This is a genomic window from Halopseudomonas sp. SMJS2 (assembly GCF_029866945.1).
In the GTDB taxonomy this organism is placed as follows: Bacteria; Pseudomonadota; Gammaproteobacteria; order Pseudomonadales; family Pseudomonadaceae; genus Halopseudomonas; species Halopseudomonas bauzanensis.
Window position 1 is genome coordinate 1,140,412 of the sequence record NZ_CP123445.1, and the last position, 922,746, is coordinate 2,063,157.

The 922,746-nt window shown below is 60.3% G+C and carries 789 protein-coding genes, 20 tRNA genes, 3 rRNA genes, 1 other RNA gene, 25 pseudogenes and 1 riboswitch (2 of these 839 cut by a window edge); of the genes and pseudogenes, 443 read left to right on the plus strand and 395 right to left on the minus strand.

Annotation, left to right across the window (positions count from 1 at the left end; translation table 11 throughout):
- On the minus strand, positions 1-791 hold the beginning of the coding sequence (treZ, locus tag QAO71_RS05440) for a malto-oligosyltrehalose trehalohydrolase (protein ID WP_136869308.1). It extends 973 nt beyond the left edge of the window; 791 of the gene's 1,764 nt are visible here — the first part of the coding sequence; the start codon lies at positions 789-791; its stop codon lies off the left edge, out of view.
- Positions 779-2,350: a glycogen synthase GlgA gene (glgA, locus tag QAO71_RS05445; protein ID WP_280165460.1), complete on the minus strand. Its 1,572-nt coding sequence runs from the start codon at positions 2,348-2,350 to the stop codon at positions 779-781. Before glgA ends, treZ begins: the two co-directional genes overlap by 13 nt.
- A gap of 386 nt (positions 2,351-2,736) precedes the next feature.
- On the opposite strand from glgA, the gene QAO71_RS05450 reads away from it, so the two are divergent.
- On the plus strand, positions 2,737-3,234 hold the full coding sequence (locus QAO71_RS05450; RefSeq protein WP_280165461.1) for a CinA family protein: 498 nt from the start codon (positions 2,737-2,739) through the stop codon (positions 3,232-3,234).
- Positions 3,235-3,239: 5 nt separating this feature from the next.
- Here the strand turns inward: QAO71_RS05450 and QAO71_RS05455 are convergent, their stop codons facing one another.
- Positions 3,240-3,647, minus strand: a complete 408-nt coding sequence (locus QAO71_RS05455; protein WP_280165462.1) for a hypothetical protein — start codon at positions 3,645-3,647, stop codon at positions 3,240-3,242.
- A 234-nt stretch (positions 3,648-3,881) separates the two neighbouring features.
- Here QAO71_RS05455 and QAO71_RS05460 point away from each other — a divergent pair, with 234 nt between their 5' ends.
- Positions 3,882-4,046, plus strand: coding sequence for a general stress protein (locus QAO71_RS05460; RefSeq protein WP_036990560.1), 165 nt, complete (start codon positions 3,882-3,884; stop codon positions 4,044-4,046).
- Between the two features lie 150 nt (positions 4,047-4,196).
- A complete protein-coding gene (locus QAO71_RS05465) occupies positions 4,197-4,898 on the plus strand; it encodes an FKBP-type peptidyl-prolyl cis-trans isomerase (RefSeq protein ID WP_136869311.1) in 702 nt (233 codons plus the stop codon).
- Between the two features lie 496 nt (positions 4,899-5,394).
- Here QAO71_RS05465 and QAO71_RS05470 read toward each other — a convergent pair whose 3' ends face one another.
- On the minus strand, positions 5,395-7,515 hold the full coding sequence (locus QAO71_RS05470; protein ID WP_036990558.1) for a carboxy terminal-processing peptidase: 2,121 nt from the start codon (positions 7,513-7,515) through the stop codon (positions 5,395-5,397).
- A gap of 111 nt (positions 7,516-7,626) precedes the next feature.
- Between QAO71_RS05470 and QAO71_RS05475 the strand changes: the two genes are divergently transcribed.
- Complete coding sequence (locus tag QAO71_RS05475) at positions 7,627-8,574, plus strand: NAD(P)H-quinone oxidoreductase (RefSeq protein WP_280165661.1); 948 nt, start codon at positions 7,627-7,629, stop codon at positions 8,572-8,574.
- Positions 8,575-8,667: 93 nt separating this feature from the next.
- Here the strand turns inward: QAO71_RS05475 and QAO71_RS05480 are convergent, their stop codons facing one another.
- The 5 genes from QAO71_RS05480 to minC all read right to left on the minus strand — a co-directional run bounded on the left by QAO71_RS05480 (position 8,668) and on the right by minC (position 12,629).
- Positions 8,668-9,960, minus strand: a complete 1,293-nt coding sequence (locus QAO71_RS05480) for a M18 family aminopeptidase (protein WP_280165463.1) — start codon at positions 9,958-9,960, stop codon at positions 8,668-8,670.
- Between the two features lie 15 nt (positions 9,961-9,975).
- Positions 9,976-10,611 (minus strand): pseudouridine synthase, encoded by a 636-nt coding sequence (locus QAO71_RS05485; protein ID WP_280165464.1) that lies wholly within the window; start codon positions 10,609-10,611, stop codon positions 9,976-9,978.
- A gap of 39 nt (positions 10,612-10,650) precedes the next feature.
- Positions 10,651-10,908: a cell division topological specificity factor MinE gene (gene minE / locus QAO71_RS05490; RefSeq protein ID WP_036990554.1), complete on the minus strand. Its 258-nt coding sequence runs from the start codon at positions 10,906-10,908 to the stop codon at positions 10,651-10,653.
- A 1-nt stretch (position 10,909) separates the two neighbouring features.
- Complete coding sequence (gene minD / locus QAO71_RS05495; RefSeq protein ID WP_036990553.1) at positions 10,910-11,716, minus strand: septum site-determining protein MinD; 807 nt, start codon at positions 11,714-11,716, stop codon at positions 10,910-10,912.
- Positions 11,717-11,864: 148 nt separating this feature from the next.
- Positions 11,865-12,629: a septum site-determining protein MinC gene (gene minC / locus QAO71_RS05500; protein WP_036990552.1), complete on the minus strand. Its 765-nt coding sequence runs from the start codon at positions 12,627-12,629 to the stop codon at positions 11,865-11,867.
- A gap of 160 nt (positions 12,630-12,789) precedes the next feature.
- On the opposite strand from minC, the gene QAO71_RS05505 reads away from it, so the two are divergent.
- On the plus strand, positions 12,790-13,752 hold the full coding sequence (locus QAO71_RS05505; protein WP_280165465.1) for a lipid A biosynthesis lauroyl acyltransferase: 963 nt from the start codon (positions 12,790-12,792) through the stop codon (positions 13,750-13,752).
- Positions 13,752-14,954, plus strand: a complete 1,203-nt coding sequence (locus QAO71_RS05510; RefSeq protein ID WP_280165466.1) for a patatin-like phospholipase family protein — start codon at positions 13,752-13,754, stop codon at positions 14,952-14,954. Before QAO71_RS05505 ends, QAO71_RS05510 begins: the two co-directional genes overlap by 1 nt.
- A gap of 102 nt (positions 14,955-15,056) precedes the next feature.
- Here QAO71_RS05510 and rapA read toward each other — a convergent pair whose 3' ends face one another.
- A complete protein-coding gene (gene rapA / locus QAO71_RS05515) occupies positions 15,057-17,900 on the minus strand; it encodes an RNA polymerase-associated protein RapA (protein ID WP_036990550.1) in 2,844 nt (947 codons plus the stop codon).
- Positions 17,901-17,954: 54 nt separating this feature from the next.
- The gene (locus QAO71_RS05520) at positions 17,955-18,080 is read right to left on the minus strand and encodes a hypothetical protein (RefSeq protein WP_280165467.1); all 126 of its coding nucleotides are present in this window, start codon (positions 18,078-18,080) and stop codon (positions 17,955-17,957) included.
- Positions 18,081-18,122: 42 nt separating this feature from the next.
- Between QAO71_RS05520 and QAO71_RS05525 the strand changes: the two genes are divergently transcribed.
- The 18 genes from QAO71_RS05525 (at position 18,123) to QAO71_RS05610 (ending at position 34,903) form a co-directional block, all read left to right on the plus strand.
- Positions 18,123-18,401: a hypothetical protein gene (locus tag QAO71_RS05525; protein WP_036990549.1), complete on the plus strand. Its 279-nt coding sequence runs from the start codon at positions 18,123-18,125 to the stop codon at positions 18,399-18,401.
- Positions 18,402-18,438: 37 nt separating this feature from the next.
- Entirely contained in the window at positions 18,439-18,621 is a 183-nt protein-coding gene (locus QAO71_RS05530) for a hypothetical protein (protein ID WP_036990548.1), read from the plus strand.
- Positions 18,622-18,717: 96 nt separating this feature from the next.
- Positions 18,718-18,840: a cytochrome c oxidase subunit CcoM gene (gene ccoM, locus QAO71_RS05535; RefSeq protein ID WP_036991130.1), complete on the plus strand. Its 123-nt coding sequence runs from the start codon at positions 18,718-18,720 to the stop codon at positions 18,838-18,840.
- 195 nt (positions 18,841-19,035) lie between these two features.
- On the plus strand, positions 19,036-19,674 hold the full coding sequence (locus QAO71_RS05540) for a DTW domain-containing protein (RefSeq protein ID WP_280165468.1): 639 nt from the start codon (positions 19,036-19,038) through the stop codon (positions 19,672-19,674).
- A gap of 134 nt (positions 19,675-19,808) precedes the next feature.
- Positions 19,809-20,627, plus strand: a complete 819-nt coding sequence (locus tag QAO71_RS05545; protein ID WP_280165469.1) for an SDR family oxidoreductase — start codon at positions 19,809-19,811, stop codon at positions 20,625-20,627.
- A gap of 171 nt (positions 20,628-20,798) precedes the next feature.
- On the plus strand, positions 20,799-21,785 hold the full coding sequence (locus tag QAO71_RS05550; RefSeq protein WP_036990545.1) for a GlxA family transcriptional regulator: 987 nt from the start codon (positions 20,799-20,801) through the stop codon (positions 21,783-21,785).
- A 51-nt stretch (positions 21,786-21,836) separates the two neighbouring features.
- Positions 21,837-23,051: an aspartate aminotransferase family protein gene (locus tag QAO71_RS05555; RefSeq protein WP_036990544.1), complete on the plus strand. Its 1,215-nt coding sequence runs from the start codon at positions 21,837-21,839 to the stop codon at positions 23,049-23,051.
- Positions 23,052-23,065: 14 nt separating this feature from the next.
- Positions 23,066-24,088: an arginine N-succinyltransferase gene (locus tag QAO71_RS05560; RefSeq protein ID WP_036990543.1), complete on the plus strand. Its 1,023-nt coding sequence runs from the start codon at positions 23,066-23,068 to the stop codon at positions 24,086-24,088.
- Position 24,089: 1 nt separating this feature from the next.
- Positions 24,090-25,139 (plus strand): arginine N-succinyltransferase, encoded by a 1,050-nt coding sequence (gene astA / locus QAO71_RS05565; RefSeq protein ID WP_036990542.1) that lies wholly within the window; start codon positions 24,090-24,092, stop codon positions 25,137-25,139.
- 136 nt (positions 25,140-25,275) lie between these two features.
- Positions 25,276-27,897 carry an alanine--tRNA ligase gene (gene alaS / locus QAO71_RS05570; RefSeq protein ID WP_280165470.1) on the plus strand — a complete coding sequence of 874 codons (2,622 nt, stop codon included), beginning with the start codon at positions 25,276-25,278 and terminating at the stop codon, positions 27,895-27,897.
- An 81-nt stretch (positions 27,898-27,978) separates the two neighbouring features.
- Complete coding sequence (locus QAO71_RS05575; RefSeq protein ID WP_280165471.1) at positions 27,979-29,214, plus strand: aspartate kinase; 1,236 nt, start codon at positions 27,979-27,981, stop codon at positions 29,212-29,214.
- Positions 29,215-29,425: 211 nt separating this feature from the next.
- Positions 29,426-29,611 carry a carbon storage regulator CsrA gene (gene csrA, locus QAO71_RS05580; RefSeq protein ID WP_036990539.1) on the plus strand — a complete coding sequence of 62 codons (186 nt, stop codon included), beginning with the start codon at positions 29,426-29,428 and terminating at the stop codon, positions 29,609-29,611.
- A gap of 60 nt (positions 29,612-29,671) precedes the next feature.
- A tRNA-Ser gene (locus QAO71_RS05585) sits at positions 29,672-29,762 on the plus strand.
- 98 nt (positions 29,763-29,860) lie between these two features.
- Positions 29,861-29,937 (plus strand) — tRNA-Arg (locus QAO71_RS05590).
- Positions 29,938-30,082: 145 nt separating this feature from the next.
- The gene (gene mgtE, locus QAO71_RS05595) at positions 30,083-31,513 is read left to right on the plus strand and encodes a magnesium transporter (protein WP_036990538.1); all 1,431 of its coding nucleotides are present in this window, start codon (positions 30,083-30,085) and stop codon (positions 31,511-31,513) included.
- Positions 31,514-31,670: 157 nt separating this feature from the next.
- Positions 31,671-31,928 carry an OadG family protein gene (locus QAO71_RS05600; RefSeq protein ID WP_036990537.1) on the plus strand — a complete coding sequence of 86 codons (258 nt, stop codon included), beginning with the start codon at positions 31,671-31,673 and terminating at the stop codon, positions 31,926-31,928.
- Positions 31,929-31,971: 43 nt separating this feature from the next.
- Positions 31,972-33,756, plus strand: coding sequence for a sodium-extruding oxaloacetate decarboxylase subunit alpha (gene oadA / locus QAO71_RS05605; RefSeq protein WP_136869316.1), 1,785 nt, complete (start codon positions 31,972-31,974; stop codon positions 33,754-33,756).
- Positions 33,757-33,766: 10 nt separating this feature from the next.
- The gene (locus tag QAO71_RS05610) at positions 33,767-34,903 is read left to right on the plus strand and encodes a sodium ion-translocating decarboxylase subunit beta (protein WP_036990535.1); all 1,137 of its coding nucleotides are present in this window, start codon (positions 33,767-33,769) and stop codon (positions 34,901-34,903) included.
- A gap of 105 nt (positions 34,904-35,008) precedes the next feature.
- On the opposite strand, the gene QAO71_RS05615 is transcribed toward QAO71_RS05610, so the two are convergent.
- The gene (locus tag QAO71_RS05615) at positions 35,009-35,326 is read right to left on the minus strand and encodes an Arc family DNA-binding protein (protein ID WP_036990534.1); all 318 of its coding nucleotides are present in this window, start codon (positions 35,324-35,326) and stop codon (positions 35,009-35,011) included.
- Between the two features lie 318 nt (positions 35,327-35,644).
- On the opposite strand from QAO71_RS05615, the gene QAO71_RS05620 reads away from it, so the two are divergent.
- A tRNA-Arg gene (locus QAO71_RS05620) sits at positions 35,645-35,721 on the plus strand.
- Between the two features lie 194 nt (positions 35,722-35,915).
- Positions 35,916-37,229, plus strand: coding sequence for an MFS transporter (locus QAO71_RS05625; RefSeq protein ID WP_036991129.1), 1,314 nt, complete (start codon positions 35,916-35,918; stop codon positions 37,227-37,229).
- 19 nt (positions 37,230-37,248) lie between these two features.
- On the opposite strand, the gene QAO71_RS05630 is transcribed toward QAO71_RS05625, so the two are convergent.
- The 4 genes from QAO71_RS05630 to flgA all read right to left on the minus strand — a co-directional run bounded on the left by QAO71_RS05630 (position 37,249) and on the right by flgA (position 39,746).
- On the minus strand, positions 37,249-37,992 hold the full coding sequence (locus tag QAO71_RS05630; protein ID WP_280165472.1) for a flagellar brake protein: 744 nt from the start codon (positions 37,990-37,992) through the stop codon (positions 37,249-37,251).
- A 67-nt stretch (positions 37,993-38,059) separates the two neighbouring features.
- On the minus strand, positions 38,060-38,521 hold the full coding sequence (locus QAO71_RS05635; RefSeq protein WP_074780435.1) for a flagellar protein FlgN: 462 nt from the start codon (positions 38,519-38,521) through the stop codon (positions 38,060-38,062).
- A gap of 37 nt (positions 38,522-38,558) precedes the next feature.
- Positions 38,559-38,876 (minus strand): flagellar biosynthesis anti-sigma factor FlgM, encoded by a 318-nt coding sequence (gene flgM, locus QAO71_RS05640; protein ID WP_036990532.1) that lies wholly within the window; start codon positions 38,874-38,876, stop codon positions 38,559-38,561.
- Positions 38,877-39,023: 147 nt separating this feature from the next.
- The gene (gene flgA / locus QAO71_RS05645) at positions 39,024-39,746 is read right to left on the minus strand and encodes a flagellar basal body P-ring formation chaperone FlgA (protein ID WP_036990531.1); all 723 of its coding nucleotides are present in this window, start codon (positions 39,744-39,746) and stop codon (positions 39,024-39,026) included.
- A 110-nt stretch (positions 39,747-39,856) separates the two neighbouring features.
- Between flgA and QAO71_RS05650 the strand changes: the two genes are divergently transcribed.
- The 13 genes from QAO71_RS05650 (at position 39,857) to flgL (ending at position 52,745) form a co-directional block, all read left to right on the plus strand.
- The gene (locus QAO71_RS05650; protein ID WP_136869319.1) at positions 39,857-40,792 is read left to right on the plus strand and encodes a chemotaxis protein CheV; all 936 of its coding nucleotides are present in this window, start codon (positions 39,857-39,859) and stop codon (positions 40,790-40,792) included.
- Positions 40,793-40,835: 43 nt separating this feature from the next.
- The gene (locus QAO71_RS05655; RefSeq protein ID WP_036990529.1) at positions 40,836-41,663 is read left to right on the plus strand and encodes a protein-glutamate O-methyltransferase CheR; all 828 of its coding nucleotides are present in this window, start codon (positions 40,836-40,838) and stop codon (positions 41,661-41,663) included.
- Positions 41,664-41,846: 183 nt separating this feature from the next.
- Positions 41,847-42,251, plus strand: a complete 405-nt coding sequence (gene flgB / locus QAO71_RS05660) for a flagellar basal body rod protein FlgB (RefSeq protein ID WP_036990528.1) — start codon at positions 41,847-41,849, stop codon at positions 42,249-42,251.
- A 2-nt stretch (positions 42,252-42,253) separates the two neighbouring features.
- A complete protein-coding gene (gene flgC / locus QAO71_RS05665; protein ID WP_036990527.1) occupies positions 42,254-42,706 on the plus strand; it encodes a flagellar basal body rod protein FlgC in 453 nt (150 codons plus the stop codon).
- Between the two features lie 12 nt (positions 42,707-42,718).
- A complete protein-coding gene (flgD, locus tag QAO71_RS05670; RefSeq protein ID WP_280165473.1) occupies positions 42,719-43,396 on the plus strand; it encodes a flagellar hook assembly protein FlgD in 678 nt (225 codons plus the stop codon).
- A 35-nt stretch (positions 43,397-43,431) separates the two neighbouring features.
- Complete coding sequence (locus tag QAO71_RS05675) at positions 43,432-44,859, plus strand: flagellar hook protein FlgE (protein ID WP_036990525.1); 1,428 nt, start codon at positions 43,432-43,434, stop codon at positions 44,857-44,859.
- A 198-nt stretch (positions 44,860-45,057) separates the two neighbouring features.
- Entirely contained in the window at positions 45,058-45,798 is a 741-nt protein-coding gene (flgF, locus tag QAO71_RS05680) for a flagellar basal-body rod protein FlgF (protein ID WP_036990524.1), read from the plus strand.
- Positions 45,799-45,826: 28 nt separating this feature from the next.
- The gene (gene flgG / locus QAO71_RS05685) at positions 45,827-46,612 is read left to right on the plus strand and encodes a flagellar basal-body rod protein FlgG (protein WP_036990523.1); all 786 of its coding nucleotides are present in this window, start codon (positions 45,827-45,829) and stop codon (positions 46,610-46,612) included.
- 22 nt (positions 46,613-46,634) lie between these two features.
- A complete protein-coding gene (flgH, locus tag QAO71_RS05690) occupies positions 46,635-47,309 on the plus strand; it encodes a flagellar basal body L-ring protein FlgH (protein WP_036991125.1) in 675 nt (224 codons plus the stop codon).
- 17 nt (positions 47,310-47,326) lie between these two features.
- Positions 47,327-48,424 carry a flagellar basal body P-ring protein FlgI gene (locus QAO71_RS05695; RefSeq protein WP_036990522.1) on the plus strand — a complete coding sequence of 366 codons (1,098 nt, stop codon included), beginning with the start codon at positions 47,327-47,329 and terminating at the stop codon, positions 48,422-48,424.
- Between the two features lie 10 nt (positions 48,425-48,434).
- Positions 48,435-49,505, plus strand: coding sequence for a flagellar assembly peptidoglycan hydrolase FlgJ (flgJ, locus tag QAO71_RS05700; RefSeq protein WP_280165474.1), 1,071 nt, complete (start codon positions 48,435-48,437; stop codon positions 49,503-49,505).
- Between the two features lie 3 nt (positions 49,506-49,508).
- Positions 49,509-51,479 carry a flagellar hook-associated protein FlgK gene (flgK, locus tag QAO71_RS05705; protein WP_280165475.1) on the plus strand — a complete coding sequence of 657 codons (1,971 nt, stop codon included), beginning with the start codon at positions 49,509-49,511 and terminating at the stop codon, positions 51,477-51,479.
- 15 nt (positions 51,480-51,494) lie between these two features.
- On the plus strand, positions 51,495-52,745 hold the full coding sequence (gene flgL / locus QAO71_RS05710) for a flagellar hook-associated protein FlgL (protein WP_036990519.1): 1,251 nt from the start codon (positions 51,495-51,497) through the stop codon (positions 52,743-52,745).
- 122 nt (positions 52,746-52,867) lie between these two features.
- On the opposite strand, the gene cueR is transcribed toward flgL, so the two are convergent.
- The 3 genes from cueR to QAO71_RS05725 are packed head-to-tail and all read right to left on the minus strand — an operon-like array spanning position 52,868 to position 57,496.
- A complete protein-coding gene (gene cueR / locus QAO71_RS05715; protein ID WP_083392513.1) occupies positions 52,868-53,299 on the minus strand; it encodes a Cu(I)-responsive transcriptional regulator in 432 nt (143 codons plus the stop codon).
- Between the two features lie 2 nt (positions 53,300-53,301).
- On the minus strand, positions 53,302-55,692 hold the full coding sequence (locus tag QAO71_RS05720) for a heavy metal translocating P-type ATPase (protein WP_280165476.1): 2,391 nt from the start codon (positions 55,690-55,692) through the stop codon (positions 53,302-53,304).
- A 52-nt stretch (positions 55,693-55,744) separates the two neighbouring features.
- The gene (locus tag QAO71_RS05725; protein ID WP_136869324.1) at positions 55,745-57,496 is read right to left on the minus strand and encodes a potassium/proton antiporter; all 1,752 of its coding nucleotides are present in this window, start codon (positions 57,494-57,496) and stop codon (positions 55,745-55,747) included.
- 163 nt (positions 57,497-57,659) lie between these two features.
- Here QAO71_RS05725 and QAO71_RS05730 point away from each other — a divergent pair, with 163 nt between their 5' ends.
- Positions 57,660-58,583 (plus strand): AEC family transporter, encoded by a 924-nt coding sequence (locus QAO71_RS05730; protein ID WP_036990517.1) that lies wholly within the window; start codon positions 57,660-57,662, stop codon positions 58,581-58,583.
- Here the strand turns inward: QAO71_RS05730 and QAO71_RS05735 are convergent.
- Positions 58,570-58,800 (minus strand): DUF3820 family protein, encoded by a 231-nt coding sequence (locus QAO71_RS05735; RefSeq protein ID WP_136869325.1) that lies wholly within the window; start codon positions 58,798-58,800, stop codon positions 58,570-58,572. The genes QAO71_RS05730 and QAO71_RS05735 overlap by 14 nt on opposite strands.
- Before the next feature lie 173 nt (positions 58,801-58,973).
- On the opposite strand from QAO71_RS05735, the gene ffs reads away from it, so the two are divergent.
- The 5 genes from ffs (at position 58,974) to recR (ending at position 63,897) form a co-directional block, all read left to right on the plus strand.
- An RNA gene (ffs, locus tag QAO71_RS05740) (signal recognition particle sRNA small type) lies at positions 58,974-59,070 on the plus strand.
- 198 nt (positions 59,071-59,268) lie between these two features.
- A complete protein-coding gene (locus tag QAO71_RS05745; protein WP_280165477.1) occupies positions 59,269-60,672 on the plus strand; it encodes an alpha/beta fold hydrolase in 1,404 nt (467 codons plus the stop codon).
- A gap of 251 nt (positions 60,673-60,923) precedes the next feature.
- Positions 60,924-62,930 (plus strand): DNA polymerase III subunit gamma/tau, encoded by a 2,007-nt coding sequence (gene dnaX, locus QAO71_RS05750; RefSeq protein ID WP_280165478.1) that lies wholly within the window; start codon positions 60,924-60,926, stop codon positions 62,928-62,930.
- 21 nt (positions 62,931-62,951) lie between these two features.
- Positions 62,952-63,278, plus strand: a complete 327-nt coding sequence (locus QAO71_RS05755; RefSeq protein WP_036990514.1) for a YbaB/EbfC family nucleoid-associated protein — start codon at positions 62,952-62,954, stop codon at positions 63,276-63,278.
- A 19-nt stretch (positions 63,279-63,297) separates the two neighbouring features.
- Positions 63,298-63,897 carry a recombination mediator RecR gene (recR, locus tag QAO71_RS05760; protein WP_280165479.1) on the plus strand — a complete coding sequence of 200 codons (600 nt, stop codon included), beginning with the start codon at positions 63,298-63,300 and terminating at the stop codon, positions 63,895-63,897.
- A 148-nt stretch (positions 63,898-64,045) separates the two neighbouring features.
- On the opposite strand, the gene QAO71_RS05765 is transcribed toward recR, so the two are convergent.
- Both QAO71_RS05765 and QAO71_RS05770 read right to left on the minus strand, forming a co-directional pair.
- The gene (locus QAO71_RS05765; protein WP_036990512.1) at positions 64,046-64,330 is read right to left on the minus strand and encodes a hypothetical protein; all 285 of its coding nucleotides are present in this window, start codon (positions 64,328-64,330) and stop codon (positions 64,046-64,048) included.
- A 111-nt stretch (positions 64,331-64,441) separates the two neighbouring features.
- Positions 64,442-64,684: a YheU family protein gene (locus QAO71_RS05770; RefSeq protein WP_036990511.1), complete on the minus strand. Its 243-nt coding sequence runs from the start codon at positions 64,682-64,684 to the stop codon at positions 64,442-64,444.
- 77 nt (positions 64,685-64,761) lie between these two features.
- Between QAO71_RS05770 and QAO71_RS05775 the strand changes: the two genes are divergently transcribed.
- Positions 64,762-65,517 (plus strand): sulfite exporter TauE/SafE family protein, encoded by a 756-nt coding sequence (locus tag QAO71_RS05775; protein WP_036990510.1) that lies wholly within the window; start codon positions 64,762-64,764, stop codon positions 65,515-65,517.
- A gap of 3 nt (positions 65,518-65,520) precedes the next feature.
- Here the strand turns inward: QAO71_RS05775 and mnmC are convergent, their stop codons facing one another.
- Complete coding sequence (gene mnmC / locus QAO71_RS05780) at positions 65,521-67,503, minus strand: bifunctional tRNA (5-methylaminomethyl-2-thiouridine)(34)-methyltransferase MnmD/FAD-dependent 5-carboxymethylaminomethyl-2-thiouridine(34) oxidoreductase MnmC (protein ID WP_280165480.1); 1,983 nt, start codon at positions 67,501-67,503, stop codon at positions 65,521-65,523.
- A gap of 433 nt (positions 67,504-67,936) precedes the next feature.
- Between mnmC and QAO71_RS05785 the strand changes: the two genes are divergently transcribed.
- Positions 67,937-68,911, plus strand: coding sequence for a DMT family transporter (locus tag QAO71_RS05785; protein ID WP_036991117.1), 975 nt, complete (start codon positions 67,937-67,939; stop codon positions 68,909-68,911).
- 124 nt (positions 68,912-69,035) lie between these two features.
- On the opposite strand, the gene fumC is transcribed toward QAO71_RS05785, so the two are convergent.
- Positions 69,036-70,436 carry a class II fumarate hydratase gene (gene fumC / locus QAO71_RS05790; RefSeq protein ID WP_036990509.1) on the minus strand — a complete coding sequence of 467 codons (1,401 nt, stop codon included), beginning with the start codon at positions 70,434-70,436 and terminating at the stop codon, positions 69,036-69,038.
- 75 nt (positions 70,437-70,511) lie between these two features.
- Here fumC and QAO71_RS05795 point away from each other — a divergent pair, with 75 nt between their 5' ends.
- From QAO71_RS05795 to QAO71_RS05815, 5 genes are all read left to right on the plus strand, one after another.
- Positions 70,512-71,018 (plus strand): DUF2059 domain-containing protein, encoded by a 507-nt coding sequence (locus tag QAO71_RS05795; RefSeq protein ID WP_063608004.1) that lies wholly within the window; start codon positions 70,512-70,514, stop codon positions 71,016-71,018.
- 111 nt (positions 71,019-71,129) lie between these two features.
- On the plus strand, positions 71,130-71,444 hold the full coding sequence (locus QAO71_RS05800; RefSeq protein WP_036990507.1) for a BolA family protein: 315 nt from the start codon (positions 71,130-71,132) through the stop codon (positions 71,442-71,444).
- Positions 71,445-71,556: 112 nt separating this feature from the next.
- Entirely contained in the window at positions 71,557-72,498 is a 942-nt protein-coding gene (locus QAO71_RS05805; protein ID WP_036990506.1) for a rhodanese-related sulfurtransferase, read from the plus strand.
- 12 nt (positions 72,499-72,510) lie between these two features.
- The gene (locus tag QAO71_RS05810) at positions 72,511-73,146 is read left to right on the plus strand and encodes a DsbA family protein (protein WP_074780504.1); all 636 of its coding nucleotides are present in this window, start codon (positions 72,511-72,513) and stop codon (positions 73,144-73,146) included.
- A 131-nt stretch (positions 73,147-73,277) separates the two neighbouring features.
- Entirely contained in the window at positions 73,278-74,222 is a 945-nt protein-coding gene (locus tag QAO71_RS05815; protein WP_280165481.1) for a DMT family transporter, read from the plus strand.
- 53 nt (positions 74,223-74,275) lie between these two features.
- Here QAO71_RS05815 and QAO71_RS05820 read toward each other — a convergent pair whose 3' ends face one another.
- Positions 74,276-74,866, minus strand: coding sequence for a UPF0149 family protein (locus QAO71_RS05820; protein ID WP_036990504.1), 591 nt, complete (start codon positions 74,864-74,866; stop codon positions 74,276-74,278).
- A 170-nt stretch (positions 74,867-75,036) separates the two neighbouring features.
- Between QAO71_RS05820 and recQ the strand changes: the two genes are divergently transcribed.
- Positions 75,037-77,166 (plus strand): DNA helicase RecQ, encoded by a 2,130-nt coding sequence (recQ, locus tag QAO71_RS05825; RefSeq protein ID WP_280165482.1) that lies wholly within the window; start codon positions 75,037-75,039, stop codon positions 77,164-77,166.
- 77 nt (positions 77,167-77,243) lie between these two features.
- On the opposite strand, the gene QAO71_RS05830 is transcribed toward recQ, so the two are convergent.
- Positions 77,244-79,439, minus strand: coding sequence for a patatin-like phospholipase family protein (locus QAO71_RS05830; protein ID WP_036990502.1), 2,196 nt, complete (start codon positions 79,437-79,439; stop codon positions 77,244-77,246).
- Between the two features lie 158 nt (positions 79,440-79,597).
- Here QAO71_RS05830 and QAO71_RS05835 point away from each other — a divergent pair, with 158 nt between their 5' ends.
- A complete protein-coding gene (locus QAO71_RS05835) occupies positions 79,598-80,434 on the plus strand; it encodes a UDP-2,3-diacylglucosamine diphosphatase (protein WP_036990501.1) in 837 nt (278 codons plus the stop codon).
- Here the strand turns inward: QAO71_RS05835 and QAO71_RS05840 are convergent.
- From QAO71_RS05840 to QAO71_RS05850, 3 genes are all read right to left on the minus strand, one after another.
- Positions 80,427-81,806, minus strand: coding sequence for an adenylate/guanylate cyclase domain-containing protein (locus QAO71_RS05840; protein ID WP_036991114.1), 1,380 nt, complete (start codon positions 81,804-81,806; stop codon positions 80,427-80,429). The two genes, QAO71_RS05835 and QAO71_RS05840, sit on opposite strands and share 8 nt — an antisense overlap.
- A 68-nt stretch (positions 81,807-81,874) precedes the next feature.
- A complete protein-coding gene (locus QAO71_RS05845) occupies positions 81,875-82,441 on the minus strand; it encodes an HD domain-containing protein (protein ID WP_036990500.1) in 567 nt (188 codons plus the stop codon).
- 89 nt (positions 82,442-82,530) lie between these two features.
- Positions 82,531-82,860, minus strand: coding sequence for a DUF962 domain-containing protein (locus QAO71_RS05850; RefSeq protein WP_036990499.1), 330 nt, complete (start codon positions 82,858-82,860; stop codon positions 82,531-82,533).
- Between the two features lie 56 nt (positions 82,861-82,916).
- Here QAO71_RS05850 and QAO71_RS05855 point away from each other — a divergent pair, with 56 nt between their 5' ends.
- Positions 82,917-83,480, plus strand: coding sequence for a nitroreductase (locus QAO71_RS05855; RefSeq protein WP_036991113.1), 564 nt, complete (start codon positions 82,917-82,919; stop codon positions 83,478-83,480).
- Here the strand turns inward: QAO71_RS05855 and QAO71_RS05860 are convergent.
- The 5 genes from QAO71_RS05860 to QAO71_RS05880 form a co-directional block, all read right to left on the minus strand.
- The gene (locus QAO71_RS05860) at positions 83,405-84,787 is read right to left on the minus strand and encodes a HAMP domain-containing sensor histidine kinase (RefSeq protein ID WP_051610985.1); all 1,383 of its coding nucleotides are present in this window, start codon (positions 84,785-84,787) and stop codon (positions 83,405-83,407) included. The two genes, QAO71_RS05855 and QAO71_RS05860, sit on opposite strands and share 76 nt — an antisense overlap.
- A gap of 5 nt (positions 84,788-84,792) precedes the next feature.
- On the minus strand, positions 84,793-85,164 hold the full coding sequence (locus QAO71_RS05865; RefSeq protein WP_051610983.1) for a hypothetical protein: 372 nt from the start codon (positions 85,162-85,164) through the stop codon (positions 84,793-84,795).
- A gap of 121 nt (positions 85,165-85,285) precedes the next feature.
- Complete coding sequence (locus QAO71_RS05870) at positions 85,286-85,942, minus strand: response regulator transcription factor (protein ID WP_036991106.1); 657 nt, start codon at positions 85,940-85,942, stop codon at positions 85,286-85,288.
- A 14-nt stretch (positions 85,943-85,956) separates the two neighbouring features.
- A complete protein-coding gene (locus QAO71_RS05875; protein WP_036990498.1) occupies positions 85,957-86,361 on the minus strand; it encodes a hypothetical protein in 405 nt (134 codons plus the stop codon).
- A gap of 14 nt (positions 86,362-86,375) precedes the next feature.
- On the minus strand, positions 86,376-86,678 hold the full coding sequence (locus tag QAO71_RS05880; protein ID WP_036990497.1) for a YciI family protein: 303 nt from the start codon (positions 86,676-86,678) through the stop codon (positions 86,376-86,378).
- A gap of 134 nt (positions 86,679-86,812) precedes the next feature.
- Between QAO71_RS05880 and QAO71_RS05885 the strand changes: the two genes are divergently transcribed.
- From QAO71_RS05885 to rluB, 6 genes are all read left to right on the plus strand, one after another.
- Positions 86,813-87,679, plus strand: coding sequence for a PHP domain-containing protein (locus QAO71_RS05885; RefSeq protein ID WP_280165483.1), 867 nt, complete (start codon positions 86,813-86,815; stop codon positions 87,677-87,679).
- A 64-nt stretch (positions 87,680-87,743) separates the two neighbouring features.
- Entirely contained in the window at positions 87,744-88,376 is a 633-nt protein-coding gene (locus QAO71_RS05890) for an L-threonylcarbamoyladenylate synthase (protein WP_036990495.1), read from the plus strand.
- Between the two features lie 97 nt (positions 88,377-88,473).
- On the plus strand, positions 88,474-89,694 hold the full coding sequence (locus QAO71_RS05895; RefSeq protein ID WP_074780533.1) for a tryptophan--tRNA ligase: 1,221 nt from the start codon (positions 88,474-88,476) through the stop codon (positions 89,692-89,694).
- Positions 89,694-90,578: a ScpA family protein gene (locus tag QAO71_RS05900; RefSeq protein ID WP_136869333.1), complete on the plus strand. Its 885-nt coding sequence runs from the start codon at positions 89,694-89,696 to the stop codon at positions 90,576-90,578. The genes QAO71_RS05895 and QAO71_RS05900 overlap by 1 nt, the downstream gene beginning before the upstream one ends.
- Positions 90,559-91,305 (plus strand): SMC-Scp complex subunit ScpB, encoded by a 747-nt coding sequence (gene scpB, locus QAO71_RS05905; RefSeq protein ID WP_036990494.1) that lies wholly within the window; start codon positions 90,559-90,561, stop codon positions 91,303-91,305. The genes QAO71_RS05900 and scpB overlap by 20 nt, the downstream gene beginning before the upstream one ends.
- Before the next feature lie 74 nt (positions 91,306-91,379).
- Positions 91,380-92,291 (plus strand): 23S rRNA pseudouridine(2605) synthase RluB, encoded by a 912-nt coding sequence (gene rluB, locus QAO71_RS05910; RefSeq protein ID WP_083392508.1) that lies wholly within the window; start codon positions 91,380-91,382, stop codon positions 92,289-92,291.
- Positions 92,292-92,296: 5 nt separating this feature from the next.
- On the opposite strand, the gene QAO71_RS05915 is transcribed toward rluB, so the two are convergent.
- Positions 92,297-92,587: an EscU/YscU/HrcU family type III secretion system export apparatus switch protein gene (locus QAO71_RS05915; protein WP_280165484.1), complete on the minus strand. Its 291-nt coding sequence runs from the start codon at positions 92,585-92,587 to the stop codon at positions 92,297-92,299.
- Positions 92,587-94,236 carry a flagellar hook-length control protein FliK gene (locus QAO71_RS05920; protein WP_036990491.1) on the minus strand — a complete coding sequence of 550 codons (1,650 nt, stop codon included), beginning with the start codon at positions 94,234-94,236 and terminating at the stop codon, positions 92,587-92,589. The genes QAO71_RS05915 and QAO71_RS05920 overlap by 1 nt, the downstream gene beginning before the upstream one ends.
- Before the next feature lie 156 nt (positions 94,237-94,392).
- Between QAO71_RS05920 and ccmA the strand changes: the two genes are divergently transcribed.
- From ccmA to ccmI, 9 genes are read left to right on the plus strand one after another with little or no spacing between them, the layout of a single operon-like run.
- Positions 94,393-95,028, plus strand: coding sequence for a cytochrome c biogenesis heme-transporting ATPase CcmA (gene ccmA, locus QAO71_RS05925; protein WP_036990490.1), 636 nt, complete (start codon positions 94,393-94,395; stop codon positions 95,026-95,028).
- Positions 95,028-95,699, plus strand: a complete 672-nt coding sequence (gene ccmB, locus QAO71_RS05930) for a heme exporter protein CcmB (RefSeq protein ID WP_074780542.1) — start codon at positions 95,028-95,030, stop codon at positions 95,697-95,699. Before ccmA ends, ccmB begins: the two co-directional genes overlap by 1 nt.
- On the plus strand, positions 95,696-96,439 hold the full coding sequence (locus QAO71_RS05935) for a heme ABC transporter permease (protein ID WP_036990488.1): 744 nt from the start codon (positions 95,696-95,698) through the stop codon (positions 96,437-96,439). Before ccmB ends, QAO71_RS05935 begins: the two co-directional genes overlap by 4 nt.
- The gene (gene ccmD / locus QAO71_RS05940) at positions 96,436-96,603 is read left to right on the plus strand and encodes a heme exporter protein CcmD (protein WP_074780545.1); all 168 of its coding nucleotides are present in this window, start codon (positions 96,436-96,438) and stop codon (positions 96,601-96,603) included. Before QAO71_RS05935 ends, ccmD begins: the two co-directional genes overlap by 4 nt.
- Positions 96,603-97,064 (plus strand): cytochrome c maturation protein CcmE, encoded by a 462-nt coding sequence (ccmE, locus tag QAO71_RS05945; RefSeq protein ID WP_036990486.1) that lies wholly within the window; start codon positions 96,603-96,605, stop codon positions 97,062-97,064. Before ccmD ends, ccmE begins: the two co-directional genes overlap by 1 nt.
- A gap of 12 nt (positions 97,065-97,076) precedes the next feature.
- Entirely contained in the window at positions 97,077-99,050 is a 1,974-nt protein-coding gene (locus tag QAO71_RS05950) for a heme lyase CcmF/NrfE family subunit (protein ID WP_280165485.1), read from the plus strand.
- Positions 99,050-99,619, plus strand: coding sequence for a DsbE family thiol:disulfide interchange protein (locus QAO71_RS05955; protein WP_036990485.1), 570 nt, complete (start codon positions 99,050-99,052; stop codon positions 99,617-99,619). Before QAO71_RS05950 ends, QAO71_RS05955 begins: the two co-directional genes overlap by 1 nt.
- Entirely contained in the window at positions 99,616-100,089 is a 474-nt protein-coding gene (locus QAO71_RS05960) for a cytochrome c-type biogenesis protein (RefSeq protein ID WP_036990484.1), read from the plus strand. Before QAO71_RS05955 ends, QAO71_RS05960 begins: the two co-directional genes overlap by 4 nt.
- On the plus strand, positions 100,089-101,306 hold the full coding sequence (gene ccmI / locus QAO71_RS05965) for a c-type cytochrome biogenesis protein CcmI (protein WP_280165486.1): 1,218 nt from the start codon (positions 100,089-100,091) through the stop codon (positions 101,304-101,306). The genes QAO71_RS05960 and ccmI overlap by 1 nt, the downstream gene beginning before the upstream one ends.
- Before the next feature lie 303 nt (positions 101,307-101,609).
- On the opposite strand, the gene QAO71_RS05970 is transcribed toward ccmI, so the two are convergent.
- Positions 101,610-103,070: a DASS family sodium-coupled anion symporter gene (locus QAO71_RS05970; RefSeq protein ID WP_280165487.1), complete on the minus strand. Its 1,461-nt coding sequence runs from the start codon at positions 103,068-103,070 to the stop codon at positions 101,610-101,612.
- Between the two features lie 264 nt (positions 103,071-103,334).
- Between QAO71_RS05970 and smc the strand changes: the two are divergent.
- The 7 genes and pseudogenes from smc (at position 103,335) to QAO71_RS06005 (ending at position 116,272) form a co-directional block, all read left to right on the plus strand.
- Positions 103,335-106,915 (plus strand): annotated as a pseudogene (gene smc, locus QAO71_RS05975) (chromosome segregation protein SMC).
- Positions 106,916-107,127: 212 nt separating this feature from the next.
- The gene (zipA, locus tag QAO71_RS05980) at positions 107,128-108,003 is read left to right on the plus strand and encodes a cell division protein ZipA (RefSeq protein ID WP_280165488.1); all 876 of its coding nucleotides are present in this window, start codon (positions 107,128-107,130) and stop codon (positions 108,001-108,003) included.
- 284 nt (positions 108,004-108,287) lie between these two features.
- Complete coding sequence (gene ligA, locus QAO71_RS05985) at positions 108,288-110,660, plus strand: NAD-dependent DNA ligase LigA (RefSeq protein ID WP_280165489.1); 2,373 nt, start codon at positions 108,288-108,290, stop codon at positions 110,658-110,660.
- Entirely contained in the window at positions 110,657-111,622 is a 966-nt protein-coding gene (locus tag QAO71_RS05990) for a tRNA-dihydrouridine synthase family protein (RefSeq protein WP_036990474.1), read from the plus strand. Before ligA ends, QAO71_RS05990 begins: the two co-directional genes overlap by 4 nt.
- Positions 111,623-111,761: 139 nt before the next feature.
- Positions 111,762-113,102, plus strand: a complete 1,341-nt coding sequence (locus QAO71_RS05995) for an MFS transporter (protein ID WP_280165490.1) — start codon at positions 111,762-111,764, stop codon at positions 113,100-113,102.
- Positions 113,103-113,161: 59 nt separating this feature from the next.
- A complete protein-coding gene (locus tag QAO71_RS06000) occupies positions 113,162-114,346 on the plus strand; it encodes an acetyl-CoA C-acyltransferase (RefSeq protein WP_036990471.1) in 1,185 nt (394 codons plus the stop codon).
- 126 nt (positions 114,347-114,472) lie between these two features.
- On the plus strand, positions 114,473-116,272 hold the full coding sequence (locus QAO71_RS06005) for an acyl-CoA dehydrogenase (RefSeq protein ID WP_280165491.1): 1,800 nt from the start codon (positions 114,473-114,475) through the stop codon (positions 116,270-116,272).
- 168 nt (positions 116,273-116,440) lie between these two features.
- On the opposite strand, the gene QAO71_RS06010 is transcribed toward QAO71_RS06005, so the two are convergent.
- The 5 genes from QAO71_RS06010 to QAO71_RS06030 all read right to left on the minus strand — a co-directional run bounded on the left by QAO71_RS06010 (position 116,441) and on the right by QAO71_RS06030 (position 121,359).
- On the minus strand, positions 116,441-116,965 hold the full coding sequence (locus tag QAO71_RS06010) for a methylated-DNA--[protein]-cysteine S-methyltransferase (protein ID WP_074780574.1): 525 nt from the start codon (positions 116,963-116,965) through the stop codon (positions 116,441-116,443).
- 138 nt (positions 116,966-117,103) lie between these two features.
- Positions 117,104-117,895 carry a 5'/3'-nucleotidase SurE gene (surE, locus tag QAO71_RS06015; RefSeq protein WP_036990465.1) on the minus strand — a complete coding sequence of 264 codons (792 nt, stop codon included), beginning with the start codon at positions 117,893-117,895 and terminating at the stop codon, positions 117,104-117,106.
- Positions 117,896-118,028: 133 nt separating this feature from the next.
- Entirely contained in the window at positions 118,029-119,078 is a 1,050-nt protein-coding gene (locus tag QAO71_RS06020; RefSeq protein WP_036990463.1) for a phosphotransferase, read from the minus strand.
- Between the two features lie 95 nt (positions 119,079-119,173).
- On the minus strand, positions 119,174-119,938 hold the full coding sequence (locus tag QAO71_RS06025) for an SDR family oxidoreductase (RefSeq protein WP_280165492.1): 765 nt from the start codon (positions 119,936-119,938) through the stop codon (positions 119,174-119,176).
- A gap of 224 nt (positions 119,939-120,162) precedes the next feature.
- Complete coding sequence (locus tag QAO71_RS06030) at positions 120,163-121,359, minus strand: acyl-CoA dehydrogenase family protein (RefSeq protein ID WP_280165493.1); 1,197 nt, start codon at positions 121,357-121,359, stop codon at positions 120,163-120,165.
- A gap of 179 nt (positions 121,360-121,538) precedes the next feature.
- Between QAO71_RS06030 and QAO71_RS06035 the strand changes: the two genes are divergently transcribed.
- Positions 121,539-122,381, plus strand: coding sequence for a methyltransferase (locus QAO71_RS06035; protein ID WP_280165494.1), 843 nt, complete (start codon positions 121,539-121,541; stop codon positions 122,379-122,381).
- Between the two features lie 56 nt (positions 122,382-122,437).
- Here QAO71_RS06035 and QAO71_RS06040 read toward each other — a convergent pair whose 3' ends face one another.
- Together QAO71_RS06040 and QAO71_RS06045 are read right to left on the minus strand one after the other, a co-directional pair.
- Positions 122,438-123,835: a DcaP family trimeric outer membrane transporter gene (locus tag QAO71_RS06040; RefSeq protein WP_136869347.1), complete on the minus strand. Its 1,398-nt coding sequence runs from the start codon at positions 123,833-123,835 to the stop codon at positions 122,438-122,440.
- Between the two features lie 74 nt (positions 123,836-123,909).
- Complete coding sequence (locus QAO71_RS06045) at positions 123,910-125,574, minus strand: long-chain fatty acid--CoA ligase (protein WP_136869348.1); 1,665 nt, start codon at positions 125,572-125,574, stop codon at positions 123,910-123,912.
- A gap of 441 nt (positions 125,575-126,015) precedes the next feature.
- Between QAO71_RS06045 and dctP the strand changes: the two genes are divergently transcribed.
- The 3 genes from dctP to QAO71_RS06060 all read left to right on the plus strand — a co-directional run bounded on the left by dctP (position 126,016) and on the right by QAO71_RS06060 (position 128,989).
- Positions 126,016-127,059, plus strand: a complete 1,044-nt coding sequence (dctP, locus tag QAO71_RS06050; RefSeq protein ID WP_136869349.1) for a TRAP transporter substrate-binding protein DctP — start codon at positions 126,016-126,018, stop codon at positions 127,057-127,059.
- 74 nt (positions 127,060-127,133) lie between these two features.
- Complete coding sequence (locus QAO71_RS06055) at positions 127,134-127,679, plus strand: TRAP transporter small permease subunit (RefSeq protein WP_136869350.1); 546 nt, start codon at positions 127,134-127,136, stop codon at positions 127,677-127,679.
- Positions 127,676-128,989, plus strand: a complete 1,314-nt coding sequence (locus QAO71_RS06060) for a TRAP transporter large permease subunit (RefSeq protein ID WP_136869351.1) — start codon at positions 127,676-127,678, stop codon at positions 128,987-128,989. The genes QAO71_RS06055 and QAO71_RS06060 overlap by 4 nt, the downstream gene beginning before the upstream one ends.
- Before the next feature lie 119 nt (positions 128,990-129,108).
- Here QAO71_RS06060 and QAO71_RS06065 read toward each other — a convergent pair whose 3' ends face one another.
- A complete protein-coding gene (locus tag QAO71_RS06065; RefSeq protein ID WP_051610970.1) occupies positions 129,109-130,146 on the minus strand; it encodes an AraC family transcriptional regulator in 1,038 nt (345 codons plus the stop codon).
- Between the two features lie 494 nt (positions 130,147-130,640).
- On the opposite strand from QAO71_RS06065, the gene QAO71_RS06070 reads away from it, so the two are divergent.
- The gene (locus QAO71_RS06070) at positions 130,641-132,425 is read left to right on the plus strand and encodes a DUF1302 domain-containing protein (RefSeq protein WP_136869352.1); all 1,785 of its coding nucleotides are present in this window, start codon (positions 130,641-130,643) and stop codon (positions 132,423-132,425) included.
- A 25-nt stretch (positions 132,426-132,450) separates the two neighbouring features.
- Positions 132,451-133,815 (plus strand): DUF1329 domain-containing protein, encoded by a 1,365-nt coding sequence (locus QAO71_RS06075; protein ID WP_136869402.1) that lies wholly within the window; start codon positions 132,451-132,453, stop codon positions 133,813-133,815.
- 309 nt (positions 133,816-134,124) lie between these two features.
- Here the strand turns inward: QAO71_RS06075 and QAO71_RS06080 are convergent, their stop codons facing one another.
- From QAO71_RS06080 to QAO71_RS06180, 21 genes are all read right to left on the minus strand, one after another.
- Positions 134,125-135,123, minus strand: coding sequence for a serine/threonine-protein kinase (locus QAO71_RS06080; RefSeq protein WP_280165495.1), 999 nt, complete (start codon positions 135,121-135,123; stop codon positions 134,125-134,127).
- 15 nt (positions 135,124-135,138) lie between these two features.
- Positions 135,139-135,870 (minus strand): protein phosphatase 2C domain-containing protein, encoded by a 732-nt coding sequence (locus QAO71_RS06085; protein ID WP_136869354.1) that lies wholly within the window; start codon positions 135,868-135,870, stop codon positions 135,139-135,141.
- Positions 135,870-139,343, minus strand: coding sequence for a type VI secretion system membrane subunit TssM (gene tssM / locus QAO71_RS06090; protein ID WP_280165496.1), 3,474 nt, complete (start codon positions 139,341-139,343; stop codon positions 135,870-135,872). Before tssM ends, QAO71_RS06085 begins: the two co-directional genes overlap by 1 nt.
- Positions 139,340-140,227 carry a type IVB secretion system protein IcmH/DotU gene (icmH, locus tag QAO71_RS06095; protein ID WP_280165497.1) on the minus strand — a complete coding sequence of 296 codons (888 nt, stop codon included), beginning with the start codon at positions 140,225-140,227 and terminating at the stop codon, positions 139,340-139,342. Before icmH ends, tssM begins: the two co-directional genes overlap by 4 nt.
- A gap of 1 nt (position 140,228) precedes the next feature.
- Positions 140,229-141,560 (minus strand): type VI secretion system baseplate subunit TssK, encoded by a 1,332-nt coding sequence (gene tssK / locus QAO71_RS06100; RefSeq protein WP_280165498.1) that lies wholly within the window; start codon positions 141,558-141,560, stop codon positions 140,229-140,231.
- Positions 141,561-141,562: 2 nt separating this feature from the next.
- Entirely contained in the window at positions 141,563-142,030 is a 468-nt protein-coding gene (gene tssJ / locus QAO71_RS06105) for a type VI secretion system lipoprotein TssJ (RefSeq protein ID WP_036991085.1), read from the minus strand.
- Positions 142,031-142,035: 5 nt separating this feature from the next.
- Positions 142,036-143,226, minus strand: a complete 1,191-nt coding sequence (tagH, locus tag QAO71_RS06110; protein ID WP_074780603.1) for a type VI secretion system-associated FHA domain protein TagH — start codon at positions 143,224-143,226, stop codon at positions 142,036-142,038.
- Between the two features lie 18 nt (positions 143,227-143,244).
- Positions 143,245-143,343: a hypothetical protein gene (locus tag QAO71_RS06115; protein WP_235818281.1), complete on the minus strand. Its 99-nt coding sequence runs from the start codon at positions 143,341-143,343 to the stop codon at positions 143,245-143,247.
- A gap of 117 nt (positions 143,344-143,460) precedes the next feature.
- Positions 143,461-144,996: a sigma 54-interacting transcriptional regulator gene (locus tag QAO71_RS06120; protein WP_136869404.1), complete on the minus strand. Its 1,536-nt coding sequence runs from the start codon at positions 144,994-144,996 to the stop codon at positions 143,461-143,463.
- Positions 144,997-145,006: 10 nt separating this feature from the next.
- A complete protein-coding gene (gene tssH / locus QAO71_RS06125; RefSeq protein WP_136869358.1) occupies positions 145,007-147,613 on the minus strand; it encodes a type VI secretion system ATPase TssH in 2,607 nt (868 codons plus the stop codon).
- 22 nt (positions 147,614-147,635) lie between these two features.
- Positions 147,636-148,652: a type VI secretion system baseplate subunit TssG gene (gene tssG, locus QAO71_RS06130; RefSeq protein ID WP_036990440.1), complete on the minus strand. Its 1,017-nt coding sequence runs from the start codon at positions 148,650-148,652 to the stop codon at positions 147,636-147,638.
- Positions 148,616-150,406, minus strand: coding sequence for a type VI secretion system baseplate subunit TssF (gene tssF, locus QAO71_RS06135; protein WP_036990439.1), 1,791 nt, complete (start codon positions 150,404-150,406; stop codon positions 148,616-148,618). The genes tssG and tssF overlap by 37 nt, the downstream gene beginning before the upstream one ends.
- A gap of 44 nt (positions 150,407-150,450) precedes the next feature.
- Positions 150,451-150,855 carry a type VI secretion system baseplate subunit TssE gene (gene tssE / locus QAO71_RS06140; protein ID WP_036990437.1) on the minus strand — a complete coding sequence of 135 codons (405 nt, stop codon included), beginning with the start codon at positions 150,853-150,855 and terminating at the stop codon, positions 150,451-150,453.
- A gap of 6 nt (positions 150,856-150,861) precedes the next feature.
- Positions 150,862-152,340 carry a type VI secretion system contractile sheath large subunit gene (gene tssC, locus QAO71_RS06145; protein WP_280165499.1) on the minus strand — a complete coding sequence of 493 codons (1,479 nt, stop codon included), beginning with the start codon at positions 152,338-152,340 and terminating at the stop codon, positions 150,862-150,864.
- Between the two features lie 18 nt (positions 152,341-152,358).
- On the minus strand, positions 152,359-152,859 hold the full coding sequence (gene tssB, locus QAO71_RS06150; protein ID WP_280165500.1) for a type VI secretion system contractile sheath small subunit: 501 nt from the start codon (positions 152,857-152,859) through the stop codon (positions 152,359-152,361).
- Positions 152,860-152,871: 12 nt separating this feature from the next.
- Positions 152,872-154,443, minus strand: coding sequence for a type VI secretion system protein TssA (tssA, locus tag QAO71_RS06155; protein ID WP_280165501.1), 1,572 nt, complete (start codon positions 154,441-154,443; stop codon positions 152,872-152,874).
- 407 nt (positions 154,444-154,850) lie between these two features.
- Positions 154,851-155,699, minus strand: a complete 849-nt coding sequence (locus QAO71_RS06160) for a PA2778 family cysteine peptidase (RefSeq protein ID WP_074780624.1) — start codon at positions 155,697-155,699, stop codon at positions 154,851-154,853.
- A 78-nt stretch (positions 155,700-155,777) separates the two neighbouring features.
- Complete coding sequence (locus QAO71_RS06165) at positions 155,778-156,143, minus strand: PA2779 family protein (RefSeq protein ID WP_235818282.1); 366 nt, start codon at positions 156,141-156,143, stop codon at positions 155,778-155,780.
- Positions 156,144-156,273: 130 nt separating this feature from the next.
- Positions 156,274-157,557, minus strand: a complete 1,284-nt coding sequence (locus QAO71_RS06170) for an FAD-binding oxidoreductase (protein ID WP_280165502.1) — start codon at positions 157,555-157,557, stop codon at positions 156,274-156,276.
- 162 nt (positions 157,558-157,719) lie between these two features.
- The gene (locus tag QAO71_RS06175; protein WP_280165503.1) at positions 157,720-159,261 is read right to left on the minus strand and encodes a DHA2 family efflux MFS transporter permease subunit; all 1,542 of its coding nucleotides are present in this window, start codon (positions 159,259-159,261) and stop codon (positions 157,720-157,722) included.
- The gene (locus QAO71_RS06180; RefSeq protein WP_280165504.1) at positions 159,254-160,285 is read right to left on the minus strand and encodes an HlyD family secretion protein; all 1,032 of its coding nucleotides are present in this window, start codon (positions 160,283-160,285) and stop codon (positions 159,254-159,256) included. Before QAO71_RS06180 ends, QAO71_RS06175 begins: the two co-directional genes overlap by 8 nt.
- Before the next feature lie 102 nt (positions 160,286-160,387).
- On the opposite strand from QAO71_RS06180, the gene QAO71_RS06185 reads away from it, so the two are divergent.
- The 7 genes and pseudogenes from QAO71_RS06185 (at position 160,388) to QAO71_RS06215 (ending at position 164,004) form a co-directional block, all read left to right on the plus strand.
- Positions 160,388-161,317, plus strand: coding sequence for a LysR family transcriptional regulator (locus QAO71_RS06185; protein WP_136869364.1), 930 nt, complete (start codon positions 160,388-160,390; stop codon positions 161,315-161,317).
- Positions 161,318-161,370: 53 nt separating this feature from the next.
- Positions 161,371-162,858, plus strand: a complete 1,488-nt coding sequence (gltX, locus tag QAO71_RS06190; RefSeq protein WP_280165505.1) for a glutamate--tRNA ligase — start codon at positions 161,371-161,373, stop codon at positions 162,856-162,858.
- 93 nt (positions 162,859-162,951) lie between these two features.
- Positions 162,952-163,027: transfer RNA gene (locus QAO71_RS06195), tRNA-Ala, on the plus strand.
- 103 nt (positions 163,028-163,130) lie between these two features.
- Positions 163,131-163,205, plus strand: a tRNA-Glu gene (locus tag QAO71_RS06200).
- A gap of 40 nt (positions 163,206-163,245) precedes the next feature.
- Positions 163,246-163,321: transfer RNA gene (locus QAO71_RS06205), tRNA-Ala, on the plus strand.
- Position 163,322: 1 nt separating this feature from the next.
- A tRNA-Ala gene (locus QAO71_RS06210) sits at positions 163,323-163,398 on the plus strand.
- Between the two features lie 238 nt (positions 163,399-163,636).
- Positions 163,637-164,004 (plus strand): annotated as a pseudogene (locus tag QAO71_RS06215) (GFA family protein).
- Positions 164,005-164,019: 15 nt separating this feature from the next.
- On the opposite strand, the gene QAO71_RS06220 reads toward QAO71_RS06215, so the two are convergent.
- The gene (locus tag QAO71_RS06220; RefSeq protein WP_280165506.1) at positions 164,020-165,999 is read right to left on the minus strand and encodes an alkaline phosphatase D family protein; all 1,980 of its coding nucleotides are present in this window, start codon (positions 165,997-165,999) and stop codon (positions 164,020-164,022) included.
- A 229-nt stretch (positions 166,000-166,228) separates the two neighbouring features.
- Here QAO71_RS06220 and QAO71_RS06225 point away from each other — a divergent pair, with 229 nt between their 5' ends.
- From QAO71_RS06225 to QAO71_RS06270, 10 genes are all read left to right on the plus strand, one after another.
- Positions 166,229-167,050, plus strand: coding sequence for an alpha/beta hydrolase (locus QAO71_RS06225; protein WP_280165507.1), 822 nt, complete (start codon positions 166,229-166,231; stop codon positions 167,048-167,050).
- 171 nt (positions 167,051-167,221) lie between these two features.
- Positions 167,222-167,875: a hydrolase gene (locus QAO71_RS06230; protein WP_280165508.1), complete on the plus strand. Its 654-nt coding sequence runs from the start codon at positions 167,222-167,224 to the stop codon at positions 167,873-167,875.
- A gap of 93 nt (positions 167,876-167,968) precedes the next feature.
- Entirely contained in the window at positions 167,969-168,868 is a 900-nt protein-coding gene (locus tag QAO71_RS06235; protein WP_280165509.1) for a pirin family protein, read from the plus strand.
- Positions 168,865-170,511 (plus strand): acetolactate synthase large subunit, encoded by a 1,647-nt coding sequence (locus QAO71_RS06240; RefSeq protein ID WP_280165510.1) that lies wholly within the window; start codon positions 168,865-168,867, stop codon positions 170,509-170,511. Before QAO71_RS06235 ends, QAO71_RS06240 begins: the two co-directional genes overlap by 4 nt.
- Before the next feature lie 28 nt (positions 170,512-170,539).
- On the plus strand, positions 170,540-171,973 hold the full coding sequence (locus QAO71_RS06245) for an aldehyde dehydrogenase family protein (RefSeq protein WP_036990419.1): 1,434 nt from the start codon (positions 170,540-170,542) through the stop codon (positions 171,971-171,973).
- Between the two features lie 197 nt (positions 171,974-172,170).
- Positions 172,171-173,160 (plus strand): zinc-dependent alcohol dehydrogenase family protein, encoded by a 990-nt coding sequence (locus QAO71_RS06250; protein WP_280165511.1) that lies wholly within the window; start codon positions 172,171-172,173, stop codon positions 173,158-173,160.
- Positions 173,161-173,217: 57 nt separating this feature from the next.
- Positions 173,218-174,231, plus strand: coding sequence for a zinc-binding alcohol dehydrogenase family protein (locus QAO71_RS06255; protein WP_280165512.1), 1,014 nt, complete (start codon positions 173,218-173,220; stop codon positions 174,229-174,231).
- Positions 174,232-174,706: 475 nt separating this feature from the next.
- Positions 174,707-177,589, plus strand: a complete 2,883-nt coding sequence (locus QAO71_RS06260; protein ID WP_280165513.1) for a winged helix-turn-helix domain-containing protein — start codon at positions 174,707-174,709, stop codon at positions 177,587-177,589.
- Positions 177,590-177,726: 137 nt separating this feature from the next.
- Positions 177,727-178,116, plus strand: coding sequence for a nuclear transport factor 2 family protein (locus QAO71_RS06265; protein WP_036992568.1), 390 nt, complete (start codon positions 177,727-177,729; stop codon positions 178,114-178,116).
- Between the two features lie 150 nt (positions 178,117-178,266).
- Positions 178,267-178,854 (plus strand): AraC family transcriptional regulator, encoded by a 588-nt coding sequence (locus QAO71_RS06270; RefSeq protein ID WP_280165514.1) that lies wholly within the window; start codon positions 178,267-178,269, stop codon positions 178,852-178,854.
- A 170-nt stretch (positions 178,855-179,024) separates the two neighbouring features.
- On the opposite strand, the gene QAO71_RS06275 is transcribed toward QAO71_RS06270, so the two are convergent.
- The gene (locus QAO71_RS06275; RefSeq protein ID WP_136870173.1) at positions 179,025-179,984 is read right to left on the minus strand and encodes a LysR family transcriptional regulator; all 960 of its coding nucleotides are present in this window, start codon (positions 179,982-179,984) and stop codon (positions 179,025-179,027) included.
- A gap of 119 nt (positions 179,985-180,103) precedes the next feature.
- Between QAO71_RS06275 and QAO71_RS18000 the strand changes: the two are divergent.
- From QAO71_RS18000 to QAO71_RS06300, 5 genes and pseudogenes are all read left to right on the plus strand, one after another.
- Positions 180,104-180,286 (plus strand): annotated as a pseudogene (locus QAO71_RS18000) (zinc-binding dehydrogenase); the annotation flags it as partial.
- A 185-nt stretch (positions 180,287-180,471) separates the two neighbouring features.
- Positions 180,472-181,461 carry a zinc-dependent alcohol dehydrogenase family protein gene (locus QAO71_RS06285; protein ID WP_280165662.1) on the plus strand — a complete coding sequence of 330 codons (990 nt, stop codon included), beginning with the start codon at positions 180,472-180,474 and terminating at the stop codon, positions 181,459-181,461.
- Between the two features lie 29 nt (positions 181,462-181,490).
- The gene (locus QAO71_RS06290; protein ID WP_036992566.1) at positions 181,491-181,817 is read left to right on the plus strand and encodes an antibiotic biosynthesis monooxygenase; all 327 of its coding nucleotides are present in this window, start codon (positions 181,491-181,493) and stop codon (positions 181,815-181,817) included.
- Positions 181,818-182,153: 336 nt separating this feature from the next.
- On the plus strand, positions 182,154-182,423 hold the full coding sequence (locus QAO71_RS06295) for a DUF2790 domain-containing protein (protein ID WP_280165515.1): 270 nt from the start codon (positions 182,154-182,156) through the stop codon (positions 182,421-182,423).
- Positions 182,424-182,519: 96 nt separating this feature from the next.
- Entirely contained in the window at positions 182,520-183,503 is a 984-nt protein-coding gene (locus QAO71_RS06300) for an AraC family transcriptional regulator (RefSeq protein WP_136869796.1), read from the plus strand.
- A 228-nt stretch (positions 183,504-183,731) separates the two neighbouring features.
- Here QAO71_RS06300 and QAO71_RS06305 read toward each other — a convergent pair whose 3' ends face one another.
- Positions 183,732-184,013: a hypothetical protein gene (locus QAO71_RS06305; RefSeq protein WP_136869797.1), complete on the minus strand. Its 282-nt coding sequence runs from the start codon at positions 184,011-184,013 to the stop codon at positions 183,732-183,734.
- A gap of 737 nt (positions 184,014-184,750) precedes the next feature.
- Here QAO71_RS06305 and QAO71_RS06310 point away from each other — a divergent pair.
- Entirely contained in the window at positions 184,751-185,149 is a 399-nt protein-coding gene (locus QAO71_RS06310; RefSeq protein WP_280165516.1) for a pirin-like C-terminal cupin domain-containing protein, read from the plus strand.
- 6 nt (positions 185,150-185,155) lie between these two features.
- On the opposite strand, the gene QAO71_RS06315 is transcribed toward QAO71_RS06310, so the two are convergent.
- On the minus strand, positions 185,156-186,100 hold the full coding sequence (locus QAO71_RS06315; protein WP_036992562.1) for a LysR family transcriptional regulator: 945 nt from the start codon (positions 186,098-186,100) through the stop codon (positions 185,156-185,158).
- 193 nt (positions 186,101-186,293) lie between these two features.
- Between QAO71_RS06315 and QAO71_RS06320 the strand changes: the two genes are divergently transcribed.
- From QAO71_RS06320 to QAO71_RS06385, 14 genes are all read left to right on the plus strand, one after another.
- Complete coding sequence (locus QAO71_RS06320; RefSeq protein ID WP_036992560.1) at positions 186,294-186,695, plus strand: RidA family protein; 402 nt, start codon at positions 186,294-186,296, stop codon at positions 186,693-186,695.
- 401 nt (positions 186,696-187,096) lie between these two features.
- A complete protein-coding gene (locus QAO71_RS06325) occupies positions 187,097-188,236 on the plus strand; it encodes an NAD(P)-dependent oxidoreductase (protein WP_280165517.1) in 1,140 nt (379 codons plus the stop codon).
- Positions 188,237-188,268: 32 nt separating this feature from the next.
- Positions 188,269-189,654, plus strand: a complete 1,386-nt coding sequence (locus QAO71_RS06330) for an alginate export family protein (RefSeq protein WP_036992557.1) — start codon at positions 188,269-188,271, stop codon at positions 189,652-189,654.
- Positions 189,655-189,787: 133 nt separating this feature from the next.
- Positions 189,788-190,474, plus strand: a complete 687-nt coding sequence (locus QAO71_RS06335) for a hydrolase (protein WP_036992555.1) — start codon at positions 189,788-189,790, stop codon at positions 190,472-190,474.
- Positions 190,475-190,520: 46 nt separating this feature from the next.
- The gene (locus QAO71_RS06340) at positions 190,521-191,096 is read left to right on the plus strand and encodes an antibiotic biosynthesis monooxygenase (RefSeq protein ID WP_280165518.1); all 576 of its coding nucleotides are present in this window, start codon (positions 190,521-190,523) and stop codon (positions 191,094-191,096) included.
- Entirely contained in the window at positions 191,093-191,875 is a 783-nt protein-coding gene (locus tag QAO71_RS06345; protein WP_280165519.1) for an SDR family oxidoreductase, read from the plus strand. The genes QAO71_RS06340 and QAO71_RS06345 overlap by 4 nt, the downstream gene beginning before the upstream one ends.
- A gap of 32 nt (positions 191,876-191,907) precedes the next feature.
- The gene (locus tag QAO71_RS06350; RefSeq protein ID WP_280165520.1) at positions 191,908-193,887 is read left to right on the plus strand and encodes an amidohydrolase; all 1,980 of its coding nucleotides are present in this window, start codon (positions 191,908-191,910) and stop codon (positions 193,885-193,887) included.
- Between the two features lie 104 nt (positions 193,888-193,991).
- Positions 193,992-194,414 carry a DoxX family protein gene (locus tag QAO71_RS06355; RefSeq protein WP_136869799.1) on the plus strand — a complete coding sequence of 141 codons (423 nt, stop codon included), beginning with the start codon at positions 193,992-193,994 and terminating at the stop codon, positions 194,412-194,414.
- A gap of 50 nt (positions 194,415-194,464) precedes the next feature.
- The gene (locus QAO71_RS06360; RefSeq protein ID WP_280165521.1) at positions 194,465-195,958 is read left to right on the plus strand and encodes an MFS transporter; all 1,494 of its coding nucleotides are present in this window, start codon (positions 194,465-194,467) and stop codon (positions 195,956-195,958) included.
- Between the two features lie 230 nt (positions 195,959-196,188).
- Positions 196,189-196,968 (plus strand): alpha/beta fold hydrolase, encoded by a 780-nt coding sequence (locus QAO71_RS06365; RefSeq protein ID WP_136869801.1) that lies wholly within the window; start codon positions 196,189-196,191, stop codon positions 196,966-196,968.
- Positions 196,969-197,216: 248 nt separating this feature from the next.
- On the plus strand, positions 197,217-200,054 hold the full coding sequence (locus QAO71_RS06370; RefSeq protein ID WP_169304617.1) for a sensor histidine kinase: 2,838 nt from the start codon (positions 197,217-197,219) through the stop codon (positions 200,052-200,054).
- Positions 200,055-200,058: 4 nt separating this feature from the next.
- The gene (locus QAO71_RS06375; protein ID WP_036992547.1) at positions 200,059-200,697 is read left to right on the plus strand and encodes a response regulator transcription factor; all 639 of its coding nucleotides are present in this window, start codon (positions 200,059-200,061) and stop codon (positions 200,695-200,697) included.
- A gap of 147 nt (positions 200,698-200,844) precedes the next feature.
- A complete protein-coding gene (locus QAO71_RS06380; protein ID WP_051611330.1) occupies positions 200,845-201,402 on the plus strand; it encodes an AraC family transcriptional regulator in 558 nt (185 codons plus the stop codon).
- Positions 201,399-202,517, plus strand: coding sequence for an MFS transporter (locus QAO71_RS06385; protein ID WP_036992545.1), 1,119 nt, complete (start codon positions 201,399-201,401; stop codon positions 202,515-202,517). The genes QAO71_RS06380 and QAO71_RS06385 overlap by 4 nt, the downstream gene beginning before the upstream one ends.
- Here QAO71_RS06385 and QAO71_RS06390 read toward each other — a convergent pair.
- The 4 genes from QAO71_RS06390 to QAO71_RS06405 all read right to left on the minus strand — a co-directional run bounded on the left by QAO71_RS06390 (position 202,508) and on the right by QAO71_RS06405 (position 204,900).
- Complete coding sequence (locus QAO71_RS06390) at positions 202,508-202,915, minus strand: OsmC family protein (protein ID WP_051611328.1); 408 nt, start codon at positions 202,913-202,915, stop codon at positions 202,508-202,510. The two genes, QAO71_RS06385 and QAO71_RS06390, sit on opposite strands and share 10 nt — an antisense overlap.
- A gap of 61 nt (positions 202,916-202,976) precedes the next feature.
- A complete protein-coding gene (gene ycaC / locus QAO71_RS06395) occupies positions 202,977-203,597 on the minus strand; it encodes an isochorismate family cysteine hydrolase YcaC (RefSeq protein WP_036992544.1) in 621 nt (206 codons plus the stop codon).
- A gap of 245 nt (positions 203,598-203,842) precedes the next feature.
- Positions 203,843-204,256, minus strand: coding sequence for a VOC family protein (locus QAO71_RS06400; RefSeq protein ID WP_036992542.1), 414 nt, complete (start codon positions 204,254-204,256; stop codon positions 203,843-203,845).
- 29 nt (positions 204,257-204,285) lie between these two features.
- Positions 204,286-204,900: a glutathione S-transferase gene (locus QAO71_RS06405; RefSeq protein ID WP_136869963.1), complete on the minus strand. Its 615-nt coding sequence runs from the start codon at positions 204,898-204,900 to the stop codon at positions 204,286-204,288.
- A gap of 119 nt (positions 204,901-205,019) precedes the next feature.
- Between QAO71_RS06405 and QAO71_RS06410 the strand changes: the two genes are divergently transcribed.
- Positions 205,020-205,907 (plus strand): LysR family transcriptional regulator, encoded by an 888-nt coding sequence (locus tag QAO71_RS06410; protein WP_036992539.1) that lies wholly within the window; start codon positions 205,020-205,022, stop codon positions 205,905-205,907.
- A gap of 50 nt (positions 205,908-205,957) precedes the next feature.
- Positions 205,958-206,278 (plus strand): tetratricopeptide repeat protein, encoded by a 321-nt coding sequence (locus QAO71_RS06415; RefSeq protein WP_036992537.1) that lies wholly within the window; start codon positions 205,958-205,960, stop codon positions 206,276-206,278.
- A 50-nt stretch (positions 206,279-206,328) separates the two neighbouring features.
- Here the strand turns inward: QAO71_RS06415 and QAO71_RS06420 are convergent, their stop codons facing one another.
- A complete protein-coding gene (locus tag QAO71_RS06420; protein WP_036992536.1) occupies positions 206,329-206,742 on the minus strand; it encodes a DoxX family protein in 414 nt (137 codons plus the stop codon).
- A 191-nt stretch (positions 206,743-206,933) separates the two neighbouring features.
- Entirely contained in the window at positions 206,934-209,189 is a 2,256-nt protein-coding gene (locus tag QAO71_RS06425; RefSeq protein WP_136869804.1) for an Orn/Lys/Arg decarboxylase N-terminal domain-containing protein, read from the minus strand.
- Positions 209,190-209,334: 145 nt separating this feature from the next.
- On the opposite strand from QAO71_RS06425, the gene QAO71_RS06430 reads away from it, so the two are divergent.
- A complete protein-coding gene (locus tag QAO71_RS06430) occupies positions 209,335-209,769 on the plus strand; it encodes a thioesterase family protein (RefSeq protein WP_136869805.1) in 435 nt (144 codons plus the stop codon).
- A gap of 46 nt (positions 209,770-209,815) precedes the next feature.
- Here the strand turns inward: QAO71_RS06430 and QAO71_RS06435 are convergent, their stop codons facing one another.
- Positions 209,816-210,097: a pyrimidine/purine nucleoside phosphorylase gene (locus QAO71_RS06435; RefSeq protein ID WP_036992531.1), complete on the minus strand. Its 282-nt coding sequence runs from the start codon at positions 210,095-210,097 to the stop codon at positions 209,816-209,818.
- Positions 210,098-210,308: 211 nt separating this feature from the next.
- On the opposite strand from QAO71_RS06435, the gene QAO71_RS06440 reads away from it, so the two are divergent.
- Both QAO71_RS06440 and QAO71_RS06445 read left to right on the plus strand, forming a co-directional pair.
- Positions 210,309-211,181 (plus strand): NAD(P)-dependent oxidoreductase, encoded by an 873-nt coding sequence (locus QAO71_RS06440; protein ID WP_036992529.1) that lies wholly within the window; start codon positions 210,309-210,311, stop codon positions 211,179-211,181.
- 59 nt (positions 211,182-211,240) lie between these two features.
- Entirely contained in the window at positions 211,241-211,495 is a 255-nt protein-coding gene (locus QAO71_RS06445; RefSeq protein WP_136869806.1) for a YkgJ family cysteine cluster protein, read from the plus strand.
- Positions 211,496-211,556: 61 nt separating this feature from the next.
- Here QAO71_RS06445 and gltA read toward each other — a convergent pair whose 3' ends face one another.
- Positions 211,557-212,831 carry a citrate synthase gene (gene gltA, locus QAO71_RS06450; protein WP_136869807.1) on the minus strand — a complete coding sequence of 425 codons (1,275 nt, stop codon included), beginning with the start codon at positions 212,829-212,831 and terminating at the stop codon, positions 211,557-211,559.
- Positions 212,832-213,182: 351 nt separating this feature from the next.
- Between gltA and sdhC the strand changes: the two genes are divergently transcribed.
- The 11 genes and pseudogenes from sdhC (at position 213,183) to QAO71_RS06505 (ending at position 226,875) form a co-directional block, all read left to right on the plus strand.
- Positions 213,183-213,569: a succinate dehydrogenase, cytochrome b556 subunit gene (gene sdhC, locus QAO71_RS06455; RefSeq protein ID WP_136869964.1), complete on the plus strand. Its 387-nt coding sequence runs from the start codon at positions 213,183-213,185 to the stop codon at positions 213,567-213,569.
- Positions 213,563-213,931, plus strand: coding sequence for a succinate dehydrogenase, hydrophobic membrane anchor protein (gene sdhD / locus QAO71_RS06460; RefSeq protein WP_136869808.1), 369 nt, complete (start codon positions 213,563-213,565; stop codon positions 213,929-213,931). Before sdhC ends, sdhD begins: the two co-directional genes overlap by 7 nt.
- A gap of 3 nt (positions 213,932-213,934) precedes the next feature.
- A pseudogene (sdhA, locus tag QAO71_RS06465) lies at positions 213,935-215,706 on the plus strand (succinate dehydrogenase flavoprotein subunit).
- Between the two features lie 11 nt (positions 215,707-215,717).
- Complete coding sequence (locus QAO71_RS06470; protein WP_036992524.1) at positions 215,718-216,422, plus strand: succinate dehydrogenase iron-sulfur subunit; 705 nt, start codon at positions 215,718-215,720, stop codon at positions 216,420-216,422.
- Between the two features lie 290 nt (positions 216,423-216,712).
- Positions 216,713-219,550, plus strand: coding sequence for a 2-oxoglutarate dehydrogenase E1 component (locus tag QAO71_RS06475; RefSeq protein ID WP_280165522.1), 2,838 nt, complete (start codon positions 216,713-216,715; stop codon positions 219,548-219,550).
- 35 nt (positions 219,551-219,585) lie between these two features.
- The gene (gene odhB, locus QAO71_RS06480) at positions 219,586-220,833 is read left to right on the plus strand and encodes a 2-oxoglutarate dehydrogenase complex dihydrolipoyllysine-residue succinyltransferase (RefSeq protein ID WP_074780102.1); all 1,248 of its coding nucleotides are present in this window, start codon (positions 219,586-219,588) and stop codon (positions 220,831-220,833) included.
- A gap of 101 nt (positions 220,834-220,934) precedes the next feature.
- Entirely contained in the window at positions 220,935-222,371 is a 1,437-nt protein-coding gene (lpdA, locus tag QAO71_RS06485) for a dihydrolipoyl dehydrogenase (RefSeq protein ID WP_074780099.1), read from the plus strand.
- A 204-nt stretch (positions 222,372-222,575) separates the two neighbouring features.
- Positions 222,576-223,742 (plus strand): ADP-forming succinate--CoA ligase subunit beta, encoded by a 1,167-nt coding sequence (sucC, locus tag QAO71_RS06490; protein WP_036992520.1) that lies wholly within the window; start codon positions 222,576-222,578, stop codon positions 223,740-223,742.
- Positions 223,742-224,623 carry a succinate--CoA ligase subunit alpha gene (gene sucD, locus QAO71_RS06495; RefSeq protein ID WP_036992518.1) on the plus strand — a complete coding sequence of 294 codons (882 nt, stop codon included), beginning with the start codon at positions 223,742-223,744 and terminating at the stop codon, positions 224,621-224,623. The genes sucC and sucD overlap by 1 nt, the downstream gene beginning before the upstream one ends.
- Positions 224,624-224,786: 163 nt before the next feature.
- Complete coding sequence (gene brnQ, locus QAO71_RS06500) at positions 224,787-226,097, plus strand: branched-chain amino acid transport system II carrier protein (protein ID WP_036992516.1); 1,311 nt, start codon at positions 224,787-224,789, stop codon at positions 226,095-226,097.
- A 22-nt stretch (positions 226,098-226,119) separates the two neighbouring features.
- Positions 226,120-226,875: a DUF599 family protein gene (locus tag QAO71_RS06505; RefSeq protein WP_051611327.1), complete on the plus strand. Its 756-nt coding sequence runs from the start codon at positions 226,120-226,122 to the stop codon at positions 226,873-226,875.
- 67 nt (positions 226,876-226,942) lie between these two features.
- Here QAO71_RS06505 and QAO71_RS06510 read toward each other — a convergent pair whose 3' ends face one another.
- A complete protein-coding gene (locus tag QAO71_RS06510) occupies positions 226,943-227,263 on the minus strand; it encodes a hypothetical protein (RefSeq protein ID WP_036992515.1) in 321 nt (106 codons plus the stop codon).
- A 160-nt stretch (positions 227,264-227,423) separates the two neighbouring features.
- On the opposite strand from QAO71_RS06510, the gene QAO71_RS06515 reads away from it, so the two are divergent.
- The 7 genes from QAO71_RS06515 to QAO71_RS06545 all read left to right on the plus strand — a co-directional run bounded on the left by QAO71_RS06515 (position 227,424) and on the right by QAO71_RS06545 (position 235,677).
- Complete coding sequence (locus QAO71_RS06515; protein ID WP_036992514.1) at positions 227,424-227,888, plus strand: PaaI family thioesterase; 465 nt, start codon at positions 227,424-227,426, stop codon at positions 227,886-227,888.
- Positions 227,885-228,322 carry a PaaI family thioesterase gene (locus tag QAO71_RS06520; protein ID WP_036992513.1) on the plus strand — a complete coding sequence of 146 codons (438 nt, stop codon included), beginning with the start codon at positions 227,885-227,887 and terminating at the stop codon, positions 228,320-228,322. The genes QAO71_RS06515 and QAO71_RS06520 overlap by 4 nt, the downstream gene beginning before the upstream one ends.
- A 36-nt stretch (positions 228,323-228,358) precedes the next feature.
- Positions 228,359-229,363 carry a hypothetical protein gene (locus tag QAO71_RS06525; RefSeq protein WP_036992512.1) on the plus strand — a complete coding sequence of 335 codons (1,005 nt, stop codon included), beginning with the start codon at positions 228,359-228,361 and terminating at the stop codon, positions 229,361-229,363.
- 88 nt (positions 229,364-229,451) lie between these two features.
- Positions 229,452-231,356 (plus strand): molecular chaperone HtpG, encoded by a 1,905-nt coding sequence (gene htpG / locus QAO71_RS06530; RefSeq protein WP_136869813.1) that lies wholly within the window; start codon positions 229,452-229,454, stop codon positions 231,354-231,356.
- A gap of 104 nt (positions 231,357-231,460) precedes the next feature.
- Complete coding sequence (locus QAO71_RS06535; protein ID WP_074780087.1) at positions 231,461-232,246, plus strand: dienelactone hydrolase family protein; 786 nt, start codon at positions 231,461-231,463, stop codon at positions 232,244-232,246.
- Between the two features lie 181 nt (positions 232,247-232,427).
- Positions 232,428-233,816 (plus strand): hypothetical protein, encoded by a 1,389-nt coding sequence (locus QAO71_RS06540; RefSeq protein WP_051611324.1) that lies wholly within the window; start codon positions 232,428-232,430, stop codon positions 233,814-233,816.
- 64 nt (positions 233,817-233,880) lie between these two features.
- A complete protein-coding gene (locus QAO71_RS06545; protein WP_280165523.1) occupies positions 233,881-235,677 on the plus strand; it encodes an ABC transporter ATP-binding protein/permease in 1,797 nt (598 codons plus the stop codon).
- 66 nt (positions 235,678-235,743) lie between these two features.
- On the opposite strand, the gene QAO71_RS06550 is transcribed toward QAO71_RS06545, so the two are convergent.
- The gene (locus QAO71_RS06550) at positions 235,744-238,173 is read right to left on the minus strand and encodes an acyl-CoA dehydrogenase (RefSeq protein WP_136869965.1); all 2,430 of its coding nucleotides are present in this window, start codon (positions 238,171-238,173) and stop codon (positions 235,744-235,746) included.
- A gap of 34 nt (positions 238,174-238,207) precedes the next feature.
- A complete protein-coding gene (locus QAO71_RS06555) occupies positions 238,208-238,531 on the minus strand; it encodes a hypothetical protein (protein ID WP_280165524.1) in 324 nt (107 codons plus the stop codon).
- A 71-nt stretch (positions 238,532-238,602) separates the two neighbouring features.
- Here QAO71_RS06555 and QAO71_RS06560 point away from each other — a divergent pair, with 71 nt between their 5' ends.
- Genes QAO71_RS06560 through queF form a run of 3 tightly spaced genes read left to right on the plus strand, consistent with a single transcriptional unit; the run spans position 238,603 to position 241,193 of the window.
- Positions 238,603-239,538, plus strand: coding sequence for an ABC transporter ATP-binding protein (locus QAO71_RS06560; protein ID WP_036992505.1), 936 nt, complete (start codon positions 238,603-238,605; stop codon positions 239,536-239,538).
- Positions 239,539-239,540: 2 nt separating this feature from the next.
- A complete protein-coding gene (locus QAO71_RS06565) occupies positions 239,541-240,317 on the plus strand; it encodes an ABC transporter permease (RefSeq protein ID WP_036992504.1) in 777 nt (258 codons plus the stop codon).
- A gap of 42 nt (positions 240,318-240,359) precedes the next feature.
- Positions 240,360-241,193, plus strand: coding sequence for an NADPH-dependent 7-cyano-7-deazaguanine reductase QueF (gene queF / locus QAO71_RS06570; protein WP_036992503.1), 834 nt, complete (start codon positions 240,360-240,362; stop codon positions 241,191-241,193).
- Between the two features lie 41 nt (positions 241,194-241,234).
- Here queF and QAO71_RS06575 read toward each other — a convergent pair whose 3' ends face one another.
- On the minus strand, positions 241,235-241,513 hold the full coding sequence (locus tag QAO71_RS06575; protein WP_074780074.1) for a DUF4404 family protein: 279 nt from the start codon (positions 241,511-241,513) through the stop codon (positions 241,235-241,237).
- Positions 241,514-241,719: 206 nt separating this feature from the next.
- Here QAO71_RS06575 and QAO71_RS06580 point away from each other — a divergent pair, with 206 nt between their 5' ends.
- The 3 genes from QAO71_RS06580 (at position 241,720) to rssC (ending at position 244,285) form a co-directional block, all read left to right on the plus strand.
- Complete coding sequence (locus QAO71_RS06580) at positions 241,720-242,451, plus strand: VacJ family lipoprotein (RefSeq protein WP_280165525.1); 732 nt, start codon at positions 241,720-241,722, stop codon at positions 242,449-242,451.
- A gap of 158 nt (positions 242,452-242,609) precedes the next feature.
- Complete coding sequence (locus QAO71_RS06585; RefSeq protein WP_036992499.1) at positions 242,610-243,800, plus strand: SpoIIE family protein phosphatase; 1,191 nt, start codon at positions 242,610-242,612, stop codon at positions 243,798-243,800.
- On the plus strand, positions 243,800-244,285 hold the full coding sequence (gene rssC, locus QAO71_RS06590; protein ID WP_036992638.1) for an anti-sigma factor antagonist RssC: 486 nt from the start codon (positions 243,800-243,802) through the stop codon (positions 244,283-244,285). Before QAO71_RS06585 ends, rssC begins: the two co-directional genes overlap by 1 nt.
- On the opposite strand, the gene tal is transcribed toward rssC, so the two are convergent.
- Together tal and dusA are read right to left on the minus strand one after the other, a co-directional pair.
- Positions 244,274-245,224, minus strand: coding sequence for a transaldolase (tal, locus tag QAO71_RS06595; RefSeq protein ID WP_280165526.1), 951 nt, complete (start codon positions 245,222-245,224; stop codon positions 244,274-244,276). The two genes, rssC and tal, sit on opposite strands and share 12 nt — an antisense overlap.
- Before the next feature lie 53 nt (positions 245,225-245,277).
- Positions 245,278-246,303 carry a tRNA dihydrouridine(20/20a) synthase DusA gene (gene dusA, locus QAO71_RS06600; RefSeq protein WP_280165527.1) on the minus strand — a complete coding sequence of 342 codons (1,026 nt, stop codon included), beginning with the start codon at positions 246,301-246,303 and terminating at the stop codon, positions 245,278-245,280.
- A 216-nt stretch (positions 246,304-246,519) separates the two neighbouring features.
- On the opposite strand from dusA, the gene QAO71_RS06605 reads away from it, so the two are divergent.
- Positions 246,520-247,839 (plus strand): DEAD/DEAH box helicase, encoded by a 1,320-nt coding sequence (locus QAO71_RS06605; protein WP_036992635.1) that lies wholly within the window; start codon positions 246,520-246,522, stop codon positions 247,837-247,839.
- Positions 247,840-247,953: 114 nt separating this feature from the next.
- Here QAO71_RS06605 and QAO71_RS06610 read toward each other — a convergent pair whose 3' ends face one another.
- The 5 genes from QAO71_RS06610 to pyrC form a co-directional block, all read right to left on the minus strand.
- Positions 247,954-248,382 (minus strand): universal stress protein, encoded by a 429-nt coding sequence (locus QAO71_RS06610; RefSeq protein WP_074780062.1) that lies wholly within the window; start codon positions 248,380-248,382, stop codon positions 247,954-247,956.
- 11 nt (positions 248,383-248,393) lie between these two features.
- Positions 248,394-250,982 (minus strand): TRAP transporter permease, encoded by a 2,589-nt coding sequence (locus QAO71_RS06615; protein WP_136869818.1) that lies wholly within the window; start codon positions 250,980-250,982, stop codon positions 248,394-248,396.
- A 64-nt stretch (positions 250,983-251,046) separates the two neighbouring features.
- The gene (locus QAO71_RS06620) at positions 251,047-252,021 is read right to left on the minus strand and encodes a TAXI family TRAP transporter solute-binding subunit (protein ID WP_036992494.1); all 975 of its coding nucleotides are present in this window, start codon (positions 252,019-252,021) and stop codon (positions 251,047-251,049) included.
- Positions 252,022-252,158: 137 nt separating this feature from the next.
- The gene (gene rnt, locus QAO71_RS06625) at positions 252,159-252,836 is read right to left on the minus strand and encodes a ribonuclease T (RefSeq protein ID WP_036992493.1); all 678 of its coding nucleotides are present in this window, start codon (positions 252,834-252,836) and stop codon (positions 252,159-252,161) included.
- 24 nt (positions 252,837-252,860) lie between these two features.
- Positions 252,861-253,895 carry a dihydroorotase gene (gene pyrC / locus QAO71_RS06630; RefSeq protein ID WP_074780051.1) on the minus strand — a complete coding sequence of 345 codons (1,035 nt, stop codon included), beginning with the start codon at positions 253,893-253,895 and terminating at the stop codon, positions 252,861-252,863.
- 236 nt (positions 253,896-254,131) lie between these two features.
- Here pyrC and galU point away from each other — a divergent pair, with 236 nt between their 5' ends.
- From galU to QAO71_RS06665, 7 genes are all read left to right on the plus strand, one after another.
- A complete protein-coding gene (gene galU, locus QAO71_RS06635; RefSeq protein ID WP_136869819.1) occupies positions 254,132-255,016 on the plus strand; it encodes a UTP--glucose-1-phosphate uridylyltransferase GalU in 885 nt (294 codons plus the stop codon).
- A gap of 3 nt (positions 255,017-255,019) precedes the next feature.
- Complete coding sequence (locus QAO71_RS06640) at positions 255,020-256,315, plus strand: nucleotide sugar dehydrogenase (RefSeq protein ID WP_074780046.1); 1,296 nt, start codon at positions 255,020-255,022, stop codon at positions 256,313-256,315.
- Positions 256,316-256,341: 26 nt separating this feature from the next.
- Positions 256,342-257,955 (plus strand): glucose-6-phosphate isomerase, encoded by a 1,614-nt coding sequence (gene pgi, locus QAO71_RS06645; protein ID WP_136869820.1) that lies wholly within the window; start codon positions 256,342-256,344, stop codon positions 257,953-257,955.
- Positions 257,956-257,996: 41 nt separating this feature from the next.
- Positions 257,997-259,409 carry a phosphomannomutase CpsG gene (locus tag QAO71_RS06650; RefSeq protein ID WP_136869821.1) on the plus strand — a complete coding sequence of 471 codons (1,413 nt, stop codon included), beginning with the start codon at positions 257,997-257,999 and terminating at the stop codon, positions 259,407-259,409.
- A complete protein-coding gene (galE, locus tag QAO71_RS06655; RefSeq protein WP_074780038.1) occupies positions 259,406-260,422 on the plus strand; it encodes a UDP-glucose 4-epimerase GalE in 1,017 nt (338 codons plus the stop codon). Before QAO71_RS06650 ends, galE begins: the two co-directional genes overlap by 4 nt.
- 101 nt (positions 260,423-260,523) lie before the next feature.
- Positions 260,524-262,524, plus strand: a complete 2,001-nt coding sequence (locus QAO71_RS06660; protein WP_280165528.1) for a nucleoside-diphosphate sugar epimerase/dehydratase — start codon at positions 260,524-260,526, stop codon at positions 262,522-262,524.
- A 160-nt stretch (positions 262,525-262,684) separates the two neighbouring features.
- Positions 262,685-264,484: a DUF1302 domain-containing protein gene (locus QAO71_RS06665; protein WP_280165529.1), complete on the plus strand. Its 1,800-nt coding sequence runs from the start codon at positions 262,685-262,687 to the stop codon at positions 264,482-264,484.
- Between the two features lie 56 nt (positions 264,485-264,540).
- Here QAO71_RS06665 and QAO71_RS06670 read toward each other — a convergent pair whose 3' ends face one another.
- Positions 264,541-265,593, minus strand: coding sequence for an AraC family transcriptional regulator (locus tag QAO71_RS06670; protein ID WP_083392497.1), 1,053 nt, complete (start codon positions 265,591-265,593; stop codon positions 264,541-264,543).
- Positions 265,594-265,856: 263 nt separating this feature from the next.
- Between QAO71_RS06670 and QAO71_RS06675 the strand changes: the two genes are divergently transcribed.
- The 3 genes from QAO71_RS06675 (at position 265,857) to dsdA (ending at position 270,593) form a co-directional block, all read left to right on the plus strand.
- Entirely contained in the window at positions 265,857-267,668 is a 1,812-nt protein-coding gene (locus tag QAO71_RS06675; protein ID WP_036992483.1) for a DUF1302 domain-containing protein, read from the plus strand.
- A gap of 24 nt (positions 267,669-267,692) precedes the next feature.
- The gene (locus tag QAO71_RS06680; protein WP_036992633.1) at positions 267,693-269,063 is read left to right on the plus strand and encodes a DUF1329 domain-containing protein; all 1,371 of its coding nucleotides are present in this window, start codon (positions 267,693-267,695) and stop codon (positions 269,061-269,063) included.
- Between the two features lie 171 nt (positions 269,064-269,234).
- The gene (gene dsdA, locus QAO71_RS06685) at positions 269,235-270,593 is read left to right on the plus strand and encodes a D-serine ammonia-lyase (protein ID WP_074780025.1); all 1,359 of its coding nucleotides are present in this window, start codon (positions 269,235-269,237) and stop codon (positions 270,591-270,593) included.
- Between the two features lie 14 nt (positions 270,594-270,607).
- Here the strand turns inward: dsdA and QAO71_RS06690 are convergent, their stop codons facing one another.
- The 13 genes from QAO71_RS06690 to QAO71_RS06750 all read right to left on the minus strand — a co-directional run bounded on the left by QAO71_RS06690 (position 270,608) and on the right by QAO71_RS06750 (position 288,515).
- Positions 270,608-272,023: an undecaprenyl-phosphate glucose phosphotransferase gene (locus QAO71_RS06690; RefSeq protein WP_280165530.1), complete on the minus strand. Its 1,416-nt coding sequence runs from the start codon at positions 272,021-272,023 to the stop codon at positions 270,608-270,610.
- Between the two features lie 111 nt (positions 272,024-272,134).
- On the minus strand, positions 272,135-273,139 hold the full coding sequence (locus tag QAO71_RS06695) for a hypothetical protein (RefSeq protein ID WP_074780019.1): 1,005 nt from the start codon (positions 273,137-273,139) through the stop codon (positions 272,135-272,137).
- Positions 273,140-273,266: 127 nt separating this feature from the next.
- On the minus strand, positions 273,267-274,643 hold the full coding sequence (locus QAO71_RS06700; protein ID WP_280165531.1) for a Coenzyme F420 hydrogenase/dehydrogenase, beta subunit C-terminal domain: 1,377 nt from the start codon (positions 274,641-274,643) through the stop codon (positions 273,267-273,269).
- Complete coding sequence (locus QAO71_RS06705; RefSeq protein ID WP_280165532.1) at positions 274,630-275,880, minus strand: polysaccharide pyruvyl transferase family protein; 1,251 nt, start codon at positions 275,878-275,880, stop codon at positions 274,630-274,632. The genes QAO71_RS06700 and QAO71_RS06705 overlap by 14 nt, the downstream gene beginning before the upstream one ends.
- 28 nt (positions 275,881-275,908) lie before the next feature.
- Positions 275,909-277,399 (minus strand): lipopolysaccharide biosynthesis protein, encoded by a 1,491-nt coding sequence (locus QAO71_RS06710; RefSeq protein ID WP_280165533.1) that lies wholly within the window; start codon positions 277,397-277,399, stop codon positions 275,909-275,911.
- Positions 277,396-278,847, minus strand: coding sequence for a mannose-1-phosphate guanylyltransferase/mannose-6-phosphate isomerase (locus QAO71_RS06715; protein ID WP_074780011.1), 1,452 nt, complete (start codon positions 278,845-278,847; stop codon positions 277,396-277,398). Before QAO71_RS06715 ends, QAO71_RS06710 begins: the two co-directional genes overlap by 4 nt.
- A gap of 2 nt (positions 278,848-278,849) precedes the next feature.
- Positions 278,850-279,995, minus strand: coding sequence for a glycosyltransferase family 4 protein (locus tag QAO71_RS06720; protein WP_074780009.1), 1,146 nt, complete (start codon positions 279,993-279,995; stop codon positions 278,850-278,852).
- Positions 279,996-280,032: 37 nt separating this feature from the next.
- Entirely contained in the window at positions 280,033-281,034 is a 1,002-nt protein-coding gene (locus tag QAO71_RS06725) for a glycosyltransferase family 1 protein (RefSeq protein ID WP_036992474.1), read from the minus strand.
- Positions 281,009-282,319 (minus strand): O-antigen ligase family protein, encoded by a 1,311-nt coding sequence (locus tag QAO71_RS06730; RefSeq protein WP_074780007.1) that lies wholly within the window; start codon positions 282,317-282,319, stop codon positions 281,009-281,011. The genes QAO71_RS06725 and QAO71_RS06730 overlap by 26 nt, the downstream gene beginning before the upstream one ends.
- A gap of 55 nt (positions 282,320-282,374) precedes the next feature.
- Positions 282,375-283,586 (minus strand): glycosyltransferase family 4 protein, encoded by a 1,212-nt coding sequence (locus tag QAO71_RS06735; RefSeq protein ID WP_280165534.1) that lies wholly within the window; start codon positions 283,584-283,586, stop codon positions 282,375-282,377.
- A 1-nt stretch (position 283,587) separates the two neighbouring features.
- Positions 283,588-284,910: a UDP-glucose/GDP-mannose dehydrogenase family protein gene (locus QAO71_RS06740; RefSeq protein WP_280165535.1), complete on the minus strand. Its 1,323-nt coding sequence runs from the start codon at positions 284,908-284,910 to the stop codon at positions 283,588-283,590.
- Positions 284,911-284,965: 55 nt separating this feature from the next.
- The gene (locus tag QAO71_RS06745) at positions 284,966-287,191 is read right to left on the minus strand and encodes a polysaccharide biosynthesis tyrosine autokinase (protein ID WP_136869831.1); all 2,226 of its coding nucleotides are present in this window, start codon (positions 287,189-287,191) and stop codon (positions 284,966-284,968) included.
- Between the two features lie 211 nt (positions 287,192-287,402).
- Positions 287,403-288,515 (minus strand): winged helix-turn-helix domain-containing protein, encoded by a 1,113-nt coding sequence (locus QAO71_RS06750; RefSeq protein WP_280165536.1) that lies wholly within the window; start codon positions 288,513-288,515, stop codon positions 287,403-287,405.
- A 225-nt stretch (positions 288,516-288,740) separates the two neighbouring features.
- Here QAO71_RS06750 and QAO71_RS06755 point away from each other — a divergent pair, with 225 nt between their 5' ends.
- Positions 288,741-289,727 (plus strand): ATP-grasp fold amidoligase family protein, encoded by a 987-nt coding sequence (locus tag QAO71_RS06755; protein WP_074779996.1) that lies wholly within the window; start codon positions 288,741-288,743, stop codon positions 289,725-289,727.
- A 3-nt stretch (positions 289,728-289,730) separates the two neighbouring features.
- Complete coding sequence (locus QAO71_RS06760) at positions 289,731-291,785, plus strand: acyltransferase family protein (RefSeq protein WP_280165537.1); 2,055 nt, start codon at positions 289,731-289,733, stop codon at positions 291,783-291,785.
- 6 nt (positions 291,786-291,791) lie between these two features.
- Here QAO71_RS06760 and cadR read toward each other — a convergent pair whose 3' ends face one another.
- Positions 291,792-292,202, minus strand: a complete 411-nt coding sequence (gene cadR, locus QAO71_RS06765; protein WP_036992467.1) for a Cd(II)/Pb(II)-responsive transcriptional regulator — start codon at positions 292,200-292,202, stop codon at positions 291,792-291,794.
- Between the two features lie 75 nt (positions 292,203-292,277).
- On the opposite strand from cadR, the gene QAO71_RS06770 reads away from it, so the two are divergent.
- Positions 292,278-294,461 (plus strand): heavy metal translocating P-type ATPase, encoded by a 2,184-nt coding sequence (locus tag QAO71_RS06770; protein WP_280165538.1) that lies wholly within the window; start codon positions 292,278-292,280, stop codon positions 294,459-294,461.
- Between the two features lie 61 nt (positions 294,462-294,522).
- Here the strand turns inward: QAO71_RS06770 and glmS are convergent, their stop codons facing one another.
- The gene (gene glmS, locus QAO71_RS06775) at positions 294,523-296,349 is read right to left on the minus strand and encodes a glutamine--fructose-6-phosphate transaminase (isomerizing) (protein ID WP_280165539.1); all 1,827 of its coding nucleotides are present in this window, start codon (positions 296,347-296,349) and stop codon (positions 294,523-294,525) included.
- 181 nt (positions 296,350-296,530) lie between these two features.
- Between glmS and acnA the strand changes: the two are divergent.
- A pseudogene (gene acnA / locus QAO71_RS06780) lies at positions 296,531-299,271 on the plus strand (aconitate hydratase AcnA).
- Positions 299,272-299,458: 187 nt separating this feature from the next.
- Here the strand turns inward: acnA and QAO71_RS06785 are convergent.
- Positions 299,459-301,291 carry an ABC transporter ATP-binding protein gene (locus QAO71_RS06785; protein WP_280165540.1) on the minus strand — a complete coding sequence of 611 codons (1,833 nt, stop codon included), beginning with the start codon at positions 301,289-301,291 and terminating at the stop codon, positions 299,459-299,461.
- A 213-nt stretch (positions 301,292-301,504) separates the two neighbouring features.
- Here QAO71_RS06785 and QAO71_RS06790 point away from each other — a divergent pair, with 213 nt between their 5' ends.
- On the plus strand, positions 301,505-302,296 hold the full coding sequence (locus QAO71_RS06790; RefSeq protein ID WP_280165541.1) for a spermidine synthase: 792 nt from the start codon (positions 301,505-301,507) through the stop codon (positions 302,294-302,296).
- A gap of 6 nt (positions 302,297-302,302) precedes the next feature.
- Here the strand turns inward: QAO71_RS06790 and QAO71_RS06795 are convergent, their stop codons facing one another.
- Positions 302,303-302,794 (minus strand): SprT family zinc-dependent metalloprotease, encoded by a 492-nt coding sequence (locus QAO71_RS06795; protein WP_036992458.1) that lies wholly within the window; start codon positions 302,792-302,794, stop codon positions 302,303-302,305.
- 3 nt (positions 302,795-302,797) lie between these two features.
- On the minus strand, positions 302,798-303,265 hold the full coding sequence (locus tag QAO71_RS06800) for an NAD(P)H-dependent oxidoreductase (RefSeq protein WP_280165542.1): 468 nt from the start codon (positions 303,263-303,265) through the stop codon (positions 302,798-302,800).
- A gap of 136 nt (positions 303,266-303,401) precedes the next feature.
- Here QAO71_RS06800 and QAO71_RS06805 point away from each other — a divergent pair, with 136 nt between their 5' ends.
- Complete coding sequence (locus tag QAO71_RS06805) at positions 303,402-304,682, plus strand: MFS transporter (protein ID WP_063608031.1); 1,281 nt, start codon at positions 303,402-303,404, stop codon at positions 304,680-304,682.
- A gap of 6 nt (positions 304,683-304,688) precedes the next feature.
- Here the strand turns inward: QAO71_RS06805 and QAO71_RS06810 are convergent, their stop codons facing one another.
- On the minus strand, positions 304,689-306,590 hold the full coding sequence (locus QAO71_RS06810; protein WP_280165543.1) for a choice-of-anchor I family protein: 1,902 nt from the start codon (positions 306,588-306,590) through the stop codon (positions 304,689-304,691).
- A 109-nt stretch (positions 306,591-306,699) separates the two neighbouring features.
- Between QAO71_RS06810 and QAO71_RS06815 the strand changes: the two genes are divergently transcribed.
- The 5 genes from QAO71_RS06815 to QAO71_RS06835 all read left to right on the plus strand — a co-directional run bounded on the left by QAO71_RS06815 (position 306,700) and on the right by QAO71_RS06835 (position 310,323).
- On the plus strand, positions 306,700-307,323 hold the full coding sequence (locus QAO71_RS06815; protein ID WP_136869839.1) for a DNA-J related domain-containing protein: 624 nt from the start codon (positions 306,700-306,702) through the stop codon (positions 307,321-307,323).
- Positions 307,324-307,464: 141 nt separating this feature from the next.
- Positions 307,465-308,064, plus strand: coding sequence for a Yip1 family protein (locus tag QAO71_RS06820; protein WP_036992452.1), 600 nt, complete (start codon positions 307,465-307,467; stop codon positions 308,062-308,064).
- 155 nt (positions 308,065-308,219) lie between these two features.
- Positions 308,220-309,044, plus strand: coding sequence for a tRNA 2-thiocytidine(32) synthetase TtcA (ttcA, locus tag QAO71_RS06825; protein WP_036992618.1), 825 nt, complete (start codon positions 308,220-308,222; stop codon positions 309,042-309,044).
- Between the two features lie 12 nt (positions 309,045-309,056).
- Positions 309,057-309,731: a DNA-3-methyladenine glycosylase I gene (locus QAO71_RS06830; RefSeq protein WP_036992451.1), complete on the plus strand. Its 675-nt coding sequence runs from the start codon at positions 309,057-309,059 to the stop codon at positions 309,729-309,731.
- Positions 309,732-309,822: 91 nt separating this feature from the next.
- A complete protein-coding gene (locus QAO71_RS06835; RefSeq protein WP_280165544.1) occupies positions 309,823-310,323 on the plus strand; it encodes a C40 family peptidase in 501 nt (166 codons plus the stop codon).
- Positions 310,324-310,424: 101 nt separating this feature from the next.
- Here QAO71_RS06835 and QAO71_RS06840 read toward each other — a convergent pair whose 3' ends face one another.
- Positions 310,425-311,504, minus strand: a complete 1,080-nt coding sequence (locus QAO71_RS06840; RefSeq protein ID WP_280165545.1) for a patatin-like phospholipase family protein — start codon at positions 311,502-311,504, stop codon at positions 310,425-310,427.
- Between the two features lie 102 nt (positions 311,505-311,606).
- Here QAO71_RS06840 and QAO71_RS06845 point away from each other — a divergent pair, with 102 nt between their 5' ends.
- Genes QAO71_RS06845 through QAO71_RS06860 form a run of 4 tightly spaced genes read left to right on the plus strand, consistent with a single transcriptional unit; the run spans position 311,607 to position 314,215 of the window.
- Positions 311,607-311,915: a PepSY domain-containing protein gene (locus tag QAO71_RS06845; protein WP_036992445.1), complete on the plus strand. Its 309-nt coding sequence runs from the start codon at positions 311,607-311,609 to the stop codon at positions 311,913-311,915.
- Positions 311,908-312,240 (plus strand): PepSY domain-containing protein, encoded by a 333-nt coding sequence (locus QAO71_RS06850; protein ID WP_051611302.1) that lies wholly within the window; start codon positions 311,908-311,910, stop codon positions 312,238-312,240. Before QAO71_RS06845 ends, QAO71_RS06850 begins: the two co-directional genes overlap by 8 nt.
- Positions 312,240-312,911, plus strand: coding sequence for a response regulator transcription factor (locus QAO71_RS06855; protein ID WP_036992444.1), 672 nt, complete (start codon positions 312,240-312,242; stop codon positions 312,909-312,911). The genes QAO71_RS06850 and QAO71_RS06855 overlap by 1 nt, the downstream gene beginning before the upstream one ends.
- Complete coding sequence (locus QAO71_RS06860) at positions 312,908-314,215, plus strand: sensor histidine kinase (protein WP_280165546.1); 1,308 nt, start codon at positions 312,908-312,910, stop codon at positions 314,213-314,215. Before QAO71_RS06855 ends, QAO71_RS06860 begins: the two co-directional genes overlap by 4 nt.
- 161 nt (positions 314,216-314,376) lie before the next feature.
- Here QAO71_RS06860 and QAO71_RS06865 read toward each other — a convergent pair whose 3' ends face one another.
- The gene (locus QAO71_RS06865) at positions 314,377-315,696 is read right to left on the minus strand and encodes a Na+/H+ antiporter NhaC family protein (protein WP_074779978.1); all 1,320 of its coding nucleotides are present in this window, start codon (positions 315,694-315,696) and stop codon (positions 314,377-314,379) included.
- A 163-nt stretch (positions 315,697-315,859) separates the two neighbouring features.
- Positions 315,860-317,470 (minus strand): methyl-accepting chemotaxis protein, encoded by a 1,611-nt coding sequence (locus tag QAO71_RS06870; RefSeq protein WP_051611300.1) that lies wholly within the window; start codon positions 317,468-317,470, stop codon positions 315,860-315,862.
- A gap of 328 nt (positions 317,471-317,798) precedes the next feature.
- Between QAO71_RS06870 and QAO71_RS06875 the strand changes: the two genes are divergently transcribed.
- Positions 317,799-318,491 (plus strand): RimK/LysX family protein, encoded by a 693-nt coding sequence (locus QAO71_RS06875; RefSeq protein ID WP_074779976.1) that lies wholly within the window; start codon positions 317,799-317,801, stop codon positions 318,489-318,491.
- A 14-nt stretch (positions 318,492-318,505) separates the two neighbouring features.
- Here QAO71_RS06875 and chrA read toward each other — a convergent pair whose 3' ends face one another.
- Genes chrA through QAO71_RS06890 form a run of 3 tightly spaced genes read right to left on the minus strand, consistent with a single transcriptional unit; the run spans position 318,506 to position 320,504 of the window.
- Positions 318,506-319,714, minus strand: a complete 1,209-nt coding sequence (gene chrA / locus QAO71_RS06880; RefSeq protein WP_074779974.1) for a chromate efflux transporter — start codon at positions 319,712-319,714, stop codon at positions 318,506-318,508.
- A gap of 30 nt (positions 319,715-319,744) precedes the next feature.
- Positions 319,745-320,275 (minus strand): DUF2058 domain-containing protein, encoded by a 531-nt coding sequence (locus tag QAO71_RS06885; RefSeq protein ID WP_036992435.1) that lies wholly within the window; start codon positions 320,273-320,275, stop codon positions 319,745-319,747.
- 52 nt (positions 320,276-320,327) lie between these two features.
- Complete coding sequence (locus tag QAO71_RS06890) at positions 320,328-320,504, minus strand: DUF2897 family protein (RefSeq protein WP_074779972.1); 177 nt, start codon at positions 320,502-320,504, stop codon at positions 320,328-320,330.
- Between the two features lie 166 nt (positions 320,505-320,670).
- Here QAO71_RS06890 and QAO71_RS06895 point away from each other — a divergent pair.
- Positions 320,671-320,747, plus strand: a tRNA-Asp gene (locus QAO71_RS06895).
- Positions 320,748-320,820: 73 nt separating this feature from the next.
- Here QAO71_RS06895 and QAO71_RS06900 read toward each other — a convergent pair.
- Together QAO71_RS06900 and QAO71_RS06905 are read right to left on the minus strand one after the other, a co-directional pair.
- Complete coding sequence (locus QAO71_RS06900; protein WP_036992431.1) at positions 320,821-321,267, minus strand: DUF411 domain-containing protein; 447 nt, start codon at positions 321,265-321,267, stop codon at positions 320,821-320,823.
- Between the two features lie 30 nt (positions 321,268-321,297).
- Positions 321,298-321,543, minus strand: a complete 246-nt coding sequence (locus tag QAO71_RS06905; RefSeq protein WP_074779970.1) for a heavy metal-associated domain-containing protein — start codon at positions 321,541-321,543, stop codon at positions 321,298-321,300.
- Between the two features lie 215 nt (positions 321,544-321,758).
- Positions 321,759-321,999: riboswitch (cobalamin riboswitch) on the plus strand.
- Between the two features lie 118 nt (positions 322,000-322,117).
- Here QAO71_RS06905 and btuB point away from each other — a divergent pair.
- From btuB to QAO71_RS06965, 12 genes are read left to right on the plus strand one after another with little or no spacing between them, the layout of a single operon-like run.
- A complete protein-coding gene (gene btuB, locus QAO71_RS06910; protein WP_280165547.1) occupies positions 322,118-323,932 on the plus strand; it encodes a TonB-dependent vitamin B12 receptor in 1,815 nt (604 codons plus the stop codon).
- A gap of 31 nt (positions 323,933-323,963) precedes the next feature.
- A complete protein-coding gene (locus QAO71_RS06915; RefSeq protein ID WP_036992428.1) occupies positions 323,964-324,539 on the plus strand; it encodes a hypothetical protein in 576 nt (191 codons plus the stop codon).
- A complete protein-coding gene (gene cobO, locus QAO71_RS06920) occupies positions 324,536-325,147 on the plus strand; it encodes a cob(I)yrinic acid a,c-diamide adenosyltransferase (RefSeq protein ID WP_280165548.1) in 612 nt (203 codons plus the stop codon). Before QAO71_RS06915 ends, cobO begins: the two co-directional genes overlap by 4 nt.
- The gene (locus tag QAO71_RS06925; protein WP_280165663.1) at positions 325,144-326,436 is read left to right on the plus strand and encodes a cobyrinate a,c-diamide synthase; all 1,293 of its coding nucleotides are present in this window, start codon (positions 325,144-325,146) and stop codon (positions 326,434-326,436) included. Before cobO ends, QAO71_RS06925 begins: the two co-directional genes overlap by 4 nt.
- Positions 326,433-327,086 carry a 5,6-dimethylbenzimidazole synthase gene (gene bluB, locus QAO71_RS06930; protein ID WP_280165549.1) on the plus strand — a complete coding sequence of 218 codons (654 nt, stop codon included), beginning with the start codon at positions 326,433-326,435 and terminating at the stop codon, positions 327,084-327,086. The genes QAO71_RS06925 and bluB overlap by 4 nt, the downstream gene beginning before the upstream one ends.
- A 21-nt stretch (positions 327,087-327,107) precedes the next feature.
- Positions 327,108-328,016 (plus strand): adenosylcobinamide-phosphate synthase CbiB, encoded by a 909-nt coding sequence (cbiB, locus tag QAO71_RS06935; protein WP_280165550.1) that lies wholly within the window; start codon positions 327,108-327,110, stop codon positions 328,014-328,016.
- Positions 328,009-329,028, plus strand: coding sequence for a threonine-phosphate decarboxylase CobD (gene cobD / locus QAO71_RS06940; protein ID WP_280165551.1), 1,020 nt, complete (start codon positions 328,009-328,011; stop codon positions 329,026-329,028). The genes cbiB and cobD overlap by 8 nt, the downstream gene beginning before the upstream one ends.
- Positions 329,025-330,482, plus strand: coding sequence for a cobyric acid synthase (locus QAO71_RS06945; protein WP_280165552.1), 1,458 nt, complete (start codon positions 329,025-329,027; stop codon positions 330,480-330,482). The genes cobD and QAO71_RS06945 overlap by 4 nt, the downstream gene beginning before the upstream one ends.
- Complete coding sequence (gene cobU, locus QAO71_RS06950; RefSeq protein ID WP_280165553.1) at positions 330,479-330,994, plus strand: bifunctional adenosylcobinamide kinase/adenosylcobinamide-phosphate guanylyltransferase; 516 nt, start codon at positions 330,479-330,481, stop codon at positions 330,992-330,994. Before QAO71_RS06945 ends, cobU begins: the two co-directional genes overlap by 4 nt.
- Positions 330,995-331,012: 18 nt before the next feature.
- The gene (gene cobT, locus QAO71_RS06955) at positions 331,013-332,071 is read left to right on the plus strand and encodes a nicotinate-nucleotide--dimethylbenzimidazole phosphoribosyltransferase (protein WP_280165554.1); all 1,059 of its coding nucleotides are present in this window, start codon (positions 331,013-331,015) and stop codon (positions 332,069-332,071) included.
- Positions 332,065-332,640: an alpha-ribazole phosphatase family protein gene (cobC, locus tag QAO71_RS06960; protein WP_036992415.1), complete on the plus strand. Its 576-nt coding sequence runs from the start codon at positions 332,065-332,067 to the stop codon at positions 332,638-332,640. Before cobT ends, cobC begins: the two co-directional genes overlap by 7 nt.
- Complete coding sequence (locus QAO71_RS06965; RefSeq protein WP_036992412.1) at positions 332,628-333,353, plus strand: adenosylcobinamide-GDP ribazoletransferase; 726 nt, start codon at positions 332,628-332,630, stop codon at positions 333,351-333,353. Before cobC ends, QAO71_RS06965 begins: the two co-directional genes overlap by 13 nt.
- A gap of 326 nt (positions 333,354-333,679) precedes the next feature.
- On the opposite strand, the gene QAO71_RS06970 is transcribed toward QAO71_RS06965, so the two are convergent.
- Positions 333,680-334,708 (minus strand): AraC family transcriptional regulator, encoded by a 1,029-nt coding sequence (locus QAO71_RS06970; RefSeq protein ID WP_074779953.1) that lies wholly within the window; start codon positions 334,706-334,708, stop codon positions 333,680-333,682.
- Positions 334,709-334,865: 157 nt separating this feature from the next.
- On the opposite strand from QAO71_RS06970, the gene QAO71_RS06975 reads away from it, so the two are divergent.
- The 11 genes from QAO71_RS06975 to QAO71_RS07025 all read left to right on the plus strand — a co-directional run bounded on the left by QAO71_RS06975 (position 334,866) and on the right by QAO71_RS07025 (position 351,079).
- A complete protein-coding gene (locus QAO71_RS06975) occupies positions 334,866-336,896 on the plus strand; it encodes an NADPH-dependent 2,4-dienoyl-CoA reductase (protein ID WP_074779951.1) in 2,031 nt (676 codons plus the stop codon).
- A 172-nt stretch (positions 336,897-337,068) separates the two neighbouring features.
- Positions 337,069-337,872, plus strand: a complete 804-nt coding sequence (locus QAO71_RS06980) for a hypothetical protein (RefSeq protein WP_143063064.1) — start codon at positions 337,069-337,071, stop codon at positions 337,870-337,872.
- 194 nt (positions 337,873-338,066) lie between these two features.
- Positions 338,067-338,951: an NAD(+) kinase gene (locus QAO71_RS06985; RefSeq protein WP_036992406.1), complete on the plus strand. Its 885-nt coding sequence runs from the start codon at positions 338,067-338,069 to the stop codon at positions 338,949-338,951.
- Positions 338,952-338,953: 2 nt separating this feature from the next.
- Positions 338,954-339,910 (plus strand): metallophosphoesterase, encoded by a 957-nt coding sequence (locus QAO71_RS06990; protein ID WP_280165555.1) that lies wholly within the window; start codon positions 338,954-338,956, stop codon positions 339,908-339,910.
- Positions 339,907-340,749, plus strand: coding sequence for a rhomboid family intramembrane serine protease (locus tag QAO71_RS06995; RefSeq protein WP_074779945.1), 843 nt, complete (start codon positions 339,907-339,909; stop codon positions 340,747-340,749). Before QAO71_RS06990 ends, QAO71_RS06995 begins: the two co-directional genes overlap by 4 nt.
- Positions 340,750-340,792: 43 nt before the next feature.
- Entirely contained in the window at positions 340,793-341,065 is a 273-nt protein-coding gene (locus QAO71_RS07000) for a DUF1315 family protein (RefSeq protein ID WP_036992404.1), read from the plus strand.
- On the plus strand, positions 341,065-341,898 hold the full coding sequence (locus tag QAO71_RS07005) for a DUF2797 domain-containing protein (RefSeq protein ID WP_074779943.1): 834 nt from the start codon (positions 341,065-341,067) through the stop codon (positions 341,896-341,898). The genes QAO71_RS07000 and QAO71_RS07005 overlap by 1 nt, the downstream gene beginning before the upstream one ends.
- A 10-nt stretch (positions 341,899-341,908) precedes the next feature.
- Entirely contained in the window at positions 341,909-344,563 is a 2,655-nt protein-coding gene (pepN, locus tag QAO71_RS07010; RefSeq protein ID WP_280165556.1) for an aminopeptidase N, read from the plus strand.
- A gap of 436 nt (positions 344,564-344,999) precedes the next feature.
- The gene (locus QAO71_RS07015) at positions 345,000-347,378 is read left to right on the plus strand and encodes an MMPL family transporter (RefSeq protein WP_036992398.1); all 2,379 of its coding nucleotides are present in this window, start codon (positions 345,000-345,002) and stop codon (positions 347,376-347,378) included.
- 181 nt (positions 347,379-347,559) lie between these two features.
- Positions 347,560-348,672, plus strand: a complete 1,113-nt coding sequence (locus QAO71_RS07020; RefSeq protein ID WP_083392493.1) for a YCF48-related protein — start codon at positions 347,560-347,562, stop codon at positions 348,670-348,672.
- A 55-nt stretch (positions 348,673-348,727) separates the two neighbouring features.
- Positions 348,728-351,079 (plus strand): MMPL family transporter, encoded by a 2,352-nt coding sequence (locus QAO71_RS07025; RefSeq protein ID WP_036992397.1) that lies wholly within the window; start codon positions 348,728-348,730, stop codon positions 351,077-351,079.
- A gap of 202 nt (positions 351,080-351,281) precedes the next feature.
- On the opposite strand, the gene QAO71_RS07030 is transcribed toward QAO71_RS07025, so the two are convergent.
- From QAO71_RS07030 to QAO71_RS07055, 6 genes are read right to left on the minus strand one after another with little or no spacing between them, the layout of a single operon-like run.
- Entirely contained in the window at positions 351,282-352,940 is a 1,659-nt protein-coding gene (locus QAO71_RS07030) for a BatD family protein (protein ID WP_074779937.1), read from the minus strand.
- The gene (locus QAO71_RS07035; protein ID WP_280165557.1) at positions 352,937-354,742 is read right to left on the minus strand and encodes a VWA domain-containing protein; all 1,806 of its coding nucleotides are present in this window, start codon (positions 354,740-354,742) and stop codon (positions 352,937-352,939) included. The genes QAO71_RS07030 and QAO71_RS07035 overlap by 4 nt, the downstream gene beginning before the upstream one ends.
- The gene (locus QAO71_RS07040) at positions 354,735-355,736 is read right to left on the minus strand and encodes a VWA domain-containing protein (RefSeq protein WP_235818270.1); all 1,002 of its coding nucleotides are present in this window, start codon (positions 355,734-355,736) and stop codon (positions 354,735-354,737) included. The genes QAO71_RS07035 and QAO71_RS07040 overlap by 8 nt, the downstream gene beginning before the upstream one ends.
- Entirely contained in the window at positions 355,726-356,190 is a 465-nt protein-coding gene (locus QAO71_RS07045; RefSeq protein ID WP_280165558.1) for a DUF4381 family protein, read from the minus strand. Before QAO71_RS07045 ends, QAO71_RS07040 begins: the two co-directional genes overlap by 11 nt.
- Positions 356,190-357,119 (minus strand): DUF58 domain-containing protein, encoded by a 930-nt coding sequence (locus QAO71_RS07050; protein ID WP_136869850.1) that lies wholly within the window; start codon positions 357,117-357,119, stop codon positions 356,190-356,192. Before QAO71_RS07050 ends, QAO71_RS07045 begins: the two co-directional genes overlap by 1 nt.
- 6 nt (positions 357,120-357,125) lie before the next feature.
- Positions 357,126-358,085, minus strand: coding sequence for a MoxR family ATPase (locus tag QAO71_RS07055; RefSeq protein ID WP_036992391.1), 960 nt, complete (start codon positions 358,083-358,085; stop codon positions 357,126-357,128).
- 149 nt (positions 358,086-358,234) lie between these two features.
- Here QAO71_RS07055 and QAO71_RS07060 point away from each other — a divergent pair, with 149 nt between their 5' ends.
- The 3 genes from QAO71_RS07060 (at position 358,235) to QAO71_RS07070 (ending at position 364,484) form a co-directional block, all read left to right on the plus strand.
- Positions 358,235-363,151 (plus strand): NAD-glutamate dehydrogenase, encoded by a 4,917-nt coding sequence (locus tag QAO71_RS07060; protein WP_280165559.1) that lies wholly within the window; start codon positions 358,235-358,237, stop codon positions 363,149-363,151.
- Entirely contained in the window at positions 363,132-363,353 is a 222-nt protein-coding gene (locus QAO71_RS07065; RefSeq protein WP_036992390.1) for a DUF2835 domain-containing protein, read from the plus strand. The genes QAO71_RS07060 and QAO71_RS07065 overlap by 20 nt, the downstream gene beginning before the upstream one ends.
- A gap of 84 nt (positions 363,354-363,437) precedes the next feature.
- Entirely contained in the window at positions 363,438-364,484 is a 1,047-nt protein-coding gene (locus tag QAO71_RS07070; RefSeq protein ID WP_280165560.1) for a quinone-dependent dihydroorotate dehydrogenase, read from the plus strand.
- Positions 364,485-364,573: 89 nt separating this feature from the next.
- Here the strand turns inward: QAO71_RS07070 and rmf are convergent, their stop codons facing one another.
- Positions 364,574-364,789 (minus strand): ribosome modulation factor, encoded by a 216-nt coding sequence (rmf, locus tag QAO71_RS07075; protein WP_074779925.1) that lies wholly within the window; start codon positions 364,787-364,789, stop codon positions 364,574-364,576.
- 260 nt (positions 364,790-365,049) lie between these two features.
- Between rmf and rlmKL the strand changes: the two genes are divergently transcribed.
- The gene (rlmKL, locus tag QAO71_RS07080; RefSeq protein ID WP_280165664.1) at positions 365,050-367,236 is read left to right on the plus strand and encodes a bifunctional 23S rRNA (guanine(2069)-N(7))-methyltransferase RlmK/23S rRNA (guanine(2445)-N(2))-methyltransferase RlmL; all 2,187 of its coding nucleotides are present in this window, start codon (positions 365,050-365,052) and stop codon (positions 367,234-367,236) included.
- 65 nt (positions 367,237-367,301) lie between these two features.
- Here the strand turns inward: rlmKL and dacB are convergent, their stop codons facing one another.
- From dacB to QAO71_RS07095, 3 genes are all read right to left on the minus strand, one after another.
- The gene (gene dacB / locus QAO71_RS07085; protein ID WP_280165561.1) at positions 367,302-368,774 is read right to left on the minus strand and encodes a D-alanyl-D-alanine carboxypeptidase/D-alanyl-D-alanine-endopeptidase; all 1,473 of its coding nucleotides are present in this window, start codon (positions 368,772-368,774) and stop codon (positions 367,302-367,304) included.
- A 150-nt stretch (positions 368,775-368,924) separates the two neighbouring features.
- Positions 368,925-369,713, minus strand: coding sequence for a TatD family hydrolase (locus QAO71_RS07090; protein WP_280165562.1), 789 nt, complete (start codon positions 369,711-369,713; stop codon positions 368,925-368,927).
- Between the two features lie 14 nt (positions 369,714-369,727).
- Positions 369,728-371,434, minus strand: a complete 1,707-nt coding sequence (locus QAO71_RS07095) for a DEAD/DEAH box helicase (RefSeq protein ID WP_036992383.1) — start codon at positions 371,432-371,434, stop codon at positions 369,728-369,730.
- Positions 371,435-371,554: 120 nt separating this feature from the next.
- Here QAO71_RS07095 and QAO71_RS07100 point away from each other — a divergent pair, with 120 nt between their 5' ends.
- Complete coding sequence (locus QAO71_RS07100; protein ID WP_280165563.1) at positions 371,555-372,514, plus strand: glutathione S-transferase family protein; 960 nt, start codon at positions 371,555-371,557, stop codon at positions 372,512-372,514.
- A 14-nt stretch (positions 372,515-372,528) separates the two neighbouring features.
- Here QAO71_RS07100 and greB read toward each other — a convergent pair whose 3' ends face one another.
- From greB to QAO71_RS07115, 3 genes are read right to left on the minus strand one after another with little or no spacing between them, the layout of a single operon-like run.
- Entirely contained in the window at positions 372,529-373,023 is a 495-nt protein-coding gene (gene greB / locus QAO71_RS07105) for a transcription elongation factor GreB (RefSeq protein WP_280165564.1), read from the minus strand.
- A 2-nt stretch (positions 373,024-373,025) separates the two neighbouring features.
- Entirely contained in the window at positions 373,026-375,527 is a 2,502-nt protein-coding gene (locus QAO71_RS07110) for an FtsX-like permease family protein (RefSeq protein WP_280165565.1), read from the minus strand.
- Positions 375,524-376,204, minus strand: a complete 681-nt coding sequence (locus QAO71_RS07115; protein ID WP_074779906.1) for an ATP-binding cassette domain-containing protein — start codon at positions 376,202-376,204, stop codon at positions 375,524-375,526. The genes QAO71_RS07110 and QAO71_RS07115 overlap by 4 nt, the downstream gene beginning before the upstream one ends.
- Positions 376,205-376,269: 65 nt before the next feature.
- Between QAO71_RS07115 and QAO71_RS07120 the strand changes: the two genes are divergently transcribed.
- From QAO71_RS07120 to QAO71_RS07130, 3 genes are read left to right on the plus strand one after another with little or no spacing between them, the layout of a single operon-like run.
- Entirely contained in the window at positions 376,270-376,836 is a 567-nt protein-coding gene (locus QAO71_RS07120; protein ID WP_235818273.1) for an arylesterase, read from the plus strand.
- Positions 376,837-376,857: 21 nt separating this feature from the next.
- Positions 376,858-377,190: a hypothetical protein gene (locus QAO71_RS07125; protein WP_136869855.1), complete on the plus strand. Its 333-nt coding sequence runs from the start codon at positions 376,858-376,860 to the stop codon at positions 377,188-377,190.
- A 4-nt stretch (positions 377,191-377,194) separates the two neighbouring features.
- Positions 377,195-378,127 carry a L,D-transpeptidase family protein gene (locus QAO71_RS07130; protein WP_136869856.1) on the plus strand — a complete coding sequence of 311 codons (933 nt, stop codon included), beginning with the start codon at positions 377,195-377,197 and terminating at the stop codon, positions 378,125-378,127.
- 46 nt (positions 378,128-378,173) lie between these two features.
- On the opposite strand, the gene QAO71_RS07135 is transcribed toward QAO71_RS07130, so the two are convergent.
- A complete protein-coding gene (locus QAO71_RS07135; protein WP_036992373.1) occupies positions 378,174-378,431 on the minus strand; it encodes an Lpp/OprI family alanine-zipper lipoprotein in 258 nt (85 codons plus the stop codon).
- Positions 378,432-378,640: 209 nt separating this feature from the next.
- On the opposite strand from QAO71_RS07135, the gene QAO71_RS07140 reads away from it, so the two are divergent.
- Together QAO71_RS07140 and QAO71_RS07145 are read left to right on the plus strand one after the other, a co-directional pair.
- Entirely contained in the window at positions 378,641-380,041 is a 1,401-nt protein-coding gene (locus QAO71_RS07140; protein WP_074779899.1) for a GntP family permease, read from the plus strand.
- 84 nt (positions 380,042-380,125) lie between these two features.
- Complete coding sequence (locus QAO71_RS07145; protein ID WP_036992372.1) at positions 380,126-380,392, plus strand: GNAT family N-acetyltransferase; 267 nt, start codon at positions 380,126-380,128, stop codon at positions 380,390-380,392.
- A gap of 47 nt (positions 380,393-380,439) precedes the next feature.
- On the opposite strand, the gene QAO71_RS07150 is transcribed toward QAO71_RS07145, so the two are convergent.
- Positions 380,440-381,519, minus strand: a complete 1,080-nt coding sequence (locus QAO71_RS07150) for a 3-deoxy-7-phosphoheptulonate synthase (protein ID WP_280165566.1) — start codon at positions 381,517-381,519, stop codon at positions 380,440-380,442.
- A gap of 249 nt (positions 381,520-381,768) precedes the next feature.
- Between QAO71_RS07150 and QAO71_RS07155 the strand changes: the two genes are divergently transcribed.
- Both QAO71_RS07155 and cysB read left to right on the plus strand, forming a co-directional pair.
- Positions 381,769-382,722, plus strand: a complete 954-nt coding sequence (locus QAO71_RS07155) for a putative 2-dehydropantoate 2-reductase (RefSeq protein ID WP_280165567.1) — start codon at positions 381,769-381,771, stop codon at positions 382,720-382,722.
- Positions 382,723-382,901: 179 nt separating this feature from the next.
- Complete coding sequence (gene cysB, locus QAO71_RS07160; protein ID WP_280165568.1) at positions 382,902-383,876, plus strand: HTH-type transcriptional regulator CysB; 975 nt, start codon at positions 382,902-382,904, stop codon at positions 383,874-383,876.
- 56 nt (positions 383,877-383,932) lie between these two features.
- On the opposite strand, the gene QAO71_RS07165 is transcribed toward cysB, so the two are convergent.
- A complete protein-coding gene (locus tag QAO71_RS07165; RefSeq protein WP_136869859.1) occupies positions 383,933-384,667 on the minus strand; it encodes a phosphoadenylyl-sulfate reductase in 735 nt (244 codons plus the stop codon).
- Positions 384,668-384,875: 208 nt separating this feature from the next.
- Between QAO71_RS07165 and thrH the strand changes: the two genes are divergently transcribed.
- Positions 384,876-385,493, plus strand: coding sequence for a bifunctional phosphoserine phosphatase/homoserine phosphotransferase ThrH (gene thrH, locus QAO71_RS07170; protein WP_136869860.1), 618 nt, complete (start codon positions 384,876-384,878; stop codon positions 385,491-385,493).
- Between the two features lie 167 nt (positions 385,494-385,660).
- Here the strand turns inward: thrH and pabB are convergent, their stop codons facing one another.
- From pabB to QAO71_RS07185, 3 genes are read right to left on the minus strand one after another with little or no spacing between them, the layout of a single operon-like run.
- Positions 385,661-387,001, minus strand: coding sequence for an aminodeoxychorismate synthase component I (pabB, locus tag QAO71_RS07175; RefSeq protein WP_280165569.1), 1,341 nt, complete (start codon positions 386,999-387,001; stop codon positions 385,661-385,663).
- Positions 386,998-388,011, minus strand: coding sequence for an alpha-L-glutamate ligase-like protein (locus QAO71_RS07180; RefSeq protein WP_280165570.1), 1,014 nt, complete (start codon positions 388,009-388,011; stop codon positions 386,998-387,000). The genes pabB and QAO71_RS07180 overlap by 4 nt, the downstream gene beginning before the upstream one ends.
- 9 nt (positions 388,012-388,020) lie before the next feature.
- The gene (locus QAO71_RS07185; RefSeq protein WP_036992360.1) at positions 388,021-389,550 is read right to left on the minus strand and encodes an inactive transglutaminase family protein; all 1,530 of its coding nucleotides are present in this window, start codon (positions 389,548-389,550) and stop codon (positions 388,021-388,023) included.
- 242 nt (positions 389,551-389,792) lie between these two features.
- Here QAO71_RS07185 and QAO71_RS07190 point away from each other — a divergent pair, with 242 nt between their 5' ends.
- From QAO71_RS07190 to QAO71_RS07215, 6 genes are all read left to right on the plus strand, one after another.
- Entirely contained in the window at positions 389,793-390,503 is a 711-nt protein-coding gene (locus tag QAO71_RS07190) for a GntR family transcriptional regulator (RefSeq protein WP_036992358.1), read from the plus strand.
- A complete protein-coding gene (gene prpB / locus QAO71_RS07195) occupies positions 390,500-391,384 on the plus strand; it encodes a methylisocitrate lyase (RefSeq protein WP_280165571.1) in 885 nt (294 codons plus the stop codon). The genes QAO71_RS07190 and prpB overlap by 4 nt, the downstream gene beginning before the upstream one ends.
- 51 nt (positions 391,385-391,435) lie before the next feature.
- Positions 391,436-392,596, plus strand: a complete 1,161-nt coding sequence (gene prpC / locus QAO71_RS07200) for a 2-methylcitrate synthase (RefSeq protein ID WP_074779886.1) — start codon at positions 391,436-391,438, stop codon at positions 392,594-392,596.
- Positions 392,596-395,205, plus strand: coding sequence for a Fe/S-dependent 2-methylisocitrate dehydratase AcnD (acnD, locus tag QAO71_RS07205; protein WP_280165572.1), 2,610 nt, complete (start codon positions 392,596-392,598; stop codon positions 395,203-395,205). The genes prpC and acnD overlap by 1 nt, the downstream gene beginning before the upstream one ends.
- A 56-nt stretch (positions 395,206-395,261) precedes the next feature.
- On the plus strand, positions 395,262-396,449 hold the full coding sequence (gene prpF, locus QAO71_RS07210; protein WP_280165573.1) for a 2-methylaconitate cis-trans isomerase PrpF: 1,188 nt from the start codon (positions 395,262-395,264) through the stop codon (positions 396,447-396,449).
- Between the two features lie 82 nt (positions 396,450-396,531).
- On the plus strand, positions 396,532-397,320 hold the full coding sequence (locus QAO71_RS07215) for an SDR family oxidoreductase (protein WP_280165574.1): 789 nt from the start codon (positions 396,532-396,534) through the stop codon (positions 397,318-397,320).
- A 27-nt stretch (positions 397,321-397,347) separates the two neighbouring features.
- On the opposite strand, the gene folD is transcribed toward QAO71_RS07215, so the two are convergent.
- Entirely contained in the window at positions 397,348-398,202 is an 855-nt protein-coding gene (gene folD, locus QAO71_RS07220) for a bifunctional methylenetetrahydrofolate dehydrogenase/methenyltetrahydrofolate cyclohydrolase FolD (RefSeq protein ID WP_280165575.1), read from the minus strand.
- A gap of 240 nt (positions 398,203-398,442) precedes the next feature.
- Between folD and QAO71_RS07225 the strand changes: the two genes are divergently transcribed.
- The 3 genes from QAO71_RS07225 to QAO71_RS07235 all read left to right on the plus strand — a co-directional run bounded on the left by QAO71_RS07225 (position 398,443) and on the right by QAO71_RS07235 (position 398,787).
- Positions 398,443-398,519: transfer RNA gene (locus QAO71_RS07225), tRNA-Arg, on the plus strand.
- 51 nt (positions 398,520-398,570) lie between these two features.
- A tRNA-His gene (locus QAO71_RS07230) sits at positions 398,571-398,646 on the plus strand.
- 56 nt (positions 398,647-398,702) lie between these two features.
- Positions 398,703-398,787, plus strand: a tRNA-Leu gene (locus QAO71_RS07235).
- A 13-nt stretch (positions 398,788-398,800) separates the two neighbouring features.
- Here QAO71_RS07235 and QAO71_RS07240 read toward each other — a convergent pair.
- On the minus strand, positions 398,801-399,175 hold the full coding sequence (locus tag QAO71_RS07240) for a low affinity iron permease family protein (protein WP_036992344.1): 375 nt from the start codon (positions 399,173-399,175) through the stop codon (positions 398,801-398,803).
- A 212-nt stretch (positions 399,176-399,387) separates the two neighbouring features.
- Here QAO71_RS07240 and QAO71_RS07245 point away from each other — a divergent pair, with 212 nt between their 5' ends.
- The 3 genes from QAO71_RS07245 (at position 399,388) to QAO71_RS07255 (ending at position 401,531) form a co-directional block, all read left to right on the plus strand.
- Positions 399,388-399,825 (plus strand): YqaA family protein, encoded by a 438-nt coding sequence (locus tag QAO71_RS07245; RefSeq protein ID WP_036992343.1) that lies wholly within the window; start codon positions 399,388-399,390, stop codon positions 399,823-399,825.
- A gap of 142 nt (positions 399,826-399,967) precedes the next feature.
- Positions 399,968-400,600: a c-type cytochrome gene (locus QAO71_RS07250; RefSeq protein WP_280165576.1), complete on the plus strand. Its 633-nt coding sequence runs from the start codon at positions 399,968-399,970 to the stop codon at positions 400,598-400,600.
- Positions 400,601-400,610: 10 nt separating this feature from the next.
- Positions 400,611-401,531 carry a c-type cytochrome gene (locus QAO71_RS07255; protein WP_280165577.1) on the plus strand — a complete coding sequence of 307 codons (921 nt, stop codon included), beginning with the start codon at positions 400,611-400,613 and terminating at the stop codon, positions 401,529-401,531.
- A 40-nt stretch (positions 401,532-401,571) separates the two neighbouring features.
- Here the strand turns inward: QAO71_RS07255 and QAO71_RS07260 are convergent, their stop codons facing one another.
- The gene (locus tag QAO71_RS07260; RefSeq protein WP_280165578.1) at positions 401,572-402,957 is read right to left on the minus strand and encodes an iron-containing redox enzyme family protein; all 1,386 of its coding nucleotides are present in this window, start codon (positions 402,955-402,957) and stop codon (positions 401,572-401,574) included.
- 365 nt (positions 402,958-403,322) lie between these two features.
- On the opposite strand from QAO71_RS07260, the pseudogene tig reads away from it, so the two are divergent.
- The 11 genes and pseudogenes from tig to QAO71_RS07315 all read left to right on the plus strand — a co-directional run.
- Positions 403,323-404,665, plus strand: a pseudogene (gene tig / locus QAO71_RS07265) (trigger factor).
- Positions 404,666-404,798: 133 nt separating this feature from the next.
- Positions 404,799-405,440 (plus strand): ATP-dependent Clp endopeptidase proteolytic subunit ClpP, encoded by a 642-nt coding sequence (gene clpP, locus QAO71_RS07270; protein WP_036992338.1) that lies wholly within the window; start codon positions 404,799-404,801, stop codon positions 405,438-405,440.
- A gap of 160 nt (positions 405,441-405,600) precedes the next feature.
- Entirely contained in the window at positions 405,601-406,884 is a 1,284-nt protein-coding gene (clpX, locus tag QAO71_RS07275) for an ATP-dependent Clp protease ATP-binding subunit ClpX (protein ID WP_036992337.1), read from the plus strand.
- A 185-nt stretch (positions 406,885-407,069) separates the two neighbouring features.
- Positions 407,070-409,469 carry an endopeptidase La gene (gene lon / locus QAO71_RS07280; protein ID WP_280165579.1) on the plus strand — a complete coding sequence of 800 codons (2,400 nt, stop codon included), beginning with the start codon at positions 407,070-407,072 and terminating at the stop codon, positions 409,467-409,469.
- A 211-nt stretch (positions 409,470-409,680) separates the two neighbouring features.
- The gene (hupB, locus tag QAO71_RS07285; RefSeq protein ID WP_036992334.1) at positions 409,681-409,953 is read left to right on the plus strand and encodes a nucleoid-associated protein HU-beta; all 273 of its coding nucleotides are present in this window, start codon (positions 409,681-409,683) and stop codon (positions 409,951-409,953) included.
- A gap of 225 nt (positions 409,954-410,178) precedes the next feature.
- Positions 410,179-412,062, plus strand: coding sequence for a SurA N-terminal domain-containing protein (locus QAO71_RS07290; RefSeq protein WP_051611291.1), 1,884 nt, complete (start codon positions 410,179-410,181; stop codon positions 412,060-412,062).
- 222 nt (positions 412,063-412,284) lie between these two features.
- Positions 412,285-413,448: an efflux RND transporter periplasmic adaptor subunit gene (locus tag QAO71_RS07295; protein WP_280165580.1), complete on the plus strand. Its 1,164-nt coding sequence runs from the start codon at positions 412,285-412,287 to the stop codon at positions 413,446-413,448.
- Positions 413,449-413,500: 52 nt separating this feature from the next.
- Complete coding sequence (locus QAO71_RS07300; RefSeq protein ID WP_280165581.1) at positions 413,501-416,590, plus strand: multidrug efflux RND transporter permease subunit; 3,090 nt, start codon at positions 413,501-413,503, stop codon at positions 416,588-416,590.
- Positions 416,590-419,688 carry an efflux RND transporter permease subunit gene (locus QAO71_RS07305; RefSeq protein WP_136869874.1) on the plus strand — a complete coding sequence of 1,033 codons (3,099 nt, stop codon included), beginning with the start codon at positions 416,590-416,592 and terminating at the stop codon, positions 419,686-419,688. Before QAO71_RS07300 ends, QAO71_RS07305 begins: the two co-directional genes overlap by 1 nt.
- Positions 419,685-421,112, plus strand: a complete 1,428-nt coding sequence (locus tag QAO71_RS07310) for an efflux transporter outer membrane subunit (protein WP_051611288.1) — start codon at positions 419,685-419,687, stop codon at positions 421,110-421,112. The genes QAO71_RS07305 and QAO71_RS07310 overlap by 4 nt, the downstream gene beginning before the upstream one ends.
- An 80-nt stretch (positions 421,113-421,192) precedes the next feature.
- Positions 421,193-421,315: pseudogene (locus tag QAO71_RS07315) on the plus strand (NAD(P)-dependent alcohol dehydrogenase); the annotation flags it as partial.
- 51 nt (positions 421,316-421,366) lie between these two features.
- Here the strand turns inward: QAO71_RS07315 and fabI are convergent.
- From fabI to gloB, 8 genes are all read right to left on the minus strand, one after another.
- Positions 421,367-422,167: an enoyl-ACP reductase FabI gene (gene fabI / locus QAO71_RS07320; protein ID WP_036992326.1), complete on the minus strand. Its 801-nt coding sequence runs from the start codon at positions 422,165-422,167 to the stop codon at positions 421,367-421,369.
- Positions 422,168-422,193: 26 nt separating this feature from the next.
- Positions 422,194-423,819, minus strand: coding sequence for an ABC transporter ATP-binding protein (locus tag QAO71_RS07325; protein ID WP_036992325.1), 1,626 nt, complete (start codon positions 423,817-423,819; stop codon positions 422,194-422,196).
- 1 nt (position 423,820) lies between these two features.
- Complete coding sequence (locus QAO71_RS07330) at positions 423,821-424,849, minus strand: ABC transporter permease (RefSeq protein WP_036992324.1); 1,029 nt, start codon at positions 424,847-424,849, stop codon at positions 423,821-423,823.
- A 4-nt stretch (positions 424,850-424,853) separates the two neighbouring features.
- A complete protein-coding gene (locus tag QAO71_RS07335; RefSeq protein ID WP_036992322.1) occupies positions 424,854-425,927 on the minus strand; it encodes a microcin C ABC transporter permease YejB in 1,074 nt (357 codons plus the stop codon).
- A 2-nt stretch (positions 425,928-425,929) separates the two neighbouring features.
- Entirely contained in the window at positions 425,930-427,762 is a 1,833-nt protein-coding gene (locus QAO71_RS07340; protein ID WP_280165582.1) for an extracellular solute-binding protein, read from the minus strand.
- A gap of 17 nt (positions 427,763-427,779) precedes the next feature.
- A complete protein-coding gene (locus tag QAO71_RS07345; protein WP_280165583.1) occupies positions 427,780-429,615 on the minus strand; it encodes an extracellular solute-binding protein in 1,836 nt (611 codons plus the stop codon).
- 65 nt (positions 429,616-429,680) lie between these two features.
- Complete coding sequence (locus QAO71_RS07350; protein WP_136869878.1) at positions 429,681-431,030, minus strand: LysM peptidoglycan-binding domain-containing protein; 1,350 nt, start codon at positions 431,028-431,030, stop codon at positions 429,681-429,683.
- A 144-nt stretch (positions 431,031-431,174) separates the two neighbouring features.
- Positions 431,175-431,954 (minus strand): hydroxyacylglutathione hydrolase, encoded by a 780-nt coding sequence (gene gloB / locus QAO71_RS07355; RefSeq protein ID WP_074779862.1) that lies wholly within the window; start codon positions 431,952-431,954, stop codon positions 431,175-431,177.
- A gap of 75 nt (positions 431,955-432,029) precedes the next feature.
- On the opposite strand from gloB, the gene QAO71_RS07360 reads away from it, so the two are divergent.
- From QAO71_RS07360 to QAO71_RS07390, 7 genes and pseudogenes are all read left to right on the plus strand, one after another.
- Positions 432,030-432,800 (plus strand): methyltransferase domain-containing protein, encoded by a 771-nt coding sequence (locus QAO71_RS07360; RefSeq protein ID WP_136869880.1) that lies wholly within the window; start codon positions 432,030-432,032, stop codon positions 432,798-432,800.
- The gene (rnhA, locus tag QAO71_RS07365) at positions 432,800-433,261 is read left to right on the plus strand and encodes a ribonuclease HI (protein WP_036992316.1); all 462 of its coding nucleotides are present in this window, start codon (positions 432,800-432,802) and stop codon (positions 433,259-433,261) included. The genes QAO71_RS07360 and rnhA overlap by 1 nt, the downstream gene beginning before the upstream one ends.
- The gene (dnaQ, locus tag QAO71_RS07370; RefSeq protein ID WP_036992314.1) at positions 433,254-433,982 is read left to right on the plus strand and encodes a DNA polymerase III subunit epsilon; all 729 of its coding nucleotides are present in this window, start codon (positions 433,254-433,256) and stop codon (positions 433,980-433,982) included. The genes rnhA and dnaQ overlap by 8 nt, the downstream gene beginning before the upstream one ends.
- 103 nt (positions 433,983-434,085) lie before the next feature.
- A pseudogene (locus QAO71_RS07375) lies at positions 434,086-434,897 on the plus strand (crotonase/enoyl-CoA hydratase family protein).
- 40 nt (positions 434,898-434,937) lie between these two features.
- A complete protein-coding gene (locus tag QAO71_RS07380) occupies positions 434,938-436,587 on the plus strand; it encodes a ferrous iron transporter B (protein ID WP_280165584.1) in 1,650 nt (549 codons plus the stop codon).
- A gap of 5 nt (positions 436,588-436,592) precedes the next feature.
- Positions 436,593-437,426: an NAD(+) diphosphatase gene (nudC, locus tag QAO71_RS07385; RefSeq protein WP_074779853.1), complete on the plus strand. Its 834-nt coding sequence runs from the start codon at positions 436,593-436,595 to the stop codon at positions 437,424-437,426.
- Between the two features lie 18 nt (positions 437,427-437,444).
- Positions 437,445-438,086, plus strand: coding sequence for a hypothetical protein (locus QAO71_RS07390; protein ID WP_036992308.1), 642 nt, complete (start codon positions 437,445-437,447; stop codon positions 438,084-438,086).
- A gap of 29 nt (positions 438,087-438,115) precedes the next feature.
- Here the strand turns inward: QAO71_RS07390 and QAO71_RS07395 are convergent, their stop codons facing one another.
- Complete coding sequence (locus QAO71_RS07395; RefSeq protein ID WP_036992307.1) at positions 438,116-438,883, minus strand: SDR family oxidoreductase; 768 nt, start codon at positions 438,881-438,883, stop codon at positions 438,116-438,118.
- A gap of 236 nt (positions 438,884-439,119) precedes the next feature.
- The gene (locus QAO71_RS07400; protein ID WP_074779849.1) at positions 439,120-439,434 is read right to left on the minus strand and encodes an SCP2 sterol-binding domain-containing protein; all 315 of its coding nucleotides are present in this window, start codon (positions 439,432-439,434) and stop codon (positions 439,120-439,122) included.
- 209 nt (positions 439,435-439,643) lie between these two features.
- On the opposite strand from QAO71_RS07400, the gene sohB reads away from it, so the two are divergent.
- The 7 genes from sohB to QAO71_RS07435 all read left to right on the plus strand — a co-directional run bounded on the left by sohB (position 439,644) and on the right by QAO71_RS07435 (position 446,064).
- Positions 439,644-440,663, plus strand: coding sequence for a protease SohB (gene sohB, locus QAO71_RS07405; protein WP_036992300.1), 1,020 nt, complete (start codon positions 439,644-439,646; stop codon positions 440,661-440,663).
- 9 nt (positions 440,664-440,672) lie between these two features.
- Entirely contained in the window at positions 440,673-441,659 is a 987-nt protein-coding gene (locus QAO71_RS07410; protein WP_136869887.1) for a YhdH/YhfP family quinone oxidoreductase, read from the plus strand.
- 6 nt (positions 441,660-441,665) lie between these two features.
- Positions 441,666-442,316: a DNA oxidative demethylase AlkB gene (gene alkB, locus QAO71_RS07415; RefSeq protein ID WP_280165585.1), complete on the plus strand. Its 651-nt coding sequence runs from the start codon at positions 441,666-441,668 to the stop codon at positions 442,314-442,316.
- 470 nt (positions 442,317-442,786) lie between these two features.
- The gene (locus QAO71_RS07420; RefSeq protein WP_036992297.1) at positions 442,787-443,263 is read left to right on the plus strand and encodes an AAC(3)-I family aminoglycoside N-acetyltransferase; all 477 of its coding nucleotides are present in this window, start codon (positions 442,787-442,789) and stop codon (positions 443,261-443,263) included.
- Positions 443,264-443,947: 684 nt separating this feature from the next.
- A complete protein-coding gene (locus tag QAO71_RS07425) occupies positions 443,948-444,538 on the plus strand; it encodes a GNAT family N-acetyltransferase (RefSeq protein WP_136869889.1) in 591 nt (196 codons plus the stop codon).
- An 18-nt stretch (positions 444,539-444,556) separates the two neighbouring features.
- Positions 444,557-445,090 carry an AAA family ATPase gene (locus tag QAO71_RS07430; protein WP_280165586.1) on the plus strand — a complete coding sequence of 178 codons (534 nt, stop codon included), beginning with the start codon at positions 444,557-444,559 and terminating at the stop codon, positions 445,088-445,090.
- 122 nt (positions 445,091-445,212) lie between these two features.
- A complete protein-coding gene (locus QAO71_RS07435; RefSeq protein WP_280165587.1) occupies positions 445,213-446,064 on the plus strand; it encodes a PhzF family phenazine biosynthesis protein in 852 nt (283 codons plus the stop codon).
- A 245-nt stretch (positions 446,065-446,309) separates the two neighbouring features.
- On the opposite strand, the gene QAO71_RS07440 is transcribed toward QAO71_RS07435, so the two are convergent.
- The 5 genes from QAO71_RS07440 to metH all read right to left on the minus strand — a co-directional run bounded on the left by QAO71_RS07440 (position 446,310) and on the right by metH (position 454,107).
- On the minus strand, positions 446,310-446,804 hold the full coding sequence (locus QAO71_RS07440) for a DUF934 domain-containing protein (RefSeq protein WP_280165588.1): 495 nt from the start codon (positions 446,802-446,804) through the stop codon (positions 446,310-446,312).
- Complete coding sequence (locus tag QAO71_RS07445) at positions 446,788-448,446, minus strand: nitrite/sulfite reductase (RefSeq protein WP_280165589.1); 1,659 nt, start codon at positions 448,444-448,446, stop codon at positions 446,788-446,790. The genes QAO71_RS07440 and QAO71_RS07445 overlap by 17 nt, the downstream gene beginning before the upstream one ends.
- Positions 448,447-448,809: 363 nt before the next feature.
- Positions 448,810-449,043 carry a DUF2970 domain-containing protein gene (locus QAO71_RS07450; protein ID WP_036992292.1) on the minus strand — a complete coding sequence of 78 codons (234 nt, stop codon included), beginning with the start codon at positions 449,041-449,043 and terminating at the stop codon, positions 448,810-448,812.
- 19 nt (positions 449,044-449,062) lie between these two features.
- Positions 449,063-450,412 carry an MATE family efflux transporter gene (locus QAO71_RS07455; RefSeq protein ID WP_235833949.1) on the minus strand — a complete coding sequence of 450 codons (1,350 nt, stop codon included), beginning with the start codon at positions 450,410-450,412 and terminating at the stop codon, positions 449,063-449,065.
- A 2-nt stretch (positions 450,413-450,414) separates the two neighbouring features.
- Positions 450,415-454,107: a methionine synthase gene (gene metH, locus QAO71_RS07460; protein WP_036992290.1), complete on the minus strand. Its 3,693-nt coding sequence runs from the start codon at positions 454,105-454,107 to the stop codon at positions 450,415-450,417.
- A 250-nt stretch (positions 454,108-454,357) separates the two neighbouring features.
- Between metH and nfuA the strand changes: the two genes are divergently transcribed.
- Positions 454,358-454,942, plus strand: coding sequence for a Fe-S biogenesis protein NfuA (gene nfuA / locus QAO71_RS07465; RefSeq protein WP_036992289.1), 585 nt, complete (start codon positions 454,358-454,360; stop codon positions 454,940-454,942).
- 66 nt (positions 454,943-455,008) lie between these two features.
- Here the strand turns inward: nfuA and QAO71_RS07470 are convergent, their stop codons facing one another.
- A complete protein-coding gene (locus QAO71_RS07470; RefSeq protein WP_074779819.1) occupies positions 455,009-456,955 on the minus strand; it encodes a transglycosylase SLT domain-containing protein in 1,947 nt (648 codons plus the stop codon).
- Positions 456,956-457,128: 173 nt separating this feature from the next.
- Here QAO71_RS07470 and QAO71_RS07475 point away from each other — a divergent pair, with 173 nt between their 5' ends.
- On the plus strand, positions 457,129-459,048 hold the full coding sequence (locus tag QAO71_RS07475) for an ATP-binding cassette domain-containing protein (protein WP_036992288.1): 1,920 nt from the start codon (positions 457,129-457,131) through the stop codon (positions 459,046-459,048).
- A gap of 60 nt (positions 459,049-459,108) precedes the next feature.
- On the opposite strand, the gene QAO71_RS07480 is transcribed toward QAO71_RS07475, so the two are convergent.
- Positions 459,109-459,552 carry a universal stress protein gene (locus QAO71_RS07480; RefSeq protein ID WP_036992287.1) on the minus strand — a complete coding sequence of 148 codons (444 nt, stop codon included), beginning with the start codon at positions 459,550-459,552 and terminating at the stop codon, positions 459,109-459,111.
- A gap of 115 nt (positions 459,553-459,667) precedes the next feature.
- On the opposite strand from QAO71_RS07480, the gene QAO71_RS07485 reads away from it, so the two are divergent.
- The 3 genes from QAO71_RS07485 (at position 459,668) to fadA (ending at position 463,707) form a co-directional block, all read left to right on the plus strand.
- Positions 459,668-460,114 carry a hypothetical protein gene (locus QAO71_RS07485; RefSeq protein WP_036992286.1) on the plus strand — a complete coding sequence of 149 codons (447 nt, stop codon included), beginning with the start codon at positions 459,668-459,670 and terminating at the stop codon, positions 460,112-460,114.
- Between the two features lie 239 nt (positions 460,115-460,353).
- Positions 460,354-462,501, plus strand: coding sequence for a fatty acid oxidation complex subunit alpha FadB (fadB, locus tag QAO71_RS07490; RefSeq protein WP_280165590.1), 2,148 nt, complete (start codon positions 460,354-460,356; stop codon positions 462,499-462,501).
- Positions 462,502-462,531: 30 nt separating this feature from the next.
- Positions 462,532-463,707: an acetyl-CoA C-acyltransferase FadA gene (fadA, locus tag QAO71_RS07495; RefSeq protein WP_036992284.1), complete on the plus strand. Its 1,176-nt coding sequence runs from the start codon at positions 462,532-462,534 to the stop codon at positions 463,705-463,707.
- Positions 463,708-463,776: 69 nt separating this feature from the next.
- On the opposite strand, the gene QAO71_RS07500 is transcribed toward fadA, so the two are convergent.
- Complete coding sequence (locus QAO71_RS07500; protein WP_036992283.1) at positions 463,777-464,382, minus strand: TetR/AcrR family transcriptional regulator; 606 nt, start codon at positions 464,380-464,382, stop codon at positions 463,777-463,779.
- Between the two features lie 76 nt (positions 464,383-464,458).
- On the opposite strand from QAO71_RS07500, the gene QAO71_RS07505 reads away from it, so the two are divergent.
- From QAO71_RS07505 to QAO71_RS07515, 3 genes are read left to right on the plus strand one after another with little or no spacing between them, the layout of a single operon-like run.
- Complete coding sequence (locus QAO71_RS07505) at positions 464,459-465,934, plus strand: NAD(P)/FAD-dependent oxidoreductase (protein ID WP_280165591.1); 1,476 nt, start codon at positions 464,459-464,461, stop codon at positions 465,932-465,934.
- 20 nt (positions 465,935-465,954) lie between these two features.
- Entirely contained in the window at positions 465,955-466,770 is an 816-nt protein-coding gene (locus tag QAO71_RS07510; protein ID WP_280165592.1) for an SDR family oxidoreductase, read from the plus strand.
- A 34-nt stretch (positions 466,771-466,804) separates the two neighbouring features.
- On the plus strand, positions 466,805-467,761 hold the full coding sequence (locus QAO71_RS07515) for an alpha/beta hydrolase (protein WP_280165593.1): 957 nt from the start codon (positions 466,805-466,807) through the stop codon (positions 467,759-467,761).
- A gap of 56 nt (positions 467,762-467,817) precedes the next feature.
- On the opposite strand, the gene QAO71_RS07520 is transcribed toward QAO71_RS07515, so the two are convergent.
- The gene (locus QAO71_RS07520) at positions 467,818-468,972 is read right to left on the minus strand and encodes an acyl-CoA dehydrogenase family protein (RefSeq protein WP_036992279.1); all 1,155 of its coding nucleotides are present in this window, start codon (positions 468,970-468,972) and stop codon (positions 467,818-467,820) included.
- A gap of 63 nt (positions 468,973-469,035) precedes the next feature.
- Entirely contained in the window at positions 469,036-469,899 is an 864-nt protein-coding gene (locus QAO71_RS07525) for an IclR family transcriptional regulator (protein WP_136869898.1), read from the minus strand.
- A 391-nt stretch (positions 469,900-470,290) separates the two neighbouring features.
- Here QAO71_RS07525 and QAO71_RS07530 point away from each other — a divergent pair, with 391 nt between their 5' ends.
- Positions 470,291-471,523 (plus strand): CaiB/BaiF CoA-transferase family protein, encoded by a 1,233-nt coding sequence (locus tag QAO71_RS07530; protein WP_036992277.1) that lies wholly within the window; start codon positions 470,291-470,293, stop codon positions 471,521-471,523.
- A 49-nt stretch (positions 471,524-471,572) separates the two neighbouring features.
- On the opposite strand, the gene QAO71_RS07535 is transcribed toward QAO71_RS07530, so the two are convergent.
- On the minus strand, positions 471,573-472,064 hold the full coding sequence (locus QAO71_RS07535) for an Lrp/AsnC ligand binding domain-containing protein (RefSeq protein WP_036992276.1): 492 nt from the start codon (positions 472,062-472,064) through the stop codon (positions 471,573-471,575).
- A gap of 140 nt (positions 472,065-472,204) precedes the next feature.
- Here QAO71_RS07535 and QAO71_RS07540 point away from each other — a divergent pair, with 140 nt between their 5' ends.
- Genes QAO71_RS07540 through QAO71_RS07550 form a run of 3 tightly spaced genes read left to right on the plus strand, consistent with a single transcriptional unit; the run spans position 472,205 to position 474,986 of the window.
- Entirely contained in the window at positions 472,205-473,503 is a 1,299-nt protein-coding gene (locus tag QAO71_RS07540; RefSeq protein ID WP_036992586.1) for a D-amino acid dehydrogenase, read from the plus strand.
- A complete protein-coding gene (locus QAO71_RS07545; RefSeq protein WP_036992274.1) occupies positions 473,478-473,855 on the plus strand; it encodes a RidA family protein in 378 nt (125 codons plus the stop codon). Before QAO71_RS07540 ends, QAO71_RS07545 begins: the two co-directional genes overlap by 26 nt.
- Before the next feature lie 24 nt (positions 473,856-473,879).
- Positions 473,880-474,986 (plus strand): membrane protein, encoded by a 1,107-nt coding sequence (locus QAO71_RS07550; RefSeq protein WP_036992272.1) that lies wholly within the window; start codon positions 473,880-473,882, stop codon positions 474,984-474,986.
- A 68-nt stretch (positions 474,987-475,054) separates the two neighbouring features.
- Here the strand turns inward: QAO71_RS07550 and QAO71_RS07555 are convergent, their stop codons facing one another.
- Complete coding sequence (locus QAO71_RS07555; RefSeq protein WP_136869899.1) at positions 475,055-475,522, minus strand: MaoC/PaaZ C-terminal domain-containing protein; 468 nt, start codon at positions 475,520-475,522, stop codon at positions 475,055-475,057.
- 167 nt (positions 475,523-475,689) lie between these two features.
- Here QAO71_RS07555 and QAO71_RS07560 point away from each other — a divergent pair, with 167 nt between their 5' ends.
- The 9 genes and pseudogenes from QAO71_RS07560 to QAO71_RS07600 all read left to right on the plus strand — a co-directional run bounded on the left by QAO71_RS07560 (position 475,690) and on the right by QAO71_RS07600 (position 488,959).
- A complete protein-coding gene (locus tag QAO71_RS07560) occupies positions 475,690-477,375 on the plus strand; it encodes a long-chain-fatty-acid--CoA ligase (RefSeq protein ID WP_036992269.1) in 1,686 nt (561 codons plus the stop codon).
- A gap of 308 nt (positions 477,376-477,683) precedes the next feature.
- A pseudogene (locus QAO71_RS07565) lies at positions 477,684-478,879 on the plus strand (AMP-binding protein); the annotation flags it as partial.
- A gap of 225 nt (positions 478,880-479,104) precedes the next feature.
- Complete coding sequence (locus tag QAO71_RS07570; RefSeq protein ID WP_280165665.1) at positions 479,105-479,371, plus strand: hypothetical protein; 267 nt, start codon at positions 479,105-479,107, stop codon at positions 479,369-479,371.
- A gap of 108 nt (positions 479,372-479,479) precedes the next feature.
- Complete coding sequence (hrpA, locus tag QAO71_RS07575; protein ID WP_280165594.1) at positions 479,480-483,373, plus strand: ATP-dependent RNA helicase HrpA; 3,894 nt, start codon at positions 479,480-479,482, stop codon at positions 483,371-483,373.
- Between the two features lie 50 nt (positions 483,374-483,423).
- Positions 483,424-484,332 (plus strand): alpha/beta fold hydrolase, encoded by a 909-nt coding sequence (locus QAO71_RS07580; RefSeq protein ID WP_280165595.1) that lies wholly within the window; start codon positions 483,424-483,426, stop codon positions 484,330-484,332.
- Positions 484,333-484,407: 75 nt separating this feature from the next.
- Positions 484,408-485,532 carry a beta-ketoacyl-ACP synthase III gene (locus QAO71_RS07585; RefSeq protein ID WP_280165596.1) on the plus strand — a complete coding sequence of 375 codons (1,125 nt, stop codon included), beginning with the start codon at positions 484,408-484,410 and terminating at the stop codon, positions 485,530-485,532.
- Between the two features lie 227 nt (positions 485,533-485,759).
- Positions 485,760-486,839 carry a porin gene (locus tag QAO71_RS07590; RefSeq protein ID WP_036992584.1) on the plus strand — a complete coding sequence of 360 codons (1,080 nt, stop codon included), beginning with the start codon at positions 485,760-485,762 and terminating at the stop codon, positions 486,837-486,839.
- A 205-nt stretch (positions 486,840-487,044) separates the two neighbouring features.
- Positions 487,045-487,764 (plus strand): DUF2057 family protein, encoded by a 720-nt coding sequence (locus QAO71_RS07595; protein ID WP_074779788.1) that lies wholly within the window; start codon positions 487,045-487,047, stop codon positions 487,762-487,764.
- Between the two features lie 64 nt (positions 487,765-487,828).
- A complete protein-coding gene (locus tag QAO71_RS07600; RefSeq protein ID WP_280165597.1) occupies positions 487,829-488,959 on the plus strand; it encodes a GNAT family N-acetyltransferase in 1,131 nt (376 codons plus the stop codon).
- Between the two features lie 36 nt (positions 488,960-488,995).
- Here QAO71_RS07600 and QAO71_RS07605 read toward each other — a convergent pair whose 3' ends face one another.
- Positions 488,996-489,559 (minus strand): peptidylprolyl isomerase, encoded by a 564-nt coding sequence (locus QAO71_RS07605; RefSeq protein WP_036992575.1) that lies wholly within the window; start codon positions 489,557-489,559, stop codon positions 488,996-488,998.
- Positions 489,560-489,665: 106 nt separating this feature from the next.
- On the minus strand, positions 489,666-490,553 hold the full coding sequence (locus tag QAO71_RS07610; protein ID WP_074779784.1) for a LysR family transcriptional regulator: 888 nt from the start codon (positions 490,551-490,553) through the stop codon (positions 489,666-489,668).
- A gap of 56 nt (positions 490,554-490,609) precedes the next feature.
- Here QAO71_RS07610 and QAO71_RS07615 point away from each other — a divergent pair, with 56 nt between their 5' ends.
- Complete coding sequence (locus tag QAO71_RS07615) at positions 490,610-490,927, plus strand: hypothetical protein (protein WP_036992264.1); 318 nt, start codon at positions 490,610-490,612, stop codon at positions 490,925-490,927.
- Between the two features lie 53 nt (positions 490,928-490,980).
- Here QAO71_RS07615 and QAO71_RS07620 read toward each other — a convergent pair.
- Positions 490,981-491,056: transfer RNA gene (locus QAO71_RS07620), tRNA-Asn, on the minus strand.
- A gap of 80 nt (positions 491,057-491,136) precedes the next feature.
- Positions 491,137-492,342, minus strand: a complete 1,206-nt coding sequence (locus QAO71_RS07625) for an amino acid aminotransferase (RefSeq protein ID WP_036992263.1) — start codon at positions 492,340-492,342, stop codon at positions 491,137-491,139.
- Positions 492,343-492,534: 192 nt separating this feature from the next.
- Here QAO71_RS07625 and uvrB point away from each other — a divergent pair, with 192 nt between their 5' ends.
- From uvrB to QAO71_RS07720, 19 genes are all read left to right on the plus strand, one after another.
- Entirely contained in the window at positions 492,535-494,550 is a 2,016-nt protein-coding gene (gene uvrB / locus QAO71_RS07630; protein WP_036992262.1) for an excinuclease ABC subunit UvrB, read from the plus strand.
- An 83-nt stretch (positions 494,551-494,633) separates the two neighbouring features.
- Positions 494,634-494,710, plus strand: a tRNA-Val gene (locus tag QAO71_RS07635).
- Positions 494,711-494,839: 129 nt separating this feature from the next.
- The gene (gene thrS / locus QAO71_RS07640; protein ID WP_280165598.1) at positions 494,840-496,765 is read left to right on the plus strand and encodes a threonine--tRNA ligase; all 1,926 of its coding nucleotides are present in this window, start codon (positions 494,840-494,842) and stop codon (positions 496,763-496,765) included.
- The gene (gene infC / locus QAO71_RS07645; RefSeq protein WP_177173401.1) at positions 496,762-497,313 is read left to right on the plus strand and encodes a translation initiation factor IF-3; all 552 of its coding nucleotides are present in this window, start codon (positions 496,762-496,764) and stop codon (positions 497,311-497,313) included. The genes thrS and infC overlap by 4 nt, the downstream gene beginning before the upstream one ends.
- Before the next feature lie 60 nt (positions 497,314-497,373).
- Positions 497,374-497,568, plus strand: coding sequence for a 50S ribosomal protein L35 (gene rpmI / locus QAO71_RS07650; RefSeq protein ID WP_036992255.1), 195 nt, complete (start codon positions 497,374-497,376; stop codon positions 497,566-497,568).
- A gap of 21 nt (positions 497,569-497,589) precedes the next feature.
- Positions 497,590-497,946 (plus strand): 50S ribosomal protein L20, encoded by a 357-nt coding sequence (gene rplT / locus QAO71_RS07655; RefSeq protein ID WP_036992253.1) that lies wholly within the window; start codon positions 497,590-497,592, stop codon positions 497,944-497,946.
- 105 nt (positions 497,947-498,051) lie between these two features.
- A complete protein-coding gene (gene pheS / locus QAO71_RS07660) occupies positions 498,052-499,068 on the plus strand; it encodes a phenylalanine--tRNA ligase subunit alpha (protein WP_036992251.1) in 1,017 nt (338 codons plus the stop codon).
- A gap of 36 nt (positions 499,069-499,104) precedes the next feature.
- Positions 499,105-501,486, plus strand: coding sequence for a phenylalanine--tRNA ligase subunit beta (gene pheT / locus QAO71_RS07665; protein ID WP_280165599.1), 2,382 nt, complete (start codon positions 499,105-499,107; stop codon positions 501,484-501,486).
- Between the two features lie 7 nt (positions 501,487-501,493).
- Positions 501,494-501,796, plus strand: coding sequence for an integration host factor subunit alpha (ihfA, locus tag QAO71_RS07670; RefSeq protein WP_036992243.1), 303 nt, complete (start codon positions 501,494-501,496; stop codon positions 501,794-501,796).
- Positions 501,777-502,136 carry a MerR family transcriptional regulator gene (locus QAO71_RS07675; protein ID WP_036992242.1) on the plus strand — a complete coding sequence of 120 codons (360 nt, stop codon included), beginning with the start codon at positions 501,777-501,779 and terminating at the stop codon, positions 502,134-502,136. Before ihfA ends, QAO71_RS07675 begins: the two co-directional genes overlap by 20 nt.
- A gap of 83 nt (positions 502,137-502,219) precedes the next feature.
- Positions 502,220-502,296, plus strand: a tRNA-Pro gene (locus QAO71_RS07680).
- Between the two features lie 235 nt (positions 502,297-502,531).
- Positions 502,532-503,314: an exodeoxyribonuclease III gene (locus tag QAO71_RS07685; protein WP_280165600.1), complete on the plus strand. Its 783-nt coding sequence runs from the start codon at positions 502,532-502,534 to the stop codon at positions 503,312-503,314.
- Between the two features lie 429 nt (positions 503,315-503,743).
- Positions 503,744-505,280 (plus strand): 16S ribosomal RNA (locus QAO71_RS07690).
- A gap of 108 nt (positions 505,281-505,388) precedes the next feature.
- A tRNA-Ile gene (locus QAO71_RS07695) sits at positions 505,389-505,465 on the plus strand.
- Between the two features lie 24 nt (positions 505,466-505,489).
- Positions 505,490-505,565, plus strand: a tRNA-Ala gene (locus tag QAO71_RS07700).
- Between the two features lie 274 nt (positions 505,566-505,839).
- A 23S ribosomal RNA gene (locus QAO71_RS07705) occupies positions 505,840-508,730 on the plus strand.
- A gap of 152 nt (positions 508,731-508,882) precedes the next feature.
- Positions 508,883-508,998, plus strand: a 5S ribosomal RNA gene (rrf, locus tag QAO71_RS07710).
- Together the 16S, 23S and 5S rRNA genes with 2 tRNA genes alongside form the textbook arrangement of a ribosomal RNA operon.
- A 164-nt stretch (positions 508,999-509,162) precedes the next feature.
- Positions 509,163-509,651, plus strand: a complete 489-nt coding sequence (locus QAO71_RS07715) for a hypothetical protein (protein WP_036990386.1) — start codon at positions 509,163-509,165, stop codon at positions 509,649-509,651.
- 105 nt (positions 509,652-509,756) lie between these two features.
- Positions 509,757-510,083 carry a four-helix bundle copper-binding protein gene (locus QAO71_RS07720; protein ID WP_074781228.1) on the plus strand — a complete coding sequence of 109 codons (327 nt, stop codon included), beginning with the start codon at positions 509,757-509,759 and terminating at the stop codon, positions 510,081-510,083.
- 6 nt (positions 510,084-510,089) lie between these two features.
- Here the strand turns inward: QAO71_RS07720 and cls are convergent, their stop codons facing one another.
- From cls to QAO71_RS07750, 6 genes are all read right to left on the minus strand, one after another.
- A complete protein-coding gene (cls, locus tag QAO71_RS07725; RefSeq protein ID WP_051610900.1) occupies positions 510,090-511,538 on the minus strand; it encodes a cardiolipin synthase in 1,449 nt (482 codons plus the stop codon).
- A complete protein-coding gene (locus QAO71_RS07730) occupies positions 511,535-511,870 on the minus strand; it encodes a TusE/DsrC/DsvC family sulfur relay protein (protein ID WP_136869406.1) in 336 nt (111 codons plus the stop codon). The genes cls and QAO71_RS07730 overlap by 4 nt, the downstream gene beginning before the upstream one ends.
- Entirely contained in the window at positions 511,864-512,163 is a 300-nt protein-coding gene (tusB, locus tag QAO71_RS07735; protein WP_036989978.1) for a sulfurtransferase complex subunit TusB, read from the minus strand. Before tusB ends, QAO71_RS07730 begins: the two co-directional genes overlap by 7 nt.
- A gap of 20 nt (positions 512,164-512,183) precedes the next feature.
- Positions 512,184-512,537, minus strand: coding sequence for a sulfurtransferase complex subunit TusC (tusC, locus tag QAO71_RS07740; protein ID WP_036989977.1), 354 nt, complete (start codon positions 512,535-512,537; stop codon positions 512,184-512,186).
- A gap of 1 nt (position 512,538) precedes the next feature.
- The gene (gene tusD / locus QAO71_RS07745; protein ID WP_036990383.1) at positions 512,539-512,928 is read right to left on the minus strand and encodes a sulfurtransferase complex subunit TusD; all 390 of its coding nucleotides are present in this window, start codon (positions 512,926-512,928) and stop codon (positions 512,539-512,541) included.
- A gap of 72 nt (positions 512,929-513,000) precedes the next feature.
- Complete coding sequence (locus QAO71_RS07750) at positions 513,001-513,663, minus strand: Bax inhibitor-1/YccA family protein (RefSeq protein ID WP_036989975.1); 663 nt, start codon at positions 513,661-513,663, stop codon at positions 513,001-513,003.
- Positions 513,664-513,823: 160 nt separating this feature from the next.
- On the opposite strand from QAO71_RS07750, the gene QAO71_RS07755 reads away from it, so the two are divergent.
- Positions 513,824-513,913 (plus strand) — tRNA-Ser (locus QAO71_RS07755).
- Between the two features lie 117 nt (positions 513,914-514,030).
- On the opposite strand, the gene QAO71_RS07760 is transcribed toward QAO71_RS07755, so the two are convergent.
- From QAO71_RS07760 to QAO71_RS07770, 3 genes are read right to left on the minus strand one after another with little or no spacing between them, the layout of a single operon-like run.
- Positions 514,031-514,396 carry a response regulator gene (locus tag QAO71_RS07760; protein WP_036989973.1) on the minus strand — a complete coding sequence of 122 codons (366 nt, stop codon included), beginning with the start codon at positions 514,394-514,396 and terminating at the stop codon, positions 514,031-514,033.
- 58 nt (positions 514,397-514,454) lie between these two features.
- The gene (locus QAO71_RS07765; protein ID WP_036989971.1) at positions 514,455-514,970 is read right to left on the minus strand and encodes a hypothetical protein; all 516 of its coding nucleotides are present in this window, start codon (positions 514,968-514,970) and stop codon (positions 514,455-514,457) included.
- A gap of 10 nt (positions 514,971-514,980) precedes the next feature.
- Positions 514,981-515,757 (minus strand): methyl-accepting chemotaxis protein, encoded by a 777-nt coding sequence (locus QAO71_RS07770; RefSeq protein WP_280165601.1) that lies wholly within the window; start codon positions 515,755-515,757, stop codon positions 514,981-514,983.
- Positions 515,758-515,948: 191 nt separating this feature from the next.
- Between QAO71_RS07770 and QAO71_RS07775 the strand changes: the two genes are divergently transcribed.
- The 6 genes from QAO71_RS07775 to QAO71_RS07800 all read left to right on the plus strand — a co-directional run bounded on the left by QAO71_RS07775 (position 515,949) and on the right by QAO71_RS07800 (position 523,653).
- Positions 515,949-518,015 carry an ATP-binding protein gene (locus tag QAO71_RS07775; protein ID WP_074781149.1) on the plus strand — a complete coding sequence of 689 codons (2,067 nt, stop codon included), beginning with the start codon at positions 515,949-515,951 and terminating at the stop codon, positions 518,013-518,015.
- A gap of 184 nt (positions 518,016-518,199) precedes the next feature.
- Positions 518,200-518,391 (plus strand): hypothetical protein, encoded by a 192-nt coding sequence (locus QAO71_RS07780; protein ID WP_074781151.1) that lies wholly within the window; start codon positions 518,200-518,202, stop codon positions 518,389-518,391.
- A 106-nt stretch (positions 518,392-518,497) separates the two neighbouring features.
- The gene (locus QAO71_RS07785) at positions 518,498-519,202 is read left to right on the plus strand and encodes a cache domain-containing protein (protein WP_136869407.1); all 705 of its coding nucleotides are present in this window, start codon (positions 518,498-518,500) and stop codon (positions 519,200-519,202) included.
- On the plus strand, positions 519,145-521,487 hold the full coding sequence (locus tag QAO71_RS07790; protein ID WP_280165602.1) for a diguanylate cyclase: 2,343 nt from the start codon (positions 519,145-519,147) through the stop codon (positions 521,485-521,487). Before QAO71_RS07785 ends, QAO71_RS07790 begins: the two co-directional genes overlap by 58 nt.
- 111 nt (positions 521,488-521,598) lie before the next feature.
- The gene (locus QAO71_RS07795; RefSeq protein ID WP_036989967.1) at positions 521,599-521,865 is read left to right on the plus strand and encodes a DUF4212 domain-containing protein; all 267 of its coding nucleotides are present in this window, start codon (positions 521,599-521,601) and stop codon (positions 521,863-521,865) included.
- A gap of 18 nt (positions 521,866-521,883) precedes the next feature.
- Positions 521,884-523,653, plus strand: a complete 1,770-nt coding sequence (locus QAO71_RS07800) for a sodium:solute symporter family protein (protein ID WP_074781156.1) — start codon at positions 521,884-521,886, stop codon at positions 523,651-523,653.
- A gap of 71 nt (positions 523,654-523,724) precedes the next feature.
- Here QAO71_RS07800 and QAO71_RS07805 read toward each other — a convergent pair whose 3' ends face one another.
- The 3 genes from QAO71_RS07805 to QAO71_RS07815 all read right to left on the minus strand — a co-directional run bounded on the left by QAO71_RS07805 (position 523,725) and on the right by QAO71_RS07815 (position 527,841).
- Entirely contained in the window at positions 523,725-524,999 is a 1,275-nt protein-coding gene (locus QAO71_RS07805; RefSeq protein WP_036990381.1) for an outer membrane protein transport protein, read from the minus strand.
- Positions 525,000-525,193: 194 nt separating this feature from the next.
- The gene (locus QAO71_RS07810; protein ID WP_036989964.1) at positions 525,194-525,910 is read right to left on the minus strand and encodes a 3'-5' exonuclease; all 717 of its coding nucleotides are present in this window, start codon (positions 525,908-525,910) and stop codon (positions 525,194-525,196) included.
- Positions 525,907-527,841, minus strand: coding sequence for a putative nucleotidyltransferase substrate binding domain-containing protein (locus tag QAO71_RS07815; RefSeq protein ID WP_280165603.1), 1,935 nt, complete (start codon positions 527,839-527,841; stop codon positions 525,907-525,909). The genes QAO71_RS07810 and QAO71_RS07815 overlap by 4 nt, the downstream gene beginning before the upstream one ends.
- Positions 527,842-527,960: 119 nt before the next feature.
- Here QAO71_RS07815 and QAO71_RS07820 point away from each other — a divergent pair, with 119 nt between their 5' ends.
- The 6 genes from QAO71_RS07820 (at position 527,961) to QAO71_RS07845 (ending at position 533,305) form a co-directional block, all read left to right on the plus strand.
- A complete protein-coding gene (locus QAO71_RS07820) occupies positions 527,961-529,886 on the plus strand; it encodes an AMP-binding protein (RefSeq protein ID WP_280165604.1) in 1,926 nt (641 codons plus the stop codon).
- Between the two features lie 84 nt (positions 529,887-529,970).
- Positions 529,971-530,621: a UvrY/SirA/GacA family response regulator transcription factor gene (gene uvrY, locus QAO71_RS07825; RefSeq protein WP_036989962.1), complete on the plus strand. Its 651-nt coding sequence runs from the start codon at positions 529,971-529,973 to the stop codon at positions 530,619-530,621.
- A complete protein-coding gene (uvrC, locus tag QAO71_RS07830) occupies positions 530,618-532,447 on the plus strand; it encodes an excinuclease ABC subunit UvrC (RefSeq protein WP_036989960.1) in 1,830 nt (609 codons plus the stop codon). Before uvrY ends, uvrC begins: the two co-directional genes overlap by 4 nt.
- A gap of 31 nt (positions 532,448-532,478) precedes the next feature.
- Positions 532,479-533,051 carry a CDP-diacylglycerol--glycerol-3-phosphate 3-phosphatidyltransferase gene (pgsA, locus tag QAO71_RS07835; protein ID WP_036989959.1) on the plus strand — a complete coding sequence of 191 codons (573 nt, stop codon included), beginning with the start codon at positions 532,479-532,481 and terminating at the stop codon, positions 533,049-533,051.
- Between the two features lie 62 nt (positions 533,052-533,113).
- Positions 533,114-533,189 (plus strand) — tRNA-Gly (locus tag QAO71_RS07840).
- 42 nt (positions 533,190-533,231) lie between these two features.
- Positions 533,232-533,305 (plus strand) — tRNA-Cys (locus QAO71_RS07845).
- A gap of 110 nt (positions 533,306-533,415) precedes the next feature.
- Here the strand turns inward: QAO71_RS07845 and QAO71_RS07850 are convergent.
- From QAO71_RS07850 to QAO71_RS07860, 3 genes are all read right to left on the minus strand, one after another.
- Entirely contained in the window at positions 533,416-534,108 is a 693-nt protein-coding gene (locus tag QAO71_RS07850; RefSeq protein WP_235818291.1) for an RES family NAD+ phosphorylase, read from the minus strand.
- Positions 534,105-534,506 (minus strand): antitoxin Xre-like helix-turn-helix domain-containing protein, encoded by a 402-nt coding sequence (locus tag QAO71_RS07855; RefSeq protein ID WP_074781164.1) that lies wholly within the window; start codon positions 534,504-534,506, stop codon positions 534,105-534,107. The genes QAO71_RS07850 and QAO71_RS07855 overlap by 4 nt, the downstream gene beginning before the upstream one ends.
- 90 nt (positions 534,507-534,596) lie before the next feature.
- A complete protein-coding gene (locus QAO71_RS07860; protein WP_074781166.1) occupies positions 534,597-534,980 on the minus strand; it encodes a hypothetical protein in 384 nt (127 codons plus the stop codon).
- Positions 534,981-535,628: 648 nt separating this feature from the next.
- Here QAO71_RS07860 and QAO71_RS07865 point away from each other — a divergent pair.
- Positions 535,629-535,715 (plus strand) — tRNA-Leu (locus tag QAO71_RS07865).
- Positions 535,716-535,851: 136 nt separating this feature from the next.
- On the opposite strand, the gene QAO71_RS07870 is transcribed toward QAO71_RS07865, so the two are convergent.
- The 15 genes from QAO71_RS07870 to QAO71_RS07940 all read right to left on the minus strand — a co-directional run bounded on the left by QAO71_RS07870 (position 535,852) and on the right by QAO71_RS07940 (position 553,159).
- Positions 535,852-537,807, minus strand: a complete 1,956-nt coding sequence (locus QAO71_RS07870) for a DUF4105 domain-containing protein (RefSeq protein WP_348273402.1) — start codon at positions 537,805-537,807, stop codon at positions 535,852-535,854.
- A gap of 49 nt (positions 537,808-537,856) precedes the next feature.
- The gene (locus QAO71_RS07875; RefSeq protein WP_036989857.1) at positions 537,857-538,171 is read right to left on the minus strand and encodes a DUF2388 domain-containing protein; all 315 of its coding nucleotides are present in this window, start codon (positions 538,169-538,171) and stop codon (positions 537,857-537,859) included.
- Between the two features lie 149 nt (positions 538,172-538,320).
- Positions 538,321-539,778, minus strand: a complete 1,458-nt coding sequence (gene nuoN / locus QAO71_RS07880; RefSeq protein ID WP_280165605.1) for an NADH-quinone oxidoreductase subunit NuoN — start codon at positions 539,776-539,778, stop codon at positions 538,321-538,323.
- A 22-nt stretch (positions 539,779-539,800) separates the two neighbouring features.
- Complete coding sequence (gene nuoM / locus QAO71_RS07885; protein ID WP_280165606.1) at positions 539,801-541,330, minus strand: NADH-quinone oxidoreductase subunit M; 1,530 nt, start codon at positions 541,328-541,330, stop codon at positions 539,801-539,803.
- Positions 541,331-541,361: 31 nt separating this feature from the next.
- Positions 541,362-543,215 (minus strand): NADH-quinone oxidoreductase subunit L, encoded by a 1,854-nt coding sequence (gene nuoL, locus QAO71_RS07890; RefSeq protein ID WP_036989852.1) that lies wholly within the window; start codon positions 543,213-543,215, stop codon positions 541,362-541,364.
- Positions 543,212-543,520: an NADH-quinone oxidoreductase subunit NuoK gene (gene nuoK, locus QAO71_RS07895; RefSeq protein WP_036989851.1), complete on the minus strand. Its 309-nt coding sequence runs from the start codon at positions 543,518-543,520 to the stop codon at positions 543,212-543,214. Before nuoK ends, nuoL begins: the two co-directional genes overlap by 4 nt.
- Entirely contained in the window at positions 543,517-544,023 is a 507-nt protein-coding gene (gene nuoJ / locus QAO71_RS07900) for an NADH-quinone oxidoreductase subunit J (protein ID WP_036989850.1), read from the minus strand. Before nuoJ ends, nuoK begins: the two co-directional genes overlap by 4 nt.
- A 19-nt stretch (positions 544,024-544,042) precedes the next feature.
- Positions 544,043-544,591 (minus strand): NADH-quinone oxidoreductase subunit NuoI, encoded by a 549-nt coding sequence (gene nuoI / locus QAO71_RS07905; RefSeq protein ID WP_036989849.1) that lies wholly within the window; start codon positions 544,589-544,591, stop codon positions 544,043-544,045.
- A gap of 10 nt (positions 544,592-544,601) precedes the next feature.
- Entirely contained in the window at positions 544,602-545,591 is a 990-nt protein-coding gene (gene nuoH / locus QAO71_RS07910; protein WP_036989848.1) for an NADH-quinone oxidoreductase subunit NuoH, read from the minus strand.
- Positions 545,588-548,317 carry an NADH-quinone oxidoreductase subunit NuoG gene (gene nuoG / locus QAO71_RS07915; protein ID WP_280165607.1) on the minus strand — a complete coding sequence of 910 codons (2,730 nt, stop codon included), beginning with the start codon at positions 548,315-548,317 and terminating at the stop codon, positions 545,588-545,590. Before nuoG ends, nuoH begins: the two co-directional genes overlap by 4 nt.
- Before the next feature lie 57 nt (positions 548,318-548,374).
- A complete protein-coding gene (nuoF, locus tag QAO71_RS07920; protein WP_280165608.1) occupies positions 548,375-549,727 on the minus strand; it encodes an NADH-quinone oxidoreductase subunit NuoF in 1,353 nt (450 codons plus the stop codon).
- Entirely contained in the window at positions 549,724-550,224 is a 501-nt protein-coding gene (nuoE, locus tag QAO71_RS07925; RefSeq protein ID WP_177173413.1) for an NADH-quinone oxidoreductase subunit NuoE, read from the minus strand. The genes nuoF and nuoE overlap by 4 nt, the downstream gene beginning before the upstream one ends.
- A complete protein-coding gene (gene nuoC / locus QAO71_RS07930) occupies positions 550,221-552,005 on the minus strand; it encodes an NADH-quinone oxidoreductase subunit C/D (RefSeq protein ID WP_280165609.1) in 1,785 nt (594 codons plus the stop codon). The genes nuoE and nuoC overlap by 4 nt, the downstream gene beginning before the upstream one ends.
- Before the next feature lie 55 nt (positions 552,006-552,060).
- Positions 552,061-552,738 carry an NADH-quinone oxidoreductase subunit B gene (locus QAO71_RS07935; RefSeq protein ID WP_036989843.1) on the minus strand — a complete coding sequence of 226 codons (678 nt, stop codon included), beginning with the start codon at positions 552,736-552,738 and terminating at the stop codon, positions 552,061-552,063.
- A 10-nt stretch (positions 552,739-552,748) separates the two neighbouring features.
- Positions 552,749-553,159 (minus strand): NADH-quinone oxidoreductase subunit A, encoded by a 411-nt coding sequence (locus tag QAO71_RS07940; RefSeq protein ID WP_036989842.1) that lies wholly within the window; start codon positions 553,157-553,159, stop codon positions 552,749-552,751.
- Between the two features lie 216 nt (positions 553,160-553,375).
- Between QAO71_RS07940 and QAO71_RS07945 the strand changes: the two genes are divergently transcribed.
- Positions 553,376-553,819 carry a hemerythrin domain-containing protein gene (locus tag QAO71_RS07945; protein ID WP_036989841.1) on the plus strand — a complete coding sequence of 148 codons (444 nt, stop codon included), beginning with the start codon at positions 553,376-553,378 and terminating at the stop codon, positions 553,817-553,819.
- A 134-nt stretch (positions 553,820-553,953) separates the two neighbouring features.
- Positions 553,954-555,318, plus strand: a complete 1,365-nt coding sequence (gene gorA, locus QAO71_RS07950) for a glutathione-disulfide reductase (protein WP_036989840.1) — start codon at positions 553,954-553,956, stop codon at positions 555,316-555,318.
- Positions 555,319-555,342: 24 nt separating this feature from the next.
- Here gorA and QAO71_RS07955 read toward each other — a convergent pair whose 3' ends face one another.
- Entirely contained in the window at positions 555,343-555,828 is a 486-nt protein-coding gene (locus QAO71_RS07955; RefSeq protein WP_280165610.1) for a copper chaperone PCu(A)C, read from the minus strand.
- Between the two features lie 214 nt (positions 555,829-556,042).
- Between QAO71_RS07955 and QAO71_RS07960 the strand changes: the two genes are divergently transcribed.
- Positions 556,043-556,375, plus strand: a complete 333-nt coding sequence (locus QAO71_RS07960; protein WP_051610865.1) for a PilZ domain-containing protein — start codon at positions 556,043-556,045, stop codon at positions 556,373-556,375.
- A 15-nt stretch (positions 556,376-556,390) separates the two neighbouring features.
- On the opposite strand, the gene QAO71_RS07965 is transcribed toward QAO71_RS07960, so the two are convergent.
- The 4 genes from QAO71_RS07965 to QAO71_RS07980 are packed head-to-tail and all read right to left on the minus strand — an operon-like array spanning position 556,391 to position 561,397.
- The gene (locus QAO71_RS07965; RefSeq protein ID WP_280165611.1) at positions 556,391-557,491 is read right to left on the minus strand and encodes a DUF1513 domain-containing protein; all 1,101 of its coding nucleotides are present in this window, start codon (positions 557,489-557,491) and stop codon (positions 556,391-556,393) included.
- Position 557,492: 1 nt separating this feature from the next.
- Entirely contained in the window at positions 557,493-558,536 is a 1,044-nt protein-coding gene (locus QAO71_RS07970) for an imelysin family protein (RefSeq protein WP_074781181.1), read from the minus strand.
- Between the two features lie 10 nt (positions 558,537-558,546).
- A complete protein-coding gene (locus QAO71_RS07975; RefSeq protein ID WP_218144733.1) occupies positions 558,547-559,980 on the minus strand; it encodes a di-heme oxidoredictase family protein in 1,434 nt (477 codons plus the stop codon).
- 52 nt (positions 559,981-560,032) lie between these two features.
- On the minus strand, positions 560,033-561,397 hold the full coding sequence (locus tag QAO71_RS07980) for an imelysin family protein (RefSeq protein ID WP_280165612.1): 1,365 nt from the start codon (positions 561,395-561,397) through the stop codon (positions 560,033-560,035).
- Between the two features lie 393 nt (positions 561,398-561,790).
- On the opposite strand from QAO71_RS07980, the gene QAO71_RS07985 reads away from it, so the two are divergent.
- From QAO71_RS07985 to QAO71_RS08005, 5 genes and pseudogenes are all read left to right on the plus strand, one after another.
- Positions 561,791-562,006, plus strand: coding sequence for a dodecin (locus tag QAO71_RS07985; protein ID WP_036989835.1), 216 nt, complete (start codon positions 561,791-561,793; stop codon positions 562,004-562,006).
- 180 nt (positions 562,007-562,186) lie between these two features.
- Positions 562,187-563,646 (plus strand): annotated as a pseudogene (locus QAO71_RS07990) (NAD-dependent succinate-semialdehyde dehydrogenase).
- A gap of 2 nt (positions 563,647-563,648) precedes the next feature.
- Positions 563,649-564,515 (plus strand): D-hexose-6-phosphate mutarotase, encoded by an 867-nt coding sequence (locus QAO71_RS07995; RefSeq protein ID WP_177173411.1) that lies wholly within the window; start codon positions 563,649-563,651, stop codon positions 564,513-564,515.
- 145 nt (positions 564,516-564,660) lie between these two features.
- The gene (locus tag QAO71_RS08000) at positions 564,661-566,181 is read left to right on the plus strand and encodes an aldehyde dehydrogenase family protein (RefSeq protein WP_074781183.1); all 1,521 of its coding nucleotides are present in this window, start codon (positions 564,661-564,663) and stop codon (positions 566,179-566,181) included.
- A 180-nt stretch (positions 566,182-566,361) separates the two neighbouring features.
- Entirely contained in the window at positions 566,362-568,452 is a 2,091-nt protein-coding gene (locus QAO71_RS08005) for a TonB-dependent receptor (RefSeq protein ID WP_074781184.1), read from the plus strand.
- A gap of 13 nt (positions 568,453-568,465) precedes the next feature.
- Here the strand turns inward: QAO71_RS08005 and QAO71_RS08010 are convergent, their stop codons facing one another.
- Positions 568,466-570,613 (minus strand): 4Fe-4S binding protein, encoded by a 2,148-nt coding sequence (locus QAO71_RS08010; RefSeq protein ID WP_280165613.1) that lies wholly within the window; start codon positions 570,611-570,613, stop codon positions 568,466-568,468.
- Positions 570,614-570,763: 150 nt separating this feature from the next.
- Between QAO71_RS08010 and ercA the strand changes: the two genes are divergently transcribed.
- The 5 genes from ercA (at position 570,764) to QAO71_RS08035 (ending at position 579,004) form a co-directional block, all read left to right on the plus strand.
- Positions 570,764-571,927, plus strand: a complete 1,164-nt coding sequence (gene ercA / locus QAO71_RS08015; protein ID WP_036989830.1) for an alcohol dehydrogenase-like regulatory protein ErcA — start codon at positions 570,764-570,766, stop codon at positions 571,925-571,927.
- Positions 571,911-573,638 (plus strand): ATP-binding protein, encoded by a 1,728-nt coding sequence (locus QAO71_RS08020; protein ID WP_036989828.1) that lies wholly within the window; start codon positions 571,911-571,913, stop codon positions 573,636-573,638. The genes ercA and QAO71_RS08020 overlap by 17 nt, the downstream gene beginning before the upstream one ends.
- A gap of 346 nt (positions 573,639-573,984) precedes the next feature.
- A complete protein-coding gene (locus tag QAO71_RS08025; RefSeq protein ID WP_074781188.1) occupies positions 573,985-575,160 on the plus strand; it encodes a porin in 1,176 nt (391 codons plus the stop codon).
- A 114-nt stretch (positions 575,161-575,274) separates the two neighbouring features.
- Positions 575,275-576,423: a nitric oxide-sensing protein NosP gene (gene nosP, locus QAO71_RS08030; protein ID WP_074781189.1), complete on the plus strand. Its 1,149-nt coding sequence runs from the start codon at positions 575,275-575,277 to the stop codon at positions 576,421-576,423.
- A complete protein-coding gene (locus tag QAO71_RS08035; RefSeq protein ID WP_074781190.1) occupies positions 576,368-579,004 on the plus strand; it encodes a NahK/ErcS family hybrid sensor histidine kinase/response regulator in 2,637 nt (878 codons plus the stop codon). Before nosP ends, QAO71_RS08035 begins: the two co-directional genes overlap by 56 nt.
- Before the next feature lie 4 nt (positions 579,005-579,008).
- On the opposite strand, the gene QAO71_RS08040 is transcribed toward QAO71_RS08035, so the two are convergent.
- Positions 579,009-579,671, minus strand: coding sequence for a response regulator transcription factor (locus QAO71_RS08040; protein ID WP_036989822.1), 663 nt, complete (start codon positions 579,669-579,671; stop codon positions 579,009-579,011).
- Between the two features lie 276 nt (positions 579,672-579,947).
- On the opposite strand from QAO71_RS08040, the gene QAO71_RS08045 reads away from it, so the two are divergent.
- Positions 579,948-580,607, plus strand: coding sequence for a response regulator transcription factor (locus QAO71_RS08045; RefSeq protein WP_136869432.1), 660 nt, complete (start codon positions 579,948-579,950; stop codon positions 580,605-580,607).
- Between the two features lie 13 nt (positions 580,608-580,620).
- Here the strand turns inward: QAO71_RS08045 and QAO71_RS08050 are convergent, their stop codons facing one another.
- Complete coding sequence (locus QAO71_RS08050) at positions 580,621-581,316, minus strand: pentapeptide repeat-containing protein (RefSeq protein ID WP_074781192.1); 696 nt, start codon at positions 581,314-581,316, stop codon at positions 580,621-580,623.
- Between the two features lie 76 nt (positions 581,317-581,392).
- The gene (exaA, locus tag QAO71_RS08055) at positions 581,393-583,264 is read right to left on the minus strand and encodes a quinoprotein ethanol dehydrogenase (protein ID WP_280165614.1); all 1,872 of its coding nucleotides are present in this window, start codon (positions 583,262-583,264) and stop codon (positions 581,393-581,395) included.
- 381 nt (positions 583,265-583,645) lie between these two features.
- Between exaA and pedF the strand changes: the two genes are divergently transcribed.
- From pedF to QAO71_RS08100, 9 genes and pseudogenes are all read left to right on the plus strand, one after another.
- Complete coding sequence (gene pedF, locus QAO71_RS08060) at positions 583,646-584,083, plus strand: cytochrome c-550 PedF (RefSeq protein ID WP_280165615.1); 438 nt, start codon at positions 583,646-583,648, stop codon at positions 584,081-584,083.
- A 157-nt stretch (positions 584,084-584,240) separates the two neighbouring features.
- Positions 584,241-584,312, plus strand: a complete 72-nt coding sequence (pqqA, locus tag QAO71_RS08065) for a pyrroloquinoline quinone precursor peptide PqqA (protein ID WP_063607997.1) — start codon at positions 584,241-584,243, stop codon at positions 584,310-584,312.
- Positions 584,313-584,379: 67 nt separating this feature from the next.
- Entirely contained in the window at positions 584,380-585,291 is a 912-nt protein-coding gene (gene pqqB, locus QAO71_RS08070) for a pyrroloquinoline quinone biosynthesis protein PqqB (protein ID WP_280165616.1), read from the plus strand.
- 39 nt (positions 585,292-585,330) lie between these two features.
- Positions 585,331-586,053, plus strand: a pseudogene (pqqC, locus tag QAO71_RS08075) (pyrroloquinoline-quinone synthase PqqC); the annotation flags it as partial.
- Positions 586,050-586,328 (plus strand): pyrroloquinoline quinone biosynthesis peptide chaperone PqqD, encoded by a 279-nt coding sequence (gene pqqD / locus QAO71_RS08080; protein ID WP_280165618.1) that lies wholly within the window; start codon positions 586,050-586,052, stop codon positions 586,326-586,328. The pseudogene pqqC and the gene pqqD, both read left to right, overlap by 4 nt.
- 1 nt (position 586,329) lies before the next feature.
- Entirely contained in the window at positions 586,330-587,460 is a 1,131-nt protein-coding gene (gene pqqE, locus QAO71_RS08085) for a pyrroloquinoline quinone biosynthesis protein PqqE (RefSeq protein WP_280165667.1), read from the plus strand.
- Positions 587,426-589,303 carry a S9 family peptidase gene (locus QAO71_RS08090; RefSeq protein WP_280165619.1) on the plus strand — a complete coding sequence of 626 codons (1,878 nt, stop codon included), beginning with the start codon at positions 587,426-587,428 and terminating at the stop codon, positions 589,301-589,303. Before pqqE ends, QAO71_RS08090 begins: the two co-directional genes overlap by 35 nt.
- Positions 589,304-589,394: 91 nt before the next feature.
- Entirely contained in the window at positions 589,395-590,279 is an 885-nt protein-coding gene (locus QAO71_RS08095; protein WP_280165620.1) for an insulinase family protein, read from the plus strand.
- The gene (locus QAO71_RS08100; RefSeq protein WP_280165621.1) at positions 590,246-592,000 is read left to right on the plus strand and encodes a hypothetical protein; all 1,755 of its coding nucleotides are present in this window, start codon (positions 590,246-590,248) and stop codon (positions 591,998-592,000) included. The genes QAO71_RS08095 and QAO71_RS08100 overlap by 34 nt, the downstream gene beginning before the upstream one ends.
- A gap of 5 nt (positions 592,001-592,005) precedes the next feature.
- On the opposite strand, the gene QAO71_RS08105 is transcribed toward QAO71_RS08100, so the two are convergent.
- The 3 genes from QAO71_RS08105 to QAO71_RS08115 form a co-directional block, all read right to left on the minus strand.
- The gene (locus QAO71_RS08105) at positions 592,006-592,422 is read right to left on the minus strand and encodes a group II truncated hemoglobin (RefSeq protein WP_280165622.1); all 417 of its coding nucleotides are present in this window, start codon (positions 592,420-592,422) and stop codon (positions 592,006-592,008) included.
- Positions 592,423-592,539: 117 nt separating this feature from the next.
- The gene (locus tag QAO71_RS08110; RefSeq protein ID WP_280165623.1) at positions 592,540-593,466 is read right to left on the minus strand and encodes a lysine exporter LysO family protein; all 927 of its coding nucleotides are present in this window, start codon (positions 593,464-593,466) and stop codon (positions 592,540-592,542) included.
- Between the two features lie 352 nt (positions 593,467-593,818).
- A complete protein-coding gene (locus QAO71_RS08115) occupies positions 593,819-595,582 on the minus strand; it encodes an alkaline phosphatase D family protein (RefSeq protein ID WP_280165624.1) in 1,764 nt (587 codons plus the stop codon).
- A 395-nt stretch (positions 595,583-595,977) separates the two neighbouring features.
- Between QAO71_RS08115 and QAO71_RS08120 the strand changes: the two genes are divergently transcribed.
- On the plus strand, positions 595,978-597,267 hold the full coding sequence (locus QAO71_RS08120; RefSeq protein WP_280165625.1) for a site-specific integrase: 1,290 nt from the start codon (positions 595,978-595,980) through the stop codon (positions 597,265-597,267).
- A 66-nt stretch (positions 597,268-597,333) separates the two neighbouring features.
- Here the strand turns inward: QAO71_RS08120 and tpx are convergent, their stop codons facing one another.
- Genes tpx through QAO71_RS08135 form a run of 3 tightly spaced genes read right to left on the minus strand, consistent with a single transcriptional unit; the run spans position 597,334 to position 603,289 of the window.
- Complete coding sequence (gene tpx, locus QAO71_RS08125; protein ID WP_280165626.1) at positions 597,334-597,834, minus strand: thiol peroxidase; 501 nt, start codon at positions 597,832-597,834, stop codon at positions 597,334-597,336.
- A 29-nt stretch (positions 597,835-597,863) separates the two neighbouring features.
- Positions 597,864-601,586 carry a translocation/assembly module TamB domain-containing protein gene (locus tag QAO71_RS08130; protein ID WP_280165627.1) on the minus strand — a complete coding sequence of 1,241 codons (3,723 nt, stop codon included), beginning with the start codon at positions 601,584-601,586 and terminating at the stop codon, positions 597,864-597,866.
- Entirely contained in the window at positions 601,583-603,289 is a 1,707-nt protein-coding gene (locus QAO71_RS08135; protein ID WP_280165628.1) for an autotransporter assembly complex family protein, read from the minus strand. Before QAO71_RS08135 ends, QAO71_RS08130 begins: the two co-directional genes overlap by 4 nt.
- Before the next feature lie 158 nt (positions 603,290-603,447).
- Here QAO71_RS08135 and xthA point away from each other — a divergent pair, with 158 nt between their 5' ends.
- Positions 603,448-604,263 (plus strand): exodeoxyribonuclease III, encoded by an 816-nt coding sequence (xthA, locus tag QAO71_RS08140; RefSeq protein ID WP_074781204.1) that lies wholly within the window; start codon positions 603,448-603,450, stop codon positions 604,261-604,263.
- Between the two features lie 45 nt (positions 604,264-604,308).
- Here the strand turns inward: xthA and clpA are convergent, their stop codons facing one another.
- Positions 604,309-606,576, minus strand: coding sequence for an ATP-dependent Clp protease ATP-binding subunit ClpA (gene clpA, locus QAO71_RS08145; protein WP_036989805.1), 2,268 nt, complete (start codon positions 606,574-606,576; stop codon positions 604,309-604,311).
- Between the two features lie 34 nt (positions 606,577-606,610).
- A complete protein-coding gene (gene clpS, locus QAO71_RS08150) occupies positions 606,611-606,961 on the minus strand; it encodes an ATP-dependent Clp protease adapter ClpS (protein WP_280165629.1) in 351 nt (116 codons plus the stop codon).
- A 215-nt stretch (positions 606,962-607,176) separates the two neighbouring features.
- Here clpS and cspD point away from each other — a divergent pair, with 215 nt between their 5' ends.
- Positions 607,177-607,440, plus strand: coding sequence for a cold shock domain-containing protein CspD (cspD, locus tag QAO71_RS08155; protein WP_036989802.1), 264 nt, complete (start codon positions 607,177-607,179; stop codon positions 607,438-607,440).
- A gap of 100 nt (positions 607,441-607,540) precedes the next feature.
- Here the strand turns inward: cspD and icd are convergent, their stop codons facing one another.
- Positions 607,541-608,797, minus strand: coding sequence for an NADP-dependent isocitrate dehydrogenase (icd, locus tag QAO71_RS08160; protein WP_036989800.1), 1,257 nt, complete (start codon positions 608,795-608,797; stop codon positions 607,541-607,543).
- Positions 608,798-609,154: 357 nt separating this feature from the next.
- Here icd and QAO71_RS08165 point away from each other — a divergent pair, with 357 nt between their 5' ends.
- The 9 genes from QAO71_RS08165 to QAO71_RS08205 all read left to right on the plus strand — a co-directional run bounded on the left by QAO71_RS08165 (position 609,155) and on the right by QAO71_RS08205 (position 618,042).
- Complete coding sequence (locus QAO71_RS08165; RefSeq protein ID WP_074781205.1) at positions 609,155-609,589, plus strand: NUDIX hydrolase; 435 nt, start codon at positions 609,155-609,157, stop codon at positions 609,587-609,589.
- A 1-nt stretch (position 609,590) separates the two neighbouring features.
- Positions 609,591-610,715: a tRNA 2-thiouridine(34) synthase MnmA gene (mnmA, locus tag QAO71_RS08170; RefSeq protein WP_074781206.1), complete on the plus strand. Its 1,125-nt coding sequence runs from the start codon at positions 609,591-609,593 to the stop codon at positions 610,713-610,715.
- A complete protein-coding gene (gene hflD / locus QAO71_RS08175) occupies positions 610,712-611,332 on the plus strand; it encodes a high frequency lysogenization protein HflD (protein ID WP_074781207.1) in 621 nt (206 codons plus the stop codon). Before mnmA ends, hflD begins: the two co-directional genes overlap by 4 nt.
- Before the next feature lie 97 nt (positions 611,333-611,429).
- Positions 611,430-612,800: an adenylosuccinate lyase gene (purB, locus tag QAO71_RS08180; RefSeq protein ID WP_036989795.1), complete on the plus strand. Its 1,371-nt coding sequence runs from the start codon at positions 611,430-611,432 to the stop codon at positions 612,798-612,800.
- A gap of 80 nt (positions 612,801-612,880) precedes the next feature.
- The gene (locus QAO71_RS08185) at positions 612,881-614,056 is read left to right on the plus strand and encodes a cupin domain-containing protein (RefSeq protein WP_280165630.1); all 1,176 of its coding nucleotides are present in this window, start codon (positions 612,881-612,883) and stop codon (positions 614,054-614,056) included.
- The gene (locus QAO71_RS08190) at positions 614,049-614,480 is read left to right on the plus strand and encodes a GNAT family N-acetyltransferase (RefSeq protein ID WP_074781210.1); all 432 of its coding nucleotides are present in this window, start codon (positions 614,049-614,051) and stop codon (positions 614,478-614,480) included. The genes QAO71_RS08185 and QAO71_RS08190 overlap by 8 nt, the downstream gene beginning before the upstream one ends.
- Positions 614,481-614,550: 70 nt before the next feature.
- Positions 614,551-615,372 carry a secretin N-terminal domain-containing protein gene (locus tag QAO71_RS08195; RefSeq protein ID WP_280165631.1) on the plus strand — a complete coding sequence of 274 codons (822 nt, stop codon included), beginning with the start codon at positions 614,551-614,553 and terminating at the stop codon, positions 615,370-615,372.
- A 453-nt stretch (positions 615,373-615,825) separates the two neighbouring features.
- Positions 615,826-617,421, plus strand: a complete 1,596-nt coding sequence (locus QAO71_RS08200) for an isocitrate lyase (protein WP_280165632.1) — start codon at positions 615,826-615,828, stop codon at positions 617,419-617,421.
- 174 nt (positions 617,422-617,595) lie between these two features.
- Positions 617,596-618,042 (plus strand): thioesterase family protein, encoded by a 447-nt coding sequence (locus QAO71_RS08205; RefSeq protein WP_036989790.1) that lies wholly within the window; start codon positions 617,596-617,598, stop codon positions 618,040-618,042.
- 128 nt (positions 618,043-618,170) lie between these two features.
- Here the strand turns inward: QAO71_RS08205 and QAO71_RS08210 are convergent, their stop codons facing one another.
- From QAO71_RS08210 to ppsA, 6 genes and pseudogenes are all read right to left on the minus strand, one after another.
- Positions 618,171-619,139, minus strand: coding sequence for an OmpA family protein (locus QAO71_RS08210; RefSeq protein ID WP_036989789.1), 969 nt, complete (start codon positions 619,137-619,139; stop codon positions 618,171-618,173).
- Positions 619,140-619,233: 94 nt separating this feature from the next.
- The gene (gene sigX, locus QAO71_RS08215) at positions 619,234-619,815 is read right to left on the minus strand and encodes an RNA polymerase sigma factor SigX (protein WP_036989788.1); all 582 of its coding nucleotides are present in this window, start codon (positions 619,813-619,815) and stop codon (positions 619,234-619,236) included.
- Positions 619,816-619,853: 38 nt separating this feature from the next.
- Positions 619,854-620,675, minus strand: a complete 822-nt coding sequence (locus QAO71_RS08220) for a mechanosensitive ion channel domain-containing protein (protein WP_280165633.1) — start codon at positions 620,673-620,675, stop codon at positions 619,854-619,856.
- Positions 620,676-620,687: 12 nt separating this feature from the next.
- Positions 620,688-620,939 (minus strand): hypothetical protein, encoded by a 252-nt coding sequence (locus tag QAO71_RS08225; RefSeq protein WP_036989786.1) that lies wholly within the window; start codon positions 620,937-620,939, stop codon positions 620,688-620,690.
- Between the two features lie 92 nt (positions 620,940-621,031).
- Complete coding sequence (gene rraA / locus QAO71_RS08230) at positions 621,032-621,520, minus strand: ribonuclease E activity regulator RraA (protein ID WP_036989785.1); 489 nt, start codon at positions 621,518-621,520, stop codon at positions 621,032-621,034.
- A 13-nt stretch (positions 621,521-621,533) separates the two neighbouring features.
- A pseudogene (ppsA, locus tag QAO71_RS08235) lies at positions 621,534-623,902 on the minus strand (phosphoenolpyruvate synthase).
- A gap of 151 nt (positions 623,903-624,053) precedes the next feature.
- On the opposite strand from ppsA, the gene QAO71_RS08240 reads away from it, so the two are divergent.
- The 8 genes from QAO71_RS08240 (at position 624,054) to QAO71_RS08275 (ending at position 633,583) form a co-directional block, all read left to right on the plus strand.
- Positions 624,054-624,872: a pyruvate, water dikinase regulatory protein gene (locus QAO71_RS08240; RefSeq protein WP_036989783.1), complete on the plus strand. Its 819-nt coding sequence runs from the start codon at positions 624,054-624,056 to the stop codon at positions 624,870-624,872.
- 229 nt (positions 624,873-625,101) lie between these two features.
- A complete protein-coding gene (locus tag QAO71_RS08245) occupies positions 625,102-627,291 on the plus strand; it encodes a TonB-dependent receptor (RefSeq protein WP_280165634.1) in 2,190 nt (729 codons plus the stop codon).
- A gap of 255 nt (positions 627,292-627,546) precedes the next feature.
- The gene (locus QAO71_RS08250; RefSeq protein WP_136869450.1) at positions 627,547-629,901 is read left to right on the plus strand and encodes a TonB-dependent receptor; all 2,355 of its coding nucleotides are present in this window, start codon (positions 627,547-627,549) and stop codon (positions 629,899-629,901) included.
- 50 nt (positions 629,902-629,951) lie between these two features.
- Positions 629,952-630,548, plus strand: coding sequence for a PepSY-associated TM helix domain-containing protein (locus tag QAO71_RS08255; RefSeq protein ID WP_280165635.1), 597 nt, complete (start codon positions 629,952-629,954; stop codon positions 630,546-630,548).
- Positions 630,549-630,571: 23 nt separating this feature from the next.
- Positions 630,572-631,078: a DUF2271 domain-containing protein gene (locus QAO71_RS08260; RefSeq protein ID WP_280165636.1), complete on the plus strand. Its 507-nt coding sequence runs from the start codon at positions 630,572-630,574 to the stop codon at positions 631,076-631,078.
- Between the two features lie 37 nt (positions 631,079-631,115).
- Positions 631,116-631,988, plus strand: coding sequence for a DUF4198 domain-containing protein (locus QAO71_RS08265; protein ID WP_074781217.1), 873 nt, complete (start codon positions 631,116-631,118; stop codon positions 631,986-631,988).
- Entirely contained in the window at positions 631,988-633,328 is a 1,341-nt protein-coding gene (locus QAO71_RS08270) for a sulfite reductase subunit alpha (RefSeq protein WP_280165637.1), read from the plus strand. The genes QAO71_RS08265 and QAO71_RS08270 overlap by 1 nt, the downstream gene beginning before the upstream one ends.
- 96 nt (positions 633,329-633,424) lie before the next feature.
- Positions 633,425-633,583, plus strand: a complete 159-nt coding sequence (locus QAO71_RS08275; protein WP_036989777.1) for a YqaE/Pmp3 family membrane protein — start codon at positions 633,425-633,427, stop codon at positions 633,581-633,583.
- 79 nt (positions 633,584-633,662) lie between these two features.
- Here the strand turns inward: QAO71_RS08275 and QAO71_RS08280 are convergent, their stop codons facing one another.
- The 8 genes from QAO71_RS08280 to iscR all read right to left on the minus strand — a co-directional run bounded on the left by QAO71_RS08280 (position 633,663) and on the right by iscR (position 640,389).
- Positions 633,663-634,082, minus strand: a complete 420-nt coding sequence (locus tag QAO71_RS08280; RefSeq protein ID WP_036989775.1) for a SufE family protein — start codon at positions 634,080-634,082, stop codon at positions 633,663-633,665.
- A 21-nt stretch (positions 634,083-634,103) separates the two neighbouring features.
- A complete protein-coding gene (gene sufT / locus QAO71_RS08285; RefSeq protein ID WP_280165638.1) occupies positions 634,104-634,637 on the minus strand; it encodes a putative Fe-S cluster assembly protein SufT in 534 nt (177 codons plus the stop codon).
- 1 nt (position 634,638) lies between these two features.
- Positions 634,639-634,995 carry an iron-sulfur cluster assembly accessory protein gene (locus QAO71_RS08290; RefSeq protein WP_036989771.1) on the minus strand — a complete coding sequence of 119 codons (357 nt, stop codon included), beginning with the start codon at positions 634,993-634,995 and terminating at the stop codon, positions 634,639-634,641.
- Between the two features lie 3 nt (positions 634,996-634,998).
- Positions 634,999-636,252, minus strand: a complete 1,254-nt coding sequence (locus tag QAO71_RS08295) for a cysteine desulfurase (RefSeq protein ID WP_280165639.1) — start codon at positions 636,250-636,252, stop codon at positions 634,999-635,001.
- Positions 636,245-637,558, minus strand: coding sequence for a Fe-S cluster assembly protein SufD (gene sufD / locus QAO71_RS08300; RefSeq protein WP_036989768.1), 1,314 nt, complete (start codon positions 637,556-637,558; stop codon positions 636,245-636,247). The genes QAO71_RS08295 and sufD overlap by 8 nt, the downstream gene beginning before the upstream one ends.
- 2 nt (positions 637,559-637,560) lie before the next feature.
- Complete coding sequence (gene sufC, locus QAO71_RS08305; RefSeq protein ID WP_036989767.1) at positions 637,561-638,310, minus strand: Fe-S cluster assembly ATPase SufC; 750 nt, start codon at positions 638,308-638,310, stop codon at positions 637,561-637,563.
- 50 nt (positions 638,311-638,360) lie between these two features.
- A complete protein-coding gene (gene sufB / locus QAO71_RS08310) occupies positions 638,361-639,797 on the minus strand; it encodes a Fe-S cluster assembly protein SufB (RefSeq protein ID WP_036989766.1) in 1,437 nt (478 codons plus the stop codon).
- Positions 639,798-639,903: 106 nt separating this feature from the next.
- Positions 639,904-640,389 carry a Fe-S cluster assembly transcriptional regulator IscR gene (gene iscR / locus QAO71_RS08315; protein ID WP_036989765.1) on the minus strand — a complete coding sequence of 162 codons (486 nt, stop codon included), beginning with the start codon at positions 640,387-640,389 and terminating at the stop codon, positions 639,904-639,906.
- A 291-nt stretch (positions 640,390-640,680) separates the two neighbouring features.
- On the opposite strand from iscR, the gene QAO71_RS08320 reads away from it, so the two are divergent.
- Both QAO71_RS08320 and QAO71_RS08325 read left to right on the plus strand, forming a co-directional pair.
- Positions 640,681-642,117 (plus strand): aldehyde dehydrogenase family protein, encoded by a 1,437-nt coding sequence (locus QAO71_RS08320; protein WP_280165640.1) that lies wholly within the window; start codon positions 640,681-640,683, stop codon positions 642,115-642,117.
- A gap of 259 nt (positions 642,118-642,376) precedes the next feature.
- The gene (locus tag QAO71_RS08325) at positions 642,377-644,416 is read left to right on the plus strand and encodes an AsmA family protein (protein WP_280165641.1); all 2,040 of its coding nucleotides are present in this window, start codon (positions 642,377-642,379) and stop codon (positions 644,414-644,416) included.
- A 197-nt stretch (positions 644,417-644,613) separates the two neighbouring features.
- Here the strand turns inward: QAO71_RS08325 and QAO71_RS08330 are convergent, their stop codons facing one another.
- From QAO71_RS08330 to QAO71_RS08345, 4 genes are all read right to left on the minus strand, one after another.
- Positions 644,614-646,944: a xylulose 5-phosphate 3-epimerase gene (locus QAO71_RS08330; RefSeq protein ID WP_280165642.1), complete on the minus strand. Its 2,331-nt coding sequence runs from the start codon at positions 646,942-646,944 to the stop codon at positions 644,614-644,616.
- Positions 646,945-647,105: 161 nt separating this feature from the next.
- On the minus strand, positions 647,106-648,236 hold the full coding sequence (locus QAO71_RS08335; RefSeq protein ID WP_348273403.1) for an ABC transporter permease: 1,131 nt from the start codon (positions 648,234-648,236) through the stop codon (positions 647,106-647,108).
- Position 648,237: 1 nt separating this feature from the next.
- On the minus strand, positions 648,238-650,973 hold the full coding sequence (gene rbbA, locus QAO71_RS08340; RefSeq protein WP_280165643.1) for a ribosome-associated ATPase/putative transporter RbbA: 2,736 nt from the start codon (positions 650,971-650,973) through the stop codon (positions 648,238-648,240).
- The gene (locus QAO71_RS08345) at positions 650,960-652,060 is read right to left on the minus strand and encodes an efflux RND transporter periplasmic adaptor subunit (protein ID WP_280165644.1); all 1,101 of its coding nucleotides are present in this window, start codon (positions 652,058-652,060) and stop codon (positions 650,960-650,962) included. The genes rbbA and QAO71_RS08345 overlap by 14 nt, the downstream gene beginning before the upstream one ends.
- Positions 652,061-652,355: 295 nt before the next feature.
- Between QAO71_RS08345 and QAO71_RS08350 the strand changes: the two genes are divergently transcribed.
- Positions 652,356-653,453, plus strand: a complete 1,098-nt coding sequence (locus QAO71_RS08350) for an NAD(P)-dependent alcohol dehydrogenase (RefSeq protein WP_036989760.1) — start codon at positions 652,356-652,358, stop codon at positions 653,451-653,453.
- Positions 653,454-653,512: 59 nt separating this feature from the next.
- Here QAO71_RS08350 and arcC read toward each other — a convergent pair whose 3' ends face one another.
- Genes arcC through QAO71_RS08370 form a run of 4 tightly spaced genes read right to left on the minus strand, consistent with a single transcriptional unit; the run spans position 653,513 to position 658,157 of the window.
- Complete coding sequence (gene arcC / locus QAO71_RS08355) at positions 653,513-654,427, minus strand: carbamate kinase (RefSeq protein WP_280165645.1); 915 nt, start codon at positions 654,425-654,427, stop codon at positions 653,513-653,515.
- 2 nt (positions 654,428-654,429) lie between these two features.
- On the minus strand, positions 654,430-655,431 hold the full coding sequence (locus tag QAO71_RS08360) for an ornithine carbamoyltransferase (protein ID WP_188635221.1): 1,002 nt from the start codon (positions 655,429-655,431) through the stop codon (positions 654,430-654,432).
- 19 nt (positions 655,432-655,450) lie between these two features.
- Entirely contained in the window at positions 655,451-656,680 is a 1,230-nt protein-coding gene (locus QAO71_RS08365) for an arginine deiminase (protein ID WP_036989757.1), read from the minus strand.
- Between the two features lie 25 nt (positions 656,681-656,705).
- The gene (locus QAO71_RS08370; RefSeq protein ID WP_348273404.1) at positions 656,706-658,157 is read right to left on the minus strand and encodes a YfcC family protein; all 1,452 of its coding nucleotides are present in this window, start codon (positions 658,155-658,157) and stop codon (positions 656,706-656,708) included.
- A 237-nt stretch (positions 658,158-658,394) separates the two neighbouring features.
- On the opposite strand from QAO71_RS08370, the pseudogene QAO71_RS08375 reads away from it, so the two are divergent.
- Positions 658,395-661,207, plus strand: a pseudogene (locus QAO71_RS08375) (cation-transporting P-type ATPase).
- A 160-nt stretch (positions 661,208-661,367) separates the two neighbouring features.
- Here the strand turns inward: QAO71_RS08375 and QAO71_RS08380 are convergent.
- From QAO71_RS08380 to QAO71_RS08395, 4 genes are all read right to left on the minus strand, one after another.
- A complete protein-coding gene (locus QAO71_RS08380; RefSeq protein ID WP_074781223.1) occupies positions 661,368-662,786 on the minus strand; it encodes an NAD(P)(+) transhydrogenase (Re/Si-specific) subunit beta in 1,419 nt (472 codons plus the stop codon).
- A 6-nt stretch (positions 662,787-662,792) separates the two neighbouring features.
- Positions 662,793-663,116 carry an NAD(P) transhydrogenase subunit alpha gene (locus tag QAO71_RS08385; RefSeq protein ID WP_036990338.1) on the minus strand — a complete coding sequence of 108 codons (324 nt, stop codon included), beginning with the start codon at positions 663,114-663,116 and terminating at the stop codon, positions 662,793-662,795.
- A 2-nt stretch (positions 663,117-663,118) separates the two neighbouring features.
- On the minus strand, positions 663,119-664,246 hold the full coding sequence (locus QAO71_RS08390; protein ID WP_036989752.1) for an NAD(P) transhydrogenase subunit alpha: 1,128 nt from the start codon (positions 664,244-664,246) through the stop codon (positions 663,119-663,121).
- Between the two features lie 202 nt (positions 664,247-664,448).
- On the minus strand, positions 664,449-665,357 hold the full coding sequence (locus QAO71_RS08395; RefSeq protein WP_036989751.1) for an AEC family transporter: 909 nt from the start codon (positions 665,355-665,357) through the stop codon (positions 664,449-664,451).
- Positions 665,358-665,511: 154 nt separating this feature from the next.
- Between QAO71_RS08395 and QAO71_RS08400 the strand changes: the two genes are divergently transcribed.
- Entirely contained in the window at positions 665,512-666,924 is a 1,413-nt protein-coding gene (locus tag QAO71_RS08400) for a sodium:alanine symporter family protein (RefSeq protein WP_280164168.1), read from the plus strand.
- Between the two features lie 54 nt (positions 666,925-666,978).
- On the opposite strand, the gene cysS is transcribed toward QAO71_RS08400, so the two are convergent.
- Both cysS and QAO71_RS08410 read right to left on the minus strand, forming a co-directional pair.
- Positions 666,979-668,364: a cysteine--tRNA ligase gene (gene cysS / locus QAO71_RS08405; protein ID WP_280164169.1), complete on the minus strand. Its 1,386-nt coding sequence runs from the start codon at positions 668,362-668,364 to the stop codon at positions 666,979-666,981.
- Positions 668,365-668,367: 3 nt separating this feature from the next.
- Positions 668,368-670,035, minus strand: a complete 1,668-nt coding sequence (locus QAO71_RS08410) for a glutamine--tRNA ligase/YqeY domain fusion protein (RefSeq protein ID WP_280164170.1) — start codon at positions 670,033-670,035, stop codon at positions 668,368-668,370.
- A 231-nt stretch (positions 670,036-670,266) separates the two neighbouring features.
- Between QAO71_RS08410 and QAO71_RS08415 the strand changes: the two genes are divergently transcribed.
- Entirely contained in the window at positions 670,267-670,761 is a 495-nt protein-coding gene (locus tag QAO71_RS08415) for a peptidylprolyl isomerase (protein ID WP_036989747.1), read from the plus strand.
- 9 nt (positions 670,762-670,770) lie between these two features.
- On the plus strand, positions 670,771-671,493 hold the full coding sequence (locus QAO71_RS08420) for a UDP-2,3-diacylglucosamine diphosphatase (RefSeq protein ID WP_280164171.1): 723 nt from the start codon (positions 670,771-670,773) through the stop codon (positions 671,491-671,493).
- Positions 671,494-671,591: 98 nt separating this feature from the next.
- On the opposite strand, the gene QAO71_RS08425 is transcribed toward QAO71_RS08420, so the two are convergent.
- Positions 671,592-672,521 (minus strand): FAD-binding protein, encoded by a 930-nt coding sequence (locus QAO71_RS08425; protein WP_280164172.1) that lies wholly within the window; start codon positions 672,519-672,521, stop codon positions 671,592-671,594.
- A 1-nt stretch (position 672,522) separates the two neighbouring features.
- Entirely contained in the window at positions 672,523-673,272 is a 750-nt protein-coding gene (locus QAO71_RS08430; RefSeq protein WP_036989743.1) for an electron transfer flavoprotein subunit beta/FixA family protein, read from the minus strand.
- A 307-nt stretch (positions 673,273-673,579) separates the two neighbouring features.
- On the opposite strand from QAO71_RS08430, the gene QAO71_RS08435 reads away from it, so the two are divergent.
- Entirely contained in the window at positions 673,580-675,244 is a 1,665-nt protein-coding gene (locus QAO71_RS08435; RefSeq protein ID WP_280164173.1) for an electron transfer flavoprotein-ubiquinone oxidoreductase, read from the plus strand.
- Positions 675,245-675,339: 95 nt separating this feature from the next.
- Here QAO71_RS08435 and QAO71_RS08440 read toward each other — a convergent pair whose 3' ends face one another.
- Positions 675,340-675,717 (minus strand): YkgJ family cysteine cluster protein, encoded by a 378-nt coding sequence (locus QAO71_RS08440; RefSeq protein WP_136869462.1) that lies wholly within the window; start codon positions 675,715-675,717, stop codon positions 675,340-675,342.
- A 171-nt stretch (positions 675,718-675,888) separates the two neighbouring features.
- Between QAO71_RS08440 and QAO71_RS08445 the strand changes: the two genes are divergently transcribed.
- Positions 675,889-677,106, plus strand: coding sequence for a serine hydrolase domain-containing protein (locus tag QAO71_RS08445; RefSeq protein ID WP_074778648.1), 1,218 nt, complete (start codon positions 675,889-675,891; stop codon positions 677,104-677,106).
- A 62-nt stretch (positions 677,107-677,168) separates the two neighbouring features.
- A complete protein-coding gene (locus tag QAO71_RS08450; protein WP_074778647.1) occupies positions 677,169-678,023 on the plus strand; it encodes a PA4780 family RIO1-like protein kinase in 855 nt (284 codons plus the stop codon).
- Positions 678,024-678,028: 5 nt separating this feature from the next.
- On the opposite strand, the gene arfB is transcribed toward QAO71_RS08450, so the two are convergent.
- From arfB to QAO71_RS08505, 11 genes are all read right to left on the minus strand, one after another.
- Positions 678,029-678,442 carry an alternative ribosome rescue aminoacyl-tRNA hydrolase ArfB gene (gene arfB, locus QAO71_RS08455; protein WP_036989739.1) on the minus strand — a complete coding sequence of 138 codons (414 nt, stop codon included), beginning with the start codon at positions 678,440-678,442 and terminating at the stop codon, positions 678,029-678,031.
- Positions 678,439-679,194, minus strand: a complete 756-nt coding sequence (locus tag QAO71_RS08460; protein ID WP_280164174.1) for a gamma-glutamyl-gamma-aminobutyrate hydrolase family protein — start codon at positions 679,192-679,194, stop codon at positions 678,439-678,441. Before QAO71_RS08460 ends, arfB begins: the two co-directional genes overlap by 4 nt.
- 76 nt (positions 679,195-679,270) lie before the next feature.
- Complete coding sequence (locus QAO71_RS08465; protein WP_280164175.1) at positions 679,271-680,266, minus strand: DUF4105 domain-containing protein; 996 nt, start codon at positions 680,264-680,266, stop codon at positions 679,271-679,273.
- Between the two features lie 68 nt (positions 680,267-680,334).
- Positions 680,335-681,846 (minus strand): phospholipase D family protein, encoded by a 1,512-nt coding sequence (locus QAO71_RS08470; protein ID WP_051610845.1) that lies wholly within the window; start codon positions 681,844-681,846, stop codon positions 680,335-680,337.
- 110 nt (positions 681,847-681,956) lie between these two features.
- Positions 681,957-684,509, minus strand: coding sequence for an ankyrin repeat domain-containing protein (locus QAO71_RS08475; RefSeq protein ID WP_280164176.1), 2,553 nt, complete (start codon positions 684,507-684,509; stop codon positions 681,957-681,959).
- A 26-nt stretch (positions 684,510-684,535) separates the two neighbouring features.
- Complete coding sequence (locus tag QAO71_RS08480; protein WP_280164177.1) at positions 684,536-685,294, minus strand: TonB family protein; 759 nt, start codon at positions 685,292-685,294, stop codon at positions 684,536-684,538.
- Positions 685,294-685,728 carry a TonB system transport protein ExbD gene (gene exbD / locus QAO71_RS08485; RefSeq protein ID WP_074778638.1) on the minus strand — a complete coding sequence of 145 codons (435 nt, stop codon included), beginning with the start codon at positions 685,726-685,728 and terminating at the stop codon, positions 685,294-685,296. The genes QAO71_RS08480 and exbD overlap by 1 nt, the downstream gene beginning before the upstream one ends.
- Positions 685,729-685,730: 2 nt before the next feature.
- Positions 685,731-686,618: a MotA/TolQ/ExbB proton channel family protein gene (locus QAO71_RS08490; protein WP_280164178.1), complete on the minus strand. Its 888-nt coding sequence runs from the start codon at positions 686,616-686,618 to the stop codon at positions 685,731-685,733.
- Positions 686,619-686,635: 17 nt separating this feature from the next.
- On the minus strand, positions 686,636-686,962 hold the full coding sequence (locus QAO71_RS08495; RefSeq protein WP_136869467.1) for a transcriptional regulator: 327 nt from the start codon (positions 686,960-686,962) through the stop codon (positions 686,636-686,638).
- Positions 686,962-687,510, minus strand: coding sequence for a hypothetical protein (locus QAO71_RS08500; RefSeq protein WP_074778633.1), 549 nt, complete (start codon positions 687,508-687,510; stop codon positions 686,962-686,964). Before QAO71_RS08500 ends, QAO71_RS08495 begins: the two co-directional genes overlap by 1 nt.
- 406 nt (positions 687,511-687,916) lie before the next feature.
- Entirely contained in the window at positions 687,917-688,585 is a 669-nt protein-coding gene (locus QAO71_RS08505) for a murein L,D-transpeptidase catalytic domain family protein (protein WP_280165669.1), read from the minus strand.
- A gap of 344 nt (positions 688,586-688,929) precedes the next feature.
- On the opposite strand from QAO71_RS08505, the gene QAO71_RS08510 reads away from it, so the two are divergent.
- Positions 688,930-690,456 (plus strand): L,D-transpeptidase family protein, encoded by a 1,527-nt coding sequence (locus tag QAO71_RS08510; protein ID WP_280164179.1) that lies wholly within the window; start codon positions 688,930-688,932, stop codon positions 690,454-690,456.
- Between the two features lie 2 nt (positions 690,457-690,458).
- Here QAO71_RS08510 and QAO71_RS08515 read toward each other — a convergent pair whose 3' ends face one another.
- The 10 genes from QAO71_RS08515 to QAO71_RS08560 form a co-directional block, all read right to left on the minus strand.
- Positions 690,459-691,466: an ArsA family ATPase gene (locus QAO71_RS08515; RefSeq protein ID WP_193075092.1), complete on the minus strand. Its 1,008-nt coding sequence runs from the start codon at positions 691,464-691,466 to the stop codon at positions 690,459-690,461.
- Between the two features lie 9 nt (positions 691,467-691,475).
- Positions 691,476-691,700: a cory-CC-star protein gene (locus QAO71_RS08520; RefSeq protein WP_211242654.1), complete on the minus strand. Its 225-nt coding sequence runs from the start codon at positions 691,698-691,700 to the stop codon at positions 691,476-691,478.
- 53 nt (positions 691,701-691,753) lie between these two features.
- Positions 691,754-693,430, minus strand: coding sequence for a carbon starvation protein A (locus QAO71_RS08525; RefSeq protein WP_280164180.1), 1,677 nt, complete (start codon positions 693,428-693,430; stop codon positions 691,754-691,756).
- 122 nt (positions 693,431-693,552) lie between these two features.
- The gene (gene corA / locus QAO71_RS08530) at positions 693,553-694,617 is read right to left on the minus strand and encodes a magnesium/cobalt transporter CorA (protein ID WP_074778625.1); all 1,065 of its coding nucleotides are present in this window, start codon (positions 694,615-694,617) and stop codon (positions 693,553-693,555) included.
- Positions 694,618-694,629: 12 nt separating this feature from the next.
- Positions 694,630-696,024, minus strand: a complete 1,395-nt coding sequence (gene cysG, locus QAO71_RS08535) for a siroheme synthase CysG (RefSeq protein ID WP_074778623.1) — start codon at positions 696,022-696,024, stop codon at positions 694,630-694,632.
- 80 nt (positions 696,025-696,104) lie between these two features.
- A complete protein-coding gene (gene serS, locus QAO71_RS08540; RefSeq protein WP_136869471.1) occupies positions 696,105-697,388 on the minus strand; it encodes a serine--tRNA ligase in 1,284 nt (427 codons plus the stop codon).
- A gap of 38 nt (positions 697,389-697,426) precedes the next feature.
- Positions 697,427-697,798, minus strand: a complete 372-nt coding sequence (gene crcB / locus QAO71_RS08545) for a fluoride efflux transporter CrcB (protein WP_136869472.1) — start codon at positions 697,796-697,798, stop codon at positions 697,427-697,429.
- Positions 697,795-699,126 (minus strand): replication-associated recombination protein A, encoded by a 1,332-nt coding sequence (locus QAO71_RS08550; protein WP_074778617.1) that lies wholly within the window; start codon positions 699,124-699,126, stop codon positions 697,795-697,797. Before QAO71_RS08550 ends, crcB begins: the two co-directional genes overlap by 4 nt.
- A gap of 1 nt (position 699,127) precedes the next feature.
- Positions 699,128-699,766: an outer membrane lipoprotein chaperone LolA gene (gene lolA / locus QAO71_RS08555; RefSeq protein WP_074778615.1), complete on the minus strand. Its 639-nt coding sequence runs from the start codon at positions 699,764-699,766 to the stop codon at positions 699,128-699,130.
- A 24-nt stretch (positions 699,767-699,790) separates the two neighbouring features.
- Positions 699,791-702,199 (minus strand): DNA translocase FtsK, encoded by a 2,409-nt coding sequence (locus QAO71_RS08560; protein ID WP_280164181.1) that lies wholly within the window; start codon positions 702,197-702,199, stop codon positions 699,791-699,793.
- 176 nt (positions 702,200-702,375) lie between these two features.
- On the opposite strand from QAO71_RS08560, the gene aat reads away from it, so the two are divergent.
- From aat to infA, 3 genes are all read left to right on the plus strand, one after another.
- Positions 702,376-703,083, plus strand: a complete 708-nt coding sequence (aat, locus tag QAO71_RS08565; protein ID WP_074778611.1) for a leucyl/phenylalanyl-tRNA--protein transferase — start codon at positions 702,376-702,378, stop codon at positions 703,081-703,083.
- Between the two features lie 60 nt (positions 703,084-703,143).
- The gene (locus QAO71_RS08570) at positions 703,144-703,851 is read left to right on the plus strand and encodes an arginyltransferase (RefSeq protein WP_074778609.1); all 708 of its coding nucleotides are present in this window, start codon (positions 703,144-703,146) and stop codon (positions 703,849-703,851) included.
- 128 nt (positions 703,852-703,979) lie between these two features.
- Entirely contained in the window at positions 703,980-704,198 is a 219-nt protein-coding gene (gene infA / locus QAO71_RS08575; RefSeq protein WP_036989719.1) for a translation initiation factor IF-1, read from the plus strand.
- A 145-nt stretch (positions 704,199-704,343) separates the two neighbouring features.
- On the opposite strand, the gene QAO71_RS08580 is transcribed toward infA, so the two are convergent.
- The gene (locus tag QAO71_RS08580) at positions 704,344-705,552 is read right to left on the minus strand and encodes an acyl-CoA dehydrogenase (protein WP_136869476.1); all 1,209 of its coding nucleotides are present in this window, start codon (positions 705,550-705,552) and stop codon (positions 704,344-704,346) included.
- Positions 705,553-705,729: 177 nt separating this feature from the next.
- Here QAO71_RS08580 and QAO71_RS08585 point away from each other — a divergent pair, with 177 nt between their 5' ends.
- Positions 705,730-706,677: a LysR family transcriptional regulator gene (locus QAO71_RS08585; RefSeq protein ID WP_074778605.1), complete on the plus strand. Its 948-nt coding sequence runs from the start codon at positions 705,730-705,732 to the stop codon at positions 706,675-706,677.
- A 6-nt stretch (positions 706,678-706,683) separates the two neighbouring features.
- On the opposite strand, the gene QAO71_RS08590 is transcribed toward QAO71_RS08585, so the two are convergent.
- Positions 706,684-707,535 carry a transporter substrate-binding domain-containing protein gene (locus QAO71_RS08590; protein ID WP_074778603.1) on the minus strand — a complete coding sequence of 284 codons (852 nt, stop codon included), beginning with the start codon at positions 707,533-707,535 and terminating at the stop codon, positions 706,684-706,686.
- Between the two features lie 45 nt (positions 707,536-707,580).
- Positions 707,581-708,192 carry a tRNA-(ms[2]io[6]A)-hydroxylase gene (locus tag QAO71_RS08595; protein WP_074778601.1) on the minus strand — a complete coding sequence of 204 codons (612 nt, stop codon included), beginning with the start codon at positions 708,190-708,192 and terminating at the stop codon, positions 707,581-707,583.
- Between the two features lie 171 nt (positions 708,193-708,363).
- Here QAO71_RS08595 and QAO71_RS08600 point away from each other — a divergent pair, with 171 nt between their 5' ends.
- The 3 genes and pseudogenes from QAO71_RS08600 to QAO71_RS08610 all read left to right on the plus strand — a co-directional run bounded on the left by QAO71_RS08600 (position 708,364) and on the right by QAO71_RS08610 (position 712,472).
- Positions 708,364-709,224, plus strand: coding sequence for a universal stress protein (locus tag QAO71_RS08600; protein WP_074778599.1), 861 nt, complete (start codon positions 708,364-708,366; stop codon positions 709,222-709,224).
- Between the two features lie 293 nt (positions 709,225-709,517).
- Positions 709,518-712,111 (plus strand): annotated as a pseudogene (acnB, locus tag QAO71_RS08605) (bifunctional aconitate hydratase 2/2-methylisocitrate dehydratase).
- A 142-nt stretch (positions 712,112-712,253) separates the two neighbouring features.
- Entirely contained in the window at positions 712,254-712,472 is a 219-nt protein-coding gene (locus QAO71_RS08610; protein WP_036990325.1) for a YgdI/YgdR family lipoprotein, read from the plus strand.
- Between the two features lie 315 nt (positions 712,473-712,787).
- Here QAO71_RS08610 and QAO71_RS08615 read toward each other — a convergent pair whose 3' ends face one another.
- Complete coding sequence (locus QAO71_RS08615; protein ID WP_280164182.1) at positions 712,788-713,171, minus strand: hypothetical protein; 384 nt, start codon at positions 713,169-713,171, stop codon at positions 712,788-712,790.
- Positions 713,172-713,333: 162 nt separating this feature from the next.
- Here QAO71_RS08615 and rimO point away from each other — a divergent pair, with 162 nt between their 5' ends.
- The 3 genes from rimO to QAO71_RS08630 all read left to right on the plus strand — a co-directional run bounded on the left by rimO (position 713,334) and on the right by QAO71_RS08630 (position 715,747).
- Positions 713,334-714,680, plus strand: coding sequence for a 30S ribosomal protein S12 methylthiotransferase RimO (gene rimO / locus QAO71_RS08620; protein ID WP_036990323.1), 1,347 nt, complete (start codon positions 713,334-713,336; stop codon positions 714,678-714,680).
- A 126-nt stretch (positions 714,681-714,806) separates the two neighbouring features.
- Entirely contained in the window at positions 714,807-715,133 is a 327-nt protein-coding gene (locus QAO71_RS08625; RefSeq protein WP_036989711.1) for a thioredoxin family protein, read from the plus strand.
- 119 nt (positions 715,134-715,252) lie between these two features.
- The gene (locus tag QAO71_RS08630; protein ID WP_036990322.1) at positions 715,253-715,747 is read left to right on the plus strand and encodes a PaaI family thioesterase; all 495 of its coding nucleotides are present in this window, start codon (positions 715,253-715,255) and stop codon (positions 715,745-715,747) included.
- A 9-nt stretch (positions 715,748-715,756) separates the two neighbouring features.
- On the opposite strand, the gene QAO71_RS08635 is transcribed toward QAO71_RS08630, so the two are convergent.
- Both QAO71_RS08635 and QAO71_RS08640 read right to left on the minus strand, forming a co-directional pair.
- Complete coding sequence (locus tag QAO71_RS08635; protein ID WP_036989710.1) at positions 715,757-716,644, minus strand: AEC family transporter; 888 nt, start codon at positions 716,642-716,644, stop codon at positions 715,757-715,759.
- An 8-nt stretch (positions 716,645-716,652) separates the two neighbouring features.
- Complete coding sequence (locus QAO71_RS08640) at positions 716,653-716,934, minus strand: hypothetical protein (protein ID WP_036989708.1); 282 nt, start codon at positions 716,932-716,934, stop codon at positions 716,653-716,655.
- A 142-nt stretch (positions 716,935-717,076) separates the two neighbouring features.
- Here QAO71_RS08640 and QAO71_RS08645 point away from each other — a divergent pair, with 142 nt between their 5' ends.
- Positions 717,077-717,796 (plus strand): extensin family protein, encoded by a 720-nt coding sequence (locus tag QAO71_RS08645; protein WP_280164183.1) that lies wholly within the window; start codon positions 717,077-717,079, stop codon positions 717,794-717,796.
- A gap of 67 nt (positions 717,797-717,863) precedes the next feature.
- On the opposite strand, the gene QAO71_RS08650 is transcribed toward QAO71_RS08645, so the two are convergent.
- Positions 717,864-718,772, minus strand: a complete 909-nt coding sequence (locus tag QAO71_RS08650; RefSeq protein WP_036989706.1) for a dienelactone hydrolase family protein — start codon at positions 718,770-718,772, stop codon at positions 717,864-717,866.
- 489 nt (positions 718,773-719,261) lie between these two features.
- Between QAO71_RS08650 and QAO71_RS08655 the strand changes: the two genes are divergently transcribed.
- The 4 genes from QAO71_RS08655 (at position 719,262) to QAO71_RS08670 (ending at position 723,405) form a co-directional block, all read left to right on the plus strand.
- Positions 719,262-719,660: a lysozyme inhibitor LprI family protein gene (locus QAO71_RS08655; RefSeq protein ID WP_036989705.1), complete on the plus strand. Its 399-nt coding sequence runs from the start codon at positions 719,262-719,264 to the stop codon at positions 719,658-719,660.
- Between the two features lie 81 nt (positions 719,661-719,741).
- Complete coding sequence (locus tag QAO71_RS08660; protein WP_051610826.1) at positions 719,742-720,632, plus strand: mechanosensitive ion channel domain-containing protein; 891 nt, start codon at positions 719,742-719,744, stop codon at positions 720,630-720,632.
- A gap of 37 nt (positions 720,633-720,669) precedes the next feature.
- Positions 720,670-721,113: a CopD family protein gene (locus tag QAO71_RS08665; RefSeq protein WP_036989703.1), complete on the plus strand. Its 444-nt coding sequence runs from the start codon at positions 720,670-720,672 to the stop codon at positions 721,111-721,113.
- A 105-nt stretch (positions 721,114-721,218) separates the two neighbouring features.
- Positions 721,219-723,405 (plus strand): FUSC family membrane protein, encoded by a 2,187-nt coding sequence (locus tag QAO71_RS08670; RefSeq protein WP_280164184.1) that lies wholly within the window; start codon positions 721,219-721,221, stop codon positions 723,403-723,405.
- Positions 723,406-723,414: 9 nt separating this feature from the next.
- Here the strand turns inward: QAO71_RS08670 and QAO71_RS08675 are convergent, their stop codons facing one another.
- Together QAO71_RS08675 and QAO71_RS08680 are read right to left on the minus strand one after the other, a co-directional pair.
- Positions 723,415-723,546, minus strand: coding sequence for a putative transporter small subunit (locus QAO71_RS08675; RefSeq protein ID WP_211242646.1), 132 nt, complete (start codon positions 723,544-723,546; stop codon positions 723,415-723,417).
- A gap of 59 nt (positions 723,547-723,605) precedes the next feature.
- On the minus strand, positions 723,606-725,276 hold the full coding sequence (locus tag QAO71_RS08680; protein ID WP_280164185.1) for a sodium:solute symporter family protein: 1,671 nt from the start codon (positions 725,274-725,276) through the stop codon (positions 723,606-723,608).
- 771 nt (positions 725,277-726,047) lie between these two features.
- Between QAO71_RS08680 and QAO71_RS08685 the strand changes: the two genes are divergently transcribed.
- Positions 726,048-726,389: a zinc ribbon domain-containing protein YjdM gene (locus tag QAO71_RS08685; protein ID WP_036989701.1), complete on the plus strand. Its 342-nt coding sequence runs from the start codon at positions 726,048-726,050 to the stop codon at positions 726,387-726,389.
- On the opposite strand, the gene QAO71_RS08690 is transcribed toward QAO71_RS08685, so the two are convergent.
- From QAO71_RS08690 to QAO71_RS08710, 5 genes are all read right to left on the minus strand, one after another.
- Complete coding sequence (locus tag QAO71_RS08690; protein ID WP_036989699.1) at positions 726,390-726,857, minus strand: DUF3429 domain-containing protein; 468 nt, start codon at positions 726,855-726,857, stop codon at positions 726,390-726,392.
- 50 nt (positions 726,858-726,907) lie between these two features.
- On the minus strand, positions 726,908-728,938 hold the full coding sequence (locus QAO71_RS08695) for a transglutaminaseTgpA domain-containing protein (RefSeq protein WP_280164186.1): 2,031 nt from the start codon (positions 728,936-728,938) through the stop codon (positions 726,908-726,910).
- Positions 728,935-729,897 carry a DUF58 domain-containing protein gene (locus QAO71_RS08700; protein WP_235818237.1) on the minus strand — a complete coding sequence of 321 codons (963 nt, stop codon included), beginning with the start codon at positions 729,895-729,897 and terminating at the stop codon, positions 728,935-728,937. The genes QAO71_RS08695 and QAO71_RS08700 overlap by 4 nt, the downstream gene beginning before the upstream one ends.
- Complete coding sequence (locus QAO71_RS08705; protein WP_036989696.1) at positions 729,894-730,811, minus strand: MoxR family ATPase; 918 nt, start codon at positions 730,809-730,811, stop codon at positions 729,894-729,896. Before QAO71_RS08705 ends, QAO71_RS08700 begins: the two co-directional genes overlap by 4 nt.
- Positions 730,812-730,884: 73 nt before the next feature.
- The gene (locus tag QAO71_RS08710) at positions 730,885-732,243 is read right to left on the minus strand and encodes a TAXI family TRAP transporter solute-binding subunit (RefSeq protein ID WP_280164187.1); all 1,359 of its coding nucleotides are present in this window, start codon (positions 732,241-732,243) and stop codon (positions 730,885-730,887) included.
- A gap of 187 nt (positions 732,244-732,430) precedes the next feature.
- Between QAO71_RS08710 and rnk the strand changes: the two genes are divergently transcribed.
- On the plus strand, positions 732,431-732,838 hold the full coding sequence (rnk, locus tag QAO71_RS08715; protein WP_036990314.1) for a nucleoside diphosphate kinase regulator: 408 nt from the start codon (positions 732,431-732,433) through the stop codon (positions 732,836-732,838).
- Positions 732,839-732,879: 41 nt separating this feature from the next.
- Here rnk and rmuC read toward each other — a convergent pair whose 3' ends face one another.
- The 6 genes from rmuC to QAO71_RS08745 all read right to left on the minus strand — a co-directional run bounded on the left by rmuC (position 732,880) and on the right by QAO71_RS08745 (position 739,906).
- Positions 732,880-734,439 (minus strand): DNA recombination protein RmuC, encoded by a 1,560-nt coding sequence (gene rmuC / locus QAO71_RS08720; RefSeq protein WP_280164188.1) that lies wholly within the window; start codon positions 734,437-734,439, stop codon positions 732,880-732,882.
- Between the two features lie 232 nt (positions 734,440-734,671).
- Positions 734,672-735,367: an NrdJb gene (locus tag QAO71_RS08725; RefSeq protein ID WP_036989692.1), complete on the minus strand. Its 696-nt coding sequence runs from the start codon at positions 735,365-735,367 to the stop codon at positions 734,672-734,674.
- Between the two features lie 74 nt (positions 735,368-735,441).
- Positions 735,442-737,595: an adenosylcobalamin-dependent ribonucleoside-diphosphate reductase gene (locus QAO71_RS08730; protein ID WP_280165670.1), complete on the minus strand. Its 2,154-nt coding sequence runs from the start codon at positions 737,593-737,595 to the stop codon at positions 735,442-735,444.
- A gap of 186 nt (positions 737,596-737,781) precedes the next feature.
- Positions 737,782-738,372 carry a DUF1285 domain-containing protein gene (locus tag QAO71_RS08735; RefSeq protein WP_036989690.1) on the minus strand — a complete coding sequence of 197 codons (591 nt, stop codon included), beginning with the start codon at positions 738,370-738,372 and terminating at the stop codon, positions 737,782-737,784.
- A 23-nt stretch (positions 738,373-738,395) separates the two neighbouring features.
- The gene (locus QAO71_RS08740; protein ID WP_036989688.1) at positions 738,396-739,010 is read right to left on the minus strand and encodes a DUF4823 domain-containing protein; all 615 of its coding nucleotides are present in this window, start codon (positions 739,008-739,010) and stop codon (positions 738,396-738,398) included.
- Positions 739,007-739,906: a radical SAM protein gene (locus tag QAO71_RS08745; protein ID WP_036989686.1), complete on the minus strand. Its 900-nt coding sequence runs from the start codon at positions 739,904-739,906 to the stop codon at positions 739,007-739,009. Before QAO71_RS08745 ends, QAO71_RS08740 begins: the two co-directional genes overlap by 4 nt.
- A gap of 178 nt (positions 739,907-740,084) precedes the next feature.
- On the opposite strand from QAO71_RS08745, the gene QAO71_RS08750 reads away from it, so the two are divergent.
- Positions 740,085-741,770: a carboxylesterase family protein gene (locus QAO71_RS08750; RefSeq protein WP_280164189.1), complete on the plus strand. Its 1,686-nt coding sequence runs from the start codon at positions 740,085-740,087 to the stop codon at positions 741,768-741,770.
- A 42-nt stretch (positions 741,771-741,812) separates the two neighbouring features.
- Here QAO71_RS08750 and QAO71_RS08755 read toward each other — a convergent pair whose 3' ends face one another.
- Together QAO71_RS08755 and QAO71_RS08760 are read right to left on the minus strand one after the other, a co-directional pair.
- Positions 741,813-742,826, minus strand: a complete 1,014-nt coding sequence (locus tag QAO71_RS08755; RefSeq protein ID WP_036989685.1) for an amidohydrolase family protein — start codon at positions 742,824-742,826, stop codon at positions 741,813-741,815.
- 68 nt (positions 742,827-742,894) lie between these two features.
- A complete protein-coding gene (locus QAO71_RS08760; RefSeq protein WP_036989683.1) occupies positions 742,895-743,533 on the minus strand; it encodes a TetR/AcrR family transcriptional regulator in 639 nt (212 codons plus the stop codon).
- A gap of 174 nt (positions 743,534-743,707) precedes the next feature.
- On the opposite strand from QAO71_RS08760, the gene QAO71_RS08765 reads away from it, so the two are divergent.
- From QAO71_RS08765 to wrbA, 3 genes are all read left to right on the plus strand, one after another.
- Positions 743,708-744,859: an aminotransferase class V-fold PLP-dependent enzyme gene (locus tag QAO71_RS08765; RefSeq protein WP_036990310.1), complete on the plus strand. Its 1,152-nt coding sequence runs from the start codon at positions 743,708-743,710 to the stop codon at positions 744,857-744,859.
- 354 nt (positions 744,860-745,213) lie between these two features.
- Positions 745,214-745,912 (plus strand): pirin family protein, encoded by a 699-nt coding sequence (locus QAO71_RS08770; RefSeq protein WP_036989682.1) that lies wholly within the window; start codon positions 745,214-745,216, stop codon positions 745,910-745,912.
- Between the two features lie 88 nt (positions 745,913-746,000).
- Entirely contained in the window at positions 746,001-746,600 is a 600-nt protein-coding gene (gene wrbA, locus QAO71_RS08775) for an NAD(P)H:quinone oxidoreductase (protein WP_036989681.1), read from the plus strand.
- A 1-nt stretch (position 746,601) separates the two neighbouring features.
- Here wrbA and QAO71_RS08780 read toward each other — a convergent pair whose 3' ends face one another.
- From QAO71_RS08780 to QAO71_RS08840, 13 genes and pseudogenes are all read right to left on the minus strand, one after another.
- The gene (locus QAO71_RS08780) at positions 746,602-747,381 is read right to left on the minus strand and encodes a TatD family hydrolase (RefSeq protein ID WP_036989680.1); all 780 of its coding nucleotides are present in this window, start codon (positions 747,379-747,381) and stop codon (positions 746,602-746,604) included.
- A 2-nt stretch (positions 747,382-747,383) separates the two neighbouring features.
- Positions 747,384-747,738, minus strand: a pseudogene (locus QAO71_RS08785) (PilZ domain-containing protein).
- Positions 747,739-747,781: 43 nt separating this feature from the next.
- On the minus strand, positions 747,782-748,777 hold the full coding sequence (locus QAO71_RS08790; RefSeq protein WP_280164190.1) for a DNA polymerase III subunit delta': 996 nt from the start codon (positions 748,775-748,777) through the stop codon (positions 747,782-747,784).
- Complete coding sequence (gene tmk, locus QAO71_RS08795; RefSeq protein ID WP_036989679.1) at positions 748,774-749,400, minus strand: dTMP kinase; 627 nt, start codon at positions 749,398-749,400, stop codon at positions 748,774-748,776. Before tmk ends, QAO71_RS08790 begins: the two co-directional genes overlap by 4 nt.
- Positions 749,397-750,455: an endolytic transglycosylase MltG gene (gene mltG / locus QAO71_RS08800; RefSeq protein ID WP_036989678.1), complete on the minus strand. Its 1,059-nt coding sequence runs from the start codon at positions 750,453-750,455 to the stop codon at positions 749,397-749,399. Before mltG ends, tmk begins: the two co-directional genes overlap by 4 nt.
- Positions 750,456-750,475: 20 nt before the next feature.
- Positions 750,476-751,306, minus strand: a complete 831-nt coding sequence (pabC, locus tag QAO71_RS08805; RefSeq protein WP_036990304.1) for an aminodeoxychorismate lyase — start codon at positions 751,304-751,306, stop codon at positions 750,476-750,478.
- 14 nt (positions 751,307-751,320) lie between these two features.
- The gene (gene fabF / locus QAO71_RS08810) at positions 751,321-752,559 is read right to left on the minus strand and encodes a beta-ketoacyl-ACP synthase II (protein WP_036989677.1); all 1,239 of its coding nucleotides are present in this window, start codon (positions 752,557-752,559) and stop codon (positions 751,321-751,323) included.
- A 193-nt stretch (positions 752,560-752,752) separates the two neighbouring features.
- The gene (gene acpP / locus QAO71_RS08815; protein ID WP_036989676.1) at positions 752,753-752,989 is read right to left on the minus strand and encodes an acyl carrier protein; all 237 of its coding nucleotides are present in this window, start codon (positions 752,987-752,989) and stop codon (positions 752,753-752,755) included.
- 170 nt (positions 752,990-753,159) lie between these two features.
- The gene (gene fabG, locus QAO71_RS08820; RefSeq protein ID WP_036989675.1) at positions 753,160-753,903 is read right to left on the minus strand and encodes a 3-oxoacyl-ACP reductase FabG; all 744 of its coding nucleotides are present in this window, start codon (positions 753,901-753,903) and stop codon (positions 753,160-753,162) included.
- A 1-nt stretch (position 753,904) separates the two neighbouring features.
- Positions 753,905-754,852: an ACP S-malonyltransferase gene (gene fabD, locus QAO71_RS08825; protein ID WP_036990302.1), complete on the minus strand. Its 948-nt coding sequence runs from the start codon at positions 754,850-754,852 to the stop codon at positions 753,905-753,907.
- 69 nt (positions 754,853-754,921) lie between these two features.
- Positions 754,922-755,944 carry a phosphate acyltransferase PlsX gene (gene plsX / locus QAO71_RS08830; protein WP_280164191.1) on the minus strand — a complete coding sequence of 341 codons (1,023 nt, stop codon included), beginning with the start codon at positions 755,942-755,944 and terminating at the stop codon, positions 754,922-754,924.
- Between the two features lie 3 nt (positions 755,945-755,947).
- On the minus strand, positions 755,948-756,130 hold the full coding sequence (gene rpmF / locus QAO71_RS08835) for a 50S ribosomal protein L32 (RefSeq protein ID WP_074778555.1): 183 nt from the start codon (positions 756,128-756,130) through the stop codon (positions 755,948-755,950).
- Between the two features lie 19 nt (positions 756,131-756,149).
- Positions 756,150-756,536: a YceD family protein gene (locus tag QAO71_RS08840; protein WP_280164192.1), complete on the minus strand. Its 387-nt coding sequence runs from the start codon at positions 756,534-756,536 to the stop codon at positions 756,150-756,152.
- A gap of 259 nt (positions 756,537-756,795) precedes the next feature.
- Between QAO71_RS08840 and QAO71_RS08845 the strand changes: the two are divergent.
- Positions 756,796-757,373 (plus strand): annotated as a pseudogene (locus QAO71_RS08845) (Maf family nucleotide pyrophosphatase).
- Positions 757,374-757,444: 71 nt separating this feature from the next.
- Here the strand turns inward: QAO71_RS08845 and sppA are convergent.
- The 3 genes from sppA to rluC are packed head-to-tail and all read right to left on the minus strand — an operon-like array spanning position 757,445 to position 760,097.
- Entirely contained in the window at positions 757,445-758,416 is a 972-nt protein-coding gene (gene sppA, locus QAO71_RS08850; RefSeq protein ID WP_036989670.1) for a signal peptide peptidase SppA, read from the minus strand.
- Between the two features lie 33 nt (positions 758,417-758,449).
- Positions 758,450-759,124, minus strand: coding sequence for an HAD-IA family hydrolase (locus tag QAO71_RS08855; RefSeq protein ID WP_051610821.1), 675 nt, complete (start codon positions 759,122-759,124; stop codon positions 758,450-758,452).
- A 1-nt stretch (position 759,125) separates the two neighbouring features.
- A complete protein-coding gene (rluC, locus tag QAO71_RS08860) occupies positions 759,126-760,097 on the minus strand; it encodes a 23S rRNA pseudouridine(955/2504/2580) synthase RluC (protein WP_036990299.1) in 972 nt (323 codons plus the stop codon).
- 533 nt (positions 760,098-760,630) lie between these two features.
- Here rluC and rne point away from each other — a divergent pair.
- Positions 760,631-763,933 (plus strand): ribonuclease E, encoded by a 3,303-nt coding sequence (gene rne, locus QAO71_RS08865; protein WP_280164193.1) that lies wholly within the window; start codon positions 760,631-760,633, stop codon positions 763,931-763,933.
- Between the two features lie 93 nt (positions 763,934-764,026).
- On the opposite strand, the gene murB is transcribed toward rne, so the two are convergent.
- Genes murB through QAO71_RS08900 form a run of 7 tightly spaced genes read right to left on the minus strand, consistent with a single transcriptional unit; the run spans position 764,027 to position 770,489 of the window.
- Entirely contained in the window at positions 764,027-765,052 is a 1,026-nt protein-coding gene (gene murB, locus QAO71_RS08870; RefSeq protein WP_036989669.1) for a UDP-N-acetylmuramate dehydrogenase, read from the minus strand.
- Positions 765,049-765,813 carry a 3-deoxy-manno-octulosonate cytidylyltransferase gene (kdsB, locus tag QAO71_RS08875; RefSeq protein ID WP_036989668.1) on the minus strand — a complete coding sequence of 255 codons (765 nt, stop codon included), beginning with the start codon at positions 765,811-765,813 and terminating at the stop codon, positions 765,049-765,051. The genes murB and kdsB overlap by 4 nt, the downstream gene beginning before the upstream one ends.
- A gap of 2 nt (positions 765,814-765,815) precedes the next feature.
- Positions 765,816-766,001: a Trm112 family protein gene (locus QAO71_RS08880; protein WP_036989667.1), complete on the minus strand. Its 186-nt coding sequence runs from the start codon at positions 765,999-766,001 to the stop codon at positions 765,816-765,818.
- Between the two features lie 13 nt (positions 766,002-766,014).
- Positions 766,015-767,019: a tetraacyldisaccharide 4'-kinase gene (gene lpxK / locus QAO71_RS08885; RefSeq protein ID WP_036990297.1), complete on the minus strand. Its 1,005-nt coding sequence runs from the start codon at positions 767,017-767,019 to the stop codon at positions 766,015-766,017.
- A gap of 23 nt (positions 767,020-767,042) precedes the next feature.
- The gene (locus QAO71_RS08890; protein WP_036989666.1) at positions 767,043-767,474 is read right to left on the minus strand and encodes a biopolymer transporter ExbD; all 432 of its coding nucleotides are present in this window, start codon (positions 767,472-767,474) and stop codon (positions 767,043-767,045) included.
- A gap of 3 nt (positions 767,475-767,477) precedes the next feature.
- A complete protein-coding gene (locus tag QAO71_RS08895) occupies positions 767,478-768,158 on the minus strand; it encodes a MotA/TolQ/ExbB proton channel family protein (protein WP_036989665.1) in 681 nt (226 codons plus the stop codon).
- Positions 768,159-768,182: 24 nt separating this feature from the next.
- The gene (locus tag QAO71_RS08900; RefSeq protein ID WP_051610820.1) at positions 768,183-770,489 is read right to left on the minus strand and encodes a DNA internalization-related competence protein ComEC/Rec2; all 2,307 of its coding nucleotides are present in this window, start codon (positions 770,487-770,489) and stop codon (positions 768,183-768,185) included.
- A 103-nt stretch (positions 770,490-770,592) separates the two neighbouring features.
- On the opposite strand from QAO71_RS08900, the gene QAO71_RS08905 reads away from it, so the two are divergent.
- Positions 770,593-771,117 (plus strand): DUF2062 domain-containing protein, encoded by a 525-nt coding sequence (locus QAO71_RS08905; RefSeq protein ID WP_036989664.1) that lies wholly within the window; start codon positions 770,593-770,595, stop codon positions 771,115-771,117.
- A gap of 1 nt (position 771,118) precedes the next feature.
- Here the strand turns inward: QAO71_RS08905 and lolD are convergent, their stop codons facing one another.
- Both lolD and QAO71_RS08915 read right to left on the minus strand, forming a co-directional pair.
- Positions 771,119-771,808, minus strand: coding sequence for a lipoprotein-releasing ABC transporter ATP-binding protein LolD (lolD, locus tag QAO71_RS08910; RefSeq protein WP_036989663.1), 690 nt, complete (start codon positions 771,806-771,808; stop codon positions 771,119-771,121).
- Positions 771,801-773,044: pseudogene (locus QAO71_RS08915) on the minus strand (lipoprotein-releasing ABC transporter permease subunit). The gene lolD and the pseudogene QAO71_RS08915 overlap by 8 nt, the downstream one beginning before the upstream one ends.
- A 93-nt stretch (positions 773,045-773,137) precedes the next feature.
- On the opposite strand from QAO71_RS08915, the gene QAO71_RS08920 reads away from it, so the two are divergent.
- Genes QAO71_RS08920 through QAO71_RS08930 form a run of 3 tightly spaced genes read left to right on the plus strand, consistent with a single transcriptional unit; the run spans position 773,138 to position 774,758 of the window.
- Positions 773,138-773,725, plus strand: coding sequence for a PilZ domain-containing protein (locus QAO71_RS08920; protein WP_074778535.1), 588 nt, complete (start codon positions 773,138-773,140; stop codon positions 773,723-773,725).
- Positions 773,722-774,015 carry a hypothetical protein gene (locus tag QAO71_RS08925; RefSeq protein ID WP_036989660.1) on the plus strand — a complete coding sequence of 98 codons (294 nt, stop codon included), beginning with the start codon at positions 773,722-773,724 and terminating at the stop codon, positions 774,013-774,015. Before QAO71_RS08920 ends, QAO71_RS08925 begins: the two co-directional genes overlap by 4 nt.
- A gap of 8 nt (positions 774,016-774,023) precedes the next feature.
- Positions 774,024-774,758, plus strand: coding sequence for a glycerophosphodiester phosphodiesterase (locus QAO71_RS08930; protein WP_036989659.1), 735 nt, complete (start codon positions 774,024-774,026; stop codon positions 774,756-774,758).
- A 21-nt stretch (positions 774,759-774,779) separates the two neighbouring features.
- Here the strand turns inward: QAO71_RS08930 and sthA are convergent, their stop codons facing one another.
- From sthA to QAO71_RS08985, 11 genes and pseudogenes are all read right to left on the minus strand, one after another.
- The gene (gene sthA / locus QAO71_RS08935; protein ID WP_036989658.1) at positions 774,780-776,177 is read right to left on the minus strand and encodes a Si-specific NAD(P)(+) transhydrogenase; all 1,398 of its coding nucleotides are present in this window, start codon (positions 776,175-776,177) and stop codon (positions 774,780-774,782) included.
- A gap of 47 nt (positions 776,178-776,224) precedes the next feature.
- Entirely contained in the window at positions 776,225-776,458 is a 234-nt protein-coding gene (gene nqrM, locus QAO71_RS08940) for a (Na+)-NQR maturation NqrM (RefSeq protein WP_036989657.1), read from the minus strand.
- 3 nt (positions 776,459-776,461) lie between these two features.
- Entirely contained in the window at positions 776,462-777,481 is a 1,020-nt protein-coding gene (locus tag QAO71_RS08945) for an FAD:protein FMN transferase (protein WP_280164194.1), read from the minus strand.
- Position 777,482: 1 nt separating this feature from the next.
- Positions 777,483-778,706, minus strand: a complete 1,224-nt coding sequence (gene nqrF, locus QAO71_RS08950) for an NADH:ubiquinone reductase (Na(+)-transporting) subunit F (RefSeq protein WP_036989656.1) — start codon at positions 778,704-778,706, stop codon at positions 777,483-777,485.
- A gap of 15 nt (positions 778,707-778,721) precedes the next feature.
- Positions 778,722-779,330 carry an NADH:ubiquinone reductase (Na(+)-transporting) subunit E gene (gene nqrE, locus QAO71_RS08955; protein WP_036989655.1) on the minus strand — a complete coding sequence of 203 codons (609 nt, stop codon included), beginning with the start codon at positions 779,328-779,330 and terminating at the stop codon, positions 778,722-778,724.
- Positions 779,330-780,004 (minus strand): NADH:ubiquinone reductase (Na(+)-transporting) subunit D, encoded by a 675-nt coding sequence (locus tag QAO71_RS08960; RefSeq protein WP_211242647.1) that lies wholly within the window; start codon positions 780,002-780,004, stop codon positions 779,330-779,332. The genes nqrE and QAO71_RS08960 overlap by 1 nt, the downstream gene beginning before the upstream one ends.
- Positions 780,001-780,791, minus strand: a pseudogene (locus QAO71_RS08965) (Na(+)-translocating NADH-quinone reductase subunit C). Before QAO71_RS08965 ends, QAO71_RS08960 begins: the two are co-directional and overlap by 4 nt.
- Positions 780,784-781,995 carry an NADH:ubiquinone reductase (Na(+)-transporting) subunit B gene (locus tag QAO71_RS08970; protein ID WP_036989652.1) on the minus strand — a complete coding sequence of 404 codons (1,212 nt, stop codon included), beginning with the start codon at positions 781,993-781,995 and terminating at the stop codon, positions 780,784-780,786. Before QAO71_RS08970 ends, QAO71_RS08965 begins: the two are co-directional and overlap by 8 nt.
- A gap of 3 nt (positions 781,996-781,998) precedes the next feature.
- Positions 781,999-783,336: a Na(+)-translocating NADH-quinone reductase subunit A gene (locus tag QAO71_RS08975; RefSeq protein WP_280164195.1), complete on the minus strand. Its 1,338-nt coding sequence runs from the start codon at positions 783,334-783,336 to the stop codon at positions 781,999-782,001.
- Positions 783,337-783,652: 316 nt separating this feature from the next.
- Positions 783,653-785,092, minus strand: coding sequence for a glyceraldehyde-3-phosphate dehydrogenase (locus QAO71_RS08980; RefSeq protein ID WP_136869508.1), 1,440 nt, complete (start codon positions 785,090-785,092; stop codon positions 783,653-783,655).
- A 125-nt stretch (positions 785,093-785,217) separates the two neighbouring features.
- Positions 785,218-786,198, minus strand: coding sequence for a TerC family protein (locus QAO71_RS08985; RefSeq protein ID WP_280164196.1), 981 nt, complete (start codon positions 786,196-786,198; stop codon positions 785,218-785,220).
- Positions 786,199-786,408: 210 nt separating this feature from the next.
- On the opposite strand from QAO71_RS08985, the pseudogene mfd reads away from it, so the two are divergent.
- Positions 786,409-789,899: pseudogene (mfd, locus tag QAO71_RS08990) on the plus strand (transcription-repair coupling factor).
- Between the two features lie 59 nt (positions 789,900-789,958).
- Here mfd and nagZ read toward each other — a convergent pair.
- The 3 genes and pseudogenes from nagZ to QAO71_RS09005 form a co-directional block, all read right to left on the minus strand.
- Entirely contained in the window at positions 789,959-790,945 is a 987-nt protein-coding gene (nagZ, locus tag QAO71_RS08995) for a beta-N-acetylhexosaminidase (RefSeq protein ID WP_280165671.1), read from the minus strand.
- Positions 790,946-790,993: 48 nt separating this feature from the next.
- A complete protein-coding gene (locus tag QAO71_RS09000; RefSeq protein ID WP_280164197.1) occupies positions 790,994-791,476 on the minus strand; it encodes a L,D-transpeptidase in 483 nt (160 codons plus the stop codon).
- A 59-nt stretch (positions 791,477-791,535) separates the two neighbouring features.
- Positions 791,536-792,224, minus strand: a pseudogene (locus QAO71_RS09005) (TetR/AcrR family transcriptional regulator).
- A 168-nt stretch (positions 792,225-792,392) separates the two neighbouring features.
- On the opposite strand from QAO71_RS09005, the gene lexA reads away from it, so the two are divergent.
- Both lexA and sulA read left to right on the plus strand, forming a co-directional pair.
- Positions 792,393-793,004 (plus strand): transcriptional repressor LexA, encoded by a 612-nt coding sequence (gene lexA / locus QAO71_RS09010; RefSeq protein WP_036989643.1) that lies wholly within the window; start codon positions 792,393-792,395, stop codon positions 793,002-793,004.
- An 11-nt stretch (positions 793,005-793,015) separates the two neighbouring features.
- The gene (gene sulA / locus QAO71_RS09015) at positions 793,016-793,510 is read left to right on the plus strand and encodes an SOS-induced cell division inhibitor SulA (RefSeq protein ID WP_051610818.1); all 495 of its coding nucleotides are present in this window, start codon (positions 793,016-793,018) and stop codon (positions 793,508-793,510) included.
- 35 nt (positions 793,511-793,545) lie between these two features.
- Here sulA and QAO71_RS09020 read toward each other — a convergent pair whose 3' ends face one another.
- The 7 genes from QAO71_RS09020 to QAO71_RS09050 all read right to left on the minus strand — a co-directional run bounded on the left by QAO71_RS09020 (position 793,546) and on the right by QAO71_RS09050 (position 801,281).
- Positions 793,546-793,785 (minus strand): hypothetical protein, encoded by a 240-nt coding sequence (locus QAO71_RS09020; protein WP_036989642.1) that lies wholly within the window; start codon positions 793,783-793,785, stop codon positions 793,546-793,548.
- Positions 793,786-793,846: 61 nt separating this feature from the next.
- Entirely contained in the window at positions 793,847-794,353 is a 507-nt protein-coding gene (locus QAO71_RS09025; protein WP_280164198.1) for a DUF6586 family protein, read from the minus strand.
- Positions 794,354-794,364: 11 nt separating this feature from the next.
- Positions 794,365-796,983: a type I DNA topoisomerase gene (topA, locus tag QAO71_RS09030; RefSeq protein WP_280164199.1), complete on the minus strand. Its 2,619-nt coding sequence runs from the start codon at positions 796,981-796,983 to the stop codon at positions 794,365-794,367.
- A 98-nt stretch (positions 796,984-797,081) separates the two neighbouring features.
- Entirely contained in the window at positions 797,082-797,300 is a 219-nt protein-coding gene (locus tag QAO71_RS09035) for a DUF1653 domain-containing protein (RefSeq protein ID WP_036989640.1), read from the minus strand.
- 572 nt (positions 797,301-797,872) lie between these two features.
- Positions 797,873-799,051, minus strand: a complete 1,179-nt coding sequence (locus QAO71_RS09040; protein ID WP_036989639.1) for a VWA domain-containing protein — start codon at positions 799,049-799,051, stop codon at positions 797,873-797,875.
- A 74-nt stretch (positions 799,052-799,125) separates the two neighbouring features.
- The gene (locus QAO71_RS09045; protein ID WP_036989637.1) at positions 799,126-799,971 is read right to left on the minus strand and encodes a MoxR family ATPase; all 846 of its coding nucleotides are present in this window, start codon (positions 799,969-799,971) and stop codon (positions 799,126-799,128) included.
- Between the two features lie 242 nt (positions 799,972-800,213).
- The gene (locus QAO71_RS09050) at positions 800,214-801,281 is read right to left on the minus strand and encodes a DUF748 domain-containing protein (protein WP_280164200.1); all 1,068 of its coding nucleotides are present in this window, start codon (positions 801,279-801,281) and stop codon (positions 800,214-800,216) included.
- 100 nt (positions 801,282-801,381) lie between these two features.
- On the opposite strand from QAO71_RS09050, the gene cysK reads away from it, so the two are divergent.
- The 4 genes from cysK (at position 801,382) to QAO71_RS09070 (ending at position 805,461) form a co-directional block, all read left to right on the plus strand.
- Positions 801,382-802,356 (plus strand): cysteine synthase A, encoded by a 975-nt coding sequence (gene cysK / locus QAO71_RS09055; protein WP_036989633.1) that lies wholly within the window; start codon positions 801,382-801,384, stop codon positions 802,354-802,356.
- Between the two features lie 119 nt (positions 802,357-802,475).
- On the plus strand, positions 802,476-804,215 hold the full coding sequence (gene aceK, locus QAO71_RS09060; protein ID WP_036989631.1) for a bifunctional isocitrate dehydrogenase kinase/phosphatase: 1,740 nt from the start codon (positions 802,476-802,478) through the stop codon (positions 804,213-804,215).
- Between the two features lie 260 nt (positions 804,216-804,475).
- On the plus strand, positions 804,476-804,682 hold the full coding sequence (locus QAO71_RS09065) for a cold-shock protein (protein WP_036989629.1): 207 nt from the start codon (positions 804,476-804,478) through the stop codon (positions 804,680-804,682).
- Between the two features lie 200 nt (positions 804,683-804,882).
- Positions 804,883-805,461, plus strand: a complete 579-nt coding sequence (locus tag QAO71_RS09070; protein ID WP_036989626.1) for a TetR/AcrR family transcriptional regulator — start codon at positions 804,883-804,885, stop codon at positions 805,459-805,461.
- A 3-nt stretch (positions 805,462-805,464) separates the two neighbouring features.
- Here QAO71_RS09070 and QAO71_RS09075 read toward each other — a convergent pair whose 3' ends face one another.
- Positions 805,465-805,830: a hypothetical protein gene (locus QAO71_RS09075; protein WP_036990291.1), complete on the minus strand. Its 366-nt coding sequence runs from the start codon at positions 805,828-805,830 to the stop codon at positions 805,465-805,467.
- Between the two features lie 67 nt (positions 805,831-805,897).
- Here QAO71_RS09075 and QAO71_RS09080 point away from each other — a divergent pair, with 67 nt between their 5' ends.
- Positions 805,898-807,901, plus strand: coding sequence for a S9 family peptidase (locus QAO71_RS09080; protein ID WP_036989624.1), 2,004 nt, complete (start codon positions 805,898-805,900; stop codon positions 807,899-807,901).
- Here the strand turns inward: QAO71_RS09080 and putA are convergent.
- Positions 807,894-811,054, minus strand: a pseudogene (gene putA, locus QAO71_RS09085) (bifunctional proline dehydrogenase/L-glutamate gamma-semialdehyde dehydrogenase PutA). The gene QAO71_RS09080 and the pseudogene putA sit on opposite strands and share 8 nt — an antisense overlap.
- Before the next feature lie 136 nt (positions 811,055-811,190).
- Between putA and lon (QAO71_RS09090) the strand changes: the two are divergent.
- Positions 811,191-813,589 (plus strand): annotated as a pseudogene (gene lon / locus QAO71_RS09090) (endopeptidase La).
- A 30-nt stretch (positions 813,590-813,619) separates the two neighbouring features.
- Here lon (QAO71_RS09090) and QAO71_RS09095 read toward each other — a convergent pair.
- Positions 813,620-815,392: a FimV/HubP family polar landmark protein gene (locus QAO71_RS09095; RefSeq protein ID WP_280164201.1), complete on the minus strand. Its 1,773-nt coding sequence runs from the start codon at positions 815,390-815,392 to the stop codon at positions 813,620-813,622.
- Positions 815,393-815,644: 252 nt separating this feature from the next.
- Here QAO71_RS09095 and cmoA point away from each other — a divergent pair, with 252 nt between their 5' ends.
- Both cmoA and cmoB read left to right on the plus strand, forming a co-directional pair.
- Positions 815,645-816,385 (plus strand): carboxy-S-adenosyl-L-methionine synthase CmoA, encoded by a 741-nt coding sequence (cmoA, locus tag QAO71_RS09100; RefSeq protein WP_036989618.1) that lies wholly within the window; start codon positions 815,645-815,647, stop codon positions 816,383-816,385.
- Positions 816,382-817,356 (plus strand): tRNA 5-methoxyuridine(34)/uridine 5-oxyacetic acid(34) synthase CmoB, encoded by a 975-nt coding sequence (gene cmoB, locus QAO71_RS09105; protein ID WP_280164202.1) that lies wholly within the window; start codon positions 816,382-816,384, stop codon positions 817,354-817,356. Before cmoA ends, cmoB begins: the two co-directional genes overlap by 4 nt.
- A 177-nt stretch (positions 817,357-817,533) precedes the next feature.
- Here cmoB and QAO71_RS09110 read toward each other — a convergent pair whose 3' ends face one another.
- Genes QAO71_RS09110 through QAO71_RS09120 form a run of 3 tightly spaced genes read right to left on the minus strand, consistent with a single transcriptional unit; the run spans position 817,534 to position 820,590 of the window.
- On the minus strand, positions 817,534-818,220 hold the full coding sequence (locus QAO71_RS09110; RefSeq protein WP_036989615.1) for a hypothetical protein: 687 nt from the start codon (positions 818,218-818,220) through the stop codon (positions 817,534-817,536).
- On the minus strand, positions 818,207-819,235 hold the full coding sequence (locus QAO71_RS09115; RefSeq protein WP_280164203.1) for a TIGR01620 family protein: 1,029 nt from the start codon (positions 819,233-819,235) through the stop codon (positions 818,207-818,209). Before QAO71_RS09115 ends, QAO71_RS09110 begins: the two co-directional genes overlap by 14 nt.
- Positions 819,232-820,590, minus strand: a complete 1,359-nt coding sequence (locus tag QAO71_RS09120) for a YcjX family protein (protein WP_051610815.1) — start codon at positions 820,588-820,590, stop codon at positions 819,232-819,234. Before QAO71_RS09120 ends, QAO71_RS09115 begins: the two co-directional genes overlap by 4 nt.
- A 67-nt stretch (positions 820,591-820,657) precedes the next feature.
- On the opposite strand from QAO71_RS09120, the gene QAO71_RS09125 reads away from it, so the two are divergent.
- Positions 820,658-821,059: a TM2 domain-containing protein gene (locus QAO71_RS09125; RefSeq protein WP_036989612.1), complete on the plus strand. Its 402-nt coding sequence runs from the start codon at positions 820,658-820,660 to the stop codon at positions 821,057-821,059.
- Here QAO71_RS09125 and QAO71_RS09130 read toward each other — a convergent pair whose 3' ends face one another.
- A complete protein-coding gene (locus QAO71_RS09130; RefSeq protein ID WP_074778477.1) occupies positions 821,060-821,353 on the minus strand; it encodes a YcgL domain-containing protein in 294 nt (97 codons plus the stop codon).
- Positions 821,350-822,477: a ribonuclease D gene (rnd, locus tag QAO71_RS09135; RefSeq protein ID WP_280165672.1), complete on the minus strand. Its 1,128-nt coding sequence runs from the start codon at positions 822,475-822,477 to the stop codon at positions 821,350-821,352. Before rnd ends, QAO71_RS09130 begins: the two co-directional genes overlap by 4 nt.
- 235 nt (positions 822,478-822,712) lie before the next feature.
- Between rnd and QAO71_RS09140 the strand changes: the two genes are divergently transcribed.
- Positions 822,713-824,152, plus strand: coding sequence for a methyl-accepting chemotaxis protein (locus tag QAO71_RS09140; protein ID WP_036989607.1), 1,440 nt, complete (start codon positions 822,713-822,715; stop codon positions 824,150-824,152).
- Positions 824,153-824,195: 43 nt separating this feature from the next.
- On the opposite strand, the gene QAO71_RS09145 is transcribed toward QAO71_RS09140, so the two are convergent.
- On the minus strand, positions 824,196-824,480 hold the full coding sequence (locus QAO71_RS09145; protein WP_036989606.1) for a ComEA family DNA-binding protein: 285 nt from the start codon (positions 824,478-824,480) through the stop codon (positions 824,196-824,198).
- Between the two features lie 252 nt (positions 824,481-824,732).
- Between QAO71_RS09145 and QAO71_RS09150 the strand changes: the two genes are divergently transcribed.
- Both QAO71_RS09150 and QAO71_RS09155 read left to right on the plus strand, forming a co-directional pair.
- Positions 824,733-825,737, plus strand: coding sequence for a response regulator (locus QAO71_RS09150; RefSeq protein WP_036989605.1), 1,005 nt, complete (start codon positions 824,733-824,735; stop codon positions 825,735-825,737).
- Positions 825,738-825,762: 25 nt separating this feature from the next.
- Positions 825,763-826,737, plus strand: a complete 975-nt coding sequence (locus QAO71_RS09155; protein ID WP_280164204.1) for a diguanylate cyclase — start codon at positions 825,763-825,765, stop codon at positions 826,735-826,737.
- 23 nt (positions 826,738-826,760) lie between these two features.
- Here QAO71_RS09155 and QAO71_RS09160 read toward each other — a convergent pair whose 3' ends face one another.
- The 16 genes from QAO71_RS09160 to leuC form a co-directional block, all read right to left on the minus strand.
- Positions 826,761-827,978: an O-succinylhomoserine sulfhydrylase gene (locus QAO71_RS09160; protein WP_280164205.1), complete on the minus strand. Its 1,218-nt coding sequence runs from the start codon at positions 827,976-827,978 to the stop codon at positions 826,761-826,763.
- 18 nt (positions 827,979-827,996) lie between these two features.
- Positions 827,997-829,502 (minus strand): amidophosphoribosyltransferase, encoded by a 1,506-nt coding sequence (gene purF / locus QAO71_RS09165; RefSeq protein WP_036989601.1) that lies wholly within the window; start codon positions 829,500-829,502, stop codon positions 827,997-827,999.
- Positions 829,503-829,558: 56 nt separating this feature from the next.
- Complete coding sequence (locus QAO71_RS09170; protein WP_074778469.1) at positions 829,559-830,041, minus strand: CvpA family protein; 483 nt, start codon at positions 830,039-830,041, stop codon at positions 829,559-829,561.
- A 135-nt stretch (positions 830,042-830,176) separates the two neighbouring features.
- The gene (locus tag QAO71_RS09175) at positions 830,177-830,794 is read right to left on the minus strand and encodes an SPOR domain-containing protein (protein ID WP_036989598.1); all 618 of its coding nucleotides are present in this window, start codon (positions 830,792-830,794) and stop codon (positions 830,177-830,179) included.
- Positions 830,794-832,077, minus strand: a complete 1,284-nt coding sequence (gene folC / locus QAO71_RS09180; protein WP_280164206.1) for a bifunctional tetrahydrofolate synthase/dihydrofolate synthase — start codon at positions 832,075-832,077, stop codon at positions 830,794-830,796. The genes QAO71_RS09175 and folC overlap by 1 nt, the downstream gene beginning before the upstream one ends.
- Positions 832,077-832,991 carry an acetyl-CoA carboxylase, carboxyltransferase subunit beta gene (gene accD / locus QAO71_RS09185; RefSeq protein ID WP_280164207.1) on the minus strand — a complete coding sequence of 305 codons (915 nt, stop codon included), beginning with the start codon at positions 832,989-832,991 and terminating at the stop codon, positions 832,077-832,079. Before accD ends, folC begins: the two co-directional genes overlap by 1 nt.
- Positions 832,992-833,044: 53 nt before the next feature.
- A complete protein-coding gene (gene trpA / locus QAO71_RS09190) occupies positions 833,045-833,848 on the minus strand; it encodes a tryptophan synthase subunit alpha (protein WP_036989596.1) in 804 nt (267 codons plus the stop codon).
- Between the two features lie 10 nt (positions 833,849-833,858).
- Complete coding sequence (trpB, locus tag QAO71_RS09195) at positions 833,859-835,076, minus strand: tryptophan synthase subunit beta (RefSeq protein WP_280164208.1); 1,218 nt, start codon at positions 835,074-835,076, stop codon at positions 833,859-833,861.
- A complete protein-coding gene (locus QAO71_RS09200) occupies positions 835,069-835,689 on the minus strand; it encodes a phosphoribosylanthranilate isomerase (protein ID WP_136869526.1) in 621 nt (206 codons plus the stop codon). The genes trpB and QAO71_RS09200 overlap by 8 nt, the downstream gene beginning before the upstream one ends.
- Positions 835,690-835,743: 54 nt before the next feature.
- Positions 835,744-836,601, minus strand: coding sequence for a tRNA pseudouridine(38-40) synthase TruA (truA, locus tag QAO71_RS09205; protein ID WP_036989592.1), 858 nt, complete (start codon positions 836,599-836,601; stop codon positions 835,744-835,746).
- Positions 836,602-836,604: 3 nt separating this feature from the next.
- Positions 836,605-839,412, minus strand: a complete 2,808-nt coding sequence (locus QAO71_RS09210) for a FimV/HubP family polar landmark protein (protein ID WP_280164209.1) — start codon at positions 839,410-839,412, stop codon at positions 836,605-836,607.
- A gap of 223 nt (positions 839,413-839,635) precedes the next feature.
- Entirely contained in the window at positions 839,636-840,655 is a 1,020-nt protein-coding gene (locus tag QAO71_RS09215) for an aspartate-semialdehyde dehydrogenase (protein ID WP_036989590.1), read from the minus strand.
- An 88-nt stretch (positions 840,656-840,743) separates the two neighbouring features.
- Positions 840,744-841,856: an aspartate-semialdehyde dehydrogenase gene (gene asd / locus QAO71_RS09220; RefSeq protein WP_280164210.1), complete on the minus strand. Its 1,113-nt coding sequence runs from the start codon at positions 841,854-841,856 to the stop codon at positions 840,744-840,746.
- 79 nt (positions 841,857-841,935) lie between these two features.
- Positions 841,936-843,018 carry a 3-isopropylmalate dehydrogenase gene (gene leuB, locus QAO71_RS09225; protein WP_280164211.1) on the minus strand — a complete coding sequence of 361 codons (1,083 nt, stop codon included), beginning with the start codon at positions 843,016-843,018 and terminating at the stop codon, positions 841,936-841,938.
- Positions 843,019-843,058: 40 nt separating this feature from the next.
- Positions 843,059-843,706: a 3-isopropylmalate dehydratase small subunit gene (gene leuD, locus QAO71_RS09230; RefSeq protein ID WP_074778456.1), complete on the minus strand. Its 648-nt coding sequence runs from the start codon at positions 843,704-843,706 to the stop codon at positions 843,059-843,061.
- Positions 843,703-845,136, minus strand: a complete 1,434-nt coding sequence (gene leuC, locus QAO71_RS09235) for a 3-isopropylmalate dehydratase large subunit (RefSeq protein WP_280164212.1) — start codon at positions 845,134-845,136, stop codon at positions 843,703-843,705. Before leuC ends, leuD begins: the two co-directional genes overlap by 4 nt.
- 140 nt (positions 845,137-845,276) lie before the next feature.
- Between leuC and QAO71_RS09240 the strand changes: the two genes are divergently transcribed.
- Together QAO71_RS09240 and QAO71_RS09245 are read left to right on the plus strand one after the other, a co-directional pair.
- Positions 845,277-846,164 (plus strand): LysR family transcriptional regulator, encoded by an 888-nt coding sequence (locus QAO71_RS09240; RefSeq protein ID WP_074778452.1) that lies wholly within the window; start codon positions 845,277-845,279, stop codon positions 846,162-846,164.
- 82 nt (positions 846,165-846,246) lie between these two features.
- Entirely contained in the window at positions 846,247-846,783 is a 537-nt protein-coding gene (locus tag QAO71_RS09245) for a glycine zipper 2TM domain-containing protein (protein WP_036989583.1), read from the plus strand.
- Positions 846,784-846,821: 38 nt separating this feature from the next.
- Here the strand turns inward: QAO71_RS09245 and QAO71_RS09250 are convergent, their stop codons facing one another.
- A complete protein-coding gene (locus tag QAO71_RS09250; RefSeq protein WP_036989581.1) occupies positions 846,822-847,706 on the minus strand; it encodes a LysR family transcriptional regulator in 885 nt (294 codons plus the stop codon).
- Between the two features lie 108 nt (positions 847,707-847,814).
- Here QAO71_RS09250 and QAO71_RS09255 point away from each other — a divergent pair, with 108 nt between their 5' ends.
- Positions 847,815-848,588, plus strand: coding sequence for a ferredoxin--NADP reductase (locus QAO71_RS09255; protein ID WP_036989580.1), 774 nt, complete (start codon positions 847,815-847,817; stop codon positions 848,586-848,588).
- A 69-nt stretch (positions 848,589-848,657) separates the two neighbouring features.
- On the opposite strand, the gene QAO71_RS09260 is transcribed toward QAO71_RS09255, so the two are convergent.
- From QAO71_RS09260 to aroC, 4 genes are read right to left on the minus strand one after another with little or no spacing between them, the layout of a single operon-like run.
- Complete coding sequence (locus QAO71_RS09260) at positions 848,658-849,422, minus strand: SDR family oxidoreductase (protein ID WP_074778450.1); 765 nt, start codon at positions 849,420-849,422, stop codon at positions 848,658-848,660.
- The gene (locus tag QAO71_RS09265; RefSeq protein ID WP_074778448.1) at positions 849,419-849,604 is read right to left on the minus strand and encodes a PLDc N-terminal domain-containing protein; all 186 of its coding nucleotides are present in this window, start codon (positions 849,602-849,604) and stop codon (positions 849,419-849,421) included. Before QAO71_RS09265 ends, QAO71_RS09260 begins: the two co-directional genes overlap by 4 nt.
- A 34-nt stretch (positions 849,605-849,638) precedes the next feature.
- Positions 849,639-850,790, minus strand: coding sequence for an MFS transporter (locus QAO71_RS09270; RefSeq protein WP_280165673.1), 1,152 nt, complete (start codon positions 850,788-850,790; stop codon positions 849,639-849,641).
- Between the two features lie 27 nt (positions 850,791-850,817).
- Entirely contained in the window at positions 850,818-851,909 is a 1,092-nt protein-coding gene (aroC, locus tag QAO71_RS09275) for a chorismate synthase (RefSeq protein ID WP_036990286.1), read from the minus strand.
- Between the two features lie 121 nt (positions 851,910-852,030).
- On the opposite strand from aroC, the gene QAO71_RS09280 reads away from it, so the two are divergent.
- From QAO71_RS09280 to QAO71_RS09290, 3 genes are all read left to right on the plus strand, one after another.
- Positions 852,031-852,795 (plus strand): TSUP family transporter, encoded by a 765-nt coding sequence (locus QAO71_RS09280; RefSeq protein WP_280164213.1) that lies wholly within the window; start codon positions 852,031-852,033, stop codon positions 852,793-852,795.
- A gap of 72 nt (positions 852,796-852,867) precedes the next feature.
- Positions 852,868-853,641, plus strand: coding sequence for a hypothetical protein (locus tag QAO71_RS09285; protein ID WP_280164214.1), 774 nt, complete (start codon positions 852,868-852,870; stop codon positions 853,639-853,641).
- A 65-nt stretch (positions 853,642-853,706) separates the two neighbouring features.
- Positions 853,707-854,279, plus strand: a complete 573-nt coding sequence (locus QAO71_RS09290) for a Smr/MutS family protein (protein ID WP_036989573.1) — start codon at positions 853,707-853,709, stop codon at positions 854,277-854,279.
- A gap of 96 nt (positions 854,280-854,375) precedes the next feature.
- Here QAO71_RS09290 and mnmH read toward each other — a convergent pair whose 3' ends face one another.
- Genes mnmH through QAO71_RS09305 form a run of 3 tightly spaced genes read right to left on the minus strand, consistent with a single transcriptional unit; the run spans position 854,376 to position 857,576 of the window.
- The gene (gene mnmH / locus QAO71_RS09295; protein ID WP_280164215.1) at positions 854,376-855,479 is read right to left on the minus strand and encodes a tRNA 2-selenouridine(34) synthase MnmH; all 1,104 of its coding nucleotides are present in this window, start codon (positions 855,477-855,479) and stop codon (positions 854,376-854,378) included.
- The gene (gene selD, locus QAO71_RS09300; protein WP_280164216.1) at positions 855,479-856,516 is read right to left on the minus strand and encodes a selenide, water dikinase SelD; all 1,038 of its coding nucleotides are present in this window, start codon (positions 856,514-856,516) and stop codon (positions 855,479-855,481) included. The genes mnmH and selD overlap by 1 nt, the downstream gene beginning before the upstream one ends.
- Before the next feature lie 58 nt (positions 856,517-856,574).
- A complete protein-coding gene (locus QAO71_RS09305; protein ID WP_280164217.1) occupies positions 856,575-857,576 on the minus strand; it encodes a patatin-like phospholipase family protein in 1,002 nt (333 codons plus the stop codon).
- A 95-nt stretch (positions 857,577-857,671) separates the two neighbouring features.
- On the opposite strand from QAO71_RS09305, the gene QAO71_RS09310 reads away from it, so the two are divergent.
- The 5 genes from QAO71_RS09310 to QAO71_RS09330 all read left to right on the plus strand — a co-directional run bounded on the left by QAO71_RS09310 (position 857,672) and on the right by QAO71_RS09330 (position 865,392).
- Positions 857,672-860,107 carry a penicillin acylase family protein gene (locus QAO71_RS09310; protein ID WP_280164218.1) on the plus strand — a complete coding sequence of 812 codons (2,436 nt, stop codon included), beginning with the start codon at positions 857,672-857,674 and terminating at the stop codon, positions 860,105-860,107.
- A gap of 150 nt (positions 860,108-860,257) precedes the next feature.
- A complete protein-coding gene (locus QAO71_RS09315; protein WP_280164220.1) occupies positions 860,258-862,300 on the plus strand; it encodes a type VI secretion system tip protein VgrG in 2,043 nt (680 codons plus the stop codon).
- A gap of 2 nt (positions 862,301-862,302) precedes the next feature.
- Positions 862,303-863,103, plus strand: a complete 801-nt coding sequence (locus tag QAO71_RS09320; RefSeq protein WP_280164221.1) for a DUF4123 domain-containing protein — start codon at positions 862,303-862,305, stop codon at positions 863,101-863,103.
- Positions 863,100-863,588 carry a DUF3304 domain-containing protein gene (locus QAO71_RS09325; protein WP_074778434.1) on the plus strand — a complete coding sequence of 163 codons (489 nt, stop codon included), beginning with the start codon at positions 863,100-863,102 and terminating at the stop codon, positions 863,586-863,588. Before QAO71_RS09320 ends, QAO71_RS09325 begins: the two co-directional genes overlap by 4 nt.
- The gene (locus QAO71_RS09330) at positions 863,575-865,392 is read left to right on the plus strand and encodes a DUF2235 domain-containing protein (RefSeq protein ID WP_083392407.1); all 1,818 of its coding nucleotides are present in this window, start codon (positions 863,575-863,577) and stop codon (positions 865,390-865,392) included. Before QAO71_RS09325 ends, QAO71_RS09330 begins: the two co-directional genes overlap by 14 nt.
- 135 nt (positions 865,393-865,527) lie before the next feature.
- Here QAO71_RS09330 and QAO71_RS09335 read toward each other — a convergent pair whose 3' ends face one another.
- The 6 genes from QAO71_RS09335 to QAO71_RS09360 all read right to left on the minus strand — a co-directional run bounded on the left by QAO71_RS09335 (position 865,528) and on the right by QAO71_RS09360 (position 871,254).
- On the minus strand, positions 865,528-866,361 hold the full coding sequence (locus QAO71_RS09335) for a DUF4892 domain-containing protein (RefSeq protein ID WP_280164222.1): 834 nt from the start codon (positions 866,359-866,361) through the stop codon (positions 865,528-865,530).
- Between the two features lie 114 nt (positions 866,362-866,475).
- Positions 866,476-867,336: an alpha/beta fold hydrolase gene (locus QAO71_RS09340; protein WP_074778430.1), complete on the minus strand. Its 861-nt coding sequence runs from the start codon at positions 867,334-867,336 to the stop codon at positions 866,476-866,478.
- Between the two features lie 106 nt (positions 867,337-867,442).
- A complete protein-coding gene (locus QAO71_RS09345; protein ID WP_280164223.1) occupies positions 867,443-869,113 on the minus strand; it encodes an AMP-binding protein in 1,671 nt (556 codons plus the stop codon).
- A gap of 67 nt (positions 869,114-869,180) precedes the next feature.
- Complete coding sequence (gene sixA, locus QAO71_RS09350; protein ID WP_036989565.1) at positions 869,181-869,657, minus strand: phosphohistidine phosphatase SixA; 477 nt, start codon at positions 869,655-869,657, stop codon at positions 869,181-869,183.
- The gene (locus tag QAO71_RS09355) at positions 869,654-870,208 is read right to left on the minus strand and encodes a DUF4389 domain-containing protein (protein ID WP_280164224.1); all 555 of its coding nucleotides are present in this window, start codon (positions 870,206-870,208) and stop codon (positions 869,654-869,656) included. Before QAO71_RS09355 ends, sixA begins: the two co-directional genes overlap by 4 nt.
- Positions 870,205-871,254 (minus strand): NAD(P)H-dependent glycerol-3-phosphate dehydrogenase, encoded by a 1,050-nt coding sequence (locus tag QAO71_RS09360; RefSeq protein WP_051610806.1) that lies wholly within the window; start codon positions 871,252-871,254, stop codon positions 870,205-870,207. Before QAO71_RS09360 ends, QAO71_RS09355 begins: the two co-directional genes overlap by 4 nt.
- 279 nt (positions 871,255-871,533) lie before the next feature.
- Here QAO71_RS09360 and QAO71_RS09365 point away from each other — a divergent pair, with 279 nt between their 5' ends.
- The 4 genes from QAO71_RS09365 to fabB all read left to right on the plus strand — a co-directional run bounded on the left by QAO71_RS09365 (position 871,534) and on the right by fabB (position 877,077).
- The gene (locus QAO71_RS09365) at positions 871,534-873,435 is read left to right on the plus strand and encodes an ATP-binding protein (RefSeq protein WP_280164225.1); all 1,902 of its coding nucleotides are present in this window, start codon (positions 871,534-871,536) and stop codon (positions 873,433-873,435) included.
- Positions 873,436-873,553: 118 nt separating this feature from the next.
- On the plus strand, positions 873,554-875,122 hold the full coding sequence (locus QAO71_RS09370; protein WP_280164226.1) for a class I adenylate-forming enzyme family protein: 1,569 nt from the start codon (positions 873,554-873,556) through the stop codon (positions 875,120-875,122).
- Positions 875,123-875,332: 210 nt separating this feature from the next.
- Complete coding sequence (gene fabA / locus QAO71_RS09375; protein WP_036989562.1) at positions 875,333-875,848, plus strand: 3-hydroxyacyl-[acyl-carrier-protein] dehydratase FabA; 516 nt, start codon at positions 875,333-875,335, stop codon at positions 875,846-875,848.
- A gap of 11 nt (positions 875,849-875,859) precedes the next feature.
- A complete protein-coding gene (fabB, locus tag QAO71_RS09380) occupies positions 875,860-877,077 on the plus strand; it encodes a beta-ketoacyl-ACP synthase I (protein WP_036989561.1) in 1,218 nt (405 codons plus the stop codon).
- Between the two features lie 35 nt (positions 877,078-877,112).
- Here fabB and QAO71_RS09385 read toward each other — a convergent pair whose 3' ends face one another.
- Together QAO71_RS09385 and QAO71_RS09390 are read right to left on the minus strand one after the other, a co-directional pair.
- Positions 877,113-878,315, minus strand: coding sequence for a Bcr/CflA family multidrug efflux MFS transporter (locus QAO71_RS09385; protein WP_036989560.1), 1,203 nt, complete (start codon positions 878,313-878,315; stop codon positions 877,113-877,115).
- A gap of 179 nt (positions 878,316-878,494) precedes the next feature.
- A complete protein-coding gene (locus tag QAO71_RS09390) occupies positions 878,495-878,728 on the minus strand; it encodes a DUF2789 domain-containing protein (protein WP_136869558.1) in 234 nt (77 codons plus the stop codon).
- A 147-nt stretch (positions 878,729-878,875) separates the two neighbouring features.
- On the opposite strand from QAO71_RS09390, the pseudogene QAO71_RS09395 reads away from it, so the two are divergent.
- From QAO71_RS09395 to QAO71_RS09405, 3 genes and pseudogenes are all read left to right on the plus strand, one after another.
- Positions 878,876-879,381, plus strand: a pseudogene (locus QAO71_RS09395) (ankyrin repeat domain-containing protein).
- 62 nt (positions 879,382-879,443) lie between these two features.
- Positions 879,444-881,108 (plus strand): VRR-NUC domain-containing protein, encoded by a 1,665-nt coding sequence (locus QAO71_RS09400; RefSeq protein WP_136869560.1) that lies wholly within the window; start codon positions 879,444-879,446, stop codon positions 881,106-881,108.
- Positions 881,105-883,414, plus strand: coding sequence for an ATP-dependent DNA helicase (locus tag QAO71_RS09405; RefSeq protein ID WP_280164227.1), 2,310 nt, complete (start codon positions 881,105-881,107; stop codon positions 883,412-883,414). The genes QAO71_RS09400 and QAO71_RS09405 overlap by 4 nt, the downstream gene beginning before the upstream one ends.
- A gap of 66 nt (positions 883,415-883,480) precedes the next feature.
- Here QAO71_RS09405 and QAO71_RS09410 read toward each other — a convergent pair whose 3' ends face one another.
- Positions 883,481-885,178, minus strand: coding sequence for a metallophosphoesterase family protein (locus tag QAO71_RS09410; RefSeq protein ID WP_280164228.1), 1,698 nt, complete (start codon positions 885,176-885,178; stop codon positions 883,481-883,483).
- 331 nt (positions 885,179-885,509) lie between these two features.
- Between QAO71_RS09410 and QAO71_RS09415 the strand changes: the two genes are divergently transcribed.
- From QAO71_RS09415 to QAO71_RS09430, 4 genes are all read left to right on the plus strand, one after another.
- A complete protein-coding gene (locus tag QAO71_RS09415; protein WP_136869563.1) occupies positions 885,510-886,628 on the plus strand; it encodes a mechanosensitive ion channel family protein in 1,119 nt (372 codons plus the stop codon).
- A gap of 65 nt (positions 886,629-886,693) precedes the next feature.
- Entirely contained in the window at positions 886,694-887,158 is a 465-nt protein-coding gene (locus tag QAO71_RS09420) for an META domain-containing protein (RefSeq protein WP_169304606.1), read from the plus strand.
- A 124-nt stretch (positions 887,159-887,282) separates the two neighbouring features.
- Complete coding sequence (locus QAO71_RS09425; RefSeq protein WP_136869565.1) at positions 887,283-887,909, plus strand: DUF4142 domain-containing protein; 627 nt, start codon at positions 887,283-887,285, stop codon at positions 887,907-887,909.
- Positions 887,910-887,925: 16 nt separating this feature from the next.
- Positions 887,926-888,375: a VOC family protein gene (locus QAO71_RS09430; RefSeq protein ID WP_136869566.1), complete on the plus strand. Its 450-nt coding sequence runs from the start codon at positions 887,926-887,928 to the stop codon at positions 888,373-888,375.
- Positions 888,376-888,391: 16 nt separating this feature from the next.
- Here the strand turns inward: QAO71_RS09430 and QAO71_RS09435 are convergent.
- Positions 888,392-889,008: pseudogene (locus QAO71_RS09435) on the minus strand (LysE family transporter).
- Between the two features lie 164 nt (positions 889,009-889,172).
- On the opposite strand from QAO71_RS09435, the gene QAO71_RS09440 reads away from it, so the two are divergent.
- The 5 genes from QAO71_RS09440 to QAO71_RS09460 all read left to right on the plus strand — a co-directional run bounded on the left by QAO71_RS09440 (position 889,173) and on the right by QAO71_RS09460 (position 894,746).
- Positions 889,173-889,433 carry a YebG family protein gene (locus tag QAO71_RS09440; protein ID WP_136869567.1) on the plus strand — a complete coding sequence of 87 codons (261 nt, stop codon included), beginning with the start codon at positions 889,173-889,175 and terminating at the stop codon, positions 889,431-889,433.
- Positions 889,434-889,577: 144 nt separating this feature from the next.
- Positions 889,578-890,951: a hemolysin family protein gene (locus QAO71_RS09445; RefSeq protein WP_136869568.1), complete on the plus strand. Its 1,374-nt coding sequence runs from the start codon at positions 889,578-889,580 to the stop codon at positions 890,949-890,951.
- A complete protein-coding gene (locus QAO71_RS09450) occupies positions 890,948-891,967 on the plus strand; it encodes a CNNM domain-containing protein (protein WP_136869569.1) in 1,020 nt (339 codons plus the stop codon). The genes QAO71_RS09445 and QAO71_RS09450 overlap by 4 nt, the downstream gene beginning before the upstream one ends.
- Positions 891,968-892,400: 433 nt before the next feature.
- Positions 892,401-892,940 (plus strand): anti-virulence regulator CigR family protein, encoded by a 540-nt coding sequence (locus QAO71_RS09455; protein ID WP_136869570.1) that lies wholly within the window; start codon positions 892,401-892,403, stop codon positions 892,938-892,940.
- 654 nt (positions 892,941-893,594) lie between these two features.
- Entirely contained in the window at positions 893,595-894,746 is a 1,152-nt protein-coding gene (locus QAO71_RS09460) for an NnrS family protein (RefSeq protein ID WP_136869571.1), read from the plus strand.
- Between the two features lie 6 nt (positions 894,747-894,752).
- On the opposite strand, the gene QAO71_RS09465 is transcribed toward QAO71_RS09460, so the two are convergent.
- From QAO71_RS09465 to QAO71_RS09485, 5 genes are all read right to left on the minus strand, one after another.
- Positions 894,753-895,214, minus strand: coding sequence for a DUF2147 domain-containing protein (locus QAO71_RS09465; RefSeq protein WP_280164229.1), 462 nt, complete (start codon positions 895,212-895,214; stop codon positions 894,753-894,755).
- A gap of 30 nt (positions 895,215-895,244) precedes the next feature.
- On the minus strand, positions 895,245-895,862 hold the full coding sequence (locus QAO71_RS09470; RefSeq protein ID WP_280164230.1) for a TPM domain-containing protein: 618 nt from the start codon (positions 895,860-895,862) through the stop codon (positions 895,245-895,247).
- A 19-nt stretch (positions 895,863-895,881) separates the two neighbouring features.
- Positions 895,882-896,628, minus strand: coding sequence for a TPM domain-containing protein (locus QAO71_RS09475; protein WP_036989537.1), 747 nt, complete (start codon positions 896,626-896,628; stop codon positions 895,882-895,884).
- Positions 896,625-897,233, minus strand: coding sequence for a LemA family protein (locus QAO71_RS09480; RefSeq protein WP_136869573.1), 609 nt, complete (start codon positions 897,231-897,233; stop codon positions 896,625-896,627). The genes QAO71_RS09475 and QAO71_RS09480 overlap by 4 nt, the downstream gene beginning before the upstream one ends.
- Before the next feature lie 64 nt (positions 897,234-897,297).
- Positions 897,298-897,606, minus strand: coding sequence for an antibiotic biosynthesis monooxygenase (locus QAO71_RS09485; protein WP_036989535.1), 309 nt, complete (start codon positions 897,604-897,606; stop codon positions 897,298-897,300).
- A gap of 135 nt (positions 897,607-897,741) precedes the next feature.
- Between QAO71_RS09485 and QAO71_RS09490 the strand changes: the two genes are divergently transcribed.
- From QAO71_RS09490 to QAO71_RS09550, 13 genes and pseudogenes are all read left to right on the plus strand, one after another.
- On the plus strand, positions 897,742-897,996 hold the full coding sequence (locus tag QAO71_RS09490) for a GlsB/YeaQ/YmgE family stress response membrane protein (protein WP_036989534.1): 255 nt from the start codon (positions 897,742-897,744) through the stop codon (positions 897,994-897,996).
- A 194-nt stretch (positions 897,997-898,190) separates the two neighbouring features.
- Complete coding sequence (gene metG / locus QAO71_RS09495) at positions 898,191-900,248, plus strand: methionine--tRNA ligase (protein ID WP_036989533.1); 2,058 nt, start codon at positions 898,191-898,193, stop codon at positions 900,246-900,248.
- Between the two features lie 12 nt (positions 900,249-900,260).
- Entirely contained in the window at positions 900,261-900,845 is a 585-nt protein-coding gene (gene rsxA, locus QAO71_RS09500; RefSeq protein ID WP_280164231.1) for an electron transport complex subunit RsxA, read from the plus strand.
- A 2-nt stretch (positions 900,846-900,847) separates the two neighbouring features.
- Positions 900,848-901,429, plus strand: coding sequence for an electron transport complex subunit RsxB (rsxB, locus tag QAO71_RS09505; protein WP_280164232.1), 582 nt, complete (start codon positions 900,848-900,850; stop codon positions 901,427-901,429).
- Positions 901,429-903,111: pseudogene (gene rsxC / locus QAO71_RS09510) on the plus strand (electron transport complex subunit RsxC); the annotation flags it as partial. The gene rsxB and the pseudogene rsxC, both read left to right, overlap by 1 nt.
- A gap of 74 nt (positions 903,112-903,185) precedes the next feature.
- Positions 903,186-904,253 carry an electron transport complex subunit RsxD gene (gene rsxD, locus QAO71_RS09515; RefSeq protein WP_280164233.1) on the plus strand — a complete coding sequence of 356 codons (1,068 nt, stop codon included), beginning with the start codon at positions 903,186-903,188 and terminating at the stop codon, positions 904,251-904,253.
- A 1-nt stretch (position 904,254) separates the two neighbouring features.
- On the plus strand, positions 904,255-904,908 hold the full coding sequence (gene rsxG / locus QAO71_RS09520) for an electron transport complex subunit RsxG (protein ID WP_280164234.1): 654 nt from the start codon (positions 904,255-904,257) through the stop codon (positions 904,906-904,908).
- Complete coding sequence (locus QAO71_RS09525) at positions 904,901-905,617, plus strand: electron transport complex subunit E (protein WP_036989528.1); 717 nt, start codon at positions 904,901-904,903, stop codon at positions 905,615-905,617. The genes rsxG and QAO71_RS09525 overlap by 8 nt, the downstream gene beginning before the upstream one ends.
- A gap of 2 nt (positions 905,618-905,619) precedes the next feature.
- A complete protein-coding gene (gene nth / locus QAO71_RS09530; protein WP_036989526.1) occupies positions 905,620-906,255 on the plus strand; it encodes an endonuclease III in 636 nt (211 codons plus the stop codon).
- 105 nt (positions 906,256-906,360) lie between these two features.
- Complete coding sequence (locus QAO71_RS09535; protein ID WP_136869577.1) at positions 906,361-906,546, plus strand: hypothetical protein; 186 nt, start codon at positions 906,361-906,363, stop codon at positions 906,544-906,546.
- A gap of 106 nt (positions 906,547-906,652) precedes the next feature.
- Positions 906,653-906,871: a DUF2061 domain-containing protein gene (locus QAO71_RS09540; RefSeq protein WP_136869578.1), complete on the plus strand. Its 219-nt coding sequence runs from the start codon at positions 906,653-906,655 to the stop codon at positions 906,869-906,871.
- A 168-nt stretch (positions 906,872-907,039) separates the two neighbouring features.
- A complete protein-coding gene (locus QAO71_RS09545) occupies positions 907,040-908,332 on the plus strand; it encodes a serine/threonine protein kinase (RefSeq protein ID WP_280164235.1) in 1,293 nt (430 codons plus the stop codon).
- Positions 908,329-909,168, plus strand: coding sequence for a VacJ family lipoprotein (locus QAO71_RS09550; RefSeq protein ID WP_280164236.1), 840 nt, complete (start codon positions 908,329-908,331; stop codon positions 909,166-909,168). The genes QAO71_RS09545 and QAO71_RS09550 overlap by 4 nt, the downstream gene beginning before the upstream one ends.
- 187 nt (positions 909,169-909,355) lie before the next feature.
- On the opposite strand, the gene QAO71_RS09555 is transcribed toward QAO71_RS09550, so the two are convergent.
- Together QAO71_RS09555 and QAO71_RS09560 are read right to left on the minus strand one after the other, a co-directional pair.
- Entirely contained in the window at positions 909,356-909,805 is a 450-nt protein-coding gene (locus tag QAO71_RS09555) for a YcgN family cysteine cluster protein (RefSeq protein WP_280164237.1), read from the minus strand.
- A gap of 2 nt (positions 909,806-909,807) precedes the next feature.
- Positions 909,808-910,062, minus strand: a complete 255-nt coding sequence (locus tag QAO71_RS09560) for a glutaredoxin family protein (protein WP_280164238.1) — start codon at positions 910,060-910,062, stop codon at positions 909,808-909,810.
- 125 nt (positions 910,063-910,187) lie between these two features.
- Between QAO71_RS09560 and QAO71_RS09565 the strand changes: the two genes are divergently transcribed.
- Positions 910,188-911,516 carry a deoxyguanosinetriphosphate triphosphohydrolase gene (locus QAO71_RS09565; protein WP_280164239.1) on the plus strand — a complete coding sequence of 443 codons (1,329 nt, stop codon included), beginning with the start codon at positions 910,188-910,190 and terminating at the stop codon, positions 911,514-911,516.
- Between the two features lie 711 nt (positions 911,517-912,227).
- On the opposite strand, the gene gloA is transcribed toward QAO71_RS09565, so the two are convergent.
- From gloA to QAO71_RS09580, 3 genes are all read right to left on the minus strand, one after another.
- Complete coding sequence (gene gloA, locus QAO71_RS09570; RefSeq protein WP_280164240.1) at positions 912,228-912,620, minus strand: lactoylglutathione lyase; 393 nt, start codon at positions 912,618-912,620, stop codon at positions 912,228-912,230.
- Between the two features lie 98 nt (positions 912,621-912,718).
- Complete coding sequence (locus QAO71_RS09575; protein WP_036989517.1) at positions 912,719-913,936, minus strand: argininosuccinate synthase; 1,218 nt, start codon at positions 913,934-913,936, stop codon at positions 912,719-912,721.
- Positions 913,937-914,121: 185 nt separating this feature from the next.
- Entirely contained in the window at positions 914,122-914,970 is an 849-nt protein-coding gene (locus QAO71_RS09580) for an OmpA family protein (protein WP_280164241.1), read from the minus strand.
- Between the two features lie 192 nt (positions 914,971-915,162).
- Here QAO71_RS09580 and QAO71_RS09585 point away from each other — a divergent pair, with 192 nt between their 5' ends.
- Complete coding sequence (locus QAO71_RS09585) at positions 915,163-916,440, plus strand: DUF2235 domain-containing protein (RefSeq protein ID WP_280164242.1); 1,278 nt, start codon at positions 915,163-915,165, stop codon at positions 916,438-916,440.
- Between the two features lie 64 nt (positions 916,441-916,504).
- Here the strand turns inward: QAO71_RS09585 and QAO71_RS09590 are convergent, their stop codons facing one another.
- The 8 genes from QAO71_RS09590 to QAO71_RS09625 form a co-directional block, all read right to left on the minus strand.
- On the minus strand, positions 916,505-916,951 hold the full coding sequence (locus tag QAO71_RS09590) for a helix-turn-helix transcriptional regulator (RefSeq protein WP_280164243.1): 447 nt from the start codon (positions 916,949-916,951) through the stop codon (positions 916,505-916,507).
- Complete coding sequence (locus QAO71_RS09595; RefSeq protein WP_280164244.1) at positions 916,948-918,264, minus strand: HipA domain-containing protein; 1,317 nt, start codon at positions 918,262-918,264, stop codon at positions 916,948-916,950. The genes QAO71_RS09590 and QAO71_RS09595 overlap by 4 nt, the downstream gene beginning before the upstream one ends.
- 286 nt (positions 918,265-918,550) lie before the next feature.
- Positions 918,551-919,474: a DUF4351 domain-containing protein gene (locus tag QAO71_RS09600; RefSeq protein ID WP_280164245.1), complete on the minus strand. Its 924-nt coding sequence runs from the start codon at positions 919,472-919,474 to the stop codon at positions 918,551-918,553.
- A gap of 141 nt (positions 919,475-919,615) precedes the next feature.
- Positions 919,616-920,233 (minus strand): hypothetical protein, encoded by a 618-nt coding sequence (locus QAO71_RS09605; protein ID WP_280164246.1) that lies wholly within the window; start codon positions 920,231-920,233, stop codon positions 919,616-919,618.
- Entirely contained in the window at positions 920,221-920,568 is a 348-nt protein-coding gene (locus QAO71_RS09610) for a hypothetical protein (RefSeq protein WP_280164247.1), read from the minus strand. Before QAO71_RS09610 ends, QAO71_RS09605 begins: the two co-directional genes overlap by 13 nt.
- 201 nt (positions 920,569-920,769) lie before the next feature.
- A complete protein-coding gene (locus QAO71_RS09615; protein WP_280164248.1) occupies positions 920,770-921,345 on the minus strand; it encodes an acetyltransferase in 576 nt (191 codons plus the stop codon).
- Positions 921,342-922,358 carry a glycosyltransferase family 4 protein gene (locus QAO71_RS09620; protein WP_280164249.1) on the minus strand — a complete coding sequence of 339 codons (1,017 nt, stop codon included), beginning with the start codon at positions 922,356-922,358 and terminating at the stop codon, positions 921,342-921,344. The genes QAO71_RS09615 and QAO71_RS09620 overlap by 4 nt, the downstream gene beginning before the upstream one ends.
- Before the next feature lie 4 nt (positions 922,359-922,362).
- Positions 922,363-922,746 carry the end of an SDR family oxidoreductase gene (locus QAO71_RS09625; protein WP_280164250.1) on the minus strand. It continues 570 nt past the right edge of the window, so only the last 384 of its 954 coding nucleotides appear in the window; the start codon falls outside the window, past its right edge; its stop codon occupies positions 922,363-922,365.

Sequence of the window (922,746 nt, forward strand, 5' to 3'; positions counted from 1 at the left end):
ATGTCGTTGATGGCATGCACGGCGTCCAAGCGCAGGCCGTCGACGCGGTAATCGAGGACCCACATCAGCGCGTTCTCACAGAAGAAATCGCAAACCTGGCTGTTGCGAAAGTCGATGGCCGGCCCCCACGGCGTGTCGATATCCTCGCGGAAGAAGCTCCTGGCATATTTCCCCAGGTAATTGCCGTGCGGCCCGAAATGGTTGTAGACCACGTCCATGAACACCATCAGACCACTGGCATGGGCGGCATCGATCAGCCGTCGGAGATCATCCGGTGTACCGCAGCTGGATTGCGGAGCAAAGGGAAACACGCCGTCATAGCCCCAATTCTGCTTGCCGGGGCACTCGTTGACTGGCATCAGCTCAATGGCGGTGATGCCCAGGTCGAGCAGCTCCGGGAGTCTGGCCTGGATGCCGGCGAACCCGCCGAAGGCCCCGGGATGCAGCTCATAGATGACGGTTTCATGCCAGGGGCGGCCTTGCCACTCGTTGATCTGCCAGGCGAAGGCGTCCGGGTCCAGCACGCAACTCGGGCCATCGACGCCCTGGGGCTGATGGCGCGACGCCGGGTCCGGCACCGAAAGCTGGCCATTGATCAGAAAACGGTAGGCAGTGCCGGGCCCGCAATTGACGCGGGCGCTGTACCAGCCGCTGGCCTGATGATGCAGCGTATGCACGCTGCCATCCCCAAGCTTGACCGCGACGGTATCGGCATCGGGGGCCCACAGCGAGAAGCAGGTGGCGCCATCGCTTTGCACGGTGGCGCCGTGCAGGCGGGTTATTTCGAACATGCGCGTGATCTCCTGCCGGGCAAGGCAAAAGAATCATAGGTACGCTCAATCAGTCTGCGATAGAGACGGTCGTAAGGGCGCACCGACTGGTGCCAGTAGAGCGGCGCGGCCATGGCTTTGCAACGCATGGCATTGAGCAGGACCGGGTGGCGGTGCACATTCAGCGCACGGCGGATTGCCTGCAGGTAATGCTCCAGGGTGGGCTCGCGGAACAGGAAACCGGACACGCCATCTTCGATGGTGTCGGCCAGGCCACCGGTACGGCGCGCAATGGGCAGCGAGCCGTAACACTGGGCATAGATCTGGCTGAGACCGCAGGGCTCATAGCGTGAGGGCATGAGCAGAAAGTCACTGCCGGCGATGATGCGGCGGGCTTCGGTTTCACAGAAGTTCAGGTTTGCCCCGATCCGCCCAGGATGTCGCTGGGCCAGTGCCTGTACCCGCTGCTCCAGCTCGCGCTCGCCCTGGCCAATGATGGCGATGCGCCCGCCATGGGCGACGATGGTTTCGGCCGCGGCGATGGTCAGGTCGACACCTTTCTGGTGGACCAGCCGCGACACCACGGCAAACAGCGGTCCGTCTTCCCGGGCAAAGCCGAAGGATTGCTCCACGTAGCGGGTATTGGCCTGCTTGCCCACCCAGTCGTTGGGCGAAAAGCCCTGGATCAGGCGCGGGTCGGTCTTCGGTTGCCAGCTGGTATCGATGCCGTTGACGATACCGGTCAGCAGGCCTTCGTCAGCCTTGCGCCTGAGCAGCCCCTCCAGCCCGCAACCAAAGGCTGGGGAAGTGATTTCGTGAGCATAGGTGCGGCTGACGGTAGTGATCCGCGATGCATAGTTGATGCCGGCCTTGAGGAAGGACAGCTTGCCGTAGTATTCCATGCCCTCGGTACGCAAGGCTTCTTCCGGCAGGCCGAGTTCGACCCGGCACTCGACCGGGCACAGGCCCTGATAGGCAAGGTTGTGAATGGTGAAGATGCAGGGCGTCTGCTGCCCGCGCCAGGCCATGTAGGCGGGTGTCAGGCCGGATGGCCAGTCATTGGCATGCACCAGGTCCGGACGCCAGTCGCGTATACCCAGACCATCGGCGATCTTGCTGGCGGCCAGGGCCAGCCGGGCGAAGCGGATATGGTTGTCGGGCCAGTCGATACCGTCGGCGTCGCCATAAGGGTTGCCTTCCCGGTAATAGAGTTCCTGGCAGATCACCACGTGCACGATGAGGCCGTCATCCATGGTCATCTGACCAATCAGGCAGGGCGGAATGGCGGCATGGCCAGGCAACTTGCCTACTACTCGCAGCGGTCGCCCGCTATTGATGACCTGCCGGTAACCCGGGATGAGTACCCGTACCGAATGATGTTGGTTCAGGGCGCGGGGCAGGGCAGCTGACACATCGCCCAACCCGCCGACCTTGACGAGGTCGGTGATCTCGGAAGTAACGAAAAGTATGTTGTGGCCGGTTTCAGCAGGCGGTGTGGGGCGTAATTGAACCCCCTTTGATGCGCGTGATGCGCTCTTGAATAGCTCATCCGGCATGACCGCCGCTGCAGCATTTCCCATGACACCCTCCTAATCGTTAACTGATTTCTGGGAGAGCGTTGGTGTGTTAAGGATATCTGAGGTAAACGATCATGCTGCGCCGAAATCGAGCCCGGAGATGCAGGGGTGGTCTGTCGTGACCACAGGGTCTTCCCGTCATCCGGTGTCGTTATGCCAGGCCAGCTGCGCTTTCCAGGACTCCTTATTCACACAGACGCTTTTGCCGGCACCCCCGCCGTAACAGATCAGAAGACTTGTTATCCATCCCTCAAAATAGTGACCGGTTGGTTTTGCAGAAGTTTAGACTTTTTTTGCCGCTGATCCTGGGGCTGAAAGGGGAACTGAACCGCTCTGTTGTCGACTCTAAATACGTATCGTAAAACGACCGAAGCAGACCGGAGCCAGCCATGCAGAACCTGCAACAGGTAGTGGAGTTTCTCAAAGGCAACAACCTCATTCTGGCGACAGCCGAGTCCTGTACAGCCGGGCTGATGGCGTCGTTGGTGGCGGACATACCCGGCAGTGGGGCGGTCATGGAGTGCGGCTATGTGGTCTATGCCGTGCGCGCCAAGCGCGAGATGCTGGGTGTGAGTCTGGAAACCATCGATCGCTTCGGACTCACCAGCGAAGAGGTGGCGCGGGAGATGGCATTAGGTGCCTTGCAGCGCTGCGGTGCTGGCGTCACCCTGGCCAACACCGGTCTGGCAGAGGCAGAAGGCCCGATGGATGGGGTGGTGTGCTTCGCCTGCGCCATGATCATTGGTGGCGAGCAGCGTGTGCTCAGTGAAACCTGCAAATTCGATGGTGAACGCAACGCGGTGCGCGAGCAGGCTGCCCGTCACGCCTTGCTGGCATTGGACAGGTATGTCAATGACCTGCGCAACCCCGCTATGACGCAGGGTTGAAGTCCTCACCAGAAGCCTGCCGGATGGCGCGCGGAGACTGCCGGCAGGGTCAGCGCGAAGCCGTCCCGGAACAAGCTGGCCAGTTGGGTATCGATGACCATGGCGTTGATCGAATCGAGTCCACCGTCGAGCGCCTGGGTGGTGCCATCGGCGACGAAATACAGCATGTGATGTACGCATTGGCGTGCGGTATCGGCCTCAATGCGGTAGTGGCTGGCGTAGGGCTGATCGGTCGTCCTCACTTCCAGACAGAGTTCAGGTGGGCTGCCCGCCGTGTGCACCATGGCATCGAGGCCAGCCTGGCGGGCATTCAACGCCGCTTGCTCAAAGAGCGGCGCGGCTCGGGCCAGTAGTGTTTCGCCATAGCGACGCAGGAACAGCTCGGTGGACAGCGGCGTAGCGGGGTCGGACATGGGGTATCTCCATGGTGGCCTGGCAGGGTTGTAAGAAGTTGGACCGGGAAATGGGTCGGGAGTTGTGACGGTTGGGATCGCGTGTTTCGTCGCTGGCAGAAAGGGGGCGATGCGGATGGGGGAACACCGTCCGCCTGGTGATTGGAAAATAAGGCGAACCTACGGGCCGGGGAGCCCTCCAACGACATAGGTGCAGCGCACCTGTATTTATAACCCTAACTGGAGGCCAGTCACATGACTCAACGTAAAGGTGGTAAAGGCAATTTTGCCGAAAATCCGCAACGTGCATCGGAAGCCGGCAGAAAGGGCGGTCAAGCCAGCGGTGGCAATTTCAAGAACAATCCGCAACGTGCTGCGGAAGCAGGACGCAAGGGTGGCCAGCAGAGCCGGCGCACCTGAGCGGTGTTGTGTTGAAGCGGGGGCTCCGGCCCCCGTTTTCTTTGGGCGGATGAAAAAAACAGCCCAATCTGGGCGGTAGCCGGACCAGGACTGCGCTGTTATGCTTCTTGCTTTATTTTCGCCCCGAGTGGGCAAGTCGAAGAGGTAAGCATGAAGCGGAATCTGCTGGCAGCCAGTGTTGCACTCAGCGTTATCACTTTGGTGGGTTGCAGTGAAAAGGAACCCGAACTCACCACGTCCATTCAGCAGGCGTCCTATGGCATCGGTCTGAACATGGGTCAGAGCCTGCTGCAGGATGGTCTGGAGGACATCGACACCCAGGCGCTCGCGCTGGGCATGGAAGATGCTCTGGCCGGGACCGAAGCCCGGGTCGGCGAGGAGGAACTGATGGCTGCCTTCGCCGAGTTGCAATCGCAAGCCGAAGAGCGTGCCACCAATCTGAGTACCGAGCAGCTCGAATCCAACACCAGCTTCCTGGCGGAGAATGCCAAGCGCGAAGGGGTGATCACCACGGAGTCGGGCCTGCAGTATGAAGTGATCGAATCCGGCGCAGCCGACGGTGCTCAGCCGCAGGCCAGCGATGTGGTCTCGGTCCACTACGAAGGCAAGCTCACCGATGGTACCGTGTTCGACAGCTCCATCAGCCGTGGCGAGCCGGTCGATCTGCCGGTCAGCGGTGTTATTCCGGGTTGGGTCGAGGCACTGCAGCTGATGCGGGTCGGCGACAAGTGGAAGGTCACCATTCCCAGCGATCTGGCCTACGGTCCCGGCAGCCCCAGCCCGGTGATTCCGCCGAACTCCATTCTGGTTTTCGAAATGGAACTGCTGGGTATCCAGCAAGACGACGAGTAAGTCATAGGGTAACACCTGCCGAGGCTCGGAACAGAGATTGCGGGCCTCGGAGTGTTACCGTTATGCACATTCCAGCGGTAACAGGCAAGCGACAATTTGCCTCCTTCCAGCATCTTTAACTGCTCCCGCAAGTACCTGTTTTTCAAGGTTTTTGTGGTTGGTTAAAAAACGTCCAGAGTGAGTCGAGGCGCATCTAACCGGGCATTTGCCCGCTTTGCTCAAGCCTTGTTCACAGACTTATCCACAGTAACTGTGGGTAACCTCGAATAAGCAGATCCTTAGCTGCGCCGAGCTGCCTTGGCACATCCCATTTCTTTTCAGTTCTACCTGGAGCTGCCCGTTCAACTAGATGAACATGCGCTCGGGCAGAGGCTGCGCGTGGTTGGGGATGGAGCTATATGGTGGGGCTCTATGTCAGCTGCCTTGCCCGGCGGGGAGCCGGGTAAGGCAACTGAATGACCAGTCAGCGAGATGGCAGGAATATAAACGCGTTCCCTTAGCTGGCGCTGGCGACCTGTCGTTTGAGTTCCAGCAGATCAATCAGGATATGGCCGGTTTCCGCCAGGAAGGGATCGTTCTCATCGGTGCTCTCTTCCTCGGCCATGGGCGAGGGAATACCGGTGCCGTCCATCAGCGGATCTTCCTTGTCCAGCGCAGCCAGAGGCTCTTCGCCCAGCGCCTTGCGTCGGGTGTTTTCCATGGCCAGCAATTTGTCCTCGAACTCCTTCTGTTCGGTCCGGCGACGCTCTTCGTTCAGCGGCAGGTACTCGCGCTCCTGCATGGCGCGGTTCAGCTCGATGCGCGCCAGCGTATAAGCGAACTCAGGGTCATTGGCGGCCCGTGCCTTGTGTTTGTCGGTCAGCAGCGGAATGAACTGTTCCAGCCGGCTGTCGGCCTGGTAACGGGCTGCGGGAATGGTGTCCCAGGGCAGGGCGCGGGGCAGGCTGCTTTCGCCGATCTCCACGGTATCCAGCAGCGACGGGTAAGTAATGTCTGGCACCACGCCGCGATTCTGGGTGCTCTGGCCGGAGACCCGATAGAACTTGGCCAGGGTGAATTTCAGCTCGCCGTGATTCAGCGGCTGGATCGACTGTACCGTACCCTTGCCGAAGGTCGGTTCACCAATCACCAGCGCCCGCCCGTAATCCTGCATGGCGCCGGCGAAGATCTCCGACGCTGAAGCCGACAGCCGGTTGACGATGACTGCCATCGGCCCGCCGTAGGTGATACCGGCTTCGGGGTCGTCCAGCACCTGCACGTCGCCTTTGCTGTCACGTACCAGTACGGTTGGCCCCTTATCGATGAACAGGCCGGTCAGCTCGGTGGCTTCCTGCAGGGAGCCACCACCATTGTTGCGCAGGTCGAGCACGATGCCGTCGACTTCCTGTTCCTGCAGGTCGCTGAGCAGATGGCGCACATCGCGAGTGGTACTGCGGTAGTCCGGGTCGCCGCGTCGGTAGGCCTTGAAATCGATATAGAAACCGGGGACTTCGATCACACCGATGCGGTAATCGTTACCCTGTTCGTTGAACTCCAGTACCGACGACTTGGCGGCCTGATCTTCGAGTTTTACCGCCTCGCGCACCAAGGCCACTTCGCGGCTGGTCATGTCACTGGGCGGGTTGCTGGCGGGAATCACTTCCAGGCGTACCGAGGAGCCTTTCGGACCGCGGATCAGCTTGACCACCTCGTCCAGGCGCCAACCAACCACATCGACCATTTCACCCTGGTCCTGGGCAACACCGATGATGCGGTCGGCGGGGGCGAGCTGCTTGCTCTTCTCCGCAGGGCCGGCCGGCACCAGGCGGACGATCTTGGTATGGTCATTGTCGCTCTGCAGGACCGCACCGATACCTTCCAGCGACAGGCTCATATTGATGTCGAAATTTTCCGCATTGTCCGGAGACAGATACTGGGTATGCGGATCGTAGACCTGGGCCAGGGCATTGATGTAGTTCTGAAAGATGTCCTCGCTGCGGGTCTGGTACAGGCGTTTCTGAGCATTGAGATAACGCTTCTCCAGGAGCTCCTGAATGGAGTCCTGCTCGCGTCCGGCCAGTTTCAGGCGCAGCACTTCATCCTTGATCTGCTGCCGCCAGAGCACATGGAGTGCCTGTTGATCAGCAGGCCATTCGGCCTTCTCGCGGTCAATCAGGATGTTCTGGTCGCTGCTGAAATCCAGCTGGCCAATACCTTCGCGCAGCAATTGCAGGGCGTAGACCATACGCTGGTCGGCGCGCTGGATCTGCCGGGTATGCATGGCGAAACCGACGCTCAAATCACCGGCCAGCAGTAGATCGTCGAGCTTGTGGCGGTACTCTTCGAATGTGCTGATGTCGGCAGCGGTGAACAAGCTGCGCTGGGGGTCGAGCTGGCGCAGATAAGTGTCGAAGATCTCGCTGGACAGGGCGTCGTCCAGACTGATGCGGTTGTAGTGGTGACGGCGCAGCAGCTCAACGGTATTGAGGCTGGCAATCATCTGCTCGCGGGTCGGTTGCAGACTCTCCAGATCGAATATCGGCATTGCGCTGTCGGCTGTTTCTGCGGCGAAAGCGCTGGTGCCAAGGCTGAGCAGAGCAATCAGGCAGGATTTGCGCAAGATGTTGGAAACTGTCATCAAAGGTATCGTGTCCGGAGAGGTGAGGATATGCTTTAGTGCTCGACAGGGGCCCTAGGGTTCCCTTTTCAAACCGATTCGACTGATAACTATGGGGGCACCGTGAGAGGATTGCAAGCTGAAGCCGGGGTACTGAGCTGGCGTACGGAGGCGGCTGTAGCACTGGCGCCGGGGCAGGTTCGGGTGCGTATTCGGGCCGCGGGAATCAATCGCGCGGACCTGTTGCAGAAGGCCGGAAACTATCCGCCGCCGCCCGGCGCTACGGACATTCTGGGCCTGGAATGTGCCGGTGAGGTGGTCGAGATCTGTGGCGATAGCCGCTGGTCCGTGGGCGACCGGGTCTGTGCCCTGTTGGCCGGTGGTGGCATGGCCGATGAAGTGGTGATCGACGGACGGCATCTGCTGCCGGTTCCCCAGGGTATGGGCTGGGAAGATGCGGCCGCGATTCCCGAGGTGTTCAGTACCGCCTGGTTGAACGTATTCGAGTTGGGCGCGGCGCAACCCGGTGAGAAGGTGCTGATCCACGCCGGCGCCAGTGGCGTGGGCACCGCCGCCATTCAGTTATGCAAGGCCTTCGACAATCCCTGCTGGGTCACCCTGGGTAGCCAGGAAAAACTGGACACCTGCAAGGCGCTGGGCGCCCAGGGCGGCGTGCTGCGCCATGAAGGCATCAGCGGGCTCAAGGCGGATGGGCCGTTTGATGTGGTCTTGGACCCGGTGGGTGCCAATTACGCCTCGGATCATCTCGATCTGCTGGCGCTGGACGGTCGCTGGGTGATGATTGGTCTGATGGGTGGACGCCAGGCTGAGCTGGATCTGGCCAAGGTGCTGGTCAAGCGCCTGCAGCTCACCGGCTCGACCCTGCGTACCCGCAGCGCCGACTTCAAGGCCGGATTGCTGGCGCGGATGGAAGAGCGTCTGTGGCCGTTGTTCGAGACGGGGCAATTGAAGCCGTTGGTGGCCAAGACCTACTCATTCGATCAGGCTGAGGAAGCCTTTGCCGAGCTGGCCAAGGATCAGATTGTTGGCAAGATCGTGTTGGTGAACGGGCAAGTCTAGCGCCGCACCCAGACGCCATGCTCCCGAGGGGCATGGTGTTGGGAGGGTCGAGGAATTCGGTCCTCCCGCATTAAAGGCGCAATAAAGTGGATGTTATACCTGCTCGCAACCCATAAACGCGGTCAGCACCTTCTGCAAATACGCCACATCCCTGACCCCCGCCAGTTCACGAATCGAATGCATGGCGAAGGTCGGTGCGCCGATATCCACGGTGCGCACACCGAGGCGGCTGGAGGTGATCGGGCCGATGGTGCTGCCACAGCCCATGTCGCTGCGTACCACGAAGCTCTGCACCGGAACATCCACCTGCTGGCACAGGTGGCGGAACAGGGCAGCGGTTTCGCTGGTAGTGGCGTAGCGCTGGTTGCTGTTGATCTTGATCACCGGCCCGGCGTTGAGTTGCGGGCCGTGGTTGCCATCGTGGCGGTCGGCGTAATTGGGGTGGATGGCGTGGGCGTTGTCCGCCGAGACCAGTACCGAGCGCTGGATAGTGCGGATGCGCTCGCTTTCATCCGGCAGCAACCGTGCCAGTACATCTTCCAGGAACGGCCCATCGGCACCGCAGGCGGAACTGGAGCCCACCTCTTCATGGTCAGTGCAGACCAGCAGGCAGGCCTGCTTGCCATCACTGCCCAGCAGGGCTTCGAGGCCGGCGTGACAGGACAATAGATTATCCAGGCGCGCAGCGGCCAGGAAGTCGCCGTCCAGCCCGATCACCCCTGGGGGCTGGGCGTCATAGAAGCTGAGCTCGTAATCCAGCACCTGCAATGGCTCCCGCTCGGGATATTGCTGGGTCAGTTCATTGGCGAGCAGGGCACGCAGATCGCGATTGGGTTCGATGCCATGGGCCAGTACCGGCGGCAGATCGGTCTGCGCATTGACCGCGAAACCGCCGTTGACGTCCCGGTTCAGGTGAATCGCCAGGTTGGGGATGACGGCGATGGGGCGCTGGAAGTCGAGCAGCAGATTATGCAGTTGGCCGCCACTATCCCGGCAAGTCACCCGGCCGGCCAGCGACAGGTCACGGTCGAACCACGGCGCCAGCAGCGCACCGCCATAGACTTCTACGCCCAATTGCCACAAACCGTGGCGAGTCAACTCCGGCTGCGGCTTGACCCGCAGACAGGGGCTGTCAGTGTGTGCGCCGATCATTCTGATGCCGTTGCGCAGGGCATTGGACTGCCCCAGGCTGAAAGCGATCAGCGATGACTGGTTGCGCAGCACGAAATAGCGCCCGCCGTCGGCCAGCGTCCATTCATCCCGTTCATCCAGTTCCTGATAACCGGCAGCTTGCAGGCGCTCGGCCAGGCTGCGGGCGGCATGAAAAGGGGTGGGAGAGGACTGGATGAAGTCCGCGAGGGACTGACTGGCATTATCGGGCGTCATGGATACTCCTGTACGTCAGAATGGGGCAGGGCAATCGAAGGTCAGGCGCTCGCCACTCTGCGGATGATTTATTTCCAGGCGGGCCGCATGCAGTGCCAGGCGCGGGCAGGCAGCCAGTGCCGCCTCATGGGCGTACAAACGATCGCCCAACAGCGGATGGCCGATGTTCAGCATGTGCACCCGCAGCTGGTGCGAGCGACCGGTGATGGGCGTCAGTTCCACCCGGCAATGCTCGGCATGGCGCTCCAGTACCCGCCAAAAGGTCTGCGCCGGCTTGCCTTGCTCATGGTCGACGATGTGCCGTGGCTTGTTGGGCGGATCATAGCGCAAAGGCAAGTCGATGTGCCCGGCGTCCGCTTCGGGCTGGCCCCAGCACAGGGCGATATAGGTCTTGCCGGTCTCGCGATCCTGGAACTGACGCGACAGTTCGCGGTGGCTGTCCGGGTCGCGGGCAATCACCAGGATACCGGAGGTTTCCCAGTCCAGTCGGTGCACGATGCGGGCTTCAGGGTAGCCGTTTTCCTGCAGGCGGGTAATCAGGCAGTCCTTGTTATCTTCGGCGCGGCCGGGGACGGACAACAGCAGGGTAGGTTTGTTGACGATCAGAAAAGCCGGATCCTCATGGAGGATACCGATATGGGTCAGGGGCATGGGGTAACCACGGTGCCGCCTGGCGGCGGCACCTGTCTGTTAACGTTCGGGCAGGGTGATGTTGAGTTCCAGGATCGAGCAGTCATCCTGGTTATCCAGAGCGACATGCACCTGATCACGGTCGATCGGTACGTACTTGCTGATCACGTCGATGATTTCCTGCTGCAGCTGCGGCAGGTAATCGGGTTGACTGCGCTGGCCACGCTCATGGGCAACGATGATCTGCAGGCGCTCCTTGGCCATGGAGGCGGGGGAGTCCTGCTTCTTCTTACGGCTGAAGTAATCAAAAAGACTCATCTCATCCTCCGAACAGGCGCTTGAGCAGCCCTTTCTTCTGGGCTTCGAGGAAGCGGTGGGGCACTTCCTTGCCAAGCAGACGTTCGACGGCATCGCTGTAGGCCTGCCCGGCATCGCTCTTGTCATCCATGATCACCGGGATACCCTGGTTGGACGCCTTGAGTACGGCCTGGGATTCGGGAATCACCCCCAACAGCGGGATCGACAGAATGTCCTCGACATCGCTGACCGAAAGCATTTCGCCATTCTCGACGCGCTCCGGGCTGTAGCGGGTCAGCAGCAAGTGTTCCTTGATCTTCTCGCCCTGTTCGGAGCGGCGCGACTTGCTCGACAGCAGGCCGAGCATGCGGTCGGAGTCGCGCACGGAAGAGACTTCCGGGTTGGTCACGACAATGGCCTCATCGGCGAAGTACATCGCCAGGTGGGCGCCTTTCTCGATGCCGGCAGGGGAATCGCAGACGATGAAATCGAAGGTTTCCTTGAGCTGGTCGAGCACACCCTGCACCCCTTCCTGGGTCAGTGCGTCCTTGTCCCGGGTCTGGGAAGCAGGAAGGATGTACAGATTGTCGGAGCGCTTGTCCTTGATCAGCGTCTGATTGAGGTTCGAGTCGCCGTTGATCAGGTTGACGAAGTCATAGACTACGCGACGCTCGCAACCCATGATCAGGTCGAGGTTACGCAAACCTACGTCGAAATCGACGATGACTGTCTTGTATCCACGCAGAGCGAGTCCGGTACCGATGGCAGCGCTGGTAGTGGTTTTACCAACGCCCCCCTTGCCTGAGGTAATGACTAGGATCTTTGCCAAAATGACCTTCCTGACTGATCTTGAATTTGATTGTTAGGGTGCACCGGACAACCGGTGTTGCGTGCCATGTGTCCCGGCCTGCCTGGGACGCTCGCGATCGGCGTTGAGCCGCGGCTCATGGGCGTCCCGAATGGCTGAACAGTATCTGTCAAAGGGCTGCTATCTTCAAGATGTCACCTTCGAGTGATATCTGTACCGCCTCTTTCCATTGTTGCCGCCGCAGGTCCTCGGCCACCTTGTATTGCCCTGCCACTGACACCAGTTCGGCCTCCAGCGACTGGCAGAAAATGCGTGCCCTGGTGTCGCCTCTTACTCCCGCCAGGGCTCTGCCACGCAGCGGGCCATAGACGTGGATGTGCCCATCGGCAAGCAGCTCCGAGCCGGCACTGACCGGTGCCAGCACGACAAGGTCGCCGCCGCGGGCATAGACCTGCTGCCCGGAGCGCACCGGCTCGGTTATCACCCGGGTCGGAGTGGTATCTGCCGGCTGAGGTGCGGACACCGGAGCGGCCTCCGCTTGTTGGGCAACAGGTTGCGGCGCAGGTTCCGGCGCTTCGATTATTTTGTCACGGTTGCGCCCGGGAGGCAGCAGCACCAGGCTAGCCTGCTGCGCGAGCGGGCGAAACTGTTCGGCGCCACGCAGGGCTACCGGTTGCAGGCCATGATCCCGACAGATCCGCAGCAGCGCGATCAGCCCGGAGATATCCAGGTTATCGTCCAGTTTTTCCAGACTGATCAACACCGGCGTGTCCTGGAAGAAATTCGGCGCCTGTTCGACCTTCTCCGCCAGCTGTATGGCGAAGCGTTGTGGGGCCAGGTGAACCAGCTCCAACACTGTCATGGTCAGCATGCCGCCCTTCAGTTGGAAAACAGGGTCGGTATCGAGCAGGTCCAGATTTGTTTCAGAAGTCATGGCAGATCCATAGAGCGTTTGGTGGGCACACTTATATAGCCTGACATGTCCGACGGCAAGCCGAAACCGGTAACGGATCAGCCCGGCGCTTTGAGCCTGCGGTTTCCCATCTGGCAGGCGGCTTGGGTAGAATGGCTTTTTTTCAAACTATGGTTGTCTGATGACTCGTCCCGGTTTCAAAGCGGCATTGCTGCATCCACGTTATTGGCCCATGTGGCTTGGGCTGGGCCTGTTGTGGCTGGTGATCCACCTGCCGTTTGCCGTATTGCTGAAGCTGGGGCGCCTGCTCGGCTGGGGCATGTATCATCTGATGCGTGAGCGTCGGGAAATCGCCCGCATCAACCTGGAACTGTGCTTTCCGCAGTGGAGCGCGGAACAGCGTAACCGGGTGCTGCGCGAGAACTTCGCATCCAACGGCATCGCCCTGTTCGAGATGGCCATCGCCTGGTGGTGGCCGCCGCGGCGATTGGCGAAGCTGGCGCAGATCGAGGGGTTGGAGCATCTGCAGCAGGCCGCCGCGGCCGGGCAGGGTGTGGTGCTGATGTCGCTGCATTTCACCACCCTGGAAATCGGTGCGGCACTGCTCGGCCAGCGGGCGACGATCGACGGGATGTACCGCGAGCACCGCAACGCCGCGTTCGATTATGTCCAGCGGCGCGGGCGCGAGCGGCACAATGCCGATGCCATCGCCGTGGAGCGCGAGGATGTGCGCAGCATGCTCAAGTCGCTGCGCAAGGGTCGGGGGATCTGGTATGCACCGGATCAGGATTACGGTCGCAAGGCCAGTGTGTTCGTACCGCTGTTCGGTATTCCGGCCGCGACCGTCACCGCCACTGCTACCTTCGCCCGGCTGGGCAAGGCTCGGGTGGTGCCTTTTACCCAGACCCGGCTGCCCGGGGCCCAGGGCTATCGGCTGACCGTGCATCCGCCGCTGGCGAACTTCCCTCAGGGTGATGAAGAAGCCGATGCGCTGCGCATCAATCAATGGGTGGAGCAGGAGATTCTGCGCCAGCCCGAGCAGTACATGTGGGTGCACCGACGCTTCAAGACCCGCCCGGAAGGCGAAGCGCGTCCCTATCCCAAGCGCCAGCGCAGGCGGCGCAAGCGCAAGAGTCGCAACTGATGCTGCAGGCCGGACCGGGCAGGGATGATTGTCTGGCGCTGATCCTTTCCGGCGGCGGTGCCCGGGCAGCCTATCAGGTCGGTGTGATGGCAGCGATTGCCGAGCTGACGCCGCAGCACACGCCGAACCCGTTCCCGATCATCTGCGGTACCTCGGCCGGGGCAATCAACGCCCTGGCGTTGGCGACCCATGCCGGTAATCTGCACTCGGCAGTAGAGAGCATGTTGGAGGTCTGGTCGGAGTTTCGCAGTCATCATGTGATGCGGACCGACTGGCCGGGGCTGTTGGCACAGGCCTGGCGCTGGAGCCGCACCAACCTGCTCGGCAGCTCTGCCGGAGAGGCGACTACCGCGCTGTTGGACAATCGGCCGCTGCGGCGCCTGCTGGAGGCGCGCATGCGTTTCGGCTGCATCGAAGAGGCGTTGCAGGCGGGCCAGTTGCGGGCAATTTCAGTCAGCGCCTTCGATTACCGCAGCTCGCAGTCGGTGTACTTCTATCAGGGGCGTGAGCGGATCACGCCGTGGCGGCGACACCGGCGCATCGGTGTACAGACCCGGCTGGGGTTGGATCATCTGATGGCCTCCACGGCGATCCCGCTGCTGTTTCCGCCGGTCCTGCTCAACCGCGCCTGGTACGGCGATGGTGCGGTGCGCCAGCAGTCGCCATTGAGCCCGGCTCTGCATCTGGGGGCGAACAAGGTCCTCGTGATCGGCGTGACCCATCATGGTCAGACACCGGCGGCTGGTCAGCCCGGCCCGGTGCTACAGACACCGGCGCCGCCCAGCCTGGCACAGCTGGGCGGGCATCTTCTGCACAGTACCTTTATCGATAATCTGGAAACCGATCTGGAGCAGCTGGAGCGGATGAATCGCCTGGCCGCCTACCAGCCGTTCGCCATGCGCAGCGGCGACCATGGCGTGCGGCATGTGGATGTGCTGGTGATCTCACCCAGCGAGCCAGTGGACCTGATTGCCGCCCGCCACCGGGCCGCATTGCCGGCCGGGCTGCGCCTGTTCCTGCGCGGCAGTGGCGCGACCCGCTCCTCAGGCAGTGACCTGTTGAGTTATCTGCTGTTCGAGGCGGAATACTGCAATGAGTTGATCGCCCTGGGGCGCCGCGATGCGCTGGCGCAGGCGGATGATCTGCGGCGGTTTCTGGGGTTTGCGGAGACCGGAGCAGGCGCGACGCACGGCCAGCTGTAGACGCCCCGAGGCGGGAGTGGTGTTGGTGGGAGCGGCTTTGGCCGCGAAGCTGTTCCGCCAGCCTGCTCGCGGGCACGCCCCGCTCCCACATATTGTGGGCGGTTAGCCCACTACCAGAATGCGCAGCGCATCCAATCGGATTTTCGCTTGGTGCAGGACTTCCACGCCGCGTTGACGCTGTTGCTCGAGGGCGTCGATCTCGCTCTGGCGCACCAGCGGGTTGACCTGCTGCAGCGCCTTGAGGCGATTGATCTCCTCGTCCAGGTCGGTAGTGAAGCGGGTCGAGGCCTGTTCCACCAGCTCGGCATGCTGCATATCGGCGAGCGCCTCGGCGCGATCCAGCAGGCGTTCGACCTCGTCGCGCTGGGTCTTGGCAATCTTGCTGGCCAGGTGCTTGGGCAAGCCGTCGATCTGCGCTTCCAGGGTTTCGAAGGCAACCTTGGATGCCAGGTCATTGCCACTGATATCCAGCAGGCAGCGTACCGGGGTCGGTGGCAGATAGCGCTGCAGTTGCAGCGCACGCGGACCAATCGCTTCGCTGACGAACAGGCATTCCAGCAGCATGGTGCCGGGTTTCAAGGCCTTGTTCTTCAGCAGCGCTACCGAGCTGTTGCCCATACTGCCGGACAGCACCAGATCCATGCCGCCCTGCAGCATGGGATGTTCCCAGGTGATGAACTGCATGTCCTCGCGAGACAGCGCAGTGTCGCGATCATAGGTAATGGTCACGCCTTCGTCGTCACCCAGCGGGAAGCCGGCATCAAGCATGCGCTCGCCGGGGCGCAGCACCAGAGCGTTGTCCGAGTGGTCTTCGCTATCGATACCGAACACGTCGAACAGCCGTTCCATGTAGATCGGCAGCTGGATATCCCGGTCCTGCTTCTCAATGGTGTCGATCAGGCGCTGGGCCTCGCCGGTATGACCGCGCGAATGCAACTCCAGCAGGCGGTCGCGGCCGTTGTGCAGTTCCGCTTCGAGTGCGGCGCGTGCTTGCTGTGCGCTGGTGATCAGCGCCTGCCATTGCTCGTCCTGCGGTTGTTCCAGCTGTTGCTGGAGCGCTGCGCCGTATTCCTGCTGGAGCGCGTTGCCAGTCGGGCAGGTGGCGCGGAAGGCGTTGAGCGCCTGATCGTACCACTGGAACAGCCGCTGCTGGGCGGTGCCTTCCAGATAGGGCACATGCAGTTGGATGACATTCTTCTGGCCGATCCGATCGAGGCGACCAATGCGCTGTTCCAGCAGATCGGGGTGCGCCGGCAGGTCGAACATGACCAGATGATGAGCGAACTGGAAGTTGCGTCCCTCGCTGCCGATTTCCGAGCAGATCATTACCTGGGCGCCGAATTCCTCGTCGGCAAAGAAGGCGGCGGCGCGGTCGCGCTCGATGATGCTCATGCCCTGGTGGAACACGGTGGCGGGGATGCCGCTGCGGATACGCAGGGCATCGTTCACGTCCAGCGCCGTTTCGGCGTGGGCGCAGATCACCAGTACCTTGGCATGCTTGAGCATCTTCAGGGTATCGATCAGCCAGTCGACACGGGGGTCGTCCTGCCACCAGGCGGTTTCCGCCGGCTCGAACTCATCCTGCAGGCCGACTTCCGGATACAGCGTGTCGCACCCGGCAAGATCCTGGTAGAGCGCCGGGCAGGGCAGCGGATAGGCGTGCAACTCGCGCTCGGGGAAGCCGCTGATCACCGCACGGGTGTTGCGGTAGAGCACGCGGCCGGTGCCGTGGCGGTCGAGCAACTGGCGGACCAGGCTGCGGCGCGCCTCGGCTGCGGCCTCTCCACCGGCCTGCACTGCATCGAGCAGGGACTCGGCGCTGTCACCCAGCCATTGGCTGATGACCTGGCGGTTGGCCGCGGCCAGTTCCTCGGTATCCAGTAATTGTTGCACGGCTTCGGCTACCGGCTGATAACGGGCGGTCTCGTCGCGGAAGGCCTGCAGGTCGTGGAAACGGTCCGGATCAAGCAGGCGCAGGCGGGCAAAGTGGCTGGCCTGGCCGAGCTGTTCCGGCGTGGCGGTCAACAACAGTACAGCGGGGATCTGGCCGGCCAGTTGCTCCACCAGATTGTATTCGGGGCTGGCCGCCTCTTCATGCCAGACCAGGTGGTGGGCTTCGTCCACTACCAGCAGATCCCAGTCACTGGCCTGCAGCCACTGAGCGGCCTTGTCGTCTTCCAGCAGGAATTCCAGTGACACCAGGGCCAGCTGTTCTTCCTCGAAGGGGTTTTCTTCGGCACCCGCACAGCGGTCGCTGTTGAACAGGGCGAAACGCAGGTTGAAGCGGCGCAGCATCTCGACCAGCCACTGATGCTGCAGGTTTTCCGGTACCACGATCAGCACCCGGCGCACCCGGCCAGTCTGGATCTGGCGATGAATGACCAGGCCGGCCTCGATGGTCTTGCCCAGGCCTACTTCGTCGGCCAGCAGTACGCGTGGGGCGACGCGGTCGGCAACATCCCGGGCGATATGCAGCTGATGAGCGATCGGCTGGGTGCGAACCCCGGCCAGGCCCAGCAGTGCCGAGCGCTGGATGCGGCAATAATGGCGCAGGCTCTCATAGCGCAGGCCGAACCAGGGCAGGGGGTCGATCTGGCTGGCGAACAGGCGGTCGCTGGCCAGCCGGAACTGAATGAAGTTGTCCAGCATGGTTTCGGCGAATTCGGCGCTGCTGCCGTCGTCGCGCAATCCGCGATAATGCAACAGGCCGTCTTTCTCGGTCACGTCGCTGACCGTCAGGCTCCAACCCTCATGATGGGTGATGCTGTCGCCAGGGCTGAATCGCACACGGGTCAGCGGAGCATTGCGCATGGCATAGTGGCGGGTCTCGCCGCTGGCAGTGAAGAGCATGACTACCAACCGGCCATCCTGTGATAACACCGTACCCAGTCCCAGTTCCGATTCGCTGTCACTGACCCAGCGTTGCCCCGGGGTAAATACTGTCATGCCTCACTCCTGCCCATGCGTAAAGGGCGCATATGGTACCCGATACCGGAGTGCTCACAAACCGTTGATGGCATGGTTTATTTCCGCACCGATCGGCGTCGGGCTGATAGCAGAAATATCGTTCTGTGATGTGCTGCGCATTGCATGCAGTAAAAAACCGCCTTTGACGGCCGATAACATCAGTACCATCCTTGGTATGTACGACACGCACAGGTAAGACCCATGCTCATCCCGAACCTTCCGCCAGCCGGCGCCCAGCAAGATGCATTCAAGCCTGATCGCAAGATCAGGCCGGGTGCGATCGAGGGTGTGCCTGGAGATCCGTTATCGGAGCTGCCGGTGGATGACAGCGGCTCAAAGGGTGGCCACCAGCAGTCAGCCGGCGAGCAACCGAGTCCAGCTCCCGAACTCGAGAGCGAACAGCCGCCTGCTGTGAAAGCTGCGCCGGGCGGCGCAGCGGACCTGCCGCGCAAGGGCCTGCTGGTTGACATCCGGGCGTGAGACGGTGGTAGGCTTGCTGCTGTCCTGAGGAGTGCGCATGTCCGACCAGCCCGAGTCAGCCCCGGTTATCGATCTTGCCGAAGCGCGGCGCAGCCGGCTGCACGATATCCACGAAGCGCGCCTACTCAAGGTGCGCGCCGCCTTTGAAAAAGCCCTGCCGCTACCCGCTCCGCCCAAGCCTACCCGTAAGAAAAAAGCCAGAAAGCCGAAAAAGCGCTGAAATATTGCGATTAATTGATCCCGGTCAATCAACCGGATGAAGCTCATGGGTATTCTGCAACCATACACGGACATACATGGAAGCGGAGATGCCCTCATGTTTATCGATGATGCAGTGATTGCCGGTTTGTTGACTGTGGGTCTGATGGTCATTTTCCTGGCCGGGGTGGGCGTTTTCATCTACCAGGATGCGCGCAAGAGCAGCAAGAAGAATCCCTGATTCCACTGATTTCGAGAGTTCCGACCAGCGGTGCACGATCTCGGAACCTGCAAATGAGCATGGCTCGCAAGGCCTTTGGCGGTTACCTTCTGGTGACCGCCTTTTTTATTTTCCTGGCTGCATCGGGCGCTCCAGCCTGGGCTTGGGTTGGTTGCCAGGCTAGACTTGTCCGGTCCTGATCACCTGAGCCGGTTCATGTCTGATCCTTCCTGTCCTCCTGTTGTGGCCGCACGGCGGCGATGCGCCCGATGCCTGCGGCCGGCAGGATATTGCCTGTGTCATCTGCTGCCGCACATTGCGGCGCGTACGCAGATTCTGGTCATCCAGCATCCGGATGAGCAGCGTCATGCACTGAATACTGCTCGTCTGTTGGTCGCGGGGCTGGCCGACGCCGAGCTGCTGGTAGCCGAGCGGCTTTCCGAACAGCGGTGTGAGCAACTGCTCGATGCCGCCTGGCGTACCGAGTTGCTGTTTCCTGGGCACGGCGCATCGCCGCTGCAGCCGACCACCGTCGATGAGCGTCCCCGCCGGTTGGTCCTGCTGGACGGCACCTGGCGCAAGGCGCGCAAGCTGCTGTATTTGAATCCGGTGCTGCAACAGTTGCCACAGGTTGCGCTGCCGGAAGGGTTGCGTAGTCGCTATCGGTTACGCAAGGCCCCCTCCGCTGGGGCGTTGTCGACCATCGAAGCGGGCATGCAGGCGTTGCAGATGCTCGAGCCGGACGTGGACTTCAGCCCGCTGCTGGCGCCTTTCGATGCCCTGATCGAAGGGCAGATCCGCGCCATGGGCGAGGCGGTCTACCAGCGTAATCATGAAAAACCACGGCCCGACTGAACCCGCCCCATTCGTGACAGTGATTTTGGTGTTTTCCGCTCCTCTCCGGTTCGCGACCCCGCTAGACTGAAAAAATGAACGGCTTGATACAAAAACAATAATTGACTCGCTGGTGTGTGGTTAACGGAGGCGGTATGCGAAAGACAGGTATGCGGGTAGTGATTACGGGCGCGGGCAGTGGGTTGGGGCGTGAGCTGGCGTTGCGTTATGCGCGGGAAGGCGCGCGCCTGGCGTTGGCCGATATCCAGGAAGAGGGGCTCGGCGAGACGTTGCGCCTGGCCGAGGAGGCCGGCGGCAGCGGTTTTACCCGTCGCTGTGATGTGCGTGACTACAGTCAGTTGGCGGCCCTGGCCCAGAGCTGTGAAGAAGTAATGCAGGGTGTGGACGTGCTGATCAACAACGCGGGCGTGGCCTCGGGTGGCTGGTTCGAGGAGTTGTCGCTGGAAGATTGGGAATGGCAGATCAGCATCAACCTGATGGGTGTGGTCAAGGGGTGCAAGGCCTTCGTCCCCATGCTGTTGTCCCAGGGCAGCGGCCGCATCATCAATATCGCTTCCATGGCCGCGCTGATGCAGGCGCCGGGCATGAGCAATTACAACGTCGCCAAAGCCGGTGTGGTGGCGTTGTCGGAAAGCCTGTTATGTGAGCTGCAGCCCAAGGATGTGCAGGTCAACGTAGTCTGCCCGTCGTTCTTCCAGACCAACCTGCTGAGTTCCTTTCGTGGGCCGGACAGCGAGTCCCGGGACGATATCGCCAAGCTGCTGGAAAGCTCGCCCATTTCGGCGGCGGAGATCGCTGACATCATCTACCGGGAAAGTAGTGCGGGTACCTTCATGATCCTGCCCCATGACAAGGGTCGTGAAGCCTGGGCTATCAAGCAGGCCCAGCCGCAGGTTATCTACGATGAGATGGCGCGCCTGGCGGTGAAGAAGATGTCCGCATCGGGCAACTGAACAGCTCGAGGCAACAGCAAGGGAGGCATTCAGGTATGCCTCCCTTTTTTTGTTGTTCCTGTTTCGTCCTGCGGTGTCAAGACCCGCGGCATGTGGCACAATGCAGTCCTGAATTTGAATCGGGATCAGGCGAAACATGGGGCGTTTCCACTGCCACAAGCGGGTCGACGAATGACAGCTGAAGTGCGCCGTATGGCGTTCCTGCTGTGGCCTGGCTGTCATCCGGCGATTCTCATGCCGGCGCTGGCGGTGCTGCGTTCGGCCAACCGCATGGCGGAAACCACCCTTTACCAGATCGAATGCTTCACGCTGGATGACGAGCCCATTGTCTCGCCGGAAGGCTGGGAGCTGCCGGCGCGGCGTTGGGACACGGCGGAGCGTGACGTGTCGCAGCTGTGGTTGGTTGCTGATGCCGACCGCCTGCCCACCTCGGTGAGCCCGACGCTGGTATTGCAGCTGCGTTCGCTGTCCCGCGAGGGCGTGGTGCTGGGGGCGCTGGAGGAGGGGGTCTTTCCCCTGGCCATGGCTGGGCTGCTGGACGGCCATCGCTGCGCCGTGCACTGGCGGCTGCTTGAGGACTTTCGCGAACGCTTTCCCGCAGTGCAGGCCGGTACCCGGCTGTTCGAACAGGATGAAGGGCGACTGAGCAGCAGTGGCTGCGCCATCACCGATCTGTTTCTAACCCTGGTCAACGAACATCACGGCGCGGATCTGGCGGCGCTGGCCGCTGAGGATCTCAATGTCGAGCGCATCCGTGATGGCAGTGAGCAGCAGCGGGTACCCCTGCGCAACCGGCTGGGCAGTACCCATCCGAAGCTCACCCAGGCAGTGATCCTGATGGAGTCGAATATCGAGGAGCCGCTTACCACCGATGAGATTGCCCGGCATGTCTGTGTGTCCCGGCGGCAACTGGAGCGGATCTTCAAGCAGTATTTGAACAGCGTACCCTCGCAGTATTATCTGGAGCTGCGCTTGAACCGGGCACGGCAGATGCTGCAGCAGACCAGCAAGTCGATCATCCAGATCGGGCTGTCCTGCGGCTTCTCCTCGGGACCGCATTTTTCCAGCGCCTACCGCAACTGTTTTGGTGTCACTCCACGTGAGGACAGAAACCAATACCGTGCCCAGCAGGCGCAGGATGGCCGGGTCAGCCTATAACCGACCGTATCATTACCCGCCGCCATGGCGAATACAGGAGAGTGAGAGGAAATGTCGCAGTCAATGCAGGTCAGTCGCGCCGATTTCGATCGGTTGATGGTACCCAACTATGCCCCCGTGGACATGCTCCCGGTGCGTGGCGACGGGTCGCGACTGTGGGATCAGCAGGGCCGCGATTACATCGACCTGGCCGGTGGTATTGCGGTCAATGCGCTGGGACATGCCCATCCGCAGCTGGTCGAGGCGCTGACCGAACAGGCGCAGAAGCTCTGGCATGTGTCCAACATCATGACCAACGAGCCGGCGTTGCGTCTGGCCGGCAAGCTGGTGGCGGCGACTTTTGCCGACAAGGTGTTGTTCGTCAACTCCGGTGCCGAGGCCAACGAGGCGGCATTCAAGCTGGCGCGGCGCTGGGCGCATGAGCAGGTTGGGCCGGACAAGCACGAGATCATCGCCTGCAGCAACAGTTTCCATGGCCGGACCCTGTTCACCGTCAGCGTCGGGGGCCAGCCCAAGTATTCCCAGGGTTTCGGCCCGGCGATCACCGGTATCAGCCACGTGCCCTACAACGATATCGCCGCCCTCGAAGCGCAGATTTCCGCGCGCACCTGTGCCGTGGTGATCGAGCCGGTGCAGGGTGAAGGCGGGGTGATTCCGGCGACGGCCGAGTATCTTCAGGCTGTGCGCGCACTGTGCGACAAGCACAATGCGCTGCTGATCTTTGATGAAGTGCAAAGCGGCATGGGTCGTACCGGCAAGCTGTATGCCTATATGCACAGTGGTGTCGCGCCAGACATTCTGACCAGCGCCAAGGGCATCGGCGGAGGCTTCCCGATTGCCGCGATGTTGACCACCGACCGGGTGGCCCCGGCGCTGTCCGTCGGCAGCCACGGCAGCACCTACGGCGGCAATCCACTGGGTTGTGCGGTGGCCGAGAAGGTACTGGATATCATCAATACGCCCCAGGTACTGGATGGTGTTGGCGAACGTCAGGCGCAACTGACTGCGGGCCTGCGTCAGTTGTCGGACGAACTCGGTGTGTTTTCCGACATCCGCGGCCAGGGATTGCTGATCGGTGCCGTACTGGCCGAGCGCTGGCGCGGCCAGGCGGGCCAGGTAATGAAGTTGGCCCAGGAAGAAGGCCTGCTGGTATTGCAGGCGGGCGCCGATGTTGTTCGCTTCGCCCCCAGCCTGATCATTCCCGAAGCGGATATCCGTGAGGGGTTGGGGCGGTTGCGGTCCGCGCTGCTGCGCCTGGTCGGATAAACCGGAGGCTTGCCATGCTCATCCAGCGCCTGTGTACCTTGGCCGATCTGCCCGAAATAGAACGCCTGGCCATTGCCAGTCCGGTGGGGATTACCTCCCTGCCGGCGAACAGCGAGCAGCTGGCGGTGATCATCGAGGGCAGCGAGGCAGCGACGGATGAGACGGTTACCTTCACTGGTGAAGAACGCTATTTCTTCGTCCTTGAAGACCTGGAGACCGGCCGTCTTGCCGGTTGCAGCAGCATCATGTCGGCGGCTGGGTTCAGTCAGCCGTTCCACACCTTCCGCAACGATATCTTCATGCATGCGTCCCGCGAGCTGGGCTTGCACAACCGCATGCATGTCCTGTCGCTGTGTCATGACCTGACCGGCCACAGCCTGCTCACCGGTTTCTATCTGGATACGCCCTGGAAGGGCGACTATGCGACGCTCAAGCTCAATGCCTGCGGGCGGCTGCTGTTCATGGCCTCGCACCCGCAACGTTTTGCCGAATCCACTGCGGTGGAGATTTCCGGGGTCTGCGATGAGCAGGGCAATTCGCCGTTCTGGGACGGTCTGGGTCGGCACTTCTTCGATGTCGACTACCGCGAGGCCGAGCGCCTGAGCGGCAGCCACGGCCGGGGTCTGTTGGCGGAGCTGATGCCGGGCTATCCGATCTACGTGTCCATGCTGCCGGACGCGACCCAGGAAGTGATCGGGCAGGTACGCCCGGCGTCGCAGGTGGTCTACGACATCCTCATGCAGGAAGGGTTCGAGACCGACAATTACGTGGATATCTTCGATGGCGGCCCGGTCGTGCAGGCCAAGAGCGCCGAGCTGACCTCGGTACGTGGCAGCGAAGTGGCAACGGTGCACATCGGCCAGCCGGCTGCGGCTACCGGCACCTGGCTGGTGGCCAACGAGAAGATACGCGATTTCCGCTCCTGCCTGTGCGAGCTGGCCTGGCAACCGGGCGAGCCCGTGACCTTGGATGCCCGTCTGGCCGAGCTGCTGAAAGTGACCGAAGGTGACACGATCCGTTTGATTGGAGGTGCCTGACATGCTGGTGCGTGCAGCGCGAATGGACGATCTGCCGGCTTTGCTGGAGCTGGCCTCGGGCGTGGGGTCGGGCTTGACCAGCCTGCCGGCCAGCGAGGAGCGGCTGAGCCGACGGCTACAGACGGTAACGGCGAGCTTTGCCGGCGAGCTGCCAAATGCGGATGCCGATTACCTGTTCGTGCTCGAGGATGGTGATGGTCAGGTGGTGGGCACCAGCGGCATGGTCGCCGCCGCGGGTTTGCGCGAGCCCTGGTACAGCTACCGGGTGGGCCTGACGGTGACCGCCAATCGGGAGCTGGATGTCTATCGTCAACAACCGACACTGTTCCTGAATAACGATCTGACCGGCGCGACGGCGCTGTGCTCCCTGTATCTGAGCGTGCCCCACCGGCATAGCCTGAATGGGCGTCTGCTGTCCAAGGCACGCTTCATTCATATGGCGGAATTCGGCAATGACTTCTCGCCGCGCATCATCGCGGAAATCCGCGGGCTGTCGGACCGGCAGGGGCGTTCGCCGTTCTGGGACAGCCTGGGCCGGCATTTCTTTCGCATGGATTTTGCCCGAGCCGATTACCTGACCGGGACCGGCAGCAAGACATTCATTGCCGAGATGATGCCGAAATTCCCGCTGTATACCTGCTTCCTCAGTCAGGAGGCGCGGGACGCCATTGCGCGAGTGCATCCGGATTCGGAGCCGGCGCTGGCCATGCTCACCGAGGAAGGGCTGAATTATCAGGGGTATATCGATATCTTTGATGGCGGGATCACCATCGAGGCGCCGCGCAACCAGGTGCGCAGCATCCATGAAAGCCAACAGCTGATATTGGCCACCGGCACGCCGGGGGATGATGCCCAGACGTACCTGGTGCATAACCGGGAGCGCGACAAGTGCCGTATCACCGCAGCGGCTGGCCGCATCGCTGCGGGCAGCCTGGTGGTGGCGCCGGAAACCGCCGAGCTGCTGCGTCTGCGTGCCGGCGCGCCGGTACGTGCCGTGGCGCTGGTCGGTGCGGCGGATGGGGTGGCCGATCCTTACGCGGGCATGTCCTGACCGCGCGACGCAACATTAATCGCTCCGATAGATACAAACGAACTGACCGCAGGATGCATGCTATCTTGCGATGCCTATATAATGACGAGTCCTGCCCGGCGATAGCCCGGCCGACCTGATCCGTGATAAGGGACCTATGAAAAGCGCTGAGATCCGTGAAGCTTTCCTTCGCTTCTTTGAAGAAAAAGGCCATACCCGCGTCGCCTCCAGTTCACTGGTGCCGGCCAACGACCCGACGCTGCTGTTTACCAATGCCGGGATGAACCAGTTCAAGGACTGTTTCCTGGGTCTGGAAAAACGTGCCTATACCCGCGCCACCAGCAGCCAGAAGTGCGTGCGCGCCGGCGGCAAGCACAACGACCTGGAAAACGTCGGTTATACGGCCCGTCACCATACCTTCTTTGAAATGCTGGGCAATTTCAGCTTCGGTGACTATTTCAAGCGGGACGCGATTCTCTACGCCTGGGAATTCCTCACCTCGGACAAGTGGCTCAATCTGCCCGCCGAGAAGCTCTGGGTCACCGTCTACGCCAGTGACGATGAAGCCTACGATATCTGGACCCAGGAAGTGGGAGTGCCCGCCGAGCGTATGGTGCGCATCGGCGACAACAAGGGTGCGCCCTATGCCTCCGACAATTTCTGGGCCATGGGTGATACCGGCCCGTGCGGTCCGTGCAGCGAAATCTTCTTCGACCACGGCGACCATATCTGGGGCGGCCCGCCCGGCAGCCCGGAAGAGGACGGCGATCGCTACATCGAGATCTGGAACAACGTCTTCATGCAGTTCAACCGCACGGCCGACGGCGTGATGCATCCGCTGCCGGCGCCGAGCGTGGATACAGGCATGGGGCTGGAGCGCATCAGCGCCGTGCTGCAGCATGTCAATTCGAACTACGAGATCGACCTGTTTCAGAATCTGCTCAATGCAGCGGCCAAAGCTATCGGCTGTGCCAACGAAGGCCAGGCATCCCTGAAAGTCGTCGCCGACCATATCCGCTCTTGTGGCTTCCTGATCGCCGATGGCGTGCTGCCTTCCAACGAAGGGCGTGGCTATGTATTGCGGCGCATCATCCGGCGCGCCTGCCGGCATGGCAACAAGCTGGGCGCGACCGGGACTTTTTTCCATCGTATCGTCGCTGCGCTGGCGGCAGAAATGGGGGACGCCTTCCCCGAGCTGAAGGCTCAGCAGGCGCATATCGAGCGGGTGCTGCAGACTGAAGAAGAGCAGTTCGCCAAGACCCTGGAGCAGGGGCTGCGCATCCTCGAACAGGATCTGGCCGAGCTCAAGGGCAGCGAGATCCCCGGCGACGTAGTGTTCAAACTGTATGACACCTACGGCTTTCCGATGGATCTGACCGGTGATATCGCCCGTGAGCGCGATCTGACCATCGATGAGGCCGGCTTCGAAAGTGCCATGGCCGCCCAGCGTGAGCGCGCGCGTTCGGCCAGCCAGTTCGGTCTCGACTATAACCAGCTGGTACAGGTGGATAGTGAAACCCGGTTCGACGGCTACACTGCGACTGTCGGCTCCGCCCAGATAATTGCCCTGTACCGTGATGGCGAGCAGGTTTCCAGCCTGAACGAGGGCGAGGCAGGCGTGGTGGTGCTGGACCAGACTCCTTTTTATGCCGAATCCGGTGGCCAGGTGGGTGATACCGGCTATCTTGAAGGTGCCGGCGTGCGCTTCGATGTGCGCGATACCACCAAGGCTGGCGGTGCCCACCTGCACCATGGCGTGGTGAGCAGCGGTAGCCTGAACGCCGGCACCTCGCTCCGCGCCGTGGTGGATGACAGCGTGCGTGACGCCACCAAGGGTAACCATTCAGCTACTCACCTGCTGCATGCGGCGCTGCGCCAGGTGCTGGGCGAGCATGTCCAGCAGAAGGGATCGTTGGTCGATAGCCAGCGCCTGCGTTTCGACTTCAGTCATTTCGAGGCCATTCGCCCCGAGCAGTTGCGTGAACTGGAGCGTCTGGTCAACGAGCAGATCCGCCACAACTCGGCAGTGGAGATCGAGGTCACTGACATCGAGACCGCCAAAGCCAAGGGCGCGATGGCGCTGTTCGGTGAGAAGTACGGCGATCAGGTACGGGTGCTGACCATGGGCGGCGGTTTCTCCGTCGAGTTGTGCGGTGGCACGCATGTCGAGCGTACCGGTGATATCGGGCTGTTCCGCATCACTGCGGAAAGCGGCATCGCCTCCGGTGTGCGGCGTATCGAAGCCATTACCGGTCAGGCGGCGCTGGACTGGATCAATCAGTCGGAAGAGCAACTGCGCCAGGCGGCCCAGCTGGTCAAGGGCTCCCGTGACAACCTGCTGGACAAGCTGGCCGCGGTCATCGATCGCAACCGCCAGCTGGAAAAGGATCTGGAACAGCTCAAGGCCAAGGCTGCCAGCGCTGCTGGTAATGACCTGGCCGGTGAAGCACAGCAGCTGGGCGGCATGAACGTCCTGGTCAAGCGTCTCGACGGGTTGGACGGCAAGGCGCTGCTAGCGCTGATCGATCAGTTGAAGAACAAGTTGGGTTCGGCAGTGGTGCTGCTGGGCGGCGAGCTGGACGGCAAGGTAGTGCTGGTGGCCGGCGTCACCAAGGACCTGACCGCCAGGGTCAAGGCCGGTGACCTGATCCGCAATACCGCGCAGGCGGTGGGCGGCAAGGGTGGTGGCCGGCCGGACATGGCCCAGGGCGGCGGCACCGAAGTGGCCGCGCTGGATGATGCATTGGCCGGCGCTGCCGAATGGATCGCACAGCAGTAAATGAATAGGGGTCGGTCCGCTTCAGGCGGATCGACACAACGGTCGGGATAACCGATTTCGCATTGGGAGTTGGTGCAACAGATGGCACTTATTGTCCAGAAGTTTGGGGGTACCTCGGTCGGCAGTGTGGAGCGCATTGCCCAGGTGGCTGAGAAAATCAAAGGGTTCAAGGCTCAGGGCCATGATCTGGTCATCGTGGTATCCGCAATGAGTGGCGAAACCAATCGCCTCATTGGGCTGGCCAGGGACATCTGTGCAGATCCGGACCAGCGGGAAATGGATGTGATCCTGTCCACTGGCGAACAGGTCACCATTGGCTTGTTGGCCATGAAGCTCAAGTCCATCGGTGTACCCGCCATCTCCTATACCGGTGCCCAGGTGCGCATCGAAACCGATAGCTCTTTCGGTAAGGCCCGCATTCAGCATATAGATGAAGCGAAACTGCGCGCCGAATTGGATGCCGGCAAGGTAGTGATTGTCGCCGGTTTCCAGGGCGTGGACGGGCAGGGCAACATCACGACCCTGGGTCGTGGTGGTTCGGATACTACCGGCGTGGCACTGGCAGCGGCGCTGAAAGCCGATGAATGTCAGATTTACACTGATGTGGACGGCGTCTATACCACGGACCCGCGGGTAGTGGAGAGCGCCCGCCGCCTGGAGAAGGTCACCTTCGAGGAAATGCTCGAAATGGCCAGCCTCGGCTCCAAGGTACTGCAGATCCGCGCGTCGAATTCGCCGGCAAATACAACGTGCCACTGCGTGTGTTGCACAGTTTCAAGAGGTCCGGACCTGATTACCCTTGAGGAAGATCTTTCAATGGAACAGCCCGTCATCTCCGGCATTGCGTTCAATCGTGACGAAGCCAAACTGACTATCCGCGGCGTGCCGGATACCCCCGGCGTGGCATACAAGATCCTGGGGCCGGTCAGCGCCGCCAATATCGAAATCGACATGATCGTGCAGAACGTGTCCAAGGATCAGACCACCGACTTCACCTTCACCGTCAATCGCAATGACCAGCGGCGCACCGAAGAAATCCTGCGCAAGGTTGCGACCGATATCGGTGCTCGTGAAGTGGCGGGCGACAGTGCCATCGCCAAGGTGTCCATTGTTGGCGTAGGTATGCGTTCTCACGCTGGTGTGGCCAGCAAGATGTTCGAGGCGTTATCGCGCCACGGCATCAACATCCTGATGATCTCCACCTCGGAGATTAAGATTTCCGTCGTCATTGATGAGAAATACCTGGAGCTGGCCGTGCGTACTTTGCATTCCGCCTTTGAGCTGGATGCACCCGAGCAGGATTCTGACCATATCTGACGGCATGAATAACGGGGCGGCGCGCGGTCATCTCGGTGGGCACGGTTTCTGGCTGTCGTGCCCGCGTGTTGGTCTCGATCAGCATGAAATGGCCATGGCATCGAACGCTCGGTGCCGGTTGTGGTCACATTCATGCAAGCTTGACGGCTGACAGGCAACAAGCCGGTTTATTGCAGAGCTGTGTCCTGATTATTGAGCAAGGAGAAATGGAATGCTTATTTTGACGAGACGGGTTGGTGAGACCCTGATGGTAGGTGATGAAGTTACGGTAACGGTACTGGGCGTGAAGGGGAATCAGGTGCGTATCGGCGTCAACGCCCCGAAAGAAGTGGCTGTTCATCGCGAAGAAATCTACCAGCGCATTCAAAAGGAAAAAGACGAAGCATCAAATGATTAATTTTCTTAAATTTTTCATTGCATTAGCGCAGCCGCGCAGTTAATATTCTGCGCGTGTTACGGAGAGGTGGCCGAGAGGCCGAAGGCGCTCCCCTGCTAAGGGAGTACACCTCAAAAGGGTGTCGAGGGTTCGAATCCCTCCCTCTCCGCCACTTTTGTATTTATAGGTTGTCAATTGTTAAGTTCTTGAATTTAAAAGAAAAAAACATTTGACAGGGAATTAAAAGCCTATATAATACGCACCAACAACGCACTCGTAGCTCAGCTGGATAGAGTACTCGGCTACGAACCGAGCGGTCGGAGGTTCGAATCCTCCCGAGTGCGCCAAACGAGAAAACCCACTGGACATCCAGTGGGTTTTTTTTCGTCCTGCGAATGCAGTCATCATGGCTGTGTAAAAGCCTGCCAGACTGATCATAGCCGCCATGTCATTGCGGCTGCGCAGAGCCTTGTCTTGTCGGAGGACGCACCGATGTCGGAGCTGAACAGAAAATCCCCAGAGCGGCTGCAGGACCGGGTCGATCAGGTGGTGCAGTTGCTGGAACGGCACGGGCTGGCTGATGCCTTGGTGCGCGGCCATGGCGGTCCCGGGTTGATCAATCCCCTCCAGCAGCAGGACCAGATCGAGCTGCAGCATCGGCTGGATGAACTGCATTCAGCGGATGTCGCCTATATTCTCGAATCCCTGCCGTTGGCCGAACGCCTGGCGGTCTGGCAATTGGTCAAATATGACCGCGATGGCGAGATCCTGCTGGAAGTCTCGGACGCGGTGCGCGAAATCCTGATTGCCGACATGGACAATCAGGAAATCATCGCTGCGGCCAATATGCTGGATGCTGATGAGCTGGCGGACCTGGCGCCGGATCTGCCGCGGGACGTGGTTCGCGAGCTGATGGACATGCTGGACGCCCAGCAGCGAGAGCGGCTCAGGTCGGCTTTGTCCTACGACGAGGACGAAGTCGGCGCGCTGATGGATTTCGATATGGTGACCATCCGTGATGATGTCACCCTGGAAGTGGTCAGTCGCTATCTGCGCCGTTTCGATATCCTGCCTGACCACACCGACAAGCTGTTCGTTGTCGATAATGATGGACGGCTTCAGGGCGTACTGCCGATCAAGAAACTGCTGGTCAGCTCGCCGGATGCACTGGTGGCCGAGGTAATGGTTACGGACCCGGTGATTTTCGATCCCCAGGCCCATGCCAGCGAGGCGGCACAGGCATTCGAACGCTATGACCTGGTAACGGCTCCGGTAGTGGATGCCGGTGGGGTGCTATGTGGTCGCCTGACCGTTGATGAAGTGCTTGATTACATCCGTCAGGAAAGCGAGACGGAAGCGCTCAATTCTGCCGGTCTGCGCGAAGAAGAGGACATCTTCGCCTCGGTCTGGAAATCCGTGCGCAACCGTTGGGCCTGGTTGGCAATCAACCTCTGTACCGCGCTGATAGCTTCCCGGGTAATCGGTCTGTTCGAAGGAGCCATTGAGCAACTGGTGGCGCTGGCGGCCTTGATGCCCATCGTCGCCGGCATTGGTGGCAACTCCGGTAATCAGACCATCACCATGATTGTCCGCGGTATCGCCACCGGTCAGGTGCAGGTCGCTCACGGTCAGCGGCTGCTGCGCAAGGAGGCGGGGGTGGCGATGATCAACGGTCTGTTCTGGGGTTTGATGCTGGCTATCATTGCCTACATTCTCTATGGCAACGTCGCGCTGTCAGTCGTGTTGATGGCAGCCATGTTGCTGAACATGCTGCTGGCGGCGCTGATGGGTGTGGTAATCCCTCTGGCCAGACTGCGCACCGGCGGCGACCCGGCATTGGGCTCCAGTGTGCTGATTACCGCGATCACCGACAGTGGCGGATTTTTCATTTTTCTCGGGCTGGCTACCCTGTTTCTGCTATAGGCGCGGCGCCTTTTCCAGTGTCGCATTGATTGCCAAGGATGTCACATCAGGATACATTACCCCGGCTTTGTAGTGACGGAATGGTGTCTCGTTCCGTCTGTCCTCAAGAAGCGCGTCCACGTAAGTGGTGCGCTTTTTTAATGGAGATAGAAAAATAATGACCTCTTCCGAACTGGTGATGGAAGGCGTTGATTTGATGTTCATGGGGCTGGGAACGGTATTTGTCTTTCTGGTGCTGCTGGTTGGCTTGATCAACCTGATGTCCTTCATCATCAGCCGTTTCTTTCCTGACGCCGCACCCACCATTGCTGCACCGAAACGTGCGGCTGCCGCCATCGCGCAGCCGGTCGACTCCGAAATGCTCGCCGTAATAGGAGCGGCTGTCAGCCAGCACCGCGCACGCCGCCGTAGCTGAAAAGCTCATCCAGAAAAAATTACAAAATAAAGGCCATATCATTATGACCGACCTGAAAAACCAGCCATTAGGTATTACCGACGTCATTCTGCGCGACGCGCACCAATCCATCCTCGCTACCCGTATGCGTCTTGAAGACATGCTGCCGATTGCCGGCAAGCTGGATCAGGTCGGCTTCTGGTCGGTCGAATCCTGGGGTGGCGCGACCTTCGATGCCTGTATCCGTTACCTGGGAGAAGACCCCTGGGAGCGTATCCGCGAGTTGAAGAAAGCCATGCCCAACACCCGCCAGCAGATGCTGCTGCGCGGCCAGAACCTGCTGGGTTACCGCCATTACGCTGATGATGTGGTGGAAAAGTTCGTTGAGCGCGCGGCGATCAATGGCGTGGATGTATTCCGCGTGTTCGACGCAATGAATGATCCGCGCAATCTGGAAACTGCGCTCAAGGCGGTGCGGCGGGTCGGCAAGCATGCCCAAGGTACCATTTCCTATACCACCAGCCCGGTGCACACGCTGGAGATGTGGGTCGACCTGGCCAAGCAGATCGAGGACATGGGCGCCGAGTCCCTGGCCATCAAGGACATGGCTGGCATTCTCAACCCCTATGTGGCATTCGAGCTGGTAACACGGCTCAAGCAGACGCTGAGCATTCCCGTGCACATGCAATGTCACGCGACCGCCGGTCTCTCCACTGCCGCTATTCTCAAGGCGGCGGAAGCGGGTATCGATAATGTCGATACGGCCATTTCCTCCATGTCGATGACGTATGGCCATTCGCCGACTGAGTCGGTCGTGGCGATTTTCCAGAACACGCCGCGGGATACCGGCTTGAATCTGGAGTTGCTGGAGGAGGTCGCTGCCTATTTCCGTGAGATACGCAAGAAATACGCAAAATTCGAGGGCAACCTCAAAGGTGTGGATTCGCGCATTCTGGTGGCGCAGGTGCCCGGCGGCATGCTGACCAACATGGAAAGCCAGCTCAAGGAGCAGGGCGCTGGTGAGAAATTCGATGAAGTGTTGGCGGAAATTCCGCGGGTGCGTGAAGACCTGGGCTTCATCCCTCTGGTTACCCCCACCTCGCAGATCGTTGGCACCCAGGCGGTCATCAACGTACTGACCGGTGAGCGTTACAAGTCCATCACCAAGGAAACTGCCGGTGTGCTCAAGGGTGAATACGGCGCGGCGCCGTCCCCTTTCAATAGCGAACTGCAGGCGCGGGTGCTCGACGGTGCGGAGGCGATTACCTGTCGCCCGGCGGATCTGCTTGAGCCGGAAATGGACAAGCTGACCATCGAGTTGCGCAATCTGGCAGCAGAGAAGGGCATCAAGCTCGCAGCGAACGAGATCGATGATGTGCTGACCTACGCCCTGTTCCCGCAGATCGGATTGAAGTTCCTGGAGAACCGCGGTAACCCGGCAGCCTTCGAGCCGGCACCCACCGGCCAGGAATTGGCGGCTGCCAGCACCAAGCCGGGTGAGCCGGAAGTGTATACCGTCACGGTCAATGGCAAGGAGTTCGTGGTTCAAGTAGCTGATGGCGGTGATATCACTGGCATCAAGCAGGTCGGTGACGCGGCACCAGCTCCGGTTACAGCTGTCCCCGCAGCGGGCGGAGGCGATCCGCAAGTGGCTTCGCTGGCTGGTAATATCTTCAAGGTGCTGGTGCAGCCGGGTGAGCAGGTGGATGAAGGCGAACTGGTCATGATCCTGGAAGCCATGAAAATGGAAACCGAGATTCGCGCCTTCAAGGCGGGCGTCGTCGGTACGGTCAACGTCAAGGTGGGCGATGCGGTATCGGTCGGTGACACCTTGTTGACCATCGGCTGAGGAGACCACCATGGAAAAGCTATCCGTGCTCTGGCACACCACCGGGCTGTATCAGATCGCGCCCGGCCAGGCGTTCATGATCCTGGTGTGTCTGATGCTCATTTACCTGGCGATTAGCAAGGGCTTCGAGCCGCTGCTGCTGATTCCGATCGGCTTCGGTGGCATCCTGGCCAACCTGCCGGTGGCGGGCATGGCGGAAGTCGGCGGTCTGCTCCGGCTTATCTATGATGTCGGTATTCCCACCAGTGTATTTCCGCTGCTGATCTTCATGGGTGTGGGCGCGATGACTGACTTCGGCCCCATGCTGGCAAACCCGCGCACACTGTTGCTCGGCGCTGCCGCCCAGGTCGGGATCTTCGGTACGCTGCTGGGTGCCCTGGTGCTGACCGCTTGGGGCGTTCCCGGCTTCGAGTTCACTATGCGCGAGGCGGCTTCCATCGCCATCATCGGCGGTGCCGATGGTCCCACCTCGATCTTCGTGACCTCCAAACTGGCGCCGGATCTGTTGGGACCCATCGCGGTCGCAGCCTATTCCTATATGGCGCTGGTGCCGCTGATTCAGCCGCCCATCATGCGGGCACTGACCACGGAGAAGGAGCGCGCCATTGTCATGACGCAGTTGCGGCCCGTCAGCAAGACCGAGAAGATCGTGTTCCCATTGGTTCTGTTGCTGCTGATCTCCCTGCTGTTGCCGGATGCGGCGCCGCTGGTAGGTATGTTCTGCTTCGGTAACCTGATGCGTGAGTGCGGTGTGGTCGAGCGTCTGGCCGACACCAGCCGTAATGCGCTGATCAACATCGTGACCATCGGTCTCGGGTTGGCGGTGGGTTCCAAGTTGTCCTCGGATTCATTTCTTCAGCTCAAGACGCTGGGTATTCTGGTGCTCGGTATGGTTGCCTTCTGCGTAGGTACGGCGGGTGGTGTACTGATGGCCAAGCTGATGAATCTGGTCAGCAAGCACCCCATCAATCCGCTGATCGGCTCGGCCGGTGTCTCGGCGGTGCCGATGGCTGCGCGGGTATCCAACCGGGTCGGCCTTGAGGCGAATCCGCAGAACTTCCTGCTGATGCACGCCATGGGACCGAACGTGGCGGGTGTCATTGGCTCTGCGGTGGCGGCGGGTATCCTGTTGACCTTCGTCAGCTGACCGATATCCCGATAGAAAAAACCCCGTTCAGTTGCCTGGACGGGGTTTTTTTATAGCTGAGGAATAGGGCGGCAGAGCGGTTTGCCATGCCTGCCGTAGCGTACTTCAGCCTTGTTCGCTGGCCAGCAGAGCCAGTAGCGCATTCTGCTGACGACGGCTCATTTCCCGGAAGCGCAGCAGCAATTCCCGCTCCGGATGGTTCAGGTCTTCCAGGCGCTGTTCATCGAGAGTCTGGCGCGAAGGATGCTCGGGTAAGCTCGGCAGATCCAGCAGGCTGTGCTCCAGCCGGGCGATGATCTCCGAATTCATGCTGCGATGATGTTGCTTGGCAACTTCGGCAATGCGGTCACGCATGCCCTCGGGAAGACGAACAACGAATTTGTCAGCTGTCCGGCTGGTGTAATGCTGAAGTGCTGTTTTCATGGGCAAAAATAATCACTTTGGCTAATGAATCGATCCCGGCCAGTTGGAATCCGCATGGCTTCCTGCCATCCAAACCGCCATCTCGTCAGGATTTGGAAAAATCCCTGACACATTGACAATGGATAAAAGCATTTTGCTCAACTCTAATACCCATTTTTTTCAATGGCTTACAAAGTGTCGGAATTACGTCTCTTTTTTGCGACATCTTTCCGGCGCTGGCCATTTGAGATCGAACTTTCGCACCATTTGTCAAGGTGGTCAAGCCCGTCTGCGATCGGTTATCATGCGCAGCACAAAGTCGAGCATTTACAATCATTTGCGCTTGTAGCTCAGCTGGATAGAGCAACCGCCTCCTAAGCGGTAGGTCCCCGGTTCGAATCCGGGCTCGCGCACCAGATGACCGAGCCTGACAGTCCGCACTGTCAGGCCTTTGACGTGCCGGTCCATGCAATTCTCTTTTCCTGGTCCCGCTCCTTGAGTACCGATGTGTCCGATCCTGACGCTGCGTCCGGCTGCGTCCTTCATGCAGCTGCTATCCTGTGTAGCGAAGCAGTTTTTATCCGGTATCCAGCTTAACGGGAGTTTTTCATTGCCCAGTACCTTTGCCTCCTTCTCATCCCTGTACTTCTCCACTCTTCTGATGCTGCTGGGCAGTGGTCTGCTCAGTACCTACCTCGGCCTGCGCCTGTCTGCTGCCAATGTCAGTGAAATCTGGATCGGTGTGCTCATGACGGCCTATTACGTCGGTCTGGTGATGGGGGCGTCGGTGGGGCATCGGTTGATTGCCCAGGTCGGGCATATCCGGGCCTTTGTTGCCAGCGCCGGGATAGTGACGGCTTCGGTGCTCGGCCACGCGCTGACATCCAGCGTGGAAGTCTGGTTGGTCCTGCGCTGGCTGGTGGGTGTGGCGATGATGTGTCAGTACATGGTGCTGGAGAGCTGGCTGAACGAGCAGGCGGAATCCCACCAGCGGGGGCGGGTCTTCGCCGGCTATATGCTGGTGACCTTCCTCGGCCTGGGGCTGGGGCAGCTGGTGCTGACGCTGATGCCCGAGTTGAGCATGCGCCATATCATTCTCGTGGCGATGTGCTTTGCCCTGTGCCTGGTGCCGGTGGCGGTCACCCGCCGGTTGCACCCGGCACCCTTGCATCCGGCGCCGCTGGAAGTCCGTCTGTTCGTCAAGCGTATTCCCCAGGCGCTGAGTACCATCGGCGTGGCCGGATTGCTGTTGGGCGCCTTCTACGGGCTGGCGCCGGCGTATGCCAGTTCGGTTGGTCTGGACACCGAGCATGTCGGCGTGTTCATGGCGGTCACCATTGGCGCGGGGCTATTAGCCCAGTGGCCTGCGGGCTGGCTGTCTGATCGCCTGGACCGTAGCCGGATGATCCAGGTAAACGCCATCGTCCTCACCACCGTCTCGCTGCTCATTGCTCTGGTGGCCTGGCCGCAGTTACTGTTATTGCTGACCGGCATCTTTGGGCTGCTGGCGTTCACGCTCTATCCGCTGGCAGTGGCGCTGGCCAACGACCACGTTGAGCAGGAGGAGCGCGTGCTGCTGTCGGCGATGCTGTTGGTCACCTTTGGCCTGGGTGCCAGTGCCGGGCCATTGCTCGGGTCCGTGCTGATGAAGTTTGGCGGCGCGCCGATGTTGTACGTCTTCATGGCTTGTAGCAGTTTGCTGCTGGTGATCTTCGTGCGGCCGGAACGGGTTACCGGAGAACATCTCGTCGAAGAGGCGCCGATCCAGTTCATGCCTGCTGCCGGTAACCTGGCCTCGTCACCGCTGGCCGCGGCCATCGACCCCCGAGTCGACGAGCAGGTGGTGATCGATCAGATGCAAGAAGAGACGGACCCTCAGGAGCAGCCGGTCGCCGAAGAGGATGATGAGCACCGGCCGGGCTAGGCTGGTAAACGAAAGCACCTCAGAACAGGTCTTCCTTCTCCAGCCGGCGTGCTTCGCGTTGCAGATAATGTACGAAGCGGTCGATTGGCCGTTGGGCCTGTGGGCTGGGCTGATGAAAGCGCAGCCCGACATGCGTGGTGCCGCTGTCCTGGTGATATTCGCGGTGGCGTATCTCCAGATTGATATCGAACTCGGCGGTATCCGGTAACAGCAGTCGGCTCAGCTCATAACGCTCTCCCGGCTGCAGCCCTTGCACGTGATTACCCAACAGGCGGGCCTTGCAGCCGGTCGCGGAAATGTCCAGCAGCTCTCCCTCGAAGCGTCGTTGATGCTTGGCGTGAATCAGCTCCACCCGGGTATCGATACTGCGTTGCACGGTGGCGCGGAACGCGCCGCGACGTTGATGGTAGATCATGCTGTGGGGCAGCGGCACGCTGAAGGCGGGGGCATCCTCGAGCATCACCCGCTGTGCATCAGCTCCCACCCAGCGCATGTGCACACCGTCCAGCCAGGCATCTATCCGAAAGCTTTCTCCCTGGCTGGCCCACTTGTCACCGATGTGCGGAATCATTTCGTCGATGAGCAGGGCCCCGTTCTGGGTATCCAGATCAACGATATAGCTCTGGAAGGTCTGGCTGCGACCATCGAAGGTGATGTTCAGAGGAATGTGAAATTGCTGCAGGTTCTTCAGCAGAATGTGAATTTCGATGCTGGCGGTAACTTCCCGGGGCGGCTGCGGGCTGCCCTCTTGTTCGAATAACATTGACACGACGGTTTCTCGCTGGCGATGGAGTCAATGTGGCTGGCTAGGCAGGCCAGCGACATCCTTGTCAGGCACGGCTTATCGGGCGCCCGGATGCGGAGCGACTGGCGTTCCCCTGACGATCGTACACATTCTGGCTGGCTTCGCCCTGGTTGCGCAGCAGGTCCAGCAATCGGGAGTTGATATGCTGGCTGTGGCGAATCAGTCTGGCATTGCGCAGGTTGGCATTCTGGCAGCGTTCGGCAGCAGTGAGGAAGTCGGTGTGCTGGGCGGCCAACGCGGGGTTATCCAGGCTGCCGATAAAGTCGGTCAGGCTTTGTGAAGCCGGTTTGCTGAGTGTTTCGCACTGGGCGGACAGGGCTTGCTCGTCAGCGACCAGAACTGCGATCAGCGGTGTCTTGGTCTTGGTCAGGGCGTCGAGAGCGTCCATATCCTGATCGAGCAGAACCTGGCGTTCCTGATCAAGCAATTCGGCGAACTGCTCGCAATGTTGTGTGGCCTGGGCAAAAAGTGCGCTGAGATCCTGCATCCTTCATTCTCCGCTGGGCTGCACGGCCACCATCAGATCACTGCTCGAGAGCGATCAGTTTGTCGGCGATCCGCGTACTGTCTATCTGATAGCTACCGTCGGCGATGGCCTGCTTGATCTGCTCGACGCGTGCGCTGTCCACTTCCGGCAGTTCCCGCAGGCGTTCTTCGATAGCCTGCAGTTGCTGCGCCTGATTGCTCAACTTGACCCCGGAGTCGGCGGCTGCCGGTTTGCCGGCGGTCGGTGCGTCGTCGCTCGGGCGTTCCGCCGCCACATCGCGCTTGCCACTGGCTGCGCCGGTCTGGCTGCTGCGGGCGGCGTTATTGGTGCCGCCGGTATTGAAATCTATGACCATGGGTGTGTCCTCAGAACCTGAATGCCTTCTGCTGTAACGGCAGCCACGGCAGAAACTTTAGGGCTGGGAGAAATAATTGTGTGACCTGCTGCACAGTTTGCATGCCTGATTGGATGGCGACAAGTATAGTCGATTCGGGATGCCACATCACATTGCCACTTCGACCTGACCGGGGCCGATGATGCGGGCCCGAATCACACGGTCCGAGCGAGTATTGCGCACCCTGATCTGGCTGCCGGTACTGCCGCTTTCCAGCGCCTCGCCCGGCATGCGCACCGAGACCCGGCTGTTGGCCGCGCTGATCACCACCTTGTCACCGCGCTTTACCGTTTCGTCCTGCTCCAGCTGGTTGGCGCCCAGTACGCTGTCAGCGGCAACCGGACGCCGGGTGCGCAGACCGATGGCTTGCTCCGGGCGTGTCAGATAGCTGCCGCTGAGGTTGCCGACGTTGCGTTCAAGCAGGGTGACATCACCGGCGCTGATGACGCCATGGCGTGGTAGCGGGCGGGTAGTCACCACCACCGGCTGGAACAGGTCGACAGTCGCCGGCACGAACAGCCGCCATTGCACCTCACTATCACAACTGATGCGTACAGTGACGCGCCCGATTGGTACTTCCGGGCTTTCCAGATTGGCCTGGATCGCGTCGGCCGGGCACAATGGCAGCCGCAGCCGCGGATCGAGTCGGCTGACCGTGATCTCGAAACGCGCCTCGGCGGTACTGCTGGCAAGATGTGCGGCAACTTTCTGTTCAAGATAGTCGGTGGTCGTGCCGATAAGCTGATCAATAAGCGGACTGGCATTCAGACTGCTGGAACTCAGCAGCGCAATAGCCGCGATCAGTTTGATGAGAAATGCCGGTAACTGCATGGAATCCGAAGCCCTGACTCAAGTGACGCCGTCAAAATGCCGGCGTCGAATGTGTGCTGATGAAAGTGGTGCAAGGACCATGCCTGGTTTGTATCTGAGAGGAGCTATTCATGGCTGGCATAATGGATTCGGTAGACAAGCGCACCCAATTGGTCGGACAGAATCGGCTCGAGCTGCTGCTCTTCCGGCTGGGCGGTCGGCAGCTGTACGGCATTAACGTATTCAAGGTCAAGGAGGTGCTCCAGTGCCCCCGGCTGACCTCGTTGCCCAAGCTGAATCCAATGGTGCGGGGCGTGGCACATATCCGCGGTGGAACCTTGCCGATCATTGATCTGGGCAAGGCCACGGGTGGTCGGGAGCTGGAGGACCTGTCCTCCGCGTTTGTCATCATCACCGAGTACAACAGCCGGGTACAGGGCTTTCTGGTGCGAGCCGTGGAACGCATCGTCAATCTGAACTGGTCCGACGTGCATGCGCCGCCCAAGGGCGCCGGCCGGGAGCACTACCTGACCGCAGTAACGCGGGTCGATGAGCAAATGGTGGAAATCATCGACGTGGAGAAGGTGCTGGCCGAAGTGCTCGCCGGTGAGCGGACCGTGCCGCAGCAGGCACAGACTGAGGAAGTACAGACGCTGGCGGCCACCACCAGTCGCAAGGTGTTGGTGGTCGATGACTCGACGGTGGCGCGCAAGCAGGTCATCCGCTGCCTGGAGACTTTGGGCATCGAGGTGATTGCGCTGAACGATGGTCGCCAGGCGCTGGACTGGCTGAAGGCCGAAGCCGATGCCGGCGTTCAGGTGAGCGATTCGCTGTTGATGCTGATTTCGGATATCGAAATGCCGGAGATGGACGGTTACACTCTCACGGCCGAGGTCAGAAGTGATCCGCGAATGGAGGGCCTGCATGTCATGCTGCACACCTCGCTTTCCGGCGTATTCAACCAGGCCATGGTGCGCAAGGTTGGCGCGGATGCCTTTCTGGCGAAATTCAACCCTGACGATCTGGCTGACCGGGTTATCCAGCGTCTGCAGGCGACCGACACATGAAGCCTGATAGCATCTGCCATGCATCTGGCCTGGAGCGAACTGCGTGAGCATTGCTGATCAGAGTTTCAACCTGTTCCGGGATTATCTCGAAAGAACCTGCGGTATCGTCCTGGGCGACAACAAGCAGTATCTTGTGGCCAGCCGGCTCAATCGACTGCTGGAGCAGCGCGGTATCCGTGATCTGGGCGAGCTGATGCGGCATATCCAGCAGCAGCCGCGCTCGGGGTTGCGCGAGCTGGTGGTGGACGCCATGACCACCAACGAGACCTTGTGGTTTCGTGACAACTATCCCTTCGAAATTCTCAAGGACCGGCTGATTCCGGAGTTCATCGGCAATCAACCGGGGCAGCGCTTGCGCATCTGGTCGGCGGCGTGCTCCTCAGGGCAGGAACCCTATTCGCTGAGTATGACCATAGACGAGTACGAGCGGGCCAATCCCGGCCAGCTGCGTGGTGGGGCGCAGATCGTCGCCACCGAGATATCCAGCAACATGCTGGCAGCAGCCCGCGCCGCCCAGTACGACAGCCTGGCGATCGCCCGAGGCCTGTCGCAGGACCGACTGACGCGCTATTTCGATCAGCAGGAGCCAGGCCGCTGGACAGTGAAGGTGCCGGTACGTAGCCGAGTCGAATTTCGCCAGCTCAATCTGCTCGACAGCTACGCGGTGCTCGGCCGGTTCGATATCGTCTTCTGCCGCAACGTGTTGATCTATTTCTCCGCCGAGGTGAAGAAGGACATCCTGCGACGTATCCATGCCACCCTCAAACCGGGCGGCTACCTGTTGCTCGGTGCCTCCGAGGCATTGAATGGCCTGCCCGAACTGTACCGCATGGTGCAATGCAATCCGGGGATCATCTACCAGGCTCGTTGAGCCTGCGCCGCTTTTGCCGTTTTACCACGACAGTCTTGCCATCAGGCGGAAGGATATTGCCGCCTGATGCGCTTCTTATTTCTCAACTAGTTGATATGTAAGAAATTTATGTAATAGGCACGGCTATTGCTTATAACCTGGCATCAGAACTCTGGCCATCGGGCCACAGTGAGGAATGTCATTATGAGTTTGAGCTTCGATCGCGCACTGGGGCTGCATGAGCAGGCACTGAACTTTCGTGCCGACCGTGCTGCGGTGCTGGCGAACAATATCGCCAATGCCGATACCCCCAACTATCAGGCCCGCGACCTGGATTTCGCCAGTGTGCTGGAAGCCCAGCAGACTGGCGCGGATCGCCCGTTCCAGGCGACTCGCACCCATGCCCGGCACCTGGATGTCGAAGGTTTCATCGATCAGGCAGCGGGCCTGCGTTATCGCATCCCCAGCCAGCCATCGGTGGATGGCAATACCGTTGAAGTCCAGGCCGAGCAGGCTCGCTACGCGGAAAACGCCATCGATTTCCAGGCCAGCTTCACCTTTCTCAACAGCAAATTCAAAGGGCTGATGACAGCCCTGCGCGGAGACTGATCATGTCGCTCAATCAGGTATTCGATATTGCCGGTTCCGGCATGAACGCCCAATCCCTAAGGCTCAATACCGTGGCCAGCAACATGGCCAATGCCGAGACCGTATCCAGCAGCATTGATCAGACCTACCGCGCCCGGCAGGCCGTATTTGCCACGGTGTTCAACGAGCAGCAGGCGATGGACGGTGCCCTGGGTGGCTCGTTGTTCGCGCCCACCGACCAGGCGGGGCAGGGCGTGCAGGTGCTGGGCGTAGTTGAGTCGGATGCGGAGCTGCAGTCGCGCTACGAGCCCGATCACCCCATGGCCAACGAGGAGGGCTACGTGTTCTATCCGAACGTCAACGTGGTGGAGGAAATGGCCAACATGATGGCTGCCTCGCGGGCCTATCAAACTAACGTGGAAATCATGAATACCGCCAAGACCATGCTGCAGCGCGTGCTGACGCTGGGCCAATAAGGGAGTGGGCAGATGAGCAATATCAGCGTCGGCAACAGCCTGCTGGATCAATATAAGGTTGATCAAAACCGCTTTGCCAAGGGCGATGAGCTGGGCAAGAACGAGTTTCTTGAGCTGCTGGTCGCGCAATTGAACAACCAGGATCCGCTGGCGCCCCAGGAAAATGGCGAGTTTATCGCGCAACTGGCGCAGTTCAGCACCGTCGAAGGCATCGAGAAGATGAACAGCACCATGGAGGCCATGGCCAGCAGCTTCCAGTCTTCCCAGGCGTTGCAGGCCTCGTCTCTGGTGGGCCGGACTGTGGTGGTACCGACGGATAAGGCAATGGTTGATCCCGAGGCCGGCTTTACCGGTCAGTTGGCGTTGCCGCAGGCCAGCGGTGCGGTGAGGGTGAACGTTTACGACGAGGCCGGCAGTGTGGTCTCCACCATCAATCTGGGCGCTCAGGAAGGTGGTATTCACGAGTTTACCTGGGACGGTACCGACGCCAGCGGCAATGTCTTGCCGGCCGGCAAATACCGTTTCGAGGCGCAGGCCAGCGTCAATGGCGAGACCGTCCAGCTGGCTACGCTGTTGCCGGCGAATGTGGACAGCGTCTCCCTCGGTGTCGGTCATGGCGGTGAAATGGTTCTCAACCTGGCTGGGCTGGGCAGTATCGGCCTGTCAGAAGTTTTCTCAATCGGTAAATAACGTCGTCCGACGAGCGTAAAAAGCAGGAGTCAATCATGTCTTTCAATATCGGTCTCAGTGGTATCCGGGCGGCATCTTCCGATCTGAATATCACCGGTAATAACATCGCCAATGCCAGTACCGTGGGTTTCAAGAGCTCCCGTGCGGAGTTCGCCGATGTCTATTCGGCGTCCATTCTCGGTACCGGCAGCAATGCCCAGGGCAGCGGGGTGGTGCTCGACAACGTCGCGCAGATATTCACCCAGGGCAATATCAACTACACCGAGAACAGCCTGGATCTGGCAATCAACGGCAACGGTTTCTTCGTTACCAGTAACAACGGCGCGCTGAGCTACACCCGTGCCGGCTACTTTGGTACTAACCAGGAAGGCTTCATCATTAACAACAATGGTGAGCGGCTGCAGGGCTATGGGGTCAATGCGGTGACTGGCAGGATCAATGAAGGTGTGCCGACCGACCTGCGGGTGGATACCCGGGCGGCTAACCCCAACCGCACCAGCAAGGTGGAATCGACGCTGAACCTGAACTCCACCAGTGTGCGGCCAACTGCGGCGCAGAATGCCTATGACACCACCTTTGCCACGGAATACAGCGCTCATATCACCGCTAATGCGGTTGACCCGGAAGCGCCGACCGAGGACGAAATAGCCGCGGCCCGGGCTGCGGCCGAGCCGGCAGCATTGACTGCCGCACGGGATCAAGCGCGTACCGGCTTTGATCCGAGCGACTCCTCCACCTACAACAGCTCCACCTCGGTCAACGTCTATGACAGCCTGGGCAATGCCCACGTGATGACCAAGTACTTCGTCAAGACCGACGCCAATACCTGGGATATGCACGTATTGATCGATGGCCGCGATCTGAGCGGTACGCTGGCAACCGATCCGGCTTTTTCCAGCGACCCTGAAGTGCTGACGTTCAACAGTAGCGGTGCGTTGATTGGCGGGCAGATCACCAATATCGGCGGCGCAGCCGGGTGGCAGCCCCTGGATGCCAATGGCGAGCCGGCGGGTGCCGAGGTCCAGAACCTGAGTCTGGACCTGACCGGCTCATCCCAGTACGCCTCCAGCTTCGGCGTCACCTCGGTGGTGCAGGACGGCTTCACTACCGGCGAGCTGGCGGGCCTGAGTATCGATGACAACGGCATGTTGATTGCCCGTTACACTAACGGTCAGACCAAGACCCAGGGCCAGCTGGTGCTGGCGACCTTCGCCAACCAGCAGGGCCTGAAACCGCTGGGTGACACTGCCTGGGCCCAGTCCAGTGCGTCCGGTGAGCCGGTCATCGGTGTGCCGGGTAGCGGAACCCAGGGTCTTATCCAATCGGGAGCGCTGGAGCAATCCAACGTGGATCTGTCGGAAATGCTGATCAACCTGATCGTTGCCCAGCGCAACTATCAGGCCAACGCGAAAACCATCCAGACCGAAGACGCGGTAACCCAGACCATCATCAACCTTCGGTAAGATCTTCGGCTCGGCACAGCGGCAACGGCGGCAATTTGTATTGCCGCCGTTGCCGCTTTTTTATGTGTTGATATTTTAAACTATTGATTTACAAAGGATATACCCCTGTCTTTTCTGTTGGCACGATACCTGCTTTGTTCTGTGTAGAGATCATTCAATGCGGCAATTTTCCGTCGCCTTGTCGAAGCGGAGCAGCGTGTGGACAAATCCCTCTTTCTTTCCATGAGCGGCGCCAGCCAGAACATGCTGGCCCAGCGCGCCCATGCCAATAACCTGGCCAACGTCAGCACCACTGGCTTTCGGCGGGATTTCGAGCAGGCCCGTTCGATGCCGGTGTTCGGCGAGGGACTGCCGACGCGCGCCTATGCCATGACCGAACGCCCCGGCACCGATATGTCCGCTGGCGTACTGCAGGAAACCGGGCGTGATCTGGACGTCGCCGTTGAAGGTGAAGGCTGGATCGCGGTGCAGGCACCTGATGGCGGTGAGGCTTATACCCGCGCCGGCAATCTGAAGATCGATGTATTCGGCATCCTGCGTACCAGCGGTGGCTTGCCGGTACTCGGCAATGCAGGGCCGATCGCCTTGCCGCCGGCTGACAAGGTCGAGATCGGCACCGACGGTACCATCAGCTTCCGTGCCCAGGGCGAAGCACCCAACGTGCTGGCCGAGGTGGATCGCATCAAGCTGGTCAAGCCAGATCAGGTCGCCATGCACAAGGGCGAGGATGGCCTGATGCGCATGAATGACGGTCAGGAACAACCAGCCGATGGCGCCGTGACCCTGGTTACCGGCTTTCTCGAAGGCAGCAACGTCAACGCGGTGGAAGAGATGACCGCCATGCTATCCCTGGCCCGGCAGTTCGAGCTGCATATCAAAATGATGCGCACCGCCGAAGAGAACGCCCAGGCCACCAACAAACTTCTGCAGATCAGCTGATCACACCTGACCAGCGAGGAGCCAAGACATGCACGCAGCACTATGGGTAAGCAAGACCGGTCTGTCCGCCCAGGACACCATGCTCAGCACCATTTCCAATAACCTGGCCAACGTCTCGACCACTGGTTTCAAGCGCGACCGCCCGGAATTCGAGGATCTGTTGTATCAGATCAAGCGTCAGCCTGGCGCTCAGAGCACCCAGGACACCCAGCTGCCCTCCGGCCTGCAACTGGGCACCGGCGTGCGCGTGGCCGGCACCCAGAAAATCTTCACCACCGGCACACTGCAGACCACCGAGCAGCCGCTGGACATGGCGGTCAACGGCCGCGGCTTCTTCCAGATCCTGATGCCCGACGGCAACATCGGTTACACCCGCGACGGCAGCTTCCACCTGGATGCCGATGGCCGCGTCGTTACCTCCAACGGCTACCCGCTGGAGCCGGGCATCGAGCTGCCGCCGGAAGTGCAGACCTTCACCGTCGGGGAAGACGGCACTGTGTCCATTTCCCTGTTCGGTGACGCCGGTGTGCAGGAGCTGGGGGTGATTCAGACCGCTGACTTCATCAACCCGGCAGGGCTGCAGGCGATTGGCGGCAATTTGTTCCTGGAAACCGCCTCCAGCGGCGCGCCGCAGGTCGGCAACCCCGGTGAGAACGGGCTGGGTACCGTGCTGCAGAACACCCTGGAAAATTCCAACGTCAGTGTGGTGGAGGAGCTGGTGAACATGATCACCACTCAGCGCGCCTACGAAATGAACTCCAAGGTCATTTCCACCGCAGATCAGATGCTGCAATACATCAGTCAGAACCTGTAACGGGTTCCTGGAGCGAATGAAGATGAAAGCCCTGCGTGTAACCTTGCTGGTGCTCTGCGTGGCGTCGCTGGCCGCCTGCGTGCAGACGCCGCCCAAGCCTGATGATCCGGCCTACGCGCCGGTCTTGCCACGCACCCCCATGCCCCAGGAGCTGAACAACGGTGCAATCTATCAGCCCGGGTTCGAGATCAGCCTGTACGAGGATCGCAAGGCCCACCGGATTGGCGACGTGATTACCGTGGTGCTGACCGAGCGCATGGCAGCCCAGAAGAAAGCCGAGAACGAGATCAGCAAGGACAGCAGTGTCAGCATCGCCAACCCGATGCTGTTCGGGCGCAGCGGTATTGCCGGTATCAACACCGGCGTCGAGCTGAGCGGCGGCCGTGACTTCAGTGGCGAGGCCGATGCCAATCAGAGCAACAGCCTGAGCGGCTCGATCACGGTCACCGTGGCCGATGTGCTGCCCAACGGGTTGCTGGCGGTGCGTGGCGAGAAGTGGATCACGCTGAACAACGGCGATGAGCTGATCCGTATTTCCGGATTGATTCGCCCGGATGATGTTGGCTCCGACAACACCGTGCAGTCGACCCGCATCGCTGATGCGCGCATCACCTATTCCGGCACCGGCGCGTTCGCCAACGCCAGCAAACCCGGCTGGTTGAGCCAGTTCTTCATGAGCCCGGTATGGCCATTCTGATCTCTCGGGAGAAACCCATGCGTACACTGCTGATCTGTCTGTGCCTGGCCCTGGTCAGCCCGCTGGCCCAGGCCGAGCGCATCAAGGATATCGCCAGCATCGCCGGTATCCGCAGCAACCAGTTGATCGGCTACGGACTGGTGGTCGGCCTGGATGGCTCCGGTGACCAGACCACCCAGACGCCGTTTACTGTGCAGACCTTCAACAATATGTTGACCGAGTTCGGCATCACGGTGCCGCAGGGTACTCGCATCCAGATGAAGAACGTCGCCGCAGTGGCCATCCATGCCGACCTGCCGCCGTTTGCCAGCCCGGGGCAGACCATCGATATCACCGTCTCCTCGATCGGCAATGCCAAGAGCCTGCGCGGCGGTAGCCTGCTGATGTCCCCACTCAAGGGGCTGGATGGGCAGGTCTATGCCATCGCCCAGGGCAACCTGGTGGTTGGTGGTTTCGGCGCCGAAGGTGCCGATGGCTCGCGCATCACCGTGAATGTACCCAGTGTCGGCCGGATTCCCGGCGGCGCTACCGTCGAGCGCGCGGTTGCCAGCCCCTTCGCCAGCAGCGATCACCTGGTGTTCAACCTGAACCGGCCGGATTTCACTACCGCCAAGCGGGTGGTCGACCAGATCAACGATACCTTCGGCCCGGGTGTGGCGCAGGCACTCAATGGCGGCTCCATCCGTGTGCGGGCGCCGCTCGACCCCAACCAGCGGGTCGACTACATGGCGATGGTCGAGAACCTGCAAGTGAAGCAGGGTAACGCCGCAGCCAAGGTCGTCATCAACTCCCGGACCGGCACCATCGTCATCGGTCAGGATGTGCGAGTGCAGCCGGCGGCGGTAACCCACGGCGGCCTGACTGTCACCATCAGCGAGAACTATCAGGTCAGCCAGCCGGAGCCGTTCAGCGGTGGCCAGACCGTGGTCACGCCGAGCTCGCAGATCAGTATCGAAGAGGGTGACAGCCGCATGTTCGTGTTCAATCCCGGCGTCTCGCTGGATGAGATCGTGCGGGCGGTGAACCAGGTCGGTGCCGCGCCGGGCGACCTGATGGCCATTCTTGAAGCCCTGAAGCAGGCCGGCGCCCTGAACGCCGACCTGGTTGTCATCTGAGGAACTTTCCATGCACAGCAGCAGCATCAGCTATACCGATCTGAATGCCATGGCCCAGCTCAAGGTCGGCAGCAAGGCCGACAGTGCAGAGAACCTGCAGCAGGTGGCCAGCCAGTTCGAATCGCTGTTTCTGAATGTGATGGTCAAGAGCATGCGCGACGCCAACCAGGCGTTCGCCGAAGGTAACCCGCTCAATACACCGCAGACCCGTTTCTACCAGGACATGTACGACAGCCAGCTGTCGGTGCACCTGGCGGAAAAGCAGGGCATGGGGCTGGCGGATGTGATGTTACGCCAGCTGTCGCCGGAAAAGGCCGCATCAGCAGTCTCCGCCAGCGCTGGCACGGCGGCCGCTGGCGCTGAGCGGCCTGACCATTCGGCACTGCTGGCACGGCGGCGTCTGGCTGTCAGCGCTGGGTGGGGCGAAGTTACCCTCGGTCAGAACCCGGCGGCGGACAAACCGGCCAATCCGGCGGCCTCGCCGGAGCCGTCGCGTAACTGGTTGCCGCTGCGTGCTCAACAGGCAGCGGAGGCCAGCCCGGCCATGGTCGCGACCACCAATGCCAAGACCCGGTTCGACAGCCCGGCGGAGTTTACGCGCGCCATGTTGCCGATGGCCGAAAAGGCTGCCGCGCGGCTGGGTGTGGACCCCCATTATCTGGTGGCCCAGGCCGCACTGGAGACGGGCTGGGGCAAGTCGATCATTCGCCAGCAGGATGGCACCAGCAGCCACAATCTGTTCGGTATCAAGACCCATGGTCAGTGGCAGGGCGAATCGGCCAATGTGTTGACCAGCGAATATCGCGGTGGCGTGAAGCAGCAGGAACGGGCGAGCTTTCGCAGCTACGATTCCTACGAGCAGAGCTTCAATGACTATGTGGCCTTTCTCGAGAGCAATGGCCGTTATGAACAGGCCCTGACGCGCACCGCTGATGCCGATGCCTTCTTCCGCGAGCTGCAGCAAGCGGGCTATGCAACCGACCCGCGGTATGCCGCCAAGGTTTCGCAGATCGCTCGCAAGCTGATCAGCGAAGATGCCATGGCCGCCGTGAACACCAACGCCAATGAAGGCAGAGCATAAACCATGGCAGATCTGTTCAATATCGGTCTCAGCGGGCTGCGTGCCGCGCAAACCAACCTGTCGGTCACCGGGCAGAACATCACCAACGTCAATACCCCCGGTTATAGCCGCCAGACCGCGATCCAGACTGCCAACCCGCCGGGTTATAGCGGTGCTGGCTATATGGGTACCGGCACCAAGGTGGTGGATGTCCAGCGCATCTACAATCAGTTTCTGACCAATCAGGTGCGCACTACCACGTCGGCAGCGGCGGCGAACCACGCCTACAACATCCAGATTGAAGAGCTCAACAGCACCCTGTCGAGCACCGCGTCCGGTATCACCACTGGCCTGAAGAGCTACTTCGCAGCGCTGCAGACGTCCATCGAGGACCCGGCCAGCCTGCCAGGCCGCCAACTGTTCCTGTCCGAAGCCCAGGGTCTGGCCGGGCGGCTCAACTCGGTGCATCAGCAACTGGCCACCCAGAACCAGTTTCTCAACCAGCAAATGACCACGGTAGCAGAGCAGGTGAGTCGTCTGGCCGTGTCGGTGGCGGGTTACAACGATGCGATTTCCAAGGCCGCGGCCAATGGGGCTGCGCCCAACGACCTGCTGGATGCGCGCGACGAGGCCATCCGCCAACTGAGCGAATACGTCAGCGTTACCGTGGTGGATCAGGGCGATAACAGCATCAACCTGTTCATCGGCTCCGGGCAGCCACTGGTGGTCGGCAAGGAAGCCTCGGTATTGCAGACCAAGCCCGGCCTGTCGGACCCTGGGCGGCTGGATATCCAACTGGTCAGCGGCAACTCGGCGCAGGATGTTTCCGACCTGATCAGTGGTGGCGAGCTGGGCGGCCTGCTGCGCTATCGCGACGATGTGCTGGATCAGGCGTTCAATGCGCTGGGACGCATCTCGCTGGCGATCGCCAGTGAGTTCAATCAGCAGTTGGGCAAGGGGCTGGACCTGAACGGGCAGGTGGGTAGCGACCTGTTCGGCGACATCAACAGCGATGCCTATATGGACCTGCGCAGCCGTGGCCGCGAGGGCAATCGCTCGGACGCAGCGCTGGATGTGCGCATCGCCGATACCTCGACGCTGAGCACCTCGGATTATGAACTGACCTTCACCAGTGACACTGAATTTACCGTGCGCCGGGTGAACGACAATCGGGTGCTCGGGCCCTTCGATGTGAATGCCGCTGAAGGTGAACCTGGCTACGCTGCTTTCGATGGCCTCGACTTAAGTGGTCAGACTGGCAACTATATGGAAGGCGATCGCTATCTGCTGACGCCGACCCGCAATGCCGCCCAGAGTCTGTCAGTGGTGATGACCGAGCCGCAGCAACTGGCCTTTGCTTCGCCCATGACTGCGCAGGCCAGCCTCGACAATCGCGGTACCGGCAATGTCAACCAACCGCTGCTCACCAGCGGGCCGCAGCCGCTGGACCTGGACCGGCTGAAGGCGCTGGGGGTCGAATTCAGCTATGCCGATAATGGTGATGGCACTGGCGTACTGACCAGCACCAATCCGCCGCTGAGCATCGATGTGACCCTGGGCCAGCCGTTCAGCTGGGAAGTCGACGGCCATGAGTTCAGCATGACGCTATCTGGCAAGCCGCTGGATGGCGATAGTTTTTCGGTGGACTTCAACAGCGGGGGTGTGGCGGATAACCGCAACGCACTGGCGCTGGCCGGCCTGCAAACCCAGCAGGTGCTGGGCAAGGGCGAGGGGGCTCGGGGTTTCTCGTTGCTCGACGGCTATGGTGATCTGGTGCAGAAAGTCGCTACCTTCACTGCCCAGTCGCGCACCGAAACCGAGGCCAACATGGCGATGCTGGCCCAGGCGACCAACAATCGCAACTCGGTCTCGGCGGTGAACCTCGACGAGGAAGCAGCCAGCCTGATCCAGTTCGAGCAATACTACAACGCCTCGGCGCAGATCATTCAAGTTGCGCGCACCGTGTTCGATACATTGATCAGCAGCATGCGCTGACGGGGACTGACGACAATGCGTATTTCCACCATTCAGGCGTTCAACACCGGGATCCGCGGAATCCAGGACAACTATTCGGCCGTCACCCGCACCCAGGAACAGATTACCTCCGGCAAGCGGATTCTCTCACCGGCGGATGATCCGGTGGCCTCGGTGCGGCTGCTGCAATTGGGTCAGGAAGCCAGCAAGCTGGCGCAGTACAAGGACAACCTGACGGCGGCAACCAACAGCCTGACGCAGGAAGAAGCCGTTCTCAATTCGGTGAACAATATCCTGCAGCGCGTCCGTGAGATTGCGCTTGAAGCGGGGAACGGCGCGTTGGATGCCAGTGGGCGGGAGGCTCTGGCACAGGAGCTGGCCGAGCGCGAGAACGAGCTTTACGGATTGCTCAATAGCCAGAACGCCCGCGGCGAATACCTGTTCGGTGGTTACCAGAGTGATACCCAGCCCTTTGTAAAGAACCCCGACGGCAGCTACAGCTATGCCGGTGATGAGGGGCAGCGTTCGATCCAGATCGGCAGCGCCAAGATGGTCGCGATCAATGACAACGGCAAGGAACTGTTTGTCGATGTGGGGAACGTCAATCGGGTGGATACCGCCGCTGGTGCCGGCAATGCCGGCAGCGGGCGTATTTCCCTGGGCGTGGTGGAAAACAAGGGCCGCTACGACAGTGAATTCTACCCGCAGGGCAGCGTCAGCATCGTCATCTCGGATGATGCAGCGGGCTACGAAATCCGCGACGCAGCCGGTGCTCCGCTGGACCCGCCGGTTACCGGCACCCTGGAGCCCAATGCCGCTGGTGGCCATGAAATCCGTTATGGTGGTGTGGTAGTGACGCTGGATGGTGAGCCGGCGGCGGGCGATGAGTTCACGATCAGCGTCGGCACCGCCGACAACAGCGAGAAACGTGGCGTGCTGGACACGGTACGCCTGCTGCGCGACACGCTGGAGAACACTGACGATAGCCCCGAAGGCAAGCTACAGCGCCGCGACATGCTGGCGATCAGCGTCCAGAATCTCGACAATGCGATGAATCAGGTGCTCGGCGTGCAGACCAGCCTCGGCGCGCGTCTCAATGTGATCGAGTCCGCCCAGTTGGAGAATGACGAGGCGACCTTGATCAATACCACGGTGCAATCGGGGCTTGAGGATCTGGATTATGCTGAAGCGCTCAGCCGCCTGAGCATGGAAAGCATCGTCCTGCAGGCAGCGCAACAGAGCTTCGTCAAGGTCAGCGGCCTGAGCCTGTTCAACTTCCTGCGCTAGGGCGGTTTCTCGCAGCCAAGGCCCAGTCAGCCACTCCGGGAGAGGCTGACTGGGCCGCTGCCGGAGTTTATTGCGGGAGCGGGTTTGCCCGCGAACAGGTCTCAGGTTATACGAGCCGCCAACTAATTATCTGCGCTGACCTGGCGGCCTCCCAGGTCGGGAATGGGGGTATCGGCCAGGCGATCCAGGATGGGGCAATCCGGGCGCTCATCGCCCAGACAGCAGCTGGCCAGCTCTGACAGGCTGTCGTGCATGGACTGCAGCCCGGCGATCTTGTCCTCCAATTCCTTCAGATGCTCTCGGGCCAGTGCCTTGACCACGGCGCTGCTGCGCTCGCGATCTTGCCACAGCGCCAGCAACTGGCTGATCTGTTCGATGGAAAACCCCAGGCTGCGGGCTCGCTGGATGAAACGCAGGGTGTGCAGATCCTGCTCGCTGAACAGCCGGTAGCCGGCGGCGGTACGCGCCGTTCCGGTGAGCAGCCCGATATTCTCGTAGTGTCTGATCATGCGCGGCGTCAGGCCGGTGGTCTTGGCTGCCTGGCTGATATTGATGTTCATTGCGCCTCCGGTTTCCAGCGTTTCAACAGCAGCGCGTTGGCCACCACGCTGACGCTGCTGGCGGCCATCATGGCGCCGGCGAGCATGGGATTGAGCAGGCCGACCGCGGCCAGGGGGATGCCCAGACTATTGTAGACAAAGGCCCAGAACAGGTTCTGCCGGATCTTGCGCCAGGTGTGGCGGGAGATGTCCAGCGCCGCCGGGACCAGCAGCGGGTCGCCACGCATCAAGGTAATGCCCGCGCTGTGCATGGCGACGTCGGTGCCCGTGGCCATGGCCATGCCGACATCAGCGGCGCTCAATGCCGGCGCATCATTGATACCATCACCGATCATGGCCACCACCCGGTCCTGGCTACGCAGTGTCTGTACATGGCGCGCCTTGTCTTCAGGCAACACCTGCGCTTCGACCCGACTGATGCCCAGTTCGCGACCCACGGCGCCGGCAGCCGCCTGGCTGTCCCCGCTTATCAGCCAGCTCTCGATACCCAGCCGGTCCAGCTGGCGGATGGTCTGCGCAGCCTCCGGCTTGATGGTGTCAGCGAAGGCCATCAGTGCCACCAGCTGCGGCTGACCTGCATCCTCGATGGCGAGCCAGGACAGGGTCCGACCCTGCGCCTCGTGCTGCTCGGCCTCGGTCTGCCACGCGGCCATGTCGATACCCTGTTCCACCATCAACAGGTCGTTGCCCAACCAGGCTTTGCGACCGTCCACCACGCCGCTGGCACCGCGGCCGGCCTGTACGCGGAAATCCGCAGCCGGTTCAGCCTGAATATCCCGATCATTGGCGTAGGTGCGCAGGGCACCGGCCAGCGGATGCTCGGCGTGGGTCTGGATTGCCACCGCCCACGCCAGCGTCTGCTCATGGTCACTACCGTTCAATGCCTCGAAGGCTTGCAGCGTCGGCTTGCCCAGGGTCAGCGTACCGGTCTTGTCGAAAATCACCGTGTCGACCTTGTGCGCCTGTTCCAGCGCTTCGGCATCGCGGATCAAGATGCCCCGCCGCGCTGCCACGCCGGTACCGACCATGATCGCCGTTGGCGTGGCCAGACCCAGGGCGCAGGGGCAGGCGATGACCAGCACCGCGATGGCGTTGAGCAGCGCCTGTTCGCTACCCACCAGCAGGCTGCCGATGGCGAAGGTAAGGAAGGCGATGACCAGGACCACGGGCACGAATACCGAACTGACCCGGTCTACCAGTCGCTGAATCGGCGCCTTGGACGCCTGGGCGCTTTCGACCAGGCGGACGATCTGTGACAGCAGGGTGTCATGGCCGACGGCGGTGGTCTCGATCACCAGCAGGCCGTCCTGGTTCATGGAGCCGCCGCTCACCGGGTCGCCCGGCTGACGGCTGACCGGCAGGCTTTCGCCGGTGAGCATGGACTCATCTACATGGCTGCCGCCCTCGCGCACATCGCCGTCGACGGGGATGCGTTCGCCCGGCTGCACCACCAGCAGGTCACCCACACGGATCTGCTCCAGTGGCACCAGTTGATCGCCTTCGGCGCTGCGCCGGCGAGCGGTATCCGGGCGCAAGGCGGTCAGTGCACGAATCGCCTCCAGGGTCTGCCCCTTGGCCCGGCTTTCCAGGTATTTGCCCAGCAGGATGAAACTGATGATGACTGCCGAGGCTTCGTAATACAGCACCGGCATCTGTCCGGCCGGAGTGGTGAATACGTGCCAGGTGCTCAACGCCCAACCGGCGCTGGTGCCGATGGCGACCAGCAGGTCCATGTTGCCGGTTCGGTTGCGCACCGCATGCCACGCGCCGCGATAGAAGCGGGCACCGAAACCGAACTGCACGATGGAGGCCAGCACCAGTTGCACCAGCGGCGGCAGCATCAGGTCGGGGCGGCCGAACAGTTCGGGAAACATGCCCAGCGCCAAGGGTGTGCTGAGCAAGGCGGCGATGATCAGGTGGCGGCGTTCGCGCTGCAGTTTGCCGGCCTGGCGCTCATGGTCGCTGCCGGTCTGCTGGTCGAGCCATTGGCCGGTATAGCCGGCCTGTTCCAGGACCTGCAGCAGTTGTTCTTGGGCAGTACCTTCGGTCATGGTCACGAGGGCTTGCTCGCTGGCCAGGTTGACTTGCACATCGAGCACGCCCGGTACTTTCTGCAGGGCGGTCTCAACGCGGCGCACGCAGCTGGCGCAGGTCATGTTGGCGATGGCGAGCTGGCGGTGGCGGGTTGCGACCGGATAGCCGGCGCGCTTGACGGCCTCGCTGACTGCCGGCAATTGCTGCGGGTCCCGCAATTGGATGCGGGCCGTCTCAGCGGCCAGGTTGACTTCCGCCGAGTCGACCCCGGGAGCGGCCAGCAGCGCCTGTTCCACTCGCCGCACGCAACTGGCGCAGGTCATGCCGGAGATATGTAAGGTGATATGGCTCATGGTTGATTCTCCTCTGATGGCAGCCATCATCAACCTTTACATCATGTGAGGGTCAAGCCGTCGGCTCCGGGGGCTGATCATCCTTTTCATTTCCCCATTTCAGACCGACCTTGCGGATCTCATCATCAACGACCTCAGCGACGACCCAGCACATCCCTTGCCACTCGGTCTGGTCACCCACGACCGGCCGGCCGCCCAGCTGCCGGGTACAGAACTGCGCCAGGGTCAGTCCCGACAACTCTGCAGGTACCTCGAAGCCATAGAAGGTGCCGACCTCGTCCAACAGTGCCGAGCCTTCAAGCACGAAATTGCCAAAGAACTGGCGGCTGTTGAGGTGACGCGGAACGCTGGTAGTACTGAAGATTTTCGACAGCGCCGGCAGGTCCCGGGCGTGGCCGATGACGCATAACACATCATTCAGCTCCAGGCGGGTGCTGCCGGAGGGGTGCAGCAATTTGCGGCCGCGAAACAGCGCGGCGATGCGGGTGTCCTTGGGCATGTTCAAATCGCGCAGGGCCACACCAACGCACCAGTTGGCATCGCTCAGTTGATAGACCATCAGCTCGTAGTCGCTCTCGACCACCACATCCAGGCTGGTACGGTGCAGCGGCTCCGGAATGGGCGGGATCTCGACCCGGCACAGCCTTGCCGCAATCGGCAGGCTCGCCCCTTGCAGCAGCAGGGAAACCAAGACCACAACGAAGGCCAGGTTAAACAGCAATTGGGCCTGTTCCAGCCCGGCTACCAGCGGGAAGATCGCCAGCATCACCGGCACCGCGCCGCGCAGGCCAACCCAGCTGATGAACAGGCGCTCGCGCCAGGAGAACACGAAAGGGGCCAGACAGATCAGCACAGCAATTGGGCGTGCGACCAGGATGAGAAAGACGGCAACGGCCAGTGCTGGCAAGGCGATGTCGAGCATCTCCGAGGGCGTGACCAGCAAGCCGAGCATGAGGAACAGGCCGATCTGGCTGAGCCAGGCCATGCCGTCCTGCATGTGCAGGATGTTCTGCAGACTGCGCAGGCGGCTGTTGCCCAGTACCAGGCCGGTGATGAAGATCGCCAGGAAGCCGCTGCCGCCGAGTACATTGGTGACCGCGAAGGTCAGAATGGCACCACTGGTGATGAGCAGGGGATACAAGCCGGTATCCAGGCTCACCCGGTTGACCAGCCAGGTCAGGAAGAAGCCGCCCGCCAGCCCGCAGACCCCGCCGATGCCGAATTGCTGCAACAACATGGCCAGAAACGACCAACTGAAGGACGTCTGCCCGTTGGCCAGCATCTCCACGATGGTGATGGTCAGGAAGATCGCCATGGGGTCGTTCGATGCAGACTCGATTTCCAGGGTGGCGCTGACCCGGCGCTTGAGGTTCAGCCCTTTGCCCTGCAGCAACGAGAATACCGCGGCCGCATCGGTCGAGCCGACGATCGAGCCCAGCAGCAAGCCCTGCAGCCAGTGCAGGTCCAGCAACCAGGCGGTGGCCAGACCGGTGACCAGAGCGCTGATCAGTACGCCGAAGCTGGCCAGTGACAGGGATGGCCAAAGGGCGACCTTAAAGTTCTCCGCCCGTGTGCGCATGCCGCCATCCAGCAGGATGATCGCCAGGGCCAGGCTGCCGATGACATACACCGTACCTATACTGTCGAACACAATGCCGCCCGGACCATCTTCGCCGGCGAGCATGCCGACGATCAGAAATACCAGCAACAGGGGAATGCCCAATCGGGAGGACATTGAACTTGCCAGAATGCTGACGCATAGCAGGCCGGCACAGATTACAAACAGGGTATTCATGACTTCCATTCGGGGACAATCCTGCGAACGCGAAAGAAATGGAACCCGGATCTTACCATCCCCAACGCCAGGCAGACGGATGTAGCTGATTTTTCAGAAAGAATCATTGCATCGGTGGTGATGACCGGAGCGGATCGTTAGACTGACCGGATTCAGTTCGGTGGGGAATACCATGACGGCGGCACTGGCCTTGCTGTACAAACTGTTGCCACTCTACGTGACGGTTGCGCTGGGGTGGGTTGCCGGGCGTTTCCTGCAGGCCAGCGGTAGTCATATTGCCGGCATCATGATGTATATCATCACACCCTCGGTGGTTTTCTCCGGCGTAATGAACGCGCCGCTGTCGCCGGAGGTGATTCTGCTGCCCTTTCTTACCCTGGGGCTGTGTACGCTGATCGGTTACGGACATCTGCTGATAGCCCGACGCTGGGTGGGAGACGCCAGCGCCAGTGTCATTCCGCTGGCCGTGGGCACCGGCAATACCGGCTATCTTGGGGTGCCAGTGGCTTTGCTGCTGTTCGGCGAGCAAGGCCTGAGCATCTATATTCTCTGCATGCTCGGTACCACCCTGTATGAGAATTCGGTGGGTTTCTATCTCGCAGCGCGGGGCCGTTACCAGGTGCGCGACTGCCTGATCAAGGTCGCGCGCCTGCCATCGCTGTACGCCTTCTTTCTTGCGGTCGCGCTCAATCTCACAGGCATTGGTATTCCGGTGATCGCCGAGCCGCTGTTCGATAACCTGCGTGGCGCTTACAGCGTGTTCGGGATGATGATAATCGGTATGAGCATCCTCAGTTTTCGCGGGCTGGCGGGCAACCTGCGTTTTACTGCGCTGGCGTTCTTCGGCAAATTCGTGGTCTGGCCGGCGGTGGCGCTGCTGTTCTGGTGGCTGGACAGCCATGGGCCGCAGATCTACAGCACTGCGGTGTATCAGGCGCTGTTTCTGGTTTCCATCACACCGATTGCCGCCAACACCGTGGTCATCGCCACGCTGCTGGATCTGGCGCCCAGCCAGGTAGCCGGGACCGCACTGTTGAGTACCGTGGTGGCATTGTTCTCCATCCCGTTGATGATCGCCCTGTTCATGGGCGCCTGACTGGCGGCCGATTGCGCAGTGGGTCGAGCAGGGCGGACAGACCGTTGTGATCGATTTCCTGCATCAGTTCCAGCAGGCGGCCGATTTCCCCCTTGGGGAAGCCTTCACGGGCGAACCAGTTGAGGTAATGGCCGGGCAGGTCGGCGATCAGGCGGCCCTGATACTTGCCGAAGGGCATTTCACGGGTGACCAGCAGTTGCAGGTCTTCAGGTTGCATGGTCGGGTCTCCGGCAGTCGAATCGGCCCTCATTATACGCGAGGAGCGCACGCCGTCAGGTATGGCGCATTCGCGTCTTGGCTCCGCATCCCAGACACGATTGTGGGTTGTAACTTGCGCGCAAGTCGTTACAATAGCGCGGCCCTCATCTGCAGGGCACGCTATGGTGACCCTGTCGGTCCCCTCGCAATGATTCGCCGTGAACCCGGTCAGGCCCGGAAGGGAGCAGCCGCAGCGGTTATATCGTGTGCCGGGGTGCGGCTGGCAGGGTTGCCACCCATAGCCTTCTCGTTTCCGTTATCCCCCCCATTCTTATTCCGCGTCTCATACGCCCTTGTCTTGCCGACTTCCGGTCTATTCGTCTGCCTGTCCTTTGCCGATACGTTAGCTCTTGCAGTGGCGAAGCGAGCTGATATCTACTAATGTCTCATCGTGTCTGACTGATAACAACAATAAGGGTAATCGAACATGGATATGGCATTTCCCAGGGCCCGCGTGCCCGCGCTCGGCGTGTTTTTTCTGCTTCTCTGTGGTGTGTTGACCGGTTGTCTCGGCGGCTCCGGCTCGGATCGGGTTTCCTGGCCTGGCTCCCCGGATATGCCGGATATCGATGAGGATCGGATCCTGCCGGTCATCTTCGTACACGGCACCGCTGGCTCGGCCTCCCAGTACCAGACCCAGGCGATGCGCTTTGCCAGCAACGGCTACCCCGAAGACCATGTGGTGGCCTACGAATACAGCACGGCAGGGGCGGTAGAGATCAACAGGGCCCTTACCGGCGGCCTGAGTGAAGACCTGGACGGGTTCGTCGATAACGTGCTGGCGGAGTTCGGGGCGGATCAGGTCTATCTGGCTTGCCACTCCCTGGGTACGGCGGTTTGCGGCTACTACGTGGCCAATCCGGACCGGGAAGCCAAGGTGGCTGGCTATGTTGCCATCGACGGCGCGACAGGCGAGAGTTGCCCGGGCGACTCCAACTGCATGGGGCTGTTTGTCGATGAAACCCGGCGGCTCGGTGAAGTGAACGCCTACGTGCCTGATGAGACTCATGTCCAGGCGGCCACCTCGGAAGCCTCTTTCGCCGCCCAGTTCGAATTCTTCACAGGTGTCGAGCCGGTGCGCACCGAGATTCTGCCGCAGCGGGATGAGGTGGAAATTGCCGGTCGCGCGGTTTATTTCCCAGCCAATACCGGTGCCGCCGGGACCACGCTGCAGGTTTGGGAAATAGACCCCGATACCGGTGAGCGTCTCGAAGCGGCGCCATTGGATACCTTCAGCATCACGGCCAACGGCAACTGGGGTCCGGTGACGCTCGATCCGACCGCCTACTACGAATTCCAGCTGTTGCGACCGGGTCGTTCCGAGCATCACTTCTATCGTCAGCCGCTGATCCGCAACAGCGCGCTGGTGCGCTTGAACACCTCGCAGGCCGGCTCCGTGATCGAGGAAAATACCAACGCCAGTGATGATCACGCCTCCCTGGTGATCTCCCGGGACATGGAATGGTGGGGCGACCGCGGCACCGATAACGATCTGCTGGAGATTTCCACCACCAGCCTGCTGTGGGGCGATCAGCCGGCAGTGAATATCATTGACCCGGCCATCGGTAGCAGGAATATCGGCATTCACGTACATGACGATGAAGCCACTCCAGCGGTGACGACTGGCGATCCGCTACCGTATTTCCCGGAGCAGCCGTTCCAGTGGGGCGTGGATGTGTACATGCCTGCCAGCACACCGGCGGATGGGGTTATCTCCGTGGTCAGCACCCCGCGCGGTGACACCGACAACAAGCAAACGCTGAACGTACCGAACCTGCCTTCGTCGCAACATCGTATCTCGTTGACTTTCAACGACTACGTTCAAGACTGAAGCGCCCGAGGCCGAAAGGAACTCGTCCGGGTCACGTTGACCGAGTCACGTTGACCCCTCTTTGTGGGAGCGGGCTTGGCCGCGAAGCAATTGGCAGATCAGCTTCGCGGGCAAGCCCGCTTTTCCATCACCAGTATCGGTTCCCGATCAGCCCCTCCCACAGGGCGAGCCGACAGGCGCGAATCTCGCATTGATTAGGCGCTTTAAGGTACAGTAGCTGCTTGCCAATGACACCGGATAGCAGCCCCTCGATGAGTTACCAGGTATTAGCCCGCAAATGGCGTCCGCGCCTGTTCCGTGAGATGGTCGGCCAGACCCACGTGCTGCAGGCGCTGATCAATGCGCTGGATCACAATCGCCTGCACCATGCCTATCTATTCACCGGCACCCGCGGGGTCGGCAAGACCACCATCGCGCGCATTCTGGCCAAGTGTCTGAACTGCGAGGCGGGTGTCAGTTCGGAGCCCTGCGGCGTCTGTTCGGCCTGTCGGGAAATCGACGAAGGGCGTTTCGTCGATCTGATCGAAGTCGACGCGGCCAGCCGAACCAAGGTCGAGGACACCCGCGAGCTGTTGGACAATGTGCAGTACGCACCCACGCGCGGGCGCTTCAAGGTCTATCTCATCGACGAAGTGCACATGCTCTCCAGCCACAGCTTCAACGCCTTGTTGAAGACTCTGGAAGAGCCGCCGGCTCACGTCAAATTCCTGTTGGCGACCACCGATCCGCAGAAACTGCCGGTCACCATCCTGTCCCGCTGCCTGCAGTTCTCGTTGAAGAACATGTTGCCGGAAAAGGTGGTCGAGCACCTGCGCCATGTGCTGGCCGAAGAGCAGGTACCCTTCGATGATGAGTCGCTGTGGCTGCTCGGCCGCGCCGCCGATGGCTCCATGCGCGACGGCCTGAGCCTCACCGATCAGGCCATCGCCTTCGGGAATGGCCAGCTGCAGGCCGCCGAGGTGCGCAGCATGCTCGGCACCATCGATCACGGTCAGGTATTCGGCCTTCTGCAGGCACTGGCCACCGGGGATGCGCGCGCGCTCCTCGCCGCTGTTGCCGAGCTGGCCGAGCAGGGCGCTGATTTTGCGGGCGTGCTGGCCGAGCTGATATCCACCCTGCAGCGAGTGGCCATCGCCCAGGTATTGCCGGAGGCGGCGGATAACAGCCTGGGTGACCAGGCGCGGGTTCTGGAGCTGGCCGGGCAGGTCAGTGCCGAGGATGTACAGCTGTTCTATCAACTGGCCCTGCACGGTCGCCGTGACCTGCCACTGGCACCGGACCCGCGTGGCGGTTTCGAGATGGCGCTGCTGCGTATGTTGGCGTTTCGCCCCGGCACGCTACAACACACCGGCAACGCGGCACCAGCCGGGCTCGTGCAAACGCCGCCAACGACGCAGCCGAGTCCCGTACCGGCTGCGGCTGGCGACCCGGGAAAGCCCCCGGGGATCAGCCAGGCCGCAGCTGATTCCGTAATCGCCAGGCCGACCACGCAGGCCGCGCCGGTTACGACGCCGGCTGCCGTGCAGGCACCGCCGAAACCCGCTTCACCGATCACGCCGGTTGTGGAGCCAACGGTCGAACCGACTGTCGAGCCGTCAGCTCCGGCCACTCCCGCGCCGCAGTCCGCTGCCAGCCCCGTGGCGGCACCTGCACCGGTGGTCGAGGAGCCGACAACGCCAAGCGAGCCGAACCCGCCAGCAGCGGACGCTCCCCCCGAGTGGTTGCAGGATGCACCGCCCGATGACAGTTTCAGCCCCGACAGTGATGATGAACTGGATGTCAGCGATTATCTGAGCGACTGGGAGCCGGCGGCGGACAGCGCTCCGGTCGAGGCCGCCGAAGAGGATGTCAGCGATCTGCCTCCGGCCACCGGCCTTGCCGCCCAATGGCTGGAGCTGTATCCGCGCCTGGGTGTGGCTGGCCTAACCCAGAGCATTGCCGCCCATTGCCAACTGGTCGCTGTCGAGGGCGCCGTCTGGCAGTTGCATCTGGACCCAGGTCACAGCGCGCTGTACAACGAAAATCATCGCCAGCGTCTGGAAAAGGCCATTACCGAGCAGCAAGGCCAACCAGTAACTTTGACCGTTACGGTCCAGGCGCCCACGCAGGAAACCCCTGCGGTAGCGGCAGCCCGGCGGCGGGTGGCCCGGCAGAAGGAAGCCGAGGCGAACATACAGAGCGACCCGCTGGTGCAGGCGCTGATCAACGATTTTGCGGCGCAGATCTGTGATGACAGTATCCGCCCGCTCGATGCTTGAACCCCTTATGAGGAAACGACCATGATGAAAGGTGGCATGTCAGGCCTGATGAAGCAGGCCCAGCAGATGCAGGAAAAAATGCAGAAGATGCAGGAAGAGCTGGCCAACGCCGAGGTGACCGGGCAATCCGGTGCCGGGCTGGTTTCCGTCGTCATGACCGGGCGGCACGACGTGCGCCGCGTCAATATTGATGACAGCCTGATGACCGAAGACAAGGAAGTGCTCGAAGATCTGATTGCCGCGGCATTCAATGATGCGGTGCGCAAGCTGGAACAGCAGAACCAGGAGAAAATGGCCGGCCTGACCGCGGGCATGAATCTGCCTGACGGCTTCAAGATGCCCTTCTGAACGAGAGAGCCATATCGGTATGAGTTTCAGTCCCCTGATTCGCCAATTGATCGATGCATTGCGCGGGCTGCCCGGCGTTGGGCCGAAAACCGCGCAGCGCATGGCGCTGAACCTGCTGGAGCGCGATCGTGAAGCGGGGCGGCACCTGGCCCATGCGCTGGAGTCGGCGATGGAAGGCGTGGGTTACTGCCGCCGTTGTCGGACGCTGAGCGAGACCGAAATATGTGATATGTGTGATGACCCGCGCCGGGATGATGGGTTGCTGTGTGTGTTGCAGAGCCCGGCGGATGTGTGGGCAGTGGAAATGGCGGGCAGCTTTCGAGGGCGCTATTTCGTGCTCAAGGGCCACCTGTCACCGATTGATGGCCTGGGGCCGGAAGAGATTGGTATACCGGCGTTGCTGGAGCGCGTCGAAGGCAGTGCGGTGACCGAGGTGATTCTGGCGACCAACCCGACGGTGGAAGGTGAGGCGACGGCGCATTATATCGCCGGGCTGCTCAAACCGCAGGGGATCAAGGTATCGCGCATTGCCCACGGGGTGCCACTGGGAGGTGAGCTGGAATTCATCGATGGCGGGACGCTGGCCCATGCGTTGGCTGGGCGAACGGCGATTGGCTGATTCCGATTTCTTGTGGGAGCGGCCTTGGCCGCGAGGAGTTCTGTCAGGCCTGTTCGCGGGCAAGCCCGCTCCCACAAGACAGACCTAACTCCGAACAGGTCGTGCGGCGGGCTGAGGTGTCTGCAACATAGCCAGCCCTCATGACTACTCAGTTGCCGCTGGCGTCTTGCTGCTCCAGTTCCTTGATGATGCGGTCATAGGCTTCACAGGCGCCATGGTGGCTCTGGGTGGGGTCGCGCTCCTGGAGGGCCTTGAGTTGTTCATGCATACGCTCCGCCTTGTCCGGCTTGCCGGCAGCGATGCGGTTGATGGTGACCGCGGTTTCTTCAGCTTTCTTCAGGGCTGCTTCCGGGGTGCACACAACGGTCTGGGCCGATGCGGTGGCAGCAAAACCCAGCAGGGCAGCAATAATCAGGGGGGAGCGCAATTTCATCGTTTACCTCGTCAAACCCGCATGGGGGTGTAAAGACCTCTATCTTAGTCCTTCGCTTGGCATCCTCCAAGCGCCATGGTGGCCCTGCGTCACCCTGAAGCAGGGTGGTTCTCAATCCTCGGCGGCATCCCGCAGCAATTCGGCGGGAACATCCCGGCGGTGGCTCAGGCTGGTATCGCCGGTGTCAGGATGGAATACGATCAGCACTTCGCCACGTTCGATCAGCCGGCGCAAACGCTCCACGCGCTGGCTCAGGGTGTCGTCATAGCCGTTATCGGTGCCATCGCGGGTGACGAAGTCCTCCAGCATGCGCTGGAATACGTCGGGGTCGAGCAGGGTGTGGGGTATCAGCATAAGGTCTACTTCCTGGATGACTGTGCCGTGTTGCGTCAATGATACACTGAGCGCCTTTGTTGATATGACTGGTTCCAATGATTACCGATCCGCTGTTCTATCTGGCCGCCATCCCCGCCGTGTTGTTGTACGGCATCGCCAAGGGTGGCTTTGGCGGCAACATCGCTATTCTCTCCGTCCCGCTGATGTCCCTGGTCATGCCGCCGCAGGAGGCCGCCGCCATCCTGTTGCCGATCCTCTGTACCATGGATCTGGTGGCACTACGCACCTTCCGCGGTCGCTGGAGCATCCCCAATCTGAAGATCATCATTCCGGCGGCGCTGGTCGGTACGCTGTTGGCCTGGTTGAGTTTTCGCTGGATGAGTGACGCCCATATTCGACTGATGGTCGGTATCATCGCCGTGGTGTTTACCCTGAACATCTGGTTGCGCAAGGGCGAGCCGCCGGTACGTGGGGTAAGCAACTGGCGGGGCGGGTTCTGGGGCGCGGTCGCCGGCTTCACCAGTTTCGGCATCCACGCCGGCGGGCCGCCGATCAATATCTACCTGTTACCACAGAAACTCGACAAGACCGTGCTGATGGGCACCATCGCGGTATTCTTTGCCGTGGTGAATCTGGCCAAGGTACCGGCCTATATCCAGCTCGGACAATTCGACACCAGCAAGCTGCTGACTGCTCTGGTGCTGCTGCCGCTGGCGCCGATCGGCATCCGCATGGGCTTCTGGCTGCTGCAGCGCAGCAACCAGGAGCTGATCTACCGATTGTGCTACCTCTTCCTGTTCTTTACCGGTTGCAAGTTGCTCTGGGATGGCATCCGCATGCTGCTGTTCTGAGCTTCAGGCCTGGCCGCGGATCAATTGACGCAACAGAAAGCGGCTTGGATGCACGGCCTCGGCCAGGTCGCGGGGCAAAGGCAGCGGCTCCCCCTCGACCCAGGCGGCGATCAGCTCGCCACTCAGCGGGCAGGTAACCAGACCGCGGGAGCCATGGGCGGTATTCAGATACAGGCCGGGGTACCAACTGGCCGGCGTCTGTGGCTGGCGCGATGCATCCTTGGCCAGCGCGGCGTAATCCGCACGAAAGGCATCGGCATCGGTCAGCGGGCCGATCAGCGGCAGGTAGTCCGGTGAGGTGCAGCGCAGCGCAGCGCGAGCGATCAGCTGCGCCGGATCGTACTGCTCCGGCTGCAGGGCGGTGCTGAGGGCTGGCGACAGGCTGGTCAGGATCTCCAGGTTCGACAGGTTCTCCTCGGGGCTGGGCTCGGTATCCAGCCGATCGAAGCGGAAGCTGGCGCCCAGGTGATGCTCGCCCTGGCGCGCGGGGGAAATATAGCCCTCGGCGCACAGCACCGTTTTCAATCCTAGACTCGCGTCGGTAGCCGGTAAATGGGTGATCTGCCCGCGAATGGACTTGAGCGGCAGATGGCTGCTCTGCTGGAAACGGCGACTGTCGGCGGCGCTGCAGATGACCGCGATGCTGCCGCTGGCAATACACTGGCCGTCGGCGTCCAATGCCTGCCATTGCCCATCACCTTGTTCCAACTGTGCCACTGCGCTGCCGGTCAGCAAGCGGATATTGGCGTGCCGCAACAGCGCTTGACAGAAAATCGGCGGGCTGGCCCAGCCGGCGCCCGGAAAGAACAGTCCGTCGCGCTGAACGCCGAAGCCGGCGAGGGCGCTGGCCTGTTCCGCATCAACGCTGTGCAGAAAACTCGGCGGGTAGCCCTGTTCACCCAGCTGGCGATGGCGCGCAGCCTCCTTGTCATCGGTACTCAGCTGCAGCACACCGCAGGCCGACCAGCTGTCTTCCCCCGGTTCCAGCACCTCATTCAGCAGGCGCAAGCTGTAGGCATAGCTGGTCTGCACGAAGCGCGACAGCGGGGTCTGGTGCGGTGACAGCTTGGTGTAGAGGATGCCCTGCGGGTTGCCGGAGGCTTCCGCTGCGGGAGTGGCGTGGCGCTCGATTACGGTGACCTGCCAGCCGCGGCGGGCGAGGGCGAAGGCGGTACTGCAACCGGCCAGTCCGGCACCGATCACCAGTGCTGTGCGTGCCCGGTCGGCCAGTGGCGCCGGGCGTTGATACCAGGGCGCGCTCCATTGCTGCCCTGACGGCTGTTGCAGCACCCCGGCCAGCATCTCGCGCTTGCGGCCATAACCCTTGACCTTGCGCATGGCAAAACCGACCGCCTGCAATCCGCGGCGCACATCGCCGACACTGGTAAAGGTCGCCATCGTGGTGTGCTGATGCGACAAGCGCGCCATCTGCTCATAGAGAGCCGGCTGCCACATGTCCGGGTTCTTCGCCGGCGCGAAGCCATCGAGAAACCAGGCATCCACCGAGGCGTCCAACTGCGGCAGACTGTCCAGCAGGTCACCCACCAACAGGGTCAGGGTGACGCGGCCATCGGCCAAGGAAAACTGCTGCCAGCCGGGTGCGAGGTCGCTGTAATGGGCGAGTAACTGCTCGGCCCAGGGCTGCAACTCCGGCCATAACGCCAGGGCGCGATGGAGGTCGTCGGTGCTCAGCGGAAACTTTTCGGTGCTGACGAAATGCAGGCGGGCGTCGGCGGGAGCGACCCGGTCCCATAGCTGCCAGGCGCAGAGAAAATTCAGGCCGGTGCCAAAACCGGTTTCGCCGATGCAGAAGCGGGAGCCAGGTTGGAGAGTCGCCCAGCGCTGCGGCAGATCGTTGTGTTGCAGGAACACATGGCGCGTTTCCTCCAGTCCCGAGTCGCGGGAGAAGTACACATCGCCGAACTGGGTGGAAAACGGCTGTCCGTCAGCGGACCAGCTCAGATCTGCAAAGGATGGTGATTTCACGAGGGCTCCGGCACAAACTGAAGCCGCTGATTGTATCGTGAAAAGCCATCACCCCATATTGGGTAGAATCAACAACAGCCAAGTGGCGAGAAAAACCAGAGCGACGCTGGGCAATTTACCCTGAATATCAAGTTTCATAAGTGACACCTTTTATTTTTGTGTGCCGGGCGTCCTCGTAGGTTGCCCTGCTGTCTGCGCCGGATAAGGCGACAGCACCAGTGTATGGATGCGGCCGGTCTGCCGCAATGATCTGACCAGAAATAGCGGATCTGTATTTCATGGTAGAACAGCTGAGACGCGCCGTTAGACGAATTGGCTACATGCAAATTGCTGCCAATTGCGCTGAGTCTCTGTTTTGACGATGCGTGGCTATCCATTCGGTCGCGCCGGGCTCTACAATAGCCGTCTCTTCCCTTTTTCTCCGAGAAACATCATGCACGTCGCATCCGGTCGCTGGCTGTACGGATTTCTATTGGCATTGACCACCACCACCCTCTGGGGTGTGCTGCCGATCATGCTCAAGGAGGTGCTCAACGGCATGGATGCCTTTACCGTTTCCTGGTACCGCATGCTGTCATCCGGCCTGGTGCTGTTGCTATGGCTGGCAGCCCGCCGGCGGTTGCCCTCGATCCGCGCGTTGTCCACACGCAACCGCTGGCTGCTCCTGGTCGCGGTGCTCGGCCTGGCCTGCAACTATGTGTTGTACGTGTTGGCACTGGATCGGCTGACGCCCGGCACCATGCAACTGATGATCCAGATCGCCCCGATCATGCTGATGCTGGGCAGCATGCTGGTATTCAAGGAGCGTTTCGGTATCGGTCAGTTGTTGGGTCTGGCGGTACTGTTGCTTGGCTTCGGGCTGTTCTTCAATCAACGCCTGGTGGAGCTGTTTACTCAACTGAGCGACTACACGCTGGGCATCCTGATCACCCTGGCCGCAGCTTTCGCCTGGGCCTTGTATGGGTTGGCCCAGAAGCAGTTGCTGACCATCTGGTCGTCGGTCACCATCATGATGGTGATCTACCTGGCCTGCGCGGTGCTGTTGGCACCCCTCGCCACGCCGAGCCAGATCACGCAGTTGAACCAACTGCAGCTGTGGCTGCTGCTCGGCTGCTGCCTGAATACCCTGGTGGCCTATGGCGCCTTCGCTGAGGCGTTGGTGCACTGGGAAGCATCCCGGGTCAGCGCCACCGTGGCCACCACGCCGTTGTTCACCTTTGCCCTGGTCGCGCTGGGCTCGATGCTGTGGCCTGCGGTGATCAAGCCCGAACTCTTGAACAGCCTCGCCTATCTGGGAGCGCTGCTGGTGGTGTCCGGCTCGGCGCTGATCGCCCTCGCGCCCAGCCTGCTGCAGAAACTGGAGAACCGTCGGCTGCGGCGACTGACAGTCACGCCGCCGCTGGAGTAGCGATTGTGGGGCCAGGTTTCTGACCGGGCCCCGATGGTTTCTATGTGGGAGCGGCCTTCGCGAGGCTTTTCTGCCAGGTTCATTCGCGGGCAAGCCACTCCCATCACTGCCATAGCCGGGGACTTCAGGCCCTGGTCGTCCGGTCCCCCAGCATCGCCTGCGGCTGCACTGCCTGGTCGAAGGCCTGCTCATCCAGATAGCCCAGTGCCAGCGCCGCATGACGCAACGATGTTCCCTCGGCGTAGGCTTTCTTGGCGATTTCGGCGGCCTTGTCATAGCCGATGACCGGATTCAATGCGGTGACCAGCATCAAGCTGTTGTCCAGATGCTCGCGCATGCGCTCGGTGTCAGGTTGCATGCCTTCCACACAGTGCTCGCGGAAACTGTCGCAGCCGTCGGTCAGCAGGCGCACTGACTGCAGCAGGGCATGGATGATCACCGGTTTGAACACGTTCAGCTGCAACTGGCCGTAGCTCGCCGCCATGCCCAGGGTCACGTCATTGCCCATGACCTGGCAGGCAATCATTGACAGCGCCTCGCACTGGGTCGGGTTGACCTTGCCGGGCATGATCGAGCTGCCCGGTTCGTTGGCCGGCAACCTGACCTCGGCCAGCCCGGCCCGCGGCCCGCTGCCCAGCAGGCGCAGGTCATTGGCCAATTTCATCAGTGTTACCGCCAGTTGCTTGCAGGCAGCGTGCAGTTGTACCAGCGGTTCATGCCCGCTCAGGGCGGCGAACTTGTTGGCGGCGCTGGTGAAGGGCAGGCCGCTGAGGCTTGCCACCTCGGCGGCAAGCATTCCGGCAAAGCGCGGTGGTGCATTCAGGCCGGTGCCCACCGCCGTGCCGCCCTGGGCCAGAGCGTAGACCTCCGGCAATGCTTGCTCCACGGCCCTGATCCCCATATCCAGCTGTACAACGAAGGCGGAGAGCTCCTGGCCGAAGGTCACCGGGGTGGCGTCCATCAGGTGGGTGCGGCCGATCTTGATCAGGTCCGCGTGGCGGCGGGCCTGTTCATCCAGGCTGTCGCGCAGAGCCTGTACCGCGGGCAGCAGTTGCTGGCGGACCTGGGTGGCGGCCGCCACGTGCATGGCGCTGGGGAAGGTATCATTGGAGCTTTGCGAGCGGTTGACGTGATCGTTCGGGTGTACCGGTGTTTTGCCGCCACGGGGCTGGCCAGCCAGCTCGTTGGCGCGGTTGGCGAGGACCTCGTTGATATTCATGTTGCTCTGGGTGCCGCTGCCGGTCTGCCAGACGGAGAGGGGGAAATGCTCATCCAGCTGGCCGGTAATGACCTCATCCGCGGCCTGGCTGATCAACTCCGCCAGCGGCGCATCCAGATTGCCCAACTGCAGATTGGTGCGCGCGGCGGCCTTTTTGATCAGCGCCAGGGCATGCACCACCGTCAGGGGGATGCGCTCCTCGCCGATGGCGAAGTTGTGCAGTGAGCGTTGGGTCTGCGCACCCCAGTAGCGGTCTGCCGGCACCTCGATGCCGCCCATGCTGTCGGTCTCGGTACGTGTGTTCATATGCGCCCCCTCGTTGCTGATGGATATGTGACCTGCCAGTATAGGCGCCCGTTCAACCCACCGGAGCTGCCATCCATGCGTTTACTACCTAGCCTGATGGTCTGTTGTCTTTTCCTGGGGCAGTTGGCCCAGGCTGACGAGGCGTCACACCGGAGCAGTGCCGAGCGCTTTCTCAAGCTGGCCAATGCCGAGGATATGACGGCGCCGGTCTATACCCAGGTCGAACAGTTGCTGACGGCCCGTTTTACCCAGATGGGTGGCTCGATGCAGTATGAATCGGTGCTGCGTGATTACCAGCGGCAGGCCCGGGACATTCTGAACGCCCAGTTGAGCTGGGATGCCATCCGTGATGACCTGATTGATCTGTATCTGCCGGTCTTCAGCGAAGAGGAGTTCGAGCAACTGGCTGCGTTCTACCGCTCTCCGGCGGGCAGCAAGCTGATGGAGCATCTGCCTGAACTGACCCGTGATTCCATGGCCATCACCCGCGAACGCCTCGAGCAACACATTTCGCCACAATTGGAGCAGTTGGTGCAGGCGATGGAAGCCGAGGTCGAGGGGCGGCAGGCGGGGTTGCGGTAGCGCTGCTGCGCGGTGTGAATGCGCTATTGGTCTGCCATTAACCAAAGCCGGTGCGGCTGACCGGGACAGATGAGCCGGATACAATGCATTGATCAATCAAGGAGACAAGCCATGAGCACCACCCAGGCAGCACTGGAACAGGCTCTGCAAAGCCTGGCGCCCAGCCATCTCGAACTGCTCAATGAGAGCCACATGCACGCCGTACCGCCGGGCTCGGAGTCGCATTTCAAGCTGGTGATCGTCAGCGACGAGTTCGAAGGTCTGAATGCCGTGAAGCGGCATCAGGCGGTCTATCGCACACTGGGCGACCTGATGCAGCAGATCCACGCGCTGGCATTGCATACCTATTCGCCCGCCGAGTGGCAGGCCAGTGGCCTGGCACCGGATTCGCCCAACTGCATGGGCGGCAGCAAGGCGGACCACTGAAGCGGATGCGCCCCGGCCGATAATCCGCATGCCGGCTGGCTCTCAACTTTGTTAAACTTGCCGCCCCCAAAGTACGCCCTTTACGCGGGCGATTACCGAAAAGAGGAATGGCATGTCCAATATCGTCGTGGTGGCGCTGTACAAGTTCGTCACCCTGGAAGACTTCGAAGACCTGCGCCAGCCGCTGCTGGATACCATGATCGCCAACGGCGTCAAGGGCACCCTGTTGCTGGCGCTGGAAGGCATCAACGGTACCGTGGCCGGGAGCCGCGCAGGCACCGCAGCGCTGCTTGAATGGCTGCGCCGGGACCCGCGCCTGAGTGATCTGGACTGGAAGGAATCCCTCTGCGAGGAAATGCCTTTCTACCGCACCAAGGTCAAGCTGAAGAAGGAAATCGTCACCATTGGCATTCCCGGCATCAGTCCCAATGAAAAAGTGGGGGCCTATGTCGAGCCGAAGGACTGGAATGATCTGATCAGCGACCCGGAAGTGCTGTTGATCGACACCCGCAACGATTACGAAGTGTCGATCGGTACCTTCGAAGGTGCCATCGATCCGCAGACCAAATCCTTCCGCGAGTTTCCTGATTACGTTCGTCAGCAGTTCGATCCGCAGAAACACAAGAAAGTCGCCATGTTCTGCACCGGCGGCATTCGCTGCGAGAAGGCCTCGAGCTTTATGCTCAAGGAAGGCTTCGATGAGGTCTATCATCTCAAGGGTGGCATCCTGAAGTATTTCGAAGAGGTGCCGGCGGAGCAGAGCAAGTGGGACGGCGAGTGTTTCGTGTTCGATAACCGCGTCACGGTACGCCACGATCTGGCGCCGGGTTCGTTCGACCAATGCCACGCCTGCCGCCATCCGGTATCGGCTGAAGACATGGCCTCGGTGCAGTACGAGGAAGGTATCAGCTGTCCGCATTGTTATGACAGTCTGCCGGAGAAAACCCGGCGGCGTGCCGAGGAACGACAGCGCCAGGTCAAGTTGGCCAAGCTGCGCCAACAGCCGCATCCCATCGGCCTGCAGCCGGAACTGGCCAGCCCTAACGCAAAGTAATCGGAGTACTGCATGTCCCAGCGCCTGATCTATGTGATGGACCCCATGTGTTCCTGGTGCTGGGGCTTCGCTCCGGTGATCGATGCTATCCAGGCAGCGTTTCCCCAGCTGGATCTGCATCTGGTACCCGGCGGGCTGCGCCCTGGCGTGACCGATCCCATGCAGGACTCGACGCGCCTGGCGCTGGCGGAACACTGGCAGGCCGTGCACGCGGCGACCGGCCAGCCGGTGCTGACGCCTGATGACCTGCCCGCGGCCTTTGTCTATAACACCGAGCCCGCCTGCCGGGCGCTGGTGGTGGGGCGGGAACTCGATGCCGGAAAACTGTGGGCGCTGGTCAAAGCCATCCAGAGTGCCTTCTATACCCAGGCTATTGATGTCACTCAGGCTGGCGTGCTGACCGATCTGGCCGAAGGGGCCGGATACAGCCGCAACGACTTCATCGAGGCCTTTGATGCCCCGGAGACACGGGTGATGCTGGCTGCGGATTTTGCCTGGGTGGGCGATCTGGGTATCAGCGGCTTCCCGACCCTGTTGGCCGAACGCAACGGGCAGTTGGCGTTGTTGGGTAATGGTTATCAGCCGGCAGCCTCGTTGCTGCCCTTGTTGCGGCGTTGGGTCGAGGCGGGCGACAGGCTCCCGGACTGAGCTTGCGGACGGGCGAAGCGCGCTGGGCGTCCAACTGGCCGTGTGAGCTGCACGCCCGCTTGCGGGCATCGAGCCGGCGCTGCGCTGATGCGGTGAACATCCTTTCTTTTGAATGCTAGCCAGAGGCGGTCATGTCAGGAAAAACAGTCAGCAGCGCCATTCTATTGCTGGTTGTCGGCAACGCCATTGCTGTGATCTCGGATGTCTTCGTCAAGTTTCTCGAGGAAGGCGTCCCGGTGTTCCAGTACGCCTTCCTGCGCTGCGTGATCACCTTGCTGTTGCTGGCGCCATTCTGGAAACACCTGGATACCGGCCATTTCTTTGAAGGTGGGGTCCTGCATTTTATCCGCGGGCATGTTCATCTGGTCGGGATGATCTGCATGGTCTACGCCTTGATTGCTCTGCCACTGGCTACCGCCAATGCGGTATTCATGGTGGCGCCGATCATGGTGATGATCCTTTCAGTCATGTTCTTTGGCGAAAGGTTATCGACGCTCAGTCTGGTCGCCGTTATCAGTGGGTTCGCTGGGATCCTGGTGATATTGCGGCCCGTCGAGATCGGTTGGGCGGCCCTGGCTGCCCTGGGTACCGCAGCTGCGCTGGCCATCAACGCGGTGTTGGTGCGCCGGCTGCCGCGCGATCAGTCCACGGTACAGAAGCTGTTTCTCAACTACCTGATGATCACGCCGCTGTGTCTGGCTTTGGCGTGGTGGGAAGGTGCAGCCTGGAGCCGCGAGGTGCTGATCAGCGCGTTCGGCTCGGCACTGTTCATCCTTGGCTACAACGTATGTGTATTGCTTGCCTACAAACACGTGGATGCCAACCAGATCACCAGTGCGGAATACACTGCGCTGGTCTGGGCGGTGATCATTGGCTGGGTGTTTTTTGCCGAAGTACCGGACCTGTGGTTCGTGGTTGGCAGCGCGATGATAGTGGTGCCATTGTTGCTGATTGGCCTGCAGCAGCGGCGTATCCGTCCACGCCCCAGCCATCATGAGCTGGCTGACACGCGCTATCACACCGCGCCCGCTACAGATGACGAGGGCATCACACAGGACGCTGGATACAAGCAGTGAGGTGGTGTGAGTCCCCCGCCAGGGCGGGGGATTCAGACGTCCGAGCAGAACGCTCAGTGACGGGGATCGAGCAGTGCCGGGCGGGCTTTCTCTTCCGGTGCCTGGAACAGCAGGTAGAGCTGGGTCAGCACGTCGGGGATATGGTCGAGCATGTCCTGAACCATCTCTTCGTCCCGGGCTATCTCGGCGAACTCGGGCTGGTCTTCGAACAGGCCGGAACCGACCATGATCGGCAGCAGCAGCTCGCTGACGGTTTCCTCGTCCTGGGCGAACCAGTCTTCCTCACGGATGAACACGCCTTCCAGGAAGCCCACACACCAGCTGCGCAGATCGGACAGGTCCGGCTCGTCACCGAGAGTCAATTCGCACGGCGGTTCCAGCTCTTCGTCGCTGGCCAGAATGCGTTCGATCAGGGACTTGAGTTCGCGCAGGGTGTTCTCGATGTCGGCCTTCTGGGCTTCGTCGGTGTACTGCGGCTCTTCGGCGAACAGTTCGAACATCCATTCCTGTTCAGGAACGTCCACGGGGCTGATGGACAGGGCGGTCAGGTAACCATGCCCGGCAAGATAATCGAGAGCTTCATCGTGCAGATCGTCAGCATCCAGAAACTGCTGCAGGCGCTCGAGTTGGTCGGCGAAGGACATGGCACACCTCATCATGGATAATGGTCAGCATTGTACGCACGTGGCCGGATTATTGCCAAAGCATTGGCAATACCAGCACCTCATCACAGCGAATCTCAACCGGGCTGATATAATCGGCCCTTTCTGCCGGCCGACATCGGCCGCCCGACTGCAATCATGCAAGGAGAATCATGCGCGAGCAAGCCTTACAGCGGCTGCGGGATATTTTCGGCTACGGAGAGTTTCGCGGGCATCAGGCGGACATCATCGATCAGGTCGCCACCGGCGGCGACGCCCTGGTCCTGATGCCGACCGGTGGCGGCAAATCACTCTGCTATCAGATTCCCGGTCTGCTGCGTGAGGGCCTCACCGTGGTGGTGTCGCCGTTGATCGCGCTGATGGATGACCAGGTCGCCACCCTCAATGAGCTGGGGCTGCGTGCGGCGGCACTGAACTCCACGCTGGATGAGATTGAGCGCCGGGATATCGCCGAGCGGCTGCGCCGGGGTGAGATGGATTTTCTCTATCTGGCGCCCGAGCGCCTGCTCAAGCCGCGCACCCTGCAGTTCCTGCAAAGCCTGGATATTGCCCTGTTCGCCATCGACGAAGCCCACTGCGTATCGCAATGGGGTCACGACTTCCGCCCCGAATACCTGCAGATGGGGCAGTTGGCCGAGCTGTTCCCGGGCGTGCCGCGCATGGCGCTGACCGCCACCGCCGATGAACGCACCCGCGAGGAGATCGCCCAGCGCCTGCGGCTGGAGGATGCCAAGCGCTTCGTGTCCGGCTTCGACCGGCCGAACATCTTCTACCGCATCGTGCCCAAGGATCGGCCCCGTCAGCAGTTGCTGGGCTTTCTCAAGGACCAGCGCGGCAATGCCGGTATCGTCTATTGCCTGTCGCGCAAGAAGGTCGAGGACACGGCGCAGTGGCTCAGCGACCAGGGTTGGCCGGCGCTGCCTTATCACGCGGGGCTGCCACCGGAGTTGCGCGCCTATCACCAGAAGCGCTTCCTCAACGAGGAAGGCTTGATCATGGTGGCGACCATTGCCTTCGGCATGGGCATCGACAAGTCCAACGTGCGCTTCGTCGCCCACCTGGACCTGCCCAAGAGCATCGAAGCCTATTATCAGGAAACCGGTCGCGCCGGTCGTGATGGATTGCCCGCCGATGCCTGGATGGCCTACGGCCTGCAGGATGTGCTGATGCTCAACCAGTTCATGGCCAACTCCGACGGTGATGAGCGGCACAAGCGCATCGAGCGGCACAAGCTCGACGCCATGTTGGCGCTGTGCGAAATCACCACCTGCCGCCGTCAGTCCCTGCTTGGCTATTTTGGCGATGTTCTCGAGGAGCCCTGCGGCAACTGCGATAATTGCCGGGAGCCGGCTGCTACCTGGGACGGCAGCGAGGCGGCGCGGATGGCGCTGTCCACCGTCTATCGCAGCGGCCAGCGTTACGGCGTCGGCCATCTGGTGGATATCCTGCTGGGCCGGGACAACGAGAAGATTCGTACCGCCGGGCATCAACACCTGTCGACCTACGGTATCGGCAAGCAGTGGAGCGAGCAGGACTGGCGCTCGGTGTTTCGCCAACTGATCGCCCGCGGGCTGGCGGAAATCGACCTGGATGGGTTCGGCAGTCTGCGGCTGTCCGACACTTGTCGCCCGCTGCTGCGCGGCGAGGAGTCCTTGGCCCTGCGCAAGGATGTATCCCGTACAGCCAGCGTGCCCAGCCGCTCCAGCGACAAGCCAGTGATCGCCGAGGCCGACAAGGCGTTGTGGGAAAACCTGCGGGCGCTACGCAAACGCCTGGCCGAGGCCCATGGCGTGCCGCCCTATGTAGTATTCGCCGACTCGACCCTGGTCGATATGCTGCGTCAGCGCCCGACCACATTGCAGGACATGGCGCTGGTCAGTGGTATTGGCGCGCACAAGCTGGAGCGTTACGGTGCGGACTTCCTGCAGGTGCTGCTGGAAGAGGGTGGCGCGGAGACCGCTGCGCCCGCACATCAGGCCCATGAGGTGCAGGCACTGGCCCAGGCCGGCATGGAAGCGCAGCAGATTGCCCGGCAGACCGGGTTGCCGATCCGGCAGGTCTACCAAAAGCTGGCCCAGGCCATCAGCATCGGTCAACTGGACCTGCACCAGGCCATCGACCTGCCACCGGGTCAGCTGGAGCGAATCCAGGATCTGTTTCTCAATGAAGCGGAAGAAGACCTGCCCGGCGTACGCGCCGTTGCGCAGGAACTGGACGAGCCGGTGGAGGAGGGCGTGCTGCACTGTATCCGCGCCGCGCTGGTACTGGAAATCAGCGGCTGAGAGCGTTGTCGAGATGACAATCGGCCGGGGTCCATCCCGGCCTGGGCGCAGCAAGCTGTACTGAATGTCGGGGCGTCCTAGAATGTCTGCCCCAGGTTCATATATAACGCCCGCTCGCCCTCCTGGTTGGCACCGATGCCGAAGAACAGCGGACCGAGGAAGGTGTCCATGCCCAGTAGTAGGCTGCCGGCGCCCATGTAGCCGGTATCCAGGGCCTCTTCGCCCTTGTTGTAGACCCGGCCGTACTCCAGGCTGCCGCCCAGGTAGAAGGGCATGGTCAACGGCGTGCTGCCGGGGTTCAGCTGGCGATAGTAGACCACCCGCGCCAGGTTGTAGTTCTGTCCGGCCAGGCCGTTCTGACGAAAGCCCGAGAACTTGCCAATGCCACCGAGCAGGAAGCTGCTCTGGGCCACATCGACATCGCTGTCGGTGCGGCCAAGGGATGCGCCGATTTGAAAGCTGTGGGGCCCCGAGGCGAAGGCCTTGTTGGCCCGCACTTCCAATTGCTGGTAACGCTCGTCCGCCCCCAGATCGGGTTCCGATTGGCGCCAGAGTATGCGTGCGGCGTCTCCGGAGCGGGGGAAGTTGACGTTATCCAGGGTGTCGCGATCGACCTGCAGTGAGTAGAAGGCTTCATCGAACTCAAGGGTGGGTTGCTCGGGGTCACCCACGCGGATTTCGGATTCGCCCCAATAGCGCGACAGTCCGAAGCGGACTTCACCATTGTTGGCGATCTGGCGGCCGAAATTGATGCCGGCGCCGTAGCGCTGCTGGCGATAGTCGGCGACGGGATCGTTGTCCAGAATCACTTCGACGTTGCGTGCTTCGGCATCGATGAAGGGCGCGATGAAATAGCGTGAACCGTAATCCAGTGGCTGGTAGAACTCGCTGTACAACTGCTGATGCTCGCCCAGTTGCAGGCGCGTCAGCCATTCAGCGCCCAGCGGGTTGACGCCATTGACACGGAAGCTGGCTCCCATGGTGAACTGGCTGCCGCCCTCGAAATCATCCACCAGGTTCAGCCCCAGGCGCAGATAATCCGTACCGGTCTCCCGGCCGCTGGTGCGGATCAGCAGGGTGTTGCGATCGCCCTCGTGGAGAATCTCGTAGTTGACCTGGCTGAAATAATCGGTGCCGTAAATGGTGCCCATGTCCTTGGCCAGGTGATCGGTATTCAGCGGTTCGCCGAGCTGCTGACGGACCATGCTGCGCACTACTTCATCGGCGACCTTGCCGCTGTTGACCACCCGGATTTCATGGATGATCGGCTGGCGATGGGGACGGTTGCTGGCAAGGTTGCCGCCAGGCTGTTGCACGTTGGCCGGATGAGCGAACGCCTGCAGGTGCGGTGATTGCAACAGGCTCTGGGCGCCGGCGTCGATGGCTTCATCGGCTTCGGCGAAACTGCTGAAGGCGATGCTGCCCAGTTCAGGTTGCAGCAGCAGGTCCTGTTCGGTCAGCGTGGCCAGTTGCTCCTGGGTGTTGTTGCGAGTCAGCAGGGTGGTGGTCTGGTCCATGATGTCGAGGATGGTGTGCATGTCCTCGGCCGGTTTCAGCGGGGTGGCGATATCCACCACGATGACCCGATCCACACCCATTTCCCGGGCAACATCCACCGGCAGGTTCTTCGACAACACGCCGTCTACCAGCATGCGGCCATCGACCATTACCGGCGCGAAGAATCCGGGCAGGCCGATGCTGGCGCGGATGGCCTGGGGCAAATGACCACTCTTGAACACCACGGCATCGCCGGTGGCGATATCGGTGGCCACGGCGCGGAAGGGGATCGGCAGGCGGTCAAAATCATCGATATCGTTGGTATGCACCAGCAGGCTTTCCAGGACCAGGCCCAGGTTCTGGCCCTGCAGGAGGCCGAGCGGGAAGCTGAGCTTGCCACCCTTGAAGGTCAGGCGCTGCTTGACCAGAAAATCACGATCATCCTGCTTGCGGCGGTAGGGAATATCCTCACGCAACGGCGAATCGCTGAGCGCCGCCGGCCAATCCATCTCCAGTGCAATCTGCTCCAGTTCATCGGCGCTGTAGCCCGCCGCATACAGACCACCGATCACCGCGCCCATGCTGGTGCCGGCAATGGCGTGGATTGGAATGTTCTGTTCCTCGATCTGCTTGAGCACGCCGATATGTGCCAGACCGCGGGCGCCGCCGCCGGAAAGCACCAGGCCGGTGCGTATTTCGGTGGAGGGTGGGTTGTTCTGGGCCACGGCCAGGGCCGGGAGCAGCACCAACAGTAGCAGGATAACGGGTCTGAACATGGTGAAGCCTGATTTTGAGCGAGGTGACCGAATCGACGGCACATTGTATACGACACTGTGGTTGTTTTGCGTGGCTGTCATCTTTTGGTCATGTGAGCGTCATCATCCGGTCACCCAGTGACACTAGTTTGACCGCAGAGATGGAAGGGGGATGACAGATGACTCATGTGGAAGATTTCTCGGCGGTTGGCAAACAGCGGGTGCGCACCATCTGGATTTCCGATGTGCATCTGGGCACACGCGACTGTCAGGCCGAGAAGCTGGCAGGGTTTCTCAAGGAGTACGAATGCGACCAGCTATATCTGGTCGGCGATATCATTGATGGCTGGCGGCTGCGCAAGAGCATGTATTGGCCGCAATCACACACTAATGTCATTCGCCGCATCCTGACCATGAGCAAGCGCGGCACCCGGGTGACCTATGTCACTGGCAATCATGATGAATTCCTGCGCCGTTATGCGACCCTCAATATCGGCAACATCCGGTTGGTGGACGAGGCTGAGCACGTTACCGCTGATGGCCGAAAACTGCTGGTCATTCATGGTGACCAGTTCGATGTCATTACCCGCTGTCACCGTTGGCTGGCCTTCCTCGGAGACTACGCCTACGAATTCAGTCTGCGCCTGAATCGCTGGCTCAACTACTGGCGCAGCCGCTACGGCTATGGTTACTGGTCATTGTCCGGCTACCTCAAGCACCGCGTGAAGAAGGCGGTGAATTTCATCAGCGAATTCGAAGAGGCGTTGGCCCATGAATGTCGCAAGCGCGATCTGCAGGGTGTGGTGTGCGGGCATATCCACCATGCGGAGATCCGCGAGGTCAATGGTATCAGCTACCACAATTGCGGTGACTGGGTAGAATCCTGCACCGCGTTGATCGAGCAGTGGGATGGCAGCATAGCGCAGTATAACTGGGCCGAGAGCGAAGCTTTGGGCGAAGTCGAGGTCGAGGCGACAGAAGAGGTGTTGCCACTGCCCGTTACGCTGATCAAATGATTACCTTGTCCCGCAGTTTACGCGCTGCCAATTCCAGCGCCTTGACGATGTCGTCCTTGTCATAGTTGCGAATGCCATTGGTATCCAGATACATGGAAAAGCCAGGCAACTCGTGCTCGACGAAAGTGGGCGCTGCGCCCAGATCCCGGCGCAGCCCCACCACCTGATAGATCTGCACCGGCCGGCTGAAACCCTTGACCTCGATCCGGCCCTTGTCGCGGCACATGATCAGATCCTTGATCAGCGACCAGGTCTCATGGGGAATGAGGATCTCGCCGGCCTCGGCGGCATTTTCCAGGCGGCTGGCGAGATTCACTTCACGGCCAATGATGGTGTAGTCCATGCGCATATCTGCACCGAAATTGCCCACCGTACAATAGCCCGTACTCAACCCCATGCGGATTTCCAGTGGCCGGGTGATGCCCTGGCTGCGCCATTGCTGACGCAGTACTTTCATATGCTTGCGCATGGCGATGGCCATGGACACGGCAGCTTCGGCGTCCTGCTTGGCGCCGCGGCTGACCGGGTCGCCAAAGAACACCATGACGCTGTCGCCGATGAACTTGTCGATGGTGCCGCCATATTGCAGGGCGATGCGGGCCATTTCGTTGAGATAGTTATTGAGCAGATCGGTCAGCGCCTCGGCTTCCATTTCTTCGGCCAGCTCGGTGAAGCCGCGAATATCGGAGAAGAATACGGTCAGCTTCTTGCGATGGGTTTCCAGAGTGACCCGCTGATTGCCGGAAAAGATCGATTCCCAGACCTGAGGCGAGAGGTACTTGGCCAGGTTGCTGGCCAGCTCAGCGGTTTTTGCCTGCTCGGCGCTAATGAGTTGCTGTGCCTGCTCCAGACGCCGCCCCTGGCGGTAGACGAAGGCGGCGATGGTTACCGTGAAGGTGCCACCGCTGGCCAGACTGCAGAAGGCCAGCAACTGGCTGCTCACCAGTTGTGGCTCGGGGGTGAGAATGGCGGCCGACAGCATGCAACCCGCCAGGGTCAGCAGGCTGGCGGCGAACAAATACAGCGGCCCGCCGATAATGATGCTGGCGAAGCTGATCAGCAGTAGAAAAACCAGGCTCGGAATCAGGCTGAACTGGCATAGGGTGATGAACACGCCGGTGTGCAGCGCATCCAGAGCCAGCAAGGCCAGGCGCAGGTTGCGCGCGCCGGACTGGCGGCGAAACTCGGTCAACAGGCGGATGGCATGGGGATACAGCAGCGAGTAGATGATGACCCCGCCGGTCAGGGTGGTCAGCCCCTGCTCGTAGGCTATGGCGGTGAAGATGATAGCGACGCAGAAATAGGCCATGACCCGGGAGTAGTAGCCCTCGAGTGGAGGGCGTACCGGTTGTATGCGGGTTTGCAATGTCATGATCAGTCTTTCCCTGGCCTGATGGTGTGCCAGACCGATCATAGTATGCAAGGCAGGCGGTGGAAAGCTCAGGCGTACATGGACTGGCGCGGGCGGGCAAATACGCGGCGCAACATGGGCTCGAAAAAGCTCAGTGGCTCTGTCGGATAATCCGGGTCGAAGGCCGGTGCGTCATATAGTGCGCAGAACTCGGCGGTGCGCTGGTATAGGGGGTGATCCTTGAACTGTTCGCGCAGATGGCGATCCATGCCCAGATGATGGAAGAAGTAGTAGCCCTGGAAGACACCGTGCTTTTCCACCATCCATAGATTTTCCGCCGAAACGAAAGGCTTGAGCATGGCGGCAGCGATGTCAGGGTGGTTGTAACTGCCGAGGGTGTCGCCAATGTCATGCAACAGAGCGCAGATGACATATTCTTCATCCCGCCCGTCGCGGTGGGCGCGCGTGGCGGTCTGCAAGGAATGTTGCAGTCGATCGATGGGGAAGCCGCCGAAGTCGCCATCAAGTAGCTTCAGGTGAGTGAGGATGCGATCAGGCAGCTGTTGGGCAAAGGGACGGAAGTGACTGGCGATAAGGCTCCAGTCTTCGGCGGTGCCTTCCTGCATGGCGCGGAAGGTGGCGCGTTGCTCGCTCATGGCATATCTCCGGTTCTTGTCGTTGTATGCCGATGCTACAGGGTGGCCGACGTGACAACTGTCGGCCGTTCGACAATTTGTCGCTGGGGTCAGAAGCGGATACGTCCGGTAAGCATGTCCTTGAGCATCACCCAGTCACCCATGAAACTGTAGAGCGGGTATTTGAACGTGGCGGGGCGGTTCTTTTCGAAGAAGAAGTGTCCCACCCAGGCGAAGCCGTAGCCGGCCACCGGCAAGGCCAGCAACCACCAGACATTGCCACTGACAATAGCCCACAGCAGGATCAACAGCACCAGCGTGCTGCCCACATAATGCAGGCGCCGACTGGTGTCGTTGCTGTGTTCACTGAGATAGAACGGATAAAATTCGGCGAAGGAGTGGAACTCCCTGGTCCGGTTGGTGGTGTCGCTATCAGACATGATGTTCTCCCTGGTTTTGTTATGATCCGGCAATCATGTATCTGGAGCTGATGATAATGGACGCACTGACCGCATTGCACAACCGGGTTTCCGAACCGCGCCTGACTGGCCCGGCGCCCAGCGCCGAGCAACAGGAGGCGCTGTTTCAGGCGGCGTTGCGGGCGCCGGATCATGCCCGGCTGCGGCCTTGGCGGTTTTTGGTGCTGGAAGGGCAGGGGCTGGAGCGCCTGGGTGAGTTGTTTGCCGAGGCTGCGTTGGCCCGAGTTGGCGACCCGCAGGCGCCGGAGGTGCTGCGGGCGCCTTCATTGCCGCAGCGCGCACCGATGGTGGTGATTGCCATCAGCAGTCCGAAAGCCCATCCCAAGGTGCCGGAAATAGAGCAGGAGATGTCCTGCGCCGTCGCCGTCGGCAATATGCTGTTGGCGGCCCACGCACTGGGTCTGGGGGCAGTATGGCGTACCGGTGAACCCGCCTATGATCCGCTGATTCATGAAGGTCTGGGGCTGCAGGCCCACGAGAAAATTGTTGCCTACCTGTATCTGGGTCAGTCGACGGGAGCCCCGAGATCGGTTCCGGTGTTGGACTCACGGGACTTTTTTCGCCGCTGGCCGGACAGTTGAGGACGGGTGGGCAGGTGAATGCGTGCGCATAGCCCGCCCGATGCAGCCTGACTGAAACTCAGGGTGCCGCCATGGCGGATGATTGCGCGGCGGGCAATGGCCAGGCCCAACCCGTGACCACTATCTGCCGGCTGGCCCGGGACCCGGGCGAAGGGTTCGCCGAGGCGCTCGAGCCATTCCTGCGGCACGCCCGGCCCTTGGTCAATCACGCGGATGTCGCAACCCTCGGGGCTGGCTGACAGCACTACGCTGATCAACCCATCGTTGGGCGAGAAGCGCAGGGCATTGCGCAGCAAGTTATCCAGCGCGCTGGCCAGTTGCTCGGGCCAGCCCTGGATCGCACGGCCGGTGCTACCCTGAATTTCCAGGCGCTGATGGGCGGCGGCGAAGCGCGCATCCTCTACGGCATTGGCCACCAACGCATCCACATCGACCCGCTCCAGCGGTACGTTCTGCGCATCCAGCCGGCTCAGGGTGAGAATGTCGCCGATCAGGCTGTCCAGCCGGCTGCACTCGCGGTCCAGGCGCGTCCATAACGGATCGCCCGCTACCAGGCCCTGTTTGCTACCAAGAGCCAGACCGATGCGCAGGCGAGCCAGCGGCGAGCGCAGCTCATGGGAGATATCCCGCATCAGTTGATTCTGACTGTCGAGCAGGCTCTGCACACGGTTGCCCATGCTCTGGAAGCGCCGGGACAACTCGCCGATCTCGTCCCGACGCCGACCGATGTTACCCAGGGTCTGATCATCGAACCGCCCGTGGGCCAGGTCCTGGGCGGCGACGCCGAGCTTGCGCAGCGGTCCGGTCAGATAGCGGCTGAGCAATAGGCTGAGGAGCGCCAGCAGCAGCAGGGCCATGCTGATATTGGTGAACATGGCGAACGGGGTATGTTGCCAGCGGAATAGCTCTGGTGCCGGCACGTGCAACAGCAATTGATAGTGCGCCTGTGGGGAATCCCAGCCGAGCTGGAACAGCCGGCCATGGCGGGTACGTTCCGGGCCGCTGGGCACTGGCAGATCGAAACGGGGTAGCGTGGGCAGGGTGCCTTCAATCAGGCGCTGCCCCTGGGCATCGAACAGCTGCGCCCGCAGCCGATGTTGCCGGCGTTGAGCTTCGAGCCAGGATTGGGCAGACGCGGGGTCCTGTTCATACAGGGTGACCAGCTGTTCGCTGAAGTCCCGCAATTTGGGGTGAAATTGCAGCAGGAGCCAGTCCTGTTGCAAGGCGCGGCTGATCAGAAAGCCCGAACCGCCCACCAGCAGCGTGGCGAGCCAGAGAACGGCGAAGACCTTCCAGAACAGCCGCATGCGGATCAGCTCGCGTCAGAGCGCGTGTCGTCGCGCTTGTCGCTTCTACGCTCCTTGCGCTCTTCCATGTGCTTCTTCATCTTTTCGCGCTTTTCTTCGCGCATCTGCTGCATCTTCTGGCGCTGTTCGTCGGTGAGAATGGCATCCATTTTTTCCTTTTTCTCTTCGTGCAGCGCTTTCATTTTCTCGAACTGCTCTTCGTGCACGGCGCGCAGCTGTTCCTGCTGCTCGGTCGTCAGCTCCAGTTCGGTCGCGATCCGTTCCATGTGCCGCTCATGGTATCGACCCTTGTCCCCATCCATGCCGGGCATGGCCAGAGCTACACAGGATGCGGCGGTAGTGAGAGCGAACAGACCTGCCATCAGTGTCTTTTTCATGGGTATCTCCTGGTTTGCAGATGACCGGCGTGTCCGGCCATTGGTATCCAGTCTAGTCATGGGGATGTCAAGCAGGGCTGGCGGGCGGTAAAGGCTGTGTAAAGATCCGTCTGTTCCCGTTTCAACTGTACAGATAGCCCCGGCCGCGGATGGACTGGATGCGCGGGCGACCGTCCTCGTGGGGGCCGAGTTTGCGCCTGAGATTGCTCATGTGCATGTCCAGGCTGCGGTCATGGGGGCCGAGCGGCTTGCCCAGGGCCTGGCGCGACAGACTCTGACGGTCGATCAACTGGCCCGGCCGCTCCAGCAGTTCGCGCAGGATCAATACTTCGGTCTGGGTCAGTGGCAGCAGTTCGTCGTTCTGCCAGACCATCAGGCTGGCACTGTCGAGCCGCAGGTCACCGACCTGCAGCAACTGTTCATCGGCTATCGGCATGGCGCGGCGCAGCAGGGCGCGCAGGCGGGCCACCAGTTCCCGCGGATCGCAGGGTTTGGCCAGGTAATCATCGGCACCCAGTTCCAGACCGAGAATGCGGTCAACCGGCTCGCCCCGGGCGCTGAGCATCAATAGCGGGGTATTGCAGTGCGGACGCAGAGCGCGCAGCACTTCCAGGCCGTTCATGCCTGGCAGCATCATGTCCAGCACGATGGCGCCATAACTGCCGGTGCGGGCAGCTTCGAGGCCGGCAGGACCGTCGTGTACGCTGGTGAGGGTGAAGCCTTCGGCGGCCAACCAGGAACCCAGCAGTTCGCAGAGTTCCTGATCGTCGTCGATCATCAATACCGACTGGTTCAATTCAGCCACTCGCTGCGTTTGCGACGACCGCCGAGCTGCGCCAGTATCCAGCCCAGCAGCAGGCTGCCGGCGACGGTGGCACCGCCGACGATGAACCACTTGCGCTGCTGCTCTTGCTGATTGCGCGCGGCGACTTCTTCCATGGCGACCAGTCGGTCGCGCAGGGCAAGGTTCTGCCTGCCCAACCGCTCCACCTCGGTATGGTCGGCGGCGTTGGCCAGTTCGTCAGCCAGGCGCTGGCGCTCGGCCTCGACCTTGGCCAGTTCGGCCTGCAGCGTGCCGACATCCTGCTCGGCGGTGGGCATCTGCGGATCGACCGGGGCGTCGGCCTGCTGTGCATGCAGTGGCAGTGGCAGCAGCAAGGCGGCCAGCAGCGGCAGCAGGGATGGGCGAAGGGACATTCGGGTGCTCCTCATCAGGCCGGCAGAACACGCTTGAAGGGTTTGACCAGTACCTGGTCATAGACGCCGGCGGCAATGTAGGGGTCCTGATCGGCCCATTCCCGGGCCTGCTCCAGGGAGTCGAACTCGGCCACCACCAGGCTGCCGGTAAAGCCGGCGCTGCCGGGATCATTCGAATCGATGGCCGGATGCGGGCCAGCGAGCACCAGGCGGCCGGCGTCCTGCAGTTGATGCAGACGGGCAAGATGGTCGGGGCGGGCAGCCATTCGTGCATCGAGGGTGCCGGGGGCATCGCTGGCCATGATGGCGTATAACATGTCGGATCCTTGGGGTGGGTAGGTGATAGTGCAGTAACTTATGCCATTCAGTTGGGCATTGTCAGCGCCCAGACGGCATAATAGCCAAATTCTTTCCCTGAATGGCCTGGTTTGATGATGGCCCTGGAGCAAATTTGTTAGCGGACCTGCATATGCACAGCACGGCTTCGGATGGCGCCCTGGCGCCCGCCGAGTTGATGGCGCGTGCGGCCGCGGCCGGTATCGACCTGGTGGCGTTGACCGACCATGACACGCTCGATGGTCTGCCGGAGGCCCAGGCGGCCGCCGCAGCGCATGGCATGGACTGGGTGAGCGGCGTCGAACTGTCGGCGCAGTGGCAGGGCCATACCGTGCACATTCTGGGTTACGGCTTCGACATGCAGTCTCCGGCCCTGCGGGAGGCGCTGGCTGGCGTGCGCGATGGCCGCTGGCAGCGGGCCGAGCAGATCGCCGATCGGCTGGCTGCCAGGCGTATGCCCGGCGCGCTGGAAGGGGCGCTGGCGGTACAGCAGGCAACCGGCAGCGACCCGGATAGCCCACCGGCGCGGCCGCACTTCGCTGACTGGATGGTGCAGGCCGGATACGTGCGTGATCGCGGTGAAGCCTTCCGCAAGTGGCTGGGGGCGGGCAAGCTGGGTGATATCAAACAGCACTGGCCGGCGCTGGAAACGGCGGTGGCACAGTTGCGCGAGGCGGGCGGGCTGGCCGTCGTGGCGCACCCCTGGCATTACGGCTTCACCCGGGCGCGTATCCGCCGTCTATTGCGCGATTTCGCCCAGGCCGGTGGGCGTGGCGTCGAAGTGTCCAACGGCAAGCAGGCACCGGAACAGGTGGCGGTACTGGCGCGCATGAGCATCGAATTCGGTTTTCTCGCCAGTTGCGGCAGTGATTTTCATCATCCGGATTCGCCGTGGATGGCGCTGGGCCAGATGACGCCCTTACCGGCCGATTGCGCGCCGGTATGGCAGGATGCGCGGTTCCCCGATAATGTCATGCCATGAGCGGCCGCTCGACGGAAAAGGCGCAGTTCCCTAAACTGCGGGAAAACATAGCGAGAATGCAGCCGTGAGCCAATATTTCCAAATCCACCCCGACAATCCGCAGGCGCGTCTGATTCGCCAGGCCGTGGAAATCGTGCGTGACGGTGGGGTTATTGCCTATCCGACTGATTCTGCCTATGCCCTGGGCTGCCACCTGGGCGACAAGAACGCGCTGGAACGTATCCGCCGTCTGCGCCAGTTGGATGACAAGCACAATTTCACCCTGGTCTGCCGCGACCTGTCGGAGCTGGGCACCTATGCCAAGGTGGATAACGCCACCTTCCGGTTGTTGAAGAACAACACCCCTGGCCCCTACACCTTCATCCTGCACGCTACTACCGAAGTACCGCGGCGCCTGCTGCATCCCAAGCGGCGCACCATCGGTCTGCGCATTCCTGACCATCAGTTGACCCTGGCGCTGCTCGAAGCCCTGGGCGAGCCCTTGATGAGCGTGACTCTGCAACTGCCGGGCGAGAGTCTGCCGCTGACTGATGCCGAGGATATCCGCGAGCGTCTGGACAAGCAGGTCGATCTGATTATCGACGGCGGCGCCTGTACTATCGAGCCCACCACCGTGGTGGCCTTGCTCAACGGGGAAACCGAAGTGCGCCGCATTGGCCGAGGCGACCCCGAACCCTTCGGCGTCAGCCGTGAATGATTGGTCAACCGGCGCCCCATGCAGGCGCCGGGGCCGAAGAGTATGATAAGCAGCACAATGCCAACACCATGTATCACCAGACAATCAGGAGTTTCCCTTGAGTTCCGTTGAATCCCAGCGCCGGGTCGTGTCCGGCATGCGCCCCACCGGGCGCCTGCATCTAGGTCATTATCATGGCGTGCTCAAGAACTGGGTAAAGCTGCAGCATGAGTACGAGTGCTTTTTCTTCGCTGCCGACTGGCACGCGCTGACCACGCTGTACGAAACCCCGCAGGATATCGAACAGAACGTCTGGGACATGATGATCGACTGGCTGGCGGCGGGCGTCAGTGGTACGTCCGCGACCATGTTCATCCAGTCTCAGGTACCGGAACATGCCGAGCTGAACCTGCTGCTGTCCATGTCCACGCCGCTGAGCTGGCTGGAGCGGGTGCCGACCTACAAGGATCAACAGGAAAGGCTGCGTGATCTGGACCTGGCTACCTACGGTTTCCTGGGCTATCCGTTGCTGATGAGTGCGGACATCCTCGTTTATCGTGCCGGCCTGGTGCCAGTTGGTGCTGACCAACTGTCCCATGTGGAAATCACCCGGGAACTGGCGCGGCGCTTCAATCATCTGTACGGCAAGGAGGCTGGCTTCGAGGACAAGGCGCGGGCTGCCGTGTCGAAGATGGGCAAGAAAGCGGCCAAGCTGTACAACAACCTGCGCACCGCCTATCAGGAGCAGGGTGACAGCGAGGCGCTGGATACCGCACGGGCGCTGTTGCAGGAACAGCAGAACATCACCCTCGGTGACAAGGAGCGCCTGTTCGGCTACCTCGAAGGTGGCGGCAAGGTGATTCTGCCCGAACCCCAGGCGCTGTTGACGCCGGCCTCGAAGATGCCTGGTCTCGACGGGCAGAAGATGTCCAAGTCCTATGGCAACACCATTACCCTGCGCGATACCACCGACGAGGTCAGCGAGAAGATCCGCCGCATGCCTACCGATCCGGCGCGGGTACGGCGTACCGATCCGGGCGATCCAGACAAGTGCCCGGTCTATCAGTTGCACCTGGTATACACCGACCAGGCGACCCATGACTGGGTCAACCAGGGTTGCCGCAGCGCTGGGATCGGTTGTCTGGACTGCAAGAAGCCGGTGATCGATGCGATCTGCACCGAGCTGGCGCCCATGCAGCAGCGGGCCGTGGAGTATGAAGAGAATCCGGACGCAGTACGCCTGATCCTCAGCGAAGGAGCCGAGCGTGCCCGCGACGCGGCTCGCGACACTCTGGTTGAAGTGCGCCAGGCCATCGGCCTGAACTACCGTCGCGGCTGATGAGCGCCCGGGAACCTGCACAACTGGCCGCTGCACCCATTGCGGTGAGCGGCGAGCCGATTGCAGAGCTGCCGGGCCCGATTCAGCATGAGCTGCCGCTGGCCGTCATCAACGGCCAGCCACTCACCGAGCTGCCCCAGGATCTGTACATCCCCCCCGAGGCGCTCGAAGTTTTTCTTGATGCGTTCGAAGGGCCGCTGGATCTGCTGTTGTACCTGATCCGCCGCCAGAACCTCGACATCCTCGATATTCCCGTTGCCGAAATTACCCGCCAGTACATGGGTTATGTCGAGCTGATGAAGACGGTGCGACTGGAGCTGGCGGCCGAATACCTGGTGATGGCCGCGATGCTGGCCGAGATCAAGTCGCGCATGCTGTTGCCGCGTCAGGAAGAGGATCACGATGTTGACTTTGACGACGATCCTCGCGCTGAGCTGATTCGTCGGTTGCAGGAATATGAGCGGTTCCGCCAGGCGGCGGAGGATCTCGACGCGCTGCCGCGGGTCGGGCGGGATATCGCCCTGGCGGCTGCCGCACCGCCGCCATTGGAAACGCGCAAGGCCCATCCGGATATCAGCATGGAAGAGCTGTTGTTGTCGCTCAGCGAGGTCCTGCGCCGCGCCGACATGTTCGAAAGTCATCAGATCAGTCGCGAGACGCTGTCGACCCGCGAGCGCATGGCTGATGTGCTGGATCGCCTGCGGGGCGGCCAGTTCGTACCTTTCATCAGTCTCTACCAGCCGAGCGAGGGCAAGCTGGGCGTGGTGGTGACCTTCATGGCGGTGTTGGAACTGGTCAAGGAGCAATTGGTCGACCTGGTGCAGAGCGAGCCCTTTTCGCCCATTCACGTCAAGGCAAGGAACGATGACTCAACCACCGCTTGAACGGATTCTGGAGGCGGCGCTACAGGCTGCCGGCAAGCCGCTATCGCTGGAGCGAATGCGCGAGCTTTTCGACGAGCACACAGCACCTTCGTTGGAGGAGTTGCGCCAGGCGCTGGCCCAATTGGCCAAGGATCTGGCGGAGCGCTCGGTGGAGTTGCGCGAGGTGGCCAGCGGCTGGCGTTTGCAGGTGCGCGATGGATACGCGCCCTGGGTCTCGCGCCTGTGGGAAGAGCGGCCCCAGCGCTACTCCCGGGCGCTGCTGGAAACCCTGTCGCTGATCGCCTACCGACAACCCATCACCCGCGGCGAGATCGAGGACGTGCGTGGGGTGGCCGTCAGCAGTCAGATCATCCGTACACTGCTCGAGCGCGAGTGGGTGCGGGTGGTGGGGCATCGCGAGGTGCCAGGCCGCCCGGCGATGTACGCTACCACGCGGCAATTCCTTGATTATTTCAACCTGCGCAACCTGGCGGAGCTACCGCCGCTGGCCGACCTGCGGGAAAGCACGGAAGAGTCGGTATCGCCATTGGTCGGCATGTCGGATACCGGTGACAGCACGCCGGGCTGGGACCCTGTAGTTCCATTGGTGGCGGACGGCAGCGTCGGTACGGGTGATTTCGGTGCGTTGCTGGCGGAGCTGGAGGCAATGGAAACCGATCTGAAAACGGACTTCGATGACCTGCTGCCGCCAGTCGAGAATGACAGCGAGCCCGACCCCGCTGGCTGAGCCGGCAGGTCGATGCTATTCTGCGCGACCGGATTCCCCGGAAATTGTCCCCATCACACCGGGAGGTGCCACGCATGACTGACCAACCTATCAATCCAGAAACCGAAGAAACACCGGTTTCCGGAGAAAAACTCCAGAAAGTACTGGCCCGTATGGGCCTTGGCTCGCGTCGCGAGATCGAAGGCTGGATCGGCGCCGGCCGCGTCACCGTCAACGGCGAGCCTGCGCAACTTGGTTGCCGGGTCGACAGCCTGGACCAGATCATGGTCGATGGCCGTCCCCTCAAGCGTGACCTCAACACCGAGGTGGTACGCCGCGTACTGATCTACAACAAGCCCGAAGGCGAAGTCTGCACCCGCGATGACCCGGAAGGGCGGCCGACGGTATTTGAACAGCTGCCACGCCTGAAGCAGGGGCGCTGGATCAATATCGGGCGACTGGACATCAATACCTCCGGCCTGCTGCTGTTCACCACTGACGGCGAGCTGGCCAACCGGCTGATGCATCCATCCTCGCAGATGGACCGTGAATATGCGGTGCGGGTGATGGGCGAAGTCGACGAAGCCATGGTCGAGCGGCTACTGACCGGCGTCATGCTGGATGACGGTCCCGCCAAGTTCACCGATGTGGTCAGCTCTGGCGGCGAAGGTATCAACCGCTGGTTCCACGTCTGCCTGATGGAAGGCCGCAACCGGGAAGTCAGACGGCTGTGGGAATCCCAGGGCGTTCGGGTCAATCGCCTCAAGCGGGTCCGCTTCGGGCCGGTCTTCCTCGGTCCGGAACTGCCGGTCGGTCGCTGGCGTGAAATGAAGCAGAACGAACTCGATGTGCTCAGTGAAGAGGTTGGCCTGAAGCCAGTGCGCCTGCCGGAGTCTACTGTCGCCGAAAAGGAAAAGCAGAAGCGCCAGGCCCGCAAGCCCTCCATGCACCAGGCGCGTGTCGTGCGTCAGAACAAGTTCAAAGGCAGCGATCGTACGCGCAAGTAACGCGACTAACTCTCCTCGTCCGGCGGTACAAACCCCGCCGGCATCTTGCCCTGTAGATGCCAGGCGAAAGCGATGATCTCGGCGATGGTGCGGTACAGCGCTTCAGGGATCTGGTCGCCCAGTTCCATGCGCGTCAGCATGCTTGCCAGGTCGGCGTTTTCATAGATAGGCACTTCATGATCCATGGCCAATTCAATGATCCGTTCGGCCAGTTCGCCCTCGCCCTTGGCGGTGATGGTGGGAGCCTGTTCGCCGCCCTCGTAGAGCAGCGCAATGGCTTCGCGATGTTCGCTCATCAGGTTACCTCGTCGATCCAGCGTTGTTGTACCGCTTGCTGTGGTGCTGGTGGGCTGCCCCGGTGGGCGCTGAGTTCACCAACTTCCAATCCGCGGGTCAGCAGACGGTCGCGCAGTCGGCCCATCTCGGCATTGATACGCTGCAGGGTATCGCTCTGTTCGGCCCAGAATTCGCTGCTGACGCGGCCCTTGTACAGTCGGGCGATGCTCTGCATGGGACCGAGGCTTTCCAGATTGAAGGCCAGGCGTATTTCCCATTGGGGCGTTTGCTCGGTCTGGCGACTGTCCGGCGCCGATTGATCGCGCTGAATGCGCATCTGCACCTGGGTGAACTGCTGACCTTCACGCAACGGAATCTCCAGCTGCCAGACAGTCTGGGTACTGCCGTCGGTGAAGGTCTGGGTCTGACCGAGGCCCTGGAACTGATGGTGCTGAATGCGTGCCAGCAGGGCGGCGGTCAAGCGCAGCAGGCTGCCGAGATCGGGCGCATCGCTGAGGGTCTGCAGCGCTCGCGAGGGCAGTGGAAACAGGCCCGGCCTGGCTGTTAACGCGGCGGCCTGCCACGGACCGGGGGGCAGGGCAGTGAATTTGCTGGTATCCGGCGGTAATTGATGTTGCAGAGTGACCAGCAGGTTGAGCAGGCTGGCCTTGAAATCCGCGCCGGGTAAAGGTTCGGCGCCGGGCGGTGTGGCCAGACTGGAGAGCAGGGGCAGCAGTCGTGCCAGGGGTGGCAACAGGTTTTGCTGCATCGACTCGGTGGGTGCTTGGTTGGCGGTCGATGCGCTGCCGGTCTGCAGTGCCTGACTCAACTGGGCGAGCCCGGCTTCCAGGAATATACCGCTCTGACGCACCGCCTGGGCGACCCCGGCGGGGGTGCTCAAATATTCAGGGGTGGTGACATGGGTCAGCACCTGGCGTATGCCGGCCTGTAACAGCGGTGGCAGGTCCGGTAGCGCCGCCAGTTTATCCAGCATACGCAACAGGGGTTCGGCGGACGCCTGGGTTTGCAAGGTGGTACGCATGCCTTGCAGCAGGTCGAGCTGGCGGACCTGCTCGGTGACGGAGGTGACGCGCAGCTCGCCCTGGCTGCCCACCTGGGCTGTCAGCAGACTGCCGGGTGTAGCGGCGCGGCTGCTGTCCAGGCTCAGGACCGCGCCGGCTGCCGGCCCCTGCAGAATCTTCGCCAGGATGGCGAAGCGGGCCTGCTCGCTGGCCGCGGGTAATGCCTGGCTGTTGATGATGCGCGCCTGCACCAGGCTGCCCTGGGGAAACAGCTGCGGGTCCAGTTTGGTCAGTGGTGCCTGGCCAGCGCCCTGTGTGGCCAGGCTGTCGAGCACTGCCAGCAGGCGGGTGGGGCTGACCGCCTGCACCGTCAGGCCGGTGCCCGCTTCCAGTGGTTGGCGGCTGAGCACGCTTACATCGGTCGGCGGCAGGCCCGCCTTGGCCAGGCGCAGCAGCACTTCGAACTGGCCGGATCGGGGCTGGCTGGCGACCACCTCGGCTTGGGCACTTTCGCCTGGTGCCAAGGTCGCTGCGGCAATCGGACGCAGCAGCTCCAAAGCCACCGCCGAGGCCGTCGTGGTGGGGGCTGGAGCCCCGGTTCCAGGGCGGTTGGCGGTGATGGGCGGCAGGTTCAGATCCGGCGTCATGTGTGTCACATATTGATGTAAATCAGGCACCTCAGGGTAGGGGCGCTATGTATAATGGCGCCAGTCACCAAGGTGCCTGTCGCCTATGCAGTATAGCGGCAGCGCACAGGTAAACATGAGTGAACGATATTCGCTTCCCGATGGTTTGGAGTAAAAGTGAAGCCACTGCCTGTTGAGTTGGACAGTCTGGCCTGTGAGCGGGATCAGCGTGAGCTGTTTGCTTCGCTGTCGCTGCGACTCGAACCCGGGGAGATACTACAGGTGGCCGGCCCCAACGGGTCCGGCAAGACCAGTCTACTGCGCATTATGGCCGGGCTGCTGCCGGCGTCGGCGGGCGAGATCCATTATGGCGGTCGGTCGGTCTTTCATGGTGCCGGTCAGGAAGACTGGCGTCGCCATCGGCTGTTCATCGGGCACGCTCCGGCGGTCAAGGGCGCGCTGACTGCCGAGGAAAATCTGAGCTGGCTCTGTGCTCTGAGCGAGCCGGTAGCGGTCGAGGCCATCTGGCAGGCGCTGGAGCAGGTTGGCCTGCGGGGCTTCGAGGATATTCCCTGCCATAACCTGTCCGCCGGACAGCATCGCCGTGTGGCGCTGGCGCGGCTGTATCTTGAGCGGCATCCCGTGTGGATTCTGGATGAGCCTTTCACGGCCATCGACAAGGCCGGCGTAGCTGCGTTGGAAAAGCATATTGTGAAGCACGCGGCCTTGGGTGGAATGGTGATCATGACCACTCACCACGGTCTGGAGCACCTGCCAGGTGTGCGTCAACTGGATATGGGGCAGCTCAACTGATGCGCAGGGTCGTGTGGTTGTTGTTCTGCCGCGAGTGGCGGTTGGCCTGGCGGCGTCCGGGCGATCTGCTCAATCCGCTGGTGTTCTTCGCCCTGGTCGTGAGTCTGTTTCCGCTGGCCGTCGGGCCGGAGCCCACCATGCTGCGCAGCATGGCACCCGGGGTCATCTGGGTAGCGGCGTTGCTGGCCACGCTGCTGTCGCTCGATGGCCTGTTTCGCAGCGATTACGACGACGGCTCGCTGGAACAATGGGTATTGTCACCGCACCCGCTGGCCCTCATGGTGCTGGTCAAGGTGCTGCACCACTGGTTGCTTTCCGGCCTGGCGATGGTGCTGTTGGCGCCGCTGTTCGGGTTGATGCTGGCCCTGCCGCTATCATCCCTGCCAGTGCTGGTGCTGACGCTGTTGTTGGGCACGCCGGTACTGAGCCTGTTGGGCGCGGTTGGTGCGGCGTTGACGGTGGGCCTCAAGAGCGGTGGCGTGCTGCTGGCATTGCTGATCCTGCCGCTCTATATCCCGGTATTGATTCTCGGAACCGGGGCGATGGATGCGGCATTGCAGGGCATGCCGGTGACCGGTTATGCATTGTGGCTCGGCTGTCTGGCGATGCTGGCGCTGAGTCTGGCCCCCATCGCCATTGCCGCCGGATTGCGTATTGGAGTGAGTGAATGAACTGGAGTTTCTTCCACAAACTGGGTTCGCCCAAATGGTTTCATGACATCAGTGGCCGCTGGCTGCCCTGGTTTGCCGTGGCCGGTGTGCTGTTGCTGTCGGTCGGCAGCGTCTGGGGGCTGTTCTTTGCCCCGGAGGACTACCAGCAGGGCAACAGCTTCCGGATCATCTACATTCATGTGCCGGCGGCTTTCGTCGCCCAGTCCTGCTACATGATGCTGGCGGTGGCGGGGATAGTCAGTCTGGTTTGGCGTATGAAGCTGGCGGACGTGGCGCTCAAGTGCGCTGCGCCCATCGGCGCCTGGATGACCTTCGTCGCGCTGCTGACCGGCGCCATCTGGGGCAAGCCGACCTGGGGCACCTACTGGGTCTGGGACGCGCGACTGACGTCCATGCTCATCCTGCTGTTCCTTTATTTCGGCATCATTGCGCTGGGGCAGGCGATCAGCAATCGTGAAACCTCGGCCAAGGCTACCGCTGTGCTGGCGATCGTCGGCGTAGTGAATATTCCCATCATCAAATACTCGGTGGATTGGTGGAATACCTTGCACCAGCCGGCCACTTTCAAGATCACCGAGAAGCCGGCCATGCCGGTGGAGATGTGGTTGCCGCTGCTGCTGATGGTGCTGGGCTTCTATGCCTTGTTCACCGTCAGCCTGTTGATGCGGATGCGGCTCGAGGTGTTGCGTCGTGAGCACAAGACGCGCTGGGTGCGCGAGGTGCTGGAGAAATCATCATGAACAATCTGGCAGACATGCTGGCGATGGACGGGCACGGTGTTTATGTCTGGTCGTCCTATGCCATAACTCTGGTCGTATTGGCGTTGAACGTGGTGCAGCCCTGGCTGGCCCGTCGTCGTCTGGTCAATGAAGAGGCGCGTCGCCGCCGTCGGGAGGTTAAATAATGCATCCGCAGCGCAAGAAACGCCTGTTGCTGATCCTGTTGGTCGTGGTTGGAGTCTGTGTCGCGGTGGCCCTGGCGCTGGGCGCGTTGAAGCAGAACATCAACCTGTTCTATACCCCCACGGAGATTGCCACTGGAACGGCGCCACTGGATGCCCGCATCCGTGCCGGCGGCATGGTGGTGAACGGCAGCGTGAAACGCGCGCCCGACAGCCTGCAAGTAACATTCGACGTGAGTGACGGTGCCGAGCAGGTAACCATCGCCTACAGCGGCATCCTGCCTGACCTGTTCCGCGAGGGGCAAGGCATCGTCGCCATGGGGCGTCTGAATGAGGACCGCGTGCTGATGGCCGATGAAGTGTTGGCCAAGCACGATGAAGAATACATGCCGCCGGAAGTGGCCGAGGCCCTGAAAAGGGTCGAACACATGAAAGTGGACGGCTATACGCCGTCCGTCAACTGATTCGGAGGCTGCATGATTCCCGAACTTGGCCAGATTGCCCTGATTATCGCCCTGGTACTGGCGGTGTTGCAGGCCACCATTCCTCTGTATGGCGCCTGGCGCGGCGATACCCTGGCGATGGGCTTTGCCCAGCCGGCGGCCCTGGCCCAGTGCCTGTTCGTATTGTTCGCCTTCGTTTGTCTGGTATACGCATTTGTCAGCAATGACTTCAGCGTGACCTACGTGGCACTCAACTCCAACTCCGCGCTGCCCTGGTATTACCGGGTCAGTGCCGTGTGGGGCGGTCACGAAGGCTCGCTGTTGCTGTGGGCCCTGATTCTGGCGGCCTGGACCTTCGCCGTGGCGGTCTTTTCCCGCGACCTGCCGGAAGAAATGCTCGCCCGGGTGCTCGCGGTCATGGGCATGATCAGTATCGGCTTCCTGCTGTTCATGTTGATGACATCCAACCCCTTCGATCGCCAGTTGCCGTTCTTTCCCGCCGATGGCAACGACCTGAACCCGCTGTTGCAGGACTTTGGCCTGATTGTGCACCCGCCGATGCTGTACATGGGTTATGTCGGTTTCTCGGTGGCTTTTGCCTTCGCCATTGCTGCGCTGTTGGGTGGACGCCTGGATGCGGCCTGGGCGCGCTGGTCGCGGCCCTGGACCATCGTCGCCTGGGCCTTCCTCGGACTGGGTATCGTGCTGGGCTCCTGGTGGGCCTATTACGAGCTGGGCTGGGGCGGCTGGTGGTTCTGGGACCCGGTGGAAAATGCTTCCTTCATGCCCTGGCTGGTCGGTACCGCGCTGATTCACTCGCTGGCGGTGACCGAAAAGCGCGGTGTGTTCAAGAGTTGGACCGTGTTGCTGGCCATCGCCGCCTTCTCCCTCAGTCTGCTGGGCACCTTCCTGGTACGCTCGGGCGTGCTGACCTCGGTTCATGCCTTCGCCACTGACCCGGAGCGGGGCGTCTTCATTCTCGGCTTCCTGTTGATCGTGGTCGGCGGTTCGCTGGCGCTTTACGCCCTGCGTGCCCCGGTGGTCAAGAGCCAGATTGGCTTCGCCCTGTGGTCCCGGGAAACCCTCTTGCTGGTCAATAACGTCATCCTGGTGGTGGCGACCCTGATGGTGCTGTTGGGTACGTTGTACCCCATGGCCCTGGATGCGCTGACCGGCACCATGGTGTCGGTGGGGCCGCCGTACTTCAATGCGCTGTTCGTACCGCTGATGGCCGCGCTCATGTTGGCAATGGGCGTCGGTGTGCTGAGCCGCTGGAAAGACACGCCGGTGAAATGGCTGGTTGGCCAGCTGAAGTGGGTGCTGGTGCTGTCGGCTATCGCCGCGGTCGGCTTGGCGGTGTGGATTGGCGATCATCACGTGGCGGTGGCCAGCATGCTGTTCCTGGTGCTCTGGGTGGCGGGTGCCAGCCTGCGTGACGTTCTCGACAAGTCGCGAAACAAAGGGCTGGTCCGCGGCGTACGCGCCTTGACCCGCAGTTACTGGGGCATGACCCTGGCCCACCTGGGCATCGCCATCTGCGCCGTGGGCGTGGTAGGGGCCAGTCTGTTCGACAGTCAGCGCGACCTGCGCATGGCGCCGGGTGACGCGCTGGAACTGGGCGGTTACCGCTTCGTGTTCCAGGGCGCGGACCACCGCGAAGGACCGAACTGGATCTCTGATGAGGGCATTATCGAGGTATACCGCAACGAGCGCCGTATCACTACGCTGACGCCGGAGAAACGCCTCTACACCGTGCAGAACATGCCGATGACCGAGGCCGGTATTCATCCGGGCTTCACCCGCGACCTGTTCGTTGCCATGGGTGAGCCGCTGGAGAATGGTGCCTGGGCGATTCGCGTGCACATCAAACCGTTCGTGCGCTGGATTTGGGGCGGCGGTCTGTTGATGACCATCGGTGGCCTGCTGGCGGCCAGTGACAAACGCTATCGCCTGAAGGTGCGCCAGCGTCGCACCGTGCCCCAGACGGCGACACGGGAGGCTGTCTGATGCGCAGACCCTGGATGCTGATTCCGTTGGTATTGTTCATCCTGCTGTTGGTGCTGTTTCTCAAGGCGCTGAACGACAAGAAGACCCAGCAGGATTTGGCTATCGATCCCAGCACCTTGCCGTCAGCGCTGATCGACAAGCCGTTCCCTGACTTTTCCCTGCCATCGGTGGAAGAGGGCGGGCCGTTGCTCACTCAGGCGGACCTGCTGGGTCAGCCGGCGCTGGTCAACGTCTGGGGCACCTGGTGTGTCGCCTGCCGGGTCGAGCACCCGGTGCTGAACCGGCTGGCGGACCAGGGCGTGATCATCCATGGGGTGAACTACAAGGACAACACCGAGGACGCCCGGCAATGGTTAAAGGAGTTTCATGACCCCTACCAGTTGAACATCAGCGATGCTGACGGGCGATTGGGCCTGGACCTGGGTGTTTACGGTGCGCCGGAAACCTTCCTGATCGATGCTGAAGGTGTCATTCGCTACAAGTTTGTCGGCGTGGTCGACGAGCGTGTATGGGAAACGCAGCTGGGCCCGCGTTACCAGGCCCTGGTCGATGAAGGAGGTGCGCCATGATCCGCTGGTTGGGTTTCCTGCTGGCTTTGAGTCTGGCACCGCTGACATTGGCGGCCATCGATACCTACGAGTTCGAGACCGAAGCGCAGCGTGAGCAGTTCTACAAGGTGAGTTCAGAACTGCGCTGCCCCAAATGTCAGAACCAGAATATCGCCGACTCCGATGCGCCGATCGCGATGGACCTGCGCCGCGAGGTGTACCGCATGGTCACCGAGGGCAAGGGCGATGAGCAGATCGTCGATTTCATGGTCAGCCGCTACGGCGACTTCGTGCGTTACAAGCCCGCATTGACGCCGGCCACCCTGGTGCTCTGGTTCGCGCCGGCCGTGTTGCTGCTGGGTGGCTTCCTGTTCCTGGTGGTCCTGTTGCGTCGTCGTCAGCGCGCGCTGCGTGATAGCGAAACGCAACATTTGAATCAGGATGAACAACGACGCCTGCAATCCCTGCTGGAAAGAGAAGAAGACAGCTGATGACTGATTTCTGGTTGTATAGTGCGCTGCTGATCCTGGCAGGCATGCTCGTAATAGTCTGGCCGATGTGGAAACTGCGTAGCCGCAGCAAGGCCGACCGCACCGCCCTCAACGTGGCGCTGTATGAAGAACGCGTGGCCGAACTGGCTAACCAGCTGGCGGCCGGCGAGGTGAGCGCAGAGCAGCATGACTCGGCGCTGGAGGAAGCGGGTAAGTTGCTGCTGGAAGATACCGCTCGGGCGGAGGACCAGCGGCAGCCATTACACCGTGGCCGCGCCTGGCCGCTGCTGTTGTCCGCTGGCGCCCTGCCGCTGGTAGTGATTGCCCTGTACCTGAGCTGGGGCAACCCGGCGGGTGTGCAGCTGGCGCGGGAAATGGCGAATAACCCGGTCCCCGAAGACCTTGATGGCTATATCGACCGCATGGAGCGTATCACCGAGATCCAGCCGGAGAATGGAGAGGCCTGGTACATGCTCGGCCGCGCCTATCTGTCTGATCAGCGACCGCAGGAGTCGGCAGATGCCTTTTCCGCCAGCCTGCAGCGCCTTGGCGAGCGGCCGGAAGTGCTGGCTCAACTGGCCCAGGCGCGCTTCTTCGCCAATGGCAACAAGCTCGACACCGACTCCGTGGCTGCACTGGATCGGGCCTTGGAGCTGAATCCCCATGAGCCGACGGCATTGGGGCTGCTGGGGATCGCGGCTTTCGAGTCCGGCGAATATGCCGGTGCAATCAGTTACTGGGAGCGCTTGCTCGCCGGTATGCCGCCGGGCAGCGAGGGTGCTCGGGCAATCCAGGGCGGCATCGAGCGGGCGCGCCAACGCATTCAGGAAGCCGGCGCAACAGCAAATGGAGTGGAGGCGCCAGCGGCGCAGCAACTGCAGATCAGCGTGCGGGTGGAATTGGCTGATGAGCTGGCCGCCGAGTTCGGTGATGACGCGGTGGTCTTCGTCTCCGCCCGCGACCCACAGGGTCCGCCCATGCCGTTGCTCGCCCAGCGTCTGGGCAAGGGCGAGCTGCCTACCGAGGTGGTACTGGATGCCAGCGATGCGCTGATGCCCGGTGTGCAGCTGCAGCAGGGGCAAGCCTTGCAGTTGAGTGCACGCATCTCGACTTCCAGTGATGTCATGCAGGCCAGCCATGCGGCCGAAGCTATCGACATCACCGTCAGCGAAGAGCTGGAACAGCCCACCGTACTGCGAATCGACCGCGCCCTCTGATCTATCCCTCCTCGTGGGTTGGCCTGACGGCCAGCCCGCAGCCTCTTCGCGGCCAAGGCCGCTCCCGCACAAACGATAAGTACCGCGAGATCGCGCTCCCATAGCCTATGGTGGATGTGTAGAAGAAGGCTTGCCCGCGTACTGGGTGGCCCTTGAACCGCTGCGTTCTATGGAGTGCGGGCGTGCTGAGCGGCCGGGCCGTGATCGTATGGAGTATGACGGAATGAGCTTTGTGCCCGATGCCGGGGCATAAAAAAACCGCCGTCACGAGGACGGCGGTTGGTCATGCGGGGATGTATCGGATCAGATGCCGAATACCCAGAACATGAGGTAGTAGGCCAGCAGGCCGACAATGATGACCCCGGCGATATTCAGCTTGAAGCCAGCGGAGATCATATCGGTGATCTTCATATGGCCGGTACCGAACACAATGGCGTTTGGCGGCGTGGCCACCGGCATCATGAAGGCACAGCTGGCGGCAACCGCGGCCGGTACCGCGTACAGGATCGGCGATACACCCTGAGCCATGGCCAGGGCGCCCATCAGCGGCAGGAAGGCGGCGGCCGTGGCGGTATTGCTGGTGATCTCGGTCAGGAAGATAATCACCGCCGCAATGACCAGCACAATAGCCAGTGTCGGCAGCGTACCGATCACGGACAGGGATTCGGCAATCCAGACTGCCAGGCCGGAGGAGGTAATCACCGCCGCCAGCGACAGGCCACCGCCGAACAGCAGCAGCACGCCCCAGGGCATCTTCGAAGCGGTTTCCCAGTCCATCAGATTGCCTTTTTCACGGTTGACCGGAATCAGGAACATGATGATGGCCGAGGCAATGGCGATGATGGTGTCGTTCAGCCAGGGGATGAGCGAACTGGATAACAGAGGCTGGAAGATCCAGGCGGCAGCGGTCAGCAGGAATACGACACCTACCAGTTTCTCGCCACGGCTCATCGGCCCCAGATCGGTAAGCTGCTTCTGTAGCAATTCTCGGCTGTTATTCTCGGCGTTGAGGCCAAAATTCTTGCGCGTCAGCATGAACCACACGGTGGCCAGCATCATTACCGAGATTGGTACCCCGATCAACATCCACTGGCCGAAGCCGATATGAATGTCATGGTTGTCAGCCAGATAGGCTACCAACAGCGCATTCGGCGGTGTGCCGATGATGGTACCTATGCCGCCGATGCTGGCCGCATAGGCGATGGCCAGGAGCAGGGCGGTCGCATACTTGCGCACCGCTGCCGGATCATCATTTTCGAACATGCTGACGACGGACAGGCCGATCGGCAGCATCATGATAGCGGTGGCGGTGTTGCTCACCCACATGCTGAGGAAGCCTGTGGCAATCATGAAACCACCGATCTGATGGCTGGGCTTGGTGCCTACGGCCAGCAGCGTCATCAGGGCGATGCGCTTGTGCAGATTCCAGCGTTGCATCGCCAGCCCCAGCACAAAGCCACCCATGAACAGGAAGATGGTCGGATTGGCATAGGGAGCAGTGGCCTGACTTACGGTGCCGATGCCCAATGCGGGAATCAACACGATGGGCGCCAGCGAGGTGGCCGGGATCGGAATCGCCTCGGTGGCCCACCAGGCGGCCAGCAGCATCATCAGGCCGGCAGCTTTCCAGGCGGCGTCGCTCATGCCCTCGGGTGCGGGCAACAACAGGGTCATGACCAGCAGCGCAACGCCGGCGAGCAAGCCCACGAGTCGGCTAGTGGTCCAGCCATCGGGTAGTGATTGGTTTGTTGTCGTGGCAGACATTCTCTTTTTCCAGATCGAATTTTTGTCTTTGCTTCACCTTTGCAGCAGCGCACTTGCCAGGGCGCTGCCAACCATCAGTAAAGCCTATTGCTTATCTACCTGCCCAACCGAATAGCTTTTCCCATGCAGTGGATGCCACTGCTTGGTGATGGGGCTTCTATTCGGGGAGTAATACAGGTAAAAAGGGGACGTTTTCCACTTCTGCAAATATCCGCCGGATGGCTGCCAGACACTCACCGAACGGCAAGGGACAGACATTTTTCAATGCGACTCAAGTGCATCAAACTGGCGGGTTTCAAGTCCTTCGTGGATCCTACCACAGTTTTCTTTCCCACCAATATGGGCGCGGTTGTTGGGCCGAACGGCTGTGGCAAGTCGAACATAATCGATGCAGTGCGCTGGGTGATGGGCGAAAGCTCGGCCAAGAACCTGCGGGGCGAGTCGATGACGGATGTCATTTTCAACGGCTCGAACAGCCGCAAGCCCGTAGGACAGGCGTCTATCGAGCTGGTCTTCGATAACAGTGATGGCACTCTGCAGGGTGAGTACGCCGGCTACAATGAGATATCGATTCGTCGCAAAGTTACCCGTGAAGCACAAAATCAGTATTTTCTCAATGGGACCAAATGCCGACGCCGGGATATTACCGATATATTCCTCGGCACAGGGTTAGGGCCGCGCAGTTATTCCATTATTGAACAGGGCATGATTTCCAAGCTCATCGAGGCCAAGCCCGATGAGCTGCGTTTGTTCATAGAAGAGGCGGCCGGTATCTCCAAATACAAGGAGCGCCGTCGGGAGACTGAAAATCGTATCCGTCGTACCCATGAGAATCTGGCACGCCTGACCGACCTGCGCGAGGAGCTGGAGCGGCAGTTATCCCGCCTGCATAGCCAGGCCCAGGCGGCGGAGAAGTACAAGACGCTCAAGGCTGATGAGCGTCAGCTCAAGGCGCAGCTGCAAGCGTTGCGTTGGCAGACGCTGGATGGTCAGACGCTGGAACGTGAACAGCAGGTGCGCGGCCTCGAAGTAGCGCTGGAAGGGGTAATTGCCGAGCAGCGCAATGCCGATAGCGAAATCGAGAAGCAGCGCGATCAGCATAGTGAGCTGAACGACAGCTTCAACCAGGCGCAGGCGCGCTACTACAGTATTGGCGCGGATATCAGTCGCATCGAACAGGTGTTGCAGTTCAACCGCGACCGCCAGCGCCAGGTGCGCGATGACCTGGAGCAGACCGAGCAGGCCTGGCAGGAGGCGCAGAGCCATCTGACGCAGGATCAGGCCTTGCTGGGCGACCTGCGCAGCGAACTTGAGCGCACCGAGCCTGAGCTGGAGCTGGCCGCGGCGGCGGATGAGGATGATGCCGCGCGGATGGCCGAAGCCGAAGCGGCAATGCAGGGTTGGCAGACCGCCTGGGATGTGTTCAACCAGCAAGCTTCGGCGCCGCGGCAGCAGGCCGAGGTCGAGCAATTGCGGATCCGACATCTGGAGCAGAGCGTGGAGCGTTTCGGTGAACGCATCCAGCGGTTAGAGGAAGAGCGCGCCGGTCTGTCTGCCGATTCACTGGATGACGAGCTCGATACGCTGAATGAACAGCTGGCCGAACTGGACATGCGCAGTGAGAGCGACCAACTGACCCTGGATGATTTGACCGACACCCTGCAGCAGCAACGTGAGGTGCTTGCGGCCCTGGTTCAGGAACAGGACGGTCGCCGTGGCGAATACCAGCGTCAGGGGGGGCGGCTGGCATCCCTGGAGGCATTGCAGCAGGCCGCGTTGGATCAGGGCGTCGGGGTGCAGCAATGGTTACAGACGCAGGGGCTGGATAACGCTGCGGTACTGGCCGGCCAGCTGCGTGTCGAGCCCGGTTGGGAGCAAGCGGTGGAAATGGTGCTGGGGGCGGATCTGCACGCGATCAGCCTGCCTTCGCTGGATGCCCTGCAGGCCCAGCTCGATAGTTTCGAACAGGGCGATCTGCGGCTGGTGGAGCAGTCGACATCGGGGGGCGCCGGACCCGTCAGGGCGGCGTCGTTGCTGGATAAGGTCGACTCGGCCGTGGATCTGTCGCCCTGGCTGGGCGGCATTCATACTGCCGCTGACTTGCAACAGGCGCTGGCATTGCGCGCCTCGCTCGCCAGCCATGAGTCCGTGGTGACCCCCGCAGGGCATTGGCTGGGGCCAAACTGGCTACGCTTTCGGCGGGGCGACGATCAGGAAGCCGGCGTGCTTGCCCGGCAACAGGAAATGGAGGCGCTGCACGCCACTCTCGAACAACAGCAGGCGCAGCTGGATGCGAACGAGGAACGCATGGCGGAGCTGCGTGAGCAGGTTCGGCAGCTGGAGTTGCGTCGTGACGGTCTGCAGCAGGGCTTGGCACAACTGGGGCGCGAGCAGGGCGAGCTGAAGGCCCAGCGTTCCGCTCGCCAGGTCAGGTTGGAGCAGGTGACCGCCCGGCGCGAACGCATCCGGGCTGATCTGCAGGATATTCAGGCCCAGCGCGCAGAGGAACTGGAGGAGCTGGGCGAGGCGCGGATGGTGCTGCAGGAAGCACTGGATCGTATGGCTGACGACACCGGTCGGCGTGAAGCTCTGCAACAGCAGCGCGAACAACATCGAGAGCACCTGGAGCAGGTCCGGCAGCAATCACGAACCCAGCGTGACCGCTCGCATCAATTGGCCCTGCGCACCCAGTCATTGCGCGCGCAGCTGGAGTCCACTCGTCAAGGTCTCGAGCGATTGCAGACCCAGGTCGAACGGCTGGCCGAGCGCCGCGAGCAATTGCAGATGTCGTTGGAGGAGACGCAGGGGCCGGAGGAGGACCAGCGTATCGAGCTGGAATCCCTGCTGGAGCGTCGGCTGCAGGCCGAACAGGAGTTGGGTACCGCCCGGCAGGCACTCAGCGTATCGAGCTGGAATCCCTGCTGGAGCGTCGGCTGCAGGCCGAACAGGAGTTGGGTACCGCCCGGCAGGCACTGGAGTTGGTCGACCAGCAGATGCGTGAGCAGGAGCGCCGTCGGCAGCAGGCCGAACAACAGGCCCAGTTGCTGCGCAGCCAGTTGGATGAACAAAGGTTGCTCGCGCGCGACATGCAGACCCGGCGGCAAGGCTTGCAGGAGCAATTGCTGGAGGCCGGCTACGACTTGCAGGGCGTCATTGCCACGCTGCCTGCTGGTGCCACTGAGGCCGAGTGGGAACAGCAGTTGATACGACTGGATGGGCAGGTCCAGCGGCTGGGTGCGATCAACCTGGCGGCAATCGAGGAATATGAGCTGCAGTCCCAGCGCAAGCAGTATCTGGATGCCCAGAATGCGGATCTGGAGGAGGCACTCGATACCCTGGAACAGGTCATCCGCAAGATCGACCGGGAAACCCGCAGCCGTTTCAAGGAAACCTTCGATAAGGTCAATGCTGGCCTGCAGAATCTGTTTCCAAAAGTGTTCGGCGGCGGCAATGCCTGGCTGGAGCTGACCGGTGATGATCTGCTGGATACCGGCGTGACCATCATGGCGCGGCCGCCCGGCAAGAAGAACAGCACCATCCATCTGCTGTCCGGCGGCGAGAAAGCATTGACCGCCATTGCCCTGGTGTTCTCCATTTTCCAGCTCAATCCCGCACCGTTCTGCATGCTTGACGAGGTGGATGCACCGCTGGACGACGCCAACGTCGGCCGCTACGCTCGGATGGTCAAGGAGATGTCGAGCAGGGTGCAGTTCATCTACATCACCCACAACAAGATCGCCATGGAAATGGCCGATCAACTGATGGGGGTGACCATGCATGAACCTGGCTGCTCTCGACTTGTCACAGTCAATGTCGAAGAGGCGGTGGCATTGGCAGAGGTTTAGGGTCTGTTGACGTTTCATCACGACCGCGCCGCCCAAAAACAGGTCCGGCCCTGCGGTTCGCGATGAAACGTCAACAGACCCTAGCACCTGCACAACATTGCTCGGGCGTGTTACTGTCTCGCATGTATTGGGGTGTGGCGTGAAAATGCCATACGCCGGGAGTCCCGCTCGGGGACTCTTCAACGGTATGGCATAACGGGAACTGCATATTCATGGATTTTGGTTTGCGAGAGTGGCTAATCATTATCGGCCTTCTGGTCATTGCGGGGATTCTTTTCGATGGGTGGCGACGCATGGGCGGCCGCTCACGCATCCGCTTCAAACTGGAACGCGATTTCAAGGACTTGCCTGAGGGCGCGGCCGGCGACGAGCTGCTCGGCCCGGCGCGTGTTATCGCGCGCGGCGAACGGGAAGAACCTACCTTCGGCGATGACCAGGTGACTGCTGACACCATCGATAGTCTGGAGGTTGACGAGATACGTCAGCCGGAGCAGGCCGGACTGGATCTGGATGAGCCCGAGCGTGCTCCGGAGCCTGCGCCGCGCGCGCAGTCGAGCCGTACGCCGCGGCCTCGGCGTGAGCCGATTGCTGAATCAGAGCCGGTTACTGCCCAGGCTACCCAGGCACCCGCATCGCCGGCCAGTGAGCCCGTGGCGCCGGAAGAAGTGCTGGTCATTCTGGTGGTGGCTCGCAGCGAGGAAGGTTTCCCTGGGGCCGCCATGATGCAGAGCATCATGGAAAGCGGACTGCGCTACGGCGACATGAACATCTTCCACCGTCACGAAAGCATGACCGGCAACGGCGATGTGCTGTTCTCCATGGCCAATGCATTGAAACCCGGTACTTTCGATCTCGACGAGCTGGAGCACAATCATGTGCGTGCGGTGACCTTCTTCATGGGACTGCCCGGCCCGCGGCACCCGAAGCAGGCCCTGGATCTGATGATTGCCTCGGCACGTAAGCTGTCACAGGAACTGGGTGGCGATCTGAAAGACGAGAATCGCAGCGTGCTGACCGCTCAGACCATCGAGCATTATCGCCAACGCATCGCCGAATTCGAACGCAAGCGCTTCGGGCTGCGTCGCTGATCTATCTGCGTACGCCTTTCTGTGGGGGCGGGCTGGCCGCGAAGGTTTTCTCGCAAGTCTGTGCCCGCTCCCACATTCGGATTCTTGGAAAGGGTGAACGCCACCTCGACCATCGGAGTCCCGGAGCAGCCACTCTCCATTGGGCTATGTAGCTCGAAAGGCCAGCGAAACCTCGCTGGCCAGTATTGATCCGGCGACAACCTCAAGCCCCGTCAGCTCAGCCTCCCGCCCCCTTATCCTGCTACAATCACACCCTCGTTCCACCTCCGATGATTTGACCGACCATGACCGTAATCCCCGACCCGGCCCTGCGTGCGAAAGAGCTGCGCGAAACGATCGACCAGCATAATTACAGCTACTACGTACTCGACGAACCCACGGTGCCCGATGCGGAATACGATCGCCTGTTCACCGAGCTGCGGGCGCTGGAAGAGGCCAACCCGGATATCATCACGCCCGACTCGCCCACCCAGCGGGTCGGCGGCATGGCTTCATCGGCCTTCGGCCAGGTGCGCCATGACGTACCCATGCTCAGCCTCGGCAATGCGTTTCAAGAAGCCGATATGCGCGATTTCGACCGCCGCGTACGACGCTCGCTGGATCTGCCGGAAGGTGATCTGTTGGACCAGGGCACCGCTGTCGCCTATTGCTGCGAGCCCAAACTCGATGGCTTGGCGCTCAGCCTGCTGTACGAGAATGGCGTGCTGACCCGCGGTGCCACGCGGGGCGATGGCACTACCGGCGAAGACATCACCGCCAACGTGCGTACCGTGCGCAATATCCCCTTGAAGCTGCGCGGTGAAGGCTGGCCGGCGGTGCTTGAAGTGCGCGGTGAGGTCTACATGACCAAGGCCGGTTTCGAGCGTCTGAACGAGAGCGCCCGCGAAACCGGCGGCAAGACCTTTGCCAACCCGCGCAACGCTGCTGCCGGTTCGCTACGGCAACTGGACTCCGGCATCACCGCCCAGCGGCCGCTGGAATTCTGTTGTTATGGCGTCGGCCGCTTTGAGGGCGAGTTGCCGAATACCCAGGTTGGCATTCTGCATCGGCTGCGTGACTGGGGGTTGCGGATCAGCCGTGAACTGAAGCTGGTTGAAGGCATCGATGGGTGTCTGGATTATTACCGTGATATTGGTGAGCGTCGCAACAGTCTGCCCTACGAGATCGACGGCGTGGTGTTCAAGGTCAATGACCTGGGTTGGCAGCGGGAGCTGGGCTTTCGCGCTCGGGAGCCGCGCTGGGCGATTGCCCACAAATTCCCCGCCAGCGAGGAAATGACCGAGTTGTTGGATGTGGAATTCCAGGTTGGACGCACCGGTGCGGTTACCCCGGTGGCACGACTGAAGCCGGTGCAGGTCGCTGGTGTCACCGTTTCGAATGCCACCTTGCACAATATGGACGAGGTGCAGCGGCTGGGCGTGATGATCGGCGACACCGTGATCATTCGCCGGGCCGGTGATGTCATTCCCCAGGTCATGCAGGTGGTGACCGATCTACGACCGGCCGATGCACGGCCGGTGCTGGTACCCGAGCACTGTCCGGTATGCGGCTCGGCGGTCGAGCGCACTCAGTTGATCAAGCGCGGACGGGGCAAGCAGACGGTGACCGAGGGCGCGGCTTATCGCTGTGTCGGCCGGCTGGCCTGCAAGGCGCAGTTGAAGCAGGCGATCATCCACTTCGTCTCCCGGCGGGCGTTGGATATTGATGGCCTCGGTGACAAGATCGTTGAGCAATTGATCGAGCGGGAGATGATTGCCTCACCCGCCGACCTCTATGCGCTGACCTACGACCAGGTGATTACGCTGGAAGGCTTCGCTGAAATATCGACCAACAATCTGCTGTTGGCCATCCAGCAGAGCAAGCAGGTCAGTCTGGCGCGCTTTATCTATGCGCTGGGTATCCCCGATGTGGGCGAAGAAACCGCCAAGTTGTTGGCCCGGGCTCTGGGCACGCTGGAGCGGATTAGCCAGGCGCGGGAGGAGGTGTTGCAGTTCCTGCCGGAAATCGGTGCCGAGGTTGCCCATGAAATCACAGCGTTCTTCGAGGATGAGCACAACCGAACGGTGATCAGCAAGTTGCTCGAGCGGGGAGTGCAATTGCAGGATGAGGGGCAACTGGCTGCGGAGTTCGCTGCCAGCGTCGGCCTTGATGAGTTCCTCGCCCGGCTGGAAATTCCCTCGGTCGCGCGCACCAGTGCCCAGCGACTGGCGGAGCGGTTTGGCAGTCTGACCGCCATCATCGAGGCAGACTGGTTGGACCTCAAGCAGGTGGAACGGCTCAATGAAAAAGCCATCAAGAGCCTGCGCGAATACTTCCAGCAACCCGAGCAACGCCAGCAGGTACTGGCTATCGAGCAGCAATTGCGGGACTTCGGCATGCACTGGGACAGCCCGAAGGCCCGGGGGGCGGAACTGCCCCTGAGCGGTCAGACCTGGGTGCTGACCGGAACCCTGGAAGCTTTCTCCCGGGATATCGCCAAGGATCATCTGGAAAGCCTCGGTGCCAAGGTTGCCGGCAGCGTATCGGCCAAGACCCACTGTGTGGTGGCTGGCCCCGGCGCCGGTAGCAAACTGGCCAAGGCTGAGCAACTGGGCGTGGCGGTGATGGACGAGGCCGGACTGCTAGAGCTGCTCGCTGGTCACGGCCTCAAGCCATGAAGCACGGCATCATTCTTGCGCCAATGGAGGGGCTGGTGGATGCGCCGCTGCGCGATATCCTGACCCGTATCGGCGGTATCGACCGCTGTGTCAGCGAATTTATCCGGGTGACCGAGGGGCCGCTGAATGTCGGCAGCATCCGCCGCATCGTGCCGGAAAGCCTGCATGGCTGGAAGACCGCAGCGGGAGTGCCGGTGCATCCACAACTGCTTGGCTCCGACCCCGACTGGCTGGGGCACAATGCTGCGCTGCTGGCTGAGTTGGGTGCGCCGGCGGTGGACCTGAATTTCGGCTGTCCGGCCAAGACCGTCAATCGCCATCGGGGTGGCGCCACCTTGCTGCGCGAGCCGGACACGCTGCACCGGATCGTTGCTGCCGTGCGGGCGGCAGTGCCGGCAGACATACCGGTCACCGCCAAGATGCGCCTGGGTTACAGCGATACCAGTCTGACCCTCGAATGCGCCAGCGCTCTGGCTACCGCCGGTGCGGCGGAAATCGCCGTGCATGCTCGCACCAAAGTGGAAGGGTATAAACCTCCGGCGCATTGGGAATGGCTGGCGCGGGTGCGTGAATCAGTGAGCGTGGCGGTGATCGCCAATGGCGACGTGAACGATGTGGCCGACTACCAGCGCATCCGGGAAATCAGTGGCTGCGAACAGGTGATGATAGGCCGTGGCCTGGTTGCCTGTCCGGATCTGGGCCAAGGCATCCGCGCGATGCACCGGAGCGCACCGCCTGTGTTGATGAGCTGGAGCGATCTGCGGCCCTGGTTGATCGATTTCTACCGCCAGGTACGCCTGCGTACGGCTGATCGTCATGCTCCGGGGCGGCTCAAGCAATGGCTGGGGTTTCTGGCGCGTAACTATCCGGAGGCGCAGCTGTTGTTCGACCAGGTTCGTCGCCAGACCTGCGCCGATACTCTGCAGACATTGCTGGAAACAGGCGGACGAGAGGCGGCGTGATGTCATTTTTTGAGGCGGTTATAGCTCCAGATGATAGTTCCGCATCGTATTTGCTGATGTAGTATTTTCGAAATCGACTTTCGCACTGCGAACTTGGTAGTCTTCGATAAGGTTTTCGTCGACGCCACGGAGTGCGCTAGTGATAGATAAGAATAGCTACCCAACTACAGCTCGTGCCTGGATCACTGTGGCCATTCTGTTGATGGCTTATGTGTTGTCGTTTATCGACCGCCAGATACTGAATCTGCTGGTCGGGCCTATCCGGGCGGACCTGGGTATTTCCGATACGCAGATGAGCCTGTTGATGGGCTTGTCCTTCGCTATCTTCTATACCATTGCCGGTATCCCCCTGGGGCGGGTGGCTGACAGCCGCAGTCGTCGCGGGCTGATCGCCTGGGGCATCCTGTTCTGGAGTTTGATGACCGCTGCTTGCGGCCTGGCCAAACAGTACTGGCACTTCGTGGTGTTCCGTATCGGCGTGGGTGCCGGCGAGGCGGCGTTGTCGCCGGCGGCCTATTCCCTCATGGCTGACAGCTTCCCACCGGAAAAGCGCGCCACCGCTATCAGCGTCTACTCCATGGGTATCTATCTTGGTGCCGGTCTGGCGTTTCTGCTGGGCGGGATTGTCATTACCTGGGCCAATGCGCACGGTGACATGGTGCTGCCGCTATTGGGCACGGTGCGACCCTGGCAGATAATCTTCCTGGTGCTGGGCGCTGCGGGCGTACTCTTCTGCCTGGTGTTGCTGGCCATTCGGGAGCCGACCCGCAAGGGTGTGGGCGCTGGTGTGGCAGTGCCGCTGAAAGAAGTGGGCGCGTATCTGCTGAGCATCCGCAAGGCCGTGATCTGCCACAACTTCGGCTTCGCCTGCCTTTCGTTCGCCTCCTACGGCGCCTCGGCATGGATTCCCACCTTCTTCATCCGCAACCATGGGCTGACTCCGGGTGAGGTAGGTATCTATTATGGCTCGCTGGTGATGGTGGCTGGTTCACTGGGGATCGTCTTTGGTGGGCGTCTGTCCGATTACCTGTCACGCCGTGGCTACAAGGATTCGAACATGCGGGTAGGGGTGCTTGCTGCCTCGCTGACACTGCTCTGCAATGTGGTCTATCTGGTCGATAACATGACCCTGCTGTGGATCATCATGTTCTTCAATGTCTTCACCGTGGCGATGCCGTTCGGTGTCGCGCCGGCAGCGATCCAGGAAGTGATGCCCAACGCCATGCGTGGTCAGGCATCGGCCATCTATCTGTTCATCATCACCCTGATCGGCCTGGGTATTGGCCCGACTGCCGTGGCACTGGTGACCGACTATGTATTCCAGGATGATTACGCCATCCGTTATTCGATTTTCTGGGTAGCCAGCATCATTACCCTCGGGTCCGTGGTGCTGCTATGGATGGGGATCAAGCCCTACCGGGAGGCGCGCGAGACGCTCGCCGCCTGGGGCGCCCGGCAGGAACAGGAACAGGCGGGCTGAGCCGCCATCATTCGACTTGCGCGCCTGCGGGCGCAGTGTTTGAAAATAGGAGCTGAACCATGACTGATGCAGTAATCGTATCCACGGCCCGTACCGGCCTGGGCAAATCCTACCGCGGTGCGCTGAATGACACTCACAGTGTCGACCTGGCCGGCTTCGTTATCGAGGAAGCGGTAAAGCGTGCCGGCATCGATCCTGCGCTGGTTGAGGACGTGATCCTCGGTGCCACCTTCCATGAAGGTGCCCAGGGCAAGAACATGGCCCGCCTGGCGGCCATCCGTGGCGGCCTGCCGGTAACCACCGCCGGTATGTCGATCAACCGTTTCTGCAGCTCGGGCCTGCAGTCCATCGCGATTGCCGCCCAGCGTGTGATCAGCGAGAAGGTTCCTGCCATCGTTGCCGGTGGTGTTGAATCGATCAGCCTGTGCCAGAACGACAAGCTCAATATGTTCCGCGGCACCAACGAGTGGATCAAGCGCAATAAGCCTGAGCTGTACCTGTCCATGATCGAAACCGCCGATATCGTGGCTGCCCGCTACAATGTCAGCCGTGAGTCTCAGGACGAGTACTCGCTGATCAGCCAGCAGCGTGTGGCTGCCGGTCAGGAGTCGGGCAAGTTCGATGACGAAATCGTACCGTTCACCACCAGCATGAAAGTGCAGAACAAGGAAACCGGCGAAGTCACCGACCAGCAGGTTACCCTGACCCGTGACGAGTGCAACCGTCCGCAGACCACGCTGGAAGGTCTGGCCGGCTTGAACCCGGTGCGTGGCCCCGAGCATTTCGTGACTGCCGGTAACGCCAGTCAGCTGTCCGACGGTGCCTCGGTCTGCACCGTGATGAACGGCAAGGTCGCCGAGCAACTGAACATCGAACCCATGGGTATCTTCCGCGGCTTCGCGGTTGCCGGTTGCGAGCCGGACGAAATGGGTATCGGTCCGGTCTTCGCGATTCCGCGCCTGCTCGAGCGCAACGGTCTGAAGATGGACGATATCGGTCTGTGGGAGCTGAACGAAGCTTTCGCTTCCCAGGTGGTGTACTGCCGCGATCGTCTGGGTATCCCGATGGAAAACCTGAACGTCAACGGTGGTTCCATTGCCATTGGTCACCCCTATGGCGTCACCGGCTCGCGTCTGACCGGCCACGCATTGATCGAAGGCAAGCGCCGTGGCGTCAAGTACGTGGTCGTGACCATGTGCATCGGCGGCGGTCAGGGTGCTGCTGGTCTGTTCGAGATCGTATAAGGCAGCTGCAAGCGTTAAGTTGTCGCTGCAAGCAAACCCGGGCCTAGGCTCGGGTTTTGCTTTTGGATTTGTTTTTGAGCTTTTTCTGCATCTTGCCGCTTGAGGCTCAATGCCGGAGGATTTGCCATGTCACAGAAGATCATCAATACCGACGATCTCGCCTTTCTGTTGTACGAGCTGCTGGACGTCGAGCGTTTTACCGAATTCCCCCGTTATGCTGATCATAGCCGCGATACCTTCGACGCGGCGATCGAGCTGGCGCTGAAAGTCGGTGCTGAGACCTTTGCCCCGCATAACCACCTGTGCGATGGCGATGAGCCGCGTTTCGAGAACGGCAAGGTGGTGATTCGCCCGGAGGTCTCCGAAGCATTGGCGGTACTACGTGATACCGGGCTGATGGCAGCTTCGCAGGATTATGAGCGTGGTGGCATGCAGTTGCCGTCGGTGATTGCCCAGACCTGTATTGGTCTGATCAAGGGCGCCAACGTCAGCACCCAGGCCTATGCCGGGCTGACTATCGCTGCCTGCAACCTGATCATGGCCCACGGCAGTGAGGAATATAAACAGCGCTTCGCCGAGCCGATGATGGCCGGACGCTTCTTCGGCACCATGTGCCTGACCGAGCCTCAGGCCGGTTCCTCGCTGGCGGACATCAAGACCCGGGCGGTACCGGCGGGTGATGGCAGCTATCGCATCACTGGCAACAAGATCTTCATTTCCGCCGGTGATCATGAACTGAGCGAGAATATCGTGCATCTGGTACTGGCCAAGCTGCCAGACGCTCCGCCTGGGGTAAAGGGTATTTCGCTGTTCATCGTGCCCAAGTTCATGGTCAACGAGGACGGCAGTCTGGGCGGGCGCAATGATGTAACCCTCGCTGGCCTGATCCACAAGATGGGCTATCGCGGTACCACCTCGACCATGCTCAACTTTGGCGAGCAGGGCGGGGCGGTGGGGTATCTGGTTGGCGAGCCGCACCAAGGGCTGGCGCAGATGTTCCACATGATGAACGAGGCGCGCATCGGGGTCGGGCTGGGATCGGCAATGCTGGGCTATACCGGTTATCTGCACGCCCTGGAATATGCCCGTGAACGGCGCCAGGGTCGACCGCTCAAGGAGCGCGACCCGCAGAGCCCGATGATCCCGCTGATCCAGCATGCCGATATTCGTCGCATGTTGCTGGCGCAGAAATCCTTCGTCGAAGGCGGTCTGGCGCTCTGTCTGTATGCAGCAACGCTATCCGATCAGAAGAAATATGCGGAAGATCAGCAGGTGCGTGAGGAGTCCGCCGGCCTGCTGGATCTGCTGATTCCCATCGTCAAGTCCTGGCCATCGCAGTTTTGTGTCGAGGCCAACAGCCTGGCGATTCAGGTGCATGGCGGTTATGGCTACACCCGGGAGTATCCGGTTGAGCAGTTCTACCGCGACAATCGCCTGAACCCGATCCACGAAGGCACCCACGGTATCCAGGGCCAGGATCTGTTGGGGCGCAAGGTGGCGATGCAGGATGGCCGTTTCTATCGGGCGCTGGTCCAGAATATCAGCAATACCCTGAGTGAATGCGCCGGCCATGCGCAACTGGAAAGCTCGCGGGCGCTGCTGGCCGAGGCGTTGGATACGCTGCAGGCGGTGACCGAGTCGCTGCAGGCCTTGCGCCGGGAAGATCCGGAGCGCGCCCTGGCCAATGCCTATCTGTACATGGAGTGCTTTGGCCATGTGGTGGTGGGCTGGATATGGCTGCGCCAGGCCCAGACCGCGCTACGCGGGCTGGAGCAGGGTGGGCCGCGTACAGCGGCGTTCTACGAGGGTAAGCTCAGAGCCTGCGAATATTTCCTGCGCTACGAACTTCCCAAGCCGCTGGCGCTGGCCAAGGTGCTGGGCGCGGCGGACCGCACCACGCTGGATATGCCCGAAGGCTGTTTCTGAGGGTGCCCCTTGAATTCTCGGCGAAGGCCGAGAATTCAGTCTGGTGCGGGGTTCGGAGTTGTCGATGGATCTTTCGCCCTCGTTGGCGTCCTGCCTCGCCCTAACTCCTGCATCCATGCAAGACCGCAGTGAGAGAGCCAGCGCAGCAGGGCAGCCGTATATTGGATATCAGCCTGCCAGCTGGCGCTCCAGCTCGATGAGTTGCTGTTTGCGCTCTACACCCCAGCGGTAGCCGGAGATGCCGCCGTCGCTACGCAGCACACGATGGCAGGGCACGACAATCGCCAGCGGGTTGGCTGCACAGGCGCCGGCTACGGCGCGCACTGCAGCTGGTTTGCCAAGCCGTCGGGCCAGCTCGGTATAGCTGATGGTCTGCCCGGCCGGGACCTTGGCCAGTTCGCCCCAGACCTGCTGCTGAAAGTCGCTGCCGAAGGCGTTGAGCGGCTGCTGCATCTGCAACCGCCCCAGGGGTTGATCCACATAGCGCAGTAACGCCTGCAGGTCAGCGCCGAGCGCGGCATCATCCTGGGTCAATGTCGCGCGAGGAAAGCGGCGCTGCAGGTCAGCCATCATGGTCTGCTCATCATCACCCAGCAGAATCGCGCAGATACCGGTTTCGCAGCCCGCCAGCAACAGGCTGCCGAGCTTGCATTGGCCGAGGCTGTAACGAATATGATCGGGAAGGCTGTGCATGGCTTGCTCCTGGGTTGGATGACAAGACCATCTTATTACCGGCTGGAAGGTTAAGGAACCTCCGCAGGCGCGGAGGTGGATCAGCGGTCGGTCGCCCTGCAGGTAGCAATTGCTGCAGGTGCGACCCAGGGCGTTGGCTCAGGTATCGATACCCATCTCGCGTGCCATGTCGTTGGTATCGATTTGCCAGTCGGCGGCAATATCCCGCTCCAGCCGCAAGGGCGACATGCCGATCAGGCCTTCCCGCAGGGCGCAGACATCGCTTTCCGGCGCTTCGACCCGTTCGGTCTGGCGGCGGAAGCCCATCCAGTAGTACGGGATGTCACGGGTATCACGTCGTGCTTCGATATTGACACCGCCGATGCTGCCGCGGCGCGGTCGGCAAATGGCAACACCTTTCACCTGTTGGGGCGTCATTGCTGGAAAGTTGACGTTCATCGCGCAATCTTCTGGCCAGCCACGTTGCAGCAATTGGCGCACCACCACGGGCCCAAACTGGCGAGCGGTATCCCAGTGTGCCGGGACGCCGCGGTGATACGCCTGACTCAGGGCAATGGCCGGTATGTTCAGCAAAGTGGCAGTAAGCGCGCCACCAATGGTGCCCGAGAACGCCACCGAGTCGCTGAAATTGGCGCCGTGGTTAACACCTGACAACACCAGGTCCGGCGGCTCGGGCATCAGTTCGGACACGCCTAGCAGCACACAATCACTGGGTGTGCCGCTGACGCTGAATCGGCGTTCGCCAAAGGTATGCAGGCGCAGCGGATGATGCAGGGTGACGGACATGGAGACGCCGCTCTGATCCAGGTCGGGTGAGACGATCCAGACTTCCTCGGCAATTTGCGCGGCAATTTCCTCCATGACCTTGAGACCGGGCCCGCGCCAGCCATCATCATTGGTGAGCAGAACGCGCTTTACGGGTTTGGACATGAAAGTACCTTTTGGAATTTTGTTGTGGCGTATGGAGGGTTATACCTGCAGGTAGCAGCTGTTAATGTGTGAAAGCTTTTGTGGGAGCGGCCTTGGCCGCTCCCACAAAGCAAAGCAGCTGTCACATGGACATCTACTTCCGCTGGGCGATTTCCCAGCCGGTATCGGCCAGCAGGCTGGCACGCTTACCGACCTCAAGAGCGTCAGCGTTGCTGGCGTTGCCCTGCAATGCCCGGTGGTACACGCCCTGGACAATCGCGGCCAGGCGGAACAGCGAGAAGGCAAGGAAGAAATTCCAGTTGGGGATTTCCGTGCGCCCGGTGAACTCGCAGTACCAATCCAGCACCTGCTGTTCCTCCGGCACGTTGTAATCCTTCAGATTCAACCCCTTCAGGCCACGCATCCCTTCAAAGCCGGTGTTCTGGTGATAGGGCAGGCAGCAGTAAGCCAGATCGGACAGCGGATGGCCCAGGGTGGCGAGCTCCCAGTCAAGAATGGCGACCACTTCTGGGCGCTCGGGATGCAGGATCAGGTTGCCGATCCGGAAGTCGCCGTGGGCGATAGTCGTTACATCATCCTGCGGCGCGTTCTCCGGCAGCCAGGCCATCAGTGCATCCATGGAGGGCATGTCACCCGTGCGGCTGGCCTCGAACTGGCCGCTCCAGCGCTTGATCTGGCGCGCAACGTAGCCTTCATGTCTGCCGTAGCTTTCCAGGCCGACCGCTTTCCAGTCAACATTGTGCAGCTTGGCCATGGTCTCGATCATCGAGCGATGGATCGGCATGCGCTGTTCAGCGGATACCTTTTCCAGCAGTGGATGGGAGTGCACCCGGCCTTCAACGTGATCCATGATATAGAAGGGTGTGCCGATCACGTCGGGATCTTCACACAGCAGGCGGGCGGTGGGCACGGGTACATCGGTGCTGCCCAGTGCGCTGATGACCTGGTACTCGCGCTCAACCATGTGTGCGGATGGCAGCAACTTGCCCGGCGGCTTCTTGCGCAGCACGTAGCGGTTCTCGCCGATGCTCAGCAGGAAGGTCGGGTTGGACTGTCCACCCTGAAACTGTTGAATGGTCATGCCGTGCTCGGCGCCCGGTATGCGTCCTTGCAGGTAGGCGGCCAGTTTCGCTTCATCGAAACGGTGGGCCGACAGTACATCGATCAGGGTGGCTTCGCTCATGTAGAAGATCCGTGGTATCTGTTTTTTGATTGGATGTAAAGCCTGCCACCCCGGCGGCAAATATGCCAGGGGGCAGACTGGTTACCGTAGGCAGCTCAGGTAATGGTATCGCCGCCATCGGCGACGATGGTCTGGCCGGTGACATAGGCGCCGGCCGAGGAGGCCAGGAACAGCGCCACGCCAGCGATATCCACGGGCTCACCGACACGGCGCAGCGGCAGAGACTGCTCGACGCGGGTCAGGCGATCCGGATCGTCCAGCAGCGCCTGGGCAAAATCGGTACGGATCAAGCCGGGAGCGATGGAGTTGACGCGGATGTTCTGCGGGCCATACTCCAGCGCCAGATTGCGTGCCAGTCCGGCTTCGGCCGCTTTGGACATGCCATATACACCGATATTGGCGCTGGCACGGATACCGGCGATGCTCGACAACAGCACGATGGAACCACCGCCCAGTCGCGTCATCTGCGGGATGACCATGTTGCACAGCCAGAAGGTGCCCTTGACGTTGGTCGCCATGATCTTGTCGAAGGCTTCATCGCTGACGTCGGCAGTCGGTCCGTAGACCGGGTTGGTGGCAGCGTTGCAGACCAGAATATCAATCTTGCCCCAGGTGTTGATGGTGGTGTCGACCAGATTCTGCAACTGAGCCTTGTCACCCACATGGCAGGGGATCGGCATGGCTTCCAGGCCCTGGGCCTGCAGTTCACCGGCGACTTTCTCGCAGGCGTCGGCCTTGCGGCTGGAAATGACGACACGGGCACCAGCCCTGGCGAATTCTTCGGCGATCGAACGGCCGATACCCTTGGTGGAACCGGTGATGACGGCGACTTTGCCGGTCAGGTCAAAAAGAGTGCTCATGGGCAGCTCCTGTTCGGAAGTAAATGGATTCGGTGCTGGCCGCATTGGCTGGCCTGGCGGCCGGCATCGCGGCGAGGGCGCCCTCTCAGCTACTCTCACTCACTCACTCACTTGCTTGCTTGCACTTGCCGTGGGAGCAGTCTTACGGTGGGGCGGTCTTGACTGCATGTTTACTGCCAGTCCATTCGCGATCAAGACCGCTCCCACGGGGCTCGCCGTGCTGGTTACAGATACTGCCCCATCTCCAGCTTGGCGATGGTGTTCAGGTGCACTTCATCCGGGCCGTCGGCCAGGCGCAGGGTGCGGGCCTTGGCGTAGGCCGAGGCGAGGAAGGAATCCTGGCAGACACCCTTGGCGCCATGAACCTGAATGGCACGATCGATGACGTTGCACAACATGGTCGGTGCCACTGCTTTGATCATGGCGATCTGTTGGCGGGCGACCTTGTTGCCGTGCTTGTCCATGCTGCGTGCGGCATGCAGGGTCAGCAGGCGAGCCTGGTCGATCTCGCAGCGGGAGCGAGCGATCATTTCCGGCACGCTGCCCAGCTTGTACATCGGCTTGCCGAAGGCAACGCGCTCGGCGGCGCGGCGGCACATGGCTTCCAGCGCGCGCTCGGCCTGACCGATGGCGCGCATGCAGTGGTGAATCCGGCCCGGCCCGAGGCGCCCCTGGGCAATCTCGAAACCGCGACCTTCGCCCAGCAGGATGTTGGATACCGGTACGCGGACATTCTCGTAGCGAATTTCGGCGTGGCCGTGGGGCGCATGGTCGTAGCCGAATACATGCAGGTCACGAACAATAGTCACGCCCGGAGCATCCAGCGGTACCAGAATCATGCTTTGTTGCAGGTGCTTGGGTGCATTCGGGTCGGTTTTGCCCATGACGATAGCAATCTTGCAATGCTCGTTCATGGCTCCAGAGGACCACCACTTGGTGCCGTTGATCACATACTCGTCGCCCTCACGGCGGATTTCGCATTCGATGTTGGTGGCATCGGAAGAAGCGACGTCCGGTTCGGTCATGGAGAAGCAGGACCGGATTTCACCAGCCAGCAGCGGCTTCAGCCACTGTTCTTTCTGCGCATCGTTACCGTAACGCTCGATGGTTTCCATGTTGCCGGTATCCGGCGCGTTGCAGTTGAATACCTCACCGGCAAAGGACACGCGGCCCATGATTTCGCACAGGTGGGCGTATTCTTCGTTGGTCAGGCCGGCGCCGCGCTCGGACTCAGGCAGAAACAAATTCCATAGGCCCTGGGCTTTTGCCTTCTGCTTCAATTCCTCCAGAATGGCCGGGTGGGACCACTTGCTCTGCTTGACCTGCTCATAGAAGAGCGCTTCGTTGGGGTAGATGTGCTCGTCCATGAAGGCTTCGAGCTGTTGTTTCAGTTCCTGAATTCGCGGGCTGAGATCGAACATAATGGGTCCTTGGGCAGTCGGAGTAGTTTGAACCATAACGTGTGTAGGTTGATGCCGACCTTATACAGGGACAAGCATTGGGAGAAGCATGTCCCTTGGTTGGAATGGAGGTGCATAAGCAAGTCTGATAGGCCTGTCGTCATGCGCACGAGCTAATTTTTTCTCCCATGGAGTTGATGATGTTGAAGATAGTAATTGGCGGCATCCTGGTGCTTTTGGCCAGCCTCGTCAGTGCGCAGGAAAACACTACCGCGCCGAGACTGGATGCAGAGCAACAGGGGGTGATAAAGCAAGCGGTTGGGAGTAGCGTGAGGTCAATCAGTAATGTGATGCGCGATGCAGCCAGAAATCCTGAGCAGACTCTGACCTTCTTCGCAATCGAACCCCAGCACAGCGTTGTCGAGATCTGGCCGGGCGGTGGCTGGTATACCGAGATTCTTGCTCCCCTCCTGCGCGATGAGGGGTTATATATTGCCGCGCATTTCGACCCTGACAGCGAACTGGAGTTTTTCCGCAAGTCCCGGGCGGAATTCCAGGCAAAGCTGGACAAATCGCCTGAGGTATACGGTAATGTTGAGCTGACCGTGCTGAATTACGATCCACAAACACCTATCGCGCCGCCAGCTTCGGTGGATCGTGTCCTGACCTTCCGTAATGTCCATAATTGGTTGGCGCAGGGAAGAGATGAGGCCTTGTTGGTATTCAAGAAAATGCATGCGGCGCTGAAACCGGGCGGCATGCTGGGGCTGGTGGAGCACCGTGCGCGTATTGGTACCGACCTGGAAACGATGATCCGGACTGGCTATGTGACTGAAGAGCTGATTGTGGAGTTGGCAGAGGAGGCAGGCTTTGAGCTGTTGTCCCGCAGCCCCGTCAACCAGAATACACGGGATACCACCACACACCCGGAAGGGGTATGGACTCTGCCACCGACATTGCGTCTTGGTGATAAAGATCGGGCGCAATATTTGTCGATCGGCGAGAGTGACAGAATGACGCTACTGTTTATCAAGAATGAATAAGATCGATGGTTGGTAAGAAGCAGCCCCGGCAATGGGGCTGCGTTATTGGTGCCGATTCAGAAATCAACCTTGGCTGACGCCATCACCTGCTCATATTGATATGACGTGGACTGCTCAATGGCAGCGAAGTCCCAATATGCGTATTCCAATCCCAGCGTGATGCGGTCTGTGGCGGCATACAGCAGGTTCAGATGGGCGGAAGAGAAGCGATCAAAATAGCGGCCCAGTTCCTGCGGGTCGGTATCGGTCACCATTTCCACTTGCGACAGGCTCAGGTTGGAACGCCATTTCGGTGACCAGTGTCTCTGATAGGCGGCGGTTGCGCCGTAGGAGACAGCAGGCTTGAGGTCGCCGTAAACAGTATCCCCATTAACATCCGTACCGTCGGTATTCAGAATATCCTGGAACGTTCTCAGCCCCGCATAGCGGCCCAAGGCACCGTAACTGTACTGTAGCCGCAGGTTATCCTTGCCAATAGTGGGGATGCGTGCCGACAGGGATGTTGCGCCTTGCAACGAGCGATCGCCGGTGCTTCCTTTTTCGAGGGTGCGTGCCATGACCGCAAGGGCGTAGGTGCCGTAATCGTTGCGCACCTGATAGCGCAGGACCGCATCAGGGAAGGCCTGATCGTGATCGCCGTCTTCCGGGTTTTCCAAGGCGGCAAAGAGACGGCCGCCCGGTGCATTCATGCTGTATCGCAGCAGCGGTTGGCGAGCATAAATGAAAGCTGCCATCTTGCCTTGATTGAGAATTTCCGGGATCGCTGCGACTTCGGAAAACGTGGTTACATCCTGGCCTACAGTCCAGTCCCCCCAAGAAGCGTACGCCAGACGTACGCGGGGATTGTAGCTATTGGAAACGAATTCATTGGCGCCATCTTCGGAGCCATGAAAGTCAAACTCGAAATAAGTGGTCAGATCACGGCCATTCACATCCGGGGTGACTGTGCGCAGGCCCAAGCGGCTTTCCCGAATGCTGGAACCCAGGCGCCACCGATCAGCATTGTCCGAACGGGCGAATTCGGCAAAATTGGCTGCTTGGCCCAGGGTACGGTTATTCTTGCTGCCGTCACCCCCGGAAGCGTAGACCGCGTCCGCTTTGATGAAACCGCTCACGGTGACTGTGGTATCGCCGATCTTGATGCCTTTGCCATCTCGCACGATCAGATCGGACTTGGCGATTGCTTCCCGGGTCTCCATGTTGTTTTTTTGTTGCGAGGCCAACTCGCTTCGTACTTCCTGTGCATCGTTGCGAGCGGCTGCCGCTTCGGCTTCAATGCGAGCGGTAGCTTCGTCAAGCTTCTGTTCAAGAGCTCTAAGCTGTTGCCGCAACGCTTCTATCTCTCCATTCTGAGCAGCTGCGGACCCGGCGCCCATCAACATGATGGGCAACCCCAGACAGGCGATGGTAGTTGCAAGTGGGCGCTTTCTAAAAAAAACGGTTGGTCTGATCATTGAAATCTCTTTTTTATTAAATGAGTCAGGCTCTAGGCCAAACGGATGGATTTCCTACCTCCTTGTGGGGGCACTTAGTGCCCGATCTTGCGGTGTTCCTGCTCTTGGAGTTCGCGCCACATGATTTTTCCGGATGAGGATTTGGGCAGCGCGGATACGAATTCGAAGACCTGGGGAGTCTTGTAGGCAGCCATGTTGCTTTTGCACCAGGAGCTGATTTCCTGCTCGGCCGTTTGCGGGTCTGCATCAGCCGATAGCACAACGCAGGCTTTTACTGTTTCGCCGCGTTTGGTATCCGGTGATGAAATGATGCATACCTCCTGAACGAGGGGGTTTTGATACATCATGCTTTCCACCTCAGATGGCCAGACCTTGAATCCCGAGGCATTGATCATTCGCTTGATGCGATCGACCATGTAGAAGTAACCATTGTCGTCATAGCGGGCCAGGTCGCCGGTGCGGAAAAATCGCTTGCCTTCCAGCTCAATGAATGCCGCCGCGGTTTCATCCGGACGGTTCCAGTAACCTTGGGCAACTTGCGGTCCGTGGCTGATGATCTCACCTACTTCCCCCGGCCCCAGCAGCTCCAGGGTATCGGGGTTGATGATCCGTGAGTCAACATCAAACATAGGGATACCCAGGCATTGGGGCTTGGGCGCGTCCGGCGGGTTGGTATGCGTTGCGGCGATTGTTTCCGAGAGGCCATAACCTTCTATGTAATGGAGCCCTGTGAGGCGGTAGAGTTTGGCAGCCACCGCTTCCGGCATGGCTGCCCCGCCGCCGCCTATATGAGTCAGAGAGGAGACGTCGTACCTGTCGAGCTCCGGATTGAGCAAGAAATCCACCGCCATGGTGACAATGTTGGCCCAGCCGGTAACGTGGTAACGCTCAATCAGCTGTGCGGCTACGGTGCGATTCCAGCGCGTCATGATCACACTGGTCCCGCCGATATAAATCGGGCCGTTCATGGACGCTTGCATGCCGGTCACATGGAAAAAGGGGAGAGTTGCCAGTTGCACGGAATTGACCGTTGCGCTGTTCCAGACCACACGTTGTACCGTTGTTGTCATGACCGAGCGGTGGGTGTGCATGCAACCCTTGGGAGCACCGGTAGTGCCCGAGCTGTAGGGAATAAGTGCCAGGTCGTCAGGGCCCGCAGTGTAGGGGGTGGGCTTGTGCCCGGACTGCAGCGCTTCATCCCAATTGGTACAGCCTTCATCGAAGCGGCCTGGGGAGGTCGCTACCTCTTCTGGCAGCTCAAGGTCAGTGGGGGCGCGCAAGCGAGTGCCGTAGGCGGACACAACGATATGCTTGAGGCTGGTCTTGCCGAGTAGCGGCGAAACATGACTCATCAGCTCATAACCGGCGAGACAGAACTCTGCACCAGTATCGGAAGCGTAATGCTCCAACTCAGTTGTGCGGTTCATCGGGTTTACCGGTACCACAATGCCATCGCAACGCAGAATGGCGTAATAACCTATGACGTATTGGGGGGAGTTCTGCATGTAAAGCAGTGCTCGATCACCCTTTTTCAGACCTTTTTTCTGCAGCCAGCCTGCCAGGGATTCCACTTCGCTCAGGAGTTCCGCATAGCTGATCGTAGTATCGTAGAAAATGATGGCTGGCCTGGCCGGATAACGCCGGGCAGATATCTCCAAGTTGGTTACAAGGCTGGTTTCGGGTAACGGCAGGCTTTTAGGAAGATGTTTCGGCCAGACAGCGTAGTGATGAGTGAACATTGATTTATATTCCGCCTTGAGTCTTTTTTCTGTTATGTCTCTAACCGGTGTTTTTACTTGTTTTGTTCTGTTATTACTGTGGCTTATTCATGGGCAATGAATTGGACAGTTGTTGGGATAGCAAGTCAATGGCAATGAAACCTGATATCACTAGGCGAAATAGGTCTTATCATCAAACTGAATATGCATTTTTACCCGACGACTGGTCTTTTGAGATCTGTCTTACTATCTTGTTAAGCTCTGCCGTTTGGAAAAGACTGATATAGAGAGGGTGCGTCACAGCGTAACGGGCCCGAACGGGATGCCAACCCTACTTTAGGAGGGTGGAAAAAGGGATGTTGCGATCACCTTTTTGTGTGCTATGGTTTGATTTTCTGTGTCGCCATGTGGAGCAGTATTTCGCACAGCGAAACTAATAATAAATAATGAAATGAGGCCGCCATGTTGTTTAGAACTCTTCGTTACAAGTTAGGTGTTGTCGCCGCGTCCTTGGCTCTGGCTGCGGCTACAACCATCACTTCCACTGCAGCACTTTCTGACGATTCCATAACGTGGCGTGTGCAGTCGCACTGGCCTGGATCAAGTTCATCCTATGAAGATAGCCTTGTCAGAATAAAGAATATTATCGAAGAGCGTTCTGATGGGCGCCTGAAACTTCAGTTGTTTGAAGCGGGGTCGCTATTCAGTGCGCAAGAAACATTCAATGCTGTTAGTCGCGGCATTATCGATATGGGAACAATCTCGCCCTCATATGCCCAGAATCGTATCAGTCTCGCTGGTATTGCTTCTGGCTTGCCTTTTGCGTTTCGTAATGTCTGGGAAGCGACCTATTTTCATAAGGTCATGGGCTTTGAGGATATGTTGAAGGAAGAGGCCGCTGCTCATAACGTGTATTGGTCTACAGACAAAATCTATCCCACCGAGATGGTCCTGAAGCGCCCGGTCAATAATCTTGCAGATTTTCAGGGGCTCAAGATCCGCTCCTCCGGCGCACTGCAGAGTTTTCTGACAGCGGGTGGCGCAGCAGCATCCTATATCCCGGGCGGTGAACTCTATTCTGCGCTGGATGGGGGGATCGTGGACGGTGCGCACTGGGGCGGTTCGCAAGGTGCTGATAGCATGGCGTTGTACGAGATTGCGAAGTATCACGTACAGCCTGCCCTGAACATTGCCGGTACAGACGTGAATATCGTGAGCCAGCGTTCTCTCGACAAGCTGCCAGAGGACCTGCAAGAGATCGTCAAGCAGGCGCTGGAAGAGCAGTTCTGGTTCCGCACTAATGAGTACCTCTACCAGGAACGTGTTGCTTTGGCCAACGCGATTGCCGGGCAGGGCGTGCAAGTCAACACTCTGCCCGAGCCGGTAATGGAGCATTTGATGGGTGTGGCAGAAGGGCAGTGGGAGAAGGAAGGTCAGCGCAGCGACAATACCAAAAAGGCATTAAGCATGCTTAAAGAATTCCTGGGCGAACTGGGTTACCTTTAATCGATCCATATCCCCGGGGGTGCATAGCCTCCGGGGAGTCTTAATAGGCCATACATATATCCGGGGAGGGTATAATGCGTGCAATTTCTGCATTCATGAATGGCGTGACGAAAGTCAATGAGTGGGTCGGTCGTATTCTTGCCTACCTCGTTATTCCTATCTTTGTTTTTATTTTAATAGAAGTTTTTCTTCGCTATCTGTTTAATGCGCCGACTGTCTGGACGAATGAGCTTACCCAGATGCTCTTTGGTCTTTATGCAGTGTTGTCCGGCGGTTACATTCTGGCGCACCGCGGACATGTAAATGTGGATATTTTCCATGCCACATTGCCCCGGCGAGTCCAGGCGACAGTCGATATCCTCACTTCCGTTCTCTTCTTTATATTTGTTATGGCATTCGGCTGGTTTGGGTACGAGATGGCCAAAGAATCAATCGCTACATGGGAAACGTCCTATTCCGCATGGAACCCTCCTATCTGGCCGATCAAACTGGCAATCCCTATCGGTGCAGGCCTTTTGCTGCTGCAGGGTATTGTTAAACTTATTCAGGATATTGCCATTGCCTTGGGTGTTAAGTGTCCCAATGCAGATGAAACAGGTGAAGCAGGGGATACACTGTGAGCGTTGAAGTTCTTACCCTACTTTTTTTCGGTGCCTTGGTATTATTTATTCTCTTAGGGCTCCCCCTGGTCTTCGTACTTGGCGGTGTCTCCGTCGTATTTCTTTACTTTACCTGGGGGATCGAGTCTTTTTACATGGTGTCGTCGCAGATCTACGGCAGCATGGGCAGTTTTACATTGGTTGCGATCCCGCTATATGTTTTCATGGCGATGATCCTCGAACGTACCGGCGTGGCACGCGATCTATACCATATGATGCATTTATGGTTTGGCGGTATGCGTGGCGGGCTGGCCGTGGGTACGCTCGGCATTTGTGCAATATTTGCCGCAATGGTCGGGGTCAGCGGCGCTGCCGTCGTGGCAATGGGTACGATCGCTCTGCCGGCGATGCTCCAGCGCGGATACGACAAGCGTATGGCGTTGGGCGTGATCAATACGGGCGGTGGTTGGGGGATTCTGATACCACCGAGTATCATGATGATCCTCTATGCCCTCATTTCCGGTGTCTCTGTTGGCAAGATGTTTGCCGCAGGTATCCTGCCGGGCCTGCTGCTGATCGTAATTACCGTGCTGTATGTCATTATCCGAAGCTTTCTCCAGCCTGAGCTGGCACCTGCGTTGCCAGCAAGCGAGAGGGCAAGCTGGCCGGAAAAGTTCCGTGCTGTGAGGTCGGTCGTTCTGCCTGTCCTGGTCGTGGTAATGGTCATGGGTTCCATTATCGGCGGTCTGACCACGCCTACTGAGGCAGCTGCAATGGGGGTGCTGGGGGCGCTGATATCTGCCGCCGTTTACCGCCAGTTGAGCTTTTCCATGGTGCATGAAGCAAGCATCCGGACGCTCAAGCTGACAGGGATGATTGCCTGGATCCTGTTTGCTGCGCATGCCTTCAGTGCAGCCTATCAAAGCATGGGCGCGCAACAGCTGATTGAAGGCCTGATGCAACTGATCCCCGGTGGCCCCTGGGGTATCATCATCGCGATGATGATCATCGTCTTCCTGCTGGGAATGGTCCTCGATCCACTGGGTATCATGCTGATCACCCTGCCGGTATTTCTGCCGATTGTGGATGCGTTGGGTTTTGACCCGATCTGGTTCGGTATCCTGTTCGTGATCAACATGGAAATCGGTTACATGACGCCCCCGCTGGGCTTCAACCTGTTTTATTTGAAAGCGATAGTGCCGCCTGGCATAACGATGAAAGACATTTATGCGTCTGTCATTCCATTTGTTCTTCTGGAAATCCTCGCCATCATTATCATGATGATCTTTCCCCAGATTGTGACCTACCTGCCGAATCTACTATTTCAATAATAGGATCGGACGAAACAACAAATCCCGGATTTCCGGGATTTGTTGTTTCAAGAGCAAGCGAGTACATCAGGGGGGAGGAATATGGGAGACAAAGCGCTATTGCCGCTCGGTGGCCCCACTCAGCGTCCAGTCGACGACTCGGTAACCCGTTGCCGAAAGTTGGTGGGACTCATGTCTGTCCAGCGGCGAAAGGCTCGAGTGAAGCTGCTTGGATCGAGAAAACCCAGCTCGTAGGCAATACTGGTCAGTGAAAGCTGACCCTCACCAATCATGCGCATGGCGGTTTCTCGGCGTACTTCATCTACCAGCTGCTCGTAAGACGTTCCTTCCTGGCTCAATTTGCGCCGCAGATGGCGTGGGCTGATATTCATCGGGCCGGCGATGCGCTCTACCGAGATATCACCGGAACCCAGCAGCAGCTGAACCCGGCGTTTGACCTGTTCGGCCAGATCAGGAGAGGGCAGATTGGCAAGCATATCTTGCAGGGTTTCGGTCAAACGGGTGGCGATAAAAGGATCGGCACTGGGCAGAGGTTTTTCCAGTAGCGCCTGGGGCATGGCCAGGCCGTATACCTCACTGTTATGAATCTCTTCGCAACCCAGCAGACGCCGGCAATGGTCGAGATCCAGGTTCGGCCGGTATAAGCTGGCGCCTTTGAGCAGACCGTCGCTGCCGGGATCGAGCTGCTGCAACAGATGGCCGAGATAACCGAGCATGGCTTCGAGTTGTTGGGTATGGGGTTTACCAACCGGAAGGATCAGCAGCCAGGATTCGTCGGCGTCGCGTTGCAGCTCCAGGCGCACCTGGCTACTGATGATTGGAAAGAATCGAATCAGATGCCCCAGGGCCGCAGCGACACTGCCGCACGCGCTGGCTGACAGGTTGAGCAAGTTGAATACGGTGGGAGTGAACAATCGCTGGAGCCGCAGGCCGAACAGGTCATCATCAGCTAGACGGCTGGCTTCTGCCCACACCAGGTTGCAGCTGGCCTGCTCAATGAAGGGGGTATCGGGCCGACTGCCATTGGTCAGGTTGTACGCAAGACTCGATTGTGCCAACCCCACGCCATAATGCCCCAGCGCGCGTTCGATCACGGAGACCCAGAAACCATGCTCCCGGACACGTGGTTTCGACTGCTCATTCAGGCTTCCCGGCATACTACTCCCTCTAATGCTTGGGATGTGAACACATCAATACTCTGTCTCATTGATGTTAAACTGCAACGCTGCTGACAACCCGTTTTCGACTGAAATCGTATTTCGCGTGGCGAAACTTGAAAATGAATAGCATGGCAAAGGGCTATGAGCGATCACCTGTTAGGGTGAAGAGCGCTTTTTGGCTCCTTTGCGAAAACCCGCCTTGTATTCATTTCCTGCCGCGATGCCGGTATGGCTGCTGAACTCCTTGTCCAGAGCTCTCTTTCTATCAAACATTCGTTTGACTTGCAATTTTGTTGCGTGGGGATGCTCCATTGGAGTCAAGCTGGTTTGAAATGGCTGATTGGTCAGATTTGTTTGATGAATGGCCGCTTAGGACAAATGATTTGGCCATCCAAGACAGGTTCTTTCTGTGGTGCTCGTGACAGACTCGGAAATGTCCTGAACGTGTCTCTTTGATACACAGGTTCATGTCACCCAAACGGAGCAGCACAATGACAAAAAAAATGCATGCTTGGTCGCTCGCGGCCTTGCCCCTGGCTATCGGATTGGCCAGTTTTTCAGGTTCTGCAAACGCAGTCAGTTTCAACATCGGGGAAGTCGAGGCTCAGCTGGATTCGCAGCTGTCGATCGGGGCGAGCATGTCTACCGCTGGCCGGGACAAGCGCCTGTATTATCTGCGCAGTGAAGGTGGTGAAGCTGCAGCACGTACCTCCGATGATGGTCGCCTGAACTACGACAAAGGCGATGTTTTCTCCAAAATTTTCAAGGGCTCCCATGATCTCGAGCTGCGCTACGGGGACTCGGGTGCCTTCATTCGTGGCAATTACTGGTACGACTTTGAAACCAAAGACGGCAGCCAGGATTTCTACGATATCGATGATTCCGGCCGTCATCCGCTGCAGAAAGGCGCGGGTATCCAACTGCTGGACGCGTTCGTTTATCACAACTACGCCATTGGCAATAACCCTGGCAACGTCCGTCTGGGCCGTCAGGTGGTCAGCTGGGGTGAAGGTGTCTTCATCCAGAACGGTATCAACGCCATCAACCCCATCGATGCCTCCGCTTTCCGCCGTCCCGGCGCCGAGCTGAAGGAAGGTCTGCTGCCGGTCGAGATGCTGTACATTTCCCAGGGCCTGACTGAAAACCTGAGCATGGAAGCCTTCTACCAGCTCAAGTGGCATGGCACTGTTGCGGATAACTGCGGTACGTTCTTCTCCACTACTGACGTGGCGGCGCGTGGTTGCACCGACCGGTTGATCTTTAATGGTGTAGATTTCCCACAGGGGGAGGCTCAAGCTCCTTTCTATATCGCCCGTACCCAGAAAGATAAAGACGCCAGTGATAGCGGCCAGTTCGGGGTGGCGTTCCGCTGGTTTGTGCCAGAGTTGAACAACACTGAGTTCGGCTTCTACGCAATGAATTACCATAGCCGAGGCCCCGTATACTCAAACGAGGTAGGTGGTCTGTTGGCTGGCCAAGCCCCAACACCAGGTTATGATGGCGGCGCCGGCGGTGCTGGCTATTTCTTTGAATATCCGGAAGACATTCGTCTGTATGGCATCAGCTTTGGTACCGACATTGGCGGTATGTCTGTAGCTGGTGAGATCAGCTATCGTCCGAATATGCCGCTGCAGATCAATACTGGAGACATGAGTCGCGCTGCATTGTATTTAGGGGCTGGCGCTGCTGATAATACGCACCGCTACCAGCCCGGCGAGGTTCAGGTCGGCGATTATCTCCAAGGCTATGAGCGCAAGGAGTTCTGGCAGGCGTCCATGAGCGCGGTCCATTTTATTGATCGCGTTATGGGTGCGAGCCGCCTGGCATTGATCGGTGAGGTCGGTGCGAACTATATCAGTGGCATCGGTAGCGGCAACGGGGAAACCAAGTTCGGTCGCGACTCGCTGTTTGGTCAAAGCCCCTACGCCGATGGTAGCTGCGATTCCAATGTTGCAGATAACCCGCACGGTGCGAGCTGGTGCGAGAACGATGGTTTCTATACCGACTTCTCCTGGGGCTACCGTCTGCGTGCCTCCCTGGACTACAGCAACGTGATTGCCGGTATCAACCTGAGCCCGAACATCGCCTGGTCGCACGACGTTGAGGGTTACAGCCCGAACTTCGTGGAGAACGCCAAGTCGGTCAGCCTCGGGGTGAATGCCGACTATGCCAACAAGTACAACGCCAGCCTGAGCTACACCAACTTCTTTGATGGCAAGTACAACACTCTGGTCGACCGCGACTTCGCCGCAGTCAGCTTCGGCGTAAGCTTCTAAGGTTTTGGAGAAAAATAATATGCGTATGCAAAAAGCAGTATTGGGTGCATGTGGTCTTGCCTTGAGCATGATCGCCACTGGCGTGATGGCTCAGAGCCTGACCCAGGCAGAAATCGATCAGTTGGGTAACACCCTGACGCCAGTCGGTGCGGAAAAGGCCGGTAACGCGGCAGGCACCATTCCCGAGTGGACCGGCGGCCTGGCCAAAGATGCTGGCAAGCAGATCGAGCGCGGCTTCTGGGAAAACCCCTATGAGAACGAGCAGCCCGAGTTTGTCATCACCGCCCAGAACTACCAGGAGCACAAGGACAACCTGACCCCCGGTCAGATCGCCATGTTCGAGCGCTACCCGGAAACCTTCCGCATGCCGGTATACCAGAGCCATCGTAGCGTTGGCCTGCCGCAGTCAGTGTATGACCAGATCAAGCAGACCGCTGGTCAGGCCAAGCTGGTTAATGGCGGTGACGGTATCGACAACTTTACCCATGGCAGCTTTGCTTTCCCGATCCCTAAGGCCGGCGGCGAAGTGGTATGGAACCATCTGACCCGCTATCGCAAGAACGTTCACCGTTCCTACGTACAGGCGATGCCGCAGACCAATGGCTCCTATACCTTGATCAAGTTCGAGGAAGATGTTGCCTATCCGCAGTTCATGCCTGACGTGGATCTGGAAAAGGCCGCCAACGTCCTGGTCTATTTCAAGCAGCGGGTGAACGCTCCAGCGCGTCTGGCCGGTAACGTGCTGCTGGTTCACGACACTCTGGATCAGTTGAAAGAGCCGCGCATGGCGTGGGTCTACAACGCCGGTCAACGTCGTGTGCGCCGTGCTCCCCAGGTAGCCTATGACGGCCCGGGTACCGCTTCTGACGGTATGCGTACCACCGACAACTTCTCCATGTTCAGTGGCGCGCCGGATCGCTACAACTGGGAGCTGGTCGGCAAGAAGGAAATCTACGTACCGTATAACAGCTACAAGCTGTCTGATCCGAAGCTGAAGTACAGTGACATCCTGCAGGCCGGTCACATCAACCCGGAACACACCCGCTTCGAGCTGCACCGTGTGTGGGAAGTTCAGGGCAACGTGAAAGACGGTCAGCGTCACATCTACGCCCAGCGTAACTTCTTCTTCGATGAAGACTCCTGGATGCTGAACCTGGCTGACCATTACGATGGTCGCGGCACTCTGTGGCGTGTAGCCGAAGGCCATCTGGCCCACGCTTACAGCGAACAGCTGCCGGGTTACAGCACCGAGACCCTGTACGACCTGCTGGCAGGCCGTTATATCGCTCTGGGCATGTACAACGAAGAGTCCTCCGCACCCAAGTTCGGTATGACGCCTTCGTATAACGAATTCACTCCGGCAGCCCTGCGCTCCTCGGGTGTTCGTTAATAACTGATCACTTTCGGTGATTGAAAAAGGGAGCCCTCGGGCTCCCTTTTTTCATGCAAGTCCCAACGGGAATTTGCACCAAACTTTTCCGGAAACGGTGCTGTCCAAAACCACAGCGGGAGGGGTTTTTGGCAAGCAGAAGCCTCTTCGTTACGTTGGGACCGCGGAACATTGTGGTTCAGCTCTTCACCAACAAGAGGTAATCCCATGAATAATATCGTTTACATCGTCGGCGCTGTGGTAATTGTCTTGGCTATCCTGTCGTTCCTCGGGTTCCGCTAACCCTCGAAGCGCCGGTGCGCGCCGGATCTATCCACGGCTGCGGACAGGCAGGCAGGTCCGCAGCATGGTTACGAACCGGTTCGGGCTCGCGGCGCTGAATACCTCAAGCAAACCTGCAGCATCCATGGTGCGCAGCTGCCGGTCGAAGGACAGGGCGTTGCGCAGGGCGGGCCAGCAGTGGGCGGGCAGATTGGCTGGCCGTTGCAATGACTGGTCCTGCTGCATGTCTTTGGCCTGCTGCGCGGTCAGCCGGCTGAACGGGTGCAGCCCGCCACTCAATTCATAGAGTATGCATGCCATGGCGTAGACGTCCGCCGAGGCGGTCAGTGGTTCGCCATTGATCAGCTCCAGTGCCGCGTAGCGAGGGGTCCAGGCGGCGATACGCTTGCGGCTGAGGCGCGGTAACCCTGGCAGCAACCCGTCCATGGCCTGTCCCAGGCCAAAATCGAACAGGCGCACCCCATCTTCCGTGAGAATGACGTTGCTCGGCTTGAGATCGCCATGCAGCACCCCATGGCTGTGGGAACAGACCAGCGCCTGTAACAGAGGGATGGCGATGTCCTGCAATTCTTGCCAGGGCAGGCCAGCGGGGTGTGCCTCGATCAATTGATCCAGCGTCGGGCCCTTGAGCAATTCCATGGTGATGAAGGCGCGCTGGCTCGGACGGTCGATGGCGAAGTCATGCAGCCGTACGATATTGGCGTGGTGCAGGCGGTTGGTCAGGGCGTACTCGCTGTAGAGCAGGGCGTTGGCGTCGGGATATTCCAGAAAGCTTTCATTCAGCGCCTTCAACGCCACCCAGGGTTCGGGATCGCCGAAATGGGCGCGCAGCAGGTCCTTGGCTCTATAGACGGCCCCCATGCCACCCACACCCAGCAGGCGTTCGATACGATAGCGTTTGCACAATACCTGGGGCAGCACATCGGCGTTGCCACCTGCGGCTTTCGGCGGCGTTGGCGATTCAACCTCGGCGCGGGCGAGACGGGTGAGTTTGGAAGAGGGTATTTCGTTCTCTGTAGTCGTCATCTCGGAATCCATGTCTCAGCGGCGAATTACCACGGCACTGATGTTGTCCCGCGCCGGCCCGGCCAGGCACTGGTTGAACAGTCTCTGGAGCGCCAATGAGGGGGAGGGAAGGTCCATGGCTGCACCGATGGCGTCGGGCAGCAGGCTCTGGTAAAGCCCATCGCTGCACAGCAGCAGGGTGTCGCCCGGATAGACGGTGAAGCGGATCATGTCCAGATCGAGTTTTTCATGGGCGCCAATAGCTCGGGTCAGCGCACGCGCTGACGGGTGTCGCGCCGCCTCGGCTGGGCTCATCCGCTGATCGCGGATGAGCTCCTCCATGAACGAGTGATCGTGGGAAAGCTGAAACAGCCGCCCACCACGCCACATATAGCAACGGCTGTCGCCCGCCCAGAGACAGCAGGCCTGATCGCCACGGGCTAGCAGCGCAACCACGGTGCTGCCGACGATGGTCTCGGGTTGATCAGCATGTACTGTCAGGTCCAGGGCCAGATGCCGGTTCAAACTATGCAGCGTCGAGCGTAGCCAGTCGACCTGCTGATCCAGGTCGAGGAAATCCGGCAGCTCGGCCAGTCGCTCGACGATCAGGCGGCTGGCCAGGTCGCCGTTCTGGTGGCCACCCATGCCATCAGCGACAATCCACAGACCCAGCTCGGGGAGGGCGAGAAAGGCATCCTCGTTGCGCGCCCGCACCTTGCCGGTATCGGTGCGGGCGGCGCAGCGCCAGCTGCCTGACGTCGCTGCCATTACAGTTTCGCCGGCAGACTGAAGCCGCGCATCAGACTGATATCGAATGGGTTGGGTGAGCGCTGGCTGTGCAGCAGGTAGTTCGCTCGCATGCCGCCCAGACTGGCCTTGACCAGCAATACATCGCGGTCATTGTGATGGGCGACTTCCATCTGATCCAGCAGGCGGAACAGCGACCAGGCGCCGGAGTTCTGTTCGATACTGGTGCGCTTGCCACCCAGATCCTCCACGGTCAGCGTGATGCGACCATCTTCCGCCGTTGCCGGCCAACGGAACGGGGTCTGCACGATGGGGCCATGGCGATACTCCATATTCTGGTCGCCGAAGCGGAAACTCGCGCGACCGAGGCTGGAATCCAGCGAGTAAGGTTCCAGTTTGAACAGGATCTGCGGCTCGTCGGGGCTTTCACTGAAGAAGCTTTTGCGAATGGTTTGAATACGGCTCATCTGCGCCAGGAACTGACTGGACAACGGCAGGCCGCGCCCATCGACCCGGCGCAGGTGGTAGCGGTTGGCGCTGCCACTGACGAAGGGACGCAAGTAGTTATCGAAGAAGTTGTCCGCCACGCCATGGACCTTGAAAAATTCACGGAAATCGGTCAGAGCCACTTCGCTTTCAGTGTTGGCGAGGAAGGGGTAGCGCTGGTGCAGGGAGGCCCGGTAGGGCGCATAGAACTCGCTGCGATAGCGCTCGGCGATGTACCGGTAAGCATCATCCAGCACCAGCATCCAGCTTTCTGCCGCCATGCTGCTGAACCAGTTGCCGATCGGCTGGGGCAACAGATCGGCATTGGCGCGTACCTGGTTGATTGCATCCTGGCGACCGGTCATGCGTACCTTGGCCATCTCGAAGGCGGCCTGCTGCGGTGAGCTGGCATGGGCCAATCCGGACAATTGCTGCTGCAGACCGTTGAGGGCCTGCATGGCGGTGGCCAGTTCGGGGCTGGCGGCACCCTGCTCGTTGAGCAGGCGATGCAGCGGCTCAAAGCGGCGCTCCAATAGTTGCCGAGCATTGTTGGTCGCGGGGCCGACTACCGACAGACTATCCGTATCCGGCAGGCCATCGACGGGTGGCTCGACCATTGTGAACCGGGTGTTATCACGCACCTCGGTAAGCAAGCGCAGCAACGGAGAGCTGGAGGTGGTAAGGCCGGCCAGTTGCTGCGCTGCTTGATTGGCATTGATCAGCGGTTCGGATTTCAGCAGTGACAACGCCTCGGACCAGTAGTTGGCATAATCCTGAAAATACAGCTGTTCCATTTCCGCCTGCAGCCGCTCCATGTCCTTGCTGCTGAGTTTGTCATTCTCGCCGAGTACCCAGTTGTCCTTGAGAATATTGCCCACCAATCCTGCGCCACGGTCGGCGAACATCTTCTGGTAGCCCTTGCGGGTGTAGAAACCGGGAATGCCGTAGTTGCTGCCGGTGACCAGTGTGGCGTTGGGACCCAGATGGTGGGCCAGACGGTACTCCGGCAGACTCTCGGCCTGTTCGCCCAGGCTGCGGTACAGAATGCTGGCCAGGGATTCGCTACGCAGTTGCAGTCGCGCTTCGGCAACCAGACGGCCATTGAGCCGGTAGGGCGAGAACGACTCGTCCAGCAGGCGGCGGAAGTGGTTATTCAGCCCTTCCTGGACGCGATTGTTGCCGGGGTACAAACGTGACCAGTCGGCGGCCATCCAGTTCTGCAACCAAGTGGCATCCCGGCGCCTTTCCAGGTTGAGCATCAGATAGGCACGCAGGTTATCCAGCAGGCGTTCGCGGTTGTTCATGCTGTAGCGAATCTGCCGTTCCAGCTGCTGGCCGACCCGCGGCAGCAGTAAGGTTTCCAGATCCCGGCGGTAGGCCTGGTACAGCGTCGATTCTACCTTCTCACCCTGATACAGCCCGCCGCGATGGCGCCAGGCAACCTGGTCCGCCGGTGGGAACAACTGACTGGCCGCATAGCTGGCATCGAGCACGCCGAGAATATCCCGCGCGTCATCCCGTGACTCGATACCGTGGCGTTCCTGGCCGAGTTCGCGGCCCATTTCCCGCAGCCGTTCGAGGCGGTCATGGTTGTTGGAGAAGCCGCTGGTCCAGGTAATGCCCAGCGCCATCAGACAGACGACGGCGCAGGCATACATGCTACGCTGACGCCAGTTGATGCGTTTCACCTCGCGCTGATCCAGCCCGGCCAGCTCGGATTCAGGAAACACCACCCGACTGAGCAGATGCTGAATGAAGCGCGCCTGGCCGCTGCGCAACGACGGCAACTCGCTGGCCAATGGCGACAGGTTCTGACCGATGCTGGCAGTCAGCGGGTCGACCTGGCTCTGCAGGTGCGGTGCGCTGGTCAGATAGAACCCGCGCAGCTGCGTTGCCTGCTGGTAGCGATTGCCGGAGAAGGCCAGTTCGATGAACAGACCGAGACGCTCGCCGATCTGGCCCAACTGATGGGGAAAGTCCAGGATGCGGCCGCGGCGCTGGGTGTCGCGCTCTTGATGCAGGCGGGAGATGACCTGGCTGTTGAGTCGGCGCAACAGTTCCTCGAACTCCTCGCGAACAACCTGAATACTGGTGCTGTCCTGGCCCTCCCCGAAGGTCGCGCCCAGTACCTGATCGGCTTCATCGCGCGCCAGCTGATCGAAGTACTCATCGAAGCCGAGCAGTTCATCGGCCTTGCTCAGCACCAGATAAACAGGCACGTCCATGCCCAGCTTCTGGTTGATCTCCAGCAGCCGTTGGCGGGTCTGCCGGGCCAGGGTTTCCAGACCCAGCTCGTTCTGGCCAAGTAGCTGATCCATGGGCACGTTCACCAGCACGCCATTGAGCGGGCGCGGCCGGCGGCGACGCAGCAGGGTCAACAGGGTCTGCCAGGCCAGGCCGTCGATCTGGTTGTCCGGCTGGGTGAGATAACGGCCAGCGGTATCGATCAGCACCGCATGCTCGGCGAAATACCAGTCGGCATGGCGAGTCGGGGAAATATCCCGGGTCATGCGTCCCTTTTCGCTCTTGTTCAGCGGGAACTCGATGCCGGAAAAATCCAGCAGGCTGGTCTTGCCGCTGCCCTGGGGGCCGATCAACAGGTACCAGGGCAGCTCACTGCGCCAGCGCTCGCTGCGTCCGCGGTAGAAACTGGAGCGGCGCAGGGTGCGGACGGCGTTGCGATAGCGGTTGTGCAGCTCGTACTGCTCTTCGACGATGATGCCTTCGCGGCGCAGACGTTCCTGCGCCTGTTCGTCGTCCTCCTCGGCCTTCTTCTGCTTGCCGTTGCGCCAATGGACGAAAGCCATGCACAAGCCCCAGATGAGGACGATGAGGCTGATAAGCAGCAGGCGGTTGGCGACCGGGGCGAGGATCTTGCGGTCATTGATGGCCAGCAACGGGCCGCTGAACCAGACCAGCACAGCCAATGCCAGCACGACGCACAGGCTCAAGGCCCAGCCCTGGCGAAACAATGCGAGAGCGCGATACAAAACAGATCTGATATTCATTGGCCGTCTTCCCTGGATGACAATGAGCTTTCAACCGGAGCCTGGCTGATCCAGGGCTGCAGTACGCTGGCGCGCTGTTCACTGAGGACCCAACTGAATCCGCCGTACATCACTGCCAGGCAGATTGCCGTGGACAACGCCACCAGCCAGCCGGGGATGATCCGGATCAACTGGCCACCCTTGTGCTGCAAACCTTCCCAGTGGGGAGAAATGTCTCGCGGGATGTCGCCCCGCAGCTGGCGGATCTGGCGGAACAGGCTGTCGCGGATCAATTCCAGTTCCTGCATGCCGCGCGGCAGCACGCGATACTTGCCTTCGAAGCCCAGGGACAGGCACAGGTACATCAACTCCAGCATGGCCAGGTGTTTCACCGGATTGCGTGACAGACGCTCGAGTAGCAGGAAGAACTTCTCGCCACCGAAGGTCTCGTTATGGAAGCTGCTGAGCAGGCTCATCTGTGACCATTCGCTTTCATTGCCCCAGGGGGTGGTGACCACCGCCTCGTCAAGGGTGGTGCAGATAACGTAGCGAGCAGCCATTACCTGGCTGCTTTCCATGCCTTCCTGCAGGGTGCGGTGCTCGAACAGCTTGATCTCGGTAATCAGCCGCTCGCGCAGGTGCGGCAGGTCCTCGGTGGTATGGCTGTGCTTGAGCCGCACCACTTCGGACAGCAGCGTCGCCGCTGCACCAGTGAGCGGGTTCAGGCTGAGATTGAAGCTTTCGGCGGGGCGTACCCGCGCCGCATAGATCATGCGCTCATCCAGTTGCTCGAACTTCGCCGGTGGGGTGAAGTCGGTCAGCGCAGTCTGTGCCGGCGCTTCGTTGCCGCGGTGGAGGATGACGGTCTGGTCATCCTGGCCGTGATGTAGTTCCCTGATTGTCATGTCAGCTCCTGATGGCCCAGAACATCATTTCCAACCCGGGGAATTCGCCGGAAACGTGGAAGGCGAAACCGCCTGAACGTTCCAGCTGTGCCAGGTCTTCGGAGCTGAGTTCCAGCGCGAAATAGGTTTTGCCCGAATGGAAGGGGATCTGCCGTGGCGCTACTGGCATGGGCCGAATGCGGATGCCGGGCAGATGCAGGTTGACCAATTGACGGATGCGTTCCACCGGACCGATCTTGAGGTGGGCGGGCAGGCGTTGGCGCAGTTCCTCTGAGTCGCAATGGGCACTGGCGGCGAGTACGAAGGAGGCATTGCCGAGCAGCTTGTGATCATTCAACGGCGACACCTGGATACCGTACTGGCGCTGCTGCAGGGCCATCTCGATGGCGTGCTGCTCCAGCACCATGGACAGCACCTGGCGGATGGCGGTCATCAACTTGCGGAAGCTGGTGCCCTGATCGCTGTGCTGATAGCGGCCTTCCAGCCGCGGCCGGCGGGCCTCACCGGAGTAGCTCGACAGCTCGCCGAGCATTGCCAGCAGATCGCGATAGATCTGCTCGGGATGGATTTGTTCCTGGGTCAGATAGTGACGCAGCACCGGCTCCACACGGTTGATCAATTGCAGCATCAGAAAGTCGCCCACTTCCGCGGCACCGGTCTTGCCGGTTGCCCGCACACGCTCGGCCAGGATGTCACCTCGATGGGCGAGCATGCCGACAACTTCCTTGACGCAGGACTGGAGGAAGGGGCTGGTCTGAAAGTGCAGATGGGTGGCGATGTAATCCTGATCCAGGCTCACCACACCGTCGGGGGTGGTATCCAATACCTGGCACAGTTTGAGTTGCACACAGGCCTGACTCTCTTCACCATCTGCCAGCTGCAGCCGGAAATCCGGCTGGCCGCAGCTGACCTGAGCCGAGCTGCTGTCGCCTGCATTGGAGTCGGCTACCTCGGCCTGGCGCGCAACGTAACGGGCGAGCACGTCTTTCTGCTCCGGTCGCCGGGCCTCGATGTGATTGCCACTGACCAGGGGCAGGGTGAGATAGACCGGTGTGTTGCTGGTGTTGGGTGGAATATCCAGCGCCAGGGGCTCCTGCTCGGTACCCAGTTCGAACAGGGTACCGTCGGGCAGGATCCCGCTGGCCTGGTTGATCACCAGCTTGCCGGTGGTGAGAAACTGGTGATCGATCTCCAGCTGGAAGAATCCCCAGCTGCAACTGGTCTGCCGCTGGGTCCGGGCCTTCAACTGGTAATCGTAGTAGCGGTCGTTCTGCTGGAAGTGCTGCGGACGCAGCAGCATGCCTTCCTGCCATATGACTTTACGTGTGGCCATGATCAGTCTTCCCTGGCGGATGCAGGCGTGCTGATGCCCCGCGCGTCGAGATACAGCTCGGCCTGGTTGTGGCTCTTCTGCTTGAGCGGGATCACGTAGCGCCAATTGGCCTCGGGCAGGTTGCGATAGGCAGCGAGCACGCCGATATAGCGGCTCTCGGGTTGCGTCGACAGTTTGTAGCTGCGCTTATCACCAGGGCGCAGTTCGAGCTCTTCCTGGCTTACCAGGTCGGGCGTGAGCACTTCCCGGGGGCGTTGATACAGCGAGAAAAATTCGGTGTTCTCGAAGGCCACTGGATTGCGCAGTTCGATCAGTCGGACCACGATCGGTGAAGGGCGGTCATTGATGTCCGGGTTCAACCGGGGACTGCCTTCGAGGGTCAAGTCCAGCTTGGTGGTGCTGGAAAAGGGCGAGCAGCCGCTCAGGGCGAGCAGGGTGCACAGAGCAAGCAAAAGCATGGGACGCGGCATGGCAGTCATCCTTGAAAGTCATTGTTGAGGGTGGCGATAAGGCGAATCTGTTCTTCGTAGGCGGTGGCAAAGTCCCGGGCGAACAGGCGTTCGCTCCATTCATTGTTTTCTTCCAGCGCGTTGTACAGCCGCATATAAGCGCGCCAGCGACCGCCTGCAGTGCTGATCAGCGACTTGTTCTCCCGCTCGAAACGCAGCGTCAGCTGCTCGGGGGACAGGTGCTCCAGCATGCCCTTGACGGCGGCACGGCTGGCCGCGATCAGCGCCACCTGATGAGCCTGTAGATCCCGGAACGCACGGCTTACCGCCTGTTCCGCGGGCAACTGGCCGGGCTCGCTGTCGCGCAGCAGGATGGTCAGCGCGGCGGTGGCATCGCTGCTGTGCTTGAGTGGATTATTGCCAGCGGTCTGCACAGTGGTCTGGGCCAGGCGCATCTCGCTTTTCAGGTCGCTGCGGGTACGCAGGCTCTGCTGCAGATTGCCCACACTGATCTTCAGCAGCCGGGCGACACGCAGCGCCAGCGCTTCGCGCTGCGTATCATCCAGCTGTTCCAGATCCATCCCCAGTTCGCTGCCGAAACGCTCCCAGAAACGCGGCGGCTGGCGTTCCTGCTCGGGGGCCGGCGCCGGGGCGGAGGGCGCCGGTGGGGCGACCAGCTCGGGCACCGCCAGGCTTTCCATATCGACACGTGCATAGTCCTGCTGGGCCTGCCGTTGAGGGGCCAGGCCGGGCATCGCCAGCTCATCGGTCTCGTTGTACAGTCGCTCCTGCTGATCCAGCGCATTCAGCGGGTCCAGGTCGAGAAAGGCATCGTCGGGGATGATATTGTCCGCGCCGGGGGAGCCGCTGGCGTGGTCGAGGAACACCGACGGGTCCTGAATCAGCCGTGCCCGGATCTCCACCTCGCCAAGGCGGTACACATTGCCATGTTCGATGCGCTGGGGCTCGCCCTTGTTCAGTCGCTCGCCGCTGCCCGTCAGCTCGATGCCATTGCTGCTGGTGTCGGTCAGATAAAAATGACCGTCATGATGACTGATACGTGCGTGCTGGCCGGAGATGACCCGCCGCGTGTCGGGGATCACCCAGTCACAGCTGTCGGCGCGGCCGATGATGCCGCCGGCCTGCTTGAAGCTCTTGCTGATGGCCAGACCGGGCATCTGCTGCGGGGCGCTGACCACATCGAATACCAATTCCATGGTGAGGTACTCCTGGCGCTACGGGCGGCGCTCGGCCGCGGTGGGGTCTCCCAGCGGACGGTAGTCGCCGTCGCTGAGCTTGTAATTGGCACCACAGCCGGCCAGACACAGAGTCATGGCCAGTAGCAGCAGGCTACGCCGGCGGCGTCGGGACTGTTGCACGCATGTCGAAATGGAAGATCCGAACATCATCTATTGCTACTCCTTGGGTTATCCGGGCAATTCAAGCGGCGGTCATTGACGGGCATCGGCTTTCTCCCGCGATCTGATGTCCGCCGCACAGATATTCAGGCGCTGCATGCGGTAAAGCAGCGTGCGGCGGGGCAATCCCAGTTCGGTGGCGGCACTGGTCTGGTTGCCCTGGTTGCGGCGCAGTGATTCGATCAGCAGGTTGCGTTCAACCTGTTCCAGGCGCTCGCGCAGGTTGCGACTGGTATCCGCGGCGTCTTCCAGCGAGAAGTGCTCGGGTAGCAGCTCATTGCCGTCGCACAGCAGAATGGCTCGCTCGACTACCCCCTTGAGTTCCCGCACGTTGCCGGGAAAGGGGTAGCCGAGCAGCTGCGACTCGGCGGCCTGCGACCAGCGACAGAGCGGACGCTGGAGAAAGGCGCAGGCCTGTTCGGCAAAATGCCGGGCCAGCTGCAGGATGTCCTGGCCACGTTCCTGCAGTGGCGGCAGCTCGATGGGGAAGTGCGCCAGCCGGTAGTAGAGGTCTTCACGGAAGGTGCCGGCTTCCACCAGCAGCTTCAGGTCACGGTGGGTCGCAGCGATGATGCGGACATCAACCTTGTGTGTGTCGGTGCTGCCCAGTGGCCGCACTTCGCCTTCCTGCAGCACCCGCAGCAACTTGGCCTGCAGGCTCAACGGCATGTCGCCAATTTCATCGAGGAACAGGGTGCCGGTGTCGGCAGCGTCGAGCAGGCCGGTATGATCCCGGTCGGCGCCGCTGAAGGCGCCCTTGCGGTAGCCGAACATCTCGCTTTCCAGCAGATTCTCCGGCAGCGAAGCGCAGTTCTGTACCACGAAGGGGCGGGTACGCCGGAAACCGTAATCATGGATCGCGCGGGCCACCAGCTCCTTGCCGGTGCCGGTTTCGCCGGTCAGCAGCACATTCACGGGGTTGTGCAGTACCTTGCCGAGCAACTGATAGAGCGTGCGCATGGCCGGGCTGTTACCGATCAGTCCGTAGCCGCTGGGGCAGGGGCGATCCGGTGCCGGCTCTGCCGTGGCCGGGGCGGGCACGGTATCGACCCGCTGCAGCAGACCGAGCTGGCTCACCGTGAAGTTGCCTAGCAACCCCAGGGAGTCGGCAAAGTTGCCCAGGCGCAGTGACTGGGTGCTGGCGGTGAGCAATACACCGAGTACATGCCGGGCTTCGGAGAGCAGCGGCAGGCACAGCAGGGTGCGCCACGGCGTGGCACTATCCGGCAGGAAAGCGGTGTCATGCAGGCTGCTGTCGAGCGTATCGATGGCCAATATCTGGTTCTGGCACAAGCAGTACTGCAGCAACTGTTCGCGGTGATAGTCGCTGGGCAAGCCGGCCTGTTCCCGGATCTGCCAGTTGTTCTCATGCCATTCGGCCGCCAGGGTCAGTTGGGTATGGGTGTCATCCAACAGGTACAGCTGACTCAGTTCGCAGCCGGTCAACTGACTGGCCGACTCAACCAGGCCCTGGCACAGGCGGCGGCTGTCGGTCAGCCCTGCCAGCCGGGAGAAGTGTTCGAGCAGTGCCTGGGCATAGCGCAATGGCTGCGGCAACTGGCTGAACATCAGCGGTGCTTCAGGCGAATTCACAGATAACCCGCCCTTCGTCAGTGACTGTGGCCTGTACCTGCCGCAGGGTCTCGCCAGTGGCCATCGCATCCAGCAGACGATCGACGGTCATGGCTTGCAGATGCCGGTCGATCAGTTGATCGATCAGGCGGGCGCCCATCTCACTGTCGCCGCAGAGGTCGGCGAAATGGGCGGCCAGCTCCGGTGTATGACTGAAGCTCAAGCGGCGACGCTGCAGCCGCTCGGCGAAGCGCTCCAGCTTCAGCGCAACCAGTTCCTGCAGGACTTCGCCAGCGACGGGGTAATAAGGCACCACCTTCATGCGGGCTAGCAGCGCCGGCTTGAAATGGCGGCTCAGCGTCGGCCGGATGGCCTGTTCCAGCTGTTCGGCGGTGGGACGTTCGCCGCTGCGGCACAGCTCGACGATAACCTCCGACGCCAGATTGGAGGTGAGCAGAATCAGGGTATTGCGGAAGTTGATCTCCCGGCCTTCGCCGTCATTGGCTACGCCCTTATCGAAAATCTGGTAGAAGATGTTGAGCACATCCGGGTCGGCCTTCTCCACCTCGTCGAGCAGAATCACCGAATAGGGCTTCTGCCGAACCGCCTCGGTCAGCATGCCCCCTTCGCCGTAGCCAACGTAGCCGGGCGGAGCGCCGATCAGCCGGGACACACTGTGCTTTTCCTGGAATTCGGACATGTTGATAGTGGTGAGAAAACGCTCGCCGCCGTACAGCAGGTCGGCCAGTGCCAGCGCCGTCTCGGTCTTGCCGACGCCACTGGGGCCGGCGAGCAGGAAGACACCGGTGGGCGCATCCACTGGTGTCATGCCGGCGGCGGCGGCGCGGATGGCGCGGTTCACCGCCTGGACGGCCTGCTCTTGACCGCGCAGTCGTTGACGCAGATCGTCGCTGAAAGTCGCCACCTTGGCGTTATGCTGGCGCGCCAGTTGGGCCAGCGGAATGCCAGTCCAGTGGCTGATGACCTCGGCGACCAGGCGCGGGCAGACTTCATGGCTGACCAGCACGCCATCAGCCTGTGCAGCATGAAGTTCAGCCTGGGTCGCGCGCAGCCGAGATTCGAGGTCGGCGCTTTCTGTCTCCGCTTCCGGCAAATCTGCGCTTGTTGCCTCGTTGGCCTGGCGCGCGGCGGCGCATTGCTTGCGCAGTTCGAGCAGGCGCAGCGCCAGATCCCGTTGCGCTTCCCAGTGTTGCTGCATATCGATCAGTTCGCTGCGGGCGCTGAGCAGCCGGTTCTCCAGATGATCCAGGGCCTCGGTATCGATTGCCAGACCGGCCTGTTGATCGCGGCGCATGGCGTCGCATTGGCGGTCGCCCTCGGCCAGCTCCTGACGCAGGCTTTCGATGGCTTCAGGTGCCGCCGCCAGATTGATACGCACCCGCGCGCAGGCAGTGTCCAGCACATCCACCGCCTTGTCGGGCAATTGGCGGCCGGCCAGATAGCGGGCCGACAGTTCTGCTGCCGCGACCACCGCATCATCGCGTAGATAGACCCCATGACTCTGCTCGTAGACCGGTGCCAGTCCGCGCAGGATGGTGATCGCCTCGCTGACCGTCGGCTCGTGCAACTGCACCGGCTGGAATCGTCTGGCCAGCGCCGGGTCCTTCTCGAAGTATTTCTTGTACTCGCTCCAGGTGGTGGCGGCGATGGTGCGCAGCTCGCCACGGGCGAGGGCGGGTTTGAGCAGGTTGGCCGCATCCGAGCCACCCGCCTGCCCCCCAGCGCCGATCAGGGTGTGGGCCTCGTCGATGAACAGGATGATCGGCTGCTCCGATGCCTTGACCTCGTCAATCACCGCCTGCAGCCGCCGCTCGAACTCGCCCTTGATGCTGGCGCCGGCTTGCAGCAGCCCCAGATCCAGGCACAGCAGTTCGGTATCCTGCAGTACTGGCGGCACCTCGCCTTCGGCGATGCGCAGTGCCAACCCCTCGACAATGGCGGTCTTGCCGACGCCGGCCTCGCCGACCACGATGGGGTTGTTCTTGCGGCGGCGAGCCAGGATATCGATCATCTGGCGGATGGCTGCATCGCGGCAGAGGACCGGATCGAGCCGACCCTCGCGGGCCTGGCGGGTGAAGTTATGGGTGAAGCGTTGCAGAGCTGATTCGCCGTTCCCGGTGCCACCTGGCGCTGGGGTAGCGGGTTGTTGTGAGCGAGCGAACTCACCCAGGCGCTCGGCGTTCAGGGTGCCGAGGATCGCCATGTAAGCGGTTCCGGCATAACGCAGCGGGTTGCGCAGCAGAGCGAGAATCAGCGCCGCCTGGTCGATCTGGCTTTGCTTGAGTTCCAGCGAGGCCGTCAGCAGTGCATCCTGCAGCCACTGCACCAACTCGGTGGAGAACACCGGATTGTTGGTTGCGCCCGATTCCGGACGGGGCTGCAGTACTGCCGCGAGTTCATCGGCGCTGCTGCCGGCATCCTGCAATGCGCGTACCAGCAGGCTGTCGGAACGGTTCAGCAGGCCATCGAGCAGGTCTTCGATCAGTACCTTGGAGCCACCCCGGCTGACGCAGCGTTCGGCGGCGGCTTCCAGGTCGCGGCGGCTGTCAGCGTCGAGTGCCTGTACCAGTTGTTGCAAATCCAGATTGATCATTATCCGTCCTTAGTTTTGAATCTCAGAGCGCCTGATGCGGCTGGCTGCCGAGGGTGACCATGGCATCGGCGTGCTCGCAGCCCAGCCAGCTGGTCCAGCCCAGGCGACAGGTGTTGCCGGCGCCCAGGCGCAGCTCACGAATTTCATCCGGTCGCAGGTGCAGGCGCACGTCATAGTCCAGCGGGGTGCGCAGCACGAACCGGATCAGCACGCGCAACGGCTGGTTGTCGCAGCCGGGTGGCAGAAAGTCATGAAAGCGCGCCCAATCCAGATTGAGGATGTGGATGCGGAACTTGCCGCTGCGATCACGCACCCGCTCGCCGAGCACCAGGCTATCGCCAAGGGTGCTGTTGCCCAGGCCCAGCTGGCAGCGCTGATCGCCGGGAATATCCACCTCGCGCTCCAGGCACTGTTCGATATGCAACTGCTCATGCTTGAAGTAGTAGCGCAGTACCGATTCGACCATTGCCGCCGATTGCGCCCGCAGACTGAGCAGGCCCAGGTAGGGCAGCAGGCGTTTCCAGTTCAGCTCCGTGGAGTGGCGAATGGTGTTGCCACTCAGGCCGATCAGCGAAAACAGCAGGGCGGACACCGGGTCGCGCCCGCCGGGCTTGAAGCGGGCGTGATAGCGGTACTTCTGCCACACCGGCAACAGCAGCCGCTGGAGTCTGTTATTGAACAGATCCATGAACATGCGGGTGGGATTGCCATCGACCCCGTCACCCAACGCCTGTTCGCCATAGAAGGCCGGCAGGGGTGAGCCGGCGCCGAACAGGCTGACCAGGTTCACCCGCAGGCGGGCCCGCAGTTCGCCGCGTTCCTCGAAATACTCCACCGATTCGATCTCGCTGCCGGGAAACCCCATGCTCGGGTTTGCCTGCAATTCCAGTCGCTCATACAGCGCCTCATCATCCAGCTCGGGATGGGCCTGACGCAGGCGCTCCTGCACCAGTTGCACACCCTGAAACAGGCTGTACTCGCGGATGCTGCGCACGATCGGACTCAAAGCAGGGGCTGTTGCCCCATGCGTGGCGGCCATTGATATATCTCTCCCTTGGAACTCTTGACCCGCAACTCGTGGTAGGAGTTGAGGCTGGCGTAGAGCGCAAAAAACTCATTGAGTACAGAGGCGAACAGGAACAGATCGCCTTCGCCCAGATAGCCATCGGCATCCATGCTCAACTCGGTGCGGATGCCGCGTACGGGCAGGCCGCGGTGCAGACGGTCAACATGGGTGTGGTTGATGTGCTTGAGGCCGCCGAGCAGGCGCTTGCTGACCTTGGCAGCATGCTGGTCGGTATGCCGGGGCAGGTCGTAGGTCTCGAGGATGACCTTGAGCGCCTCGACATTCGACAGCGACAGATAATTCAGCGACATGTTGCTGATCAGCTTCCACAGGAAGTCGCGATGCAGCGGCGGCGCGTGACAGGGCGTGACGGCGCTGATATTGCGAAACCCGAGAAATTCCGGGGTGCCTTCGCAGGGCTGGCAGATATCGCCCAGCGCCAGCTTCTGCGGCAGGTTCTGATTGGTACAGGTCAGCTCCACTGACAGCGTCTCGTGATGCTCCAGCGTATACAGGCCGAAACTGAGAAAGGTCTCCAGCCCATCGCCGACCGGCGAGGCATGCTGGCGCATGCTGTAGTACGGCCGGGATGTATCGGCGCCGAAGCTGGTGTCGTGCTCGAAGGACTCGAAGGGCACATATTCCTCATAGCCCTGGCCACCGGGCTTCCAGCCGGTGACCCGGTCGATGGAGAACACGCCGCAGTGGCGGTTGCCGTAGGTAGCTGGGCGCAGCAGATACTGATCCTGACGACCATCGAGCCGAATGGGTGTGGCGTCGTGGGTGAACAGATTGACGATGGGCGTGCAGTACAGCCGCACGTTGTCCACCGAGGGTCTGATGCGCTGCTCCCCGGTCTTGGCGATATGGCAGCGCAACTCCAGCCCCCGTGCCTGCTTCAGCAGTGCCGCCGGCAGCCGCTGCAGGACATTCAGGCCAAGGATATCAACGAACAGGAACTTGTCCTGAAAGGCGAAATATTCCTGTATGTAGCGGTAGCCGCGAAAGGTATTGAGCGGGTAGGGGATCATCGCCTCTTCATCGGCGAAGCCCACTTGCTGTATCTGCTCCTGGCCCAGCTGCAGCATCTGCGCCGACACCTCGGCGGGCAGCTCCAGCGGAGCGCCGTGACGGTCTAGCAAGACCAGCTCGAGGCTCTGCAGATTGCGCACCAGGCCGAGCAACAGCATCTGGCTGATATAGCGCTCGCCGGCGAAATGCAGGCGTAACTGCCGCAGATTGATATCTGCCAGACTGCCGGGTGCGCTCATCATCAACTGCAGATTGAGCAGCGCACCGTTGCCCTTGACCGAATAATCCAGAGCATGCATCGCCAGCGGCAGCACTTCGGTATCGTAGTTGGTGCGAAAGCGGCAGCTGACGCCATCCACCGGTCGTGATTCCACCGGTGTATTGCGCGGCACGGTCAGCGCCTCGCCGGCATGGCGCAGAGGTTCGAACTGCAGAATGCTCATGGCCGGTAGCGGGCGCATGTAGTTCGGCCACAGCAGATGCATCAGGGAATGGGTGAGTTCCGGTAGCTCGTCATCCAGCTTCTGCCGCAGCCGGCCGGTAAGAAACGCGAAGCCTTCGAGCAGTCGCTCGACGTCCGGGTCCTTGCCGCTCTGGCCGAGGAAGGGCGCCAGCGCCGGGCTGCGTTCGGCAAAACGCTTGCCGAGTTGCCGCAAGGCGGTGAGCTCACTCTGATAGTAATGATTGAACGACACTATGCATCCCTGTGTAGTGTTGCAGCCGTTCCGTAGAACAGCTTTTAGGCGACCTGGACCTTGCCGCTGCCATCCAGGCGGGCGGAAAAGTTGACGTTGCACTTGAGATCCTGCACTTCCAGTCGGCCTTCGATGGCGAAAGCCAGACTCAAGGGATCATGGTCCCGGGGCAGGGCAATTACCCGTACCTGGGACAGTCGTGGCTCATGGGCCTCGATGAATCGTTCGATAGCGAGCCGCGCCTGCTGCAGCGAATCGTGCAGCGACAGGCGCATGTCATTGAGATCCGGCAGTCCGTAATCCGGCAGGGTCAGCACACTGCCGGCGCGGGTGCTGAGCATCTTGGACAGGTGACTGGCCACCGAGTCCATTGCCGCCCGCTGCAGTTCCCAACCGGCGCGGCTGGCGGTTTCGCCGCCCAGACGCTCGAACAGACTGCCGTAGCCCATGTGCTGTTACTCCTTGTCCAGCTTGCCCACCAGCGACAGGGTGAAATCCGCCCCCATGTACTTGAAGTGCGGACGCACGCTGAGGGTGACCCGGTACCAACCCGGCTCGCCTTCCACATCGGCCACGCTGATCTGCGCCGCGCGCAACGGGCGTCGGCCACGGACTTCCGGGTTGGGATTGTCCTGATCAGCCACGTACTGGCGAATCCAACGGTTCAGCTCCAGCTCCAGGTCGGTGCGTTCCTTCCAGGAGCCGATCTGCTCGCGCTGCAGCACCTTGAGGTAATGGGCCAGGCGGTTGACGACGAACAGGTAGGGCAACTGGGTACCGAGCCGGTAGTTGAGTTCCGCCGCCTTGCCTTCTTCGGAGTTGCCGAAGAACTTGGCTTTCTGCGTCGAGTTGGCGGAGAAGAAGGCGGCGTTGTCGCTGCCCTTGCGCATGGTCAGGGCAATGAAACCTTCATCGGCCAGTTCGTATTCGCGGCGATCGGACACCAACACCTCGGTGGGGATCTTGGTTTCGATCTCGCCCATGCTCTCGAAATGATGCAGCGGCAGGTCATCGACCGCCCCGCCGCTCTGCGGGCCGATGATGTTCGGGCACCAGCGGAACTTGGCGAAGCTCTCGGTCAGGCGGGTAGCGAAGGTGAACGCGGTGTTGCCCCACAGGTAATGCTCGTGGCTGTTGGCGACGTTCTCCTTGTAGACGAAGCTCTTCACCGGATTGTCTTCCGGGTCGTAGGGATTGCGCAGCAGAAAGCGTGGCAGTGTCAGGCCGACGTAGCGTGCATCCTCGCGCTCGCGGAAGCCCTGCCACTTGGCAAACTGCGGACCTTCGAAATGATCCTTGAGATCCTTGATGTCCGGCAGGCCGGTGAAGCTTTCCAGACCGAAGAAACGCGGACCAGCGGAAGCGATGAATGGCGCGTGGGACATACTGGCGACGCTGGCGACGTGCTGCAGGGTCTTGATGTCCTGGGAGCTGGGATCGAAATAGTAGTTGGCGATCAGGGCGCCGACCGGCTGGCCGCCGAACTGGCCGTATTCAGCGGTATAGACATGTTTGTACAGGCCGGACTGGACAATCTCCGGGCTATCCTCGAAGTCCTCGAGCAGATCCTGCTTGGAGGCATTGATCATCTCGAACTTGATGTTCTCGCGGAAGTCGGTGCGGTCGACCAGCAGTTTCAGGCCGCGCCAGGAGGATTCCAGTGCCTGGAAGCGCTCATGGTGCAGAATCTCGTCCATCTGCTGGCTGAGCTTGGCGTCGATCTCAGCGATCATGCGATCGACCATGGCCTTCTTGACCGGCTCCTTGTCGTTATGGGGTTTCAGCAGCTCTTCGATGAAAGCGGAGACGCCGCGGCGGGCGATGCCGTAGGCTTCATCGTCCGGGGTCAGGCGGGTTTCGGCGATGATACGGTCGAGAATGCTGGCATCGTCGCTGGCGCTGGGTGTGCTGATGGCGGTTGTCTGAGTGCTCATGCTTGCGTCCTTGTGTGATCAGGCGTCCGGTTGTTGGGTCAGGCCCAGTTCGGCGAGTACGCGCTCCCGGGAATCATCGTCGCTGAGCACGCTTTCAATCGCCTTGCGGAAGGCCGGGGCGTTGCCCAGGGGGCCCTTCAGTGCCACCAGCGCGTCGCGCAGTTCCATGAGTTTGCGCAGCTCGGGTACCTGATCGACCAGGCTGGCAGGGTTGAAGTCCTTCATGGAGTTGATCTGCAGATTGACGGCGAGGTCTTCCCGGGCCGCGTCGTCCTGCAGCCGGTTGGGCACGCTGAAGCTCAGGTTCAGTTCCTGCTTGGCGAGCACCTCGTCGAAGGTGGCCTTGTCGATGGCGATCGGCTTGCGATCCTCGATCTTGCGCTCGTCCTCGCGCTGGGTGAAATCACCCAATACCATCAATTTCAGCGGCAGCTCGACCTCCTCCGCCGCGCCATTGGTATCGGGAGTGAAGGTGACGTTGATCCGTTCCTTTGGTGCTACTGTGCCTTCTTTGGCCATGGTGTTTCTCCGCTACTTGGATGGCCCGAGGGCCTTGTTCAGCACCACTTCAAGGTCGAAGTGGCACAGCCGGTGGAAGATCTCTTCCCTGCGATCACGCACAAGCTGGCTCTGCGGCAGCAATTCACAGCAGGCATGCAACAGACGCAGTACTTCCAGATTCAGGTTGGGTTCCCAGCGATCCAGCCCCGCGGACTGCAGGGTTTGCTGCAGCGCATCGAGCCGGGCGTAGGCGATATCGTGCTGGCGCGCGTGATAGCACAGGCGCGCCTCCGCCAACTGCCAATGAAAACGGGCCCGCTCGCCATGGCTTTGCCGGGTGCCTTGCAGCAGCAACTGCATGGCTGCACGCAGGCCGTCCTTTTTCAACAGCGCCAGGGCATCCTGCAGCGCGAGCTCCCAGGGCGCGCCGGCCTCGCTGGTGGCCTCGCATGTGGTGGTCTGTGGGTGGCTGCTGACCGCCATGACGCGGCTGCCAATCCATTGCCGGGTATCGGTGTCGGCGAAGGGTTCGCCATCATGAAAGCGCAGTTCCTCCAGCCCCGGCAGACGGCTCAGCAAGTGACGAAGCTGGTTTTCGACTTCCTGCATGGCCGGCTGGGCACCCAACGCTTCCAGACAGCGCCAGGCAAGATACTGACCACTCAACCAGAAGGGGGCACGATTGAGGCTGGCTTCAACTTCGCTGAACAGGCTTTGATACTGCCCCTGGTTGAAGCGCTCCTGAAAGGCCTTGAGACGATCGGCTGGCAGGTTGCGCAGGCTGGTGACATGGTCGGCATCATGCTCCGGCAGGCCGTCGATGGGCAGCCACAACAGTGTGCGGGCAAGTCGTACCGCGCGGACGTCGCCGGGGTTCTGGTGCTGCCACCAACTGGTCAGGGAACGAGCCTGGTCCTGCAGAGCGCGCAGGCTGCGGTGGGCATCGCGGCTATCGACAATGGGCGCGTCAGTGGTTGCGGAAGCGTGTGTGGCCGGAGGCAGTGGCTGGCTAGCTGGCGGTACCGACGCTGGCGTCGCCGCGGCGGGCTGTGGGTTCGCTTCGACGCGTTTCAGCAATTCTTCGACCCGACGATAAAGCGGCGCGAGTGAGGGTGCATCCTGAAGATGCGCAGCAAACAAGGTATCGAGTTCGCGCAGATCACCCGCGATGCTGCTGAACAATGCCATCTGCGCGGCGTCGGGTGTCTGCTCGCCGAGCACCTGCTCCAGGCGCGTGCACAGCCAGCTTATGGCTGCGGTTCGGGTGCGGGTGCGCTGCGGGTGCAACGTTTGCCAATGCTCGGTGCAGGCATGGCGCAGCATGCCCAGGCCGGCTGCCAGGCCGGCGATGCTTTCGGTGTGATACAGGCTCCAGATCAGCCAGCAGGCGACGCGCAGATCCTTGGACTGGGTCTGCAGCAACTGCTCGGCGCGTTCCCGGACGATTGCCCAGTCGGTACCCGTGGTGCGATGGACGGACGTGTCCTTGGCCAGCTCCTCTTCCAGACTGTCGAATTCGGACGTATAGCGAGCGTCCTCACCGGCGAAATTGTCCGCGGCGATCGGCGTCTCCATTAAATTGATGTAATTTTCATCCAGCATGTTTCACATCAATCCCTGATAAATAGATGAGTTCCGTCGCCAGCCAGAAAGAGTGTTCAGGCAGATATACAAAGTGCGCAATAAGTTGCGCAGGTGAGTTGTGCAGTAAGTTGCGCACCCCCTCGAAATACGGCTCGTATCCTATTGATCGGCAGGCTGTGGTTCAAGGCGGATAATGTGACCTGATCTACTTTATAGGCAATTAAGTCGCCTCATGCATCACAGTGTGAACCGCGTCGTAGACGGGTGTATGCAGGCATTGCTGCGCAAGAGTCAGTCAGGATTTACTACGAATGGGTTATTGAATTAGCCGCCGTTTAAGTGGCGGCTATTCAATTTGCGATAGTGTTTTCAGGTTTTTAGTTAGTTGTGGGTGTGTTGTTTTGAAATGGCTCACAAGTTTCGGATTAATTGCTTGCTGCGCACTTCAAGTTGGTGCATGACGCGGGCTTGTCAAGTTGCTCGCTGCACTGGCGGGCTTGTTTGGCCTGGCTCGTACAGCCCAGGGTTTCGAGGCCCGTGGCCAGATTATTCCAGCCGGGCTGAAAGTCGGGGAAGTCATTCACCAGGCGCTGGAACTGCTCCAAGGCAACTTGCCTGTCGTTGAGAGCCCAATGGGTATTACCCAGACCCAGGCGCGCAGCCGGTTGCTCTGGCCACTCAGCCACGGCTCGCTGATAGGAACGCAGCGCGCTCTGTAGGCGACCAGTCTGTTCCAGGTCACTGGCGGCCTTCAGGTAAGTGAGCGGTTTGGCCGTGGCGGGTAATTCACCGGGCGGGAGCATTACCCTGGCCCAGCGGTCGGCCCGATCCCAGGTGCGCATGAACACCTGGAAGGGTTCCCTCTGGGCAGCGTTCAGGCCGCTGTGCACGATCATCTCTTCGGCAGCAAGGTCGTAGCCGATGACAACAGCGTAATGCCACTGCGGATACCAGTTGAAGGCCAGATTCTGCATGACCAATACGGGGTTGCCCGCATTCAATTCGCTGAGAATAGCCTCGAGCTGCTTTTCCAGCGGGTAGACCAGCAGGTCCCGGTCACGGGCGGCGGAGACCATTTCCACTTGCAATGTCCCATTGCGCTCGGGCAGGTAAACGCGGTCTTTCAACTCGTCCGGGGTGGCAGCGATATCACGGTAGTTCAATACCATCGCCAGGGAGGCTGGTCCGCATTGGTAGGCGTCTTGGGCGTGGAAAGGCACGTTGTCCAATACCACTCGGTTAGGGAATTCAGCCAGGTCGGCGGGGTCAGGCATGACGGGAGCGCGCCCGGCGCAGGCTGACAGCAGTGCTGTCAGCCAGAGCAGAGCGGCAATGCGTAGGAAACGCACCGGTTAACGGTTGATGCAGTTGACGAAGCGGAAGACGTTGGTGGCGCAGAGCATGTCGGTGATGATGAAGATGACCAGGAACAGAACGATCACTCCCAGCACACCGGCACCGGCAGGTGCTTCATCCAGCTGGGTATTGAAATAGGCCAGCTCTTCGGCGGTCAGGCTGTTGATGCGCTGTTCGACCTGATCGGGAGAAACCCCCATGCTGGCAAGCTTGTCTTGCACGGCTTCATCATCGAGCATGGACTTGAGCTGGTCGCGATCGACACTGAGCTGTTCGGAGGCAATCACCTCATGGGTACCGACCATGGAGGCCTGGGCGTGGATGCTGGCCATGCTGGTGAACATGAACAGGGCGGCCATCATGATGGACAGATAGCGTCGGGTGGCGGAAGTATGCTTCATGGGGGACTACTCCTTGGATTGGCTCTTGGTTTTTCTTGGTAAACCCTTGCAACACCTCTATGACCGCCATAATACCCTGCGGGTTCCGACCTCAACCACCGAAGCGATCCCGCAATTGGTAATACCAGGCGCCCAGTGCGGTGAACGGCACCCGGAACAGGCGGCCGCCAGGGAAGGGGTAATGGGGCAATGCGGCGAAGGCATCGAAGCGTTCGGCCTGGCCGCGAATCGCCTCGGCCAGTACCTTGCCGGCAACATGGGTGTAGGTCACACCGTGGCCGCTGCAACCCTGGGAATAGTAGATGTTATCTCCCAACCGACCCACTTGCGGTAGCCGCGACAGGGTCAGCAGGAAATTGCCGGTCCAGGCATAATCGATCTTCACATCGCGCAAGGCGGGGAAGGTACGCAGCAGGTTGGGCCGGATCAGCGCCTCGATATTGGCCGGATCGCGCGCACCGTAGACCACGCCGCCGCCAAAAATCAGACGCCGGTCAGCGGACAGGCGATAGTAGTCCAGCAGGTAATTGCAGTCCTCCACACAGTAGTCCTGGGGCAATAGCCGACGTGCCATCTCCTCGCCCAGGGGTTCGGTGGCGATCACCTGGCTGCCGCAGGGCATGGATTTGGCCGCCAGCGGCGGCAGCAGGTCGCCGAGGTAGGCATTGCCGGCGACCACGACGAAGCGGGCGCGGACCTGGCCCTGTGCCGTAAAAACCACAGGCATCGCCCCTTGCTGCACCTTCACCACCGGCGATTGTTCATGGATGATGCCGCCCAGCGATTCCACCGCCGCGGCTTCGCCGAGCACCAGATTCAGTGGGTGGATGTGTCCACCGCTGCGGTCCAGCATACCGCCCACGTAACGCTCGGTGCCGACCACGCTGCGGATCCCCCGGTCATCGAGCAACTCCAGCTGGGTGTGACCATAGCGCTCCCACAGCGCTTTCTGCTGCTCCAGGTGGCGCAGCTGTTTGGCGTTGATGGCGGCAAATACACCACCCTCCTTGAGATCGCAATCGATGGCGTAACGCTGGACCCGCTCGCGGATGATACGTCCACCCTCGAAGGCCATTTCGCCCAACAGTCTGGCCTGCTGCGGGCCAACCTGCTTTTCGATCACATCCAGATCGCGACTATAACTATTGACGATCTGACCGCCATTGCGCCCCGAAGCACCGAATCCGACTCGCGCAGCTTCCAATACCGTGACCCGAAAACCCTGTTCCAGCAGGAACAGCGCCGTGGAAATGCCGGTATAGCCCGCGCCGATCACGCATACATCGGTCTCATGGTCGCCCTGCAGGGCAGGCCGGTCGGGCGCGGGATTGGCGGAAGCGGCGTAATAGGAATCCGGATAAGGCGTATGGCTCATGCTGCGCACCTTGTGTGATATTTTTTACATGCCTTGCATGCTACCGATCCGGTTGAGCGAATGCCAGAGAGGAGGGTGAGCGTCTGCAGCGAACAAGGTTTTTATTGTGGGAGCGGCCAAGGCCGCTCCCACACAGGAATCTCGCAAGGGCGCCTGAGGCTTTCAGGGTTTGCCCGGCGCCTTCGGCAACGCCTTGGTCAACATGATGCACAGCACCGAGCAGGCCAGCATGATGCCGATCAGATGGAAGGCGTCGTTATAGGCCATGATCTGCGCCTGTTCGCGCACCTGCGCATCTACCATGCGCAGCGCCGCCTCGGAGCTGCCCAGCTGCTCACCGAGCAGCGCCAGGCGCTCGGCTGCTGCCGGATTGCCGAGGCTGACGTGACTGCGCAGAATCTCGAAATAATGTGCAGCCCGGCTATCGAGAATGGTAGCCAGCGCCGCAATACCGATGGCACCGCCGAGATTGCGCAGAATGTTGTACAGGCTGGAAGCCGAGCCGGCCTGGGACGGCGGCAACATCGCCGTGGCAATGATCGACAGCGGCACCAGCACCATGGGCTGCCCGCAGGCGCGGATGATCTGGATGGCAATGAACTGATCCCCGGCAAAGTCCAGATTGAGCGAGCCGCTGAGAAAGCTGCCGATGCCGAACAGTGCCAGGCCGAGCGCGCAGATCAACCGCGGATCGATATAGCGCATCATGACCGGCACCAGGGGAATCAGCAGCAGTTGCGGCAGCCCCATCCACATGATCACCTGGCCGATTTGCAAGGCGTTGTAATCCTGAATCTGCGCCAGGTACAGCGGCAGAATGAACACGGTGCCGTACAACCCCACCCCGAGGCCGATGTTGGCCAGGCTGCCAAGTAGGAAGTTGCGCTCCTTGAACAGCCGCAGGTTGACCAGGTGATTGTCGCGCGACAGCTGCAGAATGATGAAAATCACCAGGCTGACGAAAGCGATGCTGGCCAGCCAGGTGATCTCGGCCGACTCGAACCAGTCCTCACGCTGGCCCTCTTCCAGAAAGACCTGCAGGCAGCCCAGGCCGATGGCCATGCTCAGGATGCCGGCATAGTCGCCTTTTTTCAGCAACTCCCAGCGCGGTTCGCTCTTGTCCAGCCCGTACAGCAGGCCGAGGGTCATCAACACGCCGGGGACGATGTTGATGTAGAAGATGAATTCCCAACCGTAATTTTCTGTCAGCCAGCCGCCGATGGTCGGGCCGATGGAAGGGGCGAAGGTGGCGGTGATGGCGAACAGTGCCATGCCCTTGGGGCGCACATCCAGCGGCAGCTTGGTGAGTACCAGGGAGAATGCGAAGGGAATCAGCGCGCCGCCTGCCAATCCCTGCAACACCCGAAACACGATCATGCTTTCCAGGTTCCAGGCCATCGAACACAGCAGCGAAGCGATCACGAAGGTAATGGAAATGGCCACGGCAAAGCGCCGCGGTGACATGACCATGGCCAGCCAGGCCGCCAGCGGAATGATGATGATCTCGGCAACCAGATAGGAGGTCGAGATCCACGAGCCTTCTTCAATGGTGGCCGATAGCGCGCCCTGGATGTCCTTGAGCGACGAGTTGATGATCTGGATATCCAGAATAGCCATGAAGGCGCCAAGGATGGCGCTGAGAATGGCGATCCAGTCGCGTCGCGTCGGTGGTGGAATCTGCTGCGTCTGGGCCGTTTCAGTCACGCAGATCGACCTTGACGCTGACCGACATACCCGGACGTATCACCTGGCTCAGTGCATGGTCCTGGTCGAGGCGGACTTTTACCGGAATGCGCTGCACCACCTTGGTGAAATTGCCGGTGGCGTTGTCCGGCGGCAGCAGGCTGAACTGTGCGCCGGAGGCGGGGAACAGGCTGTCGATGGTGCCCTGCATCGGTTGGTCATCGAACGCATCGAAGGTCAGGGTGACGCGCTGATCCTTGCGCATGCGCTTGATCTGGGTTTCCTTGAAGTTGGCCTGCACCCACAGATCCTGGCTCGGTACCAGGGCCAGCAGATGATCACCGGGCTGCACGTTCTGGCCAATGCGCACGGTGCGTTGGCCGACCCGCCCGGGCACCGGTGCATGAATCTCGCTGCGTGACAGGTCCAGCTCGGCCCGGTCCACCTCGCTCTGCGCGGCCTGGATCAGCGCCGCCAGCCGATCAATGTCGGCACCGAGGGTATCCTTGCTGAGAATCTGGGTCTGCAGTTCGGCTTCGGCGCCCCGCACCTGCGCTCTCGCCACATCCAGCTGAGCACGAAAGTTGCTCAATTGTTCCTCGGAGGCATAGCCGGACTGGCGCAGGGGCAGGATGCGCTTGATATCCAGTTCGATGCGCCGCTGCTCCGCCTTGCGTGCTTCAACGGCGGCGCGAGCGGCTGCGATCAGGCTGTCCTGGCGCAGCAGCTGCGCGCGGGCCTGCAGGTGCTCGGCTTCGCGGGTGGCAAGATTGGCCTGGGCCTGGGCCAGTGCGTTGGTGAAGTCCCGGGCATCGAGGCGTACCAGCAGATCGCCGGTCTCGACGGTCTGGTTATCAGTGACCAGCACCTCGGTGACCTGGGCGGCAAGCTGACTGCTGATGCGGGTAATATCGCCATGTACATAGGCGTTGTCGGTCGTTTCATAATGCCGGCTGATGAACCACCAGTTGGCGAAAAAAGCAGCTGCGGCAAGGGCGATCAGTAACAGGAAGATGAACAGACGAGTGCGAACCCGGGACGGCATGTTTTATTTCCTTGTTTATTGTGTGAGTCACTCTACCACTGTTGCACACCGGCCTAATGGCGCTAGAATCCGGAAACTTTGTTGCATTACAGGAACAGTGGGATGGGATTGGATGACGCCTTGATCTTCACCCGGGTGGTGGAGTGCCACAGTTTTACCAGCGCGGCGACGACCTTGGGCATGCAGAAGTCCACCGTCAGTCGCCGTATCGCACAATTGGAAGAGCGCCTGAGCGTGCGGCTGCTCAATCGCACCACGCGCAAGCTGCGTCTGACCGAAGTGGGTCAGGCCTACTACGAGCGGTGCCGGCAGATCATGCAGGAGTTTGCCGAAGCCGAGCAGGCCATCATGCAGTTGCAGCGCGAGCCTACCGGCTTACTGCGCATCAGCTCTCCCATCGAGTTCGGGCAGCTGTTTCTCGGCGGTGTGGTGGGGGATTTCATGCGCCGCTACCCGGCGATCCAGGTCGAGGTCGAGCTGACCTCGCGGATGGTCGACCCGGTTGAAGAGGGCGTGGACATCGTCATCCACCGTGGCCGGCCGCAGGATTCGAGCCTGGTGGCGCGGTCGATGATGCACAGCCCTCGCCAGCTGTTCGCCAGCCCGGCCTATCTGGCCGAACATGGTACGCCGCAGAAGCCGGAAGACCTGGCCAACCATCGCTGTATCCATACGCTGATGGATGACGGCCGTAAATGGCACTTTCTGGAGCCGGCAGTGAGCGTGGCGATTAATCCGGTGCTGACCATCAACAACATCACCTTCGCCCGCGAGGCAGCGCTGGCTGGCGCCGGGGTGATCAATGTGCCGGCCTTCATCGCCGAGGCCCAGGTCGCGGAGGGTACCCTGTGCCGGGTGCTGGAGCATTGCGTGTTACCTTCGACCGAGCTGTATGCCCTGTATCCCTCCCGCCGTTTCCAGGCGATGAAGGTGAAAGCCTTCATCGATTATGTGATTGAGCAGTTGCGGGAGCGGCTGAATGTCGGGGTAGAGCAGGACGAGGGACCGCTGGTAACATTGCCCCCAACCTGAGGCGCTGCTTCACACTATCTGGCCCGCTGCGGCCGCTGTAATCGAGATATTCCATGACCGTCCGTACCCGTATTGCTCCGTCGCCCACTGGAGATCCCCATGTAGGCACCGCCTATATCGCGCTGTTCAATCAGTGCTTCGCCCGCCAGCATGGTGGTCAGTTCATCCTGCGCATCGAGGATACCGATCAGGTGCGCTCCAGTGCCGAGTCGGAGCAGCAGATTCTCGACTCCCTGCGCTGGCTGGGGCTGGAGTGGGACGAAGGTCCGGATGTCGGCGGCGCCCATGGCCCGTACCGCCAGAGCGAGCGCAGCGCCATCTACCATGAGCACAGCGAACAGCTGATTGCCAAAGGGCACGCGTTCCGCTGCTTCTGTACCTCCGAGCGCCTCGATACGCTGCGCGCCGAACAGATGGCCAACAAGCAGACTCCCGGCTATGACGGCCACTGCCTGCATCTGTCCGAGCAGGAAGTGACCCAGCGAGTCGCCGCCGGCGAGCCCCACGTGGTGCGCATGAAGGTACCCGCGAGCGGCATCTGCAAGGTGCAGGACATGCTGCGCGGCGAAATCGAGATCCCTTGGGAACAGGTCGACATGCAGGTGCTGATGAAAGCCGATGGCCTGCCTACCTACCACCTGGCCAACGTGGTCGACGATCACCTGATGCAGATCACCCATGTGCTGCGGGGCGAGGAGTGGATCAACTCGGCGCCCAAGCACATCCTGCTGTATCAGTATTTCGGCTGGGACATGCCGCAGCTGTGCCACATGCCGTTGCTGCGCAACCCGGACAAGAGCAAGCTGTCCAAGCGCAAGAACCCGACCAGCATCATCTTCTATCAGCGCATGGGCTATCTGCCCCAGGCGCTGCTCAACTATCTGGGCCGCATGGGCTGGTCCATGCCGGATGAACGCGAGAAATTCTCCCTGGAAGAGATGGTCGAGCATTTCGATATCCAGCGGGTCTCCCTCGGCGGGCCGATCTTCGATGTCGAGAAGCTCGCCTGGCTGAACGGGCAGTGGATTCGCGATCTGTCCGAGCAGGATTTCGTGGACGCCGTACAGAAGTGGGCGCTCAACAGCGATTATCTGCGCCCCATCGTGCCGCTGGTGCAGAGCCGCGTGGAAACCTTCAGCGACCTGATACCGCTGGCTGGCTTCTTCATGACCGGCAAGCTGGAACTGGACCCGGCCCAGTTCGCCCACAAGAAGCTCTCCCAGGATGAAGTGCGCCAGACCCTGCAGCTGCTGCTGTGGAAGCTCGAAGCGCTGCGTCAGTGGGACAAGGACGGCATTACCGCCAGCATCCAGCAGGTCGCCGAGGGGCTGCAGCTCAAGCTGCGGGACCTGATGCCGCTGCTGTTCGTGGCCATCACCGGCCAGGCCAGCTCGGTCTCGGTACTCGATGCCATGGCCCACCTGGGGCCGGATCTGACCCGCTTCCGCCTGCGTCAGGCGCTGGAGCTGCTCGGCGGTGCGTCGAAGAAGGAAGTGAAGGCTTGGGAAAAGCTGTTGGCGGACTTTGCCAGCGCCCAGTGATTTCGGGCTAATTGGCTATAAGTTGCTGTTTTGCGTAATTTTCTGTTGACAGTTTTTGGTGAGAGACCTAATATGCGCCCCGTCCAGAACGACGGGGCTATAGCTCAGCTGGGAGAGCGCCTGCATGGCATGCAGGAGGTCTGCGGTTCGATCCCGCATAGCTCCACCAATTTTTGGGTCATTGCTTTGTGATGACCTGTTTTACACTAGCCGATATGCTTTACTGCATATCTGGTGATGAAACGACAAACATCGTTTCGAGAAGGGTTTGCGTCCCCTTCGTCTAGTGGCCTAGGACACCGCCCTTTCACGGCGGTAACAGGGGTTCGAGTCCCTAGGGGACGCCATTTTTTTACCGACACTTCGGTGTCGGGGTCGAAAGACCACGGGGCTATAGCTCAGCTGGGAGAGCGCCTGCATGGCATGCAGGAGGTCTGCGGTTCGATCCCGCATAGCTCCACCACGGGGCTATAGCTCAGCTGGGAGAGCGCCTGCATGGCATGCAGGAGGTCTGCGGTTCGATCCCGCATAGCTCCACCATTTTTTTAAAGGGCCGACACTTGTTGTCGGTCCTTTTTTTTTGCCCTTTTTTCCTTTGTTGCTTTGCTCCGAGCCGCAGAAACGGCTGCCGCTTTTTTTCGGTTGTCGAGCGCCTCAGCCGCGATCGCACCCGACGGCAGGCCGTCGGTCGGTGAGGCCAGAAAGACTATTGCCGCTGCCGTTCGAAAAGGCGTTTGATTAGTAGGTTGATAACGCTTCCTGTCTTAGAGAACGCAACATGACCCACTTCACCGGCAGTTGCCTCTGTGGCAACGTTCGTCTCACCGCAACCGGGCAGCCAGACCGCGTCGGCATCTGTCACTGCCTGGACTGCCGCAAGCATCACGGCGCGCTCTTCCATAGCTCAGCCATCTTTCTCCAGGACGCCGTCACCGTGACCGGCGAGACGCACGAGTATCAGGGCGCCATTTTTGCCCCCGCTGCGGATCGTCAGTCTTTGGGCACACCGCAGATGAAATAGAAGTGAACCTGGGCTCGCTGGACGCCATTGATCAGCTCAAGCCAACCTACGAGCTGTGGACCATCCGGCGCGAGGCCTGGTTGCCGGCGTTTCCGCTGACCGACCGCTATGAGCGTGACCGATAGTCGCTGCCAGAGCAGCTACGCACCGGAGCCCCGCTGTTCAACAGTCACGTCAGCGGCGGTGGAAGCGCCCGGTGTCAGAAACTGAGTGGAAGGCCGACCATCGGCGTTGTGCTGGAGGATGCGGGTAGGCCGGCCCTGTGCATCAAGGAGTACCTGTCCGATCCCGGCACCGTTCCAGACCCGTTCGCCACGGTGGCGCTGATCAGGCAGGCGAGGGCGTATCTTCAGGTCGCGGCGCTGGGTGAACCAGTTCAGTGGCGAGCGCGGCGAGTAGAGCCAGCGGTTGAGCCGGTCCAGCCAATCGAGCAGGCGCCGCGGAAACTCATTCTTGATGCCACTGCTGGTGATCTGCCAGATGTGTGGTGCGCGCTCTCGATCACGCACCTGCACATCGTAGGCGAAGGAGTAATGCACATCGCCCGACAGGACCACGTAATTGCCCGGCGTGCGGGAATGCCGAAATATATTGAGCATGACATTGGCCGCGCCACGATGAGCCATCCAGTTCTCGGCATCGACAGTCAGGGCATGGCCGGCGAAGGCACAGATTCGTTGGATGACCTCGATCAGCTTGACCCCGAACATCGGCGTTGGCGACACGATCACCGCCGCGGTTTCATCCAGCAATTCATGCTGCAGCTCGACCAGCGACTCCCAGTTCATCAAGCCCGAGGGGCGGCTGGGTAAGCGCCGGCTACGCCAGCGCCGCGTACGGGTATCGAGCACGATGACAGTAGGGTGCGTGCGTAGCACATAATCCCATTGATTAAACGCCAGCAACTGACCGATGAGCGCGTCCTGGGCGGCAGCATCAAGCCGGGCCTGACTATCGAGCGCCGCGGTCAGCGCCTCCGTCTCGTCGAGCAGCCCGGCAAACACATCGGGACGGTTACCCCAGCCCTGGCACAGCATATAGGCCAGCAGGGCATTGCCCATGATGCGCCGCGAGAAAGGATGACCATAGGCGGTGCTTTCCCACTTCGCCGAGAGGTTCCAGTCGTCGGTGATGTCATGGTCATCAAAGATCATCAGCGTCTGGATGTGGGCGAACAGGCGGGCGGCCTGTGGCAGATCGCGGCAGAAGCCTCGTATAGCATCGGCCTCGTCTTGCCAGCGGACCATATGCTCTGCATCCAGCGCGGGCATCTGTGACTCTGATACGAGCTGCCAGGGCACCGGCGACCACACCAACAGATACATGGCCATCACCTCGGCCAGCGTCACCAGGTGGTTGTGCGCATTGGCGGTGGTGAAGATCGGCTTTTCCACACCGCCAAAAAACCGCTCACGCAGCGCCTCGTTGGACTTGAAAGCGGGCAGCAACTCCTCGCGGCGGTAATAACCGGCGGGGTGGGCATACAGCGCTTCACTGTCGGCGACGACCGCGCCCTCCAGGGCTTCGCCATAGAGACCAAGGCGCCGGATCAACGCATGGACCGCCGCGAGCATGGGGCCCGCCACATCATCGGCATACACCTGGTCGCCGCACAGCATGAGCATGGCAGGGCGCGCGTCCGCCAGCCCGATGTGTTCGGCTAACAGGCTGTCGGCCCGCGCAAGCCCGTCTCGCGCGGGATGATGCGGTTTGCGACAGGAACCATAGAGAATGTCATCCGCGCGGCTGCTCAACACCAGACTCGGGCGCGTCGCGCCCTCATGCAGCAGATGTGGCGCCCATTGCGCGATGTTGGCTTCAACACCGTTCTCCAGTGCGACGATCAAGTCGTAATGAATCAGCGTGTCCTGCGGCAGCGGCTCTGGCAGGCTCACATCGACCAAATGCAGGTACGCATGACGGCCGATGGGAAGAACGCGGCAGCAGCTAGCGTCAAGATCCACCCGCCTGACCGTCCCACCGTCGGGCTCAAGTTCCAGCATCAAGTGCAGCGGCGTACTGCCGACCAGCCATAACACCAGGCGGCCCGGTTCAAGGCGGCGCAGGATAGGGCCGGCAAGCACGGGAGGAAGGGCATCGGGTATTGGGACTTGGGTCATTGGGAATAGGGTAGTCGAATGTGAAGAGGCCGGAACAGCGTAGCAGAGCCTTATCAAAGACTTTAGCCGCCATATTTAGTTCAGAGCCGACGGTGACTCGCATCGATGAGTTGCCTTACCAATCCCGCCAACCAACCTCACATTCATCCCAACGCGACATCCTTGTTCTATCATCACTCTGGTTACTCGCTATACCGTCCTTGAGGCATCCACCTGCAGGAGCCATATCATGACTACCTTCACCACTAGCGATAACGTCACTCTTTTCTACAAAGATTGGGGCTCAGGCCAGCCGATCTTTTTCTCCCACGGCTGGCCGCTGTCATCTGATGCCTGGGATAACCAGATGTTGTTCTTCGGTCAGCAGGGCTATCGGGTCATTGCCCATGATCGCCGGGGCCATGGCCGGTCGGAGCAGACCTGGGATGGTAACAATATGGATCGTTATGCTGACGATCTTGCGGAGCTGTTTAAGCATCTGGATCTTCGCAACGTCATCATGGTTGGTCATTCAACCGGGGGCGGGGAGGTGGCGCACTATATCGGCCGCCATGGTTCTGCGCGGGTGGCTAAAGTGGTAATGGTCGGCGCGGTGCCGCCCTTGATGCTGAAAACCGAGAGCAATCCTGATGGCACCCCAATGGAAGCGTTCGACGGCATTCGTGCGGGCGTTACGTCGGACCGCTCGCAGTTCTTCCGGGATCTGACCGTGCCGTTCTATGGATTCAATCGGGAAGGAGCTGCAGTCAATGAAGGTCTAAAGGAGGCGTTCTGGCTGCAGGGTATGCAGGGCGGCATCAAGGCGCACTTTGACTGTATCCATGAGTTCTCCGCAGTCGATTACACCGCTGACCTGCAAGCCATCGACAAGCCTGTATTGTTCATTCATGGCGACGATGATCAGATCGTCCCGCTGGCTGCTTCTGCTGAGCTGGCTGCAAGGATCGTTAAAGACGCTATCCTGAAAATCTATCCGGGCGGTTCCCATGGGCTGGCGCAAGTGAACGCCGATGAGTTCAACACGGACGTGCTGGCGTTCATTCGCGGCTGATCACACACTCATCCAAACCTCAGGCAACCATCCAATAACCAGCGGCGGCGCTTTGCGAGAGTGTGGGGGCATTTCAAGAGATCCAGACTGGTCGAAGATGAGGCAGCGTCGCCACTGGCGCGCAGCCATCGGAAACCAGGTTCGCTCACAACGACATTAGAGGATAGCCCCATGACTTTCCGTAACGGCCTTGCTTCGCTTCTTCGTCCCGAAGACTCGGTACTCGTACTTATCGATCACCAGCCGTTCCAGCTGGCGAACTTGAACAGCCACGAGCCACTGATGGTGATCAACAACTCGGCAGGCCTGGCGAAGGCAGCCAAGGCGTTCAATGTACCCACCATTCTGACGAGCGTGCTAGCTGCTCAGGGCGGCGTGATTTTCCCGCAGATCACCGACGTATTCCCTGACCAGGAGGTGATCGACCGGACGCTCATCAATACCTGGGAGGACCCGAAGGTGGTGGACGTGGTCAAGTCGACAGGCCGAAAGCAGTTGGTCATCGCCGGGCTGTGGACCGAGATCTGCGTCGCCATGCCAGCTATCCAGGCTGCTGGAGAAGGTTGGGACGTGACGGTGGTGACCGATGCGTCTGGCGCCGTCTCTGTCGAGGCCCACGAGGTTGCCATTCAGCGCATGATCGGGGCCGGAGTGAACATGATGACCTGGTTCGCTGTGGCGGCCGAGTGGCAGCGTGATTGGGCCCGAACCGACACCCTCGAAGGGATGGTCGACGTTATGAAGCAGCATGGCGGCGGTAGCGGTATCGCCTTCCTGTGGGAGACACAGCTACTTAATACGCCGGTGCCTGACAAGACACGATGATCTGTCAGCGGTCCGGATGAGGTTTGAGGCCAGGGAGGGTCTTTTTGTCCGGGCCAGGACGGTTGATGGCAAAGTTCGATCAGGAGAGACGAAATGATAAAGATGATCATTGAGCAGCGGCGTCGCGGCCTCGGCGGCGGCCTGGAAGTGGGCCGCGTACTGCCGTTTGCCAAGCAACGCATGGTGGGGCCGTTCATCTTTTTCGATCATATGGGGCCGCTTGATCTCCCATCTGGTATGGATGCGAGTGTCGACATTCGCCCGCATCCGCACATCGGCCTGTCAACTGTGACTTATCTGTTTGCTGGAAATGTAATGCATCGCGACAGCCTAGGCTATGAACAGGCGATCAGGCCGCAGGAAGTCAACTGGATGACCGCCGGACGGGGAATCACGCATAGTGAGCGGTTCGAGCACGCCCGGGTGCATGGCGATCACCTGCATGGCATTCAGGCCTGGGTGGCGCTGCCGACCGAGCAGGAGGAGATCGCTCCGTCTTTTTCTCACCATGCAGGACTGGACCTACCGCAATGGGACCACGCTGGCGTGGTGGGACAGCTTATCGCCGGCAGCGCCTATGGTTTGACCGCCGGAGCCGAAACGCACTCACCGCTCTTCTACGCGCATCTCGACATGGCCGCGGGCGCCACTGCCGAGATTCCGGGCGGATACGAGGAGCGCGCACTCTACATCGCGACTGGGGCCGTGGAGGTGGGCGGAACGCGCTACGAGAGCGGCAGGATGCTGGTGCTCGGCGCAGCCGCATCACAGGTGCGGGCCCTTGAGCGCTCCAGAGTCATGGTCCTCGGTGGCGACCCCGTGGGCGAGCGGTTCATTCACTGGAACTTCGTGTCCTCCTCGAAGGAAAGGCTCGCCCAGGCCGCCTCTGACTGGCAGGCGGGAAGAATGAAACTGCCGGATGCCGATGATGCGGAGTTCATTCCATTGCCGGACGAACCGACACTATCGGGAAAAAGGGTAACCTCATCATGAACAAAGCATCCGATCTGTTCATCCATTGCCTTGAGGAAGAGGGGGTGGAGTATATCTTTGGGGTTCCCGGCGAGGAGAACCTCGCCATGCTCGACAGCCTCAGCCGATCAACCAGCATCCAGCTGATCCTTACCCGGCACGAACAGGGCGCGGGCTTCATGGCCGCCACATACGGTCGGCATACTGGCAAGACCGGCGTGTGCATGTCTACGCTGGGGCCGGGAGCGACCAATCTGGTGACCGCTGCCGCCTATGCACAGCTTGGCGGTATGCCGATCCTGATGGTGACCGGGCAAAAGCCGATCAAGAAATCCAAGCAGGGTCGCTTCCAGATCCTTGATGTAGTCGGCATGATGAAGCCGTTGACCAAATTTACCCATCAGCTTGCCAGCGCCGACAACATTCCCAGCCGGGTGCGCGAGGCGTTCCGGCTCGCCGAGGAGGAGAAGCCCGGCGCCACTCATATCGAGTTCCCGGAGGACGTCGCCGACGAGCAGACGGAATCAGTACCGCTCAAGCGCAGCCATACACGGCGGCCCAATGCGGATGTGAAGTCGGTCCGTGCGGCGGTGCATGCGCTTGAAAACGCAACTTCGCCGATCCTGGTGATCGGGGCGGGTGCTAATCGAACCATGACCTGCCGCATGCTGCTTCAGTTCATCGAGAAGACCGGCATTCCGTTCCTCACCACGCAGCTCGGCAAAGGCGTGATTGATGAACGCCATCCCGGGTTTGTCGGCTGTGCCGCTCTGTCAGCGGGAGACTTTGTCCACCGTGCAGTGGAGGCCGCCGACCTGATCGTCAATATTGGTCATGACGTGATCGAGAAGCCGCCGTTCTTCATGCGGGCGGGCGGCACGCCGGTAATTCATATCTCGTCCAGAACGGCCGAGGTGGACCCGGTCTACTTTCCCCAGATCGAGGTTGTCGGGGATATCGCCAACGCAATCTGGCAGATCAAGCAGGACATCGTTCCCAACGGTGGCTGGAACTTTGACGCGATGTTGGCAGCGCGCAAGGCAGAAGTGGCGCACACCGCGTCGATCTCCGGCGATACCCGCTTCCCCATCTTCCCGCCCCATCTGGTCGAACAGGTCCGCGCAGTGATGCCCGACAACGGCATCATCTGCCTCGACAACGGAGTCTACAAGCTCTGGTTTGCGCGAAACTATACGGCTTACCGCCCCAATACCGTGCTGCTCGACAATGCGCTCGCCACCATGGGCGCGGGTCTGCCCTCGGCCATGGCCTCGGCGATGGTTTATCCCGACCGCAAGGTGATGGCGATCTGCGGTGACGGTGGCTTCATGATGAACAGTCAGGAGATGGAGACCGCCGTTCGCTTGAAGCTCAATATTACTGTGCTGATCCTCAACGACAACGCCTACGGCATGATCCGGTGGAAGCAGGCGGACATGGGTTTCAAGGACTGGGGGCTGACCTACGGCAACCCGGATTTCGTCAAGTATGCGCAAAGCTACGGCGCGCATGGCCATCGCGCGGAAAGCGCCGAGCATCTCAGGCAACTGCTGGCGCACACTCGTGACACGCCGGGCGTGCATCTGATCGACTGCCCGATTGACTATTCAGAGAATGACCAGATCCTCAATATCGACATCAAGACCTTGTCGAAAGAACTGTAAACGCTGTTCCGCTCCATGGGAGTTTCGCATGAGCACGCTCAAATCCGTCTATCCGCTGTATCTGAACAACGTGGCGCAGCAGCCGAACGCCGATCTTGAAGTGACCGACAAGTTCACCGGTGAGGTTGCGTTCCGTGTTGCCCAGGCCGATGCGGCGACGATCGATGCGGCTATTTCCGGCGCGGTCGAGGCTGCTTCGCCGATGGCGCGGATGGCCAGTTACGAGCGCCAGGCGGTGCTCACCCATTGTGTCTCCCGGTTTACCCAGCGGTTCGATGAGCTTGCCTACGCGCTCTGCGTCGAGGCGGGCAAGCCGATCAAAGACAGCGAGGGCGAGGTGGGCCGGCTGATCGACACCTTCCGCATCGCCGCCGAGGAGTCAGTGCGTATGACCGGCGAGGTGCAGACACTCGACATCACAGCGCGCGCCAGGGGCTATCAGGGCATCTGGAAGCGAGTGCCTATCGGGCCATGCTCGTTCATCTCACCATTCAACTTTCCGCTTAACCTGGCCGCACACAAGATTGCTCCGGCCCTCGCGGTGGGCTGTCCATTTGTGATGAAGCCTGCGAGTCGCACTCCGCTGGGCGCGCTCATTATCGGTGAAGTGCTGGCCGAGACCGATCTGCCCAAAGGCGCTTTCTCAATCTTGCCCGCCAGCCGTGACGGTGCCGATCTTTTCACCACGGACGACCGGCTCAAGCTGCTCTCGTTTACCGGATCGCCCGACGTTGGCTGGGATCTGAAGGCGCGTTGCGGTAAGAAGAAGGTGGTACTCGAACTCGGCGGCAACGCCGCGGTGATCATTGATGCCGACGCTGATCTCGACGACGCGCTCGAGCGCGTGATCTTCGGCGCCTTCTACCAGTCGGGGCAAAGCTGTATCGGCGTGCAGCGCATCATCATCCATGCGGCGGTCTACGACCGCTTCCGCGACATGCTGGTCGCCAGGACGAAGACGCTGGTAGCGGGTAACCCAAAGCTGCGCGAGACATTCATTGGCCCGATGATCCATGTCAATGAAGCAACGCGGCTCGAAAGCTGGATCAACGAGGCGGTCACCGCCGGCGGCACGCTGCTTTGCGGGGGCACTCGCGACGGCGCAATGCTCGACGCCACCTTGCTCGAAGCCGTGCCTGCCGACACCAGGATTGTTACCGAGGAGGCGTTCGGCCCGGTCGCGGTGATATCACGCTTTACTGACTTCTCTGCCGCACTGGTCGAGGCCAACGCTTCCAAATTCGGGCTGCAGGCAGGTGTCTTCACCCGCGACCTGTTCAAAATGTTCGATGCCTGGGATCTGCTCGATGTCGGCGGGGTGGTGATCAACGACGTGCCCAGCTATCGGGTCGACAACATGCCCTATGGCGGGGTCAAGGATTCGGGTCTGGGCCGCGAAGGTGTGCGTTTTGCGATGGAAGACATGACCGAAATTCGCAACCTGGTGATTCGCCGCCCGTAAGGTTATTGCCCATGATGCTCGGGCGTCACTAATCACACATTCGTCCAAACCTCAGGCAACCATTCAATAACAAGCAGCGGCGCTTTGCGACAGTGTGGGGGACGCTCAAGAGACCCGGACGAGGCAATGTCGCCACCGGCGCATGGCTATCGGGGAAACCAGGCGATACTCCTTTTTTGTCAAAGCGAGAATCTACAATGAAAGCGCAGATACTTACATCATTTGGCGGGCCGGAATCGTTCGAACTGTGCGAGGTGCCCAAGCCCGTGCCGCAGGCTGGGCAAGTGCTGGTGCGGGTACACGCAACTTCCATCAATCCATTGGATTTCCAGGTCCGGCGTGGCGATTATGCCGACCTGGTGCCATTGCCAAGTATTACCGGGCATGACGTTTCGGGTGTTGTCGAAGCCGTCGGGCCGGGCGTGACGAGCTTTATGCCAGGCGACGAAGTCTGGTACACCCCGCAGATTTTTGACGGCCCTGGAAGTTATGCCGAGTACCACGTTGCCGCCGAAAGTATTGTCGGGAAGAAGCCTCCAGAGCTGAGCCATCTCGAGGCGGCCAGTCTGACCCTCGTCGGCGGGACAGCGTGGGAGGCACTGGTGGTGCGTGCGGGACTCCGGGTGGGGGAGAGCATTCTGGTGCACGGCGGCGCGGGCGGCGTCGGTCATGTGGTGATCCAGTTGGCAAAAGCCATGGGTGCCAGGGTGTTTACCACGGTGCGCGAAGCAAACTTCGAGTTCGCACGGAGTATGGGGGCCGACGTGCTGATCGATTACGAGAAGGAAGATTACGTCGACGCCGTCCTGCGAGAAACCGATGGCCACGGAGTCGATGTGGTGTTCGATACCATCGGTGGCGATACCTTGTCGCGCAGCCCCGACGCGCTCGCACAACTTGGCCGCGTGGTCACGATTGTGGATATTGCACAGCCACAGAACGTGGTTGAGGCCTGGGGCAAGAACGCCAGCTATCACTTCGTTTTCACCAGACAGAATCGCGGCAAGCTTGATGAACTGGGCGCATTGATAGCGCGCGGTCAGCTGCGACCACATGTTGGCGCGGTCTACCCGCTTGCTGACATTGCTCTTGCCCATGCCTTGCTGGAGACCCCAAACAACGGCCTCAGGGGAAAAATCGCGATCGCAGTTGTGCCACAGGCTCATTCCGTCAGCGCGAACGGGTAACCGTTGAGCTCACATTGAGGGAGTGCGCCCTACAACCCACCATGAAGGGAAAGCCCAATGAAAGCTATCGGCTATGCGACTAACGGCGCAATTGAGCGCATCGACTCTTTAATCGATCTTGAGATCAATAAACCATCGGCTTCTGGTCATGACCTCCTTGTCAAGGTGGCCGCCGTTTCGGTCAACCCTGTCGACACGAAAGTGCGCAAAGCCCGCCCAGCAGAGGGCGATGCGCCTGTCATCCTCGGCTGGGACGCCGTGGGCGAGGTTGTAGAAGCCGGAGATAAGGTCAGCCAGTTTAATATCGGCGACAAAGTATGGTACGCGGGCGCGATTAACCGCCCCGGCACCAATGCTGAGTATCACCTCGTTGATGCACGCATCACCGGCCACGCACCCAAAAGCATCAAAACGTCTGCTGCTGCAGCGCTGCCCCTGACAACATTGACGGCGCAAGAGATGATTTTTGACCGCCTAAAAGTCACCGATATCGTGCCGGGGGCCGCAAATGCAATGGTGATCATCGGCGGCGCGGGTGGAGTAGGGTCCATAGCGATTCAGCTTCTTCGCGAGCAGACCGACTTGACGATCATTGCAACCGCCTCGCGCCCTGAAACGCAGGCATGGGTCAAGGAACTGGGCGCGCATCATGTCGTCGACCACTCCAAGCCGCTGGCAGGTCAGATCGCAGCCTTGAATATCGGTGCACCTGCATTTGTGTTCTCAACCAGCCATTCCGAAACCTATGTGCCGCAAATAGCTGAATTCATCGCGCCGCAGGGCCGCTTCGGTCTTATCGATGATCCGAAAGGTCTCGACATCATGCCGCTCAAAGTCAAAGCCGTGTCGATCCATTGGGAGCTGATGTTTACACGACCGCTGTTCACCACGGAGGATATCGCACGTCAGGGTGAGATCCTCAATACCGTAGCCGACCTGATCGATGCTGGAAAGATTCGTTCTACAGCGACGGAAAACTTCGGCAAGATAAATGCAGAAAACCTCAAGCGCGCTCATGCCCTACTCGAAAGCGGCAAGGCTAAGGGCAAAATTGTGTTGGAAGGATTCTGAATTGCAAGTGCGCAAGCTTGATCACGTTAACATCCAAACTACCTGAGTCGAGCTACGAGCATCGTCGGCAGGGGGCTTGGATTTATCACGGCAGTTCCCACGACCCTGCGCAGATGAAGTCAGAGCAGTTCAACAAAGCCGTGCTCGGCTTCATCCGCAGCTGACCTCCGCGCAGCCAGATCAATCCTCTTCTCCCTTCTGAGACTCCTCAGTGCCAGGTGGTCATTTCATCCAATTCCTGATCCGCATTCTGGGAGAGATCAGGGAAAGGAATGGCCCACGTGGCCTGAGTCTCGACAGTCGCCGCAGTCTTCCTTGAGGTGGTGCTTGCCCCCGTCGTCTGGCGCAATGGGGGCAAATTTCGGGTTGCATTCTCGTACTATACCTCGGAGGATAATGCCGGTAGCCGAGGACCTCGTAGTTGGCGCTGAAGCTCCTGTGTTGGCGAACAAGCATTAATATCCGAGGATTTTGCGTGCCGGAGATTGACGAGATTGTCGAATTTGGCCCGTTTCGCCTGCACGTGGTGGGGCGGTTGTTGCAGAAGAATGGGGTGGCCGTCAAGCTCGGCAGCCGCTCCCTCGACCTATTGATTGTGCTGGTTGAGCGGCCTGGGGAAGTGATTTCCCGGCGGGAGTTGATGGCGCGCGCCTGGTCGGGGCTGGTAGTCGACGACGCCAACCTGCGCGTCAATATCGCAAGCCTCCGCAAATGCCTGGGTGGGGCCAATGAGGGCACACGTTACATCGCCAACATCCCCGGTCGCGGGTACAGCTTCGTCGCACCCGTAACGCGAGCGCGGATTGAGTCTTCGCCTGGGAGACCCGAGACCACTCGAGTTCCCGATCCTTCCCCCGGCAATCAGCTACACGTATCGGTCCCGAAATCCGCGTTGCCCGAGCGTCTAGGGCGGCTCATTGGGCGCGATGCGCTAGTCCTCGCATTGGGCGAGATGCTCACCAAACATCGATTCGTGAGCATCATCGGTCCGGGTGGAATGGGTAAGACAACCGTCGCGATCTCCGTGGCGCGCACGATGCTCGATGCCTTTCACGGCGCCGTGTACTACGTCGACCTTGTCTCGGTCACCGACGCCTCGCTCGTTCCGAGCGCGATTGCTTCGGTACTTGGCCTCAAAGTGCAATTGCAAGATCCAAAGCCGAGCATCCTGGCGTTTTTTGGCGCCCGAAGAGCGTTGCTCGTATTGGACAATTGCGAGCATCTTATCGACGAGATCGCGGTTCTCGCGGAATGGCTTTATAAATCCGCGCCTCAAACTCACTTGCTCACGACCAGTCGCGAGTTATTGCGTGTTGAGGGCGAGCACGTCCTCATTCTTCCATCGCTCGATTTCCCCCCCGTCAGCGAGGGGATGACAGCCTCCGCTGCGATGGCGTTTCCGGCAGTCGAGCTTTTCATGGATCGAGTGGCGGCAAGTGGGGTGCAGGAGATGCTGACGGACGAGATGGCCCCTCTCGCCGTCGAGATCTGCCGAAAAACGGATGGTATTGCCTTGGCAATCGAATGGGCCGCCGGCCGGGTGCGCTCGCATGGCCTGCGTGGAACCGCTGAATTGATCAACAGCCGCTTCAATCTTCTCTGGCAGGGCAGGCGCAGCGCGCTTCCTCGGCATCAGACGCTCCAGGCGATGCTTGATTGGAGTTACAACCTGCTGTCCGAAAGCGAACGCCGCGTGCTGTATAGGTTATCCGTGTTCGTGGCTCCATTCCAACTGGCTGCGGCACAGTGCATCGCCGCAGACGCAGTCCTCACGGACGCCGAAGTGGCAGCGGTCATCGCCAGTCTCATCGATAAGTCACTGCTCTCGCCATCGATACTCAACGGATCGAGCTATCTGCGCCTCCTGGATACGACGCGCACTTACGCGTCGGCAAAATTGGCGGAATCGGGCGAGCTTAACGCCGTCTCGCGCAAGCTTGCCGAGCATCTCATTACCCAATTCAACCGTAGCAATGAGCGTAAGCATGAGCGGTGCAACACGGACCGTGAGTTGATGCAGGTCGGAAATCTGCGCACTGCGCTTGCATGGGCATTCTCCGAGGCAGGTGAGGGCGAGCTGGGAGTTCGCCTGGCAGCCCTCGCCGCACCACATTTAGTGGAATTGTCGCTGCTGGAGGAGTGTCATCGCTGGTGTCAGGCCGCGCTTTCGCAACTGGGTTCGCAGCAGGGCTCCGCGACGCACCTCATCTTGCAGGAAGCGCTGGCAATCTCTGCATTATTTACTCGCGCCGGTGGAGAGGATGTCCGCAATTCGGTCGAGCGAGCGCTGCGCCTGGCGCGGGCGTTGAACGATCAAGAACGCGAGCTCGGGCTGCTCTGGGGGTTGCACGCCTTCATGACCCATGTCGGTCAGTTTCGTGAGGCGGTCGACGTGAGCTGGCGCAGTAGCGACTTGGCACGCAGGGTCGATTCTCCCGTGGGTATTGTCATGTCTGAATGGATGCTCGGGTGTTCGTATCACCTGGTCGGCGATCAGACGGTCGCTCTACGCCACACACGTGAGGGCTTTAAGCGAGCTGCGGCGCATGGGGGGATAACGGTCGATCTGCTTGGCTTCGGACATCGAACCCGTGCGCTCGCCCTTTATGCGCGCACGCTCTGGTTGAGCGGCGCCGTGGACCGCGCCGCCCAAGTCGCTCGTCAGGCGGTCGAGGAAGCCGAGCACAACGTGCTGAGCATGTGTATCGCGTTGCTACACGCCTCGACGGTTTTTCTGTGGAGGGGGGACATAGAGGAATCTGAAGCGCTGGTGAGCCGTCTCATCCAACACGACAGTCGTTACTCGCTCGGGTCATGGGTGGACTTCGGCATCGCGCTCTCAGGCGAAGTGGCTTTGCTCAAAGGGCAACCCCGCATGGCGGCAAACAGGCTTCGCGAGGCGCTAGGTACCCTGCGTGCGAAGAGACGTTTCATGTTCATGACGGCGCTGAGCCGGTCGATGTCCGAGGCGCTGCTCGAATGCGGCGAGACCCTGGAGGCGGAGGCGATGATCACTGCGGCTCTGGAACAGGCCGAGGCGCGACATGGATCATTCGACATGCCAGAGCTGCTGCGTACGCGCGCTCAGATCGGGATTGTTTCCGGTAGGCTGGATGCAAAATCGGCCGAAGCGATGTTGCGGCATTCGATGGAGTTGGCAAACAGTCAAGACGCACTCAGTCTGGAATTGCGCTCCGCTATGGCGTTGGGCGCACTGCTTACAAGCGAGGAACGGACTGAAGAGGCATACGTGACCCTGACGGGGGTTTACGGACGCTTTACGGAAGGGTACGAAACGCGCGATCTCAGAACCGCCAGACACCTGATCGAAACTTGGGGACCGGCCGCAAGGGCATAGGGCGCCAGTAATTGGCCTCAACCCGAACTACTCGCTTTACACGGTTTTACGCCAATTTACGAGCGCTCCAGCCTGTAACCTCGGACGATAGAAGGAGATATTCGACAGCGTAAGCGCGCCTTGCTGGAGGTGCTTGCTTGGCCAATAACTCAAGTGGTTCAACTCTTCCTCCAAGGGTCGCACAGTTCATCGAGGCAACGAATGCCGGTGACCTGCCCCGTCTTCTTGACGTCTTCGCGGCGGATTCGATAGTTAACGATCAGTTACAGCAATGGCGGGGGCTCGCTGAGTTAAGCAAGTGGGCCGAGCGCGATGTTATCGGGCAGCAACTATCGCTTCGCGCCATTCATTGCATCCCGCACTACGGCCACTGCGTTGTCGAGGCCCACGCCGACGGAAATTTCGATAAGCGTGGGCTGCCTGATCCGCTGGAAGTCCTGCTCTATTTCACTCTCGCCGAAGACAAGATCGTGCAATTGATCGTTCTGCGAGATTACTCGGGCACCTGCTCTCTCGATGCGCCCTGAGCGGCTCAGGATAGACGTTCGACGACTGTTCGGCAGAGCATCCTGTTTTACAGACTTTTTCAACTTCTGACTTAGCTTTTGCGCGTATTCCTGATCATCTTCGGCATGTGGATCGAGATACCCAAACGATCACAAGCAGAGGAAAATCCCATGAACAGTAGTGCAGTGTTGGCCGCAGGAGCTCATGAACAGAGCCGGCAGAGTGGGGTTGCGTTGGCAGCGACCTTGCTGGAGTTGCTCTCCATAGCGCAGTCCAAGGTTGAGCTCGATCATCAGGCTGCGCAAGCATGCTTGTCCCGTGCGACGGCGTTGCTTGCAGCCAGTCTGGAACGCGACGGCGGATCGAAGGCAGAGAGCGCTTTCCGTGGCAAGCTGTCCGGTTGGCAGGCGAAACGCTTGATATCTTACATTGAGGAGAATCTCGATCGGCCTATCCGGAGTTCCGAGCTTATTAGGCTCACCGGAATCAGCGCTGGACATTTCTTTCGAACCTTCAAGGCAACATTCGGTGAGGCTCCGCTCGCCTATATCGCACGCCGGCGCGTCAAGTTCGCGCAGCAGATGATGTTGACGACCAATCATTCCCTTTGCCACATCGCACTCGATTGCGGGCTGTGCGATCAGTCCCATCTAACGCGCTTGTTTCGGCAGTACGTGGGTACGACGCCGAGTAAATGGCGGCAAGAATATGTCCTCGGGTCGTTAGAGTTGACGCCAGCGAATGCAGACGGGGCGTGATATCTGATTTGCGGTCAGCGCGCGATCGATGCAGCAGTCCTCGATGCGACGGTTTCGCTGCAGCAATGCAGGCTACCCCAGGGGGATGTCACCCAGGAGTCGCAGCGCCGGGGTTATGCTTGACAAGGAAGTCGATGACAATATGTCTCGCGGATGGCCGGTAACCAAGGTCAAACAACGGCAGTAGTTGTCATGACTTTCGCTAAACAGGGATAAGGTTTCGCGACGACTGTACGTACGTGTTCATGGCTCTGTAGGTGCGGGGCCCGTCCGAAGTAATCGATCATGATTTCGGTAAGAACCCGGACCTTCCGTGCTGGGTGCTGACTTGGGGGACGGATTACATACGCAGCTGCTGGAGGTGGTGGATAGTGGGTCATAATTGGAACAAGCGCGCCGGAGGCCCTCTCTTCATGAGTGAGGCAATCGGGAAGCCAAGCAATGCCAAGCCCCGCTACAGCAGCGGCAGCTAGAGCTGTGCCGCTGTCGGCCTTAAAACGTCCCTGCGGATGTACCTTGATGATCTTGTCGCCATCCATAAATTGCCAGGCTTCTGTGCCATGCATCAGTGCCTGATGGGCAAGAATTTCATCTGGTGTTTCCGGTGCCCCATGCGCCTTGATATAGCTTGGACTTGCGACGAGCTTCCCATGGATCGGGCCGACGCGCCTGGCGATCATGTTGGAATCCTGAAGTAAGCCAACTCGTATCGCACAATCGTAACCCTCTGTGATCAGATCAGCGAAGCGATCGCTGTAGCGGGTATGAATGTGGAGGTTCGGGTGCCGTCGTGCCATTTCCGCGATTGCGGGAGCAAAATGAGTTGGACCGAAAGACAGGGGGGCAGCAATTCGAAGGCGGCCGCGAAGTTCACCGGTCGGAAGAATTGCTTCTCTGGCTACGTCAGTTTGGGCGCAGATTTGGGCCGCATAGTCCCTGAAGGTAGCCCCGGCTTCCGTGAGGGCGGCCCCCCGGGTAGACCGCGCAAGCAGCTGGACGCCGAGCTCCGATTCAAGCCGGGCGAGTCGACGACTGACGATCGACTTGGTTACACCAAGCCGGAGGGCTGCAGGCGAAATACCCCCAGCGTAAGCAACTTCCACAAATGTTTGCAGCTCTTCAATATCCACTTTGGTGCTCTCCATCTAGCGACAAAGGTTTCCACAAAAGGGTAGTCACCGGTTGAGAGCAGAGATAGGACGATACTGCTACAAATAGGCGTCAACACAGCATGGAGCACCAAGGGCTCTGGGGTAAAAACGCCAGTTATCACTTCGTCTTCACCAAACAAAACCGCGGCAAACTTGATGAGCTGACCACATTGATAGCACGTGGTCAGCTGCGGCCACATGTTGGCGCGGTCTATTCGCTTCCTGACACTGACCCCGCCCATGCCTTGCTGGAGAGCCCAAACAAGGGGTTTTCGGGGAAAGAACCTGATTGCAGTCGAGCCACAGGCTTGCCCGGCCAACGCGAAAATTCAATCCAGGTGTTTCGTATTCCGCGACACAGCTTCGCGGCGAGGAGGACTACTGGGTTCCCCGTGAGGTAGGTACATTCTTATTTCCGGGCCTGAGGGTTCCTAAGTGGAGAAAGATCATGAAGCAAGAATCTACAATGAAAGCGCAGATACTTACATCATTTGGCGGCCCGGAGTCGTTCGAACTGTGCGAGGTGCCCAGGCCCGTGCCGCAGGCTGGGCAAGTGCTGGTGCGGGTACACGCAACTTCCATCAATCCATTGGATTTCCAGGTCCGGCGTGGCGATTATGCCGACCTGGTGCCATTGCCAAGCATTACCGGGCATGACGTTTCGGGTGTTGTCGAAGCCGTCGGGCCGGGCGTGACGAGCTTTATGCCAGGCGACGAAGTCTGGTACACCCCGCAAATTTTTGACGGCCCTGGAAGTTATACCGAGTACCACGTTGCCGCCGAAAGTATTGTCGGGAAGAAGCCTCCAGAGCTGAGCCATCTCGAGGCGGCCAGTCTGACCCTCGTCGGCGGGACAGCGTGGGAGGCACTGGTGGTGCGTGCGGGACTCAGGGTGGGGGAGAGCATTCTGGTGCACGGCGGCGCGGGCGGCGTCGGTCATGTGGTGATCCAGTTGGCAAAAGCCATGGGTGCCAGGGTGTTTACCACGGTGCGCGAAGCAAACTTCGAGTTCGCACGGAGTATGGGGGCCGACGTGCTGATCGATTACGAGAAGGAAGATTACGTCGACGCCGTCCTGCGAGAAACCGGTGGCCACGGAGTCGATGTGGTGTTCGATACCATCGGTGGCGATACCTTGTCGCGCAGCCCCGACGCGCTCGCACAGCTTGGCCGCGTGGTCACGATTGTGGATATTGCACAGCCACAGAACGTGGTTGAGGCCTGGGGCAAGAACGCCAGCTATCACTTCGTTTTCACCAGACAGAATCGCGGCAAGCTTGATGAACTGGGCGCATTGATAGCGCGCGGTCAGCTGCGACCACATGTTGGCGCGGTCTACCCGCTTGCTGACATTGCTCTTGCCCATGCCTTGCTGGAGACCCCAAACAACAACCTCAGGGGCAAAATCGCGATCGCAGTTGTGCCACAGGCTCATTCCGCCAGCGCGAATGGGTAACCGTTGAGCTCACATTGAAGGAGTGCACCATGATTTATGAAGTCGCTCTGCTGCCCGTTCATAAAGAACACATTGAACAGTTCAGATCTGCGTTTGCCGCAGTCGCTCCTTTGCTCAGCCGGGCCAAGGGTTACGGCGGCCACATGCTCGCGCAGGGGATCGAAACTCCCCACGTGTTCAACCTGATAGTGCGGTGGCAATCCCTGGAAGACCACACGCCGGGCTTCGAAGCTAGTGAAGACCATCGGGTGTTCATGATGGGTTTGGAAGAATATTTTGCGGAAGAACCGAAGGTTTATCATATTGAAGGGGCACCTTTCACTATGGACGGCCTGGAATCAGCACGGCTCCTTTGACATCGTAATGTCATTGTCTCAGGAGGTTGGTGGCTTTAGAAAGTCAGCTGTTTTGATAAATATGCAGGTTTGATGTCGATAATTGTAGTGGTCGCAGATTTGATCTGTCAGTTTCTGATTAAGTCTAATACTGGCAGGTCAAATTCAGTTTTTCAGGTTTTTTGCGATCAAGCTAAGTTGGCATTGATCGGAGACTAGATTGGCTGATTACTCCTGACCGTTAGCAGTACTTTAGGAAGGCGAGTATCCCCGTGTCGATTACTCCGAAAATATAGTTGGCGTCTTACCTGTTCTTGTCGACACCCAAGCAGTATTCAACTATTCGGTATCGAGATTATGAACAGCAAGAAACTCGGCCCGCCAGTAAAGATTGTTTTCGCCAGTCTCGGGTTGCTCTTGTCCTGCAATGCGCTCGGTGAAAGCCTCCCCATAACTTATAAATACGGAGCAAAGCTTGATATTGTGAAGGTTTTATCTATATCAACCGAATATACCCCTGTCTGCAAACCGGTAGACCGCATAATGAAATACATAGATTCGTCTGGAAAAACCCGAGCTCTAAAATATAGGGTTCTTTCAGCTGTGTGCAGCTCGGGGAGGGGATAACACGATCCTGGTAGCCTTCAAGATTGTCCCAGATTGGTTACAGGGGCCACAAAACCCAAGGCTGCATTCGTGCTTGCACGACTCTGGAGGGTAGTTATGAATACCATTACTTATCAGGCCCCAGTCGCCTACGCCTTGTCCAGTAGCCGCACACCATATGCTGCGCCTATCTGTAGCGAGCTGACAGACTTGGTGTCGTCGAAATTGCCAAACGAGGGCGTTTACGAAACCGATATCGCGGGGCTGGAGCTCTTCCGTGTCGACGCGCCGACATCCTTCATGCCCACCGTCTACGAACCATCCCTGTGCGTGATTATCCAGGGTCGCATGACAGTACAGCTTGGTGACCATGATATCGTCTATGGCGCACTCAGCTGCATGATGTCCACTGTCGAGCTCCCGGTGGACGGCCGGGTGGTGGATGCCTCTCCTGAATATCCGCTCCTGGCGGCGAAAATCAACATGGACCTGGCCGAGGTGGCTGAGTTGGTGTTGCAGCTGGGCGATGCGGCACCGACCGCCGAAGCGTCGGACTGTCCGTACTCTGGGTGCGGCCTTTGGTTTGCGCAGGTAGACATGGGAATACTCGACGCCATGATCCGGCTGGTGCGCCTTCTCGACGCGCCTACCGATGCGCCCATACTTGCTCCGCTAATCCGACGCGAGATTATTTATCGAGTCTTGATTGGGGAGGAGGGAGCGCGGATACGTGAGTTCGTATCTGCGGACAGCCAATCGAACCGTATCTCCAAGGTCATCTCAATACTCAAAGATCGCTTTGCCGAACCGCTGCGTGCGCGTGATCTCGCCAAAGACGTAAACATGAGTGAATCGACGTTCTACCACAATTTCAAACAGGTCACGCGTATGTCGCCGCTGCAATTTCAAAAGCAGCTGCGTTTGCATGAAGCGAGACGGCTAATGCTCATGGAAGGACTCGAGGCGGCGACTGCAAGCTATCGCGTTGGCTATGAAAGCCCGTCGCATTTCAGCCGCGAGTACCGTCGGATGTTTGGCGCGCCACCGCGTGCGGATGTTGTTAAGCTGCGCGGCGAGACGGGGATGGGCGTATCGGCATAACACTGAGCCGTACCGAACTATCGCGGTAGCGATAACAGGTCATTGGCGCTCTGCGAGCTGCTGTCCAGCTTTTTCCGTCAAAGGTCGCTGAAATTCTCGTCCGCATAAATAGCGGAGGTTGGCGATCGAGCCCGAACAGAACAGCCGTCGCTCGGCTTATCCTGACGGCTGGTAATTCGGGCCCGGTATTCAGTTATATAACGCATGGAAGCTACCAGATAAAATAGTCTAGCGGCCGTTAGGCTTCGAAAATCCGTATCTGTGGCGCTTTTGAAAACGCTTCGAGCTTGTAGAACTGCCCTTTATTTGCTGGGGTTTTTTGTCTGAAGAAAAAGCTGAACTGACTGACGGCTCAGCATGGATCCTCTGTTCCTTGGCTACTTGATGAAACTCTTTGAGACGCTTCGAGCCGTCTTCAGCCACTGCGCTGGTTAACGGTACTGCACTAAGAGCGGCGAAGGACAGCGCACTTACTATTAGTCTTTCTTTAATGCGATTAAATGATTTCATGAGCATTCTCCTGAATATAAATGGTTTGGTAGTTCGCTAAGTCGAATTGAAAACATCAGAAAGCCAAGCTCGAGCAGCTCGACTCATGGATGAAAATATATATTCTTTAAGGTGGATGGTGATATACGGAATCTGCCATGTTATTGCCTGATTCTGTGCATCTGCTGGGCAGCCATTCGTGGGGTAAGGCAATGGCCACTTGTTGGCTTAGGGACTTATGAATATCTTGCCGATCACACAATTATCCAAACTTCAGACAATCATCCAATAATAGGTAGCGGCGCTTTGCGAAAGTGTCCGGGCGTTTTAGGAAGCTTGCACTCGAGATGAGCGGTACGGCGAGGGAAGCGCTGGTCGTACGCGCGGCGCTCAGAGTGAGATTGCTCTCGCCCATGCCTTGCTGGAGACCCCAAGCAACGGTCTCAGGGGCAAAGTCGCGATCGCAGTCGAGCCACAGGCTCATTCCGTCAGCGCGAGCATCCACGCACTTCGCGCTATTAACCCCAACGTCCCATTGCTGATTGGTGGACCTGATCTGCTCAAGAGTTGTGAAGTGGCTGACGAGATCGACCAGGCAGAGGGCGTGGCGATCACCTGCACGGTATCCAGGCATGGGTGGCACTGCCTACCGAACAGGAGGAGATCGCCCCGTCGTTCTCCCATCATGCAGGGCTCGATTTGCCGCAATGGAATGATGCTGGCGTGGCCGGACAGCGGATCGCCGGCAGGCCTACGGTTTGACCGCTGGAACCGAAACACATTCACCGCTGTTCTATGCGCATCTCGACATGGCATCAGGCGCCACCGCTGAGATTCCGGGTGGATATGAAGAACGCGCATTCTATATCGCGACCGGGGCGGTGGAGTTTGACGGAACACGCTACGAGAGCGGCAGGATGCTGGTGCTCGGCTTGGCCGCTTCGCGTGTACGTGCCCTGGAGCCTTCCAGAGTCATGGTGCTCGGCGGCGACTCCGCGGGCGAGCGGTTCATTCACTGGAACTTCGTGTCCTCTTCGAAGGAAGGGCTCGCTCAGGCCGCCTCTGACTGGCAGGCGGGAAGGATGAAACTGCCGGATGCCGACGATGCGGAGTTCATTCCATTGCCGGACGAGCCGGCGCCATTTAGATTCAAGTAGATTACGCTAGGAGCCCGCACCGCCGCGTAAGGGAGGTCGGGATACAACCGGCGCGTGCTCCGCCATCAACTCAACGACCCAGTCGATGAACACGCGCAGTTTCGCACTGACGTGCCGGTTCTGGGGAAATGCGACGTACATTGGCATCGGATCAAGCTGCCAATCCGTAAACAAAGGGATCAACTCACCTCGCGCCACGTGCGCTTGGGCCATATAGGACGGCAGCCAGAGGGCGCCGATTCCCGCCAGGCCTGCCGCCAGATAGGCATTGCCATCGTCAACCACCAGAGTGGACCGACCTTGCACGTCAATGCTTTCGCCGTCACGACGTACGGTGGACGGGAACACACGCCGAGTGCCCGACCATGACAAGCCCACGATACGGTGATGCGGCAATTCCAACTCGCTGGGGTGGCCGGGACGACCCGCCCGCGCGAGGTAGCTCGGCGCTGCATACACCGCCAGCGGCAAATCCGCCGCATGCCGCGCCACCAGCGACTGGTTGGTAATCGCTCCCCCGCGTACGACGCAATCCACGTTCTCATCAATCAAGTCCACGACACGATCGCTCACGCCAAGATGCAGCTGAATGTCAGGATACCTGGCGTGAAAGGCCGGCAACGCCGGCACCAGAATCATGCTGGCAAACGGACTGGGCACATCCACTCGCAGCCTGCCCCGGGGCGACGCCAAGGCGCCGGACAAGCTGGTTTCGGCATCGTCCATATCGGCCAACAAGCGCAACACACGTTCGTAATAAGCCGCGCCGTCAGGGGTTACGTTGACCTTGCGTGTCGTGCGATTCAGCAACCTGACGCTCAGGCGCGCCTCCAGTTGTTGCACCAGTTGCGTCACGGTCGTCTTGCTCAGGTGCAGGGTTTCCGCCGCCTTGGTGAAGCTGCTGGTTTCCACGACGCGGACAAAGGCCTGCATGGCATCGAAACGGTCCATCTACGCTCCCCTGGCTCTCGCATTGTTTGGGTTTGATAAACAGTGTTGCCTGTGTTTGCCAGTTTATCAGCCAGACGCCCGTCATTAAGATTTCTCACATCCAATAATTAAGTGGCACTGCATTGCGACAGTGCCATTGGCGAGTCGCGATGCTCAATCTAGTTGAAACGCTTAATTTCTTCGGAGAAACATAATGGAAAAGCCCGAATTCACCGTCACGCCCGGATTCGGCGAGACGTTCCGCCAAACGCTGCATTTCTCGACCGCTGTCAAGATCGGAAACCGGGTGGAGACATCCGGTCAGGGTGGTTGGAACGATGCCCTGCAAATCCCGGAGGCCATCGAGGAGGAGATTACCGCCGCCTTCCGCAATATCGAGCTCGTTCTGGGGAAGGCCGGGGCGAGCTGGGATCACGTTATTCACGTCAATACATACCATGTCGGTGGCTTTCCGCCGATCGTCAACGACACTATCGTCAAGCTGTACCGCCAGTACATGCCCAACCATGCACCGGTCTGGACGCAGTTGGGGGTTGAAGCACTGGGACTTCCGGCGATGCGTTTCGAGATTCGCGTCACCGCAATCATTCAGTAAGCAACGACACGGGGGGCCGGACTGGGCACACTTGTTCTGCATGGCAGGTTCCCGGTTGCTTGTTCAGGACGGGGTGTACGACACCGTCCGATCACAGCCGCCATGGCTGTGGCGAGGCCTGGATAAGGTTTCGCGCTGTCGCTAATCGCACACTCATCCCAACCTCAGACAATCATCCAATAATGAATGGGGGCGCTTTGCGAAAGTGACATTGGCCTGCACTGGCAAGTACATGCTCAACCATGCACCGGTCTGGACGTAGTCGGGGGGAAGCACTGGGACTTCCGGCGATGCGTTTCGAGATTCGCGTCACCGTAATCATTCATTGAACAACGACGCGGCGGGGCCGGACTGGGCACACCCATTCAGCCGCGCTGTTACCTTTGCGAGGGCACTTAGCAATGATTCCAGAACCTATCCTTCTGATGGGTGGCACAGGCGCGATCGGACGCTTGAGCGCCCGCGCACTTCGCGCTGTTTACCCCGACCTCCCATTGCTGATCGGTGGACGTGATCTGCTCAAGAGTCGAGAAGTGGCTGACGAGATCGGCCAGGCAGAGGGCGTGGTGATCGACCCGCGGGCTGAAGACCTTGGTCTCGGTGACCGTAAGGTCAGGGCTGTCGCGGTCTTTTACGCCGACGAACGATTGGCCGGCCTACGCTTCGCGCAGGATCGTAGGTTGCCGCATCTGAGCATCTCTTCTGGAGTTTATGAAATCGCCCCCGAAGTCGCGACCTATATGCACTCGCCCAGCGCTGCGGCGATGGTGCTGGGCTATGAGTGGCTGGTTGGCGCTACCACCATCGGCGCGCTCGTGTGCGCCAAAGCGTATGCAAAGATTCATGAGATCACGATCGGGGCGCTTGTTGATGAGCAGGATGGCGGCGGGCCGGCCGTTGCCGAGGATTTTGAGCGGCTGAGCCAGATGATGCCGGCGGCCCTTACTCGTCGCGACGGCAGTTATGTCTGGCGCAGTAACGACGATGCCAGAGCCGAATTCCATGCGATCGATGGCACCAGGATAGAAGCTGCTGGCTTCTCGTCTATCGATGTCGCGGGCCTGGCGGCAGCGACTGGGGCGTCGAATGTGCAGTTCAACATCGCAACGGGTATCAGTTCATCCCGGCGTCGCGGTGAGCCTAAATCGACGGAGATCATCATCGAGCTGGCAGGTGAGGACCATGATGGTCATCCGCTGCGCACTCGCCATGCGGTCTTTCACCCGGGCGGCGCAGCCCAGCTGACCGCACTGGGCGTCAGCATGATCCTCGAGCGACTGGCCGGGCTGGATGGCAATGCGCCGACCCCGGCGGGGTTGTATTTTCCTTTCCAGGTTATCGATCACGCCACTTATCTTTCCCGGTTGCAGGCGGAAGGCGGCAGCATCGTGGGTTGTATTTTCCTTTCCAGGTTATCGATCACGCCACTTATCTTTCCCGGTTGCAGGCGGAAGGCGGCAGCATCGTTCCGCTGGACGCTGAGAGGGCTGGACCGAACTGAGCGTTGGAATGACCAAAGAGAATGTGTGGCAGCACCTTAAAAGTCTCCTATGGATCACCAAAGTGAGAAACCATGATGATGAATCCGCGAGCGGGTACCTATACGGCGAGGTTATTAACGCCACTGGTAATGATAGTTGTAGCGTCCACAGCTGAGGCCGCTGATCCCGCATTTGAAACGTTCCGCTGGAACGAAGATTATCGCTATTTAGCTGAAAAGGCGCCGCGGAATACTTACGAAAGCCTGAAGTATCAGCCGTTTGAGATGGTTGGTCACGAAGGGCTCGTTTCGTTCGGGGGATCAGTGCGCAGTCGTATCAACGCCTATGACAATGATCGGTTTGGATTGCAGGGTGGGGCGGATGGCACGGTTTGGTTGCAGCGCTTCTATGGGCATGCGGATATCCATCTCGGTGACGGGTTTCGAGCCTTTGTCGAGTTGAGTGCAAACTATGCGGATGCGGGTGGTGACCTTGCACCCGGTCCCTTTGACAAGGATAGGGCTGCCGTGGGTCAGGCATTCTTCGACTGGCAAACCGGGGATTCCCGGTGGCGGATCGGTCGGCAGGAAATGGGACTGGGGTCGGCGCGGCTTATGGGTACCCGGGACGGATCCAATATCCGGCGCTCTTATGACGGGTTGCGTTGGGATGGCTCTTATGGTGGAGCGCTGTGGAAGGTGTTTTACCTCCAGGCAGTCGATGTGGAGGAAGGGACATTCAACAACACTAGTCACGATGATGACTCCATTTGGGGGCTGTACAGTACCTGGGGGCTTGGCCGCGGCAGCGCTGATCTTTATTACCTTGGCCTGGATCGAAAAGACGCTGCGTATGCTCAAGGTGTGGAGGATGAAACTCGGCATTCGGTGGGGATGCGTCTCTACGGTATGCAAAATGGCTGGGATTGGGACTTTGAAGCCCTGTATCAGTTTGGTGATTTTGGCGATTCCGACATTCATGCCTGGACCGTGGCCAGCCTCGTTGGCTACCGATTTGCCGATGCGCGCTGGCAGCCGAGAATAGCCCTGAGTGCCAACGTTGCTAGTGGAGACAGTGATCCTGACGATGGACGGCTCCAAACCTTTAATCCGCTGTTTCCGAACCTGGCTTATTTCGAGGAGGCAGCGATCTTTGCGCCTCAGAATTTTTACAACATCGAACCAGAGATCAGTTGGCGCCTGACTCCCCAACTCGCGCTGGCGCTGGACTGGAACTTTTTCTGGCGTCTTGAGAAACAGGACGCTGTCTATGTTCGTGGGTTGGCCCCTTTGCCAGGCACGGCGGCGGCGTCCGGAAGTTTTGTGGCACACACGCCATCGATCAGCCTGGATTACCAATGGGGCCGGCACCTGAAGATGGATCTGAGTGTCAGCCACTTTTTCGCCGAGGAGGTGATCAAGCAGGCAGGCGGAGGTGACGTGAACTTTTTCAAGACCCAGATTGAATGGAAGTTCTGATCCGTCATGGGTTAATGCCTTTACCGATCACACAATCATCCCAACGTCAGACAGTCATCCAATAGTACGCGGCAGTACTTTGCGACATTGAACGGACGCTTCACAAACCCCCTTACTTATAAAGGTGAGCACAATGCAGAACCCGAAGCTTGAAGTCCTGACCCCCAGCAACTCCCAGCTGATCTTCATCGACCAACAGCCACAAATGGCTTTCGGTGTGCAGAGCATTGATCGGCAGACCCTGAAGAACAATGTCGTAGGCCTGGCGAAGGCGGCGCGCATCTTTGGCGTGCCAACTGTGATCACCACGGTCGAAACCGAAAGCTTTTCGGGACATACCTACCCTGAGCTGCTGGAGGTGTTTCCTGACTCGCCTATCCTTGAGCGCACCTCGATGAACTCCTGGGATGATCAGAAAGTGCGCGATGCGCTCAAGCGTAACGGGCGCAATAAAGTGATTGTCTCCGGGCTGTGGACAGAAGTCTGCAATAACACCTTCGCACTCTCGGCGATGCACGATGCCGGCTACGAAATCTACATGGTCGCTGACGCCTCTGGCGGCACCAGCCAGGCGGCCCACGATTACTCCATGCAGCGGATGATCCAGGCCGGTGTGGTGCCGGTTACCTGGCAACAGGTGTTGCTGGAGTGGCAGCGCGACTGGAAAAACCGCGATACCTACGACGAAGTGATGGCCGTGGCTAGAGAGCATTCCGGCGCCTACGGCATGGGTGTCGATTATGCCTACACCATGGTGCACAAGGCAGAAGAGCGGGTAAAGCACGGCCCCACGCTGGCGCCGGTTCACGCTGAGATCTAGACCGTTACGGGGCGGTTCTGCCCGCCCCGATTCTGGAGTGCCCATCATGGTCCAACAGTTGCCCGAGATAGTGACGCTGGTCGTCCGCCACCGCGTGCGGCCCGCGCAGCTTACCGCTTATGAAGCCTGGCTACGCCGCACCATAGGTGTAGCCGATCAGTTCGAAGGTCACCTGGGTGTGAATGTGGCGCGTAGCCGAGACGCGGGTTTGACCAGCTTCACCATCGTCTTGCGTTTTCGGGGGCCCCAGCGATTGCAGGCATGGCTGGAATCCCATGAACGCAAACAATTGATCAACGAGGCGTTGCCGTTATTGGTTGAAGGGGACCAGACCGAAGTGACTGCGGTGAAGGACTTCTGGTTCATCCCCGCTGACTCAAATGCCCAGCCGCCACTCTGGAAACAGGCCTGCGTGACCTTTCTGGTGATCCTGCCGCTCAGTCTGTTGGTGCCCCTGGTCTGGCGCCCGTTATTTGCGGGCATCCCCTGGCTGGGTGGGTACGTTGCAAGCAACCTTGTTATCACTGCCACCATCGTTGTGCTGGTGGTTTACCTCTTTATGCCCATGGTCACCGGCTGGTTCGCTGACTGGTTAACTGATGATGACGGAGCGGCGTCATGACACATGAACCAATAGGCCCAGTAAAACAGGGTGAACTCATGATCAATTTGCATGGCAAGCGTGCATTAGTCACTGGAGGATCGCGTGGTATCGGCGCGGCGATCGCGCTGGCACTGGCCGAGAACGGCGCTGACGTTGCGTTTACCTACCAGCATTCGGCTGAGAAGGCTGATGCGGTGGCCAAGTCCATCGAGAGCACCGGGCGGTGCGCCATCGCTATCCAGGCTGACAGCGCTGCCCCGGAAGCCATCCTGCGCTCTGTGGACGAGGCGGTCTCGGCGCTCGGCGGACTGGATATCCTCGTCAACAGCGCGGCGATTGGTCATGCCGGAATGATCGCTGACATCGACATCAACGATTATCAGGCGGTAATGGATATTAACGTGCGTGCTCCAGTGCTGTTTGCGAAGGCCGCTATTGCGCATCTCGCCGAAGGAGGACGCATCGTCACCATCGGTTCGGCGCTGGGCGAGCGGGTCCCGTTCCCGGGCATAACCACTTATGCCATGTCCAAGGCGGCGCTGACCGCGTTCACTCGTGGTCTGTCACGCGAAGTGGGCCCCAACGGCATCACCGTAAATCTGGTCCAGCCCGGGGCGACCAATACTGATGCCAATCCAGCGGATGGTGAAGCGGCCGACTTCCAGCGAAGCCTGACGTCTCTGGGGCGCTATGCCGAGCCGCGCGAAATCGCTAATGCCGTGGTCTTTCTTGCCAGTCCCGCCGCGAGCGTAATCACGGGCGCCATTCTGACCGTCGACGGTGGCGCAATCGCCTGATGGTTACAAGGCGACGATGAAGGAGCCATGCCATGACCAAAAAACCAACAGACCAGAGCCGCCGAGGGTTTATCGCCGCTGGATCACTGATCGGCGCTGCAGGCGCTCTGTGGTCGACGTTTCCGTTTGCAGCGGCTGCAGGCTCAACGTCCTCAACTATCACCGGAGGCAACATGACTGCTGACATTATTTTCTTCAATGGCGATCTGCACACAGTGGATCGAGAAAAACCGCGAGCCACAGCCGTGGCGATCAAGGATGGCAAGTTCGTTGCCGTTGGCCGTGATGCCGAGGCGATGGCGTTCCGCAGCGACGCAACTCAGATGGTTGATCTGCAGGGGCGCACGGTAATTCCAGGGTTGAACGACTCCCACCTCCATCTGATCCGTGGCGGCCTCAATTACAATCTTGAGTTGCGCTGGGAGGGCATTCCTTCGCTGGCTGATGCGCTGCGTATGCTCAAGGCGCAGGCGGACCGTACACCGACGCCGCAGTGGGTGCGGGTGGTAGGCGGATGGAATGAATTCCAGTTTGCCGAACGGCGGATGCCAACGCTCGATGAACTCAACCAGGCGGCACCGGATACGCCGGTCTTTGTTCTGCATCTGTATGACAGGGCTTTATTGAACCGCGCCGCGTTACGGGTGGTTGGCTATACCCGCGATACGCCCAATCCCCCCGGCGGGGAAATTCAGCGCGACGCCAATGGCAACCCCACCGGGATGCTGATCGCGCGTCCGAATGCGATGATTCTCTATTCAACGCTGGCGAAGGGGCCGACGCTGCCTATCGAATATCAGGTCAACTCCACGCGCCAGTTCATGCGGGAGTTGAATCGGCTGGGTGTGACCAGTGCCATCGATGCCGGTGGCGGCTTCCAGAATTATCCGGATGATTACGAGGTGGTGCGCGAGCTGGCAGAGAACGATCAGTTGACCGTGCGTATTGCCTACAACCTCTTTACCCAGAAGCCCAAAGAAGAGCTGACTGACTTCAAAAATTGGACCGGGCAAGTAAAACCTGGTGATGGCGACGATTTCTTCCGTCACAACGGTGCGGGTGAAATGCTGGTGTTTTCTGCGGCCGATTTTGAAGATTTTCTTGAACCGCGTCCGGACCTTGCGCCGCAGATGGAGCAGGAGCTTGAACCCGTGGTGCGGCACCTGGTAGAACACCGCTGGCCGTTCCGCCTGCATGCTACCTATGACGAATCCATCTCGCGCATGCTGGATGTGTTTGAAAAGGTCAATCAGGACATCCCCTTCAACGGTTTGCCGTGGTTCTTCGATCACGCTGAAACCATTACGCCGCGCAATATCGAGCGTGTGCGAGCGTTAGGCGGCGGCATCGCGATCCAGGATCGCATGGCATTCCAGGGCGAGTACTTTGTTGACCGCTATGGCAGCAAGGCCGCGGAGCAGACGCCGCCGATTCAACGGATGCTCGCCGAGGGCGTGCCGGTAGGCGCGGGTACTGACGCTACGCGGGTATCCAGTTACAACCCCTGGACCTCGCTTTACTGGATGGTCAGCGGCAAGACGGTGGGAGGTATGGCGCTGTATCCCGAAGGCTTATCCCGTGCAGTCGCGCTGGAACTCTTTACCCATGGCAGCGCCTGGTTTTCCTCAGAGCAAGGCAAAAAGGGGCAGTTGAAAGTTGGCCAGTTGGCCGACCTGATCGCCCTCAACGCGGACTTTTTCAATGTCGAGGAAGAACAAATAAAGTTGATGGAGTCGGTGCTGACCGTAGTCGGCGGCAAGGTTGTATATGCCACGGGAGAGTTTGGGCCGTTGTCTCCTGGTGAAATACCGGTGATGCCGGACTGGTCGCCCGTAGCGCTTGTACCCGGACACTGGAAGCCCAACGCTCCGCTGCAGGCAAGCGTTCATCATTGCTCGGGGCCTTGTGGAGTACATGCACATCAGCATGACCAGGTCAGGACATCTTCAGTACCGGTCAGCGATTACCAGGGTTTCTGGGGCGCTTTCGGATGTTCCTGTTTTGCGTTCTGATAGCGTGACATCGGGCCCCGCTGCCTCGGCCTGGAGCCCGCCGCGCCATCATAGGATAAACGCCAAAAGGGTCGCTTTGTCACCCGTATCGATGGAGAGGGCTGATGTCATTCAGTATTGAGGCGGGTGGTGCACTCTCGACCGTGATGCTGTTCCTTGCGCATCTGGGACTTTGTGCGGCGTATATCCAGGGAGGGCTGGTCAAGCTGACCGATTTCCCCGGCGCCGTCGTTGAGATGATCGACTTCCGCCTGACCCCGCCCGCCTTGTTCGCCGTTCTGGTGATAGCGCTGGAACTGGGTGCCTCCGTGATGGTGTTGACGGGCTTCCTGCGCTGGCTGGGTGCGCTGGCACTGGCCGGATTCACGCTTTTGTCCACCCTGATCGCGCTGCGGTTCTGGGCGCAGCCGGCAGGCGAGGCCAGGCGCGCAGACGAGAATGCCTTTTTCGAACATCTCGGTCTCATCGGGGGGTTGCTACTTGTCGCCTGGGTGGATCTTGCCCGGAACCCGTCCCTCGATCTGTGACGACAGTAGCCTGACATTTCTAAACCACCTCACCCGTCAAGGAGAATCGGATGACCGCCATTGACATGCCCGCCCCGGCGAAGGGCCCGCTGAGCTTACCGGTCTTTCGGGCGCTGTGGATCGCCACGATCATTTCCAACATCGGCACCTGGATGCATGATGTCGGTGCGGGATGGCTGATGACCTCGCTGTCGCCCAGCCCACTGCTGGTGGCTCTGGTGCAGGCCGCCACGACCTTGCCGATGTTCCTGCTGGCCCTGCCGGCCGGGGCGCTGGCCGACATCGTCGATCGCCGGAAGATGCTGCTGTCCGCACAGGTCCTCGGTCTTACTGCTGCCGCCGTTCTGGCCTTCCTGACCTTTCAAGGGCTGACCACCCCGTGGGTCCTGCTCGCGGCCACCTTTGTGCTCGGCGTGGCGGCGGCGCTCAGCGCGCCGGTGTTTCAGGCCATCGTCCCAGAACTGGTCGACAAGGCCACCTTGCCCGATGCGGTGGCGCTCAACAGTCTCGGCGTCAACATCTCCCGCGCCATAGGCCCGGCGCTTGGCGGGGTGATCGTGGCGATGGCCGGCGTTCCGGCGGTCTTCGCGCTGAATGCCATGTCGGTTTCAGCGGTATTGATCGTGCTTGTCACATGGAAGCGCGCCACGATCGTACAGAGCTTGCCGCCCGAACATTTCTTCGGCGCGCTGCGGGCCGGTTATCGCTATGCACGGCATTCTCCGGCGATGCGGCTGGTACTGATCCGCACTCTGGGCTTCTTCCTGTTCAGCAGCGCGCTCTGGGCGATGCTGCCACTGGTGGGCCGCCGCGAACTGGGGCTGGATGCGGCGGGCTACGGCGCGCTTCTCGGCTGCATGGGCACCGGTGCCATTGTTGGCGCATTGCTGCTGAAACACCTGCGCAAGAAGGTAGCGTCCAACAGGGTCTCGGTCTGGGCGACATTGCTGTTCGCGGCTGCGACCCTCGCACTGGCGCTGGCGCCCAATGCCTGGCTGGCCGGGGCCGTGATGTTCGCTGCCGGCGTCGCCTGGATCGGCATGCTGACCTCGCTCAACGTCGCGGCGCAGATGGCATCGCCCGGTTGGGTCAAGGCCCGGGCGCTCGCAGTCTATCTGCTGGTGCTTCAGGGAGCTATGACCGGCGGCAGTATCCTGTGGGGTACTCTTGCCAGCAACACAGGCGTCGCCGGTGCCCTGATCATCGCGGCCATCGGCCAGACGCTGGCGATCCTGCTGGCCCTGCGCTGGCGGCTGCCGAAGGATTCCACCATCGATCTGGCGCCCTCGAACCATTGGGCCGAGCCTGTTCTGGCAATCCCGCTTGCCGATGACCGCGGCCCCGTCCTGGTCGAAATCGAATACCGGATCGCCCCGGAGCAACAGGCCGCGTTCACCGCCACCCTGCGCAAATTTGGCGCGACGCGCTATCGCGACGGCGCGATCCGCTGGGATATCTGGGAAGACGCCGCAGAACCCGGCCGGTGGTGGAGGAGTTCGTCGTCGAAAGCTGGAGCGAGCATCTGCGCCAGCATGCGAGGGTGACCCATAGCGATGCGCTGGATCAGGAACTGTTGAACGCGTTTCACATCGGCGATCAACCGCCCGTCGTCCGTCACCTGCTGCGACCACTTTGACTCTGGACACTGAGGTCGAGCGGATGGTCCGGGCGATAAGCAAGCAGGAGACACGACATGATTGAAACGGTCATCGAGCAGCGGCGTCGCGACCTGAAACCCCATCTTATGCACGTAGCGCGTCGCTGATTTCCGGCCGTGGATTATCAGGTCTGTTTTATTCAGGGCGATTGGCTGGTCCCGACGGTGTGGGACAAGTTCGAGCGCCACTTCGAGGCCTGCGGTTACGCCTGTTGTGTGTTGTCGCTGCCAGCCCCTGGCGAGCTGGGCTGGTATCAAATCCTGCATGGCGAAGATAACCGGTCGTCGTCGCCCCTTGGGCGTCTCGTCGACTTCTATGCGGAGCGGATTGCGGCCCTTCCGGCGCCGCCTATACTTATCGGGCATGCAATGGGCGGGCTGGTTGTTCAATTGCTCCTGGATAGAGGTCTGGGCGTGGCTGGTATAGCTATTGCTCCGCGGCCGCCGCAGCGCGTCTTCCCCGGCATTCTTTCGCTGCTGCATATCCTCACAGCGAAAATTGAACGACTGAACGGCATGCGCTTTCTACACCTGACGCCTGCGCAGCTCTCACGCTGCTTGGGGCATCCGGCATCCCGGCAGATAGCCGACCCGCTCTATGAACGGCTTGTTGGTCGAGTCCCGCAAAAACTGATGACAACGGTAGCATTAGGCGTGGGCAGCAGATTACTCTTCAAACACGAGCGCGGGCCCTTATTGCTGATTTCCGGTAGTGACGATCGTATGGTTGCCAGCTCTGTGGTTTTGGCCAACTATTTTTATCAGAGGCAGTCGTTGGCGCCGACAGACTACATCTGCTTTCCCGGCTACGGTCATCTGATTATTACGCAGCCGGGCTGGGAGCAGGTCGCGGACCGCGTCCTTGAATGGCTCCAGCAGCAACTGGGCTGGTTTTGATTGCGCCTCCAACTGAATGCCCAATACACCAAGCGCTGTGGCGCAGGCAGTAGGTACTTTCCTTGCGAACATATGTCACTTTGCTGCTGAGCCTCGTGCTTGGTTGCATCGCGTGTACGAATGTATCGGCGCGCATCTCTGACGACATGGACCATCGCCGCTGGACTGCTAGCGACCAGGGCCCCAGCTCAGTAGGAGCGCTTGCGCAAACCGCTGATGGGTACCTGTGGCTGGGAACGCATGATTCCTTGTATCGCTTCGATGGCTTTGAGTTTGAGAAATTCGTGCCTGCTGACGGTGAGCCGCTGGGCGTAGTCTCGGCGCTTCTCAGCACCAGCAAAGGTCTGTGGGTGGGTTTTCGTGCCGGTGGGGCCCGCCTGATCAGCGCAAACGGCGTGTTGCAACCGGTTGATCCGGGCCTTCCGGGCGGGGTGGTGTACGACATGGCCGAGGACCAGCAAGGGCATGTGTGGGCCGCGACGGATGATGGGCTTGCCCGGCATGACGGCACGGGCTGGCACCTGGTTGGCAAGGAAGCGGGTTTCCCTGACCGCCATGCCCGAGCGGTGCACGTGGATGCAGATGGTTATGTGTGGGCGGCGAGCGAAGAGGAATTATATACGCTCCCCCCAAGGGCATCTGCGTTCATACGGACCGGCATCAAGAGTCAATCGGTCAGCGAAATAGCATCTTCCCCTGCAGGCAACATCTGGATAACGGATCGTTCCAGGGACCATCTACTGCGTCTGAAAAAAACAGGCTATGCCGACATTACATTTGAAGAAATACCGGCTTCACGCACGGTGAGTATCGTTCTGGATGAGCAGGGAGACGCCTGGCTGGGTACGTTGGGTTCCGGCGTGCACTACCTCGCTGCCGGAGAGCGGCCCAAATCTGTCAAGGATCAAGCTGCAATCAGCTCGTATACCGTTCGCGACGGACTTAGCTCCAATAATGTACTGGCCCAGCTGATCGACCGCGATGGCACCCTATGGGTGGGCACGGATACGGGACTGGATCGATTCACGCGTAAAATACAATCTCCCCTCGCTCTGCCTGCCGGCGCGGGCAGTCATGCATTGGCAGTAGGCGGTAATGGTTCATTATGGATCGGCTCCGACAATGGCCAGCTGATAGGCCTGCGGGGCGACAGCCGCCCCATGTTTGAGTTGGACATGCCGATCACCACATTGATAAACAGTCAGCAACACGGCTTGTTGATTGGCGGGTATCAAGGGATTTTCTCGCTTTCAGAGGACGGACCGGTGCGCATCGCTAAACTACCTGTCGAATCCGCCCGCGAAGCTGCTGTAAGGGCCATAACGGTAGGTAAGGATGGTGATATATGGGTCTCAATCAACCGAGCGGGCCTTTTCGTCTGGGCTGATCAGCGATGGCGACGCATCGAGCCGGTTAGTGATTCCGAACGGCAGGTGATGCCTGTCACTGCCTCCCGGGACCTCGCGGGCACGCTGTGGTTCGGCTACCGGGACAATCTGCTGGTGTCTGTTGATGAGCAGAAGATCGCACGCTGGGGCGAGCAGGAAGGGCTGAACATCGGTCATGTCACGGCGATGCTGCATTTGCCCGGGCGCACCTGGGTAGGTGGCCAGCACGGCTTGGCGTATCTCAAGGATGGGCTCTTTCATCCTCTGGAACTGCCGGCTGCCGGCCGCTTTCAGAATATCTACGGGCTGGTCGCCGTACCGGCTGAGGAGAACGCAGGTGAGTCCGGGATGGATATCTGGGTACACAGTCGCGGCGGCATTTTCAAACTGCCTGCAGCAGAGATCGAGCGGGTAATAGCCGGTGGCGACACACTCTTGTACAGCTCGCATGATCATATCGGCCGGCTCCCCATGGATCCATACAAGGTATTGCCGGTACCCACTGCGGTCTACACGCCAGAAGGCTTGCTATGGTTCGCTACCGGAGACGGAGTCGCCCATGTTGATCCATACCAACCAAGGGGTATGGCACACCCACCCGCCGTCACGATCAAGTCGTTGACGGCCGATGGAGTCGATGTTGATATCTCCACCGCGCCCGTTCGGTTAATAGCTGCGCCGGAAAAGCTAGTGATTACCTATTCAGCCTTGAAGCTCGCCGCACCAGAGATCATGCGCTTTCAATACCGGCTTAATGGCCATGATTCAGAATGGATCGACGCTGGGCGCTCCAGGCAAGCGACTTTTCCACGCCTGCGTCCGGGTGATTACGAATTCCAGGTCCGTGCGCTTGGCGGGAATGGACATTTCAATCTCCCTGACGCGGCTTTGACTATCAGCATTCCCCAGGTTTTCTATCTGCGCCCAGGATTCCTGTTGATCTTTTCACTAACGTTGCTGGCGCTCGTGTTCTGGGTGTCCCGCGTGTATACGCGACGGGAAAAGGCAGCTCTCAGGACCCGCCTGGAGGAGCGCTTTCAGGAGCGCGAACGCATCGCGCGCGAGTTGCATGACACCTTGCTGCAAAGCGTGCAGGGGATGATGCTCAGCTTTCAGGCGGTCGCTGACCGTCTGCCCACGGAGTCCCATGCTCGTCATGCGATGGAGCGCTCGCTGGACCGTGCCGAGCAGGTGATTGCTGAAGGCCGCGACCGGATCATGGGTTTGCGCGGCCAGATGGCTCCGGTGGAAGATCTGGCTGCCGCATTCCAGACGCTGCAGCTGGAGGCCGGCGGTCCGGATTCTACTGCCTACCATGTCAGCAATATGGGTGAGCCGTTGGCGCTGAGGAACGCGGTTCGCGATGCTGTCTATCAGGTGGGCAGGGAAGCGGTTTTCAATTCGCTTCGCCATGCGCAAGCGACGCAGATTTCCGTAACCTTTACATACACTCCGGACAGGTTCGAGATGCTTGTTGCCGATGATGGGGTTGGCATTGATCCGCTTTACCAGCGAATGCGCGGGCGACCTGAGCATGGGGGCTTGAGGGGCATGTATGAACGTGCCGAGAGAATTGACGCAAGGCTGTCGATCACAAGCAATACTGGAAACGGTACGCGGATCAGCCTGTCACTGCCTGCCTCCGTTGCCTATGAAGGTACCGTCGGCAGTAAAACCCGCTTCAGCAGGGTAGGGTAGCGCTATGGTTGATTACAGAAAACCCATCAGGGTATTGATCGTGGACGACCACCCGCTGATACGCGAGGGTATTACCGCGGTGGTGGGAGGTTTTGAGGACATCAGCGTGGTCGGGGAAGCCTCCAATGGCCTGGAGGCAATCCGGCTATACCGAGCGATGCAACCCGATGTCACCCTCATGGATGTGCAGATGCCGGAGCTCAATGGCATCGGCGCCATCAGCTCCATCATGTCGGAGTTTCCGCAGGCTCGCATCGCGGTATTGACGACGTACCGAGGCGATGTCAGGGCGCTGCAAGCGATCAAGGCGGGGGCGCGCGGCTATCTTTTGAAAAGTACCCTGCGCCATGAGCTCATTGACACCATTCGCGCCCTGGCAGCGGGACAGCGACGCTTTCCTCCGGAGATCGCTGCGGAATTGGCGGCTCACATCGATCAGGATGGTCTGACCAACAGGGAGCTTGATGTATTGCGCCATGTCGCTCATGGCCTGTCAAACAAGGAGACGGCTGTTGCCTTGGCGATCGGCGAAGATACCGTAAAAGGGCATCTTCGAAACATCATGGACAAGCTGGGCGCCAATAATCGGACGCATGCGGTGACTATTGGCATTCAGCGAGGGATTATCGAACTCTCACAATAAGGTAACTGGCGTTCCCCCACTTTAGTGTTGATTCAGGCCACCCCTTTCGGCTCTGTGAGCGGTTCGGCCACAGGATCATCCTGTTCAACCGAGGGTGGCGAGTCAAACGCGTCGCCTGGATCAGACCCTGGCCGAGGAGCATGAGTCATGAACCAGAGTGCGAGCGTACATTTCCCATCAAACAATACCCCGCCTCAACATCCCGAGTGGTTGAAACAGAGCCGGCAAATGCTGGCACTGCTAACGGAGACGGAAAGGGCCATTCATCGTGATCCCGACGCAGCGGCGGCTTATCTTGACCAAGCAATCGCCTTGCTGGCACCCGCCAGTAACAGCGAACCTTCGCAGCGCAGAGCCAGAGGCGGGCTAGCCCGGTGGCAACTCGCGCGTATCGACGAGTTCATAAAACAACACCTCGACCAATGCATTCGAACGTCCGAACTCGCTTCGTTATTGGGGCTGAGCGTCAGTCATTTTTCCCATGCATTCAAACAGACGACAGGGATGACGCCGCTGACCTATGTCGCTGCGAGGCGAGTGGAAGCGGCAGGGCAATATATGCTCTGTTCGGGGCACTCCTTGAGCGATATCGCACTGGTTCACGGTTTTTGCGATCAGTCCCACTTTTGCCGGGTATTCAGGCGGGAAACGGGGCTGTCGCCGCAGACCTGGCGAAAGTTGCATACGACGAATTCCGAGCTGTGAGGCGAAACCTTAATCTTGTTGCCGTCGCCTTTGCCCTGACGGCTCTTTCCTACGGATTGGCTCGTTTCGCCTATGGCTTGCTGCTGCCGCAGATCCGCGCTGATCTTGCGCTGGATGTAACGGAAGCAGGATGGATCGGAGGCAGCGCATTTGCGGCTTATTGTGCTGGTATCGTCTTCTCTTTTTCTTGCAACGGCGGACTCGGGCCTCGCACGATCACGCTGCTGGCAGGGCTGGCCGCGACGCTTGGGATGGGGTGTGTTGTCTTGGCGACGTCGGGACTGTCGTTGGGCTTGGGCATAGCGCTGGCGGGGTTGAGTACAGGCTTGACATCGCCCCCACTCGCCGCTGCTGTATCCATGCAGTTCAGTGAGCAGAATCGGCCTAAAGCCAACGCGATGATCAACGCCGGAACGGCAGTCGGCATTATCCTATCCGGCATGGCGGCCCTGATTGCTGCTGGAGCCTGGCGCGAACTCTATACCCTGTTTGCATTGATTGGTGGTGGGGTAACCGTTTGGCTCTGGTTCGCTGTTCCTCCGGGCAGGATCGGCGAAGGAATAAAAGGTTTCCAGTGGGCCATCCTGAAGAGGTCGGGTCTATTTGCACTGTGCTGCAGTGCCTTTCTTATGGGCCTGTCGAGTACGGCGATATGGACGTTTGGCGCCGATATTCTGCGTAACGAATCTGGCTTTACTGATAGCCATGTTGCCTGGGCCTGGATTGCGCTTGGCGCTGCTGGCATCAGCGGGGGCCTTACCGGCATTTTCACCAACCGATACGGCAAACGGCGAGTCCACAGGTTCGCGCTTTTGGGAATGGCGATAGGAACCCTGGGACTGGCTATGGCGTCAGTTTCCAGCCTGTATGGCTTCGTCGCCATGGGCGTTTTCGGCGCCGCCTATATCGTCTCTACCGGCGCTTACCTCATTCAAGGCATCGATCTTCTTCCAGATCGTCCGGATCTGGGTTTAGGTATTCCTTTTCTTGTTCTTGCACTTGGCCAGACAGCGGGCAACCCACTGTTCGGTGCCACGCTGGCTGCAGTTGGTGTTATCAATGCGCTTGTGGTCTTTGCCTCCGCAGCTTTTGTTGCGATTGCGATCTATCCATGAATGACTTCACAAGTGGTCGTGATCATGGTTTCGACGGTTGTCATCAACTTATGAACGGGGCACTTGGCGGCCACTTTTTCGAGCCGATCGAGCTGGTTGGAATCCAATTTACCCTTGAGGCCTAGCCCAACCTGTAAATGGTATTTACCAGATCGCTCTTCACTGCTGTCCCGCTCGATGGTTATTTGCACATCTTCCAAAGGGATATCGGCTTGCTCAGCGTACATCAATAAAGTGATGGCCTTGCATGCAGCAAGAGCCGCGTCATAGAGGTCATGGGGATTGGGTCCGCCATCAGAATCCGGATCCAGCCGTGCGTCTGCAATCAATTCGTGCTGGTCGATCTGGAGCAGTTGACGGAATTTTCCTAAATCGCTTTTGGAGAGCTTTATGGACATGGGGCACCATAGGAATGTCAGGATAAGCACGCCCTCAACGGGTGAGAGCGTGCTCCTGAAGTCACTTTTGCTGAGCGGTGAAACTCTGCATCAAGTTGGAGTAGTGGGGAAGGTGATTGGCCAGGATGCCGCCAAAGCCCTCGATATCGTTGCGCCAGTCGCGATGCAGCTCACCCGCCACGGCGAACCAGTTGAGCAGTTGAACGCCGGCAGCTTGCATCCGCATCCACGCGCCGTCGCGCGTTACGGAGTTGAAGGTACCCGATGCGTCGGTCACGACGAACACGTCAAAACCTTCTTCGATTGCCGATAGCGCAGGAAACGCCACGCACACCTCAGTGACAACCCCAGCGATCAGCAGCTGTTTCTTGCCTGTCGCTTTTACCGCATTCACGAAGTCTTCGTTGTCCCAGGCGTTTATCTGGCCGGGCCGGGCAAAGTAAGGCGCGTCTGGAAATGCTGCCTTGATTTCCGGGACCATGGGGCCATTCGGGCCTTCCTCGAAGCTGGTGGTCAATATGGTCGGGATGTTGAAGAACTGGGCGATATCTGCCAGAGCCAGAACGTTGTTCTTGAACTCATCAGGGGAGAAGTCGCGTACCAGGGAGAGCAGGCCAGCCTGATGGTCTACCATCAGCAGGGCGACATCGTCTTTATCCAAACGCTTATATTCAAGAGCCATTTTTCTTCTCCATTTCAGTTAAATTTCAGTGCCCTGCACAGCCGCGCCATCACGGCTGCCGGGAGCTCTGCCTTCGACTGTTACAAAGAGCCGCCACGTTTTATTGGATGACCATCTTGGATTGGGATGATTGTGTGGTCGCCGACATTCAGTCTGTCCAATGCGCAGAAAATGCCCACATTTCTGCGATTTTCTTTATCGATTTGTCCGTCGGCTTGCGAGGGGGCCAGCACGGGTCTTATGGTTCAGTTCAGAGTGAGTATCTCGTTGAACTCCAGTACATTCAGATCGGGGTCGCGGATGAAGCAGACGTTGCGGCGACCATGGCCCATCATGACCGGACCTTCGCTGATCCTGATATTTTCGCGCGCAAGCCATGCCACCAGCTCATCCATGCTGTCGACGATAAAGGCGGCGTGCGTATAGCCTGGCCGCTTGATCGCGGCGTCCAGCAGAACATTGCCTTCACTTGCCGGTTCGCCGTTGTAAATCAAATGGATACGTAATCCGGTAGGGTGCACGAGTCCGCAGGCTTTAACCGCTGGGGCATATTCCTCGGGATCGCGCACGAAGCCGAGCCTGGCGTAGAAGGCTTCAGCTATCGCCAGATCGGTGACGCGGATGCCGATATGGTCGAGACGTAAATGGTCAAAGTTCATGTTGCTCGCTCCTGATATAGAAGGGCAGATCAGGCGTCCAACCCGGCCCGCGTACGTTGAAAGGGAATGAAGCCGGGCAGCTCTTCGACCTGGCGCAACCAGGCCTGGATTCGCGGATAGCTGGCCAGATCCACATTTCCCTCGGGAGCCCGTGCGGTATAGCTGTACAGCGCGATGTCGGCGAGAGTGGGTTGTGCCGTGCTTGCGAGCCAACGCTGATCTCTCAGGGTCTGCTCCATGACGGCCAGTGTCGCGTAGGCGCGCCCGATGACTTCCTCTGCGTTGAAGGGCGCGCCGAATACGGTGATGAGACGCGCAGCGCAGGCACCATAGGCGGTTTTTCCAGCCGCTACCGAGAGCCACCGCTGCACCTGTGCCTCTGCCGCTGGCTCGGTCGGTAACCAATGCGAAGGTCCGATTTTGCGCGCTATATAGACGAGGATCGCCAGCGAATCGGCAATGACGACGCCATCATCATCAAGCACTGGCACTTCGCCGAAGGTATTGAGTGCAAGAAATGCCGGTTGCTTATGCTCGCCGGCAGACAGGTCAATCTCGATCAGCTCGTGGGGTACGCCAGTGAGCGAGAGAAAAAGGGCAGCCCGGTGTGCATGTCCGGATAGTGGGTAATGGTAGAGTTTCATCATGAAGGACCTCCGTATTAACGATGCAGTCATTCTGTCTGTTGATAAGAAGTGAGAGAATCTCTCAGGTTCGCACTTCACTATTGCGAAAACTGATATCAATCCATTGGAGTCAGGGCATGGACAGACTGCGGGCGCTGAGAACCTTTATCAGCGTGGCCGAGCATCAAAGCTTTGCCGAAGCGGGGCGCCGGCTCAACTTGTCGCCCACTACCGTCTCGCGCACGATCGCCGTGCTTGAATCAAACATCGGCGTGCAGCTGTTGCGGCGTACCACCCGCAGCGTGCGACTGACCGACGAAGGGGCATTGTTCCTGGCACACTGCCGCGCCGGCATTGCCGAGATAGACCAGGCGTTCGATATTGTCCAAGGACGCCGCTCGACGCCGAGCGGAGTTCTGACGGTGACGGCGCCGGTCATGTTCGGTCGCTTGCATATTCAGCCGGTTATCGTCGAACTGTTAAAACAATATCCCGAACTGCAGATCCGGTTTCTATTGCTCGATCGGGTGGTGAACCTGGTGGAGGAGGGCATTGATGTTGCTGTCCGCATTGCCGACCTGCCTGACAGCTCACTTCATATGCTACGAGTCGGGGAGGTCAGACGTGTGTTCACGGCCAGCCCCGGCTATCTTGCACAACATGGCCGACCGATCTCTTTTTCCGATCTTCGGCAGCATGAAGTGATCAGGGTCGAGGACGAGGCGGGCCCCCATCGCGGATGGGGATTGGACGAAATCCGCCGTTTTGGTCGCTCGGCAAGATTCTCGGTCAACAATATGGAAGCAGCCATTTCAGCGGCGGTCTCGGGTTTGGGTGTGATTAGGACAATGTCGTATCAAGTCGCCGATGAACTCGCCGCAGGCCGGCTCGTGCTCCTGTTGACCGACGATGCTGCGCCGACGCTGCCGATTTCACTGCTCTTTCAAAGCGGGCGCAAGAATCACCCCAATGTGCGGGCCTTTATCGAAGCCGCAAAACAGCACGTGCAGGGATCATCCCTGTAAGCGGTACAGGCCCGACATTGGTGCGATCACTGATGTTGTAGGAGGTAAAAATGGATGTTCGACAGCTTGAGGCCATGCTCGCCAAAGGGCGTGACTCACCCCTGCTGAGGTTCAGTCTGGGAAAGTGCTATCTGGATCTAGCGGACTATCCGCAGGCAGTTACTCATCTGGCCGAATGCATCGAGCAGGATCCCGGTTATTCGGCAGCCTGGAAGCTGCTTGGCAAGGCGCATCAGGAGGCGGGTGATCTGGATGCAGCGCAGCTGGCCTGGGAAGACGGAGTGGCTGCCGCAGAGAAAAAGGGGGATGTCCAGGCTGGCAAGGAGATGACGGTTTTTCTGAAAAGGCTGGAAAGGAAGAGGCTGTCTTGAGTGCAAGAGATACAAGCCGGTATCTGAGCCGGCTTGAGTACGCCACAAAACTAGCGACCATCAACCGAGTATTTGCCTGGACCGGTCAACCCAAGCAATAACAACCCTCCGGCAATGCTCATGTTCTTAAAAAACTGAGTCATGTTGGCAGCTCGATCAGCATCGACCATCGTCCAGAAGTCGTGTCCGATCACAGCGGTACCCAGTACGAACAAGAAGAAGAGAAAGGCCAGCGGGCGGGTGTAGAACCCAACCAGAATCAAGATGGCGACAAAGAACTCGATGATCACGGCAATGGCGGCGGCTAGCATGGGAGCCGGCACCCCAAGCGACTCCAGATAACCCGCCGTGCCCGAAAAGCCGGTCAGCTTACTCCACCCTGACATGATGAACAGGATCATGAGCAGGATGCGAGCAATCAGAATAATTTCATTCTTCTGATGTTCAAAAAGTGTATAGCGCATATTTTGCTGCCTCACATTGAGAGTTGTGACGCGTTCATGCGGGAAAGAAGCTTAGTGGTATCTAAACTAAAGCTGACAGATATGTTCCAGTCAAACCCATCGGAAAACGAAGCGTTTTGCACGGAGAAATGTAGAAAGAGCCATGGGTGCTGGCAGAGGATATTCAGCGGTGCGTGCTGGTCGCCCCCTTATCACTCCACCAGGCAATCCACGAAGTGCCGCATGCTCCCATCCTCCTGCAGTATCGGCCGCAACCCATGTATATCGCTTTCAAATCCGGGAAACTGCTGATCCTGGGCGAGGGCGATGCGCAGGTAATCGGTGATCGCGCTGCTGTCATCAGGGAAGCGTTCGCCGGGCATGATGACCGGGATGCCGGGCGGGTAGGGGACGAGCATGACGGCGCTGATGCGGCCGGCGAGGGCGTCGACCGGGACCATTTCCACCTGGCCGCGGACCATCTGTTGCCAGGCGTCGGCGGGGCGCACAACGATCTCGGGCAGTTCGGTGTAGATCTGCCGGAGGACCCGTACCATGCGCTGCTCCTTGTAGAAGCGGTGCAGTTCCTGACAGAGATCGCGCAGGCCGAGCGCCGGGTAGTGGCCGCCGCGGGCGATGGCCGGCAGGGTGAGGTCGAGCGGGGCGTTGCTGTCGTAGAGGCGTTTGAACTCCTGCAGTTCCGAGACCAGAGCGCTCCATTTGCCTTTGGTGATGCCCAGCGAGAACAGGATCAGAAAGGAGTACAGGCCGGTTTTCTCCACTACCAGCCCGCGTTCGGCAAGGAAGCGGGTGACGATGGCAGCCGGTATGCCGGTACGGCCCAGCCGGCCGTGCTCTTCGACACCGGGGGTGAGCAGGGTGACCTTGATCGGGTCGAGCAGGGCGTAGTCGTCGGCCATGTCACCGAAGCCGTGCCATTCGGCCTGATGGTCCAGCGTCCAGTCACAGGCCTCCAATTCTTCGCTGTCCAAGGCCTGTTCCGGCTCCCAGACATCGAACCACCATTGGTCCTCTGCCAGTCGCTCGGCGGTCTGCTGCATGGCTCGACGGAAGGACAGGGCCTCATCGAGTGTTTCCTGCACCAGCGAGCGGCCGGGTTCGCCGGCCATCATGCCGGTGGCCACGTCGATCGAGGCGATGATGCCGTAATGCGGCGAGGTAGAGGTATGCATCATGAAGGCTTCATTGAAGCGCTCTACGTCCAGCTGCTGCTCGACGCTGTTCTCGGCGAGGATGATCGAGGCCTGGGACAGGGCAGCCAATACCTTGTGTGGTGATTGGGTGGCGAACACCAATGGATGTTTGGCGCGCTCGAAGCCGCGCTTGCTGCCCATGCCGTGGCGGCCGGCGTAGAACTCGTGGAAGGCGGCGTAGCCGTACCAGGCTTCGTCGAAATGCAGCACTTCGACGGCATCTTCCAACTCATCCTTGATCAGCTCGGCGTTGTAGCACAGCCCATCGTAGGTGGAGTTGGTCAGCACGGCCAGGCGAATGCGAGGCTCCCGGCCCTGCAGCAGCGGATGCTCGGCCAGCCGCTGGCGCAGATTCTGGGGTGAGAACGAATCCAGGCTGATGGGGCCGATGATGCCATAGTCGTTGCGCGAGCCCGTCAGGTACACCGGAATGGCACCGGTCATGGTGATGGCATGCAGAATCGATTTGTGGCAGTTGCGGTCGACCAGCACCACATCGTCACGGGTGACGAAGGCATGCCAGATGATCTTGTTGGCGGTGGAGGTGCCGTTGATCACATAGAAGCTGTGGTCCGCGCCGAAGGTGCGGGCGGTGTTGGCCTCGGCCTCGGCGATGGGGCCGTTGTGATCCAGCAGCGAGCCCAGGCCCGGGACCGATACCGAGAGGTCGGAACGCAGCGTATTTTCCCCAAAGAAGTCATGGAAGGCCCGGCCCACCGGGCTCTTGCGGAAAGCTACGCCGCCGCCATGACCGGGGGAGTGCCAGGAATAGCTGGCGCGGCCGGTGTAGTCGAGCAGGGCCTTGAAGAATGGCGGCAGCAGCTGCGACAGGTAGGCGCGGGCGGTGCGGGCAATCTGGCCGGCAATAAAGGGCATGGTGTCTTCGAACAGATAGATGATGCCGCGCAGTTGGTGCAGGTCGCGCAGATTGCTGAGTAACTGATTATCCAGGGCCTGGGCGGTGCTCAGCGCCATGATCGGCAGTTCCGGCGAGCGCGAATGGGCGGCGGCGAACAGTTTGCGTACCGGCTCCAGCCCGTGCTGGTCGTCATTTTCAGCGCCGAACAGAATGCACGACAGGCCGCGATGCGCTTCGGCAACCAGCCGCCCTTCATCCAGGGACGTAGTGGCCAGCACTTCAAAGCCCTCGTGACGCAGTGCATCGAACAGTTCATTGAGTTGCTGGCCGGCGACATTGCCGCGCCCGCAGTCGGGATTGATGACCAGAATCGGGAAATGCAGGTGCTTGAACATGCCGCCTCCTGTATGGGATCTATCTCACAGTGTTGTGCTGCGACGGGGTATTGGCAAGCTCGTTGCAGCGGTAGCATGGCACCGCTGCCGGGGCGGGGGATGGTATGCTGCACACCCTACGTTGTGCTTTGCCGGGAGACCGAGTGTGAAATGGGATCTGGAAAACCCCTTTATCGATGAGATTCGTGTGCAGCCAGAGGATATCGACGAGCTGGGACACGCCAACAATGCTGTCTATGTGCGCTGGCTGGAGCGTTGCGCCTGGCGGCATTCCAGGTCGCTCGGCCTGGGCCTGGACGAATATCAGCAACTGGACCGGGCGATGGTGGTGGTGCGCCACGAGATCGATTATCTGGCCGCGGGTTACCTGGATGAAGAACTGCAGATGGGCACCTGGATCGTCAGCTGGGACAGCAAGCTGCGCATGACGCGCCAATTTCAGCTATGCCGGCCGCGCGATGGTGCCACGCTGTTGCGTGCCAATACCACGTTCGCCTGTGTCGAGCTCAGTAGCGGGCGGCCGCGCCGGATGCCTCCTGAGTTCATCGAGTTGTATGGCAAGGCGATTGCCAGCGCCTGACGGGTGAGGCGTCGCGCAGGCTGCGCGACGCCAGGGCTGTCAGCCTTTAGCGATACTCACACAGGTAGGCGGTATCCTGCGCTACCTGCAGATTGAAGCGGCTGTTGGCCGGCACAGTGAACCGGGTGCCGGCGCCGAACTCTTCCCAGACATCACTGCCGGGCAGCTTGACGGTCAGTTGGCCGGTGATGACATGCATGATTTCCAGGCTGCCGGTGCCGAATTCGTATTCGCCGGGGGCCATGACGCCGACAGTGGCCGCGCCTTCGGGCTGGCGAAAGGCAATGGAAGCTACTTTTCCTTCGAAATACTGATTGGTATTGAACATCCGGTGACTCCGTGGACGGCGTAAAAGGGCGCACATTATGCCTGTCGCGCTGCTCGCCAACCAGAGCCGGAATCGATGGCGATCGCCCCCGTGTGGCTGGCCGATGACCTCAAGCCTGCTATGATCCAGCGGTCGTCCTCCGGTATGTCCTGAACTACCATGCCGCATGAGTCCGGGGGCAGGAATCGAATTGATGAATCGGGGAGTCTGTATGGCCAATGTAGCCTTTGTAGGTCTTGGGGTAATGGGGTATCCGATGGCGGGGCATCTGGCCCGGGCCGGACACGAGGTGACGGTATACAACCGCTCAGCTGAAAAAGCGGCGGCCTGGGTAGCAGAATACGGTGGCAGGGCCTGTGCTACGCCAGCGGAAGCGGCGGCGGAGCAGGATTTTGTAATGGTCTGCGTGGGCAATGATCAGGACCTGCTGCAGGTGGTGGACGGGCCGGAGGGTATTCTTGCCGGGGCGCGCACTGGCACGGTTATCGTCGATCACACCACTGCCTCGGCAGGTGTGGCACGTCAGGTGGCGCAACTGGCTGCTGAGCGGGGCGTGGGTTTTCTCGACGCGCCGGTATCGGGCGGGCAAGCGGGAGCTGAGCATGGCCAATTGACAGTCATGGTCGGCGGTGAGGAGTCGGTGTTCGATCTCGCGCGGCCGGTTATCCATCATTACTCCAGAATGATTCGTCTGATGGGCCCGGTAGGCAGTGGTCAGCTGACCAAGATGGTCAACCAGATCTGCATTGCCGGCGTGGTACAGGGGCTGGCCGAGGCGCTGAATTTTGCCGAATGTGCCGGTCTGGACGGAGAAGCGGTGGTCTCGGTGATCAGCAAGGGCGCCGCTCAGTCCTGGCAGATGGAGAACCGTCACAAGAGCATGCTGGCCGGTGAGTATGACTTCGGCTTTGCCGTGGACTGGATGCGCAAGGACCTGGCCATCGTGCTGGATGAATCCCGCCGCAATGGTGCGCAGTTGCCGGTCACGGCGCTGGTGGATCAGTTTTATGCCGATGTGCAGCAGATGGGCGGTAATCGCTGGGATACATCAAGTCTGATTGCCAGACTCAAGAACGGAAAATAAAATACGCGGCGCCCGGCCATCGGGCGTTCCCGTATTCCGTCACGAGATGCTGTGCTTCCATGAAATGTCGAGAAGGCTGTGGTGCTTGCTGCGTAGCGCCCTCTATTACTTCACCCATCCCCGGCATGCCCCAGGGCAAGCCGGCGGGTATGGCCTGTATCCACCTGGCCGCGGATCGGCGCTGCAATATCTTTCACTCTCCGGATCGGCCGGCAGTCTGCGCGGGCTTCATGGCCGATGAGCAGGTATGTGGCAACAATGCCGAAGAGGCGTTGCAGATCCTGACCTGGTGGGAGCAGGCCACAGCTTGCTGAGGTTGCCAGCCAGACACAAAAAAGCCCGCATCTGCGGGCTTTTTTATACCTGAGCGGCGACTTAGTTGTTCGGGTAGTCGCGCTTGGTGTGGCCGGTGTACAGCTGGCGCGGACGACCGATCTTGTACGGATTGCTGATCATCTCGTTCCAGTGCGCGATCCAGCCCGGGGTGCGGCCGGTGGCGAAGATCACGGTGAACAGCTCGGCAGGAATGCCGATGGCCTTGAGAATGATGCCGGAGTAGAAATCGACGTTCGGGTACAGGTTGCGCTCGACGAAGTAGGGATCGCTCAGGGCGATTTCTTCGAGCTTCATGGCCAGTTCCAGCTGCGGATCATTGATGCCCAGCAGGCCCAATACCTCGTCACAGGTCTCTTTCATGACCTTGGCGCGCGGGTCGAAGTTCTTGTACACGCGGTGGCCGAAGCCCATCAGCTTGAAGGGGTCGTCCTTGTCCTTGGCCTTGGCGATGAAGGTATCGATGTTGGATACATCACCGATTTCATCCAGCATGCGCAGCACGGCTTCGTTGGCGCCCCCATGAGCCGGTCCCCACAGCGCGGCGATGCCGGCGGCGACACAGGCGAAGGGGTTGGCACCGGTGGAACCCGCCAGGCGGACGGTAGAGGTCGAGGCATTCTGCTCATGGTCGGCGTGCAGCACGAAGATGCGGTCCATGGCACGGGCCAGGATCGGATCGATCGGCTTGATCTCGGCCGGGGTGTTGAACATCATGTGCAGGAAGTTTTCCGAGTAGCTCAGCTCGTTGTTCGGGTACATCAGCGGCTGGCCCATGGAGTACTTGTAGACCATGGCGGCGATGGTCGGCATCTTGGCGATCAGGCGAATGGCCGAGATTTCGCGATGCTGAGCGTTATTGATGTCCAGCGAGTCGTGGTAGAAGGCGGACAGGGCACCCACTACGCCGCACATGATGGCCATTGGGTGGCCATCGCGGCGGAAGCCGTTGAGAAAGTTCTTCAGCTGCTCGTGCACCATGGTGTGGTTCTTGATGGTGCTGTCGAATTTCTGCTTCTCTTCCGCGGTGGGCAGCTCGCCCTTGAGCAGCAGATAGCAGGTTTCGAGAAAGTCTGACTTTTCCGCCAGCTGTTCGATCGGGTAGCCCCGATGCAAGAGAATTCCGTTGTCGCCATCAATGAAGGTGATCTTGGATTCGCAGGAAGACGTCGCCATGAACCCGGGATCGAAAGTGAAGACGCCTTCGGCTGTCAGGCCGCGAACATCTATGACGTCTGGACCCAAAGTGCCCGAATAGACAGGCAGATCGATGGGGGCAGCGCCCTCGATGATCAACTGCGCTTTTTTGTCAGCCATTGATGGCCTCCTGTTTTGCTGTATCGAAAGTGTGACCCCCCACGCAGGGCCCGCATCACTATAAAGTCAAAAACCCGTTTGTCAATTCTACAGATTGAGTTTCCAAATCGACGTTATTCAAAGGTTTCATTGGTAAACGAGGATGCGCGCAATTGTCGCAGCAAGCTTGCTGACGTCCAGGCGGGAAGGCCGAGGGCAGGGGTTTTGCGGATTGTAATCAGGCGCCCGAATCACTATACTCCTTGACCGGCAAAAGTGACCCATTCGGCTTCTTTCATGAAGCTGCGCCGCGCGTCATTTGGGTGTGACCCACACCTTCCTATAACCAGCCCTGACCACAGGGCCATGAGTGTGAAGATAGCCGTGAATAGCAAAAGACCTGTCAATCTAGATCTCAGGACAATCAAGCTTCCTGTTACCGCCTATACGTCTATTGCTCACCGAGTTTCGGGAGTCATCCTGTTCATCGCCATTGCAGGTCTGCTTTGGATGCTGAGCACTTCTCTGAGTTCCGAAGCCGGTTTCGAGCAAGTCAAGGCATGCCTGCAAAATCCGTTCGCCAAGCTGGTGCTCTGGGGTGTTCTGTCTGCCCTGCTGTATCACCTGGTAGCGGGTATTCGTCACCTGGTGATGGATGCTGGTGTCGGTGAAAGCCTGGAAGGTGGCCGTCTCGGCTCCAAGCTGGTGATCGTCATCGCCGTCATTCTGATTGTTCTTCTGGGAGTATGGATATGGTAACCAACGTCACCAACCTGTCGCGCAGCGGCCTGTATGATTGGATGGCGCAACGCGTTTCCGCCGTACTGCTGGCAGCCTATACGCTGTTTCTGCTCGGTTACCTGATTCTCAATCCGGGTCTGACCTATGCCGAGTGGCAGGGTCTGTTCAGTAACAACGCCATGCGCATCTTCAGTCTGCTGACGCTGGTCGCGTTGAGCGTGCATTCCTGGGTCGGTATGTGGACCATTTCTACCGACTACCTGACGCCTATGGCTTTCGGCAAAGCCGCCACCGTACTGCGCTTCCTGTTCCAGGTGGTTTGCGGTCTGGCGATGTTCGTGCTGTTCGTCTGGGGTGTACAGATCCTGTGGGGTATTTGATCAATGGCTAATATTCGTACTTTGACTTTTGACGCCATCATCGTTGGTGGTGGTGGTGCTGGCATGCGTGCAGCGCTGCAGCTGGCCCAGGGTGGTCACAAGACTGCTGTGGTAACCAAGGTGTTCCCGACCCGTTCGCACACAGTATCCGCCCAGGGCGGCATCACTTGTGCCATCGCCTCGGCGGACCCGAATGACGACTGGCGCTGGCACATGTACGACACCGTCAAGGGTTCCGACTACATCGGTGACCAGGACGCGATCGAATACATGTGTTCCGTAGGCCCCGAAGCCGTGTTCGAGCTCGAGCACATGGGCCTGCCGTTCTCCCGTACCGAGCAGGGCCGCATCTATCAGCGTCCGTTCGGTGGCCAGTCCAAGGATTATGGTAACGGCGGCCAGGCTGCCCGTACCTGTGCCGCTGCCGACCGTACTGGTCACGCGCTGCTGCACACCCTGTATCAGGCCAACATCAAGCACAACACCACCTTCCTCAACGAATGGTACGCAGTTGATCTGGTGAAGAACCAGGACGGCGCCGTCGTCGGTGTTATCGCCATCTGCATCGAAACCGGCGAAACCGTCTACATCCGCTCCAAGGCCACCGTACTGGCACCGGTGGCGCGGGCCGCATCTATGCCTCTACTACCAACGCCCTGATCAACACCGGTGACGGTGTCGGCATGGCGCTGCGCGCTGGTGTGCCGGTACAGGACATGGAAATGTGGCAGTTCCACCCGACCGGCATCGCCGGTGCCGGGGTACTGGTTACCGAAGGTTGCCGTGGTGAAGGTGGATACCTGATCAACAAGCACGGTGAGCGCTTCATGGAGCGTTATGCGCCAAACGCCAAGGACCTTGCCGGTCGTGACGTTGTGGCCCGCTCCATGGTCAAGGAAATCCTGGCTGGCAACGGCTGTGGCCCGGATGGCGACCACGTGATGCTGAAGCTGGATCACCTGGGTGAAGAAGTACTGCACAGCCGCCTGCCGGGTATCTGTGAGCTGTCCAAGACCTTCGCCCACGTTGACCCGGTTACCGCTCCGGTACCTGTCGTACCGACCTGCCATTACATGATGGGTGGTGTTGCCACCAACATTCATGGTCAGGCGATTACCCAGGATACCGCCGGCAACGATCACATCATCGATGGTCTGTTCGCCGTTGGCGAAGTGGCCTGCGTATCCGTACACGGCGCCAACCGCCTGGGTGGCAACTCGCTGCTCGACCTGGTGGTCTTCGGTCGCGCTGCCGGTCTGCACCTGGAAAGCGCACTGAAGGAAGGTATCGACTACCGCGGTGCTTCCGAGTCCGACATCGATGCCTCCCTGGCTCGCCTGTCCGGCATCAACACCCGTACCACGGGTGAAGAAGTTGCGCCCCTGCGCAAGGAACTGCAGAACTGCATGCAGAACTACTTCGGTGTATTCCGTACTGGTGAATACATGCAGAAGGGCATCAAGGAGCTGGAGAGCCTGCGCGAGCGTATTGCCAACGTCAAGATCGACGACAAGAGCAACGCGTTCAACACTGCGCGGATCGAAGCGCTGGAACTGCAGAACCTGCTGGAAGTGGCCGAAGCGACCGCTATCGCCGCTGAAGCGCGGAAGGAAAGCCGTGGCGCCCACGCTCGTGAAGACTACGAAGATCGTGACGATGAGAACTGGCTGTGCCACAGCATGTTCCATCCGCAGACCAAGCAGCTGACCAAGCGTAGCGTCAACTTCGCACCGAAAACCGTTCCGGTGTTTGAACCTAAAATCCGCACTTACTAAGGGGGTCCGGTATGTTGCAAGTCAGTATCTATCGTTACAACCCGGAGACCGACAAGGCTCCTTACATGCAGGATTTTCAGGTCGACACCGAAGGTAAAGACCTGATGGTGCTGGATGTGCTGCAGCTGGCCAAGGAGCAGGATGCGGGTCTGGGTTTCCGCCGCGCCTGCCGTGAAGGTGTCTGCGGTTCCGACGGCATGAGCATCAATGGCAAAAACGGCCTCGCTTGTATTACTCCGCTGTCTAGCGTAGTGAAGAACAACAAGCTGGTGCTGCGTCCGTTGCCAGGTTTGCCGGTAATCCGTGACCTGGTCGTCGATATGAGCATCTTCTACAAGCAGTACGAGAAAGTTCAGCCGTATCTGCAGAACGACACGCCGGCGCCGGCTATCGAGCGTCTGCAGTCGCCGGAAGAGCGGGAGAAGCTGGATGGCCTGTACGAGTGTATTCTCTGTGCATGCTGTTCCACCTCCTGCCCGTCGTTCTGGTGGAACCCGGACAAGTTCATCGGCCCCGCGGGACTGTTGCAGGCTTACCGCTTCCTGGCGGACAGCCGCGACACCGAGACCGAGAATCGTCTGGCAGCGCTGGATGACCCGTTCAGTGTGTTTCGCTGCCGCGGTATCATGAACTGCGTTAATGTGTGCCCCAAGGGTCTGAACCCGACTCGTGCTATCGGCCACATTCGCAACATGCTGTTGCAGAGCGGTACCTGATCAGTAAGTGAATCGTTCCAGCTCCGGCAACGGAGCTGGTAACCCGAACAAATCGAACCGCGCCCACAAAGCTGCGGTTTGTTAGTACCTAAACCAACAGGGGCAACGGGTAACACCCGAACTATCTGTCGGGGCCGGCAATATTCCGGTTTCGCGGAATGTGACAGAGCAGGGCGACTGGCAGGGACAATGCCGAATGCTCATCTGACTGTTCTGCACGGAGGGCAATTCATTTTGCCTATTAATGGTCTTTGCGCCAGGTGGTGTCCCCTTATAGAGGGTGACCAAGCATGCCAGACAGCGAAATGCAGCAGCTGTGGAGTACCTCTCACCTATCCGGTGGGAATGCCTCCTATGTTGAAGAGCTCTATGAGCTCTATCTGCACGATCCCAACGGTGTCGCCGAGGAATGGCGCAGCTACTTCGACAAGCTGCCCCAGATCAACGGTTTCACTGGATCGGATATTTCCCACTCCACTATCCGTGAGCACTTTCTGTCGCTCGCCCGGAACACCCGACGCCCTCAGGCGGTCAGCGGTGGCCAGGTCAGCAGTGAGCGTGACAAGAAGCAGGTAGGCGTTCTGCGCCTGATTCAGGCCTATCGGATGCGGGGCCATCAAGCATCTCCCCTTGACCCTCTGGGTCTGTGGGAGCGGGAAGAGATCGCTGATCTGACATTGGCCGAGTACGGTCTGACCGATGCCGACCTGGACACTGTGTTCCGTACCGGCGAACTGAATATCGGCAAGGAAGAAGCTCCCCTTCGCGAAATCCTCGATGCGCTGAAATCGACCTATTGCAGCACCTACGGTGCTGAATACATGCACATCGTCGATTCCAACCAGCGTCGCTGGTTCCAGCAGCGTCTGGAAAGCGTACGCGGCAAGCCGCAGCACTCGGTGGAGAGCAAGCGCCATCTGCTTGAGCGCCTGACCGCGGCCGAAGGCCTGGAAAAGTACCTGGGCACCAAATATCCCGGTACCAAACGCTTTGGTGTGGAAGGCGGCGAGAGCCTGATTCCGATGCTCGACGAGATCATCCAGCGTTCCGGCTCCTACGGTGTCAATGAGGTGGTTCTGGGCATGGCCCACCGTGGCCGCCTCAACGTGCTGATCAACACCCTGGGCAAGAACCCGCGTGATCTGTTCGACGAGTTCGAAGGCAAGAAGATGATCGACCTGGGCTCCGGTGATGTGAAGTACCACCAGGGCTTTTCCTCGAACGTCATGACCTCCGGCGGTGAAGTGCATCTGGCGCTGTCGTTCAACCCCTCGCACCTGGAAATCGTCTCTCCGGTGGTGGAAGGGTCGGTGCGTGCCCGTCAGGATCGCCGCAAGGATACCGCTGGTGACAAGGTAGTGCCGATCAGCATTCATGGTGATGCGGCATTCGCCGGGCAGGGTGTGGTCATGGAGACATTCCAGATGTCCCAGACCCGCGCCTACAAGACCGGTGGCACCATTCATATCGTGGTCAACAACCAGGTCGGCTTCACCACCAGCCGCCAGGATGATGCCCGTTCCACCGAGTATTGCACCGATATCGCCAAGATGATTCAGGCGCCGATCTTCCACGTCAACGGTGACGATCCGGAAGCGGTACTGTTCGTGACTCAGCTGGCAGTCGACTACCGCATGCAGTTCAAGCGTGACGTGGTGATCGATCTGGTGTGCTACCGCCGTCGTGGTCACAACGAAGCGGATGAGCCGTCCGGCACCCAGCCGCGCATGTACGCGATCATCGCCAAGCATCCGACTACCCGTGAGATCTATGCCAATCGCCTGGTTGAAGAAGGTGTGCTGGATGCGGAAGCGGTGCAGGCGCGGATCGAGGAATACCGTAACGCGCTGGACAACGGTGACCACGTGGTCAAGAGCCTGGTCAAGGAACCCGACACCGGTTCCTTCGTTAACTGGGCTCCCTACCTGGGGCATCAGTGGACCGCGCGTCACGATACCCGCTTTGATCTCAAGACGCTGCAGGAACTGGCCAATCGCCTGAATGACCTGCCGGATGGCCTGGTGGTACAACGTCAGGTTTCCAAGATCGTCGATGATCGGCGCAAGATGGCGGCCGGCGGCCTGGCCCTGAACTGGGGCTTCGCCGAGACCATGGCTTATGCCACGCTGGTACATGAAGGTCATCCGGTGCGCATCACGGGTCAGGACGTGGGCCGCGGTACTTTCTCCCATCGTCATGCGGTGCTGCACAACCAGAAAGAGCAGGGCGCCTACGTCCCGCTGGCCAACCTGAGCGAGAACCAGCCGCGCTTCGATATCTACGACTCGCTGTTGTCGGAAGAAGCGGTGCTGGCATTCGAGTACGGCTACGCCACCACCACGCCCAACGCGCTGGTGGTCTGGGAAGCACAGTTCGGTGACTTCGCCAACGGTGCACAGGTGGTTATCGACCAGTTCATCACCAGCGGCGAGCACAAGTGGGGTCGCCTGTGCGGCCTGACCATGCTGCTGCCGCACGGCTATGAAGGTCAGGGGCCGGAGCACTCCTCGGCACGCCTGGAGCGTTTCCTGCAGCTGTGCGCCGAGCAGAACATCCAGGTCTGCGTACCGACCACGCCAGCTCAGATCTACCATCTGCTGCGCCGTCAGGTGATCCGTCCGCTGCGCAAGCCGCTGGTAGTACTGACGCCCAAGTCTCTGTTGCGTCATAAACTGGCAATCTCGACCCTGGAAGATCTGGCTGAAGGATCCTTCCAGACCGTGATTCCCGAAGCCGATGCGATCGATCCGGCGAAGGTGGATCGCGTAGTCATGTGCAGCGGCAAGGTGTACTACGACCTGCTGGAAAAACGTCGTGCTGATGAGAACGAGAATGTTGCCATTGTCCGTATCGAGCAACTGTATCCGTTCCCCGAGGACGATCTGGCCGAGGTGCTGGCACCCTACACCAACCTGCAGAAAGTGGTCTGGTGTCAGGAAGAGCCCATGAACCAGGGCGCCTGGTACTGCAGCCAGCATCACATGCGTCGGGTACTGGCACAGCACAGCGTCAGCAATCTGTATCTGGACTACGCTGGACGAGAGGCTTCCGCGGCACCTGCCGGTGGCTATCCCTCCGTCCATGCGGAAGAACAAGCGAAACTCCTGCAAGATGCGCTCTACGCTTGAGCCTCTGCATAACACTGTTTATTTAAGGATCGACAATGGCTATTGAAATCAAGGCCCCCACATTTCCCGAATCGGTTGCCGACGGTACTGTTGCAACCTGGCACAAGCAGCCTGGCGATGCCGTCAAGCGTGATGATCTGATCGTCGATATCGAGACCGACAAGGTGGTTCTGGAAGTGTTGGCCGAGGCTGACGGCGTATTGGGCGAGATCATCAAGGGCGAAGGCGAAACCGTACTGAGCGCCGAGCTGCTGGGTACCCTGAATGAAGGCGGCGCTGCTGCTCCCCAAGCCGCTGCCGCCCCGGCCGCTGCTCCGGCTGCCGCCGCTGCACCTGCTGCTTCTGCCGCCACTGACAGCGAAGGCGACGAGCAACTGCTGAACCCCGCAGCCCGCAAGCTGGCCGAGGAAAATGGCCTGAACCCGGCGGACATCAAGGGTACCGGCAAGGGTGGTCGCATCACCAAGGAAGACGTGCTCAACGCCATCGAAGCGAAGAAATCTGCTCCGGCCGCAGCCGCTGCACCGGCTGCCAAGCCTGCTGCTGCCGCTGCGTCCAGCGTGGTGCTGAGCGAAGGTGACCGCGTCGAGAAGCGCGTGCCCATGACCCGCCTGCGCGCCCGCATCGCTGAGCGTCTGGTCGAAGCACAGTCCAGCATGGCCATGTTGACCACCTACAACGAAATCAACATGAAGCCGATCATGGACCTGCGCAAGAAGTACAAGGACCTGTTCGAGAAGAAGCACAACGGTGTGCGTCTGGGCTTCATGTCCTTCTTCGTCAAGGCTGCTACCGAGGCGCTGAAGCGCTATCCGGCAGTCAACGCCTCGATCGATGGCAAGGACATCGTCTACCACGGTTACCAGGACATCGGCGTTGCCGTATCCAGTGATCGCGGCCTGGTGGTGCCGGTACTGCGTAACACTGAATTCATGAATCTGGCACAGGTCGAAGGTACCATTGCCGAGTACGGTCGCAAGGCGCGTGACGGCAAGCTGTCCATGGAAGAAATGACTGGCGGCACCTTCACTATCTCCAACGGTGGTGTGTTCGGTTCCCTGTTGTCCTCACCGATCGTCAACCCGCCACAGGCGGCGATCCTGGGCATGCACAAGATCCAGGATCGTCCGATGGCCGTTGACGGTCAGGTGGTGATCCTGCCGATGATGTATCTGGCGCTGTCCTATGACCACCGCCTGATCGATGGCAAGGAAGCGGTGAGCTTCCTGGTCGCCATCAAGGAACTGCTGGAAGACCCGGCGCGCATGCTGCTGGACATCTGATCCAGCATCGGTGTCAGGCTTCAACGCATCAAGCGGCAAGCTGCTGGTGGCGATCCCACCGGCAGCCTTGAGCACATAGCTGCAAAAAGAGGAATTGGTTTATGAGCGATAAATTTGATGTAGTGGTCATCGGTTCAGGCCCGGGAGGCTACGTAGCCGCTATCCGCGCTGCCCAGCTGGGTCTCAAGACAGCCTGTATCGAAAAGTACAAAGGCAAGGATGACAAGCTGGCCCTGGGTGGCACCTGCCTGAACGTGGGTTGCATTCCTTCCAAGGCGCTACTGGACAGCTCCTGGAAATACCATGAGGCAAAGGATGCATTCCAGGTTCATGGCATCAGCACTGGCGAAGTGAAGATGGACGTCAGCACGATGATTGGCCGCAAGGATCAGATCGTCAAGAACCTCACCGGCGGTGTTGCCGGGCTGCTCAAGGCCAATGGCGTCACTGTTTACCAGGGTCACGGCAAGCTGCTGGCCGGCAAGCAGGTCGAAGTCACCAAGGAAGACGGCAGCAGCGAAGTGCTGGCCGCTGAAAACGTCATTCTGGCTTCCGGCTCCCGTCCGGTCGAAATTCCGCCGGCTCCGGTGGATCAGAAGATCATCGTCGACTCCACTGGTGCCCTGGACTTCGAAGCGGTTCCGGCACGTCTGGGCGTGATCGGCGCTGGCGTCATCGGTCTGGAGCTGGGTTCGGTGTGGTCCCGTCTGGGTGCGGAAGTGACCGTCATCGAGGCGCTGGACAAGTTCCTGCCCGCAGCTGACGAGCAGCTGTCCAAAGAAGCTCTGAAAATCTATACCAAGCAGGGCCTGAAGGTGCTGCTGGGCGCGCGCGTCACTGGCAGTGATGTCAAGGGCGAGGAAGTTACCGTCAAGTTCACTGATGCCAAGGGCGATCAGGAAATCACCTTCGACAAGCTGATCGTTGCCGTTGGCCGTCGTCCGGTCACCACCGATCTGCTGGCTGCCGACTCCGGTGTTACCCTGGACGAGCGCGGCTATGTCTACGTCGACGATCACTGCGCCACCTCGGTACCGGGCGTGTACGCTATCGGTGACGTGGTGCGCGGTCTGATGCTGGCGCACAAGGCGTCGGAAGAGGGCGTGGTGGTTGCCGAGCGCATCGCCGGTCACAAGGCTCAGATGAACTACGATCTGATCCCGTCCGTCATCTACACCCATCCGGAAGCCGCCTGGGTTGGCCAGAACGAGCAGCAGTTGAAGGCCGAAGGCGTTGACGTCAACGTCGGCGTGTTCCCCTTCGCTGCCAGCGGTCGTGCCATGGCTGCCAACGACACCAGTGGTTTCGTCAAGATCATCGCCTGCGCCAAGTCCGATCGCGTACTGGGTGTACACGTAATCGGCCCGAGCGCGGCCGAGCTGGTACAGCAGGGCGCCATTGCCATGGAATTCGGCACCAGCGCTGAAGATCTGGGCATGATGGTCTTTGCGCATCCGACCATGTCGGAAGCGATGAAGGAAGCTGCTCTGGCAGTGAATGGTCAGGCCATTCACATCGCCAACCGCAAGAAGCGCTGAAGAATCTTCCCGGTTGCTGCCGGCAGGTCCCGCAGGGGGCGTGCCGGTAGCCTGGTTGCCATTCACAAGGCAAGGTCAACGGATTGACCATCACCCCTGGGAGGGTGAACCGGTGTGTCGGGTTTCTGATCCGGCAGCCTGACTGGTGGCGGTGGTGCGGTAGGGCCATCGTTATTGAATTCATATGAACAACGGTACAAAAGAATGAACCTTCACGAATATCAGGGGAAGCAGCTGTTCGCTGAGTACGGCCTTCCCGTCTCCAAGGGCATTGCTGTCGAGACTCCCGAAGCAGCTGCCGAGGCGTGCGATACCATTGGTGGTACTGAGTGGGTGGTCAAGGCCCAGGTGCATGCCGGTGGTCGTGGTAAGGCTGGCGGTGTGAAGCTGGTCAAGAGCAAGGAAGACGCCAAGGCCTTCGCTGAGCAGTGGCTGGGCAAGCGCCTGGTGACCTACCAGACAGACGCCAATGGTCAGCCGGTTGCCAAGATTCTGGTTGAATCCTGCACTGATATCGACCAGGAACTGTACCTGGGTGCCGTAGTGGACCGTTCCACTCGCCGTATCGTGTTCATGGCCTCCACCGAAGGTGGTGTTGAAATCGAGAAGGTCGCCGAGGAGACTCCCGAGAAGATCCTCAAGGCTACCATCGACCCGCTGGTTGGGCCGCAGCCCTACCAGGGCCGTGACCTGGCTTTCAAACTGGGCCTCAAAGGCGACCAGATCAAGCAGTTCACCAACATCTTCGTCGGTCTGGGCAAGCTGTTTGCCGACTACGATCTGGCGCTGCTGGAAATCAACCCGCTGGTCATCAAGAAAGACGGCAACCTGCACTGCCTGGACGCCAAGATCAACATCGATGCCAACGCTCTGTACCGTCAGCCCAAGCTGCGCGCCATGCACGATCCGTCCCAGGACGATCCGCGTGAAGCCCACGCTGCCCAGTTCGAACTGAACTACGTGGCGCTGGACGGCAACATCGGCTGCATGGTCAACGGTGCTGGCCTGGCCATGGGTACCATGGACATCGTCAACCACCACGGCGGCAAGCCGGCCAACTTCCTCGATGTTGGCGGTGGCGCAACCAAGGAGCGCGTAACCGAAGCGTTCAAGATCATCCTGTCCGACACCAATGTGGCTGCGGTTCTGGTCAACATCTTCGGCGGTATCGTTCGTTGCGACATGATTGCCGAAGGCATCATTGGTGCAGTCAAGGACGTAGGTGTGAAGGTGCCGGTCGTGGTACGTCTGGAAGGCAACAATGCTGACCTGGGCGCCAAGGTCCTGGCCGAAAGTGGTTTGAACATCATCGCTGCAACCAGTCTGACCGACGCTGCAGTACAGGTCGTGAAAGCGGCGGAGGGCAAGTAATGAGCATCCTGATCGACAAGAACACCAAGGTAATCTGCCAGGGTATCACTGGTTCCCAGGGTTCCTTCCACACCGAGCAAGCCATCGAATACGGCACCAAGATGGTTGGTGGTGTTACTCCTGGTAAGGGCGGTACTACTCACCTGGGTCTGCCCGTGTTCAACACTGTTGAAGAAGCGGTCCAGGCTACTGGCGCTGAAGCAACGGTTATCTATGTTCCGGCCCCGTTCTGCAAGGACTCCATCCTTGAAGCCGCTAACGCTGGTATCAAACTGATTGTCTGCATCACCGAAGGTATCGCTACCCTCGACATGCTGGATGCCAAGGTCAAGTGTGACGAACTGGGCGTGCGTCTGATCGGGCCGAACTGCCCGGGCGTGATCACCCCCGGCGAGAGCAAGATCGGCATCATGCCCGGTCACATCCACCTGCCGGGCAAGGTCGGTATCGTGTCGCGCTCCGGCACCCTGACCTATGAAGCGGTCAAGCAGACCACTGACGCCGGTTTCGGTCAGTCCAGCTGTGTTGGTATCGGTGGTGACCCGATCCCGGGCTCCAACTTCATCGACATTCTGGAAATGTTCCAGAACGACCCGCAGACCGAAGCGATCGTCATGATCGGCGAGATCGGTGGTAGCGCTGAAGAAGAAGCTGCCGCCTACATCAAGGCCAATGTGACCAAGCCGGTTGTGTCCTACATCGCAGGTGTTACTGCTCCGGCAGGCAAGCGCATGGGTCACGCTGGTGCGATCATCTCCGGCGGCAAGGGTACTGCCGACGAGAAGTTCGCCGCACTGGAAGATGCTGGCGTGAAGACCGTGCGTTCGCTTGCCGATATCGGCAAGGCACTGTCGGAACTGACCGGCTGGGCAATGAAGTAATACTTCTGCGCCATTAAAAAGCCCCGCTTCGGCGGGGCTTTTTTGTGGGTGCGATAGGCGCTGTTCCACTGCAGGGCGGGTCAACATGGGCCTTTGCCCTTCTGGCTGTTTATAATGCCGGTGATTTTTGCCTGTACCGGGCAGACTGCACAGAAGAATTTCGATGAAAACACTATCTCCGGCTAACCTCATAGCCCTTGGCTTTATGACTTTTGCCCTGTTTCTCGGGGCTGGCAACATCATCTTTCCACCCAGTGCCGGCCTGTCCGCTGGCGTGAACATGTGGCCCACGGCCGCTGGGTTTCTGCTGACCGCGGTAGGCTTGCCATTGTTGACGCTGGTGGCCCTGGCCCGGGTGGGCGGTGGTATCCAGGAACTGACTGCGCCGCTGGGGCGCCTCCCGGGACTGTGCCTGGCCGTCCTGGTTTACCTGTCCATTGGGCCGCTGTTCGCTACGCCGCGCACGGCGGTTGTATCTTATGAAGTCGGCGTCGTCGGTCTGGTAGGTGACAGTTGGCAGACCTTGTTGATCTACTCGCTGCTGTACTTTGCCGTGGTGCTGGCGTTGGCGCTCAAGCCCGGCCGGCTGGTGGACAACATCGGCAAGTTGATCACTCCGGTGTTGCTGCTGGCGTTGGTGGTTCTTGGGCTGTCTGCGGTGCTGTTCCCTCTGGGCGAGGTGGGCGCGCCCATACCGACCTATCGCGACAGCCCACTGGTCGAAGGTGTGCTGCAAGGCTATCTGACCATGGACGCGCTGGGCGCCCTGGTGTTCGGTGTGGTGATCACCCGGGCGATTCGGGACCGCCAGGTGCAGGAAACCCATATCATCACCCGGTACACCGTTATCGCGGCGATCATCGCGGCGATTGGTCTGGCCCTCGTCTACCTTGCCCTGTTCCAGCTCGGCGGTACCAGCAGTGCGCTGGTAGAGCCCGGCGCCAATGGCGGTGAGATTCTGGCGGCGTTCGTACAGCATCGTTTCGGCAACCTCGGCAGCCTGTTGCTGGCAGTGGTTATCACGCTGGCCTGCCTGACCACCGCGGTGGGGCTGATATCTGCCTGTGGCGCCTTCTTCAGCCGCGAGTTCCCGGTCAGTTATGCGCAGGTGGTCTGGGTCTTCACCATCTTCTGCATGGCGGTAGCCAACCAGGGGCTGGACAGCCTGATCCGGGTCTCCATTCCGGTGCTGGTGGGGCTGTATCCGCTGGCGATCGTGCTGGTATGTCTTGGTCTGTTCATACCCGGCTGGCAGCGCCCGCAAAACATCATGCGCCCGGTGATGCTGGTGGCCCTGGTCTTTGGCATCATCGATGGCCTGAAGGCCGCCGGGTTCATCGAGCGGGACGTGGCCTGGCTCAGTTCACTGCCATTCACCTCACAGGGGCTGGGCTGGCTGGTGCCGGCTATCATCATGCTGATCGTGGCATTGGTGGTTGATCGCCTGCGCCACCCCAGGGGGCAACAGGCTTGATGGCATGTTTGAAGGAGAGGGAATGACCGGGCTACCCGATGCGGGATCGCTGTGGCTGAATCTCGCGGCACTGTGCTGGTTCATGTTCTGCTGGGTGGGCTACACGCGTTATGCCTGGCATCGGGGACGCGATACGCCTTGCCTGGCGAGTGTGTTGCATCTGTATCGCAAGGATTGGATGAGCCGGCTGCTGCTGCGTGAGCAGCGCATCGCCGATGCCAGCCTGATCAGCAACCTGGAGCGCAATACCTCGTTCTTCGCCTCCAGTACGTTGCTGATCCTGGCGGGTCTGATCACGGTGATGGGGGCCAGCGACCAGGCGCAGAATCTGCTGCACGATCTGCCCTTCGTGGCGCCGGTCAGCCGCGAGGTCTCGGAGATGAAATTGCTGATCATGCTCGGCATTTTTGTCTACGCCTTCTTTACTTTCTCCTGGGCCATGCGCCAATACAACTTTGCCTCGGTGCTGTTCGGTGCGGCGCCGCTGGTAGGGGAGAAGCATGTCAGTGAGATCGAGCGTAAGGCCTTCACCAGTCGGGCGGCCAAGGTGTTGTCCAAAGCAGCGCACTCGTTCAACCTGGGGCTGCGTTCCTATTATTTCGCCCTGGCGACCCTCAGCTGGTTCATCAATCCCTGGGTGTTCATGATGATGACCACCGGCGTGGTGTACGTGTTGTACCGCCGGGAGTTTCGCTCTGCTGTACTGGAAGTGCTGATGGCGACGCCGACCCACTTTCCCGAATCGTCGGCCGAAGAGACCGCGAAACCGGAGCAGTGAGTGGTAGAAACATTACCGGCCGCAGAAGCGGCCGGTAATGTCGTGGGATACAGCAAATGAGCCAGCTTTATTCGGTCACAGCGGCCTTGATGTCCTCACCTTTCTCTTCCAGGTAAGCAGCCGAGTCGTCATAGGCTTCACCGATCCGCTCACCGGCTTCATCAAGATTTTCTTCGATCCTTTCCCCGGTGGTAGGTTCGTTGTTGAAGGTCTGGTCGGCCTTCTGCTCGATGGCCTCGCCCGCATCCTCGGCAGCGTCACCCATGTTTTCCATCGCATCGGACATCGACTCCTGGGCCGACTCCATCTTGTCTTCCGGCTCGTCCTGGCAGGCTGCCAGCAAACCGAAACTAGCTATCAGGACGGCAGTTGCGCAAAGCTTTTTCATCTGATTCTCCAAGTGATGATTCACGAGAACTTAGTCCAACCGGAACGGCAAGAGTTCCCGCTGCGCTTAAATGAAGTCGGATATCGCCGCTGCTTTGGCGCCAACATGCCGCGATCTGTTAAAATCCATCCACTTTTACCCTGTCCGGTATGGATAACCTATGACCATCGAACAACGCGCGCAGAGCTTCCTTTCCGTGCTGCGCCACTGTCAACTGCTCGGCATGACGGTAGAACAGGCTGACGAGAACGGGCTGGTGATCAAGCTGCCCTACAGCGACCTCATCATTGGTAATCCGGTGACCGGAGTGGTCCATGGCGGGGCCATCACGACATTGATGGATACCTGTTGCGGTATATCGACGGTCTGTTATCTGGATGAGTTCGAGATCTGTCCGACGTTGGACCTGCGCATCGATTACATGCATCCGGCTGAACCCGGAGCGCCGATTTTCGGTTTTGCCGAATGCTACCGGGTGACCCCGACAGTGATCTTTACCCGTGGGGTGGCTTATCAGCAGAGTCGTGAAGAGCCGCTGGCCCATGTTGTTGGTACCTTCATGCGCATGGGTAAGGGAGCGATTGATAGCCAGAAGGTGCCGGCTGCGTCGGGAGGAACAGCATGAACGAGCATATAGAACAGCTGGTGCGGGATGCCCATGAGTCCGGTGACTACATGCCGCTGATCGCAGAAATTCCTTACGCCCGCATGCTCGGGATACGGGTGATGCGCCTCGGTGAGGAAATGATCTTTCATCTGCCGATCAAGGCTGACAACATCGGTAACCCGATGCTGCCGGCGCTGCACGGTGGCGTGCTGGCTGGGTTCATGGAGCAGGCGGCGATGCTGCACCTGATGACCTCCATGCATAGCCAGACCTTCCCGAAGATCATCGACTTTTCCGTGGATTATCTGCGGGCCGGGCTGTCGCGTGATACCTATGCCACCTGCCAGGTATGGCGTCAGGGCCGCCGAGTGGGTAATGTGGCCATTACCGCCTGGCAAACCCGCTCGGAAGAACCGGTAGCCACTGCGCGAGCGCATTTCAAGCTGGATTGAACAGGCATTCTGGCGCCAAAAGGAGATAGTCGAGACATGGAAGCCTTGATGATATTGGCCGGTGGGCTGTTGTTGGTGCTGGGCTGGTTCTGGTTGGTGATTGCAGCCATCCGTCTGTCCGTAGGCCGCATGCTGGTGGCCTTGTTTCTTGCTCCCCTCACTCTGTTTCTGCGTGGCCGCGGCTATCCGACCTGGCCGCGTTTGCTGTTGTTGCTGGGTATCGTCAGTCTGGTGGTCGGTACCCTTGAACTGCAGCGCCAGCAGCCCGAGCGGCTGGATCTGCTGTTGAGTGGCCACTGGTCCGCCGCCGCGCCGGCCACCAGCGATCTGCAGGGCACCATCATGGGGCAACCCTTTGTTCCCGAGCGGATAGTCTGGCGTGGTGAGGATCTGGTTTTCGAGGAAGGTCCGCCAGAGCGGCTGCGCCGGGTGCTGACCATTCGTTTCGCTGGCGCTCGCAGCTTGTTGCAGGAGCCAGTGGTCCAGCGTCTGCCCGGTGACGAGGGCGAGTGGCCCGAGCTGGTACTGCAGTGGTACTCAGGCGCGCTGGCGGCGCCGGGGCTGCGCAAGGTAGTGGATGACTACAGCCTGAGCCTGGATTTCGGCGAGCCGGTGCAAGGGCGGGTCGAAGGGCGTATCCACCTACATCTGCCGACCATCTACAGCACCTGGCTGACCGGTCGCATTGAGTTGGCGTCGGTACCGCCATGGTTGCTCGAACGCGAGCAGGCCGAGCAGCTTGCGCAAGAACAGGCAGCCGCCCATGCCGCTGCAGCTGTCGCTCGGGAGGAGGGTCGACAGCCAGGGGAGGAGAAGGAATGGCAAGAGCTGAGCCTGCTGGCACTTATTGACGAGCCCGCGCTATTCAGTGGCTCGGCGGTGCGTCTGACGACCTGGTCGGGCCGGGTGCACCTGGGTACCTTCCGTGAGCTCAGCGCGGAACAGCGGCTGATTCTCGCCCAGGCCCGGGGCGCGGATCAGGTCGAGCTGCATTTTCATCCGCTGGACATTCGTATGATCGAGTCGCGCGCCACGCCTTGAAATACGACCGCAGCATCCCCATCAAGGATCCATCCGCCCGCCCACGCGTGGGCCAACAATCCTTGTGAAACATGGAGATACTGCAAACATGACCGTGGAAGCCCAAAAGGAAACGCTCGGATTCCAGACCGAGGTGAAGCAACTGCTGCACCTGATGATCCATTCGATGTACTCGAACAAGGAGATCTTTCTCCGCGAGCTGATTTCCAACGCGTCGGACGCATCGGACAAACTGCGCTTCGAGGCGATCGCCAAGCCTGAGCTGCTGGAAGACGATCCGAACCTGCGTATCCGCATCAGTGCTGACGAACAGGCGAAGACGCTGACCATCGAGGACAACGGCATCGGCATGTCCCGCGATGAAGTCATCAGCCATCTGGGCACCATCGCCAAATCCGGCACCGCTGCCTTCATGCAGCAGTTGACCGGTGACCAGAAGAAGGACGCCAGTCTGATTGGCCAGTTCGGCGTGGGCTTCTACAGTGCCTTCATCGTCGCCGATAAGGTGGAAGTGTTTACCCGTCGGGCCGGCGCCAGCGCCGCGGAAGGGGTGCGCTGGGAATCGGCGGGCGAAGGCGATTTCACCATCGAGAATATCGACAAGCCCGAGCGCGGCACCCGTATCGTTCTGCATCTCAAGGCAGACGAGAGCGAGTTCGCCGATGGCTGGCGCCTGCGCAACATCATCAAGAAGTATTCCGACCATATCTCCCTGCCCATCGAGCTGCCGAAGCAGCAGATGGGTGAAGAGCAGGACCAGCCGGCTGAGCCGGAGTGGGAAAGCGTCAACCGCGCCAGCGCCCTGTGGACCCGTCCGCGTACCGAGGTCAAGGAAGAGGAATACCAGGAGTTCTACAAGCATGTTGCCCACGACTTCGAGAACCCGCTGAGCTGGAGCCACAACAAGGTCGAAGGCAAGCTGGAGTACACCAGCCTGTTGTATGTGCCGGGTCGTGCACCGTTCGATCTGTACCAGCGCGAGGCGCCGCGGGGCTTGAAATTGTATGTGCAGCGCGTATTCATCATGGATGACGCCGAGCAGTTCCTGCCGCTGTACCTGCGTTTCATCAAGGGTGTGGTCGACTCCAACGACCTGTCACTGAACGTTTCCCGCGAGATCCTGCAGAAGGATCCGGCCATCGACAGCATGAAGTCGGCACTGACCAAGCGTGTGCTCGACATGCTGGAGAAACTGGCGAAGAACGATGCGGAGCAGTACGCCGCCTTCTGGAAGGCCTTCGGCAGCGTGATGAAGGAAGGCCCGGCGGAAGACTTCGCCAACCGCGAGAAGATTGCTGGTCTGTTGCGCTTCGCTTCCACCGCGCAGAACGACGACAGCGAAGTGGTCAGCCTGGATGCCTATATCGAGCGCATGCAGGAAGGTCAGGACAAGATCTACTACCTCACCGGTGAGCGCTACAGCCAGGTCAAGAACAGCCCGCATCTGGAGATCTTCCGCAAGAAAGGCATCGAGGTGTTGCTGCTGACCGACCGGATCGACGAGTGGCTGATGAGCCATCTGAGCGAATACCAGGGCAAGCAGTTCGTCGACGTCGCCCGTGGCGATCTGGACCTGGGCAAGCTGGAAGGCGAGGAAGACAAGCAGGCGCAGGACGAAGTGGCCAAGGCCAAGGCGGACCTGGTGCAGCGGGTCAAGGATGTGCTCAAGGACAGCGTGGACGAGGTCAAGGTCTCCCATCGTCTGACCGACTCACCGGCGGTGCTGGTGGTCACTGAAGACGGCATGGGCCTGCAGATGCGCAAGATCCTCGAAGCCACCGGCCAGAAGGCGCCGGAAAGCAAGCCGATCCTGGAGATCAACCCGGCGCACCCGCTGCTGGACAAGCTCGATCAGGAACAGGACGAGGACCGCTTTGCCGACCTCACCCATATCCTCTTCGACCAGGCGGCCCTGGCTGCCGGCGAAGCCCTGCAGGACCCGGGCAGCTACGTACGCCGCCTGAACGCGCTGCTGGTGGAACTGAGCAAGTAAACCTCTGCGCGATAAAAACGCCCGGCCCGGATTTCCGCGCCGGGCGTTTTTTCTTTCCCCATCGTCTATTCTTGCTGTTCAACACTCCTGCAAGGGACATCTGCATGAAGAAGACACTCACCACTCTCTTGATGACCGCGACGGTCGGGTTGGCGCAGGCGGATATGATTACGCACACAGTGGATTACGAAATCGATGGCGAGGCCTATCAGGGCTTGCTGGTGTATGACGAGGCGGTGACGGAGCCGCGTCCGGGTCTGTTGATGGTGCCGAACTGGATGGGCGTCACCGACAACGCGGCGAAGAAGGCCTACCGTGCTGCGGGTACCGATTATGTGGTGTTCATCGCTGACCTGTATGGCCGGGATATTCGCCCGACCGATGCGAAGCAGGCGAGCGCGGCGGCGGGGGAGGTACGTTCTGATCGTGCCGTGATGCGCAAGCGGGTCAATGCCGCTCTGGAAGTCTTCAAGGCGCAAAGCGATACGGTCGCGCTGGATACCCAGCGGCTGGGCGCCATCGGCTTCTGTTTCGGCGGCACGGCGGTATTGGAGCTGGCCCGCTCGGGTACCGAGATCGGCGGCGTGGTGTCCTTCCACGGTAATCTGGATACGCCGGACCCGGATGCTGCCAAGGCTATCCGGATGCCGCTGTTGGTGCTGCATGGGGCGGATGATCCCTACGTGCCGCCGGAGCAGGTGGCAGCCTTCGAACAGGAAATGCGCAACGCTGGCGTGGCGGACTGGCAGTTGCTCAGTTACGGCGGGGCAGTGCATTCGTTCACCGACCCATCGGCCAACGTGAAGGGCCAGGCCCAATACCATCCGCGGGTCGCTGAGCGCGCCTTCATGCAAATGCGCAGCTTCTTCGGCGAAGTGCTCGCCGACTGAAGTCGCCGGTGCTATGCATAATGCCATCGCGACTTCACCTTAACGGGTGATATTCAGCGAACTGATGAAGATATGATGCGACTAGAGCTTTCATCAGCTCCCCATCAATAATACGAACAAGCAGCGAAGGCCAGGTAAGGCGAGATCGCGCACCGATAACAATAAACGATGGAGATGGATCATGTCGCAACCTGAACTGCCCGGCTGGCGCTGGGGACCCTTTACCTTCCGCTTGCCGTTCTACCACACCCGGTTGTACTGGCCGGAACTGTTTCAGGGCATCTTCATTGCAGCGGCGACGGGGTTATCCCTTATTCCGCTGATGACCATGTTCTTCGGTCTTACCTTCGAGGAGGCCGTTGCCGCCTCGATGATCCATTCGATTCTGATCAGCTCAGCGTTGATCGTGTTTGGTGAGCCCTATGCGCCGGGCTGGCTTACCCCTGCGCTACCGCTGGCGCTGGCCTTTGCCATCGGCGCGGGGGACGATCCGACGCTGCGACTGCAGGCGATGACGGCGCTGTCGCTGGATTTTGCGCTGTTGCTGTTCGTGCTGGGCCTGACCGGCCTGGGCAAGAAGTTCGTCATCTGGCTGCCGGATACTCTCAAGGCCGGGATCATCCTGGGGGCCGCCCTGGCTGCGCTCAAGCGGGTATTCATCGATGACGCCGAGCGTTTTCTCCTGCAGCAACCTATCGCCACCACCCTGGCCTGCGCGGTGTGCCTGATCTTTGCCTTTTCCCTGCCGATGCAACGGCTCAAGGAGAAATACCGCTGGGTTGCCATGATCGCGGCGCTGGGGCTGCTGCCGGGCTTTGTCATCGCCGGGATTGTCGGGCCGCTGGTGGGAGAGGTCGCCTATGACGTGCAGTGGGGGTTTTTAATCCCACCGGTCGGCGATATGTGGAACAAGATGTCGCCGTTTGCCATTGGTTTCCCGGACATGAGCATGATGATCCAGGCCATGCCGCTGGCCATCATCACTTATGTCATCCTGTTCGGTGACCTGGTGACCGGCAACGAAGTGATCCGCGAGGGCCTGAAAGAGCGCAACGATGAACACATCGACATCAATCCGACCCGTTCGCATTTCGCCCTGGCCATCCGTAACGCAGTGATGGGTATCAGCGCACCGTTTTTCCCCACTCAGGGGCCGATGTGGACCGGCGTTCACGTGATCATCATCCAGCGCTGGAAGCAGGGTCGGCAGACCATGGATAGTCTGCACAGCGGGCTGATCTCCTATTACGGCATGGGCATCCCGATTCTGTTTTTCCTGTTGCCACTGGTAACCGGCCTGCAGCCGCTGCTGGGCATCGCGCTATCGTTGACGCTGGTGCTGACCGGCTTTGCCTGCGCCTATATCGCCATGGCCATTCCCAAGAACAACGCGTCGCGGGGCGCGGTGCTGTTGATTGGTGCGGGGCTGGCCTTCTTCGAGCCCTGGGTAGGCCTGCTGTTCGGTGTGTTGACCACACTGCTACTGGTGGGCTGGGATCGCAGCGTTGAGCCGATTCCCGAGGAGCATGAGGAAGCGCCGGCACCGGTGAAGCTGGAGGCCGAAGGCTAGAGCAAATAAACAGGCCTCGGGATGATAGACTGCCGTCTCGGCACAATCACCCGAGGCCCTTGCATTGCGACCCAGTAGCGACAATTCCTATGCCGGTGGTCCGGTCAACTGGCGGATCATCCGCAGTCTCCTTCCCTATCTGAGTGAATTCCGTGGCCGGGTGGCCCTGGCCATGACCTGTCTGTTGCTGGCCAAGCTGGCCGGGGTGGCGGTGCCCTGGATGCTCAAGCTGATTGTCGAGCATTACGAGGCAGTCACCGATGCGCTGATCCTGGTGCCGGTGGCGTTGCTGACGGCATACGGCCTGCTGCGTTTCTCCACAGTGTTCTTCTCCGAATTGCGTGATGCGGTGTTCGCCCGGGTAGCCGAGCGGGCAATGAGGCGGGTATCGCTCAAGGTATTCGAGCACCTGCACCGGTTGGATCTTGGCTTTCATTTGTCGCGCCGCACCGGTGGACTGGCGCGGGATATCGAGCGCGGTACCAGTGGCATCAGCTTTCTGTTGCGCTTCATGGTGTTCAATATCCTGCCGACCTTGCTGGAAATTGGCCTGATCACTGTCATTCTGCTGGCCAACTTCAGTCCGGTGTATGCGTTGACGGTACTCGGTGCGGTGGTGGTTTATAGCCTGTTCACCATTGCCTTTACCGAATGGCGCAACCGCTTCGTGCGTGAAAGCAATCAGCTCGACAACCGCTCCAATACCCGAGCAGTGGACAGCCTGCTGAACTATGAAACGGTGAAGTATTTCGGTAACGAGCCGTTTGAGGCCAGGCAGTACGACGAGCACCTGGCTGGCTGGGAATCAGCGCGGATGAAGACTCGGCTGTCGTTGTCAGCGCTGAATTCGGGGCAGGCGTTGATCATTGCCGGCTCGGTGACGCTGATGATGGTACTGGCGGCGAACCAGGTGTCCGCTGGTAGCATGACGCTGGGTGAGTTGGTCATGATCAACGCCTACATGATCCAGCTGTTCGTTCCGCTGAATTTCCTCGGTTTCATCTACCGGGAAATTCGTGAAGCGCTGATCAATATCGAGCGGTTGTTCGGATTGCTGGAGGCACCGGTCAAGGTGGCTGATGTGGATGAGGCGGCAGCGCTGCGGGTTGAGGGCGGTACGGTGCGCTTCGAGCACGTCAATCATTCTTACGCGGCGGAGCGGCCGATCCTCAAGGACGTCAGCTTTACGATTCCGGCCGGCCAGACGTTGGCTGTGGTCGGCCCCAGCGGCGCCGGTAAGTCCACACTGGCGCGGTTGCTGTTTCGCTTCTATGACGTCAGCAGTGGCGGCATCACCATTGATGGTCAGGATATCCGCACGGTGACCCAGCGCAGCCTGCGCCAGGCCATCGGCGTGGTGCCGCAGGATACCGTGCTGTTCAATGACAGCATCGGTTACAACATTGCCTACGGTAAGCCGGGTGCCAGCGATGAGGAAGTCTGGGCGGTGTTGCGCATGGCGCAGCTGGAAGACTTTGTCCAGCGTCTGCCCGAAGGCCTGCAGACGCAAGTGGGGGAGCGGGGGCTGAAGCTGTCCGGCGGCGAGAAACAGCGTATCGCCATCGCCCGGGTGCTGCTCAAGGACCCACAATTGCTGATCCTCGACGAGGCGACCTCGTCACTGGATACGCATTCGGAGCGGCGGATTCTGGACGCGCTGAACCTGGTATCGCGGCGGCGTACCACCCTGGCCATTGCTCATCGGCTGTCAACCATCACCCATGCGGAGCAGATCCTGGTGCTGGACCAGGGGCAGGTGGTGGAGCAGGGCACGCATCAGCAGTTACTGGCGGCGGGCGGAGCCTATGCGCGGCTGTGGGCAGAGCAGCAGCGTGAAGGGGAGGACACCTCCGAAGCCTGAGCACCATGGCTAGCCGGCAACACCGCTGGGCCGGGATAGACCCCGGCCCGCCGTGAACACCCTGGCTCAACCGGGTCGCATTTCCTCCTGTGAAAAATCATCCACCTCAATGACCGCCCGGCGGGCCAGCCGGGCATCACGCAGCTTCTGCGCTTCATCGGGGCTAAGGACGCCACTTTCGGCCGCGACCGCAAGATCATCGGCTGCACTTTCATGTTCCAGTTCACCGGAGCGGATCGCCTTGCTCAGGCGGTGCTCGATCGGGTCGGCGAGGATGACCTTGTCCAGCGTGTCATTGAGCAGACCGGTGACATCGTCCGGATCGCTGCTGCGGTAGCAGCCGGCCAGCAAGCGATCGCGCGAGGCTCCGGGGGTCATCAACCGACGCGCGACCTCACCGCCGGTGCGGTCGGACGGTGGCTTGAGACGCCGGCCCAGCGGGAAGATCAACACCCGCAAGGCGATACCCATGCAGCGGTCCGGGAAGTTCAGCAGGATCTCGTGCATGGCCTGTTCGATCTTCGCCAGCAGGTCCTCCACCCCCCAGCGCAACAGCGGCAGATCTTCTTCCGGTTCGCCCTGGTCGTGATAATGCTTGAGCGTGGCGCTGGCCAGGTAGATGAAGCTGAGCACGTCGCCCAGCCGAGCTGACAGCCGCTCGCGCCGTTTCAGCTCGCCACCCAGCATCAGCATGCTGGTATCGGTCAAGGTAGCGAAGGCCGCGCTGAGGCGTGACAGCTGCCGGTAATAAGCGCGGGTATCGTCGTTGCCCGGAGTTTTCACCAAAGCACCGCAGGTCAGGCCCAGCAGCAGGCTGCCGGCGGCGTTGCCCAGGGCGTGACCGATGTGTTCGAACAGCAGTCTGTCGAAGCGCGCGATGGCACGGTCCTGGTCCGGGTCCTGGGTGGCCTGCATTTCCTGCAACACGTACGGGTGGCAACGAATCGCACCCTGACCGAAGATCATCATGCTACGGGTGAGGATATTGGCCCCTTCCACGGTGATGGAAATCGGCACCGACTGATAACCGCGGCCGAGGTAATTCTTCGGCCCCATGCAGATGCCCTTGCCACCATGCACATCCATGGCGTCGTTGATGCATTGGCGCATACGCTCGGTGAGGTGATACTTGACCACGCCGGACAGCACGGCAGGTTTCTCGCCCAGGTCCACCGCGCCAGCGGTCATGGTGCGGGCTGCGTCCATCACATAGGTATTGCCACCAATGCGCGCGAGCGCTTCCTGTACGCCTTCGAACTCACCGATGGGCAGGTTGAACTGCCGCCGGATACGGGCATAGGCCCCGGTGGTCATGCTGGTCATCTTCGCCGCGCCGGTGCTGCCGGCCGGCAGGGAAATCGAACGCCCCACGGCCAGGCAATTCATCAGCATCTTCCAGCCATGGCCGATCATCGGCTGGCCGCCGATCAGGTAATCCATCGGAATGAACACATCCTTGCCGGAGTTCGGCCCGTTCATGAAGGCCGCATTGAGCGGGAAGTGGCGCCGCCCGATCTCGACGCCCTCGGTATCCGTGGGAATAAGTGCCAGGGTGATGCCCAGGTCTTCCTGATCACCCAGCAGGCCGTCGGGATCATAGACCTTGAATGCCAAGCCGAGCAGCGTGGCTACCGGGCCGAGGGTGATGTAGCGCTTCTCCCAGGTCACGCTCAGGCCCAATACCTCTTCCCCTTGCCATTGCCCCCGGCAGACGATGCCCCGGTCCGGCATGCCGCCGGCATCCGAGCCGGCTTCGGGAGAGGTCAGGGCGAAGCAGGGTACTTCCTGCCCGGCCGCCAGGCGCGGCAGGTAATACTGCTTCTGGTCGTCGGTGCCGTACTGCATCAGCAGCTCGGCAGGGCCCAGGGAGTTGGGGACCATCACTGTGGATCCCAGATCGCCACTGCGGCTGGCCAGCTTCATGGCGACCTGTGAATGAGCGTAGGCTGAGAAGCCCTTGCCGCCGTATTCTCTGGGGATGATCAGGCCGAAGAAGCCGTTGCCCTTGATGAAGTCCCAGACCGGCGCCGGCAGGTCCTGCAGTTCGGTGGTGACCTGCCATTCATTGGTCATGCTGCAGAGCTCTTCCACCGGTCCATCGAGAAAAGCCTGTTCCTCTGCGGTCAGGGTGGGCATGGGGTAGCTGTGCAGTCGGTTCCAGTCGGGGCGACCACTGAAAATCTCGCCATCCCACCAGACGGTGCCGGCATCCAGCGCTTCCTGTTCGGTATCGGAAATCGGTGGCAGCACCTTGCGAAACCAGTGGAACAGTGGGGTGGTAATGCTGCGGCGGCGCCAGTCGGTCAAGTTCAGCGGAATGGCAACGCCGAGGAACAGCGCCCACAGGATGAGATCCAGCAGCCAGTGGACCGGACCCAGCAGGGTCATTGCCAGCAGGTAGACGCCGACGACCAGGCAGCCGTTCAGCAGGCCGCTGCGTACCCAGGCGAGCACGGTAACGAGAAGTATCAGGCCCAGCAGCCAGAGCAGGGTCAACATGAAGCACTCCTTCAGGGTGGAAATCCAGCTTTCAGCATAGTCGGTCTGCCGTCACTATGTGGCTGGGGCTGTAACGGGATATCACCTGGGAGGAGGGGCAGGAAAGGAAAAAGGGCAACAGCGCAGGTCTGTTGCCCCGGTAGGGCAGAGTATCAGGGCTCGATATTGGCCGTATCGTATTTTTGATGGTACGGCCAGCAAGATAGTAGTGGAAGCAGGCCCAGATATTCATCAGCGATGCGGCGATCAGCGCATAACGCAGGCTGTCCATGCCGTAGGCTGTGTTCATGAGATCACTGGCCAGGCCGATCAGTTGCGGGCAGAAACCCAGACCGAACAGTGTTATCAGTATCACCGTGAGGCTTGAATCCGCGGATTTCGCCCCCATATCGTCGGGCTGATCCATGAATTGATTGAGGGGCATGCATGACGACGGCAGCAATCACAATCCGCGGGCTCGAGAAAACCTACCCCAACGGCATGCGTGCGCTCAAAGGGCTGGACCTGGATGTGGGGCAGGGCGACTTCTTCGCCTTGCTCGGTCCCAACGGTGCAGGCAAATCCACCACCATCGGTATCCTCTCTTCCCTGGTCAACAAGAGTGCCGGCAAGGTGAGCATCTTTGGCCATGATCTGGATACCGACCTGATAGCCGCCAAGCGTTGCATCGGCGTGGTGCCGCAGGAGTTCAACTTCAGCCAGTTCGAGAAGGTGCAGGATATCCTGGTCAACCAGGCCGGCTATTACGGGATCCCTGCGGGTGAGGCGCGGGAGCGGGCCGAGCATTTTCTCCGCCGTCTGAGCCTGTGGGACAAGCGCGATGTGCCCACGCGCATGCTGTCGGGCGGCATGAAGCGCCGGCTGATGATCGCCCGGGCGTTGATCCACGAACCTCGGCTGCTGATTCTCGACGAGCCGACCGCTGGTGTGGATATCGAAATCCGCCGCTCGATGTGGCAGTTTCTCGAGGAGATCAACGCCCAGGGTGTGACCATCGTCCTGACCACGCACTATCTGGAAGAGGCTGAACAGCTGTGTCGCAACATCGCGATCATCGACGGCGGGCAGATCATCCATAACACCAGCATGCGCAAGCTGCTCAAGCAGCTGCATGTCGAGACCTTTCTGCTCGATTGCCGCGACGCGATGGAGCAGGCGCCGGCGCTACCGGGTTTCCCCTGCGTACTGGCGGATGACCACACGCTGGAGGTACAGGTGGACAAGGAACAGGGGATGAATAGCCTGTTCGTCGAACTGGCCGCGCAAGGTATCGAGGTGCTGAGCCTGCGCAACAAGAGCAACCGCCTCGAGGAACTGTTTCTCGGCGTGGTGGAAGGCAATAACGACAAAGGAGCGGCTTGAATATGGGTCATCGGCGCAGCAGCTGGATCGCCTTCATCACTATTCTCAATAAGGAAGTGCGGCGCTTTTCCCGTATCTGGCCGCAGACGCTATTGCCGCCGGGTATCACCATGGCCCTTTACTTCGTCATCTTCGGCAACCTGATCGGCGGCCGGATCGGTGAAATGGATGGTTTCGCCTATATCGATTACATCGTGCCGGGGCTGATCATGATGTCGGTGATCACCAACAGCTATTCCAACGTGGTGTCGAGCTTCTTCAGCACCAAGTTCCAGCGCTCCATCGAAGAATTGATGGTGGCACCGGTGTCGCCCCATGTGATTCTGCTGGGCTACTCCCTGGGTGGCGTGGCGCGGGGGCTGGCGGTGGGGTTGATCGTCACGCTGATGTCCCTGTTCTTCACCCGACTACAGGTGCAGCATATCGGTTTGACCATTGGCGTGGTATTTCTCACCTCGCTGGTATTTTCGCTTGGTGGCTTTATCAACGCGGTGTATGCCCGGAATTTCGACGATATCTCCATTGTGCCGACGTTCGTGCTGACGCCACTGACCTATCTGGGCGGCGTGTTCTACTCGATCAGCCTGCTGCCGGAGTTCTGGCAGAGCGTGTCGCTGATCAATCCGATCCTGCATATGGTCAATGCGTTCCGCTTTGGTATTCTCGGTGTGTCGGATATCAATATCGGGATCGCACTGATTCTGATGGTCGTATTCGCGCTGGGGCTGTACCTGTTCAGCTATCGCCTGCTGGTGCGGGGCACCGGGCTGCGACAGTAGTCATCGATTATTGACCTGACCCTAACTAAAGGAGACTCGCAGATGCATCCGGCAGAGCAATCGCCCCTCGGTAAGTCCAGCGGCTACAACGGCATCTATACCCCGTCGCTGCTGTATCCGATCTCGCGCCAACCCATCTGGCAGGACCTCGGGGTGGACCCGCAGCAGTTGCCGTTCCATGGGGTGGATGTATGGAACAGTTACGAGGTCTCCTGGTTGACGCCGTCGGGCAAGCCCGAGGTGGCGGCGGTGGAGTTCACCTTCCCGGTGACGGCGAATGCGCGCATTGTCGAATCCAAATCCTTCAAGCTGTATCTGAACTCCTTCAACCAGACGGTATTCAGTGATCGCGCTGATGTGCTGCGAACGCTTGAATCTGACCTGAGCGTGACCGCGCAGGCGCCGGTGATGGTGCGGGTACTGAACGTGGGTCAGCTGCAGCAGGAAGGCATCGGGCGCTTGCCGGGTGAGTGCCTGGATGATCTGGATGTGACGATCGACACCTATGAGTACACGCCGGAGCTGTTGCAGTGCGTTTCCGGTGGTGGTTGGGCGCGGGAGACCCTGTACAGTCACCTGCTCAAATCCAACTGCCCGGTCACCGGGCAGCCGGACTGGGGCAGTGTGATGATCAACTATGCCGGGCCAGCGCTCGATAAGGCCGGCCTGCTGCGCTATCTGATTTCATTTCGTCAGCATGGCGACTTTCACGAGCAATGCGTCGAGCGGATTTTTCTCGATGTGCAGCGGGTGCTTGGTGATGACTGCGAGCTGACAGTCTATGCGCGGTATCTACGCCGTGGTGGGTTGGATATCAACCCCTGGCGTTCGACCCGCGCCGGTATGCCGGACAACATGCGGCTGGCGCGCCAGTAGGGTGGACAGCCTGCCCGGCATGGTGCAGGGCAGGCTTGGGGTCAAATCCCCATGTTCGACAGACTCTGCACGACATTCTGCAGGGTTGCGGCCAGGGTGGGGTGGCGCTCGGAGAACTCCTCGATCAGTAGATTGACGCTGTCGACCAGGCTGGGGTCGGCCACGCCCTCTTCGCCGGCTTCGCTGACCAGCAATCGCGCTTCGATATTGTCCGCCAGGGCCTGCACGGCGCTGCGTTCTTCCTCGCTCAGAGTGACGTCCGGATCGTTCAGTGTCTGCTGCAGGGACTCAAGCTGGGCTTGCAGTTGTTCATCTGCCATGGGGGCTCTCCTCGGTAAGATCCTGACCACACTATAGCGCTGCGCATGGGAGACGTCTGCCTGCCGGCTGGCATTCCCGATGTCACGATCGACCGAATTCATCACAAAGTCACTGGTCGAGCAGCCTGTTTGGATTACAATGGCGGCTTGCAGCGTGGTATTGCTGTCTCGGTCACTTGCCATCCTGAATGGAGACTTTAGCAACAATGAACCTGATGAACTCCACTGCACACAGTCTGCTGGCCGGAGCACTCGCCCTGTCGCTGGTTATCCCGGCCTTGGCGAATGAGGGTGACGATGATGACTATGCGGCCGAGTATCGCAATCCCGACCCCTGGGAGCCGGTCAACCGTGTGGTTTTCCGTTTCAACGATACCCTCGATACCTACGCCCTCAGGCCTGTTGCCCAGGGCTACGATCGAGTCATGCCGACGGCACTGAATAATGGCATCACCAACGTCTTCAACAATCTGGGTGAGCCGAAGAACCTGGTCAATAACCTGCTCCAGGGCAAATTCCATGATGCCAGTGTGGACCTGTCGCGGTTTCTGATGAACACCACCGTCGGCTTGGTGGGCATGTTCGATGTGGCTACCCGCATGGGCCTGCAGCGCAACGACGAAGATTTCGGCCAGACCCTGGGCGCCTGGGGCGTCGATAGCGGGCCGTATGTCATGTTGCCCTTCTTTGGCCCGAGCACCGTGCGCGATGGTAGCGCCCTTGCCGTTGAAGGTTATGCCGGTTATAGCTACCGCGGCCAGATGGACCACGTACCCAGCCGCAACACCGCGCTGGGGGTGGATGTGGTCGATACCCGCGCCGGGTTGCTGTCCCAGGAACGGCTCATTCGCGGCGACAAATATAGCTTCGTGCGCAATGTCTGGTTACAGAATCGCGAGTTCAAGGTCATGGATGGGCAGGTGGAAGACGACTTCTGATCCTGCACCGTCCTGTCGATGGTTGCCTGCCGGAGCGGATGGGAGTAATGTCTGCCCCTTCGGGAGACATCCCTGGGCTTCAGACTCGAGTCTGACTTCGAATACACCCTGTGGCCGAGACGCTCAGCCTGGCTTCTCGGCAATGACGTAGGGAATCTATGCAGCTTCCTGGCACCACTTTGCTGGTTATTGATGATGACGATCAGGTTCGTCAAAGCATCTCGATTCATCTTGAACAGTGTGGCTTCGAGGTACTGCAGGCCAGTCGCGCCCACGAAGGACTGACACTCGTCGCGGGCCAGCGTCCTGAACTGGTACTCTGCGATCTGTACATGTCGGACATGAGCGGTTTCGAGCTGCTTGCCCAGATTGCCGACGCCAGGCCGGATACGCCGGTGGTGGTCATCTCCGATGACGGCGTCATGAGCGATGTGGTCGAGGCCTTGCGGCTGGGCGCCAGCGATTATCTGATCAAGCCCCAGGCGGACCTTGAATTGCTTGAGCACGCGGTACGCCGCTCGCTTGATCGGGCGCGGCTGCGCACCGAAAACCAGCGTATCCGTGAGCGTCTTGAGCTGGCCAACCGCGAACTGGAAAATCATCTGCGCGAACTGCGCGATGATCAGACCGCGGGGCGACAGGTGCAGCTCAACATGTTGCCGGCTTCGCCCTGGGGAAGCGGTCAGTATCTATTTGAACACCGCATCATCCCCTCACTGTATCTGTCCGGCGATTTCGTCGACTACTTTCGTGTGTCGGAAACCCAACTGGCGTTTTATCTGGCGGATGTCTCCGGGCATGGCGCCTCGTCGGCGTTCGTCACCGTGCTGCTCAAGTTCATGACCACGCGGCTGCTCTATGAGCAGCGCAAGCTGCAGGAGCAGGGGCCGATCCGGTTCCAGCCATCGGATGTGCTTGGGCATATCAACCGCAGCCTGATCAGCTGTAACCTGGGTAAGCATGTCACCATGCTCGGCGGTGTCATCGACGAGGCGCAGCAGACGCTTACCTACAGTATTGGTGGGCATTTGCCGCTGCCGGTGCTGTGTGTCGATGGCAAGGCAGAGTATCTGCTGGGCAAGGGGCGACCGGTGGGGTTGTTTCCCGAAGCCGAATTTGAAAACCACCAGATTCCACTGCCGTCCCGGTTCTCCCTGACGCTGTGTTCGGATGGCGTGCTTGATTGTGTCGAAGGGACTACTCTGAAGGAAAAGGAAGACCGGCTACCTGGGCTGATCGGCCAGGCAGGAGGAGACATGCAGCGTTTCATGCATTTGCTCGGCCTCGACCAGACCAAGGTGATGCCGGACGATATCTCAGTATTGTTGTTGAGCAGGACCTCGGAATGATGACCACAGGCAGGATTCAGTTCGCTGAATCCGAGAGTACTTTTATCCTCAAATTCATTGGCGATGTGCGCCTGACACTCTGCGCTGCGCTGGATGCCTACATCGAGAAGATCTTCAGCAGCCTGAACTTCAGCTGCATCGTCATTGATCTGACCGAAACAGATAACATTGACAGCACTTCCCTGGGTTTGCTGGCCAAACTGTCGATCCTGTCACGGGATAGGGTCGGCCTGTTGCCGACCCTGGTATCCACCCATGAGGACATGAACCGGCTGCTGCAGAGTATGGGGTTTGACCAGATATTCAATATCGTGACCGAATCCACGCCTACCGATACCGAGCTGCAGGATCTGCCCGGTCAGGTTCTCTCTGAGGAGCAGGTGAAAAGCCGAGTGCTGGAGGCCCATCGTATCCTGATGAACCTCAACGAGCATAACCGGTCGGCTTTCACCGACCTGGTCAGCACGCTCGAATCAGGCCACTGACGCGGCCCGTTCAGCCAGCAACTTTTCCAGTTTGATCTGATCCGCGGCGAAGGCGCGAATGCCTTCGGCGAGTTTCTCCGTAGCCATGGCGTCTTCATTGTGTGCCCAGCGGAAAGCCGGCTCGTTCAATTCCTCCCTTGGGTCATCCGAAGCGCCGGTCAGGAACGCGGAGGGCGACAGGCTGCCGGCCTCCTTGGCCAACTGCTGCAACAGGGCAGGGCTGATAGTCAGACGATCGCAGCCGCACAGCGCTTCGATCTGGCCGATATTACGGAAGCTCGCACCCATGACCACGGTGGCGTACAGGTGCTCCTTGTAATAGCGGAAGATGCGTGCCACTGATTGCACACCGGGATCATCCACACCCTGATAATCAACGCCGTCGCGCTGCTTGTACCAATCGTAGATGCGCCCGACGAAGGGCGAGATCAGAAACACACCCGCATCAGCACAAGCCTGGGCCTGGGCGAAGGAGAACAGCAGTGTCAGGTTGCACTGGATGCCTTCGCGTTCCAGCTCGGCAGCGGCCTGGATGCCCTCCCAGGTGGCGGCGATCTTGATCAGCACCCGATCACGGGTAACGCCGGCCTGCTCATACAGTTCGATCAGTTTGCGGGCCTTGTCGAGGGTGGCGGCGCGGTCGAAGGAAAGCCGTGCATCCACCTCGGTCGAGACTCTTCCTGGAATCAGCTCGATGATCTGGCTGCCGACGGCCACCGCGAAGTGATCGCAGGCATCGGTAATAAGGTCATAACTGCCAGCTGCCTGCTGCAAGGCTCGGTCCAGCAGGTGGCTGTAGTCCGGTTGTTGGGCGGCTTTGAGCAACAATGAAGGATTGGTGGTGGCATCCACCGGTTGCAGAGTGCGGATCGCGTCGATGTCACCGGTGTCGGCGACAATCAACGTGTGCTGACGGAGATTGTCCAGTTTGCTTGTCATGATGGCCCAAGGTGATTGCGAAGAAAGTAGACTTCGACCTTACCTCAAGCCTGTTACAGGGGGCAATCCTGCGGTTGTGTGCGTTCAGCCATCTGCGTGACCAGCTGGTCATAGAGCGCCAGGGGCTGGTCGGTGCGATGAATTTCGGTGCTCAATTGCCGGCGGAAATGCCGCGCGCCCGGCAGCCCCTGAAACAGGCCGAGAATATGGCGGGTGACGTGATGCATCATGCCGCCCTGGGCCAGGTGTGCAGCGATGTAGGGACGCAGCGCTTCCAGCACCTCGATGCGACTGCGTACTGGCGCCTCGTCAGCATAGAAACGCTGGTCCACCTCTGCCAGCAGATAGGGATTGTGGTATGCCTCACGGCCGACCATCACGCCATCGAGCCCATGAAGATGCTCCTGCATCACATCCAGGTCGGTCAGGCCACCGTTGAGGATAATTTCCATCTGCGGAAAATCCGCTTTCAGCTGATGCACCACCTCATAGCGTAACGGCGGGATATCCCGGTTCTCCTTGGGCGACAGCCCCTCCAGGATGGCGATACGGGCGTGCACGATGAAGGTATCGCAGCCGGCCTCATGGACCTGGCCCACAAAATCCACCAGCTGCTCATAGCTGTCCCGGCCATTGATGCCGATGCGGTGCTTGACGGTGACCGGGATGCTGCAGGCATCCCGCATTGCCTTCACAGCATCGGCCACCAACTGCGGGTGGCCCATCAGGCAGGCGCCGATCAGATTGTTCTGCACCCGGTCGCTGGGGCAGCCGACATTGAGGTTCACCTCGGCATAACCGGCGTCCTCGGCCAGTCGGGCGCACTGCGCCAATTCCTGGGCATTGCTGCCGCCCAACTGCAGCGCCAACGGCTGTTCCTCCGGGCTGTAACCCAGAAACCGCGCACGATCCCCATGCAATACCGCGCCGGTGGTGACCATCTCGGTGTACAGCAGTGCATGCTGGCTGATCAGGCGCGCGAAATAGCGGTAATGGCGGTCAGACCAATCCATCATGGGCGCCACGGAAAAGCGGCGGGATGGGCCGGGGCGTGAGAGAGAGGGCGACGGTTGCTGCATTGAAGAGATTATCCTGGCGCTGAGGCGATAAATAGGGGCGCTAGTGTATCAGGAACGCCGCATCTTGGACGATGGAGGCGACCGGCGCGGGCGACCGGCATCGGGCGACCGGCGTCAGGAGTCTGGTATGGCGAAGCTACCGGTGTTTTCTGCAAGCAGTGATACACTAGCGGCATGTCGGATTATCAGTACCCCCGTTTCCAGAAAGGTAAACTTGTGTTCACAGAACTCTCCCTGCATGAACGCCTGCTCAAGGCACTCTCGGCCCTGTCCTTCGAAAAGCCCACGCCGGTTCAGGCGGCGGCGATTCCCCATGCGATTGCTGGTGAGGATCTGTATATCATCGCTCAGACCGGCAGTGGCAAGACGGCGGCCTACGTGCTGCCGACTCTGCAGCGTCTGCTGGACGATGACAGCAAGCCGCTGGCGCCACGGGCGCTGATCCTGTCGCCGACCCGCGAGCTGGCGCAGCAGATTCACAAGGACATCCAGGACCTGGCGCGCTTTACCTTTCTCAAATCCGAGTTGGTCATCGGCGGTGAGGATTTCAAGGTCCAGGCTGCCAAGCTGCGCAAGAATCCGGACATCGTCATTGCCACGCCGGGTCGCTGCCTGGAGCAACTGGGCGCCGGCGGATTGGATCTGTCCACCATTCAGACGCTGATCATCGATGAAGCTGATCGCATGCTGGATATGGGTTTTGCCGAAGATGTGCTGACTATCGCTCAGGCCTGCCCCGAGCAACGCCAGACCATGCTGTTCTCCGCTACCACCGGCAACGCGGGCCTGAAGCGTATTATCGAGCAGGTACTGCGTGAGCCGCGCTGGCTTGAGTTGGACAGCGTGCGCGACGATACCCCGGCCATTCGTCAGCAAGTGATCGCGGTGGATGACAATGCGCACCGCGAGGCATTGGTCAAATGGCTACTGCTCAATGAATGTCAGGGCAAGGCGATTGTCTTTACCAATACGCGGGTCATGGCTGATCGCTTGAATGGCGTGCTGCGGGCGGTGGAAGGGCTGCGGGTGTATGTGCTGCATGGCGAAAAGGATCAGAAGGACCGCAAGCTGGCCATTGAGCGCTTCAAGCAGGGTGGCAGCGGTGTGCTGGTCGCTACGGATGTAGCCGCCCGTGGCCTGGACATCAGCGAGCTGGACCTGGTGATCAACTTCGACATGCCACGCAGTGGTGATGACTATCTCCATCGGGTGGGCCGCACCGGTCGGGCTGGTGGGGAAGGGGTTGCCGTATCCCTGGTGGCTCCCCATGAGTGGAGCCTGATGTCGAGCATCGAGCGCTATCTGCGTCGACAGTTCGAGCGGCGGGTGATCAAGGAGCTGGCTGGCAGTTTCAAGGGGCCGAAAAAGCTCAAGGCGTCCGGCAAGCCAGTGGGCGCCAAGAAGAAAAAGGATGACAAGAAGAAGGTCAAGCGGCCGAAAACGCCGAAGCCGGCAGCCCGGCGCAAACCGGCGGTGCCCAAGGGCGAAGTGGTAACCAGTTCCGACGGGCTGGCACCACCGAAGCGGCGTACCTGACGGTAGCTTGGCTGGCCTCGCGGCCAGCATCGCCTCGGGGCGGGGCTCCTGCAAGAGCAGAGGAGGCCCCTTTGCCACCCGACGCCTGGGTTTCACGTCATGTTGGCAGCGGCCTCAGCGCACCACCAACACCGATACCTTCGACTGTTGCAGCACCCGCATGGCATTGGTGCCGATCAGATAGTCCTCGATGCGCTTGCGCTTATGCGTGGACATGACGATCAGGTCGGCATTGATCTTCTTCGCCACCCGCAGAATACCTTCATAGGCTTTGCCATCGACCACGATCAGCTTGGCTTTCAGCTCGGCTGGTACTTGCTTGGCGGCAAAGGCCTGCAGCGCTTCCTTCATTTTCTTCTTCGCCGTTGCGGTGAAATCCTCGGGGAAGAATCCATCGACCATCGGCATCCTGACACTGGGAATGATGCTCACGAGATGCAATGAGGCGCCATAGGTCTGGCACAGCTGAATCGCCGTAGGCAGCGACTTGGCCCAGGAGGCCTTGTGGTCGATGTCTACCGGTACCAATATCACCTTGTACATGCTTGGGCTCCTTACGCCGTGGTTGCCGGCGTCGCGGGGCGACGACGCCACTGCAGCCAGGCTACCAGTGCGAATATCAGCAGTGCGGGAATCCACATCCATTCCTTGTGGTAGCGGTCAACCGGTGCCATTACCTCGAGGATCTCCTGATCGAAATCGAAGCCGAGCTGTGACGCCAGGCTGCCAAAGCTCACCATGTCCACCAGGGTGCGGTCGCCTTCCTGCATCAGTGTCAGACCGAGATTCTCCAGTTTTTCCTCGCCAGTCAGGCCATTGGGAATCGGGACGAGCAAATAGAAGGTGGTCGGGTTGCCGATATCATCAACACCGCTGATCTGCATGCGCAGATTGCTGTCTTCATCCATCCGATCCAGGGCTTGGGTGATCTCCGCCGGTGGAATGGAGCGGTAGGGGTCATGCAACAGATCCATCCAGAACCCGGGACGGAACAGGGTGAAGGCCACCAGCAGAAGCAGCAGGCTTTCGTAGCGGCGGCTACGGGTGATCATCCAGCCCTGAGTGGCGGCGGCAAAGATCAGCATGGCAATGGTGGCAATCACAAATATCACCACGCCATATACGAAGCTCACGTCGATCAGCAGCAGGTCGGTATTGAAGATGAACAGGAAGGGCAGAGCCGCGGTGCGCAGGCTGTAGTAGAACGCCTGGAAGCCGGTACGGATGGGGTCACCCCTGGAAATCGCTGCAGCGGCAAAGGAGGCCAGGCCGACGGGCGGCGTGACATCCGCCATGATGCCGAAGTAGAACACGAACAGGTGCACCGCGATCAGCGGTACGATGAGGCCGTTCTGCTGCCCCAGCGTAACGATCACCGGGGCCAGGAGCGCCGATACCACGATGTAGTTCGCCGTGGTGGGTAGGCCCATGCCGAGGATCAGGCTGAGCACCGCCGTCAGCATCAGCATCAGCATCAGGTTGCCCATGGACAGGACTTCCACCAGGTCTGCCAGCACCAGCCCGACGCCGGTTTGGGATACGGCGCCAACAATAATGCCTGCGGTTGCGGTGGCGATACCAATGCCGATCATGTTGCGCGCGCCGGCGACCAGACCTTCCCAGAGGTCAGAAAAGCCCTGGCGGACCTTCGTGGCGACATCCTGCTCCTTGCGAAACAGGGCGATGAGCGGGTGTTGGGTGATGATAATGGCGATCATGAACACCGTGGCCCAGAATGCAGACAGACCGGGCGAGAGGCGCTCGACCATCAGGCACCACACCAGCACGATCACCGGCAGAATGTAATGCAAGCCGGTCATCAGCGTAGGTCTGGTCTGCGGCATGGACACCACGGGGGAGTTCGGATCATCCAGCTCCAGATCCGGATAACGGGCGCCGATTCGCACCAAGGCAAGGTAGGTGGCCGCGAGACCGGCCGCGATGACCCAGGCGGCGTAATCGCCCAACAAGGGTTTCAGCCACCCAAGCCCGTAATAGACGGCTACCGACAATCCCATGATCAATAGCAGGCCGGTGAGAAACCCCAGCACCTTGCGTAGCATGGGGCGGTCAGGGTTACTGCTCTGTAATCCCTGCATGCCCGCTTTCAGGGCGGCCAGATGCACGATGTAGAACAAGGCGATATAGGAAATCATCGCCGGCAGGAAGGCATGCTTGATGACTTCCGTATAGGAGATGCCGACGTACTCAACCATCAGGAAGGCCGCCGCACCCATTACCGGCGGCATGATCTGACCGTTGACCGACGCGGATACTTCTACTGCACCGGACTGCTCTGCGGTATAGCCGACGCGTTTCATCATCGGAATGGTGAAGGTGCCGGTGGTCACGGTGTTGGCAATGGACGAGCCGGAAATCAGGCCAGTCATGCCCGAGGCGGCCACGGCAGCCTTGGCCGGACCGCCGCGATAATGGCCCAGCAGGGAGAACGCCAGCTTGATGAAGTAGTTCCCGGCACCGGCCTTGTCCAGCAGAGAGCCGAACAGCACGAATAGAAAGACGAAACTGGTGGATACGCCCAGGGCGATACCGAACACCCCCTGGGTGCTCAACCATTGATGGTTGGCCAGGGATGTCAGGCTGACGCCGCGGTGGGCCAGCATGCCGGGCATCCAGGGGCCGGCCAGAGAGTAGACGATGAAGACCAGGGCCACGATCATCAGGGGAGGGCCCAGGGCGCGGCGCGTGGCCTCCAACAACAGCAGCAGGCCGACGATGGCGACGGCTACGTCCAGGGTTGTGGGGTTGCCGGGGCGTCCAGCCAGTGCGGCATAAAACAGGTAGATATAGGCGGCGCAGAAGGCGCCAGCCAACGCCATGATCCAGTCCGACAGGGGCACTCGGTCTCGTGGCGAGCGGCGCAGTGCGGGGAAGGCCATGAAGCCGAGAAACACCGCCAGGGCCAGGTGAATAGAGCGGGCTTCGGTACTGTTGAATACGCCAAACCCGACCATGTAAGGGAGCGGTGAGGCGATCCAGAGTTGAAAGAGGGACCAGAAGGCGGCAACTGAGAGTAACAGCTTGCCCGTCAGGCCGTGGGGTTTGCGCGCACCGGTGTCGCTTGTGGCGACGAGGTCATCCAGTTCGGTAAGGAGGTCTTCGCGCTTGGCAGAGTCGGTCATTGACTATTCCCTGTGGGTGTTTCAGATAAGATCGGGCCTACCTCGGGCAGGCCCGACCCAGGGCTTACATCCAGCCGCGTTCCTTGTAATAGCGCACGGCGCCATCATGCAGCGGAATGGACAGGCCTTCCTTGATCATTTCCTGTTCATCGAGATTGGCAAAAGCGGGGTGCAGGCGTTTGAACCGATCAAAGTTATCGAATACGGCCTTTACGGTCTGGTATACGGTTTCTTCCGGAACATTGGTCGAAGCGACCATGGTGGCACGTACGCCGAAGGTTTCTACATCGTTGTCGTTGCCGCGGTACATGCCGCCGGGAATGGTTGCCTTGGCATAGTAGGGTTGCGCGGCGATGATGCCGTCGATTTCCTCGCCGTTGACCGCGACGATGACCGAGTCCACAGTAGTGGTGGCTTCCTGAATTGAACCGTTGGGGTGGCCAGCCACATAGACCATGGCGTCGATGTTGTTGTCACCCAGCGCAGCCGCCTGTTCCGCAGCGGACAGCTGGGAGGCCAGGGCGAAATCATTAAGCGTCCAGCCCAGCGCGTCCATGACCACGTCCATGGTGTCACGCTGACCGGAGCCGGGGTTGCCGACGTTGAAGCGCTTGCCCTTGAGGTCTTTGACATGCTCGATGTTTGCGTCTCGGCGAGCGACGATGGTCAGGGGCTCCCCGTGCAGGGCGAAGACTGCGCGCATTTCCTTGAACTCGCCGGTATCGGCAAAGTTCTCGATCCCTTCATAGGCCTTGTACTGGATGTCGGACTGCACTACGCCCATGTCCATTTCACCGCCGCGAATGGCGTTGACGTTGGCGACCGAACCGCCACTGGAGGGTGCGTTGCAGCGGATACCATGCTCGTTGGTGTTACGGTTGACCAGACGGCACATGGACTGTCCGACCACATAGTAGACGCCGGTTTGGCCACCAGTACCGATGGTGATGAAATTCTGCTGGGCGACCGCGGGTGTGGCCGCCACTGCGGCGTAGCCCAGTGCTGCAGAAAAAATATACGGGAGTGCTTTGAATTTCATGGGAATAGTTCCTTCTTCTTGGTCTCACCGGTATGCCAGAGGCACGCCGGTATCACGTGGTTGGCAGAGCAACTGTTAATACCGCTGTAAAGTGTAGCCGACCAGATCGAAATTATCTGGCCGGCCTGCGCGGCGCTTCAGACCGGTGGCCAGCCACCCATGTCGCGCCAGCGATTGACGATGGTGCAGAACAGTTCAGCGGTCTTCTCGGTATCGTACCGAGCCGAATGGGCTTCGCGACCGTCGAACTCGATATCGGCCGCAGCGCAGGCCTTGGCCAGTACGGTCTGACCATAGGCAAGGCCGCCAAGGGTGGCGGTATCGAAGCAGGAGAAGGGATGAAAGGGGTTGCGCTTGATGTCGGTGCGCTCGACAGCCGCATTGAGGAAGCCGAGGTCGAAGAAGGCATTATGGCCAACCAGTACCGCCCGTTTGCAACCAGCGGATTTCACGGCCTTGCGCACATGCTTGAAGATTTCCGTCAGGGCATGGCTTTCGCTTACGGCCATACGCAGCGGATGGTCCAGCTTGATGCCGGTGAATTCCAGCGCCGCCGGCTCGACATTAGCGCCCTCGAAGGGCTCGATCCGGAAAAAATGCGTCTGGTCAGGATACACCTGCCCATCGTCATCCATCAGGATTGGCGTAGCGGCAATTTCCAGCAGGGCGTCGGTCGCTGAGTTGAAGCCGCCGGTCTCCACATCCACGACCACCGGCAGAAAGCCACGAAAGCGGTAGGCCATCGGTGGTTTGGGGCCACCGGAATGGGCCGGGCCCTCCAGCGCATCGTTATCGTCGTAGTCAAACTCGCTCACACAGCGTCCTTAATTCAAAAGGGATCAGACGACCCGCCAATGGATGGTTTCACCGGCCCGCAATGGCACCAGCTCCTGCTCACCCAATTGCAGTGTCGCGGGTACGGTCCAGGGCTCGCGCACCAGGGTGATACGGTCGGTATTGCGCGGCAGGCCATAGAAGTCCGGACCATGCAGACTGGCGAACCCTTCCAGCCGATCCAGCGCACCCAGCTCTTCGAACGCATCGGCATAAAGTTCGATTGCCGCATGGGCACTGTAGCAGCCCGCACAGCCGCAGGCGGCTTCCTTGGCATGGCGCGCATGGGGGGCCGAGTCGGTACCGAGGAAAAACTTGTTGGAGCCCGACAGCACTGCATCGCCCAGCGCCTGCTGATGGCGCTGACGCTTGAGAATCGGCAGGCAGAAGAAGTGCGGCCGGATACCGCCCACCAGCATATGGTTGCGGTTGTACAGCAGGTGATGGGCGGTGATGGTGGCGCCGACGCGACCGGAGGCGCTGCGCACGAAATCCACGGCATCGGCGGTGGTGATGTGTTCGAACACTACCTTCAGTGTTGGGAAGCGTTCGGTCAGCGCGACCAGCTGTTGGTCGATGAAAGCCTTTTCCCGGTCGAAGATATCCACCTCGGCATGGGTCACCTCACCGTGCACCAGCAACGGCATGCCCAGCTCGGCCATGACTTCCAGGGCTGGGTAGATTTTCTCCAGCGCTGTTACACCGGAGTCCGAATTGGTCGTGGCGCCGGCGGGATACAACTTGGCGGCGATGGCCTGACGTTGTTGCCAGGCCTGGCGAATGATCTCGGGTGTGGTCTGGTCAGTCAGGTAGAGCACCATCAACGGCTCGAAGGCGTTACCCTGCGGGCGCGCGCCCAGAATGCGCGCCTTGTAAGCGTCCGCCTGCTGGCCATCGCGCACCGGTGGCACGAGGTTCGGCATGATGATGGCGCGGGCGAAATGGCGTGCTGCATCGGCAACGGTATGCTGCAGCGCAGCGCCGTCACGCAGGTGAATATGCCAGTCGTCGGGCCGGATCAAGGTAAGGCGATCGGTCATGGGTGAATTCCAGGCGGTTACGATGGCGTCATGCTACCGGAAACGCCACTGCTTTACACGTCGCACGCGCCGATTGCCGGGTGAGCGGCAGCGGCGTCCAGGGCCGCTCTGGCCACTTTTCCATAACGGTTCAGTTATAGGTGGGAAAAGGAGCCGTGGCACAGATATCATCTGAACTCTCTGTACGCTGCGCTTTCTTAAATGGAGCATTTTTTGGATATTCAGGAGTTACCGTGATGGTTACCAAGGCAGTTCTACCGGTTGCGGGGCTGGGCACACGCTTTTTGCCGGCCAGCAAGGCGATTCCCAAGGAAATGGTCACGGTGGTGGACAAGCCGGTGATCCAGTATGTGGTGGAAGAGGCCCTGGCCGCGGGAATCAATGAAATCGTGTTGGTGACGCATTCCAGCAAGAAGGCCATCGAGGATCACTTCGATGTCAACTACGAACTGGAGGCGGAGCTGGAACGCCGGGGCAAGCAAGAACTGCTGCAGGTATTGCGCGATATCGCACCACCGCAATTGAAGGTGACGGCGGTACGCCAGGGGCGGGCCCTCGGATTGGGGCACGCGGTGTACTGCGCGCGCCCGGTCGTCGGTGACGCTCCTTTTGCGGTGATGCTGCCGGATGTGCTGGTGGAACAGGCCGGCGATGTCAGCGATCTGGGGTTGATGACCCAGCGTTTTGCCGACACCGGCCGGGCGCAGATCATGGTCGAGCCGGTGCCTGTTGAGCTTGTTCATCAGTATGGGGTTGTCGATCTGAACGGCGCTGATCTGCAGCCAGCCGGACATGCCAGCATGACCCGTGTGGTGGAGAAGCCGCCGCGCGAGCAAGCACCTTCGAATTTGGCGATCGTCGGGCGTTATGTGTTGCCTGCCGGTATTTTTGATCTGCTGGCCAACACGGCGCCGGGCGCAGGTGGTGAGATTCAGTTGACCGATGCGATTGCCGAGCTGATGAAGAGCGAAGGCGTGGAGGCCTGGCATATAGCGGGGCGCTCCTATGATTGCGGCAGCAAGCTGGGCTACCTGGAGGCGACACTGGCCTATGGTGTGCAGCACCCGCAACTGGGCGCGGATTTTCGCGCGCTGTTGGCACGTTATCAGGCTGAGGGCTGATAAATGAACCTTGAAGTGTATGGCGATACGCTGTGCGCCCTGGTGAGCGCGGCGGCGATGGCGTCGACGGGGCATCAGGTGACCCTGCATGTTTCACCCGGTTCGGTCGCAAACACCCTGGACAGTGATGAGTTCACTCTGCGTGAACCTGGTCTGGCGCCTTTGATGGTGGAACAGAAGCGGACCGGTCGGCTGACTGTGGCCCCCCTTAATGTGTTGCCTGATGCGCGTTGTACCGTTTTGTGGCTGGCGTTATCGCCGGACGCGCTGGGGCTTGCGCACCGTCTGGTTGAAGGCCTGCCGGCGGATATCGATCCGGAATTTCTGGTGGTCAACCAGTCGACTTTTCCGGTGGGGAGCACCGAAGCCTTGCAGCGCGCGCTGCTGAACCGCCCGGGTGCAGATTCGCGATTCGGTGCGGTAGTCAGCGTGCCGGACCTGTTGACCGAGGGGGGGGCGCTGACCGGATTCACTCGGCCCAATCACTGGCTGGTGGGCGCCGACACGCCCTGGGCCAGCCGGCTGGTGGCCGAGCTGCTGCGCCCCTTCAACCGCCGACGTGACGGCATCATGCATATGCGCCCGCGCGAGGCCGAATTCACCAAGCTGGCGATCAACGGCATGCTGGCGACGCGCCTGAGCTATATGAATGATATGGCCAATCTGGCAGACAGTCTGGACGTTGATATCGAACGTGTACGCCAGGGCATGGGAGCGGATACGCGTATTGGTGAAGCCTACCTGTACCCCGGTTGCGGGTTCGGCGGCCTGAGCTTCTCCCGCGATGTGATGAGCCTGGCCAGCACATTGCAACACAGCGGTCTGCAGGCGCAGCTGCTGGAAGAGGTACTGCAAATCAACGAGCGGCAGAAGGAGTCGCTGTTCCGCAAGCTCTGGCGCCATTATGACACGCAGCTGGAAGGACGTCGGGTGGCAATCTGGGGCGTGGCATTCAAACCCGAGTCGGCGCGCATTGACAATGCGCCGGCGCTGAAACTGATCGAAGCGTTGTGGGCCCAGGGAGTGCAGGTGCATGTACATGATCCGCGAGCATTGCCGGCGCTGGCTGAATGGGCTGGTGAGCGGGATGATCTGGTGTTGCATGATGATCCCTATGCGGCAGCGGCAGCAACCGATGCGCTGATGTTGGTGACCGAGTGGAAGTCCTACTGGAGCCCCGACTTCACGCGGCTGCATGCTGAGATGGCGACGCCGCTGCTATTGGATGGGCGTAACATCTGGGATCCGGGCTTCGTGAAGCGCAGCGGGTTTATGTACTACGGCATCGGGCGGCGTTGAATGGCTACGGCAGCGGGAGACAGCATATGATCTGGCGCGTTCTGGCGGACCACGCCGACACCATGAAGGAACAACATCTGGCGCAGCTGTTCGCGAGCGATCCCCAGCGCTTCAAGCAGCTGCATTGTGAATGCGGGCCGTTGCTATTCGACTATTCCAAGCAGCGGTTGACGGGGCAGACATTGTCCAATCTGTTCGAGCTCGCACGACAGAGCAAATTGGATGACTGGATCGGGCGTTTGTTCGCTGGCGACCCGGTCAACTGCACTGAACAACGCCCGGCCATGCATTGGGCATTGCGACTACCGGCCGAGACCAAGTGCATGGTCGGGGGCCAGAACATCACTGCTCAGGTACATGAGCAATTGCACCGTATGGACCGCATCGTCAACAAGCTCCACGCCGGACAATGGCGGGGCGTGACCGGCGAGGTGGTGACGGACGTGGTCAATATCGGTGTTGGCGGCTCGGACCTGGGCCCCTTGATGGTTAGTGAGGCGCTGTGCGACAGCGCGATGCCTACCTCGTCGCGGCTGACGGTACACTTTGCCTCGACCATGGATGGCAGCCAATTGTCGCAACTGCTGCGAACCCTGAATCCGCATTCCACCCTGTTCATCATTTCTTCCAAGTCGTTCACCACCATCGATACGCTGAGCAATGCGGAAACCGCCCGGCAGTGGTTGCAGCGGACGTTGGGCAGCAATAGCGGGGTGTTGCACTGCCATTTCCTGGGTGTCTCGTCAGCTGTGGCGAAGATGAGCGAGTGGGGCATCAGCGAAGAGAACCAATTGCAGATATGGGAGTGGGTTGGCGGCCGGTACTCGCTGTGGTCAGCGATCGGCCTGCCGATCGCGCTGACGGTGGGCATGGATGGCTTTCGCGATATGCTCGCCGGTGCGCATTTGATTGATGAGCATTTCCGTACAGCATCCTGGGAATGCAACCTGCCGGTACTGATGGCGATGATCGGGGTGTGGAATACCAATGTGCTGGGCATCAATGCCCAGGCGATATTGCCCTATGACGGGCGATTGAAACACCTGCCGATGTATCTTGAACAGCTGGAAATGGAATCCAATGGCAAGAGCGTGACGCGCAACGGTATGCCGGTGGAGCAGAGCACCTGCCCGATCATCTGGGGCGACGTAGGCCCCAACGCCCAGCATGCGTTCTACCAGTTGCTGCACCAGGGCACCGAAGCGGTGACCTGTGACTTCATCATGCCCGCTCGGCGTTACCGCGAAGCACAGGGGCAGCCGGTGGAGGAGCTTGCCGCTCAACATGAGCTGGCGTTGGCAAACTGCCTCGCCCAGTCCCGTCTGCTGGCTCTGGGCGACGCCGCGCTCCCGGACCCCGATAGCATGCCCAGCTACAAGCGCTACCGCGGGAACCAGCCGAGTTCCACGCTGCTGCTGGATGAGCTTACTCCCTACAGTCTTGGCGCGCTGATCGCACTGTACGAACACAAGGTGTTCGTACAGTCGGTGATTTGGAATATCAACCCCTTCGATCAATGGGGCGTGGAGATGGGCAAGCGGCTGGCGGTGGATACGCTGGCGCGAATTCGAGGGGAGCGAGAAGACCTGGAGGGAGTGGATTCATCGACGGCAGGGTTGCTGCGGCGGATATTGGGTTAGCGGTTTGGACGATTTTCTGATTTTCAAGCAAAGGAACCAACATGTCTGAGATCACCTGTTTCAAGGCCTATGACATCCGCGGCCAGTTGGGCTCGCAACTGGATGAGAGCATTGCTTACCGCATCGCCCGAGCGTTCGCGCAATGGCTCAAGCCCAAACAAGTCGTTCTGGGTGGCGATGTGCGAGAAACCTCGTCGGTATTGAAGGCGGCGCTGGCCAACGGACTGCGTGACGAAGGCGTGGATGTGCTGGATCTGGGTATGGTCGGCACTGAGGAAGTGTATTTCGCCACGTTCCACCTGGGGGTAGATGGGGGGATCGAGGTGACAGCCTCGCATAACCCCATCGATTACAACGGTTTCAAGCTGGTACGCGAAGGCTCGCGACCGATCTCGGCGGATACCGGTCTGGCGGATATCCGCGCTCTTGCCGAGGCCAATGAATACGATCTGGTCGATGGCCGCGATCCAACTGTCGCCGATGTGGACCGTGGTGGTTACGAGCAGATCGATATTCGCGCCGATTACATCGAGCATCTGCTCGGCTATATCGACCCGGCGGCATTCACGCCGCTGCGTCTTGTGGTCAATGCCGGCAATGGCTCGGCCGGCCCGGTGGTGGATGCGCTGGAGAAGGCCTTTGCCGAACTGCACATGCCGGTGGAAATGGTAAAGATATGTCATGAGCCCGACGCCAGCTTCCCCAACGGTATCCCGAACCCGTTACTGACCGAGAACCGTGGCGTGACCCGCGACGCGGTGCTCGAATACCGGGCCGATATGGGAATTGCCTGGGATGGCGATTTCGATCGCTGTTTCCTGTTCGATGAGCAGGGTCGCTTTATCGAGGGTTATTACATTGTCGGGTTGCTGGCCGAGGCCTTTCTGCAGAAGGAGCCGGGGGCACGCATCATTCATGATCCGCGTCTGATCTGGAATACCGTGGAGCAGGTCGAACAGAATGGCGGAGCGGCGGTGCAAACCAAGGCCGGGCACGCCTTCATCAAGGAGCGCATGCGCGCCGAGGATGCGGCCTACGGCGGGGAGATGAGTGCGCATCACTATTTCCGTGACTTCGCCTATTGCGACAGTGGCATGATTCCCTGGCTGCTGGTGGCGGAACTGGTTTGTCGCAAGGGCAAGCCGCTTTCTGAGCTGGTAGGCGAGCGCATTGCAGCCTATCCGTCTTCTGGGGAAATCAATCTGACAGTCAGTGATGCCCCGGCGATGCTCAAGGCGATGGAGGCACGGTACGCGCCCGGTGCGCTGGACATCGATTACACTGACGGCCTGAGTGTCTGTTTCGCGGACTGGCGCTTCAATCTGCGGGCCTCGAATACGGAGCCGGTTATTCGCCTGAACGTGGAAAGCCGCGGCGATGAAATCCTGATGCAACGCGAAACGGATAAGTTGCTGAAAGCCATACGCGCAATTGATCAAGGAAACAATGCATGAGCAAGTCCATTTTGGTGACAGGTGGGGCAGGCTATATCGGCTCGCACACTTGCATCAGATTGCTGGAGTCGGGATACCGGGTCGTGGTGCTGGACAATTTCAGCAACAGCTGCCGTGAAGCGGTGCGGCGGGTCGAGGATATCGTCGGCCACGCGGTGACTCTGGTTGAAGGTGACATCAACGACGCAGCATTGCTTGATCAATTGTTTCAAGACCACGCCATCGATGCGGTAATCCACTTTGCCGGCCTGAAGGCGGTGGGCGAATCGGTGGCGCAGCCGCTACGCTACTACCACAACAACGTCAGCGGCACTGTGGTGCTGTGCCAGGCCATGCAGCGTGCCGGGGTGAAGAACATGGTGTTCAGCTCCTCTGCCACTGTCTATGGCGATCCGGCTACCCTGCCGATCCGCGAGGACTTTCCAACCAGTGCGACCAACCCCTATGGTCGCTCCAAACTCATGATCGAAGAAATGCTGCGTGACCTGCATGTGTCAGATGACAGCTGGAACGTCGCATTGCTGCGCTATTTCAATCCCGTAGGCGCTCACATCAGTGGCCGTATCGGCGAGGACCCGGCGGACATCCCCAACAACCTGATGCCCTATATCGCCCAGGTGGCGGTCGGTAGGCGCGAGCGGTTGAGTGTCTACGGTAGTGACTATCCGACCCACGATGGCACCGGGGTTCGCGATTACATCCACGTCATGGACCTGGCCGAGGGGCATGTCAAGGCGCTGCAGTGGCTGGAGCGCGGACGGGGCATCCAGGCTTTCAACCTTGGTACGGGCATGGGTTATTCGGTATTGGATATGTTGCATGCGTTCGAGCGTGCCTGCGGTCGCGAACTGCCTTATGCCCTGACTGATCGTCGTCCTGGGGATGTCGCCAGCTGTTACGCCGATCCCATGCTGGCCGAGCGGGAACTTGGCTGGCGCGCGGGCCTGGATCTCGAAGCGATGTGCGTCGATGCCTGGCGTTGGCAGTCAGCCAACCCAAATGGCTACCGTTAATTGATCGGAACATTCTGTTACATTAGCTGTCGCATCTGTGTCAGGTTGCGCCGTGCGGTCGCGCCCGGCGTACTGCTTCCCAAAAACAGAGGCCTTCTCCTGTGTTGAAAGAACGACTGATTGAACTCAACCATAACCAGAAACGCTCCATTCAGATCGTGGCTGATGTGCTTCTGTTGTCACTGGCCCTCTGGCTGGCGCTGTTTCTGCGGCTGGGCGATGAGGGTTGGCTCTGGCCGGAGAATGGCCAAGGATTGCTATTCGTGCTTGCGCCGCTGCTGGCCTTGCCACTCTATGTACGCATGGGCATGTATCGCGCCGTCATGCGGCATTTCGGTAACGTTGCGCTTTATTGCATCGCCAAGGCGGTCACCCTGGGCTTCCTGGCGTTTGCTTTCACCCTGCTGGTGGCCAAGGACCTGGGTTGGAATGTGCTGTTCCCCCGTTCAGTGTATTTCTCCTATTGGGCACTGAGCCTGATCTTCATCGGTGGGTTGCGTCTGTTGGCTCGGGAATACTTCATGGGGGATTGGCTGACCGCTGGTCTGCCAAGCATCCGCTCCCGCGATGGCGAGATAGCTGGGCAGCCGGTGGCCATTTATGGCGCAGGTGCTGCGGGTACTCAGTTGCTGGCCTCGCTGAAGGTGGGGCGGATGTACAAGGCGGTGGCTTTCGTGGATGACGATCCCAAGCTGGTCGGCCGGACTATTGCTGGCCTGCCGGTGTATTCCGGAGAAGAGGTAGGCAGCATGATCACCGCAACCGGCGCGGCGGAAATGCTGCTGGCTCTGCCGTCGGCGACCCGGTCGCGGCGCCAGGAGATTCTGGCCAAGCTGCAGGGCCATGGTCTGCATGTGCGTACCATACCGGGGATCATGGACCTGGCCTGCGGCAAGGTGAAAGTGGATGACCTGCAGGAGGTGGACATCGCCGATCTGCTGGGGCGCGATCCAGTGCCGCCGGACCCATCGCTGTTCCAGCGTTGCATCAAGGGTCAGGCGGTGATGGTCACTGGCGCGGGTGGCTCGATCGGTAGCGAGCTGTGCCGCCAGATTGTTCAGTCCGAGCCAACCACCCTGGTGTTGTTCGAGCACAGCGAATATGCGCTGTATGCGATCCATGGCGAGCTGGAGGGTTGGATTCGCAGCCGCAAGCTGGACATCCAGCTGGTGCCGATCATGGGGTCGATCCGCAACTTCAGTCGGCTGCAGGATGTGATCGGTGCCTGGAAGATCAATACCATCTACCACGCCGCAGCCTACAAGCATGTGCCGATGGTGGAGCACAATATTGCCGAAGGCATCATGAACAACGTGTTCGGCACTCTGAATACCGCGCAGGCGGCGATCAAGTGCCGGGTGGAAAACTTCGTCCTCATCTCCACTGACAAGGCCGTACGCCCGACCAACGTGATGGGCTCCACCAAGCGTCTGGCGGAGCTGGTATTGCAGGCGCTGAGTGCCGAGCAGGCACCGCGCCTGTGGGGCGAGGAGGCGCAGGTCAGTCAGGTGAACCGTACACGCTTCACCATGGTTCGGTTCGGTAACGTGCTGGGTTCGTCCGGCTCGGTGATTCCGCGCTTTCGCGAGCAGATCCGCCGTGGCGGCCCGGTGACCGTGACCCACCCGGATATCACCCGTTACTTCATGACCATTCCCGAAGCCGCGCAGTTGGTAATCCAGGCGGGTGCCATGGGGCAGGGTGGTGATGTGTTCGTGCTGGATATGGGCGAGCCGGTGACCATTGTCGATCTGGCGCGCAAGATGATCATGCTGTCGGGCCTGACAGTGCGCGATGAGATCAATCCTTCGGGCGATATCGCGGTGACCTTCAGCGGACTGCGGCCGGGTGAGAAGCTGTATGAGGAACTGCTGATCGGCGACAACCCGGAGGCGACCGCACACAGCAAGATCCACCGGGCCAATGAGATCTACATACCGTGGAACCAGTTGCTGCCGATTCTCGATACCCTGCGCCAGGCGGTACGGGATGACAATTACAACCTGGTGCGCGAAACACTGCTATCCACAGTACAGGGCTATGCACCGAGTAACGGTATTGTTGATCTGCTGTATGAACAACATTTGAAACTGGGTAGCTGAAGGGCTATCAGCGGCGTGTTCTTAAAAACCGGAGCTTCATGCTCCGGTTTTTGGTTTCTGCGATCCATAGACAAAAAATAAAATGAATGTTCATTCATGTGGTGCTAGTCTCTAATTGACTCCTGTTGGAGCCTGTGGATCAACACAAGGGATTAGAACAATGACAAAAATAGACAATCCACGGCCGCTGGCGCTCCTGCCTCTGGCAATCGGCCTTGCTTTCACACCATTGGCCCAGGCCGCGTCTTTTACCTGGGGGAATCTGGATGGGCAATTCGACAGCGAGTTGTCCATCGGTGCCAGTTGGGCTACTGCCAACCCTGATGCGGATTTCATTGATCCGTACAACGGCGGCAGAGCGGCGGCCAAAACCACCGACGATGGACGCTTGAACTTCGACAAGGGCGATGCCTTCTCGAAGATCTTCAAGGGTTCCCACGATCTGGAATTGCGTTACGGCGATTCGGGTGCCTTCTTCCGCGGCAAATACTGGTACGACTTCGAGACCAAGGACGGCGGCCAGCGCTTCTACGATATTAGTGACCGTGGTCGCGATCCGCTGCAGAAGGGCTCTGGCATCGCGCTGATGGACGCCTTTGTGTACCACAACTATTTCATCGGCAATAATCCCGGAAACATCCGGCTCGGTCGTCAGGTTGTGAGCTGGGGAGAGAGCCTGTTTATTGGCAACTCACTCAATACCATCAACCCGATCGACGTGTCCGCCTTCCGCCGGCCGGGTGCGGAAGTCAAGGAGGGGTTGATTCCGGTCGAGATGCTTTACCTTTCCCAGGGTTTGACGCAGAACCTGACGATGGAGCTCTTCTATCAGTTGAAATGGGCGCCGAGCGTGGTGGACAACTGCGGCACCTTTTTCTCCACCAGCGATACCCTGGCCAAGGGCTGTAACGACCGGCTTGGCGTTGGGGTGGACAATCCGCAGGGTAGTATGCCGTCGATCCTGTATCCGCCAACCAACCTGACCACGGACTACAACGTTCGCTATGACAAGGACCGCGAGGCGAGCGACAGTGGTCAGTATGGTGTTGCCCTGCGCTGGTTCGTACCCGAACTGCATAACACCGAGTTTGGGCTATACGCCATGAATTACCACAGCCGGGTACCGGCGTTCTCAGTGGTCAGGGGGCACGACATCGTGATACCGGGAGTGCCGGGGATCAACGGTGTCAGCGGGCCGGCGGGCTACTTTCTGGAGTATCCGGAAGATATCCAGCTGTATGGGCTGAGCTTTCAGACCAGCGTCGCTGGCTCGACGGTAGCCGGGGAAATCAGCTACCGGCCCAATTACAATCTGCAGATCAATACCTCCGACCTGAGCTTGACCGCCATCCCCGCCGGGGTGCTTGGTTATCTCTACCCTACGCCGGTATATAACGGTGAGGTAGTGACATTGCAGCCGTTGGATGAAATCAATGGCTACCGTCGCAAGGAGCTGTGGCAGGCGCAGGTATCGGTCGTGCATCTGATCGACCGGGTACTAGGCGCCAATCGCCTGAGTCTGGCAGGTGAAGTGGGCTTCAACTACATCGGTGGGCTGGAGAGCGGGCCAGGCAGTACTCGCTATGGCCGTGATCCGTTGTTCGGGCAGGGCCCGGCCATCGATGGCATATGCTACGGCCAGCGTCCGGAGAATGCCCGTTGGTGTGAGAATGAAGGCTATGTGACGCGCTCTTCTTGGGGCTATCGTGTGCGGGCAGGACTGGATTACAGCAATGTTATCGCTGGTATCAACCTGAGCCCGAACATCGCCTGGTCCCACGATGTGAACGGCTATGGGCCCAACTTCATCGAGGACGCCAAGTCGGTGAGCATCGGCTTGAATGCCGATTACGCGAACCGCTATCAGGCAAGCATCAGCTATACCAACTTCTTCGATGGCAAATATAACGTAATGACAGACCGGGACTTTGCCGCGTTGAGTTTCGGTGTGAGTTTCTGAAGCATTGGACGATCGCAGCAGCGATCTGGCTTGAGGGCCCTGTGGGGCCCTCTTTTTTACACAAGTACCGAGCTTTCGGATTTGCCAAGGCCCTGCTCGCGGAAGGCGGTTGGACTCATGCCGGTCCAGCGGCGGAAGGCACGGGTGAAACTGCTGGGATCGAGAAAGCCGAGTTCGAAGGCAATGCGCCCGAGATTGAGGCGGTGTTCCTGGATCAACTTGATAGCCAACTCCATGCGCACCTCATCCAGCAGCTTCTCATAAGTTGTGCAGGACTCACTGAGCTTGCGGCGCAGATGTCGCGGGCTGACGTTGAAGGGCGTGGCCACCAGATCTTCGGATACCTCCCGTTCAGACAGCAGGACCCGGATGCGCTGTTTTACCTGCTCGGCGAAATCCACATTGGGCAGGTCTTCGACCATGTCCGCCAGAGACGCATCCAGGCGTTTCAGCAGAAAAGCATCGCGGCTCGGCAGTGGTACCTGCAGAGCGCGACGGTTGAGGCGCACAGCGATTCGCTTGCATCCCAGGCGGACTCGGGTGCCGAGGATGTGTTCACATTCGTCGCGTCGCTTATCCATCTCATCGCCCAAACGCACCTCCATGATCAGCGGCAGGTTCCCGGTGTCCAATTCTCTCCAGGTTGCCACGCAGCGCGACACCAGCGCCTCTAACTGCAACGGGTGCGCAGCTCCCTTGGGTTCAAAATACACAGTCAGATGATACTCATCTTCCACCGAATACAGCTGCACCTGCGTGCTGAACACTTGAATAAAACGCACCAGGCGCTGCACAGCCGCGCTGGCCGTCTCACTGGAGCGACTGGCAAGGGCCAGCAATTGGGAGGTGGGACTGGAGAACGCTTGCCCCATACGCAGGGCGAAGCAATCATCTCGGCTGAGGGTGGCGGCGGCATGCCATAGCCGGTTCATGTCGGTCTGGCTGATATGAGCCAGGCTCATGTCATCTGGTGCGTTGTATTGACGGAGATCCTCCGGCAGCTCACGTGCCTGTCTGCCGTAGGGGACTAATGCCTGGACAATACCTTTCGCCCACAATGCTCGTTCCTGCAGTCGTGCACAGGGAAGGGGAGGATGGATCTGGTTCATGCCCGATTCTCTTTGTTGTTTTTATTTTGTAACGATTTCTATCGTTGAGACATAACATAGAGCAATACCATCGATTGTGCAAAAAAACACAACAGACCATTCCGTTCTGTAAATTGATCACATTCATCCGGTGAATGTCCCGTTGGGCCAAGGTATTGGTCCGAATCAGACAAATCCGCCCAGCGGGCCGTGACAGACTTGATACCGACCCTCGGGCCCTGCGAAGGCCTGTTGGTATGGATCCAATCTAACGGAGCAGCACAATGACAAAAACAAAGCATGCTTGGGCGTTGGCCGCATTGCCCCTGGCAATCGGGCTCGCAAGTGTTACAGGCTCGGCAAATGCAGTCACTTTCAATATCGGTGAGGTGGAAGCGCAGTTTGACTCACAGCTTTCCATCGGGGCCAGCATGTCGATGTCCGATCCGGACAAGCGCTTCATCCATACGCTTACCGAAATTAATGGCGTAAACCAGGGTGGTGAGGCTGCAGCACGGACATCGGACGACGGACGTCTGAATTATGAGAAGGGGGACGTGTTTTCCAAGATTTTCAAAGGCTCCCACGATCTGGAACTGCGCTACGGTAACTCCGGCGCCTTCATCCGGGGCAACTACTGGTACGATTTCGAAACCAAAGACGGCAGCCAGGACTTCTATGATATCGATGACTCAGGTCGTCATCCCCTGCAAAAGGGTGCCGGTATTCAATTGCTGGATGCGTTCGTCTATCACAACTACGCCATTGGCAATAACCCCGGCAACGTTCGCCTCGGTCGCCAGGTAGTCAGCTGGGGTGAGGGCGTCTTCATCCAGAACGGTATCAACTCCATCAACCCAATCGATGCATCCGCCTTCCGCCGCCCGGGGGCGGAGTTGAAGGAAGGCCTGCTGCCGGTTGAGATGTTGTATCTGTCACAAGGTTTGACTGAAAACCTGACGATGGAGGCGTTTTATCAGCTGAAGTGGCATGGGACCATTGCTGATAACTGCGGTACGTTCTTCGCTGGCTCGGATGTGGTAGGGCGTGGATGTAATGATCGTCTGGTCTTTGCCGGGCTTGATCTTCCTCAGGGCACTCAGCCTCCCGGAACTTTTATTGCGCGAAGCCAGAAGGACAGGGATGCCAGTGACAGCGGGCAGTTTGGGGTGGCGTTCCGCTGGTTCGTACCAGAACTGAACAACACCGAGTTTGGTTTTTACGCAATGAATTATCATAGCCGCGCTCCGATCTACTCGAACATTGCGGGTACGGCAGCAGTTGGCGGTCCGCCAACAATCGGCTACGACGGCAGTGTTGGGGCGGCGGGTTACTTCTTTGAGCACCCTGAAGATATCCGCTTGTATGGCGTCAGCTTCGGGACCGATGTCGGCGGTGTATCCGTGGCCGGTGAATTGAGCTATCGACCTAACATGCCGCTTCAGATCAGCTCGGGTGACTTGAGTCGTACGGCGTTGCTGGCCGCGGCCGGAGTTCCTGACAATACTCATCGCGGTTTGGAGGGAGAGCTTGCCCCTGGCGATTACATCCAGGGCTATGAGCGCAAGGGGTTCTGGCAAGCGTCCATGAGCGCGGTCCATTTTGTTGACCGTGTTCTGGGGGCGAGCCGCTTGGCTTTGATCGGTGAAGTCGGTGCCAACCATATCAGTAGCATTGGCAATGGTAATGGAGAGACCAAGTTTGGTCGCGACTCTCTCTTTGGTCAAAGTCCATACGCTGACGGCACATGCTCATCCAATTCAGGTGCAGCGGGGGAGTCTCCTCATGCAGCCAGCTGGTGTGAAAACGACGGCTTCTTCACCGACTTCTCCTGGGGCTATCGTCTGCGCGCGTCTCTGGATTACAGCAACGTAATTGCTGGTATCAACTTGACTCCGAACATCGCCTGGTCACATGACGTTGAAGGTTACAGCCCTAACTTCGTCGAGAATGCCAAATCGATCAGCGTTGGGGTGAATGCCGACTACGCCAACAAGTACAACGCCAGTCTCAGCTACACCAACTTCTTTGATGGCAAGTACAACACCTTGGTTGATCGCGATTTTGCCGCTGTCAGCTTCGGCGTAAGTTTCTAAGCAGGCTAGGAGAAAAAAATGCATATGCAGAAAACAATAATCGGTGCCTGCGGTCTGGCCCTCAGCTTGATTGCCACCAGCATTGCGGCACAAAGCCTTACCCAGTCTGAAATCGATCAATTGGGTACCACTTTGACGCCCATCGGGGCGGAGAAGGCTGGTAATGCGGCAGGTACCATTCCCGAGTGGACTGGCGGTTTGCCTACCAATGCGGGACAGGACTTAGCTAACAATTTTCTGGAGAACCCGTACAAGAGCGAACAGCCTGAGTTTGTAATTACTGCGCAGAACTACCAGCAATATAAGGAGAATCTGACGCCGGGCCAGGTAGCAATGTTCGAGCGCTATCCAGAAACTTTCCGTATGCCGGTTTATCAGACTCACCGTAGCATTGGCTATCCGCAAGAGCTCTATGATCAGGTCAAGCGGACTGCCGGCCAGGCCAAGCTGGTCAACGGTGGAGATGGTGTCGAGAACGTCACTCCCGGTGCTTCCTTCGTATTCCCGGTTCCCAAGTCGGGCGCCGAAGTCATCTGGAACCACATGACGCGCTACCGTCTCAACGTGCATCGCTGGTACATGCAGGCCATGCCGCAGACCAATGGTTCTTACACACTGATCAAGCTGGAAGAAGAAGTCGGCTATCCAAACCTGATGCCCGATATCGACGCGACGTCCATGCCTAACACTTTGCTGTTCTTCAAGCAGCGGGTGAATGCGCCGGCACGACTCGCCGGTAACGTGCTGCTGGTACACGATAGTCTCGATCAGCTGAAAGAGCCACGTATGGCTTGGGTATACAACGCCGGTCAACGCCGTGTGCGCCGTGCGCCGCAGGTGGCCTACGACGGCCCGGGTACTGCATCGGACGGTATGCGTACATCGGATAACTTCTCCATGTACAACGGTGCGCCTGATCGCTACAACTGGAAGCTAGTCGGCAAGAAGGAAATCTACTTGCCGTATAACTCCGGCAGGCTGTCCGATCCCGATCTGAAATACAGTGATGTATTGAAGGCCGGTCACGTGAATCCGGAGCATACGCGGTTCGAGTTGCACCGCGTATGGGAAGTTCAGGGTGACGTGAAGCAGGGTCAGCGGCATATCTATGCGCAGCGTAACTTCTTCGTTGACGAGGACTCCTGGCAGATCGGCCTGGCGGACCACTACGACGGTCGTGGCACTTTGTGGCGCGTAGGTGAGGGTCATATTGCCTTCAACTACAAGCACAAGATCCCGGGTTACACCCTGGAAACTCTGTACGATCTGCTGGCCGGTCGCTATATCGCCCTGGGCATGTACACCGAAGAAAACTCTGCCCCGCAGTATGGCGGTACGCCTCCGACCTACAACCAGTTCACACCGGCTGCGTTGAGGGCTTCCGGCGTGCGCTAATTAGTAAGTTCGCTGGACGTTTGGGTTTAAGGGGCATCTTCGGATGCCCCTTTTTTGTGCTCGCAGCCGGTCTGGGGGCGCTCGTTACGACTGGCATCCGCAGGACGCCTCGTCGGCTGATACACTTCATGCGATACGGAGAGACTATTACCCACCGAATGAGGAACCAATATGAGCACCGGCATTTCAATTGACCACTGGTTGCAAGGCCACCCGCTGGTTCAGGACCTCGTGGCATTGAAGGAAACGGCATGGTTCAATCCGGCCGTCCAACCGGCGGACATCGCATTACCGGATGTGGGGCTTACTTGGGAAGACGTGCAGGGCGCGAGTGCTCGATTGACCCGCTTCGCACCCTATATTCGTCGGGTATTTCCACAGACCGAGGAGGCAGGCGGGATCATCGAGTCTCCTATCCAGCTCGTACCTCGGTTGCAGGAGGCGCTTGGTGAGCGTTACGGCCTGCCGCTGCCAGGCCAGCTCTGGCTGAAACTTGACAGCCATCTGCCTATCTCCGGCTCGATCAAGGCGCGCGGTGGAATATATGAAGTGCTCAAGCATGCCGAGGACCTGGCACTGAACGCAGGGCTACTGAGCCTTGATGATAACTACGCAAGGCTCGATAGCGATGCTTTTCGGTCATTCTTCCGCCAGCACCGTATCGCGGTAGGCTCCACCGGGAATCTGGGATTATCGATCGGCATCATGAGCGCGACCCTGGGGTTTGACGTGACCGTGCATATGTCGGCTGACGCACGGGAATGGAAGAAGGAGAAGCTGCGTGGCCACGGCGTGACGGTGGTGGAGTATGAGGCGGATTTCAGCGTCGCTGTGGCAGAAGGCAGAAAGCAGGCTGACGCAGATCCAGGTTGCCATTTCATTGATGATGAGAATTCCACCAGCCTGTTTCTTGGCTATGCTGTCGCCGCAGTGCGGCTGAAACCCCAACTGGAGGAAGCGGGTGTAGTGGTGGATGCTGACCACCCGCTGTTTGTCTATCTACCCTGTGGCGTTGGTGGAGGACCGGGTGGGGTAGCTTTCGGTTTGAAGCTGATGTTCGGTGATGCCGTTCACTGTATCTTCGCCGAACCCACACACTCGCCCTGCATGCTGCTGGGCGTATATACCGGCTTGCATGATGAAGTTGCGGTGCAGGATTTCGGCATCGACAACGTCACTGCCGCTGATGGTCTGGCCGTAGGGCGGCCGTCCGGCTTCGTCGGAAAGGCGATGCAGCGGCTCATTGACGGCTATTACACGATCCGGGACGAAGAGCTTTATGCCTTGCTCGCGTTGCTGGAGCAACTGGAGAACGTCCTGCTGGAGCCTTCCGCACTGGCCGGGGTCCCGGGTGTGGCGCGTGTGCTTGCCGCCGAAAACGAAGCCTATCGGCAACGTCTCCAGCTGACACCTGATCGGCTGAAGAACGCTACCCACCTGGCTTGGGCCACCGGTGGCAGTATGGTGCCGGATGACGAGATGGGGGCGTATGTGGCTAAAGGGAAAGATGCTTTGAAACAAAGGGTATAGGGGAGGAGCTGAGGTTAATAGGCATTCTTGTTCAGGAATCCCTTGAATACGGTAAGAAACACGATTTTGAGATCGAGCCAGAGGGACCAGCGGCGAATGTAGTTGAGGTCGTATTCGATGCGTTTCTGCATTTTGTCGAGGGTGTCAGTTTCGCCACGCCAGCCGTTTATCTGAGCCCAGCCGGTGATACCCGGTTTGACCTTGTGGCGCAGCATATAACCGCTGATGAGCTTGCGATATTCCTCGTTGTGGGCAATCGCGTGGGGGCGGGGACCGACAATGGACATGTCGCCGCGCAGCACATTGAGGAACTGGGGAAGTTCGTCGAGGGAGGTGCGCCGCAAGAATGCCCCGAATGGGGTGATGCGGGCGTCGTTGCGCTTGGCTTGGGTAACGGTGTCACCATTTTCCATCACGGTCATGCTGCGGAATTTCCAGACCTCGATCGGTCTGCCATCCATGCCGTAGCGTTTCTGCCGGAACAGCGCTGGGCCCCGGGAGGTGAGGCGCACCCCCAAGGCGATGATCAACATGGGTACGGCAATAAGCGCCAGGATGATCAGCGACAGAACAATGTCCTCAATGCGTTTGACCAGTCGGCTGGCGCCATCCATCGGTGAGTCGAAGATGCTGATGCTGGGCAGACCGTTGATGGATTCGCTGCGCGCATGCAGCAGATCGACGATAAACACATTCGGGATCAGGTAGACCGATGCGGTGCTGTCGCTGAGCTGATCAAGCAGCCATTTGATGCGTTCTTCCGCCCCCATCGGCAAGGTGATGTAAACCTTGTCGATGTAACCCGCGCGCGCACCGTCGATGAGCGCCTGGTGATCGCCGCGTACAGGCACGAAGCCCTGTATTCTGTGCAGGTAGATCGCATCACTGGCCTCATCATCATAGAACCCGAGCAGATCAAGCCCCATCCAGGGATTGTCAACGATATTGCTGGCAAGCCGCCGGCCCAGCGAGCCCGCACCCACGATGGCGACCGTACGGGTGTTGTAACCATTTGCGCGCAAGGTGCGCATCGTCTGGCGCAGGGCGATGCGATAGCCACTGAGGATGAGTAACCCTGCAGCGAACCAGTAGAGTCGGTCGCGGTCGGTGAGCAGATCATTGTGCAGCAGGAAATAATCAATGATGAACATGCCGACAAAAGCCGCGCCCCAGTTTCCTGCCACGCGCCGATGCTCACGGAAGGTCTGCTCACCCCGCCAGGATCCGTACAACTGGCTGACATCGTTGAGCAGATAGAACAGAAAAAGCGTGACCAGCAGACTGAGCATATGCTGAGGCGATCCGGGAATGTCCCGCCACATCATCACCAACAAGAGGGCCACACAAATGACCCCCAGATCCAGCCAGCGCTGAATTACTGCGAGTACAGGTTCATTGGAGCGGATGATGCCGTCTTGGTTGTTCAACATATTGAGTACATTCCAATTGCGTCGTTATGTGATTTCCCGCAGATTCCGAGCCGGGGGAAGCGTCGGGCGGTCGGAGTGCGGAGTCCGTTCGGCAGTTCGGGTGGATATGGCTCAGGTCGGGTCCTGGAGTTGAAGCTGAGCAAACAACGCATCCCAGCAGGTGGTGACGGTCGCCAAGGAGAAGTATTTTCTTGCTGATCTGAGGATCGTTTCGGCCGGCAGATGGACTTGTTGTTTGAGTGCCAAGCCGATGGATTCGACCTCATCGACAACAGTCAGTCCTTCCACGTCCAGTTCGCGCTGTACCCAGTTGAAGAACGGCGTCTTTACGGCGATGACCGGTGTGCCAAGACTCAATGCGTAGAAGAAACTGCCGCTGACGATCATGTCGTTATCGGCATGAGACAGAATCAGGCCGCGCGCGGTGCCCACCAGGTGTTGGGCCTCGTCTTCCGATAGGAAACGGGAAATGAATTCGATGTTCTTGCCTTCGGCGATTGTCTGAAGTTTGCGAAAGTAGGGTGGGTCATCGCAGGGGCCGGCGATGATCAGTTGTTCATCAGCGGGGAAGTGGCGGATCAGTTGTTCAATGTTCTTGTAGGGCATGACTCGTCCGAAAACGATGAAATGGTCGCCTTTGGTCGCCAGGGGGTGCTCCTGATAGAGCGGATGGGGAACGTAGTACTTGTCGGTGAAGTGGCCACTGTGGGTGGCGGTCGTGGAGTAAAAGTGCTCGGATAGATCAATTATTCGGGTCAGGGTGTTGGCGGACCGACTGCGGGCGTGGTGCGGATAGGTATTGTGACGCAGGTAGATCAGTCTTCGGCAGAATATCCGGAAGGAGAGAATCTGCATGAAATACGCCAGCACACCGGCCCAGGAGGGCCTGCCGGTAGCTGGGTTGGCGATCTTGTATTCCAGCCAGTTGACGATGATCACGTCGAAGAAGCCGGGGCGAAACTTCAGTAGCCGCCACAGGGATTTGGTGGAAGGCGACAATGGATAAACCTGACCCAGTTCGGCCAGTGCCTCCTGGGTGCGTTGTACGTAGGCGTTGCCCTCCGCATGCCCAGGAACATAGCCGATTTTCAGCCGGCGAGCCGTGTTATTCGTCAAATGGTACTCCTTCTTTGAGCATCCGGTTTCCGGTCTCGTGACCGGGGCAGTTGCTCTTGGGCGGGAGCGCAATGCGTCACAGACTGTTCGAATCATTGGGGGGCTCGTTGAGTGAGCGAAGATGGAATCAGGACAGGATCAGTTGGATTCGCCGCTTGGCCAGTCCCAGCAGCCGGCGCGGCAGCGACGCTGCTTTGTACTTTTCATACCGTTGCACCAGCGGGGTGATTCGGTCGATGAAGAGCGCCAGCGAACCCTGCTCCCTGGCTTCGGCAAACAACTCGTGGCTGGCCCGGGATAGTTCGCGGCGACGACGGATGAGTTCGCGGCGACGGTTGCCGACCACATTGTGGTCCGGCGTGACGCGCTTGTTGGGAACCCAGTGTCCGGCATTCTGGTCATCGGCCAGGCGCAGTGCGAGACCTTCATGACGGTGACGGAAGTTACCTGCCTGGGAACTGGCAGCCTGGGCTACCGAGAGAGGCTGGATGAAGAGTTCACCGGTCGCCGCGCCATCATCAATCAACTGCTGGATCAATGCATTGCGGCACAACAGAAGGTTGGTGCCACGCCAATCGGACCGGTACTGGGGTAGCCAGGCGTCACCGAGTACCAGGTCGGCGGTCTCGGCAAAAATGTCGTCGCAATAGTTGCAGGCATTGAGCTGGAACATGCCGTGTCCCCAGTTACCACCCAGCAGTTGGCTGGTGGGGCGCGTGGTCCACTCGCTGGTGTCCTTGCCGGCCCGCGCACCGAAACTGTAGCGCCCCGCATCCTGTCCGGGCTGCTTCACCCGAAAATCGACAGCGGTCAGCTCATCGGGGCTGATCCCGCATTGCCAGGCCAGCAGCTCGGCAAAGGCGGCGGATTTGAGGTGGCCACAGACCAGGCCGATGAAATAGGCCAGTTGCGAAGCTAGCACTGGGTCTTCCATACACAGCAACCGCGCACTCTTGATGAAACAGGGCACGCCCACCAGGGCGTAGCGCTGGCCGTCACCGTGGATGCTCTGTAAGGCGGTATTGAAGCTGGTGGAGTAATAGATGGATTTGCGCCGTGCGGTCAGTTCCTGACGGCTGCGGGAGATGCGATAGGAAAACAGCCCATCACCGCCCTGGCCGACATGGATAACCCCGTCTATATGCCCTGACTCGAGCAGTTTTATCAGGATCCAGCTGGTCAGGCCGCCGGAGCTACTGCCGCGCAGGTAATCATCGTCTGTAGTCCGGGCGGCGGCGATGCTGAGGTACTTGCCGGTGCGCGGATCATTCTTGAGCTCGGCCGGGAAGACCGCCGCGGCGATGTCATCTTCATTCCGGGATTCATTGCTGAACGGGCAAACGCGACTGGCCGTGGCCAGGCTGCGGGGCCGGGCATGTGACAGGTCGGCGCTGTAATAACCAAGCGTGTTGCGTCGAACCTGGATTTCACCACGGGTGACGAACTGGCAAGCGCCGCAGCCCACACAGATATCCCGCTGGACTACCTGCTCAATCGTAGGCACAGGACAATTCCTTCTGGTTGACGATGTCTTGTTGGGGGCTATCGAAATTGCGGCTGGCCAGCCTGCGGACGGCAGGCAGCTTGCTATGTAGATGCTGGCGCAGGTCATCCGGGCGCGACAGAATCTGCTGGGCGACGGTGATAACGCGATCGGCGAAGTCGGGCTGCGGTTCAATGCACAGGAATTCCGCACCGAACAATCGCATCATGCCCTCGACCTTGCCCTGCGTCGCCAGAGTAATAGCTGGCACACCGCTATACAGCGACATGATCGCCAGATGCATACGTCCGGTGACGGTCAGCGTTGCGCTGGCGGTCAGGCCGCGTATTTCTGAAGGAGAGAGCAACTGGTCGACCAGAACGACCTGCGGGTCCTTGAGGGCCTGATGGATCGCCTGACAGACCGGCAGGTCGTCGCCGCCGGGGCGGGAGACATGGGGTAGCAGTATCACCTGCAGCCCTTGGTGCTGCAGTTCGCGAATAATGCGCACATAGCCGTCGATCTGTCCCTGTGTTCGGCCAATCAGGCCGCTGGCATTGACCAGTGCATAGTCGCAGTGGGCCGGCAGGGAATACAGCAACCGTGAGGCCGTTGCGAAGTTGACGGTACGGGCGGCGAATACGATGTCCGCAACTTCGGTGACATTGGCCAGACCGTCGGCGCGGGCGCGTTCGGCGGATAACGGATCGCGAAGGCACAGCTGGACACCGGCTGCGGTGGCGCGCCGTAAGGCGGTCACCGCCTGGGGGTGTGCCTGCCCATTCCAGCTGAAGCCGAGAATACGCACGGCAACCCCGGCCTGGGCCGCTAGCCAGGCAATGTTGGCGCGATTGGTGGAAGCCTGCCAGTTATAGGCGCCATCCATGATGTCGGCACCGGTAATGGCCAGTGACTGGGCTCGTCCGAGCAACCGGCGAAATACTCCGATGCTGCGCACATGCGGGATAAGATGCCCGTAAATGAGCCCTGGCAGGACGATCACCCGGGTTCGCTCGATATGCTGGTCGGGAACAATGATGTCCTGCTGCCCGTGGCAGATGATGCGGATATCACCCGGGGTATTCTCCAGATAGGCCTCGATCATGGCCTGATCGCCGATATTTCCAGCACCAGGCGGCGCGATCAGCAGGCTGAAGGTGGAGCGCTGATTGGTTGCCGGCCCGACTGTGAATAGCAGCCGATCGATGAAAAGCAGCAGGCGTGGATGCCCGAGGGCCGCTCTGATTCGTTTTTTCATGATTGTCCCGCAGGTAAAGTTGGAGTGGTCAAGGTTGTGACGGGCGCCCTGCACGTAATAGGGTGCTGGAACTGAGCACTTGCAGCAGGCTGCCTCGGAAAGGTGGCCAACTCAGGCCGAGCGTCAGGACGGCGCCGACCATGGCTGCGCTACCGATCAGCAACTGTAGGGGTAGCGATGAGCCCCAGCGGTCGGCGCTGTACCAGGCGAACCCGGCGCTGAGCGCGTAACCGCTGATGATGATCAGGCCATTGCGCAGCATGGCGCCGACCGGGGCGCCGGAGTGCCGCAGAAAGAACAGGCCCCAGAGCCACAGCACGCCCATGCCGCTGGCGACGGTAATCGCCACGCCCGATACGCCCCAGAGTGCCCCGAGAAAGATGAAACCGATCATTACGGGTCGGGATATCAGGGTGAAACGCAGATGCAGTGGCGTCAGGCCCTTGGACAGGAACACCCAATAGCTGGCATAGCTGGCGGCTTGGAAGATGCCCGCCACCGCCAGAATACGAAATACCGGCACCGCCTCCTGCCACTGCGGCCCCAGCACCAGCAGAATGAGCGGTTCGGCCAAGGCAGCGGCAAATGCCAATACACAAACGATCAGATGCAGCATCAGGGTCTGACCATGCAGCAGAAACTGGTCATAGCGCGTCGGTTGTTGTTGCAGGCGAGACAGCACGGGCAGGGCGATGGTGGTAGCGGGTGCGTTAATCTGATTCAGCGGCAACATGGAAAGCTGGTAGGACTTGCTGTACAGCCCCAGGGCCTCTGCGCCGAAGCGATAGCCGATAATCAGGCTGTCGAGGTTGCGCGTGGCATAGCCGATCAACTGCGTGCCCATCAGATTGCAGCCGTAACGCAGCAGGCCTGCCATTGGGGCGCTGCGGCACGGCAGGCCGGGCAGCCAGCGTGCCGCAAGCACCAATGTCACCAGCGTGGCTGCGGACAAGGCCAGTTGCTGACCGACCAGCGCCCAATACTGGTAACCCTCGATGGCCATGAACAGCCCTACCGCCAGCCCGGCGGCCATGCCGAGAATATCGATTATGGCCAGCGTGCCGAAGGACATCCCCCGATTGAGTTGGGCCCGGTATTGGGTAGCGATGCCATTCAACAGGAAGGTGATGGACAGGATACGAGCGATAGGGATTAGCCGGGGCTCATCGTAGAAGGCGGCGAGCACCGGGGCGATGGTAAAAAGTGTCAGGGCGAGGATCACACCGATTGCCGAGTTGATCCAGAACAGGTTGCTGCGTTGCTCGACGGACAGGCTCCGCGTCTGAATCGCCGCGGACGACAGGCCGAAGTCGCGAAGTACCTCGCCAAGGCCGGTCAGCACGACCACCATGGCCATCAAACCATAATCGTTGGGCGACAGCAGGCGCGCGAGAATCACGATGCCGCAGAACTGCAGCATGATCTTCACACCTTGGCCGCCCATGGTGAGTATGGCGCCTCGGGCAGCAATGCTGCCGAGGCTTCGGGCAGGAGAGGTTGTCGTTGCGCGATCACTCATTTGAGATGGGTCACCGCTCGGGTGTCGACGGCAGCCTTTTCGACGCGACCGTAACGGTCCTCGAAGCGCACGATATCGTCTTCGCCCAGATAGGACCCGGACTGCACCTCGATCAGCTGCAAATCGATGACGCCGGGGTTCTCCAGAGTATGGATCTGGCCGACCGGGATATAGGAGGACTGGTTCTCGGTCACCAGATAGGTCTTGTCACCGTTGGTCACTTTGGCTGTGCCGCAGACCACGATCCAATGCTCGGCCCGATGATGGTGCATCTGCAAGGACAGCTTGGCGCCGGGCTTTACGGTGATGTGCTTGACCTGATAGCGGTGACCATGGTCGATGGAATCATAGACTCCCCAGGGCCGATAGACTTCGCGGTGGCTGATGGTCTCCTGACGGCCGGTGGTCTTGAGTTGCTCGACCAGGGCCTTCACATCCTGGCTCCGGTCCTTATGGGCGACCAGCACTGCATCCTTGGTTTCGATAATGATCAGATCATCGACCCCCAGCGTAGCGACCAGACGATGCTCGGCCCGGACCAGGGTATTATGCGAGTCATGCGCCAGGGTATCCCCCTGGGTGGCGTTGCCATTCGCATCCTTGGTACTGGTCTCCCATAATGCCGACCAGGAACCAATATCGCTCCAGCCAGCTTCCAGGCTTACCACCACCGCATCAGCGGTGTTTTCCATCACGGCGTAATCGATGGATTCATCGGGACACCCAGCGAAGGCGTCGGCATCTACCCGGGTGAACAACAGGTCATAGGCATTGGCCAATGCGGCCTGCTGGCAGGCGGTAAGGATATCCGGGCGGTGCTCGGCAAGTTCTTCAAGATAACGCGAGGAGCGGAACAGAAACATTCCGCTGTTCCAGAGATACTGCCCCGAGCTCACATAATCACTGGCGGTAGCAGCGTCGGGCTTTTCCACGAAGCGATTGACGGCAAACGCTCTGTCGCCCATTCGTTCGCCCAGCTGAATATATCCATAGCCGGTTTCTGCCGCAGTGGGCACTATGCCGAAAGTGACCAGCTTGCCGGCTTCGGCCAGGGGAATGGCAGCTTCCAGGCTGGCATGGAATGCGTTGGTATCGGCAATCTGATGGTCGGCCGGCAGGATCAGCAGCAATGGGTCCTGGCCGATGGTGTGCAGTTTGATCGCTGCCAGGGCGATGGCGGGTGCGGTATTGCGCCCGCAGGGTTCCAGGATGATGCGGGTGTCATCCATGCCCAGTTGCTTCAGCTGGGTTGCCGCGAGAAAACGATGCTGTTCATTGCAGATGAGCAAAGGCTGCGAGCAGGCCAGGCCATCAAGTCGTTTGATGGTCGCCTGCAGCATGGTCAACTGCGGCTCGGTCAAGGGCAGAAACTGCTTGGGGTTGAGCTGGCGTGACAGAGGCCAGAGTCGGGAGCCGGAACCGCCGGCCATTATGACGGGCTGCAACATGGTCATACTCCTGCAAGGGTTAAGGTGGAGTTCGGTTGGAACTCCTGGATGGCTGCATCCACGGTCTGGGAGAACCGTTCGTGGAACAGCTCAATGGAAAAGTTTTCCGCTTGTTCGCGGCAGTTTTCGGGACGGATACCATGGCCAATGGTTTCGAACCGCTCGACCGCCTGGATCAGTGATTCGGTGGTCTGCTGGGGAAAGAACAGGCCGGTCCTGCCGTCGATCACGGTTTCCAGTGCGCCGCCCTTGCCGTAGGCAATGACCGGGGTGCCGCAAGCCATTGCCTCGACCGGCGTGATGCCAAAATCCTCCTCTGCGGCGAACACGAATGCCTTGGCTCGTTGCATGTAGTGGCGCATCTGTGGGAAGGGCAGGAAGCCGGTGACCCTTATGTTGGCGCTGCCGGCGGCGACCGCACGGACCTTGTCGAGGTCCGGCCCGTCACCGATGATCACCAGCTGCTGGTTGGGCATCTGCCGAAAGGCCTGGGCGATAAGGTCCATGCGCTTATAGGGCACCATGCGCGATGCCGCGACATAGAAGTTCTGCTTGTCCCGCTCAAGATTGAAGTCGGTGATGTTTACTGGCGGATACACCACCTCGGCTGGCCGCCGATAGCACTTCTGCACCCGCCGGGCAATGAATTCGGAGTTGGCGATGAAGGCGTTGACACCCAGCGAGGACCGCGCATCGAAGTTGCGGATGTAATGCAGCGACCAGCGCGCGATCCAGTTCTTCAGGCCTCTGCTCAGCCCCGACTGCAATAGATACTGGTGTTGCAGGTCCCAGGCATAACGCACTGGAGAATGGATATAGCAGATATGCAGCTGGTCCGGCCCGGTCAGTACCCCCTTGGCGACCGCGTGGGAACTGGAAATGATCAGGTCATAGTTGCTCAGATCGAACTGTTCAATAGCCAGCGGCATGAGCGGCAGATAGCTGCGGTAACGCGTTCGGGCGAAAGGCATGCGCTGGAGAAAGGAGGTGGTTGCCTGTTTACCATTGAGAAATGCCCGCTGATCGTCCTCTAGAAAGTCGATCAGGGAATACAGGTCAGCCTCGGGGTAGAGCCGCAAAATCTGCTCGACCACGCGTTCTGCACCGGAGTAAACGGTAAGCCAGTCGACGACAATGGCAACTTTCATGGTGAGTTCCTTGTTGAGATGAGGCGGGACAGGCTGATCATTGGGCTTGCAGCTGCGTCAGAACATCTCTGACCAGGCTCGCGGTTCTGTCCCAGGTGAAGTTCCGAGACTGCGTCAACCCTCTGTTGCAGAGTCGGCTGCTCAATTCGGCATTTTCGGCCACCGCAATCATCGCCAGGGATATGCTGTCGCTGTCATGGGGATCGATATAGAGCGCGGCATTGCCTCCCACTTCTGGCATTGAAGTTAGTTCCGAAGTGATGACCGGTGTGCCGCAGGCCATGCTTTCAGCCACGGGGAGGCCGAAACCTTCATAGAGTGAGGGGAAGACCGTGGCGATAGCACCGCGGTACCAGCTCGCCAGCTCGGTTTCGCAGAGATGACCGGTGAACAGCACTTGCTGCTGCAGGCCCTCACGGGAAATCAGTTGCTGCAAGGCATTATTGGCCTTGCCGGTGAATACCAATTTGCAGTCGCGGTGCAGGCCGCTGAGCTTGAACGCCTCTATCAGACGCTTTTCATTTTTGTGGCCCTTGCGGTTGCTGCAGCAGAAGAAATAGGCGTAACCGGGCTGCATGGGGGAGACCTCGGCATGGAATATATCGCTGACCCCATTGCCGACTACCGTCACCCGCTCGGGATCGCAACCGGCCCATTCGACGATCCGCCCACGGGAGAACTCCGACACGGTCAGTACCTGCTCGGCGCGATGGATCGCCGGGCGGATGATGAGCTGATAATAGAGTCGCTTCAGGGTGGAGCTGTTGTGTTCGACATCGATATGGTTGAGGTCATGGATGGTGAAGACGAAAGGCAGCCGGCTTCCCGACGGGGGTATGTAACCGGGGCTGTACAACGCCTTCGCACCGCTACCGGCAAGCCAGCGACCGAGCCGGACTGACGAGGAAAAGGAAGCGGGAGGGCTCGGGTCGTCAAACAGACAGGTAAAGTTGAGACGGTCCTGCAACTCCGTGGCAAATCGACCGATGCCGTGCTGGCCAATCCACCTGGAATCAAAAGCTATGTGCGAATGTTCCATGCGGGCTCCGAAAAGGATGGGGGGACTTCAGGCTTACGCAGAGCTGGTCGAAGTAGAAAAACAGAGCCAGCACTGGCAGCAGCCAGAAGGGGTAAAACACAATCTGATTGAAATGCCCGGCCCAGAGCAGGGTGAGCGCGGTGTAAATCAATAACTTGCGAAACAGCAGATAGGGCAGGGGCGAAGGGAGCTGGCGTAACTTGCCGCTGATGACCCAGGCCCATAGGCTGCCTGCCACCAAGGTCACCAAAGTGCCGATGAATCCGTAGCTCATGATCACCATCTGCAGGCTGGAGTCGACCTTGGTGCCATCTTTGAACAAATAGCGGATGGCGAAGTTGTAACCGTGGCCGAGCAGCGGGTGCTGGGCGATCAGTTCCGTGCCGGTATCGAACGCCCGCAGCCGTGACAGCGCCGAGCCGTCATCACGAGTCGTGGTGAAGCGTTCGACCACTCGCTCCACCTGGCTGTCGAAAACATATATCAGCGCCAAAACGAGAAAAGGTGAAAGCAACAGGAAGTAAACATGGGCCGGTCGCACGCCGATGTGCTTGCTCTGATACTGGGTGACCATGCTCAGGATGCGCAGGCCGAATACGCAAGCGAATGCCAGCAGCGCCAGGGAAATGCCTGAACGGGAGAAGCTGAACAGCAGGGCGATCACCATCAGCAGGAAGATCGCAAAATAGCTGCTGCGCTGTATCAGCAAGGTGCCCATGAGGATTGGCAATACGATGATAGTGCCGAAGAAGTTTGGGTCCAGGTAGGTCGAGACCAGGCGGAACTGATGGGGGTCGCCGGTAAAACTGATACCCATCTGTTCCAATTTGAGCCATAGCACTGTGGAGTCGGGATAAATAACCAGCAGCACGAAACTGAACAGAGCTGCGGCGCCATAGGTGACAACGTAGGCCTTGGTCAGACGGGTAATGTCATCACGGAAAATCCAGTGCAGCGCCACGCCAGCGGCGAAGCCCGAGAGGATCATCGCGCTAAGCCGGATGTTGTAGAACATCGAGTCCAGCGCCAAGCCATAATGGTAGATGCCGACACCCAGAGAAAAGGCGTTGACCGCGAGCAGAAAGAGTACCGCCCGGGAGGTGATCAACCGCTTGAAGTTCTTGATCAGGATGGGCGCGGCGCATAAGTAGATCACCAGCTCGCTGGCATTGACGTTGCCGAAGGAACCAGCAATTGGCACAAAGCGTGGCAGATTGCCGAACACGACAAATAGACATACCAGCGCCAGAAAGGCGGCATTGAGTCGAAGATACTGGGTTTTCATGGGGTCTCGGGCGGCTGAGCGCGGCGCGATGTAGCGGCAGGTAGGCTGCCGGGGTTCAGGTAATGGTCTGGGTTGGTGAAAGTGGTTCGGTCTGATCGGTATGCAGGGTCTGATAAACGTCGATATACCGAGCCGTGATGCGGTCGCCGGAAAACTGCGTGGCCCAGGCCAGGCATTGTTCACGCAGCTGTTGCCGGTCGGTAGCTGCCAATCGCTGGGCTGCGGTAACAAAGGCATTGATGTCACCGGCGGGGCAAGCATAGCCAGTCTCGCCGGCACTGATGATCTCGGGGATGCCCCCGGCATCCGAGGCGACCACCGGTACACCATGGGCATTGGCCTCCAATACCACGCGACCCAAGGGCTCGGCCCACTGCGACGGCACCAGCAGGATGTCGATGTCTGGAAAGAATTCATCCGGTGATACGTGCCCCAGCCAGGCCAGATCCAGGCCGGCATAGGTTGATTGCAGCCTGGCCACGTAGGCGCTGTCACCCCGGCCGGCGAGGCATAGCCGGTATCCGGGACCGAGCCGACGGCATACCTGCAGCGCCGTTTCCACACCCTTGGCCGGTTCTATTCGACCTAAATAGCCGAGCGTCAGGCCGCCGTTGGCTGGGAACGAACGTGATGAGGGTAGCGGTTGGGCTACCGAGTTGTAGATCACCTTGGCAGGCGCCGCACGGAAGTAGCCCAGGCGCAGATGCAAAGCACGAACGTGGTTGCTGATTGCTACGTACTGCTGAACGCGCCGGGACCGCCACTTCTTGATCAGGGAAAATAGCCGACAGCTCAGCGAGCCTGGATCCTGGTTACGGTTGCCGTCATAGAGCGTGCAGTTGGGATGGATCAGATAATAGTCACGCGTGGTATGCACTACCGGGATGCCAAGTGCATGCGCCGCGTCCCATACCGCGACCGAGAAACCGGCCAGATTATTGGTGTGCAGCAGGTCCGGCTGTATCTGTCTTAGCAAACGGGAGACATCGAGCCGGGCGAGCGGGTTGTAGATATCCAGCAAATGCCACAACAACCGCAGCGGTCGCGCAGGGGAGCCGGTAAAAGGCCAATACAGATTGCGCAGAGGCAGTCGATACAGCGTAACGCCGTGCAACTGATCGACGCGGCTGTCCGGAGCGTCGTGCAGACTGATCACGCTGACCTCATGCCCCTGGTCCGCCATGGCTTCGGCCAGCAACTGCACCGAGACCTCGGCTCCGCCGATCCGGTAGGGGTAATACAGCGTATTGAGAATGGCGATCTTCATTTCAGCGTCCGGTGGCGTAGTATTGAAAGCCGTTCTTCGCCATGCGTCTGGGGTCATAGAGGTTACGGCCGTCGAAGACCACCGGCTTGTTGAGGTAGTTGCGAATCAGCTCGAAATCCGGCGCTTTGAAAGCCTGCCAATCGGTCACCACGACCAGGGCATCGGCCCCCTTGAGTGCCGACTCCTTGGTACCGCACAGCTGCAGCTCATCGCAATCCAGATAAAGGCGCTGAGTTTCTTCCATGGCTTCGGGATCGTAGGCGCGGACCCGTGCACCGGCTTTCCAGAGCGCTTCCATCAACACCCGGCTGGGTGCTTCGCGCATATCATTGGTATTGGGTTTGAAGGCCAACCCCCAGATGGCGAAGGTCTTGCCGTGGAGGTCCCCCTGAAAGTGTCGGGAAATCTTGCGAAACAGCATGGTCTTCTGCTCTTGGTTGCGTGACTCCACTGCTCGTAGCAGCCGGGCATCGAAATCGACGATCTCGGCGGTCCGTATCAGCGCCTGGATGTCCTTGGGGAAACAGGAGCCGCCATAGCCGGCACCGGGGTAGATGAAGTGGTAGCCGATGCGCGGGTCCGAGCCGATACCCTGGCGTACCATCTCGATATCCGCGCCGAGTAACTCGGCCAGATTGGCCATTTCGTTCATGAAACTGATCTTGGTTGCCAGCATGCAATTGGCTGCATACTTGGTCAGTTCGGCGCTCTGCACATCCATGACGATGATCTTTTCATGGTTGCGATTGAAGGGCGCATACAACTCGCGCATCACTTCCTCGGCGTCGCTGCTGTCGGATCCTATGATGATCCGGTCCGGGCGCATGCAGTCAGCCACCGCTGAACCTTCCTTGAGAAACTCGGGATTGGACACGACATCAAAGGTCAGCGCCGGGTCGTCGCGCCTGGCCAGCACGCCGTTGACCGTTTCGCAGACCTGACGCGCGGTCCCCACCGGCACCGTGGACTTGTTGATGATGATGCGGTGCCCATCCATGTGTTCGGCAATGGTCGCGGCGACGGCCAGGACATACTGCAGGTCGGCGGAACCATCTTCATCCGGCGGCGTGCCGACCGCGATGAATTGCACTGTGCCATGACGGACCCCGACAGGGGCGTCGGTGGTGAACTGCAGCCGGCCAGCGGCGTGGTTGTCGCGCACCAGGTTCTCCAGGCCGGGTTCGTAGATCGGAATCTGACCTTGTTGCAGACGCTCGATCTTGCCCGGGTCCACATCCACACAGATAACGTGATGGCCGACTTCTGCCAGCACGGCGCCCTGCACCAATCCTACATAGCCGGTACCAAATACGGTTACTTTCATGATCATTCCTCAGAGAATCCAGCGCGCTTCTATGGCAGTCGGGTGAGTGAGGGGCCTATGCTTTTTCCGATTTGTATTCGTAGAAGTAATGGCCGTACTGACTGTATCCATAGGCGGATGACTTTTTGATTACGGCATTGAAGATGGCCCCTTTGAGCTGAATATCGTCCTGTTCGAAGCAGCGTTTGGCGGCTTCGATCTCCTTGGCCGAATTCTGTCCGAAACGCGTGACCAGCAGGCTGATACCGGCTTCACGACCGACGATGGAGGCATCGGTGACGGCCAGTACCGGTGGGGTATCAATGATGATGAGATCGTATCGGTCGTCGATCTCCCTGAGGAAACGGCGAAAGTTCTCATGCATCAGGAGTTCGGATGGGTTGGGTGGAATGCGGCCCCGTGCCATCAAGTGCAGGTTGTCCATCTCGGTGCGCTGGATGGCGGTGTCGATATCGATGCGGGCAGTCAGCAGATCGGACAGACCATCCCTTGCCGGTAGCCGAAATACCTTGTTGAGGTAGCCCTTGCGCATATCCGCGTCGATCAACAGGATTTTCTGTCCGGTCTGAGCCATGCTGGCGGCCAGGTTCACGGCGACGAAGGACTTGCCTACGGAGGGGCTGGGTCCCGAGATCATCAGGACATTGTTCATCGCCTCGGCATGGGCGAAATGCAGGCTGGTACGCAGGCGCCGCAAGGACTCCACCGCGAGGTCGGCGGGGTTCTTCAGTGCCAGGATCAGACTGTCACGTTGTGCGGCGCGGCTATTACTGCGCATCTGCTTCTCCAGATGTTCCTGATCTTTGCTGAAGGGAATGGCAGCATAGACCGGCAGGCCGAGCTGTTCGATGAGTTCGGGGTTTTCCACTCCGCGATTGTGCATCTGGCGCAGCAGGACCAGGGCGACGCCGAGGAACCCGCCGAACAGCGTGGCCAGGATGGTGACAATAGTCTTACGCGGCTTGACGGGACGCGACACGCTGGCGTCGGCTGCATCGATGATACGCACGTTCCCGACGGTGCCAGCGCGCAGGACGTCCAGTTCCTGCGAGCGGTTGAGCATTGCGGTATATACCTCGGTGGTTACCGCAACATCACGTGACAACCGCAGCAGCTCTTGTTGAGTCTCGGGCAATTCATCGACCTTCTTGCTCAATTCGTTGCGCTGGCGCTGCAGTTGCTGGGTCTGCTCCAGCAGAATCTGATAGGACGGGTGCTCACCAGTAAAGCGGCGCTGCAGCTCGGTACGCTTGAGTTCCTGTTCGGAGATCAAGGTATCCAGCTCGATGATCTGGTTCAGCACTGACTGGGTCTCGATGGAGATGTCCACGGACCTGCTGCTCATCTGGAAGTCATTCAGTGCCTGTTCATAGCGCTCCAACTCGGAGCGTACCTGGGGCAGCTGTTCACGCAGAAACTGCAGGCTTTGCGCGGCCTCCGCCGAGTTACGTTCGACGTTCTGGCGCACATAGAGTCGACTGACTTCGTCCAGAACCCGGATCGCATACTGGTGATCGGCGTGTTGCAGGGACAGGCTGATGATACCGGAATCCTTGGCGCGCTCGCTGGCGTCCAACTCGCTTTGGAAATACATGATGGTGTTCAGCAGGCGGTTTCGGGCTACTGTGAAGCGGGTGCCGGGACGGGCCTGGAGCCTGGCGATTTGCACCCTGAATCCGTTCTGCTCGACCTGTTGACCGACCTGGCCGGTCAGCAGTTGCTCATCATTGCCGTCATATAGACTGAAGTAGTCATGGGCGCCGGCGACCAGGGTAAGCGGTGTGTCCAGGTAAGCGGTAGGTACATGTAGCTGGAATATTTCCAACTCTTCACCGCCCCAGGCGTATTCGACCAGGCCAAACCAGGGTAGGGCCAGCTCACCAGCGAACTCGGGCTGGAAGCGCCGCGCCGCCCATTCGCCGAAAACCGGAAAGTAATTGGGTGCCGCTACCGTATCCAGCTTGAGGTTGGTAACCGCCTGACCGATCACCGCTCTGGACTTGATCAGCTCGATCTCGGTAACGGCCTTGGAGGGGCCGCCAAATACATCCGACAGCTCCGACATACCTGCCAGGCCACCACTTTTTTCTTCAATCTGGATCAGAGCGTTGGCCTGGTATATCGGGGTGGTCAGAATGGCGTAGGTCATGCCAAGTAGAGCGAACCCCAGGGTCAATCCGGCGATGATCCATTTGCCATCGATCAACGCGCCGAAAAGCACCGCCAAGTCGATTTCGTCGGTACTGCTCTGATTCCGATAGGGGGAGGTGATGTTTTGCATGATTTCCCTTGCGCATGCGCATGATGAAGTGGTCTTGAAGCGTCGGTTCCAAGTGGTTGGGGTGAGGCTTCAGGCACGCTACCGCCCCAGGATTTGCAGTCGGATCCTGAAGACTGTTGTCGCTATGTATGGTTGAACTTCTCAGGCGGGCATACGGCAGCCACAACGGCTACTGCACGTTTGAGAAAGGCAGTTGGTAATAAAAAGTTCGTTACTGCCGGAGCATGCTGGCTGAGGTCGCCGTCCAGATCTCAGGCTTCTGGTGATGTCCGATACGATGGGTGTACAACGGTTTTATAAATTCTTCCACGGACTCCGGGCGCAATGAAGGGCAGGAGTGCGTGGCTGCTTCGATGATGTGCTGGAGCGATCTGTTGGTAATGTCCTGTCGCCAGTCGGGAAGCAGCGGTCGGGAAAAATCCGATGTTAGTAACTGATACAGCAGAATCCCCAGCGAGTAGATATCACTGCGCGGGGTTACATCGTCGTTGCGGTAGGTTTCCGGCGCCCGGTAAAAGCAGCAGCAGCTTGTTTTATGGGGCTGCCCGGGATTCGCCAGGGACTTTTCCGGTGCGGTAATCCGTATGCGGCCGTTATCCGCAACGATGAGATTGTCCGGTTGCAAGAACGCATGGACAGTGCCTCTGGAGTGTTGCTCGGACACTTCCCTCGCCAAGCTCATGAACAGGTTGAGCCGTTGTTCGATTGGCATGATGTCCAGGTGACGCTGTCCGGCCCAGGCTTCCAAGGTAGCGCCACCTGCATGGTGGAAGGCGCGTGCTCCCGCATGCGTTGTATTCATTGCGGTGCCTGCATCCAGAATCATTCCAGCCCGATCGAATCCGGCGGGGTTCAGGGGAATTACATCCAGATGGTGGAACGAGGGGGCGGGCGGCGCTATCCGGGCGCTGGTGAACAGGGGATCGCCGATGGCTGCGCCTGCGCCGACGTATGGCTGTGTCGGAATGATATCGCAATCGGCCTGAGCCTCCATTTTCTTCACCGGTCCTTTGATCCGGTAGCCGACCCGGGGGATGGTGACCAACAGCAGCGCATTGACGCCCAGCGCCTTACGTAGTTTGGCCATGGCGTTGGCGAGTACGTTTTCCACGGTAATCCGCCCGCCCCAGACGGTATGCAATAACTCTCCCTTGGTTACTACCTCGTCGGCGTGCTCGAGAATTTTTGCCAGCAACACCAAGGGCCTGCGTTCGATTGCTACCGGTGATCCATCGATTCTAAGTTCGAAGCGCGCTTCGTTAAACTCCGCTGTACCGAAAAAATATCGATACAGCCTGGCAGGTCGCTTGTGCAGTAAATCCATTGCTATCTCCCTCTCTGCATGGGTCACGCCGGATATTAAGGCAGATAATTCAAGATTAAGTTTTGTTCGTTAGCAATTGGTTATAGATCGGTTATTACGCTGTAGTCGTTACTGATTCGTGAAGGCGCACCGCTCGGTTTCGTGCCTGAATGTTTTGAAATTGGCATGGGCAGTCGTATATTGCCGCGCCGGGTCAGGGGTTTCCTCACTTGTTGGGGTGTTTATATGGATGTTGATGATAAGTTCTCCGAAAAGCTGGCCAGGATGGTGAAATCTTCGTTTACCTTGTCGGTCGTTGATATGCTCCCGGAGTGGGCTGAGTACCAACTCAGATACCTGAAACGGCACAGGAAACTGTGCAATTTCCGCGACCCGCAAAGGTTGTCCGAAAAGTTGCATCATCGAATGCGCTATCCCTTGCCACATTTTTCACGCTTGGCCGATAAGGTGTTGGTTCGTGATTATATTCGAGACACAGTAGGAGACAGATTCAATGTTCCCTTGTATGCCGCCATGGAAGTGGTAACTGCGTCACAGTTTGAATGTTTGCCTGATAGTTTTGTCATGAAAACGAATAACAGCAGCGGTGCGGTCAAGATTGTTTCCGACAAGTCTCGGGAAGACATGGAGCAACTTGCAGCGTTGAGTAATGCCTGGTTGCGAGACGACTTTTCCCGACGTCGAGGCGAACGGCATTACAAGGCCATCCGCCCTCAGGTGCTGTTCGAACAGGCATTACTGACAGCCAATGGGCCGCCGGCGGATTACAAGATTCATGTATTCAACCCCGTGGAAGGGGATAGCTACCTGTTTATCCAGGTGATTAACGGGCGGTTCGGCCGTATGACCCAGAATCTGTTCTCCGCAGATTGGCAGGAATTGCCGTTCCGTCTTGGCGAGACGTTGCCTCCCAGTATCGATACCGGCATTACCCGCGCTCCTGCCGAGCTGGCCGAGATGCTCGATGTTGCCCGGCGGCTGGCGCAACCTTTTGGCTATTGCCGGGTGGACATGTATGTGTTCGAGGGGCGGATCTACGTGGGGGAGATCACTTTCACCCCAGGAGCCGGGGCTTTCAAGCTGTACCCCGCGGAGTGGGACCTGAAACTGGGGGCATTGTTTCGTTGGCCGGAGCTGCCGCTGTCGGCTATTACCCTCGAAGCGATTGGACGCGGCCGCCATTTTCATGATGCGGTCAACGAGTTGGGGTGAATCATGGGCAAGCCTGTAACTACCGGTGTTTCGGATACCGGGGCATTCCGCGGAGATATCGAAGGTCTGAGAGCGCTGGCGGCGTTGCTGGTCGCCATCTTCCACATCTGGATGAACAAGGTCTCCGGCGGGGTGGATGTATTCTTCGTGGTGTCTGGCTACCTGATCACGCTCTCACTGCTCAGGCAATACGACCAGCAGGGGCGGGTGCGACCGCTGGTGTTCTGGGCGGGGCTGGCGCGGCGGCTATTGCCGGCCGCTCTGTTGGTGATCGCGGCAGTATTGCTGGGGACCTGGCTGCTGTTACCCCGGTCGCTGTGGATGTCCGCAATGAAGGAAAGCCTGGCGGCGATGTTCTATATGGAGAACTGGCTGCTGGCGTTGAACTCGGTGGATTATCTGGCGCGAGACAATCTGCCGAGCCCGGTGCAACATTACTGGGCGCTGTCGGCGCAGGGGCAATTCTATGCGCTCTGGCCATTCGTGGTCATGCTGGCGCTGTATCTGAGTTCACGTTTGGCACTGAGCCAACGACGGGGGCTCTTGCTGACCTTCGTTAGTGTGTTCATGCTCTCGCTCGGGTTTTCCATCATCCATACTGCGGCGAATCAGACTTTTGCCTATTTCAACACCTTTGCCCGGGTCTGGCAGTTCGCACTCGGGGGGCTTGTCGCCATCACGCCATGGATAACGGTCAATGGTAGTTTGCGCCGGCCGCTGGGCTGGATAGGGCTGGCCGCCATCGTCAGCTGCGGGTTTCTGCTGGATGTGTCGCTGAGCTTCCCGGGTTATGCCGCGTTGTGGCCCTCGCTGGGCGCGGCGCTGGTGCTTGGTGCCGGTGCGGGCATGCTGCCGTTGAGCGCACGGAACTTGCTGTCGATCCGGCCATTGGTCTGGCTGGGCGGGATCAGTTATGCCTTCTATCTGTGGCACTGGCCGGTGATGATTTTCTTGCGGGCGAGTTTCGGTGAACCGGCCACCACCTGGTATGGCGGAGTGGTGATCATGCTGCTGTCGTTGATCCTGGCCTGGCTCACTACCCGGTTGGTCGAAAAACCGCTACGCAAACACCTCGGGCGACGGTCTCCTGGTTTCGCCTACGCGGCCGGGTTGGCGGCAGTGGCCCCGCTGGTGCTGGCAATCCTGCTGTGGCGCAACGAGGTGAAGGACCTGACCGAGGAATACCGGGTGCCCGAAGTAGTCGACGCCACTCTCTATCCTGGTGCCCGGGTGCTGGCCGATGGCAGCCCCGCCGGAGGCGTCACCCATGCTGCCATTGTTCCGGAACCCTTTATGGCCAGCAGGGATGTTCCCAGACCCTACCGGGAAGGTTGCCACCAGGACCTGTATGGTACCGAGGCCACGCCTTGCCATTACGGGAGCGCCGACGGGGAGACGACTATCGCGGTGGCCGGCAGTTCGCACGCCACGCACTGGGTGCCCGCTCTGGATGTCATCGCCCAGCAGCGCAACTGGCGACTGGTGAGCTATACCAAGAATGGTTGCCGCTTTACCGCGCTGGTTGAGGAATCACCGGAGAATCGGCAGAACTCCTGTGCCCAATGGAACGACAATGTACTCGCGGCTATTGCCGAACTCGAACCGGATTTCGTCTTCACCACAGCCACGGTAGCGATGACAGTCGATCAGCCCGAGCATGTGCCTGAAGGTTACGTGCAGCAGTGGCAGAAGCTGCAGGCGCTGGGCTTCAAGGTACTCGCGGTGCGCGATACTCCTTTCATGGGTTTTCATGTACCGACCTGCGTCGATATGAACGGGGCAAACTCACCCCAATGTTCCCGGCCGCGCAACGCTGCCTTGACGGAGACCTTGGTGCTGGAGCAATTGAACGTTGCGGGTACAGCCGCGCATTTCATCGATATGAGCGATTATTTCTGTACCCGTGATACCTGTCCGGCGGTCGTGGGCAACGTTCTGGTCTACAAGGACAAGAGCCATATTTCGACCGTCTACATGAAATCCCTGAGCAGCTATCTGGGACAAGAAATCGACCAAGCGATGCAAGAGCATGCCGAGCGCCATCTTGTTGAGCGCTGACGGCTTCTATGTATGACATGAACTGTCCGTCAGGCCCTGCAGTATTCCGCAGGCTTCCATCGGGCGGACGCCGGCGCACTTTTCGCGCAATATTATCAGGTGCTGCTTGAGTTGACCCAGAGCTTCAATCTGGTCTTCCACCTGTTGGATGTGCGTGTCCAGCATGGCATTCACTTCACTGCAATCCAGGGTAGGATTCTCCCGTAGGCTCAGCAGAGCCCGAATCTCCCCGAGCGACATGTCCAGCGAGCGGCAATGGCGAATGAACTGCAGCCGCTCGAGGTGGGCTTCGTTGTAGAGCCGGTAATTCCCCTCGCTGCGCGCTGGTTCCGGCAGCAGTCGCTCTTTCTCATAGTAACGAATGGTCACGACCTCGCAGCCGGTACGTCGGGCCAGTTCGCCGATTCTGATATCCATGTTTGCTCCCGCTTGACTCTATAGTGGCTATAGGGATTCTAATCCCAATACCGAACGACAAGTCAAGGAAATGCCATGAGCGAAGTGCCAACCAGAGAATGCGGCTGCGACAGCGTCCATGCCGCCACTGTCATCCCGGAGGTGACCCAGCCGTCAGGGACAGCTGCGGCGGTTGCCCGATATCACGTGGAGAATATGGACTGCCCCACGGAAGAGGCGCTGATCCGCAATAAGCTCGCCGGTCTGCCCGGTATCGTGGGATTGGACTTCAACTTGCTCCAGCGCAAACTGACTGTGCATCACAATCTGGCTTCGCTGGTACCGGTGGAGCGCGCCCTGGCGGCCATCGGTATGCGGGCGGTGCAGCATGATGATCGGGGCGAAGCGCCGCCTCCGGCGCAGAGCAATACTCGCTGGTGGACCTTGGTTGTCGCGTTGGTTGCCGCTGGTGCGGCGGAAGTCGTGTATTGGGTTCAGGGCGGGAATCACTGGCTGGTGATGCTGTTGGCATTGGGCGCCATTTTCACTGGTGGTCTTTCCACTTACCGCAAGGGCTGGATCGCTCTCAGACATGGCAACCTCAACATCAACGCGCTGATGTCCATCGCTGTCACCGGGGCCATGCTGATCGGCCACTGGCCGGAAGCGGCAATGGTAATGGTGCTTTTTGCCCTGGCGGAGGTCATCGAGGCCAGGTCTCTGGACCGCGCCCGCAATGCCATCCGCAAGCTGCTGGATCTGGCGCCGGAGCGAGCTACGGTGCAGCAACCTGATGGTAGCTGGCTGGAAGTAGAGGCCAGGCAGGTTACGGTCGGCAGTCGGGTACGGGTACGCCCCGGTGAGCGTATCGCCCTGGATGGCGAGGTACTGGAAGGCCGCTCGACCGTGAACCAGGCACCCATCACCGGCGAGAGTCTGCCGGTCGAGAAGGCGCCGGGGGACGTGGTGTTCGCCGGTACCATCAACGAGTCCGGGTCTTTCGAGCTGGGTGTCACTGCGCCAGCCGACCAATCCACGCTGGCACGCATCATCCATGCGGTAGAGGCGGCGCAGGCCAGTCGTGCGCCCACCCAGCGTTTCGTTGACCGCTTTGCCCGCTGGTACACGCCTGCCATATTCGCCCTGGCGGTAGCGGTGGCGGTATTGCCGCCGCTGTTCATGGCCGGCGGTTGGCTGGATTGGATCTACCGGGCCCTGGTGCTGCTGGTCGTCGCGTGTCCTTGTGCACTGGTTATCTCCACGCCGGTCAGCATCGTCAGTGGACTGGCGGCGGCCGCCCGGCAAGGCATCCTGATCAAGGGTGGGGCCTACCTTGAGGAAGGCCACAAGCTGCGGTGGTTGGCGTTGGACAAGACCGGAACCATTACCCACGGTAAGCCGGTCCAGACTGATTTCATTCCCCTGGCTGGGCATGATCCGGCTGACAGTCGCACGCTGGCGGCCAGTCTGGCACGGCGATCCGACCATCCGGTGTCCCGGGCCATCACCGATGCGGCGTTGGCGGATGGGCTGGCGCTGCATGAGGTAACGGATTTCGAAGCGCTGCCGGGCCGGGGAGCACGTGGTGTGATCGACGGCAGGCTGTGTCACCTAGGCAATCAGCGGCTGCTGGAAGAACTGGGGCTAAGTAGGGTGGCAGAAGGGCTGCCGGTCGCCGATCTGGAAGCGCAGGGCAAAAGCGTGGTGTTGCTGGTGGTCGAGGGCGAGGTGCGGAGCCTGTTTGCCGTCGCCGACACGATCCGGGACAGTAGCCGCGAGGCGCTGGCCGAGTTACATGACCTGGGCATCCAGACGCTGATGCTCAGCGGTGACAATCCCCATGCTGCGCGAGCAATTGCCAATCAAGCCGGCATCGACCGCGCCGAGGGTAACCTGTTGCCTGAAGACAAGGCGCGGGCAATCGAACGCCTGGCTGATGAAGGAAAGGTGGGCATGGTGGGTGACGGCATCAACGACGCGCCGGCGTTGGCGCGGGCGGATATCGGTTTTGCCATGGGCGCGGCGGGCACCGACATTGCCATCGAGACTGCCGATGTGGCACTGATGAGTGATGATCTGCGCAAGATACCGGCGTTCGTGCGCCTGTCTCGGGCGACCTCGCGGGTATTGATGCAGAACATTGTGCTGGCTCTGGGAATAAAGGCGGTGTTTCTGGTGCTGACCTTTACCGGGGATGCGACCATGTGGATGGCGGTCTTTGCCGATATGGGGGCGAGTTTGCTGGTGGTGGCGAATGGGTTGCGGTTGCTGCGTGGATGAGGTGATCTGATGTGGAGCTGGGCGGCCCCAGCCCTCTCCCGCGAGGGGAGAGGGCCTACGCCTACTCCACCGTCACCGATTTGGCCAGATTGCGGGGTTTATCCACATCGGTGCCTTTGACCAGCGCCACGTGGTAGCTGAGCAATTGCAGGGGGATGGTGTAGATAATTGGCGAGATGATGTCATCGACCTGCGGCAAACTGATGGTGTCACTGTCATCACCGGGTTGTTCGATGGTTTCACAGGCGAAGGTGATCAGCTGTCCGCCCCGTGCGCGCACTTCTTCCAGGTTGGATTTGAGTTTTTCCAGCAGGCTGTCGCTGGGCGCGACGCTGACCACGGGCATGTCTTCATCGACCAGCGCCAATGGGCCATGCTTTAGCTCGCCGGCGGCGTAGGCTTCAGCGTGAATATAGGAGATCTCCTTCAGCTTGAGCGCACCTTCCATGGCGATAGGGTAGTGCGGGCCGCGACCGAGGAACAAGGCGTGGTGCTTGTTGGCGAAGCGCTCGGCCAGGGTGGTGATGGCTGGCTCCAATGTCAGCACCGCCTCAATCAACGGCGGCAGTTGGCGCAGGGCGGCGACGTTCGCGGCCACCTGTTTGGGCGACAGGCCGCGCACCTGCACCAGCGCGGTAGTCAGCCATAGCAGCGCCACCAGCTGGGTGGTAAAGGCCTTGGTCGAGGCCACACCGATCTCCGGGCCGGCCTGGGTCAGCAGTCGCCAGTCGGCTTCACGGACCAGAGAGCTGCCGGCCACGTTGCAGATGGCCAGCGATGCGAGATAGCCCTGGTCCTTGGCGAAGCGCAGGGCGGCCAGGGTGTCGGCGGTTTCACCAGACTGGGAAATGGTGATCAGCAATGTATTGGCCGGCACCACCACAGTGCGATAGCGGTATTCGCTGGCAACCTCGACCTGGCAGGGCAAGCCGGCCTGGGATTCGATCCAGTAGCGTGCAACCAGGCCAGCATGATAACTGGTGCCACAGGCGACGATATGGATGTTCTGTACCTGCGCCAGACGGCTTTCGGCATCTGGACCGAGGATGGCTGTCAGCACATGGTCATCGCCGAGGGTGCCGCTGAGGGTATTGCTGATGGCCTCGGGCTGCTCGAAGATTTCCTTGAGCATGTAGTGGCGGTATTCACCCTTGTCCAGGCTGTGCGCCGCGTGCTCGTAGCGCTTGACCGGGCGCTCCACCTTGGCGCGTTCACGATCCCAGATCTCGCAACCATCGATGGTCAGGCGGGCATGGTCGCCTTCATCCAGATAACGGAAGCGGTCGGTCACCTGCAGCAGCGCCAGCGGATCGGAGGCGATATAGGATTCGCCACTGCCTTCGCCAATGACCAGCGGACTGCCCATACGGGCGCAATACAGGTTCTGCGGTTCGTCCTCGTGAATCAATGCCAGGGCGTAGGCACCGTGCAGTTCGCCCAGGGCGTTGCGGAAGGCCTGCAGCAGATTGCGCGTCTGGCTGTAATGCCAGGCAATCAGATGCGCGACCACTTCGGTATCGGTCTCGGAGGTGAACACATAGCCCAGATCGATCAGCCTGTGGCGCAGCGCCGAGTGATTCTCGATGATGCCGTTGTGCACGATCGCCAGTCCCTGGGATACATGTGGATGGGCATTATGCTCGGCCGGTTTGCCATGGGTTGCCCAGCGGGTGTGGGCGATGCCCAGGTTGCCGGCGGCGGGAGTGGCAGCGAGTGCGTTCTCAAGCTCGATTACCTTGCCGGTGGCGCGTACCCGCTGGATGCCGCTGTCGGCGTCGAATACGGCAACCCCGGCCGAATCATAACCGCGGTATTCCAGCCGGCGCAGGCCTTCGAGCAGGATGGGAGTGATATTACGCTGGGCGACGGCGCCGACGATTCCGCACATGGGATATTCCTTGTTTGCTAGCTGCAAAGACCGCAGTTTATCACCGGTAGGCCGGGTGCACGATATTGAGCTTCGGCCATGTTCTGAATTGTTCTGTTATCTGGACTATTCTGAAAGCTATCGGCCGGCGTACAGAGTTCGTGAGTGACCTGCCGGTCAACGTACTACCAAGAGGAGGCGCCTGATGTCGATTGACAGTTTGCAAACCCTGAGCAGCCTGCAAGTGGGTGACAGGACCTATCAGTATCACTCCCTGCCCAAGGCCGGTGAACTGCTGGGCGAGATCAACAGGTTGCCGATGTCGCTGAAAGTGCTGCTGGAGAACCTGCTGCGTCACGAGGATGGTGAAACGGTGACCCGCGAGGATATCCAGGCGATGGCTGACTGGCTGGTCAAGCGGCATTCGGACCGGGAGATCCAATACCGGCCGCGCGGGTGTTGATGCAGGACTTCACCGGGGTGCCGGCGGTGGTGGATCTGGCCGCGATGCGCGATGCCGTGGCGCGGGCCGGTGCCGACCCGCAGCGGATCAATCCGCTGTCACCGGTGGACCTGGTCATCGACCACTCGGTGATGGTGGACCACTTCGGCAACGATGCGGCCTTCCAAGGCAATGTCGAGATGGAGATGCAGCGTAACGGTGAACGGTATGCCTTCCTGCGCTGGGGCCAGAAGGCCTTCAACAATTTCCGGGTAGTGCCGCCGGGTACCGGCATCTGCCATCAGGTAAACCTGGAGTATCTGGCGCAGAGTGTCTGGGCGGCGGACGTCGATGGCCAGTGGTGGGCCTATCCGGACACCCTGGTGGGCACGGATTCGCACACCACCATGGTCAATGGCCTGGGCGTGCTGGGCTGGGGCGTCGGCGGCATCGAGGCCGAGGCGGCCATGCTCGGCCAGCCGGTGTCCATGCTGATCCCCGAGGTGGTGGGCTTCAAGCTGACCGGCAAATTGCGTGAGGGCATGACCGCCACCGATCTGGTGCTGACCGTGACCCAGATGCTGCGCCAGCACGGGGTAGTGGGTAAATTCGTCGAGTTCTACGGCGACGGTCTGGCAGACCTGCCATTGGCCGATCGCGCCACCATTGCCAATATGGCGCCGGAGTACGGCGCCACCTGCGGCTTCTTTCCCATTGATGATATTACCCTAGGCTACCTGCGCCTGACCGGCCGCCCCCAGGAGGTCGTCGAGCGGGTTGAAGCCTACGCCAAGGCGCAGGGGCTGTGGCGTGAGCCGGGTCATGAGCCGGTGTTCACCGATACCCTGCATCTGGATATGAACGAGGTCGAGCCGAGCCTGGCCGGGCCGCGCCGCCCCCAGGATCGGGTGCCCCTGGGCCAGGTACCCAAGGCGTTCGAGGAGTTGCTGGCGCTGCAGACGGCGACCATTGCCACTGATGTCGAGCGGTTGGAAGACGAAGGTGGTGGCGGTACGGCGGTGGGTGGCCCGCGCGGTGAAGTCTGTGTGACCATCGATGGCGAAGAGCACGTCCTGAAAAACGGCGCGGTGGTGATCGCCGCCATCACCTCCTGTACCAACACGTCCAACCCCAGCGTCATGATGGCGGCGGGGTTGCTGGCCAAGAAAGCGGTCGAGCGTGGCATTCAGCGCAAGCCGTGGGTCAAGTCGTCATTGGCGCCGGGGTCCAAGGTGGTAACCGACTATCTGGAGCGGGCCGGGTTGATCGATTATCTGGACCAGCTCGGTTTCAACCTGGTCGGCTATGGCTGCACCACTTGTATCGGCAACTCCGGCCCGCTGCCGGAGCCGATCAGCCATGCGGTCAGTGAGCATGATCTGGTGGTATCGGCGGTACTGTCCGGCAACCGCAACTTCGAGGGGCGGGTGCATCAGCAGGTCAAGGCCAACTGGCTGGCGTCGCCGCCTTTAGTGGTGGCTTATGCGCTGGCTGGCGATAGCCGCCTGAATCTGCAGGAAGAGCCGCTGGGGTTGGACCGTGACAACAAGCCGGTATTCCTGCGTGATCTGTGGCCGAGCAATGCCGAAATTGCCGAGGCGGTGGCACTGGTGGAAGACAACATGTTTCGTCGCCGTTACGCTGATGTATTCACCGGCGATGAACATTGGCAGTCAATCAGCGTGAGCGGTGGGGATACCTACACCTGGGACAGTCAGTCGACCTATGTCCAGAACCCTCCCTATTTCGAGCGCATTGATCAGCCACTGGAGCCGCTGCAGCCGATCCATCAGGCCCGGGTACTGGCGGTGTTCGGTGACTCGATCACCACGGATCATATCTCGCCGGCGGGGACTATCAAGTCCAGCTCACCGGCTGGGGAATATCTGCAACGGCTGGGTGTGAAGCCGGAAGACTTCAACTCCTATGGCTCGCGGCGCGGCAACCACGAAGTAATGATGCGCGGGACCTTCGCCAATATTCGCATCCGCAACCGCATGCTCGGTGGCGAGGAGGGTGGCCTGACTATCCATACTCCCAGCGGTGAGCGGATGTCCATCTACGATGCAGCTATGCGGTATCAGGCCGAAGGCACGCCCCTGGTGGTACTGGCGGGCAAGGAGTATGGCACTGGCTCCAGCCGCGACTGGGCAGCCAAGGGCACCAACCTGCTGGGTGTGAAAGCCGTCATTGCTGAGAGTTTCGAGCGTATCCACCGCTCCAACCTGGTTGGCATGGGCGTGTTACCCCTGCAGTTCATCAATGGGCAGAATGCCCCGACGCTGCAGCTGGACGGGCACGAGGTGCTGGATATCCCCGGCATCGACGACAACCTGCGCCCCGGGCAGATGCTCAAGGTCACGGCGCATCATCCGAGCGGTCGCCAGATCGAGTTCGAGGTGCTGTGCCGGATCGATACCGGCAATGAGGTGGATTACTTCAAGGCCGGTGGGATCCTGCATTATGTGCTGCGGGGTTTATTGGCGGAGGGTAAAGGGTAAGTCGGCGATGCCCCCGCGGACGTTGAGCCGTCCGAGGGGCGTTAAAAGCCCTGGGAGCGACGAGCCCGCGGGGCGCGATCGGACTCGATGGCGGAGTCAGCCGGTAACGCAGGTGTTGCCGGCCAATTCCGGTACGAGCTGGTGCTCGAACCTCCCAGGCATCCAGCGGACTATGGAAGGCTGGTGACTACAGATCCTCCCCCAGAAACCCGCCCGACTGCCGTGCCCATAACTGGGCATATAGTCCGCCCTGGCTGATCAACTCGGCATGACTGCCGTCTTCGACGATACGCCCCTGATCCATGACAATCAGCCGGTCCATTTCGGCGATGGTCGATAGTCGGTGGGCGATGGCGATCACGGTTTTGCCCTGCATCAGTTGATTGAGATTTTCCTGGATCGCGGCTTCGACTTCCGAATCCAGCGCCGAGGTGGCCTCGTCGAGAATCAGGATGGGCGCATCCTTGAGCATGACGCGGGCAATGGCGATGCGCTGGCGCTGACCGCCGGAGAGTTTCACCCCGCGCTCACCGACATGGGCATCATAGCCGCGACGGCCCCGGGCATCGCTCAAACCGGGGATGAAGCCGTCAGAATGGGCATTGCGCGCGGCCTGTAGCATCATCTCCTCGGTGGCGTCGGGGCGGCCATAGAGAATGTTGTCCCGTACCGAACGGTGCAGCAGCGAGGTGTCCTGGGTGACCATGCCGATATGCTCGCGCAGGGAGTCCTGGCTGACCTCGGCAATATTCTGCCCATCGATGAGAATGCGCCCGCCCTCCGCGTCGTAGAAGCGCAGCAGCAGATTCACCAGGGTCGACTTGCCCGCCCCGGAGCGGCCCACCAGGCCGATCCGCTCACCGGGACGGATGTGCAGATGCAGGTCATCCATCACCCCATGACCCTTGCCGTAATGAAACCGTACATGCTCGAACTGGATCTCGCCCCGGCTGACTTCCAGGCGCTTGGCATCCGGCTGATCGGTGATCAGTTGCGGACGGGAGATGGAGTTGATGCCGTCCTGCACGGTACCGACGTTCTCGAACAGCGCGGAGATTTCCCACATGATCCACTGCGACATGCCCCACAGACGCAACACCAGACCCACGGCCACCGCCACGGCGCCGACGCTGATGCTGCCCTGCAGCCATAGCCAGAGCGCCAGTCCGGTCACGCCCGCCAGCAGCATGCCGTTGAGCAGGTAGAGCGAGACGTTGACCAGGGTAACCAGCCGCATCTGGCGATAGACGGTTTCCATGAAGCCGGTCATGCCTTCGCGGGCGTGGGTGGCTTCGCGGCGGGCATGGGAGAACAGCTTCACCGTCTGGATATTGGTGTAGCTGTCGACCACGCTGCCGGTCATTACCGAGCGTGCATCGGCCTGGGCCTCGGCGACTTTGCCGAGTCGCGGGATGAAGTAGCGCATCATCAATGCATAGCCGGCCAGCCACGCCAGCATGGGGATGATCAGCCGCCAGTCGGCCAGCCCGACCACCAGCAGGGTGCCGAGGAAATACACCACCACGTAGTTGAGCACGTCGATCAGCTTGATCACGCATTCGCGTACCGCCAGCGCCGTCTGCATCATCTTGGTGGCGATACGGCCGGCAAATTCGTCCTGGTAGAAGGCCATCGACTGTCTGAGCAGATAACGATGCACCAGCCAGCGGATGCGCATCGGGTAATTGCCCATCAGCGTCTGATAGCTGAACAGCGAGTTGACCAGGATCAGCAATGGCAGCAGGGCCATGACCACCAGGAACATGCCGGTGAGCTTGAGCCCCTCGTTCTGCAGAAAGGTGCTGCGGTCCTGATTCGATAGCCAGTCGACGATATTGCCGAGGAAGCTGAACAGCCAGACTTCGGTGATGGCAATGCTCGCCATGAGCAAGGCGGCAATGATCAGGAATGGCCAAGAGCCGCGGGTGTAGTGCAGACAAAAAGCCAGTAGCTGGCGCGGGGGTTGGATCGGTTCTTCGGCAGGGAAGGGATCGAGACGTTGTTCAAACCAGCGGAACATGGAAGCAGCCTGTTGAAAACAGCAAAGGCTGGGCATTATGCGCGCAGAGGGGAGCATGGCTCAAGTGATGGAAAGGCCGAGGGGCAATGCTGACGACCATGAGAGGATGTACCTTGTGGGAGCGGGCTTGCCCGACGGCAAGACTTTTGTTGTGCCGTGCCCCACAATGGCCGGAATGATTCAGGCCATAGGTGATCCATGTCCTGGTGGAACATGTTTTTGGGAATGCTGTTGATGACCGATCAGGAGACCCTGCTGGAAAAGCGCCGCGACGATTACGGTACGCTGCGCATCACCGAGAACCGGGAAGGCTATCGCTTCCTCTATTTCGGCGAGCAGACCGAACAGAGTTGCATCTTCCTGGCCGATCCCGCGTGGCTGGAATATGACTATACCCGGGCAATGCTGTTGGGGGCCTACTGGTGCAGGTCTAACCCGCAGATGACGCTGTTGGGGTTGGGCGGTGGGGCCCTGGCCAATTGTTTGGTACGGCATTTTGCCCCCGCCGGGGTGCGGGTGATCGAACTGCGTGGGGAGGTGCTGGCGTTGGCGCGGGAGTGGCTGGGGCTTTCAGCCGACCCGCGATTGCAGGTCAGCATCGGCTGTGCCGAGAAGCATATTGCCGCCGCGCCGACCAGTTGCGATCTGCTGTGCGTCGATCTGTACATGGAGGGCGGCCTATCGCGTCTGCAATTGCAGGCGGACTTTTTCGCCGCCTGTCAGCGGGCATTGCGGCCCGGCGGCGTGCTGGTGATCAATCAATGGCAGATGGGCGAAACCGGCTTGCCTTATGCCGCCGCGATGCTGCGGGATCTGTTCGGCGACAGTTATCTGCAGGTGCAGGTCGAGGAGGGCAATATCATTCTATTCGTCCCGGCGGCGGGTGATCCGCCGCTGGCGCTGGATCGGTCGGCATTGGGCACCTGGGCGGCGGGAATGGAATCGCAGTTGGGTTACTCGCTTGCTCCCTATATCCGCGACCTGTCCCGCGCCGGAGATCATTAAGCCAGCTCAACCTTCCGTGCGCTGTTGCCCGGTAAAGTGCAGCAGGTCGCCGCAGCGTCGGCATTGATAGCGCCGGCCCCGACGCACCAGGGCATGGCGCTGGGGCGTGAACGGAATGCCCTCTGGGCAGCCACAGCGGTAGAGATAACGTGTGCTGCGTCGCTGCGCAACGGCGTAATCATGACAGCGCCGGGCAGGCAAACCATACAGGTCGGTCATCAAGGTTTGCCACTCCCGGCCATGGGCGCGAATCTCGCCGCCAAACAGCGCATGGGCGATCAGATGCGCGACTTCATGGGGAACGGTCTGCAGCAGAAAGTCATCACGGTTCTCCCGGTACATCTGCGCGTTGAACCGCAGCAGGTTGCGGTTCAGGTAGGCAACGCCGGCCTTCTGCCCGCGTAGATCGAGGCTGACGCTGGGACGTTCGAAGGGTCGGGAGAAGCGCTGTTCAGCCAACTGATAGCAGTGTTCCAGGCGGTGCAGTATCTGATCCATATGCTAGAAGATCCCGCTATCCAAGCCCGCGGCCATATACAGGCCCAACTCTTCGGCCTCCTCGTCAAAGCTGTCTTGCCACTCGCCGCGCAGCACCAGCGGGTCGCGGGCCCAGTTCCAGCGCAGGCCGGTGACGATGCTCTCCACCGCGCGGCGGGTGCCGGTGCCGTCCATGCCGGCGCGGATGTACAGTGCGCAGGGCAGCCCTTGCTTCTCTTCCAGTACCGGGTAGTAGCAGCGATCAAAGAAGTCTTTCAGGGCGCCGCTCATGTAACCGAGGTTTTCCGTCGTACCGAGGATGATGGCATCGGCCTGCATCACATCCTCGGGGCTGGCCAGCAACGGCGCCACCCAGCGGGTCGCGACATTTTCGATGTCGGGGCTGGCGGCCCCGCGCAGCACGGCCTCCACCAGCTTGCGGGTGTTATCCGATGGTGCATGGGCGACCACCAGCAGGCATTTTTTGGGCATGATTTTTCTCCTTCCGGAGGGTAAGGCTGGATGCGGGGCCCAGTGTAGACGTTTAGGCCATTGATTGGCGAGATACCCGATCCTGATATAGGTTGGATAGGAGACTCAATGAACTCCAACCAGATCAGAGGCTTGCATGCTGCGGATTGTGACAACCATCAGTGCGCTGCTGGCCGGTATTGCCCTGTTGCTGATGGGCTCCGGCTTGCTCAATACCCTGGTACCCCTGCGCGGTGCTACCGAGGGGTTTTCAGATCAAGCGTTGGGTTTGTTCGGTTCGGCCTATTTCGCCGGCTTCATGCTCGGTACCTGGGTATGCCCCAAGTTGATCCGCCGCATGGGACATATCCGCGCCTTCGCCTTCTTCGCCTCGGCAGCAGCGGCTTGCATCATTCTGCATGTAATCCATGTCGATATGCTGTTCTGGCTGCTGCTGCGCCTGATCACCGGGATGGTGCTGGTGGGCGTGTATACCTCCATCGAGAGTTGGCTGAATACCGGCGCACCCAAGGAGCGGCGGGGACGGGTATTCGCGGTCTATATGGCGGTCAACCTCGGGGCGCTGGCGCTGTCCCAGCAACTGTTGCAGATGGAAAACCCGCTGGCTAACCTGATGTTCGGGATAGCGGCCTTATTCGTCATTGTCGCGATCATGCCGGTAGTAGCAACCCGGCTGCCGCAGCCGGAAATCCTTGAGACCACGACGTTGTCACTCAAGGCGTTATGGCGGGCAGCCCCGGTGGCCTGTGCCGGCGCTGTACTATCGGGTCTGGCGATGGGGGGCTTCTGGGGGTTGGGAGCGCTCTATGCGGGGCGGGTCGGTATGGATACCGGTCAGATTGCCACCTTCATGTCGCTGGTGATCGTCGCCGGGGCATTGTTTCAGTGGCCGATGGGAGTGCTCTCGGATCGTATCGACCGGCGTCTGGCATTGGTGATCGTGGCGGGTATCGCTGCCGTCGGGGGGCTGCTGATGGCGTTGTTGAGCGGTTCCACCACCTGGCTGCTGGTCGGTGCGGTAATCTTCGGCGCCGGTTCGTTCTCGGTTTACCCCACTGTGGTCGCACACCTGATTGACCATTTGCACAAGGAGGAGGTGCTGTCCGGCAATGCCGGGCTGCTGATGCTGCAGGGTGTCGGTTCGGCGATTGGACCGGCCTTGGCCGGCTGGCTGATGGGTGTTACCTCGACGCTGATGTTGCCGCTGTACTTCGCTGTGATGTTTGCCGCCAGTGCGCTGTTCAGTCTGTTGCGCTGGCGTGACACCAGCGATCGCATTGTCGAGGAGCCCGCCCACCATGTCAGCATGGTAACTACTTCGCCTGAGGCGCTGGAAATGGTGGTGGATGAGCAGAAACCGGACGAAGCCGCCGGCCCGGTGCGTACCGAGGCGGGCGATGATGGCATCGCCCGCTGATCGTGCCTACCGGCGGTTGATCTGGTAGATCGCCGTGGTGCCGCTGACTTCGTTGCCGACAATCAACAGGGGTTCGCCATTGGGCGAGTCCTCGGCGGTAACGAACACCAGCCCTTCGGGACCCAGGTCGCCGGTCTGGGCCAGGAGTTCAGGCGATTCTTCCAGATCGGCTTCCCAGTCTTCACGGGTATTCAGGTAATCCTGAAATTGCGGCGCGGTAGGATCGGTGATATCGAACACCATCACTCCACCCATGCGCTCCAGGCCAATGAAAGCGAAGCTCTGCTCGTTGATACGACCGACGGTAATGCCTTCCGGCTCGGGGCCTTTGGCATCGCTGCGGCTGTCGAGTGTGCCGACTTCATCGTGACCGGTATTGAAGTACAGATCGCAGGGAATATCGCGGGCCGCTCGCAGTTGGCAGTCATGTTCGGTCTGGTTGGCCAGGAACTGCTCGAAAAAGTCGCCGGAATCCCACACCTGCTCGCCATTTTCATCCCAGATGGAGAAGGAACGGGCGCCATAGGAGTACAGCTCATCGTACATCAGTAGATTGCCGGCGGGGTTTGCTGCGCCGCTGGCATCGAACAGCATCGGGCTGCCGTCGGCATTTTTGCGATAGCCATTCACCCAGCTGATATTCAGGCGGCCCAGTTCATCATCCGCGCGGCAAGCGCCGGGCGCGGCTGCGGTGGCGCCACAGTAGGCGAAGGTGTCCGGGTTGAGCAGGGCACCGTCAGTCAGGGCAGCCAGCTGCGGCGGCAGATCGTCATTGGCCCGGCGGCGGAAACCATCGCTGTGCACCAGATGCTTGACGCGGAACTCCTCGACGAAGCCCAGGCTGGCATCACCTGCCCAGTATTCATCGGTGTCCTCACCCCAGGCGCGGGCATCGCCTTCATTAGCCGAAACGATATAGGTCTTGCCGTCCACGCTGTAGCTGCTGATTGCGTCGGGGTGATACATACCAACCACACCGGGACGAGGTTCGATGCGAATGAGCCCGTCTTCCTCATCGCTGGCATCGATGCCGTTGCCTTGCGCGCCATAATCCTTGAAGCCCAGGGGCAGGATATCCGTGACGGTGGCGCTGGCGATGTCCAGCTTGGCAAAAGCGTTGTTTTCCTGCAGAGCGACCCAGGCGGTGCTGCTATCAGCGGAAACGGTGATGTACTCCGGCTCCAGGTCACGAGCAACGCTCGCCAGGTTGTTATGGCCATAAGCCTGGGTATTGTCAGCCGGACCATAGATCCGCACACCGGCGTCGAGCAGGGCTTGCCGCTGTTCATTGAAGCTCTCGAAGCCGGCCGTGCGAACGCTGCCGAAGCGGTTGCTCTCAGCGAGCACCTCAACGATGCTGATCGAGCCTTCGGGGTCGACCGAGTAATCATCATTCGGCTCGCCTTCATTGGCGACTAACACGTACTTGCCATCGGGCGTAAAGGTAAGCATGTCGGGCAGGGCGCCGACCGGCCGGCTGTCCAGCAGCTGCAAGGTCGTGGCATCGTACAGTTCGATGGTGCCCAGGTCGGTCTTGATGGCCGCCTCGACAGCCACGGCGAGCAAGCCATCGTGCCAGGCTACGCTGTTGACGGTGGCGTTCTCGGTTTGAGCGACCAGCGAGGTGACATACGCTGGGTTGGCCGGGTCGGCGGCATCCAGCACATCCACCGCACCGGATAGGGCGTTGACCATGAATATACGTTGGTTGACCGGGTCGAAGGCAGGAATTTCCGCCGCGCTCTGGCCATACTCACCGGTGGCATAGCTGCCCAGCTTGCTCAGTTCGATACTGATCCTGGGGGTGGTGTCGCCGGCCCCCCGGTCACTGTCACTGTCGCTACCCAGGCAGCCGGTAAGGCTGACGGCCACGGCTGTCGCTATCGCAGTCAAGCTCCATCTGTTCATTATTCGTTCTCGTGAAGTGAATTGGCCAGATAGTCATACGCATTCCCTGTTGCATTTTCATGGCGGGCAGATGGCTGTTTTATGGCCCGATGATGGCTAAACTGATGGCATGAACAAGCCAACCGCTCAAGACCTGTTGCCGCCCGACTTTGATGAGCAGGTGCTCTGGCTGCTCGAAGAAAATCCCCAGGGTATCGGTGAGTTCGCATTGCTCCGGCACCTGGCCACCGCATTTCCCCACTCGGTGTTCGCCGTACCGGGAGCGATGCGCGATCCATTGCAGCTGTTCCAGCTGCATTTCCTGCTGTTCCACGGTTTGTATCGGTTATCCGACGCGCTGGTCGACTCCCGGCGCGAGCTATCGATCGAAGCGCTATGCATCCGCCTGCAGCCGCGGCAGGTAAGGGGACCGGGAGTACAGCTCAACGATCCGCTGCGCAGCTACTACCTCGATTGGAACCAATGGCTGGAGACCAGCGCCGAAGATGTGACCCGTCTGCTGGATGACTTTTGGCGGGGCCAGCGCGAGCCGGTAACGCAGTGTCAGCTGCACTGGGCGCGGGAGATATTGGGCGTGGCCAGGGACGACGGGGTAGTCGTGATCAAGCAGCGTTATCGTCGGCTGATGATGCAGCATCATCCCGACCGGGGCGGCAATGTCGAGCGGGGCAGCGAGATCAACGAGGCTTACTTAATTCTGAATCGCTATTACCGCGAAGCGGGAAGTCGCTAATCACTCTAATGCGGTGGGTTCAAATTCCAGCGGATTTGACTATAGTCAAGGCATGGTTGCTGCGACAGGATGTCGCAGTGATCTGCCGCAAGGGCTGAGAAAACTGGCGCTGCGGGACAATAATAATCAGGAGGTCAGACCATGATCCAAAACGTAGTGGGACTCTTCACCAACCCCGACCGTGCCTGGCGAACCATCAAGGGTGAGGAAACCGTTATCGGACCGCTCTATCTGGTTCACGTGTTGGTGCTTGCGGCTATCCCCGCCGTTTCCGCTTATATCGGCACCACGCAGGTCGGTTGGACCATCGGTACCCTTGAGCCGGTCAGACTCACTCAGGCCAGTGCTCTGCAGATGACCTTTCTCACCTGGCTGGCGATGCTCGCCGGGGTGGCTGTCATGGGGGCCTTCATTCATTGGATGTCCCGTACCTATGATTCCAATCCCACCTTGAGCGATTGCGTGGTCTTTGCTGCCTATACCGCCACCCCGCTGTTCCTTGCCGGTCTCGCGGCGCTCTACCCGAACCTGTGGTTGGCCATGTTCGTCGGCACGGCGGCTATCTGTTATACGGTGTATCTGCTCTATCAGGGTATCCCCATCTTCATGGATATTCCGCAGGATGAGGGCTTTCTATTCTCCAGCTCGATCCTGGCGGTAGGTCTGGTGGTGCTGGTAGGCATGATGGCTACCGCAGTGATCTTCTGGGGGCTGGGGATCGGACCGATCTATCTTCGATAAGTGAGTGAGGCCGCGCCGGCGTCCTGCAGACGCCTCGCGGCCAGGGCTTCAGCTTGACAGACTTCCCATCGGAATTTCCCTGATCCACCCCCTGCGCCGTTGCCTGCCCCCCGTTTCGGGGTAAAATGCCGGGTTTTGATATCCGGGTTCCCGCCATGTCCAGTCTGAGTGTCAACCAGAACAAGCTGCAGAAACGCCTGCGGCGCCTGACTGCCGAAGCAGTCACCGATTACAACATGATCGAGGATGGCGACAAGATCATGGTGTGCCTGTCGGGCGGCAAGGACAGTTACACGCTGCTGGACATGCTGCTGCATCTGCAGAAGGTGGCGCCGATCAAGTTCGAAATCGTCGCGGTGAACCTGGACCAGAAACAGCCTGGTTTCCCCGAAGAGGTACTGCCGGCGTATCTGGACGAGCTGGGCATTCCCTACCATATCCTCGAGCGTGACACCTATTCGGTGGTCAAGGAAAAGGTGCCGGAGGGCAAGACCACCTGCTCGCTGTGTTCGCGCCTGCGCCGGGGCAACCTCTATACCTTCGCGGATGAAATCGGCGCGACCAAGATGGCGCTCGGGCATCACCGTGACGATATCGTCGAGACCTTCTTTCTGAACATGTTCTATGGCGGCAATCTCAAGGCCATGCCGCCGAAACTGCGGTCCGATGATGGCCGCAATGTGGTCATTCGTCCGCTGGCTTATTGCAGCGAGAAGGACATCGAAGTGTATGCCCAGCTGCGCGAGTTTCCGATCATTCCCTGCAACCTCTGCGGCTCGCAGGAGAATCTGCAGCGTCAGGTGGTCAAGGACATGTTGCAGAGCTGGGACCGGGAAACACCCGGTCGGGTGGAGAATATCTTCCGTGCGTTGCGGCATGTGCAGCCGTCGCAACTGGCCGATGCCAAGCTGTTCGATTTCGCCAGCCTGAAGATCGATGCCAGCGCCGCGCCGCGTTTCGTCGATCTGATGAACCTCTGACCGGGATACCCAATGCGCGATTACCGCTGGCTTGAAGAATATTGCCTGAACCGCTTCGGTTCCCGTGCGGCGTTGGAAGCACGGCTGCCGACACCTCGTTCTGCTGATGAGCTGCGGGCGTTGAGCGATGACCGTTACCTCTCGGCGATGGCTCTGCGGGTATTCCGTGCCGGTCTCAAGCACAGCGTGGTGGATGCGCGCTGGCCGGCCTTTGAGGAGGTATTCTTCGGCTTCGATCCGCACAAGGTGGTGTTGATGAGCGCCGAGCATATCGAACGCCTGATGCAGGACACGCGCATCATCCGCCATCTCGCCAAGCTGCGCAGCGTGCCGCGCAATGCCCAGATGGTGCTGGATCTGAGCCGGGAATACGGCAGCATGGGCAACCTGATCGCCGATTGGCCGAGCGAGGATATCGTCGGCCTGTGGCGGTTGCTGGCCAAGCGCGGCAACCAGCTTGGCGGGTTGTCGGTGCCGCGCTTTCTGCGGATGGTCGGCAAGGATACCTTTGTCACTACCGACGACGTATTGGCTGCGTTGAAAGGCATGGGGGTGCTGGATCAGGCCAAGGCTACGAGTCAGCGGGACCTGGCCCTGGTGCAGGATGCATTCAACCAGTTGGGCCGTGAAAGCGGCCGTCCCTTGGGGCAGCTGTCGGCGATGTTGGCTTTTACGGTGAATCATTGAGTTACAAGCGAAGTCTGATCCTGGATCTCGCGACTTGACCTCAAGTCCTTGTCAGTGCAAGGTTATCCGGTGTTCCGGGCGAGGTCGGGTAATGCGTGCTATTCATCTGCTGCTGGTATTGTCATTGGCTGTCCTGGCCGGGTGCGCCAGTGCGCCGCAAGCACCAGCGCCTTCTGCTGCAGTGCCGAGCGCACCGCCAGCCCCGCCGGCTGCCGTCAGCCATGATCAATTGCTGTTCCATGCCTTCAGCCTGGTGGGTACACCTTATCGCTACGGTGGTAGCTCGCCGGAGTCGGGGTTCGATTGCAGCGGTCTGATCAACTATGTCTATCGTGAGTCTGCGGGCCTGACGCTACCGCGTACCACCGCTGGGCTGAGCGCCTTGCCCGGCACCACCTCGGTCAAATCCCTCCGGCCGGGCGATCTGGTGCTGTTCTCCACGGGTGGCAAGCGAGTCGATCACGCCGGTATCTATGTCGGTGATGGCCGTTTTCTGCATGCGCCCAGCACCGGTGGCCGGGTGCGGGTGGATGAGCTGGATGCCAGCTATTGGCAGCGTGCCTATGCCAGTGCCCGTCGGGTGCTGGATTGAGGCGAGAGGTATATCCCTGAAGTCTGCGGGAGGGCTGCCCGCTCCGGCCTCGGATGTCGATAGCCAGAACCAACCTTTCGCCCTCATGGTGACAGCAACCGTTACAGCGGCTGGATTCGCTCGATAAGCCGGTCCTTTTCCACCAGTTCGAGAAACTCATCGCCCAGGCGCTGGCTGTTGGCCATTGCCTGGCGCCAGTAGTTTTCGCGTCCTGCGTCATCACCTACGAAGCGGCGATAGTCCCGGCGGTCCGGGAGTTTGCCATAGGGTAGGCGGGCCAGGTAGGTGGGCGATGGGGCTACCAGCAGTACGTCACCGATCTGCTCGGCATTGGCTCGCCGCCAGGGCAGCGCCTTGTCGAACCAGCCCGGTACCACCCGATCCAGAAAATGGGGATACAGCACCACGCCTGGCGCGCACCAGGGCAGGTCCAGGTGGTAATCCAGCAAGCCGCCGTCACGGTAGACACCCTGGCTGGCGCCGGGAATATCGCGCACGGCCTCCATGACCATGGGGATCGAGCCGGAGGCGAGCAGGGCGGGGCGCAGATTATCGCAGTTGAGTGATACGTAACTGGTAATGAAGTCCTGCAGCTCGGGCAGCGGCGGGTGCAGGCGTTGGTCGTGCAGGATGACGCGCTCGAACCAGCGTCGCAGATGGCGACGGCCGAGCAGGTTGGCGCCAATGACGCCGCCCAGCCCCAGCCCCAGGCGTGACGGGTGATCATGCTGCAGGAGCCGCAGGCTTTTCACGGCGACGATATTCAGGTGGTAATGGGGATTGTCGAGAATGCTCTGGTCCTGATCGTCCAGCAACTGGTCCAGCATGTGCGCGCAGCGACGGCTGATCTCGGCCACGGTGATGCCCTTGGGGAAGCGCTGGGCCGTGTACAGCTCGCCCAGGCGGCGCAGGCCGGCGACCGGGTCAGGAAGGCATACGCTGGCGAATCGCCAACTGCCGATGGAAGCACCAACCAGGCTGCGTGGCTGCGGTGTCCGGGGCAGCCAATCGCCGAAGATGGCCATGTCCAGACCCTGAATGCCCAGCGCTTTGGGGCCCCCCGCTGCGCCGGGTATCAAATGCACGTCAGTTGGCTGCAGGCCATTGTTACGAATATGCTGCAGCGCTCGTTCACCGGCTCGCAGGGTGAGGGCTGGCGCGGAAATATGAATGGCGGTCATGCGAATCCCTGCATTGGCCGAGTGCGACTCGGCCATTTTTAAGGTTCAATTCAGTTTGTCGGTCTACTATTCAATTGTGTTCAAACAACGGAGCGACATGATATGAAAAAACTTATTGCACTGTCTTGCGCAGCTTTTCTGGGCCTGGGTTCGGCTGCGGTATTCGCCGATGATGATGTGAGTTCGGCCGAAGCAGCGAAACTGGTAGAGGAAGGCAAAATCAAAGCGCTGGACAGCCTGGAAGAAAAGGCTCTGTCCGTCAAGGCCGGTCAGATTACCGACCGTGACCTGGAACATGAATATGGCCGCTATATCTACAAGCTGGATATCCGCGCCGATGACGGCACCGACTGGGACATCGATATTGACGCCAGCACCGGTGAAGTCCTCAAAACCGAACAAGATGACTGATCGATTTTCGGCACTGAAGCCGGCCGCCTTGTGCGGCTGGCTGTGTTTTGGTCTGCTGCTCGGATGGACCTCGCCGGCCGCAGCCGATGATATCGATCATGATGAAGCGTTGGAGCTGGCCGAGCGTGGGGTGATACTGCCATTGCAGACCTTGATCGCCGATGCCCTGGAGCGCTATCCGGGGCGTTTTCTCGAGGCTGAACTCGAGCATGATGATGGGCGTTACATCTACGAGATGGAAATAGTCACCCGGGATCGCCGGGTGCTGGAATTGGAGTACGACGCCGTGACCGGTGTGCTGCTCGATGTGGACGAGGATGATTGATGCGGCTGTTGCTGGCTGAAGACAATGTGGCGCTGGCCGACACGCTCTGTACCAGCCTACGCCAAGCCGGTTATGCGGTCGATTGGCGAGCCGATGGTCGGGATGTGCAGTTGCTCGGTGAACAGGAGCCCTACGACCTGTGCATTCTCGACCTGGGCCTGCCCGGCCGCGGTGGTCTGGAGGTACTGCAGGCCTGGCGCGGTCAGGGTCTGAGCTTGCCAGTGCTGGTGCTCACCGCCCGGGGTAGCTGGACCGAGCGGGTCGAAGGGCTGCGTGCTGGTGCTGATGATTACCTGACCAAACCTTTCCATCCGGAAGAGCTGTTGCTGCGCATTCAGGGATTGTTGCGGCGTAGCCATGGGCGTGAGCCCCAGAACCAGTTGCACGCGGCCGGCCTGAGCCTGGATGAAACCACCCAGCAGGTCTCCGGCCCCGGGCTGGAAGCCGTGCAGCTGTCGGCCAGTGAATTCCGCTTGCTGCGCTGCTTCATGCTGCACGCCGGTCAGTTGGTATCCAAGGCGCGGTTGGCCGAGCACTTGTACGATTATGAAGCCGAGCGGGACTCCAATGTGATCGAAGTGCTGATCAATCACCTGCGTCGCAAGTTGGGCAAGCAGACCATCGAGACCCGCCGCGGTCAGGGGTATGTACTGGTGGGGCGACAGGTTTGAGGTCCATCGGCCGTCAGCTGGGCGGTGGCTTGCTGCTGGTCCTGTTGCTCACGGTGATGCTGGTGGGGCAGGGCAGCGTGTGGTTGTTCGACCGCGCTCTGCGTGATTACCTCAGTACTGACCTGCAGCGGGAAACCGATGCGCTGCTGGCAGCACTTACTCCGGGACCGAGCGGCTTGTATCTCGACTTGCAGCGAGTCAGTCCGGATTACCAGCGGCCATTCTCGGGTCGCTATTTCGTATTGCAGACCACGGAGCGCTGGCGCTCCCGCTCGCTGTGGGACCAGCGTTTGCCGCTGGACGCAGAGGGGTTGCAGAATACCCTGGTCCCCGGGCCGGCAGGCCAGCAGTTGCTGGTGCACTCGGGGCGTTTCAACAAGCTCGGTGAGACAGTGACCATCAGTGTGGCCATGGATTACGAGCCGCTGCTGGAAGCCTTCAGTCGGGCCAGGTGGTGGATCTGGGGTCTCGGTGGGCTGGCAGTGGTAATCGCCCTGCTGATTCAGCAGGGCCTGCTGCGCCGGGCGCTGCTACCGCTGCTTCGCGCCCGCCGGGAACTGGCAGAGTGGCGCACCGGCCAGCGTCTGGAACTCAGCGATGATGTACCCCAGGAGCTATTGCCGCTGGTCCACGAAATCAATCATCTGGGTGCCCAGGTAGATCAGATCATCCAGCGTTCACGCAAGGGTGTCGGTGATCTCGGCCATGCGCTGAAGACCCCGCTGGCGGTTACCGAGAGCCTGGTGCGTCAGGCGGAGCTGCCGGCCAACGACAAGCAGGCCATCGCCGCGCAGCTGGAGGATATCCGTCGGCAGCTGGAGCGAGCACTGCAGCGCTCGCGGCTGGCACCGGAAAGCCAGGCCGGTACCCGCTTCCATCCTGCTCAGGACCTGCCCTGGTTGATTGACTCGTTGCGGCAGATCCATGGCGAGCGGGTGACCATCGACAGTCCCGCGCATCCGGGACCGGAATGGCCTTTCGAGCGCGAAGACATGCTGGAGCTGTTGGGTAACCTGCTGGATAACGCCTGCAAGTGGGCCCGCAGCCAGGTGCGTGTGGATTGGGAGCTGAGCGCCGAGGCATTGCTGCTGCAGGTAGAGGACGATGGTCCGGGTATCGATCCCGCGAACCGGGAGCGGGTATTGCGGCGGGGCACCCGGCTGGATGAAAGCGTCACCGGCCATGGCCTGGGGTTGGCGATCGTCGGGGATCTGGTGGAAGTGTACGGCGGTGAGCTGGAACTGCTGGACAGCGAATCGGGTGGGCTGGTGGTGCAGGTAAGACTGCCGGGACCACGGAGGTAATCCGGCGGCAGGCGAACGCCATGCCGGCCGGCAGGGCCATCATCGGCCCTGCAAGTCGCCGCCCCCACGGTCAAGGTTTGCGCGCTGCAGCGGCGTGGCAAGCAGCGGCTTTTGGTGGGAGCGGCCTTGGCCGCGAATGGCTGGCAGACAATCTTGCCGGGTCAGAGCACCATCGCTGCGGCCCAGCCGAAGGCGATCAGCGGCAGGTTGTAATGCAGGAAGGTCGGCACCACGGTATCCCAGATGTGATTGTGCTGGCCGTCCATGTTCAGGCCGGCGGTGGGTCCGAGTGTGGAGTCGGAGGCGGGCGAGCCGGCATCTCCAAGGGCGGCAGCGGTGCCGACCAGCGAGACGATGGCCAGCGGGCTGAAGCCCAGTTGCAGCGCCAGCGGCACGTAGATGGCGGCGATGATCGGGATGGTGGAGAACGACGAGCCAATACCCAGGGTGATCAGCAACCCGACCAGCAGCATCAGCAGGGCCGCCAGCGGTTTGTTGTCGCCGATGGCAGCGGCGGAACTGGTGACCATGGCCTCGATATCGCCGGTAGCCTGCATGACCGAGGCAAAGCCGTTGGCGGCAATCATGATGAAGCCGATCATGGCCATCATTTTCATGCCTTCGGTGAACAGGTCATCAGCTTCGCGCCAGCGCACCACTCCGGAGGCGGAGAACACCACGAAACCGGCCAGCGCGCCCATGATCATCGAATCCAGCCACAGTTGTATGGAGAAGGCGGCAATCACTGCCACCAGCGCCACCAGCAGGGTCTTGGGCGTATAGTTGACCTTCTCCGGTGTTTCCCCGGTACCTATCGCTGCGGGGGCGTAATCCCGGCGCTTGCGATAGCTGAAGAAAGCTACGGCCAGACCGCACAGCATGCCCAGCGCGGGCAGGGCCATGGCCTGCATGACACTGATACCGGCCACGTCCAGACCGCCATCCCGGACATTGGCCAGCAGGATGTCGTTCAGAAAGATTCCACCAAAACCCACCGGCAGGAACATATAGGGAGTGATCAGGCCGAAGGTGAGCACGCAGGCGACCAGGCGGCGATCCAGTTTCAGCTTGTTCATGACGAACAGCAGCGGCGGGACCAGCAGCGGAATGAAGGCGATATGGATCGGCAGGATATTCTGCGAGGCCAGGGCTACCACCAGCAGCATGAACAGGAGAATGATGCGCAGTTTCCCGGTACCACCTTCGCGCTGGCCGTTGATCATGAGCAGGGCGCGGTCCGCCAAAGCGTGTGCGGTGCCGGATTTGGCGATCGCCACGGCGAAGGCGCCGAGCAAGGCATAGCTCAGGGCTACGTTGGCACCTTTACCTAGGCCATTCTGAAATGCCTGCAGAGTGGCATCCAGACTCAAGCCGCCCAGCAGGCCACCGGTAACGGCGCCGATAATCAGCGCCACGACTACGTGTACACGGCACAGGCTCAGGATGAGCATTACTGCTACCGCAACGACCACTGCGTTCATGGTTACGTCCTGTTCGAAAGATCAATTGCAAGGGAGGGCGCGTACTCTGCCGCATGGTTCTGGTGCTGTCAAAAGTTCCAGATGAAATTGTTTCGGGTCAATACCTGGCCGGTGCACCGCAAACCGGCGTCCATGGACGCCGTTGCGACTAGGCACCGCTGCCTCAGATTCTGAAGCGCCCGATCAACCCGCTGATCTGCTGACCGATGCGCGCCAGATGCTGGCTGGCCTGGGCCGTCTGCTGGGCGCCGTCGGTGGTTTCCCGAGCCAGCTCCGCCGCCTCGGTCACGTTGCGGTTCACATCTTCCACCACGGTGGACTGCTGGGTGGTTGCGCTGGCAATGGACGCATTCAGGCTGACCAGATGCTGCATCGAGGTGGCGATCTGTTCCAGCGCCTGTCCTGCGGCATTGACCTGCTCGACGCTGAGCTCGGAATAGCGGCTGCTTTCGTTGATCACGCTGACCACCGATTCGGTATTGGTCTGCAGGCGGGTGATCATGCCGTGGATTTCCTCGGTGGACTTCTGGGTGCGCTGGGCCAGGTTGCGCACCTCATCCGCCACCACAGCGAAACCGCGGCCCATTTCGCCGGCGCGGGCGGCCTCGATGGCGGCGTTGAGCGCCAGCAGGTTGGTCTGCTCAGCAATGGCGCGGATCACATCCAGTACCGTGGCAATCTCCCGGGCATCGGCAGACAGCGTAGCCATGTGGTCCACTGCGGTATTCACGCTGGTAGACAGGTGCTGAATCTGCGCGATGGTCTTCTCCACCTGCCCCCGGCCGAAATCAGCGCCCTCGTTGGCGTTCTCCACTTCCTGCGCGGCGGCGTTGGCATTCTGCGCCACGTCCTGTACGCCGTAGGTAATCTCATTGACCGCTGTGGCCATGAGTTCCATGCGTTCGGACTGGCGGGTCATGCCAGCGAGACTGGCATGGCTGATCTGGTCCAGTTGCTGGCTGGCACTGATCATCTGGTTGGCGCCGTCGCCCAGTTGCTGAATCAGCTTGCGCAGATTGCCGGTGAAGGTATTGAAGTGCCGGGCCAGCAGGGCCAGCTCATCCTGCCCTCTGGCGTCCAGCGTGCGTGTCAGGTCACCGTCGCCATCGGCGATCTCACTCATGGCTCGCACCACATGATCCAGCGGCCGGGTGATGCTGCGGCCGATGACATACAGGCTGGCAATCATGATCAGTAGGATCACCGCTACCACCGACAGCGCCCAGATGACCTGGGTACGGAACCGGCTCTCCATTTCGGTCAGCAGGATGCCGGTGCCGATCATGTAATCCCAAGGCTTGAAATGGGTGAACGCGGCCAGGCGGCGGACCGGCGTACCCTCGCCAACGGTGCCGCCCGGTTTGACCCAGTCATATTCGTAGTAGCCGGTACCCTGGTTGCGTGCCAGCTTGACCATCTCCTGGATGACGCTGACGGAGCCGTCGCGACCCAGGGTGCTGAGGTCGACACCTTCGGTTTCCGGTGCGAAGGGGTGCATGCGCATGACATAGTCCATGCCATTGACCCAGAAATACTCGTTGCCGTCGTAGCGCAAGCCGCGCAGGGTTTCGAGTGCCTGCTGCCGCGCCTGCTCGCCGGTGAGTTCGCCACTGAGTTCCCGGGCGTGGTAATGGGCCAGCAGCCCATGTGCGGTTTCCACCAGGTGGGTGGCTTTGGTGATCTGAGCGGAATGGATTTCCTTGCGCAGATGGTCGAGTGAAATGAAAGTAAGCACCAGCAAGCTGGCGAGCGAGACAATCAGGATGAGCCACATCCGTTGGTTAATTCTTATTCTGCGCAACAGGTCCATTCTTCCCTCTCCGGCATCTGTTTTCTGGTAACTGCGGCCTGGCTGAGCCAGACTACCTTCTGCTTTATCGGTCGGATTGGCGGATACTGAAGTACTTTTCACTTGCTGGCCAGTGTCGATAGGCCACTATTCGTCAGCTGAATCTCTCTGTACGGCGATCCAGCTGCAACTCCGCGCCATTGTGGAGCTTCCGGTGGTTGCTACGGCGTGCTAAATTGCCGCCGCTGTTCGGCAGGGATGGCACTTTTCGCCTACGCCCCGGTCTATCTGTTTGTTTCCCAAAGGATATTTTATGCAGTTATCTATCAAGAGCTTGTCCCTCGCAGCCCTATTGAGCACAGCCGTGGTATCCAATGGTGTGATTGCGGATGCCAAAGAAGCCATCGACCCGCCGGAAGAGGCCGTTCTGACCGAAGATATCGCCGGCAAAGTAGTGGTCGGCTGGGTCGAGAAGGGGCTGATCCTGCCCGAGGAAGCCGTCGTCAAGGTCAAAGTGGATTCCGGCGCGCTGACTTCGTCCATGCATGCGGTGAACATGGAACGCTTCACCCGCAAGGGCAAGCGGTGGGTGCGTTACGACGTACCGGTGGTGGATGCTGATACTGGAAACAAGGTCACCCTGCATTTCGAGCGTCCGGTATATAGACAGATGACCGTGCGCGGCGCCGGTGGCGAGGACTATCGGCCGGTGGTGAAGATGCGCATGTGCATTGGTAACCGGGTCTACGAGGAGCAGTTCTCCTTGCGCGATCGCAGCGATATGACCTACCCGGTTCTGCTTGGTCGACGTACCATCGAACACATCGGTCTGATCGACGTATCCGATACCTTCATGCTGCCACTGGACTGCCCGGATGCGGCCAGCGAAGACGAGCGCGACCGGCAGCAGCAGATGAAGGAAGACGCCAATCTGGTGGATGACAGCCAGATCGACCAGCCGTCAGAAGCGGAAGAAGAAGACGACGAGCAGGAAGGCGGTGAGTGAGCCGTCAGGCCATCTCAAGCTGACAGCCAGCCCAGCACCGCCGTGGCGAGAACTACCAGCCACGGCGGCAGTTTCCAGAATACCAATGCAACGAGCGCAGCCAGCGCCAGGGCGAAGCTCTGCGGCGTAGTAATGGCGCTGGTCCACACCGGCTGATACAGCGCCGCCAGCAGCAGGCCCACCACCGCAGCATTGATACCCGCCAGCGCCGCCCGGGTGCGGGGGCTGTGACGCAGCTGCGCCCAGAACGGCAGCGCACCGATCACCAGCAGAAACGATGGCAGGAAGATCGCCAGCAGGCAGATCAGCCCAGTGACCCAGCCGGGCGGGCCGAAATCCATCGCCGTGCCGAGGAAGGCGGAGAAGGTAAACAGCGGACCGGGCACGGCCTGGGTTGCGCCATAGCCCGCCAGAAAGGTATCGATATCCACCCAGCCGGGTTGCACCGTTTCCGCCTCCAGCAGTGGCAACACTACATGCCCACCACCGAACACCAGTGAGCCTGCTCGATAGAAGCTGTCCACCAATGCCAGCATCTGGCTGGGGATCAGTGTGACCAGCAGGGGCAAGCCAAGCAGGAGAAGGAAAAACAGCGCCAAGGCCATCGAGCCGGTTCGACGCGTGATATGGACTGGCAATTCATCCTGCTGTTCATCTGTGTCGGGGCTGACGAGCAAGAGACCGAGCAAACCGGCAATCAATAGAATCAGCGGCTGGCTCCAGATGAAGGGCAGCAGGAGCGCCGCAATGGCGCTGCTGGCCATCAGCGTGATGCGCAAGCGGTCGGGGCACAGAGTGCGGGCCATGCCCCAGACGGCTTGAGCGACGACCGCTACGGCCACGACTTTCAGCCCCTCCAGCATGCCGGCATTCAGGCTGTTCTGGTAGGCCAGCGAACTGGCAAACAGTATCAGTACCAGAGCCGAGGGCAGGGTGAAGCCGGCCCACGCCGCCAGCGCACCGCGGTAACCGGCGCGGGACAAGCCCAGCGCCAGGCCCACCTGGCTGCTGGCCGGGCCGGGTAGGAACTGGCAGAGAGCGACCAGGTCGGCGTAGCTGCGTTCGGCAAGCCAGCGACGGCGTACAACGAACTCCTCGCGAAAGTAACCCAGATGGGCCACGGGGCCGCCGAAGGAGGTCAGGCCCAGACGCAGAAATATCAGAAATACCGACCAAGGGCTGCGATCAGTGTCGGAAGAGCGTGCGGGCGCAGCCTGGGTCATGCCATTTCTGTCCGGTCTGGTTGGGAGGGCTTACCACATGAGATCGTCAGGTACTTTGAAATCGGCATAGGGATCATCTTCTGCAGCCTGTTCGGCTTCCACCTTGGCAATGATTACTGGCCAGTGGGGCGCACGTTCGGCGACTTTCTCCGCGACGTCCAGCGGGATGATTTCGAAATGCCCGGAGAGCCGTACGATACCCAGCTTGCCGCGGCTGAGCTTGCCGAACTGCTCCTCGGTGACGTAGATCTTCTTGATCTTGTTCTTGGCCACGAACTGGTACGCGGTTTCCCCGCCGCTGCGGTCCAGTTTGGCCTGCTCGATCAATTGCTTGGCCTGGGCTTCGCGCTCGCGACGGGCGGTCTCCTCCTGGCGTTGCAGGTTCAGCTGGCGATCGCGCTCGGCCTTGTCGGCACGTGCCTTCTCCACCGCGGCTGCGGTGTCATGTACCTTTTCCGGAGTGTTCTTGGCGGCCTTCTTCTTGGCGCGTTGGGCCTGCTTGAGTTTCTTTTCGTCGACCAGTCCGGCCTTGAGCAACTGGGCTTGCAGTGAATTGACCATACTGTGGAACTACCTGTTACGCGGCTAAAAATGAGAGTGACGCATTCTAGCATCAGTCCTGTTGCTTCTCCCGCCTCTCTTGCGCTTCGAGTTCAGCTTGCCGGGCTTTGATGCGCTTCATCTGCTCATCGCCGATCGGCATCTTGTTGGCGGTCTTGCGCAACATATACAGCCCGCCGATGACAGTAGCAAGAATGATGATAATGAAAAGCCAGCCGATGCCAGACATGTCGAGCTCCTTTGTTGGAAGGTCTGCTCTCAGGATGGTTAATGGATGAGCGTATGGCAAATAAAAGCGATATGGTTGAAGGCGAGGCTTGACTTAATCTGACGAAATATTAGAATGCGCGCCTGCTTCGATGACAGGCACATGAGTGTCGGTGTCGGACAGATGCGCAGCGGTAGTTCAGTTGGTTAGAATACCGGCCTGTCACGCCGGGGGTCGCGGGTTCGAGTCCCGTCCGCTGCGCCATATACAAAGCCTTTGATCAGTGATGGTCAAAGGCTTTTTTCGTTTCTGGCGGCCGGAGCCGCCAGGGGCTGACTCAGTTGCCGGGGTATTCGGCGACGACTTCGAGTTCGCCTTCCTTGGTCAGTCCGACCACCTGATAAGGATCCTGGCGGTCGCCGTATTCCATGCCGGGCGAACCCATCGGCATGCCGGGCACGGCGATGCCCAGCAGATCGGGCCGTTCCTTCAGCGCCAGTACCTGGGCAGCGGGCACATGGCCTTCGATGAACTGACCATTGATCACGGCGGTATGGCAGGAGCCGAGTTGCGGTGGTACGCCCAGTTCCTGTTTCACCGTCGCCATGTTGGCTTCGACATGGTCGTTGACGCTGAAGCCATTGCTTTCCATGTGTTTGATCCAGTCCTTGCAGCAACCGCAGTTGGCGTCACGGTGCACGTCAATGGTCAGACTGTCGGCGGCCTGGGCAAAGCCGCCGATCAGCAGGGCAGTAAGAGCTATGAGACGTAGTCTGGTGCGCATTCCATATTCCTCGTTGGTATTTATCGTTGATCAGCTGCAGCCGCCGCAGCAGGTGGTGTGGCCAGCATGCGCGCCAGCCGCCGCAGCAGGGTAGCCGGCTGCGTCCAATGCGCTGATCAGCGCTGCACTGTCGGCACTTCCGGCAACCGTGACCTTGCTATCCTCGAGGCTGACCTGGACGTCAGTCACGCCGGCGACAGCCATCAGCGCTTCGGTGACATGTTTAACACAATTGTTGCAGGTCATTTGCTGAACATTGAATTGAAGAGAACTCATGATGGCGCTCCTTGTGCGTGACATGCTCGAATTTTCAACCCTGACACGATGGCAAGGTCAACCCGGCTCCCGACTTTTTTTGAGCGTCTAAAATGCCTACGCTTTGCCTTCTACCGAATGAGTGGAATCTCCACGGCCCCATCGGTTGACTCTCCCGCTGGCGCGTGAATTCGGGCGCTGGCGGGGGCGCCTTTACTTACCTGTGAAAACCTCTTAGTCTTCCACCCGCTTCAGGTTCCTGCCCGGTATTGCCCGGCAGGTTAAACAGGGAAGCCGGTGCGTCTGTTCCAGACTATCCCGGCGCTGCCCCCGCAACGGTAAATGAGAGTCGGATTACCTCAAGGTACTATCTGACAGATGATTCAGCACGACCACTGTGCCTGCACGGGAAGGTCGAATCATCGGATATTCATCCGCTCATGAGCCCGGAGACCGGCCTGTCGCATATCACAGCAGTGCGGCGGGCTCTGCGGGTGTAGCGTTTTCATGCTGGGTCTGAAACCGTCTCCCCAACTCCGTTCGCCGACTGCATAACCAGCCATGCCGTACGGGTGAGTACGGCGACGGAGCACAGATGAAGTTTGCACGCACCTCCCTGGCGATGGCCCTAATGGCCACGGCCGCTTTTTCCCATGCCGAATCCCTTTCCCTGGACAACCAGGTCGTTACCGCCACCCGCACCGGGCAGTCCCTGGGTGCCAATCTGGGCGCGGTAACGCGACTGGACCAGCGCGCCATCCAGCGCCTGCAGCCGACCGATATGCTGGATCTGCTGCGCCGTACTCCGGCGCTGAGCATCGTCAACAATGGCGGCGCGGGCAAGTCCAGCACCTTTGGCATTCGTGGCAGCAGCAGTGACCACGTGCTGGTGCTGATCGATGGGGTGCGTATTGGCTCGGTTACCAGTGGGAGTGCCGCGTTGCACAATCTGCCCATCGAGCAGATCGAACGTATCGAAATCGTGCGTGGGCCGCGTTCCAGCCTGTATGGCTCCGAAGCCATCGGCGGCGTGATCCAGGTCTTTACCAAGCGCGGTACCGGTGGTGATCCCAAACCTTGGATGTCGCTCACTGCCGGCAGCCGGAACCACCATGGGGGCAGTGCCGGTGTCTCCGGCGGCATCGGGCAAGGCTGGTACAGCGCAGCGGTGACCAGTCTGTCCACTCGTGGCATCGATGCCCGGCCTGGCCGTGGTGATCCGGATAACGATGGTTACCGCGAGCTCTCCGGCAACCTGCGCGCCGGCTATCGTTTCGACAATGGCCTGGAGCTGGAAGGCCATGCGCTGGAATCCCACTCCCATAGCGACTTCGACTCGGGCTACAAGGCCAACAACGACTCGAAGCTGAAAACCCACGGGCTCAATGCCCGCTTCTCACCGCTCGAACCCTGGCGGGTGACACTGCAGGCGGCGCGCAGCGAAGACAAGAATGACACCTTCAATGGCAGCACTTTCAACAGCCGTTTCGATACCCGGCGCGACAGCCTGGGTTGGCAGAACGATATCGATCTTGCGCCTGGCCACCTGCTGACCCTGGGTTTCGACCACCTGACCGATGAAGTCAGCAGCAGTACGAACTACAGCGAGAACCGCCGCACCAACAAGGGCTACTACGCCCAGTACCTGGGACAGCGTGGTGTGCATGAATGGCAGCTGAGCCTGCGTCATGACGATAATGAACAGTTCGGTCGCTACAACACCGGCAGCATCGCCTACGGCCTGAGCCTGACCGACAACCTGCAATGGGTGGCCAGTTACGGCACCGCATTCAAGGCCCCCACTTTCAACCAGCTGTACTACCCCGGCTTCGGTAACCCGGATATCAAGGAAGAAACCTCGCGCAATATCGAAACCGGATTGCGGGGCGAGCACGATTGGGGTAACTGGGTGGTCAACCTGTTCCGTAATGAAGTGGAAGATCTGATTTCCAGCGTGAATCTCGGTGGTGGCATCTATCTGTCGGAGAACATAGACAAGGCGGTGATCAAGGGAGTGGAGTTCGAGATTGCCAGCCACTGGCTGGGCTGGGACTGGAGCAGCAACCTGACCCTGCAGGACCCCGCCAACCGCAGCTCTCGCCCGGGGCAGGGCGATCTGCTGGCCCGCCGGGCCGAGCAGATGTTCAACCTGGATATCGACCGCCGTTTCGGCCGCATTGGCGTCGGCGCCGGTCTGCATGCCGAAGGCCGACGCTGGGATAACGCCGCCAACAGCAACGAGCTGCACGGCTACAACACCGTCGATCTGCGCGCCGAGTACTGGTTCAGCCATGCCTGGCGGCTGCAGGCGCGCATCAGCAATCTGTTCGATACCGACTACGAGACCGCTGCGAGCTATCAGCAGCCGGGGCGCGCAGGCTATCTGACGGTGCGTTATCAACCCTTGTAACAGTAAGACCACATCCACAGGAGAATGACATATGTTGGCACTATCCAAGCGCGGTCAGTTGGCCGTCGGTATCGTTCTGGTGCTGTTGATGGCCATCACCCGGGGCAGCCATTTCAGCACGGTCAATCTGCCCGGCGCATCCTGGGCGGCGTTCTTCCTGGCCGGTGTGCTGTTGCGTCCGCGCTGGGCCTTTCCGTTGCTGTTTCTGCAGGCGGTGTTCATGGATGTGATGACCGTCGGCTGGAACAGCGCAGGGCATCACTGCATGACGCTGGCCTACTGGATGCTGCTGCCTGCCTATGGCTCGCTGTGGCTGGGCGGTCGGCTGTACGCTGGCTGGCATCGTGAGCAGCCGATCAGTCTGCTGGTGCTGGCCGGAGTCATGGCTGCCAGTGCGCTGGTCTGCCAGACCTTCTCCAGTGGCGGCTTCTACTGGTTCTCGGGGCGTTATCCCGACCCGACTCTGCTCGGCACCGTCGAGCGTCTGGCGAACTACTATCCCAAGTACCTCGGCTCGCTGGCCTTCTATGTGGCCATCGCTGCGGTGCTCTATATTGGCTGGCAGCTGCTGGCCCGCCAGCGGCTCGCCGAGGGCCGCAAGGCATGAGCGAATCCAACGAACGGGATGAGCGCCACCGCCAGCGCATGCAGCGCAAGAAGGCGGTGGTCGATGAGAAGATTGCCCTGGCCCGCGAGGAGCGCGGGCTGCTGCTGGTGCTGACCGGCAACGGCAAGGGCAAGAGCAGCTCTGCCTTCGGCATGGCGGCGCGCGCCCTGGGTCATGACATGCAGATAGGCATCGTCCAGTTCATCAAGGGTGCTGCCAGTACCGGGGAGGAGCATTTCTTCCGTCGTTTCCCGGAGCAGGTGCGTTATCACGTGATGGGTGCCGGTTTCACCTGGGAAACCCAGGATCGCCAGGACGATATCGTCAAGGCGCAGGCGGCCTGGGCGGTAGCGGTGGAACTGATGCGCGATGAGAGTGTGTCGTTGGTGGTTCTCGATGAACTGAATATCGCGCTCAAATACGGCTATGTGCAGCTGGATCAGGTGCTGGCCGATATCGCCGCCCGCCCGAGCCACCAGCATGTGGTGGTGACGGGGCGTGGTGCACCGCCTGGACTGATCGAGGCAGGCGATACCGTGACCGAGATGGGTGTGGTCAAGCACGCCTTCAAGGCGGGTATCAAGGCACAGAAGGGAGTGGAATTCTGATGAGTGCACAATGTCCGGCATTGCTGATCGCCGCGCCTGCCTCGGGGCAGGGCAAGACGACGGTCACCGCCGCGCTGGCGCGGCTGCACAGCCGTAATGGTAAGCGGGTCAGGGTGTTCAAGTGTGGGCCGGACTTTCTCGACCCGATGATCCTGCAGCGGGCGAGCGGCCAACCGGTGTATCAACTGGACCTGTGGATGGTCGGGGAAGAGGAGAGCCGCCGGCTGTTATGGCAGGCGGCGCAGGAATCAGACCTGATCCTGATCGAGGGCGTCATGGGGTTGTTCGATGGCACGCCCTCGGCGGCGGATCTGTCGCGCCGCTTCGGCGTGCCGATCATGGCGGTGATCGACGGGGCGGCTATGGCCCAGACCTTCGGCGCGCTGGCCCATGGGTTGGCGACATTCCAGCCGGACCTGCCATTTGCCGGGGTGCTGGCCAACCGCATTGGCAGCGCCCGGCATGGTGAGATCCTGCGTGACAGTCTGGGCGAGGGGATGGGCTGGTTCGGCGCGTTGCCCAGGGATGCCGCCGTGGAGTTGCCGAGCCGACATCTGGGGCTGGTGCAGGCGCAAGAGCTGGCGGATCTCGATGCGCGACTGGACGCAGCCGCCGATGCGCTGGAGCAGAGCGCCGACACTCGCCTGCCAGAACCCGTGAGCTTCGCTGCTGCATTGCAGCCGCCGGTCGCGCCGCTGCTGGCCGGGGTGCGGATCGGCGTGGCCCGGGATACGGCTTTTGCTTTCATCTATCAGGCCAACCTGGATCTGTTGCGCAGTCTGGGTGCAGAGCTGACGTTCTTCTCGCCATTGACTGACAGCCAACTGCCGGAGGTGGACAGCCTGTATCTGCCGGGAGGCTATCCGGAACTGCATCTGGAGGCCTTGTCGGGCAACCAGTCGATGCTGGCCGCCATCCGCGCTCACCATGAGGCGGGCAAACCGATTCACGCCGAGTGCGGCGGCATGCTCTATCTATGCAATTCACTGGCGGATGCCGAAGGTGCGCGTGGCGAGTTGCTGGGGTTGCTACCCGCCACGGCGCAGATGCAAGGTCGGCTCGCTGCCCTGGCATTGCAGGAGGTTGTTTTACCCGAAGGTACCCTGCGTGGTCATACCTACCATCGCTCTGTGCTGGAGTGCGAGCTGGAACCGCTGACCCAGGGTGAGTGCCCGAACTACCGGCGCACCGCCGAACGGGTATGGCGCATCGGCCGGCTGACGGCCTCCTATATCCATTTCTACCTGCCGGGCAATCCGGTGGCCGCCGCAGAGCTGTTTCGTCCATGAGCGGGCATGATTTTTCCGATGAGGAGCGGGCCGGAGTGTACCGCGCCATCCGCGAGCGCCGGGACATGCGCCATTTCACCGGTGGTGAGGTGGCCCCGGAACTGCTCGGTCGCTTGCTGCAGGCCGCCCATCAGGCGCCGAGCGTCGGGCTGATGCAGCCCTGGCGGTTCATCCGGATTACCCGGCCGGCGCTGCGCCGGGACATCGCGCAACTGGTGGAGCAGGAACGGCTGCTCACCGCCGAGGCGCTGGGTGAGCGTGGCGACGAGTTCATGCAGCTCAAGGTCGAAGGTATCCTCGATTGCGCCGAGCTGTTGGTGGCGGCGCTGCCGGACGGGCGCGAGCGGCATGTGTTTGGCCGCCGTACGCTGCCGGAAATGGATCTGGCATCGGTTGCCTGCGCCATCCAGAACCTCTGGCTGGCAGCCCGCGCCGAGGGGCTGGGCATGGGCTGGGTATCATTATTCGACCCACAGGCGCTGGGCGAGTTGCTGCAACTGCCGCAAGGGGCACGCCCTGTGGCCATTCTCTGTCTTGGTCCGGTGGCCGAGTTCTATCCGCGCCCGATGCTGGTTGAGCAGGGTTGGGGCGAGGAACAGCCGCTGGCGCAATTGCTGTTCACCGATGGCTGGGGGCACCAGGATGGGTGAGCAGCAGTGCCATAGGCCGCGATGGTGACAGGACTGTTGATGGCGCTGGCGGTGCTGCTGGATCGGTTGCTGGGTGAGCCGCGACGAGCGCATCCGCTGATGGCCTTCGGGCGAATAGCTGATGCGCTCGAGCGGGAGATGAACCGTGGCGAGCGGCGTCAATGGCGCGGGCTGCTCGCCTGGCTGCTGATGGTAGCGCCGCTGACGCTGTTGGCCTGGGCGTTGGCCAGCCTGCCGCAGATTGGCTGGCTGTTCTCGGTGCTGCTGCTGTATCTGGCCATCGGTCTGCGCAGTCTCGGCGAGCATGCCCAGCCCGTGGCCCAGGCATTGCGGGTAGGCGATCTGCCGCAGGCGCGCCATCGGGTGAGCTATATGGTCAGCCGGCAGACGGCCGAGCTGGATGCCACTGCTGTCGCTGCTGCCACCACCGAATCGGTACTGGAGAATGGCAGCGATGCGGTATTCGCCGCGCTGTTCTGGTTCGCGGTACTGGGCGCACCGGGCGTGGTGCTGTATCGCCTGGCCAATACCCTGGATGCCATGTGGGGGTACCGCAATGACCGCTTCCAGCGATTTGGCTGGGCCGCGGCGCGGCTCGATGACCTGCTCAACTGGCTGCCGGCCCGGCTGGTGGCCTTGACCTATGCGCTCTTGGGCAACACGCGCCAGGCCTGGTCCTGCTGGCGTCGGCAGGCGCCGCAGTGGGATAGCCCAAACGCCGGTCCGGTCATGGCGGCTGGGGCGGGCGCACTGAACGTGCGGTTGGGCGGGGCGGCGATCTATCACGGCGAGCTGCATGAGCGTCCGCTGTTGGGCGCCGGTTGGCCAGCAGTCGCAGACGATATTGACCGGGCACTGCGCCTGGTGCGAGGGGGCGTCTGGTTGTGGCTGGTGGTGGCCTTGGCCTTCGGGGCGGTGTGGCATGCTTGAGCACGGCGGCCGTTTGCTGGAAGCCGCCACCCGGTTCGGCATTCCGCCGCAGCAGTGGCTGGACCTGTCAACCGGGCTGGCTCCCTGGCCGTGGCCGCTGCCCGCCATTCCGGCCAGCGCCTGGATGCGCCTGCCCGAGCCGGATGATGGCTTGGAAGCTGCCGCCAGTGATTGCTACGGTGCATCGGCGGTACTGCCGGTAGCCGGCTCCCAGGCCGCGATCCAGGCCTTGCCCCGGCTGCGGGCACCCTGTCGGGTAGCGATCATCGGTCCCTGTTATGCCGAGCACCAGCATGCCTGGCAGAGCCAGGGTCATCAGGTGCAGTCGCTGACTGCGCAGCAGTTGTCTGTGCTGCTGGAAGATTACCCGGCCGCGCCGACATTCAATGTGGTGGTGCTGGTCAACCCGGACAACCCTACCGGCCGCGTGCTGGACCGGTCCACGCTGCTCGACTGGCACGCCCGGCTGGCAGCAAGGGGAGGCTGGTTGGTGGTTGACGAAGCCTTTGCCGATGCGCAACCCACCTGCAGCCTGGCGGATTGTGCCGACAGGGCGGGGTTGATCGTGTTGCGTTCGGTGGGAAAGTTCTTTGGCCTGGCGGGAATCCGCCTTGGCTTTGTGCTGGCTGAGCCGTCACTGTTGTCCGCGCTAGGGGCGTTGTTAGGGCCTTGGGCTGTAAGCGGGCCCGCGCGGGCTGTGGGACGTTCGGTCCTGGCGGATCATTCACTGCAGCAGGCCTGGCGGCTGCGCTTGCAGGATGACGCGGTGCGCTTGCAGGAACTGTTGACCCGCTGCGGATTGCCCCCGACGGGGGGCTGCGAGTTGTTCCAGTGGGTGACCGATGCCGATGTGGCCGGGGTGTACCGACAGATGGCCGAGCGCGGCATACTGCTGCGCTGGTATCGGCAGCCTGCCGGGCTGCGCATCGGCCTGCCCGCCAATGCAGCGCAATGGCAGCGGCTGGAGCAGGCATTCAATGAAGTGATGCGAATGGGGAGCAGCAGAGCATGAGCACCTTGATGATTCAGGGCACCACCTCCGATGCCGGCAAAAGCACGCTGGTCACCGCATTGTGCCGCTGGTTGCGGCGCCGGGGCGTACGGGTCGCCCCCTTCAAGCCGCAGAACATGGCCCTGAATGCAGCGGTGACCGTTGACGGTGGTGAGATCGGTCGCGCCCAGGCGGTGCAGGCAGCAGCCGCTGGTCTCGAGCCACATACCGACATGAACCCGGTGCTGCTTAAACCCAACACCGATACCGGTTCGCAGGTAATCATCCATGGTCACCCCGTAGGCAATATGAATGCCGTCGCCTACCACGCCTACAAGCCGACCGCTATGCAGGCGGTAATGACCTCCCACACGCGTTTGAGTCGCGACTTTCAGGTGGTGATGGTAGAGGGCGCCGGCTCGCCGGCGGAAATCAACCTGCGCCAGGGCGATATCGCCAACATGGGTTTTGCCGAGGCGGTGGATTGCCCGGTGCTGCTGATCGCCGATATTGACCGCGGCGGCGTATTTGCCCATCTGGTGGGCACTCTGGAACTGCTGTCTGCCAGCGAGCGGGCGCGGGTCAAGGGGTTCGTCATCAACCGCTTTCGTGGGGACCTGGCCTTGCTGCAGCCGGGACTGGACTGGCTGGAGCAGCGCACCGGCGTACCGGTGCTGGGTGTGCTGCCCTATTTGCATGACCTGCATCTGGAGGCGGAGGATGGCCTGGATTCGCGCCAGGTGGATAGCGCAGCGGAGCAATTGCGGGTAGTGATACCGGTGCTGCCACGCATCAGCAACCACACCGATTTCGATCCGCTGCGCCTGCATCCGCAAGTCGATCTGCGTTTCGCTGCGCCGGGCCAGCCATTGCCGCCGGCGGATCTGATTATCCTGCCTGGCTCGAAAAGCGTACGCGCCGATCTGGCATACGTGCGTGCCCAGGGCTGGGATGCGACAATCCATCGGCATCTGCGCTATGGCGGCAAGCTGCTGGGCATCTGTGGTGGCTTGCAGATGCTCGGTCGGGAGATCAGTGATCCGCTCGGGCTGGAAGGGCCGGCTGGGCGCAGTGACGGGCTGGGCTTGCTGGATTTTGCGACCCGGCTGACCAATGAAAAACGCCTGACCCGGGTCGAGGGCCAACTGCTGGCAAGCGGGGCGCGGGTGCGGGGCTATGAGATTCATGCTGGGGTCAGTACTGGGCCGGCCTTGGACGCGCCGTTGATCCGGCTGGATGATGGTAGTCTGGAGGGCGTGCTGAGTGCCGATGGGCAGATCGCCGGGACTTACCTGCATGGTTTGTTCGAAGCGCCGGAAGCGAGCGCTGCACTGCTTGGCTGGGCGGGCATGACCGGCGTCCGCGAGCTGGATTATGTGGCGCTGCGCGAACGGGATATCGACCGTCTTGCCGACCTGATCAATGCGCACCTTGATACTGATAAATTACTTGCGCTGTGTGGGATAACTAATTGATTGAATTGATACTTGGTGGTGCCAGATCCGGCAAGAGTAGACTGGCTGAGCAACTGGCCCAGGACGCCGGCCTGGCGGTGACCTACATCGCTACCAGCCAGCCGCTGGACGATGAGATGCGCCTGCGCATCGCCCACCATCGCGCACGACGGCCAGCCGACTGGCAACTGATCGAGGAACCCCTGGCCCTGGCCAGGGTGCTGGGAGAGCAGGCCGCTGCGGACCGTTGTCTGCTGGTGGACTGCCTGACCTTGTGGCTGACCAACCTGCTGCTGCACGAAGATGCACAGTGCCTGGAGCGGGAGCGGCAGGCGCTGCTGGACGTACTTGATGATCTGCCGGGGCGTATCATTCTGGTCAGCAACGAAACCGGCCTTGGCGTGGTGCCCATGGGCGAGCTGAGCCGCCGTTATGTGGATGAGGCCGGCTGGCTGCACCAGGCCCTGGCCAGTCGCAGTGACCGGGTGCAGTTCTGCGTGGCTGGGCTGCCGATGCTGCTCAAGGGAGCCTAGAAATTGAACGAGGACTACATGACAGAGTGGTGGCAGGACGCAGTGGCGCAGGCCGACCGCCTGGCGCTGGAGCAGGCGCAGCAGCGCCAGACACAACTGACCAAACCGCAGGGCGCCCTCGGCCGCCTGGAGCAGTTGGCCATTCGCCTGGCCGGTTGGCAGGGTAATGCTCGCCCGCAGCTGGAGCGGGTGTGGATCAGCGTGTTTGCCGGCGATCATGGCGTAGCGGTGGAAGGCGTATCGACGGTGCCGCAGGCGGTGACCGGCCAGATGTTGCGCAATTTCGCCAACGGTGGCGCGGCGATCAATGTCATGGCCCGGCAACTCGGCGCCACCCTGGATCTGCGGGACCTGGGGTTGGCCGTACCTCTGGATCCCTTGCCCGGCGTGCATCATCTGAATCTGGCACCCGGCAGTGCCAACCTGCTGCGGGAGCCGGCAATGACCGGTGCGCTATGCCGGCAGGCGTTGCTTGCCGGGCGCCAGGCGGTGCTTGACGCGGCCGGGCAGGGCGCACAACTGTTCATCGCCGGGGAAATGGGTATCGGCAACACCACCCCGGCCTGCGCCATGGCCAGCCTGCTGCTGGATCAACCGGTCGCGCTGCTGGTTGGCCCCGGCACCGGTCTGGATGCCGAAGGGCTCCGGCACAAGACGGCGGTCATCGAGCAAGCCGTGGGTCTGCATGGGCCGCAATGTCATACCGCGCTGGATGTGCTGGAGCGGCTTGGCGGCCTGGAAATCGCTGCCATTGCCGGCGCTTACCTGGCCGCCGCCCAGCAGGGCATTCCCATGCTGGTGGACGGTTATATCTGTTCCACCGCGGCGCTATGCGCGACCCGTCTCAATCCGGCGTGCCGCGACTGGATGCTGTTTGGCCATCGCAGTGCAGAGCCGGGGCACGCCGCTGTGCTGGCGGCGCTGCAGGCGGAACCCCTGCTGGACCTGGGTATGCGGCTGGGCGAAGGCACCGGTGCGGCGGCCAGCGTGCCGCTGCTGCGCATGGCCTGCGCCCTGCACAGTGACATGGCTACCTTTGCGGAGGCGGCGGTGGCTGCGGAGCCTGCGGCATGCTGACCCTGGACCTGCTGCGCCATGGTGAGACCGAGCTTGGCGGCGGCTTTCGCGGCAGCCTGGACGACTTGCTGACGCCGGTTGGCTGGCAACAGATGCGGGATGCCACGGCGCAGCCGGCACCCTGGGATGCAATCATCAGCTCACCACTGCGTCGCTGCGCCGACTTTGCCTTCGAGCTGGCGCAGCAATGCCGCGCGCCGCTGGTGTTGCTGGAGGACTTGCGCGAGCTGCACTTCGGCGACTGGGAGGGGCGCCACGCCAGTGAGCTGATGGTCGAACATGCCGACGATCTGGGGCGCTTCTGGACCGATCCCTATCAGTTCACCCCGCCGGGAGGCGAACAACTGGCAAGTTTCGAGCAGCGGGTATTGAACGCTATCGGCGAGCTGTATCAGCGTCGCGCCGGGGAGCATCTGCTGCTGGTGACCCACGGTGGAGTGATGCGCCTGCTGGCAGCCAGGGCCCGCGGTCTGGCGCGGGAAGGGTTGTTGCAGGTCGAGGTCGGACATGGCCAGCGGTTACGCCTGCAGGTCAGAGAAGCCGGGGAACTGCACGAATGCCCTTGCTGATTGCGCTGCAGTTCCTGACCCGGCTACCGGTTCGCTTGCCGCGCATGCCCACGGCTGAGGAAAGCGGTCGCTCGCTGCTCTGGTATCCATGGGTGGGACTGCTGATCGGGGCGGTGCTGCTGCTGGGCCACGGGCTGTTGAACGGTGTGTCGACGGGGCTGCAGGCGGCGCTGCTGCTGACCCTTTGGGTCTGGCTCAGCGGCGGGCTGCACCTGGATGGCCTGGCCGATACGGCCGACGCCTGGGTCGGCGGCTATGGTGATCGCGAGCGCACCCTGGCCATCATGAAGGACCCGACCTGTGGCCCCATTGGCGTGATCAGCCTGGTGCTGGTATTGTTGCTCAAGCTCACCGCGCTGGTGGCGCTACTGGAAGACGGGCACTGGGGCGTGCTGTTGCTGGCGCCCTGGTTGGGGCGCTGGATATTGCCATTGCTGCTGTTCAGCACGCCCTATGCGCGCGCGGGTGGGCTGGGTGACGTGCTGGCGCGGCATATGCCGCGCCAGAGCCTGCCGCTGATGCTCGGTGTACACGCCCTGGCGATGCTGCTGTTCGGCTGGCCGGGACTGCTGGCGCTGGCAGTGGCGCTGCTGGTATTGCTGGTGGTGCGTCATTATCTGTGTGAACGTCTTGGTGGCACCACCGGCGATACCGCCGGTGCTCTGGTCGAGCTGGTGGAAACCGCGGTGCTGGTGAGTTGCGCCGTACTCTGAACTTTTTCCGGCAGCGTTCATCTGACTGTAATGCAGGGGCCATAAGGTGATTATGTGATTTCACCCCCTGCAACAGGGAAACGGAGGAATAACAAGATGAACGAATATGAAGAAGAACTGCTGGAACAACGTGCGCAGGATTGGGACCACGACGTGGAAGACGCCGAGGAAATGTAGGCAGCCTGAGCGCAAACTGTGGGAGCGGCCTTGGCCGCGAAGGCTTGTTATCAGCTGCAAGCATTTCACCAAGCGGCATCCCCTTCGCGGGAAAGCCCCGCTCCCACAAAACCCGCTCAAGACCCAGTACTACTCAACCCAGTCCCGGCTTAATTACTCTGCCTGATCACCACATCCCGGCTTTGCCGGCGATACTGTCCCGGGGCCACACCGGTCCAACGCTTGAACGCCCGCTGGAATGCCGCGGGTGATGAAAACCCCAACAGGAATGACACTTCTCCCAGTGCTGTTTCCGTATCACGGATATAGCTGAGCGCCAGATCCCGTCTGATGTCATCGATGATGTCCTGAAACCGCGTATTGTCCTCGATCCGTAGCCGGCGGCGTAATGTCCAGCCGGGCAGCCCAAGCAGCCCAGCCACTTCATCCAGGGTGGGCAGGCGACTGTGCAGCTGCGGCGATACTATTTCTTCTACTCGTTCCCGCAAGCGGCGGTGCCGCGTCAGCTCCCGCAGCTGCTGATCGCATAGTGTCAGTAACTGTTCATGGGTCGTCGCTGCATGTTGCACCGGCTGCAGTTCCAGGCTGGCCGGCTCCCACAGCAACTGGTTGTGATGCTGTTCGAACAGCACCGGGCAGCCGAACAGCGCCTCGTACCGCTCGGCGTAGTCCGGGGCGGGAAACTCTATATGCACTTCGCGCAGCCGGGCGGCGCCGGCGGTCAGTTGCCGCGCCAGTTGCAGACGTGAGGCCAGCGCCGAGTCCACCACGAACAGGTTGAAGGCGTTATAGGGACTGATCGAATAAAAGCGCGTGGCCGGCGGCTGGAAGCTTGAATGCCCTCGGTAGTTCTGGCTGACCAGTCGCTCGAAACGAACCAGGATATCGAATGCCTGGCCCAGCGTCGGTGCGCATTGGGCGGTAACCCCCGGCAGGCCGAGGTGGCTGGGTTGACTGTGCAAGCCCATCAGCAGGCCGAAATCGGCCCGGCCGCTGAGAGCGATGGCGGCATGCCCCAGGCGCATGAACCGGGGAATGCTGATCCGCACACCAGCCTGAGCCAGCTGCGCTGGGCCGATGCGGTAGCGTTGCAGCAGTGGTTCGGGATCATGCCCGAGACTGCGCAGGGCAGCCTGCAGGCTGTACAGATATCCGACCGAGAGATCACCAAGTTTCATGGCTGTGTCATTTTGCAAGAAAGAGCAGAATGTAACCCAGGGTTATGAAAATGTCATTTGAGGTGATTGAGCGCTAGCGACACCCGGCCTATTGTCAGCGCCATACCAAAGCCGGACGACGAACCGGCAGCCTGATGATGATCTTTGGAGCACGAGCATGACCGCACAGACTCTTTATCCCCATATGCTGGCCCCGCTGGACCTGGGCTTTACTACCTTGCGCAACCGGGTACTGATGGGCTCCATGCACACTGGACTGGAAGAGCGCCCCCAGGGCTTCGAGCGCATGGCGGCCTTCTTCGCCGAGCGAGCCCGCGGCGGTGTTGGGTTGATCGTCACCGGCGGCTTCGGCCCCAACACCGAAGGCAGTGTCGGCAAGGGCGCAGCCAAGCTGACCACGCCCGAGGAAGCCGAGCAGCACAAGGTGGTGACCCAGGCGGTACACGAGGCGGGCGGCAAGATCTGCTTGCAGATTCTGCACGCCGGGCGTTACGCCTTTACCCCGGAGCAGGTCTCGGCCAGTGCGGTGCGTTCCCCGATCAACCCCTTCACCCCGCAGGAGCTGGATGAGGCGGGCATCGAGAAGCAGATCAGCGATTTCGTCAACTGCGCTGCGCTGGCGCAGGTTGCCGGTTATGACGGCGTGGAGATCATGGGCTCGGAAGGCTACTTCATCAACCAGTTCCTGGTGGAGCGGGTCAATCAGCGTACCGACCGCTGGGGCGGCAGCTACGAGAACCGCATGCGCCTGCCGCTGGAAATCGTCCGCCGGGTGAGGGAAGCGGTTGGTCCCGAATTCATCATCATCTATCGGCTGTCGATGCTGGATCTGGTCGAGGACGGCAGCAGCTGGGATGAGGTGGTGTTGCTGGCGAAGGAAATCGAGAAGGCCGGTGCGACCATCATCAATACCGGTATCGGCTGGCACGAGGCGCGTATCCCAACCATTGCCACCAAGGTGCCGCGCGCGGCCTTCACCAAGGTCACCGCACGGCTCAAGGGTGAGGTGTCCATTCCGCTGATCACCACCAACCGCATCAACACGCCGGAAGTAGCCGAGCAGGTGCTGGCTGAGGGTGATGCCGATATGGTGTCCATGGCCCGGCCGTTCCTGGCTGATCCGGAGTTCATCAGCAAGGCGGCGGCTGGCCGCGCTGACGAAATCAATACCTGCATCGGCTGCAATCAGGCTTGCCTGGATCACACCTTCAGCGGTCGCTTGACCAGCTGTCTGGTCAATCCGCGCGCCTGCTACGAGACCGAGCTGAACTACATCCCGGTGCACACCGGCAAGCGGATTGCTGTGGTCGGTGCCGGCCCGGCAGGTCTGGCTGCGGCCACCGTGGCGGCTGAGCGTGGTCACGCGGTGACGCTGTTCGACGCAGCGGCGGAAATCGGCGGGCAGTTCAACGTCGCCAAGCTGATCCCGGGCAAGGAAGAGTTCTACGAAACCCTGCGCTATTTTGCCAAGCGTATCGAGATCACCGGCGTGCAGCTGAAGCTCAATACCCGGGTTGAGGCAGCTGATCTGGCGGATTTCGACGAGGTGATCCTGGCTACCGGTATCGTGCCGCGCACTCCGGCTATCCCCGGTGTCGACCATCCCAAGGTCATCAGTTATCTGGACGCCATCCTGCAACGCGAACCGGTGGGGCAGAAGGTAGCGGTGATCGGTGCTGGAGGTATCGGTTTCGACGTATCCGAGTTCATCTGCCACGCTGGCGAGAGCGTCAGTACCAATACCGGGCTGTTCTGGAAGGAATGGGGCATCGATCCTGAACTTCAGGCTCGCGGCGGTATCGCCGGCGTCCAGCCGCAGCCGCATCCGCCGGCCCGTGAGGTGTACTTGCTGCAGCGCAAGGCCAGCAAGGTCGGCGCCGGGCTGGGTAAGACCACCGGCTGGATCCACCGTGCCGGGTTGGCCAGCAAGCAGGTGACCATGCTCAATGGCGTTGAATATCTGCAGATTGATGATCAGGGCCTGCATATCCGCCGGGGTGATGAAACCAGCGTGCTGCCAGTCGATACCATCATTCTCTGCGCCGGCCAGGAGCCGCTGCGTGAATTGCAGGCCGGGCTGGAGGCCAGCGGCAAGTCGGTACACCTGATCGGCGGGGCGGACGTGGCCAGTGAACTGGATGCCAAGCGCGCCATCGACCAGGGATCGCGTCTGGCGGCGGAGCTGTAACTGCCAAGTTCGTCACAAGCCGGAAATCAACGTTTCCCCGAGTGGTTCGGGACGGATGCAATCGTCCCGAAAAAAAGGCAAAGTTGGGAGTTGAAAATAACCCCAAAGGGACAGACCGATGAACGCAAGTGATGTGGGCAGAATACAGAAGCCGTTGCTGACTGAAGCGGTAATGTTTTTTTCTGAACATGGCATCTCGCGGGAAATGCTGTTTCCTGAGTTTGAAGCACTGCTCGATGGGCTGGTCGCTGCACCTGAGTGTGCCGATGAGACCGTCGAGGCGGTGTTTTTGCAGATCAACCATCGCTTGCATGTCCGCGCAGCCGTGTTTTTTACCCTCGACTTCGACCTGGATGGCCAGGTCAACCGGCTGTGGAACATGCCGCTGCGGCACCTGGCGGAGAAGGCTGGGCGAGGGCCGGATATGGGCGGCGGCCCCATTCGGCTGGCCTGTCTCGGCTTCTGCAGCACCAACGCATACCGTGCCGGCATGTGGAAGCCGCGTCAACGCAGCGGCAAGGCCGATCTCAGCCTGATCAAGCAGGCGGTAACCCGTAATGCCCTGGGCATCCTCGGCGAGGACGAAGAGGCTCGGGCGGTGCTGGCCACGGATAATCTGCAGGTCGCCGCCGAGGATACCTGGTACGGCGGCACTCCGGTGCCGGTCGCGGATCACGCTACTGCACCCGACGGGGACCTGGCTGCTGAGCTGGCAGCGCTTAAACAGGCCCACGCAGGCGAGGCGGCTGAGTACCTGCGCCAGATTACCGAGCTGAGCAGTCGTCTCAGCGTGCAGGAACAGGTTCATCGTCAGCAGTTGGAAAACCAGCGTATCCAGCATGCCGAACAATTGGCGGTCGCCCAGGGCGAGCTGCTGGACATCAAACACGAGCTGGCTGAACAACAGAAGGCCAATGCCGCGTTGCGTCGTGAAGTGAGCCGATTGCAGAATCGGACAGCGGCCGATACTCAATAAACCGAGGAAGCGCCAGCTACTGCGCTCGGCCTGACCTTGCTCGCTACGTTATTCAAAGGCTCTGTATTTGCCAGAATCCTGCTGGCTGCGGATAATTGAGCCATTCTCCGTGCTTCAAGAAGCCGGCACAGAAGCATTCAGAGCTTCTTGAAACCCTGGTGCGGAATTTCTCAGCCAAACATAGCGAGTGGTGTATGGAGCATTTCCGCAATATCGGATTGATCGGACGTCTGGGCAGCGGTCAGGTCGTGGATACCGTGCGACGCCTCAAGCGTTTCCTGCTGGATAAAGGACATACCGTGATTCTCGAAGATGCCGTGGCGGATCTGCTGCCGGGGCATCAGTTGCAGGTCTGCACCCGGATGATGATGGGCGAGATCTGTGACCTGGTAATCGTCGTCGGCGGTGATGGCAGCCTGCTGGGTGCGGCGCGGGCACTGTGCCGCTTTGATGTGCCGGTGTTGGGCGTCAACCGTGGTGGGCTGGGCTTTCTTACCGATATCTCTCCAGACGAACTGGAGGAGCGGGTCGGTGATGTGCTGACGGGCAAGTATCTGGTCGAATCACGATTTCTGCTTGATGCTTTCGTCTGCCGGGATGACGAACACCTGGGCAGCAGCGAAGCGCTCAATGACGTGGTGCTGCACCCGGGCAAGTCGGCGCGGATGATTGAGTTCGAGCTGCATGTGGATGGCCAGTTCGTCTACAGCCAGAAGTCCGACGGACTGATCGTGGCCACGCCCACGGGCTCCACCGCCTATTCACTCTCCGCCGGCGGGCCGATCATGCATCCCAAGCTGGATGCCGTGGTGTTGGTACCGATGTTTCCGCATACCCTGTCCAGCCGCCCGATCGTCGTTGACGGCAACAGCGAACTGCGGGTGCGGATTTCCAAGCAGAATGGTATCTATCCCCAAGTCAGTTGCGACGGGCAGGTGCATATTGCCTGTGCGCCGGGTGACACCCTGATTATCCGCAAGAAGCCGCAGAAGCTGCGATTGATTCACCCACTGGATCACAACTTCTATTCCATCTGTCGCAGCAAATTGGGCTGGAGCAGCCGCCTGACGGAGCGATGAGCATGGCGGTAGAGCATAGGCAGGGCTACGACATCATTGGCGATGTGCATGGTTGCGCGAACACATTGGAAGCGCTGCTGGAACAGATGGGCTATGCGCGAGTCAGTGGTATCTGGCGACACCCGCAGCGCCAGGCACTGTTTCTCGGTGACATCATCGACCGGGGGCCGCGTATCCGCGAAGCGCTGCATCTGGTGCGCGACATGGTGGAAGCGGGCGCGGCCCGTTGCATCATGGGTAACCACGAATTCAATGCCCTGGGTTGGGTGACGCCGGCATCAGCCGGTAGCGGCCGGCGATATGTGCGCGAGCATACCGACCGCAACCGCCGCCAGATCCAGGCCACGCTGGACCAGTTTGCCAACCGGCAGGCTGAATGGGATGACTTCATCGACTGGTTCTGGACCCTGCCGCTGTACCTGGATATGGGCCAGTTCCGCCTGGTGCATGCCTGTTGGGATGACGAACTGATCAGATCATTCACCGCGCAATATCCCGACGCCTGTCCGGATATCGAGTTCGTGCAGGCATCGGTTGAACGCGATGGCTTTGCCGATCAGGTATTCGATCGCCTGCTGCGTGGTACCGGCATGCCGCTGCCCCATGGCCTGACCATGACCGGACGCGATGGCGTCACCCGGGCCATGTTCCGCACCAAGTTCTGGGAAGAAGCGCCGCAGACCTACGGTGATATCGTGTTCCAGCCCGACGGCCTGCCCGAGCATATCGCCATCCGCCCGCTGACCGACCGGCAGAAGGCGGAGCTGCTGATCTACGGTGCTGATGAACCGCCGCTGTTCGTCGGCCACTACTGGCAGGAGGGCGAACCGCGTGCCATCCGGGCGAACCTGGCGTGCCTGGACTACAGCGCGGTCAAGTTCGGCAAGCTGGCCGCTTACCGTTGGAGCGGCGAGACGGAGCTGCTGCGTGACCATTTCGTCTGGGTGGATGTGAGATGAGCATGTATCGTGCCTTGCAGTGCCGGCTGGATGAGGACCTGAGCAGCCTGACCCATTTTCTCCGGGCGCGGGGGGTGGCGCACCGGATCACTGAAGAGCGGGGCCAGCAGGTGATCTGGACCCGCAACGAGGCGGATGCGGCCATTGTTCGCGGGCTGTATACCCAGGGCGTGCCGGAGCCGGTCGCCGATTCGACACCCGCCGCGCCACGCCGACCGCCGCGGCTGGCCTGGCAGCGGATGGCGCGGCTGATCCCGGTCACTCTGCTGGTGCTTCTGGTCACTGCGGTGGTGGCGCTGATCACCGGGCTGGGGAGTAACATCCAGACCGTTGTCCTGTTCACCTTTACGCCGGTTACGCCTGCCGGCTACATCGCTGCGGCACCGGATATGGATCAATGGTGGCGGCTGGTGGCACCGATGTTCCTGCATTTTGGCTGGCTGCACCTGGCGTTCAATGCCCTTTGGTACTGGGAGCTGGGCCGGCGTATCGAATTGCGCTCCGGCGGCTGGTGGCTGCTCGGCCTGACGCTGTTATTCGCAGTGATCTCCAATACCGCGCAATGGTTGTTCGGCGGGCCGGCGCTCTTTGGCGGCTTGTCGGGGGTACTCTACGGCCTGCTGGGCTATTGCTGGCTGTATCAGACGCTGGCGCCAAACGTGCATTTCGATCTGCCCCGGGGCGTGGTGGTGATGATGCTCGGCTGGCTGGTGCTGTGCCTGTCCGGTGTGGTGACCATGCTCGGTTTCGGCGCCATTGCCAATGCGGCCCATGTCGGCGGGCTGGTCATCGGCTCCCTGTGCGGCGCGATCGCCGGCGGCCTGCAGCGCATGCGCTGACAAGGTACAATGCCCGGCTAATGAACCATGCTCCGGAGAACCCATGAATACCTTTATCGACATGTTGCGCAATATCTCTCCCGAGGTGTACGAGAGCCTCAAGCAGGCCATCGAATTGGGCAAGTGGTCCGACGGCCGCAAGCTGACCCAGGAGCAGAAGGAATTGTGCCTGCAGGCGATCATTGCCTGGGAAATGGACAATCTGCCGGAAGAAGAGCGCACCGGTTATATCGGCCAGACCTGCAAGAACCAGGCGAAGGCGCCGTCCAATCTTGACGAATCCCTGTTTACCCCCGCCAAGGGCACCCTGCACTGATGTCGTTCGTCAGTGGTGAGGGCAGCATCCGCAAGCTGCTTGGGGCTCTGGGTGAACCCGTCGATTACAGCCTGCCCCTGGGCGAGCAACAGGTACCATTGAATCAGCTGCTCGGCCGCACGATACGGTTGCAGGCACTGGGTGAAATCCATTGCATGCACTGCGGCCGGCGAACCAAGAAAAGCTACAGCCAGGGCTACTGTTACCCCTGCATGACCAAGCTGGCACGCTGTGACGTCTGCATCATGAGCCCGGAACGCTGCCACTACGAGTTGAACACCTGCCGCGAGCCGGCCTGGGGTGAGCAGTTCTGCATGACCGACCATATCGTCTATCTGGCCAACTCCTCGGGGTTGAAGGTCGGCATTACCCGCGCCACCCAGATCCCGACCCGCTGGATTGATCAGGGCGCCAGCCAGGCATTGCCGATCCTGCGAGTGGCGACCCGGCAGCAATCCGGGCTGGTGGAAGACCTGTTGCGCGAGCAGGTGGCCGACAAGACCAACTGGCGGGCGCTGCTGCGCGGCGAGCCGGAACCGCTTGATCTGATCGCCGAACGTGATCGCTTGCTGGCGGGCGCCCGTGAGGGGGTTGAGGCGTTGCAGGCCCGCTTCGGTCTGCAGGCCATCCAGCCGTTGCCTGATGCCCAGGTGCAGGACATCCGCTATCCGGTGCTGGAGTACAGTGCCAAGCCGCAATCGGCCAACCTGGACAAGGAGCCGGTATTGGAAGGCACCTTGCTTGGCATCAAGGGTCAATATCTGTTGCTGGATACCGCGGTCATCAATATTCGCAAATACACTGCCTACTCTATGGCTTTCAGTGTGTCCTGAGGAGTCTTCCATGCGTACCGAACAACCCACGACCATTCACCTCACGGACTACAGACAGCCCGATTATCTGATCGATGAAACCCACCTGACCTTCGAACTGTTCGAGGACCATGCCCTGGTGCACAGCCGCCTGGCCATGCGTGCCAATGCCGCGGGGGAGGGTGGAGCGCTGCCGCCATTGGTGCTGCACGGCCAGGACCTGGTGTTGCAGAGCGTGGCGCTGGACGAACAGGCGCTGACGGCCGATGCCTGGCAGGTGGACGATTCCAGTCTGACGCTGCAGCCGCAGGCGCGCGAGTTCGAGCTGGCGATCACTACCCGTATTGAGCCGCAGAACAATACCGCGCTGGAAGGTCTGTACAAGTCCGGGGGCATGTTCTGTACCCAGTGTGAAGCCGAGGGGTTTCGCAAGATCACCTATTACCTGGACCGCCCGGATGTGATGAGCCGGTTCACTACCACGGTGACGGCTGAGCGTGGGAGCTATCCGGTGCTGCTGTCCAACGGCAACCTGATCGCCAGTGGTGAGCACGAAGGTGGTCGGCACTGGGCGACATGGGAAGATCCGTTCCCCAAGCCAGCCTATCTGTTCGCCCTGGTCGCCGGCGATCTGTACCGTATCGATGACAGCTTCACTACGATGAGCGGCCGGGAAGTCGAGCTGCGTATCTATGTTGAACCGGAGAACCGCGAGCAGTGCGGCCACGCCATGGATAGCCTCAAGCGCTCCATGCGCTGGGACGAAGAAGTCTATGGGCGCGAGTATGATCTGGATATCTTCATGATCGTTGCGGTCAACGACTTCAATATGGGCGCGATGGAAAACAAGGGGTTGAACATCTTCAACTCCAGTTGCGTGCTGGCCCACCCCGATACCGCCACCGATATGGCGTTCCAGCGGGTCGAGGCGGTGGTTGCCCATGAATATTTCCACAACTGGTCCGGCAACCGGGTTACCTGTCGCGACTGGTTCCAGCTGTCGCTGAAGGAGGGTTTCACGGTTTTTCGTGATGCCGAATTCAGCGCCGACATGAACTCGCGCACGGTCAAGCGCATCGAGGATGCCACCTTCCTGCGGGCCAACCAGTTCGCCGAGGACGCCGGGCCCATGGCGCATCCGGTGCGCCCCGACTCCTATATGGAAATATCCAACTTCTATACCCTGACGATCTATGAGAAGGGCGCGGAAGTGGTGCGCATGCTGCACACGCTGCTGGGTGCCGAGGGTTTCCGCAAAGGTACTGATCTATACTTCGAGCGCCATGATGGTCAGGCAGTGACCTGTGACGATTTCATTACTGCCTTGGAAGATGCCAACGAGGCGGATTTCACTCAATTCAAGCGCTGGTACAGTCAGGCGGGTACCCCGGTACTCCAGGTCGACGGTCGCTATGATGCGGCGAGCTCGACCTTCCAGTTGCTGTGCCGGCAGAGCTGCCCGGCAACCCCGGGTCAGACCGAGAAACTACCCTTCGTGATTCCGTTGCGCCTGGCACTGCTGGACGGCGAGGGGCGCGAAATGCCGCTGCAGCTGGCCGGTGAAACGCAGGCGTGTGGTACGGAAACCGTGTTGGCCGTGACCGAGGCCGAGCAGCTGTTCGTCTTCGAGAACGTCCGCGAAGAGCCGCTGCCGTCGCTGTTGCGCGGCTTCTCGGCGCCAGTCAAGCTGGTTTATCCCTATTCCCGGGATGATCGGGTGTTTCTTGCGATGCATGACCCGGATGGCTTCAATCGCTGGGAGGCGGCGCAGTCGCTGGCAGTGGATGTGCTGCAGGGGCTGATCGGGATTCACCAGGCCGGACGGCCCTTGCTCCTGGACCAGCGCTTGCTCGAAGTGCATCGCGCGGTACTGAAGGATGACAGCCTCGACCCGGCGATGGTGGCCGAGATCCTGCGCCTGCCGTCTGAAGCCTACCTGGTGGAGCTGGCCGAGGAGGCTGATGTCGAGGCCATCCACCATGTCCGTGACTGGGTGCGCCGGGAGCTGGCAACCGCCTTGGCCGAGACCATGTGGTCGCGATTCCGGCAGCTGGGCGATGGCGCCGGCGCTTACCGGGCCGATGCCGAATCCATGGCGCGCCGCAGTCTGCGCAATACGCTGCTTGGCTATCTGATGCTGACCGAGTCTTCCGAAGCGTTGTCGGTATGCGTGCAGCAATTTGTCGAGGCCGGCAACATGACCGACCGTCAGGCGGCATTGGTGGCCTTGGTCAATTCGCCCCACGAGCAACAGAAGCACGCCGCCCTGGAAGAGTTCGCCCAGCGCTGGAATGCCTATCCGCTGGTCATGGACCAGTGGTTCAGCATCCAGGCCGCCAGCCCGCTGCCCGGTGGCCTGGAGCGGGTGCAGGGGTTGATGAAGCACCCAGCCTTCACCTTGCGTAACCCGAACAAGGTACGGGCATTGATCGGTGCCTTTGCCAATCAGAACCTGGCCAACTTCCACCGTGCCGATGGCGCTGGTTACCGTTTCGTTGCGGACCAGATCATCGAGCTGAACCGGCTCAACCCGCAGATCGCCTCGCGGATGCTGACGCCGCTGACCCGCTGGCGCAAATTCGATGAGCCTCGCCAGTTGCTGATGAAGGCTGAGCTGGCGCGCATCCTGGCGAGCGATGACCTGTCGCCGGATGTCTACGAGGTGGTCAGCAAGTCCCTGGCCTGATCTGGATGAAGCGTCGGAGAGCCGATCAGGCTGTCCGACGCGTTCTTGCATCGACGCTTTCATTGATACAGAATGCGGTTTTGTTCTGGTCGGTAAATGGATTACAAAAGATTACCGATGAGGCATTGGTGGGCTACCCGATTCGCTCTAAGATAAGTCACCCGATCACTCAGGGTGACCAATAACAACAAGGGGTCTCCATGCGTAATTTCCTGAAGGAACAGGTTTGCGCCGCGCTGTCCCACGACAGTGATCCGTATCGCTCCAATGGAGCCGCTCTCCTTTCTTGTGCTTGTTCATTCTGCATCCTTGGGTTGCATGCGCACCGCGCATGGTCCTGCCAGCACGTCCTCCTCCCGAGTCGTGATCACCAGGCAGGCTTTTCAGTGCTCTTATCCGCAGTCTGACAATAATAATTACAGCCAGGAGAGTCTGGATGTCCCAGAATGATCAGGAAGAAGCTACCTTCATGGAGCGTCTGGTTTTCAATCACCGGTTGACGGTTGTGGTGCTGTTTGCGCTGGTGACCCTGTTTCTCGGCTATCAGGCCACCAAGGTCAGGCCCGATACCAGCTTCGAGAAGATGATTCCGCTCGAACACCCCTACATCGTCAATATGCTCGAGCATCAGGATGATCTGGCGAGCCTGGGCAATTCCATCCGTATCGCGGTATCCATCAAGGAAGGGGATATCTTCTCCAGCGAATACATGGAAACGCTCAAGCGCATCAATGACGAGGTGTTCTTTCTGCCGGGTGTGAACCGGGCGGGGCTGCGCTCCTTGTGGACGCCGAACGTACGCTGGACCGAGGTGACCGAATACGGCTTTGATGGCGGCCCGGTGGCCAGCCGACCTTCTTATGAAACCGAGGACGACCTCGACGAGCTGCGCATCAATGTGCTCAAGTCCGGGGAAATCGGTCGTCTGGTGGCGAATAACTTCAAATCCAGCATCATCGAAGTGCCGCTGCAGGAATACTATCCCAACCCGGAAAATCAGTCCGAGCTCATGCGTCTGGATTACGGTCAGTTCTCCGACATGCTGGAGCAGAAGATCCGTAATGAGTTCCAGGATGAGAACCCGAACATCCAGATCCATATCGTCGGCTTCGCCAAGAAGGTCGGTGATCTGATTGAGGGCCTGACGGCGGTGATGTTGTTCTTTGCCGTCGCGGTCGGCATTACCTTCTGCCTGCTGTACTGGTTCACCTGGTGTATCCGCAGCACCATCTCGGTATTGGTCACGACGCTGATAGCGGTGGTCTGGCAGCTCGGCCTGATCCACCTGGTCGGTTTCGGACTGGACCCCTATTCGATGCTGGTGCCGTTTCTGATCTTTGCCATCGGTATCTCCCATGGCGTCCAGAAGATCAACGGTATCGCCTTGCAATCCGGTGGCGCTGACAGCGCTCTGATGGCTGCCCGGCGCACCTTCCGCCAACTGTTCCTGCCTGGCATGATCGCCATCCTGGCCGACGCCGTGGGGTTCATCGCGCTGCTGATCCTGGACATCGGCGTGATTCATGAGCTGGCCATCGGCGCATCGCTGGGTGTGGCGGTGATCGTGTTCACCAACCTGATCATGCTGCCGGTGGCGATTTCCTATATGGGGATCAGCAAACGGGCAATCGAGCGCAGCAAGCGTGATGCCGTGCGCGAGCATCCGTTCTGGCGTGCTCTGTCCAATGTCGCGCATCCGCGTCTGGCGCCGGTGATCGTGATTCTGGGTCTGGTCGCCGGGGTCGGCAGCTTCCTCTATCAGAAGGCTAATCTGCAGATTGGCGATCTGGATCCAGGGGCGCCGGAATTGCATGCCGATTCGCGCTACAACCTCGATAACGACTTCATCATCAGCAACTATTCCACCAGTTCCGACATCCTGGTGGTGATGGTGGAAACCCCATTGGAGATGTGCTCAGCCTACAAGACCATGGAGGCAATCGATCAGCTGGAATGGCGCATGAACAATGTGCCTGGCGTGCAGTCGACGGTATCGCTGGTGACGGTGGCCAAGCAGGTGATCATGGGCAATAACGAGGGCAATCTGAAGTGGCAGGGGCTGTCACGCAACCAGGATAACCTCAATACCGCGATCAGCCGGGCCCCGGAGGGCATGTTCAACAGTGCCTGTTCGCTGGCACCGGTGCTGATCTATCTCAACGATCACAAGGCCGAGACCCTTGAGCGGGCGACCGACGAGGTCAAGGCCTTCGCCGAGGAATACGATACCGACACGCTGAAATTCAAGCTGGCGGCAGGCAATGCCGGTATCGAAGCGGCGACCAACGAAATCATCGCGACGTCCGAGCTGACCATCCTGGTATTGGTATACATCTGGGTTGGGGCCATGTGCCTGTTCACCTTCCGCTCGTTCCCGGCGACCATCTGTATTGTTCTGCCACTGATCCTGACATCCGTACTGGGTAACGCGCTGATGGCCTTCCTGGGAATCGGCATGAAGGTCGCGACCTTACCGGTGATCGCGCTGGGGGTGGGTATCGGGGTGGACTACGGTATCTATATATACAGTCGTCTGGAAAGTTTCCTGCGCGCTGGCATGCCGTTGCAGGAAGCCTATTACCAGACCCTGCGCTCCACCGGGAAAGCGGTATTGTTCACCGGCCTGTGTCTGGCCATCGGCGTGGCGACCTGGATCTTCTCCGCGATCAAGTTCCAGGCTGATATGGGACTGATGCTGACCTTCATGTTCATCGTCAACATGTTCGGCGCGATGCTGCTGTTGCCAGCGCTGGCCCGCTTCCTTATCAATCCCGAGAAAATCCGCAACAAGAAGGAATCCTTTCTGCAACATTGAATGAGTTTGCAGTGAATATGGCGACTTTGGCGACGATCGGAAGGGATCGGCGCCGAGTCATTATCATCGACATGATTAACAAAAGATAACCAAGCCCGGTTGGCGGACCTTGTCAAAGCTCGATAGTATTCGGCAGACATGCCAATCGGCAGAGAGTCTATAAGAACAAAGGGGAAGGACTATGCACGAGCCAAATTCCTGGCGCGTTTCATCTCGCAGAATCATCATGACGCTGGGGTTGTCCGGTGCACTAATGGGGCCCGCCTCGCTGGCCATGGCACAGGATGTTGCCAGCGACGATCTCAAACCAGCAATTATTTCGCTGAAAGCGAGCAAATCTCTGCTGCTTGACATCGAGCAGGCCGGCCAGCGTCTGGTGGCGGTCGGTTCACGCGGCCATATAGTCTATTCCGATGATCAGGGTGGCAACTGGTTACAGGCGCCGGCTCCGACGCGCCAACTGCTTACTGCCGTGGATTTCGTCGATGAGCGCAACGGCTGGGCGGTGGGCCACGACTCGCTGATTCTGCATTCCTCTGACGGTGGTGAAAGCTGGGCGGTGCAATACCGTGATCCGGAAATCGATGCGCCGGACGATGAAGGTTTCGGCTTCCTGGAAAAACCACTGATGGACGTCTGGTTCCGTGATACCCGGACCGGCTTCGCCGTGGGCGCCTATGGCCTTTTCCTGCGTACTGAGGATGGCGGTCAGACCTGGGAAGATGTGTCCTTCGATATCGATAACCCAGATGGTTTCCATTACAACGCCCTGACGGTCGTCAAGGACACCGGACTGTTCCTGGTCGGCGAAATGGGCACGATGTACCGTTCGGCCGACTTCGGCGATACCTGGGAAACCCTGACGGACATGCCCTATGACGGTTCCTGGTTTGGCGTTGCCGGTACTGGCGAACCCGGTGTGGTGCTGGCGTGGGGTTTGCGCGGCAACATGTTCCGTTCCACTGATTTCGGTGAAAGCTGGGAGCAGGTCGAGCTGCTGACGCCCAATAACGGCGAGTTGGAGGCGACCCTGTCGGGAGGGCAGCTTGCGGCTGATGGTCGTTTGATCGTGGTCGGTACTGGTGGCGTGGTTGTTGTCAGCGATGATCATGGACGCAGTTTCCAGGTGACTGTGCGCCCGGATCGGGTGGCGCTGGCGAATGCGTTTGGCCTGCAGGACGGCAGTATCGTGCTGGTAGGGCAGCGAGGCGCTGTGAAGGCGGATGGGAAAGGCATGTCGGCGGCTGGCGGTACTGCACTGACCCTGCCCGTACCGACGGCAGAAGAAGAATAAACCGCCGCGAACGATGACGTTCGTGCAAAGAAGAATTAAAGCCAGGAGAATCTGGATGTCGAAACACCATCAGGAGACCGCTCCACTTGTGGAGCGTGTCATCTTCAATAACCGACTGATCATGCTGCTGATCTTTGCGGCACTGACCATCTTTTTCGGTTTTCAGGCGACCCAGGTCCGCCCGGTCACCAGCTTCGAGAAGATGATCCCCCTCGAACACCCCTATATCGTCAACATGATCGAGCATCAGGACGATATGGGCAATCTCGGCAACTCCATCCGGATTGCGGTTGCCATTGAAGATGGCGACATCTTCTCTACCGAATACATGGAGACCCTCAAGCGCATCAACGATGAGGTGTTCTTCCTGCCTGGCGTGGACCGTGCCAATCTGCGGTCGCTATGGACACCGAACGTGCGCTGGACCGAAGTGACCGAATACGGTTTCGACGGTGGTCCGGTTGCCAGCAAGCCCGCTTACCTGACAGCAGAAGATCTGGAAGAGCTGCGTGTCAATATTCTCAAGTCGGGTGAAATCGGTCGGTTGGTGGCGAATAACTTCAAGTCCACCATCATCGATGTGCCGCTGCAGGAATCCTATCCCAACCCGGAAAACCAGTCGGAGCAGATCCGCCTGGATTACGGTGAGTTCTCCCGCCTGCTGGAAGAGAAGATCCGCAGCGAGTTCCAGAACGAGAACCCGAATATCAGCATCCACATCATCGGCTTTGCCAAGAAGGTCGGCGACCTGATCGACGGTATCATCAAGGTGGTGATGTTCTTCGGCGCGGCGCTGCTGATTACCTTCGTGCTGCTGCTGATCTTTACTCGCTGCCTGAAAAGCTCGCTCACCACGCTGGTCTGCTCGGTTATCGCGGTAATCTGGCAGCTCGGCCTGTTGCGTACCATGGGCTTCGGTCTGGACCCTTATTCGATTCTGGTACCGTTCCTCGTATTCGCCATCGGTATCTCCCACGGCGTGCAGATCATCAATGCCATGGCGATCGAATATGCCGGGGCGGATGATGCCTATACCGCAGCCCGGCGCGCCTTTCGCTCGCTGTACATTCCGGGCATCGTGGCGCTGGTATCGGACGGTGTGGGTTTCGTGACCCTGCTGCTGATCGAGATTGAAGTAATCCGCGAGCTGGGTATTGCCGCTTCCGTTGGGGTGGGTGTGATCATCCTGACCAACCTGATGCTGCTGCCAATCCTGATGTCCTATATCGGTATCGGCAAGGGTGCGGTGCAGCGCAACCGGGATATGGTTTCTCGTCCGCAGAAGCTGTGGCAGTCCATTTCCGGCTTCGCCCATCCAGCGGTGGCACCGATTTCCGTGGTGCTGGCCATTCTCGGCTTTGCCTTCGGCATCTATTACGGTAAAAACGTCGAGATCGGCGATCTTGATCCGGGTGCACCGGAGCTGCGCGCCGATTCGCGCTACAACCTGGATAACGATTTTATCATCCGTAACTACTCGACCAGTTCCGACGTTCTGGTGGTCATGGTCAGTACGCCGCCGGAGATGTGTTCGGCCTATGAAACCATGGAAGCCATCGACCAGCTGGAATGGCGCATGAGCAACCTGGCCGGTGTACAATCGGCGGTATCGTTGGTGACCGTGGCCAAGCAGGTGATCATGGGTAACAACGAGGGCAGCCTGAAGTGGCAGGCGCTGTCGCGTAACCAGGACAACCTGAACACCGCGATCAGCCGCGCCCCTGAAGGCATGTTCAATGCCAGCTGCTCACTGGCACCGGTGATGATCTTCCTCAACGACCACAAGGCTGACACGCTCACCCGGGCTACCGCTGCGGTCGAGGAATTCGCCGAGGAATACAACACCGAGAACATCACCTTCAAGCTGGCTGCCGGTAATGCGGGTATCGAAGCGGCGACGAACGTCGTGATCGAGAAGTCCCAGCTGAAAATGCTGCTTACCGTTTATGCGGTGGTCATCCTGATGTGTCTGGTGACGTTCCGCTCGATCCGTGCGGTGCTCTGCATCATCATTCCGCTGGCGCTGACCTCGGTCCTTGCCAACGCGCTGATGGCGTTCCTCGGCATTGGAGTGAAGGTGGCGACCCTGCCGGTGATCGCGCTGGGGGTGGGGATCGGTGTCGACTACGGCATCTATATCTACAGCCGCCTGGAGACCTATCTGCGTCAGGGGATGCCGCTGCAGGAAGCCTATTACGAAACCCTGAAAACCACGGGCAAGGCGGTGACCTTCACCGGTTTCACCCTGGCCATCGGTGTGGCGACCTGGATCTTCTCCGCGATCAAGTTCCAGGCTGACATGGGCATTCTGCTGACCTTCATGTTCCTGTGGAATATGTTCGGTGCCCTGTGGCTGTTGCCGGCCCTGGCGCGCTTCCTGCTCCGTCCGGACAAGATGCGCAACTGATCTGTGCAAGCAGGACGAAAGGCCGCCCGGGTAACCGTGCGGCCTTTTTGTTTGTTCGGTGGGTGGGTCTCCCGGAAAGTCACCGCCTATGGAGTGGCGGGTTCGAGCTCGACACAAGGGGCAGGCGCAGGCTGGCAATGATCATGAGGTAGCATTTGCTGGGGGCGGGAGTCCCGGCAGCACCTGCACTTGCGATGGGGGTTCAGACTTCGGGGTACAGCCCTTCGGGTTTGGCGGCCTGTTCTTCCTCCGCTTCCCGGCGGCGGCTCTGGATGACCATACGCACGGCACGCCACAGCGGCTTGCCGCGCCAGGGATGGTGAGCACGGCCGAACAGGCAGGCATTGAGTTCGTCGAGAGCCTCTTCCAACTCCAGGTAATTATGTGCCAGGCCAATCAGCCCCTCGCCATGCTGCTGGCGCGCCCAGGCTTCCAGCGCCTTGCGGGCATCCGCTGGCTGGTTGGTCCGACAGGCCGCCTGCAGGTCCGCCAAGGGGTTGCCCTGATCCTGGTCACCCAGATCTTCTTCGGCTTCCGGTAGGCTGAAGTCGGCCAGCGCCCGGCGGGCCTGACGCAGAAAATACAGGCTGGCTGCCAATGCCAGTATCAGCAATGCAGTTGCCAGCTGCCAGGGCCAGAGCAGGGCGGGCTCGGCCATGGGAAAGTTGACCGGACCGGCAGTGGATGAAAAGTCGCCACTACGACTGACGTTCAGGGTGACCGCATCCAGTGTGGCAGTCTCCAGTCGGTCCTGCTCGGTATTCCACCAGTTGACCACGACTGGCGGCAGGGTATAGGAGCCTTCCTGCAGGGCGACCAGCGCGGCGCTGTCATGCCGTGCGCTGCTGATGCCTTCATCACTGTTGCGGCTTTCCAATCGTGGTTGATCGGCATACTGACGCAACTCATCGACCGCGCCCGTGGTCAGGCTCTGCAGCGCCGGCAATTGGCTGGCATTCAGACCGCGGGCTTCCAGGATCAATGTTCGTGTCAGGGGCTCGCCACTGAGCAGATCAATGCCGGGGTCCGGTTGCCAGGTCTGGCTCAGACTCAGCGCCGCGGCCGGCAACCAGGGGGCACCGGCAGGGTAGCTGTCAGGGACAGGTCTTACCTGCAGGCGAATGCTCGGCGAGCGCACCTGGACCAGCTTGCCGGTGCGCGCCGAGAATCGCTCATTGCTGGTGGGTTGCAATACCGTGGCGCTGAACAGTTGCGAGGGGATATCCAGCTCGCCGCTCTGTTGGGCGAAGAGGGCGTAGCGCATCTCGATCACGCCGTGGCGTACCCCGTTCATGGTCCGCTCGAAATGCCGGGGCGGCCCCAGGCTCTCGACGCGGGCATTGGGTATGTCCAGGCCGCTCAGGGTGGAATCGTCGAACAGCGATACCGAGTGGTAGATGCGCAGGGTCAACAATACCTGGGCCTGCACATAGGGCGTTTCGATATCCACTTCGCTGTCGATGAACACCGGCGCCAGTTGCGCGCTGCTGTCGCTGGCGGCTTGCGCTGCCGACAGTACCTGCAGGGAGACCGGCTGGCTCGTCACTGCGCCCAGCTGCAGCGGCGGGATGACCACAAAGCCGGTGCGCAAGGGGAGCAGTGTGACTACCCAGCGGGTGACGGGAGTGGTTTTGCCGTCGGCCTGGCTGACCAGGCTCAATTGCCGGGTGCGCTGTACCTCGAAGTTTTCTTCCAGCGGGGTCAGGTCCAGCTCGCTCAGGCGGCTGGCCGAAGGGGTTTCCAGGGTCAGCTCCAGGGCTTCACCTTCCACCAACCGGGTGCGGTCGACGCTGGCATCCAGAGCAGCGTGGGCCAGCGGGCTGAGCACCACCAACAGCCACAGTGTTATCAATCTAATCATCGCGGCGGTTCCTGTTGCTGCAGATGTTGATAGAGAAATTTGCGCCGCAACAACTCCGCCGGATCATCCGGAATCTCCCTGAGCCATTGTTGCAGTGCCTGTCGCTGTTCCAATGCTGCGTTGTTGTTTTGCTGCTGTGGGCCGCGCGGGCTGGTTGAGCCGCCTTCTTCCCGCTGCGGACCGCTGCCCATTGAGGGGCTAGCCTGGCCGTTGTTCAGATCGCCAGATGCCGCGCCTCCGGTCGCCGGCGTTGTGCTGCCCGGCGTCGCGTCAGCCTTGCTGCCCTGGGCGGATGTTGACGCGGCGGGGGTGGGCTCTTTGCCGTTGCCGTTGCCGTTGCCGTTCCCAGCCGTCTGACTGCCGGTTGTGCGAGGCTGTTCCCCTGATGAGGCCGCGTCTCCCTCAGTACTGGCGTCTTCCTGTTGCTGCTGTCGCAACTGCTCCAGCAGCGCCTCGATGATACCGCGGTTGTGCCGCGCGGCGGTATGTCTCGGGTCCCGGGTCAGGGCCTGCTCGTAGGACTCCAGCGCCGGTTGATAGTCGCCGGCCATGGCCTGAGCGGTACCGCGGTTGAAATGATGCTCAGCATTGTCGGGCTCGGTGGCGGCCAGTGCTGCCCAGGCCGTGGCGGCTTGCTCGTAGTCTCCGGCCTGATATAACGCCCAGGCGTGCCAGGCTGGATCGCTAAAACGCTCGGCAGCCGCGGCGGGCTGCTGTTGCTCGAGTAGCTGCATTGCCTGCTGGTCGGGGCGTTGCCAGAGATCCGCCCAGCTCAGGGCTTGCGCTGGTGGTGGCAGCAGCGCCGCAATCAGAAGCACCCCTAACCAGCCGCGCCGTGCCCCTAGCGCGGCTAATGGCAACAGCAGTAGCACCAGCCAGTGGCCTTGATCCAGTGGCAGGTGACGGTCGCTCACCTCGGCGTCGGTGGTGGTGCGCAAGGGCTGCAGCAAGTAATCCAGGTCCCGATTGCCGACGGTGATGCCATGGTAACGACTACCATGCTGGCGGGCCACCGCTGCCAGCTGTTGACCATTGAGCCGGGGCAACAGGATACGCCCCTCGCTGTCGCGCATGAAACCGCCCTCTGGCAGAGGGACCGGCGCACCGGAGGCGGTGCCAATGCCCAGAATGGCCAGTTGCGCGCCGAGTTCCCGGGCATGGCTGGCCAATACTTCACGCTCCGGGCTATCCAGACCGCTGGTCAACAGCAGTATCTGCGAGGTGCTCTGTGGGTGGCCGGAAAGCATTTGCCGGGCCAATACCATCGCCTGGTCCAGGTTCTGGCCGTCGATCGGCATAATTTCCGGGTCCAAGGCCGTCAGCAGGCTGCGCAGCGTATTACGATCCCGGCTCAGCGGGCTCACCCGGTGGGCGCTGCCGGCGAACGCGACCAGCCCCAGCTGACTGTCAGGATAGTCCTGCATCAAGGTACGGATCTTGTGCTTGGCCCGCTGCAGGCGATCAGGTGCAAGATCGTCGGACAGCATGTTGCGCGATACATCGAGCACCATGACCACCGCACTGTCCGGTAACCGCCGGGGTTGGTTGGTGCTGTCCATCACCGGACTGGCCAACGCCAGGATTGCCAGGGTCCAGGTCAGCCCGAGAAGGACAAAGCGCAGCGCGTGACTGCCGCCGGGATGTTGTTGCAGCAACCAGGGCCGCAGCGAGGCGGGCAGCAACTGTTCCCAGCCCGATTGACGCCAGCCGCGCTGATATAACAGCACCAGCAGAATGACCGCCGGTGGCAAGACCAGCAGCCACAGCGGGCGGGCGAAGGACAGGCCGAGCAATTCAGTCATGCTGATGACTCCGGCGTACCATGTTGCTGGATAACGTCAGGCTCAGCAGTAGCGCCAGCGCCAGAGGCCAGGGATACAGTGGGGTGGCCTGGCGATCGGGCAGGCCTTCGCGCAGTGCTGGCTCCAGAGTGTCGAGCTGTTGATAAATGGCCTGCAGATCGGCTTCGTTGCGGGCGCGGAAATAGGCCCCACCGGTGAGGTGGGCAATCTCTCGGAGGCTCACCTCATCCAGTTCGATGGACGGATCGAACTGCAACCCCCAGAGACTGGACGTGACGCCATCCGGGGCCAGGGTGTCGGCACCCACGCCGATACTGAAGATGCGGATGCCGTGCTCCGCGGCCAGCCGGGCAGCGCGCAGCGGGCTGACGCTGCCGGCGGTATTGGCGCCATCGGTGATCAGAATCAGCACCCGGCTGGCGGCGGGTTCGTCCAGCAGCCGTTTGATAGCCAGGCCAATGGCATCGCCGATCGCGGTTTCACGGCCGGCCAGGCCGATAAAGCTTTCGTCGAGCCATTCGCCGATGGCCTGGCGGTCATGGGTAAGGGGCGCCTGGACATAGGCCTGCGAGCCGAACAGGATGAGCCCCAGGCGGTCCCCCCGGCGGCGTTCGACAAACTCACCGAGCAGGTGTTTGACCAGCGTAAGTCGATCAACGGGTTTATTGTCCAGCTGCATATCGCGAAACTCCATGCTGCCGGACAGGTCCAGGGCCAGCATCATGTCGCGGCCGGTGACCGCCGTGGGCAAGCTGTCGCCCAGTAGCTGGGGGCGGGCGGCGGCCACGACCAGCAGCGCCCAGACCACCAGATATGGCCACTTGCGGCCGGGACTGCCCGGCTGGGCTGCCAGCGGTTGCAACGCTTGCAGCCGTTCCATGAAACCGACCTGCAATGCGGCAGAGCGGGTTTCGGCCGGAGGCAGCCAGCGCCGATACAGCCAGGGCAGCGGCAGCAACAGGAAGCACAGCGGCCAATGGAATTCAAACATCATGATGGCGCACCCAGCGGCGCAACTCTGCGAGCAGGACCTGGCGCTGTGCCGGGCTCAGGTCGACCTGCGGTCGGTAGAGATCCGCCGCCAGCGGTTGCAGCGCCTGGCGCTGGGCCCCCGGATAGCGGCTGCAGAGATAATCGAGCCAGGCCTCGCCAAACAACCGGGTCGCCGCGACATCGCCCCGTTGCTTCAACAACTGCTTGATCCGGGTGTTGATCGCGGCCAACCACTGGGCATCCGGCAGGCTGGCCGGCACATCCGCGACTACTCGCCAACTCTGGCGCTGCTGCCGCCGTTGCCGCCGTCGGGCATGGCGCAGCAACCAGGGCAGCAGTAGGGCGATCAACAGAACACCGATCACCAGCAGCCACCAGCCGGGGGCCGGGGGCCACCAGGGGATAGGCGGCGGCAGCGCCGGGTGGGTAAGTTGTGCCTGAAGCGCCTGTTCCATCAATGCCGCCTCCGCGCGTACATGCTCAACATCAACTGGAGCTGGTCAATCGGCGTGCGACTGGTCTCCAGCGGCTGCAAGCCGCAGCGCAACCGGCTCGCGAGCCGTTGCCAGCCTTGCTGGCGGGTCAGGAATTGGGCGGCCCAGGCCTCACGCAGCGACGCATTGGTGGTGTTGAGTGTAAGCCGCTGCTGACCCTGCACAAATTCCAGCCCTGGACTGCTGGGCAGGCTGGCCTCCAGTGGATCAAATATCGGCAACAGCACCAGATCACTGTGCGCGCTCAAGGCATTGAGCAGCGGCTGGCTCAAGCCATCGATGGCAGCGTGATCGCAGAGCAGATAGAGGATACTGCCGGGGCGAATCACCTCGCGGCTGTGGCGTAGCGCAAGATTCAGCGGTTCGCTGCCAGGCGGGGCGGTGCTCGGTTGCAGCGCCTGATTCGCTTTGAGCAGTTGGCTGAACAGCTGCAGGATGGCCCGTCGACTGCGACGCGGGCGCACCTCATGGCATTGCTCGGCATCGAACACCATACCGCCGATGCGGTCGTTGTGTGCCAGCGCCATCCAGGCGATCAGGGCGCAGGCCTCTGCAGCCAGCACCGATTTGAAACACAGCTGAGAGCCGAAGAACAGCCGGCTGCTTTGTTCGCAGATGATGAATACCGGCCGTTCGCGCTCTTCATTGAAAACCTTGGTATGGGCTTTGCGGGTGCGTGCGGTCACGCGCCAGTCGATATTGCGAATGTCATCGCCCGGCTGGTAAAGGCGCACCTGGTCAAAATCGATGCCCCGGCCACGCAACCGCGACAATTGCTGGCCGGCCTGACGCCCGGAATGCAGCGGGCGCCCGGACAGTGGTAGTTCGCGGCAATGCCGGCGCTCCTCCAGCAACGAGTCGAGGGTGACGTAGACCGCGGCGTCACTCATGTCTGTCTAGACCACGGCAACGGATTCGACCAGCAGGGTGATGGCCCGGTCGGCGTCGATGCCGGCCGCTTCGGCCTCGAAACTGAGCATCAAGCGATGGCGCAGCACATCATGGACGATGGCCTGCACATCCTCTGGGCTGACGAAATCCCGCCCGGCCAGCCAGGCGTGGGCGCGGGCGCAGCGGTCCAGAGCGATGGTGCCGCGCGGGCTGGCGCCCATCTGGATCCATTCCGCCAGCTGCGGGTTGTACAGCTCTGGACGGCGGGTGGCCATGATCAGCTGGATCAGATATTCCTCCACGGCCTCGGCCATGAACAGGCCGAGCACTTCCTGACGAGCAGCAAGAATGGCGGCCTGGCTGACCTGCTCGGCAATACGCGGCTCGAAGCCCTTGGCTTCGCCCCGGGCCAGATGCAGGATCTGGCGCTCCAGCGCGGCATCGGGAAAACCGATGCGTACATGCATCAGGAAGCGGTCCAACTGGGCCTCGGGCAGGGGGTAGGTGCCTTCCTGCTCGATCGGGTTCTGGGTGGCCATCACCATGAACAGCTCAGGTAGCGGCCAGGTCTCGCGGCCGATGCTTACCTGCCGCTCGGCCATGGCTTCGAGCAGAGCCGACTGTACCTTGGCCGGGGCCCGGTTGATCTCATCGGCCAATACCAGATGGTGGAAGATCGGCCCCTGTTGAAAGCTGAAGCTGGCGGTTTCCGGGCGGTAGACCTCGGTGCCGGTAATGTCCGCCGGCAGCAGGTCGGGGGTGAACTGGATGCGGTGAAAATCCGCCTCGATACCTTCGGACAACACCTTGATCGCCTTGGTCTTGGCCAGCCCCGGTGCCCCCTCCACCAGCACATGACCACCGGCGAGCAGGCAGATCAGCATGCGGTCGATCAGCTGCTCCTGGCCGAAAATCTGCTGGGCCATGAAGGTTTTCAACTGGAGCAATGACTCGCGATGGGACATGAAGCAGATTCCTTGGCTGGTCGGTCTTCCTGCAATGGGTGTCACTTTACCGAAAAGCCCATGGTCTAGACTAGGGTCTGTTCCCGCTTCATTTGCCACCGCATCGGCGAGGCATGATGAAGTCTCGGTATGGCCTGCCCGGAGGTATCATGGCTTTCATAGTTGCCAGCGACAGAAAAGAGTTTCTGCAGATCGTCCAGCAGCGTCTGCAGGCGTTGGTCGAACCGGATGAGCAAGAGGCGGTGACTCTATTCGCACGGCATTTCTTCGGTATCGCGACCCTGGAGGAATTGCTCGCTCGCCAGGACACCGATTTGCTGGGGGCGGTGCTATCCGGCTGGCGGATGCTGCAGCAGTTCGATGACAGCAAGGGCAGCATCCGGGTATTCAATCCGCAGGTGCAAAATCACGGCTGGCATTCGCCCCATACGGTAATCCAGTTGTTGCATCTGGACTCACCCTTTTTGGTGGATTCGGTACGTATCGAACTCAATCGCCAGGGCTACGCTATCCATGTCCTGCAGAACAGCACCTTCATGGTGAAGCGGGATGCTGCTGGCCGGCTGCTGGAGCTGCATCCGGCGGCGGCCCGGGACGAGGAGTTGCGCGGCGAGTCGGTGATGCATATAGAGGTTGATCGCTGCGCCACGCCAGCGGAACTCAAGGCGCTGCAGGCTGGGCTACATGAGGCGCTGCAGTATGTGGAGACGGCGGTTGCCGGCTATGTTCCCATGCAGCGGCAGGTTCAGGAGTTGAGCGTGCAGTTGCGGGGCGAAGATGCCGGCTGGTTCGACACTGACACCCGGCTGGAGGCGGCGGCCTTCCTCGATTGGTTGCTGGAGCATTTCATCTTCCTGGGCTACACCCGCTTTGCCATTCGTGAAGGGCTCGGCGAGGGGCGGCTGGGTCTGCAACCCGAACACAGCCTCGGCATTGCCGCGCTGGACCCGCCGGATGAGGGTATCCAGGGCCTGCCGGAGGCAGTGCTGGACTATCTGCAGTCGCCCATGCTGCTATCCTTCGCCAAAGGAGCGCAGAACAGCCGGGTCCACCGGTCGGCCTATCCGGATTACATCTCTATCCGCGAGGTGAACGATGCCGGGGAGGTGACGCTGGAGCATCGCTTCGCCGGGCTCTATACCTCACGGGTTCATAGCGCCGATGTGCACAGCATTCCCTGGCTGCGACGCAAGGTCGAAATGGTGCGCCGTGATTCCGGCTTCGAGACGCACAGTCATCTGGGCAAGGAACTGGATCAGGTGCTGCAAGAGCTACCTCGGGATGACCTGTTCCAGGTGTCCTCCCAACTGCTCAACGAGACGGCGCTGGGGATAGTACAGATTCAGGAGCGTAACCAGGTCCGGTTATTCCTGCGCCGGGGCAACTATGCCCAGTTTTATTATTGCCTCGCCTACATCCCCCGTGACATCTACTCCACCGCCGTTCGCCAGCAGATACAACAGGTATTGATGGCACGTCTTGAAGCGTCCGACAGTGAATTCTGGACGTTTTTCTCCGAATCACAGCTGGTCCGTGTTCAGTTCATTCTGAGCGTTGACCCGCGGTGCAACCTGGAAATCGACCACGTGAAAATTGAACGGGATGTAATACAGGCCTGCCGCAGTTGGGCTGATGATTTCAACGAGCGTCTGCGTGGCGGCCTGGGTGAGGCCGCTGCCGCCGAGGCCCTGGCCCATTTTGGCGACGCTTTTCCGCCGGGCTATAGCGAGCGCTTCAACCCGGCGACGGCGGTCGCAGATGTCCAGCAGTTGCTCGCGCTCGATAACGACAACCCTCTGGCCCTGAGCTTCTACCAGCCGCTGCAGAGCAGGACCGGCGAGTTGCACTGCAAACTGTACCACCGGGGCGGATCGCTGCCGTTATCGGATGTCATGCCGGTGCTGGAGAACCTCGGACTGCGCGTGCTCGGCGAGTTTCCCTTCCACCTGCAGCGACGGGACGGGCAAAGCTACTGGATACACGACTTCGTGTTCAGCTCGACGCTGGACCCGGAAATGGACATGGAGGATGTCAACCAGCTGTTCGGCCAGGCATTTGCCGCGATCTGGAGTGGCCAGGCGGAGAACGACAGCTTCAACCGGCTGATCCTGCTCGCGGGTATCCACTGGCGCGAGGTCGCTGTGCTGCGTGCCTATGGGCGTTACATCAAGCAGATCCGCATGGGCTTCGAGTTGCCCTACATCGCCGCGACGCTGATCAGCCATGCCTCGATTGCCCGGGAACTGGCACGCCTGTTCAAGACCCGCTTCTTCCTGGCCCGCAAAACCTCGGCCGGCGAGCTGGAAGACAAGCTGGAGCAGGCCATTATCGTCGGCCTGGAAGAGGTCGCGGTGCTTAACGAGGATCGCATCCTGCGCCGTTTCCTGGCGTTGATCAAAGCCACCGTGCGTACCAACTTCTACCAACCGGACGCGCAGGGTCAGCCGAAGCCATACATCAGCCTGAAGTTGGACCCGGCCTCCATTCCCGAGTTGCCGTTGCCCCGGCCGATGTATGAGATTTTCGTATATTCGCCGCGGGTCGAAGGGGTGCATCTGCGTGGCGGCAAGGTGGCCCGGGGTGGGCTGCGCTGGTCCGATCGCGAGGAAGACTACCGCACCGAGGTGCTCGGTCTGGTCAAGGCGCAGCAGGTCAAGAACGCCGTGATTGTACCGGTCGGCGCCAAGGGTGGATTTGTACCGCGGCGGCTCCCGGTCGGCGCTGAGCGTGACGAGATACAACAGGAAGCCATCGCCTGCTACCGTATCTTCATTCAGGGGTTGCTGGATGTGACCGATAATCTGGTGGATGGCCAGGTAGTGCCGCCGCCCCAGGTGATCCGCCATGATGACGACGACTATTATCTGGTGGTGGCGGCGGACAAGGGCACCGCCAGTTTCTCCGATATCGCCAATGGTATCGCCGCGGATTACGGCTTCTGGCTGGGTGATGCCTTCGCCTCGGGCGGCTCCGCCGGCTATGACCACAAGGCCATGGGCATCACCGCACGGGGTGCCTGGATCTCGGTGCAGCGGCATTTCCGAGAGCTGGGCGTGAATGTTCAGGAAGATCCGGTCACGGTGATCGGTATCGGCGACATGAGTGGCGACGTGTTCGGTAACGGCCTGCTGCTTTCGCGCTCGGTGAAATTGCTGGTGGCCTTCAACCATCTGAATATCTTCATTGATCCTGATCCGGACCCCGAGCGCAGTTTCGCTGAGCGCCAGCGACTGTTCGATCTGCCGCGTTCGAGCTGGAAAGATTACGATCCGCAACTGATTTCCGAGGGGGGAGGAGTCTTCTCCCGCAGTCTCAAGCAGATCACGCTGACGCCGCAGATGAAGGATGTGTTCGATATCGCGGAAGACCAGCTGACGCCGGCCGAGCTGATCCACCGGCTGCTCAAGGCGCCGATTGACCTGCTGTGGAATGGCGGCATCGGCACCTATGTGAAAGCCTCGACCGAAAGTCACGCCGAGGTGGGTGACAAGGCCAATGATGCGGTGCGGGTGGACGGGCGCGATCTGCGCTGCAAAGTGGTAGGCGAGGGCGGCAACCTGGGCATGACCCAGTTGGGCCGAATCGAATACTGCCTTAACGGTGGAGCGGCCAATACCGATTTCATCGATAACGCTGGCGGGGTCGACTGTTCTGACCATGAGGTCAATATCAAGATACTGCTCAATGAAGTGGTCGCCGCCGGTGACATGACTGTCAAGCAGCGCAACCAGTTGCTGGCGGACATGACCGAAGCGGTGGCCGGGCTGGTGTTGCTGAACAACTACCAGCAGACCCAGGCTATCAGCCTGGTAGAGCGGCAGGCGCACCGTGCCATGACGGAATATCGACGCTTCATCACCGCCATGGAAGCCAGCGGCAAGCTCAGTCGCGCGCTGGAATTTCTGCCCGAGGATGACCAACTGGCGGATCGTGCGGCCAACGGCATGGTGCTCACCCGACCGGAACTGTCGGTGCTGATTTCCTATGCCAAGACGGATCTGAAGGAGAAACTGATCGCGTCCGAAGCGCCGGAGGACCCCTGGCTGGCCCGAGAAATGGCAACCGCCTTCCCACCGCGACTGGTGCGCGAGCATACCGCTGCGCTCGCCGGACATCGGCTGCGTCGGGAGATCATTGCTACCCAGTTGGCCAATAACCTGGTGAACCACATGGGCGTCACCTTTCTGCGGCGCCTGGAACAGTCCACCAGTGCCAGCGCCGGGCAGATCATGGCGGCCTACATAGTGGCGCGGGATGTGTTCCGCTTGATGGAGCAATTCGACAACATTGCTCATCTGGATTATCAACTGCCGGCGACCATCCAGCTGGAGCTGATGGATGAGCTGATGCGACTGGCGCGCCGGGCTACCCGCTGGTTTATCCGTCGCGGTGGGCAGGCGGCCGGTTCGATCTCACCTGGCGGGCAGCCAACCGCTGCGGAGCAGCAACCCGATACCGCTGACCTGGTGGCCCATTTCGCCCCGCAGATCCAGGAGCTGGATGAACACTTCGATGACATGCTGGAGGGGTCGGTACGCCAGCTTTGGGAATCGCGCTTCGAGTACTATACTGCCGCCGGTGTGCCGCCCGCCATCGCTCGCCTGGTCGCTGGCGCGGGGCACTTCTACACGATGCTCGGGGTGATCGACGCGGCGGACGCCACCGGCCAGCCCGCGCAGCGGGTGGCCCAGGTCTTCTTTGCGCTGGGCAGCGAGTTGCAGACCACCTGGTTCGTCAACCAGATCAACGCATTGCCGGTCGACTCCCATTGGCAGGCACTGGCAAGGGAATCCTACCGCGACGAGCTGGAAAGTCAGCTGGGCGCGATGACGGTGTCGGTACTGCAGGCGGGCAACAAGGACATGCCGGTTGAACAGTTGCTGAGCGACTGGCTGAACCACAATCAACTGCGGGTGCAGCGGTGGCAATCATTACTGCTCGAGTTCAGAAGCGCCGGCCAGAACGATTACCCGATGATCGCCGTTGCCATGCGCGAGCTGGCGGACCTCGCCGTCAAGACCCGACAGGTAACATCCATGGAGCAGCATGCAGGAACTGATCATTGATCTGGCGTTACCCGCCGAGCGTTACCTGGCCTGGTATCGTGGCCAGGCCGGCAGGGTGGTGATGCGCAGCCGCGATGGCCGCAGCGTCAGCCTGCCAGCCCATCACCTGCGGCCCTTTCTGCGCCACGAAGGTATCTATGGCAGCTTTGTCATGCGGTTTACGGACGAGGGCAAGTTGGTTTCTCTGGAGCGCCTTGGCTAGATTGGCTTTGCAGCTGATTTGCACGTTAAAAAGCTCGCGCAAAACGGTATACTCCGCGCAGCCATTCATTACCAGGGCCTCCCCATGTATTCCAACCTGCGTTCCCTGATGTTTCGCCTGCCTGCCGAAACCTCCCACGATCTGGCATTGGACATGCTCGGCGCAGCCGGCCGCCTGCGCCTGGCGTCCCGCTTGGCACGGCCAGTTCAGCCTCATCCAGTGAAGCTGCTGGGCATGACCTTCGATAATCCGGTTGGGCTTGCCGCCGGGCTGGACAAGAACGCAGTCGCGGTAGATGGCCTGGCGGGTCTGGGGTTCGGCTTTGTCGAGGTGGGCACGGTGACGCCTCGGCCGCAACCTGGTAATCCCAAGCCGCGCCTGTTCCGTCTGCCGCAGGCCAACGCCATCATCAATCGCATGGGTTTCAATAACCTGGGTGTGGATGCCCTGATGGAGCGCGTTGCCAAGGTCCGTTATCGCGGGGCGTTGGGGATCAATATCGGCAAGAATGCCAGCACATCGGTCGAGCGCGCGGTAGATGATTACCTGTATTGCCTGCGTAAGGTCTACAGTCACGCCGGCTACGTGACGGTGAATTTGTCCTCGCCGAATACGCCCGGGCTACGCACGCTGCAGTATGGCGATACGCTGAAGGTGCTGCTGGGCCAGATCAAGGCCTGCCAGCAGGAGTTGGCCAGTCTGTATGATCGTTACGTGCCGATCGCCATCAAGATCGCTCCAGACATGACGCCCGAGGAGGTGAGTCTGGTAGCGCGCACCTTGCTGGCGCAGGGTATGGACGCGGTTATCGCCACCAACACCACACTGGATCGCACGCGGGTGGCAGGACTGACGCATGCCGATGAGGCGGGTGGCTTGTCGGGTGGTCCCCTGACCGAGGTATCGACCGAGGTGATCCGAGTGCTGGCCGGGGAGCTCAAGGGGCAAATGCCGATCATCGGGGTTGGCGGTATCTTGAGCGGCGCTGATGCGGCGGCCAAGATCAACGCGGGTGCCAGCCTGGTGCAGCTCTACAGCGGTTTCATCTATCGCGGGCCGGAGCTGATTCGCGAATGTGTGGATGCCATCGCAGCCCTGCAGAGCGGTGCGGCGGAAACGGCCAGAAGCTGAATGAAATGGCCCCCGTAAACGGGGGCCTTGGGCCTCGCAGGCCCGACGCTTGGAGTAAGCGCCTTGGGAGAAAAGGGGTGAGGAGGGGATTACCCTACCGCGCGCATCTCGTTGAGTCGATGTACGCCTGAAATACCGGTGAATCCTGCCCAGTGATCGGCTCTGCCTTCACGCCAGCCATTGATCCAGTTTTGCCTGGCGGTGGTACTGTTGAAGGGACAGGAGTCTTGAGACTTGCCTTGAACGCCGTTCTGATATCCGCGCAAAAATGCTCGTTCCATCGGATCACGCTTTAGTCTTCTCATAAAGTACAGCCCTCGAGTGGTATGACAGCCCGACCGTTGTTCGGGGTCGGGATATGGCGCAGAAGAAGGGCCCTCTGCACCGGAGTCCGCAATAGTTGCGGATTCCTTATTCGGTTTACCAACGCAAAGTCTTGAGGTCCGTTGTACCCTATCGGAGCGGGCTTTGGAACGGTATTGGAAAGATCGAATTGGCATACTGGTATCATTGTTTAGAAGTCTCCATGCAACATAAACGTAACACTGCTCTGGAAATCAATGAGATGCGCGACACCCTTGAATTTTTTATAACCTGCCCGAAAGGTATCGAGGGCCTGCTGCTCGACGAGCTGCGCGCTCTTGGGGCAGGCTCCGCCCGGGAAACCGTCGCTGGGGTATATGCCGAGGGTGATCTGGAGCTGGGTTATCGGATATGTCTGTGGTCACGCCTGGCCAACCGGGTACTGCTGATCCTGGAGCGCTTTCCGGCCAGCGATGCCCAAGGCCTGTATGAAGGCGTGGCACGGGTGCAATGGGCCGACCATCTTGAACCCGACGGCAGCCTGGCCGTGGACTTCACCGGACAGTTGGCTGGCGTGGACAATACCCACTTCGGTGCGCTGCGGGTCAAGGATGCGATTGTCGATCGTCTGCGGACCCCGGAAGGTATTCGCCCTTCGGTGGACAAGGTAAGCCCGCATCTGCGGGTGAATGTGCATTGTCGCAATGGCGAAGTGCAGTTGGCGCTGGACCTGTCCGGCAGCAGCCTGCACCAGCGCGGCTATCGCCTCCAGCAAGGCGCCGCGCCGCTCAAGGAAAACCTCGCCGCCGCCGTATTGATTCGCGCCAACTGGCCGGCATTGGCTGCCCAGGGCGCGGCACTGGCCGATCCCATGTGCGGCTCCGGTACGTTCCTGGTGGAAGCAGGCCTGATGGCGGCGGATATCGCCCCCAACCTGCACCGCCAGCACTGGGGTTTCAGCCACTGGCTGCAACATGTGCCGGCTTTGTGGCAGCGGCTGCATGCGGAGGCGCAACAGCGCGCCGAGGCTGGCCTGGCTCGTCCGCCATTGTGGATTCGCGGCTATGAAGCCGATCCACGGCTACTGCAGCCGCTGCGCAACAACATTCAGCGGGCCGGCCTGGCGGAGTGGATCAAGGTCTATCAGGGCGAACTCGCGACCTTCGCGCCCAACCCTGACCGTGGCCAGGCTGGCCTGATCGTCTGCAACCCGCCCTATGGCGAACGCCTGGGCGACACCGCCAGTCTGGTCTATCTGTATCAGAAACTGGGCGATGTGCTGCGTACGCAGTGTACCGGTTGGCAGGCGGCGATCTTCACCGGAAACCCCGAACTGGGCCGGCGCATGGGTATCCGCAGCCACAAGCAGTATTCGCTGTTCAATGGCGCCTTGCCCTGCAAATTATTGATGATGGACCTGCAGCCCGAACGCTATATCACCGGGACCGCGCCGCATCAGGCGGAGCGGGAAGAAGGGCGTGACATCGCCGCACCGGTCGAGACCGGTGCGCGGCTCAGCGAATCGGCGCAGATGTTTGCCAACCGGCTGAAGAAGAACCTGAAAACGCTGGGTAAGTGGGCGCGGCAGCAGAACATCAGTTGCTACCGGCTATATGACGCGGATATGCCCGAATTCGCGGTGGCGATCGACCTCTACGGCGACTGGGCCCATGTGCAGGAATATGCGGCCCCGGCGAGCATCAGTGAAGACAAGGCCCAGGCCCGTCTACAGGATGTGCTGGTGGCATTGCCCCAGGTGCTGGGCATTCCGGCCAGTCAGGTGGTGCTCAAGCAGCGCCAGCGGCAGACCGGCAAGCAACAATACCAGCGCATGGATCGCCGGGGCGAATTCATGACGGTCACCGAAGGGCAGGTGAAGCTGCTGGTCAATCTGACCGATTACCTGGATACCGGCCTGTTCCTCGATCACCGGCCGATCCGCCTGCGCATCGCCGACGAGGCGCGGGGCAAGCGGTTTCTCAACCTGTTCTGCTATACCGCCAGTGCCTCGGTGCATGCGGCGGTGGGCGGTGCGCGCAAAACCACCAGCGTGGACCTGTCAAAGACCTACCTGGACTGGGCGCGGCGTAATCTGTCGTTGAACGGCTTGTCCGACCTGCATCAACTGGTGCAGGACGATGTCATGAAATGGCTGGAGCAGGACCGCGGCGAATACGAGCTGATCTTCATCGACCCGCCGACCTTTTCCAACTCCAAGCGCCTGGACGACGTCTTCGATGTGCAGCGCGACCATGTGCAACTGCTGGACATGGCCATGGCGCGGCTGGCGCCGGGCGGGGTGGTGTATTTCTCCAACAATTTCCGCCGCTTCCGTCTGGATCCGGTGCTGGAAGAAAAGTACCAGGTGCAGGATATTTCCGCGCAGACCCTGGACAAGGACTTCCAGCGTAATACGCGGATTCATCGGACGTGGCGGTTGAGTCGCTAAGTCAACAGTAAGCCTGTGATGCGCCAGGCCCTGAAAAGCGGGCGTTGGCTGCAGAGCCGGGATTCTTACCGGCTATCCGCCACATCCGTCGGCCCGCGGCGATGGACATCACTCAACAGGTTATCCAGCGCCTGCCGACTGGCCCCGGCGGCGGGGTGATTGACGATGGCGGCGACAGCCCAGCTCTGGCCGTTGTTATCCCGGGTAATACCGGCGATGGCCCGCACGTTACGCAGTGAGCCGGTCTTGATATGAGCCTGGCCGGCTACCGGCGTGTTGCGCATGCGGCGGCGCATGGTGCCATCCATCGCTGCCAGTGGCAGGGACGCGACGAACTCCGCCGCGTAGGGGCTCTCCCAGGCCTGCGCCAGCAACTGCGCCATGTCCCGCGCGGTCATGCGCTCCAGGCGTGACAATCCCGAGCCGTTTTCCAGCACCAGCCCGTTGGGCTGGATCTCCTTGTCCGCCAGCCATTGATTGATGATGCGGTTGGCCGCTTTATGATCATCCGTATCCGCCGCGCTGCGCTGCTCACGGCCAATGGTCAGGAACAGTTGCCGCGCCATGGTGTTGTTGCTGTACTTGTTGATGTCACGCACCACACTGACCAGGTCCGGCGAGGTGCTGCGGGCCAGCAGGCGTGCATCGGCGGGCGAGGGCCCGATGCGGTTGCCGCCATGGATGCGTCCGCCCATCTCGTGCCACAGGATGCGGATCAGGCTGGCGGTATAGACGGGGGCGTCCAGCACCGACAGATAGCGCTCGGCGTCACAACCCTCATGCAGGGAGCCGGTCAGGGTAATGGTGGCGCGCTTGCCGTCATCGCGGATGGCGTACGCCACGTTCGGCCACGGGCAGCTCTTGACTGCCGGCAGGGTGGTCAGTTGATTATCGATGGTGACTTCCGGCAGGGCCGGTTCCAGATGGGTGCGAACACCGTCAGCACTGGCAAAGCTCTTCAGCGACAGCAGCTTGAGATTGGTCAGCAGCGGATCGGGTTCGACCAGAAAGGGCTTGCTCGGATCATTGCCGTCATCACGGAACTGGCCGGCATCCAGCGGCAGGCGAATGTCTGCCGGTTGCAGCACCAGGTCGCCGCGCACCTCGCGCACTCCTGCGGCGCGCAAATCCCGCAACATCAACCACAGACGCTCCATGGTCAGCTTGGGATCGCCGCTGCTGCGAAATATCAGATCGCCCTGCAACTCGCCGCCGCTGATTGCGCCCGTGCCGTAGAGATCGGTCTGCCATTGGTAATTCGGGCCGAGCAGCTCCAGCGCCGCATAGGTGGTTACCAATTTCATGGTTGAGGCCGGGTTGACCGGCTGATCGGCATTCACATATTGCGCCAAGCCCTGGCCTTCCAGTGGAATGACCGCCAGTGCCATGGCATCGCCTGGGATCTTGGCAGCAGCCAGGGCTGAGCTGACCTTGGCGGGCAGGATGCCGCGATCACTTTGAGCGACAGTGACGCCGCTGACGAGTAGGCCGGCGAGGGGCAGGAGGCAGCACAGGGACAGTTTTTTCAGGCGCAGCATTGAGCGCGACTCCCAGGGAAAACGGGTGGTGAGGCTGTGCGGAGTGTCCTTTCCCGGAGTACAGCCGGTTGTCAGACAGGATAGCGTATGAGCGAGTCGGAAAACTACCGGTGGGGTGAGCGGCTGGGGTGTTTTTTGAGGGCGCGTGGATTACGGTAACCGGAAAAAAGCCCGGGCCGTCGCCGTGGTATGTTCCGCCAGCTGTTCCAGGCTTTCTTCACGACACTGCGCCACCATTGTCGCTACTTCGGGCAGCCATGCCGGCTCGTTGCGCCGGTTCTTCGGCTTGGGTGAAAGCGTTCTTGGCAGCAGCCAGGGAGCATCGGTTTCCAGCATCAGCCGGCCGGTGGGTATCTCGCTGACCAGCGGCTGCAAATGGGTGCCGCGCCGTTCGTCGCAGATCCAGCCGGTAATACCGATATGCAGGTCCAAGTCGAGATAGCCGTACAGCGCTGCCTTGTCGGCGGTAAAGCAATGTACCACCGCCGCCGGCAGTCGATCACGGAAGTCGCGCAGGATGCTCACCAGCGTGTCGCTGGCGTCGCGCTCATGCAGGAAGACGGGATAACCCAACTCCACGGCCAGCTCAAGCTGCTCTTCGAGAGCCTTGATCTGTTGTGGGCGGGGCGAGAAATCGCGGTTGAAGTCCAATCCGCATTCACCGATGGCGCGAACGCAGTCGGCCGCAGCCAGCAGACGCAGGTCAGCTGCCTGGGTGGTATTCCAGTGACGGGCTTCGTGGGGGTGAGCGCCGGCAGTGCAGAACAGCCGGAGCGGGTCCTCGGCGCATTGCGCCTGTATTGCAGCGCAATCTGCTACCGAGGTGGCGGTCAGTATCATCTGGCTGATACCGGCCGCCCAGGCCCGTTCGAGTACCGCTTCACGGTCCTTGTCAAAGGCGGCATCAAGCAGGTTGACGCCGATATCGACCCATTCCATGAAAACGGACCCGCTCAGCTGCGCCGAGGCGGCTTGGCTGCGCGGGGTTTGCCGGCAAAGTCCTTGCGCGGCGGACGCGGGCTGCGTGGACGCTCGGTTTCACCCGGCGGCAGCGGCCATTCGCGGATCTGCAGGGCCACACCATTGACCTCGACGCCGGCCAGCTTGCCCAGTACGGACTGATCCAGCTGTGGCAGGAAAACGCCAGTGTGCTCGGTGAACATCTTGATGTGACCGATCTGCTGACGGCGCAGGCCGCCATGTTTGACCAGTGCGTCGACCAACGGCTTGGGCATCAGGCCGTTGGAGCGACCACCCTGGACTTTATAACGCACCAGACCACTGTCGCGGTCATCGGACATTTCCCGGCGCGGCGGCGCGGCTGGCAGATCGGCTACCGGCTCGACCAGCGTCTTGGCGCTGGGCAGGGTTGCCAGCAGACTGGCGGCCAGTTCCAGCGGCTCCATATTGGTCAACTGCAGCAGCTCTTCCACCAGTTGCTGATGCAGCGCACCGGTATTTTCCGCAGCGTTCTGCAGGCGAGTGGCGAGCTTGGTCAGGCGACCGCTGCGCACCGCATCGGCGCTCGGCAGTGCCTGGGGCTCGATCTTCTGTCCGGTGGCCTTCTCCAGTACATGCAGCAGGCGACGCTCACGCGGGGTGGCGAACAGGATGGCGGTGCCGGAGCGACCGGCGCGGCCGGTACGGCCAATCCGGTGCACATAGGATTCGCTGTCGTGGGGCAGATCGTAGTTGAGTACGTGGGAAATGCGCTCCACGTCCAGACCACGGGCAGCCACGTCGGTAGCGACCACGATATCCAGCAGGCCGCGCTTGAGGCGGTCCACCACCTGCTCACGCAGTTGCTGGCTCAGGTCGCCGTTCAGCGCCGCAGCGGCAAAGCCACGGGCTTCCAGGCGCTCGGACAGTTCCAGGCTGGCAGTCTTGGTACGCACGAAGACAATCATGGCTTCGACCGGCTCGACTTCGAGCAGGCGGGTCATGGCGTCCAGCTTGTGGTGGTTGGCCACTTCCCAGACCTTCTGGGTAATGGTGTCCAGGCTGCTGCTCTTGCCGCTGTGCAGGCGGATTTCCTTCGGCTCGCGCATGTGCTTGCGAGCCACGGTGCGCACGCCGGCAGGCATGGTGGCGGAGAACAGCGCCTTCTGGGTCTGCTCCGGCACTTTCTCGAAGACGGCTTCGAGATCGTCGGCGAAGCCCATCTTGAGCATCTCGTCGGCTTCGTCCAGCACCAGGAAGCGCATGTTGTCGAACTTGATGCTGCCGCGACGCATGTGGTCGGTCAGGCGACCCGGGGTGGCCACGACGACGTGGGCGCCTCGCTCCAGAGCCTTGAACTGCGGAGCGAAGGGGGAGCCGCCGTAGAGGGCCAGCACGGAAAAGCCACGCATATTCTGCGCGTAGCGCTGCAGCGCTTCAGCGACCTGCAGAGCCAGTTCGCGGGTCGGAGTGAGAACCAGCGCCTGGGTGGCGCGGATGCTGACGTCGATACCTGCCAGTACCGGCAGGGAAAAGGCCGCGGTCTTGCCGGTGCCGGTCTGTGCCAGGCCCAGCAGGTCTTCGCCGGCCAACAGAGTCGGAATAGCCTCGGCCTGGATAGGAGAGGGTGTTTCATAGCCGAGGCTGTTCAGAGCCTCAAGAAGCGGTGCAGGCAAGCCGAGATCGGCAAACTGCGGTGCCGCCGGAGCGGTATCGGACATACGGGAAGTAAACCTTGGGGGATTGAAGATCGCGTAGTATACGCTTATCCAATATAAATTGCTGCAGACATTTCGCAGTGCGCAGTGTCACACGTCGAACAGACAAGCCGGAGGTGCAGAATGGGACGCCTGATCAAGGGTGTATGGCATGACCAATGGTATGACACCAGCGCCACCGGGGGCGCTTTCGTGCGTGAAGACGCTGGGTATCGCCACGGGATCGAGGAGGGCGGTCGCTTCGCTCCGGAGAGCGGGCGGTATCACCTGTATGTCTCTCTGGCCTGCCCCTGGGCGCACCGCACCCTGATACTGCGCAGGCTCAAGGGGCTGGAGCCGCACATCGATGTGACCGTGGTGCATCCGCACATGCTCGATCAGGGCTGGGTCTATGATCCGGTCGAGCCGCTCTACGGTTTCGCCTGCCATCATCAGCTATACACCCTGGCCAAGCCGGACTACAGCGGTCGGGTGACGGTGCCGGTATTGTGGGACAAGCAGGAACAGACCATCGTCAATAACGAGTCGGCGGAGATCGTGCGCATCTTCAACAGCGCCTTCGATACCCTGACCGGCAACACCGAGGATTACTATCCCGAGTCGTTACGCGGGGAAATCGACCGGTTGAACGAGCGTATCTACAACGAAGTGAACAATGGCGTCTACAAAACCGGGTTTGCCACTGCTCAGGACGTCTACGAGAAGGAGTGCCGGACGTTGTTCGCCGCGCTGGACTGGCTCGACGGCCTGCTCGCGGAGCGGCGCTACCTGACTGGGGAGCGCATTACCGAGGCGGATTGGCGGTTGTTCACTACGCTGGTGCGGTTTGATCCGGTCTACCACGGTCACTTCAAGTGCAATATCCGGCGTATCGAGGATTATTCCCATCTCTCCGGTTATCTGCGCGAACTCTATCAGTGGCCGGGCGTTGCCGAGACGGTCAGCTTCGAGCATATCAAGCAGCATTACTACTACAGCCATGCCACCATCAACCCGACGCGCATCGTGCCGCTGGGCGAGGGGCAGGATCTGACGTTGCCCCATGGGCGCGGGGTGCGGCCGGCGGAGTGGCTCGGGCTTTAAGCGAGGAGGCTGGCTCAGTACTGGATAGCTATCACCCAATACAGCCGCTCACCCGCCGGCGCCTGTACCACCACCTCGTCATCCACCCGCTTGCCCAGCAGTGCGCGGGCCAGAGGGCTGTCGATGCTGATGTGCTGTTGCTTGGGATCGATCTCGTCGGGGCCGACGATGCGGACTGTCAGTGGCTGGCCATCCTCGTCCTCCAGTTCGACCCGGGCGCTGAAGAAGATCTTGTCGGGGTCGCTGGGCGGCTGGTCGATGATTTTCAGGTTTTCCAGCCGCTTGCGCAGAAAGCGCACGCGACTGTCGATCTGGCGCAGCATCTTCTTGCCATAGGTGTACTCGGCGTTCTCCGAGCGGTCGCCCTGGGCGGCAGCTTCGCTGACCGCGCGGGTGACTTCCGGGCGTTGCACATTCCACAACTGGTGCAGCTCAGCGCGCAGGCGTTGTGCGCCGTCGGCGGTGATCAATGGCGTGCCAGCAGAGCGCGGCGGGCGATAGCGGCTCATGTTCAGGCTCCCCGGTTGATCAGTTTCATTGGGCTCTGGTTGACCACGGCGCGGGTACCGAGGGCGCCAGCGAGGCCGATCAGCAAGGCGCCACCGAGGGGGACCAGTAGCCAGAGCAGGTAATGCGGCTGCCATTGCAGATCCAGGGCGTAGCGGTACAGCAGCCAGGTGATGAGCTCGGCGGCGACGATGGCCAGCAGGCCGGCAAGGGCACCGAGCAGGGCAAATTCCAGTCGGTTGGCCTGGCGCAGCAGTTGCCGGCGGGCGCCCAGGGTACGCAGCAGGGCGCCTTCATATAGCCGGGTATCCAGCGTCGATTGCAGCGAAGCAAACAGCACGGTGAAGCCGGCCAGCAGTACGAACACCAGCACATATTCCACCGCCAGGGTGACCTGATCGAGAATTTCGCGCAGTTGCTGCAGGATGGCTTCGACTTCCAGTAGCGTCATCGCCGGGAAGGTGCGGGTCAGTTCGCGCAATCCCTCGCGCTGCTCCGGTGGCAGGTGGAAGCTGGTCAGCAGGGTGCTGGGCAGGCCGTCCAGCGCACCGGGTGAGAACACCATGTAGAAGTTGGGAGTGAAGTTGTCCCAATTGACCTCGCGCACACTGCTGACCTCGGCCTCCACCGTGGCCCCGCTGATGAGGAAACTCAGTTGATCCCCCAGGCTCACACCAAGACTGTCCGCCAGTTCCGCTTCGATGGAAACGCGATGGCCATCGCTGGCTGGCAGTTGATCCCACCACTGGCCGTCACGCAGCAGGTTGTCCGGCGCCAGGTCGGCGGCCCAGGTCAGGCTCAGGTCGCGATTGATGGCGCGTTCGCCGGGGCTGTCCTTGGTGACATGCTCGCGTACGGCTTCGCCATTGATGGCGGTCAGCCGCCCCGGCGCAACCGGATACAGCGGCGCGCTGCGCGCCCCGATATCGGCCAGCGTCTGACGGAATGCCGGTTCTTCGGCGGGCAGGATATTCAGTGCAAAATGGTTGGGTGCGTCCTCCGGCAGTTGGGCTTGCCAGCTGTCCAGCAACTCGGTACGCAGGATGAAGATCACCACCATGGACATCAGGATCAGGCCAAAGGCAAGAATCTGGCCCGCGGCGGCGCTCGGTTGTTTCAGCAGCTGCCCGCTGCCCAGGCGCCAGGCCAGACCGGCGTTGCGCAGGCGCTTGCCGCTGGCCTGTAACAGCGCCCAGGCGAGGCTGCCGAGCAGCAGGGCGGCCAGCGCGCCGCCGAAAATCACGGCCAGCGTCATCGGCAGGTTGCCGGTGAACTGCCACATCAGCAGGCTGAGCCCGCCCAATGCCAGTCCGTAGATCAGCCAGGCACTGCCGGGCAACGGTGTCAGCTCGCGGCGCAATACCCGCAGCGGGGATACCCGGCCCAACCGCAACAGCGGCGGCAGGGCAAAGCCGAGCAGGCCGACCAGGCCGGTGGCGGTGCCGACCAGCAGCGGCTTGATCCCGGCCTGGGGCAGGTCCGGCGGCAGTAGCTCACGGAGCAGATGCACCAGCCCCCACTGCATGAGCCAGCCCAGCAGCAGCCCGATCAGCGTGGCGACGATACCCAGTCCGAGCAGCTGGATCAGGAACAGCCTCAGCGCCCGGCGGCGGCTGGCACCCAGGCAACGCAGCAGCGCGCTGGTGTCGTAATGTCGGCTGGCAAAGCGGCTGGCGGACAGTGCGACGGCGACTCCCGCCAGCACCACTGCCGCGATGCTGGCCAGCCCGAGAAACTGGTTGGAACGCTCCAGTGCGCTGCCAATCTGACGATTGTCGTCGGCGACCGAGGTCAGCCGCTGATGGTCTTCCAGACGCGGTTCCAGCCATTGGCGATAGGCTTGCAGGTCGGCTTCGTTACCGCTGAGCAGCAGGCGATAGCGCACCCGGCTGCCGGGCTGTACGACCCGGGTTGCTTGCAGGTCGTCGAGGTTCATCAGCACCCGTGGCGTGAGGCTGTAGAAGTCACCGGCACGATCCGGCTCATGAGTCAGCAGGGCGGCGATCCGCAATTGGGCATAGCCGATCTCCAATTGGTCGCCGATCGCCAGTCCGAGCACATTCAGCAGGCGCGGTTCAATCCACAAGGTGCCGCCCTCGGGGATGCCGGCAGCGACCTGTTCGCCGCCGAACTGCTGTTGGCTGGTACGCACCTCGCCGCGCAACGGATAGCCGGGGCCGACGGCCTTGATGCTGCTGAGCTGCATCTCGGAAGCACTTGAAGTTACGCTTGAAAAATCAACAATATCAGTATGTTGCAGATTATTGTTAATCGCTTCCTGAAGATATTCCTCGGGCAGCGGCTCGCGTGATGAGATGCGCATGTCCGCGCCCAGAAACTCCGCGGCACGCGTCGCCATGCCGCGTTGCAGGCGATCGGTAAAGAAACTGATGGCGGTGCTGACGAGCACGGCGATCACCAATGCCAGCAGCATGATGCGCAATTCTCCGGCGCGCCATTCGCGCAGCAGCAGGCGCGAGGCCAGTGGCAGGTCGCGATTCATCATACCTGCTCTTCCTTGAGGCGCCCGGCTTCCAGGTGCAACGCATGTTCACAGCGCTGGGCCAGGCGCTCATCGTGAGTAACCATCACCAGAGTGGTGCCCTGTTCGCGGTTGAGCTCGAACAGCAGGTCGGTGATATGGGCGCCGGTGACAGCATCCAGGTTGCCGGTGGGCTCATCGGCAAACAGGATGGCGGGTTCGCAGGCGAAGGCGCGGGCAATGGCGACGCGCTGTTGCTCGCCGCCGGACAGCTGGCGGGGATAGTGGCTGGTGCGATGCTCCAGGCCCACCCGCTCCAGCAGCTGCCGGGCGCGGGCAGCGGCGTCCCGCCGGCCTTCCAGCTCCAGCGGCAGCATGACGTTTTCCAGGGCATTGAGACTGTCGAGCAATTGAAAGGACTGGAATACGAAGCCCACCTGCTCGGCGCGCAGGGCGGCGCGTTGGTCCTCATCCAGCATGCCGAGGGATTCGCCGGCCAGTATCACCTCACCGTGACTGGGCAGATCCAGTCCGGCCAGCAGGCTCAGCAGGGTGGACTTGCCCGAGCCGGAAGCGCCAACGATGGCCACACTGGCGCCGCGCTGGATCTCCAGGCTGACGTTGTCGAGGATGGTCAGCTTCGCTTCCGGGGCATCGACGACTTTGCTAAGGTGGCGGGCAATGATGACGCTGTCTGACATGGGGATCGGCCTTGATGAATGTCTGGAAGAAATGCGCTGCTGCGGTCCTGTTCTGCCTGCTGGCGATGCCCGTGTCGGCGCAGAACGTTCTGCTGGTCGGCGATAGTATCAGTGCCGCTTTCGGTCTGGAAATCGAGCAGGGCTGGGTCCGGCTGCTGGAACAGCGTCTGGCAGAGCAGAATGAACCTTATGAGGTGGTTAATGCCTCGGTCAGCGGCGACACCACTGCAGGCGGTCTGGCCCGGCTCCCGGCGCTGTTGGAGCAGGCTTCACCGGAACTGGTGGTGATTGAGCTGGGCGGCAATGATGGGCTGCGGGCGCTGCCGGTGGCCAATATGCAACAGAATCTTTCGGCCATGGTTTCCCTGGCCCGGGAGGCCGGTGCGGATGTCATTCTGCTGGGTATGCGCATCCCGCCAAACTACGGTCCCCGTTACTCCGAGGCCTTCGAAAACGCTTTTGTCGAGGTGGCAGATGAACATGACGTGCCTCTGGTGCCCTTTTTACTGGAAGGCGCGGGCGGTGTGGAAGGCATGATGCAGAGCGACGGCGTGCATCCAACCGCTGCAGCCCAGCCGATTTTGCTGGATAATGCCTGGCCGGCCATCAAGCAGTGGCTTGATGGCAATTAATCGGTATGAGGAGCAGGTTGCGTGACGATGTCCTGGATTTCCAGACGGTGGTGTGTGGTGGAGCAGGATGAGCAACAGGACCTGTTCGTGGGAGATCCCTGGCATTTCCATCTGGTCGATATCAATCTGCGGCTGGACGCGCCGCTGGAGCGATCGCTGTGCGGTGATCTGCTGCCTTCCCGGCCGGTCTATCGGGAGTTGACCCGCCAGTTGGTGAAGAATCTGTGCCCGCATTGTCGAGATACAGCGCAGACCCTGCGGGATACCGGGCGACGGCCGGCAGCAGCCCGCCGTGCCTCGGGGTTGCCGTCCATTGGTCAGCAATTTGATCTGTATGCACCCGTGGGGAGTTGAACGAATGAAATACCTGCCTGGCAAGAGATGGTTTGGTGTCGGTTTGCTCTCAGCCTGTCTGGGCTGCGCCGCGCATGCCGCCGACTTCCCTCTGGCGCCTGGGCAGCAGCTGGTGGGCTCGGTTCAGACAGTGGAGGCGGTGTACGAGGACACTTTCGCTGATCTCGGCGAGACCTACGGCTTCGGCTTTCTCGAAATGCAGGCAGCCAACCCGGGTGTCGACGCCTGGTTGCCGGGCGAAGGTACGACGATACGGCTACCTGGCCAGTTCATCCTGCCGGATGCACCGCGCAGCGGCATCGTCATCAATCTGCCGGAATACCGCCTCTACCATTACCCGGCTGATGGCGGCAGGGTCAGTACCTGGCCGGTAGGTATCGGCCGGGAAGGCTGGTCCTCGCCCATAGGGCAGACGCGTGTTGCGCGCAAGGAGGCCAATCCATCCTGGTACCCGCCGCAATCAATCCGCGCGGAACATGCCGCCGCTGGCGACCCGCTGCCCGCAGTGGTGCCGCCGGGACCGGACAATCCCATGGGGCCGTTCAAGATGAACCTGGCCATGAGCGGCTACGTCATTCATGGCACCAACAAGTCGTTCGGCATCGGTATGCGCGTCAGCCATGGCTGCTTTCGGATGAACAATGCGGATGTGACGGAGCTGTTTCCGCAAGTGCCCATCGGTACCGAGGTGACCATCGTCAACCAGCCATACAAGCTGGGAGTGCAGGATGGCAGGTTGTATCTGGAGGTGCATACGCCGCTGGATGAACAAGGCCTTCCGTCAGCGTTGGACAAGCAGGCGGCGATCCAGGAGCTGTTGCAGGCTCAGGGTGAGCTGATCAGCGGCTACCGGCTGGATTGGCAGAAGATCCGCGATATGGTCTTTGCCGAAGAGGGGGTGCCGGCGGTGATCGGCGAACCCTACCGGTCGATCTGAGGCGGGGCAGCAAAGGCGCCCAGCTCGCGCTGGACGCCTGACAAGCTTACTTGCGGCTCGCTCGCTCGAGCATGCGCAGGGCGCGCTCGTTGGCTTCATCAGCGGTTTGCTGGGCGCGTTGGGCCGCAGCCAGCGCCTCATCCGCCTTGCGGTTGGCTTCATCTGCGGTGGATTGTGCACGGGCAGCGGCATTTTCATTGGCGGACAGGCGAGTGCCGGTCTCTTCCTGATATTGGTTACTGCTGCAACCGACAGCAAGCAGGCCAGCCAGCGACAAAGCCGAAAGTTTCAATGCGATGTTCATCGTAATACCCCTTTGGTTGACAATAGTGTCGTTTTGCCGACCGATTCATATTAGCAGTTATCCCGACGAGTGGAGATTGACGAGCGTCATAAACGGTGGCGGTTTGATGATATTCAGCTCATTGACTGAGTGGCCGCGCAGTTTGTTCCCAAGGCCGTCTGGGTTAAGGTGATTCCACGCAAAAAAAAATACAAACAAGGATGCGCTTCATGCTGGGTTATCTGGGGTTGTTTGCCGGGCTCGCACTGCTTATCGGGTTCGCGCTCAGGGGTGTGAATATTTTTCTGGCGTCGGTGATCTGCGCCCTGGTGGTGGCCATCCCCAATGGCATCCTGGTGCCCGCGGCGCTGCTGGAGCACTATCCCTTCGGTGCACTGGGCGCTTTTACTTTCGCCGGCAAGTTCTTTCTGCTGTTTCTCTGTGGTGCAATTTTCGGCAAGGCCATGGCCACCAGCCAGGCGGCCAAGAGTATCGCCGTTGCCATTACCCGCGGCTTGGGCGTCAAGCACACGTTGCTGGTGGGGATGGTCGTCTGCGCTTTGCTGACCTATGGCGGGGTGGTGGTCTTCGTGGTGGTGTTCACCATGTACCCGCTGGGTATTACCCTGATGCGCGAGGCCAACCTGCCGAAGCGGATCTGGTGTGCGGCCACCTCCGTCGGTGCTGGCACCTTCACCATGACCGCGCTGCCCGGTACGCCCTCGATTCACAACGTGATATCCGCCAGCGCGCTGGGTACGGATCTGTTCGCCGGTGGCTGGATCGGTATATTCGCTGCAGTGGTGATGGGCGGTCTGGGTATGTGGTATGTCGAGCGCGAATGGCGTCTGGCTCGTGCCAAGGGTGAAGGCTTCGTCGAAAACGCCCAGGATGTGCGGATGGAGCAGTTGATCGGTGATCCGAATGATGCGCCGCCATGGGGGCTGGCACTGGTTCCGCTGGTGCTGGTACTGGGTGTGATCATGCTGCCGCGACTGATCCTGGGCATGGCGGACTGGTCGCAGACCGAAGGCATGTTCGCGAGCATTCTGCGCTTCAGCGCGGCGCAGCCGATCATCTGGCCGAGTATTGCACTGGTAATCGGCGCGCTGTCCTGCGGGGTCCTGTTTGTCAGTGCCCGGCGCAAGCTTGGTCAGGTATTCGGCCAGGGTGCGGAAGACTCGATCATGCCGCTGCTCAACACCGCCGCAGTGATCGGCTTCGGTGGTGTAGTGACCCAGACGGCCGGCTTTGGTGAATTCGCCCAGTGGATTCTGGGTGTCGACATGCCGCCGCTGTTATCGGTATTCACCTCGGTCAGTACGTTGTCGGCGATTGTCGGCTCCTCTTCCGGCGGCCTGCAGATCTTCATGCAGACACTGGCGCCCAGCTATCTGGAAATGGGTATCCAGCCGGAGATTCTTCATCGTATCGCGGCGATTGCCGCAGGCGGTCTGGATTCGCTCCCCCATTGTGGTGCGGTCATTGCCACCTTCATGATCATGGGGTTGTCGCACCGGGAAGCCTACAAGGACATGTTCGTTGTTACCGTGGCGGTGCCGGTGATAGCCTGTCTGCTGTCCATTGCACTGTTGATGGCCTTGGGGGTTGGCGTTACGCCGCCAGCCTGAGGCGTGCGGCAGCGGCGGAATCTTTTGCTGCTGCCGCAGGTCAACTGTGTTCAGCATTCACGTTGCATTATCAGGGAGACTGCCATGACCTCCGCTGCTCCGGTCCAGCATGACGCCGAAGGCAAGCAGTTCTATATCGACGCCGAGGGTGGACGAGCCTATCTTGCCTATATGGACCTGGGCAAGCAGACCATGGATATCTATCGAACCTTTGTGCCAGATGCGCTGCGCGGTCAGGGGCTGGCCGCCAGGCTCGCTGCCGAGGCGCTGAAGTATGCCGGAGAGCAGGGCTACACGGTGATCCCGTCCTGTTCCTATGTCGAGCGCTACATGCAAGAACATCCCAGCTGACATGAAAAACCCCGCCGCGGCGGGGTTTTTCATGCTTGTCTGCAGTATCAGTGGCCGCGCTTGCGGGTCCGCAGGGCATCGCCAATCTTCGTGTGCATGCTGCGCACCGCCTGGACCGTGGTATCCCAGTCGATGCAGGCGTCGGTGATGGAAACACCATATTCCAGTTGCGACAGATCCTTGTTGATCGACTGACTGCCCCAGCCGATGTGGCTTTCGACCATCAGGCCGACGATTGACTGGTTGCCCTCGACGATCTGGTTGGCGACGTTATCCATGACCAGCGGCTGCAGGGCCGGATCCTTGTTGGAGTTGGCATGGCTGCAGTCGATCATGATGTTCGGCTGGATGGCGGCCTTTTCCAGTTCCTTCTCGCAGAGCGCGACGCTGACCGAGTCGTAATTGGGCTTGCCGTTGCCGCCGCGCAATACCACGTGGCCGTAGCGGTTGCCGCGAGTGGTGACAATGGATACCTGGCCTTCATGGTTGATGCCCATGAAGCGGTGCGGGCTGGCGGTGGACTGCAGAGCGTTGATCGCCACGCCCAGATTGCCATCTGTACCGTTCTTGAAACCGACCGCCGAGGACAGGCCGGAGGCCAGTTCGCGATGGGTTTGGGATTCGGTGGTGCGCGCGCCGATGGCCGACCAGGAGATCAGGTCCTGCAGATACTGCGGGGAGATCGGGTCCAGCGCCTCGGTGGCGGTGGGCAGGCCCATGTCGGTCAGATCGCACAGCAACTGACGACCGATATGCAGGCCATCCTCGATCTTGAACGAGTCATCCAGGTAGGGATCGTTGATCAAACCCTTCCAGCCGACGGTGGTGCGCGGCTTCTCGAAGTACACCCGCATGACCAGATACAGGCTGTCGCTGACTTCTTCAGCAAGGGCCTTCAGGCGCCGGGCATAATCCTTGGCGGCTTCCACGTCGTGGATGGAGCAGGGCCCGATGACGATGAAGATGCGGTGATCCTTGCCATCCAGAATGTCACGAATGACCTGCCGGCTTTCCACGATGGTGGCGTGTGCGGCATCGCTCATGGGGATCCTGGCCTTGAGTTGGGCAGGGGTAATCATCACTTCGTTGGAAGCAACGTTCAGATCATTAATAGGTAAATCGGCCATCTTTCTTCCCAGCGTGTCTTTCGGCCACCAACCGGTCGGCCTTCTTAATAGTGGCCGACAGCTTAAAGCATGGATGGCGGCTGCGGCTACCCTGTCGGCAGGCGATTGGTGCGATTGAACGCAAACCAGGTGCTCTGGACAGGGTGGCGGCTAGCTTTGTCGCCTTGCCGACTGTTGTCGGCCGCACCCAGCGTTTACCATGGCCAGCATATCTGACTATTTCGCGCATCGTTAAAACAAGAGGTAAGCATGCAACAGGTAAAACCGCGTATCGGCATCATTGGCACCGGCGCCATCGGTGGCTTCTATGGCTTGATGCTAGCCCGGGCGGGCCATGACGTGCATTTTCTGCTGCGCAGTGAGTATCCGGCGGTCCGGGAGCACGGCATTACCGTGGAAAGTCGTGTCCATGGTGAACTGAATCTGCATCCGGTCCAGGCATACGCCGATGCGGCCGATATGCCGCCCTGTGATTGGCTGTTGGTCGGCGCCAAGTCCACATCCAATGAATCCCTGGCTCCGCTCATCGCTCGCGCCGCGGCGCCGGGTGCGCGGGTGGTGCTATTGCAGAATGGCTTGAACAATGAGCAGCAACTGCGTGAGCTGCTGCCGGCTGATCTGCATCTGATCGGTGGGCTGTGCTATGTGTGTCTGTACCGCAAGGCCCCGGGCGTGGTGGTGCATCAGGACAACGGCATGATCGATCTGGCCTACCATTCAGGGCCAGCCGCCGAAGCGGAGCGCCAGGAAATTATCAGCGCCGGGGCGGCCATGTTCCGTGAGACGGGGCTCAAGGCGCGGGAAATGGGTGGTCTGGACAGCGCCCGCTGGCAGAAACTGATCTGGAACGCACCCTTCAATGGTGTGTCGGTCATTCTCAATGCGGGAACGCAGGCGTTGCTGGCCAACGAATCCAGCCGCCAGCTGATCAGGGAGCTGATGCAGGAGGTGGTGAATGCAGCTGAAGCCTGTGGCCACAGCATGCCTGAGGCGCTGGCGGACAAGCTGCTGATCGGCACGCAGCGCATTCCCGACTATCTGCCCAGCATGTATCACGACTGGCTGCACAAACGGCCCATGGAGCTGGACGCGCTCTATGGCGAGGCATTGAAGCTGGCTGCCGAAGCCGGTTGCAGCATGCCGCGGACCGAGGCGCTGTTGCAGATGCTGCGGTTTGTCGAGGCGGGCTATCTGGCTGAGTAACCGAGCCACCTGACGGGTTCGCCTCGGCTCTGGGGCGAACCCGCTGGACCGGCGGTAACGTCAATCTCGTGCGTGACCTTTCTTGTTGGGCTTTTTGGTCTAACATCAGGCGTGTATCTATGAATCTGGTTATAAACGGTTCATGATATTCAGCTTGATCCAACAGGAGGGGTATCTCGATGAAATTGCAGCAGCTTCGCTACATCTGGGAAGTGGCGCACCACGACCTCAACGTGTCCGCGACGGCGCAGAGCCTGTATACCTCTCAACCCGGGATCAGCAAACAGATCCGTCTGCTCGAAGATGAGCTGGGCGTAGAAGTGTTTTCCCGCAGCGGAAAACATCTGACACGGGTCACCCCGGCTGGCGAGAAGATCATCGAGACAGCGGGGGAAATTCTGCGCAAGTGCGAAAGCATCAAGCAGATCGCCCAGGAATTCAGTCATGAGTGCAAGGGCGTGCTGACGCTCTCCACCACTCATACCCAGGCGCGTTATGCCCTGCCACCAGTAATCAGCCGTTTCATGCAACGTTATCCCGATGTGGCGCTGAACATGCATCAGGGCACGCCCACCCAGATCAGCGAAATGGCGGTCAATGGCACTGCTGACTTCGCCATTGCCACCGAGGGCATGGAGCTGTTCAACGAGCTGGTGATGATGCCGTGTTACCGCTGGAACCGCTGCGTGATCGTACCCAAGGGCCACCCGCTGACCGAGGTCGGCAAACTGACCCTGGAAGTCCTCAGTGAGCAGCCGCTGGTGACCTATGTGTTCGGTTTCACCGGTCGCTCCAAGCTGGATGATGCCTTCAACCATCAGGGGCTGGCGCCCAAGGTGGTTTTCACCGCCGCCGACGCTGACGTGATCAAGACCTATGTGCGGCTGGGGCTGGGCGTAGGGATCGTGGCGAAGATGGCAGTGGACCCGAAGATCGATGATGATCTGGTGGTACTGGATGCAAGCCACCTGTTCGAGTCCAGCGTGACTCACCTGGGCTTTCGCCGCGGCACCTTTCTGCGCGGGTTCATGTATGACTTCATCGAAGAGTTTGCTCCGCACCTGACCCGGGAACGGATAGAAGAGGTGCTGCAGTGCCAGAGCAGGCAGGAAATCGAAGCGTTGTTTGCGGCGGTGGAATTGCCGGTTTATTGAGTTTGATCGGGAGCCGAGGCGTGCGCTGCACGCCATCGGCCGCTAGCTGCCGCTCATCAGCTCTTGACGATCAGATTGCCCGCATGCAGCCCGCATTCCTTCTGCGTTGCCTCTTCCCACCACCAGCGGCCCTCACGCTCATGCTGGTTCGGCAGCACCGGACGGGTGCAGGGTTCGCAGCCGATGCTGACGAAGCCGCGCTCGTGCAGGCTGTTATAGGGGATTTCCAGCATGCGGATGTAGTTCCATACATCCTCGCTGCTGTAGTTGGCCAGCGGGTTGAACTTGATCAGCTGTTTGCCGGCAGTTGAGAAGGCGCCGTCGATTTCCACCACGGGCACATTGCTGCGGGTGCCGGGGCTCTGGTCACGGCGCTGGCCGGTAATCCAGGCGTCCACCGTCGCCAGCTTGCGGCGTAGCGGGGCAATCTTGCGGATGCCGCAGCACTCGCCATGGCCGCTTTCGTAGAAATCGAACAGGCCCTTTTCCTTTACATAGGCTTCCAGCGCCTGCTGATCCGGGGATAGCACTTCCAGCTGAATGCCGTAGTGTTTGCGCACCTCTTCCAGAAAACGATAGGTTTCCGGATGCAGGCGGCCGGTGTCCAGGGTGAAGACCTTGAGGTTCGGGTTGATCTTCCAGGCCATATCCAGCACGACGATATCATCCGCGCCGCTGAAGGACAGCCAGAGATCATCGAAATGCTCAAAGGCCAGTTTCAGAATATCCTGCGGCGACTTGCTCGCATATTCCGCAGCCAGGGTTTCAACATCGAACAGATTGGTGGACATCAGGCTCTCCCGCGATGCGGCCCTGCATGCGGGCCATCTTTAATCGCGGCATTTTAACAAGCACTGCTTAGCACTTCTGCTTTTATTTAGTTATAGTTTTATGCCCTTTGGCTATCAATCTCCGGTGTTCGGTCGGCTCGCCGTTGCGCCCCGCAAGCGGAGCCGGTAGATTGTTGCGCCAGTTCAATCACTGCTTCAGGAGTACTCTGTGGAAATCGCCTGCCTTGACCTCGAAGGTGTTCTGGTCCCCGAAATCTGGATTGCCTTTGCCGAGAAAACCGGTATCGCCGAACTGCGCGCGACCACCAGGGATATCCCGGACTATGACGTGCTGATGAAGCAGCGCCTGCGCATTCTCGATGAGCATGGTCTGAAGCTGTCGGACATTCAGGAAGTGATCGGCACATTGGCGCCGCTGGAAGGCGCAGTGGAGTTCGTCAACTGGCTGCGCGAGCGTTTCCAGGTAGTGATCCTGTCCGATACCTTCTATGAGTTCTCCCAGCCACTGATGCGCCAACTGGGCTTCCCGACGTTGCTGTGCCACAAGCTGGTAACCGATGACAGCGGCCGGGTAGTGGACTATCAATTGCGCCAGAAGGACCCGAAGCGTCAGTCGGTCATCGCGTTGAAGAGCCTGTACTATCGCGTGATCGCCGCTGGCGACTCCTACAACGACACCACCATGCTGGCCGAAGCCCATGCCGGCATCCTGTTCCATGCGCCGGACAACGTCATCGCCGAATTCCCGCAGTTCCCGGCGGTGCAGACGTTCGAGGAGCTGAAACAGGAATTCCTCAAGGCTTCGAATCGCCCGCTGAGTTTGTAACAGCGTCTTCCTGACAGGCCGGGTTCAGTCCCGGCCTGTCGCGTTCCAGGCAGTCAGATTGCCGGAGGCGGATCAACTCGATGTAGTCCTGGGTGTGTCGAGCGTTTCGGCTATGAGCGGGCTCGGCGCAAGGATGGCTGCGAGGCCATAGGTGTAGCGCGGGTGCGCTACACCCCGGTGGTCAAAGTCTCGAGCAGAACCCGAACCTTGGTCAAGCTTTCCTGGTATTCCGCTTCGCCGTCCGAGTCGGCGACTATGCCGCCGCCGCCCCAGCAGTAAAGATGATCATCCTGGTGCACCAGGCTGCGGATGGCGATATTCAGGTCCATTTGCCCCTCGCAGCCGATATAGCCGATGCTGCCGCAATACAGGCTGCGGCGGACTGGCTCCAACTCCTCGATGATCTGCATGGCGCGGATTTTCGGTGCGCCGGTGATCGAGCCGCCGGGAAATGCATTGGTCAGCAGGCTCAGGGCATCGTGGCCTGGCGCAAGCTGGCCGGTGATGCTGCTGACCAGGTGGTGGACGTTGGGGTAGCTTTCGATGCTGAACAGCTCTGGCACCCGTACGCTGCCATAGGCGCAGACGCGGCCCAGATCGTTGCGCAGCAGATCGACGATCATCAGGTTCTCGGCCCGATCCTTGGTGCTGCTGCGCAGCTCATCGGCCAGCGCCTGATCCTCTGTAGGCGTATCGCCGCGCGGCCGCGTGCCCTTGATCGGGCGGGTTTCCACTTGTCCGTCTTCGACCTTGAGAAAGCGCTCCGGCGACAGGCATAACAGGGCGTGATCAGGTGACTCCAGGTAAGCGGCAAAGGGAGTAGGGCAGGCCTGGCGCAGCTGCTGGTAGGCGCTCAGCGGATCACCGTGGCAGGGCGCGGAAAAACGCTGTGCCAGATTGACCTGGTAGCAGTCGCCGGCGTGTATGTAACGCTGGATGCGCTCGAAGGCCTGCTGGTATTGCGGCGCGGACTGTTCGGCGGCGAAGCTGTGTTGCAAGGCAAAGGCACCGGGTTCGCTGATCGGGCCTGCCAGTCGCTCAAGCAGGGCTTTTCGATAATCTGCTTCGACCGAGGGGTGACATACCAGCCAGCGCTGGCGCAGCTGGTTGTCGCTGATCAGGCTCCAGCGATAGAGGCCCAGTTGCAGGTCGGGCAGTTTGATATCGGCCCGGGCCTGCACCGGCAGCTGCTCCAATGCGCGGCCAAAGTCATAACTGACATAACCCAACGCACCGGCGCCAAAGGGCAGTTGCAGCGACTCTGGCCAACGGGCTGGCCCCAGTTCTTGCAATGCCTGGCGCAGGCGGGCGATGGTCTGCTCGCCTGGTTCATTGGCGTGCGGGGTGATCGTCGTCAGCGGGTCTGCGGCGAGGATGCTATAGCGGCCCAATGGGTCACCGCTGGCCGCCGAATCCAGCAGTACGGGCTGGCCCATGCCGCGGATGGCAAGCAGCCCCGGCAGCGGATCGGCGTGCCAGGGCAATTCGGTGATGTGGTAGGGGGTCATGCGTTGAGTTCGGGCTCGACCGGCGCCTCGTCTGCGCTGAGAAAGACTGGTTTGCCGAAATGCTTCTGGGAGAACGCCATGCGCTCTTCCGGGGTTTCGATGATGCCGGCCTTGGCCAGTTCGGCGATGTGTCTTTCCACCTTGTGGCAGCGGTGGGTCAGGCCGGCATCGTTGGCGATCTGGATGTTCAGGCCGGGGCGCGCGTTGAGCTCGAGAATCAGCGGGCCCTGCTTCTCGTCCAGTACCAGGTCCACGCCGATATAACCCAGCCCGGACAGCTCGTAACAGGACGTGGCCAGGCGCATGAAGCCATCCCAGTCGGGCAGTTGCACGCCATCCACCGGATTGGCGGTATCCGGGTGCTTGCTGATCTTGTTGTTCAGCCAGGTGCCCTTGAGCGTGATGCCGGTGGTGAGGTCGACACCGACGCCGATGGCACCCTGGTGCAGGTTAGCCTTGCCGCCGGACTGGCGGGTAGGCAGGCGCAGCATGCCCATGACCGGGTAGCCCATCAGCACGATGATGCGGATGTCCGGTACGCCTTCGTAACTGATGCTTTTGAAGATCGGATCGGGCTTGACCCGGTATTCGATCAGTGCCCGGTCGCGGTGGCCACCCAGCGAATACAACCCGGAGATGATATTGGAAAGGTGGTGTTCGATCTCATCGTGGCTGACGATCTTGCCGGATACAGTCCGGTAACGACCTTCGTAACGGTCGCCGATCACCATGATGCCGTCACCGCCGGCACCCTGAGCCGGCTTGATGACGAAGTCCTTGTGGTTCTCGACCAGCTTGCTGAACTTGCCGATGTCCTTCTCGGTATCAATGACGCCGTACATCTCGGGCACGTTGATCTTGGCGGCGATGGCGCGCTCCTTGGTCAGGATCTTGTCATCTACCACGGGGTACAGATGCCGTTTGTTGTACTTGAGCACGTAGTCGGCGTTACGCCGATTGATGCCCATGACTCCAAAGTCACTAAGCGCTTTCCAGGTCTTCCAGAACATGGCGTCTCCTCAACCTTGCTTGGTCAGCGCCTTGAAGCGCATCAGTTCGGTGAGACGGTAGCCGCGGTAGCGACCCATGGCCAGCATGAAGCCCACCAGTACCAGCAGAATGGCCGGGAAGGTGAATACGAAGTAGGTCAGCTCCGGAATGGTCATCAGCATATGCGACAGCGTGGCCGCGACCAGGGTGCCCAGCGCCACCTTGAAGGAGTGGCCACCGCCACGCTCTTCCCAGTTGATCGACAGACGCTCGATGGTCATGGTCAGGATCACCATGGGGAACAGGGACACGGAGAGGGCGCGTTCGATGCCGAGCTTGTGACTGAACAGACTGATGACCGCAATGATGATCACCACGAAGGTCAGTACGATGGACAAGCGCGGCAGCATCTGCAGCTTCAGATGTTCCAGATAGGAGCGTAGCGACAGACCGAGGGCGGTGATCAGGGTGAACAACACAATACCCCAGCCAACCTGGGTCTCGCGGAAGGCGAGGGCGATCAGTACCGGGGTGAAGGTACCCAGGGTCTGAATGCCGATCAGGTTACGCAATACCAGGATCACCAGCACCCCGATCGGGATCATGATCATCACCTGATAGACCTGCTGCGCCTGCAGGGGCAGGCCATACAGGGAATATTCCAGCAGTGCCGAGGGGCTGTTCTCGGTGGTCATCTTGGCCAGCCGCAGGGCGTTCATCTCGCTGTTGTTGATGGTGAAGCTGACGTTGCCGTTGCGCGCACCTTCCAGAGCGAGCAGCGGCGTGGCGCCGGTCCACCAGACCAGGCGGTTTTCCGGAATGCCCTGTTGGCCGGTTTCCGGGTGGAAGTATAGCCAGCGCTCGCCGTTGTGGCTGCGCAACCAGAGCTCCGGCTCCTGATTGGGGGTGGCTTCCAGACGGATGGTGTGCACCAGCTCCAGCGGAATGCGAGCGTTGGACAGCAGCACGTCAATCACCCGGGCCTTGTCCAGCGCGCTGGTCTGACCGCCCAGCAGCAGCCGGACATTGTCATCGGTGATGTCGTTGACCCGGCGAATGGCCTCGCTGATGAAGGTCTCGATATCCGCGGAATGCTGGCGAATCGGGTTGATCAGCGCATCGGCGGCGATCTGTTCGGGGCCGTCCAGCGGAATCGGCTGGCGCGGGGCCGGTGGTGGGGCTTCGGTGGGTTCGACGCCGTAGCGCTTGGTCAGGACCAGGCGGTAATACAGCGTTTGCGAGCCGCTGGCCCGGCGGGCTGACCAGGTGACCCGGCGGTTGCCGTTCAACTGATTTACGCTGACGCCATAGTTGTTGGAGATGAAGCTTTCATTAAGACCGATGAACTCCTGGTTCAATGGCGGAATGAACAGCTGCGCCTTGACCGGAACGCCGGTGCTGGCGCGGAACTCGACCTTCGCATCCAAGCTCCAGATATCATCCGTTTCATCCTCCCTGACGGGGATATCGAGTACATATATCTGGTAGCCAGTAATCAACAGACCCAGACTGACCATCAGGGCAATCAGGATTTTCAGATGCGTATTGATCGATTGCATAGTGTTCTCAGCAGCAGTTTCGGACAGCTGCTCCATTCCCTGGATGTGGTGGAAAAGGCAGCGTTAGGCAGGCGGAATAGTAGCATGCCAAGCAGACCGGCACCCAGAGCGATAAGTTCCCCTCGATTGTTTTTCAAAAAATTCAGCCATTTAATGGATTGTTGACAATCCGTATCTTTGGAAGGCATGATCTGCCCATAAATTGCAGTGCGACTTACAAAACACAATAAGGTTGTCAACAATTGGCCGAGACTGATCACGCATTACCAGCCGCAACTTTGTCCGACGGCGCCTTCCAGCGTCTGCAGACGGCTATTGTCAAAGGCGAGATCCCGCCGGGTACGCGCATTAGTGAACAATTTCTGTCCACGACCTTCGGTATCAGCCGCGGTCCATTGCGCGAAGCCATCCGCCGCCTTGAAGGGCGCCGCCTGGTAGTACGCGTTCCCCATGCGGGGGTGCGCGTGGTGTCGCTGAGCTACGAAGAGTTGATCGAGCTGTACCACGTGCGCGAGGCGTTGGAAGGCATGGCCTGTCGACTGGCGGCACAGAACATGACCGCCGAAGAGATTGCCAACCTGCGCGATGTGCTGGCCACCCACGAGCGGCACTCAGGCCTCAAGGCCAACGAATCCTATTACCAGCAGGAAGGCGACCTGGATATCCACTTCGTGATCATCCAGGGCAGCAAGAACCGCACGCTCAGCGACATGCTCTGTGGCGACCTGTATCACCTGGTGCGCATGTACCGCTATAAGTTCTCGTCCACGCCCAAGCGCCCGCAGCAGGCATTCGCCGAACATCACCGAATCATCGAAGCCATCGCCGATCGCGATGGTGAACTCGCGGAAATGCTGATGCGCCGTCATATCAGCGCATCCCGCCGCAACATCGAGCGTCGCATGTTGGAACAGCGTGACCTCACCACATCCTCAGGAGGGAGTACCCAATGAACAAGACCCCAGGCCAGCGTTTCCGTGATGCAATTGCCGAAGAACATCCGCTCCAGGTTATCGGTGCGATCAATGCCAACCATGCGCTGCTGGCCAAGCGCGCCGGCTTCAAGGCCATCTACCTGTCCGGTGGCGGCGTGGCGGCAGGCTCGCTGGGCCTGCCTGATCTGGGCATCAATACCCTGGAAGACGTGCTGATCGATGTGCGCCGCATTACCGATGTCTGTGATCTGCCGCTGCTGGTGGATATCGACACCGGCTTTGGCCCCAGCGCCTTCAATATCGAGCGTACGGTCAAGAGTCTGATCAAGGCCGGCGCCGCTGCTGCGCACATCGAGGACCAGGTTGGTGCCAAGCGTTGTGGTCACCGCCCGGGGAAGGAAATTGTTTCCACCGGCGAAATGGTTGATCGGGTCAAGGCCGCTGCTGATGCCAAGACCGATCCGAACTTCTTCCTGATCGCCCGTACCGATGCCATCCAGGCCGAAGGTGTGGAAGCCGCTCTGGAGCGTTGCAAGCGCTACGTTGAGGCCGGTGCCGACGGGATTTTCGCCGAGGCTGCCTACGACCTGCCGACCTACGAGCGTTTCGTCAAGGAACTGGACGTGCCCGTGCTGGCCAACATTACCGAGTTTGGCGCTACGCCGTTGTTTACCCGCGAGGAACTGGCTTCGGTTGGCGTGGCCATCCAGCTGTATCCGCTCTCGGCGTTCCGTGCAGCGAACAAGGCGGCGGAAAATGTCTACAACGCCATCCGCACTGAAGGCCATCAGCAGAATGTAATCGACAGCATGCAGACTCGTAACGAGCTGTATGACCGCATCGGCTACCACGCCTTTGAAGATAAGCTCGACGCACTGTTTGCCGCCGGCAAGAAGTAAAACCGCTAAAGACAATAACAGCCCCGACCGGGTCCAAGTGAGGAGAACGCCATGAGCGCCAACGAATCGACCACCCCGACCTTCAAGCCGAAGAAGTCCGTCGCCCTGAGCGGTACCGCCGCCGGCAATACCGCGCTGTGCACTGTCGGCCGCAGCGGTAACGATCTGCATTACCGTGGCTATGACATTCTCGACATCGCCACTACCTGTGAATTCGAGGAAATCGCCCATCTGCTGGTGCACGGCAAGTTGCCCACGGTGGCTGAGCTGGCCGCGTACAAGACCAAGCTGAAAGCGTTGCGCGGCCTGCCTGCTGCGGTGATGACCGCCCTGGAGCAACTGCCGCCGTCGGCGCACCCGATGGACGTAATGCGTACCGGTGTGTCGGTGCTCGGCTGCCTGACCCCGGAAAAGGACGACCACAACCATCCGGGCGCCCGGGATATCGCCGACAAGCTGATGGCGTCGCTGGGTTCCATGCTGCTGTACTGGTATCACTACAGCCATAACGGCAAATGCATCGATGTGGAAACCGATGATGACTCCATCGGCGGTCACTTCCTGCACCTGCTGCACGGCGAGAAGCCCCGCGATTCCTGGGTGCGCGCCATGCACACCTCGCTGAACCTGTATGCCGAGCACGAATTCAACGCCTCGACCTTTACCAGCCGGGTCATCGCCGGTACCGGTTCGGACATGTTCTCGGCCATCGCCGGCGCCATCGGCGCGCTGCGCGGCCCGAAACACGGCGGTGCGAACGAAGTCGCCTTCGAGATCCAGAAGCGCTACGACAATCCGGACGAGGCAGAAGCCGATATCCGTGAGCGGGTAGGGCGCAAGGAAGTGGTCATCGGCTTCGGTCACCCGGTCTACACCGTTTCCGATCCGCGCAACGAAGTGATCAAGAAAGTTGCCGAGGAGCTGTCCCAGGAGCAGGGCAACAAGAAGATGTACGACATTGCCGAGCGTCTGGAAAGCGTCATGTGGGAAGCCAAGAAGATGTTCCCCAACCTCGACTGGTTCAGCGCCGTGAGTTACCACATGATGGGCGTGCCTACCGCGATGTTCACTCCGTTGTTCGTGATCGCTCGTACTGCCGGCTGGTCAGCGCATGTGATCGAGCAGCGCATCGACGGCAAGATCATCCGCCCGAGCGCCAACTATGTTGGCCCGGAAGATCTGCAGTTCGTGGCGTTGAAGGATCGTAAGTAATGAACACCCAATATCGTGAAAACCTGCCAGGAAGCGACCTGGACTATTACAACGCCCCAGCGGCCGTGGACGCTATCCAGGCCGGAGCATGGGCCAAGCTGCCCTACACCTCGCGGGTGTTGGCTGAGCAACTGGTGCGTCGCTGCGAGCCGGACAAGCTCACCGCGGCGCTGGAGCAGCTGATTTACCGCAAGCGCGACCTGGACTTTCCCTGGTACCCGGCGCGGGTGGTCTGTCATGACATCCTCGGTCAGACCGCGCTGGTGGACCTGGCCGGCCTGCGTGATGCCATCGCCGAGGCCGGTGGTGACCCGGCCAAGGTCAACCCGGTGGTACCTACGCAGTTGATTGTCGACCACTCGCTGGCCGTCGAGCATGCAGGCTTTGACCCGGACGCCTTCGACAAGAACCGCGCCATCGAGGATCGCCGCAACGAGGATCGCTTCCACTTTATCGAGTGGACCAAGACCGCGTTCAAGAACGTCGACGTGATCCCCGCCGGTAACGGCATCATGCACCAGATCAACCTCGAGAAGATGAGCCCGGTAATCCAGGCCCGTGATGGCGTCGCTTTCCCGGATACCTGCGTGGGCACCGATTCCCATACGCCGCACGTTGATGCGCTGGGCGTGATCGCCATTGGAGTGGGTGGCCTGGAAGCGGAAACCGTGATGCTCGGTCGGCCATCGATGATGCGCTTGCCCGACATCGTCGGCGTCAGGCTCACCGGCAAGCGTCAGCCGGGTATCACCGCTACCGATATCGTGCTGGCGCTGACCGAGTTCCTGCGTCAGGAGCGGGTAGTGGGCGCCTATGTCGAGTTCTTCGGTGAAGGTGCCGACAGCCTGACCATCGGTGACCGCGCAACCATCTCCAATATGTGCCCGGAATACGGCGCCACTGCATCGATGTTCTATATCGACCAGCAGACCACCGACTACCTGAAACTGACCGGCCGCGAGCCGGAGCAGGTCGCACTGGTCGAGCAATACGCCAAGACCCTGGGGCTGTGGAGCGATGCGCTGACCACTGCCGAATACGAGCGGGTACTGGAATTCGACCTGTCCACTGTGGAGCGTAATCTGGCTGGCCCGTCCAACCCGCATCGCCGCTTGCCCACGTCGGCATTGGCCGAACGGGGTATTGCTGACGAAGCCAAGTGGGAATCTGGCAAGACAGAAGAAGCACAGGGGCTGATGCCCGATGGTGCGGTAATCATTGCCGCCATCACCAGCTGCACCAACACCTCCAATCCGCGCAACGTGGTTGCCGCCGGGCTGGTCGCCAAGAAAGCCAACGAACTGGGTCTGGTGCGCAAGCCCTGGGTCAAGACTTCCTTTGCTCCGGGCTCCAAAGTCGCCAGGCTGTACCTGGAGGAATCCGGGTTGCTGCCGGAGCTGGAAAAGCTCGGCTTCGGTATCGTCGGTTATGCCTGCACCACCTGTAACGGCATGTCCGGCGCGCTGGATCCGAAAATCCAGCAGGAAATCATCGACCGCGACCTGTACGCCACGGCAGTACTGTCGGGTAACCGCAACTTCGATGGGCGTATTCACCCCTACGCCAAGCAGGCCTTCCTGGCCTCGCCGCCGCTGGTGGTAGCCTATGCCATTGCCGGTACCGTGCGCTTCGATATCGAGCAGGATGTGCTTGGCCGCGACCAGAATGGGCAGCCGGTTACCTTGAAGGACCTGTGGCCGAGCGATGAGGAAATCGACGCCATCGTTGCCTCCAGCGTCAAGCCCGAGCAATTCAAGCAAGTCTACATCCCGATGTTCGATCTGGGCGCTATCGAGGAAGCGGAAAGCCCGCTGTATGACTGGCGGCCGATGTCTACCTACATCCGCCGCCCGCCATACTGGGAAGGTGCGCTGGCCGGTGAGCGGACAATGACCGGTATGCGCCCGCTGGCGATCCTGCCGGACAACATCACTACCGACCACCTGTCGCCGTCCAACGCCATCATGATGGACAGCGCCGCGGGTGAGTACCTGCACAAGATGGGCCTGCCGGAGGAAGACTTCAACTCCTACGCCACCCACCGCGGCGATCACCTGACCGCCCAGCGCGCGACTTTCGCCAACCCGAAACTGTTCAACGAGATGGTGTTGAACGACGACGGCAGCGTGAAGCAGGGCTCGCTGGCACGGGTCGAGCCGGAAGGTCAGGTGATGCGTATGTGGGAGGCCATCGAGACCTACATGAACCGCAAGCAGCCGCTAATCATCGTCGCCGGCGCCGACTACGGCCAGGGCTCCAGTCGCGACTGGGCAGCCAAGGGTGTGCGTCTGGCGGGCGTTGAGGCGATTGCCGCTGAAGGCTTCGAGCGTATTCACCGTACCAACCTGATCGGCATGGGCGTACTGCCGCTGGAGTTCAAACCGGGTACCACGCGCAAAACGCTGGAGCTGGACGGCACCGAGACCTACGACGTGGTGGGCACGCCGGCGCCGCGTGCCGAGCTGACGCTGGTGATCAACCGCCAGAACGGCGAGCGGGTTGAAGTCCCCATGACCTGCCGACTGGACAGCGATGAGGAAGTCACTGTGTACGAAGCGGGTGGTGTACTGCAGCGGTTTGCTCAGGACTTTCTGGAAGGAAAGGTGTAACGACCAGGAGAGTCCCTCTCTCTTCCGGGAGAGGGGGATTCCAACAGGAGCAAGCAATGACCCAGGCAACACAGATCAAGATCCCCGCCACCTATATGCGTGGCGGTACCAGCAAGGGCGTGTTTTTCCGCCTGCAAGACTTGCCGGCCTCCTGTCAGGTGCCCGGCGAAGCGCGTAATCAGTTGTTCATGCGGGTGATCGGCAGCCCTGATCCCTATGCTGCCCACATTGATGGCATGGGCGGTGCGACATCCAGCACCAGCAAATGCGTGATCCTGTCAAAAAGCAGCCAGCCGGATCACGATGTCGACTACCTCTACGGCCAGGTCTCCATCGACAGCCCCTTCGTCGACTGGAGCGGTAACTGTGGCAACCTGTCTACGGCGGCGGGTGCCTTTGCCATCCATGCCGGGCTGGTCGATCCGGCGCGTATTCCGGACAACGGCACCTGCACGGTACGGGTCTGGCAAGCCAACATTGGCAAGACCATCATCGCCCACGTGCCGGTCACCAATGGCCAGGTACAGGAGCTGGGTGATTTCGAATTGGATGGAGTGACCTTTCCCGCAGCGGAAATCGTGCTGGAATTCATCGACCCGTCGGAAGATGACGGCGAGGGCGGTTCCATGTTCCCCACCGGTAATCTTGTGGACGAGCTTGAGGTACCGGGTATCGGCACGCTGCAGGCGACCATGATCACTGCGGGCATCCCAACGGTATTCGTCAACGCCGAGGATATTGGCTATCAGGGCACTGAGCTGCGCGAAGATATCAATGGCAATCCCGAGGCGCTGGCGCGTTTCGAGGCGATTCGGGTGGCCGGCGCTCTGCGCATGGGGCTGATCAACAATCCAGAGGAAGCGGCCAAGCGTCAACATACGCCAAAGATCGCCTTCGTCTCCAAACCGAAGGACTATCCGGCCTCCAGTGGCAAGCAGATCCAGGCCAGTGAAATCGATCTGCTGGTGCGGGCGTTGTCCATGGGTAAGCTGCACCACGCCATGATGGGCACCTGCGCGGTGGCGATCGGTACCGCTGCGGCCATTCCGGGCACGCTGGTCAATCTGGCGGCCGGCGGTGGCGAGCGTGAATCGATACGCTTCGGGCATCCGTCAGGCACGCTGCGGGTGGGCGCGCAGGCCAGTCAAGTGAATGGCAGTTGGACGGTGAACAAGGCCATCATGAGCCGCAGTGCACGGATTCTCATGGAAGGTTGGGTGCGGGTGCCCGACGGCACCTGTTGAAAGCCGTGCAAGGCGGGCCGGATACGTTAAGCTGAGATGCATCGAACCCTTGAACCGGGTGTCACTATCATGGGAGTCAACGATGGATCTGAATTTAGCTGGAAAACGAGCCCTGGTCGGCGGGGCCAGCCAGGGATTGGGCGCCGCTTGCGCGCGGCAACTGGCGTTGCAGGGAGCGGAGGTTATCGCCCTGGCCCGCAGTGAAGAAAAACTGTCCGAGGTGGTCGAGCAACTGCCGACCGCCGAAGGACAAAAGCATGGCTACATCTGTGTTGACTCGGGTGATTTGCCAGCGCTGGCGGTAGCGGTGCAAGCGGAGGTCGACCGGGGTGGGCCTATCTGTATCTGGGTCAATAACACCGGTGGTCCGGCGCCGGGGCCGGCGCATCTGGCGGCAACAGAAAGCTACGCAGCGGCATTCAATCAACACCTGCTGAGCAGCCAGACCTTACTGCATTTGCTGTTGCCAGGCATGCGCGAGCTTAATTACGGCCGCATCATCAATGTGCTTTCGACCTCAGTAAAGACCCCGCTCCCTAATCTGGGAGTATCCAACAGCATACGCGCGGCCATGGCCAACTGGGCGAAGACCCTTGCTACGGAGCTGGCGGGGGAGGGAGTGACAGTCAACAACGTATTGCCGGGGCTGACGCGTACCGCGCGTCTTGAGGGCTTGCTGACCTTCCGCGCTGAAGCGGCCGGCAAAACCGAGCAGGAAGTGGAGCAGGCGTTGCTGCAGACCATTCCGGCCCGGCGTTTTGCCGAGCCGGAGGAGTTCGCCAATGCGGTGGGTTTTCTCGCATCACCGGCGGCGGCCTTCATCAACGGCATCAACCTGCCGGTAGACGGTGGCGCGACCGCCAGCCTGTAGCAAGGCAAGCAGGGCCAAAGGCCCTGCTCAGCTGTGCAGCTTCTCGCAAGCGATGAGGGTGTTTTCCAGCAGGCAGGCGCGGGTCATGGGGCCGACGCCGCCGGGGACGGGAGTGATCCAGGCGGCGCGTTCGGCAGCCGCTTCGAAGTCCACATCGCCGCGTAGCCGGCCATCCTCCATGCGGTTGATGCCCACGTCGATGACGATCGCACCGGGTTTGATCCATTCCCCCTTGACCAGGCCGGGCTTGCCAACTGCCACCACCACCAGGTCGGAACGGCGTACATGCTCCTCCAGATCGCTGGTGAAGCGGTGGGCCACCGTGGTGGTGCAACCAGCCAGCAGCAGCTCCAGAGCCATCGGGCGACCAACGATATTGGAAGCACCCACCACGGTGGCGTTCAGACCGTAGGGGCTGACACCGGTGCTTTTCAGCAGACGGATAATGCCGAGCGGGGTGCAGGGACGCAGCAGCGGCATGCGCTGGGCCAGGCGGCCGATGTTGTAGGGGTGGAAACCGTCCACATCCTTGTCCGGGCGAATACGTTCGAGCAGCAGTGATGAGTCGAGGTGCGCCGGCAACGGCAGCTGAACCAGAATGCCGTCGATGTCCGAATCCTCATTAAGGGTATCGATCAACTGCAACAGGTCTTCCTGAGCAGTATCGGCCGGCAGATCATGGGAGCGGGAGATAAAGCCGACTTCTTCGCAGTCCTTGCGCTTGTGTGCCACATAAACCTGGGAGGCGGGATCGCTGCCGACCAGAATGACCGCGAGGCCGGGGATACGCAGACCTTGTTCGCGGCGCTGGTTGACCTTATCGGCGATTTCGCGCCGGAGATTGGCGGCAATCTGTTTGCCATCGATCAGTTGGGCTTTCATGATGTTCCTGGGAAGTGCATAGAATGCGGCAATTGTCGCATGCGGCGGGGCGTTGGCAAAAGAGCGGTAGGGTGTGGATTCTTAACTTACTCAAATATTTGAAAAAAATGTGAATTCATCGTTGACGGGGAGATAGGGGCTGAGTATTATTCGCCCCGCTTCACAAACACAACGAAGTCGGTTTGGAAGGCGATTCAGGCTCCAGCATTTCAAGCCTTCGGGATTGACAATGTGTATACGGCGCCCGTAGCTCAGTTGGATAGAGCACCCGCCTTCTAAGCGGGTGGTCGCAGGTTCGAATCCTGCCGGGCGCGCCAAGCGCATATGGTATGGTTCTGCGAAGTCGTGTTAGTGTTGCTGCTGTAATGGTGGGCGTAGCTCAGTCGGTAGAGCACAGGATTGTGGCTCCTGGTGTCGTGGGTTCGATCCCCATCGTCCACCCCATTTCAGCAAAAACGCCAGGCAATCAGCCTGGCGTTTTTGTATCTGTAGCCTGTTTTGCGGATGTGGTGGAATTGGTAGACACACCAGATTTAGGTTCTGGCGCCGCAAGGTGTGGGAGTTCGAGTCTCCCCATCCGCACCATTTCAGTTTTTCCTCATTGCTGGTCGCCATTCTTGCGGCCCAGCTCGACGTATTCCTCGCGTAGTGCTTTAAGCTCCTTTGCGTTTCGATCTTCCAGCGACAACAAATGATCGTGCGCGCCGCGGGTGGCATGCAGCAATTCATCCAGCTTGATATGGATCTCGTCCGTGTCTCGGTTCTGAGTGTTCTGGATCAGAAAGACCATCAGGAAGGTAACAATTGTCGTGCTGGTATTGATGATCAGTTGCCAGGTGTCGTTAAAGCCCCACAGGGGACCGCTGGCCGCCCATACGGCTATGCCGGCAATGGCGAGCGTAAAGGCCGGGGCGCTGCCGGCTTTGTCGGCAAGCCATTGGGATGCGCATTCAAATATTCCTTTCTTGGTCATCTGTGCACCATGAGTGTTATGACGATAATTTATTGACCACTGCTCCGTCATATTTATCCGGGTATCTTGCTCGCTTCCGCCAGCAGCCTATCGGGCAAGTATGGCGCGCGGCTGAGTAGTGGTTGCACCTATACTGTCGGCGTAACCAAATAATCATGCGTTGCCGGTAGCGTTGCGAAGCTGCGCCAGCTATGCCCTGTGAAGAGAGTGATATGTGGGAGATGTCGGGCTATCTGGGCCTATTCTTTGCTGCCTTCGTCGCGGCGACCTTTTTACCGATGCAGTCGGAAGTGGTGCTCGTTGCATTGCAGTTGGCGGGTAATCATTCGCTGGGATTGCTATTGCTGGTCGCCACCGTTGGCAATGTATTGGGTTCGGTGGTGAATTGGCTGCTTGGGCGCTATATCGAGCGCTGGCAAGACAGGCGCTGGTTTCCGGTGTCGGCCGACAAGCTGCACAAGGCGCAATCCGCCTATCAGCGCTACGGATACTGGTCGCTGCTTCTCAGTTGGGCGCCATTGATCGGCGACCCTCTTACGTTGGCTGCCGGTGTCATGCGTGAGCCGTTCTGGCGTTTCCTGCTGTTGGTCACCCTGGCCAAGGGCGGGCGTTATCTTATACTGGTCGCAGGTACTGCCTGGTTCGGATAAGCCTTATTCCTTGCTGGAATAAGCATATTCCTTTCCGTGACAATCTGCCGCGGCCGGCGTAATATCCTTGTCTTTCCTAATGTTATTAACGGTTCGAGCCTGATGGGTGCGGTACCGTTTGGTTTTCTTGGGAGTAGGGAGCATGAAAAAGCGTAATCTCGCGGCCGGCCTGTTGGCCTGTATATGGGTGGCATCAGTGCAGGCGGACCCCAGTGCGGATGTATACACCAAGGGCGGCGCGAATCCGGCTGCGCTTGCCTGTCTCACTTGTCATGGGGCTGATGGGATGGGCATGGCGGCGGCGGGTTTTCCGCGGCTGGCGGGCCTGTCGGCCGAGTACATGAAGAAGCAGTTGCTGGACTTTCAGTCCGGCTCGCGGGCCCACTCGGTCATGTTGCCAATAGCCAGTGCACTGACGGAGGGAGAAATGCAGAGCGTTTCCCTCTATATAGAGCAGATGACGACCCCCGACTACCCGCGGATCAATCGCAGTGCGGAGGCCACTTCGGTGGGCGAGCGGTTGGCGCTGCGAGGAGCCTGGGAGCGCAACATTCCGGAATGTGTGGCCTGCCATGGTCCGGGCGGGGTGGGCGTAGGTGCGGCATTTCCGCCCTTGGCTGGACAGTCTTCGGCCTATTTGAGCTCGCAGCTGATAGCCTGGAAAAAGGGCACCCGGACGAATGATCCCAATGACCTGATGGGTCATATAGCCAAAAGCCTGACCGATGATGAGGTCAAGGCGGTATCCGATTATTTTTCCGGCCTGGGTCAGTGAGGAAGCGAATATGAAAATCTATCTGGCCATTGCCGCGACCCTGATTGCACTGCCTGTTGCCGCTCAAGCTCCCGTTGCCATGGATGATCAGTCGCAACTGGCACCATCAGTCCAGCCGCCCGCCGGCGCGGATTATTTTCAGCCGCCGCTCGAAAGCGAGCTGCCGGATAATGCGTTTGGGGCGCTGGTGCGCGAAGGGCGGGCGATCTTTGTGGACACCCGTAATCGAGCACCGGAGCATGTTGGCAACGGTATGAACTGCACCAACTGCCATCTCGACCAGGGGCGCAAGGCCAATTCAGCTCCGTTGTGGGGCGCTTATCCCATGTACCCGGCCTACCGTTCGAAGAATGACAAGGTCAATACCTATGTGGAGCGCATGCAGGGTTGCTTCCAGTTCAGCATGGACGGTACGGCTCCGGCCGCTGACAGCCATATCATGAATGCCCTGTCGGCCTATTCCTACTGGCTGTCTACCGGTGCGCCTACCGGTGAAGTGCAACCGGGGCGTGCTTACCCCAAGGTGCCGGAGCCTGAGGGTGGGTACGATCTCGCGCAGGGGCGGCAGGTATATGAGGAGCAGTGTGCCATCTGTCACGGTGATGAAGGCCAGGGGCAGAAGTCAGGAGAGGATTTTGTCTTTCCGCCCCTGTGGGGGAAAGAGTCCTTCAACTGGGGCGCCGGCATGCATCGAATCAATACGGCAGCTGATTTCATCAAGGAAAGCATGCCGCTGGGCAAGGGTGGGTCGCTCACCGATGAACAGGCATGGAATGTTGCCGCGTTCATGAACAGCCATGAGCGGCCGCAAGATCCGCGCTTGATTGATGGTTCGGTTGAGGAAACCCGCAAGAAATACCACGCAAATGACGGCGTCAACCTCTATGGCGTCGAGGTCAACGGCGTGGTGCTGGGGCAGGGGACTGACTGATCCTGATGCTCGCTGACCACTCGGCCAGCGAGCAATGGAGTCAGGCCTGAAGTTTGTTAAATAGCCGGGTTGCGAGCAATCCGGCTGGCTTGTAGTGATGAGCCGGCGACATCAACTGAATCAGGCGACGGGTTCTCGACGCACCATCCAGTGTTCGTAATTCCTTTTCCAGTATTTGTTGCTCGGCACTGAAATCGCCGGCCCTTGCGCTGTTGTCCTGGCTCTGATTGTGGGCAGGCTGGACAAACTTTTTCGGCCGATTGGGCTGATCATTGATCAGCCATTCCCCAGCAATCCAATCATGCAGCAGCTGCAGCTCGTAGTGGCTGAATACGCCGAACATGGGTGCGCGATTGCCTTGCACCAGTTGCCAGAAACGGCTCTGCGCCGGGTCTTCGTCGCGCTGAATCCAGCCTCGCTTTTCCAGGGCAGCGAGGAAATCTCCGATCTGTCCCTGCTGATTCAGCCATTCATTGATGGTGCGGCCTTCTATCCGACAGAAATCCGAGTGCATGTTGCGCGCGACCAGGGCCTTCTGTTCAAGCACTCGGTATAGCTCCTGTTCCAGGCAGAAGCTGTTGATGATGTCGGTCGACGACAGGGCGAGGTCATTCAGCAGGTAGCCAAGCCGAACCCGTCGGTAAAACGTCTGGGCATCGCCGGTCACCGGCAGGTTGTCCAAAACGGCGCTCGCCGCCTTGTGTGCATGGCCGGTGTCGGCGTTGTCGATGGTGACGTGCAGCTGGAAGTAATAGGGGTCGATCCCCAGCTCGTTGAGCTCATAGGTGGTAATCAGCAGGTGCAGCGGCAGCTGCTCGTACCCCAGGTTATAGCCAATCAGTTCCGGCAAGAAGTCCTGTGCCAGATGCCCCAGTGCCAGTTGTTGGGCGCCCTGGACGAAATGGCTGGCTGGCAGCGATTCGATGTCTTCCAGCTCATGCTGTGCCAGTAATTGCTTGTACAGCACAACATGGTTCTGCTCGGGCTCGCCTTCGCCGAGTTCCTCCAGGTAAGTGCGTACCAGGGCGTGCAGGCGCAGGTCCTGCCATTGGGGCAGAACACCGTACAGCCAGGAACCGTCCACCAGTTTGGTTGGTGCGACCCCGCGAAGGAAGAACAGTGCCTGGGAGCGGTTGGCAAAGTAGCGCCGGGGTTGGCCCTGTTTGCGGGTGTCCAGATACTGCCTGTAGGCCTGGGTGGTCCGGGCATTGCCATCAATGACCCATTGATGGAGATCCTCGGGCGAATCGGGCAGGTCGCATTTCAGTTTCGCTGCCTTTTTCAATTGTTCCTGCAGAAAGTTGCGTGCGACAGCCAGATACTGCTCCGGGGTCTGCTGCAGCCCCCGATAGAGTTCGATGGGGCTCGATAGGGATAAATGCGTTGCGACTGCTTGTGATGGGGTGGGGGAGCTCAACGTTGGCATGCCTTTATCCTGTTCAGGGCCAGACGGGCGAGATGACATGCCGTGAATCGAGCCGGCATATATCTCCGCCTGCGGCTGCGTCGAATAGTTATAGATATCGAGCGGTTGCGGCTGAAAAAATTCAATGAAAGGTTGAGGTTTCGGTTGAGTGGTAACGAAACCGGGGCCAGGTGATAATTTTGTGACCCGACAGGTGGTCGATTGCCCGGCGGCGGCGTATGCTGCCCGGTCAGGCCGCGCGCCACCCAACCGTTTGCGAAGGCAGGGAAAGAAGAGCGCGCCGGCAAGGATGACTTCTGTTGCACAAGCGACTAGAATGTCCGCCTTTTATTCATTCATCATTGTCTGTTCAACGAGGACTCTACATGCAAGTTTCGGTTGAAACCATCTCCGGCCTTGAGCGCCGCATGACTGTTGGCATCCCTGCCGAGCGCATCGAAAACGAAGTCAACAAGCGCCTGCAGCAGACCGCTGGCCGTGCACGTGTTGATGGTTTCCGTCCGGGCAAGGTGCCGATGAGCGTGATTCGCAAGCGCTTTGGTGCATCTGCACGTCAGGAAGTCATCGGTGAAGTGATTCAGTCTTCCTTTTATGAAGCCATCGTTCAGGAAAAACTGAACCCCGCCGCGCGCCGAGCGTTGAGCCCAAGTCGCTGGACGAAGGCAAGGACTTCGAATACATCGCCACCTTCGAGGTATACCCCGAAGTGACTCTGGGCGATTTCGCCGACATCGAAGTCGAGCGCATCGATTCCGAAGTGACCGACGCCGATCTGGAAAACATGCTGGAAATCCTGCGCAAGCAGCACACCGGCTATGCCGCTGTGGAACGCGCTGCCGAAGACGGCGACCAGCTGACCATCGACTTCACTGGTCGCATCGATGGCGAAGCCTTCCAGGGCGGTACCGCCAGCAACACCAAGCTGGTACTGGGCTCCGGCCGCATGATCCCGGGCTTCGAAGACGGCCTGGTCGGCGCCAAGGCTGGCGAGACTCGCACTATCAGCGTCACCTTCCCTGAGGACTACCAGAACCTGGATCTGGCCAACAAGGCTGCCGAGTTCGAAATCGTCGTCCACGAAGTGGCTGCTGCCGAGCTGCCCGAGCTGAATGACGAGTTCTTCGCCCGTTTCGGCGTTGAAGAAGGCGGCATCGAAGGCTTCCGCACCGAAGTGCGCAAGAACATGGAGCGCGAGCTGCGCCAGGCGATCAAGACCAAGACCAAGAATCAGGTCATGGACGGTCTGCTGAAGACCAACGAAATCGACGTGCCCAAGGCGCTGATCAGCAGCGAGATCGATCGTCTGCGCGAGCAGGCTGTTCAGCAGTTCGGTGGTGCCAATATCGACCCGAGCCAGCTGCCGGCAGAACTGTTCGAAGAACAGGCCAAGCGCCGTGTATCCCTCGGTCTGATCGTTGCTGAAATCGTCAAGCAGAACGACATCAAACCGGACAGCGATCGTGTACGTGCCATGGTCGAAGACCTGGCCTCCGCCTATCAGGAGCCGGAGCAGGTGGTGAACTGGTACATGCAGAACGAGCAGCAGCTTGCCGAAATCCAGTCTGTTGTGCTGGAAGAGCAAGTCGTGGATACTGTGTTGCAGAAGGCCAAGGTGACCGACAAGCAGGTTGCCTACGAAGATGCCGTCAAGCCGGCTCAGCCTGATCAGGTTGAAGACGACGAAGCGGAAAGCAGCTCTGACGAATAATTTTCGTCATTGATCTTGCGCAGCACACTGAGCCAGCCTTCGGGCTGGCTCAATGCTTATGGAAACCCCGAAAACGGCTGCGGCATGGGCTCGGGGTTTTACGCGACAGGCTAAATCGGAGTGACACCAGAGCATGATTCATAACAGCTATACCGGTTTACCGCCGGAAATTCAGGCCGCGGGCGGTCTGGTGCCCATGGTTGTCGAGCAGTCGGCACGGGGCGAACGTTCCTACGACATCTATTCGCGTCTGCTCAAGGAGCGGGTGATCTTCCTGGTCGGTCAGGTCGAAGACTACATGGCCAACCTGGTGGTGGCTCAGCTGCTGTTTCTCGAGTCGGAAAACCCCGACAAGGACATTCACCTGTATATCAACTCGCCAGGCGGATCGGTGACGGCGGGCATGGCGATCTATGACACCATGCAGTTCATCAAGCCAAACGTCAGCACGCTGTGCATCGGTCAGGCCTGCAGCATGGGTGCCTTCCTGCTGGCCGGCGGTGCCGAAGGCAAGCGGTTTGCGCTGCCCCATTCGCGGGTAATGATCCACCAGCCGCTCGGTGGCTTCCAGGGGCAGGCATCGGATATCGAAATCCATGCCCGTGAGATCCTCTATATCCGCGAACGCCTGAACAAGGTGCTGGCCCATCATACCGGCCAGCCGCTGGATGTGATTGCCCGCGACACCGATCGTGACCGCTTCATGAGCGCCGCCGAGGCGGTGGAATATGGTCTGATCGACCAGATGCTGGAAAGCCGTCCCGTTGCCGAGTAACGGCTGACGCACCGTTTAACGGCCCGGGCAATACGTCCGGGCCTTTCCATGTTCAGCCTGCCTGACCGGCGTGCCGGTGCGGGTGATCGGATTGCACTTGCAAAGAGGCGTGGCAGCCCCCATCTTTGTTACAAGATTGATCTGCAAGCAGGGGTTTTAGATGACAGATATGACTGGGAAGGGTGATGACAACGGCAAGCTGCTGTATTGCTCCTTCTGTGGCAAAAGCCAGCATGAAGTGCGCAAGCTGATTGCCGGCCCCTCCGTATTTATTTGTGACGAGTGTGTCGATCTGTGTAACGACATCATTCGGGAAGAAGTGCAGGAAAGCCAGAGCGACAGCGGCGAACAGAAGCTGCCATCGCCCATGGAAATCTGCGGCATCCTCGATCAGTACGTGATCGGCCAGCAACAGGCCAAGAAAGTACTGTCGGTTGCGGTATACAACCATTACAAGCGACTGCATCAGCGTGACGGCAAGGATGAAGTCGAGCTGGGCAAGAGCAACATTCTGGTCATCGGCCCCACCGGTTCCGGCAAGACTCTGCTGGCTGAAACCCTGGCGCGCCTGCTGAATGTGCCCTTCACCATTGCCGACGCAACGACGCTGACCGAAGCCGGTTATGTCGGTGAGGATGTCGAGAACATCATTCAGAAGCTGTTGCAGAAGTGCGATTACGATGTGGAAAAAGCCCAGATGGGTATCGTCTACATCGACGAGATCGACAAGATCTCCCGCAAATCGGACAACCCGTCGATCACTCGGGATGTATCGGGTGAGGGTGTGCAGCAGGCATTGCTCAAGCTGATCGAGGGCACCGTGGCGTCGGTGCCGCCGCAGGGTGGCCGCAAGCATCCGCAGCAGGAATTCCTGCAGGTTGATACGCGCAATATCCTGTTCATCTGCGGCGGTGCCTTTGCCGGTCTGGAGAAGGTTATCCGGGACCGCTCGGAGAAGAGCGGCATCGGCTTCAATGCCAGCGTGCGCAGCAAGGATGGCGGCAAGAAGGTGGGTGACACCCTCTTGGAAGTCGAGCCGGAGGATCTGGTGCGTTTCGGCCTGATTCCCGAGTTTGTCGGCCGTCTGCCGGTGATCGCAACCCTGACCGAGCTGGACGAAGACGCGCTGATCCAGATTCTCACGGAACCGAAGAACTCGCTGACCAAGCAGTACGGTCGGCTGTTCGAAATGGAAGACGTGGAGCTCGAGTTCCGTACCGACGCGCTCAAGGCGATCGCGCAACGGGCCTTGACGCGCAAGACCGGCGCCCGTGGCCTGCGCTCGATCCTGGAAAGCGTGCTGCTGGATACCATGTACGAGATCCCGTCGGCCGAGCACGTGAGCAAGGTGGTCATCGACGAAAATGTCATCAACGGCAATGCCAAACCGCTGTTGATGTACGAGTCTGCTGAGCAGCCGCCCAAGGCCATGCCCGAAGACTGAGTGATTCCCGCGCCGCCGTTCTGGCGGCGCGGCTCCCTTCTGTAGTCCATTGATACGCATCCACCCGATTTTGGGCGTGATTGCATCTTGTAATCTGCTCCATGCGCCCTCATCTTGAACCCATGGACATTTTCAAATCCGGGTGCAGGCCTGTGGCTTCACCCCACTGCGAGCGAGCCTAAGTCATGACGACTCTCAGCGATTTTCCGTTATTGCCACTGCGTGACGTGGTGGTGTACCCCAACATGGTCATTCCGCTGTTCGTGGGCCGCGACAAATCCATCGAGGCCCTGGAAGCGGCCATGGTCGCCGACAAGCAGGTTCTGCTGTTGGCTCAGCGCAACCCAGCCGATGACGATCCGACCCGCGACGCTCTGTATGAGCTCGGCACTGTCGCCACCATACTGCAGCTGCTGAAACTGCCCGACGGCACCGTCAAGGTGCTGGTGGAAGGTGAACAGCGCGCCCGGGTTGAGCATGTCGAGGACCTGGAAGGCTACCAACTGGCCAGCGTGACGCTGCTCGAAGAGGATGTGCTCGACGAGCGTGAGGCGCAGGTACTGGTCCGCAGTCTGATGAGCCAGTTCGAGCAGTTCGTCAATCTCGGCAAGAAGATTCCCGCCGAAGCGGTCAGCTCGCTGGCCGGCATTGACGACCCACGGCGGCTGGTCGACACCATGGCAGCGCAGCTCAACCTCAAGGTCGAGCAGAAGCAGGCGATTCTGGAGATTCTCGCGGTGCGCCAGCGCGTTGAGCACGTGCTGGGCGTACTGGATACCGAGATCGATCTGCTACAGGTCGAGAAGCGTATCCGTGGGCGGGTCAAGAAGCAGATGGAGCGCAGCCAGCGCGAGTACTACCTGAACGAGCAGATGAAGGCCATCCAGAAGGAAATGGGCGGTCTCGACGAGGGCAGCAGCGAGCTGGATGAGTTGCAGCGCAAGATCGACGCCTCAGGCATGAGCAAGGAAGCGCTGGACAAGGCCAACGCCGAGCTGGGCAAGCTGAAGATGATGTCGCCAATGTCCGCCGAGGCCACTGTGGTGCGCTCCTATATCGAATGGCTGAGTAACGTGCCGTGGACCAAGTCCAGCCGCGTGCGCCACGATCTCCAGCACGCTGAGAAGGTCCTGGAAAGCGATCATTACGGCCTGGAAGAGGTCAAGGAACGGATTCTTGAGTATCTGGCGGTGCAGAAGCGCGTGCGCAAGCTTAAAGGGCCGGTGCTCTGCCTGGTAGGGCCGCCCGGCGTGGGCAAGACCTCCCTGGGTGAATCACTGGCGCGGGCGACCAACCGCAAGTTCGTACGTATGGCCCTGGGCGGCGTGCGTGATGAGGCGGAGATCCGTGGCCATCGCCGCACCTACATTGGCTCGATGCCGGGCAAGCTGATCCAGAAGATGAGCAAGGCGGGAGTGAAGAACCCGCTGTTCCTGCTCGATGAAATCGACAAGATGGGGCAGGACATGCGCGGCGATCCTTCGTCGGCGCTGCTCGAGGTGCTGGACCCGGAACAGAACCACGCCTTCAGTGATCACTATCTGGAAGTGGACTACGACCTGTCCGACGTCATGTTCATCTGTACCTCGAACTCGATGAATATCCCGGCGCCGCTGCTCGACCGCATGGAAGTGATCCGCATCCCGGGTTATACCGAGGACGAGAAGATCAATATCGCCCAGCGCTATCTGGTGTCCAAGCAGATCAAGAACAATGGTCTGAAGAAAGACGAACTGACCTTCACCACCGAATCGCTGCGGGATCTGATCCGCTATTACACTCGCGAAGCCGGCGTGCGTGGCCTGGAGCGCCAGATTGCCAAAGTCTGCCGCAAGGTGGTGCGTGAGCAGACGGAGAAGGGCGCTCAGGCGGCCGTCACTGTCGATGGCGCGCTGCTGGAGCAGCACCTGGGCGTGCACAAGTTCAAGTACGGCCTGGCCGAGGAGGCGGATCAGATCGGCCAGGTGACCGGGCTGGCCTGGACCCAGGTCGGCGGCGAGCTGCTGAGCATCGAAGCGGCGGTCATGCCGGGCAAGGGGCGCCAGATCAAGACCGGTTCGCTGGGTGATGTGATGCAGGAGTCCATCAGCGCGGCGATGACGGTCGTACGCAGCCGTGCCGCGAGCCTGGGCATCGGTGCCGACTTCCACGAGAAGCACGACGTGCATATCCACGTTCCCGAGGGTGCTACACCAAAGGATGGCCCCAGTGCCGGTATCGGTATGTGTACCGCACTGGTTTCAGCGCTGAGCAGAATTCCGGTGCGTGCCGATGTCGCCATGACCGGTGAGATTACCCTGCGCGGGCAGGTTCTGCCGATCGGTGGCCTGAAGGAGAAATTACTGGCGGCGCACCGTGGCGGCATTCGCACGGTGGTGATTCCCCATGACAATATCAAGGACCTGAGGGAGATTCCCGACAATATCAAGGAGGATATTGAGGTTATCCCGGTAAAATGGATTGACGAGGTGCTGCAGATTGCGCTGCAATACATGCCGGAGCCCTTGAAGGAAGAAGGGGATGGAATCGTCGCCAAGGAAGAGCCTCATAATGCTGACGCGAAAGGGCGCATCAGCACTCATTGATGTTAAGCTAGCCGGCATTGGGTCCAGGCGATGAAGCTTGGCCCATCAGCCATGCTGGCGAAACGGCAAGCATTCCTTGACACGGTTTTTGAGCGCTTGATATAAAGCGTGCTTCGACCCAAGCAGGTATGCTGACTGGCTACAGCGTTGCTAGAACCACAAGCTTACATAACGACTAAACAACTCACTGAAATGTATAAGGGGACTTAGAGTGAACAAGTCTGAATTGATCGATGCCATTGCTGCATCTGCCGATATTCCGAAAGCTGCCGCCGGTCGTGCTCTGGACGCCGTCATCGAGTCCGTTACTGGTGCTCTGAAGGAAGGTGATTCGGTTGTTCTGGTAGGCTTTGGTACCTTTGCCGTCAAAGAGCGCGCTGCCCGTACTGGTCGCAACCCGCAAACTGGCGAGCCGATTGAAATCAGCGCTGCCAAGATTCCCGGCTTCAAGGCTGGTAAAGCACTCAAGGACGCCGTCAACTGATAGCGTCCCGCAACTGACAGGACATGCCGCCATAACACCTGTTGCGGCATGCTTTCGGACTCCTGGTCAGCAGGAAAGACACAGAGGTTCAGTCAGTTCCCGAAAAGGCGCATCAATCCGGTGCGCCTTTTTTTGTTGTACAGAATATGGACGAGCTGGCAGCTCCGCGGGGCCGCCAGTTCTGTCGTCTGATACCACAGACGACCGACAAGCAGATTTGGGGGCATGATGCTGCAAAACATGAGGGACAAGGCGCAGAGCTGGGTCGCGAAAGTGATCGTAGGCGTCATTGTTTTGGTTTTCGCGATGACCGGCTGGGAATCCATCAGCCGTTTCACCAGCAACGACCAGAAGGCAGCCGAGGTCAACGGCACCGTCATCAGCACGGCAGAGTTCGAACAGGCTGTTTCTCTGCAGCGTCGCCAACTGACCCAGCAATTGCAGCAACTGGGCGAACAGTTCGATCCGGACATGATTGACGAGCGACTGTTGCGTGAATCGGTGCTGGAAGGGCTGATCCAGCGTGCCGTTCTGCTGGAGGGCGCCCAGGATGCGAATCTGCGCATCTCCGAGCAGATGGTTGACCACATGTTGTTGAACACGCCGGATTTTCAAACCAATGGCCAATTCGATGCCAACCGGTTCGATGTGGTGATCCGCAACATGGGTATGAGCTCGCGCATGGCGTTCCGCGATCTGGTACGCCAGGAGCTGATGCTCGCGCAGCTGCGTAATGCCTATCAGGCCACATCCTTCGCCACACCAGCTGAGCGGCAGATGCTTGCCCGGCTGGAAAACCAGAGCCGTGACTTTGCGGTGATCGAACTGGACACCGACGCTGCCAGCGTCGAGGTGAGCGATGCGGAGGTGGAGCAGTACTACAACGACAATCAGGCTGATTTCCTCACTGAGGAACAAGTGGTGTTGGAAACCCTGACACTCTCGCGCAGCGACTTCTTCGAGGGCGCCGAGGTGGATGAAGCTGCCCTGGAATCCCTGTACCAGCGCGAGGTTGGCAACCTGACCGAGCAGCGTCGCGCTTCGCATATCCTCTTCGAAGTAAGCGACGATGAGGCGGCTGTTCTGGAAGAGGCTGCGGCGGTCAAGGCGCGGCTCGATGCGGGTGAAGACTTTGCGGCGCTGGCCAAGGAAGTATCGGACGATCCCGGTACGTCGAACAATGGCGGCGATATGGGCTATGTCGAACATGGCAGTTTCGATCCAGCCTTCGACGATGCGCTGTTCGCCCTGGAGGAAAACCAGGTGTCCGAGCCGGTGCGCAGCCGTTTCGGTGTGCATCTGGTCAAGCTGACCGACCTGCAATCGCCGGAAGTACCTTCGCTGGAGTCCATGCGTCCGACGCTGGAGCAGGAGCTCAAGGCCGAGCAGGTAGAGCGTCGCTTTGTCGAGGCTTCGCGGGAGCTGGCGAATCTGGCCTATGAATCCGAAGACCTGGCCGAGCCCGCGCGGATACTGAACGTGGAAGTCGAAACCCACGGCCCGCTGGAGCGCTCCGGTGGGGAAGGCCTGACCGCTAATCCCAGGATCATGGCTGCGGCCTTTGCCGAAGACGTGCTGGTTGATCGGCGTAATAGCCAATTGATCGAGCTGGATGCTGATACTGTGGCGGTGGTACGGGTTAAGGAACACCTGAAGCCGGAGCAGCGGCCGCTGGACGAGGTGCGTGCCGAGATCGCTGACCTGCTGCAGTTCCGCAAAGCCAGCGAGCTGGCGGCTGAACGAGCAGAGCAATGGGTGACGCAACTGGAGCAGGGCGAGCTGGACACCCAGGCGCTGGCCGCTGAGCTGGGTAATGAGTGGCAGGTGCATGAAGCCATAAGCCGTTCCGATCGGGATGTTACTCAGGCGCTGCTGCGTAACGTCTTCACTATGTCGAAACCCGGCTCTACACCGGAGTATGCACACTTCCGTCAGCCTGACGGTAGCCAGTGGATCGTCGAACTGCGTGGTGTCTCGATCCCCGAGGAAGCGCTGGCTGAAGCCGATTCGCCCATGTATGGCGACTACATCGCTGGCCAGACCGGTGAGCAGGACTTCGCTGGCGTCCAGCAACAGCTGCAGGACCAGGCTGATATCGAGCGTTTCTGATTCGCAGTGATGCTGCTCGATAAGAAACCGCATGTCCCTGGGCATGCGGTTTTTTTGTGGCCGTGGGCGTGATTGTTGGTCTTATTTCGATAAATAGAATCGTTTGCAGGTGGCATATCGATCATTTACTGTTGCCGCTGCTCCGCTTGCCCGCCATTATTGACTTGTCGCTATTGCGGCGCTGGGCCTCCGTTTCCTCTCATCCTGGGTTTGTGCTTTTCCATGACCGATTCTCCGTCATTGTCCGTTCGTCACAAGCGCCTGATCGGCATCCTGATATTGCTGTTGATACTGATCGGAATTGGCTACCTGCTGGCCAGGAATCCACCCTCGGCACCCTTACCCCAGCGCAGCGCGTGGAACCAGCCGACTCCGGTGCGGGTCGTCCCTGTGCAGCGCGGCAGCCTCGATGTGCAGATCAGATCCATCGGCACCGTTACCCCGCTCAATTCGGTCACGGTGCGCAGTCGGGTTGACGGGGAGCTTACCCGGGTGCTGTTTACTGAAGGTGCCGAGGTGGAGCAGGGCACCTTGCTGGCCGAGATCGATCCGGCGCCTTATCGGGCCCAGTTGGCCCAGGCCGAAGGTCTGGCTCAGCAAAATCAGGCGCAACTGGCCAACGCCCAGGCGGATCTGGAGTTGTATGAGGGGCTGTACGAGCAGGATTCCATTGCTCGCCAGCAACTGACCAGCCAGCGGGCATTGGTAGAGGAGCTTCGTGGCACGCTCAAGGCCAATGCGGCTCAGGTCGAGGATGCCCGGCTGCAGTTGTCCTGGACCCGGATCGAGGCACCCATCGCCGGCAAGCTGGGCCTGCGCCGCGTAGATGCTGGCAACCTGGTGAGCAGCAGCGACACCGAGGGGCTGGTCAGTATCACCCAGATGCGCCCGATAGCTGTGGAGTTCACCGTGCCGGAACCGGATGTGCCGGCGCTGCGTCGGGCCGTCAGCAGCGGCGAAGCGCTGGCCGTGCAGGCGCTGGACCGCAATGAACAGCAGGTGCTGGCCCGTGGCCAACTGCATACCATGGATAACCAGATCGATATCGCCACCGGCACGTTGCGGGTCAAGGCATTGTTCGAGAATGGCGATGACGAGCTGTTCCCCAACCAGTTCGTCAATGTCCGCCTGCGGTTGCAGACATTGCCTTCGGTAATCACCATCCCCTCGGATGCCGTGCAGTTCGGTTCCAGAGGAACCTATGTCTACGTGATCAATGCGGAAGAAAGCAAGGCCTATACCCGGCTGGTCAAGCTGGGCGCCACTGCTGACGGTAGGGTGGCGGTAACCGAGGGGCTGGAGGAACAGGAGTTGGTGGTGCTGGAAGGGCTCGACCGGCTGCGCGATGGCCGCGAAGTGGTGATTACCGACGAGGCTGCTGGCTGATGAGGTGTCTGATCGCCCTGAAGCCTCTGCCACAGGCCGGGGGCAGCGATAGATGAACAACCTGTCGCGCCCCTTCATCCTGCGCCCGGTTGCCACTTCATTACTGATGCTGGCCTTTCTGATTAGCGGCATCATCGCCTGGCGGATGTTGCCGGTTGCGGCGCTGCCCCAGGTGGACTACCCGATCATTCAGGTATTCACCTTCCAGCCCGGTGCGGGGCCCAAGGTTACCGCACGGACCATTACCGCGCCGCTGGAGCGGCATCTGGGACAGATCCCCGGGCTCGAGCAGATGTCTTCTACCAGTTCCGCTGGTGCCTCGGTGATTACTCTGCAGTTCGGTCTGGCAGTGGATCTCGGAGTGGCGGAGCAGGAGGTGCAGGCGGCGATCAATACCGCTGACAGCCTGCTGCCCAATGATCTGCCGGCGCCGCCGATCTACCGCAAGGTCAACCCGGCCGACGCGCCCATTCTTACCCTGGCCATCACGTCCGATGCGATGCCGTTGCCGCAGATTCATGATCTGGTCGATACCCGCATGGCCCAGAAACTCGCCCAGCTATCAGGGGTAGGTATGGTCAGCCTGGCTGGCGGCCAGCGACCGGCGCTGCGGGTGCAAGCCAATCCCGGGGCGCTGGCCGCCCGCGGTCTCAGTCTGGACGATGTGCGCGTCGCTATCGACGCCACCAACGTCAACCAGCCCAAGGGCAGCTTTGACGGCCCCCACCGCACCACGATGCTGGATGCCAACGACCAGATCCGTTCGGTTGAGGACTACCGCGAGCTGATTCTGGCCTGGCAGGATGGCGCCGCGCTGCGCCTGGGTGACGTGGCCACGATCATCGATGGAGCCGAGGATCGCTTTCTTGCGGCCTGGGCCGATACCCAGCCGGCGGTGTTGCTCAACGTGCAGCGCCAGCCCGGCGCCAACGTCATCGAGGTAGCGGATCGGGTGCAGGCGCTATTGCCGCAGTTGACGGCAACCCTGCCCGCAGCGGTGGATGTGACCATGCTCACCGACCGCACTCAGAGCATCCGCGCGTCGATACGCGATGTGCAGCATGAATTGCTGTTCGCGATATTCCTGGTGGTGCTGGTGACCTTCGCCTTCTTGCGCAGTATCCCCGCCACCATCATTCCCAGCATTGCCGTGCCGTTGTCCCTGATCGGCACCTTCGGTTTCATGTACCTGATGGACTTTTCCATCAACAACCTGACGCTGATGGCGCTGACCATCGCCACCGGCTTCGTGGTGGACGATGCCATCGTCATGCTGGAGAACGTTGCGCGGCACCGGGAGAAGGGCGCTTCGCCAATGGAGGCGGCGCTCAAGGGGGCAGCGGAGATTGGCTTCACCCTGGTCTCGTTGACCCTGTCGCTGATCGCGGTCTTGATTCCGTTGTTGTTCATGGGCGATCTGGTGGGCCGGTTGTTCCATGAGTTTGCGGTGACCCTGGCGGTGGCCATTGCCATCTCGCTGGTGGTATCCCTGACTCTGACGCCGATGATGTGTGCGCGCATGCTGCGCGAGCCGCTGACCCATGATGAGCCAGCTGAGGGGGCGGGGCTGATGAGCCGGACTATCCGCCGCTATGGCGAGTGGCTGGACTGGGCACTGAACCGTCAGCCGCTGATGCTGTTGGTGATGGTGGCGACGGTCGCGCTGACGGCGCTGCTGTATCTTGCGGTGCCCAAGGATTTCTTTCCGGTGCAGGACAGCGGCGTGATCCAGGTGGTGACCGAAGCGCCACAGGATATCTCCTTCGGCGCCATGGGCGAGCGGCAGCAGGCCCTGGCCGCAGCCCTGCTGGACGGCACCGGCGTGGTCAGCCTGTCATCCTTCATCGGCGTGGATGGTACCAACACCAGCCTCAACAGCGGGCGCATGTTCATCAATCTGCCGCCGCACAGTGAACGCAGCGAAACGGTGTTTACCGTCATCGAGCGGCTGCGCCAGCGGGCGGCTGAGGTGGAAGGTATCCAGGCGTGGTTCCAGCCGGTGCAGGAACTGAGCATTGAGGACCGGGTGGCCCGCACCCAGTACCAGTTCACCCTCACCAGCCTCGACAGCGAGACGCTCGGTGAATGGGTGCCACGCATGGTGGATGCCTTGGGGCAGCGGCCGGAACTGGCCGACGTGGCGTCCGACCTGCAGCAGCGCGGCCAGGAACTCTACCTGGAAATTGACCGCGACGCGGCGGCACGCCTCGGCGTGAGTGTATCGACTATCGCCGAGGTACTGCAGAACGCCTTCGGCCAGCGGCAGATCTCCACGCTGTTCACCCAGGCCAACCAGTATCGGGTGGTGCTGGAGATGGACCCGGCGCTAGCTCAGGGGCCGGAGGCGCTGCGCAGCATCTACGTGCCTACCGCCTCGGGCGGTCAGGCTCCCCTGGCTACAGTGGCGCGGCTGCACCAGCGGGCCACGCCGCTGATGGTCAACCATCAGGGACAGTTCCCGGTGGCTACGGTGTCGTTCAATCTGGGCGCGGGTTCATCGCTTGGCCAGGCGGTAGCGGCGATCCAGCAGGTGGAGCAGGAACTGGGCCTGCCGGCGGAGATCGAAACCCGCTTCCAGGGTGCCGCCGAAGCGTTCCAGGCCTCGCTGGCCAACACCCTGTGGTTGATCCTGGCGGCGGTGCTGACCATGTACATCGTGCTGGGCGTGCTCTATGAGAGCACCATCCACCCGATCACCATTCTGTCCACGCTGCCATCGGCAACCGTCGGTGCGCTGTTGGCGCTGCTGGTCAGTGGCCGGGCGCTGGATATGATCGCGGTAGTCGGGGTGGTGTTGTTGATCGGCCTGGTGAAGAAGAACGGCATCATGATGGTGGACTTCGCTCTCGAGGCCCAACGCAACCAGGGCATGACGCCACGGCAGGCGATTCACCGTGCAGCGATGCTGCGTTTCCGGCCGATTCTGATGACTACCCTGGCGGCGCTGTTCGGTGCGGTGCCATTGATGTTGGCCAGCGGCTCGGGCGCCGAGCTGCGCCAGCCGCTGGGGCTGGTAATGGTCGGTGGTTTGCTGGTCAGCCAGGTGCTGACCCTGTTCACCACACCGGTGGTCTATCTGTTCTTTGACCGGCTGAGCCGGCGCCGCAACCCGGCGGGTGCGGACGTGGCGAGTCAGGGCTGATGAATCCCGCACGTCTGTTCATCAGCCGTCCCATCGCCAGCTGTCTGCTGGCTCTGGCCTTCCTGGCCTGTGGTCTGCTGACCTGGCGATTGCTGCCGGTGGCACCGCTGCCGGAGGTGGACTTCCCGGTGATCACGGTCAGTGCCAGTCTGCCGGGCGCCAGCCCGGAAAGCATGGCCACCACCGTCGCTACGCCGCTGGAGCGCGCGCTGGGCAGTATTTCCGGGGTGGTTGCCATTACCTCCAGCAGCAACCAGGGTTCCACCCAGATCATGTTGCAGTTCGAGCTGGACCGGAATATCGATGAGGCGGCGCGGGAGGTGCAGGCTGCCATCAACACCGTCCGCGGCGAGCTGCCCGCTGGTATGCCTGGCAACCCCGAGTACCGCAAGATCAACCCATCCCAGGCGCCAATCATGGCGTTGGCGCTCAGTTCGGCCAATCTGGACTCCAGCGATCTCTATGATGCGGCCTCCACCATCCTCGCGCAGAAACTGGCGCAGATCAGCGGGGTGGGGGAGGTGAACGTTACCGGTGCCTCGCTGCCAGCGGTGCGGGTACAGCTGGACCCGGGCGCCCTGCTGCACAACGGTATCGCCCTGGATGAGGTGCGTAGCGCCATCACCCAGAGCACAGCCTTGTATCCGCTGGGTTTCGTTGAGGATGACGAGCATCGCTGGCGGGTGGGCATCAGCGATTCGCTGCGCACCGCCGAGCAGTATCGGGAGCTGGTAATCCGCCATCAGGACGGTGCCGTGGTGCGGCTGGGCGATCTGGCCACGGTCACCGACTCGGTGGAAAACCGCTACACCAGCGGTTTTCACAATCACCGGCCGGCGGTGATCCTGATGGTCAGCCGCCAGAGCGGTGCCAACATCGTGCGTACCATTGATGCCATCCATGAGCAACTGCCGCAACTCCAGGCGCTGATGCCCACCGACAGTGAATTGGCGGTGGTGATGGACCGCTCACCGGTCATCCGCTCCACGCTCAACGAGGCCCAGTTCACCCTGGTGCTGGCCTCGCTGCTGGTGGTGCTGGTGGTCTGGCTGTTTCTCGGCAGCGCGCGTACCGCGCTGATCCCCTCGGTGGCGCTGCCGGTATCGCTGGTCGGTAGTTTCGTGGTGATGTATTTCTATGGTTTTTCCCTCAACAACCTGTCATTGATGGCGCTGATCGTCGCTGCGGGATTGGTGGTGGACGATGCCATCGTGGTGCTGGAGAACGTCGAGCGGCATATCGAAAATGGCCTGACGCCGTTCCAGGCCGCGTTGAAGGGCACCGGCGAAGTGGGCTTTACCCTGTTGGCGATGAACGTGGCGCTGGTGGTGGTATTCGTCTCCATTCTGTTCATGGGTGGGATAGTTGAGCGGCTGTTCCGCGAATTCTCCATTACCTTGGCTGCGGCCATGCTCATTTCACTCTTGGTGTCCCTGACCCTGACCCCGAGCCTCTGCGCGCTGTGGTTGAAAAGCCGGGCCGAGCAGACCCCCGGGGTGGTGGCGCGGTACAGCGAAAGCCTGTTCAGCGATTTGCGTGAGGGCTACCAGAACACCCTCGATTGGGCGTTGCGCCACGGCGTGCTGATCCTGTTGGCCCTGGCGGCGGTGATCGCCAGCAATGCCTGGCTGTATGTGAACATTACCAAGGAAACCCTGCCGCAGCAGGACACCGGCCAGATCCGCGGCTTCGTGCGGGGCGATGACGGTTTCTCATTCCGCGTCATGCAGCCAAAGATCGAGGCCTACCGGCAGTTCATTCTGGCTGACCCGGCGGTGCAGGATCTTACCGGGACCAGCGGCGGCGCCAGTGGCACCACCAATGCCCAACTGTCGATCAATCTCAAACCCCTGGAAGAGCGGGGCGTGTCTGCCCAACAGGTGATCGAGCGGCTGCGGCAGAACCCGCCGCAGATTCCCGGTGCCATTATGTTCCTTATGGTGGACCAGGATATCTATCTCGGCTCACCGTTTCGCCGCAGCGAACACGAAGTGGTATTGCGCTCCGATTCCCTGGAGGACCTGAAAATATGGTCGCAACGGGTGTCCGAAGGCATGCAGGAGTTGCCTGAACTGGTGGATGTTGACGCCGCGGGCGGTGAAGAGACTCGCCAGGTAATGCTCGATATTGATCGTGAGGCCGCTCGCCGCCTTGGCGTTGACATGGCGACCATTGCCTCGGTCCTCAATAACTCCTTCTCCCAACGCCAGGTAGCGACGCTGTACGATGAACTGAATCAGTATCGGGTGGTGATGGAACTCGACCCGCGCTATACCGAAGACCCGGCGGTATTGGCTCAGATCGAAGTGATCACCAATGCTGGCACCCGAGTTCCGCTGTCCGCTTTCGCCAGCTGGGATTACGGCATGGCCAGCGATCGGGTACGGCATGATGGGCAGTTTGCCTCGGTGGGTGTCGGTTATGCTTTGGCCCCGGGCGTAACGGCCTATGAGGCGGAGCAGGCCATTGACCGATTGCTCGGTGAGATCATGCTGCCGACCAGTGTGCATACGGTGCCGGCCTCGTCCGGGCGGCCGGATTTCAGCGTCAATCTGAACCAGCCCTGGCTGTTGCTGTGGGTAGTGCTGGCGGTCTATCTGGTGCTGGGAGTGTTGTACGAAAGCACCCTGCATCCGCTGACGATCCTCTCGACCCTGCCCTCAGCCGGAGTCGGTGCGCTGCTGGCACTGAATCTGAGCGGCACGAATTTCAGCCTGATCGCGCTGCTGGGGCTGTTCCTGCTCATCGGCGTGGTGATGAAGAATGCCATCATGATGATCGACTTCGCCCTGGACGCCCAGCGCCGTGATGGTCTGCCACCCCAGGCGGCGATCCGCCGTGCTGCCGTCCTGCGGCTGCGCCCGATCCTGATGACCAACCTCGCCGGCCTGCTCGGCGCTGTGCCGCTGGTGCTGGGCTTTGGCGAGGGGGCCGAGATGCGTCGGCCGCTGGGCATCACCATTATCGGCGGTCTGGCGGTCAGCCAATTGCTGACCCTGTACACCACACCCGTCATCTATCTATACCTGGAGCGCTTGCGCCAGCGCGTGCTGCGGCACCGGGAGCAACCGGCCGACTCAATGAATCCATCGCCATGAAAATACTGCCGCTGTCCATAACCCTGCTTGCCGTTCTGTTGTCTGCCTGTACTGTGGGGCCGGACTACATCCAGCCCGAGACCGTGGACACCGCCACCATTCGGCACCAGGAGGGCTGGCAGCCGATGCCGGCGCAAAGCTGGGCGGCCAGTGGCAACTGGTGGCTGGCTTTCGAGGATGACACCCTGACGGCGCTGGTTGAGCGCAGCACCCAGGCGAACCAGACCCTGGCCCAGGCCGAGGCCCGCTTCCGCGCCGCCGAGGCCCAGTGGCGGCTGGCCCGCGGCGGTCTGAGCCCCGAGGTAGGCGCCACGGTAGGCGGCAGCCGTAGCGGTGGCAGTGGGGACACCGGGCGATCCGCTACCGAGCAATACGATGCCCGCCTGCAGATCGGCTGGGCCCCGGACCTCTGGGGACGGGTGCGGCGGGGGATCGAGGCGGATCAGGCCAGCCTGCAGGCCAGCGCCGCCGACCTGGCCGCGGCCCGGCTTGCCATCCAGGTGGCCGCGGCCGGCGCTTACGTCAATCTGCGTGCGCTGGATCGTCAGCAGGATATTCTCAACGAGACCATGGTGGCATATGACCGCTCCGCGACCCTGACGCGCAACCAGTATGACGCCGGCATCGTCTCCCGGGCCGATGTGATCCAGGCCGAGACCCAACGCCAGTCGCTGCGTACCGAGATGTATGATCTGCAGGCTGCTCGTGCCCGGGAACAGAATGCCCTGGCCGCCCTGCTGGGGATCGCACCGGCCAAACTGGATCTACAAGAGGAGGGGGAGCGCCTGCCGGCCATCCCCGCCTTGCCGCAAAGCCTGCCTGCCGTATTGATTGCCCGGCGTCCGGATGTGATCGCCGCCGAGCGCCTGGTCGCCGCAGCCAACGCCCAGATCGGCGTAGCCCAGACCGCCTGGCTGCCGGACTTGACCTTGGATGTGTGGGGCGGCGTGCAGAGCGGCAGCTTCAGCGGATTGTTCGACGCTCCGGCCAGGGTCTGGTCATTGGGGCCGAGCCTGGCCCAGACGCTGTTCGATGGTGGGCAGCGTGCGGCAACCCGGGACATCGCTATCGCACGCTATGATGAACAGGCGGCTTTCTACCGTCAGACCGTGCTCGACAGCCTGCAGGAACTGGAAGATGCGCTGGCCACGCTGCAGATCCTTGCGGAGAAAACCGAGCAGCAGGATGCGCTGCTGCAACTGGCCCTGGAAAACGAACGGGTGATCACCAACCGCTATCGTGCGGGGCAGGTCTCCTTCCTCGAAGTGGCCACGGCGCAGAACATTACCTTGAGTACCCGGCGAGTGGCGGTGGACATTCATGCGGAGAGATTGGCGGCTACGCTGCAACTGGCGGCAATCATCGGCGGTGGCTGGGATCTGGACGATCCGGTGATCCAATCGGTGACCGGCCCGAATCATTGATGAAAAACCTCAAGGATTCATGAAGACCACACAGGCGAATCAAATCCGCTTGTTTCTGTAAGGCTGCCATTCAGACGACGAAGTACGGCATCGTGTCGGATATCGAGATGATCCGCGCCGATGAGGTCAATGAAGCCTACGAGCGCATGATCCGGGGGGATGTGAAGTACCGCTTTGTGATGGATAACGCCACCCTGGGCTAGGGTGAGCGCTACAGACGCTTGCAGCCGCCGTCTGGCGGCTGCAAGTACCGCTTATTCCTGGTCGACGCTGCCCATGGCAGTGATGTTGAAACCACCGTCCACGTACAGGATCTCACCAGAGATGCCGGAGGCCAGGTCCGAGCACAGGAAGGCACCGGCATTGCCGACTTCTTCGATGGTCACGTTACGACGCAGCGGGGTGCGGGCTTCGTTGTACGCCAGCATCTTGCGGAAGCTCTTGATGCCCGAGGCAGCCAGGGTACGGATCGGGCCAGCGGAGATGGCGTTGACGCGGATGCCGTCCTCGCCCAGGCTGTTGGCCAGGTAGCGCACGCCGGCTTCCAGGCTGGCTTTGGCCATGCCCATGACGTTGTAGTTGGGCATGGTGCGTACGGCGCCCAGGTAGGTCAGGGTCAGCAGGTTGCCGTTGCGCTTTTTCAGCAGCTCACGGCCGCCCTTGGCCAGCGCGATGAAGCTGTAGGCGCTGATGTCGTGGGCAATCTTGTAGCCATCACGGGTGGTTGCTTCGGTGAAGTCGCCATCCAGCTGGTCGCCAGGGGCAAAGCCCACCGAGTGCACGATACAGTCGATACCATCGGGCCATTTCTTGCTCAGCTCGGCGAACACCTGCTCGATCTGGGCATCATCGGCCACGTCACAGGGGAAGCACATGTCCGCACTGGAACCCCAGTCGCTGGCGAAACCTTCGACGCGGCCCTTGAGCTTGTCGTTCTGGTAGGTGAAGGCCAGCTCAGCACCTTCGCGGTGCATGGCCGCGGCAATACCCGACGCGATGGACAGTTTGCTGGCAACACCAACGATGAGTACGCGTTTTCCGCTTAGAAATCCCATGTTCTTTTCCTGTTTTGCAAAGGGCCTCAAACCGAGGCCGACTTATCGGATACCGGGTGGGCGAAGGCCGCCTCCAACAGCTGACGGGTATAGTCATGCTGCGGCGAGGCGAAGATTCGCTCGGCCGGTCCCTGTTCTACGATTTCACCCTGGCGTATGACCATCAGCTGATGACTGAGGGCCCTGACCACCGCCAGGTCGTGGCTTATGAACAGATAACTCAGATTGTGCTTGCGCTGCAGTTCACGCAGCAGTTCGACCACCTGGCTCTGCACCGTGCGGTCCAGTGCCGAGGTCGGTTCATCCAGCAATATCAGCGACGGCTTCAACACCAGCGCCCTAGCGATGGCGATGCGCTGGCGCTGCCCCCCCGAGAACTCATGGGGATAGCGGTGCCGGGCGTCCGGGTCCAGGCCGACTTCCTGCATGGCCTGGATCACCATCTGCTCGCGCTCCTGCGGCGTGCCGATACGGTGGATCTCCAATCCCTCGCTGATGATCTGCGCAATCGACATGCGCGGACTCAGACTGCCGAAGGGGTCCTGAAACACCACCTGGAACTGCCGCCGCACCGGTCGCACCGCCCGCTGATCGAGCCCATCCAGCCGCTGGCCGTTGCATTCTATCAGCCCTTGGCTTTCAGTGAGCCGCAACAATGCCATGCCCAGCGTGGTCTTGCCCGAGCCGCTTTCACCGACGATACCCAGGGTCTGTCCGCGCTGCAGGCTGAAACTGGCATCGGTCACTGCCTTCACATGATCCACGGTGCGCTTGAACACGCCCTGGCGGATCGGAAACCACACCCGCAGCTGCTCGGCCCGCATCACCAACGGCGCCGCCGGATCGGCCGGTACCGGCTCGCCCGACGGGTCTGCAGCCAGCAACTGCCGGGTATATTCATGCTGCGGCCGGGTGAAGAGTTCCGCACAATCATTCTCTTCGACGACCTGACCCTGATACATGACACATACCCGGTGGGCTATTTTACGCACCAGGTTCAGGTCGTGACTGATCAGCAGCAGGGCCATGCCCAATTTCTGCTGCAGGGACTGGAGTAACTCGAGAATCTTCAGCTGCACCGTGACATCAAGTGCGGTGGTCGGCTCGTCGGCGATCAGCAGTTCCGGCTCGTTGGCCAGCGCCATGGCGATCATTACCCGCTGGCGCTGGCCGCCGGAGAGCTCGTGGGGATAACTCTTCAGGCGTTGGGCCGGATCGGGAATGCCCACGAGGTCAAGCAGTTCGAGGGTGCGCGCGCGGGCAGCCTGCTTGTCCAGCCCCTTGTGCAGGAACAATACCTCGTTGATCTGCCGCTCCACCGTGTGCAACGGGTTCAGTGAGCTCATCGGCTCCTGGAAGATCATCGAGATGCGGTTGCCGCGCACCTTGCGCAGTTGCTTTTCCGGCGCGCTGAGCAGGTCTTCGTCCTGGTACAGGACGCGGCCGCTCGGATGCCGTGCCTGGGGGTAGGGCAGCAAGCGCAGGATGGAATGGGCAGTCACCGACTTGCCCGAGCCGCTTTCGCCTACCAGGGCCAGGGTTTCACCCGGGCGGATATCGAAACTGACGCCGCGCACGGCCTGGATTTCCTGCTTCTCGCTGGCAAAGGCCACGCTGAGATTGTCGATCCGTATCAATGGCTGTTCGGTCATGTCATTTCCTCGGGTCGAAGGCATCGCGCAGGGCTTCGCCGATGAACACCAGCAGCGACAGCATCACTGACAACACCACGAAGGCGGTCAGGCCCAGCCAGGGCGCTTGCAGGTTGGCCTTGCCCTGGGCAATCAGCTCGCCCAGCGACGGCGATCCGGGTGGCAGGCCGAAGCCGAGAAAGTCCAGCGACGTCAGGGTAATCACCCCGCCGGTAAGAATGAACGGGAAGAAGGTCAGGGTGGCGACCATGGCGTTGGGCAGGATATGCCGGAACATGATGGTGCCGTTACCGGCGCCCAAGGCGCGGGCGGCGCGCACGTATTCCAGGTTGCGCCCGCGCAGGAACTCGGCGCGCACCACGTCGACCAGCGCCATCCAGGAGAACAGCAGCATGATGCCCAGCAGCCACCAGAAGTTCGGCTGCACGAAGCTGGCCAGGATGATCAGCAGATAGAGCACCGGCAGACCCGACCAGACTTCGATGAAGCGTTGGCCGAACAGGTCGATGCGCCCCCCGTAGAAGCCTTGCACTGCGCCGGCGATGACGCCGATGATCGAGCTGAGAATGGTCAGGGTCAGGGCGAACAGCACCGAGATGCGAAAGCCGTAGATGACCCGCGACATCACATCCCGCGCCTGATCGTCGGTGCCCAGCCAGTTGTCCGCCGAGGGCGGCGCGGGGGCGGGCACCTGCAGGTCATAGTTGATGGTGTCGTAGTGATAGGGGATCGGTGGCCATAGCATCCAGCCGCCAGCGTCCTCGATCAGTTCCCGTACATAGGGGCTGCGGTAGTCGGCCTCGATGGGAAACTCGCCACCGAACTCGGTTTCCGCGTAGCGCTTGAAGACCGGGAAGTAGAGTTCATCCTGATGGCTCAGCAGCAGCGGTTTGTCGTTGGCGATGAACTCGGCGCCCAGGCTGAGTACGAACAGCACCATGAACACATGCAATGACCACCAGCCTCGGCGGTTGGCCCGGAAGCGGGCGAAGCGGCGACGGTTGAGCGGTGATAACTGAAAACGCGGCATCGACTCAACCCTCCCGGCTTTCGAAGTCGATCCGTGGATCAACCAGGGTATAGGCGATGTCGCCGATCAGCTTTACCACCAGCCCCAGCAGGGTAAAGATGTACAGAGTGCCGAACATCAAGGGGTAATCGCGGTTGATTGCTGCCTCGAAGCCGAGCAGTCCCAGGCCATCCAGGGAGAAGATCACCTCGATCAGCAGAGCGCCGGTGAAGAACACACTGATCAATGCCGAGGGAAAGCCGGCGATGATCAGCAACATGGCGTTGCGAAACACATGGCCATAGAGCACACGATTTTCCGATAACCCCTTGGCCCGGGCGGTAGTCACGTACTGCTTGCCGATTTCATCCAGAAAGCAGTTCTTGGTCAGCATGGTCAGGGTGGCGAAGCTGCCGATGACCATGGCCGTGATCGGCAGAACCAGGTGCCACAGGTAGTCGGTGATCTTGCCCCAGGTATCCAGCTCCTCCCAATTGTTGGAGGTCAGCCCGCGCAGTGGAAACCAGTCGAAATAGCTGCCGCCGGCAAATACCACGATCAGCAGGATGGCCAGCAGGAAACCGGGGATGGCGTAGCCAACGATGATCAGCGAGCTGGTCCAGACATCGAAGGCCGAGCCGTGGCGGATGGCCTTGCGGATGCCCAGGGGGATGGATATCAGATAGGTGAGCAGGGTAGTCCATAGCCCGAGGGAAATGGATACCGGCATCTTCTCGATGATCAGGTCGATGACGCTGGCATCGCGAAAGAAGCTGTCGCCGAAATCGAAGGTCAGATAACCCTTGATCATCAGCCAGAAGCGTTCATGGGCCGGCTTGTCGAAGCCGTACATGCGCTCGATCTCGGCGATGATCTCCGGGTCCAGACCTTGGGCGCCGCGATAATTGCCACCGCTGGACACCTCGCCCTGGGCGCTGCCGCCAATCCGGCTGGTAGCCCCTTCGAAGCCCTCCAGATTGGCGATCATCTGCTCCACCGGGCCGCCGGGGGCGGCCTGGATGATGAGAAAGTTGATCAGCAGAATGCCGAACAGGGTCGGGATGATCAGCAACAGACGCCGAATGATGTAGGCGAGCATGCTCAGGGCTCCTGCTCTGCGGTCGGCAGCACCGATACCGGGTCCGGCGCGCCGGGCTTGACCCACCAGGTGTACATGCCTACATCGTATTTGGGCGGCTGGCTGGGATGGGCGAACTTGTCCCAGTAGGCCACGCGGTAGACCGGCGTGTGGTAATTGGGCACCAGGTAATGGCCGGCGCGCAGCACCCGATCCAGGGCGCGGGTGTGGGTGATCAGCTCGGCTCGCGAATCCGCGATGATCAAGCCATCCACCAACTGGTCGATAGCCGGGTCGCGCAGGCCGATGAGATTGCGGCTACCGGGGTTGTCGGCGCTGGAGGAGTGCCAGTATTCACGCTGCTCGTTACCCGGTGAATTGGATTGTGGAAAGCTGGTGACTACCATGTCGAAATCCCTTGAACGCAGCCGATTTACATACTGCGAAACATCGATGCGGCGCAGCTGCATATCGATCCCCAGGGAGGCCAGGTTGCGTTTGAAGGGCAGCAACACCCGCTCGAAATCGGCCTGGATCAGCAGGAACTCGAAGCTCAGCGGGACGCCATCGGCATTGATCAACTGATCGTTCTCGATTCGCCAGCCGGCCTCCTGCAGCAGGTCGTAGGCCTGGCGGCGCTGATCGCGGATACTGCCGCTGCCATCGGTCTGCGGAGGTAGATAGGCGCTATCGAACACGGTCTTGGACAGCTGTTCGCGCAATGGTTCCAGCAGCGCGAGTTCATCTTCTCCAGGCAAGCCATCGGCCGCCAGTTCGGAGTTGCCGAAGTAGCTGGCACTGCGCGTGTAGGCCCCATGGAACAGACGCTCATTGGCCCATTCGAAGTCGAATAGCAGGGCGATTGCCTGGCGTACGCGAACATCCTGGAAGTAGGGCTTGCGCAGATTGAAGATGAAGCCCTGCATGCCTTGGGTGTTCTGGTTGGCGATCTCTTCCTTGATGATGCGACCTTGGCTCAGCGCCGGGCTGTCGTAGCCAGTGGCCCAGTTCTTGGCGCTGAACTCCAGGTTGAAATCCAGTTGAGCGGCCTTGAACGCCTCCAGGGCGACGCCGGTATCGCGATAATAGTCCACCACCACGCGGTCGAAGTTGTAGAAGCCCTTGCGCACCGGCAACTCGGCCGCCCAATAATCGGTGATCCGCTCGAAGGTCACCGAGCGGCCGGGACGTACCTGCCCGATGCGGTAGGGGCCGCTGCCCAGCGGCCGCTCCAGACCGTTACGGGTGAAGTCCCGGTCGGCCCAATAATGTGCTGGTAGCACTGGCAATTGACCCAGCACCATCGGCAACTCACGGTTATTACCATGGTGGAAATGGAAGGTCACGCTGCGCTCGGTGTCGGCCACCACTTCCTTTACGTCGGCGTAATAGGCCTGGTAGAAGGGTGCACCCTGTTCTATCAGGGTGTTGAAGGTGAATACCACATCGGCCGCAGTGACCGGCTCGCCATCATGAAAGCGGGCTTCGGGGCGCAGGTGGAAACGTACCCAGGTATTGTCGGCTGCCCGCTCGATGCGCTCGGCCAGCAGGCCGTATTCGGAGAAGGGTTCATCCAGCGACTGTACCGTAAGGGTGTCATAGATCAGGCCGAGCTCACTGGCGGCCGTGCCGCGGCTGATGAAGCCGTTGAAGGAGTCGAAACTGCCGAACCCGGACAATCGCAAGGTGCCGCCTTTGGGGGCCTGGGGATTGACGTAGTCGAAGTGGGAAAAGTCTTCCGGGTACTTCGGCGGCTCGCCGTACAGGGTCAATGCATGGCCGCCGGGCGCGGCGATGGCAATGGTCGATGCTGCCAGCAGCAGGCATCCCAGACAGGTCTTCAAGGTGTCGAACATCGAGATGGCCTTCCTGTTCAGTCGGTCTTGTTATCTATCCACCAACTGCGGATGGACAATGAATAGGGTGGAGTCGTCAATGACCGCAGCGTACTTCGATGGGCAATGCGGTGGTAGTTTATATACCAGTTTGGAATTGTATAGTGCTCCCATAGCAACACCCGGTCGATGGCCTTGGCGGCGGCGATCTGCTTGGTGCGGGTATTGGCGGCCAGAAGTGTGCCCAGTAGCTCGTCGATGATCGGGTTGGCGATACCGGCATAGTTGCGGCTGCCCTTGACGTCGCGCTGGGAGGAATGGAAATAGACATGCTGCTCATATCCTGGAGACAGCGTCTGCGGCAGCGTGGTGAGGATCATGTCGAAGTCGAACTGATCCAGCCGGGCCTTGTACTGGGCTCGGTCAACCGTGCGGATGCGCAAGTCGATACCCAGCCGGGCCAGGTTGGTGCTCCAAGGCAGCAGGATGCGCTCCAGGCTCGGGTTGACCAGCAATACCTCGAAGGTCAGTGGCCGGCCTGCGGCGTTCTGCAGTCGTCCATTACGCAGGGTCCAACCGGCTTCGGCGAACAGCTCCACCGCCTGGCGCAGCGTGTCACGCGGGATACCCCGGCCATCGGTGGTTGGCAGGCTGTAGGGCTGCAGAAACAGCTCGCTGGGTAGCTGGTCACGGTATTCGGACAGATAGAGAAATTCCTGGCCGGCCGGCAAATCAGTGGCGCTGAAAGGGCTGTTGGGGTAGTAGCTCAGTGAGCGCTGGTAGGCATCGTAGAACAGCACCCGGTTGGACCATTCGAAGTCGAACAGCATGCCGAGCGCCTGGCGCACCAGGCGCTGATCGAAGGGGCTGCGCCGGGTATTGAAGAACAACGCCTGGGTCGAAGCCGGAATCTCGTGTTTGATGGCCCGCTTGATTACCGCACCGGAGGTCACCGCTGGAAAGTCGTAGGCGTTGGCCCAGTTGCTGGCCTTGTGATCAAGATAGATGTCGAACTCTCCGGCCTTGAAGGCTTCGAAGGCAACGTTGTTGTCGCGATAGAACTCCACTTCCAGGCGGTCGACGTTGTACTTGCCGCGGTTGACCGGAAGGTCCTTGCCCCAATAATCCTTCACCCGCTGGAATACCACTCGACGTCCTGGCATGACCTGCGTGATGCGGTAGGGGCCGCTGTTCAACGCCGGTTCGAAGGTGGTCGCGGTAAAGTCGCGGTCACGCCAATAGTGTTCGGGCAGCACCGGCAGCTCTCCCAGGCGCAGGATCAGCAGTGGGTTGTTGCTGCTCTTGAAGATGAAGCGAATACGGTGGGTGCCGAGCAGGTCGATGCGCTCGACCTCCTGCAACATGGCGCGATAGTTGGGGTGCCCCTGTTCGCTCAGCAGCCGGTAGCTGAAGGCGACATCGTGGGCGGTGATCGGCCGGCCGTCATGGAAGCGTGCCTGGGGCCGCAGATTGAATACCACCCAGCTGCGGTCGTCGGAGAACTCCAGGGTTTCAGCGATCAGGCCATAGGCGGAATAGGGTTCGTCGCCCGACGGGTCATAAATGCCATTGCCAACCATCAGCGGCTCGTTCAGCTCGCTGATGCCGTATTGATAGAAATTGCCGGTACTGATCGGGCTGGTGCCCTTGAGGGTGTAGGGGTTGAGGGTGTCGAAAGTGCCGCTGCCCATTACCCGCAGCGTGCCACCCTTGGGCGCGTCGGGGTTGACATAGTCGAGGTGGGTGAAGTCCCTGGTGTACTTGGGCTGACCGAAGACTGCATAACCATGCTGTTTATAGACGGCCGCGCTTGCCGCGGGGCAGAGCAGGGTAATCAGTAGCAGGGCATAAAGCAGTTTCAGCGGCAAGATCATGGCATTCGCGTAACCGGGGAAGCTGTAAAGCTAACATCCCCCGGCTATAAGCGAAAGCGCTGGCCCTAGGGCATACGCAGGGTCAGTTGCTGGCCCGGCCGCAGATGCGTGTCGACACCGTTCCAGGCGCGTAACTGCTTGATTTCCACGTTGAAGCGGCGGGCGATGCTGTACAGGGAATCGCCGGACTTGACGGTATAGGTACGTTTTTCCGGCACATTAGCACTGGCTAGCTGGGTCGACGGGCCGTGAGGCACGATCAGGGTCTGACCGATATTGATCAGGCTGCCCTGCATTTCATTGGCCTGGCGCAGCATGCCTACGCTCAGGTTGTGCCGGCGGGCAATCTGCGACAGGGTATCGCCGCGGCGTACGGTATAACGGGTGAAGGATACCCGTTCGCTCTCTGGCAACTGGGCCAGCGCCGAGCTGAACTGTTCGGCCTGATTCACCGGAATCAACAATTGGTAGGGGCCGTTGGGCGTTGCTACCCGATGCTTGAATGCTGGATTGAGATACTTCATCTCGTCGGTGGAAATGCTCGCCAGCTCGGCCGCCTTGACCAGATCCAACGGCCGCTTGATGGTGATCTGGGCAAAATAGGGCGTGTCATCCAGCGAGGGCAGGACGGTGCCGTATTCTTCAGGGCTGTTGATGATCTGCGCCAGAGCCAGCAGCTTGGGTACATAGTTCATGGTTTCGCGGGGCAGCTGCAGGTTCCAGTAGTCCGCCGGCAGTCCCAGCGCCTGGTTGCGCTTGACCGCCCGGCCGACACAGCCTTCACCACAGTTGTAGGCCGCCACGGCGAGCAGCCAGTCACCTTCGAACATATCACTGAGTTTGCTCAGGTAGTCCAGTGCTGCGGTGGTGGAGGCGGTGATGTCACGCCGACCGTCATACCAGTCATCTTGGCGCAGGGCGAACACCCGGCCGGTGGATGGAATGAACTGCCAGATGCCAGCGGCATGGGACGTGGAGTAGGCCATGGGGTTGTAGCCGCTTTCCACGAAGGGCAGCAGCGCCAGCTCCAGAGGCATGTCGCGCTTGTCCAGCTCTTCTACTACATAGTGCAGGTAACGCTGGGCGCGCTTGGAAGTGATTTCGAAATAGCGCGGCTGGGAGGCGAAAAACAGACGCTGCTGATCGACGCGGGGATTGTCCTCTACCGTGGGGTCGAGCAGGAAGCCATCGCGGATGCGTGTCCACAGGGTGCGTGGTTCATCGACCTGTTGCGGTACCCGCCAGCGCGGCTTGGTGGTTTGGGCGCTGTCTGCAGAGCCTGCCGCAGAGGGCGCGGGCAAGGTTTTGATAGCGGTGGACTGGCCCGTTGGGCCGGTGGTGGTCTGACAGCCGACAAGTACGACTAGCCACAGCGTCAGGAATCCATTTCTGAGAGCGTTGGGCGAAAATAACATGAGCTGGTCCGTTAAAATTTGCCCGATTCTAGGGAGCCACCCCCGAGGGGTCAAGGAAGCAGATCCGGACCATATGTCGCACCGGCGAAAATTGCCGCACGGATGCCCATGACACCACGTGCGGCTACGCCGGATGATACTGTTTCAGAATGTGTCTTTCCAGGCGCGAATGGCAGCAAAGGTTTGCACTGCACTGGCCGGCATGCTGCCGCTGTGACTGGCCGCTGCGCCGCGCACATGGGAATCTTCGCAGCGCAGAAAGGGATTGGTACGCTTTTCCAGGGCCAGGGTAGTGGGCAGGGTAATGCGACCGTCCCGGCGCAGGTCCTCGACCACTTCGAGGCGCACCTTTATATCCAGATTGTCCGGCTCGACCGCACGGGCGAATTGCAGGTTGGACTGGGTATATTCATGGGTGCAATATATGGTGGTGTTATCCGGCAGCGCGGCCAGCTTCTGCAGCGAGGCATACATCTGCTCGGCAGACCCCTCGAACAGTCTGCCGCAGCCGCCAGCGAACAGGGTGTCGCCGCTGAGCAGCCAGGGGTCACTTGGGTGATCGCAGAAGTAGGCAATATGGTCCAGGGTATGGCCGGGCACCGCCAGCACCTGGATCTCCTGTTCGAACAGGCATATCTGGAAGCCATCTTCGAGCGGCCGGTCGATACCCTTGATGGTGTCGTTGGTCGGCCCCCAGACCTTGCAGCCGGTCGCGGCCTTGAGGGTCAGTACCCCGCCGGTATGGTCAGGGTGGTGGTGGGTGAGCAGTATGGTGCACAACTGATATTCCGGATGGCGGCTCAGCCAGGTGATGACCGGCTGGGCGTCGCCCGGATCGACCGCCGCAACCTGCAGTGTGGTTTCGTCCAGCAACAACCAGATGTAGTTGTCCTGGAATGCTGGCAAGGCAATGAACTGTGGCATGGGCTTCGTACCTTCCTTGAATGGTGATCTGTATCTTATAGGAGGTAATATGACCCAGGCCAACCCGGAGATCCCATGGTGATACCAGAGTCGTCACGCTCCATCAGCCAGGAAGACCTGCTCCGCCTGCTCGGCGTGGCCCGGGACTGGCTGAACAGCCCGCCCGGGTGCTGGTTGCTGGAGTCCGAGCGGGCAGTGATGCGCAAGGCGTTGCCGGCCTGCTTCGGTCATCACCTGGTGCAGTACGGGCTGGCTGCCGAACTGCTGGATGATGAGCGCACTGTGCTGCGCAATCACTGGCAGCTGGACCTGCTGGGCGGGCCGTCGGCGTTGCCGGTGGAAGAGACTCAGTGGCCCTTTGCTCCGCACTCGCTGGATGCCGTGGTACTGCATCACGGGCTGGATTTCTGCCTGTCACCGCGCAGCTTGCTGCGCGAAGCCGGCCAGGCGGTGAGGGCGGGTGGCCATCTGCTGGTATTCGGCTTCAACCCCTGGAGCAGTTGGGGTTTCAATCACTTTGCCGGGCGCGACTGGTTCAGCGAAGCAGGATTCATCAGTCCTGCGCGCCTGACCGACTGGCTGGAGTTGCTGGGTTTTGCAGTGGAGAAACGCGTTGATGGGTGTTATCTTCCGCCCCTCAAATCGCAAGCCTGGCTGGAGCGGCTCCGGCGCATCGATGCCCTGGGCCAACGGCACCAGTTACCCGGCGGCGGCTTCTACTTTCTGCTGGCACGACGCCAGGCGCTGGGCCTCACGCCGCGCCGGCAACGGGGAATTGTCTTCCCCACACTGCATCTCCCGCCGCTGGTTGCGGGCAACCGGCGGACACATAAACGGAACGAGTAATGAGCCACACAATCGAGATTTTTACCGACGGCGCCTGCAAGGGAAATCCGGGGCCGGGGGGCTGGGGCGTACTTCTGCGTCTGGGCGAACACCAGAAAACCCTGTTCGGCGGTGAACTCAATACCACCAACAATCGGATGGAGCTGACTGCTGCCATTCGTGGGCTGGAGGCGCTGAAAAAGCCAGCCAGCGTGTTGCTTACCACCGATTCGGAATACGTCATGAAAGGCATCCGCGAATGGATGCCCAACTGGAAGAAGCGCGGCTGGAAGACAGCCAGCCGCCAACCGGTAAAGAACGCCGATCTCTGGCAGGAACTGGACGCACTGGTCAATCAGCACCAGGTTGAATGGCGCTGGGTCAAGGGGCATAGCGGACATCCGGAAAATGATCTGGCCGACGCACTGGCCAATCGCGGTGTGGATCAGGTATTGGGCAGAGGGGCGGTGCAGGATGCGTGAAATCGTTCTGGATACCGAAACCACAGGTATTGAAGTCCGTGAAGGGCACCGGATCATCGAAATCGGTTGTGTCGAGCTGCTCGACCGCCGCCTGACCGGCCGCCACTTCCACGTCTACATCAACCCCCAGCGGGAAGTGGAAGAGGGCGCGTTCGCGGTCCACGGCATCAGTGATGCGTTTTTGGCAGACAAGCCGCTGTTCGCTGATGTCGTCGATGACTTCATGGCCTTCATCAAGGGCGCACGTCTGGTCATCCACAACGCGGCGTTCGACGTCGGCTTCATTGATGCCGAGCTACAGCTGCTTAGAGGGGGCCATGGTCAGGTAGCGGATCATTGTTCAGTGGTTGATACCCTGCGTATTGCCCGGGACAAGCACCCAGGCCAGCGTAATAGCCTGGACGCCCTGTGCAAGCGCTATGGTGTCGACAACTCTCAGCGTGACCTGCACGGCGCGCTGCTGGACGCCGAGATTCTGGCTGATGTCTACCTGATCATGACCGGCGGCCAGACGGCTTTGTCGCTGGCCAGCCATGCCGCCGGGGAAAATGGTGGCGGGGAGGTCGGTACGATTCGCCGGTTGGACCCAGCGCGTCCAGCGCTACCGGTCATCCGGGCCAGCGAGGCGGAGCTGGCGGCCCATGAGGAACGCCTGGCGGCCATTGAAAAGGCGGCCGGCTTTGTCGCCTGGCCGCAAACAGCCGAACTGGTCACCGAATAGACGGCGCCGCCGCCCACGCATCAGTAACAGGAATGGTTATACCGCTGGGGGTGGGCTTGGTATAGTTTGCCGGTCATCAGAACAATATCAGGGAGCTGTAGAGATGCACGAATACCAATCGCTGAAAGTCGAGCAACACGGGGCCATCGCCCATGTGTTGATCAACCGTCCGGCCAAGGCCAATGCCATGGATGAAGCATTCTGGACCGAGATGGTCGACATATTCGATTGGGTCGACCGCACCGAGAGCGTCCGTGTCGCGGTTATCTCCGGCGCCGTGACCATTTTTCCGCCGGAATCGATCTGGCCATGCTGGCCCAGGCGGCCGGCGAAATGACCCAGGATATTGGCCGCAACGCCGAGCGTATCCGCCGCAATGTGCTGCGCCTGCAAGCTGCTTTCAACGCCGTTGAAGAATGCCGCAAGCCGGTCATCGCCGCTGTACATGGCTATTGTATCGGTGGTGCGATAGATCTGATCAGCGCCTGCGACATGCGTTATGCTACTGCGAGCGCGCATTTCTCGATCAAGGAAATCGACATGGGCATGGCGGCGGATGTCGGTACGTTGCAGCGATTGCCCCATATTATTGGTGATGGCATGATGCGCGAACTGGCCTACACCGGTCGCGCGGTCTTCGGAGACGAGGCCCGGGAGATGGGGCTGGTAAACCGCGTCTATGCTGACCATGCCACGCTGATCGAAGGCGTGATGGGTATTGCCGGCCAGATTGCCGCCAAGTCTCCGCTGGCCATTCGCGGGACCAAGGAAATGATTCGCTACAGCCGTGATCACAGCGTTGCAGACGGGTTGAACTATATCGCCACCTGGAACGCGGCCATGCTGCAATCGGAAGATCTCAAGCTGGCCATGACGGCACATATGAGCAGAAAACCAGCCGAGTTCGCCGATTGAGCGTGCCAGTCTGACTGCAGGGACGAAGGAGACTGAAGCGATGTTAACCGGTGCCACATCACTCGATCTTGTCAAGGATGAGCTGTTCGCCAGCATGGCTGGCGTCGAGGATCTGCTGCAGCAGTTCCTTGAGGAAAGACAAAACGGCAGCCTGCTGCAACAGGCCATTGAGGGGCTGCAGCAGCTGCGCGGTACGCTGAACCTGATTGAGCTGGATGGCGCAGCATTGCTGGCGGAAGAAATGATCGCCCTGGCGACGGATATTCCGGAGCATGAGGGCGAGGGCAGAAACGCCCCGCTATCCGCCTTGTGCAATGGCCTGTTCCTGCTCCAGCGCTATTTGCATCTGTGCCGCCAACAGGGTGTCGAGCAGCCCGAACTGCTGCTGCCGACCATCAACGACCTGCGCGCCCACCGGGCGGACGCGCCGCCCCTGGCGGAAAGTCATTTCTACCCATTGGATGTACAACGGTTGCCAGTGGCCCTGCGTGATGGATCGAAGGAGCCGCTGGATACCCGCACCTTTGCCCGGCTGCGGCAGATGTACCAATTGGGGCTGCTGGGTATGCTCCGGGATGAGCGGCCGGCGGTGGGCATCTCGTTGATGCAGCGTGCCCTGCAACGCATGGAAACCCGCCTGGATGATCGTACAGCGACCCTGTGCTGGGTTGCATCCGCCTCGCTTGAGGCGATGGATGCCGTACCCCTGCAATTGACTGCGGAGCGCAAACGTCTGTACTCGCGGCTGGATCGCGAACTCAAGCGCCTGGCTTCTGGTCATTCCGCTTCGGACAGTGCATCGCTGCTGAGGGCGATGCTGTATCTGGTCGCCCTGGGCGATGCCGGCTGCGTGTTGTGCGAGGAAGTCCGCCGCGCCGTCAATCTGCCGGACCCCGGTTACAGCGAAGCGACTCTGCAACGTGCCTTCGACCGTCTGCAGGGTCCTGGTGCCGATGTGATGCGCTCGGTTGCCGAGGCGTTGCATGAGGAAATTGCCGCGGTCAAGGATTTGCTGGACCTGTTGGCGCGCAACGCCGGCGATGCCGAGCAATCCCTCGAGACCCTGGACACTGCCCTGCAGCGGTTGTGGAAGACGCTGGATATGCTGGACCTGGCGGAGATTTCCGGCAAGATCCGGCATGCGGCACAGCAGTTGAGCGGCTGGCAGTCCGGCAACAGCGGGGTGCTGGAGCAGGTTGCCGACGCGGTACTGCATGCCGAGTTGACGGTGAACCGCCTGGAAAACGAGGGAGAAGCTCTGGGCGGGTTCGACGAAAGCCGCAATCCCGGCCCGGTCGAACTCAAGGAAGCGCATATCGTGCTAGTTGAGGAATCCCAGGCGGGACTGGCGCTGGCCAGGCGGGCCATCACGGCCTACATCGAGTCGGGCAACGACCGCATGCACTTGCTGAACGTACCGGCGACCCTGGAAACCGTGCGGGGCGGGTTGATCTTCCTGGGTATGACCCGGGCGTCGGATATCATTGGCAATGCCTCACGCTTCATTCGCGAGTCCATGCTGGAGCAGCAGGCTACACCGGACCCGCAGCAGTTGGAGGTGCTGGCCGATGCCCTGACCAGCATCGAATTCTATCTTGAGTCGGCGGAGCGTTCCTCGGTCGGTACAGGCGATGTCCTGGCCGTCGCCGAAGACAGCCTTGCCGAACTCGGCTACGGCGTCGGAGCCTGATTCCCGTGCAGAGATTCACCCGGTTTACTGCCTCCCTGACCACCGAAACGCATGCCGACGGCTGGGTGCTGATCCGTCATGAACAATCCTTCGCCATGTACCAGGGCAACCTGTTGCATGATCCGGATATGGCGCGTTACCTGGGCGATGCCGAATACCAGATGACCCTGGGGCTGGTGGATGACCGGCCATGCCAGTTGGTGCGCGTCAAGGAGCAGATCGATCTGCCTGGGCTGTCATGGCATGGTTTGCGCAGTCTGCTGGGGCAAGTCGATGACTCGACGTTCCGCCTGCTCGGCGTAGCTCAGCAATTGGATATCTGGCACGACACCCACCGTTTTTGTGGGCGCTGCGGTCAGCCAACCCAGGTGCGCCCGGACGAACGGGCGATGGAATGCAGCGGTTGTGGCAATCGCCAGTACCCCAAGCTCGCGCCGTGCATCATTGTGTTGATCACCCGCGGCGAAGAAGTGCTGCTGGCGCGCTCGGCCAATTTCCGCGCCGGGTTCTTCAGCACCCTGGCTGGATTCATCGAGCCTGGCGAGTCGGCGGAGGAAGCGCTGCGCCGCGAGGTGATGGAGGAGGTCGGTGTTACCGTCGATCATATCGAGTATCTCGGCAGCCAGAACTGGCCCTTTCCCAACTCGCTGATGTTGGGTTTCCATGCTTCCTATGTCGATGGTGAGATCGTTCCGCAGCCCGGCGAGATCGAAGAGGCCCATTGGTGGAATATCCATCAACTGCCCGCCATACCGCCCCAGGGCACCATTTCCCGTTGGTTGATCGATTGTTATCTGGCACGGCTGGCCGGCCAGCCACAACCCCCCGTTCCGGCCTGAATGTGACAAGGAGTTCGCATGCAATACGCTGGTCTGGCAGTGCTGGTGGGATGCCTCGCGCTGCTGTTGTTATCGCTGATACTACGTTTTGGTTGGCGCCTGGATTGGCTGCTCGGCTGGCTCAAAGGCATGCTGCTGTTGGCATTGCTGGGCTGCTGCGCGGCGGTCGCGGTTATCGCTTGGGAACTGTATCAGTTTCGCCCGATTACCGACGGTGCCCAGATTGCCACACTGGAGCTGAATGAAAGTGCGCCCCAGCGGTTTGATGCAACCCTGCGAACGGCAGACGGCGTTCAGCAACTGCAATTGCAGGGTGACCTATGGGAGCTGGAGGTTCAGGTGTTGCGCTGGCAGGGACTGCTGCACGCGCTGGGGCTGGAAGATGGCTACCGCCTCGATCGCCTGAGCGGGCGCTATCTGGCGCTGGAGCAGCAAACAGAAGTCACTCCGACTCGGCCATTGCATGATACGCCGCGCTGGCGCGACGCCTGGTCCTGGCTGGATGGCGTCGACCTGGGCTGGCTGTATGCCGATGCCTTTGCCATTCGCTTCATGCCGGCGGCCGATGGTGCTCGTTATGCCATTGAAATCGGCACCACCGGTCTGTCGCCGGTGGCGATGAACCCTCAGGCCCTGACGGCGCTGAAGGGCTTCGATTGAAGAAGCCGGCCCGCGAGGCCGGCCAGGCTTCAGGAGAGCATGCCACCGTCGACGTTGATCGCCGTGCCGGTGGTGTAGCTGGACGCATCGCTCACCAGGTAGAGCACGGTGCCAGCCATCTCGCTCGGGTCCGCCGGGCGCGCCAGTGGAATGCGCTGCAGGGCGGGCTTCAAAATGCTGTCATTCTTCACCAGCGCCGACGCGAACTTGGTATCGGTCAGGCCCGGCAGCAGGGCGTTGCAACGGATGCCGAACTGCGCACATTCCTTGGCGAACACCTTGGTCATGTTGATGACCGCCGCCTTGGTGATCGAGTAGATGCCCTGCATCATGCCCGGTACCAGGCCGTTGACCGAGGCGACGTTAAGAATGGCGCCGCCGCCGTTTTCGCGCATCAGCTTGCCAGCTTCAACCGACATGAAGAAGTAGCCGCGGATGTTCACGTCCACGGTTTTCTGGAAGGCGTCCAGATCGGTATCCAGCACATTGCCGAAGAAGGGGTTGGTGGCAGCATTGTTGACCAGGATATCCAGCTTGCCGAACTGGCTGCGAATGGCCTCGACGGTCGCCTTGATCTGCTCCATCTCACCGATATGACAGGCCATGGCGGTGGCTTTGCCACCCGCGGCAACGATGGCGTCGGCCACTTCCTGGCAGCCATCGATCTTGCGGCTGGAGACGATGACATGGGCACCTTGCTGGGCCAGCAGTTTGGCAATGGCTTCGCCGATGCCGCGGCTGGCGCCGGTTACCAGGGCAATTTTTCCGTCCAGGTCGAACAGTTGGGTTTTCTGCATCTGTCTTGTCCTTGTTGAGATAGGCATGATCGTTGGTCAATCTACTGCAGGGGCAAGAGGCTGCCAAGACGCAGTGTTACTTATCAGAAACCGTGTTGGCAGGGGATCGGTTGTGTCTATGGCGGCAAATTGCGATTGGCACGACCCTTTCGGGCGACTGACGCGCAGCGCCCGACCAGCGATGCCGGGCAATAAAAAACCGGAGCCTGGCTCCGGTTTTTTGTCTTGCTGCTCGATCAGACCGGGAACAGCTCGCCCAGCTTCAGCGCCAGCATCATGTCGCCTTCGGCGCGCAGCTTGCCGCCCATGAAGGCCTGCATGCCGTCGGTCTCGCCGGTGATAACACCATTCAGCGTTTCCGAGTCCATGATCAGGGTGACGTTCGGGTCTTCCGCATCGCCCTGCTGGACATCACAGGTGCCGTCCTTGATCACGGCGTAGAAATTGGAATCATCCTCGATGTTGAATTGGAAAACGAGATCCAGGCCAGCAGCGGCAGCCGGATTGAACTTGCCTTCCATGTTATTGATGATGTCAGCAACGGTAGTCATGGATTCTTCCTTTATCGGATGTTTCATAGGGGCAACGGCAATCGTTGCAACGCAGGGTTGTGCAACTCGTCAGAGGGTAGGGTGGCTCAGGGAAGCTGTCAACAAGAATCATACGATCGTTTGAATCCTGCCGGGGACGGTCTGTCTACCGCATCGGCTGATCCTGTATGCTTGAGGTAGTCCTGAAACCGAATCGACTGGAGACACCTGTGGAGTGGATTGCCGAGTTTGGAATGTTTGCCGCCAAGGCGCTGACGGTATTGCTGGCGGTCGTGTTCGTGCTGCTGTTGATCGCCTCGCTTAAAGGGCGGCAGCGCAAGGGCGAGGGCGCCCTGACCGTGACCCGATTGAACGATCAACTGGCCCGCATGACCGAGCGTCTGGGCCAGGCTGTCCTGGACAAGCCGGCATTCAAGGCGCTACAGAAGACCCGCAAGCAGGAACAGAAAGCGCGTGCCAAGCACAGCGCCGAACGCGACAAGGTCTTCGTGCTGAATTTCCATGGTGATATCAAAGCCAGTGCGCTGGAGAATCTGCGCCACGAGGTCACTGCCGTGCTGGAGCTGGCAACGCCCCAGGACGAGGTGATCGTCAAGCTGGAGAGTGGCGGCGGCATGGTGCATGCTTACGGTCTGGCCGCCGCGCAACTGACCCGGATTCGGGAAGCCGGTGTACCCCTGACTGTCTGCGTCGACAAGGTCGCCGCGAGCGGCGGGTACATGATGGCCTGCATCGCCGACCGTATTCTGGTGGCGCCCTTTGCCATGCTCGGCTCCATCGGCGTGGTCGCGCAATTGCCCAACTTCCACCGGGTGTTGAAGAAGCACGATGTGGATTATGAAATGCTCACCGCGGGCGAGTACAAGCGCACGCTGACTCTGTTCGGTGAAAACACCGAGAAGGGGCGGGAGAAATTTCAGGAAGATCTGGAAAACATCCACTACCTGTTCAAGCGCTTCGTCAGCCGTTATCGCTCGGTGCTGGATGTCGATGCCGTGGCTACCGGCGAAGTCTGGTTCGGCACCGAGGCGCTGGAGCGCGGCCTGGCCGATGAGGTCAACACCAGCGATGACTATATCAACCGGCGCATCCGCCAGGCCGATGTATTCGAAGTGCATTTCGCCCGACCCAAACGGCTGCAGGATCGCCTCAGTTCCAGTATGTCCACTGCGTTGGACCGATTGGTGCTGACCTGGGTCTCACGTTTTCATAATCAGCGTTTCTGGTAGGAGTCCGTCATGTCCGAATTCAAGGCATTGCTGGTAACTGAAGAGCAGGGACAATTTGTACCCCAGGTGGTGACAAGGCAGCTGGATGAGCTGCCAGCCGGGGAAGTATTGATCCGCGTGCGCTGGTCCTCCCTCAACTTCAAGGACGCCATGTCCGCCAGCGGCAATCGCGGCATTACCCGCAACTATCCGCATACCCCCGGCATTGATGCCGCCGGCGTGGTGGAAGCCAGTTCGGCAGCCGAACTGGCCGTTGGCGACGAGGTGATCGTCACCGGGTACGACCTGGGCATGAATACGCCCGGCGGCTTCGGTCAGTACATCCGGGTACCCGCTGCCTGGGTCCTGAAGCGTCCCGTTGGCTTGAGTTTGCGCGAGAGCATGGTGCTCGGCACCGCTGGCCTGACCGCGGCGCTCTGTATCGACAAGCTGGAGCGTGCTGGGCTCGTGCCTGGTGCGGGTCCGGTATTGGTGACAGGGGCAACCGGCGGCGTCGGCAGCATCGCCGTGGCCATGCTGGCCCAGCTGGGCCATGAAGTGGTGGCCGTCACCGGCAAGGCTGATCAGGCCGATTTCCTGCAGCGCCTGGGCGCCGCTCGGGTGCTCGATCGGGCGGAGCTGCAAGCCGGCACAGCCAAGGTCATGTTGCCCGAGCAATGGGCCGGTGCGGTGGACACCGTGGGCGGCGATATCCTGTTCAATGTGGTCAAGTCCCTGCGCTACGATGCCAGCGTCGCCTGCTGTGGCCTGACTGCTGGTGTCCAGTTCCAGGCCAGTGTGCTCCCTTTCATCCTGCGCAGCGTCAACCTGCTGGGTGTGGACTCGGTGGAACAGCCGCTGGTGGTGAAAGCCTCCATGTGGGATCGGCTGTCACTGCAATGGAAGACCGACCTCACACAGCTGGAGCAGGAAATCACCCTGGATGAACTGCCGGGATTTATCAAAACCATTCTGGCCGGCGGCATGGTCGGTCGCGCAGTGGTCAACCTCGACTGAGGGCCAATGAGTACGCTGGATCTGTTTCACCAGGCGCAGCCGGGGCAGCGCATAGCGATGGGCGCGCAGGCATTCGTCCTGCCCGGCTTCGCCGAGCGCTGGCTTGACCAGTTGCTCCCCGTGCTGGAAGCCATCCAGCGCCAGGCTCCCTTCCGGCAGATGACCACCAAAGGCGGGCGGCGCATGTCAGTGCAAACCACTGCCTGCGGCAAGCTCGGCTGGATTTCCAACGAACACGGCTACCGCTATAGCCCCATCGACCCGAATAGCGGCCAACCCTGGCCGGCCATGCCGGACTGCCTACTGGAACTGGCCCAACGCGCTGCCAGTGAAGCCGGCTTCAACCAGTTCAACCCAGACACCTGCCTGATCAACCGCTACCTCCCCGGCGCCCGTATGGGCCTGCATCAGGACAAGGACGAATGCGACTTCAGCGCACCCATCGTCTCGATCTCCCTGGGCATGCCAGCCACCTTCCTGTTTGGCGGCTTCAAACGCTCGGACCGACCCGCCAGAACAATCCTGAATCACGGCGACGTAGCCGTCTGGGGAGGGGTAGATAGGATGCGCTTTCATGGGGTGCTGCCGCTGGCAGACATACCGCATCCGCAGTTGGGGAGTCAGCGGATTAATCTGACGTTGCGTAAGGCGGGTTGAAGTTTATCCGGCTTTCTCGATTAATCTTTCACTGTCGTTACGGATCTGAAGCCATAACGAGGTGTCTACCATGGGATCAATACCGGATACGTCTTAATCACTATTAGGCTTCAGTGGAGACTGTGCATGTTTCGACCTTACCTTTTGATTGTTTTCGGCGCAGTGGCACTCAGTGGCTGTAGCGCGTATGGCAACTCCTAAGGTGACTACCCCCGCCGTTATCCATACTTGGAACACTCGTCGCCAATTCCCAAGGGGCACCTGCCGCCGCCTGGTGAATGTCGTATCTGGTTTCATGATCGTCCTGACGGACAGCAACCACCGCCTGGCAACTGTTATGAGCTGGAGCGGCGTGTTCCGTTCGGCGCGAGTCTGATCCGCGGATGAGGTCTGCCAACTCGGGTGGCTGAAGCTCGCATTCACCGTAACGCGTGGGGTCTGATCACTGTTATGCAGCTTAGGAGTTGTCGATGCCAGTAGAAATTCGCCAACTTGCGCCGAATGACGTCGGCCTGATGGTGGCCTTGTCGACATGCTTCGGCGAAGCATTCAAAGACATTCCCACCTATACTAAAAAGCGCCCAAGTGCAGACTATCTGAAAGGTTTGCTCAGCGGTGATTCCTTTCTGGCGCTGGTAGCGCTAGAAGGCACAGATGTTGTCGGTGGACTTGCAGCATACGAACTGAAAAAGTTCGAGCAAGAGCGCAGTGAGATCTATATATACGACCTTGCCGTATCATCGGGGCACCGGAGAAAGGGAATAGCTACGGCTTTGATTGAGACGCTAAGAGTGCTGGCGGCTGATCGAGGCGCCTATGTAATTTTCGTTCAGGCTGATACCGGCGTTGAAGACGAGCCGGCAATCGCGCTATACACCAAGCTTGGGCTGCGGGAAGAAGTTCTACACTTTGATATTTCAGTCGAGTCCGGCGATGGAACTGCATAACAAAGCGCATCAATTCACTCCTGTTGGCGCCGGATGTCAGCTTCGCCGCCGCCGTTGTACGTGGCGTTAGCGGCCGGCGCTCCTACGTCGCAATGAATGAGGTTTTGAGCTTGTCAGACCAGAGTATCAATGACTTCTTTCAGGGTAGAAGTGTCTCAAAGCGGCTCTTCAACGCTATTTCGCGCGAGGTGGATCAGCTGGGAGATGCAACGGTTCGAGTCTCAAAAAGCCAGATTGCATTTCGTAGAAAGAGAAATTTTGCGTTGGTATGGATTCCAGGGCAGTACCTCAAGAGTCCCTTTACCGCGCCACTCGTTCTTACGCTATCCTTCTCGCATCCGGATAGCTCCTCGCGTTGGAAGGAGGTCACAGCGGTTGGGCCGAAGCGCTTTACACATCACTTGGAGTTGTACCGAGAAAATGAAATCGACGAGCAAGTCCGCCGTTGGTTGCGGAATGCTTGGGAAAGCGCCGTGTAGTTTCTAGTTTGAAGCGAAATAGGAGTATCCGCTCATTGTCCAAGTTGAAGTGCAACAGGAGTATTCACCCTAACAAGGCGTTCCAAAGGCACGCAATCGCCGTGTCACACCTTTTGCAAAGAACGCAAAAGCGGCGCCACGGTAACCGCTTTTCCGCCGCGCTGCGGGACATGTGCCAAGCGTTATGCGCAGAATGGAGGAATGAATGTCCCAGAAATTGTTTTTCCCTGTTATTGAAACCAAGCGATTAATACTTAAGCCTTTGATAATTGATGACTCGGAGAGCCTGCTGAAGATTTTCTCTGACCCTGAGGTTATGCGGTATTGGAATACTGCGGCTTGGGCAGAAATCAAGGACTCTCTTGGCTTCATCAATGAGAGCAACGACTCAATGCAGCGTCAAGAAGCGCTTATACTTGGCGTGTATCTGAAGTCTACGGGTGAGTTGGTTGGCAAATGCATGTTGTTCAGCTACGACAAAGAATCAAAACGTGCCGAGATCGGTTTTGGTTTGGGTCGTTCTTGTTGGGGACAGGGTTACATTAGTGAGGCAGGAGAAGCGTTAGTACAGTATGGGTTCAACTCATTAGGTCTTCGGCGAATTGAAGCAGAGATCGATCCAGACAACCTGTCTTCCGCGAAAGCGCTAGAAAAGCTCGGTTTTTCCCGAGAAGGTCTACTAAGACAGCGTTGGGAGGTCAATGGAGTCGTCTCTGATTCGGCGATGTATGGGCGACTGGTAAGTGACCATTCAACACAGCATCACCAAACAACGCATGCGACAAGCACGCGATAGCAGCGGCGTTAGGGTGAAATGAACCATCGATTCGTAATCACCGGCGGTCCCGGTGGTGGCAAAACCACGACGCTGAGTGCGTTGGCGGAGCGTGGGTATCACGTCGTGCCGGAGTCGGCCCGTAGGATAATCAAGGAACGGTTGGCGGCAGGGTTAACACCTCGGCCAGATCCGGACTCTTTCGCCCAGGAGATCCTGTGTTCGGATATTGAGAAGTATCGGGAAGCAGGTGCCTACGACCATACCGTGTTCTTTGATCGTGGGGTGCTAGACGCGCTGTACATGCTTGATGCGGAAAGCGCGTTAACGCGTCATGAAATTTCGCATTACGTTCAGCAGTTTCCATATAACGGCGTTGTGTTTTTGCTTCCTCCATGGAAAGAAATCTACGCTACAGACTCAGAGCGCGACCAAGACTTTGAGGAGTCCGTAAGGGTTTTTGAAGGTATGAGAAAGTGGTATTCGGAATGGGATTACGAGACGGTAGAAGTCCCACGCGGCAAAATTGATGAGCGTGTATCGTTCATCCTGCAGTGTGTAAATAAGCTCTAGCCAGGCGCTGTTGTCGTGTCTCGGCGGGCTGCTTATCTCAAACGTTGTATCCGTGTAAGCGGAGGGCATGCGCCTTGATTTAACATGGGATCAAGGTTTCAGGAATCAAGAGAAATTGACTGATGAAACGACGCTTTCAACAAGTCGATGTCTTCGGGGCAAAGCCGTTTCTTGGAAATCCACTTGCTGTTGTGCTGGATGCCGAAGGGCTATCCACCGAGGAGATGCAGCGTATTACGCGCTGGATGAACCTGTCTGAGACGGCGTTTATATTGCCGCCTCGTGATGCGTCGGCCGACTATCGGGTTCGCATCTTTACATTGACGCACGAGTTGCCATTCGCGGGGCATCCGACGCTTGGTAGCTGTCACGCTTGGCTCAGTTCCGGAATCCAGCCGAAGCAGCAGGATCTGATTGTTCAGGAATGCGGAGCCGGCCTGGTATCGATCAAACGGGCCGCCGAAGGACTGGCTTTTGCTGCACCACCGCTTTTGCGTTCGGGACAGGTCGATGCTGCCTATACAGAACAGCTGGCTGCTGTCTTGGGTATTGATCGCAGCCAGATTGTCGATACCGCGTGGGCTGACAACGGGCCAGGGTGGGTTGGGCTATTGCGTGAGGATGCGGCTACCGTTCTGGCCATCGAGGCGGATTTCAGCCGGTACTCCGGCAGCGAGAGTCTGGACATTGGCCTTGTCGGTTCTTATCCGCAGGGCTCGGAGTGTGCCTTCGAGGTGCGCGCACTTTTCAGGAACCAGCAGGGCGCCATGGTAGAAGATCCCGTGACGGGCAGTCTCAACGCCTCACTCGCTGAATGGCTCATCGCAACCGGGCGCGCGACTGCACCGTATGTTGTGAGTCAGGGAACACGGCTTGGTTGTGAAGGCCGACTTAATATCCAACAAAGCGCAGATGGTACGGTTTGGGTGGGAGGAGCCACTGTGACCTGCATTGCCGGTGAGATTCAGATATAGGTGAGCATCATCCGGGCGTTCCTGCCGAGTACTTCCAGGTCATTATCTTCGACGGCGCACTCCCTGTTGGAGAGGTTGCATACCATGCTTCGTTCGAGGCCGCGACGTAAGCTCAACCTTTTGAAATGCAGCAATGATGCTGGTATTTCGCTGGGGCGCTGGTCTCGTGAGGGGGCGGGTGTGATGTAGCTGTAATGGACAGCAAAAAAGAACCGGACGCTGATGCGTCCGGTTCTTTTATCTGATCAGCGTCGCCGAAACAATGGCAGCGGTTGGTCAGTAGCCGCCTGATAAACCTCGGAGAAGTCGTTCAGGCTGGCCAGTGCGGCATGCGGGTCATGGTCTTCACGCAGGGCGTAGGCGTCGAAGCCGCAGCGGCGCATGAAGAACAGCTGGTCACGCAGTACGTCACCAATAGCACGCAATTCGCCCTGGTAGCCGTGGCGGTCGCGCAGCAGCCGTGCATTGGAGTAGTTGCGGCCGTCACTGAAGACCGGGAAGTTCAGCGCGATAACCGCAAAGTGCTCCAGGTCATCAGCAATGCTTTCAGCTTCTTCATCGGCATCCAGCCACACACCCAGGCGGCCATCCCGTGCTTTCAGGGCATGGGCGTGTTCCAGCCACATGGCCAGCGGCACGATGATGTCGCCGGAGTTGGTCAGCTGTTCCAGGCTGGCATCCTTGGTCAGCATTTCCCAGGTGTCCGGAACGACTTGGTTGCCCTTAATTATCTGCTGCATACACGCGCTCCTTGAACGGGGCCATACCAATGCGCTCGTAGGTATCGATGAAGCGCTCCTCCGGGGTGCGGTTCTCGATATAGACGTCGATCAGCTTCTGCACCACAGTGGGCATCTGGGCTGCGGCGAAGGAGGGGCCGAGGATCTTGCCGATGGCCGCATCACGGCCGGACTTGCCACCCAGCGATACCTGGTAGAACTCCTCACCTTTCTTGTCCACACCGAGAATGCCGATATGGCCAACGTGGTGGTGGCCACAGGCGTTCATGCAGCCGGAAATGTTCAATTCCAGGTCACCGATGTCATACAGGTAGTCGAGATTGTCGAACTGGGCCTGGATGGACTCGGCAATTGGAATCGACTTGGCATTGGCCAGCGAGCAGAAGTCGCCGCCAGGGCAGCAGATCATGTCCGACAGCAGGCCGATGTTCGGCGTGGCGAAGCCCACGGCGCGGCACTTCTGCCACAGCTCGTACAGATCCTTCTGCGGCACGTAAGGCAGTACCAGATTCTGATAGTGAGTGGAGCGAATCTCCCCCTGGCTGTACTGCTCGGCCAGGTCGGCGGCGGCCTCAAGTTGCTCGGCGGTGATATCACCAGGCGCCACGGCATTGGGTTTCAGCGACAGGGTTACGGCGGCATAGCCGGCAGCACGGTGCGGATGCACATTGCGGCTGGCCCAATTGGCAAAGCCCTTGTCACTGTGGCGCTTGTCCAGGTAGCTGGCATCATCACCTGCGAAGCTTTCCAGCTGCGGGCTGACGAAGTATTTGCTTACCCGTTGCAGTTCGCTGTCAGTCACGGTGGCGGTGCCATCCTTGAGGTTCAACCACTCGGCTTCGACCTTCTCGGCGAAGACTTCGGGGGTGAGCGCCTTGACCAGAATCTTGATACGGGCCTTGAACTTGTTGTCCCGACGACCATAGCGGTTATAGACACGCAGGATAGCTTCCAGGTAGGTCAGCAGATGTTGCCAGGGCAGGTAGGCGCGAATCTCGGCGCCGACCATTGGCGTACGCCCCAGGCCGCCGCCAACCAGCACCTGAAAGCCCAGCTCACCAGCCTCGTTGCGTACGGCGTTCAGGCCGATATCATGTACGCCGATAGCCGCGCGGTCTTCTTTCGCGCCGTTGATGGCGATCTTGAACTTGCGCGGCAGGAAGGCGAACTCGGGGTGGAAAGTCGACCACTGGCGGACGATCTCGCACCAGGGGCGCGGGTCGATCAGCTCGTCTGCGGCGACACCGGCAAACTGGTCGGTGGTGGTGTTACGTATACAGTTGCCGCTGGTCTGGATGGCGTGCATCTGTACCGATGCCAGCTCCTGGAGAATGTCCGGTACTTCTTCCAGGTTTGGCCAGTTCAGCTGAATATTCTGGCGCGTGGTGACGTGCGCATAACCCTTGTCATAGCGACGGGTGATGTATGCCAGTTTGCGCAGGCGCTCGGATGACAGGACCCCATAGGGCACCGCGATGCGCAGCATCGGAGCGTAACGCTGGATGTACAAGCCGTTCTGCAGGCGCAGGGGCAGGAATTCCGCTTCGGAGAACTCGCCAGCGAGGTAGCGGCGTACCTGATCGCGGAACTGCTTGGCGCGGTCCTCGACGATGCGTTGATCATACTCGTCGTAAATATACATTCTGACAACCTGTTGTAGGGCACTCTGTTGCCCGTGACTACGGAAGCACAACCCGGCATGGCCCAGGAAGCGCGGAGACGATATCAGTTTTTCTTTATGCTTAAAAGGAATGTTTATTTATATGCTTAGATCGAATAACGGAGTCCAATCCCGCTGTTACTTGTGCATTTGCGCGGGGTGGGCTTAACTGTACCGGCAGAACATTCCCATTTCAAAAACAAGAGGAATACCCGTATGGACGACCATGAAACCCACACCGGCGGTGACGAAAACAGTGGCCTCGATGCCTTTGCGGCAGTGGCGCTGATCCTGATCGCTGTGGCGACTGCGGTGTTCTGGGTCAGCCAACACTAGGCTGCCCTGTCACGAGCCGGCGATACGGGTCACCAGCATCACGATACCCACCAGCGCCAGGATGAACACCAGCATGAAGCCAAGCCCGAAGAAGATGAAGTGGCTTGGCTTGCCGTGGCTGAAGTCCCGCTCCCTGGCCTTGTTACTCTGAACCCCGAGGGCACCGAACAGGATGGTGCTGATCATGTCCCGCCGGCGCATCCGTGGCGGGGCGTTCCTGTCATCATTCTTTTTATCGGTCATCGCTGTCTCGCCTGTTGGATCAGATCCGGATATCAGCCCAGTGTTTGCGTTGCCACATTATGGCAAAGATAACAGAAGTCATGACCCTATACAGGCTCTGCAACAACCACACCGCGAGTAATCCACCGCCAAGAATGGGGCCGGCGAGGTAGGCGCAGGGCAGGAATATCAACCATTGGCTGCCGAGGTTCACGCTCATCACCGTCCGGCTGGCACCGGCCCCCAGTAGCGCCTGGGTCAACACCAGGGCGACGGCGTCCAGGGTCATGCCCAGTCCGGTAATGCGTAATGGCCAGGTGCCCAGGGCGATCAATTCCGGGTCTCGAGTAAATGCCTGCAGTATCAGTTCAGGCACCAACCAGAAGGGCAGGCCCATGATGAACAGCGTGATTACCGCCACTCGCACCACATCCCAACCCCAGCGGTAGGCTTCCTCTGGGCGCTGCTCGCCGAGGCTGTGACTGACCAGCGTGGTGGCCGCCATACCCAGGCCGACGCCGGGCAGGATCAACAGCAGCGCCAGGTTGACCAGCACATGGCCGATGGCAAGTTCTGCGGTACCGATCTGGCCAATGATCCAGAACAGGGCCGTGACGCCGGTGGCGAAGAAGAACTGCTGCAGGGAATTGGGCAGGGACAGGCGCAGCATGAAGCGAATGTCCGTCAGGCTCGGCAGGCTGCGCATGAAGCCATGGCGGCGGCCGGTGTGCCAGGTCAGCAGGAAGTACATCCCGGTGCCCAGGAACATGGCGATGGTGGTGCCCAGGCCAGAACCGGCAGCGCCCATTTCCGGCAGGCCGAAATGACCGAAGATCAACCCATAACTGATGACCACGTTGAACAGGTGCATGACGACCAGGATCTGCAGATAGCGCCCGGTCTGGCGGATACCATTCCAATAGCCGCGATAGGCGAAGTTGCAGCCCACGGCGATGACCGCCAGGGTGCGCCACTGGAAATACTCGCTGCCGATGGCGATGACATCTGCGTCCTTGCTGAGCAGAGCGATGATCTGCTCAGCATTGAACCAGCACAACAGCATCAGTGGCAGGGATAGCAGGGCGGCGATGAACAGCCCATGATTGAGTGGTGCGGCGATCGCTTCGTTGCGGCCTTCACCGCGTCGACGGGCCACGGTGGCCTGAACTCCCACGCCAAGCCCCATGACCAGTGCGATGATCATGAAATTGGCGTAGCCGCCCAGTCCGACACCCGCCAGCGCCGCTTCACCCAGGGAGCCGACCATGGCGGCATCCACCAGATTCAGCACACTCTGGCTGAGCATGCCGCCCACGATTGGCAAGCCCAGCAGAGTAATATTCTTGAAACGGTCCCGGCTGGGCAGTAGCTGGATTCGACGCTTACCCAATATCAGACGTCATAGCCGAGGTTCGGCATCAGCCAGCGCTCAGTGATGTCGAGGTCCTGCCCCTTGCGCTTGCTGTAGCTTTCCACCTGATCCTTGTCGATCTTGCCAACGGCGAAGTACTGCGCCTTGGGATGGGCGAAGTACCAGCCGCTGACCGCTGCGGTCGGGAACATGGCGTAGTGCTCGGTGAGCGTTACGCCGCTGTTGTTCTCGGGGTCGAGGAGTTCGAACAGCGTGCCTTTTTCGGTGTGATCCGGGCAGGCAGGATAGCCGGGGGCAGGGCGGATGCCCTTGTATTGCTCCTTGATCAGTTCTTCGTTGCTCAGATTCTCTTCCGGGTCATAGCCCCAGTACTCGCGGCGCACCCGCTGGTGCAGCCATTCTGCGCAGGCTTCGGCCAGACGGTCGGCCAGCGCCTTGACCATGATCGAGTTGTAATCGTCGCCGGCCTCTTGGTAAGCCTTGGCCACTTCCTCGGCGCCGATGCCGGCGGTAGTGATGAAGCCGCCGACATAATCGGTGACGCCGCTGTCCTTCGGCGCGACGAAATCGGCCAGGCAGAAGTTCGGCTTGCCGTCGGTCTTGACTGTCTGCTGGCGCAGGTGGAACAGCCGACTGATCGGCTGGCCCTGTTCGTCATACAGTTCGATATCGTCATGGTCGATCTGGTTGGCCGGCCAGAAGCCGAACACCGCCTTGGCGCGGATCAGCTTCTCGTCGATCAGCTTGCGCAGGATGGCCTGGGCGTCGTTGAACAGCGAGGTGGCTGCTTCACCGACGACCTCATCCTCGAGAATGCGCGGGTATTTGCCTGCCAGGTTCCAGGAGATGAAGAAGGGCGTCCAGTCGATGTACTGCTCCAGCACCCGCAGATCGATGTCTTCCAGCACCTTGCGGCCAAGGAAACTTGGCTGTACCGGCGCATGCTCCGTCCAGTCGAACTGCGGAGCAGCGGCCAGGGCCTTCTCGTAGCTCAGACGCTCGGTACGCGCTGCGCGGTTGGCGGTACGTTCGCGGATCATCGCGTACTCGTCGCGGGTCTTCTGCGCGTAGTCCGGCTTCAGCTCCTTGGATAGCAGAGTGGTCGCCACGCCCACCGCACGGGAGGCGTCGGTGACATAGACCACCGCATCGTTCTTGTAATGCGGGTCGATCTTCACTGCGGTGTGCGCCTTGGAGGTGGTGGCGCCGCCGATCATCAGTGGCAGGTGGAAATCCTGGCGCTGCATTTCCCGGGCGACATGGACCATCTCGTCCAGCGAGGGGGTGATCAGGCCGGACAGGCCGATGATGTCGCACTTCTCTTCAATGGCGGTCTTGAGGATCTTGTCCGCGGGTACCATCACGCCCAGGTCGACGATGTCGTAGCCGTTACAGCCGAGCACGACGGCAACGATGTTCTTGCCGATATCGTGTACGTCACCTTTTACCGTGGCCATGAGAATCTTGCCCTTGGCCTCGGGCTTGTCGCCTTTCTCCTCTTCGATGAAGGGGATCAGGTGCGCTACGGCCTGCTTCATCACCCGGGCGGATTTGACCACCTGGGGCAGGAACATCTTGCCCGAGCCGAACAGGTCGCCGACCACGTTCATGCCGGACATCAGCGGGCCTTCGATGACCTCAATCGGTCGCGTGGCTTGCTGGCGGGCTTCTTCGGTATCCTCGACGATGAAGGCGGTGATGCCTTTGACCAGCGCATGCTCCAGCCGCTTGTCCACCGGCAGGCTGCGCCATTCCTCGTTCTCGACCTCTTTCACCGTGCCGTCGCCGCGATAGTCCTCCGCGATGTTCAGCAGGGCCTCGGTGGCGCCGGGGTGGCGGTTGAGGATCACATCCTCGACCTTGTTACGCAGGTCCAGCGGAATCTGATCATAGATTTCCAGCTGGCCGGCGTTGACGATCCCCATGGTCAGGCCGTTCTGGATGGCGTAGTACAGGAATACCGAGTGGATCGCCTCGCGCACCGGATTGTTACCGCGGAACGAGAAGGACACGTTGGACACGCCACCGGAGGTCAACGCATGGGGCAGGTGGTCGCGGATGTAGGCGCAGGCCTCGATAAAGTCCACCGCGTAGTTGTTGTGCTCCTCGATACCCGTGGCCACGGCGAAGATGTTCGGATCGAAAATGATATCTTCTGGCGGAAAGCCGACTTCGTTGACGAGTATGTCGTAGGAGCGCTTGCAGATTTCCTGTTTGCGTGCTGCGGTATCGGCCTGGCCAGCTTCGTCAAAGGCCATCACCACCACAGCGGCGCCATAGCGTTTGCACAGGCGCGCGTGTTCACGGAACTGCTCTTCGCCTTCCTTCATGGAGATGGAGTTGACGATGCCCTTGCCCTGGATGCACTTGAGGCCAGCTTCGATGATGTCCCACTTGGAGGAGTCGAGCATGATCGGCACCCGGGAGATGTCCGGCTCGCCTGCGATCAGATTGAGGAAGGTCACCATGGCCTTCTTCGAATCCAGCATGCCCTCGTCCATATTGATGTCGATGACCTGGGCGCCGGCTTCCACCTGCTGCAGCGCGACTTCCAGCGCTTCGGTGTAATTGTCCTCGCGGATCAACCGGGCGAACTTGGCGCTGCCGGTGATATTGGTGCGCTCACCGACGTTGACGAACAATGAGCTGCGATCGATCGTGAAGGGCTCCAGGCCCGACAGGCGGCAAGCCTTTGGGATATCCGGGATCTGCCGACGGGCGATATGCTTGACCGCTTCGGCGATGGCGCGGATATGTTCGGGTGTGGTGCCGCAGCAGCCGCCGACGATGTTGACGAAGCCGGACTCGGCAAACTCGGCCACCAGCTCGGCGGTCTGTGCGGCGGTTTCGTCGTATTCCCCGAAGGCGTTGGGCAGGCCGGCGTTGGGGTGCGCGGAGACGTAGGTGTCAGCCTTGGCGGACAGCTCTTCCAGGTAGGGGCGCAGTTCTTTTGCGCCCAGCGCACAGTTCAGGCCGATGGAGATCGGCTTGGCGTGGCGCACCGAGTTCCAGAAGGCTTCAGTGGTCTGGCCGGAGAGCGTGCGGCCGGAAGCATCGGTAATGGTGCCGGAGATCATGATCGGCAGCTCCACACCCAGCTCCTCGAATACGCCTTGCACGGCGAAGATAGCCGCCTTGGCGTTGAGCGTGTCGAAGATGGTCTCGATCATGATCAGATCAGCGCCGCCTTCGATCAGGCCACGAGTAGCCTCGCTGTAGTTTTCCACCAGCGCATCGAAAGTGATATTGCGGTAACCCGGGTTGTTGACGTCAGGTGACAGGGAGCAGGTGCGGCTGGTTGGCCCCAGTACGCCGGCAACGAAGCGCGGCTTGTCCGGGGTCTCAGCGGTCTTCTCATCACAAACCCGGCGGGCAATTCGAGCGCCTTCCAGGTTCAACTCGTAGGCGAGCTCTTCCATGCCGTAGTCGGCCTGGGAAACCCGGGTGGAGTTGAAGGTGTTGGTTTCGATGATGTCCGAGCCGGCGTCCAGATAGGCGCGCTCGATATCGGCAATCACATCCGGGCGCGACAGGATCAGCAGGTCGTTATTGCCTTTCAGATCCCGATGCCAATCGGCGAAGCGTTCACCACGAAAATCGGCTTCTTCGAGTTTGAAGCTCTGAATCATGGTGCCCATACCACCGTCGAGAATCAGAATGCGCTGGCGCAAAGCATCATTCAGAGCGGCCAGGCGGGTGGTCAGGTCAGACATGAAGACTCCGGAACAGGGTAGATAAAGCCAACCAGTCTACCAGAAGGTCGCGGAGCACTGAATGAAAGGAACTCAAGGGCATCTTTCATTTGATTCAAGCAGATAGTCATATCCGGGCTGGCACTGAGCAGCGCCCGACTGCCTGGATGGGGGCTTTGTGAATAATAACCAAGTAAAACAGTGGGACTTTATTCGCGGCCGGGTATCCCGTACACTATGTCGCATCAAGTCATCGAACACGAGGCATTTCATGGCAGGCATTCACCTTACCGAGGCTGCCCAGAGCTATCTGGCGGAGTTGTTATCCAAGCAGGACACCGATGGCATCGGTATTCGGGTATTCATCACCCAGCCCGGTACGCCTTACGCGGAGACCTGCATTGCCTATTGCAAGCCTGGTGAAGAAAAGCCCGAAGATACCGTGATCGCCCTGGAGGCTTTCCGCGTCTGGGTTGATGCTACCAGCGAGCCTTTCCTGGAAGACGCAGTTGTTGATTATTCCACTGATCGCATGGGCGGCCAACTGACCATCAAGGCGCCCAACGCCAAGGTGCCCATGGTCAATGATGACAGCCCGCTGAATGACCGCATCAATTACCTGCTGCAGACCGAGATCAACCCCGGCCTGGCCAGCCACGGCGGTGAAATCAAGCTGATCGATGTGGTTGAGGGTGGTATCGCTGTGCTGCAGTTTGGCGGTGGTTGCCAAGGGTGTGGCATGGTCGACGTGACATTGAAAGAAGGTGTCGAGAAGACTCTGGTCGCGCGGATTCCCGAGCTCAACGGGGTACGTGATGTGACCGACCACTCGGTCAAGGAAAACGCCTACTACTAAGTAGCAGCGTGTATCGGGGTGTAGCACAGATGGGCTACACCCCGGCTTATCGACTTATCTATTACGCTATTCCACGTAGCGTTCGTGCTGCTCCATCACCGCCTGTTTTATTCCCAGTTTCTCGCCGTAGATCACCCCATAGGTCAACACGCTCTGCACATAGTTGCGGGTCTCGTCGAAGGGGATGGTCTCGATCCAGATATCCGAAGGCAAGGCCGGCATGTCGCGGGTCCATTGGCGTACGCGTCCGGGGCCGGCGTTGTAGGCGGCCGAGGCGAGCACCCGGTTGCCTTCGAACAGATTGTATAGCTGGGACAGGTAAGCGGTACCCAGGGCAATATTGCGTTCGGGCAGCAGCACATCATTGGTATTACCCAGCGGAATGCCATAACGCTGAGCGGTTTCCCGGGCAGTGGCCGGCATCAGCTGCATCAGTCCCAGGGCGCCGGCATGGGAGCGGGCGTCGGTCATGAAGCCGCTTTCCTGGCGGGTAATGGCATATACCCAACTCGAATTGAGCTGGCGTAACCGCGCCTGTTCGATAATGGGATCGCGATAGGCCAGCGGAAAGCGGATCTCCAGATCGTCCCAGTGCTGCGCCTTGCTGATGCCGCGAATCGCCGGGAAGTACCAATCCATCTGACGTGCCAGCGCCGCCTGGGCGATCAGTTCCTCGCGGCTGAACAGGCGCTCGGCGTGGTACCACTCGCGGCGGGCATTCACATACTCGCCACGGGCGAAAAACTCCCGGGCGCGAATAATGCCGGCAGTATCCTGAACCCGAGCGGCAGCGCGCGGCTCGATGGGCACCGGCTGGTGATTGGTGGCGTAGGGCTGACGGCTACGCTCGGCTGCCAGAAAACCGTAGAAATCCCTTTCCCCTGCCAGTTGCGCATAGTCGCTCAGCAGGTCGCCGGTATCCGAGTCGGCCAATTGAGCACTGCGCAGTTGCCAGTAACGCCAGCGGCTGTGCTGCTGCAGATGGTCGGGCATACTGCGCGTCAGATCCTGCACGGCGTTCCAACGGCCGGTGCGCAGGGCGAGCCGGGCGCGCCATTCGGTGATGGTGTCGTCCTTCATCTGCGGATCGTTGGCGGCCATGAAGGGGAGCGCTTCCGGCTGATGCCGGCGTGCGAGCCGCACCCCGATGTCCCGGGTCAGCGCCAGGCGTTGTTCTTCGGTGAACGGCAACTGCTGATAGTGCGGCCACAGGGCGAGGGCTGCGTCAGGGGCATCCCGGCCGAGGCGACGCAGGGCGACGGTAACCATCTCGGTCAGCTTGTCCAGCGGCTGGCTGGCGCTCGGTTGGTAGCGGCTGAATTGATTGAGCAGCTTGGGGTCGCTGGCAGTGGCGACGAAGCGTTCTGCCAGTGCGGTCTGGCTCGGCATATATCGCGTCAGATACTTGGCCAGGCCGTCCTGGCGATACAGCAGGGCTTCGCGTATGCGCTCCCAGGCGATATCCTCGGTCAGGCCACCTGCAGTCATCCAGCGTTGGAACAGCGGATCGCAGGCATTCGGCTGGGACTGGCCCACGGTCCAGAGTTCGCGGGTACGCTGCATGGCCTGCTCGGTACGGCCCTCACGCCACATCTGCATGACCAGCGGGCACTCCAGCTCGGCGGTGAGCGAGTCGGCATCCACATGCCGACGCAGCCGCTCCCAATCCTGCTCTTTGGCCAGACGCTGGAGCCAGTTCTGTTTCAAGCCGCGGGCGACAGGGAGGTCGCCATGGGCGGTGAGGAACTGCTCGATCTCCTGATGCGGCGCGTGGTCGAGGCGCTTGCGCAGGGATTCCAGCAGCAAGTAGGGATAGAGGGGGTAATCGCTCAGGTTTGCTTTCAGGCGTTGAAACTGCGCGTGATCGCCCCGCGCCAGAGCGCTCTGGGCTTGATCGTACTGGAGCCGCTGGTCGCTGAGGCGATCGGCCTGCACCGGCAGGCCGGCCAGCATGAGCAAGCTGCACAGCAGGCCGGTGGATCTGACAAAATGTTTTTTCACGATATGACGCATTGACCATCCTGCCCGGGTGGGCGCAAGGCTCTGTTTTCGAAGGTGCCCGTCGTGGGCTGGTGCTCTCCAGCTTAGCCGTTTGCCGAGAGGCTTCAAAGCTATGAGCGGCAATAAACATGCAGCTGTGGTCGGCGGCAGGTAGAATGCCGGCCTGATTGCTCAAAAGGTGTTATATGGCGCTGCTTTCCTTTACCGATGTTTCCCTGGCCTACGGTCTGAATCCGTTGCTCCACAAGGTCAGCTTCCAACTCGATCGTGGTGAACGGGTTTGCCTGATCGGCCGTAACGGGGCTGGCAAGTCCAGCCTGTTCCGGTTGGTTACCGGCGAACAGCCGGCGGATGAGGGCGAGCTGTGGTTCGCGCCGGGGCTGAAAATCGGCCAGCTGCCTCAGGAATTGCCCGAAGCGGGGCAGATGAAGGTATATGACGTTGTGGCTGCTGGCCTCGAAGGCGTCGGCGAGCTGCTGGCCGAGTATCACCGCCTGGTACATGGCGAGATGGGCGAGGCGGAATTGGCGCAGCTGGAGAAAGTGCAGGGTCAACTCGAGTCGAAGGATGGCTGGCGCCTGAATCAACTGGTTGAAACCACCCTGACGCGCCTGGGCCTGCCGGCGGAAAAGACCATGGCCGAGCTGTCCGGCGGCTGGCGTCGCCGGGTGCTGCTGGCTCAGGCGCTGGTCGGTGAGCCGGATGTACTGCTGCTCGATGAGCCGACCAACCATCTGGATATCCACACCATTGCCTGGCTGGAACAGGTACTGCTGGAATTTCGCGGTGCAGTGCTGTTCATCACCCACGACCGTCAGTTCCTGCAGGCGCTGGCCACGCGCATTCTGGAGCTGGATCGCGGCCAGTTGATCGATTGGCAGGGCGACTACCGCAGCTTTCTCGAACACAAGGAGCAGCAACTGGCCGCCGAAGCCACGGCCAATGCGCTGTTCGATAAGAAGCTGGCGCAGGAAGAAGTATGGATCCGCCAGGGCATCAAGGCCCGGCGGACCCGTAACGAAGGTCGCGTGCGGGCGCTCAAGGCCATGCGCGATGAGCGCGCTCGGCGCATCGAGCGTCAGGGCAAAGCCAGTTTCCAGATGGAAACGGCCGATGCCTCGGGCAAGCGCGTCATCGAGCTGGATCAGGTCAATTTCGCCTGGCCGGGTCAGCGCCCGCTGGTGCGCAACCTCAGTACCAATGTCATCCGTGGCGACCGTATCGGTCTGATCGGCAACAACGGCTCCGGCAAGAGTACCTTGCTGAAGTTGATGCTCGGCCAGCTCGAGCCCACCAGCGGCACTATCAAGCACGGTACCAAGCTGGAAGTGGCTTACTTCGATCAGTTGCGTGGCCAGCTGGATCTGGAAAAGACAGTGATCGACAACCTTTCAGAGGGGCGCGATTTCATCGAGATCAATGGCGAGCGCCGGCATGTGATCAGCTATCTGGGCGACTTCCTGTTCTCGCCCGAGCGTACGCGCACGCCGGTCAAGGCCCTGTCCGGTGGCGAGCGGGCGCGCTTGCTGCTGGCGCGGTTGTTCAGCAAACCGGCCAACGTGCTGGTACTGGACGAGCCGACCAACGACCTGGACGTGGAAACCCTCGAATTGCTGGAAGAAGTGCTGGCCGGTTTCGATGGCACCGTGCTGTTGGTCAGCCACGACCGGGCCTTCCTGGATAACGTGGTCACCAGCAGCCTGGTGTTTGAGGGCCACGGCAACGTTCGTGAGTATGTAGGTGGTTATGCGGACTGGTTGCGCCAGGGCGGCAAGGTCGAATTGCTGGCGGAGTGGGGCGACGATGTAAGCGAGTCGCCAGCTCCGACCGAGTCCGCGGTCGAGCCTGAACCGGCCAAGGCGCCAGCGGCAAAAACCAAGACCAAGCTGAGCTACAAGTTGCAGCGGGAACTGGATGCCTTGCCGGCGCTGCTGGAAAAGCTGGAGGCGGAACTGGAAGCCTTGCAGCAGCAGGTCAGCGATCCCGAGTTCTATCTGCAGGCCCACGAACAGACGGCGCCTGTACTCGCGGCTCTGGAGAGCAAACAGGGCGAGCTGGACCAGGCACTGGAGCGCTGGGCTGAGTTGGAGGATATGGAGGGTTAAGCCAGGGCGCCGTTCCTACGGGAATCGGCGCCCTTGTTATTTGTGCGAGGTGGCGGGGTGTCAGCTGGCTTCTTTCTTGTGCAGGCGCACAGCGATGACATCGCAGGGGGCGCCGTGCAGCAGGTCGTTGGCGGTGGAGCCGAGCAGCAGCGCCAGCCCGTGACGGCCATGGCTGCCGACCACGATCAGATCACAACCGTATTCAGTCGCCACGCGGTGGATTTCCTGACGGGGATGGCCGAAGGCGATCTGCAGCTGTTCGGTGGGCAGACCGAAATCGCCGGCAAACAGTTGCATGCGTTCGCGGGCCTGCTCGAACTGCTGTTGCTGCAACATGGACAGATCCATGGGAACGTCGCCGCCATAGGCCATGGCCAAGGGTTCAACGACGTGGACAATGGTCAGCTTGGCATCCAGTGCCTGGGCCAGTTGTCGGGCGTGATCCGCCACGGCGCGACATTCGTCGATCAGGTCAACCGCGACCAGCACATGTGAGTAGAGCATGCGGGTTCTCTCCTTGCTTTTCGCTGATCTTAGCAGTCTTTGGCTGGAGGTCTACAGTGAATGACTGAAGGCCGATCAAATACTTGATTCTTCACCCGAATGGGGAAAAAAACCGATGATCACCTGGGTAATAGTCGGCCTGGTAGCGGCAATCCTGATTTCCAATCTGGCGAAGCTGCTACCGCGTGGCCGTGAGCGTCATCTGCACCGGTTGCGCGAGCAGGCCAGACGCTGCGGCTTTGCCGTTGAGTGGCTGCGAGAGGCACAACGGGTGAACCAGCTGGAGGGTTGTATTGCCTACCGTATGCCCCTGGAGCGCGCGCCACTGGACCGAGAATTCAGTTGCCGCCGCGATGCCGACGGTAATTGGTCATGGCTGAACGGCTCGGCGGCAACGCCGGGGTGCCTGGAAGTGCTGGGCCAACTGCCACCGCAGGTTCGTGGTATTGATCGGCAAAGCCTGTCGGTAGTGGTGTACTGGCGAGAGCCGGATGATGCGGCGGTACTGAACCAGCTTGTCGCCGCGCTGGCGCCGCTGAAAGCGGAGGCTCGGGCAGCCTGAGCGCCATCGCTGATATCTGACGCCGGGCAGCTTGTCGCCGTTTTTTTGCTGTCATGCCAATGTGGCAGATTGACAATGGCGCGGTTTTCCATGAAGGTGTGCGTACCCGAATCAAACGAGCGTATGAATTTTGCCTGGTCAGGCATCATTCCAGTGTAGTCGGGAACTATCATGACACCGTCCGGCAGAACGGCTGGGTGGTGTTTTCTCATCTGCTTTCACAGCGTGGAGATCAGTTGATGATTTACGAAGGTAAAGCCATCACGGTTCAAATCCTTGAAGACGGCATCGCCGAACTGCGGTTCGATCTGCAGGGCGAGTCGGTCAACAAGTTCAATCAGGCCACCCTCGCCGAGCTCAAGGCGGCCGTTGACAGCATCCAGTCCAACAGCAGCATCACCGGCGTCATTGTCACCAGTGGCAAGGATGTCTTCATCGTGGGTGCCGACATCACCGAATTCGTCCAGGCCTTCCAGTTGTCCGAAGAGGAGCTGGTCACTGCCAACCTGGAAACCAACCGCATTTTCAATGCTTTCGAAGACCTGAACGTACCCACAGTCGCTGCCATCAATGGCCTGGCGCTGGGTGGTGGTCTGGAAATGTGCCTGGCTTGCGACTTCCGCGTCATGGCGCAGAGCACCAAGATCGGCTTGCCGGAAACCAAGCTGGGTATCTATCCCGGTTTCGGTGGCACCGTCCGCCTGCCGCGTCTGATTGGTGTGGACAACGCCGTTGAATGGATTGCCGGTGGCGCTGAACAGCGTGCCGACAATGCGCTGAAAGTGGGCGCTGTGGACGCTGTGGTTGCCGATGGCAAGCTGCGTGATGCGGCGCTGGACATGGTGCGCCGCGCCATTGCCGGTGAGCTGGATTTCCGCGCCAAGCGTCAGCCCAAGCTGGAAAAGATCAAGCTCAACACCATTGAGCAGATGATGGCTTTCGAAACCACCAAGGGTTTCGTTGCCGGTCAGGCTGGCCCGAACTACCCGGCGCCGGTTGAAGCGATCAAGACCATCCAGAAAGCCGCCAACCATGGCCGCGACAAGGCTCTGGAAGTTGAGGCTGCTGGCTTCGCCAAGCTGGCCAAGACCACTGTGGCTGCCTCGCTGGTGGGATTGTTCCTGAATGATCAGGCGCTCAAGAGCAAGGCCAAGAAGTACGACAAGCAAGCTGGCGACGTGAAACTGGCTGCGGTGTTGGGCGCGGGTATCATGGGTGGCGGTATCGCCTATCAGTCCGCTTCCAAGGGCACGCCGATCCTGATGAAGGATATCCGCGAGGAAGGCATCCAGCTGGGTCTGGACGAAGCCGCCAAACTGCTCGGCAAGCGCGTCGAGAAGGGCCGGATGAAGCCTGCGCAGATGGCTACGGCATTGAATGCCATTCGCCCGACCATGTCCTACGGCGATTTCGGCAACGTTGATATCGTGGTCGAAGCGGTCGTCGAGAACCCCAAGGTCAAGCACGCCGTTCTGGCCGAAGTGGAGCAGCACGTACGCGAAGACGCGATCATCGCCTCCAACACCTCGACCATCTCCATTACCTACCTGGCCCAGGCGCTGAAGCGTCCGGAAAACTTCGTTGGTATGCACTTCTTCAACCCGGTACACATGATGCCGCTGGTTGAGGTGATCCGTGGCGAGAAGTCCAGCGAGAAGGCCGTGGCTACCACCGTTGCCTACGCCAAGAAAATGGGCAAGACGCCGATCGTGGTCAATGACTGCCCGGGCTTCCTGGTCAACCGCGTACTGTTCCCGTATTTCGGCGGGTTTGCCCGTCTGATCGGTATGGGTGCCGACTTCCAGCGCGTCGACAAGATCATGGAAAAATTCGGCTGGCCCATGGGCCCAGCCTATCTGATGGACGTGGTTGGCATGGACACCGGTCACCATGGCCGTGACGTGATGGCCGAAGGTTATCCGGATCGTATGGCAGACAAGACCAAGACCGCGGTCGACGTCATGTATGAAGCCAACCGCCTGGGTCAGAAGACCGGCAAGGGCTTCTATGCCTACGAAGTGGACAAGAAGGGCAAGCCGAAGAAGGTTGTCGATGCCGAGGCCTACGAGCTGCTCAAGCCTATCGTGCAGGAACAGCGTGAGCTGACCGATGAAGAAATCATCGAGATCATGATGGTTCCGCTGTGCCTGGAAACCGTTCGCTGCCTGGAAGATGGCATTGTTGAGTCCGCTGCCGACGCCGATATGGGCCTGATCTACGGCATTGGCTTCCCTCCCTTCCGGGGCGGCGCGCTGCGCTATATCGACACCATTGGTCTGGCCGAGTTTGTGGCCATTGCTGACAAATACGCTGAGTTTGGCCCCATGTACCACCCGACTGAAAAGTTGCGTGAAATGGCTGCCACCGGCAAGAAATTCTTCGGTTAACCGCGGAACGTACAGAGCGAGAGTGAATTTATGAGCCTCAATCCAAGAGACGTTGTAATTGTCGACTTTGGCCGCACGCCGATGGGCCGATCCAAGGGTGGTATGTACCGCAATGTCCGTGCCGAGACCATGTCAGCCAAGCTGATCACTGGTCTGCTGGCGCGTAACCCGAAAATCGATCCGGCAGAAGTTGAAGATGTTATCTGGGGCTGTGTTAACCAGACCCTGGAGCAGGGCTGGAACATCGCCCGTATGGCATCGCTGATGACCCCGATCCCCCACACCAGTGCCGCCCAGACCGTCAGCCGTCTGTGTGGTTCGTCCATGAGCGCACTGCACACCGCCGCCCAGGCCATCATGACCGGCAACGGTGATGTATTTGTGATCGGCGGTGTCGAGCACATGGGTCACGTTGGCATGATGCACGGCGTTGATCCGAACCCGGCGTTGTCGCTGTATGCCGCCAAGGCTGCCGGCATGATGGGTCTGACCGCGGAAATGCTCGGCAAGATGCACGGCATTACCCGCGAGCAGCAGGATCAGTTCGGTGTGCGTTCGCACCAGCTGGCGCACAAGGCCACCGTCGAGGGCAACTTCAAGGATGAAATCATCCCGATGGAAGGCCACGACGAGAACGGCTTCCTGCGGGTGTTCACCGAGGATGAAACCATCCGCCCGGAAACCACCATGGAAAGCCTGGGCGCCCTGCGTCCTGCGTTCAACCCGAAAGGTGGCACGGTGACGGCGGGTACTTCCTCGCAGATTACCGATGGTGCTTCCTGCATGATCGTCATGTCTGCCGAGCGCGCCAAGGCCCTGGGTCTGGAGCCGCTGGCGGTCATCCGTTCCATGGCTGTCGCCGGTTGTGATCCGTCGATCATGGGCTATGGTCCGGTTCCCGCGACCAAGAAAGCGCTCAAGCGCGCTGGCATGACCATGGATGACGTCAGCCATGTCGAGTTGAACGAAGCCTTTGCGGCGCAGGCTCTGCCGGTGCTCAAGGATCTGAAACTGCTCGACCAGATGGACCAGAAGGTCAACCTGCACGGCGGCGCCATTGCCCTGGGTCACCCGTTCGGCTGTTCCGGTGCGCGTATCTCCGGCACCCTGCTGAACGTGATGAAGCAGAACAACGGTACCGTTGGTATCGCGACCATGTGTATCGGTCTGGGTCAGGGCATCACTACCGTTTTCGAACGGGTCTGATCGCTCGAGCTGTTTCAGCTTGATCCAAACAACTACCCCCGCCCATGGCGGGGGTAGTTGTTTCTGGGCTTATTGCAACAGGGACGCGCCGATCTTCAGCGTGGTCTCGGTCACCACCTCCACCGGCTGGGCATAACCGCTGGCCATCCAGTACAGTGCGATGTGGATGACGCCACCCAGAATACCTGCCTGGAGCATGCGGTCGAACTGCTGACCGGGTTTTGCCAGTGCCAGGGTCATGTCATGGGTGCTGGCGCGCAGCGCATCTTCGATAGCCTGGTCCACTGCCGGGCTGATGCCGCGAATCTCCACCAGCAGCAATCTCGCCACATTCGGCTCATCCTTCAACGCCTGAAAGTAACTGCCAAGCATGGCGCGGCTGCGCGCCACTGGGTCATCGCCTGCCGCCTTGGCAGCGGCGAGGTTGCGTTCGCGCAAACGTCGCGTGGCCTGTTCATAGCAGGCAAGCAGCAACTCATCACTGTGATTGAAGGATTCATAGAAGTAACGTTGGGTCAGGCCAGCCGCTTCACACACCTGCTTTACGCCTGAATGACGGTAACCATGCTCGCCATAGACTTCGGTGGCGGCATCAATCAACTGCTGGCGGCGCAGCGCACGCCGCTCCGCTGTCGCCGATCCCCGGTAGCGTTTGCCTGTGGTGTCTGCAGTCATGATCTGTTCTGAAAATTAAGATTGTCAGATCATAGCTGACAATATAGATTGTCAACAGGCTTCAGGGATGCTCAGCATGAATAAATTACAAGAACAATTCCAACCAGCGCCGCTGGATGTACTGATTATCGGGGCTGGTCTGTCCGGTATCGGCGCCGCTCGGGCATTGATCGACAAATGCCCGGACAAGCGTTATCTGATTCTCGAACGACGACAGGCCATTGGTGGAACCTGGGATCTGTTCCGTTATCCGGGGATTCGTTCGGACTCGGACATGTATACCCTGGGCTACAGCTATAAGCCCTGGGTCGGGCGCAAGGCAATAGCTGATGGGCCAGACATCAAGCGTTATATCGAGGATATTGCTGACGAGGCGGGCGTTACTCATAACATCCGCTTTGGTCATCAGGTGGTCTCGGCCAGCTGGTGCAGTGAGCAGGCCTTGTGGACGGTGCTCGTTCGGGTAACCGACGCCGCTGGCAGGCAGCGCGATGAGCAGTTGCAGGCGCGCTTCATGTCATTCTGCTCGGGCTATTACAGCTACGACGAGGCCTACCGTCCCGAGTTTCCCAACGAGGCGGAGTTTACCGGGCAGATCATCCATCCGCAGTTCTGGCCGGAAGATCTGGATTGCCGGGGTAAGCGCGTGGTGGTTATCGGGAGCGGCGCCACGGCGGTGACCCTGGTGCCGGCGTTGGCCGAGCAGGGCGCGCAGGTGACCATGCTGCAACGTTCACCCAGCTATGTCGTCTCCCGGCCATTGGTGGATGGGGTTGCCCAGCGCCTGCAACGCTGGCTGCCCTTGCCGCTGGCCTACCATCTGACCCGCTGGAAGAACGTTTTGCTCGGTCAGTACTTCTACCGGCTCGCCCGCAACAAGCCCCAACGGGTCAGGGCCTATCTGTTGCATTTGCTGCAACGCCAGCTCGGCTCGGCGGTGGACATCAAGCATTTCTCGCCCAGCTACAACCCCTGGGATCAACGGGTGTGTGCCGTGCCGGACGGTGATCTGTTTCACATGCTCCGCGCCGGGCAGATCGACATTGCCACCGATACCATCGACTGCTTTACCGCCCAGGGCATACAGCTCAGCTCCGGGCAGGAACTGGAGGCGGACATTATCGTGACCGCGACCGGGTTGAAGCTGAACAGCATGGGCGATGTGCAGGTGCTGGTGGATGGCAAGACGGTCAACCCAGGTGACTGCATGGCCTACAAGGGCATGATGCTCAGCGATGTGCCGAACCTGATTCTTACCTTCGGTTATACCAACGCATCCTGGACGCTGAAAGCGGAACTGACCGCCAATTACATGGCCCGGCTGTTGCGCCATATGGACAAGAAAGGTGCGCGTATAGCGGTGGCGCCCCGTGATCCGGCGGTGGCGGAGCTGCCGTTTCTGAATTTCACCTCCGGCTATGTGCAGCGCGCTGCAGAGATACTACCTAAACAGGGTGATCGGCCATGCTGGCAGGTGAGTCAGAACTACCTGGCGGACAAGTACATTATCCAGTACGGCAAGCTGGATGACGGCGTGTTGCAACTTCAATAAAACCAACAAGAAAACCAAATATGAAAATCCAGGGATGCATAGCGGTACTGACGGGGGCGGGCAGTGGGATTGGTCGAGCATTGGCTCTGGCACTGGCTCGTGAGGGTTGCCATCTGGCGCTGGTGGATATCAATGCCAACAACCTGCGCGAAACAGCGGAGCAAGCACGACATAGTGGCGTCAACGTCACCGAGCACCCGCTTGATGTAGCAGATCGAAGTGCAATCGCGGTTTTACCCGAACAGGTTATCGCCGGCCATGGGCAGGTGGACCTGCTGATCAACAATGCGGGTGTGGCCCTTGGCGGGCAATTCGATCAGCTATCGGTAGAGAATTTCGATTGGCTGATGGCAATCAACTTCGATGCGGTGGTTTGCATGACGCGGGCCTTCCTGCCCCTGCTGCGGCAACGGCCAGCGGCGCGTATCGTCAATGTATCCAGCCTGTTCGGGCTGATCGCACCTGCTGGGCAAACCGCCTACTGCGCCAGCAAGTTCGCCGTCAGGGGCTTTTCGAATGCGTTGCGCGAGGAGTTGGCCGGCAGCCCGGTGGGAGTAACGGTGGTACATCCGGGTGGGATTGCCACTTCGATTGCGACCAGCGCCAGAGGGCCTGAAGGCGCCTGCGAACAGGAGCGGCAAATCCAGCTGGATCGTGCGGCCAAGTTATTGCGTATGCCGCCAGCCAAGGCAGCGGAAATCATTCTCAAGGGGATTGTGCGGGATAAAGCGCGCGTGATTGTCGGTAACGATGCGCTGATATTGTCCTGGCTGGAGCGCTTGATGCCGGTCAGCTATTGGCGGCTATTGCCCAGAATGCCCGGTGCCCAGCGCTGATGGCAACGTACATTAAAAGGGAAGTGAAACGCACATGGGTTATCTGTTGATTGCGTTGTTCTGTCTGGTGGTGCTGGTCGCGGCCGGGCTGTTTATTTTCACTGTCATGACTGCCCGCCGGGTGGAGCTGGGCTTGCCTGCGGAAGGGCGCTTCATCACCATCATGGGCAACCGTATCCACTATATCGAGCAGGGTCATGGCGCGCAGACCCTGTTATTGGTGCATGGCCTGAGCGGAGTATCGCAGAACTTCTCCTACCGGATGCTTGGCGAGCTGGCCAGGGATTACCGGGTAGTGGCTATCGATCGGCCTGGCAGTGGCTATTCAGAACGGCCGGGTCATGCCTCTGCGTCTGTGGTGGTCCAGGCGGATGTGATAGCAGGGTTAATCGATGCGCTGAAACTGGATAAGCCCCTGCTGGTCGGCCACTCGTTGGGCGGGGCGGTGTGCCTGGCCACAGCGCTGCGCCATCCGCAGAAGCTACGCGGGTTGGCGCTGATCGCGCCGTTGACCCATATGCCTCCCGGTGGCCCCTCGTCAGCTTTTGCTGCATTGGCCATTCGTCAATCCTGGCTGCGCAAGCTGTTCGCCTGGACATTGATGGTGCCCATGGCTATCCGTAGGCGCAAGCAGGTGCTGGATATCGTATTCGGGCCGGAGGCGGTACCTGCAGATTTTCCGATCAGGGGAGGCGGGGCGCTGGGGCTGCGACCCAGCCATTTCGTGGCGGCGTCACGGGATCTGGTGGCGCTGGAGGAAGTGCTGCCGCAGATGCAGCAGCGGTATACCGATCTGCAGTTGCCGATCCGGATTCTGTATGGACGTGACGACCGGATTCTTGACCCGCAGGAGCAAGGCCAAGCCATGGTCGAGCGGCTGCCAAGTGTGGAGCTGGAGTTGATTGATGGTGGGCATATGCTGCCGCTGACCCAGCCGGATCTCACCACCGATTTTGTGCGGCGGAGCCTGCAGGCAGCGCCACTCGCTTGACTCTGCAGGCATAAAAAAACCGGAGCTTGGCTCCGGTTTGATCGCTATAGGGCTACTCAGCCCTGGACGTCACGAATCATGTTGCGGGCGATGATGACCTGCTGGATCTGCGTCGTGCCTTCATACAGACGGAACAGGCGCACATCGCGGTAGAACCGCTCAATGGCGTATTCGCTGATGTAACCGGCGCCACCGTGGATCTGCACCCCGCGGTCGGCGACCCGGCCGCACATCTCGGTGGAGAACATCTTGGCGCAGGAAGCTTCGGTACTGATGTTCCGTCCCTCGTCACGCTTGCGGGCGGCGTCCAGCACCATGCAGCGGGCGGCATAGATGTCGGCCTTGCTGTCGGCGAGCATGCCCTGGATCAGCTGGAAGTCGGCAATGCGCTGACCAAACTGCTTGCGTTCGACGGCGTACTGCAGCGAATCGGCGAGCATCCGCTCGGCGGCGCCAACGGCCAGTGCGGCGATGTGCAGGCGGCCCTTGTCGAGTACCTTCATGGCGGTCTTGAAGCCGACGCCTTCCTTGCCGCCGATCAGATTGGCGGCCGGCACCCGTACGTTCTCGAAGATCACATCGGCGGTATGGGCGCCTTTCTGGCCCATCTTCTGATCCGGTTTACCGATGGTCAGACCCGGCGTGCCGCGCTCGACGATAAAGGAGCTGATGCCGCCGGCGCCCTTGATCTCGGGATTGGTGCGGGCCATGACGGTGAAGATACCGGCGTGCGGGGCGTTGGTGATGAAGCGCTTGGTGCCGTTGATCACGTAGTCATCACCGTCGCGCACGGCAGTGGTCTTCAGTGAGGCGGCGTCGGAACCGGAATCGGGCTCGGTCAGGCAGAAGGAACTGAGGTACTCACCGGCGGCCAGCTTTGGCAGATAATGGGCTTTCTGCTCTTCGGTACCATCCAACAGGATGCCGATGGAGCCGATGCCATTGTTGGTGCCGATGTAGGAACGGAACGCGGGAGAAGTGCGACCCAGTTCGAAGGCGATATTCACTTCTTCTTCCATGGTCACGCCCAGCCCGTTGTATTCCTCGGGGATGGTCAGACCGAACAAGCCCATGTCCTTCATCTGTTGGACGATATCCGCGGGAATGCTGTCGGTCTCGGCGACTTCATGTTCCCGGGGAATCAATTCCTGATTGACGAATTGATGGATGGAATCCAGCAGAATCTGCAGTGTTTCCGGATCACGAATCATATGCTCTCCTCAGTAGCCTGCCCGGCAGGCTGGTTATCCAGAGATCCGTCACCCGGAGCTACGTCAGCGGGTGGCAGCCTCTATGTTGTTTACCATGTTCACCAGACGCGGTCCGATGTCCTCCTCAAGCTTCTCTCGAGGCAGGTGAAAGCTCGGGCCGCCGCAGTTGAAAGCCAGCAGGCCGTGTTGCGCATGGATCATGGGGACGGCCACGGAATTGATGTCCCGCTGCCATTCGCCAATCGACATGCAATAACCGAAATCCGCGTAATCCCTGAACGCGCGCTCCAGCCCTTTGCGGATCATCGGCCAGTCGTCCTGGTGCGTGGCCCGCAGGTGATCGAGAATGAATTCCCGCTCGTTTTCCGGCATTGCTGCCAGACACGCCCGACCCATCGAGGTCAGGTGCATCGGCAGATAGGTACCTATGTGCCGGCGCGTACTCATGTTGGCCTTGCCGTAGGCCACATCCAGATAAACCATCTGTAGCCGGTCCCTGGCTGCCATTGCCACCGACGCCTGCGCATAAGCGGCCATTTCTTCCATCAGCGGATGGGAGGAGGCGCGCACCGACAGGTTCGACAGCAGCGCATAACCAATGCCCATCACGCCCACATCCAACTGGTACTTGCCTGTCTGCACTTGCCGCTTCAGACAGCCAAGCCGGGTCAACGTATGCGTCAGCCGCGTAACCGTTGCCTTTGGCAAACCGGTTTTCGTGGCCAGATCCTGATTGCCCAGCAGCGTTTCCCGCGGGGTAAAGCACCGCAGGATCTCCACTCCACGCGCCAAGGCCGTGACGAAATGTCGGTCCTTGGGCGCCTCGTCAAAGGCGCTCAACGGATCGAGCATCTGTGCATCGAAGGCGTCCGCATCTGAAGCCTGTTCATTTAAATTGCTTGTCGGCGGATTGTGACTGGCACGCATGTTATCTCCAGTTTTCATGAAATATCAACAAAACAAAATCAAATACTGCACAGTGAAACACGAGTTCGTCAGAAAAGCAGGTAAATATACCGGCGCTCGGGGCTATAGCCTTGCGAGAGGGGTCTGCTGCTTTACTCAGCTTGCCGGCGAAACTATGATTATCGCGGAATACGGAATCTTATACTGCATAGCGAAACTCCATTCAATGATCTGCTTCGGGCCGGCTTCGAGCCCTGTTGCACGGAACTGTGAGCCAGCCGTCGCTGCGCAGTGTTAGAGTCTGGTCAAACAGAATGATCAAAACCGCGGTACTTCAGGGGTGCGATGCGGGCCCATGCTGCGGAATTCGTTGGGAACGAAGTCGCTGGCTTCATGGCAACAGGAAAACTGAATGGGTGCGCTGACTGGAATACGGGTACTGGATCTGAGCCGGGTGCTGGCTGGGCCATGGTGTGGTCAGATTCTGGCCGATCTCGGAGCTGAGGTAATCAAGGTCGAGCGGCCCGGATGCGGTGATGACACCCGTGGCTGGGGGCCGCCCTGGATGAAGGACAGCGCTGGGGAATGGACGGCCGAAGCCTCCTATTACCAATCAGCCAATCGGGGCAAACGGTCGGTTGCGATTGACCTGGCCAGTGCCGAAGGCCAGGAGCTGGTACGGGCGCTGGTGGCCGATTGCGACGTGTTGATCGAGAATTACAAGGCCGGCTCGCTCAAGAAATATGGGCTGGATTACGCGACCCTCGCGCAGATCAATCCGCGTCTGGTGTACTGCTCCATCACCGGCTTCGGTCAGACCGGACCGCGGGCTGCAGAGCCGGGCTACGATTTCATCATCCAGGGCCTGGGTGGGCTGATGAGCATCACCGGTGAGCGCGACGATCTGCCCGGTGGTGGGCCGCAGAAGACCGGGGTGGCCTTCTCTGACCTGATGACCGGGCTGTACTCCACCATTGCCATCCAGGCGGCATTGATCAACCGGGAGAAGACCGGGCGCGGCCAGCATTGCGATATGGCATTGCTGGATGTACAGGTAGCGACTCTGGCCAACCAGAGCATGAATTACCTGGCCTCGGGCAAGGTGCCGGGGCGCTATGGCAATGCCCACGCCAATATCGTGCCTTATCAGGTCTTTCGCGCGGCCGACCGGGACTTCATCATCGCCTGTGGCAATGACTCCCAGTTCGTGGCTCTGTGTGATGCCATCGGTCTGCCAGAACTGCCGGCGGACCCCCGCTTTATCCGTAATGCGGACCGGGTTCGTAACCGGGAGCAGGTGGTGGATATTCTGGCGGCTCATTTTCTCGGCGGCATGGCCGATGAATGGGTGGCGAAGATCCATGCGGTCAAGGTGCCGGTGGGGGCCATCAACAATATTGCCCAGGCGCTGGAGGAACCGCAGGTCCAGGCTCGTGACATGCTGGTCAACATGCCTCATCCGCTCAATCCGGATTTCACCATGGTGGGCAGCCCGATCAAGCTGTCCGAGACGCCGGTGGAATATCAGCGGCCGGCGCCGATGCTGGGGCAGGATACCGAAGCGGTATTGCGTGAACGTCTGGGATTGAGCGCCGAGCAGTTGGCGGGGCTGAAGGCGCTGGGCATTATCGAGCAGTCGCCCTGAACAATCCGCCTGACAGTCTTTACACAGGTCGCTGCGATGACGCAGCGGCCTACTGTTCCGGCACTGGCAGTGCCAGCGATTCCTTCACTTCTTCCATGACGATGTAGCTTTTCGACTCGCGCACGTGCGGCAGTTTCAACAGGATGTCGCCAAGCAGTTTGCGGTAGGACGCCATCTCGTTGATGCGAGCCTTGATCAGGTAGTCGAAATCGCCCGAAACCAGGTGGCATTCCAGAACGTGGGGCAGTTTGAGTACCGCACGGCGGAACTCCTCGAAGATGTCGCCGGATTTGTAGGACAGATTGATCTCCACGAAGACCAGCAAACCTGCTTCCAGATGGGCGGGATTCAGGCGGGCGCTGTAGCCCATGATCACGCCTTCGCGTTCCAGCCGGCGGACCCGTTCGGTGCAGGGCGTGGTGGACAGACCCACGCGCTCACCCAGTTCGGTAAAGGCGAGACGGCCTTCTTCCTGCAGTTCTCTTAGGATCTGGCGATCGATGCGATCGAGTTCTCGCTGGGCACGATGTTTGGTTCTCATTGGGGGATCTGACTAGACCTTTGGCTAATTGAACGAAAATTAATGCCAAATATAGCGGATTAAATAGTGAATTCAACTGTTGTGGCTCTCCTATAATCCCGGTCACTGCGATAAGCCCGGTAGAGGCGAGGAGTTTCATGATGCGTATTCTGATTCTTGGTAGTGGTGTTGTAGGCACCACCAGTGCTTATTATCTTGCCAGGGAAGGGTTCGAAGTGACCGTGATCGACCGCCAGTCTGGCGTGGCGGAAGAGACCAGTCACGCCAACGCCGGGCAGATCTCCCCCGGTTACGCATCGCCCTGGGCCGCACCGGGTGTGCCCTTGAAGGCTATTAAATGGATGTTGCAGAAGCATGCGCCGCTGAGCATCAAGCCGACCGGTGATATCAATCAGTATCTGTTCATGGCGCGCATGCTGCGCAACTGCACTGCCGCGCGTTACGCCGTGAACAAGGAGCGCATGGTCCGCTTGTCCGAATACAGTCGTGACTGCATGGACGAGCTGCGCGCCGAAACCGGCATTCAATACGAAGGGCGTCAGCGCGGCACCACTCAATTGTTCCGAACCCAGGCCCAGCTTGATAGCGCGGCCAAGGACATCGCGGTACTTGAACAGATGGGAGTGCCCTACGAACTGCTGGATCGCAACACCCTGGCCTCGGCTGAGCCAGCGCTGGCCAAAGTGGCACATAAGCTGAGCGGCGGCCTGCGCCTGCCCAATGATCAGACCGGCGATTGCCTGATGTTTACCCGCCGCATTGCCGAAATGGCGCGCGAACTGGGCGTGGAGTTCCGCTTCAACCAGAACATCGAACGTCTGGATTACGCCGGTGATCGCCTCAATGGCGTTTGGGTCGATGGCAAGCTGGAAACCGCCGATAGCTATGTCATGGCGCTGGGCAGCTACAGTCCGCACATGCTGGCCCCTCTGGGAATCACTGCGCCGATCTACCCGCTCAAGGGGTACTCGATCACCGTGCCGGTCACCAATTCGGACATGGCTCCGGTATCCACCATGTTGGACGAGACCTATAAGGTGGCCATTACCCGTTTCGATAACCGCATCCGCGTCGGTGGCATGGCGGAAATTCGCGGCTACGATCTGAAGATTGACCCACGCAAAGGGCAAACCCTGAAAATGATCGTCGAGGATCTGTTCCCCGAAGGCGCGGATACTTCGACCATCGACCTGTGGACCGGCCTGCGCCCGGCGACGCCCGATGGTACGCCGATCATCGGCAAAACCCGCTATCGCAATTTATTCCTGAATACCGGCCATGGCACCCTGGGCTGGACCATGTCCTGCGGCTCGGCGCGCCTGCTGGCTGATATGATGGCGAAAAAGCCTTCGGCGATCAGCACTGCCGGATTCGACATATCGCGCTACGGCGACAACAAAGAGGTTGACCAACATGCACATCCAGCGACTGCACACTGACAACCGGATGAGCCAGATCGTCATCCACCATGGCACCGTCTATCTGGCGGGTCAGGTTGGCGAGAGCATGGACGCAGGTATCGAACAGCAAACGCAGGAGACCCTGCAGGAAATAGAAAAGCTGCTCGCCGAGGCGGGCAGTGACAAACAGCATATCCTTTCGGTAACTATCTACCTGAAGGATATCGCTCGTGATTTCGCCGGCATGAATGCCGTGTGGGATCGCTGGCTGCCCGAGGGCGTCGCCCCCGTGCGAGCCACTGTAGAGGCCGGAATGTGCGAATCGGATATTCTGGTCGAAATGTCAGTAGTTGCCGCACTGCCTGAAATAACGCGGCCCGACAACCTATAAATCTAACAAGTTGAGATAAGTAAGATGAACAAAAACTCTTGGCAAATTGCCTTGGCGTACATGTCCGTGGTTATCGGTGGCGGCTTTGCCTCCGGTAACGAAGTGCTGCAATTCTTCACCGGTTACGGTATTGCCGGGGTTGCAGGATCGGTTGTATCAGCCGTGCTTTTTGCCTTCCTGGGCATGCAGATCGCCCGCATCAGCTCCATCATGCAGGCCGGATCGCATAAGCAGGTGCTCTACATCATTTTCGGCAAGCAAGCGGGTTTTGTCGTCGATCTTATTCTGTCGTTCTTTCTGTACGGCGTGGGTGTGGTCATGCTCGCTGGCGCGGGCTCGACCCTCGCCCAGCAGTTTGGTCTGGACCCGCTGGTGGGTTCCGTCCTGATGACCGTGCTGGTGATCGGCACCCTGTGTCTGAACGTCAAGGGCATCATCAACCTGATCAGTGCGGTTATGCCGTTCCTGTTGATTCTGGTTCTGGCGATCATGGTCTACTCCATTGTCACCAGCACCGGCTCTACCGAAGAGCTGAACCAGGCGGCAACTGATGTACCGGTCATCACCTTCCTTGGCGCTGAAGTATCGCACTGGGCCTTGAGTGGCTTGCTCTACGCATCCTTCAATATCGCCGTGGGCTTTCCCATGCTGGCAGTCATCGGTGGCCTGACCAAATCGCCGAGAGCGGCTGGGCGCGGCGGTGTGGTAGGAGGTTTGGGGTTGGGCTTTCTGATCATCCTGTTGAACATCGGCCTGTTTGCCAACCTGGACAAGCTGCAGGGTATCGAGATCCCCACACTGATGCTGGCGCAGAATATTCATCCATGGCTGGCGGTGCTCCTGTCCCTGGCGCTGGTCGCCATGATCTACAGTACTGCGGTCGGGATGTTCTTTGCCTTCAGCGCCCGTTTCGCTGCGCCGGAAACCAAGCGCTTCAAAGTCTTGAGTGCCATCTTCACGGTGGTCGGGCTGGGCTTGAGCCAGGTCGGCTTCACCAAGCTGGTGGGTACCGTCTATCCGATGCTGGGTGTGGTTGGGCTGGTGTTGATCATCGCCATCGCGGCGAGCTGGATTCGCACCCGCAAGCGTTCCACCGAAGAGCTGGCCAAGGAGGCCCAGAGCCGAATCTGACGATCTCGGTTCATGAACAAGGCCGCCGTCCGCTCAGCTGATGGCGGCCTTGTCGTTTGTAGAGCAGATCAGTAGCTGACCTCGGGCAACTGGATGCGCTCCAGACGCACTTTATCGGTGGGCGCCATCACGGTTGCCACGCCGTCCACCACTTTCTTGGCATCCTGATTGATCACCCGGGTGGCAATCTTCAGCCGGTTCTTCGGCAGCTTTTCCAATACTTCCAGCTCGATGCGGATCTCATCATCAAGACGTACCGGCCGCAGGAAGTTCAACTCCTGGCCTATATAGATAGTGCCCGGCCCGGGCAGCTCGCAGGCGATCGCGGCGGAGATGAGCGCGCCCGACAGCATGCCGTGGGCGATGCGGCCCTTGAACGGGGTGGTCTCGGCAAACTGCTGGTCGAGATGCACCGGATTCACATCTCCCGAAACAGTGGCAAACAGAATCAGGTCCCGTTCGCTGACGATATGGCTGACACTGGCGGTGTCGCCTACACGGACTTCATCGTAGGTGCGGTTTTCTAGCATGGACATGGAAAAACTCCGATAGTGTCTGGGTTGACATGCAACCGTATTCAGACAATTGATGAAACAGAACGCGGTTTTGTGTTTTTTGCTATTGCTGGTAATTTTGGCTTGGATAATAACAGCGCAGGTGCCTGGCCTGACAGTCAGCGCCCCAACGGGAGAGAAGGATTAAAATGGAAGCATCATTCTGGAATGACAAACGCCCACCGGGGGTGGCTCACGATATTGATCTGAGCCAGTTCAATTCAATCATCGAAGTATTCGAATCGTCCTGCGCGCAGCATGCCGACACGCCGGCCTTCACCAACATGGGGGTGACCCTGAGCTACGGTGAGCTGGAACGCCAATCCGCAGCCTTCGCCAGCTACATCCAGAACTATACCGACCTCAAACCCGGCGACCGTATCGCCATTCAGATGCCCAACGTGTTGCAGTTTCCCATCGCCGTCTTCGGCGCCATGCGCGCTGGGCTGGTGGTGGTCAATACCAACCCGCTGTACACCGCCCGGGAAATGCGCCATCAGTTCACCGACTCCGGTGCGCGTGCGTTGATCTACATGAACCTGTTCGGCCACCTGGTGCAGGAAGTGTTGCCTGATACCGAGATCAAGTACCTGTTCGAGGCGCGCATGGGCGATATGCTGCCGCCGGTCAAGGGGCTGCTGATCAATGCTGCGGTCAAGCATGTGAAAAAAATGGTGCCGACCTATCGTCTGCCACAGGCGGTGTCATTCAAGAAGGCGCTGGCTCGTTGCCAGAACCTGTCGCCCATGCCGGTCACCCGCACGCTGGATGATATTGCCGTACTGCAATACACCGGCGGCACCACCGGGGTGGCCAAGGGCGCCATGCTGACCCATGGCAACCTGGTGGCCAACATGTTGCAGGTGCATGCCAACCTGCAGCAGCTGGGCCAGGACGGCCAGCGGTTGCTGCCCGACGGCGGTGAGGTAATCATCGCGCCCCTGCCGCTGTACCACATCTTCGCGTTTACCGTGAATTGCATGTGCATGATGCTGGCCGGGCACCACAACGTGCTTATCACCAATCCGCGTGATATCCCGGGCTTCATCAAGGAATTGAAGAAGTGGCAGTTTTCTTCGATCGTCGGGCTGAATACGCTGTTCGTCGCGCTGATGGAGCATCCGGAGTTCGACGAGCTGGATTTCACCCGACTCAAGAGCACCACCTCCGGCGGCACCGCACTGGTCAAGGTGACAGCCGAGCGCTGGCAGAGCCGAACCGGCAGCGGTATCGGTGAAGGCTATGGCTTGACCGAGTGTTCACCGGTGGTCTGCTCCAGTCCCGGGGATGGCCTGGCGAGACTGGGCACCGTGGGTTTGCCGGTACCCGGCACGGCGGTGAAGGTGATTGATGAAAATGGCGTCGAGCTGCCGTTGGGTGAGCGCGGCGAGTTATGCGTCAAGGGGCCACAAGTGATGAAAGGCTACTGGCAGCGCGACGAAGCCACTGCCGAGGCGATGGATGCCGATGGCTGGTTCAAGACCGGTGATGTTGCCGTGATCGATGAGGACGGCTTCGTCAGCATCGTGGACCGGATCAAGGACCTGGTGATTGTGTCCGGTTTCAACGTCTACCCCAACGAGATTGAAGATGTAGTCTCGGCTCACCCCAAGGTGGCCAGCGCAGCGGTGATCGGAGTACCGGACGAGAAGTCGGGCGAGGCAGTGAAGCTGTTTGTCGTGCCCTCGGCCGTTGATCTGACGGTGGAGGAGCTGAAAGCCTATTGCCGCTCCAATTTCACCGGCTACAAGGTACCCAAGCATTATGAGATCCGCGACTCGCTGCCCATGAGTCCGGTTGGCAAGATCCTGCGTCGGGAATTGCGCGACCAGTAACTTTCCATTGATTGTCGAATACAAAAACCGGCTGACTGATCAGTCGGTTTTTGTCCTTCTCGTCCCGCTTTTCTCCGTCACCTCGGATCACTTCCGCGCTATGGCCTGAGCCCAAAAAAGCTGTTAGGCTGCAGCCACTTTTCGACCGGAATGGATGAAATATTCACAAAAGGTCGAAACCCGATTCTGCCTGATAGTAGGGGCTCACCGCATCATCCCGGACTGGCGAAGCCAGCCGAGGCCAGAGCTTCGATAACCAAATACAATAGCAGCGGTAATTGCAACCGGACGCATTACAGGGGGTATTCATGCACGCGAGTTTTTGGACCGACAAGTATCCGGAGGGCATTCCCACCGAGATCAATCCTGATCAATACCCCAATGTTCTGGCGGTCCTCAAGGATTCATGCGAGCGTTTCGCCGACAGGCCAGCTTTTACCAACCTCGGCAAGACCATTACCTGGGGCGAAATGTATCACCTGTCAGGTGAGTTTGCTGCCTACCTGCAGACCCATGCCGGTCTGCAGCCGGGCGACCGTATCGCCGTACAGCTGCCGAACGTGTTGCAGTACCCCATCGTCGTGTTCGGTGCCATGCGCGCCGGCTATGTAGTGGTCAACACCAATCCGCTGTATACCGCCCGGGAAATGGAACACCAGTTCAACGATTCCGGTGCCAAGGCGCTGGTTTGCCTGGCCAACATGGCGCACCTGGCGGAGGAAGTGGTGCCGAAGACTGGCGTCAAGCACGTCATCGTGACCGAGGTCGGCGACATGCTGCCGCCGCTCAAGCGGGTGCTGGTCAACGCCGTGGTCAAGCATGTGAAGAAGATGGTTCCCGCCTGGTCCATTCCCGGCTCGGTGCCTTTCACCAAGGCCATGAAGGTCGGTGCCAAGGCCGACTTCCGTGAAGCCAATCCCGGCGCTGAAGATACCGCTGTGCTGCAATACACCGGCGGCACCACCGGCGTGGCCAAAGGGGCCATGCTGACGCATCGCAACCTGCTGGCCAATATGCTGCAGTGCAAGGTGATGATGCCGGAGAACATGAAAGAGGGCGAAGAGGTCATCATCTGCCCGCTGCCGCTCTATCACATCTACGCTTTCACCTTCCATTGCATGTCGGTCATGCTGCTGGGAGGGCAGAACGTTCTGATTACCAACCCGCGGGATATCCGGCGACCGTCAAGGAAATGAAGCAGTACCGCTTCAGCGCCTTTGTTGGTCTTAACACCCTGTTTGCCGCCCTGTGCAACAACGAGCAGTTCCGTCAACTGGACTTCAGCGCCATGAAGCTGACCCTGTCCGGCGGCATGGCCCTGCAACAGGCTACCGCCGAGCGCTGGCACAAGGTGACGGGTTGTGAGGTGTCCGAAGGCTACGGCATGACTGAAACCAGTCCGGTGGTCTCGGTCAACCCGACCCATGCCACGCAACTGGGCACCATCGGTATCCCGGTCCCTTCGACTCTGTGCAAGGTGATTGATGACGATGGTCAGGAGCTGCCGGTGGGTGAGCGCGGCGAGTTGTGCGTCAAGGGCCCGCAAGTGATGAAGGGCTATTGGCAGCGGCAGGAGGCTACCGATGAAGTGCTTAGCGCGGACGGCTGGTTGCAGACCGGTGATATCGCCATCATCCAGGAAGACGGCTACATGCGCATCGTCGACCGCAAGAAGGATATGATCGTGGTGTCTGGCTTCAACGTCTATCCCAACGAGTTGGAAGACGTGATGGCGGCGATCCCGGGTGTACTGCAATGCGCAGCCATCGGCGTTCCCAGCGACAAGTCCGGCGAGGCGATCAAGGTGTTCGTGGTCAGGGAGCCGGGTGCGGAGCTGACCGCCGAACAGGTCAAGACTCACATGCGCGACAAGCTGACCGCTTACAAGGTGCCCAAGGACGTGGAGTTCCGCGACAGCCTGCCGACTACCAACGTTGGCAAGATCCTGCGCCGCGAGCTGCGTGACGAGGAACTGAAGAAACTCGGCGCAGCATAACGCCCGATTCTTTGCGACAATAAGCCCCGCCCGGGTCCTCCGGGCGGGGCTTTTTCGTGCTGCTGCCTGAATTGCCCCGCATGACGTACCTTTGACAGACAGGAAAGCATGACCGATCTCGATACCCTTGCCGCCAATCTCGAACACGCCATGTCCGCTGAGCGCCCACGACTGCAACGCCAGTTGCAGAGCCTGGGCAAGCAACCGGAACCCGCACGGCTGGAGCGGTGGCTGGAGCAGCTGAAAACCTCCTGCGCCAAGGTGACGGCACGGCGTGAGAGTGTACCCACGGTACGCTATGACGACAGCCTGCCGATTGCCGCCAAGCGTGACGAGATCAAACGCGCCATTATGGGCAGCCAGGTCGTGGTGATCGCCGGGGAGACTGGCTCGGGCAAGACCACCCAGTTGCCGAAAATCTGCCTGGAACTGGGGCGGGGCGCCCATGGCCTGATTGGCCATACCCAGCCACGGCGCCTCGCAGCGCGCAGTGTTGCCAGCCGGGTGGCCGAGGAGCTGGGTACGCCCCTGGGCGAGCTGGTCGGTTTCCAGGTGCGCTTCACTGACCAGAGCAATGAGCACACTCTGGTCAAATTGATGACCGACGGCATCCTGCTTGCCGAAACCCAGAATGACCGCCTGCTGTCACGCTATGACACCCTGATCATCGACGAGGCCCACGAGCGCAGTCTGAATATCGACTTTCTGCTCGGTTACCTGAAAACCATTCTGCCGCTGCGGCCGGACCTCAAGTTCATCATCACCTCGGCCACTATCGACCTGGAGCGCTTTTCCGCCCATTTCAACGATGCGCCCATCATTGAAGTGTCGGGCCGCACCTTCCCGGTGGATGTCTGGTATCGGCCGTTGTCGGCGGAGGTGGACGAGGAGGGCAATCGTGTCGAGGAAGACCTGAGCATCGATCAGGGTATCCTCGCGGCGCTGCGCGAACTGGACGCCCATGAGCGGGCTACCGGCAAGCCGCCGGGGGATGCGCTGGTCTTTCTGCCCGGCGAGCGGGAGATCCGCGATACCGCCGACTTCCTGCGCAAGGCCAATCTGAAGCATACCGAGATCTTGCCGCTGTACGCCCGGTTGTCAGTGGCAGAGCAGCAGAAGATCTTTGCCAGCCATGCCGGGCGCCGGGTGATTCTGTCAACCAACGTGGCCGAGACCTCGCTGACGGTGCCGGGCATCGTCTACGTGATTGACCCTGGTGAGGTGCGGATCAGTCGTTACAGTCCACGCTCCAAGGTGCAACGGCTGCCGATCGAGCCGGTGTCCCAGGCCAGCGCCAATCAGCGCAAGGGGCGTTGTGGCCGCGTGGCGCCGGGTATCTGCGTGCGCCTGTATGACGAGGCGGATTTCCTCGGGCGCCCTGAATTCACCGCCCCGGAAATCCTGCGGACCAACCTGGCGGCGGTGATTCTGCAGATGCTGCATCTGCGCCTGGGCCGGATCGAGGACTTTCCTTTCATCGAGCCGCCGGACGGTCGTGCCATCAGCGACGGCTTCAACCTGTTGCAGGAGCTGGGCGCGGTCGAGCGAGACGGCAGTATCACCGAGGTGGGCCGCCAGTTGGCGCGACTGCCGGTGGACCCACGTATCGGCCGCATGCTGATCGAAGCCGCAGTGCTGGGCAGCTTGCAGGAGGTACTGATCATCGCCAGTGCGCTGGCCGTGCAAGACCCGCGGGAGCGGCCGATCGAGCGCCAACAGGCGGCAGATCAGGCCCATGCCCAATGGCGCGATGATCAGTCCGACTTTGCCGCCTTCGTCAACCTGTGGCGCGGTTTCGAGGAGCAGCGGCAGGACTTGTCGCAGAACCAGTTGCGTAGCTGGTGCCGGCGACAGTTCCTCAATTACCTGCGGATGCGGGAATGGCGGGAAACCCACCGTCAGCTGTTGCTCACCTGCCGGGACCTGGGCCTGCAGAGTAATCCCGAGCCAGCCGGTTATGACCCGGTGCACAAGGCGCTGCTGGCCGGTCTGCTGAGCCACCTGGGTAACAAGACCGAGGAGGGGGATTATCTCGGCGCACGGCAGCGTCGGTTCATGCTGCATCCATCCTCGGCCCTGGCGAAAAAGCGCCCGGCCTGGGTGATGGTCGCGGAGCTGACCGAAACCCGGCGGCTCTATGGCCGGCTGGTCGCCAAGATCGATCCCTTGTGGGTGGAGCCTCTGGCCGGTCACCTGACCAAGACCAGCCACAGCGAGCCCCATTGGGAAAAGAAGCGCGGCCAGGTAGTGGCTTTCGAGCAGGTCACGCTCTACGGGCTGATCATTGTGCCGCGGCGCAAGGTTCATTTTGGCCCCATCGACCCGGTGGTGTCCCGCGAACTGTTCATTCGTCATGCGCTGGTGGAAGGGCAATGGCATGGGCGCGCCGCCTTCAACCGTGCCAATCAGGCCTTGTTGGAGGAGCTGGATGCGCTGGAGGCCAAGGCGCGCAAGCGTGACATTCTGGTCGATGATGAGACCCTGTATCGGTTCTTCGATCAGCGAGTCCCGGAGGATATATATCAACTGGCCAGCTTTGAGCGCTGGGTCAAGCGCACCAGCCAGGATCAGCCAAAACTGCTGCACATGACCCGTGAGGACCTCCTGCAGCGTGAGGCCAACGAGGTCAGCGCGGAGCAGTATCCGGATACCCTGCGCTGGCAACGGGTCGCGTTGCCGCTCAGCTATCATTTCGAGCCGGGCCATCCTGCTGACGGTGTCACCCTGAAGGTGCCCATGGCCCTGCTGCGGCAGTTGCCTGAGGAGCGGCTGGAATGGCTGGTGCCCGGCCTGTTGTATGACAAATGCGTGGCGCTGGTACGCGGCCTGCCCAAGGCGCTGCGCAAGAATTTCGTGCCGGTGCCCGATTTTGTCCGGGCGGCACTGGAGCGAATGCCCTTCGGCGAGGGCAAGTTGACTCAAGCCCTGGGCCGGGAGCTCACGCGGATGACCGGCGTACGTCTGGACGAGGAAGCCTGGGCCGACATCAGTCTTGAAGAACATCTGTTGATGCGCATTGAGGTAGTGGATGCCGAAGGCAAGGAAATCGCCTCGGGCCGAGACTACAGTGCGCTGTGCAGCCAGTTGAGCGGGCGCTTGGCGGATCGTCAGGCGTCGGTCGAGGCGGCACCTGCGGCGCAGACCAGCGTGCCGGCCGGTCAGGCCGAGTTACCTCTGAAAGTCAGCCGCCGGCAGGCTGGTATCGACGTGGACTTCTGGCCGGCCTGGGCAGAGCAGGGCGATGGGGTGACCGAGCAACTGTTCGATAATCCGGCCCAGGCGGAACAGGCCCATCGCCTCGGGGTGCAGCGGTTGCTGTTGCAGGCTCTGTCCGAGCAGGCCAAATTCCTGCGTCAGAAGCTGGGCGCGCTCAAGGAAGCGGCGATCTATTACCGTGACTTCGGCAATCAGCAACAACTGACTGAAGATGTGCTGCTGGCGGCAGTGGATCGGGCCTGTCTGCCTGCGGGCGAACCCTTGCCGCGCAGCCCGGCGCAGCTGCAGGCGCGGGTCGAGGCGGGCAGGGCGGAGTTCGTGCCCACTGCGGAGAAACTCGCGGCGCAGGTACTGAGCATTCTCAAGGCCTGGCATGCGGTACAGAAGCGCCTCAAAGGCAAGATCGACCTGGCCCGGGCTATCGCCATGAATGATATCCGCGAACAGCTGGGGCAGCTGGTATTCAAAGGCTTCGTGCGCGCCGTGCCGGCGCAGTGGCTGGGGCAGTATCCGCGCTACTTCACAGCTATTGAACAGCGGCTGGACAAACTGCCCGGACAGGTGCAGCGTGATCGGGTCTGGACTGACGAGATCCAGCAATTCAGCGAGCAACACCGCACCCGGGCCGAGCGCTACCGGCTGGAAGGCCGACAGGATGAGCGTCTGGAGCAGTGGCGCTGGATGCTGGAAGAATACCGGGTATCGCTGTTTGCCCAACAGTTGGGGACCAAAGTACCCGTATCGGAGAAGCGCCTGAAGAAACTCTGGCATGAGATCACCGGCTGAATGGGCGCCACCGGTAGACCATGGACATTGTCGAGAAAAGGATTTGTCTGGTGAATGAAGAGCGGATTGTTTCTAGCTCCGTGCCCGGAACCGCGGATGCGTCCCTCCGGGTACGACGCTTCACTTCCGCCGCCGGTGGGCCGGCGGTGCTGCTATTGCACGGCCTGGGCGAGCGGGGCGCGGTATTCTGTCCAGCCGGTGGCACCGGACTGGCGCCCTGGCTGGCTGATGCGGGCTACGATGTGTATGTGCCGGATCTGCGCGACCGCGCGACTGACAGCGCCCCCGTACCGGATATTTCCCAGTTTCAATTGATCTGCGAAGACCTGCCTGCGTTGTACGAACTCATTGCTGGCGAACACCCGGGCGAGCGCTTTGCCATCATTGCTCACGGCTGGGGCGGCGTGTTGGCAGCCAGCGCGCTGATCCGGCAGCCGGCCTGGCTGGAGCATATCGCCGGACTGATCCATATCGGGGTTCGGCGCGTCTGTCATCAGCGCAACTGGCAGCGTCGGTTGTTACTGGATGTGATGTGGAAACGGCTCGCACCGCTGGCTGGCCGACGTCATGGTTTCGTACCCCTGAGCAGGCTCGGTCTGGGGAGTGCTGACCTGTCGTTGAGGCTGCATGCTGATAGCCAACTGTGGCAAAATGGCGGCAACTGGCGTGATCCGCAGGATAGTTTCGATTATGCTGCGGCATTGGCAGCGATCCGCTGGCCGAGCAGTCTGTATCTGGCAGGCTACAAGGATCATTGCATGGGGCACTTCGCAGACGTCAAGGCGTTCGCTCGGGAGCTGGGCAGCCACGACGCGCAGCTGGTATTGCTGCGCAAGGGCACCGGCAGCGCCCGTGATTATGGCCACCTCGATGTGCTGACTCACCCTCAGGCCGTCAATGACCATTTTCCGCTGATGCTGGCCTGGCTGGCTCGGCAGATGGATGCAGACACGCCATAGCAGATATTTCAGTGGCCGTACCGCCGATATCCGGCGTCACCGCCCATTACATTGAAAATATAAAGAGGTTCGACCGTGCAGAAAGTAGTCATCAGCGGCACAGGTTTGTACACCCCCCCGAACAGCATCAGCAACGACGAACTGGTGGTCAGCTTCAACGCCTGGGCCGAGCGGTTCAACCAGGAGAACGCCGAGGCCATCGCTGCCGGCGAGCTGGCACCAGCGCCGCTATCGAGCAGCGAATTCATCGAGAAGGCCTCCGGCATCAAGAGCCGTCATGTGGTCAACAAGAGCGGTATCCTCGATATCGACCGCATGGTTCCGGATATTCCCGAGCGCAGCAATGACGAGTGGTCGATCCTCTGCGAAATGTCGGTGAAGGCCGCTACCGAAGCCCTGGAGCGTGCCGGCCGCACCGCTGCGGATATCGATGGCGTGATCGTTGCCTGCTCCAATCTGCAGCGGGCCTATCCGGCTATCGCTGTGGAAGTGCAGGCCGCTCTGGGTATCCAGGGGTTCGGCTTCGATATGAACGTTGCCTGCTCTTCTGCCACCTTCGGCATCCAGGCCGCCGCCAATACCGTAAGCACGGGTCAGGCGCGCGCGGTGCTGATGGTCAACCCCGAGATCTGCACCGGTCATATGAACTTCCGTGACCGTGACAGTCACTTTATCTTTGGCGATGCGTGCACCGCGGTCATTGTCGAGCGGGCTGAGGATGCGGTCTCCGAGCATCAGTTCGAGATCGTCGGCACCAAGCTGCTGACCCAGTTCTCCAATAACATCCGCAACAACTTCGGCTTCCTCAACCGGGCCGATGAAAGCGGTATCGGCCAGCCGGACAAACTCTTCGTTCAGGAAGGCCGCAAGGTATTCCGTGAAGTCTGCCCGATGGTCGCCGAGCTGATCGGCAAGCACCTGGAAGAGCTCAAGCTGTCGGTGGCTGACGTGAGCCGCTTCTGGCTGCACCAGGCCAACCTGAACATGAACATGCTGATCGCCCGCAAGCTGCTGAGCCGTGACCCTGATCTGGAGAAGGAAGCGCCGGTAGTGCTGGATGAATATGCCAACACCAGTTCGGCGGGCTCGATCATTGCCTTTCACAAGTACCAGGATGATCTGCCGTCCGGTAGCCATGGCGTGATCTGCTCCTTCGGTGCCGGTTACTCCATTGGCAGCGTTATCGTCCGCAAACGGTAATATCTCTCTCGTTACACTGCCGCCCAGAACTCTCTCGGCGGCAATCTCTTCGCCGGCAATATGCCGGCGTTTCTATTATCCGTTTTCGCAAAAGTTCCCCCTGTCTTCAAATCTTCATATTTCAGCAAGCTGTCTGTCATATCGGATTTCCATAATCGCTCCGTCGAAACAAAACGACGTCAGTCACACGCAGGATGACGTTTTACAACCCGAAGGAGTTTTATCCGATGAAGAAGAAGTTGATTGCACTTGTTGTTGGTGCTGCAGCTGTCATGCCCGCCGTGGCCATGGCTGATGTAACAGTCTATGGTCGTGCCCACGTTTCCACCGACTTCCTGGACGATGGTGCCGATTACTCCGAAACCAACATCTCCAGCAACTCTTCGCGCCTGGGCTTCAAGGGCGATCACCAGATCAACCCGAACCTGAAAGCGTTCTTCCAGATCGAGCAGCAGATCAACTTCAACACCGGCGAGAGTGATGGTGGTGAGAACTTCGCTACCCGCGATACTTTTGTTGGCGTCGCCGGTACCAACTGGGGTGCTGTCCAGCTGGGCCGTTTCGACAGCCCGTTCAAGGTCGCCCGTGGTCCGGCCAACCTGTTCGGTGACCAGGTCGGTGACATGCGTAACCTGACCCGTGTCGGCAATGCCCGGTTCGATGAGCGTTACGACAACACCGTTCAGTACACCACGCCAAGCCTCGGTGGTTTCAATATCAAGCTGGCCTATTCGGTCTACGAAGGTCAGTCACTGGTCGTTGATGAAAATCACCCCGACTACAACGAAGACTCCGATGCTTTCAGTGCCTCGTTGAACTATGCTGCCGGCGCGTTTGAAGGCTCCCTGGCTTATGAAACTGCAGAGAGCAACACCGGCCGCGGCGAGCGTGATGGTTTGCGTGCTGCGGCGGCTTACAAGCTGACTGATGCATTCAAGCTGGTGGGTTTCTATCAGACCGTCGAATATGATGATTCCGACGCTACGGCTGTTCAGCGTGATTTGTGGACTGCTGATGTCTACGGTTTGGGCGGCGAATTCAAATTTGCCCCCAATACCGCGGTCAAGGCGATGTACATGACCCGTGACGCCGATGCCAACAATGCCGACAGCGACATGTGGGTAGTGGGTATTGAGCACAAGCTGGACAAGGCCGTTCGTGTCTATGCCAACTATGCCCTTGTCGATAATGACGACGATGTTGCGCTGACGCCGTGGAGCCAGGCTCGTACTGCTAACCCAGGCGACGCCGATGCTTCGGGTGAAAAAGCTACTGGTTTCAGTGTGGGTCTGCGCTACGACTTCTGATCCCAGCTGAGGGAACGGAAGCACCGAACCGGGTTGCTCATTCAGAGCAACCCGGTTTTTTTGTGCTCAATCGGCTCTGATGTTACCTGACGTGCCGAGCGGCCTGTCATCGAACTGACATCATTTGTTCTTATTCTTGTTTCGCTCGTAATCCTACACGGTGGCTGCGAACGTCCAGCCTGCCCATTCGCATCAAGGAGTTTCCATGCGTAGTCTTTTCGCTCTCGCCGCTGCCTGCCTGCTGTCTGCCTGTGCTCAGCAGTCCCATGTGCAGCTCTATCCCGGTTCGCCGTTATCCGCCGGCCAGGTGCTCACCGTAGTGGTGCCCAACGAACTCGAAGTGCAGACTATCAACGGTCAGCAGCTCCCCGCTGCCAACTGGAGCTTTGGGACCGCGGACAAGCGCCTGGAGCTTCAGCCGGGGGCTTATCAGGTCAGCGCCTTCTACAAGAATGGCTTCGATATCGATGGTGGTATCAATCATGAAGTCGTGCGTGGGCGCAGCGTGATCTTTACCATTGATGGTCAAGGTGGTGAGCTGTGGGAGCTGGACTTCGACCGGCCGCAAGGTCTGCAGGAAGCCAAGGACTTCGAAAACGAGTTCAATGCCTGGGCGGTGAATACCCGCACCGGTGAGCGATATGCAGCAACCGCTGGTCAGCGTAACACGTCATTGGTCAACAATTTACTCGGTGGTTCCACTGCGGTTGCTGAACAAACTACGGTAGCTCCTTTGGGTGCAACCCCGGCCACTGCTCCTGCGGTTCAAACGGCTCCGGCACAACAGGTCATTGCACCTATGCCGAACGCTGCAACCCAGCAGACCTTGCCGCATAACGACGCTACGCTGACCACGCTGCAACAGATGTGGCAGCTGCTCAGCGAAGACAGTCGCGCGACCTTCCTTGAATGGGCGCAACAGTAAGATAGCCCCGCGCGGAGGCATTCCGGCCTCCCGCCCATCCTCTCCCTGTGGCATGCTTGTCGCCATGCACATACGTCAGTTGAACCACATAAGCGATATTTCCGCATCAGCCTGGGATGCTCTGCTGAGCACCGATTATCCTTTTCTTCGCCACGCCTTTCTTCATGCGCTTGAGCACAGCGGGTCGGTGAGCTCGGAGCAGGGCTGGGAGCCTGCCCATCTGGTGGTGGAAAACCCTGATGGCAGCCTTCAGGCGTTATTGCCGCTGTATCGCAAACACCACTCCTGGGGCGAATATGTATTCGACTTTCAGTGGGCTGACGCCTGGGAGCGGGCAGGGCAGCGTTATTATCCCAAGCTGACGGCTGCCATTCCTTTTTCTCCCATTCAGGGGCCACGCCTGGTGGCACGCTGTGCTGACAGTCGTGGATTGGTGATCAGCTGGCTCAATCGGGAAGTAGCTGCCGGCCGGATCAGCGGAGCGCATCTGCTGTTCAATGATGGCCAGGAAAACGCTGCTCTGGAAGCGGCCGGTTGGCTTCAGCGGCTGGGCTGCCAATTCCACTGGGTCAATCGCGGTTATGCTTGCTTCGATGATTTTCTGATCGCCTGCAGCTCGCGCAAGCGCAAGAATTTCCGTAAGGAACGCCAGAGTGTGGCGGCCCAGGGCATCGAGTTCGATTGGCGCTGCGCGAATGACATCAGCAGCTCCGACTGGGAGCGGTTCTATCCGTTCTATGCAGCGACTTACCTCAAGCGCGGGCGTCATCCCTACCTTAACAGCGCTTTCTTCGAGTCACTGTCGGCTGGTATGGCGGAGTCGGTGCGGTTGGTGTTTGCCAGGGAGGCGGGGCGGGAGGTTGCTGCGGCGTTGTTTCTGGTGGGCGGTGATACGCTATACGGCCGGTATTGGGGCTGCCTGGAAGAGTATGACCGGCTGCATTTCGAGACCTGTTTCTATCAGGGCATGGAGCGTTGTATTGCCGAGGGGCTGAGCCGTTTCGATGCCGGTGCCCAGGGCGAACACAAGCTGTTGCGTGGGTTTGAACCGGTATTGACTCAATCCTGGCACCGGATGCAGCCTGGCCTGCATGAGGCGGTAGCGGGTTTTCTGCTGCAGGAGCGTGACGGCATTCGCGCCTACCAGCAAGACGCGATGAATTATCTTCCCTATCGTCGGGAAGGCCGCCCCTGAAGACCTTCTGCGCTTTCCAGGGGCTTGCCGAGAGACCTATTCCGCGGTTTCTACCCGCTTGGCGCTGATGATGGTGACTGGGTTCTGCGGCACGTTCTGGTGTCCGCCCTGGTTGCCGGTCGGTACCTTGGCAATGGTTTCAACCACATGCTCGCCAGCGACAACCTTGCCGAAAACCGCATAGCCGAAGTCGCGGCTGCCGTGGTTCAGGAAGTCATTGCTGGTGAGATTGATGAAGAACTGGCTGGTGGCGCTATCGCGCACCTGGGTGCGGGCCATGGCAACGGTGTAGCGGTCATTCTTCAGCCCATTATCAGCCTCGTTCTTGATCGGTTGGCCAACGGCACGCTGACGCATGTTGGCATCGAAGCCACCCCCCTGAATCATGAAGCCGGGGATGACGCGATGGAAGATCAGGCCGTCGTAGTGGCCGGCGTCAGCATAACGCAGAAAATTCTCCACGGAGATGGGCGCCGCTTCCGCGTTCAGCTCCAGTTCGATATCGCCATGACTGGTATTCAGCAGCACCCGCGGGTTATCCGCCAGGACAGCAGTGCTGGCCAACAGCAGCGCGCAGGTTCCGATCAGTTTCTTGAGCATGCTTATCTCCATCGAAAAGGAAAGGCGCAGGGGCGCCATTGGGAATTCAGAGGGCATCGAGTGTAAGCACAACCGAAGCCGGACACAACGGCCCTGGGTGCGCTGGTCAGCGTTGGGAGTGCTCGATGATCAGGTCGGCCAATATGCGTGTGGCAGGCCCCAGGGGCTTGTCCTTGTTTGCAAAAAGAAACATGTTGGCCGCGCGGCGGCCGCCCTGGACCAGGGGCAATGCTTTCAAGCTGCCGCGGGTCAGTTGCTCGGCGATGGCATGCTCGGGAAACCAGGCGAAGCCCAACCCTTGCGTCACTAACTGGCTGGCAGTGTTCAGGTTGGTCACTGTCCAGCGTTGTTCAGCTCCGAGCCAGCCAGCATCGCGTGGCTGACGCCTTCCCGAATCCCGGATCACGACCTGCAGGTGGGATTGCAGATCGTTGTGGGTCAACGTCCGGCCAAGCCGATGCAGGGGATGCTCTGGATGGGCTACGGCCACGAACTCGATATCATCAAGCTGATGGGGTAGGTAGCCCGCGATGTTAATACCGGAAATGGCCAGATCGGCAGTGCCATCATGCAAGCACTCTTCCACCCCGGAAAGCACCTCTTCACGCAGCTGCACCCGGCAGCCCTTGCTCTGCGGCATAAACGCCTTCAGCGCTCCGGCCAGACGCTGGGTGGGGTATGCGGCATCGACCACCAACTGCACTTCGGCTTCCCAGCCCTGGTCCATGTTCCAGGCCAGCTCTTCCAGCTGACTGGCTTCCTTGAGCAGGTTGCGCGAGCGCCGCAGCAGGGCGGCTCCGGCTTCGGTCAACACGGCTTTGCGCCCGGCAATCTCCAGCAGCGGTACACCGAGCTGCTCCTGCATGCGGGCAACCGTGTAGCTGACCGAAGACTGCGAGCGATGCAGGGCCTCGGCAGCCTGAGCGAAGCCGCCATGATCGACGACGGCTTGCAGGGTGCGCCATTGTTCCAGGGTGACGCGTGGTGCTTTCATCGATGGAACCTCTGGCCTATGGTGATGAATGAGATATCGTTGAGACGAGGAAGCAAATGTACCAACTTTTGCTGGCCATCGGGATAGCCCTGGCGCCACCAGTGTTCGCCGAGGCATTTCCCATCGATGTGAAGCTGGGCCCTGGCGCAGACGAGGTGTCGGTGAGCAGCACCGATCTGGGCAATATTGCTGCGCTCAAGCTGACCAGTCAGGCTACTGTGCCGCTGCGTTGCCAGGCCACCTTCGTCAATGGCCCCGAGCGGCCGCTACCGCGCAGAGTACGCCTGCAGCCGGGCGAGGAGGTAGTGCTGACCCATGAGTTCACGCGGGAGATCATTCGGGTCCGGGTGCATATCGATTGCGCACCGGAATGAGGCTTTTCTGCAGGCAATAAAAAACCCGGCAATTCGCCGGGTTTTTCTTGATTTGGCTCCGCGACCAGGACTCGAACCTGGGACCCAATGATTAACAGTCATTTGCTCTACCAACTGAGCTATCGCGGAACGGATGCGCGCACTTTACCAAAAAAATCATCCAAGTCAATACCTTGAACCACTTTTCAATAAGTGCGCGGAGGTTTGCTTCAGCCTTTGAGCATCACCTTGGCCATGGCGTTGGCGACCAGATCAATATTGCCATGGTTGAGCGCGGCCACGCAGATGCGGCCGCTGCCGACCGCGTAAATGGCGGACTCTTCGGCCAGGCGCGCGACCTGTTCGCGACTCAGGCCGGAGTAGGAGAACATGCCGCGCTGCTGTTCGATGAAGCTGACATCCTGCTGGACGCCGGCGGCACGAAGCTTGTCAGCCAGGGCGTGGCGCATCTGCTTGATGCGTACACGCATCTCGGCCAGCTCTTCAACCCACATGGCATACAGTTCGGCATTGTTCAATACCGCGGCCACTACCTTGGCGCCATGGGTCGGCGGGTTGGAATAATTGGTGCGAATGACACGCTTGAGCTGGGATAGCACCCGTTCGCCTTCTTCGGGCGTTTCGGTGATCAGTGTCAGTGCGCCGACGCGCTCGCCGTACAGTGAAAAGGATTTGGAGAAAGAGCTGGCGATCAGACAGGGCAGGCCGGCCTCGGCGAACAGGCGCACTGCCAGCGCGTCGTCTTCCAGATTGTCACCAAAGCCCTGATAGGCGATGTCCAGGAAGGGCACATGGTTGCACTTGCGGACAACGTCGATCACCTGCTTCCATTGGTCCGCGCTGAGGTCCACCCCGGTCGGGTTGTGGCAGCACGCGTGCAACAGCACCACGCTGCCTTCAGGTAAGGCTTCGATCCCTTGCAGCATGCCTTGGAGATTCAGCCCGTGGGTGGCCGGATCATAATAGGGATAGGTCACCACCTCGTAGCCCGCGGTTTCGAACAGCGAGCGATGGTTTTCCCAGCTCGGATCACTGATCGCGACCAGGCGTTTGCCTGCCTGGCGATACAGGAAGTCCGCGCCCAGCTTCAGTGCGCCGGTGCCGCCCAGCGACTGGGCCGTGACCAGGCGACCGGAGGCCAGTAGCGCTGAATCGGCACCCAGCAGCAGTTTCTGTACAGCAAGATCGTAAGGTGCCAGACCCTCCATGGGGAGGTAGGTGCGGGCAGCGTGCTCGGCAACCCGCGCCTCTTCTGCCGCCTGTACTGCGCGGAGGAGGGGAACCTTACCGTTCTCGTCGTAATAGACGCCGACGCCCAGATTGACTTTTTCTGTACGCGGATCGGCATTGAAGGCTTCGTTCAGGCCAAGGATGGGATCGCGTGGCGCCATTTCTACGGGGGAAAACAGACTCATGATATGGGCAGACTCGAAACAGGTGAATGTAAGCGTCGGGCTGTGCCGCAGGCGGCCGACTATTATAAACAGAGACTGGGGCGCGGTGCGAGTGCGCGCGGCCCCGGTCAGTGGTGTTTGAAACGAGAACAGACCATGCGGTGGGCAATGCTATGATTATGGCTGTCTGTCCATTCGCGGTGCCGTTTCGTCATGAACCAATTCAATCTGCAAACCCGTTTCAAGCCCGCTGGTGACCAGCCGGTAGCCATTGAGCAACTGGTAGAAGGGCTGGAAGCCGGCCTGTCTCACCAGACGCTGCTCGGAGTGACCGGGTCGGGGAAGACCTTCACCATCGCCAATGTCATCCAGCGGATGCAGCGCCCGACCATCATCATGGCGCCGAACAAGACGTTGGCCGCGCAGTTGTATGGCGAGTTCCGCGAGTTCTTCCCGAACAATGCGGTGGAGTACTTCGTTTCCTACTACGACTACTACCAGCCCGAGGCCTACGTGCCGGCGTCAGATACCTTCATCGAGAAGGATGCTTCGATCAATGACCATATCGAGCAGATGCGTCTGTCCGCGACCAAGGCATTGATGGAACGGCCGGACGCAATCATTGTGGCCACCGTGTCGGCTATCTACGGCTTGGGCGACCCCGAATCCTATCTGCGCATGGTGCTGCATATCGATCGGGGCGATATCCTCGACCAGCGCACCATGTTGCGTCGCCTGGCAGAGCTGCAGTACACGCGCAACGATATGGAGCTGTCGCGCGCCACCTATCGGGTGCGCGGGGATGTGATCGATGTTTACCCCGCCGAATCTGACCTGGAGGCGATCCGCATCGAGCTGTTCGACGATACGGTGGAAACCATCAGTTTCTTTGATCCGCTTACTGGAGAGGTTTTACGTAAGGTTCCGCGTGTAACTATCTATCCTAAATCACATTATGTGACGCCACGAGAGAAGTTGCTGGAGGCGGTAGAGGAAATCAAGGTTGAACTCAAGGAGCGCCTGGAGGTGCTCAACAGTCAGAACAAACTGGTCGAGGCCCAGCGCCTGGAACAGCGGACCCGCTTCGATATGGAAATGATCATGGAGTTGGGTTACTGCAACGGCATCGAGAACTATTCACGCTATCTGTCTGGGCGACCACAGGGGGAGGCGCCACCCACCCTGTTTGATTATCTGCCGGCCAACGCCTTGCTGGTGATCGACGAGTCCCACGTGTCGGTGCCTCAGGTCGGCGCCATGTACAAGGGCGACCGCTCACGTAAGGAAACGCTGGTGGAATATGGCTTCCGGCTTCCATCGGCGCTGGACAACCGGCCCATGCGCTTCGATGAATGGGAAGCGATTTCGCCCCAGGCCATCTTTGTCTCCGCCACCCCTGGGCCCTACGAAGAAACCCATGCCGGTCGGGTGGTAGAGCAGGTGGTGCGACCGACCGGGCTGGTCGATCCCCTGATTGAGGTGCGACCGGCCACGACCCAGGTGGACGATTTGTTGTCGGAAATCGGCTTGCGCGTCGCCCAAGGCGATCGGGTGCTGGTGACTACCTTGACCAAGCGCATGGCCGAAGATCTCACTGACTATCTGGCCGATCATGGTGTGCGGGTGCGCTATCTGCATTCGGATATCGATACGGTGGAGCGTGTCGAGATTATTCGCGACCTGCGCATCGGCGGTTTTGATGTGTTGGTTGGCATTAACTTGTTGCGTGAAGGCCTTGATATGCCTGAAGTTTCTCTTGTCGCTATTCTGGATGCGGACAAGGAAGGCTTCCTCCGCTCCGAGCGCTCGTTGATCCAGACCATCGGCCGGGCAGCGCGGAACCTGAATGGCAAGGCCATCCTTTATGCCGACCGCATCACCGGCTCAATGGAGCGCGCCATCGGCGAAACCGAGCGCCGCCGCGCCAAGCAGATCAGTTTCAACCTGGAGCACGGCATCACTCCCAAAGGGGTGGTCAAGAGTGTGCAGGATATCCTGGAAGGCGCAGTGGTGCCTGGCAGTCGCTCGAACAAGCGGCGTCAGCTCAAGGCTGCAGAAGATGCCGCCGGCTATGGTGCCGAGAAACTGCGCTCGCCGGCGGAAATCACCAAGCGCATTCGCCAGTTGGAAGAGAAGATGTACCAGCACGCCCGGGATCTCGAATTCGAGGCCGCGGCACAGCTGCGTGATGACATACAGCAACTGCGCAAGCAGTTGGTCAACGTCTGAGGGAGTGTCGAGGTTTTTGCACTTTTTCAGTAACTTAGGGGTTGACGGGTGCGAGGGTGGTCCGTATAGTTCGCCTCCATCGCAGGCACGTAGCTCAGTTGGTTAGAGCACCACCTTGACATGGTGGGGGTCGTTGGTTCGAATCCAATCGTGCCTACCAAATCAAAGCCCGATCACCCTGTGATCGGGCTTTTTTATTTCTACGCCGAACGGGCTGCAGCAGTCATCCCGGCCGGCTATTTCCATCATGTGGCCTTACGTAGCGGTCACCACTGAGAAGGAGCGGTTCATGCCCATCATTACTCTTCCTGACGGCAGTCAGCGTACTTTTGATCATCCCGTAAGCGTGACCGAGGTGGCACAGTCCATCGGCGCCGGCCTGGCCAAGGCCACTGTGGCGGGCAAGGTCGACGGTCGCCTGGTAGATGCCTGTGACGTCATCGATCAGGATGCCAGTCTGCAGATCATTACGCCGAAAGACGAAGAGGGGCTGGAGATCATCCGCCACTCCTGCGCTCACCTGGTCGGGCACGCGGTCAAACAGTTGTATCCCACCGCGAAGATGGTGATCGGGCCGGTCATCGATGAAGGCTTCTATTACGACATCGCCTACGAGCGCGGCTTTACGCCAGAAGATATGGCGGCCATCGAGAAGCGCATGCGCGAGCTGATCGCTACTGAGTACGATGTCATCAAGAAAGTGACGCCGCGTGATGAAGTGATTCAGCTGTTTAGCGAGCGAGGCGAGGATTACAAGCTGCGCCTGGTCGAAGACATGCCCGATGAGAAAGCCATGGGCCTGTACTATCACGAAGAGTATGTCGACATGTGCCGTGGTCCGCATGTGCCCAATACCCGTTTTCTCAAGGCTTTCCAGCTGACCCGCATTTCCGGCGCCTATTGGCGCGGCGATGCGAAGAACGAGCAGCTGCAGCGCATCTACGGTACTGCGTGGGCGGACAAGAAGCAGCTGGCTGCCTATATCACGCGAATCGAAGAAGCCGAAAAGCGCGATCATCGCAAAATCGGCAAGCGCCTGAATCTGTTCCATACCCAGGAAGAAGCGCCGGGCATGGTGTTCTGGCATCCGAACGGCTGGACTGTCTATCAGGTCCTTGAGCAATACATGCGCAAGCTCCAGCGTGACGCTGGCTACCGCGAGATTCGCACGCCTCAGGTGGTGGATCGGGTGCTGTGGGAGCGTTCCGGACACTGGGAACATTACTCGGCGAACATGTTTACTACCGAGTCGGAAAGCCGCGATTACGCGATCAAGCCGATGAACTGCCCGTGCCACATTCAGGTATTCAATCAGGGGCTGAAGAGCTACCGTGAGCTGCCGTTGCGTCTGGCTGAGTTCGGCTCCTGTCATCGTAACGAGCCGTCTGGTTCGCTGCATGGTTTGATGCGGGTGCGCGGGTTCACTCAGGATGATGCGCACATTTTCTGTACCGATGAGCAGGTCAAGGCCGAGGCGGCCGACTTTATTGCTCTGACCTTGCAGGTCTATCGCGATTTTGGCTTCGATGACGTCGAGCTGAAGCTGTCCACTCGTCCGGAAGATCGGATGGGTGATGATGCCGACTGGGATCAGGCGGAGCGGGGATTGGAAGAGGCGCTGAACGAGGCAGGTCTCAAGTGGGATCTGCAACCCGGTGAAGGCGCTTTCTACGGTCCGAAGATCGAGTTTTCGCTGCGCGACTGTCTGGGTCGGGTCTGGCAGTGTGGTACCCTGCAGCTTGATTTCATGCTGCCGGGCCGTCTGGGCGCGCAGTATGTCGCCGAAGATGGTGCGCGCAAGACGCCGGTTATGCTGCATCGTGCCATTCTTGGTTCGTTCGAGCGCTTCATCGGTATTCTGATCGAACACTACGCTGGTGACTTCCCGGCGTGGCTTGCACCGACCCAGGTGGCGGTGCTGAATATCACCGATAATCAGGCGCAATTTTCCCAGGAAGTTGAGAAATCTCTCAATGAAATGGGATATCGCGCTGTTGCGGACTTGAGAAACGAGAAGATCGGCTTTAAAATCCGCGAGCATACTTTGCACAAGACTCCCTATCTGCTGGTAATCGGCGACCGGGAAGTCGAATCGCACACTGTGGCCGTGCGCACGCGGGAGGGAAAAGATCTGGGTACGATGACAATTGCCGAGTTCTCCGATTTCCTTGCCCGCGCCGTCGCACAACGAGGCCGCCCGAATTCGGAGCAATAAAGATTAAACGCGAGATGAGACAAGACAAAAGAGCCGCACAGCGCCCGCCGATCAACGAAAACATCACGGCGCGCGAAGTGCGCCTGATCGGCGCCGAAGGTGAACAAATCGGTATCGTGTCCATTCAGGAAGCCATGGCCGCCGCTGATGAGGCCAAGCTCGACCTGGTTGAAATCTCCCCCGATGCAGAGCCGCCTGTTTGCCGAATCATGGATTACGGCAAGCACATCTTCGAAAAGAAGAAGCAGCAGGCTGCTGCCCGGAAGAATCAGAAGATCATTCAGATCAAGGAAATCAAGTTTCGTCCAGGGACGGAAGAAGGGGACTATAAGGTCAAGCTACGCAACCTTATCAAGTTCCTTAGTGAGGGTGACAAAGCCAAGGTATCCCTGCGATTCCGCGGCCGCGAAATGGCTCATCAGGAGCTGGGCATGGAGTTGTTGAAGCGGGTCGAAGCCGATCTCGCCGAATACGGCACCGTTGAACAGCACCCGAAAATGGAAGGTCGTCAATTGATGATGGTCCTAGCACCCAAGAAGAAAAAGTAATCTCCAGGGCAACGCCAGGCCTTGTGATTATCTTATCCACTCTATTTGGAGTACCTGAACATGGCAAAGATGAAAACCAAGAGCGGTGCCGCCAAGCGCTTTAAAGTGACTGGCAGTGGCATCAAGCACAAGCACGCTTTCAAAAGCCACATCCTGACCAAGATGAGCACCAAGCGTAAGCGTCAACTGCGTGGTACTTCTCAGCTCAATGCTGCAGATGTCCAGAAAGTTGAACGTATGTTGCGCCTCCGTTAATCAAGGTTGAGGATTTAAAGAATGGCTCGTGTTAAGCGTGGTGTAATGGCGCGCAAGCGTCACAAGAAGATTCTGAAACTCGCCAAAGGTTACTACGGTGCGCGTTCGCGTGTATTCCGGGTTGCCAAGCAGGCGGTCATCAAGGCAGGTCAGTACGCCTATCGTGACCGCAAGCAGCGCAAGCGTCAGTTCCGTGCTCTGTGGATTGCCCGTATCAACGCCGGTGCTCGTCAGAATGGCATGTCCTACAGCCGTCTGATTGCTGGCCTGAAAAAGGCATCCGTTGAAATCGACCGTAAGGTTCTGGCCGATCTGGCTGTGAACGAAAAAGCGGCGTTTACCGCGATTGTCGAAAAAGCAAAGGCTAGCCTGGCTTAAGCCCTCGTTACGACAATCACCGGCGCCTCGTGTGCCGGTTGGCAACGTCATTAATAGGGGAAGAGCCTCATCGCTCTTCCCCTATTTTTGTTTCTGGAGTGTGAAATGGAAAACCTAGACGCGCTGGTCTCCCAGGCCCTGGAGGCCGTGCAGCAGGCGGCTGATGTCAATGCGCTGGAGCAGCTTCGCGTCCAGTATCTTGGCAAGAAGGGTGAGCTTACCCAGGTGATGAAGACCCTGGGCAATATCCCTGCCGAAGAGCGCCCCAAAGTGGGCGCCATGGTCAATGAAGCCAAGGAGCAGGTGCAGACAGCACTGAATGCTCGCAAGACCAGCATGGAAGCGGCAGCGCTGAATGCCCGTCTCGCTGCGGAGCGGGTCGATGTGACCCTCCCTGGCCGCGGCCAGGCCAGCGGCGGATTGCACCCGGTCACCCGGACCATGGAGCGGATTGAAGAGTTCTTTTCCCGCATTGGCTACGCCGTTGCGGAAGGCCCTGAAGTGGAAGATGATTACCACAACTTCGAGGCGCTCAATATTCCCGGTCATCACCCGGCTCGGGCGATGCACGATACCTTCTATTTCAACGCCAACACCCTGTTGCGCACCCACACCTCGCCAGTGCAGGTGCGCACCATGGAAAGCCAGGAGCCGCCGATTCGTATCGTTTGCCCCGGCCGCGTCTATCGTTGCGATTCAGATCTGACCCATTCGCCGATGTTCCATCAGGTCGAAGGCCTGCTGGTTGATCGCAAGGTCAGCTTCGCCGATCTGAAAGGCACCATTGCCGAGTTTCTGCAGGTGTTTTTCGAGAAAGACCTGAAGGTGCGTTTCCGGCCGTCATTCTTTCCCTTCACCGAGCCGTCCGCCGAGGTCGATATCCAGTGCGTGATGTGCAGCGGCTGCGGTTGCCGGGTATGCAAGCAGACCGGCTGGCTGGAAGTCATGGGCTGCGGCATGGTGCACCCCAATGTATTCCACTCCTCGGGTATCGATCCCGAGCAGTTTCAGGGCTTTGCCTTCGGTATGGGCGTCGAGCGCCTGGCCATGCTGCGTTACGGCGTGAACGATCTGCGCCTGTTCTTCGACAACGACCTGCGCTTCCTGGCCCAGTTTCGCTGACACCGTAATCGCAACCTTTGATAGCAGGAAGAGAACATGAAATTCAGTGAACAGTGGCTGCGCAGCTGGGTGAATCCGGAGGTTTCCCGAGACGATCTGGTCGCGCGCCTGTCCATGGCTGGTCTCGAAGTGGACAGCGTAACGCCGGCTGCCGGTGTGTTCAGCGGCGTGGTGGTGGGGGAGATTCTAGCCGCCGAGCAGCATCCCGATGCGGACAAGCTGCGTGTCTGCCGTGTCAGTAACGGCAGCGAGGAATTCCAGGTGGTGTGCGGTGCGCCAAACGCCCGTGCTGGCATCAAGATTCCCTTCGCCATGGTTGGTGCCGTGCTCGGCGACGACTTCAAGATCAAGAAGGCCAAGCTGCGTGGCGTCGAATCCTTCGGCATGCTGTGCTCGGCATCCGAGCTCAAGCTGTCGGACGATCACGACGGCCTGTTCGAGTTGCCCGCCGATGCGCCGACTGGTCAAGATGTGCGTGAATATCTGGGCCTGGATGATGCGATCATCGAGGTCGACCTGACGCCTAACCGTGGCGACTGTTTGTCCATCGCTGGTCTGGCCCGCGAAGTGGGCGCTAACTACGCAGCGCCGGTCAGCCGCCCGGTAATCGATGCCGTCCCGGCCAGTCATGATGAGATCCGCGCGGTTGAGCTTTTGGCTCCCGCGGCTTGCCCGCGTTATATCGGTCGTGTCATTCGCAATGTCGACCTTTCTCGCCCGACACCGTTGTGGATGGTCGAGCGCCTGCGCCGTAGCGATATTCGCAGCATTGACGCTGTAGTGGATATTACCAACTACGTCATGCTGGAGCTGGGCCAGCCGCTGCATGCTTTCGATCTGGCGCAGATTCGCGGTGGCATCCGGGTGCGCATGGCTGAGGAGGGTGAGAAGCTGGTGCTGCTCGACGGCCAGGAAATCAGTCTGCGCAGCGATACGCTGGTGATTGCCGACCATGAGCGCCCCCTGGCCATGGCTGGCGTCATGGGTGGTGAGCACAGTGGTGTCAATGACAGCACTACCGACCTGTTCCTGGAAAGCGCTTTCTTCGACAATATTGCGATCGCCGGCAAGGCCCGCAACTACGGTTTGCATACCGATGCCTCCCATCGTTATGAGCGTGGTGTCGACTGGCAATTGCAACGTGAAGCGGCTGAGCGCGCTACTGCGCTGTTGCTGGATATCGTGGGTGGTGAAGCTGGCCCGGTCGTGGAAGCGATCGAGCCGGCATATCTGCCGAAGCCGGTGAGTATTACTTTGCGTAACGAGCGTGTGACGCAGATGCTTGGGTTGGAGATCGCCCCGGCGGAAGTCGAAGCCTATCTCTGCGGCCTGGAACTGGCCATCGCGGCCAGGGGCGAAGACGAGTGGCAGGTGGATGTACCCAGCCATCGCTTCGATATTTCGCTGGAAATCGACCTGATCGAAGAGCTGGCCCGCCTGTATGGATACAACCGCCTGCCGGTCAGCGCTCCGACTGCTGCATTGAGCCTCACCGCCAAGCCGGAAACCCGAGGTGAATTGCCGATTCTGCGGCGTCTGTTGGTCGCGCGTGGATACCAGGAAGCGATCACCTACAGTTTTGTCGAGCCGGGCCTGAACAAACTGTTCGATCCGCAAAGTGAGCCCCTGGCGCTGGCCAACCCCATCTCCAGCGATATGGCAGTCATGCGTACTTCCCTGTGGCCGGGCCTGAGCAAAGCGGTGCAGCATAACCAGAACCGCCAGCAATCACGGGTTCGCTTGTTCGAGAGTGGCCTGCGCTTCGTGCCCCAAGCGAACGGCGAGTTGCTGCAGGAGCCCATGTTGTCAGGCATCGCCTGTGGTTCGCGACTGCCCGAAGGCTGGGCTAATAGTAGCGACAAGCTGGACTTTCACGATGTGAAGGGCGATGTCGAGGCGGTGCTGGGGCAGGGGGGCGCGCTGGCATCCTTTGATTTCGAGCCGTCGGAACACCCCGCGCTGCATCCGGGTCAGTGCGCGCGCATCATGCGTGACGGCAAGGTTGTCGGTTGGCTCGGCGCACTGCACCCGCAACTGGTAACTGAGCTGGACCTGCAAGGTCCGGTATTTGCCTTCGAGTTGAGCCTGGAGAATATCGTCGAAGGCCGGCTGCCGCGCTTCAGCGAACTCTCCCGCTTCCCTGAAGTCAGACGTGATATCGCGGTCCTGGTGGATAAGGGAGTCGCTGCCGGCGACCTGATGGCGGATATCCGCGAGCAGGCCGGTGAGTTCCTGAAAAACCTCAGGCTCTTTGATGTATATGAAGGGAAAGGTATTGATCCCCAAAGTAAAAGTCTGGCAATCGGCTTGACCTTACAGCATTCATCGCGCACTCTTACTGACGAAGAAGTGAATGCAGTTATGGACAAGGTGCTCGGGTCATTGGAGCAAAGGTTCAACGCCACACTACGGAAATAGGATTGCTATGGGGGCTCTGACAAAAGCAGAAATGGCGGAACGTCTCTACGAGGAGCTTGGCTTCAACAAGCGTGAAGCCAAGGAGCTGGTAGAACTGTTTTTTGAAGAGATCCGCAATGCGCTCGAAAGCAACGAGCAGGTCAAATTGTCCGGTTTTGGCAATTTTGACCTGCGCGACAAGCGTCAGCGCCCTGGTCGCAATCCCAAGACCGGCGAAGAAATACCTATAACGGCCCGGCGCGTGGTCACCTTCCGCCCCGGTCAGAAACTCAAGGCCCGAGTAGAAGCCTATGCTGGAACCCAGCCATAACAACGAACTGCCGGCAATCCCGGGAAAGCGCTACTTCACTATCGGTGAGGTTAGCGAGCTCTGTGCCGTCAAACCACACGTGCTGCGCTACTGGGAGCAGGAGTTTCCGCAGCTGTCACCGGTCAAGCGTCGCGGTAATCGCCGTTACTATCAGCGCCAGGATGTGTTGATGATTCGTCAGATCCGAGCATTGCTTTATGATCAGGGTTTCACCATCGGTGGCGCCCGCCAAAGACTCTCTGGTGATGAAGCCAAGGACGATGGTAGTCATTACAAACAGCTCATCCGGCAGACCATCGCCGAGCTGGAAGAAGTGCTGCAGGTATTGAAGACAAAATAAGCTAAAGCGTGAAAAAAACCTTTCGCATTTCAGTTAGTTAATGTATAGTTCGTCCCGCTTTGGCAGGAACCGTAAAGCATGATCGGGGCGTAGCGCAGCCTGGTAGCGCACTTGCATGGGGTGCAAGGGGTCGAGTGTTCGAATCACTCCGTCCCGACCAAAAATCCCTAAAAACCCAAGCATTCATGCTTGGGTTTTTTTATGCCCGATTATTCGCGAATTCTCTCAATCCTGGCCGGTAGATAATCGGTGTCTCTTGCGATGTCCCTTCCGATTTTTATTCGCGCAATGCAGCTTGGTTTTGCGCGGTTCCGTTAGGGGGCATGGTCATTGAAGGAACTAAAGCGCGGTCTTCTCGTTCCGATACCTAGAAGCATGATTCAAGGTGAAGGGCGATGCGCACCCTCAAGATAGCGACATTCAACATCAATGGCATTCGTGCCCGCTTGCCGGCTCTGTTGCAGTGGCTATCGCGCGAGGAGCCGGAGATCGTATGTCTGCAGGAGTTGAAAGCGGCAGACGATGTCTTTCCCGTTGATGTTATCCGGGGGGCGGGGTATGAGGCGGTATGGCACGGCCAGAAATCCTGGGATGGAGTGGCAATACTGGCCAGGGGAGTTGAGCCTCTATTAAGTCGGCGCGGGTTGCCAGGTGATCCTGACCCGGGGCAGAGCCGCTATATAGAAGCGGTAGTGGAAGGGGTGATCGTAGGCTGCCTTTACCTGCCCAATGGCAATCCGCAGCCAGGCCCTAAATTCGACTACAAGCTTGCCTGGTTCAATAGGTTGATTGAGCATGCTGACACTTTGCTCAAGGCGGGACATCCAGTGGTACTGGCAGGCGACTACAATGTGGTGCCGACGGATGCCGATATCTATAATCCCCGCTCCTGGAAAAATGACGCGCTGCTTCAGCCAGAAACCCGCGAGTGCTACCAGCGCTTATTGAAGCGTGGCTGGACCGATGCGCTGGTCAGTCTCTATCCAGGTCAGCGTATCTACACCTTTTGGGACTATTTTCGCCAGCATTGGAAAACCAACTCGGGGTTGCGGATAGATCACTTGTTACTGAGTCCGCAGCTGACTGAGCGATTGACCGGCGGCGGGGTGGATCTCTGGGTGCGCGATGAGCCGAAAGCCAGCGATCATGCGCCCACTTGGGTAGAGCTATCAATTTAGCGCTACGCTATTGACAGGCAAGCGAAACGGCGTAGAATGCGCCGCTCACTGAAGAGGCCGGCAGCATCGCTTTTTCAGGGTGAGAAAGGATTTTCAGGAAGGCGTTGACACGGGGTATGACTCCTGTAGAATGCGCCTCCCTGGCCCGGAACAGCAGCAACGTTCCAGGCCGATGTGTCAAGCGGTGCAGCGCTGCAAAGCCTCACAAAAAAAGCTTGACAGATCATAAGGTTGGCGTAGAATGCGCGGCCTTGGTTAAGCGGAAACGCGGACCGAATCGCTCTTTAACAAATTGGAATCAAGTAATTCGTGTGGGTGCTTGTGGATGTCGTGATGATCGCAAGATTATCAGCCTACAAGTAACTCGTGAATTCATGAGTTTAGTAAGCTGAGCCAAGTTTAGGGTTTTCTCAAAACCCATGCAGTTTTTAACTGAAGAGTTTGATCATGGCTCAGATTGAACGCTGGCGGCAGGCCTAACACATGCAAGTCGAGCGGAAGAAGGGAGCTTGCTCCCGGATTTAGCGGCGGACGGGTGAGTAACACCTGGGAATCTGCCTGATAGTGGGGGATAACGTCCGGAAACGGGCGCTAATACCGCGTACGTCCTACGGGAGAAAGCAGGGGATCTTCGGACCTTGCGCTATCAGATGAGCCCAGGTCGGATTAGCTTGTTGGTGAGGTAATGGCTCACCAAGGCGACGATCCGTAACTGGTCTGAGAGGATGATCAGTCACACTGGAACTGAGACACGGTCCAGACTCCTACGGGAGGCAGCAGTGGGGAATATTGGACAATGGGGGCAACCCTGATCCAGCCATGCCGCGTGTGTGAAGAAGGTCTTCGGATTGTAAAGCACTTTAAGTTGGGAGGAAGGGCTTTAGGCTAATACCCTGAAGTTTTGACGTTACCGACAGAATAAGCACCGGCTAACTCTGTGCCAGCAGCCGCGGTAATACAGAGGGTGCAAGCGTTAATCGGAATTACTGGGCGTAAAGCGCGCGTAGGTGGTTCAGTAAGATGGGTGTGAAATCCCCGGGCTCAACCTGGGAACTGCATCCATAACTGCTGGGCTAGAGTACGGTAGAGGGTAGTGGAATTTCCTGTGTAGCGGTGAAATGCGTAGATATAGGAAGGAACACCAGTGGCGAAGGCGACTACCTGGACTGATACTGACACTGAGGTGCGAAAGCGTGGGGAGCAAACAGGATTAGATACCCTGGTAGTCCACGCCGTAAACGATGTCAACTAGCCGTTGGGAACCTTGAGTTCTTAGTGGCGCAGCTAACGCACTAAGTTGACCGCCTGGGGAGTACGGTCGCAAGATTAAAACTCAAATGAATTGACGGGGGCCCGCACAAGCGGTGGAGCATGTGGTTTAATTCGAAGCAACGCGAAGAACCTTACCTGGCCTTGACATGCAGAGAACTTTCCAGAGATGGATTGGTGCCTTCGGGAACTCTGACACAGGTGCTGCATGGCTGTCGTCAGCTCGTGTCGTGAGATGTTGGGTTAAGTCCCGTAACGAGCGCAACCCTTGTCCTTAGTTACCAGCACGTTATGGTGGGCACTCTAAGGAGACTGCCGGTGACAAACCGGAGGAAGGTGGGGATGACGTCAAGTCATCATGGCCCTTACGGCCAGGGCTACACACGTGCTACAATGGGGAATACAAAGGGTTGCCAAGCCGCGAGGTGGAGCTAATCCCATAAAGTCTCTCGTAGTCCGGATTGGAGTCTGCAACTCGACTCCATGAAGTCGGAATCGCTAGTAATCGTGGATCAGAATGCCACGGTGAATACGTTCCCGGGCCTTGTACACACCGCCCGTCACACCATGGGAGTGGGTTGCACCAGAAGTAGCTAGTCTAACCTTCGGGAGGACGGTTACCACGGTGTGATTCATGACTGGGGTGAAGTCGTAACAAGGTAGCCGTAGGGGAACCTGCGGCTGGATCACCTCCTTAATCGAAAGATCACACGCTTTTTCAAGCACTCACACGAATTACTTGATTCCGAAAGAAAGGCGATTAGGTCTGTAGCTTTAACGCAACAGGTAGCAGGCCGAGATAATTGGGTCTGTAGCTCAGTTGGTTAGAGCGCACCCCTGATAAGGGTGAGGTCGGCAGTTCGAATCTGCCCAGACCCACCAATTGTCGAGGTGTCAGGTCTGAACGGGGCCATAGCTCAGCTGGGAGAGCGCCTGCCTTGCACGCAGGAGGTCAGCGGTTCGATCCCGCTTGGCTCCACCAGGACAGCAGCTGCCATCGCCGGTACTCGATAAGAGTTCATACATGAATGATCCCGCAGGTTTATGACGGGATGATTGATGTCTGATCTTTGATCAGTCGCTCTTTAACAATGTGGAAAAGTGATAGAAGTAAGACAAGACATAACGGGTGTTTCACTGCACACGTTATGGCTAAGGTAACTTGTAATCTCAAGTGCAAGTTCCGGATTGTCGTGAAATCATGTCAAGACATAGGCTTTGAGCAATCGGCGCAAGCAGATTGTTTGGGGTTATATGGTCAAGTGAATAAGCGCATACGGTGGATGCCTTGGCAGTCAGAGGCGATGAAAGACGTGGTAGCCTGCGAAAAGCTTCGGGGAGGTGGCAAACGACCTTTGATCCGGAGATCTCTGAATGGGGAAACCCACCCAACATAAGTTGGGTATCACACACTGAATACATAGGTGTGTGAGGCGAACCCGGGGAACTGAAACATCTAAGTACCCGGAGGAAAAGAAATCAACCGAGATTCCCCAAGTAGTGGCGAGCGAACGGGGAGCAGCCCTTAAGCGGTATTGAGTCTAGTGGAACGCTGTGGAAAAGGCGGCCATAGTGGGTGATAGCCCCGTACACGAAAGACTCTTTGCCGTGAAATCGAGTAGGTCGGCGCACGTGAAACGTTGACTGAACATGGGGGGACCATCCTCCAAGGCTAAATACTCCTGACTGACCGATAGTGAACCAGTACCGTGAGGGAAAGGCGAAAAGAACCCCTGTGAGGGGAGTGAAATAGATCCTGAAACCGTATGCGTACAAGCAGTGGGAGCCGACTTGTTCGGTGACTGCGTACCTTTTGTATAATGGGTCAGCGACTTATATTCAGTGGCGAGCTTAACCGTCTAGGGGAGGCGTAGGGAAACCGAGTCTTAATAGGGCGTTTAGTCGCTGGGTATAGACCCGAAACCGGGCGATCTATCCATGGGCAGGTTGAAGGTGCCGTAACAGGCACTGGAGGACCGAACCGACTACCGTTGAAAAGTTAGCGGATGACTTGTGGATAGGAGTGAAAGGCTAATCAAGCTCGGAGATAGCTGGTTCTCCTCGAAAGCTATTTAGGTAGCGCCTCGTGTATCACCACTGGGGGTAGAGCACTGTTTGGGCTAGGGGGTCATCCCGACTTACCAACCCCATGCAAACTCCGAATACCAGTGAGTGCAGAGCACGGGAGACACACGGCGGGTGCTAACGTCCGTCGTGAAAAGGGAAACAACCCAGACCGTCAGCTAAGGTCCCAAAGTTATGGTTAAGTGGGAAACGATGTGGGAAGGCTTAGACAGCTAGGAGGTTGGCTTAGAAGCAGCCATCCTTTAAAGAAAGCGTAATAGCTCACTAGTCGAGTCGGCCTGCGCGGAAGATGTAACGGGGCTCAAACCATACACCGAAGCTACGGGTGCATCTTAGGATGTGCGGTAGAGGAGCGTTCTGTAAGCCTGTGAAGGTCAATTGAGAAGTTGGCTGGAGGTATCAGAAGTGCGAATGCTGACATGAGTAACGACAATGGGAGTGAAAAACTCCCACGCCGGAAGACCAAGGGTTCCTGCGCAACGTTAATCGACGCAGGGTGAGTCGACCCCTAAGGCGAGACCGAAAGGTGTAGTCGATGGGAAACGGGTTAATATTCCCGTACTTCTGGTTACTGCGATGGGGGGACGGAGAAGGCTAGGCCAGCACGGCGTTGGTTGTCCGTGTTTAAGGTGGTAGGCTGAGATCTCAGGTAAATCCGGGATCTCAAGGCCGAGAACTGATGACGAGTGTTCTTTTAGAACACGAAGTGGTTGATGCCATGCTTCCAGGAAAAGCCTCTAAGCTTCAGGTAACTAGAAATCGTACCCCAAACCGACACAGGTGGTCAGGTAGAGAATACCAAGGCGCTTGAGAGAACTCGGGTGAAGGAACTAGGCAAAATGGCACCGTAACTTCGGGAGAAGGTGCGCCGGCTAGGGTGAAGGACTTGCTCCGTAAGCTCTGGCTGGTCGAAGATACCAGGCCGCTGCAACTGTTTATTAAAAACATAGCACTCTGCAAACACGAAAGTGGACGTATAGGGTGTGACGCCTGCCCGGTGCCGGAAGGTTAATTGATGGGGTTAGCTTCGGCGAAGCTCTTGATCGAAGCCCCGGTAAACGGCGGCCGTAACTATAACGGTCCTAAGGTAGCGAAATTCCTTGTCGGGTAAGTTCCGACCTGCACGAATGGCGTAATGATGGCGGCGCTGTCTCCACCCGAGACTCAGTGAAATTGAAATCGCTGTGAAGATGCAGTGTATCCGCGGCTAGACGGAAAGACCCCGTGAACCTTTACTATAGCTTTGCACTGGACTTTGAATTTGCTTGTGTAGGATAGGTGGGAGGCTGTGAAGCGTGGACGCCAGTTCGCGTGGAGCCAACCTTGAAATACCACCCTGGCAACTTTGAGGTTCTAACTCTGGTCCGTTATCCGGATCGAGGACAGTGTATGGTGGGTAGTTTGACTGGGGCGGTCTCCTCCTAAAGAGTAACGGAGGAGTACGAAGGTGCGCTCAGCACGGTCGGAAATCGTGCGTAGAGTATAAAGGCAAAAGCGCGCTTGACTGCGAGACCAACACGTCGAGCAGGTACGAAAGTAGGTCTTAGTGATCCGGTGGTTCTGTATGGAAGGGCCATCGCTCAACGGATAAAAGGTACTCCGGGGATAACAGGCTGATACCGCCCAAGAGTTCATATCGACGGCGGTGTTTGGCACCTCGATGTCGGCTCATCACATCCTGGGGCTGAAGCCGGTCCCAAGGGTATGGCTGTTCGCCATTTAAAGTGGTACGCGAGCTGGGTTTAGAACGTCGTGAGACAGTTCGGTCCCTATCTGCCGTGGACGTTTGAGATTTGAGAGGGGCTGCTCCTAGTACGAGAGGACCGGAGTGGACGAACCTCTGGTGTTCCGGTTGTCACGCCAGTGGCATTGCCGGGTAGCTACGTTCGGAAAAGATAACCGCTGAAAGCATCTAAGCGGGAAACTTGCCTCAAGATGAGATCTCACCGGGGACTTGATCCCCCTGAAGGGCCGTCGAAGACTACGACGTTGATAGGCTGGGTGTGTAAGCGTTGTGAGGCGTTGAGCTAACCAGTACTAATTGCCCGTGTGGCTTGACCATATAACGCCCAAACAATTTGGGCCATGGCCTGACACATTGATTGAACGACAAGCTGGAACGGCACGAGATTACAGTAACCTCCTTGTTAAATGACTATCACTTTTCCCACCCTTTCGTTGTGTGGACTCAACACCCACGCGACAACCGAATTGCTTGACGACCATAGAGCATTGGAACCACCTGATCCCATTCCGAACTCAGCAGTGAAACGATGCATCGCCGATGGTAGTGTGGGGACTCCCCATGTGAGAGTAGGTCATCGTCAAGCTTCAAATAAGAAACCCCGCCAGCTGGCGGGGTTTTTTTTGGCCTGAAATCGTCGTCTTGCCGTTCGCCTTTTGCGTTGAACTTGCTCCCCAGCTTCTATTCAAACCTGAGAGATCGGTTATGGGAGAAAGCTCGATGATTATCACGTCTTGTACTCCGCCACCAATGATGGAAGGGCTGGATATGAAGATGTTTGTCTCGCCGAAGGACCGTCTGGATTTCTACCGCAAAGAGATTCACCATGAGGCGAACAATTTATCTGCTCGGACCAACGCCTATCTGACTGCCCAATCGTTTCTCGTAATTGCTTATGCCTCGTCGATGGCCAATACGAATCCGGAATGGGGGCCGATATTTACTTTGATAATCCCTCCGATGTTAGCGCTCTTTGGTGTGTTGAGTTCAATGAGTGCCTGGCCGGGGATTCAGGCGGCCTGCGATATTATTAACCACTGGCATCGGAAGCAGACGGATCTTTTGAGCTGCCAGCCAGAAATAGGTCCGGCTTATGACGACGCCCCGCTTTTTTCGAGCTGGGAATCTTCCTACCAGGGACAAAGCAAGGCGCTGATATTCTCCAAGCGAACGCCCTGGCTATTCTCGGCTTTTTGGCTGTTTCTAGGCCTCTTCGCACTGATTATTCAACTTCTGTGAATCTTACGTTGCGATTAGCCTGCCTGATTGTCTGAACAAGCTTAGGGCAGGATAGTCTCTATGGAGTGTCCCGACTTAAATTATGTTCACGTGGAGGTTTACCCCATGAATACAGAATTCGAGGCGTGTATCCGAGCTTGCAACAAGTGTGCGGTCGCATGCGAAACCTGTGCGTCAGCCTGCCTTCAGGAAAACAACGTGGCAATGATGGCTGACTGCATACGTCTGGATAGAGATTGCGCCGATGCATGCCGTATGGCGGCGGCGCTCATGGCGCGCGAAAGTGTTTATGCCGGAGCATTCTGCAATCTGTGTGCGAAAATTTGCGATGATTGCGCAAAAGAGTGCGCCAAACATGATGCAGAACACTGCCAGGACTGCGCTGCGCTGTGCCATGAGTGCGCCGAAGAGTGTCGTCGCATGGCTGCATGAGACGTTCTACAGCAAGGGGCTCATAAAGAACATCAGCCGCTCCAGGGCTCTGGGGGCTTTGCCACGCAAGGCCCAGCGCTCGGGCTGCAGACGTTCGCTGGATATCTCATAACGGCGTAGCAGCGCCCCGATGGAAGTACAGCTATCCGGGGTGAAGAGAGCAACGGTCAGTTCGAAGTTGAGCTGAAAGCTGCGGATATCCAGGTTGACGCTGCCGACCAGTGCCAGCTTCTCATCCATCAACATCGCTTTGGTGTGCAATAGCCCGCCGTCAAACAGCAGGATTTGCACGCCAGCTTCGAGCAGGACGTCAAAATAGGAGCGGCTGGCCCAGCCTACCATCAGAGAGTCGTTCTTGCGCGGCAGCAGCAACTTGACTTCCACACCCCGGTTCGCCGCTTGGCACAATGCTTCCAGTACTGCTTCCGACGGCACGAAATAGGGGGTGCTGATGATGATGCTCTTATTGGCGCGGTAGATGCTCGCCAATACTGTCTGGTTGATCAGGTTACCCAAGCCGGGGCCGGAGGGGATGATCGTCAACCACTGGCTTGGCAAGCCAGCCCTGTCGGCGAGGGAGGGGAAACAACGCTCTCCGGTTTCGACTTCCCAGTCCCAGGCGAATACTTTTGCCAATCCCGCAGCCGCCTCGCCATCCAAACGCAGCATCATGTCAATCCATTGGCCTACTTGCGCTTCCTGCTTGAAATGAGCGGGATCGGCCATGTTCATCGATCCGGTGTAGGCAATCAGGTCATCGATCACGATTAACTTACGATGCAGCCGTAAATCTATCCGCTGGGCCAGAGCGCGGAGCAGGCGAACCGGTAATGCTGGAACCACTTTGATGCCCGCCTGCACCATGGCCGTACGCCAGACAGAACGGAAAAAGCCGCGGCTGCCGGCATGATCGATAAGCAGCTTCACCTCGACACCACGCAGGCTGGCGGCGATCAGCTCCCGGGCTACGTCATCGACCAGCCCGCCCGGATGCCAGATATAGGTTTCCAATACAATGCATTGCTGCGCGTTACGAATATCCTGGATCACACGTGCGAATATGTCTTCGGGGGTGTCGAGAATCTCCAGACCTTCGTAACTGAGCGCGCCGATGCCCACCTGCGTCGTCATCAGGCGGTTGATCGCCAAGCTCAGATCCCCGCCGGGGAGGGGAGAGCTACTGTCCTGAAATTGGGTGGTGAGGTTGGTCAGGTAAGGTTCGACCATGGCGGTGGAGCGAGCCGCACGTTGCCGGCCGAGATTGAGCTCACCAATCAGGAGATACAGCGCTGCGCCGAGAAAAGGCAGGATATAGATGACGAGCAGCCAGGCAAGGGTGACGCTGACCGGACGGCGCTGGGCGATGATGCGAATAGTGACGGAGGCAGTGAGCAGCCAGTAGAACCCCGCCAGAGCCCAGCCGAGGATGCTGTGCAGATAGGAGGTGTCGATCAAAGGCAATTATCCGGTTTTGGCAGTCCAGCCAGCTTGCTGGCTAGTCGGGCGGGGCTGCCCGGGAACAGTGATAACAGATAGAGACTGCTTCCCTTGTCCTTGCCCAGCTCCTGAGCAATGTACTTGACCAGCGGGCGCATGGCGGGGGAGAGCTGGTATTGAGCGTAAAACCGACGCAGAGCATGGATCACTTCGAAGTGAGCTGCTGTCATCTCCAGACCTTCCTGCTCCGCCAAGGCTTGGGCAACATCATCGGACCAGTCTGCGAGATCAACCAGGAACCCGTCCTTGTCGAGCGCCACTTCTCGCCCGTCCACCAACAGGCTCACCAACTCACCACCTTGGCATGCTCCGTACACAAAGCCACCATCATCTGATAGTCGATCACCTCGATGCGGCTGGAAATATCATCCAGAGCGACGCCCCGGCCCAGCAGATCGCTCTCCAATGTATACAGGCTTACGCTTGCGGGTAGGTATTCCAGTGCATTGCGGCCGGACGTGCCAGGTAACAGCGTATAGACCGCATCTTCAATCAACAATAAGCTCTGGTCGGCATTGATCGCCCGCAGACAACTGGCGAACCGGGAATCGGCATGCGGCGAGTGACGGAGTATGTGCAGCATGGGGACATCCTATGGACAGGTCAGAGCGTCAGGATCTGATCGTAATGTTCAATTAGCGTGGCAATCTCAGCGTTGTTCACAACACGCGTTTCCAACAGGCATTGGCTGGCCTGCAGGCCTCGCTCCCCGAGCGAATGCTGACACACCAGGACATCCTCCACGCCAAATAGCGGTAGGGCTTGCAGGTTCGCGGCCAGCGATTTCTGGCCTATCTGGGCGGCGTCTTGGCCCCGCATCAATTGAAAGACCCCATCGTCCATGAACAGAATACCGCAAGGCACATCAAAAGCGGCTGCGGCAAGCGCCACATCCAGGGCCTCACGGGCGGCGTGCCGAGTGGGGGCATGGCGACTGATGATCAACAGGCTTTTCATGTCAGGTTCCAAAGGTCACGGCTCGATCGGCACTCTGCAGAGCATCTACCCATTGCCCAAGCCCTGATAGTTCCCAGGGGGCAGCGGTATTGGCCGCGGGGCGCTCCCAGCGCTGTGCTTCAGCCTTATCGAGCACGCCACGCCTGAGGGCGGCCGCAATGCAGACGACGGCGTCCAATCGATGCTCGGTAATGAATTGACGCCACTCGGCTGTAATATCCTGCTCATCCTGCGGCTGGACGCCAAGCAGCGAGGCGAGATGAACCGCCTCGCGATAGAAGAATAAATGGCTGATCTGGTGTCCGGAAGACAAAACGGCCCGCGCAAATTCGAGTGCGCTTCGAGCCGCCGGGTCTTGCGGGCCAGCTAACAGGGCAATGGCAAATTTCATGAATCCGACCCAGTGAAAACAAAGAAGGCCCGCCAACTGGCGAGCCTCCGGAGTATAACCAAAACCGCTGAATCAGTCGTTGCTGAAAATGCCCAGCAACTGCAGCAGGCTCAGGAACAGATTGTAGATCGATACGAACAGGGTGATGGTCGCCATGATGTAGTTGTCTTCACCACCATGGATGATGGCGCTGGTCTGGTACAGAATGACCGCGGACGAAAACAGCACAAAGCCCGCAGAGATAGCCAGCTGAAGCCCGCTGATCTGAATGAAGAAGCTGGCGACCACAGCGCACAGCAGGACGACGAAGCCGGCCATGATGAAGCCAGACAGGAAGCTGAAGTCCTTGCGGCTCAGGATCGCATAGGCGGACAGACCGAAAAACACCAGCGCTGTCATGCCCAGAGCCATGGTGACCAACTGGCCGCCGTTGGGCAACGACAGATAGGCATTGAGGATAGGGCCGAGGGTATATCCCAGGAAACCGGTAAAGACGAAGGTGCTGATCAAGCCCCAACCGGAATTGCGCAACTTGGCCGTCAGGAACAGCAGACCATAAAAGCCGACCAGGGTAATAATCAGACCCGGGTGGGGCAGATTGAGACTCATGGAAGTGAAGGCGACCAGAGCACTGAATGCCAGGGTCATGGCGAGCAGCGAGTAGGTGTTGCGGAACAGCTTGCTGACCTCTACCTCACTTACCCCTGTATGTTGCAGTGTGTTGCGCTGTTGCATTTGCATGGTTCATTGGCTCCAGTGGTTGCAGTACGGACATCCTTCTTCGTGATCATACCCGTTCATATCGACCTGGCAACACCGGCAGGTTCTAAAAACGTTACCTGATGCGTCTTTTTCCATTGACTGCCTACGAGTTTCCGGTAGTATTGCCCGCCGTGGAGGGATGGCAGAGCGGTTGAATGCACCGGTCTTGAAAACCGGCGAAGGTGAAAGCCTTCCCAGGGTTCGAATCCCTGTCCCTCCGCCACATTATGCCCTCAAAGCCCCGCACTCCGGGGCTTTGTTGTTTTTGTGATCTTCTGTACCACTAATCATCACCGCTTGACCGTTTCCCATCTTTTAAGGGGATACCCACCTCTTGATCTCAGGCTGACGCCAGCTTGCGGATTGCGCCAATGGTGCTCGGCCCATTGAAGGGTTTGACGATCCACCCCTTGACGCCAGCAGCCTTGCCACGTTCCTTCATTTTGGGACAGCTTTCGGTCGTCAGCATGATGATGGGCGCCGAGCTGCGCAGTTCACTGCGGGATTTTTCGGCCATGGTCAGACCATCCATATTAGGCATGTTGACGTCGCAGATCACCAGGCTGATACCCTGATGGCGCTTCAACTGCTCCAGCCCTTCACGGCCATCCTGAGCAGTGACCACCTGCAAACCGTTTTGTTGGAGGAAGCCCGCAACATCGTTGCGCACGGTGGCTGAATCATCGACAACCAGAACAAGTGACATGACATTCTCCTGTGAATGCGCTGAATGAATCCAGGTACTGCTTTTGGCCGGTGACGGCCTAGAATAATTCGAGTTCGCCCAGTGCCTGGGGCTCGGGCGTGTTCAACTCCAGTGACGACAGGCTCCATGTTTCACCGACCTGCAGCGGCACCATACAGGCATGCAGGACTATGCCATTGGCATCGACACAGCGTACCGCCAGTGCCGGAGCGCCGTCTTCCTGCAAATAGGCCACGCATCCTAACGGTAGGGCACTGGGGGTCGACATACCCAGTTCGGGGATGCTCTGGCTCAGTTGGCGTTTGAAGGTGCCACACAGGTTATTGGCCAATTCTTGAAGGTGGTCATCGTCCATCGCGGTGGTGGCCTCGGTGTTGTCCGCCGATAGACAGATCAGGCTCCGAAAGTTGTAACCGCTCAAGGTCAACATGATCAGTCGGGCGTCCTCACAGTGCTGCTGGGACATCCAGTCGTCGGTGGATACCGGATGCACGCCACTCAGGCTGGTGACGCAGCCCGATACACTGGTGCTGAGCAGGGTGAGTAGCTGTTCGCTGGTCTGTGCGCTGATCATGGGAATGTACTCAAGCGGCCAGGGAAGATGGTTGCTGCCGCGACTGCTCACTCAGGCGCCCCAGGTTCTGTCGAATATCCTGAATTGCGGTATGGATCATGCGGCTGGCCGCCTGGATATCCTGGAAGGTACCGGTGGTGATCACCGCATTTTGCAGCAGGCGCTGGCGATAACCGTCATTCAGCGCCTCAGAGCGATGCGCCAGTATCCGAACCTCATCGGCAACAATTGCAAACCCGCGCCCATTCTCACCGGCCCGTGCTGCCTCAATGCTGGCATTCAGAGCCAGCAGAATGGTCTGTTTGACGATACCGGTGAACTCTTGGCTTTCACTCTGCATGGCCTGGTTGTGTGCCATGAGTTCATCCAGGCGACCATTCCAGCGATCAAAGGCGTGCACAATCTGCCCGAGCCGATCAATATCGTCACCCAGATCAAGCCACTGCCGATTGAGCTGCTGTGCCTGCTGATACTGCTCCTGCACGGCCTGATAGCGACCGTCCTGCAAGCCATGAGCGTTATCTCGTTCCTCACGAAGGGCTGACAGTTGCTGGTCGTGATCGTGCTGTTGAGCATCGATCTGCTGCAACAGTTGCCGCTCCCGGGTCTTCAGAGACTGCAATTGCGCTGTCTGCTCATGATTGCTGGCCGCCAACGTTGTCAGCTCTGTCAGTATGGTGCGTTGCTTATCCGTCAGGACGATCAAACACCGACGCTGCTGGTAGTAATACCAACCCACCCCAGCCAACAACACGGTCTGCAACAGCAGCAGGGTTACGAGAAACACAGCCGGCACCTCATTGAAATGATCAGGAAGTTTGACAGGCCGTCATGCTAAACAGCGGGTGATGTCACTTTGATGACCGCAAGGGCAAAATGATGGCTTATGGCCAATAGGGCGAACTCCATCAGCCTGTCACGTAGCGGAAATGTAGTGGTATTACTATGCCATCAAATACATGACCTGGTAGCCCGGAAATGACGCCCAATACCGCCGCACTGAGCAGTCCCCACAGCCTGGATAGCAAGACGTCGGGCATGACTGAAAATACTACTGAAGAACGCCGCTTCTATACTCCCGAGGATCGACTGCACCAACTGCGGGATTACGGTACAGCATCGATCCACCGGGCGCTGGAAACCATTCGGCCGGTGTCCATCGAGAGTGACATGCTGCAGGTGCTGGAAGTGTTTCGTGGCCATCAGCAAGAACACTTTTTTCCTGTTCTTGACTTGGCCGGTACCCCGCTGGGGCTGATCCGCGAGCGGAGTCTGAAGAGCTATGTCTATTCCCGTTACGGTATGGCACTACTGTCCAACCGCGGGCAGCCTCGTCAACTGGACAGTTTCCTGACGTCCTGCCCGAGTGCGGAGATCGACGCCACTATCGAGCAGGTACTGCAGGCCGCCCATGCTGTGCCCGGCACAGAAGGGGTGCTGATTACCGCAGGCGGTCGTTATATTGGTTTCATTCGTGCGTCTGCGCTGGTGGAAATGGCCCACGAGCAGCAGATGGAGATCATTCGTCAGCATAATACCGAGCTGGATCAAAAAAACCGCGAGATCCAGGCTGTCTTGCAAAACATGCGACAGGGGATCTGTACCATTCTGCCGGACTTGACCCTGCACACCGACTTCTCCGCGCACCTGTCCAGTATTCTGGAGCAGGAGGAGCTGGCAGGGGCTGCGCTGATGGATACATTATTCAAGCACAGCGAACTCGGCCCGGACGCCCTGCAGCAGATCGAAGCAGCGTTAATGGCTGTGCTCGAACAGGATGCCTTCATGTTCGACTGCAACGCCCATCTGCTGCCGACAGAAGTCACGGTCACGCTTGCCGGTCAGCGCAAGATTCTCGAGCTGCATTGGAACCCGATGCTGAATGAGCAGGACGAAGTCAGCCGCCTGATGCTGGTCGTACGCGACCTCAGCCGCATGCGCGAACTGCAACAGCAGGCCGATCAACAGCAGCATGAATTGCAGATCCTGAGTGAAATCCTCGCTGCTGGTGAATCACGTTTCACCGCTTTCATGGATGCCAGTGAACAGCAACTGGCTGTTTGCCGACAGTTGCTCGACAGCACTCAGGACGTGATTGCTGATGAGGCCCAGACCATCCTGTACCGCCAACTGCACACCATCAAAGGGAATGCCCGGACTCTGGGGCTGATGGCTGTGACCGACAGCCTGCATGATGCCGAGCAGGTTCTACAGGCCAGCCGTGATTCGGGGGCTGACGTGTCAGTCAGCGCACTGCAACAAGCCTTGCATCAGGTCAGCCATGACTTCAGCCAGTACCACTTGCTCTATACCAGCCGCCTGCAAGGATTTGGCCGCGACCGGGATACGCAGATCGTCAGCAATACTCTATGGCAGCAACTGGAACAACTGGCCAGCCAGCGTCGAGACAGCGAGCTACTGGCGCTACTGCAACAGGCCAGCGGCAGCAACCTCAACGCCATGCTGAGCGCGTTGGGGGAGAGCTTGAGCGGAATTGCCAATGAGCTGGACAAGCCTGCGCCGCAGTTGATCATCGGCCCGGCACTGGCTGATTGTCATCTGAGTAACAAACAAGCCCAACGGCTGAGTGACGCAATGGTGCATATACTGCGTAACTGTCTCGATCATGGTATTGAGCCGGCCGCCGAGCGCCTGGCAATGGGCAAGCCTGGCGCTGGTACTGTTCATGTCGATGGGGGCACAGACGGAAAGTACATCACCTTGCGTGTCAGCGACGATGGACGCGGCCTGGCTTTGCAACGCCTACGTAGCAAAGCTATCGGGGCAGGGCTGTTGCGAGACGATGAAGTAGTCAGCGACGACGAGATTGCTGAGCTTATGTTCCACTCCGGCCTGAGCACCGCGGGGCAAGTGTCCATGGTGTCCGGCCGTGGCGTGGGTATGGATGCAGTACGCAGTGGCCTGGCCGAGATCGGAGGTAGTATCGACTTGGTTTGGGCCGGGGCGGGCAACGACGTTGGCTACCGGCCTTTCAGCCTGGTCATTTGTTTGCCTGAAGCGTGCGGGGGTCTCCCCGTCGCGTAGCCCATGGCTTGGCAGCCCTCCGCCACTTTTCCCCTCCCAAAGCTCCGTTGATCGGGGCTTTGTTGTTTTTGATGGTCCCGTTCCGATACTCCTTCAGCCATTTTCCTGCAAACTAATCTGCACTTACCTCATGACGTCCGGTCAAACCCAACGCACTATTTTCAATCATGAGAAGGAGTCCTTTATGCGACTGACGTACTTGTTGGTTCCTGCCTTTGCTTTGATGCTGGCTGGCTGTGGTCCAGATGACAATGATCGTACCAATGAAGAAAATGCCATGCCGCCATCGGCTGAGCCGCAAAGCAATATGGGGCAGCCTGCGGATGACGGGATGAACAGCACAGCACCTGCGACCGGAACAGACACTACTCAATAAAGGGTAGGCATCTCCGGAGCAACCGCTCCGGAGGCTCTGCTGATGCCTGCTGCTTAAGAGCGCGAATAGCACCTATACTGTAAGCTGTTTGCGGCAGGAAGCATAAATGGGCGAAATCGGTAGAGTTGAAAGCGAGCCGGCTATGGCACGACCATCAGGCCCGCTCTGGATTGCAGTCTCGGTTCTGGTGCTCATTCTCATGGCGTACTGGTGGCTGCTGATTGAGAACCAACGATCGCAGCTGGCTTATGCCGAGCAGCAGTTGGAGTTGCGGGCAGAGCAGACCTCCGAAGCACTGGCGATGCAGATCCACGTGTTGATGGCTGGCCTGGACTACCTGGGTGATAGCCTGGTCGCGCAATATCTTGATGGCCTGGATCAGTTTGATGCGGCGGTCAGAACCGCCATCGATACCTATGAAGATGGCACCATCCTTCAGGTATCGGTGGCTGACTCTACCGGAGAGATTATTTACAGCACTCTGGCACCCTCAGGAGGAAACGCACAGACGCCGATCTCGATCGCCAACCGGGAGCATTTTCGCGTACATGCCGAAGGGCGTGCGCCAGCATCGGGGCTGTATATCAGTGATCCGGTGCTTGGGCGTTTATCAGGCAAATGGTCCATTCAGTTCGCACAGCCGTTGCGGAGTGAAGGTGTATTTGCCGGTGTTTTGGTGGTATCGGTATCGCCTACCTTTATTTCTCGCTATTTCCAGAAAGTCTTCCCCATACTGGCAGTGACGTTGCGCTGTTGTTTAATGAGCGCAGCTATTATCTGGCTCGCTCAACCCGGCAGGACGAGATCATAGGGAACCAGGTATCCGGTGCGTTGCAGGCCAGCATGGCCACGGGGGCGGGTGGTGGCAAATACCGCTTGGCTCCCGCCTGGGATGGTATCAATCGTGATTATGCCTGGCGCTGGGTCGATGACTATCCGCTCGCGATCAGCGTCGGCCTGGATCGAGAGACGGCGCTGTCACCGGTTACTGACCGTTTCACCAAGAGCCGGTTCTGGACTGCGGTCAGCACGCTGGCAATTCTCCTGGCGGCGCTATCAATCGCCGTGCTGATGGGGCGACTGCGTTTCGAACAGCGGAATCTGGCTTGGAACGAGGAGCGTTTGAGCCGGTTGTTAGCCCAAGTGCCCGGCGCGGTTTATCAATTCCGTCGATGGCCTGATGGCACGTCCGAGATGGTGTATATCAGCCAGGGTATCGAGACTTTGATTGGACTCTCGCCCGCACAGGTAATCAAGGATCTGCCTGAGATATTCGACATCATCCACCCGGAAGACCGGCCCGAGGCGATTGCTCTTATTGCCGAGTCGGCTGCACAACTGACCCCTTGGGACATCAAGTTCAGACTGTTATTCCCCAATGGCGAAATCCGCTGGGTTGCTGGTTATGCCAACCCGCAGCCGGACGTCGCCGGCAGCGTTCTCTGGCATGGCTATATTCACGATATAAGCCGCCAGCATGCGATCAATGACAGATTGCGCGACAGCACGGCGCGGCTGCGCCTGACCATCGATGCGGTACATGACGGGCTCTGGGAATGGCATCTGGTGGATGACACCCTGTATTTCGATGAGCGTTGCATGCGGATGCTGGGGCATGAGCACGATGACCGCGCAACGACTTTCGCGCATTGGTACGAACAGGTGCACCCTAACGACAGAGCTTCTCTGGATAAGGTGATCAATGAGGTTTCCAGGGGAGAAATGTTCCGTCTGGAGTTGCGTCTTCGTACAGCCACCGGCGATTGGTTGTGGACTGAAATCCGGGGCAGGGCGGTGGAGGACGAGAAAGGCAAGCGGGTACTCGGCACGCAGAGCGATATCAGCCAGCGAGTGACAGAAGCCCAGCTGCGTAACGCCTTGCTGGATAATAACGCCGCGGCCATTTTGCTCGTGGGGCCGGATCACCGGATACGCCTGGCCAACCGCCGGGCGAAGGAGCTATTTGCCGGTGGGCGCCCACTAAAACGTATTCCTTTCCGTCAGCTACAGGGCGGTGAAGAAGGTGCTGACGACTTGTTGGAACAGGTTGAACTGCTGCGTCAGAACAAAGGCGCAGTAGAGGCGGAGCATCCCTTCCCTGATGCCAATGGCCAGCTTCATTGGTTCAGCATCCACGGCACGCTGCTTGATGCTGAGCGGCTCGATGGAGACATTATCTGGACTCTCATCGACATCACCGAGCGTCGACAGATGGAAATCGCGCTTTCCGCCGCTCGCGTCCGCCTGATCGAGGTAATCAAGCATTTCCCCGGCGGCGTATTGCTGGAAAATGCCGATGGCAAAATTCTGGTCGTCAACCAGGCTCTCTGTGATCTGTTTGGTCTGGAGATGCCGCCCGACTCGCTCACCGGTACCGAACGAGGCCGCTTTTACCAGTTGCTCGATCTGCAGTCGGAAGCGGCTCCGCCTGAGGAGAGACGCGAGGGTAATCGACGCATCAGCGAGCTGATCATGGCGGATGGGCGCACACTGCAGATCAATCAGATCCCCATCCGGATCAAGGATACCGATGCCGGAAAACTCTGGATCGTCACAGACATAACCGAGCGGCGGGAGCATGAGCGCAATCTGGAGCGGCTGGCGGCAACCGATCCCTTGACCGGGTTGGCAAACCGGCGAGCGTTTCTGCAAGGTATGGAGCGGGAACTTCGTCGCGCTGGGCAGGGGCTTGCTGATGGCGCGCTGCTGGTTCTGGATCTGGATCATTTCAAGAGTATCAATGATACCTACGGTCACGCGGCAGGGGACAAGGTGCTGATACATCTGGCGCAACTGATGCGCAGTATGCTGCGGCAGAACGATATCGCGGGCCGCCTGGGTGGAGAGGAGTTCGTCGTGTTGTTGCCCGATGCCGGGCATGAGCGTGCTCTGGCTATCGCGGAGCGCCTGCGCCTGGCTATCGAGCGCAGCGCCATTGAGCATGAAGGCAGCATTATTGTTGTCACTGCGAGTATCGGCCTGGCGTCGCTGCAGGGTGAGGTGGATGAGATCTTTACGCTGGCGGATGAAGCGCTGTACCGGGCAAAAAATGAAGGTCGCAATCGCACGGTGTATGCCGCTAACCCGGAGGGTTGACCACCCAGCCTCGACGATATTTCTCCTGTTTATACCAAAGTCTTAGTCTCGTTCTGCTCATCCTAATGCTAGTTTTAAGCTGCAATATAAAAACAACAATAGGAGACAGTCATGTCTTTATCCAAAGAAGACGCAGCCCGAGCCTACTGGAAGGAGAACCTGCGGTTGATGATCACCTTGTTGGTCATCTGGTTCGTCGTATCTTTCTGCGCAGGCATTCTGTTCGTAGATGCACTCAATCAAATCCAGTTTTTTGGTTTTCCACTTGGTTTCTGGTTTGCCCAGCAAGGCGCCATCTATGGCTTCCTGGTGCTGATCCTGATCTACGTGTTGAAGATGAACAAACTTGATCGCAAGTACGACCTCCACGAAGAATAACAATCAGGAGCCTTGCATATGGAAACCCAAACGCTGATTTATCTTATGGTGGGGGCGACTTTTTCGCTGTATATAGCCATCGCGATCTGGACCCGCGCTGGCAGTACCAGCGAGTATTACGTCGCCAGCAAAGGCGTTCATCCCATCGCCAACGGCATGGCAACCGGGGCTGACTGGATGTCGGCGGCCTCTTTCATCTCCATGGCGGGTATCATCTCGTTCACCGGTTACGACGGTAGTGTGTATCTGATGGGCTGGACGGGTGGTTACGTGCTGCTGGCGATGTGTCTCGCCCCCTATCTGCGCAAGTTCGGCCGGTATACGGTGCCGGAGTTCGTCGGTACTCGTTATTACTCGCAAACGGCACGGGTGGTAGCGGTGATTTGTGTGATCTTCATCTCCTTCACCTATGTGGCGGGTCAGATGCGCGGGGTAGGTATTGTCTTCTCCCGTTATCTGGAGATCGATATCAACATGGGCGTCATCATCGGCATGGCCATCGTGTTCTTCTACTCCGTGCTGGGCGGGATGAAGGGCATTACCTATACGCAGGTGGCGCAGTACTGCGTGATGATCTTTGCCTATATGGTCCCGGCTATCTACATTTCCATCCTGATCACGGGCAACCCCATTCCGCAGTTCGGTTTTGGTGACACCGTGACCGGCACCGATACCTCGGTGCTGGATCGTCTTAATGGTCTTGGTGCAGAGCTAGGTTTTACTTCTTACACCGACGGCACCAAGTCCACCATCGACGTGTTCGCCATCACCATGGCCTTGATGGTAGGTACAGCGGGTCTGCCCCATGTGATTGTCCGGTTCTTCACCACACCAACGGTTCGTGATGCCCGTAAATCAGCAGGTTACGCTCTGTTGTTCATCGCAATTCTGTACACCACTGCTCCTGCCGTAGCTGCCTTTGCCCGCATCAACCTGCTGACCAACGTGCCTGGCGTGGCTTATGAAGAGGCTCCGCAATGGATCAAGACGTGGGAGAACGCCGGACTGATTGCGTGGCAGGACAAGAACGGTGACGGTGTCATTCAGTACGGTGCAGGTGCTCCTTTTGCTGGCGCTCCGCAGTTTACCAATGAGCGTGGTGCGAACGGGGAGCGGCTGATAAGCAACGCCCCGACCGAAGCGGAAACTGAACTGTATGTGGACCGTGACATCATGGTTCTGGCCAATCCCGAGATTGCCAACCTGCCAGGCTGGGTGGTGGCCCTGATTGCCGCTGGTGGTCTGGCCGCGGCGCTGTCTACTGCGGCAGGTCTATTGCTGGTTATTTCGACTTCCATCTCGCATGACCTGCTCAAGAGTAATTTCAAGAAGGATATCAGCGAGAAGGGCGAGCTATTGGCAGCGCGCGTTGCGGCGGGGGTCGCGGTGATCGTCGCCGGCCTGTTCGGGATTTACCCACCAGCCTTCGTGGCGCAGGTGGTGGCTTTTGCCTTCGGTCTGGCGGCGGCGTCCTTCTTCCCGGTCATTGTGATGGGCATCTTCTCCAAGAGGATGAACAAGGAAGGTGCGATTGCCGGTATGGCGGTGGGTCTGGTCTTTACCTTCAGTTATATCGTGTTCTTCAAATTCATCAGTCCTGAGCTGGATACCGCTGAACACTGGTGGTTCGGTATCTCGCCAGAAGGGATCGGTACCTTGGGAATGATCTTCAACTTCATCGCGTCTGTCGCTGTAGCCTCGGTTACCAAGGCGCCGCCGGAGGAGATTCAGCACCTGATCGAAGATATCCGTGTGCCCCGTGGAGCAGGAGGTGCCATCGCTCACTGATGTAATCTGAGCTGGAAGAAAAAGGCCCCGGTTGGAAGCAACCGGGGCCTTTTCTTTTACCGCCTGAAGGATCAGAAGCGGTGGGTTACCTGCACACCGGCGCCGTGGGCGCTGTTGCGATATTCGGCGGCGTACTGGGTGCCTGTTGCGTGGTTGGTCTGGTTTACCCGTCCTTTGCTTTCGCGCAGGTAGGCGTAAGCGAAGTCCAGGGTCCAGTCTTGGTCGATATTCCAGCCTGCGCCCAGCGATACGATCTTACGGTTGCTCACCGGAATGCGCACGGTGCGATCGGCGTTGCTGGTGGGGGACTCGTCAAGAGTGAAGCCGCTGCGCAGTACCCAGGATGGGTTGAGCTGATAGGCAACACCGATGGCATAGGACCAGGTGTCGTCCCAATTCAGGTCTTCACTCACTTCGGAAAAGCCCGGTAGAGGCTGCTTGAGCTCCGCTACGATGCTATCCAGCTGGCTCCAGCGAGTCCAGGTGGCACCGGCATACAGAGTCCATTTGTCGTTGGCCTTGTAAGTGACCGAGGTATCAGCCGACTCGGGCGAGGTGAAATCCAGAGTGGCCTTGTGGCTGCCATTGGCCGGCATGGGCGCAACCGGAGGGAAGCCGGTGTTACGGATCCGTCCTTCCAGTTCGTATTCCACCTTGGAGTGATAGGTGAAGCCCCAGGCCAGGCGGTCGGTTACATCTACCAGAATACCCGCGTTGAAGCCGTAGCCGATATCATCACCCTTGATGTTTACCTCAGCGGGGGAGCCAAGGACCGCGATGGGGTTGCTGGTCAGCTTGCCGTCGATCTTGTTGATGGTTGGGCCGAAACCGACGGCTACGCGGTCATTGATACGGTAGCTGAGTGTCGGCTGCAGTGTCATCACCTGCACCTTGCTGTAGAGACCGAGATCCCGGCCCTGAGAAGTGCTTTCATAATCGCTGATCACACCGAACGGGACATAGAGGCCAAGGCCGAAATGCCACTTGTCGTTGAGGGGGCGAACATAATAGGCGAACGGAACAGCTGCCTCGGGCGCGATATCACCCTTGTTGGTGCCCTGGACAAGATTCGTACCAGTGGCAGGGTTTGGACTGGCAGCGTCGATATCGGTGCTAGCTTTGATCGCCGCAAAACCACCACTGATCTCGGCGCGATCCAGGCGCGACATACCCGCCGGATTACCAAACACGGTACTGGCATCCTGGGCGGAGGAGGAGCGGCCAGCGAAACCGGTACCCATGCCGCTGACGCTTTGCTCGTTGATGGCCAACCCGTTGGCCATCAACTGGCAGGAGGCACTGGCTACGGCTACGGCCAGGGTGGTTTTGAACCAAGCGTGTTTGATCATCGGGTACTCCTGTTGACTTTGTTGGAGGCGCGGAAACTAGCAGGAAAGAAACCGTATCGCTATGGGTTATGTCCTGAATTTCCGATAATTCACGTTAAAAAACGTAAACGGCCATTGAATTGGCTAGAGACTGATCAGTCACGCCGCATCCGTGTGGCTTATGGTGTTGTGCCGCAGACCGAGGGGTTGAATTAGAAGCCGCTGGAGCGCACCAGATTGAGTCGTCGCCAGAGCACCAGTCGATTGTTCAGTTCTGCCAGTGTAGCAGTGCCCTGGGTGGCGGCCCGGTGCAACAAGATCAGCAGGATCTCGGCGCTGATCTGAGCGTCGGCGGCGGCATTGTGGCGCTCGCTGTTGACTAACCGGAAGTGTTGCTGCCAATCGTCCAGCGTCGAGCACTTCCGGTCTGCTTCGGGAAACAGCATGGGAGCCAGTTCGGCCACATCCAGAAAGCGATGCTGTAGGCGGTAATCCAGATCCTGGCGCAGGCCGCGGCTGAGCATGCGTTGATCGAAACCCGCATGGAAAGCCACAAAGACGCAGCGGCCTGCGAACTCCAGCAGACCGAGCAGCGCTTCCTCGGCGGGGCAACCGGCATGGACCTCGCTGGGCGCGATTTCATGCAGCAAGGTAGCCTGGCTGGCCCGATGGGCTGGTCGTAGCAGTGTGCATTCGAATTGGTCAGCCATCTGCAAGGTGTTGCCGGTAATCGCCACGGCGCCAATGGAAAGGATTTCATCGCGTTGCAGGTCGAGCCCACTGGTTTCCAGATCCAGTACCACCAGTCGCGCTTGATCAATAGGTGTGCTGTCGATGGGCTGGGGTGCGGGCAGGGCAGCCCGGCGTGCCGTCATCGCCGGTGTGAGACCAGTTGAACGACCACGCAAGAGCAGACTGCGCAGCTTCATAGCTGATATCTCAAGGCCAGGCTGGACTGCAGGCGTTGGGCCTGACGGAAGGATTCGCGGAGGATGCGGCGGTCCAGGTGATTCAGGGTGTCGGGCACGAGGCGGTTACTGAACGGCTGTCGCTCACGCTCCTGACGCTGGTGCTGCTGCATCCGGATAAGCTGGATGAACTCATAGGCCTCGGTATAGGCCTCGGCATCCAGGGCCGCGATCGCCTCTTGCTGCTTGAGCAATTGTAACCGGCGGATTGTACTTGTCTCGCTGATACCGTGGGCCAGGGCCAGCACTCGGGCAGCGTCGACAAAAGGTGTCAACCCTTGGATCTTCAGGTCCAGGGTGTCTTTCTCACGGCCACTGCGGGAGGTGACGAAGTCGCGGAACAGACCGATCGGCGGGCGGTGGGCGAGGGCGTTGCGGGCCATCAGATGCTGGAAAGTGCTATTGCGTGCGACCATGTCCAGTACGCTGCCGAACAGCGCCTGGGCACCCGCCGGCTCGCCCCAGATCACGCGAAAATCAAAGAAGATGGACGACGCCAGCAGGTTCTCCGGCGTGGCCGACTGGATGCAGCGGGTAAAGCGGGCCTGCCATTCGGCACGGGACAGGCAGAGCTCGGGATTACTCGCCATGATGTTGCCCTTGCACAGGGTGAACCCGCATTCGGCCAGCGCCTGGTTGATCTGCTGTGCCAGTGGTAACAATTGCTGGCGGTAGGCTGCGGCCTGGTCGGCATTCTCCGCTTCGAACAGCATGCCGTTGTCCTGGTCGGTCATCAGCGTCTGCTCGCGTCGGGCCTCGCTGCCGAAGCATAACCAGGTGAAGGGAACGCCGGGATCGCCATGCTGGCGCAGGCACAACTCGATGACCCGGCATACGCTGTGGTCGTTGAGCAGCGTGATGATGTGGGTGACCTGGCCAGCAGATGCGCCATAGGCCAGCATGCTGTCGACCAGATGACGAATGTCCCGGCGCAGCGCTACCAGACTGGCAATGCTTTCGGCCTGGCTGATGGCACGTGCCAGGTGCACCAGGTCTACCCGCTGCAGGGCAAACAGGTCACGCTCGGATACCACGCCCACCAATCGCCCCCGGTCCACCACGCACAAGTGGGCAATATGTTCTCGGGTCATGCTGATGGCGGCATCGAAGGCGCTGGCGGTTGAAGGCAGGTAGCAGGGCGACGGCGTCATTACCTCAGCGATGGGTCGCTGCAGGTCGGTCTCGCCGTGTGCAACGATACGGCGCAGATCGCGCAGGGTGAAAATACCCTCTGGCGCGGCCTGCGCATCGGTGATGACGATACTGCCCACGCTGGCTTCATGCATCATTCTGACGGCGGTGCCGATTGGCGTGACGGGAGAGCAACTGACCGGCTTGCGGATGGCAATCTGGGCCAGAAGGGTGTCCAGTGAATAATGGGCGCCGAGCGTTTCCGCCGCCTGGCGTTGCACCTGCAGATTGACCTGTTGCAACAGGCTGCTGACGCCGCGCAGGGCAAAATCACGGAACACCGGAGATATGCCGACCAACTCACTGAAATCGACGCGGGGCAATAGCAGGCAGAAGGTATCCTGCCCGGCTATATGCTCGGTACGGGTGGCCCGATCGCCAATGAGAGCGGCCAGGGGAAAGCATTCACCGATACTGATCTCGAAGGTAGTGTCTGGCGTGTCCTGCCCGGCGATCCGCCGTTCGCCGCGCACTTGCCCCTGTTTGACGATATAGAAATGCTGCACCGGCCCGTCGCTGGGGCGGATGATGGCATCCCCTGCGGCATAGAAGCGCAACTGGCAATGCTCCACCAGCCAGGCCAGATGATGGGGCTCCATCTGATCGAATGGCGGGTAGCCGAGCAGGAAGGTCATGATGCCGTGAATATTCTGCTTCACGGCGGTCCTGCCCATCTGATCGAGCGAGTCGTCTCTGCTCATCTGCGCCTCTCTCCGAAAGGGATAGTTCACCTTGGTTGCCGCGTGCAGCCCATCCGACGTAAGTCTAGTTTCGTTTTCAGCAGGATGGTCTAGGTTGATATGACAATAAGGAGACGATCATGTCCGCACCCCCTGATTATGTCCTCGCCCGGCAACGCGCGATCCGTGATCCCGAGCTGTTCTGGGCCGATCATGCCGCCAGGCTGAGATGGCACACCCCTCCAAACATCACCTGCCAGCCAAGCGACGTCAGCCCCGGCCTGGTCGAATGGTTTCCCGATGGCAAGCTGAACACTGCCTGGCTGGCATTGGATGCGCACATCGAAGACGGCCGGGGAGAGCAGGTGGCCATTATTCACGACTCGCCGGTGACCGGTACCAAGACGCATATCAGCTATGCCGAACTGCACCGACAGGTAGCGCTCTGTGCGGGTATGTTGCGCAGCCTGCAGGTGAAACAGGGCGACCGGGTCATCATCTACATGCCCATGGTGCCAGAAGCGGTCATCGCCATGCTGGCCTGTGCGCGTATCGGAGCCGTACATTGCGTGGTCTTCGGCGGGTTCGCGGCCAACGAGCTGGCGGTACGCATCAATGATGCCCAAGCCGACATCATTCTCACGGCCTCCTGCGGTATCGAGGTTGACCGTGTGGTGGAATACAAGCCATTGGTGGACCAGGCGATTGCCCGGGCAAATCATCCGGTTCGCCATTGCGTGGTGCTGCAACGTCCCCAGGCGGCTGCCGGGTTGCAACCCGGGCGAGACCTGGATTGGCGTCAGCAGTTGGCAGCGGCAGTCCCGGCTGATGCCGTGCCGGTCGCGGCAACGGACCCGCTGTACATCCTCTATACCTCTGGGACCACCGGCAAGCCCAAGGGCGTGGTGCGCGACCACGGCGGCCACGCCGTGGCGATGCGCTACAGCATGGAGGTGGTCTATGGCATGCAGCCAGGAGAGGTGTTCTGGGCGGCATCGGATGTCGGCTGGGTGGTCGGTCATTCCTATATCGTCTACGGGCCGTTGTTGGCCGGTTGCACCACCGTCATGTTCGAAGGCAAGCCGGTACGCACACCGGATGCGGGCGCGGTGTGGCGCGTGTGTGCCGAGCACGGCGTCAAGGCGCTATTCACTGCGCCCACCGCCTTCCGGGCCATCCGCAAGGAGGACCCCCTTGCCGAGCTGGCCGGACGGTATGACCTGAGCCAGCTGGAGCGGCTGTACCTGGCGGGTGAGCGCCTTGATCCGCCTACCTGGGAATGGTTGCACGAACACATCCGGCGGCCAGTACTGGATCACTGGTGGCAGACGGAAACCGGCTGGGCGGTCGCTGCCAACCCGGCGGGTTACGGCCTTGCCGAAACCCGTCCCGGCTCGGCGACCTTCCCGATGCCCGGTTACCAGTTGGCGACCCTCGATGACCAGGGGCAACCGGTCGCGTCGGGCGAGCAGGGCAACATCGTTATCCGCCTGCCGTTACCTCCGGGCTGCCTCACTTCCATCTGGGGTAGCCCGGAGCGCTTGCAGACCGGATACCTGAGCGAGTTTCCCGGTTACTATCAGACGGGTGATGCCGGCTATGTCGATGCCGATGGCTATCTTTTCGTCATGGGCCGTACCGATGACATCATCAACGTGGCCGGCCACCGGCTCTCCACCGGGGAGATGGAAGAAGTGCTGGGTTCGCATCCGGCGGTGGCCGAATGTGCGGTCATCAGTGTGCCTGATGCGATCAAGGGAGAGTTGCCGGTCGGACTGGTAGTACTGAAGAACGATGTCACCATCGAGGCAGCCCGATTGAGTGCGGAGCTGGCGGCACTGCTACGCGAGGAGATCGGAGCACTGGCGTGCTATCAGCGCACCCTGGTGGTCAGTCGGCTACCGAAAACCCGCTCGGGCAAGATCCTCCGGCGTGTTCTGCGACAAATGGTGCGGGGCGAGGAATGGACGGCGCCGTCTACCATTGATGACCCCGGCTGTCTGGATGAACTGGCGCTATTGTTGCAGACGCCGGAGGGGGCGGAGGTCGTTGGCGTTTCACAATAATCACCAATTTGCTATCGTGGCGCGGTTGCGGGATATTGCGGCATTTAGAAGCTACACCCGCTGTGCTCATGAAAGGGGTAAACGGTGATCAAGGTATTGGTGGTGGACGATCATGATCTGGTGCGCATGGGAATCACCCGAATGCTCGGTGACGTGCCCGGACTGTCCATTGTCGGGGAGGCGGACAGCGGCGAAACGGCCATCACCCAGGCACGAGCGTTGAAGCCGGACGTCGTTCTGATGGATGTACGCATGCCGGGAATCGGCGGCCTGGAAGCCACCCGCAAGCTGCTGCAGCATGATCGCAGCATCAAGGTTATCGCCGTTACCGCCTGTGACGAAGAGCCTTTCCCGACTCGTCTGATGCAGGCTGGAGCTGCCGGTTACGTCACCAAGGGCGCCGCCCTGGAAGAAATGGTCAACGCCATCCGCAAGGTGGTGGCCGGCCAACGCCATATCAGTCCCGATATTGCCCAGCTGCTGCTGGCGCGGATGTACGAACCGGGCAATGTGGGGCCCTTCGATGCGCTGTCGGAGCGGGAGATGCAGATTGCGCTGATGATTGTCGGCTGTGAGAAGGTGCAAGGCATTTCCGACAAGCTTCACCTCAGTCCCAAGACCGTGAACACCTACCGTTACCGTATATTCGAAAAGCTCGGCATCACCAGTGATGTGGAGCTGACGTTGCTGGCAGTGCGTCATGGCATGATCGACGCCACATTCAGCCAGGCATGAAGCCGGAAGGATTCGATGCCGCGGCCTTCCTGTCAGCGGTAACCGGCAAGCCGGGGGTCTACCGGATGTTCGATGCCGACGGCGAGTTGCTGTACGTTGGCAAGGCGAACAACCTGAAGAAACGCCTGTCCAGTTACTTCCGCCAGACCGGGCTGAGCCCCAAGACCGCGGCGCTGGTAGCGCGTATCCGGCACATCGACACCACCGTCACGGCCAACGAAACCGAGGCGCTGTTGCTTGAGCAGAGCCTGATCAAGGTTTCGCGCCCGCCGTACAACATTCTGTTACGCGACGATAAATCCTACCCCTATGTCTATCTTTCCAGTCTGGACGCCTATCCACGGCTCGGACTGCATCGGGGGACCAAAAAGGCCAAGGGACGCTATTTTGGCCCCTATCCCAGCGCGGGTGCGATCCGCGAGAGCCTGAGCCTGCTGCAGAAGACCTTCAAAGTGCGTCAGTGCGAGGAAAGCTATTTCCGCAACCGTACCCGGCCCTGTCTGCAATACCAGATCAAGCGCTGCAAGGCGCCCTGTGTTGGCTTCGTCAGCGAGGAGGAGTACGCCGAGGACGTGCGGCATTCGGTCATGTTTCTGGAAGGGCGCAGCAATGCTCTGACGGATGAATTGACCCAGGCCATGGAGAGCGCTGCACAGAATCTCGACTTCGAGCGGGCCGCCGAGCTGCGTGATCAGATCGGCCAACTGCGGCGGGTGCAGGATCAGCAGAACATCGATACCGAATATGGCAACGTGGACGTCATTGCCGCCGCCGTGACGCCGGGCGGCGCCTGTGTTCACGTCATCATGGTCAGGCAGGGCAGGGTATTGGGCAGTCGCAACCACTTCCCGCGGGTGCCAATCGAACAGACCCCCGGTGAAGTTCTCGCGGCTTTCCTGCCGCAATACTATCTGGGCACCGGCGAAAGGGAGCTGCCGAAGGAAATCATCCTCAACGCAGTCCCTGAGGATCTGCCCGTTATCGCCGATGCGCTGGCGCAGGCACGGGGCCGGGCGGTCAACTTCACTCACCGGGTGCGGGGCACGCGCAGCCGCTGGCAGAGCATGGCGGTTACCAATGCCGAACAGGCGCTGACCTCCATGCTCGGCAACCGGCAGAATGTACAGGCGCGTTTCGAGGCGCTGCAGGAAGCGCTCGGGCTGGATGAGATTCCCACCCGCCTGGAGTGCTACGACATCAGCCACACCAGTGGCGAATCGACCGTGGCGTCCTGCGTCGTATTCGGTCCCGAAGGGCCTTTGAAAAGCGACTATCGGCGCTACAACATCGAGGGCGTAACCGCAGGTGATGACTATGCAGCCATGCAGCAGGCATTGATGCGGCGGTTCGCCAAATTGCGCGATGGTGAAGGCAAGATGCCGGATATTCTCCTGGTTGACGGTGGCAAGGGTCAGATGAACATGGCTCGCGAAGTGCTCCAGGAGTTGGCCATTCATGACTTGACCCTGCTTGGCGTGGCCAAGGGCGTTACCCGCAAGGCCGGCATGGAGACTCTGTACCTGAACGACCCGCACAATGAACTGGTGCTGCCCGGCCACTCACCGGCGCTGCACCTGATTCAGCATATTCGCGACGAGGCGCACCGCTTCGCCATTACCGGCCACCGCCAGCGCCGCGGCAAGACCCGAAACACCTCCACCCTCGAAGGAATCGCCGGGGTGGGTCCGAAACGACGCAGAGAGCTGCTGAAACACTTCGGCGGCTTGCAGGAGCTGACTCGCGCCAGCGCCGTGGAGATCGCCAAGGCGCCCGGCATCAGCAAAAAACTGGCAGAACAGATATATACTGCCCTGCATAGCGACTAGAATGCTGTCCAAACCCGTTCGCAGAGACGTTATGAACATTCCGAATATTCTTACCTTGATGCGGGTTGGCCTGATCCCCGTATTTATCCTGCTGTATTACCTGCCGTTCCACTGGAGTTATCTGGCTGCCGCAGTGATTTTCACTCTGGCCAGTATTACCGACTGGCTGGATGGCTATCTGGCGCGCAAATGGGAGCAGAGTACCCCTTTCGGTGCTTTTCTCGACCCGGTGGCAGACAAACTCATGGTTGCCGTGGCACTGGTATTGCTGGTGCAGAGTCACAGCAATTTCTGGGTAACGGCGCCGGCGGTGGTCATCATCGGCCGTGAGATCGTCATCTCCGCCTTGCGTGAGTGGATGGCCGAGCTTGGCGCACGGTCGCAGGTAGCCGTCTCCAACCTGGGTAAATACAAGACCACCGCCCAGATGATCGCCCTGGTTGTGCTGCTGGCCAACCCGGCCTTGCCAATGACTGCCTGGGTCGTTCTCGGGTATGTGCTGCTGATGATTTCTGCCGCGCTGACGCTGTGGTCCATGGTGGCCTATCTGCGCGCGGCCTGGCCGCACCTGCGCCCCGATGCTGGCGAAAAAAACGACAGATAAACTTTTTTGAATCAATGACTTGACAGGGCGTCGGAGAAAGATAGAATAGGCGCCGTTCCAGAGCGGGAATAGCTCAGTTGGTAGAGCACGACCTTGCCAAGGTCGGGGTCGCGAGTTCGAGTCTCGTTTCCCGCTCCATATTCAGTTGTGTTGCAGTAGCAGCACAGCAGCCCCCTTCGAGGCCGGGTGGCAGAGTGGTCATGCAGCGGATTGCAAATCCGTGAACGCCGGTTCGATTCCGACCTCGGCCTCCAGTATTAAAGCCCCGCAGATTCTACGTCTGCGGGGCTTTTTGCTTTCTGTCTTTCTGCGAACCGTTTCCGCAGCATTCTCAAAAATACCGCGATGCGAGTCCGCTCCGCCTTTAGACCGAGGCGATCTTGTTCACGCTGGAAATCGCCTTGCCGTCCCAAATCATTTCGTAGTGGGTGGCTTGCACGATGGAGTGCACCGGTCTCGGAGTCAGCAGTCCCCAGCAAGTATTGCCCGGGCTGCGGACTGAGTGATATTTCAGGCCCGGTATCCCCGCGTGCTTCAGGCTGGCGCCAGCGACATGCGCGGCCGCATAGCTGTCGGGGTCGTAGATCGGATGGTCAGGCGTGATACCGGTCAGGTCGCGCAAACCGGTCTGGTCGAATTGGCAGCACAGCCCGCGCAGCAGGATGCGGTCGAAGGCGAGGCCTTTCACGCCGCTCCAATAGCTCTGCTGGTGATATTGCACCTCCGCCAGGGCCGTAGTGATCGAGTCCCCCAGATAGAGGACGCCGAAGCTACCATCACTGAAGCGCGAGCCGGCAGGATTGATATGAGTGAAGGGCGCTACCGCATAGGAACAGCCGGGGATGCCGAAGGGGATATCGGTGCGGCGCATGAACTCAAGTCGCCCGGCCTCGTTCAACAAGCGCGGGTTGGTTCGCGCCTGGAGCTCATGCAGCGCCTCGAATTCTTCAGGATCAGCTACATCGTCGAACAGGGCGATGGGGGGATACTTGGAGTTGACCAGGCGGTAGCCGGTTGCGGTGCCAGGAGCGACCTCGGGCAGGTCGACCCAGTTCACCACATTGCCCCCCGCAGCCCGTCGATTCGGCGAAACGTTTCGTAAAGTGATGCAAAGCTGCCGTCAGCCATGACACTCAGCGGCTGGCGGCCGTTGAAAAAGGCATTGTCGTTGGGCAGCTTGAGGAAGCCATACACGTTGTCGGGGTTGTCGAAGATCAGCCGCAACGTCCCATGGATATTGAGCACATAACTGATTCGGTCGAGCTGATCATTATCCAGGGCAATGGTCCCGTTACCGGCTTTGGCCCGGGCCAGGGTGCTGCCGGAAACACGCAGAATCCGCGACATCTGCTCCCGTGAAGCACCCCAGCGCTCCATGATCGTTACCGCTGTGCGCAAGCCCACGGTGCTCTGGTGTTTCTCGGCGCTGATTTTCTGAATATCTGCTAATGACATTTTATCTACCCGCTTGCTATCCAGTGGTTGTCTGGAGAATGCAATTGTAGGATAGCATGTCTGCAGATGTTGCGACAGGCTCAATGGTGATCAGCGCGCAACCCTGCCGTATTCATCCTCAAGCAGTTTTGTAATCAGCTCGGAGGTAGTAACTCCTCTGGAGGCAGCAACGGTATGCAGCATCTCACGTGCCAGTGCGGTTACCTCGGTTCGTACCATTCGCGTAGAAGGTGCCCCCTTGCGAGTCGGAAGGGCTGCTTCCCGTGCTCGCCTGGCGGAAAGCGCTTTTTGCAAGCGTGTACGGGATTCCGAATCCAATTGCTGGTCAACCAATTGCTGCACCTGCTCCGCAGTATCCAGCAGCTCAATCAGCTGATAACGCAGAGACAACCGACCACCCTGTATCTGGCCCAATAGCCACTGCCGAGTCCAATGGACTTCCTTGCGACTTCTCAATTGAAATTGCTTCTTCATCGTCTCTCGCCTTGTTCTACGTTGTGGAATTCTACGGAGTAGAATTCAGAAGTGTAACCCGTGAACAGCGATTTTGCTGAAGGGGCGAACAAGGGGGCGTCTGATCAATAGGTGTTAAGCGCTGGCCGTATCAAGCTTTCCAGGCGCTATTGCGGCGGGACGAAAATGGCGTGAGTCATCTCGGGAAGGGACAGCATTTCTGTCAAAGCGGCTCACTTCGATCAGGTATATCCGGCTCATCTGGCCCCGGCACTGTTCCTGGCGGCTGCGCCCTGGGCTTCGGCACCATATCAGGAGCCTCCTCCGGAGCTTGCTGCGGCACATCATCCGGTCCCGGCGGCTCTGTCGGGGCGCGTTCTGGAGGCGTACCCGGGTTCGGCCCCTGGCCTGGACGCTGCCCTGGTACCGGCTGCTATTCTTGCGGAAGATCAAGCGGATCAATACTCATGACTAACCTCCTGAGGACCTTGAATGGCTCTCTTGATTGGAGGTGGCATTGAGCTGATGGTTCAGCTTGTCGGTCGGCCCCGAGTCTCGAAGAAAGTCCTTGTTACGGCGATATGATCTGTGTAACATTCTGAATCTCTTGGAGTTATGGCTGGATCAAGATCCATCTTGCAGGTCATGTTCAAACCCAAGTGCCAGCCAGCCCGGATGGCGAAACTGGTAGACGCAAGGGACTTAAAATCCCTCGATGGCAACATCGTGCCGGTTCGATTCCGGCTCCGGGCACCAATAACCATGGGTTACAGGCATAGGCCTCGTTATCTCGTTGGTCCGCAACATAGCAACTGCTGCGCAATTTCTCCTGATAGCTCAATCACTCAGCGCGCCTGGTATTACTGGGTGGGTGCATTGTCGCTGAGTGTAATCACGGCAACTGAATCCCACCGGACTCCTCATGCAATCGTCGCAATTGCTGCGCCAGCAGGCTGATATTGCCGTTCGTGGCGTCCAGCTGCTGACGTTGTTGTGGATTGATCAGCGATAGCAGGCGCTGCTCGACGTCATCGGCTGTGGTCAACAGTGCCTGTTGTCTGGCACCAGCAAGTTCGATGAAGCGTTGGGATTCCTGCGGTTGCGGCAAGCCGTAGCCTTCGTCCAATAATTCCCCAGGACGGCTCAGAAAGCTGCTGGCGCTCAGCAGTCCTTGGACCAACTGGGCGGTTTCGGTGAGTGCTGGTGGGGCGTCCGAAGACAGGAATCGCTGTTTGAGATCCTGCTGAATCAATAGCATCTGGCGGCGCCGAATAGCTTCTTCCAATACCAGCAAGGCGGCGGTGGAGCGGGTATCCGCTGCGGCGAACCAGGCCTGTCGCTGATCTGCGGGGTTGGCCAGCCAATCTTCAATGCGCTCGATAGGTATCTGCAATCGGCTGCGAATGACCTCGAACATTTGCTGGTAACGCTCCCGATAGGAATCGAAATAGTAACCCTGGCGCAGCGCCGCCTGACGGTCCTGCAATGGTCGCAGGTCCGCCAGCCCGCGGGCGTTGAGCACTGCCAGCAAGCCAGCAGGTGTCAGGCTGTCCATATCCTGCAATTGGGGTAGGGCGCTGCCGCTGCGCAATAATTTCAGGGTTTCGACAGCGCAGTTGTTGCTGATGAAATAATAGGTGCCGTCATAACTCCAGTGCAGGGTCGCGGCCTGCAGGGCGAGCTGGTGGCGCGCCTGTTCATCCATTCGCAGCGGTATCGAGCTGAGGCCGCGCAGTTCCAGTCGGGTATATTCATCGACCACCTTCTGCAGCGGCAGCATGAACAGCCGCGAGGGGTAGTTGCCGATCAGTCCGTCCCAGCTGGACAACTGCAGGTCATCGACAAAGGCGCGGAAGGACAGCACCAGGTGGTGATCCAGGTCGAGCAAACAATCCGGGCCGGGCGGGCGGCCCGGCGCGCAGACTACCAGCCGCAGCATGCTGTGCCCCCAGCGGCTGGCCCATTGCTCGTTGGGCTCGGCCAGCAGGTAGTGGACTGCATAGATGCGTTCGGGGTCCAGCGAACCCAGGGCCGGACGCTGTGCATCCAGTCCGGCGTACAGATAGGGGACTTCGCCGGGGCAATCTACCGTTGGCGGTGCCCAGTCGAAGTGATCTCTGAAATACGCATGCAGAGCCGGGCGCCGGCAAGCGTATTGTGGATCGAGCAGGAAGTATTCGAGATTGACCGCCAGGTATTCTGCCGGGCTGTGCAGCTCATAATTGTCCGGGCTGCGGTAGGACTGGTGATTATCAGATTCTCGTATACCTCGGCGACCCGCCTGTTGCGCCCAGCCGGCCAGATCGAGAAAGCGCGGGTCGTCGCTCAGGGTAAAGCGGCGTTCGGTCTGGCCGCGACATTCCGCAGGCAAGCCGGCCTTGCCCTGGGCTTGGTAACGGTTGCGGCAGTGGCGCAGCAGAGAACGCTGTTCCGCTTGCCAGGAGCGACCGCGATCATACAGGTGAGCAATCTCGTGAATCAGCGTGGCGAGCAGTTCCTGGCGCAAGGTGCCGTGCTGGCGCCCGTCGGGGAAACGGTCCTCGTGCCCGGCGCTGAGGTCCGTCAGCCAATGCCGGTTCAGCTCCAGCGTGCCGCCAGGCGTGGCGCGCCCGAATACCGATTCCTGCAGGTCACGCCAGCGCACCGGCACGGTCCGGTCCAGTTGCTCAACCAGCGAGGGGGGGAGCGCCGCGGTGGCCTCCGCGAGCAGCGTCTGGCTGACCTGCACTTGGGCCGGGGTGAGCTGGCTCTGGTCCAGGTCCAGCTGCAACCCCGCCGTGGCGATAGGGCTCATCAGCAAGGCGTCGACCAACAGCAGCTGACCTGCGATGGAGTGCGCCTTACCCAAGCTGGCTAACCGCTGCCGTTATCGAGCGGGCATTGATCTCAGGCATGCATCACAGCGCGAGAATCGCCTCGGCCAGTTGCAGGTCAGTCGCTTCCAGATCGGGGTGGGACTGGCGGATATGCAGCAGAGCAGCCTCCAGACGTGCACTGCGCAGCTGGCCATCGCTACCGACGAAGCTGGCCGCATCCTCACGGGCTTCCAGTACCACCTTGTTGTTGCCGGTAGTGGCATCGCTAGTCGCGTCAATAGTATTGACCAGGGAGCCGGCGATGGCGTCTGTGGTGCCGATGAAGCTGCTGCCGTGAGCAGCACCAGCGAGAGCCAAGAGGCCGGTGGTAGCGATGACCAGGGAAAGACGTTGCATGTCGATTATCCTTTCAGTACTTCGGAAGTAGAGCGTCGTATCACTGCCGAGGCAGCGGATGAAACAAGTATTGACCGTGCTGCGGATAAAATCGATCCGAAGGATCAACAAAAGTTCCGTTGGTCCGGGACTTTGTCCCGGTCGACCAATCAAAGTCCCGCTAGTGTGGCCTGTTCAACCAGCCCCAGCAATGGTTGCGGATATACGCCGAGAATGAACACCAGCAAGGCAATCAGCAGCAGCATGATGCCGCCGGCCTGTTGGCCCCAGTTCAGCGGTGCGTCGTGGCGCCGAATGCCTGGCTCCACCAGATACAGGGTGACCATGACCCGCAGATAATAGTAAAGACCGATGGCGCTACCGATGACCAGCGCGCCGAGCAGCCACCAGAGGCTCGATTGGACCCCGGCCGCAATGATATAGAACTTGCCAATGAAGCCGGCGGTCAGCGGAATTCCCGCCAGCGACAGCATCATCACGGTCAATACCGCGGTCAGGTACGGGCGTCGCCAGAACAGGCCACGGTACTCGTACAAGGCATCGGCGTCGCGCCCCTTGAACGGCGTGGACATCAGCGTGACCACACCGAAAGCGCCCAGGGTGGTCAGTACATAGATTGCCAGGTATACGCCGATGGCCTCGGTCGCGAGGCCATCGCTGGCGATCAGGGCGATCACCAGATAGCCGAAGTGGGCAATGGACGAGTAACCCAGCAGACGCTTGAGATTGCTCTGCATCAACGCCAGCAGGTTGCCAAACAGGATCGAGGCGATGGCAATCACGGTCAGCAGTTCATTCAGCCAGCCGCCGCTGGTTGCCGGCGATACCTGATACAGACGCAGCAGGACGGCGAATACGGCGACCTTCGCAGCGGTGGCGAGGAACGCCGAAACCGGTGCGGGAGCGCCCTCGTAGACATCCGGCGTCCATAGGTGGAAGGGTACCAGCGACAGCTTGAAGGCCAGCCCGATGAGCATCATGGCGAAACCGATCTGCAGGATCGGCGTCACGGCCACGGCGCCGAGAGCAGGGAATGCCAGGCTGCCGGATTCAGCGTACGCGAGCGCCATGCCGAACAGCAGGAAGGCCGAACCGGCCGCTGACAGCACCATATACTTGATACCCGCTTCCAGCGAGCGCTTGTTGAAGAAGGCATAGGCGACCATGCCGTAGACCGGCACTGACAGCAGTTCCAGGCCGATAAACAGCGTGGCTAGATGCGAGGCGCCGACCATAACCAGTCCGCCGGTCGCGGACAACAGCATCAACAGGTACATTTCCTCCCGGTTGCCGGGAAAGCCCTCGCCGGTATTGGTCTTGCCCAGATAGGCATGGACCAGGGTGGCGCAGGCCAGGGTAGCAATCAGAATGATGCCCATGTACAGCAGCGCAAAGCGATCCACCTGCATCAGCGCAGTGGCTTCCAGGGGCACGACCTGCAACGCCGGGATCAGTGACAGCAGCGCCAGGTTGAGGCCCAGCGCAGTCAGTACGAAGATCAGATCGTGCTTGCGCCGCCAGGCGATGGCGAGCGTGACCACGATGGCCGTGGCGCCGACGATCAGCAACGGCAGCAGGGCGATGAAGTGGGACTGGGTAAATTGCATGGCGTCATTTTCCATCAAACGGCTACCGGGTCGGAACAAGGTTGGAGAGGGCGTCGCTGAGCCAGTGTTGTACTCCGCTCATGCTCGCTGCAGAGGTATCCAGCAGCGGCTGGGGGTATAACCCGAGCCCGACCAGCAATACGACCAGTGACAGCACCATGACCAGTTCGCGCCGATCGAGCCCGCGCAAGGCTTCGCCGGAACGCTCGGCACCGAAGTAGGCGCGGTGAATCATGATCAGCGAATAGGCCGAGGCCAGTACCAGGCCGAAGGTGGCGATCACCACCACCCAGGGGTTGTTGGCGAAGCTGCCGAACAGGATCAGGAACTCGCCGACGAAGTTACCGGTCCCCGGCATACCCAGCGAGGCGATGGCGAAGAACATGCTCAGCGCCGGCAAATAGGGTAGGCGGGCCCATAATCCGCCCATCTCGCGCATATCCCGGGTATGGATACGCTCATACAACTGGCCACAGAGGATGAACAGCGCCGCCGCCGACAGGCCGTGCGCAACCATCTGCACCACCGCTCCCTGCAGCGCCAGCTGGGTGCTGGCATAGATGCCGATCAGCACGAAACCCATGTGCGAGATGCTGGAATAGGCCACCAGGCGTTTGATGTCGGTCTGGGCAAAGGACAGTATCGCTCCGTAGAAAATACCGATCAGGCCCAGGGTCATGGCGATCGGCGCGAACTCGACCGAGGCGTTGGGGAACAGCGGCAGGGCGAAGCGCAACATGCCGTAGGCGGCAGTCTTCAGCAGGATGCCCGCCAGATCCACGGAGCCGGCGGTCGGCGCCTGGGCATGGGCGTCAGGCAGCCAGGAGTGCAGCGGTACGATAGGGAACTTCACCGCAAAGGCGATGAAGAAGCCGAGCATCAGGATATATTCCACCCCCGGCGGCATATCGAGACCGAGCAGCTGGTCATAGGCGAAGGTCAGTACTCCGGTCTGGCTGAAATTGAACAGTACCAGACCCAGAATCGCTACCAGCATGATCAGGCCGCTGGCCTGGGTGAAGATGAAGAACTTGGTCGCCGCGTTGATCCGCGTCTTCTTGCCTTCGCCGCTATGCCCCCAGAGCGCGATGAGAAAATACATCGGCACCAGCATCATTTCCCAGAAAAAGAAGAACAGGAACAGATCCATGGCCAGGAACACGCCGGCCACGCCACCGAGAATCCACATCAGGTTGAGGTGGAAGAAGCCGATGCGATGCTGGATCTCGTTCCATGAGCAGAGCACCGACAGCACACCCAGGATACCGGTGAGGATCAGCATCAGTAGGGACAGGCCATCCAGCGCCAGATGCAGATTGATGCCGAAGCGCTCGATCCAGACGTGCTTGAACTCCAGCGTCCAGACCGGCGCGCCATCGGTTACACCAGCCAGGGAATAGTCTGCGCTGGCCCAGAGCCACAGGCTCAGGACCAGCACCAGCCCCATGGTCAGCAGCGCCAGCCAACGGGGCAGGGTGCTGCTGAAACGTTCGGCCTGCCAGCACAGCAGGCCGCCAATGAAGGGAATCAGGACCAGCCAAGGCAAAATCATGACGGGATCATTTCCTTGCGTGAATTCATAATCAGGCCACCGACAGCAGCAGAATACCGATCACCAACACGGCACCACCGGCAATGGAGGCGGCATACCAGCGAATCTGGCCATTCTCGCTGCGGCTGAGCAGCGCATGACTGCCGCGCGCCAGCAACGGCACGATACCGATGGTGCGGTCCAGCGGGTCGCGGCGCAGAATCCGGGTCAGCCACAGATAGGGCTGGACGAACAGCTTGTCGTACAGCCAGTCGAAGCCCCAGGCGGCGAACCACCAGGCAGTCAGGAAACGGCCCGGTGCGCTGTTGCGTATGGCCCCGACCACACGGCGAGGCCCCAGATACAGCCAGGCCGCCACCAGGATGCCCGCCACGGCGATAGCGCCGGAAGCAATTTCAAGACCGATCCGGCCCTCACCACCGGCATGCCCGGCGCTCTGCGGCAATACACCGGCCAACGGTGGCGTGATCAGTGCGCCGACAAAGGTCGAGAGGATGATCAGTACGATCAGCGGCAGGTTATGCGCCAGCCCCGTGCCTGCATGGGCCTGGGTCTGTTCCTCACCGTGGAACACCACGAAGATCAGCCGGAAGGTATAGATGGAGGTCAGGAAGGCACCCAGCAGGCCGGCGTATAGCAGGGCGCTGTTGCCGCTGGCGAAGGCTTCCCAGAGGATTTCGTCCTTGGAATAGAAACCGGCGGTCAGCAGTGGCAGCGCCGCCAGCGCCGCGCCGCCGACGATAAAGCTGGCGTAGGCTATCGGCAGCTTTTTCCATAGCCCGCCCATCCGGAAGATGTTCTGCTCATGGTGGCAGGCATGGATAACCGAACCGGAGGCGAGGAACAGCAGCGCCTTGAAGAACGCATGGGTCATCAGATGGAAGACCGCCGCCTCCCAGGCGCCGACACCCAGTGCCAGAAACATGTAGCCGAGCTGGCTCATGGTGGAGTAAGCGAGGATGCGCTTGATGTCCGTCTGTACCAGCGCGGCGAAGCCTGCCAGCAACAGCGTTGCCCCGCCGACGATGCCGACCAGTTGGAGGATATCCGGGGTCAGCAGGAACAGCCCGTGGGTGCGGGCGATCAGGTAGACGCCTGCGGTCACCATGGTTGCCGCGTGGATCAGCGCCGACACTGGAGTCGGGCCGGCCATGGCATCGGCCAACCAGGTCTGTAGCGGCAACTGGGCGGATTTGCCCACCGCACCGCCGAGCAGCGACAAGGTCGCCAGGGTGATCCAGAAGTCGCCCTCGGCGTACCGCTGCGGTGCCTGCATCAACAGCTCCTGGATATTCAGCGTACCCAGTTGCATGAACAGAATGAACAGACCGAAAGCCATCAGCACGTCACCGACCCGGGTGACCAGAAAGGCCTTGAGCGCGGCATTACCGTTCTTGCGTTCGGTGTAGTAGAAGCCGATCAGCAGGTAGCTGCAGACCCCCACGCCTTCCCAGCCCAGGTACAGGAACAGCAGATCATCGGCCAGGATCAGACACAGCATGCTGGCAATAAACAGATTGGTGTAGGCGAAGAAGCGCGAATAACCCGCCTCGCCGCGCATGTACCAACTGGCGAACAGGTGGATCAGAAAGCCCACGCCAGTGACCACGCCCAGCATGGTCAGCGACAGCCCGTCCAGATACAGCGTCAGGCTGGGAGTGAAGTCGCCTACCGCCATCCATTGCCAGAGTATCTGGATATAGGCGCCATCCTGCAGCGCGCCGGTGCTGAACAGCCAGGTGATCCAGGCGCTGACCAGTGCCGACAACCCCACCGAGCCGACGCCAACCAGCGCCGAGGTACGCTCCGACCAGCGCCCGCGGGAGAACGCCAGCAGCAGGAAGCCCAGCAGTGGAAACAACAGGGTAAGAAATAGAAGGTTCATCCGCGCATCTCACTGGCAGCGTCGATATCCAGGGTCCTGAAGCGGCGATACAGCTGCAGCAATATGGCCAGGCCGATACTGGCCTCGGCGGCGGCAAGGGTGATCACCATGATGAACATCACCTGTCCGTCGGGCTGCTCCCAGCGGGCACCTGCCACGACGAAGGCCAGCGCGGCCGCGTTCATCATGATCTCCAGGCTCATCAGCACATACAGAATGTTTCGGCGGATCATCAATCCGGTCAGGCCAAGACTGAACAGCACGGCGGCCAATGCCAGGCCGTGCTCCATGGGGATACCGTTCATGCCACCTCCCTGGCTTCATGGCGGCCAATATGGAAGGCGGTGACCATTGCGCCCAATAGCATCATCGCTGCCAGTTCAACAGCCAGGATGTAGGGGCCGAACAGGGCGATGCCCACCGCTTTGGCATCCACGCTGGCGCCGCTGATGGTCCCGGAGGATGGCTCGCTGAACAACACGTACAGCAGCTGGGCGAGCAACAGGCCGGACAGGATTCCAGGTCCGATCCAGCCCCGCGGACTGAGCCATTGGCGCTCCTGGTTGCGGCTGTCGCTTCCCAGGTTGAGCATCATCACCACGAACACGAACAGCACCATGATAGCGCCGGCATAGACGATGATTTCGAGTACGCCGGCAAAGGGCGCACCGAGGGAGAAGAAGCACATGGCCACGGCCAGCAACGAGGTGACCAGATACAGCAGCGCGTGTACCGCGCGGGTATTGGTGATCACCATCAGCGTGGCCGCCACGGCCACTCCGGCGGAGAAATAAAAGGCGAATTCCATCAGGTATTCCTCACACAGATCATGGCAATAGCCCCTTGACGTTGACCGGCTCGGCCTCGTTCTGCGCGGCGCCCTTGGGCTTGCCGGCGATTGACAGGCCGGCCACGCGATAGAAGTTGTAGTCCGGGTTCTTGCCGGTGCCGGCAATCATCAGGTCTTCCTTTTCGTACACCAGATCCTGGCGTTTGTACTCGGCCAGCTCGAAGTCGGGGGTCAGCTGAATGGCGGTGGTCGGGCAGGCTTCCTCGCACAGGCCGCAGAAGATGCAGCGCGAGAAGTTGATGCGGAAGAACTCCGGATACCAGCGACCATCCTCGGTCTCGGCCTTCTGCAGGGAGATACAACCCACCGGGCAGGCGGCGGCGCACAGATTGCAGGCCACACAGCGCTCCTCACCGTCGGGATCGCGGGTCAGCACGATGCGGCCGCGGTAGCGCGGCGGCAGATATACCGGCTCTTCGGGGTACTGCAGGGTGTCCCGCTTGCGGAATGCATGACTGAAGATCATCACCAGGCTGCGCAGCTGGGTGTAGGTGCCATGCACTACATGAATAATCGATTTGATCATGGCTGTCTCCTCAGGCTGCTGCCAGCACAATTGCGCCGGTCACCAGCAGGTTGATCAAGGTCAATGGCAGGCAGACCTTCCAGCCGAACGCCATCATCTGGTCGTAGCGCGGCCTGGGCAGCGAGGCGCGCAGCAGGATGAAGATCATGATGAAGAAGGCGGTCTTCAAGGCGAACCACAGGAATGGCAGCTGCGGCAGCAGATCGAAGGGGCCATGCCAGCCGCCGAAGAACAGTGTCGTCAGCAGCGCGGATACCAGCACGATGCCGATGTATTCGCCAACGAAGAACATGCCCCATTTCATCCCCGCATATTCCACGTGGTAACCATCGGCCAGCTCCTGTTCCGCTTCTGGCTGGTCGAACGGGTGGCGGTGGGTGACCGCCACCCCAGCGATGAAGAAGGTCAGGAAGCCGAAGATCTGCGGAATGATGAACCACAGGTTGTCGGCCTGGTAGGCAACGATATCGCGCATATTGAACGAGCCGGTCTGCGCCACCACGCCCATCAGCGACAGGCCCAGGAACACCTCGTAGGATAGGGTCTGGGCTGCAGCGCGCAGCCCCCCAAGCAGGGCGAATTTATTGTTGCTGGCCCAGCCGGCGAACAGCACCGCATAGACCGTCAACCCGGCCATGGCGAAGAACCACAGCAGGCCGATATTCAGGTCCGCCACCCCCCAGGTTGGCGTGATCGGCACCACGATAAAGGCCACCAGCAGCGAGCTCATCGCCACCACCGGGGCCAGGGTGAAGATCAGTCGGTCGGCGAACGGTGGGGTCCAGTCCTCCTTGAAGAACATCTTCAGCATGTCCGCGACAATCTGGAACATACCGAAGGGGCCGACCCGATTGGGGCCGTAACGGTCCTGCCACACGGCCAGCAGGCGTCGTTCGACAAAGCTCAGCAGGGCGCCGGCAATGACCACGGCCAGCAGAATGACGATGGCCTTGATCACATTGATCAGTACGGCGATCACCTCGGGAGTAAACCAGCTCATTGTGCGGCCTCCCTCAGATCAGTCACCACGCTGCTGGCCGTCAGGGGCGGGATGCCCGGCAGGCCTGCCGGCAGACCAACCACGCCCAGCGGCAGACCGCTGCTGATGCGTACCGGCAACTGCAGTCGCTGGTTATCCAATACCAGGCTCAATGCCGTTCCCTCGGTAACGCCCAGACGAGCGGCCTCGGTCTCGGCCAGGGCGATATACGGCGGCGGCATGCGCTGCTGAATCGGCTCGGCCCGGCTGCTGTTCTCCTCGCTGCCGAACAGGTGATGCAGGGGGACGACCTGCCAGGTGCCCGCTGCTGGCGCGAAGGCACTGGGTGGCTGGGTCCAGGTGAGGTCTGTACGGGTATCATCCAGCAGGCGCACACCGGGATCACCGCTGCGCAGATGGCCACCCACTTCATCCTGAAACTTGTTCCACGCCTGCGGCGAGTTCCAGCCGGGTGACCAGGCAAAGGGGATTTGCTGGCGCTGCTCGCTGCTGCCGGCGTAGCCTTCCATGGAGAAGGCGAAGGGACTGTCCGGGTCCTGCGGCTGACGCGGTTCATGCACACTGATATTGGCGCGCATCGCCGTGCGGCCGCTGTAGCGATGGGGCGCACGCGCCAGTTTCTGGCCCTTGATACGAAAGCTGGCATCCGGCGCCGCGTCGGTAATGGCAGCCAGACGCGGGTGTGCCGCAGCGCAGGCCGCGGTCACCTGATCCAGAGTGGTCCAGTCCACGGTTTTGCCCAGCAGGGTGCTGCGCAGAGCGTGCAACCAGCGCCAGCCTTCACGGATCAGCACCTCGGAGTTGTAGTAGCTCGGATCGAACACCTGGAAGAAACGTTGGGCACGGCCTTCCTGGCTGACCAGGGTGCCATCGCCTTCGGCAAAGCTGGCGGCCGGCAGCAGCAGGTGCGCCTGATCGCTGGTCGGCGTCTGCTGATGATTGACGACGATCACCACATTGGCTGCGGCCAGTGCCGCATCGACGCTGGGCTTGTCGGCCCGGCGATACAAGTCGTTCTCCAGTATCACCAAGGCGTCGTACTGGCCGGCGCTCAGGGCGGCGAGGGCGGCTTCGACTGACTTGTCAGCCGGGTCGTCGGCCAGCAGGATCGACATGCCCATGCTGTTGGCTTCCGGCACGACCAGGCTGATGGATGCGTTCTTCTCGCGGTTCTTCAGTGCCTGGGCAATATTGGCTGCCGCATCGATAATCGCGCGACTGCCCAGCGAGGCGCCGGAAACCAGCAATGGGCGCTTGGCCGCGAGCAGTGCCCCGGCGATACGTTGTGCCAGTTCCAGGGCATCGGCTTCCAGGCCGGGTACTGCCGGCGCACTGGGGTCAATGGCATGGGCCACGGCAAAGCCGAGGCGGGCCAGGTCATCCGGTGCAGCCTGTACCGACTCGGCGGCGATATCATCGAGCCGAGTGCTGTCCACACTGGCGATGAATACCGGGTTCAGGGCACCCTGGGCGATATTCTGCACCGCTGCCTGGTGCCAGCTCTGGATGCCGGCAGCTGCGGCCATCTCGGATGCCTTGCCTTTGGCGGCTTGGCGCAGGGCGAGGGCGATGCGCGCGGCGGTCTGGGTCAGGTCTTCGCCGAGTACTAAAACAGCATCGTGGCTCTCCATGTCGCGGATGGTCGCCGCCGGCAGCGGGCCATGCTGCAAAATGGTGCGTATGGCCTGGATATTGTCCAGCTCATGGCGGGCAATACCGGAGAAGAAATCGTCGGCGCCGACCAGCTCGCGCAGGGCGAAGTTGCTTTCCAGGCTGGCGCGGGGCGAGCCGATGCCGATGATACGGCGGCGATTGAGCAGACCAGCGGCCTGATCCAGCGCGGCGTCGATACCCATGCTCAGCCTGGAGCGCTGGCCGATCGGCTGGCGCGGACGGTCCTTGCGGTTGACGTAGCCATAGCCGAAGCGGCCGCGGTCGCACAGGAAGTAGTGATTCACCGACCCGTTGAAGCGGTTCTCGATGCGGCGAATCTCGCCATAACGCTCACCGGGGCTGATATTGCAGCCGGAGGCACATCCATGGCAGATGCTCGGGGCGAACTGCATGTCCCATTTGCGGTTGTAGCGCTCGGAGTGGGTCTTGTCGGTGAATACGCCGGTGGGGCAGACCTCGGTCAGGTTGCCGGAGAACTCGCTCTCCAGCGTACCGTCCTCGACCCGGCCGAAGTACACCTGGTCATTGGCGCCGAATACACCCAGGTCGGTGCCGCCGGCATAGTCCTTGTAATAGCGCACGCAGCGATAACAGGCGATACAACGGTTCATCTCGTGAGCGATGAACGGCCCCAGCTCCTGATTCTGATGGGTCCGTTTGCTGAAGCGGTAGCGCCGCTGATTGTGGCCGGTCATCACCGTCATGTCCTGCAGGTGACAGTGACCACCTTCCTCGCACACCGGGCAATCATGCGGGTGGTTGATCATCAGCCACTCGATGACGCTGGCGCGGAAGGCCTTGGCTTCCTCGTCGTCGATCGAGATCCAGCTGTTGTCCGTTGCGGGAGTCATGCAAGACATGACCAGCCGGCCGCGGGTGTCGTCCTCGTCGCTGTACTGCTTGACCGCGCACTGGCGGCAGGCGCCCACGCTACCCAGCGCCGGGTGCCAGCAGAAATAGGGGACATCAAGGCCGAGGGACAGGCAGGCCTGCAGCAGGTTGTCCGCCCCATCGACTTCGTAGTCTTTACCATCTACATGAATAGTGGCCATGGTTGTACTGTCTTCTTACCCGTTATACGGGTGCTGCTAATGGAATTCCGTTGCTCGTCACGCCTGCACGAACTCGGCGCCGGGCTTGCCGACCGCTGCCGCGGGGCTGATACCGGCCTCGAATTCACTGCGGAAATACTTGATTGCGCTGCCCAGCGGCTCGACTGCCCCCGGCGCGTGGGCGCAGAAGGTCTTGCCCGGCCCGAGAAAATCCACCAGGCGTGCCAATACCTCAAGATCCTCGGGGCGGCCCTGGCCGCGTTCCAGCGCGCGCAGGGTCTTCACGCTCCAGGGCAGGCCGTCACGACAAGGCGTACACCAGCCGCAGGATTCACGAGCGAAGAACTCCTCCATGTTGCGCAGCAGCGACACCATGCTGACGGAGTGATCAACCGCTAGCGCCAGCCCGGTACCCATGCGTGTGCCGACCTTGCCAATACCGCCGGAATACATCTGCGCTTCCAGGTGTTCCGGTAACAGAAAACCGGTACCGGCACCGCCAGGCTGCCAGCACTTGAGGGTGTAGCCGTCGCGCATGCCGCCGGCATACTCTTCGAACAGTTCGCGGGCGGTGATACCGAAGGGCAGTTCCCAGATACCGGGATTCTTCACCTTGCCGGAGAATCCCATCAACTTGGTGCCGTGGTCGCCGCTGTCTGGGCGCGCCAGTCCGGTGTACCACTGCACGCCGTTACCGACGATGGCCGGCACGTTGCACAGGGTTTCCACGTTGTTGACGCAGGTCGGCTTGCCCCAGACGCCGACGGCAGCAGGGAAGGGCGGCTTGGCGCGGGGATTGGCGCGGCGACCTTCAAGGGAGTTGATCAGTGCGGTTTCTTCACCGCAGATATAACGCCCGGCGCCGGTGTGCACGAACAGTTCGAAGTCGAAACCCGAGCCGAGGATATTCCTGCCCAACAGACCGGCAGCCTTGGCTTCGTCAATCGCACGATTCAGGTGGCGCGCCGCATCGACGTATTCGCCACGCAGGAAGATATAGCCACGGTACGCCTTGAGCGCTCGTGCCGAGATCAGCATGCCTTCGATCAGCAGGTGCGGCAGCTGCTCCATCAGCATGCGGTCCTTCCAGGTATTGGGCTCCATCTCATCGGCGTTGCACAGCAGATAGCGAATGTTCAGCGATTCGTCTGCCGGCATCAGGCTCCACTTGACCCCGGTGGGGAAGCCGGCGCCGCCGCGGCCCTTGAGCCCGGAGGTCTTCACCGTGTTGACGATATCGGCCTGGGCCATGTCCAGCAGCGCTTTGCGGGCCGCGGTATAGCCGTTTTTCTGTTGGTACTCTTCCAGCCAGACCGGCTGACCGTCATCGCGCAGGCGCCAGGTCAGTGGATGGGTTTCTTCGGTCCGGGCAATACGGTTGGCAGGGCCGAAGGAAGCGAAGGTTTTCATGGGTAGGCCTCCAGCAGTGCGGCCACACTGTCGGCGGTGACGTCGCCGAAAGTATCGTCATCGATCATCAGTGCCGGCGCCTTGTCGCAATTGCCCAGACAGCACACCGGCAGCAGGGTGAAGCGATCATCGCTGGTGGTTTGCCCCGGGCCGATGCCGAGCTGGCTCTTGATGCTGCCAAGAATGCTTTCATGCCCACCGATATAGCAGGTCATGCTGTCGCACACGCGGATGATGTGACGCCCCACCGGCTGGCGGAAGATCTGGCTGTAGAAGGTGGCGACACCCTCCACATCGCTGGCCGGAATGCCAAGCACTTCGCCAATGGCATCGGCGGCACCGTCCGGCACCCAGCCACGCGCCTGTTGCACGATCTTCAGCGCCTCGATGGAAGCCGCGCGCGGGTCTTCGTAATGATGCATCTCATGTTCGATGGCCGCGCGTTCGGCGTCACTGAGAACGAAACGGTCTGTCTTAATCAACGTAGTCATAATCAGCGGTCCACGTCAGCCATAACGAAGTCGATACTGCCCAGATAGGCGATCAGGTCCGACACCATGCTGCCGCGGATCACTGACGGGATCTGCTGCAGATGAGGGAAACTCGGCGTGCGGATACGTGTGCGGTAGCTCATGGTGCTGCCGTCACTGGTCAGGTAGTAACTGTTGATGCCCTTGGTCGCCTCGATCATCTGGAACGACTCGTTGGGCGGCATCACTGGCCCCCAGGAGACCTGCAGAAAGTGAGTGATCAGGGTTTCGATATGCTCCAGCGTGCGTTCCTTCGGCGGCGGCGTGGTCAGTGGGTGATCCGCCTTGTACGGCCCCTCGGGCATATTGTTCAGGCATTGTTCGATAATCCGCAGGCTCTGGCGCATCTCGCCCATCTTGACCATGCAGCGGTCGTAGGCGTCGCCGTTGACGGCCAGCGGCACTTCAAACTCGAAGTTCTCATAGCCGGAGTAGGGCCGTGCCTTGCGGATATCGAAGTCGCAACCCGTGGCTCGCAGGCCAGCACCGGTAACGCCCCATTCCAGGGCCTCCTTGGTGTTGTAATCGGCCACGCCCTTGGTTCGGCCGATCAGGATGCTGTTCTTCAGCGCCGCTTTTTCGTATTCATTGAGACGCTTGGGCATCCAGTCGAGGAATTCACGGACCAGTCGGTCCCAACCGTTCGGCAGGTCATGGGCGACGCCCCCGATGCGGTACCAGGCCGGGTGCATGCGAAACCCCGTGATCGCCTCGATCACCTTGTAGGCGCGCTGACGGTCGGTGAAGGTGAAGAACACCGGGGTCATGGCGCCGACGTCCTGGATATAGGTGCCCAGGTACAGCAGATGATTCTGGATGCGGAAGAACTCGGCCAGCATGATGCGGATCACATCGACCCGCTGCGGCACGGTGATGCCGGCGAGCTTTTCCACCGCCAATACGTAGGGCAGGTTGTTCATGACCCCGCCGAGGTAGTCGATGCGATCGGTATAGGGGATGAAGCTGTGCCAGCTCTGGCGCTCGGCCATTTTCTCGGCGCCGCGGTGGTGATAGCCGATGTCCGGTACGCAATCGATGATCTCTTCGCCGTCCAGTTGCAGGATGATGCGAAAAGCGCCGTGGGCCGAGGGGTGGTTGGGGCCGAGGTTGAGGAACATGAAATCCTCATGCTCGCCGCCCCGTGTCATGCCCCAATCTTCCGGATTGAAGCGCAGGGCTTCCTGCTCGGCGTCCTGCCTGGCGGCAGTCAGGCTGAAGGGATCGAACTCGGTGGCCCGCGCCGGATAGTCCTTGCGTAGCGGGTGGCCTTCCCAGGTCGGAGGCATCAGCAGGCGGGTCAGTCGCGGATGGCCTTCGAAATGAATGCCGTACATGTCCCAGACCTCGCGCTCATACCAGTCGGCGTTCGGCCAGATGGATGCGGCGGTGGGGACATTGAGGTCGTTTTCCTTGAGTGCGACCTTGATCATCACATCACTGTTACGTGCCAGTGACATGAGATGGTAGAACACGCTGAAATCCGCGTCGGGGAGCCCTTGCCGATGGGTGCGCAGGCGCTCGTCCATGCCATGCAGGTCATACAGCATGATGTAGGGTTGCGGCAGTTGCCGCAAAAATTGCAACACCGCGATCAGTTGCTCGCGGCCAACCCAGACCACCGGCATACCGGTGCGGGTCGGTTGGATGGTGAAAGCGGCGGCCCCGAAGTGGGACGTCAGCTCGGCAACGACCCGCTGGTCGTCAGCCTGGTATGGGGGTATATACAGCGCCTGATCTGCAGTCTTCATATGAATCGCTATCGGTCAACGGTGAATACGGCGGCGGTGTTGGCGTGGCGCCGGTTCACACGTCGTCAGGAGTACGCAGGTTGGTGACCTGAATGCGGCGGTCACGATTCTGCTCGCGTTGCGAAGGCATATCCGCTCGGTAGACACCCTGGTCGCCAACGACCCAGGACAGCGGGCGGCGCTCCTTGCCGATGGAGTCCTGCAGCAGCATCAAGCCCTGCAGAAAGGCTTCTGGGCGGGGCGGGCAGCCGGGAATGTAGACGTCCACGGGCAGGAACTTGTCCACGCCCTGGACGACGGAGTAGATGTCATACATGCCGCCGGAATTGGCGCAGGCTCCCATGGAAATGACCCACTTGGGCTCCAGCATCTGTTCGTACAGACGTTGAATGACCGGCGCCATCTTGATGAAGCAGGTGCCGGCAATAACCATGAAGTCCGCCTGGCGGGGCGAGGCGCGAATGACTTCCGCCCCAAAGCGCGCGATATCGTGCGGGGCGGTGAAGGCGGTGGTCATCTCCACATAGCAGCAGGAGAGACCGAAGTTGTATGGCCAGAGAGAATTCTTGCGTCCCCAGTTCACCGCGCCGTTGAGAACATCTTCCAGTTTGCCCATGAAGATGTTGCGGTGAACCTGATCTTTCAGCAGCCTATCGTCGACGGTCTCCCTGGTACCGATGGGATACTCGTCATTGACGGCATCCGGATCGATCCGAACAAGTTCATATTGCATGTTAAAAGCCTCATTTCAGCTTCGCTTGCCTCCTGCGGCGGCCGGCTGGTGACCAATCAAGGGCACCGATAGCCGCCTCGTAGACAAGACCCGCAACTAGAATTGAAATAAAGATAGAGGCTCCGATGAAACCGGCCCAGCCGCTTTCGCGCACCGAAACGGCCCATGCAAACAGGAATAGGGCTTCAACATCGAAGATCACGAAGAGCATCGCGACCAGATAGAATTTTGCGGAGAATCGCAGGCGGGTATCGCCAGTGGAAACGATACCGGACTCGAAGGGTTCGTTCTTGCTGCGGCCCCAAGCTCTGCTGCCGAGGATGCTCGATAGCAGCAACATGAAAGCGCACAGACCCAGAACGCCCAGCAGAAAAGCAGCCAATGCCCAGTTGTGGGGCTGTGTTGATACAGCATCAGGCATGCCGGACTCCTTGGAGAATCGGCTTGATTATTGGTTCTTATACGCGAATCAGATGTTTCTTCGCGTCAGGCTGCAGCTAGTGTAGGCCCGCTGGGCGGGTTATGAAAGGGCTGGGTCGGCCTGTAACAATTTTTTACACAGACGGGCCAATTAGCCTGCCTGAACTTCGATCGGTGCGCTTAGTCCAAAAAACTACCTAGGTTGACGGAGCGGCATATGACCATTTTCGAAGCATTGCGGATGAGCCATGACAAGCAGCGCAAGTATGTCGATGCGGTGTTGCGGACCAGCGGTGACACCCAGGAGCGGGTCGAAGCGTACCAGCAGCTGAAGGAAGAACTGTATGCCCATGAGACGGCAGAAGAGCGCCACTTCTATATCCCGCTGATGGCCCATGAGAACGGTGTCGACCTGAGCCGTCACGCCATTGCTGAACACCACGAAATGGACGAACTGGTGGAAAAGCTCGACGAGATCGAGATGTCCAGTTCCGCCTGGCTGAACACTGCTCGGGCGTTGGGTGACAAGGTGCTGCATCATCTTGAAGAGGAAGAGCAGAAGTTCTTCCAGATGGCCGGGAAACTGCTTACCGAACAACAGAAAAGCGAGCTGGCCGAGCAATACAATGACGAATACGACGAACTGCTGGCACAGGGCTGATCAGCCCGTTACCCGCAGCGTCGCGAGGCCCGTTGCCGGGGCATGAAATTGAAAATGCCTATCCGGCCGTTTTACACCCGAAGGGAGCCAATCGGGTATGCTGTGACGCTCGTATCAGTTGCAGGACAGCAAGCATGTCGGATTATGATTTTGACCTTTTCGTTATCGGTGCCGGATCGGGTGGTGTGCGCGCCAGCCGGATGGCTGCCAGTTTCGGCGCGCGGGTGGCGGTAGCCGAGGAACTTTATCTCGGCGGAACCTGTGTGAACGTTGGCTGTGTGCCGAAAAAACTGTTTGCCTATGCTGCCCACTTTGCCGAAGACTTCGCCGATGCCCGCGGTTACGGCTGGGATCTGGCCGATGCCAGCTTCACCTGGCAACGCTTGCTGGATAACAAAAATGCCGAAATCACCCGGCTCAATGGCATCTATCACAACCTGCTTACCGCCGCCGGGGTAACCATGGTGCATGGTCGGGCACGGCTGCTTGACTCCCACACGGTTGCGGTGGGCGACAAGACCTTCACTGCCGAGCGCATTCTCATTGCAACCGGCGGCTGGCCATTCATTCCTGAATTCCCCGGCCGAGAGCATGTGATCAGTTCCAACGAGGTGTTCTACCTCGATCAATTGCCCAAGCGCTGCCTGGTTGTCGGCGGCGGCTATATCGCTATCGAATTCGCCAGCATTTTCCATGGTCTGGGCTGCGATACCAGTCTCGCCTACCGGGGCGAGCAGTTCCTGCGCGGCTTCGACCAGGGGCTGCGTGATCACATGGTAGTGACAATGCAGAACAAGGGGCTCGATCTGCGCTTCAATGCCGACGTGGCCCGAATCGACAAGCAGGCCGACGGCAGCCTCCATGTCGAGTTCAAGGATGGCGAAAGCCTGGATACCGACCTGGTGCTCTATGCAACCGGGCGCCGCCCGAAGCTGGATGGGCTGGGTCTGGAAAATACCGAGGTAGCCCTGGACGACAAGGGCTTCATCAAGGTCGACGGCGATTATCAGACTACCGACTCCGCGATCTTCGCCATTGGCGACGTGACCAATACCCTTCAATTGACGCCGGTGGCCCTGGCCGAAGGGATGGCCTTGGCGCGGCGGCTATATCGGCCGGAGGAGTACCGCCCCGTGGATTATGCGGATATCGCTACAGCGGTGTTCTGCATTCCCAATATCGCCACCCTGGGCTTGACCGAGGAACAGGCGCGCGCCAATGGGCATAAGCTGGATATCTACGAAAGCCGCTTCCGGCCGATGCGCAACACCCTGGCGGGCAATGACGAGCAGAGCTTCATGAAGCTGCTGGTGGACCAGAGCACCGACCGGGTGCTGGGCATTCATATGGTAGGCCCGGATGCCGGCGAGCTTATCCAGGGGCTGGCGGTGGCGCTGAAGGCCGGGGCGACCAAGGCGGTGTTCGATGCCACCCTGGGCATTCACCCCACGGCTGCGGAGGAATTTGTCACCATGCGCACGCCGACTCGCTGCGACTGAGCCGGCGAGCTGCTGTCGTGACGCTCAATGATGGCTATGGGCGTCATGATCGGCAGGTGCAGCAGGGGCCGGCTCTCCGGTCACCTTGACTTCGACTTCCACCTCACCCGCGTGTTCGAAGCTCAGCGTCAGCGGATAGCTGCCACCCTCGACCAGCGGCTGCTGCAGATCGAACAGCATGAAATGATTGCCGCCCGGCTTGAACTCCACCTGCGCGCCGGGAGCAATGGCCACGCTGTCGATCTGCTGCATCTTCATCAATCCGTCCTGGTGGACGTGCTCATGCAATTCGACCCGCCCGGCAATGGGCGAGGTGGCCCCCGTCAGTCGGTCGGCCTGGTCTCCCTTGTTCTCCAATACCAGATAGGCGGCGCCAGTGGGCGCTACCGGCGGCAGTGCCCGTGACCAAGGATGGATGATATGAATGTCACCTGCGGTGAAGTCATGCGCCAACGCCTGGACACTGAGTAACGTTGCGCCAAGCAGTACGCTGAACTGGGTGAGTCGCATGGGTTATCCTCGTTATGGGTGGCCAATGGGCCGGTATGTGGGAGCCGTTTACGTCCGGTCATTATGGGTGCCGCTCCGGAGCAGGGGCAAGGCGACGCTGATATGTCAAACGCATCACAAAACGCTTCAATGTTTACGTAAATACATGGAATATGGCTTTTAGCTATCACCTAATTGATCGACACTTAGGGTCATATACCGGACAGAGTATGTCATGAACGAAAGACGAAAACTGGAGCGCCACCACGTGAGCAACAGCCTGGAAGTATACGACCTGGATAGCGGGGAATTACTTGGGCGTGTTGTGGATCTCCACACCGAAGGGTTGATGCTGCTGAGCGAACGACCGATCGAATTGAACCGAAGCTGGGCGCTGCAAGTGAATCTGCCGATGAACCTCAATGGCGTCAGCGAATTCATGCTGGACGCGGAAAGTCGCTGGGATCGCAAGAGCCTCGCCAGCGGCCAGTATTGGACCGGTTTGCAATTCACCCATCTGCCCGAGGATTCCCGCCGCTGTATAGAGCGCATGGTTTCCAGCCGCTGAGCCGCGCCTCCCTGTTCAGGCGCGGGTCAGATGGTTATCCCAGCGCAGGGTGTGGTGGGTGATCAGCTCAGGCTCTGTCGCCGAGGTCCGGACCCGGTATAGCCCGCCATGACCGGATGACACCACAAAGCTGCCATCACGCTCCGCCAGCACACCCCCAGGATCAGGTACCGAGACCACTCCCATGGGCTGCCCTGAACGATAATCCAACAGCATGACGCAATTCCCACGAGGCGCCGTAATGGCTGCGACGGTGGAGTGGGGGTTGATCGCAACGCTGGCCGTGTAGTTGCCCAGCATCGCCTGTTCATGCTCCGCCAGCGCAATCTCGCTGAAGTCCCCGGTGTTGGTGTCCAGCCGGGCGATCAATGGCGGGGTTTGCCATTTCTCTCCTTCAAACTGGTATCCGGCGATGACGATGCCGTCGCGGCTGATATCCAGATGATGGCAGCTGAGCTGGTGATGGGAGGGCTCGCAATGTTGCAGTACCTCACTGCTATGGCGATCCATCACGATCAGGGCCGGCTGCATGGACTGCAGATTGAGCTTGATACGGCCATAGTCCGGGTGCGTCTTGATTCCCCCCAGCGCGACCACCAACCTTTGCCCGTCGGGATGCAGACGCAGCTCATGAGGGTCCATGCCGCCTACAGGCAGATCCTGCATATGCCGGTAACCATCATCTGCTGCGTAAACCCGAATCTGCCCGGCACCGCTGGGATAATGATTGGCCGTAGCGTAGAAGCGGCTGCCGTCCTCGCTGAATACACCGTGGCCGTAGAAATGGAAGCCATCTCCAGCCTCAACCAATGCATCAAGAGTGCCTTCCAGGATATTGATTACATACAGATTTTTCCCAGGTCTGCGAGACATGATTACCGCTTGGCCCGCGTTCGGATGCAGGCAGCCGCTGTGACAGCGCTCAGCTACCGGAAGGCGGAACAGCTCCCGCCCGTTGCTGTTGGCGGCGACGATAAAATGCTCGCCAAGGGCCGTGTCGACCGAGCTGAGAAAACGCAGATCCGGTAATTCGCGGCTGCTGGCAGCAAAGCTATGGGCGCTGCAGAAGGCGGCGATGCCCAGCAGGCTGAACTGGATGAAATCGCGCCGCTGCATGTCAGTCCCCATCGCTCGAATTGAAGCCGCGGATAATCCCCAGCTGACTGGCGATATTGCCGGACAGCAGCTGGTTCAGCTTGTCGATTTCAATGAAGATCAATTGCAACGTGCGATAGCCGTCATCGTTGGCCAGCAACGTCTGCATATCCGCCGGCTGCTGCTCCAGCCGGGCGATGGTCGCCGTCAATTGTTGATCCAGGCGTTCGACCAGCTCGCTCCCCTCGGCATCAACCATCAACTCGCGCAATCCCGGCAGGAAGTACTGCTGCAGGCCGACCAGGCTGGCGCGGATACCGGCCAACGAATGTTCGCTGCGCCAGGCATCGGCAATGTAGGGATTGCGCCGCGGCTTGCCTTCCAGCCCCATGGGCGCAGCCAGGCGCTTGTTACGCAGGATGTCGAGCCCGTGCATGGCGGCCAGCACCGTGGTGTTCTGGAACTGCTCGGTGCCCAAGTAGTGCGGGCGGAACGCCTGCCATTGTTCCTGCAAGTGCGCGGCGTTGTGCTGCAGCAGGCTACTGATGGCGGTCACCAGTTCGCAGGCGCGTTTTTCCGGCAGCGGCTGGGTCCTGGCGGCCTGCGGGTCGAAGAGTAAGTATTCGAGGGCGGGGAAGCCCTTCACCGCTACGCTGTCGGCTCGCAGTTGGTCAATGCCGATCGCTTGCTCGCCGCCCAGCCATAGATTCACCTTGCGCGCGACGGTGTTCTTGGCGTCCGGCCAGAACTGGAATTGCCAGCTGAGATTGTCCTGCTCGATCGGCCCAAAATCGACGAAGCGCACCGCCTGCCAGCTGTCGAAGGCGCTGAACCAGGCGGACTCAAGGGCTTCACGCTGCTCTGCCGAGGGCGTTGCGCAGTAGGTTGTTGCCGCCTGGTCGAGGTTGGCGGTGCTGGTGGCAAGGGCGGCATAGCCTTCGGTAAGGGCGCCGTGCCAGGCTTCGCGGGGCGCTTGCGCCCAGGCGCTGGTGCAGAAGGACGCAGCGAGCAGGGCGGTTGAACCCCATTTCAAGGTGCGTAGACTCAGATTGGATAATGAGGGCATGTGAGATCCGTTACAGGGAGTTCAAGAAGGTAAGCAGCGACTGGCGCAGTTCCGCCGGCAATGTCCGGTAGCGCTCTGTCGTTGCCTGGGCTTCGCCGCCATGCCAGAGAATGGCTTCCTCCAGCGTGCGGGCGCGGCCGTCATGCAGAAAGCCGGCCCGGGGATTGATCTGCTGGGTCAGCCCCAGGCCCCAGAGCGGCGGCGTGCGCCACTCGTTGCCGTCGGCCAGGAATTCGGCGCGGCCGTCGGCCAGGCCTTCGCCCATGTCATGCAGCAGCAGATCGGTATAGGGCCAGATTACCTGATCGCTCAGTTCCGGTCGGTCAGCCAGTGTGCCGGTGGTATGCCGCGGCGTGTGGCAAGCGGCGCAACCTATTTCATTGAACAGCTTCGCACCGGACTGCACTGCTGGGTTGTCCATATCACGGCGGGCCGGTACTGCCAGGCTCATGGCATAGAAGTTGACGAAGGCGGCAATCTTGTCGCTGACCTCGGGCGTACCGCCGTCAGCAAAGCGGTCGCATTCTTGCGCGGCGGTGCAGTCCGTGTCCGGAACGATGTTGGAACTCAGCCCCATATCGCCGGCGAAGGCGGCCATGCTCTGCTGCATGACGCTGACTTCAGCTGCTTTCAGACCGAAGCGCCCCAGCGCGGTGCGTTGGCCTATACGGTCCCACACCTGATTGGCTCGCCCGGAAATACCGTCGCCATCCAGATCGTCCGGGTCTGCGGCCGCCAATATGGCTTCCTCGGGGATGGTTTCGAGCAAACCGAGACCAATCATTGGCGGAGCAACACGGGGCGAAATCAGCAGATCCTCGGGCAGGGCGCCATAGTTTGGGCCATCAATCCGGTACTGCGGGCGCCGTAATTCCACCTTGCTGCCATCGGCCAGGGTTTCCTCGAACAGCTGCCATTCGATATTCAGCCGCGCCTCCGGTTTCATCCCCGGGATGGCGGCCGTCTGTAACTGGCTGCCATAGACTGGAGCGGGTACGAAACCATGTTGCTGCAGCAGTTGCGGATCCGTATCCGGGCCGGCCGGCACTGACAGCCGCAGAAATAGCGAAACGGCTGTTTCCCCCGGTGCCGGCGGGTGACCACGACCGTCTTTGATATGACATCCCTGGCAGGAGTTGGTGTTGAACAGCGGGCCCAGGCCGTCACGGGCGTCGGTGCTCGAAGGCGCAATCACCCAGGGGTTGCGAAAGAAGCTGTTGCCCACGCTGAAATCCAGACGGCGGGATATCGGCAGATTGCCCAGGGGCAGGGAGTAGGCGTTGTGGTCGCTCTGGGTAACGGTACCGGCACCGCCGGAGTTGGGGGTGTCCTGCACCGGATAGTCGGCGCCCAGGCTGGGGGTGGCGAACAGGCATAGCGCCAGAGCAGGAGTGAAAAGCAAGAATTTCATGGGCGTAAATCTGTATGGCCTGGATGAAGACATGGACGCCCGAGCCCCCGGAACTGGCCCGGGGCTCGGGCGCCATCATCACGGATCAGAAGGAATGGCCGGCGTCATCGGGTTGCAGGGAGTCTACGCCCACGACCGCAGCGACCTGCTCAATGGACCCGGTCTGCTGGGCCAAAGCGGCGATGGCATCGTTGATAATAGTCGCGCCGGTCTCGTTACCGGGGGCGATCATCATGTCGAACGTCATGGCTGATTCACCTTCGGCGGCTTCCTTCATGACGGTCAGCGCTTCCATGGTGGAATCCAGATCATCCCGCAGACGCTGGTCCAGCTCGGGGTTCTTTTCCGCTACCAGTGCCGAGAGGGAAGGGCCACTGGTTACCGAGCCGTCCAATGCCTGGTAGCTGCCCAGGTAGATGTTCTGAATACCTTTGCCGTTGTAGTAATGCGAGTTGTGCGTGTTGTCGCTGAAACAATCATGCTCGTCTTCATAGGAGTTGGCCTCCAGCGCGACCTTCATTCGCTCGCCGGCCAGTTCGCCCAGTGATAGCGAACCCATGCCGAACAGCATTTTCTGAAACACGTCCTGGGTCGGCAGCGCCAGCAGTTCGGCGCGGTAGTTGCCGGCTTCGTCGGCGGACCACTGTCCGACCATCCACTGCAGATCATTGACCAACAGCTCGGATGCAGCGCTCAGATAAGCCGCCCGGCGGTCGCAGTTACCATTGGTGCAGGCTTCTCCCTGAACGAAATCCGTTACCGGGCGTTGGCCGGCACCGGCCTCGAAACCATTCAGATCCTGCCCCCAGAGCAGAAACTCGATGGCATGGTAGCCCGTGGCGACGTTCGCTTCCGAGCCGCCGATTTCGTTCAGGTCAGCCAGCAGCTGGGAGCTGAGTTCGCTGGCATCCAGCGTCTCACCGCCAATGGTCAGGGTCTGGTTGGCGATCAGGTTGGCGGTCGCGCCTTCATTGCCCAGTTCGTGCTGATAGTCGTCGGCGGCAACGTAATCGATCAGTCCTTCATCCAGCGGCCAGGCGTTCAGCTGGCCCTCCCAATCATCCACCACGGCATTGCCGAACCGGAATGCCTCGGACTGCTGATAGGGAATACGCGCCTGCAGCCACGCCTGGTGGGCAGCCTCGAGATTCGCCTCGTTCGGCTCTGCCAGCAAGGTAGCGATGGCCTTGTCGAGAGCTTGGGCAGCGGTCAGCGCATCGAGGTACACCGCGTGGGCCAGGTCGGCATAATGGCTGGCTACATCAGCTTCGCTGATCGCCGTGGCAGCTGGTGTGGTGTTGGTGTTGTCAGCGGGCTGGGACTGCGCCGCATCGGACGTCGTCGCGGCCGGAGATTGCGCCACCGGGTCCTGGTTGTTGTCGCAGGCGCTGAGCAGCACCGCAGCGGATATCGTCAAAGCCAATGTGGTGTAGCGAAAGGTGCGTGCCATGGTTGAGTCCCGTTTCCCGGTGATAATGATTTGCGTTGCGATTATAGACTTGTATCTTCATATTGCAATGCGACGCAGGAGAAAACCCGAAGAATAATGGGAATTATTCTCATTGACAGCTTGTATCATCGCGATAATACTCGGTCTATCGATTTATTCCGGAGGCTGTTCCATGAGCAAAGTGACTTTGATGGCTGGATCATCCCGATCCCTGTGCGAAGCCTGGCATGCACTGCAGGAACTCGAGCGCAGCCGCACCGAGAAGTGCCGTGCGCCTGGTTGCCCAGCCAAAACCGATAGCCGGCGCAAAGCGCGACGGAGCGTCAGCGGGGATCTTTGAACCAACCTGTCAATCCTTTGCCATACTCAGGACAGGCAAAAGAGGAGGTTGATATGTCAGATCATCGCACCTACAAGAAGCTCGAACTGGTTGGTTCGTCGACCAATAGCATTGAAGACGCCATCAGTAACGCAATCGCCGAATGCAGCAAGAGCGTGAAGAACGTAGAATGGTTTGAGGTGATGGAAACCCGGGGCCACATTGTCGATGGCAAGGTGGCGCACTTCCAGGTCACTGTGAAAATCGGTTTTCGCGTCGAAGGCAGTTGATTTCGATGTTCTATGGAGGGGGCTGGGCGCCGGCTCCCTTGCCGCTCTGGTTCGCTTATTTCCTCTCCCGTTTGCGTCCCCGCATGGCTGTGTCTAACCTCTGAACATGACCTGCAAAGCCCTGCGTGACGGTGCTATCTACCGTCTATCAAGGCCCATTCCCCTTGTTCAGGAGGATATATGACGATTTCTCGGCTGAAATGCCCCCGGCTGTTTCGTCAGCAGTGTTATGTTGATGGTCGCTGGCTTGATGCCGCCAGCGGTCAGACGCTGCAAGTGGACAACCCTGCCAATGGCGATCTGGTTGGCCGGGTGCCGGTCATGTCAGCGGAGGAGATAGGTACGGCGATTGACGCGGCGTCGGCAGCGCTGCGCCAGTGGCGCACTCGCACCGCCCAGGAACGGGCCGATTGCCTGCTGGACTGGCATGACCTGATGCTCGAACACAAGGAAGATCTGGCAACGCTGATGACCCTCGAGCAGGGCAAGCCGCTGGTGGAATCCCGTGGCGAAATCGAATATGCCGCCTCCTTCATCCGCTGGTTTGCCGAGGAGGCCCGGCGGATGTACGGGGAGACCATTCCCGGGGCGCGGATCGGTCAGCATATCCTGGTCACTCGGCAGCCGGTCGGAGTATGTGCAGCGATCACGCCCTGGAATTTCCCCGCAGCGATGATTACCCGCAAGGCCGGCGCGGCACTTGCCGCAGGTTGCACCATCATCGTCAAACCGGCCAGCGCAACGCCATTCTCCGCTCTGGCCCTGGCAGCACTGGCGGACGAGGCGGGCATTCCCCACGGCGTATTCAACGTGGTGACCGGCAAAGCCAGTGAAATCAGTGAAGCCCTTACCCACAGCCCCAAGGTCCGCAAACTCAGCTTTACCGGCTCGACGGATGTTGGCCGCCGGCTGATGGCGCAATGCGCCGAGCATATTCAGAAGATCTCCCTGGAGTTGGGTGGCAACGCACCTTTCATCGTCTTCGACGATGCGGATATCAGCCGGGCGGTAGAAGGCGCGATGGTCTGCAAGTTCCGCAACACCGGGCAGACCTGCGTTTGCGCCAACCGGTTTCTGGTGCAGTCGGGCGTGCATGATGAATTCGTCGCCGCGCTGGCTGAAGCCATGGGCAAGCTGCGGGTGGGAGATGGCTTCGAGCCGGGCGTCACGCAATCGGCGTTGATCAATGGCGATGCGGTAGAGAAGGTGGTGGAGCATTTCGAGGATGCCCTGGCCAAGGGAGCCAAACGGGTCTGCGGGCGGCGCCGGACACCGATCGAGGCAACTATGTGCAGCCGGTGTTGCTGACTGATATCAACACCGAAATGACGTTGTGCCACGAGGAAACCTTCGGCCCGCTGGCGGCGGTGTTGCGTTTTGACACCGAGGAAGAAGCGATCGAGCTGGCCAATGCCACTCCCTTTGGCTTGGCGGCCTATTTCTATAGCCGTGATATCCACCGCATATGGCGGGTGGCAGATGCGCTGGAGGCAGGCATCATCGGTATCAACGAGGGGCTGATTTCCAATCCCATGGCGCCATTCGGTGGCGTCAAGGAGTCCGGTCTGGGGCGCGAAGGCTCCCGCCATGGCCTGGATGAATATACCGAGCTGAAATATCTCTGCATGGGAGCGGAATAGGCGTGATCGATACTCTGCCAACCGGCGTCATCCGGACCCGCAATGCGCTTGGACGTCGTTTCATTGAGGTTGACCACCCAGCGGTGCATGCCCGGATCGCGGAACAGGGGGCACAGATCATCGCTTGCGCACCCACCGGTCAACAACCCTTGTTATGGATGAGTCCGGTGGACCCGGCCAAGCCCGACACCGCATTGCGCGGCGGTATTCCGCTGTGCTGGCCATGGTTTGCCGATGAGCGCCCGGGGCCGGCACACGGCATCGCCCGTACCAGCCATTGGCAATTGCGCCTGGCCGAAGCCGACTCGCAGCAGGTGCGCCTCGTGCTGGAACTGCCCGAGCAGGAGATAGCCCGGCAATTGCCCGGTGAGCATTGGGCCGTCCAGGTCGAGATGGTGCTTGGTAGCAGTTTGAGTGTGACGCTCACCACAACGAACATCGGCCCCCGGCCCCAGCCTCTGAGCCAGGCGCTGCACAGCTATCTACCCGTGGACGATATCGATAGCGCCCAGATCCTGGGATTGGAGGGTGCCAGTTACATCGACAAGTTGCAGGCGGGCGCGCAATGTCGCCAGCAGGGACCCGTTCGGTTCAGTGGCGAAGTGGACCGGGTGTACTTTGACACCACAGCGGACGTGCAATTGCTTGATGGCTCGGGCGAGCCGTTGTGGGTGCAGCGCCGCAATAGCCAATCAGTGGTGGTATGGAACCCATGGCAAGCCAAGGGCGCACGCCTGTCCCAGTTCCCCGCGGATGGCTATCGCGGCATGGTATGCATCGAAGCCGCCAATGCCGGACCGGATGCACGCCTTGTCGAAGCGGGGCAGACCCATTGGCTGCAGACCATCATCAGCCGTCACCCGCCCTAAGTGTTGATCCGCTAACCGCAGCATCTACTACTAAATGACGACACCAGACCTGCCAAGGAGGCATTCACGCTACACGCCTGGAGTCACTAGTATCGAAGCATGACCTGCGCCTTGGGGCCAGGCTGCGCATAGAGGACTAAGAACAATGATTTACGCCAATCCTGGAGCTGCCGGCTCCCTCATCACCTTCAAGAACCGCTATGGCAACTTCATCAACGGTGAATTCGTTGCCCCGGTCAAAGGCCAGTACTTCAGCAACACCACGCCGGTTACCGGTGAAGCCATCTGCGAGATCCCCCGCTCCACGACCGAAGATATCGAGCTGGCGCTGGACGCAGCTCACGCGGCGAAGGCGGCATGGGGGAAAACCGCTGTGCAGGAGCGCTCGCATCTATTGTTGAAGATTGCCGATCGTATCGAGCAGAACCTGGAGCTGCTTGCGGTAGCCGAGACCTGGGACAACGGCAAGGCCGTGCGTGAAACGCTGAATGCCGACATCCCGCTGGCGGCCGATCACTTCCGCTACTTTGCCGGCTGTATCCGCGCCCAGGAAGGCAGTGCCGCGGAAATCAACGAAACCACCGTGGCCTATCACTTCCATGAGCCGCTGGGTGTAGTAGGGCAGATCATTCCCTGGAACTTCCCGATCCTGATGGCCGCCTGGAAGCTGGCGCCGGCGCTGGCAGCGGGTAACTGCATCGTGCTCAAGCCGGCTGAGCAGACGCCGGTCAGCATCCTGGTGCTGGCCGAGCTGATCGCCGACCTGCTGCCGCCGGGTGTACTCAATATCGTCAATGGTTATGGCCGGGAAGCTGGTGAAGCGTTGGCCACCAGCAAGCGCATCGCCAAGATTGCCTTCACCGGCTCCACCCCGGTGGGCCGGCATATCATGCGCTGTGCAGCGGAGAACATCATCCCGTCCACAACCGAACTGGGTGGCAAGTCTCCCAATATCTACTTCGCCGACATCATGAAGGCGGAAGAGAGCTTTATCGACAAGGCGGCCGAAGGTCTGGTGCTGGCTTTCTTCAACCAGGGTGAAATTTGCACCTGCCCGGCCCGCGCGCTGATTCAGGAAAGTATCTACGACGACTTTATCGCGCGGGTGCTTGAACGCACTCGCCGCATCAAACGTGGCAATCCGCTGGACACTGATACCCAGGTGGGAGCGCAGGCTTCCGAACAGCAGTTCGACAAGATCCTTTCCTATATGGAAATCGCTCGGGAGGAGGGCGCTGAATTCCTTATCGGTGGCAACGCCGAGCGTCTGGAGGCCGAACTGGGTGGTGGGTACTACATCGAGCCGACCCTGCTCAAGGGACACAACAAGATGCGTGTGTTCCAGGAAGAAATCTTCGGCCCGGTGGTAAGTGTCACCACCTTCAAGGATGAGGCCGAAGCGCTGGCCATCGCCAATGATACCGAGTTTGGCCTGGGCGCCGGCGTCTGGACCAGAGACATGAACGTTGCCTACCGTATGGGCCGGGGAATCCAGGCCGGACGGGTATGGACCAACTGCTATCACATGTACCCGGCCCACGCGGCCTTCGGCGGCTACAAGAAATCCGGCGTCGGTCGGGAGACCCACAAGATGATCCTCGACAGCTATCAACAGACCAAGAATCTGCTGGTCAGCTACGACGTGAATCCGATGGGCTTTTTCTGAGCTGTCGGTAACCAGACGGTGTGCCGGTCCGCTCCACCGGCAGGCCGCAGTAGCATGCTTTGGATCTTAGGCCCTTCGGGGCCTTTTTTTATCTACCAGGCTGCCGGATAAGCGCGCCCTCAGTATGATGTCCGCCGCTATCAGCAGGCTTTCGGTTGCAATGACAAAAAAGGACACGACATGTGCACAACATCCAGTGAGCGCATACTCAGACGGACGCCGCTGGCGCTCGCACTTACGCTTGCACTGCTACCGCAGGCCCATGCCCAGGACCGGCTCAGCCTGCCGGCGCAGATCATCCTCGGTGGTGGCGATGACCAGGACCTGCAACTGCCGCTGGCGCGGCATACGGTGTCAGGCCAGCAGCTGAATGGGCCCAACCTGGGTGCCAACCTCTCGGAATCCCTGCAACGAGTACCCGGACTGGTGGCCCTCAACCGGCAGAACTATGCCCAGGATCTGCAAATTTCATCTCGTGGTTTCGGCGCCCGTGCCCAGTTCGGCGTGCGTGGCGTGCGTCTGGTGCAGGATGGTATTCCGCTGACCATGCCTGACGGTCAGGGCCAACCGGCACTATTCGACCTTGATGGTCTGCAGCGCATCGAGGTGCTGCGCGGCCCGTTGACCACGCTGTACGGCAATGCCTCCGGCGGCATCATTCAGGGCTACACCGGTGAGGCACCGTTCTACCCGACACTGGACAACCGCACGGTGATCGGCAGCGACGGACTGTGGCGCTCGCGCCTGCGCTACGGTGGCCAGCATGGCGACCTGAACATCAGCGCCAACGTCTCGCGGCTGGAGACCGACGGCTACCGCGATCACAGCGACACCCGCCGCGACATTGCCAACCTGCGTCTGGGTTGGGATATTGATGATGATTCCAGTTTGACCCTGTTGATCAATAGCCTGGACCAGCCCGATACCCAGGACCCGTTGGGGTTGACCGCTGAGCAGGTGCGCGCCGACCGACGCCAGGCACCACCGCAGGCCTACACCTTCGATACCCGCAAGTCGGTACGCCACAACCAGGTCGGGCTGAACTACCAGCGGCGCCTGGCCAATGACGACCAACTGACGGCGATGGTCTACGGTGGCGAGCGCGACATGCAGCAGTTTCTGGCCTTTCCCGGCAGTGGCGCGACCGCTGGTGGCGGGGTGGTCGAGCTGGACCGACGTTTCGGCGGCGGCGAACTGGGCTGGCAGCGTGAGACCCGAATGTTCGAACTACCGGTGACCTTTGCAGCGGGTCTGGCCTACAACTACCAGGGCGAGGAACGCAAGGGCTTCGTCAATGCCAATGGTAGCAAGGGCGGCTTGCAGCGCGACGAGTTCAACCGGGTCGACAGCCAGGAAGCCTATCTGATCAGTACCTGGCAACTGGCGCCGCGCTGGGAACTGGTGGCGGGGATGCGCTACAACCGGGTGGAATTCGACTCGGACGACGACTATCTGGACGATGGCCAGGACGACAGCGGCCGCATGAGTGTGCACCGCACCAACCCGGCGCTGGGTCTGAACTGGCAGTGGAGCTCGGAGATGAGTCTGTACGCCGCCTTCGGCCAGGGCTTCGAGACCCCGACCTTCCAGGAGCTGGCCTACCGGCCCGATGGTGCTGGCATGAACCAGGCGCTCAAGCCGAGCCTGTCCCGCAATGCCGAGGTCGGGCTGAAATGGCGCCGGGAAAACACCCGGCTGGATCTCGCCCTGTTCCACAGCCGGGTCAAGGATGAGATCGTTACCGGCACCAACCAGCTGGGCACCGGCCGTTCTACCTATACCAATGCCGGGCGCTCCACCCGCCGCGGCATGGAGCTGAGCATCGAGCAGCAGTTCGCTGCTGGCCTGAGTGGTTACCTTGCCTATACCTGGCTGCAGGCCGAGTACGATCGTTTCGTCGACGGCGATGGCGCCAATCACGCCGGCAATGACCTGCCGGGCATTCCGCGCCACAGCTTCTTCGCCGAACTGGCCTGGCAGCCCCAGGACAGTGGCTTCGCCACCGCCATCGAGGCCCAGGGCATGAGCCAGCGCTACGCTACCGACGACAACCAGCACAAGGCCTCGGGTTATACGGTGTTCAACTGGCGCGCGGGCTATCAATACCCGGTCGGCAATTTGTCCCTCGAGCCCTTCGCTCGCCTGGATAACATCACCGACCGCGAGTATATCGGCTCGCTGATCGTCAACGGCTCGGGTGGGCGCTACTACGAGCCGGCGCCGGAGCGCAGCTGGCTGGTGGGATTGGGGCTGCAGTATCAGTGGCGCTAATGCGAACCCGCCCTTAACTCTTGTAGATCAGTGCCCCAGAGCCAGCTTTGCGCTGGCTCTTCTCGGCCTTCTTGCGGGCACTGATCGTAGCCACGCACTGCTGATCGTCATGCAGGATGACGATGCACTCCAGGCACTGGATGCATTCGTCATAGTCGATCCGTCCGTCGCGGTGTATCGCGCCTATGCCGCAGTGGTTGCGACAATGCTGGCAAGGCTTGCCGCAGGCATCAATGCGCTTCAGCCAGGAGAACAGGCGCAGCCTGCCGAGTACCGCCAGCCCGGCACCCAGCGGGCACAGGTAGCGGCAATAGAACTTGTGGATGAACAGGCCCAGCCCGAGTAACAGCAAGGCATAAGCGACGAAGGGCCAACTGCGGATCAGGAACAGGGTGATGGTGGTCTTGAACGGCTCGACCTCGGCCAAGCGCTCGGCCAGGGTCTGCGACAGCAGGGCGCTGACCAGCAGGACCAGCAGAATCCCGTACTTGATCCACTGCAGACGGCGGTGCAGCGGCTCCGCTATTTTCCATTGGCGCAGGCGCAGTTTCTGGCCCAGCCAGGCGACCAGGTCCTGTAGCGCACCGAACGGGCAGAGCCAGCCGCAGAACAGTCCACGCCCCCAGACGAACAGGCTGATAAAGGTAAAGCTCCAGAGCACGAAGATCACCGGGTCCATCAGAAATACCCGGATATCGAAGCCATCGACCAGTGCGAGCAACAGCGTGGTGATATTGACCACCGACAACTGCCCCTGGGCATACAGCCCGATAAACACCAAGGTGAACAGCAGGAAACCGCCGCGCAGCAGGTGAAAGGCACGGGTGTGCCGGCTGATCCGGTGCTGGAAGGTGAAGATCAGGCTCAATAGCAATAACGCGCTACCCAGCAGCGCCAACTGCCACCAACGCTCCTGCCATAGACGCAACCACACCGGACTCGGCTTGGCGGCGGCGCTGGGCTGGTGGATCTCGAATAGTCTGGGGTCGGGCTCGAAGGGGTGTTCCAGCACCAGCTGGCTTTCCACCAGGTGATTGCGTTGCAGGTTGACGTTGAGCCGCACCTGAGCGGGTTGCGCGGGGTTGTAGGCGGCGTGGGTCTTGATGCGGAATATATGCGCCTGGAGATCATCCGGGGGCGTTATCGCCAGGCTATCCAGCAGCGCACCGTTATCGAAGTCCATATCGTGCAGCTCGATGGCCTGGCCGTTCTGCACCAGCAGCAGCCGGCTGGGCGAGGAGGCGGCGGTGAAATCCTCCGGCACATGGCGGTAGCTGCCGCGCGACATCACCAGCAGTGCCTGCTCTCCGTCGCGCAGGCTGCTCTGCAAACGGGCAAAACCCTGCTCGCCCAACAGGTTGCGCCCGCTCATGGGCGTATCCAGGTAGGCAAGGAACAGCTCGCTGAAAGCCTGGTCGTGAACCATGCCTGGATAATGCTCCAGTGAATGCCCCAGGCGTTGCTCCAACTCGTCGGGCTTCAGTAGCCAACGCTGGACCAGCCCCCGCTCCAGCAGTTGTTGCCAATCCAATGGTTCAAACAGATCCATGCGTGGTGTCGCCAACGGCGCGCTGGTAAAGCCTTCAAGATAAGCGCGAGCGACGGCCAGAGCCGATTGCAACACACTTTCATTGAGGATCACCACGGAGACGGTGGCCTTGCTGATGCCATCGAACTGGGTAATCGATTGGCCGTCACTGGAATCCGGCTTGCGACCGCCGACCACCACGGGCTTGCTGAGGGGGTGCTGGCGGTATTGTTCAACAAAATCCAGCAGGGCCTTGTCCCCCATACCATGCAGGAATACCGGCTCATGGTGACCCAGCACCCGGACCCCGGTCAGCACTCCATCGACATCCAGGCCAACCAGCAGGTGGAAGGGTTTGCCGGCAAACCCCTGCAGGCTGGAGTGGTCGGTAGATTCGAAGGCGTAGCCGAGCAGCTCATTCAACTGGTATACCGGGTAAACAGGCACATCGCCCTGCTTGGCATCAACCCGAGTCGCCTGGGGGAACAGCGCCTGGATCGCTTCCTGGACCTTGGGTGGTGGAGCGCTATCGGCTGGCAGCAGCGGGCTGATCAGCAGCAGGATCAGCGCCAGCAAGCGTAGCGTTGGCTGCAGTCGAGAGAACATCGACATGGCTTGCCTCGATCGGTTCATGGTGTCTCACCATGCTATCCGCCTCAGGACACGCGACCATGCGACTTGAGGGGCGCCGAGGCACGACTTCAGTCGTAAAAACGCCTCCGCCGCCCGCTTTGAGGTAACCTGTGGTTTCCACAAATAAAACAATAAAGGTCGCTTACTACCATGGCCTACGATATTAGCCAGCTACGCAAATTCGTTACTCCCGAGATCATTTTCGGCGCCGGTTCACGCAAAACCGTGGCCAACTACGTCAACACCTTCGCCGCCCGCAAGGTACTGCTGGTTTCCGACCCTGGCGTGGTGGCAGCGGGCTGGGCCGCAGACGTGGAGAACAGTCTGCAAGAGCAGGGCGTGGACTACGTTTTGTATACCCAGGTATCGGCCAATCCGCGGGTAGAGGAGGTGATGCTGGGCGCCGAGGTCTATCGCTCCTCGGCTTGTGATGCCATCGTTGCCATTGGCGGGGGCAGCCCGATGGACTGCGCCAAGGCGATCGGCATTGTCGCCACCAACGGTGGGCATATCCTCGATTTCGAGGGAGTCGATACCATTCGCACGCCCGTGCCGCCGGTGATCCTGATCCCGACCACGGCGGGCACCTCGGCGGATGTGTCCCAGTTCGTGATCATTTCCAACCAGCAGGAGAGGGTGAAGTTCTCGATCATCAGCAAGGCGGTGGTGCCGGACGTGGCCCTGATCGATCCGGAAGTCACCGCCACCATGGATCCTTTCCTGTCTGCCTGTACCGGCGTCGATGCCCTGGTGCATGCGATCGAGGCTTATGTATCCACCGGCAGTGGGCCGATGACCGATGCCCACGCGCTGGAGGCCATGCGACTTATCAACGGCAACCTGGTGGCGATGATCAAGCAGCCCGACAATATCCAGCTGCGCGAGAAAATCATGCTCGGCAGCCTGCAGGCCGGGCTGGCGTTCTCCAATGCCATTCTCGGGGCGGTGCATGCCATGTCGCACAGCCTGGGCGGCTATCTGGATCTGCCCCATGGCCTGTGCAATGCCATCCTGATGGAGCACGTGGTGGCCTTCAACTATGATGCCGCCCCGGACCGTTTCAAGGTGGTGGCCCAGACGCTGGGTATCGATATCCGCGGCCTGAGCGGCCCGCAGGTCCGCCAGCGGTTGGTGCAGCATTTGATCGATTTCAAGCATGCGGTGGGCTTCGCGCAGACGCTGGGCATGCATGGCGTGGGCATCAGCGATCTGCCGATGCTGTCGATCCACGCCATGGACGACCCCTGTATCCTGACCAACCCGCGTGAATCCAGCATCAGGGATGTGGAAGTGGTTTATGCCGAAGCACTTTGACCCACGTCGCGAGATGCTGACCGGCCTGCTGGGGCTGGGGCTGCAGTCCGCGCGTAAAAGCTACTATCCGGAACTGATGGACCGTCTGCAGGAACTGGAAACAGAGCGCAATCGCTACAAGTGGCTGTTCGAGAATGCCGTGCATGGCATATTCCAGGGTGATATGGAGCACGGCATCCGGGCCGCCAACCCCTCACTGGTGCGCATGCTTGGCTATCCCTCGACCGAGGCCGTGCTGGCGGCAGCCGGTGAGCTGAAGGATAACTTCTTCGCCGGCGGGCCGGCGGAGTTCGTCCAGGTCTGCGAGCGGCTACAGCTGGAGGGCGAGCTGGTTGGCTACGAGACTCGCCTGCGACGCCTGGATGGCAGCGAGCTGGATGTGCGCATGAACCTGTTGCTCAAACAAGAGGAGGGGCGCCAACTGGTGGAGGGCTTCGTTGCCGACATCAGCGGTCGCAAGCAGGCCGAGCGGGCCATGCAGCAGCTCAACGAACAACTGGAGCAGCGGGTGCATGAGCGCACCCTGGAACTGGAAACCCTGAATGACAGCCTGCGCCGCGAAATCATCGAACGGGAACGGGTGCAAGGGGCACTGCGTGATGCCCGGGATGCCGCCGAGCTCGCCAATCGCAACAAGGATCACTACTTGGCAGCGGTCAGTCACGATCTGCTGCAGCCGCTGAATGCCGCGCGGCTACTGATGGCCACCCTGCGTGAACGAGCATTGCCCAGGTCCGAGGCGCAACTGGTCGAACGCTCCCAAGCAGCATTGGAAAGCGCCGAGGACATACTCAGTGACCTGCTCGATATTGCCCGCCTGGATCATGGCAACATCCCGCTGGAGCTGGGCAATCACACCCTGGTCGAGATCATCGACCCGCTGTTGAGCGAGTTTCAGGGGCTGGTCGAAACCAACGGATTGCAGGTGCGGGCACGGCTCGGGCGCTGGGCCGTGCGCACCGATTACCGCATGCTCAGCCGCATCCTGCGCAACCTGCTGAGCAATGCCATTCGCTATACACCGAGCGGGCGGATACTGATTGGTTGCCGGCGCCGGGGTGAGCTGTTGAGCATCCAGGTGTGGGACACCGGCCTGGGCATCCCCAGCGAACGCTTCGATGACATATTCCGTGAGTTCAACCAACTGCATGGTGACCGTGTCGGCCCACGCAAGGGAGCCGGGTTGGGGCTGGCGATTGTCGAACGTATCGCCCGGCTGCTCGAGGCGCCCCTGCAAGTGCAATCGGTGGTTGGTTCAGGTTCCATGTTCAGCGTCACCGTGCCGCTGGCCAGGGCCAGTGCACCGACCCCGCCGGATGCATTGCTGGCGCGGTTGCACGCGCCGCTGCAGGGGCGGCATCTGCTGGTGATCGACAACGATGCGATGATCCTTTCCAGTATGCAGGGGCTGCTGGAACAGTGGGGCGCCCGGGTACAGGTCGCGGTCGATCTGCCGGGCGCACTGGCGGTGCTGAGTGGTCGCCTCCCGGACGCCATCCTTGCCGATTACCACCTCGATGCCGGGCAGACTGGTTGCGATGCGGTAAGCTGGTTGCGCGAACACTTCCAATGGCAGATACCGGCAATCATGATCACCGCCGATCGCAGTGAACACAGCCGGCAGCGCTTGCGTGACCTGGGCATACCGGTGCTCAACAAGCCGATCAAGGCCGGCAAGCTCAGGGCCATGCTCGGGCAGGTGCTGCATTAGGCTCTGGTCCTGGGAACGTCAAGCACCCGCTTGATGGGCGAGTCAGCCGGTAACGCCATTGCCGCTGGCCAGCCCTGGTACGAGCTGGTGCTCGAACCTCCCAGGCCCAAGTCCCTCCACCTCGGCCAGAGCCAGGCAGCAATGTGCCCGAGGGTGAGTGGAAAAACACGCTTCCTCCCAAGGTAGCAAGCGAGCATGTGCTTTGGCAGCAGCTCGTCAATCCTTGGTAGGGCCCACCAAAGCCCGGTACTTTCAGCTCCTTGGCAGAATGGGGGCGCTGCCTCCGCTTTCCGATAATCCGCTGGACGCCCAGTTTCGTCAGCCACTGATTCCATCGGAGAGCACAATGAACAAGAACAATACTGCCTATCCTCTATTGACCGCCCTGGCTGCGGCCATGCTCAGCGCACCGGCCTCGGCCGCCATCACCCTGTACGATCAGGATGACACCAGCTTTTCGGTCGACGGCTATTTCAATGCCTTCTACGTGCACAACAAGGTTGATCATATCGACCCCGATCTGGACCGCAACCAGTCGCGGGTGAAAATGGGTTTCCTGCCCAACTACATCGGTTTCAATGTCGGCAAGAAATACGACAACCTGACCCTCGGTGGCCGTTCCTCGTTCTGGGTCACCATCAACGACAGCCAGGACAACGCCACCGAGACCGGCATCGATGTTCGCCAGTTCTACGGTACCGTTTCCGGCAGTTGGGGTGAGGTACTGTTCGGCAAGGACTTCGGCCTGTTCGGACGCTCGAACATCATGCTCGACGAGTTCCTTACTGCCTATGGCCAATCCAGCGATACCCTCGGCCTGGTCGATGGTGGCGGCGTATCCTTCGGCAATATCGGCACCGGCTATCCCTATCCGTTTCCCACTTCGCAGATCACCTACCGTTCACCGGTGATGAGCGGCTTTCGCGCCGCCGTGGGCATCATGGACCCGGTCGATGGTCATCTGGTGGACGACAACGGTGTGCAGACCGGCAAGGACTACCAGGACAGTCCCCGTTTCGAGAGTGAGCTCACCTACCAGTTCGAGCTGGGTGGCGCGCAACTGCATAGCTGGCTCAACGGCATGTACCAGCAGGCGGATAATACCGGCGCAGGCATTGATTCGGTGACCTCCCGCGGGCTGGGCTACGGTGTGCAGGCCAAGCTGGGGGCACTGTCGCTGACCGGCTCCGGCTTCAACGCCGAGGGCGTCAATCCCTTCTTCACCAACAACGCGACCCAGGCCAGCCTGCGCGAAAGCGACAGCAAGGGTTACCTGCTGCAGGGCTCGTATACCTTTGGCAAGACCCGGGTGGCGCTGTCCTATGGCAAGACCCGGGATGACGGCAACGGCCTGGGCTATCAGGCGGACTTCAAGACCAGCGGTATCGGCCTGTTCCACAGTCTCAATGAGAACCTGACACTGGTTGCCGAGTACAACCGTTTCGACCTGAAGAACCGTGATGCCGGTGACCGGATAGAAGAAACCGACACCCTGGCCCTGGGAGTGGCGCTGGGCTGGTAGAGGCCGGCGGGCAGCCCTTCGTCCTTTAGCACTAGGGTCTTGCTACTCAAGCAGGATGGGGCCGGGGCGGGGGGCTCAATAGAATGACAACAGCCCCTAGTGCGAGAGGTAACCATGCAGCAGATATTGGCAGATTGTTTCCGGACCGCCATGACCGATGTTGCCGATCCCGAGCTGGCGGCGCAGAGCCTGGCTAGCCAGTTGCTCCATCCCCATCTGGGCTTCGTGCTGTTCTTCTGCTCATCTCAGTACCCGCTCACCAGGCTGGGGGAGGCGTTGGAGCAGCATTTTGGCGGTGTGGTCCTGGTCGGGTGCACTACGGCCGGCGAGATAACCTCGCAAGGTTATGGCCGGGGCTGCATCAGCGCCGTGGGGTTCGATTGCCGCGCCTTTGCCATCGACAGTACCTTGATCAGTGCACTGGATGATTTCAGCCTGGTGGATGCTCAGGCGGCGGCCGACCGAATGCTGGACCACTGCCGTCACGCGGGACTGGCTCCGATCAAGGGGCACACCTTTGCCCTGACCCTGCTCGATGGCCTTTCCAGCCGCGAGGAAGTGGTGCTTGCCACCCTGAACGCCACGCTGGGGAGCATTCCGCATTTTGGCGGATCGGCGGGCGGCGACGATCACCCGGTGCATACCTACGTCTATTACCAGGGCACCTTCCACTCCGAGGCGGCGGTAGTGGTGATGGTCAATACTTGGCTCGATTTCGAAGTTTTCACCACCCATAACCTAGAGGCGAAGGCTGAAAAACTGGTGGTAACCGCCGCCGATACCGAGCGCCGGACCGTGCTGGAGCTCAATGCCGAGCCCGCCGCAGAGGAGTACGCGAGGCTGGTCGGTGTGCCTGTCGAGCAGTTGAGTACCGCCACCTTCGCGATGAACGCACTGGCGGTGCGTATCCGTGATCAGTTCTATGTGCGCTCCATCCAGCGGGTCAACCCTGATGGCAGCCTGACCTTCTATTGCGCAGTGGATACCGGCATCGTGCTGACCGCAATGGCCTCGCGACCATTGCTGCCGGACCTGCAGCAGCAGCTGGCGCAATTGCGCCAGCGCCTGGGCGAGCCGGTACTCATGATCGCCTGCGACTGCGTGTTGCGTCGGCTGGAAGCCGAGCTGCTGGGGGATGATGATGAGTTGGCCAGCTACATGGCCAGCAATGCAGTGATAGGTTTCAATACCTACGGCGAGCAGTTCAATGGCATGCACATCAACCAAACCTTCACCGGGGTGGTTTTTGCCTACCCGCACTGAAGCGAGCATGCAGGCCGATCGCGACGAACTGCAGGCTCTGCGCGCCGCCAACAATAAGCTGCGAAGGATCAACGCGGCGCTCATCGAGCGCGTCGAGTCGATTGCCAACCCGCGTACCGAAGGTTACGCAGCTTTCCAGCATTCGGTAGAGCTGGCCGAGCAGGTACGCGAGCGTACCCAGGCATTGAACGAGACCATGGCCGAGCTGCAAGCCAGCAACCGGCTGCTCAACGAGGCGCGGGCGCGGGCGGAAACCGCCCGGCATCACCTGGCAGATGCCATCGAAAGCATGAATGACGGGGTGGTACTGTTCGACAAGGACAAACGTGCGGTGCTGTTCAACAGTCATTATGCGCGCTTCTGGCATGGCACCCGGGTGCGGGTGCGTGAGGGGGCGCGACTGGAGGAGCTCAAGCGCCTGGCGACCGCAACCGGCCTGGTGATCGACATGGAAGCCGGCAGCGATGGGCACATGCTTTACCGTATGCGCAACAAACGCTGGGTCCAGGTCCGTGAGCGTCCGACCCGAGAGGGCGGGTTGGTCATTCTCTATACAGACATCACCGACCTGAAGAACTCCGAAACAGCCCGCCGGGAACAGGCCCTGGCGCAGAAGACGCGACTGCTGCAGCGGACCGTGGACAGCCTGTCCCAGGGCGTTGCCGTGGTCAACGAGCAGGGCGGGCTGGAGCTCTGGAACTACCGCTTCCTGGAGCTGGCCGGGCTGGCCCCGATACAGCCGCACCGGCCCTTTGCCGAAGTGCTGGAGGACAGCGAACTGGAGCTGTTCACGCCCGGCAGCCACAGCGTAGCGGGCCAGCCAGAGCTGACCCGTGAACAGCGCCTGGACAATGGCCGGGTGCTGGAAATGCGCAGCCACCCCATGCCGGCCGGTGGCTTCGTCAATACCTACACCGATATCACCGAGCGTGACCTGTATGCCAAGGCACTGCTGGAAAGCGAGCGCTGGGTACGCCTGATCACCGACCAGTTGCCGGCCATGATCGCCTACGTAGAGCAGGACCTGAGCTATCAGTTCACCAACCGGATGTATGACGAATGGTACGGCTGGCAACGCGGCAACATCCTCGGGCAGAGCATGATTCATGTGCATGACGCGGAGCAATTCGCTCGTCTGGAGCCCTACATCGAACGGGCCTTCCAGGGTGAAAGCGTGAGCTTCGAGTTTGCCGAACGCAGCCTCCAGGGGGATGAGCGCTACCTGCTGCGTTCCTATGTACCCAACCGCAACCCCGATGGTGAGGTTACCGGCCTGTTCGTGTTGATCCGCGATGTCACCGAGCGCCAGCGCAGCGCTGAAGCCTTGCACCAGGCCTATCAGCATCTGGAACAACGGGTGCGCGAACGTACCCGGGAGCTGACCAGCGTCAATGACCAACTGCGTCAGGAAATCAATGAACGGGCCAGGGCGGAGGCGCGCTTGCGCGAAGCCAAGCATGAAGCCGAACAGGCCAATCTGTCGAAAACCAAGTTCCTCGCCGCGGTCAGCCATGATCTGCTGCAGCCGCTGAATGCGGCGCGGCTGTTCACCGGAGCCCTGCTTGAACAGCCGGTGCCGCCGGCCAGTAGTGCGTTGGCCAGGCAAATCAACCAGTCCCTTGAAGATGTCGAGAACCTGCTTGGCACCCTGGTGGACATATCCAAGCTCGATGCCGGTGTGATCAAGCCCGATGTCGGTTCCTTCAATATCGCTGACCTGCTGGACAACCTGGCCAACGAGTACCGGCAGGTCTGCGCCAGCCAACAGTTGCAGTTCCGTTTTGTCGGCAGCCAATGCGTGGTGCACAGCGATGTGCAGCTGCTGGCGCGTATTCTGCGCAACTTCCTGACCAACGCGGTTCGCTATACGCAGCATGGCCGGGTGCTGCTGGGTTGTCGACGGCATGCTCGGGGGCTGCGCATCGAAGTCTGGGATACCGGAATGGGCATTGCCCAGGACAAGCTGGAAGAGATCTTCCAGGAGTTCAAGCGCATTCAGCCCGCGAGCCAAGCTCGGGATCAGGGGCTGGGCCTGGGGCTGGCCATCGCCGATAAGGTCGCGCGCATGCTTGGTCACTGCATTCAGGTGCGTTCGGTCGAGGGCAGGGGATCGGTGTTCTCCGTCGAGATACCCTACGGCAGGCGCGGCCCGGCCGCGGCCACGCAGCTGAGCATGCCGGCCAGCATTGGCGAGCACTTGCGCGGCGCGCGTATCTGGGTGCTGGATAATGACCCGTCCATCTGCGCGGCCATGCGCACTCTGCTGGAGAATTGGGAGTGCCAGGTGATCACGGCGCTGTCAGCCGATGACCTGGCCAGTCAGGTGGATGGCTTCCGCGCCGCAGCGGATCTGCTGCTCGCCGACTACCACCTGGACAATGGGGTCAATGGGGTGGATGTTGCCGCGGCGATCAACGTCCGCCGTGCCATGCCGCTGCCGGTATTACTGATCACCGCCAACTACAGCAACGAATTGAAGCAGCAGGTACGGGAGCTGGGGCACATGCTGATGCACAAACCGGTCAAGCCGATGAAGCTGAAGGCTGCCATGAGCCACATGCTGACACCCACAGAGCGGTGACGCTTCAGCGTCTGAGATAGGCGCTGAAGTCCACATCGACGGCGGAAAGAATCGCCTGAACCCGGTTGCTGACGCTGAGTTTGCGGAGAATCGCCGACACATGCGCCTTGACCGTGGTTTCGGCAATGTCCAGGTGATAGGCGATCTGCTTGTTCGATTCCCCCTTGGCCATGCGCTCCAGGACCAGCAACTGCTTGCGGGTGAGGGCGTACAGCAGCTCCGGCGACAACGGGGCTTCGTCGGGAGTGCGGCGGGTAATGATGCGGTTGGAGCGGATGATATCCGACGGCAGGTAGACGTCACCGGCGAGGATCTGCACTATGGCCTCGGTCATCTGCGCCCTGGGCGAGGATTTGGTGATGAAACCCACCGCCCCATAGGTGATGGCCTGCAGTACTACCTGCTTGTCTTCCTCGGCGGAGACGATCACCACCGGGATCGAGGGCGACTCGTTGCGCAGGCTGATCAGGCCGTTCAACCCGTTCATGCCGGGCATGTTCAGGTCCAGCAGGATCAGGTCCAGATCATCGTGCTCCCTGGCAATGGTCAGCGCGCTGTCCAGGTCCGAGGTTTCCAGCAGTTCAGAGCCGGGAAAGCCGGCTGCAATCACGTTGCAGATAGCTTCACGAAACAGCGGATGATCGTCGGCTATCAATATCTTGTGCATGGCCTGCTCCAGATTTTTCTTGTTATGGGCTGCCAGTCATGACGCTCGCAGCATTTGTATTATGTCCGGCATTACACCCTGCGGCAGGGGCACTTTCAAATAGTACATTGGCATCACAAGATACAACCAAAGTAGTAGATGGCAGTGGAAAGAACTGCCGCACCCTGCCAACAAGTAGCGCTCAGGAAGTACCAAGGTAGCATTCAAGTGCAGGGCCCAGGCCTTAGCATGGAAGCACGTTGGCGGTGCCGCCGCTATTGTCTGGGAGGTCAGGGCATGCATATCCTGTTACTGGATGGTCACTTCATTGTCAGGCAGGGCTACCGCAGCCTGCTCACGGCGCAGTTTCCGCAGGCGGCAATCCTCGAAGCCGGTGATGGCGAACAAGCGCTCTGCGCCGTCCAGCAGCGGGTCCCGGACCTGGTGATCCTGGAGGTCAGCCTGCCCGGCATCAGTGGTATCGAAACCGCTCGCCGCCTGCTGCAGCGCTGGCCGCTGCTGCGCGTTCTGTTCTTCAGCATGCACGATGAGTTGCCATTGGTGCGCCAGGCGCTGGCCGCCGGCGCCATGGGCTTCATAACCAAGGGCGCGGGGCAAGAGGTATTGCTCGAAGCGGTGAAGCGCTGCCTGGCCGGACATCGCTATATCGAGCAGGAATTGGCCATCCAGCTTGCCTGTTCGGGCGATCAAACCCGGCTCGATCCGCGGCTGGAGTGCATGACTCCGCGCGAATTCGAGATCTTCGTCATGCTTGCCAAGGGACTGGCGCCGCGTCAGGTGGCCCACCACCTGTGCCTGAGCAGCAAGACCATTTCCAATAACCTGACCAGCCTGAAACAGAAGCTTGAGGTGACCTCGTTGACCGAGCTGGTCCACCTGGCCATCGATACCGGCGTGATCCGCCTGCACGGGCTGGTTGGCCGGCAGGCGGGCTGATGGTCAACCGACCCTAGCGCGCCTGGGAGCCGAGATGGGCTTCCCAGTTCACCGGACAGTCGGTGCAGTTGGTCATGTGCATGTTCAGGTAAGTCCCGTAATGCAGGCGGGTGCCGGTCATGGTGGCCGACTCGAGGTTGGCGTGGTTCATTTTCGATTCCTGCAGGTTGGCATCGCTCAGGTCGGCGCCCTTGAGGTCGGCCTTGGGCAGCCAGGCCATCTCCAGATTGGCGGCACGCAATATCACGTCATGCATGTGCGCTGCGCTGAAGCGGGCGAACTCCAGGTTGGCGCCGGTGAAGTCGGCCTGCTTGAATTCGCCACCCTGGGCATTCAGGTTCCAGGCCTGGACGGCGACGAAGCTGCTGCCGATGGCACTGGCTCCGCGCATGGCCGTTTGCTGCAGGCTGGCGCGGTTGAAGTTGGCGCCATCGAGCCGGGCGTTATCCAGTTTGGCCTGGTCCAGCTTGGCGTGACGCAGGTCCGCGCCGCGCAGATCGGCCCCGGTGAAGTCGGCCTTGCTCAAGTCTTTGTGGCGCAGATCGGCCTGGCGCAAGTCTACGCCGGGGCAGGATGTGCCGCGCACCAGGGCGCAGCCGTTGATGGTGACGATATCTTCTTCGGCTACATCGGCCACCTGGGCCTGCAGCGTCAGACTGAATGCTGCCAGGCCGGATATCAGCAGCATACGGGGTGTCAGTGGATTCATGCTCCGTACCTCTGTCTGTGATTCATGCTGTTGCGCCAGGCTGGGCCTGGCGCAACGTTGGTTACCGCGATAGTGCTCAGCGCTTGGCGGTCTGCTGCGTCCAGGAGGGGAGTTTGAAGACCCAGAAGGAGCCACCCTGGGCGACCGGTTTGGTCAGCTCGGCCATGTCGCCGCCCCACAGCGGAACCGCGCCACCGTAGCCGGTGGTTACGCCGATGTACTGCTCGCCATCCTGTTCCCAGGTGATCGGCGGGGAGATGATCCCTGTGCCGGTCTGGAATTTCCACAGCTCCTTGCCGGTCTTGGCGTCGAACGCCTTGAAGTAGCCATCGCCAGTGCCGGTGAACACCAGGTTGCCCGCAGTAGCCAGGACGCCTGCCCACAGCGGCAGCGGTTCCTTGTGTTCCCACTCGACCTTGCCGGTGGTCGGGTTCATCGCCCGCAGGATGCCGACGTGGTCGTCATACAGACGCTTGATGCGGAAACCCATGCCCAGGTAGGCCGAGCCCTTGTTGTAGCTGACTTCCTCGGTCCAGTAGTCTTCCTTCCAGTGGTTGGCGGGAACATAGAACAGACCGGTGTCCTTGCTGTAGGCCATCGGGTTCCAATTCTTGCCACCGAGGAAGGGCGGCGATACCTCGACCGATTCGCTGCGTTCCTGGCCCGGCTGCAGACGTGGTGGGCGCTGGCCTTCGTTCTCCACCGGACGGCCGGTTTCCAGGTCGATATGGCTGGCCCAGGTGATGTCGTCAACGAACGGGAAGGCGTTGGTCAGCTTGCCGTTGTTGCGATCGACCACATAGAAGAAGCCGTTGCGGTCGGCGTGGGCGGTGGCCTTGACGGTCTTGCCCGACGAGTCCTTGTAGTCGAACAACACCAGCTCGTTGTTGCCGGAGAAGTCCCAGGCGTCGTTGGGGGTGTGCTGGTAGAACCACTTCACCTCGCCGGTGCTCGGGTCCACCGCGACCTGGCCGGAGGTGTAGAGGCTGTCGTAATCAGCCGGATTGCCGTCCTCGGAGGTCCGCGCCCAGCCGTTCCACGGCGCGGGGTTGCCGGCACCGACGATGATGGTATTGGTTTCCGGGTCGAAGCTCGCGCTTTGCCAGGGCGCACCACCACCCTGGCTCCAGGCCTCAACCTTGCCGGTGGGGGAGTTCGGGTCGTCCGGCCAGGAGGGCGCCTTGATGTCGCCGGTGGGCGTGCTGTCCTTGCCATTCAGGCGACCCATGTGACCTTCGACGAAGGGCCGCATCCAGATTTCCTCGCCAGTATCGGGATCACGGGCAAACAGCTTGCCGACCACGCCGAACTCGTCACCGGAGGAGCCATGGATCAGCAGCGTCTTGCCGGTCTTCTGATCCTTGACGATGGTCGGTGCCCCGGTCATGGTGTAACCGGCACGGTGATCACCGAACTTCTCCCGCCAGACCACCTTGCCGGTGTCCTTGTTCAACGCCACGATCCCGGCATCCAGCGTGCCGAAGAATACGTTGTCGCCATAGATCGCAGCACCGCGGTTGACCACGTCGCAGCAGGGCCGAATATCATCAGGCAGGCGATGGGAGTAGCTCCACAGACGCTTCCCGGTCTTGGCATCCAGGGCGAACATCCGCGAATACGAACCGGTGACATAGATCACGCCGTCGTGCACCAGCGCCTGGGACTCCTGCCCGCGCTGCTTCTCATCGCCGAACGAGAACGACCAGGCCGGCGTCAGCTTGAAGACGTTCTCGTCGTTCACCAGGCTCAGCGGGCTGTAACGCTGGGCGTTGTTGCCCATGCCGTACATCAGTACGTTGTGGGTGGAGACGTGATCGTTGGCGATATCGTCCCAGGTGACTGGTTTGGCCGCCACCTGAGACGCGCTCAGGGCAAGCCCCGCCGAGAGAATCAGGTATCTGACGGCCCGGGCTGCAGGCCTCAGGGCAGGAAGTGTTTTTGTTGTCATGGCAGTGTTCCTTGTTGTTGGAAGAGGGCAGCGTTGCTGGTCCACGCCAACATCTTGGTCAGGGCAAGGAAGGGGCGAAACGGAAAATAACCCGTAGTTGGCGGGAAATAGTCCCTTGCGGATGCTCCTTGGGAGGGATACCGGGGGACCGCTACTTCAGTAGCAGGAAATTGCTGCCTTGGTATCTGCCGGCGCCGTACCGCGCCGCGCCTGATGGCGTCTGTGACATCGGGGCTGCCCATGAACTACTACCAAGGGAGCAGAACTCGACAACCAAAGCAGCATAGGGGGGGAAGACAGGGCCTTCTTATCATCCTTGCCGACAACAGAATAAAAACATCCGTGATCACACACAGATCACCTGGCCGCGAGGTAAGCAGGATGACACACCACAAGAAGACACTGAAACTGGTCACCATAGGGCTGGCCTTGGCAGTCGGCCAGGCATGGGCACATGGCAATGTTACCCCCCAGGCAGTTGACACCAAGGGCCTCAGCGATCTCGGCGATGAGTGGCTGGACACCAACCCTTACCGTGAAGGCCATCCGCAATATGACACCGCCGTGACCATCGGCGCCTCCGCCTACAACCAGAACTGCGCCGCCTGCCACGGGCTGGATGGTATCTCCGGCGGCATCAATCCCGACCTGCGCTACCTGGAAAACGGCGACTACGGCGATGAGTGGTACAAGGAAAGGGTCGTCAATGGCGCCGTACGTGACGGTCGAGTGTATATGCCGAAGATGGCTGATTTTCTCAGCCAGGAAGCACTCTGGGCTATCCGCGCCTGGCTGGAAACGGTTGCTGTCGAGCAATAGCGGACCGGACTGGCTATGGCGTATGGGTCGACAGGGGCCCGCCAGGCTCCTATGGTAAGGAGGGTTGCCTATGTAGCACGTCAGGGTTCAAGTGCTTAACCGAGTTTGCCGGCAGGTGTCGGCAGGCCTGATCGTCAACTTACTGGAGGATTCGATTATGTGGACCAAACCCAGCTATACCGATCTGCGCATTGGCTTTGAAGTCACCATGTACTTTGCCAACCGCTGAGCACAGGCGTGCTGTTTGGCCGGTTGCATGCTGAACCGGTCAAGCAGCCGCATCCAGGACCCATATCATGCTGATCCATATTCTAGGCTCCGCTGCGGGCGGTGGTTTTCCGCAGTGGAACTGCAATTGCCGTAATTGTGACGGTTTGCGCAAGGGGCAGATCAATGCCCGCTCACGCACCCAATCCTCGATTGCCCTGTCCGACGGCAGTGGCAACTGGATTCTGTGCAACGCCTCCCCGGATATCCGCACACAACTGGAACAGACGCCAGTGCTGCAACCGGGCCGCCAGTCGCGCGACACCGCGATTGGCGGAATCATCCTGATGGACAGCCAGATCGATCACACCGCGGGACTGTTGACCCTGCGTGAAGGTTGCCCGCACCAGGTTTGGTGCACCGAGATGGTTCATCAGGACCTGAGCACCGGATTTCCGCTATTCAACATACTCGAGCACTGGAACGGCGGGCTGCAGTGGAACCGCATAGAGTTGGACGCCGGCCTTACCGTTCCCGCCTGTCCGGCCCTGCATTTCACCCCGATCCCGTTGCGCAGCGCCGCGCCGCCATATTCACCGCACCGTAACAATCCGCATCCCGGTGACAATATCGGTTTACTGGTGCGCGATACCCATACCGGCGGGGTGCTGTTCTATGCGCCTGGCCTGGGGCAGCTCAGCAGTCAGGTCAGAGACGCGATGGGCGTTGCCGATTGCCTGCTGGTGGATGGCACCCTCTGGCGCGAGGACGAAATGCTCCACGCCGGGGTAGGGACCAAGCTCGGCAGCGAGATGGGCCATCTGCCCCAGAGCGGGGCTGGTGGGATGATCGAGGTACTCAGTGCCTATCCGCAGAGCCGGCGCGTATTGACCCACATCAACAACACCAATCCGATTCTGGACGAAGACTCTGCCGAGCGCGCCGAGTTGACGCGCCACGGCATCGAAGTCGCCCATGATGGGATGTTGATCAATCTGTAAGGAGAGCAAGGTGCCAACTGAGCCGATGAGCCGCGCGCGTTCGAGCAGGCCCTGCGTGACAAGGGCCGGTACTACCACATCCATCATCCGTTCCACATCACCATGCATGAAGGGCGCGCCACTCCGGAGCAGATCCGCGGTTGGGTAGCCAACCGGTTCTACTATCAGGTGAACATCCCGCTCAAGGACGCAGCCATCATGGCCAACTGCAACGACGCCGCTGCGCGCCGCGAGTGGGTGCAGCGGATCATCGATCACGATGGCACGGCCGACGGTGACGGTGGCATCGAAGCCTGGCTGCAATTGGGCGAAGCCGTGGGCCTGAGCCGGGAAGAACTCCTCGATCAGCGCCATGTACTGCCCGGTGTGCGGTTTGCGGTAGACGCCTATGTCAATTTTGCCCGCCGCGCCAACTGGAAGGAGGCGGCCAGCTCATCGCTGACCGAACTCTTTGCCCCACAGATCCATCAGTCGCGGCTGGATAGCTGGCCGCAGCATTATCCCTGGATCGACGCCCAGGGTTATCGCTACTTCCGCACCCGTCTGGGCGAAGCGCGCCGGGATGTGGAGCATGGCCTGCGCATTACCCTGGACCATTATCAGACACTCGAGGCTCAGCAGCGCATGCTCGAGATTCTCCAGTTCAAGCTGGATGTGCTCTGGAGCATGCTCGATGCCATGTCGATGGCCTATGAACTGGGCCGCGCACCATACCATACGGTCACCGACCAGCCGGTCTGGCACCGGGGGATCCGCTTATGAGCATACCGCAGCCGACCGCCGTGCCGGCGTTGCGTCCCGGCTACCGGATGCAATGGGAACCAGTACAGAACTGCCATGTACTGCTCTATCCCGAAGGGATGGTCAAACTCAATGAAAGCGCTGCAGAAGCCCTGAAACGGGTCGATGGCCAGCGCTCAATCAACGAGATCATCGCTGAACTGCAAGCCTGTTTTCCGTCTGCACCCGAACTGGATGAAGACGTCCTGGCCTTTATGGGGGAAGCCCATGAACAACGTTGGATCCTTTTCCGCTGACATGCAAGACCGACCCGAACAGGGACCGCCGTTGTGGCTGTTGGCCGAGCTGACTTACCGCTGCCCGCTGCAGTGTCCCTATTGCTCCAACCCGCTGGAATTTGCCGAACACAAACAGGAGCTGACCACTGCCCAATGGATTGAGGTGTTCAGCCAGGCGCGGGCGCTGGGTGCGGCCCAGCTGGGGTTTTCCGGTGGTGAGCCGCTGGTGCGTGATGACCTGGCCGAACTGATCAGCGCGGCGCGGGACATGGGCTATTACACCAATCTGATCACCTCGGGGATGGGGCTGAATCAGGCGCGCATCGATCAGTTCCTGGACGCCGGGCTGGATCATATCCAGATCAGCTTTCAGGCCTCGGACAGCGAGGTCAACAACATGCTGGCCGGCTCGCGCAAGGCCTTCGATCAGAAGCTGGCCATGGCCCGGGCGGTCAAGGCCGCAGGCTACCCGATGGTGCTGAACTTCGTTACCCACCGGCACAATATCGATCAGATCGAGAAGATCATCGAGCTGTGCCTGGCGCTGGAGGCGGACTTTGTCGAGTTGGCCACCTGCCAATATTACGGTTGGGCACATCTGAATCGCGCCGGCCTGCTGCCCACCAAGGCGCAGCTGGACCACGCTGAAGCGGTTACCAATCGCTATCGGGCCAAGCTGGCGGCCGAAGACCATCCGTGCAAGCTGATTCTGGTGATGCCTGACTACTATGAAGATCGCCCCAAGGGCTGCATGAACGGGTGGGGCAACATCTTCCTGACGATTACCCCCGATGGCACCGCCTTGCCTTGCCACAGTGCCCGGCAGCTGCCGGTGGCCTTTCCCAATGTCAGCGAACATAGCCTGTCGCATATCTGGTATGACTCCTTCGGCTTCAACCGTTATCGGGGCGATGACTGGATGCAGGAACCCTGTCGCTCCTGCCCCGAAAAGGAAAAGGACTTCGGCGGCTGCCGCTGTCAGGCCTATATGCTGACTGGGGACGCCACCCAGGCCGATCCAGTCTGCAGCAAATCACCACACCATCATCAGATCCTTGCCGCCCGCGCCGAGGCCGATCTACCCCAGCCACCGATCGAGGCACTGACCTTTCGCAATGAACGCACCTCCAGAATCATCTGCAAGAGCTGAGCGGGCCGGGCACTGGCACAGTAGCTTCTCCGCAGCCGATGCCGTCGCCGCCGGCACGGATTACGCTGACCTGACCTGTGATGACCAGCATGTGCTCTGGGTGGAGTTTTTCCCGGAGGAGGGGCTCAATGCCGTAGTGGAGTGGACGCCGGCCGGTACGCGGCGACTTACCCCGCCGGGCTATAGCGTGCGGAGCCGGGTCTATGAGTATGGCGGCGGCGCGCTTTGCCTGGCCGGCGATAGTCTGGTGTTCGTTAACGAAGCCGATCAACAGCTGTATCGTCAGTCGCTGGACAGTCTGACCTGCGAACAACTCACTTTCGCCGCCGATTGCCGCTATGGGGGGCTGGTTCACGATCCATTACGCCGACGTGTCGTTGCGGTTGAAGAGCAGCATGACGGAACCGTAGTGAGCCATCGGCTGGTCGCGATCGACTGGCAGGGCGCCCGACAACTGCTTGCCGAGGGCGCGGATTTCTACAACAGTCCCTGTCTCAGTCCCGATGGCCAGCGCCTGGCCTGGATCGAATGGCAGCGTCCCGAACTCCCCTGGACCAGCAGCTCGCTGTGCTGGGCCGACCTGGATAGCCAGGGCCTGCCAGGCGCGGTTGAACGCATGGGCGAGGGTGAATCACTGCAGCAGCCATTATTCGATGACAGCAATGAGCTGTTGTCCCTGACAGACCGCACCGGCCACTGGCGGCCCTGGCGGCAGACGGCAGACCAGTGGCACATGTTGCCATCGCGCGAAGCCGACCACGCCCCAGCGCCCTGGCAACTCAACCCCAGGCATTATCTTGCTCTGCCAGATGGCTGGCTGGCATTGAGCTGGAGCGAACAGGGCTATGGTCGCCTGGCTCTGCGTCACGCCGATCGAAGCGAAGAGCAACAGCTGGCCCAGGGATACACCCGCTTTCGGGGGCTGGCCCACAACAGCACCGGACTGTTCTGTCTGGCCAGCTCCCGCGATTGCAGTGCAGCGGTAGTGCACGTCTCCCTCGCCAGCGGGGAGGTCAGTGTGCTGGCACAGGCGTCCAACAGGCTGCTGCCGGAGGATATTTCCCATCCCGAACCCATGACCTATCCCACAGCCCATCAGGAGCTGGCCCACGGCTTTTTCTATCCGCCGCGCAACAGCCAGGCAGGGCTGGCAAGCGGTGAGCGGCCGCCACTGGTTATCTTTACCCATGGCGGCCCGACCTCAGCCTGTTACCCGGCGCTGGATAACCGCATCCAGTTCTGGACCCAGCGCGGTTTTGCCGTGGCTGATCTGAACTACCGAGGCAGTGTCGGCTTTGGCCGAGCCTACCGGCAGCGGCTGCAGGGCAACTGGGGCGTGACCGATACCGAGGATGTGCTGGCGGCCATCGACCATCTGACCCAGCGCGGCCTGATCGATCCCGAACGGGTATTTATCCGCGGCCAGAGTGCAGGCGGTTTTACCACGCTCAACAGCCTGGTCCATGCCAGTGGGCGTTTTCGTGCAGCGGCCAGCCTGTATGGTGTAAGTGATCTGCTGCAACTGCGTGCCGTTACCCACAAGTTCGAGGCTGACTACATTGACTGGTTGATCGGTGATCCGCTCACCCAGCCCGACCGCTATCAGGAGCGCTCGCCGCTGATCCAGGCAGCAGCTATCAGTACGCCGACGATTTTCTTTCAGGGGCTGCAGGATGCGGTGGTATTGCCGGCGCAGACCGAACAGATGGTCGCGGCGCTGGAAGAGCAGGGCGTACCGGTGCAGTACGTCAAATTCGATGAGGAACGCCATGGTTTTCGACAGCCAGCCAATCTGCAGCACGTTCTCGATACTGAATTAAGTTTCTATCGTATGTATTTGTAATTTAATAATAGGTTTAATTGGACGGTATTGTCTTCGGGGCGTAGCGCACTCGCGCTACGCCAACGGCCTCTCAGAAGATCAAAGAGCACGCATGCACATACTCGAACCCCCACGCCTACCTGACGACGGCCGAAGCTACCAGCTCTGCAGGGCAGCGTCCGGACTGCTCTGCCTGCTGATCAGCGATCCAGCAGCCGATGCCGCCAGTTGCGTGGTCCAGTTCGCCGTTGGCAGCCATGATGAGCCAGAAGACCTACCCGGCCTGGCGCACTTGTTGGAACACATGCTGTTCATGGGCTCGGCGGGCTACCCACAGGCCGGTTCCTTCCCGCAGTTGGTCAGCGAATGGTCAGGACGCTTCAACGCCAGCACCGCAGCCGAACGCACGCGCTATCATTTCAGCGTCAACCCGGCCGGCCTGGGTGCCTGCCTGACCCAGCTCACCGATATGCTGGCCGCGCCCTTGTTTGCGCCTGAGGCGGTTGCCGCGGAGCGGCAGGTGATCGATGCCGAGTTTCATACCCGGCTGGCGGATGATGCCCTGCATGAACAGGCTGCTCTGGGACAGATGTTCAATCCGAGCCATCCCCTGAGCCGTTTCAGCGCAGGCAACCTGGCCAGTCTGAACCTGGAACCTACGGCTCTGGCGCAGGCGCTCAGGCAGTTTCATGAAAAACACTACCGAGCTGCCAATGGCTGCCTTCTGCTTCACGCAGCGCTACCCATGGATCAACTCGAGCTGCTGGCAAATGAGCTGGATGCTCGTCTGCCGATAGGCAAGTCGGCGTCCAGGGCCAGCACGGGGCCGCTGTTTTCTCCGCAGCGCCTGCCAGGCCTGTTGCGCTGGCAGAACCGCGGCAAGCAGGAACAATGGCTCTTGCTGTTTGCGCTGGATGACGCCCATTCGGCAGAAGATTCAAAGGCCCTGCGCTGGTTATGCGAGTGGCTGGCCAGCTCATCCCGGCCGGGGGGCTAGGCTGGTTGCGAGCCCAGGGGCTGGCCGCGGAACTGAATGTCCGCACCCAGCGTTATGCCGGTCAGCAAACCCTGTTGCGGATTGAGGTTGAGCCCTTGGTGGCGGCCAGTGATTATCCTGCGCTGCTCAGCGGCTTTTTCACCTGGCTGGCCGCATTGCGGGCAACACCGATATCAGACTGGCCACAGGATGCCCGCCAGCAGTTGGCTGATCAGGCCTTTTTCAACGGACCACAGGGGGAGCCGCTGCGCTGGCTGACCGCACTCGCGGAGCGCACCCTATACGAGCCCCCGGAGCAGATCCTGGAAAGCACAGCCCAGTGGGCGCATTTATGCGAGCAAGCATGGCACCGGCTGCTGCAGCAGATTCAGCCAGAGCGCGTGCTGCTTGCCCAGAGCCAGAGCGACAGCACAAATTTGCCGCAACGGACAGCCTGGACAGATACCCGCTTCGCCAGTAGCCAGTTGTACTGGCAACCAGCCGCAGGCGACGGTAATGCCTTGGCAGAGGCGGGCTGGCCGATCTGGGCTGTGAGCCCACCGGAGATAGGCCGCCGCAGCGTAACCGCCATGCCCGGCTTGCACATGATCCCAAGCCCGAAAGCGCCCACAGCGGGGCAGGGCATGGAAACAACCCGCTTTGCCTGGTGCTGGCCCGAAGGGCAGTTGGATCGGCACCAGCGAGACAGGCTGAAAGCCTTATGGTCCCTCCAGCTCGAGCCTTTGGATAACTGGGCAAATGCCTCTGGTCTCAGCCTGCACTGGCATGATGAAGCGGGTTTGATCTCGCTGGAGTTGCAAGGTCCGGACAAGGCCCTCTGGGTTGGCGCAGCCGCTACACTGGCGGCGTTGGCCCAGCCACCTGATCTGTCACTGCAGCGCCTGGCCGAGCATCGCTACCAGAAAAGTCTGAACGAGCGCACCCATGCCCTGCCAGCCTATCGTCTGCTTGATGAGCTGGAGGTACTATTGAGCCCAATAACCAGCCAGCCCCGGGACGCTGCCGATGCCGCTCAACCATCGGCCGCCCAGGTGGTCTGGTTGCATCCGCAACCTTGGCAACCCGAACAGCTGGAGCCGATAGCCGCCAGCCTGCAACGCCTTTGTCCCCGTGTGGCTCAGCCATTTCATTGGCAACCGCCAGCAGCAAGGAGCGTGGAGGAGGGCACGGGGACTGTTCCGGTGGATTGCCACCACGCTGACCGGGCCCAGATCCTGTATTGCCAGGCCCGCACCAGCGGCATATCCGAGCGCGCCTGTTGGCAATTGCTGCAACAGCACATCAGCGCATCTTTCTTCGATCAGCTGCGCACTCGGCAGCAACTCGGCTACTGGGTCGTGGCTCGCTACCATGAAGTGGCAGGAACCCCGGGGCTGATGCTATTGGTGCAGTCGCCCACCCATGACCACGAACAGATCGAAACCGCCATTACTGCCTGGTTAAAAGGTGAGCAAGAACGGTTGGCAGGGCTGCCTTTTGAACAAGTCCAAAGCCAGGCGCAGCGGTTGGCAACTCATCTGCGAGCCCAGTCCTCTACGCCATCCGGCCAACTTGAACTGCATTGGGCGCGCGGTCTGGGGTTACCGGGGGCAACGATCCACGAGCAGTGCATCGCGCTGGAGCAGCTCTCCCACGCTATGTGGCAAGAGACACTGCAGGATTGGCTGGAACAGCCGCGGCGTTTGCACTTGTTCAGCAAGGATATGAGCGTCGCGCCCTGAATCTGTCAGTGGGTGCGTTGCACGGCGACCACACGTTCCGCCGGTATCCGCAACTGGCGCAACAGGTAGTCCTTGAATTCAGGTGTGTAGGGCTGCAACTCGATAGCCTGCGCCATGCAGCCCAGCCACGCGTCCCGTTCAGCTTCACCGATCGGCCAGGTAGTATGGAATATGGGAATGCTGATTTGCCCGTAGCGCTCCTGGAACAGCTTGGGGCCACCGAGCCAACCGCTGAGAAAGCAGGCGAGCTTGTCCCGTGCAGTGGTCAGGTCTTCAGCATGCATGGCACGGATAGTACGGGCGGGCTCCCAGGTATCCATGATCCGGTAGAAGTCATCCACCAGCCGGCGCAAACCATCGATGCCGCCAGCGGCCTGGTAGGAGGCGTCCTGGGTACCGTACATGGGTGGTTGCACAGACATGTCTTTCCTCTCATCAGCAGTCCATTGGCAGCAGTCACATATCCTCTGCCTGCCGGGCCTACAGTCTATCAACAAAGGGCGCCATTTTGCCGGGCCCTTTGGAGCCGGCTGCTGTCGTCAGACAAAGCTGAGGAAGAACAGCATGAAGAAGGGCGCGGCAATGGTCAGGATCAGGCCACTGATGATAGCGGTGGGCACATATTCGTAATGGCAGGCCTGGCGCACAAAGGGCAGGGTGGTGTCCATGGCCGTTGCGCCGCAGACGCCAATGCTGCTATTGGCAAAATTACGTCCCAACATGAACACCACCGTCAGGCCAATCAGCTCGCGCATCAGATCGGTTAGTAGGGCGACGCTGCCGTAAGCTTCTCCCAGATATTGTCCAGCCAGAGCGCCAGACAGGCTGAACCAGCCAAAGCCGGTGCTCAGGGCCAGGGCCACGGCCAGTCGCTCACCTGTGATCCAGCTCAGCAGCACACCGGCCAACATGGAGGCAAGCATCACCACCAGCGGGATTTTCAGCACCCGCGGGGCCAACCAGGAGCGGCTGATGACAACCTGGGCCAGATCCAGGCCGATCAGGAACAGCAGGGCATAGAGCCACCCGGAAATATTGATCAGCACAGCACCAATGCCGTTGTCATGCCATTGCAGGCGCCAGGCAAAAGCGCCAAGCAGAACCAGGCCGAAGGCGATCAGACATTCCTTGACCGGATGCCAGAGTCCCAGCCAGCCGCCGGGGCTGTCTTCTTGCGCGGTGCCGGGCCGATTCAGCGGCATGAGGCAGGCAAATACCACGGCGCTGATGGTAAAGGCGTAGAGCGCCGACTGCTTCAATACCTCCATGCCCGAGGCAAGACTGCTGAAGGTCGCGCCCGAATCCAGGCCGATCACGAAGAGGATAATCCAGACCACGGGAGTGATGCCGCGCAGCAGAGGTTTCACAACGGGCTTGGGCAAGCGTTTACCCACCAGATAACCGACCAGCAGGGACAGTAGGATGGGCAGGATTGCAGCAAGGATATTGGATAGCTGAGCGGACACGGAGCAGGACTTAATCGAGAAATGGAAGTAGGAAAGCCGCAGTGATTTCTTCAGATCATGAAGGGCACGCACTATAGCGCAGAGGGTCTTTACTTTGTAGCCAGACGACACAGGTATCGTGCGACAAGAGGCGGTGATCGTAATTGCTACGCCGTTCGGCTTCTAAAGCCTGGAAACAAAAGCCCGGCATTTTTGCCGGGCTTTTGATGGGGAGTGCTGGTCCTTCAGCGTACTAATCCTTCAGCAAGCACTCATCCTTAAATAGCTACCAATCCTTTGGTGCCAGCGATCATACATTGCTCTACGTTACACAGCGGTGACATCGAGGCACGACGACAGCAGCCAAGCAATGTTAGCGCAGTGCCTGCAAATGTCGTTGTCCGGCACCGGGCAGGGTTTGCAATGAGTGGCTGCGGCTGGTATCCATTCGATAGTCAGTCTGTTTGATCGTATCGACGAAGTGCCAATCGGCGCGGGCCTGTTCCTGCGTCAAGGTGACAACCATGAAACCGCGCTGATTGACGTTGAGGTAATGCAGATCGTCGACCAGCATGGTGATGGCTTGTTCAGCTGGCTGGATCATTTCAGGTGGCAAGTCCAGATAGGCTTCCAGCCCCGGTGAACTCACCGACGCGGTGGCGAGTTCGACACCTACCTGCTTGCCGTCAACCGTCTTGAGGTCACTGGCCCAGGCGTTGTGCGTGTCGCCGGCCAGCACCACGAGGTTCTTGTTCAGGTTGGCACAGGTTTCCAGAAGGACTTCGCGCTCGTAGGCATAGCCATCCCAGGCATCCAGGTTATAAGGGATCAACGTCGTGATCCGAGCAAGCTCCTGGGGCGTCAGCGTAGGATCATTGTTCTGCTGACGCACTTTGAGGGTGACCAGCTCGGTCAGCAGGGCTGTTATGTCGGTGGATCCCGGATCGGTCATGGTGGCGAGTATCGCTGCCAGCATTTCCGCAGGCACCAGCATGCGGCCCATCAGCACCTGCTGACCGAGTACCTGCCAGGTGGCGGTCGAGGTGGCCAGTTGGGTTTGCAGCCAATCCAGTTGCTGCAAACCCAGCATGGTTCGGTCAGGGTCGGCCAGATCCGCCGCCAGGCGCGTGCCGTCCATGCCGCCGGCAGTCAGATAATTGGTGAAGTCGAGCTGTTCATCGCGCCCAATGATGCGGGTATCGAGCATATGCAGGCTGACCAGGTCGGCAAAGTCGAAGCGCCGGTACAGGGTTTCCTCGTCATGCTCGGAGGCCGGGCGTATCGGCTGCCATTCGAAGTAGGCCTGCAGCGCCGCCAGCTTGCGCTCAGCGAAGTCGCCGTCACCCTCGTTGTGGTTTTCCGCACCCTCGCGCCAGGCATCGTTGGCTACTTCATGGTCATCCCAGACCAGAATCCACGGTACGCTGGCATGCAGACGCTGCAGATCAGGATCGGTGCGATACAGCGCATAGCGGCGTCGATAATCCGTCAAGGTCAGGAGTTCGCCCGCATTGTCTGCAGGCAGTTGACGACCAAGGGCCTGAGCATCTTCGCTGGCATAACCACCAGCCCCATATTCATAAATGTAGTCGCCCAGATGTATCACAGCGTCTAGCTGCTCGACCTTGGCCGCTTCGGCGTACACATGGAAATAGCCAGCGGGGAAATTGGAGCAGGACAAGACGGCCAGACGCACCTGATCAACCCTGGCTGCGGGCAGGGTACGCATGCTGCCGGTAGGCGAGGTGGCTCCCGCGCAATGGAAACGGTAGTAATAGGATTGACCCGGCAGCAGGTTGAGCACGTCGACCTTGAGGGTGAAGTCACGCTCGGCGCCAGTGGTGAAGCTCCCGTCATGCAGCAAGTCGGTGAACTCGGCGTCACTGGCAACTTCCCAGCTGATCTCTATATCGCGCTGATCAGTATCTTGAAGAGTGACCTTGGTCCAGATCATGATCCGGTCCTGAAGCGGGTCGCCACTGGCAACACCATGCAGAAAGGCGGCCTGCCGAGCCTGCTCATCGGCTCGACTATTGCTGCTACTGCTGAGGCAGCCTTGCAGCCCTGTGGAAATGGCGACGGTGCCCACGGTCGCCAGAGAAAGACGCAGAAAGTCACGACGAGTAAAACGAGACATGGTACATCCTGTACTATCAGCTGGGTGATGCTTGCCGATGATCGCTGCTGGTCATTTCATTTTCATGTACGTTTGGGTGCAATGCTGCGCAGCCTGGAATTCGATGGTGTTCCGTTTGCAGGCGTAGTTGGCGGGCGTCCTCACGCAGTGCATGGTTTTCAGGCTGAGAACGGAGGGGGGCAGTTGACTGCGGATATGCCTGACTGCAATACGCAAATCGTAAGGACTCTTCTAGATACATATCTTATTTAACATAATATAGGTTATGCGAACCCAGACGGGAACCGCCATTCCGGCTGCATCCTATTTCCGATATTAGCCATTATCGGATATTGCATATGTGGTAATCTCACTGGCCGCGCCGTTCTGTCTTTGGTTTCTGGATCATTCGCCTTATGTCCCAACCGGTTCCCTTGTTCGATACCTACAAGAACTTCCAGTTTCTTACCCGGCATAATCTGGACGGCGAACTGCCCGCTGTTCTTGCTGCCTTCGAGAGATTCGCCAATCCCACCGAGGCCATGGATGGTTATTCCGTGGTCAAGCTGTTCCTGAAATCCTATGCCGCCAATCAGGCCACGTTCAACAGCTACCGCACCCATGTCGAGCGTCTGCTGCTGTGGTCGTTGCTGGTGTGCAAGAAGCCTATCTTGCATCTACGCCGCCAGGATGCCGAAGCCTTTCTGGAATTCTGCCTCAACCCGCCCGATAACTGGGTCGGTCCGGTGACCAAGTCGCGCTTTATACGTATTGGTGGTCGCAAGAAAGCCGATTCGGATATCTTTGTGCTCAATCCCGATTGGCGCCCATTCAACTACACGGTGAGCAAGGCAACGCGCAAACTGGCTGATGAAATCGAGTCTGGCATGCCGGAGATCCAGGCCTATCAGATGTCGCAGACCACCATTGCCCAGGTATTCACCGTGTGCGGCAGTTTTTATCAATTCTGCATCGATGAGGATTACACCGATGCCAATCCGTTTCGGGCGGTCAAACAGAAATCCCGCTACAAGCAGAGCGTTGTCTCCCAGGTGACCAGCCGCTCGTTGACCCAACTGCAATGGGAGTTCGTGATCGAAACCGCGGAACAGATGGCCGAGCAGGAGCCGGAGTTCCATGAGCGTACCTTGTTCATTCTCACCACGCTGTTCTCGATGTACCTGCGGGTATCGGATCTGACTGGGCGGGATAACTGGCAGCCGACCATGGGCAGTTTCAAGAAAGCGGGTGATAACTGGTGGTTCCATGTGGTGGGTAAAGGCAACAAGGCGGCCAAAGTGAGCGTGCGCGACAGCTATTTGCCGTATCTGGTCCGCTACCGCAGTACTTTGGGGCTGACTGACCTGCCCTACCCTGGCGAACAAACACCACTGCTGTCGGCGCTGGATGGCCGCACAGGGCTATCGGGGCGGCGGATACGGGAATTGGTACAGATGGTATTCGATGCGGCGTGTGCGCGCATGATTGCCGAAGGTCTGCAGGAGGATTGCGATGCCTTGCGTGCGGCGAGTCTGCACTGGCTGCGGCATACGTCGGCAACGCTGGATGCGCCGTTCAGGGACATGAAGGATCTGCAGGCAGATCTACGCCATGAAAGCCTGTCCACGACCCAGGACAGTTACTACGATTCGCTGGACGATCAGCGAGCCAGCTCAATCAAGGCGATTCCGATCAAGGGGCGTTAGGCGCCTGACGGGTATTCGCCGATACCGGCCGGTTCGCCGCACGGGCGAAGCCGGCCAGCACACAGATCAGGCCAGGACGGCCAGTGCTGCGTCGTAATTCGGCTCGTCGCCGATCTCGGATACCAGCTCGCTGTGCAGCACCTTGTCGTTTTCATCCAGCACGACAACCGCACGCGCGGCCAGGCCAGCCATGGGGCCATTTTCGATGGCGACGCCGTAGTTGCGGATGAACTCGCCGCCGCGCAGAGTCGACAGGTTGATCACATTCTCCAGGCCTTCAGCGGCGCAGAAACGCTTCTGGGCAAAGGGCAGATCCGCCGAGATGCACAGCACCACGGTGTTGGGCAGGTTGCTGGCCTTGCTGTTGAAGGTACGCACCGAGGTGGCGCAGGTCGGGGTGTCCACGCTGGGGAAGATGTTCAGGATCTTGCGCTTGCCGGAAAACGAGGACAGATCCACGTCAGCCAGGTCCAGACCCACCAGACTGAATGCCGGAGCATTGTCGCCTGCGGAGGGAAATTGGCCGCCAACGGTAATCGGGTTGCCACGCAATGTAACGTTCGACATTTGAAACTCCTTAAGTCACAAGTGATGCATCAGAAATCGATGCGGTAGAAAAAATCCAGGGAGCTGACTAGGCCGCCAACGGCTTCCAGGTACAGGCGTTTGGTCAGATCGTAACGCACGGCCAACCGGTTTGCCTGTTCAAACACCCCTACACCATAGCGCAGACTCAACTTCTCGGTGAGATAGCCGGTGGCTACCACACTGGTTGTCAGGCCGCTGCCCTCGGTATCCAACTGAAAATCATCAATACCGAGCGACCCGGCAATGTTCTTCGCCAGCGGCGTGCTACCGGCCATGCCCAGCGCCAGCGCGGCCTGACCCAAGACGTTGCTGTCACCGGTATCGGCACCCAGCGGGCGCCCGAGGATCAGGTAGGCCAACGCCTGCTCCTGGGCCATGCTCGGCTCAGAAAACACCTCGGATATGGGTGCATCGGCCTGGCCGGTCAGGCGCAGGCCAGCGATGACATCATCGACCCGGCGGATGGCTTCGATATCCAGGTAGGGCTTGCTGATCGGGCCGGCGAACAGAATCTGCGCCCGCCGCAATTCCAGGCGTTGGCCGTAGCCGCGAAAGCGTCCGTCCAGAATATTCAGGTTACCAGCGGCGGTCATGTTTTCGCGCACATGCAGCCGGCCACTGAGCCGGCCAGTGAGACCGAAGCCGCTGAAGTTCAGCTGATCACCGATCAGCAGCTGGATGCCCATGCTGATGCCCAGCGGCAGGGATTCTTCCGTCTCTTCGGTGGCACCGACAATCTCTGCGTCCGGGGACACTCGGACGGCGGCCGGCGGCAGCTCTCGCACGGTGATATCCCCCTCGGGAATCGCGATGGTGCCGGTGAGCGCCAGGTTATTGTCGGCCAGACCGATATGCAGATCCGGGCTGGCCAACAGGTCAGCGTAGGGATCGACGCGGATTGGCAGGTTGGTACCGGTCAGGCTGATATCCACGGCCAGGGCCGGTGCCCAGGCGGCGGTGCCGGCGAGCTGGCCCTGCCCTTCCCCGCTCTGCCATTGCCCATCGATCACGGCCTGCTGACCGGTGATACCCACCTGCATCCGCAACTGCTTGAAGCTGACCGGCAGCTCCGGTCCGCTGATTTCACCATTGCTCAGCAAAATATCGCCGTCTACTTGCGGCTCGGTGAGCGTCCCGGCCAAGGTGCCGCGGCCAATCAGGTCTCCGTTGAGCGTGTCGACCTGCGGCAGGAAGGGTCGCAGGATATCCAGTTGCACATCACGCAGATCGAAGCGGCCGTCGAGACGCTGGGCGCCGCCGGGGTCGGCAATATCGGCCTGGACATCAAGATTGCCGAGCCCGTCACTGACCAACTGCAGCCGACTACGGGCCTGCTCGGGATCGAGCTGGATGGTGAATTCCAGGTTTTCGTAAGGGAAGGTCAATGGCTGGTCCGGGTTGTTGACCCGCAGCTCACCGTTACGGCTACTGACCACCACGTTGGCCCGTGGCTCGGCACCCACCGCCTGGCGAAATTGCGCTTCGGCATTGAGCGTTGCATCCCAGATCAGGTCATCCGGCAGCCATTCCTGCAACGAGGCCAGCGGGAAATCGGTGAGTCTGAGATTTACCTGCCGGTCGGGCATCAACCGTTGTTCGCCATTGAAACAGAGCTGGCTCTGCAGGTGACTCCAGCAGTGGGCGCCCAGACGCAGTTCGCCATTGGCCAAGCGATAGTTCAGGGCTGCGGAGTCGTTCAGTTGCCAGACCATGTCTTCAGCGGCGATGCTGGCGTCGCGCAACTGGCCCTGCCAGCGTTCGTCATTCAGGCTGCCGGTCAGGCTCGTATCCAGATCCACCAGGCCGCCTTGCAGATCAATCGCCAGCTGATGCGATGCCCGGGTGCCGTCAAGTACCAGGCTGAGGCTGCCCAGCCGGGTATCACCGTTGCGCAGGCGGCTGGCGGAAAGGGTCAGATTGCCAGGCAACCCATCGTTGAGCGTGACCCGGCCGTCAGCGCTGAGCGCCGCCAGGCCGAACTCGGCATAGCCTATCCGCTCCCCCTGCAATGCCAGCGTCACGGTCGGCTCATTTGCCGATCCCGATGCCTCGGCGTTACCTACCAGACTGCCAGACAGCCCCGGCCACAGCGTTGCCATGCGCGCCAGGTTGATATCGAAGCGGCCTTCTACGGTCTGCCCCCAGTGCCCCGCACCACGGATACGGTTGTCACCCTGGCGCAGCTCCAGATCGGTGACCTGCCAGCCCGTTTCGGCGCTCGCCACAGCGCCGGACAGGGCCAGGGGCTGGCGTCGCAAGGTGCCGCTCAAGTCCCAGTTGGCAGTCAGTTGCAGTTGCTCATCGCGGATACTGCCGGAGCTGGTTACCGGGCCATTCAGCGAGCCGGGGAGCTCAGCTGCGAACATCTGCGGATTGAGCTCTTGCAACAGCAGGCTGACGTCCCAGGCGATGCCATCGAGCAGGCTCAGCGCCGCTTCACCAGTGAGGCTGCCTTGCTCGGTGGTCAGCGCCAAGGGGGCGATATCGATATGTTCCGGGGTTCCGCTGAGGGCCAGTTGCAGATCGGCCTCCTGCTCTCCCACCCCGCCGAGTTGCGCTTGCAGTGCCGCGTCGAATGCCATATCCCGCAGATTGGCCTCAAGATTCAGCTGGTGCACTTCCAGCGGTCCGATATCCTGCGGATACAGCCATTGCCACGGAAACTGTTGCATGGCGAGCTGCGCATCGGCGGTGAGTACGTCAGACCAGCCAGCATTGGCTGTGAGCCTGAGTTCCCGTTCCGGCTGCTCAGCCACGACCAGATGCAAGTTGAGGTCGGATACGCCGGTGCTCGTGGCTTGGCCGCGTACGGTCAGGTCTATCCTGCCACCTTCACCTGGCAAATGGCTGTCGGCCTGCAATGCGATGCCTCTCTCCAGGTCACCGGCCAGATTCACTACCAGGTCGTTCAGGGTCAGGCTGGGCGGCAGAGACTCTAGCGCCAGAAAAGAAGCCTCGCCGCGCCACTGGGCTGTCAGCGGCAGCTCGGCTTGCAGTGGTTGGACGTCAGCTGTCAGCACGCCGGACAGATAACCGCTGCTGCGGGCTTCCAGCTGTAGCTGGGCAACGCTTCCATCGATGCGGGCCTGCAGCTCCCAAGGGCGTTCATCCATCGGCGGCAAGGTCAGTGCGGTTACCACCCGCAGCGGCCAGTCGCCCCTCATGCGTAGATCGCCTTCCAGGTCCCAGGTCAGGTCGGGCCCCTGGCCGCTGAAGTGGGTGATATGCAGCTGGTCGCCGCTGAGCTGAGCCTGCAGGGAAATATCGTGAAGCAGCGCTTCTTCGCCGTTCACCCACACCTCACCGATGCGCGCTTCCTGCAATTGTATGCCCAGGGGCAGGCGGATCTCCGGCAGGGTAATGTCCTGCCGCGGCTCGTCCGGCTCATCCGTTGGGGTGGTGTGTACCTGAATACGCTCCGCCGCGAGCAAATCGATGCACAGGCGTTTGCCGCGCAGGCAGCCGGGTGTCCAGGCCAGTTCCAGCTCATCAATAGTCAGTTCGATACCAGTGTCACGCCAGGCCACCTGGGAAAAATGCCAGCCCTGCCACAACTGCCCGCTACTGAACTCCAACTGCAGGCGCGGCTCCAGTTCCGGCAGCTTGCCAAACAGCCATCGATTGGCCCCTTCGCTGGACAGCACCGCCAGCAGGATCGCCACCAACAGCACAGGCACTGCCAATAGAATGAGCAGCCCGCGCAACAGCGCCTTGAGTAGAAACCCCGTCACAGTTCGGCACCCATGGAGAAGTGTATGCGAAAGCCCTCATCCGGATCGCTCATCGACCTGGCCAGATCCAGGCGGATCGGGCCTACCGGCGAGACCCAGCGTATGCCTACCCCGGTGCTGGTCTTCATTGGGTCTTTCCAGCTGTCCACCGCATTACCGTGGTCGACGAACACTGCAGCGCGCCATTTGGGGCGGAACTCGTATTGGTATTCCCCGCTGGTGGCCAGCAGGTAGCGCCCGCCAATACGCTCGCCAGTATCATCGGTAGGTGCCAGGGTACGGTAATCGTAACCACGTACGCTCTGGTCACCACCGGCAAAGAAGCGCAGCGATGGCGGCACGCTGGAAAAGCCATCGCTGGCGATGCCGCCGACCTGGGCGCGGGTCAGGAAACGGTGGTTGTCCCACAGGGTATACAGCCCCTTGGCAGCGAGATTCAGGCGCAGGAAGTCGATATCGGAAAGGACGCCGGCCTTGGCGCCCTGCAGATCCATCATCAGACTGTAGCCGCGGCTCGGGTCCATGCTGTTGTCGCTGACGGTACGCTGAAAGCCGAGGCTGGGAATCAGCAGAGTGCTGCGGCCGGAGTCGTCGCCGAGCGAATAGCGTTCCTGCTCCAGGCGCAGACCGATGCTGCGGTTCCAGCCGTTCTCCAACCGTCGCTGCAACAAGCCGCCGATGACCATGCTCTGGCTTTCGGTATCGTCGATATCCTCGCGCTGCCAGCCGGAGAAGAAGCGCAGATGGCTGGACTGAGGCGGCGTGAGAGGGATCTGATACCAGGATGTTATCTTCTGTCGGGGGGCAGACACCTCCAGCTCGGCGCCACGACTGTGCCCTCGGGAATTGAGCCAATGCTGCGTCCAGTCAGCCTTCACGCGCGGCCCTACGTCGGTGGAGAAACCGCCACCGAAGCCCAGCGAGTGAGGCTTGCGGGCCTTGAGTTGGGCCTGCACAGGGATTACCCCATCCACCGCAAGATCAGCCGGTGCGGTAACCTGCACCGCTTCGAAGTAACCACTGGATAGCAACTCGCGATTGAACTCGGCAATCAGATCCGCCTCGTAGGGTACCCCATAGCGAAACGGCACCATGCGCTGCAGCAGATCGGCATCGAAAGGCGTTTCGGAAAAGCTCACCTCACCGAGGCTGTAGCGTTCGCCGGTGTCATAGCGAAGAATGATATCCGCCAGATTGTCTTCGACATCGATCAGCAGCCGGTTTTCCAGAAACTCGGCGGAAAAATAGCCGTGCTGCAAAGCCTGGTTCTGCAGCAGACTCTTGGTGTCTTCATAATGGCCATGGTGCAGCTGCGCGCCGGGCATCATGTGGCGGCTGAGGGGGAAGTTGAAATAGTCCGCATCCTGGCCCGCCCCGCTTACCTCCAGGGTGACGTTATCCAGCCGCACGGGCTCGCCCAGGGTCACTTCCAGCAGCAGCACCGGGTCGGTATCCTCGCCGGTGACCCGCGGGCGTACCCGGGCATGGTAGTAACCCAGTGCCTGCAGCGCGCTGAGTGCCTGCTCCCGGCTGGACCGGGCCAGGCGCCACATGGCTTCGCGGCTGGTGGCCGTCACAGGCCCGATGAAGGCCTCGATATTCTTGCGGGCCGCATCATTGCGTGGCTCGACCTGCACCTCGAGTTCCGCATGGGCGACCGTGGTGAACAGCAGTAGAGCCAGCAATATGGAAAAACGGACCATGTTCTGTTCCAGCATCAATATGGCATCGTGGTTCAGCGTTTCCTAACCTGCCGGACGGGTTGGTGCGGCCAACTTGCCGCCGGGGAATGCTAACATGCAGACCGCCTCTGGCCGATACGCATTCCGGCTTTCCCGTTTTCTTCAGGATAGGAATTTTGATGAAAGTTGTCTCGTTCAATATCAACGGCTTGCGCGCCCGCCCTCACCAGTTGCAGGAGCTGGTCAGCAAGCACTCGCCCGATGTCATCGGTCTTCAGGAAACCAAGGTGGATGACCCTGCGTTTCCGCTGGAGTCGGTTCAGGCATTGGGTTATCACGTGCATTTTCATGGTCAGAAAGGCCATTACGGCGTGGCGCTGCTGACCCGCGAAGAGCCGCTGTGGGTACGCAAGGGGCTGCCCAATGATGGTGAGGAGGCACAATGCCGCATGATCAGTGCCGCCCTGCCCTGCGCTGATGGCTCGCCGCTGGTTGTATTCAATGGCTACTTCCCCCAGGGCGAAAGCCGGGCTCATCCCATCAAGTTTCCGGCCAAGACCAGGTTCTATGCGGATCTGCAGGAGCATCTGCAGCAGGATTATGCGGCTGATCAGCGGATCGTGGTCATGGGGGATCTGAATATTTCGCCACAGGATTGCGATATCGGTATCGGCGAAGCCAACGCCAAACGCTGGTTGCGTACCGGCAAGTGCAGCTTTTTGCCCGAGGAGCGCGAGTGGCTCCAGCGGCTCAAGGACTGGGGGCTGGTCGATACCTTCCGGCATATGAATCCCGCGGTGAATGATCGGTTCAGCTGGTTCGACTACCGCAGCCGCGGCTTCGAGGATGACCCCAAACGCGGCCTGCGCATCGACCTGGTAATGGCCAGCCGCGGTCTGATCGACCAATGTGTCGATACCGGCATCGACTATGACATCCGTGCCATGGAAAAGCCGTCGGACCATGCGCCGGTGTGGGCCAGCTTCAACGTCTGAGGCGCCCAATCAGCGGAGCCGTTTCCGGCTCCGCTGCCAGGCCGGTCAGGCCATCTCTTCTTCCGGCACATCCAGCACCAGCTCGCCGTCGCGCAGGGTGACATGCACGGTGCCGCCATGCTCGGCCAGATCACCAAACAGGATCTGCTCTGCCAGCGGCCGCTTGATCCGGTCCTGGATCAGGCGTGCCATGGGCCGCGCACCCATCAGCGGGTCGTAACCATGTTCCACCAGCCAGTTACGAGCGTCTTCATCCACGTCCAGCAGTACATGCTTGTCTTCCAGCTGGGCCTGTAGTTCGGTGAGGAACTTGTCCACCACGAACTTGACGCTGTCGTGGCTGAGCCGGCCAAACTGAATGATGGCATCCAGGCGGTTGCGGAACTCAGGCGTGAAGGTCTTCTTGATCACCTCCATGGCATCGGTGGTGTGGTCCTGGGTGGTGAAGCCGATCGACGACCGGGCCATGGACTCCGCCCCGGCGTTGGTGGTCAGCACGATGATCACGTTGCGGAAGTCCGCCTTGCGACCATTGTTGTCGGTCAGCGTACCGTGGTCCATGACCTGCAGCAGCAGATTGAAGACTTCCGGATGGGCCTTCTCGATTTCATCCAACAGCAATACGCAGTGCGGCGTCTTGTTGATCGCCTCGGTGAGCAGACCGCCCTGATCGAAGCCGACGTAACCCGGAGGCGCGCCAATCAGCCGTGATACGGTATGCCGCTCCATGTATTCGGACATGTCGAAGCGCAGCAACTCCACCCCCAGGCTCTTGGCGAGCTGGCGAGTCACTTCGGTCTTGCCCACCCCGGTCGGGCCGGCGAACAGGAACGAACCGACCGGCTTGTCGGCGGACTTCAGCCCGGCGCGGGACAACTTGATGGCTGTGCTGAGCGCATCGATGGCCTGGTCCTGGCCAAATACCACCAACTTCAGGTCTCGCTCCAGGTTCTTCAGCAGTTCCTTGTCGCTGGTGGAGACATGCTTGGGTGGAATCCGTGCGATCTTCGCGACGATGGCTTCCACTTCGGCTACGTCGATGCACTCGGGCCGCTCATCCTGCGGCTTCAGGCGCTGGTAGGCTCCTGCTTCGTCAATCACATCGATGGCCTTGTCCGGCATGTGCCGATCATTGATATAGCGGTCGGCCAATTCCGCCGCGGCCTTCAGCGAATCGTCGGTATAGCGGATGCCATGGTGGTCCTCGAAGCGGCTGCGCAGCCCCTTGAGAATCTGGATGGTGTCGCTGACGGAAGGCTCGGCCACATCGACTTTCTGAAAACGCCGCGCCAGGGCCCGGTCTTTCTCGAAAATGCCGCGAAATTCCTGGAAGGTGGTCGAACCAATGCAGCGAATTTCGCCTGAGGACAGCAGCGGCTTGAGCAGATTGGACGCATCCATCACCCCGCCGGATGCGGCGCCCGCGCCGATGATGGTATGAATTTCGTCAATGAACAGGATCGCCTGGGGACGCTTCTTCAGCGCCTTGAGCAGCGCCTTGAAGCGCTTCTCGAAATCGCCCCGGTACTTGGTACCTGCCAGCAGCGCACCGAGATCCAGCGAGTACACCACTGCCTCAGTGAGAATGTCCGGCACTTCGCCATCGACGATACGCTTGGCCAGCCCTTCGGCGATAGCCGTCTTGCCGACGCCGGCCTCACCGACCAGCAGCGGGTTGTTCTTGCGTCGCCGCACCAGGATTTGCGCCACCCGCTCGACTTCCGCTGCACGGCCGACCAACGGATCGATCCGCCCCAGCCGCGCCTGCTCGTTCAGGTTGCTGGCGTAGGACTCCAAAGGATTATTAGCGGCCACCGCCTCGCCACCCTCCTCATCAAGGTTCTCCTGCTCGGCCTGCATGCTCTCGTTATCATCGGCCACCTTGGAGATGCCATGGGAGATGAAATTGACGATGTCGATGCGGGCGATGTGTTGTTGCTTGAGGAAGAACACCGCCTGGCTTTCCTGCTCACTGAAGATCGCAGCCAGCACGTTGGCGCCATTCACTTCGCCTTTGCCGGAGCTCTGGACGTGGAACACGGCGCGCTGCAATACGCGCTGAAAGCCCAGCGTGGGTTGGGTTTCGCGCTCGATGTCCTGGGTTGGAATCAAGGGTGTGGTGGAGTCGATGAACTCGGTCAGTTCCCGACGCAGCCGGTCCATGTCCGCACCGCATGCCCGCAGCACGGCCACGGCGGCCTGGTTATCGAGCAAGGCCAGCAGCAGATGCTCGACAGTCATGAATTCGTGGCGTTTGCTGCGAGCATCCTTGAACGCCAGGTTCAGGGTGATCTCCAGATCTCGATTTAGCATACTGCCCCCTCATTGTGCGACTCTGGTCGCTCTATTACGCTTCGCGTTCTATCTGACACATCAACGGGTGCTGACATTCCCTGGCATATTCATTTACCTGAGCCGCCTTGGTCTCGGCAATATCCCGAGAATAGACGCCACATACGGCTCTGCCCTCAGTATGGACCCTGAGCATGATCTGTGTAGCCTTTTCCCGATTCAGCAAGAAGAAGACCTCCAATACCTCCACGACGAAATCCATCGGCGTGTAATCGTCATTGAGCATAATGACCTGATAGCGTGCCGGCGGCTGCAGTTCCGGTTTGCCGGTTTGTACCGCCAGACCATCATCTTCTTCGTGCTCCGGCTGCCCCGGCTCCTGCATGAACGTTAGTTGAGTTTCCATCGTTGCAAATGTCTTTTGATCACATGGTGTATGTCAGGCTACAGGCAAAATGTGCACTGGTACACAGCTTGCCTGTACCCGCCTTGACTTATCTCGATTCAATGTTAATAAGTGTAACAAGCCTGATACGTAATCCGTCATTCTCCGACATTCCGTGTCATGTGAGGTCACAGCAGGATTCACTACCCAGTATGGGGACAGCAGAGGAAAGCAGTATGGAGATAGGTAAGGTCAAATGGTTCAACAATGCCAAAGGCTATGGTTTCGTGGTAGCCAATGGTCGCAATGAAGACCTTTTTGCCCACTACTCAGCTATCCAGATGGATGGGTACCGAACGCTCAAGGCAGGCCAGCCTGTACAGTTCGACATCATCCAGGGTCCGAAGGGCCTGCATGCAGTCAATATCCAGGCCGTTGGTGAGCCGGTTCGCAAATCGGCTGAAATGACCGAAGCGGCTCCGGTGGCGACGCTTGTTTAACTGACACCTGCCCGCGTGTTCCTCGCTGTACCGGGCACTCTTACACAAACAAGCCGGCATTTGCCGGCTTGTTTGTTATTGCTTCTGACTGCCGCTTGAATTACATCGCAGCGATCAGATCATCACCGAACTCGGAGCACTTGCGCAGGACGGCACCGTCCATCAGACGCTCGAAGTCATAGGTAACGGTCTTGTTGGCGATGGCGCCTTCAGTACCCTTGATGATCAGGTCAGCAGCTTCTACCCAACCCATGTGGCGCAGCATCATTTCTGCGGACAGGATCAGCGAACCAGGGTTGACCTTGTCCTGACCGGCGTACTTGGGTGCAGTACCGTGGGTCGCTTCGAACATGGCAACCGAGTCGGACAGGTTGGCGCCCGGAGCAATACCAATACCGCCCACTTCGGCAGCCAGTGCGTCGGACAGGTAGTCACCGTTCAGGTTCAGGGTAGCGATAACGTCATACTCGGCCGGGCGCAGCAGGATCTGTTGCAGCATGGCGTCGGCAATGGCGTCTTTCACGACGATGTTCTTGCCGGTGTTCGGGTTCTTGAACTGCATCCACGGACCGCCGTCCAGCAGCTCGGCGCCGAACTCGTCACGAGCGACTTCATAGCCCCACTCTTTGAAGGCACCTTCGGTGAACTTCATGATGTTGCCCTTGTGCACGATGGTCACGGAGCTACGATCATTGTCCACTGCGTATTGCAGAGCCTGGCGCATCAGGCGCTTGGTGCCCTGCTCGGAAACCGGCTTGATGCCAATGCCGCAGCCTTCGGTGAAGCGAATCTTGGTAACACCCATTTCCTCGGTGAGGAACTTGATGACTTTCTTCGCTTCGGGGGAGTCGGCTTTCCACTCGACACCAGCGTAGATGTCTTCGGAGTTCTCGCGGAAGATGACCATGTCGACGTCGCCGGGGTTCTTGACCGGGCTGGGTACGCCGGTGAACCAACGAACCGGACGCTGGCAGACGTACAGGTCCAGCTGCTGGCGCAGAGCTACGTTCAAGGAGCGGATACCGCCGCCTACCGGCGTGGTCAGGGGGCCCTTGATGGAAACAACGTAGTCCTTGACTGCATCCAGGGTTTCTTCCGGCAGCCAGGTGTCCTGGTCGTAGACCTGGGTGGCTTTCTCGCCGGCGAACACTTCCATCCAGGAGATCTTGCGCTTGCCACCGTAGGCTTTTTCCACGGCCGCATCGACTACCTTGATCATGACCGGGGAAATATCAACGCCGATCCCATCACCTTCGATGTAAGGGATGATCGGGTTGGCAGGAACATTCAGGGTGAAGTCGGCGTTGACGGTAATTTTGTCGCCGCTCGCCGGCACCTGGATCTTTTGGTATCCCATTTGTGACTCCGTTGTGTGTCGTTGTCAGTGAAGACCCGGACGGTTGGTCCGAATCGGAAGAATACGGATTTGGTGGGCCGTATTGTTGTAGTTTTCCTACAAAAAGTCACGCACTTTCATCATCTTCAGTGGTATCTCCCGCAAGAAACGCCTTTCTCGAGGAGCCACTGATTGATTGGTGACCAGATTTTGTAGTGAGACTACATTCTCACTACAGGGCCTGGACGCTCTTCGCATCCTAGCCCTTTTTCCGTCCAATTCCAGCCCCCTCCCTCGCTGGAGCCGTTGCGTTTCATCCCGACCATTCACCGGGAGGCCGGTTTACGGTAACCTATCGGCCTGAATCGGGAGTCAAATATGCGCTTTTTACCTCACGTTACCGTCGCCACTATCGTCGAAGATCGCGGCCGGTTTCTCATGGTTGAGGAAGTCAGCAACAATAGAGTTGTATTCAATCAGCCTGCCGGGCATTTGGAAGCAGACGAAAGTCTCATACAGGCTGCTCATCGCGAAACTCTGGAAGAAACCGCCTGGACAGTGGAAATCACCGGGCTTACCGGAGTCTACCTGTTCCGCGGCGAAAATGGTGTCACCTACCAGCGTACCTGCTTCATCGCCCAGCCGGTGGCTCACCAGCCCCACCTGCAACTGGATGACGGTATCGTAGGCGCCCATTGGCTGACCTTGGAAGAAGTTGCTGCGCTGGGTGAACAACTGCGTAGTCCCATGGTGCTTGAATGCCTCACCGATTACCTGAACAAACCGCGGTATCCACTGGATCTGATTCGTTGACATGACTACGCAAACCAAAACGCCCAGCCAGACCCGGGTTATTGTCGGCATGTCCGGCGGGGTCGACTCCTCCGTCTCTGCGGCCTTGTTGCTCGAACAGGGCTATCAGGTCGAGGGTCTGTTCATGAAGAACTGGGATGAAGACGACGGCACCGAATACTGTACCGCCCGCGAAGACCTGGCTGATGCCCAGGCGGTGTCTGATCGCCTCGGCATCAAATTGCATACAGCCAACTTCGCCGCCGAGTACTGGGATAATGTGTTCGAGCATTTCCTGGAAGAATACAAGGCCGGCCGCACGCCCAATCCGGACATCCTCTGCAACCGGGAAATCAAGTTCAAGGCCTTCCTGGACTACGCGCTGATGCTGGGCGCCGACCTGATCGCCACCGGCCATTACACCCGCCGCGCCGAGCGCGACGGCCAGACGCTGTTGTTGCGTGGGCTGGATGCGAACAAGGACCAGAGCTACTTTCTGCATGCGGTTGGCGGCGAGCAGCTTGCCCGTACGCTGTTTCCGGTGGGTGAACTCGAAAAGCCCGAAGTACGGCGCATTGCCGAGAAATACCAGCTGGCCACGGCGCGCAAGAAGGACTCCACCGGCATCTGTTTCATCGGCGAGCGTCGGTTCACCGATTTTCTCAAGCAGTATCTGCCAGCCCAGCCTGGCGAGATAGAGACCACTGATGGGCAGGTCATCGGCCGTCACCATGGCCTCATGTATCACACCATCGGCCAGCGTCAGGGTCTGGGCATCGGTGGTTTGCAGGGCGCCAGTGATGATCCCTGGTATGTACTGCGCAAGGATCTCGAGCGCAATGTGCTGGTCGTCGGCCAGGGCAATGAGCACCCCTGGCTGTTTTCCAGCGCGCTCGCCTGCTCCAACATCTACTGGGTCAACCCGCTGGACATCACCGAGCCCATGCGGTTGACCGCCAAGGTGCGGTACCGCCAGCCCGATCAGGCCTGCACCCTCGAGCGGACTGCCAATGGCTACCTGATCCGCTTCGATGAGCCGCAGCGTGCAGTTACCCCGGGGCAGTCCATAGTGCTGTACCAGGACGATGTCTGCCTGGGCGGCGGTGTCATCGAGCAGGCGACTCCCGCCTATGAGGACGCGCCATGACGCCGGCTGAAGAACAGGTACTGGCCTTGGGAGCGATCTTCGAGGCGGCACTGCAGGTCGATAAACTGGCCCGCACCGGCCAGCACAGCGAAGGCCCGGTGAGCTGTCTGATCCAGAGCATCTTCGAACGCTCGCCGGACGACACCCTCGGTATCTATGGCGGCTCCCATCACCAGATTCGCAGCGGACTGCAGGCACTCAATGCCATGCTGGAGCGGGATACCGCCAGCCTGCAGCGTGATGCCCTGCGCTACACCATGAACCTGATTACCCTCGAACGGCAGCTGGACAAGCGCGACGACATGCTTGCGGTGCTCGGTCAGCGTCTGGATCAGGCGCAGCAGCAGGTTGGTCACTTCGGACTGCTGCATGACAACACCATGGCCTCCCTGGGCAGCGCCTATCAGGATACCTTGAGCACCTTGCGGCTGCGCATTCAGGTGCATGGCGACATGCGGCATCTCCAGCAACCCGATATTGCCAACCGCATCCGTGCACTACTGTTATCTGGCATCCGCTCGGCGCGCCTGTGGCGTCAGCTCGGCGGTCATCGCTGGCAACTGCTGTTGTCACGCCGCAAGTTGCTGGAAGCGACCCGCTCCATCCTCAACGGGTAGCGCACGAGGCGCTGCCCACCTGCCCGCAGGTCGAACCCAATCACCTCAGGATGGTGTATGATCTGCGGCTTTCAGCCAGCCTTTGACGAGAACTCCTATGCAACTTTCCTCCTTGACCGCCGTTTCACCCGTTGATGGCCGTTACGGCAGCAAAACCGCCAGCCTGCGTGGCATTTTCAGTGAGTACGGCCTGATCCGCTTTCGTGTGCAGGTTGAGGTCCGCTGGTTGCAATGCCTGGCTGCGCACCCGGGCATTCCCGAGATCGGTCCGTTCTCCGACGAGGCCAATGCCCTGCTCGATCGTCTGGTCGATGATTTCCAGCTGAGCCACGCTGAGCGCATCAAGGAAATCGAGAGGACTACCAACCACGACGTCAAGGCGGTGGAGTACCTGCTCAAGGAACAGGTCGCGGCCCTGCCCGAACTGCAGAAAATCAACGAGTTCATTCACTTCGCGTGCACCTCCGAGGACATCAACAACCTGTCCCACGCGTTGATGCTGCGCAGTGGTCGCGACGAGGTGGTGCTGCCACTGATGCGTCGCCTGGCCGATGAAATTCGCGCCCTGGCGGTGTTGTTCGCCGACGTGCCGATGCTCTCGCGCACCCACGGTCAGCCGGCGTCCCCCACGACCCTGGGCAAGGAACTGGCGAACGTCGTCTACCGCCTGGAGCGTCAGATCACCCAAGTGGAGAACATTCCGCTGCTGGGCAAGATCAACGGTGCCGTCGGCAACTACAACGCCCACCTGTCGGCCTACCCCCAGCTGGACTGGGAAGCCAACGCCCGTCAGTTCATCGAAGAAACCCTGGGGCTGACCTTCAACCCCTACACCACCCAGATCGAGCCGCATGATTACATCGCCGAGCTGTACGATGCGGTGGCCCGGTTCAATACCATCCTGATCGATTTCGACCGGGATATTTGGGGTTACATTTCCCTGGGTTACTTCAAGCAGAAGACCATTGCCGGTGAAATCGGCTCCTCGACCATGCCGCACAAGGTCAATCCAATCGATTTCGAGAACTCGGAAGGCAACCTGGGTATCGCCAATGCGATCCTCCAGCACCTGGCCAGCAAGCTGCCGATTTCCCGCTGGCAGCGCGATTTGACCGACTCCACCGTGCTGCGCAACCTGGGTGTCGGCTTTGCTCACAGCATCATTGCTTATGAAGCAACTCTCAAAGGAATCAGCAAGTTAGAGCTGAATGTTCAACGTATTGCTGAAGACCTGGATAACTGCTGGGAAGTGCTCGCCGAGCCCGTGCAGACCGTCATGCGGCGTTACGCTGTGCCGGACGCCTACGAAAAGCTCAAGGAGCTGACCCGCGGCAAGGGCATCACCCCGCAGGCGCTGCAGAGCTTTGTCGACGCGCTGGAGATTCCCGATGCAGCCAAGCGGGAACTCAAGGCCCTGACGCCTGCCAATTACATTGGCAACGCCGTGGCGCAAGCTCGCCGTATCTGAACTGCCGCCGATGCCCGGTCTCGCCGGGCATCGGCTCAAGCCACTCCCTTCGACCTTCCTGCCGCATTCGAGGCTGCCCCATGTCCTTTTCCGTCACCACCCTCCCTGGCGGCATGTCTGCCGATGAGTTTCTCCGGGATTACTGGCAGAAGAAGCCGCTGCTGATCCGCCAGGCCTTTGCCGATTTCGAAAATCCGCTGAGCGCGGATGAGCTCGCAGGCCTGTCCCTGGAAGAGGAAGTGGAATCGCGCATTGTGTTGGAACAGGGCGCCACGCCCTGGGAATTGCGCCATGGCCCCTTCACCGAAGACGATTACCGCAAGCTGCCGGAGCGGGACTGGACGTTGCTGGTCCAGGCTGTTGACCAGTTCGTGCCCGAGGTGGCCGAGCTGCTGCAGGCGTTCCGCTTTCTGCCCAGCTGGCGGGTCGACGATGTGATGATCAGCTACGCTGCGCCGGGCGGCAGCGTTGGCCCGCATTACGACAACTACGACGTATTCCTGCTGCAGGGACATGGCCATCGACGCTGGAAGGTCGGACAGGCCTGCAATGCTGACAGTCCGCTATTGAGTCATCCCGATCTGCGCATTCTGAGCGATTTCCAGCAGCAGGATGAGTGGGTACTTGGCCCCGGTGACATGCTGTATCTACCTCCGGGTCTGGCCCACTACGGCATCGCTGAAGACGACTGCATGACCTACTCGATCGGCTTCCGGGCTCCCAGCCACGCCGAAGTACTGACCCATTTCAGCGACTTTCTCGGTCAGTATCTCGGTGATCATCAGCGCTACAGCGATGCTGGTCTCAGCCTGCCCGCAGACCCGGCACAAATCGATGGGCCGACGGTTGACTGCCTGCAAAAGCTCCTGCTGGAGCTGATTCAGGACAAGGAAGCCCTGGGCACCTGGTTCGGCCGCTTCATGACCGAGCCACGCTACCCGGAAATGATCACGGCGCAAGAGCTGGACGAGCAGGTGCTGAACGATGCGCTGGACCAGGGCTACGGCCTGGTACGCAGCCCTAACGCCCGCCTCGCCTGGCGCCAGGAGCAGGACGAGTACCTGATGCTGTTCGCCAGTGGCGAACATTGCCTGCTGCCGACCCGACTGCTGCCGCTGGTGCAGCTGATCTGCAATCGCGATTATCTTGATGCCGAGCAGTTGGAGGCGTGGCGCCAGGACGATGAGGCCGTCCTGCTGCTGGAGCAATTGCTGAGCAAAGGCGATCTGCTGCTGGAAGAGGACGAGGATGAATAATCTGGATATTCGGCTAGCGGACTGGGATAGCACGCCGGCATTGCGCGATATTCGCCAGATAGTGTTCATCGACGAGCAACAGGTACCACCAGAGCTCGAGTGGGACGCAGATGACGCGCATGCCACGCACTTTCTGCTGACTGCCGACGAACAACCGGTGGGTACTGCCCGGCTGCTGGATGATGGCCGTATCGGACGTGTTGCCCTGTTGCCACAGGCGCGCGGCAAAGGCCTTGGCCGGCAACTGATGCTGGCCGTCATGCAGCACGCCCGCCAGCAAGGCATGACGCAGCTGAGGTTGTCGGCCCAGACCCACGCGCTCGATTTCTACGGGCAACTGGGGTTCGTGCCCTGCTCGGAGGTGTATCTCGATGCCGGCATTCCTCACCAGAGCATGACGTGGGAAGCCACTGCAGCCCAGTAACGGCGCTGGCGGCGATCTCGCGCGCGCCCTCGAATGCTAAACTCAGCTTCGGTAACGAGGAGATCGCGCCATGAATCTGCGAATCATGCTGGCCATTTTTACCAGTCTCGCCCTTGCTTTCAGCTCTGTTCAGCTCCTCGCCGCGCCGCGGACCGAGGTCATCCCGTTGGGTTACACCATGGCCCAGGATGTCATTCCGGCTATTCAGCCGATGCTCCGTGCCGACGAACGTGTCTCCGCCTATGGCAATCAGTTGATCATTCGCGCCGAGCCTGAGCGGCTGCAGGAGATCCGAGCGCTGCTGAGCGAGCTTGATCGCCAACCGGCCAAGCTGCGTATCACCGTCAGCAACTCGGCCAGTTCACGGGGTAACGAGTCCGGCTACCGGCTGGATGGTCGATTGGAAACTGGCGCTGGGGACATTGTTGTGGGGCAGCCGCGAGGTGCCAATCAGGCGCGAGTCATCCGCCGTGAAACCCGCGGCGCGGGTGACGGTACCCGGGTGATCACAGCCAACGAAGGCTACCCGGTGCTGATCCAGACCGGCCAGCGGATACCGCTGACCAGCACCACGACCAATATCTATGGCCAAGTGATCAATCAGACCGAATATCACGACGTCACCTCCGGCTTCTACGCCACCGTGCGCCTGAACGGCGATCTTGCAACCATCACCCTGAGCGCCAACAACGATCGGCTGCACCCTGCCGGCAAGGATGTCATCGACGTACAGCGTACCGATACGGTAGTCACCGCACGCCTCGGCGAGTGGGTTACCGTTGGTGGGGTGGATGATGCTGAAAGCCGCCAGGACCGCGGCCTAGGGCGCCGAACTACCACCCGCAGCGCGCAACAGCAGAGCATCCGATTGATGGTCGAACGCTTGCAATGAGTTTTGTTGGAGTTTTGTAGTGTTTAGATAAATTCACTACAAGATCGTTGACTTCTGTTTTTCCAGGCCGCATTATTGCCCCGCTCCCGCTAGCCAGAGCCCCTTTACGGGTCTCCGGATGGTTCCTGAACCTAAGGACCCATCTGTGTCTCGACAGCCCACAAGGCAGTTCGACGAGGTTGCGACTGGAACGAAGTTGTCCTGAGGGACGGGGAAGCGATTCAAACGTAGCAGCCTGTATGACACCGGAGCGGCGGTATGCTCTTCAAGCTATCAGCTTGAGCAAAACACGCCATCCAGCGCATCGACTGTAACGTACCCTCCTCTCTCTTATGTCATTCTTCAATTCCGGTCACTGTTTCGACGCACTGCGGAGTGCCGCAACCCAGGCTCTGGCTTAAGGGTTCGGGGTCGACTAACGTCAGAACCAACGCACACTTTGAAGGATTGACCATGTCAGCATATCAGAACGATATCAAAGCAGTTTCCGCGCTCAAAGAAACCGCCGGTAACGGCTGGAACGCCATCAACCCGGAATCCGTCGCACGCATGCGTGCACAGAACCGTTTCAAAACCGGTCTGGATATCGCCAAGTACACCGCTGCTATCATGCGCAAGGACATGGCCGAGTATGACGCCGACAGTTCTGCCTACACGCAGTCCCTCGGCTGCTGGCACGGCTTCATCGGCCAACAGAAGCTGATTTCCATCAAGAAGCACCTGAAGACCACCAACAAGCGTTACCTGTACCTGTCCGGCTGGATGGTCGCGGCGCTGCGTTCCGAGTTCGGCCCCCTGCCCGACCAGTCCATGCACGAGAAGACTGCCGTTTCCAGTCTGATCGAAGAGCTGTACACCTTCCTGCGCCAGGCTGACGCCCGCGAACTGGACCTGCTGTTCACCGCTCTGGACGATGCCCGCGCCGCTGGCAACAATGCCAAGCTCCAGGAAATCCAGGCCCAGATCGACAACTTCGAAACCCACGTGGTGCCGATCATTGCCGACATCGACGCCGGTTTCGGTAACGCCGAAGCCACCTACCTGCTGGCCAAGCAGATGATCGAAGCGGGTGCCTGCTGCATCCAGCTCGAGAACCAGGTGTCCGACGAGAAGCAGTGCGGTCACCAGGACGGTAAGGTCACTGTTCCGCACTCTGACTTCCTGGCCAAGATCAACGCCGTTCGCTATGCCTTCCTCGAACTGGGTGTCGACGACGGTGTGATCGTTGCCCGTACCGACTCCCTGGGCGCCGGCCTGACCAAGCAGATCGCTGTTACCAACGAGCCGGGCGACCTGGGCGACCTGTACAACAGCTTCCTCGATGGCGACTACATCGAGAATGCCGATTCCATCGAGAACGGCGACGTGGTCATCAAGGCCAACGGCAAGCTGCTCAAGCCCAAGCGTCTGGCTTCCGGTCTGTTCCAGTTCCGCAAGGACACCGGTGTCGACCGCGTCGTACTGGACTGCATCACTTCCCTGCAACACGGTGCCGACCTGCTGTGGATCGAAACCGAGAAGCCGCACGTTGGCCAGATTGCCGACATGGTCAACCGCATCCGCGAAGTGGTACCGAACGCCAAGCTGGTCTACAACAACAGCCCGTCCTTCAACTGGACGCTGAACTTCCGTCAGCAGGTATTCGATGCCATGGTTACCGAAGGCAAGGATGTTTCCGCCTACGACCGTGCCAGCCTGATGAGCGTCGAGTACGACGAGACCGACCTGGCCCAGCTGGCTGATGAGAAGATCCGCACCTTCCAGGCTGATGCAGCCCGTGAAGCCGGTATCTTCCACCACCTGATCACCCTGCCGACTTACCACACTGCCGCACTGTCTACCGACAACCTGGCAAAAGGGTACTTCGACAAGGAAGGCATGCTGGCCTACGTGAAAGGTGTTCAGCGTCAGGAAATCCGCCAGGGTATCGCCTGCGTCAAGCATCAGAACATGGCTGGCTCCGACCTCGGTGACAACCATAAAGAGTACTTCGCTGGCGAAGCCGCTCTGAAAGCCGGCGGTAAAGACAACACGATGAACCAGTTCTGATCGAATTGATTCACGGGCCTCGGCCCGCGTGTTGAAGAAAAGGCCACCTCCGGGTGGCCTTTTTCCTTCCAGTAGGCTCCAAGCCGCCAAGTCGCGTACAATGCGCGCTCCATTGCCGGCCGCGACGGCGTACTCGCTTCCTCCGGCACATCATGCAGCAACAGGTTGGAAAGAATGGCACGTTTACATCTGGAGTTTCCGGAAGATCAGTTTTACTTCACCACTCAACTGACCGTCCGCATCACCGACATCAACTCAGGCAAGCATCTGGCAAACGATTCCATGGTCTCGATGATATCTGAGGCCCGGGCTCGCTTTCTGTATCAGTTCGGTATAGAAGAAGCTGGTGTCACAGAGGTCGGCATTATCGTCACCGATCTGGCCACCACCTACCTCAAGGAGGCGTTCGCCCGGGAAACTCTCGTCTTTGAAGTGGGGCTGATGGATCTGAACAAGTACGGCGGCGATATCATCTTCCGTATCACCAAGGCCGATAGCGGCGAGCTGGTTGCCCTGGCCAAGTCCGGCTTCGTGTTCTATCACTTCCTTACCGCAAAGGTTGCGCCGATGCCTGAGGATTTCAGGTTGCGCTTTCCTGGCGTGAACCAGGCCGTCGATTGAGAAATACCTAGATTCAGAAACGAAAAGGCCGGTCAATGACCGGCTTTTTTTGGCCTGCCATCCTTGGCAAGCTGACCCCGGGTGGTCGCGAATGCAACGCCCACGGGGTCTATGATGAAGAAGATCGATTAACGAACTTCAACCTCAGTTTCCACTTCAGCTTCAACGCGACGGTTCATGGCGCGGCCATCGTCGGTTGAGTTGTCAGCGATCGGGCGAGCTTCGCCGTGACCGACTGCATTCACGCGGGAAGACTCAACGCCTTCAGCGATCAGCGCTTCACGAACAGAGTTGGCGCGACGCTCGGACAGGTTCTGGTTGTAGGCATCAGTGCCGACGGAGTCAGTGTGACCTTCAACGGTAGTGGTGACCGAAGGATAGGTCTTCATGAACTCAGCCAGGCTCTGGATGTCCTGACGGAACTCCGGACGGATGGTGTCGCGGTCGAAGTCGAACTTGACGTCCAGCTCAACGCGAACGGACTGCATCTCTGGCTCGGGCTCAGGAGCGGGTGCCGGGGCAGGAGCGGGCTCAGCCTGGGCTACAACCGGAGCGGGCGAAGAACCGAAGTTCAGACCTAAGCCAACGCCGGCCTGCCATTCGGTGTTGCGATGGTCCAGACCGTACAGGGCGTCAACACCAGCCTTCACGAAGAAGTTTTCGTTCAGGTAGTTTTTCACACCGAAACCGGCCACAGCCATAGTGGTACGGTCATCCGTGTTGGTACCGACCTGTTCCAGTTCCTGGTGAGCGAAGCCACCGGAAATGTAAGGACGCAGCGCACCTTCTCCGAAGTGGTAAACGGCTTCAACGTGGGCGAGCTTGCCGTCGATATCTTCACCGGAGTTCGGACCGTTATCCACTTCCAGACTCTTGTAAGTACCCAGGCCGATGTTCAACAGTACGTCGTCGGTGACAAAGTAGCCCAGGCTACCACCAACCAGAGTACCGTCGTTCAGATTGTGGCGGCTGTCGGTGAAATAGCGCTTGGCGAAGGCTTCGACTTCAACCGAACCGGCACTCTGGGCCATGACCGGCAGCGCGGAGCCGGCGATAGCAGCACTTACAACGATACCTACTGTGTTTTTCAATTTCATCTTTGAATCCCCGTTAAATCCATTCGGACGTTAGGTTTTGCGCAAAACTCGCAGGCAGTATAGCAGAAGCTACGGTAATTCAAGCGAGCCACATCTAAAAAGGATTGTTCAAGTGCTTCCTCAGCTTTTCCAATGCTCGCTTGTAGCGCATCTTGGTCGCACTCAATCCCATGTTCATGATGTCGGATATCTCTTGAAACTCCAACTCCGCAACGAAGCGTAATACCAGGATTTCCCGATCTACCTGGTTGACATGCACGAGCCAATGGTCCAGGCCCTTGCTGTCTACGGCTGGGCCCTCAGGTTCTTGGGCTTCTTCCTGAGCGTCCAGACTAAGCGCATCGTATAACCGCCGCTTGCGTTTTTCTTTTCGATACTGGGTAATGCATTCATTGTAAGTGATGCTATATAGCCACGTTTTGAACTTGGCCTTACCTTCAAAGTGCTTAAGCCCGTGCAGCACCTTGAGCATCACTTCCTGACATACATCATCAGCATCCCTTTCGTTGCCAAGATATCGGGCACACACATTGAAGAGTGTGCGTTGATACCTTCGCATCAGCTCCTCATAGGCAACGGTAGTATGGAAAAGTTCACGATTGGCGCGCGCGACCAGTTCTTCGTCCGTCATCTCGGACAATTGGCTGCGATTGCGTGAAGCCAGGCTATCGGTCAAAACAGAGTCATCGGCAAGTTGGCAGGACCGTATCGCCGTCAGAGCGACACGGGTTTATCCAGTAGAGTGCGGTTGGGTATAGAAATGAAACGGCCTTCATCATCCACAAGTGTGGTTTTAACAGTGCCGATCTCTTCGATCACGCCTTCGCGGTCTTCGACCTTGATTCGATCTCCGACCTGATACAGTTCCCGGAGATAAACCCCGGCGATAATCTGACTGACCGTGTCGCGACTGCCCAAACCCATGGCCAACGCCGCCGCCGCACCGAAGGACACCAGCACGATGGCGATCACGGTATTGAGCAACTGGGTCTCGATCTGCAACTGCCCTATTGCCAGCGACACCGTAATGATGACCAGCAGCCCCTGCACCAGCCGGCTGATGCCGCCGGCATAGTCGGCGCCAATGCTTTCGACGGTGCCGCGCACCATCCCGGCTACCAGATGGGACAGCAGCAACCCCGCCAGCAGAATCAGCGCCGCTCCGAAGACCTTTGGCAGGTACAACGCAAAGGCATCCAGTGTCGCAGAGACCCGTGCCAGCCCCAGGGTTTCCGCAGCGGAAACCACGAAAGTGAGAATAATGAACCAGTAGATGATCTTGCCGATGACTGCCGATACCGGCGAGGCAATGCCGATGCGGCCGAGCATCTTGGTCACCCCTGCCCCGGTCATCAGCCGATCGAGCCCGAGCTTGGCCAGGCCCTTGCTCAGCACCGTATCGACGATACGGGCAATCACGAAGCCTAGCAGCACAATGATAAGCGCGGTGATCAAGTCAGGTATGAAAGAGGCTACTTTGGTCCACAAAGCAGTCATCGCAGCCACAAAACTCTGGCTCCAGGTTTCTTGTTCCATGGGATAGGCTCGCTATGAATTCAGATCAGTGGAAGAGGTGCGCCGTTCCCGGCGAGCTGCGGCAGCCTGGCGCAAGCCGCGCCCTCCACCTTCGCCGATGACCCACCCCCAGCTGGCGAACAGCCGGAGCAGATCGAACAGACCGCTGTGGATATGAGCTCGATGCAGGACACGTTCCAGCCGCTTGTCATCCGCGCTGGGAGGCTGCCCGGAGGCATCTTCGCGCATCAGCTGGCGTAATTGGCTTTCAAATGGATCGTCCATGGCTATCTCCGAGTCGATGAATACACAGCACAGACGAACATCGGCCGGATGATGTCACCCGGCCGATGTGTCGAACTGAAAATGCCTGGCGCTTACTGGGGCATTTGCAGCGCTGTGGACGATACGATGATGCCGTTGTTATCGGCATATACATATTCACCCGGACGGAAGGTCACGCCACCGAAGGTGACCGGCACATTATGCTCGCCGACGCCACGCTTGTTGCTCTTGCGCGGATGGCTGGCCAGGGCCTGGACGCCGAGCGGTGTCTGGATCAGCACATCCACATCGCGCACGCAGCCGTAGATGATAATGCCTTCCCAGCCGTTCTTTGCCGCCTTGTCCGCCAGCATGTCGCCGAGCATGGCGCAGCGCAGAGAGCCGCCGCCATCCACTACCATGACTTTGCCTTTACCGTTCTCTTCAACCAGCTCCTTGACCACGGAGTTGTCTTCAAAGCACTTGACCGTGACGATCTCGCCGCCAAAGGAGTCGTGCCCGCCGAAGTTGCCGAACATGGGTTCGACAACCGCGACGTCGGGATAAGCGTCACACAGGTCTGGCGTTATATACATCGTCATGCTCCCAGGCTGATCAGCCGTTGTTTTCCGCAAGGAAGAACCAGGTATCCATTACCGAATCGGGGTTCAGCGATACACTTTCGATGCCCTGCTCCATCAACCAGCGAGCCAGGTCCGGATGATCCGACGGACCCTGGCCGCAGATACCAATGTACTTGTCGGCCTTGTGGCAGGCAGCAATGGCGTTGGCCAGCAGCTTCTTGACCGCAGCGTTCCGCTCATCGAACAGGTGCGCGATGATGCCGGAGTCACGATCCAGGCCCAGAGTCAGCTGAGTCAGGTCGTTGGAACCAATGGAGAAACCGTCAAAGTGCTCCAGGAACTCGTCAGCCAGCAGCGCGTTGGCCGGCAGCTCGCACATCATGATCAGGCGCAGGCCGTTCTCACCACGCTTGAGGCCATTCTCGGCCAGCAGTTCGACAACCTGTTTGGCTTCGCCCACGGTGCGCACGAAAGGCACCATGATTTCCACGTTGGTCAGGCCCATTTCATCACGCACCCGCTTCATCGCCCGGCATTCGAGCTCAAAGCAGTCACGGAAGGATTCGCTGATGTAGCGCGACGCGCCACGGAAGCCCAGCATCGGGTTTTCTTCTTCCGGCTCGTACAGGCGCCCGCCGATCAGGTTGGCGTATTCGTTGGACTTGAAGTCCGACAGTCGCACAATGGCTTTCTTCGGCCAGAACGCCGCTGCCAGGGTGCTGACGCCCTCGACCAGCTTGTCGACATAGAAGCTGACCGGGTCAGCGTAACCGGCGATGCGCTTCTCGACGCTGTCCTTGACTTCCGAAGGCAGGCTGTCGAAATTCAGCAGCGCCTTGGGATGCACACCGATCATGCGGTTGATGATGAACTCCAGACGCGCCAGACCCACGCCCTCGTTGGGCAGGTTGGCGAAATCGAATGCACGGTCCGGGTTGCCGACGTTCATCATGATCTTGAACGGCAGCGGCGGCATGGCATCCACGCTGTTGGTGCGGATATCGAACTCCAGCCGGCCTTCGTAGATCATGCCGGTATCGCCTTCGGCGCAGGAAACAGTCACTTCCTGACCATCGCTCAGTTCGCTGGTGGCGTTACCGCAACCGACCACAGCCGGAATCCCCAGCTCGCGGGCGATGATCGCGGCGTGGCAGGTGCGGCCGCCGCGGTTGGTAACGATAGCGCTGGCGCGCTTCATGACTGGCTCCCAATCCGGGTCGGTCATGTCCGACACCAGCACATCACCGGGCTGAACCTTGTCCATTTCCGACACGTCACGGATGATCTTCACCGGGCCTGCGCCGATACGCTGGCCGATCGCCCGGCCTTCTACCAGCACCGTGCCCTTATCCTTCAGCAGATAGCGTTCCATGACGTTGACATTGCTGCGGCTCTTGACCGTTTCCGGACGAGCCTGAACGATGTACAGCTGATTGTCGTCCCCGTCCTTGGCCCACTCAATATCCATCGGGCAGCCATAATGCTTCTCGATAATCATTGCCTGGCGGGCCAGGCTGACAACTTCCTCATCGCTCAGACAGAAGCGTGCGCGTTCGGCGGCATCCACATCCACGGTTTTGACCGAGCGGCCAGCGCTGCCTCTTCGCCGTAAACCATCTTGATCGCCTTGCTACCGAGGTTGCGGCGCAGGATGGATGGGCGCCCCGCTTCCAGGGTCGGCTTGTGAACATAGAACTCGTCGGGGTTTACCGCACCTTGCACGACGGTTTCGCCCAGGCCGTAGGCACCGGTGATGAACACCACGTCACGGAAACCGGATTCGGTATCCAGCGTGAACATCACGCCAGCAGTACCTGTTTCAGAGCGCACCATGCGCTGAACGCCAGCAGACAGGGCAACCAGCTTGTGGTCAAAGCCCTGGTGGACTCGATAGGAAATAGCGCGGTCGTTGAACAGGGAGGCAAAAACTTCCTTGGTAGCGCGGATGACGTTGTCTACGCCGCGGATATTGAGGAAGGTCTCCTGCTGACCAGCGAAGGAAGCATCAGGCAGGTCCTCAGCGGTAGCCGAGGAACGAACGGCGACAGCCAGGTTGTCATTGCCAGCCGACAGCTTGGCAAAGGCTTCGCGAATTGCACTATCCAGCGCAGCGGGGAATTCGGCTTCCATGATCCACTGGCGAATCTGCGCACCGGTACGCACCAGGGCGTTGACGTCATCCACATCCAGCACGTCCAGCGCCGCATTGATACGGTCGTTGAGACCACTCTGTTCGAGAAATTCGCGATAGGCATCAGCGGTGGTGGCAAAGCCACCCGGTACGGATACACCGGCACCAGCCAGATTGCTGATCATTTCACCAAGCGAGGCGTTCTTGCCGCCAACTCGCTCAACATCTCCAACACCCAGTTGCTCAAAGGACACTACGTACTCTAGCAAGGTGATCTCTCCGTCAATCGATGAATAGGTTCGCAGCGCGGGCTTTGCCGTCTGGTCTGCAAGTCACAAATACGCCACAATGCCACTTTGACGCTGATCGAGGGCTCAGGACTGACGCCCTCGCAAATTCTGTTATCTTAAGGCTTCGCGCATGAAACGCACTGCTTTTTTCATTTCCGATGGTACCGGTATCACTGCCGAGACGCTTGGCCAGAGCCTGCTCTCTCAATTCGAGAACATCCAATTCAGCAAGCTGCTGCGGCCCTATGTGGACACCGTGGAAAAAGCGCGGGACATGGTACAACAAATCAATGCCGCTGCCGAGGCAGATGGTCAGCCTCCGATCATTTTCGAAACCGTGGTCAATCGTGACATTCATCAAGAGCTGACTCTGTCCAAAGGCTACATCATCGATATCTTTTCCACGTTCCTGGCGCCGCTCGAGCAGGAACTGGGCGCCGGCTCGTCCTATTCGGTGGGCAAATCCCACTCGATCCAGCACAACGGCAACTACCAGGATCGCATCGATGCCGTGCATTTTGCCATGGACAACGACGATGGCGCGCGCACTCATCATTATAAAGAAGCGGACATCATCCTGGTTGGCGTTTCCCGCTGCGGCAAAACGCCCTCCTGCCTCTATATGGCTCTGCAGTATGGCATTCGTGCGGCTAATTATCCGCTCACCGATGACGACATGGAGCGCCTGCAACTGCCGGCCGCGCTGAAGCCCTACAAACAGAAGCTGTTCGGCCTGACCATCGATGCTGATCGCCTGGCCAGCATCCGCAATGAACGCCGCCCCAATAGCCGGTACGCCAGCTTCGCCCAGTGCGAGTTCGAAATCCGCGAGGTGGAAAACCTGTTCCGCCGGGAAAACATCCCGCACATCAACTCTACGCATTTTTCGGTGGAGGAGATCTCCGCCAAGATCCTGGTACACATGGGGATCGAGCGCCGCCTGAAGTAACCTCTCTTCACTGCCTGCAGTTTTTCTATTGACGCTCACGTGCCGGGCTCCCGGCACGCTGGGTTTTTCTCTGCTCCTCCTCCGTCCTCCCGCTCCGCTCAGAAATTTACATTTGCCGGTTGAAATTTACAAAGTGAGATGTAATATTGCCGGCGCCTGATAATCATTATCAATCTTCCTGCTAGACGCACCCTATTCTCGTCTACAGCTCATCCGAAAGGAGTTTCTGATGTTGCCGAACCGCCCTGCCCTTGCAGCACATTGCGCCCTCGTCGGCAGTTTGACTCTATTGGCAAGCGGCGTTGCGCTGGCCAACCAGGAGGCCATCCGCCTGTCCGACACCGTCGTCACCGCCTCGGGCTTCGAGCAGAAAATCACCGAAGCGCCGGCCAGCATCAGTGTGATCAGTCAGGAGGATCTGCAGCAGAATCGGTTCAGTAACCTGGCGCAGGTTCTGGAGAATGTGGAAGGTATCGACGTCAATCAGGGCACTGGCAAAACCGGTGGGCTCAATATCAGCATTCGCGGCATGGAAAGTCAGCACACGCTGATTCTCATTGACGGCCGCCGGCAGAATGCTCCGGGTAATGTTTCTCCCAATGGCTTCGGCGAAACCTCCACCAGCTTTATTCCTCCCATGTCCGCCATTGAGCGCATCGAAGTCATCCGAGGCCCAATGTCCACTCTGTACGGCTCTGATGCTCTGGGCGGCGTGGTGAACATCATCACCAAGAAAGTGGCTGACGAGTGGACCGGCTCCATCAGCCTGGATCATACCTTCCAGGAAAACCGTGATTACGGTGACGCCAGCAAGACCAGCTTTTATTCCAGCGGGCCGCTGGTGGAAGGCCTGCTTGGCATGGCCGTGCGCGGCAGTCTGTACAACCGGGAAGAGTCTGACCTGATGTTCGACAACAACTCGGAAGTCAGCAAGCGTGGGGCCTCGCCGGTTGAAGGGCGTAACTACACCATCGGTGGTCGCCTCAACCTCACGCCTGTTGATAATCATGACTTCTACCTGGACTTCGAGCGTGGTCGCCAGGTGTATGAGAACGATGAATGCCAGCTGGGTACATTGGATGGCAGGAATAGAAACTGTGAGGTTCCCGCGAATCCTGAGGCAAACGGGTACGCTGACCAGCTGCGCTTTGAACGCGAGCAGTACGCTTTTGGGCACAGCGCCCGCCTGGGCTTTGGTAACCTGGACAGCAGTATTACTCACAGCACTACCGAAACCCTCGGCCGCACGATTCCTGGCGAGATCGGCGCGCCCTACGCCGGTTTTCCTTCGATCATCGGCGGTAATGGCCGCCAGCTTGAATCCACCGATCTGGTTCTCGATAGCAAACTGGTTGCCCCCATCGGCGATGCCAACCTGTTCACCGTGGGCGGCCAATACCGTGACTCCGAGATGACCGACGGCATTGCCAATGAAGATTTCGAACAGAAATCATGGGCATTGTTCGCGGAAAACGAGTGGCGTATGCGTGAGGATCTGGCCTTGACGCTGGGCGGGCGCTATGAAGACCACGATGCATTTGGTGGTCACTTCACGCCGCGCGCTTATCTGGTATGGAATACCAATGATAACTGGACGTTGAAAGGCGGTGTAAGCAAAGGATATCGGACACCGGACCTGAACGACCTGCATGACGGTATCAATGGCGTTACCGGTCAGGGCGACACTATCACTATCGGTAGCCCTGACCTGAGCCCGGAAGAAAGCACCAACATGGAATTCGGGGTTTACTACGACAACCTGGCCGGCTTCAACGCCAACGCCACCGTGTTCCATAACGAGTTCAAGGACAAGATTTCCGATGGCAATGACATTGTTGTCTCCGGGCATCCGACAATCCCCGACGGCACCTATTCGCAACTGACCAATATCGGTGAGGCTGAAACCCAAGGGCTGGAGTTAGCGGCGAGCTGGATGTTCGCCCCCCGCTGGACCCTGAGCGGTAACTACACCTACAGCGACAGCGAACAGAAAAGCGGGCCGGACAAGGGTGAGCGTATCAACAACACCCCGGAACACCTGCTTAACGCCAAGCTCAACTGGGCTGCCACAGAGCGGCTGTCGCTCTGGGTGCGCGGTGAGTATCGGGGCGAGCGTACGCGCTTCACTCAGCGCTATGAAAACCTGAACGCCGATGATCAGGCGATAGAACGGCAAGTTGGCGACATGGATGCCTATGAACTCTTCCACCTGGGCGGTTCTTACCGGGCTTCCGATAATGTCACCCTGACGGCTACCATCTACAACCTGTTCGATAAGGACTTCCTGGAGGGCTCTTACTATATCGATAGTGAAGGCGATACTCAGTGGACCTCGAACTATGCCCATATCACTCGCTCCACCAGCGGTACCATCCAGGAAGGTCGCCGCCTCTGGCTCTCCGCTACCGTCGATTTCTGATCGGCTCTGAGCTGCCTCGGCAGACGCCCGCTTCGGCGGGCGTTTTCATTTCCGGGCTTCCACATTGCCCTAAAGTAAACCTCCTCTCGCTTTTCTCTCGGAAACGAGAAATATTCCCGTTTAAATATAAAAGACGGTAGCCCTTTCGCTAAAGGGTCTCTATACTCTCGCGCACAATCAATAATGATAACGATTCTGATTAGCATGATGATCACACCGGAAGCCCTGCCAGGGCATAATAAGGAGCACTAACGGATGTCGATCAGAATTACCCTCCCCGCCCACCTCGCTGGTGGCGTTGCGCTGCTGGCGGCCAGTGTTGCGCTGGCCAATCAGGACTCGATTCAGTTACCCGATGTCACCGTCGTGTCAGCCACGGGTTTCGAGCAGAAGATTGCCGACGCACCCGCCAGTATCAGCGTGATCAGCCGCGAACAACTCCAGAGCAAACCCTACGCTGGGCTGGCCGATGCGCTACGTGACGTAGAAGGCGTAGATGTCGGCGCCGATCTCGACAAGAACGGCAATATCAGCATCACCATGCGGGGACTGCCGAAGGACTACACCCTGGTGCTGATCGACGGGCGCCGGCAGAGTGATATCGGCGACATCGGGCCGAACAACTTCGGCAACAGCCAGTTCATGTACATGCCATCGATGGATGCCATCGAGCGCATCGAAGTTATCCGCGGGCCAATGTCTACCCTCTATGGCGCCGATGCGATGGGTGGGGTGATCAATATCATCACACGCAAGGTGCAGGACAGCTGGGGTGGTTCCATCAGCCACGGCATCTCTATCCAGGAGGATTCCCAGTTCGGTGACGATCGCAAGACCGACCTGTTCGCCAGTGGCCCGCTGATCGAGGGGCTACTCGGTCTGGGATTGCGCGCCAGCCTGTATGATCGCGAACAGAGCGATCCGGGGTACAGTGTGGGCACGCTGGTCAATGGCGATGGCAGCCTGTTCGAGGATAACGGCAGTTTCGGCGACAAGAAGATCGTGGCGGCAAAGAACTGGAACGCCGGCTTCACCCTCAATCTCACGCCACTGGAAGATCATGACTTCCAGTTCGAATACGATATCGCCAAGCAGCGCTACGACAACACCGAAGGCCAGACGGGGACCTTGGACTCGGTCGACAGCCTGTGGCGCGCCCGAGCAGGGACCATTCAGCCCCGTGTCGGTTATGCGGAATACCAGCGGGTCGAGCGCGAGCAATTCGTCCTGGCGCATACCGGACGCTGGACGTTTGGCACCAGTGACACCAGCCTGACCCGTAGCACCAGCAGTAACCTCGGTCGTTCCCTGCCGCTGACGGTGCAGGAGCGAGGCGCCTTGCAGGCCATCTGGGATCAGGCCGCCGCCGATCAGGGTATTGGCACGCCGGAGCTGACCGATGAGCTGCGTGCGGAACTGGAAAATACCTTCCTGCCCCGCAACCGCCGCGAGCTGGAAATTCGCAACACCATCTTCGACACCAAGCTCAGCAATAACATCGGCGATCACCACTTCACCGTCGGCGGTCAGTATTTCGTTGCCGAGATGGAGGATGGTGTATTCGGTATGGACGGAGCAAGCTATCAATCCGGCGCGACGCAGGATCACAAGCAGTGGGCGCTGTTCGCCGAGGACAACTGGGACCTCACCGACAAGCTGACCTTCACCTATGGCGCCCGCTACGACGACCACAACATCTTCGGCTCCGAGATCAGCCCGCGCGCCTATCTCACCTGGCGTACCACGGACAACTGGACTCTCAAGGGTGGGGTCAGTACTGGCTACAAGACGCCCAAGCCGAACCAACTGTTCCCGGGTATCGTTGGCTTCGGCGGCCAGGGCGTCAGCCCCATGGCCGGGTCACCGGATCTGCAGCCGGAAACCAGCACCAACTATGAAGTCGCGGCGTACTACGACAACCTGACCAATTTCAATGCCAACGTCACGCTGTTCTTCAATGAGTTCAAGGACAAGATCGCCCGCGCCGATGCCGTCCCCAACTGTTACAACGCCAACGGCGTGAAGTATCTCAGCTCGGGCTGCGTGGATGTCGGCCCCGGCTGGGCCGAACTGGGATACGACAGTTTCAGCCAGAGCACCAACGTGGACAAGGCCGAGACCAAGGGCATCGAGTTGGCCGCACGCTGGGAAATCATTCCCACGCTCAGCCTCAGCGGCAACTACACCTACACGGACAGCGAACAGAAGAGCGGCGCCCAGCAAGGCCTGCCCCTGGTCAACACACCGGAGCACATGCTCAACAGCACCCTCAGCTGGGATGCCTTGCCCCGCCTGAATCTATCGCTGATCGCCGAGCTGCGTGACGAACGCTATCGCGGCACCGCTGTCAGCAGCGGGCCGACGCCGGTTACCCGCAAGCTCTACTACCAGTCCTACGACATCTATCACCTGGGGATGCGCTTTCAGGCCAGTAACGATCTGACCCTGCATGGTCGCGTCAACAACCTGCTGGACAAGGATATGGCCGGTCGCAATTGCGAGCCGACCTTCGATGATCTGGGCAATCACGACACCTGGTCCTGCTCGAATGACTACAACGTGACGGAGAAGGCACGCAGCTTCTGGCTGGCCGCCAACTACCGCTTCTGACCAACCCCGGCCCACGGTCGCCGTGGGCCTTGCGAGATGAGCAACAGGCAATGAAACACCTGGTTATCGGCACCCTGCGGCAATGGCACTGGATCAGTTCCGCTCTGTGTCTGGCGGGCATGCTGCTGTTCGCCGTTACCGGCATCACCCTCAACCATGCGGCGGGAATCGAGTCGCAGCCACAGGTGCGTACCCTGGAGCTGCAGCTGCCGGATGAGCTGAGGCCATTGCTGCCGATGGCAGCCGAGCAGGAGGTCTTCCCCGCGCCGTTACATGATTGGCTGCAGGCGACACTCGAGGTCCGGTTTGGTCAGGATGCTATCGAGTGGTCGGCTGATGAGATCTATGTGGGGATGCCCCGGCCAGGCGGCGATGCCTGGCTGACACTGGATCTGCAGGCTGGAGAAGTGTTTTTCGAGGATACCGATCGGGGCTGGATCGCCTATGCCAACGACCTGCACAAGGGACGGCACAGCGGTGCAGCCTGGAGCTGGTTTATCGATATCTTCGCCGGGGTCTGCGTGATCTTCAGCCTGACCGGTCTGCTGCTGCTCCGGCGGCAGGCGCGCAATCGCCCTTCCACCTGGCCGGTCACCGGGCTGGGTCTGCTGATTCCGGTACTCATTGCCTTGCTGTTCATTCATTGAATCCACTGAAAGAGGATAACCCCATGCGCACATGGTTCTTGCTGCCGCTGGCTGCTTTCGCGGCCCACGCCAGCGCAGCCGAGATGACCGTTTCGGTCGAAGTACCGCGGCTGGCAGTAGCGGAATATCACCGGCCCTACGTCGCCATCTGGATCGAGAATGGCGAGGGACATGTGGCTGATCTATCGGTCTGGTATGACCTCAAGCTGCAAGACAACGAAGGAGAAAAATGGCTGAAGGACATGCGCCAATGGTGGCGGCGCAGCGGTCGTTCGCTGGCATTGCCGGTGGATGGCCTGTCCGGTGCCACACGGCCGGTCGGCGAGCATAGCCTCACCTTCCCGGCTGACCACTCGGCGCTCGCCGCCCTGAAACCCGGGGATTACCAGTTGGTGGTGGAAGCGGCCCGTGAAGTAGGCGGCCGGGAGCTGGTGCGCCTGCCATTCAGCTGGCCGGTAGCCGACCAGACCGAGCATCAAGTGAGCGGTAAAACCGAACTGGGCAACATCAGCCTGAACATACAGCCCTGAACCACACTCAAGACCAGAACAGGAACAATACAACACCATGCTTAAACAACTTACCCGCTGGACCGCCCTCGCCATTGCCGTCACCCTGCCCCTGTCAGCCAATGCCCACCGGGCCTGGATGCTGCCCTCGACCACCGTTGTTTCGGGCGATAACGCCTGGATCAGTGTTGATGCGGCCGTCGCCAATGACCTGTTCTACTTCGAACACCACCCGCTGGTGCTGGAGGGCATCGGCCAGCCGCCGCAGCGTGCCGATGGCAATGCAAGGCCACGCGCCGCCAACCGCCTTGTCATCACCGCGCCCGACGGCGAGGAAGTCGCCGCGCAGAACGGCCATGTCGGCAAGTACCGCAGCGTATTCGATGTTGAGATCACCCAGAAAGGGACCTACAAACTGGCTGTCGCCGGTGCACCACGGTACTTCGCGCGCTACCAGGAGAATGGTGAGGAGCGCCGCTGGATGGGAGAGCTCGCCGATGTCGGTGATGCCCTGCCGGCTAATGCGCAGGATGTGCAGGTCAGCCAGATGGAATCACGCATGGAGGTCTTCGTGACCTCTGGCGAGCCGACCGACAGCGTCTTTGCGCCCACTGGCCAAGGGCTTGAGCTGCAGCCGATCACCCATCCAAATGACCTGTTCGCCACGGAAACGGCGGAGTTCGTCTTCCTGCTGGACGGCAAGCCGGCGGCGGGTGTCGAGGTCAATGTTATCCCCGGCGGTATCCGCCACCGCGACGGGCTCAATGATATCCGCCAGACCACGGATGCCGACGGCAAAGTCGCCTTCACCTGGCCAAGCGCCGGCTTCTGGTGGTTGGAAGCCAAGGTGGTGCAGGAAGATGGCGTGCAGGCACCGCTGACCCAGCGCCGCGCTACCTACAGCGCCACGCTGGAAGTCATGGCGCCCTGATGACGGAGCTGTCCCCGGTGAGCTGGCTAGCCGATCAGCGATTGCTGTGGGCCGCTCTGGCCTTTGGCAGTTGGCTGTTATTGTGCTGGCTGTGCCTGGTGCGCCCGCCACGGCCCAAAGCGATGTCGTCAGTAACGGCTTTGGAGTGGCTGATTGCCTATGCCAGCCAGTCCGGCGCGGCCCAGGCCATCGCCGAAAGGCTGTCATCGGCGTTCCACCAGCACAATCTGCAGCCAGCGCTGCTGCCGTTGAATGCACTGCACCCTGACGCTCTCTCAGGTTATTCGCGGGCCCTGTTCATTGTCAGCACCTATGGCGAGGGGGAAGCGCCGGACAACGGCGCCTCCTTCTGGCAGCGGGCCAGCAAGGCCCGGCCTGATCTGACGGGCCTGGACTACAGCCTGCTGGCGCTGGGTGACCGCCGCTATGCCGACTTCTGTGGGTTTGGCCGGCAGCTGGGGGATTGGCTGGATGGAACCGGGGCTAAGGCTGCGCTGCCTCGCCATGAGGCGGACCGGCTGGATACCGACGTGCTGCATGCCTGGCATCGGCAAGTATCGCAATGGACTGGCCTGAAACTCCAGGCGCCCTCTTCTGCTCCGTTCAGCCACTGGACATTGTGCGGGCGCACTCAGCTCAATCCTGACAGTCCGGGCTCGCCTGCCTGGTTGATACGTTTGCTGCCGGTGGGTGAGCTACCTGACTGGCGGGCCGGCGATCTGGCTGAGGTACGCATCGGGTCGATCCTGCGCACTTATTCCATCGCCAGCCTGCCGGAGGACGGCGCTCTGGAGCTGATCGTTCGTCAGGTCGTCACTGACGACGGCTCCGCAGGACAAGGTTCCGGCTGGCTGTGCTGTCATGCAGAACCTGGTGCGATGGTGGAAATACAGCTGCGGTCGAACCCCGGCTTCCATCTGCCTGAGGATAACCGCCCTGGCATCTTCATCGGCGCCGGTACCGGGCTGGCCGGGCTGCGCGGCCTGCTGCGGCAGCGCCAACGTCTGGGGTGTCCGGATAACTGGCTGCTCTTTGGCGAACGCTGCCAGCAGCATGACCGCTGGCTCGCAGAGGAGCTGGATGCCTGGACGACCGAAGGCACGCTACTGCTGGATCGCTGCTTCTCCCGCGCCGGCGATCAGCCGGAGTACGTGCAGCACCGCCTGGCTGCCAAGGCAGATCAGCTTCGGCAATGGGTGGACCGTGGGGCCAGTATTCACGTTTGTGGCAGCCTGGCCGGCATGGGTAACGAGATCCACAGCCTGCTGCAAGCGGTCTTGTCGCCTCAACAATGGCAGGAACTACAGAAGCAGCAGCGCTATCGGCGCGATCTATACTGAGTTCGGAGAATCGGAACCATAAGGCTGCGCCGACAGTCACAGAACCTGACCGCCCTATGACCGCACCGCGGTTGCTTATCAATCAGGAGTGAATACATGGACATCATCAGAATTATCATTGCCATTCTGCTGCCACCGCTGGGGGTGTTTCTTCAGGTCGGCTTTGGCGGCGCTTTCTGGCTGAACATCCTGCTGACACTGTTCGGCTACCTGCCGGGCATCATTCACGCTGTTTGGATTATCGCCCGCCGCTGAATATTCGCCTGGGACAGGAGCCACCCGGCTCCTGTCCTATCCCTTGGCTTTACAGCAGAGAACGCATCGGCAATGAGCGTTACTGCGCTGCAGCCGTGTCCTTGATCCGTTTGACCATCGCGCGCAGACCATTGCCGCGGGTCACGCTCAGGTGCTTGAGCAGATTCAATTGCGTGAAGTAATCCTCGATATCGAAGGCCAGAATAGCCTCCGGCGTCTTGCCGTTGTAAGCGGCCAGCACCACAGCCAGCAGCCCCTTGACGATAAAGGCATCGCTGTCAGCATCAAAATACAGGCGGCCACCCTCCGCCCGGCTGGTCAGCCAGACCTGGCTCTGGCAACCGCGCACGATATTGCCCTCGGTGCGCTCGCTGTCATCCAGCGGTGGCAGCTCGCGACCGAGATCGATGATGTACTTGTAGCGATCTTCCCAGCTGTCAAAGAATGACAGCGTCTCGATGATATCGTCGCTACTGATGTCTGTGCCGAACTGGCTCATGCAAAGTCCTTGAGGTCGCTCTTAGAAAAACATACCGGTTTCGAGTTGCGCTTCTTCGCTCATCATGTCGCGGTTCCACGGCGGGTCGAAGACCAGGTCCACGTGCACGCTCTCGACATTGGGTACCAGGCGAACCCGGTACTCAACATCACCCACCAGCACCGGACCCATGCCGCAACCGGGCGCAGTCAGGGTCATGCTGATGTCCACCCGTTTGGCCGGCTGGTCGACTATGACCGAATAGATCAGCCCCAGATTAACCAGATCCACCGGAATTTCCGGGTCGAAAACGGTCTTCAATGCGGTCCAGACGTCCTCTTCACGGATCTGGTCGTCGCTCGGCGCGGGGAATGACAGCAGCTCGGGCTCGAGGCCGAGGTTCTCCGCATCGGTGCCATCCACACGCACCATCTGGCCGTTGTAGGTAACGGTATAGTTACCGCCCAGCGCCTGGGTAATGGTTACAAAAGTATCTTTCGGGATCGTCAGCGGTGTGCCATCGGGAACCCGCCGCGCCGGGCAGTCTGCCCGGGCGACAACCATGCGTCTTTCCATGTCAACTCACACTGAAGCTTTCGCCACAACCACATTGGTCTTTGACGTTGGGGTTAATGAAGCGGATCTGGCGGTTGATGCCTTCCTTCACCATATCGATCTCGGTGCCGGAGAGAATTGCCAGACTCTCGCGTTCCACCAGCAGTTCGACCTGGTCGTCCAGCTGGTAATGCAGGTCATCCTCGGCGCCCTGCTCCACCATGTCGATGACATACATGAAACCGGTGCAGCCGCTTTTCTTGATGCTGACGCGTACCGCCTTGCCCGGCTGGCTGGTCAACTGACGACGGAAGTGTTCGAGCGCAGCCGGGCTGACGGAAACCGCCTGGCTGGTTGGATCAAAAGATTCGACACTCATACTCTACTCCTCGACAAGGAACTGTTTCGCCTTGGTCAGCGCCTCGAACAGACGATCGATATCGGCTCTGGTGTTGTAGAAACAGAAACTGGCGCGCACTGTGCCAGGGATACCCAACTGGTCCATGATCGGCTGGGCGCAATGGTTGCCGGTACGCACCGCGACGCCCTGCTGATCCAGCAGCATGCCCACATCGTGGGGGTGGGTGCCGTCCATGAGAAAGCTCAGGACCCCGGTGCGCTTGGCTGACGTGCCCACCAGGGTAATTCCGGGCATGGCCCGGGCCCTGGCTTCGGCGTATTCCAGCAGTTCCTGCTCATGCCGTTCAGCCCCTTCGCGATCGAGGCTCTGCAGGTAATCCACCGCAGCGCCCAAGGCGATCACGCCGGCGATATCCGGGGTGCCGGCTTCAAATTTGTAAGGCAGCTGGTTGTAGGTGGTACCGGCAAAGCTGACCGTTTCGATCATTTCACCACCGCCCTGGTATGGCGGCATGGCTTCCAGCAGCTCGGCCTTGCCGTAAAGCACGCCGACGCCGGTCGGGCCGAACATCTTGTGCGCGGAAAACACATAGAAATCGCAGTCCAGCGCCTGCACGTCCACCTGCAGATGGCTCATGGCCTGAGCGCCATCGATCAGGCACAACGCGCCCACCGAGTGGGCCATACGCACAATCTGTTCCACCGGGTTGACGCTACCCAGGGCGTTGGACACGTGCCCGCAGGCGACCATGCGTACCCGCGCATCCAGCATGCCCTGCAAGGCATCCAGATCCAGCGTGCCGTCGTTGCTTACCGGAATCGGCTCAACCGTGGCGCCCATCTGCGCGGCGATCATCTGCCAAGGCACGATGTTGGAGTGGTGCTCCATGGCCGACACCAGAATGCGGTCGCCTTCGCGCAGCTGGCTGCGTCCCCAGCTGGCCGCTACCAGATTGATGCCTTCCGAGGTGCCACGGGTCCAGATGACCTGCCGCGGCTCGGCGGCATTGATCAGGCCGGCTACCTTGACCCGCGCCTGCTCGAACTTGTCGGTAGCGCGCTCAGCCAGGGCATGGGCACCGCGGTGGACGTTGCTGTTGTCCTTGCGGTAGTAATCGACGATCGCCTGGATCACCGCCTCAGGCTTCTGCGTGGTGGCAGCGTTATCCAGGTACACCAGCGGTTTGCCATGAACATCCTGCTGCAGGATCGGAAAATCCTGCCGCACCTGTTCGGCATTGAACGTGCTGCGCCGGTCGATGGCCAAATCATTCATAACGCATCTGTCCCAGCTCGTCGCCCTGAGGGCTTTCACCAAACAGGGTGGTCAGGCGCGGCCGCAGGTAGTCCTGAATTGCCTGCTCAGGCACTTCATTGAGCAACTCATTGATGAAACCAAAGCTGAGCATGCGCACCGCATCGGCGCGGGTAACGCCACGGCTCTGCAGATAGAACACCGAGGTCTCATCCAATTGGGCAATGGTTGCACCATGGGCGCAGCGAACATCGTCGGCGTAGATCTCCAGCTCCGGCTTGGTATTGATCTCGGCCGTCGGCGAAGTCAGCAGGTTCTTGTTGCTGAGCTCGGCCAGGGTCTTCTGGGCATCCTGATGAATATGGATGCGTCCATTGAACACGGCCTTGGCCGAGTCACCGATGATGCCGCGGAACACTTCGTCGGTGGTGCAATTGGGCACGCGGTGCTCGACGTTGGTGTGATAGTCGATCAACTGTTTGTTGCGCGGCAGGTAAACGCCGTTGAGCCCCAGGTGCGCACCTTCGCCACGATGATTGACGTGGTAGTCGATACGCTTGAGCCGGCTGCCCTGCGCCAGGGTAAAGCCGAGAAAGCGGGCGTCGCGGTGCAGGTCGATGTGCACGCCACCGACGTGCAGCAGATCTTCCTGTTCCAGGTTGATCCGGTAATGCTGAATCTGCGCGTTGTTGCCTACCACCACTTCGGTGTGACTGTTGACGAAGAGATTCTGCTTCTCGCTACCGGACACGTAATGCTCGATCAGCTCGGCTTCGCTGTTATCTTCGAGAATCACCAGCACGCGCTGACTGCTCACCGCCGGCTGCGCTTCAGGCGTAGCCACGTTGAGGATGTAGACCGGCTTTTCCAGGCGGGTGCCACGGGGAACGTGCAGCAATATGCCGTCGGCGGCCCAGGCATCGCTCAGGGCAGCGAACAGATGTTCGCCGGTATTGGCGACGGTGCCCAGCTGCTGACGGATCAGCGCCTGTTGATTGGCATCGGCATCGACGAAGCGCACCACGCCGGCGGGCAGATCACTGGAATGCTCGCTGGAAAAATGCCCGTTGATGAATACCAGGCGGGTGGCGTCCAGGGTAATCGGGTCAATAGCCTGCTGCCAGGCGCAGTTGTCCACCTGGGCCCACTGGGCCGGCGTCTCGCTCTGCAACGGGTGCAGCGGCGTGTATTTCCACATTTCGGTCTTGCGGGTCGGCCATTTTGCCGCCGACCAGACGTCAGCACCCCGGCCCCGCAGCTCAGCCAGCCATTCGGGGCTGCGCTGCTCTGCTGCGAGTGTCAGGGCCTGTTGTTGAAAATCGGACATATTCAGCCTTCTCCATTTTCCAGCCAGCCATAGCCCTTGGCTTCCAGCTCCAGCGCCAGCTCCTTGGTGCCGGACTTGACGATGCGGCCACCAGCCAGAACGTGCACATAATCAGGCACGATGTAATCCAGCAGACGCTGATAGTGGGTGACGACAATGAAGCTGCGTTTGCCGTCGCGCATGGAGTTCACACCATCGGCGACGACTTGCAGGGCGTCGATGTCCAGACCGGAGTCGGTTTCATCGAGGATGCACAGGTCGGGCTCGAGCAGCATCATCTGCATGATCTCGTTCCGCTTCTTCTCACCACCGGAAAAACCTTCGTTGACGCCGCGCTTGAGGAAGCTGGCATCAAGGTCAACCCGCTTGCTGGTTTCGCGCGCCAGTTTCATGAACTCGACGGCGGACAGCTCCGGCAGTCCGGCATGCTTGCGTTTGGCATCAACCGCGACCTTGAGGAATTCCATGTTACTGACGCCGGGGATTTCAACGGGGTACTGGAACGCCAGGAAAATACCCTCACGGGCCCGCTCTTCGGTATCCAGTTCCAGCAGGTCCTGGCCCTTGAACAGCACGCTGCCGCCGGTTGCTTCATAGCCAGGGCGGCCGGACAGCACGTTGCCGAGGGTGCTTTTGCCGGAGCCGTTCGGCCCCATGATCGCGTGCACCTCACCCGGATTGATCTCGATATCCAGCCCCTTGAGGATATCTTTTTCTTCAACTTTAGCGTGCAACCCTTTGATCGATAACATATTTTACGCCTGATAATCTATATGAAATGGTCTCGACAGCCTGCGGTGGATCAACCCACCGAACCTTCCAGGCTGACCTCCAGCAACTTGCCTGCTTCCACGGCAAACTCCATCGGTAGCTCCTTGAAGACCTCGCGGCAGAAGCCGTTGACGATCATCGAGACCGCCTTCTCAGCGTCCAGACCGCGTTGCTGGCAGAGGAACATCTGGTCATCACTGACCTTTGACGTGGTCGCCTCATGTTCGACGACTGCGCTGGGATTCTTGCTCTCGATATACGGGAAGGTATGCGCACCGCAGCGGTCGCCGATCAGCAACGAGTCGCACTGGGTAAAATTACGCGCGCCTTCAGCGCCGGGGTTGATGCGCACCAGTCCGCGGTAAGAGCTGTTGCTCTGACCGGCGGAAATCCCTTTGGCAACAATGGTTGAGCGCGTGTTCTTGCCAAGATGGATCATCTTGGTGCCCGTGTCAGCCTGCTGGAAATTATTGGTCAGCGCGACCGAGTAGAACTCGCCGACACTGTTGTCACCCTTGAGAATGCAGCTGGGATACTTCCAGGTTACCGCCGAGCCGGTCTCCACCTGGGTCCAGGAAATCTTGGCATTGGTATGGGCAACGCCACGCTTGGTCACGAAGTTGTAGATACCGCCCTTGCCTTCTGCATCGCCGGGGTACCAGTTCTGTACCGTGGAATATTTGATCTGGGCACCATCCAGCGCTACCAGCTCGACCACCGCAGCGTGCAACTGGTTTTCATCACGCATGGGGGCGGTGCAGCCTTCCAGATAACTGACGTGGGAGCCCTCATCAGCAACGATCAAGGTGCGCTCGAACTGCCCGGTATTCAGTTCATTGATCCGGAAATAAGTGGACAACTCCATGGGGCAGCGTACGCCCTTGGGAATGTAGACAAAGGAGCCATCGGAGAAAACCGCGGAGTTCAGGGCAGCGTAGTAGTTGTCCTTTTGCGGCACTACGGTCCCCAGATACTGTTTTACCAGATCCGGGAAACGGCGAATGGCCTCGCTGATCGGACAGAAAATGACGCCCGCCTCTTCCAGTTTCTCGCGGAAGGTGGTGACGACCGATACCGAGTCGAAGACCACATCCATTGCAACGCCAGCCAGTGCTTCCTGCTCATGCAGCGGAATGCCCAGCTTTTCATAGGTCGCCAACAGCTCCGGATCGACCTCATCCAGACTCTTGGGCCGATCAGCCATGCTTTTGGGAGCCGAGTAAAAGGAAACGCTCTGGAAGTCGATTTCCGGATAATGTACGTGGGCCCAGGTCGGCTCTTCCATTTCCAGCCAGGCGCGATACGCTTTCAGCCGCCACTCGAGCATCCACTCAGGCTCTTCCTTGCGGGCCGAGATAAAGCGTATGACATTTTCATCAAGGCCAGGCGGCAGCGTGTCGGATTCGATATCGGTATAAAAGCCGGCGGCGTAATCCGTCTTGATAAGGTTCTCGACTTCTTGAGTCACGGTATCACCTCAATCCCGCAGTCAACGTCATGGCGGTGGCTGCATTGTATGTCAGGCTGCAATGCCTCTTCGGGCACTGCTCTCTAGTTCGTACGGCCAGCGGCCGTCAGATGATGCGTTCCAGGTTGATAGCGTCCTGGTTGGCGTTGGCGCAGGCTCCCTTATCCTGCCGGGTGCGTACGCGCTGAATATCTTCACGTGAAACCAGGTCGGCAAGGGTTATATCGCCGAGGAACTGGCGCAGACGCTCGCTCAGGTCCGTCCACAGGTAATGGGTCAGGCAGACGTCCCCATGTTGGCAATCCCCCTTGCCCAGACACCGGGTCGCGTCCATGGAATCGTTCACGGCCTCGACGATCTGTGCCACATTGATGGACGCGGCGCCTCCCGCCAGACGATACCCCCCACCGGGTCCGCGCACGCTCTCTACCAACTTGCTGCGCCGCAGCTTGGCGAAGAGTTGCTCCAGATAGGACACCGACACACCCTGGCGCAGAGAAATATCTGCCAGCGTAATAGGTCCTTGGTCCTCGTGAAGGGCCAGATCCAGCATAGCTGTAACCGCGTAGCGGCCTTTGGTGGTCAGACGCATAGAGCACCCGTGTCAGGTTTGCACATGGGCAGAACTATGCAATATCCCACTGTTTTAGTCAAGTATTACCCCTTCCGGGGACAGAAATGCTGGCACCACGCCTGAGCCACGTTGCTAGACCGGGCGCGGCTGATTTTCCGGGGCATAGTATAGAGTTATTGCCTGAACGCTTGAAGTGAAAGCAGACGCATGTTTTGCTTGGTAAATTCGCTCAAACAGCTGATACAAATGCGAATTACGTGTATTGTTTCGACACTTTAAAGATTATGTCCCAGCAGGAGTCCTGATCAAATGAGCCATGAAAAACAATTCTATATCAACGGCCAATGGGTAGAGCCCAAGGGTGACCGTACGGTTGATGTGATCAACCCCGCCACGGAAGAGGTCGTTGCCACCATCGCTCTGGGTAATGAAGAAGATGTCAACATTGCTGTGGCTGCGGCGCGCAAGGCATTCGACACCTACTCACAGACCAGCCGTGAAGAGCGCATCGCCCTATTGGAGCGCATTCTCGAGATCTATCAGCGTCGCTCCGAGGAATTCGCCCAGGCGATTTCCCTTGAGATGGGCGCACCGGCCAAACTGTCGAAATACGCCCAGGCTCCTTCCGGCACCGGCCATTTTGCTGCCGCACTGAAGGCGCTCAAGGAGTTCGAGTTCGAAGAGCGCATCGGTAACACCCTCGTGGTCAAGGAGCCAGTCGGTGTCTGCGGCCTGATCACTCCCTGGAACTGGCCGATCAACCAGTTGGCCTGCAAGATCGCTCCTGCCCTGGCCACTGGCTGCACCATGGTATTGAAGCCTTCCGAAGTCGCCCCCCTATCCGCCCTGCTGCTGGCCGAAGTGCTGGACGAAGCCGGGGTGCCGGCGGGGGTGTTCAACCTGGTCAATGGTGACGGTCCGACCGTAGGTTCGACCATGTCTGCGCACCCGGATATCGACATGATGTCCTTCACCGGTTCCACCGGTGCTGGTCGCCAGGTCATGAAGAACGGTGCCGAGACCATCAAGCGCGTCGCGCTGGAGTTGGGGGGAAAATCGGCCAACATCCTGCTGGATGATGCCAACTTCGAAAAAACCGTTGCCCATGGCGTCATGTCCTGCATGAACAACAGCGGACAGTCCTGCAATGCGCCTACCCGCCTGCTGGTCCCCAACAGCCGCATGGATGAAGTAGCTGCCATTGCCAAGGCTGTCGCTGCCAAGGTCAAGGCCGGAGCCCCCGATGCACCGGACACCACCATCGGTCCGGTGGTATCCAAGGCCCAGTGGAGCAAGATCCAGGAGCTGATCACCAAGGGAATCGAAGAAGGTGCCAACCTGGTAGTCGGCGGCACCGGTCGTCCTGAGGGTCTGGACAAGGGCTACTACGTACAACCGACCATCTTCAGCCATGTAACCACCGATATGACCATTGCCCGGGAGGAAATCTTCGGGCCGGTACTGTCGATCATTGGTTACGAGAACGAAGAAGACGCCATTCGCATCGCCAACGATACCCGCTACGGTTTGTCCGGTTACGTTTCTTCAGCGGAACTGGATCGCGCCCGCAACGTCGCCCGCCAGATCCGTACCGGCATGGTTCATTTGAACGGCGCCCCGCTGGATAACAACGCCCCCTTCGGTGGTTACAAGGAATCCGGCAACGGCCGCGAGTGGGGCCACTATGGCTTCGAAGACTTCCTCGAAGTGAAATCCATCTTCGGTTATTACGCCGAGAAGAAGTGATTTCCAGGGGGACCTTCCCCCCTTTGAAGGTACCGGTGGGAGCGGGCTCGCCCGCGAAGGGTTGCAGCAGCCCATTCGCGGCCAAGGCCGCTCCCACCGAGCCTGCTCCCGCAAACCCATCCCCCCAATTAGCCGCTTGAAAGCCTGAAGCTGGTGCTTGCCGGCATCGCTATTGGATCGGCGAGCTCGACATTTCCAGGATTTGCTAGTCTGAACCTGAGGCATCGTTATCGGATGCATGATCAAGGGGCGGATTGGTATGGCGCACGTTCGTGGGTTCTTCGTCTGGATGTTGACCGGCCTGATACTGCTGGCGGCGGCGCTGACCTTGTTCCTGGTGCTGTTCGACTGGAACCTGCTCAAACCAACCATTAATGATCGGGTTTCCGAGGCGCTGGATCGACCCTTCGCCATCGAAGGCGACCTGGCAGTGGCCTGGCGCCGAGAGCCGGAAACGAACGGCTGGCGGGCCTGGGTGCCGTGGCCGCACATCGCCGCCGAACACATGGTGCTGGGCAATCCGGAATGGGCCGAAGGCGACACCTTCGTCAGTCTGGAGCGGGTAGAGTTGCGACTGGCGCCCTTGCCGCTATTGCGCAAGATCGTCAGCATCCCCCGCATCGACGTGCAAGCCCCGAATGCCGATCTGCAGCGCCTGGCCGACGGGCGCAACAACTGGACCTTCGATCTGGGCAACGACGAAAGCGATCCATCCGAACCCGCATCCTTGGTCCTGGATATCGGCACCATTGGTTTCGATCAGGGCCAGATAAGGATCGACGATGCGATCAGCAGGCTTCAACTCGATTTGCAGGTCGACCCGCTGGGTGAACCCATCGCCTTCAGTGAAATCATTGGCGAGCAGGAGCAATCAGATGCGGCTGCGCCGCAGGATTATGTCTTCGCCTGGCGCGCCGAGGGTCGCTATCAAGGGCAGGCGGTGCAAGGCGAAGGCAAGATTGGCGGCCTGTTGGCACTGCAGGATGCCACGCTGCCATTCCCACTGCAGGCGGATGTCCGAGCTGGCTCCACCCGCATCCGTCTCGCTGGAACCCTGACCGATCCACTGAATTTTGGCGCCCTGGATCTGAACCTGCAGTTGTCAGGTACCAGCTTGGGCAATCTGTATCCCCTGACCGGCGTCACCCTACCGGACAGTCCACCCTACTCTACCGATGGCCGGCTGCGTGCCGAGCTGCAGGCTCCTGAAGGGGCAACTTACCGCTACCAGGATTTCAACGGGCGCATCGGCGACAGCGATATACACGGCGACCTGACTTACCTGGCCGGAACTCCCCGGCCCAAGCTGTCCGGCGAAGTCGTCTCCCGGCAGTTGTTGTTCACCGACCTGGCGCCGCTGATCGGGGCCGATTCCAACGCAGAGAAAGAAGCGCGGGGCAGCGACGCCCGACAACCTGCGGACAAGGTGCTGCCGGTCGAGGAGTTCCGCACCGAGCGCTGGCGGGCGATGGATGCCGACGTTCGCGTGCGCGGTCAACGTATCGTGCATAGCGAAAAACTGCCCATCACCGACCTGGACGCGCACATCGTGCTGGACGACGGCCGCCTGCGCCTCTCGCCGCTCAAGTTCGGCGTAGCCGGTGGTGCACTCAACGCCGATATCGAGCTCAACGGCACGAGCACCCCATTGCAGGGCCGGGCCAACCTGAAAGCGCGGGGCTTCAAGCTCAAGCAACTGGCACCCAGCTTTGCACCGATGCAGACCAGCCTGGGCGAACTCAATGGCGATGCCGAGCTGCGCGGGAGCGGCAACTCGGTGGCCGCCCTGCTGGGCAGCGCCGATGGGACGGTGCGTATGGTGATCAATGACGGCACGGTGAGCCGCGGCCTGATGGAAATCGCCGGGCTCAACGTGGGCAACTATGTGATGGGCAGGCTGTTCGGTGATGAGGACGTACAGATCAACTGCGCGGTCGCCGACCTCGCCCTCGATAACGGTCTGATGAGTACTCCATTGTTTGTCCTGGATACCGAGAACGCGTTGATTGAGATTGACGGCACAGTGAACTTCGCCAGCGAAGAACTGGATCTGGACATCGCCCCCAGTTCCAAGGGCATGCGCATCATCTCGCTGCGCTCCCCGCTCTACGTACAGGGCACCTTCAGCGAGCCGCGCCCCGGGGTTCACGCCGGGCCGCTGGCGCTGCGTGGGGTGGGCGCGCTGGCGCTGGGTGCACTGGCACCACCGGCGGCCCTGCTGGCATTGATTGCACCCAGCGGCGAACAGGCCAGCCAGTGTGGAGAGCTCCTGCAGCAGATGCGCGCAGGAGGGGATTGAATGATGATAGTGACCCAGTGCCCAGCGTGCTGGGCAACTGACATTTGATCAACCTAACGGATGCACCTGATCCTGCAGCGGCACCGAGACAGACCACCGCTGGCGGAGACGATGCGCGTGCCGCCGTGGGACAACAGGTGTTTGGAGCCGGTAACAGTACTGGCTCCACCCAGACAGGTCAGAGTCAGCATAGTCATTCACCCCCCAAGGTTGGCATAGTCACTCAGGTCCGCCAGCTCCCAGCCGGTCACCGCGGTGGCGGCGCGGATGGCATCGACCCAGGTACAGCGGTTGGCGCGCAGCATGCCCGGTACATCCAGGGTGCCGCCGCGGCTGATATAGCCCAGCGCGCGGGTTTTCGCCGGGCCACTGTCGATGCGACGCAATATGCCGAGCATCGGCTCTGGGCGGGTGTGAGTGAGGATGACCCGCGGCAGGCCCGGCGGGAACAGCCGATTCAGGGTCGCATCATCCACTACGAAGGCGCTTTCCAGCTCGTCCCGCGGGATGCGCAGCCGGCCCGGCTCGATGATCACGGTGACACAAACGGCATGGCCGGCGCGCTCAAGTGCAGCCTGAGCCTTGAGCGCCTCCTCCAGCTGGTAGGCGCCGATGGCAATCAACTGCAGGTCGGCACTGGCCGGATCGCCCAGCACATGGGCCGCGCCCTGCTCGACCAGCGCCTCGGCCTGGGGCCCGTCCAGATACTGCTGCACATCGCGCTTGGAGACCACCACGCAGGCCAGTTGTCCGCGACCGGCATACACCGAGCGCATGGCCGCCACTGTGGTATTGCCGCCCACCGGGAACAGCACGCGCACGGTGTCGGACATCTCTCCCAGCAGCGCTTCCCCCATCGTCGGGTCCTGATGGGACTGCTCGTTCTTCGAGTTCTCCCAGGTATGGGAGGTGACGATAAGGGGTACCGGTAGCCAGGCCGGCTGCTGGCCCAGCTCCTTCTGGCGACGTACAAAGATGGCTTCCTGACGCATCAGGCCGAGCATCTTAACGGCAAAGGCTTCATAACTGACGATGAGGTTGAGCCCGGCCTTGTTGGCCAGCGCTGCGGCCGCCACGGCCTCTTCATTGAGGGCGGTAATGACGGCGCCGTGCAGATCTTCATGAACGCCCGGTTCCGGCTCGTTGACCCGGTGCTTGAGCAGAGCCAGGGTCTCGCCCATCTTGTTACTGGCCAGCTCGTCCGGGTTGCCGACGCGCACGCGCAACGCGGGGTTGGCCTTGACCAGCTCGACGAACCAGTTATCCAGTGCACTCATGGCGCTGTTTTCATTCCCCACGGGCTGCCACTTCGGCTCTGGCAGACTGGGAGCGGACGGCTGGCGATGCACCAGCGGGTTCTGGCTTTCCAGCGACCTGCCCTGCTGCTGATGATTGGCCAGCGTAGCCAGTGACTGCTCCAGCTCGACACGGGGCACATACAGCGCCTGGGCGCTGGTATTGAACAGCTCCCGGGCAATCACATCCTTGAAGGGATTGGTCACCAGCGGCAGGTTATGTGCAGCGTTGGTCCGCGCCGGGAAACCGAAACCCTTCTCGGTCTCGGCGATGATGTAGGGCAAGGCCGCCGGATAACGACGCTGTGGGTCATCGGCAAAGGTCTGCAGCTTGTCTTCGGCCATGATGATGGCCCAGGCAAAGGCGGCGGGATCGCGACCGTCGATGATCACCGGGTCGAAGCCATTGTGCCGCTGATCTTCGGCCAGCCATTGGGCGCCGCCTTCCTGCACTATCTGGGTGCGCTGCTCGATGCGCCGACCGTTGAGGATCATCACCGGAATCGCCATCCCGCTGTCCTCGGCACGCCACCAGCGCGGCGCCCAGTCCGAGCCACGCTGCTCCTCGAAGGCGCCATCACTTAAAAAGGCCACCAGACTCTCACCGGGCAGAGGCATATGGATGTACTGCAGTTCGGCAAAACCGAGATAACCGCCCTCGGAGATGGCACCAGCGGTGTTCGGCCCGGCATGACTGCCCAGCGGTGCAGCGGGCAGACCGCTGTCATCGGTTTCGTAGGAGTAGAAGTCCTGACACAACTGCGCCAGCCCTGCCGCGCTGCGGTCGTAGCGACCCTGCTGAGCGGGTGACACATCCCCGGTCAGCGCATTGATTGCCTCGATAGCCGCCACACAGTGGCCCTGCCCCATCAGCCAGGCCCGGGTTCTGCCGGTCAGTGCGTTGGCCAGCAGGTAGCCGACAAAGGCCGGAACCATGTTCAGTGCACCGCCGGTATGCCCTTCGGGAGTGGGCTTGAAGTCCTCGGATGCCAGCGGTTTGCCGTCCAGGTCGATGCGCTGGGCATAGGTCATGTGGGCGACCACATTCATGCCGGCGCAGGTCAGCCGGTCGGCGGCAGCGAGCATGGCATAGAATCTGTCCTCATCAACCACCCGCCCGCTTTCCAGCAGTTGCGTGGCCAGCGCGGTGATACGCTGCTGGGTCTGCTGGCCATGGTGGATGGGGCCACGACCGGCCAGCCACAGGCTGCGGGAGTCGGTGTTATTGCTCATGCATGGTGCTCCTTTTATCGTTATTCGGTCTGCCCACTTGCAGAGGTTGGCGAGTTGTTCGCCACCTCGTCATTCTCGACGCATGCCTGGAATCCACTGACTCCGAGTGCGGCCCGAACCCTGGATCCCCGGCGTGTGCCGAGGATGACGTTATCAAACACTCATGCCATGCGGTGGATGGTGTTTCTGAAGCGCAGCAAGGAAGCGCCGAACAGCGCACTGCCTATCACCATCAGCGCCAGAAAGTTGGGCCATACGGTTTCCAGCCCGGCGCCCCGATAGAGGATCGCCTGGCCGAGTTCGACGAAGTGGGTGGTGGGGGCTGCCAGCATGATGTTCTGCACCAGCTCGGGCATGCTTTCACGCGGTGTGCTGCCGCCGGAGAGCATCTGCAACGGCATGATGGTGAGCATCATCAGCATGCCGAACTGGGGCATGTTGCGGGCAAGGGTAGCGAGGAAGATGCCCATCGAGGTGGTGGCAAACAGGCAAAGCAGCACACCCAGAAAAAACAGCGGCAGGGAGCCCTCTATGGGCACGCCGAGCAAGCCGCGCACCACCAGGTTGAGTGAGATGGCCCCCGCCACCAACACCACCAGCCCGGTGGACCAGATCTTGGCCAGCATGATTTCCCCAGGGGTCACCGGCATCACCAGCAGATGCTCGATGGTGCCGTGTTCCCGTTCGCGGATCAGCGCCGCCCCGGCCAACACGATGGATAGCATGGTGATGTAGTTGATCACCTGCATCAGGCTGCCGAACCAGGCCCGTTCCAGCGCCGGGTTGAAGCGCGCACGCAACACCAGCTCGACCGGAGCCTGGGCCAGGCCCTGGTGACGCTGGACGAAGGTGTTGATCTCGCCCATGACGATCTGCTGCACCGCTCCGCTGCCGGTGAACGCCTGGCTCATGCGGGTGGCGTCCACGTTCAGTTGCAGATCCGGGCTGCGCCCGGCCAGCACATCGCGCTGAAAACCCTGGGGTATGTACAGGGCAAAGGTATGCTGGCCCGAGTCCATGCCGGAGTCCATCTGCCCCATGCTGATCATCTGCGGCGTGGTGAAATTCGGCGGATAGAAGGCCGATGTGATCTGCCGGGACAGTGCCGAGTCGTCCTCGTCAACGATGGCGATGGGCGCGTGATTGAGGGTTTCCGGCATGGCGTTCGCGCCGGAAAACACGCCGACGGTGAAGACGTAGGCGATCAGCACCAGCATCATCGGGTCGCGCCCCAGACTCCAGAGTTCCTTGATCCCGAGCCGGTAGACATTGGCCAGACTGCGCAATTTCATGTCAGCGCTCCTGTTTCTTCAGCATCAGCACGGCCAGCCCCATGATCACCGGAACCGACGCCAGCATGGCCCAGTAGGCCCCCGACAGCTCTCCCAGCCCCAGCGCCTTGTTGAACACGCCGCGACTGATGTTGACCATGTAGGTGGCCGGGTACAGCTCACCGATCACCCGACCGAAGCCCTCCAGCGATGAGACGGGATCAATCAGTCCGGAGAAGGTGGTGGCCGGTACCATGGTGCCGATCATGGCAAAGAACATCGCAGCGATCTGACTGCGGGTGACCGATGAGGCCAGCAGTCCCATGCCGGTGGAGGCAAAGCTGAAGATCAGCGCGGCGAGGGTCAGGGCGAAGAAGCTGCCGGTGACCGGCACCCCGAATACCGTGACCGCCAGCAACATCATCAACAGGTAGTTGAGCATCGACAGCGCGACATAGGGCAGCTGCTTGCCGAGCAGGAACTCGCTGCGGGTCACCGGGGTGACATGGAAGTTGGTGATCGAGCCGGTTTCCTTCTCCCGCACCACCGCCAGCGCGGTGAGCATGGCCGGGATCATCAGCAGCAACAAGGGAATGATCGCCGGAACCATGGCCGGCAGGCTGCGCACGTCGGGGTTGTAGCGAAAGCGCGTCTGGATCTCCGCCGTCACCGGCAGTCTGCCCAGCCGCTGACTGATCTGTTCGCTGACCCAGTGCTGGTGCATACCCTGCACATAACCCTGCAGGGTCTCGGCCCGTTGTGGCATGGCCCCGTCGACCCAGGCACCGATCTGCGCCTGACGTCCGGCCAGCAGATCCCGGGTAAAGCCGGACGGGATTTCGATGGCCAGCGAGACCTCGCCGCTGCGCATGCGCCTGTCCAGTTCGTCGTAATCGCTGATTGGCGGTTGCTCGATGAAGTAGCGCGAGCCGGACAGCTGCAGCGCGTAGTCGCGACTCAGGGTGGTCTGGTCCCGGTCGAGCACGGCGTAACGCAGGTCCTCCACATCCATGCTGATGCCGAAGCCGATGACGAACATCAGCACGAGGGAGCCGGCCAGCGCCAGGGTGGCGCGGATCGGGTCGCGCTGCAGCTCCAGCACTTCGCGCCACAGATAGCTGAACATGCGCTGCATGCTGAATGCCTTGCGCCGGGGCGGCGCGGCCTGTGCCTGCTGCGACAGCCCGGCACCGGACTCGGCCTGGGGCGCGTCCTGGGTACCGGCGCCCGCCTCGAGCAGATAGCCGATGAAGGCCTCTTCGAGATTGGCCGCGCCGCGCTTTTCCACCAGTCTGGCGGGCACGTCGCTATCCAGCACCTCGCCCGCATGCATCATCGACATGCGGTCACAGCGTTCGGCCTCGTTCATGAAGTGGGTAGACAGGAAGATGGTGACGCGATCCTTGCGCGACAGCTCCACCAGCAGTCGCCAGAAGGCATCCCGGGCCACCGGGTCGACGCCGGAGGTGGGCTCATCAAGGATCAGCAGTTCCGGCTTGTGCACCATGGCCACCGCCAGCGACAGGCGCTGGCGCATGCCCAGCGGCATATCCGGCGGCAGGCTGTCGGCGGCATCAGCCAGATCGAAGCGCTGGATCATTTCCTTCACCCGCCCGGGGATTTCGTCCTCTGGCACGGCAAAGAGTCGGGCATGCAGTACCAGGTTCTGCTGGACGGTCAGCTCGCTGTACAAGGAGAAAGCCTGGGTCATGTAACCGACCCGACGGCGGGTCTCGATATCCTTCGGGCTGACCTCCTGGCCGAACAGCCAGGCCTGGCCTTCACTGGCCGGCAGCAGGCCGGTGAGCATCTTCATGGTGGTGGTCTTGCCGCAGCCGTTGGAGCCGAGGAAGCCGAAGATCTCGCCTCGGCGGATGCGGAAACTGACATCCTTCACGGCGACAAAGTCGCCGAAGCGCAGCACCAGATTCTTCGCTTCGATGGCGATGTCGTTCTCGTCGACATCCAGCGGCGGGATGGTCACCGGCGCGTGACCACGCTTGCGCTCCTCGGGCAGCAACGCCACGAAGGCGTCCTCCAGCGACGCAGTGGCGGTCTGCTCCATGAGTTCGGCCGGGGTGCCGGTGGCCAGTACCTGGCCGGCGTCCATCGCCACCAGCCAGTCAAAGCCCTGGGCTTCGTCCATATAGGCTGTGGCGACCACCACGCTCATGCCGGGGCGCTGCTGGCGAATGCTGTCAATCAGCTCCCAGAACTGAGCCCGCGCCAGCGGGTCGACCCCGGTGGTCGGCTCGTCAAGGATCAACAGGTCCGGGTCGTGGATCAGCGAGCAGCACAGCCCGAGTTTCTGCTTCATGCCACCGGACAGCTTGCCGGCCGGCCGGGACAGAAAGCTGTGCAGCCCGGTAGCCCGGGTCAGCTCATCGATACGCCGACGCCGCTCCGCCGCATCGTGGCCAAACAGGCGGGCGAAGAATTGCAGATTCTCTTCCACCGACAGCGTCGGGTACAGGTTGCGGCCCAGTCCCTGGGGCATATAGGCAATACGCGGGCAGACCAGGTTGCGATGCTCGCGCTCGGCCATGTCGCCGCCAAGCACCTGCAGCTGACCCGCCTGCAGGCGGCGCGAGCCGGACAGCAGCGCCAGCAGACTCGACTTGCCGACACCATCCGGCCCGATCAGGCCGACCATGCAGCCAGCGGGCAACTCCAGATCGATCTGCTCCAGCGCGCGGGTCTTGCCATAGTTGAGGCTGATGCCCTGCAAGCGGGCGACGGGATCCTTATTCACTGTCATGCACGGACATCAGGTCGGGATGCACCGCCATGGATTCGGGCCACTCGGCGTCCGGATCCAGCTTGAGCCAGGCCACACCCGGTACGCCGGTCTTGACCTGGTCCAGATAGCGCTGCAGCAGCGCCGGTGGCAGCTGCGCGCGCACGCGGAACATGAGTTTTTCCCGCTCGCTGGCGGTCTCTACAGTCTTGGGTGTGAACTGGGCCTGGCTGGCGATAAAGGATACCCGCGCCGGCACCACGTAATCCGGCGCTGCATCCAGTATCAGGCGGACCTCGCTGCCCAGGCCTACACGCCCTGCGGCTGCTTCCGGCACGAAGAAGGTCATGTACACATCCGACAGGTCCAGCAGGTTGAGCACCCGGCCGCCGGCACCCAGCACCTCGCCCGGCTGCGCCACACGCACCTGCACACGCCCGTCCCGAGGGGCCTTGAGCTCGCTGTCAGCCAGGTCGGCATTGATACGGTTTATGCTGGCCTGTACCGCGCCGACCCGGGACTCTGCACCGGTCTGCTGGGCCTTCGCCGCTTCCACGGCAGCCCGGGCGGCCAACACCTGGGCCTTGGCTGCTGCCACCCCGGCCTCTGCGCTGCGCGCGCGGGCGCGGTCATCATCCCGCTCCTGACGGGACACTGCACCGTCGACGGAGAGCTTTTCGGTGCGCTGCATGCGCCGCTGGGCGGAGTACAACTCGGCCTCGCGCTGCAGTACCACGGCTTCCATCGCCGCCACATCGCTTTCGCGCAGGGCAATCTGCGCCCGGGCAGCGGCTACGGCAAACTCCGCCTCGCGGTAGCCGGCCAACGCTTCCTCATGCTGCGCGGTAAGTGTATCTACCTGCATGCGCGCCAGCACCTGGCCTCTGGAAACGAAATCCCCTTCGCTTACCAGTACCTCCTCGACCCGCCCCGGCAGCTTGGTGGCGACATCAATCTCCGTGGCCTCGATGCGGCCGTTGCCAACGACAAAGCCCTCACCGGGCCCCTGATTCGCATGCTCGGACCAACCGTACCAGCCCAGCAGCACGAGGATGCCAATGACCGCAGGAATCAACACGCGCTTATTGGATAGAACGGAAGAGGCCATATGCAGTGTCCTTGTAACGAGATGGGTGATTACTACTGCCAGTCTAAGCCAAGCGGCATGACCCGGGGATGAGCCAGGTCAAACAATGGGGTTTAATTGGGTCAGTGCCGTGTTGTAGGCAAAGCCCAGAGCAGGTTCTGTCGAATGTTGCTTATGGTGGCCCTGGACAGGGCGATGGCGTTCGATAGCCGGTTACTTGATCTGCGTCAGGCTGGCTGATAGCAGCTGAGCTAGGCTGGGGTGGTTTCCTGTTCAACACGCAGAGCTGATTCCATCGATTATCAGGAGAACCCCCGTGACCAAGATGATGAAAGCGGCGATATTTATCGAGCCTGGACGTATCGAGCTGACCGATAAGCCCATCCCCGATGTAGGTCCCAATGACGCACTGGTGCGTATTACCACCACCACTATTTGCGGTACCGACATCCACATTCTCAAAGGTGAGTACCCTGTCGCCAGAGGCCTGACTGTCGGTCACGAGCCGGTGGGTGTGATCGAGAAGCTGGGTAGCGCGGTGCAAGGCTATCAGGAAGGCCAGCGCGTTATTGCTGGAGCAATCTGTCCCAATTTCAACTCCTATGCCGCCCAGGATGGCGTCGCTTCGCAGGATGGGAGCTATCTGACCGCCGATGGCCGTTGCGGCTGCCATGGTTACAAGGCCACCGCAGGCTGGCGGTTTGGCAACCTGATCGATGGTACCCAAGCGGAATACGTGCTGGTGCCGGACGCGCAGGCAAACCTGGCACCGATCCCTGACGGGCTGACCGACGAGCAGGTGCTGATGTGCCCGGACATCATGTCAACCGGTTTCAAGGGGGCTGAGAACGCCAATATCCGCATCGGGGACACCGTGGTCATCTTCGCCCAGGGCCCGATCGGACTGTGCGCTACCGCGGGAGCGCGGTTACTCGGTGCCACCACCATCATCGCCGTGGACGGCAATGAGCACCGTCTGGGCATTGCCCGGCAGATGGGCGCGGATATCACGCTCAACTTCAACAACTGCGACGTGGTTGACGAGGTAATGAAGATTACCGGCGGTCGTGGGGCTGACTCGTCCATCGAGGCGTTGGGTACCCAATTGACCTTCAGCCAATCGCTGCAGGTGCTCAAACCCGGCGGTACTCTGTCCAGTCTGGGCGTGTATTCCGAAGACCTGAGCATTCCGCTCGGCGCCTTTGCTGCGGGCCTGGGGGATCACCGGATCAACACCGCGCTATGCCCCGGCGGCAAGGAGCGCATGCGCCGCCTGATGAACGTGGTTGCTTCCAGCCGCTTGGATCTGGGTGTGCTGGTTACCCACGAGTATGGGCTGGACAGGATTGTCGAAGCCTACGACCTGTTTGCCAATCAACGGGACGGCGTACTGAAAATCGCTATCAGACCCTGATCAGCGGTGAAGTGGCCGGCATGGAAAGAGCCGGCTGCTTCATGGCGTCGCTACCCGGCTTACTCAGGCTTACGCCATACTCGGGTTCCAGCTGTCCCCTGCAGAATACCCAGAGCATCTTCCAGCCGCCCAATTCCACTGATTGCCCCATGTTCTGCAAAGTCAGCGGCTGCGGTGAGTTTCGGCCCCATTGAGCCGGCTGGTAAGTCCAGCGCCCGGGCCTGCTCTATCGTCAGTGAGGTAATTGCCTCCGCGCTGTCTGTACCGAAGTCCCGGTAAATTGCATCAACGTCGGTCAGTAGCAACAGCACATCAGCCTTGAGCTGCTGCGCCAGCAGGGCACTGGCAGCGTCCTTGTCAATAACAGCCTCGATGCCCAGCGTACTGCCATCATCGCGACGGACGATGGGAATACCACCACCGCCGGCGCAGATCACCACTACACCCTGCTCCAATAGCAGCTGGATTACCCGTATATCGGGGATCTCCAGGGGCCTGGGGGAAGGCACAACCCGGCGCCATTTCTCGCCATCCTGGGCGATGTGCCAGCCAAGGGCGCTGGCCCGCGATTCGGCTTCGGCCCGCTGGTATACCGGGCCAATGAACTTGGTTGGATGATCGAACGCCGGATCGTGCTGATCAACCACCACTTGCGTCAGCAGGGTCGCCACTGCGCGCTCATGATTCAGTGCATTCTCCAGCTCCTGCTCGATCACGTAACCGATCATCCCTTCGGTTTCCGCACCCAGCATATCCAGAGGATAGGGTTCGTCAGGCTTGTAGGCAGCCGTTCGTAACGCCAGCAACCCCACCTGAGGGCCATTACCATGAGTAATCACCAGATCATGACCGGCGCGGATGATGGCTGCCAGGCCCTCGGCGGCTATCCGTACATTGGTTCGCTGGGTACGGGCGGTCAACGGCTCGCCGCGCTTCAACAGGGCGTTACCGCCCAGGGCTGCAACTACCAGCATGATCAACCTCCTAGGGTAGCGACCAGCACGGCCTTGATGGTATGCATTCGATTTTCCGCCTGATCGAACACGATCGAGGCGGGGCTTTCGAATACCTCATCGGTAACCTCCATGGCAGCGATGCCGAACTTCTGCTCGATCTCCTTGCCAATAACCGTCTCGGTATTGTGGAATGCCGGCAGACAGTGCATGAAGCGTACGTAAGGATTGCCCGTTCTGGCCATGAGTGCGGCGTTGACCTGATACGGCAGCAGCAGCTTGATCCGCTCGGCCCATTTTTCCTCTGGCTCGCCCATGGACACCCAGACGTCGGTATAAACGAAATCCACCCCCGCTACCGCGCTGTCAATGTCGTCGGTAATCATGATTCGCGCGCCGGTGGTGCTGGCAATCTGCTCGGCCTGTTGGCGGATATCGGCAGACGGCCAGCAACTCTGTGGCGCACACAAACGCACATCCATGCCCATCTTGGCGCCGCCGATCAGCAGGCTGTCGCCCATGTTGTTGGCCGCATCGCCAATGAACACATAGGCGATGTCCCGCAGTGGCTTTTCCGCATGCTCCTGCATGGTCAGGAAGTCGGCAAGCACCTGGGTGGGATGAAATTCATCGGTCAACCCGTTGTACACCGGTACCCCGGCATACCGGGCCAGTTCTTCGACCACGGACTGTCCGTAGCCGCGGTATTCTATGGCGTCGTACACACGACCGAGCACGCGGGCGGTATCCTTGACCGACTCCTTGTGCCCGATGTGGCTGCCGCTCGGCCCAAGGTAGGTGACATGCGCCCCCTGATCAAAGGCCGCCACCTCGAATCCCACGCGGGTCCGGGTGGAATCCTTCTCGAAGATCAGGGCAATCTCCTTGCCGCGCAACTGCGGTACTTCGGTACCCGCATATTTGGCCGCCTTGAGGTCGGCTGCCAGCTTCAGCAGGAAGGCGATTTCACGGGGAGTAAAGTCCCTCAAGGTGAGAAAGTGCCTGTTGTTCAGATTGAAAGCCATGGTTCGATACCCTTGTCGGTCAGAGAGCGTCACGTATGGTTGGGCAACTCATGCAGCGACCACCGCCGCGGCCACGGCCCAGCTCCGCGCCAGGCACCTGCAGCACCTCGATTCCGGCCGCCGCCAGTGCAGCATTGGTGTCGTCATTGCGGTCATAGCCGACGACTACGCCGGGGCTAAGCGCCAATACGTTGTTGCCATCATTCCATTGCTCGCGCTCGCGCTCTGCAGGCGTGTCCCCACCGGTCGGCACCACGACCAGAGATTCATACCCGAGCAGATCCGCCACCACATCGAACATCGGACGCGGGTCCTGGGTGAACGAGAGATGCTTGCCGCCCTGGCCGGGACGAATGTCGTAACACACCATCTGGTCGGACACGTCCTTGAAGGCGGTGACCACATTGCCGCCACAGAACGTGAACACCGTATCCAGGTGCATCGCCGCACGGCTGCTGGGGATCTGGCAGGCCACCACACGATTGACCGTGCCGCGCTCGAACAGCGCATTGGCCAACTGCCCGATAGCCTGGGGTGATGTCCGCTCGCCCATGCCGATCAGCACGGCGCCGTTACCGACCGGCATGATGTCGCCGCCCTCCAGCGTGGCCAGCGCATGATCCTTGAGCGGGTCGCCCCATATTTCCTCGACCTTGCCGGAAAATTTGGGATGAAAGCGGTAGACTGCCGTCATCAGCAGGGTTTCCGGCTTGCGCGCAGCCCAGTACATAGGGTTCAGGGTAACGCCGCCATAAATCCACGCGCTGTTGTCGCGGGTGAACAGGAAGTTCGGCAAGGGTGGGAGAATAAAGCCGAAGGGGCCCAGGTGGTTACCGAACAGGCCACTCGGATTGAATGGCAGGTCATTTACCTGCAAGCCTCCGATGAGAAATTCTGCCAGCTGTGTGCCCGGCAACGCATCCATCCACGCACGCAGCTCGGACACCATACCCACACCAACATGATTCCAGCTGATCCGGTGATCCAGAATCCAGGCCCGTGCCTCGGTGATATCCAGGGTTTCAGCCAGCAGCTCATTGACGTCGAGCACCTCTACTGCGCGAGCGCGCATCAGCTCGACGAACACATCGTGATCCTTCTGCGCCTGCTTGACCCAGAATACGTCGTCGAACAAGAGTGCATCGCAGTTGCTGGGCGTCAGTCGGCGGTGGGCCAGCCCCGGCCTGCAAACAATAACCTGCCGAAGCACGCCGGTTTCAGAATGAACGCCCAGGGTATAGTCAGTCATGCGAAAATCCTCGTCAGTTGACGGATTACAGGAAGGTACCGATGCTGATCACCAGCGTGATAAACAGGGTAAGCGCCAGCAGCAACGGCCAGATGAAGACCAGCCAGCGGTCATAGGAAACACGCGCGATAGCCAGGCCACCAATCACCACCGCAAAGGTCGGGTTGATGAGGTTGACCAGTCCGTTGGCTGATTGAAAGGCGGTAACTACCAGATCCCGGTTTACGTTGGCGAAGTCCGCCAGCGGCGCAAGGATGGGCATCGACAGTACGGCAAGCCCGGAGGAAGACGGCACGAAGAAGCTCATGCCTACCTCAATCCAGAACATCAGGTTAATAAAGGCAAGTTCCGATAACCCGCCCAGACTGTTTTCAGCGCTGTGCAATATGGTGTCGGCGATCATGCCTTGTTCCATGATCACCACAATCCCGCGAGCCAGGCCGACCACCAGCGCGACGCCAAGCAGATCCCGGGCCCCACCGACAAAGCTGCCAGTCAGCCGCTTTTCCCCCAGACGTCCAACCAGTCCAATGACAATGGCTGCACCAAGGAACAGCGCCCCCATATTGGCCATCCACCAATCCTGGGATGATACGCCCCAGATCATGACCACAAAGGTAAGCGCAAAGATGATCAGAACAATCTTCTGGGTAACGCTAAGCGCCACTGCGGCCTTGTCATCCTGTCTGCTGAGAAAAACCTGACGGTGTGCATCAAGTTGCCTGGCTACCACCGAGCGTGACGGATCGGCCTTGACCCGTGCGGCATAACGCATGACATAGGCAATGCAGATAACCAGTCCGCCGATCAACAACACCATGCGCAGCAGCAGGCCATCGGTAAAAGGAATGTTCGCTGCGTTGGACGCAATCACAGTAGCGAAGGGGTTGATGGTGGAGCCCAACACGCCTATGCCTGAACCGATCAGAATGATTGCCACGCCGGTTACTGCGTCATAACCGGCGGCGATGATGATCGGAATGAGAATGATATAAAACGCGAGGGTTTCTTCCGCCATACCATAGGTTGTGCCACCGATAGCGAATAACACCATGAGGATCGGGATCATCCAGATCTCTCGGCCTTCAAGCCGCTGCATGACGCTCCGAATACCGGTATCAATCGCACCCGTGGCATTCACCACCCCGAGGAAACCACCGAGAAACAGCACAAACAGCGCTACATCAATCGCATTGGCGGCATAACTGTCGGGGTCATAGAAACCGGCGGTAGGTGCCAGCATGACATCCACAAAACCTTGCGGATTGGGTTCGACAATCTGGTACGTGCCGGGTACGGCCACCTCGCGGTCGATTTCTTCACTCATCACACGCTCATACTGCCCAGCGGGGATGATCCACGTAAGTGCAGCAATCAGAGCAATCAGAAGGAACAGAACCGTATAAGCGGTCGGGAATCGGCTTGCCAGAACCTCGTCCGGATTCTGTTCTTGTGTATTTTCTTCAAGCATTGTCATTTCTCCTGCCCATGGGCTTTACCGAAGACCGCCTGCGACTGCAAAGCCGTGGAAAATATCGGTCAGCCAGAAGCTGGCGCTGGACACCTACAGCCGGAGCATAGGCCGCGCTTACATTAAAAGAGATGACATGAATCAATAAAAACCAATGTACTTATAGCCTTCGGCCGAAGGCTATGCGACAAATTGAAGGAGGCTGAGCATCTCTCCAGCCATGACATAAAAGGTCCGATCTCTATGACTCATCAGGGGAACAAGGGTGCCGCACAGGCAGCCCGGAAACAGGATTGGCACACGGTAAACCATGAAGATCTGGAGCACCGGTTAAACACTGGCTCCGCCGGACTGTCGGAAGCTGAAGCTGCGCGGCGGCTTACTGAACACGGATTCAACCGCCTCGCGCCACCCAGGCATCAAGGACCGCTGCTGCGCTTTGTGCTGCAGTTTCACAACATTCTGCTGTACGTGATGCTCGGCGCTGCGCTGATCACGGCGCTGCTTGGCCACTGGATCGACACCGCAGTATTGTTTGGAGCGGTGCTGATCAATGCTGTCATCGGTTTCATCCAGGAGGGCAAGGCCGAGGCCGCTCTCGACTCCATTCGTTCCCTTTTGTCTGCCCACGCAACCGTACTGCGTGACGGCGTACGCCGCGAAATCGATGCCGCTGAACTGGTGCCCGGTGATGTGGTACTGCTGGCTTCGGGTGACCGCGTCCCGGCCGATCTGCGGCTGATCGAGGTCAAGGACCTCAAGGTGGAGGAGGCAACGCTCACCGGTGAGTCCATGCCGGCGAGCAAGTCCACCGATGCGGTGGACATGGATGCGTCGCTCGGTGACCGTCATGGTATGGCCTACTCCGGCACCCTCGTCGTCTACGGCCAGGCTCGTGGCATTGTTGTGGCCACCGCCGGCGCCACCGAGCTGGGCCGAATCAATCAGATGCTGACCAGCATCCGCAACCTGTCGACGCCTCTGCTACGTCAGGTTGACCGCTTTGGCCGCGTGCTGGCATTGGTCATCCTGGGGTTCTGTGCGCTTACCTTCCTGCTCGGCACTGGGCTGCGCGGCCTTCCCGCATCGGATATGTTCATGATGGTAGTGGCGCTGGCAGCCTCCGCCATTCCCGAAGGGCTACCAGCAATCATGACCGTAACCCTGGCCCTTGGCGTGCAGCGTATGGCGCGGCGCAATGCGATTATCCGCCGCCTGCCGGCGGTCGAGACGCTGGGTTCGGTCACTGTCATCTGCTCCGACAAGACCGGTACGCTGACCCGTAACGAGATGACGGTGCAGCGGGTGGTGTGTGCGGACCAGATATTCGATGTGGACGGCGTCGGTTACGCCCCGCGGGGAGATGTCAGCATTGCCGGAAAGGTTGTTGACCCGGCGCAGTACCCGGCACTCCACCTCGCGGTGCGAGCCGGTGGGGAGATGTCAGCATTGCCGGAAAGGTTGTTGACCCGGCGCAGTACCCGGCACTCCACCTCGCGGTGCGAGCCGGTGTGCTATGCAATGACGGGCGTTTGCGACAGACCGGCGACCAGTGGCATATCGAAGGTGATCCCACCGAAGGCGCGCTGCTGGCACTGGGCGGCAAGTTGGGGCTCACCCAGGATGAAAGCAGCGCTGCCTGGCCGCGTCAGGATTCAATCCCCTTCGAGTCGGAACACCGGTTCATGGCCACCCTGCATCAGGACACCGAAGCCCAGCCGTGGATCTTCGTCAAGGGCGCGCCGGAGCGGATTCTGGATATGTGCTCGCAGCAAACAAGCCGCGACGGTGATCAACCACTGGATGCCGATTACTGGCGGCGTATGGCAACCGATATTGCGGCCCAGGGCCTGCGCCTGCTGGCCTTTGCCTGCAAACGGGAGGCGCCGGGCGGCATGGGTCTGGCTCTTGCCGACGTGGAGAGCGGCTACAGCATGCTGGCACTGGTCGGCATTATCGATCCGCCGCGGGAGGAGGCAATTCACGCCGTCGCCGACTGTCGCCGCGCCGGCATTCAGGTGAAGATGATCACCGGTGATCATGCCGAGACAGCCAGGGCCATCGGCGCCCTGCTGGGTATCGGCGTAGGCAAGCCTGCGATCACCGGGGCCGAGTTGGCGTTGATGGATGACGCCGCCCTGCGCCGGGTAGTGATGGAGGTGGACATCTTTGCCCGTGCCAGCCCCGAGCAGAAGCTACGTCTGGTGCGGGCATTGCAGGATGATGGCCAGGTCGTCGCCATGACCGGGGATGGCGTCAACGATGCGCCCGCGCTGAAACGCGCGGATGTTGGCGTGGCCATGGGACTGAAAGGCACCGAGGTGGCCAAGGAGGCATCGGATATGGTCCTGGCCGATGACAACTTTGCCACCATTGCCAGCGCCGTGCGCGAGGGTCGTGCAGTCTACGATAACCTGAAGAAATTCATCCTGTTCATGCTGCCAACCAACGGGGGTGAATCCCTCATCGTGCTAACAGCGATCCTGTTCGGTCTGATCCTGCCGCTTACCCCGGCGCAACTCCTGTGGATCAATATGGTGACCGCAGGGGCACTGGGTCTGGCACTGGCCTTCGAGCCGGCGGAGCGAGGCATAATGCAACGGCGGCCGCGACCGCCGGGCGAAGCGCTGTTATCCGGATTTTTCGTCTGGCGGGTATGCCTGATCTCGGTACTGATGGCGACGGGCGCACTGGGCCTGTTTCTCTGGGAACTGGAGCACGGCGCCAGCCTGGAAACCGCCCGCACCATGGCGGTCAATGCGGTCGTGGCTGCGGAGATGTTCTATCTGATCAACAGCCGCTATATCCTGGCCTCAGTGCTCAATCGCGAAGGGCTACTGGGTAATCGTTATGTGCTGCTGGCCATTGCCGCCTGCGCATCCCTGCAACTGATCTATACCTATCTGCCGGTAATGCAAGGTATCTTCGGCTCGGTCGGCCTGGCGCCGGGACAGTGGCTCAAGGTGCTCGGCGCAGGTCTATTGGTATTTGTTGGTGCGGAACTGGAGAAACGCCTGATCCGCAACACGTGCTTTGCGCCTGCGGCGCTTCGTTAATTCTCTTATACACGTGTGCCATTGGTGTAGGAGTGCACATTGCTGGCTGGGATGGAACCCGGCCCTTCAGGATTCCGAGCAAGTAGCGGAGCCGGGAACCAGACACAAAAAAGGGGCTTCGCGTTAACGAAGCCCCTTTCTGTTTCCGCTCAGGACAGAATCAACCCAGCGATTTCACCGCTTCGATCATCTGTACCATTACCTTCTGCGCGTCGCCGTAGACCATGGAAGTGTTCTCGGCAAAGAACAGTTCGTTCTCCACGCCGGAGTAACCCTTGCCCTGGCCACGCTTGACCACGTAAGCCTGACGCGCCATGTCGACGTTGAGGATCGGCATGCCGTAGATCGGGCTGGACTTACGGTGCCGGGCGGCCGGGTTGACCACGTCGTTGGCACCCAGAACGATAGCCACGTCAGCCTGAGGGAAGTCCTCATTGATATCTTCCAGGTCATGGATGATGTCGTAGGGAACACCGGCCTCGGCCAGCAGTACGTTCATGTGGCCAGGCATACGACCGGCAACCGGGTGGATGGCGAAAGCCACGTCCACGCCCTGCTTCTGCAGCAGCTTCACGAACTCGTACAGCTTGTGCTGGGCCTGGGCGACCGCCAGGCCGTAGCCCGGAACAATGATCACCTTGCTGGCATAGTACATGGCGATGGCGGCATCGGAAGCATCCGCTGGCTTCATGGTGCCTTCGATATCCCCGTCTTCACTGCCGTCATCACCGCCAAACTGGCTGAAGATAACATTGCTGACCGGACGGTTCATCGCCTTGGCCATCATCAGCGTCAGCAGAGTACCCGCCGAGCCAACCACGGTACCGGCAATGATCATCGCCGGGTTCTGCAACACGAAGCCCTCGAAGGCAACGGCCAGACCGGTAAAGGCGTTATACAGAGAGATCACCACCGGCATGTCCGCGCCACCGATCGGGGTGGTCAGCAGCACACCCAGTATCAGCGCAAGAATGAAGAACAGCGCGATCAGCGGGAAGGAAATGCCACCCTCAATGCCACTGGCCACGATGTATGCGCCCAGTGCCAGGGAGCCGAGGAACAGCACCAGGTTGATCAGTTGCTGGGCCGGCAGGCGGATGACGCCATTCATGCGGCCATCAAGCTTGGCCCAGGCGATCAGCGAGCCGGACAGCGCCACCGCACCGATCAGACCACCGAGTACCGCCAGAATGGAGACCACCACGCCATGGGACTGGGCGTTGCCGGAAAACAGCTCGGTGGCCGCAATGGCTGCGGCAGCACCGCCACCCATACCGTTGTACAGGGCGACCATCTGCGGCATGTCGGTCATGGCGACCTTCTTGCCGCTGTACCAGGCCCAGCCCAGACCCAGACCCAGCGCGATCAGCACCAGCGCCACGTTCATGGTCAGGTGTTCCTGGGCCGCTTCACGTACGTCAAAGCCGTACAGGAAGGCAGCCAATACCGCCAGTACCATGCCGATGCCGGCAATCAGGATGCCCGAGCGCGCGGTAACCGGGCTGGCCATGCGCTTGAGGCCGTAGATGAACAATAGTGCCGTGAGAAAATAAACGGCTTCGATTATAAATTGACTCATTGGATGTTATTCCTTGTCCGCTGTACCTTGGCGCTTGTCGCTGGGCTTGAACATCTCCAGCATGCGCTCAGTCACCACATAGCCGCCGGCGGCGTTGCCCGCGCCCAGCAGCACACCGAAGAACCCGATGACCTGCTCCAGAGTGGAGCCTGCATTCAGCAGTGCCCACATGGCGCCGACCACGACGATACCGTGGACGAAGTTGGAGCCGGACATCAGCGGCGTGTGAAGAATGGCCGGTACGCGGCCGATGATTTCGTAGCCGGTGAATGCGGCCAGCATGAAGATATACAGGGCTACAAAGCCGGTAATGGTAGTTACTGGATCCATGATCATCCCTCAGCGGATTCGATGGCCTTGCGAGCGGCCTCGTTGCGGATTTCACCGGCATGGGTTAGTACCGCGCCGGCCAGAATCTCGTCTTCCCAATCGATGGCCAGTTCGCCATCCTTGATCATCAGGCCGACCAGGTTCTGCAGGTTGCGTGCATACAGTTCGGACGCATGCTCGGCCAGACGGCTGGGTACGTTGAGCGGGGCAACGATGGTCGCCGGTCCGACTTCAACGGTTTCGCCAGGCACGGTCAACGGAGTGTTGCCGCCGCCTTCTGCCGCCAGATCGATGATCACAGAACCGGGCTTCATGCCCATGATCTGCGCTTCGCTGATGATCTTCGGGCTCGGGCGGCCGGGAATCGCTGCGGTGGTGATCACGGCGTCGGCCTGCTGGATATGGCGGGTGACGACCTTCTCGACCTGGGCCTTCTCCTCATCAGTCAGCTCACGGGCATAACCGCCCTCGCCGCTGGCGGAAACACCGGTATCGACGAACTTGCCACCGACCGATTCAACCTGCTCCTTCACCTCGGCACGCACGTCGTAGCCCTCGATCATGGCGCCCAGGCGCTTGGCCGTGGCCAATGCCTGCAAACCGGCGACACCGGCACCCATGACCAGCACTTTGGCCGGACGCAGAGAGCCGACCGCGGTGGTCATCATCGGCAGAATACGATTGAGGCTGGTGGCGGCCATGAGGCCAGCGGCATAGCCGGTCAGTGCGGCCTGGGAAGACAGTGCGTCCATCGCCTGGGCGCGGGTGATGCGCGGTACCAGTTCCATGGCGAAGCAGGTGATCTGGCGATCACGCAGCGCCTTGACGATCTCCGGTTCCCGGTGCGCATAAACGAAGCAGCACAGAACGGTGCCCGGTGCCATCTGCTCGATGTCTGACAGCTCCGGCGGTTGTACCCGGAAAATCAGCTGAGCATTGGTCGGAGAAGCAGTAATCTGCACCCCCTCCTTCTCAAAGGCATTGTCGGGAATTCGTGCTGCCAGGCCTGCACCCGGTTGCAAGGAGCATTCAATGCCCAGCTTTGCCAACTTGGTGGCGACGGAGGGGACCAGAGCTACACGTTTTTCGTGTTCGCGTGTTTCCCCGGGGACAAACAGACTGACCGGCATGGGGTCTCCTTTTCCTACTTGTTTGTTTTATTCAATCCAAAAAGCGGGGGCAAGGATACACCAAGTGCAACTAGACTTTTGTATTCAATTTGAAAAGAAGCGGCGTAAATTACAATTAATTTGTCCGTTAGATGAAAAAAACAGGGGAATTCCGTGAAATAACGGGAAATTCAGGCGCTTCCCCTGTTTCCACTTGAGCACATCACCTGGCGAGAACCAGCAACCAGACCGGCAAGGTGATAGCGGCCATGACCGTTGATAGAAAGATCACCGAACCCAGTATGCGCATGTCCTCGCGCCCCATGGCAAAGGCCAGTACGTTGATACCGGTCGGACAGGCCGCCATCAATACCAGGACAGTACGCGCCTCGGTGGTCAGGCCCGGCATCAGCCAGCCCATCCCCAGCACGAGCAACGGAAAGACCACCAGCTTGGCCGCGGTCAGCAAAGCCATGGTGCCGCTCAGGTAAAGTCGGTAGCTCGCCAGACTCAACCCCAGCATCAGCAGTGCAGTAGGCAGCGCCGCTGCGGCCAGCATCTCGACGATATGCCACAGTGGGCCGGGAATGGGAATACCGGCCAGGTTGACCAACCCACCAAGGAACAGCCCGATGATCAGCGGATTGGCCAGACTGGCGAGCAGCCCTCGCCAGTCGATTCTTTCCTCACCCTTGCCACCCCAAAAAGCGTTATAGATGCTTTGCAGGGTAAACAGCAGCAAGCTGTGGAATGCCAGGACGGCAAACAGATAGACCAGGCTCTCAGCGCCCAGCATCACGGTGATCAGTGGAATGCCCACCAGCACGTTATTGGAATAGCTGGCAGCCAACCCCATGGACGAAGGCCGTCCCAGCCGCCGATGCACCAGCAGATTCACCACGATGAACACCACGAAGGCTGGCAGGTAATAGCGCATCAGGAGCAAGGGTGAGAGAGCTTCGGCCAGATCTGCCTTGGCCAGGCCGGAGAACAGCAACACCGGCATGAACAGCTTGAAAGTGATGATGCCCAGGGTTGCGTGCCCCTCGGCAGGGATGACGCGTCGGGCACCGAGAAACCACCCCAGAAATATCAGACCGAAAACAGGTACCAGGGCATTGAGCACAACCATCGAGATCTCCCGGACAGCTCGGAAAACAACTTCCGATCAAGGCGCGCAAGTGTAACAGGATGATTCGGAAATGTGGCGCAGATACACCCATTCGGCATGACGGATGCCCACGCAACGGCTACCTTCTAATCTCACCAGCGAAGAAGGAACGCCAATGAACGCCATCGTCGATTTCCTGAACAACATTCTATGGGGCTATGTTCTCATCTATGGCTTGCTGGCCGTGGGTGTATTTTTCACCATCAGGCTCGGGTTTATTCAGTTCCGGCACTTCGGTGAAATGGTCCGCGCCATACTCGGTGCCCGGCAAAGCGACAAGCACGGCATCTCGCCTTTTCAGGCACTGTGTACCAGTCTTGCTTCACGGGTCGGCACCGGCAATATCGCCGGCGTTGCCGTTGCCCTCTACCTTGGTGGCGCGGGAGCTATCTTCTGGATGTGGGTGGTGGCACTGGTGGGGATGGCTACCGGTTATGCCGAAAGCACCCTGGCTCAGCTGTACAAAGTGCGTGACCGCAAGGGCCAATACCGGGGCGGTCCTGCTTTTTATATAGCCAAGGGCCTGAAAGCGCCCTGGGCCGGTGCCATTTTTGCAGTCAGCCTGATCCTTTCCTTTGGCCTGGTCTTCAATGCCGTGCAGGCCAACTCGATTGCCGATGCCATGGAGAGCGCCTTCGGTTTACCGAAGGTCTCGGTCGGCCTGGGCATCGCCGTGTTCGCTGGCATCGTCATTTTCGGCGGGCTCCGCTCGATTGTCCGGTTCGCCGAATTCGTGGTGCCCTTCATGGCTAGCGCCTATGTGCTGGTAGCGCTGTACGTGCTGGCGATAAACATCACAGACGTGCCGGCAGCCTTCATGTCTATCATCCGCGGCGCCTTCGGCCTGGAGGAAGCCGCCGGCGGGGTTGCCGGGTCGATTACCGCAGCAATGCTCAACGGTATCAAGCGCGGGTTGTTCTCGAACGAGGCAGGTATGGGCTCGGCACCCAATATTGCAGCCACGGCAACACCGGCGCCCCACCACCCTTCTTCCCAGGGGCTGGTTCAGGCAGCGGGGGTGTTTATCGACACCATTGTCATCTGTACCGCTACCGCGATAATGATTCTGCTGTCTGGCATGCTGGAACCCGGTAACGGTGTCACCGGTATTCAGCTCACCCAGCAGGCCCTTGAGATGCATATCGGCAGCGCCGGCAGCTACTTCATCGCCATCGCCATCCTGTTCTTTGCCTTTACCTCGATCGTGGCGAACTACACCTATGCGGAAAATGCGCTGATCTATCTCGGCGGTGGCAATACGCTTGGCATTACCTTGTTGCGGCTGGTTGCACTGGCGATGGTGGTCTGGGGTGCGAAGGAAGCGGTCTTGACGGTGTTCAATGCCGCAGATGCCTCGATGGGACTGATGGCAACCATCAACCTGATAGCCATCGTACTGTTGTCCGGCACGGTAACGAAATTGACCAAGGATTATTTCGAGCAGCGCAAACAGGGGGTGATACCGACCTTCAAGTCGGCAGACTACCCCGAGCTGGACCGGCAGCTCGACGACGATATCTGGAAGTAAATAACACCCAGATCCTGCTCCGCGTTACGCGGAGCAGGATCTCGGCAGAGCAGATCAGTCCTGCAGACGCCAGGTGGTTGTGCCCTTGGCGTCTTCCAATACCACTCCCATCCCGGCCAACTGGTCACGAATGCGATCGGACTCGGCCCAGTTCTTCTCCGCCCGGGCTTGCAGGCGCGCCTGGATCAGTGCTTCGACCTCGGCGGCGTCCACCCGACTGGCTGCGTCAGCTTGCAGGAAAGCGTCCGCCTCCAGTTGCAGAATACCGACCACACCAGCCAGTTCGCGCAGACGCGCGGCCAGTGCAGCGGCGGCCTGCGGGTCGCCGTCCTTCAAACGGTTGATTTCACGCACCATGTCGAACAGTACGGCGCAGGCTTCAGGTGTGTTGAAGTCATCATCCATCGCCGCGGCAAAGCGCTCGGCAAAGGCATCGCCACCGGCAGCTGCGGCCTTGGGCAAGCCTTTCAGGGCACGATAGAAACGCTCCAGGGCGCTCTTGGCTTCCTTGAGGTTATCTTCCGAATAATTGATCGGGCTGCGGTAGTGGCTGGCCACCAGCAGATAGCGCACCACCTCCGGGTGGTATTTCTCCAGCACTTCACGGATGGTGAAGAAGTTGCCCAGGGATTTGGACATCTTCTCGCCATCCACCCGTACCGCACCGGCATGCATCCAGCTCATCGCGTAGGGCTTGCCCGTTGCTGCCTCGCTCTGGGCAATCTCATTCTCGTGATGCGGGAACACCAGATCCGGACCACCACCATGGATATCGAAGGTGTCACCCAAACAGCAGGTGGACATCACCGAACATTCGATGTGCCAGCCGGGGCGGCCATCACCCCAGGGTGAGGGCCAGCTCGGCTCACCCGGCTTGACGCCCTTCCACAGCACGAAATCCAGCGGGTCTTCCTTGGCTTCATCGACCTCGATGCGCGCGCCGATCTTCAGATCCTCGATGCGCTTGCGCGACAGCTTGCCGTAGCCGGCAAACTTGCCGACCCGGTAGTAGACATCGCCGTTGCCGGGCGCATAGGCGTAGCCCTTGTCGATCAGTGTCTGGATCATGCTGTGCATGCCTTCGACATGCTCGCTGGCGCGTGGCTCCTGATCCGGGCGCATCACGTTCAGGCGAGCCTCGTCCTCATGCATGGCGGCGATCATGCGCTCGGTCAGTTGCTGAAAACTTTCACCATTTTCGTTGGCGCGGCGGATGATCTTGTCATCGATATCGGTAATGTTGCGCACATAGGTCAGGTCGTAGCCGCGAAAGCGCAGCCAGCGAGAGACCACGTCGAAGGCTACCATGACCCGGGCATGACCGATATGACAGAAGTCATACACCGTCATGCCGCAGACATACATGCGCACCTGGTTGTCCTCCAGCGGCTTGAAAGCCTCCTTGGCCTTGCTCAGCGTATTGTAGACATGCAATGCCATCGGTTATTGCCCCCAGGAGTCGCGCAGGGTAACGGTACGGTTGAATACCAGGTTGCCCGGGCGCGAGTCCTTGCTGTCCGCGCAGAAATAGCCTTCGCGCTCGAACTGGAAACGCTCCTCGGCCGTGGCGGTGGCCAGCGACGGCTCGGCGCGGCAGCCCTTGAGCACGACCAGTGAGTCGGGGTTGATATTGTCCAGGAAGGTACCGCCCTCCTCGCCCTTGTCCGGGTTGGCGGCATTGAACAGCCGATCGTACAGGCGTACTTCGCATTCAACGCTGTCGGCAGCCGGTACCCAGTGAATCACGCCCTTGACCTTGCGGCCTTCAGGGTTCTTGCCCAGGGTATCGGGATCGTAGGAACACAGCAGTTCGACGATATTGCCCTCGGCATCGGTGATCGCTTCATCGGCGCGGATCACGTAGCTGCCACGCAGGCGCACTTCGCCGCCGGGCACCAGGCGCTTGTAGCCCTTGGGCGGATCGACCATGTAGTCATCCTGGTCGATGTACAGCTCACGGCTGAACGGCAGCATGCGCTCGCCCATATCCTGCTTGGGATGACGCGGCAGGCTCAGGTTCTCTACCTGGCCTTCCGGGTAATTGGTAATGGTGACCTTGAGCGGGCGCAATACGCACATGGCGCGCGGCGCGTTGTTGTCCAGGTCGTCACGGATGCAGAACTCCAGCATGCCCATATCGACCACCGCGTCAGAGCGGGTAACGCCGATGCGCTCACAGAACTCGCGGATCGATGCCGAGGTATAACCGCGGCGGCGGAAGGCGCTGAGGGTCGACATGCGCGGATCATCCCAACCATCCACATGACCTTCATCGACCAGTTGCTTGAGCTTGCGCTTGCTGGTGACGGTGTAGTTCAGATTCAGCCGGGCGAATTCATACTGCCGCGGCTTGGCTGGTACCGGCAGATTGTCCAGGAACCATTCGTACAGCGGGCGGTGATCCTCGAATTCCAGGGTGCAGATGGAGTGAGTGATCAGCTCGATGGCATCCGACTGGCCATGGGTGAAATCGTAGCTCGGATAGATACACCACTTGTCACCGGTCTGGTGATGACGGGCATGACGGATGCGATACAGGATCGGATCGCGCAGGTTCATGTTCGGCGCTGCCATATCGATCTTGGCCCGCAGCGCCTTGGCGCCGTCGGGGAATTCCCCGGCGGTCATGCGCGCGAACAGATCCAGGTTCTCCTCGACGCTGCGGTCGCGGAAAGGACTGTTCTTGCCCGGCTCAGTCAGATTGCCACGGTATTCCCGCGCCTGTTCCGGCGTCAGATCGCAGACATACGCCTTGCCAGCCTTGATCAACTCGATGGCCCAGGCGTGCAGCTGATCGAAGTAATCCGAGGCGTAGCGAATATCACCGCTCCATTTGAAGCCCAGCCACTCGACGTCCTGCTTGATGGCGTCGATATACTCCTGCTCTTCCTTGGCCGGGTTGGTGTCATCGAAGCGCAGATGACACTCACCACCAGACTCCTGCGCCAGGCCGAAATTCAGGCAGATCGACTTGGCATGCCCGATGTGCAGGTAGCCGTTGGGCTCCGGCGGAAAGCGCGTCACGATCTTCGTGTGCTTGCCGCTTTGCAGGTCGGCCTGAACGATCTGACGCAGAAAGTGGGCTGGAGGCGTGGATTCCGGTTTATTCATAAGTATTTCAGGACTCGTCTCGGGCAATGCCGCTGGCATTACGGTAGTGATCAGCGGACAGAACAGCGCCCTGCATTGGGGTAATCTGATCCGTCCGGCCAAAGACGCCTATCATAACCCAGGAGCTGTCGTGGTTTCACCAAGCCACGGCCGGCTGAACAAGCTGATGCCTCAATCCCCATCAACTGATAGCATTGCACCTTTATCGCAACCAACCCGAGGATCAACCGCATGGTCAAGCTGCATACCAACTTTGGTGTCATCACCCTGGAGCTGTTCGCTGACAAGGCGCCGAAAACTGTCGAGAACTTCAAGCAGTACGTGCGTGACGGTCACTACGACAACACTATCTTCCATCGCGTCATCGGCAACTTCATGATCCAGGGCGGCGGTTTCGAGCCGGGCATGAAGCAGAAGGACACCCGCGCGCCGATCGAGAACGAGGCCAACAATGGCGTCGGCAACGCTATCGGCACCGTTGCCATGGCCCGCACCATGGACCCGCATTCCGCCAGCGCCCAGTTCTTCATCAACGTGGCTGACAATACCTTCCTCAACCACACCGCGCCGACCTCTCAGGGTTGGGGTTATGCCGTATTCGGCAAGGTCAGCGAAGGCATGGACGTGGTCGAGAAGATCAAAGGCGTGAGCACCACCAGCCGTGCCGGTCACCAGGACGTCCCCGCTGACGATGTGATCATCGAACGCGCCGAAGTGATCGAGTAATACCTGCAGATGCGCTATCTGTTCATTTCGGATCTGCATCTGGAAGCACAACGCCCGGATATCACCCGGGCGTTTCTACACTGCCTGGACACCCGCGCGCGCAATGCCGACGCGCTGTATATCCTGGGCGACTTCTTTGAAGTGTGGCTGGGTGATGACAACCCCGACCCACTGGCCGATCAGGTCAGCGCCGCCCTGCTGGCATTATCCCGCCAGGGCACCGCGATCTATCTGATGCACGGCAACCGCGATTTTCTCATCGGCAAGAGCTTCTGCCGCCGCTCCGGCTGCACTCTGCTCAAAGACCCCACCCTTATCGAGATCAACGATGAGCGCGTGCTGTTGATGCATGGCGACAGCCTGTGCATCGACGACCTCGGCTATATGCGCATGCGTCGCTGGCTGCGCAATCCGTTGAGCCTGTTTATCCTGCATCACCTACCGCTGAAAACCCGTCACCGCATCGGGCGTAAACTGCGCAACGAAAGTCGGGAACGGACGCGCTATAAGGCAGCGGATATCACCGACGTCAACGAGGGCGAAGTGTTGCGCGTGATGCACTCGCAGCGGGTGACCACGTTGATCCACGGCCATACCCACCGCCCTGCTGTGCATCCGCTGGAAATCGAAGGCAAACCGGCGCAGCGAATTGTGCTGGGAGATTGGGATAACAGCGGCTGGGTGCTGGAAGTGGATGAGGATGGTTATCGGTTGGAGAGCTTTGAGCTCTGATCCGGCCTTCACCGCACCCTCGCCAGGCGTCCCAAAAACAAAACCCCCAACTCTTCCGAGCCGGGGGCTTGTTGTCTACTGCTTAGCTTGCCGCAGGCTTACACCTTGCCGGCCATCTCCGGCACCGCTTCAAACAGGTCAGCAACCAGACCGTAGTCCGCGACCTGGAAGATTGGCGCTTCCTCGTCCTTGTTGATCGCAACAATGACTTTGGAGTCCTTCATACCGGCCAGATGCTGGATCGCGCCGGAGATACCGACGGCGATGTACAGGCTCGGAGCAACGATCTTGCCGGTCTGACCGACCTGCATGTCGTTCGGTACAAAGCCCGCGTCCACCGCAGCACGCGAGGCACCGACAGCGGCGCCCAGCTTGTCGGCCAGACCGTACAGCAGCTGGAAGTTGTCGCCATTCTGCATGCCCCGACCACCGGAAACGACGATCTTGGCACCCGCCAGTTCGGGGCGGTCGGACTTGGCCAGTTCTTCGCCAACGAAGGCGGAGGTGCCGGCGTCCTGGGCCGAGGCAACGGCTTCCACCGCCGCACTGCCACCTTCAGCAGCAACCGGGTCGAAACCGGTGGCGCGCACGGTGATGACCTTGATCGCCGCGTCGGACTTGACGGTGGCGATGGCGTTACCGGCGTAGATCGGGCGCTTGAAGGTATCGGCGCTTTCTACCGCGATGATCTCGGAGATCTGATCAACGTCCAGCAGCGCGGCAACGCGCGGCAGGTAGTTCTTGCCGTTGGTGCTGGCCGGGGCCAGGACGTGGCTGTAGTTCTTGCCCAGTTCGGCGATCAGCAGGGAGATGTTCTCCGGCAGCTGGTGCGCATAGGCAGCGTTGTCGGCCAACAGGACCTTGGAGACGCCTGCGACTTTGGCAGCGGCGTCGGCCACTGCGGCGCAACCGGCGCCGGCAACCAGTACGTCAATGTCACCACCAATGGCAGCGGCAGCAGCCACGGTGTTCAGGGTGGCGGCATTCAGTTCGGCGTTGTTGTGTTCAGCAATAACCAGAATCGTCATGTCAGATCACCTTGGCTTCGTTCTTCAGTTTGTCGACCAGCTCGTCAACGCTCTTGACCTTGATGCCAGCGCTGCGGGCAGCCGGGGCTTCGACCTTGACGGTGCTCAGGGTGGAGGCGGTGCTGACGCCCAGCTCGTCGGGCTTGAGCACGTCCAGCGGCTTCTTCTTGGCCTTCATGATGTTCGGCAGAGAAGCGTAGCGCGGCTCGTTCAGGCGCAGGTCGGTGGTGACGATGGCCGGCAGTTTCAGGTCAACGGTCTGCAGACCGCCGTCGATTTCACGGGTGACCTTGACGCGCTCACCGTCGACATTCACGGCCGAGGCGAAGGTGCCCTGGGCGTAACCGGACAGCGCAGCCAGCATCTGGCCGGTCTGGTTGTTGTCGGAATCGATGGCTTGCTTGCCGAGGATGACCAGCTGCGGCTGCTCCTTGTCGACGACGGCCTTGAGCAGCTTGGCGATAGCCAGGGAGTTCAGTTCGTCAGCGGACTCGACCAGGATGGCGCGGTCGGCGCCCAGTGCCAGGGCAGTACGCAGCTGCTCCTGAGCAGCAGTCGGGCCGACGGTGACGGCGACGATTTCGGTCGCCACGCCTTTTTCCTTCAGGCGTACCGCTTCTTCCACGGCGATTTCGCAGAAGGGGTTCATGGACATCTTGACGTTGGCCAGATCAACACCGCTGTTGTCCGCCTTGACGCGAACCTTGACGTTGTAGTCAACGACCCGCTTAACCGCTACTAGTACCTTCATGGTTACCTCGTTCTTGTCGCGTAGTTGCCGCGTAACTGCAGGCGAAGCCTGTCTTGAAAAGTGACTTCTTCATGGCTTATAGTCACAAAAGGACTAAAGAGAGTGTTTCGTAAAGCCCCTTATCATGCCGAGGGTCCGATGGCGGGTCAATAGCCATACAGCAAAAGTAGTATTGAAAAAACGGCAGCTTTACATCTTTACACTGGTGTGAAGAAGCGTGATTGATATAATGCGCCGCTATGTATTCACGGAAGATCTCAAGATAAAGCGATTTTCGATTCGGCCGATGAGTTAGGAGATAAAAATAGTGGAACGCGAATTCATGGAGTTCGATGTCGTCATCGTGGGAGCGGGCCCTGCCGGTCTGTCTGCCGCCTGTCGCATCAAACAGCAAGCAGCTGACGCCGATCAGGAGATCAGCGTCTGTGTCGTGGAAAAAGGCTCTGAAGTGGGCGCCCACATTCTATCCGGTGCGGTGTTCGAGCCCCGTGCCCTGGAAGAGCTGTTTCCCGACTGGAAAGAGCTTGGCGCTCCGCTGAATACGCCGGTCAAGCGTGACGACATCTATATGCTGACCAGCGAAGAGAAGTCCACCAAGCTGCCTGGCCTCTTCGTGCCGAAAACCATGCACAACGAAGGCAACTACATCATCTCCCTGGGCAATCTGTGCCGCTGGCTGGCCCAGCAGGCCGAGAACCTGGGCGTTGAGGTGTATCCGGGCTTCGCTGCCCAGGAAGCACTGATCGACGAGAACGGTGTGGTTCGCGGTATCCTGACCGGCGACCTGGGTGTCGACCGTGAAGGCAACCCGAAGGACGGCTTCTATACCCCCGGGATGGAGTTGCGCGCCAAGTACACTCTGTTCGCTGAAGGTTGCCGTGGCCATATCGGCAAGCAACTGATCAAGCGTTACGACCTCGCCTCCGACGCCGACGCCCAGCACTACGGCATTGGCATCAAGGAAATCTGGGATATCGATCCGGCCAAGCACGAGCATGGCCTGGTGGTTCATACCGCCGGTTGGCCGCTGGATATCACCGGCAACGAGAATACCGGTGGTTCTTTCCTTTACCACATCGAGAACAACCAGATTGTCGTGGGCCTGATCATCGATCTTTCCTACAGCAACCCGCACCTGTCGCCGTTCGATGAGTTCCAGCGTTACAAGCATCATCCGGTGATCAAGCAGTACCTGGAAGGCGGCAAGCGCGTTTCCTATGGTGCCCGCGCGATCTGCAAGGGTGGTCTGAACTCCCTGCCGAAGATGGTCTTCCCCGGTGGCGCATTGATCGGTTGCGATCTGGGCACGCTGAACTTCGCCAAGATCAAGGGCAGCCACACCGCCATGAAGTCCGGCATGCTCGCCGCTGATGCAGTAGTCGAAGCACTGAAAGCCGGCCGTGAAGGTGGTGATGAGCTGACCGGCTACGTGGACAGCTTCAAGTCCAGCTGGCTGTATGACGAGCTGTTCCGTTCGCGTAACTTCGGGCCAGCCATTCACAAGTTCGGCGCCCTGCTCGGCGGTGCGTTCAACTATGTCGACCAGAATTGGTTCGGCGGCAAGATCCCGGTCACCCTGCACGATAATAAGCCGGATCATGCGCAGCTGAAGAAGGCCTCCGAAGCGCCGAAGATCGCGTATCCGAAGCCCGATGGCGTGATCAGCTTCGACAAGCTGTCGTCAGTGTTCCTGTCCAACACCAACCATGAGGAAGACCAGCCGGTCCACCTGCAGTTGAAGGACCCGAGCATTCCGATCGAGCAGAACCTGCCGTTGTACGACGAGCCCGCGCAGCGTTACTGCCCGGCCGGTGTGTACGAGGTGGTGAGCAATGATGATGGCAGCAAGCGCTTCCAGATCAACGCCCAGAACTGCGTACACTGCAAGACCTGTGATATCAAGGACCCGGCCCAGAACATCAACTGGGTGGCTCCGGAAGGTACTGGCGGACCGAATTACCCCAACATGTAAGGTTCGCTACTGTGCCTGATCCAGGCGCAGCAAAAAGCCCCGGCAAAATGATTTGTCGGGGCTTTTTTGTATTTGTCGAGATATTGCTCTGCCCTTCAGGCCGCCACGATTGGTATCAACCCCGGCCCCCGTGGATTAGACGGCAGCGGAGGCAATCCATGCAGGGCCCGGGCCCGCTGGCAGTCCGGGCTGTCCAGGCCATTTTCACCATGATAAGGAAACTCGCGACAGGTGCTGGAGCGCTTTTCATAGATGCTGCAGCGGACCGCATCCCCTACTTCGCCCATCAGCGCCACGCAACGAGGTGACGGCTGGTTGGTCCCTTGCATGCAGCTCAGGTAGGGAGTGACCTTTTCGGTCAGTCGCTCAGGCACCAGCCCGCCGGGCGCGCTATCGGCCTCGCCCCAATAGAAGGAGACTCGGAAGGTGGAGCAACAGGCACCGCAGTCCAGGCAGGGTGAAAATTCGCTCATCGCATGGCAATCCTCATTCGTTTTTCGGAAGAGATTTTTACGCCTGTTACCCGGTTCTTCACAAGTAGGCGGAAGAAAAAAATATTGCCTGCCGGGGGCGGCCCCTTGCCCTGCCCCGCTACATTCACGTTACTATCGAGGGCCTGTTTCGCCGCTAGCCTGGAGAACCCGATGGCCGATTCCCCCATTGTTGCCGGTATGGACCTGAACCGACTGAACCGCATTGCCGAGCATCTGGAAAACAATTACCTTGCGCCCGGCAAACTGCCTTGCGCGGCGACGCTGGTGGCCCGCCATGGCCAGGTGGTGTGGCAGCAGACCCAGGGGCTGATGGATGTCGAGCGGGCTCTGCCCGCCAACAGCGACACGCTGTATCGCATCTATTCGATGACCAAGCCGATCACCTCTATCGCGCTGATGCAGCTGTATGAGCAGGGGCGTTTTTTGCTCGACGATCCGGTGCACAAGTACATCCCGTCCTGGCGCAATCTGCAGGTGTACAAGTCTGGAGTCCATCCGCAGTTCATCACCACGCCGCCAGCACGGCCGATGACGATTCGCGATCTTCTGACCCACCAGTCCGGACTGAGCTATGGCTTTTCCTGCCGCACCAATGTGGATGCTGCCTACCGTGAACTCAGGCTGGATGGCCACTCCGGCCTGACCCTGGAGGGTCTGATCGATGAGTTGTCCCGGCTGCCCCTGGAGTTCTCCCCGGGCAGCGCCTGGAACTACTCGCTGGCAACGGATGTGTGCGGCTACCTGGTCCAGGTATTGTCCGGCAAACCTCTGGATGATTATTTTGCAGCCCATGTTTTCCGACCTCTGGGCATGCAGGACACCTTTTTCACTGTACCTGAGGACAAGCTGGCACGTTTTGCGGCCTGCTATCAGTACCAGGATGGCGATACCTTCAGCCTGCAGGACGACCCACAAAGCTCGCACTTCACCCGGCGCCATGGCTATCTTTCAGGCGGCGGCGGGCTGATCTCTACTCTCGGCGATTACTACCGCTTCGCCCAGGCCCTGGCCAACGGCGGCGAGCTGGACGGCGCACGCATCATCGGACGCAAGACGCTGGAGTTCATGCGCCTCAACCACCTGCCGAACAATACCGACCTGCCCTCCGTATCCACCGGCGGCTTCAGCGAGACGCCCTATGACGGCTCCGGTTTCGGGCTGGGCTTCGCCGTGAAAACCGATATAGCCAAATCCCAGACCATCGGCTCGCCGGGGGAATACGGTTGGGGCGGCATGGCCGGCACCACCTTCTTCATCGATCCGGTGGAGGATCTGATCGTGATTTTCATGACCCAACTGATCCCCTCCTCCAGTTACATGATCCGTCAGGAGCTGCGGGCACTGGTCAACGCCGCCCTGGTTGATTGATTTTTCACCGGAAAGCCTACCGGGGGGCTGATAAAAACGCCGGATAAGGGTATAACGGCGCAATGAAAATACCCCCGAGAATTCAACCCCTGGTCGACGATGGCCTTGTCGACGAAGTCATCCGCCCATTGATGAGCGGCAAGGAAGCTGCAGTCTATGTCGTGCGCTGCGGCGATGCGATCCGCTGCGCCAAGGTGTACAAGGAAGCAGACAAGCGCAGCTTCAAGCAGGCCGCGCTGTATCAGGAAGGCCGCAAGGTGCGCAACTCCCGGCGCGCGCGGGCGATGGAGAAAGGCTCCAGGTTCGGTCGGGAGCAGCAGGAAAGCATCTGGCAGAACGCCGAAGTGGATGCGCTGTACCGGCTTGCCGCAGCTGGCGTGCGGGTGCCCAAACCCTACGGCTGTTTTGACGGCGTACTGCTGATGGAGCTCGTGACCGACGAAGAGGGTATGGTAGCCCCGCGTCTGAACGATGTTTCCATGTCCGCCGAGCAGGCTCTGGAGGATCACGCCCTGGTCATGGAGTTCGTCAAGCGCATGCTCTGCGAAGGTCTGGTGCATGGTGACCTGTCGGAGTTCAACGTGCTGGTCGACGAGTACGGCCCGGTCATCATCGATCTGCCCCAGGCAGTGGATGCCGCGGCCAACAATAATGCTTTCTCCATGCTGCAGCGGGATGTCACCAACATGTCGCTCTACTATGGCCAGTACGCCCCCGAGCTATTGAGTACGCGCTACGCCAAGGAAATGTGGGCGCTCTATGAAGAAGGCAAGCTGACGCCGGACACACCACTCACCGGGCAGTTCGATGAAAGCGACGAGAGCGCGGATGTCGATTCAGTGGTTGCCGAGATCAAGGCGGCCATGGCCGAGGAAGAAGAGCGCATCCAGCGCATCATGGACGCCGATCTGGAATAAGGGGATCAGTCATCGACCCGGCCACGCAGCGCCTTGATCTTGCCGCGCTGGGTCTTGCTGTCCATGCGCCGCTTCTGCGAGCTCTTGGTGGCCCTGGTCGGGCGGCGCGGCTTTTCCACCACGGTGGCTTCCTGAATCATCTGCACCAAGCGCGCAATGGCATCGTCCCGGTTCTTTTCCTGGGTGCGATGCTGCTGCGCCTTGATCACCACGATCCCTTCCTTGCTGATGCGCTGATCCTTGAACTGCAGCAGCCGTTCCTTGTAGAAATCCGGCAGGCTCGACGCCTGAATATCAAAGCGCAGGTGGATCGCGCTGGAAACCTTGTTGACGTTCTGGCCGCCGGCGCCCTGGGCGCGAATGGCGGTTAACTCCAGCTCGTTCTCGTCCAGCGCGACGGTTGGTGACAACTGGATCATCCGGCCACACCCGCTGCGTCGCGGCATTGGGGCTCGCTTGCCGCGCTTCTGGCGTCGTGCAGAAAACGCACGATCCAGCGCATCATCAGCAGGCTGTCCGGCTCGGCACTCAGCGACGCCAGGCCGGCTCGCAGACGCGCCGGTGGCAATGTCCGTTCACGCAGCTGCATCAGATCCCGGCAATAGCCTTTGCAGAACTCGGGATGCCCCTGCACGCTGAGAAAATTGTCGCCGTACTGGATCAAGTAGTATGGACAGAACTCGCTGCTGGCCAGTACCTCGGCTTGCGGCGGCAGGATCACCACCTGATCCTGATGACTGACCAGCAGGTCCAGATGAGTCTGGAAGGGCTCCATCCACGGCTTGCGCTCGAGCACCTGGTTGAACGACATGCCCACCCCCCAGCCCTTTTCCGACTGCCGAACCGTGCCGCCCAGCGCCCGGGCCATCAGCTGGTGGCCGAAGCAGATGCCGACCAGGGGGATTCTCTGCTCCCAAAGGGTGCGTACGAATTCGCACAGCGCCTCTATCCAGGGCAGGCCATCATTCACCCCGAACTTGCTACCGGTGATCAGCCAGGCATCGCATTCGTCTGCGCCAGCGGGCAATTGCCCATCCAGCACCCGGTACACCGGCAATTCGCAGTCGGGCAACAGCTCTTGCAATAGAGTGGCGAACATCTGCGGATAATTGCCGTATTGCGTCTGCAGGCTTTGCTTCACATCATCACATTGCAAAATACCGATCTTCACATTTCACCTCATCGAATGAATCTGGCTACGGAGCCCCATTACCCCCAGGCGGGAGGCAATGCAATGGCCGTGCCGTCTACTCCCAGCCCGGCACACCACGGCGAATCAGCGCCGAGAAATCGGGAGCCGTATCCGCCTCCCGAGCCTGCCGGGTAATCCGACCGCGGCGCTGCAGCTCCGCCAGTGACAGGCCAGGGACCATGCCACCTACCTCATGAACATAGGCCGGTAGATAGCCAGTCAGCAATAGCCGGTGGTCCAGCGGCAGGCCATCGACGATCTTCTTCATCATCGAATACACGATGGTGGTGCAGTTGCCGGTCACCGTATGGTAGAAACGGGGCTGCTCAGCGAGCTGGTTGGCCTGTACTACGAAAGAGCGAAACAGCTCGCGCGCATCAGCCGGGCCCAGATTGATGCGATACAGCTCAAGCTCCTCGTGACGCACGTTGCTGCGCACCCGCACAATGTCGCGCTCATCGGCGGCGATGATGCTCAATTCGAATTGCTTGAAGAAACCACCCAGCTCGGAAAACCTTTCATGCCTCTCCCGGCGAATCTCCACCGAGAACGCCACATGCTCGCCGTCGCTGAAGCCAAATGACACCAGGACATGGGAGATGGCCGCCAGCCCCCAATTGGAGGTGAACATGTCCACCGAGCGCAGGCGGGACAGATCATATACGCGGCTTTCCCAACCGATGTCGTAGTCCTGCTGACTGCGCCAATGGAAATTGCGCACATTATCCAGCCTGACCTGTCGGCCATCGACGGTGCCCGTGGTGATGTGGGCCAGGTCATCAGCCCAGTCCCGTTGATTGCTCGGCTTGATTGTCCCCCACCAGACAACCAGCAGGGCGAACAGGGCGATGTACACCAACAGGCTTTGCCACCAGCTACCTCCCAGCCAGAACCAGTACAGCAGCGCTACCAGACCAAGCAGCCACAACAGCGGAAACCCATAGCGCCCCGCCCCACCACCCGGTGCCTGAAACCACAGTGCCAGCACTGCCCACAGGCTACTGAGAATCATCAGGAAAGTGACCAGCGACAGCAGAACGATCCGAAACATGCGAGGCCTGCAAGGAAAATTTCGCTCATCCTACGTCAAACGCGGGAAGCAGGTACAGGGGCAGCCTCCTAGAGCTGCCCCTCGATCGGCAGCCAGCCGAGGAACCAGGCCGCGGTGCGGCGGAAGCGGCTGGCATGGGGTTCCCGATCCCAGCTTTGTTCAGAGGACTCCCAGCGCAGTTGATCGTTATCGTCGAGTTTCAGCTCAAAGGCGAATTCACCTGAGGTCCAGTGGCGAAACAGGCCAGCCAGCGCTTGCGCCAAGTCGGCCTGATGCACCAGCACGCCCGCCTCGGTATTCAGGACGATGGAGCGCGGATCGAGATTGACCGAGCCGACGAACACCTTATCCCGATCAAAGACGAAGGCCTTGGCATGCAAACTGGCCTGGGATTCGCCGAGGAAGGTGCTGGTCCGTTCTTGCTGGGTGGACTGGCGCTGGAGCTCCCAGACTCGCACACCGCCCTTGAGCAACGGCTTGCGATAGCGGGCGTAGGCACTGTGCACCGCGAGCACATCGGTGGTAGCGAGCGAATTGGTCAGCACGCGCACATCCACACCGTGCTCTACCATATCGATCAGGAAAACCTCTCCTCGGGAGCCCGGAATGAAATAGGCGGACATCAACAACAGCTCTTCTTCACTGTCCCGGGCATGGCCGATCAGCTTGCGTGCCAGTATTGGCACCTGATTGGTGTCGTGCTGGGGGTCGGCCTTGGTGGGCGGGTCCGACAGCCATTGCGCCTCACCCCAATGCCAGACGATACGGTCATCATGCAGCGCCCGGTGAAAGGGCGACTCGGCCACCGCCTGCAGATAGGCGCCCCCGTCGTGCCGCTCACGCAACGCCTCGAGCTGTTTACGCAGCTTGAGGCTGGCGTCTTTGCCGGGGCGGCGGAACATGCTTTCCACTGGCACCGACTCGTTGGCGTTCCAGTAGTCATCGAAACTGCGCGTCACGTCCCGAGTGATGCGGCCCATGCCCAGGATATCGATATCCTGGAAATCCATGGCGCTGAGGGAGAAGTACTCATCACCGATATTACGTCCACCAGTAATGAACATCTGGCTATCCACCACCATCAGCTTGTTGTGCATGCGGTAGTTGATGCGGCCGAATTCGCCAATCTTGCTGAAATATTTCAGCACACGCCCGCGCAGGGTCACGGGATTGAACAGCCTGACTTCGATATTGGGGTGATGGTTGAGCGTGGCGACGTCGAAGTCACGCAGGCCGCTGCCGATATCATCAAGCAGCAGGCGCACCCGCACGCCGCGGTCAGCGGCGCTGAGCAGACGCTCGGCGATCAGTCCGCCGGTCACATCGCCGCGGTAGATGTAGTACTGCAGATCCAGGCTCCGCTCGGCCCCGTCGATCATCGCCAGTCGTGCCGCCAGCGCGTCGGTGCCGGTTTGCACCAGCGTGAAACCGGACAGCCCGGCGCTATTCTCAGGCTGATGGTCACGGACGTAGCGGCCGATTTCGGAGCCGTAATCGGGTTTGACCGCGACGCTCGGAGGTAAATGGCGTTCCGGCAAGGAGCTGGCGCAGCCCACCAGCGTCACGATTATCAAGATCAATAATGTCCGGAAACCTGTCTTCACCCTGCCCCGCCTTGCTCGCATGCTGACAATGGCAGTCTAGCAGCGAGCCGGCGTGGAGCGTTAATCTGTAACCATCAACTGATACTCTATGGCGCGGCCGCGCGGGTGTGCAGGAGGATGTAAGCCTGGTTGGTCGGCTTCAGATTCTGTAGTTGGGCCGCACTCAGCAGCGCATGCCAGGTGCCGGCAGCGTCATCGCGTTCGCTATCGAAGAGCACACTGAGTACCTTGGCCGCTGGCTGTTGGGACAGGCTGTATCCCGCCACATGACCACCTTTGGCCGCTACCGGGAACCCCACATGCATGGCCAGCGAACTTGCGGAGCTGCCTGCCAGGTCGGGCAATTGCAGCGTCAGCGGGCCGGTGAGCTCCATGCCGCCGCGGCGCACGGCCGCGGTACCGATTTTCAGCGCCAGTGGAGGCAATTGCCGATCGAGCTCGTCAGGCCTGAGGTCCAGCGAGCGGCCGAATAAACTCATGGCGGGCCGTGACTTGAGGCTGATGCGGTATTCCACCCCGTCGACTTGATGTTGCAGAACATCGCCCTGGCGTACATCAACCGGCTGCCGCTCAGCGGCTGGCAATGCAGCGTAGCTGCCGCACAGGCTATCGCGAAGGCGGTCCCGTTCGCTGGTGTCCAAGGTGTCGTTGCTCTGCATCGCCTGACACACCTGCCGATCGTAACCATCCCACGCCAGGGTCGTCGCACCGGCGGCGGTCAGTCGCTCGATAACCGTCCGATCCGCTCTAGCGGCTGCCATCAGCAGAGCGGTCTGCCGGCCCTGCCCGGCCTCGCGCCGCTCCGGGCCGCCGACGCCCATGGTCGGGCGCAGCTGGGTTTGACCATGCACATTGGCGCCTTGGTCCAGCAACAGTCGCACGCTGTCGGCTTGGTTGTGCTCGGCGGCGCTCATGAGCGCGGTCTTGCCCCAGCGGTTGCGTTGATCGGCGTCGAAACCGGCATTGAGCAACAACTGCAGATTGTCCGGGCGCAGAACCGCCGCCATTACCGCCGGCGAGTCGTCGGGCCCGAGACCACGGCGTGGGCCGAGGGTATTCGATTCATAGGTGATGAAATCCCGCACCACTGGCGCCGGTGCATTGTTCAGCAGCACGCTGTGCAGCGTGGCAAACTGGCGCCCGCGCTCAAGATCGCCCGGAGCGGGGGCCACGGCGTAGCGCGGGTTATAGCTTGCATGGGCAGCCAGCGGCAGCGCCACCGGCTGGGCCGGTGGCGCGAGGTTCTCCATGGCGCGGGCCAGGGTTTCATGCAGCAGCAGATCCGCTGCAATGCGCGCCTGCGCCTCGTTCAGCCCTTGGCCGAGGAACATCTGCTGCAGCTCCTGCCAGGCCGGCTGCATCATCGGCATCACCCGCCGGTAGATCTGCTTGTTGGTCAGGTTGCGCTCGGACCAGTCGAACAACGCATCCAGCGCCTGATCCTGGCGCTGATGCAGCGCCGCCTCCCGCCCGTACCGCTGCAGGGCGTCGGTTCCCAGCAATGGCAGATTCAGCAGCGTCCACTGCGCTTCCTTCCAGGCCTGAAAGGCGTCGCGGCGCTCATGCTGAGCCATGGCCGGTAATGGATCGCCAGCGATGTCATTGAGCTCGGCTTCCAGCCTGGAATAGGCTGCCAACCCGGCCAGGGTGTTGGTCCGCGGCGGCGTAAGATAGGTCTGGTACAGGCACAGCGGTTGCAGGTTGGCGCCATCGAGCCGATACAACCCGGCGTAGGCCGATTCACCCCGCGCCGCCGGCGAATAGAAGCCCCAGGTTTCGTTGACCAGCACGTAGGCCTGCCCGCCCCGGCGAAATACATCGATGGTCCCGTAATCACCGGTCTGCGATGAGGCCGCATGGGCACGCCCTCCGTAGTTGGGCTGCTCGGCAATCCAGAACGGCAGAGTCGCATCGTCCAGCAGCGGCTGGCCATCCACGCTGAGACCGCGGGCGCGGGTCTGGTAACCGGCGTAGAGCCCGGCGTTGTAGAGCTCGACCCTGACCTGGCGCCCGTCGACACTCGCCTGCGGCACCTGAGCGTGACTGCCGGCGATCAGCGTTACGCCATCCAAGCGCGCCGGTGACGGCAGGCCATGGCGGCGCAGATCCCGGTTCAGCTCAGCGCCGGTCTGCTCGCACACGCCGGCGTCTCGATTATCCACCAGACGGTATTCGGCGTAGCTGGCCAGGGCATGGGGGTCATTACCGGCAGTGGGCCCGGCCGGCGGCCAGCTATCCAATGCGCGGCGCCGCTGCTGGTACAACCCGGTAAGACAATGGCGCAGTTGCTCGTTGGGCTCGGTATCCATTGTAACCGCGCATTGCTCGCCTCGGCTCAGCAGCCATTGTCGATGATTTGCCGCCAGCAGCAGGCTGCCTACCGGGTCCAGCTCATGTTGCAGCCGGTGCTGCTTCTGGACCAACGCCTTGTCCAGCTGGGCCAGGGCATCGTCAGCACAGATCTGCCGATGCACTGCTGGCAAGGCCCCAGTACAAGCAAAGCTGGCTCGGGTCTGCTGCACTGCCGGGCGGGCCTTGGGAGTGGTATCGATGGGTGGCTTCGGCGGCACTGGGGCGGCACAGCCTCCCAGCAACGCTGCGGCAATCAGGGTGCAAGAAAAACGTGTTGTTACCGGCATATTCTCAGTCCTTCCCTGCAACGGTGTCATTTGATGAAGATGGCGGTGCCATAGATGACATATTTCTCGGCTCCCTGATTGGGCGGCGGCGGAAACGGCCCCGCGCCGCGTACGGCCTGCTCGGCCGCAGCGTCGAGCAACTCATCACCACAGCGATCAATTTCGTAACTCAACATCCGGCCACTGGCGTCGACGGTAATTTCATAGGGGATATAACATTGGCGCTTAAAGTCATTGGGATCGCCCTTGTACCCCGGCGGCGGCTTGTATACCGATCCTTCCGGACGCTGGAGACGTGCAGTGACCCGGCCCTTGACCGTATCGGCATAGCCGGAGGGCACCGGCCGCCCTCGGGCCGCAACTTGGCTTTCCATGGGCGTGGGGGCCGGCGCTGCCCAGTCCTGGTTATCGCCGAAGGAATGCACTGGCGGCCCGCTGCGCTGCGGGGTTGCCGGCCGTGCCGGCGCCGGTTCTCGCGCTACAGCCTGGGGCTGAGGTTCGGGTGCTGGTTCCGGCTCAGCTATTGGCTCTGGCTCTGGCTCTGGCTCTGGCTCTGGCTCTGGCTCTGGCTCTGGCTCTGGTTCGGGCTCGGGCTCGGGGGCCGGTTCGGGCTCTACCGGCGATACCAGCTCGATAGCAACTACCTGCGACTGCTGCACTATCGGATGACTGAATCGGCTGTCCATCAACCAGACCACCAGGGCCGCATGCAGCCCAATGGATAGCACGATTACCAGCAAGCGTATCGGCCAGGCCCGCTGCGGGTTTCCGCGGTGAGCTTGCATCAGGGCACCAGCTCTTCCATGGCCACCAGGCTGATGCGCGGGTAGCCGGATTTCTGCAACTGGTTCATTACCCGCATCAGGGTGCCGTAATCCACTGCCTGGTCGCCGCGCAGGAATAACCGGGTATCCAGCCGTTGCCCCGTTGCACCATGGGTCGCAGCGCTCAGCTCTTCGAACGCCACCAACCGTTCCTGCACGAACAGACGACCATCGGCCTGCACGCTGATATAGACGGGATCAGTCGGCGGCACATTCGGCGCTGCGGCATTGCTGGGCAGATCCACCGGCACATCCACGGTAGCCAGCGGCGCCGCCACCATGAAGATGATCAGCAGCACCAGCATCACATCGACAAACGGGGTGATGTTCATCTCGGCGTTCTGCTGGTAGCTGTGGCGTTTCACCGTCGGTCCGGAATCAAGATGGATGGCCATGATCAGCGAGCCTCATCCATCTGCCGGGACACCGTGGCCAGCAACTCGGCGCAGAAGTTGTCCAGCGTGCCAACGAAGCCGTTGATGTCGCGGGCGAACTTGTTGAAGATCATCACTGCCGGTATGGCCGCGAACAGGCCCAGTGCCGTTGCCAATAGCGCCTCGGCAATTCCTGGCGCGACCACCGCCAGGCTCGCGGTCTTCATGGTGGCGATACTGGCAAAACTGTTGAGAATCCCCCAGACCGTACCGAACAGACCAATGAAAGGCGCCGTCGCCCCGATGGTCGCCAGCACGCCCATCATGGCGCCGAGCCGGGACAGGTCCCCTTCCTGCACCACGCTCGCGCTCAGCGACATGCGTTGCAGCAAGCGATTAATCTGATCAGCCGTGACGTTGCTGCCCCGGTGATGATCGAAATGCTTCAGCTCAGCCTGTGCTGCCTGCCAGATGCGACCGACCGCACTGCCGCTGGCCTGCTCGGTCAGTTGGGCGGTATCCCCGTGGCGGAAGGCGTTAATGAATGCCCGGTTACGTCGTCTGGCGGCAGAGAAGGCCCAGAGCTTCTCGAACAGAATCGCCCAGGTCAGCAGCGAACAGAACACCAGAAATATCATGACCGACTTCACGACCAGGTCGGCCTGAACGAACATCTCGCGCACACCAAAGCGCTCAACAGCGGTCGCCGCGAAGGGCGCGACGGCAACGATCTCCGCGGGAGCGACACTATCGCCGGATTGTTGTACCGCTGGGCTGGCGGGAGCGGCGGGTGCCTGGGCCAATGCCAGACCGCCGGTCAAGCCAGCTAGACCCAGTAGCGTCAATAGACTCATCAGCCGCAGCCTTGCCTGCCAGCTACCCGCCCGCGATCGAAGCTTATTGATTTCCATATGAACCTCGTTTGTTGTTATTGGTTGTCGTCGAAGCCGGAGGCATCCGGATTCAGGGGAGCGAGAATGGCCTGCAGCGCCATGACATAACGGCTGAAGGCAGTACGGCCCTGGGCGCTGAGGCATACCCGGGTGCGGGGCTTGCGGCCGGCAAAATCCTTCTTGACCAGCACGTAGCCCGCATTCTCTAGCGTGGTGAGATGCGCGCCGAGGTTGCCATCGGTAGCCTCGACAATGGCGCGCAATGCCACGAACTCGAGCCACTTCCCCGCATCCAGCGTGTTCAGCGCGGCCATGACTTTCAGCCGGACCGGCTGGTGAATGATTTCATCAGGTGTCTGCATCACAACGCCCTGAGCCAGAGGCCGGAGACGATCAGGGTGCCGCCGCAGGCGAGCGTCATCCAGGGCCAGAACACCGGGAGTAACAGGATATAGCCGCCCAGGCACAGGGTGCCGAGTAGCAAGCCGATGACCATATAGCGCGGCCGCAGCTGAATGCCACGCAGAATGTAAAGGGCCGCCAGCAACATGGGCGCGAGCATGGCGCCCTGCTCGGGTGTGAGGGGCCAGAAGACGATATTGAGGGCAAGGCAGAACAGCAGAAAGGTCCCGATGACGGCCAGATAACGCCAGGCGACGCGGGCTCCGTCGGCACCGGTACGGCTGGCCATCCAGGTGCCGACGCCTATGGTGACGAGAACGACCACTACCCAGATTGGGATCAGGTAATCGCGGAAGCAGGCGGTGAGAGCAAATCCGACGACATAGGCCAGCCCCCATAGCAGCAGCTGTCCGGATTCGGCCTGATAATCCTGGAAGCCGGCGGCGCGATGCCGGATCAAATCAATTTCACGCAGCGCCTGGGCGGCCTCTTCAACGGTAGTGGTCATACCGGATCTCTTTGTTGTTATTTTGTAAAGTACTCTATGCGACAGAGCGAGCAGAATCAATAACTGTCTCGCCACGACCTAAGGGAATATTGTGATCCAGCTCACAATTAGGCGCTATTTCGTGAGCCAGACGGTGGTGTCACCGACCTGCAGGGGCTGCTAGCTCATGAGTACGGACGCGCCGAAGGGGTTGTGCATTTGCCCCAGACCGGATTCGCCGGCGACGGCGCCCTACCGCCTCGCTGCTGCGGTCAAGCGCCAGCCCATCCGGCCAGCATCAAGCGGGTGGATATCTTCATGGAGGGCAACGCACCAAATACCAAATGTGCGTTGTTATGGAAAAGGGATTGCAATTTGATTACAAACCGGCAACCAGCATCACGCCGCTGCCGGCCTGCGGGGCGGTTCAGCGGGTCGACACCATCATGTTGCTGCCCTCGGAGACCGGGCAATTGATGAACGACGAGGTCGCCAGCCAATGATCATCCGGATACCAGGAGAACATGAACTGCCCGCCCTTCAGACTATCCACCACCATGCCCGCCACTTCCGGGCGTACCGCCGGGCAACCATGGCTACGACCGATACGGCCATGGCGCTCGATCCAACTGGGATCAACATAATCGGCGGGATGAATAACGATCGCCCGCTGTCGGGCCAGATCATTGATGCCCGGCTCCAGGCCATCCATGCGCAGGGAATAGCCGTGCTTGCCGAAGTAGCTTTCCTGGGTGCGGAACAGGCCGATACTCGACTGATGGCTGCCCTCGATATTGGAGAAGTTGCTCGCCAGGTTATCACCCGAGCCCTGGCCGTGGGCGACCAGATCCTGCAGCACCAACGTCCTGGTCTGCAGATCGAAGATCCACAAGCGCTGATCGCTGGATGGCAGGGAGAAGTCGATTACGGCAAGACGCTCGGCCGGCTCGGCGCCACTATTGACCGCACATTGCATCGCCGACACGGCGGTCAGCAGTACCTGCGGATTGAGATCAGGGGCCTGGCTGGCCAGGGTGCTGGCCAAGTGGCTCTGCGGGTAGGATTGGGTGGGTGGATGGGTGATGGCGGTCTCCATGGCGGCCGCCGGGCCGGCTACAAATGCGAGATAGGCAGCAGTCAATACGCCAACGCAGCGTAGACGATCGAACATCGAATTACCCCTCGGCTCAAAAGGGTCGAGCCAACAAAAAATAAAGAAAACAGGTCGCTCTCCGGCTGCTTATCAAACAGTCTGCGTGGCTTTGCCTATACTGCAGAACAGGCCGGATGAACAGATGCGCCCCCAAAATGTCGTTGGGAGATTACCTGTTGCTCAAAAAATGTACAGTGCTATTCGTCAGTTGCCTTTGCTGGGCCGCAGTACCCGCCAAGGCAGAATTCACCGTCAAGGTTGCATTGACGCCCATCCAGGAGAGCTTGATGCAAGGCACCGCCCAGCGGTGTGAAGGGCTGCCGGAACTACGCAGTATGCCGATCGACGAAGCCCTGGAGCAGCTCTACGAGGTCAATGGCTACATTTCCATCTGGCAACAGGAAGAACGTTTGCAGAGCCTGCAGGAGGAGTTGCTCGAGCTGGCCACTGACGGGCTGGAGCCGCGGGAATATGCTCTTGCCTTTGCCGACCCGCCCGAAGATGTCTGCGCAGAACTGCGGGTGACCGGCACTTATCTGCAAGCATTGGAGCACCTGAGCCGCGGCCGTCTGGACCCCGAAGACCATGAACCCATGTGGCATCCGAAGGATTATCCGCCACCCATGCGGTCGACCGTTGCCGAGCTGGCCCGCTATGGACTAGCAGACATGTCCCGGGCATTCGACCGTGCGCGCCCCACTCTGCCCCAATACGTGGAATTACGCCGCGCCTACCGACAGATGGACCGCGAACCGATGGTCTTCACTGCCTTCCCCGAGGGCCCGTCGATCAAGCCGGGAGCGACCGATCAGCGCCTGCCCCAGCTGGCCCAGCGGCTCATGCTGGAAGGTTTTCTGCCATGGGAAGACCCTTCTGCCGGCCCGCTCACCGACCCGATCACCTCTGTTGCCGAGCCGGTACGCGCTCAGCCGCTGAGCTATGATAGTCAACTGCAACAAGCAGTCCGGGCATTCCAGGTTGCCCATGGTTTGCAAAGCGACGGCATTGTCGGTCGGCAGACGGTGGCGGCGCTGAACGTCACCCCGCAAGAACGTCGGCTGCAGCTACTCATCAACCTGGAACGTCTGCGCTGGCTGGAGGCCAGGAGGGATGAGCATGTGTTGCTGGTCAATTCGGCTGGCAGCACCGCGGTCATATTCCAGGGCAACGATGTCCGCTGGGCATCCCGGGTGCAATCGGGCACAGCCGACCGAGCTACTCCGCTTATGGTATCGCGCATCAACCGGGTTACCCTCAATCCCAGCTGGACCATTCCGCCAACCATTTTCCGCAAGGATAAACTGCCACAGATCCGCAGCAATCCGGCCTACTTTGCCGAGCGCAATCTGCAGGTGCTGGATTACCAGGGTAACCGGTTGAATCCGGCGGATATCGACTGGTACAACCCCCAAGGTGTGCTGTTGCGTCAACCACCGGGGCCAGAGAACCCGCTCGGGGCCATGGTGTTCCGCTTCGAAAATCCCTTTGCCGTATTCCTCCACGATACGCCCAGCCGGTCGCTGTTCGAACGGGCTGCGCGGAATGTCAGCTCCGGCTGTGTGCGGGTGGAGCAGGCAACGGAACTGGCGGATTATCTATTCGATAACCTGGACGCAAGCGAGCGAGAACGCATCCGCAAACTCCAAGCCACCGGAAAAACCCATGAGATCCGGGTCAGGAATGGCCCGCAGGTGATCCTCGGCTACTGGACGGTGCAGGTGATGGAGGACGGCAGCCTGCGCTATCTGCCTGACCCCTATCACATGGATGAGGCTCTGGGGAAAGCCCTGAGCGCCGCCCTCCGGGAGGATTGAACTCAGAAGCCCAGCGCCGCCAGACGCTGGGCGATCGACTGCAGTATTTCCAGCCCCTGGACATCGGTTTCCAGCCAGGGCAAGCGCGGACGGGGCAGTTGGCTCAGTTCGGTATCGATCCGCTGCAGATACACTGCTTCCTGCTCGCGGCGGCGGCGCAGAAAGTCGCCATCGGCCTGCTCGGGAATGACCCGATTGACCAGTGTCGCAACGACGGGAATGCCCACTTCCGCGAGCGTAGCAACTGCCCGTACGGTTTCCAGAATGGGCAGCCGCTCGGGCGTCATTACGAACAAAAAACCACTGATCGCAGGATCTTCCAGCTTGCGCCGCGCCTGGTGAAACAGCCGACGACGGTTCATCAGGGTTCTGGCGACATCCCGTGATCGCCGGTCCACGGTGCTCAGCGAATCCTGCTCCGGATCGTCAAAGGGCGTGGCGATATCGCGCCCCGCTTTTGGCGTCAGGTGCTGCAATACCTTGCCCAGCTCGGCAGATTTGCGATTGTGTGACAGCAGGCCATCGGTCCAGGCGGCCATGGCTTCGGGCAATGACAACAGGCGCAGTGTATGACCGATGGGCGCGGTGTCGAAAATGATCAGGTCATATGCGCTGTCCGGGTCATTGATCAACCGGGCAATGCGCTCCAGCAATGCCGCTTCCTGAGTACCCGGGGACTGCCGCGTTAATTGCATCTGCCGCTTGAGTTCGCCGAGCATTTCCGGGGCGGCAAAGCCCTTCATCTGCTCCATTACCCGCTTGAGGTGGCTATCGACCTCGGCATCCGGATCGATTTCCATGGCGTCCAGATTCGGCAGTATGCGGCGTGGCTTGTCGTCCAGTTCACGGGCGAAGACGTCACCGAGGCTGTGGGCCGGGTCGGTGGACACCACCAGGCAACGCCGACCGCGCTCGGCGGCGAGTACCGCCAGCGCAGCCGACACCGTGGTCTTGCCCACGCCACCCTTGCCGCCGACCCAGACCAGCCTACGGCTCAACAGATCAAACATGGGATTCTCTCAACAGCAACGAAAGTGATCCAGCGGCGAATGTTCCATGCCCATGCGCCGGTGCCAGTCGTGGAAGCGTTCCAGCAAGAATGGCTGCAGCTCCAGTGTGTAATAGGCGGCCGGGTTCGGCACACCCATCATCTCGGCAAAGACCAGCAGCATGAACAGGTCATCCTCATCGCGTCGAGCCCGGGCAATCGCGCCGCGATAGCGGCTGCTGTAGGCCTCTTCCAGGAAGAAGCGGGCCTGGTCAAGCCAGCCCCGCTGCTTCGGCTCTCGCCCTCCGGTCACGGCTGTTCCTGCGCCGCAATGGCGCGGTGGCGCTTGAGCGCCGAGGCGCATTCCATGGCGACCAGGATCGACGCAACCAGCACCACCAGGTCCAGGGCCAGCAGGAAGTAGTTGCCCTGTTCGTAGAAGGTCCGCACCTGGAGCACCAGCGCGATGACCGTCATTACCAGCACGAAGCACAGGGGCACCAGGGTATACCTGATCGGTCGGCGCAGGTGGACCAGCATCACGGTGATGACCAACAGCGTCAGGCCAGCCAGCAACTGGTTGGTGGTGCCGAACAAGGGCCAGATCAGCATGCCGCCGGAGCCATCCGCGCCACCGGCGCCAAACGCCAGCAACAGACAGGATGCGATGGCCAGTACGGTCGCCGGCAAGCCTTTCTTCATCCACTCGATGTTGTAGATATCACCCCACTCCTGGAAGATGTAGCGCTGCAGGCGCAGGCCGGTATCCATGGTGGTACCAGCAAACAGCGCAGCCATTACCGTCAGCATGGTGGCCGCCAATACATCGGATACCCCCATGGCGTTGGAAATGATGTAGGCACCGCCCTGCACGAATGCCGTCACCCCACCCTGGCCAAACGCGGAATACATGGTCTCCCAGTCCGCCAGCGTGGCAAAACCAGCCGACGCCACCAGGATCGCCGCCAGGGCCAGCATGCCTTCCCCTACCGCACCGAAATAACCAACGAAGCGGGCATCGGTCTCGCGATTAAGCTGTTTGGAGGTGGTGCCTGACGAAACCAGGCCGTGGAAGCCGGAGATGGCGCCACAGGCGATGGTCACAAACAGTAGCGGAAGAATCGATGGCGTACCGGCCGGCACGTTGTCGTTGAACATCGGCGCGATCATGCTCGGGTTGAGCAGCACGATAGCGGCATACAGGATCAGCAGCCCGACAAACAGTTGCAGGCCGTTAATGTAGTCTCGGGGTTGCAGCAGCATCCACACCGGCAATACCGAGGCGACACCGGCATAGAGGAACAGCAGCAGGATCCAGACGGCGTTACCAGACATGCCAGCGACCTCAGCTGGCATCTGAACCGGCACTGACGGCCCGAGCAGAATCAGACCATACAAGGCCGCCACCCCGACGACCGATACCGTGATCAGACCAATCTTGCGCCGATAGATCAGTTGTCCGATAACCAGCGCCACGATAATCGCGCCCCACACCGGCACGACTGCCGAAGGGAAGGACATCATCAGGTTGGCGATCACCACGGCGAATACCGCGTTAACCATCAGCAGCAACAGGAAGATGACGATCATGAATATGCTGCGTGCCCGCTTGCCGACCACATCACCGGTCAGCGATCCGACGGAGCGGGCCTTGTTGCGGACACTCGCCCAGATGGCCCCGGCATCGTGCACGCCAGCGAAGAAGATGGTACCGAAGACCACCCAGAGAAACGCCGGCGCCCAACCCCAGATGACCGCGATGGCCGGCCCCACAATAGGCGCGGCCCCGGCAACCGAGGTGAAATGGTGACCCCAGAGAACGTATTTGTTGGTGGGCACGAAATCGACGCCGTCTTCCAACTCATGGGCAGGCGTACGAAAGTCCGGGTCCAGACGGAATATCTTCTCGGCGATGAATTTGGAATAGACGAAATATCCCAATGCCATCAGGATCAATCCTGCCGCCAATACCAATACTGCGCTCATCCCATGCTCCTTGTTTTTATTTGTTTATCGCCATGCAATATAGCCCATGATTAGAAGCGAAGCTGCATATCAGGTGCAACCTCGAATTGCCCATGGAAACGGCCTGGCGCAGCGGTTCCGGGTCAGATCCAGCGTCGCCGACGAAAGAATACCAGCAGACCGACGACGATCACCAGCATGAGGGCCATCACCGCTGGATAGCCCCAGCGCCAGCGTAACTCCGGCATTACATCGAAATTCATCCCGTAGACGCCGACAATGAAGGTCAGCGGCATGAACAACGTGGCGAAGATAGTCAGCACCTTCATGATTTCGTTCATGCGCTTGCTGATGCTGGATAGATACAGATCGAGCATGCTGACCAGTAGCTCGCGAATGGTGTCGATGCTGTCCATCACATGGATGGCATGGTCATATACATCACGCAGGTAGAGCCGGGTTTCTTCGGAAATCAGCGTGCTTTCGTCCCTGCTCAACCGGCTGAGCACTTCGCGCAATGGCCAGATCGACTTGCGCAACAACAGCATCTCCCGCTTGTAGTGATGGATGCGCGCCAGAGTGTCGGGGCCGGGTGCGTCGATCAACTGGTCTTCCAGTGCCTCGACCTGCTCGCCGATGTATTCCAGCATTTCGAAATAATGATCCACCACCGCATCCAGCAGCGCGTAGGCGAGATAATCGGTGCGCATGAAACGGATACGCCGGCCGGCCCGCAGCCGTTCGCGCACTCCCTCGAACACATCGCCCGGGCGCTCTTGGAATGACAGAACGAAATTCGGTCCCAGCACCAGGCTCAGCTGCTCGGAATGAATCTGCTGCCGCCCCTGGTCGAACTGCAGCATGCGCAGCACGATATAGAGATAGCCCTGATAGTCTTCCACCTTGGGCCGCTGGTCGGTATTGAGGATGTCTTCCATCACCAACGGATGCAGTTCGAACAGCGCCCCGAGCTTTTCCACTACTGCTGCGTCGCTGACACCATCGACATTGAGCCACAGGATGCGCTCGGCGTCTGTCTCCCTGGCATAGCTATCCATATCCTCGATGACCGATTCGGACAGCTCGTCAGGGGTATAACCGATCAGGCGGATGGCCGCGCTGTCCGGCTTGTGCTTGCCGATATGCACCAGTGTCCCGGGCGGTGCTCCGACCTTGGCCCCGCGCCTGACTACCAACTTGCGTGCCATATGCCCTCCGGATCAGCCTTGTTCTGGCGTGTCGAACCATTTCAGCTTGTCGCGCAGACTCACCACCTCACCCACGATCAGCAGGGTCGGCGGCTTGATTTCAGTCTGCTCGACCAATGCTGGCATACTGGCCAGTGTACCGGTCAGCACCATCTGGCTGGACGTGGTGCCCTGCTGGATCAGCGCGATGGGGGTGGTTGGCGCCCGGCCATGCTGGATCAATTGCTCGCAGATCACCGGCAGCCCAACCAGCCCCATGTAGAACACCACCGTCTGGCCCGGCACCACCAGTTCCTGCCAGGGCAGATTGGTGCTGCCGTCCTTGAGGTGGCCGGTGACAAAGCGTACCGATTGGGCGTGGTCGCGGTGGGTCAGCGGTATACCGGCATAGGCGGAACAGCCGTTGGCTGCGGTGATACCCGGTACCACCTGAAAGGGAATGCCGTTGGCGGCCAGCTCCTCGATCTCCTCCCCGCCCCGACCGAAGATGAAGGGGTCGCCGCCTTTGAGGCGCAGTACCCGCTTGCCCTCCTTCGCCAGGCGCACCAGCAACTGATTGATCTGCTCCTGGGGTACCGCATGGTTGGCGCGGGCCTTGCCCACATAGATACGGTCCGCGTCACGCCGGCACAGATCGATGATGGTATCCGGCACCAGCCGATCATGCAGCACCACATCGGCCTGCTGCATCAGACGCAGTGCGCGGAAGGTCAGCAGATCCGGATCACCCGGGCCAGCGCCGACCAGATAGACCTCGCCTCGGTAGGATTGGCCCTTCTGCTCCTGCAGACGTGCGATCAACAACTGTTCGGCTTCGGCATCGCGACCGGCGAATACCCGCTCGGCGATATCGCCCTGGAAAGCGTCTTCCCAGAATACCCGGCGTTGGTTGATACCAGGAAAAGCGGCCTTGACCTTATCCCTGAAACGTTGGGCGAGCTGCGCCAGGCGGCCCCAGGTATGGGGAAACAGGGTTTCGATACGGGCGCGGGTCAGGCGTGCCAACACCGGCGCATGACCGCCACTGGAGATGGCGATCATCAAGGGGGAACGATCGACGATGGCAGGAAAGATGACAGTGCAATGCTCCGGTGCATCCACCGCATTGACCGGCAGGTTGCGCGCCTGGGCATCGCGGGAGACCTGGGCATTGAGCGTCTCATCGTCCGTGGCGGCGATCACCAGCTGCACACCATCCAGCTGCGCCGCTTGGTAACCCTGTAGCAACCCTTCCCCTTCATGCTGCTCCAGCAGTTCGTGCAGCGGAGGGGTGATATCCGGCGCCACCACGCGCAGCCGGGCACCGGCGTCGGTCAACAGGCGCGCCTTGCGCAGGGCGATGTCACCACCGCCAACGACCAATACCAAGCGCCCACGCAGATTATGAAACAGTGGTAGAAAATCCATATTTACCCTCTCTCGATAGCGACACGCGAGACTCTCGTTGAATTACGGCCAGCGCCGTTCCCACACAAGCGCTTCCGCACTCAGCCGATGCGCTCGAGCCCGCCCATATAGCTGCGCAGCACCTCGGGTACGGTCACACTGCCATCGGCCTGCTGATAATTCTCCAGCACCGCTACCAGGGTGCGGCCCACCGCCAGGCCAGAGCCGTTGAGGGTATGAACCAGCTCCGGTTTACCGGTTTCCGGGTTGCGCCAGCGCGCCTGCATGCGCCGCGCCTGGAAGTCGCCACAGCTGGAGCAGGAAGAAATTTCCCGGTATTTGTTCTGGCTGGGAACCCACACTTCCAGATCGTAGGTCTTCACCGCGCCAAAGCCCATATCACCGGTGCACAGAGCCAGGGCGCGATATGGCAGGCCGAGGCGCTGCAGCACGTCTTCGGCGTGGCCAGTGAGTTCCTCCAGAGCACGTTCGGAATCATCCGGGCGCACGATCTGCACCATCTCAACCTTGTCGAACTGGTGCTGGCGGATCATGCCACGGGTATCGCGGCCGGCTGAGCCAGCTTCACTGCGAAAGCACGGCGTATGCGCAGTCATCTTCAGTGGCAGGCTGGCTGCATCGAGAATGCTCTGGCTGACGATATTGGTCAGCGAGACCTCCGCGGTGGGGATCAGATACAGGTCACGCTGATCTTCACCGCGCGGCACCTTGAACAGATCTTCCTCGAATTTGGGCAGCTGGCCGGTGCCCTGCAGCGCTTCGGCCTGCACCAGGTAAGGGGTATAGACCTCTTCATAGCCGTGTTCGTTGACATGCAGGTCCAGCATGAACTGGGCCAGAGCACGGTGCAGCCGGGCAATCGGCCCGCGCATCAGCGCAAAGCGCGCGCCGGACAGCTTGGCGGCAGTTTCGAAATCCAGGTAGCCATACAGCTCGCCAATGGCGACGTGGTCCTTGGCCTCGAAATCGAACTGGCGCGGGGTGCCCCACTGGCGCACTTCAACGTTGTCATCCTCGCTCAAGCCCACCGGCACACTGGCATCCGGCAGGTTGGGGATGGCAAGCATGATGGCATCGAGTTCTGCCTGAATGCCGTCCAGCTCCTGCTTGGCCGCATTCAGTTCATCGCCCATGCGGTCCACGTCAGCCAGCAGCGGCTGGATATCCTCCCCACGCGCTTTGGCCTGACCGATGGATTTGGAGCGGCTGTTGCGTTCGGCCTGCAGGTTCTCGGTGCGGGTCTGAACGGCCTTGCGGCGGGTTTCCAGCGACTCGAGCAGACTGACGTCCAGCTCATAACCGCGGGTGGCAAGGCGTTCGGCGATCAGTTGGGGTTGGCTACGGACCAGTTTTGGATCAAGCATCGGGCATCATCTTATGGTTGCAGGTTACAGCCTGACGACTAGCGGGTCAGCATCAGGCCGGCCCAGGTGGCAATCAGACAAAGGCACACACTGAGCAGGACATATCCCAGAGCCAGCAGGCTCTGGCCTGTCTCCAACAGACGCCAGGCGTCCAGGGAGAAGGTGGAAAAAGTGGTAAAGGCACCCAGGAAACCGATCATCAGTCCCTGTTGCAGCAGCGGGGACAGCTCCGGGCGGTTCAGCCACGCGCCATATAATACACCTATCGCCAGGCATCCCAGCAGGTTGATGAGCAATGTACCCAATGGGAAGGCCCCTGGCCACAGGGTTGCGACACCCTGCCCCAGGCCAAAGCGAGCCATCGCGCCCAGCGCCCCACCCAGAGCGATCGCCAGCAGGCTCTGTATCATGGTCGCCGGCGCTTGTTCGGGCTGGCGGCGTCCAGCGAGCGCAGATACTCCAGCTTCTGGCCGATCTTCAACTCCAGCCCACGGCTGACCGGCTGGTAGTAGCTGCGCGGTTCCAGTTCCTCGGGGAAGTAGTCTTCCCCGGCAGCGTAGGCTTCGGGCTCGTCATGGGCATAGCGATAGCCCTGGCTGTAGCCCAGCTCCTTCATCAACTTGGTTGGTGCGTTGCGCAGATGCAGCGGCGGCTCCAGCGACGACTGGCCGGCGACATCCTGCATGGCCTTCTTGTAGCCCATGTACACCGCATTGCTCTTCGGCGCACAGGCCAGGTAGACAATAGCCTGGGCAATGGCGAGTTCCCCTTCCGGGCTGCCGAGGCGCTCCTGGACATCCCAGGCATGCAAACACAGGGTAAGGGCCCGGGGATCGGCATTGCCGATATCCTCGCTGGCCATGCGCACCACGCGCCGGGCGATGTACAGCGGATCGCAGCCACCATCGATCATGCGGGCATACCAGTACAGGGAGGCGTCCGGATTGGAGCCGCGCACCGATTTGTGCAGCGCGGAAATCTGGTCATAGAAGGCTTCGCCGCCCTTGTCGAAACGCCGGCGGTTATCATTGAGCAGATCCCCCACCAGCTCGACATCGATAGTCCCGCCATCGGGCACCAGATCGGCGGCGATCTCCAGCAGGTTGAGCAGCCGGCGGGCGTCCCCATCGGCGGCGCCGATCAGGATGCTCCTGGCCTCGGCGCTGATCGACAACTGATGCTGCCCCAACCCGCGCTCTCCATCGCTGAGCGCGCGTGACAGCAAGGCATCCAGCGCTTCTTCGTCCAACGACTTGAGCACATAGACCCGGGCGCGGGACAGCAGTGCGTTGTTCAGCTCGAACGACGGATTCTCGGTGGTGGCTCCGATGAACAACAGGGTGCCGTCTTCGACATAGGGCAGAAAGGCGTCCTGCTGAGCCTTGTTGAACCGGTGTACTTCATCGACGAAGAGGATGGTCTGCCGGCCGTTCTGCGCCGCATGCTGGCGTGCTTGATCCACCGCCAGGCGGATATCCTTGACGCCGGCCAAGACCGCGGAAATGGTCACGAAATGCGCATCCGCCAGGGTAGCCAACAGCTTGGCCAACGTGGTCTTGCCCACCCCCGGCGGCCCCCAGAAGATCATGGAATGCAGCGCGCCCTGCTCCAGCGCCACGCGCAGCGGCCGTCCTGGGCCAAGCAGGTGCTGCTGGCCAGCATACTCATCCAGGCTGGCTGGCCGCATCCGCGCCGCCAACGGCTGATGTGGCGGCGTCCGGGCGGCAAACAGATCCATGTCACTCACTGATGACATCGACCCCGTCAGGTACTTCGAAGGTGAACTGCGCATCGTCCAGCGGCGCATTCAGCTCCACGTTGCGGAACAGGATATTGGTGCGCTGGCCAACCGGATCACTCATCTGCATATCATTGATCACGCCATCGCTGAAGGAAACCCGCAAGCTGTCGAACATGGAGTCCGCGTCCTTCGGCGTCAAGGTGAAATCCTGCACACTGCTGCCCTTGCTCCAGTCGATATCAAAGCTTTCCTGCAACTGGCTGACATCACCCGACAGCAGCAAGGCCGGTGTGTGGCTCAGGCGCTTGTCCACGGTCTGGATGGTGACCTGCTGCAGATCCGGGTCATACAGCCAGATCCGCTCGCCATCGGAGACCAGCAACTGTTCCAGCGGCGGATCGGTATGCCAGCGGAACATCCCGGGGCGCTTGAGCGCCAGGGTGCCAGTGGTTTCCTGCAGGTTGGCGCCGTTGGAGCTCAGGGTCATCTGCGAGAAGCCGCCGGTCATGGTCTGGGCGCGGGACAGCAGCTCGTTCAGCCGCTCGGCGGCTTCGGCCTGGTCGTCCGCTAGCGCCGCCAGGGGCAGCGCGGCAAGGCACACGGCGGTAATGGTGGAACGCAGTAAGGTGCTGATCATCTTGGTTTGGTTGCTCCGCTGAAACTAGTCGCGTACAGGAGGCGGCGCGATCACCTCGCGCGAGCCATTGGTATTCATTGGTGTTACGACACCCGCCATTTCCATGGATTCAATCATGCGCGCGGCTCGGTTGTAACCAATCTTGAGCTTGCGCTGCACCGCGGAAATGGACGCCCGGCGGCTCTCGGTGACGAAACGCACAGCCTCGTCGTACAGCGCATCTTCCTCTTCGCCGTCACTGCCCATGCTGCCGGCATCGAAGCTGCCGCCACCGCCATCATCGGCGCCGTCGAGAATATCCTGAATATAATCGGGCTCGCCACGCAGCTTCCATTCATCCACCAGCCGATGCACTTCGCCATCGGAGACAAAGGCGCCATGTACCCGCACCGGCAGACTGGTGCCTGGGGGCATATAGAGCATGTCACCGTGACCAAGCAGTTGCTCTGCCCCGCCCTGGTCCAGAATGGTCCGCGAGTCGATCTTGCTCGATACCTGGAACGCCATCCGCGTGGGGATGTTGGCCTTGATCAGACCAGTGATCACATCCACCGACGGGCGCTGGGTCGCCAGGATCAGGTGGATACCCGCCGCCCGCGCCTTCTGGGCGATCCGGGCGATCAGCTCTTCCACTTTCTTGCCGACGATCATCATCATGTCGGCGAACTCGTCGATCACCACCACGATCACCGGCAGGGTTTGCAGCTCGGGCGGGATATCGTCCATGCTTTCCCGACGATACAGCGGATCAGTCAGCGGCTCCCCGGCCTTCTGCGCATCCTTGACCTTGCGGTTGTAACCCGCCAGGTTGCGCACGCCCAAGGCCGCCATCAGCTTGTAGCGACGCTCCATTTCCGCGACGCACCAACGCAGGGAATTGGCAGCCTCCTTCATGTCGGTTACCACCGGGCACAACAGATGCGGAATGCCTTCGTAGATCGACAATTCCAGCATCTTCGGGTCGATCATGATCAACCGTACCTCTTCGGGCGGCGACTTGAACAGGATGCTCAACAGCATGGCATTGACACCCACCGACTTACCCGAGCCGGTGGTACCGGCCACCAGCAGGTGGGGCATCTTGGCCAGATCGGCGAGGATCGGCTTGCCGCCGATGTCGTGCCCCAGGGCGAGCGTCACGGGCGAACTCGCTTCGTCGAACTCGCGGGTCTGCAGCACTTCCGACAGCCGTACGATCTCGCGATCCTCGTTGGGAATCTCGATACCGACGGTGGTCTTGCCGGGGATGACTTCCACCACCCGCACACTGATCACCGCCAGCGACCGCGCCAGGTCCTTAGCCAGGTTGGAGATCTTGCTGACCTTGACGCCGGGCGCCGGCTGGATTTCGAACCGGGTGATAACCGGTCCAGGCTGGACTTTCTCCACCTCTGCCTCGACGCCGAAATCCTTCAGTTTGATCTCCAGCAGGCGCGACATGGCTTCCAGCGACTCGGGCGAAAAGCCCTTGTTGATCTTGCTCGGTGGGTCCAGCAGGCCGATTGGCGGCAGTGAACCGGGAACCACAGGCTCAAAGCCCAGCGGGGCCTGCTTTTCTTTCTGGGTCCGCACACTGGCGGGCGCCGGTTTGGTGTCCAGCGGTTCGATCTTCGGCGGCTGGCGTTTTTCCTGAGCGGCGACATGCCTGGTCAAGGCTTCATGACGCTGGGCGCGGGATGCTTCGGCCTGGCGTTTCTCTTCAGCCGATACCGACGGCTCCCGGCGCACGGACGGGGCCTTGTAGGCCGGCTCGTCCCGTTCGGCGGCTCGCCGTGCCAGCCAGCCGCTCCAGGCACGCTTGAGCAGGTCCAGCAGATCCAGGGTAATCCGACCGATAAGATCCATCACCTTGAACCAGGACAGGTTGGTGAAAACCGTGATCCCGAACAGGAACAGAGTGAGGTACACCAAGGTGCTGCCCTGCATGTTCAGCACCGGAATGGCCATATCCTGCAGCAACTGGCCCAATACCCCACCGGCGCCGGCGCCTTCGGGGAAGCTGTCCGGCGCGGTCCCATGCAGGGCCGCCAGCGCGGTACCGGCCAGCAGCGTGAGCACAAAGCCGATCAGCCGCCAGGAGAACAGCCAGCCGTTCCAGACGAACGGCAGGTGCCGGCGGCGGAACATCTGCCACACCTTGACCGCTACGATGAGAGGGAACAGATAGGCCAGATAACCCAGCACGAACAGCAGCACATCTGCGATCCAGGCGCCCATGCTGCCGCCGGCGTTCTGCACGGCCACCGTGCCGCTGCTGCGCGTCCAGCCGGGATCACTGGCATCATAGGTGAACAATGCCATGCACAGATACAGGCACAGGGCGATCATGCCCAGCAGCGCACCTTCGCGCAGGCGCAAACTGAGCTGCTCTTGCCAGGCAAAGTGCTGGCCTTTGTGAGATCGGGTATCCTTCAACGCTCTGGCTTCCGTCATGATTCAGCCGCTTATTGTACAGGTTCTACAAAACTCAGTTGAGTTGACCTGCAAAGATGGGTTGCGTTCCGCCAGTTATGGGAACTATCTTGATAGAGGACAATAACTTAACGATGCTTTTTGATAAACCTTTCAACATTCCATTTATCTGAAATGCGAACCATACGGGATTTGCGATGACTGAACTGAGGTGGCTGGATCCGGATAGTCTGGACTTTCCACCCTCCAGCGAAGCGCTTGCCAGCCCCAACGGACTGCTGGCTGTCGGCGGTGACCTCGCCCCCGCCCGTCTGATAGCCGCCTATCGGCGGGGCATCTTTCCCTGGTACGAGGAAGGCCAGCCGCTGCTGTGGTGGTCGCCTGACCCGCGCACCGTACTGACACCCTCCACCCTGCATGTCTCGCGCAGCATGGCGAAGTTCCTGCGCAAGACCGCCTTTCGGGTGACCTTCGATACGGACTTTTCGGCGGTCCTGCGCGCCTGCGCTGAACCGCGCGATTATACCGATGCCACCTGGATCACCGCCGATATGCGGCGCGCCTATGAGGAGCTGCATCGGCGCAACATTGCCCACTCGGTGGAGGTCTGGGATGGGACCGAGCTCGTCGGCGGACTCTATGGGCTCGCGCTGGGCAAGGTCTTCTTCGGCGAATCCATGTTCAGCCGCCGCAGCAACGCATCGAAAACCGGCTTTATCAGTCTGGTTCGCGAACTCGAGCGGTGTGGCTGCGAGCTGATCGACTGCCAGATGCCGACCGACCACCTGGAAAGTCTGGGCGCTACAACTATTTCCCGCGCGGCTTTCGTCCAGGCTCTCGACAGGCTGTGCAATGAGCAGATCCCCAGCTGCTGGCGGAACATGCCGGCTCGGGCGCAGGATTGAAGCCCTCCATGCAGCTTCTATACTCAGATCTCCTGGCAGACAGATTCCAGAGCGATTCCCATGACTGATCTGGCGCACCTGAAGTTCTACGCGACCCAGCCGCACCCCTGCAGCTACCTCACCGAGGAGCAGGCGGTGACGCTGTTTCTTGACCCGCAGCAGCCGATCGAGACGGATACCTACAGTCAATTGTCGGAACTGGGTTTTCGTCGCAGTGGCGAACACCTGTATCGCCCGCACTGCGCGCAGTGCCGGGCCTGTGTTCCAGCACGCATCCCGTCCGCGGACTTCGTGCCGAACAGGCAACAGGCGCGCATCCACAAGCGCAACCGCGATCTGCAGGTAACCAGCCGGCGTCCGGCCATGAATGAAGAGATCTACCAGCTGTATTCCCGCTATATCATCGCCCGCCACAGCGACGGCGACATGTATCCGCCGAGCCGTGAGCAGTTTCAGTCCTTTCTCGTCAGCGAGGATGCATTCTGCGAATTCAACGAGTTCCGCCTGGATGGCCGCCTGCTCGCGGTTGCAGTCACCGACCGGCTGAACAATGGGTTGTCGGCGGTATACACCTTCTTCGATCCGGACGAGTCATCCCGCAGCCTGGGCCGCTATGCGATCCTCTGGCAAATCGAGCAGGCACGCCTGGCCGGTCTGCCAGCAGTCTATCTCGGCTACTGGATCAGAAACTGCCGCAAGATGAGCTACAAGACCGAATATCGGCCGCTGGAAATGTTGATCAATCAGCGCTGGATCAGGGTCAATTGATCAGGTTCAAGTAAAAGTACCGGCAAAACTTGGCTGTTGTTGCCTTTTGAGGCACAATTGCTCACCTTTTTTGCGGGCTCTCATACCGACAGCCCGCCTAATGCAACAGATTGAGAGGCCTTTGCTTAATGGCGAAAGAAGACAGTATTGAAATGGAAGGCACCATCGTGGACACCCTGCCCAACACCATGTTCCGGGTTGAGCTGGAAAACGGCCACGTCGTGACTGCCCACATTTCAGGCAAGATGCGCAAAAACTACATTCGCATCCTGACCGGTGACAAGGTGCGCGTTGAACTGACACCCTACGACCTGACCAAGGGTCGCATCACCTACCGCGCTCGCTGAGTTCGGCGGTAGCGTATCCGCAACGCCCCGACACTTCAGTCAGGGGCGATGATTTACCCCCGCTGGCTTTTCTCACATCCCCATAAACAAAAAACCGCGTGCAAACCTGCTGTCTGCACACGGCGAAGGGTGGTTGGCGGTCGTATCAGCGTGCCATGTATTTACCCAGCTCGATCTTGCCGATTGATGCGCGATGCACCTCATCCGGGCCATCGGCCAGACGCAAGGTACGCTGCATGGCATACATGTGGGCGAGCGGTGTGTCCTCCGACACCCCTGCCCCGCCATGCATCTGGATGGCACGGTCGATGACGCGCAACGCCACATTCGGAGCTACCACCTTGATCTGCGCAATCTCGCTCTTGGCGATCTTGTTACCTACGGTATCCATCATGTAGGCCGCATTCAACGTCAGCAGGCGCGCCTGGTTGATCTCGATCCGCGATTCCGCGATCAGGTCGATATTGCCACCCAGCTGGGCCAGACGGCGTCCGAAGGCCTCACGCTCCACCGAGCGGCGGCACATCAGCTCCAGAGCACGCTCGGCTGCGCCGATCGAACGCATGCAGTGGTGGATGCGGCCTGGCCCGAGGCGGCCCTGAGCAATCTCGAAGCCGCGACCCTCACCCAGCAGCACGTTGCTGTAGGGCACCCGGACGTTATCCAGGATAACCTCCGCATGGCCATGGGGCGCGTCGTCATAGCCGAATACCGGGAGCGGACGCAGAACCTTTACGCCGGGCGCGTCCATCGGCACCAGAATCATGGAGTGCTGCTGGTGGCGCGGCGCATCGGGGTTGGTCAGACCCATGAAGATCATCACCTTGCAGCGTGGATCACAGGCACCGGAAGTCCACCATTTGCGGCCATTGATCACCCACTCATCGCCTTCGCGACGGGCATTGGCCTGCATATTGGTCGCGTCGGATGAAGCCACCCCTGGCTCAGTCATGCCGAAACAGGAGCGGATCTCGCCGGCCAGCAACGGTTCCAGCCATTGTTTCTTGTGCTCTTCACTGCCATAGCGCACCAGCACTTCCATATTGCCGGTATCCGGCGCGCTGCAGTTGAAGGCTTCGGAGGCCAGGCCAGAGCGGCCCATCAATTCGGCCAGTGGCGCGTACTCCAGGTTGGTCAAGCCAGCACCCAGCTCCGATTCAGGCAGGAACAGGTTCCACAGGCCGGCGGCACGGGCTTTTTCCTTCAGTTCCTCGACAATGGCGGTGGGCTGCCAGCGATCGCCTTCGGCAACCTGCCGGTGGAAAATTGCTTCTGCGGGAAAGACATGCTCCTGCATGAAAGCATCGACCTGCTCACGCAGCTGTTGAACCTTGGGGGAGTATCCGAAATTCATAATTCACGCACCTTTTCCGTTTTGTTGTACATATGTATCTGGGTCACAAAAAAGGTAGATGAGTCACGCAAATTTATCTAACCTATTTTCCGCGTGTATAAAGATTCATAAGTTATATATACTCAGCCCGTCTGTATCTATAAGAGCCTATAAACAAGCCATATGAAGGATCCAGCGATGAACCTCAGTAAAGTGGACCTGAACCTGTTCATTGTGTTTGATGCCATCTACACCGAAGCGAACCTGACCCGAGCCGGCCAGATCGTCGGCATCACCCAGCCAGCGGTGAGCAATGCTCTGGCCCGACTGCGTGACACCTTCAACGATCCGCTGTTCGTGCGCACCGCTCAGGGCATGGTGCCGACGCCGATGGCGCAGAACATCATCACTCCGGTGCGCCACGCGCTGCAGTTGCTGCGCGTTTCCGTACAGGAAAGCCGCAGCTTCAACCCCGACCAAGCCAACAAGACCTACCGCATCAGCATGACCGACCTCACCGAGGCGGTGATCCTGCCGCACCTGGCGGCGCGCATCCGGCGCCTGGCACCGAATATCAATATCGACAGCTTCCTTACCCGGCGCCGGGAAACCACCAAGGAACTGGCCGCCGGACGTCTGGACTTTGCCATCGACGCGCCGTTGAACACCGATACCCAGGTGCGCCATGTAAAGCTGTTCGAAGATCGCTACGTCTGCATCATGCGCAAGGGCCACCCGCTGGCGGGGAAAGACAAGATCAGCCTGGACGACTATCTGGCGCAGTCGCACATCCATATCTCCAGCCGCCGCAACGGGCTGGGCCATGTGGACCTGGCTTTGGGCAAGATGGGGATCCAGCGCCGCGTCGTGCTGCGCTCGCAGCATTACCAGATGGCGCCGCTGGTGCTGGAATCGACCGACATGGTGATGACCGTCAACGAGCGCTTCGCCCTTCGTCATAACCTGCACTGGGCGGAGCTGCCAATCGAGGACATTCCGCCGATCCAGACGCACCTGTTCTGGCATGAAAGTACCGATCAGGACCCGGCCAACCGCTGGATGCGCGAACAGATTATCGAGCTGTCGCAACAGCTCGAGCGCAAGATGAACAAGGAACGGGAAGCACAGCTGCAAGCTGGCGCCTGATCCGCTTCACTCCAGCGTCGGCTCTTCTCCGGGAGCCGGCGCGAACTGGCCTTCCCAGATTTCCCGATACTTCTCCAATAGCCGGCGCGGCTCGCCCTGACCGGCCATTCGATGCATGCCCTGAGCCAGCGCTGCGCGCAGCGCCGGCGAATTGCAGGCCGAGTTATGCGACACCGTGAAGTACAGTGCCTCGTTGATCAGCGAACCTTCAATAACGTCCAGCTGATCGAGGATGTTCATCTGCGCCGCCAGGGCCAACCCCTGATGCCGTTCGTAGATGACATAATCAACCCGCTCGCGCGCCAGCAATTCGAAGGATTGCTGGATGGAAGGAACCATGTTGATTTCGAGATGATCGGCAGCGTAGGTATCGAAAGCGGCGCCGAAGCTGTTACTGACCAGCGAGCTGCCGCGCTTGCCGCGCAGATCGTCCCAGCCACTGTAGGGAAATGCCTTGCCACGCTTGACGAAGATCACGCTCGGCACATCCATGTAGGCGGGATGTACATAGTCCATCTCGGCGAGGCGACTGGGCGTGAGAAAGGCGCCGGCAAGCATATCAACCCTACCGCTGCGCACTTCCTCCTGGGCGCGGGACCAGGGCCCCACATGCAGTGCATCGACGTGGATACCGCTGCCGTCCAGCACCTTCTCCAGTAGCTCTACCGCCGCGCCGGTCAACCGCTTGGGATCATCCGGGTCCACCCACAGCACCGGTGGGTACTGAGCGTTGCCGGTGACCACGATGCGCTCACAGGTGCCGTTTGCCGCCAGAGTCTGGCCGCTGATGCCCAGCAGGGCGAATGTCAGCGCCACCGCTGACCACAGCTTGCCATTGCATGCCGTATGCTCCCTCATCCTGCGCTCTCCCGTCATCATCACAGACCGCAGTATAGCGACAGATCAGGCGGCCGATTCAACCGCACCGCTATGAAAGCGAAATTCCGCATCATCCTCGATGATCGCCTGGGCCTCGATCGCAGCAAAGAAGGCAATACGCTCGTCTATCGGCTCATCGGCGTAATCGCGGGCCAGCTTGAGATAGTCCTGGTAGTGACGCGCCTCGGATTTGAGCAGGGAGCGATAGAAGTCGCCCAGCTCGGCGTCCAGGTGCGGCGCCAGTTTGGCAAAACGCTCGCAGGAACGTGCCTCGATGAATGCGCCAACAATCAGCGTATCCACCAACCGCCCCGGCTCCACGGTACGCACATGCTCGCGCAGCCGCTGAGCGTAGTGGCTGGCGGATAATCCGCGATAGGCCACGCCACGCTTGCTCATCAGCGCAATGACCTGTTCAAAATGCCGCAGCTCCTCCCTTGCCAGGCGCGACATCTTCTGCAGCAGCTCCGGTTTGTCGATATAGCGGAACATCAGGTTCAGCGCCGTCGAGGCGGCCTTCTTCTCGCAGTTGGCATGGTCGATCAGCAGTTCTTCGGGATGTGCCAGTGCCTGGCGCACCCAGGCATCCGGGGTGGCGCGCCAGAGGAAGGCGAGCAATTCGTCGGGGAGTGTCATGTCTTCACGCAGTCAGTGGATCAACCGGCGATTATACGGCTACGGCGGCACCCTGTCAGACCCACGGCATTGATCCGAGTCAACAGCAGGACGGGAAAAAACGTCTACATTGTCAGTAAGGGAATCCGAAGGCTCCCAACAGCGACATGCCCCGTTGAAAAGGAAGAACCCATGCAAGCCATCAAACGAATACTGGTGGTCATCGACCCCACCCGGGAAGACAACGTAGCGCTGGTACGATCCAGGCTGATTGCCGCTTTCATCGGTGCCGAGCTGCATCTGCTGGCATGCGAGAACCGCCACGACCACAAACCGCTGCTGGCGGAGCTGTGCGCCGGGCTGGAAGCCGCCGGCGTCACGGCCAGTTATACCCAGACGTGGCACGCCAACCTGACCGAGACCATAGTACATACCCTGAGAGCCGAGGGCTGCGGGCTGGTAATCAAGCAGCACCTGCCGGATAACCCCTTGAAAAAAGCCCTGCTGACCCCGGATGACTGGAAGCTGCTGCGTTATTGCCCAGCACCGGTATTGCTGGTCAAGGACAGCGCCTCCTGGATGCATGGCAACGTTCTGGCCGCGGTCGACCTGGGCAACCATGACGACCAGCATCATGTGTTGCATGACACCATCGTCAGCCACGCGGCGGATATCGCCGACATGATCAATGGCCAGATGCATCTGATCAGCGCTCACCCGGCGCCCATGCTGTCGGCCGCCAATCCGGTCTACCAGCTGCGCGAGAACATCGTCAGGATCTATACCGACAAGGCCGCGCGTTACCGTGATCAGTACAATATCCCCGAGTCCAACCTGCATATCGACGAGGGGCCGGCCGATACGCTGATACCCAAGGTGGCGCAGCAGATCGGGGCCAGCGTGACCGTTATCGGCACCGTCGCCCGCACCGGCATCTCCGGGGCGCTGATCGGCAATACCGCGGAAGTGGTGCTGGATCAGCTGGGCGGAGATGTGCTGGTACTCAAACCTGATGACATGGTCGCCCATCTGGAACAACTACTGGAAAAGTGAGCCAATGATCGCGGCCTGCCACCGGGCCGCGACCTTTTGTCCCTTGCCAACAACAAGAGGCAGGTTGTATCGCCGTCTGCCTTAACTTTGTGCGCCTGTTCCTGTAGAATTGCTGGCCGCCGTGAGTGCATGTGTACAGGCGTTTGCCCGCAACCGTATTCTGTTACCCCAGTAAATCAGGTTGCCCCCACCAGATCGGGCCTGCGCTTGCACCCATCCCTATTTTCGGCATCCCAGGTCCGTGAGGATGACCGTTCCGTCACAAACGGAACAGACTGATGAGGGTAATTATTGTGCTTGAAGCCTATCGCAAACACGTTGAAGAACGCGCCGCCCAAGGCGTCGTGCCTCAGCCGCTTAATGCCGAACAAACCGCTGGTCTGGTTGAGCTTCTGAAAAACCCGCCGGCCGGCGAAGAAGAATTCCTGCTTGATCTGCTCACCAACCGCGTTCCGCCGGGAGTGGATGAAGCTGCTTACGTCAAAGCCGCTTTCCTGTCTGCAGTAGCCAAGGGTGAAGCCACCTCGCCGCTGCTGAACAAGGTCCGCGCCGTCGAACTGCTGGGTACCATGCAGGGCGGCTACAACATCGCCACCATGGTCGAGCTGCTCGACAGTGAAGAACTGGCTGCCACCGCCGCCGAACAACTCAAGCACACTCTGCTGATGTTCGACGCCTTCCACGACGTCGCTGAGCGCGCCAAGAACGGCAACGAGTACGCCAAGGCCGTGCTGGAATCCTGGGCCGCCGGTGAATGGTTCACCAACCGCCCTGCCGTTGCAGAAAAGATCAGCCTGACCGTGTTCAAGGTGCCTGGCGAAACCAACACCGACGACCTGTCCCCGGCTCCGGACGCCTGGTCGCGCCCGGACATCCCGCTGCACGCCCTGGCCATGCTGAAAATGGCCCGTGACGGCATCGAGCCGGTCGAGCCCGGCGTTACCGGTCCGCTGACTCAGATCGAAGCCATGAAGGCCAAGGGTCTGCCAGTTGCCTACGTTGGTGACGTGGTCGGTACCGGCTCTTCGCGCAAGTCCGCCACCAACTCGGTGCTGTGGTTCTTCGGCGACGACATCCCCAACGTGCCGAACAAGCGCGCTGGTGGTTTCTGCTTCGGCACCAAGATCGCTCCGATCTTCTACAACACCATGGAAGACGCCGGCGCCCTGCCGATCGAGTTCGACTGCAACGACCTGAACATGGGCGACGCCATCGACGTCTACCCCTACGAAGGCAAGGTCTGCAAGCACGGCACTGACGAAGTCATCACCACCTTCGAACTGAAGACCCAGGTGCTGCTCGACGAAGTACGCGCCGGTGGCCGTATTCCGCTGATCATCGGCCGTGGTCTGACCGAGAAGGCCCGCGCCGAGCTGGGTCTGGGCGGCTCCGAGCTGTTCCGCAAGCCGGAAGCACCTGCCGAGAGCAACAAGGGCTACACCCTGGCGCAGAAGATGGTCGGCAAGGCCTGTGGCGTCGAAGGCGTTCGCCCGGGTACCTACTGCGAACCCAAGATGACTACCGTCGGCTCCCAGGATACTACTGGCCCGATGACCCGTGACGAGCTGAAAGACCTGGCTTGCCTGGGCTTCTCCGCCGATCTGGTGATGCAGTCCTTCTGCCACACCGCAGCCTATCCGAAGCCGATCGACGTCAACACCCACCACACCCTGCCCGACTTCATCCACAACCGTGGTGGTGTCGCGCTGCGTCCGGGTGACGGCATTATCCACAGCTGGCTGAACCGCATGTTGCTGCCCGATACCGTCGGTACCGGTGGCGACTCGCACACCCGCTTCCCGATGGGCATCTCCTTCCCGGCCGTTCCGGTCTGGTCGCCTTCGCCGCAGCCACTGGCGTCATGCCGCTGGACATGCCGGAATCGGTACTGGTGCGCTTCAAGGGTGAAATGCAGCCGGGTATCACCCTGCGTGACCTGGTCCATGCGATCCCCTACTACGCGATCCAGGAAGGCCTGCTGACCGTCGAGAAGAAAGGCAAGAAGAACATCTTCTCCGGCCGTATTCTCGAGATCGAAGGTCTGAGCGGTCTGACTGTCGAGCAGGCTTTCGAGCTGTCCGACGCCTCCGCCGAACGTTCCGCTGCCGGTTGCACCATCAAGCTGCCGGAAGACGCCATCGCCGAGTACCTGAAGTCCAACATCACCCTGCTGCGCTGGATGATTGCCGAAGGCTACGACGACGCTCGTACCCTGGAGCGTCGTGCCCAGGCAATGGAAGCCTGGCTGGACAACCCGGAACTGATGCAGGCCGACGCCGATGCCGAGTACGCTGCGGTCATCGAAATCGATCTGGCCGACGTCAAGGAGCCGATCCTGTGCGCGCCGAACGATCCTGACGATGCCCGTCTGCTGTCCGACGTTGTCGGCCGCCAGATCGACGAAGTCTTCATCGGCTCGTGCATGACCAACATCGGTCACTTCCGCGCCGCTGGCAAGCTGCTGGAGAAGAACAAGGACTCTCTGCCGACCCGTCTGTGGCTCGCCCCGCCGACCAAGATGGATCAGTGGATGCTGACCGAAGAAGGCTACTACGGCATCTACGGCAAGGCTGGTGCGCGCATGGAAATGCCGGGCTGCTCGCTGTGCATGGGTAACCAGGCACGCATCGCCGCCAAGTCGACTGCGGTTTCCACCTCCACGCGGAACTTCCCGAACCGCCTGGGTGATGGCGCCGATGTCTTCCTGGCCTCCGCCGAGCTGGCTTCGGTTGCCGCCATCCTGGGTCGTCTGCCGAGCGTTGATGAGTACATGACCTACGCAGCTGATCTCAACAGCATGTCTGCCGAGGTCTACCGCTACATGAACTTCAACGAAATCGCGTCCTACCAGAAGGCTGCTGCCAGCATTCCGGTGACCGAAATCTGATTACCCGTAATCAGTGAAAGAACCCCGCTTTGTGCGGGGTTTTTTTATGCCAGCGAAAAACAACCGGAACCGGCTGGAAGGATTTCTTGTCACAAATTTTGTACTTGCATTGAAAGATGACGCAAACAAGAGGATTGAAAACATGAAGAAATGGTTAATTGCCGCGTTCTGCATCTCCGGAATGTTTGCTCTGGTCGGCTGCTCCAACGATCACCTGATTCGCACCAGCGACGGACAGGTCATTGAAGCGGACAATAAACCGGAAATCGACGACGACACCGGCATGATCGAATACGAGGACCATAGCGGCCGCGATAATCAGATTCCGCAGGGCGATGTCCGCGAAATCAAGGAACGTTGATCTCGCCCTGCCCTGCGGGCGCGCGCCCCGCAGGGCACCCCAAAGCAGACCGCTCCACCCAGGATGAACATCAGGATCGACATTAAGGCAGCAGCAATGGCAAACGTACGGCGTTCACGTATACGCCGAAAGTCCCGCAGAAGACGCGCCCGCCGGCGCACCTATCTCCTTTTCCTTGACCGCCAGATAGAATCCTGGCGCGAACGTGGCGTATTGCTGGACAGGCTACGGCGCAAGAGACGGTAGGATGAAATGACCAAGCAGTGAGGTTAGTCAATACCTGTGGGAGCGGCTCTTCCATGAAGATGCCGCGTCCTACTGCAACAGGAACCCCGCCGCCTTGCCCTCGAACACCACCAGCCGCGCCAGGGTGTCATCACCTCCATCGGCAAAGCTGATCTTCCAGATTTCCACCCGGTACCCCTGCTGATTCAGATGGGTGAGGTAATCTGCTTCATAACCTTGCTCGACCCGCTCAGCGATGACGTCAGTCACCCGGTTGAACTCTTCCTCGGGGATTCCCGTCTGGAAGTCCTCGGTGCCCAGCACCCTGAACTGTTGGTAATCTTCCGCGGCGACCGCCTCCAGCAGGCTGGACAGCAGGTGGCGCGCTTGCGCCGGTTCGTTATCGGCCCAGGCGGCTGCCGGCAGCAGGAGAGCGGCAGCAATCAGAACACAACGCAGCATTGATGACTTCATGGCTACATCTCCGGTCATACGGGTGGATTGCCGCAGTATAGTCAGAGCGCTCGTACCATACCTAACGGCGGAAATGATCGACCGATGGTGTACCGCGGCTATGGCGCGGTGCAGGGCTGCCAGCTAGAATACGCCACGTTTTTTCTTACTCCATGGCCTTCGATGACTGACACCGCGACCCCCACCAAGAACAGTGCCCCCAGTGTAGGATTCATATCACTTGGGTGCCCGAAAGCGCTCGTAGACTCCGAACGCATCCTCACCCAGCTGCGCACTGAAGGCTATCAGGTAGTGCCGACCTATGAGGGCGCGGATGTGGTGGTGGTCAATACCTGTGGCTTCATCGACTCGGCCAAGGCAGAATCCCTGGACGCCATTGGCGAGGCGATTGCCGAGAACGGTCGGGTCATCGTCACCGGTTGCATGGGTGTCGAGGAAGGGACCATTCGCGATGTGCATCCCAGCGTGCTGGCAGTAACCGGCCCGCAGCAATACGAACAGGTAGTCAATGCTGTGCACGAAGTCGTGCCGCCGCGGGCTGATCACAATCCGCTGATCGACCTGGTACCGCCACAGGGCGTCAAGCTGACCCCCCGGCATTACGCCTATCTGAAGATTTCCGAAGGCTGTAATCACAGCTGCAGTTTCTGCATCATTCCTTCCATGCGTGGCAAGCTGGTCAGCCGCCCGGTGGGCGAGGTTCTGAGCGAAGCCGAGCGTCTGGTCAAGTCGGGCGTCAAGGAGCTGCTGGTCATCTCCCAGGACACCAGCGCTTATGGTGTGGATATCAAGTACCGCACCGGTTTCTGGAATGGCCGCCCGGTGAAGTCACGCATGACTGAAATGTGCGAGGCGCTCAGCGAACTGGGCGTCTGGGTGCGGCTGCACTATGTGTACCCCTACCCGCACGTGGATGAGCTGATCCCGCTGATGGCCGAGGGCAAGATCCTGCCGTATCTGGATATTCCCTTCCAGCATGCCAGCCCGAAAGTGCTCAAGGCGATGAAGCGCCCTGCCTTCGAAGACAAGACCCTGGCCCGTATCCGCAAGTGGCGCGAGATCTGTCCCGAGCTGACCATCCGCTCGACCTTCATCGTCGGCTTCCCCGGCGAAACCGAGGAAGATTTCCAATATCTGCTCGACTGGCTGACCGAAGCGCAGCTCGACCGCGTCGGCTGCTTCCAGTATTCCCCAGTGGAGGGCGCTCCCGCCGAAGCACTGGGCCTGGAAGCTGTGCCGGACGAGATCAAGCAGGACCGCTGGGACCGTTTCATGGCCCACCAGCAGGCCATCTCTACCGCTCGCCTGCAGCTGAAGATCGGCAAGACCATCCAGGTGCTCATTGATGAGGTGGACGAGGAAGGCCCCATCGCCCGCTCCATGGCCGATGCGCCGGAAATCGATGGCAACGTTTATATCGACAGCGATGAGCCGCTGCAGCCCGGCGACATCGTCAGCGTGCGGGTCACCGCCGCCGACGAATATGATCTCTGGGCAGAGCTGGTCTGAACCGAAACACACCGGGGCCCATGGCCCCGGTTTTCGTATCGAATGAACTCTTGGATGTTGCACCTGAGCCGCAAATGACAGTCCAACCTGTATACACCGCAATAACGGCTCATTCAGGAGGGCACCATGGCGATGCTAAGCAACTATTCCGAGCAGGCCCCTTCCCGCGCAGAGGTCGATGCTTACCAGGGCGCCACTGTGATCGAATTCGGTACCGACTGGTGCGGCCACTGCCAGGCAGCACAACCGCATCTCGCCAAGGCATTCAGCGAACATCTCCATCTGCAGCATCTGAAGATTGAAGATGGTCCCGGACGGCCACTGGGTCGATCCTTCCGGGTCAAATTGTGGCCCACCCTGATCTTCATGCGCGACGGGGAAGAAATCGAACGGCTGGTGCGGCCGCAAGATGCAGAGTCGATTCGGCAAGCGATGAACAACATCGTTCGTTGATTCTGTGACCGCCATGGATGACCATTTATCTGGATGATAGTCGCGGTGCCGGCATGGCCTTTTCCGCTGCTCAAGGGCAGACTGACTGTCTGATCCATGAGACAAGTACAAGGCATTCCATGACAGAACAGGCATTGCAGGACCTTCTTTCACCGCACGGCGTATGTTACGGCTGTGGCGGCGGCAACCCGCACGGGTTACAGATCAAGAGCCACTGGGATACGGATGGGGTGCATGTGATCACCAGACATCTGCCGGAGACCAAATACTGCGGCTGGCCGGACCTGGTGTACGGTGGGCTGATCGCCATGCTGGTGGATTGCCACTCCAACTGGACGGCAATGGCCTATCACCTGCGCGCCGAACAGGCCGACGGCAAGGACCCGACCGCGATCAACTGCGTGACCGGCGAACTGGGCATCAAATATATCAAGCCAACCCCCATGGGCGTGGAGTTGACCCTGCGTGCCCGAGTGGATGGCCCGCTCGGGCGCAAGAGCCGCATCATTTGCGAGATCTACGCTGGTGATGTGCTGACCGCTATCGGTGATTCGATCTTCGTGCGGGTGGATGCCGGCAAGCTGGCGGAACAGGCACACGGGCACGAGGCCTGAGGCCGGCTATCAACCGGCTGCCGGCAACCACCAGATCAGCAGTAACGGGATGAATATGAATGACAGCAGGGTCGAGCAGATGACCAGGCTGGCTACGGTTTCCGGGGAGCGATTGGCCTTCACCGCAAACAGGTAATTGAACACCGCCACCGGCATCGCCGCCTGCAATACCAGAACCCCCTGGGCCAGCGGTGGCAGGTCCAGGGCCAGGGCGATACCCCAACCGATGGCCGCGCCGCAGAGCATCCGCAGCCCGCCGAGCGCCATGCCCTTCCCTACCTGCTTGGGCCGAATGCTGGCCAGGGATACACCCAGCGTCAGCAACATCATGGGAATGCTCAGACTCCCCAGCAGATCAATCGTATTACCCAGCCAGCGCGGCAACTGCAGATCCAGCAAGAGAACCACCAGCGCTACCCCCAGGCTGAGAATCACCGGGTTGAGCAACAGGCGCCGCCAGGACTCCGCTGCGCCGGAAAGGATCATCCCCACACTGAAGTGCCCCACCGAGAGCACCACGAAGAACGCCACTGCCAACGCCAGTCCCGGCTCACCAAAGGCGTAGAGACTGATCGGCAATCCCATATTGCCGGTGTTGGGGAACATATAAGCAGGCACCAGCACTTTAGGATCAGCATTGATCGTGCGACTCAACACCCAGCCGACTACCGCCATCAACAGCGTGATCACCACGCAGCCCAGGGCCATCTGACCAAATATCTCCAGATCTATCTCGGCGCGGCTCAATGTCGAGAGCACCAGACAGGGGGTGCTGATGTTGAGCACCAGGCGGGTAACGAACTCGGTGGGATAGGCCTGACCGGAACGCGCCCAGCCATAGCCGATACCAGCGACGATCAGTACGGGAGCCATGACGGCGAAAAGCTCGAAAAACATAGGGGTGCTCAGCTCAGTGATCGTTGACGCAACTGTTGATAACCACGGCGGGTCAGCAACAGCAGATGACGGGTACTGGGATAAATCCTGCCGTCGGCCTTGAGACTGTCGATCAGCTCCTGATGCTCATCAGCCGGCAACAGGAAATAGTCCACCCTCTCAACGAGATCAGCCTCACAAACCTTGAACCAGCGGAAGTTGGTGCCCTTGGGCAGGCCGTTCAGCTCATCCAGCTGACGCAGACTCAGGGTTTCGGTTCCAGCGAAGGTAATCGGGTCTACAACGGACATGGGACTTTCCCGACCAGCAAAAACAGGATGGCAACCATAACAGAATCAGCGGCTTCCGGGGCCGGCAATCGCAGACAGCCTGCACTTTCGGGCACCGTCCCGGTCTGAATTACCGAACCGCATCATTGCTGGAGGCCTGCTGTTGAAGACCATCCTGTTTCGATTGCTGAAGTGGCTGCTGGTCCTGGGGATCATTGCCGCAGCTGTGCTGACTCGCCCCTGGGAGCACATCCCGCCGCACTGGCATCCATGGCAGCCACTGGCCATTGATCATCCGATGACGGTAGTGAGTAAATGGAAGCTATCCCGCCTCCAGGAAGACCCACAACAATGTCTGGCGGTATTGGAAACCGCCCCCGAAGGCGCCATTGACTACCTGGCGCTGGATGACTACACACCCGTTGCCGGCTGCCCCTTGACCAATGTGGTGCGGGTCAGCCGTACCGGCGTGCGTTTCAGCTCCATCTTCACGGTGACCTGTCCACTGGCGGTGGCCTGGGTCATGTTCGAGCGCCAGCAGCTCCAGCCGCTGGCACAGCAGCATCTGGACAGCGCGCTGGTACGGGTCGACCATCTGGGCAGTTTTGCCTGTCGCAATATCTATCATCGTGAAAGCGCTCGGCGCAGCCAGCATGCAACGGCCAACGCCTTCGACGTGGCGGGCTTTCGTTTCGAGAATGGGCAGCAGATCTCGGTGCTGGCACATTGGGATGATGAAGATGCCACGTATAAATCGGCCTTCCTCAAGGATGCCCATGATGCCGCCTGTGGCTACTTCGGTACGGTGCTGGGGCCAGATTACAACCAGCCCCATGAAAATCACTTTCACTTCGACGGCAGTGGCTTCGGTTTCTGCCGCTGATGCTGTATGCAGATGCTAAAAAGCCGACCTCACAAGGTCGGCTTTCTGTTGCTGTTGCTGTTGCCGATCAGTAAGGACAGTTGCCGCGGTACTCGGAAATGTTCCGGTCAGACTCGTGATTCGGGCCACACAGGAATTGGCTGTAGCGCGTATCGTTATCCAGGAAGCGCTTCATCCAGGACACCCCGAAGCGGCTGAGTACGTCATTGTTCAGGCCACCCCCATTGGCGCAGTAGTGCGATCCGTTATTGATCTCGACATAGGCCTTGTCGATGTCATCCGGCAGTTGATTGTAGAAGGGCGACGCGTGGCTGCGTACCGGGGCGATGAGATCGGATTCACAGGCGAAGATCAGCGTGGGTGCCTGTACTCCCCTGAAGCGGGTGGTATCCCATGGCGCCAGCGGAATGGCTGCCTTGATCCGCCCTTCGCTGGCCACCCGCAGGGTGCCACCACCGCCCATGGACCAACCAATGACACCCAGACGCTCGGTATCGATCATGCCATTGACCGGGCTGGTCCGGCTGGTGTTCTGACTAACCAGGTAGTCGAGCGCATTGTTGATCTGACGGGCACGGCTAGGCGGCTGATCGAAGCCGGTGTTGGTGTCGATGGTCATGACCACGAAGCCATGGGACGCCAGTTTGGGTCCCCACCACTCGATGGACGACTCGGCGGATACGAAGCCAGGAATCACCACGATGGCGGCCATGGTACCGGTGGTGCCGGTCGGGTAATGAATAGTCCCACCACCGAAACCGCTGACCAGCCCGGAAACCCGACTGGTCCGCACACTGTGGGGTCCTGTGGGTGCCTCGAGGAAGGCGACGCTCGGGTCAGGCCCTCGCTCGTAAGCCTGATCGGGATCAGTCGGTCCATCAGTCGGCGGGTTGACCGCAAAGGCAGAAGACGATAGCAGCAGCGCGCCTGCGGCCATCATGGCCAGCAGCGATTGGGATAGATTTTTATTGATCATTATTACTCCAGGAACATTTTTTCAGTTTGTTGTTACTTGCATATAACGCTTTATATTGATGTCCCGAACGAGAACCGCCATCAACAGCGGGAAAGTATTTTAGTTGCTGCCCACGGCGTCAATGGCGAACAGGCAAGTTCACCCGCATGGGTTAATTCAAATGTTCGCTTGGTTATAAACATGTCGACCAAGCGATGTATTTTGCAATAAATCAATGAGTTACAATCACCGTACTCACTCTTTCGTGTGAATGGCCAACTAACATCTATCCTGAATAAGCCACCGCCCGCCAGAGTGCTATTTAATTCTTCGCGGATGCTTCACGTTCGACTGCCAACATCACAGTCTCAGTCTGGAGGCAAGATGGGGCTGTTATACTTGCCGCGACTATTATTCGCGGCTCTGCTACCATCCCAGGCAGGTACCCGCCGGCTTGGGCTGCCGAAACCGCGAAGCACTATCGAGAAATGCCTAACACAGGTTGAAAACATGAAAGCGCTCAGAGCCGTGCCCCTGTTCATGTTACTGGCTGGCTGCAGCAACGCCGAAGAGCCTGCGGCCGACAGCTGCAGCAACGCCTTGACCACCATGGAAATCAATGCCTGTGCCGCGGCGCAACAGGAGCAGACCGAGGCCCAGTTGAATGCGGTATATCAGCAGTTGATGGATCGCCTTGCCGAGCCGGATAGCGGCCTGGATGATCCTGGCTCGGTACGGGAGCAGGTGCGCGCCGCCCAGCGTCTGTGGATCGACTTCCGCAAGGCTGATTGCGATGCCCAGTTCGCCCTGTACGCCGGTGGCAGTATCCGCACCGCCGTCTATCTCGGCTGCATGCAGACCCGGGCCGCCCAACGGATTACCGAGCTGGAGTCGTATTTCCCCTATTGAGACGCAGCCGTGCGGTCATAGATTGACGCCGACGCGACGACAGCAGATCATTCCTGCCTGACCGCAACAGGGATACGCAACATGTTTGAGAATGTGGATTGGCTACCGGATAACTTCGTCATTTCCGACGCGGTGCTGAGCCTGCTGGCCAGTTCGGCCATTCTGATGGTAACGGTTTTCATCCTACGCGCACTGACGACACGCTTCATCCAGCGCACCGTGCAGTCGCCCGAACTGCGTGGCAAATGGCTGGTCAATTCGCGCAACGGCTTCCTGCTGCTATTGCTGCTCGGGCTGGTAATGATCTGGGGCGAAGAGCTGCGAACACTGGCACTGTCCATCGTCGCTATCGCTGTGGCGTTCGTAGTGGCAACCAAGGAACTCATCCTGTGCTTCACTGGCTCGATCCTCAAGAGTGGTTCGCGTTCCTTCGTCCTCGGCGACCGCATCCAGATCAAGGATCTGCGTGGCGACGTGATCGATCAGAGCCTGCTGGCGACCACCATTCTGGAAGTTGGTCCTGGCAAGCATCTGCACCAGCGCACCGGGCGCCGGATCGTCATTCCCAACGCGCTGTTCGTATCCGAGCCGGTGATCAACGAAAGCTTCACCACCCACTACGACTTTCATGTGTTCACCATCCCTTTCAAGCGGGAAGATAACTGGCAGGCAGCCCAGCAAGCATTGCTGGCGTCTGCGACCCGTCACTGCGAACCCTACCTGGAACTGGTGCGGCGCTACATGAGCAAGATCGGCAACCAGCGTGGCCTGATGATGCCCTCGGTTGACCCTCGGGTAACCATCCAGGTGCCGGTCGCCGGCGAGATCCACCTGACCGTGCGCATCCCCGCCAAAGCCGGTGAGCGCAATTTCATCGAGCAGGCGATCCTCACCGACGTGTTCTCCGAGAACGACTTCTCCCGCCATCGCGAACGCGATGAGGTGTCGGACACCCCCGCCCCGGCGCATTGATCGCGCGGTCAACCCAGCCGCGTCAAGGAAAGCCTCCGTGTACAAATATGTTCTGGTATTGCACATTCTGTCCGCCACGATCTGGACCGGCGGCCACCTGGTCCTGACGCTGGCCCTGCTGCCAAGGATTCTGCGGGAACGTTCGGTGGCCGATCTGCTGGCCTTCGAGTCGGCCTACGAAAAATGGGGCATGGCGGCGCTGGCGATACAGGTGCTATCCGGCCTCTGGCTCGCCCATACGCTGATCCCGGATATGGGCTCCTGGTTTGCCGCGGACAATTTCGTCACCCGGCTGATCTTGCTGAAACTGACCTTGCTCGCGCTGACTCTGGCCGTGGCGATGGACGCGCGACTGCGGGTCATTCCCCGGCTATCGGCCGATACTCTACCGGCCATGGCGCTGCGCATTCGATTGATCACCACCCTCGGCGTAGCCTTCGTTATCGTCGGCACCACTTTCCGTACTGGCCCCTGGCTCTAGGCTATTTGCGCATTGAAGGCGTGAAACGCCCTGAGCCGAAGCCAAGCGTATCCCGTGACGGCTCACCTGCGTCTATGCTGGAGTCAAGGCAGGAAGGGGAAAGATATGGCTAGGCGGCTCGGCAATGCGCTGCGAGTGTTATTGAGTTCTTACGTGACGACCGGCATATCTGCCGGGGTCGGACTCTTACTGGTGTCAGCCGGCGTCTATCTGCTGTTCGGCCGCTTCCCCGCCTCGGTGGCCGCCGTGGGCGCCATCATCTGTATCCCGCCCGATCATGCCCTGCCCCGGCGCGGCAAGCTCCGCAGCCTGCTGCCAGCGGCCCTGCTCGGTCTGCCGCTGTTCGTCAGCGTCCAGGCACTGCACGACCAGCCGCTGTATCTGGGATTGCTGCTGGTCCCGGCAACCTTCATCGCATTTCTGGCTGGTGCCTGGGGGCAGCGCGGAGTACCCATCGTCATCTCCATCATGCTCGCGATGATCTTCTCGATGGCCATACCCCAGCATCTCAACACCGGCTCACTGATGAATACCGCCTTGTATTTCGCCATGGGGTCGGCGTGCTACGTGTTGTATGCCACCGCGTCCAATGCGCTGCTCAACGGCCGCTATCGGGTGCAATTGCTGGCACAGTCCATGCTGACGCTGAGCCAGTTGATGCGCACCCAGGCCGACTGCTTCGACCCGACGACGGATACCCCGTCGACCGGCCAGCTGATGCAGCAGCAAGCCGCATTGGCGGATCAGTTGCAATCGGCCCGCGATCTGCTGCTGGAGTCGCCACGCACAACCCGCCGCCAGCGTCTGGCCGCCATGCTGATCAACGTGCTGGAAATGCGCGACCACCTGCTGGCCAGCGAGCTGGATCTGGACCTGATCAAATCCCGACCGGATTCGGCGGAGGCTTTGACCGCCATGCGCAAGGTCATCGATCAACTGGCGGATGAGGTCGATCGGATGGCCGATGCGCTGTTGCGCGGTCGCAAGCCCGCACCGCTCACTGACCTGCGACCAGCGCTGGCGGCGCTCAACCGGATCCAGGCCGAGTCATCCGGCCAGCCGGGCGATACACCGTCACTTCGCACCCTGCTGCGTGGCCTGACCAACCGGGTAGGCAACATCAACGACGAGATTCTGCGGTTGAACCGGCTGGCACGTGGCGATGTGGAACCTGATCTGGCGGCAGTACGCACTGCCTGGCAGCTGTTCGTCAGCCCCACCAACTGGTCACTGCGCCCGATCCTGGTGCTGTGGCGTTGGGATGCGCCGCCGATGCGCCACGCCATCCGCGCTGCGCTGGCGATCGGCACCGGCTATCTGCTGTCCCTGGCGCTGCCTTGGGCTACCCACGGTTACTGGATCCTGGTAACCATCGTGGTAGTACTGCGCGGCAGCCTGTCGCAGACTCTGGAGCGCCGCAACAGCCGTGTCGCCGGCACCATACTGGGCTGTGTTCTCGCCGGCGCGATTCTTTCCACCCAGGCACCGACGCTACTGCTGCTGGTGATAGTGCCGATTGCCCAGGCGGTATCCCATTCCTTCGCCATCAAACGCTATCTGATCACCGCCGTCGCGGCGACGGTGGTCAGCTTGGTCCAGGCGCACCTGCTCAGTGGCGTCGATATTCCGGTATTCAATGCGCTGGAGCGCATTGCCGACACCCTGATCGGGGTCGGCATCGCCTGGGCGTTCAGCTATGTATTACCATCCTGGGAACGCAGTCAGATTCCCTCGCTGGTGAACCGCACGCTGCTGGCTCAGGCCCGGCATGCGCAGGTCGCGCTGAACCTGGGTCATCTGACCGCGGTGGATAACGAGCCGGAGCTGGAGTGGCGACTTGCTCGCAAGGAGGCCTATGACAGCCTCTCGGCGCTGGTTCAGGCTACCCGGCGATCCATTGCCGAACCACGAGCGGTACGGCCCAGACTCGAATCACTGGAAAGCCTGCTGGGGCATGGTTATCAGCTGTTGGCACAACTGACCACGGTGAAAACCATGTTATTGATGCGGCGGCATCAGGAGCAAGAAGATGTGCAAGACGCACTGCGCGTAGCAGCTGCAAAAATCGGCAGCACCCTGACCGCCGCACAAGCGCCGGAGCCGAGCATACCGCTGAGCGTGGGAGGATGGGAGCAGGAAGGAACTTACAGTGATCCTTTCGTCTATGACCTGAAACCCTGGATACTGCGACGACTGGATCTGGCTTGCGGCATCGCGGAACGCATCACCGCCGACGCCAACACCGCATTGCAGCCGGCTGGGGAGCCTGAGCGCTCCCCCGACCGGCAGTAACGCTGCCGGTTACACCATGTCCGCATTGGTGCGTCTGGCTTCGCGGTAGTCACGCACCACCGCGTAGCTGATCAGCCCGAGCATGCCCAGGGTAATAGCGGGCCAGACCAGGATGTAGGAACCCAGAATGATTGTCTGCATGATTATTCTCCTTGGTTGAAAGAGCAGCCTGCGGCCACCGCAGGCTGCTGAAAATTGTTTCAGCGAGCGGCGACCGTCTCGCCCTTCAGTTCGTCGGCGGCGGGCTTGTTGTATTCCACCACCCGTTCCTGAATGAGATCGAAATCAAAGCGTTCGTTGCTGGCCAGACTGATGACGGTACATACCAGTGTGCTCACGCCGTAGGCGGTCAGGGACGAAAGCAACACGGTGTATTCGCGCAACGTGCCCACGCCGATCCAGGCCACCACCACGGCAGCGATGAAGAAAGCCGCTACCCCCAGGCGCTTGCCCAGGAAGCCGAAAACCATCAAGCCGCCCACCACACCTGCACCGATCGATGCCAGCAGCTCGATGCCAATGGCCAGCACTCCCGTCATTGGCAGCAGGTCGAAACGCACGAGACAGAAAACCGCCAGCGCCGAGAGCACCGCCCAGGTAAAGGCCTTGTTGGTAACACGGTCCCAGAAGCAACTGGCGATGACCGGGAACACCACAGCGCCCCAGAGCGCGCCAACGAATACCAGCATGACCAGGATATCCAGCGAAAAACTGGCGAGAATGATGCCCAGCACGGTGGCGACGATCATGGTCATTCGACCGATCAACAGCATCTTCTTCGGGTCAGCGTTGTTCTTGGCGATGTTCTTGCCATACACGTCGGCCATCATGATCGCCGACAGTGCTGACAGGTCGGAGTCGGCGGTGGAAGACAGCGAACCGATTACCAGGATGAAGAACAGGCCGATGAAGAACGGCGGCAGATAACTCGACACCATCTGCGGAATCAGATTGTTCATGTTGCCATTTATCGGCTCCACGCCCAGTGTCAGCGCCATCAGACCGATCATGCCCAGGCCGATGACAATCGCACCGTAGCTGATGGTCGCAGTGATAAAGGTCGGCTTGATATGCGACTCATCCACCGCGAACAGCCGCTGGGAGATGGTCTGGTTGCCGATGGCGTAGGCCAGCACCGCCACGAAGTACGGCGCACCCTGATGCAGGAAGGCTTCACGGGAGAAGATATTGGCCTGCTCCGCTGTCAGGTTCGACAGATTGTCGACCATCACCGCCGGCCCGCCCATGGCAAATAGCACCGCGGGAATGATCACCACCGCAATTGCCATCATGGCGATCAACTGGGCGAAGTCGGTGAATACCGAGGCCCGAAAACCCGAATACAAGGTGTAGCTGAGCACCCCCAGTCCGGCAATGACGATCCCCGCCTGGAACGACAGCGGCGACAGCACCGACACCAGCGCACCCGCCGCCGTCAGGTTGACCATCAGACTGATGATGCTGCCGAGCAGGTTGGACAACGCCAGGATCAGCTGGCTGGAAGCGCCATGGCGCGCATGAATCAGCTCACCCAGCGTATGGGCATTGGGCGCCAGTTCGCGAAAGCGACGGCCAAAGGGGTAGATGAACAGGATCATCAGCGCGCCCCAGAAACCGTAATGCAGCGGCCCGGAAACACCATAGGTGTAACCCGAGGTGGCAGCCGCGTAGAAGGATGCCGCCCAGATCCAGGTGGCCGTCATGCTCGCCGCGCCCATACCCAGGCCGATCCGCTGGTTGGCGACCATAAAGCCATCGGCATCCCCATCGTTTTGCTTGAGCCGGGTGGAGAGCAGATAAGTGCCGCCATAGAAGGCAACCATCAACAACAGGACCGTGATGGTGGAAAATTGAAACAATTCGGAATTCACTACTTGACCTCAAGGCTTTTTGCGGCGGAACCCAGCACCCAAATTCGGGGCATGACCGAACCACAAAAAAGAAACGAAATCGCGCCGCTGCGCTCGACTTACGCGCACGACAAACGATATGAAACAAGAATGCTCTGGAAAACGCAGCGCGCCGGAGTCCGGCCAAACGCGAATGAAAAACCTGATTCAGGCCCGATGAAAGATCAGCGTGGCCGAGCGTTGCCGCTTTTCAGAGATTCCCGGGAGAGGACAGCAGAAGTGCTAATGGTAGCCTTTGTAGGCTGAATGATTGTAAAACGCGGTCTTTAAACGAAGGGCTGATGCTAAGTCTTTATCACGATAGTTGAACATAGACATTATTTATTCTCCGATGCTACTTCTGTCCATTTATATGGCTGGCTTTACGAACATCTCCTGATGCAAACATAACCGGACGTATTGGGTAATCGACCCGTATTCACCCGGCAGACAATGAAACAACGCTGTCGATACCTGCGAAAGTGGCGATGAACAGCAGACTTTACAATGGCGATATCGACTGGACAGAACGCCTGTTTCAGGGCCATGCCGACTTATTCGATTGGTCGATTCTACAGCAGTAGTCTCTTTGCTACAACCTTGGGACTTTTCTGTACCCAGCCATGAAAGAGCCGAAGCCCTCTGGTTCGGGGCCTGCAAATGGACAACCCCTCCTCCGCATGCTACTGTCCGGGCCAATTCAAACAGGCTTTCACCCAGGCTCCGAGAGCCGGAAACAATGAAGGTAATATCATGAGCACACTTCCCAACTGTCCCTCTTGCAGCTCCGAATATACTTACGAAGATGGGACCATGTATGTCTGTCCGGAGTGCGCGCATGAATGGGCAAAAGAGGGTGAACAAGAAGCTCTGGCAGATGAGACTGTTATCACCGATGCCCATGGCAATATTCTGCAAGATGGGGATTCGGTTACCGTCATCAAAGACTTGAAGATCAAGGGCTCCTCTTCAGTCGTGAAGGTCGGCACGAAGGTAAAGAATATCCGGCTGGTGGGCGGAGATCACGACATCGATTGTCGGATCGAGGGCATCGGTGCGATGAAACTCAAGTCCGAGTTCGTCAAGAAGAGCTGATCAGTAATTCTTCACCAGCGTGGCGCCCCAGGCCACCGCCATCGAGCCGACGGCGACCAGACTGATGGGTTTGCGCAACGCGGGGTACCAATCCGGCGCCAGGCCGTGCCTGACCGCCCAGATGTCCGCATAATACAGCGCGGCGAAGGCACAGAAGAACAGCGGTACGGCGAAGTCGATCGGCAGGCTCAGAGCGAACCAGCCCAGCAGTGGCGGAATGACGGACAGGCCCAATTGAATCGGTGCGTCGGGGCTCGACTCATCGGCCCGCATGGCCAATCCCCAGTGAATTGCGCCCATAAAGGCCAGCATCACCGCGGCGAAGGCAAGCAGTTCTTCCATCACCCAGACACGCCAGCCCTCCGGGATAACCCACAAACCCAGTGCGCCGGTAACAAAGGGCACCAGTGCAGCCATGGCCAGCCCAACGGCAAGCCCGGGTGGGCGTGAGGCATTGAAAGGGTGCACTGCAGGCTCCTGTCTAACAGCGTGAACGCGCTCACATTACAACCGCGGCCCTAACCAGGCAAGTCCAGCGACGTAATCGGCCGCCGCGGGCGGGTGCGCGGCAGGACCCGCAGCAGGTTTCGCAGGGCCAGGTTCAACTGTGTTGCTGTCGGCGCAGCTGCCGCCGGCGCGGTGGCATAGCTCAGACGGATGTATTCAGCGAAGAAGGCCGCCAGTTCTGCCTTCTGCCCAGGCAGTATCTGCTCCAGTCGTTGCTGCCAGTCACGCGGCCCTTCTCCCGTCTTTGCCTGCAGCTGCAGCCGCGCCAGGCGCCGGTTCAGCGTCTGCCAGGCCCGCTGCTGCGGGTCACGCGGTTGCCGGGCTGGACGGAGGATCCACAACGCCATCGGCAGCATGAACAGCAACAGCACACCCAGGGAAATCAGACCTATACGTTGCCAGTCGGCCGTGCCCAGCCAGCGGCGGAAGAATTCCAATTGACGCTCGCTCTGGTAGCCCAGTACTCGCAGTTGCCATTGATAGTTGAGATCATCCCAGAACAGCCGCGTATTGTTCAGCCAGCCAATGTCGCGGTAGCGTGCTGCAGCCAGGGGCGAGTTCTCGAGAAAACTGCCCTCCTCCGACAACGCGTCCTGCAAGCCCCGCTCGATACGCTCCGGCGCCACCTGGAAGGTCGGATCGACCGACACCCATCCCTGCCCTGGCAACCATGCCTCGACCCAGGCGTGAGCGTCGAACTGATGTACCAGCACGTAATTGCCCCGCGGATTGATTTCCCCACCCTGGTAGCCAGCGACGACCCGAGCTGGAATGCCCGCCGCACGCAGGACAAAGGTCATGGCGCCGGCGAAATGCGCACAGAAGCCGCGGCGGCTGTCGAACAGGAACTCATCATTACTGTGCAGACCCAGCGGGGTTGGACGCAGGGTGTAATGGAAGGGTTCGCGGTTGAAATGGCCAAGCAGCGCCTGAACCAGATCTGCGTCCTCAGGATGGGATTGACGCAATTGCGCAGCGAAGGCTCGACTGCGGGGGTCGCTGCCCTCCGGCAACTGCAGATTGACCCGTTCCTGCAAGGGGTCCAGCTCCTGCGGTTGCAGCAGGCTATCCATCCTGGAGCTGGCGACGTAGGAAATAGCCCGTCCCAGCGGCTGCCGGGCCTGCAGCACGAAATCGCCGGTGAGCAGCAAGCGCTCATCCTCGGTACTGGCGCCGCGCAGGCTGAATACCCAGGGTTGGTTACTGGCCGGGGCAATGACGCGGTAGCCAATCGGCTCGCCCTGGGGCTGCCACTCCGGTGGCGCCGCCGCCGTGGTGAAGCGCGAACGACTCCAGGTGCGGCCATCGAAGCGGCTCAGGGTCATGGCGCGCCAATACAGCTGTGGCTGCGCCGGCACTGCATCGTCGAACGCCGCACGGAAGGCCAGCTCACCGGAACGGGCCAGCTCGGCCACATCTGCCGGCGCCATGCTTTCCGCCAGCCCGGTGCGCGCCTGGTTGCCCGGTGCATTGACCGACCATAGCGGGCCCATGCGCGGAAACAGCACAAACAGAACCACCATCAGCGGCACGGCTTGCATCAGCAGTATGCCGCCGGTGCGCATGGCCCGAGCCGGGTCATTGCGCCCCGGTGTCTGTTGCAGACCGACCAGTGCCGCCACCAGCACCAGCAAGGAGAAACACTGGAACAGCGCCAGCGGTATCCCCTGATCGAACAGAAAAGCCGCGGCGACGATGAAAAAGCCGAGGTAGATGACCACCAGCGCATCGCGGGGCTTGCGCATTTCCAGCAGTTTGAGCATGAACAGCATCAATAGCAGCATCACCGCGGCATCGAGCCCGATCAGGGTCCCCTGCACCAGAAACACCCCGGTAGTCACCAGTACCAGCGCCAGCACCCGTACCAGTAATCCCGGATAGGGCCAACGCATGCGCTGAATCTGCACCCGCCACAATGCACAGCCCAGCCACAGGACGGCTACCCACAGCGGCAACCGGGGCAGGTGTGGCGCCAGTGCGACCACTTGTGCAGTGAGCAACCAGACCAGGCTGTTGCGGGGTATCAGCGCATGGGACGTCATGGGGTCACTCCATAGAGCGCCAGAGCACGCAGGCAGGCATCCCGGTGGGCTTCGCCCAACGCCGGGCCGATGCGCTGGCCGGCCAGCTCCAGCGCGTAGGGCCGGTGGCGGCTTTCCAGTTGCAGCACCCAACCGGCCAGGCAGCTCAGTTGCTGCTCCAGCGAGGCGCCGGGTGCTTGCTCCAGGCTCAGCCAGAGGCTGTCATGCTGCGGCTCGGCAAACACCTTGCTGTGCAACCCCTGCCCCCGCGACCAGGCGCGCCAATCCAGCCGTTTCTTCGAGTCTCCGGGCTGATAGGCACGCAGGCCCTGAAAATCGTCCACACCTTCAGCCAGCAACTGGTCGCCCTCGCCTGCTTCGGCAGCACGCGTACCCGGCAGTGGCAGGCTCAGCGGCTGCGGGTAGACCAATACCTGCCAGTCGAGATCCACCAGGCTCCAGGCCACGAACCAGCCCAGTGGATAACGGGTCTCCACACGCAAGCGATCGGGCTTGAACCAGCCACGGTGGGTGGTCGGATGATAGAGCGACAGCGTGGTGCCCAGTTGCTGCTCCACATCCACCTGCCGCGGCGGGGTGCTCGGCCAGAACAGGGCGACCGATTGATGCTCCCGGCGCGGCGCCAGCAAGGTCAGTGTCAGCGCCGCCTCCTCCCCGGCGAACACCGGCAGGCTGCCATTGGCATGCAACTCAAGTCCAGCGAGGTTGCGGTAGGTGTGGTGCAGGCCGACCCAGAACAGACTCCCGAGCAGGAACACCACGGCATAGACCAGACTGTTCTGATAGTTGATGGCGCCGATCAGCATGATCAGCAGCAACAGCAGCAAGCCCATGCCGGCGCGGGTAGGCATGATGAAGATACGCCGATGGTTGAGCGTCACCTGGCTGGCCGCCGGAATGCGCTTTTTCAACCAGCGCTGGAACAGGGCGCTGGTCTGGCCACCCAGCCGGGCGATCAAACCGCCGGCACCTCGTTTAGCAGCCGCTGGGCCAGACTGCCGCCGCCGTGCCCGGCTGGGTCCTCACTGGCGCGCAGACGATGGCTGACCACAGCCGGAAGCACCGCCTGCACATCCTCGGGAATGACGTAGGCCCGGTGTTCCAGCATGGCCCAGGCGCGAGCAGCTGCCAGCAGGCCGAGGCTGCCCCGGGGCGACAGGCCCCAAGCACACAGATGGCTTTCCCGCGTGCGGGTGACCAGCCGCAGGATGTAATCGATGATCGCCTCGCTCGCTGTTATCTGCGGCACCGCTGCCTGCAATGCCTGCAGCTGCGCGCGGGTGAGCACCGGCTTGAGGTCATCCAGGCGCGCCCGCCCGGTACCGCCCAATAACAGAGTCTTCTCTGCCGCCGGGGTTGGGTAGCCGAGGGACAAGCGCATCAGAAATCGGTCGAGCTGGGATTCCGGCAAGGCGAAGGTACCGCCTTGGGAGGCCGGGTTCTGGGTGGCGATGACGAAGAAGGGTTCCGGCAGCGGCCGGGTTGCACCGTCCACGGTGACCTGCCCCTCTTCCATGGCCTCCAGCAGCGCGCTCTGGCTCTTTGGCGTGGCGCGGTTGATCTCGTCCGCCAACACCAGCTCGGCGAAGATCGGCCCCGGATGGAAAACGAAGCCCCCACTGTCACGATCGAATACCGAGGTGCCGAGAATATCGCCGGGCAGCAGGTCACTGGTGAACTGGATGCGTTGATAGCTGAGCCCCATCACCCGCGCCAATGCCTGGGACAGAGTGGTCTTGCCCATACCCGGCAGGTCCTCGATCAGCAGGTGCCCGCGGGCCAGTATGCAGGCCACTGCCAGCTTGACCGCATGCTGTTTGCCCAGCAGCACCTGGTTGATTGCATCCGTTGCGTTACTCAGCACATCCTTCATGTACACCTCTCGTTGGCCTGCTGGTCCATCTTATGGTCAGTCCCTGACAGTTGAAACCCCGCGCAATGAACTGTCACACACCCGCGGCCCTCTCGCCACGGGCAGCACCCTGCTCCTCCTCCATCTGCCGCAACCGGGTGATCATGTAGCCTACATGCAGATGCAGGCTATACAGTTCATGAGCATAGGACAGGGGCACATCGACCCGGGTCAGCTCGTCTTCCAGCTTTACCAGACTGGCAATCTCCCGCTCCAGCACCTGATGGATACCGCCGTTATGAATCAGCTTGTCCACCCGCCGCAGGTCCGCGTACCAGCGATAGACCCGCGCCCGCATGCGCCAGCTGTAGAGCGGCCCCATACTCTTGATCAGCGGCAGCATGATGACGATGAAGGGGATCAACAGCACCACGTAGCGGTCAAAAATCGAAGCCACCCAGAACGGCAGATAGCGCTGCAACATCGGCACGCCATTCTTATGGTAGTACTCCGCTTCACCGGTGAGTTCCACCTCCATGGGCATAGCCGCGGGAAAGGCCCCCGGCGGGTCCAGCAGACTGCCCTGGCGCAACACATCGGTGGTTGCTTTCAAAACCAGCGACGCCAGTGCCGGATGGAAGGCATCGTTGACCACCAGGGTGGCGACCGGCGACAGTAATCGGGTGGGCTGGGCCGGTACATTACGTTCCAGATCGAGCAGCCCCTCGGGAATACTCAGGGTATCGAGAAACGGCAGTCTGGCGGCAAGCGCCTCGGTTTGCTCGAGGCTGACCAGTTCCAGATCCGGGTCGGCCAGCAGTTGGCGTACCGTGGCATTATTCACCGGCAGAACGAAGAAGGCCGCGTCCAGCTCGCCGCTGCGCAGCCCCTCCAGCGAGTCCCGCGCCGACAAACGCTGCCAGTTACCCGCCAGCACATCTGCCTCGCCGACCTGATCACCGAGCTGACTGAACAGGCTGTGTACTACTGCCCAGGTGCCGCTGCCCATGGTGCCGACCGAGACCCTGCGGCCATGCAGGTCCGCCAGCCGGGTAATATCCGCACCTCGGCGCTGAAACAGCCACAACGGCTCGTGATAGATGGCTGCCAAACCCTCCAGCCGGGCTCGCTGCGCGGGCTCGATCAGGCTGGTGGTGCCGCTCTGAATCAGACCCAGCTGCACCTCGCCCGAGCCATCACTCAAGCGCTGCAGGTTCTCCACTGAACCGCTGCTGGGGCGCAATTCCAACGTCAGCCCATCCTCTGCCAGCCGTTCCTGCAGGGCCATGGCGAAGCCATGGTAGCCGCCGGACTCACCACCCGTGGTCATCACCAGGGTCCGCGGCGGCGCCGGGTCGAGAAAGCGGAACAGCCCCCAGGCCAGCAGCAGCGCCAGCGGTACAATCCATAAATTGGTACGAATGAACAACGCGATCTGCTTCACTGCGTGCATCTGAGCTTCTCCAGTCTCATGGCCGGGTGGAAACCGGGCGAGCGCCAGCACCAAAACCGGCGAGGAGCTTGCAAGAAGTCGCCATTCTGGTACTGTCTATCTATGCCGATGTCCTGTTGGCTTCTTTACCTGTTTTTCCCAACTACCGTTTTTTCATTGTCTTTAACAAGGAGTAATGCTGTTCGCCATGAGCAAATCACCCTCTATCGTGCTCACCCGTCTGGATGTCCAACGCCTGGATGAGGTGTTGAATACCATGGACGCGCCGATCGACCTGCTGGAGGCTCTCGAGAACGAGATGCTGCGAGCCAAGGTCGTGTCTCATACGCGCGTTGCTCCGGATGTGGTCACCATGAATTCCACGGTGCGCTTCGCGGATGAAACCAGCGGCCGCGAAATGGTCCTGACTCTGGTTTACCCTGACAAGGCCGGACGGGATGGTACCATCTCGGTACTCGCGCCGGTGGGCATTGCCCTGCTCGGTCTGAAGAAAGGCCAGAGCATCGACTGGACCGGCCCCAATGGTCGCCCGCTCAAGCTCAAGATCATCGATATCGAATACCAGCCCGAAGCAAGCGGCGACTTCCATCTGTAAAGCCCGGCGCCCTGCCGGGTTTCCCTCTTCCCTTCCGAACTTCATCCCAGCGTATCCGCTGCCGGTACATCGTGGCCGAGCTCAAGCTCGGCACGATCGGTCCAGTTTTCCCCAAGTTCTGCTTTAACAGATACGCCCAACTCCTTGAAATCATTTACTTGCTTGACCAGGTTGCCACGGCCACTGACCAACTGGGCACAGGCCTTGTGATAAGCCTCGCTGGCCTTGTCCAGGCTGCTGCCGATACTCTCCATGCTGCCGAGGAAGGTGCGTAGCTTGTCATGCACCCGTGCGGCCCGCTCGGCCAGCTCGGCGGTGTGGCGGTTCTGGTCTTCGAAGCGCCACAGCTGCCGCACGATGTTGAGGCTGGTCAGCAAGGTGGTCGGCGTCGCCACCAGCACGTTCTGCTCGATGGCCTTCTGGAACAGGGTTTCGTCGGCTTTCAGCGCTTCGACGAAGGCGGATTCGATGGGCACGAACATGAACACCATCTCGGGTGCGTTGAGCCCCGGCAGGTCGAAGTAATTGCGCTCGGCCAACTCGCGTATCCGCTGCCCGAAGGCCTGTACATGCTCGGCCAGGGCCAGCCGGCGCTCGGTATCGTCCTCGCTGTTGATATAGCGGGTGTAGGCATTCAGCGACACCTTGGCATCAATGATCAGATGTTTGTCCTGGGGCAGGTAGACCAAGGCATCGGGGCGCTGGCGTTGACCATCGCTGGCGGTCATGCTCACCTCACGCTTGAAATCGATGCCGGCGCGCAGACCGGAGCGCTCCAGCACGTTCTCCAGAATCAGTTCACCCCAGTTGCCCTGGGTCTTCTTCTGCCCGCGCAGGGCGGTACTCAGGTCGTGGGCTTCCTGGGTGATCTGCTGGTTGAGCTGCTTGAGGTGCAGCAGTTCCTGCGCCAGAGCCGCCTGCTGCTGGGTGTCCTTGTGATGGATATCTTCCACTTTGCTGCGGAACTGATCGATCTGCTCGCGGAACGGCTTGAGCAACGCGTCAAGAGACTGCTGACTGGTCTGGGTGAAGGTCTGGCCCTTGGCTTCGAAGATGCGTCCGGCCAGTTGCTCAAATTCCAGCTTGAGCTGCTCGCGGCTGTCCTTGAGCAATTGCTGCTGTTCATCGAAGTGCTGCTGGCGCTGGCTCAGGGTGGTCTGCAAGGTGGAATGCTCGACCCGCAGCTGTTCGTGGGTTTGCTGTAATTGTTGCAGCCGCTGCTCCAGGGTCCGGCGTTCGGCCTGCAACTGCTCGCCCTGGCGCTGCTGCTCCTGGGCCTGGACCTGAAAGCGCTCGGCAGAACGCTGCCATTCATTGCACTGCCCCTCTGCATCAGCCAGGCGGGTTGCCAGCCGACCACGTTCCGCATCCAGCCGGGCTACGGATTCCTGCAGGTGCTCACGGCGGGTTTCCAGACTCAGCTGTGCACCCAGCTGTTGATGCATTTCCAATTGCTGGCTGCGGTTTTGCTCAAGCAACTCATCGACCCGCCCTTGCAGCAACCGTTCCCGGCGCAGCAACACCCAGCCGGTGAGCAGCCAGCCACCCAACAGGGCCAGGCTGAGCAAGGGCAACAGAAACCGCATTTCATTCAGGGGCATGGGTCATCTCCTATGGCTGCCCGGTATTATCCCTGCGTATGGCTGAATATGTAACCGTTGGCTGCTAACGCAAGGTGGCGGCCTCACCGACCAGCGCGAGTAGCGGCCCTGCGGCAATGACTATGACAACCATGGGCGAAGCGAATGAAGGTAGGAACGATGGCCGGCGAGCGCCAGCGGGAAAGGCAGGACACTGCGCCGGTAGCCCCGGCGCAGTGGAGTCGTCAGACCATCAGCCGCATTTGCTGTCGCCGCAGGCCAGGCAGGTGAGACAGCCATCCATCTGCACCGCGGCCTTGGTGTGGCATTTGCCGCACATCTGCGCGCCGGCCGGGTAGGCTTCGGCACTGTCGTCACAGTCCGCTGCCGCCTGAGCGGGAGCGTTGATGCTGGTGAACTCGGCCCGCTTCTGCTCCAGATAGGCACGCTGGTGCTCGTCCATCCCATCCTCAAGCATGCCGATGCGCTTGAGGTGCTGCTCCAGCACATCGCCGATTTCCGCAACCAGCGAGGGCATCCAGCGGCCGCCACGCTTCATGTAGCCGCCCTTGGGGTCGAATACGCTGTTCAACTCTTCGACCAGGAAGGTGCAGTCGCCACCCTTGCGGAAGACTGCGGAGATGATCAGCGTCAGCGCCGAGATCCACTGGTAATGCTCCATGTTCTTCGAGTTGATGAAGATCTCGAAGGGCCGTCGGGTTTCATGGTCGCTGCCGGGGTTGAGCACCACGTCATTGATGGTGACGTAGATGGCATGCTCGGAGGTTGGCGTCTTGATCTTGTAGGTCGAGCCTTCGAGGAACTCTGGGCGTTTGAGCTTTTCATGCATCTCGACATAGGTGGGCGCAGCCGGTTCGGGCGCCTTGGCCGGCTCGTCCGGCTTGACCACTGCGTAGTCGACAATCTTGCTGGTTATCTTGAGTGCCATGTCCATCTTCCTTGCCCCGCGCCTTGGCGGGGCTGTGTTGTTTGTTCAGCCGTGCGATGCAGTAATCCAGCGGCTCAGAATTTGCCGTAGTAGCCTTCCTTGAGCGCATCATACAGATTGGCGGCGGAATGCATTTCGCCGTCGTATTCGATTTCTTCCCCGCCCTTGGCCTCGATGATGCTGCCGTCTTCCAGCTTGAAGCGGTAGGTGGTGTTGGCCAGGTCCTGTTCCTTCACCAGCACGCCCTGGAAGGCTTCAGGGTTGAAGCGGAAGGTGGTGCAGCCCTTCAAACCCTTGTGGTAGGCATACAGGTAGATATCCTTGAAGTCCTCGTAGGGATAATCCGTCGGCACGTTGGCGGTCTTGGAAATCGACGAGTCGATCCACTTCTGCGCTGCGGCCTGCACGTCCACGTGCTCGGTGGGCTTCACGTCATCGGCAGCGATGAAGTAATCCGGCAGGTTGCGCGAGGCAGCTTCCATGTCCGGCAGCGCCTGGGGATCGATGAATTCCCGATAGGCCAGTAGCTCGAAGCTGAACACGTCGACCTTTTCCTTGGACTTCTTGCCTTCGCGGATCACGTTGCGGAAATAGTGATGGGCGAAGCTCGGCTCGATACCATTGGAGGCGTTGTTGGCCAGCGACAGGGAGATGGTGCCGGTGGGGGCGATGGAGCTGTGATGGGTAAAGCGCGAACCCTGCTCTGCCAACGCCTCGACCAACGCCGCATCTTCACCCGCGACCTGCTGCATGTAGCGGCTGTACTTGGCCCAGAGTACCTTGCCCTTGACCTTCTGACCGACCTTGAAGCCGTCCTTCTGCATTTCCGGACGCTTGGCGAGCATGGCACCCGTGACGGTGAACTCTTCTTCCATGATCGGCGCCGGGCCCTTCTCCTCACTGAGCTTGAGGCCGGTGCGCCAGCCCTGCAGGGCCATTTCGCGGGAGACCTGCTCGGTGAATTCCAGCGACTGTGCATCGCCATACTTCATGCACAGCATGGTCATGGTCGAGCCCAGACCGAGGAAACCCATGCCGTGGCGGCGCTTGCGGAAAATCTCATTGCGCTGCTCTTCCAATGGCAGGCCATTGATCTCGACCACGTTGTCCAGCATGCGGGTGAAGATGTCCACCACCTTGCGGTATTCGTCCCAATCGAACCGGGCTTTGTCGGTGAAGGGATCGCGTACGAACAGGGTCAGGTTGATCGAGCCCAGCAGGCAGGCGCCATAGGGCGGCAGCGGCTGCTCGCCACAGGGGTTGGTGGCACGGATTTCCTCGCAGAACCAGTTGTTGTTCATCTGGTTGACCCGGTCGATCAGGATGAAACCGGGCTCGGCGAAGTCGTAGGTGGAGGTCATGATCATGTCCCAGATGCGCCGCGCCTTCATGGTGCGGAACACGCGGCAGGCTACCAGGCCGTCGTCGCGGGTCACATAACGTTCGTTGCTTGGCCACTCACGCCAGATCACCTGCTCGGCATCGTTGACATCGACCTTGTCTGCTTCGGCTTCGCCGATGCCCAGCGGGAAGGCCAGCTTCCATTCGCTGTCGGACTCCACCGCCTGCATGAACTCCTCAGTGATCAGCAGCGACAGGTTGAACTGACGCAGGCGACCGCCCTCGCGCTTGGCGCGGATGAAGTCCGCCACGTCCGGATGACCCACATCGAAAGTCGCCATCTGCGCACCACGACGGCCACCGGCGGACGACACGGTGAAGCACATCTTGTCGTAGATATCCATGAACGACAGCGGGCCGGAAGTGTAGGCGCCAGCGCCGGAGACATAAGCACCGCGGGGCCGCAGGGTGGAGAATTCATAGCCGATGCCGCAGCCGGCCTTCAGCGTCAGGCCGGCCTCGTGCAGCTTGGACAGGATATCGTCCATGGAGTCGCCGATGGTCGCCGAGACGGTGCAGTTGATGGTCGAGGTTGCAGGCTTGTGTTCCAGCGCGCCGGCGTTGGAGGTGATGCGGCCGGCGGGGATGGCACCATGGCGCAGCGCCCAGAGAAACTTGTCATACCACTCTTCGCGCAGCTCCGGCAGCTCGACTTCGGCCAGGGCGCGGGCGACACGCTGATAGGTCTCATCGACGGTCTGGTCGATGGCTACGCCATCCTTGGTCTTGAGCCGATATTTGGTGTCCCAGATATCTTCCGAGGCCGGCTGCATGGGAATGTTGGTTACGACATTATGCAGACGTTGCACCTTGGCTGTTTGACTCATCATATTCTCCTGGAATCAGTGCTGTACGGGCTTGACAAACGTTCACGCCTGCTCACCCCTGCACCTGAAAAACACTACTGGTTGTGCGTAGTGCGAATCCTAGACCCAGATATGGTAAAGATCAACAACAAAGGAAACCTGAAAATGCGGCCTGGAGATCTTGACATGCATGCAGGCCGCGACAGCTCAGGCGGTGACCGACGAGCCATCTATCGGAAAGAAATGTCCGTCACTCCATACGCCGATGCGGGGCTGGCCATCGACCTGTTCCTCGACCGCCAGGTCCGCCAGTTCATAGAATACATTGCGATGGATCAGCGCCCGCAGGTTGCTGCGCAGCAGCACGTAGGGTGAAGGTTCGCTGGTGTCGGCATCCACTCGGACGGTGATCGGATGCATCTCGCCAGCCAGCACACTGTGGCCCAGGCTGGTGAAGAAGGTCAGACGCTGTTCGCGGCCCTGCCCCTCCACCTCCAGCCGTACCGCAACGAAGGGGACATCATCGACCCGGATGGCCCAGCGCTCCACCGGCGTGACCAGGTAATAGCGGCCATCTTCATCCAGCCGCAGAATGCCGGAAAACAGCTGCGCCAGGGACTTGCGGCTGATGGGTCCGCCTTCGTGATACCAGGTGCCGTCACGGGCAATGTGCATATCCAGCTCACCGCTGAAATCCGGATGCCACAGATGCACTGGCGCCGGCTCGCGGGCGTCGCCGGTACTCGACTCAGGCAAGCTGTCGAGCAGCGACTGGGGAGGTGGTGGTCGGTTGTCCATAGGTTACCTCGATCTCGGGATGGCTAGGGTCTGCCCAGCAATTGACGGGTATAGTCTTCCATCGGTTCCCGCAGCAGATTTTCCGGACGGGTTTTGGAGAAAGCGAGAAAGCCGGTGCGGTTGGTGATGGTGGCAAAATCGATGAGCCGCTCGGTGCCCGCTTCCAGCAGCATCAATTGCAACACCACTGCATCGCGCCCCACATGGCCTGCACTGGCCTGCTCCGCGGTCGGCTGCGCGCCGGCGCTGCTCTGGGCGCTGGCGAAGCGGGTGTACAGCAGATAATCCAGCCCCTGTTGTCGGGTGTGCAGCAACGCCTCGTCCAGCCCCAACGGCTGTTCCGCTCGCCGCACCATGGGAAAGACCTGCACTGCGGCGGCAAATCCTTCCTCGGCGAGAATGTTCGGGCGCGCATAGGCATGACCGACCGGCACGAAGTGACTCTGCGCTATGTAGAATCGCGAGTCGGCCTGCAGGCGGAAGTTGCCGCTGCGGGTGATCTGATAGCGATCCAGCAGCCCGGCATCGCTGAGGTAGAAGCGCCCTTCCTCCTTCATCTGCGAAGGCGTACAACCCCAGGCCAGCACGGCCAGCGCCAGCATCGCGGTAATTCGGGACAGCGATATCATCGGTTTCATAATCCACGCATCCGTTCCGGTCGCAGCCCGGCTTGTTCCGGTTGCTCGATGGCCTGACGCACCTGCGCCAGCAGGCGCGGCTGGTCAGCGCCCAGTATCCCTTTGAGCACCAGATAGTTCGATGCATGGTCGCTGCGAAAAACCGTATTGTTCAGCTCCAGGGCAGACAGGAGCATCTCGATCTCGCGGAACAGTCCGAGCTGATCGAGGGGCTGGAAGTCAGGGAAACGCGCCTGGTAGCGTTCCATGCCATGGGGAAAGCTGACCACCAGTGTGGACAGGAAATCCGGCTGGGTCAGGTTCATCAGCCGGGCTGAGTTCGCCGCATGCTGCTCGGACAGATTCCGGCCACCCAGCCCGTTCAGAATCATCAACGAGGTCTGCAAGCCAGCCTCCTGGGCCTTGAGCAACGCCTCGGCAGTGGAATCGAAGGTCTCGCCCTTGTTCACCCGCTGCAACACCTCGTCATCACCAGACTCGGCACCGACATAGAGCATCTGCAGGCCGGCCTCGCGCAACTGCCTGAGTTCCTCTACGGACTTGCGGCGCAGATTGCGCGGCAGGCAATACGAGGTGACCCGCTGTACTTCCGGCATGTACTCGCCTATCGCCTCGAGAATGCGTAGCAGGCGGTGAGTCGGCAACACCATGGCGTCGCCGTCGGCGAGAAACACCCGCTGCACGATCAACTGCTCGCCACTGCGGCGGATCTCATCCAGCACCTGCTGTTCGTCACGGGCGCGAAATTTCTTCTGCGGCGCAGTGTACATATCGCAGAAGGTGCACTGGTTCCATGAGCAGCCGTTGGTCACCGGCAAGATCAGCGAATGCGCCTCGCTCGGCGGACGAAATACCGGCTCGATGTAGTCGATGGGAAAACGGGGCTGGGCTGACATGCATCACTCCAATCAAGGTTCGCTGCTCAGTTTACAGAATAGCCGGGCATACGCCCTCCCCCGGTGATTGATCACCCGTATGGGTTTAGCGCGCGGCTGATGATTCTTTTATGGTTTCCGTACCGAAAGAAGGCATTTTGCCAGGGTAATCGGCTGAATAATCATACGGATAATAACAATGCGCAAAACAACCAGCATCACATCATCTCGCTTCATCCTGTCCACCCTATCGGCAGTGGTCATGGCTACCAGCCTGAGTGGCTGCCTGTCGGGAGGCGGTGGCGGCAGCAGTCATGACGGCGGCTCCGTTGAGAACCCACTGAAGGTCACCACCCAGCAGGGTGATTACATCGGGATCGAGCATGACGGCATGCGGGTATTCCGTGGCCTTCGCTACGGTGTAGCCGAGCGCTTTGCCGCGCCCGCTCTCCCGCCGGCTCACGCTGATGCCATCCAGTTGAGTGAAACCTTCGGCAGCAGTTGCCCGCAAGATGCCAGCCCCTTCGGTGAAGCAAGTCTGGATGAGGATTGCCTGTTCCTGAATGTCTATGCGCCGGAAGAGCCTGGCGAGTATCCGGTCATGGTCTGGGTCCACGGCGGCGCCTTCATTTATGGCTCCGGCGGTGCCAGTTACGAACCAGTGCGGCTGGTAGAGCAAGGCGTGGTAGTGGTGACCCTCAATTACCGCCTGGGTGCGTTGGGCTTCCTGCCCCATGTCGCGCTGGCAAATGCCAACTTCGGTCTGCAGGACCAGCAGCTGGCACTCCAGTGGGTCCAGGACAATATCGACCAGTTCGATGGCGATCCAGATAACGTCACCCTTTTCGGCGAGTCTGCGGGCGGCCACAGCGTCATGAGTCAGCTGGCCTCACCAGGCGCAGCGGGCCTGTTTCACAAGGCCATCGTGCAGAGTGGTTCCTACAACGGCGCGCAGGTACCGCTGGGGGATATCCCCCTGGGGCTGGACACTGTCATTCCGGGCGGCCAGAGCTTGTTTGGCCTCCCCACCATTGCCCAGACCACTTGTAGAGATACCCCGGATGCGCAACTGCTGCAATGTCTGGGAGACTTATCCGTACGGGAGCTGCTCGATGCCCAGCCGGGCAATATTCTCCCTGTCTCCAACACCGCGACGCTCCCCCGGTCGATCAACCAGGCATTGGCCAGCGGGGAATTCAATGAGGTCCCGGTGATGATGGGCAGCAACCTGGATGAAGGCGCGCTATTTACCCTGCTGGCACTGGGAGACGGCGAGGATCTGTTCACCCCGGCGGGCTATACCGCCGCTGTCGCCAAGCTGCTGACAGAAGACCCAACCCTGGACGCCGGCCAGATCGCCGATGATTATGCCGCAGAGCAACCCACCGGCCCCCTGCAGTTCGTCAATGCCTATTCGGCAATCGGTACCGACTGGCGCTTCAACTGCCCGAACAACAACCAGTGGAACCTGTTACAGAGCCAAGTGGATATCTGGGGTTACTGGTTTGCTGATCGCAACGCACCAAATATTCTTGACGGTGTAACGGCGCCCTTCCCCCTGGGTGCTGCTCATTCCTTCGAGATTCAATACGTGCTGAGCTCCGAACAGACACTGATTGACCGTGGCGCCGGAGAAGATCAGCTCGCCCTGGCGGAACATATGGCCCGCTACTGGACCAATTTCGCCAAATACGGCGATGACCCAGCCATCGGCCCCAATGGCACTGACGGCGCAGCGGAAGCGGTGGAATGGCCACGTCTGACGTCAGGCGGACAGATCCTGCGCCTTGACGCTCCGACCCCGGCCGCGGTCGATCAGAGCGCCTTCAACACAGCCCACCAATGCGCTTACTGGCAGAACCCGCCGCGCATTCCCCTGGGGTAAGGCAGGCTCCAGCCGTGGCATCGAATCAGTCGATGCCACGGTTCAGTTATCCTGGCTCTGCCGTGGCAGGATCGCCAGGAAATTACTCCCCGCCACCTTGTGCGCCACCGTCTCGGGCAAGGCATCGAGGAAAACGTCGAACCCGCTCATGTACTCCCCCAGACTGCCGAACTTGCCCACCACATCCGAGCCGATCATGAAGCGATCCGGGAAGCGTTCGACCAGTTGCAGCCAGCGCGGGTCCGGCTTGCCTTCGCTGTCGAGCAGGTAAGGTTCCAGCATGGTCCACGACAGGTCGATATACAGGTTCGGATACAGCCCGAGCAACCGCTCCACCTCATCGAACAGGAATGTCAGCTTCTCCTGGTGACGATGGATTTCCTTGCTGGTACCGGCATGGGCCCAAATGAAGCGTACCTGTGGATGGTCACGCAGGGACTCTTCCAGCTCCGGCAGATACAGCGGATTACGCTCACGCTTGGAGGTGATATTGCTGTGGATCATCACCGGCAGATCATACTCGGCGGCCAGGTAGTAGATCCGATCCATGGCCTCGCTGTTGGCGCGGGGCACCTCGCTGTTGGTCAGTGCGGTCAGGTCGTCATGGCGGGTGAATACCTCCCCGATGCCCTGCCACATGCCCGGATAGGCCTCCAGCAGGCGACGCAGGTGCTCGTCGGAGTTCTTGTCGTTGGGATTGAAACCAGAGAGGAAGGGATGAAAACGCGACCGCTGTTTTTCATCCAGTTGTTCCAGCGCATGCGCAACGATGTAATCCGTTGCGCTGAACCAGTATGCCCCTGCGTCATCCCCAGCGTAATAACGCGGCCGACGTGGTTCATTTTCATGCCATTTCTTGGCTACCGGAACACCGCTGATCATGGCGTGGCGGATATTGTGCTCATCCATCTGCTTCAACAGCTCGGTCATGCCGTCGGTTTCCTGGAAAAAGTCGACGTAATGCAGATGGGCATCGGTATAACTGTAGTCACGCGCCTGGGCGGGCAAGACCGCCAGCGCGGCGAGGAGACACAAGGCAGAACGGAAAGGCGGCAAGCGGGTACTCCTGTTCAAGTCGATTGCCCGGTAGACCCGCCGCTGCGCCTCAAGTTCACGCCCTGCCCTCAGGCGGGATCGCCATCGCGCCGCCGCTTGGAACGGTTGCCCATGCGTACGCCAATATCCATCAGAAACTGCATGTAACCTTCCTTGTCTTCGATCACTTCGCGCCAGAACGGCGAGTGATACATGGACATTGCGCCGTGCACCAAAGCCCAGGCCGCGCAATAGTGAAAGTACGCCGGTACATCCTCCAGCTTGCCTTCGTCGATACGCTCCTGAATCACCCCGGTCAGATGATTGAAATTGGAGGCGCGGATGCGATGCAGCTCCTCCACCAGTTCCGGCATCTGATTGGCCTTGAGAACTTTCTCCTCCAGGCGATCGAACAGTCGATAGCGCTCCGGATCACTCATGCGAAAGGCGAAGTATTCCCGGGAGAGCGCCTCCCGATCCGTTTCGATGGATTCCGAGTGCAGCAGCTCGGCCAGATCGCGCTCGTAGTCCAGCATCAGGCGCAGATAGATCTCGGCTTTTGACTTGAAGTGCTTGTAGATGGTGCCCTTGCCGATTCCGACATCATCGGCAATCATTTCAACCGTGACGCTGTCTTCTCCCTGCTCCAGGAACAAACGCAACGCCGAGGTCAGAATTTCCTGTTCCCGGCGCCGAAACTCCCGGATCTTGCGTGATTCTTTCTGCATATGCTTACCTGCATGGGCGTGACGATGAAAATGCATTATGCCAATTTCATGACCAATTGCACACTTTTGGTATTAATATGACCCAAAGTTCATACCTTTACAGTGACCATGTTCCGTTTGGCTCCAGGCACGCTATCATCGGCAACAGAAATGCAATCCGCACAGGACCCGACCATGCTCCATAAACTGCAATGGGATGATGAGTTCCCCCAAGACCCCACCATTTGCTATTTGAATCACGCAGCTGTTGCCCCCTGGCCCAAACGCGCCGCTGATGCAGTGACGGCCTTCGCCCGGGAGAACATTACACGGGGAGCGGAGGATTATCCTCGTTGGATTCAACTGGAGCATCGCCTGCGGGGGCAATTCCAGACCCTGCTCAACGCGCCGAGCAAAGGCGATATCGCCCTGGTGAAGAACACCTCCGAGGCGCTGTCCCTGGTAGCCATGGGGCTGGACTGGACGGCCGGCGACGAAGTCCTCATCAGCGATCAGGAGTTTCCTTCCAACCGCATTCCCTGGCAGGCGCTGGAGAGTCGTGGCGTCATTCTGCGTCAGGTGAGTCTCGATGGAGATGATCCGGAAGCGGCATTGATTGCGGCAATGGGGCCGGCGACTCGTCTGCTGAGCATCAGCTCCGTGCAATATGCCAGTGGCCTGCGCATGGACCTGACGCGCCTGGGGCGCGCCTGTCGCGAGCGCAACATCCTGTTTTGCGTCGATGCCATTCAATCGTTAGGCGCCCTGCCGTTGGACGTGCAGGCATTCGATTGCGACTTCGCCATGGCCGATGGACACAAATGGCTGCTGGGGCCTGAAGGACTGGGCGTATTCTATTGCAGGCGCGCTGCCCGCGACCGGCTGAAGCTTCTGCAATTCGGCTGGCACATGGTCGAGGCCATGGGCGACTATGACCGCGAAGACTGGATGCCAGCGAGCACCGCCCGACGTTTCGAGCCCGGCAGTCCCAATACCCTCGCCCAACATGCTCTATCGGCGAGCCTGGAGCTATTGCTGGAGGTCGGCGAACAGCGCATTCAGGAAGCGTTGCAGCAGCGCACGGCGTACTTGCTGCAATCACTTGGTCGCCTGCCGGGGGTGCGCATTCTCAGCCCTGCCGCACCTGAACGACGCGCGGGCATCGTCACCTTTCGCATCGAGGGTTGGGATACCAGCCAGCTGTTTGCCCAGTTGAAGGAAGCCGGAGTGATTTGCGCCGCCCGTGGTGGCGGCATTCGCTGGTCGCCGCATTTCTATACGCGGCAGGACGTGCTGGATCGAGCATTGGTTATCCTCAAAGGCATCCTCGCCCAGCGGCAAGACTAACCAGTCACGATAAGCTCCTGCACCTTATTCCGAATAGGTTTAATGAAAGGGGCCTATCTGACTGGAAATGCCGCAAAAGTCGGCAATACTTCTCATATCAGATGCAGCACCTCCCCCAAGTGCCGCATCTGGCAGAGCCGGCCCCGTCCGACTCTGTATCACTCCTAATGGTCTTGACCCGAATTTCTCCCCCGGAATTCGGGTTTTTTTTAACTATACAACAGAGAACACATCAACTTATTCGATATTTATGCTGGGTATTTTGCGCTTTTAACCCAGATTACTTTGATAGATCATCGCTGCATCTGATCGAAGCAGCCAGAGCTCCGATCACCATAGAACAGGAGACAGACAATGATCGAACTGCGTCCTTACCAAGAGTTAGGTGGTGCCCACCACGGTTGGCTGAATGCCCGGCACCATTTTTCCTTTGCTGAATACCATGATCCCAAACGCATGCACTGGGGACATCTGCGCGTATGGAACGATGACATCATCGCTCCGCATTCGGGGTTCCCAACCCATCCGCACCGCGACATGGAGATCATCACCTATGTCCGCGAGGGAGCGATCACCCACCAGGACAGTCTGGGCAACAAGGGCCGGACCCTCGCGGGCGATGTACAGGTAATGAGTGCCGGCACTGGCATCGCCCATAGCGAGTTCAACCTGGAGGACCAGGAAACGCGGCTGTTCCAGATATGGATCTTGCCCGACGAAAAAGGGTTGGCCCCTTCCTGGGGTACCAGACCTTTCCCCAAGGGTGAACGCAGCGGAACCTTTGTCACCTTGGCCAGTGGGCTGGCGGAGGATGGTGATGCCCTGCCCATCCGGGCAAATGCCCGCTTGGTCGCCGCCACCCTGAAACCGGGGCAGACTGCGGACTATGCTATTGCCACGGGGCGCAAGGTCTATCTGGTACCGGCCAGCGGCCGGGTCGAGATCAACGGTGTTACCGCCAATGCCGGTGACGGCGTCGCGGTGCAGGGCGAGACGTTGCTGCGGATTACCGCTGAACAAGAGAGTGAGGTCGTGCTGGTGGATGTTGCCTGACCAGGGCCGCATCCAGCTGAACGATGCGCCAGAGGCGCAACTCCAATGGGTTGAATCACTGAGTACCATAACGACAGAGGAAGCAATAATGACCAAGCTACTGGTGCTATACCATTCCATGTACGGCCATATCGAAACCATGGCCAATGCCGTCGCCGAGGGCGCACGTCAGGTTCCCGGTGTCGAAGTCGACATCAAGCGTGTGCCGGAAACCATGCCCGCCGAGGCCTTTGCCGCAGCGGGCGGCAAGACCGATCAGCAGGCCCCCCAAGCCCGCCCGGCGGAACTGGCCGACTACGATGCCATCATCTTTGGCACACCGACCCGTTTCGGCAACATGTCCGGGCAGATGCGCAACTTCCTCGACCAGACCGGCGGTCTCTGGGCCAAGGGTGCGTTGGCAGGCAAGGTGGCCAGCGTGTTCACCTCTACCGGCACTGGCGGCGGCCAGGAGATGACCATCACCTCCACCTGGACCACCCTGGCGCACCACGGCATGGTGATAGTGCCTGTCGGCTATACCACCCCCGCACTGTTCGATATATCCCAGGTGGGCGGCGGCACTCCCTATGGCGCCTCGACCATTGCTGGTGGCGATGGCTCACGCCAGCCGGATGAACGGGAACTGGGCATTGCACGTCATCAGGGCCAGCATGTAGCGCAGATTGCCAGCAAGCTGACCCGTTGATTCAGACAGCCGTCAGGGGGAACAGCCGGTGAAAGTTGGCCGTGGTGTTCTCCCAGAGGCGCTCCAGTTGCTCGCCGCGCAACTCGGCAAGAAAGGCAGCCACCTCGCAGACGAATTGCGGCTCGTTCGGCTTGCCGCGGTGCGGCACTGGTGCCAGGTAGGGTGAATCCGTTTCGACCAGCAACCGATCGGCGGGAATCCGCCGCGCCACGTCCCGCAGCGCATCGGCATTGCGAAAGGTGACGATGCCAGATAGGGAAATGTAGTAGCCGAGATCCAGCGCCGCCCGCGCCATGTCCCAGTCCTCAGTGAAGCAGTGCAGTACTCCGGCATTGGGCAGGTCTGCCTCGCGGAGCATGGTCAGGGTATCCTCCCGCGCTTCGCGGGTGTGGATGATCACTGGCTTGCCAGTGGTGGCGGCAGCCTGCAGGTGATAGCGGAAGGAGTCCTGCTGCGCCTGGGCCATGTCCGGCTCGTAGTGATAATCCAGGCCAGTCTCACCGATGGCGGCTACTCGCGGATGCTCCAGCGCCTCCAGTAACCAGGCAAGATCGGTCGGATCATTACGCGTCAGGTCCAGGGGATGTATCCCTACGCTGCACCAGACATCGTCGTACTGCTCGGCCAACTGCTTGACCACCGGCGCGTTGGCGGCGTCCACGCCGATACAGAGAAACTTGCCGACACCACGCTCGCGCGCAGCATTCAGAGCGTTGTCGAGAGAGCCGTCATGGGCAGTGAGGTCGAGGCGGTCGAGATGGCAGTGGGAATCTATCAGCATGGTCACATGGTATGGGTCGGGCGGTCGGATTTGAGCGCGCCGGCCAGGTAGGTTTCGATTTTGCTGCGGGCGGTATTGTCCTGATCACTGAACTGGACTCCGATACCGGCTGCACGGTTGCCCTGGGCGCCCGCGGGTAACCCAGATGACCTTGCCTGCCACCGGGATCTTCTCCGGTTCTTCCATCAGGTTCAGCAGCATGAAGACCTCATCGCCCAGGCGATAGGTCTTGTTGGTGGGAATGAACATCCCGCCGTGTTTTACAAAAGGCATGTAAGCCGCATACAGCACTGACTTGTCCTTGATCGTCAGTGAAAGAATGCCGTTGCGGGGTCCTGGCGCAGTCGCAATGCTCATATCGTTGTCCTTGTTGATACTCGGCATGGGTCTGCCATCTAGACTAGCGTCTTTCCAGCAACTGTTTCCACTGGATCAGCAGCGTTTCGATAAACAGCACCCGATTGAGGTTGGCTTTGCCCAGCAGCATGCCCCGATGTTGCAGCAGCCAGCTCTGCCAGTTGAGCAACGCGGGCAATTGCAGGTGGCGCGCCATGTAGGGCAGTACCTTGTCCATATCGGTATTGACCGGAACTTCCATGGCTCCGGTCTTGAGCCGCAGCAGATCCAGCGTCCAGTCACAGAACCAGTCGGCCAGCAACTCCAGCGGCAGGTTCGGCCAGCGCTCGGCCAGTTGGGAGGCCGATTGCTGGTTCTTCAACAGCGCCTTGACGCCCTCCACTACCTGTTGACGCAGGCTGGCGGCGTCCATCTCATGCAGGGCAATTGCGCGCAGGGGGGCACCACCGGCCATCAACAGCAACGCGCCGTGCTGCTCGGCATCCAGGTCCGGAAGACTGTGCTGCAGCCAGGCCATCGCCTCGGCGTGGCCGGGAGTGACCAGTGGCTGTACCCGGCAGCGGCTGCGGATGGTCGGCAGCAATCGACTGGGCTGATCACTGACCAGCAACAGATAGGTATCGGAAGTAGGCTCTTCCAGGGACTTGAGCAAGGCGTTGGCAGCGTTCAGGTTCATCGCCTCGGCTGGATGCAGGATGATGACCTTGCGGCCACCCTGCTGCGCCGTCTGCCCCATGAAATCGCCAAGCTGGCGGATTGCATCGATGCGGATGGCCTTGCCCTGCTCTTCCGGCTCCACCACCAACCGATCAGGGTGGCTGCCCGCCTGGCGTAAATGGCAACTGCGGCACTGGCCACAGGCACGCCCGGACTGCGGCTGCAAACACAACAGGTGGGCGGCGAAGGCCTCGGCGAACAGCCGCTTGCCGACCCCTGGCAGCCCGGCGAACAAAAAGGCATGGGCATGCCGGCTGCCGGCGGTCAGGGCATCCCAGACCGGCAGATGCCAGGGGCAAGGACTGACGGCCTGATCAGTCATGAGCGCTCCAGCACTTCATCAATCAGGGGTTGCATGGCCTGGCGCACCGAGTCGAGATCGCCACTGGCGTCGATCACCCGATAGCGTTGCGGATCAGCCGCTGCGCGTTGCAGGTAGCTGCCGCGGACCGCTTCGAAGAATGCCTGCTGTTCGCGCTCGAAGCGGTCCAGCTCGCTGCGGGCCCGGGCCCGGGCCATGCCCAGCTCCACCGGCACATCGAAGATGATCACCAGATCGGGGCGCAGGTCGCCCTGGACCCAGTTCTCCAGCGCGGCGATACGCTGCGGATCGATACCGCGGCCGCCGCCCTGATAGGCATAGGTGGCATCGGTGAAGCGGTCACTGATCACCACCCGCCCCTCGGCCAGCGCCGGGCGGATCAGGCCGTTGAGGTGCTGGGCGCGGGCGGCGAACATGAGCAGCAGTTCGGTATCCGCGTGCATCGGCTCCTCATGCAGGCTCAGCAGCACGTCGCGGATACGCTCGGCCAGCGGCGTGCCGCCCGGCTCACGCGTGATCAACGGCGCGCAACCCCGCTCGGCCAGCGCCTGGGCAAAGACCTTGAGGTTGGTGGACTTGCCAGCCCCTTCCGGGCCTTCGAAGGTGATGAACAGTCCGCTCATTGCGCCGCCCCGCTGTCTTTTACTGGCTCCGCCGGAGGCGGGCTGGAGCGATAGTTGGGGGCCCGCTGCAGAATCTGATAGTGGCGGACCGCGCGGTTGTGCTGCTGCAGGGTCTCGGAGAAGACATGGGAGCCATCCCCCCGGGCCACGAAATACAGCGACTTGCCTGGGGTCGGATTGACTGCGGCAAGCAGCGCTTCGCGACCAGGCATGGCGATGGGCGTTGGCGGCAGCCCGTCGATGGTGTAGGTGTTGTAAGGTGTCGGCCGGCGCAGGTCGCTGCGGCGGATCTTGCCCTGCCAGTCTTCGCCCATACCATAGATCACTGTCGGGTCAGTCTGCAGGCGCATGCCCATCTGCAAGCGGCGGGTGAACACGCCGGCAATCTCGCCGCGCTCATGGGGTACACCGGTTTCCTTTTCGATGATCGATGCCAGAATCAGCGCCTCGTAGGGCGTATCGATCGGCAACCCCTCGCCACGCTGCTCCCAGGCTGCCTCCAGCTCCTGCTGCATGCGCTGATGGGCGCGCAGCAGGATGTCGCGATCACTCATACCCAGCGTGTACCGGTAGGTATCAGGGAAGAACATGCCTTCCGGGTGATCTTCCGTCAGGTTCAGCTCGGCCATTACCTGGGCGTTGCTCAGTTCGTCGGACAAGCTGTGCTGCAGCCGTTCGGCCTTGGCCAAAGCAGCGCGAAATTGGCTGAAGTTCCAGCCTTCGACCAGGGTAACGCTGCGCTGTATCACCTCACCTCGTTGCAGCAATGCCAGCAACTGCTGCACCGTCATGCCGGGCGTGAGTCGATACTCGCCGACCTGCAATACGGTGTCCGGCATCTGCCATTGCCAGTAACGGCGTATCCAGCTGGACCGCTCGATCACTCCACGTTGCTCCAGGCTGGAGAACACCCGGGCGGGCGTGCTGCCAGGCGGAACGTCCAGCGTATCTGCGACCTTGATTTGCAACGACTGATCCAGCGTGGAATTCAGGGTGTAGTATCCCCAGAGCCCAGCGCCAGCCAACAAAACCACTGAAAAAACAGCAGCTTTCATTAAAAACCTTATAAACCACTTCACATTAGGACCTGCTTAGCCAGGGTCTGGATGTCGCGGGTATGGACGCCGACGGGCCATTGCCAGTCTGCCAGCGCCACCACCGGCCAGACACCGAATACGCTGTTGCAACAGAACACCTCGGTGCTGCGCAACAGTTCGTCAAAAGATATCGAACGCTCCTCTACGGCGTCACCTTGCGCCGCCAACTGCTCGATCAGGAAGCCGCGCATCACGCCCCGCACGCCGCATCGATCGAGCGCAGGCGTCACCCATCGATCATCCAGCCGCATGAACAGATTGCTCATGGTGCCTTCGATGGGGTCGCCAGCGAGATTACACACCAGCCCTTCTGCGTGGACTGAATCCTGCCATTCACTGCGCGCCAGGACCTGCTCCAGCCGATTGAGGTGCTTGAGACCCGCCAGCATGGGTTGATCGCCCAGCCGGGTGGCGCAGGGATACAGGCAAACGCCCTGCTCGGCATGTTGTGCGGGATAGCTCGGCAGTGGAGAGGATTGGAGAATGCGCGTCACCTGAGGTTGCTGTGGCATGGCGTAGCCACGCAGGGACTCACCGCGGGTGATGATCAGTTTGAAGAGCCCGTCACCGAGCAGCAGCGCCTGCTGCTCGACTTCGCTGCGGATCACCGCTAGATCCACAGGCAGGCGCAGGGCCTGCGCCCCCAATGCCAGCCGCTGGAAATGCCACTCTGCCAGCGTCGGCTTGCCGCCGCGAACCAGAATGGTCTCGAACAGTCCGTCACCGTAGGCCAGGCCGCGATCGCGGGCCGAAACAGCACTGGTCGGCACACCATTGACCAGGCATTCGGCGACGCGGGTTGCGGCCATCCCGGTGATGTCCATCAGAGGCGGCGGAACACCAGGCTGCCGTTGGTGCCACCAAAGCCGAAGGAGTTGGATATCACCACGTCCAGCTGGCGAGCCTGGGCTTCATGGGCCACGTAATCGAGGTTGCAGCCCTCACCCGGGTTGTCCAGATTGATGGTCGGCGGTGCCACCTGGTCACGCAGGGCGAGCACACTGAAAATCGCCTCGACTGCGCCGGCGGCGCCCAACAAATGACCGGTCATGGACTTGGTCGAGCTCATGGCCAGTTTACAGGCGTGGTCACCGAACACGGTTGCCACCGCGCGGGTTTCAGCCAGGTCGCCGGCCAGGGTCGAGGTGCCGTGGGCGTTGATGTAGCCAACCTGTTCTGGCGCCACATCGGCATCACGCAGGGCATTGCCCATGCACATGGCTGCACCGCGGCCATCTTCCGGCGGCGCGGTCATGTGGAAACCGTCGCCGCTCATACCGAAACCGATCAACTCGGCATGGATATGCGCACCGCGGGCCTTGGCATGCTCATACTCTTCCAGCACCATGGCGCCGGAACCGTCGGACAGCACGAAGCCATCACGTTCGGCATCCCACGGACGGCTGGCGCGGGTCGGGTCTTCGTTGCGGGTCGACAGCGCGCGGGCAGCGCTGAAGCCACCGAGGCCCAGGCCGCTGGTAGCCATTTCGGAACCACCAGCGATCATCACGTCCGCTTCGCCATAGGCGATGTTGCGCGCGGCCATGCCGATGCTGTGGGTACCCGTGGTGCAGGCGGTCGTCAGCGCATAGTTCGGCCCACGCAGTCCATACTGGATGGACAGATAACCGGCCACCATGTTGACAATCGAGCCAGGCACGAAGAACGGCGAGATACGACGCGGGCCGCTGTTGAGCAGCAACTCGTGATTGCGCTCGATATTGGTCAGACCGCCGATACCAGAGCCCATGGACACGCCGATGCGGTCGCGGTTGTCATCGGTAATATCCAGCCCCGCATCATTCATCGCCTGGATGCACGCAGCAATGCCGTACTGGATGAACAGATCCAGCTTGCGTGCCTCCTTGGCCGACATGTAAGGCTCGATATCGAAATCGCGAATGGAGCCACCAAAACGGGTACTGAAGGCACTGACGTCCATATGCTCGATCGGCGCGATACCGCTCTTGCCTGCCAAAGCCGCCTGCCAGCTGCTTTCAACCGTATTCCCCAGCGGGCTCAACATGCCCAGGCCGGTTACCACGACGCGTCTACGCGACAAGGGAGACTCCTTAATTCAACTCGTTCGACAGCGGGCTATTGTCCGCATAAAGGGGCGGCGCGGCAACTGAATGATTATCGGCCGTCCGTCACCAGTTATTTCAGGGGAACTACTGCAAAGCGAACACGAACAAAAAGGCCGCAGCTCTGATATCAGGACTGCGGCCTTTTCGACCTGCAAGCAGACTGCGTGATTACTTCTGGTGCGAGTTCACGTAGTTGATTGCTTCCTGCACGGTGGTGATCTTCTCGGCTTCTTCATCCGGAATTTCGGTCTCGAATTCTTCTTCGAGAGCCATCACCAGCTCAACGGTGTCAAGGGAGTCAGCGCCAAGATCTTCAACAAAGGAAGCACTGTTGGTTACTTCTTCTTCTTTGACGCCGAGCTGCTCGGCAACGATTTTCTTGACGCGCTCTTCGATGGTACTCATACCTTGTTCTCACTCCTGATTTTGCAGTTCCGATAAGCCGGACTGCGGGTAGTTTATAGAAAGAATTCCCGAGATTTCAAGCTGGAAATGCTTCTGTGTCAAAATGGCCCGGCCCAGAGAGGCCGGATTCCCACTAGTCAAAGCCCCGACTGCCCAAAAGCAGCCGAAGATCAACCCATGAACATACCGCCATTTACCGGGATAGTTGCCCCGGTAATGTATCCAGCCGGCTCACCGGCAAGAAATGCTACCACTGCAGCAATTTCCTCGGCTTGGCCGAGGCGCCCCAGTGGAATCTGTTCGAGCATGACCGACCGCTGATTGTCATTCAGCGCCCGGGTCATGTCCGTATCAATGAATCCAGGTGCCACCGCATTCACGGTGATTCCGCGTGAACCGACCTCACGGGCCAGTGCACGGGCAAAGCCCTCCATGCCGGCCTTGGCCGCAGCATAGTTGGATTGACCGCCGTTGCCCATACCGGCAACCACCGAACTGATGCAGATGATACGGCCCCAACGCGCTTTGGTCATGCCCCGCAGCACAGCCTTGGACAGACGGTAAACCGAGCCCAGGTTGGTGCTGATGACATCATCCCACTCATCATCTTTCATACGCATGAGCAGGTTATCGGCGGTGATGCCGGCATTATTGACCAGAATCGCCGGCGCTGCATAATCCTCAGCGATGCGCTCCAGCACCTCGGCAACCGAGGCCGGGTCGCGTACATCCAGCTTCAGACCGGTGCCCTGGTAGCCTGCGGCGGCCAGTTTTTCGGCAATGGACTGGGCGCCGGCGTCACTGGTGGCAGTACCGACTACAATGGCTCCCTGGGCAGCCAGCGCATGGGCAATGGCCTGCCCGATACCACGACTGGCACCGGTAACCAGGGCAACTTTTCCTTCCAGACTCATATCAAGCTCCTTCGGCAACACGGGCGACAGCGTCGGAAAAACCCTCGACACTATCCAGATTATGGGTGGCCACACCTTTGGCGCAGCGCTTGTTCAGGCCCGACAATACCTTGCCAGGACCGCATTCGACCATGTCAGTGACACCCTGGGCAGCGATGTATTCGATGCTTTCGACCCAACGCACCGGGCTGTACAGCTGCTCGACCAGCTGCTGGCGCAGACCGTCGAGATCCGCTGCCGGGCGCGCCGTCACGTTCTGCACCAGAGTGATCTGCGGCTGATTCCAGGTCAGGCCGGCGAAATCCTGCGCCAGCTGCTCAGCGGCCGGCCGCATCAGTGCGCAGTGGGACGGTACGCTGACCGGCAGCGCGATGGCACGCTTGGCGCCGGCGGCCTTGCAGGCGTCAATGGCACGCTGCACGGCGGCCGCCTGACCAGCGATGACCACCTGGCCAGGCGCGTTGAAGTTGACCGCACTGACCACTTCACCCTGGCCCGCCTCGGCGCACAGCTGGATGATCTGCTCATCGGTCAGCCCGAGAATCGCCGCCATGCCACCCTCGCCTTCCGGCACGGCCTGCTGCATCAACTGGCCACGACGCTCGACCAGACGCAGCGCGTCGGCAAAGCCGATAACCTCGGCAGCCACCAGGGCGGAGTACTCACCCAGACTGTGGCCGGCAACGAAGGCCGGACGAACATCGCTGTTAGCCTGCCACAGGCGCCACAGGGCAACGGACGCCGCCAGGATTGCCGGCTGGGTGCGGTCGGTCCGATTCAGCTCGGTGTCCGGGCCTTGCTGGCAAAGTTGCCACAGGTCGTAGCCCAGCGCATCACTGGCCTCGACAAAGGTGTCGCCAATCAGACTATGCTGCTCCGCCAGGCCAGCCAGCATGCCGACCGCCTGGGAACCCTGTCCGGGAAATACGAAAGCGAGGGTTTGAGTCATGCAACTTTCCTCATTGTTGTCATTCATTGATTAAGTCTTCCGTCTGAGATGACCCACTGGTCAGACGGGTCACAAGAGTTCGCCCCGGCAACGTGCCAGGCGCGCGGCGATGCGCTGCGGCATCTGCGACTGACAGGCGCGCACTGCCTGCCCGATGGCCACTTCCAGGGCAGTCTGATCGGCATTGCCGTGACTCTTGACCACGACACCCTGCAGTCCGAGCAGCACCGCTCCATTATGCTGACCGGGGTCCAGGCGTTCGCCCATCGGCTTCAATGCCCGCCGCAGCAGCGGCGCCAGCAAACGCAGCGCGAAGCTGCCGGACAAGGCCCGGCGCAACTCATCCTGCATATAACCAGCCAGCCCTTCGCTGGCCTTGAGCACCACATTGCCGACAAAGCCGTCACAGACCACCACATCGGCACGGTCCTGAAACAGCTCGTGACCTTCTATATGACCGATATAATTCAGCGAACGGCTATCACGCAACAGCTCGGATACTTCACGCACCCGCAGGGAACCCTTGTTGATTTCGCTACCGATGTTCAACAACCCGACCCGCGGTCGCTCGATATCAGTCAGCTCGGCCACCGCTTCGGAGCCCATCACGGCAAATTCGAACAGCTGCCGCGCCGAGCAATCGACATTGGCCCCCAGATCGAGTACATGGCAGAACTTGCCGGCTACCGGCAAAGCCGCCATGATCGCCGGCCGCTGAATACCTTCCACCGTTCCCAGCAGGGTTTTTCCCAGCACCATCAGCGCACCGGTATTACCCGCACTCAGACAGCCATCGGCCACGCCGTCACGCACCTGCTCGATGACCACGCGCATGGACGCATCACGCTTGCTGCGCAGCACGCTGGCAGGCAGATCGTCGGCGAGAATGGTTTCGGAGGTATGGACGAAGCTGACACGATCGTCAGGCAGGCGGTATTCACGGGAGAGGCTGGCCATCGGTTCGGGCGAACCGACCAGAACGACGTTGAACCCAGGAATCTGCTGAAGGCAGCGGGCAACGGCGGGGATAATGCAACGGGGACCGAAGTCCCCGCCCATCACATCAATCGCTAAGCGGACTGACGTGGACAAGACTTATTCGTCGTTGTCCTTGTTGACCACCTGACGACCACGATAGAAGCCGTCCGGGGACACGTGGTGACGGAGGTGAGTCTCGCCAGTAGTTTGATCTACGGACAGAGCCGCCGAGGTCAGTGCATCGTGCGAACGACGCATACCACGTGCGGAACGAGACTTTTTGTTCTGCTGTACAGCCATGACTTTAAGCTCCTAAGCTTCAGGTATCACGTTTCAACTTGGCCAACACACTGAAGGGGTTGGGCTTTTCAGCTTCTTCCTCAGGCTCCGCAGTATCAGGCTGAAAGCCTGGCGGGTGCTGACATGTTTCCATCGGATGCATCGGCACTGCGGGCAAGGCCAGCAGCAGTTCGTCCTCGATCAGCGCGTGCAGATCGAGCGCCTCGTCATCCACAATAACCGGTTCATAATGGCGAGGCAGATTCTTCGCCGCCTCGTCACTCGTTACAAAACCCACCTCACATTCGGTATCCAGCGTCAGCACAACCTGCTCCAGGCAACGCTGACAGATCTGCGCCACCTCGACCTGATAATGCCCGTGCATGGCGCTGATGCCCTGTGCGTCCCGCACAAATGCGAGCTCCACCTGAACATCTCCAGCAGGAGCGTCAAGCAAGGCGGTGAGACGGGGCATATTGGCGGTGGGCACAGTCCCTTTCAGGACGATTTCACGGTCAACCAGCCGACGCGGCTCTATGTGTGCAGGTATGGGTCCAGACATAAGCGCGCAATTCTAGGCACCGCGGGGGCTGCTGTCAAAACTATTTGCCGAAAAAACCATGCCACCGACGTCACGGGGACAACTGAAGCTAGAATAGCGCAATTTATCGCACAAGGATCCCAAGATGGCCCATCTGGTTCTCGCCTCCAGCTCTCCCTACCGACGCGCGCTACTTGAGCGCCTCGGCATTCCCTTCGAGCATGCCGCGCCCGAGGTCGACGAAACACCCCGGGCTGGCGAAACACCGGAGCAGCTCACGCTGCGCCTGGCCCTGGACAAGGCCCGCGCCCTGGCAAGCCGCTTTAACGATCACCTGATTATCGGTTCGGACCAGGTCTTGCTATTGGAAGGCCTGGCGGTCAGCAAACCTGGGACCCATGCCGCGGCAAAAGAGCAACTCAGGCACTGCAGCGGCCGCACCGTGCAGTTCACCACCTCGCTTTGCCTGCTCAACAGCGCCACCGATCAATACCAACTGACCAGCGAGCCCTTCAAGGTCAGCTTCCGCGAGCTGGATGAGAACAGCATCGAGCGTTACCTGCAGCGTGAACGCCCATACGACTGTGCCGGCAGCTTCAAAATGGAGGGACTGGGCATCTCGCTGTTCCGCGCCCTGCAGGCGACGACCCCAACAGCCTGATCGGACTACCGCTGATCAGGCTGTGCGAGATGCTGCGCCAGGAAGGAGTGCAGCTGCCGTAAGACTCTGCCTCAAACATCCGCTCCCGCTGGTCGGCATACACTGCAGCGAGAGGCTTGCCGGAAGGCGACCCTTACCGCAGTGCGGGCGCCGCCAGACCGAGATGGGTCGCCAGGGTATTGCCGATGCTGGTGCCCAGTTGGCGCGAAAAGCGCTGGAAAGGCGACTCGCGGTGGGTGAAGTCGACCAGCTCTTCGGTGCCGACGATATCCCGAGCCACTGCCGAGGCGCTGGACAGCCCATCGATCAGCCCCAGTTCCAGCGCCTGCTCACCGGACCAGACCAGCCCGCTGAACAACTCCGGATGCTCCTGGAGCCGATCACCACGCCCTTCTCTCACCTGCTCGATAAACTGCTGATGAGTGGTCTCCAGCACCGTCTGCCAGAACTCGCGCTCATCCTGACGCTCGGGCTGGAAGGGATCGAGGAAGGCCTTGTGCTCGCCAGCGGTATAGGTGCGCCGCTCGACCCCGAGCTTGTCCAGCGTCTCGACAAAACCGAAACCGGCCGCCGTCACCCCGATCGAACCCACCAGACTGGCCTTGTCGGCATAGATCTCGTCCGCCGCTGCAGCAATATAATAGGCCCCTGAAGCACCGATATCGGCGATCACCGCGTAGACTTTGACTTCCGGGTTCAGCGCGCGCAGCCGCTTGATCTCGTCATACACGTATCCGGACTGTACCGGGCTGCCGCCCGGGCTGTTGATGCGCAGCACGACCCCGCGGGTCTGCTCATCCTTGAACGCTCGCCGCAGACTGGTGACCAGGTTGTCGGCACTGGCTTCCTGCTGGTCGGCGATGGCGCCCCGCACTTCGATCAGCGCCGTGTGTGGCTTGCCAGTGGCGCCGCTGCCGTCAATGGCGCCGAGCGGGGAAAACAGAAACAACGCGCCGATCAGATAAAGGAAAGTCAGACTCTTGAAGAAAATCCCCCAGCGCCGCGATCGACGCTGTTCCTGCACCGAAGCCAGCAGGGTTTTCTCCAACAGCTCCCAGGCCTTCTTGTCCTCCTTCTGCGCCTTGAGCTCATTGCGCTCGACCATCGGGCCTTCAGTCCATTGGTTATGTTCCATCTATTACACCTCTGTCAGTTGGCCCGTCCGGAATCGCGGCAGGACCCAGCCATGAAACTCATCGAAGGAATCCACGCAATGCACCGGCTGGCAGCGCAGCAGCTGCGCATGGGTCATGGCCCCATAGGTCACTGCTACCGGACACACGCCGGCATTGTGGCCCATGAGGATGTCAAACTCACTATCGCCAACCATGCAGGCATCGGCCGGCGTTACGTCCAACTCGGCGAGAATCTGTTCAATCATCAGCGGATGCGGCTTGCCGGCGGTTTCATCCGCGCAGCGGGTCACATCGAAGTAGTTTTCCAGACCGTGGGAGTCGAGCATACGATCCAGTCCACGCCGCCCCTTGCCCGTCGCCACGGCCAGATGGAAACCACGGCCGCGCAGAATATCCAGCGCGCCGCGTACACCTTCGAACAACGGCGAAGGATTCTGTTCCAGCGTCAGGTAATTATCGGCGTAGGCCTGGATCAATTGCTTAGCCTGAGCAGGGTCATCCAGCTCCGGGTAGAGCACCGCTACCGCATCCGGCAGGGCCAGGCCGATGATGTCGCGCACCTCCCGTACCGAGCGCACCGGCAGACTCACATCCACTGCCGCGCGCTGCATGGCAACGACAATATTGTCGATGGAATTGGCCAGCGTGCCATCCCAGTCGAAAATCAGGGTATTCATGTCACTCCTCGCTCAAGCGGCTCAGGGTTCTGTCCCAGACCGTCCCAGGCTCGGCGGACACCTCCAGGCGCCCGCCCTCGGGCAGCTCAGCGGAAAGGGAAACCGCATGTAAGAACAGTCGCTTACCACCCTTTTCTCGAATGATTCTGGAAAAATCATCATCGCCGTACTTGGGATCACCGGCAATCGGATGACCAGCATGCCGGGCATGCACCCGGATCTGGTGGGTCCGTCCGGTGATGGGCCTGGCCTCTACCAGCGTGGCAAAGTCACCGAAGCGCTGGATTACCCGAAACTCGGTCAGCGACTCCTTGCCTTCCGGATTGACCTCGACCATGCGCTCGCCGGAGCGCAGATTGTTTTTCAATAAAGGTGCATGCACCTTCTTCACCGTTGACGGCCAGCGTCCGCGCACCAGCGCCAGGTAGCATTTGGTGACCCCCTTGCCCGGCCCGTCACCACGCAGCTCAGCATGCAGATGGCGCAACATGCTGCGTTTCTTGGCGATCATCAGGCAGCCAGAGGTGTCGCGGTCCAGCCGATGCACCAGCTCCAGCTGTTGCAGTTCGGGACGCAACTGGCGCATCGCCTCGATCACGCCGAAGTCCAGCCCGCTGCCACCATGCACAGCGAGGCCCGCCGGCTTGTTGACCACGATCAGCCCTTTGTCTTCATAGAGGATGTTGCTCTCCAGCGCATTGAGAATGCCCTGCCCCACCAGCGCCGGCTCATCGGGCTGGGGCAGGCGCACCGGCGGAATCCGGATGCTGTCACCTGCGCGCAACCGGTACTCGGGCTTGATGCGGCCTTTATTCACCCGCACCTCGCCTTTGCGCAGGATGCGATAAATGAGTGTGCGCGGTGCCCCCTTGAGTCGGGTCAGCAGATAGTTGTCGATTCGCTGACCGGCCTGGTCTTCGCTGATCAGGTCGGTCTGCACGGCAGCGGAAATAACGGGTTGATCGATTTTCATCGGCGCATGATACATTTTTTCATGCAATTGAAGCACTTGATTAATGCTGCTATAGTCCGACGAGCTGCGCAAAAGGCAGCAGGAAGGCAGCCGCGATCGACGCGATTGCAGCCTTCCCAGAAACATTGATGTAGAGCCTTCGCCAGGCTGGAAGCAACGCCGGCGAACCTCGATGGAAAAACATGCTGCAGGCCACAGGCCGGCAGAATATTAACCCGCTCCCCGAAGACGACGAGCGGCACCGATTCAGATGGGCAAGTGATTAGGTGGAGATGCACAGCTTCAGGATGATGTGACGAGCGCTGACACTTGCATTGATGTGTGTCCCCGTCCCAGTCCGGCTGATTCCTCCCTACAAAGAAGTTTCTCTGTACTCGCCATAGACAGACTGAAATGCTGTTGCCCAACGGCACGGCAATTTTGAATTCTGAACAAGGGCAAGGTTGGCCCAAGCAGAAACACGCCTGACACCTAACAGAAGAATCAGGTGCCGTACTCGTGTTCCGGAAGCATTGGAAACACAACGGTACTTCATGAAAAGAATGCTGATCAACGCAACTCAGCCCGAAGAGTTGCGCGTCGCCCTGGTAGATGGCCAGAAGCTGTACGATTTGGACATCGAATCCGGCGCACGCGAACAGAAGAAATCCAATATCTACAAAGGCCGCATTACCCGCGTCGAACCCAGCCTGGAAGCCGCTTTCGTCGACTTCGGCTCCGAACGCCACGGCTTTCTGCCGCTGAAGGAAATCTCTCGCGAATACTTCACCAAACAGCCTGAAGGTCGCGTCAACATCAAGGAAGTGCTCAAGGAAGGCCAGGAAGTCATTGTCCAGGTCGACAAGGAAGAGCGCGGCAATAAAGGCGCCGCCCTGACTACCTTCATCAGCCTGGCCGGCCGCTATCTGGTGCTGATGCCGAACAACCCCCGCGCCGGTGGCATTTCCCGTCGCATCGAAGGTGAAGAGCGCAACGAACTGCGCGAAGCCCTGAACAGCCTCAACGTTCCCGCCGACATGGGCATGATTGTCCGTACCGCAGGTCTCGGCCGCAGCGCAGAGGAATTGCAGTGGGATCTGGATTACCTGTTGCAACTGTGGGAAGCGATCAAGTCTGCCTCCAGCGAACGCAGCGGCACCTTCCTGATCTACCAGGAAAGCAACGTCATCATCCGCGCCATCCGCGATTACCTGCGCCAGGACATCGGCGAAGTACTGATCGACAGCGAAACCGTCAAGGAAGAGGCGCTGAACTTCATCAGCCAGGTCATGCCGCAGTACGCGAGCAAGGTCAAGCTCTACGAAGACAGCGTACCGCTGTTCAACCGTTTCCAGATCGAAAGTCAGATCGAGACCGCCTTCGAGCGTGAAGTGAAACTGCCTTCCGGCGGCTCCATCGTCATCGACCACACCGAAGCCCTGGTGTCCATCGACATCAACTCGGCGCGCGCTACCAAAGGTGGCGACATCGAAGAAACCGCGCTGCAAACCAACCTGGAAGCGGCTGAAGAAATCGCCCGCCAGCTGCGTTTGCGTGACATCGGCGGTCTGATCGTCATTGATTTCATCGATATGACCCCGGCCAAGAACCAGCGCGCCGTGGAAGAGCGGGTACGCGAAAGCCTCGAAGCCGACCGCGCCCGCGTCCAGGTCGGTCGTATCTCCCGTTTCGGGCTGCTGGAAATGTCCCGGCAGCGTCTGCGTCCTTCCCTGGGTGAAACCAGCGGTATCGTCTGCCCACGCTGTAACGGCCGCGGCACCATCCGCGACGTTGAATCCCTGTCGCTTTCGGTACTGCGCCTGATCGAAGAAGAAGCGCTGAAGGATCGCACCGCCGAAGTGCGCGCCCACGTGCCGGTATCCATCGCTACCTTCCTGCTCAACGAGAAGCGTGATGTGCTGGCCAAAACCGAGGCCCGCACCAAGGTGCGCTTGCTGGTGTTGCCCAACCCGCACATGGATACCCCGCACTTCGAGGTCCAGCGTCTGCGCGACGACCAGGAAGCCGTGCTCAATGGCGAATCCAGCTACAGCATGACCACCGAAGCCGAGCCCGAAGAGCCGGTACAGGTGAGCCAGACCCGTGCCATCGTACGCCAGGAAGCAGCGGTCAAGACCCTCGCCCACTCGCGTCCGGCCCCCACGGCCGCTCCGGCGCCAGCACCAGCACCGGTTGCCGCAGCCAACAAGGCCATCCAGGAGTCCCAGCCGGGTCTGATCAAAAGCCTGATCAAGTCCCTGGTCGGCATGTTCGCCCAGGACAACCGCCAGGAAGAGGAAGCCGAGCAGCAGGCGACCAGCCAGGCCAATCGCAAGCCAGCGGCGGATGGCCGTGGCAACGAGCGCCGCAGCAACCGCAACCGCCGGCCGCGCCCAGAGCGTGACAACCGCGGCGGTGCACGTGGCAACCGTGGTGGTGAAGCTGCTGCCGAGCGCACTGACAAGCCCCAGCGCAGCGAACGCAAGTCCAGCGACGTCGTAGCCGATACCGACGCCGCCACACCGAGCGCCAGCAAGCCGGCAGAAGGCACCACCGGTCGTCGTCGCCGTCGCAGCCCCACCGCGGCCGCGACCGCTGAAAGTAGCGAACAACGTACTGCTGCCACCGAGCAGGCACCGGCCCGTCAGGATCGTCGCCCGCAGCGCCAGGCCGAACAGGCCACCGTGAAAGACGAAGAATTGCCAGTCGAGCAGACTGCCGAGCAGACCGACAGCGAAAATACCGCTGAGGGTGAGCGTCCGAAGCGTCGTTCACGCAACAGCCAACGCCGTCGCAACAATCGTCGCAGCCGTTCCGCCCAGGATGACCAGAGCGGCGACAACGCTGCCAGCGCAAACCAGACCAGCGAAGCGATTGATGACAGCAACGCCAGCAAGCCGGTAACGGCCGAGCACGGCGACGCTGCCGCTACCGACGTCAAGGTTCCGGCTGCTGCCGCGGTAGCCGTCACCGAGGCGGTTGCCGCCAGTGAAGGTCATGAGCCGACAGAGATGATCAACGAGCCCGCCGTCGAAGCTGCCCTTCCGAAAGCGGCTACCGAAGCCCTGGCTGAGGTCAAGCAACCGGTGGAAGCAGGTTTGACCCAGGCGGTATCCGACATCGAGCAATCGATCGAGAACGCGGTTGAAGCCTTCAATCAGTCCCAGCGCGATGACAGCGCCCCGGCTCAGGCCGAGACCGAGGTCACTCAAGCCGAGCCGAGCGCCACAGCTGACGCAGCCGAACCTGCTGTAGTCGTGGCCGAAGAGCAGCCTGCCGCCGTTATCGAACCCGTCGCTGAAACCGCAGCAGCCGTCGAACCCGAGGCACCGGTAGCCCAAGCGCCTGAAGCCGAACCGGCCCCGGTAGTCACCGAGGAGACAGCCCCGGCACCCGCTCAGGTTGAAGCGCAGGAGCCGGCCCCGGTAGCACAGGAGCCTGTCGAGCAGGCGATTCCGGCCCTCACCGAAAGCGGTCGCGCATTCAACGACCCGCGTGAGATCCGCAAGCGTCGCATGGAGGCCAAGCGCCTCGCCGAGCAGGCCGAAGCACAGGCCAAGGCCGAAGCGGAAGCACCTGCCCCGGCAGTGGAAGCTGACGCCGAGCCGGCAGCTGCAGCCGAGCCGGTAAGCGAAGCCATGGCCGAGGCCCAGGAAGTGATTGAACACATCCCGGAAGCTCAGGCCGCTGACCAAGCGGAAACAGCAACCGACGCTCAGTCAGCCGAGCCGGCAGCCGAAGCCGCACTCCCCAGCCCTGCCGAAGGCGAGGTGCCGGAGCATCCGGCTACCAGCGCACCGGTACAACAGGACGCGCCTGAGGAAGATGACAACCGCCCGGAAACACCCAAGGGCTGAGTTTCATCGCTGCAATAGAAAAGGGGATGCCATTGGCATCCCCTTTTTCATTCCCGATTCACTGTCAGCAACAGCCCTGTTGGGCAACTGGCATCAGCCGCCTACCCGCTGCGGCTCCATCTCCAGTTGCACACCGAACTTCGCCTGCACGTCTCGCTGGATGTCCTCCGCCAGCGCCAGCACATCCGCTCCCCGGGCGCCGCCCAGGTTGACCAGTACCAGCGCCTGCTCGCGGTGTACACCGACCCGGTCGCGACAATGACCTTTCCAGCCTGCCCGCTCGATCAGCCAACCGGCAGCCAGTTTGACGCTGCCATCGGGCTGCGGGTAATGCGGCGCTTCCGGCCAGGCCGCCAGCAAGGCCGCCGCCTGGTCCGCCGGCAGCAAAGGATTCTTGAAGAAACTGCCGGCATTGCCCAGCTGCGCCGGATCGGGCAGCTTGGAGCGGCGAATCTGGCATACCAGCTGGCTGATGACGCGGCTGTCGGGTCGACTCAGGCCGGTGACACTCCAGGCGGCTGCCAGCGGCGCATAATCCAGCCGCGGCACCGGCTGCGTGCTCAGTCGCAGGCGCACCCGCAAGATCACGAAGCGGCCAGCCTGCTGCTTGAACAGACTGTCTCGGTAGGCGAACCGGCAAGCGTCCCGATCGAACCGGCAAACCTCCCCTGTGGTGCGATCCAGCGCGTCGAGACTGTCGAACACATCGCACAGCTCCACGCCGTAGGCGCCGATATTCTGCATTGGCGCAGCGCCCAGGGTGCCGGGGATCAGTGACAGGTTTTCCAGACCATGGAAACCATGATCCAGGCTCCAGTTCACCAGTTGATGCCAATTCTCGCCGGCCTCCCCTTCGATCACCGCACTGCCCGGCTCGCGGGACAGTACCCGGCGGCCACGGCTGCGCATGGCGATGACCAGGCCTGCCAACGGGCCGGCCAAGATCATGTTGCTGCCACCGCCGAGCACAGTGACCGGCCAGCCTTGAGCATCAGCGAGCGCCAGCGCCTCGCGCAATTGCTGTTCGGTTTCGACCGGCACCAGCCGCTCCGCGGATTCGTTGATGCCGAAGGTATTGAGATCGCGCAGCGCTGCCGCGCGGAGGATGTCCGGCATCATTCGGCCGAGGCCAGCAATTGGCGCACCCGCTGCAGATCCTCAATGGTATCCACGCCCGCCGGAGGAATCTCACAGGCATCGGCCACATGAATACGGCAGCCGAACCACAAGGCGCGCAATTGCTCCAGCGACTCGGCGCTTTCCAGCGGGCTCGCCGGCCAGCGCACGTAGTCGTGCAGAAAGCCCACCTTGTAGGCGTACAGCCCGATGTGCCGGCGGAACGGCGCCACCTGTGGCAACTGATCCGGCCTGCCGGCGGCGAAATCATCACGGCACCAGGGCATGGGCGCGCGACTGAAGTACAGGGCAAAGCCCTGGTGGTCCGTAACCACCTTCACCGCGTTGGGATTGAACAGCGTCTCGATGTCCTGCAACGGCTCAGCCAGGGTAGCAATGCTGGCGGCTGGAAAGGCCCGCAGATTGCCCGCTACCTGATCGATCAGTGCCGGCGGAATCAATGGCTCGTCGCCCTGCACATTCACCACATGGGCGTCGGCATCCAGGCCCAGCAGGGTTACCACCTCCTGCAGCCGGTCGGTGCCGGACGGATGATCGGTGCGGGTCAGTACCACATCGGCGCCAAAGGCGCGGCAGGCGTCGACAATGCGCGCATCATCGGTTGCCACCGTCACGGTCGCCGCCCCGCTCTTGCGGGCCTGCTCCCAGACATGGCGAATCATCGGCTTGCCGGCAATGTCCTGCAGCGGCTTGCCCGGCAGGCGGGTGGAGGCGTAACGGGCAGGTATGATGACGTGAAACATTGTCAGTGTCCCAGCCTCTCGTCCGCATCCAGGGCCCGCGCTTCGGTCTCCAGCATGACGGGAATACCATCGCGTACGGGGAACGCCAGGCCATCGGCGCGGCACCACAGTTCGGTCTTGTCCTGATTCTGTACCAGCGGGCCCTTGCACAGCGGGCAGGCCAGGATATCGAGCAGTTTGGGATCCATCGTCAGACTCCGGTCAAAGAGAAGTAGTCCGGCTGGACGGCAGATGGCTGTCCAGCCGCTGATGCAGAGCCGCAGTAAAAGCGGCACTCAATTGGGCATCGACACGTAGATACCACCAATGTTCACGGGCGAAGCCCGCGCATTTCACCGCGTCCTTTTCGGTCATGATCAGTGGCTCGCCATGATCGAATGCGGCGAAGCTGTCGGCATTGTAACCGGCATGGTCGGCAAACGCCTGCAACGTCGGTATGAAGCCCAGACTTTCCAGTGTGCGGCGGAACCGGTCGGGATTGCCGATGCCGGCCACCGCCTGTACCCGGGGCGGCGCCTTCCACTCGGCAGGGCTGATCCGCTGGCCGGTGGCCAGATTGACCAGTTCGGTGGCCTGCAGTTGCATGGCGAAACCGTCGGCGGCATCAGCTGCGGCGCCGTTGCGAACGATCAGGTCGACCGACTTCAGTCGCGAAGCCGGTTCGCGCAGGGGGCCCTCGGGCAGACAGCGGGCGTTGCCCAGGCCGCGGGCGTGGTCGAGCATCAGCACCTCCAGTGTGCGGCCCATGCGGTAGTGCTGCAGGCCGTCGTCGCTGATGATCACGTCGATTGCCTCCTGCTCCAGCAACTGGCAGCCGGCTCGTGGGCGATCCGGATCAATCACCACCGGCACTTGACAGCGACGGGCGATCAACAGCGGCTCATCGCCAACCTGTTCGGGGGTGTCCTGGTCTGGTCGGATGCGCCAAGGCAGGGCTGGCGGTTGCGCACCATATCCCCGGCTGATAACGCCCACCCGCAACCCACGGGCGCGCAGATGCTCCACCAGCCAGATAACCATGGGCGTCTTGCCGGTGCCGCCGAGGGTAATGTTACCAACGACGATCAGCGGCACTGGCGGCTGCCAGCTGGCTGCCGGATCATCCAGGTAACGCTGCCGTCGACGTTGTGCCACGTGCCGATACAGCTGGGACAGCGGCCGCAATAGGGTCAGCCAGCGGCGCCCCTGATACCAGGAGCGCAGCATGAAGCCTTCCAGTGACTCCTTCTTCACTGGGCAGGGGTTTCCAGTTCGTTGGTGGTCAGGCGCAACCGACTGAAGCCCTGCTGGCCTGCCGCATCCATGACGGTGATCACCGATTGGTGAGAGGCCTTGGCATCCGCGGTAATCACCACCGGCAGACTGTTGTTGCCGGCCGCTTCACGTTGCAGCGCGGTCTGCAGATTGTCCAGGTCTGGATTGATCAGGCTCTTGCCGTTGATGGTGACCTCGCCGGTGGCCGACACCAGCACCTCGATCTGCTCCAGGTTCTGGTTTTCCACCGGCTCGCCCGAGGCGGACTCCGGCAGATCAAGCTTCAGCTGGGTTTCCCGGGTAAAGGTGGTGGACACCATGAAGAAGATCAGCAGCAGGAACACCACGTCGATGAGGGGCGTCAGGTTGACACCGACCTCCTCTCGCCGGGTACGTCGAAAGTTCATGGATCAGTTCCCCTGCGCCGTCTTGGCGGCTTGCCGGATGGCCGGATCGGCCGCCACGTCGTTGCCATTCGGCTCGGCGTCGCGACTGCCCTGCACCACCTCGACCAGTTTAGTCGCCTCCTGCTCCATGGCTACCACCAGCTCGTCGACCCGGCGCATGAAGAAGCGATGGAAGAACAGAGCCGGAATGGCCACGGTAAGGCCTGCCGCAGTGGTGATCAGCGCCTTGGAGATACCGCCGGCGAGTACCGCGGTATTGCCGGTGCCCTGCACCATCACCGCAGTGAAGACATCGATCATGCCGATGACGGTGCCCAGCAGGCCGAGCAGCGGGGTGATGGCGGCAATGGTGCCCAGTGTATTGAGATAACGCTCAAGCTCGTGGATGACCTTGGTGGCGGCCTCCTGGATGCTCTCTTTCATGATCTCGCGACCATGGCGGGTATTGGCCAGACCGGCAGCAAGAATCTCGCCCAATGGCGAGTCGGCGCGCAGGGCCTTCAGACGGGTCGCATCCAGCTGCCCGTCCTTGATCCAGCGCCATACCTGCCCCAGCAGATTGGCCGGCGCGACGCGACTGCTGCGCAGCGCCCAGAGACGCTCAAAAACGATGGCCAACGCCACCACGGATGACAATACGATCGGCAACATCAGCCAACCACCGGCACTGATCAGTTCCCACACAGGCGTTCCCTCCAGAAAATTTGTCTACTCTAGCACGGGCTTTGCTGGCGGTTCAGCCAGCCTGGCCAGTGCTTGATCTTCATGCCAGAAGCGTCGTGCACGCTCTCGCCAGGACCAATCCCGGCGGGCCTTCCCTGTGTCGTCCAGGACAAAGCGTATCGCTCCGGCGGTGGCAGTATAAACCGGTTCTGCTTCCAGTTCGCGGTAACGTTCGACAACCAGCGGATGCGGATGGCCGTACTGGCTGTGACGCCCGGCACTGAAGACCGCCCAACGCGGTTCTACCGCCCGGATAAAGGCATAGGACGACGAGCTGCGACTGCCATGGTGGGGCGCCAGCAGCAGGTCGGCAGCCAGGCTCCGGTCGAGCATCTGGTACTCGCCCCGAATACCCAGATCCCCCGGCAGCAGCACGGCGCTGCTCCCAGCCACTGCCCGCAGCACACAGGATTGCTCGTTGGGTGGTGCCGGAGGCGGTGGGCTGTAGAGAATCTCGAAGCGCACCCCATCCCATTGCCAGGTCTCACCAGGTTCACAGGGCTGCGCCCGCAATACCGGATCGATCGCGGCATGCTGCCCCGCCAGGACGCGTTTAACCGGCAGGTGGCCGGCAATGAAGGGTGCGCCCCCCGCATGGTCGTTATCGGCGTGACTGAGCAGCATGACATCCAGCTCCCGCACTCCCAGCGCCAGCAATGCCGGATACACCACCGCCTCGCCCAGATCGAAGCCACTGCTGAACCGGGCGCCGGCGTCGTACAGCAGGTCATGTTCTTCGGTTTGCAGCAATACCGACAGGCCCTGGCCGACATCCAGCACGGTTACCCACAGCTGACCTGGCAGCGGTCGCTCGTGGGATGGTAGCAACAGCACGAGCAGACAGGCCGCCCCCGGTAGCCAGAGCAGTCGGGCCATGGGGCTCAACAAGGCAGCCACCCCCACCAGGCCCAACGCGAAACCGAGCCAGTCGGGAGTGGCCAGGCGCTCCGCGGCACGCAGCTCTGCGATCCAAGCCAGACCGTCGAACAACCAGTTAAGTGCCACCGCCGCGCCTTGCAGCAACCAGGGAATATCGAACAGCAGCTCCAGGACCGTACCCAGCAAGGCGGCCGGCACCACCAGCAGGCTGACCCAGGGGATCGCCAGCAGATTGGCCAGCGGTGCGCTCAGGCTGGCCGGCATGCTCCAGAACATCAACCAGGGCCACAGCCCAACGAAGACCACCCATTGCGCCCGTCCCCAGCGCCACCACAGCGAGGACGAGCCCAACCGGGCACCCATGCCGTAGAGCAGCAGTCCCACCGCGATGAAGGAGAGCCAGAAACCCGCGCGCAGCGGCGCCGCGGGATTGAGCGCCACTACGGTGGCAAAGGCGACCAGCCAGAAGGTCCAGAGCCCCGGCCGGCGGTAGCACAGCTGGATCAACAGCCCCAGCGTGATCATCAACAGGGCGCGCTGTACCGGCACCCCGAACCCGGCCAGAATCGCGTAGAGAGTGGTAATCGGGACGACTACCGCCACCGCCAACCATAGTCGCGGCCAGGGCCAGCGCAGCACGCCAATCCGCCCAAGCAGGGTTACCAAACCGAATACCGCTGCCGCCAGCATGCCAATATGCAGCCCGGAGATAACCATCAGGTGAGCGGTGCCGGTGGCCTGCAGCACCAGCCAGTCCTGACGGTCGAGCACACCCTTGTCGCCCACCACCAGAGCAATCAGGCGGGCGCCGCCGGCCTGCTCTTCCAGCACCGCCGTTATGCGGGTGCGCAAGTGGTGGCGCAGCGCTGCGAAGCCGGCGAAACGGGGCGGCTCGGCGAGCCGCTCGCCCTGGCGAATACTACCAAGGGCGCCAACGCCCTGGGCGTACAGCCAGGCCTCATAATCGAAGCCGCCGGGATTGGCCATACCCGCCGGGCGGCGCAGAGTGACTTCGAACTGCCAGAGCTCGCCGGGATTGACCGGCTGCCCTTGGAACCAGTGCGCCCTTATCGGCGGCAGCGGTTGATCGTTTTCCAGTAGACGCACCTGGGTCAGGGCCAGACGCCAGCCAGTCGCAGTGGCCTGAGGCAACCCGTCGACCCGTGCCAGCACCTGCACCCGACTGCCATCCAGATCAGGCGGCAGACGCTGCGCCAACAGCTGCTGATGAAACAGACAGGACCAGAGCAATCCCAGACTCAGCACACCCAGCCAGCGCCCCGCGGGGCATCGCCACAGCATCAGAGCCGGCACCAGTGGCAGTGTTGTCAGCCACAGTGGCGGCAGCTCGGGCAACCCCAGGGGCAACAGCATGCCGGCTATCAGCGCGATCAGCAGCAGCGGCACATCCATGCGCGGAAATATCCTGTGATGGTGAATTGCGACGGCGGGTGGTAGTCGGCCACAGCCATTACGGGCATAATTGCTGTCTATCCTTCCCGCCGATCAGTCTGTGATGCCGCGCCAGCTACTCAAACGCTACATGCCCAGTCCGGAACGGATCAAACGCAACAAGTCGCTGCGTTTCATGGGGGCCATCCTTCATGATCCGAATCTCTGGCACATCACCCGCCATAGCGTTGCACGGGCGATAGCCACTGGCTTGTTCGTCGCCATGTTGCCGATCCCCATGCAGATGGTGCTGTCCGGCTGTATCGCCATGTTCGCCCGAGCCAATCTGCCGATTTCGATCGGACTGGTCTGGCTGACCAACCCGATCACCATGCCGCCGGTCTTCTTCATGCAATACAAGATCGGCACCATGCTGCTCGGCACACCCGAACGCACCATGCCCATGGAGCTGTCGCTGACCTGGCTGACTACGGAATTGCAGCATATCTGGCAGCCCATGCTGCTGGGCTCGGTGCTGTCGGGTCTGGTGCTGGCCGGCATCGGCTACGCCGGCACCCTGTTATATTGGCGTTTCTGGGTGGCACGCAACTGGCAGCGCCGCAAAATGCGACGCCGTCGTCAGTCCTGATTCAAGCAGGCTGCCGCTCTACCAGATGACCTTCATCGAGGGTCAGCACACGATCCATCTGCCCCGCCAACGCCAGATCATGGGTAACAACGAGAAAGGCGGTATGCAGCCGCTGACTGAGTTCCAGCATCAGCTGTTGGACGCCGCGGGCGGTGTGCTGGTCAAGGTTGCCGGTCGGCTCGTCCAGCAGTACGCAGGCCGGCTCGTTGATCAGCGCCCGGGCGATGGCCACCCGCTGACGCTCACCACCGGACAGTTCCGCCGGCTTGTGGCCAGCCCGCGCTGACAACCCGACCCGCTCCAGCATCGCCAGCCCCCGCTCACGCGCCTCGGCGATCGGCGTCGCGCCGATCAAGAGCGGCATGCAGGCATTCTCCAGCGCCGTGAACTCGGCCAGCAGATGATGGAACTGATAGACGAAGCCGAGGCCGGTATTGCGCAACTTGCCACGCTCCGCCTCCTTGAGCGCTGACATCTGCTGGCCGGCCAGCCACACCTCACCGGTGCTCGGCGTATCCAGCCCACCCAGCATGTTCAACAGCGTGGTCTTGCCCGAGCCCGAGCTGCCGACAATCGCGATGCGTTCGCCGGCGCGCAGGCTCAGGTCGATATTGTCCAGTACCTGCAGGCGCTGCGGTCCGACCGCGTAGTGCTTGCTGAGTTTCCGGCATTCCAGTACTACATCAGTCATAACGCAAGGCCTCCGCCGGTTCGGTACGGGATGCACGCCAGGCCGGATACAGGGTAGCCAGGAAGCTCATGCCCAGCGCAGCGGTGCAGATGACAACGACATCCGTCCAGATCAACTGGGACGGCAGGTAACTGATGAAATACACATCGGAACTGAGAAACTGGGTGCCCAGCAGACGCTCCAGCCCGGCCACCAATGCCGATACATTGAGCGCCGCCAGCACGCCGAGGATGCCCCCGGCCAGGGTGCCAACCACACCGATGACCGAGCCCTGGACCATGAAGATGCCCATGATGGTGCCCGGTGACGCGCCCAAGGTACGCAAGATGGCGATATCGGCTTTCTTGTCGGTTACTACCATGACCAGGGTGGAAATGATGTTGAAGGCCGCCACGGCAACGATCAGCAACAGCAGCAGGCCGATCATGGTCTTCTCCATGCGGATCGCGGCAAACAGATTGCCGTGGCTGCGCGTCCAGTCCTGGGCGTAATAGTTGCCAGGCAGTTGCTCAACCAGATTCCAGGCTACCTGCGGCGCCTGGAACAGGTCATGCAGTCTGAGCCGAACACCTTGCATCTGGCCTGGCTCCCAGCGGCTCAGACGGGCCGCATCCCCGGCGTGGATCATCGCCATGGAGCCATCCAGTTCGGCGCCAACCTTGAATATGCCGGTGACATGGAAACGTTTCAGCCGCGGAAAGACCCGGCCGGGGTGACCGAAGCTTCCGGCAGGACGAGGGTCAGCTTGTCGCCCGGCATCACACTGAAGCGGCGGGCAATCAGCTCACCAATGATGATGCCGAATTCGCCATCTTTCAGATCAGCCAAGGTGCCGGATTGCATGTGCTCCTCGATGATCGAGACCTGCGCCTCCGCCTCGGGGATCACGCCGCTGACCAGCACCGGAGCGACACTGCCGTTATGGGTCAACATGCCCTGCAATTGAATGAACGGCGCAGCCGCAGCGACCTTCGGGTCTGCCTCAAGCTGCGTTGCCAGCGAGCGCCAATCATCGATGGGCTGATAGCCGTTGATGCTCGCATGGGGCACCATGCCGAGAATGCGCGTACGCAGTTCACGGTCGAAACCATTCATTACCGACAACACCAGGATCATGACCAGCACCCCGAGGGTCAGGCCAAGCATGGAAATCAACGAAATGAAGGAGATAAAGTGGTTACGGCGTTTGGCGCGCGTGTAGCGCAACCCGATAAAAAAAGGCAAGGGTCTGAACATGGAATACCAGTTACCTGATGGGGAAAGCCCCAATGAATAGCAGTTCGGGCTGTCATGTTACACTGAATCCGGTTTCGGTAAACGGGGCTGAACATGCAAACCAATAATCTCACCGATGTGCATACGGGTTATTTCCAGATTCAGGATCATCTGGCACTGGACTATCGACCTATCGAGGCGCCAGCGACACCTTCCTCAGTCCAACCGGATGAATCGCCCCTGTTCGGCCTGCTTGGCGAACTCCACCTGCTGGACCATGATTCACAGCATCTGCTGCGCCAGATCGGTGAGCGTGACCGCAATCTCGCGGCTTACCTGAAGATCCTTGGCAAGCGGGTGGAGTTGATCGGCCGGGCACTGGCGTCGCAGATGGCCGAGGACATGGGTACGCCGGTCGAGGTAACCCTGAGCGAAGCCGGCATCACCTTCCCAGCCCACGACGCACTGCCAGTCGGCCAATGGATCAATCTGCGCCTGTTGTTGCCGACACCCATCGGTTTGAGCGCTCCAGCACAGATCGCCGCCTGCCTTCGCGACGACGCTTCCGGCCTCCATCTGATACAGGTAAGCTTCGATCAGTTCAATGATGCCCAGCACCAGCTGCTGGCTCGGCATATCATGCACAAGCAGGCACAGGATATCCGCGCTGCCAAGGAAAACCACGAAAGGACCTCGACATGAAATACGCACTACCCATATTACTCACCAGCACCTTGCTCGCCGCAGTCAGCATCCAGGCCGACACCCTGACCATTCCGGTGGGCCAGCAGGCGTCCGGCCAACAATCCAGCCTGCCGCAACGGGGTACCAGCACCAGCGCGGTCAGCCAGCAATACGGCGAACCGCTAACCCGCCATGCAGCGGTTGGCGAGCCGCCCATCAGCCGTTGGGACTATGCCGGTTTCAGTGTGTATTTCGAGCATGACAAGGTAGTACACAGCGTGCATCAGCACACCCCGCGGAATAATTGAGAGACGGTATGCAGATATACGGCCACCGGGGCGCCCGCGGCGAAGCCCCGGAAAATACCCTGCCGAGCTTTCACAAAGCCCTGGAAGCCGGCGTCAGACGGGTCGAACTCGACCTGCACCTGTCTTCCGATCATCAATTGATGGTCATTCATGACCCCACGCTCAAGCGCACTACCGGCATCAAGGGCAAGATTGCAGCCCATACCGCCGCCGAGCTGACCCGCCTGGATGCCCGGCTCGGGCTGGCCGGCTGGAACGAGCACTGCGCCATCCCCACCCTGGAGCAACTGTTTCACAGCTGCCCCGAATTCGAGCATTACCAACTGGAGGTCAAGAGTGGCTCGGCCGCGCAATCGCGGCGGGTAATGAACGCGGTCATGCCGTTGGTGGAGCAATTCGGCCTGCGCGAAAAGGTGGTGATCACCTCATCCAGTCGCACGCTGCTGCGCTACGTCCAGCAGAACGGCGGCGAACTGCCCACCGGGCTGGTCGAGGAATATGGCTTTCTGGATCCCGTGAAAAGCGCGCTGAGATATCAGTGCCGCTTTCTGGTGTTGAACTGGAAACTCTGCACCCCTGCCCGGATTGCCCAGGCCCAGCGCCAGGGACTGCATGTCTCGGTGTGGACCGTGAACGATCCGCAGTTGATGCTGAGATTGCGGGACATGGGTGTCGATAGCCTGATAACCGATGTACCGCATCTGGCCGTGAGGGTTCTGGGTGGTACCGGCGAAACTCATTGAGCCCGCCGGCCACCCAGACATTCAGAACAGCCGACCGAGGCCATCCAGTGCAGCAACCCGGTAGGCTTCGGCCATGGTCGGGTAGTTGAAGGTGGTATTGACGAAGTACTTGATGGTATTCGCCTCCCCTTCCTGGTTCATGATGGCCTGACCGATATGCACGATCTCGGAAGCCTGGTCACCGAAGCAGTGGATGCCCAGCACCTGTAGCGTGTCACGATGGAACAGGATCTTCAGCATACCCACCGGCTCACAGCTGATCTGCGCCCGCGCCATGCTCTTGAAGAAAGCCTGGCCTACCTCGTAGGGCACCTTTTCGCTGGTCAGCTCGCGCTCGGTCTTACCCAGGGAACTGATCTCGGGAATGGTGTAGATGCCGGTCGGCACGTCATCGACGAAGCGCCAGCTGTCATTCTCGACGATATTGCCCGCTGCCGAGCGGCCCTGGTCGAAGGCCGCGCTAGCCAGGCTCGGCCAGCCGATTACGTCCCCGGCTGCATAAACATTGGGTACGTCGGTGCGATAGTTCTCGTCCACCAGCACCTGGCCACGACTGTTGGGTTTGAGGCCGATATTCTCCAGCCCCAGGCCATCGGTGTTGCCCGAGCGGCCGTTGCACCAGAGCAGCGCATCTCCCCTGATTTTCTTGCCCGATTTCAGGTGCAGCACTACCCCACCGCCATCCAGGCCCTCGATCTTCTCATACTCCTCGTTGTGCCGGATGAGCGCCATGCTATTGCGCAGATGGTAGCTCAGCGCATCGGAGATCTCGTCATCCAGAAAACTCAGCAGTCGGTCGCGGTTGTGGATCAGATCCACCTTGACGCCCAGCCCGCAGAAGATGGAAGCGTATTCGCAGCCAATGACGCCGGCACCATAGATAATCAGCGTGCGCGGTGTGTGGTTGAGCTGCAAGATGGTGTCGCTGTCATAGATCCGCGGATGGTTGAAATTGACGTCCGCCGGACGATACGGGCGAGAACCCGTGGCGATGATGATCTCCTGGGCGACCAGTCGATCCACCGCCCCTTCGGCGTTCACCAGTTCGATGGTATGGGCATCGGCGAAACTGCCCTTGCCGAAAAACAGATCGATACGGTTGCGCGCATAGTAGCTGTTGCGCGAACGCACCTGGCGGGCGATGACTTTCTCTGCACTTTTGAGCACATCAGGGAAGGAGAAATCCCGTGGCTCGCCGACCACACGGAAGATCGGGTTGGTGTTGAACTGAATGATCTGCTTGACCGAGTAGCGCAGCGCCTTGGATGGGATGGTGCCCAGATGGACGCAGTTACCGCCCACCATATTGCGTTCCTCGACCACCGCTACCCGGCGCCCATTCTTCGCCGCGTTGACCGCAGCGCCCTCACCCGCTGGGCCTGCACCCAGTACCACTACATCATAGTTATAAACAGCCATTCAATTTCGGTCCTGTAACAATAGGAATATATCCGCGCAGCGTATCCTCAATCCTTGCGAGTGGCGTCGTAGCCAAGCGCCGCGCTCTTGGTCGAATCGGTGTCCTGACGCGACTCCTCACATCTGTTGGGGTTGCCACCACAGATGCCGCAGCTCTTGTCCAGGCCAGTCGCTCCGATGCCGCCACAGGAACCGGCGATTGGCTTGCGACCCATCATGACGCCAACGGCCATGCCGGCGACGCAAAGCAGCATCACCACAAAAGCCAGTAACCAAACCATGATTTACTCCTTGCTCTGTTGCAGAGCGATGAATTGGGGTGTGCTTCGGGAAACGAAGCCATCCCCTTCGCGAATGACAAACAACGCCGGCAGCTCATGCTCGATCGCATACTCCCAACCCAGCTTCGAGCCCTTGACCAACAGGACAGTAGACAAGCCATCGGCCCAGGCGGCTGAGGGATGTAGAACCGTCACTGCTGCCAGGTCGTGCATTACCGGCCGACCGGTGACCGGATCGAAGGTGTGCGAGTAGCGTTGGCCTTCGTGTTCGAAATAGTTTCGGTAATCACCTGAGGTAGAAACGCCCAGCCCGCGCAACGGCAAAATCAACTGCGCTATCCGGCTATCATCCCGCGGCTCTTCCACGGCAATGCGCCACGGCCGACCACCTGGCTTGTGACCATCGGCTTTCAACTCGCCGGTCAACTCCACCATATAATCTTGGATGCCCATGCTCGCCAGGTGTTCCACCACCTCGTCGACCATGTAACCGGCGGCAATACCGCTGATGTCCAGTTGCAAGGCGACATCCTTGCACAATTGCCCATCGCGGATGTGCAGGTACTGGTGACCGGTCTGCGCCATGGCGGCAGCCAGTTGCTGGTCATCCGGCACGTTCTGCCCACCATCACCGTGGAATCCCCACAGCGCCAGTAGCGGGTCCAGTGTCAGGTCGAAGCTGCCGTCACTGTCCCGATGCAGCTGCTGCGCCAGTTCCACAATCTCCAGTATCGATTGCGGCATAGCCTGGCAGGTACCAGCGGGTGCGGCATTGAAACGGGACATCTCCGAGTTGGGCCGCCAGGTGGAAGCTGCTTCTTCGAACGTTTCCAGCAACTGATCGACCGAGGCCTTGACCTCGGCCGCGGCTGGTGACTGCTCGGAACCAACCCACTTGATTGAATAGGTGCTGCCCATGGTTGAGCCGTAGATCTCGGAAACCGGCTCGGCAGAATTGAAACAGCCCGTCAGGGCTGCTGCCAAAGCAGCAACACTGACGGGCCAAACAAGGCGACTTAACATGCTAACCGCCAAAGTCATCGAGCAGGATATTCTCAGGTTCCACACCGAGATCTTCCAGCATCTTGATGACCGACGCGTTCATCATGGGCGGCCCGCACATGTAGAACTCACAGTCCTCCGGTGCCGGGTGATCCTTGAGGTAATTGTCGTACAGGACGTTGTGGATGAACCCGGTAGGGCCTTCCCAGTTATCCTCGGGCAGTGCATCGGACAATGCCAGGTGCCACTCGAAGTTCTCGTGCTCGGCAGCCAGCTTGTCATATTCGTCAACATAGAAGGCTTCGCGCAATGAGCGAGCGCCGTACCAGAAGGATATCTTGCGCTTGGTCTTGATGCGCAGCAGCTGGTCCATGATGTGCGAACGCATCGGTGCCATACCGGCCCCGCCGCCAACGAAGACCATTTCGGCATCGGTATCCTTGGCGAAGAACTCACCGAAGGGACCGTAGACCGTGATCTTGTCACCCGGCTTCAGGGCGAACACATAGGAAGACATCTGACCCGGCGGTACATCGTCACGGCCGGGCGGCGGCGACGCCACGCGGATGTTGAACTTGACGATGCCCTTCTCTTCCGGATAGTTGGCCATGGAATAGGCGCGGATGACGGTCTCGTCCACCTTGGATACATAGCGCCACTGGTCGAACTTGTCCCAGTCGCCCCGGAATTCCGGCTGGATGTCGAAATCCTTGTAGTTCACCGTATGCGGCGGGCATTCCAGCTGTACATAGCCACCGGCGCGGAAGTTGACGTTCTCGCCTTCGGGCAGACGCAGGGTCAGCTCCTTGATGAAGGTGGCCACGTTCGGATTGGACTCAACCACACATTCCCACTTCTTGACCCCGAAAATCTCTTCCGGAATCTCGATTTTCATATCCTGCTTTACCGGTGTCTGGCAGGACAGACGCCAGCCTTCCTTGGCCTCGCGCCGAGTGAAGTGGGATTCCTCGGTCGGCAGCATTTCGCCGCCCCCCGTTTCCACCACGCACTTGCACTGGGCACAGGTACCACCACCGCCACAGGCCGACGACAGGAAGATGCCATTGGACGCCAGCGTCCCCAGCAGCTTGTCACCCGCCGGCACCGTGATGGTGCGCTCGCCGTTGATCTCAATGCTCACATCGCCACTGCTCACCAGCTTGGAACGGGCGATGAGAATCACCACCACCAGCGCCAGCACGATGGCTGTGAACATGCCGATGGCGAGAAAAATTTCATAGTTCATCTGCTCACTCCATTCTTACAGCTGTACGCCAGAGAAAGACATGAAGCCCAGCGACATCAGTCCGATTGTGATGAAAGTGATGCCCAGACCCTGGAGTCCTTCGGGAACATCGCTGTACTTGAGCTTCTCGCGAATGGCTGCCAGCAAGGCAATAGCCAGTGCCCAGGACGTACCCGAGCCGAAGCCGTAAACCACACTTTCGGAGAGATTGTAATCACGCTCGACCATGAACAGCGTGCCGCCCATGATGGCGCAGTTCACGGTGATCAGCGGCAGGAACACACCCAGCGCGTTGTAGAGCGCAGGTACGAACTTGTCCAGCAGCATCTCCAGAATCTGCACGATCGCCGCGATCACGCCGATATAGCTGAGCAGACCGAGGAAGCTCAGATCGACATCCGGCAGACCGGCCCAGGCCAGCGCCCCATCCTTGAGCAGATAGGTATAGATCAGGTTGTTCGCCGGTACGGTGATGCCTTGCACCACGATGACCGCAATACCCAGACCGATAGCCGTTTCTACCTTCTTGGAAATGGCAATGAAGGTACACATGCCGAGAAAGAACGCCAGCGCCATGTTCTCCACGAACACGGCTTTGACGAACAGGCTGATGTAATGCTCCATTAGTATGCCTCCTGCTTGGAAACCTGCGGGGCCATGCGGAAGTCAGGTGCTTCTACCTGCTCCTTCTTCCATACCCGTATGGCCCAGATGAACAGACCAATCAGGAAGAACGCGGACGGGGGCAGCAGCAGCATGCCGTTGGGCAGATACCAGCCGCCATCATTGATGGACTGGAAAACGGTATAGCCCATCAGTTTGCCTGCACCAAACAGCTCACGCACGATACCCAGGCCGATCAGCATGATGCTGTAGCCAAGACCATTGCCGATGCCGTCGAAGAATGACAACACCGGGGGATTCTGCATGGCAAAGGCTTCTGCGCGGCCCATCACGATACAGTTGGTGATGATCAGACCCACGAATACCGACAGCTGTTTGGACAGCGAATAGGCATAGGCCTTGAGCACCTGATCCACCAGGATTACCAGCGACGCGATGATCACCATCTGCACGATCATGCGAATCGAGCTGGGGATCTGGCTGCGGATCAGCGAGATGAACAGGTTGGAGAACCCGCACACCAGGGTCAGAGCAATACTCATCACCAGCGCGGTATTGAGGTTCGAGGTGACCGCCAGGGCCGAACAGATTCCGAGAATCTGCAGACCGATGGGGTTGTTGTTGAAGATCGGGTCCAGCAGGACCTGTTTGATTGTCGGCTGTGACATGATCAAGCCTCCCCTGCGCGCAGGTTATCAATAAAGGAACCGAAGCCGTTCTCGCCCAGCCAGTAGTTCAACAGATTGTTGACCCCGTTGGCTGTCAGCGTGGCTCCGGCCAGACCATCAATCTGGTGGTCGGCATTCGGGCTGGCAGAATCGACGCTGCCCTTGATGACGCGGATGGCCAGCTGGCCGTCGTCATTGAAAATTTCCTTGCCAGGCCACAATCCGCGCCAGTTGGGGTTATCCACCTCACCCCCCAGACCGGGCGTTTCAGCATGCTGGTAGAAACCGAAACCCTGAACCGTGTTCAGATCGCCCTGCAGGCCAGGAAACCATGCAGCGTTGACCACAGACCATAGCCACGAACCGGCAGGATCAGGGTTTCCATCTGCTGATCAGCACTCTCGACCACATACACCACGCTGTAGTTCTCGCGGCGGTTGATCGAGGCGATATCTTCGCCTCCGGTCAGGTTCTTCGACAGCGCCGGGTCCTTGGCAGCAGCCAGCGGATCGAAGGTCTGCGCATCGAATTCATCACTGAACTGTCCGCTTTCCAGATCGACCAGACGAGCGATGATACGCTCGCTGAACAGGGCTTTGACTTCAGAACCGGACATGGAGGGATTGCCCAGACCGGCAATCGCCAGGATATTGCGCTGCTTGTCCAACTGGGCATTTTCGACCTGGGTCGGACGCAGCGCCACAGCGGCGCCCGCCACGAACACGGAGCAGACCAGACACACCAGCAGGGCTACCACCAGCGTGCGGACAGTGGATTCTCTTTGACTAGACATTGCGCGCCAGCCTCCGCTTGATATTGGCTTGAACGATGAAATGATCGATCAGCGGTGCACACAGGTTGGCGAACAGGATCGCCAGCATCATGCCTTCCGGGAAGGCCGGGTTGACCACACGGATCAGCACCACCATGACGCCGATCAGCGCACCGAAGATCCATTTACCAAGGTTGGTCATCGACGCCGACACCGGGTCGGTGGCCATGAAGATCAGGCCAAAGGCGAAGCCACCGGTGACCATGTGCCAGTACCAGGGCATGGAGAACATCGGATTGGTCTCGGAGCCGATGGCGTTGAACAGCATGCTCAACGCGATCATGCCGATCATCACCCCGGCGACGATGCGCCAGGAGGCAATCTTGGTCATCAGCAATACGGCGCCGCCGATGAAGATAGCCAGTGTGCTGGTCTCGCCAATGGAACCGTGCATGGTGCCAATGAAGGCATCCATCCAGGTCAGGCCACTGCTCACCACCGCGTCGATACCGCCCGCACCCGCCACGCTCAGCGCGGTAGCACCGGTGAAACCATCGACGGCGGTCCATACTGCATCCCCGGAAATCTGTGCGGGATACGCGAAGAACAGGAAGGCCCGGCCGGTCAATGCCGGGTTGAGAAAGTTCTTCCCGGTACCGCCGAAGATTTCCTTGCCGATGACCACACCGAAGCTGATGCCTAGGGCGACCTGCCACAGCGGAATGCTCGGCGGCACGATCAGCGCGAACAGCACCGAGGTGACGAAGAAGCCTTCGTTGACTTCATGCTTGCGCACGGAGGCAAAGAGCACTTCCCAGAAGCCACCAACAATAAAGGTCACCGCATAGATCGGCACGAACCAGGTAGCACCGTGGATGATGTTGTCCCAGATGCTGCCCGGGTCGAAACCGGCCAGCATGCCGATCAACGCCATGCGCCAGCCTTCCTGGGCCGCCATCAGATCGGGATCGACCGCGAAGATGCTGTTGGCCTGGTAACCGACGTTCCACATGCCGAAGAACATGGCCGGGAAGGTGCACAACCAGACGGTGATCATCATGCGCTTGAGGTCGATGCCGTCACGCACGTGGGCCGTGGTCCTGGTTACACTGGAAGGTTTGTACAGGAAGGTATCCATCGCCTCGTAAAGGGCGTACCACTTCTCGTGCTTGCCGCCCTTCTCGAAATGATGCTCGATCTTGTCAAGATAACTACGCAATCCCATTGATCAACCCTCCTTCTCGATGCGCGTGAGATTGTCACGCAGGATCGGGCCATATTCATACTTGCCGGCACAGACATAGCTGCACAGGGCCAGATCCTCTTCATCCAGTTCCAGACAGCCGAGTTTCTGAGCCATCTCGGTGTCACCGACGATCAGCGACCGCAGCAACTGCGTGGGCAGGATGTCCAGCGGCATGACTTCTTCATAATTGCCGACCGGAATCATCGCCCGAGGGCTGCCATTGGTGCTGGTGGTGAAGTTGAACAGCTTGGAAGGTGCCAGCTTCGAGATGAAAATATTCAGGATCGAATGCTTGTTCGCACCGGCACGCAGATAATGCAGTATCTCGCGCTGAGTTCCTTCCAGCAGCACCGATACCTGGAGGTGATAGCGCCCCAGATAGAGTACCGGACCACGGGCCAGACGGCCGCCCAGCACCGAGCCGGAAATGATCCGGTTGTTGCCCGGCTTCATTTCACCAGCCACCAGCTCTTCCAGGTTGGCACCGAGTACGGTGCGCAGCAGTCGTGGCCGCTCAATCTGCGGACCACCCAGCGCGACAACGCGCTCGGCTGACAGCCGGCCAGTGGTGAACAGCCGACCTACGGCTACCACGTCCTGGTAGTTGATATGCCACGCCTGCCGGCTTTCGCTGACCGGATCCAGCATGTGGATATGGGTACCCGGCAGACCAGCCGGATGCGGACCGGCAAAACTCTCGGAGCGCACACCAGCGACATTCTCGCCAGGGATGCTCGCGCCTTCGGCCTTGCACAGCCAGACGCCAGCCAGACGGGCCAGCACTTTCAAGCCGTTTTCAAAATCCGCACCACAGGATTGCAATACCACAGCCGGATCAGCGGACAGCGGGTGGGTATCGATGGCGGTTACGAAGATGGAGCTGGGAGTTGCGTCTACCGCCGGCACCTTGCTGTACGGGCGGGTCCGCAGCGCAGTCCACAGACCGGAGCGGATGAGCTGGTCACGTACTGCCTGGGGATCGAGCCCTTCCAGGCTCTCGGCAGCGTGGCTACCGAAATCAACGGCATCGTCACCCTCGACATCGATCACCACCGACTGCAGAACGCGCTTTTCGCCGCGATTGATGGCGCTGATCACGCCACTCGCTGGGGCGGTGTAAAGCACACCGGGGGTTTTCTTGTCACTGAACAGGATCTGTCCCGCCTGCACCCGATCGCCGACCTGCACCTCCATGGTAGGTTTCATACCGTGGTAATCGAAACCTACAAGCGCAACGCTTCTGACTGGACGGGCGTCTTCAATACGTTGCTCGGGCGAGCCGGTGATTGGCAGATCCAAGCCCCGTTTGATATTTATCATACGAATAGCCTAATCACGAAGTGGAATTGTTAGAAGGCAATGGCAACGCGCAGAGCTGGCGATCGGCTCCGCAAAAATTGAGCAGAAACAGTCAGACAACGCGACCACGACCTCGATCAAAAAATCCTGCCAAGTATAAAGATCATGGCCCGCCAAAGCTACTCAAGGCGCGGATTTTTAAAGCCTTCCTGAGTCAAGGTGTCGCACCCGAGCACCCCCGCTTGATCCAGGTCAAGAAGCGCGACCCATCAAGCCCAAACCGCTACCGAGCGCCCACAAAAAAAGGCGCCGAAGCGCCTTTTTTCGTTACTGCATGTTATGCCGGGAAGGCCGGCGGATTGACACTGGCCATATCTTCCAGAATCCGCACCACCTGGCAGCTGTAACCGAACTCGTTGTCATACCAGACATACAGAATGACGCGGTTGTCGTTACAGATGGTCGCCTCGGCATCCACCACACCCGCATGCCGCGAGCCAACGAAGTCAGTGGAGACCACTTCCTGGCTGTTGGTGAAGTCGATCTGCTTATGCAGATCCGAGTGCAGGGCCATGTGACGCAGGTAGTCATTGACCTCATCACGGTCAGTCGACTTCTCGAGGTTCAGGTTGAGGATCGCCATGGATACGTTAGGCGTCGGCACCCGGATCGCGTTACCACTGAGCTTGCCGCCCAGCTCCGGCAGCGCCTTGGCAACCGCCTTGGCAGCGCCGGTCTCGGTGATGACCATATTCAGCGCTGCACTGCGCCCCCGACGATCGCCCTTGTGGAAGTTGTCGATCAGGTTCTGGTCATTAGTGTACGAATGAACCGTTTCGACGTGACCATTGACGATACCGTACTTGTCATTGATCGCCTTGAGCACCGGAACGATAGCGTTGGTGGTACAGGAGGCCGCGGAAACGATCTTGTCTTCCGGCGTGATGCTCGCATGGTTGATGCCATGCACGATGTTCTTCAGATCACCCTTGCCCGGCGCAGTCAGTACCACCTGGGAAGCACCCGGGCACTTGAGGTGCTGGGACAGGCCCGCCTCGTCACGCCAGACACCGGTGTTGTCCACGATGATCGCGTCATTGATGCCGTAGGCGGTGTAGTCGATGCTGGCCGGATCGCCGGCATAGATCACCTGGATCTGGTTGCCGTTGGCGGTCAGGGTGTTGTTCTCTTCATCGATGGTGATGGTGCCCTGGAAGGAGCCATGAACCGAGTCGCGACGCAGCAGACTGGCGCGCTTGGACAGATCATTGGTCGCGCCCTTGCGCACCACGATCGCCCGCAGACGCAGCCCGTCCCCGGCGCCGGCCTTCTCAACCATGATGCGCGCCAGCAGGCGGCCGATACGGCCAAAGCCGTAAAGCACCACATCGCGGCCCTGGCGCTTCTCACCCTTGCGACCGATAACGCTGGCCAGCTCCTTGCGCAGGAACCCGTCCAGATCACCGTTACCTTCCTGGGCGTACTTGCCCGCCAGGCGAGCCAGATCAATCGAGGCCGGACCCAGGTCCAGATCCAGCAACGCCTTGATCAGCGGAAAGGTGTCATGTACCGACAGTTCATTGTCATCAATCTGCCGAGCGAAACGGTGGGACTTGAGCAGGCTGATAACGGAGCGGTTAACCAGGCCGCGGCCATAGATGGAGGTGACCACGTTGTGTTCACGGTACAAACGTCCAATCAACGGGATCATCGCTTCAGCGGTAGCTTCGCGGTCGGTCCAGTTCTCCAGACATTGCTCGTATTGGGCTTGAGTCACGGCTTTTCCTTCCAGGGTCAGGGAGCTAAAGGGCCAATATTATGCGGCTAGCTGACCGAGGAGGCAATCACCGAACGTAAAACGGCCGCCCCAGCGCCCGCCGGAGCAGCCGTTTCAGTCATCCGTCAGGCCACCTGTCTGCGGGTTCGGTACAGCGATAGCAGCACACCACCAGCCAGCAGCGCGAAGGTAACGCCGAGCGATACACCAGCGTGAATCTTGATGTCCAGGCCATGCAGCAGGATCTTGCAACCAATGAAGATCAATACCAGCGCCAGCGCATATTTGAGGTAGACGAAGCGATGCATCAGCGCAGCCAGGGCGAAGTACAGCGAACGCAGACCCAGGATGGCGAAGATGTTCGAGGTGTAGACAATGAAGGGATCCTGGGTGATGGCGAAGATTGCCGGCACGCTATCCACGGCGAATACCAGGTCTGCCAGCTCGATCAGCACCAGGGCCAGGAACAGCGGCGTGGCGAACAGCACCACCTTGCCAGCCTTGTCCGGTAGGCGGACGAAGAATTTCGAACCATGCAAGTCGTCGGTCACCCGAAAATGCCGGCGGATAAAAACCACCATCCGATTCTGCGACAGGTCCGTATGCTCCACCTCATCCTTGCTGAGGAACATCTTGATACCGGAAAACAGCAGGAACACACCAAATATATACAGGATCCATTCGAATTCCTGTACCAGCGCCGCGCCCAGGCCGATCATGATCGCCCGTAGCACGATCACCCCGAGAATGCCCCAGAACAGCACCCGATGCTGATAGATGCGCGGAATGCCGAAGAAACCGAGGATCATCGCCATGACGAACACATTGTCCATGGACAGCGACTGCTCAATCAGAAAACCAGTGTAGAACTCCAGCGCGCTGGCCGAGCCCATCTGGAACCAGACCCACAGACCGAACAGCATACCGACGGCAAAGTAGCCGCCGTACAACAGGAAACTTTCACGCACTTCGATTTCATGTTCTTCGCGGTGCAGCACACCAAGGTCGAAAGCGAGAATGGCCAGCACGATGGTCAGAAAGAGCAACCATTGCCAGACAGCAGTACCGAGAAAGGGGTTGGTCAAAAACGAAATCAGAGGCTCCATGGCGGCCCTCCTGTCAAAGTTTTCAATAAACTTATGACTCCGACATCACGGTGGGACCAACCACCGCCAGAGGGGCCCGGCGTCACGCAGGTTGCATGATATAACCGGCCTCAGACTTCGACAAGTGGAGATAAAAACAGCGCAATCACAACACGGAATCGCCCGGGGGGTTAAACTGTGCGTTTTGCGCAACAAGATAAGCCCACCAGCATGCCTGACACATCACTTCTGTTCGCCGCACCGTTGCAGAGCCACCTCGGTAACAAAACAGCCTGGGGCAACCTGCCCGCCGCGTCGCGCGCCCTGGCCATTGCCGAAGCAGCATCCCAGCATACCGGCCTGAGCCTGGTCATCACCCGGGATACCGCCATGGCGGACCGCCTGGAACAGGAACTTCGGTTCTTCGCTCCCGAGCTGCCGGTGGCTACCTTCCCCGATTGGGAAACCCTGCCCTACGATCGCTTCTCGCCACACCAGGACATTATCTCCCAGCGGCTGGAGACGCTGTACCGCCTGCCGCAGGTAGGGCACGGTATCCTGGTCGTACCTATGATCACCCTGCTGCACCGGATTGCGCCCCGCTCCTTCCTGGGCGGCTCGGTGCTGATGCTGAAGGTCGGCCAGCGGCTGGACATCGACCGCATGCGCCAGGACCTGGATGCGGCGGGCTATCGTTGCGTCGATACCGTCTATGAGCATGGCGACTATGCCGTGCGCGGTGCGCTGCTGGACCTGTTTCCCATGGGCAGCCGCCTGCCCTACCGCATCGACCTGTTCGATGAGGAAATCGAAACCCTGCGCACCTTCGATCCGGAGACCCAGCGTTCGATCGACAAGGTCGAGCGCATCCACTTGCTACCCGCGCGGGAATTCCCCCTCGACAAGAGTGCGCTGACCGGCTTTCGCGCGCGCTTTCGTGAACGTTTCGAGGGCGATCATCGACGCTGCCCCATTTATCAGGACCTGAGCGACGGCATGGTGCCGCCGGGCATCGAATATTACCTGCCACTGTTCTTCGAAGAGCTGGGCACCCTGTTCGACTACCTGCCGGACGACACGCTGCTGTTCAGCCTGCCCGGCATCGAGGACAGTGCCACCCAGTTCTGGTCAGATGTACGCAATCGACACGAGGAACAGGGCATTGATCCGACCAGACCGCTGCTGACGCCGGCAGAACTGTTTCTGCCCGTTGAAGAGTGCTTCGCCCTGCTCAAGCGTTACCCGCGCGTCATCTGCCACGACGAGCCGCTACCGGCAGCGCCCGGGGTCACCAATTTCAATTGCAGCCCGCCGCCCGAGCTGCCGCTGGATAGCAAGCAGGAACAACCGCTGCGCGAACTGCAGCGCTTTCTCGACGAGTTCAACGGTCGCTCGCTGTTCATCGCCGAAACCGCCGGCCGCCGCGAGGCGCTTCTGGAACTGCTGGCACGCATCAGCCTGAAGCCCGAGCCGGTGGACAGCTGGGCTGATTTCATCAACAGCCAGCTGTCCTGCGCCATCATGATCGCGCCGGTGGATCAAGGGCTGCTGAGCCAAGACCCGCCCGTCGCCCTGATCGCCGAAAGCCAACTGTTCGGTCAGCGGGTGATGCAGCGTCGGCGGCGCGGCAAGGCTACCGACCTGGGCGACACCCTGATCCGTAACCTGACCGAACTGCGCGAAGGCGCGCCAGTGGTGCACATCGACCATGGCGTGGGTCGCTATCGCGGCCTGGTCAATCTGAGCGTCGAAGGCCAGGAGGCCGAGTTCCTCAAGCTCGAGTACGCCGACGAGGCCACACTTTATGTGCCGGTGGCGAACCTGCACATGATCGCCCGCTATACCGGCGCCGATGATGATAACGCGCCGCTGCACCGGCTGGGCTCGGAGCAGTGGCAGAAGGCCCGACGCAAGGCCGCCGAAAAGGTCCGCGACGTGGCCGCCGAACTGCTGGATGTCTACGCCCGCCGCGCCGCGCGCAAGGGCTACGCCTTCAGCCAGCCGGAACAGGACTATCAAACCTTCGCCGACGCCTTCCCCTTCGAGGAAACGGCCGACCAGCAAGCCGCGATCGATGCGGTAACGAAAGACATGACCGGCCCGCAACCAATGGATCGCCTGGTATGTGGCGATGTCGGCTTCGGCAAGACCGAGGTCGCCATGCGCGCCGCTTTCCTCGCCGTGCATGGCGGCAAGCAGGTTGCAGTACTGGTGCCCACTACCCTGCTTGCCCAGCAGCATTACAACAGCTTCAAGGACCGCTTCGCGGACTGGCCGGTGAAAGTCGAGGTGATTTCCCGCTTCCGCTCCGCCAAGGAAGTCAAGGCAGCCACCCAGGAGCTGGCCGATGGCAAGATCGACATCATGATCGGCACCCACAAGTTGCTGCAGGGCGATGTCCAGTTCAAGGATCTGGGCCTGGTGATCATCGACGAGGAACACCGCTTCGGGGTACGCCAGAAGGAACGCCTCAAGGCCCTGCGCAGCGAGGTGGATATCCTCAACCTGACTGCCACGCCGATTCCACGGACCCTGAACATGGCCATGACCGGCATGCGCGACCTGTCGATCATCGCCACGCCACCGGCGCGGCGCCTGTCGGTCAAGACCTTCGTCATGCAGCAGCAACCGGCGGTGATCAAGGAAGCCATCCTGCGCGAACTCTTGCGCGGCGGCCAGGTGTACTTCCTGCACAACGAAGTGGAAACCATCGAGAAATGCGCGGCCGACCTGGCAGAGCTGGTGCCCGAAGCGCGAATCGGCATCAGCCACGGCCAGATGCCGGAACGTGCTCTGGAGCAGGTGATGCGCGACTTCTATCATCGCCGCTTCAACATCCTGGTGACCTCGACCATCATCGAGACCGGCATCGATGTGCCCAGCGCCAACACCATCATCATCGAGCGCGCCGACAAGTTCGGCCTCGCGCAGCTGCACCAGCTGCGCGGCCGGGTCGGCCGTAGCCACCACCAGGCCTACGCCTATCTGCTGACCCCGGCCGGCGCAAACTCACCGGTGACGCGGAAAAGCGCCTGGAAGCCATTGCCGCGGCACAGGACCTGGGCGCAGGCTTTACCCTGGCCACCCATGATCTCGAGATCCGCGGCGCCGGTGAGCTACTTGGCGAAGGCCAGAGCGGGCAGATCCAGGCGGTCGGTTTCACTCTGTACATGGACATGCTGGAACGGGCCATCAAGGCCATCCAGCAGGGCAAGGAGCCGGAGCTGGAAAACCCGCTGAGCGGCGGCCCGGATATCAACCTGCGCCTGCCGGCGCTGATTCCCGACGACTACCTGCCGGACGTGCATGCACGCCTGACCCTGTACAAGCGCATCGCCAATGCCGCCAATGATGACGACCTGAAGGACTTGCAGGTGGAAATGATCGACCGCTTCGGCTTGCTGCCCGAACAGGTGAAAACCCTGTTCCGGGTCACCGCGCTGAAACTGCGCTGTGCGCCGCTGGGTATCGCCAAGATCGATGTTGGCGCGGAGCATGGCCGCGTCGAGTTCGCTGCCGATACCAGTGTCGATCCGCTGACGCTGATCCGCCTGATTCAGGACAACCCGCAGCGTTACCGGCTGGATGGCGGCAGCGTATTCCGCTTCAGCGCGCCCATGGGCACCGCGGCGCTGCGCCTGAATACCGTCGAAGCCCTGGTGGAACGGCTGCAGCAAGTGCCCAGCACGCCCCCCAGCCCCGGCAAAGGCAAGCGTCGATGAAGAGGGCTGTGCCCAGCTGATTGGGTTGGGGGCAGCTCAAAAGATGCCCCCACCAAGAATCAGAGCAAGCCCGCCCCCTGCAACAGTTCGACCGCCTGCCGCCAGCGCGGCTGGGCCTTGTAATCGATACCGGGGGTGCTCCTGGCCAACATGCCCTGCGCCCGGGGCGACGGCTGCATGCCCATCTGCTGCGCATGCGCCAGCGCCTGCTCAGCCGCAGCGCGATCATTGCACACCAGCAGCATGTCGCAACCGGACGCCAGCGCCGCATCGACCCGCTCCGCCATGCCGCCCACCGCGTGAGCGCCGGCCATGGTCAGGTCATCACTGAAGATCACCCCACGAAAGCCCAGCTCAGCGCGCAGGATGTCCTGCAGCCAGCGGCGGGAAAAGCCCGCCGGCAGGCTGTCCACCGCCGGATAGACCACGTGCGCCGGCATGATCCCATCCAGCAACGGCGCTAGCGCCGCAAAGGGCTGCAGATCGGATTCGCGGATCGTCGCCTCGCTGCGCTCATCGACCGGCAGGTCGAAGTGTGAATCAGCCTCTGCCCAGCCATGCCCGGGGAAATGCTTGCCGGTCGCGGCCATGCCGGCCTGCCGCAGCCCCTGGATATAGGCCTGACCCAGGCGACTCACCTGCTGCGGATCACCGCCCAGGGAACGGTCGCCGATTACCTGGCTGCGCCCGTAATCAAGATCCAATACCGGCGCAAAGCTGATATCGATACCGCAGGCGAGCATCTCGGTCGCCATCAGCCAGGCCGCAGCCTCGGCCAGCTGCTCCTGCTCTGCGGCAGCGCACCCGGCGATTCGGCCAAGCGCCGGCAACCGCAACACATCCCGCCGCAGCCGCTGGACCCGCCCGCCTTCCTGGTCAATGGCGATCAGCATATCGGGGCGCACTGCACGAATGCTGCGTACCAGCTCGCGCACCTGGGCCGGGGATTCGGTATTGCGGGCAAACAGGATCATGCCGCCGACTTCGGGCTGTCTCAACAGCTGGCGGTCTTCCGGCGTCAGCCAGGTGCCGGCCAGATCCAGCATCAATGTGCCTTGTTTCAATGAAGTGCTCCTTGGAATGTAGGGCAAGCGCTATTCGATGATTACCGCACAGCCGGCCGGGGTCATCTCGAACAGCGCCAGGATATCCGGATTACGCAGGCGGATGCAGCCATGGGACAGCGGGACGCCCATCGGCTGATCGTCACCGGTACCGTGCAGATAGATGTAGCGGCGCTGGGAATCACGATCGGCGCCACGGTTGATACCCGGCTCCTCACCGCAGAGCCAGAGTATGCGAGTCAGGATCCAGTCCCGCTGCGGGTGCGTAGCGGCCAGCTCAGGCGACCAGACCTCGCCGGTCGGCCGCCGACCAATGAAGACCGCACCCAGCGGCTGGCCCTCACCGATGCGGGCCCGCACCCGGTGCCGGCCGCGCGGCGTGCAACCGCTGCCGTTCAATTCCCCCGCACCATTCTTTGCTGTTGATACCGGATACTGGCACAGCTGCCGACCGGCCCTGGAGCCGGTCAGCAACTGACGCTCGATGGATATATGGATCAGGTCCAGCTGCATGGTCACTCCGCTGCAACAAAGGCATACACGATAGCGGATCACACAGCGGGAAGTAAGTCCTAGGGCGCCACCGGTTCCGGGGCATCGCGCAGGCGACTGCTCGCCTCCCCCCGCAACTGCGGGCTGGCACGCATGCCGGCGGCCAGGAAAGGCACCATCTGTCGCAGCACCTCCTCGGTCCCGGCGCGCTCACCGTACTCTGCTTCGGCCATGGCCTTGAGCGCCTTCATACTCGACAGAGTGAATGCCGCACTGCCCAGCATGAAATGCACACGCCAGAACAGCACATCCGCCGGCAGCTCGGGCGAGCTGCGCAATACCAGCGCCATGTAGCGCTGGAACACCTTGCCGTAGACCTCACCCAGATATTTGCGCAAATGACCCTGGCTCTGACTGAAAGCCAAACCCAGCAACCGCATGAAGGTAGAAAGATCGTGCCCGCTGCGTGGCTTCACCGCCAGCACCAGCCGCACCAGCATGTCCAGCAACTCCTCAAGACTCTGCTCTGGATTACCGGCCTGCTCGTTGCGATCAAGCTCCTGCTCCAGACTGCTGACGAAGGGATTGAGGAAGCGGGTGAACACCGCCTGGATCAGGGATTTCTTCGAACCGAATGGTAGTTCACCGCCGCCAGGTTCACCCCGGCCTTGCTGGTGATCAGACGCAGCGAGGTTTCCGCAAACCCCTTTTCGGCAAACAACTGCTCGGCGGCATCAAGGATGCGCTCGACTGTTTCAGACTGTGCCACGGATAACTCCCAGATACATTTGTTTGAAACATACGTTTCAAACGATCTCCCTGTCAACTTGAACGTTTTACCACAGCCGTCTGCGCAAGCAAACTGGCCAAACGACTTGCCCTGCGGGCACAACTGTATATAATCCCAATAACTGTATAAAAAGACAGGTACTGGATAATGCTTAAACTGACGGCACGGCAACAACAGGTACTGGCCTTCCTGAAGGAATACATGAGTGCCAATGGCTATCCCCCCACCCGGGTGGAGATTGCCCGCGAGCTTGGCTTCCGCTCACCAAACGCGGCCGAAGAACACCTCAAGGCACTGGCCCGCAAAGGCGCCATTGAGATGATCCCCGGCGCTTCCCGCGGCATCCGCCTGCCGGCCGACAGTGAGGCCCAGAACCAGGAAGATGGATTACCGGTTATCGGCCAGGTGGCCGCCGGCGCCCCCATCCTGGCGGTAGAGAACATCGAGGACCATTGCCGCATCAGCCCCGAGTTCTTCAGCCCCCGTGCCGACTACCTGCTGCGCGTGCGCGGCATGAGCATGAAGGACATCGGCATTCTTGATGGAGACCTGCTCGCCGTACATCGCACCAGCGAAGTCAGGAATGGCCAGGTAGTCGTCGCCCGCCTCGATGACGAGGTGACCGTCAAGCGCTTCCACAAGCAGGGCCGCAAGGTGTCATTGATTGCTGAGAACCCTGATTTCGCGCCCATAGAAGTCGATCTGCGCGAACAGGAACTGATCATCGAAGGTCTGAGCGTCGGCGTGATACGCCACTGAAGGAGTACGCCATGCAGTATGCGCGAAACAAAGGTTCAGCCGCACAACCCGACCTGCTGCACCAGGTCATGATGTCGTCTCGCCTGCAGGCACAGAGCCTGAGCGGTACGGCCCTACCTGACAGCGAGCCGGAGAACATCGGCTTCAGTGAGATCAGTCTGAATGGTACGCCACGCCAGTGCCTGCAATGGTTGGCGCCGGTGTTGCGGGATCTGAGCCAGGCCAGTTGTCCGGGCTGGCTGACGTTGATCGACCCGCCGCTGCCGGTCAGCCAGAAGTGGCTGCGGGCCTCGGGGCTCGATCCCCAGCGCATACTCATCATCCGTCCCAAGCATGGCATGGATACACTGGAATTATGCTGCGAGATTCTGCGGCTAGGCTACAGCCACACAGTGGTGAGCTGGCTGCCACCATTGGCAAGCACCCATCTACGCCTAGAGGCAGCTGCCCGCTCAGGGTACTGCGCCAGCCTCAATGTGCGCCTGGGCAGCACCGGCATGGCTTGATGTGACCACCTCGGTCGGGCGTTTGCCCGACTGGGTCAATGCAATACGCGGTGTTCGTCGAATTCCAGATCGGGATCTTCTTCCATGATCTGACCAGCCATCTGCATGCCAGTACTGATCATCGCCTTGGCCACTTCCACGTAGTTGCCCTGCAGAAAGTCCCTTGCCTCTTCGGAGAACTCGATGGTCAACAGCGGCTTGCCCTCTTCGTCCGGGCGGCGCAAAGCGACAGTGCCGTCGGCAAGCTCTATGATCTCGAGAAAGGGTGAAGGCATTGTACGTCTCCTGTCAGTCAAGCCGCGCAGGGTATCACAGCCACCCTGAGCCGACCACCGCTCACCACTCCTGCATTCCCTCGCGATAACGCTCGATCTGCGCGGCCAGCGCAGCGAGCGCTGCCTGCGCCTCGTCGATACCCCATTCCGCCACCGGAGCAGCCGTGGTGGCAATCAGCTCGCCGGCGGCAGCAGTTCGGGATGGGGCGGCCTCGGCTGCGAACAGTTGCCCCCAGGCCCGCAACAGCCCCGCCAGCCAGCTGCCATCATCCATTGCCAGTTGCGTCAGCTCGCCCAGTTCCGGCCCGGGAAAGCGTTCGGACAGATCACCGCGCAACACCTGCTCGACATCGCGAGCGTCCAGCAACGGCCAGCGATAACGCTCGGCAATTTCATGAATCAGCGCCAACACCGCGCGGTAACCATGGAACAGGACGTGCTCACGGTGGTAACGCGCCTGGGTCATGGCGCCCAGATCAGTGGCACCTGCCGCCGCCTCCCAGGATGTCAGCGCCAGACGGGCAAATGAGAGTGCCTGGTTGGTGCGGGTGTAGATCTCATTCACCATACAGCCTCCGCTCAGCGCTTGGGCTTGCGCCCATCGTCCACGACCCAGCCCTTGCCATCGTGAAACGCGCGCCAGCCACTGGGCTTGCCCTCGATTTCACTTTGCACGTACTGCTCCTTGCTCTTGCGGCTATAGCGGATCACCGTGGGGTTGCCATCGGGATCAGCCACCGGCGCATCAAGCAGGAAGTGGTACTTCGGGTCGATCGCGTCGCGGTGCGGCAGCAGCTCCTTGACCAGCGGAGCGCGGGTTTCACGGTTCTTCGGGAACTGGCTGGCAGCCAGGAACAGACCCGAGGCACCGTCGCGCAACACATAGACGTCATCGACCTTGTCGCAGCGCAGCTCCGGCATCAGTACCGGGTCCATCTTCGGCGGCGCCGCCTCACCGCTTTTCAGCAGCTTGCGGGTGTTCTTGCAGGCGCTGTTGGTGCAACCGAAGTACTTGCCGAAACGGCCGGTCTTGAGCTGCATCTCGCTGCCGCACTTGTCGCACTCGATCACCGGACCATCATAGCCCTTGATCTTGAACTGCCCCTCTTCCACCTCGAAGCCGCTGCAGTCGGGGTTATTGCCGCACACATGCAGCTTGCGGCGCTCATCCACCAGGTAGCTGTCCATGGCGGTGGCACAGATCGGGCAGCGGCGCTTGGCGCGCAGTATGCGTGATTCGCCTTCCTCGTCATCGGCTGCCACTTCGTTACCGGGCACCAGATTGACGGTCGCCTTGCAGCGCTCCTTGGGTGGCAGAGCATAGCCCGAGCAGCCCAGGAAAACACCGGTAGAGGCGGTACGGATCATCATCGGCCGGCCGCATTCCACACAGGGGATATCGGTTGGCGTCGGCAGATTCGCCCGCATGCCCTGCTCCTCATCCGCCGCACTGGCGGCCTTGAGCTTGAGGCTGAAATCGGCGTAGAACTTGTCCAACACCTGCTTCCATATCACTTCACCCTGGGCCACATCATCGAGGGATTCCTCCATGCGGGCGGTGAAGCTGTAGTCCATCAGGTTCGGGAAGCTTTCATTGAGCCGCTCAATGACGATGTCACCCATCTTTTCGGCGTAGAAACGCCGGTTGTTCAGGGTGACGTAGCCGCGCTCCTGGATGGTGGAGATAATCGAGGCATAGGTCGACGGGCGGCCGATACCACGCTTCTCCAGCTCCTTGACCAGGCTGGCTTCAGAATAACGCGCCGGTGGCTTGGTGAAATGCTGCTTCGGATCGAGCTTGATCAGCTCAAGCTGGTTGTCCACCTGCATGTCAGGCAGCACTTCGTCTTCCCCACCTTTGCCCAGCGGCGGCAGGACCTTGGTGAAACCGTCGAACTGCAGGATACGACCGCGCGCGCGCAGCTCGAAATCACCCGCCTGCACCGTGATGGTGGTGGACAGGTACTTGGCCGGCGGCATCTGGCAGGCGACAAATTGGCGCCAGATCAGCTCATACAGCCGCTCGGCATCCCGCTCCATGCTCTTGAGCTCGGTGGACTTGAGCTTCACGTCCGAGGGGCGGATGGCTTCGTGCGCCTCCTGGGCGTTGGCCTTGCTGCCATAGACGTTCGGCGTTTCGGGCAGATACTGGGCGCCGAAGTTCTTCTCTATATAGCCGCGCGCCATGCTTACGGCGTCAGCCGACAGGAAGGTCGAGTCGGTCCGCATATAGGTGATGTAGCCCGCTTCATACAACCGCTGGGCCATCATCATGGTTTTCTTCACACTGAAGCCCAGGCGCGTGCTGGCAGCCTGTTGCAGCGTGGAAGTAATGAAGGGTGCGCCGGGCTTGGTGCTGGTCGGGCGAGCGTCACGCTTGACCACCTTGTAGTCGGCGCTCTGCAGCTGCTCCAGTGCCTGGTCGGTCTGCTGCTTGTTCAGCGGACGGAAGGCTTCGCCATTTTCCTTGACCACTTCGAAGCGAACGGATTCGCTTTTCGGGGTGTTCAGGTTGGCATGCACTTCCCAGAACTCTTCCGGGATGAAGGCGCGGATTTCCCGCTCGCGATCGACGATCAGCTTGACCGCGACCGACTGTACCCGGCCGGCGGACAGGCCGCGGGCGATCTTCTGCCACAGCAGCGGCGAGACCATATAACCCACCACCCGATCAAGGAAGCGCCGTGCCTGCTGGGCGTTGACCCGATTCATGTCCAGCTCGCCCGGCTCGGAGAAGGCTTCCTGGATGGCCTTTTTGGTGATCTCGTTGAACACTACCCGACGGTAGCGGCTTTCATCACCACCGATGGATTCGCGCAGGTGCCAGGCAATGGCTTCCCCTTCGCGGTCCAAATCCGTTGCGAGATAGATGGTGTCGGCTTCCTTGGCCAGGCGGCGCAGTTCGTCGATGACCTTTTCCTTGCCGGGCAGGATCTCGTAGTGCGCTTTCCAGTCATTTTCAGGGTCGACGCCCATCCGGTTGACCAGCTGCATCCGCGCCTTGGTTGCCTTGTCGACTTCCGGTGCGGAGGCGGCCTTGCGTCCACCCTTGGGTTTGCTTTCGGTCTTGCTGCTGCCGCTGGTGGGCAGGTCGCGGATGTGTCCGATACTCGACTTCACCACGAAGTCATTGCCAAGGTATTTGTTGATCGTCTTGGCCTTGGCCGGTGACTCCACAATGACCAGTGCTTTTCCCATGGGTAACAGTATTCCTCAATCAATCAAATCGGCCTGCGCGGGGGAGCGAGGCGTCAACGTTGCCTGCAAGGGGCGCAGGCGGTCTGGAGGGCCAGAGCCTACACGTCTTCGCTGACAAAGGTAAAGCGTGGATATGTTTTGCCTTCCACAACCACCTGTTCGGTGAACATGTCCAGCGGCCGCACCCACAGGTCGAATTTGCCATATAAGGTACGGTAGACCACTAACGGCTCTTCTGTTTCGGAATGTCGCGCGATGCCGATCACCTGGTAGTCCTTACCTTTATAGTGGCGGTAGCGGCCTGGCTTCAATGTCATGATTATTTCTCTTGTGCGGGGGGCTTCGACTCTGTGCAAGACAGCCTTTGCCGGCTGGGCCATGCAGACACGCCGCAAGTACATCCCTGTAGGCTCGCGGTTGCCATCCCTGGCAACCGACGGTCTGCCTGACCCAACCGGCAAAGACTGTCAGAACGTCCTGAAGTTACTACAGGGAAACCCTGCATTGGTATCAGACGGGAAGCTATTTATGCAGAAGGAGCTGTTGCTATGCAGATCCCATAGTGTTTTCGCCGGGATATGCGATGAGCTAGCCGGCGGAGCTTGGGTACTGCCCTTGGCGGACCGTCGGTTGCCAGGGCCGGAAAATGCTCCTGCATTTCCGGCACTCCCGCCTTCCCTGGCGGTCGGATAGCAACCGCGAGCCTACAGGGGTGAGGCAAACGTCTGCGAAGCACTGCTTCGCGTGCAGCCGAACGCCCGGCAATCTTTGATTGACGGGCAGGCCCCGCTTGCGGGTACTTGCGGCGTGTCCGCCAAGGGCAGTACCCAAGCGCAGTCCTTGCACCAGACACCTACAACTACAATGCCCGAGCCCGAGAGCCCGACATCTATTTGCTCAGATACCGCATCCCTTCCTCAAGCCCCTCCAGCGTCAGGGGATACATGTGATCCTCCATCAGGTCCTGGATAATGCGAGTCGAGGTGGTATAGCCCCAGGCATCCTTGGGATAAGGGTTGATCCAGATCATCTTGGGATATTTCTCGCGCAGGCGGGTAATCCAGACGTGGCCGGCCTCCTCGTTCCAGTGCTCCACGCTGCCACCGGGCTGGGTGATCTCGTAGGGTGCCATGGCCGCGTCACCGACGATCACCACCTTATAGTCCGGCCCATACTTGTGCAGCAGGTCCATGGTGGGGATGCGCTCGTTGGTCCGACGCATGTTGTCCTTCCATACCGACTCGTAGAGGCAGTTGTGGAAGTAGAAATATTCCAGATGCTTGAATTCGGTCCGGCAGGCGGAGAACAGTTCTTCGCAGACCTTGATATGCGAATCCATCGAGCCGCCGATATCGAACAGCAGCAGCAACTTGACTGCGTTGCGCCGTTCCGGGCGCATCTGGATATTCAGCAGGCCGCCGTCACGGGCGGTGTGGTCGATGGTGCCGTCGATATCCAGCTCGTCTGCGGCTCCGGTGCGGGCGAACTTGCGCAGACGGCGCAGGGCGATCTTGATGTTGCGGGTGCCCAGCTCCACCTGATCATCCAGGTTCTTGTATTCGCGCTGCTCCCAGACCTTGGCCGCACGCCCCTGGCGCTTGCCCGCGTCGCCGACACGGATACCCATCGGGTTGTAGCCGCCGGAGCCAAAAGGACTGGTACCACCAGTGCCGATCCACTTGTTGCCGCCGGCATGGCGTTCCTTCTGCTCTTCGAGGCGTTTCTTGAACTCCTCGATCAGCTTGTCCAGCCCGCCCAGGGATTTGATCTGCTCGCGTTCTTCGTCGGTGAGCAGGCGCTCGAATTCCTTGCGCAGCCAGTCCTCCGGAATCAGCGCTTCCAGCAGCTCGTTGAGGTCCTGCAGACCATTGAAATAGGCGCCGAAGGCGCGGTCGAACTTGTCGAAGTGACGCTCGTCCTTGACCATCACCGTGCGCGCCAGATAGTAGAATTCGTCCATATCGGCGAACACGACATGGTTCTTCAGCGCGTTGATCAGATCCAGCAGCTCGCGTACCGACACCGGCACCTTCGCTGCACGCATCTCATTGAACAAATTGAGTAGCATGATTGCAGCCTCTCGGGAGAACTCGGATAGCCCCTCCCCCTTGCAGGGAGAGGGCTGGAGAGAGGGTGAAGCGCTTAGCGGTTTTGCCGGCGCGTCATGAAGGCCAGGCGCTCCAGCAGCTGCACGTCCTGCTCGTTCTTCACCAGCGCGCCATACAGCGGCGGGATGGCCTTGGTCGGGTCGCGATCACGCAGCACGGCTTCGGGGATGTCGTCGGCCATCAGCAGCTTCAGCCAGTCGACCAGCTCGGACGTGGAAGGCTTTTTCTTCAGGCCCGGCACCTTGCGCACGTCAAAGAAGATGTCCATCGCTTCACTGAGCAGGTCCTTCTTGATGTTCGGATAGTGCACATCAACGATGCGCTGCATGGTCTCGCGGTCAGGGAAGGCAATGTAGTGGAAGAAGCAGCGGCGCAGGAAGGCGTCGGGCAGTTCTTTCTCGTTGTTCGAGGTGATGATGATGATCGGGCGCTGTTTGGCCTTGATCGTCTCGTTGGTCTCGTAAACGTAGAATTCCATCTTGTCGAGTTCCTGCAACAGGTCGTTGGGGAACTCGATATCGGCCTTGTCGATTTCGTCGATCAGCAGGATGGCCCGCTCTTCGGATTCGAAGGCTTCCCACAGCTTGCCCTTCTTGATGTAGTTACGTACGTCATGCACCTTGTCCACGCCGAGCTGGGAGTCGCGCAGGCGGCTGACCGCATCGTACTCGTAGAGCCCCTGGTGCGCCTTGGTAGTGGATTTGATGTGCCAGGTGATGAGCTTGGCGCCCATGGACTCGGCCAACTGCTCGGCCAACATGGTTTTGCCGGTGCCCGGCTCGCCCTTGATCAGCAGCGGGCGCTCGAGGGTAATGGCGGCGTTGACGGCGAGCTTGAGGTCGTCGGTGGCGACGTAGGACTGGGTACCTTCGAACTTCATGGGGAATTCCTTGGGACGGGCCGCTGACAGCGGGCATTCACGTTATTTTCTCAGCCCTCGACTATAGCCCGCACCCCGAATGGGTGTAAACGCACAGGCGGAATTCACTCAGTGAATGGCGGGCGGACCTGCACGACGGCGAACTGGCATTGTGGGAGCGGGCTCGCCCGCGAAGAGGCCTGGCAGAAGAGCTTCGCGGCCAGGGCCGCTCCCACTCGAAATGACCGCCTCACCGCAGGCTTTTACTCCTGATCTTCCTCCAGCGCCCGCTCGAAGCGGGGTGTGAAGGCTTCAACGAAGGCATTGCGCAGGATCTGAATAAAGGCCTGGAAGGCGCTCATTTCCGCGTTATCCAGACTGCCGCTCAGCTCGATACGGGTGGCGAACTGGTCCTGGCGCTGATTCTGCAGCACTTCCTGCCCGCCATGGACGATCGCCTCCCATAGACCCCGGAAGAATCCCTTGTCCTCGTTGCGGATATCCTGATCCATGTCGAATACGTCGACATCGCGCATCAAAGGCTTGATGTAGCCGGTCAATTGCCGGTCCTCGACATCCAGCTCCATGGTCAGATCGCCCTCGCCCCCGCGGAAATCGAACTTGCCGTAGGCGCCGGCGAAGTCATTGATGCGGGTCAGGTCCAGGCCCAGCATGCGAAACTGCAGATCGAGATTGTCCACCCGCCCCAGCGGGTCGAAGTGCGCCGTGGCCTCGACCGGCGCGTGACCGAGGAAATTGGCGGTGCCGTTCATACTGGCACTGCGTTGCCCCTGGGCATCGGGCGCGTTGGTCAGATTGCGCACCGTCATCTGGATATCACTGGCGTTGATGTTGACCGGCGGGTCGCTGGAAAAATTACGGAAGAACACCGTGCCGCTGTGTACGTTCACCTCGTTCAGGCGCACCGGCACCATGTCTTCCAGTTGCGCACGCCAATCGACCCCTTCACCGGTCTGCTTCTGGGCCTCGGATTCGCCATCGACAAAATTGAGTTCCGGTTCATACAGGTCGACCACACCGATCAGCACGCCCTCTTTCCACAGGGCGCGCATGCGGACCTTGATATCCATAACCGGCAGCTTGACGAAGGGCACCTGATTCTCGCCCTCGGTCTTGGTGATCACCAGCTCGTTGATCCGGTAGGCGCCATTCCACCAGGTCATGTCCACATCTTCTATATGGCCACGGTAGTCGCCCATCTCGGCAAGCTTGTCATTCAGGAACTCGCGTACCAACCAGGGCAGCATCAGGTGCAGTATGATCAACAGCACCGCCACCGTTATCATGGAAATACGCAGGGTCTTGTTCATAACAGGATTGACTTGTGCCGTTATCGGTAGTTCAACCGATTGACGCCCATGAACGCCAGGCATAGGCTGGTCCGGCCGCGCATCCACAAGGAGAACAACCATGAGCCACGTTTTCACAGATTACTCCCAGTCCATCGGCAACACGCCGTTGGTCCGGATCAACCGCCTGGCCCCCCACGGCGTCACCATCCTGGCCAAGGTTGAAGGGCGCAATCCTTCGCATTCGGTCAAGTGCCGTATCGGCGCCAGCATGATCTGGGACGCCGAGTCCCGGGGGATTCTGAAAGAAGGCATGACCATCGTCGAGCCCACCTCCGGCAATACCGGCATCGGCCTGGCCTTCGTAGCCGCCGCCCGCGGTTACAAACTGATTCTGACCATGCCCTCTTCCATGAGCCTGGAGCGCCGCAAGGTACTCAAGGCGCTGGGCGCCGAACTGGTACTCACGGAGCCGGCCAAGGGCATGAAGGGCGCTATCGAGAAAGCCACTGAAATAACCCAGGCCGCTCCCGACACCCACATTCTCCTGCAGCAGTTCGAGAACCCGGCCAACCCCGCCATCCATGAAAAGACCACCGGCCCGGAGATCTGGCGCGATACCGACGGCGGTATCGATGTACTGGTCTCGGGGGTCGGCACCGGCGGGACGCTGACCGGCGTGTCGCGCCATATCAAGCAGACCTGCGGCAAGGCCATTACTGTCGTCGCCGTGGAGCCGGTCAGCTCACCAGTGATTACCCAGGCCCGGGCCGGTGAAGAAATCAAGCCGTCACCGCACAAGATCCAGGGTATTGGCGCCGGTTTCATCCCCGGCAACCTGGATCTGAGTCTGGTCGACCGGGTAGAGCTGACCACCGACGAAGAAGCCAAGGACATGGCCCTGCGTATCATGCGCGAGGAAGGCATTCTCTGCGGTATCTCCTCCGGCGCCGCCATGGCCGCCGCGGTGCGCATCGCCGAAGAGCCGGATATGCAGGGGCGCACCATCGTCGTGGTACTGCCTGATTCCGGCGAGCGTTACCTGTCCACCATGCTGTTCGCCGACCTGTTCACCGACCAGGAAATGCTGCCCTGAGCCGTCGGGCTGATCCGGAGCCGGCGTGACCTCGCCGGTATCCGATCAGCCGCGGCTCTTCCGCCGGACTCGCTGACTGGCTATTCTGGGCACCTCCGGATTCACTACCAGGGTTGCCCATGTCAGATACCGCCGTGCATATCGCCCAACGCCTGCTGGATGCCTTCGATGCTTATCGAGCGACGTTCCGCGAACTGACCCTGGGCGCCCGCGCCCGCTTCGAGCAGGCCCAATGGCCTGAAATCCAGGAAACCTCCACCGCGCGCATCAACCTATACGATGAGCGCATCTTCGAGACCCGGGATCAGCTTTCCGCCGACCCGGCCTGCCACGATATTCTCGACGCCGATTGCTGGCCGGCGATCAAACAAGCGTATATAGAACTGATCGAAGACCGCTTCGACGATGACCTGGCGGAAACCTGGTTCAACTCGGTGTTCTTCAAGATGCATCGCCATGATCAGATCAGCGACCGCACCATGTTCGTCCACAGCACCCGACCGACGGTGCGCAAACCGTCTCGTGTACCGCTGACTCGGGGATTCATCTCCGGTGGCTGCCTGACCAGCCTGGCCAGACAGATCCTGGATCAGTACGCCTTCGACGTGCCGTGGGCGGATTTCGAGCGCGATTGCCAATTGATTGTGCGCTGCCTGCGTCAGGGACTGCCGGATTGGGCCCAGCTGGACCATGGTCTGACCGTCGAGCTGATCCAGCCGGTGTTCTACCGCAACAAGGGTGCCTATCTGGTCGGGCGCGTATTGAGCCAGGGTGAGAAATGGCCCTTTGTACTTCCCCTGATCCACCGGGAGAAGGAAGGCGTCAGTGTCGACACCGTGATCACCGACGAGTCCGAGGTATCCATCATTTTTTCCTTCACCCGCTCCTACTTCATGGTGGACGCTGCGGTACCGGTGGAAATGATCGGCTTTCTCAAGCGCCTGCTGCCGGGCAAACAGGTCGCCGAACTCTATACCGCCCTGGGCTTCTACAAGCAGGGCAAGTCCGAGTTCTACCGGACGCTGATCGATTACATGGCGCGCACTCCCGATGATCGATTCACCATGGCGCCGGGGGTGCGGGGCATGGTCATGACGGTATTCACCCTGCCGGGCTTCAATACCGTATTCAAGATCATCAAGGATCGCTTCGCCCCCTCGAAGAACATCAGCCGCGCCACGGTCATCGAGAAATATCGGCTGGTAAAGCGCCACGATCGCGTCGGCCGCATGGCTGACACCCAGGATTTTGCCGACTTCCGCTTCGCCCGGGACAGTTTCGAGCCCGAGTGCCTGCAGGAGCTGCTGGAAGTCGCCCCCTCCACGGTGATCATTCAGGGCGATACCGTGCTGGTCCGCCAGTGCTGGACCGAGCGGCGCATGACTCCGCTCAACATCTATCTGGAAAGCGCCAGTGAATCCCAGATCCGCGAGGCGCTGCTGGACTACGGGCAGGCCATCAAGGAACTGGCCGCCGCCAACATCTTCCCCGGCGACATGCTGCTGAAGAACTTCGGCGTCACCCGCCATGGTCGCGTGGTGTTCTATGACTATGACGAGATCAGCTATCTGACCGAGGTCAACTTCCGGCATATACCCGAACCGCTCTATCCCGAGCAGGAAATGTCGTCGGAGCCTTGGTATTCGGTCGGCCCCAACGATGTATTTCCCGAGGAGTTTCCCGTGTTCCTGTTCGCCGACATACAGCAGCGCCGGCTGTTCAGTCAGCTGCATGGCGACCTTTTCGATGCGGACTTCTGGAAGGGGTTACAACAGCAGATTCTGGACGGCAAGGTGATCGACGTGTACCCCTATCATCGCCTGCAGGACCGGGCCGCAGAGGGTTGCAAGGCCCTGTGAAAATTATCCGACGAAAGACGTGCTATTTCCGCAAACTGACGTATACTGAATTTCGTTCGTTTGTACCGGAGAGCCTGCCAAGTAATTGTCTTGACTTGGTTCAGATTCCCGGGCAAAGTGAGCGCGTAGGTTTTCAAGAGATAGAGTAGTAGGCTGCAAGCGCACTTTTAGTACGTAAGTTTGTCATTCTCGCAATCTTTGATTCCCACGCTTTAATTGAGCTTTGCTCAAGTATTTCAATTTGATAGGAATTATCTGAAATGGCAACTGGTACAGTTAAGTGGTTCAACGACACTAAAGGCTTCGGCTTCATTACTCCTGATGGCGGCGGTGACGACCTGTTCGCCCACTTCTCCGAGATCAAGGTTCAAGGCTTCAAATCCTTGGCCGAGAACCAGAAGGTGTCTTTCGACATCACTACTGGTCCTAAGGGCAAGCAAGCTGCGAACATTCAGATCATCGGTTAATTCCGAATCTGAATAGAAAAACCCGGCCTCGGCCGGGTTTTTTATTGCCTGGCGTTTGAGCTCTGGCGTCCCGGGGCAAAAATCACTCGCCTGTACCGCCCCGACATCGTACCCTATGCGCAATGATCCGAGGACGACAGACTTACCATCCATTCTGTTGCCAGCCTCCTTCCAGACGTCCAGACAAAGGGGTTCTCGCAGTGGACAGCACCAATCAGAAATCGACCGACTCTCTTCACCTGAGCCTGTTCCGCGCCGCGGAAGCCATCGTCAGTGAACTGGGCGCATCCCAGCTCACCTTCGCCACCCTGAGCGAACGCACCGGTGTCGACGAAGCCACCCTCAGCACCCTGTTTCCCGACCGCGAAGCCTTGCTGACAGCGATGATCGAACATCGCCTGGAGCGCTTCCGCGTACGCTGGGGTGCTTATGAAAGCGTCCTGCCCGACGAGCCCATGCGCGAACTCAAGGCCCTGCTGCTAAGCAACATGAGCGAGTCCACGGAAGAGAAGAACCTCGACTCAGCGATCTTTGCTGCGGCGGCCAGCAACCCGGCCCTGCTGCAAACCACCTCGGATGATGTGCAGGGCTTGTTCGATATTCTGGCCAAGTCACCCCTGGGATTGGCCCAGGCCGCGGTATTGTTCTTCTCGGTACGGGGCTATCGCCTGTTCGAGCAGGTTGGCATCTGCCCGATGACCGATACCCAGCGCACCGAATTCCAGGAGCAGATCATGCGCCTGGCACGCATCATGTACGAGCAGAACAACGAAGAATAATGATCAGCTGGCAGCGCGGCTGCGGCCGCTCCGCCAATGGCGCCAGACCAGGCGCAGACAGGCAAAGCCAACATAGGCCAGGCTCGCCAGCAACATCGCCAGCGCCAGGTCGCCCAGCAGTTTCGGCGCCTGCTCGCCGGTCCCCAGCAGCACATCCAGTGCCCAGCCGATGGCGGCGGGCGCCAGACCAGGTTCCAGCGGTTCGACCTGCGACGGGGTGAACAGGATCACCGCCATCACCAGCCACAACGGCTCACGCACGTACCACCAGCTGATCCAGCGGGTCATCTGGGTCCAGACCAGCCAGCCGCAGGCTGCAGCGCCCAGATAAATCATCCACACTGTCTGGTATTCCGACTCGTTGAACATGCTCTCTGACCGGTTGTCGATAAACGAGCGACTATAATAGCTTTTTTGACCCTGGAGTCCTACAACCATGCCGCCATCAACTCGCCGTGATGCGACGCCTGATCCCTATGCCTGGCTGGAACAGCGCGACCTCGACGAAGTGATCGACCACCTCAAGGCCGAAAACAGCCATACCGAGCAATGGCTGAGCACGCATGATGATCAACGGGCCCAACTGTTTGAAGAAATCCGCGGGCGCATACGCGAGACCGATCTGTCGCTGCCGGCGGTCTGGGGCCCCTGGCTGTACTACCAGCGTACCGAAGCCGGTGCCGAGTACCCCCGCTACTTCCGCAGTCCCCGGCCCGCCGACGGCAGCCTGCAGACCGACCTGGCCAAGGAGCAATTGTTACTGGATCTTAACGAGTTGGCCGGTGATGGTTTTCTGCAGCTGGGCGACTTTGCCATCAGTCCCGACCACCACTGGCTCGCCTACAGCCTCGACCGCCAGGGCGACGAGACCTACTGCCTGTATCTCAAGCACCTGGATAGCGGCAATATCAGCGAACTGCCGCTGGACCAGGCCGATGGCAGCCTGGTCTGGGCCAACGACAGCGTCACCCTGTTCGCCGTCAGCATGGACGAAGCCTCCCGCCCGGCCACGCTCTGGCGTCTGCAGCTGGGGACCCCGGCGGTCCGCGTATATCACGAGGCCGACCAGCGTTTCTATCTGCATGCCTACCGCAGCAGTTCGGAGCAATGGCTGGTGCTGGCCAGTGACAGCAAGAACACCAGTGAAGTGCGGGTGGTGTCAGCTGACCATCCCGCCGGCGACTGGCAATTGCTCAGCCGCCGCGTTACCGGTCATGAATACCATGTGGACCATGGCCCAGACGGCCTGCTTATCCGCAGCAACGACCGCGGCGAGAACTTCGCACTCTACCGCACCGACCCGCATCACCCGCTGCGCCGCAACTGGGAGCTGGTGGTGGATGTGGACCCGCAGCGCACCCTGGAGGATTTCAGCGTGCAGCGCCATGGCCTGCTGCTGCATTACCGTGACGGCGGCTTGACCCGCCTGGAGGTACGCCCGGCCAACGGCGCGCACTATGAGGTGAGCATGCCGGATGCGGTCTACAGCCTGCATGTACAGGGCGGCGAAGAGTACGTCAGCGAGCATATTCGGTTGCGTTACGAATCGCTGAATCGGCCAGCCCAGGTGCGCGCGCTGCATCTGCCCAGCGGCAGTCAGACCGTTCTCAAGCAGACCCCGGTGGAAGGGCCATTCGATGCGGATGATTACGAAGTCCGCCGCGAATGGGCCACCGCGCCGGATGGCACCCGGATTCCCATCAGCCTGGTAGGTCGACCGGCCAGCCTGGCCGCTGCCGCCCCGCTCTATCTGTATGGCTATGGCGCCTACGGTGCCAGCATGGACCCCTGGTTCTCCCATGCCCGCCTGTCCCTGCTCGACCGCGGCTGGATCTTCGCCATCGCCCATGTGCGCGGCGGCGCCGACATGGGGGAAGCCTGGTATCAGCAGGGTAAGCTCGAGCACAAGGGCAATACCTTCAATGACTTCATCGCCTGCGCTGAGCACCTGATCAGCAGCGGCTACACCGACAGCAGCAAGCTGGTCATCGCCGGTGGCAGCGCTGGCGGCCTGCTAATCGGCAACGTCGTCAACCAACGCCCCGAGCTGTTTGCCGCCGCGGTAGCCGATGTGCCCTTCGTCGATGTGTGGAACACCATGAACAATCCTGCCCTGCCGTTGACCATCGGCGAGTACGAGGAATGGGGCGATCCGAATGATCCTGCGGTGGCCGAGCGCATCAGGTCTTACGCCCCCTACGAACAGGTGCGCGAGCGGGCTTATCCGGCGATGTTCGTCACTGCGGGGTATCACGACATGCGCGTACAGTATTGGGAGGCAGCCAAGTGGGTAGCGAAGCTGCGGCACAGCAAGACCGATGACCAGCCGCTGTTGCTACGCACCCAGATGAGCGCCGGCCACGGCGGCGCCAGCGGGCGCTACCAGTCGATGAAGGAGCTGGCCGAGGAGTACAGCTTTCTGCTGGCAGTCATCAAGTAACCTCGGGGCCATCCCCCAGAGCCAGCAGGCCTGTATCCCCTCCTACTGCGGCCGTGTTGATGGTGCGTGTGCGCTCGGTCGCCATGCGCACCAGATAATGCGGGCCACCGGCCTTGGGACCTGTACCTGACAATCCCTGGCCACCGAAGGGTTGCACCCCGACCACTGCACCGATCTGATTACGGTTGATATAGACATTGCCAATACGTACCCGCTGGTCGATGTGGGCGGCAGTCTGTTCGTTGCGGCTATGGACGCCCAGCGTCAGACCGAAGCCCGAGTTGTTTATCTGGGCAATGATCTCGTCGAGCTCGTCGCTACGCCAGGTGATCACATGCAGGACGGGGCCAAAGTGCTCGCGGTCGAGCTGATCCAGCCGCTCCAGGCGAAAGGCCGAGGGGGCAATGAAGTGGCCATTGGCATCGGCCGGCAGTGGCGTTTGCGCGATCAGCCGCCCTTCGGCGGTGAGTCGGTCAATATGCCTGAGCAGATTGTGCCGCGCCTCGTCATCGATGACCGGCCCCAGATCGACATCACGCCGGGAGGGATCACCCACCTGCAGTTCCACCATGGCTCCCTTGAGCAGTTCGATCACCTGCTCGGCAATATCCTCCTGCAGATACAGGACCCGCAGCGCCGAGCAACGCTGGCCGGCGCTGGCGAAAGCCGAATGCAGCACATCGCGGATCACCTGCTCGGGCAACGCGGTGGAGTCGACCAGCATGGCATTCTGGCCACCGGTTTCGGCGATCAGGGTGGCGATCGGTCCGGCTCTCTCCGCCAGGGCACGGTTGATGAGTTGGGCGGTGGCCAGCGAGCCGGTGAACACTACACCGGCAATCCGCGGGTCCGCGGTCAGCACACTGCCGACCTGCTCCCCATCGCCAGGTAGCAGCGCCAACACCTGTGGCGGCAAGCCGGACTCCAGCAGCAATTCGACACAGCGCACCGCCAGCAGAGTGGTCTGCTCCGCGGGTTTGGCGGCGACCGTGTTTCCGCTCAACAATGCTGCAACCATCTGGCCGACGAAGATCGCCACGGGAAAATTCCAGGGGCTGATGCAAACCATTACCCCCCGCCCCTGCAGATACAGCTCGTTACTCTCACCGGTGGGACCGGGCAGGCTCACCACGGCAAAATCTTGTCGCGCGCGGTGCGCATAATAACGACAGAAATCGACCGCCTCGCGTACCTCATCGAGACCGTCCTGCAAACTCTTACCCGCCTCCAGGCTACACAAGGCCATCAATTCGGGCAGATGCTCTTCCAGACGGTCGGCAAACCGCTCGATGATTTCAGCACGCTCGGAAACCGGTCGCGCATTCCAGTCGGCAAAAGCTGCCGCCAGCCCGGTGATGGCCGAACCGACCTGTGGGCAGGTAGCCCAGATCACGTCACCCACCTGGCGCTCAAGATCCCAGGGGCAGCATACCGGCCGCCCCAGGCCGGTCAGACGGTGACCATCGACGATCGGCGCACCGCTCCACTGCCGAGACATCCAGTCGGACAGCGCGGCCTGCAATGGCAACCAGTGGCTCTGAATATCCAGATTGATGCCGCGGGAATTGCGTCGCTCTGAACCATAGATATCCCGTGGCAGCGGGATCTGCGGGTTGGCCAAGTCCGGGTAGCGGCGCAGTGCCTGCAGCGGATGCTCGATCAACGAGTCCACAGGCACGCGGGGTCGACCAACCGATGCACGAAGGAAGAATTGGCGCCGTTTTCCAGTAGCCGCCTGACCAGGTAAGGCAATAGCTCCCGGTGTGCACCTACCGGCGCGTAGATGCGCACGGGATATTGGTGCACGTCGATAACCGTGTCGTAGAGCGCATCACCCATACCATGCAGCCGCTGAAACTCGAGATCCCGGCCGTTCGCCATTTCCAGAATGCAAGTCACGGTGTGGGCGTTATGGGTGGCGAACTGCGGGTAGAGCAATTCCGCGGTATGGGGTCCGAGGAGGTAGCGAGCGCAGGCCAGATAGGACACATCCGTCGCCTCCTTGCGGGTGAACACCGGATAGCCATCCAGGCCCGCCTGCTGGCTGAGTTTTATCTCGGTGTCCCAGTAGGCGCCCTTGACCAACCGCACCGGTATCCGGTCCCCCTGTTCCCGCGCCAGCAGCGTGAGCCAGCAGAGCACCGGCAAGGCACGCTTGGAATAGGCTTGCACCACCATGCCGAAACCACTCCAGCCAGCCAGGTCCGGATGGCGATACAACTGGGCAAACACCTTGAGTGACAACTCCAGGCGATCGGCCTCCTCCGCATCGATGGCGATGTCCACATTACCCGCCCGAGCTTGACGCAACAGTGTCAGCAAGCTGGCACCCAGTTCGTCCAGTACCTGGGTTTCTCGGCCTACCTCGTAGCGCGGGTGCAGCGCGGACAACTTGATCGAGATGCTCGGTCGAGGCCCTTTCCCATCTTGTCCTGACTCAGCCAGTGCGGCGATGGCCGCACTGTAATCTTGCTGGTAACGCCCTGCGTCGGCACGGGTCAGGGCCGCCTCACCGAGCATATCGAAGGAGTGGGTATACCCCCGGGCAGCCTGTGCCCGGGCATTCTTCAGCGCCTCGCCAATGTTGCGCCCGAGCACGAACTGACGGCCCATGAGCTTCATTGCCTGGAGCATGGCGGCCCTGATCACCGGCTCACCGCTGCGGCGGACCAAGCGCCGCAGCACCGCCCCCGGTGTGCCCTCGTCCGACTGCTCCAGATTCACCACCCGACCGGTCATCACCAGCCCCCAGGCAGCAGCATTGACCAGCGCATGCTCGCTCTTGCCAAGGTGCAGGTCCCATTGCGCCGCATTGAGCCTGTCGCGAATCAGCGCATCGGCGGTGGCGGCATCCGGAATGCGCAGCAGCGCCTCGGCAAGGCACATCAGCATGATGCCCTCACGGGTATCCAGGCTGTATTGCTGCAGCAAGGCATCCAGGTTGTCCACCGCATCGTCCCGCCGCCGCACCGACTCGATCAGGTGTCTTGCCCGATCAGCCACCGCGGCGATGCTCTCCGGCTCGGCCAGCCGCATCAGTTGCTCCAGGCAGGCCGCTTCATCCTGCACATAGTGCGCGCTGACAATCGCCAGAAAATCATCGGCGCTATCGCCGAGGAAGGTTCCATCAAGCACATCTGCTGCGGTGATCATGGGCTACTCCCGTTACTGCCATTATCACAACATAGTCGGTTAAACGACGCTCAGCAGCCTGGTTTATCAATCACCATTGAAATACCCCGTCGCAGACACCACCTTTGTAGAACGATATTTCAGACTAGGGTGCCTCATGACTGATCAGGACGACGTGCCGGACTACATCGAGCAGCAACGCAGCGACCAGCCCGGAACCGGATTGGTGCTGCCGGACCAGCGCCTGCCGCAGAAGCTATATCTGTTACCCATCAACAACCGCCCCTTCTTTCCCGCCCAGGTGATGCCGGTGGTGGTGAACGAAGTGCCTTGGGCAGAAACCATCGAGCGGGTGGCCAATACCCCCCATCATGCGCTCTCGCTGTTCTGGGTGGACCAGCCACTACCGGCCGATGGCGTGCTCGACCCCAAGCTGCTACCCAAGACCGGCTGCGCGGTGAAGATCCACCAGGCGGTCAAGGAAGAAGGCAAGATCCAGTTCATCGCCCAGGGCCTGACCCGGGTGCGCATCACCCAGTGGCTGAGCCACAAGCCTCCCTATCTGGTGGAAGTGGAGTATCCCGAATCCCCCAGCGATGAGCGGGACGAGGTACGCGCCTACGCCATGGCCCTGATCAACTCGATCAAGGAACTGCTGCCGCTGAACCCGTTGTACAGCGAGGAGCTGAAGAATTATCTGCATCGTTTCAACCCGAACCAGCCATCCCCCCTGTCCGACTTTGCCGCGGCACTGACCTCGGCCAAGGGCAGCGAGTTGCAGGACGTGCTGGACACCATCCCGGTGCTGCGGCGCATGCAGAAGGTGCTGGTGCTGCTCAAGCAGGAGATCGATGTCGCCCGCCTGCAAGGCGAGATCAGTGCCGAGGTCAATCGCACCATCAGCGAGCAGCAGCGCAAGTTCTTCCTCAAGGAGCAGTTGAAGGTCATTCAGAAGGAACTGGGCCTGTCCAAGGATGATCGCACCGCCGACGTCGAGCAGTTCCGCGAACGCCTGGCCGGCAAGCAGCTGCCCGAAGCAGCGCAGAACAAGATCGAGGAAGAGCTCAACAAGCTGTCGATTCTCGAGACCGGCTCCCCCGAGTATGCCGTCACCCGCAACTACCTGGATTGGGCCACTGCCATGCCCTGGGGCCAGACCCACGTGGACCGGCTCGACATCCAGCGCGCCCGGCGCATTCTGGACCGCGACCATGATGGACTGGAGGATGTGAAGCAGCGCATTCTCGAATTCCTCGCGCTGGGCACCTTCAAGGGCTCGGTGGGTGGCTCGATCATCCTGCTGGTCGGCCCACCCGGTGTGGGCAAGACCAGCATTGGCCACTCCATCGCCGAGAGTCTCGGCCGGCCCTTCTACCGCTTCAGCGTCGGCGGCATGCGCGATGAGGCCGAGATCAAGGGACACCGCCGTACCTATATCGGCGCCATGCCGGGCAAGTTCGTGCAGGCGTTGAAAGAGGTCAAGGTGATGAACCCGGTGATCATGCTGGACGAGATCGACAAGCTCGGCAGCAGTCACAGGGTGACCCCGCGTCCGCGCTGCTGGAAACCCTGGACCCGGAACAGAACAACCAGTTTCTGGATCATTACCTGGACCTGCGCCTGGACCTGTCCAAGGTACTGTTCGTCTGTACCGCCAATACCCTGGACAGCATCCCCGGGCCGTTGCTCGACCGCATGGATGTGATTCGCCTGTCCGGCTACATTGCCGAAGAGAAACTGGCGATCGCCAAGCACCACCTCTGGCCGCGCCAGCTGGAACGCGCGGGCCTGCGCAGGAGCCAGCTGCGCATCACCGACCGCGCCCTGCGTCAGTTGATCGAAGGCTATGCCCGGGAAGCCGGCGTGCGCAACCTGGAAAAACAGCTGGCCAAGCTGGTGCGCAAGTCGGTCATGACACTGCTGGAAAACCCCGACCAGAAGTTGAGCATCAAGCCGGACCAATTGCAGGAACTGCTCGGTACGCCAGCCTTCCGTACCGAAAAGAGCCTCAAGGGCGTCGGCGTGGTGACCGGCCTGGCCTGGACTTCCATGGGCGGCGCCACATTGCCCATCGAGACCAACCGGGTGCATACCCTTAACCGCGGTTTCAAGCTCACCGGCAAGCTGGGTGAAGTGATGAAGGAATCGGCGGAGATCGCCTACAGCTATATCTGCGCCAATCTGGCGGGGTTTCAGGCTGATCGGACCTTCTTCGACGAAGCCTTCGTGCACATGCACGTTCCCGAGGGTGCCACACCCAAGGACGGGCCCAGCGCCGGCGTGACCATGACCAGCGCCCTGCTCTCGCTGGCGCGTAATCAGCCGCCGAAGACCGGTGTGGCCATGACCGGGGAAATCACCCTCACCGGGCAGGTGCTACCGGTCGGTGGTATTCGTGAGAAAGTCATTGCCGCCCGCCGGCAATCGATCTTCGAGCTGATTCTGCCGGAGGCCAACCGCGGAGATTACGAAGAGCTGCCCGACTACCTGCAACAGGGCATGACCATCCACTTCGCCGCCCGCTATGCGGATGTGGCCAAGGTCTTGTTTGATTGATGAATAACCGGGGCTGCTCACCAGCCCCGGTCAGTTGTCGTTCTTGCGCCCGGCCTGCTCGAAGTGCCCGGCGAAGTCCTCATCCAGTTCGCCCACCTCGGGAAAGTCGGTCAGGTTACTTTCGAAGCCAGGTTCTGCCACCTCCGAACGTGACATTCTTGCCCCCAGCCCGTCGATCAGTTCCCAATCGGCGTTCAGATCGAAGTCCATCTCCAGATCAGCCTGCCCCGAGCTCAGAGCGTCGTCGTGCATGGGCGTCACCTCTCCCATCGGCGTCACCTGCTCCGTACGCGGGACAGTGTCGATCTGCGGAAATTGCGCCTTGAGCTGCTCGATCCGAGAGACGTCACCATCAAGCTCGCAGACCGCCTGCGCCTGTTCGGCAAAGGCCGGGGAATCGCCCAGTGCCGCCAACACACCCAATTGCTTCAATCGCAGGTCGACCCGCACAGGCTCGGCCTTGATGGCCTTGTCCAGCATGGTGCGCGCTTCGACCAGGCGGCCATAGGTGAGGTACAGCTCCACTCCTTCCAGCGGGTCGGCAACGCAGTTGCCCGGCATGGTAACCGGCTGCGGGACCGGTCGGGGCGCGATGGGCTCGGCGAGTTCGGGTTCGGGTTCGGGTTCGGGTTCACGGCGGCGATAGCCCATTACCAGAGCAATAATGGCGGCCACCAGCGCTACCGGCATCCACCACCAGCCCTTGAACGCAGAGCGCTGTTCAGGGTTGGTCACCGGCTCTGCCGCTTCGCCCGGATCCGCCAGTGGCCGCGCCACGGCGCCCGGCTCCATTGCCGTCTGCGCCGCTGGCAGCATACTCCCGGATGCTTCCTCCCCTGCCACCGGCAGAGCAGACAAAGCCGCAGCGCGGGCATTACGCGCTGCTTCCAGCTCCGCCTGCAGACTGGTGATCTGGCGATCCCGCTCCTCCAGCTCAGCAAGCAATGCATTGAAGCGTGACTCGAGGGCCGCGAGCCGGCTCTGCATCTGCTCACTCTCGGCGAGGGCGGCCCCTACCGCCGCCTCCAGTTGCGGCTCCTCGATTCGCAGCTGCGGCGGTTCCACCGAGACGTCGCCCGTCACACCCATCTGCGCGGCGGTCGGCAGGATCAGCTCCCGGCCGACCCGCAACCGGTCCATATCGCCATTGACGAACGCCTCGGGATTGAGCGCGCGGATAGCGCGCATCTGCCGAGCTACGGCGACCGATTCGTCAGCACGGGTGGCCTGGGCAATGGCCCACAGGCTGTCTCCTACTGACGTCTCGTAGCGCCCGGCATCGGCCTGCGGCTGCAGGTCGGGCAGAGCCGGCGTTACCGGTGGCGCCACAACTGTACTGGCTACCACAGCCGGCTCGGCAACAGACTCGATATCGGCACTGGATGCCAATACCGGAGCCGGCCGATACAACGGCGGATCGGGCAACAGGGTGTATTCACGCAGCAACACCCCACTGGGACGATGCAGTTGCACGAGAAAGTTGAGATAGGGCTCGTTGACCGGGCGACTGGACTCTACCCGCACCGCCAGTTGCGAGTTCACCCGCACCGGGGTGAAGCGCAGATCGTTGAGAAAGTATGGCCGCTCGATACCAACCCGTGAGAAGGTCTCGGCATCAGCCAGGGACACAACGATGTCATTGGGGGCCAAACCCTCAGCACCATGCAACTCGATAACGGCATTGAGCGGTTGGCTCAGCGCCGAAGTCAACCGCACCTCACCCAGCCCGAGTGCATGGCTGCTGCCGGCATACAGAGCGGCCAGCGAAGCCATTCCAACGATCAATCGATGATGGGCATCCATTTCAACCTTCCTTAGCTCTGCTTTATCCTGGCCACCCGTTCGGGCGTGGCGACGCCGTGAAAGATATTATTATGCCATCAGAGCAACATCGTGCGAACCGATAACAGCCTCATCTCGTCAAATAAATTGCCATTTCTGCCGAGCGCCTCGCATTTCGCCAATTGTTTGACGACCGAGATCCGGCGCACCTGTCGGTAACACCGGCCAAGTTGAGGTAAACTTGCCTTTTGCCGACCCCAGCCGGACCCTTTCATGAGCGATGTAGACAAGCTGTTCGCTGCTCCCCTGCCCCAGGTGAGCGATTTCGTGTTCGATCACAATGTGGCACGGGTTTTCCCCGACATGATCAAGCGCTCCATCCCCGGATATCCCACCATCGTGGAGAATATCGGGGTGATCGCTGCCCAGTATGCCCAGCCCGGCACCCTGATCTACGATCTGGGCTGCTCCCTCGGCGCAGCGACCCAATCCATGCGCCGCCATCTGGGCGGCGCCGATTGCCGCATTCTGGCGGTGGACAATGCCGAAGCCATGGTGGTGCGCTGCCGCGAATACCTCGCCGCCCAGGATTCGATGATGGAAGAGCTGGTGCCGGCAACCGTGATACAGGGCGACATCCTGCAGCTGGAGCTGGAACCTTGCTCGGTGGTAGTGCTGAACTTCACCCTGCAGTTCATTGCCCCGGAACAGCGCCTGGCGGTGCTCACCCGTATTCGCCAGGCGCTGCTGCCCGGTGGCATTCTGATTCTCTCGGAGAAATTCCGCTTCGCCGATCCCGGCACCCAGCAACATCTGGAACAGGTGCATTACGCCTTCAAGCGGGCCAATGGCTACAGCGAGCTGGAAATCGCCCAGAAACGCAGCGCCATCGAGAATGTCATGCTGCTGGATACCCAGGAAGCGCATTTCGAGCGCCTGCAAGCGGCTGGGTTCAGCCATGCCTGCACCTGGTTTCAATGTCTCAATTTCGGTTCGATAATGGCCCACGCGTGATTGATTATTCCCCGCTGTATCGTGATCTGAGCGGCACCTCGCTGCAGAACTGGCTGGCCGATCTGCCAACCGCCCTGGAACGCCGACTGGCCGAGGCTCACCGGCACGGTGACCTGCCCCGGTGGCAGGCCTGCCTGCCGCAGCTGCCGGACCTGCTGCCCGCCACGGTGGAACTGCAGCAGGGCATACACATCGGTGCCGCCGATGAGCTGTCTGCCGAACAGCAGCAAGCCCTGCGCGAGACGCTGCAGGGCCTGCATCCCTGGCGCAAGGGCCCGTTCGAGTTGTTCGGTGTGCAGATCGATACCGAATGGCGCTCCGACTGGAAATGGGATCGCGTGGCACCGCATCTCACGCTCCAGGGCAAGCGGGTGCTGGATGTGGGCTGTGGCAATGGTTACCACATGTGGCGCATGTGGCAGGACGGCGCCCGCATGGTCATCGGTGTCGATCCCAACCTGCTGTTCCTGACCCAGTTCGAGGCCATCCGCCGCTACCTGCCTGACGCCCCGGTCTGGCAACTGCCGTTCACCCTGGAGGAGCTGCCGGAACCCACCGGCGGATTCGATACGGTGTTTTCCATGGGCGTGCTCTATCACCGCCGCTCACCGCTGGACCATTTGCTGCAATTGAAGGCCTGCCTGCGCCCCGGTGGCGAGCTGGTATTGGAGACCCTGGTCATCGAAGGTGATGACCAGCAATGCCTGATGCCTGAAGATCGCTATGCCCAGATGCGCAACGTCTGGTTCCTTCCTTCGGTAGCCATGCTGGAGCGCTTTCTGCGCCGCTGCGGTTATACCGACGTGCGCTGCGTCGACCTCAACCGCACCAGTGTCGAGGAGCAGCGCAGTACCGAGTGGATGCGCTTTCAATCGCTGCCGGATTTCCTCGACCCGACCAATGCCGAACTCACCTGCGAAGGTTATCCCGCACCGCTACGCGCCACCCTGCTGGCGAAACGACCTGAGTGAACTGGCAAACGGCCTCGGCCATTCGCGGGCAAGCTCGCTCCCAGCGACGGATACCTGAGACGGTCGAGCACCAGCTCGGCCAACAGCGCTAGCTGGGCCACCGCTGGCCGGGATGGAAGCCGGTCGGGTCGCGGTCGGCCTTCCATAGTGCAGCGGGGTGGAAGGCCGAATAACCGTCTATGCACTGCCGCGACGCAGCCCACTGATCCAGCCCAGAGCAAACCAGCCAGGTGGCATATCCGGCCAGTCGTTATCACCCAGCCCCGCCAGATCATGCCCGGCTATGCCGGCCCGGGCGTACAGCCGCTCCAGCCACCACTGCAGGCAGGCTCCATCACCCATGACATGCCGGTTGGCCATCTCGGTGCGCAGGCGCATGGGCAGCGATTCGAACAGCAGGCTGTCGAAGGCCGGGAATATCCTGCACTCGTTCTCCAGGTAGGCAGAGCGCGCCGCCGGCGTCAGTTCGAGCAACCGGGCCAGGGTTTCCAGTTGCGCAGCATATTCACGGTGGCTGTGCAGCGGGTCGAGCCGCTGCCGCCAATCCAGTTCCAGACGCTCCACCGCCTCCACCAGGGCCAGCGCACCGGCTGCCGGAGCATCCAGCAGGCTGGCGAGCAACTGGCGCTGCACCAGGGGCAGCGGCCGCAGCAACAAGGTCAGCTCGGCGCTGCTGGAGCCGGGTTGCGGCTGCCAATGACCCAGCTGACCATCCGGCAGGCTGCTCGCCCGCACACAGCGTGCCGGCCAACTGGCGGGCAGCAGTTGTTTCCGCAGCTCTGACCAGCGTTCGCCCAATGTCTCACGCTGTCGATCGATCCAGCGCTCCGCCAGCCAGCGCCGGCGCGATTTAAAGCTTGTCATCCGTTACCTTTCCCAGACGTTCCCTGATGCCCTGGATAATGCCACGGTTATCTTCGGCCAGCCCAGTGCGGTTGGGCAACGGCACAGCGCGGCACAGGTCGAGGGTAAAATGTCCGAGTCGCGCGCTGTACAGCCCGACGCCGATACCCTGCCCCACCCGGGCGGCGAGCTTTTCCAACAGCCCTGACAGCAGGCTGTCACTGAGCGCGCCGATGGCCATCTCGCTGCCGCCGGCCAGGGCGATATTACGCAGCACGTGGCGCGCCAGGCGCCAGCTGTTCAATTGGGTAATGGGCAGGCCGTAACAGATGGCGATGCGCTGCATCATCCGGACATTGCGCCACACCACCAGCAGCAGATCGACCGTGACCCAGGGGCTGGTCGCCACCAGCAGGCCAGTGCCCACCGCTTCGCGGCGCAGCAGGCGCCGTGCCTGCTCGTCCAGTGGCTGGTAGAACAGCAGGCTCAGCCGCCGACTGACCTCCTCGGCGCTGTGCGAGGTATCCAGGTCCGCACATGCCAGCGCCAGACGCGATTGCAGTGGCGTGTCCCGGTACAGTGCCTGCAGGCGCTCCAGCCAGTCTACCGCCAGCCGCTCGCGTGGGTCCGCCAGGGCTGCCTGCATTTCCAGACGCAACTGCTCCAGGTCTGTCAGCCGCGCTCGTTGCCGGCGCACATCCCGCAGCGCCTTGAGACCGGTACCGGCCAGCCCAACTCCCACCAACCCGACCACAGCGCCGGCCAGCGGCTGCCAGTGCCAGGCCGCCAGGGTCCACTGGCTCCATTCCAGTGCGACGCCACCCACCACAACGGCCCCGATCAACTTGGCCAGGCGCGCCGGCCAGCGACTGGGGGCCGGCGCGTTGAGCATCCCCGGCGCGGGCAGCTCGGCGGCCATGCTCTGCTCACGAGCCGTCGCGGTCACCTCGCCGAGCACCCGGGTGCGGGTCAGCTCCTCGGTGGTTTTTGGCTGTTCCAGGGTTTCCAGAATCCGGGTCTTGGGTTGATCAGTCATAGCGCGTGGCCCTCCACTATCCAGCCGATGAGTTCATCCATTCGGTAATGGGGGAAGGGTTCATTACGGTGCAACCCGGCCGGGGGACGCAGGTCGAGCAGCTCCGGGCCACTGATGTGCAGATCCAACGGCAGATGCTCGGGAATGCCCCCAGGCTGGTAACGGACCCAGCCGGCCTGCCCTTGCAACCCGGCGACCAGAGCGTCCCCCTCCTGGCGCGTAGCCCGTACCGCCGACAGCGGAAAGCCCCGCACTCGTACGCCGCCGTGACGCACATCCGCCAGGCTGTCGGTAAGCAGATCTTCCAGGCATTGCTGCACGGCCCGCTGCTGCTCCGGTGCAACTTGGTCAACCTTGGTCGCGCATACGGCCAGTTGGCTGATACGCGGTCGGAACAGCCGTCCCAGCAGGCTATCGCGACCATAACGGAAGCTCTGCAGTACCGATTCCAGCGCAGCTTTCAGGTCGGCCAGGGCAGCCTGCCCGGCGTCCATGGGGCCAAGCATGTCGACCAACAGGATCTGCCGGTCCAGTCGGCTGAAATGCTCGTCATAAAACCCCTTCACCACATAGTCGCGGTAATAGCGGAAACGCGCCTCGCAAACGGCCCACCAGCTTCCCGCTGGCCCCCGGGTATGGCGGTTGCCGCTGAGCAGCGGCACAAACAGCAGCATCTCGGCGGCAATACCGCTACCGGGCAGCAAGAATCGCCCCGGCTGGTTACGTGACAGACCCGCTTCGCTGCGGCTGCGCTGCAGAAAGTCGGTCCAGGCCGCAGCCAGCTCCGCTAGGCGTTGATCGTCCTGCGGCGCCAGCGGATCGATTGCCTCCAAGGCCTCGCGCAACGGTCCGGCGAGACTGCGCCGGGGCTCGGCGTCCAGCCATTCGCGCATCTGCTCACACCATTGGCCGTAATCCATGCCCAGCAACGGCAGGTCGAGCAACCACTCGCCGGGGTAGTCGAGAATCTCGATCCGCAACGAGCGGCTGCGCTGTACTCGCTGCAGCAGTCCGGTCTGGCGAAAACGCAGATCGATCACTACCCGCGACAGATCCCGGGTGGACTCAGGCCAGCGCGCCGGCTCACCGGCCAGGGCCTCCAACGCCCGCAAATAGGCAAAGGGTTGCTCCACCCCCTCCCGCTGCCAGCGCACCGCCTCCAGCCGATCAAAGGGTGCGCGCCTGGCCAGCAGGCCGCGCTGGTGGTTTTCCAGCTGGTTGATCAGGCTGGTGATGAAGGTAGTTTTGCCGGCCCGGCTGAGGCCGGTCACCCCTACTTTCACATGCGGATTGCCCAGGCTGGTCGCCTGCTGTCGAACCTGCTCCAGCCACTGCGGTGGTTTTATTGCTGCCATGCAGGCACTCCCGAACTAATCTATGGTCTATGGGCAGTATCGCATAACAAGGACAGGGAAAAATTCAATGGCATATGCAGACACACACAGCAAAGCAGTAGGTTATCTGCTGTGGATATTCGGTTTCATGGGCGCCCACCGTTTCTACTACGGCAAGCCGTGGACCGGTACCCTCTACTTCTTCACCCTCGGCTTGTTCTTCATCGGCTGGATCGTTGACCTGTTCCTGATTCCAGGCATGGATCGGCAGGCCGATCAGCGGTTTCGCAGCGGCCGGATCAATTTCAACCTGACCTGGATCCTGCTGACCTTCCTCGGGATCTTCGGCGCCCACCGCCTGTACATGGGCAAGTGGATCACCGCCATCATCTACTTCTTCACCGGCGGCCTGTTCCTGCTGGGCGTGCTCTATGACTACTGGACGCTGAACGAGCAGATCTCGGTCAAGAACATGGAAAAGGCCTGGTAATCACACCGGGTCGTTGCGCGTAAGCAGCTCATCAGGAAGATGCACTATCCAGTCTTCCTGCTTGGGCGGCATCTGCAGGTGATAACCCTGGTTTTTCAGATTGTCGAGTACCTGCAGTATGTCTTCCCGCGCCAGCTTGCGCTCTTCGGTGAGCACCATGTCCATGGCGTGCTCGGGCTTGCCGAACAGTTTCAGCAATTGCTCGGGCACCTCACGGGTGCCCTTCTCGCGCGGCACATACAGATACATGCCCTGCTTGCGCGGGCTGCGGTAGATCGAACACAGCATCTTCATGCGGGTTGCCCCTTGCTGGAAAATTGATTGGCCAGGGCCAGCAGTTCATCACCCATCAACTCGCGCCGCCAACCGCTCAGCTCTGCAGGCAGCGTATAGGGCCCGCAGGGATAGCCGGTGCGCACCATGGCTTCGAGCACCTTCTTGCGCAGTACGATTTCGCTGGCCATGCCCAGTCGCTCGGCATGCCGCTGCCCCACCTTGCGCAGATTCTTCAGCAGTCGGTTGGCATCAGCCGGCAAGGGTTCGGGCATCGGCGCGGGCCAGTTCTCCGGCGGTACCGCCAATCCCTGCTGGATCAACTCAATGATAGTCTGGCCATCGTGTCGTACGGTGCGCGGATGCATGTCCTCCAGGCGGGCCAGTTGCTGCAGGGAGTCAGGCTGACGTTGCACCAATGGGCACAAGGTCGATTCGCGCAGCAGACGATTGCGTGCCTGATCCCGTTGCCGCGCCTCGCGTTCGCGCCAGTCGCACAACACCTGCAAGATGGCCAGCTCCGCGGGCTTCAGCCGCCAGGCCTGCTTGATCCGCCGGTAGGCTTCCGCCGGTTCCATGATGGTTCGCGCATTGGCCACCAGCTCGGCAGTATCCTCCAGCAGCCACTCGGTCAGCCCTGCTGCCTCGATACGGGGTGCCAGTATCTGATAGACCGCCGCCAGGTAAAGGGTATCATCCGCCGCATACTGCAACTGCCGTTCACTCAGTGGACGCTGCAACCAGTCGGAACGGGTTTCCTCCTTTGCCAGCTCAACGCCCAACAGATTGCTGACCAGCCGGGAATAGCCCATGGAAAAGTCCATGCCCAGAAAGGCCGCAGCCAGTTGCGTATCGAACAGCGGCGCCGGCAACGCGCCGCACAGGTGCTGAAAGACTTCCAGGTCTTCGCTGCAAGCGTGCAGCACCTTGACGACGTCAGGACTCTCCAGCAACGCAACCAGTGGCGACCAGTCAGTGATCGTCAACGGGTCGATCATGTAGGTCCGCGCACCATCGCCGATCTGAATCAATCCGGCGATGGGGTAAAAGGTTTCAGTACGGACAAACTCGGTGTCCACGGCCACGAAGGGTAATTGCAGCCATTGTTTGCACCAGTCAGCCAGCACGGCGTCCTGGTGGATCATGAGAGGGCGGGCCTCAGTTGTCATAAATTCGGTTCCTTGACCTGATCGCACAGTATAACCGACCGACTCCCCGCCGCGGTCTGCAACTTTAGCCGGATGTGTCGCTCGTCACTTGTTTTTACTGAGTATTTTTCTCCGCAAGGGTCAAGATTGATGCGTATCAACCGATACAGAACCTAGTAGCCCTAGAATGCCTGCGCACGGCAGCGGCAATTATCAGTTCTCAGGAGTCAAAATGGCGTTTTTTCAACACCTGCAGCTCAAGTACAAGTTCTGGGCTGTCAACAGCGTCACCTTTGTCAGCACCATGCTGCTGGTTCTCGTCGCGCTCTGGGTAGAACAGGACCGGATTCACGAACTGCGCCAGGAACTGGCCCGAGAGATACTCGCTCAGCCCCAGACCGACACACAGTTGACCGGGCTGCGCTGGTTGCCGGCAGGTAACACCGCAGCCACCGCCACCGGCACGGCGACCTGGCTGCCGCCAGAGCAGTTGTCGATATCGCAAACAACCGATGCCATGCATGGCGCCTGGTTGATCAATCAGGGTGGCGAGGCGCGATTGCTCGGGGTTGAGCGGCAGGGCTATATCGCTCTGCTGCTGGACCGTGCCCCCCTCTATGCGATAGTGGTGCTGGCGTTGATGCTGGGCGTACTGATGGTGTCTCAGCTGCTCATCTCCTTCATCACGCGCAACCTGCTGGCACTGCGCGATGTCATGCTCACCGTGCAGGAAACCGGTGATCTCACGCTGCGCGCGCCGGTGGTATCGCGGGATGAGGTAGGCGCCATGGCGCAGACCTTCAACGCCATGCAGAGCGCCCAGCAAGAGGTTGTGGGCACCGTGCGTCAGGCCGCCAGCCAGCTGGAACAGGGCACCGATGAAATGGCGCGCCTGATGAGCAGCGTCAAGGATGGCATGGTTACCCAGCAAGGCGAAACCGATATGGTCGCTGCCGCGGTCAACGAGATGAGCGCCACTGTGCAGGACATTGCCGGCAACAGCGCCGTCACCCGGGATCAATCCACCCAGGCGGATGCCATGGCCCGGGAAGGCCGCGATCAGGTATTGCGCGTCAGTCAGACGATCACCGGACTGGCCACCAGCATTGAACGCTGCACGCAGCATATGCAAAAACTCGAAGGTCACAGCCAGGAAATCAGCGGCGTGGTACGAGTGATCCGCGACATTGCCGAGCAGACCAATCTACTGGCCTTGAATGCCGCCATCGAAGCCGCACGGGCAGGCGATTCCGGGCGTGGCTTTGCCGTGGTGGCGGATGAAGTGCGGGCCCTGGCCCAGCGGGTACAGAACTCCACCGATGAGATCCAGCGCATGATCGAGGCTCTGCAGGGTGGCACCCATGATGCGGTGGCGGACATGCAGGATAGTGCACGCCTCACGCACGAATCGGTCGAGCAAGTGGAACAGGCGGGCTCGTCGCTGGCGGATATTACCGCCTCGGTGAGTCAGATCAGCAACGGCAACAGTGAGATCGCCTCTGCTGTCGAGCAGCAGAGCGAAGTTGCCGAGTCCATTACCCAGAGTGTCATCCAGATTCGGGATGTGACCGAACAGACGGTCATGCAGACGGTGCAGAGCGCGGCCACCAGCGAACAGCTGGCCGCCCTCGCCCATCAACTGACCGCCGCGGTCGGACGTTTGAAATCCTGATATCCAAGCTCCCGTCAGCCGCCGCTGGCGGGAGCCCATTGGATCACTGCAACGCAATTCGCTCGCGGTTCTTGTCGATGGTAGCAGGGCCGATTCCCTTGACCACGGTAAGTTGGTCAACCGATTCGAATCCGCCGTTCTCTTCCCGATAGGCAACAATGGCCTCTGCCTTGGCCAGACCGATACCGTTCAGGGTCTCGGCTATTTCCGCAGCGCTGGCATTGTTGATGTTGACTGTCACCAGCGGTTCAGCAGGGATTTCCGCGAACGCAGGTACCACAGACCAGGCGGTCAGACAGAGGATGACGGCAGCAAGAATATTTTTCATGGGTCTTTCTCCTTGGATAAATGAATACCGCACTTCAAGGGAGAAAAACCGGACAACGATCGAATGATTACGCGCTTCCCTGCGGCTGCAGAGCAAAGTACGCGCAACGCTACGCTAACAAAAGCCCCAGCAGCCGGATTTGTGAAAGGACTCTCAGTTCTGCCGCCAACTATATATATACGACAGACGCGGGGCTAGTAAGCCGACAGCAGTGATGGCATTATGCCTCATGTTAGTCTCTACCGGAAAAGGATGACCTCAGTGGACGACGCCATCCCGCTGTTGGTATGCGACGATTCAAGCATGGCCCGCAAGCAACTGATCCGCAGTCTGCCGGCGAACTGGCCGTTCCGGGTCAGTCAGGCGGAGAACGGTGTGCTCGGCCTGGAGCTGATTCGCAGCGGCCGCGGGCGGATAGTATTGCTCGACTTGACCATGCCCGAGCTGAACGGCTTCGAGGTGCTCGCCCGCGTGCGGGATGAAGGCCTGCAGGCTGAGGTAATCGTCATTTCCGGCGATGTTCAGGAAGAAGCGATACGCCGCGCCCGCGCGCTCGGCGCCCGGGCCTTTCTCAGAAAGCCGGTGGCCGCACCGGAACTGGAAGCCGCCCTGCTCGCCCTGGGCATGAATCCCGCCCCGGCAGCGCTGCAACACCATTCACAGCATCCGCTCCCCTCGGTCAGTTTCCATGACGCCCTCCGGGAGCTGTCCAACATTGCCATGGGCCGCGCTGCGGAGCTGCTCGGGCGGGCATTGAAAGTATTTGTCCACCTGCCAATACCCAACGTCAACCTGCTGGAACCCGGTGAGTTGCAGATGGCGCTGAGCGACGCCCAGGGCAATCAGCAAGTCTCGGCCATCTGCCAGGGTTATATCGGTGGTGGTGTCGCTGGCGAAGCGCTGTTGATCTTCCATGATTCGGCCATCGCCGATGTGGCCGGCCTGCTGGATACCAAACTGGACGCCAGTTCCCATCCGGAGCTACTGCTGGACCTTGCGGCAATCATCACTGGTGCCTGTCTCAATGGTCTGTCCGAGCAGTTGGGATTGCAGCTGTCGCTGGGGCATCCATTGTTGCTCGGTCAGCACTGCACCATCGACGAGCTGATCCGCCTCAACCGCCCGCGCTGGAAACAGACCCTGGCGGTGGAGATCAGCTACGGCCTGGAAGACCACGACATCCACTTCGACCTGATGCTGTTGTTCACCGAAAGCTCGGTGGAACGATTGCAGCAGCGAGTCGAGCTGCTGCTCTGATGACTCTCATGCAGGACGACCCGTCATGACCGCTCCCCTTGATATCAGCGAACTTCACTGGATGCTCGACATTGTCCAGAGCATCGACGTCGGCGTGGTGGTGCTGGATCGCGATTACCGGATCCAGGCCTGGAACAGCTTCATGGAAAACCACTCCGGTCGAAGTGCCAGCCAGGTAGCCCGGCAATCGCTGTTCGAGCTGTTTCCCGAAATTGATCGGCCCTGGTTCGCTCACAAGGTGGAAACCGCCGTCATGCTGGGCACTCGCGCCTTCACCATCTGGGAGCAGCGCCCCTATCTGATGCGGTTCAAGAGCTATCACCCGATTACCGGCCTGGCAGATGTGATGTACCAGAACGTGACCATCCTGCCACTGCGTACGGTCAGCAACAGCTCGGACCATGTCTGCCTGATCATCTATGACGTGACCAACGCGGCGGTCAACCGGCTGCAACTGGAGACGGCCAATACCCAGCTGCGCACCCTGGCCATTCATGACGGTCTGACTGGCCTGCTCAACCGGCATCACTGGGAGACCTGTCTGGAGCATGAGTTCGCCCGCCATACCCGCTACAGCAGTCCGGCCAGCCTGGTGCTGTTCGATATCGACCACTTCAAGCGTCTCAATGACAGCTATGGCCACCGGGCAGGTGACGAAGTCATCCGGCAGGTGGCCGGAGTAACTCGGCAGATGGCTCGCGAAACAGATCTGGCGGGGCGCTACGGCGGTGAGGAGTTCGTGGTTCTGCTGCCGGATACCGATCTGGTCGGCGCCGGTCAGTTTGCCGAGCGGCTACGCAGCAGCATCGCGCAGCTGCAAATCGATCATGAGGGCCAGCCGCTGTCCTGCACCGTCAGCGTCGGCATTGCCTGCATTAATAGCGAGACGACAAGTTATCACATGCTGATCGAGGAGGCGGACCAGGCGCTGTATCAGTCCAAGTCCGCCGGGCGCAACCGCATCACCTTGCATGAAGCAGGCACGCTCGTCGGACACTGAGCCCGGCGAGCATGCCGACTGGGTCAGCTCCCGGCCGCGTCCAGTCCGCGCTGCAGATCAGTACGCAGATCCGCGACCTCTTCCAGTCCGACCGCCAGCCGGATCAAGCCTTCGCGAATGCCCGCCGCTTCCCGCGTTTCCGCGCTCAGACGGCCATGGGTGGTACTGGCCGGGTGGGTGATGGTGCTTTTGGCATCGCCGAGATTGGCGGTGATGGAAATCAGCCGCGTGGCATCGATGAACCGCCACGCCGCCTCACGTCCACCCCGAACCTCGAAGCTGACTACCGCACCGAAGGCTGATTGCTGCGCCTTGGCCAGTTCATGCTGGGGATGGCTCGGCAGGCCGGCGTAGTACACCCGCTCGACCTGCGGCTGTTGTTCCAGCCACTGGGCCAGCTCCAGCGCCGCAGCACAATGGGCCTGCATACGCAAGCGCAGGGTTTCCAGGCCCTTGAGAAAGACCCAGGCGTTGAACGGACTCAGGGTTGGTCCGGCAGTGCGCAGAAAGCCGACCACTTCCTGCATGTGCTCCTTGCGCCCGGCCACGACACCACCCAGACAACGCCCCTGCCCATCGATGTATTTGGTGGCAGAGTGAATGACGATATCGGCCCCCAGGTCCAGGGGCTTCTGCAATGCCGGCGTGCAGAAACAATTATCCACTGCCAGCAGCGCGCCCTGCTCCTTCGCCACCGCCGCCAGACCGCGGATATCCACCAGCTCGGCCAGCGGGTTGGACGGTGACTCGACGAAGAACAGGCGGGTGTTGGGTTTGCAGGCGGCGCGCCAGGCGTCCAGATCAGCCAGAGTGACGTAGTCGACTTCCACGCCGAAACGCTGGAAGTACTTGTCGAACAGGCTGACCGTGGCGCCAAACACACTGCGCGAGACCAGAATATGATCGCCAGCGCTGCACAGACTCATCACCGTGGCCAGAATGGCCGCCATGCCGGAGGCTGTGGCCACCGCCTGCTCGGCATTTTCCAGCGCTGCAATACGCTGTTCGAAGGTGCGCACGGTGGGGTTCATGTAACGGGAATAGACGTTACCGACCCGCTCACCGGAAAAGCAGGCCGCGGCATCGCTGGCGCTGCGAAACACATAGCTGGAGGTCAGGAACAGGGCTTCGCCATGTTCCGCTTCCGGGCTGCGTTGCTGCCCGGCACGTACCGCCAGGGTGTCGAAGCCGGCATCCTGCAGATCACTGTCCAGCCGCCCGGGTTCCCAATCGGATATCATCTCTTGTCTCCGCGCTGATCAGTTGTTGTGCAAGCCAATCTGGGCGTTTTCGACATCGACTATCGCCTTGGCTGCATCATTACGCGACTGTTCAATCCGGCCGAGATAGGCTTCGTTGATATCGCCCGTCACGTACTCACCATTGAACACCGAGCAATCGAAATCGGTGATTGCCGGATTGCCTTCGCGCACCGCCTCGACCAGGTCTTCCAGATCCTGATAGACGAGCCAATCGGCGCCGATCAACTCGCCCACTTCTTCTGTGGTCCGGTTGTGCGCAATCAGCTCGTGGGCCGAGGGCATGTCGATGCCGTAGACGTTCGGATAGCGCACCGCCGGTGCCGCCGAACAGAAATAGACATTTTTCGCCCCAGCTTCACGGGCCATCTGAATGATCTGCCGGCAGGTGGTGCCGCGGACGATGGAGTCATCCACCAGCAACACGTTCTTGCCACGGAACTCCAGCTCCATGGCGTTGAGCTTCTGGCGCACCGACTTCTTGCGGGCAGCCTGGCCGGGCATGATGAAGGTGCGGCCGATATAACGGTTCTTGACGAAGCCCTCGCGGAACTTCACGCCCAGGTGATTGGCCAGCTCCACCGCCGAGGTCCGGCTGGTGTCGGGAATCGGGATGACCACATCGATGCCGTGATCCGGATGTTCGCGCAAGATCTTCTCGGCCAGTTTCTCACCCATGCGCAGGCGTGCCTTGTACACCAGCACCCCATCGATGATGGAATCGGGGCGAGCCAGATAGACATGCTCGAAGATACAGGGTGCATAGGTCGCGTCGCTGGCGCATTGGCGAGTGAAGATCTCGCCGTTCACGGTAATGAACACCGCTTCGCCGGGTGCCAGGTCACGAATGGTCTCGAAGCCGAGCACGTCCAGAGCAACACTTTCCGAGGCGACCATGTATTCGACGCCCTGCTCGGTTTCACGCTTGCCATAGACGATCGGGCGAATCCCGTGGGGATCACGGAAGCCGACGATGCCGTGGCCGGTAATCATTGCCACCGCGGCATAACCACCACGACAGCGATCATGCACCGTGCGCACCGCATTGAAGATGTCTTCTTCGGTTGGATTCAACTTACGCTCGCGGGCCAGCTCATGGGCGAACACATTGAGCAGTACCTCCGAGTCGGAGTTGGTATTGACGTGGCGCAGGTCGGACTCGTAGAGCTCCTTGGACAGTTGCTCGACGTTGGTCAGGTTGCCGTTGTGCGCCAGGGTGATACCGTAGGGCGAGTTCACATAGAACGGCTGCGCCTCGGCCGAGGTCGAAGAACCCGCCGTCGGATAGCGCACATGCCCCAGCCCCATGGTGCCGATCAGGCGCTGCATGTGTCGCTGATGAAAGACATCCCGCACCAGACCGTTGTCCTTGCGCAGGAACAGTCGGTCATTGTCGCAGGTCACGATGCCGGCGGCGTCCTGGCCGCGATGCTGCAGGACGGTCAAGGCATCATAGAGCGCCTGATTGACGTTCGACTTGCCCACTATGCCAACAATGCCACACATGCCTAAACACCTTTTCGTTGAATTTGAAGAAGTACCGGCGGATATTCACGCCGGTTTCAGCGGCCGACGAAGCCGAGAATCAGATTTTTTGACCAGTCGGCCACCAGCAGAAAATGAGGAATGAGTGCTGACTCACGCCACCAGGCATCCGCCTGGACCGGCGCCAGACTGAGCAGACCGACAGCCACCACCACCAGCAAGGCACCGCGCGCCGCGCCGAATACCATGCCCAGAAAACGATCGGTACCGGTAAGACCGGTTACCAGCACCAACTGGCCTATCAGGTAATTGATCAGACCACCGAGAATCAGCGTCAGCACAAACAGAATGGCGCAGGCCGTGATTACCCGGATGGACGGCGTGGCAATGTAATCAACCAACAGCTCGGCCAGCGCGCCGCCGAACATCCATGCAACCAGTCCGGCAATGATCCAGCTCAGCAGGGACAGTGCTTCCTTGACGAAGCCGCGGGTCAGACTGATCAGAGTGGAAACGGCAATTACGGCGAGTATCACCCAGTCTACGCCGGTCAATGTCACGGTCAGGTATCCAATAACGAAAAACGTATTCTACCAGAGCCCCGCGGCACACCGAAACCGGCAATCAACAACAACTGCATGACATTCGAAACAGCTGCAGGCGCATGCACGCTACCTGCAGCCATCCCCGGCAGATCAACGAGCGCGGTTGCTGTCGTCATGGGCCAGGATGAGGCCCTTGTTCTGGTGCCGGCGCTGCAGTTCGTCACGCACCCGCGCGGCCGCCTCGCGGCTTTCAAGCGGGCCAACATAGACCCGCACAATGGTCTTGCCATCGGTCTGTGCGGAACGGGTATAGGCATTGTAGCCCTGACCGGCCAATGTCTTGCGGAAGCCTTCAGCGTTATCGACGCTGGAGAAGCTGGCCTGCTGGATCACCCAGCCACCGCTGGTGGCCGGCACCGGGGCAGCGGGCTGCTCGGCTGGCGCCGGCTCAGGCTCGGCGGCAGGTGCAGCCGGCTCGGTCACTACCGGCACGGGCTCGATCGACGCGGTGTCGGGCAGCGGCGTGGCTGGGGGCTCATCCGCCGGCGCTCCAGCGGACTGCGGAATCTCGGGTACCGGTGCCGGCTCGGGCAGGCTCGGCGGAGTCGCAGCGGCAATCTCGCGCTCATCCAGAACCGGGGGCTCCGGCACATCCACCTGCACCTGCTCGGTCTCATCCTGTCCGGACAATAACATTGGCAGGAATACCACCGCTGCCACTACCAACACCAGCGCCCCGATGATGCGTTGCTTGAGGCCTTCGTCCATTATCTGTCTCCGCCGCTCTGTTTGTTCAGCCAGAGTATGGCCTCGGCGACGCAGAAAAACGACCCGAACACGACGATTTTTTCATCAGCGGCACTGTGATCCAGCTGCCAGGCAATCGCCTCACCGATGGTCGTGAAGATCCCGGTGCGCTCGCCTGCCTCGTCCAGTTGCGCCGCCAGGGACTGCGCATCCCGCGAGCGCGGCGTTGGCAGTGGCGCTACCGCCCAGGAACCGAACTGGCCCCGCAGGGGCTGCAGGATGCCATCCAGATCCTTGTCCGCCAGCAGACCGAATACCGCATGCTGGCGAGCCGGCGCCGCCGCCAGATGAGCAGCCAGGAAACCTGCCGCCTGCGGGTTGTGCCCGACATCAAGCAGCAGCTCCCGCGCCCGGCCGCCCCATTGCAGCGAGCGCCGATCCAGGCGGCCCGGCACGAAGGCTGCAACCAGCGCCGCGGCAATCTGCTCGTCGGGCATATCCAGCCCCGCAGCCCAGAAGGCCTGCACCGCTGAACTCAGGTTATCCCGGGGCAGACGCACCGGCGCTACGCTGATGTCCCGCCGAGTCTGGGCTGCATCGAGCCCGAATAAGCGCCAATGTCCGTCACTGCCATCCGTCCAGCCATAGTCCCGGCCACGCTGCAGCGTGGACACATCGAGCAACCGCACCTGCTCCAGAAAGCGTGGCGGCAGATCGGTTTCCGAGCAGACCAACGGCCGCCCATGGCGCAGGATGCCGGCTTTCTCGTAACCGACCGAATCGCGACTGTCGCCCAGATAATCGCTGTGGTCCAGACCGATACTGGTGACTACCGCCACATGGGCATCGATTACATTGACCGCATCCAGGCGACCGCCCAGGCCTACTTCCAGCACCACGGCATCCAGCCCGGCCCGCTTGAACAGCCAGAGCGCCGCCAAGGTGCCAAACTCGAAATAAGTCAGGGAGATATCACCACGTGCCTGATCGATAGCGGCAAAGGCCGCACACAGATCGGCATCGCTGACCGGCTGGCCATCAATGCTGACACGTTCGTTGTAAGCGATCAGATGAGGGGACGAGTAACAGCCGCTGCGCCGTCCGGCATGGCGCAACAGGCTGTCCAACGCCGCACAGGTGGAACCCTTGCCGTTGGTCCCGGTAACGGTAAACACCAGCGGTGCCGGGTCCAACACCTGGAGCCGGGTAGCCACTTCGGCCACCCGGTCCAGGCCCATGTCGATTTCCGCAGGATGCAGGCGCTCGAGCCGCGCCAGCCAGTCGGCCAGCCCCAGCTCGGCCATCAGATGCTGGCCACTTCGCCGTCTGCGGCCGGCAGGTCGGTGCCGACAACGGCCGGTGCCGGCTGGTTGGTCAGCATGGCCAGAATACCCGCCAGGCGATCACGCATTTCGTGGCGCGGGATGATCATGTCCAGGGCACCATGATCAAGCAGGAACTCGCTGCGCTGGAAGCCGGCCGGCAGCTTCTCGCGTACCGTTTGCTCGATCACTCGCGGACCGGCAAAGCCGATCAGTGCGTTGGGCTCGGCGACGTTCAGGTCACCCAGCATCGCCAGACTGGCCGATACACCGCCGTAGACCGGGTCGGTCATGACTGAAATGAAGGGAATCCCCTCTTCCTTCAGTCGCGCCAGCGCCGCGCTGGTCTTGGCCATCTGCATCAGCGAGAACAGCGCCTCCTGCATCCGCGCCCCGCCCGAGGCTGGGAAGCAGACATAGGGAATACGCTCGCGCAGGGCAATCTCGGCACCGCGCACGAAACGCGCACCGACCACGCTGCCCATGGAACCGCCCATGAAGTTGAACTCAAAGGCACTTGCCACCAGCGGCATGCCCTTGAGGGCGCCCTGCATGACCACCAGCGCGTCCTTCTCGCCGGTCAGCTTCTGGGCTGCAACCAGGCGGTCCTTGTATTTCTTGGTATCCCGGAACTTGAGCTTGTCGACCGGCTCGAGCTCTGCGGCAATCTCAGTACGGCCATCGGCATCCAGGAAAATATCCAGACGGCGCCGGGCGCTGATCCGCAGATGGTGGCTGCACTTGGGGCAAACCTCCAGATTCTTTTCCAACTCGGGGCGGTACAGCACGGCGTCGCAGGACGGGCATTTACGCCACAGCCCTTCGGGCACACTGCTCTTCTGCGCCTCGGAACGCACGATGGAAGGAATCAGTTTATCCACCAGCCAGTTGCTCATTGCCAATCCTTATCTGTTGTCTGCTTCACCAAAATGTACGAATGCGCTGTCGCTCAGCGATCCATGGCTGCCCGCATCTCGCGGATGACGGCAGTGATGCCGGCACGGGCCTGCTCGGGCTCGCCGACATGGGCGGCAATCTGGTTGACCAATACCGAGCCCACCACCACCCCATCAGCCACGCCAGCCACGGCGGCAGCGGAGGCACCATCACGGATACCAAAACCGACACCGATCGGCAGATCGGTGACAGTACGCAGCTGCGCCAGCTTGTCTGCTACTTCGGTGACGTTCAAGGCAGCCGATCCGGTCACACCTTTCAGTGAAACATAATAGACATAACCACTGGCGTGCTCGCAGATTTTGCGCGCCCGGGCCAGGGTCGTGGTCGGTGCCAACAGGAAAATGCAGTCCAGACCGTGCTCACGAAACAGCGGAGCGACTTCCTCGGCCTCTTCCGGTGGCAGATCCACGGTCAGCACGCCATCGATACCTGCTGCTGCGGCCTCCCTGGCGAAGGTTTCGTAACCCATGCGCTCCATGGGGTTCAGATAGCCCATCAGTACCACGGGGGTAGTCTGGTTAGTGGTGCGGAACTCGCGCACCATCTCCATCACCTGGCGCAGGCTGACGTTGTGCGCCAGTGCCCGCTCCATGGCCAGCTGGATAACCGGGCCGTCGGCCATCGGATCGGAAAACGGAATGCCCAGCTCGATCACATCGACGCCGGCCTCGACCAGCTCGTGCATCAGCGGCAGGGTCATTTCCGGGTTTGGATCACCGGCCGTGACGTAGGGGATCAGCGCCTTGCGACCTGAGGCACGCAAGGCATCAAAACACTGTTGAATTCGGCTCATACCACCCTCTTCAAACGCTGATGCCGTCAATACCGGCGACCGTATGGATGTCCTTGTCGCCCCGACCGGACAGGTTCACCACGATGATCTGGTCGGGACGCATGGTCGCCGCCAGTTTCATCGCGTAGGCCACCGCGTGACTGGACTCCAGCGCCGGCATGATGCCTTCGACCAGAGTCAGCTCACGGAAGGCGGCCAGGGCCTCGGTATCGGTGGCATCGACATAGTTGACCCGACCCACATCCTTCAGCCAGCTGTGCTCTGGCCCCACACCCGGATAATCAAGACCGGCGGATACCGAGTGGGTCTCGATGATCTGGCCGTTCTCGTCTTCCATCAGGTAGGTGCGGTTGCCATGCAGTACGCCGGGGCGACCGGAGGCCAGCGGTGCTGCGTGGCGGCCGGTCTCCAGACCATCACCACCGGCTTCAACGCCGTACATGGCGACATCCTGGTCTTCCAGGAAGGGATGGAACAAGCCGATGGCGTTGGACCCACCACCGACGCAGGCTACCAGTGCGTCGGGCAACCGGCCGGCCTGGGCCAGGGATTGCTCGCGGGCCTCACGACCAATCACACACTGGAAGTCACGCACCAGTTTGGGATAGGGATGCGGGCCGGCCACCGTACCGATGATGTAGAAGGTATCGTCAATATTGGTGACCCAGTCGCGCATGGCCTCGTTCATCGCATCCTTGAGCGTCTTCGAGCCCGAAGTAACCGGAATCACCTCAGCGCCCAGCAGCTTCATGCGATAGACGTTGAGCGCCTGACGCTTTACGTCTTCGGCTCCCATGTAGACCTGGCACTTCAGACCCAGGCGCGCGGCTACAGTCGCAGTGGCGACCCCATGCTGGCCAGCGCCGGTCTCGGCAATCACCCGGGGCTTGCCCATATGCTTGGCCAGCAGCGCCTGGCCGATGGTGTTGTTCACCTTGTGCGCGCCGGTATGGTTGAGGTCTTCGCGCTTGAGCCAGATCTGCGCCCCGCCGACCTTGGTGCTCAGGCGCTCAGCGAAGTACAGCGGCGATGGACGACCGACATAGTGCGCCAGGTCGCGGTCGAACTCAGCCTGAAACTCGGGGTCCCGGGACAGCTTTTCATACAGGGTTTCGAGTTCCTCGAGCGCATCCATCAGCGTCTCGGAGACGAAGCGACCGCCATAGGGGCCGAAGTGGCCACGCTGGTCGGGGACGCTCGCATAATCGATGGGGTTTGAATCAGCCACGCTTCACCTCATGAACAAAAGCGTTGATTTTGTCGATATCCTTGATGCCCTTGGTGGCCTCGACGCCGCCACTGACATCTACCGCCCAGGGCGCGGTCAGATCGATGGCCTGGCGCACATTCTGCGACTGCAGGCCACCGGCAAGGACCAATGTCCAGGACCGCTGGGCAGGAATCATGGACCAGTCAAAGGTCTCTCCGGTGCCACCCGGCACGCCGGGCTTGTAACTGTCCAACAGGATACCGCTGGCACCCGGCCAGTTGGCCGCCAGGGCATCCAGATCGTCGCCCGGGCGGACCCGAACGGCTTTGATATAGGGCCGCGCAAAGCGCTGGCAGAAGGTATCGGGCTCGTCACCATGAAACTGCAGCAGGTCCAGCGGCACCTGGTCCAGCACCGCACGGATGGTCTCCTCCGCCGCATCGACGAACAGGCCCACTGTAGTGACAAAGGGTGGCAGCGCCTGGACGATGGCCCGGGCCTGCTCGATGCTCACCGCTCGCGGGCTGCCGGCATGGAACACCAGACCGATGGCATCAGCCCCGGCCCCGGCTGCTGCCAGAGCATCCTCGACCCGGGTGATGCCACAGATTTTGATACGCGTCATAGGCAAGTGATGACCCTGAATCGGTAAAGCAGACGATAGTAGCAGATCGATTACGGGGCGTCAGTCGTCCAGCTCATTGAGTGCCGAGAGAAAGTGCGGCCCCAGGTAGCGCTTGGGTAGATCAAAGTGCTCGGCGTAGGTCACATCCACCAGATACAGGCCATAGGCTGGCGCAGTCAACCCGCCGGTATGCCGGTCTCGCGCTTGCAGAATTTCCCCGGCCCACTCGATCGGTCGCTCACCACAGCCAATCTGCATTAACACCCCGGCAATGTTGCGCACCATGTGATGCAAGAAGGCATTGGCCCGGATATCCAGCACGATGAACTTGCCAAAACGGACCAGCTTCAGGTGATGAATCTTCTTGATCGGCGACTTGGCCTGGCAGGCTGTAGCCCGGTAAGAGGTAAAGTCATGTTCGCCGACCAGCACCTGGGCTGCCTCCTGCATGCGCTCGATATCCAGCGGCCGGTAGTTCCAGGTTACCTCACGACCCAGCTGCGCCGGACGCACCGGGTCGTTATAGATCACATAGCGGTAGCGTCGGGCCATTGCCGAGAAGCGCGCATGGAAATCCAGCCCCACCGGCTTGGCCCAGACAAAGCTGATGTCATGGGGCAGATTGGCGTTGGCGCCGTGAAACCAGTTCGTCGGCTCGCGACGGGCACTGCTGTCGAAGTGGATGATCTGGCAGGAGGCATGCACCCCGGCATCGGTGCGCCCGGCGCAGAACAGCTGAATTGGATGATTGGCTACCCGCGACAGTGCTTTCTCGACTTCTTCCTGAACACTGCGCACGCCAGGCTGCTGACGCTGCCAGCCGCGATAAGCCGTCCCGCTGTACTCAACACAGGCTGCCACTCTTGAAACAACAGCGGCCGCCTCGGGGGCGGCCGCATCTACAGGTGTACTACTCATTTATCAGCCAAGTTGCCCCATCAGTTCCCGAGCATCCTGCTGCTGTTGCTGAGTCCCTTCTTCGACCACTTCGGCAAGGATATCACGTGCCCCTTCCTCATCGCCCATGTCGATGTAGGCGCGGGCCAGATCCAGCTTGGTGGCACACTCATCGGTATCCGACAGGAAGTCGAAATCGTCGTCGTCCAGGTTCTCGGCTGGCATGGAGCCCTCATTCGGGGTGGTCGAAAACTCATCGTGCCCAGCTTCGCCGCTCACCTGGGCCACATCGTTGTTCATCGCTGATTGCAGCTCTGCTTCGAAACCAGCCAGGTCGTCATCGGTCAGGGCGAAACTGCTGTCATCCGGCTCGGCTGCAGCCTCACGGGAATCGTTATCGGCACCGGCCAGGCTCATCGCCTCGAACTCGGCCAGTAGGTTGTCTGCCTGCAGCTCATCATCCAGCGTCAGCTCGAAGTCATCGAGCGGAGCCGGAGATACCGGCTGTTCGGCCGGCTCAACCGGCGTCGGCTCGACGGCAGGTTGCGTCGTCGAGTCGGTTTCGGCGAGATCGGTCAGCGCTTCATCCAGCGCCTGATCGGGATTCTCTTCCAGACTCTCTTCCAGACTCTCGTCCAGGTCGAAATCCAGATCGAAACCGACTTCCTCCCTGCCATCGGCATCGGCCAGCGAGGCAGCAGCCTCTTCTTCCAGGCCGAAGTCGGTAAAATCGAATTCGTCAGCTTCGGCATCCAGCGCCACATTATCATCCACACCGCCCTGGTCGTCGATCGACAGCGACTCGGCCGGTTCCGCCTGCTCGTCATCTGCCATCAACGCCGCGCCAGTCACCAGACCAGTAGCCATCAGCGGGTAACGGGCATTCATCAGCTCCACGGCAGCGTCATCCATACCCATGCGCCGCAACGCCTCAGCCTGGGCCGCATAGCCTTGCGGATTCTCGCGCAGCGCTTCGACTTCCATCATCTTCAGTCGCAGATCGGTACGCTCGGGCTCTTCATGAATGGCTGTCTGCAGCGCTTCGGCAGCCTCGTCCAGCTTGCCATAGGCAATCAGGGCGTCCGCTTCGACCAGCGGGTCGCGCGCCAGATCCATATCATCAGCCGCGTCGGTCTGCGCCCCAGCCAGGGCTACATTGAAGTCACTGCCTTCGCTGCCAGCATCGGTGTTGTCGCCGGCGAGCGCCGACTGGGCGATGAAGCTATCCGCCAGTTCAGCTTCCCGTCGCGCATTGCGTCGGGCGACCGCCATCAGAATCAGCAACAGGACCAGCAGCGCAACCGCGCCAGCGCCCAGCAACAAGCTCTGGTTCTGCATGAACCGCTGCAGCAGCGCCTCGGGTGAGCCGCTGTCCATCCGCGGCTGTTCGCTAACTGGCGCTACAGGAGCGGGCTGCTCCGGCGCAGTATCACCCGGGCCGCCAGACGGCTGTTCATTGGCGGGTGTGGCCACCGGCGCCACAGCCAGCTGCTCCTCACTGGCACCCGTCTCGTCGCCTGCCTCTTCGCCATTCCCGGCAGGCTCGGCGTCGGTTTCCATGTCCGCCGACGATTCAACTGGCTCTTCCGGCAATGTCTCGACCGGCGCAAGGCTTTCTTCCAGAGCTGTTTCCGCGCCGCCTTCCTCGGCGGGCACCGGCAGGACATCAGGCAACTCGCCGTTGCCGCTCAGCTCCTGCTGCAGGGCTGCCAGCTGGGCATCCTTGAGTTCGAGCAGACGTTGCAGCGTATCCAGCTGCCCTTCCAGATCGGCCAACCGATCGGTGAGCTCGTCCTTCTCCCGCTCGGTGGAGTCCAACTGTTCCTTGGTGCGGTCCAGCGCGTCGCGCAGCCCGCCGTTTTCGCCGTCGGCGGCCGAGTCGGTATTGGTCTCGCTGGCCTCATCGGTGCCGGAAACCAACCGCAGGGAGTCCTCATTGCTGCTCTGTGAGGGCGCCGGGCCAGCCGCGTCCCGCTCGCGAGCATCAAGCTGCCGCGCTGTGGGCTCGCTGGCTGGCGCACGGTTGCGCCAGGAGGCTGTCTGGCTGGCCACCTCGGCCACCGCCTCAGCATGACTGCGAGCGGCTGCCTGCTCGGCGGTCGGCAGGTTCAGCGTGTGGTTGGCACGAAGGTTGTTGATGTTGTTGCCGCTGAAGGCAGTAGGGTTGATGTCCTGGATAGCCAGCATGGTCTGCTGGACACTGGCGCCCTGCGGCCGGCTCTTCAGGGCGATTTCCCAGAGCGTGTCGGCATGATTGGTTTTCCATTCGCCAGAGGCCTGGCCCGCAGGCTGACGCGGCGCGGCGGTGCGTGGCGTCTGGCTGCCCGCGGCGGCAGCCGAGGCTGGTTGGCCCGGCGCCGGGCGTACGATATCACCAGTTGCCGGGGTCGCCGACCGGGCAACCGGCGCGCTGGCGGTAACCGGCGTCGGCTGGTACAGCGGCGGGTCCAGCAACAGGGTGAATTCACGCAGCACGCGACCGGACGGCCAGCGCACTTCCATCAGGAAGTTCAGGTAGGGTTCCTTGACCGGCCGGGTCGAGGTCACTTTGATAACGGCCTTGCCGTCCGGCCTGACCACTGGGGTAAAGGTCAGGTCGGTAAGAAAGAACGAACGTTCGATGCCGGCCTTGCCGAAGTCGTCGGGCGATGCCAGCAGCGGACGGATCTCGCTACTCGACAGATCGCGCACCTGCAGCAGTTCAATTTCGGCTTCCAACGGCTGATTCAGGGCTGAGCGCAGGTTGATCTCGCCAACCCCCAGCGCCTGGACCATATTGGATGACATCAGGGCACTAGCTGCGGCGACAGCCAAAACCAGTTTACGAACCATAGCGAAGATCCTTTGCTTTATCGTTTTACACGCGTCCATGAACCCCATTCCCGCCCACCGGTTCAGGATATCGCTGAAAAACACCTGCGCTCTATAAGCGGCGTTTCCAACGCACCCTGACTCCCCACCGGCAATCGACAATCTGAAAACAAGTCGAACTCAAAATCAGTATTTGCCCGGACAGTACCTGAATCGATAGTTACAAACCAGCAGCAAGTATCGATTACAAATGGCCTTTTATCAATAAGTCTGCAACAGCAAGCGCGTTGAGTGCGACACCTTTTCGAAGATTATCAGACACAAGCCACATACTGACGCTGACCGGATCCAGGGAATCCTGCCGCAGCCGGCCAACCCATACCTGATCCGTGCCAGTCGCGTCGGCAACCGGTGTGGGATACCCCCCGGCACTGGGCCGGTCCAGCAACTTGACGCCAGGCGCCTTGCGCAGCAGCGTGGCGGCGCGCTTGGCAGGCAGGGCATCCCGGGTACGGACCTGCATGACCTGGGCACTACCAAAGAAGGTCGGCACCAGCACGCAGGTGGCCGACACCGGCAGCTGCGGCAACTGCAGAATGCGCCGGATATCCTCCGCCAGCCGCACCTCGGCAGTACTGCTACCGCTCTCATCCAGCTCACCGATCCGCGGAATCAGATTGAAGGCTGCCTGCTTGTCGAATGCGCCCTTCTCTGGCGGCTGCCCATTGAGCAGGCGGCCGGTCTGCAGCGCCAGGGCTTCGACCTCTTCACCGCCGACGGTCGACATCGACTGATAAGTGGCCACGGTGACTGATTGCAAGCCAGCTTCAGCCACCAAAGGCTGCAGTGCTATCAGCGTCTGGACCACTTGCGCATCGGGACAGGACACCACACCGCGCGCCCGGACACCCTCCAGCGCCTGAGGATTGACCTCGGCGACCACCAACGGCACATCGGCTTCACCACGAAAGGCGCCACAACCGTCGACGACCAGGCAGCCGGCTTTCACGGCCCGCTCAGCCCAGCCGGTGGCCAGCTCCGCATCAGCGAACAACACGACCGCCACCTGGGTGAAGTCGAATCGCTCCAGCACCTCTACCCGCTGGCTCTGCCCTTTGAGCATGGGCCGGCCACCGGCACGGTCTTCGGTGTCCAGCAGGTGAATGCGGCCGAAGGCAAATTCATGCTCGTCCAGTACATTCAGCAGGGTTTCGCCTGCCAGCCCGCTCATACCCACTATCGCAACATCACCGGTCTTGCTCATATAAGGAAATTCTCACTGAATCCTGAAAACACAAAGGGCACCCCCGCCTGGCGGGGGTGCCCCGATTACTTGCCTGATCCGGCGCGACTCAACCCTCGAGCAGGATCCGCAGCATGCGGCGCAGCGGCTCGGCTGCGCCCCACAGCAGTTGGTCACCAACGGTGAAGGCGGACAGGTACTGCGAGCCCATATTGAGCTTGCGCAGACGACCTACCGGCACCTTCAGTGTGCCGGTTACGGCAGTCGGGGTGAGATCACGGATGCTGGCTTCCTTCTCGTTCGGCACCACCTTGGACCAGGGATTGTGCGCATCGAGCATGGCTTCGATATCCGCCAGCGGCACATCCTTGTTCAGCTTGATGGTCAGCGCCTGGCTGTGGCAGCGCATGGCGCCAATGCGCACACAAATGCCGTCTACCGGGATCGGGCGACCGCTGCGACCGATGATCTTGTTGGTCTCGGCCTGGGCCTTCCACTCTTCACGGCTCTGGCCATTGGGCAGCTGCTTGTCGATCCAGGGGATCAGACTGCCGGCCAACGGCACACCGAAGTTCTCTGTCGGAAAACTATCATCACGCAGGGTCGCTGCGACCTGACGATCGATGTCCAGAATGGCACTGGCCGGGTCGGCCAGCTGATCAGTCACCGAGCCGTTGATCACACCCATCTGGTTGATCAGTTCGCGCATGTTCTGCGCACCGGCGCCACTGGCTGCCTGATAGGTCATGGCGGTCATCCATTCGACCAGACCGTTCTCGAACAGGCCACCCAGGCCCATCAGCATCAGGCTGACGGTGCAGTTGCCGCCGACGAAGGTCTTCATGCCGTCACGCACGGCCTGATCGATGTTCCGACGGTTGACCGGGTCCAACACGATGACCGCTTCATCTTCCATGCGCAGGGCGGAGGCAGCATCGATCCAATAGCCCTTCCAGCCTTCGGCACGCAGCTTGGGATAGACGGCACTGGTGTAATCGCCACCCTGGCAGGTGATGATGATGTCCATCGGCTTGAGGGCTTCGATGTCGTAAGCATCCTTCAGCTCGGGAATGGCCTTGCCAACATCCGGACCGGTGCCACCAACGTTGGAGGTGGTGAAAAATACCGGATCAATGGAAGCAAAGTCATTCTCTTCACGCATACGCTGCATGAGCACAGAACCCACCATGCCCCGCCAGCCGATCAAACCAACTTGTTTCATAACTGCAGACCCCCATGGGGTGAAATTCACGACGACTGCACCCGGCCAGCGCCGGGTACAAATTAAGCAATGCGACAGGTTACAGGTTTTTCAGCGCCGCGACCACGGCGTCACCCATTTCCCGGGTGCCAACCTGACGGCAACCAGCCGCCATGATGTCGCCGGTGCGCAGGCCCTGGTCCAGCACCTGACTGACGGCTTGCTCGATGGCATCGGCAGCTGCGGCTTCAGCGAAGCTGTAGCGCAGCATCATGGACACCGAGAGGATGGTCGCCAGCGGGTTGGCAATGCCTTGCCCTGCGATATCCGGCGCGCTGCCATGGCAGGGCTCGTACATGCCTTTGTTCTGCGCATTCAACGACGCCGATGGCAGCATGCCGATAGAACCGGTGAGCATGGAAGCCTGATCCGACAGAATGTCACCGAACATGTTGTCGGTAACGATCACGTCGAACTGCTTGGGTGCACGGACCAGCTGCATCGCGGCGTTGTCGACATACATGTGCGACAGCTCGACATCCGGATAGTCCTTCGCCACCTCTTCCACCACTTCGCGCCACAGCTGACTGGACGCCAGCACGTTGGCCTTGTCCACCGAGCACAGCTTCTTGCCGCGCAGACGGGCCATGTCGAAGCCGACCGTGGCGATGCGGCGGATCTCGCTTTCGCTGTAGGGCAAGGTGTCATAGGCCTGACGCTCGCCATTGTCCAACACCCGACGCTCGCGGGGCTGACCGAAGTAGATGCCGCCGGTCAGTTCGCGGACGATAAGAATGTCCAGCCCCGATACTACCTCGGGCTTGAGCGTGGAGGCCTCGGCCAGCTGCGGATACAGCAAGGCCGGGCGCAGGTTACCGAACAACTCCAGCTGCGAACGGATCTTCAGCAGGCCGCGCTCGGGGCGCAAGGCCGGGTCGATGGTATCCCACTTGGGACCGCCAACTGCGCCGAGCAGGATCGCATCGGCCTGCCGCGCGCGCTCCAGCGTCTCATCCGCCAGCGGCGTGCCGTAACGGTCATAGGCCGCGCCACCCAGATCGTCATAGCTCAGCTCGACGCCCAGGCCATATTTTTCGCTGGCCACGTCCAGCACCTTGACCGCTTCGGCAACGATTTCAGGACCAATTCCATCGCCCGGCAGAACCAGAATCTTCTTTGACATATTTCACTAAGCCTTTGTTCTTTAAGCTGAAAGCTTCAATTTATTTGATGGCGTCAAACAGCCACGGCTGCGCCTGGCGATGCTTTTCTTCAAATGCGCGGATCGCATCAGCGTCCTGCAGGGTCAATCCGATATCATCCAGGCCATTGAGCAGGCAGTGCTTGCGAAACGCATCGATCTCGAAGCTGTAGCTCTTGCCGTCCGGACGAGTCACCGTCTGCGCCTGCAGGTCCACGGTCAGCTGATAGCCCTCTTCCGCTTCGGCCTGCTTGAACAGATCATCAATATCTTCTTCATTTAAAACAATAGGTAACAAGCCATTCTTGAAGCTATTGTTGAAGAATATATCGGCAAAGCTGGATGCCAGTACGGCACGAAAGCCATATTCATCCAGGGCCCATGGCGCGTGTTCGCGGCTGGAACCACAACCAAAGTTCTCCCGTGCCAGCAACACGCTGGCACCTTGATAGCGGGGCTGGTTCAAAACAAAATCCGGGTTCAGCGGACGGCTGGTATGGTCCTGGCCCGGGTAGCCCTCATCAAGGTAGCGCCACTCGTCGAACAGATTGGGGCCGAAGCCGGTTCGCTTGATCGACTTGAGAAACTGCTTGGGAATGATCTGGTCGGTGTCCACGTTGGCCCGATCCAGCGGCGCTACCAAGCCGGTATGTTTGGTAAAGGCTCTCATGCGCTTGCCTCCTCTGTGAGCATGTCACGCACATCAACGAAATGGCCGGCGATCGCCGCCGCAGCCGCCATGGCCGGGCTGACCAGATGGGTGCGCCCGCCATTGCCCTGCCGCCCTTCGAAGTTGCGATTGGATGTCGAGGCGCAGTGCTCGCCGGGCTGCAGGCGGTCGGGGTTCATGGCCAGACACATGGAACAACCCGGATCGCGCCATTCGAAGCCGGCGGCCTTGAAGATCACATCCAGGCCTTCGCGCTCGGCCTGTTCCTTGACCAGGCCCGAGCCGGGCACAACCATCGCCTGCTTGACGGTGTTGGCGACCCTGCGGCCTTTGGCGACCACCGCGGCCGCACGCAGATCCTCGATCCGCGAGTTGGTGCAGGAGCCGATGAACACCCGATCCAGCTTGATCGAAGTGATCGGCTGATCGGCCTCCAGGCCCATGTACTGCAATGCACGCTGATAACCACTGCGCTTGACCGCGTCGGTTTCCCGGGCCGGATTCGGCACCTTGGCATCGATTGCCACGACCATCTCGGGAGATGTGCCCCAGGACACCTGCGGCTTGATCTGCGCGGCGTCCAGCTCGACCACGGTGTCAAACACCGCATCGACGTCGGATACCAGATCCTGCCAGGCTGCCACGGCCTTGTCCCAGTCCCCGCCCTTGGGCGCATAGGGGCGATCCTTGACGTACGCCACGGTCTTCTCGTCGCACGCGACCAGACCAACGCGGGCACCGGCTTCGATGGCCATGTTGCACACCGTCATGCGCCCTTCCATTGACAGGCCGCAGATAGCGGACCCGGCAAATTCGATGGCGTGACCGTTACCACCAGCGGTGCCGATCTTGCCGATCACCGCCAGCACGATGTCTTTGGCGGTTACGCCAAAGCCCAACTCACCGTCGACCTGGACCAGCATGTTCTTCATCTTCTTGGCGACCAGACACTGGGTAGCCAGCACATGCTCGACCTCAGACGTGCCGATACCGTGAGCCAGAGCGCCGAAGGCACCATGGGTGGCGGTGTGGGAGTCGCCGCAGACGATGGTCATGCCCGGCAGAGTCGCGCCCTGCTCCGGCCCCACCACATGCACGATGCCCTGGCGGCGATCAGTCATCTGGAACTCCAGGATGCCGAAGTCCTTGCAGTTATCGTCGAGGGTGGTGACCTGCAGCTTGGATACCAGATCATCGATACCAGCCACTCCGGCTGCACGGTTGATCGTGGGCACGTTATGATCCGGCGTCGCCAGGTTGGCGTCGATGCGCCAAGGCTTGCGGTCGGCCAGGCGCAGACCTTCAAAGGCCTGTGGCGAGGTCACTTCATGCAACAGATGGCGATCGATATACAACAGGGCCGAACCATCGTCCCGTTGCTTGACCAGATGGCTATCCCAAAGCTTGTCGTAGAGCGTCTTGGCGGACATGCTTATCTCCTGAATCGGCTGAGGTCTGCCGGTCCCTGAACATCCGGCCGACAGTTTTGAATACAAAACGATAGTAAGAGCTGGCAATCAATAAAACAAATTCATTATATTCATGCATTGGATAACCATCAGGAATCCACATGGACATTGCCAACTTCACCGCTTTTCTCGCTGTAGCTGCCACTGGCTCCTTTTCCCGTGCTGCGGAACAATTGCATCTGACCCAGCCAGCCATCAGCAAACGCATCGCCACTTTGGAGCAACAGCTCGGCGCGCGCCTGTTCGACCGCATCGGCAAGCACGTCGGGCTGACCGAGGCCGGGCGCGCCCTGCAGCCCCGTGCCGAGCTCATCATCAATACTCTCAACGACACCCGTCGGGCTCTCGGCAACCTATCGGCCAATATCCAGGGCCGGCTCAGACTGGCTACCAGTCATCATATCGGACTGCATCGGTTACCCCCGCTGCTGCGCCGCTTCACCAAGGCTTATCCGGGTGTGGTGCTGGATATCGAGTTTCTCGACTCCGAAATTGCCTATGAGAAAGTCCTGCATGGCGAGATCGAGCTAGCAGTGATCACCCTGGCCCCGGCGGTCGAGCCACCGATCATTGCCACCCGAATCTGGCACGACCAGCTGGAATTCGTGGTAGCGCCGGAGCATCCCCTGGCCGGTAAAGACGAAGTCCAGCTACAGCAGCTGGCCAGTTATCCGGCGGTGTTTCCCGGGGTCAATACCTTTACCCACCGCGTAGTCGGCCAGCTGTTCGAGCGCCACGGCATCACTCCACAGGTCAGCATGAGCACCAACTATATGGAGACCATCAAGATGATGGTCTCCATCGGCTTGGCCTGGAGCGTACTGCCACGCACCATGATCGACTCCCAGGTCCGCGCGCTACAGGTACCGAACGCTGGCCTGGTCCGCGAGCTGGGCTGCATTCATCACAACGGCAGAACCCTTTCCAATGCCGGCCGGGCGCTGATCGAACTACTGCACCAGCATAGCGATAACAGCGGCCCGCTTTGAACTTGTGGCAAACTTGGCAGTCTCAGCCGGTAAGAGGTGCGGATACCCGCAACAGATCAACGCAGTGCACAGGGAAATCACCATGAACAAATCAATGTTGTCAGGCATCGTCATCGGCGCAATCGTCGCTACCGCTGGTGGTGCCATCGCCGGCTACAACGCATTGTCCGACAAGACGCCGACCCACGCGCAAGTCCTCAATGTGGTCGAGATCAAGGAAAACGAACGCACTCCGCGTGAGGTTTGCCAGCAGGTCGCCGTAACCCGTCAGAAACCAGTTCAGGATCAGCATCAGGTATTGGGTAGTGTGGCCGGCGCCGTGATCGGCGGCGTACTGGGCAATCAGGTCGGCGGCGGTACTGGCAAGAAAATCGCCACCGTTGCCGGGGCGGCCGCTGGCGGTTATGCCGGTAACAAGACCCAGGAGCGCATCCAGCAGGGTAATACCTACACCACGACTGAGCAGCGCTGTGAGACCGTCTACGACAACCATGAAAAGGTTGTCGGCTATCAGGTGGACTACAGCATCGGTGACAAGAATGGCACCGTGCGCATGGATCGCCACCCCGGCGACACCATCCCCCTGCAGGACGGCCAACTGGTCCTGGCAGGTCAGTAATACCAACCGGCCCGGGCTCCCTGCCCGGGTCGGTCTTGCTAGTTCGACTCCTCCTGACACAGTTCCAGCCACCGGCGCATCCCCGCGCTGATGAACTTGTTGCGATGACGCACGAAGTACAGCCCCCGCTTGAAATCCCGATGCGGTACCGGTAAGGGCACCAGTGTACCCCGACGAAACGCGTCACCCAGGGTAATGGCCGACAGGCATCCCACCCCCAGCCCCGCTTCCACTGCCCGCTTGATGGCTTCGGTATGCTGCAGTTCCAGTTTGATGTTGAGTTGGGGTAACAGGCCGTGCAGCGCCCACTCGAAGTTCTGCCGGGTACCCGACCCCTGCTCGCGGACGATCCACTCCGCCTGCATCAGATCCTCATCGGTCAGCCAGGGTTTGCCGGCCAGCTCATGATCCGGGGCGCAGAACACCACCAGCTCATCTTCCTGCCAGTAAAGCATCTTGAGGTCCGGATGCCGGGTCTCGCCTTCGATCATCCCCAGGTCCAGTTCGAAGTTGACCAGTTTGCGCACGATGCTCGACGTGTTGGCCACCTCCAGCTCTACCCGCGCGCCAGGCTGCTCCAGCATGTAGCGGGTCATGATGCCCACGGCGATATAGTTGCCAACGCTCATGGTTGCACCAACCCGCAGATGACCAATCTCCTCATGCCCAGCCAGCGCCGCCTCCAGCCCGTTGGCTTGCTCCAGCAACGCCTGGGCCCGAGGCCGGATGCTGCGCCCCAGCTCATTCAGCTGCAGCCGCTTGCCGACTCGGTCGAATAACTGCACCTCGAACTGGCTCTCAAGATCTCGCAGAGCACTGCTCGCCGCCGACTGGGACATCGCCAGGCTGTCTGCGGCGCGGGTCAGGTTTTCATGGAAGGCCGTGGCGAGAAAAACTTCCAGTTGCCGGAGGGTATACTTCATTATCGGTTTTCCCGGATAGGCAAATTAAAATAAGTCATTTAACCGGTAGATTAGCTGGACGGTAGAATGGCTGCAATTCGAAACCATCCCAAGCGGAGAACCACCTGGATGTCCAAATTCAGAACCGAACGTGTCCTCAGTGTCCACCACTGGACCGATACCCTGTTCAGCTTCAAGACTACCCGTGATCCGGGTCTGCGCTTCAAGAACGGTCATTTCATCATGATTGGCCTTGAAGTCGACAGTCGTCCGCTGATGCGCGCCTACAGTATCGCCAGCCCGAACTACGAAGACACCATGGAGTTCTACAGCATCAAGGTACCGGATGGCCCGCTGACCTCGCGCCTGCAGCATATCAAGGAAGGCGACAACATCATCGTCAGCAGCAAGCCCACCGGCACCCTGGTTCTGGACAACGTGCTGTCCGGCCGTAACCTGTACCTGCTCAGTACCGGTACCGGCCTCGCGCCCTTCATCAGCATCATCCAGGACCCGGAAACCTACGAGCGCTTCGACAAGGTCATCCTCACCCACGGTTGCCGCTGGGTACGCGAACTGGCCTATCAGAAGCTGATCACCGAGGATCTGCCGGATCATGAGTACTTCGGCGAGCAGGTGCGCGAGCAACTGATCTACTACCCGACCGTGACCCGCGAGCCCTACCGCAATGAAGGCCGCCTGTCCGACCTGATGAGCAACGGCAAACTGTTCGAGGATATCGGCCTGCCCAAGCCGAACCTGGAAGACGACCGTTTCATGCTGTGCGGCAGCCCGGCCATGCTCAAGGACCTGACCGCCATCCTGGATGACTGGGGCTTCGAGGAATCCCGCCAGGGTATTCAGGGCCACTACGCCATCGAGCGGGCCTTCGTCGAGAAGTAAGCCTCTGCATTACCGGCGCCCGGACTTGCGATACCGGGCGCCTGCTTATCTCCCCCCACTGTTGCCGCCCTATTCCCGATAGATCATCTGCCGGGTCATGCCGCCGTCGGCAACGATATTCTGGCCGGTAATGAACGCCGCTGCCGGGCTCAACAGAAACGCCGCCAGTTCGCCCATATCCTCCGGCTGCCCTACCCGACCGACCGCATGCTGCTCATGATCCACCTGACGCAGCGGGTCAGTGGCCTGCAATGATTTCGGGCGGGTATCGATCCAGCCGGGGCTGACCGCATTGACGCGGATATCCGGGCCGAGACTCACCGCCAGCGCATGGGTCAAGGCCACCAGGCCGCCCTTGCTCGCCGCATAGGCTTCGGTATGGGGTTCGGATTGCAACGCTCGGGTCGAGGCGATATTAACGATGGCACCACCACTCTCGCGCAGCAGGCCGATACACTGCCGGGAGACCAGAAAGGCGCCGGTGAGGTTGACCGACAACAGGCGGTTCCAGGCCTCCAGCGTCAACTGCTCCAGGGGTCCGTTATCCGGATCAGCCAGACCCGCGTTATTGACTACGCCGTCGAGCCGCCCGAAGTCTTCCTCGATCTGCTCGACCACCGCCTGCACACTGGCCTCGTCTGCCACATCCAGCGGCACGAACTCCACCGTTCCCAGCCGCGCCAGCTCCTCTGCAGCGGCCAGCCCTTCAGTTTCATCCACATCACCCAGCACCACCGCCCAGCCGGCGCGCAGCAGACTGGCGGCAATACCTTTGCCAATCCCCCGCGCCGCGCCAGTTACCAGCGCCACTCGCACGCCTGACTGTTCATTCATGGGCGTCGCGGCCCCTTGCGCCACCATAGAGCCCAGCCTGCCAGCGGCACGAGGGCCACCAGAGCGATCCAGCCGGTTTTATGGCTGCGTGATTCGGTGCTCTGCGCAATACTGCTGATAGCCGACAGCGCCAACAACAGCAGTGCCAGACCGCCCATCACGACAATGAAATTGGTATTCATCCCGCCACCTCCTGTTCCGCCCCACTATAGACCATCAGCTGGCCCGACCCGGCATCCAACGCAGCAGCAACAACGCCGCCAGCGTCGCCGCCACGCTGGCCAGTGCAAAGGTCCAGCCGGCGCCCAGGGCATTCCAGCTGTAACCGGAATACAGCGCACCAAGAGCCCCGCCGCAACCGGACAGCGTGGCATACAGTGCCTGGCCCTGCCCCTGATAACGCTCCGCAAAGCTGCGCTGGACGAAGTGCACCGCCACCACATGGAAGCAGCCAAAGGTCGCTGCATGCATTACCTGGGCGAGCGCCAGCAGTACGAGGCTGTCCGCCCAGAACCCCAGCAGCAGCCAACGCAGCGCCGCCAGGATAAAACTGCCGATCAGCAGCTGTTTGAGTGAAAAACGGGCCAGTATCACGCTCATCACCATGAACAGGATGATCTCCGCAACCACCCCCAGCGCCCACATTGCCCCGATCAATACCCGGTCGTAACCCAGCGCTTCCAGATGCAGTGTCAGAAAGGTGTAGTACGGTCCGTGGGACAATTGCATCAGCCCGGCGCTGAAAAAGAACACCAGCACCCCAGGCCGCCATAGTTGCCGCAGAAAACCATCACCCGGCAAGGCGGAGCGGGTCGCAGCCACCGGGGCTGGCGGCACCAGCAGGCTACAACAGAAGATCGCCAGCATGATACTGAGCATGGCCTGGGGATAGATTGCCGGACTGAACCTGTCCAGCAACAGCCCCAGGACCACCACCGTGACGATGAAGCCGACCGAGCCCCACAGCCGGATTCGACTGTAGCGTGCCGATTGTTCACCCAGATGGCCAAACGTAATGGTTTCGAACTGCGGCAAGACCACATGCCAGAAGAAACTGTGCAGGGCCATGATCAACGCCAGCCACAGATAATCCTGACGCCAAAGGATGCCGGTGAAAGTCAACGCGGTAAGCAAGGCACCCAGCCGCACGATCAACAGCCGCTGCCCGCTGCGATCACCCAACCAGCCCCACAGCACCGGAGCGAAACAACGCATCAACATGGGAATGGCCACCAGCTCACCGATCCGCGCCGCGGAAAAGCCCAGATGATGGAAGTACAGTGACAGGAAGGGAGCTACTCCGCCGAGCAGGGCGAAGTAGCAGAAATAGAAGCCGGACAGACGCCAGTAGGGCAACATCTCAGCGATGTCGAAGCGTTTACGTCGGCGTGCCCATCAGAGCTGTCCCAGCACCGGCGTATCGACCCGCACATCACCATTTTGCGCCCGATGACGCAGCAGGTGGTCCATCAACACCAAGGCCATCATGGCCTCCGCGATGGGCGTCGCACGGATGCCGACACAGGGGTCGTGACGACCCTTGGTGATCACCTCAACCGGGTTGCCATGCACATCGATGGAGCGGCCCGGGGTGGTGATGCTGGAGGTCGGCTTGAGCGCCAGATGAGCGATGATCGGCTGGCCGGAAGAAATGCCGCCCAACACGCCGCCGGCGTTGTTGCTCAAAAAACCCTCGGGAGTGAGTTCATCCCGGTGCTCGGTGCCGCGCTGGCTGACCGAGCCGAAACCGGCGCCGATCTCCACCCCCTTGACCGCGTTGATGTTCATCAGCGCATAGGCAAGCTCCGCATCCAGGCGGTCGAAAACCGGCTCGCCCAAGCCCGGCGGCACGCCTTCGGCAATCACGGTGATCTTCGCCCCGACCGAATCCTGATCCCGGCGCAGCTGGTCCATGTAGGCTTCCAGCTCCGGCACCTTGTCCGGATCAGGGCTGAAGAAGGCATTCTGGCCAACCGCCTCCCAGTTCTTGAACGGAATCTCGATCGGCCCCAGCTGGCTCATGTAGCCGCGCACGGTAATGCCCTGGCTGGCCAGGTATTTGCGCGCAATCGCGCCCGCAGCCACGCGCATCGCGGTTTCCCGCGCGGAGGAGCGACCACCGCCGCGATAATCGCGCTCACCGTACTTGTGGTGATAGGTATAGTCCGCATGGGCTGGGCGAAACAGATCCTTGATCGCCGAGTAATCCTTGGACTTCTGATCGGTATTGCGGATCAGCAAGCCAATCGGGCACCCGGTAGTGCGCCCCTCGAACACCCCGGAGAGGATCTCGACCTCATCCGGCTCCTGGCGCTGGGTAGTATGCCGACTGGTGCCAGGCTTGCGCCGATCCAGGTCCGCCTGCAGATCAGCAGCACTCAGCTCCAGCCCCGGCGGGCACCCATCAACAATGGCAACCAGCGCCGGGCCATGGCTTTCGCCAGCAGTGGTGACGGTGAACAGGGTGCCAAGGGTATTTCCGGCCATGCGTGCCATCCATTTCCAGATCAGAGAAAGGCAGGCAGTATAACGCTCGGCCGGCACGGGTGACAGCCTGAGATGGCGGCGGTAATCTTGTCGGCCCGACCTTCTTGAGCCAAACCGACCGATGCAAGCACTGCTGGACCTTTTGCTGCCCGCGGCCCTGCCGCCGCTGACCAGTGCCGCGCTGGTGGCCGTTTCCGCCCTCACCTCGGCCATCACTGCCTCATTGGGCATCGGCGGCGGCGTACTGTTGCTGGCGATCATGGCCATCGTCATGCCCCCAGCCGCGATCATTCCGGTGCATGGCATGGTCCAGCTGGGCTCCAACCTCAGCCGGGCGAGCATGACGCTACGCCATATCAATCTGCGGCTGATTCTCTGGTTCGCCCCCGGTGTTCTGCTCGGCGCCTGGCTGGGTAGCCTGTTTCTGGTCGACCTGCCGTTGGCGCTGGTACAGATCTGCATCGCCGGGTTCATTCTGCTGCTGTGCTGGGGGCCGCCCATTCCGGCGGTGGCTACCGGCCCAGTGGGCACCTTGCTGGCCGCCGGGCTGACCACTTTCGTCAGTCTGTTCGTCGGTGCTACCGGGCCGCTGGTTGCCGCTTTCGTCAAGCAGCAACAGAAAGGCGAGCGCTTTTCCACGGTGGCTACATTCGCCACCGCAATGTGTTTACAACATGCCCCCAAGGCGGTGATCTACGGCGCCGCGGGCTTCGTGTTCGCCGAGTGGCTGGGCTTGATTCTGCTGATGATCGCTGCCGGTGCGGCGGGCACATGGGCCGGCCTGCGGCTGCTCCGGCGGTTGACCGACAGCCGCTTCACGCTGATCTTCAATGCCCTGCTGACACTCCTGGCGCTACGCCTGATCTGGCAGGCCATCAGCGGATAGTCACACTGCATGTCACATTCAAGAACAATGACAATCCGCCGATAACGAAATATGCAGGCAGGAATCTCACCCATGAATGAAGATCTGACCCACCCCGAGGCTCCCGAGTCGCCTCCCGTGCGCGATCCCTTCGCCCATGCACGGCCCTCGGAATACTATTGGATCCAGCTCAAGCCGGTATTCAAGGGCAGGCTGATGCTGCACGGCGAACGCCTGGCGCAAATCGCCGTGACCCGCGAGCGGGTTGCCCAACTCGAACTGCTGCGCCTGCAGATCCGGATCGAAGACGAAACCGTGCCGCCGGACACCAATTTCATGGAGGTGCTGATCGACCACCGGCATCACCGGGTTCGTTTCGGGCCGCTGTCGGGCCTGCGCATCTTCCCGCCCCAGCGGGGGTTGGCCGGCTTCATGCTCGCCCAGTTGGTTGACTGGTGCCAACGCCACTGCGCCGACTATGCGGTGACACCCATCGTGCTCCATGCCAGTGAAGTGCCCAGCGAGGAGACTCGGCAAATGCGCGAGCGGCTGCTCAAGCGGGCGGGCTTTCATCTGACCTTCAGCAATGACGCCCGCACCGAAGGCAAGGCGCAGGCCAACCGGGTCAGCGACCTGGTTGCCAGCTGGAATGTCGAGCGGGTTCAGCAACTGCACATCGCCGATACCCTGCGTCAACTGCGCGAACAGGAAACTCTGAACCGCCAGCAACAAGCCCAGCTCACCTCGCTGCAGGCGACCCTTGATGAGTACAAGAGCAACGATATCGGCCATCGTTTCGCCATCGGCTGTCTTATCGTGTTTTCCATCTTCCAGGCATTGATGCTGCTCTGGGTGGTCCTGCGCTGATCGGAACCGGCGACGCTATCTGATAGACTGCCGGCCTGTTCAATGAGCCGAACCAAGCCGCAACCATGACCCAGGATAACGATGATGCGGATGGCCTGGAGCTGTTCCGCCAGGCCATCCGGGGCGCCCGCCCCATCACTACCGACCGCGCCGACACCGGCAAGCCGCGCAGCGACCGCGCCCAGCTCCAGGCGCTGCGCCAACGCGCTGTGCAGCCACAGCAGCAGACCCGAGTGGATGGGCTGTCCGATCATTTCGTGATTGATGTCGCGCCCGAGGAAGAACTCGCCTGGACCGCCAATGGTGTGCAGGAAAGCCAACTGCGCAAGCTGAAGACCGGACAGATTCCCTTTGATGGCAGTATCGATCTGCATGGCATGACCGTGGAGAAGGCCCGCGAGCTGCTGTGGGAGTTCCTCGCCGAGGCCACCCAGCTGGAAGTGCGCTGCGTGCGTGTCACCCACGGCAAGGCCCAACGCAAGGACGGCCGCACCCCGATCCTCAAGAGCCACGTCAACACCTGGCTACGCCAGCACCCGAAAGTGCTCGGCTTCACCTCCTGCATCCCGCGTCACGGCGGCACCGGGTCGGTGTATGTACTACTGAAACGAGAAATGCTCGAAGGCCGCGATGACTGATTTCGCAGAGCACGGGTGGGAACGGCCTTGGCCGCGAAGCCTTCCACCGCCTTCGCGGCCAAGCCCGCTCCTACAAGTGGTTTTCCGCGAGCGGCGCTATAAAGACCGTCCGTCCTGCAGATAGCCGATCACCGCATCCCTATCTCCGGCAAACACGATCCGCTCTTCCTTGGCTTCACGTTGATAGGCATACATCGGGTCGTAGTAATCGCGTAGTAGCCCTTCGATCCAGCCACGGTGGCCTTGAACATCATCGTTGCGTTGTTGCTGCTCCAGCGCTTGGCGCATCAGTTGATCCAGCGCCTGGAAATGCTCCGGGCCCAGGCGCTTGCGGATGCGCAGCAGACTCCCCAGCAGGTACGCGGCAAACGCCTCGAAGGCCTGCTCCGGGCTCTGCGGATACTGCAGGGCAAATTCGGCCCGCATATCAATGACATAGTCACCGAGAATGCGCGTCACCCGATTCTCCAGGCTATCATCCAGCCAGATCAGCGGCGCGGTCTGCATGACGCGGAACAACTCCAATGGCACCGAACAACTGCCGACCATGCGGCCCTCGTCTTCCAGCACCAGAGTGCGTGCGCCCCGCTCGCGCACCCGCAACGCTTCGATCGCCAGGCGGTTCTCGAAGTCGATCTGCACTGGCTGGGGCGTGGCATGACGGCCGAAACTGGAGCCGCGATGATGGGCATGGCGCTCCAGATCAAGGCTGTTGTCGAGCGCTGTAATGATTTCGGTCTTGCCGGTACCGGTCAGGCCCGCCACCAGTTGCAGCGGGCAATCGCGCGCCGCCTCATCCAGCGTATCGATAAGAAACCGGCGCATGGCCTTGTAGCCGCCAATTACCCGCGGATATTCAACCCCTGCCTCGGCCAGCCACTGCTGTACCAGCTGCGAGCGCAACCCGCCACGAAAGCAGTACAGGTAACCATCGGGATTGGCCTCGGCAAAGGCTTTCCAACTGGCGATACGAGCCGCCTTGAGATCGCCCTTGACCAGCTTGTGGCCCAGCGCGATAGCCGCGTCCTGCCCATGCTCCTTGTAGCAGATGCCCACCCGGCGGCGCTCTTCGTCATCCATCAGCGGACGATTGAGCACACCGGGAAACGCCCCCTTGTCGAATTCGATCGGCGCACGCACATCCATCATCGGCACGTCGGTCAGAAACAGGCTGCGGTAATCATCGCTATTATCCCGCATCAGACAACCTCGACCCAGTGGCCACCGCGGTGCTCCAGCAGTTCACCGATCGGTTGCAGGCTCAGCCCTTCCTCCCGGGCAACTGCCAGAAACGCCTCATCGACCGCAGGATCGACCGCGACCAGCAACCCGCCGCTGGTCTGCGGATCGCATAGCAGGTGACGCCACTGCTCCGGCATGTCTGCCAGCTTGTGACCATAGCTGGCGAAGTTGCGCCCGGTACCACCGGGTATGCAACCGGCAGCAAGATAATGCTCAACGCCGGCAATCCGCGGCACAGCGGACTCGGTAACGCGCGCCAGTACACCCGAGCCTTCGGCCATTTCCGCCAGATGGCCGAGCAGACCGAAGCCGGTGACATCAGTCATCGCCTGCACGCCGTCCAGCTGCGCGAAGCGCGCACCGATACGGTTGAGCTGGCACATCAGATCGCGGGCCACGCCGATATCTTCCTCACGCAACTTTTTCTGTTTTTCAGCAGTGGTGAGAATGCCGATACCCAGCGGCTTGGTCAGATATAACCGGGCGCCGGCATGGGCAGTGTCATTGCGTTTGAGTTGCTGGCGAGTGACCTGGCCGGTCACCGCCAGACCAAAGATCGGCTCGGGCGCATCGATGGAATGGCCACCGGCCAGGGGCATGCCGGCGTCGGCACAGACAGCGCGAGCACCGGCCATGACCTGGGCAGCCACCGCGGCCGGCAACACATTCACCGGCCAGCCGAGAATGGCGATGGCCATCAAGGGTGTACCGCCCATGGCGTAGATATCACTGATGGCATTGGTCGCGGCGATACGTCCGAAGTCGTAGGCGTCATCGACAATCGGCATGAAGAAGTCGGTAGTGCTGACGATACCGCGCTCGTCATCGAGACCGAATACCGCAGCATCATCACGACTGCTGTTGCCCACCCAGAGCTGCGAATACGCAGGTGCCGGCTGGTTGCTGGCGAGGATTTCATCCAGCACCTGGGGAGAAATCTTGCAACCGCAGCCAGCCCCATGGCTGTATTCGGTCAAGCGCACTGTATCGGTCATGACTGCCTCCGCTAAAAACTCAGCGCGCATTCTACCAGCCCTCCAGCCAACTCGCTGGTCAAACCGGCGGCTTGCCCTGCTCGAACCGATCAAGCGTATCGCTGGCAATCATCCGGCCAAGCTCGATCAGTTCCGGTGCGCGCTGGAACTCAAAGAACTTGCACAGCCGTTTGGGCACGTCGAAGATCACATCCGGCGGATAGCCAGCGATCTTGTACTTGGTCAGCGAGGCCTGCATGGTTTCGAAGGACAGGTTGACCAGCTCCAGCATGCTGGCCGGCCCTATCGGGATGTCCGCGCGCACCGGCTTGGTCTCATCCTTCTGACGGTTTGCCGCCACCTCAGCGTCGCTCGGCTCCTCGCTGATATCCAGCGTGCCCTGCCGCTCACCCTCCTCCTCTTCACTGTTCCAGTGCAGCAGATTGCGCAGGCTCAATGAGTCCATCCACTGCTCCAACTGCTGCCGTATCGGTGCCGGCCGCTCGATGACCGGCAAGGTATAGCCATTGGTGTGGTTGGCATTGAGGTTGACCGCCATGATCAGATCGCAATGGGCGGAGACCACCGGGATGATCGGCAGCGGGTTCAGCAACCCGCCATCCACCAGCACGCGGCTGCCCTGGCGCACCGGCGAGAACAAACTGGGAATGGCCGCCGAGGCGCGCATGGCCTGCTGCAGACTACCTTGCTGAAACCACACTTCCTGCTGGTTGGTCAGGTCGGTGGCCACGGCCGTGAAAGGAATGCGGAGTTCCTCGATATTCAGATCACCGACGATTTCATGAATCCGGGAGAAGATCCGCTCGCCGCGGATAGCACCCAGATTGCCGAAGCCAAAGTCCAGCAACCGCAGCACATCAAGATAGGCCAGCCCGGACACCCACTCACGGTACGCCTGGAGCCCACCGGCAGCATAGACGCCACCGATCACCGCCCCCATTGAACAGCCAGCGATACACTCGATCGAGTATCCACGCCGCTCGACTTCCTCGATGACACCAATATGGGCATACCCTCTGGCACCCCCACTACCAAGCACCAGCGCAACGCTTTGTGCCATATTTCATCATCTCCGTATTGAATCCCGATTGACGCCGGAGCGCTGTCTCAGCATGATGCCCCGCTCAGGAACCATTCTCTGTTACAAGGCCAGCCGTGATCCAGCCTCGCACCCGTTTCCGCTTGAAGATTGTTGCCGCCCTGCTCGTCGCTGCTGTCGGCTTGACCACCCTTGGCCATTGGATACTGCACACTGCCGAAGCGCAGCGCAGCGGCACATTACGCCTGAAAGGGCTCCAACAGGAAGTGTCGGTTTATTTCGATGCCTGGGGTGTGCCACACATCGATGCGCAGAATGATGAGGACGCCTACCGCGCCCTCGGCTATCTGCACGCCCAGGACCGCCTGTTCCAGATGGACATCCTGCGGCGTATCGGCGGCGGGCGCCTGTCCGAGCTGTTTGGCCAGGAGAGTTACGCCACCGACAGGTTCTTCCGCACTTTGGGTATCAGTCGTCATGCTCGTCAATATACCGCGCAGCTGGAGGAGAATGCCGATCAACCCCATGTGCAACTGATCAAGGCTTACCAGGACGGCATCAACCAATATATCGACCAGGGCCGCACTCCTGTGGAATACCGGGCGCTGCTGACGCAGCCGGATTATTTCTCCACAGCGGACATCGCCCATGTCATGGGTTACATGGCTTATTCGCTCGCCGAAGCCTTCCGCACCGATGCCCTGGTGGATCACGTCCGCGGCACGCTCGGCGAGCGCCATGTTCAGGACCTGGTACCGGGTGCGCCCCAGGGATTGCCGCCGCGCCCCTCCGGCAACCCGCTGACCGTCGAGCTGCTCCAGCCGCTGCTTGACCAGGTCGCGCAGGTACAGCAGCAATTGCCGGCCGGGCAGTTTCAGGGCAGTAACGCCTGGGCAGTCCGAGGCGCCCTGAGCGCCAGCGGCCGCCCCCTGCTGGCCAACGATCCGCATATCGGCTTTGCCGTGCCGGCAGTGTGGTACGAAGCGCATATCCGCACACCGCAACATGAGGTCTATGGCCACTTTCTCGCCGGCCTGCCTTTTCCTCTGCTGGGCCAGACCCGTCAGCATGCCTGGGGCCTGACCATGCTGATGAACGACGAAATCGATTTCTACCGCGAGCGGCTGAATCCGGACAACCCGAATCAGGTGCGGGTCGGTGATCGCTGGCAGAACCTGACCGTGCATGAAGAAGTCATCAAGGTCCGTGGCCAGGAAGATCGCCTGGTGCGCCTGCGCAGCTCGCGTCACGGCCCCATCATCAATGATCATCTTGCCACCACGACGGACGAGAGCAGTACGCCGCCTCAGCCGGTCAGTCTATTCTGGACTTTCCTGACCCCCGGCAGCGATTCCACCGAAGCTTTCTATCGCTACTCCCGCGCCACCAATATGGCTGAGTTCGAGGCCGCTGCCGCGTTGCACTGGTCGCCGGGGCTGAATGTCATCTATGCCGATGTCGACGACAACATCGCCATGTGGGCGACCGGCCGCCTGAAACGCTGGCCCAACAGCAACAACAGCTTCAGCCTGCTCGATGGCAGCAATCGCCGTGATGACTTCCTCGGCTATCAGCCCTTCAGCGCCAACCCCAGATTGATCAACCCCGCGTCCGGCTTCATCTACAGCGCCAACAACCCCTATCCGGAAAGCAGTGTGCGCCGTATCCTGCCGGGTTATTACGCACCCGCGGAACGGGCCGAGCGTCTGGCTGAATTGCTGAAAAGCCGGGACAAGCTCGACTTTTCCGTTTTCAAGGCCATGCAGCTGGACAGCCAGCGGCCCCATGCTGTGGCCATGGTTCAGGACGCCCTGCCATTATTTGACGGCGAGTTGCTGGAGCAGAATCTGCGCCCCACAGCCGAGCAGGCCAAGCAGATTCTGACTGACTGGGATGGCCGCTTTACGCCGGACAGCGTCGGCGCCGTGCTGTTTCAGCGCTGGGAAGACAATCTGATGGAAGCACTGTTCGCCGATGAACTGGGCGACCACTACCTGCACTTCCGCGACACCTTCATGGCCCGAAAAACCCTCGCCAGCCTGTACTGGAAACCCGCATCGCCCTGGTGGGACAACCGTCAGCAGCCAATCATGGACGGCCGCCAGTCCGCCATCGAACAAGCCTGGATCCGCACCATCGAAGGGCTGACGGAACAGCTAGGCATGGAACCCGAGGAGTGGACCTGGGGCACCGTCGCCAGCCTGCAGCACAAGCATCCGCTGGCAGACAAGATTCCCTTTGCCGGGCGACTCAACAGCGCTCGGGTAGAGGTCACCGGTACTGATGGCAGCATGAACAACATGGCTTTCAAGCGCGGCGGCGATCATTACGACGTGGAGGCAGGCCCCTCGACCCGCCGGCTGATCGACCTCGGCAACCTCGAGTCGGCATTGGGCATCAACCCTCTCGGCCAATCCGGCAACCCCTTCGATCCCCATTACAACGACCAGGCGCAGCTATTCGCCCAGGGTAACTATCGCGCCCACCTGTTCGACTGGCTGGGTATTCGCGCCCTGCCCGACCGGCTCGTCTTGCGTCCTCGGGGTAAGTAAAGCGACTCGAAGATGAGGCCGGAACAGCTCTGTTCCGGCCCTGGCACCACGGTTTTGCCAACTGACTCACAACCCTGCTTACCCAAGGAAGCCTGGCCGGCCCCGGTCTGATATAACGGCGGCTTTGTTCGTCAGACAAGGGAATACAGGATGTTCGCCCCGGCCAATACCGCGCACTTCAGCCTCGCCATTCCGTACCTGGAACACGACTTCAAGGTGCTGGCCTTCCAGGGCACCGAAGCCATCAGCCAGCCTTATTGCTTCGAACTGGACCTGGTCAGTGAGCGACCGGACCTGGATATCGAAGGGTTGCTGCATCAGCCGGCGTTTCTCAGTTACGCCGGGCCGGACCAGGGCGTGCACGGCCTGATCCACAGCGTCGCCCAGGGCGAATCCGGCAAACGCCTGACCCGCTATCGCATCACCCTGGTCCCCCGGCTGGCCTATCTGCAGCACGCCACCAACCAGCGCATCTTCCAGCACCGCACTGTGCCGCAGATCATCACCGAGGTGCTCAAGGGCCACGGCATCTTTACCGATTCATTCCGCTTCCAGTTGCGTGAAGACGGCCCCGAGCGGACCTACTGCACCCAGCACAACGAAACCGACCTGCACTTTATCCAGCGTCTGTGCGAGGAAGAAGGGATTCACTATCACTTTCAGCACAGCCCCGAAGGCCATCAGCTGGTGTTCGGCGAAGACCAGACCGTCTTCCCCAAACTGACCCCGACCCGCTTCAACCAGGGCAGCGGCATGGTCGCCGACGAGCCGGTCATCAAACGCTTCAACCTGCGCCTGCAAACCCGCCCCAGCCAGGTCAGTCGCCGCGACTACAACTTCGAAAAGCCGCGCCTGCTGATGGAAAGCAAAGCGCAAAGCGAAGCCCTGCCCGCACTGGAAGACTACGACTACCCCGGCCGCTTCCAAGACCGCACCCGTGGCCAACATCTGGCCACCAGAACCCTCGAAGCCCACCGCAGCGACTACCGTGTGGCGCAAGGCGACAGCGACCAGCCAACCCTGATCAGTGGCCACTTTCTGGCTTTGACCGAACACCCAAGAGCAGACTGGAACGACCTCTGGCTGCTGACCTCTGTGACCCACGAAGGCAAACAGCCCCAAGTGTTGGAAGAGTCGGTGACCAGCGCGACCAACCCCGGGGATGACTTCACCCAGGGCTACCGCAACACCTTCACCGCCACCCCCTGGGACGTCATTTTTCGTCCGCCAACGCAGCACAAGAAAAACCCCATCAACGGCACCCAAACCGCCGTCGTCACCGGCCCCGAAACCGAAGAAATCCACTGCGACGAGTACGGCCGCGTCAAAGTCCAGTTCCACTGGGACCGTCAAGGTCAGGCCAACGACAAAACCAGTTGCTGGCTCCGCGTCGCCAGCAACTGGGCCGGCGACCGCTACGGCGGCATCGCCATCCCGCGTGTCGGCATGGAAGTGCTGGTCAGCTTCCTCGAAGGCGACCCCGACCAACCCCTGATCACCAGCTGCCTGTACCACAAGACCCACCCGGTCCCGTACAGCCTGCCGGAGCACAAGACCCGCAGCGTCTTCAAAACCCTCAGCAGCCCCGGCGGCGACGGCTTCAACGAACTGCGTATCGAAGACAAGGCTGGCGAAGAACAGATATTCATCCACGCCCAGCGCGACTGGGATCAGAACATCCAGCACGACCAACATATCCGCGTCGGCAACGAACGCCACGACCGCGTCGAAGCTAACAGCTACACCGAGCTGCTGGCCGAAGAACACCGCACCACCCATGCCGACCGCAAGACGGAGATCAAGGCCGATGACCACCTGACCGTCGCCAACAATCAACACATCAAACTCGGCACCGGCCACTTCATCGAAGCAGGCAACGAAATCCACTACTACGCCGGCACCAAACTGGTCATTGACGCCGGCATGGAACTGACCGCCAAAGCTGGCGGCAGCTTTCTCAAGATCGATCCAAGCGGGGTGTCGCTGGTGGGGCCGCAGGTGCAGATGAATTCGGGCGGGAGCGCGGGGATCGGGACAAGGGCCAAGCCGTTGTTGCCGGGAGAGGTTATGCCAGCCGATGCCGCTACGCCCGGGGCTTTGCTGGAACAGCGCCTGCAAGCGCCAAAGAATATTTGTGTGGAATGTTGGCTTAAGGCTCTGCATGAAAACCAACCGATGCTGACTGGAGAATAAAGATGCCCGAGCTTCATTTCGTCATCATCGAGCAGCCCGCAAATGCCGGTGAACAAAGGATATCGATACAAACTGAGTTTTCCTGCCTGCCATTGATGCAACAGAAGGATTTTCAACATCTCAGTCATGCAGGCCCCTGGCTGGTTGCGCTCGATGATGCCGCTTTCTCCCGACTCAATACCCCCCAGTCTGATTTTCAACAAGAAGCGGTAAAGGGATGGCTTACCAGCCACCTGCCAATCGAGCCATTGAGTCAACATCTCAGCGACGCTCTGGTGGCCCAAGGGCCGGATGGTCAGCATCTTCTGCTACGAAGCTACGCACCTTCGGTGCTGCCAGCCTTACATGCTCGCAAGGACTGCAGTTGGCACGCTGCTTTTTTCGGCCCGATCAACAGTTGGTGGCTGTTCAACGGAACCGAAGTTCAGCAGTATGAGGGCGGAGGTATGACTACCCTCCCGACATATCAACCAATAACACTGGATACCGAACTACTCTTGGCCCTCGCCATGGATAGGCAAGCTCTCGCCCTGCTGGGCGAACTACAGCGCAGCGCACCCCAGGTATTTGACTCAGACTGTCACGGTGACCGATTGCGGCAAGTCGAACAGGCTCTAGCTGCTGCCCGCAAAACAGAGCTTACCCATCCGGACGATCATAGCCTGTTTGCGATACTGTATTTACTTGAAGGACACCCACCCGATCATGCGCCAGACTGGCCCATAGTCATGCAAATGGTGTCGGACCAGAGCATCGATTTTGAACATGCACTGACCACAGCGAGAGACTCTTTCCAAGCATGAATGTACTTAGAAAAAAATGGCGCAACCTGTCATCCCCCGTGCGCTGGACATTGATCACCCTGTTCTACCTGGCCCTGATTGGTGGTTATCTACTCTGGCAGTATCAACGCCCCGGAGGGGCCATGCTGTACAGCCACAATCATACGGATCGGCCGATATTCAGTTACTGGGTCAATGATATCTGGGGCGGTAACGCTTTCGCTAATGGAGGCGGCGGTGTGGTTTGCTGCTCTCGTATAGAGGGCGACACCCTGAAGGTAGTCTGGATTGTAAGCCTAACCAAAACCCAGAAGACACAAGGCTTGCAGGAAGAACGCCACGAAATGGATATCCCGAATCCGCCCCGGCTACGCCAGGATGACACTCTCCATGTGCATTTCCTACCAAACAATCAGGTGCGCCTTGCCTGGAACCGGAGTGCCAGCAGTCCTCTGAAACAAGAGCTGGATACCCTCTATCCGAGGAAACCTGATGACCAGTTGTGACAACTTACTACTTGCACAAGCAATAAGCTCACGTAGCCGGGTACCAGATAGCTTGTATCCCTCGTGTGGCAAAACACTTCATATTGGGTTCTTCTTCGACGGCTTTGCTCGACATCGCGAAAACGACCTATTAGATAACAAAGTCAGTAATGTAGCACGATTATTTCTAGCTCATAACGACCCTGAAAAGGATGATGAGCTCAATCTCTATCGCCGTGTTTATCTTTCAGGTCTGGGTACTGATTATGATGCCTCTCTTGGTGCTCGAGCTAAAGGTTCTGCTCATATAGCAGGATCAAAAACCATGGACATCCCAACCGATGTCGCTGGAGACCAAGCATGGCAAGGAGTAAAAGATAGCTGGAACGGCAATAGCGGATGGCAGCGTTTACGACGCCAGCTAGGTGATTTAAAACAAAACCCACTGAAAGGCCTCAAAATACTAAAAGACGCAGCAATTACTACAGCAGCCGAGGTAGTGGAGCCAATACGAGACTCTCGATGGGCTGCTTCGCTAATAAAAACCGGGGCGGGCACCCGTTTGCAGGGGGCCTTACTTGCGTTTGATAGAGAAGTTGCAGATGTAGAAATTAATAGCTCCATCCCTCTACGCACTATCAAGATATCAGTTTTCGGTTTTGATTTCGGCGCCACCTTGGCGCGTGCCTTCGTTCATGCTGTCTTTGAACGTAGCCAGAAACAAGGCAACGATCAATTCTACCGGCAGGCAAGAATTGAGGTTGTATTCGCTGGTCTGTTCGACGCAGTGGACCGTACTTCTGCTGAGATACCGCCACTGGAATTTTTCCTGCCGACCACTAATGTTCTTGATGACGGTGGACTGATCCATCCCGAGGTCAAAGCATTGCTACACTTGGTCGCCGCCCACGAGCGGCGCTTCTATCGCCGCGCGAGGTTGCTGGGCGATCAGCGGCGAGGTTGGCGGGAAGAACTCATGCCCGGTGTAAGCGAAGATATTGGCGGAGGTATTGCCCCCGGCGAGCAAAAACCCAGTAACGAGCTGGCATTGGTCAGCCTGCACCGGATGTACCGAGCAGCATATTCGGCTGGAGTTTCACTGCTTCCACTGCAAGAATTGGGTGAAAAAGATATCAACGTTGCAAAACTTTTTATTTTCAACGACAAAACCCCGAATCAACAGGGTGCTCAAAGCCTGACCGCCCGCTACCGCCGCCTATTGGGCCATCAAACACCCGGTCATGATGGCTTCCTTCTTAACATGCGCTATTACATACGCTGGCTGGCCAACATCTGGCACGCTTACAAGGCCGAATTGCAGCAACTGGATGACCGGGAGGAGTCCCTATATCAAAGCCAGTTTTCCGACTCATCCTGGCTTGCCAGAACGCTTGGCTTGGGTAGTGAAACAGCTCGGCAACGTGAAGTCAGACTGGAACAGACAAATGCTGTTCATCAACGTCGCGCGGAACTGCATGACCAGTTTCGCTGGTTGAGCGAAGTCGATGAAGAGGCGCGTGACATGCGAAACCGTTTACGCATATATCGCACAAGAGCTGCCGGCACGCGACAGCAACTTGAGGTTTGGTTGGTTCTACTTACAGAGTGGTTCGAGCCTTCACCGCTGGAACCAGAAATCGCAGATCTATTTGCCTTCTTTGTCCACGACCAACAGGTACTGAGTAACACGCAGCGTACCGCTCGTTGGTGGTCAGGAGAGAACTTCTTTGATATCCGCGGCTTTGATCGACCAAGGGGTAGCCTGTCCACAAATCAAGCTACTACTCAAAGCCAACATTCAGACAATAGCGCCGTGGCAGGATAGTAAGCCCTGGATGAGCCGGGCCTTGCATAGGCGCCCTCGGGCGCCATCGCAGCTAGGCGCCACTCCTACAATGGAGCCGCGCGGGCTACGAATAGAGATATGCCTGAACCCAAAGTGGTCTGGGGCGCTGATGAATCAGCGCTTTTCCAATCGCACGCCGTTCTCCGGTTCTGGTTCGCCGATTTCCAGGCGCTGCTGGCTGATGCCGCGGTCGAGCAGGCTTTGCACGAAGGCCGGGGCTTGGGCGCCGTCGACCTGGATACGCAGGCGGTTGTCTGAGCGCAGCATGCGGGCGGTCAGGTCGAGCCAGGCTTCGGTGATGGCGCTGTCGCTGTCTTCGGGCGTAATGCCGGATATCTTCAGCTCACCGTCAGCACGCAGTATCTTGCCCAGGGTAGCCGGGGTCGGATAGAGCATGTCGGTAACCGGCTGCTCCGGGGTCATCTGGTCCAGGTGCAGATAGACCTGGCGATTACCGCGGGTAATGGCGTAGAGGCTGATGAAGCGCTGTGGTTCATCGTCCAGGCGCAGGGCGAGGTAGGACTGGTTTTCCTCGGGGCCATACAGGCGGGAATAGCCCAACACCTGATTGGCCCACAGGCTGCTGCTGCCACACTCTCGCCCCTCGCAGAAGAACAGGGTGGTGTGCGGATGCTCTTGCAATTGCTTGGCGGCGTGCGCCATGGCCTCCTTGGAGGTGTGGCCTTCGGGAATCAGCCAGGATATGCGGAGCAGCTCACCTTCGGCCAACACCTCCCGCTCGGCCCGTACCTGATTGTTGATTCGGCGGATATTACCGATAACGACAGTATGCTCGACATCTTCCTGGATACGCTCCCGGGCCACTTCGGAACGCGGCAAAGGCTCGATGATGGGAGTCGCGGCCAAACTGGGCGGTACGAAGCCGCAGAATGCCAAGGTCAACAACAGCGGCCGCCAATCCTGGCGAACCTTCGATTGCAAATGCATCAATACTCCTATGAACAGACAGCCCCTGCGCGCATGTGGCGCCAGCGCCCGGTACCGATGGCCGCCTTTTTCAGAGCGGGTGTCATGGCAGCTTTGCCCAGCCTCCTCCCGGGGTCAAGCAAGGGTTCGGAAAAAGCTGTTGATAATTGTTGCAACGGCGGGTGCCGGTTCCTCCAGATGCAGGTGATGTCCGCCGTCCAGGTGGTGGGTCTGGATGTGTTCGAAGCCTTCGATACGCTCGCGTAATTGCGGCCGCTTGGCCATCACTCCCTGGTTGGCCAGCACCAGACAGGTTGGCGTGCTTATCGCTTCGGCGAACGCCACCGCATGCTCGAACGTCAGCCGCATCGGCGAAGGCAGCATCAGTTGCGGATCAGAGCGCCAGGTCCAGCCGCCCTGCTCCGGCATCAAGCCACGTTCAACCAATCTGCTCGCCGCATCGCGAGAAATACTGAAAGTGCTGCCCATTATCCGCGCGGTAACCGCCTTGGAGGCGCTGTCATAGACCGGTTTACGCTTGCTCGCCAGCGCCTGGGTGGCCTTGAGAAAGCGCGCCATCTGCTGTGGTGCATCGGCCGCCTCACCGGTAACCGGCAGGATGCCATCGATCATGGCCGCGCCCAACAGGCGCTCCGGCACTGCCCCGGACAGGATGCAACTGATGATGCCGCCCATGGAATGCCCTAGCAGGGCGAACCGCTCCCACCCCAGGTCGTCAGCTACTTGCAGTACGGTCGCCGCCTGCTGCCAGAGGCTGTAACCGCCCGCCGGAAGGTGGTCTGACAGGCCATGACCGGGCAGGTCCAGGGCTACCAGATGGACATTGTCCAAGGCAGGGCCGATCAGATCGAAAGTGGCGGCGTTGTCCAGCCAACCGTGCAGCCCGATGACCGGCAAACCGCCCGGCTCTCCCCAAACCTTGCCGGCAACTTCGATCGACGGCAGGGTAAAACGTATCTCATGACTATCGCTCATGGATGTCCCGTAATTGATTGAATGATCGAGGTAATGGAATGTAAAGATGGGGCTGCGCCCGGGCAAGCAAGTGCCGGGGTCTGAATGCAGCCACATAAGAGGTACTTCAATCAGCCCAGACGACTGGCCTGCCCCGTACCGACCAATCGCCGAGTCGATCATGATAGCGGGCATAGATGACGCTGCGCCTGAGCTGCTGGGTGCCGGTGAGCATGCCATTGGCCGGGCTCCATTCCTCATCGAGGATTACCAGGCAACCCAGTTGCTCCGCCCGTGGCAGGGCTGCGTTCGTTGCCCGCAGCAATGCTTCCAGCTCTTGTTCGACTTCGTGCCGCGGAGCTGCGCGGGCCCGCTCCGTGAGCGTCAGCAGGCCGAGGGGCTGCGGCAAGCCGTCCCCGGCGACGCAGGCCTGCAGTATGAAGCCGTGGGCCAACAGGCGATGTTCCAGAGGCTGTGGCACGATCTTCCGGCCTTCGGCAGTGTGGAACAGGTCGTTTATGCGCCCGGTCAGGCGCAGGAAGCCGTCGGTGTCGATTTCGCCCCGATCCCCGGTATGCAAGAACCCCTCGGCATCAATCATCTGAGCCGTGCGTTCGGGGTCACGGTGATAGCCGAGCATGGTCGCGCGGCTGCGCACCAGCACCTCCCGCTCCTCACCCAGACGGCATTCGACCCCGGGATTGGGCAGCCCGCACCAGCCCGGACGCAGCCGCTCTGGCCGCCCGACGTGGGAGTAACCGCAGTTCTCGGTCAACCCATATAGCTGGAACAGCCGTACGCCAATGCGGTGATACCACTCCAGCAGCTCAGCCGGTGCGACATCGCCACCGGCTACGCCAAAACGCAGCTGGTCCAGTCCCAGCTGCTCAAGCATACCGGCGGCTAGACGCCTGCCCAACAGAGGAATTTTCAGTGCCGCATCGAGTACCCGATGCTGTGCCCGGCGCATGACGCCCTGGCGAATCTGGTGCCATGTCGTTGAGGTACCGAGAAACAGAGTTGGCCGGGCCCGCTGCAGGTCGTCGATGAAGGTTTCGCGGCTATGGGCGAAGTACACCGTCATGCCCGACAGCAGAGATTGCATCTCAATGAACTGTCGCTCCATTACCTGGGACAATGGCAGCCACGAAAGTACCCGGTCCTGGTCATTCACCAGGAACAGACGCAGGAAATTGTTGGCGGCAAATTGCATGCTGGCGAAACTGAGCATGCAGCCCTTGGGCACCCCGGTGGTGCCGGCGGTGTACATGATGGTGGCCAGCTCGGCAGGGTCGCGCGTTACGACCTGCGCCAGGGGCTCGCTGGACTGCTGCAGGCTCGACCAGTCAAGCATTTGCTCGTCAGGCTCGGCCAGCGGCATACCAACCCAGGGTATGCCGCTGGGCAGGCCCGGCCGCACCCGTTGCCAATCATCCAGCTTACCGATGATGACGACCTTGGCCTCGGCATGCTCCAGCATCCGCCGGACGGCATCATCCGGCGTGGTCGGCGGCAGGGGCACGGAGATATGGCCAGCCATCCAGATGGCCAGATCACAGATGATCCAATGTGCGCAGTTTTTCGAGAGGATGGCAATGGTACTGCGCTCAGGCAGATTCAATTGCTGCAGCCAGCCGGCGAGGCGGCGCGCCTCATCAGCGCCCTGCCCCCAGGTCAACTCCTGTACCTGGCCGCCAGCCAATGGCTGGACTAGCCAGATCCGCTCCGGATGCAGCTGCGCCCGCTGGAAAAACGCGTCCAGTACCCGGACCTCCCCCGGTCCTGTCTGATTGTCCATGACCACTCCGCTGTACCGATGAATTGTGATTGTTATATGATCTGCCAGCGAATTCCAGCCACTTTTTTCAGCTGCGCTCCCGTACGCTGGCCGGGTTTGCCAGGCTGACCAGGTCAGCCACGCCGGCTGCCGGCAGCGGCATCTCCAGACAGGCCAGCCCGGCGGTGGGCATGGGATAATGGCGCTGGCGATGCCCATCCACCAGCAGGCTGAGCAATTGCCCGACCAGGGGTTGATGGCTGACCAGCAGCACTTCGCCTTCGACCCGATCAGCCAGCTCATCCAATGCAGCGAGAGGGTCGCTGTCCGGCGTCAACCAATCCACCGTAATGATGCTGCGGCGAAACCCCAGCTCCCGACGCATCAGCTCTGCGGTCTGCTGAGCCCGGCGATAGGGACTGGCGATAATCGCCTCCAGGCCATGGCCCGCCAGCAGGCCCGCCATGTCGGTTACTTCCTCACGCCCGGTGTCGGTCAGCCGCCGCTCGGCGTCACTGGCTGCCGAAGGCTCCGCCTGGCCATGGCGCAGAATCCACATCTTCATGGTTTCAGCCTGCTGCCATCACCCGGAGTAGCGTCCGTGTCATCGATCTCGTCCTCAGGCCGCAGCACCGGTGGCTCCGGCACGATGACGTCGCCCGCAGGTGCTACCACCGGCGCATCAGGTTCCTCTTCCACTACCGGTTCCACCACCGGTGGCGGCGTCACATCAGCGACGGAAGCATTGGTATCAGGCACTACCGGGGCCGCTGGCGGCACCGGAGCGGCATGCGCCGGGTCTACCGTTACCGGATCCTGGGCCGGGCGCGGTTGCCACTCGGCATTTTCATCCGGCCATTCCATGAACGGCCAGGGTTTCTCTTCGGCCGCCCCGGTGACATAGCGACCCATCTGCCAGGCATACTGCGACAGGCTGTTACCGAAGCCGGCCAATTGCCCGTTGGGTTCACCTGTAAACAGGCGAAACACGATCTGCAAGACCAGAATCGCCGCCAGCAGCACCTCGACCACCTGCCATGCCACCGCGAACAACAGGGTATAGATCAGGCGAAGCCAGAAATCGGCCGATGTGATGTTCTCTTTGAAAGCGTTCATTTCTGCTCCTTGGTCAATGGTGTGCTCGCCATGAAGGCGGAAAACTCGACATCGTGCTTCTGCTCTGCGCTCATCAACCGGCCGATAACGTCTGCCAGCGGCTGCTGCTCGAAGATGATGGCATGCAGACCCGCCACCAGCGGCATGTAGACACCTTCTTCCAGTGATTTCTGCCGTAGCACCTTCAGCGTATTTACCCCCTCGGCCACTTGCCCCAGCCGGGCAATACTCTCCTCCAGGGTCAGCCCTTTGCCTAGCGCATGCCCTACCTGATAGTTACGTGACATCGGCGAAGTGCAGGTAACTATCAGATCGCCCACGCCAGCCAGACCGAGGAAGGTCAACGGGTTGGCCCCCATATGCACGGCGAAGCGGGTCATTTCCGCCAGCGCGCGGGTAATCAGCATGCTTTTGGTGTTCTCACCCACGCCCATGGCTGCCGCCATGCCGGAGATGATCGCGTAGACGTTTTTCAGCGCCCCACCCAACTCGACCCCATAACGATCCTGGCTGGCATACACACGCAGGCTCTGGCAGCCCAGTACATCCTGCACCTGAGCACTCAGCGCCTCATCATCGCTTGCCACCACCGTCGCCGTCAGCGCCCCAGCCGCCATCTCCCGGGCCAGATTGGGTCCGGACAGCACCGCCACGCGGGCCTCGGGAACCTCCTGCTCGACGATTTGACTCATCATCAGAAAGCCCGGCTGCTCGATACCTTTCGTCGTGCTGATCAGCCCCTTCCCGGCCAGCCCGGGACCGATCTGTTGCAGCACACTGCGAAATGCGCCGCTGGGAATGGCCAGAAACACCAACTCTGCCGCGCTCAGCGCCGACGCCATATCAGTGGTGACGGTCAGCTGGGGGTCCAGTTTGATTCCCGGCAGATACCGGGTATTTTCCCTCTGCTCGCGCATTTCGCTCGCCTGCTCTTCATTACGTAGCCACAGCGTTGTCGGAACGCTATTGCTCGCCAGCAGGTTGGCCAGAGTAGTACCGAAACTGCCGCCACCCAGAACGGTAACGGGGACCTTGTGGTCGGTCATGCAAATTCCTTGAGACAGAAAACAACTCTCAGTATATGTCCGCCAACAGTAACAGCGAAGCGCTGATGAAAAAACCTGGCCGCAGGTTTACCATGGACATCAGTCAAAACAACTCGCGCCCCGTGTTCTGGGCTAAACTTCTGAGCCAATCCAGAGTGACAAGGACTGTCGTCGTGCCTCAACCACTTCAGAACCAGGCCAAGTCATGCTGCAGCGTCGCCTGACAACGCCGGCGTCAGTGTGTCCGCTTCCCGGCATGCGCGCGCAGGAGCAGCCCCGATGAATATTTTTCGACGCGGCAGCATTACCCGCCGTTTGATTACCATCGCCCTGCTCCCGGCCATCCTCCTGGGGGTCACCCTGCTGGGCTACTTCACCCATGTCCGCCTGGAAGCACTCGACCGCGAAATGCAAACCACCGGCCAGTTGATTGCCGATCAGCTGGCGCCAGCGACCGAATACGGCGTCATAACCGGTAATCTCGACCTGCTGAGAAACCTCATCAAGGGCTCCTTGAGGATGCCCAATGTGCATAAGATCGAGGTGCTTGATCAGGACGGTAATTTGTTGGCGATGGAGCAGAAGACTTCTGTGGCCCAAGGGCCGCTGCGTCTGTTCAGCGCCCAGATCGAGCGCCAGGGCATCCCCCTGCACTATGATTTGTTTCTGCTCAACACCGATGTCGTGGAAGACCATCAACCCCAGCAATTGGGGCAGGTTCGTATCAGCCTCAGCTATCAATCATTCGTCGAACGTCAGCGCAGCATCCTGTTTCGCAGCCTGCTATTGGGTGCAGTAGTGCTGCTCGCTGCCCTCCTGTTATCGACCCGCCTGGCCCGGGCTTTCGCTCGCCCATTGGTAGAAATGCGCAAAGCCGTTCAGGCCCTGCAGGACGGGCGCCTCGATACCCGCCTCGAGATCCGCGAGCGCAACCAGATGGGTGAGCTGATGGCCAATATCAACCGCCTGGCAACGACCCTGCAGCAGGCCGAGATGCAGCAGCACAACGCCATGACCGAACTCATCAATGCGCGAGAACAGGCAGAGCAGGCCAGCCGGGCCAAGTCGGACTTTCTGGCGATGATGAGCCATGAATTGCGTACCCCGATGAACGGCGTGATGGGCATGCTGCAATTGCTGGAAACCACCGAACTGACCAATGAACAAGTCGAATATTGCCGCATCGCCAGCGAATCCACCGAGCACCTGCTCAAGGTCATCAACGATATTCTCGACTTCTCCCGGGTCGAACGCGAAGCCTTCGAACTGGAGCATATTCCCTTCGACTTGTCCGCCCTGCTGGACCGGACCGCCATCGCATTCGAATATGCCACTCGCAAAAAGGGCCTGTCACTGAGTGTCGAACGGAACGGCCAACCACCAAACCCTGTGGTACTGGGCGATCCGACGCGCCTGCGGCAGATACTGGTAAATTTGCTGGGCAACGCGTTGAAATTCACCGAACAGGGCCTGATCCAGCTGAGCGCACATTGGCAGGTGGACGCCAACGGCACACTGCAGCTGACCTGCAGTGTGATGGATAGCGGAATAGGCATCGCCCCCGAGCGCCTGGAGCGCATGTTCGATGCTTTTCAACAGGGCGACAGCAGTACGTCCCGACGCTTCGGTGGCACCGGCCTGGGGCTGTCGATCGCCCGTAACTTCGCCCGCAAGATGGGGGGTGAACTGAAAGCGACCAGCCAACCCGGCCAAGGCTCCTGCTTCATCCTGAACCTCCCCTTCGAGTTGCCCGGCCAAGCGCAGGCGGCGATGGATATCCCGCCGATCGAAGCTGCTCGTGTCGGCACTCTGCCGGTGTTGCTGGTAGAAGATAATCCGGTCAACCAGATGGTCATGGAAGGCATGCTGCGCAGCCTGGCCCTCCCGGTGGTACTCGCCGAGGATGCGCAGCAAGCCATGCAATTACTCAAGGACCCCACCCAGGCCTTTTCGATTATTTTCATGGACATCCTGCTGCCGGACATGAATGGCTTCGACACCTACCGCTGGTATCTCCAGCATTGCGCCGACGTCCATATCCAGCCGCGCCCCTGCATCGCACTGACTGCCAGTGCCTCCGACGAAGATCGCCGCCGCAGCGAGGAAGCAGGCATGCAGGGTTTTCTCAGTAAACCCGTGACCCGCAAGGCGCTGCGGCAAGTACTGGAACACTGGCTCTGAGCCGGCTTGCATCAGCGCGATTGATTGACTGGCATTTAGCAATATCCCGGGGATGGATTCAGCGGGGGCAAACGGGCGACACTGGCCGCCCCATCATCATTTCAGGAATCCATCAGGCATGAGCGTTGTAGCCAGCTATCCGATCACACTGGAATCACCCTTCGCGACCCTGCCCGAGCTCCTGGCCCTGAACGCCAGGTACCGGGCTGATCATCCCGCCGTTATCCAGGATGGACAGCGGCTCAGCTATGCCGAGCTGGATACTCAGGTGAATCGCGCCGCCGCCGCGCTGCAGCGCGGCGACTTGCAGCCGGGCGACGCCATCGCCATCTGCGCCGCCAACTCGATACCTTATGCCGTGCTGTTTCTCGCCGCTTTGCGCGCCGGTATGGTCGTCGCCCCGCTAGCGCCCTCGTCCACCGCTGACAGCCTGGTCAACATGCTGCGTGACTCCGCCGCCAAGCTGTTGTTCGTTGACCAGTCCGTCGCCCAGGCGCTGCAACCGGTGACAGGACAGATCCAGATACCGTTACTGAGTCTGGATGACAGCCAGCCGAATACCGGCTTCAGCCAGTGGCTGGCCGACAGCATGCCCACCCCCGTGGAGCTCAAGCCCGAGACGCTGTTCAATATCATCTATTCCTCCGGCACCACCGGCGAGCCCAAGGGTATCGTGCATGACCACCTCATGCGCTGGTCGCACATCCAGCGCGGCATCGCCTTCGGCTACGGCGCCGACGGCGTCACGCTGATGTCCACCCCGCTGTATTCCAACACCACGCTGGTCTCCTTCCTGCCGACCATCGGCCTGGGCGGGACCCTGGTGCTGATGAGCAAGTTCGACGCGCAGAAATACCTGGAGCTGGCCCAGGAGCACCGCGCCACCCATACCATGCTGGTGCCGGTGCAGTATCAGCGCATCATGGCTCGTGATGACTTCGACCGTTACGATCTGTCCAGCTTCAAGATGAAGTTCAGTACCAGCGCGCCGTTCCATGGTGAGCTCAAAGCCGACATCCTGGAACGCTGGCCAGGCGGGTTGGTCGAGTTTTACGGCATGACCGAAGGCGGTGGCTCCTGCATGCTGCTGGCCCACGAATTTACCGACAAGCTGAACACCGTCGGTCGGCCGCTGGATGGCCACGACATGCGGGTCATCGACGAAGACGGCAATGAGCTGCCCGTCGGCGAAATCGGTGAAGTGGTCGGCCATTCCATCGCCATGATGAGCGGCTACCTGAACAAGCCGGAAAAGACCGCCGAAGCCGAATGGTACGACCACACCGGCAAACGCTTCATCCGCACCGGCGATGTCGGCCGGTTCGATGAGGAGGGCTTCCTCACCCTGATGGATCGCCGCAAGGATATGATCATCAGCGGTGGTTTCAACATCTACCCCAGCGATCTCGAAGCCGTGCTGCGCCAGCATCCGGACCTGGTGGAAGTCACCGTTATTGGCGTGCGTTCCACCAGCTGGGGTGAAACCCCGGTCGGCTATGCCGTACTCAAGCCCGGCGCCGATACCCCTGCCGAACACATTCTGCAATGGTTCAATGGTCAGGTGGGCAAGACCCAGCGCCTGAACCGCCTCATCCTCACCGATGAGCTGCCCCGCAGCGCTATCGGCAAGGTCCTCAAGCGCGAACTGCGCGACCAGTTCCAGGCCGAATTCGGCGTTCTGGACTGAAGCTGGAGCCTTTAACTGCCAGCGCAGAGATACATAAATTTTTGTCCTGCGCTGGCATCACGGGTATCCTCAACGCCTCTGGTCTGTCCGGGTGTGACTTTCACCCCGCGTCAGCAGTCTGAGCTTACGCTGGCGGACTTCATCGTTCATCAACCCCCCGCCATGCCGATACAATAGCGCCCCACCGAACGGGGAAGAGCAGGAGCCTCTATGTCAAAACAAAATGCGTTCAGCCGGGAAGATCTGCTTAAATGCAGTCGTGGCGAGTTGTTCGGCCCCGGTAACGCACAGTTGCCAGCCCCCAACATGCTGATGATCGATCGCATCACCCACATCAGCGAAACGGGCGGCCGCTTCGGCAAGGGCGAAATCGTTGCCGAACTGGATATTCATCCCGACCTGTGGTTTTTCGCCTGTCACTTCGAAGGCGACCCGGTAATGCCGGGCTGCCTGGGTCTCGACGCCATGTGGCAGCTGGTCGGTTTTCACCTTGGCTGGCTCGGCTTTGAAGGCCGCGGTCGCGCCCTGGGCTCGGGCGAAGTGAAGTTCTTCGGGCAGGTCCTGCCGACCGCGAAGAAAGTCACTTACACCATACATATCAAACGCACCATCAACCGCGCCCTGACTCTGGGCATCGCCGACGGCACCATGGCGGTTGACGGTCGCGAGATCTACTCCGCGGAAGGTCTGCGTGTGGGTCTGTTCACTTCTACTGATAGTTTCTGAGGATCATCACTATGCGTCGCGTCGTGATTACCGGTATGGGCATTGTCTCCTGCCTCGGCCAGGACCTGGAAAGCGTGGCTGCCAGCCTGAAAGAAGGCAAGTCAGGCATCACTCACAACCCCGAATACGCAGAAATGGGCCTGCGCAGCCATGTCTCCGGCAGCGTGAAGATTGACCTGGACGCCGCTATCGACCGTAAGGTCAAGCGCTTCATGGGCGATGCTGCGGCATTCGCCTATCTGTCCATGCAGCAGGCGATCGCCGATGCTGGCCTGACGGAAGAGCAGATCAGTAACCCGCGCACCGGCCTGATTGCCGGCAGCGGCGGCGCCTCGACCTTGAACCAGATGGAGTCGATCGACATTCTGCGTGACAAGGGCGTGAAGAAGATCGGGCCGTATCGTGTGCCGCGCACCATGGGCAGCACCGTTTCCGCCTGTCTGGCTACCCCGTTCAAGATCAAGGGCATCAACTACTCGATCTCCTCCGCCTGCGCCACCAGTGCCCATTGCATCGGCAGCGCCATGGAGCAGATCCAGCTGGGCAAACAGGACGTGGTCTTCGCTGGTGGTGGTGAAGAAGAGCACTGGAGCCAGTCCATGCTGTTCGACGCCATGGGCGCGCTGTCCACCCAGTACAACGACACCCCGGAAAAGGCCTCCCGCGCCTATGACGCCAAGCGTGACGGTTTCGTCATCGCCGGCGGCGGCGGCATGGTTGTGGTCGAAGAGCTGGAGCACGCGCTGGCGCGTGGTGCCAAGATCTACGCGGAAGTCGTCGGCTACGGCGCCACCTCCGACGGTTACGACATGGTCGCCCCCAGTGGTGAAGGCGCGGTACGCTGCATGCAGCAAGCCATGGCTACCGTTGAAGGCACCATCGACTACCTCAACACCCACGGCACCTCCACTCCGGTGGGCGACGTGGCCGAACTCAAGGCCATCCGTGAAGTGTTCGGTGACAAGTCCCCGAAGATCAGCTCGACCAAGAGCCTCTCGGGTCACTCGCTGGGTGCAGCCGGTGTGCAGGAAGCCATCTATTGCCTGCTGATGATGCGCGACAACTTCCTCGCCGCCTCGGCCAATATTGATGAGCTGGACGAAAACGCAGCCGATCTGCCGATCCTGCGCGAGCGCCTGGACCAGGCCGTCGACCTGATCATGTCCAACAGCTTCGGCTTCGGTGGCACCAACGCCACCCTGATCCTCAAGCGCTGGAACGGCGCCTGAGACTGATGGCGGGCAGAATCCTCTGCCCGCCCTTCCTACTTCTTCACAGCCCCGCCAACGGCTACCTCAGCCGGTGTCGCCCGGCGCGCCAGCAGCGCCATGGTGGCTGCCGCAACACCGCATACACTGATCATCCCGGTCATCGGTAACGCCGTTCCATTGTGCAATGCCCCCACCAGCGCCGAAACAATGCCGGCGATGGTGAACTGCAGAGTGCCCATCAGCGCAGAAGCGACGCCGGCCTGGTGTCCATGCCCGGCCAGCGCACAGGCCGAGGAATTGGGCAATACCAACGCCAGTAGCGCCATACACATGAACAGCGGCACCAGTAGCGGCCATAGAACGGGCGGTTCGAACAGCGCCACTGCTGACAGCGCCAGGGTGCTGCCCATGAACAGCAAGGTGGTGATCTTCAGCAGCTTGAGCGGAGTGCGTCGACGCAACAGACGGCTGTTGAATTGCGCCGATAACACGAAGCCGGCCGAGTTCATGCCGAAGAACCAGCCATAGTGCTGCACCGGCACGTCATACAGTTCGATAAAAACGAAGGGCGAACCGGCGATATAAGCGAACATCCCGGCCATGGCGATACCGCCAGTCAGTGCATGGAACATGAATTGCGGCTCCCTCAGCAGCCGGCCGTAGCGCCCCAGTGCACTGGATAGCCGGCTGGGCGGAATATGCTGCGGCAGGGTTTCCGGCAACCGAAAGAACACCAGAAAACCGAAGACGCCAGCGAACACCGCCAGAAACGCGAAAATCAACTGCCAGCCCCCGAACAGCATTAGCCAACCACCCGCCAGCGGGGCCAGAATAGGCGCGACGCCCATGACCAGCATCAGCTGCGAAAAGGCCCGCGCCGCCTCGATGGGCGTACAGATATCACGCACCACCGCCCGGTTGACCACCATACCGGCGCATCCGCCCAGCGCCTGGGCAAAACGGGCGATGATCAGCCACTCCAGGGTCGGTGCCAGAGCGCACCCGATAGAGGCCAGAGTAAACAGGCCGATACCGAACAACAGCGGCTTGCGGCGTCCAAAGCGATCCGCCAAAGGACCGTAGAAAAGCTGCCCCAACGCCAGCCCGATAAAATAGGCCGACAGGCTCAGCTGAACATGCTCGGAGTCGGTGGCGAAGAATTGCGCAATCGCGGGGAACGCAGGGAGATAAAGATCAATTGCCAGAGGCCCGAAGGCGCTCAGGCCACCCAGAATGAGTAGCAAGCGTAAGGTCATGTAGCGGTCCAGAATGCAGGGGCCGAACGGCTTGGGGCTCGGCGCAATCAGACATCATGCCAGATCGCGCCGAGACAGAAAAACCCCAAGGCCTGCTCGGGCATCGCGATAGTCGTCAGGGGGTGTCGAGTGTGACCCGGTCGAGCACGACCCGGTCAGGCGCGACCCGGTCGTTACATTTAATCTTCGTGCAAACGCACATTGAGTTGATCGACAATCGGCGCCCACTCGGCGTCTTCGCGCATTTCCTCCTTGAGAAACAGGGCCTGGGTCGGTGTCCAGAATGGTGCATCGATCAGTTTGATCTCAGGCGGCAGGGAATGGCTGGCAAAAAAGGCCTCGATATCCTCGGGGGTTGACGGCAAGCCAAGCTGGTCAAACAGATCCCCCAGATCCTTGTTCGGCAGTTCCATAGGTACCTCCTCTCATTGCTGCTCACTGTATTCATTAAAGCAGAAGTTGCGGCTTGAGCCCGGCCATTGTCTGTTCGGTTCAGTGTGCTGCGCGTGACCTGTTACCCCCAGGCAGGCACAATGGGTTCTTTTCTCCGGAGCACAGCCATGGCCGACCGCCCCACCCTTGACGATGAAACCCTGGCATTCGCCGAGCGCATGTTCGATCTGGCCCGCCACGGCGATGCCGCGCAATTGAAGACGATGCTCGAAGGCGGCCTGCCGGCCAACTTGCGCAACAGCAAGGGCGACAGCCTGTTGATGCTGGCGAGTTATAACGGCCAGCTTGACGCCGCCGAAGTGCTGCTCACCCATGGCAGCGACCCGGAGCTGGCCAATGACCGCTGCCAGACACCGCTGGCCGGCGTGCTGTTCAAGGGTGACATGGCCATGCTGGAGCTCCTGTTGACCCATGGCGCCGACGCCAACGGCTGCCCCAGGGCGGCAAGCCGCCGCTGATGTATGCCGCCATGTTCAACCGCACCGATATGCTGGAACGCTTGCTGCAGGCCGGTGCGGACCCACAGGCGACCGATGCCGATGGCAAGACCGCCCTGGATCTGGCCCAGGCCATGGGCGCTCGGGACGCCATTACTTTGCTCGAACGGTTCTGACGCAGCACTCCACCCGTCACTCCAGGCTTGAAGCCCAGGCGGCTGCGCGGGCAGAATACTGTATGCCCAACCAGCCAACAGCCCAGACCATCTCTGATCAACCGCCGCCGTTCTATTACCTGCACAACTTCCAGCAGGCGATGAACTGGGTGCGGCAGCGCTATGCCGATCTGCTCGATGATGAGGAACAGCGTTTTCTCAGCTGTTTCGATGCACTGCCCAAAGCATCGCAGGCACTGCTGGTCAGATTGATCATGCGCAAGGGCCCGCACTTTCGCCGCAGCCGCCTGAACTACCTGGAAATTGGCGATCTTGATATCGCCGCCGCGCCATTGCTGGAGCTCGGCTGGCTGAATGATCAACACCCTCTGGATGCGGCCGAACTGGGCGCTCTGCTGCGCAAGGACGAGGTCGCCGCCCTGCTACCGCCCGCAGCGGAGCTGCGCGCTCTGCGCAAACCCCAACTGGTGGAACGTCTGCAGGCCAGCGAACCCGAGGCCCGCTGCTTTCGCCAGTGGTGTCCGGACCACGCCGAGCGCCTGCTGACGCTGCAAGTCGGTGAGCTATGCGAACGCCTGCGGTTGATGTTCTTCGGCAACCTGTCCCAGGGCTGGGAGGAATTCGTGCTCGCCGAACTGGGCATCTTCCGCTACGAAAGCGTGAACATCACTCCCGAGTCCCGCGGCTTCTCCTGCCGCCAGGATATCGAGCTGTACCGGCACCTGCATCACTGCCGCAGCCAACTGGAGGCCGGCCTACCCTGTGCCGAGGTGCTGACGCTACTGGGTGAACCGCAATGCGACAATCCCTGGCTGCGCAGCCGCCACGCCCGGTTACTGTTCGCCCTGGCCCGTCAACTGGAACGGGAAGCGAACCTACCCCAGGCGCTGATGCTCTATGAGCGCAGCGGCTGGACCGGCGCGCGTCAGCGGCAGATTCGTATTCTGGAAAAACTGCAGCAGTATCAAGGAGCCTGGGAACTGGTGCAGGCCGCCATCACCGTGCCGGAGAACGAAGCCGAATTGCAGCTGGCCCTGCGCGCCCAACGCCGCCTGGCCCGCAAGCTCGCGCAACCACCTCACCCGGTGATCATCGATTCCGACACCCTGCGCATCGACCTGACGCTCCCCGGTCCGCATTCGCTGGGCGTCGAGACAGCCGTGCGCGAACATCTGCATGCCGACCAGGCGCCGGTGCATTACGTGGAGAACAGCCTGATCACCGGGCTGTTCGGCTTGCTCTGCTGGGACGCCATCTTCGCGCCCCTGCCCGGGGCCTTCTTCCACCCGTTCCAGAGCGCCCCGGCCGATCTGCACAGCCCCGACTTCCAGCAGCGCCGGCATGAGCTGTTTGCCGCCAGCCTGGCGCACCTGGACAGCGACACCTGGCAGCACCGCATCCGCCATACCTGGCACGCCAAACAGGGTATCCAGAGTCCCTTCGTCCACTGGCCAGTGCTCACCGAAACGCTGTTGGACCAGGCGCTGCACTGCCTGCCGCCAGCCCACCTGCGGACCTGGTTCCAGCGCATGCTGCAGGATATCCGCGCCAACCGCGCCGGCATGCCCGACCTGATCCAGTTCTGGCCCGAGCAACGCCGCTACCGGATGATTGAAGTGAAGGGTCCCGGTGACCGCCTGCAGGACAATCAGCGCCGCTGGCTGGAATTCTGCAACCGCCATGGCATGCCGGTTGCGGTCTGCCATGTGCAGTGGGCCAACCCATGAACTACCGCATCGCAGTGCGAGCGCTGTGCGAATTCACCGCGCGCGAAGGCGATCTGGATCTGCGTTTCACTCCGTCCCCCAGCGCCCAGGAAGGCATGGCCGGACACCGGACCGTGGTATCCCGACGCGGCCCGGCCTACCTGAGTGAAGTACCCCTGGCTGGCAGCTACGAGGGATTGCTGGTTACCGGCCGCGCCGACGGTTATGACCCGGCGCTCAACTTGTTGGAAGAGATCAAGACCCACCGCGGCGACGTCAAGCGCATCCCCCACAATCACCGGCTGCTGCACTGGGCCCAGGTCAAGGTCTACGGGTGGCTGTTGTGCGCCGAGTACGAGCTGGAGGAAATCGACCTGGCGGTGGTTTATTACAACGTGCTCAGCCAACAGGAAACGGTATTGCGCGAACGCTTCGGTGCCGACAGCCTGCGGGAATTCTTCGAGTTGCAGTGTCGCCGTTTTCTCGCCTGGGCCGAGCAGGAAACCGCCCACCGCGCCGCCCGGGATCAGAGCCTGACCCAGCTGCAGTTCCCCTGGCCGAGCTTTCGCCGCGGCCAGCGCCAGCTCGCCAATACAGTGTACCGGGCCGCCCGGGATGGCCAGACGCTGATGGCCCAGGCCACCACCGGCATCGGCAAGACCCTGGGCACCCTCTTTCCCCAGCTCAAGGCATTTCCCGAGCAGCAACTCGACCGGCTGTTCTTTCTCACCGCCAAAACACCAGGGCGCCAGTTGGCCCTGGATGCCCTGGCCAGCCTGCGCGTCCAGCAGCCGGACTTACCGCTACGGGTACTGGAGCATGTCGCTCGGGACAAGGCCTGCGAATATCCCGACCACGCCTGCCACGGCGAATCCTGCCCGCTCGCCCGGGGTTTCTACGACCGCCTGCCGGCGGCCCGGCAGGCCGCCTCGGAACGCCGCTGGCTGACCCGCCAGGCGGTGCGCGAGATCGCCCTGGCCCATGGCATCTGCCCCTACTACCTCAGCCAGGAACTGTGCCGCTGGACCGATATCGTGGTCGCTGACTACAACTACTACTTCGACATGACCGCCCTGCTCTACAGCCTGACGGTGGTGAACGACTGGCGGGTGACCCTGCTGGTAGACGAAGCCCATAACCTCATCGACCGCGCCCGCGGCATGTACACTGCGGAACTGGATCAGGGCAATTTCAACGCCCTGCGCAAAACCGCCCCCAGCGCCCTGAAAACACCGCTGGATCGAGTCAATCGCCACTGGAACCAGCTACACCGCGACCAGCAGGCCGAGTACCAGATCTACCCCGCCATCGCTGACCTGTTCATCCTCAGCCTGCAGAAAGCGGTCAGCGCCATCACCGACCATCTCAGCGACCAGCCCGAGGGCAACGATGCGGCGCTGCTGCGTTTCTATCTGGACGCCATGCTGTTCTGCCGGCTCGCCGAACAGCATGGGCCCCATTCCCTGTTCGATATCACCCGCCGCCAGCTGGGCCGGCGTGCGCTGTCGACCCTCTGCCTGCGTAATATCGTCCCGGCGCCTTTCCTGCGCGACCGCTTCACCGTTGCGCACAGCAGCACGCTGTTCTCGGCCACCCTGAGCCCACAGCACTACCACGCCGATCTACTGGGCCTGCCGGCAGATACCCAGTGGCTGGAAGTGGAATCACCGTTCACCGCCGAACAGTTGCAAGTGCGTTTTGTCGGTAACCTGTCGACCCGCTATCAGCACCGCGCCGACAGCCTGCGACCGATCGCACAGCTGATCGCTAGGCAGTTTCGTGAGCGCCCAGGTAACTATCTGGCCTTTTTCAGCAGCTACGCCTATCTGCAGCAGGTGCTGGACGTCATGCGCGCAATGGCGCCGGAGATACCGGTGCGGGAACAGTCACGGCAAATGGACGAAGCGCAGCGCGAAGCCTTTCTCGAGGGGTTCACCGATGACACCCGCTGCATCGGCTTCGCCGTGCTCGGTGGCGCTTTCAGCGAAGGTATCGATCTGCCGGGCAAACGGCTGGTCGGCGCCTTTGTCGCCACCCTGGGGTTGCCCCAGGTCAATCCGGTGACCGAAGAAGTGAAAAGCCGCATGCAGACGATGTTCGGCAAGGGCTATGACTACGCCTATCTGTATCCGGGATTGCAGAAAGTGGTGCAGGCGGCCGGTCGGGTGATCCGCACCACCGAGGACCAGGGCGTGGTCTGGCTGCTGGATGATCGCTTCGGCCAACTGGCAGTACGACAGTTACTGCCGCGCTGGTGGCAACTGGAGCGTCACCGTCTGGAACTCCAGCCCGAACCCGGCACGATTCAGCCGCTGTTTCCCGGGTAGGAAGGGCTTTCCAAGGCCCCTCCCACAGCCAGCCTAAACAAGCCAGCACTCAACCTGCAGCCTTGCTTACCGCTGGACCTGAACCCTCACCACCTTGTTGTACTGACGATGGGCAAACTCGCCGGTGACCTCGCCCTGTTCATCCATCAGCGGAAACACGTAGCGCGGCGTCATTATCACTTCGTAATCATGGCTCCCCGCAGGCCGCACTTCGACTTCGAGAAAGCCATAGTGCTTGCCGCCGTCGATCAACTGGTTGCCGTTCCAGATTTCCGGCGCATCGCCGTGGGCACTCCAATGGGTCTCCTGGGCCTCTGTGGGCAACTGATCGAAGGGCACATAGTCGGTAGTCGGCGCATAACCCGGGCCACGCAGACCGTCCCCGGCAAAGCCCACATCCCAGTAATGCACGCCATCCAGCTGCACGTATTCGAGCAGTTCGTCATGCCCGGCGAGCACTGCGGTCACCCCGTAGCGCTCGAACAGCTCATGATAGATGCGCATCGGCTGGCCGGACTGGTTGTCCTCGTTGTTCGGAATGCCGGCGCTGCCCGATGGCAGACTGTGTACCCCGGTACCGAAAGGCATATGGTGGAACTGCACAAAAATCACCTGGCCTTTAGCCTGGGCATCAGCCAGTTCGCTCACCGCCCAGTTCCACTGCTCACTGCCGCGGTTGAAGTCCGGCACCCGCGATTGCACACCATCAATGGCCAGGTTGGTGTCCTTGAGCGGATCGCTGTCATCGCCATTGGACGAGTCGAGGGTGATCAGGGTGACCGGGCCGTAGTCCACGCGATAGTAGCGTTTCTCGTAGCGCTCATCGGTGCCGTAGTTGCGTGGCAACTCCCAGTAGCTGTTCCACTTGTCGTAGGAGCGCATTACCGCTGGCGGTGTGTAGGAGCCGCCTTCGGGATGCCAATAGTTTTCATGGTTGCCCAGTGCCGGGAAGATCGGTGTGCTGGAAGCGAAGTCGCTCCACTCACCCGCGGCATGGCGCCAGAACTCATCCCAGTCCAGCTGGCGACCGCCCTTCTCCACCAGATCCCCGGCAATCGCCCAGAAATCCGGCTGACGTTCCATCGCATACTGGATATTGGCGCGGTAGCCGGTGGTCTGGTCGACCGGGTACAGGCGGTCGTAGGTGGCGGGATCGGTCTCCAACTTATCACCACCGATCATCAGGGCGCTGGCGCCCCAGGCCACGTTTTTCTCGGTGGACTCTGGCTCGGTTTCCATGTCGGACATGGCCAGGAAGCGGATGCTCGCGCGTTCGCCCACAGCCGGTGCGGTGGTGAACTGCGCTTCCATCAGGGTTTCGCTGCCCGGTTGCCGAACCTGGTATTCATAGGTGGTCGCTGCACTGAGGCCCTCTACCCGCACCACGTGCCGGTACGGCAACGCCGGCGCCTGCCCTGCCGCCACGTCGGCATGAATACCGCCGAAATTACGCTCGCCATGGATGTATTCGACCTCGCTGTCGCCATAGCCCAAGGCCTCGACCAGCTCCGGTTCGGAGGTGAAACTACCAACTCCATCGACTACCAGCTCGCCGGCCACGTCGGTATCAGTGAACCAGATGACGCTGATCGCGGTATCGGTCGGGTTCTGCAAGTAAGGCAGCACCCGTACGCGGGTATCCGGCGCAGTCTCCCCCGGCGCCGGTGCGGCATTGTCATTGGAGGAGCTGGAACCATCCAGGCAGCCTGCCAGCCACAGGCTGGATGCGGCGACGATCAAACTCGCCATAGCAGTCTTCTTCATGCACTTGTTCTCGGTAGGATTGTGATGACGCGCCAGCATGGCAGCGCCGCGTGTCATCCCTGTTGCACTTCCGAGAAGATTTGACGCCCGATCAAGACCAGGCACGCAAAGCGATCAATCCCGCTGGGTGATCACCACCGCCGTTCATTGAGCGCATTGAACAGGATCGCCAGGGAAAACAGCACCGACTCCAGGTCGCTGTTGATATAGGCGTTGGGGTAGAGCGCCGAAACTGCCGGAACTAATCCGTCTCGTCAACGACAGAAATAAGGTCTGCCCTCGTTTAGTTCACCGGCGACCGGCTTGTCGATTATCCGCCTGGAGGTTCAGCATGCCCTATTGGGAAACCCTCACCGACCGCTCACTCTGGCTGCAATTGGGAATTCTGGTTACCGTCACCCTTGCCACCTACCTGCTGCTGTCTATCGCACTGCGGGTGGTGAGTCGGCAGTTGGAGCAGCGTGACAAAGGAACCCAATCCCGGGTGTTCTATTTCGCCTCGGAGCTGTTGCGCTCGACCAGCAAGCTGCTGATCTTCGCCTTCGCGCTGATGATCGGGCTGAAGACCGTCGAGCTGGCGCCCCGCTGGGAATCGGCGATGTCCCATGGCTGGTTCATCGCCCTGGCCTTTCAGATCGCACTCTGGCTTGATCACGCTGTCAAGCTCTGGACCGACAGCCTGACCCGCGACGGCAAGGCGCGCAACCCGGTGACCACTACCCTGCTGGGCATCATCATGCGCATAGTGATCTGGACCATGATGCTGCTGTCGATCCTCGCCAATCTGGGTGTCGACATCACCGCCATGATCGCCAGTCTCGGGGTTGGCGGTATAGCCATCGCCCTGGCCGTGCAAACGCTGCTCAGTGACATGTTCGCCTCCATGTCCATCGGTATCGACAAGCCCTTCGAGATCGGCGACTTCGTGGTCTTCGGTGAAGTGGCCGGCACCATTGAGCATATAGGCCTTAAAACCACCCGTATCCGCGCCCTGAGTGGCGAGCAGATCGTGATCGCCAATGCCGACCTGCTCAGTCAGATCGTGCACAACTACAAGCGGATGAATACCCGGCGGATCGTATTCACCTTCGGCATCAGCTACCACACCCCGGCGAACCAGGTACGCGAGGTCGGGGCGCAGATCAAACGCATCATTGATAGCACCGAGAAGACCAAATTCGACCGCGCGCACTTCTTTGCCTTCAACGAAAGCCAGCTGACATTCGAGGTGGTGCATATCGTCCAGACTGCTGACTACAATCAGTACATGGATATTCAGCAAGAGATCAATCTGCAATTGTTGCAAGCGCTGCGCGACATGGACGTGGAGTTCGCTTTCCCCATCCGTCGCGTAGAATTCATCGGTGGCGACCTGCCCGAAGTCAAGGTCGCCGGCATGCCCGACAAAGCCGCTTCAGCCAATACCCCGCCTTATGGCGGCGTATCCTGACGGTAGACTCGACGACAACCGCAGGATCGTGCAGGATGTGCGCGATCCCGTTTAATGGAGATACCATGAGCACTTTCCGCACGCTGCTGCTGCCTGCCACACTGGCAGCCACCCTGCTGTTTGCTGGCTGCGCCAGCACCACCTCGTCCACGTCCCCGGATGCCCTCACCGCTCACGCCTGGGCGCTGGTCGAAGCAACCGACGCCGACGGCCGTCTCGACACAGACCTCACCGGTGGTAGTCGCGCACCCATCGAACTGAGCTTCCAGCCCGACCGTATCGGCGTGAGCAATGCCTGCAATGGCATGGGCGGGAACTACACACTCAAGGGCGACACCCTGGAAGTAGGTATGCTGATGCAGACCATGATGGCTTGCGAACCACCGTTGATGGCCCGCGAAAATGCCATCAAGCAACGCCTGGAAAAGCCGTTGCAAGTGCAGCTGAGCGATGCCGGCACGCGGCTGACCCTGCGCAACGGTGCCGGAATCATGACCTTTCAACCCGCGGCCGATCATTCCGCCCATTGAACATACCGGGCAGGCCAACACGGCCTGCCCGACCACTCATCCACCCGCCTGAACTCCCCGCACGCCCTCCCATCACAGTAATGAACGGCAACTCAATGGCTGATTCATCATCTGTGGAGGACCCATGATCAGATTGCGCAATCTCACTTACGGCCTGCTGGCAGTCGGCGCCGTGACGGCCCTGTACCGTAAATACGCCGATACCTCACAATCGGCCCCCGTCCGTTTCATCGACGCAGCCATGCTCCAGGGGCTGGCCGAAATAGAGGCGGCACGCCTGGCGCTGGAGAGAACCGGCAACGACAAGGTCAAGGAGTTCGCCCGCCAGATGATCGAGGATCACACCGCGATCAATCGTGAACTTGAGCAACTGGGCAACAGCCGCGGCTATCCTGTCGCCGGCACGGACAGTCTCGCCCCAAAAGCCCGCGACACCTTGCTGAATCTCAGATCTGTCCAGTCCTTTGACCAGGCTTATGCCGAACATCAGATTACCGCACACCGCAAGGCGATCGACCTGTACCGGCGCGGCACCCGGCTCGATGACTTCGACATCAGCAACTTCGCCAGGGCAACCCAGAGCAAGATGGAGCATCACCTGGCCATGACCGAGCAACTGGCCGATGAGCTGAGCGCAGGTATGGCTCCGGCCACGGCAGCCGATGCCGCGGCGACTGCAGAAGTCGACTCTGGCCTGAGCAGCGGCAGCCCGCAGCAGAATCGCGGCGACGCCGCCAATCCCCATCACTGACACCCAGGGGGCACCCATGGCAACAACACCGAAAACCCCGGTCAGCCTGGCCGTCTATCTCACCTTCCCCGGCAACTGCCGGGAAGCTCTGCAGTTCTATGCCCGGGAGCTGGGCGGCACCCTGGGCGAAATTCACAGCCACCGCGATGCGCCGGAAGGCACCGGAGTGCCCGAAGATTGGCTGGATCAGGTCATGCATGGCGAGGTCACCGTGGCCAATCAGGTGATCATGGGCTCTGACGCACCGCCGGGTACCTATCAGCAGGCCCAGGGCGTGTTTGTCCAGCTGTACTACGATGATGTGCTGACCGCCGAGCAGGCCTACAACCGGCTGTCCGATGGCGGCACCACCCGTATGCCCTTTGGGCCCAGCTTCTGGGCCAAGGGCTTCGGCATGCTCACCGATCGTTTCGGCATCGGCTGGATCATCACCAGTCGTTACATCGAGTCGGCCGACTGGAAATAACCCGGCGGGCGCGGGCTCATACCCTGCGCACCGTGGCGAGCAGGCCGGCGGCAACGCCGAACATGACGCCAAAACTGCGATTGAGCAGGCGCTGCTGCTGCGGTGAATTCAGCAACCGCAGCGCCTTGGCGGCCAACCCGGTATACCCGGCCATGACGACCAGATCCACCGCCACCATGGTCACTGCCATGATCAGGTACTGCATCAGCATCGGTCGCCCCGGATCGAGGAACTGCGGCAGCACTGCCAGGATGAAGATGATCGCCTTGGGGTTGCTGAAATTGATCACAAAGCCACGCAGCACCAGGCTCAGCGGCCTGCCGATGGGACGATGCTCCAGGGTCATTGTCTGCGCCGGCGCCCGCCACTGCCGGATGGCCAGGTACAACAGATAGAGCACCCCGAACCACTTGATCAGCGCAAACGCCAGGGCCGACGTCGCCAGTAACGCGCCCACCCCCGCAGCGACAATCACGATCTGCAGTACCAACGCCAGCTGCAGCCCCAGCGCGTTCCAATAGCCCCGGGCAAACCCGTAGTTCATGCCGCTGGCCATGGAAGCCACCGCCCGCGCGGCGACAGGCTGATCAGCCAGCACGCCACGAAGAAGGCCAGCCAGGTTTCAATGCTCATGAAATTGTCTCGATTCGATGCAAGCGATGAGCGATTCTAGCAAGCGCAACCCATCTGCCGTAAGCGAAAAACCAAAACTGGATAAAAAACCAGTATACTGTCGACCGCCGCGCGGCATGCAGCGCCGCAGGCCCAACGAATCACATTCAAGCCAGGGGTAAAAAATGGCCGTTGAAGTAGTCTATCGAAGCAGCAGAGACCCGGAGCGCCTGTTCATGGATAAAGCCGAAGCCGACCGTCACGACAAAATGCTGGAACTGGCCGAGCTGCTGAGTGACGTCCTGCGCCAGGCCGTACCGTCGATCAACGAAGCGCAAGCGGAAGAAGCCGGCATCTACATGGCCAGACACCGCGATCTGTTTGCCAAAGCCTTCAAGAACTCACCCGATGTGCTGGCGACCTTGCTGGAAGAAGAGCCAGCATAACAAGCTGAAACGGGGGGCCGTCTTGACAGTGCGAAGAGGGCTGCTATAGCTTGACGACACCAATAGCCGCCTCGGAACCTTTGTGAATAACAACCTCGTAACACGCCGTTTCTTGCCTTCTACCCAATACAGGCAGGAGGCACGGTGAACGAACCGGTTCTGGCTTTACTCCTCGGCACTTTGATTATCCTGGCGATCATCGCTGCGAACGGCTATTTCGTCGCGCAGGAATTCGCCTACATGGCGGTCGACCGCACACGGCTCGCCGCGCGTGCCGCCGAGGGCGACGCCGCGGCGAAGCGCGCGCTGGCGGTAACCCGTCGCACCAGCTTCATGCTGTCGGGTGCCCAGCTTGGCATTACCGTCACCGGCCTGCTGGTCGGGTTTGTCGCCGAGCCACTGGTCGGAGAATCGCTCGGCCAACTACTCGGTGGCGTCGGCATTCCGACCGAGGTGGGCGTTACTGTCGCGACGGTGTCGGCATTGGCGTTGGCGACCATCATCCAGATGGTCTTCGGCGAACTGTTTCCGAAGAACCTCGCCATCGCCAACGCCGATCCGCTCGCACGCAGTCTGGCGCGCTCCACACTGATCTACCTCACGGTGTTCGGCTGGCTCATCGGCTTCTTCGACAAATCCGCCAACCTGTTTCTGCGGGCGTTACGTATCGAACCGGTACATGACCTCGATGTGAGCGTCTCGGCCGATGACCTGCCGCACATCATTGCCGACTCCCGCGAAAGCGGCGATCTGCCCCACGAGCTGTCGCTCATGCTGGACCGCATTCTCGACTTTCCCCAGCGTGACGTTGAACACGCGATGATTCCCCGCTCACAGGTGGACTGGCTGCGGCCCGAAACCACCCTGGAAGAACTGCGCGAGCTCATGGCCAGCGGGCATACCCGCTATCCGGTGATCGATGAAGATACCCCGGTGGGCGTAGCCCACCTGGCCGACGTGCTGGCGCGCCTATCCACCGGCAGTCCCGACGAGACCGTCGCCTCGGTGATGCGACCCACTGCGGTACTGCCCACGCTGATGCCTCTGCCCGATGCCCTTGCCCAGTTGATTCGCACCAGCAACCAATTGGCCTGTGTCATCGATGAGTATGGTGGCTTCGCCGGCGTGCTCACCCTGGAGGATCTGGCTGAAGAAATCGTCGGCGAAATCACCGACGAACATGACGACCAGACCGGCGACCATCTCATGTCCCATGACGATGGCAGCTGGATAATGGACGGCGACGTGCACCTCGACGAGGTCGAGCGCGCCATTGGTTACGATTTGCCGCGCGGGGATGAAGTTGAAACCGTAGCCGGCCTGCTCATCGCTGAGCTGGGCGCATTACCGGTGGAAGGCGCCACCGTGACTATCGACCTGCCCGTTGATCCCTCCGAAGTCATTGCCACGGCACCGGTTCTGCGCCAGCTGGTGGTTGATGTGTTGCGGGTCGAGCGCTATGTCCCGACCCAGGTACGCGTGCGGTTACTTGAAACGACGATAGAGGACAGCCCATGAATGATCCGCTGATCGTCATCCTTGTGACCATCGCGCTCATTGTCATGAGCGCCTTCTTCGTCGTCATCGAATTCGCCCTGCTCGGCGCTCGGCGGCATCGTCTTGAAGAGCTTGCCGGCAGCAGCGCCTCAGCGCGTGCCGCGCTGCGCGGCATGAACGACCTGACCCTGATGCTCGCCGGAGCGCAGCTGGGTATCACCTTCTGCACCTTCGCTTTGGGTGCGGTGACCAAACCAGCCGTCGATAGCTGGCTCGGCCCCTTGTTTACCCTCTGGGGAATGCCCGAATGGGCCGCCGGCGGGGCCGCGTTCGCCCTGGCCCTGTTCATCGTGACCTTCCTGCACCTGGTGGTTGGCGAAATGGCGCCCAAATCCTGGGCCATCGCTCACCCCGAAAGGTCTGCATTGACGATTGGCATCATCGCGCGGGCCTATACCTGGCCGTTGCGCCCGCTACTGCGCTGGATCAATCGGATCGCCAACTGGCTGGTGAAGGCAGCGGGTGTCGAACCGGTCGAGAGCGCGGCCGTTGGCGGGCAGGATATTGCCACCATCCGGCAGCTCGTCGAACATTCAGCGAAAGTCGGCACGCTCAAGCCGCACGTGCAAGAGCAGATATCGAGCCTTATCGATCTGGGTGCCATGCCCGTGGAGGCCCTGCTGGCAGAGGGTACGGTGCCAACGCACGTTCCCAATGGCGCAACGGTAGCCGATGTTCGCGAAGCGGCCAGCCAGTCGGGCCACCTGCGTATCCTCGTGCTCGGCACCGATGACGCTGCGCCGCTGGTTGTCCACCTGCGTGACACCCTGCTCGAACCGGATACCCGCCCCGCGCATGAACTTGCCCGACAAGCCTTCGTGCTCGATGCGAAAACCCCTGTCTACGAGTCCCTCGCCCGCATGCGCAAATCAAGCGTGCAGCTCGCCGTCATCATGACCGACGGACGCATGCGCGGTGTCGTTACCCTCGCCGATATCCTGCCGCGGATACTACCGATAGCCAGCCCCGCACAGTAAGCGACGCAATGCGCTCGCCCCCAAGGGCGAAGCGCATTTGCTCAGCGATACATCCAGAAGTTGGGATGGTCTTCGACCAAGGCCGCCTTGGGCTTGGTACGGGTATGAATAAAGATTCGCTTGAGAATATCCATAGTAAAACGCTCCGTAGACTGTATTGGATGGCGCTATCTTAGGCAGCTCGGACAAATAACCAAAATCAATCGATTCTATCGTGCTGATTACCAAACCCATCTGCGCCGCGTTCAATGACTGCATTGCGTAAAACCAAGTAAACCCTCCTTTACAAACCACTTCTGCCCCTGGCAATGCCATATGCTGAGCTTGCTTGGGCGAGAGCCGGAGCTGGAGCTGGATCTCCCACAAAGTTCGCTCACCGAGGAATTCCACCCGCCGGCGCTGCTCTAAGCCTTATCAGAACGAGGGTATCACCATGAGATTACGCCACCTTTTTATCAGCCTGTTCGCCGTAGCGGCCTTGCTGGGCTCCATGGCCCAAGCCGCTGAAAGACCTTATGCCCCCGGTAAATCCCAGGAACACCGCAAGGCGTTCAAACACCATCAGCAACAGCGGGACCATCACCGCGACCAGATGCTGCGCCGTGACCATAACCGCCACGGCCAGCAACATCCGGGCTCCGGCTATCGGCCACGGGACCACGCCCGGCCACCCAGTCACCGGCAGATCTACGAACAACGCCACCAGTATCGGGCACCCGACCGCAGCCAGCTGCGCCGCCAGATCCATCGGAACCGACATCATATCGGCCGCGGCCCGGCTCTACCGCCCCGCGCCCGCCTGATCACCGGCCGCCCCATCCCCCACGGCTGGGGCCAGCGCCTGCCCCATCAGCATGTACGACACCTACCCCACTACCCCGGCTACGAATGGCATCGCTCCGGCAGCAACCTGGTCCTGGTAGCCGTCACCACCGGCCTGATCTACACCATCGTGGAGAATGTACTGAACTGAGATACTTTCCCAGAAAAGGGCCGGGTTCCATCCTGCCCCGGTGATTCAGACAGCACAGAGCAAGCCAACCTGGGACGGTCGAGCACCAGCTCGACCAGCGGTGGTTCAGGTAACCTAGTTGTCGAGCTGGTGCTCGACAATCCCAGGGGTGCTGAAAGAGGGTCGGGTTCCATCCGGCCCCGGTGATTCAGACAGTACCGAGCAAACCAACCTGGGACGGTCGAGCACCAGCTCGACCAGCGGTGGTTCAGGTAACCTAGCTGTCGAGCTGGTGCTCGACAATCCCAGGTGTGCTGAAAGAGGGCCGAGTGCCATCCAGCCCCGGTGATTCAGACAGCACCGAGCAAACCAACCTGGGACGGTCGAGCACCAGCTCGACCAGCGGTGATTCAAGTAACCTAGTTGTCGAGCTGGTGCTCGACAATCCCAGGTGTGCTGAAAGAGGGCCGAGTGCCATCCGGCCCCGGTGATTCAAACAGCACCGAGCAAGCCAACCTGGGACGGTCGAGCACCAGCTCGACCAGCAGTGGTTCAGGTAACCTAGTTGTCGAGCTGGTGCTCGACAATCCCAGGTAACCTCTCCAACTACGCGGCTTGCGATGCGACACGGGCTGCCTCTAACATCAGGGCATTCCCCTCGCCTCCCGGATCAAGATGAAAGCCCCCGCCAAACGCCCGGCCTTCCTGCTGTTCTTCCCCCTGGCCGCTGTCCTGGCCGCTATCGTCGTGCCGTTGTCGGTCTGGGCGGTGCTGTCGGGCAGTGGCTGGCCGCCGGGGCTGCTGGGTAGCGGTCATGGGCATGAGCTGATCTTTGGCTTCGCCCTGGCATTGATTGCCGGCTACACCCTTGGCAACCAGCCGCGACAAGTCCTCTACCCGCTGATCGGCCTATGGCTGGCGGCCCGCCTGGCCTGGTTGCTGATGCCGGAGAGCTGGCTCGCCCTGCTACTGTCCCCGACCTTCGCCCTGCTCCTGGCCTGGCACGTGGTGCCGCGATTCAACGCGGCGAAGAAGTGGCGCAACAAGATCACCGGCCCGCTGATCCTGACGATCTGCCTGCTGCCCATAGCCTGGCTGGGGCTGCTCATCGCCTGGCGTTACCGGCCCGAGCTGGCACGCCAACTGCCGCTGGATACCCAGCGCCTGCTGCATACCGGCGTACTCTGCCTATTGCTGCTGATGATGTTCATGGGCGGGCGCATTATCGCTCCGGCGGCGGCCGTCACCCTGGAGCGCCAGGGACGTGAGCCCAGGGCCCGGCTGCAACCGCATATGGAATCGACGCTGATCATTCTGTTGGGGCTGGCTATTTTGCCGCTGCTGCTGCCCTGGCTGAGCGACGCGGTCAGCTATCGCTGGTCCGGCCTCTGCCTGATTGCCGCCGGCGCGGTGCTGGCGGTGCGTTGTCTGCGCTGGGAATTGTGGCGCTGCGGCGAGCGGCCCGACCTGCTGGCTTTCGGCATCGGTTACGCCTGGCTGGCGCTCGGCAGTATTGCCAGCGGGGTTGCCTTTATCAATCAGCACGCCACCGCACCGGCATTGCACCTGATCACCATCGGCGGGCTGGGCACCCTGTCCACCGGGGTGATGCTGCGGCTGTATTTCCAGCGCAGCAGTAAAACACCGCCGAGTACCGGCTGGGTCTGGAGCATTACCGGGTTGATCGCCATCGCCGCGGTACTGCGCTATTTCAGCGGCCCGGCGGCCTTTGCCCAGCCGCTGTTGCTAAGCCTGTCCGCGACCACCTGGGCGCTGGCGTACCTGGCCCTGACGGGGAAGATGCTCAGCCTGGGCCGCACCCTCTGACCCCGGTCACTCCGCAGCGCCAGGCGTTTCGGCGCGGGTCCACGTAGAGGTACGGCCAAAAATAGGCGCGCCGACAAAGCCACGCAACTTGAGCACGTCAGCGCCATCCAGGGTGATCTTGCCCTGGTAGGTCTTGCCGCTTTCCGGATCGTATACCTTGCCGTTGTCCCAGGTCTTGCCATCGCCGGTCGGCTGCATGTCCCACAGAATGCGCAAGCCCTGTACCGGGCGATCACGCAAGGTCTCGTCGGGGTTGTGCTGATCAAGCTTGGGTTGTCCGCTGCTGTCCATCGGCTCGGCCAGCCACACCAGCTCGCCACACAGCTTGTCGCCGCAGGGGCTGACTTCCACCTGTCCCTGATTGTCTTCGGTATTCCATAATCCGACTGGCTGCGCCAGCGCCTGAGTTGAACCCAGCACTCCGGCAACCATGACGGACGCGCCCAGAATCTGCATTAGACCTTTCATGAATCGTTCCTTTGCTGTCGAACGGCCATTCTACGACAGGATGACCAGCCGGTTGGGCAACTCGTTGCGCTCATGGGTGGCCGGCACCGCCTGGCGCAACTCCGCACCACAGGCCTCGATGCAGACCAGAAAGCCCTCCAGCGTTTTGCCCTGGCGCACATGGGCGGTGAAATCGGCAATGATCGACTCCCAGACGCTGTCATCGATCCGTTGGGAAATGCCCCGGTCCACCATGATTTCCACGTAGCGCTCGGCATCGGAAACGAAGATCAGCATGCCCGTCGCATCGCTGGTGTGATGCAGCCCCAACTGAATGAACTGCCGGTGGGCCAGATTACATGCACGCCAGTGCCGCACCGAGCGCGGGATCAACCGGGTAGTCACGCCCGGCATGCGGAACACCAGCGCCAGCACGATGAAGGTCAGCCACTGCGTCAGCAACAGCCAGCCGCTGCTCAACCAACCGGTCAGCACCACCAGAATGCCCGGCAGCAATAACGCCGCCAGCCCGGCCCACAGCAGTGGAATGTAATGGTAGTCATCCGCTTGCGCGGCCAGCACCGTCACCACCTCGGCATCGGTATGTTGTTCGATGCGGTCGATGGCTTCCGCGACCTGTTGCTGTTCATCCTGCGTCAAAAGTGTCATTGCCTGTCCCTTGTCTGCATCACCAGCCACCCGAAGCGCCGCCGCCACCAAAGCCGCCGCCACCGCCGCCGAAACCGCCACCGCCACCGCCCATGCCGCCACCGCGGCCCATACCACCGAGCAGGGCGCCGGCCAGCACTGCACGCCCGAAACGTCCCCGGCCGCCACGACCACCGCCGATGAGAAACAGGATAATCATGAAAAAGAAGGTCAGCCCGCCGATCAGGGGCGCCGGAGGACGCTCACCCGTCGCCCCGGTCGATGAACGCAGCGGATCGCCGCCCAGCACCTGGATCATGGCTTCGGTGCCGGCAACGATCCCGCCTTCGAAGTCACCCCGGCGGAACGCCGGAGTCAGAATCTGGTTGATGATGATCGAGGACTGGGCGTCAGTCAGGCGCCCTTCCAGCCCGTAGCCCACCTCGATCCGCATGCGCCGGTCATCCCGGGCAACAATCAGCAGCGCGCCATTGTCCTCGCCCTGCTGACCTATGCCCCATTCGCGGCCCAGCTGTACACCGAACTCCTCAATGCTGCGCCCCTGCAGATCGGGCACCGTGACCACCACAACCTGCTCGGTGGTGGCCTGCTCATGGCCGGCCAGCATCTGGGTCAATTGCGCTTCCACCGGCGCGCTGAGCAGCTCCGCCTGATCGACCACCCGGCCAGTCAAGGTCGGCAGGGTCAGTTCCGCGGACGCCTGCTGAGCCGATGCACCCGCAGCCCAGCACAGCAGCCCCAGCGCCAGCAGCCGGAACCACCTCATTCGAACTGCACCTGCGGCGCCTGCTCAGCGTTCTCCGTGGTGGCTTCGAAGTTTTCCCGGATCGGCATATCGCTGTACATCAGGCTATGCCAGATGCGGCCCGGGAAGGTGCGGATCTCGGTGTTGTATTGCTGCACCGCGCCGATGTAGTCGCGGCGGGCCACGGCAATGCGGTTTTCCGTTCCTTCGAGTTGCGATTGCAGCGCCAGAAAGTTCTGGTTGGATTTGAGGTCAGGATAGCGCTCGGACACCGCCATCAACCGACTCAGCGCACCGGTCAGCTGCGCCTGGGCCTGTTCGAAGGCCTGCATTTTGGCCGGGTCATCCAGATCATCCACCGACACCTGAATCGACGTCGCGCGCGCCCGCGCCTCGACTACTGCGGTTAACGTCTCCTGTTCCTGGCGGGCAAACCCCTTCACCGTTTCCACCAGGTTGGGGATCAGGTCGGCACGGCGCTGATACTGGTTCTCCACCTGCGCCCAGGCGGATTTCACCTGTTCGTCATAACGGGGAATATTGTTGATACCGCAGCCGGCAACCAGGCTGCTGAGCAGCACCAGAACAGCTACCTGCCAGATACCGCGAAATGATGTAGAAACCATGTTCTTTTCCATCCATTGACGTTGTACAAGTGACATTCAGGCGATACGGGAGTTCAGCAGCGCCTCAGCCCGGTTTCACCACCCACTCCGGATCTTCGAACTCGCCGATGGGGCGGATCTCGCAGAAGGGGGCGGCGCTCTTGATGATCGCCGCCACCGTAGGATTATGACGCCCTTCCATCGCGTCCCGCTGCGCCTTGCTGTCCCAGCTGGCGATCGCGATCAGGGTATCAGGATCGCCGATCTTGCGATGCAGCTCGGTCCCGCGCGCACCCGGCGCCTGCTGGATGATTTCACTGGCCCGCACCCAGGCGTCGGCGTAGTCCTCGGCTTTGTGACCCTCTTTAATGTGAACCTCGAAAATGTATTTCATGCAGCCCCGCACTCCGGTCTGGCCAATGTTTTCCTCAGTCTAGGCCAAGAACGTCGAAAACTACCTGGAACATGCAAACCACCCGCTTGTCTGCTTTACTGAGCGTACTCAACTTTCAGAGGAAGGAGATTGACAATGGGCTGGATCGTATCCCTGATCATTGGCGGTATCGTTGGCTGGTTGGCCAGCATCATCATGAAAACCAACGCCCAGATGGGCATCATTGCCAACGTGCTGGTAGGTATCGTCGGTTCCTGGCTCGGCTTCTGGATCGCCGGCATGCTGGGCTTTGCCGAAGGCGGTTTGATCATCCGGCTTATCATCGCCATCGCCGGTGCAGTACTGCTCATCTTCATCCTCAGGGCGCTGGGCATTTTCAAACGAACCTGATCCCAACTCGCGCGCGGGCTCGGGCTTAACACCCAGCCCGCGCTCGCCTTTTGAGGTGTAGCGCCCTGGTCCGCAAACGGCTGCTACGCCTGCGGACCCGCGACAACCCAACCCATCCCCATCTGATGACCTGCCCCCGCCAAACAGGTACAATTGTCGGCTTTGACCCGTTTACCCAACAGAAGCCGAGTCCCATGTCCAGCAATGCCACTCCCCGCCAGATCCTCGTTACCAGCGCCCTGCCCTATGCCAACGGTTCGATCCATCTGGGGCATATGCTTGAATATATTCAGACCGACATCTGGGTACGCTTCCAGAAGCTGCGTGGCAACCAGTGTGTGTACGTCTGCGCTGATGATGCCCATGGCTCGGCGATCATGTTGCGGGCCGAAAAGGAAGGCATCACTCCCGAGCAACTGATCGACAACGTCAAGGCGGAACACACCGCCGACTTCGCCGACTTCCTGGTGGATTTCGACAATTATTACTCGACTCACTCGGAAGAAAACCGCGAACTGTCCGAGCTGATCTACAACCGGCTCAATGCCGCCGGCCACATCAACACCCGTTCGGTCACCCAGTATTTCGATCCGGAAAAGGGCATGTTCCTGGCCGATCGTTTCATCAAGGGTACCTGTCCCAAGTGCGCGGCCGAGGATCAGTACGGTGATAACTGCGAAAAGTGCGGCGCCACCTATGAGCCCACCGAGCTGAAGGACCCGCGCTCGGCTATCTCAGGCGCCACGCCGATTCTGAAGGACTCCAAGCACTTCTTCTTCGCCCTGCCTGATTTCCAGGACATGCTCAAGGAATGGACCCGCAGCGGCACGCTGCAGGACGCCGTGGCCAACAAGATCAACGAATGGCTGGAATCCGGTCTGCAGGAATGGGACATCAGCCGTGACGCGCCCTACTTCGGCTTCGAAATCCCCGGCGAGCCGGGCAAGTATTTCTATGTCTGGCTGGACGCCCCGGTCGGCTACATGGCCAGCTTCAAGAACCTCTGCGCCCGTCGTCCGGAGCTGGATTTCGACACCTTCTGGAGCAAGGATTCCACCGCCGAGCTGTACCACTTCATCGGCAAGGACATCATCAATTTCCACACCCTGTTCTGGCCCGCCATGCTCGAAGGCGCCGGCTTCCGCAAGCCGACGGCGGTGAACGTACACGGCTATCTCACCGTGAACGGCCAGAAGATGTCCAAGTCCCGCGGCACCTTCATCAAGGCGCGCACCTACCTGGATCATCTGTCGCCGGAATACCTGCGTTACTACTACGCCGCCAAGCTCGGCCGTGGCGTCGAGGACCTTGACCTGAACCTGGAAGACTTCGTGCAGAAGGTCAATTCCGACCTGGTCGGCAAGGTGGTCAACATCGCCAGCCGCTGCGCGGGCTTTATCCACAAGGGCAATGCCGGCGTGATGGTCGCGGCCAACCCGGCGCCGGAACTGACCGACGCCTTCATCAGCGCCACCCCGTCCATTGCCGAAGCCTACGAGAAACGCGACTTCTCCCGCGCCATGCGCGAAATCATGGCTCTGGCCGACAAGGCCAACGCCTGGATCGCCGACAAGGCCCCCTGGGCGCTGAACAAGCAGGAAGGCAAACAGGACGAAGTGCAGGCGATCTGCTCGCTGGGCATCAACCTGTTCCGCCAGCTGATCATCCTGCTCAAGCCGGTACTGCCAACCCTGGCGGCCGACGCCGAAGCCTTCCTCAATGTCGAGCCGCTGTGCTGGGACGACCTGGGCAGCATGCTGGCCGACCATCAGCTCAACGCCTTCAAGCCCCTGCTGACCCGCATCGAGCCGGCCAAGATCGAGGCCATGGTCGAATCCTCCAAGGAAGACCTGGCCGCAGCCGCCACCGATACCGGCGCGGCGCCAACGGGTAATGGCGAGCTGGAAAAAGACCCGCTGGCTGACGAGATCGACTTCAACACCTTCGCTGCGGTCGATCTGCGTGTAGCGCTGATCGAGAAGGCCGAGTTCGTCGAAGGCGCGGACAAACTGCTGCGCCTGACGCTGAACATCGGCGATGCTACCCGCAACGTGTTCTCCGGCATCAAGAGCGCCTATCCTGACCCGAGCAAGCTCGAAGGCCGACTGACGCTGTACGTGGCCAACCTGGCGGCGCGCAAGATGAAGTTCGGCGTCTCCGAGGGCATGGTGCTGGCAGCCGGTCCTGGCGGGGAAGAAATCTATCTGCTGAGCCCGGACGAAGGAGCCAAACCGGGGCAGCGGGTGCGGTAAACGAGACCACCCATGACTGAATTCATCCTGATCCTGCTCAGCACCATCCTGGTGAACAACTTCGTGCTGGTGCAGTTTCTCGGGCTGTGTCCGTTCATGGGTGTTTCCGGCAAGCTGGAGACGGCCATCGGCATGTCCATGGCCACCACCTTCGTGCTGACCCTGGCCTCCATTCTCAGTTACCTGACCTACCAGTACATCCTGCTGCCCTTCGAGCTGGAATTCCTGCGCACCATTTCCTTCATCCTGGTGATCGCCGTGGTCGTGCAGTTCACCGAGATGGTGGTGCACAAGACCAGCCCGCTGCTGTACCGCGTACTGGGCATCTTCCTGCCGTTGATCACTACCAACTGCGCCGTGCTCGGCGTGGCGCTGCTGAACACCAACCGGGCCGAGCAGACCTTCCTCAAGGCCGCGACCTACGGCCTGGGTGCGGCGATGGGCTTTTCCATGGTACTGATCCTGTTCGCCGGGTTGCGCGAGCGCTTGGCCATTGCTGATGTACCCGCCCCCTTCCGTGGCGCGGCCATCGGCATGATCACTGCTGGACTCATGTCCCTGGCCTTCATGGGCTTCACCGGGCTGATCAGGATCTGAGCATGTCGATCATCCTTACCGCGGTAATCATTCTGCTGGCCCTGGCGCTGATCTTTGGCGCGCTGCTGGGCTATGCCGCGATCCGCTTCCGGGTCGAAGGCGATCCCGTGGTCGAGCAGATCAACGCCCTGCTGCCCCAGACTCAGTGTGGCCAATGCGGCCACCCCGGCTGCAAACCCTACGCGGAAGCCATCGCCAATGGCGAGCCGATCAACAAGTGCCCACCGGGCGGCGAAACCACCATTCAAGCCCTGGCCGACCTGCTTGACGTGGAAGCCCTGCCGCTGGATGGCGAACACGGCGAAGAAAAGCCGCGCACGGTAGCATTCATCCGCGAGGCCGAATGCATCGGCTGCACCAAGTGCATCCAGGCCTGCCCGGTGGATGCCATTCTCGGCGCAGCCAAGCACATGCACACTGTCATCGCCGATGAATGTACCGGGTGCGACCTGTGCGTGGAGCCCTGCCCGGTGGACTGCATCGACATGCTGCCCGTTGCCGTCACCCCGCAGAACTGGGGCTGGGACTTCCCGCGCCCGGCGTATCAGGTGATTGCCACCGATGCCCAGCGAGGCGCCGCCTGATGACTGCCCAACCGCGCATCTGGGATATCCCCGGCGGCATCCATCCTCCGCAGAACAAGGCCCAGTCCACCGCCCGCGGACTGGAACAGATGCCGTTGCCAGCCCGGCTTATACTGCCGCTGCTGCAACACATCGGTAACCGGGCCATGCCTGTGGTCCAGGTCGGTGAGCGAGTACTCAAGGGCCAGTTGATTGCCGAGGCCAACGGGCCGATCAGTTGCCCGCTGCATGCGCCGACTTCGGGCATCGTCCGCGCCATCGAGCCCGCCCCCTACCCGCACGCCTCGGGGCTGGCCGAGTTGGCGATCGTGCTGGAAAGCGACGGGCAGGATGAGTGGGCCGAATTACAGCCGCTACCCGATTACCGCGATATGCAGCCCCTCGAACTGCTCGAACGTATCCGCGCGGCCGGCATCAGCGGCATGGGCGGCGCGGGTTTCCCCACAGCGGTCAAACTCGCCTCGCGCCCGGACCACCACATCGACACCCTGATCATCAACGGTACCGAGTGCGAGCCCTATATCACCGCTGACGACATGACCATGCGCCACCGGGCGCCACAAGTCGTTGCCGGTATCGATGTGCTGATGCACATCCTCAAGCCGGATCAGGTACTGATCGGCATCGAGGACAACAAGCCCGAGGCCATCGCCGCCATGCGCGAGGCAGTGGGCGAGCGGCCGATGCAGGTGATGGTGCTTCCCACCAAATACCCATCGGGCGGCGAAAAGCAGCTGATCCAGATCCTCACCGGCAAGGAAGTACCCAGCGGCGGCCTCCCGGCGGAGATCGGCATTCTCTGCCAGAACCTCGGCACCGCCCTGGCAGTGCATGATGCCGTGCTGCTCGGCCAGCCCCTGATCAGCCGCATCACCACCCTGACCGGCGCCGCACTGGAGCGTCCGACCAACGTTGAAGCGCTGATCGGCACCCCGATAGCGGAGCTGCTGGCCTTTGCTGGTCTGCGCCAGGCGCAGTTGCACCGTCTGGTCATGGGCGGCCCGATGATGGGCTTTACCCTGCTCGACAGCAGCGCGCCCATCATCAAGACCAGCAACTGCCTGCTGGCCGGCACCGTAGATGAGCTGCCGCCACCACCGCCGGCGCTGCCCTGCATCCGCTGCGGTCTGTGTGCCGAAGCCTGTCCGGCGGAGCTGCTTCCCCAGCAACTGCACTGGTTCGCCATGGGCAAGGATTACGAGCAGCTGCAGCGACAGAACCTCTTCGATTGCATCGAATGCGGCGCCTGCGCCTATGTCTGCCCCAGTAGCATCCCGTTGGTACAGTATTTCCGCGCCGGCAAGTCGGAAATTCGCACCATCGAACTGCAACAGAGCCGCGCTGAGCACTCCCGGCAACGCTTCGAGCAGCGTCAGGAGCGGCTCGAACGCGAGGCCGAACAGCGAGAGCTGGAGCGCCAGGCACGCGCCGAGAAGGCCGCCCGTGCCAAAGCCGCCCGGGAAGCACAGGCAGCCCAGCAGCAGGCCGAACAGCACGAGCCAACCACCGAGCCCAAGCCCGCCGAGCCGGATCTGGCGCGTATCCAGTCGCGCAAGGTCACCACCCTGAGCGCCGAGCAGAAGCAACTGAAGATCGCCGCCGCCACCGCCCGGATGGCATTGCAACGGGCGCAGAAGCAGTTGACCGCCAACCCGGACAACGCCGATCTGCAAGCGCAGATCCCGGCCCTGGAGCAGGCCTTCGCCCAGGCGCAACAGGCGTTCGATGAGCAGATGTCCGACCAGGAGAAGCAATAATGGCGGCCCCCATGAGCTCGCCCCACGCCCAGGGCAGCAACCGCACCCGGACCATCATGCTCCAGGTGCTGGGCGCGACGTTGCCGGGCGTCGCGTTGATGACCTGGTTCTTCGGCTGGGGTACGCTGATCAATATCCTGCTGGCCAGCGCCTGCGCCATCGGCTTCGAGGCCGCCATCCTGCGCCTGCGTCGCCGCCCGATCGGCTTCTACCTCAACGACGGCAGCGCCCTGGTCACCGCCTGGCTGCTGGCCCTGGCCTTGCCGCCTTATGCGCCCTGGTGGCTGGTACTGGTCGCCACCGGCTTTGCCATCACCTTCGGCAAGCACCTGTATGGCGGCCTCGGTCAGAACCCATTCAACCCGGCCATGCTCGGCTACGCCATGGTGCTGGTGTCCTTCCCCATGGAGATGACCAGTTGGCCGGTATGGCGCGGCATCGAACAACTGCAGCCGGCGTTCTCCCCCACCTTGGGGCTGATCGAAGGGCTGCAGCGCGTATTCACTCCCGGTAGTGCACCGGCGGATGGCTGGGCCACCGCCACCGCGCTTGATTTGCTGAAAAACAACACCGCGCTGACCATGGCCGAGCTGCAGCAAGCACAGCCGGCCTTCGGCAGCATGGCGGGTCGCGCCTGGGAATGGGTCGCCCTCGCCTATCTGGCCGGCGGCCTGTATCTACTCTACCGCCGCATCTACAGCTGGCACGCACCGGTGGGTATGCTCGGCGCGCTGACGGTGATGAGCCTGCTGTTCTGGAACGGCTCCGGCTCAGCCTCCAACGGCTCGCCGCTGTTTCATCTGCTCGGCGGCGCTACCATGCTCGGCGCCTTTTTCATCGCCACCGACCCGGTCACCAGCGCCACCAGCAACCGCGGACGACTGGTATTCGGCATCGGCATCGGCGTTCTGGTCTATGTGATTCGCGTGTGGGGCAACTATCCCGATGCGGTGGCCTTCGCCATGCTGCTGATGAACCTCTGCGCACCGACTATCGACTACTACACCACCCCGCGCACCTACGGCCACCGCAAGGCCAAGCGCGGCCTGGGCAAGGGAGCGGAATGACATGGATCCTGTGACGACGCCCAGCCGCTCGGTACTGCGCAACAGCCTGATTCTCGGCCTGTTCGCCATCTTCACCGTCGGCCTGATCGCCGTGATCCAGCAGGGTACCGAGCAACTGATCATCGCCGAACAGCAGCGCATGCAGATGCGCGCACTGAATGAGATACTGCCTGACGACCAGCATGACAACGAACTGCTGGACGATGCTTTCAGTATCGATGACCGCACCCATCTGGGCCTGCCCGGCCCCGCCACCGCCTGGCGTGCTCGACAGGGCGGCCAGGTGTCGGCAGTAATCCTGCCGGTGGTGACCATGGACGGCTACAGTGGCCGCATTGACCTGCTGGTGGGTATTCGCGCCGATGGCGAGCTGGCCGGCGTACGCGTGGCCAACCACCGGGAAACCCCCGGCCTGGGCGACAAGCTGGAACTGACCAAGGCTGACTGGATCCTCAGCTTCAATGGCAAGAGCCTGACCATGCCCGCGCCCGAGGGTTGGGCGGTGCGCAAGGACGGTGGCGACTTCGACCAGTTCACCGGCGCCACCATCACCCCGCGCGCCGTGGTGCAGGCGGTACACAAGGCGCTCATTTATTTCAGCGAGCACCGCGACACCCTGCTGCAATTGACGCCAGAGGAGCCTGCCCATGGCTGACAAGAAGCTGTCCGAACTGACCGCCGATGGCCTGTGGCACAACAACCCCGGGCTGGTACAGCTGCTTGGTCTGTGCCCGTTGCTCGGCGTCAGCAGCACCGCAGTCAATGCCCTGGGCCTGGGCATCGCCACCATTCTGGTGTTGGTCAGCTCCAATGTTGCCGTATCGCTGATCCGCAGCGCCGTGACGGACGCCGTGCGCCTGCCCGCCTTCGTCATGATCATCGCCTCGGTCACCACCTGCATCGAGCTGCTGATGCAGGCCTATACCTATGAACTGTTCCTGATTCTCGGCATTTTCATTCCGCTGATCGTCACCAACTGCGTCATCCTCGGCCGCGCCGACGGCTTCGCCGCGAAGAACCCGCTGCTACCTTCCGCTGTGGACGGTTTCATGATGGGTCTGGGCTTCGCCCTGGTATTGCTGGTGCTGGGTATGCTGCGCGAGTTGCTCGGTCAAGGCACCCTGTTCGCCGACATGCACCTGTTGCTCGGCCCGATGGCTGCCGACTGGACCCTGGTGGTCTTCCCCAATTACAAGGAAGTGCTGTTCGTCATTCTGCCGCCCGGCGCCTTCCTGGTCATGGGGCTGCTGATTGCCCTGAAGAATGTCATCGATGCACAGATCAAGGCCCGTGCCGCGACCCGCGACAGTGCGCCCGTCGCTGCCGGCAGCAAGCGCGTGCGCGTTACCGGAACCATCAACTGATCATGAATAAAGAAAAACGCTACGAAATCTTCCGCCGCCTGCGCGAAGACAATCCCCACCCGACCACCGAGCTGAATTTCAACTCGCCCTTCGAATTGTTGATCGCTGTCATCCTCTCGGCCCAGGCTACCGATGTGGGCGTCAACAAGGCCACCGACAAGCTGTTTCCGGTGGCTAATACCCCCGAGGCCATCTATGCCCTGGGTGTCGACGGCCTGTCCGAATACATCAAGACCATCGGCCTGTTCAACAGCAAGGCCAGGAACGTCATCGAGACCTGCCGCCTGCTGATCGAACTGCACGGCAGTCAGGTACCGGACAACCGCGAAGCCCTCGAAGCGCTGCCCGGCGTCGGTCGCAAAACCGCCAACGTGGTGCTCAACACCGCTTTCGGTCATCCGGTCATGGCCGTGGACACGCATATCTTCCGTGTCAGCAACCGCACCAACATCGCCCCCGGCAAGACAGTGCTGGAAGTCGAGAAGAAACTCATGCGCCATGTGCCCAAGGAATTTCTGATCGACGCGCATCACTGGCTGATTCTCCATGGCCGCTACGTATGCCGCGCCCGGACCCCGCAGTGCGGTAGCTGCCGCATCGAAGACCTGTGCGAATACAAGCACAAGACATCAGATTGACACCAGCTTGACTTTTCATCTCGCCCATAAAAAAATCTATTTCCGCTTCCCTGAGACTCCCGCTATAAGGTGCGCAAATGGCATCTTCAATAGCGGAGTGGAGTTATGGCCAAAGCGAAAAGCGATATTGAACTGGACGAAGACGACTTCAGCGTCGAGGATGATGACGCCCCTGAAACCGATAATGACAACAGCAAGGCAAGCTTGACCAAGCGCCGCCAGATCGATAACTATCTGGAAGAACGCCGCCTGCAAAAGCAACTGTCCGACTACGATTTCGACCTCGATTGATCTGATTGAAACGGTCGATCAGCCCGATTGACAAAGTTATGTTCTGAATTGTGCGTGGTGCACTTAAGATTGCGGAAACAGCAATGATTCCCATTTAGAGTGCACCATGACCAAAACCCTTACCTTCGCAGTAATGCATTTCACCATCGCCTTCGGTGTAGTCTACGCCATCACCGGCAGCGTTCTGCTCGGCGGAGCGGTGGCGCTGATCGAACCGACGCTCAATACCGTCGCCTTCCACTTCCATGAGAAAGTCTGGCAACGCGTGGAACGCCGCCGCATCATCCAACCCGGCCTCAACCTCCCCCCGATTTTTCGCGCCTGACAAACTCCCGCCCCTCTTCGCGGGTAAGCCCGCTCCCACAGAAAAACCAGTTACCGGAGAGCCCCATTAGGAGCTACCTTCAGTGGGAGCAACACGGAGTTCCGGCCAGAAAGGAACTAAATGCAATCAATTTGGGTATAGTTCATCAAGCCAACCGGGAATGTGCTCATGAATCGATACCTGCTGTTTTGCATTATCTTGTTTCCCCTGCTGGGTAACCTTGCCCAGGCAGATGATAACTTCACCTACCCCGTGGACAACGCCTTCCTGGCGACCATCGCGGGTACGCCTTCGGCTCTAGCCGCGCCGGTGCCTGCGGAAGTGGATGTTCGCCAGACCGACCTCGCCGTCACCGTGATTCCCGAACGTTACCTGCCACCGGTACTGTCCCGCTATCGGCAACTGCATTACCGCCTGGCCTGGCAGGACAAGCCCGCCCCGTTGGTATTTCTCATCGCCGGCACCGGCTCCGGCTACAGCAGCCCCAACCTGGACTACCTGAAGCGTGTCTTCTGGCAGGCCGGCATGCACGTTATCGTATTGTCTTCACCCACCAACCACGACTTCATCGCCGCCGCCTCACGCAGCGGCCTGCCGGGTCTTGGGCTGAGTGATGCCCGCGACCTGCACACTGCCATGTCCATTGCCGCCGAACATGCCCGCCACAAAAAGGGCCTGGAGATCACCGAATACCGCCTGGCCGGTTTCAGTCTCGGCGCACTCAACGCCGCCTTCGTTGCCCATCTCGATGAAGAGCTCCAGCAGTTCAATTTCACCCGCACCCTGTTACTCAACCCGCCGGTCGATCTTTACGCCTCGATCACCCGCCTGGATGCCCTGGCGCGCACGCAGATTGATGGCGTCAGCAGCGGTAACAGCTTCTACGAGCATATCTTCGAGAAGCTCGCGCGCCACTTCGAGAGCGGCGTAACCGACATCGAAAGCAGCCTGTTTGCGGATATCCAGCGGTCCGACAATGCCCTGACCGATCCGGAACTGGCCATGCTGATCGGCGCGGTATTCCGCTTCGCTGCCGCCGACCTGAACTTCATGGCCGACGTCATTACCGAGGGCGGGCGCTACTCCCCGCCGCATGAAGAGCTCAAGGTCAGCACCTCGTTGACGCCTTATCTGCGCCGGGCGCTGTTCTGCGACTTCGGTTGTTATCTGGAAACCCAGCTGTGGCCGGTCTGGAGCAGCAACAACAAAGGCAAGACCATGGAAGACATGGCTTGGGAAACCAGCCTTTACAGCATTGAGCCGTTTCTCCGGACCAACCCGGATATCGCGGTGCTGACCAATGCCGACGACTTCATCCTGACCGAGGAAAACTATCACTTCCTCGCCGACACCTTCGGCGAGCGCGCCTTCTTGTATCCCCGCGGCGGCCACGGCGGCAACCTGCGACACCGGGATGTGGTTCTGCAGATGTTGAAATTCATGGGAGGGAACGCACAATGATCCGACTCAGCCCCAGCCTGCTCGTCGCCGGCACCCTGCTGACCAGCCTGGCAGTGCACGCACAGACTACCGAGACCGAGGGCAGCCGCGACACGCTCGAACGCTCCGGCGTTGCAACTCAGGCGCAAACTGCCAATGCCGTACCCTCATACCGTGACGCACTCGATGGCCTGACCATCGATACCGAAGGCACTAACTATCAGTTCGAGCGCTCCAGCCTGGATGCGCTGAAAATCCATGACCCCATCGAAGGCTTCAACCGTCGAGTGTATCGTTTCAATGGTCAGTTCGATGAGTACGTCTATCTGCCAGTGGTAGGCGCCTATGAGTGGGCCACGCCGCGCTTCGTGCGCACCGGCGTATCCAACGTCTTCGCCAACCTCGCCGACGTGCCCAACCTGGCCAACAGCCTGGCCCAGGGCAAACTCAAGAAAGGCGCGCGCACCACCGCTCGGCTGCTGTTCAATACGACCCTCGGCGTACTCGGCCTGTTCGACGTCGCCAAGGCCATGGGCCTGCCCCAGGAATCGGAAGACTTTGGCCAGACCCTGGGTTTCTACGGCGTCCCTACCGGGCCCTACCTGGTCCTGCCCCTGCTCGGCCCCTCCACCCTGCGTGACACCGCCGGCAAAGCAGTGGATTGGTCCATCGAAGACGCCGCCGCATACCTCGACAACCGCCGCTACATGAACCAGCACCCCTGGTCATACGGCCTCTACGCCGTCAACCTGCGCTACATCAACGGCTTCCGCTACGGTTCGTTGGACAGCCCGTTCGAGTATGATCAGGTTCGGTATTTCTACATCAAATTGCGGGAATTGCAGATTCGGCGGTAGGCACAGGCAGCAAGCCCGAGTTTTATTGTAGGAGCGGCGCCCCGCCGCGCGCCTGGGAGCATCGAGTTACCCTCGACCCTAAGAACGCAGGCCCCCTGGGACGGTCGAGCACCAGCTCGACCAAACGTCTCCGGCAACTCCCCGGTCGAGCGGGTGCTCGACCATCCCAGGAAAACCATCCAGTGCCTCAAACCCGGAAGATAATATGCTCTTCCCAGTCATCATCAGCCACACTCCCCTCAGCTATCATCCGCCCGGCCTGGGAAATACCTGATTTGTGAACGGCATCCCGATCACCACACACCAGATGATGCCACGGCGGCAGGTCCTCGCCCTCGGCTACCAGCCGATAGGCGCACGTCGGCGGCAGCCAGGCGAATTCTTCCGCCGTAGCCGGGGTCAGTTGTACGCAATCGGGCACGTGCTTGCGCCGGTTCGTATAATCACTGCACCGGCAGCTGTTCAGGTCCAGCAGCTTGCACGCCACCCGTGTGTAATAGATAGACGCCGCATCATCCTCATCCTCCAGCTTCTGCAGGCAACACAGCCCGCAGCCATCGCACAGAGACTCCCACTCCCGCTGGTCCATCTGCTCCAGCGTCTTGCGCTTCCAGAAAGCTGTCACGCGCTGCGCCATGGTCAGCCTTCCTCGCCCAGAGCATCCGCCAGCCAATCCAGCAACTGGCTCAAACTGAACGGCCAATCCAGTTCCGCCCCGGTATCTTCCCGACGCAGCACTGGAATCCGCAGCTCATACCGCGCCAGCAACTCCGGCGACTCGATGATATCCACCTGCCGCACGACAATGCCGTTGCCCTCCAGCGGACGGGTCAGGTGCAGGCATTCCTCACACAGATGGCAGGCAGTGGTTCCAAACAGGGTCAACACAGTCATGGCAATTCCGAAAGCAGGCGGGACAGCGCACATTCTACCCCGGAACGAACACCGGCTGAATGGCTCAGCGCTCTTGGCAGCCCAGCGGCGTTATCCCATACTCGACTGATCTGACTGGAGGCTCTATGGATTGGCAAACACTGTTGTGTCGCGAACGATTGGGCAAACCTGCCGCCAGCGCCGAAGAACTCGGCCGCACTCCCTTTCACAAGGATCACGACCGGGTGATCTTCTCCGGCGCCTTCCGCCGCCTGGGCAAGAAGACCCAGGTGCATCCGGTATCGAGCAATGACCACATCCACACGCGCCTCACCCACAGTCTGGAAGTCAGTTGCGTAGGGCGCTCACTGGGCATGCGCGTCGGCGAGATGCTGCGCGATGAATTACCGGACTGGTGCGCGCCAGCCGACCTGGGCGTTATCATCCAGGCCGCCTGCCTGGCCCATGACATCGGCAATCCACCTTACGGCCACTCCGGCGAAGACGCCATCCGCCACTGGTTCCACAAGGCCGCGCGGCAAGGCTGGCTTGATCCGCTGAACGACGCCCAGCGGCTGGACTTTCTCAACTTCGAGGGCAATGCCCAGGGCTTTCGTGTACTCACCGAGCTGGAATACCACCAGTTCGACGGCGGCATGCGCCTGACCTACGCCACCCTCGGCGCCTATCTGAAATACCCCTGGACATCGCAACACGCCGACAGCCATGGCTACAAAAAGCACAAGTTCGGCTGCTATCAGGCTGAATACCCGCGGCTGGTGCAGATCACCGACAAGCTCGGCCTGCCCCTGCAGAGCGACCAATGCTGGGCCCGCAGTCCGCTGGTCTATCTGGTCGAAGCGGCTGATGACATCTGCTACGCGCTGATCGATCTGGAAGACGGCATGGAAATGGAACTGCTCAGCTACAGCGAAGTGGAGCGCCTGTTGCTGGATCTGGTCGGTGACGACCTGCCGGAAACCTACCGCCAGCTCGGCCCCCGCGACTCTACCCGGCGCAAACTCGCAATCCTGCGCGGCAAAGCGATCGAGCATCTGGTCAATGCAGCGGCCGAGACCTTCATCGAACAGCAACCTGCCCTGCTATCCGGCACCTTGCCGGGCGACCTGGTAAGCCATATGCCCGAAGCCGCCCAGCGCTGCGTGCTCGAAGCCAAAAGCATCGCCCGCCACAAGATATTCCAGGACAAGCGCAAGACCCTGCATGAGATCGGTGCCTACAGCACCTTGGAGACATTGCTTGAAGCCTTCTGCGGCGCAGTCAACGAGCAGCAGTCAGGCCAGAACCTGAGCTTCAAGCACAGACGGATTCTGGATCTGCTGGGCAATAATGCCCCGAGGGAAGATTGGGATCTGTACGCCAGTTATATGCGTGTCATTGACTTCATTGCCGGCATGACAGATCTGTATGCGGCGGATATGGCTGCCAGGATCAGAGGCATCAACCCAGGTTGATACCCGGACAAGGCCGGCGGGCTTCCCCTGGGAGTGTCAAGCACCAGCTTGACACAGGTGTACCTACCACCTCCGCGGTCGAGCTAGTGCTCGACCATCCCAGGGGAGCCCCAAACATCCCAAGCCACCCCCTGGGAGTGTCAAGCACCAGCTTGACACAGGCATACCCGCCACCTCCGCAGTCGAGCTAGTACTCGACCATCCCAGGGTCCACCCCCCCGGACATCCCAAGCCACCCCCTGGGAGTGTCAAGCACCAGCTTGACACAGGCGTACCCGCCACCTCCGCGGTCGAGCTAGTGCTCGACCATCCCAGGGACATCCCAAGTCAGCCCCTGGGAGTGTCAAGCACCAGCTTGACACAAGGGTACCCGTCACCTCCGCGGTCGAGCTGGTGCTCGACCATCCCAGGGCTCAGCCCCCCGGACACTCAAGTCAGCCCCCTGGGAGTGTCAAGCACCAGCTTGACACAGGGGTAGCTGTCAACTCCGCGGTCGAGCTGGTGCTCGACCATCCCAGGGACATCCCAAGTCAGACCCTGGGAGTGTCAAGCACCAGCTTGACACAGGTGTATCTGCCACCTCCGCGGTCGAGCTGGTGCTCGACCATCCCAGGGACATCCCAAGTCAGCCCCTGGGAGTGTCAAGCACCAGCTTGACACAGGTGTACCCGTCACCTCCGCGGTCGAGCTGGTGCTCGACCATCCCAGGGTTCAATCGCCGCGACTGGGGGACAACAGTTCGATCTTGTAGCCATCCGGGTCTTCAACAAAGGCCAGAATGCTCGCGCCGTGCAGCATCGGGCCGGCTTCACGGACCACCTTGCCACCACTCGCACGGATCTGCTCGCAGGCCTTGTACACATCATTCACCTCAATGGCAATGTGCCCATACCCGTTACCCAGGTCATAACTCGCGGTATCCCAGTTGTGGGTCAGCTCCAGCACCGAGTTCTCCGCCTCATTGCCAAACCCGACAAAAGCCAGAGTAAAACGCCCCTCCGGATAATCCTTGCGACGCAGCAGGGTCATCCCCAGCACTTCGGTATAAAACGCAATGGACTTATCCAGATCGCCCACACGGAGCATGGTATGCAATAAGCGCATGCTGATTCTCCTCAGGTTGGTTATCACGGCAGCAGCCTGCCCGGTGCCAACACAAAGGTTAGCACCGGGCGGTTACTTTAGGATGATGGCGCAGCCGATCAGATCAGCTTGCGACCCTTGTTGGCAGCAATGCGCAGACGCAGTGCATTCAGTTTGATGAAGCCCGCCGCGTCGGCCTGATCATAGGCACCGGCATCGTCTTCGAAGGTAGCGATATTGGCATCGAACAGCGAATCATCGGACTTGCGACCGACCACGATCACATTGCCCTTGTAGAGCTTCAACCGCACCACACCGTTCACGCTCAGCTGGGAGGCATCGATCATCTCCTGCAGCATCACGCGCTCCGGGCTCCACCAGAAACCGTTGTAGATCAGCTCGGCGTACTTGGGCATCAGGCTGTCCTTCAGGTGGGCGACCTCACGGTCCAGAGTGATCGACTCGATGGCGCGGTGGCCCTTGAGCATGATGGTGCCGCCGGGGGTTTCGTAGCAGCCGCGGGACTTCATGCCCACGAAGCGGTTCTCGACGATATCGAGACGACCAATCCCATTCTCGCCACCCACCTTGTTCAGATAGGCCAGCACCTCAGCCGGAGTCATTTCCTTGCCGTCGATGGCAACGATATCGCCTTTGCGGTAGCTCAGCTCGATGTAGGTAGCCACATCCGGCGCTGCCTCGGGCGACTTGGTCCAGCGCCACATGTCTTCTTCATGCTCGGCCCAGGTATCCTCCAGCACACCACCCTCATAGGAGATGTGCAGCAGGTTGGCGTCCATCGAGTACGGCGACTTCTTCTTGCCGTGGCGCTCGATCGGAATGTCATGCTTGGCGGCGTAATCCATCAGTTTCTCGCGGGACAGCAGATCCCACTCACGCCAGGGCGCGATCACTTTCACACCCGGCTTCAGCGCATAAGCGCCCAGCTCGAAACGCACCTGGTCGTTACCCTTGCCGGTGGCGCCATGGGAAATGGCATCAGCACCGGTCTCATTGGCGATCTCGATCAAGCGCTTGGCGATCAGCGGACGGGCAATGGAGGTACCGAGCAGGTATTCACCTTCGTAAACGGTATTGGCGCGGAACATCGGGAACACGAAGTCACGCACAAACTCTTCGCGCAGATCATCGATGTAGATTTCCTTCACGCCCATCGCCTGGGCCTTGGCGCGCGCCGGCTCGACTTCCTCGCCCTGCCCCAGGTCAGCGGTGAACGTGACCACTTCGCAACCGTAGGTATCTTCCAGCCACTTGAGGATTACCGAGGTATCCAGACCGCCGGAATAGGCCAGGACGACTTTTTTTACATCAGTCATTACGCGCTCCATTGATGAAGGTTACCGGCGCAGCGAAGGGCACCAGCCAAAGGCAGTCATTCTACCGTTCGGGACGGAGTATTTACAGGGGCTGACCAACAAAGGGCACGACCGACAAGCCCAATACACCTACAGGAAGCATCAATATTGTGGGAGGCGCCACATCACCAGCCGGCAAACACCAATCACTCGCGCTCCAGCCGCAACGTCACCCGTCGATTCTTCGCCCGCCCCTCGGCACTGCTGTTGGCCACCACCGGATACCGCTCACCGTGAAAACGGTTGATGAACAGCTCTTCATCCACACCGCGCTCGACCAGATAGCCCTGCACCGCCAACGCCCGCTGCCGCGACAACTCCCGGTTGAGTAAGCGATCTCCGCTGGCGTCCGAGTGCCCATCGAGCAGAATCCGGCTCACCTCCGGGTCCGCCTCGATATAGGCCAACGCCGCATCCAGCATCTCCCGCGCCCGCGCATCCAGCCCTGCACCACCGGAAGGAAAGCCAATCGCACTGCGGGAAATCTGATCGATATTCATTGGCAGCAGCCCAGTGGCGCAGGCCTGAAACTCATCCCACGCCTGCCGGTAACCGACGCTGGAGACCACCACCGTGATCTGCCCCGCATCGCTGATGCTGCCGCGCTGAATGGTCGGCTGCAACCCGGCCGACAACCCCGCCAGCATCTGCCCCGCCTGCTGATAGGGCAAGCGCAGCACCGTCGGCCCATTATTGATGGTGCCGGAACCCACCAACTGTGCCGCTGTGCCCGGTCGCCATGGCGGTGCATCATTGAACAACTGCGCCGGCCCCGGCCGCATCAGATTGCTCCAGGCCGATAACTCGAACACCGGTCGCTCCCCCGCCCGCCGCACAAACATCGCCTCCCCGTAACCATCGACCTTCTGACTGAGACGACACTCAAACTTATCCCCATCCACCGTCCACTCCACATTCTCCATGCGAGTCTGGAAAGTCAGGGCCTGAGCAGGCAAGGCAAGGCCCAGCAACAAAGCGATGGAAAGGCGTGGCAAAAGGAAAGCTCCCGCATCAACGGCTACAGGAACCAGATCGGCGGGAGATGGGGAAACTTTAGGTTAGCGGAGCGCTTTCCGGGTTGTGGTGCACCCGCGCGATGACACCCCGCAGCCCCCAATTAAGGTGATACGCCCCCGCCCATAAATACGCTATACCAAACACATACACCCAACGACAAGGAAACAGTCATGCCCAAACGTAGGCTCATTCTCTGCCTGGACGGCACCTGGAACTCCAACGACAAAAGCAGCAAAGTCACCAATGTCATCAAACTCCTGCGCTCCATCCCACCGGTCGCTGATGACGGCACCAGTCAGATTCTCTACTACGGACGCGGCGTCGGCACCGCCAAGGGAGACAAGATGCGCGGCGGTTTCAGCGGCGCCGGGCTGGATAATAACGTCATCGATGGCTACCGCTTTCTCGGTAATAACTACCAGCCGGGAGATGAGATCTACCTCTTTGGCTTCTCCCGCGGCGCCTACACCGCCCGCAGCCTGGCAGGGCTGATCAACCTCGCCGGCATATTCCATGCGTCCTGTCTGGGAAAGCCACTGGATCGACTGTTGGAAATTCGCCGCTCAGACCAATACACCGATAACGACGCAAGAAAAGCAGCCATTACGGCCATCGACAACCTCGAGCGCCACGAACAGGTCACCATCAAATGCGTAGGCGTATGGGATACCGTCGGCTCTCTGGGCATTCCCGGCGACTGGGCAAAGACTCTCTCTTTCGCGTCCCGCTGGTACTTCCATGACGTCCATCTGGGGCCACATATCGAAGTAGCGCTTCACGCTCTGGCCATTGATGAAAAACGCGCCGCCTTCCCGCCGACCCTATGGGAGAAACCCATAGGCCAACCGCTCCCGCCGGGGCAGATAGTCGAGCAGGTCTGGTTCTCCGGCGTGCACTCCAACATAGGCGGCTCCTATCCCGACAGTGACCTATCCGACATCGCCCTCGACTGGATGATCAAACGCCTCCGTGTTCACACCGGCCTGGCTATCGACGTACACGATGTCATCATGGACTCCAGCCGGCCCATGACAGAACGCGTCAAAGGCAAAGGCGTTGAAAGCCGAACACTGCTCTACCGCGCCATGCTCAGCCACACCTACCCCTACCTGCGTACCCTCTGCAACGTCCTCACCCCGCCCACCGGCAAACTCGACGGCCTGATCCGCGACCATGTCAGCCTCGCAAACAGCCGGCGCAATTCACCCAAGCCAGGGGAAGAAACCGTCAACGAACGCCTGCACATCTCCGCCCTGCAACGCTGGCAACTGCAGCACGTACAGCATGACGCCCCTGCGGACAAAGACATTGAGCCAACACCCTATCGACCACCCAATCTGACCGCCGTGATCAAACAGGCGCAGGCTCAGCCCTCCACGACCATTCCCGTGGTCGGCTGGGACGGCGAACTGATCCCACCAGAACAAGTGTCCTGGCCCATGCCGTGACTTTCAGGTTGTCGGGTTGTCGCGCCCCCAACGATGGTCCCCACGCTCCAGCGTGGGAGCCGCGCTAGCTGGTTGGTCCACCGCCCTCTTGGCGCTTCTTTTTTGTGACCTTGCGCAACTTGTCAGCTGCAGCTTCGTGCCTTGCAGCCCCTTTAGGCTTCGCCCCCCTTGCGGTGGCATATTCAGGTACAGGCTTTCCGCTTGAATCCATCGCAGCAACCAACAATGACCTTTTACTCGGTGCAATCGCCGCCATGAGCCCCATCCGCAGTCCAAACTTACGCAATATCGAATCGACAGTGCTCAAAGTCGGATTACCTTTGTCTGTTTCCAACTGATACAGCGCTCGGGTGGACATACCGCACATCTGAGCAAAGGTTTCCTGATCGAAACCAGTGACCTCCAAACGAAGTCTACGGATAGCCATGCCAAGGGTTAACTCACCATCAGTGTGCATCCGGATGATCTCTTCGATCAGTTGTTTACGCCCTTCTCCAGTCACGGCTTTCATACCAGCCTCCATAACTCAAAGCTCGAGTCCAGATTATTGACTGGAATAGCCTTTGATTGGCGAACATCCAGAGGCATATCTACGAGTAAGTCCGGCAGTGCTCTGAACTCATGGGCGGCGCCACGGATTCGCTCATACAGATCATCAGGGGCGTACCATTGCGGGAAGCAGGCACAGATCTCACGCCACTGTGGGCTCCCTTTTTTTTCGGCTTCCCATTTCGTTGCCCTGGTTACTCCCTCTGCATCCAGGACCATCGGGGCCAGGTCATAGATCGGGGCCAGATCAAACCTTCCCCTGTACCGGAATATCGATGTGTTGCGACCGTGATTGTCACTGTTGCCAAGGATTCGGTTAAGCAAGTCTCGCCGTATGTATTCAAAGATCAGCTCTGGCACCTCACCGGCTTGCCCGCTTAAGCACCACAACTCAATCAGCTTCGCCAGCACAACCTCATGCTTGAGCCTCGACCCCGGCTCTGTGTTACCAAGCAAGGAGTAGACCGACTCTACCGCGATACGCCCAACGCTCCCGCCATTCACAACGCGGTCAAAACGTGGCATCCAAAGGCTGGGCCTTTGAGCTTCTTCCAAGCTCAAACCCTGAGTTGAAACGGTATTCAAACCAAGGCTCGACACCGCTTTGTAGTAGTGATACTCAGCACGAAGAATGTTCTTGTCGTTCTCAGTCACCTTGTTTCGAGCGAACTTAACCAGCGAGTGTGACTGCACTGAAGAATCATCAAGCATGGCGTCAGCGTAAAACATCCCGTCACGCCCCTCGACCAACAACAGCTTGGGTGCTTCACCCTGAGCGCCAGTCGCGCCGCCCAATGCAGCTCCAGCCTCGTAGGCGTACTCGAGAAAGTCATTCGTACGCTCAACCACTTCCTGACGAGCAAAGGCCTCAGCCCCTGTGTCCTCAAGAGCTTCAACCGACTCTTTCACACGTAGATTGCCAATAGGCGATGGCGTACATCTACCCAGCAAAAACAGATCAAGATCCATTTCTGGAGGCTTTTCATCATTGAATCGCTTGCTCAGCGACTTCTTTGCATGACCAGCGGGAATGATGTCGAGAACGAAGGCCGGGAAGCCTTTGGTCTCCTCGGCACTCCAGTTGGCAGGCAAGTTCACGCTGACGGCATGTTCAAAAATGCTATCTATCGCATCATAAAAGTCATGCAGATATGCCGTCTTGTACGAAGCCGTAATGCGCGTATTCGTAACAGCCTGCGTATTCGAGATACTCAGATCCAGAGCATCGTGCCATTGGCCGTCTACATAGGTTTGTATAGTGAGAGATTCGTGCATTGCAGCCAACTCAATCGGCATTAAGATGCTGACAACTCTAGTTCATAGCGACCTAATCAGCAATATAAGTCTTTAAATCAGCTCCAACCAATCTAAATTCGGCAATTTAATGCCGACTATGACTTTCCCCTCTGATGGTTCCCACGCTCCAGCGTCCGAGCCACCCGCCTGCACAGCGTGGGAACGATCTTGGGCTCTGCAGCAGCTTGACTCAAAGGGAGCCCGCACTCGATTTCTGATGGTGCCGCAGCGGTTGGATGGGAACCATCAGGGGCGCCGGACTCACTCAGTGTTTGGAAAACACCTCATCCAGCGTCCGAGCATCAAGAATATTATCGGCCCAGCGCTCCAAATCATCAGAGCTGGCCTGCTGCAAACGCTGTTCAGTCGCAGAATCTAACGAGCCGAAGCGGCGGGTAAGTTGGCGCGCCAGCAAGCTAGCCTCGCCCTCCTGGCGCCCCTTCTGCATGCCTTGTCGCATGCCTTTCTCCAAGCCCTCATTCAACAAACGCTCTGTCAAACCGACCATTTTGGAATTCTCCTGCGGGTACCGCGCTTGGTATTCGTGCATTTGATTATCGTCCAGGGCTGTGTAGATGTCGATGAAGTCCAGATATTTGCGCTGCTTCTCGGGGTCAGATTCCAAAGTGAACAGGCCTCGGGTGGCGTGCGCGTAGATATCCACCTTCCGGTCTGCAGGCCACGCCATGTTCGGCAGGTTCAATCGCGCTACCAGATTGGGGCTATCCAGGTACTGGTTGGCGTCGAGATTAGCCAGATCGCATTTCAGGTAATTGAAGCTCAGATAGGTAAAACTGTCGCCGCCCAGCACTAACGTTTCCGGCACCTTCTGTGCTGCCCGCAGAAAGATGGCCACAGGCACCACCCGGTTGGTCTTGAACATGTCAGACAATTCCAAGCAATACTGAGCCAATCGGTGAATCGAAAAGCGCGCCGGGTTAGTTTCTTCCTCCAGCATAAACAACAATGCCTCGCGGCTACCGTCAGGCCATTCCACCAGCAACGGCACATCCAGTTCATGAAAGCGGTCGCCTAAGCGACTCTTCAGCTGTTCCTGACGAATCGGGGTAATACGCGCGCCCTGCCCCAGATCCAACCCTTTCGCAGCAGCAAAAAACTCCAACGCCTGACGCGGATAATCGAGAATCAGGTTTTTGAAATTCTGATCATGGCTGGTAATGCCGGACATAGCTGGCGCGCCTCATTAGACTGTATACCCATACAGTATCGAGACAAATCACGGCAAGGCAAATTAAGCAGTCAAAAATGTGATGGAGTCGAGAAAGTTAAACCGAGCCCGGGACGCTCCAGCGTCCGAGCCACCCGCTTGTCAGGCATCCTGCGTATAGCTCGCAATACCCTCAATCTGGGCAACATCTGCTGTTGATCGGATATGCTGTCCACCTTTTCGCTGTGCCCTCTGCCGGGACTCAGCCCCCGATAATGCAGCAAGTTCTGGAAGCAAATGATCGAAGGGTTGTGCCGATCTCACCAGATCCATCAAAGTCACTCCAGAGGAGAGCTTGCGCTTGAAAAGCGTGGGCAAGTTTGCGATTCCGGCAAGCTCCAGCTCTTGGGCGATCAATACCAGTCCATCCACGCGACTAACATGATCCAACCGAACATCGGCGCCCTTCATCCAGGCGTAGACCGTTGGCCGGGTAACCCCTAGCAGCTCGGCCAGGTCGGTGATACTGGTCCCCAACACAGCCCGTAGATAGTCAATCTGCTCGGCGATAGTTCTGGCTTCCGTATAATTCAAGGTGACGGGCGCGGCGCTGGCTTCAAACAAGTGATGGCGAGAAATCAGCGTTTCAACATTGGCTGAGCCACCGGAGCCCGGCATGAATACAGCCGGCACCAGCGCCAAGGCTGCGACAGTCAAGGCACTGCGGGTGACCGTGAATGATGACGGCACAGCGGTACCAGAGGGAATCAAAGTTTCCATTTCAACCTGGCCTCCTCGGTAAGGGATCGCTTGAATATACCAAGCAATGCGTCGTGAAGTTGCCTGATGCAATTTTCAACAACATTATGGTCATAGGCAAACCGCTTCTCAAAAAAGCAATCGGAATCCATCACGAGAGATTGCCCTGGATGCGTTTTCAAAGGCGCAGGGAGCTGCAAGGAAAGTTGCTGCAAATCAGGGGGCAGCGGCAGCCCTTGGGGCGTAATGAACGCTTTCATTACCAGTACCGAATCATCCACCACCTGCACCGCCTCACTATAGCTGTGTCTCAACGTTCCAGGCGCCAGCTGCGACAACCCCAGTAGTTCAGGCAAGACGTAATCGCCAAGGCTACTCGAATCGGTCGGCTGGATAGCGTCCAGATCACGCAACCGGCGCGACGACAAGGGCTTAAGGCCAAACAACCAAGCCGCTGCCTGCAAAAGCAGAGCAGCGGCTTGGGAGCAACTGAAGAAGCGAATTACAACCCCGCCTCCCCCATCACCTCATCAATTACCGCACAGGTTTTCCCGGACTCATCTCAAAACAGTGCCAGCCCCGTGCACAACCCCAGCCTCAACCACCACGTTGTAACCGCAACTGGAGCCAGCTTGTAACCAGGCCGCAGCACCAACCTTCACACCACCGGCTAGTTGCACCCCCACACCTAGATGCGAGAAGTCATCCATTACCACATCGTGATCAACGGTAGCATTGCAGTTGATGATCGCCCCTTTCCCTACGGATGACACTGTACCCAGCACCGCGCCGGCCATCACCGCAGTGCCTGCGCCAACGGTAGCGCTAGGGCTGACCCAGGCCCGAGGATGGATGATTGAGACCAGCTCGATCCCAGCATGCTCAATCAGCTCTATCCAGGATTGGCGAACCGAGTTATTACCCACTGCAGCGATAGCTCCCTGGCACTTGCTCGCCCATTCGCCGACAGATTCAGTCTTCCCGACCACCGGACAATCCAGAGCCACACTCACAGACGGCCAGGCATCATCGAGAAAGAGAATATCCTGCCACTCCCCACTCAGCAGCGCAGCCTCGGCTACGGATTTCCCATGACCACCCGCTCCCAACACAAGCAGAGTACGATCCATCATGCTTTCTCCAGTTGGCCGGCGTTGAATCTGACTGCCAGCAACGCCAACGGTAGATAAGCAATCAAAAGGGCCAGCAGGCCGTCGATATAACCAAGTGCGACAACACAGGCCCACGGCAGAAGCCAGAGGATATTGATTGCGAGTACCGCCATGGTGACTGGCAAGTGCGCACCGTATTGACGAGACGCATATTGATAAGCATGGCTACGGTGCGCCTCATATACTTTGTCGCCACGCATCAAGCGCCGCAGCAGAGTGAAAGTTGCATCGAGAACGAACACGCCCAGAAGGATCAACCATGCCCACAATAACTGTGGCGCAACCCATGCAGCCTGCAAGGTCAGACCGCCCAATACCACACCGAGAAATCCACTCCCCGCGTCACCCATAAATATACGTGCTGGGGGGAAGTTCCAAACCAGAAAACCAGCCACGGCCCCAGCCAGCAACAACGGAGCAGCGGCCAACGCCGGCATACCAATCAAAGCATAGAGCAAAGCCCCGCCAGCACAGACAGTAATAGCCTCCACACTGGCAATACCGTCGATACCATCCATGAAGTTGTACAGGTTCAACAACCACACCAGCATCAAGGCGGCCAACAAATATCCAATCAGTCCCAAATCAAAACTCGTACCCGCGATGGCCAAGTGCGGCAGCTCAGGTAGCCAGGCCAACAGCCAGGCCGCCCCCATGAAATGAGCCAGGAGCCGCCAACGTGCTGCAATATGCCCGTGGTCATCAAGAAAACCGATCACAGCTACCCAAGCGCCCGCCCCCATCAGGCCAATTACCATTGGCCAACTCAACCAACCGTCATACCCAACAACCGGCAATACGGCGAGATAAGCCAACACAATCGCCACCCCTCCGCCTCTGGGAGTCGGTATTGAGTGGGAGCTACGGGCATTGGGGATATCCATCAAACTACGGGACAAAGCATAACGACGCAGAATCCAAGTCAGAAGCAAGGATGCGCCAAGAACCACTGGCAACAAAAACCATAAAGACATGCGATTACTCGTTCAGAAAGGCGGCAGCGGTAGCTCGGAAGCCTTCATCTACCGACACGGGAGGGGTCCAGTTCAACGTTTCACGGGTATGACGAATATCTACCTGCAGCGACCCACATAGGCGCTGCGCAACGGCTCGCTTGCCTAACAAGGCAGCCCCGCTCTCAAGCCAAGCTGAGGGCACAGGTATCAATCTGGCTGGTTTACCTAAAGCCCTGGCCATACGGCGCAACATCTCCGTGGTGGAGAGGTCTTCGTCATCACTTACCAGAAAGGTCTGGTTGGCAGCTGCAGGATGATCAATGCAGGTCACGATCAGGTCCACAAGGTTATCCAGCGAAACGAGACTTCTTTTGTTATTGATTGCGCCAAGCGGTAGAGGTACCCC

What these genes read in the sequence shown, in the direction of transcription:
- glgA (WP_280165460.1), bottom strand. Translation starts at nt 2,350, where the DNA reads ATGGGAAATGCTGCAGCGGCGGTCATGCCGGATGAGCTATTCAAGAGC.
- QAO71_RS05450 (WP_280165461.1), top strand. Translation starts at nt 2,737, where the DNA reads ATGCAGAACCTGCAACAGGTAGTGGAGTTTCTCAAAGGCAACAACCTC.
- QAO71_RS05455 (WP_280165462.1), bottom strand. Translation starts at nt 3,647, where the DNA reads ATGTCCGACCCCGCTACGCCGCTGTCCACCGAGCTGTTCCTGCGTCGC.
- QAO71_RS05460 (WP_036990560.1), top strand. Translation starts at nt 3,882, where the DNA reads ATGACTCAACGTAAAGGTGGTAAAGGCAATTTTGCCGAAAATCCGCAA.
- QAO71_RS05465 (WP_136869311.1), top strand. Translation starts at nt 4,197, where the DNA reads ATGAAGCGGAATCTGCTGGCAGCCAGTGTTGCACTCAGCGTTATCACT.
- QAO71_RS05470 (WP_036990558.1), bottom strand. Translation starts at nt 7,515, where the DNA reads ATGACAGTTTCCAACATCTTGCGCAAATCCTGCCTGATTGCTCTGCTC.
- QAO71_RS05480 (WP_280165463.1), bottom strand. Translation starts at nt 9,960, where the DNA reads ATGACGCCCGATAATGCCAGTCAGTCCCTCGCGGACTTCATCCAGTCC.
- QAO71_RS05485 (WP_280165464.1), bottom strand. Translation starts at nt 10,611, where the DNA reads ATGCCCCTGACCCATATCGGTATCCTCCATGAGGATCCGGCTTTTCTG.
- minE (WP_036990554.1), bottom strand. Translation starts at nt 10,908, where the DNA reads ATGAGTCTTTTTGATTACTTCAGCCGTAAGAAGAAGCAGGACTCCCCC.
- minC (WP_036990552.1), bottom strand. Translation starts at nt 12,629, where the DNA reads ATGACTTCTGAAACAAATCTGGACCTGCTCGATACCGACCCTGTTTTC.
- QAO71_RS05505 (WP_280165465.1), top strand. Translation starts at nt 12,790, where the DNA reads ATGACTCGTCCCGGTTTCAAAGCGGCATTGCTGCATCCACGTTATTGG.
- QAO71_RS05510 (WP_280165466.1), top strand. Translation starts at nt 13,752, where the DNA reads ATGCTGCAGGCCGGACCGGGCAGGGATGATTGTCTGGCGCTGATCCTT.
- rapA (WP_036990550.1), bottom strand. Translation starts at nt 17,900, where the DNA reads ATGACAGTATTTACCCCGGGGCAACGCTGGGTCAGTGACAGCGAATCG.
- QAO71_RS05520 (WP_280165467.1), bottom strand. Translation starts at nt 18,080, where the DNA reads ATGTTATCGGCCGTCAAAGGCGGTTTTTTACTGCATGCAATGCGCAGC.
- QAO71_RS05525 (WP_036990549.1), top strand. Translation starts at nt 18,123, where the DNA reads ATGCTCATCCCGAACCTTCCGCCAGCCGGCGCCCAGCAAGATGCATTC.
- QAO71_RS05530 (WP_036990548.1), top strand. Translation starts at nt 18,439, where the DNA reads ATGTCCGACCAGCCCGAGTCAGCCCCGGTTATCGATCTTGCCGAAGCG.
- ccoM (WP_036991130.1), top strand. Translation starts at nt 18,718, where the DNA reads ATGTTTATCGATGATGCAGTGATTGCCGGTTTGTTGACTGTGGGTCTG.
- QAO71_RS05540 (WP_280165468.1), top strand. Translation starts at nt 19,036, where the DNA reads ATGTCTGATCCTTCCTGTCCTCCTGTTGTGGCCGCACGGCGGCGATGC.
- QAO71_RS05545 (WP_280165469.1), top strand. Translation starts at nt 19,809, where the DNA reads ATGCGAAAGACAGGTATGCGGGTAGTGATTACGGGCGCGGGCAGTGGG.
- QAO71_RS05550 (WP_036990545.1), top strand. Translation starts at nt 20,799, where the DNA reads ATGACAGCTGAAGTGCGCCGTATGGCGTTCCTGCTGTGGCCTGGCTGT.
- QAO71_RS05555 (WP_036990544.1), top strand. Translation starts at nt 21,837, where the DNA reads ATGTCGCAGTCAATGCAGGTCAGTCGCGCCGATTTCGATCGGTTGATG.
- QAO71_RS05560 (WP_036990543.1), top strand. Translation starts at nt 23,066, where the DNA reads ATGCTCATCCAGCGCCTGTGTACCTTGGCCGATCTGCCCGAAATAGAA.
- astA (WP_036990542.1), top strand. Translation starts at nt 24,090, where the DNA reads ATGCTGGTGCGTGCAGCGCGAATGGACGATCTGCCGGCTTTGCTGGAG.
- alaS (WP_280165470.1), top strand. Translation starts at nt 25,276, where the DNA reads ATGAAAAGCGCTGAGATCCGTGAAGCTTTCCTTCGCTTCTTTGAAGAA.
- QAO71_RS05575 (WP_280165471.1), top strand. Translation starts at nt 27,979, where the DNA reads ATGGCACTTATTGTCCAGAAGTTTGGGGGTACCTCGGTCGGCAGTGTG.
- csrA (WP_036990539.1), top strand. Translation starts at nt 29,426, where the DNA reads ATGCTTATTTTGACGAGACGGGTTGGTGAGACCCTGATGGTAGGTGAT.
- mgtE (WP_036990538.1), top strand. Translation starts at nt 30,083, where the DNA reads ATGTCGGAGCTGAACAGAAAATCCCCAGAGCGGCTGCAGGACCGGGTC.
- QAO71_RS05600 (WP_036990537.1), top strand. Translation starts at nt 31,671, where the DNA reads ATGACCTCTTCCGAACTGGTGATGGAAGGCGTTGATTTGATGTTCATG.
- oadA (WP_136869316.1), top strand. Translation starts at nt 31,972, where the DNA reads ATGACCGACCTGAAAAACCAGCCATTAGGTATTACCGACGTCATTCTG.
- QAO71_RS05610 (WP_036990535.1), top strand. Translation starts at nt 33,767, where the DNA reads ATGGAAAAGCTATCCGTGCTCTGGCACACCACCGGGCTGTATCAGATC.
- QAO71_RS05615 (WP_036990534.1), bottom strand. Translation starts at nt 35,326, where the DNA reads ATGAAAACAGCACTTCAGCATTACACCAGCCGGACAGCTGACAAATTC.
- QAO71_RS05630 (WP_280165472.1), bottom strand. Translation starts at nt 37,992, where the DNA reads ATGTTATTCGAACAAGAGGGCAGCCCGCAGCCGCCCCGGGAAGTTACC.
- QAO71_RS05635 (WP_074780435.1), bottom strand. Translation starts at nt 38,521, where the DNA reads ATGCAGGATCTCAGCGCACTTTTTGCCCAGGCCACACAACATTGCGAG.
- flgM (WP_036990532.1), bottom strand. Translation starts at nt 38,876, where the DNA reads ATGGTCATAGATTTCAATACCGGCGGCACCAATAACGCCGCCCGCAGC.
- flgA (WP_036990531.1), bottom strand. Translation starts at nt 39,746, where the DNA reads ATGCAGTTACCGGCATTTCTCATCAAACTGATCGCGGCTATTGCGCTG.
- QAO71_RS05650 (WP_136869319.1), top strand. Translation starts at nt 39,857, where the DNA reads ATGGCTGGCATAATGGATTCGGTAGACAAGCGCACCCAATTGGTCGGA.
- flgB (WP_036990528.1), top strand. Translation starts at nt 41,847, where the DNA reads ATGAGTTTGAGCTTCGATCGCGCACTGGGGCTGCATGAGCAGGCACTG.
- flgC (WP_036990527.1), top strand. Translation starts at nt 42,254, where the DNA reads ATGTCGCTCAATCAGGTATTCGATATTGCCGGTTCCGGCATGAACGCC.
- flgD (WP_280165473.1), top strand. Translation starts at nt 42,719, where the DNA reads ATGAGCAATATCAGCGTCGGCAACAGCCTGCTGGATCAATATAAGGTT.
- QAO71_RS05675 (WP_036990525.1), top strand. Translation starts at nt 43,432, where the DNA reads ATGTCTTTCAATATCGGTCTCAGTGGTATCCGGGCGGCATCTTCCGAT.
- flgG (WP_036990523.1), top strand. Translation starts at nt 45,827, where the DNA reads ATGCACGCAGCACTATGGGTAAGCAAGACCGGTCTGTCCGCCCAGGAC.
- flgH (WP_036991125.1), top strand. Translation starts at nt 46,635, where the DNA reads ATGAAAGCCCTGCGTGTAACCTTGCTGGTGCTCTGCGTGGCGTCGCTG.
- QAO71_RS05695 (WP_036990522.1), top strand. Translation starts at nt 47,327, where the DNA reads ATGCGTACACTGCTGATCTGTCTGTGCCTGGCCCTGGTCAGCCCGCTG.
- flgJ (WP_280165474.1), top strand. Translation starts at nt 48,435, where the DNA reads ATGCACAGCAGCAGCATCAGCTATACCGATCTGAATGCCATGGCCCAG.
- flgK (WP_280165475.1), top strand. Translation starts at nt 49,509, where the DNA reads ATGGCAGATCTGTTCAATATCGGTCTCAGCGGGCTGCGTGCCGCGCAA.
- flgL (WP_036990519.1), top strand. Translation starts at nt 51,495, where the DNA reads ATGCGTATTTCCACCATTCAGGCGTTCAACACCGGGATCCGCGGAATC.
- QAO71_RS05720 (WP_280165476.1), bottom strand. Translation starts at nt 55,692, where the DNA reads ATGAGCCATATCACCTTACATATCTCCGGCATGACCTGCGCCAGTTGC.
- QAO71_RS05725 (WP_136869324.1), bottom strand. Translation starts at nt 57,496, where the DNA reads ATGGAAGTCATGAATACCCTGTTTGTAATCTGTGCCGGCCTGCTATGC.
- QAO71_RS05730 (WP_036990517.1), top strand. Translation starts at nt 57,660, where the DNA reads ATGACGGCGGCACTGGCCTTGCTGTACAAACTGTTGCCACTCTACGTG.
- QAO71_RS05735 (WP_136869325.1), bottom strand. Translation starts at nt 58,800, where the DNA reads ATGCAACCTGAAGACCTGCAACTGCTGGTCACCCGTGAAATGCCCTTC.
- QAO71_RS05745 (WP_280165477.1), top strand. Translation starts at nt 59,269, where the DNA reads ATGGATATGGCATTTCCCAGGGCCCGCGTGCCCGCGCTCGGCGTGTTT.
- dnaX (WP_280165478.1), top strand. Translation starts at nt 60,924, where the DNA reads ATGAGTTACCAGGTATTAGCCCGCAAATGGCGTCCGCGCCTGTTCCGT.
- QAO71_RS05755 (WP_036990514.1), top strand. Translation starts at nt 62,952, where the DNA reads ATGATGAAAGGTGGCATGTCAGGCCTGATGAAGCAGGCCCAGCAGATG.
- recR (WP_280165479.1), top strand. Translation starts at nt 63,298, where the DNA reads ATGAGTTTCAGTCCCCTGATTCGCCAATTGATCGATGCATTGCGCGGG.
- QAO71_RS05765 (WP_036990512.1), bottom strand. Translation starts at nt 64,330, where the DNA reads ATGAAATTGCGCTCCCCCCTGATTATTGCTGCCCTGCTGGGTTTTGCT.
- QAO71_RS05770 (WP_036990511.1), bottom strand. Translation starts at nt 64,684, where the DNA reads ATGCTGATACCCCACACCCTGCTCGACCCCGACGTATTCCAGCGCATG.
- QAO71_RS05775 (WP_036990510.1), top strand. Translation starts at nt 64,762, where the DNA reads ATGATTACCGATCCGCTGTTCTATCTGGCCGCCATCCCCGCCGTGTTG.
- QAO71_RS05785 (WP_036991117.1), top strand. Translation starts at nt 67,937, where the DNA reads ATGCACGTCGCATCCGGTCGCTGGCTGTACGGATTTCTATTGGCATTG.
- fumC (WP_036990509.1), bottom strand. Translation starts at nt 70,436, where the DNA reads ATGAACACACGTACCGAGACCGACAGCATGGGCGGCATCGAGGTGCCG.
- QAO71_RS05795 (WP_063608004.1), top strand. Translation starts at nt 70,512, where the DNA reads ATGCGTTTACTACCTAGCCTGATGGTCTGTTGTCTTTTCCTGGGGCAG.
- QAO71_RS05800 (WP_036990507.1), top strand. Translation starts at nt 71,130, where the DNA reads ATGAGCACCACCCAGGCAGCACTGGAACAGGCTCTGCAAAGCCTGGCG.
- QAO71_RS05805 (WP_036990506.1), top strand. Translation starts at nt 71,557, where the DNA reads ATGTCCAATATCGTCGTGGTGGCGCTGTACAAGTTCGTCACCCTGGAA.
- QAO71_RS05810 (WP_074780504.1), top strand. Translation starts at nt 72,511, where the DNA reads ATGTCCCAGCGCCTGATCTATGTGATGGACCCCATGTGTTCCTGGTGC.
- QAO71_RS05815 (WP_280165481.1), top strand. Translation starts at nt 73,278, where the DNA reads ATGTCAGGAAAAACAGTCAGCAGCGCCATTCTATTGCTGGTTGTCGGC.
- QAO71_RS05820 (WP_036990504.1), bottom strand. Translation starts at nt 74,866, where the DNA reads ATGTCCTTCGCCGACCAACTCGAGCGCCTGCAGCAGTTTCTGGATGCT.
- recQ (WP_280165482.1), top strand. Translation starts at nt 75,037, where the DNA reads ATGCGCGAGCAAGCCTTACAGCGGCTGCGGGATATTTTCGGCTACGGA.
- QAO71_RS05830 (WP_036990502.1), bottom strand. Translation starts at nt 79,439, where the DNA reads ATGTTCAGACCCGTTATCCTGCTACTGTTGGTGCTGCTCCCGGCCCTG.
- QAO71_RS05835 (WP_036990501.1), top strand. Translation starts at nt 79,598, where the DNA reads ATGACTCATGTGGAAGATTTCTCGGCGGTTGGCAAACAGCGGGTGCGC.
- QAO71_RS05840 (WP_036991114.1), bottom strand. Translation starts at nt 81,806, where the DNA reads ATGACATTGCAAACCCGCATACAACCGGTACGCCCTCCACTCGAGGGC.
- QAO71_RS05845 (WP_036990500.1), bottom strand. Translation starts at nt 82,441, where the DNA reads ATGAGCGAGCAACGCGCCACCTTCCGCGCCATGCAGGAAGGCACCGCC.
- QAO71_RS05850 (WP_036990499.1), bottom strand. Translation starts at nt 82,860, where the DNA reads ATGTCTGATAGCGACACCACCAACCGGACCAGGGAGTTCCACTCCTTC.
- QAO71_RS05855 (WP_036991113.1), top strand. Translation starts at nt 82,917, where the DNA reads ATGGACGCACTGACCGCATTGCACAACCGGGTTTCCGAACCGCGCCTG.
- QAO71_RS05860 (WP_051610985.1), bottom strand. Translation starts at nt 84,787, where the DNA reads ATGCGGCTGTTCTGGAAGGTCTTCGCCGTTCTCTGGCTCGCCACGCTG.
- QAO71_RS05865 (WP_051610983.1), bottom strand. Translation starts at nt 85,164, where the DNA reads ATGAAAAAGACACTGATGGCAGGTCTGTTCGCTCTCACTACCGCCGCA.
- QAO71_RS05870 (WP_036991106.1), bottom strand. Translation starts at nt 85,942, where the DNA reads ATGATCGACGACGATCAGGAACTCTGCGAACTGCTGGGTTCCTGGTTG.
- QAO71_RS05875 (WP_036990498.1), bottom strand. Translation starts at nt 86,361, where the DNA reads ATGTCCCTTCGCCCATCCCTGCTGCCGCTGCTGGCCGCCTTGCTGCTG.
- QAO71_RS05880 (WP_036990497.1), bottom strand. Translation starts at nt 86,678, where the DNA reads ATGTTATACGCCATCATGGCCAGCGATGCCCCCGGCACCCTCGATGCA.
- QAO71_RS05900 (WP_136869333.1), top strand. Translation starts at nt 89,694, where the DNA reads ATGAGCGCCCGGGAACCTGCACAACTGGCCGCTGCACCCATTGCGGTG.
- scpB (WP_036990494.1), top strand. Translation starts at nt 90,559, where the DNA reads ATGACTCAACCACCGCTTGAACGGATTCTGGAGGCGGCGCTACAGGCT.
- rluB (WP_083392508.1), top strand. Translation starts at nt 91,380, where the DNA reads ATGACTGACCAACCTATCAATCCAGAAACCGAAGAAACACCGGTTTCC.
- QAO71_RS05915 (WP_280165484.1), bottom strand. Translation starts at nt 92,587, where the DNA reads ATGAGCGAACATCGCGAAGCCATTGCGCTGCTCTACGAGGGCGGCGAA.
- QAO71_RS05920 (WP_036990491.1), bottom strand. Translation starts at nt 94,236, where the DNA reads ATGACGCCGGATCTGAACCTGCCGCCCATCACCGCCAACCGCCCTGGA.
- ccmB (WP_074780542.1), top strand. Translation starts at nt 95,028, where the DNA reads ATGCGCAGGGTCGTGTGGTTGTTGTTCTGCCGCGAGTGGCGGTTGGCC.
- QAO71_RS05935 (WP_036990488.1), top strand. Translation starts at nt 95,696, where the DNA reads ATGAACTGGAGTTTCTTCCACAAACTGGGTTCGCCCAAATGGTTTCAT.
- ccmD (WP_074780545.1), top strand. Translation starts at nt 96,436, where the DNA reads ATGAACAATCTGGCAGACATGCTGGCGATGGACGGGCACGGTGTTTAT.
- ccmE (WP_036990486.1), top strand. Translation starts at nt 96,603, where the DNA reads ATGCATCCGCAGCGCAAGAAACGCCTGTTGCTGATCCTGTTGGTCGTG.
- QAO71_RS05950 (WP_280165485.1), top strand. Translation starts at nt 97,077, where the DNA reads ATGATTCCCGAACTTGGCCAGATTGCCCTGATTATCGCCCTGGTACTG.
- QAO71_RS05955 (WP_036990485.1), top strand. Translation starts at nt 99,050, where the DNA reads ATGCGCAGACCCTGGATGCTGATTCCGTTGGTATTGTTCATCCTGCTG.
- QAO71_RS05960 (WP_036990484.1), top strand. Translation starts at nt 99,616, where the DNA reads ATGATCCGCTGGTTGGGTTTCCTGCTGGCTTTGAGTCTGGCACCGCTG.
- ccmI (WP_280165486.1), top strand. Translation starts at nt 100,089, where the DNA reads ATGACTGATTTCTGGTTGTATAGTGCGCTGCTGATCCTGGCAGGCATG.
- QAO71_RS05970 (WP_280165487.1), bottom strand. Translation starts at nt 103,070, where the DNA reads ATGTCTGCCACGACAACAAACCAATCACTACCCGATGGCTGGACCACT.
- zipA (WP_280165488.1), top strand. Translation starts at nt 107,128, where the DNA reads ATGGATTTTGGTTTGCGAGAGTGGCTAATCATTATCGGCCTTCTGGTC.
- ligA (WP_280165489.1), top strand. Translation starts at nt 108,288, where the DNA reads ATGACCGTAATCCCCGACCCGGCCCTGCGTGCGAAAGAGCTGCGCGAA.
- QAO71_RS05990 (WP_036990474.1), top strand. Translation starts at nt 110,657, where the DNA reads ATGAAGCACGGCATCATTCTTGCGCCAATGGAGGGGCTGGTGGATGCG.
- QAO71_RS06000 (WP_036990471.1), top strand. Translation starts at nt 113,162, where the DNA reads ATGACTGATGCAGTAATCGTATCCACGGCCCGTACCGGCCTGGGCAAA.
- QAO71_RS06005 (WP_280165491.1), top strand. Translation starts at nt 114,473, where the DNA reads ATGTCACAGAAGATCATCAATACCGACGATCTCGCCTTTCTGTTGTAC.
- QAO71_RS06010 (WP_074780574.1), bottom strand. Translation starts at nt 116,965, where the DNA reads ATGCACAGCCTTCCCGATCATATTCGTTACAGCCTCGGCCAATGCAAG.
- surE (WP_036990465.1), bottom strand. Translation starts at nt 117,895, where the DNA reads ATGTCCAAACCCGTAAAGCGCGTTCTGCTCACCAATGATGATGGCTGG.
- QAO71_RS06020 (WP_036990463.1), bottom strand. Translation starts at nt 119,078, where the DNA reads ATGAGCGAAGCCACCCTGATCGATGTACTGTCGGCCCACCGTTTCGAT.
- QAO71_RS06025 (WP_280165492.1), bottom strand. Translation starts at nt 119,938, where the DNA reads ATGAGCACTCTTTTTGACCTGACCGGCAAAGTCGCCGTCATCACCGGT.
- QAO71_RS06030 (WP_280165493.1), bottom strand. Translation starts at nt 121,359, where the DNA reads ATGTTCGATCTCAGCCCGCGAATTCAGGAACTGAAACAACAGCTCGAA.
- QAO71_RS06035 (WP_280165494.1), top strand. Translation starts at nt 121,539, where the DNA reads ATGTTGAAGATAGTAATTGGCGGCATCCTGGTGCTTTTGGCCAGCCTC.
- QAO71_RS06040 (WP_136869347.1), bottom strand. Translation starts at nt 123,835, where the DNA reads ATGATCAGACCAACCGTTTTTTTTAGAAAGCGCCCACTTGCAACTACC.
- QAO71_RS06045 (WP_136869348.1), bottom strand. Translation starts at nt 125,574, where the DNA reads ATGTTCACTCATCACTACGCTGTCTGGCCGAAACATCTTCCTAAAAGC.
- dctP (WP_136869349.1), top strand. Translation starts at nt 126,016, where the DNA reads ATGTTGTTTAGAACTCTTCGTTACAAGTTAGGTGTTGTCGCCGCGTCC.
- QAO71_RS06055 (WP_136869350.1), top strand. Translation starts at nt 127,134, where the DNA reads ATGCGTGCAATTTCTGCATTCATGAATGGCGTGACGAAAGTCAATGAG.
- QAO71_RS06065 (WP_051610970.1), bottom strand. Translation starts at nt 130,146, where the DNA reads ATGCCGGGAAGCCTGAATGAGCAGTCGAAACCACGTGTCCGGGAGCAT.
- QAO71_RS06070 (WP_136869352.1), top strand. Translation starts at nt 130,641, where the DNA reads ATGACAAAAAAAATGCATGCTTGGTCGCTCGCGGCCTTGCCCCTGGCT.
- QAO71_RS06075 (WP_136869402.1), top strand. Translation starts at nt 132,451, where the DNA reads ATGCAAAAAGCAGTATTGGGTGCATGTGGTCTTGCCTTGAGCATGATC.
- QAO71_RS06080 (WP_280165495.1), bottom strand. Translation starts at nt 135,123, where the DNA reads ATGACGACTACAGAGAACGAAATACCCTCTTCCAAACTCACCCGTCTC.
- QAO71_RS06085 (WP_136869354.1), bottom strand. Translation starts at nt 135,870, where the DNA reads ATGGCAGCGACGTCAGGCAGCTGGCGCTGCGCCGCCCGCACCGATACC.
- tssM (WP_280165496.1), bottom strand. Translation starts at nt 139,343, where the DNA reads ATGAATATCAGATCTGTTTTGTATCGCGCTCTCGCATTGTTTCGCCAG.
- icmH (WP_280165497.1), bottom strand. Translation starts at nt 140,227, where the DNA reads ATGACAATCAGGGAACTACATCACGGCCAGGATGACCAGACCGTCATC.
- tssK (WP_280165498.1), bottom strand. Translation starts at nt 141,560, where the DNA reads ATGGCCACACGTAAAGTCATATGGCAGGAAGGCATGCTGCTGCGTCCG.
- tssJ (WP_036991085.1), bottom strand. Translation starts at nt 142,030, where the DNA reads ATGCCGCGTCCCATGCTTTTGCTTGCTCTGTGCACCCTGCTCGCCCTG.
- tagH (WP_074780603.1), bottom strand. Translation starts at nt 143,226, where the DNA reads ATGGAATTGGTATTCGATGTGGTCAGCGCCCCGCAGCAGATGCCCGGT.
- QAO71_RS06115 (WP_235818281.1), bottom strand. Translation starts at nt 143,343, where the DNA reads ATGACTCTGTGTCTGGCCGGCTGTGGTGCCAATTACAAGCTCAGCGAC.
- QAO71_RS06120 (WP_136869404.1), bottom strand. Translation starts at nt 144,996, where the DNA reads ATGTTCAGCCAGTTGCCGCAGCCATTGCGCTATGCCCAGGCACTGCTC.
- tssH (WP_136869358.1), bottom strand. Translation starts at nt 147,613, where the DNA reads ATGATCAATCTGGATTTGCAACAACTGGTACAGGCACTCGACGCTGAC.
- tssG (WP_036990440.1), bottom strand. Translation starts at nt 148,652, where the DNA reads ATGGCCGCCACGCATGGGGCAACAGCCCCTGCTTTGAGTCCGATCGTG.
- tssE (WP_036990437.1), bottom strand. Translation starts at nt 150,855, where the DNA reads ATGGGCTACGGCAGTCTGTTCGAGCGTCTGGGCGGCGAAACCGCCAGC.
- tssC (WP_280165499.1), bottom strand. Translation starts at nt 152,340, where the DNA reads ATGAGCACTCAGACAACCGCCATCAGCACACCCAGCGCCAGCGACGAT.
- tssB (WP_280165500.1), bottom strand. Translation starts at nt 152,859, where the DNA reads ATGGCCAAAGAAGGCACAGTAGCACCAAAGGAACGGATCAACGTCACC.
- tssA (WP_280165501.1), bottom strand. Translation starts at nt 154,443, where the DNA reads ATGCTGGATGAAAATTACATCAATTTAATGGAGACGCCGATCGCCGCG.
- QAO71_RS06160 (WP_074780624.1), bottom strand. Translation starts at nt 155,699, where the DNA reads ATGCCTGACCCCGCCGACCTGGCTGAATTCCCTAACCGAGTGGTATTG.
- QAO71_RS06165 (WP_235818282.1), bottom strand. Translation starts at nt 156,143, where the DNA reads ATGATGGCCGCCCTGTTCATGTTCACCAGCATGGCCAGCATCCACGCC.
- QAO71_RS06170 (WP_280165502.1), bottom strand. Translation starts at nt 157,557, where the DNA reads ATGAGCCATACGCCTTATCCGGATTCCTATTACGCCGCTTCCGCCAAT.
- QAO71_RS06180 (WP_280165504.1), bottom strand. Translation starts at nt 160,285, where the DNA reads ATGCCGTCCCGGGTTCGCACTCGTCTGTTCATCTTCCTGTTACTGATC.
- QAO71_RS06185 (WP_136869364.1), top strand. Translation starts at nt 160,388, where the DNA reads ATGGGATTGGATGACGCCTTGATCTTCACCCGGGTGGTGGAGTGCCAC.
- gltX (WP_280165505.1), top strand. Translation starts at nt 161,371, where the DNA reads ATGACCGTCCGTACCCGTATTGCTCCGTCGCCCACTGGAGATCCCCAT.
- QAO71_RS06220 (WP_280165506.1), bottom strand. Translation starts at nt 165,999, where the DNA reads ATGACCCAAGTCCCAATACCCGATGCCCTTCCTCCCGTGCTTGCCGGC.
- QAO71_RS06225 (WP_280165507.1), top strand. Translation starts at nt 166,229, where the DNA reads ATGACTACCTTCACCACTAGCGATAACGTCACTCTTTTCTACAAAGAT.
- QAO71_RS06230 (WP_280165508.1), top strand. Translation starts at nt 167,222, where the DNA reads ATGACTTTCCGTAACGGCCTTGCTTCGCTTCTTCGTCCCGAAGACTCG.
- QAO71_RS06235 (WP_280165509.1), top strand. Translation starts at nt 167,969, where the DNA reads ATGATAAAGATGATCATTGAGCAGCGGCGTCGCGGCCTCGGCGGCGGC.
- QAO71_RS06240 (WP_280165510.1), top strand. Translation starts at nt 168,865, where the DNA reads ATGAACAAAGCATCCGATCTGTTCATCCATTGCCTTGAGGAAGAGGGG.
- QAO71_RS06245 (WP_036990419.1), top strand. Translation starts at nt 170,540, where the DNA reads ATGAGCACGCTCAAATCCGTCTATCCGCTGTATCTGAACAACGTGGCG.
- QAO71_RS06250 (WP_280165511.1), top strand. Translation starts at nt 172,171, where the DNA reads ATGAAAGCGCAGATACTTACATCATTTGGCGGGCCGGAATCGTTCGAA.
- QAO71_RS06255 (WP_280165512.1), top strand. Translation starts at nt 173,218, where the DNA reads ATGAAAGCTATCGGCTATGCGACTAACGGCGCAATTGAGCGCATCGAC.
- QAO71_RS06270 (WP_280165514.1), top strand. Translation starts at nt 178,267, where the DNA reads ATGAACAGTAGTGCAGTGTTGGCCGCAGGAGCTCATGAACAGAGCCGG.
- QAO71_RS06285 (WP_280165662.1), top strand. Translation starts at nt 180,472, where the DNA reads ATGAAAGCGCAGATACTTACATCATTTGGCGGCCCGGAGTCGTTCGAA.
- QAO71_RS06290 (WP_036992566.1), top strand. Translation starts at nt 181,491, where the DNA reads ATGATTTATGAAGTCGCTCTGCTGCCCGTTCATAAAGAACACATTGAA.
- QAO71_RS06295 (WP_280165515.1), top strand. Translation starts at nt 182,154, where the DNA reads ATGAACAGCAAGAAACTCGGCCCGCCAGTAAAGATTGTTTTCGCCAGT.
- QAO71_RS06300 (WP_136869796.1), top strand. Translation starts at nt 182,520, where the DNA reads ATGAATACCATTACTTATCAGGCCCCAGTCGCCTACGCCTTGTCCAGT.
- QAO71_RS06305 (WP_136869797.1), bottom strand. Translation starts at nt 184,013, where the DNA reads ATGAAATCATTTAATCGCATTAAAGAAAGACTAATAGTAAGTGCGCTG.
- QAO71_RS06315 (WP_036992562.1), bottom strand. Translation starts at nt 186,100, where the DNA reads ATGGACCGTTTCGATGCCATGCAGGCCTTTGTCCGCGTCGTGGAAACC.
- QAO71_RS06320 (WP_036992560.1), top strand. Translation starts at nt 186,294, where the DNA reads ATGGAAAAGCCCGAATTCACCGTCACGCCCGGATTCGGCGAGACGTTC.
- QAO71_RS06325 (WP_280165517.1), top strand. Translation starts at nt 187,097, where the DNA reads ATGATTCCAGAACCTATCCTTCTGATGGGTGGCACAGGCGCGATCGGA.
- QAO71_RS06330 (WP_036992557.1), top strand. Translation starts at nt 188,269, where the DNA reads ATGATGATGAATCCGCGAGCGGGTACCTATACGGCGAGGTTATTAACG.
- QAO71_RS06335 (WP_036992555.1), top strand. Translation starts at nt 189,788, where the DNA reads ATGCAGAACCCGAAGCTTGAAGTCCTGACCCCCAGCAACTCCCAGCTG.
- QAO71_RS06340 (WP_280165518.1), top strand. Translation starts at nt 190,521, where the DNA reads ATGGTCCAACAGTTGCCCGAGATAGTGACGCTGGTCGTCCGCCACCGC.
- QAO71_RS06345 (WP_280165519.1), top strand. Translation starts at nt 191,093, where the DNA reads ATGACACATGAACCAATAGGCCCAGTAAAACAGGGTGAACTCATGATC.
- QAO71_RS06350 (WP_280165520.1), top strand. Translation starts at nt 191,908, where the DNA reads ATGACCAAAAAACCAACAGACCAGAGCCGCCGAGGGTTTATCGCCGCT.
- QAO71_RS06355 (WP_136869799.1), top strand. Translation starts at nt 193,992, where the DNA reads ATGTCATTCAGTATTGAGGCGGGTGGTGCACTCTCGACCGTGATGCTG.
- QAO71_RS06360 (WP_280165521.1), top strand. Translation starts at nt 194,465, where the DNA reads ATGACCGCCATTGACATGCCCGCCCCGGCGAAGGGCCCGCTGAGCTTA.
- QAO71_RS06375 (WP_036992547.1), top strand. Translation starts at nt 200,059, where the DNA reads ATGGTTGATTACAGAAAACCCATCAGGGTATTGATCGTGGACGACCAC.
- QAO71_RS06380 (WP_051611330.1), top strand. Translation starts at nt 200,845, where the DNA reads ATGAACCAGAGTGCGAGCGTACATTTCCCATCAAACAATACCCCGCCT.
- QAO71_RS06390 (WP_051611328.1), bottom strand. Translation starts at nt 202,915, where the DNA reads ATGTCCATAAAGCTCTCCAAAAGCGATTTAGGAAAATTCCGTCAACTG.
- ycaC (WP_036992544.1), bottom strand. Translation starts at nt 203,597, where the DNA reads ATGGCTCTTGAATATAAGCGTTTGGATAAAGACGATGTCGCCCTGCTG.
- QAO71_RS06400 (WP_036992542.1), bottom strand. Translation starts at nt 204,256, where the DNA reads ATGAACTTTGACCATTTACGTCTCGACCATATCGGCATCCGCGTCACC.
- QAO71_RS06405 (WP_136869963.1), bottom strand. Translation starts at nt 204,900, where the DNA reads ATGAAACTCTACCATTACCCACTATCCGGACATGCACACCGGGCTGCC.
- QAO71_RS06410 (WP_036992539.1), top strand. Translation starts at nt 205,020, where the DNA reads ATGGACAGACTGCGGGCGCTGAGAACCTTTATCAGCGTGGCCGAGCAT.
- QAO71_RS06415 (WP_036992537.1), top strand. Translation starts at nt 205,958, where the DNA reads ATGGATGTTCGACAGCTTGAGGCCATGCTCGCCAAAGGGCGTGACTCA.
- QAO71_RS06420 (WP_036992536.1), bottom strand. Translation starts at nt 206,742, where the DNA reads ATGCGCTATACACTTTTTGAACATCAGAAGAATGAAATTATTCTGATT.
- QAO71_RS06425 (WP_136869804.1), bottom strand. Translation starts at nt 209,189, where the DNA reads ATGTTCAAGCACCTGCATTTCCCGATTCTGGTCATCAATCCCGACTGC.
- QAO71_RS06435 (WP_036992531.1), bottom strand. Translation starts at nt 210,097, where the DNA reads ATGTTCAATACCAATCAGTATTTCGAAGGAAAAGTAGCTTCCATTGCC.
- QAO71_RS06440 (WP_036992529.1), top strand. Translation starts at nt 210,309, where the DNA reads ATGGCCAATGTAGCCTTTGTAGGTCTTGGGGTAATGGGGTATCCGATG.
- QAO71_RS06445 (WP_136869806.1), top strand. Translation starts at nt 211,241, where the DNA reads ATGAAATGTCGAGAAGGCTGTGGTGCTTGCTGCGTAGCGCCCTCTATT.
- gltA (WP_136869807.1), bottom strand. Translation starts at nt 212,831, where the DNA reads ATGGCTGACAAAAAAGCGCAGTTGATCATCGAGGGCGCTGCCCCCATC.
- sdhD (WP_136869808.1), top strand. Translation starts at nt 213,563, where the DNA reads ATGGTAACCAACGTCACCAACCTGTCGCGCAGCGGCCTGTATGATTGG.
- QAO71_RS06470 (WP_036992524.1), top strand. Translation starts at nt 215,718, where the DNA reads ATGTTGCAAGTCAGTATCTATCGTTACAACCCGGAGACCGACAAGGCT.
- QAO71_RS06475 (WP_280165522.1), top strand. Translation starts at nt 216,713, where the DNA reads ATGCCAGACAGCGAAATGCAGCAGCTGTGGAGTACCTCTCACCTATCC.
- odhB (WP_074780102.1), top strand. Translation starts at nt 219,586, where the DNA reads ATGGCTATTGAAATCAAGGCCCCCACATTTCCCGAATCGGTTGCCGAC.
- lpdA (WP_074780099.1), top strand. Translation starts at nt 220,935, where the DNA reads ATGAGCGATAAATTTGATGTAGTGGTCATCGGTTCAGGCCCGGGAGGC.
- sucC (WP_036992520.1), top strand. Translation starts at nt 222,576, where the DNA reads ATGAACCTTCACGAATATCAGGGGAAGCAGCTGTTCGCTGAGTACGGC.
- sucD (WP_036992518.1), top strand. Translation starts at nt 223,742, where the DNA reads ATGAGCATCCTGATCGACAAGAACACCAAGGTAATCTGCCAGGGTATC.
- brnQ (WP_036992516.1), top strand. Translation starts at nt 224,787, where the DNA reads ATGAAAACACTATCTCCGGCTAACCTCATAGCCCTTGGCTTTATGACT.
- QAO71_RS06505 (WP_051611327.1), top strand. Translation starts at nt 226,120, where the DNA reads ATGACCGGGCTACCCGATGCGGGATCGCTGTGGCTGAATCTCGCGGCA.
- QAO71_RS06510 (WP_036992515.1), bottom strand. Translation starts at nt 227,263, where the DNA reads ATGAAAAAGCTTTGCGCAACTGCCGTCCTGATAGCTAGTTTCGGTTTG.
- QAO71_RS06515 (WP_036992514.1), top strand. Translation starts at nt 227,424, where the DNA reads ATGACCATCGAACAACGCGCGCAGAGCTTCCTTTCCGTGCTGCGCCAC.
- QAO71_RS06520 (WP_036992513.1), top strand. Translation starts at nt 227,885, where the DNA reads ATGAACGAGCATATAGAACAGCTGGTGCGGGATGCCCATGAGTCCGGT.
- QAO71_RS06525 (WP_036992512.1), top strand. Translation starts at nt 228,359, where the DNA reads ATGGAAGCCTTGATGATATTGGCCGGTGGGCTGTTGTTGGTGCTGGGC.
- htpG (WP_136869813.1), top strand. Translation starts at nt 229,452, where the DNA reads ATGACCGTGGAAGCCCAAAAGGAAACGCTCGGATTCCAGACCGAGGTG.
- QAO71_RS06535 (WP_074780087.1), top strand. Translation starts at nt 231,461, where the DNA reads ATGAAGAAGACACTCACCACTCTCTTGATGACCGCGACGGTCGGGTTG.
- QAO71_RS06540 (WP_051611324.1), top strand. Translation starts at nt 232,428, where the DNA reads ATGTCGCAACCTGAACTGCCCGGCTGGCGCTGGGGACCCTTTACCTTC.
- QAO71_RS06560 (WP_036992505.1), top strand. Translation starts at nt 238,603, where the DNA reads ATGACGACGGCAGCAATCACAATCCGCGGGCTCGAGAAAACCTACCCC.
- QAO71_RS06565 (WP_036992504.1), top strand. Translation starts at nt 239,541, where the DNA reads ATGGGTCATCGGCGCAGCAGCTGGATCGCCTTCATCACTATTCTCAAT.
- queF (WP_036992503.1), top strand. Translation starts at nt 240,360, where the DNA reads ATGCATCCGGCAGAGCAATCGCCCCTCGGTAAGTCCAGCGGCTACAAC.
- QAO71_RS06575 (WP_074780074.1), bottom strand. Translation starts at nt 241,513, where the DNA reads ATGGCAGATGAACAACTGCAAGCCCAGCTTGAGTCCCTGCAGCAGACA.
- QAO71_RS06580 (WP_280165525.1), top strand. Translation starts at nt 241,720, where the DNA reads ATGAACCTGATGAACTCCACTGCACACAGTCTGCTGGCCGGAGCACTC.
- QAO71_RS06585 (WP_036992499.1), top strand. Translation starts at nt 242,610, where the DNA reads ATGCAGCTTCCTGGCACCACTTTGCTGGTTATTGATGATGACGATCAG.
- rssC (WP_036992638.1), top strand. Translation starts at nt 243,800, where the DNA reads ATGACCACAGGCAGGATTCAGTTCGCTGAATCCGAGAGTACTTTTATC.
- tal (WP_280165526.1), bottom strand. Translation starts at nt 245,224, where the DNA reads ATGACAAGCAAACTGGACAATCTCCGTCAGCACACGTTGATTGTCGCC.
- dusA (WP_280165527.1), bottom strand. Translation starts at nt 246,303, where the DNA reads ATGCAGCAACCGTCGCCCTCTCTCTCACGCCCCGGCCCATCCCGCCGC.
- QAO71_RS06610 (WP_074780062.1), bottom strand. Translation starts at nt 248,382, where the DNA reads ATGTACAAGGTGATATTGGTACCGGTAGACATCGACCACAAGGCCTCC.
- QAO71_RS06615 (WP_136869818.1), bottom strand. Translation starts at nt 250,982, where the DNA reads ATGACCGACTCTGCCAAGCGCGAAGACCTCCTTACCGAACTGGATGAC.
- QAO71_RS06620 (WP_036992494.1), bottom strand. Translation starts at nt 252,021, where the DNA reads ATGAAATTCAAAGCACTCCCGTATATTTTTTCTGCAGCACTGGGCTAC.
- pyrC (WP_074780051.1), bottom strand. Translation starts at nt 253,895, where the DNA reads ATGACCGATCGCCTTACCTTGATCCGGCCCGACGACTGGCATATTCAC.
- galU (WP_136869819.1), top strand. Translation starts at nt 254,132, where the DNA reads ATGGTTACCAAGGCAGTTCTACCGGTTGCGGGGCTGGGCACACGCTTT.
- QAO71_RS06640 (WP_074780046.1), top strand. Translation starts at nt 255,020, where the DNA reads ATGAACCTTGAAGTGTATGGCGATACGCTGTGCGCCCTGGTGAGCGCG.
- pgi (WP_136869820.1), top strand. Translation starts at nt 256,342, where the DNA reads ATGATCTGGCGCGTTCTGGCGGACCACGCCGACACCATGAAGGAACAA.
- QAO71_RS06650 (WP_136869821.1), top strand. Translation starts at nt 257,997, where the DNA reads ATGTCTGAGATCACCTGTTTCAAGGCCTATGACATCCGCGGCCAGTTG.
- galE (WP_074780038.1), top strand. Translation starts at nt 259,406, where the DNA reads ATGAGCAAGTCCATTTTGGTGACAGGTGGGGCAGGCTATATCGGCTCG.
- QAO71_RS06665 (WP_280165529.1), top strand. Translation starts at nt 262,685, where the DNA reads ATGACAAAAATAGACAATCCACGGCCGCTGGCGCTCCTGCCTCTGGCA.
- QAO71_RS06670 (WP_083392497.1), bottom strand. Translation starts at nt 265,593, where the DNA reads ATGAACCAGATCCATCCTCCCCTTCCCTGTGCACGACTGCAGGAACGA.
- QAO71_RS06675 (WP_036992483.1), top strand. Translation starts at nt 265,857, where the DNA reads ATGACAAAAACAAAGCATGCTTGGGCGTTGGCCGCATTGCCCCTGGCA.
- QAO71_RS06680 (WP_036992633.1), top strand. Translation starts at nt 267,693, where the DNA reads ATGCAGAAAACAATAATCGGTGCCTGCGGTCTGGCCCTCAGCTTGATT.
- dsdA (WP_074780025.1), top strand. Translation starts at nt 269,235, where the DNA reads ATGAGCACCGGCATTTCAATTGACCACTGGTTGCAAGGCCACCCGCTG.
- QAO71_RS06690 (WP_280165530.1), bottom strand. Translation starts at nt 272,023, where the DNA reads ATGTTGAACAACCAAGACGGCATCATCCGCTCCAATGAACCTGTACTC.
- QAO71_RS06705 (WP_280165532.1), bottom strand. Translation starts at nt 275,880, where the DNA reads ATGAAAAAACGAATCAGAGCGGCCCTCGGGCATCCACGCCTGCTGCTT.
- QAO71_RS06710 (WP_280165533.1), bottom strand. Translation starts at nt 277,399, where the DNA reads ATGAGTGATCGCGCAACGACAACCTCTCCTGCCCGAAGCCTCGGCAGC.
- QAO71_RS06715 (WP_074780011.1), bottom strand. Translation starts at nt 278,847, where the DNA reads ATGTTGCAGCCCGTCATAATGGCCGGCGGTTCCGGCTCCCGACTCTGG.
- QAO71_RS06720 (WP_074780009.1), bottom strand. Translation starts at nt 279,995, where the DNA reads ATGAAAGTTGCCATTGTCGTCGACTGGCTTACCGTTTACTCCGGTGCA.
- QAO71_RS06725 (WP_036992474.1), bottom strand. Translation starts at nt 281,034, where the DNA reads ATGGAACATTCGCACATAGCTTTTGATTCCAGGTGGATTGGCCAGCAC.
- QAO71_RS06730 (WP_074780007.1), bottom strand. Translation starts at nt 282,319, where the DNA reads ATGAAAACCCAGTATCTTCGACTCAATGCCGCCTTTCTGGCGCTGGTA.
- QAO71_RS06735 (WP_280165534.1), bottom strand. Translation starts at nt 283,586, where the DNA reads ATGAAGATCGCCATTCTCAATACGCTGTATTACCCCTACCGGATCGGC.
- QAO71_RS06740 (WP_280165535.1), bottom strand. Translation starts at nt 284,910, where the DNA reads ATGAAAGTAACCGTATTTGGTACCGGCTATGTAGGATTGGTGCAGGGC.
- QAO71_RS06745 (WP_136869831.1), bottom strand. Translation starts at nt 287,191, where the DNA reads ATGCAAAACATCACCTCCCCCTATCGGAATCAGAGCAGTACCGACGAA.
- QAO71_RS06750 (WP_280165536.1), bottom strand. Translation starts at nt 288,515, where the DNA reads ATGGATTTACTGCACAAGCGACCTGCCAGGCTGTATCGATATTTTTTC.
- QAO71_RS06755 (WP_074779996.1), top strand. Translation starts at nt 288,741, where the DNA reads ATGGATGTTGATGATAAGTTCTCCGAAAAGCTGGCCAGGATGGTGAAA.
- QAO71_RS06760 (WP_280165537.1), top strand. Translation starts at nt 289,731, where the DNA reads ATGGGCAAGCCTGTAACTACCGGTGTTTCGGATACCGGGGCATTCCGC.
- cadR (WP_036992467.1), bottom strand. Translation starts at nt 292,202, where the DNA reads ATGGATATCAGAATCGGCGAACTGGCCCGACGTACCGGCTGCGAGGTC.
- QAO71_RS06770 (WP_280165538.1), top strand. Translation starts at nt 292,278, where the DNA reads ATGAGCGAAGTGCCAACCAGAGAATGCGGCTGCGACAGCGTCCATGCC.
- glmS (WP_280165539.1), bottom strand. Translation starts at nt 296,349, where the DNA reads ATGTGCGGAATCGTCGGCGCCGTCGCCCAGCGTAATATCACTCCCATC.
- QAO71_RS06785 (WP_280165540.1), bottom strand. Translation starts at nt 301,291, where the DNA reads ATGTTCCGCTGGTTTGAACAACGTCTCGATCCCTTCCCTGCCGAAGAA.
- QAO71_RS06790 (WP_280165541.1), top strand. Translation starts at nt 301,505, where the DNA reads ATGTTTTTGGGAATGCTGTTGATGACCGATCAGGAGACCCTGCTGGAA.
- QAO71_RS06795 (WP_036992458.1), bottom strand. Translation starts at nt 302,794, where the DNA reads ATGGATCAGATACTGCACCGCCTGGAACACTGCTATCAGTTGGCTGAA.
- QAO71_RS06800 (WP_280165542.1), bottom strand. Translation starts at nt 303,265, where the DNA reads ATGCCCAAAAAATGCCTGCTGGTGGTCGCCCATGCACCATCGGATAAC.
- QAO71_RS06805 (WP_063608031.1), top strand. Translation starts at nt 303,402, where the DNA reads ATGCTGCGGATTGTGACAACCATCAGTGCGCTGCTGGCCGGTATTGCC.
- QAO71_RS06810 (WP_280165543.1), bottom strand. Translation starts at nt 306,590, where the DNA reads ATGAACAGATGGAGCTTGACTGCGATAGCGACAGCCGTGGCCGTCAGC.
- QAO71_RS06815 (WP_136869839.1), top strand. Translation starts at nt 306,700, where the DNA reads ATGAACAAGCCAACCGCTCAAGACCTGTTGCCGCCCGACTTTGATGAG.
- QAO71_RS06820 (WP_036992452.1), top strand. Translation starts at nt 307,465, where the DNA reads ATGATCCAAAACGTAGTGGGACTCTTCACCAACCCCGACCGTGCCTGG.
- ttcA (WP_036992618.1), top strand. Translation starts at nt 308,220, where the DNA reads ATGTCCAGTCTGAGTGTCAACCAGAACAAGCTGCAGAAACGCCTGCGG.
- QAO71_RS06830 (WP_036992451.1), top strand. Translation starts at nt 309,057, where the DNA reads ATGCGCGATTACCGCTGGCTTGAAGAATATTGCCTGAACCGCTTCGGT.
- QAO71_RS06835 (WP_280165544.1), top strand. Translation starts at nt 309,823, where the DNA reads ATGCGTGCTATTCATCTGCTGCTGGTATTGTCATTGGCTGTCCTGGCC.
- QAO71_RS06840 (WP_280165545.1), bottom strand. Translation starts at nt 311,504, where the DNA reads ATGACCGCCATTCATATTTCCGCGCCAGCCCTCACCCTGCGAGCCGGT.
- QAO71_RS06845 (WP_036992445.1), top strand. Translation starts at nt 311,607, where the DNA reads ATGAAAAAACTTATTGCACTGTCTTGCGCAGCTTTTCTGGGCCTGGGT.
- QAO71_RS06850 (WP_051611302.1), top strand. Translation starts at nt 311,908, where the DNA reads ATGACTGATCGATTTTCGGCACTGAAGCCGGCCGCCTTGTGCGGCTGG.
- QAO71_RS06855 (WP_036992444.1), top strand. Translation starts at nt 312,240, where the DNA reads ATGCGGCTGTTGCTGGCTGAAGACAATGTGGCGCTGGCCGACACGCTC.
- QAO71_RS06865 (WP_074779978.1), bottom strand. Translation starts at nt 315,696, where the DNA reads ATGAACGCAGTGGTCGTTGCGGTAGCAGTAATGCTCATCCTGAGCCTG.
- QAO71_RS06870 (WP_051611300.1), bottom strand. Translation starts at nt 317,470, where the DNA reads ATGTGGCTCATCCTGATTGTCTCGCTCGCCAGCTTGCTGGTGCTTACT.
- QAO71_RS06875 (WP_074779976.1), top strand. Translation starts at nt 317,799, where the DNA reads ATGCAGTTATCTATCAAGAGCTTGTCCCTCGCAGCCCTATTGAGCACA.
- chrA (WP_074779974.1), bottom strand. Translation starts at nt 319,714, where the DNA reads ATGACCCAGGCTGCGCCCGCACGCTCTTCCGACACTGATCGCAGCCCT.
- QAO71_RS06885 (WP_036992435.1), bottom strand. Translation starts at nt 320,275, where the DNA reads ATGGTCAATTCACTGCAAGCCCAGTTGCTCAAGGCCGGACTGGTCGAC.
- QAO71_RS06890 (WP_074779972.1), bottom strand. Translation starts at nt 320,504, where the DNA reads ATGTCTGGCATCGGCTGGCTTTTCATTATCATCATTCTTGCTACTGTC.
- QAO71_RS06900 (WP_036992431.1), bottom strand. Translation starts at nt 321,267, where the DNA reads ATGCGCACCAGACTACGTCTCATAGCTCTTACTGCCCTGCTGATCGGC.
- QAO71_RS06905 (WP_074779970.1), bottom strand. Translation starts at nt 321,543, where the DNA reads ATGAGTTCTCTTCAATTCAATGTTCAGCAAATGACCTGCAACAATTGT.
- btuB (WP_280165547.1), top strand. Translation starts at nt 322,118, where the DNA reads ATGAAGTTTGCACGCACCTCCCTGGCGATGGCCCTAATGGCCACGGCC.
- QAO71_RS06915 (WP_036992428.1), top strand. Translation starts at nt 323,964, where the DNA reads ATGTTGGCACTATCCAAGCGCGGTCAGTTGGCCGTCGGTATCGTTCTG.
- cobO (WP_280165548.1), top strand. Translation starts at nt 324,536, where the DNA reads ATGAGCGAATCCAACGAACGGGATGAGCGCCACCGCCAGCGCATGCAG.
- bluB (WP_280165549.1), top strand. Translation starts at nt 326,433, where the DNA reads ATGAGCGGGCATGATTTTTCCGATGAGGAGCGGGCCGGAGTGTACCGC.
- cbiB (WP_280165550.1), top strand. Translation starts at nt 327,108, where the DNA reads ATGGTGACAGGACTGTTGATGGCGCTGGCGGTGCTGCTGGATCGGTTG.
- cobD (WP_280165551.1), top strand. Translation starts at nt 328,009, where the DNA reads ATGCTTGAGCACGGCGGCCGTTTGCTGGAAGCCGCCACCCGGTTCGGC.
- QAO71_RS06945 (WP_280165552.1), top strand. Translation starts at nt 329,025, where the DNA reads ATGAGCACCTTGATGATTCAGGGCACCACCTCCGATGCCGGCAAAAGC.
- cobT (WP_280165554.1), top strand. Translation starts at nt 331,013, where the DNA reads ATGACAGAGTGGTGGCAGGACGCAGTGGCGCAGGCCGACCGCCTGGCG.
- cobC (WP_036992415.1), top strand. Translation starts at nt 332,065, where the DNA reads ATGCTGACCCTGGACCTGCTGCGCCATGGTGAGACCGAGCTTGGCGGC.
- QAO71_RS06965 (WP_036992412.1), top strand. Translation starts at nt 332,628, where the DNA reads ATGCCCTTGCTGATTGCGCTGCAGTTCCTGACCCGGCTACCGGTTCGC.
- QAO71_RS06970 (WP_074779953.1), bottom strand. Translation starts at nt 334,708, where the DNA reads ATGAAACTTGGTGATCTCTCGGTCGGATATCTGTACAGCCTGCAGGCT.
- QAO71_RS06975 (WP_074779951.1), top strand. Translation starts at nt 334,866, where the DNA reads ATGACCGCACAGACTCTTTATCCCCATATGCTGGCCCCGCTGGACCTG.
- QAO71_RS06980 (WP_143063064.1), top strand. Translation starts at nt 337,069, where the DNA reads ATGTTTTTTTCTGAACATGGCATCTCGCGGGAAATGCTGTTTCCTGAG.
- QAO71_RS06985 (WP_036992406.1), top strand. Translation starts at nt 338,067, where the DNA reads ATGGAGCATTTCCGCAATATCGGATTGATCGGACGTCTGGGCAGCGGT.
- QAO71_RS06990 (WP_280165555.1), top strand. Translation starts at nt 338,954, where the DNA reads ATGGCGGTAGAGCATAGGCAGGGCTACGACATCATTGGCGATGTGCAT.
- QAO71_RS06995 (WP_074779945.1), top strand. Translation starts at nt 339,907, where the DNA reads ATGAGCATGTATCGTGCCTTGCAGTGCCGGCTGGATGAGGACCTGAGC.
- QAO71_RS07000 (WP_036992404.1), top strand. Translation starts at nt 340,793, where the DNA reads ATGAATACCTTTATCGACATGTTGCGCAATATCTCTCCCGAGGTGTAC.
- QAO71_RS07005 (WP_074779943.1), top strand. Translation starts at nt 341,065, where the DNA reads ATGTCGTTCGTCAGTGGTGAGGGCAGCATCCGCAAGCTGCTTGGGGCT.
- pepN (WP_280165556.1), top strand. Translation starts at nt 341,909, where the DNA reads ATGCGTACCGAACAACCCACGACCATTCACCTCACGGACTACAGACAG.
- QAO71_RS07015 (WP_036992398.1), top strand. Translation starts at nt 345,000, where the DNA reads ATGTCCCAGAATGATCAGGAAGAAGCTACCTTCATGGAGCGTCTGGTT.
- QAO71_RS07020 (WP_083392493.1), top strand. Translation starts at nt 347,560, where the DNA reads ATGCACGAGCCAAATTCCTGGCGCGTTTCATCTCGCAGAATCATCATG.
- QAO71_RS07025 (WP_036992397.1), top strand. Translation starts at nt 348,728, where the DNA reads ATGTCGAAACACCATCAGGAGACCGCTCCACTTGTGGAGCGTGTCATC.
- QAO71_RS07030 (WP_074779937.1), bottom strand. Translation starts at nt 352,940, where the DNA reads ATGATTAGATTGATAACACTGTGGCTGTTGGTGGTGCTCAGCCCGCTG.
- QAO71_RS07035 (WP_280165557.1), bottom strand. Translation starts at nt 354,742, where the DNA reads ATGACTGAATTGCTCGGCCTGTCCTTCGCCCGCCCGCTGTGGCTGCTG.
- QAO71_RS07040 (WP_235818270.1), bottom strand. Translation starts at nt 355,736, where the DNA reads ATGATGTTTGAATTCCATTGGCCGCTGTGCTTCCTGTTGCTGCCGCTG.
- QAO71_RS07045 (WP_280165558.1), bottom strand. Translation starts at nt 356,190, where the DNA reads ATGGAACAGGCGCTTCAGGCACAACTTACCCACCCGGCGCTGCCGCCG.
- QAO71_RS07050 (WP_136869850.1), bottom strand. Translation starts at nt 357,119, where the DNA reads ATGAGTGACGCCGCGGTCTACGTCACCCTCGACTCGTTGCTGGAGGAG.
- QAO71_RS07055 (WP_036992391.1), bottom strand. Translation starts at nt 358,085, where the DNA reads ATGTCCCATCGCGAGTCATTGCTCCAGTTGAAAACCTTCATGGCCCAG.
- QAO71_RS07060 (WP_280165559.1), top strand. Translation starts at nt 358,235, where the DNA reads ATGGCTTTCATAGTTGCCAGCGACAGAAAAGAGTTTCTGCAGATCGTC.
- QAO71_RS07065 (WP_036992390.1), top strand. Translation starts at nt 363,132, where the DNA reads ATGCAGGAACTGATCATTGATCTGGCGTTACCCGCCGAGCGTTACCTG.
- QAO71_RS07070 (WP_280165560.1), top strand. Translation starts at nt 363,438, where the DNA reads ATGTATTCCAACCTGCGTTCCCTGATGTTTCGCCTGCCTGCCGAAACC.
- rmf (WP_074779925.1), bottom strand. Translation starts at nt 364,789, where the DNA reads ATGAGAAGACTAAAGCGTGATCCGATGGAACGAGCATTTTTGCGCGGA.
- rlmKL (WP_280165664.1), top strand. Translation starts at nt 365,050, where the DNA reads ATGCGCGACACCCTTGAATTTTTTATAACCTGCCCGAAAGGTATCGAG.
- dacB (WP_280165561.1), bottom strand. Translation starts at nt 368,774, where the DNA reads ATGCTGCGCCTGAAAAAACTGTCCCTGTGCTGCCTCCTGCCCCTCGCC.
- QAO71_RS07090 (WP_280165562.1), bottom strand. Translation starts at nt 369,713, where the DNA reads ATGGAATGGGTCGATATCGGCGTCAACCTGCTTGATGCCGCCTTTGAC.
- QAO71_RS07095 (WP_036992383.1), bottom strand. Translation starts at nt 371,434, where the DNA reads ATGTCCGATACCGCTCCGGCGGCACCGCAGTTTGCCGATCTCGGCTTG.
- QAO71_RS07100 (WP_280165563.1), top strand. Translation starts at nt 371,555, where the DNA reads ATGGGACGCCTGATCAAGGGTGTATGGCATGACCAATGGTATGACACC.
- greB (WP_280165564.1), bottom strand. Translation starts at nt 373,023, where the DNA reads ATGAGCCGCTATCGCCCGCCGCGCTCTGCTGGCACGCCATTGATCACC.
- QAO71_RS07110 (WP_280165565.1), bottom strand. Translation starts at nt 375,527, where the DNA reads ATGATGAATCGCGACCTGCCACTGGCCTCGCGCCTGCTGCTGCGCGAA.
- QAO71_RS07115 (WP_074779906.1), bottom strand. Translation starts at nt 376,204, where the DNA reads ATGTCAGACAGCGTCATCATTGCCCGCCACCTTAGCAAAGTCGTCGAT.
- QAO71_RS07120 (WP_235818273.1), top strand. Translation starts at nt 376,270, where the DNA reads ATGCCCGTGTCGGCGCAGAACGTTCTGCTGGTCGGCGATAGTATCAGT.
- QAO71_RS07130 (WP_136869856.1), top strand. Translation starts at nt 377,195, where the DNA reads ATGAAATACCTGCCTGGCAAGAGATGGTTTGGTGTCGGTTTGCTCTCA.
- QAO71_RS07135 (WP_036992373.1), bottom strand. Translation starts at nt 378,431, where the DNA reads ATGAACATCGCATTGAAACTTTCGGCTTTGTCGCTGGCTGGCCTGCTT.
- QAO71_RS07140 (WP_074779899.1), top strand. Translation starts at nt 378,641, where the DNA reads ATGCTGGGTTATCTGGGGTTGTTTGCCGGGCTCGCACTGCTTATCGGG.
- QAO71_RS07145 (WP_036992372.1), top strand. Translation starts at nt 380,126, where the DNA reads ATGACCTCCGCTGCTCCGGTCCAGCATGACGCCGAAGGCAAGCAGTTC.
- QAO71_RS07150 (WP_280165566.1), bottom strand. Translation starts at nt 381,519, where the DNA reads ATGGCCGATTTACCTATTAATGATCTGAACGTTGCTTCCAACGAAGTG.
- QAO71_RS07155 (WP_280165567.1), top strand. Translation starts at nt 381,769, where the DNA reads ATGCAACAGGTAAAACCGCGTATCGGCATCATTGGCACCGGCGCCATC.
- cysB (WP_280165568.1), top strand. Translation starts at nt 382,902, where the DNA reads ATGAAATTGCAGCAGCTTCGCTACATCTGGGAAGTGGCGCACCACGAC.
- QAO71_RS07165 (WP_136869859.1), bottom strand. Translation starts at nt 384,667, where the DNA reads ATGTCCACCAATCTGTTCGATGTTGAAACCCTGGCTGCGGAATATGCG.
- pabB (WP_280165569.1), bottom strand. Translation starts at nt 387,001, where the DNA reads ATGACCCCCTACCACATCACCGAATTGCCCTGGCACGCCGATCCGCTG.
- QAO71_RS07180 (WP_280165570.1), bottom strand. Translation starts at nt 388,011, where the DNA reads ATGTTCTGGAAGACCTGGAAAGCGCTTAGTGACTTTGGAGTCATGGGC.
- QAO71_RS07185 (WP_036992360.1), bottom strand. Translation starts at nt 389,550, where the DNA reads ATGCAATCGATCAATACGCATCTGAAAATCCTGATTGCCCTGATGGTC.
- prpB (WP_280165571.1), top strand. Translation starts at nt 390,500, where the DNA reads ATGAACAAGACCCCAGGCCAGCGTTTCCGTGATGCAATTGCCGAAGAA.
- prpC (WP_074779886.1), top strand. Translation starts at nt 391,436, where the DNA reads ATGAGCGCCAACGAATCGACCACCCCGACCTTCAAGCCGAAGAAGTCC.
- acnD (WP_280165572.1), top strand. Translation starts at nt 392,596, where the DNA reads ATGAACACCCAATATCGTGAAAACCTGCCAGGAAGCGACCTGGACTAT.
- prpF (WP_280165573.1), top strand. Translation starts at nt 395,262, where the DNA reads ATGACCCAGGCAACACAGATCAAGATCCCCGCCACCTATATGCGTGGC.
- QAO71_RS07215 (WP_280165574.1), top strand. Translation starts at nt 396,532, where the DNA reads ATGGATCTGAATTTAGCTGGAAAACGAGCCCTGGTCGGCGGGGCCAGC.
- folD (WP_280165575.1), bottom strand. Translation starts at nt 398,202, where the DNA reads ATGAAAGCCCAACTGATCGATGGCAAACAGATTGCCGCCAATCTCCGG.
- QAO71_RS07240 (WP_036992344.1), bottom strand. Translation starts at nt 399,175, where the DNA reads ATGACCAAGAAAGGAATATTTGAATGCGCATCCCAATGGCTTGCCGAC.
- QAO71_RS07245 (WP_036992343.1), top strand. Translation starts at nt 399,388, where the DNA reads ATGTGGGAGATGTCGGGCTATCTGGGCCTATTCTTTGCTGCCTTCGTC.
- QAO71_RS07250 (WP_280165576.1), top strand. Translation starts at nt 399,968, where the DNA reads ATGAAAAAGCGTAATCTCGCGGCCGGCCTGTTGGCCTGTATATGGGTG.
- QAO71_RS07255 (WP_280165577.1), top strand. Translation starts at nt 400,611, where the DNA reads ATGAAAATCTATCTGGCCATTGCCGCGACCCTGATTGCACTGCCTGTT.
- QAO71_RS07260 (WP_280165578.1), bottom strand. Translation starts at nt 402,957, where the DNA reads ATGCCAACGTTGAGCTCCCCCACCCCATCACAAGCAGTCGCAACGCAT.
- clpP (WP_036992338.1), top strand. Translation starts at nt 404,799, where the DNA reads ATGATTCATAACAGCTATACCGGTTTACCGCCGGAAATTCAGGCCGCG.
- clpX (WP_036992337.1), top strand. Translation starts at nt 405,601, where the DNA reads ATGACAGATATGACTGGGAAGGGTGATGACAACGGCAAGCTGCTGTAT.
- lon (WP_280165579.1), top strand. Translation starts at nt 407,070, where the DNA reads ATGACGACTCTCAGCGATTTTCCGTTATTGCCACTGCGTGACGTGGTG.
- QAO71_RS07290 (WP_051611291.1), top strand. Translation starts at nt 410,179, where the DNA reads ATGATGCTGCAAAACATGAGGGACAAGGCGCAGAGCTGGGTCGCGAAA.
- QAO71_RS07295 (WP_280165580.1), top strand. Translation starts at nt 412,285, where the DNA reads ATGACCGATTCTCCGTCATTGTCCGTTCGTCACAAGCGCCTGATCGGC.
- QAO71_RS07300 (WP_280165581.1), top strand. Translation starts at nt 413,501, where the DNA reads ATGAACAACCTGTCGCGCCCCTTCATCCTGCGCCCGGTTGCCACTTCA.
- QAO71_RS07305 (WP_136869874.1), top strand. Translation starts at nt 416,590, where the DNA reads ATGAATCCCGCACGTCTGTTCATCAGCCGTCCCATCGCCAGCTGTCTG.
- QAO71_RS07310 (WP_051611288.1), top strand. Translation starts at nt 419,685, where the DNA reads ATGAAAATACTGCCGCTGTCCATAACCCTGCTTGCCGTTCTGTTGTCT.
- fabI (WP_036992326.1), bottom strand. Translation starts at nt 422,167, where the DNA reads ATGGGATTTCTAAGCGGAAAACGCGTACTCATCGTTGGTGTTGCCAGC.
- QAO71_RS07325 (WP_036992325.1), bottom strand. Translation starts at nt 423,819, where the DNA reads ATGACCGAACAGCCATTGATACGGATCGACAATCTCAGCGTGGCCTTT.
- QAO71_RS07330 (WP_036992324.1), bottom strand. Translation starts at nt 424,849, where the DNA reads ATGCCGCGTTTTCAGTTATCACCGCTCAACCGTCGCCGCTTCGCCCGC.
- QAO71_RS07335 (WP_036992322.1), bottom strand. Translation starts at nt 425,927, where the DNA reads ATGCTCGCCTACATCATTCGGCGTCTGTTGCTGATCATCCCGACCCTG.
- QAO71_RS07340 (WP_280165582.1), bottom strand. Translation starts at nt 427,762, where the DNA reads ATGTTCGACACCTTGAAGACCTGTCTGGGATGCCTGCTGCTGGCAGCA.
- QAO71_RS07345 (WP_280165583.1), bottom strand. Translation starts at nt 429,615, where the DNA reads ATGATCTTGCCGCTGAAACTGCTTTATGCCCTGCTACTGATTACCCTG.
- QAO71_RS07350 (WP_136869878.1), bottom strand. Translation starts at nt 431,030, where the DNA reads ATGTTATTTTCGCCCAACGCTCTCAGAAATGGATTCCTGACGCTGTGG.
- gloB (WP_074779862.1), bottom strand. Translation starts at nt 431,954, where the DNA reads ATGCCACAGTTCATTGCCTTGCCAGCATTCCAGGACAACTACATCTGG.
- QAO71_RS07360 (WP_136869880.1), top strand. Translation starts at nt 432,030, where the DNA reads ATGGTGATACCAGAGTCGTCACGCTCCATCAGCCAGGAAGACCTGCTC.
- rnhA (WP_036992316.1), top strand. Translation starts at nt 432,800, where the DNA reads ATGAGCCACACAATCGAGATTTTTACCGACGGCGCCTGCAAGGGAAAT.
- dnaQ (WP_036992314.1), top strand. Translation starts at nt 433,254, where the DNA reads ATGCGTGAAATCGTTCTGGATACCGAAACCACAGGTATTGAAGTCCGT.
- QAO71_RS07380 (WP_280165584.1), top strand. Translation starts at nt 434,938, where the DNA reads ATGTTAACCGGTGCCACATCACTCGATCTTGTCAAGGATGAGCTGTTC.
- QAO71_RS07390 (WP_036992308.1), top strand. Translation starts at nt 437,445, where the DNA reads ATGCAATACGCTGGTCTGGCAGTGCTGGTGGGATGCCTCGCGCTGCTG.
- QAO71_RS07395 (WP_036992307.1), bottom strand. Translation starts at nt 438,883, where the DNA reads ATGCAGAAAACCCAACTGTTCGACCTGGACGGAAAAATTGCCCTGGTA.
- QAO71_RS07400 (WP_074779849.1), bottom strand. Translation starts at nt 439,434, where the DNA reads ATGACTACCGTTGCTGACATCATCAATAACATGGAAGGCAAGTTCAAT.
- QAO71_RS07410 (WP_136869887.1), top strand. Translation starts at nt 440,673, where the DNA reads ATGTCCGAATTCAAGGCATTGCTGGTAACTGAAGAGCAGGGACAATTT.
- alkB (WP_280165585.1), top strand. Translation starts at nt 441,666, where the DNA reads ATGAGTACGCTGGATCTGTTTCACCAGGCGCAGCCGGGGCAGCGCATA.
- QAO71_RS07420 (WP_036992297.1), top strand. Translation starts at nt 442,787, where the DNA reads ATGCCAGTAGAAATTCGCCAACTTGCGCCGAATGACGTCGGCCTGATG.
- QAO71_RS07425 (WP_136869889.1), top strand. Translation starts at nt 443,948, where the DNA reads ATGTCCCAGAAATTGTTTTTCCCTGTTATTGAAACCAAGCGATTAATA.
- QAO71_RS07430 (WP_280165586.1), top strand. Translation starts at nt 444,557, where the DNA reads ATGAACCATCGATTCGTAATCACCGGCGGTCCCGGTGGTGGCAAAACC.
- QAO71_RS07435 (WP_280165587.1), top strand. Translation starts at nt 445,213, where the DNA reads ATGAAACGACGCTTTCAACAAGTCGATGTCTTCGGGGCAAAGCCGTTT.
- QAO71_RS07440 (WP_280165588.1), bottom strand. Translation starts at nt 446,804, where the DNA reads ATGCAGCAGATAATTAAGGGCAACCAAGTCGTTCCGGACACCTGGGAA.
- QAO71_RS07445 (WP_280165589.1), bottom strand. Translation starts at nt 448,446, where the DNA reads ATGTATATTTACGACGAGTATGATCAACGCATCGTCGAGGACCGCGCC.
- QAO71_RS07450 (WP_036992292.1), bottom strand. Translation starts at nt 449,043, where the DNA reads ATGACCGATAAAAAGAATGATGACAGGAACGCCCCGCCACGGATGCGC.
- metH (WP_036992290.1), bottom strand. Translation starts at nt 454,107, where the DNA reads ATGTCTGACCTGACCACCCGCCTGGCCGCTCTGAATGATGCTTTGCGC.
- nfuA (WP_036992289.1), top strand. Translation starts at nt 454,358, where the DNA reads ATGGCAGGCATTCACCTTACCGAGGCTGCCCAGAGCTATCTGGCGGAG.
- QAO71_RS07470 (WP_074779819.1), bottom strand. Translation starts at nt 456,955, where the DNA reads ATGCGTCATATCGTGAAAAAACATTTTGTCAGATCCACCGGCCTGCTG.
- QAO71_RS07475 (WP_036992288.1), top strand. Translation starts at nt 457,129, where the DNA reads ATGGCGCTGCTTTCCTTTACCGATGTTTCCCTGGCCTACGGTCTGAAT.
- QAO71_RS07480 (WP_036992287.1), bottom strand. Translation starts at nt 459,552, where the DNA reads ATGCTCTACTCACATGTGCTGGTCGCGGTTGACCTGATCGACGAATGT.
- QAO71_RS07485 (WP_036992286.1), top strand. Translation starts at nt 459,668, where the DNA reads ATGATCACCTGGGTAATAGTCGGCCTGGTAGCGGCAATCCTGATTTCC.
- fadB (WP_280165590.1), top strand. Translation starts at nt 460,354, where the DNA reads ATGATTTACGAAGGTAAAGCCATCACGGTTCAAATCCTTGAAGACGGC.
- fadA (WP_036992284.1), top strand. Translation starts at nt 462,532, where the DNA reads ATGAGCCTCAATCCAAGAGACGTTGTAATTGTCGACTTTGGCCGCACG.
- QAO71_RS07500 (WP_036992283.1), bottom strand. Translation starts at nt 464,382, where the DNA reads ATGACTGCAGACACCACAGGCAAACGCTACCGGGGATCGGCGACAGCG.
- QAO71_RS07505 (WP_280165591.1), top strand. Translation starts at nt 464,459, where the DNA reads ATGAATAAATTACAAGAACAATTCCAACCAGCGCCGCTGGATGTACTG.
- QAO71_RS07510 (WP_280165592.1), top strand. Translation starts at nt 465,955, where the DNA reads ATGAAAATCCAGGGATGCATAGCGGTACTGACGGGGGCGGGCAGTGGG.
- QAO71_RS07515 (WP_280165593.1), top strand. Translation starts at nt 466,805, where the DNA reads ATGGGTTATCTGTTGATTGCGTTGTTCTGTCTGGTGGTGCTGGTCGCG.
- QAO71_RS07520 (WP_036992279.1), bottom strand. Translation starts at nt 468,972, where the DNA reads ATGATTCGTGATCCGGAAACACTGCAGATTCTGCTGGATTCCATCCAT.
- QAO71_RS07525 (WP_136869898.1), bottom strand. Translation starts at nt 469,899, where the DNA reads ATGCGTGCCAGTCACAATCCGCCGACAAGCAATTTAAATGAACAGGCT.
- QAO71_RS07530 (WP_036992277.1), top strand. Translation starts at nt 470,291, where the DNA reads ATGGGTGCGCTGACTGGAATACGGGTACTGGATCTGAGCCGGGTGCTG.
- QAO71_RS07535 (WP_036992276.1), bottom strand. Translation starts at nt 472,064, where the DNA reads ATGAGAACCAAACATCGTGCCCAGCGAGAACTCGATCGCATCGATCGC.
- QAO71_RS07540 (WP_036992586.1), top strand. Translation starts at nt 472,205, where the DNA reads ATGCGTATTCTGATTCTTGGTAGTGGTGTTGTAGGCACCACCAGTGCT.
- QAO71_RS07545 (WP_036992274.1), top strand. Translation starts at nt 473,478, where the DNA reads ATGCACATCCAGCGACTGCACACTGACAACCGGATGAGCCAGATCGTC.
- QAO71_RS07550 (WP_036992272.1), top strand. Translation starts at nt 473,880, where the DNA reads ATGAACAAAAACTCTTGGCAAATTGCCTTGGCGTACATGTCCGTGGTT.
- QAO71_RS07555 (WP_136869899.1), bottom strand. Translation starts at nt 475,522, where the DNA reads ATGTCCATGCTAGAAAACCGCACCTACGATGAAGTCCGTGTAGGCGAC.
- QAO71_RS07560 (WP_036992269.1), top strand. Translation starts at nt 475,690, where the DNA reads ATGGAAGCATCATTCTGGAATGACAAACGCCCACCGGGGGTGGCTCAC.
- QAO71_RS07570 (WP_280165665.1), top strand. Translation starts at nt 479,105, where the DNA reads ATGGCGGCGATCCCGGGTGTACTGCAATGCGCAGCCATCGGCGTTCCC.
- hrpA (WP_280165594.1), top strand. Translation starts at nt 479,480, where the DNA reads ATGACCGATCTCGATACCCTTGCCGCCAATCTCGAACACGCCATGTCC.
- QAO71_RS07590 (WP_036992584.1), top strand. Translation starts at nt 485,760, where the DNA reads ATGAAGAAGAAGTTGATTGCACTTGTTGTTGGTGCTGCAGCTGTCATG.
- QAO71_RS07595 (WP_074779788.1), top strand. Translation starts at nt 487,045, where the DNA reads ATGCGTAGTCTTTTCGCTCTCGCCGCTGCCTGCCTGCTGTCTGCCTGT.
- QAO71_RS07600 (WP_280165597.1), top strand. Translation starts at nt 487,829, where the DNA reads ATGCACATACGTCAGTTGAACCACATAAGCGATATTTCCGCATCAGCC.
- QAO71_RS07605 (WP_036992575.1), bottom strand. Translation starts at nt 489,559, where the DNA reads ATGCTCAAGAAACTGATCGGAACCTGCGCGCTGCTGTTGGCCAGCACT.
- QAO71_RS07610 (WP_074779784.1), bottom strand. Translation starts at nt 490,553, where the DNA reads ATGAAAGCACCACGCGTCACCCTGGAACAATGGCGCACCCTGCAAGCC.
- QAO71_RS07615 (WP_036992264.1), top strand. Translation starts at nt 490,610, where the DNA reads ATGTACCAACTTTTGCTGGCCATCGGGATAGCCCTGGCGCCACCAGTG.
- QAO71_RS07625 (WP_036992263.1), bottom strand. Translation starts at nt 492,342, where the DNA reads ATGAGTCTGTTTTCCCCCGTAGAAATGGCGCCACGCGATCCCATCCTT.
- uvrB (WP_036992262.1), top strand. Translation starts at nt 492,535, where the DNA reads ATGAACCAATTCAATCTGCAAACCCGTTTCAAGCCCGCTGGTGACCAG.
- thrS (WP_280165598.1), top strand. Translation starts at nt 494,840, where the DNA reads ATGCCCATCATTACTCTTCCTGACGGCAGTCAGCGTACTTTTGATCAT.
- rpmI (WP_036992255.1), top strand. Translation starts at nt 497,374, where the DNA reads ATGGCAAAGATGAAAACCAAGAGCGGTGCCGCCAAGCGCTTTAAAGTG.
- rplT (WP_036992253.1), top strand. Translation starts at nt 497,590, where the DNA reads ATGGCTCGTGTTAAGCGTGGTGTAATGGCGCGCAAGCGTCACAAGAAG.
- pheS (WP_036992251.1), top strand. Translation starts at nt 498,052, where the DNA reads ATGGAAAACCTAGACGCGCTGGTCTCCCAGGCCCTGGAGGCCGTGCAG.
- pheT (WP_280165599.1), top strand. Translation starts at nt 499,105, where the DNA reads ATGAAATTCAGTGAACAGTGGCTGCGCAGCTGGGTGAATCCGGAGGTT.
- ihfA (WP_036992243.1), top strand. Translation starts at nt 501,494, where the DNA reads ATGGGGGCTCTGACAAAAGCAGAAATGGCGGAACGTCTCTACGAGGAG.
- QAO71_RS07675 (WP_036992242.1), top strand. Translation starts at nt 501,777, where the DNA reads ATGCTGGAACCCAGCCATAACAACGAACTGCCGGCAATCCCGGGAAAG.
- QAO71_RS07685 (WP_280165600.1), top strand. Translation starts at nt 502,532, where the DNA reads ATGCGCACCCTCAAGATAGCGACATTCAACATCAATGGCATTCGTGCC.
- QAO71_RS07715 (WP_036990386.1), top strand. Translation starts at nt 509,163, where the DNA reads ATGATGGAAGGGCTGGATATGAAGATGTTTGTCTCGCCGAAGGACCGT.
- QAO71_RS07720 (WP_074781228.1), top strand. Translation starts at nt 509,757, where the DNA reads ATGAATACAGAATTCGAGGCGTGTATCCGAGCTTGCAACAAGTGTGCG.
- tusB (WP_036989978.1), bottom strand. Translation starts at nt 512,163, where the DNA reads ATGCTGCACATACTCCGTCACTCGCCGCATGCCGATTCCCGGTTCGCC.
- tusC (WP_036989977.1), bottom strand. Translation starts at nt 512,537, where the DNA reads ATGAAAAGCCTGTTGATCATCAGTCGCCATGCCCCCACTCGGCACGCC.
- tusD (WP_036990383.1), bottom strand. Translation starts at nt 512,928, where the DNA reads ATGAAATTTGCCATTGCCCTGTTAGCTGGCCCGCAAGACCCGGCGGCT.
- QAO71_RS07750 (WP_036989975.1), bottom strand. Translation starts at nt 513,663, where the DNA reads ATGCAACAGCGCAACACACTGCAACATACAGGGGTAAGTGAGGTAGAG.
- QAO71_RS07760 (WP_036989973.1), bottom strand. Translation starts at nt 514,396, where the DNA reads ATGTCACTTGTTCTGGTTGTCGATGATTCAGCCACCGTGCGCAACGAT.
- QAO71_RS07765 (WP_036989971.1), bottom strand. Translation starts at nt 514,970, where the DNA reads ATGATCAGCGCACAGACCAGCGAACAGCTACTCACCCTGCTCAGCACC.
- QAO71_RS07775 (WP_074781149.1), top strand. Translation starts at nt 515,949, where the DNA reads ATGACGCCCAATACCGCCGCACTGAGCAGTCCCCACAGCCTGGATAGC.
- QAO71_RS07780 (WP_074781151.1), top strand. Translation starts at nt 518,200, where the DNA reads ATGCGACTGACGTACTTGTTGGTTCCTGCCTTTGCTTTGATGCTGGCT.
- QAO71_RS07785 (WP_136869407.1), top strand. Translation starts at nt 518,498, where the DNA reads ATGGGCGAAATCGGTAGAGTTGAAAGCGAGCCGGCTATGGCACGACCA.
- QAO71_RS07795 (WP_036989967.1), top strand. Translation starts at nt 521,599, where the DNA reads ATGTCTTTATCCAAAGAAGACGCAGCCCGAGCCTACTGGAAGGAGAAC.
- QAO71_RS07800 (WP_074781156.1), top strand. Translation starts at nt 521,884, where the DNA reads ATGGAAACCCAAACGCTGATTTATCTTATGGTGGGGGCGACTTTTTCG.
- QAO71_RS07810 (WP_036989964.1), bottom strand. Translation starts at nt 525,910, where the DNA reads ATGAAGCTGCGCAGTCTGCTCTTGCGTGGTCGTTCAACTGGTCTCACA.
- QAO71_RS07815 (WP_280165603.1), bottom strand. Translation starts at nt 527,841, where the DNA reads ATGAGCAGAGACGACTCGCTCGATCAGATGGGCAGGACCGCCGTGAAG.
- QAO71_RS07820 (WP_280165604.1), top strand. Translation starts at nt 527,961, where the DNA reads ATGTCCGCACCCCCTGATTATGTCCTCGCCCGGCAACGCGCGATCCGT.
- uvrC (WP_036989960.1), top strand. Translation starts at nt 530,618, where the DNA reads ATGAAGCCGGAAGGATTCGATGCCGCGGCCTTCCTGTCAGCGGTAACC.
- pgsA (WP_036989959.1), top strand. Translation starts at nt 532,479, where the DNA reads ATGAACATTCCGAATATTCTTACCTTGATGCGGGTTGGCCTGATCCCC.
- QAO71_RS07855 (WP_074781164.1), bottom strand. Translation starts at nt 534,506, where the DNA reads ATGTCATTAGCAGATATTCAGAAAATCAGCGCCGAGAAACACCAGAGC.
- QAO71_RS07860 (WP_074781166.1), bottom strand. Translation starts at nt 534,980, where the DNA reads ATGAAGAAGCAATTTCAATTGAGAAGTCGCAAGGAAGTCCATTGGACT.
- QAO71_RS07875 (WP_036989857.1), bottom strand. Translation starts at nt 538,171, where the DNA reads ATGCAACGTCTTTCCCTGGTCATCGCTACCACCGGCCTCTTGGCTCTC.
- nuoN (WP_280165605.1), bottom strand. Translation starts at nt 539,778, where the DNA reads ATGCAATTTACCCAGTCCCACTTCATCGCCCTGCTGCCGTTGCTGATC.
- nuoM (WP_280165606.1), bottom strand. Translation starts at nt 541,330, where the DNA reads ATGATTTTGCCTTGGCTGGTCCTGATTCCCTTCATTGGCGGCCTGCTG.
- nuoL (WP_036989852.1), bottom strand. Translation starts at nt 543,215, where the DNA reads ATGAACCTTCTATTTCTTACCCTGTTGTTTCCACTGCTGGGCTTCCTG.
- nuoK (WP_036989851.1), bottom strand. Translation starts at nt 543,520, where the DNA reads ATGAACGGTATCCCCATGGAGCACGGCCTGGCATTGGCCGCCGTGCTG.
- nuoJ (WP_036989850.1), bottom strand. Translation starts at nt 544,023, where the DNA reads ATGGAATTCGCCTTTTATTTCTCCGCCGGAGTGGCCGTGGCGGCCACG.
- nuoI (WP_036989849.1), bottom strand. Translation starts at nt 544,591, where the DNA reads ATGATCAAATCGATTATTCATGTAGTGCATGGCACCTACACCCAGCTG.
- nuoH (WP_036989848.1), bottom strand. Translation starts at nt 545,591, where the DNA reads ATGAGCTGGTTTACTCCCGAGGTGATCGCCGTACTGATCAATGTGATC.
- nuoG (WP_280165607.1), bottom strand. Translation starts at nt 548,317, where the DNA reads ATGGCCACTATTCATGTAGATGGTAAAGACTACGAAGTCGATGGGGCG.
- nuoF (WP_280165608.1), bottom strand. Translation starts at nt 549,727, where the DNA reads ATGAAAACCTTCGCTTCCTTCGGCCCTGCCAACCGTATTGCCCGGACC.
- nuoC (WP_280165609.1), bottom strand. Translation starts at nt 552,005, where the DNA reads ATGAAGACTGCAGATCAGGCGCTGTATATACCCCCATACCAGGCTGAC.
- QAO71_RS07935 (WP_036989843.1), bottom strand. Translation starts at nt 552,738, where the DNA reads ATGCAATATGAACTTGTTCGGATCGATCCGGATGCCGTCAATGACGAG.
- QAO71_RS07940 (WP_036989842.1), bottom strand. Translation starts at nt 553,159, where the DNA reads ATGCCTGATGCTGTATCAACACAGCCCCACAACTGGGCATTGGCTGCT.
- QAO71_RS07945 (WP_036989841.1), top strand. Translation starts at nt 553,376, where the DNA reads ATGACCATTTTCGAAGCATTGCGGATGAGCCATGACAAGCAGCGCAAG.
- gorA (WP_036989840.1), top strand. Translation starts at nt 553,954, where the DNA reads ATGTCGGATTATGATTTTGACCTTTTCGTTATCGGTGCCGGATCGGGT.
- QAO71_RS07955 (WP_280165610.1), bottom strand. Translation starts at nt 555,828, where the DNA reads ATGCGACTCACCCAGTTCAGCGTACTGCTTGGCGCAACGTTACTCAGT.
- QAO71_RS07960 (WP_051610865.1), top strand. Translation starts at nt 556,043, where the DNA reads ATGAACGAAAGACGAAAACTGGAGCGCCACCACGTGAGCAACAGCCTG.
- QAO71_RS07965 (WP_280165611.1), bottom strand. Translation starts at nt 557,491, where the DNA reads ATGCAGCGGCGCGATTTCATCCAGTTCAGCCTGCTGGGCATCGCCGCC.
- QAO71_RS07970 (WP_074781181.1), bottom strand. Translation starts at nt 558,536, where the DNA reads ATGCCCTCATTATCCAATCTGAGTCTACGCACCTTGAAATGGGGTTCA.
- QAO71_RS07975 (WP_218144733.1), bottom strand. Translation starts at nt 559,980, where the DNA reads ATGTCTTCATCCAGGCCATACAGATTTACGCCCATGAAATTCTTGCTT.
- QAO71_RS07980 (WP_280165612.1), bottom strand. Translation starts at nt 561,397, where the DNA reads ATGGCACGCACCTTTCGCTACACCACATTGGCTTTGACGATATCCGCT.
- QAO71_RS07985 (WP_036989835.1), top strand. Translation starts at nt 561,791, where the DNA reads ATGTCAGATCATCGCACCTACAAGAAGCTCGAACTGGTTGGTTCGTCG.
- QAO71_RS08000 (WP_074781183.1), top strand. Translation starts at nt 564,661, where the DNA reads ATGATTTACGCCAATCCTGGAGCTGCCGGCTCCCTCATCACCTTCAAG.
- QAO71_RS08005 (WP_074781184.1), top strand. Translation starts at nt 566,362, where the DNA reads ATGTGCACAACATCCAGTGAGCGCATACTCAGACGGACGCCGCTGGCG.
- QAO71_RS08010 (WP_280165613.1), bottom strand. Translation starts at nt 570,613, where the DNA reads ATGAACCGATCGAGGCAAGCCATGTCGATGTTCTCTCGACTGCAGCCA.
- ercA (WP_036989830.1), top strand. Translation starts at nt 570,764, where the DNA reads ATGGCCTACGATATTAGCCAGCTACGCAAATTCGTTACTCCCGAGATC.
- QAO71_RS08020 (WP_036989828.1), top strand. Translation starts at nt 571,911, where the DNA reads ATGCCGAAGCACTTTGACCCACGTCGCGAGATGCTGACCGGCCTGCTG.
- QAO71_RS08025 (WP_074781188.1), top strand. Translation starts at nt 573,985, where the DNA reads ATGAACAAGAACAATACTGCCTATCCTCTATTGACCGCCCTGGCTGCG.
- nosP (WP_074781189.1), top strand. Translation starts at nt 575,275, where the DNA reads ATGCAGCAGATATTGGCAGATTGTTTCCGGACCGCCATGACCGATGTT.
- QAO71_RS08035 (WP_074781190.1), top strand. Translation starts at nt 576,368, where the DNA reads ATGGCATGCACATCAACCAAACCTTCACCGGGGTGGTTTTTGCCTACC.
- QAO71_RS08040 (WP_036989822.1), bottom strand. Translation starts at nt 579,671, where the DNA reads ATGCACAAGATATTGATAGCCGACGATCATCCGCTGTTTCGTGAAGCT.
- QAO71_RS08045 (WP_136869432.1), top strand. Translation starts at nt 579,948, where the DNA reads ATGCATATCCTGTTACTGGATGGTCACTTCATTGTCAGGCAGGGCTAC.
- QAO71_RS08050 (WP_074781192.1), bottom strand. Translation starts at nt 581,316, where the DNA reads ATGAATCCACTGACACCCCGTATGCTGCTGATATCCGGCCTGGCAGCA.
- exaA (WP_280165614.1), bottom strand. Translation starts at nt 583,264, where the DNA reads ATGACAACAAAAACACTTCCTGCCCTGAGGCCTGCAGCCCGGGCCGTC.
- pedF (WP_280165615.1), top strand. Translation starts at nt 583,646, where the DNA reads ATGACACACCACAAGAAGACACTGAAACTGGTCACCATAGGGCTGGCC.
- pqqB (WP_280165616.1), top strand. Translation starts at nt 584,380, where the DNA reads ATGCTGATCCATATTCTAGGCTCCGCTGCGGGCGGTGGTTTTCCGCAG.
- pqqD (WP_280165618.1), top strand. Translation starts at nt 586,050, where the DNA reads ATGAGCATACCGCAGCCGACCGCCGTGCCGGCGTTGCGTCCCGGCTAC.
- pqqE (WP_280165667.1), top strand. Translation starts at nt 586,330, where the DNA reads ATGCAAGACCGACCCGAACAGGGACCGCCGTTGTGGCTGTTGGCCGAG.
- QAO71_RS08090 (WP_280165619.1), top strand. Translation starts at nt 587,426, where the DNA reads ATGAACGCACCTCCAGAATCATCTGCAAGAGCTGAGCGGGCCGGGCAC.
- QAO71_RS08095 (WP_280165620.1), top strand. Translation starts at nt 589,395, where the DNA reads ATGCACATACTCGAACCCCCACGCCTACCTGACGACGGCCGAAGCTAC.
- QAO71_RS08105 (WP_280165622.1), bottom strand. Translation starts at nt 592,422, where the DNA reads ATGTCTGTGCAACCACCCATGTACGGTACCCAGGACGCCTCCTACCAG.
- QAO71_RS08115 (WP_280165624.1), bottom strand. Translation starts at nt 595,582, where the DNA reads ATGTCTCGTTTTACTCGTCGTGACTTTCTGCGTCTTTCTCTGGCGACC.
- QAO71_RS08120 (WP_280165625.1), top strand. Translation starts at nt 595,978, where the DNA reads ATGTCCCAACCGGTTCCCTTGTTCGATACCTACAAGAACTTCCAGTTT.
- tpx (WP_280165626.1), bottom strand. Translation starts at nt 597,834, where the DNA reads ATGTCGAACGTTACATTGCGTGGCAACCCGATTACCGTTGGCGGCCAA.
- QAO71_RS08135 (WP_280165628.1), bottom strand. Translation starts at nt 603,289, where the DNA reads ATGGTCCGTTTTTCCATATTGCTGGCTCTACTGCTGTTCACCACGGTC.
- xthA (WP_074781204.1), top strand. Translation starts at nt 603,448, where the DNA reads ATGAAAGTTGTCTCGTTCAATATCAACGGCTTGCGCGCCCGCCCTCAC.
- clpA (WP_036989805.1), bottom strand. Translation starts at nt 606,576, where the DNA reads ATGCTAAATCGAGATCTGGAGATCACCCTGAACCTGGCGTTCAAGGAT.
- clpS (WP_280165629.1), bottom strand. Translation starts at nt 606,961, where the DNA reads ATGGAAACTCAACTAACGTTCATGCAGGAGCCGGGGCAGCCGGAGCAC.
- cspD (WP_036989802.1), top strand. Translation starts at nt 607,177, where the DNA reads ATGGAGATAGGTAAGGTCAAATGGTTCAACAATGCCAAAGGCTATGGT.
- icd (WP_036989800.1), bottom strand. Translation starts at nt 608,797, where the DNA reads ATGGGATACCAAAAGATCCAGGTGCCGGCGAGCGGCGACAAAATTACC.
- QAO71_RS08165 (WP_074781205.1), top strand. Translation starts at nt 609,155, where the DNA reads ATGCGCTTTTTACCTCACGTTACCGTCGCCACTATCGTCGAAGATCGC.
- mnmA (WP_074781206.1), top strand. Translation starts at nt 609,591, where the DNA reads ATGACTACGCAAACCAAAACGCCCAGCCAGACCCGGGTTATTGTCGGC.
- hflD (WP_074781207.1), top strand. Translation starts at nt 610,712, where the DNA reads ATGACGCCGGCTGAAGAACAGGTACTGGCCTTGGGAGCGATCTTCGAG.
- purB (WP_036989795.1), top strand. Translation starts at nt 611,430, where the DNA reads ATGCAACTTTCCTCCTTGACCGCCGTTTCACCCGTTGATGGCCGTTAC.
- QAO71_RS08185 (WP_280165630.1), top strand. Translation starts at nt 612,881, where the DNA reads ATGTCCTTTTCCGTCACCACCCTCCCTGGCGGCATGTCTGCCGATGAG.
- QAO71_RS08190 (WP_074781210.1), top strand. Translation starts at nt 614,049, where the DNA reads ATGAATAATCTGGATATTCGGCTAGCGGACTGGGATAGCACGCCGGCA.
- QAO71_RS08195 (WP_280165631.1), top strand. Translation starts at nt 614,551, where the DNA reads ATGAATCTGCGAATCATGCTGGCCATTTTTACCAGTCTCGCCCTTGCT.
- QAO71_RS08200 (WP_280165632.1), top strand. Translation starts at nt 615,826, where the DNA reads ATGTCAGCATATCAGAACGATATCAAAGCAGTTTCCGCGCTCAAAGAA.
- QAO71_RS08205 (WP_036989790.1), top strand. Translation starts at nt 617,596, where the DNA reads ATGGCACGTTTACATCTGGAGTTTCCGGAAGATCAGTTTTACTTCACC.
- QAO71_RS08210 (WP_036989789.1), bottom strand. Translation starts at nt 619,139, where the DNA reads ATGAAATTGAAAAACACAGTAGGTATCGTTGTAAGTGCTGCTATCGCC.
- QAO71_RS08220 (WP_280165633.1), bottom strand. Translation starts at nt 620,675, where the DNA reads ATGGAACAAGAAACCTGGAGCCAGAGTTTTGTGGCTGCGATGACTGCT.
- QAO71_RS08225 (WP_036989786.1), bottom strand. Translation starts at nt 620,939, where the DNA reads ATGGACGATCCATTTGAAAGCCAATTACGCCAGCTGATGCGCGAAGAT.
- rraA (WP_036989785.1), bottom strand. Translation starts at nt 621,520, where the DNA reads ATGACGATGTATATAACGCCAGACCTGTGTGACGCTTATCCCGACGTC.
- QAO71_RS08240 (WP_036989783.1), top strand. Translation starts at nt 624,054, where the DNA reads ATGAAACGCACTGCTTTTTTCATTTCCGATGGTACCGGTATCACTGCC.
- QAO71_RS08245 (WP_280165634.1), top strand. Translation starts at nt 625,102, where the DNA reads ATGTTGCCGAACCGCCCTGCCCTTGCAGCACATTGCGCCCTCGTCGGC.
- QAO71_RS08250 (WP_136869450.1), top strand. Translation starts at nt 627,547, where the DNA reads ATGTCGATCAGAATTACCCTCCCCGCCCACCTCGCTGGTGGCGTTGCG.
- QAO71_RS08255 (WP_280165635.1), top strand. Translation starts at nt 629,952, where the DNA reads ATGAAACACCTGGTTATCGGCACCCTGCGGCAATGGCACTGGATCAGT.
- QAO71_RS08260 (WP_280165636.1), top strand. Translation starts at nt 630,572, where the DNA reads ATGCGCACATGGTTCTTGCTGCCGCTGGCTGCTTTCGCGGCCCACGCC.
- QAO71_RS08265 (WP_074781217.1), top strand. Translation starts at nt 631,116, where the DNA reads ATGCTTAAACAACTTACCCGCTGGACCGCCCTCGCCATTGCCGTCACC.
- QAO71_RS08270 (WP_280165637.1), top strand. Translation starts at nt 631,988, where the DNA reads ATGACGGAGCTGTCCCCGGTGAGCTGGCTAGCCGATCAGCGATTGCTG.
- QAO71_RS08275 (WP_036989777.1), top strand. Translation starts at nt 633,425, where the DNA reads ATGGACATCATCAGAATTATCATTGCCATTCTGCTGCCACCGCTGGGG.
- QAO71_RS08280 (WP_036989775.1), bottom strand. Translation starts at nt 634,082, where the DNA reads ATGAGCCAGTTCGGCACAGACATCAGTAGCGACGATATCATCGAGACG.
- sufT (WP_280165638.1), bottom strand. Translation starts at nt 634,637, where the DNA reads ATGGAAAGACGCATGGTTGTCGCCCGGGCAGACTGCCCGGCGCGGCGG.
- QAO71_RS08290 (WP_036989771.1), bottom strand. Translation starts at nt 634,995, where the DNA reads ATGAGTGTCGAATCTTTTGATCCAACCAGCCAGGCGGTTTCCGTCAGC.
- QAO71_RS08295 (WP_280165639.1), bottom strand. Translation starts at nt 636,252, where the DNA reads ATGAATGATTTGGCCATCGACCGGCGCAGCACGTTCAATGCCGAACAG.
- sufD (WP_036989768.1), bottom strand. Translation starts at nt 637,558, where the DNA reads ATGTCCGATTTTCAACAACAGGCCCTGACACTCGCAGCAGAGCAGCGC.
- sufC (WP_036989767.1), bottom strand. Translation starts at nt 638,310, where the DNA reads ATGTTATCGATCAAAGGGTTGCACGCTAAAGTTGAAGAAAAAGATATC.
- iscR (WP_036989765.1), bottom strand. Translation starts at nt 640,389, where the DNA reads ATGCGTCTGACCACCAAAGGCCGCTACGCGGTTACAGCTATGCTGGAT.
- QAO71_RS08320 (WP_280165640.1), top strand. Translation starts at nt 640,681, where the DNA reads ATGAGCCATGAAAAACAATTCTATATCAACGGCCAATGGGTAGAGCCC.
- QAO71_RS08325 (WP_280165641.1), top strand. Translation starts at nt 642,377, where the DNA reads ATGGCGCACGTTCGTGGGTTCTTCGTCTGGATGTTGACCGGCCTGATA.
- QAO71_RS08330 (WP_280165642.1), bottom strand. Translation starts at nt 646,944, where the DNA reads ATGAGCAATAACACCGACTCCCGCAGCCTGTGGCTGGCCGGTCGTGGC.
- QAO71_RS08335 (WP_348273403.1), bottom strand. Translation starts at nt 648,236, where the DNA reads ATGAAATTGCGCAGTCTGGCCAATGTCTACCGGCTCGGGATCAAGGAA.
- rbbA (WP_280165643.1), bottom strand. Translation starts at nt 650,973, where the DNA reads ATGACAGTGAATAAGGATCCCGTCGCCCGCTTGCAGGGCATCAGCCTC.
- QAO71_RS08345 (WP_280165644.1), bottom strand. Translation starts at nt 652,060, where the DNA reads ATGGCCTCTTCCGTTCTATCCAATAAGCGCGTGTTGATTCCTGCGGTC.
- arcC (WP_280165645.1), bottom strand. Translation starts at nt 654,427, where the DNA reads ATGCTGGTAGTTGCAGCCCTGGGCGGTAACGCCCTGTTGAAGCGCGGC.
- QAO71_RS08360 (WP_188635221.1), bottom strand. Translation starts at nt 655,431, where the DNA reads ATGGCTTTCAATCTGAACAACAGGCACTTTCTCACCTTGAGGGACTTT.
- QAO71_RS08365 (WP_036989757.1), bottom strand. Translation starts at nt 656,680, where the DNA reads ATGACTGACTATACCCTGGGCGTTCATTCTGAAACCGGCGTGCTTCGG.
- QAO71_RS08370 (WP_348273404.1), bottom strand. Translation starts at nt 658,157, where the DNA reads ATGACAATGCTTGAAGAAAATACACAAGAACAGAATCCGGACGAGGTT.
- QAO71_RS08380 (WP_074781223.1), bottom strand. Translation starts at nt 662,786, where the DNA reads ATGAGTCAATTTATAATCGAAGCCGTTTATTTTCTCACGGCACTATTG.
- QAO71_RS08385 (WP_036990338.1), bottom strand. Translation starts at nt 663,116, where the DNA reads ATGGATCCAGTAACTACCATTACCGGCTTTGTAGCCCTGTATATCTTC.
- QAO71_RS08390 (WP_036989752.1), bottom strand. Translation starts at nt 664,246, where the DNA reads ATGCCGGTCAGTCTGTTTGTCCCCGGGGAAACACGCGAACACGAAAAA.
- QAO71_RS08395 (WP_036989751.1), bottom strand. Translation starts at nt 665,357, where the DNA reads ATGGTTGTGCTCAATGCCCTGGTACCTGTTTTCGGTCTGATATTTCTG.
- QAO71_RS08400 (WP_280164168.1), top strand. Translation starts at nt 665,512, where the DNA reads ATGAACGCCATCGTCGATTTCCTGAACAACATTCTATGGGGCTATGTT.
- cysS (WP_280164169.1), bottom strand. Translation starts at nt 668,364, where the DNA reads ATGGCATTGCATGTCTACAATACGCTGAGCAAGGCCAAGGAGGCTTTC.
- QAO71_RS08410 (WP_280164170.1), bottom strand. Translation starts at nt 670,035, where the DNA reads ATGAATAAACCGGAATCCACGCCTCCAGCCCACTTTCTGCGTCAGATC.
- QAO71_RS08415 (WP_036989747.1), top strand. Translation starts at nt 670,267, where the DNA reads ATGGTCAAGCTGCATACCAACTTTGGTGTCATCACCCTGGAGCTGTTC.
- QAO71_RS08420 (WP_280164171.1), top strand. Translation starts at nt 670,771, where the DNA reads ATGCGCTATCTGTTCATTTCGGATCTGCATCTGGAAGCACAACGCCCG.
- QAO71_RS08425 (WP_280164172.1), bottom strand. Translation starts at nt 672,521, where the DNA reads ATGACGATTCTGGTTATTGCTGAACACAACAACGCCGAACTGAATGCC.
- QAO71_RS08430 (WP_036989743.1), bottom strand. Translation starts at nt 673,272, where the DNA reads ATGAAGGTACTAGTAGCGGTTAAGCGGGTCGTTGACTACAACGTCAAG.
- QAO71_RS08440 (WP_136869462.1), bottom strand. Translation starts at nt 675,717, where the DNA reads ATGAGCGAATTTTCACCCTGCCTGGACTGCGGTGCCTGTTGCTCCACC.
- QAO71_RS08445 (WP_074778648.1), top strand. Translation starts at nt 675,889, where the DNA reads ATGGCCGATTCCCCCATTGTTGCCGGTATGGACCTGAACCGACTGAAC.
- QAO71_RS08450 (WP_074778647.1), top strand. Translation starts at nt 677,169, where the DNA reads ATGAAAATACCCCCGAGAATTCAACCCCTGGTCGACGATGGCCTTGTC.
- arfB (WP_036989739.1), bottom strand. Translation starts at nt 678,442, where the DNA reads ATGATCCAGTTGTCACCAACCGTCGCGCTGGACGAGAACGAGCTGGAG.
- QAO71_RS08465 (WP_280164175.1), bottom strand. Translation starts at nt 680,266, where the DNA reads ATGTTTCGGATCGTTCTGCTGTCGCTGGTCACTTTCCTGATGATTCTC.
- QAO71_RS08475 (WP_280164176.1), bottom strand. Translation starts at nt 684,509, where the DNA reads ATGCCGGTAACAACACGTTTTTCTTGCACCCTGATTGCCGCAGCGTTG.
- QAO71_RS08480 (WP_280164177.1), bottom strand. Translation starts at nt 685,294, where the DNA reads ATGCAAGCTCACCGCGGAAACCCGCAGCGGGCCTGGCCGATACGCTTG.
- exbD (WP_074778638.1), bottom strand. Translation starts at nt 685,728, where the DNA reads ATGGCCATCCATCTTGATTCCGGACCGACGGTGAAACGCCACAGCTAC.
- QAO71_RS08490 (WP_280164178.1), bottom strand. Translation starts at nt 686,618, where the DNA reads ATGGAAATCAATAAGCTTCGATCGCGGGCGGGTAGCTGGCAGGCAAGG.
- QAO71_RS08495 (WP_136869467.1), bottom strand. Translation starts at nt 686,962, where the DNA reads ATGCAGACACCTGATGAAATCATTCACCAGCCGGTCCGGCTGAAAGTC.
- QAO71_RS08500 (WP_074778633.1), bottom strand. Translation starts at nt 687,510, where the DNA reads ATGACCACTACCGTTGAAGAGGCCGCCCAGGCGCTGCGTGAAATTGAT.
- QAO71_RS08505 (WP_280165669.1), bottom strand. Translation starts at nt 688,585, where the DNA reads ATGGAGACCGCCATCACCCATCCACCCACCCAATCCTACCCGCAGAGC.
- QAO71_RS08510 (WP_280164179.1), top strand. Translation starts at nt 688,930, where the DNA reads ATGCAAGGCACCGCCCAGCGGTGTGAAGGGCTGCCGGAACTACGCAGT.
- QAO71_RS08515 (WP_193075092.1), bottom strand. Translation starts at nt 691,466, where the DNA reads ATGTTTGATCTGTTGAGCCGTAGGCTGGTCTGGGTCGGCGGCAAGGGT.
- QAO71_RS08525 (WP_280164180.1), bottom strand. Translation starts at nt 693,430, where the DNA reads ATGAGCGCAGTATTGGTATTGGCGGCAGGATTGATCCTGATGGCATTG.
- corA (WP_074778625.1), bottom strand. Translation starts at nt 694,617, where the DNA reads ATGGCACGCAAGTTGGTAGTCAGGCGCGGGGCCAAGGTCGGAGCACCG.
- cysG (WP_074778623.1), bottom strand. Translation starts at nt 696,024, where the DNA reads ATGGATTTTCTACCACTGTTTCATAATCTGCGTGGGCGCTTGGTATTG.
- serS (WP_136869471.1), bottom strand. Translation starts at nt 697,388, where the DNA reads ATGCTTGATCCAAAACTGGTCCGTAGCCAACCCCAACTGATCGCCGAA.
- crcB (WP_136869472.1), bottom strand. Translation starts at nt 697,798, where the DNA reads ATGATACAGAGCCTGCTGGCGATCGCTCTGGGTGGGGCGCTGGGCGCG.
- QAO71_RS08550 (WP_074778617.1), bottom strand. Translation starts at nt 699,126, where the DNA reads ATGGATCTGTTTGCCGCCCGGACGCCGCCACATCAGCCGTTGGCGGCG.
- lolA (WP_074778615.1), bottom strand. Translation starts at nt 699,766, where the DNA reads ATGATCAGCACCTTACTGCGTTCCACCATTACCGCCGTGTGCCTTGCC.
- QAO71_RS08560 (WP_280164181.1), bottom strand. Translation starts at nt 702,199, where the DNA reads ATGACGGAAGCCAGAGCGTTGAAGGATACCCGATCTCACAAAGGCCAG.
- aat (WP_074778611.1), top strand. Translation starts at nt 702,376, where the DNA reads ATGACTGAACTGAGGTGGCTGGATCCGGATAGTCTGGACTTTCCACCC.
- QAO71_RS08570 (WP_074778609.1), top strand. Translation starts at nt 703,144, where the DNA reads ATGACTGATCTGGCGCACCTGAAGTTCTACGCGACCCAGCCGCACCCC.
- infA (WP_036989719.1), top strand. Translation starts at nt 703,980, where the DNA reads ATGGCGAAAGAAGACAGTATTGAAATGGAAGGCACCATCGTGGACACC.
- QAO71_RS08580 (WP_136869476.1), bottom strand. Translation starts at nt 705,552, where the DNA reads ATGAATTTCGGATACTCCCCCAAGGTTCAACAGCTGCGTGAGCAGGTC.
- QAO71_RS08585 (WP_074778605.1), top strand. Translation starts at nt 705,730, where the DNA reads ATGAACCTCAGTAAAGTGGACCTGAACCTGTTCATTGTGTTTGATGCC.
- QAO71_RS08590 (WP_074778603.1), bottom strand. Translation starts at nt 707,535, where the DNA reads ATGAGGGAGCATACGGCATGCAATGGCAAGCTGTGGTCAGCGGTGGCG.
- QAO71_RS08595 (WP_074778601.1), bottom strand. Translation starts at nt 708,192, where the DNA reads ATGACACTCCCCGACGAATTGCTCGCCTTCCTCTGGCGCGCCACCCCG.
- QAO71_RS08600 (WP_074778599.1), top strand. Translation starts at nt 708,364, where the DNA reads ATGCAAGCCATCAAACGAATACTGGTGGTCATCGACCCCACCCGGGAA.
- QAO71_RS08610 (WP_036990325.1), top strand. Translation starts at nt 712,254, where the DNA reads ATGAAGAAATGGTTAATTGCCGCGTTCTGCATCTCCGGAATGTTTGCT.
- QAO71_RS08615 (WP_280164182.1), bottom strand. Translation starts at nt 713,171, where the DNA reads ATGAAGTCATCAATGCTGCGTTGTGTTCTGATTGCTGCCGCTCTCCTG.
- rimO (WP_036990323.1), top strand. Translation starts at nt 713,334, where the DNA reads ATGACTGACACCGCGACCCCCACCAAGAACAGTGCCCCCAGTGTAGGA.
- QAO71_RS08625 (WP_036989711.1), top strand. Translation starts at nt 714,807, where the DNA reads ATGGCGATGCTAAGCAACTATTCCGAGCAGGCCCCTTCCCGCGCAGAG.
- QAO71_RS08630 (WP_036990322.1), top strand. Translation starts at nt 715,253, where the DNA reads ATGACAGAACAGGCATTGCAGGACCTTCTTTCACCGCACGGCGTATGT.
- QAO71_RS08635 (WP_036989710.1), bottom strand. Translation starts at nt 716,644, where the DNA reads ATGTTTTTCGAGCTTTTCGCCGTCATGGCTCCCGTACTGATCGTCGCT.
- QAO71_RS08640 (WP_036989708.1), bottom strand. Translation starts at nt 716,934, where the DNA reads ATGTCCGTTGTAGACCCGATTACCTTCGCTGGAACCGAAACCCTGAGT.
- QAO71_RS08650 (WP_036989706.1), bottom strand. Translation starts at nt 718,772, where the DNA reads ATGATCAATAAAAATCTATCCCAATCGCTGCTGGCCATGATGGCCGCA.
- QAO71_RS08655 (WP_036989705.1), top strand. Translation starts at nt 719,262, where the DNA reads ATGAAAGCGCTCAGAGCCGTGCCCCTGTTCATGTTACTGGCTGGCTGC.
- QAO71_RS08660 (WP_051610826.1), top strand. Translation starts at nt 719,742, where the DNA reads ATGTTTGAGAATGTGGATTGGCTACCGGATAACTTCGTCATTTCCGAC.
- QAO71_RS08670 (WP_280164184.1), top strand. Translation starts at nt 721,219, where the DNA reads ATGGCTAGGCGGCTCGGCAATGCGCTGCGAGTGTTATTGAGTTCTTAC.
- QAO71_RS08675 (WP_211242646.1), bottom strand. Translation starts at nt 723,546, where the DNA reads ATGCAGACAATCATTCTGGGTTCCTACATCCTGGTCTGGCCCGCTATT.
- QAO71_RS08685 (WP_036989701.1), top strand. Translation starts at nt 726,048, where the DNA reads ATGAGCACACTTCCCAACTGTCCCTCTTGCAGCTCCGAATATACTTAC.
- QAO71_RS08695 (WP_280164186.1), bottom strand. Translation starts at nt 728,938, where the DNA reads ATGACGTCCCATGCGCTGATACCCCGCAACAGCCTGGTCTGGTTGCTC.
- QAO71_RS08705 (WP_036989696.1), bottom strand. Translation starts at nt 730,811, where the DNA reads ATGAAGGATGTGCTGAGTAACGCAACGGATGCAATCAACCAGGTGCTG.
- QAO71_RS08710 (WP_280164187.1), bottom strand. Translation starts at nt 732,243, where the DNA reads ATGCACGCAGTGAAGCAGATCGCGTTGTTCATTCGTACCAATTTATGG.
- rnk (WP_036990314.1), top strand. Translation starts at nt 732,431, where the DNA reads ATGAGCAAATCACCCTCTATCGTGCTCACCCGTCTGGATGTCCAACGC.
- rmuC (WP_280164188.1), bottom strand. Translation starts at nt 734,439, where the DNA reads ATGCCCCTGAATGAAATGCGGTTTCTGTTGCCCTTGCTCAGCCTGGCC.
- QAO71_RS08725 (WP_036989692.1), bottom strand. Translation starts at nt 735,367, where the DNA reads ATGGCACTCAAGATAACCAGCAAGATTGTCGACTACGCAGTGGTCAAG.
- QAO71_RS08730 (WP_280165670.1), bottom strand. Translation starts at nt 737,595, where the DNA reads ATGAGTCAAACAGCCAAGGTGCAACGTCTGCATAATGTCGTAACCAAC.
- QAO71_RS08735 (WP_036989690.1), bottom strand. Translation starts at nt 738,372, where the DNA reads ATGGACAACCGACCACCACCTCCCCAGTCGCTGCTCGACAGCTTGCCT.
- QAO71_RS08740 (WP_036989688.1), bottom strand. Translation starts at nt 739,010, where the DNA reads ATGAAACCGATGATATCGCTGTCCCGAATTACCGCGATGCTGGCGCTG.
- QAO71_RS08745 (WP_036989686.1), bottom strand. Translation starts at nt 739,906, where the DNA reads ATGTCAGCCCAGCCCCGTTTTCCCATCGACTACATCGAGCCGGTATTT.
- QAO71_RS08750 (WP_280164189.1), top strand. Translation starts at nt 740,085, where the DNA reads ATGCGCAAAACAACCAGCATCACATCATCTCGCTTCATCCTGTCCACC.
- QAO71_RS08760 (WP_036989683.1), bottom strand. Translation starts at nt 743,533, where the DNA reads ATGCAGAAAGAATCACGCAAGATCCGGGAGTTTCGGCGCCGGGAACAG.
- QAO71_RS08765 (WP_036990310.1), top strand. Translation starts at nt 743,708, where the DNA reads ATGCTCCATAAACTGCAATGGGATGATGAGTTCCCCCAAGACCCCACC.
- QAO71_RS08770 (WP_036989682.1), top strand. Translation starts at nt 745,214, where the DNA reads ATGATCGAACTGCGTCCTTACCAAGAGTTAGGTGGTGCCCACCACGGT.
- wrbA (WP_036989681.1), top strand. Translation starts at nt 746,001, where the DNA reads ATGACCAAGCTACTGGTGCTATACCATTCCATGTACGGCCATATCGAA.
- QAO71_RS08780 (WP_036989680.1), bottom strand. Translation starts at nt 747,381, where the DNA reads ATGCTGATAGATTCCCACTGCCATCTCGACCGCCTCGACCTCACTGCC.
- QAO71_RS08790 (WP_280164190.1), bottom strand. Translation starts at nt 748,777, where the DNA reads ATGACTGATCAGGCCGTCAGTCCTTGCCCCTGGCATCTGCCGGTCTGG.
- tmk (WP_036989679.1), bottom strand. Translation starts at nt 749,400, where the DNA reads ATGAGCGGACTGTTCATCACCTTCGAAGGCCCGGAAGGGGCTGGCAAG.
- mltG (WP_036989678.1), bottom strand. Translation starts at nt 750,455, where the DNA reads ATGAAAGCTGCTGTTTTTTCAGTGGTTTTGTTGGCTGGCGCTGGGCTC.
- pabC (WP_036990304.1), bottom strand. Translation starts at nt 751,306, where the DNA reads ATGGCCGCAACCCGCGTCGCCGAATGCCTGGTCAATGGTGTGCCGACC.
- acpP (WP_036989676.1), bottom strand. Translation starts at nt 752,989, where the DNA reads ATGAGTACCATCGAAGAGCGCGTCAAGAAAATCGTTGCCGAGCAGCTC.
- fabG (WP_036989675.1), bottom strand. Translation starts at nt 753,903, where the DNA reads ATGAGTCTGGAAGGAAAAGTTGCCCTGGTTACCGGTGCCAGTCGTGGT.
- fabD (WP_036990302.1), bottom strand. Translation starts at nt 754,852, where the DNA reads ATGACTCAAACCCTCGCTTTCGTATTTCCCGGACAGGGTTCCCAGGCG.
- rpmF (WP_074778555.1), bottom strand. Translation starts at nt 756,130, where the DNA reads ATGGCTGTACAGCAGAACAAAAAGTCTCGTTCCGCACGTGGTATGCGT.
- sppA (WP_036989670.1), bottom strand. Translation starts at nt 758,416, where the DNA reads ATGGTCGAGCGCAATGAGCTCAAGGCGCAGAAGGAGGACAAGAAGGCC.
- QAO71_RS08855 (WP_051610821.1), bottom strand. Translation starts at nt 759,124, where the DNA reads ATGAATACCCTGATTTTCGACTGGGATGGCACGCTGGCCAATTCCATC.
- rluC (WP_036990299.1), bottom strand. Translation starts at nt 760,097, where the DNA reads ATGAAAATCGATCAACCCGTTATTTCCGCTGCCGTGCAGACCGACCTG.
- rne (WP_280164193.1), top strand. Translation starts at nt 760,631, where the DNA reads ATGAAAAGAATGCTGATCAACGCAACTCAGCCCGAAGAGTTGCGCGTC.
- murB (WP_036989669.1), bottom strand. Translation starts at nt 765,052, where the DNA reads ATGATGCCGGACATCCTCCGCGCGGCAGCGCTGCGCGATCTCAATACC.
- kdsB (WP_036989668.1), bottom strand. Translation starts at nt 765,813, where the DNA reads ATGTTTCACGTCATCATACCTGCCCGTTACGCCTCCACCCGCCTGCCG.
- QAO71_RS08880 (WP_036989667.1), bottom strand. Translation starts at nt 766,001, where the DNA reads ATGGATCCCAAACTGCTCGATATCCTGGCCTGCCCGCTGTGCAAGGGC.
- lpxK (WP_036990297.1), bottom strand. Translation starts at nt 767,019, where the DNA reads ATGCTGCGCTCCTGGTATCAGGGGCGCCGCTGGCTGACCCTATTGCGG.
- QAO71_RS08890 (WP_036989666.1), bottom strand. Translation starts at nt 767,474, where the DNA reads ATGAACTTTCGACGTACCCGGCGAGAGGAGGTCGGTGTCAACCTGACG.
- QAO71_RS08900 (WP_051610820.1), bottom strand. Translation starts at nt 770,489, where the DNA reads ATGGATGTGCCGCTGCTGCTGATCGCGCTGATAGCCGGCATGCTGTTG.
- QAO71_RS08905 (WP_036989664.1), top strand. Translation starts at nt 770,593, where the DNA reads ATGCCGCGCCAGCTACTCAAACGCTACATGCCCAGTCCGGAACGGATC.
- lolD (WP_036989663.1), bottom strand. Translation starts at nt 771,808, where the DNA reads ATGACTGATGTAGTACTGGAATGCCGGAAACTCAGCAAGCACTACGCG.
- QAO71_RS08920 (WP_074778535.1), top strand. Translation starts at nt 773,138, where the DNA reads ATGCAAACCAATAATCTCACCGATGTGCATACGGGTTATTTCCAGATT.
- QAO71_RS08925 (WP_036989660.1), top strand. Translation starts at nt 773,722, where the DNA reads ATGAAATACGCACTACCCATATTACTCACCAGCACCTTGCTCGCCGCA.
- QAO71_RS08930 (WP_036989659.1), top strand. Translation starts at nt 774,024, where the DNA reads ATGCAGATATACGGCCACCGGGGCGCCCGCGGCGAAGCCCCGGAAAAT.
- sthA (WP_036989658.1), bottom strand. Translation starts at nt 776,177, where the DNA reads ATGGCTGTTTATAACTATGATGTAGTGGTACTGGGTGCAGGCCCAGCG.
- nqrM (WP_036989657.1), bottom strand. Translation starts at nt 776,458, where the DNA reads ATGGTTTGGTTACTGGCTTTTGTGGTGATGCTGCTTTGCGTCGCCGGC.
- QAO71_RS08945 (WP_280164194.1), bottom strand. Translation starts at nt 777,481, where the DNA reads ATGTTAAGTCGCCTTGTTTGGCCCGTCAGTGTTGCTGCTTTGGCAGCA.
- nqrF (WP_036989656.1), bottom strand. Translation starts at nt 778,706, where the DNA reads ATGAACTATGAAATTTTTCTCGCCATCGGCATGTTCACAGCCATCGTG.
- nqrE (WP_036989655.1), bottom strand. Translation starts at nt 779,330, where the DNA reads ATGGAGCATTACATCAGCCTGTTCGTCAAAGCCGTGTTCGTGGAGAAC.
- QAO71_RS08970 (WP_036989652.1), bottom strand. Translation starts at nt 781,995, where the DNA reads ATGGGATTGCGTAGTTATCTTGACAAGATCGAGCATCATTTCGAGAAG.
- QAO71_RS08975 (WP_280164195.1), bottom strand. Translation starts at nt 783,336, where the DNA reads ATGATAAATATCAAACGGGGCTTGGATCTGCCAATCACCGGCTCGCCC.
- QAO71_RS08985 (WP_280164196.1), bottom strand. Translation starts at nt 786,198, where the DNA reads ATGGAGCCTCTGATTTCGTTTTTGACCAACCCCTTTCTCGGTACTGCT.
- nagZ (WP_280165671.1), bottom strand. Translation starts at nt 790,945, where the DNA reads ATGCTGGATCTGGCCGGCACCTGGCTGACGCCGGAAGACCGCCAGCTG.
- QAO71_RS09000 (WP_280164197.1), bottom strand. Translation starts at nt 791,476, where the DNA reads ATGCAGCTGGACCTGATCCATATATCCATCGAGCGTCAGTTGCTGACC.
- lexA (WP_036989643.1), top strand. Translation starts at nt 792,393, where the DNA reads ATGCTTAAACTGACGGCACGGCAACAACAGGTACTGGCCTTCCTGAAG.
- sulA (WP_051610818.1), top strand. Translation starts at nt 793,016, where the DNA reads ATGCAGTATGCGCGAAACAAAGGTTCAGCCGCACAACCCGACCTGCTG.
- QAO71_RS09020 (WP_036989642.1), bottom strand. Translation starts at nt 793,785, where the DNA reads ATGCCTTCACCCTTTCTCGAGATCATAGAGCTTGCCGACGGCACTGTC.
- QAO71_RS09025 (WP_280164198.1), bottom strand. Translation starts at nt 794,353, where the DNA reads ATGGTGAATGAGATCTACACCCGCACCAACCAGGCACTCTCATTTGCC.
- topA (WP_280164199.1), bottom strand. Translation starts at nt 796,983, where the DNA reads ATGGGAAAAGCACTGGTCATTGTGGAGTCACCGGCCAAGGCCAAGACG.
- QAO71_RS09035 (WP_036989640.1), bottom strand. Translation starts at nt 797,300, where the DNA reads ATGACATTGAAGCCAGGCCGCTACCGCCACTATAAAGGTAAGGACTAC.
- QAO71_RS09040 (WP_036989639.1), bottom strand. Translation starts at nt 799,051, where the DNA reads ATGCTACTCAATTTGTTCAATGAGATGCGTGCAGCGAAGGTGCCGGTG.
- QAO71_RS09045 (WP_036989637.1), bottom strand. Translation starts at nt 799,971, where the DNA reads ATGAAGTTCGAAGGTACCCAGTCCTACGTCGCCACCGACGACCTCAAG.
- QAO71_RS09050 (WP_280164200.1), bottom strand. Translation starts at nt 801,281, where the DNA reads ATGAACAAGACCCTGCGTATTTCCATGATAACGGTGGCGGTGCTGTTG.
- cysK (WP_036989633.1), top strand. Translation starts at nt 801,382, where the DNA reads ATGAGCCACGTTTTCACAGATTACTCCCAGTCCATCGGCAACACGCCG.
- aceK (WP_036989631.1), top strand. Translation starts at nt 802,476, where the DNA reads ATGTCAGATACCGCCGTGCATATCGCCCAACGCCTGCTGGATGCCTTC.
- QAO71_RS09065 (WP_036989629.1), top strand. Translation starts at nt 804,476, where the DNA reads ATGGCAACTGGTACAGTTAAGTGGTTCAACGACACTAAAGGCTTCGGC.
- QAO71_RS09075 (WP_036990291.1), bottom strand. Translation starts at nt 805,830, where the DNA reads ATGTTCAACGAGTCGGAATACCAGACAGTGTGGATGATTTATCTGGGC.
- QAO71_RS09080 (WP_036989624.1), top strand. Translation starts at nt 805,898, where the DNA reads ATGCCGCCATCAACTCGCCGTGATGCGACGCCTGATCCCTATGCCTGG.
- QAO71_RS09095 (WP_280164201.1), bottom strand. Translation starts at nt 815,392, where the DNA reads ATGGATGCCCATCATCGATTGATCGTTGGAATGGCTTCGCTGGCCGCT.
- cmoA (WP_036989618.1), top strand. Translation starts at nt 815,645, where the DNA reads ATGAGCGATGTAGACAAGCTGTTCGCTGCTCCCCTGCCCCAGGTGAGC.
- QAO71_RS09110 (WP_036989615.1), bottom strand. Translation starts at nt 818,220, where the DNA reads ATGACAAGCTTTAAATCGCGCCGGCGCTGGCTGGCGGAGCGCTGGATC.
- QAO71_RS09115 (WP_280164203.1), bottom strand. Translation starts at nt 819,235, where the DNA reads ATGACTGATCAACCCAAGACCCGGATTCTGGAAACCCTGGAACAGCCA.
- QAO71_RS09120 (WP_051610815.1), bottom strand. Translation starts at nt 820,590, where the DNA reads ATGGCAGCAATAAAACCACCGCAGTGGCTGGAGCAGGTTCGACAGCAG.
- QAO71_RS09125 (WP_036989612.1), top strand. Translation starts at nt 820,658, where the DNA reads ATGGCATATGCAGACACACACAGCAAAGCAGTAGGTTATCTGCTGTGG.
- QAO71_RS09130 (WP_074778477.1), bottom strand. Translation starts at nt 821,353, where the DNA reads ATGAAGATGCTGTGTTCGATCTACCGCAGCCCGCGCAAGCAGGGCATG.
- rnd (WP_280165672.1), bottom strand. Translation starts at nt 822,477, where the DNA reads ATGATCCACCAGGACGCCGTGCTGGCTGACTGGTGCAAACAATGGCTG.
- QAO71_RS09140 (WP_036989607.1), top strand. Translation starts at nt 822,713, where the DNA reads ATGGCGTTTTTTCAACACCTGCAGCTCAAGTACAAGTTCTGGGCTGTC.
- QAO71_RS09145 (WP_036989606.1), bottom strand. Translation starts at nt 824,480, where the DNA reads ATGAAAAATATTCTTGCTGCCGTCATCCTCTGTCTGACCGCCTGGTCT.
- QAO71_RS09150 (WP_036989605.1), top strand. Translation starts at nt 824,733, where the DNA reads ATGACCTCAGTGGACGACGCCATCCCGCTGTTGGTATGCGACGATTCA.
- QAO71_RS09155 (WP_280164204.1), top strand. Translation starts at nt 825,763, where the DNA reads ATGACCGCTCCCCTTGATATCAGCGAACTTCACTGGATGCTCGACATT.
- QAO71_RS09160 (WP_280164205.1), bottom strand. Translation starts at nt 827,978, where the DNA reads ATGATATCCGATTGGGAACCCGGGCGGCTGGACAGTGATCTGCAGGAT.
- purF (WP_036989601.1), bottom strand. Translation starts at nt 829,502, where the DNA reads ATGTGTGGCATTGTTGGCATAGTGGGCAAGTCGAACGTCAATCAGGCG.
- QAO71_RS09175 (WP_036989598.1), bottom strand. Translation starts at nt 830,794, where the DNA reads ATGGACGAAGGCCTCAAGCAACGCATCATCGGGGCGCTGGTGTTGGTA.
- folC (WP_280164206.1), bottom strand. Translation starts at nt 832,077, where the DNA reads ATGGCCGAGCTGGGGCTGGCCGACTGGCTGGCGCGGCTCGAGCGCCTG.
- accD (WP_280164207.1), bottom strand. Translation starts at nt 832,991, where the DNA reads ATGAGCAACTGGCTGGTGGATAAACTGATTCCTTCCATCGTGCGTTCC.
- trpA (WP_036989596.1), bottom strand. Translation starts at nt 833,848, where the DNA reads ATGAGCCGAATTCAACAGTGTTTTGATGCCTTGCGTGCCTCAGGTCGC.
- truA (WP_036989592.1), bottom strand. Translation starts at nt 836,601, where the DNA reads ATGAGTAGTACACCTGTAGATGCGGCCGCCCCCGAGGCGGCCGCTGTT.
- QAO71_RS09210 (WP_280164209.1), bottom strand. Translation starts at nt 839,412, where the DNA reads ATGGTTCGTAAACTGGTTTTGGCTGTCGCCGCAGCTAGTGCCCTGATG.
- QAO71_RS09215 (WP_036989590.1), bottom strand. Translation starts at nt 840,655, where the DNA reads ATGAGCAAGACCGGTGATGTTGCGATAGTGGGTATGAGCGGGCTGGCA.
- asd (WP_280164210.1), bottom strand. Translation starts at nt 841,856, where the DNA reads ATGAAACAAGTTGGTTTGATCGGCTGGCGGGGCATGGTGGGTTCTGTG.
- leuB (WP_280164211.1), bottom strand. Translation starts at nt 843,018, where the DNA reads ATGTCAAAGAAGATTCTGGTTCTGCCGGGCGATGGAATTGGTCCTGAA.
- leuD (WP_074778456.1), bottom strand. Translation starts at nt 843,706, where the DNA reads ATGAGAGCCTTTACCAAACATACCGGCTTGGTAGCGCCGCTGGATCGG.
- leuC (WP_280164212.1), bottom strand. Translation starts at nt 845,136, where the DNA reads ATGTCCGCCAAGACGCTCTACGACAAGCTTTGGGATAGCCATCTGGTC.
- QAO71_RS09240 (WP_074778452.1), top strand. Translation starts at nt 845,277, where the DNA reads ATGGACATTGCCAACTTCACCGCTTTTCTCGCTGTAGCTGCCACTGGC.
- QAO71_RS09245 (WP_036989583.1), top strand. Translation starts at nt 846,247, where the DNA reads ATGAACAAATCAATGTTGTCAGGCATCGTCATCGGCGCAATCGTCGCT.
- QAO71_RS09250 (WP_036989581.1), bottom strand. Translation starts at nt 847,706, where the DNA reads ATGAAGTATACCCTCCGGCAACTGGAAGTTTTTCTCGCCACGGCCTTC.
- QAO71_RS09255 (WP_036989580.1), top strand. Translation starts at nt 847,815, where the DNA reads ATGTCCAAATTCAGAACCGAACGTGTCCTCAGTGTCCACCACTGGACC.
- QAO71_RS09260 (WP_074778450.1), bottom strand. Translation starts at nt 849,422, where the DNA reads ATGAATGAACAGTCAGGCGTGCGAGTGGCGCTGGTAACTGGCGCGGCG.
- QAO71_RS09265 (WP_074778448.1), bottom strand. Translation starts at nt 849,604, where the DNA reads ATGAATACCAATTTCATTGTCGTGATGGGCGGTCTGGCACTGCTGTTG.
- aroC (WP_036990286.1), bottom strand. Translation starts at nt 851,909, where the DNA reads ATGGCCGGAAATACCCTTGGCACCCTGTTCACCGTCACCACTGCTGGC.
- QAO71_RS09280 (WP_280164213.1), top strand. Translation starts at nt 852,031, where the DNA reads ATGCAAGCACTGCTGGACCTTTTGCTGCCCGCGGCCCTGCCGCCGCTG.
- QAO71_RS09285 (WP_280164214.1), top strand. Translation starts at nt 852,868, where the DNA reads ATGAATGAAGATCTGACCCACCCCGAGGCTCCCGAGTCGCCTCCCGTG.
- QAO71_RS09290 (WP_036989573.1), top strand. Translation starts at nt 853,707, where the DNA reads ATGACCCAGGATAACGATGATGCGGATGGCCTGGAGCTGTTCCGCCAG.
- mnmH (WP_280164215.1), bottom strand. Translation starts at nt 855,479, where the DNA reads ATGCGGGATAATAGCGATGATTACCGCAGCCTGTTTCTGACCGACGTG.
- selD (WP_280164216.1), bottom strand. Translation starts at nt 856,516, where the DNA reads ATGACCGATACAGTGCGCTTGACCGAATACAGCCATGGGGCTGGCTGC.
- QAO71_RS09305 (WP_280164217.1), bottom strand. Translation starts at nt 857,576, where the DNA reads ATGGCACAAAGCGTTGCGCTGGTGCTTGGTAGTGGGGGTGCCAGAGGG.
- QAO71_RS09315 (WP_280164220.1), top strand. Translation starts at nt 860,258, where the DNA reads ATGTTCGCCCCGGCCAATACCGCGCACTTCAGCCTCGCCATTCCGTAC.
- QAO71_RS09320 (WP_280164221.1), top strand. Translation starts at nt 862,303, where the DNA reads ATGCCCGAGCTTCATTTCGTCATCATCGAGCAGCCCGCAAATGCCGGT.
- QAO71_RS09325 (WP_074778434.1), top strand. Translation starts at nt 863,100, where the DNA reads ATGAATGTACTTAGAAAAAAATGGCGCAACCTGTCATCCCCCGTGCGC.
- QAO71_RS09330 (WP_083392407.1), top strand. Translation starts at nt 863,575, where the DNA reads ATGACCAGTTGTGACAACTTACTACTTGCACAAGCAATAAGCTCACGT.
- QAO71_RS09335 (WP_280164222.1), bottom strand. Translation starts at nt 866,361, where the DNA reads ATGCATTTGCAATCGAAGGTTCGCCAGGATTGGCGGCCGCTGTTGTTG.
- QAO71_RS09340 (WP_074778430.1), bottom strand. Translation starts at nt 867,336, where the DNA reads ATGAGCGATAGTCATGAGATACGTTTTACCCTGCCGTCGATCGAAGTT.
- QAO71_RS09345 (WP_280164223.1), bottom strand. Translation starts at nt 869,113, where the DNA reads ATGGACAATCAGACAGGACCGGGGGAGGTCCGGGTACTGGACGCGTTT.
- sixA (WP_036989565.1), bottom strand. Translation starts at nt 869,657, where the DNA reads ATGAAGATGTGGATTCTGCGCCATGGCCAGGCGGAGCCTTCGGCAGCC.
- QAO71_RS09355 (WP_280164224.1), bottom strand. Translation starts at nt 870,208, where the DNA reads ATGAACGCTTTCAAAGAGAACATCACATCGGCCGATTTCTGGCTTCGC.
- QAO71_RS09360 (WP_051610806.1), bottom strand. Translation starts at nt 871,254, where the DNA reads ATGACCGACCACAAGGTCCCCGTTACCGTTCTGGGTGGCGGCAGTTTC.
- QAO71_RS09365 (WP_280164225.1), top strand. Translation starts at nt 871,534, where the DNA reads ATGAATATTTTTCGACGCGGCAGCATTACCCGCCGTTTGATTACCATC.
- QAO71_RS09370 (WP_280164226.1), top strand. Translation starts at nt 873,554, where the DNA reads ATGAGCGTTGTAGCCAGCTATCCGATCACACTGGAATCACCCTTCGCG.
- fabA (WP_036989562.1), top strand. Translation starts at nt 875,333, where the DNA reads ATGTCAAAACAAAATGCGTTCAGCCGGGAAGATCTGCTTAAATGCAGT.
- fabB (WP_036989561.1), top strand. Translation starts at nt 875,860, where the DNA reads ATGCGTCGCGTCGTGATTACCGGTATGGGCATTGTCTCCTGCCTCGGC.
- QAO71_RS09385 (WP_036989560.1), bottom strand. Translation starts at nt 878,315, where the DNA reads ATGACCTTACGCTTGCTACTCATTCTGGGTGGCCTGAGCGCCTTCGGG.
- QAO71_RS09390 (WP_136869558.1), bottom strand. Translation starts at nt 878,728, where the DNA reads ATGGAACTGCCGAACAAGGATCTGGGGGATCTGTTTGACCAGCTTGGC.
- QAO71_RS09400 (WP_136869560.1), top strand. Translation starts at nt 879,444, where the DNA reads ATGCCCAACCAGCCAACAGCCCAGACCATCTCTGATCAACCGCCGCCG.
- QAO71_RS09405 (WP_280164227.1), top strand. Translation starts at nt 881,105, where the DNA reads ATGAACTACCGCATCGCAGTGCGAGCGCTGTGCGAATTCACCGCGCGC.
- QAO71_RS09410 (WP_280164228.1), bottom strand. Translation starts at nt 885,178, where the DNA reads ATGAAGAAGACTGCTATGGCGAGTTTGATCGTCGCCGCATCCAGCCTG.
- QAO71_RS09415 (WP_136869563.1), top strand. Translation starts at nt 885,510, where the DNA reads ATGCCCTATTGGGAAACCCTCACCGACCGCTCACTCTGGCTGCAATTG.
- QAO71_RS09420 (WP_169304606.1), top strand. Translation starts at nt 886,694, where the DNA reads ATGAGCACTTTCCGCACGCTGCTGCTGCCTGCCACACTGGCAGCCACC.
- QAO71_RS09425 (WP_136869565.1), top strand. Translation starts at nt 887,283, where the DNA reads ATGATCAGATTGCGCAATCTCACTTACGGCCTGCTGGCAGTCGGCGCC.
- QAO71_RS09430 (WP_136869566.1), top strand. Translation starts at nt 887,926, where the DNA reads ATGGCAACAACACCGAAAACCCCGGTCAGCCTGGCCGTCTATCTCACC.
- QAO71_RS09440 (WP_136869567.1), top strand. Translation starts at nt 889,173, where the DNA reads ATGGCCGTTGAAGTAGTCTATCGAAGCAGCAGAGACCCGGAGCGCCTG.
- QAO71_RS09450 (WP_136869569.1), top strand. Translation starts at nt 890,948, where the DNA reads ATGAATGATCCGCTGATCGTCATCCTTGTGACCATCGCGCTCATTGTC.
- QAO71_RS09455 (WP_136869570.1), top strand. Translation starts at nt 892,401, where the DNA reads ATGAGATTACGCCACCTTTTTATCAGCCTGTTCGCCGTAGCGGCCTTG.
- QAO71_RS09460 (WP_136869571.1), top strand. Translation starts at nt 893,595, where the DNA reads ATGAAAGCCCCCGCCAAACGCCCGGCCTTCCTGCTGTTCTTCCCCCTG.
- QAO71_RS09465 (WP_280164229.1), bottom strand. Translation starts at nt 895,214, where the DNA reads ATGAAAGGTCTAATGCAGATTCTGGGCGCGTCCGTCATGGTTGCCGGA.
- QAO71_RS09470 (WP_280164230.1), bottom strand. Translation starts at nt 895,862, where the DNA reads ATGACACTTTTGACGCAGGATGAACAGCAACAGGTCGCGGAAGCCATC.
- QAO71_RS09475 (WP_036989537.1), bottom strand. Translation starts at nt 896,628, where the DNA reads ATGAGGTGGTTCCGGCTGCTGGCGCTGGGGCTGCTGTGCTGGGCTGCG.
- QAO71_RS09480 (WP_136869573.1), bottom strand. Translation starts at nt 897,233, where the DNA reads ATGGTTTCTACATCATTTCGCGGTATCTGGCAGGTAGCTGTTCTGGTG.
- QAO71_RS09485 (WP_036989535.1), bottom strand. Translation starts at nt 897,606, where the DNA reads ATGAAATACATTTTCGAGGTTCACATTAAAGAGGGTCACAAAGCCGAG.
- QAO71_RS09490 (WP_036989534.1), top strand. Translation starts at nt 897,742, where the DNA reads ATGGGCTGGATCGTATCCCTGATCATTGGCGGTATCGTTGGCTGGTTG.
- metG (WP_036989533.1), top strand. Translation starts at nt 898,191, where the DNA reads ATGTCCAGCAATGCCACTCCCCGCCAGATCCTCGTTACCAGCGCCCTG.
- rsxA (WP_280164231.1), top strand. Translation starts at nt 900,261, where the DNA reads ATGACTGAATTCATCCTGATCCTGCTCAGCACCATCCTGGTGAACAAC.
- rsxB (WP_280164232.1), top strand. Translation starts at nt 900,848, where the DNA reads ATGTCGATCATCCTTACCGCGGTAATCATTCTGCTGGCCCTGGCGCTG.
- rsxD (WP_280164233.1), top strand. Translation starts at nt 903,186, where the DNA reads ATGGCGGCCCCCATGAGCTCGCCCCACGCCCAGGGCAGCAACCGCACC.
- rsxG (WP_280164234.1), top strand. Translation starts at nt 904,255, where the DNA reads ATGGATCCTGTGACGACGCCCAGCCGCTCGGTACTGCGCAACAGCCTG.
- QAO71_RS09525 (WP_036989528.1), top strand. Translation starts at nt 904,901, where the DNA reads ATGGCTGACAAGAAGCTGTCCGAACTGACCGCCGATGGCCTGTGGCAC.
- nth (WP_036989526.1), top strand. Translation starts at nt 905,620, where the DNA reads ATGAATAAAGAAAAACGCTACGAAATCTTCCGCCGCCTGCGCGAAGAC.
- QAO71_RS09535 (WP_136869577.1), top strand. Translation starts at nt 906,361, where the DNA reads ATGGCCAAAGCGAAAAGCGATATTGAACTGGACGAAGACGACTTCAGC.
- QAO71_RS09540 (WP_136869578.1), top strand. Translation starts at nt 906,653, where the DNA reads ATGACCAAAACCCTTACCTTCGCAGTAATGCATTTCACCATCGCCTTC.
- QAO71_RS09545 (WP_280164235.1), top strand. Translation starts at nt 907,040, where the DNA reads ATGAATCGATACCTGCTGTTTTGCATTATCTTGTTTCCCCTGCTGGGT.
- QAO71_RS09550 (WP_280164236.1), top strand. Translation starts at nt 908,329, where the DNA reads ATGATCCGACTCAGCCCCAGCCTGCTCGTCGCCGGCACCCTGCTGACC.
- QAO71_RS09555 (WP_280164237.1), bottom strand. Translation starts at nt 909,805, where the DNA reads ATGGCGCAGCGCGTGACAGCTTTCTGGAAGCGCAAGACGCTGGAGCAG.
- QAO71_RS09560 (WP_280164238.1), bottom strand. Translation starts at nt 910,062, where the DNA reads ATGACTGTGTTGACCCTGTTTGGAACCACTGCCTGCCATCTGTGTGAG.
- QAO71_RS09565 (WP_280164239.1), top strand. Translation starts at nt 910,188, where the DNA reads ATGGATTGGCAAACACTGTTGTGTCGCGAACGATTGGGCAAACCTGCC.
- gloA (WP_280164240.1), bottom strand. Translation starts at nt 912,620, where the DNA reads ATGCGCTTATTGCATACCATGCTCCGTGTGGGCGATCTGGATAAGTCC.
- QAO71_RS09575 (WP_036989517.1), bottom strand. Translation starts at nt 913,936, where the DNA reads ATGACTGATGTAAAAAAAGTCGTCCTGGCCTATTCCGGCGGTCTGGAT.
- QAO71_RS09585 (WP_280164242.1), top strand. Translation starts at nt 915,163, where the DNA reads ATGCCCAAACGTAGGCTCATTCTCTGCCTGGACGGCACCTGGAACTCC.
- QAO71_RS09590 (WP_280164243.1), bottom strand. Translation starts at nt 916,951, where the DNA reads ATGAAAGCCGTGACTGGAGAAGGGCGTAAACAACTGATCGAAGAGATC.
- QAO71_RS09595 (WP_280164244.1), bottom strand. Translation starts at nt 918,264, where the DNA reads ATGCACGAATCTCTCACTATACAAACCTATGTAGACGGCCAATGGCAC.
- QAO71_RS09600 (WP_280164245.1), bottom strand. Translation starts at nt 919,474, where the DNA reads ATGTCCGGCATTACCAGCCATGATCAGAATTTCAAAAACCTGATTCTC.
- QAO71_RS09605 (WP_280164246.1), bottom strand. Translation starts at nt 920,233, where the DNA reads ATGGAAACTTTGATTCCCTCTGGTACCGCTGTGCCGTCATCATTCACG.
- QAO71_RS09615 (WP_280164248.1), bottom strand. Translation starts at nt 921,345, where the DNA reads ATGATGGATCGTACTCTGCTTGTGTTGGGAGCGGGTGGTCATGGGAAA.
- QAO71_RS09620 (WP_280164249.1), bottom strand. Translation starts at nt 922,358, where the DNA reads ATGTCTTTATGGTTTTTGTTGCCAGTGGTTCTTGGCGCATCCTTGCTT.